We start from the raw sequence: 909,985 nt of genomic DNA, 5'->3' as shown, positions 1-909,985 counted from the left end.
ACGGCAAAGCCGAACGCTTCAACCGCACACTCCAAACCGAATGGGCCTACCGCCAGGTTTTCACCAGCAGCGCTCAACGCCAAGCAGCCCTTGCACCCTGGCTCCAGCACTGAACGCATCCACACCGGCATCGGAACCACACCCATCACCCGAGTGTCACCAACCTGATGGCCCAGTACACCTAGAGCGCGGGGGAGCGTCGTGCCTGCTCAGCGGCGGCGCGCGTGAGGACGACGTCGCCCCAGCTGTCCTCGCGCTGCACGAGCCGCCGCGAGCACAGCCACTGGGCCAGACGGGACGCCACGCTGATCTGGGCGAGGCGATCGTGGAAATCGGGCAGTAGCTGGGGGGCAGCGAGGAAGTCCGGCAGGGCATGCAGCAGTTCCCGGGCGCCCATCACCTGGACGTAGGGGGCGGCTGTGCCGAACTGCCGCTCCAGCTCGAGCAGCTCGCGCTCGTCGGATGCCAGACGGGTGACGGCTCCGTGCTCGAGGTAGTCCCGGAGGTGGCACTGCACCCGCTCGTAGCGCAGGAGGCTCTCCGGGTGCCGCACGTGGCTGCTGCCCGCGAAGAAGCGCTTGAGGATGGTGTCTGCGTTCACGGGGTCCATGCGCACATCCTTCCGCTGCCCACCGACCTTTTCCCGCTCCTCGACCACCGCGCGATGCACCGGCGGAATGTCCGGAATACTGGATAGCATCGGATGTTCGTACGACCGCACGTCACGGGACCGGCCCGGTGGACGATCGTCCCGGGCGAGGAGGACTGGAATGGCGGAACAGGGGAGTGGAATGGCCGAGCAGCAGCACGTCGTGCGGCGTCGTCCCGTCGGTGCGGCCGATGCCCTTCGCGCACGTACCTTCGAGGCGACGACCCTGGCCTACTCGCTGATGGACACGGATTTCGTCATCCTGGACGTCAATACGGCGTTCGCGGAGGCGACGGGGATGGCGCGGGATGAACTCGTCGGGCGCCAGGCGTTCGAGGTCTTCCCCGAGAACCCGGTACAGTCCGACGATGCCCCGGCACGCACCATGCGCCAGTCGCTGGAACGGGTCATCTCCACCCGGCAGCGCGACAGCATGCACATCCACCGCTACGACATCCCCGACCCCGACCAGCCGGGCGCTTTCGTGGAGCGCTACTGGAGCCCCGTCAACATCCCCGTGCTCGACGGCGACGGGGAGCTGATCGCCGTCCTGCAGCAGGTCGAGGACGTCACCGACTACCGTGAGGACCTCGTCAAGGTGCTCGGCTACCTGCAGGAGCCGTCGCCGGGAACCTCGACCGAGGCCTCACGCCGCTTCGTGGAGTACGCGGCGACCGCCATGGCGCATTCCAGCCTCTACCACTCGGCCCGCCGTGAGGTGGAGCAGCTGCAGGAGGCACTCACGTCCCGCGGGGTCATTGACCAGGCGAAGGGCATCCTGATGGGGCGGTACCGGTGCGGGAGCGACGAGGCGTTCCAGCGCCTCAAGCAGATGTCCAACGACAGCAACGTGCGGCTCCGGGATGTCGCCACCGCCCTGATCTACCAGGTGTCCGCGCCGGGCTCCGCGCCGACTGGAGGGTCCGCTGGAAGCGGGGAGTCCTAGAGGTTCCCGGTGGCGATCATCAGCATCCGGCGGAGCGGTTCCGCCGCGCCCCACAACAGCTGGTCGCCCACCGTGAAGGCGCTGATGTAGTCCGGGCCCATCTCGAGCTTGCGGACGCGCCCCACGGGGATCTCCAGCGAGCCCGTCGCGGCGATCGGCGTCAGACCTGCGAGGGTGTCCGTCTTGGTGTTCGGGATGACGCGCACCCACTCGTTGTCCGCGGCGATGATCGACTCGATCTCGCTGACCGGCAGGTCCTGGGTCAGTTTGAGGGTCAGAGCCTGGGAGTGGGACCTCATGGCGCCCACACGGACGCACAGGCCGTCGAAGGGGATGCGGGTGTCGGTGCCGAGGATCTTGTTGGTCTCCGCACCGGCCTTCCACTCCTCCTTCGACTGGCCGTTGCCGAGGTCGCTGTCGATCCAGGGGATCACGGACCCGGCGAGGGGTACACCGAACTGGGTCGCCTCGAGGCTCGGGTGCCGCTGCTTCGTGAGGATGGCGCGGTCGATGTCGAGGATCGCGGACGCGGGGTCGTCCAGGTTGATGGCCACCGTGCTGTGGAGGGCGCCGAACTGCGTGAGGAGTTCACGCATGTGGCGGGCACCGCCACCCGAGGCCGCCTGATAGGTCATGGACGTGCCCCACTCCACGAGCCCGTTGCGGAAGAGCCCGCCCAGACCCATGAGCATGCAGGAGACCGTGCAGTTGCCGCCGATGAAGTCGCGGATGCCATGGGCGAGGCCGGCATCGATGGCGGACCGGTTGACCGGGTCGAGCACGATGATGCTGTCCTGCTCCATGCGCAGGGTGGATGCGGCGTCGAGCCACAGCCCGGACCAGCCGGAGTCGCGCAGCTTGGGGTACACCTCGGATGTGTAGTCGCCGCCCTGCGCGGTCACGATGATCGGCAGCTTGGCGAGCGTCTCGACGTCGTACGCGTCCTGAAGCGTCCCGGCGCCCTCGGCGAACGAGGGAGCGGCGCCACCGGCGGCGGACGTCGAGAAGAACACGGGGTTGATGCGGGCGAGATCGCCCTCGTCCTGGAGTCGCTGCATGAGGACCGAGCCCACCATGCCGCGCCATCCCACGAATCCGACGGATGGCAGGGCGGAACTCTCGGGTACTGAAGTCATGCCCTCCAGTTTAGGGGCGAGGATCCCGTCCGGTCCCCTTTGTGACTGAGGCCTCCCTCACGCCTGCAGGGCGCCTCGGTCCGCCAGTCACCGGCCGGCCGGAGCCGGCTGGCCCTGCCGCACCCAGAGGCTGATCCGGTACCTGGTCCCGTTCGACGATTCCAGCCACCCGGACTCCGGGGTCAGCGCGGCGAGCGCCCAGTCGGTTCCGAGGGCGGGAGCCACAGTGTCGCCGTCCACGGAGGACTCGACCACGGTGACGAGGGCGGCGTTGGCGCGGTGCAGGGCGTCGGCGTACACCCGGCCGCCGCCGATGACCCAGATCTCCTCGGCTCCCGGGCTGGCCTGAGCGGCCTCGAAGGCGGCGTCGAGCGAATCGACGACGATCGCGCCCGGCAGGTCCGCGGAGCCGGAGCGGGAAAGGACGATGTTGGTGCGGTCCGGCAGGGGCCGGAACTTCTCGGGGAAGGACTCCCAGGTGCGGCGGCCCATAATGACGGGATGCCCCGTCGTCGTGGCCCTGAAGTGTGCCATGTCCTCCGGCAGGTGCCACGGGATCCCGCCGTCCCTGCCGATCACGCCGTTCTCGGTCTGGGCCCAGATCATGCCGACCACCGGGCGTGACCCGACGGCGTCGGGCACGCTCAGGGGGGCGGGGGCCCCACTCATACCGCCACCGGAGCCTTGATGGTGGGGTGGTGCTGGTAGTCGACCACGTCGAAATCCTCCAGGGTGTAGTCGAAGATGCTGGCGGGTTTCCGCTTCAGCTGGACGCGCGGGTACGGGTACGGCTGGCGGGACAGTTGTTCGGTGACCTGTTCCACGTGGTTGTCGTACACGTGGACGTCGCCGCCGGTCCAGATGAACTCGCCCGGTTCCAGGCCGGTCTGCTGCGCGACCATCAGGGTCAGCAGTGCGTAGGAGGCGATGTTGAAGGGGACGCCGAGGAAGGTGTCCGCGGACCGCTGGTACAGCTGGCAGGACAGACTGCCCGGACCGCCGTCGGCGCCGGGGGTCACGTAGAACTGGAAGAAGACGTGGCAGGGAGGGAGGGCCATATCGGAGATCTCCGAGACGTTCCACGCCGAGACGAGGTGCCTGCGCGAGTCGGGATTCGTCTTCAGCCCTTCGACGACCTGGGCGATCTGGTCGATGTGCCCGCCGTCGGGCGTAGGCCAGGACCGCCACTGGACGCCGTAGACAGGGCCGAGTTCGCCGTCGTCGTCCGCCCACTCGTCCCAGATGGACACGCCGCGCTCCTGCAGCCAGCGGACGTTCGAGTCACCGCGGAGGAACCAGAGCAGTTCGAGGGCCACGGACTTGAAGTGCACGCGCTTGGTGGTGATGAGCGGGAAGGACTCGCGGAGGTCGAACCGCAGCTGCCGGCCGAAGACGCTCCGGGTTCCGGTGCCCGTCCTATCGCTCTTGGCTGCGCCGTTCGCCATCACATCGCGCAGCAGATCCTCGTAAGGGGTGGGGATGGGGGTGCTCACTTGGCCAGTCTACGCAAACCGAACCGAGCCCGGATCGTCGGGGTCCCTGCTACGCGGGGTGGCTTCCTGCGAATGCTCGGATGGCGTCCCGTACGAATTCCGCGCCGGGGATGCCTCCGTAGTTGCGGGCGAACCGTTCGTCGGTGGCATACATGTCGCCGTAGCTCGTGAAGTGTTCGGCCGAGACCGGCGCCCCGGTTGCCGCAGCGGACAGGTTGAGCCAGTCGAGGTGTCGTGACACGATCGCCTGCACCACGTCGCTGCCCGGTGGAAGACCCGCGTCGCGTGCCGCGGCATAGTCCCGCGCGATGTGGCGGTGCTGCTCCGTGAAGGCCTTCTTCTCGGTGTCCGTCTTCGACCGCCACCATCGGTCTCCTGAGGCATAGGCTTCGCTGCCCCATCGTTCCTCGACCTCGTCCCTGTAGAGGGTGTGGTCGAACCCGTCGAACATGTCTTCCGGCATGATGTGCCTGCCCTCTTCCTGTGCAGCGATGGTGGTCCGGACCGACCGTATCTGTCGTTCGATCCGCTGTTGTTCCTGGGTCAGCCATGCGAGGTGGGAGCGGAGCGCCGGCACTGCCTGGTCCTGATGATCCAGGACCCGCGCGATCTCGGTGAGCCCGAGCCCGAGCTCCCTCAGCATGAGGATGCGTTGGAGGCGAACGAGGGCATCCCGGTCGTAGTAGCGGTAGCCGTTGGGGCCCAGACGGCTCGGCCTCAGCAGTCCGAGCTGGTCGTAGTGACGCAGCGTTCGGCTGGTCGTGTTGGCGAGCCGCGCTATCTCGTGGATCGGCCAGTCCACGGGAACCGGGGAGTCGAGAGCGGTCATGCCACCAGTCTCGACCTTGCCGTAGCGTCAAGGTCAAGAGGGCGCGAGACCCGCCCGGCGCCGGTCAGTCGTCGTAGGCGCGAAACTGCTCCACCGAGACGATGCACCCGGCGTTGAAGCTGCTGACCTGGCAGATCACGGCCTCGCCCGGCGCCAGGTAGGGGTCGTCGGCGGGGAGGAGCTTCCGTAGCCTGCTCGTCATGTGGCTGCCGAGGACCGAGAACACGAGCGGGAGCACCGGTCGGTGCGTGCAGACGGCGACCGGGCGGCGCTTGTCGAAGACCCGCTCGACGGCGTTCCGGGTGCGGCCGGGCCTGCGGGCGGCGTCGTGCTCGGTGAGGGCGTCCACGAGCTTCAGTTTCGCGCTGCGCTGGTGCACGTAGGGGGAGATGGTCTGCACGCAGCGCTCCCAGGGGCTGCTCACCACGCGTTCGGGGCTCCAGGCCTGCAGCAGCCGGCTGACCGCGACGGCCTGCCGGCGGCCGGTCGCGGCCAGCGGCCGCTCGCCCTCGGCCCTGCTCCACGAGGACCGGGGTTTCGCCTTCGCGTGCCGGACGACGATCAGCGGCCAGGTCTGCAGGTCCTTGGCCCGGTGCGCCTCGAGGAGGGCGTCGAGGGGTTCGATGTCGGACGGATTGGACAGCAGTTCACGCGCCTTCTCCGGCGACACCCACTCGGCCCGATCCACTTCCTTGCCGTCAGGGGCAGCGATCAGCCGTTCGGCCCGGGCCGCCCAGTAGTGCACCACCTTGTCGCGGGAGGACACCGGGTAGCTGATCGTGGCGAGCGGGATGCCCAGCGTGACGCTCAACCCCACCTCCTCGAACGTCTCACGGACGGCGCACTCCGGCGTCGTCTCGCCCGGATCGAGCTTGCCCTTCGGCCAGGACCAGTCCTTGTACCGGGGCCGGTGGATGATGAGGAGCTCGAGTTCGCCTTTCCCGAGCCGCCAGCAGAGCGTTCCGGCAGCCACCACGGCGGCACCGCTTGCCTGCACCGCGGCGGCGGGGGCGACTTTCGTGGGCGCGGCCATCAGCGGCGCGACACCGCACGCTGGCGGGCCCGGGAGGCGAGCAGCCAGGACTGGATGTCCTCGAGCGGCGCGCCGTCGTCGTCCTTGTGGTGGCGCGTCCAGCAGCCGGTCTCGTCGAGGTGCCAGCTGGAGACCGCGGGGTTCATGTAGCGGTCCATGAGCGTCATCAGGTAGGAGATGTCCTCCGGCGAGCTCAGCTGCACGAGGGCCTCGACGCGGCGGTCCAGGTTGCGGTGCATCATGTCGGCCGAGCCGATGAAGACCGCCGGTTCGCCGCCGTTCGCGAACGCGAACACGCGGGAGTGCTCCAGGAAACGGCCGAGGACGGAGCGGACGGTGACGTTCTCGCTGAGGCCCGGGACGCCCGGCCGCACCGAGCAGATGCCGCGGACGATCACGTCGACCTGGACACCCGCCTGGGATGCGCGGTACAGCGAGTCGATGATCGCCTCGTCCACCATCGAGTTCACCTTGATCACCACGCGCGCCGCGAGGCCCGCGTGCTTGTTGGCGATCTCACGCTCGATGCGGTCGATCAGGCCCGAGCGCACGGAGCGCGGAGCGACGAGGAGCCGCTTGAAGGTGGACTTCGGTGCATACCCGGAGAGCTGGTTGAACAGCCGCGACAGGTCCTGGCCCACCTGCTCGTTGGCCGTGAGCAGTCCCAGGTCCTCGTAGTACCGCGCCGTGCGCGGGTGGTAGTTGCCGGTGCCGATGTGACAGTAGCGTCGCAGCCCGTCGATTTCCTGCCGCACCACGAGCGAGAGCTTGCAGTGCGTCTTGAGGCCCACGATCCCGTAGACCACGTGCACGCCGGCCTGCTCGAGCTTGCGGGCCCAGGAGATGTTGGCCTGCTCGTCGAAGCGGGCCTTGATCTCCACGAGCGCGAGGACCTGCTTGCCCGCCTCTGCGGCGTCGATCAGGGCGTCGACGATGGGGGAGTCGCCCGACGTCCGGTACAGGGTCTGCTTGATGGCCTGCACCTTCGGGTCGGCGGCGGCCTGCTCCAGAAAGGCCTGGACCGACGTCGAGAACGAGTCATACGGGTGGTGCAGCAGGATGTCCCGGCGGCGCATCGCCGCGAAGACGTTCGCCGCCTTGGAGGTCTCGCTCTCGTTGAGGTACCGGCTCGTGTGCGGGACGTGCTTCGGGTAGTGGAGGTCGCCCCGGTCGATGCCGGCGATGACGCTGAGCCCGCGCAGGTCCAGGGGCGCGGGCAGGTTGTAGACCTCGTCCTCCTCGACGCCGAGTTCGCGGGACAGGAGCGCCCGGATGCTCGGGTTGATGTCCGTGGTCACCTCGAGGCGCACGGGCGGGCCGAAGCGGCGGCGCAGCAGCTCCTTCTCGAGGGCCTGCAGGAGGTTCTCGGCGTCGTCCTCCTCGACCTCGAGGTCCTCGTTGCGCGTTACGCGGAACAGGTGGTGTTCCAGGACCTCCATGCCCGGGAAGAGCTGGTCCAGGTGGACGGCGATGACCTCCTCCAGCGGGATGAAGCGCGCGACGCGTCCCGCGACGTTGCCGGCGCGGGGTCCGTCGACGGACATCAGGCGCGGCAGCTGGTCGGGCACCTTGACACGCGCGAACAGCTCCTTCTCGCTGATCGGGTTGCGCACCACGACGGCGAGGTTCAGGGACAGCCCGGAGATGTAGGGGAAGGGGTGCGCGGGGTCCACGGCGAGGGGCGTGAGGATCGGGAAGACCTTCTCGGCGAAGATCTTGTGGAGCTCGGCCCGGGCGGGCTCGTCGAGCTCCTCCCACGTGGTGAGGTGGATCTGCTCCCGGGCGAGGGCCGGCCGGATGTGCTCGGCAAAGACGGCCGCGTGGCGCTGCTGCAGCTGGTAGCCGTCCTGCATGATCTTCTCGAGCTGCTCGATGGGGCTCAGGCCGGCCGCGGAGGGGACTGCGAGGCCCGTGGCGATCCGGCGTTTCAGTCCCGCGACGCGGACCATGAAGAACTCGTCCAGGTTGGACGCGAAGATGGACAGGAAGCTGACGCGCTCGAGGAGGAACAGGTCGGGGTCCTCGGCGAGTTCGAGGACGCGGGCGTTGAAGTCGAGCCAGCTGATCTCGCGGTCCAGGAAGCGGTCCGGCCGGATGTCGCCGGACGGCAGGAGGCTGGGAGCGAAGTCCGGGATGTCGATGCGGTCCTGGGTCGCCCTGGCCGGCGCCGTCTCGGAAGATCCGTACAGTGACGCTCCCCGGCGTTTTGTCTCTGAATCCATTGCGTCTCCTGCGGCGTGGGCGGGCATAAGCGAGCGCGCCGCTCGGACCGGCCGGGGGGCGCCTCGAAAATAACCTTACAAGGTGGGTTGCGGCGCCTTGCCCGCGTACATGACGTCCACGTCCCAGCGGGTGAAGCCGAGCTTCCGGTACAGGGCGACGGCGGCGGTGTTGTCGGCGTCGACGTACAGCATGATGGCCTGCAGTCCCTTACCGTGGAGGTACTCGATGCCGGCGATGGTGAGGGCCTTGCCGAGCCCCATGCCCTGGGCCTCCGGCGTGACGCCGACCACGTACACCTCGCCCATGGGCGGGTGTGCACCGATCCCGGGATGGATCTTCGTCCAGTGGAAGCCGAGCAGGGTGCGGTCCTCCTCGCGCACCGCCAGCAGGAACCCGTCGGCGTCGAACCAGTCCTCGTCCATCCGTGCCTCGAGGTCGGCGCGCGTCGTGGCGCCCTGCTCGGGGTGGTGGGCGAACGCGGCCGCGTTGGCCGCGAGCCACGCCTCCTCGTCCTGGCCGCGGACGAACGCACGCAGGGTCACTCCCTCGGGGAGTTGCAGGGCGGGGACGGACTGCTCGACGGCGGCACGCGTCAGGCGCATGCGCCACAGCTCCCGCACGGGTTCGAACCCGAAGCGCGCGGCGAGGTCGGCGGCAGCCGAGTGGTTCCCGTGCGACCAGCCGCGGAGGCCGGGGATGCCCTCGGCCAGGACGGCCTCGATGAGCGCGGTTCCGGCGCCCTCGCCGCGACCGTCGGGTGCGACGACGAGTTCGAGCACCGCGCCGTCCTCGGGGCCGCGGGTGATGACGGCGACGCCCGCCAGTTCACTCTCCTGCTGCCCGGAGGTTCGTGCCGTGACGACCAGCAGCCGGTCCCCGGCGTTCTGCGCCCGGAGGGTCACCAGGGTCTGTTCGGACAGCGGCGGATTCCCGTCCGCCTCGGTGGCGGCCGATGCGAGGCGGTGGATCTCCTCGAGGGCGGCGGGCGACGGGGCGCCCTCGATCCTGTCGACGGACCAGGTGGGGGCGTGCTGCGCGGCTGTCATGCGCCCAGCCTAGTCCCCGCTCCTTTCCGGCGTTTGGTCGAGCGGCCGGCGTGGGGTAGTGTCGGTAACTGCTCGAGGGGGATGCACCAGTGGGGTGCCCGCGATACGTTCGACCCGTATGTCCTCCACCAGGGTCCGGCCCCCAGGACCGGATACGCGAAAGCCCCCTTCACCAGCAGGTGGAGGGGGCTTTCGCGTGGTGTCGGGTCGTGGTGTCGCCGAGGTGCCGTGTCAGGCGTCCTGGTTGACCGGGCTGCGGTCCTCCGGCAGCCGCGTCAGCGTGAAGCGGTAGCCGACGTTCCGCACCGTCCCGATCAGCTGCTCGTGGTCCGCTCCCAGCTTCGCCCGGAGGCGCCGGACGTGGACGTCGACGGTGCGCGTGCCGCCGTAGTAGTCGTAGCCCCATACCTCGTGCAGGAGCTGGTCCCGGGTGAAGACGCGGCCCGGATGCTGCGCCAGGTACTTGAGGAGCTCGAACTCCTTGTACGTCAGGTTCAGCGGCTCGCCGCCGACCCTCGCCGTGTAGCTGGCCTCGTCGATCACGACGCCGGACGCGTGGATCTCGGTGCTCGTCTCCTCGCTCGCCGCCGTCGACCGCGCGATGACGAGGCGCAGCCGCGCCTCCACTTCCGCCGGGCCGGCCGAATCGAGGACGACGTCGTCCGCCAGCCAGTTGGCCGCCACCGCCGCCATGCCGCCCTCGGTGAGGACCAGGACCAGGGGCGCGCTCAGGCCGGTGGCCTTGAGGAGCTGGGTGAGGGAACGGGCGCCGACCAGGTCCTTGCGCGCGTCCACCAGGACGACGTCGCAGGGTTCGGTCTCGAGGAGTGCCGTGGGCTCGGCCGCCAGGATGTGCACCTTGTGGTTGAGCAGTTCGAGGGCCGGCAGGATGTCGACCGACGAGCCGGTGGTGTTGGTGAGCATCAAGATGTGCGGCATGGGTCCTCCACGGATCGGGTATGCGCATCATCGGGCAGCGGTGCCCTCGTTCCCGGAACCGGTGGCGAGGGCGGTAGAGATTTCGACAAGTATAGCCGCAGCCATGTGATCGGACGCACGTGCGCGGCCTGCCGGCGCGGGCCGGTTTTCCCGTCCGAAGAACCGGTAGGGCAGTATTGCTGGAGTGAAGAGGACGAGCGTGGCCACTGCGGCCGGAGCCGCGGCCGTGGCGGCAGGCGCCATCGTCGCGTCCTCGTACGCCTCCCCGCTCATCACTGCCATCACCGCAGGGGCAGCGTGCGTCCTGGCCGCCATCGGGTGGCCTGCCATCCTTCGTGTCCCCGCCAGGAAGAGCCAGTCGGCGGCCATCGGGCTCAGTGCCCTGCTCGCCATGGTCCTGACGGCCACCGTGCCCGGGCCGGCCTTCCTGACGTGGTTCCCGGCGTCCGTGGCGCTCGGTGTCGGCGCGGTCTTCATGATCCAGCTCCTGCGCGGGACGGGCCAGAGCCACCGCCTGGAGTCCACCCTCGGGGCCAGTGCGGGGGTCATCGCCGTCGGCATGGGCTCCGGCTGGGCCGCGGCGGACCGCCTGGCCGCCAATGCGGCCGATTCCGGCATGATGCTCGTGACCGGGGTCAGCATCCTCGTCGCGATCGCGGTCTCCCTCCTGCCATTCCCGGACCGCCTCGTGGCCCCCGCCGCACTCGCCCTCGCGGCGCTCGCCGGGCCCCTCGGCGCACTGCTCTTCACCGACGTGCCCGCGCTCGCCGCGGCAGTGGTGGGACTCGCCTGCGGTGCCATCATCGCCGGGACACGACGGCTCCTGGTCGGACGCGAAGCGCCGCTGGACCCTCTCGCGGCCGTGGCGGCAGGCATCACCCCGGTGCTCGCGATCGGCTCCGTGGTCTACTTCCTCGACAAGCTCTTCCTGTCCTGAGCACGGATCAGGCCACTCGTGCCCTCCCATGCTGCGTCCTGTGCCGTCCGGAGCGGGCGTTAGGATGGAAGCATGTCCATCCTTGCTCTTGAAATCTTCTTCATCTCGCTGCTGGTCGTCGCCGGTCTCGGCATGGCGGGTTTCGCAGCCCTCGTCATCACGCGCCTGTACAAGGGCCAGAAGTAGCCGACTGACCCCGGAGTACCCATGTCGATTGACCTGCCCACCGACCTGACGCCCGAGCTCGTCCCACTGTCGTGGCTCCTCGGAACCTGGGAGGGGACCGGGATGCTCGGTGAGGGCACCGCCGACTCGGAGCGCTTCTCGCAGCGCGTCGTGTTCTCCCAGAACGGCCTCCCGTACCTGCAGTACAGCGCCGAATCGTGGCTCATCGACGAGCAGGGCGCGCAGTTGCGCCCGCTCTCGGTCGAGACGGGCTTCTGGGCGCTCGACCGCAAGCTGAACGACGCCGACGTCGGCCCCGGCCTGAGCCCCGCGGACATCGTCCCGGCCCTCAAGACCGCCGACGAGGTCGAGCAGTTCCGCAACGACGCCGGTGGCTTCGACATCACGGCCACCATCGTCCACCCCGGCGGTATCGCCGAGCTCTACTACGGGAGCATCAAGGGCCCGCAGATCCAGCTCAGCACGGACCTCGTGATGCGCGGCCAGCACTCCAAGGAGTACACCGCCGCCACCCGCCTGTTCGGCCTCGTGGAGGGCAACCTGTACTGGCGCTGGGACGTCGCCGCGGACGGCAACTCGCTCGAGGCGCATGCCTCCGCCATTCTGAAGAAAGCCTCCTGACCGCGGAGCACCCGGCCGTCGCGTCCCCGCGGGGTCGCGTACCTCCGTGCGGCCACGCCGCACTTCATCAGCTGACGCAGGAATAGTCCTGCCCGGAAGGCGTTATACCGTCATGATCCCAAGCCCGCTCCTGAGCCGTCCCGGTGCCGTCGAGGGTGGCGGACCGGACGCCGGCGTCGCCGCCCACTACGGCGACCCCTTCCGTGAACAGCGTCTCCTCGCCGACGGTCAGGCCGTCGTCGACCTCTCGCACCGCGGCGTCGTGACGGTCTCCGGTCCCGACCGCCTCAGCTGGCTCAACACACTGTCCTCGCAGCTGCTCCTCGGCCTCCGGCCCGGACAGAGCTCCGAGACGCTGCTCCTCACCGTGCAGGGCCGCATCGAGCACTCGGTCCATGTCGTGGACGACGGCGCCGTCGCCTGGCTCATCACCGAGGGGAGCGAGGCGGCGCCGCTCGCCGCCTGGCTCGAGCGCATGAAGTTCATGCTCCGCGTCGAGGTCACGGACGCCACCGATGCCTGGGCTGTCCTCGGCGCGACCCGGGCCCTGCCCGAACTGGGCGATGACGTCCTCGTCTGGGACGATCCCTGGCCCTCCACCGGGGCCGGTGGCTATGCCTACTCGACGGTCGACGACGCCGGACACCCCGGACGGGAACGGCCCTGGTTCGAGTACCTCGTGCCGCGCGACGGTCTGGAAGCGGCAGTCGCCTCCTCGGGGCTCGCCCTGGCCGGTTCACTCGCGGCCGAGGCCCTGCGCATCGCCGCCTGGCGGCCCCGGCACGGCTTCGAGACGGACGAGAAGACGATCCCCCACGAACTCGACCTCCTGCGCACCGCCGTGCACCTCGCGAAGGGGTGCTACAAGGGGCAGGAGACCATCGCGCGCGTCCACAACCTCGGTCACCCGCCACGCCGGCTGACCTTTCTCCACCTCGACGGCAGCCAGCACACGCTTCCGGCCGTAGGGAGCGCCGTCCTCAGCGAGGGCCGCACCGTGGGCCGCGTGACGTCGGTCGGCCACCACTACGAGATGGGGCCCATCGCCCTCGCCGTGCTCAAGCGCTCCGCCGACGCGTCCGCCGACCTCCTGGTGCAGGACGGCGAGGAGCTGTACGCCGCCGGCCAGGAGGTCATCGTGGCACCGGATGCTGGGCAGGTCGTCGGGCGGGCCACCGGATTCCTGAGGGGGCCGCGATGAGCGCCGGGAACGACGGCGGTGCGGGCTCGGACACCTCTGCCGGCGTGAACACCGACAGTAGGGACGGCGACGCGGGACCGGGTGGTACCGGCGACGACGCGGGGGCGGCGGCCGCGATCGCCCTGGCCCACGCGCTGTTCGATGCTGCACGCCAGGGGGACAGCGGGCTCCTGGCGCGGTACCTCGACGCAGGAGTGCCGGTCACGCTGACCAACACCGCCGGCGACAGCCTGCTCATGCTCGCCGCCTACAACGGGCACCCGGCCATCGTGCGCGACCTCCTGGGCCGCGGCGCCGATGCCGACCAAGCCAACGACCGCGGGCAGACACCCCTGGCGGGCGCCGTCTTCAAGGGGCACACGGACGTGGTCCGGCTCCTTGTGGACGCCGGAGCGGACCCCGACGCGGGGACTCCGTCCGCCCGTGCCGCTGCCGAGATGTTCGGCCGGACGGAGCTCGTCGAGCTGTTCGGCTAGCTGTACCGACCGCTGCCTACAGGGCCCACCCGGTGGCGCGTCCCCAGGCCACGAACAGCGCGAGCAGCAGAGCCACGATGTTGATGGTGAATCCCTTCTCGCCCCGCGAGAGGTGGAACGCGATCGACAGCGCCATGATCAACGCCAGCCCGATTGCTGCTGCCGGGATCAGGAACGTGGCCACCCGGAAGATGCCGGGGAGGATCAGCCCCAGAGCACCCAGGATTTCGAACACACCAGCGGTGCGCGCGTAGCCCGGCTTGTCCTTCGCCCACGTCAGCCCCTGGGACACCAGCTTGTCGATGGGCTGGAAGGTCTTCGTGGCACCGGCAGCGAGGAAGAAGGCTGCCAGGACGCCGGCCACGATCCACAGTGCGATATTCATGACTTCTCCTCCCGAAGCCCCGACAGGGTAAGCATGCTCCCCTCGGGCTGCCTTGGCTACAGTTTCGCCCGGAGCGGGTCAGCGATCGAGCAGCACCGACGTCTGCGTCCCGGCGAAGGCGAACCCCGCACGGCGGGCGGTCCGCTGGGATGCGGTGTTGTCGGTCCTTGCGCGCCACTGCGGGACCAGTCCTGCGGCCATGGCCTCCTCGACGGCCACGGCGGTGATGCGCCGGGCGTGGCCCTTCCGTCGATGCTCGGGCGGCGTGAGGACCGCGAGATGGGCCAGGATGCCCTCCCAGATGTCGTAGCCCGCGCCGGCCAGGGGAGTCGGTTCGTCCGACTCCTGGTCGCCCTCGTCGACGAGGACGAACGGGTGCTCCAGGCCGCTGAGGTCCGCCTCCGCGACGTCGTCGGGCGGGCACAGCCGCTCGAGCGCCCGGACGAGGCCGGCCTCGCTGGACACGACGGCCGACGGACCCTCGAACGCGGGCAGGGCGTCGCAGAAGTAGAGCTGCGCCTCGCCGAGGCCGCGCCCGCCATGGTTCCGGCTGAGCGTGAGCAGGGTCGAGGAGCTGCGCAGTTCCAGGGCTGGTAGGTGCCTCCCCGCGTCCACGGCCCACGCTGGGCCCCGAAGGACCTCCCGGCCGAACAGTGTCACGAACGTCAGGACGGAGGCGTCGTCGTCGATGCTGTACAGGCGATTCTCGCCGCCGTCGGCGAGCGCGCCGTCGTCGAGCCCCAGCAGACGCGACCAGGCGAGCTGGATGATCGAGACCGTACCGGGGTCGAGTTCCACGGGGACCTCAGCCGAACAGGATCGCGGCTTCGTCGTAGCGGTGCTGCGGAACCCGCTTGAGGTTGCCGAGCGCCGCCTCGAAGCCGACATGCGCGATCTCGGTGCCGTGGAGGGAGACCATGGTGCCCCACAGCTCGTCCTTCACGGAGTCGACGGCGGCCATCCCGAGGCGGGTGGCGAGCACGCGGTCGAACGACGTCGGGACGCCGCCGCGCTGGATGTGGCCGAGGATGGTCGCGCGGGTCTCGATGCCCGTGCGTGCTTCCAACTCCGGCGCGAGCTGGTCGGCGATGCCGCCCAGACGAGGCCGGCCGAACGTGTCCAGGCCGCGCTCGGAGTGCGCCTGCTCCATGTGGGAGGGCACGAAGCCCTCGGCGACGACGACGAGGGGCGCGCGTCCTCGGGCGTTCGCGGTGGCGACCCACTCGGCGATCTGCTCGATGCTGGTCTGCTGCTCGGGGATCAGGATGGCGTGGGCGCCCGAGGCCATGCCGGCGTGCAGGGCGATCCAGCCCACGTGCCGGCCCATGACCTCGGCGATCATGCAGCGGCTGTGCGACTCGCCGGTGGTGCGGAGCCGGTCGATCGCCTCGGTCGCGATCTGGACAGCTGTGTCGAAACCGAAGGTGTAGTCGGTGGCATCGAGGTCGTTGTCGACCGTCTTGGGGACTCCGACGATCTTTAGGCCGAGGTCCGTGAGCCGCTTCGCCGCGGCGAGGGTGCCTTCGCCGCCGATCGCGATCATCGCGTCGATGCCGAGGCGCGCCATGTTGTCTTTGATGGCCTCCGCGCCGCCCTTGCCCTCGAAGGGGTTGGTGCGCGAGGTGCCGAGGATCGTGCCGCCCTGCTTGGAGATGCCGCGCACGGCGTGGCGGGGAAGGTCGATGACGTCGCCCTCGACGACGCCACGCCAGCCATCCCGGAATCCGACGAACTCCTGCTCGTGCACCTTGATGCCCTTGAGCACCGCGCCGCGGATGACGGCATTCAGCCCGGGGCAGTCGCCGCCGCTGGTGAGGATTCCGATCTTCATGTGGCTGGGGTTCCTTCGACGAGGGGTGGATGGTCCTTGAGGAGCACGCCGTCGGGCCCAGCTATGATTCTAGACACACCGCGGAAGCCCACCCGACTGCGTCACATCGGTCTCCGGCCCGCACCCCTCGATGCGTCGCGCCCGTCCCGGAAGCACGTAGGCTGGGGGCACCCGGCGCACGAGCGGCCTCCACCCGTCCGTTGCGCCCCCGCCGGTCCGAGGAGGACGCAGCAGTGCCCCAGGCAGGTTTCGCGCCAGCGGCGCTGCGCATGGTCCATATCTCCCGACCGGTCCTCTGGATCAACACCCTGGGCACCGGTGTCGTCGGCATGTGGCTCACGGACGCTTTCTGGGACGGGGAGGTCCTCGCCCTCCTGGTCTGGCTCACGCTGCCGTTCAACCTGCTCATCTACGGCGTGAACGACATCTTCGACCAGGAAACGGACGCCCTGAACCCGCGCAAGGGATCGCTCGAGGGCGCCCGGATCCGGGCCTCCGAGGTCCGGGCGATCTGGCTCTGGGTCCTCGTCACCAACGTGCCGTTCCTCGCCTGGTTCGCGGCGACGCTGCCCCCGGCGGCACTCGCCTGGCTCGCGCTGTACGCGCTCGTCTTCATCTTCTACTCCGCGCCTCCACTGCGCTTCAAGGCCCGGCCCTACCTCGATTCGATCAGCAACGCCGCCTACGCCTTCCCCCTGGTCTTCGTGCCCTACGCCCTCGGCGACGAGCCGGTCTGGGCCGCCGCGATCGGCCTGATGGCCTGGAGCGCGGCCAAGCACACCTACGACGCCGTCCAGGACATCGACGAGGACAGGGGAGCGGACATCACGACGACGGCGGTCAGGCTGGGCGCTCGCGGCGTGGTGGCCTGGAGCGGCGCGTGGTGGGCTGCGGCGACGGTGTGCTTCGCGCTCGTCAACATCCCGGTCGCCGTCGTCAACGCGCTCATCGCCGGCTGGCTGCTCTTGGGCCTGTACCGCGACCCCCGCCCCGAAACGGGCCACCGGCTGTACCGGTACTCGATCGCCTTCCCCTATGTGGCCGGGACCGTGGCGGGCGTGCAGCTCGTGGCCGCCCTGACGCTGGGCCTCTACCGGTGAGCCGCGTCGTCGTCGTCGGGGGCGGGATCGGCGGGCTGACCGCCGCCGCGCTGCTCGGACGGGCGGGCCACGGCGTGACCCTGCTCGAGGCCGCCGGGCACGTGGGCGGGAAGAGCCGTCGCGTGGAGGTGGCGGGACAGCGCATGGACACCGGTCCGTCCCTGTTCACCTTCCCGGGTGTCTGGGAGGAACTCCTGCGCCGGCTCGACGCCGTCGCACCGTCCGGTGCCGCGAGCGCTGCGGACGTCGCGGCCCTCCGCCTGGAGCGGCTGCCGGAGGTCGGCACCTACTACTACCGGGGCGAGGAGTGCGCCCTGCCCGTTCCGGAGGGGCACCCCTGGCACGCGGCGTGGGAGCGTTTCGCCGCCGAGCACGGCATCCTCGGCGGCGACATCTCGCGCCTGCTGACCACGGGACCGCTGGAGCAGGCCGCGTATCCCGCACTGGCAAGGCTGGCCGGACTGTACGGACGCCGGCTCACCACGCGGAGCTACCTCGACAGCCTGCCCTGGCTGCCCGAGGGGCTGCGCGAGGTCATCGCGATCCACACCCTCAACGCCGGCGTCAGCCCCACCCGCACGCCCGCGCTGTACGCGAGCATGCCCGCCATCATGGCGAACGACGGCGTCTGGATCCCCGAGGGCGGCGTCTATGAGCTGGTGCTGGCCCTGGAGCGGCTGGCCGTCGACGCCGGCGTGGAAATCCGCACGGGAGAGCCGGTGCAGCGCATCGGACGACGGCGGGTGGTCACCGCAGCCGGGACCTACCCGGCCGACGCCGTCGTCAGCGGGCTCGATGCCTCCCGGCTCACCGGCCTGCTGGCGGGCCGGCGCCCGCGCACACCGAGGAAGCTCACCTGCTCGGCCGTCGGGATCTACGCCGTCCTCGCCGAACCGCTCCCGGAGGGGACCGCGCGCCACGGCGTGATCCTGCCCGACGATCCCGCTGCGCTCTACGCCAGCCTCGAAGCCGGGGACGAACCGGAGCAGACCATGGCCTTCGCCAACTACTATCCGGCCCACGGCGTCTACCCGAATGCGTCGGCGACCCTCGCGCTGCTCCTCACCGCGCCGGCGAACGGCAGGAGCTACTCCCTCGAGGATCCCTTGGTGCGCCGCGAACTGGACCGGACCACACAGGTGCTGGGGCTGCCCGTGCCCGTCGAGCAGTACTTCGATGCCTACGAGATCCTGGATCCCGGCTACTTCGGCGAGCACGGTTCCGCGGGCGGTGCGCTCTACGGGGCCGTCCATCCGGCGTGGCTGAGCGGCCCCTTCCACGTCCCGGGGTACTCGGATCCGCTGCGGCCGTGGCTCTGGCGCGTCGGCGCCTCGGTCCACCCCGGGGGAGGCCTGCCGGCAGTTCTCGGCGGGGCGATGATGTCCACCCAGAAGCTGCTGGCCCGCCTGGGGTCTCCCGCCTGACCGCTCCACCCGAGTACCGAAGGATCCGATACACCATGAAGCGCCGCGTCCCCCTGTCCGCCCTGGCCCTCGCCACGGCCCTCGCCTTTACCGCCTGCGGCTCCTCGGGCGGCAGCGACACCCACACCGGCCACACCTCCGACGCCTCTGCTCCGACCTCCGGCGCCTCTGCTCCAACCGCCGGCGCCTCTGCTCCGACCTCCGGCGCGGACGGTGCCACCTCCGGCGCGGACGCTGCGCCGGAGGAGCACAACGACGCGGACGTGATGTTCGCGCAGATGATGATCCCGCACCACCGGCAGGCCGTCGGGATGAGCGACATGATGCTGTCGAAGGACGGCATCAGCACGGAGGTGCTGGACCTCGCGACTGCGATCAGGGACGCCCAGGAGCCGGAGATCGCGACCATGACCGGCTGGCTCGAGGCGTGGGGTGAATCCGCCGAGGCCGGATGGAGCATGGAAGGCCACGCCATGGACTCCGGCTCGGACTCCGGCCCCGATTCCGACTCGGACCCTTCCGCCGGATCGATGGACGGCATGATGAGCGAGGACCAGATGTCCGAACTCGACGCCGCCGAAGGCGATGAGGCATCGCGCCTGTTCCTCGAATCGATGACCGCCCACCACGAGGGCGCGGTCGCCATGGCGCAGGACGAGATCGACGACGGCCAGGACCCGGACGCCATCCGGCTGGCCGAGACCATCGCCGAGACGCAACAGGCCGAGATCGATCAGATGGCCGGCCTCCTCGAGGACCTCTGATCGGTTCCGCACCTCCTGTCGGCAACGGTGGAGGTGACCCCCGTCCCTAGGGGAGGGGCGGCCGTTCCGGGGCGCCTGCTCGGTGGCGCCTGCTCAGGGGCGCCTGATCAGTGGCGCGGCGCTGCGAGTCCTGTCGTGCCGCGAGGCACAGGGTCGACCGCATGCGCGAGCCGCAGGCGTCGGCGGACCAGCAGGATGATCAGTCCGGCGGCGAGCACGGCGGGGAAGACGAGCCCCGAGAAGATGCAGACACCCAGCCAGAGGAACATCGAGACGAGCAGGCTGTCGAGCAGGCCCGGCTGCAGCGCGCGGTCGGTGAGGCGACTCCCTCCGATCCACGTGACGAGCGCGGAGGCGATAATCCCCGAGAGGAGCCAGCCGCCGTAGTTCGAGAGCGGCACGCCGTAGTACGGACCGCCGCCCTCCCAGATCCAGAAGCCGAGGGCGACGGCTCCCGGATCCAGGACACCGTCGATTACGACCAGCAGCAGTCCACCGAGGACGATCCTGCGCAGGGCCGTTCCGGTGCCCGACACCACGGCCACCGCGCCGATCACCAGCGGGACGTACGAGAGCGGCAACAGGTACGGCACGAGGCCGAGGATCGTGGGACCCAGCGGATCCCCGTAGTGGAAATCGCCGTAGGGCACGCCCGTCGCGACGCCGAATCCTTCGATCAGGTAGCCGAAGACGGACACCGCCACCAGCGCTGCCGCGCCGCGGGCGCTACCCAACTGCCGTACCAGGGCGACGAACGCCGGCAGCGCGATCAGCAGGTTGAAGCCGTAGGACGCATAGCTCGCGCCGTCCACGTCCGGGAACCGCACCACGAAGTAGCCGGAGACGAAGAGGAACGCGCAGGACGCGATGAGCAGGCGGGGGAAGCTGCGGGGGGTGGAGGTCTTCGGCACGGCATCCATCCTTGCAGGTACGTGACGGTCCTGGACGCAAGAGGAAGGGGCATCCGCGGAAAAGTGCGGATGCCCCTTACGTTCGTGCAGGACGGTTTCTGCCGGCCGGTCCCTAACGCTGCCTGAGGAGCTGCTCCAGGGCGATGCTGCCGTCGGTCTTGGGCAGCAGGAGCCACAGGACCAGGTAGAGCGGGAGGCCGATGAACGGGAGGAGGAAGCTGAGCAGCATCGCGATGCGCACGTAGCTCACGCGCCAGCCGTACTGCCGTGCGATCCCGGACGCGATGCCGCCGAGGATGCCGCCGGGAGCCCGCTTGATGGGGGAGGAGCGGAGGAAGCTGTAGAGGGGTTGCATCGGAGTGCCTTTCGATCGGGACGGAGGTTGGAAAGAGGGACGGAGTCTGGAAGGGACAGGTGCGGGTAGGGAGGAGCGGATGGTGCTGACGTGGCCGGTGTCCGCTCAGTATTCCGGAGCGTGGACCGCGTCGTCGTCCTGGCCGTCGGTCGTCGTGCGGGTCCGCAGGGACAGGATGCCCCCGGCGACGAGCGACAGTCCGACGCCGATGAGCAGGCCGAGCGCCACCACCACGGGGTCGATGTCGAGTGCGACGAACTGGCCGAGCAGGACCAGGCCGGCGACCGCGAGGATCAGAGCTCCCCACACGATGGTGACGACGCGGGGGCGGCGTTCCGGCCCGGTGATCGATGTGCTCATGGCGCGTCTCCTGTAGTGGTGGTTCCGGTGCTCTGCGGCGGGAAGGTGCCATCGATACCGGTACGGGTATCGGTATCGGTTGCGGTGAGGATGGTGATGTTGCTCATGGCGCCCCGCACATCGAGGATAAGAGCGGCCCCTGTGGCGTCGGGGTTCAGCTGGCCCCTGCCCAACTGGAGGACACCTCCGTCGCCCCGGAAGGCGGGTGACAGGGTGTCCGGGTCCGCCGTCGTTCCCAGGGCGTCCGCATTGGCCAGGGCCATCCGGGTGCGTACCTCGACGGGCACGTCCTGCGGAACGATGACGGTGACGTCACTGGCGAGGGAGTTCACCGGGACCACGACGTCCCGTGCGGGTGAGGGCAGGCCGGTGAGGTCGATCGTGGCCTGCGCTGCCATGACGCTGTAGCCGTCGGACGCCGCCTGGAGTGACGCCGGCGTGGCCGTCGTCTCCTGCGCGACGACCCAGGAGCCACCGACGATGGTGAGGGATGCGATGAGCGCGCCGAGGGTCGCCAGCGCAGCCGTGACGCCCACGAGGCCCGAGCTCCGTCCCCGCACGCCCAGTCCGACGATGCCGAGCGCGAGCACGATGGCGGCTGCTGCGAGCGCCACCGCGGCCGGGTTGGTGACGTCGAGGATGCGCGTGTAGTCCAGCACGAGGAGGACCGCCGCGGTGATGGTCGCCCCGCCGAGAAGGAGGGCCGTCACCGATCCGGAGGGCCGGATGCGGCTGGTTCGGTGGTTCGCGACGGCCGGAGGGACGTTCTCCGGTTCCCCCGCGTACGAGGACCATGCGGCGTCGGCCGCCGGGTAACCGGGCCCCGTGGCCCAGGGTGCCGGCTGGTAGGGCAGGGGATAGGTCTGCGTGAAGGACTGAGGAGAGGACTGAGGCGAGGGTTCCGGGGACGCATCGGGGGAGCCCTCGGCGGGATCGCCGTCGACGTCTCCGGGATCCGATCCGGTTGCACGTTCCCCGGAGAAGGCGGACGCGCCGGATGCTCCTGACTGTCCGTAGCCGGGCCCCGACGGGCCGCTGGACGGGCCGGGAGCCGGGGGTGCCGGGGGTGCCGGGCGTTCCGCCGGACCATAGGGCATCGGGCCGAAGGGCTGCGGCTGGCCGGATCCACCGCCGGTGGGGCCCGGGTACGAGCTGCCGGGACGGGCGCCGCCCCTGCCGGACCGATTGGCGATCCAGTAGACGAAGAGGACGACGGCCCCGATCCAGAACAGCGTCCACAGCAGGCCACCGGCTCCGCCGTCATGGGCGGAGACGTCCGGGCGCCACAGGCCGATCGCCACGAGCACGGCGGCTCCCGTCAGCCCGGAGGTCCAGGAGCCCCGCCCGGCCTGCTCGACATGGATGCGCCCATCGGGTTCCGGCAGCAGCGCCCACGCGAGCCCGTACAGCAGGACGCCGATGCCGCCGAAGACCGCGAGGACCACGATCAGGCCGCGGACGAGGGCCAGGTCGAGGCCCGTGCGGCGGGCGACGCCACCTGCGACACCCCCCACCCAGCGGTCCGGCGTCCGGGTGATGTCGAGGCCCCGGATCCAGCGGAAGAACGAGGACGAGGCGGGACGTTCCGCCTGATGCGATGCGGCCGGTTCATGCTGCCAGGACGGCCCGCCTGGTGAGGGTGCTGAAGTCATGTTCCCATCCTTCCGGTGGCCGCTCGGCGCGGCTATCGGGGCCTACCCTGAGCGGACCCTGATTAGACCCTGATTGGCACCGGGGAACGGCCCCGAGCGCCCGCCGTCGTGCTTGGATGGGGGTATGAGGCCCCCGCTGCTGCGCAGATCCGACGGCGTGATCGCCGGCGTCTGCGCCGGGCTCGCCGTGCACCTCGGGGTCAAGCGCTCCTGGGTCCGCATCGGCATGGCCGTGCTGACCCTGGCGTCCGGCGCCGGGGTCTTCCTGTACGCATGGCTCTGGATCTTCGTCCCGACGGCGGCGGACAAGGCCGCGGAACACGGACGGCCGACAGGCCCGGCCGCCTTCATGCAGGACGTCGGCGCGAAGAACGGGAAGACTCGGCCGGACACGCGGGCCGGGACAGCCGCATCCCGTCCGGCGGCGGGCCCGTTCGATCCCGAGTCATGGCGCGAGCGGACCCTGCGCGCCGGGCGGCGGGAGGTCCTGTTCGGTACGGTGCTGCTGGTCGCGGCGGCCGTGATCGTGGTGCAGTTGCTGGGGCTGCCGGTGAACTGGGGCTTCCTCGTCCCGATCGCCGTCGTGGCGACCGGTGCCGCCCTTGCCTGGTCCCAGCTCGACGCCGTGCGTCGGGCCAGGGTGATGAACCGTGCGGGGGCCGGACGGGCGGGTGGGGTGCTGCGCCTGCTCGCGGGCATCGTGCTCGTCATCGCCGGCGTACTCGTCGCACTGTCCAGCAGCGGCTCGTGGACGCTGACCATGGCCACCCTCGTCGCGGTGCTCGCCGTCCTCGCCGGCGTCGTCCTGGTCCTCGCGCCGTGGGGCCTCAAGTTCTGGCGCGATCTCGAGATGGAGCGGGCGGCCCGGGTGCGGGAGACGGAGCGTGCCGAGATCGCGGCCCATCTGCACGACTCCGTCCTGCAGACCCTCGCGCTCATCCAGAACCGCGCGGACTCCGAGACGGACGTGCTGCGCCTGGCGCGCGCGCAGGAGCGTGAACTGCGCCAGTGGCTGTTCGCGGACCCGGCGAGGGACCCCGGCAGCCTCGCCGAACGCCTCCGCGGGATGGCGGGCGAGATCGAGGACCGCTACGGGCACCCCGTCACGGTCGTCGCCGTCGGCGATGCAGTGCTGGGAGCGGGCGAGGACGCCCTGGCGCAGGCAGCGAGGGAAGCGATGCTGAACGCGGCGAAGCACGCGGGAGGCGCCGTCTCCGTCTACCTCGAGGCGGGCCCGGGCTCCGTGGAGGTGTTCGTTCGGGACAGGGGCAGCGGCTTCGACCCGGCAGCCGTCCCGGCGGACCGCCTCGGGATCCGGGAGTCCATCACCAGCAGGATGCTCCGCCATGGTGGGTCCTCCGAGCTCCGCAGCGACGGGGACGGCACCGAGGTACGGCTCCGGCTGCCGCGGCAGGCCGGAAGCGCCGCGTAGGCCACCGCCGCGCCACGGCAGGGCATGACAGGGGCGCGACAGAGGGAACAGGCAGAGGGAACAGGCAGAGGGAACAGACAGAGGGAACAACGGCCGGGGAACGGCCAGGAAGTGGGAGACACGTGGACAGCGAGAACCTACCTGCGGACGCGGCAGTACCGGGGACGGTGTCCGTGGTCATCGTCGACGATCACGGGATCTTCCGCTCCGGCCTCCGGGCCGCGCTCGGGCCCGTGATCCGCGTCCTTGGCGAGGCAGCGACGGTCGAGGAGGCGGAAGCGGTGATCGGTGCCACGGCGCCCGACGTCGTCCTCCTCGACGTCCACCTGCCCGGAGGCCGCGGCGGCGGGGGAGCGGAAGTCATCCACCGCTGCAGCACCCTCGGCACGACATCGCGCTTCCTGGCCCTCAGTGTCTCGGATTCCGCCGAGGACGTCGTCGCCGTCATCCGCGCCGGTGCGCGCGGCTACGTCACCAAGACCATCTCCGGCCCCGAGATCACCGACGCCGTGCAGCGTATCGCCTCGGGGGACGCCGTCTTCTCCCCGCGGCTCGCCGGTTTCGTCCTGGATGCGTTCGGGACCGCGTCGGTCGCCGTCGACGACGAACTCGACCGCCTCTCGGCACGCGAACTCGAAGTCATGCGGCTCATCGCGCGCGGCTACAGCTACAAGGAGACGGCGAAGGAACTCTTCATCTCCGTGAAGACCGTCGAGACGCACGTGTCGGCCGTGCTCCGGAAGCTGCAGCTGTCCTCGCGGCACGAACTCACGCGCTGGGCGACGGAGCGCAAGCTGCTCTGAGGAGGTGCCTACCGGGCGGAACCGAGGAACTCCTGCAGGCGTCCCACGCCCGTCGCGAGGTCCTCGTCGCCGAGCGCGTAGGACAGACGGAGGTAGCCGCTCGGCCCGAAGGCCTCACCGGGCACGACGGCGACTTCGACCTTCTCCAGGATCAGCGCGGCGAGCTCGGCGGACGTGGCGGGGGTGACGCCGTCGAAGCTCCGGCCGAGCAGCGGCCGCACGTCCGCGTAGGCGTAGAAGGCGCCATGCGGGGTGGGACATTCGACGCCCTCGATCTCGTTCAGGGCCGCCACCATGGCGCGGCGGCGGCGGTCGAAGGCCACCTTCATCTCGTCGACCGCCGTCAGCGGCCCGGAGACAGCGGCGAGGGCCGCCATCTGGGGCACGTTCGACACGTTCGACGTCGCGTGCGACTGCAGGTTCGTCGCAGCCTTGACGAGGTCCTTCGGACCGACCATCCAGCCCACGCGCCAGCCGGTCATCGCATACGTCTTGGCCACACCGTTGAGGATGACCACCCTGTCCCCGAGGGAGGGAGCTGCCGTCGCGATCGACGTGAAGGGCACGCCGTCGTACGTCAGGTGCTCGTAGATCTCGTCCGTCACCACCCACAGCCCACGTGCAGCAGCCCACTCGCCGATCTCGCGGACCGCGTCGGCGCCGTACACCGCTCCGGTGGGGTTCGAGGGCGAGACGAACAGCAGCACCTTCGTGCGCGGCGTCAGCGCCGCCTCGAGCTGTTCCACGGTCACGAGGTAGCCCTGCTCGGGTCCGGCGAACACCTCGACCGGAACGCCGCCCGCGAGCCGGATGGCCTCCGGATAGGTGGTCCAGAACGGCGTGGGGACGAGGACCTCGTCCCCCGGGTCGAGGAGGGTGGCGAAGGACTCGTAGACGGCCTGCTTGCCGCCGTTGGTCACGAGCACCTGCGAGGGGTCGACGGCGTAGCCGGAATCGCGCAGCGTCTTCTCCGCAATGGCCTGCTTCAGTTCGGGAAGGCCGCCGGCGGGGGAGTAGCGGTGGAAACGGGGCTGGCGGGCGGCCGCGATCGCGGCCTCCACGATGTAGTCCGGCGTCGGGAAGTCCGGTTCGCCGGCACCGAAACCGATGACGGGCCGGCCCGCAGCCTTGAGAGCCTTCGCCTTCGCATCCACGGCCAGCGTTGCGGACTCCGCGATCGAGCCGATCCGCCGGGAGATCCGGGGGAGGGCTGCGCGGGTGGAGTCGTCGGTCGTCGCGTTCATCGGGTCCCGTTCCGTGAGGTCTTCGTGGCAGCTTCCAGCTTAGGCGGTGGCCCCGGCCCGGGACCGCATCGGGTGTCGCCGCGTCGTGGGCCGGGGGCACCCCGGGCGGGCCCGTCCGGGGCGGGCTGGCGACTGTTCGGGCCCTATTCGGGGACCGCCCGACCCGCTCCGGGGCGCGGTCCGAGTCCCCCGGTTCGACGTTCCGGCGGTGATTGCGTAGACTTGATCCTCGGTGTTGAAACACCATGATGGTTCCTGCCCGCACCGGGCCGGCCGGAGTGGACGCTGTATCGGTTTCGAACCAAAGGGTAGTGGCGCAATTGGTAGCGCAGCGGTCTCCAAAACCGCAGGTTGCAGGTTCGAGTCCTGTCTGCCCTGCGCGTGGCCTTCGCGGATGGATCGCGAAGGCCCGGCAGAAACAGATCACGAAGCCCCGGCGCAGGCACAGGCCCCGCGCGGCGGTAAACATGATCAGCTGGGGGCGCCACTGGTGGTCCGGCTGGAACACCACACAGATTGATGAGGTTGACGGTGACCGATACGGCTGCGAGCAGCTCCAAGGGAAGCCCCTCCGAGAAGAAGGCTCCCCAGCGCGGGTTCTTCGGACGCATCATGCTGTTCATCCGCCAGGTCCTCGCGGAACTCGGGAAGGTCGTCACGCCCACCCGCCGGGAACTGGTTCGGTTCACCATCACCGTCCTCGCCTTCGTGGTCATCATGATGCTCCTCGTGACCGCCCTGGACCTCCTGTTCGGGGCCGGCGCGGTGTGGGTCTTCGGCGACAGCTGACGCCGTCCTCCGGGAATGCGGGTTCCGGCACCGCTGTTGACGTGTCCGGCCGAGTACAGGCAAGCAGAACAACTTTCGAAGAATGTCAGAAAGCAGGCGGCTAGGTGTCCGAGCAAGAACTCGAACGGCAGATCACTCCCGAAGATGGTCTGGAGAACGAGGAGTACGGAACGGAGGCGGAGGTCGACGCCTTCGACCCCGACGTGCCTGCGGACGACTCCGACGCGGCTGATTACCCTGCCGCTACCGATGTCGCCGCCGAGGACGGGCTCCTCGCCGACGATGTGGAGACCGGTGACGACGTAGACGCGGATGCCGACGACGACGAGATCGAGGCCACCGCCTCGGACGCCGTCGACGATGCCGCCGCATCCGACGCGGACGAGGCCGGGGAGGCTTCGGAGGAAGCTCCCGCCGAGGACCCCGTTGCCGCCTTCAAGGCTCGGCTCCGCCGCCAGGAGGGTGACTGGTACGTCATCCACTCCTACGCAGGCTACGAGAACCGCGTGAAGGCGAACCTCGAGACCCGCATCCAGACGCTGGACATGGAAGATTACATCTTCGAGATCCAGGTGCCGATGGAAGAGGTCGTCGAGATCAAGAACACCACGCGGAAGATCGTCAACCGCGTGCGCATCCCCGGCTACGTGCTGGTCCGCATGGAACTCACCGACGAGTCCTGGGGTGCGGTCCGCCACACGCCGGGCGTCACCGGCTTCGTGGGCAATGCCCACAACCCGGTCCCGCTGAGCCTCAACGAGGTGTTCTCGATGCTCGAGCACACGATCGTCCACACCGACGCCGAGTCGGGCAAGCCGGTCCAGCCCCAGTTCACCCCCGCCACCGTCAACTTCGAGGTCGGCGAGTCCGTCACCGTCAACGAGGGTCCCTTCGAGACCCTCCCGGCGACGATCTCCGAGATCAAGCACGAGTCGCAGCAGCTCGTCGTGCTCGTCTCGATCTTCGAGCGCGAGACCCCGGTCACGCTCTCCTACAACCAGGTCACCAAGATCCAGTAAAGCTTCGACGAATCCCGGCGTGCTTGGCCGGGAACCGTCGTGAAGGCCGTCACGCCATGACGGCCACCACCCTGCGGGACGCTCCTGTCCCGCGGGAACGCAATGCAAGAGAAGGACCCTTTCATGGCCCCCAAGAAAAAGGTCACCGGCCTCATCAAGCTGCAGATCAATGCAGGCGCCGCCAACCCGGCTCCTCCGATTGGTCCCGCGCTTGGCCAGCACGGTGTCAACATCATGGAATTCTGCAAGGCATACAACGCCGCCACGGAATCCCAGCGCGGAAACGTCATCCCCGTAGAGATCACGGTGTACGAGGACCGCTCGTTCACCTTCATCACCAAGACCCCGCCGGCAGCCGAGCTGATCAAGAAGGCAGCCGGAGTCGCCAAGGGCTCGGGCACGCCGCACACCGTCAAGGTTGCCAAGCTGACCAACGCCCAGGTCGAAGAGATCGCCACCATGAAGATGGAAGACCTCAACGCCAACGACGTCCAGGCAGCTGCCAAGATCATCGCCGGCACCGCCCGCTCCATGGGCATCACGGTCGAGGGCTAATACCCCTTCCTCCCGCTCCGTCCGGCACTGCCGGACAGGGCACACCACCATTTCACAGCACGACGGCGCCGCATCCCGCGGACGACGGCGTGAGTGGCAGGGCCCGGCGCGGTCCGCAGACCACGACTGCATAAGGAGAACAAGCAGATGGCACAGCGCAGCAAAGCATACAAGGACGCTGCCGCGAAGATCGAGGCGGACAAGCAGTACGCCCCCCTCGAAGCGGTAGTCCTCGCGAAGGAATCCAACCCTTCCAAGTTCGACGCCACGGTCGAGGTGTCCTTCCGTCTCGGAGTGGACCCCCGCAAGGCGGACCAGATGGTCCGTGGCACCGTGAACCTTCCCCACGGCACCGGCAAGACCGCCCGTGTCCTGGTCTTCGCGACCGGCGAGAAGGCAGAGGCGGCCATCGCGGCCGGCGCTGACTTCGTCGGCTCCGACGACATGATCGAGAAGGTCTCCGGTGGCTGGACCGACTTCGACGCCGCGGTTGCAACCCCTGACCTCATGGGCAAGGTGGGACGCCTTGGAAAGATCCTCGGCCCCCGCAACCTGATGCCGAACCCGAAGACCGGTACGGTCACGGCGGACGTCGCCAAGGCTGTCACCGACATCAAGGGTGGAAAGATCGACTTCCGCGTCGACAAGCACTCGAACCTCCACTTCATCATCGGCAAGGTCTCCTTCGACGAGCAGAAGCTGGGCGAGAACTACGCCGCAGCACTCGAGGAGATCCTCCGACTGAAGCCTTCGGCTTCGAAGGGCCGCTACATCCAGAAGGCAACGGTTTCGACCACCTTCGGTCCCGGCATCCCCGTCGACCCGAACGTCACCAAGGTCTTCGCCTCCTAAGGCCGACCCTGCAGAAGCCCCGCGGCGCGAGCCGCGGGGCTTCTGCGTTTAAGGGCGTCCGGCCCGGCCGGGACCCCGACCGGTAGGGCTATGCTCGGCGCATGACGGCGATCAGCCTGCTCCGCGTCCCCGAGACCCTCGCCGGGCCCGAGGGGGACGACTTCGAACAGAGTGCCCGCGTGTCGGACGCCGTCGAGCGTGCGATCTGGGGCCACGACGACCACGGCATGGATCCGGCGGAGCGGCTCGCCAGGGACCAGCCGACGGCGGATCGGGAGTTCGTCCTGGCCGTCGCGAGGGATCGCGGCACCATCGTCGCGAACGTGGGCATCGGCATCCCGCACAGGGACAACCTGCGGAGCGCCGTCATGCAGATCGCGGTCCTGCCGTCCCACCGGAGGCAGGGGATCGCCACCGCGCTCCTTGCCTTCGCGGAGCAGGAGATGGCGGACCGGGGCCGCTCCATCGCGATGGCCTGGAGCGACGCGCGTGCCGATGAGGGGCCGGAGGCCGGTCCCGTCCTCATGCCGGTCTCGGGCGCCGGCTCGTTCCCGGCAACCGATCCGTCAGCCATCCTTGCCATGCGGTCGGGATTCGAGCTTGTGCAGGTGGATCGGCAGAGCGTCCTCCACCTCGCCGCCGTGGAGGGCGGGCGGGACGGCGTCGCCCGGCAGGAGCGCGAGGCGCGCGCCGGAGGGTCGGGGGACTACGACCTCGTGGGCTGGACCGACAGCTGCCCGGAGGACCTTCTCGACGACTATGCGCTCCTGCGCCGGAGGATGAGCACCGATCCGCCGCTCGGCGGCTTCGCCCAGGAGGAGGAGGCGTGGGACGCCGACCGCATCCGGCGGGAGGAAGACCGTTCCCGGACCGCCGGCGCCTCGAGCCTGGTCTGCGCCGTCCGCCACACGGCGAGCGGGCAGCTGGTGGGGCACACCATTCTCGACCGGTCGGAGTCGAAGCCCGCCGTGGTCTACCAGGAGGACACCCTGGTGCTCCGCGGGCACCGCGGGCATCGACTGGGCCTGTGGCTGAAGGCGGCGAACCTGCGGCGCGTGTTCGACGAATGGCCGACGGCACAGCGCATCTACACGTGGAATGCCGAGGAGAACACCTCCATGCTCGGCATCAACGTCGCACTCGGCTTCCGTCCGTCGGGCCGCACGGCCGGCTGGCAGAAGACCCTCGCCTAGCGTGGATTTGGCCGAGTCCGCCGGGTCGCGTACGCTTTAACTACCAAAGACCGTCGGTCGATCCATCTCCACTCTCCTGCAGCGCACTCCTGCGCGGCCCGGAAAAGGAACAGGATCCGAAAGTTCCCGTGAGGGACGGCCTACGCAGGTGAACGAAGCTCCTCTCCACCGGCCTGTGCCCGTGTCGAGCAAAGCCCCGTGCATCTGCGCGGGGCGTTTTTTATTGGAGCTGGAAGACCGGCGCATATTCCCCGGAAGGAGGGTTATGGCAACGCCAACAAAGGTTTCTGCAGTGGACGAGATCACCACCGATTTCAAGGACTCCACCGCGGCTGTCCTGACCGAATACCGCGGGCTCACTGTTGCTCAGCTCAAGGACCTGCGCCGTGCCCTTGGCACGGACACCAAGTTCTCCGTCGTCAAGAACACCTTGACGGGCATTGCGGCAAAGGAAGCCGGCATCGACGCGTTCGATGGCCAGCTGTCCGGACCCACCGCGATCGCCTTCATCAAGGGTGACGCCGTTGCTGCGGCCAAGAGCCTCACGGATTTCGCGAAAGCCAACCCGAAGCTCGTCATCAAGACTGGAATCTTCGAGGGCAAGGCCCTCGACGCATCCGAGGTCGTTGCACTGGCAGCCCTCGAGTCGCGCGAACTCCAGCTCGCCCGGGTGGCAGGTGTCCTCAAGGCACCGATGTCCGCCCTGGCCCGCACCGTCGATGCACTGCGCATCAAGCTCGAGGAGGGAAGCGGCGCTGCACCTGCAGCCGACGCTGACGCTCCCGCTGCCGAGGAAGCCGCTGCTCCTGCAGAAGCTGCCGCGGAGGCTCCCGCCGAGGAAGCCGCAGCAACCGAAGCGAACTAGTTTCCCTTCGATCCCCACACTCCGGTGCAGTGCACCACTAAAGGAAGGACGCCTCCCATGGCGAAGCTCACCAACGAAGAGCTCATTGAAGCTTTCAAGGAACTGTCCATCATTGAACTCTCGGACTTCGTAAAGCTGTTCGAGGAGACCTTCGATGTCACCGCTGCTGCCGTTGCAGTTGCAGGCCCCGCCGGTGGCGGAGCCGGCGAAGCCGCCGAAGAGGAGCAGACCTCCTTCGACGTGGTCCTCGAGGCTGCTGGCGACAAGAAGATCGCAGTGATCAAGGAAGTTCGCGCCCTCACCTCGCTGGGCCTCAAGGAAGCCAAGGACGTTGTCGACAGCGCCCCCAAGGCCGTCCTCGAGGGCGTCACCAAGGAAGCCGCAGACAAGGCCAAGGAGGCCCTCGAGGCTGCCGGCGCCACCGTCACCCTCAAGTAACACCCGCTGCACCCGTAGCCCGGCGCAGGCCGGTGCCGCCGCAGTACACGAAAGAGCCCCGCTTCTCGCGAAGCGGGGCTCTTTCGTGTTCCGGGACGGAGCGGTCAGCGCCAGAGGAGGAGTGCTTCGCCCTGGCCGCCGCCGCCGCAGAGGCTCACTGCGGACCTGCCGGTGCCCCGGCGTGCCAGCTCCAGCGCGGCGTGGAGGGCGAGCCGCGCGCCGGACGCACCGATGGGGTGGCCGAGGGCGATCGCCCCGCCGTGGATGTTGCACTTCTCCAGGGGGTAGTCGAGGTCCTTGAGGGACTGGACGGCCACGGACCCGAACGCCTCGTTGATCTCGATGAAGTCGAGGTCTTCTGCCGTCCAGCCGGCCCGCCCGAGGGCCTGCTTGATCGCCTCGGACGGCTGCGAGTGGAGCGTGTTGTCCGGTCCCGCGACCTGGCCCGGCCGGCCGACGACGGCCAGCACCGTCAGTCCGGCTTCCTCCGCGTACGCGCGCGTGGTCACGACGAGCGCCGCGGCGCCGTCGGACAGGGGCGAGGAGTTGCCCGCCGTGATCGCGCCGTCCGGATTGAACGCCGGCCGGAGCTTCGCGAGGGACTCGACGGTGGTGGCCGGCCGGATGCCCTCGTCGGTGGTGAGGACGACGTCGTCGCCCTTGCGCTGCGGCACCCGGACCGGCACGATCTCCTCGGTCAGCACGCCGCCGTCCGTCGCGGCGGCCGCGCGCTGGTGCGATGCCGCCGCGACCGCGTCCTGGGCGGTGCGGTCGATCTCGAGGCGCACGTTCCCGCGCTCCGTCGACGCTCCCATCGACTCGTCGTCGAAGGCATCGGTCAGGCCGTCGTGCGCCACCGAGTCGAGGGCGGCCATGGACCCGTAGGTCCAGCCCTGGCGGGAGCCTGGCAGCAGGTGGGGTCCGCGGGTCATCGACTCCTGGCCTCCGGCGACGACGACACGCGCCTCGCCGCCGCGGATCAGGCGGGCGGCGTCGATCACGGCGGTGAGCCCGGAGAGGCAGACCTTGTTGACGGTGACGGCCGGGACGTTCCAGGGGATGCCCGCCTTCACCGCGGACTGCCGGGCCGGGTTCTGGCCGCAGCCGGCCTGGACCACGTGGCCCATGATGACGGCGTCCACGGCGGAGGCGGCGACGCCCGCGCGCTCCAGCGCTCCCGTGATGGCCAGTGCGCCGAGCTCGACGGCGGTGAAGGAGGCGAGCTGCCCGTTGAGGCGCCCGAGGGGTGTGCGGGCGCCTCCCACGAGGACGACGTCGTCGGGGGATGGCGTGGGTGTCGCCATGGCGAAACTCTCTTTCGTCGTTGAAATGGTGCCGCTACCAGACTAGGACTTTTCGGTGGCGCTTCTGCCGCGTCGGCGTCAGGGGATGTCGCGGGGCCCGGGGCCGTCGGCGCCCTGCGGGTAGAGCAGGGGGAGCTGCAGGGTGAGCCAGGGACTGAAGGCCCACGGCGTCGCGGTGACGGCGCGCACGAGGTCGCGGGCACCGACCCACTGGTAGTCCATGACCTCGGCGGGCAGCGGAGCCACGGGACCGTCCGCCACGGCCGTGTAGACCGGGCAGATCTCGTTCTCGACGATGCCCGAGGCGTCCACGGCGCGGTACCTGAACTCCGGCAGTGCGGGCCGGATGTCCGCGACCCTGAAGCCGAGCTCCTGGGCCGCGCGCCGCTGGACAGCGTCCTCGAACGGCTCGTCGGGTGCGGGGTGCCCGCAAAAGGAGTTGGTCCAGACGCCGGGCCAGGCTTTCTTGCCGAGGGCGCGGCGCGTGACGAGGATGCGCCCGGCGTCGTCGAACACGTGCGTGGAGAAGGCCAGATGCAGGGGGGTGTCGAGCGTGTGGACGGTCGCCTTGGAATGCGTTCCGACGGGACTGCCGTCCTCGGCGAGCAGCACCACGACCTCGGTCCCCGGACCCGTAGCGCCGTCGATGCCCGTCCGCTGCACCGTGTATCCTGCTTCGCTCGCCATCGTGGCACTCTTTTCGCTGATCGTCCGGGCGGTACGCGGGGTTCGCTCCAGCCGGGCGGCCGCCCGGCTGTATACACCCCACGTGTCGTCAGGGCGCCATATCCGTTGTTTACTTTACCTATGGACATGGACACTCTGCTGGTCGAGCCCGCCGGGCTCGAACAGGTCGAGAGTGCGCTGGAGCGGTTCTTCGAGGAGTCCAAGGCCCGCGCCGCGAGGATCGGACCGGGCTACCACGCCCTCTGGGAGACCCTCGAGCGGTGTACCGCCGGCGGGAAGCGATTCCGGCCCCGCATGGTGATGTCCGCCTACCAGATGCTCGGCGGCCGCGACCTCGCCAATGCGGCCGAGGTCGGTGCCGCCTTCGAGTTGCTCCACACGGCCCTGATCGTGCACGACGACGTGATCGACCGCGACTTCGTCCGCCGCGGGATCCCGAACGTCTCCGGCCGCTACCGCACCCTCGCCGAGGGGGCAGGCATGTCACCCGAGGGAGCGCACCACGTCGGGCTCTCCGCCGGGGTCATCGCCGGGGATCTGGCGCTCTCCAACGCCTACCGGCTGCTCGAGCGGGTCGAGGCGCCTCCCGCGGTGAGGCGCCGGCTCGGGGACATCCTCGACGAGGCGGTCTTCGCGTCCGCCGCGGGGGAGTTCCTCGACATCGAGACCTCCCTGGATCCGGTTATGCCGTCCCTGGAGGCCATCGTCGACATGGCCCGGCTGAAGACCTCCGTCTACTCCTTCGAGGGCCCCCTGCAGGCAGGCGCGGTCCTCGCCGGCGCGGATGAGGAGCTCATCGCCCGCCTCGGTGATTTCGGGCGGGACGCCGGCATCGCCTACCAGATCGCGGACGACCTGCTCGGTGTCTTCGGGAACGAGACACGCACCGGGAAGACGAACTGGGGCGACCTGCGCGAGGGCAAGCGGACCGCGCTCCTGTCCTACGTCTCCGCGCGGCCGGAATGGGAGGACATCTCGGCCCTGGTCGGCAGTCCCGGGATGTCCGCGGCGGACGCCGACTTCGTCCGGCGCATCCTCGTCGACAGCGGTGCCAAGGACTACTCCTCTGACCTCGCCGCCGAGTACGCCGCACGCGCCCGCACCCACCTCGACTCCGACGTCGTGCCCTCCGCACTGCGGTCCGCCCTCCACCCCGTGGTGACGGCCGTCGTGGACAGGGTGCACTGAGTGGGCGTGAACGATCCGCTCGCACGCTACAACGCGGCAGCGCTCAGGACCTCCGCGGAGGTCATCCAGTGCTACTCGACGTCCTTTGGCATGGCCTCGCGCATCCTCGACCGCACCACCCGCGCCTCCATCGAGTCCGTGTACGCGCTGGTGCGCGTCGCCGACGAGGTCGTGGACGGCGCCGCTGCCGGAGCGGGGCTGTCGGTGGACGAGGTCGGGCGACTCCTCGACGACCTCGAGCGTGACACCGAGACGGCCATGACCACCGGCTACAGCACGAACCTGGTGGTGCACGCCTTCGCCCTCACGGCCCGGGCCACGGGTATCGGCGTCGACCTCACCCGGCCCTTCTTCGCCTCCATGCGCGCCGACCTCACGCGGAGCGAGCACACGCAGGAGTCCTTCGACCTGTACGTCTACGGGTCCGCGGAGGTCGTCGGGCTGATGTGCCTGCGGGCCTTCCTCGTCGGCCGGACCGTGACGCCGGAGGAGGACGCCGTGCTCGTGGACGGCGCGAGGCACCTGGGCGCCGCCTTCCAGAAGATCAATTTCCTCCGCGACCTCGCCGAGGACTTCTCCACCCTCGGCCGCAGCTACTTCCCGGGCGTGCGGCCGGGGAGCTTCACGGAGGCGGACAAGCTCCGCCTCCTGGAGGACATCGACCGGGACCTGCGCATCTCGGCCGCAGCCCTCCCGGGCCTGCCCCCGACACCGCGGCGCGCCGTCACCCTCGCGCAGGGACTCTTCACCGAGCTCGCCGCGAGGCTGCGCCGGACGCCGGCCGAGGAACTCCTCCGGGCGCGGGTCCGGGTCCCCACCCCGGTCAAGCTCCGCATCCTGGCGCAAGCCTTCACCGGTCGCGCGGCACCGGAACTCGCCGCGCAGGAGAGGTCGGCATGACACCCCAGCAGAGTGGACGGACACGCGTGGCAGCCAAGGACGTCGTCGTCATCGGCGGCGGGATCGGCGGGCTCGCGACGTCGGCCCTGCTGGCCCGTGAAGGGCACAGCGTCACCCTCCTGGAGAAGCGCGGACAGGTGGGCGGCCGCGCCGGTTCCTGGGAGCAGGACGGTTTCCGCTTCGACACCGGCCCGTCCTGGTACCTGATGCCCGAGGTGATCGACCACTTCTTCCGGCTGATGGGCACGAGCGCCGCGGAGCAGCTCGACCTCGTGAAGCTCGATCCCGGCTACCGCGTCGTCTTCGAGGAGGGCGGGGCGGTCGACGTCCCCGCGGATCGAGAGGCTGTCACCAAGCTCTTCGAATCCCTCGAGGCCGGCGCCGGCGAGCAGCTGTCGAAGTACCTCGACTCCGCGGAGGACGCCTACGAGATCGCCAAGAAGCGTTTCCTCTACTCGACCTTCCAGTCCTTCCTGCCCTTCGTCCGGCCCGACGTCCTCACCCGGCTCCCGCGGATCGCGTCGCTGCTGCTCCAGCCGCTGCAGTCCTTCGTCGAGAAGCGCTTCAAGGATCCGCGGATCCAGCAGATCCTCGGCTACCCGGCCGTGTTCCTCGGCAGCTCGCCCTTCGACGCGCCGAGCATGTACCACCTGATGAGCCACCTCGACCTCGACGACGGCGTGCTCTACCCGATGGGCGGTTTCAGCACCCTCATCGACGGGATGCGGCGGGTCGCGGTGGCCGCCGGCGTCGAGATCCGCACCGACGCCGACGTCGTCTCGATCGACACCGAGCCCCGGACGCCCGGCAGGTCCCCGCTGGACCGCCGGGCCGCGACGGTGCGCGGGGTCACCTACCGCACGGACGGTAGGACGGCGTCGATCGGTGCCGACATCGTCGTGTCCGCCGCGGACCTCCACCACACCGAGACCACGATGCTGCCGGCGGATCTGCAGACGTACCCGGAGGGGTACTGGCAGAAGCGCGTGCCCGGTCCCAGTGCGCTGCTCCTGTACCTGGGCGTCCGGGGAAGCCTGCCGCAGCTCGAACACCATACCCTGCTGTTCACCACGGACTGGCGCGACAACTTCGGGCGTATCTTCGGCAAGGAGACCTCCGTGCCGTCACCGGCGTCGCTGTACGTGTGCCGACCGAGCGCCACGGACGGATCCGTGGCCCCGGCGGGCTCCGAGAACGTGTTCGTCCTCGTGCCCATCCCGGCGGATGTCACGATCGGCAGGGGAGGGCTCGAGCGCGGAGGAGACGCGAGGGTCGAGGACCTGGCCGACGCCGTCATCGGCCAGATCTCCGACTGGGCGGGTATCCCCGATCTCGCCGAGCGCATCGTCGTCCGCCGCAGCTACGGGCCGCAGGACTTCGCCGACGACCTCAACGCGTGGCGCGGCACGTCGCTGGGGCCGGCCCACATCCTGAAGCAGAGCGCCTTCTTCCGCGGCTCGAACCGCAGCGCGAAGGTCGGCAACCTCTTCTACGCGGGCAGTTCCACGGTTCCCGGCATCGGCATCCCCATGTGCCTCATCAGCGCGGAACTCATCGTCAAGCGGCTGCGCGGCGACACCAGCACGGGGCCGCTGCCGGAGCCGGCCCTGGGGTAGGACGGCCCCCGGCCGCCGGATGCTACCGGCAGGACGTCGTCCCCACCAGGTGTGGCGGGCTTGACGCGAAGAGGGGAGAGGGGCTATTGGACTTTACGCTGCGCATGCCGTAACGTAGTTCTTTGCGTCTTCCCTCTAAACCTCAGCCTTCATATAGCGGTGGGCTTTGCTCTGCTCTCGTTGTTTAACCTGGCCATACGGTTGGGGTCACGCGGGCGGACACTGGTGGGCACTGAGATCCCCGCAGCATACTGCGGTGGCGGTGCTGAGGCGAATGCGCTGACAAGCCTGACGGTCTGTGGAAGGATCCCTCTTGGTCGCCCCGAGCACCTCTAATAATGCAACCGCTACCAGCCAGGTCGACGCCGACGGCGCCGCACCCCGGCTCTCATTCGCAAAGATTCACGAACCGCTTGAAGTTCCCAATCTTCTCGCCCTCCAGACGGACAGCTTCGACTGGCTCGTCGGCAACGAGCGCTGGAAGGCCCGCGTTGAGGAAGCGCTGGAGAAGGGGCTGCAGGGTGTAGCCACGACCTCCGGGCTGGCCGACATCTTCGAAGAGATCTCCCCGATCGAGGACTTCCAGGGCACCATGTCCCTGAGTTTCTCCGAGCCGGAATTCGCAGACCCCAAGTACACGATGGCCGAGTGCAAGGATCGCGACGCGACCTACTCCGCGCCCCTGTACGTCAAGGCCGAGTTCATGAACAACAACACGGGCGAGATCAAGCAGCAGACCGTGTTCATGGGTGACTTCCCCCTCATGACCGACAAGGGCACCTTCGTCATCAACGGCACCGAGCGTGTCGTCGTGTCGCAGCTCGTCCGTTCACCCGGCGCCTACTTCGAGCGCACCGCGGACAAGACCAGCGACAAGGACATCTTCAGCGCGAAGATCATCCCGTCGCGCGGTGCCTGGTTCGAGCTCGAGATCGACAAGCGCGACCAGGTCGGCGTCCGCCTCGACCGCAAGCGCAAGCAGTCCGTCACCGTGCTCCTCAAGGCCCTCGGCTGGACCGAAGGCCAGATCCTGGAGGAGTTCGGCCAGTACGACTCCATCCGCGCCACCATGGAGAAGGACGCGACGGAGACCCGCGAGGACGCCCTCCTCGACATCTACCGCAAGCTGCGTCCGGGCGAGCCCCCCACGGTCGAGGCTGCCCAGACCCTCCTGGACAACCTGTACTTCAACCCGAAGCGCTACGACCTCGCCAAGGTTGGCCGGTACAAGATCAACCGCAAGCTCGGCATCGACAAGGACCTCACGGATTCCGACGCCTCGGTGCTGAACATCGACGACATCGTCGCGATGATCAAGTTCCTGGTCGCCCTGCACGCCGGTGACAAGACCCTCGGCGGCAAGCGCGACGGCGGGGACGTCGAGCTCCGCGTCGAGGTCGACGACATTGACCACTTCGGCAACCGCCGCATCCGCGCCGTGGGCGAGCTCATCGAGAACCAGGTCCGCACGGGCCTGTCCCGCATGGAGCGCGTCGTCCGCGAGCGGATGACCACCCAGGACGTCGAGGCCATCACGCCGCAGACCCTGATCAACATCCGTCCCGTCGTGGCCGCCATCAAGGAGTTCTTCGGAACCTCCCAGCTGTCGCAGTTCATGGACCAGAACAACCCGCTCGCTGGCCTGACGCACAAGCGTCGCCTGTCCGCGCTGGGCCCGGGTGGTCTCTCCCGTGACCGCGCAGGCATGGAAGTCCGTGACGTCCACCCGTCGCACTACGGACGCATGTGCCCGATCGAGACCCCTGAAGGCCCGAACATCGGCCTCATCGGTTCGCTCGCCTCGTACGGCCGCATCAACGCGTTCGGCTTCATCGAGACCCCGTACCGCAAGGTCGTCGACGGCATCGTCACCGACCAGATCGACTACCTGACCGCAGACGACGAGGTGGAGCGCCTCATCGCCCAGGCGAACGCGCCCCTTGGTGCGGACAACACGTTCACCGAGGACATGGTCCTCGTGCGGACGCGTGGTGGTTCCGGCGAGCCCGTGCTCGTCGAGCCCGCCGAGGTCGAGTACATGGACGTCTCCCCGCGCCAGATGGTGTCCGTCGCGACCGCGATGATCCCGTTCCTGGAGCACGACGACGCCAACCGCGCCCTCATGGGTGCGAACATGCAGCGCCAGGCCGTGCCCCTGCTCCGTTCCGAGCGTCCCCTCGTGGGCACCGGCATGGAGAAGAACGCGGCCGTCGACGCCGGTGACGCCGTCACCGCGACGAAGGCAGGCGTGGTCAAGGAGGTGTCGGCCGACCTGGTCAGCGTCCTCAACGACGACGGCACCGAGACGAACTACCCGATCATGAAGTTCGCCCGCTCGAACCAGGGCAACGCGTACAACCAGCGCGTCCTGGTGTCCGAGGGTGACCGCCTCGAGTACAACTCGATCATCGCCGACGGTCCGTCCACGGACCAGGGTGAGCTCGCGCTGGGCAAGAACATGCTCGTGGCGTTCATGTCCTGGGAGGGTCACAACTTCGAGGACGCGATCATCCTGTCGCAGCGCATCGTCTCCGACGATGTCCTGACGTCGATCCACATCGAGGAGCACGAAGTCGATGCCCGCGACACCAAGCTCGGTGCCGAGGAGATCACGCGTGACATCCCGAACGTCTCCGAGGAGGTCCTCGGTGCGCTCGACGAGCGCGGCATCATCCACATCGGTGCCGAGGTCGAGGCCGGCGACATCCTCGTCGGCCGTGTCACCCCCAAGGGTGAGACCGAGCTGACCCCCGAGGAGCGCCTGCTGCGCGCCATCTTCGGCGAGAAGAGCCGCGAAGTCCGCGACACCTCGCTGAAGGTCCCCCACGGCGAGTCCGGAACGGTCATCGGCGTGCGCATCTTCGACCGCGACAACGACGACGAGCTGCCCCCGGGCGTCAACCAGCTGGTCCGCGTCTACGTGGCACAGAAGCGCAAGATCACCGACGGCGACAAGCTCGCGGGCCGCCACGGCAACAAGGGCGTCATCTCCAAGATCCTCCCGATCGAGGACATGCCGTTCCTGGAGGACGGCACCCCCGTCGACATCGTCCTGAACCCGCTCGGCGTCCCCGGACGCATGAACGTGGGCCAGGTCCTCGAGATCCACCTCGGCTGGGCAGCCAAGCAGGGCTGGAAGATCGAGGGCGAGCCCGAGTGGATGAAGAACCTCCCGAACCTTCCCCGGGAGATCTCCTCGACCACCGTCGCAACCCCCGTGTTCGACGGCGCCACCGAGGACGAGATCGTCGGTCTGCTCGGATCCACGAACGTCACCCGCGACGGACAGCGCCTCATCGGCGAGTCCGGCAAGGCGCGCCTGTTCGACGGCCGCTCCGGCGAGCCGTTCCCGGACCCGATCTCCGTCGGCTACATGTACATCCTGAAGCTCCACCACCTGGTGGACGACAAGATCCACGCGCGCTCCACCGGCCCGTACTCCATGATCACGCAGCAGCCGCTGGGTGGTAAGGCGCAGTTCGGCGGACAGCGTTTCGGTGAGATGGAAGTGTGGGCCCTCGAGGCCTACGGTGCGGCCTACACGCTGCAGGAACTCCTCACCATCAAGTCGGACGACATCCACGGACGCGTCAAGGTGTACGAGGCCATCGTCAAGGGCGAGAACATCCCCGAGCCGGGCGTTCCCGAGTCCTTCAAGGTCTTGATCAAGGAAATGCAATCGCTCTGCCTGAACGTGGAAGTCCTCTCCACCGACGGCACCACGATTGAAATGCGTGACTCGGATGAAGAAGTCTTCCGGGCCGCGGAGGAACTGGGCATCGACCTCTCACGGGCCGAGCCGAGTTCCGTCGAGGAAGTCTAGGTTTCACCACGCCGAACAGGTGTTCGAACGCGGCCAACGAAATTTCTTCGGCCGCGGACGGCCTCGAAATATTGAAGGCCGCTTCCTCGAACACCGGCCCGGTGTGGGCCTAGCTGCCCGCCGCACCCCCAAGACTTCAAGAATTTAGAGAACAAAGAGAGAACAGGGACCCTATGTCCAGCGAATCCTCCTTCGGCCTCATGCGAATCGGCCTTGCCACCGCGGACGAAATCCGCGGCTGGTCTTACGGCGAGGTCAAGAAGCCGGAAACCATCAACTACCGCACGCTCAAGCCCGAGAAGGACGGCCTCTTCTGCGAGAAGATCTTCGGCCCTTCCCGTGACTGGGAGTGCTACTGCGGCAAGTACAAGCGCGTGCGCTTCAAGGGCATCATCTGTGAGCGCTGCGGCGTCGAGGTGACCCGCGCCAAGGTGCGCCGTGAGCGCATGGGCCACATCGAGCTTGCCGCTCCCGTCACGCACATCTGGTACTTCAAGGGCGTCCCCTCGCGCCTCGGCTACCTCCTCGACCTTGCTCCCAAGGACCTCGAGAAGGTCATCTACTTCGCGGCCTACATGATCACGTCGGTCGACGAGGAGAACCGCCACGCCGAACTGCCGAACCTCCAGGCCGAGCACGACCTCGAGAAGAAGCAGATGACGGACCAGCGCGACTCCGACATCGCCGCGATCGCCAAGGACCTCGAGGACGAGCTCGCCCGTCTCGAGGGCGAAGGTGCCAAGGCTGCCGACAAGAAGAAGGCACGCGACTCGGCCGACCGCCAGATGGCGAACGTCCGCAAGCGCGCCGACGCCGACATCGAGCGCCTCGTCCAGGTGTGGGAGCGCTTCAAGACCCTGAAGGTCGCAGACCTCGAGGGTGACGAAGGCCTCTACCGCGAGCTGCGCGACCGCTACGGCCTGTACTTCGAGGGCTCCATGGGTGCCGAGGCGATCAAGAAGCGCCTCGAGAACTTCGACATGCCCGCCGAGGCAGAGATGCTGCGCGACATCATCCAGAACGGCAAGGGCCAGCGGAAGACGCGCGCCCTGAAGCGCCTCAAGGTGGTCAACGCGTTCCTGACGACGACGAACAGCCCCCTGGGCATGGTCCTCGACGCCGTGCCGGTGATCCCGCCGGAACTGCGCCCCATGGTCCAGCTCGACGGTGGCCGTTTCGCGACGTCCGACCTCAACGACCTGTACCGCCGCGTCATCAACCGGAACAACCGCCTCAAGCGCCTGCTGGACCTCGGAGCTCCCGAGATCATCGTGAACAACGAGAAGCGCATGCTGCAGGAAGCGGTCGACTCCCTGTTCGACAACGGCCGTCGCGGCCGTCCGGTCACCGGACCGGGCAACCGTCCCCTGAAGTCCCTCTCGGACATGCTCAAGGGCAAGCAGGGTCGTTTCCGCCAGAACCTCCTCGGCAAGCGCGTCGACTACTCGGGCCGTTCGGTCATCGTCGTCGGCCCGCAGCTGAAGCTGCACCAGTGCGGTCTGCCCAAGCAGATGGCCCTGGAGCTCTTCAAGCCGTTCGTGATGAAGCGCCTGGTGGACCTCAACCACGCGCAGAACATCAAGAGCGCCAAGCGCATGGTCGAGCGTTACCGCCCCCAGGTGTGGGACGTCCTCGAAGAGATCATCACCGAGCACCCCGTGCTGCTGAACCGTGCACCTACCCTGCACCGCCTCGGCATCCAGGCGTTCGAGCCGCAGCTGGTGGAAGGCAAGGCCCTCCAGCTGCACCCGCTGGTCTGTGGTGCGTTCAACGCGGACTTCGACGGCGACCAGATGGCAGTCCACCTGCCGCTGAGCCCCGAGGCCCAGGCCGAGGCACGCATCCTGATGCTCTCCTCGAACAACATCCTGAAGCCGTCCGACGGCCGCCCGGTCACCCTGCCCTCGCAGGACATGATCATCGGTCTGCACCACCTCACCACCAAGCGTGAGGGAAGTGCCGGCGAAGGCCGCGTCTTCACCAGCGTCGCCGAGGCGATCATGGCGTTCGACATGGGCTCGCTCCACCTCAACTCGGTGGTCCGGATCCGCGTGGACAACTTCGTGCCCAGTGCCGACATCGAGGCTCCCGAGGGTTGGGAGCCCGGTACGCCGGCGCTGATCGAGACCTCGCTCGGACAGGTGCTGTTCAACGAGACGCTTCCCCTGGACTACCCCTGGGTGGAGAAGGTCGCCGACAAGGGCCAGCTCTCGACGATCGTCAACGATCTGGCGGAGCGCTACCCGAAGGTCGTGACGGCGGCGACGCTGGACAACCTGAAGGACGCCGGTTTCTACTGGGCAACCCGCTCGGGCGTCACCGTCGCCATCTCGGACATCTCCGCGCCGATCAACAAGGCCGGCATCATGGAGGGCTACGAGACGCAGGCCGCCAAGGTGCAGTCGCAGTTCGACAAGGGCCTCATCGCCGACGAGGAGCGCCGCCAGGAGCTCATCGACATCTGGAACAAGGCGACCAACGAGGTCGCCGCATCCATGCGCGACGCGATGCCGAAGGACAACACCATCAACCGCATGGTGTCCTCCGGTGCCCGTGGTAACTGGCTGCAGGTCCGCCAGATCGCCGGTATCCGTGGCCTCGTGGCCAACCCGAAGGGTGAGATCATCCCTCGTCCGATCAAGTCCTCGTACCGCGAGGGCCTGTCGGTCCTGGAGTACTTCATCGCGACGCACGGTGCCCGTAAGGGCCTCGCCGACACCGCCCTGCGTACGGCCAACTCGGGTTACCTGACCCGACGCCTGGTCGACGTCTCGCAGGACGTCATCGTCCGCGAGGACGACTGCGGTACCGAGCGTGGCCTGAAGGTCACCATCGCCGTGCCGAACGCCGACGGCGAGCTGGTGCTGCACGAGGAGGTCGAGAACTCGGCGTACGCACGTACGCTGGCCACCGACGTCGTCGACTCCAAGGGGGAGGTGCTCGCTGCCGCGGGCTCCGACGTCGGGGACGTGCTCATCGGTGAACTGTTCGAGGCCGGCATCGCCGAGATCAAGGTCCGCTCCGTCCTCACCTGCGAGTCCAGCGTCGGAACCTGTGCCCTGTGCTACGGCCGTTCGCTCGCGACCGGCAAGACCGTGGACATCGGAGAGGCCGTCGGCATCATCGCCGCACAGTCGATCGGAGAGCCCGGTACCCAGCTGACCATGCGTACCTTCCACACCGGTGGTGTCGCATCGGCGGAGGACATCACCCAGGGTCTGCCCCGTATCCAGGAGCTCTTCGAGGCGCGTACCCCCAAGGGTGTCGCCCCGATCTCCGAGGTCGCAGGGCGCGTCACCATCGAGGATGCCGAGAAGCAGCTTCGCCTGGTGGTCACCCCGGATGACGGCTCCGAGGAGATCGCGTACCCGGTCCTCCGGCGTGCACGCCTCCTGGTCGCCGACGGCGACCACGTCGAGGTCGGGCAGCAGCTCGTCTTCGGTGCGGTCGACCCGAAGCAGATCCTGCGTATCCTGGGCCCCCGCAAGGCGCAGGAATTCCTGGTGGACGAGGTCCAGCGCGTGTACCGCAGCCAGGGTGTGGGCATCCACGACAAGCACGTGGAGGTCATCGTCCGCCAGATGCTGCGTCGCGTCACCGTGATCGAGTCCGGCGAGTCGGACCTGCTCCCCGGTGAGCTGGCCGAGCGTCGCCGCTTCGAGGACGAGAACCGTCGCGTGGTGTCCGAGGGCAAGAAGCCGGCCTCCGGCCGTCCCGAGCTCATGGGTATCACCAAGGCGTCGCTCGCCACCGAGTCGTGGCTGTCGGCCGCTTCCTTCCAGGAGACCACGCGTGTCCTCACGCAGGCCGCCATGGAAGGCAAGAGCGATCCGCTGCTGGGCCTCAAGGAGAACGTCATCATCGGTAAGCTCATCCCGGCCGGTACCGGCCTGGACCGCTACACGAAGGTCACGGTCGAGCCCACCGAGGAAGCCAAGGCGAACCTCTTCACCGGTCCGAGCGCGTTCAGCGACTTCGACTACGCCGGTGTCGAGGGCGGCCTGAGCCCCGAGTTCCACGCCATCCCGCTGGACGACTACGACATGGGCAACAGCGACTTCCGCTGAACCCCGTCGGACGGAAAGGCCCCGGACCCCACGGTCCGGGGCCTTTCCCGTTCACCCCGTGCTCGCCCTACCACAGGGGGAGCGGGTGCGCGACGGGGCGTGCCGGATCTCTGGTAGACTGAGGACCAATTGTTTGTGTGGCAAAGGATCGGCGTTGCGAAACGTATCTCCGCGTTGTACGTAAGTTGTACAACGAATGCCACATTTTCGCACGCCTACAGTCGTTTCGCGGCAGCTTGTTCGTTGGTGGTGCGCCAAACGACTGATCATCCCGACCTCCGGATGGCGCGGCCCTGCGAAGCGGCCGCAACCGCGGAGTAGGGCGACAGGGATCTCATCTTCTGACATTACGGAGAACACGAAAGTGCCTACGATTAACCAGCTGGTCCGCAAGGGCCGGTCACCTAAGGTCTCCAAGACCAAGGCGCCCGCACTCAAGGGCAGCCCCATGAAGCGCGGCGTTTGCACCCGCGTCTACACCACCACCCCGAAGAAGCCGAACTCGGCTCTCCGCAAGGTCGCCCGCGTGCGCCTCAACGGTGGCATCGAAGTTACCGCCTACATCCCCGGTGTCGGTCACAACCTTCAGGAACACTCCATCGTGCTCGTGCGCGGCGGACGTGTGAAGGACCTTCCCGGTGTCCGCTACAAGATCATCCGTGGTGCGCTCGACACGCAGGGCGTGAAGAACCGCAAGCAGGCCCGCAGCCGCTACGGCGCAAAGATGGAGAAGAAGTAATATGCCTCGTAAGGGCCCGGCCCCCAAGCGGCCGCTCGTACTCGATCCCGTCTACGGTTCGCCCCTGGTCACGCAGCTGATCAACAAGGTGCTCGTCGACGGCAAGAAGTCCACTGCAGAGCGCATCGTCTACGGTGCCCTCGAAGGCGCACGCGCCAAGTCCGGCGGCGACCCCGTGGCAGCCCTCAAGAAGGCCATGGACAACGTGAAGCCGACCCTCGAGGTCCGTTCACGCCGTGTCGGTGGAGCCACCTACCAGGTCCCCGTCGAGGTCAAGCCCGGTCGTTCGACCGCCCTGGCCCTTCGCTGGCTGGTCGGCTACTCCAAGGCCCGCCGCGAGAAGACCATGACCGAGCGCCTGCAGAACGAGATCCTGGACGCGTCCAACGGTCTCGGTGCCGCAGTCAAGCGCCGTGAAGACACGCACAAGATGGCCGAGTCGAACAAGGCCTTCGCACACTACCGCTGGTAGCAGATCTGCCGGCCGGGCCGCGACCCCACCAGGGACGGCCCGGCCGGCGGTCCAGCAGAACTCCATTTTCGTAATAAGGGAGACACCGTGGCACAGGACGTGCTTACCGACCTCAACAAGGTCCGCAACATCGGCATCATGGCCCACATCGATGCCGGCAAGACCACCACTACCGAGCGCATCCTGTTCTACACGGGTGTAAACCACAAGATCGGTGAGACGCACGACGGCGCCTCCACCACCGACTGGATGGAACAGGAGAAGGAGCGCGGCATCACCATCACGTCTGCCGCCGTGACCTGCTTCTGGGAGAACAACCAGATCAACATCATCGACACCCCCGGGCACGTCGACTTCACCGTCGAGGTCGAGCGCTCACTGCGCGTCCTCGACGGCGCCGTCGCCGTGTTCGACGGCAAGGAGGGCGTCGAGCCCCAGTCCGAGACTGTCTGGCGCCAGGCCGACAAGTACGAAGTGCCCCGCATCTGCTTCGTCAACAAGATGGACAAGCTGGGCGCCGACTTCTACTTCACCGTCGACACCATCATCAGCCGCCTGGGCGCCAAGCCCCTCGTGCTGCAGCTCCCGATCGGCGCCGAGAACGACTTCATCGGCGTCGTCGACCTGCTCCACATGCGTGCCCTCGTCTGGCCCGGCGATGCCAAGGGTGACGTGACCATGGGTGCGAAGTACGAGGTCCAGGAGATCCCCGCCGATCTCCAGGAGAAGGCCGAGGAGTACCGTGCGTCGCTCGTCGAGACCGTCGCCGAGTCCTCCGACGAGCTCATGAACAAGTACCTCGAGGGTGAAGAGATCTCCATCGAGGAGCTGAAGGCCGGCATCCGCAAGATGACGATCAACTCCGAGCTCTACCCGATCCTCTGCGGTTCCGCGTTCAAGAACCGTGGAGTGCAGCCGATGCTCGACGCCGTCATCGACTACCTGCCCTCGCCCCTCGACGTTCCCCCGATGATCGGCCACGATCCCCGGGACGAAGAGACCGAGCTGACGCGCAAGCCCAGCACGGAGGAGCCCTTCTCCGCTCTCGCCTTCAAGGTCGCGACGCACCCGTTCTTCGGTCAGCTCACGTTCATCCGCGTGTACTCGGGCCAGGTGTCCGCCGGCACGCAGGTGACCAACTCGACGAAGTCGAAGAAGGAGCGCATCGGCAAGCTGTTCCAGATGCACGCCAACAAGGAGATTCCCGTCGAGGAAGCCCTTGCCGGCCACATCTACGCAGCGATCGGACTGAAGGACACCACCACCGGTGACACCCTGTCCGACTCGGCGAACCAGATCGTCCTCGAGTCCATGAGCTTCCCGGCTCCCGTGATCTCGGTCGCCATCGAGCCCAAGACGAAGGGTGACCAGGAGAAGCTCTCCACAGCCATCCAGAAGCTCTCGGCCGAGGATCCCACCTTCCAGGTGTCCCTCAACGAGGACACCGGACAGACGATCATCGCCGGCATGGGCGAGCTCCACCTGGACATCCTGGTGGACCGTATGCGCCGCGAGTTCAAGGTCGAGGCGAACGTGGGCAAGCCGCAGGTCGCCTACCGCGAGACCATCAAGCGCCCCGTCGCCAAGCACGACTACACGCACAAGAAGCAGACCGGTGGTTCGGGCCAGTTCGCGAAGATCCAGATCGCGATCGAGCCGATGGAGGTTGAAGAAGGCGTCATGTACGCGTTCGACAACAAGGTCACCGGTGGACGCGTCCCCCGCGAGTACATCCCGAGTGTCGACGCCGGCATCCAGGACGCACTCAACGACGGCGTGCTGGCCGGTTACCCGGTCGTCGGCATCAAGGCGACGCTGCTCGACGGCGCCTACCACGACGTCGACTCCTCCGAAATGGCCTTCAAGATCGCCGGACGTATGGCGTTCAAGGAAGCCGCTCGGATGGCGCAGCCCGTCCTGCTCGAGCCGCTGATGGACGTCGAGGTGCGCACCCCTGAGGAATACATGGGTGAAGTCATCGGTGACCTCAACTCCCGCCGTGGACAGATGCAGTCGATGGAGGACGCCAGCGGTGTGAAGGTCATCCGTGCCTTCGTTCCGCTGTCCGGCATGTTCGGTTACATCGGTGACCTGCGGTCGAAGACCCAGGGTCGCGCGGTGTACTCGATGCAGTTCAACAGCTACTCGGAGGTCCCGAAGGCAGTCGCCGACGAGATCATCCAGAAGACGCGCGGCGAGTAAGCCCCCTCCCGGCAACGGGATCTCCGGAGAGAGCCGGCCTGTCCATGGGCAGGCCAGCCCCCTCTCCAGCTGCCGGCCCGGTCGGGCCGGCAGCGCACAGCAATTTCATCAAAACCAAAAGCCCCCAGTAGACTTGCATGAGTTTCAGCTGCGAAAAGCGCGGCTGGGAAGCAATTCTTCTCAAACGTTCTAGGAGGAACCCGTGGCGAAGGCAAAGTTCGAGCGGACTAAGCCGCACGTTAACATCGGCACCATCGGTCACGTCGACCATGGTAAGACCACGTTGACGGCTGCCATTTCCAAGGTGCTGTACGACAAGTACCCCACTCTCAACGAGCAGCGTGACTTCGCGTCGATCGACTCGGCTCCCGAGGAGAAGCAGCGCGGCATCACCATCAACATCTCGCATGTTGAGTACCAGACCGAGAAGCGCCACTACGCACACGTAGACGCTCCCGGCCACGCTGACTACATCAAGAACATGATCACCGGTGCGGCCCAGATGGATGGTGCCATCCTCGTTGTCGCCGCCACCGACGGTCCCATGGCCCAGACCCGCGAGCACGTTCTGCTCGCCCGCCAGGTCGGCGTTCCCTACCTGCTGGTCGCGCTGAACAAGTCCGACATGGTTGACGACGAGGAGCTCCTGGACCTCGTCGAGATGGAGGTCCGCGAACTGCTCAGCTCGCAGGGCTTCGACGGCGACGAGGCTCCTGTAGTCCGCGTCTCCGGCCTCAAGGCCCTCGAAGGCGACCCCGAGTGGGTCAAGTCCGTCGAGGAACTGATGGAAGCTGTCGACAACAACGTGCCGGACCCCGTGCGCGACAAGGACAAGCCCTTCCTCATGCCCGTCGAGGACGTCTTCACGATCACCGGTCGTGGAACCGTCGTCACTGGCCGCGCCGAGCGTGGAACCCTCGCCATCAACTCCGAGGTCGAGATCGTTGGTATCCGTCCGGTCCAGAAGACCACGGTCACCGGTATCGAGATGTTCCACAAGCAGCTCGACGAGGCCTGGGCAGGCGAGAACTGTGGTCTGCTCCTCCGCGGCATCAAGCGCGAGGACGTAGAGCGCGGCCAGGTCATCGTGAAGCCGGGTTCCATCACCCCTCACACCGACTTCGAAGCCAACGTCTACATCCTGGCCAAGGACGAGGGCGGGCGTCACAACCCGTTCTACTCGAACTACCGCCCGCAGTTCTACTTCCGCACCACGGACGTAACTGGCGTCATCACCCTCCCCGAGGGCACCGAGATGGTTATGCCCGGCGACAACACTGAGATGACCGTTGCGCTCATCCAGCCCATCGCCATGGAAGAGGGCCTCGGCTTCGCGATCCGCGAAGGCGGCCGCACCGTTGGTTCGGGACGTGTCACCAAGATCCTGAAGTAGTCTTCCGACTGCCGACGTGATGTTCGGAAGGGCCCCGCTGCTGTTGCAGCGGGGCTCTTCCTGTGTCGGTGCTCCAGTGCGAATTGCCCGTTCGGGTCCGGAGGGGGAGCGGAGTCCGGATCGTCGGGCAGGGGAGTGGCACGGGCTTCCCGATTGGCGTTATCCCGGCGTCTCTGCCACACTGGATAAGTTGTTCAAGCGCTCGCGCGCGCGGTCTGAGACCTTCTCCCGGTCAGGATAATGCCTGATGCAGGGATCTGGTCCGCCGGCACGTGCGGCCCAAATATAATCCACCCCGTTCGGCTCGGCCGGAATTCGCGGACCGTGTGTTTCTAGGAAAAGCGACACGCCCGAGCGCGGGGGTCGGAGCCCTGGCAGGGTGAGGAACCCGGAATTCTTCCGGATTCAGCCTGCGGGGAAGCGTCGCACAACGGACGCAGGAAATGTACGTACGTACCGGAACTGCCCAGGCAGTTATGTAGAGAGAGAGTCGAGACGCCATGGCGGGACAGAAAATCCGCATCCGGCTGAAGTCATATGACCACGAGGTCATTGATGTTTCAGCACGGAAGATCGTTGAGACGGTGACGCGCGCAGGCGCAACGGTAGTGGGCCCCGTGCCCCTGCCCACGGAGAAGAACGTATTCGTTGTCATCCGGTCCCCGCACAAGTACAAGGACAGCCGTGAGCACTTCGAAATGCGTACTCACAAGCGTCTGATCGACATCATTGATCCCACGCCCAAGGCCGTCGATTCGCTGATGCGTCTCGACCTGCCTGCGGACGTGAACATCGAAATCAAGCTGTAAGGGAGAGCGGATACACATGTCTACTTCACTTACGCGCCAGGTCAAGGGCCTGCTGGGCGTCAAGCTCGGCATGACCCAGGTCTGGGACGAGAACAACGTCCTCATCCCGGTCACGGTCGTCCAGGCTGACTCCAACGTCATCACCCAGCTCCTCAGCGCGGACAAGGACGGCTACACCGCCGTCCAGATCGGCTTCGGCCAGATCGATCCCCGCAAGGTCACCAAGCCGCTCGCCGGCCACTTCGAGAAGGCAGGCGTCACGCCCCGCCGTCACGTGGTCGAGCTGCGGACGTCCGACGCCGACTCCTACTCGCTCGGCCAGGAACTCTCCGTGGAGATGTTCGAAGCCGGCCAGACGGTCGACGTCATCGGCACCACCAAGGGCAAGGGTTTTGCCGGTGTCATGAAGCGCCACGGTTTCCACGGTGTTGGAGCCTCGCACGGTGCTCACAAGAACCACCGCAAGCCCGGTTCCATCGGTGGAGCATCCACCCCCAGCCGCGTCTTCCGTGGAATGAAAATGGCAGGCCGCATGGGCGCCGTTCGTCAGACCACGCTGAACCTCAGGGTTCACGCTGTCGACGCAGAGAAGTCGCTGCTGCTGATCAAGGGTGCCGTCCCCGGCGCCCGCGGCCAGGTCGTCCTCGTACGCACCGCCGTGAAGGGAGCATAGCCAAATGGCTGCCAACACTGTAAAGGTCGATCTCCCCGCCGAGATCTTCGATGCACAGACCAACATCCCCCTGCTGCACCAGGTCGTCGTGGCCCAGCTTGCGGCTGCCCGTCAGGGTACGCACAAGACGAAGACCCGCGCCGAGGTGAGCGGCGCAGGCCGCAAGCCGTTCAAGCAGAAGGGAACCGGTCGTGCCCGCCAGGGTTCGATCCGCGCACCTCACATGACCGGCGGTGGCGTGGTCCACGGACCGACGCCCCGCGACTACAGCCAGCGCACCCCCAAGAAGATGATTGCCGCCGCTCTCCGCGGTGCACTCTCCGACCGGGCACGCAACGGCCGTATCCACGTCCTCGAGTCCCTGGTCACCGGCGACAAGCCGTCGACCAAGGGTGCCATCGAGACCCTACGTGCGATCTCCGAGCGGCCCCGCCTGCTCGTCGTCATCGAGCGTGCCAACGATGTCGCCGCGCTGTCGGTGCGCAACGTACCCGCAGTACACGTCCTCTACGTCGACCAGCTGAACACGTACGACGTGCTGGTGTCCGACGACGTGATCTTCACCCAGGCCGCCTACGAGCAGTTCGTCGGATCGGCTGACGCCATCTCCGAGGAGGATGCCAAGTGAGCGGCACCATCGCAAAGGATCCGCGCGACGTCGTCATTGCACCCGTCGTCTCGGAGAAGAGCTACGGCCTGATCGACGAAGGCAAGTACACCTTCCTCGTCGACCCGCGCTCGAACAAGGAAGAAATCAAGCTGGCGGTCGAGAAGATCTTCTCCGTGAAGGTCGAGTCGATCAACACCATCAACCGGGTTGGCAAGCGCAAGCGCACCAAGTTCGGCTGGGGCCAGCGCAAGGGCACCAAGCGTGCCATCGTGTCCCTCAAAGAGGGCTCGATCGACATCTTCGGCGGTCCGCTCTCCTAGAGCGGAGACCACTTTAACGAGGAATTGAGTTATGGGAATCCGTAAATACAAGCCGACAACCCCGGGCCGTCGTGGTTCGAGCGTTGCCGACTTCGCTGAAATCACCCGATCGACGCCGGAAAAGTCGTTGGTTCGTCCCCTCCCCAAGAAGGGTGGACGCAACAACACCGGTAAGATCACGACCCGCCACAAGGGTGGTGGACACAAGCGTCAGTACCGCCTGATCGACTTCCGCCGCCACGACAAGGACGGCGTCGACGCCCGCGTTGCCGAGATCGAGTACGATCCCAACCGCACCGCGCGCATCGCCCTCCTGCACTACGTCGACGGCACCAAGCGCTACATCGTCGCGCCGAACAAGCTCAAGCAGGGCGACTTCGTCGAGGCCGGCGCCGGGGCCGACATCAAGCCCGGCAACAACCTGCCGCTGCGCAACATCCCCGTGGGTACCGTCATCCACGCCGTCGAGCTCCGCCCAGGCGGCGGCGCGAAGATGGCACGCTCCGCCGGTGCGTCGGTACAGCTCGTCGCCAAGGAAGGCCGCTTCGCCCAGCTGCGACTGCCCTCCGGTGAGATCCGCAACGTCGACGTCCGCTGCCGCGCGACGATCGGCGAGGTCGGCAACGCCGAGCAGTCGAACATCAACTGGGGCAAGGCCGGCCGTAATCGCTGGAAGGGCATCCGCCCGACCGTCCGCGGTGTCGCCATGAACCCGGTCGACCACCCGCACGGTGGTGGCGAGGGCAAGACCTCCGGTGGACGCCACCCGGTCAACCCGAACGGTAAGGCCGAAGGCCGTACCCGTCGCCCCAACAAAGAGAGCGACTCACTCATCGTGCGTCGCCGTCGTTCCGGCAAGAACAAGCGATAGGAGCCTGGAGACATGCCACGCAGCCTGAAGAAAGGCCCCTTCGTCGATCAGCACCTTTACGTAAAGGTCGCTCGCGAGAACGAATCGGGCACGAAGAACGTCATCAAGACGTGGTCCCGCCGCTCCATGATCGTCCCCGACATGCTCGGGCACACGATCGCGGTGCACGACGGACGCAAGCACATCCCGGTGTTTGTCACCGAGTCGATGGTCGGGCACAAGCTCGGCGAATTCGCTCCCACGCGGACTTTCCGCGGCCATGTTAAGGACGACCGCAAGGGCAAGCGCCGCTAGGCGCTGCTCTTACGGCTAAGACGAGAGAAGGAAAGCAATGGAAGCCAAGGCTATTGCGCGTCATATCCGCGTAACGCCTATGAAGGCCCGGCGCGTCGTCAACCTTGTTCGTGGTAAGCAGGCGAATGAGGCTCTGGCTATTCTGAAGTTTGCCCCACAGGTTGCTTCGGAGCCGGTTTTCAAGGTGGTCCAGTCGGCAGTCGCCAACGCCCGCGTTCTCGCGGACCGTGACGGCGTTGCCTTCGACGAGGACAACCTCATCATCAGCGAAGCATTCGTCGATGAAGGCCCCACGATGAAGCGGTTCCGTCCGCGTGCCCAGGGCCGCGCGTTCCGCATCAACAAGCGGACCAGCCACATCACGGTTGTCGTCGCTACCCCTGAGAAAGTGGAGGTCCGCTAAGTGGGACAGAAAGTAAACCCGCACGGGTTCCGACTCGGCATCACCACCGACCACAGGTCACACTGGTTCGCCGACAGCAACAAGCCGGGCCAGCGCTACCGTGACTTCGTCCGCGAAGACATCAAGATCCGCCAGCTCATGTCGACCGGCATGGACCGGGCCGGCATCGCGAAGGTCGAGATCGAGCGCACCCGCGACCGCGTCCGCGTGGACATCCACACGGCACGTCCGGGTATCGTCATCGGTCGCCGTGGAGCAGAGGCGGACCGCATCCGCGGCGAGCTGGAGAAGCTCACCGGCAAGCAGGTCCAGCTGAACATCCTCGAGGTCAAGAACCCCGAGATGGAGGCCCAGCTTGTCGCCCAGGGCATCGCCGAGCAGCTTTCCTCCCGCGTGGCCTTCCGCCGCGCGATGAAGAAGGCTATGCAGTCCGCACAGCGTGCCGGCGCCAAGGGCATCCGTGTCCAGTGCTCCGGTCGCCTGGGTGGCGCCGAAATGAGCCGCTCGGAGTTCTACCGCGAGGGACGCGTTCCCCTGCACACGCTCCGCGCCAACATCGACTACGGCTTCTTCGAAGCGAAGACCACCTTCGGCCGCATCGGCGTGAAGGTCTGGATCTACAAGGGTGACGTCACGGCGAAGGAACTCGCAGCCCAGGCTGCAGCAGCTCCCTCCCGTGGCCGCGGTGGAGACCGTCCGGGCCGTGGCCCTGCCGGCGCCGACCGTGGTGGCGACCGCGGCGGAGACCGTCGTCGTCGTGCGCCCGAGCGCTCCGAGGGCCAGGGTGCCTCGGCACCCGCCGAGACCGCCGCAGCCCCCGCTGCGACTGAAGGAGGACAGGCTTAAATGCTTATCCCACGTCGAGTCAAGTTCCGTAAGCAGCACCACCCGGGTCGTTCCGGCGCTGCAACCGGCGGCACCGAGGTCAGCTTTGGCGAATGGGGTATCCAGGCTCTGAGCCCGGCATACGTCACCAACCGCCAGATCGAGTCCGCTCGTATCGCCATGACCCGCCACATCAAGCGTGGCGGAAAGGTCTGGATCAACATCTATCCGGACCGCCCGTTGACCAAGAAGCCTGCCGAGACCCGCATGGGTTCCGGTAAGGGTTCTCCCGAGTGGTGGGTGGCCAACGTCAAGCCGGGACGGGTTCTCTTCGAACTGTCCGGTGTTTCCGAAGAGGTAGCCCGCGAAGCCCTGCGCCTCGCGATCCACAAGCTGCCGTTGAAGGCACGCATCGTGCGTCGTGAGGGTGGTGAATAGTTATGGCTCTGGGTTCAAAGGAACTGGCAACAGACCAGCTGGACGGCTTCGATAAGGACCGTCTGGTGGAAGAACTGCGCAAGGCCAAGGAGGAGCTGTTCAACCTCCGTTTCCAGTCGGCCACCGGCCAGCTCGAAAGCCACGGTCGCCTTCGTTCGGTGAAGCGCGACATCGCACGCATCTACACGGTGCTGCGTGAGCGCGAACTGGGCATCCGTCCCGAGGTCGAAGCTCCCGTCGAGGAAGCGAAGCCCGCGAAGGCGGACAAGCCCAAGAAAGCCAAGAAGGCCTCCACGAAGGACGAACCTTCCGTGGACACCGAGGCTTCTGAGGAGGACGCCAAATGAGTGAGCAGCAGAGCGAAACGACCGTAGGAACCGAGAAGGCCGTCCACGACGCCAACTCGCGCGGCTACCGCAAGGTACGCCGTGGCTACGTCGTCTCCGACAAGATGGAAAAGACGATCGTCGTCGAGGTCGAGGACCGCGTGAAGCACGCCCTGTACGGCAAGGTGCTCCGTCGCAGCTCCAAGGTCAAGGCGCACGACGAGGAGAACATCGCCGGCATCGGCGACATGGTCCTCATCAGCGAGACCCGCCCGCTGTCCGCTACCAAGCGGTGGCGCCTGGTCGAGGTCATCGAGAAGGCCAAGTAACACCCGAGCAGCACGCCGGCCCGCCGGCCCTGCAGCAGATGCCCCGGACGCGATTTCGCGTCCGGGGCATCTTCGCGATACGATAAGAACCTTGTCTGTCTGGTGGGCTGGCGCATGCCCTCACGAGGGTTCCTCCGCAGGTCTCCTGCCCAGGACTTCCGCTTGCGGGGCATCCCTCCGGGGGTTTCCTTCACACCGGGCAAATAGGCAAAAGCCCGATAATCTTGTTCATCACAAATCCGCTGTGCACACGATCCACGCACAGCCGCGCGCCCGGCGTGCACGTGCTGAGTACCAGTATTACGGGGCCCACCCATATCCGTTCCGCAAGGCTCGAGCAGAGAACCGGCGCGACGACAGGAGTAATAAGTGATTCAGCAGGAGTCGCGGCTAAAGGTCGCCGACAACACGGGGGCCAAGGAAATCTTGACCATCCGCGTTCTCGGAGGATCCGGGCGCCGCTACGCAGGCATCGGCGACGTCATCGTCGCCACCGTGAAGGACGCGATCCCCGGCGGCAACGTCAAGAAGGGTGACGTCGTCAAGGCGGTCATCGTCCGCACCAAGAAGGAACGCCGCCGCGCGGATGGTTCCTACATCAAGTTTGACGAGAACGCAGCAGTGATCCTGAAGAACGACGGCGACCCCCGTGGCACCCGTATCTTCGGCCCTGTCGGTCGCGAGCTCCGCGACAAGCGTTTCATGAAGATCATCTCGCTGGCGCCGGAGGTGCTGTAGTCCATGGCACAGAAGACAAAGCTCAAGATCAAGAAGGGTGACCTCGTCCAGGTCATCACCGGAGCCAAGCAGGACCGCGGCGGAGACCGCGGCAAGCAGGGCAAGGTACTGAAGGTGTTCCCCGAGACCAACCGCGTCCTCGTGGAAGGCATCAACCGGATCACCAAGCACACCAAGGTCGGGCAGTCGCAGCGCGGCACCAAGACCGGTGGCATCGAGGTTGTCGAGGCACCCGTGCACATCAGCAACGTCGCCGTCGTCGATCCCGAGACCAAGAAGCCGACCCGCGTCGGATACCGCACCGAGACCGTCGAGCGCGACGGCCGCGAGCGCGTTGTCCGCATCCGCGTGGCCAAGTCATCAGGGAAGGATCTGTAATGACTGTCGAAACCACAGAAGCCCGGGTTCTTCCCCGCCTGAAGGCACGCTACGCGTCCGAGATCAAGGCCGCCCTGCAGGAGGAGTTCAGCTACTCCAACGTCAACCAGGTCCCGCGCCTGGTCAAGGTCGTCGTGAACATGGGTGTCGGTGACGCCGCCAAGGACTCGAAGCTGATCGACGGGGCCGTCAAGGACCTCACCGCGATTACGGGCCAGAAGCCGCAGGTCACCAAGGCCCGCAAGTCCATCGCGCAGTTCAAGCTCCGCGAAGGAATGCCCATCGGTGCGCACGCTACCCTCCGTGGCGACCGCATGTGGGAATTCACGGACCGCCTGATCTCCCTCGCCCTGCCCCGTATCCGCGACTTCCGCGGACTCAACGGCAAGCAGTTCGACGGCAACGGCAACTACACCTTCGGCCTCACGGAGCAGTCCATGTTCCACGAGATCGACCAGGACCGTATCGACCGCGTGCGTGGCATGGACATCACCGTCGTCACGACCGCCAAGACCGACGCCGAGGGCCGCGCGCTCCTCAAGGCGCTCGGCTTCCCCTTCAAATCCGAAGATTAATCTAACTACGTTGCAGGTCCACTCCAGCCGGCACCCTGAGTGCCGTCCGGAGCCCGGAAACCGTTTCGAGGAAGGGCAAGAGCCCACATGACAATGACAGATCCTGTCGCAGACATGCTCACGCGTCTGCGCAACGCAAACTCGGCTTACCACGACTCCGTGTCCATGCCGTACAGCAAGTTGAAGGCCCGCGTCGCGGACATCCTCAAGGCCGAAGGCTACATCGCCGGCTGGAAGGAAGAGGAAGCGGAGGTCGGCAAGAAGCTGACCATCGACCTCAAGTTCGGACCGGACCGCCAGCGTTCCATCGCCGGCATCCGCCGTATCTCCAAGCCCGGTCTGCGCGTGTACGCCAAGTCCACGAACCTGCCCCACGTGCTCGGCGGCCTCGGCATCGCCATCCTGTCCACGTCCTCCGGTCTGCTCACGGACCGCCAGGCATCCAAGAAGGGTGTGGGTGGGGAAGTCCTCGCCTACGTCTGGTAACGGGAAAGGGAAAGAATAATGTCACGTATTGGACGTCTCCCCATCACCGTTCCCGCCGGTGTCGAGGTCGCAGTCAACGGCAGCGAGGTCACCGTCAAGGGCTCGAAGGGCGAGCTGAGCCACACGGTTCCCAGCCCCATCGAGGTCTCCCTGAACGAGGGCATCCTCACCGTCGCGCGCCCGAACGACGAGCGCGAGTCGCGGTCGCTCCACGGCCTCACCCGCACGTTGATCTCCAACATGATCGTCGGAGTCACCGAGGGCTACAAGAAGAACCTTGAGATCGTGGGCACGGGTTACCGTGTGCAGGCCAAGGGCAGCGACCTGGAATTCGCTCTGGGTTACAGCCACCCGGTCGCCGTCAAGGCTCCCGAGGGCATCACCCTGACCGTCGACAGCCCCACCAAGCTCTCGGTCGCAGGCATCAACAAGCAGCAGGTCGGCGAGGTCGCTGCAACCATCCGCAAGCTGCGCAAGCCTGACCCCTACAAGGGCAAGGGCATCCGCTACGCAGGCGAGATCATCCGCCGCAAGGTCGGAAAGGCTGGTAAGTAACCATGGGTCTGAGCATCAACAAGAAGCGCAGCTCGAAGAGCAAGTCCGCCTCGCGTGGACGCCGCCACCTCCGTGTACGCAAGCGCGTTTCGGGCACGGCTGTCCGTCCCCGCCTGGTCGTCAACCGTTCGGCCCGCCACGTATTCGTGCAGGTCGTCGACGACACCAAGGGCGTGACCGTCGCATCAGCCTCCACCCTCGAAGCGGACCTCCGTGCATTCGACGGTGACAAGACCGCCAAGGCCAAGCGCGTTGGCGAACTCGTTGCAGAGCGTGCCAAGGCTGTCGGTGTCGAAGCAGTCGTCTTCGACCGCGGCGGCAACAAGTACCACGGTCGCGTTGCAGCAATCGCAGACGGCGCACGTGAAGGTGGGCTGGCACTGTGACCGAGGAAAACAAGGCAAAGGAAGCCCCATTGAATACGGCTACAGAGCAGCCCGCGGCCGAAGCTCCGGCTGCAGGTGCAACTGACACCGCGTCGGCTGACGCCAACCGCCGCGGCAACGCCCGTGGTGGCGAGCGTGGCGGCAACTCCCGCGGCGGCGAGCGCGGCCGTGGTGGCCGTGACGGCGGACGCGACGGCGGACGCAATGACGACAAGGACAAGTTCATTGAGCGCGTCGTCACCATCAACCGTGTCGCCAAGGTCGTCAAGGGCGGCCGCCGCTTCAGCTTCACCGCCCTCGTGGTGGTAGGCGACGGCAACGGCATGGTCGGCGTCGGCTACGGAAAGGCGAAGGAAGTTCCCTCCGCCATCCAGAAGGCCGTCGAGGAAGCCAAGAAGACGATGTTCCGCGTTCCGCGCATCGGTGGCACCGTCCCGCACCTGGTGCAGGGCGAGGCAGCAGCCGGCGTCGTTCTTCTCCGTCCCGCCTCCCCGGGTACCGGCGTTATCGCCGGTGGTCCGGTGCGTGCGGTCCTGGAGTGCGTCGGTATCCACGACGTCCTCTCCAAGTCGCTCGGTTCCGCGAACGCCATCAACATCGTTCACGCGACCGTTGACGCGCTGAAGCGCCTCGAAGAGCCCCAGGCAGTCGCGGCACGCCGTGGCCTGCCCCTCGACGAGGTCGCATCCCACCAGATGCTGCGCGCAATCGCAGCTCAGAAGGCAGGTGCGTAATGACCGCGATCACGCCTAAGAACGTGCGTGTGAGCTCGGCGCAGCTCGAGATCACCCAGATCAAGTCCGCCATTGGCGGCAAGCAGAACCAGCGCGACACGCTGCGGTCGCTCGGCCTCAAGCGGATCGGCCACACCGTGGTCCGTGAAGCCGATGCCGTCACCGTTGGCATGATCAACACGGTTCCGCACCTCTTGAAGGTTGAGGAGGCCAACTAATGGCAGAGAACAACACCGCGGCTTCGGCCGCACCCGAGGCAAAGGCAGAGCGCGTCCACGCCCTCAAGGTCCACCACCTCCGCCCCGCACCCGGAGCCAAGACGGCGAAGACCCGTGTTGGCCGTGGTGAGGGTTCGAAGGGTAAGACCGCAGGCCGTGGTACCAAGGGAACTGCAGCCCGCTACCAGGTGAAGGCAGGATTTGCCGGCGGCCAGCTGCCGCTGCACATGCGCCTTCCCAAGCTGCGCGGCTTCAAGAACCCGTTCCGCGTCGAGTTCCAGGTCGTGAACCTGGACAAGCTCTCCGAGCTGTACCCGGCCGGCGGCGACGTCACCGTGGACAGCCTGGTGGCGAACGGTGCCGTCCGCAAGAACCAGCCCGTCAAGGTGCTGGGGACCGGCGAGATCACCGTGGCCGTCAACGTCTCGGCCGACGCCTTCTCCGCATCCGCTGCAGAGAAGATCGTCGCAGCCGGCGGGACCGTCACCGAGCTGTAGGTCATGAGCCAACCCCTTCCCCGGCGCACTGGGGGAGGGGTTGGCTGTGATCGGTGGCACTTTGGAACTAGACTCTTGGTGGGCAGGGCTGTATCAGCCCACCAAGAGTCTTTTTTCGGCTCAGGCCACCACACCCGCCGGTGCTCTGCCACGGGTGACCAACCGTTAGACTCGGTTGTTGTGTAGGGTCCGCCACAGGACCAACAGACCTTCAGGAGGACGCTTGCTTAGCGCTATTGGCCGGGCATTCCGGACGCCAGACTTGCGGCGCAAGCTGTTGTTCACTCTGGGAATCATCGCCATCTTCCGCCTCGGAGCCTTCATTCCCGCTCCTGGTGTCGACTACGGAAACGTCCAGCAGTGTCTTGCCCTGGGCAACACCGAGGGCGGCCTGTACCAGTTCGTGAACCTCTTCAGCGGGGGAGCCCTGCTCCAGGTCTCCATCTTCGCGCTGGGGATCATGCCGTACATCACGGCCAGCATCATCACCCAGCTCCTCCGGGTGGTCATTCCCCGTTTCCAGGAACTGCACGAGGAAGGCGCCCAGGGCCAGTCGAGGCTGACCCAGTACACGCGCTACCTGACCATCGCGCTCGGCCTGCTCAACGCCACTACCCTGGTCTCGCTGGCCCGCTCGGGCGCGCTGCTCGGCAACTGCCCGGTGCCCCTGATCCCGAACGACTCGCTGATCACCATCATCCTGCTGATCATCACGCTCACCGCCGGAACCGGACTCATCATGTGGATGGGCGAGCTCATCACCGAGCGCGGCGTGGGCAACGGCATGTCGCTGCTCATCTTCACGGCCATCGCCGCCGGTTTCCCCACCTCGCTCGGCGAGATCCTCCGCACCCAGGGCGCCACGGTCTTCACCTTCGTCCTGCTCATGGGCATCGTCGTCGTCGCCCTCGTGATCTTCGTGGAGCAGTCGCAGCGACGCATCCCCGTGCAGTACGCCAAGCGCATGGTAGGCCGCCGCACGCTGGGCGGCAGCAGCACCTACATCCCGATCAAGGTCAACATGGCCGGCGTCATCCCCGTGATCTTCGCGTCCTCGATGCTGTACCTGCCGAGCCTGATCGCACAGTTCAACACTCCGCAGGACGGCACCGCCCCGGCAGGCTGGGTCAACTGGATCACCACGTACCTGACCAGCGGCGACCACCCGCTGTACATGGCGCTGTACTTCCTGCTTATCGTGTTCTTCACCTACTTCTACGTGGCCATCACGTTCAATCCGGACGAGGTGTCCGAGAACATGAAGAAGTACGGCGGCTTCATCCCCGGCATCCGCGCCGGGCGTCCCACGGCCGAGTACCTCCAGTACGTGCTCTCACGCATCACGCTCCCGGGTGCCATCTATCTGGGACTTGTGGCCCTGATCCCGCTGATCGCGCTGGTGGCCATCGGTGCCAACCAGAACTTCCCGTTCGGCGGCACCTCGATCCTCATCATGGTTGGCGTGGGACTCGAGACGGTAAAGCAGATCGACGCTCAGCTCCAGCAGCGTCATTACGAAGGGTTGTTGCGTTGACGAGAATGCTGATCATCGGTCCCCCCGGGTCCGGCAAGGGCACCCAGGCCGCCCGGATCTCGGAGCGCCTCGACGTCGTGGCCATCTCGACCGGCGACATCTTCCGCGACAACGTGAAGCGGGAGACGCCCCTGGGTCTCGAGGCCAAGAAGTACATGGACGCCGGCGACTTCGTCCCCGACAGCGTCACGAACAGCATGGTGCGCGACCGCCTCGCGGCCGACGACGTCCAGGAGGGCTTCCTCCTCGACGGGTACCCGCGGACCGCGTCGCAGGTCGCCGAACTCGACGACATCCTCCTCGAGAACGAGCTCGAGCTCGACGTCGTGCTGCAGCTGACCGCCGATGACGAGGAGCTCGTGAAGCGGCTCCTCGGGCGGGCGAAGCTGGACGGCCGTTCGGACGACAACGAGCAGGTCATCCGCCACCGCCTCGGCCTGTACCACGACCAGACTGAAGCCGTGGTGTCGCGGTACGACGAGCGCGGCATCGTGACCAAGGTCGACGGCATCGGGCCGATCGACGAGGTCACCGAGCGCGTCATGGCAGCACTCAAAGTAGCGAGCTAGGACTGTACGCATGTTCCGCCAGCCGAAGATCGAGTACAAGACGACGAGCCAGATGCTCGTGATGCGCGAGGCCGGCCGGGTGCTCTCCACGGCACTCGACCGCACCGTCGCAGCGGCAGCCGTCGGCGTCACCACGGCGCAGCTCAACGAGGTCTTCGAGGAGGTCCTCCGCGAGGAGGGCGCGACGTCGAACTTCCTCGGGTACCACGGCTTCCCGGCCAGCATCTGCACATCGGTCAACCACGAGGTCGTCCACGGGATCCCCGGCGGCTACGTGCTGCAGGACGGCGACATCATCTCGATCGACGGCGGCGCCGTCGTCCGCGGATGGCACTCCGACTCGGCCCGGACCGTCATCGTCGGGACGCAGCGTCCCGAGGACGTGCGGCTCTCCGACGTCACCGAGGAGGCGATGTGGCGCGGCATCGCAGCGCTGGCCTCCGCGCGGTTCGTCGGCGACATCGGTGCCGCGATCGACGACTACGTCTCGTCGGTCCCCGGACCCGCCCTCGGGATCCTCGAGGACTACGTGGGCCACGGCATCGGGACGCAGATGCACCAGGCGCCCGACGTCCTGAACTTCCGCAGCGCGAACCGGGGTCCGAAGGTCAGACCCGGACTCTGCCTCGCGATCGAGCCGATGCTCGTGCAGGGAGGACTGGAAACCGCAGTGCTCGACGACGACTGGACCGTCGTCACCACGGACGGCAAGCGCGCCTCGCAGTGGGAGCACAGCGTCGCAGTGCACGACGGCGGCATCTGGGTCCTCTCGGCCCCGGACGGGGGAGCGTCGCGACTCGAGCCGCTCGGCGTCACCCCGGCTCCTCTGGCCGGCTGACGGCACGGCCCCCTATGACGAACGAAGGTCCCGCACCCCGGTGCGGGACCTTCGTCGTTCCCGGCAGCGCCTGGTGCGGCAGCCGCGCAGACCTGCCGTCCGATTTAACGATCCGGGAACAGTAGCGTAGAGTTGTCTGTTGGTTGTCTCTGCTTTTCGTGCCCAATTGGGCCTCGGAGACCTTCCCGTCCGAGCTCCGGCTCCCGGCGGGTCTGACAATCAAAACCCCAAACCCGTCCGCCATGCAAGTGGCGGGCATAGACGTTAGCGGAGGATATGGCCAAGAAAGACGGTGTCATTGAGATTGAAGGCACTGTGAACGAGGCGCTGCCCAACGCGATGTTCCGCGTTGAGTTGGCCAACGGACACATTGTTCTCGCCCACATCTCGGGAAAGATGCGCCAGCACTACATTCGAATCCTTCCTGAGGACCGGGTCGTAGTGGAACTCAGCCCGTACGACCTCACCCGGGGCCGTATTGTCTACCGCTACAAATAAGAATCAACTCGAAGGAAAACCATGAAGGTCAACCCGAGCGTGAAGCGGATCTGCGAGAAGTGCCAGGTGGTCCGCCGCAAAGGCAACGTTCTCGTCATCTGCGAGAACCCGCGCCACAAGCAGCGCCAGGGCTAAGAACCTCTTCCAGAGGTTCTTCCCACGCGTAGAAGTACATTTCACGGCAGAACAGCGTCCCGACGGGACGTACACCCCCGGCACGGAGGCCGGGGACCGGAACACATGTTCCGCGGACGTTCTGCTCCAGACCTCCGGTAACACCAAAGGAGCACCGCCACTATGGCACGTCTCGCTGGCGTAGACATCCCCCGTGAAAAGCGGGTCGTCATCGCGCTTACCTATATCTACGGCGTGGGCAAGACCCGTGCAGAGAAGACGCTCGTCGACACGGGGATCTCCCCGAACACGCGCGTCAAGGACCTCACCGACGCCGAGCTGGTCCAGCTCCGCGACTACATCGAGGGCAGCTTCAAGGTCGAGGGTGACCTCCGCCGTGAGGTTGCAGCCGACATCCGCCGCAAGGTCGAGATCGGCAGCTACGAAGGCATTCGGCACCGCCGCGGCCTTCCCGTACGTGGACAGCGTACGAAGACCAACGCCCGTACCCGCAAGGGCCCGAAGCGTACGGTCGCAGGCAAGAAGAAGGTCGGACGCTAGTCCCTGATGGCCCCCTAACCGGACTCGCTAGCGCTCGTCCGGCCAGGGAACCCCGCCATCAGGGGCCCATCCCACTGGCTCCCTCGCCAGCGGAGGCCCCTGTTCGTAGGACCTCCGGCAGGATTCGATCCGACTCAATGCTTTACCCAATACCTTCGTAGGAGAAGTAATGCCCCCCAAGACTCGTGGAGCGGTGCGTAAGCCGCGTCGCAAGGATAAGAAGAACATCGCGCTCGGCCAGGCGCACATCAAGAGCACCTTCAACAACACCATCGTGTCCATCACGGACCCCAGCGGAGCAGTCATCTCCTGGGCCTCCGCCGGTGAGGTTGGCTTCAAGGGCTCACGCAAGTCCACCCCGTTCGCCGCGCAGATGGCTGCAGAAGCTGCTGCCAAGCGTGCCCAGGAGCACGGCGTCAAGAAGGTCGACGTCTTCGTGAAGGGACCGGGATCGGGTCGCGAAACCGCCATCCGTTCGCTGCAGGCCACCGGCCTCGAGGTCGGCTCCATCTCGGACGTCACCCCCAGCGCACACAACGGCTGCCGCCCGCCCAAGCGCCGCCGCGTCTAATCTGCTCTCCGGTCACCGTGCCGCCCTGAAGGAACCGCAATGTTCCGGCAGGGCGGTTCGGTGCCGTACCAGTAGCTTTCGAGCCGGCCGACCCGCAGTCCCGCCCATACAGAAGCGTCATATAGCGGATGCTTCCTGAAAGGAAATGTACGTGCTTATTGCACAGCGCCCCACCCTGACTGAAGAAGTAGTCGCCGACAACCGCTCGCGGTTCATTATCGAACCCCTCGAGCCCGGCTTCGGCTACACCCTCGGCAACTCCCTCCGCCGCACCCTCCTGTCCTCGATCCCCGGTGCTGCTGTGACCAGCATCCGCATCGACGGCGTGCTGCACGAATTCACCACGGTTCCCGGGGTGAAGGAGGATGTCACCGAGATCATCCTGAACATCAAGAACCTCGCCGTCTCCTCGGAGCACGACGAGCCCGTCGTCGCCTACCTGCGCAAGCAGGGTCCCGGCGTCGTCACCGCTGCGGACATCGCGCCTCCCGCAGGCGTCGAGTTCCACAACCCGGACCTCCACATCGCGACCCTCAACTCGAAGGGCAAGTTCGAGCTCGAACTGACCATCGAGCGTGGCCGCGGCTACGTGTCCGCCTCGCAGAACAAGTCCGGCGACTCCGAGATCGGCCGCATCCCGGTCGACTCCATCTACTCGCCGGTCCTGAAGGTCACCTTCCGCGTGGAAGCGACCCGTGTGGAGCAGCGCACCGACTTCGACAAGCTGATCGTCGACGTCGAGACGAAGGACGCCATCGCCCCGCGCGACGCCGTCGCTTCTGCCGGCACCACCCTGGTGGAGCTGTTCGGACTCGCCCGCGAGCTGAACACCGCCGCCGAGGGCATCGAGATCGGTCCCTCGCCCACCGACGCAGCACTTGCTGCCGACATGGCGCTGCCGATCGAGGACCTCGAACTCACGGTCCGCTCGTACAACTGCCTCAAGCGCGAGGGCATCCACTCCGTGGGTGAACTCGTTGCACGCTCCGAGGCCGACCTCATGGACATCCGCAACTTCGGTGCGAAGTCCATCGACGAGGTCAAGGCGAAGCTCGTCGAGCTCGGTCTCTCCCTGAAGGATTCCCCTCCAGGCTTCGACCTTGCCGCCCGCGCTGCTGCCATCGAAGAGGACGACGCCGCCTACGGCGACGAAGAGCTCTAAAACGCTATCTGTCCGCCCGTCGCCGGAAAGCGGCGGGACGGACACCTAATGAGGAGAAATCACCATGCCCACACCCACTAAGGGCCCACGCCTCGGAGGCGGTCCGGCGCACGAACGCCTGATGCTCGCCAACCTGGCCGCCTCACTGTTCGAGCACAAGCGCATCACCACCACGGTGACGAAGGCCAAGCGCCTCCGCCCCTACGCCGAGCGTCTCATCACGTTCGCGAAGAAGGGCGACCTGGCGTCGCGTCGTCGCGTCCTCGGTGTCATCAGCAGCAAGAGCATCGTCCACGAGCTCTTCACGGACATCGCCCCCGCTGTGGCCAACCGCGAGGGTGGCTACACCCGCATCACGAAGATCGGCAACCGCAAGGGCGACAACGCCCCCATGGCCGTCATCGAACTGGTGCTGGAGCCCATGTCCGCCAAGCAGTCCGTCGTCGCCGAGGCCGAGCAGGCCAAGGCTCCCGCCGCTGCTGCAGCACCGGCCGCCGAGTCCGTAGAGGTCCCGGAGACCGCTGAGGCTGTCGAGTCGGTCGACTCGGCACCTGCTGCTGACGATGTCGCAGCCGAGGACACCACGATCGACGCCGAAGCCGGCGCCGAGGACGAGGTCGTCGTCGTCGAAGGCACTGTCGAGGACGAGAAGAAGTAATTCTTCCCCTCCGACGCACGCCATGACCACGCTCGAGCCCGCCATTCCTCCCGGGGATGGCGGGCTTCTGCGTGTCCGGGTCCGCCTGGACATCTCCTACGACGGTGCGCCCTTCTCGGGCTGGGCCCTGCAGCCCGGGCTCATCACCGTCCAGGGCATCCTCGAGGGTGCCCTCTTCACCCTCCTGCGCCGGCAGGCGCGCCTCACCGTGGGCGGACGGACCGACGCCGGCGTCCATGCCCGCGGCCAGGTGGCCCACGTCGACCTGACCCATGCCGAGTGGGAGGGCATGCCGCGGGGCCGCGACGTCGACCCGGCCGACGCCTTCCTGCGCCGACTGACCGGCACCATCAACCGTGAGCTGACCGATGGCATGACGGGACGAGGCCGCTCCGTCCGCAACTCGGTACCCGCCGTCGTCGTGCGCTCCGCCACCCGCGCACCTGCCGGTTTCGACGCCCGCTTCTCTGCGCTCTGGCGCCGCTACAGCTACGGCATCGCCGATACCGTGGCCGGGCAGGACCCGCTGCGCCGCCACACCACCCTCTGGCACCCAGCCGCGCTGGACGTGGCGCTGCTCAACGAGGGTGCGGCCTACCTGCTCGGGATGCAGGATTTCGCCGCCTTCTGTAAGCCCCGGGTAGGGGCTACGACCATCCGGGAACTGCAGCGCTACGAGTTCGTCCGCGGGCCGGACGGCGTCATCACTGCCACCGTGCAGGCGGATGCCTTCTGCCACAACATGGTCCGGGCGCTCATCGGTTCGACGCTACGGGTGGGCTCGGGGGAGCTGCCGCCGGTGTGGCTGGCAGAGCGGCTCGCAGCCCGCCTCAAGGACGCCCGGTCCATTCTGGCCGCTCCGCATCCGCTCGTGCTCGAGGAGATCGCTTACCCCGGCGACGAGGAGCTTGCTGCTCGCGCTGAACTGACGCGTTCCCGGAGGCATGCCGGGCACCTGGAGCCCCAGTCAGGAAGCGCTGCGGCGGAGGACGCCGACTAGCTGAGGTCGGGCCGAAGCCGGTGGGGGAGGGGTTTCTGCTGGAAAATTTCGCCGCGTGCCAGTTCTCCGCGCGCCAGCCCTTCGTCGAGTTGGTGGAGTTGGTGGTGGACGGCTTGTGCGGTGTTCCAGTAGGTGTTGGTGCGGGGTGTTCCTGCCCTGCCGGGGTGTCCGGGTGCGTGGAACCAGGGGACACCGTCTAGGGGTTGCACCTTCCAGTGGCCTTGGTGGATGAGGTGGTGGTGTCTCGAGCACAGCAGGACCCCGTTGGTGATGCTGGTGGTGCCGCCGCGGGACCAGGGGTCGATGTGGTGGGCTTCGCACCAGGGGGCGGGGATAGAACAGTCCGGGAAGGCGCAGCCCTTGTCGCGGGCGACCAGGGCCCGGCGCAGGTGGGGTGGGAAGAGGCGTTGGGCTCGTCCGAGGTCCAGGACCTGGCCTGCGCCGCCGAGGACGATCGGCATGATGTCCGCGTCGCAGGCGATCCGCCGGATGGCCCTGGCGGTGGTCTGCCCGGCGAAGACGGCCTGGCCCGGCCGCTGGGTCCGTCCGGTGAGAACCTGAGTGAGGTTGCTGGTGTGGCCGAGGAGGTCCTGGTAGTCGATTGTGACCATGACCTGGGGCCGGTGGCCGCCGGTGGCGGGAAGATCGCCGGTGCTCAGGGCGATCCTGCACGCGCCGACCAGTCCCTCCAGCAGCAGCTGAGCCCTCGTCGCACCCTCCGGATCACCAAACACACCCGTTGCCGTGCCTGATCCCGAACCCCAGCCGGCATCGTCGCCCAAGTCTTCCCCGGTGCCTTCGCCTGACCCGCTCGGGGCGGCATCGGCACTTCCGAGGCTATCGGCACTTCCGAGGCAATAGGTGCTACCGGCAGCACCGGCAGCACAGGCAGTAGCTGTAGCACTGGTAGCAGCAGCACCGGCAGCACAGGCAGTAGCTGTAGCACTGGTAGCAGCAGCACCGGCAGCAGCACCGGTCGTAGTGGTGGAGCCGGGTTGTGTGCGGGGGTTGGTGGTGGTGTTCATGACGGTGGCGAGGTGTTCGAACTGCTCGTCGGTGGCGCCGATTTCCAGGACGTGCAGGCCGTGGCGGCGGCCCTTGAGGAACACGCCCTGCCGTGCCCGGAGGATCTTGTCGGTGGGTTCCTGTCCGTCCTGATCGAACACGCCCTCCCAGCGGTGGGCTAGGACCCGCAGGATGTCCTCGTCGGACTCCACAGCCTACCGGGTGAGATGCTTCTCCATCGACTCGACCTGCTCCGGGGTCGCGAAAGAGTGGACCCGGTGCACGGCCTGGGAGACGATCGTCGCGGCCCGACCGCTGATCAGGGCCGCTTCCGACGCCGCACCGAGGGCCTCCAGCCGGGCCGGCAGTGGGGCGCCCGTGGGGGTGGTGCGGGGCAGCACCAGGTCTGCCAGCGCCAGTCGGCGCCGGGCCTCGGCGCGGCTGATCCCGAGGGTCCCGCGCAGGAAATCGGCACAATCCCTGAACCCGTCCGCAGCTGCTTCCGCCCCCGCACTCCACGCGGACGACGAGACGGTGTCCGAGGAAGCGAGGCTGGAACCGGCGGGAGTCGGGGCCTCGGCGCGGATGGCCTGTTCCGCCCGGGCCAGCAGCGACCCAGCACCGGACGCACTCCCGGACGTACTGCCGGGATCAGGTTCGTCGACCCGGAAGTGCTCCTCAGCGAGGCGGGCGGCAAGGACCTGCAGATGATCCACAATCCTCGAGGCCTGTTCGACGTCGACGATGAGCTGTAGCGCCTCCGAACGGGACAGAACACCGCCCTGCAGGCTCACCTCCCGGGCACACTCCATCAGGGCAACGCACGCCGACTCGACTGAGGTCGGGGTCTGCGCGGGACGCTCGATCGGGGCGATGGCCATACCCCAAATTTATCGAACACACGTACTACTCCAGCGGCCCCGGGAGCCTATGTGGACAACCAGAGCGCGGTCTTCACGTAAGCAGCGAAGGGAGGCGTGCCCACGCCGGGGCTCCAGTGTGACCTGAGACGTCCCGGCCGTCCGGACCGGACCCGACCTACCCGCAGAGGAAGCAGACCGGTCCTACGGCCGGTAAACAGTCCCTGGCCCACCGCGCGTCCGGTAGACGCACCCCCCCCCCGAAGCGGGCTCCACCACCGACCCTGTCTCAGGACGACTGGCCGAGCAGGACGAAGCTCGCCAGGGCAGCGAGCAGCATGCCGGGACCGAACGGGAAGGTCGAGTTGCGCGACCCGCGGCGTAGCAGGAGCACGCCGATTCCGGCGAGCCCGCCGAGGAGGAACCCCCCGAGGAGTGTTCCCATCCAGGCAGCGGCACCCGCCCACCCGCCGAACAGCCCGAGGACGGCTGCAAGCTTCACATCGCCCATCCCCATGCCGGCCGGCGAGATGAGTGCGAGTAGGAAATACACGATGAAGAGGCAGGCGCCTCCCGCAGCCGCAGCCAGCAGGCCGCCCCAGTTTGCTGTCACCACTCCCGCGAGGATGAGCAGGGGAACGGTGATCGCCAGGAACCGTAGGAGGACTGCGTTCGGCAGCAGCTTGGTACGCGCGTCGATCGCTCCGAGCACGACGCCGAAGGCCGCAAGGACGACGAGGAGAGGCAAGTTCCACGACAAGCCCGTGACGACGCTTCCCGCCCCCGCGAGGATTGCTGCCAGCAGCGCCATGGGAACCCGCCACGACGAAGGCAGGACCGTACGCGGGTCCCTGCCGGCGAGGGCGAACAGCGCGTAGCCAAGAGCGGCGGAGAGGACGGCTATGGAAAGGGCGAGGACCACCTAGACGGACTCTTCCAAGGAATCGTGTGGCACGCGGCTGACGTCGCCGTTGACTGGCAGCGTCACCGTGAAGCGGCTTCCCTCGCCGGGAGAGCTGACACAGGAGATCGCCCCGCCATGGCTCTCCACAATGGACTTGGTGATCGCCAGTCCGAGGCCCGCCCCCTCGATGTCGGCATGCCGTGCCGCCGGGGTCCGGTAGAAGCGCGAGAACACCTGCCGGGCCTCCTGCTCCGTCATGCCCATGCCACTGTCCTCGACGTGCAGGTTGATGCATGTCTCCGTCTCCTCCGCGTAGATGCTCACCACACCGCCCCGGGGGGAGTACTTGATCGCGTTGGACACGAGATTGTCGAGCACCTGGGAGATCCGCAGTGGGTCGATCAGCGTCCAGAGCGGGTTCTGGGCATCGCTCTGGAGCTTCACCTTGTTCTTCTGGGCCCGGAGCCGGTTGGACCTCACGCTCATCTCGATGAGGGCGGCAAGGTCCACCGGACGGGGATGGACTCGAACCTTGTCTCCTGCAGTGGAGAGCAGGTCGGCCACGAGGTGGAGGACACGTTCGGCGTTGCGGCCCGCCACGTCGACGTAGCCCTTGAGGTGGGCGGGTAGCGGGTGCTCGTCCTCCATCACCAGTTCGAGGTAACCGAGGACAGACGTGAGGGGAGCATGGAACTCGTGGGAGATGTTCGAGATGAAGGCGTCCTTCGCGGTGACGGCCTCGACGAGTTCGGTCACGTCACTGCACACGATCAGTGCACCGGCGATACGGCCGTCGGCGTTCTTGATAGGTCGGGCGGCTGTCGAGAGCGCGCGCTGCGCATCGCCCTCGCCTACCCAGATGAGCTCGTCGGCATAGGTCTGACCAGTGAGGGCGCGGTAGATCGGCCTTTTCTCTAGGGGGAGCGGCGTGGTGCGGTCCGGGCCGAAGTAGAGGGAGCGGTGTGTGTCGTCAGGCCCTGTCGCGAGTCGGTTGAACAGTTCCTGTTGGCGGTTTGTGAGCGTGGTGTTGCCGTGTGCATCTACGGCGGTGAGTCCGACGTCGACGGTGTCGAGGATCGCGGTCAGGACGCGTTCACGGTCCATGGCCGCGCGCAGCAGGTCGTTGAGCTCACGGTCCTTGCGCTCGATCTCCAGCTCGCGCGCCCTCGCGCTGAGGGTCATGACGCGGATGGTGACGGCGATGCAGAGCATCACGATCGGTAACAGCAAGATTCCCAGGTAGGAGCGCATGCGGGCGGGGTCAAAGGAGCCCAGCAGCGGCCAAGCTGTAACCAGGAGGGATCCGGTCCAGGTGAGGACGAGAGCCGCCCAAGTGGGGAGCGAGGAGCGCATGAGCCAGAGCACGGGAAAGACGGCGAGGACGCCGAGTGCCGGCTGGGTCTCCGCGGCACCGGCCCGAACCAGGGCGATGGCGACGAAGTCGAGGATGGGCACCGCCAACAGGCTGCCGCGCGGAAGCTTGCGCCAGGGGACCACGACGCACAGGGCCAGCAGGACCAGAATCACCGTAAAACCGAGGTCAAACGTCGGATTCGACATGAGGCCGGGCCGGAGGATAGGTGCCGTGACACCGATGACGACGACGATCACGGCGAGGGGGATCTGGCACAGCACAACGGAGCGGTTGATGGTGAACCTCGATGCCACTACGCGCAGCCGAACCGCACTTGCATCCCTAGGCACGCACTATCCAAGGAAAGATGAGAGACCACATGATAAAGAACTTTCCGACGCTGAGACCTACGTACTGCCTCACATTATGTCCCCTATCACGCGTTTTGCACCGGAAGGCGGCGTAATTCCGGTGCGCGGGCATGCACAATGGGATTCATGACGAGTCGAGCGCGCAGCAGCGCAGGTCACATGGGGGTAGGAACCGAATGAGCGATCCGGGCGTAGCGGTAGTCATCGAGGACGACGCCGATGTGCGAAATCTCGTGGCGGCCGTCCTGCGGCAGTCGGGCTTCGATGTCCACGTGGCACCCAGCGGAAGGGCCGGCGTCGACCTGGTCCGCGAGCACCACGCGACCGTGGTGACGGTGGACGTCGGGCTGCCAGACATCGACGGATACGAGGTGCTCCGGCGCATCCGCAGCTCCAGCAACTGCTATGTCGTCATGCTGACGTCGCGCGGTGACGAGTTGGACACCCTTACGGCCCTGCAGCTCGGCGCGGACGACTACCTCACCAAACCGTTCCGTCCGCGGGAGCTTCGAGCCCGCATCGCGGCCATGCTGCGGCGTCCGCGCGCCGTTCCCGAGCCTGTAGGGGCTGTCCACGCCGGTGCTGCAGCGCCTGCGGTGGCTGTCGCCGCACCTTCCGCTCCCGTGTCGGAGACCTCGTCGGTCCTGGAGCACAACGGGCTGGTCCTCAACGCTGCGGCCCGCACCGTCCTGCTCGACGGCGCTGACCTGCCGCTGACGCGCAGCGAGTTCGATCTGCTGCACGAGATGCTGAAGAGCAACGGAGCGGTGAGGACCAAGGCCGATCTGGTGCGTGTGGTGCGTGGCGACTACTACGGTGAAGACGCCTACATCAACGACTCGGACGAGCGTGCCATCGAGGTGCACATCGGCAACCTCCGCCGGAAGCTGGACGAGGACCCGAAGAACCCCCGCTGGCTGCAGACCGTGCGCGGGGTGGGCTACCGGCTGACGCCCGCCCGATTCTGAACTATCGCGAAGGCGGGCGTGAGGCGGCGCAGGCTCAGGCGGGTGTGAGGTACCGGGTTTCGAGTTCGTTGATGGTTTCCAGACCGCAGCGCTCAATAGCGGTGAGTGCTGTGCGTGCTGTGTCCAAGTCCGCTGAGGTCACAGCGAGCTCCAGTTCCGCGGCCATCGCGGAGAGCCGTGCGGCGCCGACCATAGCCGACGAGTTGCGCAGGCTGAGGGCGGCGTCGAGGGCAGCGGGGAGGTCCACTGTGCCGATGGAGCTGGTGAGGCGAAGGTAGCGTGTCTCGAATCCCGTGATGTAGTCGCGCGCGAACGCCCGGGCCGGCACGGGGTCATTCAGCTGCCGCTCCAGTTGGGAGAGGACAGCGAGGTCCACGAGCGGCAGGACCATCGGGGCGGCGTTTACGAACACCATGTCAGGCTACGGCCGTGATCTGACGATTGGCCGGAAACCGGCTGATGCTGACGTATAACTGCGCAATTGCTTCCCTGTCTCCCCGATCGCGACGGAAGTCCGCTTTGTTGAGAACACCATCACTGGCCCGCGAAGGAATCAATGATGTTGAGCGCTGCAGGGCCGAGGATGATTATGAACAGCACCGGGAAGATGAACAGCAGCAGCGGGAACAGTACTGTGACGGGTAGCTTCATGGCCTTTTCCTCGGCGCGCTGGCGCCGCTTGACGCGCATTACCTTGGCCTGCGTGCGCAGGACGCCGGACAAAGAAATGCCGTAGGCGTCGGCCTGCACTATGGCCTTCACAAAGCTGCGGAGCTCCGGGATGTTGCTGCGATCCGCCATGGCGAGGTACGCCTCACGACGGCTACGACCTACCTGCATGTCCTGCAGGGTCCGCACTAGTTCGTCCGCCAGGGGTCCCTTGCCCGTCTCGCCCGCGCGTTGCATCGCACTCTCGAAGCCGAGGCCGGCCTCGACGGAGATCAGCATCTGATCCAGCGTGTTCGCAAGTTCGAGGGCCATGGCCTTCTGCCGCTCCTGTCCCTTGCTGTAAAGGAGCAGGTCGGGCACGAAGTACCCCAGCACAGTGATGAAGATTGCGATCATCACGAAGCGCTTGTCCGGGTTGGCGTCCGCGAGGAGGATACCCGCGAGGCCCCCGGCTACGCCGAGCAGAGGTTTTGCCGTCATGACCTTTGCCAGAGGCATCGAAGCAGGTCTTCCGGCGAGTGCCAGCAAGTGGTCGAGCTTTCTGACGTATGCCTGGGGCGTGAGGCGGTGACCCAATTGTAAGAACGGGTTCGGCCGTTCCGCAGCGGCTGCGGCCAGTCCCATGCCCTGGTTGAGGTTGTGATTGACGACGCGGCGTACCTTTACGTCCGAGGTCAGCAGCGACCAAGTGAAATAGCCGATGGAGCTAGCGGTCAGCAGGAGTGAGGCGAGCAGGATCAAATCCATGGAAGGGTTCCTCAGAACTTCAGGTCGATAATCTTGCGCAGCCAGAGCCCACCGATCGTCATCATGACGGCGGCAGCCCCGAGCATGACCCAGCCCAGCGGCTCGGTGAACAGCTTGTCGATGTAGCCGGGGTTGAGGACTCTGAGGATCAGTGCGATGCAGAACGGCAGTGCCGCGAGGATGTAGGCGGACAACTTTCCTTCTGCCGCAAGTGCCTTGATTTGACCTTTGATCTCACCCCGCTCACGGATAGTGTGCCCCACCTGGTCGAGCACGTCTGCGAGGTCACCGCCGACCTCGCGGTTGATCTGGATGGCCTGGGCGATCCACGCGAAGTCCTCGCTCTGCATTCGATGGGACGTATCAAGGAGCGAGGCGAGAAGGTCTTTTCCAAGGCTCGTCTCTGCGACGATCCTGCGCATTTCCTCCGACGTCGGACTGTCTGCTTCCGTGGCAGCGGCGTCAATCGCTCGCAGGATGCTATGGCCCGCACGCAGCCCGCCGGTCAGGAGTTGCAGCGTGTCGCCTAGCTGGGCGTCGAAGCGGTGGCGTCGCCGTCCCGTCAGGAAGGCCACCACTAGGTGCACAGCCGCGGGAGACAGCAGGAGAAGCAAGATGCCCACCACGGGCGCGAGCAGAACCCAACCGAGCAGGAGTCCGGTGATGCCGGCGAGGATCACGAGCAGGTACACCTCGGCCTGGCTGATCCTCACGCCGGCAGTTTCGAGAACCGCCTGATTGAGAAAGCGCCTCGGGTGGCGCCTGAGATAGCTCTCCATGGCACGACCGGCAGCCCCCGCGAATTTGGACAGCTGCGAGTCCGGTTGCTCCAAAGTTGGACGACGCCGGTCGAGCGGCACCGGCGACTGCAGTGGACGGAAAGCGACGAGCGCCAGAATGACGGCGCCGACGAGCAGCGCGGTTCCGGTGGCCAAGAAGACAGTCATCGGTTTATCGCCCGCGGATCGGAGCGGACCCGAAGACGGCGGGGGAGACGGTAATGCCCATGTCCTCGAAGCGCTCCATGAAGCGCGGGCGGATGCCGGTGGGGACGGGTTTACCGAGGAAACGGCCCTTCTGGTCAACGCCGGCCGAGTAATCGAAGACGAAGGCATCCTGGAGGGTGACGACGTCGCCCTCCATGCCCTGGACCTCCGTGACGTGCGTGATGCGTCGGCTTCCGTCCCGGAGGCGCGAGATCTGCACCACGAGGTTGACGGCGGAGGCCAACTGCTCGCGGATGGCCCGGAGCGGCAGGTCCATACCGGCCATCAGGACGAGCGTTTCGAGGCGTGCGACGGCGTCCCTGGGGGAGTTTGCGTGTACGGTCGAGAGGGACCCGTCGTGTCCAGTGTTCATGGCCTGCAGCATGTCGAGCGATTCACCGCCTCGCACCTCGCCGATCACGATCCGGTCCGGTCGCATACGGAGCGAGTTACGCACCAGATCACGGATGGAGACCGCACCCTTGCCCTCGGTGTTGGGCGGGCGGCTCTCCAACCGCACCACGTGCTGCTGCTGAATCTGTAGTTCGACGGCATCCTCGATGGTGACGATCCGCTCGTCTCCAGGGAGGAATGATGAGAGCACATTGAGGAGGGTCGTCTTTCCGGTACCCGTACCACCCGAGACGATGATATTGAGCTTCGCCTTCACGCAGGCGTCGAGCAGTTCCGCCATCTCGGGCGTCAGTGTCCCGAAATTGATGAGGTTCTGTACCGTCAGAGGTACCTTGCTGAACTTACGGATGGTCAGGGACGAGCCGTTGACGGCAAGTGGCGGGATGACCGCGTTGACACGGGAACCGTCCTCGAGCCGAGCGTCTACGAACGGTGAGGACTCGTCGATGCGACGCCCCACCTTGGAGACGATGCGCTCGATGACCCGGCGCAGGTGTTCCTCCGAGCTGAACCGGGACTCACTCAGTGTCAGTCGGCCTTTCTGCTCCACGTAGATCTGGTCCATCCGGTTGACCATGATCTCGGTGACCGTGGGGTCGTCGAGGAGTCGCTGGAGCGGGCCGAACCCGAGGACGTCGTCGGCCACATCTTGAATAAGGCGGCGTCGTTCATCGGGGCTGAGTGGCACCTGTTCCGCGTCGATGATCTGGCTCAATTCATCGCGGGCGATGACCTTGAGGTCCTCCTCGCTGATGGAGGTGTCGCTGGCGCGGACTCCCATTCGTTCGAAGAGGGCGGACGCCGCCCGTTGCTTGAGGCCGGCGAAGACATCGACCTTCGCCGATCCAGGTTTGTCCGGAGCATCGCGAACGATAGCGGGAGCAAGCGTAGAGGGGCGGGGCTCCTCGACGGTTGCGATGGCAGCGGCCGAGCCTTCGGCGGGAGCGGCGGAGGGAATGGGTGCCAGGCCAGCGGCCTGAATACGTGCAGAGAGCTTCATCGGACGACCACGCGGCGGTGGAGCTTCCGCTGAGACCTGGCGCGCCACTCGTGGTCGAAGCGTTCGACGAGATTGTTGAGGCTCTTCGTAGCGGGGTCGCGGACCTTGTCCTGGAGAAGGGGAATTCCGCGGTTCGTAGCGAGGGTGAGGGCTCGCGAGCGGGGGATTGAGACGTCGACGGGCGCCGCAAGGGTTGCTTCGATGTCCTGCACCGAGAGGCCGGTCTTCGTATCGGCGAAGTTGACCACTACGTGCCGCGTCTCGGGGAGAAGGTTGAGTTGATTGAGGACGTCGAGGCCCGTGCGCAGGCCGCGGACGCTCGGCACGTCCATGCCGGTCACCCAGACGGCATCGGTGCATTGCTCAAGTGCAGCCAGGCTTGGTTCCGTGAGCCCCGGCCCGGTGTCGACGACGACGTAACGGAACTCGAGGGCGAGCTGCTGGATCAGGCGCGTAATTTGCTCCGGGGAGATGCGGTCTGCGTCGGCGGGATTGCGGGGACCGCACAGCGCATAGATGCCCGAGGGGTGTGCGGTGAGGAACGCTTTAAGCACCATGGTGTCCTGGGTAGCTGCGCCTGATACGGCGTCGAGGACGGAGTACTCGGGGTTCAGGTAAAGGCCGGAGGCAACGTCACCAAACTGGAGGTCCAGATCCACGATCACGACGCTCATGGGAGCAAGCTTTCCCAGGCCAACCGCGAGGTTGGTGGAAATGGTGGTCTTGCCCACGCCGCCCTTCGGGGAGAACACGCCGATGACGAGGCCGCTCTGCTGCTGACCAAGCAGCTGCGCATCGGAACGCTGGCGGGTAGCGAATGCCTGGCAGGCCCGTTCGAGCTGCGCTCGGATGTTTGCGACGTCGGCGAGCGGGCTGAGGATGTCACGGACGCCGGCCCGCATCGCCTGCAGGGCGATGTCGGGGTGCTCGTCATGCACCAGCACCACGCTGATCTCGGGGAACTTCACGTCCACGATGATTGCGAGCCGGAGCGCGTCTTCGATGGCGATGCCGGGGCCGAAGACGAGCACCTCGGGACGCTCCAGAGAAAGCTGCTCGAGGACGGCGTCGGTGTCGCCGGAGAGGGCGCTCGCGGGCAGGCTCTTCACATGACCTTGCAAGCCGCCGGATACCGCGAGGCGGACCTTCTGTTCGAATTCAGAACTCGGCGTGATCAGGACGAATCTGCTCATCGGTACAGAACCTTGTCATGAATAGTGATGGGATTGGGGCTCTCGACAGCCGAGGCCGGCTCCTTGCTGAGCCAGATGCTCTCGAATTCATTGCCGAACACGATTTTGGTAGCTTGTTCTTCGTTCACCGCGACAGTCAGCATCAGTGATCCGGACGGCAGCGCTTCGGCTTCAGCCCTTGCCTGTTCCTCGGGGGTAGCAGCAGGATCGACCGGTGCGGCAGACGGGGCACGTTGCACCGAAGTGACAAGGACCTTGTGGAGCACTAACTGGGTGGTGTCTGCCTCGGGCTCATCGGGTAACGCGCCGGGCGCCATCGAAATGAAGATGCCCACTGTGTCGCCTGGCGCAATCTTGCCACCTACCGCCCTCGCCGGCTCGATGCCGAATGAAACCTCCTGCAGGCCCTCCGGTACTTCTACACTTCCCGTCAGTGCTGGGTCATCCGGGTCAACCAGCCGCTCGGCCAACACCTGCTCGCCTGGCACAAGGGCAACGGAGGTGACCTTTCCGGCGGACGAGTCCAGGTCCTTCAGCGCCGATGTGCTGACCGCGGTCGCCGGGAGGCTCTCAGTGGTGAGGAAGGGCATAAGCTCCTCGGACGGCGTGCCCTCAGGGACATCGGTTGCAACGACGAGCACATCAACCGGATCGAGTCCCTCGACGGCCCGGGCTTCGGCACCTTGAGCGTAGCCGTACAGCATCATGGCTCCGATCAGCGCGAGGATGACGGCGGCAACGCCGGCCAGGAGGCGGGATTTCATGAGAGAGCTTTCAGAGAGAGGGGCGAACGACGGATACGCCGCCGCTAGTAACGGGTCCAAGGGTGTAGCCGTCGGCCAGCGAGACGTACTCGATGAACTTGCCGATGATTCCACGGCAGCTTCCCGAGCAGTTCTTTGTCACTGATCCGTCTGTCACTGACGGGTTGAAGGTCATCGGAAGGTTATTACTTCCAGAGAACGCCCACCCCTTCACGTCGTACGCGGCGAAGTAGAGGAGGTGGTATTTTGCTCCGGCGCCAGTGCCGGTCACCTGATCGAAGACCGGAAGGAGGAGCGTCACGGACTTGCCGGCCGACAAGTCGGTCGCCCAGCCATTCAGGACGGCATCACAGTCGCTCGGTCCGTTATTACCCGGATCACTGGCGCCCAGTTGCACAGCTATGTCGACGAATGCCCCGCACTGACCGGACGATTGTGACAACCAACCAAATCCACCCGGCACAGCAGCACCCGAAGGGCCGTAATTGCAGTCAGGGTTCGCGTTGTCACCGTGGGCCTGGAGGAGTTGAAGTGATCCGCCGACCTGTCCCTGCACCTGGCAGATTGAGAAGGTGAGCGGGAACGGCGCTATTCCGCTCGTCGGGCTGCCCCATACCGCAGCGGCGCGGGCACCGACCTCTGCAGAGGAAACTCCGAGGGCCTGGGCGAAGAAAAGGGAAACCCGGTTATCCGATCGGCCGGCTTCCTTTGCTGCGGTGGTCACAGTGACCTTGTTCCCAGAGAAAGCGACGGACTGAACGGCGCTTAGATTATCGAGCGCGTTTTTATTGGTCAGATCCGCCGCAATGGCGGACGAACTGGAACAGAGGGTGCTACTAGGTGTCTTGGCACAGACTTGGGCAATTCCTAGTGCTGCTGCGTCCGCTCCGTTCTGCAGTTGCGCTCTTTCCGAGTACACCATCGCCACATCGACTGCTAGAGCAGCGAAACCAAGAAAGACCACCATGAGAAGAGCCACCAGAACGCTGATCGCGCCGCGCTCCCGGTCTGCCGCTGCGGGTTTCCACTTGCTGGCTATCCTCCGCACAACATGACCCCCGTAGCCTTCATGGCGAATGGGCCAGCGATACCGGTAAGAGTGGTCAGCTGATAATTGACGGTCACGGTTACCGATGGACTGGGAGATGCCGGACCGGTGGGGCACGTTCCAACAACCAGGACGTCGGCCGGATTCACTCCGGGATTCAGAGTCGGCGCGGACGCCGCCGCCTTGTTCTTGGCATCAGACACATTCTTAGTAATCGCCATGACGCGGACACCTTCGCGTGCTGCGTAGTTCAGCGTTGCCTGAGTATTCAAGGCTCGCCCAAACTCCATCATGCCAAGAAGCAGGAGGATGAGTACGGGCAGAAGGATAGCCATCTCCACAGCGACGGACCCCCGTTCAGATCCCAAACGACTCATCGGTTTTCCTAACTACGGGAAGAGAAGCGGCGTCGATATGACGCCGCTGCTCGTCGCACTGTCACCATGCATGAATCGTGTTCATGCCCGGTGCCCTGCACATTGGGTATGAATGGGGTTACGTGAGCTTGAGCTTGGTGCCAAGGCCGTTGAAGAAGGTGTTCAGCTCACTGCCGAAAGCTCCGACGCCAACCAGGAGAACGACCGCGATGAGCGCGACCATGAGGCCGTACTCCACCGCGGTGGCGCCGGTCTCTTCGCGGCGGAGGCGGGTCTGAACGGTGAATCCGAGAGTATGCAGCGATGCTGCCAGGTGAGCGAACATGAGGGACTCCTGTTGTTCCGAATGACCGGCCGAGTGCCGGCTCTGCATCAAAAGTAGGCACTGGGAACGGCTCGGAACCGAACTTCGCCGTATCCTTTGGCAACCCTTGCCGGGGCTGGTTCGAAGCCACGCTGGCTGAGCAAAACCTGCGTCGATGCTTGGAAAAGCTCAAGCATATGGACCAGCGCCGGGTAGCTGTTCCGCCGCGATCCTACGTCGGGAAAGGATGCCCTCTCCGCGCCGAGGGATTCCTGCTCCAAGACCCCAAAACTTCATTTGTCTCTTAACTACGGGAAGAGCAGCGGCCTCGATATGACGCCGCTGCTCTTCGCACTGTCACCATGCATGAATCGTGTTCATGCCCGGTGCCCTGCACATTGGGTATGAATGGGGTTACGTGAGCTTGAGCTTGGTGCCAAGGCCGTTGAAGAAGGTGTTCAGCTGACTGCCGAAAGCTCCGACGCCAACCAGGAGAACGACCGCGATGAGCGCGACCATGAGGCCGTACTCCACCGCGGTGGCGCCGGTCTCTTCGCGGCGGAGGCGGGTCTGAACGGTGAATCCGAGAGTATGCAGCGATGCTGCCAGGTGAGCGAACATGAGGGACTCCTGTTGTTCCGAATGACCGGCCGAGTGCCGGCTCTGCATCAAAAGTAGGCACTGGGAACGGCTCGGAACCGAACTTCGCCGTATCCTTTGGCAACCCTTGCCGAGGCTGGTTCGAAGCCACGCTGACTGAGCAAAACCTGCGTTGATGCTTGGAAAGCTCAGGAATATGGAATAGCCGAGTAGCTGTTCGGGGGGGGGGCTACACGTCGCGACTGGGTCTATCCGGTGTTGTCGGCAGAATACTCGGTCATACCCGCTCGAACCCGGGGGGGCTGTCGTAGTCTCCCACTATGGCTGAGACTTCCCACCCAAGTAGGCCCCAAACCGCACTGCAACGCGGTGTATTCTTTGCTGACGCGCTCCTGACGCATGAAAGGCTGCGGAATTATCCGTTCATCTTCGTGGTCCTGGGACCTGTCTTCCTCGTCATCTCCACGGTCCAGCGGCTCTTGGACCCTGCGGTATTTGGTACGGTACTGCCCGACTATCTGGCGCACTGGACCGGAGGTGCGTTGTTGCTCGATGGATACGGCAGCGACCTGTACGGCATTGAGCGGCAGGTGGTTGTCCAGGCGCCGATCAATGGGACGACGTCGGTCCTGTCCTGGTTCGTGTCGCCACCCCTGGTCGCGGCGTTGTACGCACCCTTTGCGCTGATCGAGTATCCGGCGAGTGCTGGAGTCTGGCTGGTCATCAACCTGGTGCTGCTGGCTGTCTGCATGAGGTCCTTACGAACTCTGGCGCCCGGGCTCGTCGCGCGTCGAAGGGGTCTCGTGGTGCTGGTGCTCTGCGCGAGCGCTCCCGTCTTCGAATTGCTCGGCGGTGGGCAGGACTCCACATTCGTGCTTGCGGTATGGCTCCTGGCAATACGACTGATCGCCGGCCGCCATCAATTCCTCGCGGGCGCCGTTCTCGGTCTGGCGCTCCTAAAACCGCAGCACGTGGTGCTGGTACCGGTGGCGCTCCTCGTGACCCGGAGGTTCGGTGCGCTCTCCGGATTTGTGGTGATGGGCCTCCTGCAGGCCGGGTTGAGCCTCGCACTGGTGGGGCCAGTAGGGGTAGGACACTGGGTCGGGGCGCTCACCGGCAGTGGCTTCGGCGAGCAGGTCCAGCAGGACCAGGCATGGAAAATGGTCAGTGTTCCGGCATTCCTGCACGCTGTGCTGCCCGAGTCGGCGCCCAGTGCCATCGGCTCCATCCTGGCCGTCGTCGTACTGGTTGCTGCAGCGGCAGTTCTGGCGCAACAGCTGATGCGAGGACAGCGCTCACTAAGCCAGCCCGTTGCAGCGGGGGAGCAAAGGCCTGCCCGTAGTTCGGACGGAATGCTGGTGCTGATCGTGACACTGTCGACCACCGTCGTGTTCTCTCCACACCTCGTCGTGTACGACGCCGTCCTGTTCTTCCCGGTGGCCCTGTATCTGCTCGAGAACAGGCCTACCGTGGCGGTACGCCTCAGCCTCGCGGCGGCTTTCTGCACCACCTGGCTCGCACCGGTGCTCGAGTCGACGGCGGGCCGGCTTGCCTGGCCGTTCTCGATCGGCGCGGCCCCGTGGACCGCCATTCCGCTGGTGATTCTCTGGATCGAGTCCCTCAGGCTCCTCGCGCAGCCGGTCGAGACGGACCTGCAGCCGAAGCGCACCGTAGCTTAGCGGGAGTAGCGTCCCCGCCATTTTGACCTGGGGCATGGCGGCAGGCTAATCTTGGTAGTCGTTGTGCGTATCCCAGCTCGATACGTCTGCGCCTCTCGGAGCGGTTCAGTTGCAGAACCACCTGGCCCGGGGGCGGAGCCGAGATTTACGGGATAACTGGTCGTATTTCAGCCCTCACCTGAAGTTCCGGTAACGCATGAATAAGCTGAGCCCGCGGGCACGGAGGTTTCCGTGGATGCGGGCGACACCGAAATAGAAACGAAGGCCATAACCGTGCGTACGTACACCCCGAAGCCAGGCGACATCAGCCGCCAGTGGCACGTAATCGATGCAACCGACGTCGTCCTCGGCCGTCTTGCCAGCCAGACCGCAATCCTGCTCCGCGGAAAGCACAAGCCGACCTTCGCTCCCCACATGGACATGGGCGATTTCGTCATCATCATCAACGCTGAAAAGGTAGCCCTCACCGGCTCCAAGCTCGAGCAGAAGCGCGCCTACCGCCACTCGGGTTACCCGGGCGGCCTGAAGTCCACCAGCTACGTGGAACTCCTGGACAAGAACCCGGAGCGCGCAGTCGAGAAGGCTATCCGCGGCATGCTTCCCAAGAACTCGCTGGCAGCCCAGCAGATCGGCAAGCTGAAGGTCTACCGCGGTGCTGAGCACCCCCACGCCGCGCAGCAGCCCAAGACGTTCGAAATCACCCAGGTCGCCCAGTAGTCCTGGCCACCACACACTAAGAAATTAATTCAAGGAGAACCGTGGCTCAGAACCCTGAAGAGCTGAATGAACCTACTGAGGAGCTTACGAGCTACACCTCAGAGTCCACCGAGGCCAGCGAGACCACCGCGAAGGAGCGCCCCGCGCTGACCGTCGGCGGCGGAGCCGTTGGACGCCGCAAGGAAGCAGTCGCCCGCGTGCGCCTCGTCCCCGGCACCGGCAAGTGGATCGTCAACGGGCGCGAGCTCGCTGACTACTTCCCGAACAAGCTGCACCAGCAGGAAGTCAACGACCCGTTCAAGCTCCTCGAGCTCGACGGCGCGTACGACGTCATCGCCCGCATCCACGGTGGTGGACCCTCCGGCCAAGCCGGTGCCCTCCGCCTCGGTGTTGCGCGCACGCTGAACGAGATCGACCGCGAGAACAACCGCCCCGCCCTCAAGAAGGCAGGCTTCCTGACCCGTGACGCCCGCGTCATCGAGCGCAAGAAGGCCGGTCTCAAGAAGGCACGCAAGGCGCCTCAGTACTCCAAGCGGTAAATACCGTTTACCTCAAGGGAGATCGCCAGAGCGATCTCCCTTGGGTCCCCTCAGCGGTATTTGCCGCTCGGCTCCACGCTATCGGGAGTATCTGGCAGGATTTGGAGCTTGGCTCCACGCTCCTTGAGCGTGTGGCTGGTTCCAATTCCTTGCCGTTAGGGACACGCGCTGATGCCCGTCCGGGGTTCCGGGCGGGCATCGTGCTTTAACCTGTTGGGGACCCACCTGAGCGGTCTCATGTTCTTCACTTAGGATGATCCACGATGAGCAAGTTATTCGGCACCGATGGTGTGCGCGGCCTGGCCAACGGCCTGATCACGGCGGAACTCTCCCTGCAGCTGGCCCAGGCGGCCGCCGTCGTGCTCGGCCACAACGCGGTCGACGGTGATCGACGGCCCACCGCCGTGATTGCCCGCGACCCCCGGATCAGCGGTGAGTTCATCGCCGCTGCCGTCGAAGCGGGCCTCGCGAGCTCCGGGGTGGACGTCTACGACGCCGGCGTGCTGCCGACGCCCGCCGCGGCGTTCCTCGTCGCCGATCTCGACGCCGACTTCGGCGTCATGATCTCCGCCTCCCACAACCCGGCCCCGGACAACGGCATCAAGTTCCTCGCCCGCGGCGGTAAGAAGCTCAGCGACGCGCTCGAGGACGCCATCGAGACCGAGATGGCCAACGCACGCCGACGCCCCGTCGCCGGCGACGTAGGGCGGATCCAGCGCTTCGCCGACGCCGAGGACCGCTACGTGGTCCACCTGCTCCAGACCATCCCACACCCCCTCGACGGGCTCAAGGTGGTCCTCGACTGCGCCCATGGTGCCGCGAGCGGCTGCTCCCCGGAGGTGTTCAAGAACGCCGGCGCGGACATCGTGGTCATCGGCGCGGACCCGGACGGCGTCAACATCAATGACGGCTACGGCTCCACGCACCTCGAGAAGCTGCAGGCCGCCGTGCTCGAGCACGGAGCGGACCTCGGCATCGCCCACGACGGCGACGCCGACCGCTGCCTCGCCGTGGACCACGAGGGCACCGTCGTGGACGGCGACCAGATCATGGCAGTCATGGCACTGGCCATGAAGGACGCCGGGAAGCTCAAGGACGACACCCTCGTGGCCACCGTGATGAGCAACCTCGGGCTGAAGATCGCCCTGCGCGAGGCCGGCATCTCCATCAAGGAGACCGGCGTCGGCGACCGCTACGTCCTCGAGGGCATGCGCGACGGCGACTACACGCTCGGCGGCGAACAGTCCGGCCACGTGATCTTCGCCGAGTATGCGACGACCGGCGACGGCGTCCTCACAGGGCTCCAGCTCGCCTCACGCATCGCTGCGACCGGCAAGAGCCTCAAGGAGCTCGCGGCTGTCATGACGAAGCTCCCGCAGGTACTCATCAACGTCAAGGGCGTGGACCGCACGGCCGCCACCTCGGACGAGGGAGTGCAGGAGGCCGTCCGCGAGGCGGAGCAGATCCTGGGCGAGACCGGACGGGTCCTGCTGCGTCCCTCGGGGACCGAACCGGTCGTTCGCGTGATGGTCGAGGCCGCCGATACCGGGACAGCCCAGCGCATCGCCGAGGAACTCGCCGCCACCGTGCAGGAGCGCCTCTCGCTCGAGCCTGCCGCCTAGCCTTCCTCGTGGTGCGGGGCACAGGCCCCGAGGATCCTATTGACCTGAGGACGCCGCGTCGGTCGTGGCAGGCCCCTGCGGGGTCTTGCTTGTCGCGGGCATTGCGACGACGGCGACGACGGTGAGAAGTGCGCCGATCAGAACCGCCAGGAACACCGCGGTGGAGGCCGAGACGATGGTGTGCGCATCCGTATCGCTGCCCGGGGTGCCGGCGTAGATCGAATTGGCCACGGCCCCGAAGACGGCGACACCGATGGAACTCCCGATCGATCGTGCGAAGAGGTTCGTGCCGGTGACCACACCGCGCTCGTTCCACTCGACGCTCGACTGGGCGGCGATGAGGCTCGGGGTCGCCACCAGGCCGAGGCCGAGTCCGACGATGAAACAACTCGCCGCCACCAGCAGGATGCTGGGTGAGGACGCGGTGAGGGCGAGAACGGCTGTACCGATGACAGTGACGGTCACGCCGATCAGGGCGGTCCTGCGGAATCCGATCCGGAGATAGAACCGGCCCGATTGGGAGGCGCTGATCGGCCAGCCGAGGGTCAGTGCCGCCAGGGCGAGTCCAGCCAGAATCGGGGAGGTCTTGAGGGCTCCTTCGAGGAAGGTGGGCACGTAGGAGGTGAGGCCAAGCATGACTGCTCCCACACCGAAGGAAATCATCGCGGTGGTCGCCAGCAACCGGCGGGACACCACCCACGGCGGCAGGACCGGCTCCGGGGTTTTCCTCTCGACGAGGACGAACGCGGCGAACAGGAGTGCCCCGGCTGCGAAGACGGCGATGCCGATGAAAGAGTTCCAGGCCCACGCCTGGCCGCCCTGAAGGGCCCCCAGAATGATCAGGGTGAGTGAGACCGTCAGCAGTCCCGCCCCGAGATAGTCGACACGGTGCTTCGTGCGTTCAATATCCTCGTGGAACGTCCGCAGCAGCATCCACCCCGCCAGCAGGCACAGTGGAATGTTCACGAAAAAGATCCCACGCCAGATACCCAGCGAGGAGAACACACCCCCGAGTGTCGGACCCACCACCGAGGAGACGGCCCACACGCTGGCGAGATACCCCTGCACCTTCGCCCGCTCGGTCAGCGTATAGATATCGCCCGCGATGGTGATCGCCACCGGCTGCACTGCGCCTGCGCCGAAACCCTGCAGCACACGGAACGCGATGAGGGCAGGCATGCTCCAGGCCACTCCGCAGAGAATCGAGCCGAGCAGGAAGAGACCGATACCGCTGAGAATGATCGGCTTGCGCCCGACGACGTCCGAGAGTTTCGCGTAGACGGGCACCGAGACGGCCTGTGCCAGGAGGTAGGCAGAGAACAGCCAGGGGAAGGACGTGAAGCCACCGATGTCCTGCACGATCGACGGTACGGCCGTCGCAACGATCGTGGAATCGATCGCCACCAGACCCGTGGACAGCATCAGGGCGATGAGAATCGGTCCCCGTCGGGACCGGAAGCCGACTCCTTCGGTCGTCGCTGTCGTCACGTCGTCTCATTCCTGTTCTCGGCGGAGTGCCCTACGCGCACCTGACCGCTTCCGGCCCGAGTGCATAACTGCGCCACCGACGGAATTAGTCCCGCTCCTCCGCTGTACTGCTCCGCAGAGGGTCTGCGGGGCGCTGCGCCCCGGGCGGCATCAGACGGGCTGGGCTGAACCGCTCCGGACGCACGTCGACACCAGCGCGCGGCACGGCCGCGGGCAGGTTCCTTCCTGCTGGGGGAGTCCGAGGCGCGCGACGGCGTCGTCGTACCGGCTGAGGGCGATCTCCGCGATGACGGGACTCGGCAGCAGGGGAGCGCTGACGACGTCGGCGCCCGCCTTCGCCAGCTGGTCGTGGAAGTACCCGGGAGCGAGCAGGTAGGAGGCGAGGGCGACCGGACCCGGCTCCGGACCCCCGCGATAGGCTGCGACCGCCTCGGGGACGGACGGCGAGGCCTTCGATCCGAAGCCCGGCCGTACCGGGCCCGTCCGGTGTTCCGCGAGGACCGCGAGAACCTCCGCGACGTCCTCGGCAGCGCATGCGTCGGATGACCCGGCGGCCGCGAGGACCACGGCATCGCCGTCGGCCACTCCCGCCTCGACGAGGCGCTGCTGCAGGACGGTGGCGAGACGCGGATCCGGTCCCAGCGGAAGGGCGGACACCGTTCCCGGCCTGCTCGCAGCCGCCCGCGCGATGTCCACCTTCACGTGGTAGCCGACGGACAGCAGCAGCGGGACGATGACGGCCGGACGGTCCGGCGGGAGCGACGCCACGACGTCCACCAGGTCGGGGACCTGCACGTCCACGTACGCCTCGAGGACATCGAGTCCAGGCCGCAGCGCGGAGATCCCGGCCCGCACGGCGTCGATCTCGCGGCGTCCCTGCACGTTGTCGGTACCGTGCGCGCAGGCGATGAGAACGGGGGCGGTGCTGGAAGGCGCGGTCATGTCAGCCATTGAAGCACTGACGGAGGGAGTTGCGCGCTCAGGCGGCACCGCGGGCTTCGACCCCAGAGGCTTCGGCCACACCCACTTCGACCACGCCGTCCACGCATCGCACCGGGTACGCCCGGAGTGCCTGCCCACCCGACAGGCAGGCGCCGGTGGCGAGGTCGTAGACCTCCTTGTGCAGCGGTGAGGCGATGGTCGGCACTGCACCGCGCGAACCGACGATGCCCCGGGCCATGACCGCCGCCTGCGTCCGGGGGTCGATGTTGCCGACGGCGTGGACCCCATTCCCCGGGAGCCGGAACAGGGCGATCTGCTCCCCGCCGACGAGCGCGGCCTCACCCCAGCACTCCTCGAGGTCATCGAGGCGGCAGACGGCCACCCAGACGGCGGTGGGGCGCTGGAGTACGAGTTCGGTCATGGCGTTCTCCTGCTGATGTCGAGTGCTGATGTCGGGTGCTGATGCGGTGTGCTGATGGCGGGTGGCCGGTGCGTTGAGCACAACGCTAGGCCGGGGACGTGTCGCCCAGGTCCCGGGGCTGTTGCGCCCGGGTAACTTGCACCTCACCGGCCCGGCGCCCGCCCGTGAGCCCGAAGTTAACTTTGCGATACATCCGCGACACACAGGAGTAATTGCCCCTCCGTACGGTGGAACCAGACGCGGGACCACCCCGGCCCGGATGGAAGGCACACCATGAGCGAGAACCGATCATCACGGCCCTCCGGGGACGTCCCCGCAGTGCCGGAACGGCGCATCGTCGTCGTGGGCGGTGGACCTGCAGCGCACCGGTTCGTCGAAGCCCTCTGGCGGCGCGGCACCGACGGACTCTCCGTCACCGTGCTCACCGAGGAAGCGTACGCACCCTATGACCGGGTGGCGCTGAGCAGCGCACTGACCGGCGACGTGGACCTCAGCCTCGGCGAACAGCTCATGTGGCGCGAACCCGCCATCCGGCTCGTCACCGGTGAGCGGGCGGTTCGGCTCGACCTCGCGGCGCGGTGCGTCGTGGGAGCCTCCGGAGAGAAGTACGCCTACGACGACGTGGTCCTCGCCACCGGATCGGACGCCGTACGGCTGCCCCTGCCGGGCGGCGAGCACGCGGCGGTCTACCGTACGCTCGACGACGTCCAGTGGCTGCGCACGGAGACCGCCCGCCTCGCCGCCGGCCTCGGCCGGCCCCCGCGCGCCGTCGTCATCGGCGGCGGGCTCCTCGGCCTCGAGGCGGCCGGAGGGCTTCAGCAGCTGGGCGCCGAGTCGACCGTGGTCAACCGGGCCGGCTGGCTCATGAACGCACAGCTGGACCAGGGCGGGGGACAGGCACTCGGGCGCCTCATCGAGGCGAAGGGCCTGGGGATCCACTGCGGCGGTGCGCCGACCTCCATCGAGACGGACGACGGGCGGGTCACCGGCGTCGCGCTGAGCGACGGGTCCGTGCTCCCCGCCGACCTCGTGGTGTTCGCCGTGGGCATCCGGCCGCGCGACGAGCTCGCGAGGGAGGCCGGGCTCGAGGTGGCGCCCCGCGGCGGCGTCGTCATCAGCGCAGCCTGCGAGACCGCCCTGCCGGGTGTATGGGCGATCGGCGAGGTGGCGAGCTACGAGGGCGTCAGCATGGGCCTGGTGGCACCGGCGAACGCCATGGCCGAGGTCTGCGCGGACGGTATCCTCGGGGGCCTGTCCTCCTTCCCCGGCTTCGACACCGCGACCAAGCTCAAGCTCTCGGGCGTCGAGGTCGCGTCCTTCGGTGACGCGCTCGCGGAGACTCCGGGCAGCCTCGAGATCGTCTACGCCGACCCGGCGAGGGGCCTGTACCAGAAGCTCGTGGTCACGGACGATGCCCGGACGCTGCTCGGCGGCATCTTCGTCGGTGACGCCGCGCCCTACTCGGCACTCCGGCCCCTGCTGGGCCGCGAGCTGCCCGCCGAGCCCGGGGCCTACCTGTCCTCCGCCGGTGGCGGCGAGGCCCCGCAGTCCGACCTGCCCGACGACGTCATCCTCTGCTCGTGCAACAACGTCACCGCCGGCGCGTGCCGCTCAGCGGTACACGGGACGGGGGACGGGGAACCGGCGCTCGACATGCCGGCGCTCAAGGCGTGCTCGCGTGCCGGAACGCAGTGCGGCTCGTGCGTGCCGATGCTCAAGAAGCTGCTCGACAGTGAGCTCACGAAGGCCGGGCGCACCGTCTCGAAGGGCATCTGCGAGCACTTCGCGATGTCGCGGCCCGAACTGTTCGAGGCCATCCAGGCCCTCGACCTCGCCTCCTTCCAGGACATCATCCGCCGCTTCGGGGCGTCGGAGGAGGCGAAGGCCGGGCAGGGCTGCGACATCTGCAAGCCCGCCATCGGCTCCATCCTGGCCACGCAGCGCGGGGAGTACGTGCTCGACGGCGGCCGCGGCACGCTGCAGGACACGAACGACCGCGCGCTGGCCAACATGCAGCGCAACGGCACCTACTCGGTGGTGCCGCGCATCCCGGGCGGGGAGATCACGCCGCAGAAGCTCGCCGTCATCGCGCAGGTGGCCGAGCAGTTCGGCCTGTACGTGAAGCTCACCGGGGCCCTGCGGATCGACCTCTTCGGCGCACGGCTGGAACAGCTCCCGGAGATCTGGAAGATCCTCGTGGAGGCGGGCTTCGAATCCGGGCAGGCCTACGGCAAGGCCCTGCGGAACGTGAAGTCGTGCGTCGGCTCCACCTGGTGCCGCTTCGGCGTGCAGGACTCGGTGGCCATGGCGATCGACCTCGAACTGCGCTACCGCGGGCTGCGCGCCCCCCACAAGTTCAAGATGGGCGTCTCCGGATGCGCCCGGGAATGCGCCGAGGCGCGGGGGAAGGACGTCGGCGTCATCGCCACCGACCAGGGCTGGAACCTCTACGTCGGCGGCAACGGCGGCTTCCAGCCCGCCCACGCACAGCTCCTCGCCCAGGACCTCGACGGCGAGACGCTCATCCGCTACATCGACCGGTACCTCATGTACTACATCCGGACCGCGGACCGCATGCAGCGGACGGCCCGCTGGATGGACGACCTCGACGGCGGCCTCGACCACGTGCGCGACGTCGTCATCCATGACTCCCTCGGCATCGCCGAGGACCTCGAGGCAGCGATGGCCCGCCATGTGGAGCACTACGAAGACGAGTGGGCGGCAACGCTCAAGGACCCCGACCGGCTCCGCCGCTTCCGGTCCTTCGTCAACGCCCCGGATGCCGCGGACCAGTCGATCGTCCTCGTCGAGGAGCGCGGCCAGCGCCGGCCGGCCACCCCCGCCGAGATCGAGGCGCAGGCCCGGCGCACGAACCTCGGAGCGGCGATCCCCGTCCGCTCCGCAGCAGGAACCGCACCAGGAACCGAGGGCTGAACCATGCAACTCGAGATCGATCTGGCCGGACGCCGCGTGGTGGTCCTCGGGACCGAGCGGGCCTCGCGCAGGGTGGTGGCCCGGTACAGGGCAGCCGGAGCCGACGTCGACCGGCGGGAGACCGCGGAGGCCTGCACGGACGCGGTGCTCGACGGCGCCGCGCTCGTGGTCGTCGTGGGAGACGTGGTGGGCGACGCCCCGGACGGCGCGCACCCGGACGACGCCGTGGACGCACTGCGCGCCCGGTGCCGCCGCAGCGGCGCACTATTCGTGCGGGAGGCAGCCGCGCAGGGGGGTGGCACCGTGACCCTCGTCGGTGGCGGGCCGGGCGCCCTCGGACTCCTGACCCTCGACGCGGCCGCGGCGCTCCGCGAGGCCGACGTCGTCCTGTACGACAGGCTCGCCCCAACGGATGCGCTCGCGGAGCTCGCCCCGGCCGCGGAGCTCGTGGACGTCGGGAAGCTGCCGGGCCACCACCGGGTGCCGCAGGCCGGCATCAACGATCTGCTGGTCCGGTATGCGCTCGACGGCAACGCCGTGGTCCGGCTCAAGGGCGGCGATCCCTTCGTCTTCGGGCGGGGGGGCGAGGAGCTCGCGGCATGCCTCGCGGCCCGGGTGCCGTGCCGTATTGTGCCGGGTGTCAGCTCGGCGATCTCTGTCCCCGCTGCCGCCGGTATCCCGGTCACCCACCGGGGCGTCAGCCACCTGTTCACGGTGGTGTCCGGTCACGCGCCGCTGAGCGACGACGAGCACGAGCACCTGGCCGGCCTCGGCGGGACCATCGTGGTCCTGATGGGCGTCTCCACGCTTCCGCAGCTCGTCGCCGGTCTCGGCCGCGCCGGGATGCGCCCGGACATGCCGGTCGCCGTCGTCGAGCGCGGGTACAGCGCGTCCCAGCGCACGACGGCGGGCACCCTCGCCACGATCGTCACGGCGGCGGGTGCCGCGCGGTGCCAGTCCCCGGCCGTGCTCGTGATCGGGGAGGTGGTTCGTGTGGGCCTCGACCTGCAGGGCGGAGCCGCGCACCTCGCCCGCCTGACCGAATCGCTGGCGTCATGACCGAGGCGATCCGCTTGGACGGGTCGGCAGGGCAGCTGGCCGGCTTCCGTATCGGTGTGACGTCGGACCGCCGCTCGGGGGACCTGATCGACGCCCTCGAGCGGCGCGGCGCCTCGGTGTTCCACGCACCGGCCCTGAAGATCGCGCCCATCGCCGAGGACGTGGAGCTGCTCTCGGACACCGCTGCCATGGTGGCGGCGCGCCCGGACCTCTTCATCATCACGACCGCCTACGGCATGCGCCGCTGGTTCGAGGCGGCGGACGCCGCCGGGCTCGGCGACGATCTGCTGGACGTCCTGGGGAACGGCCGTATCTACGTGCGCGGGCCGAAGGCCCGGGGAGCGGTGCGCGCGGCAGGGCTCGACGACGTCGGCATCAGTTCCGACGAGACGACGGCGACGCTGGTCGACGAGCTGCTGCAGCAGGACCTCTCAGGCCTCACCATCGGCGTGCAGCTGCACGCCTACGCGGACGCGAACCAACTGGCCCGGCTCCGCGCGGCGGGCGCGACCCTGCTCACCGTCACGCCGTACCGCTGGATCAAGCCCGAGGGCTTCGAGCGGCTGCCGAGGCTGATCGAGGCCGTCTGCGCCGGGCAGCTGGACTGCGTCACCTTCACGAGCGCCCCCGCCGTGGACGCGCTGTTCAACACGGCCGCCGAGCAGGGCCTGCAGGAGGAACTGATCCAGCGGTTCCGCCGGAGCGTCCTCGCGGCCGCCGTCGGGCCGGTCACCGCCCAGCCCCTGCTCGACGCCGGCATCGAGCCCATCGTGCCCGACCGCTACCGCATGGGCGCCCTGATCCGCCTCGTCTGCGACCACCTCGCCGAACACCACGTCGAGCAGCTCCGGACCCGCTCCGGCTACGTGGAGGTACGGGGCAGGTCCGTGCGGGTGGACGAGGTCCAGGTGGAGCTGGCACCCGCGCAGCTCGTGCTGTTCAAGGCGCTGCTGTCGGCGCGCGGTGCCGTCCTCAGCCGTGATGCACTGACGCGCCTCCTCGCACACACCGGTGCCGGCCATGCCCTCGACATGAACGTGAACCGGCTGCGGAAGTCCCTGCCGGACCCCGGCCTGGTCGAGACCGTGGTCAAACGCGGGTACCGCCTGCACGTGTAGGGTCCAACCGCTCCGCAGGGTCCACCCGGTCATGATGCCGGTCGTGACGCCCGTCATGATGCCACGGCGAAGTGCTGCTCGATGACCGCCCGGATGTCGTCATGGCAGCCTCCGCAGCCGGTTCCGGCCCGCGTGCCCACCGAGACGTCCTGCACCGTGGCGCAGCCCGAGTGGACGGACTCCTGCACCGTGCCCCGCGTGATCCCCGCACACCGGCACAGGGTCGCGTCGGGTCCGGGAGGCCGCACCGCGCTCGCGCCCTCGATGCTGTCGAGCCGCAGGAGGCTGGAGCGATCGGCGGGCAGTTCGCTGCCGCGTTCGAAGAGCAGCACCAGTTCCGCGCCGGTCCGTGGCATGCCCACGCACACGAGGCCCGTCAGCACGCCGTCACGCGTGACCATCTTCGCGTAGCGACCGTGCCCCGGGTCCGACCAGACGGCCACGGCGAGGCCCGGTTCCACGGTCCACGGGTCGGCGTCCGTCTCGCCCGCGGTCACGGCGTGGACGCCGCGGGCCTTGAGGACCAGGACGGCGTCCCGCCGGTCGGGCGGGCCGACGGCGGGGGCGGGGACCCCGGACAGTTCCGCAGCGAACGCCCGGCCGAGCTGGTCCGCCTGCTGCCAGCCCGGGCCGATCAGCCCCTGCGGAGTGGTGACACCGATGCATGCCGGGCAGGATCCGTCCCAGCAGCGCACCTCGGCGCAGTCACCGATCGCCCAGATGTCCCGGGTGTCGAGTGCGCGGAGTTCGTGGTCCACGAGGATCCCGGCGGCAGTGGGAAGGTCGCAGCCGTCGGCGAGTTCGGTACGCGGCCTCACGCCGCAGGCGAGCACCAGGGCGCCGCCGTCCACCTGGGTGCCGCCCTCGAGGGTGAGACCCGAGAAGCGCCCGTGCCTGAGGGTGATGCCTGTGGACGTGCCGGCCACCACGGTGATGCCGGCCCTGGTCAGGGCCGCGGCCAGGACCCGTGAGCCCTCCCCGAGGAACCGCTCCATGGGGGCCCTGCCGTTGTGGACGAGCGTGACGCGCCCTCCTTCCTCGGCGGCGGCGAGGGCTGCCTCGATGCCGAGGATGCCTCCGCCCAGCACCACGATGCGCTGCCGCGCGGCCAGGGCCGCCGACATGGCGCGCGCATCGGAAAGATCCCGGAGGAAGCTCACGCCCGGCGGGAGGGGGAACTCGTCGTGGAGCCCCTCGAGCCGCGGCAGGAGAGGGCGTGACCCGGTCGCGAGGACCAGGCGGTCGTAGGCGATGGCCTGTCCGTCGTCGAGCAGGACCCGCCGGAAGGGCCGGTCCACCCTCGTAGCGCGGGCGCCCAGCCGGACATCCACACCCGCGGCGATCAGCGCCGCCGCATCGGCGAGCCGGATGGCGGACTCCCGCGTGCGGCCCACGGCGACGTCGGCGACGAGCACCCGGTTGTAGGCGGCGTCCTGCTCCTGGCCGATCACCGTCAGCGCCACGCGTCCGGCGGCGACGAGCGGCTCGAGGTGCTCGACGAGCCGCGCGGCGACGGGCCCGAAGCCCACGACGACGATCCGTTCCGGAACAGGTGCGGCGTTGCTCATGCGATGGCCTCCAGCCGGTCGGTGAATGCACGGGCGGACAGGGACGCGACCCGGACCGGTGTCGTCTTGAACTCGGGCATGCCCGAGACCGGATCCGTGGCGCTTCCCGTGAGCCGGTTCGCGCTTCCCGCCTCCGCGTAGTGGAAGGCGAGGAAGACGGTGTCCTGCCGGATGTCAGTGGTGAGGTCTGCCAGCGCCCGGGCGTCACCATGGGCGCTGGTGACGACGACGGGGTCGTCCTGCGCGATGCCGAGGTCCTGGGCGGTGGCGGGATGGAGCTGCAGGCGTGCCGCCGGCTGGGCGGCGAGCAGTCCGGGGACCCGCCGGGTCTGCGTCCCGGACTGGTAGTGCTCGAGCAGCCGGCCCGTGGCGAGCAGGAGCGGGGCAGGGACCCGCGCGTCGAGGGCGGCCGGCGGTGGAGCCACCGGCACCAGCGCGGCGCGTCCGGCCGGATGGGCGAACGCGTCGAGGAACAGGCGCGGAGTGCCGGTGCTCCCCGCGGGGTAGGGCCAATAGGCGGCCGCTCCGCCGTCGAGCACGCCGTAGTCGAGCCCGGAGTAGTCGGCGATCCCGCCGGCGCTGGCGCGGGCGAGTTCATCGAACATCGTCGCCGGGTCGTCGCTGAAGAGCGACTGAGCCTCGAGCAGGCGGGCGAGCTCCTGCATCAACCACAGCTCGCTGCGCGCGCCGGCGGGAGGGGCAACGGCTGCGCGTCGGCGCAGGACCCGGCCCTCGAGGTTCGTCACCGTGCCCTCCTCCTCGGCCCACTGGAGGACGGGCAGCACGATGTCGGCCAGGGCCGCGGTCTCGGACAGGAAGAAGTCCGAGACGACGAGGAGGTCGAGCGACCGGAGTCCGTCGATCACCGCCGAGGCATTCGGTGCCGAGATCGCGATGTTGGCGCCGTGCACGAAGAGGCATCGGGTGCCGCCCGGCCGGCCGAGGGAGGCGAGGAGTTCGACGGCGGGCAGTCCGGGCCCGGGGATGGCGTCCTCGGGCACCCCCCAGACGGCGGCGACGTGCGCGCGGGCCGCAGGGTCGGTGATCTTCCGGTAGCCGGGCAGCTGGTCCGCCTTCTGGCCGTGTTCCCGGCCGCCCTGCCCGTTGCCCTGGCCCGTCAGTGTCCCGTAGCCACTGTGCTGCGTGCCGGGCAGGCCGAGGAGGAGCGCGAGATTGATCGCCGCGGTGGTCGTGTCGGTGCCGTCCGCATGCTGTTCGATGCCCCTCCCGGTGAGGATGTAGGCACCGGGACCGCCCTGTGCTCCGCTGCGCGCTCCCTGCGCCAGGAGCCGGGCCGTCGCCCGGATGGCGGCGGCGGGGACGCCCGTGATGCCCTGCACGCGCTCCGGCCACCAGCGGGCCAGCCCGCGCGCGACGTCGTCGTACCCGCTGGTCCGCGCCGAGAGGTAGCGGTGGTCCTCGAGGCCTTCGGCGACCACCACGTGCGCGAGGCCGAGGAGGAGCGCGAGGTCCGTGCCGGGCGTGGGCTGGAGGTGGACGCCCTTGCCCTGATCGGTCAGGCGGGCGGTCGCGGAGCGCCGGGGGTCCACGACGATCAGGCCCGCGGCGGCCTGCGCCCCCCGGAGGTGCTGGACGAACGGCGGCATGGTGTCCGCGGTGTTCGAGCCGAGGAGCAGGACCACGGACGCGGCGTCGAGGTCCTCCAGGGGGAAGGGGAGGCCTCGGTCCACGCCGAACGCGCGGTTCCCGGCCGCTGCCGCCGATGACATGCAGAACCGGCCGTTGTAGTCGATGCGGGACGTGCGCAGCGCGAGCCGGGCGAACTTGCCCAGCGTGTACGCCTTCTCGTTGGTGAGGCCGCCGCCGCCGAACACCGCGACGGAGTCCCGGCCGGACTCCGCCTGGATGCTGCGGACCCGGTCCGCGATCAGGTGCAGGACGGCATCCCACTCCGCTTCCCGCAGCACGCCGTCGGCACCGCGGACCAGGGGTGCGGTGAGCCGGTCCGGGTGGCTGAGCAAATCCGCGGCGGACCAGCCCTTCCGGCACAGCCCGCCGCGGTTGGTGGGGAACTCCCGGCCGGTGACCGTCACGCCGTCGTTCCTGCCGTGGCTGTGGCTCGCCGTGACGGTCATGGCGCACTGGAGGGCGCAGTAGGGGCAGTGCGTCGGCTGCCCGGTCCCGGCCTGCTCCACCGGTCAGACCTTGCCGAGCGTCGAGGAGCGGCGGAGGTAGAAGAACCAGGTGACGGTGAGCATCAGGACGTAGCCGCAGACGAACCCGTAGAACGCGCCCTCGTAGCTGCCGGAGGCACCCTTCGAGGCGTTGAGGACCTGCGGGATGAGGAAGCCGCCGTAGGCGCCGACCGCCGAGATGAGGCCGAGGGCGGCCGCCGACTTGCGGGCCGTGCTGACGGATTCGCGCAGCTCCGACGATCCTGCGGCGGCACCGCGCCGGGCGAAGATCACCGGGATCATCCGGTAGGTGGCGCCGTTTCCCGATCCGGCGGCGGCGAAGAGCACGAGGAACAGGCCGAGGAAGAGCCAGAAGTTGGCCAGGGGGAGCGTCCAGACGACGGCGAGGGCGACGGCCGCCATGACGGCGAACGCTCCGACGGTGATGAGTGCTCCGCCGAACCGGTCCGCGAGGCGCCCGCCGAAGGGCCGGGCGAGGGAACCCACCAGGGGGCCGAGGAACGCCAGGCCCAGCGTGACCGGGCCCATGGCGATGGTGGAGAAGGGGGGGAAGGTATCGGCGATCAGCTTCGGGAAGACACCCGCGAAGCCGATGAAGGACCCGAAGGTGCCGATGTAGAGCAGGGCCATGATCCACAGGTGCGGTTCGCGGACGGCGGCCAGGGAACCGGCGAGGTCGCTCTTGGCGCTGGAGAGGTTGTCCATGTACTTCCAGGCGCCGAAGGCGGCGACCAGGATCAGTGGCACCCAGAGCAGGCCGGCGAGCGGGAGGTTCAGGGTGGCCGCGGCGCCGAGCACGACGGCGACCGGGACCACGAGCTGGGCGACGGCCGCACCGAGGTTGCCGCCCGCGGCGTTCAGGCCCAGGGCCCAGCCCTTCTCACGGGCGGGGTAGAAAAAGGTGATGTTCGCCATCGAGCTGGCGAAGTTGCCGCCGCCGAAGCCGGCGAGCGCCGCGACGGTGAGCATCACGCCGAACGGAGTCTCGGGGTTCGCGACGCAGAGCGCGAGTCCGATCGTCGGGATCAGCAGCAGGAGCGCCGAGATGATGGTCCAGTTCCTGCCGCCGAACCTCGGCACCATGAAGGTGTAGGGGATGCGGAGGGTGGCCCCGACGAGGGACGGCATGGAGATCAGCCAGAAGATCTGCGACGTCGAGAAGGTGAAGCCCGCCGCGGGCAGGTATACGACGACGATCGACCAGAGCTGCCAGACCACGAAGCCGAGGAATTCGCAGGCGATGGACCACTGGAGGTTCCGCTTGGCGATGGCCTTGCCGACGCTGTTCCACTGCGCGGTGTCCTCGGCGTCCCAGTTGTCGATCCAGCGGCCGCTGCGATGCCCCAGCGGTGGCGCGCTCGCCGGAGCCGCCGGTGCGGCGGCCAGGGGCGATGATGCTTCGTCAATGCTCACGGAGTCCTCCAGGGGATGGGTGGTCCTGCTTTCCCCTGACGCTAGTGAGCGCGCATTTCCGGCCCTTGCGTGCTGCGTAAACGCTCCGTGACGTTCACCTATCCGAGGGCCCGGACCGCTGTGAGATCTTCGGCGAACCCGGCTCCCACAGGGTGGTCGTCGAGGCGCACCGTCCGCTCAAGATTCGTTCAAGCTTCACGGACCGAGCCACTCCGCGGCCGGCGGGTGGTTTCCGGTATGCCTACAATCAGTGGCGGCGCTCCCGTTCCTGCCACTGCGGATGCCCGGCATGGAGCTTTTGTTGACCCAGTGGGAAATGGATGGTTATGAACAGCAGGATCGCGCCCCATGAGGCGTTCCCCGACGTCGGCTCCCTACCGACGGAGCAGGTCGAGGTGTTGAACAGCAGGGTCCACCGTGAGCTGGACTTCGAGTACGCGACCGACGGGGAAGCGCACGCCGAGACCGAATTCCGGCTCGAGGAAGTCAACGAGGAACTCGACCTGCGGGACATGCTCGAGACCTGATACCCGCGCGCCGCTTCAGGTCAACAGGGCAGGTCAGCCGGTCGGATCAGTCAGCCGGTCGGATCAGGTGATCGGTGAGGCCGGGCTCGCCTGGGGGCTGTGCCGCTCCAGCACGTCCAGCGCCGCCAGGGGCGACAGGTCGGCGATGGCAGCGACCGCGGCCAGGGACTCGCCGTTGCTGATGGCCGATGCCACTGCGCTCTGGAGTTCCTCCGGCGGGTCGATACCGGCCAGGTCATCGTGTGAAGCGGCGGTGTCCTTCCGTGCCGCAGCTACCACCCGATCAAGGTCTTTCAGACTCACAGGCTCCTCCTAGCATGCATCCCAGTGCTCCATTCTGCATGAGCGAGGCTTGTGCAAGGGCCGTGCTGGTGCAGCCGACAGCCCTTGCCGTCCGAACCCCGCTGTGCGTGCGGCCGGTCGTCGCCGTCCTCAGTGCAGGAGTTCCGTCTCCGGCGCGTTCCGGTGGTCCTCCGGAGCCGTGCCGGAGGAGTAGCGGTTGAGGAACTGGAGGATTTCCCGGGCGACCAGGGGTGCAGCGCCGCGATGCGCGCCGTGCGGTTGGCCGGGTGCCTCCACAACCATCGCGCGACGGGCTGCTCTGCCGAGCCGCCGGCACCAGGCCCGGCCGGCGATCACGTCGATGGCTCCGCGGAGTATCAGGACGGGCTGGACCACCCTGGCAAGCCGGTCGTCGAGGCGATAGCCGAGCATCACGGGCAGCTCGGTCAGGTACCAGCGGATGCCGCACCGGAGGTACGCGCCTGCGACGAGCAGATTGGTGGACGGACTCTCCAGAAGGCTGTCCAGTGCCAGGGCCACGGCATTCCGGACGGCGGAGGGGTGAGCCGTATCGGTGACCGGACCGATGAGGACGACAGCGGAGACGAGATCGAAGCGCTGCAGCGCCAGTTCCGTGACGAACTGCGCACCCATCGAATGCCCCACGAGGACGCACGACGACAGCCGGGCCTGCTCGAGAGCCTGCCCCATCAGGTGCGCGTAGTCCGCCACACCGAGACGGCGCGACGGCCGGGGAGTGCCCCCGAAACCAGGAAGATCGAAGACCGCGACATCACCGTGATCGAGCAGCTCGGCCTGCAACCGATCGAAGTAGCGGTGCGACATCCCGATGCCGTGGACCAGCACGAACGCCGGTCCGGGCTCGGCATTTCCCGCCCTGACGTGCAGGTGCAGCCGGTACAGCCCTCCTTCGCCCTCGATCGTCCGGCTGCTCGCTGTCTGTTCCATCGCACGGGGGAGGGCGGGCAGGAGGGCAGGCGGGAGGTACCTGGCGGATCGGAGGGCCACGGGCGGATCAGTGTCCTGTCGGTGTCGGGCAGGCCGGAGGCCTTAGGGGCGAACAGCGCGGTGTGCTGCGGCGGGGCGAGTGTCGATGATCAACCCAGGGTCGACATGGCTCGCGGGAGGCTCTCGATGGTGATGAGGGTGTCCGCTTCCACGGATTTCACTTCACCGTCGATCTGGTACGGCATAGGCTTGAGCGTCGAGAACCGGTACCGGGAATAGCTCGGCTGGTCTCCCAGCCCCTTCGTGGCTGCCCGCACGGCAGTCAGCAGGATCCGCCACTTGGCCGCATGCGGGAAGAGGATGACCTCGAACTGCCCGTCGGTCGGTTGCTCGTCGGCTTCGCTCAGCGTCGCGTACTTCGCCATCTGGGCGATGTTCGCGAAGATCAGGCTGTCGAACTTCTGGCGCTTCCCGTCACTCAGGCGAATCTCGAAAGGCTTGAACTTCCGGAAGGTGCGCGCGACCGAGAACATCTCCTTCAGGGCGCCCTTGCTCCCTTTCTCCAGATCGATCGCCATGACCGGCGTCAGCCCGAAGCCGATGTAGGAATGGGCATGAACCGGTTCTGCTCCCGGTGCGTCCAGGCTCAGGCGCAGGACGTCGATCCTGCGGACCTGGCCCTCGATGATGGCCTCTGCCAGCGGCTTGCGCCCCGTCACGCGGCGGTGGTCATTCGCATTGCCGGCGGCGAGGACCGCGCACACGGCGTCATCCCGGCCGCTTGCGAGCACACCGTTGACCACTTCGTTGTACCCGCCGTCCCCGCTGACCGAGACGACCAGGGCGTTGCCCGCCGCAGCCGCCTCCCGGGCGAGGTCGATCGCGTGCCCGGCGTGTTCGGTGGGCTGCAGTCTCACCTCCGACTCCGGCAGAGCCGGCACCAGTTCATCCCGGAGCCCGGCAGCGAGCGTCGGGGCGTCTCCCGTGCTGTTGGGGTTGAAGATGATCGTGATGGTGTCGAACCGGCGCGGTGAGGTCATGGACAAACCGTATAGTAAGCCATCTTCGTTTCGCAGTCCGACGCGTGCGTGCGGACGGATGAGGCTCCGGAATTGATATTCCGGAGCCTCATCCGTGCGCTTTCATGCTGTTCCTGGTGGTTCAGGACCGATCAGGCGTGGGCCGCTTTGTGGTTGCGGTCGTGAGCGCGGGTCAGGAGCAGGGCCAGGGCGATCATGCCGACGCCGAGGAGGAAGTGGAGCCAATTGTCCGCGCCGTTGAGGGGCACGAAGTTGCCGGCCGAGTTCTGGTCGATGACTATGCCGTAGATCCAGAGGACAAGGTAGATGATCCCCCCGTACAGCAGGTAGGAACGTGCTCCGCTGATGGTGCGGGCCATGGCGATGCCGGCAGCACCGAAGAGCAGGTGCACAATGTTGTGCAGGACCGAGACCTGGAACAGGCCGAGGAGCAGGGCGCCGGACTCGTGCCCGGCGAAGCTGAGCTGGTCGTACTGGCTGGTGATACCCGGGACGAAGCCGAGGAGGCCGACGAGCAGGAAGACTGCGCCGACGGCGAGGGCCGCCTTCTGGACGTTGGTGCGGGTGCCCGCTCGGGGCGTACTTGCGGTGGTCATGATTGTTCTCCCAGTTGAGTGAGTGGTGCTGCTGCGACTGATGATGTTCGTGATGCAGTCGTCGAAGGATGGGTGAGACCCGATGCGCCGGCCGTCCTGAGGGGATCGCCGGTGCATCACCCCCACACTAGTAAGCTTGCTTCGCGTTTGTGCGTGGGGTGCGCCATGTCGCGCGACGAAAAGTTTTCCTACATGAGGGAGAGGACGAAGGAGAGAACGAATCCGGCGGCCGTGCTGAGGGCTACTGCCGGCCCGCCGTGTTCGTAGGCTTCCGGCATGAGGGTGTCGGCCAGCGAGGCGATGACCGCTCCGGCGGCGAACGCCAGGGGCAGCGAAATGGTCTCCGGATCGGCGCCGGAGAGCGGGCCGGCGCCGACGACGACCGCGATGACGAGCAAGACCGCGCAGATGCCCCAGAGACCGAGGATCGTCCGAGGGGACTTGCCCTGGCTACGCATCGACGACGCTCCCACGAGTGCTTCGGGCAGATTGGAGACGAAGATCGCAGCGAGAAGGGCCAATCCGCCCGTACCTCCGCCGAGTGCGACGCCCAGGGCGATGTTCTCGGGGACGCCGTCGAGGGTGACTGCGGCCAGGAGGGCCAGGCCCGCCGCACCGCGAGTGGACGCCTCCGTGGGGGAGCGGTCCGAGGCAGCGGCATCGGTGTCGAGCTTGGGGCTGCCCTCGTACTCGTCCGCCGGGACCGATCGGTCACCCTGCTGGGCCCAGCGGTCGAGGAACGCGCTCAGGGCCGTGAAGACCACGGCGCCCGCGAGCAGCCCGACCGCGGCGCGCCAGATGCCCCCTTGCTCGAAGGCGTCCTCGAAGAGTTCGAAGGTCAGGGCCGTGATCAGGGATCCTGCGGCGAAGGACAGGAGGATCGCCAGGACGCGCTTGGGCAGTTCGAAACGCAGACCGATGAAGGCACCCACCACGAGGGCGCTGGAAGCAATCACGCCGAACAGCAATGACGTTGCCATGGCGCAAGTATAGGAAGGCAGCCGGAGGGCCGATAGGGGGAGCCGGCGGCCGGCATCAGGAACCGGGTGCGATGACCTCCGGTGTGTGGCGTGAGGTGACATCCAGTTGTGGCAGGACGTGCTCCGCCATCGTCGCGAGGAAGAAATCCTGCTCCTTGCCGACGTTGTGCAGGTAGATCCGGTCCGCCCCCTGCTCCGAGATCGCCGCGAGGAGATCGACGAGTTGGCCGGGATCGTCGGTGACGAAGACGGACTCGGCCACGGCGGCGGGGGTGACGTGCTCGGCTGCCTGGTCGTAGTGCTCGGCGGTCTCGAGGTCCCAGCACAGGGGTGGTGGGAAGACGTTCGTCCGCCACTGGTCGTGGGCGATCGACAGCGCCTCCTCGCGGCCGGGTGCCACGCTCACCTGGGTCTGGATGACGACGTCGCCGCGGCCCCCGGCGTCCCGGTAGGCACCGATGACCTTTCGCAGCTCGTCCATCGGCTGCAGGATGGTCGCGAGACCGTCGGCCCAGGAGGCAACCCAGGCGGCGGTCTCCCGGGTGACTGCCGCTCCGATGAGAGGCGGCGGGGTGTCGGGCAGCGACCACACTCTCGCCCGGTCGACCGTGACCAGGCCCTGGTGGCTGACCTCCTCCCCGGCCAGGAGCGCCCGGATGACGTCGACGCACTCTGCGAGGCGCGCTTTGCGTTCCGGTTTGGAAGGCCACCTCTGCCCCGTGACATGCTCGTTCATCGCTTCCCCGCTGCCGAGCGCCGCCCAGAACCTGCCGGGATACATCAGCTCCACGGTGGCGATCGCCTGGGCGGTGATGACCGGGTGGTATCTCTGGCCCGGCGCGGTCACGACTCCGAGCGAGAGCGACGTGGCCTCGAGTGCGGACCCCAGCCACGTCCAGGCGAAACCCGACTCGCCCTGGCGCTCACTCCACGGGCTCAGATGATCCGAGCACATCGCGGCGGTGAAGCCGGCGTCCTCTGCCTTCTTCACGTTGTCGAGGAGTTGCCGGGGTCCGAGTTGTTCATGCGAACAGTGGAAGCCGAACTCTGTCACGGAAGGTACCTCTTTCCTGGTCTGACCGGGCGGGTGTCGTCATTCCAGCTTCCGCAGGTCCTCACTCGAGGACAAGGGCGCAGCCGGTTCCGCTCCCGGGGGAGGACCTGCTATGGGCCACCGCCGGTCGTGGGGACGCCCGGTTGCGCTGCAGTGGCCGCGGACAGGCGCAGCTTGTCGGGATTGCGGACCAGATAGACGCCGGTGATCCTGTGCTGATGATCCAGGGCCACAGCGAGGGTCAGTGCGAGGTCCTCCCCTGAACGGATGAGGATTCCCGGGCCACCGTTGAGCGGGCCGATGTCCACGCGCAGCTGCGCCACCGGGGTGCGGGCGATCCTCAGCAGGAACGCCGCGATGGCCTCTGCTCCCAGGATGGGCTTGCGGGCCGCGACGACCTTGCCCCCGCCGTCGGACAGCAGCACCGCGTCGGGAGCCAGCACATCCATCAGGGCCTGGAGATCTCCGGTGACCAGTGCGTCCAGGAACGCCGTGAGGGCCACGGTGGTGCTTTCGGCGCCCATCGCCGTGCGGTCGACGGCGGAGAGCCGCGACCGGGCGCGGACGGCGATCTGCCGGACCGCCGCCGCATTCCTGCCGACCGCCTCGGCGATGGCCTGGTAGGGCAGCCCGAAGACGTCGTGGAGCATGAACACGGCGCGTTGCTCCGGTGTGGTCTGCTGCAGCAGCACCGACAGCGCGTAACTGAGCTGCTCCTGCAGAAGGAGGTGCTGCTCCGGGGTGTCTCCCTCCGCCACCAGGGGCTCCGGCAGCCAGGGCCCCGGATAGTCCTCCCGGCGGCGAGCCACCGTCCGCACCGCGTTGAGCGCGGTGCGGGTGGCGATGGACGCGAGGTAGGACCGGGGCGTGCGGACCTCTGCCAGGTCCACCCCCGCCCAGCGCAGGTAGGTGTCCTGGACGACGTCGTCGGCATCGGCGCGGGTGCCGAGGATCTCGTAGGCGATGGCGAAGACCATCGAGCGGTGGGCGGCGAACAACTCGTCCTGCTCCGTCATGGGTGCCACAGGCATCAGCCTACGGGCACGGCCGGGCCCGCAGGCCCTCGGAAGGACCCCGGTGTGCGGGCCTCCCGGGCCAGCCACGCCACGGTCATCCGGCAGATCTGCTCCTTGACCCACCCCCCACTCCGTCCGGAGAGCGAGACGACGCGGGGTGCATCGTCGGGGTGCACGAGCTGCAGGTGTCCTCGCCCGGCGCCCAGATCGAGGCACTGCGCGAGATAGCCGATGTCGATGGCCGAGGGCGCGACGCCGGACAGGTGGGCGAGCACGGTGTCGGCGGCGTGGGCCCCCATCGGGAGGGCCGCCGCACAGGAGGCGCGGAGGTGTGCCCCGGCGGCCCCCGTGACACATACCGCGTCGCCCGCACCGAGGAGGCGTTCATGCCCCGGCACGGTGAGGGTGGCGTCCACCAGGAGCCGGCCGTCCCCGCCCACGGGAAGTCCGCTGTCCGAGGCCAGGGACGGCACGGCGAGCCCTGCCGTCCAGATCGTCGCCGCGGCGGAAGGGCGGGAACGGCCGCCGGACGTGATCGTCCCGGTGACCGGATCCACTACCCCCTCCTCGACGGAGATCCCCAGGTGCTGCAGGCGACGGGCCACAGCGCGGCGTCCGGTGAGCGGGTGGGCCAGGCCCGATGGCGCAACGATCGTGATGAGCAGGTCGGGGCGTGCCACCGCCAGCGCGCTTGCCACTTCCACCCCGGTGGGGCCGGCCCCGGCTACCGTCACCGCCGAGCCCGGAGCCAGCCCCGCGATCGCTTCCCGTGTCGATCGTGCCGCTGCCCGGTTCGTCACCGACAACAGAGATGTCGGCTGTTCCCCGCTGCCGACGGCATAGACCAGCCAGTCGAAACGGACGGACTCATGGTCGACCCGGACCAGCCGGTTCCCGGAGTCGATGCTCAGTGCCCGGGCCTGCACACGGCGCACCTGCGGGTGCAGTACCGCTGCCCAGTGCACCCCTGCCGTATCCCTGCCTCCCGTACCGACCTGGTGCAGCCGGATCCTTTCGGTGAACTGCGCTCCCGGATCGAGCAGGACCACCTCGACAGGAGCCGCACCAGGCCTGCCTCCGGCAACCCGGTTCGCCGCCATCACTCCGGCGTATCCGCCACCGATCACCACTACACGCACCGTTCCAGACATCATGTCCTCCTTCGGAATTCATCGACATCATCAAGACACCGCGCGCAGGAGTTCTGTGACACCTCCGCTCGGTGATTCTCGTTTCGCGCTCACAGGGGAGGATTGCATCGGCGAGCGCCTGGGCCGCGGTACTCGTCGTCCTCCCGCTGGTGTCGTCCCGCCGGTATCAGAGTGCGGATGCAGTGAGTTCGTCGATGAGAAAGCGTGCCATGCCGGCTCGGGCGTGCACGAGATCGCGGAGCTCGTCCGTGACCGGTTCGTCCAGCTGTGGGGGGAACAGGGCGGACAGTCCGCTCTGGATGGCCATGGAGATCGCGAAGCCACGCCGCACGAGAGCAAGGGAGAGCGGGGCGCCTTCAGCTCTCAGTCCCTGCCCGTAGGCCTCCACACAGGCAGGAGCGAGCAGGGGGAGCGTCGCGCCGTCCATCAGCCCGTCATTGACCCGGCCCGCGAGCAGCTGGCCGAGGTCATACCCTGCCGCCATCGTGCCGAAGCTACCCCAGTCGAGGGCGACCACTCCGGAACCGGTCTGCAGGAGGTTCTGAGGGCAGGCGTCGCCGTGGGCTCGTGCCACCGGCAGCGTCGCCAGTTCTGCCAGAAGGAGGGGGATCTGCTCCACGACGGCGAGCAGGTCCCGCTCGAGGTGCTCATCGATCACGCCGTCGTACACGGGGAGGGAGTGCAGCATCCCCGCACGGAGCAAAGGGATGAAAACATGCTCGCCCGGGCCCGCCACGAAGTCCGCGAGGTCGCGTCGGACGCCCATGGGAGCCCCCGGCACACCTGCAAGCCGCCCCAGGAGATAGGCCATGTGCGCGTAGCGCCCGGCATCCCACACCGGCGCGGGATCGTCCTGGACGTCTTCCATCCAGATGCCGGCGCTGTCCTCATCGAGATGTTGAACGAAGTAGAGGTCAGGGATCCGCAGTCCCGGAGGAAGGAAGTTCTTCAAGGTGCTCTCGTAGACGTCCGCCTCGGTGCGCCAGGGCATCTGGGCAACGAGGTCGCCCCTCATCTCTGGAGGAACAGCATCGATGCCGGACCCCCGCAGGGGAGTGCAGATCACTTTCAGCACGGCTCGGAATGCGTGGAAGCCTCGGCTGTCGGCGGCGGTACCCCGCAGCCGCCACAGTCCACCGGTCGTCATGTTGGCCGGGGACAGCTCGAACGGGTGAAACTCATGGTCCAGTACCTGCACCGGCTGATCAGCCTGCATCGCTGCTGCGGCGACCCGTTCCAGGGTCGCAGTAGAAACCTCGACGTCCTGCACGCCCCCAGTGTCCGTCCGATGCCGGGGGAGGACAAGAACGACGCCGACCAGGCGGTGCGATTCCGCCGGGGACAGGAGACTCCGTCCCGACCGATCCGGTGCGGCAGGTCTACTGCGTCGGAGCCGGCACCGCGGTCCGCTTCGATGCCGCCGCGTGCTGTGCCGACTTGAGTTCGAAGAACTCGCACAGCGCTGCCGCGTCGGTCAGCTCCTTCGCAAGGTCGCGCAGTTTCCCTGCGCTCATCGTGAGGTCCCGCTCGCGGGGTCCGAAGTTGACTTCCCACGTCGGGTCACCAGGAGCGACGGGGTGAAGGTAGACGTCCGACGGCAGGTCGGTCATCCGCATCACGACCAGTCCCGTATCTGCACCTGCTCCGCCGTCGTGCCGGAGTACCTCGACGACGCTCTTCGACGTCGCGCCGGTCGCGGCGAACTCACGTACCCACCGCTGAAGTAGGTCCTTACTGCGATAGGGCACGACGAAACTCCTTGAGATGGTGTGAGGACAGTCTACGAGGGCCCGGCCCTGCGAGCCCCATCGGCGCCACCCGGCTCCTGGACCGTTTTTCCATCCCCGTGGCCGGCGGTCTAGGGTAGAACGTCCTGTCACCCGCAGCACCGCGGATTCCGCTGTAGCCGGTCCGACCCCCCCCTCCGAAGAACGGCCCTTCCATGCCTGCTGACCACCAGCTGTCGAAATCCCTGAAACCGCGGCACCTGTCCATGATCGCCATCGCCGGCGTGATCGGCGCCGGACTCTTCGTCGGATCCGGTGCCGCGACCCAGCAGGCAGGTCCGGGGATCCTGGTCGCCTACCTGGCCGCAGGACTGGTGGTCATCCTCGTCATGCGCATGCTCGGCGAGATGGCAGCAGCCAACCCGGAGACCGGTTCCTTCTCCACGTACGCGGACAAGGCGCTGGGTCGCTGGGCGGGGTTCAGCATCGGCTGGCTCTACGCCTGGTTCTGGATCATCGTCCTCGGCATCGAGGCCACGGCCGGCGCCGCCATCATGCACCGCTGGGTGCCGGGCATCGACCAATGGGTCTGGGCGCTGCTCCTGATGGTCCTCCTCACCCTCACCAACCTCGGGTCCGTGAAGTCCTTCGGGGAGTTCGAGTTCTGGTTCGCGTCCATCAAGGTCACCGCCATCGTGCTGTTCCTGCTGTTCGGCCTCGCTGCGATCCTGGGACTCGTCCCCGGAGTTCCTGCCCCTGGACTGGATAACCTGGTCGGCAACGGCGGCTTCATGCCCAATGGGCCGGGCGCGGTGCTGGCAGGCATCCTGGTGGTCGTCTTCTCCTTCTTCGGCGCCGAGATCGCGACGATCGCGGCCGGTGAATCGGAGAACCCCGTCGATGCGGTCAAGAAGGCCGTGAAATCCACCGTCTGGCGCATCCTGGTCTTCTACATCGGGTCCATCGCCATCGTGGTCACCCTGCTGCCGTGGAACTCCGCCTCCGTCGCCAAGAGCCCCTACGTCGCCGTGATCGAGCTCTTCGGAATCCCCGGGGCCGGCACCATCATGGACATCGTCGTGCTCACCTCCGTGCTGTCCTGCCTCAACTCCGGCCTCTACACGGCCAGCCGCATGCTGTTCTCGCTCGCCCACCGCGGCGACGCCCCGGGCGCCTGGATGCGCATCTCGAAGCGGGGCGTCCCCGCGGCGGCCGTGCTGGCCTCCACGGTCGTCGGCTTCATCACCGTCGGCCTCAACTACATAGCCCCGGACACCGTCTTCCTCTTCCTGGTCAACACCTCGGGAGCAATCGCCCTGTTCGTGTGGCTGGTGATCGCCGCTTCCCAGCTGATCCTGCGGCGCAGGATGGGTGCGTCCGCCCAGCACCTCCCGTTGAAGATGTGGCTGTTCCCGTACCTGACCTGGGTCGCCATCGTCAGCATCGTTGCCCTGCTGGTCGGCATGCTCGTCCTGGATTCGACCCGGGAGTCCCTCCTGCTCTCGCTGGCACTGGCCGCCGTCGTCGTCGGGATCGGCCTCTGGCGCTACCGCTCGCGCGGCGAGGGGACCCCGCGCGAGTCCGACGCAGGTGGGTCCGCCCGGACTGTGACCGCGGGAGCCCGCCGCGGCGCCTGATAGGGACTGCAGCGGGAGCGCCCGGCTTCCCGCCGCGGCATCGGGTAGCTGGTCCCGCTCACTAAAGTATTGCCATGAGTCTCGAATGGGAACAGGTGGTGGTCGACGCGGCACAGCCGGGCGAGCTCGGACGCTGGTGGGCCGCCGCGCTCGGCTGGGTGGTGACCTTCGAATCCGAGGACGAGTTCGAGATCCGCCCCTCACCGAATCGGCTGCCAGGATTGCTGTTCGTGCCGGTGCCGGATCCCAGGACGGTCAAGAACCGGCTGCACCTCGACTTCCGTCCGGACAACCCGGCGCTCGAGGTGGAACGCATGCTGGCGCTGGGCGCTCGTGCTGTCGACATCGGCCAGGGTTCGCAGCCCTGGACCGTGCTCACGGACCCGGAAGGCAACGAATTCTGCATCCTAGGACCCAAAGAGGTCGGCGCCGAAAGCTAGGTCCTGCACCGCTCATGGCTCGTGCCGCCGCGACCCGGCGAGCTCCTTCCGCCGATAACGGCAATCGCTTGTTGAGGCCGTAGTAGCTGGCGGGAGGACGGAGCAAAAATGGAGGGCGTGCGTGCACGAGCGGCGCAGGGCTGCAGGCCGCGGGGATATCGTTCGGTCTTGCGGTGCGCCGCCGGCACGCGGGACCCTAGGCTGATCGCCCGCGGCCGGACGGGCCGGCGGAAACCCATTCCTGGAGAGGAGCAGCGCCGATGAAGAGTGCGTCAGGAACTCGAAAGGCGGCACGGGTGTGAGGATCCTGGTCACCGGCTCGACCGACGGGCTCGGGCTGGCAGCAGCGGAAGCGCTGCTCGGGGGCGGACACGACGTCGTCGTGCACGCCCGCAACTCGAACCGGGCGGCCGCTCTCGAAGCCCTGATCCGCCGGGGCGCGGACCTCGTGGTGGGGGATTTCGAGGACCGGGACGCGGTGCTGCGCATCGCGGCGGAACTGGGCGGAGCGGAGCCGCTGGACGCGGTGATCCACAACGCAGGGGTCTGGAGCGGGCGGGCGGTCCTCCCCGTCAACGTCCTCGCGCCCTACCTCCTCACCGCGCTGCTCCGGGGTCCGCGGCGCCACGTCTACCTGAGCAGCGGCTCCCACTACGGTGGGCGCGCGTCGCTCGAGGGCGTCGACTGGCGTGGTGGCGTGCCCGGCTCCTACGGGGACAGCAAGCTCTTCGTGACGACGCTCGCCGTCGCGCTCTCCCGCCTGCAACCCCGACTGCTCAGCAACGCGGTGGACCCCGGCTGGGTCCCGACCAGGATGGGCGGTCCCCATGCCCCCGACGACCTCGAGCTCGGCCACCGGACCCAGGTGTGGCTCGCGACGGGAGACGATCCCGACGCCCTCACGAGCGGCGGGTACTGGTACCACCGACGGCGGCGCGAGCCACACCTGGCGGTGCACGACGCCGCGTTCCAGGACCGGCTCCTCCAGGCCCTGGCGGAGGAGACCGGCGTGCCCCTGGTGCCCGGTCGCTGATCCGTGCCGGGTGCTCGGTCAGGTCTTTCGCAGGAGCATGCGGCGGACGGAGTGGTCGGCGTCCTTGGTCAGGACGAGCTGCGCGCGGCCGCGCGTGGGCAGCACGTTGGTGACGAGGTTGGGTTCGTTGATGCGCTGCCAGATCCCCTTCGCCGTCTGCCGGGCTTCCTCGTCCGTGAGGTTCGCGTACCGGTGGAAGTACGACTCCGGGTCGGCGAAGGCACTGGACCGCAGGGACTGGAAGCGGTCGATGTACCACTGCTCGATGTGGGAGGTCTTCGCGTCGACGTAGATGGAGAAGTCGAAGAAGTCGCTGAGCGCGAGGCCGGTGATGCCGTCGGGCCTCGGACGCGCGGGGGCGAGGACGTTGAGGCCCTCGACGATCAGGACGTCCGGCCGCCGGACCACCACTTCCCGGCCGGGGACGATGTCGTACGTGAGGTGCGAGTACCAGGGGGCGCGCACCTCGGCCGCCCCGCTCTTGATCTCACTGACGAAGCGGAGCAGGCGGCGCCGGTCGTAGGACTCCGGGAAGCCCTTGCGCTGCATGAGTCCGCGCCGCTCGAGCTCGGCGTTGGGGTACAGGAAGCCGTCGGTGGTGATGAGTTCCACATCCGGGGTGTCGGGCCAGCGCCGCAGCAGTTCGCGGAGCACCCTCGCCGTCGTCGACTTGCCCACCGCCACGGATCCGGCGACGCCGATCACGAAGGGCGTCCTGGTGGTCGTCTCCCCGAGGAACGTGTTGGTGGCCGCGTGGAGTTGCCCCGCCGCGGCGGTGTAGAGGTTGAGCAGGCGGGACAGGGGAAGGTACACCTCGCGCACCTCGTCCAGGTTCAGGGTGTCCCCGAGGCCCTGCAGGCGCTGCACGTCCTCGACGTTGAGCGGGCTCTCGATCTCGTTGGACAGGCGCGACCACATCTGGCGGTCCAGCTCGACGAAGGGTGTGATGGATTCGGCACTGGTGGCCTGTTGCGTGCCCGTGCTTCTCTCACTCACCCGTCGATTCTGCCCGGTGCCCTGCGCATTAACAAACGCAGCCACCGGTAGGCTTGATGCCATGTGTGGAATTGTGGGATACGTAGGCCGGGACCGCGGCCAGGGATCATCGGTGCTGGACTCCGTCGCCCCGGCGGTCGACCAGGAGTCGGCCGATGGGCAGCACGGAGCGCTCGACGTCGTCATGGAGGGCCTCCGGCGCCTCGAGTACCGCGGGTACGACTCCGCGGGCGTGGCGGTCATCACCGCCGACGGCATCGAGTCCCGTAAGAAGGCCGGCAAGCTGACCAATCTCGTGGAGGAGCTGGCCGCCGACCCGCTGCCGCGCTCGCTGACCGGTATCGGCCACACGCGGTGGGCGACGCACGGTGGACCCACCGACCAGAACGCGCACCCCCACCTGGCCGACGGCGGGAAGCTCGCGCTGATCCACAACGGGATCATCGAGAACTATGCCGAACTCAAGGCCGACCTCACGGGTGAGGGCCTGACCTTCATCTCGGACACCGACACCGAGGTCGCGGCCGGGCTCGTGGGCTACCTCTACCGCGGACTCGTCGAGAGCGGCGCCCAGGGCGATCTCCTGACCCTGGCCCTGCAGCAGGCCTGCCAGCGCCTCGAGGGTGCCTTCACCCTGCTCGCCATCCACCAGGACCAGCCGGGCACCGTCGTCGCCGGACGCCGCAACTCACCGCTCGTCGTCGGACTCGGCGACGGCGAGAACTTCCTCGGCTCCGACGTCTCGGGCTTCATCGACTTCACGCGCCGCGCCGTCGAGCTGGGCCAGGACCAGATCGTCACCATCACGCCCGACGACGTCACCATCACCGACTTCCTCGGCGCACCCGCCGAGGGCACCGAGTTCCACGTCAGCTGGGACGCGGCCGCCGCCGAGAAGGGCGGCTTCGACTCCTTCATGGAGAAGGAGATCCACGACCAGCCGGACGCCGTCGGCCAGACGCTCCTCGGCCGGTCCGACGTCTCGGGCAGGCTCGTGCTCGACGAACTGCGCATCGACGAGTCCATCCTGCGGTCCGTCGACAAGATCGTCGTGCTCGCCTGCGGCACCTCCGCCTATGCGGGCCAGGTGGCGAAGTACGCCATCGAGCACTGGTGCCGCATCCCCACCGAGGTGGAGCTCTCGCACGAGTTCCGTTACCGCGACCCGATCGTGAACGAGAAGACCCTGGTGGTCGCCATCTCGCAGTCCGGCGAGACCATGGACACGCTGATGGCCGTCCGGTACGCCCGCGAGCAGGGCGCCAAGGTCGTGGCCATCTGCAACACGAACGGCTCCACGATCCCGCGCGAATCGGACGCCGTGCTCTACACGCACGCCGGCCCCGAGATCGCCGTCGCCTCGACCAAGGCGTTCCTCGCGCAGATCACCGCGGCCTACCTGCTGGGCCTGTACCTCGCCCAGCTGCGCGGCAACAAGTTCCGTGACGAGATCGCCGACGTGCTCGCGGACCTCTCGGAGATCCCCGCGAAGATCCAGGCCATCCTCGACGACGCCGACAAGATCAAGCAGCTCGGCGCGGACATGGCAAACGCGAAGTCGGTGCTCTTCCTCGGCCGCCACGTCGGCTTCCCCGTGGCCATGGAGGGCGCACTCAAGCTCAAGGAGCTCGCCTACATCCATGCCGAGGGCTTCGCCGCCGGTGAGCTCAAGCACGGTCCGATCGCGCTCATCGAGGAGGGCCAGCCCGTCGTGGTGGTCATGCCGTCCCCGCGCGCCCGGGACTCCCTGCATGCCAAGGTGGTCTCCAACGTCCAGGAGATCCGCGCGCGCGGTGCCGTCACGATCGTCATCGCGGAGCAGGGCGACACCTCGGTCGAGGCCTACTCCGAGCATGTCTTCTACGTGCCCGCGTCCCCGACGCTCCTCGCACCGCTGCTCACCACGGTCCCGCTGCAGATCTTCGCGCTCGCCCTGGCCAGTGCCAAGGGCTACGACGTCGACCAGCCGCGCAACCTGGCGAAGTCGGTCACGGTTGAGTAGTCCGGTCCGGGTGCCGCCGCGGTTCTCCGCGGCGGCACCCCGTCGGTGCGCCGCATGATCGTCGGTATCGGCGTCGACGTCGTGGACATCGAACGCTTCCGGCAGCAGCTCGAGCGGACCCCGGCCCTCGTCGAGCGGCTCTTCGTGCCGTCCGAACGCGGGCTCAATACCCGTTCCCTGGCTGCCCGCTTCGCGGCCAAGGAAGCCATCGCGAAGGCCCTCGGTGCGCCGGTGGGCATGAACTGGCAGCACTGCACCATCGCCGTCGACGAGGCCGGTGCGCCGTCGGTGGTCATCGACGGGACCGTCGCCGACGCCGCACGCGCCCGGGGCGTCGAGACCTGGCACCTCTCCATCAGCCACGACGGGGGCCTTGCCACAGCCATGGTCGTCGCGGAAGGCCGCATCCCGTCCGGCAAGAAATAGTAACCGTACTGATCATCGGCCCGCTTACCGCTAAGCTCGATCATATGCTTTCAGCCTTTTCCGGTGGTGACGTCCGCTCTGCGGAGGCACCACTCATCGACGCCGGCCAGGGGAACGCCCTGATGCAGAAGGCTGCCCACGGGCTGTTCGGCGTGGTGCTCGGCCTGCTGCGCGCCGACGGGCGCGGCATCTACGGAGCCACCGCCGTCGTGCTCACCGGGAGCGGCAACAACGGAGCCGACGCCCTGTACGCGGGGGAGCGGCTCCTGCGCCGCGGTGTCGCGGCGACCGCGATCCTCACCGCCGACCGCGTGCACGCGGCCTCGCTCGAGGCCTTCGTCCGCGCGGGCGGGACGACCGTCCGGCTCGACGACGCCGATCCCTCCGAGCTCGCCGCCCATGCCGCGGCCGCCGACGTCCTGATCGACGGGATCCTCGGGACCGGCGCCAGCGGAGGGCTCCGCGGAGCCGCCGCGGACTTCGTCGGGGCCTTCGACGCGGCAGCCGGTCCGCGCGGGACGCGCTCCACGATCGTCGTCGCCTGCGACCTGCCCAGCGGCATCGGCACGGACTCGGGCCGCGTCGACGGGCCCGTCCTCTCCGCCGACGCGACCGTCACCTTCGGGGCGGCGAAGCTCGGCCTCCTGATCGGTGAGGGCGCCGTGGCGGCCGGCGAGGTGAACGTCGTCGACATCGGCCTCGATTTCTCCTCCTTCGTCCCCGTGGCCCGGACCCTGCTCGCCTCCGACGCCGCCGCCCTGCTGCGCCCGCCCCGCGCCGGGGACCACAAGTACTCGCGCGGTGTCCTCGGCGTGGCCGCCGGATCGGCCCGCTACCCGGGAGCTGCCGCCCTGGCCGTCGGGGCAGCCCTCGCGACCGGAGTCGGCATGGTCCGCTACCTCGGTCCCGACGCCGTCGCCGCCCTGATCCACCAGCGGAACCCGGAAGCCGTGGCGTCCGCCGGTTCCGTCGCGGACGCCCGATCCCAGGCATGGCTCGTGGGGCCGGGCGCCGTGGACGACGACGGCCAGCGCCGACGCGCCGTCGATGCCATCGCCTCGGGTCTGCCCACGATCGTCGATGCCGGAGCGCTCGGCGCCGTACCCGAGCGCGTGGGCCCCCAGGTCATCCTGACGCCCCATGCGGGGGAGCTGCGCCAGCTGCTGGCCGAGCGCGGCCTCGACGCCGAGCGGTCCGAGATCGAGGCCGAACCCGCGCACTTCGCGCTGCGGGCCGCCGAGACGACCGGCGCCACGGTGCTGCTCAAGGGGTTCACGACCGTCGTCGCGGCGCCGTCCGGGGCGTTGTTCGTGCAGGCCGACGCGACGCCCTGGCTCGCCACGGCCGGTTCCGGGGACACGCTCTCCGGGATCGTCGGTGCGCTCGCGGCGACCCTCGCGGAGGACGGCGGCGCGGCGGGCCGGATCGGCGTCGCGCAGGAGGACCTGTGGGCGGCAGTCGCCGCGGCGGGGGCGCTGATCCACGGAAGCGCCGGCCGGCGCGCCGCACTGCGCGGCCCGGTGGTCGTCTCGGACCTGCCCGGCGACATCGGCGCGGTCGTCGCGGACCTCCTCGAGGAGCGTCGCCTAGCGATGTGAGGGACGCAGTTAACCGCACCGACAGATGAATGCGCTATGTATGAAGCAGGGAATCGGGGTCCGAAGACCCCGGCGACTGCGAGTATCACCGTGGCTGCCCCCGAGGCGCCCACGGCAGAAGACATCAAGGAGAACTCATGGAACTTTGGCCCGGCGACGCGTATCCCCTGGGAGCGACCTATGACGGCACGGGGACGAACTTCGCGCTGTACAGCGAGGTGGCGGACCTGGTCGTCCTCTGTCTCTTCGATGACGACGGCACGGAGACCCGCGTCGAACTGAAGGAGGTCGACGGCTACGTCTGGCACGGGTACCTGCCGCACGTGACCCCCGGACAGAAGTACGGCTACCGGGTCCACGGCCCCAACAACCCGGCCGAAGGACACCGCTGCAATCCGAACAAGCTCCTCCTGGACCCGTACGCGAAAGCCGTGTCCGGGGACCTCGACTGGGACCAGGCGCTGTTCGGCTACAACTTCGGCGACGAGAACTCCGTCAACAACGAGGACTCCGCCAAGCACATGATGCTCGGCGTCGTCGTCAACCCCTTCTTCAACTGGGACGGCGACCGCATGCCGCGGACGCCCTACCACCAGTCCGTCATCTACGAGGCCCACGTCAAGGGCCTCACGCAGCTGCATCCGGACGTCCCCGAGGAGCAGCGCGGCACCTACGCCGGGATCGCGCACCCCTCCGTGATCGCGCACCTGCAGAAGCTCGGCGTCACGGCGATCGAACTGATGCCCGTGCACCAGTTCGTCAACGACAGCACGCTGCAGGAGAAGGGCCTCTCGAACTACTGGGGCTACAACACCATCGGCTTCTTCGCGCCGCACAACAAGTACACCTCCACGGGCGACCAGGGCGAGCAGGTCCAGGAGTTCAAGGCCATGGTGCGCGAACTCCACCTCGCCGGCATCGAGGTCATCCTCGACGTGGTCTACAACCACACGGCCGAGGGCAACCACATGGGCCCCACCATCTCCATGCGCGGCATCGACAATGCGTCCTACTACCGCTTGGTGGAGGACGACAAGCAGTACTACATGGACACCACGGGTACGGGTAACTCGCTCAATGTCGGTAACCCCCACTCCCTGCAGCTGCTCATGGACTCGCTGCGCTACTGGGTCACGGAGATGCACGTCGACGGCTTCCGCTTCGACCTCGCCTCCGCCCTCGCCCGCGAGTTCTACGAGGTGGACCGGCTCTCGGCCTTCTTCGAACTCGTGCAGCAGGATCCGATCGTCTCGCAGGTCAAGCTCATCGCCGAGCCCTGGGACGTCGGTCCCGGCGGCTACCAGGTGGGCAACTTCCCGCCGCAGTGGACGGAGTGGAACGGCAAGTACCGCGACACCGTCCGCGACTTCTGGCGCGGGGAGCCCTCGAGCATCGGCGAGTTCGCCTCGCGCCTGACCGGCTCGGCCGACCTCTACGAGCACAGCATGCGGCGCCCCGTGGCGTCCATCAACTTCGTCACCGCCCACGACGGCTTCACCCTGCGGGACCTCGTGTCCTACAACGAGAAGCACAACGAGGCCAATGGCGAGGACAACAACGACGGCGAATCGCACAACCGCTCCTGGAACGGCGGCATCGAGGGACCGACGGACGATCCCGAGGTGCTCGCCATCCGCGTGCGCCAGCAGCGCAACTTCATCGCGACCCTCCTGCTCTCGCAGGGCGTCCCGATGCTGCTCCACGGCGACGAACTGGGCCGGACGCAGGAGGGCAACAACAACACCTACTGCCAGGACTCCGAACTGAGCTGGGTGCACTGGGACAAGATGGACCAGCCGCTGCTCGAGTTCACCGCCGCCGTCAACCGCCTGCGGTCCGAGCACCCGACGTTCCGTCGCCGCCGGTTCTTCGACGGGCGCCCCGTGCGCCGCGGCGAGGGCGAGGCACTGCCGGACATCGTGTGGCTGGACACGTCCGGCGAGCTGATGGCGCCCGAGGACTGGAACAGCGGCTTCGGCCGCTCGATCGGTGTGTTCCTCAACGGACAGGGCATCCAGGGCCGTGATGCGCGCGGCCAGCGCATCGTCGACGCCAACTTCCTCCTCTACTTCAACGCCCATGACGAGGCCGTGGACTTCACGATTCCCTCCGACGAGTACGGGACCTCGTGGGACGAGGTGATCGACACGGCCGGCAAGTATGCCGACACCGAGGCGATCCCCGCCGGCGCCACGATCTCGATCGAGGCGAAGTCCATGGTGGTCCTGCGGGCGCACTCCGAGGTCGAGGACCTGGACCACTCGGTCGCGGCGTCCCTGGCGATCCTCGCCAACGAGGTCACCGCCAAGACCGGAACCCCCTAGCACCACCCCGACAGGTACATCCCATCCACCGTCCCAGGAGGACCCCCACGTGTTGACCCCGAAATCGACGTACCGGCTGCAGATCCGGAGCGAGTTCGACCTGCATCGGGCCGCGGCCCTGGTGCCGTACCTGCACGACCTCGGGGTGGACTGGGTGTACCTGTCGCCGATCCTGACGGCGGAGAAGGGGTCCGGCCACGGCTACGACGTGACCGACCCCACCTCCGTCGACCCCGACCGCGGCGGTCCGGGCGGCCTTGCAGCACTCAGCAAGGCGGCCCGGGCCGCGGGCATGGGGGTGCTGGTGGACATCGTCCCGAACCACATGGGCATCGAGACGCCGGCCGACAACGCGTGGTGGTGGGAGCTCCTGAAGGAGGGCCGCGGCTCACGCATGGCGGAGGCCTTCGACGTCGACTGGGACGCAGGGAACGGGCGCATCCGGGTTCCGGTCCTGGGCGACGGCGACGGCGAGCTCGACCAGCTCACCGTGGTCGACGGCGAACTGCACTACTACGACAACCGCTACCCGATCGCCGAGGGCACGGCCCATCCCGGGGATACGGGCGCCGAGGTCCACGCACGCCAGCACTACAAACTCGTGAACTGGCGCCGCGCCGACGCCGAGCTGAACTACCGGCGCTTCTTCGGGGTCAACACCCTGGCGGGCCTGCGCGTCGAGGTGCCGTGGGTGTTCGAGGAGAGCCACAGCGAGGTGAAGCGGTGGTTCGACGAGGGGCTCGTGGACGGGCTGCGCATCGATCACCCGGACGGACTCGCCGACCCCAAGGGCTACCTCGACGACCTCTTCACCCTGACCGGCGGTGCCTACGTCCTGGTGGAGAAGATCCTCGAGCCGGGGGAGAAGCTCCCGGAGGACTGGGCCACCGAGGGCACCACGGGCTACGACGCGCTCGCCGACATCGATCGGCTCTTCACCGACCCTGCCGGGGAGCACGTCCTCACGCAGTCCGTGCCCGTGGAGCCGTTCCACGAGATGATCCACGGGACCAAGCGCGGGATCGCCGACGGCATCCTCCGCTCCGAGGTGCTGCGCCTCGCGCGGCTCGTGCCGGCAGGCGCGAACCTCGACGCAGGCTCCGCGGCCGATGCGATCGCCGAGCTGCTGACCTGCTTCCCCGTCTACCGCAGCTACCTCCCGGGCGGCGCCGACCACCTCGCCGAGGCGGTGCGGGACGCCCAGGTGCGCCGTCCCGATCTCGCAGACACCATCACGGCGCTGCACCCGCTCCTGAACCCCTTCCTGGACGGGGCGGACGGTGCGGACGGGCTGACGGAACTCGCACGGCGGTTCCAGCAGACCTCGGGGATGGTCATGGCCAAGGGCGTCGAGGACACGGCGTTCTACCGCTACTCCCGGCTCGTCTCGCTCAACGAGGTGGGCGCCGATCCTGCGATCTTCTCGCTGAATCCGCTGGAACTCCACCGGCGGCTGCTCGAGCGGGAGACGGACAGCCCGCTGGCCATGACCACGCTCAGCACGCACGACACCAAGCGCAGCGAGGACACCCGTGCCCGCATCTCGGTCCTCTCCGAGGTCGCCGGCGAATGGACAGGCCTCCTGGCGCAGCTCGAGGAACGCGCACCCATCGGGGACCCGACCTTCGCGCCCCTGCTCTGGCAGTCGCTTCTCGGAGCCTGGCCGCTCAGCAGGGAACGCGCCCACGCCTACGCGGAGAAGGCCTCGCGTGAGGCGGACCTCAGCACGCACTGGACAGCCCCGGACGAGGACTTCGAGCGCGGCCTGCACGCCGCCGTGGACGCCGCGTTCGACGACGACGCCGTGTCCACGCTTCTCACGGCCTTCGTCGAGCGCATCCAGCAGGCGGGGTGGTCGAACTCCATCGGCCTGAAACTGCTCCAGCTGACCATGCCCGGCGTGCCGGACGTGTACCAGGGCACGGAGTTCTGGGACACCTCCCTCGTGGATCCGGACAACCGCCGCGAGGTGGACTACGACGCACGCCGGCAGGTGCTCACCGACCTCAACTTCGGGGCACTGCCCCCGCTCGGGGCGGATGCGCACGCGAAGCTGCTCGTGGTGACCCGCGCCCTGAAGCTGCGCCGGGACCGCCCCGAACTGTTCACCGGGTACACCGCCGTCCCGGCGTCCGGGCAGGCTGCGGACCACGTCTTCGGCTTCGATCGCGGGGGCGCCGTGACGCTGCTCACCCGCCTGCCCCACGGACTCGCGCAGCGCGGCGGATGGGGCGGAACGACCATCGAGCTCCCGCCCGGCAGCTACACCTGCGCCCTGACCGGTGCCGCCGTCCGAGGCGGCACCGTACGCGCGGCCGACATCTTCTCCACCTTCCCCGTAGCCCTACTGGTCCAGGAGGACGCATCATGAGCTCACCGTTCGACGTCTGGGCGCCCCGCGCCGAGTCCCTCACCCTCGTCGCCGACGGCACCGAGTACCCCATGACCCAGGGCGAGGGCGGCTGGTGGCACCCGGACAAGGCTCCGGCGGCCGACGACGTCTCCTACGGCTACCTCGTCAACGGATCCGGCACGCCCGTGCCCGATCCGCGCTCGCGCCGCCAGCCCGACGGCGTCCACGAACTCTCGCGCACCTTCGACCCGTCCGCCCACGACTGGCAGGACGAGTCCTGGCAGTCGCCCGGCCTCAACGGCGGCGTCATCTACGAGATGCACCTCGGCACCTTCACGCCGGAAGGGACGCTCGACGCCGCCATCGGGAAGCTCGACCACCTCGTGGACCTCGGCGTCCAGTTCGTTGAGCTGCTGCCGGTGAACGCCTTCAACGGCACCCACAACTGGGGCTACGACGGGGTCCTCTGGTACACCGTCCAGGAGACCTACGGCGGGCCGGCCGCCTACCAGCGCTTCGTGGACGCCGCCCACCAGAAGGGCCTCGGCGTCATCCAGGACGTCGTCCACAACCACCTGGGCCCGAGCGGGAACTACCTCGGACTCTTCGGCCCGTACCTCACCGAGGGGATGTCGAACACCTGGGGCGACTCCCTGAACCTCGACGGACCGCAGTCGGACGAGGTGCGCGACTACGTCGTGGAGAACCTGCTCATGTGGTTCACGGACTACCACGTGGACGGACTGCGCCTGGACGCCGTCCATGCCCTCCACGACGAGCGTGCCGTCCACATCCTCGAGGAATTCGCCGAGCGTACCGACGAATGCGCCGCCGAACTCGGCAAGCCGCTGTTCCTGATCGCGGAGTCGGACCTCAACAACCCGCGGCTCATCTCGGGCCGCGACGTGGGCGGTTACGGTCTCGCGGGCCAGTGGAGCGACGACTTCCACCACGCGGTGCACGTCAACCTCACGGGGGAGACCGAGGGGTACTACCTCGATTTCAACTCGGTCGGCGCCCTGGCGAAGGTCCTGGAGAAGGGCTTCTTCCACAACGGGACCTACTCGTCGTTCCGGGAACGCCACCACGGCCGCGAGATCGATCCGTCCCGCGTCTCGCCCCTCCAGCTCGTCGTCGCGGCCCAGAACCACGACCAGATCGGGAACCGGGCCGCCGGCGACCGCATCAGCGCCACGCTGAACCCGGCGCAGCTCGCGCAGGCCGCCGTCCTGACCATCCTGGGACCCTTCACCCCGATGCTGTTCATGGGGGAGGAGTACGGGGCGTCCACGCCGTGGCCGTTCTTCACCTCCCACCCGGAGCCGGAACTCGGCAAAGCCACCGCCGAGGGGCGCCTGAAGGAATTCGAGCGCATGGGCTGGAAGCCCGAGGACGTCCCCAACCCCCAGGACCCGGCGACCTTCGCGTCGGCGAAGCTGGACTGGGCGGAGGTGGAGCAGGGGCACCACGCCGAACTGCTCGCCACCTACCGTGAACTGATCCGCCTGCGCCGCTCCCGCCCCGAACTGCGCGACGCCGACTTCGGCAGCATCTCGGTCGACTTCGACGAGGAGCACCGCTGGATCGTCCTGCACCGCGGCAGCACCGCCGTCGTCCTGAACCTCGGCGACGCACCGGTCACCGTGCCCGTGCGCGGGGCCGATGCGGAGGTCCTGCTGTCCACGGTTGACGGGATGGGCCTGCTCGACGACGGCGTGCAGGTGCCGCCTCACGGCTCGCTCGTCCTCAACCTCTCCGCAGGGTAGCTCGGGGACTCCGCAGGGGTTCGGACAGGACCGGGGACCGGATCGGCCAAAGCGTCCGAGGACTCCGGCATACTGGGCTAGGACTCCTTCCTGGAGGGAAGGCCGGTCGCGTTCCTGCAGCGGAACGGGACCGGGGAGCACGAGGCGGCAGGAACACCATGACCCTGGACATCACGACACTGCGGGTGGCGTTCGGCGCTCTTGCCGTCACCCTCTTCGTGCTGTTCTACACCGTCGCCTTCCGCCAGACCCGGTCCGCCTACAGCGCCTGGTGGTGCGCCGCCATCGCGTTCTTCTTCACGGGCTCCTCCGCGTACCTGCTGGACGGCACCGCCCACCAGGTGTGGGCCAACCCGCTGGGCAACACGCTGCTGGTGATGGGTGCCACCAGCGTCTGGGCCGGTGCGCGGACCCTCCGCACCAGCGAACCCGCGTGGCTCCAGCTGTCGGCGGCTCCGCTCCTGACCCTGCTCGGTTCGGTGGTCGACAGCCCCGCGACGAACACGTGGTCGGGAGGCCCGGTGTTCCTCGGCATGATGTCCCTGACCATCGGCCTCGCCTCCTGGGAGCTGTGGCGCCTGCCCGGCAGCTACAGCAGGGTGCAGGCGCCGCTGGCGTTCGCGTCCGGGTTCCTCGCGCTCCTCTACCTGGGGCGGTGCATCGCGTTCGTCGCCGGCGGCCAGGACGGCTACGTCTTCACGACCTACTTCGGTTCGGGGATCACCACCCTGATCACCATGCTCCTCCTCGTCGTCGTGTCCTTCAGCGCTGCCGCCCTCAGCGCCGAGCAGATCGCCACGGACCTCCGCAGGCGCGCGGACAGGGACTCGCTGACCGGGCTCCTCAACCGCGCGGGCTTCCTGGACCTCGCGCGCGTCCAGCTGGACCGGCTGGCGCGCACCGGCAGCCCCGGGACGCTGATCCTCGCGGACCTCGACTTCTTCAAGGCCGTCAACGACACGCACGGGCACGCCGCGGGGGATGAGGTGCTCAAGGCGTTCGCCGAGGCCAGCACGGACACCGTCCGGTCCACGGACCTGGTAGGACGCTACGGCGGCGAGGAGTTCGTCTTCCTGCTGCCCGGCGCGTCCCTTGCGCGGAGCGAGGACATCACCCGGGAGGTGAGCAGGGCCCTGCGCGGACACTCGACGCCCGGAGGCGTCCAGATGCCCACGGTGAGCTACGGCGTCGCCGCTCTCGAGGCAGCCGGCTACGATCTCGATGCCTCCATCGCCGCCGCGGACCGGGCGCTGTACGCGGCGAAGGCCGGCGGGCGGAACCGCTCCGTCCGGGCGGTCCGCCCTCCGCGCAGGACCGGGTCGGCGGAGCAGGTCCAGGCGCACCTCCGGCTCCAGCAGGTCCAGGCGCCTGAACTCCGCGGGGGACGCTCGCCTAGGATGAAGGGATGACCTACCACCCCGCTGAAGACCGTTATGAGAAGATGCCCTACCGCCGCGTGGGAAAGAGCGGCCTGCACCTGCCCGCCGTGTCCCTCGGACTGTGGCACAACTTCGGGGACGACAAGCCCTTCGACACGCAGCGGGACATCCTGCGCCGGGCGTTCGACCTCGGCGTCACCCACTTCGACCTGGCCAACAACTACGGGCCGCCCTACGGAAGCGCCGAGACCAATTTCGGGCGGCACCTGAAGGACGACTTCCGGCCGTTCCGCGACGAACTCGTCATCTCGAGCAAGGCCGGCTACGACATGTGGCCCGGCCCGTACGGGGACTTCGGCTCGCGGAAGTACCTGCTGGCGAGCCTGGACCAGTCGCTCGAGCGGATGGGCCTCGACTACGTCGACATCTTCTACAGCCACCGCCCGGATCCCGGGACCCCGCTCGAGGAGACGATGGGTGCCCTGGACACGGCCGTCCGGTCCGGTCGCGCCCTGTACGCGGGCATCTCGTCCTACTCGCCCGAGCGAACCCTGGAAGCCGCAGCGATCCTGAAGGACCTGGGCACCCCGCTGCTCATCCACCAGCCCTCCTACTCGATGCTCAACCGCTGGGTGGAGAACGGGACGCCGAACCTTCCCGAGGCCCTCGAGACCGTCGGCGCCGGTTCCATCGCGTTCTCCCCGCTCGCGCAGGGGCTGCTGACGAGCCGCTACCTCGACGGCGTGCCGGCGGATTCGCGGGCGGCTGCCGCCAAGTCGCTGTCGGAGGACCACCTGTCGGAGGACAACCTCCGCCGCGTGCGCGGCCTCAACGGGATCGCGGAGCAGCGCGGACAGAGCCTCGCCCAGATGGCCATCGCCTGGATCCTCCGTCCCCAGGCCAAGGGCACGCCCATCACGTCGGCGCTCATCGGTGCGTCCAGCGTGCGGCAGCTGGAGGACAGCCTGGCGGCGGTGCGGAACCTCGACTTCACGTCCGAGGAGCTGCGCGCCATCGACGAGTTCGCCGTCGATTCGGACATCAACCTGTGGGCCCGGGCGCTCGACGCCTGATGCCCCGGTCCGGACGGCGGTCCCGGCCCGCCGTCCGGACCACCGTCCGGCGCCGCCGAGCGCCACGAAGCCCGGGGTCGGACACAATGGGGGCATGACTCCCGGAACACCGTCCCCTGATCCGCTGCTCGGCGCCTGGGCCACGCTCGGCGAGCCCCGCCTGACCGGCGAACTCGCGCGGTCCGGTCTCGGCTGGGTGGGCCTCGACGCCCAGCACGGCCACTTCGACGACCGCTCCCTCCGCGACACCCTCGGCGGCCGGTCGGCGGACGCAGCCCCGATGCTCGTGCGCGTGGCCGCCAACGACGCCGCGCTGATCGGCCGGGCGCTCGACGCCGGTGCGGACGGCGTCGTCGTCCCCCTCGTCAGCAGCGTCGCCGACGCCGAAGCGGCTGTGGCGGCGAGCCGCTACCCGCCGCACGGCGTCCGCAGCTGGGGTCCGCTGCAGGGCAGCCGGCCGGCGTACGGCCCCGGGTCCGACGGCGGACCCCACGACGTCCCGCTGTGCGCGGTGATGGTCGAGACCGCCGCCGCGCTCGACGCCGTCGAGGAGATCGCCTCCGTGCCCGGGGTGGACATGATCTTCGTCGGTCCGTTCGATCTTTCGCTCGCCCTGGGACTGGACGTGGAGGACCTCCTGGCGTCCACCGGTGACAGCGCGCCGCTCGGACGGATCGTCCGTGCCTGCAGGAACGCCGGGATCCTGGCCGGCGCCTACGCCGGAACACCCGGACGGGCCGTGCTGCTCGCCGGGGCGGGCTTCTCCTGGATCGCTGCCACCACGGACACCGCTCTCCTGCCGTTCGGCGTCGAGGCGGTCCGGCGCCAGATGCACGGCGACGCCTGAGGGGCGTAGGGGGGGACGCGGGCAGGCTCAGCCGGCCCAGGACGCCTTCAGCGCGGGGAACGCCTCCTCGTAGCCTGCGAGGACCCTCGTCGCCGCATGGAACGAATCGACCAGGGGGTGTCCGGCCAGGGCCCGCAGCGCGGCGTCGCGGTCCCGGTGCACCGCCGCCCGGATCGTCTGCTGCTCGACGGCCTTCACCGCGGACATGAGACCGAGCTGGTGCGGGGTCAGGGGCGCGGCGGGAAGCGGCCGTGCGCCGTCCGCGTCCACGACGGACGGAACCTCGACGACGGCGTCCTCCGGCAGCCCGGGGAAGGTGGACCCGTTACGGACGTTCAGGACGAGTTCCGAGCGCGTGCCCGTGAGCAGCGCCCGCATGACCTGGAGGGCCACGCGCTCGTAGCCCCCGCCGGCGAGGTCCGCCTCGTCCCGCTCCTCGTCCGCCGCACGCGCCTCGGCGAGGTAGCCGGACTCCCGTTCCCGCCGGGCGTCCTCCCACACGGCGAACGGATCGTCGGCCGCAGCGAGGTGCGGGTAGAGGCCACGCTGCTGATCCCGGAGGATCTCCCCGCGCGTCCGATCCGCGCTGCGGATCGACAGCAGGGCCTCGCGGTGGAAGTAGTAGTAGAACAGGTACTCGTTGGGCAGGGCGCCGAGGACCCGCAGGAGGTCCGGACCGAACAGGCGGCCCTCCTCGAAGCCGGACAGGCGCAGCGGATCCGCGAGCAGGCCGGGGAGGCGGTCGCCCCCGCCGCCGTCGAGCCCCCGGAGCCAGCCCAGGTGGTTCAGCCCTACGTAGTCGACGCCGGCGAGCGAGCCCTGCAGATCCACCTGCGCCGCCCGTGCGGCCCGCGTGATGAGTCCCGATGCCGAGTCGCAGATGCCGATCACCCGGGAGCCGAGGACGGTGGAGACCGCCTCCGTGACCATCCCGGCGGGGTTCGTGAAGTTGATGAGCCATGCGTCCGGGGCGAGGTCGCGCAGGGAAGCGGCGACCCGCATCATGTCCGGGATGGAGCGCAGGGCGTAGGAGATGCCGCCCGCGCCCACGGTCTCCTGCCCGAGCAGCCCGGCGGACAGGGCCACACGCTCGTCGAGGATGCGTCCCTCCGTTCCGCCGCTGCGGACCGCGGCGAAGACGATATCCGCACCGGGCAGCGCGTCCTCGAGGCGTTCCTCCACCCGGACCGACGGTGCGGGGCCGCCGCCGGTCGCCGGCAGGGCGTCGAGCACCCGGGCGATGGCATGCGCCCGCTCTGGCAGCGCGTCGAGCAGGACGACGTCGGACACGAGCCCGGCGAAGGGTCCGCCGGCGAGGGCGCGGTACACGAGGGGCACCCGGAAGCCTCCGCCGCCGACGATGACGAGGGTGGCACCGGTTCCGTCCGCTGTGGGCACCGTTCGTCCTGCTTCCGTCGTGGCCTGTTCTCCTCCTGCGGGAGTCGCCGTCGTCGGGCTCCGCACGTTCCGGTACCGCCGCCCGCGTTCGGCGTTCTGCAAGTATTGTGCCGTACATGTCCCAACAGCACCGCTTCGATCCGCTGGCGGCTCTGCGTGGCCCCGACGGACCCGAATTCGACCTCCTGCTCGCCGGGCAGGTGTTCTTCGACATCATCTTCACCGGCCTGGAGCAGCTTCCGTCCCCGGGCACGGAGGTGTGGACCGACGGCATGGGGTCCGGGCCCGGCGGTATCGCCAACCAGGCCATCGCCGCGAGCAGGCTGGGACTCCGCACTACCCTCTCTGCGGCCTTCGGCGACGACGGGTACGGCCAGTTCAACTGGGACGTACTGCAGGACCAGGAGCACGTGGACCTCTCGCGGTCCCGTGTCTTCGGGCAGTGGCATTCCCCGGTCACGGTGTCCCTGTCGGTGCACCACGACCGCTCGATGATCACGCACGGACACCCGTCACCGCTGCGCGCCACGGACCTGATCGGGACACCGCCGTCGTGCCGGGCCGCCATCGTCGGACTGGAGCAGGAGATGGAACCGTGGGCGCTGACGGCCGCGGCCGGCGGCACGAAGCTGTTCGGTGATGTCGGCTGGGACCCGGCGGGGGAGTGGGCGCCGGAGACGCTCTCCTCGCTCGAGCATTTCTACGCGTTCATGCCCAATGCCGGCGAGGCCATGGCGTACACCCGGACGGAGGACCCCTGGGCGGCCCTCTACTCCCTCGCCGACCGCGTGCCCGTGGCCGTCGTGACGGTCGGCCAGCAGGGTGCGATGGCCATCGACTCGCTCACGGGTGAGGAGGAATGGGTGCCCGCCCTGCCCGTCTCCGCCTACGATCCGACCGGGGCGGGCGACTGCTTCGGCGCGGCATTCGTCATGGGCGACCTGGCGGGGTTTCGGCTCGCCGACCGCCTCAGCTTCGCGAACCTCTGCGCCTCGCTGTCCGTGCAGCACGTGGGTGGCTCACTGGCCGCACCCGGGTGGGGTGACATCGCCGACTGGTGGCGCCGGGTCAGCGCGGGGCGCGACGGCGTCCGGAAGCAGTGGCTGCGCCGCTACGCCTTTCTGGAGGACCTGGTCTCCGACGTGCCCGTCGAGGCGGTCCGCCGGGCGACGGCGACCATCGCGCGGCACTCCGACGCGTCGCCGTCGCGCATGCCCACCTGGCGCGGGGAGATGCCCGGCACCCTGTGACGGGGGTCCGCCGGGGTACCGGCTACCCCCGCAGGGCGGCCGCCTCCCCGAGCCAGCGCGCGTACCGTGCCCAGGGATCGTCGACCCCTGCGGCGAGACGGCCGATATGGTCCTCCACCTCGGGCGCGAGCGTGAACCACTCGGAGCGGTCGAGGCGCCAGGCCGCGAACTGCTCGTGGCGGCGGTGCTCGACGAGCCGGTCGCCGCGCTCGAACGCGAGTACCTCGTCATGCCAGATCCGGGCCAGCCGCCGGCGCGGGTTCGCCGTCGTCCCGATCTTGACGCGGTCCTGGAAGCGGATGTAGTAGACGACGTCGACGCGTGGGGGCGGCAGTCCGTCGTCGAGGACATCATCGACGCGCCACTCGCAGGCCGCGCACGCCCACCCGGACGGGTACCGTACTCCGAGCCGCGACCCGCAGGCGCGGCAGGGCGCCGGCAGCAGGTCGGTGGTGCCCCACTCCGTCCCGGCCCACTCGACGACCAGCTCCACGTGGGCGGGGCACAGCGGGAAGGGCGTACCGCCGGAGTCGCGCCCGCACGGCCGTCCGTCATCACCCGGGAGGACGCACGGGTGGCCGCTCGGCCGGGAATCGGACACGGAGTCGATCTTCCATCCCCGGCCCGCCCCACGCAACCCGGATCCAGCCGCTCCCGAACGGCTGCTTCCGCCGGAACGCCCTCACGAGAACTGGCAGAATGGGCTGAGTGACTTCCACCGAACGTGCCGCAGAAATCGACCTCGACGCCCTTCGGCACAACATCCGCCACCTCCGCGACATCGCCCATCCGGCCCGCGTGATGGCCGTCGTCAAGGCCGATGCGTACGGCCACGGCGCCGTTCCGGTAGCGCGGGCCGCCCTGGAGGCGGGCGCGGCCTGGCTCGGAGTCGCCCACGTCAGCGAGGGCGTCCGGCTGCGCAAGGCGGGCATCGAAGCCCCGATCCTCGCGTGGCTGCACACGTCCGGGACCGACTTCGTCGCCGGCGTCGAGCACGGGCTGGACCTCGGGATCTCCGGGTGGGAGCTGGAGCACGTCACCGCGGCGGCCCGCGAACTGGAGCGGCCCGCGATCGTGCATCTGAAGATCGACACCGGGCTGGGCCGCAACGGCTGCCCGCCGGACAAGTGGGACGCCCTGCTCAGCAGGGCGGCGCAGTACCAGGAGGAAGGGCTGATCCGCGTCGTCGGGATCTTCTCCCACCTCGCCGTCGCGGACGAACCCGCGCGGCCGGAGACCGACCTGCAGGTGCAGGCGTTCCGTGAGGCCGTCGCCGCCGCGGAGAACGCGGGGATCGACGTCGAGGTCCGCCACCTGGCCAACACCCCTGCGACGTTCTCGCGGCCCGACTGCCACTTCGACCTGGTCCGCGTGGGCCTCGGCATCTACGGCCTCTCGCCCTTCTCCGACCAGGGGTCCGCCGACCTCGGACTGCAGCCCGTCATGACGCTCAGCACCATCGTCTCCAACTGCAAGGAGGTGCCCGCCGGCCAGGGCGTCTCCTACGGGTACGCCTACCGCACGCAGAAGCCGACGACGCTCGGGCTCATCCCCGTCGGCTACGCCGACGGCGTCCCGCGCATCGCGACCGGCGCGCCCGTCCTGGTGGGCACCAGGATCTACCCCGTGGTGGGGCGCATCGCCATGGACCAGCTTGTCATCGACTTCGGTACGACGGGCCTGGTCGACTCGCCCGACAGCCCGCTGGGCAAGCGAGCCGTCCTGTTCGGCGGGACCGGCTCTCCCCCCGTGGAGGACTGGGCTGCCGCCGCGCAGACCATCAACTACGAGGTGGTCACCCGGATCAGCGGCCGTGTCGAGCGCGTCTACATCGACAGGGCCCGGGACGGCGCACAGGATGGCGCACAGGACAGTGCCCGGGACAGCGCACAGGAGGCGGGCCGTGACGCCTGAGTGGGCCCGGACGTACGCCGTCGGCTCCGCCGCCGAGCTGCAGGGGCTCGCCGCCGCGCTCGCCCCCCACCTTCGTCCGGCGGATCTCCTGGTCCTGTCGGGGGAGCTCGGTGCGGGCAAGACGACCTTCACGCAGGGACTGGGGCGGGGACTGTCCGTCGAGGACCGCATCATCTCGCCGACCTTCGTGCTCGTCCGCCAGCACGCGGCGACGGCCGGCGGACCGGGCCTCGTCCACGTGGATGCGTACCGGCTGGACAGCGCCGCTGCGGTCGACGACCTCGACCTCGAAGCCACCATGGCAGCCAATGTCACCGTCATCGAATGGGGAGCCGGCCGGGTGGAGCACCTGAGCGACAGCTGGCTGCGGGTCGACATCGTGCGGCCGCTGGGAAGCACCGACGCGGCGTCCGGCGGTCCGGTGACCGACTTCGACGACGACTGCGAGGACGAGGTGCGCAGCGTCACCCTCTCGGGCTTCGGCCCGCGCTGGAGCGGACGGCAGCCGGCACTCCCGCTCGACTAGGCTGGATGGGTGCTTCTTCTCGCCCTCGACACCTCCGCCGCCGCCACGGTCGCGCTCCTGCGCGACGACGACGTCGTCGCCCGGTTCGGCAGCGCCGACACGCGCTCCCACGCGGAGGTCCTCGCCCCGGCGGTGCAGCGCATCCTGGTGGATGCCGGCGTGGCCGGCGCGGACCTCGACGCCGTGGTCGCGGGCGTCGGACCCGGACCCTTCACGGGACTGCGTGCCGGACTCGTGACCGCGCGGACCCTCGCCTTCGTCTGGGGGGTACCACTCCACGGGGTCATGAGCCTCGACGCGCTGGCCTTCGATGCCACCGCGAGCGGCACCATCCCGGCAGGGAGCGAGTTCCTCGTGGGAACGGACGCGCGCCGGGGTGAGGTCTACTGGGCCGCGTACCGCGCGCCGTCCAGCAACGGCATCCGGCCCGGACGGGACGCCCACCCGGCACTGCCCGAACTCCTCGACGGCCCCCACGTCGGTCCGGCGGCCGGCCTGCCGAAGGGCCTGCCGTTGGTGGGCCGGGCGGCGGCCCTGTACCCCGACGACGTCGAAGGGGTCGGGACCCTCACGGATCCAGACGCCGCCTCGCTCGGCCGCGTGGCCCGGCTGCGCCTCCTCGCGGGGGAGCCGCTGCAGGACACCTCCCCGCTGTACCTGCGCGAATCCGACGCCCAGGTCCCCGGACCCCGGAAGCGGGCGACGGCATGAGCTCCGACGGCATGAGCTCCGACGGCGCGAGCTCCGACGGCACCGGCTCCGACGCGGGCTTCACGGTGCGGGACATGGCCTTCGAGGACATCGAGACGATCGGGCGGCTGGAGAACGAGCTGTTCCCGACCGACGCCTGGCCGCTCGAGATGTTCTACACCGAGTTCTTCCAGCCGGACACACGCCGGTACATCGTGGCCGAGGTCGACGGCGACCCGGTGGGGTACGCGGGCCTGATGGTCATCGACACGACGGCCGACATCCAGACCATCGGCGTGCTGCCGGGCTTCGAGGGCCGGGGCATCGGGCGGACTCTGCTCACCGAACTGCTCGCCGAGGCCCGGCGGCGCGGCGCCGACAACGTGATGCTCGAGGTGCGCGCCGACAATCCCCGCGCCCAGCAGCTGTACACGCGGTTCGGTTTCCGGAAGATCCACACCCGGCGCAACTACTACAGGGACGGCATCGACGCCTGGATCATGAGGCTCGTCCTGCCGGCCGCCGAAGGAGGCGAGCAGTGAACACCGCCGATCCAGGGGGCCCTGCAACCGCAGGGGATACCCCTGGTCCCCTGATCCTGGGCATCGAGTCCTCCTGCGACGAGACCGGTGTCGGCATCGTCCGGGGCACGCAGCTGCTGACCAATACGGTGTCGTCCTCGATGGACGAGCACGTGCGGTTCGGCGGAGTCATCCCCGAGATCGCCTCCCGCGCACACCTCGAGGCGTTCGTGCCGACGCTCCAGGCCGCGCTCGACGACGCCGGTGTCACCCTCGACGAGATCGACGCCATCGCCGTCACGGCCGGGCCGGGCCTCTCGGGTGCGCTCATGGTCGGCGTCTCCGCGGCAAAGGCGCTCGCAGTCGCCACCGGCAAGCCCCTGTACGCGATCAACCACCTCGTGGCGCACGTGGGGGTCGGGATGGTCGGCGGCACCTTCGCCGGAGGCCTGCCGCCCAACCTCGGCGCGCTCCTGGTCTCCGGCGGGCACACCGAGATCCTGCGCGTGGGGAACATCGCGAGCGACGTCGAACTGCTGGGATCCACGATCGACGACGCCGCAGGCGAGGCGTACGACAAGACGGCGCGCATCCTCGGCCTCGGCTATCCCGGTGGGCCCGCCATCGACCGGCTGGCCCGGGAGGGCAACCCGAAGGCCATCCGCTTCCCGCGAGGCTTGTCGCAGCCGAAGTACATGGGGACGGCCGAGGAGCCGGGCCCGCATCGTTACGATTGGTCCTTCAGCGGTCTCAAGACCGCCGTCGCCCGCTCCGTGGAACAGTACGAGGCCGCGGGGCTGGAGCTCCCCGTCGCGGACATCGCCGCGTCCTTCCAGGAGGCCGTCGTGGACATCATCACGTCGAAGGCCGTCCTCGCCTGCCGGGAGCACGGCATCACCAACCTCCTCCTGGGCGGTGGAGTCGCAGCCAACAGGAGACTCCGCGAGCTCACGGCGGAGCGCTGCGCCGCCGCGGGAATCACCCTGACCGTCCCGGCGCCGTCGCTCTGCACCGACAACGGGGCGATGGTCGCCGCCCTCGGGGCGCAGATCGTGCTGGATGGCGGCCGTCCGAGCGGCATCGCCTTCGGGACGAACCCGTCCCTGCCGGTCACGAGCATCGTCCTCCCGGAGGTCTGATCCTCCCGGACGCCTGAGACCCGGGAGGGCAGGGCGTTCCGGACCCGCCCCGGTGGTCGGGGCCGGAACGCGCAAGGGCCGGACCCCCGAAGGAGTCCGGCCCATCCGCGGAACTGCTGGGACTAGAGCGTGCCCCGACGGTTGATCGGGTCGCGGTCGGTCAGCGTGTCGTCCTCGAGGCCCTGGCTGTCCGAGGGGACGCCCGAGCCCGGGATCCCGTCCACGGCGGGAACGGCGTCGACGTCCGTGTCGGTCACGACGGGGGTGGTCGCGGGGACGGACGTCTCGTGCGCGAGAGGGGTGGTCGTGGTGACCGGGACGGTGGAGACCTCGGTCTCGGTCTCCTCTTCCTTGCCCTTGTTCGCTGCTGCTGCGGCGACTCCTGCCACGGCGGCAGCCGCCGCGACACCTACTCCTGCGGCAACCTTGCCGGAGACGCCGGCCTTGCCGCTGTCGCCGCGGGACTGCTCCGCGTCAGCGACGGTGGGAGTCCCGGGCTGCCCGGCCACGGTGCCGCGCCAGGCGCCGGTGGAGTAGCTCTCCGACTCGATGAATGCCTTGAACTTCTGGAGGTCGGCCTTCGCCTGGTTCTCCACCACGTTCAGCTTGTCGCCGATCTTCTCGACGAGTCCCTCGGGCTCGTATTCCAGCACCAGGTTGACGCGGGTCGTCCCGCCGAGGTCCTCGAAGGAGACGGTGCCCGCATTGGTCGCACCCTCCGTCGCCGCCCACGAGACCTTCCGGTCCGGTACCTGCTCGAGGATTCGTGCTTCCCACTGGCGGCGGATCCCGCCGATCTCCGCGACCCACTCGAGGCGGTCGTCGCTGAGCTGGGTGATCTGCTTGATGCCGCCCATGAAGTGCGGGAATTCCTCGAACTGCGTCCACTGGTTGTACACGGTCGTCACTGGAAGATTCACTACAACGGTTTCTTCGACCTTCGTGGCCATCTTGCCCTCCTTGGCTGGTGGGATACGTTCGCTGATTCATCAGCATGCTTAGCATATGGTGTGGGCCGGGGGTATGGCCAGCCCCTACCGTCGATGCCCGACGAGCCGCGCGACGATTCCGGGCCCCGGCCGAGGTCGGCATGCAGGCGGATCGAACGCCTGCTGCCGCCGGGTCCTCAGGAGGGCAGGTCGCCCACGTTCGCATACCTGCGGCGCCAGTCCCTGCACTCCTCCCCGCCGTACTGCGTCCAGTACTCGCGGCCCGAGCTGATGACACCGTCGGTCACGGTCCAGATCGACACGACGCGGAAGATGCCGACGTCCTCCTGTGGCACCTGGACCTCGGACACCACCACCTCGCCGGCGTGGTAGACGTTCAGGACGTCGATGCTCCAGCCGTTCGGACGCTCGGAATTCACGGCCACCATATTGTCCCGGCCGCGGATGACCTCGCGCGTGACGGGCCAGAACACCTCCACGTCCTCGGCCAGTACCTGACCGACGGCCTTCCAGTCCCTGCTCCACACCGACGACCAGTACCGCCGGATCACCTCGGTAGATTCCATGGGCCGATGCTACCGCCGATGCTACGGCCGGGCGTCGCCGCTCAGGGCGCCCAGGTGCAGCGCGACGTTCGCCTCGAAACCCTCGACGGTCCGTGCGACGGCGTCCGCCGGCGGAGTGTCCCAGATGTCCTGGTTGAAGAGCTCCACCTCGACATCTCCGGCATACCCGGCCGCCGTGACGGCACGGGTGATCGCCGCGAAGTCGATGACGCCGTCGCCCGGGTAGTGGCGGGACAGCAGGACGTCCGCGGCGAGGGGGGTCTTCCAGTCGCAGACCTGGTAACTCGCGATCCGGCCCTCCGCGCCTGCCCGCGCAACCTGCCCGGACAGCTCCGGATCCCACCAGACGTGGAAGGTGTCGACGACCACTCCGACCACGGAGGAGGGGAACGGCGAGGCGAGATCGAGGGCCTGCTTCAGCGTGGAGATGACGGCCCGATCGGAGGCGTACATCGGATGGAGCGGCTCGAGGGCGAGCGTCACCCCCGCGGCCTCGGCGTCGGACGCCAGCTCCCCGAGGGCGTCCTGCACCATCGCACGGGCTCCTGCGAGGTCCTTCGATCCCTGGGGCAGACCGCCGGCGACCATGACGAGGACCGCGGCGGAACCTGCGGCGCCGGCAGCCGCGAGCTGGGCGGTCTCCTCGATCGCCCTCCGGTTGTCGTCCATCGCGGCGCGGCGTGCCCGGCCCTCCGGCACGGTGAAGAAGCCGCCGCGGCAGAGGCTGGAGAACCGCAGTCCCGAATCGGCGAGCAGCCGTGCGGCCTCGGGCAGCGAGGCTGCCTCCACGGAGTCCCGCCACAGGCCGATGCCGGCGATGCCGGCATCGGCGGTCACCCGGAGCGCCTCGCGAAGGGGGGCGTACTTGATGGTGGCCTGGTTGATCGACAGGCGCTCGTTCGGCGTCATGCCGCCACCCCGCTCACGCGCAGCAGTGCGTGCCAGCGTTCACGGGCCAGCTCGGGTTGTTCGAGCGCCCCGCACTGGTTCGCGAGGCGGACGATCTCCGACAGGTGCGGCAGGCTGCGGGCCGCGTGCAGCCCGCCGACCATGCCGACGCCGGGTTGGTGCCCGTTGAGCCAGCTGAGGAAGGCCACGCCCGTCTTGTAGTAGAACGTCGGCGCCGCGAAGATCTGGCGTGAGAGTGCTTCGGTGGGACCGAGGATCCGTGAGTACGCGTCGGAGTCGCCGGCGTCGAGCGCCTGGACGGCCGCCGACGCGTGCGGACCGAGCGCGGCGAAGGCGCCGAGGAGTGCGTCGGAGTAGCCCGACGAATCCCCGCCGATGAGGGAGACGTAGTTGAAATCGTCTCCGGTGAACATGCGTGCGGGAGCGTTGAGCTGTGCACGGACCGCCCGCTCCGAGTCCACATCGAGCAGGCTCATCTTGACGCCCGCCACCTTGTCGGGGGAGTTGGCGATGATCTTCAGCAGGGTCGAGGACGCCGTGTCGGTGTCCGCCGAGCCGAAGTAGGTGCCGAGTTCGGGGTCGAAGGCGCTGCCGAGCCAGTGCAGGATCACGGGGGCGCCGGCCGCTGCCAGCACCTCGGAGTACACGCGCTGGTAGTCCTCGGCGGTCCGTGCGGCGCGGGCGAGGTGCCGGCTCGCCATCAGGACCACGGACGCGCCTGCGTCCTCGGTGAAGTGGAGCTGGTCCTTGTAGGAGTCGATCACGGCGTCGAGGGAGATCACGCGGTCCTCGACGTGGTCCGTGTTCACACCGGCCACGAGGGCGCCGCCGACGGAACGGGCCTCGGCAGCACTGCGCGCTATGAGTTCGCGGGTCGCGGCGGGGTCGAGCCCCATGTTGCGCTGGGCGGTGTCCATCGCATCCGCGACGCCGAGCCCCCAGGACCACAGGTGGTGCCGGAACGCGAGGGTCGCATCCCAGTCGAGGTCCGCTGCAGCGCCGGGCACGTTCTCCGCCGTCGTGCGGGGGACCACGTGCGCCGCCGCATACACGGTCCGGCTGGTCAGGGGCGCGGTCGGCTTGGAGAACGACGGCGCGGGCTGGAGTTCGACGGCGGATGGAGTCCCCGCCGCATCGACGAGGGTAATCATGCCAGCGTGACCGCTTCCTCGAGGGGGAGCACGGCAGTGCGCACGTCCTGCAGTTCGAGGCGGCGTCCGGAGCGGGAGCTCTCGAGCCCCTGCTCCGCGAGGTACATTCCGCGGGCACCGGCGAGGAAGTCGTACGGGTGCGGCCCGTCCTCCAGGACGTGGCGCAGGAACTCCTCCCACTGGGTCTTGAAACCGTTCTCGAACACCTCGTTGGTGGGGACGTCGATCCAGTCGGCGTCGTAGTCGTGCGTGTCCTCGAGGTCCGGGTTCCAGACCGGCTTCGGCGTGGCGTTGCGCGGCTGGATCTTGCAGCCGAACAGCCCCACGACGGCCGAGCCGTGCGTGCCGTCCACCTGGAACTGCACGAGCTCGTCGCGGTTCACCCGGACGGTCCAGCTCGAGTTGAGCTGGGCCACGATGCCGCCCTCCAGCTCGAACACGGCGTAGGCGGCGTCGTCCGCAGTGGCCCGGTAGGGGTGGCCCTGCTCGTCGACGCGCTCGTCGATGTGCGTGACCGCGCGGGCGTAGACGGACTCGACCCTGCCGAAGAGGTTCTCCAGGACGTAGCTCCAGTGCGGGAACATGTCGATGACGATGCCGCCGCCGTCCTCCGTGCGGTAGTTCCAGCTGGGGCGCTGGGCGTCCTGCCAGCCGCCCTCGAAGACCCAGTAGCCGAACTCGCCGCGCACCGAGAGGATGCGGCCGAAGAATCCGGAGTCCACGAGGCGCTTGAGCTTCTGCATGCCCGGCAGGTACAGCTTGTCGTGCACCACCCCGTTCTTGATGCCGGCAGCTTCGGCGAGGTTCGCGAGTTCGAGGGCATCGGCGGCCGTCTCGGCCGTGGGCTTCTCGGTGTAGATCGCCTTGCCGGCCGCGATGGCCTTTCGGATGGCCGCAGACCGGGCCTTGGTCACGAGGAAGTCCGCGTAGATCTCCCAGGTCGGGTCCGCCAGGACGCTGTCGAGGTCGGTCGAGTAGTGCTCGATGCCGTGCTTCGCGGCGAGTTCGGCGAGCTTCGCCTCGTCGCGGCCCACCAGGATCGGTTCCACCTGGACTCGGCTGCCGTCGGAGAGGAGAACTCCTCCCTGGTCCCGGATGGCGAGGATGGAACGGACCAGGTGCTGCCTGTATCCCATCCGTCCTGAGACGCCGTTCATGATGATTCCGATTGTCCTCGTCGACATTGATGCTCCTCTTGGCTCCGGCAGCGCGGAAAGCGCTTACCGAGAGTGTAGGGGAAGAAGCAGGGAGGGGCAATAAGCGACGGGGAGGTCAGGTGCCGTCGGTGCGGCGGGGGATGTCACGGCGGGTGCACTGGTCGGGGCGGACCCACGCTTCCCGGGCGATCGAGAATTCGATCCACTGGGCGAGGACGGCGGAGCCGGTCCACGCCATCGCGAACCCGCGCACGGTCTGCCGTGAGCCGTTCGGGTACTCGAGGTCGACCCAGAGCGCCGGAGCGGGGGAGACGGACTCGGTGATGGGCTCGGGAGGCGCTTCCAGCTGGAGCGGGGGTACGAACACGTGCGTCGTCGGCGGAAGTCCGTGCCAGCCGGCCGCCCTAGCCACGGGGGCCTACCCTGGCGGGGGAGTGCGACGGCGGCGTGTCCATGCGACCACTCTACGAGGGAGCCGATCCACCAGGGGCAGGCATGGATCAGCAGCGGGGCAGTGCCGGGAACGGTCCCCGGTGTGGTGCGGGGAGTGGTGTCGGGAGCAAGCTCCGGCAGGAAGCCGTCAGGCCGCGCGCGTCTGCGGCTTCAGCTCGCGGCGGCGGCAGCGCGCCGCGTCCACCCAGGCCTCGCGGGCCCGGGAGTATTCGATCCACTGCGCAAGGACCGACGTCGCCGTCCAGGCCATGGCGAAGCCCTTCTGTGTCCGCGTGGAGCCGTCGGGGTAGTCGAGGTCGACCCAGAGCGCGGGTGACCTGAGGGGCTCGGTGATGCCGCTCCCCGGTGCCTGGAGCTGGAGCGGTGGACGGTACCTGTCGGCGCTGGGTGGGATGCCGTGCCATCCCGGTCGTTCTGCCATGCGACGAGGGTACGCCGCGGCTCCGACACGAGGGGCGTTCACCGCTGCATGAGGATTCCCTTTGCTGATCCCATCCTGGTCGTGCGGGAGCGCTCGGGATGCTGGGGCGGGGATGATTGTTGCGGTGGCGTTCCCGCAGGCGCGGGGCTAGGCGGTTCCCGGCGTGGCGAGGTGTCCGGGCCGTGAGGTCGTACCTTGTCGCCGGGTCTCTCGATAGGATGAGCGCGACGATGTCACCGTCGCCGCATCGCGGACAGTCCGGTCCGGAGGGGTGGCACCGTTCCGCCGTTGATCCACCATGTGGAAGGTACCCGCAACGCCATGACGAAGAACGATTTGCAGAAGATCCGCGTTGCCGCCGCGGACAAGGAGGACGTCGAGTTCGAGCTCGACCGTGCTGAGCTGGTGTTGAAGGAGGCCGTCGCGGAGGCCATCAGCCACGGCGAGGACATCCGGGCCGTCGCGGAGGTCGCCGAACTGCCCCTCGACGACGTCGTGAAGCTGGCGGCCCCGGACGTCGAACCGGACCCGATCCGGCCCCTCTGAGCCCAGGCCTACCGCCGGGGCGTGCTGCCCCGGAGAATCGTCTCGGTTCGGATGGGCTCCGGACCGTCGCCGGCATCCGGTGCGCCGTGCGCCGATCCCGTGGCCAGCTGGAGGGCGCGGCGGCCCACCTCCTCGAGGGGGATGCGGACGGTGGTGAGGGCGGGCGTGATGTCCCGCACCGTCGGGATGTCGTCGAAACCTGCGACGCCGATGTCCTCTCCCGGCGCGATCCCGGCGTCGCGCAGTGCGGACACGACGCCGACGGCCATGACGTCGTTCACCGCGAACACCAGGTCCACCCGGGCGCCCGACGCCAGGAGGTCCTGGGCGCCGCGATAGCCCCCGTCGCGCGTGAAGTCCGAGTGGATGACGCGCTCGGCCGGCAGGGAGATCCCGTGCTCAGCCAGTCCCTCCGAGAAACCGTCGAGACGTTCCTGGGCCGTCCGGATCTCGGCCGGTCCGGCGATGACGGCGAAGTCACGGTACCCGAGCTCGGCCAGTGCGACCGCGAGGTTCCGGGCCCCGCCCCGGTTGTCCAGGAGCACCGTCGCGAAGGGGGCTGCGTCCTGGCTGATGAAGGCGACTTTCCCGCCGGTGTCCTCGAAGGAGGACAGCTCGCTCCGCAGCTGGACCTCGAACGCCGACCCCGTGGTCCTGGAGCCGGCGAGGATCATCACGCGGGGACGCTGTCCGCGCAGTGCCCGCACGGTGTCCAGTTCGCGCTGCGCGTCGCGGCCGGTGACGGCGATGGTCACCACGAGCCGTTCCTCGCTCGCCGCATCGATGACTCCGGCCGCGATACTCGAGAAGTAGGGGTCCGCGATGTCGGCCACGAGCAGGGCCACGGTGGTGGTGCTGCCCTTGGCCACGGCCTGCGCGAAGAGGTTGGTCGTGTAGCCGAGCCGCTGGGCCGCCTCGACGACGCGCTGCCGGTAGTCCTCGTTCACCTTGCGCGCACTGCCGTTCAGGGACCGCGACGCCGTCGCCAGGGAGACTCCCGCTTCCCTGGCGACGTCGTGCAGCGTCGCGGGACTCTTGCTTGCCGGTGCCGACATTGCTCTCCTGACGGTGTGGGCATCGACCGCTCCGGCGACACCCCGGGGAATTCCGGAAAGGGCTATTCTCGCACGGCGGGGATCTGCGCCGGCGCCGCCGTGCCCCGTTCGGTAAGCGCTTTCTCTGGTAGCGTGTCCGGAACCGCATTCCTGTAGCTGTTGGAGGATCCGTGCCCCCGTCGAGTCCGGCCCCCGAACCCACCGCTGCAGTCCGGAGGCCCCTGCGGGCCGCGATCCTGGGCACCGGCGCAGTGGCGCACCTCCACGCCGAAGCCCTGCACCTCCTGCCGGGCGTGGAGCTGGTCGCCGCCGCCGATCCCTCCCGGAGCCACCTCGCGGCCTTCGCCGAGACGTACGGACTGCCGTCCCGCTACGAGTCGCTGGAGGATCTGCTCGGAGGGGAGAGCGTCGACGTCCTCCACGTCTGCACGCCTCCGGGAGGTCATGCCGAGCAGGCGGCAGCGGCCTTCGCGGCAGGTGCCCATGTCGTCGTCGAGAAGCCCGCCGCGCTCAGCCTCGCCCAGCTCGATGCCATGGTCGACGCCGGCCGCGCAGCGGACCGGGGCCTCGCCGTCGTGTTCCAGCAGCGCTCGGGGACCGCCGCCGCCCACGTGAAGGGGCTGCTGGACTCGGGCGTCCTCGGGCGCCCGCTCTCCGCGCTCTGCCAGACGCAGTGGTACCGGACGGCCGAGTACTTCGCCGTCCCGTGGAGGGGCACCTGGGCCACGGAGGGTGGCGGCACCACGCTCAGCCATGGCAGCCACCAGGTGGACCTGCTCGCATACCTGCTGGGGGAGTGGTCCGCAGTGCACGCGACGATGTGGCGCCTCGACCGCGACGTCGAGACCGAGGACCTATCGCACGCGTCCCTCGTCTTCGCATCCGGTGCCGTCGCGTCGGTGGTGTCCACGGTCCTCGCGCCACGGCAGTCCAGCCTCCTCCGCATCGACACGGAGAACGCGACGATCGAGCTCGAGCACCTGTACGGCCACGGCCACGCCCACTGGACGATCACCCCGGCGCCCCACGTCGATGACGGGACGGCGGCATCCTGGGCGCTGCCCGAGCAGGAGGTGCCGAGCGGGCACGACGCCCTCTTCGCAGGGATCTACGCCTCGCTCATCGAAGGGCGGGGCATGCCGGGCATCGTGGCGCATCCGGCCCGCGCCCTGGAGATCGTCACCGGCATGTATGCCTCCGCGCGGGAGGGCCGGTGGATCACGAGGGAGGACCTGGCGGACCCCGCGCTGCGCGGGACCCTGTCCGGGCAGGTGATCGAGGGCCGGCCCGGGGTCCTGTCCGCCGGTCCGTCATGACCGACCCGGTAACCCTGACGGCGGAAGGGCGCAATGCCGGCGTCCTGCACGACGGCGCGGGAGAACCGGACGAGCACTCGCCCCGGCCCTTCCTGCATCCCGTACCGACACCCGGCGGGCTCCCCGTCAGCGATTACCGACCCGCGGACCACCCCTGGCACTGGGGCCTCGGCATCGCCGTCTCGAACATCGCCGTCGCCGGGCAGGCCCACCCGGTCAACCTGTGGGGCGGCCCGACCTACAGCGACGGACAGGGCTACGTGCAGCTGCCGAACAACGGCTCGCAGCGGGTGCGCACGACGGCGCGCGAGCGGGACGGCGTGGTCCAGCACATCGACTGGTGTGCGGCGGACGGGAGCAGCTTCCTGGCAGAGGAGCGGACCTGGCACGCGGAGAGCCTGACCGCCGCCGGTTCGGAGTGGATCCTCACCTCCGTGCGGAGCAGGTGGGCCAACACCAGCGGCGGGCCCCTCGCGTTCGGCAGCCCGACGACGGCGGGCCGCCCGGACGCGGGCTACGGCGGTTTCTTCCTGCGCCTCCCGGCGTCGTTCGACGGAGCGGCGATCATCGCAGGATCGGCCGACGGCGTCGGTTCCCTTCCCGAAGCCGAGGCCATGGGGGGCAGGCGCCCCTGGCTCGGGCTCCGGTCGGATACCGCGTCGGTCCTCATGGTCCCGGCGGCCGGCAACCCGGGAAGCCCCACCCCGTGGTTCGTCCGCAGCACGGGCACCCCCATGCTGTGCGCGGCGCCGTTCTTCTCCCACGAGGTGCGCCTGGGGGCCGGCGACGTGATCGACTGGAGCTGGTCGCTCCTCACAGCGGACGGACCTGTGCCGGACGCGGGGTTCGCCGCGGCGGCCCGGCAGGCAGGGGTGGCCGGAGGAGCTGCAGGGGTGGTCCGGCCCTAGGTACCTCGCGGCCGCCGCGCCCTCGTGGCGACGGGGCACGGGCTGCCGGGCAGGGTGCCGCTCGCGGCCGGGGGCTAGGAGCGCCCCCGGCCCGGCTCCGGTGCGCTACAGCCCGAGCGGCTCCAGGGCGGGCAGCTCGGCCCGGGCCCGCGAGCGAGCCTCCGCCGCCGTCGGTGCGGCTACCGCGATGCCGGCGATCCGCTGCGCCTCGGCGAGGGTCACGCTGTTCAGGACCGCGCCGACACCGGCGAGGGCCCGGGGCGTCATGGACAGGGTCGAGACGCCGAGTCCCACGAGGACGACGGCGAGGGCGGGATCCGCTGCAGCCTCGCCGCACACACCCACGGGCTTCGCGTGCCCTTCGGCGGCGCTGCCCTCGACGGTCAGCTTGACCATGCGGAGGACCGCGGGCTGCCAGGAGTTGTTGAGGGCGGCCAGGGAGCCGAGCTGGCGGTCCGCGGCCATCGTGTACTGCGTGAGGTCGTTCGTGCCGAGGCTCGCGAAGGACACCGCGCCGAGGATGGCCTCGGCCATCAGGGCAGCCGACGGGACCTCGACCATGACGCCGGGCGTCTGCAGGCCGGCATTGCTGCACAGCTTGGCGAAGTCCGCGGCTTCCTCGGCCGTGGAGATCATGGGTGCCATGACCCACACGTCCGCGGTGGCCTGGGAGGCGGCCTCCGCGATGGCGCTGAGCTGGCGCTCGAGGACCCCGGGGGACGTGAGGTCGGTGCGGTAGCCGCGGACGCCCAGCGCCGGGTTCGGCTCCGTGGAGTCCGTGAGGAAGGGGAGTGGCTTGTCGGCGCCGGCATCCAGTGTGCGGACTACGACCTTCTTGCCGGGGAAGGCGTCGAATACGCCCTTGTACGCCTCGATCTGCTCCTCCGCCGTCGGCTCCGTGTCCCGCTCGAGGAAGCAGAACTCGGTGCGGAGCAGGCCCACACCCTGCGCCTTCGCTTCGGCGGCCTTCACGGCATCCTTCGCTCCACCCACGTTGGCCAGCAGGGGGACCTCGTGCCCGTCCGCGGTCACGCCGACACCGTCGAAGACCGTGAGTGCTGCCGCGGCGGTCCGATAGGCCTCGGCCGCGGCCTCCTCCTCCGCTCCGGGGTCGAGCGAGATGGTCCCGGCCGCTCCGTCCACGAAGACGACCGTCCCGTCGGCGATGTCGTCGACGCCGGACGCGGCCACGACGGCGGGGAGTCCGAGTGAGCGGGCGATGATGGCCGTGTGCGACTGCGGACCGCCGCCCGAGGTGACGAGGGCGAGGACCTGCGCGGGATCCAGGGTGGCCGTGTCGGCAGGGGCGAGGTCCTCGGCGACGAGGATGAAGGGCGTGTCCGACGACGGGATGCCCGGCGCGGGCAGCCCCCGGAGTTCGGCGACGATCCGGGACCGCACGTCGAGGACGTCGGCGGTGCGCTCGGCCATGTAGCCGCCCAGGTTGTGGAGCATCTCGGCGACGGACGCGCCCGCCTCCCAGACCGCGCGGGCGGGGGAGGCGCCGTTGTTGATGAGCTTGGTCGCGGACTTCAGCAGCATGGGGTCCGCCGCCATGAGCGATGTCGCCTGCAGGACGGCCTGCGCATCGCCCTTGGCGATCCCCGCCCTGCGCTTGAGCTCCTCCTGGACGGCCTTCGACGCGGCCTTCAGGGCGGCGACGGCCTCTTCAGGAGCATCGAGGGCGTGGCGTTCACTCGGGGGAGGTTCGCTGACCGATCTCGGCATATGGCGGATAGGGCCGATCACGCGTCCGGGGCTCACTCCGACCCCTGCGAAATTCTCCATCGAACGTCCTCGTTTCCTTGCCGTGTGGTCTCGGTCTAGCACCATTGTGCCGCCTGAGGCAAAAACATTTGTGACCCAGTTCATATAACACTGCTATAGGTGCTACGGTAGCAGGCATGAAAAAAGTAGGCGAACCAGCGCCTAAGGTTCGGCTCCTCAGGGCGGCCGCGGCACTGCTCGCCGAGTCCAACGGCGAGCCCGTGTCGACCCGGCAGATCACCCAGGCCGCCCGGGTCACCGCTCCGACCCTGTACCACCACTTCGGTGACAAGGAGGGCCTGTTCGACGCCGTCGTCGCCGAGGGTTTCTCCGAGTACCTCGACGCCGAGAGAAGCCTCCCGACGTCGGGACAGCCCATCGAGGACCTCCGGATGCACTGGGACAACCATGTGCAGTTCGGCCTCGACCACCCGCACCTCTACCTGGTGATGTTCGGCAACATCCAGCCCGAGCGCCGGCCGTCGATGGTGGCCAGCGCGGAGGCGTTCCTCGAGGAGGTGCTGGGGCGGGCGGCCGCTGCAGCGCGCCTCGTGGTGTCACCGCACGAAGCCGCGCGCAGCATGCTCGCCGCCAACATCGGCGTCACGCTCATGCTGATCGCGGAACCGGCGGCGAAGCGCAACCTCGAGTTGTCCGCCATGACCCGGGAGGCCGTGATCTCGGCCGTGGCCACGGATTCCGAGGCCGATCCCACCACGGACACGGAGGGAACGCCCTCGGTGGTCGTGGCGGCCATAGCGCTCAACGCCGCTCTGCAGTCCTCGCACCCCGACCAGCTCTCCAGTTCGGAACTGAAGCTCTTCCTCGAATGGCTCCAGCGCATCTCCAGCCGGTCGGCAAGCTGACGCTCATCCCTCACAATCCATCCCTCCCCGCAGAGCTGCGGGGACAACGGTAAGGAAAAAAGTGGCAACACAACTAGAAGCGAGGTCCGGCACCAGCGCCCGGGTCCGCGTGCAGAAATTCGGGACGTTCCTGTCCGGGATGATCATGCCCAACATCGGCGCCTTCATCGCCTGGGGTATCGTCACGGCCCTCTTCATCGAGAAGGGCTGGCTGCCCGTTCCGCAACTGGGCGGCTACGGCGAGACCGACGGCGTGGCGAACGTCGGGCTCGTGGGACCGATGATCAACTACCTGCTGCCCCTCCTGATCGCCTACACCGGTGGCCGCATGGTCTACGACGTGCGCGGCGGCGTCGTCGGTTCGATCGCCACCATGGGCGTGATCGTCGGTGCCGGCATCCCGATGTTCATCGGAGCCATGATCATGGGCCCGCTGGGTGGCTGGACCATGAAGAAGATCGACGCCCTGTGGGACGGCAAGATCCGTCCCGGCTTCGAGATGCTCGTCAACAACTTCTCCGCGGGCATCTGGGGGGCCCTTCTGGCGCTGATCGGGTTCTACGGCGTCTCGCCGCTGGTCCAGGCCTTCAGCACCGGCGCAGGCAAGGTCGTCCAGTTCCTGGTCGACAACGGCCTGCTGCCGCTCACCAGCATCTTCATCGAGCCCGCGAAGGTCCTGTTCCTCAACAACGCCATCAACCACGGCGTGCTCACCCCGCTGGGCGTCCAGCAGTCGCTGGAGCAGGGCAAGTCCATCCTGTTCCTGCTCGAAGCCAACCCGGGTCCGGGCTTCGGCATCCTCCTCGCCTACATGTTCTTCGGTCGCGGCGCAGCCAAGGCCTCCGCGTCCGGTGCTGCCATCATCCACTTCGTGGGCGGTATCCACGAGATCTACTTCCCGTACGTGCTGATGCGCCCGCTGCTGATCCTGGCCGCGATCGCCGGCGGCATGACGGGTATCGCGACCCTGAGCATCACGAACTCCGGCCTGGTGGCTCCCGCCGCCCCGGGATCCATCATCGCCGTCTTCGCCCAGACCTCCCGTGACAGCTACGTCGGCGTCGCCCTCGCCGTCCTGCTCGCCACGGCGGTGTCCTTCCTCGTCGCCTCGGTCATCCTCAAGACCGGGAAGAACCAGGACAACGACGACATCGCTGCCGCCGCCTCGAAGATGGAAGGCCTCAAGGGCAAGAAGAGCTCCGTCGCGGGCAACTTCCGCTCCTCGGCAGCCACGGACGGGCCCATCCGCAACATCGTGTTCGCCTGCGACGCCGGCATGGGCTCCTCGGCGATGGGTGCATCGGTGCTGCGCAACAAGATCAAGGCGGCCGGCTTCCCCGACGTCAAGGTCTCGAACCTCGCCATCGCCAACCTGAAGGACGACTACGACGTCGTCGTGACGCACCAGGACCTCGCCGCCCGCGCCGAGCCCCTGACGCAGAGCGCGACGCACGTCTCCGTCGACAACTTCATGAACAGCCCCCGCTACGACGAGATCGTCGAACTGGTGCGCGCCAGTGCTGCCGCTGAAGGCGGGGTCGACCCGAAGGCCCCGATGCCCGCCGACGTGGCAGCCGACGCCGATGCCGGGACCGCCTCCCATGACGTCCTCGCCGAGGAGAGCGTGGTCCTGCGCGGCCGGGCGACGACGCAGGAGGACGCCATCAACGAGGCCGGCCGCCTGCTGGTCGACCGGGGTGCCGTGGATTCCAGCTACGTCGCGGCGATGCACGAGCGCGAGAAGTCCGTTCCCACCTACATGGGCAACTTCCTCGCCATCCCGCACGGTACCAACGCGGCCAAGGACCTGATCCGCCGCTCCGCCGTGTCGATCGTGCGCTACCCCGAGGGCATCGACTGGAACGGCAAGCAGGTCAAGTTCGTGGTCGGCGTCGCCGGCGTCAACAATGAGCACCTGTCCATCCTGTCCGCGATCGCCCGCGTCTTCTCGGACAAGGACCAGGTGGCCAAGCTCGACGAGGCCACGACGGTGGACGAGGTCCTCGCCCTCTTCGGAAAGGTCAATGCCTAGTGAAGGCAGTACATTTCGGTGCCGGCAACATCGGACGCGGCTTCGTGGGGCTCCTGCTCCACGAAGCCGGGTACGAGGTGGTCTTCGCCGACGTCGCGGACGCCCTGATCGACCAGCTCGCCTCGACGCCGAGCTACGACATCCACGAGGTCGGCGAGGACCCGGCGGTCAAGACGGTCGACAATTACCGTGCCCTGAATTCGCGGTCCCAGGAGGACGACGTCGTCGGCGAGATCGCGACGGCCGACATGGTCACCACGGCGGTGGGCCCGAACGTCCTGAAGTTCGTCGCGCCGGTGATCGCCCGGGCGATCGCCCGCCGGAGCGAGGACCTTGCGCCGCTGCAGGTGATGGCGTGCGAGAACGCCATCAACGCGACGGACATCCTGCGCCGCGAAGTCGAGCAGACGTACGACGGCGCCGCACTGGACCTCGCGTCCAGGGCGGTCTTCGCGAACACCGCGGTGGATCGCATCGTCCCCAACCAGGCGGCGGGCCAGGGCCTCGACGTCACGGTGGAGACCTTCTTCGAGTGGGTCATCGACCGCACCCCCTTCAACGGGAACGCACCCGGGATCCCCGGGGCGACGTACGTGGACGACCTCGAGCCGTACATCGAACGGAAGCTGTTCACGGTGAACACCGGCCACGCGTCGGCGGCCTACTTCGGCTACGCGGCCGGGGTCGAGAAGATCGCGGACGCCATGGCGGACGACGCCATCGCGGCGAAGGTGCGGGCCGTGCTCGACGAGACGAAGCAGCTGCTCGTCGCCAAGCACGGGTTCGACGACGCGGAGCAGGAAGCCTACGTGCAGAAGATCCTGCGGCGCTTCATGAACCAGCACCTTCCGGACACGGTGGTGCGCGTCGGCAGGGCGCCGCTGCGGAAGCTGAGCCGCAAGGAGCGCTTCGTCGGGCCGGCCGCCGAGCTGGCCGAGACCGGGGTGCACCCCGCGGCACTGCTCGAGGCGATGCGGGCCGCACTGGCCTTCTCGGCTCCCGACGATCCCGAGGTCGCCGCGCTCGCCGAGATCCTGGCCACCCAGGAGCCCGGCGAGGCCACGACGTCGATCACGGGCCTGCCCGCGGATCACCCGCTGTACGGTCCGGTCCGCGACCTCATCGCACAGCATGCGCCCGGCCATCACGCGGAGCACGGCTGATCGCGTAAGCACAGGCACAAGCACAAGCACAAGCACAAGCACAAGCACAGGGAAAGGGAGCAGCTGCGGCTGCTCCCTTTTTCTTCGCCCTCCCTTGACGACAGCAGCACTCTGACCATAGCGTGATGAGGAAAGCGTTTTCCAAATAGAGGATTCAATGATGAGTTCGGCACAGAAAACAACGGTCTCGGCATGCCTGGCGCTCGCCACGGGGACCCTCCTCACCCTCAGCGGACTCTCCGTCCCCGCTCTGGCGCAGGGGCCCGCCAACGCGGCTCCGATCGGAGGAGTGCAGCTCGAGTACCTGGACCGGGGCCTCGTCGGCGCCGCCACCCCTCAGGGTGTCTTCCTCTCCTGGCGGCTCAGGGCGACGGAGGCGACGGGCGCGACGGCGGACGGCCTCACCGGGACGGACTTCACGGTGTACCGGGACGGCGAAGCCATCGCCACGGTCACGGACAGCACCAACTACCTCGACACGGCAGTGACCGATGCAGGTGCCGCCGCGAGCGCGCGGTACAGCATCGGCGCCGTCGTCGACGGCGTGGAGGTCGAGGTGAGTGCCGACGTCGCCCCCTGGACCCAGGCCTACACCGACCTCGCGCTGTCGAAGCCGGCCGACGGCGTGACGCCAACCGGTGAGGCGTACACCTACTCGGCGAACGACATGAGTGTCGGGGACGTGGACGGGGATGGCTCGTACGAGTACTTCGTCAAGTGGTACCCCTCCAACGCGAAGGACGTATCCCAGCTGGGCTATACGGGCAACACCTACATCGACACCTACACGGCCGAGGGTCGGCTGCTGAGCCGGGTCGACCTCGGCGTCAATATCCGCTCCGGAGCCCACTACACGCAGTTCATGGTGTCGGACTTTGACGGCGACGGCCGGTCCGAGATGATGCTCAAGACCGCCCCCGGGACGAAGACCACCGCCTACGGGCCCACGGGCGAGGTCACCTCGGAGAGCTACGTGACGCTGCCGGAGGCAGACCTGGCCGCAGGAGTCACCTCTGCCGACGATTACCGGCTGAGCGCCGCGGAATACTACGACCACGTCGTCACGATGTTCAAGGGCTGGCAGGACCACCCCGAGGTGGTCGCCGGGAACTGGCCGGCGACGCTGGAGGAGGCCTTCGGTATCGGGCAGCGGTACGACTACCCGCTGTCCGACGCCGACGCCCGCGCGATGGCGGACTACTTCATGGACGTCTATGCACCGTCCCGGAGTGCGCGGAACACCCTCCGCGCCTTCGAGGGATTCATCGTCGACGGCCCCGAGTACCTGAGCGTGTTCGAGGGCTTCACCGGCGCCGAGCTGGAGACCGTTCCCTATGAGCCCGGCCGCGGGGACGATGGCCTGCTGTGGGGCGACTACGCCATGGCCCGCATCGAGCCGGGCAACCGGGTGGACCGCTTCCTCGCCGGTGTCGCGTACCTCGACGGCGAGCATCCCTCCGCCGTCTTCGCCCGCGGCTACTACACACGTGCCGACATCGTCGCCTACAGCTGGGACGGCGAGCGGTTGACGCAGGACTGGCAGGTGGACTCCGGCCACGTGCCCATGTCCAATCCCTTCAACGACAGCCCGCACAGCGGAACGGGCAGCAGTGAGGAGTTCGGCGCCCTGGCCGGTCAGGGCTTCCACTCCCTGAGCGCCGCCGACGTGGACGGCGACGGACGGCAGGAGATCGTCTACGGCAGCGCCACCCTCGACGACGACGGATCCCTGCTGTACAGCTCCTTCGACACGCTTCCCACCGCCAGCGCCGCTCCCGGTACGAAGGCGAAGCTGGGGCACGGAGACGCCATGCACGTGACGGACATCGATCCGGACCGCCCGGGCCAGGAGATCTTCTCCGTCCACGAGGGAGCGACGGGCGCACCCTATGGCTGGGCGATGCGGGACGCGTCCGACGGTGAGGTCCTGTTCGGCGGCTACACCGGCAAGGACACCGGGCGCGGCATGATCGGCGACATCGATCCCTCCGTTCGTGGCATCGAGAACTGGGCCGTGGGCCTGCGCTCGGCCTCCGGTCGGCTCCTGCCCGGCAACGGCCCGGGAACCAACATGAGCATCCGCTGGGCGGCCGACGGCACCACGCAGCTCGTCAACGGCGCCGGCGACCAGACTCCGACCATCGACGATGCCAGACGCGGACGCCTGCTGACGGCGACCGGTGCCCGTACGAACAACGGCACCAAGGGCAACCCCTCGCTCGTGGCCGACGTGGTCGGTGACTGGCGCGAGGAGTTGCTGGTGCGGACCACGGACAGCTCCGCCATCCGGATCTTCACGAGCACCGAGGTCACGGATCGGAAGCTGTACACCCTGATGCACGATCCCCAGTACCGGGCCGAGATCGCCCGTCAGAACACGGCCTACAACCAGCCCGCGTACACGAGCTTCTACCTCGCCTCGGACACGGATTTCACGGCCGTGCCGGTGCCCGATGCCTTCCTGCCCGGCACACTGCCGGCCCTGCAGCGGCAGCTCGAGCAGCTCATCTCCAAGGGTGACGTCTCCGGACCCGCGGCGCAGCAGCTGCGCGCGTCCCTGGACCAGGCGCAGCGCGCCGTCGAACGGGACCAGGCGGGTAATGCGGCCCGGGCCCTGGAGAAGTTCCTCGACCAGCTGCAGCGGACGAAGCCCGGCACGGTCTCCGAGCAGGCCCGCACCGAGCTCGGATACCAGGGGTCGGTGATCCTCCCGACGCTGCAGTAACGGCGTCGGTCAGAACGTCCGGCAGGATCGCGTGCGGTACGACCACGCGGTGCTGCCGGACCTGTTTCCGGCGCTTGTACGCGCTGCATCGCCGACGTCGGCCGGGAGTAGAAGGTGCCCGTGATTGCGGCGTTCGGGCGCCGGTCCGCCCGGGGGAGTGCCGCAGGCCTGCGCGTACCCAGGACGTGCCGCTGGGCTCGGCCCGCCCGCGGCCGGTAGATTGGAGCGTGTGAGCCGAACCCCCAACGACCTGCTGTCGATCGTCTACTCGAGCACCTCGGCGCACCCGTTCAGGGACGAGGAGCTCAATGCCCTGCTGGCCCTCAGCCGGGAGAGCAACGCCCGTGCTCAGCTGACGGGGATGCTGCTCTACCGCAGCGGACGGTTCCTCCAGGTCATCGAGGGCCCTGCCGACGTCCTGCGTGAGCGCATGTCCATCATCGCCGCCGACCCACGCCACCTGGACGTCCACATCCTTCTCCAGGAGACCATCGACGAACGGAAGTTCCCGGACTGGACCATGGCGTACGAGCCGGCCTCCGAGGTGGCTGCGGACGATATCCCCGGGTACCGCACCACCTTCTCTGACATCGAGGGCGAGGACGACCCGCAGGAGTCCGTCGCCGCCCTGCGCGAGCTGATTCGCTGGTTCCAGGACCGCGCCGGCCAGATGCGCTGACCCGGACCGGCCCCTTGCGCCGACCCGCAGCCGGGGTGCCCGCGTCGGACGTCACCGCTGCCTCAGGAGCCGGTGAGCTCCCGCACGAACGCGAGGTGCTCGACGTCCTGGAAGGCGCCGCCCTGCTCGTGCCCGTTGTACGGGTACACCTTCATGCGCTTGGGCCCGGCGTAGTGGTTGTGCGCCGCGAACACGCACGACGGCGGGCAGACGTCGTCGAGCAGACCCACCGAGAACATCGCGGGAATCGTGCTGCGCGTCGCGAAGTTGACGCCGTCGAAGTAGCTGAGGGTGCGGAAGACACTGTCGACGGCGTGCCGCCGCGTCCCGAGGTACGTCGCGATCTCGGAATAGGGAGCGGTGTCGACGATCTCGGTCGCGCGCCGCATGTGCGAGAGGAACGGGACGTCCACGATGGCGCCGACGGGCGGCGTGTCGTTCACCCGCTGCGTGAGGGCTGCGGCAGCCAGGGTGATGCCACCGCCCTGGCTGCCTCCGGAGATCACCACGCGGGACGGATCGACGGCGGGGTGCGACTGGGCGGCTTCGACGGCGTGGACGGCATCGACGAAGAGCCGGCGGTAGTAGTAGGTCTCCGGGTTCTCGACGCCGAGCGTCATGAAGCCCCCCAGGTGCGGACCCGCCAGGGGCCCGTCGGCCGTGTCACCCGTCCGGTGCCCCGCGCCCTGTCCGCGGAGGTCCATCACGAAGTGCGCGAAGCCGGCGCTGGGCAGGCCCGTCCATTCGCCGAGCAGGCCGCGTCCGCCGCCGTAGCCGATGAACGTGACGACGGTCGGCAGGGGACCGGGAAGGTGGCGCGGCGTGAGCAGCCAGCCCTTGACGGGCTGGCCGTCGTAACCCGCGAACGTCACGTCCTCCGTGATCAGCTGCGTATACCCCGCGTCGACCTCCGCGAAGGACGGGCGTGCTGCGTGGACGCGCTGCTCGGCGAGGGTCTTGTCCCAGAAGGCGTCGTAGTCGGCGGGTTCGTTCCGCTCCGGCAGGTAGCTGCGCAGCTCGGACAGGGGGAGATCGAAGTGAGGCATAGGGTGCATCCTTTCACGGCTTCGATAAGCGAGGATAGAGCGCGGACAAGGTCGCCGGGATCAGGCTGTTGACCATTGATACGATTCAACCTACGCTGTGGGATAACGCTTTCCCAAGGCGTCCCACGATGGCTGACGAAGAAGTTTTCCAGGAGGACAAAGATGTTCCGCACACTCTCACGGCGCACCCTGACAGGCGTTGCAGCCCTGGCCGTTACCGGCCTGGCCCTGACCGGTTGCGGCGGTGGCGGTGGCGAACCCGCAGCGCTGGACACCGAGGAAGAGATCACCCTCAACTACACGTTCTGGGGCAACGACGATCGCGCCGCCCGCTACGACAAGGCCATCGCGGCGTTCGAGGAGAAGTTCCCGAACATCACGATCAACGACACGTTCACCGACTACCCCTCGTACTGGGAGAAGCGCCAGACCGAGGCTGCGGGCGGCGGGCTGCCGGACGTCATGCAGTTCGACTACACCTACCTCCGCCAGTACGGCGACAACGGCCTGCTGCTGAACCTCGAGGACTACTTCGGCAACGGCATCACCACCGACGCCATCGACGAGAGCCTGCTGTCCACCGGCAAGCTCGAGGACGGCACGTTCGCCATCCCCACCGGCTACAGCGCGTGGTCCGTGTTCCAGAACCCGGCGCTGCTCGCCGAAGCCGGCGTCGAGCCCTACGAGGGCGGCACGAGCTGGGACGACTACGACGCGTACATGGCATCCGTGACCGAGGCCACCGGCGGCAAGGTGTACGGAGGAACCGACACCACCCAGCGCATCCAGGACCTCGAGCTGAAGCTGCGCCAGGAGGGCCGCGAGCTGTTCACCGAGGACGGGAAGCTGAACTTCACGCAGGAGGAACTCGCCGCGCACTGGACCGAGGGCCAGGAGAACCGCGACAAGGTCACGGTTCCGCAGAGCAAGCTCGAGGAGATCAACCCGGTCTCCGGCTTCGGTGGGAACCTGACCACCAGCGAGATGAGCTGGAGCAACTTCCTCGGTGGGTACCTGGGCGACTCCGGTGCCGAGGAGATCACCCTCGTCGCCCCTCCCACCGACAACCCGGATGAGAAGGACCTCTACCGCAAGGTCGGCCTGATGCAGGCCGCATCCTCCTCGACCGAGCACCCCGAGGCAGCGGCGGCCTTCGTCGACTTCCTCATCAACAGCCCTGAGGTCGGCGAGATCTTCGGTGCGACACTGGGCATCCCCGCCTCGGAGACGCAGCTCGAGGGTGCGAACCTCGAAGGACCGGACAAGGCCGTCAAGGACTACCTCGATTCCATCTCGGACCGCGTGGGCGATGCTCCGGCCGCACCCGTCGCCGGCTTCGGCGCCATCGAGCAGACCTTCTGGGACCTCGGCAAGTCCATCGGCCTGGGCGCCGTCACCCCGGAGGACGCCGCGAAGCAGTTCTTCGACGAAGCGTCCGTCACGCTCGGTAGCTAGGCAAAGGAGCTCCATCATGACAACGGACTCGGCGCACGCGCCGGCACCAGCCCGCACCGCCGAATCCGGCGCCCGTCCGGCGGCCCGCCGCCGGACGGGCGCGCCCCGGCCCCGCCGTTCCCGCAACCGCGACACCGTGGCGGGCTACGTCTTCCTCTCCCCGTGGCTGCTCGGCTTCATCGGCCTCACCCTCGGCCCCATGGTGGCGTCGCTCTACCTGGCGTTCACCGACTACAACCTCTTCACCGCTCCCGAGTGGACCGGGCTCGAGAACCTCACCCGCATGGCCGGGGACGAGAAGTTCTGGAGCTCGGTGAGGATCACCCTGATCTACGTCCTCGTCGGCACGCCCATCAAGCTCGCGGCCGCACTCGGCGTCGCGATGCTCCTGAACTACAAGGCACGCGGCACCGGCTTCTTCCGCTCGGCGTTCTACGCCCCCAGCCTCATCGGAGCGAGCGTCAGCATCGCCATCGTGTGGCGGGCGATGTTCTCCACCGACGGGCCCGTCGACGGCACGCTCAATCTCTTCGGCATCAACCTCGGAGGGTGGATCGGCAACCCGTCGCTCATCATGCCCATGATGATCCTCCTCGCCATCTGGCAGTTCGGCGCCCCCATGGTCATCTTCCTGGCCGGGCTCAAGGGGGTTCCCGCCGAACTGTACGAGGCGGCCTCGGTGGATGGCGCCCGCGCCTGGCGCAAGTTCCTCAGCGTGACCGTGCCGATGCTCTCGCCGGTGATCTTCTTCAACCTGCTGCTCGAGATGATCAACGCCTTCCAGGTGTTCGCCTCGGCGTACATCATCGGCTCAGGAACCGGTGGCCCCGGCGGGGCGACGAACTTCTACACGGTCTACCTCTACACACGGGCCTTCGCCAACAACCAGATGGGCTACGCGTCCGCCATGGCCTGGGTCCTGCTGCTCGCCGTCGGCGTCCTCGCCTTCATCCTGTTCCGCACCTCCAGGAGCTGGGTCCACTACGCAGGAGACTCCAAGTGACCACCATCGAATCGAACCCTGCCGTCCCGGTGCCCGTGGATCCCGACGGACCCGCGCCGTCGGCCCGCCGGCGCCGCCCGCTGCGACGGCACGTCCCGACCGCCCTGTGGATCATCGGCATCGTCGCCCTGACCGCGCTCGTGCTGTACCCGCTGCTGTGGATGGTCTCCGCCTCGCTGAAGCCGAACTCCGAGTTCGGCAGCAACCAGGGCTTCTTCCCCGAGAACCCGACCTTCGACAACTTCGTCAAGGTGATGCAGGGCATCGCCGGCATCCCGACCTGGAAGTTCTTCCTCAACTCCCTGCTGCTCGGTGTCGGAGCGGTCATCGGCACCGTCATCTCGTCGTCGATGGCCGCGTACGCCTTCTCGCGGATCAATTTCCGCGGCAGCAAGGTCCTGTTCGCCGCCATGATCGGCACCCTGCTCCTGCCGTTCCACGTGCTGATCATCCCGCAGTACATCATCTTCCGGAACCTGGGGCTGATCGACACCTTCTGGCCGCTGCTGGCCGGCAAGTTCCTCGCCACCGAAGCCTTCTTCGTGTTCCTCATGGTGCAGTTCATCCGCAACCTGCCGCGTGAGCTGGACGAGGCCGCCCGGATCGACGGCTGCGGCCACGGCCGGATCTTCTTCTCCATCACGCTGCCGCTGATCAAGCCCGCGCTCATCACGTCGTCGATCTTCGCGTTCATCTGGAGCTGGAACGACTTCCTCGGCCCGCTGCTGTACCTGAACTCGCCGGAGAAGTACCCGCTGCCGCTCGCCCTGCGCATCTTCAACGACCAGACGAGCACCTCGGACTACGGCGCGACGATCGCGATCTCCGTGCTCGCCCTCCTGCCCGTCATGCTGTTCTTCATCCTCTTCCAGCGCTTCCTCGTCGACGGCGTCGCGACCCAGGGCCTCAAGGGATGAGCCGGCGCCAGCGCGAGGCGGCTCGGGGGCGCGAAGCCGCCGCCGACGGCAGCAGCCTGCGCTGGCCCGGGGCGACCGCGAAGTTCGCCCTCTTCGGTGAGGTCCTGGAGGTGGGGGTGCTGTGCTGCATCGCCGGCCTCGGGATCGTCACGATCCCCGCGGCGTTCGCGGCCGGATCCGCCCACCTCCACCGCTTCCTGCGGGCCGAGGACTCTTCGCTCCGGCAGTTCGCCGCGGACTTCACCGCTGCGCTGAGGACCGGGTGGCTCGTGGGACTGGGTGTCGCCGTCGCGGTGTCCCTCCTCCTGCTGGACATCGTCGTCGCCGGTTCCCGGCTCCTGCCGGGCTGGCAGGCCGTCCTCGGGCTTGGCGTCGTCCTGCTCGCGTCCGTGCTGGTGGGCCTCGCCGGAACGACGGCGCGCTGGCACGCCGCGGGGTCGTGGCGGGCCGCCGGACTGGAGTGGGTCCGCGACGTCCGCCGTGATCCGGCGGGGGTCCTCTGGCTCGTCGCGGCGGTCGCCCTCGCGGCGATCGTCGCCTGGCAACTGCCGCCGCTCGTGGTCCCGGCCGTCGGGTGCCTGGTGTTCGCGGCACTCGCGACCTCGGTGCGCGAGCGCCACATCTGAAACGCCGTACCTGAGACGCCGTACCTGAGACCTTGTCCGACCAACCGACCACCCCTGGAGTCCGAGTGCACTACGGCGGCGACTACAACCCCGAGCAATGGCCCGAAGAGGTCTGGCCCGAGGACATAGCACGCATGCAGGAGGCCGGGGTCACGATGGTGAGCATCGGCATCTTCTCCTGGGCGCGCATCCAGCCGTCCGAGCACGTGTTCGACTTCGACTGGCTGGACCGCGTCATCGGCCTCCTGCACGACGGCGGGATCGCGGTGGACCTGGCGACCGCGACGGCGTCGCCCCCGCCCTGGGCGACCGTCGCCTATCCGGAGATGCTGGCCGCGGACGAGAACGGGACGCCCTACTGGCACGGCAGCCGCCAGCACTACGCGCCGTCCTCGCCCGCCTACCGCAGGCTCGCCACCGAACTCGTCACCAGGATCGCGGAGCGCTACGCAGGCCACCCCGCCGTCGTCCTCTGGCATGTGAACAACGAGTACGGCTGCCACCTGAACGTGGACTATTCGGATGCCGCCCGGGATGCCTTCCGCGGCTGGCTGGAGACGCGGTACGGTTCGGTCGCTGCGCTCAACGAGGCATGGGGCACCATGTTCTGGTCCCAGCGGTACGGATCCTTCGCCGAGGTCTTCCCGCCCCGCCACGCCCCCTACAGCCACAACCCGGGGCAGCTGCTCGACTACCGCCGGTTCACCTCCGACATGCTCCTCGAGTGCTACCGGATGGAGCGGGACATCATCCGCGCGGCCGGCGCCACGCAGCCGGTCACCACGAACTTCATGGGAGCGTTCAAGCCCGTGAACTACGCCCAGTGGGCGCCGGAACTGGACGTCATCAGCGACGACCTCTACCCCGACCCCAATGATCCGGAGGGGTTCCGCGACGGCGCCTTCCACGGCGACCTGATGCGGTCCCTCAAGCCGGGGACGCCCTGGCTGCTCATGGAGCAGGCCTCCAACGCGGTCAACTGGCGCCCCTCCAACGCCCCGAAGGCGCCCGGGCAGCTCGCGGCGCAGAGCATGCAGGCCGTGGCGCGAGGAGCCGACGGCGTCCTGTTCTTCCAGTGGCGGCAGTCCCGGGCGGGGGCCGAGAAGTTCCACTCGGGGATGCTGCCGCACGCCGGCACGCAGACACGTACGTGGCGGGAGGTGGTGGCACTCGGCGGCGAACTGGGCCGCCTGCCGGACCTTCCGGCCGACGACGGCTCCGCCAGGGTCGCTCTCCTGCTCGACTGGGAGAACTGGTGGGCCATCGAGAACCCGGACCACCCCACCTCGCTCGACTACCTGTCCCTCGTCCGGGGCTGGTACGACGCCGCACACCGTCTCCACGTCCAGGTGGACATCCTGCCGCCCACCGCCGACCTCGCGCAGTACGACGTCGTCCTCGCCCCGCACCTCTACCTGCTGACGGGGGAGTCCGCCGGGAACCTCACGGCATTCGTGGAGCAGGGCGGGCACCTGCTCGTCACAGCCTTCAGCGACGTCGTGGACGGGAACGACCGCTTCCGGTCGGGCGGCTTCGGCACGCAGGTGCGGGACCTGCTGGGGATCGTCGTCGAGGATTTCGGTGCCCTCGTCGCGCCGGGCTCGGCGGGTCCCGGCCAGCAGCACGCGCGGGTGGCCGGCGACGGGTTCGGCTTCGCGGGGTCCTTCCTCGCCGAAGAGGCGCACGTGGTGGACGCCGAGGTCCTTGCGGCCTTCGACGGAGGCCGTCAGCACGGCGGGCCCGCCCTGACCTCGCGCCGCTCCGGGGCGGGCACCGCCTACTACCTCGCCACGGTGCCCGACGACGACGGCGCGCGGCAGGTGCTCGGGCACCTGTTCGCAGCGGCGAAGGTGCGGCCGGTCCTCGAGGGACTCCCACCGATGGTCGAAGCCATCCGGCGCGGGCCGCTGCTGGCCGTCATCAACCACGGTGCCGAGCCTGTCCGCGTCGACGTGCAGGGGCGGGACGTGCTCACGGAAGCCGCGGTCCGCGACCTCACGCTGGAGCCCTTCGGGTACGCGCTGATACGTCCGGACCGCTGAGCCCGGCTCCCTCCGGGACGCCCCGACGTCGGGGGTCCTGCGGTACACCGCGCGGACGGGACCCGCAACAGGCTGCGGCGGCCGGAGCCTCCGCTGCGGGGGAGGAGCGGCGGCGCCTACGCTCGGAGCATGGACCAGCCGACTGAAGAACACCACATGAAGGATCTCGGCAGCACGGAGGGGATCGATCCGACCGACGTCGGCCAGATCCAGGACGGGCCGCTGACCGCGGCGGACGAGGTGGACCTCATCGCCAACCAGGTCGTCCCGGCGGACAACCCCTCCCCGAAGACGCTCGCCGCAAACCTCGGCCTCGAGGACGCACCTGCCGACAATCCCACGACGGACGACCGCTTCACCGAAGGCTCACGCTGACCCGGTCGCGCTGATCGATCCGTCACCCCGGCCGCGTCACCCCGACCGCCCGGCGCCTAGTCGCGCAGCTGCTGCACCATGTCGAGCACGACGGCACGGAGGTCGCCGTCGTTCTCCTCCGCGACCCGCCGCTGGCGCTGGTACCCGGCTCCACGCTGCAGGATGCCCTCCACATCCGCGAGTTCGCTGCTGCAGCCGAGCTTCGCGGCGATCGGCTCGAGCCGGTCGAGCACCTCGACGAGGTGCTCGGTGACGAGCTTCTCGTTGCCCTCGGCGTCCAGGATGATGATGGCGTCGAGCCCGTAGCGAGCAGCCCTCCACTTGTTCTCCTGGATGTGCCATGGCTGCATGGTGGGGATGCTGCCTCCGGCGTCGAGGGTTTCCGAGAACTCGTGGACGAGGCACTGGGTCAGGGCCGCGACGGCGCCGACGTCCCGGAGGGTCGAGAGCCCGTCGCACACCCGCATCTCGACGGTGCCGAGGTTGCCGACGGGGCGGATGTCCCACCGGATCTCACTGACGGCGTCGATCACTCCCGTGGTGAACATGTCCTGGACGTAGGACTCGTAGCCGGCCCAGTCGTCGAAGTGGAACGGCAGGCCGGCCGTGGGCAGCTGCTGGAACATCAGCGCCCGCTGTGAGGCATAGCCCGTGTCCTCACCGCCCCAGAACGGCGACGACGCCGAGAGCGCCTGGAAGTGCGGGAAGTAATTGGTGAGGCCGTCCACCACGGGCAGGGCCTTATCCCGGGAATCGAGTCCCACGTGCACGTGCACCCCGTAGATGACCATCTGGCGGCCCCACCACTGCGTGCGGTCGATGAGCTTCGCGTACCGCTCCTTGTCCGTGACCTGCTGGGCACGGGGAGCGCTGAAGGGGTGCGATCCGGCGCAGAAGAGCTCCACGCCCATCGGGTCGGTGACTTCGCGGACGGCGGCGAGCGAGCGCGAGAGGTCTTCCTTCGCTTCCTCGACGGTGGTGCACACCCCCGTCACGAGCTCGACGGTGTTGAGCAGGAGTTCCTGCTTGATGTGCGGGTGCTCGTCGTCGTCCTGCAGTTCCGGGTGGTTCGCACTGACGCCGCGCAGGACCTCGTTCGCCACGGAGGCGAGTTCGCCGTTGTAGCGGTCCACGAGGGCCAGCTCCCACTCGACGCCGAGCGTTGACTGGGCTGACTGCGCAAAGTCGATCTTCAAGGGCTTGCTCCTGGAACGGTGCGGGATGGGGGCGCCTCGGCATCGCGCCGTCGCGGAAGAGACTGGTCCCAATATTAGTGCCTGGCGGGCAGGTGCAGGACGGCTGTGGTGGCCCGGCGGACCGCGCGGCTGGAAGAATGGTCGGGTGCCCATCCTGAACAAAGACATGACCCTCTGCATCTCCCTGGCCGCGCGACCCAGCAACATCGGGACGCGCTTCCACAACTACCTCTATGAGGAGCTGGGGCTGAACTACATCTACAAGGCCTTCACCACCACGGACCTGCCGGCCGCCATCGCCGGTCTGCGCGGGCTGGGGATCCGGGGCTGCGCCGTCTCGATGCCGTTCAAGGAGGACGTCATCCCCCTCGTGGACGCCCTGGACCCGTCGGCGAAGGCCATCGACTCGGTCAACACGATCGTGAACGACGACGGCGTCCTCACCGCCTACAACACCGACTACCTCGCGGTGGAGCGGCTCCTGCGCGAGCACGCCGTACCGACGACGCACTCGGTCCTCGTGCAGGGATCCGGGGGCATGGCCAAGGCCGTCGTCGCAGCACTGCGCGACTCCGGCTTCACCCGGGTGACGGTCGTGGCCCGCAACGAGCGGACGGGCCGGGCGCTCGGCGAGCTCTACGGCTTCGACTGGCAGCGGGAGGTGGGGGAGTCGACGGCGGACCTGATCCTCAACGTCACCCCCCTCGGCATGGCAGGAGCGGACGCGGACGCCCTCGCGTTCCCGCAGTCCGCCATCGACGCCGCCCAGGTGGTGTTCGACGTCGTCGCCTCCCCGTCCGAGACACCGCTGATTCTCGCCGCCCGGGAGGCAGGCAAGCCGGTCATCACGGGCGCCGAGGTCGTCGCGCTGCAGGCGGAGGAGCAGTTCGTGCTCTACACCGGAGTCCGGCCCACACCGGAGCAGGTCCGGGCTGCCGGGGAGTTCTCGCGCCGGCAGCCGTAGGGCCCGGGCTGCCTTCGACGGGCCTCAGACCCTCAACCACCGCACGCCGTGCGGCTCGAGGGTCAGGCCCGTGCGCAGGTGCGCGGGCTCTCCGCTGAGAAGTTCGAGGGCGCTCTCCGGCAGGCCGGAGAGTGTCCCGGCGCTGATGTGCTGCGGAGTGTCGGCGAAGTTGGCGAGCACGACGACGGTGGACTCCTCGCCGTCGAGCAGGCCGGGGCGCTGGTAGCCGAGGACGTGGGCGTTGTGCGTGGTGAAGGGCAGCAGGCGTCCGCCGGCGAGCTCCGGCGTGCTCTTCCGGACGTCGATGAGGTGGCGCAGCCACGGGAAGACCGTCCCGGCGTCGGTCGTCGGGTCCGTCCGGGTCGCATAGCGCTCCGCGGGGTAGGTGGGCCGGCCGACCCACCGGCTGTCCTCGGCCTTGGCCGGATCGTCGAGGTACCCGTAGTCGTTGAGCTGGCCCACCTCGTCGCCGAGGTAGAGCAGCGGGATGCCGCCGGTGCTCAGGATGATCGAGTGGGCGAGCAGGATCCGGGCGACGGCGGCCCCGTCGCCCGCCTCCAGTCCGGCGAGGGACGCCGTGGTGCCCGAGATACGGCAGTCCCCGGTGCGGGGGTTGTCCTGGAAGGGCACGCCGCGGGCGAAGCTGTCGGGGAACCGATTGACGAAGAAGGCGTTGAGGAAGCGGCGGTGGTCGTGCCCGTTGATGCCGAGTTCGGCGGCGTCCTCGTCGGAGAACGTCCAGCCGATGTCGTCGTGGCTGCGCACGTAGTTGACCCAGGCGGTGCCGGCCGGGATGTCGTGCCGGCGTTCGAGGGCCTGGGCGAGCAGGGAGACCTCCCGCGTGGCGAGCGAATTCCAGATCAGCGCCATCTGCAGTGGGTTGTAGCTGAGCTGGCACTCGCCCGGGTCGATGTACTGCACCACTTCGTCGGGGTGCACGATCGCCTCGGACTTGAACAGCAGCGAGGGAGCTGCGAGCCGGCACACGGCGTTGAAGGCCTGCAGCAGGAGATGCGCTTCGGGGAGGCTCTCGCAGGTGGTCCCGAGCTGCTTCCAGATGAAGGCGACGGCGTCCATCCGCACCACGTCGACGCCCTGGTTCGCGAGGTAGAGCATCTCGCCGGCCATGGCCCGGAAGACGCGCGGGTTCCGGTAGTTGAGGTCCCACTGGAACGAGTGGAACGTCGCCCAGATCCAGCGTCCGTCCTCGAGCTGCACGAACGAGCCCGGGTGGTCGTCGGGGAAGATCTCCCGGACGGTCCGCTCGTAGGCGTCGGGCATGTCCCGGTCCGGGTATATCCAGTAGAAGTCCCGATACTCGGGGTCACCGGCGACGGCCCTGCGCGCCCATTCGTGCTCGTTCGAGGTGTGGTTGAAGATGAAGTCGACCACGAGGGCGATGCCGTTGCCGCGCAGCTCCCGTGCGAGGTCCGCGAGCTCCTCCATGGTGCCGAGTGCGGGGTCGACGTCGCGGTAGCTCGAGACGGCGTACCCGCCGTCGGAGTTCTCCTCCGGTGCCAGGAACAGGGGCATCAGGTGGAGGTAGGTCAGACCGAGGTCGCGGAAGTAGGGTATGCGCTCGCGCAGCCCTGCCAGGTTCCCCGCGTACAGGTCCACGTAGCAGACGCCGCCGAGCATCCGGTTCGAGGAGAACCAGTCGGGCGCCATCGCCCGGGATGCGTCGAGAGCCTTCAGGTCCTGCGGGCGCTCCTGCCAGGACGCCGCGGCATCGAGTACCAGCGGCAGCAGTTCGGCGTCCCCGTCGGGGCCGTAGATGCGGTGGAACAGCGACTGCAGCCGGGGGAACTCGGCGTCGAAGCGCGCCTCGAAGGACTCCCACTCGGCGTCCGGCGTCCCCGCCCGGCGAGCGGACCGGAGCTCCGCCCGAATGCGGGTTTCGGACAGGGCGTGCGCGGGACTCATCCGGCAAGCCTATTCCAGCCGCGCGGCGAACGTCGGCGCCGTTTTCCCGGAGGTTCAGGCGGAATGGTGGCCTTGGTGAAACGGAATGGTGGCCTTGGTGAAGTTGTGGCTGTACTCTCGACCCACCACACCCCCTGGAAAGGTCGCAATGATGAGACGTTTTCTCCGCAGTTCCGCCCTGCTGGCCACGACGGCAATCGCCCTCTCGGTCGCCGGAGTGGCCCCCGCCTCGGCCATCACGGGAGGCGAGCCGGATGGCGAGGATCACCCCAATGTCGGGCTGATCCTCTTCTACGACGAGAGCGGCGGACGGTTCCGCTGCTCCGCTACCCTGATCGAACCCACGGTCCTCCTCACCGCCGCGCACTGCACCGACGGCACGGTCGGGAGCACCCTGGTCACGTTCGACTCCGTCGTGGCCGAGGCGCCACCGTCGCCGTTCCCGACCGCCAAGGATCCCTCCGTCGGCTTCACGGACGCGGAGATCGCCGCCGCGGGCTATCTCTCGGGTACCGCCTCCACCCACCCCGCCTATTCGGACTTCACGGACGTCGCCAACTGGAACGATGTCGGCGTCATCGTCCTGGACGAGCCGGTCACGGGCATCGAGCCGGCGACCGTCGCTCCGCTCAACTACCTCGACCAGTTCAAGTCACCGAAACTCAACAGCACCATCTTCGAGGTCGTCGGATACGGTACGGAGGTCCGCAAGCCGGAGGCCGGACCGCAGAAGCCCCAGCCCATGTCCTACCCGCTCATCCGTCGCAACACCACGTCCCCGGGACAGAAGCTGACGCCGCAGATCCTGCAGCTCCAGGGGAACCCGAACGACACCAGGGGCGGCGGCGGAACCTGCTTCGGTGACTCGGGCGGCCCCGTCTTCCTGGACGGCTACCTCGTCGCCGTCACCAGCTATGGCTACACGTCGAACTGCCGGTACCTAGGCGGGTACCAGCGCGTGGACATCCCCGTCGTGCAGAACTGGCTCGATGACTACGTCACGCTGAACTAGGACACGCACAGCACAGGAGCCGGTTCCCCCGCGGAACCGGCTCCTGTTGCGTGTCAGGCCCTGGTCCGCGGCGGTTCCCGCAGCACCCGTGATTCCTGCCCCAGCATCCCTAGGCGTGGTCCCGGCGCCGTCGTGCATGGTTTCCGGCGCCACCGTCCCTGATAACCGGCGTGTCGCAGCACGACACGCGACTCAGGCGCTGAAACCCGTGCACGACGGCGCGGCGGGACGCGGCGCTAGCTGTGCTCAGCGCCTGCCGCCGCAGCCTTCTCGGCGTCCTTCACGGCGCGCAGGGCCTCTGTCTCGTGCTGTACTTCGGCTTTTTCCTGATGGATGAGTTCCGCGAAGAGTTTTTCCATCTCCTTGGCCACGCCGGCGGCCGAAGCGGGGTTCTGGCCGGTCACCAGCCGTTCGTCGACCACCACCATCTCCTCGAAGACGGGGGCGGAGACGTGGGTAGCGCCCTGCTGCTCGAGCCGGTCCGCCAGGAAGAAGGGGATGACCTTGTCCTTGCCTGCGGCGACCTCCTCGTCGTTGGTGAAGGCGGCGACCCTGCGGCCCTCGACGAGGCGGAACCCGTTCGCCAACTCCACATTCACGAGGCCGGCGGGTCCGTGGCAGACGGCGCCCACGAGGCCACCGGCGTTGTACACCCCGGCCACCAGCTTCTGCAGGCCCTCGCTGTCCGGGAAGTCCCACATGGTGCCGTGGCCACCCACGAGGTAGACGGCGTCGTACTGGTCGGGATCGACGACGTCGACGCGGGCAGTGTTGTAGAGCCCGGCGCGCGTGGTCTCGTCCTCCGTGAAAGCGACCTGGACAGGATCTCTCGAGTCCACCTCGTCCTGCGGGGGCTGCCCACCCTGGATGGACGCGAAGTCCACGAAGTGCCCGGAGTCCTTGAAGACTTTCCATGGGTGTGCCGCCTCGGCAACGTTGTAGCCGGTCTTCTCTCCGGTATCGCCGATCTCGGAAACGCTGGTCAGTACCATGAGGATTTTCTTCATGACGTGCTCCTTTCGTCCACCGTCCACCCTACGCCGGGACTCCGGGACGGGCCGCGGCCACCCGTCCGTGCGGGATCAGACCGCCTGCTGTTCCCCGTACTTGGCCTGGACCGCTTCCCAGTCGCCGGTCTGTGCGATGGGATCCATCCACAGGATCTCCCAGCTGTGACCGTCCGGGTCGGCGAAGGAGCGGGAGCGCATGAAACCGAGGTCCTGCGCCTTTCCCTCGATCGCGCCGGCGGCCACGGCCCGGTCGACGAGGGAATCGATCTGGGCGGGTTCCTCCACGCTGATGGCGTTGATGACGGCGGAGGTCGCCGTGGCATCGGCCACCGGCTTGTCCGTGAACTGCGCCCAATGGCTGTGGGTCAGGATCATCACGTAGATCGTGTCGCTGATGACGATGGCACCGGCGTCGTCGTTCGAGAAGTTCGGGTTGAGGGTCCAGCCGAAGCTGGTGTAGAAGTCCTTGGACCTGGCGAGGTCGCTGACGGGAAGGTTGATGAAGACGCTGGTAGCCATGGCGGTACTCCTGTTCTGGAATGGCCTCGGTGGGCCCTTGGTACTTCTTGGACGGATGCTAGCGCCGAAAATCATCGGTGAGGAGGGACCCTCTCCGGCGCACCCCTTGCTAAGGGGGCTGATCGGTACCAGAGTGAGGTGGAAACCCGAGGGGAAGGCCGACCATGAGTACTTCTGCCGAGCACGTGTCCGAGGAAACCACCGAGAGCGGGGAACCGGAGCTGAAACGGGTCCTCGGGCCGAAACTGCTCCTCCTGTTCATCGTCGGCGACATCCTCGGAGCGGGCGTCTACGCCGTCACGGGAACCATGGCGGGTACCGTCGGGGGTCTGGTCTGGCTGCCCTTCCTGCTCGCCTTCATCGTGGCGACGCTGACCGCCTTCTCCTACCTGGAGCTCGTCACGCAGTATCCGCAGGCCGCCGGTGCCGCTCTCTATACCCACAAGGCGTTCGGCATCCACTTCGTCACCTTCCTGGTGGCGTTCGCCGTCGTCTGCTCGGGGATCACCAGCGCCTCCACCTCCGCGAACGTGCTGGCGCAGAACTTCTTCGGCGGCCTCGAGGTCAACGGCTGGATGAGCATGCCCGGGCAGGGCGTGATCACCGCCGTCGCCCTGGGCTTCATGCTGCTGCTGGCCGTCATCAACCTGCGCGGTGTGGGTGAGAGCGTCAAGTTCAACGTGGTGCTGACGCTCGTCGAGATGACGGCGCTATGCATCGTGATCGGCGTCGGCTTCCTCGCCATGGCGCAGGGCACCGGCAACGTGGGCGAGATCTTCGTGTTCACCGACTACCAGGACAAGGGCATGTTCCTCGCGGTGACCGCAGCGACCTCCATCGCCTTCTTCGCGATGGTGGGCTTCGAGGACTCGGTGAACATGGTCGAGGAGGTCCAGAACCCCGAGCGGATCTTCCCCCGCACCATGCTGACCGGGCTCGGGATCGCCGTCATCCTCTACATGCTGGTCGCGGTCTCCGTGGTCACGGTGCTGAGCCCCACCGAGTTGGAAGGCATCCGGGAGGCCGAGGGCGCGGCCCTGCTCGAGGTCGTGCACAAGGGATCGCCCGACTTCCCGATCGACAAGATCTTCCCGTTCCTCGCCGTCTTCGCCGTCGCCAACACCGCCCTGATCAACATGCTGATGGCCAGCCGCCTGATCTACGGCATGGCGCGTCAGGACGTCCTGCCCCGCCCGCTCGCCAAGGTGCTGCCGGGCCGCCGTACTCCCTGGGCCGGTATCGCCTTCTCGACCATCCTCGCCCTGGGCCTGATCCTGTACGTGACCAGCGACCCGGACAGCAATATCGTCGCCAACCTCTCCGGCACCACGGCTTTCCTGCTGCTGTGCGTCTTCACCGTGGTCAACGTGGCCTGCTTGGTGCTGCGGCGCAAGAGGGACGTCAACCGCAAGGTGTTCTTCACGTCCCCTGGCCCGCTTCCCCTCGTGGCGGCACTCCTGTGCGCGTTCCTCGCCGGCCCGTGGGTGGGGCGCGACGTCGTCCAGTACCAGATCGCCGGCAGCCTCATGGCGATCGGCGTCGTCCTCTGGCTTGTCACGTGGCTCATCAACCGGAAGACCAACACCCGCGCCGGCGATCCCACGGCAGTCGAGAGCTGAGTCCACCGGGCGCTAGCATCGCTTGATGGAGATCCTCCGCTACGCGGCCTTCACCGATCGCCCCGACGGCGGCAATCCCGCTGGCGTGGTGCTCGACGCCGACGACCTCTCGGCCGGTCAGATGCAGGCGATCGCGGCCGAGCTCGGCTACGCGGAGAGCGCCTTCGTCTCGCGTCGCTCGCCGGGCAGGGCGACGGTCCGCTACTTCGCCCCCGAGGCCGAGATCCCGTTCTGCGGCCATGCGACGATCGCGACCGGGGTCGCGCTCGCCGACCGCGAGGGCGCCGGGGACATTCTCCTGTCGACGCCGGTGGGCCAGCTCGACCTGAGCACCACGCGGGTGGGCGATCGCTTCGTCGCCTCCCTCGTGACGGTCGAGCCGCGCGTGGAGGGGATCGACGCCGACATCCTGGACGAGCTCCTGCAGCACCTCCGCCTCACCGTGGAGGAACTGTCGGCCGACCTGCCCGTTCAGCTGTCCTTCGCCGGCAACACCCACCCGATCGTTCCGGTCCGCGACGCAGCCGTCCTGCGACGCCTCGACTACGACTACGACAGCCTCAAAGCGCTCATGATGGCGCAGGGCTGGGGTGCGACGGTCGCCGTCGTTCACCGGCTCGGCCCGGACGTCTTCGAGGCCCGGAACCCGTTCCCGCCCGGGGGCGTCCGGGAGGATCCTGCGACGGGTTCAGCCGCCGCCTCACTCGGCGCCTACCTCCGCGCGCGGGGGGATCTCACGCCCCCTTCCACGCTCACCGTGCACCAGGGCTCCGACGTCGGGCGCCCGTCCGTCATCACGGTCGACATACCGCCGACCGGCGGCCTGACGGTGTCGGGCGGGGCCGTCCCGATCGGCGCGTAGCGGGCTTGGTCCGGCCGGTCGGTCAGGGCCCGGCGATGGGGGCTGTGAGCGCCTGCGCGGCGACGATGAGATCTGCAGGTGACAGTTCGATGTCCAGCCCCCGCTGGCCTCCGGACACGAAGACCGTGGGATGGTCGAGGACGGACGCGTCGATCACCACGGGGGACGGATGCCGCTGTCCGAGAGGGGAGATCCCGCCCAGGACGTAGCCGGTCCGGCGCTGGGCGAGAGCCGGGTCGGCCATCGCCGCCTTCCGCCTGCCGAGCGCGGAGGCGAGCGCCTTGAGATCGAGCGAGCCGCTGACCGGGACGACGGCGGCCACGAGGAAGCCGTCGACGCTCGTCATCAGCGTCTTGAAGACCCGATCCGGGTCGACGCCCAGCGCAGCGGCGGCTTCCAGCCCGTAGGAGGATGCGCCGTCGTCGTGCTGGTAGGGGCGGGCGCTGAAGGCGATGCCGGCCGCCGAGAGGACGGCCAGGGCAGGGGTGCTGCGGGAACCGGTCGGCTTCCTGCCCACGGCACCTCCTTTTGGTTCTACGACGCTGTGACGACTTCCCGCACCGCGGCCAGGTCCCAGAGCTCGGGCTGACCCCAGACCCCGGAGAAGTCGCAGGCCACGATGAAGTCGGCCATGACCGGCCCCGTCAGGATGAGCCCCTCGACGTAATCTACGCCGTCCCGCTGGATCGGCTCCACCCCCCGGGCATACAGGGCCTCGAGGACAGCGGCGGTGTCCGGGGAGTCGTCCGTGGATACGCCCGAGGAACCCTCCGTGGAGTCCGCGGCGCGGAGGGAACTCCAGTACAGGTAGAGTCCCTCGACCTCGTCGATGGATACGAGCGAGCCGTCGGCGGTGACGGTGATGCAGTCGTGCAGGAAATCGTCGATGTGCTGCGTCATGGTGGTCCTTTGCAGTGTCGAGCAGTGGAGAAAAGAAGTGCTGAAAGCGAAGCTGGGTCCGGAGATGTGCCGGGGAGGAAGCGCCGACAGCGGATTGCCGGCGCGCAGCGGATCAGGGCGCGGAGGTACCGGCAGGGAGAAGTGAAGTCGTCAGGGCACGGCCGGGGCCGGCGCTGGAACTGGAGGCCGCACGGCGCGGGGAACCGCCTGCGGATGGCTGTGGAAGAAGGGCTTCCTGGTCGTTCATGCTGCACGCCCCTATCGGGGATGGTGCTCTGCTATTGGGTACCCGGTGCGATCACCAGGGCAACGAAGAGAAGAACCGAAATCAGCCGCCTTCTTCTAGACAACTCCCCCCACCCTACGCTTCTTTCCTCCGGATGGCGTGGAGAGGCTCCGCTACAGTACACACACAAGAGTCGGCTCGGGGTGCTCGACGACAAGGAGGACCACCATGTGGATCGGATTCATCGAGTTCGATGTCCTGCTCGGTGACGTGCACTCGCTGAAGGGAAAGCGGTCGGTGGTGCGCCCGCTCGTGTCGGACCTCCGCCGGAAGTTCGAGCTGTCCGTCGCAGAGGTCGGGCACCAGGACCTGCACCGCCGGGCCGTCGTGGGGGCGGGGATGGTCGGAGGCGACCGGCAGCATGTGGTGGACGTGCTGGACCGGGTGGAGCGATACGTCGCAGCGAGGCCCGAGGTCGAGCTTCTGACCGCCCGACGACGCCTCCTCAGCAGCGAGGACTAGCAAGCGAGGATGCGCAGCAGGGGGCGGTGGCCCGGCTCAGGCTCCTCAGGACGTCGCCAGGTGGTGCAGCGCCCCGTCGTCGAACGCGTCGAGCAGCGCCCGGATGTCCTTGTAGACCTCCACGGCTCCTGCCTCGCGCAGTTCCGCCTCGCTCGTGCCGCCCGAGGCCAAGCCGATCGTGGGGATCTTCAGTTCCGACGCCGCGAGGACGTCCCACACGGAGTCGCCGACGAATACGGCGTTCGCTGCCTCGAGTCCGCCGGCCTCCAGCGCCGCCGCCAGGATGTCCGGGGAGGGCTTGCTGTTCTCCGCATCCGAGGAGCTCGTCGCCGCGCTGATCGCCTCGTCCGCGTCGATGATTCCGCGGAGCACGCCCAGTTCCTGCTGCGAGGCGGAGGACGCGAGGACCACCGTGAGGCCGCTGTCCGCGCATCGGCGCACCAGTTCCCCTGCTCCCTCGAAGGCTCGCAGGGCCGGCCAGTAGGTGGAGAAGACGGCGCCGTGCGTGGAGTCGAGCTTCTCGTCCTGCCCGGTGTCCCGGTCGTCGCCGAGGAGGTGCGCCACCAGCTTGTCGCCGCCCATCCCGATGGCCCGGTGGATCTCCGCCAGCGGGACGTCGTGCCCGAAGCGGCGGAATGCCTGCCACCAGGCGATGGTGTGCTGGTAGTTGGAGTCCACGAGGGTGCCATCCACGTCGAACAGCACACCGTGCCGTGCTTCCGCTGATCCCGCTGTACCGTTCGCCATGCGCTGCCTCCCGCTCGTCCCGGATTCCCGTCCTCCCGAGTCTAGGAAGCCAGGCCTGCGGGTGGCAGCCGAGACGATCCGGTTGCGGCCGCGCGGAATGTGTGGCCCGGTGCCGCTAGGGGGCTGGAACGGGCTCGACGACGAGAGCCACGCGCTCGTCCCCGATGCGCGTCAGCACCAGGGTCGCCTTGTTCCGTCCCTTGCCGGAGCCGGTCAGCAACTGCTTGCGCACGTCCTCCGGGGTGGCCGAGATGCCGCGCTTCTTGATGTCGAGGACGCCGATGCCCTCGGAGCGGACCCAGGTCCTGAGTGCCTTGACGTTGTAGGGCCGTACCGCGAGCACCCGGTACGCCCGGGCGAAGGGGGTGTCCGTGAACGTCGGCGCGCTGATGTAGGCGATCATCGGGTCCAGCAGGTGCCCGCCCAGGTCCGCGGCGAGGTCCGCGACGAGTTCGGCGCGGATGACGGCGCCGTCCGGCTCGTACAGGTAGCCGCCCGGCTCGCCGACGGGAGCGGTCGGGCCGCTGCCGAACTCCGCGTCCGACACCATCTCCGCGGCCCCCCTCGGGCCGAGGACGAGGGCGGCGCGGCGGACGCCCTCGCGGCGGAGCGCATTGAACCACAGCGCCACCTCGGTGACGTCGCCGTCCACGGAGACCCACTGTGCCTCGCAGCCCGACGGGATGGACTCGTGCGGCATGCCCGGGCCCATCTTCACGCCCACCGGCTTCCCGCTGTCGGCGAGTTCCTGGACGAAGGACAGCGGGGGCGAGAACGCCTCGGGGTCGAAGAGGCGGGAGGTGCCCGACGACGTCGTCGTCCTGCGCGCCGGGTCGAGCCAGACGCCGTCGTACTCGGCAGTGTCCACGGCCGAGGCGTCGGCGTTGACCACGCGGGCGTTGGGGAAGGGCAGCAGGTTCATGGTCGCGGCGGCGGCGGTCGTCTCGTCGAGTTCGACGGCGGTGACCTGGCGGTCGAGGGTGGCCAGGGCCATGCTGTCGGCGCCGAGGCCGCACCCGAGGTCGGCCACCGTGACCAGCCCGGCGTCGACGAAGCGCTGCGCGTGGCGGGCGGCGACGGACAGGCGCGTGGCCTGCTCGAGTCCTGCCGACGTGAAGACCATGTGCTCGGCGAAGGGCCCGAACTTGGCGGCCGCCTTCGCCCGCAGGCGCGACTGGGTGAGGGCGGCGGCGACGGCGTCGGGGGAGTGGCCCGCCTTCCGCAGCCGTTCGGTCAGCCGCAGGGTGTCGGCTTCGGAGTAGGGGCCGAGGGAGTTCACCAGCTCCCAGCCTTCGGGGGTCAGGATGTCCGCGATGTTGTCCGAAGCCATGCAGCCAGCCTAGGCGAAGTAGACGCCGATCCTGTTGCCCCGGATGTGTTCCACCTGGATGTCCACGTCGTACACGTCGTGCAGCACCTGCGGCGTCATGATCTCCTCGGGCGTCCCCTGGTGGATGATCGCGCCGTCGCGCATCGCGACGATCGTGTCGGAGTAGCAGGACGCGAAGTTGATGTCGTGGATGACGAGCACCACGGTCTTGCCGAGGTCGTCCACGAGCCGGCGGAGCAGGCGCATCATGTCCACGGAGTGCTTCATGTCCAGGTTGTTCAGCGGCTCGTCGAGCAGGATGTAGTCCGTGTCCTGTGCGAGCACCATGGCGATGAACGCCCGCTGGCGCTGCCCGCCCGAGAGCTCGTCGACGAAGCGGTCCGCGAGGTCGGCGAGGTCGAGATAGTCGAGGGCCCGCTCGATGTGTTCCCGGTCCACCACGGTGGGCCGGCCGTTGTTGTGCGGGAACCGGCCGAACCCCACGAGGTCCCGCACCGAGAGGCGGACCGTGAGCTGGTTCTCCTGGCGCAGGATGGACAGCGTCCTCGCGAGCGCGGGTCCCGGCGTCGTGCTGACGTCCAGCCCGTCCACCTCCACGGTCCCGGCGTCCAGCGGGAGCAGCCGGCTCATCAGGGACAGCAGGGTGGACTTCCCGGCTCCGTTGGGTCCGATGATCGAGGTGACGCCGCCGCGGGGGAGGGTGCAGCTGACGTCGTCGACCACCGTCGCGGTGCCGTAGCGCTTGGTGGCGGAGGTCAGGGTGATCACCGGATGCGACCTTTCAGGAGGAGGGCGAGGAAGACGAGGCCGCCCGTGAACTCGATGACGATGCTGAGCGCCGTGTCGAACTCGAAGACCTGCTCGAGGACGAGCTGGCCGCCGACGAGGGCGATCACGCCGAGCAGGACGGCGAGGGGGAGTACGACGGCGTGCCGGAAGGAGCTGCACAGCTGGTAGGCGAGCGCCGAGACCAGCAGGCCGAAGAAGGTGGCCGGACCCACCAGGGCGGTGGAGACGGCGACGAGCACCGAGCAGATGACGAGGACCACCGTCACGGTGCGCCGGTGGTCGACGCCGAGGCCGACGGCAGTGTCCCGGCCGAGCGCGAGGACATCGAGGCGGTGCCGAAGGCGCCACGCCGGAATGCACAGCCCTCCGACGGCGATCGCGGAGAGGAGCAGCAGGGTCGGGTCGACGCGGTTGAAGCTGGCGAAGAACAGGTCCTGCAGGATGATGTACTCGCTCGGGTCCATCAGGCGCTGGAGCAGTGTCGAGGCGCCCCGGAAGAAGACGCCGAAGACGATGCCGACGAGCAGCAGGAGGTGCAGGCTGCGCCCGCCGCCCGTGAACAGCCACCGGTAGAGCAGCCAGGAGAACGCGACCATCAGCGTGACCTCGACGGCGAAGCGGATCGGTGCGCCGAGCGTCAGGAGCGCCGAGGCGCCGAGGGCGAAGGCCAGCGCGGTCTGGATGAGGATGTAGAGCGCGTCCAGGCCCATGATGGACGGCGTCAGGATCCGGTTGCCGGTCACGGTCTGGAACAGGACGGTGGAGACCCCGACCGCGACGGCGACGAGCACCATCGCCCCGACGCGGTTGAGCCGGCGCGGAAGCACGTACGCGATGTCGCCCTCGAGTCCGACGAGCAGGAACGCCGCGATGAGCGCGACCGCCGTGGCCCCGAGCACCCCAAGCCAGAAGGCGGGCGGGAGCGACCGGATCGGTGTCCGGCCGGATTGCACGACGGCGCTGGGAAGGGCGTTCGTCCTAGCGCGCACCGGCGTTCCTCCGAACGAGCAGGGCGATGAACAGCGCACTGCCGACCACCGAGACGATCACGCCCACCGGCACCTCGTAGGGAAAGCGGATCACGCGGCCGAGGATGTCGCAGGTCAGGACGAAGCCCGCGCCGAACACGGCGATCCAGGGGACCGCCCGGCGCACGTTGTCGCCGATCAGCAGGGAGACGAGATTGGGGACGATCAGCCCGAGGAACGGGATGGAGCCGACCACCACGACGACGACGGCGCTGATGAGGCTGACCAGCACCAGGCCGAGGTTCATGGTGCGCCGGTAGTCCAGTCCCAGGTTGGTGGTGAACTCCTCGCCCATGCCCGCCACGGTGAAGCGGTCGGCGCACACGTAGCCCACGACGGCGAGGGCGGCGACGATCCACAGGAGCTCGTAGCGGCCGCGGATGAGTCCGGAGAAGTCCCCGATCATCCACGTGTTGAGCGTCTGCAGCAGGTCGAAGCGGTAGGCGAAGAACGTGGTCACCGCCGAGATGACGCCGCCGAGCATGATGCCGACGAGGGGCACGATCAGGGTGTTCCGCAGGGGTATCCGCCGCAGCACGGACAGGAACAGCGCGGTCCCGGCCAGCGCGAAGACCGCGGCGATGCCCATCTTGGCCACGATCGGGGCGCCGGGCAGGAGCAGTGTCGCCACGAGGATCCCGGCGGTCGCGGCCTCCACGGTTCCGACGGTCGAGGGCTCGACGAACCGGTTGCGGGCCATGAGCTGCAGGATGAAGCCCGCGATGCTGAGCGCGACGCCCGCGAGCACGACGGCGAGGGTGCGGGGGACCCGGCTCACGAGGAAGGTCTGCCAGACACCGGTGTCGCCCGCGAGCAGGTCGGCGGGGGAGACGTCGGAGACTCCGGTGAAGAGGCTGATGAGGGCAAGCAGCAGCACGGCTCCACCGGCCGGCCAGAGGGCCGGCGATCGGGAACCGCGCTGCTGTGCCGGCCGCTGGGGCCGGAGGGAGAGTGCTGCCATGGGGGCGCCCGCCGCAGGTGCGGCGCAGCGGATCAGGCCGCGACGGCCTCGTTGACGGCCGACACCATGGCGTCGAGGTTGTTCAGGCCGTAGCCGATGAGGTACCAGCTGGCGGAGTCGAGGTAGGTGACGGCGTCGTTCTTCGCGGCGTCCGTCCCGTTGACGAGTTCGTTGTCCAGGACGGCGGAGGCGGCGGCTCCGGCCTCGCCGACGGCGGCGTCACGGTCGATGACGAAGAGGTGGGCGGGGTTGATCTCGGCGATGTACTCGAAGGAGACGGCCTCGCCGTGCGTGCCCTCGGTCTTCACCTCGGCGGCAGGTTCGACGCCGAGGACATCGTGGATGAGGCCGAAGCGGGACCCGGCGCCGTACGCCGTGACCTCGCCTGCGCTGGTCATGAGGATCAGGCCGTTCCCGGCGGACGCCGCGGCCTCCTTCGTCTCGCTGATCCGGGTATCGAGGGCCGCCAGGCGCTCCGCCACCTCGTCCTCGGCGCCGAAGATCCGGCCGAGGGACTCGGTGTGCGCGGTGAAGCTCGCGATCGGCTCGGCGGCATCGACGGTCAGGTCGATGGTCGGCGCGATCTCCGAGAGTTCGTCGTAGGAATCGGCGACGCGGCTCGAGATGATGATCAGGTCCGGGTCGGCCGCCGCGATCGCTTCGAAGTCGGGTTCCTTCATGGCCCCGATGTTGGTGATGTCGCCGCCCTCGTAGGCCGACAGCTGGGCGGGCAGGGTTCCCTGCGGGACGCCGTCGACGTCGACGCCCAGGGCGTCCAGGGTGTCGAGTGCGCCGAGGTCGAAGGTGAAGACGGTCTCGGGGTTCGCCGGCACCTCCGTGGTGCCCTGCGCGTGGTCGATCGCGACGGTCGACGTCGTCGCGGGCGCATCCGCTGCTTCGGAGGAACCACCGCAGGCGGTCAGGGCCAGGGTGGCCGCAGCGGCTGCGGAAAGGACGGCGAAGCGCAGGTGTGCCATGGGGTGAACTCCGGGAAGGGAAGGGCCGGCAGGCCGGGGATCGGAAGTAAGGAATGCCTTACCTTCTCGAATCTAGAGCGTGGCTCGGGAATTACGCAAACGAAGCATCACCTATTGGCTGTGGCGTCGGTCACAGGGCGGGGCGGGAAGCGCGGCAGCTGGCACTCGCCTTGACCGAGTGCTAGCCGTTGCATACAGTCGGAGTTGGCACTCACTCCATGTGGGTGCTAATCCCGAGGGAAGCGTTCGCCGGCACCGCGACGACGGTTCACGCCCAGCCCGAGGGCCTTCATTCCATTGGTAACGAACGCAAAGGAGAGCCCGAGTGTCGGTCTCTATTAAGCCCCTTGAGGATCGCATTGTTGTCCGCCCCCTCGAAGCCGAGCAGACCACTGCTTCCGGCCTCGTCATCCCGGACACGGCCAAGGAGAAGCCCCAGGAGGGTGAAGTCGTAGCCGTCGGACCGGGTCGCGTCGACGACAACGGCAACCGCGTCCCCGTCGACGTCGCCGAGGGCGACATCGTCATCTACTCGAAGTACGGCGGAACCGAAGTCAAGCACGGTGGCCAGGAGTACCTGGTGCTCTCCGCCCGCGACGTCCTCGCAGTCGTCGTCAAGTAGTACCCGATTGGAAAAGCCCCGGCCCGCAGTGGCCGGGGTTTTTCTCGCTGCACAAGCCTGAAAGGAACCAACAATGGCAAAGCAGTTGGAATTCAACGACGCCGCCCGCCGTGCCCTCGAGGCCGGCGTGGACAAGCTCGCGAACACCGTCAAGGTGACGCTGGGCCCCCGCGGACGCAACGTCGTGCTCGACAAGAAGTGGGGCGCCCCCACCATTACCAACGACGGCGTGACGATCGCCCGCGAGATCGAGCTCGACGACCCCTACGAGAACCTCGGCGCGCAGCTGGCCAAGGAGGTCGCCACCAAGACCAACGACGTCGCCGGTGACGGAACCACCACCGCGACCGTCCTGGCGCAGGCCCTGGTCAAGGAAGGCCTCCGCAACGTGGCCGCCGGCGCCGCACCGGGTGCGCTCAAGCACGGCATCGAGGTGGCGGTCGAGGCCGTCGCCAAGCGCCTGCTCGAGAACGCCCGCGAGGTCGTCGGTCAGCAGACCGCGAACGTCGCCTCCATCTCCGCCCAGAGCACCGAGGTCGGTGACCTCCTCGCGGAGGCCTTCGAGAAGGTCGGCAAGGATGGTGTGATCACCATCGAGGAGTCCTCCTCCACGCAGACCGAGCTGGTCCTCACGGAGGGCATGCAGTTCGACAAGGGCTACCTCTCGCCGTACTTCGTCACCGACGCGGAGCGCCAGGAAGCCGTCCTCGAGGACGCGCTCATCCTGATCAACTCCGGCAAGATCTCCTCGCTGCAGGAATTCCTGCCGCTGCTCGAGAAGGCCCTGCAGGCCGGCAAGCCGCTGTTCATCATCGCCGAGGACATCGAGGGCGAAGCGCTCTCCACGCTCGTGGTCAACAAGATCCGCGGCACCCTCAACGTCGTCGCCGTCAAGGCTCCGGGCTTCGGCGACCGCCGCAAGGCCATGATGCAGGACATCGCCACCCTCACCGGTGCGCAGGTCGTCTCGCCCGACCTCGGCCTGAAGCTGGACCAGGTAGGCCTCGAGGTGCTCGGTTCCGCTCGCCGGATCACGGTCACCAAGGACGCCACCACGATCGTCGACGGCGCCGGCAGCGAGTCCGACGTCGCCGACCGCGTGTCGCAGATCCGCGCCGAGGTGGAGCGCACCGATTCCGACTGGGACCGTGAGAAGCTCCAGGAGCGCCTCGCGAAGCTCGCGGGCGGCATCGGCGTCATCAAGGTCGGCGCGGCCACCGAGGTCGAGCTCAAGGAGAAGAAGCACCGCATCGAGGACGCCGTGTCGTCGACGCGCGCAGCCCTCGAAGAGGGCATCGTTGCCGGTGGCGGTTCGGCCCTGGTCCACGCCGGCAAGGCGCTGGACGCCGATGCCGACGTCCTGGCACTCGAGGGGGATGCGGCCACCGCCGTGGGCCTCGTGCGCCGCGCGCTGGCCCAGCCGCTGCGCTGGATCGCCGAGAACGCCGGCCACGAAGGCTACGTCGTCGTCGCGAAGGTCTCCGACCTCGAGGACGGCTACGGCTTCAACGCTGCGTCCGGCGAGTACGAGAACCTCGTGGATGCCGGCATCATCGACCCCGTGAAGGTGACGCGCTCGGCCCTGCGCAACGCTGCCTCCATCGCGGCGCTGGTGCTCACCACGGAAACCCTCGTGGTCGAGAAGCCCGAGGAGTCCGACGACGAGGGCCACGGCCACTCGCACTAGGACGCCCGGGCCCCGGCCCGACCTGTCACCCAGCAGCACCCCGGTTCCTCCGAGCCGGGGTGCTGCTGTGTATCCGGGCCCTGGACGCAACGGCCCTGATACGACGGCCCGGGAGACGACGACGCCCCGGCACTCTCGCGAGTGCCGGGGCGTCGGGTCGGTGCTCGGTCAGGCGTCGACGACGATCGCCGTGACGACCGGCTGGCGGTTGTAGTACCGGCGCATCCAGTTGGCCGTTGCCCGCTCGATGATGTCCTCCGGATCCTGGCGGCGCCCGCCCTGACGGTTGGACGCGGAATCGCGGAGTGCCTTCTCCACGGCCGCGCCGGCCTTGTCGAGGTCCCCGTCGGAGCAGGAGAAGCCCTTGGTGAAGAACTCGGGGGCCTCGACCATGTCACCGTTGTCCGGGTCGATGATCGCGAGGACGGTGACGACGCCCTCCTCCGCCAGGCGGCGGCGCTCCACGAGGTCCTCCTCGGTGATGCCGCCGACGCTGTCGCCGTCCACGAACACGAGCCCGGCCTCCACCTTGCCCGAGATCGTGGCACGGCCACGCACGAGGTCGACGGTCACGCCGTCCTGCGCGATGACGACATTGCGGGGATCGACACCGGTCGCTACCGCGATCGCAGAGTTGGCCCGCAGGTGGCGCCACTCGCCGTGCACCGGCATGACGTTGCGCGGCTTGACGATGTTGTAGCAGTACGCGAGCTCACCGGCGCTGGCGTGGCCGGAGACGTGCACCTTGGCGTTGCCCTTGTGGACCACGTTGGCGCCGATCTCCGTCAGGGCGTTGATGATGCTGTAGATGGCGTTCTCGTTGCCCGGGATGAGCGAGCTGGCCAGCAGCACGGTGTCACCCTCGCTGATGCGGATGGCGTGGTCGTTGTTGGCCATGCGCGACAGGGCGGCCATGGGCTCACCCTGCGAGCCGGTGCAGATCAGGACCACCTTGTGGTCGTCGCTGCGCTCGAGCTTCTTGAAGTCCACGAGCAGGCCCTGCGGGATCTTGAGGTAGCCGAGGTCCGCGGCGATGGTCATGTTGCGCACCATCGAGCGGCCCACGAAGGCCACCTTGCGGCGGTGGCGTTCGGCGGTGTCGATGATCTGCTGGATACGGTGGATGTGGCTCGCGAAGCTGGAGACGATGATCCTGCGCGGCGCCGAGCGGAACGCTGCCTCGATCGCCGGAGCCAGGTCCTTCTCGGAGGTCGTGAAACCGGGGACGTCGGCGTTCGTGGAGTCCGTGAGGAACAGGTCCACGCCCTCGGCGCCGAGGCGCGCGAAGGCGCCGAGGTCCGTGATGCGGCGGTCCAGGGGGAACTGGTCCATCTTGAAGTCGCCGGTGTGGAGCACCGTCCCGGCCGCGGTGCGGATGGCGACGGCGAGGCTGTCCGGGATGGAGTGGTTCACGGCGACGAACTCGAGGTCGAACCCGCCCAGGGTGCGGCGGTCGCCCTCCTTGACCTGGATGGTCTTCGGGGTGATGCGGTGTTCCTGGAGCTTGGCCTCGATGAAGGCGAGCGTCAGCTTCGAACCGACCAGGGGGATGTCCGCGCGTTCCTTGAGGAGGTAGGGAACGGCGCCGATGTGGTCCTCGTGTCCGTGCGTGAGCACCACGGCGACGACGTCGTGGAGCCGGTCGCGGATATAGGAGAAATCGGGGAGGATGACATTGACGCCCGGCTGGTGTTCCTCGGGGAACAGGACACCGCAGTCGACGATCAGCAGCTTGCCCTCGAACTCGAAGACGGTCATGTTTCTGCCAATCTCACCGATGCCACCGAGAGCGACGATCCGCATGGCTCCCTTGGCCAGTTCCCGTGGTGCTTTCAGTGCGGCAGGTCTTTTATTCACAGATTAGGTTTCTCTCGTTGGGTGAGGGAGACGGGGCAGAGGCCGTCAGACGTTCGTCGTCGCGGCCGGCAGACCGGCGGCTCCATTCAGGTGGTCCCCGGCGTTCCCGGGGAGATACTCCTTCTAGGGTACGTGCTACGCGGGCGACCGGCGGATCGGTCCTCGAGGGCTCCCGACGCGACGGCAGGTTCCCGAACGGTAAACTGGAGGTTTGCGTCCGCCCATCTTCCAGGCCTCCGAGGAGGAACAGCGTGGCTTCCGCCCTGCAGACCCCGCCCTCTGCGGCCGCCCGGAATCGTCCGGACGGCTCGGCTGAGCGCCGGTTCCGGCCCGAGGTCCAGGGACTGCGCGCGCTGGCCGTCAGCATGGTCGTGGTCTACCACGTGTGGCTCGGGCGGGTGTCCGGCGGCGTGGACGTGTTCCTGCTCGTCTCGGCCTTCCTCCTCACCGTCACGTTCACGCGGCGCCTCGAGTCCGGGCAGCCACTCGCCCTTGCCGCGTACTGGCTGGGCCTGCTCAGGCGCCTGCTACCCGCCGCCGTCGTCGTCCTGCTGTCCGTCCTCGCGGCCACCGCCGTCTTCATCCCCAGTTCGCGCTGGCGGTCCGTCTTCGATCAGACCTGGGCGTCGCTAACCTACCGGCAGAACTGGCAGCTCGCGGGTGACGCCGTGGACTACTACGCCCTCAACCACAGCGCGGCGAGCCCGCTGCAGCACTTCTGGTCGCTCTCCATCCAGGGGCAGGTGTTCCTGCTCTGGCCGCTCCTGTTCGCGGTGTGCGCCGTCGTCGTCGCCGGCACCCGCCTGCGTCCCCGGTCCGTGCTGATCGCCCTGTTCGGCGCCGTCTTCGTGCTGTCGCTTGTGTTCTCCGTCCGGCAGACCGGAGCGGACCAGGCCGCGGCCTACTTCGACACCCGCGCCCGGCTCTGGGAGTTCGCGCTCGGTTCGCTGGTGGCACTGGTGCTGCCCCGCCTCGTCCTTCCCGTGCGGGTGAGGGTGGTGCTGGGCTGGGCCGGCGTGGCCATGATGCTGGCCTGCGGCGTCCTCCTGCAGGTGCAGCAGCAGTTCCCCGGCTACATCGCGCTCTGGCCGACCCTCGCGGCCGCCGCCGTCATCGCAGCCGGCCGGACGGACAGCCCCGCCGGCGTCGATCGGTGGCTCTCCTCGCGGCCCGTTCTCCGGCTCGGAAGTGTGTCCTATGCGCTGTACCTGTGGCACTGGCCCATCCTCGTGATCTGGCTCATCGTCGCGGACGAACAGGAGGCGGGACTGCTCGACGGCGGCCTCGTCATCGCGGCCTCGCTCGTGCTGGCCGTGCTCACCACGCGCTTCGTCGAAGAGCCGGTGCGCTCATGGGCGTGGCCGTCCGGACGGCGCAGGCGCACCGGCCTCGTGGCCGCGCTGGCCCTCGGCCTCGTGGCCGTGCCCCTCTCGGGCTGGGAGTACCGCGTCCAGGCGCAGGAGGCGGCGGTGGAGCAGCAGACGCGGGCAGACAATCCGGGCGCCGCGGCCCTGGCTCCCGGCTTCGAGTTCCGCGGCGCCGAGGACGCTCTGGTGAGGCCCCTGGCCAGCAGCCTCGGCGCGGAGTGGGCGGCCGTCGACGGGCCGTGCGCGCCGATGCCGGCCGACCCGCTGCTGTCCTCGTGCGTCCAGACAGGGGATGCGGCGACCGCGGAACGGATCGTCCTGGTGCTCGGCGACTCCCACTCGCAGATGTGGATGACAGCCGTCGGTGCGATGGCCGCCTCGAACAACTGGCTCGCCGTGTCGGTGCACAAGCCCAACTGCAGGTTCGTCGACTCGCCGGCGACGGTGGACCCCGAATGCCACGCCTTCAATGAGGCCGCCCGGCACTACGCGCTCGGCCTCGCTCCGGACGCGGTACTCACCGTCGGCACGCGCACGGACTGGAGTTCGCCGGCGGAGGAGGTCCCGGCCGGCTTCGAGGAGGGGATCGCGCCCCTTCTCGCAGCCGGTATCCCCGTCGTGGGCCTCCGGGACACGCCCCGGTTCGAGGAGGACATGGCGGAGTGCACGGCACGTCATGCCGCCGACCCGTCCGCCTGCGACGTCCCCATCTCGGAGGTGCTGGCGCCGTCGTCGCCCCTCACGGCTGTCGCGCACCGCCTGCCCGGGCTCGGACACCTGGACATGACGGACCTCGTCTGCGCCGAGGCCACCTGTGCCGGGGTGGTCGGGAACGTCCGCGTCTACATGGACCGCGATCACCTCAGCAAGACCTACGTCGAGACCATGATCCCGGCCTTCGAGGAACGGTTCCGGTCCGTGCTCGGCTGGTGACGTGAGCACTGTCACCGGAATAGGGCGCCCCGGTGATCCGTTCTAGACTGTCAGAGCCCGCCGGCGCATCCAGCCGAAGGCCCATACCCCCACCCGGTGATACCGAAAGAGGCGCAGCAGTGAGCCAGCAGTCCGGCCAGAACGAAACCCACGACCCCTTCGGATTCATCGGCCTGACGTACGACGACGTCCTCCTGCTTCCCGGCCATACCGACGTCATCCCCTCGGAGGCCGACACGTCGTCGCGGATCTCCAAGCGCATCACGGTGAAGACACCGCTGCTCTCCTCGGCCATGGATACCGTGACCGAGTCCCGCATGGCCGTGGCGATGGCCCGCCAGGGCGGCCTGGGCGTCATCCACCGCAACCTGTCCATCTCCGACCAGGCGGATCAGGTGGACCGGGTGAAGCGCAGCGAGTCGGGCATGATCACCAACCCGCTGACCATCGGTCCGGATGCGACCCTGCAGGAACTCGACGAGCTCTGCGGCCACTACCGCGTCTCCGGCCTGCCCGTCGTCGACGCCACCGGGCACCTCCTCGGCATCGTCACCAACCGCGACACGCGCTTCGTCCTCGAGCGGGACTTCCCGCGCATCCTCGTCAAGGACGTCATGACGAAGATGCCCCTCGTCACCGGGCGCGTGGGCATCAGCGGCGACGACGCCATCAACCTCCTCGCCACGAACAAGATCGAGAAGCTCCCCCTCGTCGACGACGAGGGGGTGCTGCGCGGCCTCATCACCGTCAAGGACTTCACGAAGGCGGAGCAGTACCCGCTGTCCACGAAGGACGACGACGGACGCCTCCGCGTCGGCGCGGCCATCGGCTTCTTCGGTGACGGCTGGGAGCGCGCCATGGCGCTCGTCGATGCGGGCGTGGACGCCCTCTTCGTCGACACCGCCAACGGGCACAGCGCGGGCGTGCTCGAGATGATCGCCCGCCTGAAGGCCGAGAAGTCCGTTGCGCACGTCGACATCATCGGAGGCCAGGCCGCCACCCGCGAGGGAGCGCAGGCCCTGATCGACGCCGGCGCCGACGGCATCAAGGTCGGCGTGGGCCCGGGATCCATCTGCACCACCCGCGTGGTCGCAGGGGTCGGCGTCCCGCAGGTCACCGCGATCTACGAGTCCGCGAAGGCAGCCATCCCCGCCGGCGTCCCCGTCATCGCCGACGGCGGCCTGCAGTACTCCGGCGACATCGGCAAGGCCCTCGTGGCCGGCGCCGACACCGTGATGCTCGGCTCGCTCCTGGCGGGTTCCGCCGAGGCACCCGGCGAGCTGATCTTCGTCAACGGCAAGCAGTTCAAGACCTACCGCGGCATGGGCTCGCTCGGCGCGATGCAGACCCGCGGCAAGAACACGTCCTACTCCAAGGACCGCTACTTCCAGGCGGACGTCTCCGGTGACGACAAGCTGATCCCCGAGGGCATCGAGGGCCGCGTCGCGTACCGAGGACCCCTCGCGTCCGTGGCGTACCAGCTCGTGGGAGGCCTGCGGCAGACCATGTTCTACACCGGCGCACGGACCATCCCCGAGCTGAAGGCCAAGGGCAAGTTCGTCCGCATCACGGCTGCGGGCCTCAAGGAATCCCACCCGCACGACATCCAGATGACGGTCGAGGCACCCAACTACGGCTCCAAGTAACGCACCCGCGTTTCCTCAGCCCCTCCCTCCGGGAGGGGCTGATGCCGTATGAGCGGGCTGCCGCAGCCCGAGGTCACCGCCCGCCGCAAGCTCCGGCTCGGCCCCTACGCCCGCGCCGTCGGCCAGGTGCTGGTGGTCAGTGCCAAGGCCTCACCCGGCGCGGTCGCGATGAAGGTGGCCGGGTCGCTCATCTCGGCCGTCCTCCCGCTGGTCACCACCTATTTCGCCTCCCTGACGACGACGGCGCTCGCCGCCGCGTACGCGGGTGATCCCGACGCCGGGCGCTCCGCCATCACCTACGTGGTCGTCACGGCCGTCCTCGGACTGCTCTGGGGTTCCTTCACCAGCGTCGACCGCTACATCCAGCAGGTCCTGAGCTTCCGGGTCGGCGCCATCGTGGGCGACCGCATGTACGAGCGTTTCCTGGCCCTGGAGTTCTGGCGGTACGACGACAAGGAGACGGTGGACCTCTACGACCGGGCCCGCCGCTTCTCCGACTCCTACGCGAGGGTCCTCGACCGCATCGCGGCGATCTTCACGCAGCTCGTCTCGGTGGTCCTCGCGATCGGCGCGCTGCTCCTCGTCAGCTGGTGGATCGCCCTGATCGTCCTGGTCGCGATCATCCCCAGCGTCTACCTGCAGTTCCGCCTGTCGCGGGAGCAGATGGCGCACTGGAACACCCAGGTGGACTCCCGGCGGCAGCGGCGCATGATCGAGACGAACCTGATGAAGCCGCAGCACATCGCCGAGATGCGCCTCTACGGGATCGTCCGCTACCTGATGGACCTGCGCTCCACGCTGCGGGACGCCGACGAGAAGCGGCGGCTGGACTTCCAGAAGCGCTACATCCCGAAGCAGCTCCTCGCGGACGCGGTGCAGTACGGCGCCGAACTGCTGGCACTCGTCTGGATCGTCGGGCAGATCATCGCGCGGGCCCAGCCCGTGGGCCAGTTCCTCTACGTACAGCAGATCGTCAGCCGGGCACTCAGCACCGCGAACAACCTCGTGTCCTCACTGAGCTCGATCGACGAGGACCTCGCGAACCTCAAGGACTACGAGCAGTTCATGGACTTCCCGCTGTCCACGGCGGCCCCCGGCCGACTGGAGGCGCCGCCGTCCGCCGTCGAACTCCGCGGCATCTCCTTCACCTACGCGGGGAGCGAGGCGGAGGTGCTCAAGGGCATCTCCATGTCCTTCGAGCGCGGCACGCACATCGCGATCGTGGGGGAGAACGGCGCGGGGAAGTCCACGCTCATCCGGGTGCTGGCAGGGCTGTACCAGCCGAGCAGGGGGGAGGTGCTGCTCGACGGCCGGAACCTGCAGGAGGTCGGTATCGACGACTGGCACCAGCACCTGGCCGTCATGTCCCAGGACTTCCTGCGGTACGAGTTCGCGACGGCGGCGAACAACATCTACTTCGGGGATGTCCACCGTCCGCGCGACGACGACCGCGTGCGCCGGGCGGCGGAGGACGCCGAGGCGGCGGAGTTCATCGGGAAGATGCCGGGCGGCTTCGACAGCTACGTCAGCAACTGGATGGAGGACCCGCGCGGGCGGAAAGGCAGCGGACTGTCGGGCGGGCAGTGGCAGCGCCTCGCCATGGCGCGGAACTTCTACCGGGACGCGCCCTTCATCGTGATGGACGAGCCGACGTCGGCCATCGACGCGCTGGCCGAGCACCGGATCTTCACGCGCCTGTTCGCGGACCGCTCACGGACGATCATCGCGATCAGCCACCGCCTCGCGACGATCGAGAAGGCGGACATCGTGTACATGCTCGAGGACGGCCGCGTGGTGGAATCCGGCACGCACCGCGAACTCGTGGCCCTGCGGGGCAGGTACTACCGCATGTTCGAGAGCCAGCTGCCGGACGCCTGACCGCCGAAGCCTTCCGGGGTCAAGGGGTGAGGGCTTCGACGATGCCCGCTGCTGCTCCGGTGCGGGTATTGCGGTAGCCGGTGCCGGCCCAGAGGTGCAGTCCCTGGAGGTCGTGGGAAGCCGCTGCCGCGGCGCGGAGCGGCGCGGTCATGTGGTGGATCTGCGGGTAGGCGGGTCCGCTGCCGGGATGGTCATCCATGAACCGGTTCCGCAGCCCGCGCGCGGGCCTGCCCGTGAAGGCCCTGGTGACCTTCGTTTCGGTGAACGCCGGGTCCTGGAGCGCTGACCGGTGGGCAGGGTTCGTGCCGGCTTCGTCCGCCAGGAGGAGTGCAGTGCCGAGCTGGACGGCGGCGACTCCGGTGTCGAGGATCGCGCGGACCTGCTCCCGGGTGCTGATGCCGCCTCCTGCGATGAGCGGCAGTTCGACCGCCCTCCTGATCGCTCGGATCACCTCAGGAAGGGGTTCGGTGCCGGGGTCCGCGGCGGGGTCGAAGGTAGCCCGGTGGCCGCCGGCGTCGGGCCCCTGCACGATGAGGATGCGGGCGCCGCGTTCCGCCGCCATGCGCGCTTCAGCCGGGGACGTGACCGTGACGGCGGTCAGAACGCCCACCTGGGCGAGCTCGTGCAGCACCTCCGTGTCCGGGCAGCCGAACGTGAATGACACCACATCGGGTCTCAGATCCCGGATGACGTCGAGCTTGCCGCTCCAGAAGTCGTCGTCCCATCGGGGAGGGCCCACGTGCGTGCCGTACCGGTCGGCGTCATGCTGCAATTCCTGCCGGTAGGCCTCGAGCTCGTCCTCATCGACCTCGTTGGCCGAGACGACGAAGAGGTTCACCCCGATCGGGCCCTGGGTGAGCGCCCTCGTGGCGGTGATCTGAGCCCAGAGCTGCTGAGGGGTCTTGTATCCGCCGGCGAGGAACCCCATGCCGCCCGTGTTCGTGACCGCAGCGACCAGGTCCGGTGTGGACGGTCCTCCTGCCATCGGCGCACCGATGATCGGTCGGCTGATCGGAAACGGCAGCGGTACGGGATCGAACATGGTCACGGAGACTGCCTGCGGGAGGTCAGGTCCGTGCCCGGGGCCTCGCAGCGGGAGGAGCTGAACGGGTGACCCCCGCGCGGGAACGGAATCGTACTGTCGAATGGAACACGGTCCACGGGCCCTCCGACCAACGCAGTGTCAGTGCACGTAGTCGGCAGGCTATCACCGCTTATCCCGGGTGAGCCATTCGGCCTTGGCGCGATCGGTGCGCGGGCCGGTTCCCGCGCATCATGCCCCTGGCTCTTGCCTGTTGCACATCTGAGGCGAGCCGGCGGCTTTTGTTGCTCCTCGACCCGCCCGCGTACTCGGCAGGGCCGCGGCGTGGACCGGCGCGTGCTGGTCAGTTCGGGACTGGACGACAGGAAGACGTCCAATGGCTACCTGCAGCGGGCCCAGGACCTCATGGCCGAAGCGGTCGGGGCGGACCGGACGTTCTTCTCGACCTGCGGCAGGTCACTGTCGGTGAAGGCGGCGATCCTCGCTGTCACCCACGGCGAGGGCGAGATCCTGATCGGCCGGGATTCCCAAAATACGTGGTCTCGGGACTGGTCCTGGGCGGCCTGCAGCCTCGGTGAATCCGGCCGAGCTGGGACAACGACCTCGAACTCGCCCACCCGAACCGGGCCCCTCGTGGTGGATCCTACGGGACCTGCCGGTAAGGATCCGCGGTGGACATGGCTCCAGCGCTCACGTGAGATCATGGCGGTAGCCGATGCTTCCATCCTTGCCGCGTAGCACCAACGCACCCGCCCGGCAGTGCATCGGGTTCATCGGTCTTCCAGGCGAGGCTCCATCGATGAGGGTCCCTGAATGCGGGTGGCGGGGTGTCCGCACCGGCCGACCACGAGGCGCTGAGGCCCGAACCACGCCGATGCGTCCAGGGCTGACTGGCTCCTGGAAGAGGTTGTGAGTTCCGGGTCGACGCCCAGGTTTCGACCGGACATGTAGATCAGAAGGAGATCGGTCGTGAAGAAGTTTTCCTGGCGGGCAGGGGTTGTGGCCGCAGTGGTCGTCCCGGTACTGGCTCTGAGCGCCTGCTCGGCACAGGGCGGACGGGATCCGGACGGCGGCAAGGCGGATCGCGGCGGGCAGGTGGCGAACACTCCGGAGATCAAGGTCGCGATGATCACCCATGCCGGTCCTGGCGATACCTTCTGGGACATCGTGCGCAAGGGGGCCGAGGAGGCTGCCGCGAAGGACAACGTCGACCTGCTGTACACCTCGGACCCCGAAGGCGGGCGGCAGGCCCAGCTGGTCCAGCAGGCTGTCGATCAGGGGGTCGACGGAATAGTCGTCACCCTGGCAAAGCCCGATGCGCTGAAGGATGCGCTGAAGAGGGCCTCTGACGCCGGCATCCCGATCGTCAGCATCAACTCCGGGGCAGACGTGTCCGCGGAATTGGGAGCCTTCACCCACTTCGGTTCGGATGAGGCCCTCGCCGGCGCGGCAGTGGGCGCCGAACTGGCGGCAGAAGGTAGCAGCCACCCGATCTGCGTGATCCACGAGCAGGGCAACGTGGCTCAGGAGGCCCGCTGCGCGGGTGTGAAGTCGAAGGTTCCCGGGAGTGAGATCGTCTATGTCACGGGAACGGACATGACCCAGGTCTCCTCGACGGTGACCGCAAAGCTGCAGGCCGCCTCGGATGTCGATGCCATCATCGGGCTGGGGGCACCCTTCACCCACACGATCCTCACGGCCGTGGAATCGCTGGACCTGCAGGACGAGGTGAAGGTCGCTTCCTTCGACCTGAACGGGGAGCTGGTTCAGAGCATCATCGACGGCAAGGTCCTGTTCACCGTCGACCAGCAGCCGTGGCTGCAGGGCTACGGTTCCGTGGATGCGCTCTGGGAGGCCAGCCGCGGCGGCTTCCAGATCGGCGGCGGGCAGCCCGTCCTGACCGGACCGGCGATCGTCGACGCATCCAACGCCGAATCGGTGCTCCAGTTCGCCAAGGACGGCATCCGCTGAGGACGCGTCAGGACGCCGGGGACCTCGCATCGTCCCTGGCAGCAGCCCGATGAGGAGAATCACATGGCAACACTCGTAGAAGTCCCCACGCTGGATGAACGCGTCGGCAGGCGCAGCGTCGTACAGAACCTGCTGGGCCGTCCGGAAGTCGGCGCCCTGGTGGGCGCCATCGTCCTGTTCATCTTCTTCTCGGCCGCAGCCCCTGTCTTCCTGCAGCCGAACTCCTTCGCCACGGTGCTCTACGGCTCCTCAACCTTCGGCATCATGGCGGTGGCCGTGTCACTGCTGATGATCGGCGGGGAGTTCGATCTTTCCGCCGGTGTCGCCGTGATCAGTTCGGCCCTGACCGCATCCCTGTTCAGCTGGTATTTCTCCCTGAACCTCTGGGTGGGCGTCGGCGTGGCCCTGATCGTTTCCCTGCTGATCGGTTTCGTCAACGGTTGGATCCTGATGAAGACGAAGCTGCCGAGTTTCATCGTCACCCTGGCCACCTTCCTCATGCTGACAGGGCTGAATCTGGCGCTGACCCGGCTGATCGGCGGCAGCGTGGCGACGCCGTCGATCGCCTCGATGGATGGTTTCGAATCAGCTCGGGCTGTCTTCGCCAGCAGCTTCACCATCGGCGGCATGGACCTGAAAAGCCCGATCCTCATCTGGATCGTCCTCGTGGTGATTGCGTCCTGGCTGCTGCTGCGCACGAGAATCGGCAACTGGATCTTCGCCGTGGGCGGAGACGCGAATGCGGCTCGTGCCGTGGGCGTACCCGTCAGGGCCACCAAGATCGGGCTCTTCATGGGCGTAGGTTTCTGCGGCTGGCTGCTCGGCATGCACAACCTCTTCGCCTTCGACGCCGTCCAGTCCGGTGAGGGTATCGGCAATGAATTCCTGTACATCATTGCGGCGGTCATCGGCGGTTGCCTGCTCACAGGCGGCTACGGCTCGGCGATCGGAGGGGCCATCGGTGCCTTCATCTTCGGCATGGCCAACAAAGGAATCGTCTACGCAGAGTGGAACCCGGATTGGTTCAAGTTCTTCCTGGGCCTGATGCTGCTGCTGGCCACCATCGTGAACCTGATCGTCAAACGCCGTGCGGAACGAACATAGGAAGGGCACGGCCGCTATGAGCAACGGGCAGAACCCGCCTACTCCCGCCCCGGTCCACCTCCTGGAGCTGGACGGCGTGGGCAAGCACTACGGCAACATCATCGCCCTGAGCGATGTCAGCATGACCGTCGACCAGGGGCGGGTGTCCTGTGTGCTCGGCGACAACGGCGCCGGCAAGTCCACGCTGATCAAGATCATCGCCGGACTGCACCAGCACGACGAGGGAACGTTCAGGATTCTGGGTCAGGAGCGCAGACTCGCCAGCCCCCGGGAAGCGCTGGATGCCGGCATCGCCTCGGTGTACCAGGATCTTGCCGTTGTGCCGCTCATGCCCATCTGGCGGAACTTCTTCCTGGGCTCCGAGCTGACCGTCGGCAAAGGTCCGTTCAAGCGGCTGGACGTCAAGCGGATGAAGACGGTCACCAGGAAGGAACTGGCGGACATGGGCATCGACCTTCGCGACGTCGACCAGCCCATCGGTCAGCTCTCGGGCGGCGAGCGGCAGTGCGTGGCCATTGCGCGTGCTGTCTACTTCGGTGCCAAGGCACTGATCCTGGACGAGCCGACGGCGGCACTGGGTGTGAAACAGTCCGGCGTCGTCCTTCGCTACATCCTGCAGGCGCGTGACCGGGGGCTCGGCGTCATCTTCATCACCCACAACCCGCACCACGCCTACCCGGTCGGTGACAGGTTCCTGCTCCTCAAACGCGGAAGAAGCATCGGCTGCTACGACAAGAAGGACATCGAACTCGATGAACTCACAGGTCTGATGGCCGGCGGCGCCGAACTTCAGGAGTTGGCCCACGAGCTGGCGGAACTCGGCGGCCACACCGACGTCGTTCGCGAGGTCCAGTCCGACGCCGCCGGGACGGGTCGGCGGCCTGAATAGCGGTTGTGTCCTACTCGCTCCGGGTCCTACAGCGGAGCCCTCGAGGAGGTAGGGGCCGGGTCCGCGGGGAAACTGTCCGAGTCCTGTCACCACGACCCGTCCGCCGGCGTGGCGTCCGGTTCCATGCGGTAGAAGGACCGTCCGTTCTCGTGCAGCACCGCCGGCAGAGCCGACTCGCCGAGAGCCTCGGCTATGAGGGGAATATCGGTGGCGGCGAACGGCCGCCGGGCTCGGGTGGACGGCAGGTCGGTGCCGAACATGAGAGCGGTCGGGTTGACGGCGTGGATCGCGCGCAGGGCCTCGACGACGTCCAGCGTGACGCGCCCGAAACCCGTCGCCTTCAGACGCATGCCTCTTCCCACCAGTCGGAGCAGGACCTCCCGATTGGCTCCACTCATTCCCAGGTGATCGATGCTGACCCGGGGCAGCTGCGCCAGCGTCGGTTCGAGTGCGTCCAGATCCGTTGCATCGACATACAGTTCGGTGTGCATGCCGGCGACCGCCGCAACCCGGGTGCTCAACCGTAGGAGTTCGCCGACGCTCTCGGACCCTCCGCGGTAGAGGTTGAAGCGCACAGCTCGAACACCGGCGGCGGCCAGTTCCTCTAACCCGGAATCAGGAATATCCGCAGGAAGATTCGCCACACCCGCGAATCCCGGTCCGAGCTCTCTGAGGGCATTCAGCAGGTAGTCCTGGTCGAAGCCCTGGAAGGACCCCGATACGACGACGCCGCCGGACATCCCGAGAGCCTTCGTCCGGGAGTGGTAGTGGTCCACGGTGAACTCAGGAGGGAGGAACCCATCATTGGGTATCAGCGGAAACCTGGGATCGATGATGTGGAAGTGGCTGTCGAAGATGGCGTGCGTCATGCCTTATTGCTACTCCATCACTGGTTCATCTGCCTGGTCGAACCCGTGTGCGCCGTGCCGTTTCCGCTGACGGTTGCCCCCACCACCGGCCGGTGCCGTCGCGGGCCTGCCCTGCGATGATGGGGGACGACGGAGCTCGTTTCGGCAACGGGCCGTCTTGTTTCCCGGACAGTAGGAGGAGGGGTTTCTGTGGTTGCGAAGGCAGTTGGGGTGGTGGTGACCGGTATGGGTGCCATGACTCCTGTAGGGGGTACGGTCGACCAGACCTGGAACGAGCTCGTGGAGGGCCGGTCGGGCATCACGGTCCTGGATCAACCATGGGCGCAAGAGCTGCCGGTGCGCCTCGCCGGGCTCGTCGCTACGGATCCCGCTGCAATGCTGTCCACCAGGGAATACCGGCGGATGGACCGCTGCGGGCATCTGGCAGTCGTGGCATCGCGTGAGGCATGGGCCCAGGCCGGGCGGCCCGGCGTTGATCCCGACCGCCTCGCCGTGGTGATCGGATCCGGCTACGGAGGTCTGGGCACGGTGGTGTCACAGGTCCGGAACCTCGATACCGGCGGACCACGCCGGGTTTCCCCTCATATGTTGACGCACATGATGGTCAATGGTCCTTCTGCGTGGGTGTCCATCGATATCGGCGCCCAGGGAGGGGCCCGCACTCCAGTGAGTGCCTGCGCCTCCGGAGCCGAAGCGATCGCCCAGGGCGTCGAGATGATCTCCTCGGGTGCAGTGGACGTCGTCGTCGCTGGGGGAGTCGACGCCTGTGTGAACGAGCTGGCGATCAGCGGCTTCGCTCAGCTCCGAGCGCTCTCCACGAGCAACGATGATCCTACCGGGGCTTCTCGGCCTTTCGACCGGGACCGGAACGGGTTCGTGATGGCCGAGGGCGCCGGCATCATCGTCCTCGAGCGGGAAGACTTCGCCCGGGGGCGTGGAGCTGAGATTCTGGGGCGGATCGCCGGGGCCGCGGTCACGTCCGACGCCGGCGACATCGTGGCAGCCGACCAGGCGATACAGCACCGCGTCATGCAGAAAGCTCTTGCATCGGCAGGGCTTTCCGGATCCGATGTCGGCTTCGTCCATGCGCACGCTACATCGACCCCTGTCGGTGACCTTCTGGAGGCGGGCGCCATCGCTGCTGTCGTCGGAGAGGACGTTCCTGTCACCTCCACCAAGTCCATGACAGGACACCTGCTGGGGGGAGCCGGGACGCTCGGTGCCATCGTGACCATCCAGGCCCTCCGGACCGGACTGCTGCCAGGCACACTCAATCTCGAAAACCAAGACCCGGGAATCAACCTCAACGTCATCAAGACCACGATCGAGTGCGCCGGCTCGGAAACTGCCATCACCAACGCATTCGGCTTCGGCGGTCACAGCACCGCCCTCGTCATCGCTGCGGCATGAGAACCGGAACGGAATCCCCGGCGTGCAGATGCCTCTCCTCACGGCACGAGGATGATCTGTGACTCGCAGGGTAGCTCGACGCCATTCGGGGTCTCGAAGGCGATGGGCAGGGCCTGCGCACGGGACCATTGCGTGCTGTCGGTGACCTGCACATGCACATGCGGTTGTGTGCTGTTCCCTGAGTTTCCGACCTCGCCAAGCACCTGACCGGCTTCGACCAGGTCGCCGACACCGATGCGGACCGAATCCTTCCGCAGGTGGGCGACCAGCACGAAGGGCCCGCCGTCGCCCAGGGCGATCACGACGTGATTGCCGGCTATCGCGCTCGCACCCCGCTGGATGCGCTGCGCCTGTCCCGCCATGTACGAGATGAGCGTGAGTTGTGATCTTCGGGCCTCATGGTCGTCTTCGCCGTCATGGGCGATGACGACGGTGCCCCTGCCGGGTGCCACGACGGCCGCGCCGAACCCGAAAAACTTCTCCGGCCGTTCCGTCGCCACAACCGCCCGCCAGTTCCAGGGCGCTGACCGCCCGTAGGAATCAACGGGGATGAAGTCGATGGCGAAGGCCGTTCCCATCAGGTCCGTGCCGTGACTCGGCACTCTTCGCGCGGGGCTGTTCCGTGCCCGGAACCTACCCGTGAGCGGGTACTTCAACAGGACCGTACCGCCGTTCGGCGGAGGTGACACCATGCGCTTCATTCTCCTGCGCTGACCTCAGGCAAGCCAGACCGCGCCTCAGGAACTGATCTCCGGGCTGATGGACATGTAGCAGTAGCTGGTCAGCCCACGATGAAGACGGAACTGAGTCCGCTTGTGAGGAGACTGCTGGTGGCCAGGAGCGTGTAGGGGCCGGATGCCGGGCCGCCGACGGTGAGTCCAGTGAAGGTGGCGATGCCGTTGACGGCGTTCACGGTGGTGCTTCCGCCGAGGTTGCCTCGGGCTCCCGTTGCGCCTGTGCTGGTCCTGAGCTCGAGGGTCGCGGCAGCGGTACTCGTCGTCCTGTTGCCGTACTGGTCCACGATGGTTGCGGTGATGGTGGGAGAGAAGGGGACACCCTTGCGCACGTTGGTGGGGTTCTGCAGGAACTGGACCTGGGCCGGTGCGGCCGCGGTGATGGTCTGCTGTTGTGCGGCGGACGTGAGGTTCGCGCCGGTGACTGTGAGGGTGGGTGTTCCTGCGGCCGTATCGGCGTAGTACAGGGTGGTGCTCGTTGCTGCTTCAGGGATGGTGATGGTCGGGGTGCTGGTGGTTGTTCCGCGCGTGGTGGAGAAGATTCTCGTGCCGGCGGAGGTCGAGGTGAGGTTGAGCAGGGTTCCACCGGCAGGGGCGGGGGAAGGGTTGCCGAAGCTGTCCTCGAGCTGCACCGTCATCGGTCCTACGTTCGTGGTGCTCGACGCTTGTCCTCTGGTGGGTGCGCTGAGGTAGGTCAGACGTGCCGGGGCGGCTGCGCGAACGGTGACTTGCTGGCTTGCATTCGTCAGACCCGGCGCGGCGACGGTGACCGTTGGTGTACCGGCCAGTGTGTCGCTGTAGTAGAACGTGGTGCTGGTGGCGCCGGCAGGAATGGTGATGGTGCCCGTGGTCGTCGCGCCCTGGGTGCTGGAAACCCTGGTGGTGCCTGGAGAGGTGGAGGCGACGGTCAGCGTCGTACCCTGACCGAGTGCGGTGACGGGCAGCCCGGCAGCGTCGCGTAACTGGACGGTGATGGGACCCAGGGTAGTGGTTGCCGTCGCGGTACCTGTGACAGCCGGACTGGTGATTGCCAGTTGCGTGGCAACCGGGCTGGTCAGGGTGATCGCCTGGGACGCGGCCGGGAGGCTGCCGGCTGTTGCGCTGATGGTGGCGGTACCGGTTCGTGTATCACCGTAGTAGAAGGTGAGCGAGGAGGACCCTGACGGGATGGTGGCAGTGGCTGCGGTAGCGGTCGCTCCCTGCGTGGGGGAGAACACTGCGGTTCCGGTGGTGGTGGAGGCGAGACGGACAGGGACTCCCGCAGCCGGCGCGACCACCGGGTTGTTGAAAGGGTCCTGGAGCTGGACGGTGAGAGGCCCCAGATCCGCCGTGGTGGAGGTCGTCCCGGAGAGGGGCTGTGTGGTGTAGGCCAGTTTCGAGGCTGGAGCGGCGGTGACGGTCTGTGTCTGGGACCCCGCGGTCACACCGGTGGCGCTGACCCGGACCACGGGGGAACCCGCCCTGGTATCGCCGTAGTAGAACGTCGCGCTCGAGGCTCCGTTGGGGATGGTGATGGTCGTGATGGGTTGCCCGTTGGGGCTGGCCGCGAAGGACGCGCTTCCGGCGGTGGTGGATGCGAGGGTGAGACTCAGTCCACCTGAGGAAGCGGTGATGGGTGTGCCGGCGGAGTTGACGCGCTGAACCGTGATGGGGCCCTGCCCTGCTGTTGCTGACGCGATGCCGTTCGTTGCGGCGGTGGTGAACACGAACACGGACGCGGTCACGGCGAAGCCCGTACTGGTAGCTGCGGGGATGCCGCTGCTGGTGGCGGTGAGTGTGTACCCTGTGCCTAGCTTGTCGAGGTGTAGGTCGCTGAAAGTCGCGGTGCCATCCGTGCCGGTCGTGGCCGTGAGGGTGCCGGTGAGGTTGCTTCCGCCGGGGTTCGCGCCGATCGCCAGGGTGATGGGCTGGTTCGGCGTGCGGACGGGCACCCCCTGCGTGGATTGCAGTGCCACCTGCACAGAAGGAGTGATCGTTCCGTTCGCTGCGACATCACTGGGCTGAACCGTGAAGACGAGTTTTCCGGCCGTGAGCGTGACGCTTCCGCTGGGATTGCTCGTGGACGTCCAGGATTTGTGGACTGCCGTCACCGTGTAGGTATGAGGCCCCGCGGTCGGGGGAGAATCTGTACAGCTGGTGGCTGTGATGCTGCTGCCCGGCGTCGTGCCGCAGGCAGGTGATCGAACGCCATTGGTAGAGCGGACCACGTAGTACGCGACCGGTGTCAGGACGCCGACCGGCGCGGTCCAGGATACCGGGACAGCCCCGGTGGTGGTCGACGGGACGGTGACGCTGGTCGGTGAGGCCAGGAACCCGGTCGAGACGCTTCCTGTTCCGCTTCCGGCACTGGTGTAGGCCGCCTGGGCTGCCGGGGACGCGGCGACCAGAAAGGAGAGGACAGCTGCGGCGCTGATGATGAATGCCAGTACGACGGCGACCGGTGGCACGGACAGTGGGCGTGAGGACTCCCGACGTGACCGCCTCCTGTCCGGAGCGGCGGATAAATCAGTCCTGGCATTCATGGGGGCTCGTCGTTTTCACGCTGTAGGAGGTTGCTGACCGGGAGTCACCGACACCCGTTGACTGGTGCAGGTGGAGGTGCACCGTCGGTGGTGCTCGAACTTACTGGCCTGCGGCATCAGGTGGGACGCCGGTATGCGCCCCACCCGAGGTGATCAGCGGGCGCTGAAGTACAGCGGGACGGTCGCGTTCTTGCAGGCGTCCTGATTGGTGGTGAGGTTGTTCATGGTGACGGTCACTGTTCCCGACACACTTGCGCCGGAGGCGATCTGGCCGGCAGTGATGGTCGGCGTGCCCACCGTGTAATCCGATGCCGAGCACCCCGGGACGTCCGTCCAGGCGGTGCCGGCAGGACCGGCGACCGTGACCGTGACCGCTGCGAGGTTCTGCGATCCGGTGCCGGGGTTCGTGACGGTGAACGGCACGGTCTGGGTCGGACCCCCGGGGGTCAGCGCGCCCCCGGCTGCGGTGCCTGCGGTGACCGTGAAGGGGGTGCTCGTGCCGGTGCTGACAGATCCTGTGCCGGCGCCCATCGAGGACCAGAACGCGAACGCACCGCTACCTCCCACGATGAGAGCCGCGGTGACAGCGGCGATTTTCTTCTTGCGGTGAGTGCGAGTCCGTGAAGTGGTCATGATGAAGCTCCTTGAATGAGACCGGAAGCGCATGCGAGACCTGTATCGATGAGACAGAAGGAGCTCGCCCCCTGAGCGGGACTGCCGGGATGAAAACCTGCTGAGAGCCAACAGGCGATGAAGATGGTGCGGATGAATCAGGTACTGGTACTGGGCTTCGAGGATGCAGCCTCAGCATCGTCGGACGTATGTCCGAGCGAGCCGAAGATGCGTCCCGCCTGTCGTCAATCGGTCCTGCTACCCCTATGCCGCAAGACTGATTGGACCCACCTTGGCAGCTCTCCCTAAGGGAATTCGGGGGAAACAGCGAAGGAAGCCCGAAGAAGGGCCGAAGGAGTGGTGGCCGTGCGCTACCGCCGTCCGGGCGTTGGGTACGGATGGAGCTGAGAGATCTGCTCACCCTAGCTGCGGCGGCATCGGCGGTTGTCGTTGTCTTGGTAGCAATACTGGGCATAATGGGCGCTTAGTAGTAGGCCGTGTTCGCAGGATGTGAGTCCGTTGGTTGGCATGGCAGTAGGAGTTATGGGGCATCTTGGGAGGCTGGTTCCGGCTGCCCACCACTCCTCAAGGGGGACGGTCGTGTGGGAGTGGATCAGGTATCGTGCGCTCATCCTGGCTGTGTTGCCGTTCGCTGTCGGCGTTTCCCTGTGGTTCCTGTCGGAGAACGCTGGTGGATGGGACGGACTGGGATACTTTCTCGCACTTATCCTTTCAGTGCCGGTGCTGGCTATGATGGCTGCTTTCTCCGTGAGGTTTGCCTTCCGAAAGGATGATGATCTTCGCAGGCTGAAAAGAACCTCAAAGGTTGCCAGCATATTTTCGCTTTCCGTGTTCGGCAGTCTGGTTCTGATCGGCATCGCCGGAGTCGTCGAGTCGCTTTGGGTTTGAAACGGAGTGCCGGCTGATATTCCTCCCGTACGAGGATCCCATTGGGGATGCTTCATTGATCGCACTTTGAACGCGTTGGTTTCAAACATGTACGGGGAGTGGTGGAAGATGCGGTCGCCAGGACCGCGTTGCTTACCTGAATCTGCATGCCTCGTACTCATATCCCCACATTGCTTACTTAGATCGTCGTGTGCTTGTGCGGCGTCGGAGCAATGCGTCGGTACAGTTCCGGCAGGGGACTTATTCCGGATGCGTGCAGCAGCTCGTATTCCGTCCTCTTTCTTTGCTCCACTTCACGCTTGCGACCTAAGGGGACTATTTTGACTCAGCAGCCATATCAGAACACGCAGGACATCAGGGGCATCTCACCCGAAGCCAGCAAGGCCAAGACAACCAGCCTGGTGCTCGGCATCGTCGGCCTGTTCATTCTCGGCATCATCCTCGGACCGCTGGCCATCATGCAGGCCAACAAAGCCGAACGGCTGGGAGAACGCGCGACTGCAGGAAAAGTGCTCGGCTACATCTGCACCATTTTCGGCGTCATTGCGCTGATTTTCACCGTCCTCAGGTTCATCGGCTAGCGCACCAGCTCCGCGGCGCCCGGCGAAGTAGCGGGAGAACGCGGTAGGGGGGGTAGGACACCTGCAATGGCGTCCCACCCCCCATTCCTGCAGAACATCATTGAAGCCCTCCGTGGCGCTGAGGCAGTCGTGTCGCCGTCGTCAGGGCATGTATTCCATTTCGATTTTCTGTGTCCAGGATCCGAGGTTCTCCTGCACGAAGGCCCAGTCGATGTTCTGGCGGGTGAACTGCTCGTCGAACTCGATGACCGCGGGCTTGGCGCTCTCGAGTGCCTTTTCATTGACCGGCAGTGAGCCGAATTCAGCTGCCCATTCGCCCTGGACTTCACCGCTGCCAAGCCAGTCGATGAACTGCAGTGCCTCGTCCTGGTTGTCCGAGCCTTTGACGAGTGCGACCTGCTCCACAGCGTAGGGGACGCCGACTTCGGGACTCACCGCGCCGGAGGTCACACCGTAGGTTTCTTCACCTCCCGGGATGGAGGAGGAAGACATCTGGCCGAAGTCGACTTCGCCGGCGGTGAAGCGGGCGAAGAGGTCCAGGTCCCTGACAGCGGAGACACCGTTCTCGAAGTACTGGTCGATCTGCCGCCAGCCCTCGTCGCTGACACCGAGATCACCGGACTCGTCCCTGTATCGGGTGAGGATTCCCGCTATGACGAGCTGTGTCGTAGCTGCCTCCGTCCCGCTTCCGCGCTCGTACCGGTCTTTGTATTCATCCTTGGTCCACAGGTCGGTCCAGTCCTTCGGAGCGCCGGCTTCGGACACCGCGTCCGCGTTGTAGGTGAGTACGATGGCTTGTTCTACCAGCGGCCAGTACGCCTTCTCGTCTGCTGGGTCGGCGAGGGATTCATCGACCTCGGCGGACCACTTCGGCGTGTAGGGCTCAAGGACGTCTTCCTTTTTGAGCTGCTCGTAGTAGACGTTGTTCAACCCATATACGACGTCGGCGGTCGGGCTGCCCTTCTCGGCGATCAGCGTGTGCGTGGTGTGCCTGCCACCGGCACCGACGATCTCGATGTCGAACCCGGCCTCTTCCGCCTCCTTCTGCAACCATTCGCCCCGTCCATCGGAGCTCGAGTTCGTGTAGATGACCAAGGGCTTGCCTGCACCCGCTGTCGGTGCAGACCCGCGCTCGGAGGCGGGTCCGCCACAGGCTGTCAGTAAGGACGCTGCGGTAATGGTCAGGGCGATGAGAGTTGTTCTCTGGGACACGGTGGATTCAATTCCCTAGTAGCAACACTGCGTGCACCGATCCCGTGCACAAGTGCTGTAAGTGAGCGTGCTGTGGGCCATCAGTGCACCACCTCACGGTCTCGTTCTTCAGTGAACAGCGATGACCAGGGCCTCGAACGGCAGGTTAACTTGTCAAGCACCTGGGCGACACCTCCCGAGAGGATCCTCTCCGTACGGAGTATCTGCTGGGCGTGGTGGTCGACCAGCCTTCGGTGTCGCCTCAGCGGTGACCTCTCCGCACCCTGCTGGTCTGTACAGGGAATACCGGCTCACGGGAGACTGACGCCGTGCGCACACTGACCTTCGCCATGAACCTGAGCGTGGACGGCTACATCGCCGCGTCCGGCGACGACCTCGGCTGGGGCGTACCGAGCGACGAGCTGTTCCAATGGTGGTCCGACCGGGTGGGGGCGACGGGCCTGGCGCTGTACGGGCGGAAACTGTGGGAGACGATGAGCTCCCACTGGCCTACCGCCGACCAGCAGCCGGGGGCCACGCCGGCCCAGATCGAGTTCGCCCACCGCTGGCGGGACATGCCGAAGGTGGTGTTCTCCTCGACGATCAGGACGGTCGACTGGAACACCCGCCTGGTCACCGGCGACGACGTCCGCGAGATCACCCGGCTCAAGGCCGGCGACGGCGGCCCCACGGACATCGGCTTCATGGACATCGGCGGTGCCACACTCGCCGCGGCGGCCATGCGGGCCGGGCTGATCGACGAGTACGCCATCGTCACCCATCCGGTCCTGGTGGGGGGAGGCACGCCGTTCTTCACGGCCCTGGACGGCTGGGTGAACCTGAGCCTGGTGGAGACGCGGACGTTCCCCGGCGGTGTCGTCCTGACGAGGTACGAGACGAGGCGCTGAGCGCCCGACGTCGGATCAGCGCGGGATTCGGGCCACCCAGGGACCCGGTGGCGCTGCTTTCGACGTCTGGGATGCCCCGGTTAGGCTTTCACCATGCCACGATCGGCCGCTCTGATCCGAGGTGTGGGAGGGCCCACTGCCATGAGGATGGCGGCGCTACGTGCAGCCCTCGAGGACAAGGGACTCGACGGTGTAGCGACCTTGCAGGTAGCGGGCAACATCGTCTTCGACCCGGGCGAACGTTCGACGGCGGCCTGCGCCGCCCTCATCCGACACACCGTGCGTGAGAGGTTCGGCCATGATCTCCCCGTCGTCATCCGCTCACACGAACAACTGGTCGATGCCGAGCGGCGCAACCCGTTCATCGGATCGCAGGAAGGTCGCTGGGTCATGACGGTGTTCCTCGACCGGACACCGCACCCAGCGACCAGCCTCGATCCTGCCGCAGGAGCACCGAACGTCTTCGCTGTGGACGGTTCCGAAGTATTCATCCGCTATGCCTCTGGCGTGGCGGGTTCGAAGCTCCAGTCCACGTGGTTCGAGAAACGGCTCGGTGTTGTCGGCACCGCCCGCAACGCGAATACCGTCACGAAGCTCATTCTGCTCACGGCCTGACACGACGGGTACCGGATCGAAGTGATTCCGCCTCACGCCCTCATCGGCGAGAACTAGGCAGGTTTGGCATACTCGGCCGCGCTCATGATCTCGTAGGCCACGAACGTCTCATCATTCTCGACCCAGGCATCATGGCCCGCGGGGATCGAATAGGCGTCACCGGCGTGGATCGTGGTGCGGGTTCCGTCTTCCATCTCCACTGCGAGAGTTCCAGCGGCGCAGACTCCTAGATGGTTGTTCTGGCAGCTCTCGGTGTGGACCACTGTCTTGACGGTCTCGGACCATCGCCAGCCGGGCTCGAAAGTGAACCTGCCCAGTGTGGCGTTGCCGAGGTTGACGACATCGACTTCGGTCTTGGGTGGACGACGCTTCTCATCGGGTTCGTTGAACGATTTAGTTTCAAGCGCATTGACAGTTATGGCGGGCATCTTGTCCTCCTCGGTGGGTTGCTTGTAACCGTTGCACCGGAGAAGAAACCACGCGCTCCGGGAATGAGGCTCGGCGGGCGCCGGTGGAGGCACTTGGTCAGGCCCGAACACTTGCGAGTGAGGCTAACAGCGTGCTCCCAGCCCTGGCGTATGTCAACGTGGGTGGAGCGCCCTGCTCTCGGCCGTTCCCTTGCAGCAATCGTCAGGTAGCCCAGCCCCGGGCTATGGCGTCCAGCGCGGAGTGGAAGGCCCCAGCCCAGTCGGTGCCCGGCTGGCCCATCTGTGCCAGCTCGAGGCTCACCAGTCCGTGCACCTGGCCCCAGATCGCCACAGCAACCATCTCAACGGGCGCCGGAAGCAGGGCCCCGGACGCCTGCGCCGCCGCGACAGCTTCTTCGAGGGGTTCTATGGCACTGCCGGCCGCCTCCGGACTGGGCTGGCAGTCCACGAAGGCAGCCATGGCGCCGCCGAACATCAGTCGATACAGTGCGCGGTGCTCCAGTGCCCAGGCCCGGTAGGCGACACCCAACCCCTGTAGCCCCGCCGGGGCGGCGGCTACCTGTGATTCCCGGAAGGACCGGAACCCGTCGTCCACCACGGCGGTCAGCAACTGCGACTTCCCGCCGAACAGCGAGTAGACGGCGGTGGTGGAGGTGTGGGCGGCCGAGGCAACGTCCCGCATGGTCACCCGCGCGGGCCCCTCGCGATCCACGAGCTCAGCCGTGACCGCCAGCAGCTCCTGCCGCAGGGAATCGTTGTGGATCACAGGTCTTGCCATGCGTCCCATTGTTCCATAACCTTGTTTTGTAACAACGTTATCGAAGGTATGTCCATCACTAGCTAGGAGATCCCATGGTGCAGGTTGTCTTTCCGGGTCGCTATACCGCCGATCCCGGGCTGGAGTCAGTGACGGTGTTCCTGATCGGCATGCGTGCAAACCGGTGGTGGAAGGTGCGGGCGGTGGGCAAGGTGGCAAGCGCAATGCCTCGCATGCTTCAGCACCTGGCCGAGGATCCTGCGTCGGGAATGCTCGGATGTGAGCAGTGGTTCGGCCGGACCACCATGGTCCTCAGCTACTGGAAGAGCCCGGAACATCTCCGCACGTTCGCCGCTGACCGGGAGTCTCCGCATCTTGAGCCCTGGCGCCGGTTCATGAAGGAGACCGCTGGAAGCGGGGACGTGGGTGTCTGGCATGAGACCTACCAGGTCCCGGCCACCGGGATCGAGACCATCTACAATGGGATGCCGCTTTTCGGCTTGGCAAAGGCTACTGCCCACCTGCAGGTAGGAGCGGGGACCAATACTGCCAGGCAGCGAATGGGTCGGCTCGGGGCGACGAGCAGCCGAATGACGTCCCCGAACTAGCGACGTGTACGGGGCCGGGAGTAGCGGGTCAGGAGATCATTGAGCGCCAGGGTGGCGACGATGATCGACACGGCGACACCCGCGAGCATGACGTAGAGCCCGATCAGCATCACCATCGGCGAGCTCGCGTCGACCAGAAAGCCGATACCGCGCACTGCTCCGACAACCCACAACACAGCCACGGCAAGTAGCGCCGCAATCGACGGTAGGGCCCCCTTGTTGTCCCTGAACCATCGCACTTTCCGTCCTGCGCCATTCCCCCTGAGTGCCATGCTCCCAGTGTCCGACCCGCCGATAACAGAACGGGCGAGGTTGCGTCTCAGCTGGGCCACAATGTGATCGCGCCAGCGGAGATCGGCAAGGTGGGGCATGGGCGACTGTCGACACTTCATGAGTGGGAGCCTTCACCTATGGCTGAGACTCTCAGGACACATGAACAAGGGCTGATTCGGTGATTGTCCCGGTTCCACGGTCACCGCCAGCGTGAGGTGTGCACGCCGACAGCCGGCAGAGACACGACCACGGCAGCTACGACCACGGAGTGACCGCGCGCTTCTGTTGTTCGCCGTCGATGACGAGATCAAGTCGCTCGTCGAAGAACGCGACGTAGTCCTGCACGGCGGCTGCGTCACTCAGCGGGTGCTCGTACTGCCACGCGATGTCATCCACTTTCCTGTCGCCGACGATCGCGGAGTACCAGGTCGCATAACCCTTGTACGAGCACATGGACCTTGTCGAGCTGCGCTCGAGCGGCGCGACGACGTCCTCGATCGGAAGGTAATACCGGGCAGGCAGGGTCGTCTCGAACAGCATCCGCGCTCGGGTGGTGTCGGCGAGGACGTGGCCGTCGAGCATCAGCTGCACATGCCGGGAGGTGCCTCGAATGTCGATGCGACCGTAGGGGTCATGTGGATGGCTGATGATCTCGTCGTCTTCCTCGAACCAGCTGTCGAAGTCGGCGAACGCGAGGATCACGTAGTTGGCGAGACCGGGGTCGCGTGCACGGAATCCAGCTGCCGCAGCGTCCGTTCCCGCAACGCGCACCTCGACCGGCTCTCCCGGCGTCGTGCGCACATCGAACGGGATGCGCGGGTCGAACACGGGGACCTCCGACAGGTCGGGAAGCATGAATCCGACCGCACCGTCCTCGAGTGCCTCTGAGGTCCGACGCGAGATCTCGGCGCGGATGTCCTGGGTCGGCACGGCGTACCCGGGCACGACCCGGCGCGGCTCCCATACGAGCATCGCTCGCGTGGTGTCGACGACGGTCTGCCCGCCGAGCGTGGCGCGGATGCGCTTCACGGTCGGCTCGTATCTCAGCTTTTGGACCAACTGGCCCATTACATCCCGCATGCGCACGCCGGGCGTAGCGGCGTCGTCGTCGAGCGGGTCTTGTGAAGGGCCTGACATGCACTCACGGTAGACCTGCGCTGCCGCGTCCGGATAGTGGCGGATGGCCGTGCAGTCGTCTGGTGGCCTATGGAGGATCGACTGTCGGGTAGATCGTGGCGGGCTACGGCCCAGTCTCGGCTGCCACGAAGCTGTCCCCAGCCAAAACGGCTCTCGGCGATGAAGTCTTGAAGATGGCTCTGCACGAAGCGAACGAGGGTGTCTACGCCGTCATCACGAGGGAGACTGCTGAAGACGCCGGAGCTGCCAGCGCCCGAGCCGACCGTCCGCAATCCACCCCGTTACGGAGCGCTGTCGTTCAGACGCTGGAACATCAGGTGATCCTGCCACTGGCCGGCGATTTTCAAATACCTCGGTGCGCAACCGTACTGTTCGAAGTCGGTCTTGGCCAGGACCCTCCGAGAAGCAACATTATTGACCAGGGTCTCTGCCTGCACTCGGTGGAGCTTCAGCTGGGTGAAAGCGAAGGCGACCGCTGCTCGGACAGCGTCTGTCGCTAAACCCATACCTGTCTGATCCTCTGCGAGCCAGTACCCCATGCTGCACGACTGGAACGGACCGCGGACGATGCCGCTGAGTGTCAATCGGCCGGCAATCACGCCGTCATCGTCCAGAACAACCCAGGGCATTGCCTCACCACGGGCATGACGGGCAAGTGCTACGTCAATGTCGGTCCGCTGTCCCGCCACAGTGAAGTAGTCATCCTCCCGAAGGGGCTCCCACGGTGCCAAGAAGTCTCGGTTGCGTACCTGCAACTCCATCAGCTCTTCGTCGTCACCAGGTACGACGACGCGAATCCGGGAATTCATGACCTCAACTTTCAGCCCCGTGTGAGGCGTTCGACCTGCCAGGGTCTGGTCGTGGTGGAGTTGTAGTGCAACACTGGCCGCATGGTCGATGCAGCGAAGGCATTCAGCGGTTTCTCCGTGCGGCAGATCCCGGAAGCGAAGGCGTTCTACGAGGGCGTACTGGGGCTGCCTGTCACGGAGGAGCACGGAATGCTTTGGATCGATCTGGGCGCCGATCACCGCGTCCTCGTCTATGCCAAGGGCGCCGCACATGAACCGGCGTCGTTCACGGTCCTGAACTTCCCGGTGACGGATGTCGATGCCGCGGTCGATGAGCTCGGTGCGAAGGGCGTGGAGTTCCTTCACTACGAGGGTGTGACAGACAGTAAGGGCGTGAACCGGAACGGCGGGCCGCTCATCGCCTGGTTCACCGACCCATCAGGCAACATTCTGAGCGTCCTGGCCGCGCCCTGACACCGCCGTACCTCACCGGAGGCTCCGACCTTCGACGGGTTGCAGCCGAGAACCTTGATGACATGGGGAACCTCATCGACGATCGTCCTCGGCAGGTCTCGAAACGGGCCAGCTCCAACGAGCTCATTCCGCACTACCAAGCGACGAACTCGCGCAGTGCGGCCAGGAGGCGGTCGACGTCGTCGTCGTCGTTGTACGGCGCCAGCCCGATCCGCAGGGCGGCGCTGTCCTCGAGGTCCAGGCGGCGGAAGGCTTCGTACGCGTAGAAAGAACCGGCCGGCGCGAGGATGTTCCGCTCCGCGAGGAATCGGTAGGCGTTCGCGGAGGACCGGCCCGGGAACGTCACCAGCAGTGTCGGTGTCCGGTCCTGGGCTTTGGAGTGCAGCACGACGGCGTCACCCAGTTCGGCCAGCCCTGCCTCGATGCGGGAGCGCAGGGCGTGCTCGTGCTCGTCGATCACGTGAGCGGATGCAAGAAGGCGCGCACGGCGGCCGGTCGCGGCGCCGGGCGCGATCGCGGCGAGGAAATCCACGGCCGCGGTGGCGCCGGCCATGATCTCGTACGGGAGGGTGCCGAACTCGAACCGCTCGGGCACCGCATTCGTGGAGGGCAGCAGCTTGTCCGGCCGCAGCGTCTCCAGCAGTTCCGGGTCGGCAACAAGAACGCCGCAGTGGGGTCCGAGGAATTTGTAGGGCGAGCAGGCGAAGAAGTCAGCTCCGAGCGCCTTCACGTCGACCGCCGCATGAGCGGTGTAGTGCACCCCGTCCACGTAGACCAGTGCGCCGACCGTGTGCGCGGCATCGGCTATGCGGCGCACCGGCGGTTTCGTGCCGAGCAGGTTCGACGCGGCGGTGATCGCCACCAGCTTCGTGCGCTCGGTCATCGCGGCTGCAACGGACGCTTCGTCGATCTCCGTGGTCTCCGGGTCGAAATCGATCCAGCGCACGGTGGCGCCGACCGCATCGGCTGCCTGCAGCCAGGGGCGGATATTGGAGTCATGGTCCAGGCGTGAGACGACGACCTCGTCGCCCGGCTGCCAGGTCTTGGCGAGGTGGCGGGAGAAGTCGTAGGTGAGCTGCGTGGCGCTTCGCCCGTAGACGACGCCGCCGGGATGCGCCCCCAGCAGGTCGGCCATCGCCTCCCGGAATTCGCTGACCGCCGAGTCGGCGTTCCTCTCCGAGTCCATGCGGACACCGCGGTTGGATAGCGGCCCGGTGATGGCGTCGGCTATCGCGGCTCCTACGGCGGCGGGAGCCTGTGTTCCGCCGGGCCCGTCGAAATGGGCGGTACCGGTGAGGAGGGCAGGGAAGTGCGCACGGAAGGCCGCGATGTCCAGGATCATGTCGTTACTTTCTCAGGTGAGCGTCGATACGGGAAACATCACGGGCGAGAGCCGAAAGGGATCCGTTCGGGAGGTTTGCTCTCATCACGATGGCTGTCACTGCCCGATGGTGCGTCGACACGGGGTGTCGACGGTCCGGTCGTGGCCCGGCGGCGATTCCGCGGGAACGCTCAGCTAACCTAGAGCAGTGACTTACGAGATCGAGATTGGCCGAGGCAAGCGCGGACGCAGGGCATATTCGCTGGACGATGTGGCGGTGGTGCCCTCCCGGCGGACCCGTGATCCGCTCGACGTCTCCGTGAACTGGCAGATCGACGCCTACCAGTTCGAGATGCCCGTGGTCGCGGCGCCGATGGACTCGGCCATGTCGCCGGCCACGGCCATCGCGATGGGCCGCCTCGGAGGCCTCGGCGTCCTCAATCTCGAAGGGCTCTGGACCCGCTATGAGGACCCCCAGCCGGTCCTCGACGAGATCGCCGGGCTCAGCACCGAGAACTTCAGCCCCGCCGCCACCCGGCGCATGCAGGAGCTGTACGACGCGCCCATCCAGGCCGAGCTCATCACCAGCCGCCTGGCCGAGATCCGTGAGGCCGGCGTGACGGTCGCGGGTTCGCTCACGCCGCAGCGGACGCAGCAGTTCTACAAGACGGTCCTCGCGGCCGGCGTCGACATCTTCGTCATCCGCGGCACCACCGTGTCCGCCGAGCACGTGTCCAAGAACGAGCAGCCGCTCGACCTCAAGAAGTTCATCTATGAGCTCGACGTCCCGGTCATCGTCGGCGGCGCCGCCGGCTACACGCCTGCGCTCCACCTCATGCGTACGGGTGCCGCCGGTGTGCTCGTGGGCTTCGGCGGAGGAGCGACGACGACGACGCGCAGGGCCCTCGGGATCCACTCGCCGCTCGCCTCGGCCATCGCCGACGTCGCCGGTGCCCGCCGCGACTACATGGACGAGTCCGGCGGCCGGTACGTGCACGTCATCGCCGATGGCGGGATGGGTGCGAGCGGCGACATCGTGAAGGCCATCGCCATGGGTGCTGACGCCGTCATGCTCGGTTCCGCGCTCGCCCGCGCGGAGGAGGCTCCGGGCAAGGGCTGGCACTGGGGCCAGGAAGCGCACCACCACGAGCTCCCGCGCGGCGACAGGGTCAACATCGGGACCGTCGGCCCGCTCCAGGAAGTGCTGTGGGGGCCGTCCCACCACACGGACGGGACGTCGAACCTGATCGGAGCGTTGCGCCGGGCCATGGCCACCACCGGCTACTCGGACCTCAAGGAGTTCCAGCGGGTAGAAGTGGTGCTCTCGCCCTATATCTCCAACGACTGATGGGATTAGAGTTGGCCTAGCTCCCCAGGGGCGCTCAACCTCCCAATGAAGGGTCTGGCCATGGCATCCGGCGCACTCAGTCCGCAGAACCGTGACGACGCGCTCCGGGCGCTGAGGGCGACCTCCGAGCCAGGGCAGGAACTCGACCTGCTGATCGTCGGGGGAGGCGTGGTGGGCGTCGGAGCGGCGCTCGACGCCGTCACGCGCGGCCTCTCCACCGGCATCGTCGAGGCCCGTGACTGGGCGTCCGGGACATCGTCGCGGTCGTCCAAGCTGATCCACGGCGGCCTGCGCTACCTGGAGATGCTGGATTTCGCCCTGGTCCAGGAAGCGCTCAAGGAACGCGGGCTGCTGATCCAGCGCATCGCGCCGCACCTCGTGAAGCCGGTGCCGTTCCTGTACCCGCTGACCAGACGGTTCGTGGAGCGTCCCTACGTCGGCGCGGGGATCGCCCTGTACGACGCCATGAGCATGAGCGGCGGCAACTCGCGCGGGGTCCCGTTCCACAAGCACCTGAGCCGGAAGGCCACGCTGCGCGCGGCGCCGAGCCTCAAGGACGACGCGATGATCGGCTCCATCCGCTACTACGACGCGCAGGTCGACGACGCGCGGTACGTGGTCAACATGGTCCGCACCGCCCAGCACTACGGTGCGCGGGCGGCGAACCGCGTAAGCGTGGTGGACTTCCTCCGCGAGGGCGAGCGCGTCGTCGGCGCGCGGGTCCGGGACCAGGAGAGCGGCGACGAGTTCGCCATCCGCGCCAAGCAGGTCGTCAACGCCACGGGTGTCTGGACCGACGAGACCCAGGCCATGGTGACCGACCGCGGGCAGCTCAAGGTGCGGGCCTCCAAGGGCATCCACCTCGTGGTGCCGCGCGACCGCTTCCAGTCCACGGTGGGGCTGATCCTCCGCACGGAGAAATCCGTGCTGTTCGTCATCCCGTGGGGCCGCCACTGGATCATCGGCACTACCGACACGGACTGGAATCTCGACAAGGCCCACCCCGCAGCGTCCTCGAAGGACATCGACTACGTGCTGGAACACGTGAACCGGGTGCTGAAACGCCCCCTGACGCGTGAGGACGTCGAGGGCGTATATGCGGGCCTGCGCCCGCTGCTCGCCGGCGAGAACGACTCGACGGCCAAGCTGTCCCGCGAGCACGTCGTCGCCCACCCCGTCCCCGGGCTGGTGGTCGTCGCCGGCGGCAAGTGGACCACCTACCGTGTCATGGCCAAGGACGCCGTCGACGAAGCCACCCGCGCGCTCGACGAGAAGGTGCCCGAGAGCTGCACGGAGACCGTGCCGCTGCTGGGTGCGGAGGGGTACCGGGCCGCGTGGAACATGCGGGCCCGGCTCGCCGATGACGCCGGAGTGCACGTCGCGCGCGTCGAGCACCTCCTGCAGCGGTTCGGCACCCAGGCCACCGACGTGCTGGACCTCATCCGGCAGGATCCCGGACTGGGGCAGCCGCTGCCGGGAGCGGACGACTACCTGCGCGCCGAAGTCGTGTTCGCCGTGACGCACGAGGGCGCCCGGCACGTGGACGACATCCTCACGCGCCGCACGCGGATCTCCATCGAGTCCTGGGACCGGGGGGTCTCCGCCGCGCCGGTGGTGGCCGACCTGATGGCGCCGTTCCTCGGCTGGAGCGACCAGCAGGTGGACCGCGAGGTGAAGCACTACCAGGCCCGCGTGGCTGCAGAGCGGCTCAGCCAGGAACAGCCCGACGACATCTCCGCCGACAGTGCCCGCATGGGTGTGCACGACATCGTCCCGCTAAGCTAGAAGGGTCGGGAAGGCCGCGATCGGCAGCCGCACCCGGTGCGCGGCGGCCGGTTCCCGGACCTCCGATGCTGGCGGGAACTTCGAAAGGCATCCAGTGAGCGACCTGTCCCTTGAGCTGCACGACGCCGTACTCACCACCCCCGACCTCGTGATCCTGGAGATGGAGGCTGCCTCGAAGGAGGACGCCGCGGCGCAGCTCGCTGGGCGGATGCACGAGGCAGGACGCATCTCCGACCTCCAGGCGTTCCTCGACCAGGTCAACTCGCGTGAGCACCAGATGGCCACGGGGCTTCCGGGTGGGGTCGGGCTCCCGCACGCCCGCAGTGAATTCGTCAATCAGACCTCGATCGCCGTGGGCGTCACGCGGTTCGGGCACAGCCTCGACTTCGGCGCGGTGGACGGCCCGGCAACGCTCGTGCTCCTCATGGCGACGCCGGCCCAGTCCTTCTCCGAGCACCTCGAGGTCCTCGCCACGATCGCGCGGAGCCTCTTCAAGGAGAACTTCCGCGAGTCCCTGCGCCGCGCGCACGACGCCGAGGTGATCGCCGAGCTGATCAACTCGTCGCTGGTGTTCTTCGACCACTAGGTCCCGGACGGCCCGGGCCGCCCGGAGATTCCGGCCCTGGACGGCCCCCGGACTCCAGGGTCCGGCGCCGGCGGCATTCGTTGTTCTACAACGGCACGAAGTACCTTTAAGGGGTGTTGAAGACCGCCCTCAAGCCTCGATGGATCCTCACGCTGATCCTCGCGATGACGATCGCCGCGGTCTTCGTGCTCCTCAGCCAGTGGCAGTTCGACTCCTCGAGGGAGGCGCCGCCGCCCGCCCCTAGCACCACGGAGAACGTCCGCCCCCTGGCCGGTGTCCTCCAGCCCGGGACGCCGCTGTCCGCTGCGAACGCCGACCAGATGGTCTCGTTCGAGGGCGCCTTCTTGGCCGATACCCGCGTCCTGGTGCAGGACCGGCTCCTCGGGAACGAGGAGGGCCTCTGGGTCCTCCAGGCCTTCGAGGTCGACGGGGCCGGAGTCCCGGCGGGCACGGAGGAAGCATCCGTCATCCCCGTGGTCCTCGGCTGGGTGCCCGATGCCGGGGACACCGTGTCCGTGCCGCAGCAGCAGGGTGCAGCCACCGTCGTCGGACGCCTGCTGCCGCCCGAGGCTCCTGAGGTGCAGCGTCCCGTGGAAGGGCAGGTCCCCACCCTGTCGACGGCAGAGCTGTCCAACCTGTGGGACCGGTCCTCGTACGCGGCCTTCGTCGTGGCGTCCGACGTGGCGGTCGAGGGCGTGGAGGTCCCGTTCGCGGCCGGACTGGAGCCGGTCGTCGTCGGCCCCCAGCCGCAGGAGACGCCCGTCAACTGGCTGAACATCTTCTACGCCGTGGAGTGGGTGGTCTTCGCCGGCTTCGCATTCTTCCTCTGGTGGCGCCTCGTCGCCGACGACTACCGCCGCACGCTCGAGGACGAGGCCGACGCGGCCGAGGAAGCTCGTTCCGCCCATCCCGGCGCCGTCGAGCCCGCCGTCGTTCTCTCCCCTCCCGTATCCGATCATGAAAGCGGTGCCCACCGTGACTGAGCCAGCCCTTGACCCTGCCGGAACCGACCGCACGCCGTCGAAGGGGAAGCCGAAGCGTCGGTTCGGCGGCACCCACGCGCAGATCCGGTCGGCACTGACGTTTTACAAGGTGCTCGCGTACGCCACGGGCATCATGCTGCTCCTCGTCGTCGTCGAGATGGTCGCGAAGTACGGCTTCGACTCGGAGATCGTCGCGGGTGGCGGCGCCCCCCTCCAGTTCCTGCCCACGGTGGTCGCGGAGACCGCCGGCGGCCTCAACCTGTCAACGGCGGTGCTGATCGTGCACGGGTGGCTGTACGTGGTCTACCTCGTCGCGGATTTCCGTCTCTGGCAGTTTATGCGCTGGCCGTTCAGCCGCTTCGTGCTCATCGCGCTCGGCGGCGTGGTGCCCCTGCTGTCGTTCATCGTCGAGAAGCGGATCCACCGCCAGGCCGAGGACGACCTCGCGGCGCACCCCGAGGCCGCGCCCCGTTACTGACGGCGGGGCAGCCGCACCTGCCCCGCCGCCTCTTCATCGATGTGCGGCGCCGGTTCCCGCGGACTATTGTTGATGGGTGACTACCCCCGAGAACGGCTCTGAACACCGCCCTGTCCTCGTCGTGGACTACGGCGCACAGTACGCCCAGCTGATCGCACGCCGCGTCCGCGAGGCCGACGTGTATTCCGAGATCGTGCCGCACACGCTCAGCACGCAGCAGATCCTCGCGAAGAACCCCGCGGCCATCATCCTCTCGGGTGGTCCTTCCAGCGTGTACGCGGAAGGTGCGCCCCGGGTGGACGCCGACCTGTTCGACGCCGGCGTGCCCGTCCTCGGGATCTGCTACGGCTTCCAGGCCATGGCCAACGCCCTCGGGGGCACCGTCGCGAAGACGGGCCTGCGGGAATACGGCTCCACGGACGTCCAGTCCGACGGTGAGGCCCGGTCCATCCTCAGCGGCACCCCCGAACACCAGAACGCCTGGATGAGCCACGGCGACAGCGTCCAGTCCGCCCCGGAGGGCTTCGACGTCCTCGCCAGCACCGCAGGCGCCCCTGTGGCCGCGTTCGCGAACGAGGAGAAGGGCCTCTACGGCGTGCAGTGGCACCCGGAGGTCAAGCATTCGCAGCACGGCCAGGCCGTGATAGAGAACTTCCTCTTCCGCGGTGCCCGGCTCGACCCCAACTGGACCACGCGCAACATTCTCGAGGAACAGGTGGAGCGCATCCGCGAGCAGATCGGCGACTCCCGCGTGATCTGCGGACTGTCCGGAGGCGTGGACTCCGCCGTCGCCGCCGCGCTCGTGCAGCGTGCGGTCGGCGACCAGCTCACTTGCGTCTTCGTGGACCACGGACTCCTCCGCGAAGGTGAGGCCGAGCAGGTGGAACGCGACTTCGTCGCAGCAACCGGCGTGAAGCTCTACGTCGCCGACGAGCAGAAGCGGTTCCTCGACGCACTCGCGGGCGTCTCGGACCCGGAGACCAAGCGCAAGATCATCGGGCGCGAGTTCATCCGGGCGTTCGAGGAAGCCGAGCGCGCCATCATGCGCGAGGCGGAAGCCGAGGGCGAGCCCATCCGCTTCCTGGTGCAGGGCACCCTCTACCCCGACGTCGTCGAATCGGGCGGAGGCGAAGGCGCCGCCAACATCAAGAGCCACCACAACGTGGGAGGCCTGCCCGAGGACCTGCAGTTCGAGCTCGTGGAACCGCTCCGGACCCTCTTCAAGGACGAGGTGCGTGCCGTCGGGGCCCAGCTCGGCCTGCCCGCGGAGATCGTGGGACGCCAGCCGTTCCCCGGCCCGGGGCTCGGCATCCGCATCGTCGGAGACGTGACCGAGGAGCGCCTCGAGCTCCTGCGCAAGGCCGACGCGATCGCCCGCGCCGAGCTCACGGCGGCAGGGCTCGACAACGAGGTGTGGCAGATGCCGGTCGTCCTGCTCGCCGACGTGCGCAGCGTCGGTGTCCAGGGTGACGGACGCACGTACGGCCACCCGATCGTCCTGCGTCCGGTATCGAGCGAGGACGCCATGACGGCCGACTGGTCGCGCCTGCCGTACGACCTCCTGGCCAGGATCTCCAACCGGATCACCAACGAGGTGGACGGCGTCAACCGCGTGGTGCTCGACGTGACGAGCAAGCCGCCGGGAACCATCGAATGGGAGTAGGCGGACTCCGGAGCGGGATCGAACCCACTCCGGTCCGCACGGGCCGCGTTGCTATCCGCGGGGTCCGTCCGCTTTTCGGATAGCTTGGAAGACATGCCCATCTGGTCGAGATCAGCACGTGACAATGCAGGAAAGAAGGCGGTCGTGCCGGAGCAGGACCAGCGGGATGCGGGAGGGACGCCGGCGGATCAGCCGCACGCGGACCGGGGCGCCCGGTCGGAGCAGCGCCCGGCACCGTCCGACGGTGCCGCCCAGGACTTCCTCCTGCCGTGGCTCGAGGGCCTCGGACCTCAGGCGACGGGGGATACGCTGCTGCATTTCCGCCCCTCGGCCGGGACGAGCATCGACCTGACTCATGCGCACCCCTCGGGACTCGCGCAGCTCCTCGCCGGACGCCGTACGCGCCTGTCGACGCTCCTGCGCGATCCGGTCCAGTACAGCGCCGCGAAAGCCGCTGCCCGTGCCCTGCGCGCGAAGATCTTCGAACTCGGCACCGAGCGCGGCATCGACGTCGGATACCTCGCGGCCGGCACGGCGTCGTGGCGGTCCGTGGACGACTCCGGACGCTCCGAGACCCTGAACGCACCGATCCTCCTCACTGCGGTCTCCCTGACGGTGCACCCGTCGCAGGACGACTACGAGCTGCAGATCACCGAGCAGGCCCGGATGAACCCGGCCCTCGTGCGCCACCTGCGCCACCACCAGGGCCTCCAGGTGGATCCTCCCGCCATCGCCCGGCTCGCCTACGGCACCGCACGCTTCGACCCGCACCCGGTCCTGGAGCGCATGCGGACGCTGAGCGCCGACGTCCGCGGGATGTCCGTCGAACACCGGATCCTGGTATCGACCTTCGCCGACCTTGCCGGCGTCAAGGGGGATCCGGCCCTGCGCCCCGACCACCCGGTCCTCGCCGCCCTCATGGCCTCCGCCAGGGGCGACGCCGAAGCCGCCTCGGCCCTGTCGGGGAGCGCGGAGGAGCTGTCCTTCCCGCCCGCAGACGAGCGGGATCCCGCCGAGGAACTCCTGATCCTCGATGCGGACCGGGCGCAGCAGGAAGTGCTCGACCTCGCCTCCGCCGGCGTCAGCGTCGCCGTCGCCACACCTCCGGGCACAGGGCAGACCCAGACCGCCCTGAACGTGGCCGCCCGGTCGGCGGCAGCCGGCAGGCGCGTCGTCGTCGCGGCGGAGCGCCGTGGCAGCCTCAACGAATTCGTGCAGGACCTCGACGGCCTGAACCTCGGGTCACTCGTGCTCCAGGTCGGCAGCCAGACAGGTCCTGTACAGCTGCGCGAGGCCGTGATCCATGCCCTCGTCCGCAACGAGAAGGCCGCCGAGCCGCAGCTCGAAACGCTGCATGCCACGCTGACCGGGCACCGCCACCAGCTGATGGAGCACGTCCGGAGCCTCCACAACGTCCGCAGCCGCTGGGGATGCTCGCCCTACCAGGCCATGCAGTCCCTCGCCGGACTCACCGCGCTCGACCCCTCGCCGTCCACCACGGTGCGGCTCAAGCGCAGCGTGCTCGATTCCATCGCCGACCGCAGGGACCTGACCGAGCGGCTCCAGCGGGCCGCCGAGCTGGGCAGCTTCAGCAAGGCCTCGACCGAGAGCCCCTGGTACGGGGCGCAACTGCTCAACCGCAAGGAGACCGAGCACGCGCACGGCCTCGCGGAGCAGCTGTCCACCGAGATCCCCGAGCTCCGGGCCAAGGTGCAGCGCGTCGCCGAGCATTCGCACATCACACTCGGCGGAACCTTCAAGGAGTGGGGCGAGCAGCTCGAACTCCTGGTCGCGGTACGGGAGAGCCTCGACAAGTTCACATCGGATATCTTCGACCGTCCCGTCACCGATCTGATCTCGGCCACGGCGCCATCGTCGTGGCGCAAGGAACGCGATATCGAGATGAGCTCGATGACGAGGTCGAGGCTGCGGCGCGTGGCCAAGGAGTACATCCGCCCGGGTGTGCACATCTCGGACCTGCACACCTCCCTGCTCGAGGTGCAGCAGCAGCGCACGCTGTGGACCCGCTACGCCCTCACCGAACGGCACCCGTCGGTTCCGACCGGCCTGGCGGAGATCCATGCGTCCTACCGTTCCGTGGAGGTCCTCCTCGCGGAGCTGACCGCGATCCTGCGGCCCACCGCGGGCAGCCCTGACCTCGCCGCGCTCGACCTGGACGGCCTCGAAGCCCTTCTGCGTGACCTCGCGCTGGACAAGGACACCCTGGAGACGCTGCCGGAGCGTACGCTGCTGCTCGACGAGATGCGCGAGCAGGGGCTCGGCGAACTGCTCGCCGACCTCGCCGCGCGGGAGGTCCCCGCCGAGCGCGTGGGGCCCGAACTCGAACTGGCCTGGTGGCAGTCCGCCCTCGAGGCGATGATCAGCGGTGACGACTATCTCGCCATGTCGGACGGCGACAGCCTCCGCAGGCTGGAGGCCGAGTACCGCCTCGCAGACAACGCCCACGTCGCGTCGGGGCCGGCCCGCATCCGGTGGACGCTGGCAGAGCGCTGGCGCGCCGCGGTGGAGGCCCACCCGGAGGATGCCGCACGCCTGCGGCAGGAACTCAAGGACGGCACGCTCACCCTCGAGGTCTTCGCGGCCCTGCACCCGGACCTCGTGGCTGCGCTGCTGCCCGTCTGGGCGGTCAGCCCGCTCACCATTCGGGGCGCCGTGCCGGAGGGGTACACCTTCGACACCGCCGTGATCCTCGATGGGGAGTCGATGTCGCTGCAGAGTGCGGTGCCCTGCGTGGCGCGGGCCTCCCAGGTCCTGGTGTTCGGTGACGATCGCCTCGCCGGCCCCACCCGCTTCAGCATCGAGGTGCAGTCCGCCGACCGCGCGTCCACACTCGAACCCCTGCCCAGTGCCTTCGACTCCCTGCGCGAGGTCCTGCCCGTCCGCGGACTCACCGAGATCTACCGCGGTGTCGACCGGGCCCTGGACACCTATCTCAGCGAATCGTTCTACGGCGGGAAGCTCTCCCGGCTTCCGCAGGCCTCCGAGGTGACGGGGGAGGGACGCGGCCTGGTGGTCGAATACCTCCCGAACGGCACCGGGATGCCGAGCTCCGAGCACGACGGCGTGGAGAGCGTCGCCGTCGAGGTGAACCGGGTCGTCGAACTCGTCTTCGAGCACATCCGCCGCCGCCCGAACCTCTCCCTGGCCGTCGTGACGGCCAGCGCCCGGCACGCGGCGCGGGTGGGGGAAGCGATCCGCATGCAGATGGCGGAATTCCCGTGGGCCGCCGGCTTCTTCACTTCGGGCAGGGAGGCTTTCCGTGTCGTGCCCGTCGAGCGCGCGGGCGGCCTCGTCCGCGACGACATCATCTTCTCGCTCGGATACGGCCGGACTCCGCACGGACGGGCGCTGCACACGTTCGGTCCGCTGTCCGGCCCGGACGGCCGCCGCAACTTCGTCATGGCGATGACGCGGGCCCGGCGCCTGCAGCATGTGCTGACGTGCTTCGAACCGTCCGACCTGGATCCGGACCGGCTCACCACGGGGGCCCTGGACTTCTTCGAGCTGCTCCAGCGGGAACTCGGCAGTGGCGCAGGGCGAAGCCCTGCCGTGTCCGGCGGGAACGAGGATCCGCTGGTGGCGGACCTCGTGGACCGGCTGCGGCACCGCGGCGCCGAGGTGTGGGACCACTATGCCGGCGTCCTGGACATCGTCGCGGTACGGCCGGCGGACCTCCGGGCGGACGGGAGCGCCGCTGCAGTACAGGACGAGCGCCCCGCTCCACTGGCCATCGAATCGGACGGCACCAGCCGCTACGGGTCGATGTCGGTGCGGGAGCGCAGCCGCCTGCGCCCCCAGGTCCTCGAGCGCATGGGCTGGCGGTACATGCCGCTCTGGACCATCGAGGTCTTCACGGACCCGGATGGTTGCGCGGAGCGTGCATCGGGCCTCATCGGGCTGCCGCCACGCGAGACCCCGGACCCGTCACGGACACGAAAGGAGCCCGCGGGCATGCGGAAGGACGAGCAGCACCCCGAGGGCGGGACGACCGCCGGCGGGCCCGCCGGGCCCGCCGGGGCCGGCGATGCGTCGCCCGTCATCCCGAGGACCGCGGGCGAGGACGATCCCCGGTCCTGGGGAGACGCCGAGAGCAACCACGACGAGTGGCTCAAGGAGCAGCGTCCGCCGCACTGGGGCTGATCGCCCGTCGGTAGGCGTCCATCGGCGTCCCTGAGCGCCCTTCAGGGTCCCGTGGTCAGGACGAGGTGGACGTCGCCCGAGCTGGAGGACGCGGCGAGGGCCTCGGCCTCCGCCGCGCGCGCGGCGACGACCACCAGCCCGCCGGCGTCCCCGGCGCCGGGCCAGGTGCTGCCCGTACCTCCGGGGGACGTCCAGAGCACGGCGACGGAGCGGGCCAGCACGGTGGAGTCCGCAGCGACGTCGTAGCCGTTGCCTGTACTCAGGATCACGTCGACGAGCTGGCCCGGGGCGAGCAGCTGGACGGTGGCGGGATCGGCCGGCCGGAGGGGGACCGCGACGGTGCCGGGTGCGGTGCCGGTCAGCAGTCCGTCCCCTACGAGGGCGGTCGACGCCAGGGGTGACCCCCGGGACAGGGGAGCGGCCAGCTGCTGACCCAGCACCTGCTCGGGCAGGCTGAAGGTGTCCCTGCTGAGGGCCTCTTCGGGTAGTTGGACGATGGCGACGTCGGCCTCCGTCAGGACCGCCCCGACCGCGAGGTCGTGCGATGCGGTGACCACCGACGCCGTCGGGTAGTCGTCGCCTACTGCCGCCTCGACGGCGACCCCGGCCGCCGCGCTCAGGAGCAGGCAGGCGAGGAGCCGCTTGTGGCGATGGACGAGCCGGCGGAGCCGGTACCGGAACGGAGCCCGTAACATGCGGCTGGACGGCGTCATGGATCGACCCTAGGCGGCAGGACCAGCAGGCCACTCCGGTGGTCGGGCTATGTGGACATCGCGCCCGTGGAACCCGCGTGCGCGCTCAGCCCCCGCAGGAAGCAGGACGACGGTGTCTCAGGACGACGCGGCAGCCTTGCCCGACGGGGACGCCGCGGCGGGGGATGGGGAGGACGCCGTCGTGCTCGGAGCCTTGGTGCTCGAGGACGACCCGGCATCCGTGCTCGACTTCGTGTCGCGGGAGTCGGTGCGGTAGAAGCCCGAGCCCTTGAAGACGACTCCGACGCTGTTGAACTTCTTGCGGAGCGATCCGCCGCACTCGGGGCAGTCGGTCAGGGAGTCGTCGGAGAAAGACTGCTGGATGTCGAAGGCGTGGCCGCAGTCCTTGCAGGCGTAGGCGTACATGGGCATGGATATCCTCCTGGACGAACTTCACGGTCCCCGGATGGCTCTTTCGGGCGATTGCTCTTGGCACTCTCCAGGGTCGAGTGCCAGTCTACACCGACGAGCCGTCCGTCCCGAAGCGGAGCAGTCCGTCAGGGGTGAAGACCCCGCCCAGCGGCTGGTCGTAGGGCCCGGAGGGGATGGTGCCTGCAGAAAGGACCTCGGACCGGTAGGCCACTCCCAGCCGTGGGACCGCTCCCGGTGCGTCGAATGGATAGCGTGCCAGGAAGCGGTCGTAGTAGCCCCCGCCCTGGCCCACGCGGTGGCCCGATCCGTCCACGCCCAGCGCCGGTACGAGGATGACGGCCACGTCGGGCACCTCGTCGAAGGAGAAACGCTCGCCCACCGGTTCCTGGACGGGCGCGCGCACCGACCGCTGCAGGGGAACCCCGGGGAACCAGGAGACCCAGGACAACTGGTACTCCGGTTCGCAGACGGGAACGACGACGCGGAAGCCGAGGCCGTGCAGTTGCTCGAGCAGCGGCGCCGTATCCGGCTCCGGGTCGACGCCGAGATAGACGGCGACGGCCGGCCTCTGCTGCGGGGTGTCACCCGGGGCAGAGGGGAGACTGCGGAGGTGCTCCACCACGACGGCGGCCAGTGCCCGCGACTGGTCCTGCCGGTCCGTAGGGTCCAGGGCTGCACGGGCAGAGCGCAGCGAGGCGCGCAAGCGGGCCTTCTCCGTATCACGAGTGGAAGGTGTCATGTCACCATTGTGGCAACGACCCGGGAATCCTGCGGCCGTTATGTAGTGTGGTCATCATGACTTTGCAATCACGTGTAACGAAGGCCGTTATCCCAGCGGCCGGCCTCGGGACCCGTTTCCTTCCCGCCACCAAGGCGATGCCGAAGGAAATGCTGCCCGTCGTCGACAAGCCGGCTATCCAGTACGTCGTCCAGGAGGCCGTCGATGCGGGCCTGTCCGACGTCCTGATGATCACGGGGCGGAACAAGCGCGCGCTCGAGGACCACTTCGACCGCGTCCCCTTCATCGAGCAGACCCTCGAAGCCAAGGGTGACCACGACAAGCTCGCCGCGGTGCGCCGTCCATCCGAGCTCGGGGACATCCACTACCTGCGTCAGGGCGACCCGAAGGGTCTGGGGCACGCCGTCCTCCGCGCCAAGCTGCACGTCGGCGATGAGCCGTTCGCGGTCCTGCTCGGTGACGACCTGATCGACGAGCGGGATGCCCTGCTCGAGACCATGATCGACGTCCAGGCCAAGACGGGCGGCTCCGTGATCGCCCTCATCGAGGTGGACCCCGAACAGATCAGCGCCTACGGCTGCGCCGACGTCACGCAGATCGACGGCGAGAACCACGTCCGTGTCAACCAGCTCGTGGAGAAGCCCTCCGTCGAGGACGCCCCGTCGAACCTCGCCGTGATCGGACGCTACGTGCTCCACCCCCGGGTGTTCGAGGTCCTCGAGACCACGAAGCCGGGCCGCGGCGACGAGATCCAGCTGACGGACGCGCTGCAGACCCTTGCCGCTGCCGATGGCGAAGGATCCGGCGTGTACGGCGTCGTCTTCCGTGGCCGCCGATACGACACCGGTGACAAGCTGAGCTACCTGAAGGCCGTTGTGACACTGGCGTCGGAGCGCGAGGACCTCGGTCCGGACCTCCGCGCCTGGATCAAGGACTTCAGCAAAGACATCTCGGTCTAGCACGCCATGTGGTCGGCGAGCAGCTGGCCCGTGACCCTGAGGACAGGCGCCTTGTCCCTGAGGCCCATCCGCCACAGGGACAAGGCGGCCTGGACCGCGTTGCGTCACCGCAACGCCCAGTGGCTCGCGCCCTGGGAGGCCTCCAATCCGGATCCCGAGGGGTTCCTGCCCACCTACCACCAGATGGTGCGCTCCCTGTCGGCCCAGGCGCGGGCAGGATCGGCCTTGCCGTTCCTGATCACGGAGCAGGAGCCCGGTTCGCGGGAGGATCGGCTGGTGGGCCAGCTGACGGTCTCCGGCATCACCTGGGGATCCGCCATGACGGCGACGCTCGGCTACTGGGTGGACTCCGATCGGGCCGGGCGCGGAATCGCGCCCACCGCGGTGGCCCTTGCCACGGACTACTGCTTCGGGGACCTCGGGCTGCACCGGATGGAAATCAACATCCGCCCCGAGAACCGCGCGAGCCTCCGGGTCGTGGAGAAACTCTCCTTCCGGGACGAGGGGCTTCGACCGCGCTACCTACACATCGCAGGACAGTGGGCGGACCACAGGAGCTTCGCCCTGACCGCCGAGGAAGTCCCGCGCGGCCTGCTGGAGCCGTGGCTGGAGAGCCGGCGGACGCGGTCCGACTGAATGCTCGAATGCCCCTCGGGGCATAGTACGAGCCGACACACCGGGATCAATGCGGGAGCAGGGGGGCAACTGCTCCTACCGTTCTAGGTGTGGTCTTCTCCCTGGATAGCTCGTTGGTGCTCGCCGCAATCGTCGGATTGTGGCTGGTGTGGGTAGCGCCGTTCGTCCTTCGAAAGACCGTGCCGGCAGCCGCCGGCAGAAGACGCCGATCGCCGAAAGCCAGGACGGCCAGTCCTGGAGGGAGCACGATGACAAGAACCGCGCCGCAGGACGATGCCCCACGACCGGGGGATACCCCGGAACCGCCCTCCACGACGGTTGCCCCGTCGCCATCCGCTGCGCAGCCGGGTCCCTCGCCAAAGCCCTTCACGCCGCGGTGGGGACGCATCGCCGTCGCGCTGGTAGGACTCCTCGCGCTCTGCGCCGCCCTCGTGACGCTCGTCCTCGGAGCCGTGGGCATCGTCTCCTTCCTCATTCCCCTCGCCTGCGTCGGCCTCGCCGCCGCGGCTGTCGCGGTCCTGAGGCTGCTCGCCGTCCGTAGCCGGGAGGCGCGCGTGAATCGTGCCTTCGCCGATGCCATGGCACCCGTGCGTGCACCCGCCCCGGAACGCACCGACGTCGCTCAGCCGGTTCCGTCTGCACCGAAGCGCCCCACCACCCTGTTCAATGCCGAAGAGGCCGCCGAACGGCCCCTGACCGCCATGGAACGGCGGACGGCGGCGCTCGCGGGCTCGTCCGTCGTGAATGTCCACGACCAGACTGTGCCGGCCGAAGGTACCGACGCGGCCGAAGCCTCCGACGCTACCGACGCGGCGCAGCCGGCCGGCGCGACGGCGTGGGCCCCGGTCGAGGTACCCCGTCCCACCTACGTCGATGCGGCGAAGGCCGAACGCCAGACGCCGGCCCCCCTGGATCTCCCCGAGGCGCCGAAGCCGTCGACCAGGACACCCATCAAGGCCTCGGAAGCAGCTGCCCGGGTCGCCGCGGCAGCCGACTCCGCAGCGGACAGCGCCGACTCCACGGACGCACCGGTCGGCTCCGATCCTGCCACCGGACGCATCAACCTCGACGACGTGCTGCAGCGCCGGCGCGCCTGACACCGCCGCGATGCCAGGGCCGGCCTCCGGTGCCGTCCGCAGTCCCCGCGCAGGCGCAGCGTGAGGGCGAGGGAGGCACGCGTCATCCGGGAGCAGGACACGATCGTGCTCCTCGAATCGGATGCGCCGTCGGAACTCCTGCGCCCTGCGCTCGCCGACGCAGGATGGGAGCTGGTCTCCTGGCAGCCGGGACCGCTGCACCACCGGCCCGGCGCGGGCGTGACGGGGATCTTCTCCCTCGAGGTGCGCAGGTCGTCCGACCGGGACGGCCGGAACGAAGCGGTGCCGACGCACGCCTGCATCACCTCCTGCTCCATTCCACATCCCGCCGCCCGCGTCGCGGTGTTCCACCGCCGGGGCGCGGACCCGCTCTCGGTCTGGGTGCATCCCGCCGATCCGCTGTTGCCGGGCCTCCCGCTGGCACTCGACGCCCTGCGCGTCACGCCCTTCGCGTTCGGGGCGGAGCACGACCCCTCCGGAACCGTGATCGAGACCAGGAGCTACCGGCCGTTGCGGCGGGCTGTGGTCCTGGCCCGGAACGGGGACGACCGCCGCTACCTGAAGGTGCTCCGCCGCCAGGAGTCGGGGCCGCTCGCGGAACGGCACCGCATGCTGCGCGCTGCAGGTGTTCCGGCGCCCGCTCTGGCCCGTGAGCCCGTGCAGGACGTCGTCGCCATGCATCCCGCTCCGGGCACACCGCTCGCCGAGCTCCTCATGCGCGACGGCGCGTCCGACGTCGATCCCTCCGCGTTGGTGCGGGTCCTCACCTCACTGCCTCCCGCCGTCCTCGGACTGCCGGCCCGGCAGCCCTGGTCGGCCCGGGTCCGGGACTACGCCGAAGGCGCGGTCGCCGCCCTGCCGGCAGACGCCCACCGGATCAGGCGGCTGGCCGCCGGGATCGACGACCTCGTCCGTTCGACCGATGCAGGCCCGCTGGTGCCCACCCACGGTGACTTCTACGAAGGCAACCTCCTCATCACGGACGGTGCGGTGTCCGGGCTCCTGGACGTCGATGCGCTCGGCCCGGGCCACCTCGTCGACGACCTGGCCTGCTTCCTCGGCCATATCGCCGTCCTGCCCGGATTGCATGCCGGCTACACCCACGTACCCTCCGCGCTGCTGCAATTCCTGCGGGCCTTCGACCGTCATGTCGATCCCGTTGCGCTCCGGAGCCGCGCCGCGGCGGTGAGCCTGACGCTCATCGCGGGAGCACGGCGGGGGGCTGCCGACGGGGGAGGCGAGGCGCTGTCCCGGCTGGAGATCGCCGAGCAGTTCCTCGCCGAGGCCCGGACACTGGGCTCCTTACGGGAGCGAGGCAGCGGCTAGGACCAGGAGGGACGCGCGGTCCCCTCCCGCCCGTCCCGCATGCGTGCGGTGCAGAGTCCGGCCGTCCTCAGGCCGTCGCCGGCGGGCGGACCCTCGTATCCATCCGCAGGACCGGCGTGCCGTCCGCGTCCGACAGCTCGAGCTGCACGGCGACGTCGAGCCCGGCGAGGGAGGTCAGGTGCGTGCCGCCGCACGGGATCTCCGCCCCTTCATCCGAGAGTCCGCAGACCCACCGGCGACGGTCGGTGAGGCCCGGTCCGTCCGCCTCGATGCCGATCGGTGCCCCGGTCGCCGTCCACGCGGCGAGCGTCGCGTTCACCGCCGCGGCGGTGGCATCCGTGTCCAGGTCCTCCCCGCTGAAGCCCTTCCTCCGCAGGGACTTGCCCAGGCGGTACCTGTCCACGGAGCCGAACTCGCCGATGACGGTCGTGTCGATCGCCAGTGCGTCGAAGTTCGGTGCGCCGAGCGCGTCCGGAGCCACGTCCTTCTTCCACCGCCCGGCCATGGCCCGGTTCAGGGCCAGCGAGGCCAGGTGGCACCCGGTATGTCCGGCGGACACGGCCGCACGGTGCGCGCCGTCGACCCGCACGACGACGTCGTCGCCCTCGGCAGGCCCCTCGCCGTCGATCAGGTGCACGACGACGAAGGCCCAGCCCTCCGCGCCCTTGCGCACCGGCGCCTCGTCGCCCAGGTACAGCGTGGCCCCGTCGGTGGCTCCCACCACGCAGTCGGCCACGGGCCACGTGCGCGACCCTGCCTGGAGTTCGCCGCGATCCGGCCCCTGGTCCGGCCAGGCGGAGTCCACCGGATGGAAGGCCGTGGTGTCCAGCAGGACCGCGCACCGGCCGCCGTCGAGGGCCTCGACGTGGAGGACGCGGGAGGCCGATTCGACGGCCCCCAGGGGATAGGTGACGCGCGTGTCGGTCCTCGGCAGGGCCATGGTGCTCCTCGGGTGGTCGGTGCTGGGTGGTCGGTGCTGGGTGGTCGGTGCTGGTGCGGGCAGGGGCCGGGCAGCGCGGTTCAGGTGTCGTCGGGCAGGTGCGCCAACCGCTTGAGCAGGGGCTCTGTGCGGTAGGGGATGTGCTCGTGGAGGGCGAGGACGGTCTCGGTGCGGATCACGCCCTTGATCTTCAGGACCGATCGCAGTGCCGCCTGCAGATTGTGCGTGTCGGTCGCGGCGACGCGGCACCAGACATCACCCCGGCCGGAGATCTCGTGCACTTCCAGCACCTGGTTGAGGGTGCGCAGCCCGGCGATGACGCCGTCGAGCTCGCGGTGTGAGACCTCGATGGTCACGAAAGCGATGACGTCGTAGCCGAGCGCCTCGAGGTCGAGCTCGCGGCCGCTCCGGCGCAGCGCCCCGGTGCGCAGGAGCCGGCGGATCCGGCTCTGCGCCGTATTACGGGCGACGCCGAGGATCTCGCTCAACTCGCTCACCTGGGCGCGGGGATCCCGCACCAGCTCGAGCAGCAGGCGCAGGTCGAGGTTGTCCAGCTTGCTCACAAAGCTCACTTCCCGTCAGTCGGCTCCGCCCGTGTTGCGCAGGATGCTCAAAAGGGCACCCCGGATCTTTGCAGGGCGATCGATCCAGCTCATCCTATAGAGGTCCGAGGCGAATCGCGCCCCGGAGAGCGCCGACGCGTACGAGCAGGAAGAAGTGGGATGAGCGTTCTCAACGAACTCCGGATGAGGCCGGCAGCGACCGAGCGCCGCAGCTGGGACGCCTCCCTGGCCGCCCGCCTCGCGCTCGCCGTGACGGTGATCTCCACCCTCCTGATCGGGGCCAATCTCGCCACGCCGATCTATCCGCTCATCCAGGCCGGCCTCGGACTCACACCCTTCGCCGTCACCGTCGCCTTCTCGTCCTACGTCATGGCGCTGATCGGTGGGCTCGTCCTGGCAGGCCACTGGTCGGACCACGTCGGACGGCGCGCGGCGCTGGTCCTCGCCATCGTCCTGGGGCTGCTCGGCGCTGCACTGTTCGCCGTCGCGACCTCGCTGCCGATGCTGGCGGCGGGTCGCGCGCTGCAGGGAGGCGCGGTCGCGCTGGCCACGGGTGCGAGCGCCGCGGCCCTCCGCGACCTCCTGCCGACACGGCCGGACTGGGCCTCCAGATTCACGCTGATGGCCTCGGCCGGGGGAGTCGCAGCCGGTCCCGTGATCGGCGGGCTCCTCTCGCTCCTGCCGGCGCCGACCCGCACACCGTTCGTCATCTACCTCGTGGTGCTCGCCAGCCTCCTGGTACCGCTCCTGCTGCTCCGCGCCCGGCCCGCGATCCGGCCCGCCGCTGCCGACCGCCCGCTCGCGGCCCTGCGTCCCCGCAGGCCGGCGGTGTCACGGGATGCGCGCCGGTCCTTCTGGATCGCCTCCGCCGTCGGTTTCCTCAGCTTCGCCGTCTTCGGCTTCACCTTGAGCCTGGCCCCCACCTGGTTCGCGGGGATCGCGGGCACCGCCTCCCGGCCACTGATCGGCCTCCTCGCAGCGCTCGTCCTCGGATCGTCGGCCGTCAGCCAGGTGCTGTCCCCCCGGGGCCGGTTCGTGGTTCCGGGAGGCCTCGCCGGCATGGCGCTCGGAATAGGGCTCCTGCCGCTCGCCCAGGCCACGGGCAGCCTGCCGCTGCTGGTCGGAGCATGCATCGTGGCGGGTTTCGGACAGGGCATGGCCTTCCGCGTCGTCTTCAACGAGGTGTCGTTGAAGGTCGATCCGGCCCTCCACGCCCAGACGGTGAGCGCCGTCTACGTCCTCACCTATCTTGGGAGTGCCGTCCCCGTCCTCGGACTCGGCGCGGCCGCCGGCATCTGGGGACTGAACGCCTCGGTCACGGTCTTCGCACTCGCGATCTGTGGAGTGTGCGCGCTGCTCGCGGCGGCATCACTAATCTCCCGGACCCGCGCCGCGCAGTAGGCCGCCGCCGGTCCGACGCCAATTCGACGCCAATTCGACGCCCTGTCGGCGCCCTGTCGGCGCCCTGTCATCGCCCTGCCGTCGCCCCGGGTGCCTGCGGTCCTGGGCGGGCAGTCCTGTTTGTAGGCTGTAGCCATGTCGAACACCGCCGCGCCGCAGCCTCCGAGTCAGTCCTCCGGTCCCCGTCCGGACGGCCCCGCGGATGGTGCCGCCCGTAGCGCGCCACGCGTCGTCGTCGGCCTCGATATCGGTGGTTCGAAGACCCATGGGGTGCTGTGGCGCAACGGCACGCTCGCTGCGGAGGCCAGGGCAGGAAGCGCCAACGTCCAGAACGTGACGCAGGATGAAGCCGCCCGGAGCCTCGGCCGACTCTTCCGCGAGCTCGTACCGGAGGGGCAGGTCGGCGGGATCGACCGCGTCGTCGCCGGATCCGGGGGAGTGGACACCGCTGCGGATGCCGAGCGACTCCGGGCCCTGATCGCTCCACACGCGCCGGGAGCAGGGATCGACGTCGTCCACGACACGCGGCTGATCCTGGCCGCCGGAGGAGCACGGGCGGGCATCGCCGTCATCGCCGGCACCGGGTCCGTCGCCTGGGGCGTCGGGGAGGACGGCAGGGAAGCGCGCTCCGGCGGGTGGGGATACCTCCTCGGTGATGAGGGCAGCGGCTACTGGGTGGCGCGCGAAGCCGTGCGGCGGACGCTGCACCGCAACGACCTCGGCATGCTCCCGGACACGCTCGACGAAGCCGTCCTCGCCCTCAACGGCGTGGGGACCCCGACGGAGCTGATCGGGCTCTTCCACTCCGGGGCCGGGCGGACCTACTGGGCCGCGCAGTCCAGGGCCGTCTTCGATGCGGCGCGCGACGGGCACCCCGACGCGGCGGACATCATCGACCGAGCGGCCACGGACCTCACCCGGCTCGTGCTCGACGTCGCGAGCGTGATCGGCGTGCCGGGGCGGGTGGTCCTGGGCGGGGGCCTCGCAATGCACCAGCCGGACCTGCAGGACCGCCTCCGCGCCCGTCTCGCGGCGGAGGGCATCACGGAGGTCGTGTTCCTCGACGAGGACCCGGTGATGGGTGTCCGGTTCCTCGTCACGGGTGCCCGGTAGGACGGGTGCCCGGTAGGACCCGGTGCCGGTGCCGGCCCGAGGGCTCCGGACGGTCCGCTCGCACGGGAGCCGACCGCGGGATGCAGCCGGGACCCATACACGGTATTGCCTGCTGCGAACTCATGGTTAGACTCAGAACCTCCGACAGCTTGAACTGACCGCTGCGCCCCCGGGCCAGCAGAAATCCAGACGGCAAGCCGGAACCGCCTCGTGCGGCCCGCGGGTGCAGCCCGGCCGAGAAGCTCCTGCCACGAAAGGCACAGCTGCCATGACATCCTCCGACCAGGCTTCCGGCCGGCGCCCCATGATCGAGTTCCGCAACGTCACCAAGACCTACGACGGCGGACGCCCGGCGGTGGACGACCTCACCATGGACATCGACCGCGGCAGGATCACCGTGTTCGTCGGACCGTCCGGCTGCGGCAAGACCACATCGCTGCGCATGATCAACAGGATGGTCGAGCCCACCGCCGGCCGGATCCTCCTCGAAGGCCAGGACGTATCGCAGGGGAAGGCCGCGGAACTGCGGCGCTCCATGGGGTACGTGATGCAGTCCTCGGGTCTCCTGCCGCACCGCTCCGTGCTCGACAACATCGCGACGGTGCCACGCCTCAACGGGGTCGGGAAAGCCGACGCCCGCAGGCGCGCGCAGGAACTGCTCGACGTCGTCGGCCTGTCCGCCGACCTGGGCAGCCGCTATCCCGGCCAGCTCTCCGGTGGGCAGCAGCAGCGCGTCGGAGTGGCACGCGCCCTCGCGGCCGATCCACCCGTCCTCCTCATGGACGAGCCCTTCAGCGCGGTGGACCCCGTGGTCCGCGCCGAACTGCAGGAGGAACTACTGCGCCTGCAGCGGGACCTCGCGAAGACCATCGTGTTCGTGACCCACGACATCGACGAGGCGACGATCCTCGGCGACAAGGTGGCCGTGTTCGCCGTCGGCGGCCGCCTGGCCCAGTACGCGGCGCCCGAGGAGATCCTCCGAGCACCGGTGGACGATTTCGTGGCGGGATTCGTGGGACGTGACCGGGGCTTCCGCCACCTCTCCTTCCAGGAGGGCGGCAAGGTGCTCATCCACCCCGTCGAGACGATCGAGGTGGACCTCCTCGCCGACCCCACCGTCTCGGTGCGCTCGCCGTGGACCCTGCTGGTGGATGCCGGGGGCCGCCCCCACGGCTGGGTCCCGCAAGCAACCCGCGGCAGCATCACCCGGCAGGCGGACGCGGTCCCCGGCGGGTCCCTGTACCGGCGGGGGGACACCCTGCGGCGCGCGCTCGACGCCGCGCTGTCCTCGCCGTCGGGCCTGGGCGTGGCCGTCGACGACGACGGACGGGCGATCGGCGTCGTCCATGCCGCCGAGATCTTCGAACTCATCGAATCCGCGCGGCTGGACCGTGGCCGCGCCGAGCACAACACGGCGGTCTAGCCATGGACTGGTTCCTCGCCAACCTCGATTTCGTCTGGCTGCACACGCGCCTCCACCTGTTCCAGGCGATCGTGCCGCTGCTCCTCGGTGTCCTCGCCGCCGTGCCGATGGCACAGCTCGCCCGCAGGAATCCCGTGGTGGGATCCGTCCTGCTGACCGGCTCGTCCATCCTCTACACGATCCCGTCCCTCGCCATGTTCGTGTTCCTCCCCGTGGTCCTCGGTACCAAGGTGATCGACCCCGCCAACGTCATCGTGGCACTGGCGATCTACGCCTTCTCCCTCCTGGTCCGGTCCACGCTCGACGCGCTGAACTCCATCGACGACGGCGTACGACAGGCAGCCATCGCGATGGGCTACACGCCCGTCCGCCGGTTCCTGACCGTGGACCTCCCGCTGTCGCTGCCCGTGCTGTTCGCCGGACTGCGCGTGGTCTCGGTCACCAACATCTCGCTCGTCAGCGTCGGCGCGCTGATCGGGGTCCCCAGCCTCGGGACGCTGTTCACGGACGGGCTGTTCCGGTCCTTCCCGACCGAGATCGCCGTCGGGATCGGCATCATCCTCCTGCTGGCACTCGTCCTGGACCTCCTCCTCGTCCTTCTGGAACGCCTGCTGACACCGTGGACGCGCAGGGTCCCCGCCGGCGGCAGGCCGGCGGAGGAGATCGTCGCGCTGGAGGCGAAGGTGGCGGGCGCCTGATGGACTACTCGAGCAGCAACCTCCTGGTGCAGATGGCGGAGTGGCTGACCGCTCCTGCCAACTGGCAGGGCGACCGCGGCATCCCCACACGCGTCGTCGAGCACCTGGGCTACACCGGGCTGACCATGCTGATCGCCCTGGCGATCGCGGTACCGATCGGGCTCTACGTGGGGCACACCGGTCGCGGCCGCGTCGTGATCGTCTCCGGCGTGGGGATCCTCCGCGCCCTGCCGACGCTCGGCATGGTGTTCCTGTTCGTGCTCCTCGCGGGCCTCGGGCTCATGCCGCCCATCTGGGCGCTCGTGCTCCTCGCCGTCCCTCCGCTGCTGAGCGGGATCTATGCCGGCATCTCGTCCGTGAACCGCACCGTGGTCGATGCCGCCCGAAGCATGGGCATGACCGAGCTGCAGATCCTGTTCCGGGTCGAGGTGCCCAACGGCCTGCAGGTCATCCTCGGCGGAGTGCGTGCGGCCGTCCTGCAGGTCATCGCGACCGCAGCCGTCGTCGCCTTCATCAACCTCGGGGGACTCGGGGTCTTCCTCGTCGAGGGAACGCAACTCGCGGACTACGGGCGCCTCTTCGGCGGCGCGGTGGTCATCACCGTCCTCGCGATCGCCGTCGATCTGCTGATGGGACTGCTGCAGAAGCTCGCCATCTCACCGGGACTGCGGACATCCGGCCCGGGGTAGACCCAAGGATCTGGCCGGCAGAAGGCCGTCGCCAGTGCACAAGGAGGAACACCATGAAGAACCTGTCAGCACAACGCGCCGGACGGCGCGCTTTGATGGGACTGGCGGGCGGCCTCACGGCCACGCTGGCGCTGACCGCCTGCGGGGCCAACAGCGATCCCCAGGGCGAGACGGCGGAGACCGCCACGGCAGGCGGCTCCGTCGTCGTCGGTTCGGCTGATTTCCCCGAGAGCCAGATCATCGCCGAGATCTACGCGGGCGCACTGACCGCGGCAGGCGTCGAGGCGACGACCAAGCCCAACATCGGCTCGCGCGAGATCTACTACTCCGCCCTGGAGGACGGGTCCGTAGACATCATGCCCGACTACAGCGGCAACCTGCTGCTGTTCGCCGACCCCAAGGCCACCGCCGAGTCCGCCGAGGACATCGCCGCGGCCCTTCCCGACGCCCTCTCCGCGAAGTCGCCCGATGTGAAGCTCACCGTGCTCGAGCCCTCACAGGCCGAGGACAAGGACGCGCTCGTCGTCACGGCCGCGACGGCGGAGAAGTACAGCCTCGAGTCCATCGCGGACCTCGCGGAGGTCTGCGGGGAGATCACGATCGGCGCCCCGAGCACCTTCCAGGAGCGTGCCTACGGCCTGCCCGGCCTCAAGGCGAAGTACGACTGCGAGCCCGGCGGCTTCGAGGCCATCAACGACGGCGGCGGCGAGGTCACGCTGAAGGCACTGCTGAACGACGACGTGCAGGCAGCCGACATCTACACGACGACGCCGTCCATCGAGGACAACGACCTGGTGGTCCTGGAGGACCCGAAGAACAACTTCATCGCCCAGCAGGTCCTGCCGCTCGTCAACACGGAGACCGTCGGCGAGGAAGCGCAGAACGTCCTCAACGAGGTGTCGGCCCAGCTGACCACGGAGGACCTCCTGTCGCTCAACCGCGAGGTCAGCGGGGACGAGAAGCGGAACCCAGCGGATGCGGCTGCCGACTGGCTGGCAGAGAAGGGACTTGCGGGCTGAGTCCTGCGGACCCGGTCCCTGCAGGGCCCCGGTGTCCGGCATTGCTATGCCGCGCACCGGGCCCCTGCTGTGGCATCCTGATCAGATGGCCACGTACAAGCAGTCGGAAAAACTCCGTAACGTCCTCTACGACATCCGGGGGCCGCTGCTCGAACACGCCATGACCATGGAGGCCCAGGGCCACCGGATCCTGAAGCTCAACATCGGCAACCCGGCGCCCTTCGGGTTCGAGGCGCCCGACGCCATCCTCGTGGACATGATCCGCAACCTGCCGAAGGCCCAGGGCTACAGCGACTCCCGCGGCATCTTCTCCGCGCGCACCGCCGTGGTGCAGTACTACCAGAGCCGAGGCATCAACTCGATCGACGTCGATGACGTCTACCTCGGCAACGGCGTCAGCGAACTCATCACGCTCTCCATGCAGGCCCTGCTCAACGCCGGCGACGAGATCCTGATCCCGACACCGGACTACCCTCTCTGGACCGCGTCCGTGGCCCTCGCCAGCGGCACGCCCGTCCACTACCTGTGCGACGAGGAGAGCCACTGGTGGCCGGACCTCGAGGACATGGCCTCGAAGATCACCCCCAACACCAAGGGCATCGTCCTGATCAACCCGAACAACCCGACGGGTGCGGTGTACCCGAGGCCCATCCTCGAGGGGATCGTGCGCCTCGCCCGCGAGCACGGGCTCATCCTGTTCGCCGACGAGATCTACGAGAAGATCCTCTACGATGACGCCGTCCACATCAACGCGGCGTCGGTCGCCGGCGACGACGTCCTCTGCCTCACCTTCAGCGGCCTCTCGAAGGCATACCGCATCGCCGGGTTCCGCAGCGGCTGGATGGCCATTTCCGGGCCCAAGCGCGACGCCGCGAACTACATCGAGGGCATCAACCTGCTGGCCAACATGCGGCTGTGCGCCAACGTCCCCGCGCAGCACGCCATCCAGACAGCGCTGGGCGGCTACCAGAGCATCAACGACCTCATCCTGCCCGGCGGACGCCTGAAGCAGCAGCGCGACAAGGCCGCGCAGATGCTCAATGCGATTCCCGGCGTGAGCTGCGAGCTGGCGCAGGGCGCCCTGTACCTCTTCCCGAAGCTCGATCCCGAGGTCTATCCCATCAAGGACGACGAGAAGTTCGCCCTCGACCTCCTCAAGCAGCAAAAGATCCTGATCTCGCACGGCAGCGCCTTCAACTGGGTCAACACGGACCACTTCCGCATGGTGACACTGCCGAGCGTGGAGGTCATCGAGGACGCCATCGGGAGACTCGCCGACTTCCTGTCCACCTACAAGCCCTGACCGTCCCGGGACGCCCGACGCAGGAGGATCCATGGCACCGAAAGCTTCCAGCACTGCGAAAGCTTCCAGCACTGCGAAAGCCGCCGGCACGGCCGACACCGCCGAGCTGCGGCGGCTGCTGCTGGCGGGCCCGGACTTCGCGCTGGACGCCGTGGACCCGCACTCCACGCCGGGGTTCGACGGCGGCAAGAAGGCCGGGACCGCTGCACTCGCCGCCGGTGCGGATACCCTCTCCCTGCTGCAGGAGAAACTCTTCGCGGAGAGCCGCGCCGGAAGCGGCATCGCCGTCCTGCTCCTCCTGCAGGGGATGGACACCTCGGGCAAGGGCGGGATCGTCCGCCACGTCGTCGGGCTGGTCGATCCGCAGGGCGTGCAGCACTCCGCGTTCAAGGCTCCGACGGAGGAGGAACGGAGCCATGACTTCCTCTGGCGCGTCCGTCGGCAACTCCCGGAAGCGGGCATGATCGGGGTCTTCGACCGGTCGCACTACGAGGACGTCCTGGTCCATCGCGTACGGGGCCTCTCGCCTGCCGATGAGGTCGAGAAGCGCTACGGGACCATCCGGGCCTTCGAGAACGAGACCGCGGCGTCCGGCACCCGGGTGCTGAAGGTCATGCTGCACATCAGCAAGGACGAGCAGAAGGCCCGGCTCGCCGACCGGCTCGACCGCAAGGACAAGTACTGGAAGTACAACCCCGGCGACGTCGACGAGCGCGGGTACTGGCAGCAGTACCAGGAGGCCTACCAGGCGGCCGTCGAGCGGACGAGCACGCCGGAGAACCCGTGGTACGTGGTGCCCGCCGATCGCAAGTGGTACGCCCGGCTCGCGGTGCAGCACCTGCTCACCGCGACCCTCGAGGACATGCAGTTGAGCTGGCCGCCGGCGACCTTCGACGTGGAGGCCGAGAAGAAGCGCCTCGCCGCCTCCTGATCCGCTACCCCTCGGCCTTGTCCCGCGCGGCCGCGAGCCTCACCTTCGCCCCCTCCAGCCAGGCCTCGCAGCGATCGGCCAGGGCCTCACCGCGTTCCCAGAGGGCCAGCGACTCCTCGAGGCTCACGCCCCCCGCCTCCAGCCGGGCGACGACGGCCACGAGCTCCTCCCGCGCCTGCTCGTAGGACAGCGTGCCCACGTCCGGGCGGCGTGTCTCCGGCCGGCCGGTGTCCGGTTGGCTGTTCTCGGGCTGGGTGTTCTGGCTCATGGTGTCTTCCTCATCTGCTGGGTGGTCTGGTGTCCGGCCGCGGGGACCGGGGACTGTCGGGTGGCCCGGGTCATCGGGTGCCGGACGGCGAGGACGCTTCCCGGGCGACCGCGCCGAACTGCCCGCCGGCGACACGGATGCGCAGGGTCTCGCCCGGCTGCACGTCCGCCGGCTCCCTGACCACGTGCCCGTCTGCCGTCTGCACCACCGCGTACCCGCGGTCCAGTGTCTTCCGCGGCGACAGGGACCGGACGCGTTCGCGCAGGTGATGGATCGAGTCGCCCTCCCGCTCGACCGCGGCGGAGATGGAGCGCAGCGCGCGGGATCGAAGCCGCTCGACGTCGGCTTCTCGGACGTCGATCATCCCTTCCGGTCGCGCCAGCGACGGGCGGGACCTCAGGTTGGCGAGGCTCTCGCTCTCACGGTGCACCAGGACCCGGATCGACCGCTCGAGCGCGGCACGCGCCTGGCCGATCCGGCCGAGTTCCTCCGAGACGTCCGGCACCACGCGTTTCGCCGCGTCCGTCGGCGTCGAGGCGCGCAGGTCCGCCACCTCGTCGAGCAGGGGTCGGTCCGCCTCGTGGCCGATCGCGCTCACCACCGGGGTGCGGGCCAGGGCGACGGCCCGCACCAGGGATTCGTCGCTGAACGGCAGGAGGTCCTCGAGTGCTCCGCCGCCGCGCGCGATGATGATCACGTCGACCTGCGGGTGGGCGTCCAGCTCGGCGAGCGCCGCGGTGACCTGGGCGACGCTGCTGACGCCCTGGACGGCCACCTCGCGCACCTCGAACTCGACGGCCGGCCACCGCAGCGCCGCGTTGCGCATCACGTCCTTCATGGCGTCGGAGTCCCGGCCGGTGATGAGTCCGATGCGGTGGGGGAGGAGGGGCAGCTGCTTCTTGCGGGCCGCTGCGAACAGTCCTTCGGACGCCAGGGCCTGCCGTAGCCGCTCGATCCGCGCGAGGAGGTCCCCGATCCCGACCGGCCGGATGTCGATCGTCTGCATCGACAGGCGCCCCGTCTTGACCCAGAAGTCCGGTTTGAGGCGGGCCACGACGCGTGAACCGCGATCGAGCGGTGCGGAGGCCCGGTCCATCACGCTGCCGTAGACCGAGAGGGACAGGGACACCTCCGAGTCGACATCGCGGAGCGTGATGTAGCACATGCTCGCGCGGCGGTTGAGTTCGATCACCTGCCCCTCGACCCACGCCGCGGGGGCGCGGTCGATATGGGCCTTCAGTTTCTCGGACAGGAGATGGAGCGGCCATGGCGCGTCCGGTGACGTCTCCGCTGCCGTCGCGGGGACCGTCGACGCCGGCCGGGGCGTGCCTGCAGCGGGCTGCGCGCGGATTCCCTCGCTCGTCATCGGTCTCCTGTCCTTCGGGAGGCGGTTGCCCCCAGGTGTTCCACGGGAAAATGCACTGTCCATCTCTACCACCCCCGACCCACGGCATCCTGCCCGGCAGGACCACGTGGGCCGTGCCGGCTGTCGCTGGAGCGGGCATAATCGGAGGTTCGACCTCCAGTAAAGGATTCCATGCGGACGTTCGTCTCTGCCCTCCTGGGCCTCCTCGCACTCGTCGTCGCCTCCGGCGGACTGGTATCGGCCTGGCTCGACGAGAACCTCGTGGAGGAATCCGGGTTCATCGCGCTGGCGGCTCCGCTGGGGAACGACGCCGACTTCCAGGCGGCGCTCGCGGAGTCACTCGCGCAGGAGGTGACGGCTAGTACCGCACTGCCCGAGCAGCTCGGCTCCCTCGTCGAACCACTCGTCCGGGATGCCGCGGGGGCGGTCACCCGCTCGTCCGCTTATCCGGCCGCCTGGGCCGAGACCCTGCGCCTCTCCCACGCCGTCACACTCGCGCAGGCGCCCGACCCCTCGGAAGCGGCACCGGCCGTCCTGACCCTCGATCTCGGTCCGGTAGTCGGGCTCGTGGCGGACAGCGTCGGAACGGGTCTGGGCGTGGACATCCCGATCCCCGAGGACACCACGGTCGAGGTCGGCTCCCTGGCACGGGGCGGGCTCCTGCACGGGATCGCGGACGTGGTGCAGGACTGGCGGCTGTACCTCGCCGGTGCTGCGGTGCTGGCATTGCTGGCCCTCGTGATCGCACGACGGCGGGGCACCACGCTCGCGCTCCTGGGCCTCGGGGTCGCGGGCATCGGCGTGCTCGGCATCCTCGCGGGGGACTGGGTGCCCGACGCCGCAACCAGGACACCCGGTACGGGCGCCGTCGCGGACGTGTTCATCCGGGGGCTGGCGCAACGGGCCGGAGCGGACATCGCGGACTCCAGCGTGCCGGTGGTCGTCGGCGGGCTCGTCGCCGTCCTGGTCGGTGTGGTCGGGCAACTCGCCGTCGGCCGCGGACGCAGGGCTCAGCTTCCAGCGGAGGGGCCGCCGGTGGACCGGGTCGCGCATTCGCGACCCGGTAGAATCGGGGAATGACCAGTACCACCGTTCAGGTCCCCATGCCCACCATCCCGCGCAGGCGTCGCTCGCCCGAGGACGTGCTCGCCGCCGCGCCGGTCGGGGAGAAGAAGGTACTGCTCGCGGCGCCCCGCGGCTACTGCGCCGGCGTGGACCGCGCCGTCATCGCCGTCGAGAAGGCGTTGGAGCACTACGGGCCGCCCGTGTACGTGCGGAAGCAGATCGTGCACAACCTGCACGTCGTCTCCACGCTCGAGGCGAAGGGCGCCATCTTCGTGGACGAGACCGACGAGGTCCCCGAGGGTGCCCTCGTGGTCTTCTCGGCCCACGGCGTCTCACCCGCCGTCGTGCAGTCCGCGGAGGACCGGGGACTGCGGACCATCGATGCCACCTGCCCCCTGGTGACCAAGGTGCACAAGGAGGCCCAGCGCTTCGCCCGTGACGACTTCGACATCCTCCTGATCGGCCACGAGGGCCACGAGGAAGTGGAGGGCACGGCGGGCGAGGCCCCCGAGCACATCCAGATCGTCAACGGCCCGGAGGACGTCGACAAGGTGCAGGTGCGCGACCCCGAGAGGCTCATCTGGCTCTCGCAGACCACCCTGAGCGTCGACGAGACCATGCTGACCGTGAACCTGCTCAAGCAGCGCTTCCCGACCCTCCAGGACCCGCCCAGCGACGACATCTGCTACGCCACGTCGAACCGCCAGGCCGCCATCAAGAAGATCGCGCCGCAGACGGACCTCGTGATCGTCGTCGGGTCCGCCAATTCCTCGAACTCCGTCCGCCTGGTGGAAGTCGCGCTCGAGTACGGGGCCAAGGCAGCCCATCGCGTCGACTTCGCCAACGAGGTCGACGAGTCCTGGTTCGAGGGCGTGGCCACGGTCGGCATCTCGTCGGGCGCCTCCGTGCCGGAGAACCTCGTGCAGGACGTGCTGCGACTGCTCGCCGAGTACGGCTACGGACAGGTCGAGGAGGTCGTGACGGCCCAGGAGGACATCATCTTCTCCCTGCCCAAGGAGATCCGGGCCGCCCTGAAGGCCATGGGCGACCCGTCGCAGGGTCGTGGCGGCAGGGGCCAGCGGCAGGACCGCACGCTCAACTGATCCTCCCGGCGCTCGCTACCCGTCGGTCCCGTCGAGGAGCTCGTGGGCCGTGAGGGAGCGGGGAGTGGCGTCGATCGCGGCCTGCCCCGGGCCGCCCGGCGCACCGGCGCGCTGCGCACGGGCCGTGCCGAGCAGGCTCACGTCGGCCCCTGCCTCCGCACCACCGGCCGCCGCATCGACGACGTCGAGAGATGCCGAATCGAACGCCCCGATGCGCCGGGCCGTGGGAAGCACGCGGGACTCGAGGGCGCCCACGAAGGAGTTGTAGCGTTCCACCGAGGTCTTGAGGGACGCTCCCAGTCGGGTGACGTGCCCGCCCATGGTGCCCAGGCGCTCGTACAGCTGCTTCGACAGGTCGAACAGCTCGCGCGCGTTGTCGGTGAGCACGGCCTGCCGCCAGCTGAAGGCGGCACCCTTGAGGATGCCGAGCAGGGACACCGGTGACGCGAGGGCGACGTTCTGGCCGAAGGCGTAGTCGAGCAGTTCGGGGTCGGCACGCAGTGCCTCGGAGAGCACCGACTCGACCGGGATGAAGCAGATGACCAGCTCGGGGGAGTTCGCGGCGCCTTCCCAGTACTTCTTCCGCGCCAGGGCGTCGATGTGGGCGCGGAGCGCCTTGCCGTGCTGCCGGAGCAGCTCGGCGCGCCGGGACTCGAGGGCGGCCGTGTCGGCGTCGTTGCCGGCCGTGCCCGCAAGCTCCTGCGCGGCGAGGAAGGCGCTCAGGGGCACCTTGGCGTCGATGACCAGTTGCTTGTCGCCCGGAAGCTGCACCACCATGTCCGGCCGGGCGCGCTCGCCGTCGTCGCCCGCGCTGAAGGACACCTGCTCCAGGAAGTCCACGCGTGAGAGCATGCCAGCTGCCTCCACGACGCGGCGCAGCTGGATCTCACCCCACTGGCCGCGTGCGCTGTTGCTGCGCAGGGCGCCGGCGAGCGAGGAGGTCGTCGAGAGGAGGCGTGCATCCGCTTCGCGTGCCTCCTCGAGCTGCCGTGCGAGCTGCCCGTACTGTTCCAGGCGGTCGCGCTCGAGCAGGCCCACCTGCCGCTGCACCTGGGTCAGCTTCTCCGCGACGGGAGCGAGCGCACGCAGGACGTCGTTGTCCGTGGAGGTCTTGCCGGTCAGCTCGCGGTTGTGCTGCTGCAGGAGGTCGCGCTGGGCGACGGCTGCCGCCAGGTCCGTCGTCGTGCTCCCGAGGCGCGCTGTCGCGTCGTCGAGCTCCGCACGGAGGTCCGCCGTGCGCGGGGTGAGATAGCGCGCCACCAGGAAGGCGCCGACGGCGCCCCCGAGGACGAAGGCGAGGAGAACGAGGAGGACGGCCGTGGTGCTCATGTCCACACTGTCGCAGGAACCTCCGACATTCGGCGGACACGACACCGCCGGGCGGCCCTCCGCTGCCCGGTAGACTTGTCTCCCGTGGCTCTTACTATCGGCATCGTCGGACTGCCCAACGTCGGCAAATCAACCCTCTTCAACGCGCTGACGCGCAACAACGTCCTGGCGGCGAACTACCCGTTCGCGACCATCGAGCCGAATGTCGGCGTGGTCAGCCTGCCGGACCCGCGCCTTGCCCAGCTCGCCGAGGTCTTCGGGTCGAAGCAGATCCTGCCGGCCACCGTCTCCTTCGTCGACATCGCCGGCATCGTCAAGGGGGCCTCCGAGGGTGAGGGCCTCGGCAACCAGTTCCTCGCGAACATCCGTGAGGCCGAGGCCATCGCGCAGGTCATCCGCGTCTTCGACGATCCGGACGTCATCCACGTCGACGGTAAGGTCGACCCCCGCTCCGACATGGAGACCATCAACACGGAGCTGATCCTCGCCGACCTCCAGACGCTCGAGAAGGCCATCCCGCGCGTCGAGAAGGAAGTGAAGATCAAGAAGCGCGAGGCCGCACAGCTCGCCGCCATGCAGGCCGCGCAGGCCGTCCTCGAACGCGGTGACACGATCTTCTCCTCGGTGAAGAGCGACAAGCTCGAGATGGAGCACCTGCGTGAGCTGAGCCTGCTCACCGCCAAGCCCTTCATCTACGTCTTCAACGTCGACGACGCGGTGCTCGGGAACCCGGAGCGCCAGGAGGAGCTGCGCGAACTCGTGGCCCCCGCGGACGCCATCTTCCTCGATGCCAAGCTCGAGGCCGACCTCGTGGAGCTCGACGAGGCCGAGGCCCGCGAGATGCTCGAGATGAACGGCCAGGAGGAGTCGGGGCTGGATCAGCTGGCACGTGTCGGCTTCCACACCCTCGGACTGCAGACCTACCTCACCGCCGGCCCCAAGGAGACCCGCGCCTGGACGATCAAGAAGGGTGCCACGGCGCCGGAGGCCGCAGGGGTCATCCACTCCGATTTCCAGCGCGGCTTCATCAAGGCCGAGGTCGTCCACTTCGAGGACCTCATGGATGCCCGGACGATGGCCGAAGCCAAGTCCCGCGGCAAGGTGCGCATCGAGGGCAAGGAGTACGTCATGGCCGACGGCGACGTCGTGGAGTTCCGCTTCAACGTCTGACCCAGGCGCGCTCCGCCAGGAGATCGAGGATGGTGCGGTACCGGTCCGCATGGGTGCCGACGAGTGCCTGGGCGTCCACTCCTCGCGTGGTCAAAGGTATCGGTTGCTGACCCTTCCGCTTCTGCCCTACGCTTCGGCATAGCTGGGGTCGGACGGTGATCGCTCCTGGGCCGACGCCTCCTCGAACCCAGGTATGAGAGGGGCGGCCTGATGTCGTGGCGTCAATGCGCAGTGGTTGCATCCTCTCTTCTGGTGGGGTCGGCACTCATCACTCCGACAACGGCACGCACCACAACGACGACCGCGCCTGAGGCGGGATCACCTGAGGCGGCATCACCCACCGAGGCGGCGGTGAGCCAGGGGTGGGGGACACCTGTGGCAGGCGACGAGTTCAACTACACCGGTGCGCCTGATGCGACGAAGTGGCGGATCTACAACAGCGCCGGGCACGCGGGCAAAGGTATCCGGAGTCCACGGCAAGTGACCGTGGACGGCTCCCGGATGGTCATGACCGGAACCCCGGATGGCACGACCGCCGGCATGGTGCCAAGTTCGCACGCCAGAAGTACGGGCGGTGGGAAGTCCGTGCGGCCGGGTCCGGTGATGACGAGTACCACCTGGTGTCCATCCTGTGGCCGGACAGTGAGAACTGGCCCTGCGACGGCGAGGTCGACTACGCGGAGACGACGGGTGACTGGAACGTCATCAAGTTCTTCCACCACCACGGCTGTTCGAATGCGCAGACGTCGGCGTTCAAAGCCCTGGACGTCACGACGTTCCACAACTATGCGGTCGATTGGTCCCCGCGGGGGATCGTCGGGTACATCGATGGGGTGAAGTGGTTCGAGGACAACGACCCCGCGCACCAGCCTCCCGGTCCGATGCACCAGACGCTGCAGCTGGACTGGTTCCCGGACGGCACCGCTGACGGCGCCGGCGAGATGCGAGTGGACTGGGTTCGCGTGTACGGAGCGGCCGGCCGGTAAAGGTCGTGGTCAGGTCGCCCGTGCTGTTCCGAGGAAGATCCGGGAGAGCGGCGTCCGGTGGAGGATCATCGCCACGGACCACGGCAGGACCAGTGCCGCGATCAGTACCCAGAACTGCCGCTCCGTCTCGGGAACAGGGAGCAGCCACAGCACGTACGTGTGCGTCAGCACCACCATCAGGCAGCCCGCGGCGAGCGTCGCGGACAGTGCGTGAGCCCATGCCGGCAACCGGGAGAACACGCCCTCGAGGATCAGGAGGAGGCCGGAGCTGATGAGCACCGCCACGACGACGCTGAGGGCCGGCGTGCCGAGTTCGTTGTACTTGAGGTCCAGTGGCGCTGACGTCCTGGTGAGGACCGGTGCCGCACCCGCCATCAGGCACACCGCGCCGCACCGGATCGGTGCTTCCACCCGGGTACGGACGCGCCGGAGGGCCTGCCCGGCGAGCAGGAAGACGAGCGCGGAGCCGGCGACCCCGAGCGACAGGGGCAGCGGAGCGAGGACGTCCCCGAACAGGTGGATGACCAGCGTGATCCCCGCGATGAGTGCGACCCGCAGGACAAGGGGTACACGCTCCAGTGCCCGGAACATGACGGCCGAGAGGAACAGCGCACTCATGAACCAGTAGGCGCCGAAGGGTCCCGCGTTGAGGGATCCGCCGACGAGAGGCAGGATCACGGCGTCGCTCGTCAGGGTGCCGCGGTGGAGGTGGATGGGGACATGGACGAGGAGCGTCACGACCAGCCATGCGCAATAGGGGATCAGAACGGTTCGAAACCGCTTCCTGGCTTCCGCTGCGACGGGCCGTCGCACGCCCGGTTCGCGGCTCTTCCAGAGGTACCCGGAGAGCAGGAAGAACGCGGGGACGTGCCAGGTGTAGAGGCCGGCGTCGACGAGCGGGCCCGACCAGACGTGCCCTGCGACGACTGCGACGACCGCGAGCACCCGGAGTGCGTCGATGGCTCCGGATCGGGTCGCTGGAACGGCTGGTGCTCGTGCAGACAGGGTCGCCAAGGATGCCTCCGAGGTCGAATTCGTCAGTATCAAGCGTAGGCGAATCCCCGCATGCAATCCGGCTCACACCGCAGCTACCGTCGACGTATACTCCCGCTGCGCGCGCCGCGACGAATCTCCTACTGGACGCCCTGCCCGGCACCCGAAGGAGTCCAGCCGAGGGCGGGCGCCAGTTTCTCGGCCATGTCGGTGAGGATCTGGACGTAGTCCTCGTGGTCGAAGCTGAAGGGCAGGGCGAACGCCACCTCGTCGACCTCCTGGAACCCCGCATGCGCATACAACTGCTCGGCGATCTCATCGCTCGTCCCGATGAGGTCCGGGGCGAACAGCATTCCTTTGGGCCCCTGAGGTGCGCGGGTCCGGGGGAGTCGTTGGTCGACGTACCGCTGGTACTTCTCCCGCTGGTCCGACGACGCCGAATCGGTCGGGATCACCACCAGGCCCTGCGATACCCGGGCCGGTCCGTGCGCAGGGGATGACGCGGCGGCGGCTTCGCGGTAGGCACGGATCTGGGATTGCTGGATGCGGGCGAAATCCGGTTCCTGATCACTCTCGGGGAAGATGACGCTGCTGGAGAGCAGGTTGAAGCCGTTCGCCCCGGCCCAGACAGCCGATTTCCTGCTTCCCGCGCCGTACCAGAGGCGTTGCCGCAGCCCGGGCGAGTGCGGCTCGACCCGCGAGGAGAAGTCCTCGACAACCCCCTGCCGGCCGGAGAAGTCCCGGACCGGTTCCCCTGCGACCAGACGGGCGAGCCGCTCCACACGTGCGTAGCTGAAGTCCTCCACCTCCCAGGAGTCCGGGTACAGCTCGTGTTTCACGGTGTCGTAGTGCATCGGCTCACCCACGCTCAGGCCCGGGTTGATCCGTCCGCCGGCGAGCAGATCGACGGTGGCGAGGTCCTCGGCCAGGCGCAGGGGATTCTCCCAGCCCAGTGGGGTCACGGCTGTTCCGATCTCGATCCGGGAGGTGCGCTGGCCTGCGGCGGCCATCATCGCAATGGGGGAGGAGATGCCGAACTGCAGATGGCGGTGGCGCAGCCAGGCGCTGTCGAAGCCCAGGCGCTCGCCGAGTTCGATGATCCGCAGTGTCGATTCGTGCCCCGCAGCCGGATCCGCCGGATCGAACAGGCCAATGGTGAGGAATCCCAGCTTGCGGAGCGGACGGGTGGAGTCGGGCATGGACTTCCTCTTCACATCGGCGGACGGCTGATCCCCAGACTATGCGGCAGGCTTTCCCCTGGTCACCACATGCGGCTGGTGGTTTCCGACACGAATCCGCGGCCGTCGGAGAACCAGTGGATCGTCGGGCTGTTCCGGGCGGTCGGCGTCGTGAGCTCCGCGAAGAGGTCCGCGTTGAAGCGGTTGCTCAGCTCCGGGGAACTCAGCACGGTGTCCCGGGTGATGACGAACACGGGTCCCTTCAGCCCCTTGCTCTGGATGGACAGGTGAACCTCGGCGTGCTGGTCCAGCCGTACCTTGAGCGCTCCGATCGCGGCCTGGACATTCGCGTCGTCGTCCCAGACCGCTGCGTGCCTGTCCACGAAAAGCCACGCCATGATGACTCCCTGTCCGTTCCAGCCGAAGCTCGGCGGCGGCCCGTGCGCTCCCGCCGCCCACGCAGCCGCTGCCGCCGGCTCTCCCTAGCAAAACACCGAGTCGAGAACGATATCAAGGGGCGGCGCGGAGCGCGCATCAGGGGGCGCGACCACATCCAGCCGGGAAGCAACGGGGAAAGGCCTGGAAATATTTGGTTGCATCTCGATAACAACACGGGAGCAGTCCGGGCAAGGGATACCTGCTGGTAACAAAGTGCACCTAGGCTTTTGCACACGTGAGTGGCGTCACCCTCCGGGGTCGCGTGTCGGCTGTCATGCAACACCGCGTGAAGCTGGAACCACACTAGGAAATAGGAGGCGGAATGCGTTTCGGACGTACTTCCAAAGCTGTGGGGGTCGCTGCTGCTGCAGCGCTCGCACTCAGTGCCTGCGCTGCCAATACGGGTACTGAGACACCCGAGGAGAGTGCCGAGGGCGAAGCATCGGGCGGCAACATCCGCGTTGTGGAGGTGAATGCCTTCAGTTCGTTCAACTCGAACAGCTCCGAGGGCAACGTAGACATCAACGGCAAGATCGCCTACGCGACCCACTCCGGCTTCGTCTACATCAACAACGATCTCGAGGTCGTCGAGAACAAGGATTTCGGTTCCATGGAGGTCCTCTCCGAGGACCCCCTCAGCGTGAAGTACACGGTCAACGAGGGCGTCACCTGGTCCGACGGCGAACCGGTCGACGGCGGCGATCTGCTGCTCTCGTGGGTGATCGGCTCGGGCTACTTCAACGATGCCACCACCGACGACGCAGGTGAAGTCACCTCGGGTGCCACCTACTTCGACTACGCCGGTGACACGAGCGGCCTCGGCCTCACCGAGCTCCCCGAGATCGGCGACGACGGCCGCTCGATCACGCTGAACTACTCGGAGCCCTTCGCGGATTACAAGGTCGCCTTCGGCCTCATGAGCGAGGGCGGTATCTCCACTCCCGCCCACGTGCTCGCGGAGAAGGGCGGCCTCGCCGACGAGGACGCGCTCATCGAGCTCGTCCAGACCGCACCGGCAGGCGACCCCGAGAAGCCCGTCGAGCGTCCCGAGATCCAAGCCCTGGCCGACTTCTGGAACACGGGCTTCGACACCAAGTCGCTGCCCACCGATCCGCAGCTGTTCCTCTCGAACGGTCCCTTCATCGCGTCGGCCATCACGCCGGACCAGTCGATGACGCTGACACGCAACGAGGACTACAACTGGGGCCCGATGCCGAAGGTGGACGAGATCACCGTCCGCTACATCGGTGAGGCCCCTGCACAGGTCCAGGCACTGCAGAACGGCGAGGTCGACCTCATCGCCCCGCAGGCCTCGGCCGATACCGTCGAGCAGCTCGAAGCGCTCGAGGGTGTCACCGTCGAGCGCGGCAACCAGCTGTCCTACGACCACCTCGACCTGAACTTCAGCGGTGTCTTCAAGGACGAGAAGGTCCGTGAGGCCTTCATGAAGACGGTGCCCCGCCAGCAGCTGGTGGACTCCATCATCAAGAAGCTGAACCCGGACGCAGAACCCCTCGATTCGCAGCTGTTCCTCACGGACCAGGAGCCCTACGAGGAGTCCGCCGCGAACAACGGCTCGGAGGCCTACGCCGAGGTCGACATCGAAGGCGCCAAGGAGCTGCTCGCCGGAGCGACGCCCGAGGTCCGGATCATGTACAACCGCGACAACCCGAACCGCCTCAACTCCTACACGCTGATCGCCGAGTCCGCCTCCCAGGCGGGCTTCAAGATCGTCGACGGTGGTCTCGGTGCCTCCGACTGGGGAGCAGCGCTCGGCAACGGAACCTACGACGCGACCATCTTCGGCTGGATCAACTCGGGTGTCGGCGTGTCCGGTGTCCCGCAGATCTTCAAGAGCGGCAACGGCTCCAACTTCAACGGGTTCTCGAGCCCGGAGGCCGACAAGCTCATGGACCAGCTGATCGTCGAGACGGACCCTGACAAGCAGGACGACCTGCAGATCCAGATCGACAAGCTGATCTGGGACTCCAAGTACGGACTGCCCCTGTTCCAGGTGCCCGGCGTCGACGCGTACAGCGACAACGTCACCGGAATGGAGTACATGCCGAACCAGACGGGCGTCTGGTGGAACCTGTGGGACTGGGAAGTCGTCCAGTAGCTCGCCCACTGGAACAAGCACATTCCTAGGAGAAGGCGCCGGGACCGGGGAACTCGCCCGTCCCGGCGCCTTCTCCGTGTGCCGCGCCGCAGTCGCACCGCCGACTCCAGCCCCTGCACTACACTTCAGCGAAAGCACGGGAACACCCACCCGCATCCGATCGTGAGGCGTGAAAACCCATGGTGACTTACATCGTCCGACGTCTGGTGACGGCCGTCCTCATCCTCTTCGGCGCGTCCTTCGTCGTCTACCAGCTCACCGCCCTGTCAGGGGACCCGCTCGAGGACCTCCGGGCGAGCAATGCCCCGAACCGCGAGCAGCTCATCCAGGCCCGCACGGAACTCCTCGACCTCAACACGCCGGCCCCCCTCCGGTACTTCGGCTGGCTGGCAGGTGCCGCGAAGTGCCTGGTCCCCTTCGCCGCCTCCTGCGACCTCGGCGCGAGCATCCAGGGGGAAGCCGTCACCACCTCGCTCGCGAGGGCCATGGGGAACACCATCACGCTCGTCACCACCGCCACGGTCCTCGCCATCATCATCGGCATCTCCCTGGGCATCATCACGGCCCTGCGGCAGTACAGCGGCCTGGACTACGGCGTGACCTTCATGTCCTTCCTGTTCTTCTCGCTCCCGATCTTCTGGCTGGCCGTCCTGCTCAAGGAATTCGGCGCCATCGGGTTCAACAACTTCCTCGCAGATCCCGACATACCCGGATCGACCATCATCGTCGTGGCGATAGCCAGCGGACTCATCTGGGCCCTGTTCGCGAGCAGATCGTGGAAACGCAAGGGCATCGCGTTCGTCCTGGGCGCCGTCGTCGCCGCGGTCCTCCTGTTCGTCCTCGACCTCGTCGACTGGTTCTCCAGCCCGGGGCTCGGACCCGTCATCATCCTCATCACCGGAGTCGGCATCGCCTTCGGCGTCGTGCTGCTCACCGCCGGCCTGCGGAACCGCAAGGCCCTGTTCTCGGCCCTGATAATGGTGGCGCTCGGCCTCGTCGCCTACTACGTGGTCAACCCGATCCTGAATGCCGCGACCGCCTGGATGATCGTGGTCTTCGCGATCATCACGGTGCTCGTGGGCCTGGCCGTCGGCTACCTTCTGGGAGGGTACGACCGCGGACAGAGCATGCGGGCTGCCGCGCTGACGGGCCTGCTGATGGGCTTCCTCATCGTGGTGGACCGGTTCATGGTGACGTGGCCGTCCTACGTCAGCAACCCGCGCGTCCGCGGGAGGCCGATCGCCACGGTGGGAGCCGAGACCCCTGGCCTCGACGGCACGTTCTGGGTCAACGGCCTGGACACGTTCACGCACCTCCTGCTGCCCACCCTCGCCCTGCTGCTCGCCTCGCTCGCGAGCTACAGCCGGTACTCCCGTGCCTCCATGCTGGAGATCATGAACATGGACTACATCCGCACGGCCCGCGCGAAGGGACTCAGCGAGCGGACAGTAGTCATGCGCCACGCCTTCCGCAACGCTCTCATCCCGCTGGCCACCCTCGTCGCCTTCGACATCGGGGCGCTCATCGGCGGCGCGATCATCACCGAGCAGGTGTTCGCCTTCGCCGGGATGGGGCAGCTCTTCGTGCAGGCACTGCAGCGCACCGACCCCGATCCCATCATGGGCTTCTTCCTGGTGGCGGGCATCCTGGCTCTGGTGTTCAACCTCGTGGCCGACATCGTGTACTCGTTCCTCGATCCTCGCGTAAGGGTGAAAGCATGACGACGCAGAGTCCCTCGGACTTCCCGAACCGTTCGACGTCGACCGTCACGGGGCCGGTGCATGCCGATGAGACGCCCGATGCGGATCCCACGCCCGCCGCGGGTCCGACGCCGGCTGCGGATCAGGAGGCCAAGGGCCTGTCCCAGGGCCAGATCGTCCGCCGGAAGTTCTTCGACAACACGGCCGCGATCATCAGCCTCGTCGTGTTCGCCATCATCTTCCTTATGGCGTTCACCTCTGTGGGCTTCGCCGGCATACCGGGCTGGTGGAAGTACAACCACACGGAGTTCCTGCCCTTGCTCGGCGGCGGGGCGCCGACCATCACCGGTCCGTTCAGCTGGGGCGACCACCCCTTCGGCCAGGACTCGATCGGGCGCGACTACTTCGCCATGACGATGCGCGGGACGCAGAACTCGATCATCATCATGTTCATCATCGGGGTGCTCGCCGGTCTGGTCGGCGTCGTGATCGGTGCGTGCTCGGGGTACTTCCGCGGCTGGCCCGAAGCGGTGCTGATGCGCTTCACGGACATCGTCATCATCATCCCCGTGGTCCTCGCGGCTGCGACGCTCGGTCAGGCGGTCAACCGCTACGTCGGCTCGGGAGCCCAGATCTGGCTTCTCGGTCTCTTCCTCGGGCTCGTGCTGTGGACCGGCCTCGCACGGCTCGTCCGCGGTGAGTTCCTGACGCTCCGTGAACGCGAGTTCGTCGACGCGGCCAAGATCGCAGGAGCATCCAACAGGCGGATCATCTTCAAGCACATCCTGCCCAACGCGGTCGGTGTCATCATCGTGAACACCACACTGCTCATGTCCTCGGCCATCCTGCTGGAGACGGCGCTGAGCTACATCGGCTTCGGGGTGAAGGCACCGGATGTGTCCCTGGGCCTGATCATCAGCCAGAATCAGGAAGCCTTCCAGACCCGCCCGTGGCTGTTCTGGTTCCCCGGCCTGTTCATCGTGCTCATCTGCCTGTGCATCAACTTCATCGGTGACGGCCTGCGCGACGCCTTCGACCCCCGGCAGAAGAAGTTCAATGCCGGCCGGGCAAAGGACGCAGAGAAGCCCGCAGCCGCGTGAGGACGTCGCTAGGGTGCCAGGTACAGCGAGACGGCCGTCGCTGCGACCAGCAGGGCGGCCGCGGCGAGGTGCCGCCAGTTCCACGTGCGGCGCACGGGTGCCGGCTGGTCGACGTCGACGGCGCCGCTCTCCACCAGGTCCTGCCAGCGGGAGCGGACCAGGTAGGCGGCGTAGCCCGAATCGGTGTTCTTGAGGTCCCCCGGACGGATCGACCGGCCGGGGCCGTAGCTGGTGGAGGGCAGGTTCGTCACGTGCTCGGGCTTGCCGGCATGGGTTCCCCAGACTCCGGGAGCGGGCGCCGCCCAGGCCGTGAAGGAGCCCGACGGCGTCACCAGCTTGAGCGCGTACTTGGTGTCGACGTCGATCAGCGCGGCCCAGGGTACGCGGATGGTCGCCAGGGGATTGCGGAGGGTGACGAAGTCCTCGGCGAACACCACCGCCGGGTACCAGAACAGCCACCATCCGACGTACGCGATGCCGAGAAGCGGCCAGCCTGCCAGCAGGCCGGCCGGCCCCTCGGTCGCGACGACGGACACCAGGCCACCTCCGGCGACGAGTACGGCGATGCCCGTGAACCATCCACTCGTGCGCGGCTTGAAAACGGTGGCTCCGGCCACGTCGATCGAGCGTCCCATGGCTCCATAGTCCCAGCACTGCAGCCGTCCGCGGCAATCCAGGAGCGCCCGTGGTCCCGCGGCGTCTCCGTCACGAAGGAGATCACTTCATGAGTACTCAGGTCATCGGCGGCATCGGAGACTCCGGCGCGGACCGATCGTCAGCCCAGGGGCCGGTCCTCGAGGTGCGGAACCTCAGTGTCGACTTCGGCGTCGACAAGAAGTGGGTCCCGGCGGCCATCGACCTCAATTACGAGGTGAAGGCCGGCGAGGTGCTCGCCATCGTGGGGGAGTCCGGTTCCGGCAAGAGTGCCAGCTCCATGTCCCTGCTCGGACTGCTGCCCTCCAACAGCCGCGTCACGGGTGAGGTGCTGCTCAACGGCAAATCCGTCCTGACGATGTCACCCGCCAAGCTGCGCCAGATCCGCGGCAACGACGTCGCGGTCATCTTCCAGGAGCCCATGACGGCGCTGAACCCCGTCTACACGGTGGGGTTCCAGATCGTGGAGACGCTGCGCCTGCACAACGAGATCTCGCCGGACGAGGCGAAGCAGCGCGCGCTCCGCCTGCTGCAGCTGGTGGAGCTGCCCGATCCGGACAAGGCCTTCCGGTCCTACCCCCACCAGCTCTCCGGAGGCCAGCGCCAGCGTGCGATGATCGCCCAGTCGCTGTCCTGCGATCCCAAGCTCCTGATCGCCGACGAGCCCACCACGGCCCTCGACGTCACCGTGCAGGCCGAGATCCTGGACCTGATGCGCAACCTGCGGAACCAGCTCAACAGCGCGATCGTCCTGATCACGCACGACATGGGCGTGGTGGCGGACCTCGCCGACCGGATCGCCGTCATGCGCAAGGGGCGCATCGTGGAGACCGGCACCGCCGAGCAGATCTTCAACAACCCTCAGCACGAGTACACCCGGGAGCTGCTCGCCGCCGTTCCCCACCTGGGGCAGGGGGACGGGAACGACGACGTCGACATCACCGCTGCGCTGGCGGCGGCGACGCACACCGAACTGCAGACGGTGGACCGCGACGAGCTCGCGCGACGCGAGCAGGAAGTGCTGGCCCAGCTCGCCGAGGACTCGGCGGTGGCCCACCCGGCCGCCGAGGCAGTGCTCGAGCTCGTCGACGTCGCCATCGAGTACCCCAAGCAGGGCAGGGTCCCCGCGTTCCGCGCCGTCGAGGGCGCCAACCTCACCGTCCACCCGGGCCAGGTCATCGGTCTCGTCGGGGAGTCGGGCTCGGGCAAGACGACGATCGGCCGGGCCGCGGTCGGGCTGCTGCCGGTCGCAGAGGGTTCGCTGAAGGTCGTCGGCACCGACATCTCGGGCTTCCGGCCCACCTCGAAGGAACTCGTCAAGGTGCGGCGCCACGTCGGCATGGTGTTCCAGGATCCGTCGTCGTCGCTGAATCCCCGGCTCCCGATCGGTGAGAGCATCGGTGAGCCGATGTTCCTCGCCGGCGAGGCCAAGGGTGGTGCGCTGCAGAAGCGCATCGAGAGCCTCCTCGACCAGGTCGAGCTCCCGCGCTCCTACCGGAACCGGTATCCGCACGAACTCTCCGGCGGGCAGAAGCAGCGCGTCGGGATCGCACGCGCGCTGTCGCTCAAGCCGAAGCTGATGGTAGCGGACGAGCCGACGTCGGCCCTGGACGTGTCCGTGCAGGCGAAGGTCCTGGAGCTCTTCCAGAACCTGCAGCGCGAACTCGGGTTCGCCTGCCTCTTCGTCACGCACGACCTCGCCGTCGTCGATGTGCTCGCCGACTACATCTGCGTGATGAAGCGCGGCCGGATCGTGGAGCAGGGCACCCGCGACCAGATCCTGCGCAGCCCCCAGGACCCCTACACGCAGCGCCTGCTCGCGGCCGTACCGCTGCCGGATCCGGAGAAGCAGCGCGAACGCCGCGAACTGAGGTCCAAGCTCCTGGCCTCTACCGAGTAGCCGGCCCCGCTCACCGTCCGGGCCTCCCCGGTTGAGCGGGGTAGTGTAACGGCACTAGTCTGCTATGGGCCCGAGAACGGGCCCGATGTCAAGGCGTTCGGCGAAACCCCGGGCATCTGGAACGCGAGGTGTTGCCATGTCTGGCCGGATTCTCCACCTGACCCGACGGGTCGGCATCGCCCTGGGGCACGTCCTGGTCTACGTCCTGATCTGGGCGGGGCTGGCCCTGCTCATCGCCGCCGCGGGCATCCGCTACTACTGGGGCACGATCTCCGTCAGCCAGATGCTCATGAACCTCGTCTCCGTGGAGACCGACGGGGGCGGCGGGTCCGTCGTGTGGGTCGGCATCCTGGGCGTCGGCGTCGCGCCCGTGCTCATCACCGTCGGGATCGCCGTGTGGCAGCACTACCGGCGCCGCGCGCGCCGCCGCAGGGACGAGTTGCGCCCCGCGCGCCGCTCCGGCGGAAACGAGCTGCACCGCGCGCGCCACCGCGGGGGCGAGGCGCCCCGTGTGGGCGGCCGGCAGTGGATCCTGCGCACCGTCTCCACGGCCCTGGTGGCCGCGGTGGTCCTCGGCGGGGCCACGGCCTTCTCCACGGCGGTGGGCATGGGGGACTACATCAGGGCGGCGAACTCCGACTACGACCTCGGCGACTACTATCGGGAACCGGTCGTGACCGGCGACGCGGACAAGCGCAACCTGGTACTGATCTACCTCGAGTCCGGTGAAGCCACCCTTGAGGACGAGCAGCTCTTCGAGAAGGACGCGTTCGCCCCGCTCAAGGCGGTCACCCGTGCCACCGACGGCTGGCAGAGCGTGGAGGACCTCCAGCAGTACGAGGGCGGGGGCTGGACCATGGCCGGCCTCGTCGGGACGCAGTGCGGCGTCCCGCTGAAGGGAGCCGACACCGCCGCGGGTAGCAGCGCGCCCTCGAACGACCTCGGCGGCGGCGCCGACACCTACCTGGGCGGGCTGACCTGCCTGGGCGATGTCCTGGCCGATCACGGCTACACCAGCACCTTTTTGGGTGGTGCCAATGCCTCCTTCGCCGCGAAGGACGTCTTCCTGGAGACCCATGGCTACTCCGAGGAGAAGGACCTCTCCGACTGGCGTGCCGCCGGGGAACAGGCGAGGAGCTTCCGCGGCGACTGGGGCCTGAGCGATGAACGCCTGATGGCGAACGCCCGCGACGAGATCGACCGGCTGCACGCCGAGGCGGAGCGCACCGGCGAGCCGTTCAACCTGTCCATGCTGACCCTGGACACCCACGAGCCGGTGTTCGTCTACGACTACTGCGACGTGGACACCGAGAACGTGGTCACCTCCGTGTACTCCTGCTCCATGACCCAGGTCGCAGGGTTCGTGGACTACATGCGGCAGAAGGGCTACCTCGAGGACACCGCCGTGGTGATCACCGGCGACCACGTCAAGCACATGAGCGCGGGTGACGCGTTCCACGAGCAGCTGGACCACCACGAGAACCGCACCGTCTTCAACCGGGTCTGGGTTCCGGGTGGCACGCCTGCGCTCCGCCCGCGGGTGGACCAGCTGAATCTGTACCCCACCATCCTGGAGGCCGCCGGTCTGACCCTGCAGGACTCCGAGGCAGGGCTGGGCGTATCCGCCTTCGCCCCCGAGGTCCCGGTCGGCTCGGCCCAGGGGGTGGACCCGGCTGCCTACAGCGAACTGCTCAACTCGCTGTCCCCGTTGTTCTACGCCAGGGCCTGGGCCGGCCTGGACTCCGCCCCGTAGCGCCGTCCGTCCCTCCTCGCGAGCCCCGACGAGGCCTCCTCGCGAGCCTCCGACGCGCCTTCCTCCGCGGGCCCGGCAGGTACCGCCTCGTCCTTGCCTCCGGACCCGTTATCAAAGCGTGATGCAGCGCCCTTCTCGCCGCTGGCCTGCGGAAACTCGGGAAGGACTGCCGAAGCTGAAAGCCGGCTGGGAGCCTTCCCCGACAGGATGTTCAGGGAAGCAACAGAACGGGCATAGAATCTTCCGGTGTGAGTTGGCTCTCGCTACCTGCGGGACAACTTTCCGGCCACATCAGCGCCGGAACAACCCAAATAACTAGGAGGCGGAATGCGTTTCACGCGCACTTCCCACATGCTCAGCGTCGCGGCCATCGCCGTCCTGTCGCTGAGTGCATGCGGCGGCGGAAGCACTGAATCCAGCACGGGCGGCGGCACCACGGACGCCGTCATCGTGGTGGACGGATCCGAGCCCCAGAACCCGCTGATCCCCACCAGCACCAACGAGGTGGGCGGCGGAGCGATCCTCGACCTCATCTTCGCGGGCCTGGTCAGCTATGACGCGGACGGCAAGCCCCAGAACGAGATGGCGGAGTCCATCGAGACCGAGGACGCCCAGAACTACACGATCACGCTCAAGGAGGGGAAGACCTTCACCAACGGTGACCCCGTCACCGCGAGCTCCTTCGTGGACGCCTGGAACTACGGCGCCGCCGCGAAGAACGCGCAGCTCTCGAGCTACTTCTTCGAGAGCATCGAAGGCTACGACGAGGCCAGCGCCGAGGGCTCCACCGTGGAGACCATGAGCGGCCTCACCGTCGTCGACGACCGGACGTTCACCGTCAAGCTGGCGCAGCCCGAGTCCGACTGGCCGCTGCGCCTGGGGTACAGCGCGTTCTTCCCGCTGCCCGCCGCAGCACTCGAGGACCCTGCAGCCTTCGGCGAGAACCCGATCGGCAACGGACCCTACAAGTTCGCCTCCGAGGGCGCCTGGCAGCACAACCAGCAGATCGAACTCGTTCCGAACGAGGAGTACGAAGGCCCGCAGGCCGCCCAGAACGGTGGCGTGACGTTCAAGATCTACCAGAACGACACGACGGCGTACCAGGACCTGATCTCGGACAACCTCGACGTCCTGAAGACGATCCCGACGAGCGATATCAAGAACTTCAAGAACGACCTCGGCGAGCGCTCCATCGAGTCGCCCTACGCGGGCAACCAGACCATCGCCGTGCCGTACTACCTCCCGAACTGGGACGGCGAGGCGGGCAAGCTGCGGCGCCAGGCGCTGTCGATGGCGATCAACCGCGACGAGATCACCGAGGTCATCTTCAACGGCGGTCGTGAACCCGCGAAGGACTTCACCGCTCCCGTCCTCGAGGGCTACAGCGCGGACCTGCCGGGCAGCGAGAACCTCGAGTACAACCCGGACGAGGCCAAGAAGCTCTGGGCCGACGCCGAGAAGATCGCGCCCTACGACGAGTCGCAGCCCCTGACCATCGGCTACAACGCCGACAAGGGCGACCACAAGACGTGGGTCGAGGCCGTGGTGAACAACATCAAGAACAACCTCGGGATCGAGGTTGCGGGCAAGCCGTACGCGACCTTCAAGGAAGCGCGCACGGAAGCCACGGAGGAGACCCTCACGGGTGCCCTGCGTGCCGGCTGGCAGGCCGACTACCCGTCGCTGTACAACTTCCTCGGACCCATCTACGCCACCGGCGCCGGGTCCAACGACGCCCGCTACAGCAACCCGGACTTCGACCAGGAGCTGACCGAGGGACTCGCCGCCAGCTCCGTCGAGGAGGGCAACGAGGCCATGAACAAGGCCCAGGAGCAGCTCCTGGAGGACCTCCCGGCCATCCCGCTGTGGTACCAGGTCGCCCAGGGCGGCTGGAGCAACAACGTGGACAATGTCGAGTTCGGCTGGAACGGTGTTCCGCTCTACTACGCCATCACCGGCAAGTAACCCGTAACGGACCCGGGGCCTGCCCGGCGGGCAGGCCCCTTTTCCGTGCTCCAACGAAAAGGTGCAACACCTCATGAGCCTTCCCCACCTGCGTCCCGTCCGGACGCCTGCCGCACCGGGAGGTGTGCGCTGATGGCCTGGTACATCGTCCGACGCTTCCTGCAGCTGATCCCCGTCTTCCTCGGCGCCACGCTGCTGGTGTACTTCCTGGTCTTCAGCCTTCCCGGCGACGCCACGGCCGCCATCTGCGGCGAGCGCGGCTGCACCCCTGCCGTCGTCGCCGGACTGCGTGAGCAGTACAACCTCGACCAGCCCTTCTGGATCCAGTACCTGCTGTACCTGAAGGGTGTGGTGACGTTCGACCTCGGCACCAACTTCTCCGGCCGGCCCATCGCGACCATCATCGCCGAGGTCTTCCCGACCACGGCGAAGCTCGCCGTCATGGCCCTGGTCATCGAGGCCGTCTTCGGCATCCTCTTCGGCCTCATCGCCGGCCTGCGCAAGGGGAAGCTGTTCGACTCCTCGGTCCTCGTCCTGTCCCTGATCGTGATCGCCGTGCCCATCTTCGTGCTCGGCTTCCTCATGCAGTTCCTCATCGGCGTCAAGCTGCAGTGGACCAATCCGACCGTGAGCGGCGACGCGACGTTCGCCGAACTCCTGCTGCCGGCCGTGGTCCTCGGACTGGTGTCCTTCGCCTACGTCCTGCGCCTGACCCGCACCAGCATCATCGAGAACGTGAATGCCGACTACGTGCGGACGGCGACGGCCAAGGGCCTCAGCCGCAATCGGGTCGTCGTCGTGCACGTGCTCCGCAACTCGCTGATCCCTGTCGTGACCTTCCTCGGCGCCGACCTCGGCGCCCTCATGGGCGGCGCGATCGTCACCGAAGGGATCTTCAACGTCAACGGCGTCGGCAACACCCTCTACCGCGCCGTGCTCAACGGTGACGGACCGATGGTCGTCTCGATCGTCACGTTCCTGATCCTCATCTTCTGCCTCGCGAACCTGCTGGTGGATCTCCTGTACGCGTGGCTGGACCCAAGGATTCGATATGCCTGAACCAACAACACCCATCGAGGTCGCCGCGACCGCACCCACGCCGGCGGCACGCACCAAGCGGTCCGCCTATCCGATCGAGCACTTCGTCGCAGACCCCGACGAGACGCCGGTACGGGCTACGGACAGCGCCGTATCCGACGCCGCGCCCCGCAGCCTCTGGGGCGAGGCCTGGCGCAGCCTGCGGAAGCAGCCGCTGTTCATCATCAGCGCGATCCTGATCCTCGCGGTCATCTTCGTGGCGCTGTTCCCCGGGCTCTTCACGCACGAGCCGCCGAACGAGAACTGCCTGCTCGAGAACTCCGACGGCGGTCCCGCACCCGGGCACCCGCTCGGCTTCACCGTCCAGGGCTGTGACATCCTCTCCCGCGTGGTGCATGGCACGCAGTCCTCGCTGACCGTCGGTCTGTTCGCGACGCTCGGCGTGGTCCTGATCGGCGGCCTGATCGGCGCGCTGGCCGGGTTCTTCGGCGGCTGGGTGGATGCCATCCTCGCCCGCGTGGGTGACATCTTCTTCGCCCTGCCGCTCATCCTCGGGGCGATCGTCGTCGTGCAGCTCCCTGTGTTCCAGCAGAACCGCAACGTCTGGACGCTCGTCGTCATCCTCGTGGCGTTCGGCTGGCCGCAGATCGCCCGCATCACGCGGGCGGCCGTCATCGAGGTGCGCAACGCGGACTTCGTCACGGCCGCCCGGTCGCTCGGTGTCTCGCCCCTGGGCGCCCTCGTCAAGCACGTCATCCCGAACGCGCTCGCGCCGGTCATCGTCATCGCGACGATCTCGCTGGGCACGTTCATCGTGGCGGAGTCCACGCTGTCCTTCCTCGGCATCGGACTGCCGCCGGACGTCATGTCCTGGGGCAATGACATCTTCTCGGCGAAGCCGTCGCTGCGCAGCAACCCGATGGCCATCTTCTGGCCGGGCCTCGCACTGTCGATCACCGTTCTGAGCTTCATCATGCTGGGCGATGCCCTGCGTGACGCTCTCGATCCGAAGGCACGCAAACGATGAGCTCCAGCATGGGAACCCACCAGGGCGGCCGCCGCGCCGCCCCCACCGCCGCAGCGGCTCCGACGCCGTCGGGCGGCCCGCAGCCGCTGCTCGAACTCCGGAACCTCGCGATCACGTTCGCGACGTCGAACGGGGACGTCCCGGCGGTGCGCAATGCGCACCTGACCGTGATGCCCGGCGAGACCGTCGCGATCGTGGGGGAGTCGGGCTCGGGGAAGTCGACGACGGCCCTCGCCGCCATCGGCCTCCTGCCCGCCAACGGGCGCGTCTCCGAGGGCAGCATCATCTTCGACGGCGAGGACATCACGCACGCGTCGGAGAAGCGCATCGTCGAACTCCGCGGATCGTCGATCGGCATGGTCCCGCAGGACCCGATGTCCAACCTGAACCCGGTGTGGAAGATTGGGTTCCAGGTCCGGGAGACCCTCCGTGCGAACGGACTGCCCAGTGGTCCCTCGGACGTCGCGAAGGTGCTCTCGGAAGCGGGGCTGCCCGACGCCGCCTCACGCGCCAACCAGTACCCGCACGAGTTCTCGGGCGGCATGCGCCAGCGCGCCCTGATCGCGATCGGCCTGTCCTGCCGGCCCCGCCTGCTCATCGCCGATGAGCCGACGTCGGCCCTGGACGTGACCGTGCAGCGGCAGATCCTGGACCACCTGGACACCATGACCGAGGAGCTCGGCACCGCCGTGCTGCTCATCACGCACGACCTCGGCCTCGCCGCCGAGCGGGCGCACAAGGTGATCGTCATGTACAAGGGGCAGGTCGTCGAGGCCGGTCCCGCGCTCGAGCTGCTGACCAACCCGCGCCACCCGTACACGCAGAAGCTCGTGGCCTCCGCGCCGTCGATCGCGTCCCGCCGCATCGAGTCGGCCAAGAAGGCCGGCATCGAGACCGGCGACCTGCTGGCTCCCGCTGCGGCAAAGAACGCGGTGAGGAACACGGCGCTGGACACGGCGCTGGACAGGGTGATCGAGGTCGAGGACCTGACGAAGGTCTTCAAGATCCGCGGCAGCTGGGGCAAGTCCACCGACTTCACCGCCGTGGACAAGGTCTCCTTCTCGATCGCGCGCGGCACCACCACCGCCGTCGTCGGTGAGTCCGGCTCGGGCAAGTCGACGGTGGCGAAGATGGTCCTGGGGCTGGAGGGGGCGACGTCGGGCAGCATCCGCTTCGACGGCGTGGACATCACCACGCTCGGCCGGAAGGAGATGTTCGACTTCCGGCGCCGCGTGCAGCCGATCTTCCAGGACCCCTACGGCTCGCTCGACCCGATGTACAACATCTACCGGACCATCGAGGAGCCGCTCCGTGTCCATGGGGTCGGAACCGCGAAGAGCCGCGAGAAGAAGGTGCGCGAGCTGCTCGACCAGGTGGCGCTGCCCTCCGCGATGATGCAGCGCTTTCCCAACGAGCTCTCCGGCGGGCAGCGCCAGCGCGTGGCGATCGCCCGCGCCCTGGCACTCGATCCCGAGGTGGTCATCTGCGACGAGGCCGTCTCGGCCCTCGACGTGCTGGTCCAGGCGCAGATCCTGAACCTGCTCGCCGACCTGCAGTCGGAGCTCGGCCTCAGCTACCTCTTCATCACGCACGACCTCGCCGTGGTCCGGCAGATCGCCGACCATGTCGCCGTCATGCAGAAGGGCACGCTCGTGGAGCAGGGGACCACCGACGAGGTGTTCGACAACCCGCGGACCGCCTACACCCAGGCACTGCTCGCGGCCATCCCGGGCGCCGGACTCGTCCTGCCCCCCGAGGTCGCGTAGCGGGGGTCGCGCAACCGGTAGCTGCATCACGCAGGCGCATCATCCGGCTGCAGTCCGCGGCTGCGGAACACGAACGACGACGGCGGTCCTCCCCCGGGAGGGCCGCCGTCCTTGTGCGCCGAGAGCGGACACGGGCCGCCGTCGGCCCCGCGCATTAGGTCTGTTTTTACCTCTCGCCTAGACTGGTGGGAGGGCGAGCACTGCAGCCGCCGACAATTTCCCCGCAGTAGATACTGAATTGAGTCCTTACGCATGTCTGAAACCACAGGCAACACCGCTGTCCGCAGCGATCTCCGCAACGTAGCCATCGTGGCTCACGTTGACCACGGAAAAACCACCCTGGTCGACGCCATGCTGAAGCAGACCAACTCGTTCGCTGCGCATGGCGACGTCGCCGACCGCGTCATGGACTCGGGCGACCTCGAGCGCGAGAAGGGCATCACCATCCTCGCGAAGAACACCACGGTGTTCTACGACGGCCCGTCCGCCAAGGGCGAGACGATCACCATCAACGTCATCGACACCCCGGGCCACGCCGACTTCGGCGGCGAGGTGGAGCGAGGCCTGTCCATGGTCGACGGCGTCGTCCTCCTCGTCGACGCGTCCGAGGGCCCCCTGCCCCAGACCCGCTTCGTCCTCCGCAAGGCCCTCGCGGCCAAGCTCCCCGTGGTCCTGCTGGTCAACAAGACCGACCGCCCCGACTCCCGCATCGAGGAAGTCGTCAGCGAGTCGATGGACCTCCTCCTCGGCCTCGCCTCCGACCTCGCGGACGAGGTCCCCGACCTCGACCTCGACGCGATCCTCAACGTCCCCGTCGTCTACGCCGCCGCCCGCGCCGGTGCGGCCTCGCTCGAGCAGCCCGCGGACGGGACCGTGCCGTCGAACGACAACCTGGAGCCCCTGTTCCAGACGATCATCGAGCACATCCCCGCACCCCGCTACAACCCCGACGGTGTCCTGCAGGCACACGTGACCAACCTGGACGCGTCGCCGTTCCTCGGCCGCCTCGCCCTGCTGCGCATCTTCAACGGAACGCTCCGCAAGGGCCAGACCGTCGCCTGGGCCCGCCAGAACGGCGAGCTGAAGTCCGTGAAGATCACGGAACTCCTCGCGACCAAGGCGCTGGACCGTGTCCCCACCGAGTCCGCCGGACCCGGCGAGATCGTCGCCGTCGCCGGTATCGAGGGCATCACCATCGGCGAGACGCTCACCGACGTCGACAACCCCCAGCCGCTGCCGCTCATCACGGTCGACGATCCCGCGATCTCGGTGACCATCGGTATCAACACCTCGCCGCTCGCCGGCAAGGTCAAGGGCGCCAAGGTCACCGCCCGCCAGGTCAAGGACCGCCTCGACAAGGAGCTCATCGGCAACGTGTCGCTCCGCGTCCTGCCGACCGCGCGTCCCGACGCGTGGGAGGTCCAGGGCCGTGGCGAGCTCGCGCTGGCCATCCTCGTGGAGCAGATGCGCCGCGAGGGCTTCGAGCTCACGGTCGGCAAGCCCCAGGTGGTCACCAAGACCATCGACGGCAAGATCCACGAGCCGATGGAGCACATGACCATCGACGTGCCCGAGGAGTACCTCGGCGGCGTCACCCAGCTCATGGCCGCCCGCAAGGGCCGTATGACCAACATGGCGAACCACGGCACCGGCTGGGTCCGCATGGAGTTCATCGTCCCTGCGCGAGGCCTGATCGGCTTCCGCACCCGCTTCCTGACCGACACCCGCGGTGCCGGCATCGCGGCGTCGATCTCCGAGGGCTACGAGCCGTGGGCCGGTGACATCGAGTACCGCACCAACGGTTCGATGATCGCCGACCGCGCCGGCGTCGTGACCCCGTTCGCCATGATCAACCTGCAGGAGCGCGGCTCCTTCTTCGTGCAGCCCACCTCCGAGGTGTACGAGGGCATGATCGTCGGCGAGAACTCCCGCGCCGACGACATGGAGGTCAACATCACGAAGGAGAAGAAGCTCACCAACATGCGTGCAGCGTCCTCCGACACCTTCGAGAACCTGACCCCGCCGCGCAACCTCACGCTCGAGGAATCCCTCGAATTCGCCCGCGAGGACGAGTGCGTCGAGGTCACGCCGGAAAGCATCCGCATCCGCAAGGTCATCCTCGACGCCAACGAGCGCATGCGCGCCTCGCGTTCACGCGCCCGCGCATAACGCCGGCACCACCAGCAGAACAGTGGCCCACGACGACGCCGGTACCTCCCCAGCAGGGGAGGGCCGGCGTCCGTCGTTGGCGGACAGGGCCGGAGCAGGCGGGTCCGCGCCCGGGCCCGGGGCTGACCGTTCCCGTACCGCGCCCGCCGCAGCGGATGCACGGGCGAGTGCGCCGGCAGCCCGTCGGGCTCGCGTACGGCCCGCCGCCGTGGCGGGCGCCGGGGGAGCCGGAACCACCGCCGCGGTCTTCGGCACCCTGCTGCACGGGCACCTCGTCTTCGTGGGAGGCGTTCCCCTCCCCGTCGGCGCGCTCGGTGCGCTCGTGCTCGCCGGCAGCCTGTTCCTGCTGTGCGGGCTCTGGGCGAGGAACGTGGTCCTGACGGCGGTGGCGGGGGCGGTCGCCTACGGCGTGGTGGCCCTGCTGTCCACCTCGTCGAAGACGCTGATCCTCACCGGGTCGTCGCCCACCGCTCCGGGCTCGGCCCTCGCGGGCAACCTGTGGCTCTTCGGCGTCCTCGCCGTGACACTCGCCGCGGTGGCGATCGGGGCCGTCGTCCTCGCTCCCTCGCGGCTCCACCGGCGCACAGCGCGCTGACGGGGGCGGCGTCCGTCCGCCGGACAGCCGGCGGACGGATTCCGGATCACAGCGTCCCCGGGGTTCCTGCGCGCCGCGGGGCCCGTCGGGGCGGAGCGGGCGGCACGGCCCGTGCCGCCGTGACATCCGCGAGCAGGACGACGTCGTCGCCCCTGCGGGTCCGTACCGTGCACGTGGTCCCGTCCCGCGCGACGAGGTCGCCCAGGGAGTCGCTGAACCCGTCGGCGACGCGGCGGCGCACCACCACCCTCGTGTCGAGGGGGAGAGCCGCAAGGAAGGCTGAGGGATCCTGCACCCATTCAGGGTAGGCCCCCCGGTCCGGGCAGGGTGGACGGGCGCCTGCCACCGTGGTCCTGTCGCAGCGAAGCATTGCGTTAAGCTGGGAACCGCACCGAGGGTGCGGCAGCCGACCCCGTTCCATAGAAAGGCGTGGGAAGTGACCTACGTAATCGCGCAGCCCTGCGTGGATGTCAAGGACAAGGCCTGTATCGAGGAGTGCCCCGTCGACTGCATCTACGAGGGTGAGCGGTCGCTCTACATCCACCCCGATGAGTGCGTCGACTGTGGCGCCTGCGAACCGGTCTGTCCCGTGGAGGCCATCTACTACGAGGACGACACCCCCGAGCAGTGGGCCGAGTACTACAAGGCCAACGTCGAGTTCTTCGACGACCTCGGCTCGCCCGGCGGAGCGGCGAAGGTCGGCAACACGGGATTCGACCACCCGATCATCGCGGCCCTGCCGCCCCAGAACCAGCCCGCCTAGGTGGCGGCCGGCGAGCCGACCTCCTTCGGCCTGCATCTGCCCGACTACCCGTGGGACGCGATGGCGCCCTACCTGGACACCGCGGCGCAGCACCCCGGGGGAGTGGTGAACCTGTCCATCGGGACTCCCGTGGATCCCACGCCGGAGCTCATCCAGGCCGCCCTCGCCGCGGCCGCCGACGCCCACGGGTACCCGACCACCCACGGCACACCGGCCCTGCGGGAAGCCATCAGCGCGTGGTTCGCGCGCCGCAGGGGAGTGCCCGGGCTCGACCCGAAGGACATCCTGCCCACCGTGGGGTCCAAGGAACTCGTCGCGTGGCTGCCCCTGTTGCTGGGGCTGGGGGAGGGCGACGTCGTCGTCCGCCCCGCGGTGGCGTATCCCACCTACGACGTCGGCGCCCACCTCGCCGGGGCCACGGCGGTCGCGTCCGACTCCCTCGCCGACCTTCCCGAGGAGGTCCGTGCGCGTGTGCGCCTCGTCTGGATCAACTCGCCGGGCAACCCCACGGGCGAGGTGCTCGACGTCGACGGCCTGCGGGCGATCGTCGACGACGCCCGGTCGCTCGGGGCCGTCGTGGCCTCCGACGAGTGCTACGGCGAACTCGGCTGGGGCCCCTGGGACCCCGCGGAGGGCGGCGAGCCCGTGCCCAGCGTCCTCGACCCCCGCGTCTCCGGCGGCTCCCACGAACTCCTGCTGGCCGTCTACTCGCTGAGCAAGCAGTCCAACCTCGCCGGCTACCGGGCTGCGTTCACGGCCGGGGACCCGGCGATCGTGGCCAACCTCGTCAACTCCCGCAAGCACGCAGGCATGATCGTGCCCTACCCCGTGCAGGAAGCGATGCGCGTGGCACTGGGGGACGATGCGCACGTGGCTGCGCAGAAGGACCTGTACCGCCGGCGTCGTGCACTGCTGGTTCCCGCGCTCGAGGCCGCCGGATTCACGATTCGCGGCTCGGCGGCCGGCCTGTACCTCTGGGCGTCGAACGGGAAGCCGACCTGGGACACCATCGGATGGCTCGCCGGGCTCGGGATCATGGCGGGCCCGGGCACCTTCTACGGCGACGCGGGGGAAGGATTCATCCGCGTCGCCCTCACGGGCAGCGACGAGAGGATCGAGGCGGCGGTCGCGCGGCTCGCCGCTACCGCCCCCTGACCGGCCCCCGCCACTACACCGTGAAGGTACGCAGGATTAGTGATCGGGGCCCGCTGACGGTAGCGTTTCAGCTGAATGTGCGATGCCGGTGGGACGTCTGTCCTCCTGCGTAGCGACTGATTTGTGGCGACGACCTCGCTCCAGCTCCTGAAGGAGAATCAATGACCGAGCAGAATGCTGCTTCCCTGCACTACGACGGCGGGAAACTCAGCCTGCCGCTGGTGCCCGCTGTCGAGGGCAACAACGGCTACGACGTGTCGAAACTGCTGAAGCAGACGGGCCAGGTCACCTTCGACCCCGGCTTCATGAACACCGCGGCCACCACGTCCGCGATCACCTACATCGACGGCGACGCCGGGATCCTGCGCTACCGCGGGTACCCCATCGAGGAACTGGCGAAGAGCTCCAGCTTCCTCGAGGTGTCCTACCTCCTCATCTACGGCAACCTGCCGACGCCCGAGGAGCTGAGCACGTTCGACGGCCGCATCCGCCGCCACACCCTGCTGCACGAGGAGCTGAAGGGCTTCTTCGGCGGCTTCCCCCGTGACGCGCACCCCATGCCGGTGCTCTCCTCGGCCGTCTCGGCGCTGTCCACCTTCTACCAGGACTCCCTGGACCCGTTCGACGACGAGCAGGTGGAACTCTCCACGTTCCGGCTCATGGCGAAGCTCCCCGTCATCGCGGCCTATGCGCACAAGAAGTCCATCGGCCAGCCGATGCTGTACCCGGACAACTCCATGAACCTCGTGGAGAACTTCCTGCGGCTCTCCTTCGGCCTGCCCGCCGAGCCGTACGACCTCGACCCGATGATGGTCAAGGCCCTGGACCTGCTGCTCATCCTGCACGCGGACCACGAGCAGAACTGCTCCACCTCCACGGTGCGCCTCGTCGGCAGTTCCAACGCCAACATGTTCGCCTCGGTCTCCGCCGGGATCAACGCGCTCTTCGGCCCGCTGCACGGCGGTGCCAACGAGGCCGTGCTGAACATGCTGCGGGACATCCAGGCCAAGGGCATGCAGCCCGAGGACTTCATGGAGAAGGTCAAGAAGAAGGAAGACGGCGTGAAGCTCATGGGCTTCGGGCACCGCGTCTACAAGAACTACGACCCGCGCGCGAAGATCGTGAAGGCCACCGCCCACGACATCCTCAACAAGCTCGGCGGCAACGACGAACTGCTCGACATCGCCATGCGCCTCGAGGAGAAGGCCCTGGCCGACGACTACTTCATCGAGCGCAAGCTCTACCCGAACGTCGACTTCTACACCGGCCTCATCTACAAGGCCATGGGCTTCCCGGAGAAGATGTTCACGGTCCTCTTCGCGATCGGCCGCCTTCCCGGCTGGATCGCCCAGTGGCGCGAGATGATGCAGGATCCGCAGACGAAGATCGGGCGCCCGCGCCAGCTGTACACGGGCAAGGGAGAGCGGCACTACCCCGCGAGCTGATCCCCGGCGCCCACTGGTCTGCCCAGGATCGGCAGCAACGACGGCGGCCGTCCACCTTCCCAGGTGGGCGGCCGCCGTCGTGTGTGGTCTCAGTCGTCCTGGACCGTCGCGTAGCCCTGTGGGTTGTTCTTCTGCCAGCGCCAGTGGTCCTCGCACATCTCGGCGAGGGTCCGGGTCGCGGACCAGCCGAGGTCGGCGAGGGCCGACGACGGGTCCGCGTAGCTGACGGCCGCGTCGCCGGGCCGGCGGGGAGCGAACTCGTAGGGGATGTCGCGGCCCACCGCGGCGGAGAACGCCGTGAGGACCTCGAGGACGGAGGAGCCGTTGCCTGTGCCGAGGTTCCAGGTGTGCACGCCGCCGCGCGCCACGAGGTAGTCGAGCGCAGCGAGGTGCCCCTGCGCCAGGTCGACCACGTGGATGTAGTCGCGCACGCCCGTGCCGTCGGGCGTCGGATAGTCGTTGCCGAACACCATCACCTTCTCGCGCCGTCCCACCGCGACCTGCGCCACGAACGGCAGCAGGTTGTTGGGGACACCGGTAGGGTCCTCGCCGATGGTGCCCGAGTCGTGGGCGCCCACGGGGTTGAAGTAGCGCAGCAGGGCGATGTTCCACCGCGGGTCGGCCGCGCCGAGGTCGGTCAGGATGTCCTCGATCTGTTCCTTGGTGCGCCCGTACGGGTTCACCGCGTCGAGGGGGAGCTTCTCGGTGAGGGGGACTTCCTCCGACGCCCCGTACACCGTGGCGGAGGAGCTGAAGACGAGGGTGCGCACATCGGCGTCGTCCATCACGCGCAGCAGGCTCAGGGTGCCGCCGACGTTGTTGGAGTAGTAGTACAGGGGCTTCTCGACCGACTCGCCGACCGCCTTCAGGCCTGCGAAGTGGATGACGGCGTCCACCTTCTCCTCGGCGAAGATGGTGCGCAGGCGCGGTTCGTCGAGCAGATCCGCCTGGTGGAACGTCGGCGTGCGGCCCGCGAGTGCGGCCACCCGCTGGAGCGACGTCTCGGTGGAGTTCAGGAGGTTGTCGACGACGACGACGTCATGGCCGTGGTCGAGCAGGGTCAGGACGGTGTGCGAGCCGATGTATCCGCTGCCACCGGTAACGAGGATCTTCATGGTTCCATCCTAGGTCGGCGTGCCGCGGGTGCCGTCCCTGCCCCGCGTCGCAACGTGCCGCGGGCTCTGGAGCGCCGCGGGTCCGGGGTCTACTGTAGGAGCAGCCTGACTGGTGCAAGGGAGGTCCATGTCATACTCCGAAACCGGCTACAGCGCGCACTTCACGGTGGACACGTCCGAAGTGCTCCTCGTAGCGCTCTACCTGCGGGATTGCTCGGGGCTCCAGGGGGTGGGCAGCCCTGCCCTGCCGCCCGTGGTGCCCTCCGTGCGGAGGGCCGAGACTCGACGCCTGACCGAACCCGTCGGAGGACCCGGGACGTTGAGGGTCGAATGGGAGGCGTGGTGGCACAGCCTCCTCCGCCACCGGATCAGCGACGCCGTGCTGCCCGTGCCGCCCCGCCTGGAGGCCCTCGACGGCATGGAGGCGCTCAAGGCGCTGATGAGGGCGCACTTCGGTGCCGCGACGGCGTGGGCCGAGGAGCGGTGCGCCGAGTACGCCCTGCATTCCGGTGCACGGGGCGCCGACACCATGGAGAACCTCCTGGCGCGGATCCTGGAGGAGCGGGAGCTGGAACTCGGCCGTGCCGCACGCCGCTTCTCGCTCCAGATCGTCGAACTGCCGCTGGGCGTGCACCGCGCGTGGTGGGTGGAGCCGGACAAGCTCCTCATGTGCCAGGAACTGTTCGACGACGAGCGTTCCTTCCGCAGCTACGTGGAGCCGGTCGTGAAGATGCTGGCCTGAGCAACCGGGTCCGCAGGGCCGTCAGGGCGTGACCCCGGCGACGGTGACGGTGACGATGCCGGGCTCCGACGTCGTCGCCGTCCACCCGCCGTCCGCCCTGTCCCACTGCAGGCCGGAGTGGGACACGGACGTGATGGACAAGGTGGAGGCGTTCGCCACCGCCCACTGGGCGACGGCCCAGCCGCTGGTGCCCGAGACGTCCAGGGTCAGCGTGGTGGCCTCGACGACGCCTGCCAGCGGTCCGAACACCTCCTCCGCCGCGGCCGAGACCGCCAGGGGGTCGCCCGCGCCGTCCGGCTCGTGCAGGGTGCAGTCGAGGGCCGCGGGGGAGTTGCCCGTCAGCGCGGAGGCGAAGGCTCGCCCCTCCGGCTCGTGGTCCGCGTACGCCTCCGGGTGGGCCGACCGCTGCACGATCTGCGCGGCCTCGGTGATGGGCAGTGTCTCGTACCCGGGGACCCGGACGAGGGCGTCGTAGAAGGCGCCGGTGGCATAGAGGGGCGACATGATCTGCTCCTCCGTGCCCCAGCCCTGCGAGGGCCGCTGCTGGAACAGGCCGCGCGAGTCCGGCCCGGCGTCGTCCCCGTAGTCGATGTTCTCCAGGCGGGACTCCTGGATGGCGGTGGCGATGGCGATGGACGCCGCGCGGGCCGGGAGCCCCCGGGCCACGGCGACGCCGGAGATCAGGGCCGCATTCCCTGCCTGCGTCGGACTGAGCTCGAAGGTGTCCGTCCCCACGGTCGCACTGCAGCGCTCCCGGACCAGGACCTCGCTGGCCTTCAGCTGGTTGACCGCCAGGACACTGCCGCCCGTGACCACCGTGACCAGGGCGACGAGCATCACACCCGTGCGCACCTGGCGACGGCGACGGCGGACAGCAGCGGAGGGGACCCTCGACGGCATGGGCTAGTTGGCGTGCAGGGCCGGGTTGAGGGCTATGCCCTCACCGGTGCGGGGGCGTGCCTCGACGGCTCCTGTGGCGGAGTTGCGCAGGAACAGGATGCCAGGCTCACCCGAGAGGTCCTTCGCCTTGACGAGCGAGCCGTCCTGCAGGGTCACCTTGGTGCCCGCCGTGAGGTAGAGGCCTGCCTCGACGACGCAGTCGTCGCCGAGCGAGATGCCGACACCCGACTCGGCGCCCAGCAGGCAGCGCTCACCGATGGTGATGCGTTCCCTCCCGCCGCCGGACAGCGTGCCCATGATCGAGGCGCCGCCTCCGACGTCGGACCCGTTCCCGACGACGACGCCTGCGGAGATGCGGCCCTCGACCATCGAGGTGCCGAGCGTGCCGGCATTGAAGTTCACGAAGCCCTCGTGCATCACGGTGGTGCCGTCGGCCAGGTGGGCTCCGAGCCGGACACGGTCGGCGTCGGCGATCCGCACGCCGGCCGGGACCACGTAGTCCACCATGCGCGGGAACTTGTCGACGCCATAGACGGCCACGGGCCCCCGGGCGCGCAGGCCCGCGCGGACGGTCTCGAAGCCCTGCACGGCGGCGGGGCCGTGGCTCGTCCACACCACGTTGGCGAGGAGTCCGAAAATCCCGTCGAGATTGACGGTGTTGGGCCGGACGAGCCGGTGGGAGAGGAGGTGGAGCCTCAGGTAGGCGTCCGGGGTGTCTGCCGGGGCGTCATCCGGATCCACCGTGACGTCGACCACGCGCTGGGTGACGCGACGGACGTCGTCGGACCCGGACCCGGCGAGGGACTCCAGGGTGGCGCGGAGGTCCTGCCGCGCGGCGGCATCCATGGTGTCCTCACCGAGCCAGGGGGCGGGGAACCAGGTGTCCAGGACGGTGCCGTCCGAGGCCACCGTGGCAAGGCCGAGACCGCCGGCTGTCCGCTGGGCGGCGTCGGGCAGGGGAGAGCTGGGCGTGGGAGGAGTCATGGGCACCAGTCTACCGAGCGATAGGGTTGCAGCATGATGCAGACTCCCTCGGCGGACCTCGATCCGGCCTCCGACGTCGCCCAGCTGACGGCCCGACTGATCGACCTCGAGAGCGTCTCCGGGAACGAGGCCGTGATCGCGGACGCCGTGGAACGGGCGCTGCGCCGCCTGGAACACCTCGAGGTGGTGCGCGACGGCGACTGCGTGATGGCGCGGACCCGGCTCGGCCGGGCGGAACGGGTCATCCTGGCCGGGCACATCGACACCGTGCCGCTGCCGACCACCCCCGGGTCGAGGGGGACCGTCCCCTCCTCGTGGGAGGGCGACGTGCTGTTCGGACGCGGGGCCACCGACATGAAGGGCGGTGTCGCCGTGCAGCTGGCGCTCGCGGCAGCCCTCGCGGAGCCCACGCGTGACATCACGTTCATCTTCTACGACCACGAGGAGGTCGAAGCCTCCCTCAGCGGTCTCGGCCGGGTGGCCGCCTCCTACCCGGAGTGGCTGGAGGCCGACTTCGCGGTGCTCCTGGAACCCACGGACGGCACCGTGGAGGGCGGGTGCAACGGGACGGCCCGCTTCGACGTGCGGGTCGCCGGCAAGGCCTCCCACTCCGCCCGGGCATGGATGGGGCAGAACGCCATCCATGGCGCCGCCGAGATCCTCGTCCGGCTCCGCGACCACGAGCCCGCCACCGTGCACGTGGACGGCCTCGACTACCGCGAGAGCCTGAATGCGGTGAAGATCTCCGGCGGCACGGCGGGCAACGTGATCCCGGACAGCACCGTGATCGAGGTCAACTACCGCTTCGCCCCGGGCAAGACCCCGGATCAGGCCGAGGACTACGTGCGCGCCCTGCTCGAGGGCTTCACCGTCGAGCGGACGGACGCCGCGGCCGGAGCCCGGCCAGGGCTCCAGCACCCCGCGGCCGCCGCCTTCGTGGCGGCCGTCGGCGCCGAACCCAAGCCCAAGTACGGCTGGACCGACGTCGCGCGGTTCAGCGCCCTCGGTGTGCCGGCGGTGAACTTCGGACCCGGCGACGCGCTCCTCGCCCACACCGATGACGAGCACGTGCACGCCGACGCCGTACGGGCCTGCCTCCGCGCCCTGACCACCTGGCTGTCCTGAGCGGGCGGCCCTCCCCACCCTGACCCGGCTGGTTCGACCGGCCCGAACACGAGGAAGGGCCCGGCACCCGCCGGGCCCTTCCTCGTCGTGCTGCCCGGAACCCGCTCAGGTGGGGGCCGGGGTGGAGGCGTCCAGGGCGATGGACCCCTTGGCTGCCGGCTTGCGCCCCTTCGTCCGGAAGCTCAGGAGGACGGAGAGGCGCGTGGCCAGGGTGGAGAGGGCGAAGTTGATGAGGATGAAGATCGCCGCCGCCACGAACAGGGACGGGATCACGTTGCCCTCGCCCACCCCGAGGCGCCGCGTGAACTGCAGCAGTTCCGGGTAGGTGATGATGAAACCGAGGGCCGAGTCCTTCAGGATCACGACGAACTGGCTGATGAGTGCCGGCAGCATCGCGATGAGGGCCTGCGGTACTTCGATGGTGCGCAGCGACTGGTTCCTCGTCAGGCCGATCGCCATGCCTGCCTCGCGCTGTCCCTTCGGCAGGCCGTGGACGCCCGAGCGCACCAGTTCCGCGATGACGGACCCGTTGTAGAGGGTCAGGGCGATGACCACGGCGATCAGCGGGGCATCCTGCGGATTGACGGAGCCGGAGCTGCCGAGGGCCAGCCAGAAGAAGATCATCATGAGCAGCACGGGCACGGCGCGCAGGAATTCGACGACGATCCCGGCGATCCAGCGGATCGGCGCAGAGTGCGACAGGCGTCCGACGCCGAAGACCAGGCCGAACAGCACCGAGGTGACGATCGAGATGCCGGCCGCCTTCAGCGTGTTGAGCAGTCCGGGCAGGATGAAGAACTGCCACGTCCGGGATTCGAGGAAGGGCGTCCACATGCCCGCCGTGAGCTGGCCCTTGCCGGCGAGCGCGGAGATCACCCAGGCGAGGATGCCGAGGACGATCAGCGCGCCCACGATGTTCCCGATCAGGATATTACGGCGCCCGCGCGGGCCGGGCGCGTCGAAGAGGACCTGCTGCACGCTCATCGTGCCACCGCCAGTTTCCGTGAGGCCCAGGTGGTCAGCAGCCCGATGGGGATCACCAGGATCACGAAGCCGAGGGCGAAGGTGAGGAAGATCGGGATGACGAGGTCCGAGCGGAACTCGATCATGGTCTTCATGAGGCCCGACGATTCGGTGGCGACCGATCCGGCGGCCGCGACGGTGGAGTTCTTGATGAGGGCGATCAGGACGTTGCCGAGGGGAGCGATGGCTCCGCGGAAGGCCTGCGGCAGGATGATGAGCCGTGCTGCCGGCAGGAAGCTCAGGCCGATGGCACGCGCGGCCTCGGCCTGGCCCAGCGGGACCGTGTTGACGCCGCTGCGGATCGCCTCGCAGACGAAGGCCGCGTGGTACAGCGAGAGGCCCACGATGGCGATGCGGAAGAGGCTGGCGTTGAGGTCACTCGCGAGGCTGATCTGCATGACGGAGAACAGTCCGAGGAACCCGAACGCGAGGATGATGGTCAGGGGCGTATTGCGGAAGATGTTCACGTACGCCGCACCGAAGAGCTGCAGGCTCGGGATGGGGGAGATGCGGAACAGGGCCAGCACCGTGCCGATCGCCAGGGCCCAGATAGCCGCCCAGAAGGACAACTGGATATTGACCCAGAACGCGGCCGGCACGTTGTAGGTCTCGAACAGCGACAGGTAGTTCTCCACGGTTCACCTCTTTCCTGATGGGGAACACGGAATTGGTGGGGCGGTCCGCGCGGACCACCCCACCAATGGACGCGATGCTAGGCGCAGGGCGCCGGGGTGGGCGGGTTCAGCTCCGCGTTGTAGGTGTAGTCGGCACCCTCGGTGTTCTTGGTGATCGCCTCTTCCCAGGCACCGTCGTCAATCATCTTGGTGATGGCGGCGTTGATGTCCTCGCACTTGTCGCTGCCCTTGGGGAGCCCGACACCGTAGTTCTCCTCGGAGAACGTGTTGCCGACCACCTTGAACTTGCCGGCGTTCGCGTCCTGCGCGGCGAGGCCGGCGAGGATGATGTCATCGGTGGTGACGGCGTCGATCTGGCCGCCGCCCATCGCGGTGACGCACTCCGCATAGCCCGGCTGCTCGACGAGCTGCACGCCGGGGTACTGGTCCTTGATCTTCTGCGCGGACGTGGAACCGGTCACCGAGCAGAGGTTCTTGCCCTCGAGGTCCTCGGGGCCGGTGATGTCGCTGTCCGTGGGGACGAGGAGGTCCTGGCCGGCCACGAAGTACGGGCCGGCGAAGTCCACCGTCTCCTTGCGGGTGTCGGTGATGGAGTACGTCGCGAAGATCATGTCCACCTGGTTGTTGGACAGCAGGTTCTCGCGGTTGGCGGACGGGGCTTCCACGAACTCGATCTGGTCCTCGGTGAACCCGAGCTCGCCTGCCACGTACTTGGCCACGTCGACGTCGAAACCGGAGTAGGAGCCGCCCTCGTCGAAGCCGAGGCCGGGCTGGTCGAACTTGATGCCGATGCGGACGGTCTCACCGCCGGCATCGCCGCCCTCGCTCTCGCCGCTGTCGCCGCCACCACAGGCGGACAGCGTCAGTGCGGCGAGTGCAGCCACCGCGGCTGCTGCGTATCGGGTTGTGCGCATTGGTTCTCCTTGCATTGCGGCCGATGGCCTCTTCGGATACGGGGGTCAGTGCGAGAGGATCCTGCCGAGGAAGTCCTTGGCGCGGTCACTCTGCGGATTGGTGAAGAACTCCTCGGGCGTCGCCTGCTCCATGATCTGGCCGTCGGCCATGAAGATCACACGGTCGGCGGCCTTGCGGGCGAACCCCATCTCATGGGTCACCACGATCATCGTCATGCCCTCCTTGGCGAGGGCCACCATGGCGTCGAGGACCTCGTTGATCATCTCGGGGTCGAGCGCCGAGGTGGGCTCGTCGAACAGCATCACCTTCGGTCGCATGGCCAGCGCGCGGGCGATCGCGACACGCTGCTGCTGGCCACCGGACAGCTGGGCCGGGAGCTTCTGCGCCTGGTTGTCGACGCCGACGCGCTTGAGGAGGGACATCGCCAGGTCCTTCGCCTCACCGCTCTTCATGCCCCGGACCTTCACCGGGCCGAGCGTGACGTTCTCGAGGATGGACTTGTGGGCGAAGAGGTTGAACGACTGGAAGACCATGCCGACGTCCGCGCGGAGCTTCGCGAGGGCCTTCCCTTCGGCGGGGAGCACCTTGCCATCGATGGAGATCTGGCCGTCGTCGATCGTCTCGAGGCGGTTGATCGCGCGGCACAGCGTCGACTTACCGGAACCGGAGGGGCCGATGACAACGACGACCTCGCCTCGGGCGACCTCGAGATTGATGTCCCGGAGAACGTGCAGCTCCCCGAAATGCTTGTTCACGTTCTTGAGGGAGACGAGGGTGTTTCCCGAGGACGCGGGCACAGTCGGTTGCTGTTCACTTGTCATGGGAGAAATCTAGCGAACTATTCCTCGCGGGCGATACGGCGGAGCGGAAAGGCCCTGATCGTGATTGAAGAGCAATCAAAAGCGCCGGGGGCGCCGGCTGTTGGTTAGCCTAGGTAAATGTCTCCCTCCCAGCACCCCGCGGCCAGCGACGAAGCTCGCCCCCCTGTGTACGACGCCGGCACAGGTTCCCCCCAGCCCTCCGCCGAGGACGGCGGTCCGTTCGGTGCCAGCCCTCCGGGGACGAGCAACGGGGCGGGCAGGGCGACCAGGCGGAAGGGCTCCGTGGAGCTGCGCCGCGCCCAGGCGACGGTGCCGCAGTCGGACAACATGCTCCTCGACACGGACGACACCAAGGGCTTCACCCGCACCGACCCCTGGCGCGTGCTGCGCATCCAGAGCGAGTTCGTGGAGGGCTTCGGGACCCTCGCCGACCTCGGTCCCGCCATCAGCGTCTTCGGATCGGCCCGGACCGCGCGGAGCTCGTCCTACTACGCGATCGGCGAGGAGGTGGGCCGGAGGCTCGTGCAGTCGGGCTTCGCCGTCATCACCGGGGGCGGTCCGGGCGCCATGGAGGCCGCCAACAAGGGAGCCTGCGAGGCAGGCGGGACGTCGGTGGGGCTGGGCATCGAGCTGCCGTTCGAACAGGGCATGAACGAGTGGGTGGACCTCGGCATCAACTTCCGGTACTTCTTCGCCCGCAAGACCATGTTCGTCAAGTACGCGAGCGGTTTCGTGGTCCTGCCGGGTGGGTTCGGAACCCTCGACGAGCTGTTCGAGGCGATGACGCTCGTGCAGACCGGCAAGGTGACCTCCTTCCCCATCGTGCTGATCGGCGTCGATTACTGGCGCCCCCTCATCGACTGGATCAAAGGCACGCTGATCGCGGAAGGAACCGTGTCCGAGAAGGATCTCTCACTGCTGCAGCTCGTCGACACCGCAGAGGAGGCCGTGCGGATCGTGGCGGCATCGGCGGGCCACGACCACCCGTCCTGACCCCGGTCCTGACCCGCCCGGGACCGCTCTGGCACCATTGCGGTGTGACTATCTTCCTGGTGATCCTCGCCATCCTGCTGATGGGAGCAACAGCGGTCCTTGCTTCGGGGCGCCCGGTGCCGGCGGCGTTCCAGCACATCGGGGCGGGCTTCCGGGCCGCCTCCGGCGCCGGTTCCGCCGGGCACGACGACGATTCCCCGGGGAACGGCATGGGTCTGGTGGAGCCGGTGGCCTCGCTACCGCCCGTCCTCCTTCCCGACACCCCCTCGGCCCGCGACGTCGATGCCGTCCGCTTCGGCCTCGGACTGCGCGGGTACCGGATGGACCAGGTGGACGAGGTCCTGGACCGGCTGGCCGCGGCGCTCGAGGAGCGCGACGCGGTCATCCGGGACCTGCGCTCGCAGCTTGCGGCCAGGGACGCCGGATGAGCGGGGCGGTTCCCGGGTCCGACGGCCGGAGGCGCTGCGGCTGGGCGGTGTCGAGCGAGGAGTACGAGCGGTACCACGACGAGGAGTGGGGACGGCCCGTGCTCGGTGAGGCCGGCCTGTTCGAGCGGCTGAGCCTCGAAGCGTTCCAGTCGGGCTTGAGCTGGATCACCATCCTGCGGAAGCGCGAGGCGTTCCGCCGGGCCTTCGCCGGGTTCGATCCCGCCGTCGTCGCGGGCTTCGGCGCGCAGGACATCGAGCGGCTGATGGGTGATGCCGGCATCGTGCGGAACCGGCAGAAGATCGAGGCGACCATCGCGAACGCCCGTGCCCTTCTCGTACTCCCGGACGGGACCACCCTCGGCTCGGTCCTCGAGAGCCACCGGCCGGTCTCCGGGCCCGCGCCCGCCACCCTCGCGGATGTCCCGGCCATCACCCCCGAGAGCACGGCGCTGGCCCGGGAACTCCGCGGACTCGGCTTCCGCTTCGTGGGACCCACGACCGCGTACGCGATGCTCCAGGCCACGGGGTACGTGAACGACCACCTGCGGGACTGCTGGGTCCGGGCCGAGCCGCAGCAGGGCGGGCCTCCATCGGCCGCGTCCGCCCCCTCCGGCCCGTGAGCCGCGTGCTGCCGGCCCGGCAGAACCGGTCCGCGCACCGGTTCGCGCACTGGTCCCTGCAGGTCCTGGTGGTCTTCGTCGCCGGGCGCCTCGTCTCGACGGGGATCCTCCTGCTCGCGGCGGCACGCCAGGGCCCCAGCCCCTGGTCCGGTCCGGCCCCCGCGTACGGCACGTTCATCAACTACTGGGACAGCGGCTGGTACGAGCGCATCTTCACCGAGGGCTACCCGACGGACCTGCCGCGCGACGCGCTGGGCAACGTGAGCCACAACGCGTGGGCGTTCTACCCGCTCTACCCGGGACTCGTCCGGGTCCTCGACGCCGCCACCGGCCTGGGCTGGGGGATCCTCGCGCCTCTCGTGTCCCTGGCCGCCGCAGCGGGTGCTTCGCTGATGATCTACCGGCTCTTCCGTCTCGGGTCGGACCACCGGGCGGCGCTCGCAGGCGTCGCCGTCGTGTCCTTCGCGCCCGTCTCCGCCATCCTCCAAGTGCCGTACGCGGAGTCACTGCACCTGCTGCTCCTCGCGTCCGCGCTGTACCTGGTGTCCACGGGCCGGTACTACGCGGCGATGCCCGTCGTCGTGCTGATGTGCCTGGCACGACCGGCCGGGGTGCCCTTCGCCGTCGCGGTGGGGATCCTGTTCCTTGCCGCCCTCCGCTCCGTCCGGCGCAGCGTCCTCCCCGGGGGGCCGCCGGCCCAGCCGGTGCTGCCCGTGTTCCTGCTGGGGGTGGTCTCGTCGCTCGGCGCCGTCGCCTGGCCGCTGATCGCCTGGACCGTCACGGGGCAGCGGAACGCTTATGTGGCGACCGAGACCGCCTGGCGGGGCGAGGCGCTGGTCCCCTTCGCGCCGTGGTTCGAGGCACCGGCCGCGGTCGTCGGTCCTGCCGCGGCTGTGCTGGTCGTCGCGGGCCTGCTCCTGGTCGTCGTCGCGCTCTTCCTCACGCCCGCCGTGCGCTCGATGGGGTTGGTCGCCGGCGCCTGGTGCGCGGGCTACCTGCTGTACCTCGGGGCGTTCTGGGACCCGCAGTCGAGCACCTGGCGGATACTGTTCCCGCTGTTCCCCCTGGCACTCGCCGTCGCCGGCAGCCGCTTCGGGGCCCGTATCCTCTGGGTGCTGCTGCCGGTATCGGTGCTGCTCCAGTTCTTCTGGGTGGACTGGCTGTGGGGCTGGACCCCGTCGGGACCGGACGGGGATTATCCCCCCTGAGTGTGATCCACGCCGCACCTGAATTAGCAGGTGAAGGGCTTGTGCTGAATAATGAAGGTGATGACGTGCACTGCGGGACACCCCTATGGGCTACCGGCCGGCGCACTGTTTACTGTCGCGCTGCCGCTGATCGCGGTCGCGCCCTGTTGAAAGGGACACCCCTATGGCTGCCATGAAACCGCGTACCGGCGATGGACCGATGGAAGTCACCAAGGAGGGGCGCAGCCTCATCATGCGGGTGCCGATCGACGGCGGTGGACGCCTTGTCGTCGAACTGAACGCCGAGGAAGCGGGCAAGCTCAAGGACTGCCTGCTCACCGTCACCACCTAGGCGATCCGGCCAGGAGTCCCGGCTTCCTGTTCCAGGCGTCGGGGCAGGCGGCAGCCGCCGCCCGCCCGCCGCCGCTAGGCGCGCTGCTTGACCGCGAGCAGGAGCCCGGTGCCCGTCGGCACGAGTGCCGAGACGAGGGCCTCGTTCTCACGGATCATCTTCCCCACCTGGCGGAGCGTATTCGTCGACTGTTCACGCACGGCAGGTTCCGCCACCCGGTCCTGGTCCAGTGCGTCGTTGATGATCATGATGCCGCCGTCCTTGAGCAGGCGCGTTGCCTGCTCGACATAGACCGGCAGGCCCGCCTTGTCGGCGTCGATGAACACCAGGTCGTACGCGGCATCGGTCAGCCGCGGCAGCACGTCGGCCGCGCGCCCCGAGATGGTGCGTGTGCGGTTCGAGGGGATGCCGGCCTCGGAGTAGGCCTCCCGGGCGGCCCGGAGGTGGTCGACGTCGGAATCGATGGTGGTCAGGACCGCATTCCGGCCGAGGCCCCTCAGCAGGCAGACTCCCGACACCCCTGCTCCGGCACCCACCTCGACCGCGGTGCTCGCCTTGGAGGCCGCCGCGAGGACGGTGAGTGCTGCGCCGACGGCAGGAGTGACAGGGGCGACACCGAGTTCATGGGAGCGGTCGCGCGCCCTCAGCAGGATGTCGTCCTCGTCGGGGAGTCCTTCGGTGTAGGACCAGCTGCTGTGTTTGTCGGCGGCCATGGACATCCGTTCTGTGGTTGCGGGAAGTGGCGGGGAGGCAGGCGCCCCGCCCCAACACTACTGTGCGGCGCGTCCCGACTTCCATGCGGGCGGGCGGGTGCGCGCAGGCGAGGAGAGCGGGCCCGGCGTCCCGGATACGCACACACCATGTCCTTGCCAGCCAGTTCCCAGCTTGGTGAGAAAGACTTCCTTCTCGGACATCCAGCATGGGCACGGCCCCGAATCCCCGATACCACCGCAGCCGCGGCCGCGGGGTAGGACCTGTTCGGGATGCGTGGCGAGAAGGGGTAGATGATGTCTAGCGTGAAGGCAGTACAGGCCGCCATGGAGGCCGTTCCCGGAGCGGACGTGCCTCTCCTCGACGAGCACGGCAACCCGTGGGTCGCGCCGTCCTGGGAAGAAGTCGTCACCAACTACTCGCCGAAGGTCTACCGGCTGGCCTACCGCCTCACCGGCAACAAGTTCGACGCCGAGGACCTCACGCAGGAGGTCTTCGTGAGGGTCTTCCGTTCGCTGGCGAACTTCAAGCCCGGCACGCTGGACGGCTGGCTGCACCGGATCACCACCAACCTGTTCCTCGACCAGGCGCGGCGCAAGACTCGCATCCGGTTCGACGGACTGACGGAAGAAGCCGAGAGCAGGTTGCCGAGCAAGCATCCCGGCCCCGAGCGCAGCTTCGAATTCAACAACCTGGACATCGACGTGCAGGCAGCCCTGGAAGAACTCCCGCCGGACTTCCGCGCCGCCGTGGTGCTGTGCGACCTCGAGGGCCTGGCGTACGACGAGGTGGCGCAGGTCCTCGGCGTCAAGCTCGGGACCGTCCGCTCGCGCATCCACCGGGGGAGGACGATGCTGCGGGAGAAGCTCGCCCACCGCGACCCCCGGAAGCCGGGCGGGAACGGCGCCGCCCTGGGCGTCCCACGGATTGCCGGCCTGGGTTAGGAACGATGCTTCATCCCCATCGCTCCCTGCAGGACCTCGTGGACGGTGAGCTGTCCGACCGGCGCCGGATCGCCGTCGAACAGCACGTCTCACGCTGTGCGTCGTGCGCCGCGACGGTCTCGCACCTCCGGAGCCTCAAGAGCGCCCTGCTGGGCCTGCGGAACCCGGCCCCGGATCCGGACCTCCAGCGCAGGCTCCTGTCGCCCGCCTTCGGCGCCACCGCCGGCCCGAATCGCGGCATGAATACCGGCATGCACGGGGCCCGCACGGGTTCCAGCGCGGCCTTCGTGCGCGACCACCAGGAACGGGCCGCCCCCCGGAGCCGGACGGTGCTCACCGCCGTCGGTGCATCGGCCGCCGTCGCCACCGCCATCCTCGGTAGTGCCTATGTCATGGGGTCCGAGGCGCGGCCCGTCACGGCCGAGGGCGCGGCGACGGGAGTCACCGCGCTGCAGGCGCGCTGGGAGTCCGTCGCGTCGCAGACGCCCACCTACCTGGACACCGATCAGCTGGAGACCCTCCGGTCCGGAGGCTGGTACTGCCCGGAGCTCGAATCCCTCGGCTTCACACTGCGGAGTGCCGAGGGCATCACGGTCGCAGGCAGGCCGACGCTGGAGATCGTCCTCGAGAACGACGACGACACCGTCACCATCTACGAACAGCGGAAGGTCAGCGGGGTTCGCGGCGCCGCCGCTCCGCCGCTGAACGCCGTGACCGGCAACATCGTGACGGCGGACGGCTTCGAGCACATCGGCGGCGCCGAGCGCGACGTCTGGGTCCGTCCCGGCGAACCATGGCAGGTGGTGCTCGACTCGCCGTCCGTCACCTATACCGTGGTCTCGAACCTGCCTGCCGCCGCGATGCCGCAGACGCTCAGCCAGCTCGTCACGGCGGAGCACGCCCAGCTGGCCCTGTCGCCGCAGGCCCAGGAGGACTCGATGATGGAGCGGATCCTCCGCGGCCTCTCGATGATCACGCATCCCGGCGCGAACGGGTAGGCGCGGCCCTGCGACGACGCCGACGGCAGCGCGCCACGGCTCCCGCCCCGCGGGGCTCGTCCGGTAGGGGCGAATGTGGTCGGCACCGGCCGGGAAGGTAGTCTTTTCACGTGTTGGGAATCAACGGCCTCGAACTCGTGGTCCTGGCGTTCATCGCCGTCGTGGTGCTCGGCCCGGAACGGCTCCCGGAGTACGCGGCCCAACTCGCCCGGCTCGTGAAGGGCCTGCGGCGCATGGCCACGGGAGCCCGTGAGCAACTCCGGGAAGAGGTCGGTCCGGAACTGGACGAGGTCGATTGGCGCAAGCTGGACCCCCGCCAGTACGACCCCCGCCGCATCATCAAGGAAGCGCTCCTCGACGACATCGAGGACGTCTTCAAGCCTGTCAGCGGTGGCGGCCCCCGGCCCGTACCCGCTGCGCCTGCGACCGGCGTCGCCCGCCCCCCGGCCGTACCGCGCCTCGAAGCCGGGCAGGCCGCGCCCTACGACCTCGAGGCGACCTAGCGGAGGCCATGCCCCCCGTCAGCGGAGGCTGACCGGCAGCCTCAGGCCGTCCAGGCCGCGGGGGCGGCGGGCGAGCGTGGAAGCGATCGCCGTCAGCTCGGCGCGGGCCGTGGAGGTCCCTCCGCCGAGGACGAGGGGAGTGCCGGCATCGCCGCCTTCCCGGAGGGCGACGTCCAGCGGGATGCTGCCCAGCAGGGGGATCTCCGTGCCCAGTGTGGCCGACAGCCGTGCCGCGAGCGTGCTCCCACCCCCGGCGCCGAAGAGCTCCAGCCGCCCGCCGTCGGGCAGCTCGAGCCAGGACATGTTCTCGATGACCCCGGCGACGCGCTGTCCCGTCTGCGCGGCCATGGCACCGGCCCGTTCGGCGACATCGGCGGCGGCACTCTGCGGCGTCGTGACGACGAGGAGCTCGGAGGACGGCAGCAGCTGCGCCACGGAGATGGCGATGTCACCCGTCCCCGGGGGGAGGTCGAGGAACAGGGCGTCCAGGTCGCCGAAGTAGACGTCCGTGAGGAACTGCTCGAGTGCCCGGTGCAGCATGGGGCCCCGCCAGGAGATCGGCTGGTTGCCCTCCACGAACATCCCGATGGAGATCACCTTCACGCCGTGGGCGACCGGCGGCAGGATGAGCTCGTCGACGCGCGTGGGCTGCTGCGTGATGCCCAGGAGGGCGGGGACGGAGAAGCCGTACACATCGGCGTCCACGATGCCCACCCGCAGTCCCTGCGCGGCCATGGCGACCGCCAGGTTCACCGTCACGCTGGATTTTCCGACACCGCCCTTGCCGCTCGCCACCGCATAGACGCGCGTGAGCGACGACGGGTCGTTGAAGGGGATGCCGCGGCGGCCGCCGGCGCCCCTCAGCTGCTCCTTCAGCGCGTCGCGCCGGGCCTGGTCCATCACGCCGAGCTCGACCTCGACGCGCTCCACGCCGTCGACGGCGGACAGGGCGGCTTCGGCGTCCTGCGTGATCGTGTCGCGCAGGGGGCAGCCGGCGATCGTCAGCAGGACCCGGATCCGCACCGTCCGTTCCGTGACGGACACGGACTCGAGCATGCCGAGTTCGGTGATGGGGCGGCGCAGTTCGGGGTCGATCACGGTGGTGAGGGCCGTCCGCACGGCCTCCTCGTCGGGCAGGGGGCTCACCGGACGGGTTTCCTCCCCGCGGGCTGGACCTTCGGCATCGCCACGGTGTTCTCCGACGGCTTCCGGGGCTTCCGTTTCTGCAGGGTCAGCTCCTGGCCGTCGGTCGTCTCGAGGAGCTCCTCGAGGATGGAGCGGAGCTCGGAGCGGACGTAGTCGCGTGTCGCCACCTCGCGCAGGGCGATGCGCAGCTCCGCGATCTCCCGCGTCAGGTACTCGGTGTCGGACAGGTTCCGCTCCGCCCGCTGGCGGTCCTCACGCATGGAGACGCGGTCGCGGTCGTCCTGGCGGTTCTGCGCGAGCAGCAGCAGGGGCGCGGCATAGGAGGCCTGCAGGGAGAGCATCAGGGTCAGTGCGGTGAACCCCAGTGCCGCGCTGTCGAAGCGCAGGTTCGCGGGAGCGACGGTGTTCCAGGTCAGCCAGACCGCGACGAAGACCGTCATGTAGAAGAGGAACTGCGGGGTACCCATGAAACGGGCGATGTTCTCCGTGCCGCTGCCGAAGCGGTCCGGGTTCGGTCGCAGGCGCGGGAGGAGGCGCTTGCGCGCCTCCCGTGGCGTGTCGAGCCCACGTGAATTCGATCGGATCTTCTCAACCACGGCGGTCACCTCGTTTCGCTGCGGAGCTGTCGTCCTGTGCCCGCCAGTCGTCGGGCAGCAGGTGATCCAGCACGTCGTCGACGGTCACCGCCCCCACCAGCCTGCCGTCGGCGTTCACCACCGGCAGGGAGTTCAGGTTGTAGGTGGCGAGGATCCTCGATACCTCGCTCACGTTCGCCTGGTCGCCCACGGCCTCGAGGTCCGTGTCGATGATGTTGCCGAGCGGCTCCGGCGGCGGGTAGCGCAGCAGCTGCTGGATGTGCACCACGCCGAGGTAGCGCCCGGTCGGCGTCTCGAGCGGAGGCCGACACACGAAGATGGACGACGCGAGGGCCGGTGTCAGCTCCTCGCGCCGGACGTGCGCGAGGGCCTCGGCGACCGTCGCCTCGGGCGGGAGGATGACCGGCACGGTGGTCATGAGGGAGCCCGCCGTGTCCTCCTCGTACTCGAGCAGGCGGCGTACGTCCTCGGCGTCGTCGGGCTCCATGAGCTGGAGGAGTTCCTCCTTCTGCGCCTCGGGGAGCTCGTTGAGGAGGTCGGCCGCGTCGTCGGGGTCCATCTCCTCGAGGACGTCCGCCGCGCGCTCGCGCGTCAGGGACTGGAGGATCTGGACCTGGTCGTCGTCGGGCAGTTCCTGGAGGACGTCCGCGAGGCGGTCGTCCTGGAGTTCTCCGGCCACCTCGATGCGCCGCTTGTCGTTCATCTCGTGCAGCGCGTCGGCGAAGTCGGCGGGCTTGAGGTCGTCGTGCTGGGCGACGAACTGGGTGGCGCCCTGCGGTTCGTCCGTCGTCCCGTGGAAGGCGTCGAGCCAACCGATGATGAGGCGCTCGCCGCCGCGCCGGAGACCGCGCAGGGGAGAGGTGGACCCGCCGCGTCGCACGAACAGCTGGGAGACGTGCCAGTCGCCTGCACGGTTGCGCTCCATCGCGATGTCCTCGACGACGGCGCTGCCACTGCCGTCGCGCAGGGTGAGGCGGCGGTCGAAGAGCTCGGCCACGACGAGCATCTCCGCGCCGCGCTGCTCGAAGCGGCGGAGGTTGACGAGACCGGTGCAGATGATCTGGGACGGGTCCATCGAGGTGATGCGGGTCATCGGCACGAAGACGCGTTTCTTGCCGGGGACCTCGACCACGAGGCCTACCACCTGCGGGGCCTTGGTCGGGCCGCGGTCGAGCACGACGGCGTCCCGCAGGCGGCCCAGGCGGTCGCCCAGCGGATCGAAGACATCGAGGCCCAGCAGTCGGGCGACGAAGACGCGGGTCGGGTTGGTAGTCACTGCTCTAGGCTATCCGGCGCGGCGCGCCGGGAGGGTATCGTCCCTGCGGAAGACGCACGACGGCGGCTGGTGGACCCATGCTTCCGGCGTCCTGCGGACGGGCATCCGGCGGCCCGGGAGTTCACCTCCGGCGTACCGCCTCCCATCGGCGGGAGCGGTACGGGAGAATGGACGCATGTCGACACCACCACTTGGAACCACTGCATCCCGCGACCAGGGCCGGGTGTTGCCCTCGGGCGAGACCATCGGCCGGTACACCGGCTACCTCGACGCGCAGAAAGCCGTGGACTACCTCGCCGACAACAAGTTCGCCGTGGAGCGCGTGGCCATCATCGGCAACGACCTGAAGACGGTGGAGCGCGTCACGGGTCGCCTCAGCTACCCGCGGGTGGCGCTCGCCAGTGCCGCGACGGGAGCCTGGTTCGGACTGTTCGTGGGACTGATCCTGAGTCTCTTCGCCGGCAGCGAGGCGGGCAGCACCATCTCCTCCTCGATCGCGCTGGGCGCCATCTTCTGGCTGCTCTTCGGCGTCATCACCTACGCGTTCCAGCGCGGCAAGCGCGACTTCACCTCCACGAGCCAGGTGATCGCGACGAGCTACGACGTCATCGTGGACCCGAGCCTTGCAGCGGACGCCCGTCGCCTGCTCCAGCAGCTCCCCATGAACGGGCAGGCGCAGCACCCCGGGGCAAATTCACAGCCGTGGGGCTCGGCCCCGGGCCGTGCTCCGCAGCAGGCGCCCGAGCGCCCGGCGTCGTGGAACGACCCCTACTCCGGACAGCAGCAGCAGCCGCAGCAGCCGCCGCAGCCGCAGCAGCCCGGGACGGCGGAGGGTGAGACCGCCGGTCCCGGCACCGCTGGGCCCCGCAGGGGACAGTTCCCCGACCTTCCGGACGGACGGCCCCAGTACGGTGTGCGCGTCGAGGACTCTCCAGCCGGGCCGACGCCGGAGCCCGGTACACCGGCACCCGCTGCCCAGGACGCTGCGACCGACGGCCAGGGATCCGGCTCGCATGGCTCCTCGGCCGCCGGCGGACCGCGCTGACCCGCTGAGGATCGGACGGCACCGGCCGGACACCGGGCCGGGAACGGAAAAGGCAGGGACCCTCGGGTCCCTGCCTTTTCCATTCCGAGCCGTATCCAATCCGGGCCGCCTCCGGCCCGGCGGCAGCCTACTCGTTGCCCCAGATACCGGCCATCCAGTCCTCGACGTCGTCCGGAGTGCGGGGAAGGGCCGCGCTGAGGTTGACCGGTCCGTTCGCCGTCATCAGGATGTCGTCCTCGATGCGCACGCCGATCCCGCGGTACTCCTCCGGGACGGCGAGGTCCTCGGCCTTGAAGTAGAGGCCGGGTTCGATGGTGAACACCATGCCCTCCGTCAGGACGCCGTCCAGGTACAGGTCGCGCTTGGCCTGGGCGCAGTCGTGGACGTCCAGGCCGAGGTGGTGGCTCGTGCCGTGCGGCATCCAGCGGCGGTGGTGCTGGCCCTCCGGTGCCAGCGCCTCCTCGAGGGACACGGGCAGGAGGCCCCAGCGGTCCAGGTTCTCCGCCAGCACCGTGACGGCCGCGAGGTGGACCTCGCGGAACCTGCGGCCGGGTTGCGCGGCGGCGAACCCGGCGTCGGCGGCGTCGAGCACGGCCTGGTAGACCTTCCGCTGGACGTCCGAGTAGCGCCCGTTGACGGGCAGGGTCCGGGTGATGTCCGCGGTGTAGAGGCTCTCCGCCTCGACCCCGGCGTCGAGCAGGAGCAGCTCGCCGGCCCTGAGGGAGCCCGTGTTGCGGATCCAGTGCAGCGTGGTGGCGTTGTTCCCCGATGCGGCGATGGTGTCGTAGCCGAGATCGTTGCCCTCCTCGCGGGCCCGTGCGAAGAACGCGCCTTCGACCACGCGTTCGCCGCGCGGGTGGGTGATGGCACGGGGGAGGGTCCGGACGACCTCGTGGAACCCGTTGACGGTGGCCGCGACGGCGGCTTCCATCTGCTCGATCTCCCAGGCGTCCTTGATGAGCCTCAGTTCGGACAGGGCTTCGGCGAGCACCGCGTCGAGGGCGTCGGCCTTCTCGAGGTCCACGCCCGTGTTGATGCGGGAGGTGTCGACGAGCGCATCGGCGTTGAAGTCGACCTCGCGCAGCAGGCGGATGCTCACACCGCCGATCGCGGCGACACCGGCGTCCTTGGTGATGGCGACCTCGAGGTCGGCGAGGTCCGCCGTCTCGAGGGCGAGCTGTGCCCGGATCTGCGCCATCGAGAGGCGATCGCCGATCCAGAACCCGCCGTAGCGCGCGTTGGCGTAGAACTCCGCGCTGTCGCGGCCGGCCAGCTCCCGGAAGTACAGCGTGGCCGTGTGGTTGCCGCCGTCGTCGCCCGTCCCCGGATCGACGGGCTCGAGGACGAGGACGGCGTCGGGCTCGTGGTCGAGTCCGAGGCCGGTCAGGTGCGCGAAGCCGGAGTGCGGGCGGTACCGATAGTCGGTGTCGTTGGACCGGACCTTGAAGGGCCCGGCCGGAATGACGAGGCGCTCGCCCGGGAAGCGGTCGGAGATGGCACGACGACGGCGGGCCGCATGGGCGGCGACCGGCGCCGCGTCGGGGAGCTCGTCCGAGGCGGGCGCCCAGCTGCCGGCCATGAACGCCTTGAAGGCGTCGGAGTCGGGCCGCTGGGAGCGGTTGTCGTTGCGGTCTGACAGCGGCTGGCCCTCCGGCGAGTCGGTGGGATTTCGGGCTGCGGATGCGGTGTCGTCGGTGCTCACCCCGCCATCGTCTCACCGTCGCCGCACAGCAGGAAAGTCCGTACCTCCCGCAGGGCGGGGCGCCGGTGCCGGACGGAGCGGGCGGCGGCGCGTAGATTGGGTCCGGTGAGAATCGATCTGCACACCCACTCCAATGTCTCGGACGGTACCGAGGACCCCGACGTCCTGATCGCGTCCGCGGCGGCCGCAGGCCTCGACGCCGTCGCACTCACCGACCACGACTCCACGGCCGGCTGGGAGCGCGCCGCCGCGGCGGCCGCGGCGCACGGCATCACCTTCGTCCCCGGCATGGAGGTCTCCTGCCGCACCGACACCGGCATCAGCGTGCACGTGCTGTCCTACCTGCACGATCCGGGGCACGCCGGCCTGCGGAAGGAGATCGCGAGATCCCGCACCGCGCGGCTCACGAGGGCCCGCCGCATGGTCGAGCTCATGTCCGCGGACTTCCCCATCACCTGGGACCTGGTCGAGGAGCATGTGACCGAGGGTGCGACCGTGGGGCGCCCGCACATCGCGGACGCGCTGATCGCACTGGGAGTGGTGGCCACCCGTTCGGAAGCGTTCGAGCGCGTCCTGACGGCGCGCTCACCCTACTGGGTCAGCCACTACGCGCCGCACCCCGCGGAGGCGGTGTCCCTCATCCGGGAGGCGGGCGGCGTCCCCGTCTTCGCGCACCCGTCCGCGTTCAACCGCGGAGCCGTGGTGGGCGGCGCGGTCATCGACGAGATGATCGACGCCGGGCTGCTGGGCCTGGAGATCGATCACCGGGACAACCCGGAGGACGCCCGGGTGGAGCTGCGGAGGATCGCGCGCGACAACGGTCTCCTCGTCACGGGCTCCAGCGACTACCACGGCAGCGGGAAGCCGAACCTGCTCGGGGAGAACGTCACGAGCGGGCAGGCCCTCGAGGCCATCGTGTCCCTGGCGACGGGGACCCCGATCAGCTAGCCGTGCTGCCCGGGACCCGGATCCATGGGGCCAGGCGGGCGTGCATGACGTCGACGGCCTGGGGATTGCGGTCCACGCAGACGAAGCGGCGCCCGAGCTTGCCCGCGACCGCTCCGAGCGTCCCCGACCCGGCGAAGAAGTCCAGCACCCAGTCGCCCTCCCGGCTGCTCGCCGCGACGGCCCGCCGCAGCAGGCCCTCGGGCTTCTGCGTCGGATAGCCCGTCTTCTCGCGGCCGGTCGGGGACACGATGGTGTGCCACCAGACGTCGGTCGGCAGCTTGCCGAGCGCAGCCTTCTCGGCGGTCACGAGGCCGGGAGCCATGTAGGGTTCCCGGTCCACCTCGTCGCTGTTGAAGTAGTAGCCCGACGGGTTCTTCACGTACACGAGGATGTTGTCGTGCTTGGCGGGCCACTTGCGCTTGGCCCGTGCACCGTAGTCGTAGGCCCAGATGATCTCGTTGAGGAAGCAGTCGCGCCCGAACAGGGCGTCCAGCATGACCTTGGCGTAGTGCACCTCGCGGTAGTCGAGGTGCAGGTAGAGCGTGCCGTCGTCCGCGAGGAGCCGCCATGCCTCGGCGAGCCGTGGCGCGAGGAAGTCCCAGTAGTCCTCGAACGCGTCGTCGTAGCTCGCCAGCATGCCCTTGACGGTCGAGTAGGAGAGCCCCTTGAAGCCCACACGATCGCCCGTGCCTCCGGCCGCCCGGACCATGGTGGTCTGCTGGCGGCGCTGCACACGGCCGGTGTTGAAGGGCGGGTCCACGTAGATCATCGTGAACGCCGCGTCGGGGAGGGTGGCCAGGTATTCCGCGTTGTCCGCGTGCACCACGAGGTTGGCGCCGTCCGCACTCCAGCTGGGCAGTACGGACGGCGCAGGAAGCTCGGTCACCGAGGGCTAGTCCTCTGCGCCGCCGGCAGGCTTCGCGACGACCTCGCCGTTGCGTCGGCGGGTGCGGCTGCGGCGCTGGCGGTCGCCCGCCGGGGCATCGCCGTCGCCGGCGGAGCGGCGACCCCGGCCACCCTCGACGCCATCGGCCGCAGGCGCTGCAGGGGCCTCGCTGGTGCGGCTGTCGCTGCGTCCACGGCCGCGCGAGCCGCGCGAGCCCTCGCCGGCGGCACCGTCGCGTCGCGGTCCGCGGTCACCGGAACGCCCGCGGCCGCCGTCGTTCCTGCCGGCGTCGCTCCTGGTTCCGTCGGAGTGCCCGCCGCCGCGCTTGCCGGTCTCGCCGAGGTCCTCGAGGACCTCCGCGTCGATGCCGGCGAGCTTGCGGTCCTTCCGGGGGAGGCGTCCCTTGGTGCCCTCGGGGATGTCCAGGTCCGTGTACAGGTGGGGCGACGAGGAGTAGGTCTCCACGGGCTCCGGGGTGTCGAGCCCGAGCGCCTTGTTGATCAGGCCCCAGCGGGGGACGTCGTCCCAGTCGACGAACGTGACCGCGGTACCCTTCTTGCCGGCGCGTCCCGTGCGGCCCACGCGGTGCAGGTAGGCCTTCTCGTCCTCGGGGCACTGGTAGTTGATGACGTGCGTGATGTCCTCGACGTCGATGCCGCGGGCCGCGACCTCCGTCGCCACGAGCACGTCGATCTTGTCACCGCGGAAGGCACGCAGTGCCTGCTCGCGCGCGCCCTGTCCGAGATCCCCATGGATGGCCCCGGCCGCGAAGCCGCGGTCGATGAGTTCCTCGGAGAGCTTCGCGGCGGTGCGCTTCGTCTTGCAGAAGATGATGGCGCGTCCGCGGTTCCGGGACTGCAGGATGCGGGCCACGACCTCGGCCTTGTCCAGGTTGTGGGCCCGGTAGATGACCTGGCGGATGTCCTTCTTGGTGATGCCCTCGTCCTCGGGGTCCGCGGCGCGGATGTGGGTGGGCTGCGTCATGTAGCGGCGCGCCATGGCGATGACGGGGCCGGGCATGGTCGCGGAGAACAGGAGGGTCTGGCGTACCGGCGGTGTCGCGGCGATCAGGGTCTCGACGTCGGGCAGGAAGCCGAGGTCCAGCATCTCGTCGGCCTCGTCCAGCACGACGATCTTCACGTTCTTGAGGACCAGCAGCTTCTGCCGGTACAGGTCGATCAGGCGGCCGGGCGTGCCCACCACGATCTCGACGCCCTTCTTGATGGCCTCGATCTGCGGCTCGTAGGCGCGGCCACCGTAGATGGTGACGATGCGCGCGTTGCGCTTCCTGGCCGCCGTCGTGAGGTCGCTGGCGACCTGGACGGCGAGCTCGCGCGTCGGGACCACGACGAGGGCCTGCGGTGCGCCGGGAACCGGGAGCCGATCGTAGCCTTCGTCGTCGGGGCCGACGACACGCTGGATGGCGGGGATACCGAAGCCGAGGGTCTTGCCCGTTCCCGTCTTCGCCTGGCCGATGATGTCGTGGCCACCGAGGGCGATCGACAGGGTCATCGCCTGGATGGGGAAGGGGTGGGTGATGCCGGCGTCCGCGAGGGACTCGACGATGTCCGGGCGGACATTGAAGTCCGCGAAGGTCTCGGCGACGGCCGCGTGCGGCTCCTCGGTGGTGACCAGGGTCTCCTCGACGTCGATGGCGTCGGAGGAGTTGTCGGCGACGAGGTGGTGCGTGTCCGCCGTGATGTCTGTGTTCGAATTGTGCACGTTCTACCGTTCATTCAGGCTCTGCGGCCGCTGAGGCTCGACGCCGGGATGGGGTGCATCCCGTGCGGAGCGTATCGGCGGGCGCAGGGCGTCCAGTGGAAGCCGATCGCGGGCTTGCAACTGCGTGCGGGCTGCGGAGGGAGACCTGCGCCTGCGGGAAGACTCGGGATCGAGTAGGTACTGCGGGTTATCGACGATAACGACCGGGCATCCATTACTACGCATTAAAGACTACCCTGCCCGCCCGTCTCCCGCGTCATTCCAGGCCCCCGTGGGGCGCGTCCGTCGGTTTGACCTCGAAGCGGAGGCGCCGGCGCACGATGTCGGCCTCCAGCAGCACCACTGTGACGCGCTCACCCGCAACGAGCTCGCCGTAGCACTTCGCCTCGAGCGGCGGTTCGGTGACCTGCACCGTCCCGGACAGGCGCGGCGCCTGCTTGCCGGGTGCGTCCTCGACCGCGGGCGGCGACCCCTGCAGGACGACGGCCGAGAACGCCTCGCCGATCCGGTTGCTCAGCAGCGCGGCCTGCACCGCATCCATGGCCCCGGAGTCCAGCCGGGATGCGATCTGGTTGGAGGACGCCATCAGCGCGTTGAGGTCCGAAAGGGCGGCCCGGACCCAGCCGGGCACCTCCTCGCCGGCGCACAGCGACGCGCAGGTGACGAGCACGAAGCGGTCCACGAGGCGGCGGAGGGGAGCGGTGGCGTGCGCGTAGGGCGCGGCGATGGCCGACTGCACGACGGCGTCCGGCACCTCGCCGTCGAACGCGGTGTAGCCGGCACCCCGGAAGAGCGAGGCCGCGGCGTGCATCAGGGCGAGCTGTCGCGGGTCGGCGACGTCGAGCGTCCGCAGGAAGGCGCCGTAGGGCATGTCCGCCGGCCATGGGTGCTCGAGCGCTTCGGACTGGCGGCGGAACTTGCCGAGCGCCCCCTCGTCGGGCTCGGGCATGGTGCGCAGGATGCCGATGCCGCCGTCGATCATCATGCGAGCCGCGGCCATTCCCGTCATCAGCGAGATCTGCGCGTTCCAGTCCTCGCACGGCAGGGCAGGCTCGGTGAGGATGCCGTAGGTCTCGCCGTCGTGCGTGATCTCCTGGCGCGGCAGGTTGAGGCTCGCTCCGCCGCGGTCGAGTTCCTGCTGGAGGCGCCGGATCCCGATCTCGCGGAGGAGGGTGAGCTGCTCGTCGGCGGTACCGGCATCGATGTCCGCCTGGACCTCCGCATAGGTGAGCTGGCGCCGGCTGCGCACCACGGCCCGGCGCACGGAGGCGGACCGGACGACGGCGTCGGCGTCCAGGTGGAAATGCCACACGAAGGCGGGGCGGTCCCGGCCGGGAAGCAGGCTCGCGGCGTCCTCGGAGATGACCTCGGGGTGGAGCGAGATGCGGCCGTCCGGCGCGTACATGGTCTGCCCCCGGAGTCGGGCCTCGTCGTCGATGGCACCGCCCGGGCGGACGAACAGCGGGACATCGGCGATGGCGTACCAGACCTCGTAGCCCGTATCGCCCTCTCCGCCGGACCCGCCGCTGGACGCGCTGCCGGACGTACTGCCGCGCGCGAGGTGCACGGCCTGGTCCAGGTCCGTGGAGCCCGGCGGGTCGATCGTGAGGAACGGGACGTCCCGCAGGTCGGCAGACGGGAGCTGATGGGCCGCTACTGCGTCCGCCGCCTCCTGCAGGACGGCCTCCGGGAAGCCCTCGCGGATGTCGAGTTCCTCGCGCAGGGCCCGGAGCGACTCGGCGAGGCGCTGGTGGGACTCGCGGTCCCGAAGGTCCATATGCTGTGCTGGCACAGGCCTACGGTAATGCACGTCCCGGACATCGGGCACGCTCCGCCGCGCGGGAGCCCGGACGTGCGGTCAGGGGGCGGATGTGCGGAGGGACTCGACGGCCTTCACGACCCGCCGCTGCCGGGTGTCCGCGCCCTTCGCCTGCAGGATGGGCAGCACGAGAGCCTTCTTGCGGCTGACGGACAGCGCGTCGAACGCACCCGCCAGCGCCGGATCACCGGACAGGGCGACGGCGAGGTCCTCGGGCACGTCCACGGTGCGCTCCTCGGTGTCGGGTTCGAGGCGCACCACCACCGTCTGCCCGGCCTCGATCCCGGCGGCCTCGCGGTGCTCCGCGCTCACCGGGATCATCGGCCGCCCGTTCACGGACCCGATCGTGGTGCGGTACGTATAGCTGCCGACGGTGATCCGCACGGCAGGGCGACGACCTCCGCCGAGCGCAGCCAGGACGTCCTCCGGCACTTCGAGACCGGTGGCCGTGCGGCCGGAGAGTTCGAGGACGGCGGAGAAGTCCATGGGTGCTGCCTTCCTGCTGCGGCCGGAACTGCGATCCGACCTGCGATCCGATCTGCGATCCGAGCGCGGAACCCCCGCCGCCCGGACCGCGAGCATAGACCGCGGACGGCGTCCCGCAACAGACCCGGACGCCGTGCTGCAGGTTGCCCCGGGCCTTCGATTGCGTACTCTTGCAGAATGAACAACGGCTCCTCCGACAGCACGGCCCTCTCCGCCACCGAGCCGTACCGCACCGCGTCCTTCGGCTCGCCGGGAGCGCCTGCGCCGACGGGCGCTGAGCCGGATGCTGCCGCGCCGGGTGCTGCTGGACCTGCTCCTGCTGAACCTGCTGCCGGATCGGCCGCGGCTGACTCGGCTGCCGGCGGATCTGCTCCTGCCGGATCGGCCGGGGTTGCCGGGGACCCCCTCGCCGACCCCCGCTACGCGCGTTTCGTCGCCGATCTGCTCGGCGTCATCGCCTACGGCGAACTGTCGGGCTTCGAGCGGCTCTCGTCGGATGCGCGGTTCTCACCCAGCCTCGCGGACCGGGCCAACCTCGCGCGCCTCGCGGTGCAGGAATTCGAGCACTTCGAACTGGTGGGCCGCTTCCTCGCGCAGCTCGGCGTCGCGGTGGAGGATGCCATGGGGCCGTTCCAGGCGTCCCTCGACGCCTTCCATGAGCGCACCCGCCCGGGAGACTGGTACGAGTCGCTCATGAAGGCCTACGTCCTGGACGCCTTCTCCGGAGATTTCTACCGGGCCCTGGCGGACAGCCTGGACCCGCGCACCCGCGAGCTCATCAGTACGATCAGTTCGGGTGAGGGTGCCGCGCACCTGCAGCGGCGCCTGAAGGAAGCCCTCTCCGAGGACCCGCGGCTGGCCTCGCGGCTGGCGCTCTGGGGGCGCAGGCTCGTGGGCGAGGCGCTCACACAGGCGCAACGGGTGGGCATCGAACGCGAGTACCTCGCAGGCCTGCTGTTCGAGGACGAGGCGCACACCACGCAGCACACGACGGCCCTCTTCTCGCAGCTGACCCGCAACCACTCCCGCCGCATGAGCGCACTGGGGCTCACCGCCTAGGGCGGGCAGGTGCGGGGCGGGCAGGTGTAGGGCAGGCAAGAAAAAACCCGCGGCGGCGGCATACGCCGTCCACCGCGGGTCTCCTCGGGACTAGAGCGCGCCGAAGCCTACGCGCCGGGTCTCCTCCGCACCGATCTCGACGTAGCCGAGGACGGACGTGGGGACGATGACCTGGCGGCCCTTGGCGTCCTTGAGGCGCAGCTCGGAACCGCTGCTCATCGCCTGGGACACCAGCTCGGCAATCGCATCCGCGCTCTCGGAGGACTCGAGGATGATCTCCCGGTTGACGTTCTGGATACCGATCTTGACTTCCACGGCGCATGCCTCCTGTGTAGTGAACCTGTGATTCGTACCGAAACCTACCCTAGATCTCCTTGGGGAAGCGGCTGATTCCGCGCCAAGCTAAACGGTAGATCAGCTCCGCCGCGGCATCGATGTCGAGGCTGCCGTCGGTCTCCAGCCAGTAGCGCGCACTGATCTGTGCCATGCCCGCGAGGCCGCGTCCCAGCAGCGTCGCCTCCACCATGGACAGCTGGGTGTCACCGGCGATCACCCCGGCGATCGCGTTGGCGAAGTGCGCATTGAACTCCTCGAGCCGGCGGCTGACGTCGGGTTCGTTGCTGATGTCCGACTCGAAGACGAGCCGGTGTGCCTTGCTGTCCTGCGCGATGAACTGGAAGTAGGCTCGCATGGTCGCGTGCACGCGCAGCTTGTTGTCGTCCGTCGAGCGGATCGCGTCGACGAGCAGTTGCGTGAGCTCCGCGAGATGACTGTCGAGCAGCGCGAGGTAGAGGTCGCGCTTGCCGGGGAAGTGCTGGTAGAGCACGGGCTTGCTGACCCTGGCCGCCACGGCAATGTCGTCCATGGCCGCACCGTGGTACCCGTTGCCCACGAAGACCTCCTGCGCAGCCGCCAGGAGCTGGCGCCGGCGTTCGTCTCGCGGCAGCCGGGGGGCTTTGCCTGCGGCGGTCGGTTCATCACTCACGGGGGAAAATCCTCGGGTCAAAGGTCAGGGACGTCCGCCCAGTTTACCCACCGACCCCCGGACGGCATCGGCCCTCCGCGTGCCGGACACAGCCGTCGGACGGCGGCTGCGTCGACCGCGACGGCCACTGCGGGCTGCCACCGCCGACGCCGGGCGGCCTCGTGGACGGGCCTGCGCTGGCCCGCCCGCCGTCCTGCGGAATACCCTTGGGCATGACCGCTTTCCCGTCCTCACCGGCCCTCGCGAATGCCGGCGCCTCCGCCACGGAGAGCCCCGAGGTCCCGCCGTCGCTGTCCGGACCGGGCGGATTGCCGCCGCTCGTGGACGCGAGCGGGACCCTGACCCAGGACGAGACGCTGCGCTACTCGCGGCACCTCATCATCCCCGGCTTCGGCGTCGACGCGCAGCTGCGCCTCCGGAATGCACGCGTGCTCGTGATCGGCGCAGGCGGGCTGGGTTCGCCGGCGCTGCTCTATCTCGCTGCTGCGGGAGTGGGCACGCTCGGCATCGTGGACGACGACGTCGTCGAGCTCTCGAACCTGCAGCGCCAGGTGATCCACGGCATGCCGGACCTCGGTCGGTCGAAGGCGGAGTCCGCGCGGGACAGCATCCTGGACCTCAATCCGCTGGTCGAGGTGATCCTGCACCGGGAACGGCTCGACCGGTCCAACGCGCTGGCGCTGTTCGGCGGGTACGACCTGATCGTGGACGGCACGGACAATTTCGCCACGCGCTACCTCGTGAACGACGCCGCGGCGATCCTCGGCAAGCCCTACGTGTGGGGTTCCATCCTCCGCTTCGACGGGCAGGTGAGCGTCTTCTGGCAGGACCACGGCCCCACCTACCGCGACCTCTACCCGGAAGCGCCGCCGCCCGGGTCCGTGCCGTCCTGTGCGGAGGGCGGGGTGCTCGGCGTCCTGTGCGCTCAGATCGGGTCCGTCATGGTCAACGAGGCGATCAAGCTGATCACCGGAGTGGGGACGACGCTGCTCGGCAGAGTGCTGGTGTTCAACGCCCTGGACATGAGCTGGCGGGAGCTGCGGGTGCGGCCTGATCCGACGGCCACCCGGATCACCGAGCTCATCGACTACGAGCAGTTCTGCGGCATGCCCGCCGCCGGCGCTGCGGACGCGGTTCCGGCCGACGAGCCGGTCCCGACCGTGTCGGTGGACGAGCTCGCCGAACTCCTCGCAGCACGGGCGGCAGGGGACGCCGACTTCGACCTGCTGGATGTCCGCAATCCCGAGGAGTACGCGATCGTGAGCATCGACGGCGCGGTGCTGGTCCCGAAGAACTCCATCCTCGACGGTGACGCGGCGGTCGACAGCAGCCGGACGGTCCTCGTCCACTGCAAGTCGGGTATCCGCTCCGCCGACGTCGTGCGGTTCCTCCGCGCGCAGGGCCACCCGGACGTGCGGTCCGTGGACGGCGGGATCCTCGAGTGGGTCCGCAGGATCGAACCGGAGAAACTGACCTACTAGTCCCGTCGTGGACGGAACTGCAGGGAACGGCAGGGACTGCGGGGCGGGCGGCTAGGCGCTCTCGGCGGACTGTTCGTGGTCCACGGGACAGGCGGCGCCGTCGGCGTGCGAGCCGTGCGCGTGGACGTGCTGGGCGTGGGGCGCGGCCAGGACGACGGCGTCGGACCGGGAGGCCGGCCCCGAGCCGGTTGCTGGTGAACCGGTTGCTGCCGGAGGCTGCTCGGCGGGTGCCTTCCCGGCGGGTGCGACGTCGATCCCGTAGAGGGCCTCGAGGGCTGCGGTGTAGTCGTCCTGGCGTCCCTCGGCGGCGAGCTCGCGTGCGCGGACGGTCGGCACGTGCAGGAGCTGGCGGACCATGCGCCGCAGGGCGAACTCGACTTCCTCGGCAGCGGCGGTGCATCCGTGCTGGGCCCGGACGCGTTCCATCTCGGAGTCGAGGACGGCCTGGGTGTGCCGGCGCAGCGCGACGATCGCCGCGTTCATGGCGCGGGTGTTCTGCTGCTCCTGGAAGGAACGCGCGGCCTCCCGCACCAGATCGCTGGCCTGGGTGAGCGCGTCGGCCTGTTCCTCGGGGGCGGCGGCCCGGACGGATTCGAGGGTGATGAGCTCCACGCCCTCGAGGGTGCCGACGGCGGGGTCGAAGTCGTGGCTGAGGGCGAGGTCGATGATGACGAGCGGGCGGTTGCTGCCGGCGCGGATGCGTTCGATGTCCGCGCCGTCGATGCGTGCGTCACTGCCGCTGCAGCCGATGACCACGTCGGCGCGCGCCATGGCGCCGGGCAGGTCCGCGGCGGCCACCGCTGTCCCGCCGCGGGTCGCGACGAAGGCCTCGGCGCGTCCGGAGGAGGAGAAGACGGAGATGTCCGTGCAGCCCCTCTCCCTGAGGGCGGCCATCGTGGCACCCGCGTAGGCTCCGGTACCGAACACGACGACGGTCTTGGAGGACCAGTCGGCGTCCTCGGAGATGTCCCCGGCCAGTTCCAGGGCCACGGAGACGATCGAGCGGCCCCGGCTGCCGAGCGCCGTCTGGGCTCCGACGTCCTTGGCGGTCTTCGATGCGGCCTGGAAGAGTCGTACGAGGCCGCCGCTGGCAGCACCGGAGCCCTGGGCGTCGATGAGTGCGCGGCGGACCTGGCCGGCGATCTCGCGTTCGCCGATGACGGCCGAGTCGAGTCCGGCGCCGACGGCGAACAGGTGCTCGGCGACGTCCTGGCCGGTGTGGGTCTCGAAGGATGAGGACACGGACTGCTCGGGGATGCCGGAGTACTCGCTGATGGTCGAGACGATCGCGGACCGGGCGGCCTCCACGTCGTCGTCGGAGGGGGCCTCGGCGTAGATCTCGAAGCGGTTGCACGTCGCCAGGACGACGGCGCCGGAGACGGCCCTGTCGTCGGCGAGCACGGCGGAAGGGACCGGGGGTGCCCCGACGCTGAGCCGGGCGACCGTTTCCAGGTCCACGTTCGAGTGTGTCGCTACAAGTGAAAGAAGTACCACAACCCTGCAATCATACCGAGAACAGGGCCTCCGCACCGGACAGGCAATCCTTACCCGGGCTTGCAATCCGCGGATTCCTGCGGGATTCTGCCCCTCCCCGGAAGGAGTGATGTTAGCCACGCCCGCCGTCGCGCACCGACCGCCGGTTAACCATCCGCGGCGATCTTCGGCACAATCGGCGGTATGGACCTTGGAGCATCGCACCCGCTGGTCGACGGACGCACGTCCGACTCGGCACTCATCTCGGCCTACCGGGGACGGACACCGCACCGCCGCCCTGTGTGGTTCATGCGGCAGGCGGGCCGGTCCCTCCCCGAGTACCGCGCGCTCCGCGAGGGCACCAACATGCTCGAGTCGTGCCTGGATCCGGAGCTGGCGTCCGAGATCACCCTCCAGCCCGTGCGCCGGCACGACGTCGACGCGGGCATCTTCTTCTCCGACATCGTGATCCCGCTCAAGCTCGCCGGGGTCGATGTGGACATCGTCCCGGGCGTGGGCCCCGTCCTCGGCGCGCCCATCCGTTCCGCGGCCGACGTCGCCGCCCTTCCAACGCTGACGGACGAGGCGCTCGAACCCATCCGCCAGGCCGTCGCGCTCACCGTCGCCCAGCTCGGCTCCACGCCGCTGATCGGGTTCGCGGGGGCGCCGTTCACCCTGGCCGCCTACATGGTCGAGGGCAGGCCGTCCCGCGACCACCTCGGCCCCCGCACCATGATGCATGCCGACCCCGGGACCTGGCGTGCCCTCACCGACTGGGCGGCGGACGCCTCCGGCATGTTCCTCCGCGCGCAGCTGGAGGCCGGGGCCAGTGCGGCACAGCTGTTCGACTCCTGGGCCGGCTCGCTGGGACTGGCCGACTACCGCCGCCACGTGGCGCCGGCGTCGCGCCGCGCACTGGACCACGTACGAGGGTTCGGCGCACCCCTGATCCACTTCGGCACGGGCACCTCCGAACTGCTCGTGGCCATGCACGAGGTGGGGGTGGACGTGATCGGCGTCGACTACCGCCTGCCCCTCGACGAGGCCAGCCGTCGCCTCGGGGGCGGCGTGCCGCTCCAGGGCAACATCGACCCGGCGCTGCTGACCGCTCCCTGGCCCGTCCTGGAACAGCACGTCCGGGACGTCCTCGCCGCCGGCGCATCGGCTCCGGGACATGTGGTGAACCTGGGCCACGGCGTACCGCCGGACACGGATCCGGCGGTTCTCACGCGCGTCGTCGAGCTCATCCACTCGGTGGAGCCGTAGGCGTGGCCCGCGGCACCGGGAGCGAGGGCCCGCAGGCGGAGCCGCACGGGGACGCCGCGGCTTTGGAGCGGGCGGGGCGCCGCACCGCGGTGGTGGTCGGCGGAGGCATCTCGGGCCTGGTCGCCGCGCGCACGCTCCTGCAGCGGGGAGTCTCCGTCACCCTGCTCGAGCGGTCCGGCCGGTTCGGCGGCACGGTGGACGGACGCGTGCTCGGGGGCCTGCAGCTCGACAGCGGCGCCGAGTCCTTCTCGACGCGGTCCGCCACCGTCCCGGCGCTCGCGGACGAACTGGGGCTGGGCGGCCGCATCGTGTCTCCCGACGCCGGCGGTGCCTGGGTGCAGCTCCCCGGCAAGGACCTCGGGGCATCCGCGCAGCCCCTGCCCACGTCGGGCGTGCTCGGCATCCCCGCGGACCCCTCCGATCCCGCGATCATCGCCGTGATCGGCCGCGCCGGAGCCCTGCGGGCATCCCTCGACCGGGTCCTGCCGGTGGGGCCTCTCGCGACCCGCAGCAGGGTCAGCCTCGGTGAACTCGTGCGGACCCGCATGGGGGACGAGGTCCTCCACCGGCTCGTGGCGCCCGTCGCGGGCGGCGTCTTCTCCGCCGACCCCGACGACCTCGACGTCGATTCCGTGGCGCCCGGCCTGCGTGCCACCATGGCACGCCTCGGGTCGCTGGGGGCGGCAGCCGGGGCGCTCCGGACGGCGGCTCCTGCCGGTGCCGCGGTCGGCGGCCTCGTCGGAGGCATGGCCCAGCTCCGGGACGCCCTCGTGCAGGAGCTCCGCGCGAGCGGCGCCGACCTGCGCGTCGGCGAGCAGGTCAGGGCGATATCCTCCTCCGGCGCGGGCTGGACCGTGACGACGGAGCACTCGACGCTGACGCGGCACATCCGGGCGGACGGCGTCCTCGTCGCCACGGAGGGCCGGGCCGCCGTCGACCTCCTCGCCCCGGTCATCCCCGCCATGGCCACCGAGCGGCCCGACCCGGTACCCGGCGTCGCGCTCGTCACCCTGATCGTCGACGTCCCTGAACTCGACGCCCGCCCCCGCGGCACCGGCGTCCTCGTGGCCCGCGGCGTCCAGGGTGTCGCCGCCAAGGCCCTGACCCACGCCACCGCCAAGTGGGCGTGGCTGCGCGACGAGGCCGGCCCCGGCTCGCACGTCCTGCGCCTGTCGTTCGGCCGGGTGGGGGACACGCCCGCCGACGTCGGACTGGCCACGCCCGACGACGTCCTCTACCGGCACGCGCTCGCCGACGCCTCGACCCTCCTCGGCGTCGCCATCCGGGACGCGGACGTACTCGACTGGGACGTCGTGCGCTGGGCCGGGGCCCTGCCCCACGCCTCCGTCGGCCACCGGGAGCGGGTCGGCCGGATCCGGGCGCTCGTCGCCGGCCGGTCGGCCTCCCTCGCCGTGACCGGCGGATGGCTCGCCGGCACCGGCCTGGTGTCCGTCATCGACGATGCCCGTGCAAGGGCAGAGGCCCTCGCCGATGCCCTCGCCCATGCCCTCGCCGACGCCCCCATCGGGACCCCCACCGACGAAGGATCCCCCGGTCAGGTGTGACGTTCCTCTCTTCTACGCTTTGTAGAACTGGAGGATTTCGGTTCGCCTCCGGGCAGGGGGCAAACTAGTGCCATGACTGAGCTCACCGGTATCAACCCCGCCCACGCTCCACAGCAGACCGGAGAGGGCGCCGAAGCCCCCGGTGAGCTGTTCTACACACTCTGGACCGTCTTCCAGCGGGGAACCGCACCGACGGACTCCGGCACCGCGCTCGACGACGTCGTCGCCTCCTTCGCCGAGGACGGCGTCGTGCTCCGCGGCTTCTACGACGTCTCGGCGATGCGTGCCGACGCCGACGTCCTGGTCTGGCTGCACGGTCCCCGCCCCGAGGACCTCCAGTCCGCGGTCCGCGCACTGCGCCGCACCGGGATGTTCGCCGGCACCACCATGGTGTGGTCGGCGATGGGCGTCCACCGCGACGCCGAGTTCTCGAAGTCCCACAGCCCGGCGTTCTCCCGGGGTGTGGCCCCCGCCGAATGGGTCTGCGTGTACCCGTTCGTCCGGTCCTACGACTGGTACATCCTGCCCACCGACGAGCGCCGCCAGATGCTCACGGACCACGGACTGAAGGGCCGCAAGTACCCCCAGGTCATCTCGAACACGGTCTCGTCCTTCGCACTCAACGACTACGAGTGGATCCTCGCACTCGAGGCTCCCGAGCTCGTGGACCTCGTGGACCTCATGCGCTACCTCCGGGAGACCGAGGCGCGCCGCCACGTCCGTGAGGAAGTCCCCTTCTACACCGGTCGTCGGATCGAGCCCAGCGAGATCGCCGAGGTGCTCCGATGACCGCGCAGGCATTCGACCCCCTCGAGGGCGTGGACGAGTCCGGCAGGATGGCGCCGAAGGCCTACGACGCCATCGTGCTCGCCTCCTTCGGCGGACCCGAGGGGCAGGACGACGTCATCCCCTTCCTGCGCAACGTGACGCGCGGGCGCGGCATCCCCGACGAGCGGCTCGAGGCCGTCTCGCACCACTACCGTGCCTTCGGCGGCGTGAGCCCCATCAACGGGCAGAACCGGGCGCTCCGCGCGGCCATGGAGGCCGAACTGCGCCGCCGCGGCATCGACCTGCCGGTCTACTGGGGCAACCGCAACTGGGAGCCCTTCATCGCCGACACCCTGCAGGAGGCGTACGACGCCGGCCACCGCCGGGTGCTGGCCGTCACTACGAGTGCCTACTCCTGCTATTCGAGCTGCCGCCAGTACCGTGAGGACCTCGGCATGGCGCTCGTGAAGACCGGCCTCGAGGGCCGGCTCGAGGTGGACAAGGTCCGCCAGTACTTCGACCACCCGGGCTTCGTCGAGCCCTTCGTCGAAGGCGTGACCGAGGGCCTCGCCAAGGTCCGCGCCGGCCTCGCCGGGCAGGGCACGCCGGACGCCCCCGTCCACATCATGTTCTCCACCCACTCGATCCCGATGGGCGACGCCGAGGCCGCGGGACCGCGGAACGGCGAGGGCGGCCCCGTCCACGAGGAGGGGGCCTACGTGGCGCAGCACCTCGCGACGGCGCAGGCCGTGCTCGACCGGATCCCGGAGGCCGCAGGCGTCGAGTGGTCCCTCGTGTACCAGTCCCGGTCCGGCGCGCCGCACATCCCGTGGCTCGAGCCGGACATCAGCGACGCACTCCGCGACCGCTACGAGGACGGCACGCGCGGCGTCGTCATCGTCCCGCTCGGTTTCGTCTCCGACCACATGGAGGTGGCCTGGGACCTCGACACGGAGGCGCTGGAGACCTGCGGCGAACTCGGTATCGTCGCCGACCGCGTCCCCACCCCCGGAACCCACCGGAAGTTCGTCGAGGGCCTGATCGACCTCATCCTCGAGCGCACCATCGACCATCACATCGCCGACCGCCCGGCCGCCACGGCCCTCGGCCCCTGGTACGACGTCTGCCGGCCGAACTGCTGCGCCAACCGGCGCGGTGAGAAGCCGACGATCGCGGCCGTCGATTCGACCGTGGGGACGCCGCGTCCCAACCCGGAGATGTGATGGCTGCAGGTATCCGGGTCGGGACGCGGGGCAGTGCCCTCGCGATGACGCAGACGACGACGGTGGCGGAGAAGGTCTCCGGCCTCGCCGGCCTTCCCTACGAACTCGTGCGGGTCCGGACCGAGGGAGACGTCTCGAAGGGATCGCTCTCGCAGATCGGGGGCACCGGCGTCTTCGTCGCAGCCCTCCGCGATGCACTGCTCGAGGAGCGGTGCGACGTCGCCGTGCACTCGCTCAAGGACCTCCCCACCCTTCCGGCACCCGGGCTCACCGTGGCAGCGGTGCCCGAGCGTGAGGACGTCCGTGACGCCCTGTGCGCACGCGACGGGCTCACGCTGGCCACCCTCCCCGACGGTGCCCGCGTGGGCACCGGGTCACCGCGCCGCGCCGCGCAGCTCCGTGCCGCAAGGCCGGGGCTCGACGTCGTCGACATCCGCGGGAACGTGGACACGCGCCTCGGGCGCGTCGCCGGACTCGTCCCCGGGGCGCCGGGCGACCTCGACGCCGTCGTCCTCGCCGCAGCGGGACTGCGGCGGCTGGGACGCCACGACGTCATCACCGAACTGATCGATACCGACGTCATGCTGCCCGCGGCCGGGCAGGGCGCCCTCGCCGTCGAATGCCGCGAGACCGAGGCGACGCCGCGGGTACGCGAAGCCCTCGCCGCCTACGACCACCTGCCGACGCGGCTGGCGGTGACCGCGGAACGCGCGGTCCTGCTGCAGCTCGAGGCCGGATGTGCGGCGCCGATCGGAGCCCTCGCGCACCTGCGGGGGAACGAACTCGCACTCGAGGCCGTGGTCTGCAGCCCGGACGGCCGCTCGATCCTCCGGAGGACCCGCTCCGCGCCCGCCACCGATGCCGTCGCCGCCGCGCAGCTGGGGCTCTACCTCGCCGAGGACCTGCTCGCCGCAGGTGCTGCCGCCATAGCACCGCTGAACAGCTAGGGAGCGCGTGGCGAAGGATCGGGACACGGTGATCGTCCTCCGGCATCCCGCGCGGGCCGTCCGCATCGCCGCCGCACTCTCCGCCGCAGGGATGGCGACCTACGCACTGCCCCTGACGGACACCGAGCTGCCCGCCGACGTGGACGCCGTGGCCACCGAACTGGAGGCCCTCGGCAGGGGCGGGTACCGGTGGCTCGTGGTGACCAGCGGCAACGCCGTCCAGGCACTCGGCATGGTCGCCGCTTCCCGCGGCACGGTGCTCGCCGACCTGGTCCGCTCCGGGGGGGTGCGCGTCGCCGCCGTCGGCTCCACCACCGCGCACCTGCTCGCGGACGCCGGCATCCCGGTGCAGCTGGTGCCCCAGGACGCCTCGGCAGCCGGTCTCCTGCGCGGATTCCCGCACGGGGACGGCGGCGTGCTCGTCCCGCAGGCCGATCTCGCTCCCGACGACCTTCGCGCAGGCCTCGCCGACCGCGGGTGGTCCGTCCGCAGGGTCGAGGCGTACCGCACCGTGCCCTATCCCGCGCATCCCGGACGACGTGTCCCCGGCGTCGAGGAGCCCGGCGCGAGGCCGCCGCTGATGACCTGGGCGGAGTTCGCGGAGCTCGCGGTGGCCGGTGTCCAGCCCGCCGTCGTGTTCACCGCACCGAGCGCCGTCCGGCAGTTTCATGAAAGGCTGGACGCCGGGCCGCTGGCCTTCCTTCCGGTCGCCATCGGGCGCACAACGGCCGCGGCCCTGCGGACGCAGGGCTGGGAGCCGGAAGCGACGGCAGCAGACCCGACACCGCCGGGAATCGCCCTGGCCGTCCGCGAAGCCTTCTCGCGGCACCGGCCCGGGCCCGCACCCGCACCACTGAACGGAGATCAGCCATGAGTTTTCCCCAGCACCGGCCACGGAGGCTGCGTTCGACACCTGCCCTGCGGCGCATGGTGGCCGAGTACCGGGTCCACCCGTCCGAGCTCATCCTGCCGGCGTTCATCCGGGAGGGCCTCAGCGAGCCCTCACCCATCCTGTCCATGCCGGGCGTCGTGCAGCACACGACGGACTCGCTCAAGCGGGCGGCGGCGGAGGCGGTGGAGCGCGGGGTAGGCGGCATCATGCTCTTCGGCATCCCGGAACACCGGGACGCGACCGGCAGCGCCGGCATCGACCCCGACGGCGTCCTCAACAGGGCCATCGCCGACGTCCGTGCCGAGGTGGGGAACGACCTCGTCGTGATGAGCGACGTCTGCCTCGATGAGTTCACCGACCACGGCCACTGCGGGGTGCTGGCCGACGACGGTTCCGTGGACAACGACGCGACGCTGGCGCTCTACGCGCAGATGGCCGTCGAGCAGGCGAGGGCCGGCGCCCACGTCCTGGGACCGTCGGGCATGATGGACGGCCAGGTCGCCGTCATCCGGCAGGCGCTGGACGGAGCCGGACACCAGGACACCGTGGTGCTGGCCTACGCCGCGAAGTACGCCTCGGCCTTCTACGGACCGTTCCGGGAGGCCGTCGACTCCCAGCTCACCGGCGACCGCCGGACCTACCAGATGGACGCGGCGAACCGCCGGGAAGCGATCCTCGAGGTGGAGCTGGATATCGAGGAGGGCGCCGACATGGTGATGGTCAAGCCCGCGATGAGCTACCTCGACATCCTGGCCGACGTCGCTGCCATGTCGCCCGTTCCCGTCGCGGCGTACCAGATCTCGGGGGAGTACGCGATGATCGAGGCCGCTGCCGCGAACGGGTGGATCGACCGGCGGCGTGCCATCGAGGAGTCGGTCCTCGGCATCAAGCGCGCCGGCGCACAGATGATCCTCACCTACTGGGCCTCGGAGCTTGCGCTCTGGCTCGGCGAGACCAACCACTAGAACCAGAACCGCAGCCAAGGGACCCACCATGACGACCTCTGAGAACCTGTACGAACGCGCCCGCGCCCTCATGCCCGGCGGCGTCAACTCGCCGGTGCGTGCCTTCGGCTCGGTCGGCGGCACCCCCCGCTTCCTCGTCGACGCGCACGGAGCGTACGTCACCGACGCCGACGGCCAGGAGTACGTCGACCTCGTCTGCTCGTGGGGGCCCGCCCTGCTCGGCCACTCCCACCCCGACGTGATCGCCGCGGTCCACCGCGCCGTCGACCACGGGCTCACCTTCGGTGCCTCGACCCCCGCCGAGGCGGACCTGGCCCAGCTCGTGAAGGAGCGTGTGCCCGCCGTCGAACTCCTCCGCATGGTCTCCACCGGCACCGAGGCCACCATGACCGCGGTGCGCCTGGCCCGCGGCTTCACGTCGCGCAACCTCATCGTGAAGTTCGCCGGGTGCTACCACGGGCACGTGGACAGCCTCCTGGCGTCGGCCGGCTCGGGCGTCGCGACCCTTGCTCTGCCCGGATCCGCAGGGGTCACGGAGGCCACGACGGCGGAGACGCTCGTGCTGCCGTACAACGACGTCGAGGCCGTCGAGGAGGCCTTCCGTACGCACGGCGAGCACATCGCCGCCGTCATCACGGAGGCCGCCCCCGCGAACATGGGCGTGGTGACGCCGGCGCCCGGGTTCAACGCCTTCCTGAGCCGCATCACCTCCGAGCACGGCGCACTGTTCATCGTGGACGAGGTCATGACCGGCTTCCGGACGCACGCGGGCGGGTACTGGAAGCTCACCGGCGGCGCCGACGACGCGGAGCACCCCTGGACGCCGGACCTGCTGACCTTCGGCAAGGTCATCGGCGGAGGCATCCCGGCGGCCGCGCTCGGTGGCCGCGCCGACGTCATGAACTACCTCGCACCGATCGGACCCGTGTACCAGGCGGGCACCCTGTCGGGCAACCCGCTCGCCATGGCCGCAGGCGTCGCCACCCTCACCGCAGCCACGGAGGACGTCTACCGCCACGTCGATGCACGCTCGCTCGAGGTCAGCGAGGCGTTGTCCGCGGAGCTCTCCAGGGCCGGCGTCGACCATTCCATCCAGCGGGCCGGTAACCTCTTCAGCGTCGCGTTCGGCACGGCCGAGCACGGTGTCCGGAACTACGCCGACGCGCAGGGCCAGGAGGCCTTCCGCTACGGGCCGTTCTTCCACTCCATGCTCGACTCCGGCGTCTACCTGCCGCCGTCGGTGTACGAGGCGTGGTTCCTCTCGGCAGCGCACGACGACGCCGCGATGGAGCGCGTCCACGCGGCGCTTCCTGCAGCGGCCCGGGCGGCAGCGGCAGCGGTACCGGTCGACTAGGCAGGTCGGGCAGCGGGTCCGGCGGCCGTCGCGGCGGCCGGGGCCGACTCGCCCTGCGGCATGCCAGGGGGTCCGGTGACCGGCTCGCAGCCGGACCCGCTGGCGGGTACGCCGGCCGGCTGGGGCGCGGGTTCGATGACAGGCCAGGCGCGCTCGATCACGGCGTCGGGTTCCGTCCTCCGGAGGTACTCCTCGAAGCTCGCCGCCTGACGGTCCGCCCAGACGACCAGCGACGCGTGCAGGTCCGCGGCGGGCCGCCGCAGGAACGCGTACTGCTCCGCGAGGACCCGCCCCACCTGCAGCGTCGCGAGCACGTCGGCGGCGGAGGTGTGTGCATGCTCGAAGCGGATGCCGTAGTGCTCACAGAGCGCGGTCAGCGTCCGCTTGCCGCGCCGGTAGCGGTCCGCCTGCTTGTCCATGATGAACGGGTCGACGACGGGCGACGGCCGGGGCGTCTCCACGCCGTGGCGCCGGCCCTCCTGCGCGAGCACCGTGAAGTCGTACCGCGCGTTGTAGGCGAGCACGGGTACGCCGGACGTGAAGAGCCTCGCGAGGACCGCCGAGATGCCGCGGACCACGTCGACGGCGGGCAGCCCGTGGGATCGCGCATGCTCCGTCGTGATGCCGTGGATGGCGGCGGCACCGTCCGGGATGTCGATACCCGGATCGGCCAGCCATTCGTGGTGTTCCAGTACCCTGCCGTCGCCGTCGACGAGGATGACGGTCGCGGTGACGATGCGCGCGGCCAGCGGATCCCGTCCGGTCGTCTCCAGGTCGAAGGCGGCGTGTGGACCCTCGTGCCAGCTCGTCATGGCATCACGGTATCGGCAGGGTCCGACCAATTGATGCTGCCCCTCCGGCGCGTGCCGGCGGGCTAGGGTTGGCCCATGCATCCACGAGCCGGCGGTCAGGGGTTCCTCCGGGGCGCTGTCGACGCCGGCCCTGCGGGCGCCGCTCCTCTCAATCCGCACCCCGGCGCCCTGCGCCCCGTGCGTGCCGCCCGCATCGATTCCGAGGCCTATGCCGAGGCCGTCCTGGCCGTCGCGGAGCTGGTTCCCGGGGGCAGGGTCCTGACCTACGGTGACGTGGCGGAACTCCTCGAATGCGGCGGACCGCGCCAGGTCGGACGGGCCCTGTCCCGGAGCACACGGGACGTCCCCTGGTGGCGCATCCTGCGGGCCGGGGGTCATCCTCCCCGGGGGCTGGCACTGCCCGCCCGGCACCGCTACGACGAGGAGGGGACCCCGTTGTCCCTCCCGTCGGGCCCGGCGGACCCGGAGGATTACCGGGTCGACCTGTCGAGTGCCCGGTGGTGGCCCGCGCCCGAGGAGCAGGGACGGATCGCCGACCTCGGCGCGTCCCTCCGGCGCGCCGGACTGTAGCGCGCGACACCCGTTGCGTGTCCTTCGTTTGTCCGTGGGATGTGATGGGCTGGATACATGACCAGCACTCTCCACGACGCTCCGCCGCCGCTCTCCGGCGACGTTCCGGGCGGGCCCCCCGATCCCTCGACGGGCTATCGGGCCGTCCTCGAATCGCTGGTGCACGTCCCTGGCCAGGTGCTGGTCCTCGGTGCTCCCGGGAGCGGGAAGTCCTCCCTGCTCACGGACCTCGCGGTGCGCCGGATCGGGGCGGGGACCGTCGAGCCCGAAGGGCTGCTGGTCCTCGGTCCCACGCGGGCGGCGGCGACGCGGCTGCGCGACGAACTCACCGCGAAGCTCGACCGCAGCATCAGTACCGCCCCTGCCCGCACCTGGGCCTCCTATGCCTTCGACCTCATCCGGCGGGCCAAGGCCGAGGGGCGGACCCCCGGCATCCTGCGTGCACCGCGCCTGCTCTCGGGGGCGGAGCAGGACCTCATCATCAAGGAACTCCTGTCCGGACACGGTCGTAACGGTGCTCCCGGACTCGAGTGGCCGGCGAGCCTGGCCCTCGCCCTGCCGACGCGGGGCTTCCGGCAGGAGATCCGTGACCTGTTCGACCGCGTGAGCGAGTACGGTGTACCCGCCGATGACCTGGCGGCCTGGGGCGAGCGTTTCGACCGGCCGGACTGGGTGGCGGCCGCGGCCCTCTACCGCGAGTACCGCGACGTCCTCGATCTCCGCATGCCCGAGGCCTTCGATCCCGCCGGGATCCTCACGGCCGCGCGGGAGATACTCGAGACCGACCGCGATTTCCTCGACCAGGAGCGGACACGCCTGCAGCTCATCCTCGTGGACGACTACCAGGAGGCGAACCCCGCCGTCCACGCACTGCTGGGACTGATCGGAACAGGCAAGGACGTCGTCGTCACCTCCTGCCCCGATACGGTGGCGCAGGGCTTCCGTGGTGCCCGTCCGGAACTCACGGGGCGCCTGGACACCCTGTTCCGGCGGCGCGCCCTGACGACCGTGACCCTGCCCGCATCACTGACGCTGCAGGGCCGCCTGGCCGCGGCGTGGGGCAACGTCGCCGCCCGTATCGCGACCACAGGCGTGAGCACCGCCTACCGGTCGCAGCCGGGCGGCCCCCTCGAGGACACGGAGGGGGATCCGGCGCGGGAGGAGGCAACGGTGTCCGCGCACGTGCTCGACAGCGCCTTCCACGAGCAGCGTTTCATCACGCAGCGGGTGCTCGAGGCGCATCTGTTCGGCGGGCGCAGCCTGGATGACATCGCCGTGATCGTGCGGAACGGTGCGCAGGTGTCCGCGGTCCAGCGCTTCCTGACCGCGCAGGGCATCGCCGTCAATGTGCCGGCCGCCGAGACCGCGATCCGCGAGGAACCGGCCGTCCGTCCGCTGCTGGACCTGTACGCGGTGGTCGTGGGACGAGCGGACCTGGACACCGAACTGTGCATCTCCCTGCTCACGTCGCGGATCGGCGGCGCCGGCAGCCTCGAGCTCCGCCGGCTGCGCCAGATCCTGCGCCGGCACGAACTGCAGCAGGGCGGGGGCCGCACGAGCGACGAACTGCTGACCGCCCTGTTCGCCGCGCCCGAGGAGATCGCCGCCCTGCCCTCCGAGGGGGCACCGGTCCGGCGGCTCCACCGGATGCTCGAGGCCGGGAAGGCGGCCGTCGACGATCCCGGGGGCGACCCGGAGACCGTCCTGTGGGCGCTCTGGTCCGCGTCCGGCCTGGCGCAGCAGTGGTCCGGGGCCGCCCTGTCCGAGGGGCCCTCATCTGCCCGTGCGGATCGCGACCTCGACGCCATGATGGCCCTGTTCCACACGGCGGAGCGCTTCGTCGAGCAGATGCCGGGAGCGGACCCGGAGCTGTTCCTCGACTACATCCTCAGCCAGGACATCCCGATGGACACCCTCACGCAGCGCACCACCCGCCAGGCGTCGGTGTCGGTGCTCACGCCCGCGAGCGCCGCGGGCCGGCACTGGCCGCTGGTGATCGTCGCGGGAGTTCAGGACGGCGTCTGGCCGAACCTGAGACTGCGCGGTGAGCTCCTCGGGTCGGGGGAGCTGCGGGCACTGCTCGACTTCGGTGAATCGTTCCGCAGCACCCGTGATCCCGTGTCGCTGCTGCAGGACATCCGTTTCGACGAGCTGCGCACGTTCTCCCTGGCGGTCTCCCGCGCCACCCAGGAGCTGGTGTGCTGCGCCGTCTCCTCCCAGGACGAGCAGCCCTCCCAGTTCCTCGATGTGCTCGACCCGCTCCCAACCGGTACCGCCGAGAGGGCGCGTACCGAGGTACTGCGCCCTGTGACGCTGCGCGCTCTGGTCGCCGAGCTGCGCAAGTTCGCCCAGGACCCCTCCGCCGCCGCTGCGCTGTCCGGCGAGGCCGTGCGCCACCTCGGACACATGGCCTCGCTGCAGCCGCCGGTGCCGGGAGCCCATCCCGCACAGTGGTGGGGGGTCCTGGGGATGAGCAGCGACGAGCCCGTCGTCCCTCAGGACCAGCCCATCCCGGTGTCCCCCTCGAAGGTCGAGTCGGTGCTCACCTCGCCCCTGAGCTGGTTCGTCTCCGCGGCAGGGGGAGAACGGACCACCGACTTCGCCCGGTCGCTCGGCACCCTCGTCCACCAGATCGCACAGGACATGCCGGAGGCCACCGGCAACGAGTACGTCCGGGAACTGGAACGGCGCTGGCCGCAGCTGGGCATCCGGGACACCTGGGAAGGCCGGGCCGACTTCCGACGCGCGGAGGGCATGGTGCGCAAGCTGGCCGCGTACGTGCTGTGGATGCGGCAGGCCGGACGGATCCTGAAGGCCACGGAGGTCGACTTCTCCGTGGACCTCGACGTGCGCATCGACGGCGCGGAGAGGATCGCCCGGCTGCGCGGCCAGATCGACCGGCTCGAGCTCGATGCGGACGGCCGCTTCGTCGTCGTCGACCTGAAGACGGGGAAGAGCTCGCCTGTGGCAGCCGAGATCGCGCGGCACCCGCAGCTGGCAGCCTACCAGACTGCCGTCGCCTCCGGCGCGCTCCTCGACGGGGCGGAGCCGGGCGGCGGCGAGGCCGCAGCGGATGCTGCGGAGGACGGCGCGCCGGCGGTGCCGGGAGGAGCGTCGCTGGTCCAGCTGGGTACCACGTCCAAGGGCATCGCCGTGCAGGAGCAGCAGCCCGTGGGCCCGGAGGACACCTGGGCGAGGACCATGATCGAGGACGCCGCATCCCTCATGGCGGCCGCGACGTTCGACACGATCCATGACCCGAGGCGCTCAGGATTCGGTGGAAGCGGCTGCCGGCTGCCCGAGATCTGTCCGCTGTGCGAAGAAGGCAAGCAGGTGACCCAGTAGTGGGCAGTGTCCACCAGACCCCGACGTACTCCGCCCGACAGCTGGCGGAACTGCTGCACACCGATCCGGATGCTCCGGTGCAGTACCCCACGGAGGACCAGGCCCGCGTCATCGAGGCGCCCCTGGAACCCCTCCTGGTCATTGCCGGAGCGGGGTCGGGCAAGACCAAGACCATGGCGGACAGGGTCGTCTGGCTCGTCGCCAACGGCCTCGTGCGCCCCGAGCAGATCCTGGGGGTCACGTTCACCCGCAAGGCCGCCGGCGAGCTCGCATCGCGCGTCCGGCAGCGGCTGGCGCAGCTCTACGCCGCGCTGGGGGAGGAGGACGCCGCGTCGGGCGTCGACGCACTCGACCGCCTCGACCCGGCCATCTCCACGTACCACTCCTTCGCGAACGGCATCGTCCAGGACTACGGCCTGCGCATCGGGGTCGAACGCGACTCCGTGATGCTCGGCACCGCCCAGTCCTGGCAGCTGGCCTCGTCCGTCGTGGAAGCCTACGACGGCGAGTGGGAGCACTTCACCGCCGCGAAGAGCACCCTGGTGAAGGCGGTGCTCGACATGGCGGGCGAGTGCGCCGAGCACCTCGTCAGCCCGTCCACCGTGCGGGACGAACTCCGCCGCCATATCGAGTACGTCCTCGCGCGGCCCTACGTCGCGGGTTCCACCCGGGCCGCGGCCCAGAAGGTGCACGACCTGATCAACAAGCTGCGCACGCGCATCACCGTCACCGAACTGGCGGAACGCTACGCCGCCGCCAAGCTCGCGCGCCGGCAGCTCGATTTCGGTGACCTGGTGTCCCTGGCGGCGCGGATCGCCCGCGACATCCCCGAGGCGGGGGAGATGGAACGCGAGAAGTACAGGGTGGTGCTGCTCGACGAGTTCCAGGACACGTCGCACGCCCAGATGGTGCTGTTCTCCAGGCTGTTCGCCGACGGGCGGTCCGTCACCGCGGTGGGCGATCCGCACCAGTCGATCTACGGGTTCCGGGGAGCCTCGGCGGGACAGCTCGCCACGTTCCGGACGGCCTTCCCGCGGGTGGCCGCGGATGAGCGGACACCGTCCGACGTGGCGCACCTCTCGGTCGCCTGGCGGAACTCGACCTCGATCCTCGAGGCGGCGAACACCGTCTCGGCGCCCCTCAACGTGCCGGCGCCCTGGCTCAGGAACACGGCGGTCCAGCAGGTCCCCGGGCTGGTGGCGCGCCCGAAGGCCCCCCTCGGCGAGGTCCTGCTCGGGCGCTTCCTCACCGACGCCCCTGTGGCCGGAGGTCTCCGCGAGGAAGGCGCTCCGGCAGGGCCCGCTCCCTCCCTGAGTGAAGCCGAGGCCGTGGCGCGGGAGGTGCTGCGCCAGCGCAGGCGCAGCTTCGAGACCGATGACGACGGCACGCCCCTCCGGCCGACCATGGCCGTCCTCTGCAGGGGGCGCAAGCAGTTCGACCCGATCCGGCGGGAACTGGAACGTGCGGGGGTCCCCGTGCAGGTGGTGGGTCTCGGCGGGCTGCTGCGCACACCGGAGATCGTCGACCTGCTGGCGACCCTGCGGGTGCTCGGCGATCCCGACAGGTCGGACTCGATGCTGAGGCTCCTCTCGGGGGCGCGCTGGCGGCTGGGACCGGCCGACCTGATGGCGCTGGGTGACTGGTCGAGGCAGCTCGCCCGCACGCGGGAGGCCATGTTCCGGCACGGCAGCGGAGCGGAGGAGGAGTTCGACGACGACCAGAGCCGCGACGCCGTCGTGGTTCCCGACCTGGCCGAGGCGGGCAGCCTGGTCGAAGCCGTGGATTACCTGCCCCCGGTGGGCTGGGTGTCGTCCGCGGGCCGGACCCTCAGCGATACGGCGCGTCAGCGCCTCGATGTCCTCCGGCACGAGCTGCGGAGCCTCCGGGGATTCGTCGGTGACGACCTCGGCAGCATGATCGGGGAAGTGGAGCGGACCATCCTGCTGGACATCGAGGTGGCGGCGAAACCGGGCGTGGGGATCCACGAGGCACGCCGGAACCTGGATGCCTTCACGGAGGCCGTCGCGGGCTTCGTGTCCACGGCGGAGCGGGTGGATCTTCCGGCGTTCCTCGCCTGGCTCGAGGCGGCGGACCAGGAGGAGGACGGCCTGCCCGTGACGCAGCTCGAAGCGAGCCGGGACGCGGTGCAGCTCCTGACCGTCCACGCCTCGAAGGGCCTGGAATGGGACGTGGTCTTCGTGCCGGGGCTCAACGACGGCTCGTTCCCGAGCGGCAAGGATTCCCGCTGGAGCAGCGGGGATTCGTCCATCCCCTGGCCGCTGCGGGGCGATGCTCCCGAGCTGCCGCAGTGGGACTGGGAACAGCAGGACCAGAAGGAGTGGCTCGCCAGCGAGAAGGACTTCACCGGCGAAGCCCGGGCGCACGCGGAGCGGGAGGAGCGCAGGCTGGCCTACGTCGCGTTCACGCGGGCCAAGCACGCGCTGGTCTGCACGTCGTCGGCGTGGGGCGGCGGGCGGTCGCGGCCGTCGGGGCCCTCGTCCTACCTGGTGGAGCTCCTTGCCCTCGCGGAGTCGGGAACCGCCGGTTACACCGCGCCGTACTGGCTTCCGGAGAGCCACGAGGGCGACGCGAACCCGGCGAACGCCAGCCCCGAGAGGGCGACCTGGCCGTTCGATCCGCTCGGCACCCGGCGGGGTCCGATGGAGCGCGCCGCACAGGCCGTCCTCGAGCAGGCCGCCGCGTCGACCCCGCAGGGCGGTGTCGAGGCTGACGACGACGGGCGCTGGGGGCGGGAGGTCCGCCTCGCGCTGGCCCGGCAGGCACGCGAACGCGAACGGATGCCGCTCACGCTGCCCTCACACATCTCCGCGTCGACGCTCGTGGAACTGCGCGAGGACCCGGACGCGGTCATGCAGCAGCTGCGGCGGCCGCTTCCGCGCAGGCCGGGATCGGCGGCGCGCAAGGGCACGGCGTTCCACGCCTGGATCGAGGAGTTCTACGGGGCCGGAGGGATGCTCGACCTCGGCGAGTACCCGGGCGGCGCCGATGCCTACGTCGACGAGACGCTCGGGCTCAACGACATGGCCGCGATCTTCGAGCAGTCCGAGTGGGCGCTGCGGGAACCGGCGGCGATCGAGGCCCCGATCGAGACGAAGATCGGCGGCATCGTGGTGCGTGGGCGGATCGACGCGGTCTTCCGGGATGCCGATGGCGGCTGGGACCTGATCGACTGGAAGACGGGCCGTCCTCCCGCCCCGGACCGGCGCGCTGCCAAGGCCGTGCAGCTGGCCGTGTACCGCCTGGCCTGGTCCCGGCTGAAGGACGTCCCCCTCGAGAAGGTGCGCGCAGCATTCTTCTACGTGGCGGACAACCTGGTGGTGCGGCCTCACGACCTCGCCGACGCGGCGGAACTGGAGGGGATCATCACCGCCGCGGATGCCGCGGCGACGTCCTGATCAGCTGCCGGACGTCCTGATCAGCTGCCGGACGTCCTGATCAGCTGCCGAAGGACACGATGGGGAGGGCCGTGGTCGCGGTGTCGTCGGGAGAGCCCGCGCTGGGGTCGCTGCTCCTCAGCAGCGTGACCTTGGCGGAGGTGCCGAGGGTCCGCTGGCGTCCGGCCGTGAGGCGCGCATAGGCGAGGGACGATCCCGACGGCGTCCCGTGGTCATCGCCCCCGCGGCCGGAACGGTCGGAGCGGTCGTCCGGGTGGGCATCCGGGTGGCTGTCGGCGTACGTGTCCGAATGGGCCTTCGTGTGCAGCGACGAGTGGTCCGCCGTGTGGCCGGCCGTGCGGTGCGGCGCACGGCCTGCAGCCGGATCGTAGGCCGAGCTGCCGGTCCTTCCGGGCTGGTCTCCGACGCGGCCGTCGCTGTCCTCGTGCCCGGCGATGTCGACCTCCGACCCGTCGTCGGCCGCACCCGTGAGTCCTCCGCGCGCGTGCGCATCACGGACCTCGCCACCGTCGATGGAATGGTGCCCGGAGTCGCCGTCGATGGCGGCCCCGAGTGCGGGGGAGGGGTGCACCGACACCTCGTGGGCTCCGGACAGCTCCTCCCGCCCTGCGGGGTAGTGGTCGTCGGTTCCCAGTTCGTTGCCCCACTCGAGGCGCTCCTCGTGGGCCTGCCGTGCGCGCTCGGCGGCTTCGCGCTGTTCGTGCTCGATCGACTCGACGTCCTCCTCGAGGGTGGCGAGCATGTCCTCCGCCTCATGGATCATCGCGGCGTCCTCGAGGGCGACCCCGCGCACGAGCCACTGCGCCAGGGCGAACTCGGCGGCGAGTGCGGCACGGCGGGACAGATGGGGGTCCACGGCGGTCGCCCGTGCCTCGGTGTACGCCGCGTAGACCGCGTCGACGAAGGCGGTGTCCTCGGCAGCGGCGAGCCACGCGAAGTCCTCGGCCGGATCACCGATGCACAGGTCGGTCCAACCGGTCACGGCGGATACCCGGCCTGCAGCGATGAGGAGGTGGTCCTCGTGCAGGTCGCCGTGCACCACCGTGGGGCTGAACCGCCACAGGGCCACGTCCTCGAGGGCGTGCTCCCACCGGCGCAGCAGGATGGAGGGGATCTTCCCGGTCGTGGCCGCCTGGTCGAGTTCGTTCAGCTTGCGCTGGCGGTACTCGTTCGCTTCGTAGCTGGGCAGGTCCGCGCGCTGCACCATGTCCTTCGGCAGCTCATGGATCGCGGCGATGACGCGCCCGAGTTCCTGAGCCATCCGGCGTCCGCCGGCGGTGAGCGCCTCCAGCGGACGCGTGGTCCCGGTGAGATGGGAGTAGACGAAGGTGCTGAGCTCGCCCTGGCGCACGCTTCCAGCCATGTGGGGGATCAGGAAGGGCAGTTCCGCTTTGACCGCGGGTGTGAAGGCACGGAGGGCCTGCAGTTCGGTCTCGAGGCGCATGCTGGCCTCGGGATGCCTGGGAGAACGGACCCTCCACTGTTTCCCTGAGTCGTCGACCAGCAGGGCGGAGTCGAAGTCGGCTGCATCGTCGGGAGCACCGGCGACGCCGGTCGGAGCCAGGCCAGGTACCGCGGCGCTGGCGATGGCAGCAAGTTCCATGGGTGTCCGTTTCACAAACTCCACCGTAGGCCGTCTGCGCCCGGGCCACACAGTTCCGGTGCGGCGAGTCGCCAGATGCACTACTCGTCTTCAGGGCCGCACTACTCCTCCACGCCCGCCCCCCGAAATGGGTTTTGGGAGAGCAAGAACGTACCGTATAACCATGACCGATCCGCTCCGGACCCTTGTGCTGCCACCCCTCGGATCGCTTCCGCTGTCACGGGCGGACTCCGACCGCGACGGCGACTCGAGGACCACCGAGGACTTCCTCGATACCCTGTGGGCCTCGCCCGACACCCTGGTCCTCCCGCTCGCCCGCGGGAAGGCGCCGGTGGAGGGGAGCGCGCTCCGGCTCGTCCCGCCCAGCGCCGTCCAGCGTCCCGAGGTGGTCGTCTATCTCGGCCGCATCAACGAGGGTGCAGCGGATGCCGGACGGAGGGTCCTGCTCGCGGTCGTCGCCGAAGAGGACCCCGCTCTCGCCCCCGTCGACCAGTGGCTGGGGCTGCGGGAGATCGCCGCGTCTCTGGACGCCCGCGACACGGGGCTGTTCGTCGCAGCCGCCGCCATCGCCAACTGGCACTCCACGCACACCCACTGCCCCCGGTGCGGCACGGGAACGGTGCTGCGCGCCGCCGGGTGGGTGCGCCTGTGTCCCGAGGACGATTCCGAGCACTACCCGCGCACCGACCCGGCGATCATCGTGTCCGTGATCGACGACGACGACAGGCTGCTGCTCGGATCCGCCGTCGCCTGGCCCGAGGACCGGTTCTCGACGCTCGCCGGTTTCGTGGAGCCGGGCGAGTCGCTCGAAGCCGCGGTCATCCGCGAGGTCGGGGAGGAGTCCGGGATCGAGGTCCAGTCCCCGCAGTACCTCGGGTCCCAGCCGTGGCCCTTCCCCGCATCGCTCATGCTGGGCTTCACCGCGCGGGCGGTCACGACCGATGCCGTCCCCGACCGTGAGGAGATGCGCTCGCTGCGGTGGTTCACGCGGGAGCAGCTGTTCGCCGAGGTGCGCGACGGGAAGATCGCGGTCGCCGGTGGTGTGTCCATCGCCCGCGCCCTGATCGAGCGCTGGTACGGCGGGCCCCTCGACGAGGAGCCGTCGGAGGGTCGTCCCTAGTGTCCGGACTACTGCTCGAGGACAGCATCCTCGAGGGGCTCGACGACGAACAGCGGACGGTGGCGAGCACGCTCGCGGGACCGCTCTGCGTGCTCGCCGGAGCAGGCACGGGCAAGACCCGTGCCATCACGCACCGCATCGCCTATGGCGTCCACACCGGCGTCTACAAACCGCAGCAGGTGCTCGCCGTGACGTTCACGGCGCGTGCGGCGGCCGAGATGCGCACCCGGCTCCGCGACCTCGGAGCGGGCGGAGTGCAGGCTCGGACCTTCCACGCCGCGGCCCTCCGCCAGCTGCAGTACTTCTGGCCCCAGGCCGTCGGGGGGCCCCTGCCGGCGCTGGTCGACCACAAGGCACAACTGATCGCCGAGTCGGCGCGGCGACTGCGGCTGTCGACCGACCGCGCCGCCATCCGGGACGTCGCGGCGGAGATCGAATGGGCGAAGGTCTCCATGCTGACGCCGGATGCGTACTCGGCTGCAGCTGCGGGCCGGGCGGAACCGGCGGGGATGGACCTCACCACGGTCTCCCGGATCTTCTCGGCCTACGAGGACCTCAAGATCGACCGCAACCTCATCGACTTCGAGGACGTCCTGCTGACCACGGTCGCCATCCTCGAGGAGGATGAGAAGGTCGCGGCGACCGTCCGGGCGCAGTACCGGCATTTCGTGGTGGACGAGTACCAGGACGTCTCGCCGCTCCAGCAGCGCCTGCTCGACCTCTGGCTGGGGGAACGGCGTGAGCTGTGCGTGGTCGGTGACGCCAGCCAGACCATCTACTCGTTCACGGGAGCGACGTCCCGGCATCTGCTCGACTTCACCAAGCGCTACGAGGGGGCGCAGGTGGTGAGACTGGTCCGCGACTACCGTTCGACTCCCCAGGTGGTGCGCGCTGCCAACACCCTGCTGGCGGCGCGGAGCAGCGAGGCCGACCGGAGTGCGGTCGGGACCACGTGGTCCGCGCCCCTGGAGCTGGTCGCGCAGCGCCCGTCGGGACCCGAACCGGCCTTCACCGAGTGCAGCGACGACGAGGCCGAGGCCGCGGAGTGCGCGCGGCGCATCGGCGTCCTGCTCGACCAGGGCGTGAAGGCCAGCGAGATCGCGATCCTGTACCGCACCAACGGCCAGTCGGAGGCGTACGAGCAGGCCCTGGCAAGCGCGGGCATCGGCTACCAGCTGCGCGGCGGCGAGAGGTTCTTCCAGCGGCGCGAGGTCCGCGACGCCCTGCTGCAGCTCCGCGCCGCGGCACGTACCCAGGGCGACGACGACGTCCCCCAGCAGGTGCGCGACGTCCTCGCCTCGCTCGGCTACACCTCCGTCGCACCCCAGAACTCAGGGGCCGTGCGGGAGAAGTGGGAGTCACTCGCCGCCCTCGTCGGGCTGGCCGACGAACTCAACAGGGTCCGCGGGCCGGAGGCCTTCACCCTGCAGCTGTTCGTCGCAGAGCTCGAAGAGCGGGCCGCGGCCCAGCACGCGCCGACGGTGCAGGGAGTCACCCTGGCATCGCTGCACTCCGCCAAGGGGCTCGAGTGGGACGCGGTCTTCCTCGTCGGGCTGAGCGAAGGGCTCATGCCCATCTCGTTCGCCGACACGCAGGAGGCCATCGACGAGGAACGCCGGCTCCTGTATGTCGGCATCACCCGTGCCCGCATCCACCTCTTCCTCTCCTGGTCGACCTCGCGCTCGCCGGGCGGACGAACCAGCAGGAAGCCCTCACGGTTCCTCGATGCGCTGCGCCCGGCGACCGCCGGTCAGGCATCCTTCCGCCAGCCGCGGGCGAAGAGCAATCGCAAGGCGTCGTCGCCCGCCGTCTGCCGGGTGTGCAAGCGGCCCCTCCTCACCGGGTCGGAGCGGAAGATCGGCCGCTGCAACGACTGCCCTGCGAGCTACGAGGAACAGACGTTCGAAGCGCTCCGCGCCTGGCGGCTCGTCGAGGCCCGCGAGAAGGACGTGCCCGCCTTCGTCGTCTTCACCGACGCCACGCTGGTCGCCATCGCGGAGGCGAAACCGCAGACGCTGGACGAGCTCGGAGAACTGGCAGGAGTGGGATCCGCGAAGCTCGAGCGGTACGGCGAGGCCGTGCTCGAGATCATCAGTGACAACGCCTGAGGCCGCCGGACCGCGGGGCGCGGCGCGGCTGCCGGTCGAAGTCCGACGGTCGGCGCGGCGCAAGCGGACCGTGAGCGCCGACATCCGGGACGGCGTCCTCCGCGTCTCCATCCCGGGCTCCTTCTCCGCGAGCCAGGAGCGCCACTGGGTCGAGCGCATGGTGGAGCGGATGTCGGCCAAGTACTTCGACACCCCCGCGATCGACGACGACCGGCCCGTGCCTGCGCTTCTCCAGCGGGCGGAGCGGCTCGCGGAGCAGTACCTGGGCGGCAGGGGAGTGCCGGCGACCATCGGGTGGGTGACCAACCAGAATTCGCGGTGGGCGTCCGCCACCCCTGCCCACCGTTCCATCCGCCTGTCCCACAAGCTCCAGGGGATGCCCGACTGGGTCGTGGACTACGTGATCCTGCACGAGATGGCTCACCTGATCGAGCCCTCGCACAACGCCGACTTCTGGGACCTGCTCACGGCCTACCCGCGGACCGAGACGGCCAAGGCCTTCTTGGACGGGGCGGCCTTCGCGGCGCAGCGCAGCCTGACGGGTGGGCAGGAGGACTTCTGACCGGACGCGACGCGCCGACCCGCGTCCGGCCCAGTCCCGGGACGGACGCGGGTCGGACGGACGCGGGTTGGACGGACGCGGGTTGGACCGACGCCTGCGTCAGCGGTCGCCGGTGCCGCCCGCGGGTCCGTCCTCGGGTCCGTCCTCGGGGTCCGATCCCTCGTCGGAGACGCTCGACGGCCCGGTGCCGCTGTCGGTATCCGCCGCGGGCGTTCCCCGGGTGGCCTCGCCGGAGCCCTCGCCCACAGCGGCGTCCTCGTCCTTCGGCTCGAAGCCGCCGGACAGGAGGCGCTCCAGTGCTGCATCGACGTCGGCGTCGGAGGATTCGATCAGCCGGCGGCGCTCCGAGAAGCCGGCGGGGTCATCGAGGTCCTCGGCGGTGGGAAGCAGGTCGGGGTGCTGCCACAGGGCGTCGCGCCCTGCGATGCCGCGCTCCTCCGTCAGGAGCGACCAGAGCGCCGAGGCATCGCGCAGGCGGCGCGGCCTCAGTTCCAGCCCGACGAGCGACGCGAACGCGTGCTCGGCCGGTCCGCCGGTCGCCCGGCGGCGCCGGACCATCTCCCGCAGCGCGCCGGCGGAGGGGAGGTTGGCCGCAGCGGCCGCCGTGAGCTGGTCGACCCAGCCCTCGACGAGGGCGAGCGTGGTCTCGAGCCGCACCAGTGCGGCGTCCTGCTCGGGGGTCCGCTCCGGCATGAACACGCCCTGCGAGAGGGCGCCCTGCAGGCTCTCGGGGTTGGTCGGGTCGATGTCCCGCGCGGCTTCCTCGATCTTGCCCATGTCGATGTGGATGCCCCTCGCGTACCGCTCGATGCTGCCGAGGAGGTGACCTGTGAGCCACGGAATGTGCGTGAACAGCCGGACGTGGGCCGCCTCGCGGACGGCGAGGAACAGCTGGACCTCCTGCTCGGGGATGTCGAGGCCCGCACCGAAGGCCGCGACGTTGGCGGGCAGCAGAGCCATCCGTCCCTCGGCGAGGGAGATGCCGATGTCCGTCGATCCGACGACGTCCTTGGAGAGCGCGCCCACGGCCTGCCCGAGCTGCATGCCGAACATCGCGCCGCCCACGTTCTGGAGCATCGAGGCGGGGCCGCCCATCATGCCCATCATCGACTTCATCTCCTCCGGAAGCTGCTCGGAGATGACGTCGGACAGGGCCTTGGCGATGCTCGTGGCAACGGGCTCGGTCAGACGGCGCCACGTGGACATGGTGGCCTCGACCCATTCCGCGCGCGACCAGGCCCGTCCGAGCTGGCCCGTGCTCGGGAAGTCGGTCACCGGGTCCAACCACAGCTCGGCGAGTTTCAGGGCCTCATCCACGCTCCGGCGCTGCAGCGACGTGACCGAGGGGTCGTTGTCCGACGCGGCCACACGGCGCGCCTGGTCGTGGGCCATCTGCCAGTTCACCGGGCCCTCGCTGGGCGTGGAGAACATCGCCTGGACCTGCTGCATCATCATGGCCATGGCGGCCGGGTCGGAGGGCAGGCCTGCCGCCTTCGCGATCTCCTGGGGGTCGAAGCCCCCGGCCCCGCCGCCGAACATCTTCGCGATCTCCTGGGGGTCGAAGCCGCCGGCCCCGCCGCCGAACATCTTCGACAGCATCTCGGACAGGGGGTCCTGGGGCGTGTCGTCATCGTCGTTCGAGGGGTTGGATGGGTTGGTCACTGATACCACCGGTCCTGGGAGTAGCTTGGCGGGTCCGGGCGGGAGGGCATCACCACTCCTGCCCGGCTGTGGAAGACACGCTACCGGCCGGGCCGTGCCGCTGTCCCTCGTGCCGGAGGCCGTTCGCTGAGGGCAAAGCCGTGCGGAGCCGTACGGAGCGGTGCCGGCTGATGGACGGTGTCCCGGGCAGCCGGGGTCGGTGCAGGGCTACTCTGGTTGTGCCGGTATGGTGCTGATCGCCCAGCGCACGGCAGGCGACCTCCGCGCCCTCCAGAGACCCGCGCCCTACAGAGAGAAGCACAGTGACGCAGCCTGTCCACTTCGAGACCTACACCCCCGAGGAGCCCTCCCGGCCCAGGGACCCGCGCTTCCGCGCGATGGCGGTGTCCGGGGGCCTCGCCGTCGTCCTGTGCGCAGCCGCGGTGCTCCTGCCGTCGCCCTATGTCATCGAGTCGCCCGGGCCGACGTTCAACACCATCGGCGAGATCGACGGACAGCCCCTCATCCACGTCGAGGGCAGGGAGAGCTTCCCGCCGCAGGGCGAACTGGACCTCACGACGGTGTACGTGAGCGGCGGACCGAACGGCCGGGTGAACGTCCTCGACACGTTCCGGGCCTGGGCGGATCCCGACGAGAACGTCCGGCCCGAGCAGCTGGTCTATCCGGAGGGAACGACGTCGTCCGACGTGCAGGAGCAGAATGCGGTGGCGATGACGTCGTCGCAGGAATCAGCGATCGCTGCCGCGCTGTCCCACGAGGACATCGCCTACACCGAGGAGCTGTCGGTCGCCGGACTCGCCGCGGGCTCCGCGTCCGACGGGGTCCTGAAGGAAGGGGACGTCCTGCGCACGATCGACGGGGAGGAGATCGAGACCATCGAGACCCTGCGATCCGTACTGCGTAACGCCGGAGGAAAGCCGGCCACCCTGTCGATCGTCCGGGACGGGGTCGAGGACGAGGTCTCCGTGACGCCCCGGCGGTCGGAGGAAGGGAACTACCAGCTGGGCATCCTGCTGGCGTCCACCTTCGACTTCCCGTTCGACGTGACCATCCAGCTCGACAATGTCGGGGGTCCGTCCGCCGGCCTGATGTTCGCGCTCGGCATCATCGACACCCTGACGGAAGGGGACCTCACCGGCGACCGCCACTTCGCGGGGACCGGGACGATCGATTCCACCGGCGCCGTCGGCCGCATCGGCGGGATCGCCCAGAAGCTCGTGGCGGCACGCGCCGGTGGCGCGGACTTCTTCCTGGCTCCCGAGGGGAACTGCGACGACGTCGTCGGTCACATCCCGGACGGACTGACCGTGGTGAAGGTGGCGACGCTCGACGAGGCCTTCGACGCCGTCGAATCACTGGGCTCAGGCGGCGACCCGGCGGGACTGCCCGCCTGCTGAACCGGCAGGACGGGCGCATCGCAGCGGGCCGGCCCCTCGGCTGACACGGTTGGATGACACGGTTGGATGACGATCCCGGCAGGTCGGCCGCCCGCGGGAACCTAATTGGTCCGCCTGAGCGTGAACAGGGCAGAATGAAAACACGAAGGGCGGACCTGCGCGCTGTCTTCTGCCCGTCCCGGGCTGGGGAGCGAAGGGGAACACCGGTCATCGTGACCCGCAGCAGCAGCTAACGATGAGGTAGATGTGACATCCGGACCAGACCGTCCGTTCGGCAGTAGGCCGAGCCCAGCAAGTGCTTCACCAGGCCGGCGCCGCAGCCCGCTGATCCCGACGATCATCGTCGTGGCGGTGATCGTCATCGCCTTCGTCTATCTGTCCCAGGTCTACGCGGACGTTCTCTGGTACCAGCAGCTCGGGTTCCTCGAGGTCTTCGTCACCGAGAACCTGTCCCGGATCGTGCTGTTCGTCGTCGCGTTCCTCATCATGGCCGGTGCCGTGTACTTCAGCCTGCGCATCGCGTTCCACAGCAGGCCCATCTACGCACCCGACAGCGCCATCCAGGACAACCTGAACCGCTACCAGGCGCAGCTCGAGCCGATCCGGCGCCTGCTGATGCTCGGTATCCCCGTGGTCCTCGGCGCCTTCGCGGGCACCGCCGCCTCCTCGCAGTGGCAGGAGGTGCTGCTCTTCCTGAACCGGGTGCCGTTCGGCAAGTCCGACCCCGAGTTCGGGATGGACTACGGGTTCTACATGTTCACGCTGCCGTTCCTCAGCTTCGTGACGGGCTTCCTCATCAGCGTGGTCATCATCAGCGCGATCGCCACCGTCCTCACCCACTACCTGTACGGCGGGATCCGGCTCGAGGAGAAGGGCCTGTTCACCACGAAGGCCGCCCGCGTGCACATCGCCGTCGTCGCGGCCCTCTTCCTGGTCCTGCAGGGCGTCAACTACTGGCTGGACCGCTACGACACGCTGCTGAACCAGGGCACCTGGGCCGGCGCGCTCTACACCGACGTCAACGCGGTCATCCCCACCAAGGCGATCCTCGCTGTCGCCGCCGTCATCGTGGCGGTCCTGTTCGTCGCATCGGCCTTCATCGGCCGCTGGCGCCTGCCGCTGATCGGCACGGCGATGCTCATCATCACGGCCCTGCTCGCAGGCGGCGTCTACCCAGCCATCGTGCAGCGCTTCCAGGTGCGCCCGTCCGAGCTCAGTCTCGAGGGCGAGTACATCGACCGGAACATCAACCTGACCCGGGAGGCATACGGCCTCGACCAGGTCGAGGTCGAGGCGTACAACCCCGAGGCGGTCCCGCAGGCCGGCGCACTGGGCGACGACGGGGAGACCACGGCGAACATCCGCCTGCTCGACCCGAACCTCGTGTCCGACGCCTTCAGCCAGCTCCAGCAGTTCCGCCAGTACTACCAGTTCCCCGAGACGCTCAACGTTGACCGCTACGAGATCGACGGCGAAGTCCAGGACACCGTCATCGCCGTGCGGGAACTGGACACCAACGGTGTACCGGAAGGGTGGGTCAACGAGCATGCCTTCTACACCCACGGCTACGGCGTGGTCGCCGCGGCCGGTTCGACCGTGGAGCCGGACGGCCGGCCGTCCTTCCTGCAGTCCGGGATCCCCTCGACCGGTGTCCTCGGTGACGAGTCCACCTATGAGCCCCGCATCTACTTCGGTGAGGACTCTCCCGAGTACTCGGTCGTCGGAGCGCCGGAAGGACAGGCTCCCGCCGAGATCGACCGCCCGCAGAACGAGAACTCCGAGGACGAGTCCCGCACCACGTTCGACGGCGACGGCGGGCCGGATGTGGGCAACGCCTTCAACCGCCTCGTGTATGCGCTGAAGTTCCAGTCCACCGACCTCCTGCTCTCCAACCAGGTGAACAGCGCGTCGCAGATCCTCTACGACCGCGACCCCGTGGAGCGCGTCCGCAAGCTGGCTCCCTACCTGACGCTCGACGGCAACAGCTACCCGGCGATCGTCGACGGCAGGGTGAAGTGGATCATCGACGGGTACACCACCAGCGCCAACTTCCCCTACTCCACGCAGCAGGAGCTGGAGTCCGCGACGCAGGATTCGCAGACGGCCGAGGGCCTCGCGACGGCTCTTCCGGCCGAGCAGGTCAACTACATCCGCAATGCCGTGAAGGCCACGGTCGACGCCTACGACGGCTCGGTGGACCTGTACGCCTGGGACGACCAGGACCCCATCCTGAAGTCCTGGCAGAAGGTGTACCCGTCCTCTCTGAAGCCCTACAGCGAGATGTCGGCGGACCTCATGGCGCACGTGCGCTACCCCGAGGACCTCTTCAAGGTGCAGCGCGAACTCCTCGCCCGCTACCACGTCACCTCCACGGACGAGTTCTACAACAACAGCGAGGCGTGGAACGTGCCGGCCGACCCGGAGGAGAGCGCGGACGGTGCGGCGACGACCGCGACGACGGACCGCCAGCCGCCGTTCTACCTGACACTGCAGATGCCCAATCAGGACGAGGCCGCGTTCTCGCTGACCACGCCGTACATCCCCTTCGTGCCGACGGGCCAGACCCCGAGGAACGTGCTGTACGGCTTCCTCGCGGCCAACGGGGATGCCGGCACCGGCGAGGACGGCGTCAAGAGCGAGAACTACGGGCGCCTCACGCTCCTCGACAGCTCGGGCCAGGACTCCGTGGTCGGTCCCGGCCAGGCGCAGAACCTCTTCAACTCGGACACCACGGTGTCGCAGGAGCTCAACCTGCTGCGCCAGGGCGCGTCGGAGGTCATCAACGGCAACCTGCTGACCCTGCCGATCGGTGGCGGGATCGCCTACGTCCAGCCCGTATACGTGCAGTCCTCGGGCAGTTCGTCCTTCCCCGTCCTGCGGAGGGTCCTCGTGAGCTTCGGTGACAACGTCGGGTTCGCACCGACGCTCGCCGAGGCACTCGACCAGGTCTTCGGCGGAGACTCCGGAGCGACGACGGGCGACAGCGAGAATGTCGGCGAGACCCCCGAGGACCCGGCAGCGCCCCCTGCCGAGGACGGCGGCGAAGGTGCGACGCCGACGCCGACCCCCACCCCGTCCGCAGGGGGAGGCGCCGGGACGGACGATCCGGCGGCGGACCTCCGGATCGCGCTCAACGATGCCAACACGGCGATCAAGGAGGGGAACGCTGCGCTCGCGGCCGGCGACTTCGCTGCCTACGGTGAAGCGCAGGACCGCCTGCAGGACGCGCTCCAGCGGGCGCTCGACGCCGAGGAACGCGTCTCGGCGGGCACCGGGCAGTAGCCCCGGAGGGGCGGGCAGCCGCCCGATTTGCCTTCACGCCCCGCGGCCGGTAACGTTGGTTACACGCCGCGGGGTGGAGCAGTTCGGTAGCTCGCTGGGCTCATAACCCAGAGGTCACAGGTTCAAATCCTGTCCCCGCAACGAAGAAAAGTCCGGCCCACCACTGGTGGGCCGGACTTTTTGCTGTGTCCACGTCTTCTGTGCCCTGCGCCGGCGCTTCCTCCGGCGCAGGGCACCGGAGGAAGCGCCGGGCTTCAGCTCTCCGACAGGGCCTTGTACGCGCTCAGAGCGCGCTCCCGGCTCTCCTTGAGGTCGACGACGGGTTCCGGGTAACCGGGTGCCGCGCCCTTCCATGGTTCGTGGACGTTGTCCGCGTCCGCCAGTTCGGGTACGAACCGCACGAGGTACTTCCCTTGGGGGTCGAATTTCTTGCTCTGCAGCACCGGGTTGAAGATGCGGAAATAGGGGCTGGCATCGGCACCGGAGCCGGCGACCCACTGCCAGCTCGCGGCGTTCGACGCGGCGTCCGCATCCACCAGGCAGTCCCAGAACCACTTCTCCCCGACGCGCCAATCGATCATGAGGTTCTTGATGAGGAAGGACGCCGTCGCCATGCGGACGCGGTTGTGCATCCAGCCGATCTCCCACATCTGGCGCATCCCCGCGTCGATCAGCGGGTATCCGGTCTGTCCACGCTGCCACGCGTCGAGCTCGGACCTCGTCGAGCTCTCCCATGCGAAGGCGTTGAACTCGGGACGGTAGTTCACGGTCGGCAGCTCGGGGTGGAAGTACAGCAGCTGCCAGCTGAACTCCCGCCAGCCGAGCTCGGAGCCGAAGACGCGGATGTCCTCGGCCGTCGAAGGGTCCTTGGAGTCCTGGGCGGCATGCCAGACCTCGAACGGGCTGATCTCCCCGAACCGCAGGTGGGGCGAGAGCATGCTGGTGCCCTGGACCGCGGGCAGGTTGCGGTTGTCCTTGTAGCCGCGGGCCCCCTCGAGGAAGTCGTCCAGCCGCGCGTGTGCCCCCGCCTCGCCGGGTGTCCACGTGTCGCGGAGTCCCTGCGCCCAGTCGGGGGACGGGAGGAGCCCCAGGGCGTCGAGGTCGTCGGAAGGCAACTGCGGCCCGCGCAGGGACTCCGGGGCCGGGAGGGGCTTCCGGGGGGTCCGCGAGGCCAGGCAGGCCCGCCAGAACGGTGTGAAGACCTTGTAGGCCCCTCCCGTCCCCGAGGTGACCTCCCACGGTTCGTACATCAGGTTGGCCTGGTAGCTCGTCGCCTCGACCCCGTGATCCGCCAGGGCGGCCTTCAGCGCGGCGTCCGTGGTGCGCTCTGCCAGCCCGTAGCGCCGGTTCCAGGCGACGGCGTGCGCCGAGGACTCGGCCACGACCCCGGGGAGCACCTCCGCTGCCGCTCCCCGGCGCAGGACGAGGGGTATGCCGAGGTCGGCGAGCGACGCCGCCAGCGCCGCGAGCGAGTGGTGCAGCCACCACTTCGAGGCGCCGCCCAACGGGCGGATGCCCTCTGTGTCCTCGTCGAGGACGTAGCAGGCGACGACGTCGTCCCCGCTGTCCGCGGCCGCGGCGAGCGCGGGGTTGTCGGAAATACGGAGATCATCGCGGAACCACACCAGTGTCACGGCCATGCCCTCAATCTACCCGGGCGCCCTCAGCCGTGATCCGCGTTGACAAGAAGGGAACCACGGCCGAAAAGCCGTGGTTCCCTTCCTCGATCCGCTGATGGAATCCGCGCGGCGGATCCGCGGGTCAGTAGGTGGTTTCGCCCGTGGTCGAGGGAGCGCCGGCCGTCGCGTCGGTGGTGGCACCCTGACCGATCGCCGACTGCGTGCCGGAGCCGGACTTGAGTGCGGCGAGGCGCGCTTCGATCTCGGTCTGCTCGCCCAGGTCCTCCAGGCTCTCGAACTGCGCGTCCAGGCTCGACGACGCGAGCTCCTGCTGTCCTCGGACCCGAGCCTCCTCGCGCCGGATCTTCTCCTCGAAGCGGCCCACCTCGCTCGTCGGGTCCATGAAGTCGATGCTCTTCACGGCGTCGTGCACCTGCTGCTGCGCCTGGGCGGTGCGCGCGCGGGCGATGAGCTGGTCACGCTTGGTGGTCAGTTCGCCGAGCTTGCCCTTCATCTGGTTGAGGCCGTCCTTGAGCTTGTCGACGATCTCGGTCTGCGACGCGATGGTCGGCTCGGCGCCCTTCGCCTCGTTCTCCGCGGCCATCTGCCGCTGGATGGCCACCTTGGCCAGGTTGTCGAACTTCTGGGCATCCGCCGTGTCGCCGGATGCACGGTACTCGTCGGCCTTGCGGGAGGCCGCAAGCGCCTTGTTGCCCCAGCTGCGGGCGTTCTCGACGTCCTCGTTGTAGTCGTCCTGCATCATGCGGAGGTTGCCGATGGTCTGCGCGACGGCGCTCTCGGCCTCGGCGATGCTGTTCGTGAAGTCGCGGACCATCTGGTCGAGCATCTTCTGCGGATCCTCCGCCTGGTCGATCAACGCGTTGATGTTGGCTCGCGTGAGCTGGGCGATCCTGCCGAAAATTGACTGCTTTACCATTGATTTCCCTTTCGATTCTTCCGAATAGTGCGTCCTGCTGGTGGAACCGGCGAAGCGGCCTAGAAGTCGCCGCCGCCGCCCCCAAAGTCACCGAAGCCGCCGCCGCCGCCGTCGAACCCGCCGAAGCCGCCGCCGCCGAAGCTCCCGCCGTCGCCGCCGAATCCACCGCCCCCGTCGTCGCCGCCGTAGCTTCCGCCGAACCCGCCGCCGAAGCCTCCGCCACCGTTGAGGATGGACCCGAGCAGGATGCCGCCGAGCAGCGCCCCGCCCATGCCGTCGCCCCGGCCGCCGTACATACCGCCCATGCCCATACGGCCCCGGCCGAAGCCCTCCACGTCCTGCTCGGCCAGCTGGGCTGCCTGATCGGCCAGCACTGCCGCCTGCTGGGCGTGGGACAGTGCCGTCACGGGGTCGGAGCGCTGGAGGTCCACGGCGTAGTCGAGGTTGCGCTCGGCTTCAGCCAGCCGCGTCCGTGCTTCGCTGCCCACTCCGCCGCGCCGCGCCCGGATGTAGTCGGCTGTACCCGAGATGCCGGACTGCGCGGCGATGATCGCGTGCTGGAGGGAGTCCTGGGCTCGCCGGACGTTCTCGGCCTGGTCGCGGACGCCACCGAGGGCTGCGTCGAGCTGGGAATGGGCGGCTTCGAGCCGCTGCAGGAGCGCCACGGGGTTGCTGCGCCCGCGCTGCAGCTCCTGCCGCACGGTCGTCACCGCGGACTGCACGGCCGCGACCGGTCCCGCCAGGTCGCGGTACTGTCCCGTCCGGTCCATGGCCTGGGCCTGGGCGAGATCCTGCTCCGTCTCGGGGAGGGCATGCTCGAGCTCGCGCTCGGCCGCCGCCAGCTCCTCGGCACGCTTGTCGATCGCGTCCAGCAGGACCGTGCTCTGGTGGACCGCTTCCTCCGCGGCCCGGACTGCCACGACGGCCCGTCCCGTGTCGCCGGCGGCCATGCGCGACTGGGCTTCGGAAGCGGCGCTGTCGACGAAGGAGAGCCGTTCGCGCGCCTGCTCGATGTTGTCGGCCACCTGGGAGGTCGCGGTCTCGAGGTAGCGGCCCTGCAGAGCGCGGAGCGACTGCTCGGCCGCGGCGAACCGTCGGCCTGCCTCGCCGGCGGCGGCCTGCGCCCGTCGCAGGGCGTCCGGAGCGTTCCGCTCGAGCTCGCGCAGCGAGTCGAAGTCCGCCTTGTGTGCCTGCAGGGACGAGTTGACGTCCTCGCACCGGCGGATGATCTCGCCGAGCCATTGGCGCTGCTGCTGCTCGGTGTCGGGGATGTGGTCGTCGAGCTGCTGCTGCAGCTTGAACGACTCACTCATGTGCTGCCGTGCCGCGGCGATGTCCTGCGAGAACGTCGTGATGGCTTCCCTGCCGTACTGGGCTTCGGCGAAGCCCAGTTCCTGCTCGCTGGACTTGATGGCGTCGTCGGCGGCGACGAGCAGGCTCCCGGCGCGCTTGCGCAGGTCCTCGACGCTCACCGAGGCAAGCGGATCGACCACCTCGCCACTGGCGGAGGGTACCGGCCCGTAGCCGTACTCCTCGCGCTTCCTCTGTGCGCCGCTGCCGCCGCGGTTCTTGAGCAGCATGTACCCGCCGGCGCCGGCCACGGCGACGAGTCCGCCCACAAGGGCGAGGCCACCGAGGGCGCTGCCGCCGGTCGAACCGGTGCTTCCCGTCGGCTTCCCTCCGGCGGAACCGCCGGCGGAGCTGCCCGCGAGTGCTTCCTCGGTGCCCTGCACCGCGGCCAGTCCGGCCCCTGCGAAGTCCCTGCCCTGCTGCAGTTCGGGCCCGATGAACTGGCTGTAGATGTCCTGGCCCTGTCCGCCGATGGCCGAACCGCTCCCCACGACGTAGGAGGCGGCTCCCTGCTCGACGGCGATCGCCAGAAGTCCCTCGTTCGAGGTCTGGTCGTTGAGCTGGGCCGTCGTCGTGGCCCACTGGTTGCGATCCGTCGGGTTCTCGAAGGTATCGACGTAGGCGACCCGGACCGTGAAGCCCTCCTGCGACCGCAGCTCCTCGATGGCCGCCTCGAGCTCGCTCTCCTCGCCCGGACTGAGGACTCCCGCAGTGTCGGTGACGTAGTCCCCGGAGGGGAAGGTGATCGGCTCGTCGGCGAAGGCCGCCGCGCTCGAGACAAAAGGGACCGCCACGACGGCACCCAGGACAGCAGAGACGCGGATGCGCCTGCTCATCATTCGCATTTTCGACCCTTCAGCACGTCCCCCGGACCCTACCGGTCCCAGGACTGGGGTCGGCGGACGCCGGAGGCTCCCTGTCTTCCCGATTCTATGGTTGGGCTCCGGGAGCGTCCACCACCGCACCTATGCCCCTAGCGAAAGCGCGACGACGCTACGCTCTGCTTCCCGTCGGCATTCTCCGCACCCCCCAGCACGACGGCGGCCGGCGGATCGCCCGCCCGGCCCCGCCGCCCCAGCGGTGGGCAGGGGATACTGGGGGAGTCGCGATCCTTCTGCAGCTGGTCTGCACCGGGTCCAGTGACAGCAACTTCTCAGAAACCGCACAGCAAACGCATGCTTGAGGCTCAGCGAAGGTTGCCATGATGTGGTCAACAGCAACGAAAGGACCTCCCATGAACGAGCAGCCGGGCACTCCGGGCGCCGCAGATCGCCCCCTTCCTCCGCAGCCTTCCAACCCGCCGTCATGGGGGACGGGCCGGAACGATCAGCACGCGGCGACCGGCCGGCCGGGTCCCGAAGGGCAGCACGACGCGGGACGGGCGTCCGGGGACTCCCCGGACACGACGGTCCAGCCGGCCGCAGCTACGCCGACCGCGCAGCATCCCGCCGTCTCCGGTCCTGCGCAGGGGGGCCAGCACCAGGACTTCGCGCAGGACGCTCCCCATCCCGCCTACGCGGGGCACCAGCCCTTCTACGGCGGCCAGAGCGGCAGCTACCCGTCCGCCCCGCAGCACGGACGAGCGGGGACGAGGGAGCGCAAGCGCGTGGGGCTCGCGACCTTCGCCGCAGGAGTCCTCGCTGCCGGGCTCATCGGCGGCGGCGCGGCGACGGCCGCCTACACCGTGCTCGATGACAGCTCGCCCGTCAGTGCATCGCAGACCGCCCCCGAGTCGATCGTGGTGAACAACACCGAGGACGTCAACACCATCACGGGGGCTGCGGTGACGGCCTCGCCGAGCGTCGTCACGATCGCCGTCAGCGGCGGTAACGCCGGCGGCTCCGGATCGGGCATCATCCTCGACACGGACGGCCACATCCTCACGAACACCCACGTGGTCACCCTGGGCGGGCAGGTCTCCGACCCGACCGTCGAGGTCAAGCTCAACGACGGACGCGTCTTCCCGGCCACGGTGGTCGGAACCGATCCCCTGAGTGATCTCGCGGTGGTCAAGATCGACGCCCCCGACCTGACCGCGGCGAACCTCGGGAACTCCGACGAGCTGAACGTCGGTGACACCGCGATTGCCATCGGTGCTCCGCTCGGCCTGAGCGGAACGGTCACCGACGGCATCGTCTCCACCCTGAACAGGACCATCAGCGTGGCGTCCTCGGCCGTGCCCGAGGATTCGTCGGACAGCACCGAGTCCCCGGACGGTGAAGGCTTCAACTTCCTGCCGCCGGGCGGATCCGGGTCGCAGCAGACGCAGGCACAGGGCTCGATCTACCTCAACGTCATCCAGACCGACGCCGCGATCAACCAGGGCAACTCGGGCGGCGCGCTCGTGGACACGGACGGGAAGATCATCGGCGTGAACGTCGCCATCGCATCGGCCGGCTCCGGCGAGTCCACCGGCAACATCGGAGTGGGTTTCTCGATCCCGATCAACTATGCGGACCGCATCGCGAAGGAGATCATCGCGAACGGTGAGGCGACCCACGGGTTCCTGGGGGTCAGCGTCACGCCGGCCTCCGACGACGGGTCCCAGAGCACGTCCACCTTCTCGTCCGGCGCGCTCGTCGAGTCGGTCGAACCGGATTCACCTGCGGAGGACGCCGCGCTGCAGGTGGGCGACGTCATCACCAAGGTGGGGAACTTCACCGTCAGCGACCCGCAGTCCCTGACGGCCGCGGTGCGGATCCAGACGGTGGGACAGCAGGTACCGGTGGAGATCACGCGGGGAGGAGAGTCCCGCACCGTGGAGGTCACGCTCGCTCAGGCGCCGACCCCATAGGTTTACCCGGCGGGCCTGCCTGCAGGTGAACAGTGCACTCGAGGCGGTCCCGGATCCGGGACCGCCTCGAGTGCGTCACGCGTCGGGAGCAGGACGGCGGCGGCGGATCCGGGCGGACGCCGACGTCACCTATGGTTAGCTAGTCGATGGGAAGATCCCCGAACGAGGAAGGTCAGCAATGGACGAGGCTCCAGCTCCAGGACTGCGCATCGCGGTACTCGTGAAGCATGTTCCCGATGCTCAGTTCGACCGCCACATCAGCAGCGATGACCTGACGACGGTACGCACCGAGAGCATCCTCTCCGAACTGGACGAGTACGCGCTCGAAGCGGCCCTCCAGCTCGTCGAGGCCCAGGGGGGAGCGGCGGCCGGCCACCGGGTCACGGCCATCACGATGGGCCCCGCGGCCGCGGTCGGCGCAGTCAAGAAGTCCCTCCAGATCGGCGCCGATGACGGAGTGCACCTCACGGACGAGGCGCTGCGCGGATCCGACGCCTCGGCCACCTCCAGGGCGCTCGCCGCCCTCCTGCAGCACGCCGGACCGTTCGACCTCATCCTCACGGGCATGGCGTCCACGGACGGCGAGACCTCCCTCGTCCCTGCGCAGCTCGCCGAGCGGCTCGCCCTGCCCCAGGTCACCTTCGCGGCGTCGCTCGACCTGACGCGTGAGGACAGCGGCTGGAAGCTCGCCGCGCGCCGTGACAACGACACCTTCGCCGAAACCGTCGAAGCGCCCCTGCCGGCGCTGGTATCCGTCACGGACCAGATCAACGAGCCCCGGTACCCGAACTTCAAGGGCATCATGGCGGCCAAGAAGAAGCAGATCCAGGTCCTCTCACTCGCCGATGTGGGGCTCCAGCCCGATGAGGTGGGCTTCGCCGGTTCCTGGACGAGGATCGAGGCGGCGGCCCCGAGGCCGCCGCGCACTCAGGGGATCATCATCACCGACGAGGGCGACGCCGGTATCAGGCTCGTCGACTTCCTCGCGGGACAGAAGCTCCTCTAGTCCGTCCTTCGCCGCACCAACCGTTGCAGGAGACTCTTCGCATGACTACCGTCCTCGTATTCCTGGACCATCCCGGAGCAAGCCTCGCCAAGAGCGAGCGGGAGCTCCTCTCCCTGGGGGCTTCCCTCGGCGATGTCGTCGTCGCCCTTGCCGACGACGCGGACCCGGCGTACCTCGACGGCGTCGGGTCCTACGGTGTGCAGGAGGTCTACCGGCCCGAGGGCGCCGTGTCGGAGGTGCTCGTGGCAGGCAAGGCCGCGTTCCTTGCGGCCGCCGTGCGCGCGACCGGTGCGGACGTCGTGCTGCTGGGCAACTCCTACGAGGCGAAGGAGATCGCGGCGCGGGCAGGCATCCGGCTCGAGTCCGGCGTGATCACTGACGTCGTCGGTCTCAGCAGGAACCTGACGGCCACGAAGTCGGATTTCGCCGGCTCCTACACGGTCGACTGCCGCGTGACGACCGGCGTCCCGATCCTCACGATCAAACCCAACAGCGTGGAGGCGGCCGAAGCGGGCCTTCCGTCGTCGCCGCGCGAGGTAAGGATCCCTGTCGAGCTGCCGACGGCGGCAGCACGCGTCACCGGCCGTGTCGAGAAGCCGGTCAGCGGCAGGCCTGAACTGGCCGAGGCGCGAGTCATCGTCGCCGGCGGCCGCGGCGTCGATGGGAACTTCGGGCCGCTGGAGGACCTGGCCGATGCACTCGGCGGTGCGGTCGGAGCCTCGAGGGCTGCGACCGACGCGGGCTGGATCGAGCACTCGGCACAGATCGGGCAGACGGGCAAGACCGTGTCGCCGCAGCTGTACATCTCGGCCGGGATCTCGGGGGCCATCCAGCAGAGAGCAGGGATGCAGACGTCCAGGGTGATCGTCGCGATCAACAAGGATGCCGACTCTCCCGTCTTCGAGATCGCAGATTTCGGCATCGTCGGGGACCTCTTCACGGTGCTGCCCCAGGCCACCGAGGAAATCCGGAAGCGCGGCCTGTAGGACGTGGTCGATGGAACGGGATCCGCTCCCGAACGCGTACTGGTCTTCGCCGCGCACCCCGACGACATCGACTTCGGGGCGGCTGCCACCATTGCTGGATGGACCGCCGCCGGTGCGTCCGTCAGCTACTGCATACTGACCGACGGCGACGCCGGCGGGTTCTCCGACGAGGACCGGCCGGGCATCGCGTCCCTCCGCCGCGCGGAGCAGCGTGCCGCGGCGGAGATCGTCGGCGTCAGCGACGTCACGTTCCTCGGGGAGCCGGACGGCTACCTCGAGCCGACGGACGACGTGATCCGCCAGATCGTGCGCCGGATGCGGGAGGTCCGTCCGGACATCGTGGTGTCGATGCACCCGGAACGGAGCTGGGACCGGATCCAGAAGAGCCACCCCGACCACCTCGCCTGCGGGGAGGCGGTCACGAGGGCCATCTACCCGGCCGTGGAGAACCCCTTCGCCTATCCCGAACTCGAGGCCGCCGGGCTCAGGAGTTTCCGGGTCCCCTGGCTGTGGTTCTACGGGGGACCGGCCCACCTCGAGAATCGCTACGTCGACGTGACGGGGTCGGAGGACCGGAAGATCGCGGCCATCACCGCGCACCGCAGCCAGCATCCCGACGTCGAGCGGATGCAGTCGAGGGTCCGGGCCATCCTGCAGGACAACGCCCGGCGCGGCGGACTGCCCGACGGACGCAGTGCCGAGTCCTTCCACGTTGTCGGTATCAACACCGACGAAACGATCGCGGGCTTCTAGCGGTACCGAGACGCACATCAGTACCGGTGGGGTCGGGCCGGACTGGTGTCCGACCGGATCAGGGCGTGAGCGGGATCAGGCCCCGAGCGGGATCTGGGCGACGATCGGCAGGGTCGGTGCCGCCGAACCGCCCTCGGGCTCGACCGTGATGGCGATCGCGGTGTATCCGCTGATGTCCGTGAGTTCGGTGACCTTGGTTCCCGCGACGTCCTCTCCGGACATCGTGCCCACGGAGACCGGCGCCGTTCCATCGGCAGGGATGCGCCACATCTGGTACACGTGTCCCTCGGCCGGGGCAGGAACACCGCTCAGGGTCACGACGGCTGCGTTCTTCTCGCCGGACACTGCCAGGTCCGCGACACCGCCGGCCGCTAGGTTCAGCTGCTGCGTTCGGACGTCGGATGCCTGCAGGACCTCCTGCTCGACGGTGGTCTGCTGGAGGTTCTGGGCGATGGTGACTCCGCCCACGGCGAGGACGGCTGCCGCTGCTGCGGCGACGATCCAGCGTCCGGCACGCGAGGACAGGGAGGCTTTGGCCGAGCGGCGCTGCGCCAGCTCGTCCTGACCCGCCGCCTCCGCCGGACCGGAAGGGGAGGCTGTCCCGGGGGACTGCGGACGAAGCGGTAGGCTCTGACCCGCGTCGCTGTCCGCGATCGCCGGGAGCTGCGCGACGATACGCTCGAACAGGTCCGCCGGCGGCTCGATCTGGTCGACGGCAAAGGCCGAGGTGATCGCTTCGCGGTCGGTACGGACGCGATCGGCGAATGTGGCACTGATCGCCGGGTCCGCGTCCTCCAGGAACGCCTCGAGAACCCGGCGCTCGTCGGCGCTGATGGCATCCAGCGCGTAGAGCTCGGCCCACTCGAGGACGTGGCCGCGTGCCAGGTCCGTCCCGAGGTCATCGGCGAATTGTCTCTTCATGTCCTTGTCCTGCATCTCAGCTCACCCCCAAACAGGTCTTGAGTCGGAGCAATCCGTCACGGATCCTCGATTTGATGGTCGGCACCGCGACGCCGAGTTTCTCGGCCACCTCGCGGTAGGTGAGCCCACCGTAGTAGGCCAGTCTCACCGATTCCTGCTGGGTCTCGGTGAGTGTGTCCAGGCACCGGACCACGCTCTCCGCTTCGAGGCGCTGGGTGACCGTGTCGACGACGTCGTCGTGATCGATGGTCTGCGTGGCGGCTCCGTAGCGGGCTTCCCGGTCCGTGGCGCTCTGCTCCGAGCGCACCTTGTCGACGGCGCGGCGGTGGGCGAGCGTCATGAGCCAGGCCATGGGGCTGCCCAGCGCCGGATTGAAGCGCTCGGCGGTGTTCCACACCTGGAGGTACACCTCCTGCGTGGCGTCCTCGCTCAGGTCGGGGTCGATGAGCACCCGCCGGGCCAGCCCGTAGACGCGCTTCGACGTCTGCTCGTAGAAGAGGGCGAACGCGGTACGGTCCTGCCGTGCGATCCGCAGCAGCAGATCGGTCAGGGTGGGACCGACGCCGGGATCGACGGCCATCTCGTCCGCTGGGGCCGCTGGAGGGCTGACCCGGCTTGCTCGTGGCGTTTCCATAGGGCTCCAGCATAAAGCGCCGTGAGGCCCAGACCGAACGATGGAGGGAGTGTCCTGCCGCGGGATCCGCGCTCGTCCCTGCTGCACAATCACTATCCCACCACCCCTCCCGGGTTCCGCTCGTCCGCTGACATCTATCATTCGCAGCGGGACGGCCTCCGGATGGTTCGACGCGGGCCTAGCCCTCCGGCAGGTAGGAACCGACGGCGATGAGCGAGTCCGCGTTGAGGACGAAATCCCCACCGAGGCGCTCCACGAAGGCACGCCGGACCTCCTCGAGGGCCTCGGGTGCCTCCGGCAGCAATCCGCGGTAGCCGCTGCCGAGCGCCAGCGACCACGCGTACTCCGGCTCGAGGGGCGCGGCCAGCCCCAGCTTCTCGATGGTGATCTCCGTCAGGCCCCGGGCGCCGAGCCATTCCTCGAGACGGTCGACGGAGGCAAGCCTCCTGCAGTTGTCCACGAAGACCGGCGCAGGGGAGTCGGCGGGGACATGGCCGTGCGAGGTGGTCCGGATGGTGTCGAGGAGGATCTCGCCGAACGGCTCGAGGGCGCCGTCGTCCCACGCGCTCACCGCGATCCTTCCGCCGGGGCGCAGCAGGCGGACGATGCGGTCCATCCCCGCGTCCATGTCGTCCAGGAGGAAGATGCCATAGCAGCTGATGACGGCGTCGAAGGGTGCTTCCGGCTCCCAATGCGCGGGGTCCGCGCGGTGGAAGGACACGTTGTCCAGCCCGAGTGCCTGGGTCTTCGCTTCCGCGAGGTCGAGCATCGCCGACGAGCGGTCGACGGCGTCGACGTGCCCGTCCGGTCCCGCGAGCTGCGCGGCGGGAACGGTTCCCGAGCCGGTCCCGGCGAAGACATCGAGAACGCGCTCGCCCACGAGGACGTCGGCAGCGGCGACGACGGCGTTGCTCACCGGGTTCCATACGGCAGGAGCAAGGCGGTCGTAGTCCTCCGCTCCACCGTCGGGCAGGGTTGCGGCATGGCGAGCGGGCATGGGGGCTCCTAGGAGTGGATCATCGCTGGGCGCCCGCGAAGCCCTGTTGGCGCCAGGCTTCGTAGAGGACGATGGATGCTGTGTTGGCGAGGTTGAGCGAGCGGCGCGAGGGGAGCATCGGAACGCGGACCCGCGACGTGATGTGGCTGTCGTGCTTGACGTCGTACGGAAGGCCGTCGGATTCGCGGCCGAAGAGCAGGACGTCGGTCGGCTGGTAGGCGATGTCCGTGTACGAGACGTCCCCGTCCGAGGTATAGGCGAAGACCCGCTCGGGCTGCAGGGCGGTCCATGCCTCGTCGAGGCTTGCATGGACGTGCAGCACCGTGAGGTCGTGGTAGTCGAGCCCGGCCCGCTTCAGCTTGGAGTCCTCGAGGCTGAACCCCAGTGGCTCCACGAGGTGGAGTTCCGCACCCGCCACGGCAGCGAGGCGGATGGCTGCGCCGGTGTTGCCCGGTATTTCTGGAGTATGGAAGAGGATGCGGAACACCGCTCCATCCTAGCTTCCGGCCGGCCTAGCTCTCCGCGGACGCCAGCAGGCGCGCGAGCACCGGGAGCTGCACCACGTTCGGTGCGGGACCGGAGGACAGGAAGGACCGGATGGTGCGCACGGCGGTGCCTGCGTTCACGACCTGCACCACGGCGGTCGAGGACCGGTCGAATCCCGGTGGGACGTCGATCACCGGCGCGAAGGGATTGTCGGGCGCCCCATGGATCACCACCCACCCGGCGACGTTGCATTCGGGAAACAGGTCCTGCACCGCGCGGACGGTCCGGGGTAGCTGCAGGTCGACGGAGCGGCCCTGATGGCGCAACGACCGGCCGTCCCAGGCGAAATTCCCCGGTGCCGCCGTGAACGAGTCGATCACGGCCATTCTGTATCCGGCGAGCAGGACATGCCCGGCCGCCGTCCTTTCGCGGTCATCGAACTCGACGCCGTTGACCAGGCGGGCCGCGGGGTAGGTGGGCAGCAGCGCCCGGTCGAGCAGGGCCGCAGTGCGCAGCTCACCATCGATGCGCGCACGGACACCCGACGACCTGCGCGCGAACAAGCCGGGCTGCCGTGGGGATCCGTGGACCTGGCGTCCGGCGAGGATCAGGGGAACGGCCGGCGGAGCCGACGGCGAGAACGGCGGCAGGTAGTCCGGTGGGGACTTCGCGGCGTCCTCGTCCTCGACCCGCGTCCCGGCCGAAGGACGAGGGCCCGACGGCATACGGCTGTTTCCTGCCGCCGAGGCAGTGCCTGCCGATGCGGGACGGGCGCGTCCGGTGTCGGCATCGTAGCGCTCCCGTCGCTGGGGATCGCTCAGTGTCTCGTAGGCGACGGCGACGTCGTGGAACTGCTCGGCACTGCCGCCGAGGTCGGGGTGCGCGGCGCGCGCTGCCCGGCGGTAGGCATCCTTGATGACCTTGATGTCGGCTTCCGGAGGCACGCCGAGGACGTCGTAGTACGACTTCCGTGGTGCCTCTGCCATCGATCCGGCCTTTCCTGGGGGTCGTCCTGGGGTTCCGACCGCGACCGCTCACTGTGGTGCTGCAGCGTCCCGGTACCACCTGAGACTAAGGGCGCCGGACTGTCCGCACCAAAGCCAGGGCCTCGGTGAGCCCCTCAACGCGCACGCGGAATCCTCGAATGACGTACAGGTGATCGCGGGACCTCAGGTACAACGCCGCACGCACGCAAAGAGTTCACCCTGGGGTCGAGGGCCAGGGCGGCGGGAGTTCGCGCAGGCAAGCCCGGAGCTCGGAGCAGGAGGAACCCGGGGCGCGGGATCAGGCTGCTCGACGGTACAGCGTCGCGCGTCGGTACAGCGTCGGGCGCCGGTACAGCGCGTAGAGGGCGCTGTCCTCCGTCAGCAGGGAGGACAGCGTCAGCGCGACGGGAACCGCCGGGCTCGCGCCGACGGAGATCCGGGGACCGTCTCCGCCGGCGAGCAGGGGACTGATCGAGAGGCACAGTTCGTCGACGGCGTCCGCACGGGTGAAGCCCCCCAGGACGGACGGGCCTCCTTCACAGAGGACCTTCGTGAGTCCTCGCCGCCCGAGGTCGGCGAGGATCGCGGGAACCTGCACCGTGTCCGGTCCGCACGGAACGATGTCGGCGACAGCCGCGAGCGCCGCCCGCTTCTCCGCCGGCGCATCCCTGCTGGTGAGGATGATCGGACGCACCGGAGCGCTGCGGAAGAAGCCCGCGCCCGGATCGAGGTCGAGGCTGCCGGAGATGACCGCGATCGCCGGGTGCGGCGCGAGTCCGCTCGCGGAGCGCCAGGCACGTGCGGCGTCATCGACGAGGTCGCCCTCGTAGCCCTCCGCGCGGACGGTCCCGGCTCCCACCAGGACCACGTCCGCGAGCCGTCGCAGGACGGTGAAGATCCGCTGGTCGCCGTCGTTCCCCAGCCCGGCGGAGAGGCCTCCGCTCGTCGCGGCGCCGTCGGCTGCCGCGATGAAGTTGAAGCGGACGTACGGCCGGCCGGCGGGGGGATCGGCGGGATAGGCGTAGATCCGATGGAGCGCGTCGTCGTCGATAGGGTCCGACGAGGTCGGGACCAGGGCGGTGATCACGGTTCGGCCGGCGCGTTGACGTCGCCCATGTTGTGGCGGAGGTAGGCCGGTTGCCGCCAGCCGAGGACTGCCTCGGTGAGATCGATGGCCGCCCGTGACGCCGGGACGTTGTGCATCCGGACCACGCGGGCTCCGCCGAGTATGCAGATCACTGCCGCCGCGAGGGATCCCTCCACGCGTTCACGCTTGGGCCGGTCCAGGGTCTCACCGATGAAATCCTTGTTCGACACCGCTGCCACGGTGGGGAAGCCGAGTCCGGCGATCTCGGCGAACCGGCGGGTGATCTCCAGTGAGTGCAGCGTGTTCTTGTTGAGGTCGTGTCCCGGATCCAGCAGGATCCGGTCCTCCGGGATCCCCAGCCGGATCGCCTCCTCCACCTTGCGGAGGAGGAACTCCACGATCTCGCGGACCACGTCGTCGTAGGAGGGCCTCGGATACACCGTGCGCGGTTCCGCCAGGCTGTGGGTGATGATCAGGTGCGCGCCGGCGTCGGCCACCACGGCCGCCATGTCCGGATCCCGCAGCCCGGTGGTGTCGTTGACCACGTTGGCCCCTGCCGCGAGCGCCTGCCGAGCCACGTCGGGCAGGAAAGTGTCGGCGGAGATGATGACGTCCGACGCCGCCCGCACGGCGCTGATGACGGGGACGATCCGCTCGGCCTCCTCGGCTGCCGGGATCGGGTCGCCGGGCGAGAAGGGCGCTCCGCCGATGTCCACCCAGTCGGCGCCGTCGTCGACCGCCTTCAGGGACGCGTCCACGGCTGCCTGGAGCGCGAAGGTCGCCCCGCCGTCGTAGAAGGAGTCCGGAGTCCGGTTGATGACCGCAATGAGTGCGACCCGGCGGTCGAAATCGATGGTGCGGGAACCGAACGCGTGCACTCCGTGCCGGAACACGGGAACGGAGGCGATGGGGGAAGGAGCCGTTGCTTGACTGTCCACCCTGCAGTTCTACCACCGCTCCGCCACCACGGGCCGGACGCGGCGCCCTGCCCGTGACGGGCGCCACGGGAATCGGCGGGACGGCGTGGCGCCCGTAGAATCGATACGTGCCCGTGTATGTCGATCACGCGGCGACCACGCCGATCTCGGCGCCGGCGCTCGCCGCACTCACCCGCGAACTCAGCCGGAGCGGAAATCCCTCCTCCCTCCACGGCTCGGGCCGCCGCGCCCGGCGTTCGGTGGAGGAAGCCCGGGAGACGATCGCCGCGGCCGCGGGCGCTCACGCCTCGGAGGTCATCTTCACCTCCGGCGGCACCGAAGCGGACAACCTCGCCATCAAGGGCCTCTACTGGGCGCGGCGTGCAGCGGATCCTGCCCGCACCAGGGTTCTCTGCAGCTCGGTGGAGCACCATGCCGTCCAGGACACCGTCGAGTGGCTGGAGCGGCACGAGGGTGCGGAGGTGGTGTGGCTGCCCGTGGACCCGACCGGCGTGGTCTCCCTCGACGCGCTGCGGGACGCGCTGGCCGAGGCGCCCGAGCGCACCGCGCTCGTGACCGTCATGTGGGCCAACAACGAGGTGGGGACCGTCCAGCCGATCCACGCCGTCGTGGCCGAGGCCTCCCGGTACGGCGTCCCCGTGCACAGCGACGCAGTGCAGGCCTTCGGCTCCGTCCCGTTGTCCTTCGCGGAGTCCGGGCTCGCCACCATGGCCGTCAGCGCGCACAAGATCGGCGGACCCGTGGGGGTCGGCGCCCTCCTCGTGGGCCGCGCCGTCACCCTCACACCGGTCCAGCACGGCGGGGGGCAGGAGCGGGACATCCGGTCGGGAACGCTCGACGGCGCCGGCATCGCCGCGTTCGCCGCTGCGGCCGAGGACGCCACCACCCACCTGCGCGAGGAGGGTCCCCGCCTGGCCGCGCTGAGGGACCGCCTGATCGACGGCATCCGGCGGGAGGTCCCGGACGCAGTGCTCCGCGGTGTCGGGCATCCTGCCCCGGAGGGGGCACGGCTTCCCGGCAACGTCCACTTCACCTTCCCCGGGTGCGAGGGGGATTCGCTCCTGTTCCTGCTCGACCTCGCGGGGATCGAGTCCTCCACGGGCTCCGCCTGCACGGCGGGCGTCCCGCGGCCCTCCCACGTCCTGCTGGCCATGGGACTGACGGAGGACGAGGCGCGTGGCGCCCAGCGGTTCAGCCTCGGGCATACATCCACGGTCGACGACGTTGACGCCGTGGTGGCCGCCATCGGAGGCGCGTATGCCCGTGCCCGGAAGGCGGGCATGGCAGGACACGCATCAACCATTCGAACTGCAGGAACGGGTTTTTCATCATGAGGGTACTGGCAGCGATGAGCGGCGGCGTCGACTCCGCGGTGGCGGCGGCGCGTGCAGTGGAGGCAGGGCACGACGTCGTCGGCGTCCACCTCGCGCTCTCCCGGATGCCGGGGACGCTCCGCACGGGCAGCCGGGGCTGCTGCACCATCGAGGACTCGCGGGACGCCTGGCGCGCCTGCGACATCCTCGGCATCCCGTACTACGTCTGGGACTTCTCCGAGCGCTTCAAGGAGGATGTCGTCGATGACTTCATCGCGGAGTACGCCGCGGGGCGCACGCCCAATCCCTGCATGCGGTGCAACGAGCGCATCAAGTTCGCGGCCCTGCTCGAGAAGGCGCTCGCCCTCGGCTTCGATGCCGTGTGCACCGGGCATTACGCGAAGGTCATCGAGGACGCGGACGGGAACCCCGAGCTGCACCGCGCGGCCGACTGGGCCAAGGACCAGTCCTACGTGCTCGGCGTCCTGACCCACGAGCAGCTCCGGCACTCCATGTTCCCGCTCGCCGAGACGCCGTCGAAGGCGGAGGTCCGGGCCGAGGCCGAGCGCCGTGGACTGTCCGTCGCGAACAAGCCCGACAGCCACGACATCTGCTTCATCCCCGACGGGGACACGCGCGGCTGGCTCGAGGAGCGCATCGACCTCACGGAGGGCGACATCGTGGACGTCGACGGGCAGAGGATCGGCAGCCACCCCGGCGCCAACGCCTTCACCGTCGGCCAGCGGCGTGGACTCAAGCTGGGCACACCTGCCGCGGACGGGAAGCCGCGCTTCGTGCTCGAGATCCGCCCGAAACAGAACGAGGTCGTCGTGGGGCCCGAGCACCTGCTCGCCATCGACGAGATGCGGGGCATCAAGGTGTCCTGGGCCGGGCTGCCCATCGACGAGGTGCATACGGGCAGGGAGTTCGACTGCATGGCACAGGTCCGTGCGCACGGCGATCCCGTGGCCGCACGTGCCGGCGTCGAGGTGGCCGAGGACGGGACGCAGCAGCTCCTGGTGCGCCTGGTCGAGCCGATGCGCGGCGTCGCGCCCGGCCAGACCGTGGTGCTGTATCAGGGGACGCGCGTGCTGGGGCAGGCGACCATCGACTCGGCACGCTCCGTCCTCCGCCCGGAACTGGCGACGGTGCAGGGCTAGTCGCAGTTTCCGGACGCCCGCCGGGTTCTGCTTGACTGGAGTCATGACGCACCCACGCAGTGGCTTCGACCCGGCAGCCAGTTCCCTCACCGGAGGTGTGGCCCCCGAGGTGATGGCCGAGCTCCTGTCGGTGAGGAGCTCGATCGACAACATCGACGCGACCCTCGTCTACCTCCTGGCGGAACGCTTCAAGGCGACGCAGCGGGTGGGACACCTGAAGGCCGAGCACGACCTGCCCGCGGGCGACCCGCAGCGCGAAGCCGCCCAGATCGCACGTCTCCGCATGCTGGCCGAGGAGGCGCAGCTCGATCCGGCCTTCGCGGAGAAATTCCTCAACTTCATCATCTCCGAGGTGATCCGCCACCACCAGGCGATCTCCGAGAACCGCAAGCCCGCAGCAGACCCGACCCAGGCTCCTGCGGCCTCCTCGGCGTCCTCCTCGGCGGCCGGACTTCCCCGTGCGGACGCCTCCGGTGCCGAGCGATCCGGTGCACAGGGAACCGGCGCCGACCAGCGCGGTGCCGGGGAGACCGGTGCCTGACGTCGCCACCACGGACGACGACCGCCGCGCCGTCGGCGCCACAGCTGCCGGCGACTGGCCGGGAAGCGACCCTCTGGAGGCGAACCGCGCCGTGCGCGGCGAGCTCGGGGGAGCGGCGAACCTCCCCTTCCTCCCGTCGCTGCCCGGGCGTGGACCGGGGAGCGACGCCGTCGGCCGGACCCTCGGCGTCCTCGTCGAGCTGCCCTTCGATCTGCAGCCGCACGGGTGGCGCCTCGTCCAGCGGCCGGGCAGGGACCAGCGGCGAGCCGAGTCCGCGCTGTCCTCCGACATCAACGCGCTCGGTGACATCGCCGGCGCTGAGGAGAGTCCCGCGCTCCGCCTGAAACTGCACCTCCACGGACCTCTGTCGCTCGCTGCCGGTGTCCACCTGCACAGCGGTGAACGCGTCCTGATCGACTCCGGCGCCCGGCGCGAGCTCTACGAGTCGCTCGCGGCGGGGGCAGCGGACCTGGTGCGCCGGGTGGCTTCCGTGGCCAGGGGAGCCCAGCTGCTGCTGCAGCTCGACGAGCCCGACGCCGACGCCGTCCTGGCGGGGCGGGTTCCCACCGCGAGCGGCTACCGTACCCTCCGCGCGGTCGACCGGCGTGAGGCGACCGAAGCCTGGGACCTGGTGACGGCGTCGGCCGTGGCGGCCGGAGCCGCCGGCACCGTCCTGGTCGCGGGAAACGGCGACACCGCCCTCGATGCGGCGCGGTCCAGTGCGGCCTCCGCGCTGTCCCTGCCCCTGCACGGCATCTCCGACCGGCGCTGGGAAGCGCTCGCGGAGGACGTCGAGTCCGGCAGGCAGCTGGAGCTCGCGATCCTGCAGCCCGAGGCGAACCTTCCGCAGGTTCGTGCCCTCGTGGAGTCGGTGCTGGCCGCGTGGCGACGGGTCGGGCTGCCCGTGTCGGCGCTCGCCGCGGTGAGGCTGACAACGCTTCCCGGACTGGCCGCACTGTCACCGTCCGACGCCGTGCGGGCCCTCACCCGCCTGGCACAGGTCGCGGACGCCCTGGATCAGGTCCGCGCCGAAGGCTGATCCGGTGAGCGGGCCGGCCTGCGGATCCGTCCGGTCAGACGCGTCGCTCCCAACGCCGCGGGGTCGCCTCGGCGGGAAGGACGCCGTCGAACTCCTCGAGGACGTAGCCGAAGCGTCCGGCATAGACGAGCAGTGTCCCGAGCTGGCGGTGCACCACCCGGGTGCTGATCCGGAACTCCCCGGAGGCCCCGTCCCACCACTGCTCCACGTACGCGAGCGCGCCGAGCGCGTCGGGCAGGGGCAGCCGCAGGCCCGCGAAGACGCGCGTCCGCGAGGAGACCATGCGGATGTGCCCGTCGTCCGTGGCGGAGCACGTCAGGAGTGTCGCCATCCGCCGGTGCCTGCCGACGTAGTCCGTGAGGACGCCGTCCTGTAGGGAGGTGGTGTCCTCGAAGACCCGCCGCGCGGTGCCGAAGTCGAGCTCGCGCCGGGCCGTGAGGGCCGGGCGCCCGAACGGGTCGACGTGGGGGTAGTTGCTGATGGTGAACGGTACGTTGCTGTTGTACTCGGGGAAGAAGGCGTTCTCGAGGGCCGTGAGCCGGAACGCCGGCCGCGCGAACCAGGCGGGGCAGCCGGCGACGTCGAAGGTCCCGCGGCCGTGACCGGAGAGGCCGCTCTCCGCGGAGAGCCCGAAGTACTCGCGCAGTTCGGGCTGCAGGCGGCCGAAGTCGCTGCCCATCGCATCCTGGTAGATCGAGGCCATCGGGTCGCCTTCCGTCGCTCGGACCACCAGTCAACCACGCGGCGGGCCACCGCAGGTCGTCACAGGCGCCCGGCGGCCTTGAGGCGGATGTAGGTATCGGCGAGCTGCGGCGGGAGGTCCGCGGGCACGGCGTCCACGACCTCGGCGCCGAGGAGGCCGATCTGGTGGGCCACGGCGGCGCGGTCCAGCAGGGCACGTTCCGCGGCCGCGGCGCGGAAGGTCGCCGCCGCCGTCGACCGGTCGGCGCTCATCTCCTCCAGCCTCGGGTCCCGTACCGACGCGACCACGACGACGTGGCGTCGGGTGAGTCCCGGCAGCGCCGGCAGCAGGCCCTCCTCCACGGTGCCCGAGTCCAGCGTCGTCAGCAGGACCACGAGTGACCGGTGGGCGGACGCCGCGCCCACCTGGGCCGGCACACGGGACCAGTCCGCCTCGATGAGTTCGGGTTCGAGGGGTGCCATGGCGTTCACGAGGGAACCCAGGAGGTTCCCCTTGGCGGTCGAGTCGACCCGTGCACGGAGCCTGCGGTCGAAGGCCAGGAAGTGCACCTTGTCGCCGCCGCGCTCGGCGAGGACGGAGAGCAGGAGGGCGGCTTCGATGCCCGTGTCCAGCCGCGGTTCGTCGAGGATCCGCGCCGCGGAGGTACGTGAGGTGTCGAGGACGACGACCACGCGCCGGTCGCGCTCCGGGCGCCACGTCCGCACCACCGTGTCGCGCCGTCGGGCGGTGGCCCGCCAGTCGATGGAGCGCACGTCGTCCCCGCGGACGTAGTCCCGCAAGGAATCGAATTCGGTGCCCGCACCGCGGATCTGGACCGCGGACTGGCCGTCGAGTTCGCGCAGGCGGCGGAGTTTGGACGGGAGGTGCCGCTTCGAGTGGAACGGCGGGAGCACCCGGAGCACTCCCGGTGCCGGGACGGTGACCTGGCGGGCCGCGACGCCGAGCGGGCCGGTGCTCCGCAGGGCGACGGTCTCCACCCGGAGGATGCCGCGCCGCGCGGGGAGCAGGGTGACCGACATGCGCCGCGCCTCGCCCGGAGGCACGGATACGGATTGCTCGGGGTCCGCCGCTCCCGCCGATGGCTGCCACGCCTCGCGCACCGTCGCCCGCAGCCGGCGCGAGGTGTCGTTGCGCAGGACCAGGGTGCTGCGGCACTGCTCACCCAGTCGGACGCTGTCGGGCAGCGTGCGCACGAGTCCGATGCGGCGCGGCGAGGCGGCGAGGGCCAGGTCGAGTCCGGTCAGGGCGGCGAGGATGCCGGCCCACAGCAGGATCGACGTCGCGCCGGGGTTCAGGACCACGGGGAGGACGCCGAGCAGCGCCAGGAGGACGAGGCGGCCGGTGATGACCAAGGGGATTCCTCTCCGATCGGGCAGGGCTGGCGGAGCGCGGGGCGGGGCCCTAGCGCGGGACGGGGACGGTGCCGAGGATGCCGCGGAGGACGTCGTCGACCTCGACGCCGTCCATCTCGGCCTCGGGCCTGAGCGCGACGCGGTGCCGGAGCGCGGGAAGGGTGAGTGCCTTCACGTCGTCGGGCGTCACGAAGGACCGGCCGGAGAGCCACGCCCACGCACGCGCGGTGTTGAGCAGGGCGGTGGCACCACGCGGGGAGACGCCGAGCTGGAACGACGGCGACGACCTCGTCGCGCGGACGAGGTCCACGATGTAGGCGAGCACCTCGGGAGCGATGGCCACCCGGGCCACTGCCGCGCGGGCGCGTTCGACGTCCCCGGCTCCTGCGACGGGCCGGACGCCGGCCGCCTCGAGGTTGCGGGGGTCGAAGCCGACGCTGTGCCGGCGGATCACCTCGATCTCGTCGTCGCGTGCGGGAAGCGGGACGGTGAGCTTGAGGAGGAAGCGGTCCAGTTGCGCCTCGGGCAGGGGATAGGTCCCCTCGTACTCCACCGGGTTCTGGGTCGCCGCGACGAGGAACGGCGCCGGCAGCCGGCGCGAGACGCCGTCGACCGATACCTGGCGCTCCTCCATGGCCTCCAGGAGGGATGCCTGCGTCTTGGGCGGAGTGCGGTTGATCTCGTCCGCCAGCAGGATGTTCGTGAAGACCGGTCCCTCCCGGAACGCGAACTCCGAGGTGCTGGAGTCGTAGATGAGCGAGCCCGTGATGTCGCCGGGCATGAGGTCCGGTGTGAACTGGACACGCTTGGTGTCGAGGTCCAGGGCAGTGGCGAGGGTCCTCACGAGCAGCGTCTTGGCGACGCCCGGGACACCCTCCAGCAGGACGTGTCCGTCCGCCAGGAGCCCGATCAGCAGTCCCGTGACGGCCGGGTCCTGGCCGACGATCGACTTGCCGACCTCCGCCTGCACCCGCAGGAGCGCTGCCCGGGCGGACTCGCCGTCGGACGCTGCCCGCGGGGACGTCTCCGGTACCCGTTCCTCGACGCGGGTCGCCTGGTGTGCTCCGCCTGTCGGGGCTCCCGATGCCGCCTGCGGCGTCCCGTTCTGCCGGCCTTCGGATGGGTTCATCATGGAATCTCCTTCTCGAGGTCGAGGATCTCCTGTGCCCACAGCACAAGCTCGCGATTCGTGGTCGGTGTGTAGTGGAGCAGCCGCTGTTCCAGTTCGGTCCGGGGCCGTCCGCCGTGGCGGGCGGCCGCCTCGAGGACCTCTCCCGGGGACGCCGAGCGGTCCACCCGCAGGCGTCGGGCCATGCGGGTGAGCGTCGCCGCGCGCAGGGTCGCCGCGGCATGCGCCACGGAGCGGGAGTCCTGGTAGAGGCGCGCACGGCCCTCCGCGGTCTCGGCGGCGCGGACGACGACGGGCAGCGGCTCGGTCGCCAGCGGGCCCAGCCGGCGCCCGCGCCAGACCATGGCGAGGACCGAGCAGGCGAGGAGCCACACGAGCAGGTAGTCGAGCCAGTCCGGCAGGAGGGTGAAGGGGTCGACGCCCTCGCCGCTGGAGGTCACGTCCGCTCCCGTCGGCTCGAACCACACGAGCGTCGGGGAGGAACCCAGCGCCCGCAGGGCGAGCGCGGCGTTTCCCTCGTCAGTGATGGATCCGTTGGAGAGGATGGCCGGTGCGCCCAGGACGGCCACCGAGCCGTCGGTGCCCGTGACGTACAGGCCGCCCGTCTCGCCGTCGATCGTCGTCGGGAAGCATTCGGTGCCGCCCGAGTAGGCCACGCCCGTCGCGGAGACGGTACCGGCGGCCGAGGCAGCGGCGTCGGGGCAGTCGGCGGCCAGGGCGGGCGAGTCGTCGCCGAGGTCGAAGGGCAGCGGACCGACCAGCGTGAAGTCGTCATCGAGAGCGGTCAGCTGGCGGTCCCCGGGGGCAGCGAGGACTGTGCGCTCCGCCGCTGCGGCGAGGTCCGCCACCTGCCCGGCGCTGAGATATCCGAGCGCGTCGTTGAGGAACAGCGTCGCCGGGCCGGTCCCGATTAATTCCAATGCGTCGTCGTACGAATCCGGCCGGACCACGTCGACGCCCTGCGCCGCGAGGACCTCCGCCACGGCCCGCGCGCCCTCCGGCGCGGGATTGCCGGGGGACAGCGGGCGGTCGTCCTTCTCCGACCCGGGCAGGAGGTTGATCAGGAGGATCACCGCGAGGACGACGGCGCCGACCAGGAGGGGGAGGGCGCGCCGCAGCCGCGAGCGGGCGGTGGCCAGGGCACTCCCGCCGTCACCCATCACCTCGCGGCCGGTCCCCTCGCCACCGGTTGCGGTGCGCGGCGGCGCTGACGCGCCTCCCGCGACCGGAGGCAGCTCGGCCGACGGCTCCCCGTGCACCGCCCGGGGTGTCGCTCCGGAGGTCACTGCGGGGCCACCAGCGGAGTCGTGCCGCCGGCGCGCAGGGGCCGCTCGGAGGATAGCCGCGTGTCGAGGCCGGCGGCACGCCGGTAGTCCTCGTCCGTGGCCGTGCCGCTTCCGTACCGGGTCTCGTTGAACAGGTCGGCGAGCCAGGCGACGTCGGAGGACAGGGACGGGAACACGCCCCCGAGGTGGACGCCCGCTTCCGTCGCCGTCCTGCCCGGCTGCTCCTCGATGACGAGGCGTTCCTCCGCCGAGCGGATGATCGCGCGCAGCAGCTCCGCGACGGCGGCGTTCCAGTCCCCGTTCCGGGCGAGCCCTGCCGCCCTGTTCCTGTGGTGGGCGCCGGAGCGCTTCCCACCGTCGTCGAAGACGCCGGCCTCCGATGTCCTGCCGCGTGCGTTGAGGCGCGGCTTGATGAGCACGACGGCCAGGAGAATGAGGAGCGCGGCACCGATCGCGACGACGAGCGTCCCCGGCCCCGCCCCGAGGCCGCCGAGGCCGTCGAGGAGCCGCACGATGCTCCGGAGGATGTCACCGAGGATGCGTTCGACGAGATTGGGCTGCGCCTCGACGTAGGCGGCCTTCGCCAGTTCCTCCTCGAGGAGTCGGCGGGCTTCGTCGGAGTCCGGTACGAGGAACGGGAGCGTCCCGGTGGTCACGGGCAGCCCGTGCCGGGGCTTCCGGGCGCTGCCGCAGCGCACCAGGGCATCACGCAGGACCGCCGGGCCGGTGGCCGAAGGACGTGGTGCCGCCCGGGAGCACGTCCGTCCGTCCTGCCCCCGCCTGCTTGTGCTCGCGGAGCAGCACGACGTCGAACCCTTCCCGCCGCATGCGGAGGTCGACGTACAGCAGTGACGTGACGGCCGACTGGAAGGCGTACCCGATGGCCGTGAAGAGGGCGGTGATGCCCTGGGTCGCGGCCACGAGCGGCAGCGACGACATCGCGTCGGGGGTGGACGACGCCGCGGAACTGAAGCCGACGAGGAGGGACACGGCGAAGCTGAGCGGCATGGAGATGACGGACGCGATGATCGAGACGATGATGCTCGTGAGCAGCACGATCCCGAAGGTCCGCCACCAGTTCCCGCGGGTCAGCTGCCACGACCGCTTGACGGACGTCCAGGGGCCGGTGCCCTCGAGCATGAGGGCCGCCGGGGCGACGACGAGTTTCGTGCTGGCCCAGACCAGCACCACGCCCACGCCGAGCACGAGCGGCACGATGACCAGTGCGGAGTATTCCTCGAGGCCCGCGACGGCCAGTACAGCGATCCCGCCGAGGAGGAGGAAACCCACGAGCCCGACGGCGAAGGACAGGAGGCCGAACCCGAGGAGTGGAAGGAGGCGGCCGCGGGCGAGGCGCCAGGCCTGTCCGAAGGACGTCCGCTGGTTGATCACGGCCCGGGCGACCGGGATCACGAGGATGCCCTGGAGGATCAGCAGGGCCACCCCCGAAACGACCCCCGCGACCGCGGCGGCGACACCGAAGCCGGCAAAGGCGCCGATGAGGTCCTCCGACGTCGGGCTCTGCGCCTCGAACACCTCGAGGGACGAGAGGATGTTGCCGAACAGGAGGACGGTGGCCAGGGCGACGACGGCCTGGAGCAGCAAGGCGCTGCCGAAGGTGGCCACCGGGTTCCTGCGGCAGGCCTGGAAGGCACCGTCGAGGATCTCGCCGAGACCGAGCGGCCGCAACGGGATGACGCCGGGCTTCGGGGGCGCCTGGTACCCGGATGCCCGGTAGCCGGATCCCTGGAAGCCGGATGCCGGATACGTGGGGGGAGGGTAGGCCGAGCCACCGGAGGGACCGGGCTGCTGCGTCCCCGGAGCGGAGTAGCCGCCCCATCCCTGGTTCGGCGCGGGGGTGCCGTACGAAGTGCCGCCGGTCGAGGGACCCGGGGGCGGCCAGGTCGACGACGCAGGCCGGCCGGACGCGACGGGTGTCGGACTGCCGGGTGCCGGATTCCTCGGCGTACCCGGCGTGCGGTCATTCGGCCGGTCACCCGGTTGGTCGCCGGGCGCCTGCCACGGCGCTGCCGGCCGGTGTGCTTCCGGCTGGTTCTCCGCCGGAACCGGAAATCCGCCGTCGCCCGGCCCGCGGTGCCCGCCCTTAGGTTCCCCGTCGTTCGGTCGATCACTCACCTGGCGCCCCCTCGGTCGTTACTCCCGCGAGGCATACAGCAGGCATCCCCCTCCAGCATCATAGTGACGGAAGCCACCATTCGGACCAGCCGAGCCCGGCGGGGTGTCGTGCCGCTCCGGACTTCCGCCGGTGGGGCTGGTAGGACTTTGTGCGCCCGATGGGACAGTATGGGGGTATGAAGGCTCGCATACTAGTCATCGATGACGACGAAGCCCTGTCCGAAATGATCGGCATCGTCCTGCGCAACGACGGATTCGACCCTGTGTTCTGCGCCGATGGTGCAGCCGCGCTCGGTGTCTTCCGCTCCACCCACCCGGATCTCGTGCTGCTGGACCTGATGCTGCCGGGGATGGACGGTATCGAGGTGTGCCGCCAGATCCGCAGCGAATCCGATCTCCCCATCGTGATGCTGACCGCGAAGTCGGATACGTCCGACGTCGTGCGCGGACTCGAATCGGGGGCCGACGACTACGTGCCCAAGCCCTTCAAGCCGGCCGAACTCGTGGCCCGTGTGCGGGCGAGGCTCCGGCCTGCCGAATCGAAGGCTCCCGAGACCCTGCGGATCGGCGAGGTGAGCATCGACGTCGCCGGCCACGAGGTCACGCGCGCCGGGGAGCGTGTGTCGCTGACCCCGCTGGAATTCGACCTGCTGGTGGCCCTCGCCCGGAAGCCCTGGCAGGTGTTCACACGCGAGCTCCTCCTCGAGCAGGTGTGGGGGTACCGCCACGCCGCCGACACCCGGCTCGTCAACGTCCACGTGCAGCGGCTGCGTTCGAAGATCGAGCGCGATCCCGAGGCACCCGAGATCGTCCTGACGGTGCGTGGTGTCGGATACAAGGCCGGACAGGGCTGATCCGGAGGGCGCGGCCGGCCGCGCTCCCCAGGGTATTCCGCTGCGTCCCCTGACGGAGACCGATCGCGGATCCGGACCGTCGGGCCCGGCGGCCGGTTCCAGTGCGGCGGCCTCGGCTGTGCCTGCGATGATGGCTGCCGTCCCGGACGCGGACCGTCCGGACGACGCGTCGACGGCATCGCATCCCGGGGCGACTCCGGTGGCACCGGCCGGTAGTGCTCCGGCCGGTATCGACCTGGCCCGGGCCCAGGCGCTGCTGCGGTCGGTGGCGAGCCATTGGCGCAGATCGCTCCAGTTCCGCACCGTCGTCGCGACGATGCTCCTCACCTCCGTCTCCTTCGTGGCGGTCGGCGGCTTCCTGTCCAACCAGATCGCCAGCGCGCTCTACGACGAGCGCTTCGACCAGTTCAGTGCCGAGGCCACCTCGGCGCTGACCTCCACCAAGGCGGTCTTCCGGGACTCCTCGGCCACGGACCGCGACACGACGAGCCGGCTGGTGCTCGATTCGGTCAATGCCCTGGTGGGCAACGAGACGGACGCGCCGCGCCAGTCGATCCTGGTCCCGATCTCGGGGGGCGAGGGACTCTTCATCCCGACGACGGTGAGCCAGGACGGTGCGACCGCAGGCATGCTTCCGCCCGACCTCCAGGCGGCGGTCGGCAGCGGCCAGGACGTGTACTGGGCGCCCATGACCATCCCGGTCACGCAGGACGGCGAGCAGGACGCGCCGGGTATCGCCTTCGGGACGCAGGTCCAACTGCCACCCGAGCGCAGCCCCTACGCCCTGTACGTCTACTACGACCTGTCCTCGATGCAGTCCACGCTCGACTACATCCACGGCGTCCTGTGGCTGGCGGGCCTCGTGCTGCTGCTCGTCATCGGCGCCATCACCTGGTACGTGACCCGCAGCGTGGTCCAGCCGGTCAGTCACGCGGCCTCCGTATCGGAGAAGCTGGCCTCGGGCCAGTTGCAGGAACGCATGGAGGTCAGCGGGGAGGACGAGGTAGCCCGCCTCGGGGCCTCGTTCAACCACATGGCGGGCAGCCTGCAGGACCAGATCACCCAGCTGGCGCAGCTGTCGCAGATGCAGCAGCGCTTCGTGTCGGACGTCTCGCACGAACTCCGGACCCCGCTGACCACGGTGCGGATGGCGGCGGAAGTGCTGTTCGACGCGCGCGACGAGTTCAATCCGGTGAACAAGCGGTCCGCGGAGATCCTGTTCGATCAGGTGGAGCGGTTCCAGGCCCTCCTCGCGGACCTGCTCGAGATCTCCAGGTTCGACGCCGGTGCCGCCGTGCTGGAGGCGGAATCGGTGGACATCGTCCAGCTCGTCGAGCACGCCGTCGAGGGGGCGCACCCGCTCGCCGAACGGCTCGGGTCGGAGCTCCGGATCGTGTCGGACGAGACGAGCTGCATCGCGGACGCCGACGCGCGCCGCATCGACCGCATCCTCCGGAACCTGATCGTGAATGCCCTCGAGCACGGGGAGGCGAGGCCGGTGGAGATCCACATAGCGTGCAACCCGGAAGCCGTCGCCGTCGCCGTGCGCGACTACGGGATCGGGATGACCCCGCTCGAGGCGTCACGCGTCTTCGACAGGTTCTGGCGGGCCGACCCCGCGCGGGCGCGCACCACGGGAGGCAGTGGGCTGGGTCTGTCCATCGCGACGGAGGACGCCCGGCTCCACAGTGCCTGGCTCGAGGCATGGGGCATGCCCGGCGAGGGAGCCTGCTTCCGGCTCACGCTGCCGCGTCGCCAGGGCATCGCCCTGGCGTCGTCGCCCCTGGCGCTGCCACCGGTTTCGGGCTCGCAGCGGACCGGGGTCGGGCAGCACCCGCCGAAGGACGAACGGGCGGACGAACGAGCCGACGGACGAACGGATGCACGGACGGATGCACGGGCGGATGCACGGGCGGACGAACGGACGGACGCCGGCAGCGGAGCGAGGGAGAGCAGTGCGACGCAGTAGCAGCATGCCGTATGGTCTGCCGGATGGTCGGCCGGTTGGTCGATCCGGTGGTCCCGGCCCCGCACGCCGGGTGGCGGCGTCTGTCCTTGCCGCCCTGGTCACTGTCTGTCTGCTGGTGCTCGGAGGCTGTTCGGCCATTCCCACGAAGGGACCGGTGGGCGTGATCGCGGCCACCGAGGCAGAAGCCGACGCCGTCGCCCCCGCCTTCGATCCCGGGGGCCCGGCGCCCGGCGCCACGCCCGAGCGGATCCTCCGCGACTTCATCACGGCCGGCACCGGTGCAGGCGACGGCTACAGCGTGGCACGCCAGTTCCTCACGCCGGAACTGGCACAGTCCTGGGAGCCCGAGGAACGGATCGTCCTGTTCCGGTCCGATCCACGCGTGGAGAAGCGCGAGGCCGAGGGTGTGTACCAGATCCAGCTGGAGACGACGGGGACGATCGACGCCAGGGGAGTGCGGACCAACAGCCCCGTCCCGGCGACGGAGACCCTCGGCGTACGGATGGCCCAGGTCAACGGCGAGTGGCGGATCGGAGAGATTCCGGACGGCATCATGCTCGCCCAGAGCAGTGCCCGGGACCTCCTGCTCTCCCACAGCCTCTATTTCTACAGCAGCAACTACCGGTACTGGGTCCCCGATGCCCGCTGGTTCGTCCGGAGGACAGGGGTGACGGCGAGGATCGTCGGTGCGATGCTGGCCGGTCCGGCACCGTACCTGCAGGGCTCGGTGACCAGCGCCTTCCCCGAAGGGGTGACCCTCGCCCGGGATTCCGTGCCGATCACCTCGGGCACGGCGTCGGTCGAGCTCTCCTCGGAGGTCCTGGAGAACGCCACCAGCCTCGGCCTGCAGCAGATGGACCAGCAACTCCAGGTCAACCTGCTCGGCCTCAACGACGTCACGTCCGTGGAGATGACCAGCGGCCAGCCGATCGAGCTCGGCGCCCCTTCCCCCGACCTCGTCGTTCCCGAGCTGGCTCCCGACGTCGGGGGCGAGCAGGTCGCGATCGCCGGGAACGAGCTCGTGCGGGTGCGCAACGGCGCCGTCGTGCCGATCGAGGGGCTGCCCTCGGTGGCCGGGTCCCAGCCGCGTGACCCGGCCACCTCGGTCTCCGGCAGCGCCTACGCGTTCGTGAACGCCGCCAGGACATCCCTCTTCGTCACGGCCCCGGGCAGTTCCGCCCGGGCGGTCGCCAAGGGCAGCGGCCTCACCCAGCCCTCGTTCGATCCGGACAACTGGGTGTGGACCACCCGGGCGGTCGGAGAACGCAGCGAGGTCCTTGCGATCCCCCCGGGCGGAACCGAAGCGAATGCCTCGATCCTTGCGGCGGGATGGCTCGGGGACAGGAAGGTCAAGGAGCTGCGGATCTCGCGTGACGGCTCGCGCGCCCTGATGGTGACGGACCGCGACGGCGCCGGCGAGGTGCTGGTGGCGGGCATCACCCGCTCCACCGAAGGAGTGCCACAGTCGCTCACCACCCCCCTTTCGTTGCCGACCGACGGGACCATCGACACGGCCAAGTGGGCGGGCCAGAGCGCGATCGTGGCGTCCTCCACGGGTGCGAACGAGGAGGCCACTCCGGTCATCCTGCAGCTGAACGGCGAGAAAGACACGATGGCGGCGCTCGACGGCGTCCTCGGTATCAGCGCAGGGTCCGACGCGGAGGACACGTTCTACGCGCAGGCCGGCGGCACGCTGTACCGGCGCATCGGCAACAGCTGGGTGGACGAGCAGCTCGCCGTCGTCGATCCGGCCTTCCCGGGGTAGTGCCGTCCACATAGCGGCTGTCGGGCCACGGCCCGCCCCGCAGACGTGATGGCCTTGGCCCATGCGGTCCACCGGTTTCGCGTCGCTCCTCGACCGCGTCGTCTTCGGACGGGCCTACCAGCGGACAGCGGGCGCCCTTGCCGACTTCGGCGCCCTCGTCCTGCCCTCGTCGTGCGTGCTCTGCGGCCAGTGGGACACCTCACTCTGCCCGGCATGCCTCGGGCTTTTCCGCAGCGCCACGGCGCGGCCCTTCTTCGCCGAGACCGGGGCCGAGTCCCTTCCCGACGTCGAGCGGGTTCCGGCACGGGCCGGCGCGGAGACCACGGCCGGCAGGCCGGACCGGCACGGGCCGTCCTACGGCCCGCTGCCCGTCCTCGCGGCGGGGCGGTACGGCCGGGCCGTGTCTGCGGTGCTGCTGGCCTACAAGAACCACGGCCACGTGGACCTGGCCGCTCCCGTTGCCGCTGCCATGGCCGGCGCCCTCCACCAGGGAGTCTCGGGAGCCCTGGGAGCCCGGCGAGCCCCGGGAGTCCCGGCAGGGCGGCGTGCCTCCGGGCCGGTCCTGATCGTGCCCGTTCCGGCCCGGGCGTCATCCCGGCAGCGGCGCGGGTACGACCCGCTGATGCTCCTCCTGTCCCGGCTGGACAGAGACGGCCACCTGCCTGCGGGCACCGTCCTCGCACCGGTCGTCCGGCAGCGTTCGGCGCTGGTTCGGCTTCCTGCCGCCCTGCTCCACGGCGGAGTGCCGGCGCTCGCGGCACGCCCAGGGGGCGGCGGGCAGAAAGGACTCGGGCGTCGCCGTCGGCGCACGAACGTCCTCGGTTCGATGGCCCCGGCCAGGCGCATCCGGACCCCCCTCGCCGGACGGGAGTGCATCATCGTCGACGACGTCCTCACCACGGGAGCCACCATCGGCGAGGTGCATCGCGTGCTCGTGCAGGAGGGAGCCCACGTGCTCGGAGCTGTGGTGATCGCCGCGACGTCGTCACCCGCCGGACGCTCCACGGGCGCGGTTCCCGGCCCGACGTCCTGACCCGGCCACGCTCTCCGGACCTGCCTCGCGCCGCCCCTAGTGCCTCACCCGGCGTCCGGCAAGCTACCGGAAGATTCGGGGCTGCGAAGGATGAATAAAGGACAGTCGTGATCTAACGTGAAGTACGGGTACGACACAGCGATGACACGTACCCGTCGGCGGCGGCTCTATTGAACGCCTCGGCCGCCGTCGTGTCAGCTAGCGATGTGGAGGGCACCATGGAGTTTGTGATCAATGGTCGAAACCTGGCGGTATCGGACCGTTTCCGTGAGTACGCGACGGAGAAGATCGACAAGATAGAGCAGCTCGGCGACAAGGTACAGCGCATCGATGCGAAGATCACCAAGGAAACCAGCGCACGCATGGCGGATACCTCGCTCACGGTCGAACTGACGGTGCTCTGCAGGGGTCCGGTGGTTCGGGCAGAAGCCACGGCGGCCGACAAGTTCGCCGCGTTCGACCTCGCCTACGGCAAACTCCTCGAGCGTCTCCGGCGGGCCCGTGACCGGCGGAAGGTCCACCACGGCCGGCACACCCCGGTGGCCGTCGGCGCCGCGACAGCCGGTCTGGAGCCGGCGGACCCGGCGCAGCCCCTCTATCTCGAGACCCCGGCCATCGAACCGACGTCGCACGAGCCGGATACCCAGCCCGAGGACCTCGACGCCTATTCCTCCCCCGATGACGTCCCTGCCGGGGACTCGCCGGTCCTGATCCGCCGCAAGGTCTTCTCGGGCACCCCGATGACCCTGGACGATGCCGTCGACAACATGGAGCTCGTCGGGCACGATTTCTACCTCTTCATCGATTCGGCCACCGGCGCCCCCTCGGTGGTCTACCGGAGGCAGGCCTGGACCTACGGCGTGATCACGCTCGACGCGAAGTGCGCGGAAGGAACCGAGGAGCCCCACGAGGAACTCCTGGCCTACCGCGCCAAGGAAGCCGCTTCCGCCTGATGCCCTGCGCGCCGGCAACCCCGGTCGCGTATCACAACCCCGGTCGCGCATCAGGAATCTGCACTTCGATAACCTACCGACCGCATACCTGGAACTGCCTCCACGCCCCGCGCGGAGGCAGTTCCATGCCGGAGCCCATGCCGAACCTCACGACCGCCCAGGCCCGACGCATCCTCCTTGCCGCCCAGGGGCTGCACCGCCCGCGCGTCGAGGCGCCGTCGTCGCGCCGGGCCGTCGCCATCGCAGTCCGACGGCTGCAGGTCCTCCAGATCGATTCGGTGAACGTCCTCGCCCGGTCGCACTACCTGCCCCTGTTCTCCCGCCTCGGGTCCTACGACCCCGCACACCTCGACGCGCTGTACTCCCGGGCGCCCCGACGGCTGGTGGAGTACTGGGCCCATGAGGCGAGCCTCGTCCCGCCCGAGTTGTTCCCGCACCTGCGGGTCTGGCAGCGCCGGACCTGGATGGGAGCGGCCAGCGTGCCGGCCGCCCTGCGGCAGGACCTCGAGTCGTCCATCCTCGACCTCCTCGATCGCGGCGCGCCGCTCACCGCATCGAGCATCCAGCGACTGCTCGGTGCCGATACCGGGCGGCCCGCCGAAGGGTGGGGGTGGCGGTGGACGGCGGCCAAACGGGTGCTGGAAGACCTCTTCGCCAGGGGGACGGTGGGGTCGGCGGGCCGGACGGCCCAGTTCGAGCGGCTCTACGCACCCATCGCCGACGTGCTTCCGGATCCGGGCCTCGCCGTCGAGGAGCCCGACAGGACGCAGGCCCTCACCGTGCTGGCCGAGCGGGCGGCAGGAGCCCTGGGCGTCGCCCCCGCCCGCTCGGTGGCGGACTACTTCCGCACCCCGGTGCGCGAGACACGCGCCGTCCTCGACGGCCTCGTGGCCGCGGGTTCCCTGCACACCGCATCCGTGGACGGCCGATCCGAGCCGTGGTACCTCCACCCGGCGGCGATCCTCCCGCGCCAGGCACGGGGAAGGGCCCTCCTGAGTCCCTTCGACTCCCTCGTCTTCGAACGCGACCGGCTGCACAGGCTCTTCGACTTCCACTACCGCATCGAGATCTACACCCCCGCCGAGCGGCGCGTCCACGGCTACTACGTCCTGCCCTTCCTCCTCCGCGATGGCATCGCCGCCCGGGTGGACCTTAAGGCCGACCGGCCGGCGGGCCGCCTGATGGTGCGTGCCAGCCACGCCGAGCCGGGCGCTCCCTCCGACACGTCCGCGGAACTCGCCGAGGAACTGTGCCTGCTCGCCCGGTGGCTGGGGCTCGACGCCGTCGTCGTCGAGGACCGCGGGAACCTCGCGTCCTCGCTCTCCACGCAGGTCGGCAGGTTACTCTGAGCGGACACGCGGTTCCAGGTCGTCGCATCGTGGCGCGGGGGAACCAAAACGGGGCACCGAACGTCGCTCACGTAGACTAGACACGCCATCTTTGGGCAGCATCAGATTGGGAGCAAATACCAGTGCCATCACTTCTTGAACGAGTACTCCGCACCGGCGATAAGAAGACACTGAAGCGACTCCGCAACTACGCTGACGCGATCAATGTCCTCGAGGACGAATTCCGGGAGATGTCCGACGCAGAGCTGCGTGGCGAGACCGACCGGCTGAAGAAGCGCTACGCCGACGGCGCGACCCTCGACGACCTGCTGCCGGAAGCCTTCGCCGCCGTGCGTGAGGCGTCGAGCCGGACGCTCGGGCTCCGCCACTTCGATGTCCAGCTGATGGGCGGCGCCGCCCTCCACCTGGGCAACATCGCGGAGATGAAGACCGGTGAGGGCAAGACCCTCGTGGCGACCGCGCCCGCCTACCTCAATGCCCTGACCGGCAAGGGCGTCCACGTCGTCACGGTCAACGACTACCTCGCCGAGTACCAGTCGGACCTCATGGGCCGCGTCTACCGCTTCCTGGGACTGACGAGCGGATGCATCCTCTCCAAGCAGGATCCCGCGACCCGCCGCGAACAGTACGCCGCCGACATCACCTACGGCACGAACAACGAGTTCGGGTTCGACTACCTCCGCGACAACATGGCCTGGAGCGCCGCCGAACTCGTGCAGCGCGGTCACAACTTCGCGATCGTCGACGAGGTCGATTCGATCCTCATCGACGAGGCCCGTACGCCGCTCATCATCAGCGGCCAGGCATCCGGTGACGTCAACCGCTGGTACAACGAGTTCGCGAAGGTCGTCCAGAAGCTCTCCGTCGGGGTGGACTACGACGTGGACGAGAAGAAGCGCACGGTCGGTGTGCTCGAGGACGGCATCGAGAAGGTCGAGGACTACCTCGGCATCTCCAACCTGTACGAGTCCGCGAACACACCGCTGATCGGCTTCCTGAACAACGCCATCAAGGCGAAGGAGCTGTTCAAGCGCGACAAGGACTACGTCGTCCTCAACGGCGAGGTCATGATCGTCGATGAGCACACCGGCCGGATCCTCGCCGGCCGGCGCTACAACGAGGGCATGCACCAGGCCATCGAGGCGAAGGAGGGCGTGGAGATCAAGGCCGAGAACCAGACCCTCGCCACAGTGACGCTGCAGAACTACTTCCGCCTCTACGACAAGCTCTCGGGCATGACCGGCACCGCCGAGACCGAGGCCGCCGAATTCATGTCCACCTACAAGCTCGGCGTGGTGCCCATCCCGACGAACAAGGAGATGGCCCGCAAGGACCTCTCGGACCTCATCTACAAGAACGAGGTCGCCAAGTTCGACGCCGTCGTCAAGGACATCGTCGAGCGGCACGAGACCGGCCAGCCGGTCCTCGTCGGAACCACGAGCGTTGAGAAGAGCGAATACCTGTCGAAGCAGCTCGCGAAGGCGGGTGTCCGCCACGAGGTGCTGAACGCGAAGAACCACGCACGCGAAGCGGCGATTATCGCGCAGGCCGGTCGCAAGGGTGCGGTCACCGTCGCCACCAACATGGCCGGGCGTGGCACCGACATCATGCTCGGGGGCAACGCCGAGTTCAACGCGGTCGCAGCGCTGGAGAAGGCGGGGCTCGATCCGGCGGACAATCCCGAGGAGTACGAGGCCCGGTGGCCCGAGGCCCTCGAAGCGGCGAAGGAAGCGGTCAAGGCCGAGCAGGAGGAGGTCCGCGAACTCGGCGGCCTGTACGTGCTGGGTACGGAGCGGCACGAGTCACGCCGCATCGACAACCAGTTGCGAGGACGCTCGGGCCGCCAGGGCGACCCCGGCCGGTCCCGCTTCTACCTGTCGCTCACGGACGACCTCATGCGGCTGTTCAACTCCGGCGGAGCCGAGCGCATCATGAACAGCGCCACGATGCCGGACGACGTCGCCCTCGAGTCGAAGCTGGTCTCCAAGGCGATCGAGAACGCCCAGGGCCAGGTCGAGGGGCGCAACGCCGAGCAGCGCAAGAACGTCCTGAAGTACGACGATGTCCTGAACCGCCAGCGCGAAGCCATCTACGGCGACCGCCGCAGGATCCTCGAAGGCGGCGACCTCAAGGAGAAGGTGCAGTTCTTCCTCGAGGACGTCATCACCGCGATGGTCGACGAGGCGACGGAACAGGGCCACGGCGACGACTGGGACTACGACCTCCTGTGGACGAACCTCAGGACGCTCTACCCGATTACGCTGACCGCCGACGAGGTCATCGAGGAGGCGGGCGGCAAGTCCAAGCTGACCCGCGATTTCCTGCACGACGAGATCCTCTCCGACGCCAAGCTCGCATACCAGGCGCGTGAAGAGGCACTCGGCGAGCAGACGATGCGTGAGCTGGAACGACGCGTGGTCCTGTCCGTCATCGGCAGGAAGTGGCAGGAGCACCTCTACGAGATGGATTACCTCAAGGAAGGCATCGGCCTGCGCGCCATGGCCCAGAGGGATCCGCTGGTCGAGTACCAGCGCGAGGGCTTCATCCTCTTCCAGGCGATGATGGAGTCGATCCGCGAGGAGAGCATCGGGTACCTCTTCAACCTCGATGTCGAGGTCTCCGCCCCGGCGCAGACCGGGCTCCCGGGAGTGACGGACGGGCGGGGCGTGGTGCAGGCCCCCACCATCAAGGCCGCAGGACTCGACGCCCCGGCGAAGCCGGCCACCCTCAACTTCACGGCGCCGAACGCGCAGGGCGACGCCGAGATGCACGTGGAGCGGAACAAGGTGCAGGCCGAGGCCGCGGGGGGCAAGAAGTCCCGCAAGAAGTAGTCAGCCGATCTCGAGGGCGGTGACCCGCCACGCTCCGCGCCGTTGCTCTATCCGAAGAGCGACGGCGCGGACCCGTTTCTGGTCGAAGGTGACGACGGACGCCTCGTAGACGCCGGGGCTGATCGGGCACACCCGGGCCGAGCGCACCACGACGTGCCGGTCGGCGCTCGGGCGTGGCTCTCCGTGACCCGTGCTCCGGGCCGCGTCGATGCACCGCACGAGGTTCGCGCGGAGCTGGAGCCGTTCGTAGTTCTCGGGATCGAGCCAGCGCGCCATCTGTTGCAGGGGGCGTGATCCTCCGAGCACCTCCAGGGCACCCTGCGCAACCGACCGGGCGATCCCCGAGATGCGCTGTAACAGGTCCGGGTCGGCTTCCCACGGAGAAGTCCCTGCCCCGGTCCTGTCCGGCAGGGTCCCGGTCCGCGCGGGAGAGGCCGACGGCTCCGCCGGTGCTGGAAAACCGTGTGCTGCTGACGGTCCGGCCGGGGGCCTCAGCTGGATGATCGTGGCTGGGCCGGCCGCAGCAGGCCGGTCGGGGGACGGCGGGGCCGGGCGGGATGCCCCGCCGGCCTCGGCGAGCAGGGCGGCTGGGCGGGAACGGGTTGCGGCAGTCACGGGATGTCCTCTCCTTGCTGGTGCGGCAGGCGACGTCCTGCCTGGGTCCTCCTAGGGGCAGGGTGCACGGGAAGCATCGGTGTGCTTGCCGTGCTCGATGCGGCGATGCGCGACCTGCTGCGCGACGTGGTGCTCAACAGAGTTCCTCGCGGCTGCGCCCGACGGCGCCGGTTCACGGCGAGGGCGCCTGCAGGACCTGACCCGGCAGGAGGAGTGAGGGATCGTCGCCGATGACGGACCGGTTCGCGTCGAACCAGGCGGGCCAGGTTTCCGCTATGTCGGCTGCAGTAGCAAGTGGCCCGAGTCGACGCGCGGCGATGGACCAGAGTGAGTCACCGGGTACCACGACGACCTCCGCCGTGGCGGTCCTCCTGGTGTCCGGGCGGACCAGAAGCCCTCCCTCGAGAGGCATCGGCGCCGGTTCCCATGCGGGCGACACGGGCGACACGGGCGACACGGGTGCCGGTTTCGGCGCGGGCGCCGCGGGCGCTGGTTCCGGCGCGGGCGACACAGGTGCTGGTTCCGCCGTGGGCGCTGGTTCCGGCGCGGGCGACACAGGTGCTGGTTCCGGCGCGGGCGCCGCGGGCGCTGGTTCCGGCGCGGGCGACACAGGTGCTGGTTCCGGCGCGGGTGCGGAGGACGCCGCGGGAATCGGCGGTGCGGGCGGTCGTTGCTCCGCGTCCAGTCCGTCCGCAAGCGTGTAGGCAGCAGAAGGCGACCAATAGGGCGATCCCGCGCTCCCGGACGGATCGGCACCAGTTCCGGCGTCGGCCGTTGACCGTGCAGGGAGAATCGAGCACCCGGTGACGGCGGATCCCGGACCGGCATCGGGGCCGCCGGGTGCTGCCTGCGCCACCGCGGGCATCGCCAGGAGCTGGACTCCCAGGAGGGCAGCGGCGAGCCGCCGCATGAATGCGGGAGCGCATCGCCCGGCGAACGCCCCCGCCGCCACCAGACCCTGTCGCTCGAGGATTTCGGCGATGACCGCGACCGCCAGCGTGAGGACCCACCAGCCGACGATCACCACACCCAGCAGCGACAGACACACGCCGAGGACGTCTTCCAGCCCTTGCCCCGGCGCCTGCCCGGAACGGGACAAGACTCCTCCGGCAGCAGCCGATACGACGCCGCATGCCAGGATGATGACGGCTTGTACTGCGTCCGAGCTCCTCATAGGACACCTCCTTTTGCTTCAGTTTGATGTAGTTTGGTGCAGTTTGTCTACGCCCACTCGTTCTTGGTGCATTGTGAGGCTGTTGACCGTAGCCTGAACGGGCCCTACGTTGTGGGCATGCGGTGGGATGCTCTTTTCCATGATCTGGAGTCACAGTTGCAGGCCGCGACGGACGCCCGGCAGGAGAGTGAGATCAGGGAGCGCACGCGCTCCGAGCAAGCGCGCGTGACGCTGCTGCAGCGGTTGGCCGGCCAGACGGGACGACCGGTCGGCGTGTCGACCACGGGAGGCCGCTCGCTCACGGGTGTCCTGACGAATGTCGGCTCGCAATGGATCGCCCTGGCGGTGGAGGAACGGTCGGTCATCGTGCCGCTGTCGTCGGTGCAGGTTCTTCGGAGCCTGGGGCGCAGCGTAGGCCAGCCGCTCTCGGGGATCGAGGCGAAGCTCGGACTGGGATCGGCACTGCGGGCGCTGTCCCGGGACAGGTCACAGGTAGCGCTCTGGGTGGCGTCGCCGTCATCGCGCTACGCCGGTGTCATCGACCGGGTCGGCGCCGACTTCCTGGAGCTGGGACTCGTCGCGCCCGGGGACGAGAGGCGTGCGCCGAATATCCGGGAGGTCCTCACGGTGCCCTTCGCATCCATCGACACGCTCGACTCAGTGGCACGGACGCAGTAGGCGCGATCCCGGGCGCCACGAACAGCAGCAGAATGCGGCGGGGCAGCAGGGACGGTCAGACGAGTGGATTGTCGGCTTCGGTCCTCAGCGCGGAGGCGGTCTTCTCGTACGCCTTGGCAATGTACTCCTCGAGGACCCGTGTCTCGACGCGCCACTGGCCGCGCCCGCCCACCTGGATGGCAGGCAACTCGCCGGACCGGACGAGGGCGTACGTCTGCGACGAGCTGATGTTGAGCACTTCACCGACATCGGCGAGGGTGAGAAAACGCCGCTCGGCCACGGGTCCGCCTTTCCTGGTTCTTCCGGTACGGCTCCAGTCTGCCACCGGCAGTGTCGTTTGACGGGGATATCCACACTTCGGTCCGATTTGCTGCCGGTCGGTTCCTTTTGTGCCCGTCGTCCACAAGAATTGCGGTCGGGACCGCTCATCAGGGGCGGCACAGGTCCTTTGGGGGCGACAGTGACGACCGATACGCGGATCACGGACACGCAGGGCGCGGCCCGCCTGAGGAAACCGTCCTGGAAGGACCCCCGTCTCCTCATCGGAGTGCTCCTGGTACTCGCCTCCACCGTCGGCGTCATCGCCCTCCTCGCCAGCCAGGACAGGACCACGGACGTGTACTCGGCTCGGCAGGACATCGCTGTCGGGACCGCACTGTCGCCCGAAGACCTCGTCGCCGTGCCCGTCCGCCTCGGCGCTTCGACAGGTGCCTACCTGCGGGTGTCGGAGGGGATACCCGAGAACGCGGTTCTCACGAGGCTCGTCACCGAAGGGGAACTCGTTCCCGCGGCCGCCGTCGGTACAGCCGATGACCTGGACCGGAAACCTGTCGGGCTGAGCGTCGAGGATCCGTTGCCCACCGGGACCGCTGCCGGCGACCGCGTCGATGTCTGGGTCTCCCTCCGGACCGACACGAACTCCTACGACGAGCCCCGGTTGCTCCTCGAGGCCGCCGAAGTCTCCGAACTGACGGTGGGGGAGTCGGCCCTCGGGGCGAGCGCCTCCACCCTCGTGCAAGTGCTCGTCGATGACGAGGCCATGCCCGAACTGCTCGACGCCCTGTCCAACGACGCCCGCATCGCCGTCGTCCTGAATCCGGGCGCCGGTTCGTGAACATCCCCGTCATCACGCTCGGGTCGCTGGCGAACGCCTACGTCCCGGGCCTCGAGCAGCTTCGCGGACCGGTCACCGTCGTGCGCCGGTGCGAGGAGCTCGCCGAGCTCATGGCCGCGTGCCAGACAGGTTTCGCGCGAGCGGCGATCATCGCACCCGGCGCCGTCGAACTCACCGCGTCCCTGGCCGACAGGCTGCGCTTCGCGGGGGTCGTGATCGTCGCCCTGACCGACGGCCCGAGCGCCCCCGCCATCGAGGGGGTCGAGTACGTCGCGTCCACCGCCGGTCCCGCCACGCTCGCCGACGCGGTCTCGCGGGCGGTCGAGAGGTTCGACGCGTCGGTTCGTCCCCGGGGCTCCCTCACCTATGCGGATCCGCTCGACGTCCCGGAGGCGACGCCCTCGCCCGTCGATACCGGGGACGAGTCGGCGAACGGCTCCGCGGACGGCCGCATCGTGGCCGTCTGGGGGCCGGCCGGCGGTCCGGGACGCACGACCGTGGCCATCAACATGGCAGCGGAACTCGCCGCGGCGGGAACGTCGGTCCTGCTGGTCGACGCCGACACCTACGGGGCGAGCATCGGCGCGTCGCTCGGGTTGCTCGACGAATCGGCGGGTCTCGCCCAGGCCTGCCGGATCGCGGACCAGGGCGGGTTCGGCGGCGCGGCACTCGGCCGGACCGCCGTGAGTGTGGCCATCAAGGGCGGACGCCTCCGGGTGCTGACGGGCATCACCCGCCCGGACCGCTGGCCCGAACTGCGTCCCGCCGCCCTCGGCCGGGTCCTGGAGGCCGCCCGGTCCCTCGCGGAGGTCACCATCGTCGACTGCGGATTCTGCATCGAGGCCGACGAGGAACTGAGCTTTGACACCCTCACGCCGCGCCGCAACGGTGCAGCCCTCCGGTGCCTGGAGATGGCCGATTCCGTCATCGCCGTGGGCGGAGCGGACGCGATCGGTGTTCCGCGCCTGGTGAAGGCGCTCGCCGAACTCGCCGACATCGTCCCGACGGCCGCCCCCCGGGTGGTGTTCAACAAGGTGCGGGCCGCCGCCGTCGGACGTGCCCCGGAGACCCAGTTGCGGGAGGCGTGGGAGCGCTTCGGGCCGGCCGCCGGGATCTCCGCTTTCCTGCCCGCCGACGGCACGGCCGCCGACCAGGCCCTCCTCGCGGGCACCGCGCTGCTCGAAACGGCGCCCGGCTCGGCGCTGCGCCATGCGATCGCGGCACTCGCCGGGGTGCCGACCGCGGAGAGGTCCCGGCGCCGGCCCGGGCGGCTCCTGCCCAACGTGAAGTTTTCGGGCAACACGGATAGGCTTCCACGGTAAGAGGTCGCAATGGCGCGGCCTTTAATTTCGTTACGGAGGCCCTTCCCATGTCGTCTGGATCCAGGACAACGGATCAGTCAAGCTCGGACACTGCGCGGGAGGGTTTCGTAGAGCACTACTTCGAGCATCTCGCGCGCGAGGATGCCGCCGGATACCTCCTGACGGACCTCCGCCAGCGTGCCTTCGCGCACCGCGACCTCGCCGAATCCCGGACACCGGGAACCGCCGCCATCGGCGTGATGGACCAGGGCAACGCCAGCGTGGTCATGATCGTCACGGATGACATGCCGTTCCTGGTGGACTCCGTCACCGCCGAGCTGGTCCGCCAGAATGCGGCGATCCAGCTCGTCGTCCACCCGACGTTCCTCGCGGTGCGGGAGGACGGAGCGTCGACGCTCGCGGCGCTCGAGCGAGTCCCCTCGACGGCGGGAGCCTCGAGCGGCGACACGGCCGCGCTCCCCGACATGGGCGAGCTGGCCGGGCTGGCGGGTCACTCCGCGCACATCGAGTCCTGGATCTCTGTGGAGGTCGCGCGTCTTCCCGACTCCGCTGCCAAGGAGTCGGTCATCGACGGACTCCACCGCGTGCTGGGGGATGTCCGGTCGGCGGTGGAGGACTGGCCTGCCATGCGCGACCAGGTCCGTTCCGTCGAAGCGTCCCTCGGCTCGATCGCGGGCGCGGAGGACATCCCCGACCTGCGGCAGGCGCAGGAACTCCTGCAGTGGCTCGACAGCGGCAACTTCACCTTCCTCGGCTACAAGGAATACGACCTCGTGATCGACGAGGCAGGCGATGACGCCCTCCGCGTCCGGGAAGGCAGCGGCCTCGGTCTGCTCCGGCACGGGATCGGGGGCGGGCACCTCCAGCGACTCACGGGAGCAGGCAGGGCCAAGGCGCGGGAGCGCCGCGTCCTCGTCATCACGAAGGCCAACTCACGGTCGACGGTGCACCGGGCCGCGTACCTGGACTACATCGGTATCAAGAGCTTCGATGCCCAGGGGAACGTGAACGGCGAGCGCCGCTTCATCGGCCTGTTCGCGACCAGCGCCTACACGGGCTCGGTGCGGAACGTGCCGCTCGTCCGCGACAAGGTCACCGAAGTCCTGCGGCGCTGCGGATTCCCGTCCGACTCCCACTCGGGGAAGGACCTGCTGTCCATCCTCGAGACGTACCCCCGCGACGAGCTGTTCCAGATCGAGGTCCCCGACCTGGTCTCCACCGCTCTCGGGATCCTCCGGCTGCAGGAGCGCAGGCGCACCCGGCTGTTCCTGCGCCCGGACGTCTACGGGCGCTTCATGTCCGCCCTCGTCTACCTGCCCCGCGACCGCTACACCACGAGCGTGCGGTTGCGCATCGAGGAGGAACTGCGGACGGCGCTCGACGCCGACACGATCGACTACGAGGCGCGGATGAGCGAATCCGCCCTCGCGCGGCTGTTCTTCCGAATCCGGCTGCAGAAGGGGGCGGAGGTCCCCGACATCGACGCCGCGCAGCTCGAGCGGCGCCTCGTACGGGCCGCCCGTTCGTGGCCCGAGGGCGTCGTCGAGGTCGCCCAGGAGCGCTTCGAGCAGGACACGGCGCATCGCCTCGCCTCCCTCTGGGCGGAATCCTTCCCGCCCAGCTACCGCGTGGACTACGAGGTCGAGGACGCGCTGGAGGACATCGCCCGGTTCGAGCAGCTCGCCGACGCGGGAGCGGGAGTGCCCCGGCTCCACGTGTACGTGCCCGAGCGCCGGGAGCCCGGCAGCGCCGAGGACGCGCGGCTCAAGCTCTACCTCACCGAGGCGAAGAGCCTGACGCAGATCCTTCCCTACTTCCACAACCTGGGCCTCGAGGTGCTCGACGAGCGGCCGTTCGGCATCACGCGGTCGGACGGGCGATCGTTCTTCCTCTACGACCTCGGCCTGAAGTACCCCGCCGAGATCTCGCCCCTCGGGACGGCGAGCCTGCTGCAGGAGGCGTTCGGCGCCGCGGTCACCGGAGACAGCGAGTCCGACGCGTTCGACCGGCTCGTCCTGAGCGAGCAGCTCGGCTGGCGCCAGGTGCTGATCCTCCGCGCCTACGCCAAGTACATGCGCCAGATGGGCAACACGAACTCCTACGGCTTCGTCGCCGATACCCTGCGGCGGAACGCGGTCGTCAGCCGCGCCCTCGTGGCCCTGTTCACGGCCCGCTTCGATCCCGACCTCGAGGGCGACCGGGCGGCGGCCACCGATGCCGCACGGGCAGCACTGGACGCGGGACTCGAGGCCGTCCCGACGCTCGACGCCGATCGCGTCCTGCGCACGTTCGCGAACCTCATCGACGCGACCCTCCGGACGAACTACTTCCAGGACAAGCGCCACGTCAGTTTCAAGTTCGACACCGCCCGGATCGACGGTGCGCCGTTCCCGAGGCCCAAGTTCGAGATCTGGGTGTACTCGCCGCAGGTCGAGGGCGTGCACCTCCGCTTCGGCAAGGTCGCCCGCGGTGGCCTGCGCTGGTCCGACCGACGCGAGGACTTCCGGACCGAGGTGCTCGGCCTCGTGAAGGCCCAGACCGTGAAGAACGCGGTCATCGTGCCGACCGGCGCGAAGGGCGGTTTCTTCGCGAAGCAGCTCCCCGACCCGACGGTCGACCGCCAGGCCTGGCTCGCGGAGGGCCAGGCGAGCTACCGCACGTTCATCCGCGGCCTGCTCGACATCACCGACAACGTCATCACGAACGGCACGACCGAGTCGGTCCTGCCGCCGGCGCGCGTCGTACGGCACGACGACGACGACACCTACCTCGTCGTCGCGGCCGACAAGGGAACCGCGTCGTTCTCCGACATTGCCAACGAGCTGTCGGCCGAGTACGACTTCTGGCTCGGTGACGCGTTCGCGTCCGGAGGATCCGTCGGCTACGACCACAAGGCGATGGGCATCACGGCGAGGGGCGCCTGGGAGTCCGTGAAGCGGCACTTCAGCGAGTTCGACGTCGACACGCAGACCGACGACTTCACCGTGGTGGGCGTCGGCGACATGAGCGGGGACGTCTTCGGCAACGGCATGCTCCTGTCCGAACACATCCGGCTGCTCGCCGCCTTCGACCACCGCCATATCTTCCTCGACCCCAACCCCGATGCCGCGACGTCCTTCGCCGAGCGCCGTCGCCTGTTCGACCTTCCCCGGTCGAGCTGGGAGGACTACGACAGCACGCTGATCAGCTCCGGCGGCGGCGTGTACCCGCGGCAGGCCAAATCCATCCCCATCTCCCCGGAGGTGGGCGAGGCCCTCGGACTCGACGCCGGAGTGACCAAGCTCAGCCCGCCGGAACTGCTCCGGGCGATCCTCCGGGCGCCCGCGGACCTGCTCTACAACGGCGGCATCGGCACCTACGTGAAGGCCACGGACGAGACGAACGGCGACGTCGGTGACCGGGCGAACGATGCCATCCGCGTCAACGGCAGCGAGCTGCGCGCCCGCGTCGTCGGTGAGGGCGGCAACCTGGGCATGACCCAGCGGGGCCGCATCGAGGCAGCGCTGTCCGGGGTCCTCCTCAACACCGACGCCATCGACAACAGCGCCGGCGTCGACTGCTCGGACCACGAGGTCAACATCAAGATCTTCGTCGACCGGATGGTGCGCGCCGGGCGCCTGCAGCCGGAGGAGCGGGCGGAGTTCCTGCACTCGATGACCGACGAGGTGGCGCACCTCGTGCTGCAGGACAACATCGACCAGAACGTCCTCCTGCTGAACGACCGCCAGAGGGTCGTCGAGTGGAGCCCGAGCTACGAACGGATGATGGACTGGCTCGAGAAGAAGGCGGACCTCGACCGGAACCTCGAAGCGCTGCCGACGACGGCCGAACTCCGCAGGCGGGCCGACGCCGGGCGCGGGCTCACCTCGCCGGAACTCTCGGTGCTCGCCGCCTACGCGAAGATCGAGCTGACGAGAGTCCTCTCGGCCAGCACCCTCGCCGACGATCCCTACTTCAAGGGCACTCTCCGCCGGTACTTCCCGCGGCAGCTGGTGGAGCGGTTCGATGACCTGCTCGACACGCACCCCCTGCGCCGCGAGATCATCTCGACCGTCATCGCCAACGACGTCATCAACCTCGGCGGGATCACCTTCGCCTTCCGCGTGATCGAGGAGACCTCCGTACCCGAGCCGGTGGTGGCACGGGCCTTCGTGGCACTGCGGGAGATCTACTCGCTGGACGAGACCGTCGATGCGCTCGCGGTCCTGCCTGCGGGCTTCCCGACCGATCACTGGACCACGGTCCACCTGGACCTGCGCCGTCTGCTGGACCGGGCGGTGCGCTGGTTCGTGAACCACGTGGAGCCGGGCTCGTCGGTGACCGAGGACATCAACGCCTTCAAGCCGCTCGTGGCTCCCTTCAGGGCGCGGCTCTCGGAGTACCTGCGCGGCTGCGACCTCGAGCGGGCACGTGACGGCATGGCGACGGCGAGGGCGTGGAACCTGCCGCAGGAACTCGGCCGCCACTGGGCCGAGCAGTTCGAGTCCTTCCCGCTGCTGGACATCGCGTACAGCACACGGCGGGTCGACGAACCGGTGGAGAACATCGCCAAGGTGTACTACTCGGTCTACGACCGTTTCGAGGTCGACGACCTGCTCGAACGGATCACGAAGCTGCCGAGGACCGACCGCTGGCAGGCCCTCGCCCGGGCGGCCCTGCGCGACGACCTCTACTCCACGGTCGCCGACATCTGCGTGGCGGTCATGCGGGCCACCAGCACCATGCAGGACCGCGACGCCGGCGAGCGGCTGCTCGCGTGGCAGGAGCAGAACGCCGACCAGTTGCAGCGTGCGAGCAACATGTTCGCCGAAGTGAACATGCTGGAGAAGGACGACATCTCGTCCCTCTCGGTGGCTCTCCGGCTCCTGCGCTCCATCGTGCGGTAGCCCGGTAGTCCCTCCGGTCAGCGCCAGGGGATCGGGAGTGACAGACTGGACCTGCGGCACCCGTCCCGCAGGTCCGGTCCGTCGTCGGCCGCCGGACGTGGAGCCCGTCGCTGGATCGGCCCGAGCACCCGAGCAATAGAGAGATTCCATGGCTATCTTCACTGACCCCATCCGCGAGTACACAGGGTTCGAGCCCGGCGATGCCGAGTGGCTCCACCTCCTGGTGGGGGACTGGCAGATGGTGGCCGACCTGGCGTTCGCGGACCTCGCGCTCTGGTTTCCGCTCGACGGAGGAGGCTATGTGGCGCTCGCCCACGCCCGGCCGTCCACCTCGCACACCGTGTTCCACAGCGACTTCGTGGGGGAGCGCATCCGCGCGGATCTGCAGCCGCTCGTCGATCTCGCCTGGGAGTCGCAGAAGATCGAGCGCTCCGGCGAGACGAACTGGACCACGGAGATGGCGATGCGCGTCGAGGCCGTCCCGATGGTGCGCAACGGCCGGACGCTCGCCGTCGTCACGACCCACATGGACCTGTCCAGCTCGAGGATGCCGTCCCGCCTGGAGCTGACGTACCGGCAGTGCGCCTACGACCTGCTGCGGATGGGGACCCTGGGACTGTGGCCCGATTTCGCAACGCCCACGGGGTCACGGCGCGGCGCCCCCCGCGTGGGTGACGGGCTGATCCGGCTCGACGTCGACGGCATCGTCCAGTACGCCAGTCCGAACGGCGTGTCCGCCTTCCGCCGGCTGGGCGACGTCGAGACCCTCGAGGGCCGGCCGCTCGCGGAGATCACCACGGGCCTCCTGAAGGATCGGCGGATGGTGGACGAGACCCTTCCCCTGGTCGTGACGGGACGCATGCCCTGGCGCACCGAGATCGGCTCCCGCGGCGTCAGCCTGTCGCTGCGCGCCATCCCGCTGCGGGACGAGAAGGAGCGCTTCGGAGCACTCGTGCTGTGCCGGGACGTCTCAGAGCTGCGGCGCCGTGAGATGGAGCTCGTGTCCAAGGACGCGACCATCCGTGAGATCCACCACCGGGTGAAGAACAACCTGCAGACCGTGGCGGCGCTGCTGCGGATGCAGTCCCGCAGGATGGTCAGCGAAGAGGGCAAGCTCGGCCTCGAACAGGCCATGCGCCGCGTGTCGACGATCGCCCTGGTGCACGAGACGCTGTCGCAGGGTCTTGCGCAGAGCGTGGACTTCGATGAGCTCATCTCCCGCCAGTTCCGCCTGTCTGCGGAAGTCGCGTCGCCGTCCCAGGCGGTGCGCACCGAACGGAGCGGTGATTTCGGGGAACTCCCCAGCGATCTCGCGACGCCGCTGGCCCTCGTGATCAACGAACTCGTCACGAATGCGGTCGAACACGGTCTGTCCGGGCGGGCAGGAACGGTCTGGCTCAGGGCCAACCGCAGGACCGAGGCCGACGGCGAGGAGATCCTCCGCGTGACGATCGAGGACGACGGCGTGGGCCTGCCCGCCGGCGGGCACGCGGAGGGACTGGGCCTGCAGATCGTCCGGACCCTCGTCACCAGTGAGCTGGGCGGGACGATCGAATGGAGCACCCGCCCCGGCGGCGGTACCTCCGTCACTCTCGAGACGGACCTGCGCCTCAACCAGGGGAGCTGACCGCGGGCGTTCATCCCGGGAACGACGAAGGGCCGCCCGGAGGGCGGCCCTTCGTCATCCATTCAACTGCCTGGCTGCGCCGGGTGCGTCCCGGCGCCGATCATGAGGCGCGGCGCGCCCTTGCGGCCCGACGCTTGAGCGCACGGCGCTCGTCCTCGCTCAGTCCACCCCACACTCCGGCATCCTGCCCGGATTCGATGGCCCACTGCAGGCAGGTGTCCTGTACCTGACAGCGGCGGCAGACGCTCTTCGCCTCCTCGATCTGAAGAAGCGCCGGTCCGGTGTTACCGACCGGGAAGAACAGTTCCGGGTCCTTGTCCAGACAGGCTGCGCGACTACGCCAATCCATGGTGATCACATTCTCCTCTAGCCTCGCTTCTCGGATGTTTGTGAAAACATTCACGAGGGGGCTCATAGTAAAGGGGCCGACTTCGGCCCCCGGGTTTGCACTGCATTTAAGGCTGTCACGTTACCAACTCGTAAACAAGGGTTTTACCGTTCTAATTGGCTCGACGCGTGAGGGGTATGTCACAGCGGCCTCGTCCCTTACACTGCGCCGACCCTCCCGAAGCCGTCGGGTAGGGTTCGAGGGTGGCCACAGACCCAGCCTTGGATCCCTCGAACCGACCACGCGGCGTCCTCCTGATCGCCGCGGTCCTGACGCTCGAGGCGGTCGCACTCGTCGTACTCGCCGCAGGTTCCGTCGTGGCGGTCTTCGGAGCCGACCCCGTCTCGGTCGGACGCTCGGCCTTCCTGGTGGTCCTGCTGCTGCTGGTCGCGGCGTTCCTGGGTGCCCTTGCTCGGAAACTGGCGGCCGGCTTCCGGTGGGCGCGATCGCCGTCCCTCGTCGTCCAGCTCTTCCTGATCATCCTGGCCTTCCCCTACTTCTCGTCCGGCAACCCGGTCATCGGGCTCCTGCTGCTGGTCCCCGCCGCCGCGGTCATCGTGGCCCTGTTCACGAAACCCGTCGTCGATTTCACAGCGCGGACGATCGGGAACGATAGAACGCTGTAGGTCCGGCGGGTCCGGCGGGTCCGTCCGGCCGCGCCGCGTCGGCGCCCGGAGCAAGCGCCACCTGGACCTCGACGACGTGCGCCGGATCGCAGGCGAAGCCCCGGCCCGGGATCGAGGGCCCGTCGACATCGAGCCGTACCCCGAAGAAGTCGCCGTCCCCGGGCGATCTCGGTGACAGGACGAACCCGCGGCCCGTCCCGCGGGCCACGAGCGAGAGCGGCACCCGGGCCAGCAGCGCATGGTTCGGTGGAGCGGACAGCACCGCGGCGGCACCGGCGGCGACGAACCCCGAGAGTGCCTGCTGGACGTCGCCGGGCAGGTGGTCGGCGTCGTCGACCACCAGGATGCAGCGCTCCGGCGGTGTGGGGCCGGCGCGGCGCGCGGTGAGGTCCCGCCAGAACGCCGCCACCGCCTCCCGCCCGGCGCCCTCCGGTGGCGCCAGGACTGTACGCCGTGGAGGAAGCGCGGCCGCGGCCGCAAGGACCCGGAGGGCGTTGGTGCGACCCGACGACGCGTGTCCGAGCACCAGGTAGACCTCGCCGGGCCGCACGCTGACGGAGTAGGGGCTCAGGTCGTCGCCGGCCACTCCCAGCAGCAGCTCGCCGCGTTCCTCCCCGTCCCCCCTGCGCGCAGCGAGCCGTCCGAAGGGGACGGAGAGTGGAAGGGGGTGTACCGGAAACGGAGGCCTGGCGGGAGGGCGGGCCGGGAGCAGGACGGTCTCGGACTGCAGGACCAGTTGGCAGGCGCCGTCACCCCAGCTGCCCGTGATCCTTCCCCGCGCGAAACCCCGCCCTGCCACGGCGTCGACCGGCGGCATCTTCGGCCAGGTCATGGTCATCTCCGCATGTGCACCGAGGGGCAAATAGACGCGGTTCGGCAGCAGGGCGAAGAACCGCGACGAGGTGAGGTCGCGGTCGCCGTCGACGAGTACCGCCACTCCGCTCTGGGCGCCGTCCCGGACGACGGCGTGCAGGTCGTCCTCCGCGCGGGCGAACCTGCCGGTGCGGAACTGGCTGCTCCACCGTCCCCACCCGGTGATCACGAGGACGATGGAGGGTGCGTCGTCCTGTCGGAGCACGGGCAGGGCCGACAGCCGCTCGAGCACCCGGCCGGCCCGCTTCGTCTCGGAGGGCTGCACGTGCGCGCCGACCTGGAGGCTGAGGGCGTGGCCCGCCAGGCTGCCGTCCCCGTCGAGCAGGTACAGGTGTACGTGCGGGTCGGCCACCAGGGACGCTACGGCCGACCCGAGGGCCGTGTCCGCTCCACTGCCGGGGAGTCCGACGAGCGCCAGGTGCGAATGGTCTCCGGGCCGCCACTGCAGGAGACGCTGCTCCTGGCGGTCGGGGAAGTCGGCGACGCCGAGCGCGATGGCGGGACGCGGAGAGGTCGCCGGTGACGGCGGGTCGGCAGGCAGGAACGCGGAACACCCGGCGGGGGAGAGCGTGGCGGGCAGGGGCGGCAACACGGGGGAACGGGGACCTGGCGGACCCGATCGGGCATGCGTCCCGGCATGCTCGAGTGCTGCAGCGGCGAGATTCCCGGCTGCCCGGTGAAGGATGCTGTGGTCCGCGGCGTCACGGTTGCCGATCCCGGCCGTGCCGTCGCCGGTGCCGTCGACCGGGGGAGCGGGATCGTCGGCCGCGGGTCGAGGACCGATCCGATGGCTTCCGGCGCCTCCGAGATAGGCAGCAAGGTCCTGCCATCCCGGTGAACCCGACGGTGCAGGCAGGACCGAGCACGACGCCACCTGGAAGGCGATCGGGGGCTCGGCTCCACGGCGCAGGAACGCCCTGCCCGGAAGATCGACGGAGATGTCTGCTGCCGCCGCGGAGCCGAGCAGATCCTGCGACTCACCAGCCGTCTGGACCCTCAGGAGCACGGACGAGGTGACGTTGGCCCGAATGTCCGGCGTGACCGCACCCTGCGCCCTCTGGGTGGCGAGCACCAGATGGACCCCGAGCGACCTGCCGAGCGCGGCGATCTTCATGAGGTCCGGGACCGCGGTCGGGACCTCGTCGCTCAGCATCCGGAATTCGTCGATCACGACGACCAGCCGTGGCGGACACGAGGACGGGGACACCCGGCGCAGCTCCGCCAGTCCGTCGGCGCCATGCTCGGCGCACAGCTGCTCGCGGCGCCGGAGCTCCGCGCGGAGCGAGATCAGGGCACGTCCTGTCGACTCGGACGACAGATCGGTCAGGCAGCCGACGCAGTGCGGCAGCGCCGCGAGGGTGCCGAGGCCTGACCCGCCCTTGTAGTCGATCAGGAGCAGTGCCAAGTGCTCGGGAGCCTGGTCGAGGGCGAGTCCGAGCACCAACGTCCTCAGGAACTCCGACTTCCCGGAACCGGTCGTGCCGGCGACCAGGAGGTGTGGACCGTCCCGGACGAGGTCGATGGACACCGGGCCGGAGCCCGATTCGCCGAGGTACGCCCTCGGGCGCCGGACGTCAGCCGAGGACCACCGGCCGGCAGCGGTCGTCGCCAGCTCATCAGGGCTTCCCTCGCGGGACCACAGGGAGGCGGACCGCGGTGGGACGGCGACCTCCCCCGCCGCGGCGCCGGGCGCAGTGGGCCGCACGGCGCCCGCGGCTGCTCGGGCAAGGGTGCGCGCTACCCGTTCGAACGTCCGGGCGGACACGCCATCGGGAAGGACGTCGTACTCCCGCCCGTCGATCCGGGCGCGGGCACGGCCCCCGGTGAGGGTCATGCCCGCTCCCGCCATGTCCGCTCCGGCTGCCGGGCGGCTTCCCGACGCGGTCGGGGGACTGCTCCGCCCGCCGGCGAAACGGAGGACGAACAGGCCCTGCGCCTGCGGAAGGCGGGGGAGGTCGCCGGAGAACTGGAGCACCAGGCGCACGCCTGCCTGCCCGATGAACTGGGCCAGCATGCCGGCGTCCCGGGTGAGGCGCACGTTCGGAAGGAACCGGGCGGAGTGGGGAAGGTCCGCTGCAGATCCCCAGCAGAGAACGGGTGGGGCACCGGATTCGGGGTGGGCCAGCTGGAGCAGGACGCCGCGGGCCAGCGCCTGCACCGCCCCGGTGTCCCCGGTGATGGTGAAATCCTGCCTGCCGGTGTCCTGTGCGCGGCATGTGCAGGGCAGGACGAACGGCAGCTCGGGGAGGATCGGCGGGAGAAAGGATGCCTCGTCCCTGCCGACCGAGAGGTGCGCCGGCTGGTGAGCCGCCCCGAGCCGCAGCAGGAACACGTCCGGGGCTGCTCCGGCCGGTCGTCGGGGTCCTGACCGGCAGGCCCGGAGCGCGTCGAGGGCTGTCTGCCCGGGATCGGGAACCGCCCGTGAGCGCCGTACCGCGTCCTGCTCCGCGGCACGCTGCACGGCGGCCCCGAAGGTCCGGGCGGACCGGCGATACGTCAGCAGGGGCACCAGGCCCGTGACTGCGGACAGGGCGCTGAAGGCGAGGAAGAACCACATGCCGGTGGTCAGTGCCAGGACGACACCGAGGACGAGCGGCAACAGTGCCGTCAGGACCAGGAGGGGGGACGGCTGCCGGGGCGGGTCCGCACCGACGGGCAGCGGGTCGAGGAGATCCGGGGTGGACACGGCCGTCCATCCCTCGTCGTCGATCAGTTCGATCCGGCACCGGCTCGCTCCGAGACGAAGGTGCGCCGCCACCGTGATGGGGGCACGGGTGATGCCCGCCCCGTCGACGGATGTCCCGTTCACCGAGCCCAGGTCCTCGAGGACGATCGAGTCCTCCGTCACCGTGAGGAGGGCATGGTTCCTGGACACCGCAGGGTCGGAGACCACGATGTCACTTCCACTACGGCCGATGGTGTAGCTGCCCCGCGTGAGCGGAATCACCTGGCCGGCGTCGGGGCCCGAATGGACGACGAAGACCAGAGGAGGAACGTGTGCAGGAGGGCCCGCCTCGGGGCGGCTGCCGGCGACGATGACGGCGCCGTCCACCAGTGCACCGACGTGCGGGACCAGCGAGGTGAGCAGGACGCCGTCGACGGCGAACGGGCCGGGGTAGCCGGCGGCTTCGAGGCGGCCGGCGAGGGCGGCGCCCGTGGGAAGGGCGTCCGTGTCGACGACGATCTCCCGGGGAGGAAACGCCGCCGGGGGACCGCTCGCGAGGGTGACGTGCAACTCCACGGAGACCTCCTGGACGATGGCTGCATCCGAGGCTAGAGGGCCCGGGGACGGCGCCGCGGCGACGGGTGGGCTGTGTGGACAACAGGGACCTCCCCGACTTCTGTGTCGCCGGCCGGCGCCCGCCGGGCCGTTCCCCTGCTTGCCGGGTTTACCCGGATGCCGCCGGTACAATCGGTCCTCGTGTCTACTCTGAAAGCCTGCAATGGCAATCCTTGAAGCGAGCCGTCCTGCCGCCCCGCGTGGCGGCGGGACGAGTGCCGACCGCGGCTTCCGCCCCGAGGTCCAGGGACTGCGAGCCCTGGCCGTCCTGATGGTGGTGTCCTACCACGTCTGGTTCGGACGGGTATCCGGAGGCGTGGATGTCTTCCTGCTGATCTCGGCTTTCCTGCTGGCTCTCTCGTTCCTCCGCAAGGTGGAGTCGGGGCGGCCGCTGGATCTGGGGCGGCACTGGCTGCACCAGTTCAAGCGCCTCCTGCCGGCCGTCGTCGTCGTGATCCTGGGGATACTCGGGGCCAGCTACGTGCTGGTTCCGCAGACGCGCTGGTCCGACGTCATCGAGCAGTCCTGGGCCTCCCTCTTCTACGTCCAGAACTGGGTCCTCGCCTCCAACGCCGTCGACTACTACGCCAGTGACCACAGCCAGGCCAGCCCGCTGCAGCACTTCTGGTCGCTGTCCGTCCAGGGCCAGGTGTTCATCCTCTGGCCTCTCCTGTTCCTCACGAGTGCGGTGGTGGCGCGGCGATTCCGGTTGAAGTTCCGGGGCGTCGTCCTCCTCGTCTTCGGCGTGCTCTTCGCGGGGTCGCTGGCATTCTCGGTCTGGGAGACCTACACCAACCAGGCCTTCGCGTATTTCGACACGCGGGCGCGTCTGTGGGAGTTCGCCTTCGGAACGCTGCTGGCGCTTGCCCTGCCGTTTCTCCGGCTGCCGCGCTTCGTGCGTGTCGTCGCGGGCTGGGTTGGCGTCGCGGCGATGCTCAGCGGCGGGTTCGTCCTCGACGTGCAGGGCCAGTTCCCGGGCTACGTCGCGCTGTGGCCGCTGGGCGCGGCCGCACTGGTGATCGTCGCCGGGCAGACGGACAGCGCCGTGGGAGTGGACCGCCTCCTGTCGTCCAGACCGCTGGTCAAGGTGGGAGACCTGTCCTACGCCCTCTACCTGTGGCACTGGCCCGTCCTGGTGCTGGCCCTGATCTGGCAGGACAGGGCGGCGCCGGGTGTGCTGGGCGGCTTCCTGGTAATCGGTGTGTCCCTGGTCCTGGCATACCTGACGATGCGTCTCGTCGAGCGTCCGATGCGCGCACTGGCATGGGCCGACCGGCGTCGTCGTCGTGCCGTCATCGTCCTGATGGTGTGTCTCGGGCTGGTCGCCGCACCGCTGGCCGGGTGGCAGCAGGTCATCCGCCAGCAGGCGGAGCAGGCCGAATCACAGACGAGCGCCGACAATCCCGGCGCCGTGTCCCTGCTGCCCGGGTACACCGACGAGGTCTCCGAGGACGCCGTGATCCTGCCGGAACTGAGCACCATCCGCGGTGACTTCCCCCGGCTCGACCCGTGCAGCGTCGAGTCGACCTCCATCCCCACCGACCTGGCGGCTTCCTGCACCCAGCGGCTCGCCGACGGGGAGGCGAGCAGGACCGTGGTCGTGGTGGGGAACAGCCACGCACAGCACATGTCCACGGCGGTCGTCGCGCTCGCGGAGAAATACAACTGGACCGTGATCGACCTGATCTCGCTCGGGTGCCCCTTCGGTCCGGCGGGAGAAGGGACGACCCCCGAATGTGCGGAGTTCTACGAACGGTCCACGGCCTACATCGAGGACCTGGCTCCTGATGCGGTGTTCACCATCGCGACGAGGACCCAGTTCGGCTCGAACGCGGAGACCCTGATGCCCGACTTCGGACGCACCGTGCAGCGGTTCACCGACAGCGGCATCGAAGTGATCGGGGTCCGCGACAATCCGCGCTTCGACTTCAACATGCCCGAGTGCACCGAGGAGAACGCGGACGCCCTGGAGCTGTGCACCCCGGCGAGGGACAAGGTGCTTCCGGCCGTCTCTCCGCTGGAGTCCTTCGACCCCGGCACAGCCCTGTACACCTCCGTCGACATGAACGACCTGGTATGCCCGGGGAACGTCTGCCCGCCGATCATCGGCAACGTGTACGTCTACATCGACAACAACCACATCAGTGCCACCTACTGGCGCACGATGGTGTCCCGGTTCGAGGAGCGCATCGCCGATACCGCGGTGCTGAAAGCGGCGTAGGCCACCCTCCCGGCCACCCTGCGCAGGTGCGGGGGCGCCTCATCGGCATGCTCGGTCCTCCGCCGGAGGCGGCGGCCGGTGGAAAGCCTCCGCGCCGTGTCGGGTAGCCTTGAGCGGGCATGTCTGTAGTTCAAATCAATCAGGAGTATCTGTGAACGTTGATCTCGTCGTCGTTGGATCGGGCTTTTTCGGCCTGACCATAGCGGAACGGGCGGCCACCCAACTCGGCCTCAAAGTAGCCGTCCTCGACCGCCGCCACCACATCGGGGGCAACGCGTACAGCGAGAACGAGGCGCGGACCGGCATCGAGGTGCACCGCTACGGTGCTCACCTCTTCCACACCTCGAACGAGCGCGTGTGGGACTACGTCCACAACTTCACCGAGTTCACGAACTACGTGCACAAGGTCTACACCCGCCACAAGGGCGAGGTGTACCCGATGCCGATCAACCTCGGCACCATCAACCAGTTCTTCCGTTCCGCCCTCGGCCCGGCGGAGGCCCGCGCCCTCATCCAGGAGCAGGCGGGCGAACTCGCCGGCACGGACCCCCAGAACCTGAACGACAAGGGCATCCAGCTCATCGGGCGGCCCCTGTACGAGGCTTTCATCAAGTACTACACGGGCAAGCAGTGGCAGACCGACCCCAAGGACCTGCCGGCCGAGATCATCTCCCGCCTCCCCGTGCGCTACACCTACGACAACCGGTACTTCAACGACAAGTACGAGGGCCTGCCGGTCAACGGCTACACGGCGTGGATCGAGCGGATGGCGGACCATCCGAACATCGACGTCCAGCTGAACACGGACTTCTTCGACGAGGGCCACGAGTACTCACGGTCCACGACGCTCGGGCAGGTCCCCGTCGTCTACACCGGACCTGTGGACCGCTACTTCGACTTCGCCGAGGGTGACCTCTCCTGGCGCACCATCGACCTCGAGGAGGAGGTCCTGCCCATCGAGGACTTCCAGGGCTGCTCGGTCATGAACTACCCCGATGAGGACGCGGCGTTCACCCGTGTCCATGAATTCCGTCACTTCCACCCGGAACGGGACTACACGAAGGACGCGACGGTCATCATGCGGGAGTACTCGCGCTTCGCCGAGAAGGGCGACGAGCCGTACTACCCGATCAACACCTCGGACGACCGGGCGAAGCTGCTGGCGTACCGCGACCTTGCCAAGGGCGAGAAGTCGGTGCTCTTCGGCGGACGCCTGGGAACCTACAAGTACCTCGACATGCACATGGCCATCGGCTCGGCCCTCTCCATGTTCGACAACAAGATCACCCCCCATTTCACGAGCGGGCAGACGTTCGAGAGCGGCGGAGTGGACGCATGAGCGCCACTTCAGAGGTCAAGGAGACCGTCATGGAACAGGACAGCGCAACGGTTTGGAAGACGGTGCACCGGGTCGTGTTCCCCACGGACGGCGACACCGACACACTGCCCCTCTACGTGGACTTCAATGCCGCACAAAGGGTCGTCGATGAGCAGCACCGTACCGAGCGGACCGGGGCGGGTACGACGGCCGTCGTGGCACAGCACCGCGCCCAGCGGTCCGATTTCATCGTCGACAGGCGTCAGCTGCAGCTTCCGGCTTACCGCCGGGTCTCGTTCGGCACATACTTCAACGCGTTCCCCGCGAGCTACTGGCGTGCACACACGGACGTGGCGCAGGTGCGCCTGGTGGTGGAGGTCGATGGAGACGCGACGGTCGTCATCTACCGCTCCAACGCGCGCGGCACCTCGAACCGTGTGGAGAGCATCCAGGTCGGCGCGGAGGAACCTGCCAGCATCGACCTGCCCATCACGGCCTTCGGGGACGGCGGCTGGTACTGGTTCGACCTCGTGGCCCTCGACACCGACGTCACGCTGCAGCGGGCCGAGTGGGCTGTCCCGCAGTCCGAGTACTTCGAACCCGGAACCATCTCCATCGCGGTGACGACCTTCAACCGCCCCGACTACTGCGTCCGCCACCTGTCGACTTTCGCCGAGTCCGACGAATTGCTCGACGTGCTCGATCGCCTCATCATCACCGACCAGGGCACCCAGAAGGTGCGGGACCAGGACGGATTCGACGAGGCCGCTGCCCGCCTCGGGGACAAGTTCACGCTCCTCGAACAGGGCAACCTCGGCGGCTCGGGCGGCTTCGCCCGCGGGATGCACGAGACGGTCAACGACGGCCGCAGCAAGTACGTGATCCTGCTGGACGACGACGTGCTGGTCGAGACCGAGGGAATCCTGAGGGCCGCCAACTTCGCGGACTTCACCCGCAAGCCCACCATCGTCGGTGGCCACATGTTCAACCTCTACGAGCGCTCCGTGCTCCACAGCTTCGGTGAGGAGATCAACGAGTACCGCTACTTCTGGGGACCCGTCACCAACACGCGCGAGGCCCACGACTTCTCGGCGAGCAACCTCCGCACCACGCCCTGGATGCACCGCCGGATCGACGTCGACTTCAACGGCTGGTGGATGTGCCTGATCCCCACCAGCATCATCCGCGAGATCGGCCTTGCGCTGCCCGTGTTCATCAAGTGGGACGACGCCGAGTACGGCATCCGTGCCAAGGCCCACGGTTTCCGCACCGTCTCGCTGCCCGGTGCTGCCGTCTGGCACATGCCCTGGACCGAGAAGGACGACACGATCGACTGGCAGGCCTACTACCACCAGCGCAACCGGTGGCTGGCCGCCATGCTCTACTCGCCCTACAAGCACGGTGGCCGGATGCCGCGGGAGAGCTTCATGGTCGACGTCCGCCACCTGCTGTCCATGCAGTACTCGGCGGTGGAACTCCGCCTCAACGCGCTGGAGGACCTCCTCGACGGACCCTCGCACCTCCACAGCACCATCGGTGCGAAGCTGCCCGAGATCCGCAGGCGCAGGGCCGAGTTCGACGACGCCCGCGTCAGCAAGAACATCGCCGAGTTCCCCGAGGTCAAGAGGGTCAAGCCGCCGAAACGGGGCATCAAACCCGCACCGCCGCGTACCCTCAGGGGCGCCCTGATCAAGGCCGGTACGGGTGCACTGCGGCAGATGCGGCCTGCGCGCCCTGAGGCCGGCGTCCAGCCCGAAGCGAACGTACCCGCCATGGATGCACGGTGGTGGCGGCTGTCGCAGCTCGATTCCGCCCTCGTATCGTCGGCCGACGGGTCGGGTGCGTCCTGGTACAAGCGGGACTCGGGCCAGTTCCAGTCCATGCTGAAGCGCAGCATGATCCTGCACCAGCGTCTCCTGGCCCGCTGGGACACCCTCGCGGAGGAGTACCAGAAGGCGCTGCCGGAGTTCACGTCGCAGCAGGCCTGGGCACAGACCTTCGAGAACGCACACCCGGCCGAAGGAGTAGGGAAGTCGGTCCTGTGACTGGTGTGTCGGACAGGGCCGGATCGGGAGGCGCATCGCGGGCGGACCTCGTGGTGCCGGGCTACGGCCATGGCCTGCGCGACGTCGTCCGCTCCCGCTACCTGCTGAAGCTGCTCGTCCAGAAGGAGCTCCGGGTGCGATACCGGGGGTCGGTGCTGGGGCTGCTGTGGTCGTACGTGAAGCCGGGTGTGCAGTTCGTGGTGTTCTACATCGCACTGGGCGTGTTCCTCGGCCTGGAGCAGAGCGAGCGGAATCCGGCCGGACTGCCCAACTACGCCATCTACCTGTTCTCAGGAATCGTCCTCATCAACTACTTCAACGAGGCGCTCGGCAACGCATCGCGGGCGATCGTGTCGAACGGTGGGCTCATCAAGAAGATCTATCTTCCGCGTGAGCTGTTCCCGATCGCGTCTACCTGGGTGTCAGCGGTGCACTTCCTGCCCCAGATCATCATCCTCGTCGTGGCGTGCCTCTTCTCCGGCTGGTCGCCGACCATCCTCCAGCTGGCCGCGGCATGCGCCGGCTTCCTCATCGTGACGATGTTCGCGATCGGGCTCGGGCTTCTCTTCGGCGCGGTGAACGTGTACTTCAGGGACGCGGAGAACCTCGTGGACATGCTGCTGATGGTGGCCACCTGGGCCTCGCCGGTCCTGTACCCGTGGCTGCTGGTCCGGGACAAGCTGGGCGAGACCTTCTTTCTGATCTACCAGCTCAATCCGATCACCGTGGCGGTGGAGACGTTCCACTTCGCGTTCTGGCTACCGACCACCGAACGGGCCGAAGCGATTCCGCCGAATCTCCTCTCGCTGTGGATCCCGGTCGCGCTCGTCACGTCGGGGCTGATGCTGATCATCGGCCAGCTCGTCTTCCGTCGGCTCGAGGGCCGTTTCGCCCAGGAGTTGTGATGACCACCGCCATCGAGATACGCAACGTCAACAAGCAGTTCGTCCTCCGCCACACGCGTTCCATGAAGGAGGCGTTCGTCTGGCTCATGAAGGGCCGCAAGGGGGACCTGTCCGAGCGTTTCCACGCGCTGTCGGACGTGTCCCTGACGGTCGAACAGGGGGAGTCCGTCGCGCTCCTGGGGTTCAACGGGTCGGGCAAGTCGACGCTGCTCAAGCACATGTCCGGAGTGATGCGGCCGGACTCGGGGTCCGTGCGGACCCGGGGCAGGGTGGCCGGCCTCATCGAAGTCGGGGCAGGATTCCACCCGGATCTCAGTGGGAGGGACAACGTCTACCTCAACGGGGCCATCCTCGGGATGGACCGGGACGAGATCGAGGCCAAGTTCGACTCGATCGTCGAGTTCTCGGAGATCGGCCAGTTCATCGATACCGAGGTCAAGTTCTATTCGTCCGGCATGTACCTCCGGCTGGCGTTCGCGGTGGCGGTCCACACCGATCCGGAAGTGTTCCTGATCGACGAGATCCTCGCCGTCGGCGACGAACCGTTCCAGAAGAAGTGCATCGCCAGGATCCGTGAGCTGGCGGCGGAGGGCAAGACGCTCGTCGTCGTGAGTCACGACCTCGACATGGTCGCCAAGATCTGCGAGCGGGGTGTCCTGCTGGACCACGGCAATGTGCTGATGGACGGCCCGGTGCGCGACGTCATCGCGCGGCTCCGGTCCAACTAGTCCCTGGCGGCAGGAGCGAGAGCGCGGTGCGCCCGTGGAGCCGCCCGGTTGAAACAATGTGGCCCTCGTGCTGCCTATGGAGGAAATGTGTCTTGGTGGTCGATCGCGCCGATTCTGGCGGTGACCGTCCTGGTGACGGTGCTGCCGGGACTGCTTCTCGCGCTCTCGCTCGGGTTCCGCCGGCTGGCCGCGGTCGGTGTGGCGCCGCTCCTGACCGTGGCCACGGCGGGCGTGGCAGCGGTGCTCGGCTCACTGGCCGGAATCCCCTGGTCGATCTGGCTCGTGGCCGGGGCAGCGCTGGTCTTCTCCGCTGCGGGCTACTTCCTGACGCGACGCTCGCGGGTCGCGGCTGAGGCTGGGGCTCCGGCTCCCGACGGCTGGGGAGTCCTTGGAGCGGCAGGTGCGGGGTTCCTCGTCGGCGCCGGCCTCATCGCCTGGCGGACGGTCACGCTGATCGGGAACCCCGAGAACATCGCCCAGCGCTTCGACAACGTGTTCCACCTCAACGCCGTGGAGTACATCGTCGCCACGGGTGACGGCTCGTCACTCACCCTGGGCGAGATGACGGGGAACTCGGGCGCGGCGGCGGTATACCCTGCTGCCTGGCACTCCCTGGCCGCCCTGGTCGTGCAGCTGACGGGCACATCCGTCCCGGTGGCCGTCAACGCGCTGAACATCGTCGTCGCGGCGGTCGTGTGGCCCCTGTCCGTCGTCTTCCTGACGAGGGTGGTCGCAGGCCGGAGCCCGGCCGTCCTCCTCTCCGCCGGGGTCCTCTCCGCCGCCTTCATCGGCTTCCCCTACCTGATGATGGTGTGGGGGCCCCTCTTCCCCTACATGCTGTCCGTCGCCCTCCTGCCGGCCGCTTTCGGGGCGGTCCTCCTCTTCCTCGGAATGGGCCGGCAGCTGGCCGTCCCCACGCTCACGGCGGTCCTGGTGGTCCTCGTCGCGGTCGCCGCGCTGGCGCTGTCGCACATGAGCTCGGTCAACAGCCTCGTGCTGTTCAGCTTCCCCGCACTCGTCGTCGCCCTCGTCAGGGGCAGGAGAGTCGGCAGCAGGATCCGCTCGGCGAGGGCGAGTGCCGCCCTCAGGGCAGCCCTCGGCCTGGTCGCGCTGGGCGTGTCCGTCCTCCTGTGGCTCAAGCTCCGTCCGGTGCCCTACGACGTGTGGGGGCCGCATCAGACCCCGGGAGGCGCCGTCGGAGAGGTGCTGGCCTACTCGCCGATGGGCTTCCCCCTGGTGTCGCTCACCGTGTCCCTGCTGGCCGGTGCCGGGATGATCCACCTCCTGCGGCGCGGGGACCAGCGGTGGCTGCTGGTGAGCTTCGCGCTGGTCGGCTACCTCTACGTCGTCGACGCAGGGCTGGAGCGGGGGCCCTGGCGCGCCGTGCTCACCGGGATCTGGTATGCGGACACCAACCGCCTCGCGGCATTGCTGCCGATGTTCGGTGTCGTGTTCGGTGCGATCGGGACGGGTGCCGTGCTGGCCTGGCTGGGCGACGTCGTGCGGCGAACCTCGGTCGCCACGCCGCTCGCGCGCGGAGTCCGTTCCCGGCCCGCACTGGTGCACGGGGCCGCGTCACTGGCGGGACTGGGAGTGGTGGCCGTCCTGGTGGCCTCGGCGACCCAGACGAAGCCGCTCGAGACGTATCTGGAAGGGGGAGAGCTCTACTACCTCCGGGACACCCCCACGTCCATCGTCTCCTCCGACGAGTACACCCTTCTCGAACGCGCCGAGGAGACCCTGCCGGAGGATGCGGTCATCGCGGGCAACCCGTGGAACGGCAGCACCCTCGCCTTCGCGTTCACCGGGCGCAAGGTGCTCTCCTACCATCTCTTCGAGACCCAGTCGCCGGCGGTGAAGGAGGTCGCGGAGTCCCTGAACGACGCCGCCACGGACGAGGAGGCCTGTGCCGCCGTCCGCGAGACGGGCGTGTCCTATGTCCTCGACTTCGGCACCCAGTACCTCGTCGAGAACGGGGCGTCCCGGTTGTTCCCAGGCTTCGACGACCTCGAGGACTCCGACGCGGTCCGGCTCATCGACGAGCAGGGCGCAGCGAAGCTCTACGAGGTCACTGTCTGCCAGGACTAGGCCTGCCGGGAAGCCTGTCGGGGTCGGGGCCTAACCGGGTCGGGGGCTACCAGGACCGAGGGCGGCGGGCGCAGCGGACGGTCACTTGGACGACGTCGCGAGCAGGGACAGCAGATAGGATCCGTAGCCGCTCTTGACGAGGGGCGTGGCGATCGCCTCGAGTTCGGCGTCGTCCAGGAATCCCTGCCGCCAGGCGATCTCCTCGGGGGCTCCGATCTTCAGCCCCTGCCGATGCTCCACCGTCCGGATGAAGTTCGAGGCGTCACTCAGGGAATCGAACGTACCGGTGTCGAGCCAGGCGGTCCCGCGGGGGAGGATGTCCACCTGCAGTTTCCCGGCTTCCAGGTACACCCGGTTGATGTCCGTGATCTCGAGTTCCCCGCGGGGTGAGGGCTTGAGCGCGCGGGCGATCTCCACCACGTGGTTGTCGTAGAAATACAGGCCGGGCACCGCGTAATTGCTTTTCGGGTTGGCCGGCTTCTCCTCGAGGGAGAGGGCCTTCCCCGTCTTGTCGAACTCGACGACCCCGTAGGCCGTGGGATCGGCCACCCAGTAGCCGAACACGGCGCCACCGTCCACCTGCGCGAAACGGCGCAGCTGCGTTCCCATGCCCTGCCCGTAGAAGATGTTGTCCCCCAGGACGAGGGCCACGGAATCGTCCCCGATGTGGTCCGCGCCGAGGATGAACGCCTGGGCGAGACCGTCCGGAGAGGGCTGCTGGACATACGTGAGGGAGACACCGAACCTGCTCCCATCGCCCAGCAGGCGTCGGAACTGGTCCGCATCCTGCGGCGTCGTGATGATGAGGATGTCCCTGATGCCCGCAAGGATGAGCGTGGACAGCGGATAATAGATCATCGGCTTGTCGTACACGGGTACAAGCTGCTTGCTGATTCCCAGGGTGATCGGGTGCAGTCTGGAGCCGGTACCCCCGGCAAGGATGATTCCGCGCATACTGCGAATTATTGCCCGGCGGCACGGCGACGCCAAATCGCTCCAGCGGCCGCGCGAGGGCTCCGGGGTAGGATGACTGAGTTGCCCTAGTGTCGGTCGTGCTGATGGAGAAATTGTGCCACGGAGGAAAAATTCGTCTGGACTCTGGTTCGGCCGACCGTTCGATACGCGGAACAACAGCCTGAACCTGATCCGCCTGGTGCTCGCGCTGGCGGTGCTCGTGCACCACAGCTGGCCCCTGTCCGGACGCCCCGAGGAACCGGCCTTCGCCGGGGACACCCTCGGAGGGTGGGCCGTGGCGGGGTTCTTCGTCATCAGCGGGTACCTCATCGCGGCAAGCCGGTTCAGCCACTCGCTGGGGGAGTACCTGGTGCACCGGGTGGCCCGCATCATGCCGGCCTTCATCGTCTGCCTCGTCGTCGTCGCCGGCTTCTTCGCCCCGCTCGGGTATGTCGCCGCCAAAGGCAGCCTCGACGGCTTCTTCACGACAGGCACGACGCCCTTCAACTACGTCTTCTCGAACCTCGGGCTGAAGATGCTGCGATACGACGTGGCAGGAACGCCTGCGGGCGTCCCCTACCCGGGCGCGTGGAACGGCTCACTGTGGAGCCTCTACTACGAGTTCTACTGCTACGCGATCCTCGCCTTTTTGGGGATCTTCGCCATCATCCGCAAGTCCCCCTGGCCCCTGACCATCCTCTTCGTCGCCAGCGTGGTCGCCCATGCGTCGATCGAGGACGTGGCTCCCTACACCCAGGGGAACTTCGACTTCGACCTGCTGTTCCGCCTGCTGCCCTTCTTCCTCGGCGGAGCCGTCGTCCTGGCATGGAAGGACCGGATCGGCATCCACTGGCTCCCGGGAGCCGCCTCCGCCGTGGCGGCCGTGGTGATCACGGCCCTGGTGCCCGGCTGGGGCGGCGCGGCGTCGGCTGTCTTCATCGCCTACGCCACCCTCTGGATTTCGACGCTGCTGCCCTCACCGATGCTGATCCGGAAGAACGACGTCTCCTACGGCGTCTACATCTACGCCTTCCCGATCCAGCAGCTGCTCGCGGTGCGCGGGGTCCATGAGCGAGGGCTCGTCGTGTACATGCTCGTGGCCGCGGTCCTCACGATCGCGGCGGGCATCGCCAGCTGGCTGCTGGTCGAGCGGCCCGTGATGCGCGCCGTCCGGCGGCACGGGAAGAAACCGACTCCCGAACCCGTGGCCGCTGCTGCGCCGCCTTCGGCAACCGGGCCGGCTGAGGGAACCGCGCAGCCCTCGGGATCCGCGCAGCCCTCGGGATCCGCGCCGGCTGAGGAGAACGCTCCGGCTGATGAGAACGCTCCGGCTGATGAGAACGCTCCGGCTGATGAGAACGCTCCGGTCGAAGGCGGGCCGGCCGGGGGGACGACGTCGGTCGGACGGCAGGGGGATCCGCTCGTTCCGCGGCGGTCCTTGATCGTCGGGACCCGCGCGACCGGCAGGTGAGCCGTCCGGCGGAGGTCCGGCTGCCTGCAGATGGGTCCCGTCGCGGACGTCGAAAAGGCGCGGAACAGCCGAAAGCCCCCGCGCCCTACGACGCGGAGGCTTTCCCCGAGGGCTGACCCTCCGTTGCTGTGCGGGTCAGGCGGGCTGGACGTCGGCCTGGGAATCGATCCACCGGGCGAGCCGGGAGATGCCCTGCTCCAGGTTGTACCGGGGGGTCCAGCCGAGTACCTCGTTGGCCGCGCTGACATCGGCCCAGGCGTGCCGCACGTCGCCCTGCCGGTACTGGCCGGTGACGTGGGGTTCCGGGGCGCCGTAGTACCCGGCGATGATCGCTGCCGCGGTTCCGATCGTCTGGAACTCACCGGAGCCGATATCGAGGGGCGTGTCGCTGACGGTCGGGGAGGTGGCTGCGGCCACGAGGGCCGAGGCGACGTCGTCGATCAGGATGAAGTCACGGCGGACCTCGCCATCCTCGTACAGGGGGATGGAGGTGCCGGACTTCGCCATCCTGCAGAACAGCGACATGATGCCGGTGTAGGGATTGATGAGCGACTGGCCCGGCCCGTAGACGTTCTGGAGCCGGAGGACGGCCGTCTCGACGCCGTAGGACTTGCCCCACGCCACGAGGATGTTCTCCTGGGCCAGCTTGGTGGCGCCGTACACGCTCACCGGGGCAGGGAAGACGTCCGACGCCTTCATCGCTGTCGGCTCGGCGTCGGGGAAGTCCCACTGGGCCTGGTCGAGCGTCGCGCTGGTGCGCTGGCCCGGGTAGAAGAGCGCGTCCCCTCCCGTGGGGCGCCAGGCGCCCTCCCCGTACACGGCGCGGCTGCTCGAGAGCACGATGCGGCGCGGCAGCTTCTTGTGGCGGTTGAGCGCATCGAGCATCTGCGAGGTGCCGACGACGTTGGTCATCGTGTGCCGCGTCGATTCTTCGAGCGACTGCCCCGTGCCGGTCTCGGCGGCCAGGTGGATGATCACGTCGGGAGTCACCGTCGCGAGGACGCTGTCCCAGACGTCGGCGTCGGTGATGTCGCCGCGGATCAGCTCCGCCGATGCGTGGAGTTCCGCAGGTCGCTCGCCCGTGGCGTGGATCTGCGGGTGGAGGTTGTCGACGACGACGACGCGGCCGAAGGAGGCCGCCAGGCCGCTGGAGATGGCGGTCCCGATGAAGCCGGCTCCGCCGGTGACGAGGACTGTCTGTTCCTGCTCGCCGGAACGTGGGTCGTGGGTCATGTGAGCCTTCCTGAAGGGGCCGTTAGTGGCCGAAAATGTGGCGCGCGAGCGCCTTCGCTGCGGTGCGGTTGCGGCTGAGGAGGGCGCCGGGCAGCAGGGTCGCAGCGTGGGCCCGGGAGGTGAGGCGGAGCCGGGCCGCGCGTTCGGCGCGCCTCCAGTCGAGTTCCTTCGCCTGACGTGCAGCGAGGCTGAAGTACTCGCGTTCCCCGGCGAACCGGGAGCCGTCGACGAGCTTGGAGGACGATGCGCTGGCGGAGTGGCGCCGGTAGGAGAAGCAGACCGTGGGCTCGATGAGCAGCTGGTCCCCCTTGTAGACCATGTCCATCACCAGGGCGAGGTCCTGGATGATGGGGAAGCCCTCGCGGAAGTCGACCTCGCGGATCTTGGCGGTGCGGAAAGCGAGGGAGGGCCAGTACAGCCAGTCGCCGTGCATCAGGTTCGTCGCGATGGCCTCGCCCGAGACGAGCTGGAGTCCGGTACCGCGCGGGCGGACCAGCTTCTGCTTGGCCGTGTCGGCGAGGGTCGTCACGACGGCGCCCGACTCATCGATGATCTGGACTCCCGGCTGGATGATCGCCGCTTCGGGGAACCGCCGGTGAGCGGCGAGGATCGTGTCGACGTAGTTCGGCAGGAGGACGTCGTCGCAGCCGAGGATCGTCATCAGATCCTGCGTCGCCAGCGAGACGCAGGTCCGGTAGTTCGCGGTGATGCCCTCGTTCTGCTCCTTGCGGATGTAGGTGATCCGCTCGTCATCGATCCCGTCGAAGTATTCCTTCACCGTGAGGTCGGGATAGGCGTCGTCGACGACGGTCAGCCGCCAGTCGCCGGAGTCCTGCGCCAGGACACTCCGGACGGTCTCCTTGAGATAGCCGGGATCTCCCCAGTAGGGGATGAAGATGTCCAGTGGCATGGGTAGGCAGGCCTTCCGTGGTGGGTGGGCGGAGGGTTCCGCCGGTCATCGTGATGTCAGGGGTGTTTTTGCTTCTGCGGAGGATGCGCGACGGACGCGCCCTTCCCTCCTGAGGATCCGTGGTCCGGGACGTGGTTCTTTGCCGGTGCCGGGAGGATCCCGGTGGCTCCCTTGTCGGACGGGAGGGCGCGCTGAGGGGCAAGGGCCTCGAGCTGGGCCCGCAGGATGGCGACTTCCTCGGCGAGGGCCCGTGTCTCGTCCTCGACCGAGGAGATCTCGACGGAGAGGTGCAGCAGCACGCCGAGCACGAAGAGGATTCCGAGGGCGAACAGCAGGTTCGACGGGATCTCGACGCCCACGGTTTCCGCGGCGATGGCCAGCAGCTGGGGGAAGGCGCCGAGCACCACGGTCGCTGCGCCCACGATCAGCCACAGGGCGGCGTACTTCTCCCGGATCTTCTTCCGCCGCAGGAGGTCGAGGACGACCGCGACGATGATGATGGCCAGCACGAAGGCGGCGATGGTTTCCAAGAGTCAGGCTCCCACGAGGTGAACTGGGCCGGATTTCCTGCGTGTCAGGGCGAACAGCAGGGCGAAGACGGAGCGGCCGAGGTAGATGGCCGCCTTGGTCGGATTGTGGCTCGGAGTGCCGCCCTGGCGGACGCGCATCTCCACGGGGACCTGGACCACCCGGCAGCCCGACTTGATGGCGACGACCAGCGAATCGATGGTGTCGCCGAGGTACTCGGCCGGGTAGTGGTCGAGATACTGGGCGATCGCCCGGGCGTTGGCCGCCCGGAAGCCGCTGGTCACGTCCGTCAGGCGCGTCCTGGCCAGGGCCGAGATGACCGCCGCGAGGAACTGCATGGCCCATTTGCGGGGCCCGGAGACCCGGTATTCGCCGCGTTCGGCGAAGCGCGCACCGATGGAGATGTCGGCGTTCTCCAGCCCGCGGAGTACCCGCTCGATATCCCGGGGGTCGTGCTGGCCGTCGGCGTCCACCTGGACGACGGCGTCGTAACCGGTGCGGGCTGCGTACTTGAAGCCGGCGCGCATGGCTCCGCCGACACCCAGGTTGAAGGGCAGCCGCAGGACGGTGGCGCCGGCGGCCTCCGCCTCGGCCGCGGTCCCGTCGGAGGACCCGTCGTCGACGACGAGCACGTCGTAATGCTGCTCCATGGCGAGCGTTTCACGGACCGTGTTGCCTACGGTCTGAGCCTCGTTCCACGCGGGCATGATGACGAGGGCGCGGGAGTAGGGCGCTTTGGGCATGACCTCTAATCTACCCCACTGGGACGGGCGTACCCGGCTGGCCGGGTGTGCGCTCCGTCTACTCCGCGCCGTAGGAACGCCGCGCGTAGCGCCGGTACACCGCCCCGAACAGCGCGGGCGCCACCTTGAGGAGTGCCCCCGCCGCGGCGAGGTCGGGACGCGCCCGGGCGCAGCCGGCGAGGCGCCCGAGCGTCAGGTCCGTGCCGTACTGCCGGAGGTCGGGTCCTCCCGTCGCCGGAGAGCCGGACGTCGCGGCGCTCTGTGCCGTGAGGAGTGTCAGGAGCGTCAGGGTCGCCTGGTACGGCGCCCGGAACCGGCCGTGACGGAAGTCGGCGTCGAGATGGAGATCGAGGTACGAGAGGGCCTGCCCTACGTCCTCCCGGGACGGGACCCGGCCCCAGGTGAGGGAGCCTGCGGAGATCCGGTAGCGGTACAGGGGGCGCTGCAGAACGACGACGTGCCGGGCCCTGGGGTAGAGGGCGAGGTTCACCACCATGTCCTCGAACCGCTTGAGGCCTTCCGGGTAGCGAAGGCCGTCGAACAGGCTCCGGCGGTACAGCTTGTCCCAGGGGAACGGCGTGATGCGATCCGCCAGCGCCGAGCGAAGTGCCGTGTGACCATCCATCCGTCCGGCGTCGCGGCTCGATCGCGGGCGCTCCTCGTAACCCTCCACGGAGACGACGTGACCGCACACCACGATGTCGGTCTCCGCGTCGCAGGCGCTCGTCAGCGCTTCGAGGTAGTCGGGTAGCAACTCGTCGTCAGCGTCGAGGAAGGCGACGAACTCGCCGGCCGCAGCGTCGAGGCCGGTGTTCCTGGCAGCGGAGCTGCCGCGGTTCTCCGGAGAATCGATGATGCGCACGGCCCTGTCCGGCACGCTCGCCGCGATGGCCCGGGCACGCCGGGCGGAGTCGTCGGTCGAGGCATCGTCGACGACCAGCAGTTCCCAGTTCTCGTAGCCCTGGGCGATCACGCTGGCAAGCGCGCGGTCGATCGTCGCGGCACTGTTGTAGACGGGCACGATCACGCTGACGAGGGGTCCGGCTGTCATCGTCCGATACCTTCTTCCGCTGAGGTCTCGGCTGCCCGACGCCCGCTGGAGGTCAGGAGCGCCGTGAGGTGGACGAGGGCTCCTACGACGGGGCCCAGCACCAGGCTGAGGATCGCCCGCGACTCCAGGGAGCCGGGCAGCAGGAGCAGGAGGAAGGTGGACGCGGTCGCCGTCAGCCAGCCCACCGAGTAGGCGGTGTGCGCGCCTCGCGCCAGGCACGCGGTTCCCGTCACGGTCAGCACCGCCATCAGGCACCCGGCGAAGGTCAGGGCTGCCATGGTCAGGGGTGCGACGACGTAGGCGGGTCCGAAGACCAGCATGATCCAGGGCCCGAGCAGGCCGGCCGCGATCGCGCCGACGCCGCCGAGCACCAGCAGTGCCGCGGCGGGAAGGGCGATGGCCCGGACGAGAGCTGTGCCCGTCACGCCGACGAAGCGCGAGATGAGCACCGACTGGAAGGCCTGGAGGGGGATCATGATCGGCGCGCGGGTGAGGGAGATCGCGAGGATGAGGGGCGCCGCGCCGGCGTACTGCTCGAGGGGTGTCGTCAGGCGCAGCAGGATGGGGAACCCGGTGACGAGCGCGGCCGTGGCCGCGGCCGACACCATGGCGTGCCCGGTGTTGGCGAGGAGGGCCGCCGTACCCACGTCTGCCCGGGCGCGGACCGCCGACCGTGACGACCGTGCGAACAGGAGGATCAGCAGCCAGGTCAGCGCACCGGCGGCACTGGCGGCTTCCAGCCCCACCCGCGTGGACACGGTGAGCACGACGACGACCACGAGGAGCAGGCGCAGCAACGCTTCGGAGGCGGCGAGTCCCGCGAACAGCGACCACCGCTGCGACCCTCCGGCCGCCCCCGCCAGGGAACAGTGGCCGGCATAGGCGATAGAGGTCACCGCGAGGACGGCCACCAGCAGGATCGTGTCGTCGGGCAGGATCGACGGCGCCCAGAGCGGTGAGGACGCAGTGATCACCACTGCTCCGCCACATCCGATCAGCAATCCGAGGGGGAAGACGGCCGCACCGTGTGCTGACCGCCCGGTGTCTGTCGCTGCCGTCCGGACGGCACGGGTGAACTCATTGATGATGCCCGCGATGATGCCGAGGATGAGGAACAGGACGGCCCAGAAGGTGAGGAACTGGGCATTCTCTTCGGGGCTGAGGGCACGCGCCGCGAGGAAGAGGATCAGGTAGCTCGCACCCGCGGCGATGACCGACGCTCCGCCTACCGCCGGCAGTCCTTTGCCCCGGGTTCGCCCGCCCTCCTCCTGCGCGGGTTCAGCCGCGGACTCGGGCGGATCACTTCGGGACATAAGCCCCGATCATAGCGATGCGGTCAGCCCCGGGCACAATCTGATGGATGCCCGGGACTGCGCCTGGGTGGGGGTTAGGAGCGGGTGACGCCGCGGGTGGGGGTCCAGGTGAGTTGGCCTTTCTGGAATTTCTGGGTGCAGGTCCTGGTGGTGGTGCAGGTTTCGTTGGTGGTGGGGTAGCCGAGGGTGCCTTTTTCCCAGCCGGTGGCGCGCCAGGCGGCTCCGATGGCGCCGCTGGTGGGGTGGGCTCCGGTGGTGGGGGACCAGTGGATCTGGCCGCCCTGGAAGTTCTGGTAGCAGCCGCCGTTGACGAGCCCGCAGGCCTGGTTGCTGGTGGGGTAGCCGAGGGTTCCGGCTTCCCAGCGGGTCCTGCCCCAGGCGGTGTTGATCACGCCGCGGGTGGCGTAGGCGCCGGTGGTGGGGGACCAGTGGATCTGGCCCTTCTGGAAGTTTTGGTAGCAGCCGCCGTTGGTGAGTGCGCAGATCTCGCCGCTGGTGGGGTAGCCCAGGGTTCCGGTTTCCCAGCCGGTGGCGCGCCAGGCGGCTCCGATGGTGCCGTAGGTGGGGTTCGCCCCGGTGGTGGGGGACCAGTGGATCTGGCCGCCCTGGAAGTTCTGGTAGCAGCCGCCGTTGGTGAGTCCGCAGACCTCGTTCGTGGTGGGGTAGCCGAGTTTGCCCTTTTCGCGGCTCAGTGCGCTCCAGGTGCTGTCGATCGCGCCGGCGGTGATGGCTGTTCCCGAGGCCGGCGAGGTGTAGATGTTGCCCTTCTGGAAGGTCTGGAGGCAGCCGTCGTTGACGAGTCCGCAGATGGGGTTGCTGGTGGGGTAGCCGAGCCTGCCCTGTTCCCAGCCGCTGGCGGCCCACACGGTGCTGATGGCGCCCCTGGTGATGTAGGCGCCGGTGGTCGAGGACCGGTGCATCTTGCCGCCCTGGAAGTTCTGGTAGCAGCCGCCGTTGATGAGGCCGCAGACCTCGTTGCCGGTGGGGTAGCCCAGGGAGCCCTTCTCCCAGCCGGTGGCGCCCCAGGCCCGGCCGAACGCGCCCCAGGTCGCCGCGGCGCCCGATGCTGCGCTCCAGTGGATCTGGCCGCCCTGGAAGTTCTGGTAGCAGCCGCCGTTGATGAGGCCGCAGGCCTCGTTGCCGGTGGGGTAGCCGAGTTTGCTGTTCTCACGGCCGAGGGAACTCCAGGTGCCGTCGATCGCTCCGAGGGTCAGCACCGCTCCGATGGCCGGGGTCCAGTAGATGTTGCCCTTCTGGAAGGACTGCACGCATCCGCCGTCCTTGAGACCGCAGGTCAGGTCGGTGACCGGATAGCCGAGGGTTCCCTTCTCCCACCCGGACCTGCCCCAGGCGCTGTTGACCGCTCCCTGGGTGGCATGGGCTCCGGTGGCCTTGGTCCAGTGCACCTGTCCGTACTGGTAGTTCTGGTAGCAGCCGCCCTCGCTGATCCCGCAGACCAGGGACGAGATCGGGTTGCCGATCGCCGGGGTCCGCGCAGCAGAAGCCGTCACCAACGGCCCCGCCACACCCGCCACCGACTGGACCTGCGAGTTGACGGCGAAGGCGGACAGCTCGGCTGCCGTTCCGCGCCAGACGTTGGAGTCACCGACGAAGGGGCCGGTGCTGCTGTACTGCCACACCGCATAGGACGACCACCCGTTGGGCAGCGGGCCGGCCGATGTCTGCCCGTAAGCGGCGATGTGCAGGGGGTGATCCGCGAACGCTCCCGAATTTCCGGTGCACGTGGCCCACCAGTCCGTCGTCGTGTAGATCATGGGTACACGGCCCGTCAGGGCGCGCACCGTCGAGGAGAAGTCCCGAAGCCACGCGACCATCTGCGCCGCTGACATGTTGTAGCAGGAATTGCCGAGCGAAGGGTACGGGTTGTATTCGATGTCCAGGAGCGGGGGAAGCGTCCGTCCGTCTGCCGACCAGCCTCCGCCGTTACGCACAAAGTAGGTGGCCTGCTCGGCTCCGGAGGATCCCGTCGTCGGGATGGCGAAGTGGTATGCCCCGCGGATCATCCCCGCGGCTGCCGCTCCGTCGTACTGATCGGAGTAGAACGGGTTGACGTACCCGGTGCCTTCCGTCGCCTTCACATAGGCGAACACCGATCCCTGGGCCCGGGCAGTGGCCCAGTCGACGTCGCCCTGGTGACTGCTGACATCCATCCCCTGGATGCCCGCCGGACGCCACGTGGCCGCCAGGCCACCGGACTGGTCCGTCGATGACTGCTGCGACAGCAGGGGCGCTGCGACCTGCGCGTTGCCCGTCGCCGAGATCCGCTCCAGCCCCTGGCCCATGTGCGCATTGCCCCGACCGCGGAGTGCGTCGGCCGCCGAGGGGGATGCGACGGCCGCCGCACCGTCCTTGGGCAGGACGGCATCGGCAGTCGCCGGTGCCGTCGTCTCTGTTTCCGGCGTCACTGTTTCCGGCTTCACCGCTTCCGATGACGTGGACGGTGCCGGCTCTGCCGCCGGAACGGGGTCAGCGGTAGGTGCGTTGTCAGCCGTTCCCGCTTCCCCGCCATCGGTCTGCGCCTCGGCAGAAGACGCTGACGGATCGGCCGTCGGGCCGGGCTGGGTGAGCGGAGACGGAAGAGTCGGCTCCGAGGCGACCGCCGGCAACGGCGAGAGCGTCAGGGCCCCGAGAAAGGCCGCAGTCGCCAGCTTGGCTGTCAGGGAAAACGGATGCATGTCGGAAGTCCTCATTGTCAACGCGGTTGAACGCCTGGGTGGGGGTTAGGAGCGGGTGACGCCGCGGGTGGGGGTCCAGGTGAGTTGGCCTTTCTGGAATTTCTGGGTGCAGGTCCTGGTGGTGGTGCAGGTTTCGTTGGTGGTGGGGTAGCCGAGGGTGCCTTTTTCCCAGCCGGTGGCGCGCCAGGCGGCTCCGATGGCGCCGCTGGTGGGGTGGGCTCCGGTGGTGGGGGACCAGTGGATCTGGCCGCCCTGGAAGTTCTGGTAGCAGCCGCCGTTGACGAGCCCGCAGGCCTGGTTGCTGGTGGGGTAGCCGAGGGTTCCGGCTTCCCAGCGGGTCCTGCCCCAGGCGGTGTTGATCACGCCGCGGGTGGCGTAGGCGCCGGTGGTGGGGGACCAGTGGATCTGGCCCTTCTGGAAGTTTTGGTAGCAGCCGCCGTTGGTGAGTGCGCAGATCTCGCCGCTGGTGGGGTAGCCCAGGGTTCCGGTTTCCCAGCCGGTGGCGCGCCAGGCGGCTCCGATGGTGCCGTAGGTGGGGTTCGCCCCGGTGGTGGGGGACCAGTGGATCTGGCCGCCCTGGAAGTTCTGGTAGCAGCCGCCGTTGGTGAGTCCGCAGACCTCGTTCGTGGTGGGGTAGCCGAGTTTGCCCTTTTCGCGGCTCAGTGCGCTCCAGGTGCTGTCGATCGCGCCGGCGGTGATGGCTGTTCCCGAGGCCGGCGAGGTGTAGATGTTGCCCTTCTGGAAGGTCTGGAGGCAGCCGTCGTTGACGAGTCCGCAGATGGGGTTGCTGGTGGGGTAGCCGAGCCTGCCCTGTTCCCAGCCGCTGGCGGCCCACACGGTGCTGATGGCGCCCCTGGTGATGTAGGCGCCGGTGGTCGAGGACCGGTGCATCTTGCCGCCCTGGAAGTTCTGGTAGCAGCCGCCGTTGATGAGGCCGCAGACCTCGTTGCCGGTGGGGTAGCCCAGGGAGCCCTTCTCCCAGCCGGTGGCGCCCCAGGCCCGGCCGAACGCGCCCCAGGTCGCCGCGGCGCCCGATGCTGCGCTCCAGTGGATCTGGCCGCCCTGGAAGTTCTGGTAGCAGCCGCCGTTGATGAGGCCGCAGGCCTCGTTGCCGGTGGGGTAGCCGAGTTTGCTGTTCTCACGGCCGAGGGAACTCCAGGTGCCGTCGATCGCTCCGAGGGTCAGCACCGCTCCGATGGCCGGGGTCCAGTAGATGTTGCCCTTCTGGAAGGACTGCACGCATCCGCCGTCCTTGAGACCGCAGGTCAGGTCGGTGACCGGATAGCCGAGGGTTCCCTTCTCCCACCCGGACCTGCCCCAGGCGCTGTTGACCGCTCCCTGGGTGGCATGGGCTCCGGTGGCCTTGGTCCAGTGCACCTGTCCGTACTGGTAGTTCTGGTAGCAGCCGCCCTCGCTGATCCCGCAGACCAGGGACGAGATCGGGTTGCCGATCGCCGGGGTCCGCGCAGCAGAAGCCGTCACCAACGGCCCCGCCACACCCGCCACCGACTGGACGGGTTCGATCGTGACGCGGGCGTCCGTGTTGTTGACGTAGTCGATGCGGATCTTCGTGCCGGAGTGCGCGGTGAAGGTCTGGCCCGCCTGCCAGGCAAGCGACGTGTTGCCCCATCCCGAGATGCCGCTGTTGGGCGTGAGCACGATGGAGGCATTGCCGGACCAGCCGAGGATGTCCTGCTTGGTGATCTTGACTCCGCGGTTGCCGTTGACGGCTGTCTGCGTGTCGTCGCCCACAGGGGTCCGCAGTTCGAGGTAGTAGATTTCGCCGGTCACGGGGTCCGTGAACTTCGCCGCACGGTTGCTGGCTGTTCCTGCCCAGGGACGGAGGGTCACCTGGCGGGAGTCGGTCAGCTTCCCGAGGTTCTGGATGTCGCCGGCCGTTCCGAAGCCGCCGTACTCCCAGAGGAAGGCGTTGATGCGGGGCGAGCTCACCTGGGCATATCCCATGAGGTCCGAGGTGTCGCCGTATTCGGCGGACCAGCAGGACGGGTCGGTCCAGGATCCACCGGCGCGCGGGACGTCGAAGCGTCCGTTGGTGCAGGCGAGCGAGTTCGCGTGGTGTAGCCCGAGGACGTGGCCGAACTCGTGCGTCACGACGTTGTTGGTGAGTGCCGAGGGGTACGGCATGATGATGCGGCCGCTGGTGTCGCTGTCCGTGAAGCCACCGCCGAGGATGCCCCAGGATCCGTTGTAGTTGAGGTCCGCGTGCGGGACGAAGATCACGAGGGCCTCGTACGGCCGGTACTGCCAGTTCAGTTCCTTCGTCACGGTCGCCATGATCGTGCCGTAGGAGTCGGTGATCCGTGCGGCGGAGACGTGACGGAACTCGTTCACCTTGGTCACGGACAGGCGACCGGCAGAAGCGGAGTTCCAGTACGCGCTTGTTTTCGTGATCGAGTTGCGCGCCGCGGTCATGTTGATCGCGTCGGTGTCGGCCTTCGTCTTTCCCGCGAGCTGCACGGTCACGAGGGTGACCTTGAAGTCTCCCGAGCGCGGACCGATGGCCGCGGTCCCGGTACTGCCGTCGATGTTCAGGGGCGATGCGGTCTTCAGCGGGGTGACGGGTTTCGCGAAGTGTTCGCCGTAGCGGGCGTTCGAGTCCGGGTCGTCGAGGGGGTTCCAGTTGAGGTCCGGAACGAAGGACGTGACCTTGTCCTGTGCCGGCGTCTGGTCGACGGTCGCGGCTGCGCCCTCGGTCGGCTGTGCGGTGGGCTTCGTGGCGGCCGGAGCCGGCGCGGCAGGAGCCGGAGTCACAACCGGAGCGGAGGTCGCAACCGGAGCAGGGGAGGCACTCGGAGCAGGGGAGGCACTCGGAGCGGTGGCCGGAGCCGGGGCAGTCGAGGGGACGGCCGGAGCGGCCGTCGTGGGGGTCGGCGCCGGCACGGCGTCGTTGGCGACTGCAGGAACCGCGCTGCCCAGGAGACCGAAGGACAGTAGAGCGGCGCACAGAAGCCGAGCGGGGGAGGGCAAGGTCACGGGTTTCTCCAGCAGAATCCGGGCGTCAGCCAGCTGAGTGAATCTCGAGAAGACTACATATCTGTTACGAATGGGACTCACGTTTCGGATGTGAAAGCGGAATCTTAGGTAAAACCTGCGGCTGCCCCGGCATTCCGCACGGCGTGTTGATGCGTCTGGACCGTGATACGCGGCACGTTCCTGCGGGGCGCGTACTTATGCACATCGCCTCCGGCGTCTAGTCGCGCCGGTCGGCGTTCAGTAGGGTGTGGAGCGGCGGGAGCCATCAGGCTTCGGCCGTCACGCCAGCGTCGGCGTGCGGATGCGGAGGTATCCATGGATGCTGTGCGCCTGGTCGAGGGCGAGGTACGCGAACTCATCCGCAGGCGCGGCCTGGACCCCTCCCTGCAGATCTCCGAAGTGCAGCTCCTCGTGAACGACGCGATCGCCGACTACGAGGAGCGGTCCCTCCGGGGCGTCCTTCCGCCACTGGGAAGGATCGACGTGGCGCGTCGGCAGATCTACGACGCCGTCGCCGGATTCGGGGTCCTGCAGCCCTAATGCCGTCATCTACCACCGCGCTCGCATCCATGGCTTCCTTCAAGGCCGTTAACCGCCGCGAGGTTAATTCCGCCGCCGGGACCTACCTGCGGCAGACCCAGCGCTTGAATAACGCCGCTCCGGTGGTGCCTGGTGAGCTGAAGCCGATCTCGCAGTACGGCCTGGAACCAGCGACCTGGCAGATCGCGGCCATAGCGCACCTGTCCGAGCCGATCAAGCTTCAGTGGCTGAAGGACTACTCGGCGCTGGAGCAGTTCCTGAGCCAAGAGCTGTCCTATGGGGTTGACGAGGTCATCGCGGACCTCATCCTCAATGGCGGCACTACCGAGGACGGCTCGACGGTGTTCGGCATCCGGAACACGACCCGGTAGTGCAGACCCGGTTTACCACGAACAGTCCCCTGACCCTCCGCCGGGCCATCGGGGAGCTGGACCGGGAGTCCATCGGAACGCCGACCACCATGAACGGAGTATGCCTGCTGCCGCTGGCGCCCCAGAACTCGGTTGAGTGCCGCCTTTGGAACATCCCGTCACCCCGACAGCTGGTATGTCCGCCGGGAAGACCATCGTCGGTGACCTGTCTGCGGTGTCCCTGCTGTACCGGAAATCCCAGCGGGTCGAATGGAACCCTATATGACCGAGATCGGGTCAAGTGGTGCGCTGGAGCCGCGCGATCTGTTCCGCCGGAACGAAGCCGACTTCCGCGCCGAAATCCGCGTCGGCCTGAAGATCCTCTCCACGAAGAGACTCCGCATCGCCGGCCTCACCGCGCAGGGCGCGACTGATCGCTTCTTTGGCCACGAAGTTCTGGTCCTCGCTTCCCGGCCAGGGAAGTGATTTTGGACATGCCCTCTGGTCTCACCAGCCCGCGGTGTTCAGGAGTTCTGTAGGTCATGGAGCGACACCCGGAGCTCGCTTGGCAAGGAACGTCGCGGCTCTCGAATAAGCTGATCAGCGTGACTGAAACGTTTATGGACCTCTTCGCGGGCGCCGGTGGATTATCCTGGGGCCTCGAAGAAGCTGGGATGAAGTGCCTCCTGGCAACCGATTACTGGTCTGACGCAGTCACGACCTATCGGCACAACATGCCTGAGCACGATGTCGTTCAAAGCGATATCGGCGATCTGACCATCTCCCAGCTCGGACGATTGTTGCCGGAAAAGCCGGACTGGGTGGTCGGCGGGCCGCCCTGCCAGGGGTACAGCACGGTCGGAAAGCGCGACCGGACTGATCCTCGCAACGTTCTGTTCCTGGAGTTTTTGAGGATCGTGAAGGGCTTGCGTCCAAAGGGCTTCGTGATTGAGAACGTACTCGGGCTCAAGGATATGAGCTTCCAGCAGGAAGTTTCCGAGGCCTTCGGCGAACTGGGCTACCGCGTTAATTTCATGGTGCTCACCGCCGCTGAACACGGCGTCCCGCAGCTCCGGCGCCGTGTCGTCTTCGTCGGACATCTCGATAACGGTCTCTTCCAAGGGCCGCGTGTTACCCATGACATTGAAACTTTTGTGACGGTCGCGGATGCCATCGACGATCTGCCGCCGCTCCTTGCCGGCCAGTCAACCGACGAGTACAAGATGGCCCCCAGGACCGTGTACCAAAAGGAAATGCGGATTGACAGCGAGAAGCTGCAAGGGCACCTCGTAAGCAATCACCCGGACCGACTCGTCGACGCGATTGCCCACATCCCAGACGGCGGTAACCGGACTTCCATCCCGGAGGCGCTCCAGCCGAAGGGGGGTTTCCACAACTCGTACAGTCGGCTCGCTTCGTGGAGGCCTGCCGTGGCAGTGACCCAAAACCTCGGCAAGCCGTCGGGCACTAGGTGCATTCATCCCACGCAGCACCGCGGTCTGACCACACGTGAGGGTGCCAGGTTGCAGTCGTTCCCTGACCGCTTCCAGTTCCTCGGTGGGATTGTCAGCCAGCGACAGCAGGTCGCCAACGCTGTGCCGCCCCGGTTGGCAGCAAGCCTGGGCACGGCGCTTCAAAACCCCCTTCGGTGGTTCTAGGGCATGTCGGTCTCACCCCGTGGCGGCGACCAGCCGCTTGCAACCTTCTGCTCTCTTCTGGGTTTCCCTGACGCGTTTGTAGAACGAGAAGTACTTCAAGGCGAGCTATTCGAGGCCGCCAAGCACTGGCTGCAAGTGCGGCGACCCCAAAAACAAAACCACTGGCCCGCGCTAGCGCTAGCCCTGACGGCACAAGCGGAAAACCTGCTCAGAGCGGTGGGGGAAGCAAGCGTCAGCGACGTTTTCGCCGCCTACCCGCCGGAGGAGGATTCCGAGACTAAGACGGTGAACACTCTCAACTTCACTTGGGGCGATGGCCAGTCCGTGAAGCTTCGCCCTCTTTACAACAAAGCCCTCGCAGTTATCCATAACAGGATGCTGAGGAGTCACCCGAGTAACCCGGGCCACGCCACGCAGTCGTGGCGGGCCTATCAAGACCTGATCGCTCTCATCTATCAGATGAGCCCGGGGCAGCGGCGGGGGTTTGCTGAATTCGTCTGGAACGAGGGTGTAATTGCCCTACCGGAGATGACGATCGCTTCCGTAAAGAGCCGCGTAATTCGTCCCTTTGAATTTGTACTCAGCGAGATGCCCACCGCAGTCGGCGGAAAGGTTCCAGGTGGATCCCTACTTCAAGCAATAGCTTACGGTTACCTGCTGGCGGATTCTCCGAACCTTATTCTGGAATCCCACAAGGTGAATACTGGATCATCTCGTACTGGAATGCTAGGCGATGTTGATGGCTTTCGCGGGAGCGAGCCGGAACTTGCGGCGGAGGTCAAGGATCTTGATCTCGACGAGTCAAACGTGGACACCCAACTCGGTGCTTTCTTGGAGGACATCGCTACTGCGCCAAACGCCACGGCTGTCGTGATCTGCAGATCGATAGCTCCGACGGCCAGAGAGCTGGTCGAGACGCGCAATGTTACTGTCCTCACCGTGGAAGACCTGGCACGAACAGTCGCGGTCTGGGATTTGCCCAAGCAGCAAGAAGCGTTGCGCGGTATCGATTACTACCTGGGCCGCATCCAAAGGTCACCAGAGGCGAAACAATTTTTCCGCAGTTGGTTACTACAAAATGACCTGGAATCGGACATCGTACGCAGCGCGGAGCCTGTTAGCGACGACGTGGTTAGGTACCAGGACCCGGAAGTCATCCCTCCTGGGCACCGCGAGACCTAATGGCTATCCGGCCCCCGTCGACTTAGATTGGCTGGATGGACGACTCTTGGGCAACCAGCCCCGCAGTCAGGAAAGCCATGCAGGGCAACAGATCGCGGGACACCAAGCCGGAACTGGCAGTCCGGCGACTCGTCCATGCCCAAGGCATGCGATACCGGGTGAACTACCGGCCCATTCCTGACCTACGCCGCACTGCTGACGTGGTGTTTTCACGCCTAAAAATTGCGGTGTTCATAGACGGATGCTTCTGGCATGGATGTCCAGAGCATCACACTGCTCCCAAAGCAAACGCCGCCTACTGGTCAGCCAAAGTGGAGGCCAACAGGAGCCGCGACATGGACACAACCGCTCGCTTGACCGCTGCAGGTTGGTCTGTGCTCCGGTTCTGGAGTCATGAGGATCCCTCGTACGCAGTCAAGGAGATTCAGCAAGCCGTTCAGCGGGCAAAGCAGCGGCCTTGAACGACGCATTCCCTCCAGTGGCGCGTTGGCGAAGCGAGTAGTCACGAACTGTCAGACTTAGACGGTGAATAAACTGAACAAAGAGAAACTGAAGCACAACAAACCCAAGACACCAAGACAATTATGGATCGCGGCGGTCCTAAGCCTCGTACTGTCGGGAGTAGTGATTTACTTTGGGTTTCTCGCTCTCCCTTCATTAGCCGACGAGCACCAAGCCTTCTGGTCGGGCCTCATTGGAAGCTTCGTTGGCAGCGCTGTCGCATTCGGAGGTGCGGCCTGGCTCTGGCGGCTGGAACGGCACATCCTAATTGATGAAAGGGTAGATGACCGCGCAGAGCTACGACGCGAGGAACAACGGCGTGGCGACCAGCGCAGCCTGCGCGACTGTCTCGCGGTGGTGGGCAACCTGCAGGCTTTGAACTATCACATGGCCGATGAAGGGAATTATGCGACAGCCCGCGACAAGTTCCTGATGCGGATCCGGTTCAGTGAAGCGGCAACAATGATCCAAGCTGAGTCACTTAGAAGCGAACTGGAGTTCATGTCGCGCCTCATGCAAGACAGCCATGCCGCTTTGGACTTCATGGTGTTGCCGGAGCACAGCAGGCTGCGGGTGGTTCATCAATGGTTGCTACGCCTCGTCGCCCTGAACGATGACCAGAAACCCGAGGATGCCCGACCCGAGAACTACGAAAAACTCGCTTCGAAACTTGATGACTATGACGAGTACAGGGAGGAACAGTCTGCCCTGATCGCTGAGTATGAAGAGGAGCAGCAGGTCAAGGCCAAAGCCCAGGAGCAGCATGAAGCCGAGCAGGAGTCCTAACACGAGGGCCAAAGCAAGGCTTGTCGCAAATTTTCCCCGTTGGAGGTTTAAGTGATGTCAAAAAGGGGCGCCTCAACCTCGTCGTCCTGCAAGGCTACACACCCATAGTGTCGAGAGTACAAGTATTCAGCCCACACAACGCGCGCCTGCGCCTCGCAACGTGAGTTGGTGAGGCCGACAGCGTACTCGTAGACACTTTGGATTGATGTCCCGCTGCTTGAAGCCACAACCAGACTCGGCCGCGCGTTCTCGTGCACCGATCGTGAACCGCCCGGCGACAACGGTGGTGCTCGGGGCATGAACTCGAAGGGCCAAGCTCTAGTACCCCGCCGCCAGGTGCTCAGTTCTCCAAGACCTCCTTCAACCAATACTGAGCATGTCTGGCCGTCGGGCTGATTGAGCAGCTGGGGCTCAACACCTCGCTGACACACGGTGTCGACCGGTTCCATCCGAGCGAGTTGGTCGCCGATGCTGGTGTATGGCACGCGTCCCAGCGAAAGGAACGCGGAGTTTGCCCACCGATACACGGAGCGACGCCGACGGCGCTCTTAGGGCGAAATGCGGAACACGATTCTGCTGGGCAAGACAACTAACTTATGCAGTCGAACCCGCAACGCCCGCGACTACGTCCCGCTCAAGCACCGCCCGGGAACGGTAGCGCGTAGGACGTGCTGGTTACTGAAGCGAGTCGCTTCCGCACCGAGCTGGCTCTATTCCAAAGTTGGCAGCCAACTCAGGTCCTCTTCTACAGCACAATCTAGAGAGTTGCGCCTTCCTCGTCATCAGCTTCAAGTAGCCGGCTGTTTAGGAATGAGGGATCCCCCCAGTGCTCGGGGGCATCCTTCGCAGCTACCCAGCGTAGGAACTCCTGCTCCAGCAAACGAACTTCCTCGGCATGTATTGTTTGGCCGATACGACCGAGACTATATGCGTCTCGGATCTGCAGCACGATATCCTTTTCTAGATCGTCCAGCACGGTAGTACCATTTGGACGATCAGACCTCAGGTATCGAAGGTAGGCGTCCATTGAACGCTTGAGCCCGAGAATTGCTGGCAGCGCGTTAGTTTGCGAGAGGTTGAGCGCGTCTCTCAAGCCCTCGTGCCCTGCTTCATATAGATCCCAGAAATCCCCTGACCCTATCGGGAAATCTTGGTAAGCCCTGATCAAGCAGATGTCGCCGTATGTGGTCAGTCGCCAACTATCCTTCGGTGCCAACTCAGCAGCCTTAGCCGCATAGGACATGGCTTGCATATAGTTGCCCACGGTAACCTGCGCCCTCGCACGCTGTTCCCAAAATCTAGCGTCGTCAGAGTAGTAAGGCTTGAGGCGCTCGTAGAACTCGGTAAGATGTCCCTTTCCGAGAGCACTCCGGACTGTACGGTTCCGCATCAGAGTTTTTATTACGAGGTAGGCCTCCGTCCGTTGCTGGCGCGAATTCCTGCCTCCATAGACCGATATGGAGGCGAGGAACTCGATCCAGGTATTCAGAAATTCATCTTGCTCGTGGGATGGGTACAAGTCGCGTGGCGTCAATGCGCGGAATCTAGTTCGAAGGAAGGTGCCGCGTACTTGCAATACGGAACCCAACGATCCATCAGTGAGTTCTCGATTCAAAGTTCGGGAATCGACTCCAGCTGCAGACGCATAGCTGAGGGGAAAGCCCCGATTTTGAGAACTCAGTGTCGCAATGAGTCCGACTAGGCCCCGCACTGATCCGTTCGGAACCTTCTGGAGCACACCATAAACTCTCTGACGAAACCCGGCACCATATTCTGCTTGGCTAAGTCCATCGAAAATCTCGCGTTTGGCAAATAACCCTACCCGCTGGTCAGGTTCGAGGTTGCGGATAACTCCGAAACGTCCAACATCCATGATTTTAGTCACGACCGCCTCGGCGTCACTGCGCGTGAGCATCCAAGAATCATTCTTAGACTGAGGTACTCGAAACTCTCTCCCGAGCGTCATGTCGAACTGATTCTGCACTGCCTTTCTCTTAAAACTTAGATCGGCTGCAAGAATTACGCAACCAACGTTTCTGCGTTTGCAGGATTGCATAAGCTCGGAGACATCGTCCGCGAAATCAGCGATTCCATCAAAGACGAGCAGTGCACGAGTTCGAGTGGCTAGGAAGTCCGATATTATTTTCACATCGGGGCGGTGAGAAGATCTGAACCAAAAAACGTCATATCCTTGATCCGCCAGCAGCTTCGATACCTGAAGCAACGCGACGGTGCGGCCGCCGAGCTTCTTAGAGTACAGGAAGGTAGCAATCTGCGAATTCGCGTCGATACTGCTCCGAACCAGGTTCGTCAGGGTCTTATACCAAGAAAGGTGCGCAGCCTTGTCTTGGACTATGTCGACCCATTCAGGGTCATCGCCTGCATAAAAATCTCGATCATGATCCTTGTTCAGGAAACTTCCTTCAATGCCCAAGAGCTCAAATTGCTCCGCCATCGCTGCAGCGATCTCGGTCGGCGCTCCCTGCTGATACCAGTGAAAGCGCAAACTTTTCCGGGCTTCGCGCGTGAACTCCTCCACGTCGGCGAAGAAATCCTCGGCCGTCGATTCTATCGGTATCAGATTGGCGAATTCGAGAAGCTCGCGAGTCTCGGGGTCTATAGTTTTGGATACATAAAGAGAATAAACGTTGGGAGAGGCTGGTCGAGTCTGGAGTGCTTCTGTTAGGTCGAACTCCTGAAACAACCCAGCGCCAATTGTGACAAAAGGACTTTGTCCCCACTCGTCAAAAAATCTACGATGCCAGCCATGTTCTTTCTTGGTGGCCTCTGCATACTGCGATATACTGAAGATCATTTTGTGGCTTTTGTCGACACGTGACCAGCCGTGCAAATGCACGATCTGGAGACCGTCAAACTCCTGCAAAGGGTTGTGCCAGGTGTATGACTTACTACGGTGCGCATTCCATTCGGGATGCTCCTCAAGGGCTTGCTCAACGACATCGTCAATGTTCAGCGACCAGATTCGTTTCCAGGCGCAGTCCAGGGCCGTTCTCCACCATCTAGCGGGCTCACATTGATCAAAGCGGTTCTTGAGATACTTGTCCAACTCGACCGGGTCCCGATTGACCGCTACGTCGAAGGCGGAGGGGAGACGGGTTTGAACCGATGAAGAAAGACTATTGAGTTCCTTGGTCATGTCCGGAGCGAGAGGGAGGGCTGGTCCGCCCGCGCTACTTGAATCCCGGCTCGCGCCGGCTCCTAGAAGTAGCTGGTATCTCCCAGTTCTTAGGAGTTCTTCAACTGCTGGGCGCTGTGCCGCTGGAACTTGATCCAAAAAGCTCACAAACTACTCCTCATTAACCGCTTCGCGTTCTGCACCTAAAATTATTGGTTACGCTGCAATCTTCTTGCGTGGCATGGTGTGCACTCTACGATGCAGAAGCTCGTGCGGCTAGGGTCTGCCTACCCGTAGCGCCTATAAACCCTGCTTGCGTCGCACGTTGGTTCACCAGCCCGTGGCGTGCTTCAACTGCTATGGACGCTCCGGGCTCGGGCTTCTATAGAACGTCCGTTGCTTCCTTTATCTATCACAAGTGGTGGTGGAGGAGAGGGCCCGCAACCTGTGAATTGGAGGTTGTCTCGATCGGCGTCATCCCCTTTCTGCCAGAGCCGTATCATGCACGCGCTTGTAAGAACGGGCCGATCGATACTCTAGTTGAAGGCTTGTCAAATCTCCGTCCGGAGAGTTTCAGAAGGACTACCCAGACGGCTATGCGGAGGTCGCACCAGGTCTCGTAGCGGGGGTTGTCAAGGAAGGGCGCTGGGTAGGCGATTTAGCGCGGCACGATCAAAGACCTCGTCCGTAACTTCCACCACGCGGGGCAAGTCTTGGTATTGGTCATCCCCAACCGAGGAAGCTGCTTCACATCCTGCCCTGAGCAAGCGGGGGATCATTTTTCTTCCTCCTGGAACACATCGAGCTCTGTAACTTGGAAGAGTTGAGGGGCATGTATTTCTTCGCGCTCACGCAACCTGATGATTCTTTAACCCCGCGGAAGGCGGTGCGCGTAGCCCTCTCCGATCTCGGGTTCGGCGAGGACCAGGCGGCCGTGGACATCGCCTGCAGCGGGGAATGCCTGGCGCCGGGCTCGACCGTGACCGTCGTCGTGCGCCTCGAGGTACCCCTGCCACTGGTCCCCGGGATCGCCGGATCCCACGCCTCCGCCGCGACAGTGGATGCAACCTCGACCCAGATCGTCGAACGGTTCGGCTGATGTCGCGACTCCGGGCCCAGCGGAACGACAGGGCAGAGGACGGGCAGGTCGGGGTCCTGGTCATCGGGTACCTCCTCATCTAACTGCTCGTCGTCACCGTCGTGCTCGCCGTCTCGGCCGTCTATATACAGCACAAGAAGCTGTTGTCGGCAGCCGACGGTGCTGCCCTCGCGGCCGCCGACAACTACAGCATTCCGGCCGGGGCCGGCGGGGCCGGCTCGACGGTGCCGCTGCCCGTGCTGCGGGACTCCGGGGTCGCGGAGTCGACCGCCGGCTACCTGGCGGCAACCGGTGCCGATGCCCGTTTCGAGCAGCTGGTCATCGACCCTGCCACGGGTGCGCCCGACGGACGCACCGCCCGGGTCGTCCTCACCGCCGTCGTGCGTCCGCCGATCGTCAATTTCCTCGTGCCCGCCGGGATCCCGATCGTCGCGCAGGCCGACGCGCGCGGAACTGACCCGCTGACGCGCCCGCTGCCACCCGATCGGGCCCGGTGCCGCCCGATGCCGCCCGCTGCCGATGACGTAGGCTGGAAGCACCATGGCAACCACTGATTTTCCCGCAGAGATCCGCGCCCTGCGCGCCAAGTACACCTCCATCGAGCAGGTCTCCGATGTCGAGGGAATCCGCAAGGACATCGAGGAACTGAGCGAGGAAGCCGGGGCGCCCGACCTCTGGGACGATCCCACTGCCGCACAGAAGGTGACCTCCAAGCTGTCCTACCGGCAGTCGGCCCTCGAGCGACTCGAGACCCTTCAGGGCCGCATCGACGACCTCGAGGTCCTCGTGGAGCTCGCGCAGGACGAAGGCGACGAGGACTCCCTCGCAGAGGCCGAGAAGGAACTCGTCTCGCTGAGCAGGTCCCTCGACGACCTGGAGATCGTCACCCTGCTGGCCGGGGAGTGGGACGAGCGGGAAGCTGTGGTCACGATCCGCTCGGGAGCCGGAGGAGTGGACGCCGCCGACTTCGCCGAGATGCTCCTGCGCATGTACCTCCGCTGGGCCGAACGCCACGGCTACCCCACGCAGGTCCTCGACACCTCCTACGCGGAGGAGGCGGGCCTGAAGTCCGCGACGTTCGAGGTCAAGGCGCCGTACGCCTTCGGCACCCTGTCGGTCGAGGCCGGGACGCACCGCCTCGTCCGCATCAGCCCCTTCGACAACCAGGGCCGCCGGCAGACGTCCTTCGCCGCCGTCGAGGTCATCCCGCTCATCGAGCAGACGGACGTCATCGAGGTCCCGGACAACGAGATCCGCGTCGACGTCTTCCGCTCCTCCGGCCCCGGCGGGCAGTCGGTCAACACCACCGACTCCGCCGTCCGCCTGACACACCTCCCCACGGGACTCGTGGTGTCGATGCAGAACGAGAAGTCGCAGATCCAGAACCGCGCCGCGGCGATGCGCGTGCTCCAGTCCCGCCTCCTGCTCCTCAAGAAGGAACAGGAGGACGCGGAGAAGAAGGCGTTCGCCGGCGACGTGAAGGCGTCCTGGGGCGACCAGATGCGCTCCTACGTCCTCAACCCATACCAGATGGTCAAGGACCTCCGCACCAACCACGAGGTGGGCAACACCTCGGCGGTCTTCGACGGCGAGATCGACGACTTCATCGATGCCGGCATCCGCTGGCGCACCAACAACCGCAACGACGCCGCCTAGCCGCTACCCGATTCCGGCGCTCCACCACCTGTCGGAGGGATCGGGCTCTTGCGCGCGACACACCGCCGGGGTAATGGGCGCCTCGTGATGCCGTCGTTATAGTCGAGGAGCCGGCGCTTCCTTCCCCCAGCAAATGCCCGTGCCCGGCGGACACCATGGGCGCAGAGTGATCATGATCCGATTCGACAACGTCACGAAGACCTACGACTCCACGTCGCAGCCCGCCCTCGATGCCGTCTCCCTCGACGTGGACCGCGGCGAGTTCGTCTTCCTCGTCGGCGCCTCGGGCTCCGGCAAGTCGACCTTCATCCGCCTCGTGCTCAAGGAGGACCGGGCGACGAGGGGTGCCGTGTACGTGGCGGGCCAGAACGTCGCCAACATCCCCAGCTGGCGCGTACCCCGCCTCCGCCGCGGGATCGGCGTCGTGTTCCAGGACTTTCGCCTGCTGCCCAACAAGACCGTCTTCGCCAACGTCGCGTTCGCCATGCAGGTCATCGGGAAGAGCCGCGCCGTCATCCGGGAGACCGTGCCCGACGTCCTCGCGACCGTCGGCCTCGAAGGCAAGAACAACCGCATGCCGCACGAACTCTCCGGCGGCGAGCAGCAGCGCGTCGCGATCGCGCGCGCCATCGTGAACCGGCCCGGCATCCTCCTCGCCGACGAGCCCACCGGGAACCTCGACCCGACGACCTCCATGGGCATCATGAAGGTGCTCGACAAGATCAACCAGAACGGCACCACCGTGGTCATGGCCACGCACGACGACGACATCGTGAACACGATGCGCAAGCGCGTCGTCGAACTGCGCGGCGGATCCGTGGTGCGCGACGACGCCCAGGGCATCTACATCGGCGAGGCCGAAGCGATGGCCGGATGAGGCTCGCGTTCATCCTGTCCGAGATCGGCTCGGGCATCCGCCGCAACCTGTCGATGGTCACCTCGGTGATCCTCGTGACCTTCATCTCGCTGACCTTCGTCGGCGCGGCCGGGCTGTTCCAGCTGCAGATCAACCAGATGAAGGGCTACTGGTACGACCGCGTCCAGGTCACCCTCTACCTCTGCGTCGACAACTCCTCGGAGGCCAGCTGCGCCACCGGAGCCGTGACCGAGGACCAGCGGGCAGCCATCCAGGCGAAACTCGAATCCGAGCAGTTCGCCCCGTACGTCGACACCGTGACCTACGAGTCGCAGGACGAGGCGCTCGCCCACTTCCGCGACCAGTTCGCCAACTCGCCGATCGTCGATTCCGTCACCGCGGACCAGCTCCCCGAGTCCTTCCGCGTGAGCCTGGTCGACGCCGAGAAGTACGAGGTCATCGACGAGGCCTTCTCGTCGGAGCCGGGCGTGGACGCGGTGAGCGACCAGCGGGACTTCCTCGAGGCGATCTTCCGGTACATGAACTGGGCATCCGTGGTCGCGCTGGCGATCGCCGGCGTCATGACGTTCTGCGCCATCCTGCTGATCGCGACGACCATCCGGCTCTCGGCCTTCAGCCGCCGCCGGGAGACCGGCATCATGCGCCTCGTCGGGGCGTCCAAGGCCGTCATCCAGCTGCCCTTCATCCTGGAGGGCGTGATCGCCGCCGTCATCGGCGCCGTGCTCGCCTCCGCCGCGCTGTGGGGGGCGTCGAGGTTCGTGATCGACGGCTGGCTCGCGAACACCTTCCCCCAGACGGCGTTCATCTCGTCCCAGCAGGTGCTGATCCTGGTCCCGGTCCTGATACTTCTCGGAGCCGTCCTCGCGGGGCTCTCATCCCTGCTCACCCTTCGACGATACGTAAAGGTCTGACAGCATGCCGCTCAGCGCCAGAGACCACGCGCGCCCACCAGCAACCTGGTGGGCCCGGCAGGACAAGCGGGCCTTCGTCGTCCGTGGCACCGCGGGCAGTTCGATCGCACTCGTCGTCGCACTCGCCCTCGGGTTCACCACGCCGGTCGTCGCGGACGAACTCGACGACCGCAAGAGTGCCCTCGAGAACGAGGTCGCGGAGGTGCAGCAGTCCATGGAGTACCTGGACTCGGACATCGCGGAGACCATCGGTGCACTGAAGACCTACCAGGCGGAGCTTCCCGCGGCGCAGCAGTCCCTCGCCGACGCGCAGGGCAAGGTGGAGGCCGCCACCGGCGAGGTCGGGGCACTGGCCGTCCGCGTCGAGCTGGCGCAGGAGACCCGGAACAAGATCACCGAGGAACTCCGCGCCGACCGGCAGGAGATGGACGAGACGCGCGAGGTCATCGGACAGATCGCCACGGAGGCCTACAAGAACGGCGGGATCCCCACGAACGTCTCGCTGCTCCTCGGCGCGGAGGGCGTGGAGGACTTCACCGAGTCGATGGACATGGTGGACCAGGCACTGCGCAGCCAGAACGCGGCAATGCAGCGCCTCTCAGAGCAGAACGCCACGAACGCCAACAGCCAGGCCCGCCTCGAGGCCGTCGAGGCCGAGATCACCGAGCTCAAGGAGAAGGCCGACGCCGCCCTCGCCGCCGAGCAGGCGGCACGCGACCAGGCAGCGGACCAGAAAGCCAAGGTGGACAAGCTCGTGGCCGACACGTCCGCGCTGTCCGCCACTCTGCAGAAACAGAAACCCGTCATCGAGGCGAAGCTTGCGGGCGTCGAGCGGGCCCAGCAGCAGGTCAATTCGGACATCGCCGAGCGCCAGCGCCGCATGATCGAGGAAGCCCGCAAGGCGGAGGAGGCCCGGCAGAAAGCGGAGGAGGCCCGGCAGAAAGCGGAGCAGGCCCGGCAGAAAGCGGAGCAGGAACGTGTCCGCGCCGAGGCCGAGGCAGCTGCCGCTGCCGAGCAGGCGCGGCGCCAGGCCGAAGCCGATGCTGCCGCCGCCGCGGAAACCGCGCGCCGGAAAGCGGAGGCCGCAGCCGCGAACCGGCCCGCTCCTGCTCCCGTCCAGCCGCAGCCCGTCGAGCCGGTGGCGCCCGTCATCCCGGCACCGCCCGTCGTCCCGGCACCGCCCGTCTCCGTGCCGTCGCCTCCCGCCGCCTTCGGCCTGAGACCGCCGGTTGACGCGCCCATCAGCTCCGGCTTCGGCTGGCGCCCGACGCCGGTCGGCACCATCGACTTCAACGGCACCGGCGGCTACATGCACACCGGCATCGACTACGGCGTGGGTTGCGGAACGCCGCTCTACGCGCCCGCTGCCGGCGAGGTCTGGTACGCGGACTCGAACGTCCTGCCCGGAGCGGGAAACCGGATCGTCCTCAACCACGGAGTGGTGGGAGTCAATGTGCTCGCGACGAACTACTACCACCTCACGAGCTATGTCGTCGCGGCCGGGCAGCGCGTCAGCGCGGGCCAGCTGATCGGCTACACGGGTACCACCGGTAATTCGCAGGGGTGCCACCTGCACTTCGAGACGATGCTGAACGGCACCCTCGTGGACCCGATGGGCCTGCTCTAGGTCGTAGGATGGAAGGCACTGTCCTCCCGCGGACCGCCGTCCGCAGCAGCGCCGAAGGAGTATCGCCGTGCCGAAGGAAAGTGGCCGGAAAGTGGTGGCCACCAATCGGAAGGCCTTCCACGACTACGCCGTGCTCGACACGTACGAGGCCGGCCTCGCCCTGATGGGCACCGAGGTCAAGTCCCTGCGCGCGGGCCGCGCCTCCCTCGTGGACGGTTACGCGGTCTTCTACGGCGACGAACTCTGGCTCGAGGGCATCCACATCTCCGAGTATTCGCAGGGCAGCTGGACGAACCACGCGGCCCGCCGGAGGAGGAAGCTGCTCCTGCACCGCGAGGAACTCACGAAGATCTCGCAGAAGATCCGTGAGTCCGGCTTCACCCTCGTCCCGCTGCAGCTCTACTTCCTCAACGGCCGGGCCAAGGTGGAGATCGCGGTGGCACGGGGCAAGCGCGACTACGACAAGCGCCAGACCCTGCGCGAGAAGCAGGACAACCGCGAGGCGCTGCGTGCGATGCGCGAGAAGAACCTCGGCGCGTGAGCGATGTCTTCTGGCAAGCCCAGGAGCACGACGACGAGCCCGACCCGTCCGAGCTGACCTACAGGCGCCCGTGGTGGGTGACCCTCGGTGCGCTCATCGACCTGGTCCTCCTGATGGTCGTGGTGCCGGTCGGCATCCTCTCGCTGATCCCGTTCGTCTTCCTCGTCTACGTCTTCTTCGCGCAGGCCCTCGTCTGGATCTCCCCGGTGCTTCTCCTGCTGAATGCGGCGATCTTCTGGTGGAGCTTCCGGCGCAAGCAGGCCGGCACCACGGCCCTCGCAGCCCTCGGCATCGCGTTCGTCACGCTCGCCTTCGTCGTCGTCCGCCTCTGGCAGTCGCCGGTCGTCATCCTGGGCATCCAGCTGGGACGCTAGTGTTCTCTGCTGGCGAAGCTCCGGATCAGCGGGACCACCGTGCTGTAGACTCGAGGAATCGCACGGCCGGTATGCCGAGCGGTACAGGAATCACTTGATAACTGAACATGGGGATGACAGGTTTCGACGATGTTAGTCGCGACAGGGGAAGCGGGCCGAGGATACAGGGTTATCTCGTAAACGCTCCTTGTAAAACAATAAGTGCCGAACAAAAGCGCACTGACTTCGCTCTCGCTGCCTAAGCAGCCTAGCTAGTCCGTCAGCCCGGGTTTGCTCTCGCCCCGGATACTGGCGTCATTTAGAGGGCCACTGCTCCCGGTCCTCGTTGTAGGGACCGGGGGGACTTTCATACAACTGGGCTTGGCAGCCACTTGTTTGCACGATGACTGAAGCCGAGAAAAACCGACGCAAACTGCGCCCGGAGAAGCCCTGACTACACTGCATCGGACGCGGGTTCAATTCCCGCCATCTCCACCACCACGAAGCGCTCCGCCGATACCCGGCGGGGCGCTTCGTCGTCTCCGGCTCCTGCTGCCGAAGCCTTGTCGCCGCTGTCCCCGACGCCTACCCTGTGAGCAGGATCGTTCGAGTTCCAGGGGTCATCATGAGGCGCATCGCCGCGTACCTGCTCGCCCTACTGACCTGTGCGCTGCTCCTGGCGGGCACCGTCGTCGTGGCGCCGGTGGCCCAGGCGGTGACGGCGATCGACGCGAAATACGCTCAACTCGGCGGTGCGTCCGGACGCCTCGGCGCCCCGACGTCCCCGGAGACCTGCGGGCTGCGCGGCGGCGGCTGCTATCGGAGCTTCCAGGCCGGCTCGATCCACTGGTCCCCGCCCACCGGTGCCCAGCCGACCTGGGGCGGCATCCGCACAGCCTGGGCCCGGACGGGGTGGGAGAACGGCAAGCTCGGCTACCCCACAGGCTCCGAGGTGTGCGGGCTGAGGAACGGCGGGTGCTACCAGAGCTTCCAGGGCGGCTCGATCCACTGGTCCCCGGCCACCGGCGGACGGGCGACGTGGGGCGCGATCCGCACAGCCTGGGCGCGCTCCGGATTCGAGAACGGCCAGCTGGGCTACCCGACCACGAACGAGGTCTGCGGGCTGCGCGGCGGCGGGTGCTACCAGAACTACCAGGGCGGGTCGATCATCTGGTCGCCGGCAACCGGTGCGCGGATCTCCGTCGGCGCGATTCGCGCGGCCTGGGCCTCCACCCGCTACGAGAACGGCGCCCTCGGCTACCCCGTGACCAACGAGTCGTGCGCCGCGGGTACGTGCAGTCAGCGGTATCAGCGCGGGGTCATCTCGTGGTCCCCTGGAGGCGGAGCGCGGATCGCCCGCGATATCGATGTCGCCGCGTCGGTCTTCGTCGTCGTCAACAAGCGCCGGCAGCTGAACCCGGCACGCCATGTCCCCGGACCGCTCGTGGGGGTCGAGGGGCCCCTGCTCCGCAGCGATGCCGCCCAGCAGTTCGCGCGGCTGCTCGCGGACGCGCGCGCCAGCGGCATCGGGATGGTCCCGGTCAGCGGCTACCGGTCCTACGACACGCAGGCCTCCCTGTATGCCTCGTACGTGAACCAGTACGGCCAGGCGACGGCCGACCTCATCTCCGCCCGCCCGGGCTTCAGCGAACACCAGACCGGGCTCGCCGTCGACATCGGCACCCCGAACGGGGACTGCGGGCTGCAGGAGTGCTTCGCGACAACGCCGGCAGGAGACTGGGCGGCCCGGAACGCCTGGCGCTACGGATTCATCATCCGCTATCCGCGGGGGTTCACCTCGGTCACCGGATACTCCTACGAACCCTGGCACCTGCGGTACGTCGGCACGACGATCTCCTCGGAGATGCGCATCCACGGACTACCCACCCTCGAGCACTACATGAGCCTTCCGGCCGCGCCCTCCTACTGACCGCAGCCCGGGTCATGCCGGGGGAGCGGCCACTACACTTGGGCAATGAGCTGGACCGACCGGCCGCCCTCGTGGCTCCCGCCGCTGCCTCCGCCCCACCGGGGCCGGGCCCTGATCGTGCTCGGCTGGATCCTCGTCGGCGGGACGTTCGTCTACATCTTCGTGATGAGCTACCTGGGCGGGACGCACACCCTCTTCACCCTCGTGCCCCTCCTCCTCGGACTCCTGTGCCTGATCGTCGGCCTGCTGCGGCGTGACACCCGGGAGCGCTGACGGCTCTCGTACGTGCCCGGCGGCCCTAGGGCTCGAAGGTGAGGGTCCGCCCGTACAGGGACAGCAGGCCCTCCAGTCCGCCCTCGCGCATCGCCCGGCGCTGGCGGGTGGCGCCGGTGCCGCGGTCGTCCACCGTCGCGAGGCCCGCCTTCACCCAGGCGGTGTCGCCCTCGGCGTCCAGAGCCGGGCCGACGTGCTCGAGGAAGGCTGCGAGATGCTCTCCGGCGGGAACCCGTTCCGCCGTTGCACAGTCCACGAGGTGGTGTTCCAGCCCGTCGCGCGCAGCCTGCCACAGAGCGGCATCGAGTAGTTCGGGGTCGGGGACGACGGGCGGTGTGTCCGCCTCGGCTTCGCCGAGGGCGGTGACCACCAGCGCCCGGGTCAGGGCGCCGAGGAACACGGAGTCCTGCGCCTCGAGCTGCACGTCGCAGGCCCTGAGCTCGAGCGTGGGGTAGTGGTCCGAGAGGCGTGCCACCCAGGTCAGGACCCCGCGGTCGAGGATGGCGCCGGTGGTGCCGAGCCGCGTGATGCGCCGCTCGTAGTCGGCCGCATCGGCGAAGTAGGGAGCGATGCCCTGGACGGCCCAGCGGCGGTAGTGGACCACCCGCCAGCTGTCGAAGCCGCTGTCCCGGCCGAGCCAGTACGGCGAATTGACGCTGAGCGCGGTCAGCAGCGGTATCCAGGGGCGGATGCGGTTGAGGGCCTGGATGCCGCGCTCCTGGTCGGGGACGCCCACGTGCACGTGCAGGCCGTTGACGAACTGGTCGCCCACAATACCCGGCGCGCTGGCCCGCAGATCCTCGTAGCGCTGCTTGTCGGTCAGTTCCGGGTACGCTTGCCGGATCCAGGGCGCCGTCCCGGTCGGGGCCCCGATGGTCCCGACGCCCTCCGCGGCGTCCGCGAACTTCCGGCGGAAGTTGAGCAGGGACTCCTCCGCCTGGGTCAGGGTCTCGCAGACGGGAGTCGCCGTCTCGATCTGGCAGGAGAGCAGCTCGCGCTGGATCTCGTCGCGGCTGATCTCCGGCGTGGACTCGAGCAGCCCCTGCACCTCGGTTGCGCGGTGTGCGGGCAGTCCTGACACGGGGTCGAGGAGCAGGTACTCCTCCTCAAGTCCGAGGGTGGTCATCGGGAACTCCCTTCCGGGGTATCAGGGACATCGGGGCACGGCATTCCGACCAGTCTAGGAGCGGGACCCCGGCGAGGGCGATTTGCCGCCGGTGCAGTGGCTCCCGCCGGTGCAGTGGGTCCCGCGGTACGGCAGGTGCGTCAGCAGGGGGCACCGATCGTGCACCCCTCGTGGGGTGCGGTGCTCTCGATCCACAGGGACCGGGCGAGGGCCGCGTCCACCGCGAGGTGCGGTGCGGAGGCGTCGGCGCCGAGGCGCAGGTCCAGGCGGGACCCGGTGGCGCGCTGCGCCAGCAGCAGGTCGTCGTCGAGCGCTATGCCGTTCCGGTCGAGGAACCTCAGGACGTCCGGGTCGTCGTCGCTCACCCGCACGAGCCGGCCCGCATGGCCGTCGTCCAGGCCGTCGAGCCGATGCGCGGACGGATACCGGACCGAGCCGTCCGCGCCCGGGATCGGGTCCCCGTGCGGATCGCGGCGGGGGTGGCCGAGCTTCACGTCCAGACGCTCGATGAAGGCGTCGGAGACGGTGTGTTCGAGCAGCTCGGCCTCGTCGTGCACCTCGTCCCAGCCGTAGCCCAGCTCGGTCACGAGGAACGTCTCGATGAGCCGGTGCCTGCGGACCATGGCGAGGGCGAGGGCCTGCCCGGACGGGGTGAGGCTGATGGGCCCGTACTTGCGGTGATGTGCCAGCCCGAGGTCCACGAGCTTGACGACCATCCCGGTGACGGACGAATTGGCGACCGAGAGCCGCGTCGCCAGGTGCGTCGCGGTGATGGCGTCCCCCTGCCACTCGGTGAAGGCGTAGATCGCCTTGACGTAGTCCTGGACGCTCGTGGACTCGATGCTGAGCACGGCACCCCTGCGGCCCGCCATCAGGCGTCCCCGGGCAGTGCCGCTTCGGACGTCCGGGACGCGGGGGGAGCTGCCGGCACGCCGGCGGGAGGGATACCGGCGGCAGGTATAGCGGTGGGCGGCGTGTCGGAGGGCTGTGTATCGGTGCCGGGTCGGGCGACGGTGCGCCCGATCGCGGAGCCGGACCCGCTCCGCGAGGCCGCACGCCGCCGGCGGGCCTGCCACAGCACCCCGTCGGGCCGGGCGAAGAGGTAGACGATGGCGAAGACCAGCGCCTGGCACAGCACCACGGCGGCGCCCGTGGAGATGTCGAGGTAGTAGCTCGCGTAGATCCCTGCGACGGACGCGGCCACGGTGAGCACGACGGCGATCACCAGCATCCGGTCGAAACTGCGGGACAGGAGGAACGCGGTGGCCCCCGGCGTGATGAGCATGGCCACGACGAGGATGATCCCGACGGCCTGGAGCCCGACCACGACGGTGAGGGCGAGCAGTCCGAGCAACAGGGCCGACAGCATCCTGGTGTTGAGTCCGATCACGTGGGCGTGCGTGCGGTCGAAGGCCAGCAGGGTCAGGTCGCGCCGCTTGTACAGCAGGACGGCGAGGGTTCCCGCGCCGAGGACGAGCACCTGCCAGACCTCGCCTGTGGAGACACCGAGGACGTTGCCGAACAGGATGTGCATCAGGTCGATCTGCGAGGGGGTGACCGAGACGATCGCCAGCCCGCTGGCGAACAGGGCGGTGAACACGACGCCGATCACCGTGTCCGCCTTCAGCTTGGTGGTGGACCGGACGATCCCGATGAGCGCGACGGCACCGGCACCGAAGACGAAGGCGCCGATGGAGAACGGGATGCCGAGGATGTACGCGAGGGCGACTCCGGGCAGGACGGCGTGCGACACGGCATCGCCCATGAGTGACCAGCCCATGAGGATGAGCCAGCAGGAGAGCACGGCCGCCACCACGGCGGCGGCGACGGTGACGGCGAGGGCCCGGGTGAGGAAACCGTACTGCAGCGGTTCGAGCAGGAAGGCGAGGACATCCATGTCAGGATTCTCCGTTCGGGGCGGCGGCAGCCGGGGCGGAAGGCGCGGCGGAAGGCGCGGCCGGACCCGCGGGGGTGCCGGAGGGCGTGGAGGGTGCGGGCGGCACGGGGCCGAAGGCGAGTGCGAGATTGCCGTGGGTCAGCACCCGGACCGGATCACCCTGGGCCAGCACACGCCGGTGCAGGAGGACCGCCTCGTCGCAGAGTTCGGGCACGCCCGCGAGGTCGTGGGTGGACACCAGCACGGAGCGGCCCTCGTCCCGCAGCGCCTTGAGGAGGGCCGTCATCGTGCGCTCGCTGGCCCGATCCACGCCCGCGAAGGGCTCGTCGAGCAGGAGCAGCCGCGCGTCCTGGGCGATGCTGCGGGCGATGAAGACCCGTTTGCGCTGGCCGCCGGACAACTGGCCGATCTGACGTTTTCGAAGTTCCGTGAGACCCACCCGCTCGAGGGCGTCGTCGACGGCGGCCCGGTCGGTCGCGCGCAGGCGGCGGCCGGCACCGAGGCGTCCGTACAGCCCCATGGCGACGACGTCGGACACGGACACCGGGAACGTCCAGTCGACCTCCTCGGCCTGCGGCATGTAGGCCACCAGGCCCTGCTTCCGGGCACCCGCCGTGGACATGCCGAAGAGCTCGATGCTGCCGTCGCTGGGGACCACGAGTCCCATGAGCGCCTTGAAGAGCGTCGATTTCCCCGAGCCGTTGACGCCGATGAGCCCGCAGATCGTCCCGGCGCCGAGGCTCACGGTGACGGCGTCGAGTGCATGGACCTCGTTGTAGCTCACGCTGAGGTTCCGGACCCCGAGCACGGGCGCTGCTGGAGCGGAGTGGAGTGCGGTCATCGGGCGAGTCCTTCCGCGATGGTGTGGAGGTCGTAGCGGATGAGGTCGAGGAACGTCGGTACGGGGCCGTCGGCCTCGGAGAGGGAGTCCACGTAGAGCGTCCCGCCGAGTTCGGCTCCGGTCGCGAGGGCCACCTGTTCCTGCGCCGAGGGGTTCACGGTGGATTCGCAGAAGACGGTGGGCACGCGGTGTTCCTCCACGAAGCCGACGACGTCCCGGATCTGGCGCGGCGTCCCCTCCGTGTCGGCGTTGACCGGCCAGATGAACGCCTCCTGCAGGCCCGCGTCCCGTGCCAGGTACGAGAAGGCTCCCTCGCAGGTCACGAGTGCCGCCGTGCCGGTGCCCTCCACGTCCTCGCGGAAGCCCGCCAGCAGGTCCGCGAGCTCGTCCTTCAGCTGCCGGCCGTTGGCTTCGAAGTCGGCGGCATGGTCCGGAGCGAGGCCCGAGAGCGCCTCGACGGTGTTGTCCACGTAAGTCTGGGCCGCCAGGGGGGACATCCAGGCGTGCGGGTTCGCCCGTCCGTTGTAGTCGCCGGAGCGGATGTCCACGGGCTCGACGCCGTCGGACAGGACGGCGTGGGGTGCATCGACCGACTGCAGGAAGCGCTCGAACCACCGCTCGAGGCCCAGCCCGTTGTCGAGGATGAGGTCCGCGTCCTGCGCCCTCACCAGGTCCGACGGCGTCGGTTCGTAGCCATGGATCTCCGCGCCCACCTTCGTGATCGACTCGACCCGGACGTGGCCTCCGCCGACGGTGTCGGCGAGGTCGGCGAGGACCGAGAACGTGGTGAGGACCAGCGGCCGGTCGTCCACCGGTGTGCCCGGCGCCGCCGTGGCCGCGCATCCGGGGAGGAGCACCACGGCGAGGCACCATGCGGCGGTCCTGCCCACCCGCCTCCGGAGCTGATTTTGAGGCATACCTAAAAATAGCGTTTAGGCATGCCGAAAACTAGACGCGGAGCAGGGAGGCGCGCCAGGTATGGGTGTAGTACGGGATGCGTAGGAGGGCATCGGGCTCGAAGGCGAGGTAATCGGTCAGGTACCACCGCAGGTTCGACTCCACACGCTGCTGCATGGCCGGTGAGGCCCGCTGGTAGTAGCTGCGGGACCGCGCGAGGTCGACGACGTCGGGCACGCGCAGCTCCTGGGTCCAGTGCACGAGCAGGTCCTCGGGCGGGGCGAAGGCCGGTCCGAAGTCCGGCCGGTACGCCGGGGAGAAGACGTCCCCGGCGTGCATGATGCGGGACAGACGATGCACCCAGGGGAGCGAGACGTCGAGCTGGTTCCAGACGAGGGCGATCCGGCCTCCGGGCACCAGGACGCGTGCGGCCTCCTGCACCGTCGCCGCGTGGTCGCACCAGTGCCAGGCCTGCGCGAGGGTGAGCAGGTCCACCGAGCCGCCGGGCAGGTGCGAGTGTTCCGCGGTGCCCTGCACGACGGGGACCTCCGGCAGTCGGGTCGAGAGGACGGCGAGCATGTCCTCCGACGGGTCCACCGCCGTCACCCCGAGTCCGCGCTCCACCAGCAGGCCGGTGAAGAGCCCCGTGCCGGCGCCGATGTCCGCGGCGCGGCGGGCACCGTCGGGGACGATCCAGTCGCCGACCTGTGCCGGATACCCGGGACGCACGCGGTCGTACCGCCCTGCTCCCGAGAGATAGGCGCGGGCCATGTCGCGGCGCCGCTCCTCGTCCAGCCTCGGCCCTCCCCTCACCACGAGGGGCTCCCGGTGCCGGCGGTGCTGCTAGAGCAGGTCATCCACATCGGGGTTGAGGGTGCGCAGGACCTCGCTGTGCAGGGTTCCGTTGGTGGCCAGGGCGTTGCCGCCGAAGGGGCCGTCCTCGCCGTCGAGGGAGGTGAAGCGGCCTCCTGCCTCGGTCACGATCGGCACCAGTGCCGCCATGTCGTACAGGTTCAGTTCCGGTTCGCACGCGATGTCCACCGCGCCCTCCGCCACCAGGCAGTAGGACCAGAAGTCGCCGTAGGCGCGGGTGCGCCAGACGCGGTCGGTCAGGTTCACGAACTCGGCCAGGGATCCCCGCTGGCGCCAGCCGGACAGGCTCGAGTAGGACAGGGATGCATCCCCGAGCCGGGAGACGTTCGACACCCGCAGGCGTTGCGCCGCCGCGAGGGACTTGCCGGTGTAGGCGCCGGTGCCGTCCGCCGCCCACCACCGTTTGCCGAGCGCCGGTGCGCTCACGACGCCGACCACGGGCTTCCCGTCGTCGATCAGGGAGATCAGGGTGGCCCAGACAGGCACGCCCCGGACGAAGTTCTTGGTGCCGTCGATGGGATCGATGACCCAGCGGCGCGAACCGGAGCCCGAACTCCCGAACTCCTCGCCGAGCACCGCATCGCGCGGCCGGGCCCGGGAGAGCTGGCCGCGGATCGCTTCCTCGGCGCTCTTGTCGGCGTCGGTCACGGGAGTGAGGTCCGGCTTGGTCTCGACCCGGAGGTCGAGCGCCTTGAAGCGCGCCATCGTCTGGTCGTCCACCGAGTCGGCCATGATGTGGGCGAGGCGGAGGTCGTCGTTGTAGCCCTGCGTGAAACTCATACCGTTCAACCTATCGTCTTCGCAGGCACTTCCCGCCCGGCGGCGCGGGGTGCGCGGGCGGGCCCGGACAGCAGAAAGCCACCGCGGGCTCGCGCCGCGCGGTGGCTTTCGGATCCGGGCTGCAGGAGCAACCGGGAAAGAATTTAGAGAACGGTGATGTTCTCGGCCTGGGGTCCCTTGGGGCCCTGGGTGGTCTCGAAGTTGACCTTCTGGTTCTCTTCGAGGGAACGGTAGCCGTTCGAGTTGATCGCGGAGAAGTGGGCGAACACGTCAGCGCCGCCGTCCTCGGGAGCGATGAAGCCGAAGCCCTTTTCGGCGTTGAACCATTTCACTGTGCCAGTAGCCATGTCGTATTTCCTTACCTGGGAGAGCGTCCCGACGTTCGGGGCTCATCGTGGTGTTCGTTACCCGCTTTTCGTCAAAAGCTGTCGAACTCCAGGTGGAGGGTCAAGGCTTGAAATTTAATGCGCAAACAACAACAGCCTTCAGCCTAACAGTCTTTCCGGTTGCCTCTGACCACTCACTGCTGGCCGAGCTCCTTGGCGTCGGAGGCGCTGCCCCGCGGGTCGGCGGTCCCGGCGGTGAGCAGCCGGCGCAGGCTGGCGAGCCGCACCGGGCCCGACTCCCCGGCGAGCCCCTCGTTCACGTAGCTGTCCAGCCCGCAATCGACGGCGTTGTCGTCGTGCCGGCACCCGCGTTCGCAGCGCTCCGTCCCCGGCTCGAGATCGGGGAACGCCTTCAGGATCCGGTCGGCGTCCACGTGCGCCAGCCCGAAGGACCGGATACCCGGGGTGTCGATGATCCACGTCCCGGGCGCGGCGTCGGCGGCTTTGAGTGCGAGGGCCGACGAGGACGTGTGGCGTCCGCGGCCCGTCACCGCGTTCACCCCGCCCGTGGCCCGGGAGGAGCCGGTGAGGGCATTGACCATGGTGGACTTGCCGACACCGGAGTGGCCGAGCAGCACGCTCACCTGTCCGTCGAGCTCCTCGCGGAGCGCGTCGACCGCCCCGTGCGAGAGCCGGGCGGACTCGCCGTCGTCGGATGTGGCCTCGATCCCCACGCTCTCGTCGGTCCGGCTGATGATGACGCGGAGGTCGAGGTGCTCGTAGTTGGCGAGCAGGGCTGCGGGATCGCGGAGATCGGCCTTCGTGATGCACAGCAGCGGTTCGATGCCTGCGTCATAGGCGGCGACGAGCGCCCGGTCGATGAAGCCGGTCCTCGGTTCCGGGTTGGCCGCCGCGACGACGATCACGAGCTGGTCCGCATTCGCGACCACCACGCGTTCCACCGGGTCCGTGTCGTCCGCGCTGCGGCGGAGGACGGTCCGGCGGTCCTCGATGCGCACGAGGCGTGCGAGGGAGTCGGGTCCTCCGGAGAGGTCGCCGACGAGGGAGACGATGTCACCGGCGACGACGGCGCTGCGGCGCAGTTCCCGTGCGCGCGCGGCGATGACGGTGCGCTCGTCCGGGGTGTCCTCGTCGACCACGGTGGTGTAGCGCCCGCGGTCCACGGTCACCACACGGCCCAGCACGGCGTCCTCGTAGGCGGGACGGTTCTTGGTGCGTGGGCGGGAACCCTTCTTGTTGGGGCGGATCCGGACGTCGGACTCGTCCCAGGACCGCGAGCCGCGGCGGTTGCCGGCCTCGCTCATGCGCGTGCCGCCGCGGGTCCCCGGGCGTCGGAGTTCCCGTTCGCCCCGGCGGTTCCGGTGACCGCCGCCCAGAGCTCAGGGAATTCCGGCATCGTCTTGGCCGTGGTGCCGATGTTCTCCACCTCCACGCCGTCGACGGCCAAGCCGATGATGGCGCCGGCGGTCGCCATGCGGTGGTCGTCGTAGGTGCGGAACACCCCTCCATGGAGGGGTGCGGGCCGGATCACGAGGCCGTCGGCCGTCTCCTCGGCGTTCCCGCCGAGCCCGTTGATCTCCGCGACGAGTGCCGCGAGGCGGTCCGTCTCGTGGCCGCGGAGGTGGGCGATGCCGGTGAGGACCGACGGCGTCTCCGCCAGCGCGCAGAGCGCCGCGACCGTGGGGGCGAGCTCGGAGGTGTCGGCGAAGGTTCCTCCGGTGATCGAGGCCCCACCGGTGACGGTGAGCACGTCGCCGTCGAGGACCGCGGTCGCACCCATGAGGGGGAGGATGCGCCGCCACTCGTTGCCCACCTGCGTGGTGTCCTCGGGCCAGTTCCGCACGCGGACGGTACCGCCGGTGACGACCGCCGCGGCGAGGAAGGGCCCGGCGTTGGAGAGGTCGGGTTCGACGGCGACGTCGAAGGCCGCGATCGGCCCCGGCGAGACGCGCCAGTGGTTCGGGACGGAATCGTCGACCGCCACCCCGAGGGAGCGCAGCGTCTCCACGGTCATGCGGACGTGGTCGAGGCTCGGCACGGGCTTGCCCACGTGTTCGAGGTGCAGTCCCTCCGTGAAGCGGGCGCCCACCAGGAGCAGCGCCGACACGAACTGCGAGGACGCCGAGGCGTCGATGACGAGGTGCCCCCCGCGGACGTCCGCCTCGCCCCGGACGGCGAACGGCAGCGAGCCGGACCCGCCGTCGTCGACGGGCACGCCGAGTCCGCGCAGCGCGGCGACGATGCTCCCCATGGGGCGTCGGCGCGCATGCGGATCGCCGTCGAAGGTGGTGGTGCCGGCGACGAGGCCGGCGAGGGGCGGCACGAAGCGCATCACCGTGCCGGCGAGGCCGCAGTCGACCGCCCGCGGACGCGTGTCACCGCCTCCGGCCGGCAGGGGAGTGACGCGCAGGTCCGGGCCGAAGTCGCCGTCGCCGGGCACCTCGTCGATGACCGTGCCGAGGGCGCGCAGGGCGGCGACCATCAGGGCGGAGTCACGGGAGTGCAGGGGCCGCCGGATGACGCACGGCCCGTCCGCGAGGGCGGCGAGCACGAGGTAGCGGTTGGTCAGTGATTTCGAGCCGGGGACCGACATGTCGGCATCCACGGGACGGCTCAGGCGGGGCGCCCGCCACATGGTCTGGTCGGGCACCCCGCCTGGAGACGCTGTCATGGAGCTTAGGAACCGACGACGTCGGCAGCGGTCTTGCGCACGACCTTGTCGGCCTTCTTCAGCTGCTTGCGCGCGTCCTTGCCCAGGCCCAGGGCGTTCTTCCGGGCACCCACGGCGAGGTGCTCCGCGCGCCAGGCGATTCCCGGACGGCCGTTCGTGTCGACGGCGGCCAGCAGGACGGCGCCGATCAGCGAGAGGTTCTTGAGCAGCTGCGAGCGGCGTGCCTTCTTGCCCTCCGGCGTCGAGGCGTCCGCCGAGCGGTAGTCGACCAGGGTGTTCACTGTCGCCGTCACCGTCAGGAGGAGGGCCGCGACCCGGGAGAACCGACCGATGGCGAACAGGAGCGATGCCGCGACCTGGGTGCCGCCGAGCACCTGGCCCACGAGCTTCTCGTTGCCTGTGACCGCGGCGGCCGAGGGGACGACCCTCGTGATGCCTGCGAGGACGGGCTTGAGCTGCGGGGCCGTGGTGCCCGCCGTGCGGAGCCGGTCGATACCGGAGAACACGAAACCGCTGGCGATCAAGGGTCGGGCTATTACGCGGACAAGGGTCACAACTGCCTCCTGGTTGCCGGCGCGATTCGCCGGGCATCGGGTTTTGTTCTGCGGAGCACGCTGGGACTAGTTTTGCATGCCTCCGGATACGGTGCGATCCCGCGGGCGCCCCGGACGCCCGGGTTGCGGGGAGGACGGCGGCAACGGGCGGTGCACGAGGGAGAACAGCGAGGGGGTGCAGGAGGCAGGCAGGAGGAATGCAGGAGGCAGGCGGGAGGGCGGGCGGCAGGAATAAGGGCGCTCCCAGGCGGGTTGGAAGAGGCGTGGAGGAAACCGGAACGGGAGATGGGTGCGCATGACGGGTGTACGGACGGCCACGGTCGAAAGACCGGATTTCCAGCTCTCGACGTCGGTCCGGCGGGACGTTTCCCCGGCCGCGAGGCCGCGCGGACGCGTAGACTTTGGGACGATGAATACAACAGCCCCCGCAGGTAGCAGCCAGGCCGAAGACGACCAGTTGGACGTGTCTACGGAGTCGGAAGCCGACCGCAAGGCACGCTTCGAGCGCGACGCCATGCAGTACGTCGACCAGCTCTACTCGGCCGCCATGCGCATGGCCCGGAACCCCAGTGATGCGGAGGACCTGGTGCAGGAGGCCTACACGAAGGCGTTCTCGGCCTTCCACCAGTACAAGCCGGGTACCAACCTGAAGGCGTGGCTGTACCGCATCCTCACGAACACCTACATCAACCTGTACCGCAAGCGGCAGCGCGAGCCCCTGCAGTCGCACTCGGACACCATCGAGGACTGGCAGCTGGCGAAGGCCGCCGAACACACGTCCACCGGTCTCCGCTCGGCAGAGGCCGAGGCGCTGGACCACCTGCCGGATTCCGACGTCAAGAGTGCCCTGCAGGCCATTCCGGAGGAATTCCGGCTCGCCGTGTACTTCTCGGACGTCGAAGGCTTCGCGTACAAGGAAATATCGGAAATCATGAACACGCCCATCGGGACCGTCATGTCCCGGCTGCACCGCGGCCGCAAACTGCTGCGCGAACTCCTCGCCGAGTACGCGCACGAGCGGGGCCTCGGTACCGGCGCAGGTGCTGGTGCCAGGACCCGGGTCGCGACGGGTGCAGCGGGCAAGGAACAGGAGATGGAGAAATGAGCGATTGCGAGAGCATGGGCGATTGCGCCGACTCGAGGATCGAACGGCTGTACGAGTACCTGGACGGCGCGCTGTCCCACCAGGACCTCGTGGAGATCAAGGACCACCTGGAGGGCTGTCCGGAGTGTGCCGAGGAACATGACCTCGAGTGCGTGATCCGGTCGGTCGTGAAACGGTCCTGCACCGAGGTCGCGCCGTCGACCCTGAAGACGAGCATCCTCAACCGCATCAGCCACCTCAGGACCGTCGACCACTGACGTCGTCCCGGCTGCCTGGCCGCAAAACAAAAGAACCTCCGGTGCCGTGACGGCCCGGAGGTTCTTTCGTGTGCTGCTGCTGCAGCGGATAACGCCTGGACTCAGGTGTTGGGGCGCTTACCGTGGTTTGCGCCTCCACGCTTCCGGTCGCGACGCTTGCGTGCTCGCTTGCTCATGGCTGCCTCCTTTTTTCTTCAGGCACTGTAGTCGTACAGAACTGCACCCAAGTCTCCCATACTGCAACGGGCGTCACCTAAACAGCGGCAGGCGGGGCGCGCGGGGCGGCAGCCGGCGCTTCGCGGCCTGCCCCTAGGATGGGTGGACATCCGTGACCGAAGGAGCTTATGTATGCGCGCCGCCTATGCAGCAACCCAGTCAGGAGACGATCCGCTCGGCGGACTCACCGTCGGCGACCTCGAGGTACCCGACGCCCCTGCGGGCTTCGCGCGGGTGAGGGTGGTCGCGTCCTGCCTCAACCATCACGACCTGTGGTCGCTGAAGGGTGTGGGCCTGCCGGAGGACCGCCTGCCCATGGTGCTCGGGTGCGACGCCGCCGGGATCGACGACGACGGCAACGAGGTGATCGTGCACGGCGTCGTGTCCTCGCCCGACTGGCGGGGTGACGAGACGCTCGACCCGAAGCGCTCCCTCCTGTCCGAGCGCTACCCCGGCACCATGGCCGACTACGTGTGGGTGCCCGAGCGGAACCTGGTGCCCAAGCCCGCTGCACTGTCCTTCGAGGAAGCGGCGTGCCTTCCCACCGCGTGGCTCACCGCGTACCGCATGCTGTTCACGGTGTCGCCGGCGGCGCCCGGGTCCACGGTGCTCGTGCAGGGTGCGGGCGGCGGCGTCGCCTCCGCGCTGATCGCCCTCTCCTCCGCAGCAGGGTTCCGGGTCTGGGCGACGAGCCGCAGCGAGGCGAAGCGGCACCGGGCGTTGGAACTCGGCGCCGAGCAGGTGTTCGACGCAGGGGCGCGGCTGCCGGAACGCGTCGATGTGGTCTTCGATTCGGTGGGCGAGGCCACGTGGGCCCACTCGCTCAAGTCGCTCGTGCCCGGCGGGACCGTGGTGACGTGCGGAGCGACGAGCGGTCCGGCTCCGTCGGCGGACCTCAACCGGGTGTTCTTCCTCCAGCTGCGCGTGCTCGGTTCCACCATGGGGACGCGGGAGGAGCTCGTCCGGCTGACCCGTTTCCTCGTGGCCACGGGGGTGCGCCCCGTCATCGACACGGTCCTGCCCCTCGACGACGCGGCCCGGGGATTCCAGCGCATGCTCGACGGCGACGTGTTCGGCAAGGTCGTCTTCCGCCACTGAGGCGAGCCTGTCGCCCGTCGCGGACACGGAAGGGGACCCTCCGCCGAGGGTTCCCATCCGTGTCCGCCGTGTACCCGCTCTGACGTTACTCGGCGCCCGCCGCGAGGAGGGCGGAGCGCTGCTCCCGGCGGAGCGACTGCTCGGCCGGGTCCGGCACCGGGGCCGCCGCGAGCAGGCGCCGCGTATAGGGGTCGCGCGGGTACTTCAGGATCTGCTCCGTGCTGCCCTGCTCCACCAGGGTGCCCTTGTTGAGCACCGCGATGTGGCTTGCGAGCAGCTCGACGACGGCGAGGTCGTGGCTCACGAACAGGCACGCGAAGCCGCGCTCCCGCTGCAGCTCCTGCAGCAGGTCCAGGACCCGGGCCTGCACGGAGACGTCCAGGGCTGACGTCGGTTCGTCGGCCACGAGCAGGTCCGGACGGAGGGACAGCGCCCGGGCTATGCCGACGCGCTGGCGCTGCCCGCCCGAGAGCTCGTGGGGGTACCGGTTGCGGAACGCGACCGGCAGCTGCACGTCGTCCAGCAGGGCCGCCACGCGCCGGTCCAGCTCGGCGCGGCCCGGCTTCTCGTGGAGGAGCAGGGGCTCGCCGATGCTGTCGCCGATGGACAGCCTCGGGTTCAGCGACGCCGCGGGGTCCTGGAACACGATCGCGAACTTCTTGCGCAGCGGCAGGAGCTGGCGGGCGCTGAGGTCCGTGATGTCGGTGCCGCCGATGCTGACCCTGCCCCCGGAGGTCTTGATGAGCCCCGTCACGGCACGGGCGATCGTGGACTTGCCCGAGCCGGATTCGCCGACCAGGCCCAGGACCTCGCCCGGTTGAATGGTCAGCGAGACGCCGGAGACCGCCTTGAAGGGGGGCTGGCGGAACCGGCCCGGGTACTCGATGTCCACGTCCCGGAGCTCGAGCGCCGGCACCACGCCCGACGCCCTGTGCGTCTCCTCCGCGCGCACGGCCGCCTCCGCGTACTCCTCGTGGATGCTCAGGCGCCCGTCCACCACCTCGACGTCGGAGAGGACGCCGCCCACCTTCGACCCGAGGTGGGGAACCGCGCCGAGGAGCTGCTGCGTGTAGGCCTCGGCGGGGGCGGCGAACAGCTGCGCCGTCGGCGCAGCCTCGACGATCCGCCCGCGCTCCATGACGACGACGTGGTCCGCGAGGTCGGCGACCACTCCCATGTCATGGGTGATGAGCAGCACCGCGCTGTTGAGCCTCTTGTTGAGCTTGCGCAGGAGGTCCAGCACCTCCGCCTGCACCGTGACGTCGAGCGCCGTCGTGGGTTCGTCGGCGATGAGGAGCATCGGATCGTTCGCCAGGGCGATGGCGATCATCGCGCGCTGGCGCTGGCCGCCCGAGAACTGGTGCGGGAAGTTGTCGTAGCGGCGCTCCGGCTCGGGGATCTCCACCATGCGGAGCAGCTCGATGGCCCGCTTCTTCGCCTGAGCCGGTGACAGCTCCGTGTGCTGTTCGACGGCCTCCCGGATCTGCTCACCCACCGTCAGCACAGGATTCAGTGCCGTCATGGGTTCCTGGAAGATCATCGCGATCTCGTTGCCGCGGACCCGCCGGAGGGTGCCCTGCGGCGCACCGATCAGTTCCCGGCCGAGCATCTTCGCGCTGCCGGTCGAGCGGCCGTTGCGGGGGAGCAGGCCGAGCAGGGCCATGGAGGACATGCTCTTGCCGGATCCTGATTCACCGACGATCGCCAGGATCTCGCCGGGGTGGATCTCGTAGGAGACGTCCTGCGCGGCCATCACCCATTCGTTGTCGACGTTGAACTCGACGCCGAGGCCGCGGACCGCGAGGATGGGGCCGTCGGCGAGCGGAGCCTGCTCGTTCGAGATGATGACGGATCGAGAACTCATTGCTTCACCCTTGTCTGCTTGGGGTCGAACGCGTCGCGCAGGCCGTCACCGATGAAGTTGACGGCCAGGGCGATGCCGATGATGAACGCTCCGGGCCAGAGGAACAGCCACGGGCGCACGGTGAGGGCCGAGCGGTTGTCGTTGATGGCCTTGCCGAGCGAGGTGTCCGGCGCCGTGACGCCGAGGCCCAGGAAGCTCAGGCCCGTCTCGAGGAGGATGGCCCCGGAGATCGCCAGCGTCGTCGACACGATGATGACGCCGACCGTGTTGGGCAGGATGTGCCGGAAGATGATGCGGGCCGAGCTCGCACCGACGGACTTCGCGGACTCGACGAACTCCTTCTCGCGCAGCGACAGGAACTCGCCGCGCACGAGCCGCGCGAGACCCGTCCACGTGACGAGGCCCAGGAAGATCGCGAAGGGGATGATGCCGTTCTTCGCCACGATGCCGGCGACCGCCGCGGCGATGACCACCGTCGGGATGGTGATGACGACGTCGGTGATGCGCATGAGGAACGCTTCGGTCCAGCCGCGGAAGTATCCTGCGACCGCCCCCACCGTCGTGCCGATGACCATGGCCACCAGCCCGACGATGAACGCGATGATGAGGGAGGTCTGGATGCCGCGCATGGTGAGCGCGAAGTAGTCGCGGCCGAGGACGTCCTGGCCGAACGGGTGCTCGCCGAGGCTGAAGGGCCAGAGCGTCAGCGTGGGACGTCCCTCGTTGAAGCGCGCGGCGAGGACGTCGTAGTCCTTGTTCCACCAGCCGGGGATCCCTGCGAACCCGATGGAGCTGAAGGCGAGGAGGAAGATCAGCACCAGGAGGGCGATGCCCGCGAGGGCACCCTTGTGGCGGAAGAACCGCTCGCGGATCAGGCGCCCCTGGCTCTTGGCCTCGGTGGTGCGGATGCGGTCCGTCTGCTCCCGCGTGGGGGCGGCGGTCGCGATGTCGTTGTCCTGGCTCTGGAGCGTCAGCTCGGACAGCTCCAGGGACGTGCGGGAGTCGTCCCGCATCTTGTCGTTCGTGCTCATGGGATGTCCTAGCTCAGGGTGATGCGCGGGTCGAGGAACGCGTAGGCGATGTCGGCGAGCATGTTGAACAGCACGGCAGCCGTTCCGACGACCAGGAAGAAGGCCATGACGGGGCCCGGGTCGACGTTGTCGATGCCCTCGACGAACATGTTGCCCATGCCGTTCCAGCCGAAGACCTGCTCGGTGATGACGGCGCCGCCGAGGACGCCGGCGAAGTCGAAGGCCATCAGCGTGGTGATGGGGATCATCGCGTTGCGGAAGGCGTGCTTCACGAGGACGGTCCGCTCGCTGAGGCCCTTGGCCCGGGCGGTGCGGATGTAGTCCTGGTTCATGACGTCGAGCTGGCTGGCCCTGGTGTACCGCGTGTAGGTGGCGAACGAGATCAGGGTCAGGGCGATGGTCGGCAGGATGAGGTGCAGCGCGTAGTCCAGGTTGATCTCCCAGAAGGTCCCGGCGAGGTTGGCCGACTGGGAGCCGGTGGTCGGGATGGGCCGTCCGCCCGCCTTCGCGGAGAGCGTCGGGTAGGCCTGGAGGAGGCGGTCGAGCACGATCAGCAGACCGACGGACACGGCGATCACGGCGCCGATCTTCGCCGCCTGGGCCCGGAACGGACCGCCCACGACGCCGGCGACGAGGTACGCGACGACGGCCGTCCCCACCACGAGCGCGAGCACCAGGAGCCAGTTCGGATCGTCGAGCAGGGGGATCGAGAGGAGGTAGCCGGCGAAGGCCACCCCTGCGGCCGCGAGGGCCGCGTTCAGCACGCGGCGGCGGCGGAAGCCTGCCAGCAGGGCGGTCCAGAGCACGGCGATCCCTGCTGCCGACACGAGCATCCCGACGACGCCGAGGCCCGGTGTGACGAACCAGCCGGTGACGAGCAGGAGGTAGAGGGCGAGTGCGGTGACGACCGCGGCGACGCCGAAGACGGTCGCCCTGCGCCTGCGGTCGCCACCCACGACGACGGCCCAGACGACGCCGGAGACCACCCCGATGAGGGCGATCGTCAGATAGGGGAACTGCGGATTCGCCAGCCAGGTGTTGAGGTCGATCGCCAGGTACTGCTTGAGCAGCGTGGAGAGCCAGAACAGGGGCAGCGAGAACAGCAGGAAGGAGAGGAAGGTGACGGAGTAGTCGAAGGTGCTGTACTGCCGGATGGCGGTGACGATTCCGACGACGACGCCGAGGACCAGGGCGAGCACGGTCGCCACGATGACGAGGCGCAGTGTCGAACCCATGGCGTTCTCGAGCTGGGGGAGGACCGCCGCGCCCGTGCGGTCCTGCCCGAGCGTGCAGCTCACGCCTCCGGGGACCATGCAGTGGCCGATGTCCTGCAGCCACAGGAAGTACCGGGGGATGGGCGGGACGTCCAGGTTCATCGCCGCGGTCCGTGCCGCGATGGTCGCGGCCTTCTCGGGGCCGCTGGTCTCGCCGAGGTCCTCGAAGGGGTCGCCCGACGAGATGGTGAGGAAGTACATCAGCGTGGTGGCTGCGAGCATGATGAAGAACGAGATGATGGTTCGCTTGACGATGAAGTAGAACACGGAGGGGCTCCTAGGAAACGGTGCAGGCGGTGGCGCGGCCGGGCACAGGGACGGGCAGGCCCGAGGGCCTGCCCGTCCTCATGCGTTCTCCGGAGAATGCAATCAGGCCTGCTTCGTCCAGCTGTAGGCATTCCAGGTGATGCCGGTCTGCGTCGGGTTGAGTTCCACGCCCTCGAGCTTCGAGGAGTAGCCCGCGATGTTCGGGTTGGCGTAGAGGACCACGTTGTACTGCGTCTCGGCGAGGCGCTGCTCGAGCTCGGTCTTCAGCGGGACGACCGCCTCGGAGTCGGTGCTCGTGACGATCTCGTCCCAGAGGCGGTCCACCTCGGGGTCGCTGTAGCCACCGAAGTTCTGCTCACCGCCGGTGATGTAGATGGACTGGCCCGAGGCCACGAGGCCGGATCCTGCCCAGCCGAAGACGACCGCGTCCCAGGCACCGGGCTGCGAGAGCTTGGCGCTCCACTCGGCCTCGGGCTGCGGGACGATCTCGAAGCCTGCCTTGTCGCAGGAGTCCTTGATCAGGGCGACCATGTCGGCGCGCAACTGGCTCGTGGAGGCGAACATCAGGCTGACCTTGACGGGCTCGGTCTTCCCTGCCGCGGCGAGCAGCGCCTTGGCACCCTCGATGTCGGCGGTCCCGTCACCCTCTGCGGCGGGAGCGCCCTCGAGGACCGTCTCGTAGTCGGACTGCGCCGGCTGGTACTCGTGCAGGTTCATGACCGAACCCTCGGGATCGATGGGGGTCACGAACTTGTCGACCATGTCGGCCCTCGGAACGCACTTGGCGAAGGCCTGGCGCACCTTGAGGTCCTCGAAGACGGCACCGGCGCGCTGGTCGAGGTCCACGTGCGAGAAGGTCAGCGACTGCCCGGTGTCCACCGTGACGGTCTCGCCGATCTGCTCGAGGGCCGCCTTCGTGTCGACGGTCGGGCTGGAGGGCTCGATGACGTCGACGTCGCCGTTCTGCAGTGCCTGGACGGCTTCCTCGTCGACGATGGTCTTGAAGACGATCGAGTCCGTCTTGCCGGCGCGCTCCTCGCCCCAGTACTTGTCGTTCTTGACGAGCGTCAGGGTGCCGTCGGTGGCGTTGTCCAGCTTGTACGGGCCGGAGGAGGGGAGGATCGCCGTGTCGGGGAGGGTCGGCAGGTCCGCCTCGTAGTTCCAGCCGCTGTTCCAGAACTCGGCGACCGGACCGAGGGCCGCAGTGTCGTCGTTCTGGATGGCTTCGACGAGCTCGGCGCCGTCGCCCTCGGCGGACATCCCGGCCTGCTCGGCGGCGATGTGCGCCGGCATGAAGACGCCCGTGGTGAACAGGGCTTCCCAGTCGGCGTAGGGCTCGGTGAAGACGGCCTCGAACTCCTTGGCCCCGGGCTCGCCCTCGATCTGCTCCATGGAGGCGAACCCGTTGGTCGAGGCCGCCTGGAAGAGATCGGCCTCGGCGCCCGTCTCGGGATCCTTCTCACCGCTCGGGTGCGTGCCGGACAGGGCCGCCCAGCTCAGCAGGACGTCGTCGTAGTCGATCGGCGTGCCGTCGGACCAGACAGCATCCTCGTTGATGGTGTACTTGATCGTCAGCGGGTCGTCGCTGGTCTTCTCGTAGGTGCCGAACTCCTCGTTGGGCTCCAGGTTGCCGTTGGCGGCGAAGGCAGCGAAGCCGCTCGAGGTCAGGTTGTCCACGTAGGTGTTGTAGACCGCATTGGTGCTGGCGGTGTTGCCGTTGTAGCCGGTCGGCGCCTGGCTGATCGCGATGTTGATGGTCGGGGCGAGGTTCTCCTCCGCCCCCTCCGATGCCGGTGTCTCGGCGGTACCGCCCGCCGATCCGCAGGCGCTCAGCAGGAGCGTCCCGATGGACAGTGCGGCGAGCGTCATAGTGCGCTTATTACGCATTCGATAGTCCTTACTGTGCTTGGCGCGAGGAACGCAGGAAGGCCCCCCGAGGCGGATTGCGCCAGTGACGGCAATCACACCCGGCCAGCATAGCGACAGATCGTTGCCTTTAGACACTCAGTGAGCCAGTAATAACCCAACCGTTACCGGAGGGAAACATGGGGCAGCCGGGCATGAAAAAAGCCCCCGGGATGCGTATCCCGGGGGCTTCCTGCAGCGTACCGCTACTCGGGAGCGGGCACGTCGAGCCACTGGAACCACCCGCGGTGCAGGACGAGCCAGGCGATGAGCCCGTAGCCGGCCTGGCCCGGCGTCCCGCCGTTCGCGGCGAGGTCGTGGCGCCACTGCTCGTGCGCGAGCAGGGGGGTGAAGGTGTCGACGAAGACGTGCTTGCGGCGCGTGGTCACGTCGCCGAACGCCGCGGACAGGTCGGCGAGACGGCGGTTGCGTTCTGCGTCGAGGCCCGGAGGGGGCCCGACGACGAGGACCTTGATGCTCATCTGTGCCGCGCCGTCGAGGATGTTGGCGAGGTTGAGCCGGCTCCTCGCGGTCGACAGCTCGAGGTCGAGGTCGCGGTCCGACAGGCCGATGACGAGCCGGTTCTCGAAGCCGTCGCCGAAGCGTCGTCCGGCCTCCTGGAGCCAGCGGTTCGCCAGCGACTCCGTCCCCTCACCGGGAGCCGCGAGGCTGTAGGCCTCGACGAAGGCGTTGTCCGGCCGGGTCCGGGCCATCACGCGTCCGATCCAGCCCAGAGCCCGCGGATCACCGAGCCCCGCGAGGAGTTCGTCGCCCACTGCTGCTAGCCGGATTCTGCGTTGTTCCACTGGTCCCTCGGTGTACTGGTCGTCGGATGGTGCCGGGCTGCCGGAGAACCCGCGCACGCCCTTAAAGACATCGGGTGGGGCCGAAAGCCCCACCCAACATCATACTGATGGCCTACTATTGCCGGCCGAACGCCCTCTTGATGAGGAGTTCCTGCTCCACCGCATGGTTCTTCGCCGATCCCGTGGCGGTCGACGCGGACGCCGGACGCGAGGCCAGGCGCACGCGCCGGTCGAGCTCCTGGGGGAGGTTGAGCCCGATGAAGGGCCACGGTCCCTGGTTCGCCGGCTCGTCCTGCGCCCACACGATCTCCGCGTTGGGGTAGGTGGCAAGGGCGGCCTTGATCTCGTCCAGCGGGAGCGGGTACAGCTGCTCCACGCGGACGATGGCCGTCTTGCCGTCGTCGAGCTTCTGCCGGGAGGACAGCAGATCGTAGTAGAGCCGTCCGGACACGAGGATGACGCGCTCGACGTCGTTCCCCGGCGTTCCGAGGGTATCGGGGATGACGGGCTGGAAGGTGCCCTGCGTGAAGTCCTCCACCGGGCTGGCCGCTGCCTTCAGGCGCAGCAGCTGCTTGGGGGTGAAGATCACCAGCGGCTTCCGCGGGCGGCGGTAGGCGTGCTGACGCAGCAGGTGGAAGTGCGACGCGGCACTGCTCGGATTCGCGACCACCATGTTCTCCTCGGCGCACATTTGCAGGAAGCGCTCGATGCGTGCGGAGGAGTGATCGGGACCCTGGCCCTCGTAGCCATGGGGCAGCATCAGGACGAGCGAGGAACGCTGTCCCCACTTCTGCTCGGCGGAGCTGATGAACTCGTCGATGATGGTCTGCGCGCCGTTGACGAAGTCGCCGAACTGCGCCTCCCAGATCACGAGCGCGTCAGGCCGCTCCACGGAGTAGCCGTACTCGAAGCCCATGGCCGCGTACTCGCTCAGGGAGGAGTCGTAGACCCAGAACTTGGCCTGGTCCTCGCTGAGGTCGTCCAGCGGCAGCCATTCGTGGCCGGTCGCCCGGTCGTGGAACACCGCGTGGCGCTGCACGAAGGTACCGCGACGCGAGTCCTGACCGGCGAGCCGTACGGGCACGCCCTCCATGAGGAGCGACCCGAACGCGGCGACCTCGCCGAAGCCCCAGTCGATGCCGCCCTCACGGGACATCTGCTCACGCTTCTCGAGCAGTGCCTTGAGCTTCGGGTGGACCGTGAAGCCCTCGGGGATCGCGATGTGCGCCGCGCCGATGTGCGCCAGCGTCTCCGCGCTGATCGCCGTCTGCGGCGCGCGGACCTCGCCGCCGTCCGACGACTGCTGCGCGTAGGGCCGCTCGAGGTCCGAGACGGCCTTCGGATCCTTGGTGACGACCGGGATCGGCGACGTCTGGGCCGCATGGGTCTCGGCGAAGACGCGCTCGAGGCGCTCCTGGTAGTCGCGCAGGGCCTGCTCGGCCTCTTCCTGCGTGATGTCGCCGCGGCCGATGAGGGCCTCGGTGTACAGCTTCCGGACCGAGCGCTTCGCCTCGATCAGGTTGTACATCATGGGCTGCGTCATCGAGGGGTCATCGCCCTCGTTGTGGCCGCGACGGCGGTAGCAGACCATGTCGATGACGACGTCCTTGTTGAACCGCTGGCGGAACTGGTAGGCCAGCTGGGCCACGCGGACCACGGCCTCCGGATCGTCGCCGTTCACGTGGAACACGGGAGCCTGGACCATCTTCGCGACGTCCGTGGAGTACACGGAGGAACGGGACGACGTCGGGCTCGTGGTGAAGCCGACCTGGTTGTTCACGATCACGTGGATGGTGCCGCCGGTGCGGTAGCCCCGGAGCTGCGACAGGTTGAGGGTCTCCGCCACGACGCCCTGGCCCGCGAAGGCCGCGTCACCGTGGATGAGGATCGGCAGCACGGGGAAGCCCTCGTGCTGGTCGAGGAGGTCCTGCTTCGCCCGGACGATGCCCTCGAGCACGGGGTCGACGGCCTCGAGGTGTGAGGGGTTCGCGGCGAGGTAGACCTTGGTCTCGTTCCCGGCGTCGGAGGTGAACGTCCCCTCGGTGCCGAGGTGGTACTTCACGTCGCCCGAGCCCTGCACGGACCGCGGATCCTGCGTGCCCTCGAATTCGCGGAAGACCTGGGCATAGGTCTTGCCGGCGATGTTGGTGAGCACGTTCAGGCGGCCGCGGTGCGCCATGCCGATGGCGACCTCGTCGAGGCCGTCGTCGGCCGCACCGGAGAGCACGGCGTCGAGCAGCGGGATCAGGGATTCGCCGCCCTCGAGGGAGAAGCGCTTCTGGCCGACGAACTTCGTCTGCAGGAACGTCTCGAAGGCCTCCGCCGAGTTCAGCTTGTGCAGGATGCGCAGCTGCTCCTCGCGGCTCGGCTTCAGATAGGGGTGCTCGAGCTCCTCCTGGAACCACTGCCGCTCGGCGGGGTCCTGCAGGTGCATGTATTCGATGCCGGTGGTGCGGCAGTAGGCGTCGCGCAGGACGCCGAGCATGTCGCGGAACTTGAGCATCGGCTGGCCGCCGAAGCCACCGGTGGGCCACTCGCGGTCGAGGTCCCACAGCGTGAGGCCGTGGGTCCGGATGTCCAGGTCGGCGTGCTTGCGCTGGACGTACTCGAGCGGGTTGGTGTCCGCCATGAGGTGGCCACGCACGCGGTACGCGTGGATGAGCTGCTGGATCCGGGCGACCTTGTTGATCTCGTCCATCGGATCGACCTGGATGTCGGCGCTCCAGCGCACGGGCTCGTAGGGGATGCGCAGCGACTCGAAGATCTCGTCGTAGAAGCCCTGCTCGCCCAGCAGCAGCTGGTGGATGATGCGCAGGAACTCGCCGCTGCCCGCTCCCTGGATGACGCGGTGGTCATAGGTGGAGGTCAGCGTGATGGTCTTGCTGATCGCGTGCTTGGCGAGCGTCTTCTCGCTGGATCCCTGGAACTCGGCCGGGTACTCGAGGGCGCCGGCACCGATGATGCAGGCCTGTCCCTTGGAGAGGCGGGGGACGGAGTGCACGGTGCCGATGCCGCCAGGGTTGGTCAGGGACACCGTGGTGCCGGCATAGTCGTCGGCGCCGAGCTTGCCGGCGCGCGCCTTCTTCACGAGGTCCTCGTAGGCGTGCCAGAACTCCGAGAAGTTCATGGTCTCGGCCTTCTTGATGTTCGGCACCACGAGCGAGCGCGTCCCGTCCGGCTTCGGCATGTCGATCGCGAGGCCGAAGTTCACGTGGGCGGGCTGCACCGCCGAGGGCTTGCCGTCGATGACGTCGTAGTAGACGTTCTGCGACGGGAACTGGGCGAGAGCCCGGATGATCGCGTAGCCGATGAGGTGCGTGAAGGAGACCTTGCCACCGCGGGCGCGGGCCAGGTTGCTGTTGATGACCACGCGGTTGTCGATCAGCAGCTTGGCCGGGATGGCGCGGACGCTCGTCGCGGTGGGGACGCTCAGGCTGGCTTCCATGTTGGTGGAGATCGCCTTGGCGGGCCCGCGGAGCACGCTGACCTTGTTCTCCTCCATCTCGGCATTGCGGTCCGAGGCGGGAAGCTGTGCCGGGATGGGGGGAGTGGCGGACTTGTCCTCCCGGGACGTCTCCGGCTTCTTCGCCGGTTCGTTCGCCACGGGGGGCTTGCCGCTCTGCTGCGTGCTCGCGGGGCTCTCGCCCGAGGCCTTCGGCGCGGCGACCTCGGTCCTCACGACCGGGAGTTCCTTCGTCGGGGGATGCGCGGGGGCGGCAGGGGCGCTGCCGTTTCCGGGAGCCGCCGGCGGAGCTGTGGGAGCTGCCTGGGCGGCGCCTGCGGGCTTGTCGGTCGCGTTCTGGCCGTTCCCGGTCTGCGTGGTGCCTGCTGCATCGTCTGCGTCGAACGAATCGAACAGGTCCCACCACTTCTTGTCGACCGAGTGGCGGTCCTTCTGGAACTGTTCGTAGAGTTCATCAACAAGCCACTCGTTCCCGCCGAACTCTTCAGGTAGACGGTGGCTGGTTTGTTCTGGCACTTGGTATACGCCTCTTCCGTAAGTTGCCCTGAGCGCGGTTCGGTCGTCAGGATCGGCGCAAAGCCGTGTCTGGACCCTGTCCAAGTGTAGTGACACGAGCAACAAACAAGCCAATCAGAGCGTGTCCCGGAGCGGTGTACGCCGGACCACGGTCGCCCTCCGGTGCCGCCCGCGGTGCCGCGGGAATGGGACGGCAGGCGGGAAGGCACTATACTCTGTGCGGCCGTTGTCGCGGCCGTCGATCCAGGGAGAACCATGCGCTTCATCAACCCGCCCACCACCGACCTCACCTACTCCGACGTCTTCCTCGTACCGTCGGCGTCCGAGGTCATCTCCCGCTTCGACGTCAATCTCTCGTCGGACGACGGCACGGGCACCACCATCCCGCTGGTCGTCGCCAACATGACGGCGGTGACGGGCCGGCGCATGGTGGAGACCGTGGCGCGGCGCGGAGGCATCGGTGTCCTGCCGCAGGACGTGCCCGTCGAGGTGATCGCCGAGGTCACGTCGTGGGTGAAGGACCGCCACCCTGTCTTCGAGACGCCGCTGAAGCTGCAGCCCGGCAACACCGTGATCGATGCACTCCACCTCATGTACAAGCGCGCCCACGGCGCCGTGCTCGTCGTCGACGGCGGCGTCTGCGTAGGTGTGGTCACCGCGGGCGACTGCGAGGAGGTGGATCGCTTCGCCTCCCTCGAGTCCGTGATGCGTCCGGCCCCGGCCGCCTTCGAGGCATCGCTGTTCGACGACAATCCCGCCGTGGCCCTGCAGAAGGCGTTCGAGGAACTCGACAGTGCCCGCGCCTCCCTGGCGCCGGTGGTGCGGGACGGCGTCCTGCAGGGCGTCATCACGCGGACCGGTGCGCTCCGTTCCACGATCTACGAGCCGGCACTCGATGCGGCGGGCAAGCTCCGCGTCGCGGCGGCGGTGGGCATCAACGGCGACGTGGAGGCCAAGGCCGCGGCGCTACTGGACGCCGGGGTCGACGTCCTCGTCGTCGACACCGCCCACGGCCACCAGCGCAAGATGCTCGACGCGCTCGCCGTCGTCCGCGGCCTCGATCCGAAGGTCCCCATCGTCGCCGGCAACGTGGTCAGCGCCGACGGCGTGCGCGACCTCGTCGCCGCGGGTGCGTCCATCATCAAGGTCGGTGTCGGCCCCGGTGCCATGTGCACCACGCGCATGATGACCGCCGTCGGGCGCCCGCAGTTCTCCGCCGTCCACGAGTGCGCCCAGGCGGCGGCCGAACTCGGCGCCCATGTATGGGCCGACGGCGGCGTGCGGTACCCGCGCGACGTCGCCCTGGCTCTCGCCGCCGGCGCGAGCCAGGTCATGATCGGTTCCTGGTTCGCGGGAACCTACGAGAGCCCCGGTGACCTGCAGACCGACAGCAACGGACGCCGGTACAAGGAGAGCTTCGGCATGGCCTCCGCGCGCGCGGTGCAGAATCGGACGCGCCGCGACGACGTGTTCGCACGGGCCCGCAAGGGCCTCTTCGAGGAGGGGATCTCCACCTCGAAGATGTACCTCGATCCGGCCCGGCCGGGCGTGGAGGACCTCCTCGACATGATCACCGCCGGCGTGCGCAGTTCGATGACCTACGCCGGCGCGGCATCCCTCGCGGAGTTCCGCGAGCGTGCCGTCGTGGGCGTGCAGTCGGCAGCGGGCTACGAGGAGGGGCGGCCGCTCCAGCAGAGCTGGTAGCGCCCGGCTGTACGCGATCGGCGTACAGCGCCGGAATTCGTGTGGCGGGCGGCGCCCGAGCCGGTAAACTGGCCTTCTTATGGACAGTCCTTCTAGGGGCCGGCTCGACGCCGGCTTACCCTCCTCTCTTGCCCATCCGCTGCCCGAGCCCACGGCGGGACGCCCGGCCGATGCCGGTCCCGACCAGGGCGCAGCGCCCCTCCAGTCCGACGCAGCGGACCCCCTCAGACGCGGACCGCTGCATTCCCGACCCGGTGTGACCGAGGAGGGGATGTAGCGGTGGAATGGCTCTATCTCGCCTTCGGCCTCCTCCTCGTCCTCGGGACGGGGTTCTTCGTGGCCGTGGAGTTCGCGCTCGTCGCGCTCGACCAGACCTATGTGCAGCGCGCCGTCGACGACGGCGACACGAAGGCAGAGCCACTGCTGCGGTGCCTGAAGTCGCTGTCCACGCAGCTCTCGAGTTGTCAGCTCGGGATCACGCTCACCACGCTGCTCACGGGCTACGTGATGGAACCGTCCGTCGGGCGGCTCCTCGAAACACCGTTGGGCGCGCTCGGCCTGTCGGAGGCGCTGGTGGCCTCGACGTCCCTCATCATCGCGATGGCCCTGGCGACTCTGCTGTCGATGCTCCTCGGCGAACTCGTGCCGAAGAACCTCTCCATCTCGCTGCCCTTCCGGGTCGGCAAGGCGCTGGCCCGCCCGCAGCTGATGTTCACGGCCGTCTTCAAGCCGGCCATCATCGTGCTCAACGGTTTCTCGAACCGCATCCTCAACGTCTTCGGCCTCGAGGCCAAGGAGGAGATCTCGGGTGCGAGGACTCCGTCGGAGCTCTCGTCCCTGGTGCGCCGGTCCGCCGAGATGGGCACGCTCGACCAGGGCACGGCCACCTTCCTCGCACGCACGTTCAGCTTCTCGGAACGGACGGCCGCCGACGTCATGACACCGCGTATCCGCATGGAGGTCATCGACTCCGACCAGACCGTGGCCGACGTCGTCGAGGCCGCACGGCGCACCGGCTACTCGCGGTTCCCGCTCATCGGGGACTCCGCCGATGACATCCGTGGAGTCGTCCACGTCAAGAAGGCCGTCGCGGTTCCCCGCCACAAGCGCGCGGAGCTGCCCGCCGGCACCATCATGACCGAGGTTCTGCGCGTCCCCGAGACAGTGCACCTCGACTCGCTCCTCCGAGAGCTCCGCGAGGCGAACCTCCAGCTCGCCGTCGTGCTCGACGAGTACGGGGGCACCGCCGGAGTCGCCACGCTCGAGGACCTGGTCGAGGAGATCGTCGGCGAGGTGAAGGACGAGCACGACAAGCTGAAGCCGGGCGTGCTGCAGAGCGCCGCGGGCGAATGGTTCTTCCCGGGACTCATGCGTCCCGACGAGGTCACCGTACAGATCCCGGGACTGGTGGTACCGGACGAAGCCGGCTACGAGACGGTCGCTGGGTTCATCATGGCCGAACTCGGCCGTGTCGCGGCGCCGGGTGACCGGGTCGAGCTTCCCGCGGGCACCCTCACGGTCGAGCGCATGGACGGGCGCCGCATCGACCGGGTCCAGTTCCGGCCCGCACCGAAACCTGTGGGGGACCATCACGTGGACAGCCCGGACGGGGTGGCCGCCGACAGCGCCGTCGTCCCCGAACACCAGCCGGTCGCCCTGAGCGCCCGCACGCATGACAGTCCGCCGCCCGCCCTCGCCGGCGGCGGTACGGCAGTACGGAAGGACGACCGATGAGCGACTGGGCAGGAATTATCTGGCTCGTGATCCTCCTGATGGGCAACGCCTTCTTCGTCGGGGCCGAGTTCGCGGTCATGTCCGCGCGCCGCAGCCAGATCGAACCCCTCGCCGAGGCGGGCTCGAAGCGCGCCAGGACCACGATCTGGGCCATGGAGCACGTGTCCCTCATGCTCGCCTGCTCCCAGCTGGGCATCACGGTGTGTTCGCTCCTGATCCTCCAGGTCGCCGAACCGGCGATCCATCACCTGTTCGTCGTCCCGTTCGAAGCCGTCGGGGTGCCGGAGGGAGTGGCGGACGGCGTCGCGTTCGGTTTGGCCCTGATGCTGGTCACCTTCCTCCACGTGACCTTCGGCGAGATGGTGCCGAAGAACATCTCGGTCTCCGTCGCCGACAAGGCGGCGCTGCTCCTGGCTCCGCCGCTCGTCCTGATCGCGCGCGTCGTCCATCCCGTGATCTCCTCGCTGAACTGGTCCGCGAACCACATCCTGCGTGTACTCGGCGTGGAGCCGAAGGACGAGGTCTCCTCGACCTACACGCTCGAGGAAGTGCAGTCGATCGTCGAGGAATCCACGAAGAGCGGCCTCGTCGAGGACGAGTCCGGGCTCATCACCAGTGCGCTCGAGTTCTCCGGCCAGACCGCCGAGACCACAATGGTCCCCCTCAGCGAGCTCGTCACCGTGCGGACCGACGCGACCCCCGAGGACTTCGAGCGGGCGGTGGGGCGCACCGGGTTCTCCCGTTTCGTGATGGTGGACGACCACGGCAACCTCACCGGCTACATGCACCTGAAGGACATCATGTCGATGCCTCAGGCGATGTACCGCAGGCCCATCACGGAGAACAAGGTCCGCACGCTCGCCAACCTGTCGCTCCATGACGAGATCGAGGACGCCCTCGCCGTGATGCAGCGGACGGGCTCGCACCTGGCGCGCGTCCTTGGACCGGACGGATCGACCCGTGGCGTGCTCTTCCTGGAGGACGTGATCGAGCAGCTCATCGGCGAGATCCGGGATGCGACGCAGAACCAGGGTGCCCGGAGGACGGGCGAGGGCGTCAACGGGACGGAGACCCCCGTCGCCTGAGGGCCGGCTCTCCGCCGTCGAGATGCGAACCGTTCGCATTCGGGTTATGCTCGATCCGCTAACGTAAATTGTTCTCATTAGTCTGATCGAGGTCCCGATGCCCCTTTCCCGTCGTCTCGCCGTGCCCGCCCTCCTGGCGGCCTCCACCCTCGGCCTCGCCGCGTGCGGGGGCGGCGGATCCGCGGCCGCGGGCTCCTCCGGTACCGGCGATGATGCGCTCACGATCGTGACCCCCACGAACGTGTACGGGGACATCGCCGCAGCCGTCGGAGGGGACGACGTCGAGGTGACGGCCATCGTCACCAACCTCAGCCAGGACCCCCACTCCTACGAGCCCACCGTGCAGGACAAGCTGTCCGTGTCCGGCGCCGACCTCGTGATCGAGAACGGCGGAGGCTACGACGCATTCCTCGGCAGGCTCGCCGACGAGACGGGCGTGGAGACGATGCTCAGCGCCGTCGAGGTTTCGGGCCTCGAGGAGGGCGAGGGGTCGACGGAGGAGCACACGGACGAGGCCGGGGAGGGGCAGGCCGAGGAGCACGCCCACGGTGCCTTCAACGAGCACGTGTGGTACGACCTGCCGTCCATGGTGAAACTCGCCGACGCCATCGCCGAGGAGCTCGGCCGGCTGGACGGGGACAACGCCGAAGCGTACCGCGAGCGGTCGGATGCCTTCGCCGCGCAACTCCAGCCGATCCAGGACCGGCTCGCCGCCCTCGCCTCGGACGGACCCGGAGGTGCGGTGGCCGTGACGGAGCCTGTCCCCGCCTACCTCCTGGAGGCGGCGGGCCTCGAGGATGGAACGCCGGAGGAATTCAGCGAGGCCATCGAGGAAGAGACGGATGTCCCGGTCGCGGTGCTGCAGGAGATGAAGGCGCTCGTGTCCGGCGGGACCCTCGCCTTTCTTGCCTACAATGGGCAGACCGAAGGATCGCAGACGGAAGCGGTCCGCTCCGCGGCCGACGACGCAGGCCTCCCCGTGCTCGACTTCACCGAGACCCTGCCCGAGGGCGAGGACTACGTCTCCTGGATGACCGCCAACACGGAGAGCATCGAGGCCGTCCTCGCCTCCTGAGGACCGGGAGGCCCGCGGCACTGCACCACCTGCACCACCCCGGCACGCTCACTTGAACCCCGACAGACTGGAAGCCGCACCGCATGACCTCGACGATGCCCCGCCAGGCCTCCCCGGACGGGACCGGCGGAACGCCGGCGATCAGCCTGCGCGGCGCGGCGCTGTCCTTCGGCGACCGGACGCTGTGGGAGGGACTGGACCTCGACATCCTGCCCGGTGAATTCTTCGCCGTGCTCGGCCCCAACGGGTCGGGGAAGACGAGTTTCCTGAAGGTTCTCCTGGGCCTGCAGCCGCTCGACACCGGCACGGCGACCATCGCCGGCCGGCCCGTTACCCGCGGCAGCCGGGACCTCGGCTACATCCCGCAGCAGAAGTCATTCCCGCCCGAGACCCCGCTCCGGGCCCGGGACCTCGTGGGCCTCGGTGTCGACGGCCACCGGTGGGGCCTGCGGATGCGCAGCCGCCACTACGACGAGAAGGTGCACGGCCTCCTGCGCGACGTCGGCGCGGAGTCCTACGCGGACGCCCCGGTCGGGATGCTGTCGGGCGGCGAGCAGCAGCGGCTGCGTGCGGCCCAGGCCCTCGCCACCGACCCCGCGGTACTCCTGTGCGACGAGCCGCTGCTGTCGCTGGACCTCAACCACCAGCAGGCGGTCAGTGCCCTGATCGACCGGCAGCGCCGCGAGAAGAACAGCGCCGTGGTGTTCGTGACCCACGAGATCAATCCCGTGATCGACTACGTGGACCGCGTGCTCTACCTCGCGGACGGCAGGTTCCGCGTCGGGTCACCCGCCGAGGTCATGACCAGCGAGGTGCTCTCCGAGCTCTACGACAGCCCCGTCGAGGTCCTGCACAGCAACGGCCGGCTCGTCGTCGTCGGACTGCCCGATGCCACTCCCCACCACCACGAGAGCGCCTAGGCCATGGACTTCCAGGAGATCTTCAGCGCCATCTTCACCTTCGACAACTACGCGCAGCTGCTGCCCCTCGTCCGGAACTCGCTGATCGCGGGAGCGGTCCTCGGGCTGCTCGGGGGTCTCATCGGGATGTTCGTGATGATGCGGGACCTCGCCTTCGCGGTCCACGGCATCGCCGAACTCTCCTTCGCCGGCGCGGCCTTCGCGCTCCTGGCAGGAGCCAACGTGGTCGCCGGTTCGCTCGTCGGGTCCGTCCTCGCCGCGCTCGTCCTCGGGCTGATGGGGATCCGGGCACGCGACAGGAACTCCATCATCGGTGTCGTCATGCCCTTCGGCCTCGGTCTGGGGATCCTGTTCCTCGCCCTGTACGAGGGCCGCGCCGCCAACAAGTTCGGCCTGCTCACCGGCCAGATCGTCTCGGTCGACGACGTGCAGCTCAACCTGCTCGTCGGGTGCGCGGTCGTCGTCGTCCTCGCACTGGCCGCGATCTGGCGACCCCTGACCTTCGCAAGTGCCGACGCCGACCTGGCGGAGGCACGCGGGGTGCCCGTGCGGGGACTCTCGATCCTCTTCATGGTGCTGCTGGGGATCTCGGTGGCGCTGTCCATCCAGGTCGTCGGAGCACTGCTGGTGCTTGCGCTTCTCATCACGCCGGCCGCCGCGGCCCTGAAGGTCACCTCGGCGCCCGGTCCCGCCGTCCTGCTCAGCGTGGTGTTCGCCTGCACGTCCGTGGTGGGCGGCATCCTGCTGGCGCTGGGCGGGCGCATCCCGATCAGTCCCTACGTGACCACGATCTCCTTCGCGATCTACCTCGTGTGCCGCTTCATCGGTTCGCGGCAGTCGTCGCGGAGGTCCAGGAATCCGCGGATCGCCGGACCGGTGCCGGGACGTGCGGTGCCGACGGGTTCCTGAACCAGGAGGCGGGTAGCCGGCTTAAGAGCCGGGGACGCGGTCCGGCTGGCCCACCGCGTCGGTGATGGCCTGCTCCATGCTCCGCAGGAAGCGGGTGACGGTCTCCGTCTCCTCGCGGGTGAGGCTGTCCGCCGCCGCGAGGACTCCGCGTTTCTCGATGTCGAAGGCGGCCTGGAACTCGTCGGTGGCCTTTTCGCCCGGCTCGAGGATGACCGCGCGGCGATCGACGGGGTGACGGCGCCGGCGGATGTAGCCGGCCCTTTCGAGGCGGTCGATCACGAGGGTCGTCGATGCGCTCGAGATGCCCAGTGCGGCTGCGAGTTCCTTGGGGCTCGCGCCCTGGTCCTGCTGCCATACGGCGAGGAGGTAGCGGAGGGCGGCGAGGTCCGTCTCGTTGACGTTCAGCCGCTGGCTGAGGCTTCTGCGAAGTCCGCTCTCCACCGTGCGGTAGGCCCTCAGGGCGTTGAGGACATCGGCCCCGGTCGCGGCCCTGCCGGCCGTCCCTTCTCCGGACGGGGGGTACCAGTAGCCGGCTCCCTGCCGTGCATCCGAAGGTTTCATGGCTACAGTTTAGACCATCTAGTAGTTCAGCTCTCTAGGTAAGCCCTGTAATTCCCTACGTCCGGGATGGCGGCTCACGCCCGAGGGCGCTCCGGGAACGGGAAGTCCAGTTCGAGCATGGCTTCTCCCAGGGCGTCGAGGAAACGGCGGATGGTGTCGCTCTCCTCGGCCGAGAGGGCGGCGGCGACCTCCATCATCCGCTCGTGCATCGTGCCCATGGTCGAGCGCACCTCGTCGTCGGTGGCGGCCGTGGGCCAGATCTCGATGGAGCGTCCGTCGGTTCCGCTCCGGCGCCTCTCGGCGTGGCCGCTCTTCTCGAGGCGGTCGATCAGGACGGTGGTGGCGGCGGTGGAGATCTCGAGCTCGCGCGCGAGTGCGGCGGCTGTGAGAGGGCGTCCCGCCTGCCCTGCACGGAGCATCAGGCGCAGTGCCGTCATGTCCGTCTTCCCCAGGTGCATCGAATCGCGGCTCTTGCCGCGCATGAAGCTCTCCGCGTTGCGGTAGCTGCGCACTGCCTCGACCAGGCCATCGAGGCGACCGGAGTCCTCGCGGGTACCGGACTGGGCTGCGAGCGTGCTCGGCTCCACGGGGGCGGAGCTGTCGGAAGGCGTCACGGATCAAGCCTAGTCGACGGCACCGACGTCGTCCGCGCCGCGGTGGTACCGGTGGTGGGCCTTCCCGTCCGCGGCACGGAGTGCAGGGGCTGTCCCGCCGAGCGGACGGCGACGTCAGGACCGTGCTGCGAGCGCCGCACAGTCCGGGCAGACACCGTGGATCTCGACAGTATGGGCGGCATCGGTGAACCCGTGCTCTGCAGCGATGCGCGCAGCCCACTGCTCGACGGCGGGTGCCTCGACCTCCACGGCCCGTCCGCAGTTCCGGCACAGCAGGTGGTGGTGGTGGTGCTCGACGGCGCACCGGCGGTAGACCGCCTCGTTGTCGCCGTTTCGCAGCACGTCCACCAGGCCGTCGTCGGCCATGGACTGGAGGATGCGGTAGGTGGTGGCGAGGGACACCGATTCCCCGCGGTCGTGCAGCACCCGGTGGAGCTCCTGCGTGCTGACGAAGTCGGCCAGCGCGTCGAGGGCGGCGCTGACGGCCCGCCGCTGGCGTGTGACGCGCTGCTCCTTGCGGGCGGGCTGCAGTGCCGGGTCCGGATTCGGGCTCGACACCGGGGCCGACTCGGAGACTGCCGTCGGTACTGCCTCGGATGTCGCCTTCGGCGTCATGTCCTACCCTTTCCGTGGGCACTCGGCGGCCCTGGACCAGAGTCAAGATTATCAGCGCCGCCGCGGGTAGTCTGAGCCCATGCTGCTCACCAAGTTCACCCATTCCTGCGTGCGGCTCGAGCAGGACGGGCGCGTACTCGTCGTCGACCCGGGAACGTTCTCCGAGGTCGAGGAAGCCCTCGAGGGCGCCGGCGCCGTCCTGGTCACCCACGAGCACCCCGACCACATCGACGTGGACAGGGTCGTCGCGGCGCTGTCCCGGAACGCGTCCGTGGACCTGTGGGCGCCACAGGGCGTGGCCGACGCGGTCCGCGAGGGCCTGGGCGACGCCGCAGGGGAGCGGGTCCATGCCGTGGCCGGCGGCGAGGAGTTCTCCGCCGCGGGGTTCGGTGTGCGGACCTTCGGCGGGCAGCACGCACTCATCCATCCGCTGATCCCGCTCGTCGCCAACGTGGGCTTCCTGATCGGCGGCGTCTACCATCCGGGCGACTCGTTCATCGTGCCGGAGGGCATCGACGTCGACACCCTCCTCGTCCCCGTGCATGCGCCGTGGTCGAAACTGGCGGAAGTGGTGGACTTCGTCGTCTCCGTCCGTGCGCCCCGCGCGTTCCAGATCCACGACGCCCTCCTCAACGACACGGGACTGGGCATGGTCGAGGGCCACGTGACGCGCCTCGGTGCGCGGTACGGCACGGCCTTCGCCCACCTCGCGGTGCGGGAGAGCATCGAGGTCTGAGGCGGCGTCTGCCGCCCGCCGTCATCACCGCGCTGAAGGGCAGGACGGGCAGCTGCGCGCTCCGGGTGCGGTGGACGCCCCGGTGCCCGGAACGGGGACACGTGACGAGCTGCGTGTCGGCCGGCGGACCCCTTGGTGTCCGGAGCGCCGTGTGGTGGACTGGCCTGCATCAGGACCGGGTGCGGTCACCACTTCGCCCCGGTCGCCCGTCCCGACAGGAGATCTCGATGAAGACTCTGATGGATGTGCAGGAGCTGCAGGACCGGATGACCTCCGGCGCGCAGACTCTCCTGCTCGATGTGCGCTGGTCCCTGGGCGACCCCTCCGGCCACGAGCATTACCGTGCAGCACACATACCGGGCGCCGTGTACGTGGACCTGGAGACGCAGCTGTGCGCTCCCGGCGGGCCCGGTCTCGGCCGCCATCCGCTTCCCGACGGTGACGCCCTCCAGGAAACGGCCCGCCAGTGGGGGCTCGATGACGGTGACACTGTGGTCGCCTACGACGATTCGGGCAACCTCGCCGCCGCGCGCCTCTGGTGGCTCCTGCGCGATGCCGGGTTCGCATCGGTTCGCCTGCTCGACGGCGGCCTCACGGCCTGGCGCGCGGCCGGGTTCGACGTCGAGGGCGGGGAGGAGCGGCACTGCGTGGGCAACGTCCACCTCTCCTCGGGCCATATGCCGGTGGTCTCGATCCCCGACCTCCTCGAGCCGGCGGGAGTCGATGTCCTCCTCGACGCCCGCGCCGGGGAACGCTTCCGGGGCGAGCAGGAGCCGATCGACCCGCGGGCCGGCCATGTGCCCGGGGCCGTCAGCGCACCCACGGCGGACAACCTCGGCGACGACAAACGCTTCCGGCCGGCCCAGGAGCTCCGGAGCCGCTTCGCCGCGCTGGGCGCCGACCGCGGGAGGGTCGCGGTCTACTGCGGTTCGGGCATCACCGCCGCCCACGAGATCGCGGCCCTCGAAATCGCGGGAATCGACGCGGCCCTGTTCCCCGGCTCCTGGTCCCAGTGGTCGACCACGGAGGGGCTGCCCGTGGTGACGGGCGCCTGAGGGAAGGGGAACCCCATGACCGGTCGGCATCTTCCCGGAGAGACGCGGTCGATCCTCCACGGGAAGCTCGAAGTCGAGCAACGGCAGGTCACCGCCCGCATGCGGAAGATGCTCTACATCGTTGCGATCGTCCTGGTGCTGGCCGGCACCGGCTTCTTCCTTCTCACCCTGGGCGATGTCCTGCAGAAGGATGACCTCGCCACGCTGGACGAACCGGTCCATTCGTGGTTCGTCGGCCATCGCGTAGCGGCGGTGACCGTGGTGATGGTGGTCCTGGCCACTGTTTTCGGACCCATCGGCATGCCCATCGTCGTCGTGGTGGTCACCGCGGCCTGGATCCTCAAGGCGCGGCACATCTGGCGTCCCCTGCTGCTGGCCGGCGCCATGAGTGCTGGAGTGGTCCTTGCCGAAGTGATCACGCACCTCGTCGGCCGCGCCCGCCCGCCGGCGAGTGGGATGCTGCTCGGCAGCGACAGTTCGTACTCCTTCCCCTCCGGCCATGTCCTGGGAGCCTGCGACTTCCTGCTCGTCGGGGCGTTCATCGTGTTCTCCCGCGGACGGCGCTTCGGCCCGCTGGTCGCGGCGTTCCTTGCCGCGTGGGGCGGTATCGCCGCACAGGTGGCCAGCCGGCTCTACCTCGGCTACCACTGGCTCACCGACGCGCTCGCCTCCGTCGCACTGTCCCTCGTCGTCCTGGGAGTGGTGATCGCCCTGGACACATGGCGTACGGCAGGAGCGCCCCGGGAACCACGGGTGGGTCCTGGTCCCTGATGCGGTGCGTGCTGGCCCACTGCAGGACGGCACGGTAGCGTCGGGTCCATGACCCCAGGACGCCCCGTACCGCCACCCCTGCGTGGCAGCGTCCACCTGTCCGGGCGCCCCTTCCGTGAGGGCGTCCGTCCCGCATCCCGATCAGGAGGACCTATGCCGACGCTTTTCACCCGGATCATCAACGGTGAGGTGCCCGGGCGGTTCGTGTGGCAGGACGACGACGTCGTCGCGTTCCTCACGATCGCGCCCATCACCCCCGGCCACACGCTCGTGGTGCCGCGCCGGGAGATCGAGCACTGGCTGGAGGCCGACCCCGAAACCCTCTCGACGGTGATGGCCGTCGCGCAGAAGATCGGCCAGGCGCAGCAGGAAGCCTTCGGGGCCCGGCGCGTGGGGGTCCTGCTCGAGGGCTACGAGGTGCCCCACCTCCACGTCCACGTCTGGCCGACCCAGTCGCCGGAGGACTTCGACGTCAAGCGCGTGGACCCGGCACCCGATCCGGCGGCGATGGACCGGGCCGCCGAGGCTCTCCGCAGCGAGCTGCGGGACGCCGGGTACGGCGAGTCCGTGCCCGGCTGACGGGTACCCGTCAGCGCGTCGCCGTGAGCGCCTCGTTGAGTGCTGTCCGCACCCGCTTCTCGGACACCGAGTAGGCCGTGCCCAGATCCTGCGCGAACAGGCTGACGCGGAGCTCCTCGATCATCCAGCGCACGCGGGTGAGTGCGGCGGGGCGGTGCCGTCCGGCCGCGAGGGACGCGACGGCGTCGTCGTACTCGTCCTCCAGCCGCTGGACGGCGGCCATGCCGACGCCGTCGCGCTGCACGTTGGTCGGCAGCTTCTCCAGCCGCACCTCGATGGCCTTGAGGTACCGGGGCAGGTGGGAGAGCTGCGCATAGCCCGTCGCCGCCACGAAGCCGGGGTAGACGAGGTGCTCGAGCTGGCTCCGGATGTCGTTGAGGGCCGTGATCAGCGCGAGGCTCGTGGTGCCCTTGAGCTGCTTCTGGATCCGTCGGCTGCTGGAGAGCACCGTCTCGACCGTCGCCGTCACCGTGAAGACCGTGTCGATCAGCTCGGCGCGGACCTCCTCGTACAACCGGGAGAAGGCATCCTCGGTCCAGGGCAGCTCCTCCGGCACGAGCTTGTCGATGGCTGCCAGGGAGCAGTCCCGGATCAGTTCCGCGACGCTGCCGTGCGGGTTCTGGCTGAACGTGAGCTTCTCCGTGTTGCTCAGGTGCTCGAGCACGTACTTCGCCGGGCTCGGGATGCGCAGGGAGAGGAGCCGGATGATGCCGGCCCGCATCGCGGCCGCCTGCTCACCCGCCGTGGGGAAGACCCTCAGGCCCACGGAGGAGCCCTCGTCGACGAGGGCGGGGAACCCTGTGACGCGGTGGCCGGCGACGGTGCGCGACACCTCGCGCTCGACGGCGCCGAAGACCCAGGCCTTCTCTCCCGTGCGTTCGGCGACGGCCGGTGCCTCGGCGACGGCGATCCCGCCGCGGGAGGCTGGGGCCGCGCCGGAGCGCCCGCCCGTCCGGGGCATGTCGGCGGCGGGGGCGCCGCGGCCGCCCCGCCCGGAGGCGGGACGTCCCTCGTCGCGCCCGGCGGGGCCCGTCCCACCGGCACGACCGCCGCGCCCGGGTCCGCCCGCAGGCCGGCTGCCCGGAGTGGCGCCGAGGGACTGCGCGATGGCGCGGCTCACCGCCGGTGCCAGGGATTCCTTCAGCGCCTCGAGGTCGCGTGACTCGTCGAGCACCCGGCCGCCCGCATCGACGATACGGAACATCAGCAGCAGGTGCTGGGGGACAGCCGACCAGTTCCACGATCCCGGCGGGATGACATGTCCGCGCAGGCGCCGCAGGACGAGCTCGAGGGATGCCTCGAGGTCGTCCTGCGCGGGGTCGAAGTCCGACTCGAGGGTCGCGACCGCCGCCCGGGCGACATCCGGAGCGGGCACGAAGTTCTTCCGTACCTGTTTCGGCAGGGACTTGATCAGGGCCGTGACGAGTTCGACGCGCTGGCCCGGGATCTGCCAGCGGAACGGCTTCGGGTCGAGCTGGTTGAGGAACAGGACGGGGATGGTCACCGTGACGCCGTCGTGCGCACCCGGGGTCAGGGGCGAGAACTCGTAGGCCAGGGGCAGCTCGAAGCCTGCCTGGTGCCACACGCTCGGGAAGGCCTCCTCGTCGAGCTCCGCGGCATCCTCGCTCAGGAGCTTCTCCGGGTCGAAGTCGAGCAGATCGGGGCGGTCCTGCCGCGCCGTCTTCCACCAGGAGTCGAAGTGACGCTCGGACACCACCTCGGGGCCGATCCGCTGGTCGTAGAACTCGAACAGCGCCTCGTCGTCCACGCGCAGGTCGCGCCGTCGCAGGCGGTTCTCCAGTTCCTCCACCTCGGCGAGCCGGGCCTGGTTGCGGCTGAAGAAGGTGTGGTGCGTCTTCCAGTCGCCTTCGACGAGGGCATGCCGGATGAACAGCTCACGGGCGACCTCGCGGTCGATCCGGCCGTAATTGATGCGACGCTGCGGCACGATCGGCACACCGTAGAGCGTGACCTTCTCGTAGGCCATCACGGCGCCCATCTTCTTCGACCAGTGGGGCTCGCTATAGGTGCGCTTCACCAGGTGCGGCGCGACCTGCTCCGCCCACAGCGGGTCGATGCGCGCGACGACGCGAGCCCACAGCCGCGAGGTCTCCACGAGCTCGGCGGCCATGACCCAGTCCGGTGACTTCTTGAAGAGTGCAGACCCGGGGAAGACGGCGAATCGCGTCCCGCGCGCCCCCGCGTACTCGCGCTTGCGCTGGTCGTAGAGGCCGATATGGCTGAGCAGGCCCGAGAGCAGGCTGACGTGGATCTGCTCGTGCAGCCCCACGGGGTCCACGGGCCCGGCGGGCAGGGTGATGCCGAGGGGCTTCGCGAGCTGGCGCAGCTGCTGGAAGAGGTCCTGCCACTCCCGTACGCGCAGGTAGTTGATGAACTCGGTGCGGCACAGCTTCCGGAACTGGGTGGAGGAGAGCTCGTCCTGCTTCTCCTGCAGGTAGCGCCAGAGGTTCAGGTACGCGGTGAAGTCGGAGTTCTCGTCGACGAAGCGCTTGTGCTTCTCGGCGGCCTGCTGCTGCTTCGCCGGCTGGTCCGCGGAGGGCCGCTCGCGTGGATCCTGGATGGTCAGGGCCGCGGCGAGGACCATGACCTCCTTGACGGCGCCGCGTCCGCCGGCCTCGACGATCATCCGGCCGAGGCGCGGGTCGACGGGGAGCTGGGCGAGCTTGCGGCCCACGGCGGACAGGCTGCCGTCGTCCTTCAGGGCGCCCAGTTCGCGCAGCAGGGCGATGCCGTCGTTGATGGCCTTGGTCTCCGGCGGCTCCACGAAGGGGAACTCGGCGATGTCCTTCGGGCCGCGCGTGACGCCCATCGCGGCCATCTGGAGGATGACCGCCGCGAGGCTCGTCCGCAGGATCTCGGGCTCGGTGAAGGGCCTGCGCGAGGCGAAGTCCTCCTCGGAGTAGAGGCGGATCGCGATGCCGTTCGAGACGCGCCCGCTGCGGCCGGACCGCTGGTTCGCCGACGCCTGCGAGACCCGCTCGATCGGCAGGCGCTGCACCTTGGTGCGGTGGGAGTAGCGGGAGATCCGTGCGGTCCCCGTGTCGATCACGTACTTGATGCCGGGGACCGTCAGGGACGTCTCGGCGACGTTCGTCGCGAGCACGATGCGGCGGTGGCTGCCCGTGGGGCGGAAGACGCGGTGCTGTTCCTCGAGCGAGAGCCGGGCGAACAGGGGCAGGACCTCCGTACCGCGCAGGCGGGCCGTGGACTGGATGTGGGCACGGAGGGCGTCGGCGGCGTCACGGATCTCGCGCTCGCCGGAGAAGAACACGAGGATGTCCCCGGGGGCCTCGAGCGAGAGTTCGTCCACGGCGTCGCACACGGCGTCGAGCGGGTCGCGTTCCTCCTCCAGCTCGCTGTCCGCTCCGCCGTCGCCCTCGTCGAGTCCGCCGGGCGGCTGGTCGAGCGGACGGTACCGGATCTCCACGGGGTAGGTGCGTCCGGAGACCTCGATGATGGGTGCGGGGGAGGTGTCCTCGATGGCGGCATCGGCGGCGAAGTGGGCCGCGAACCGCTCCGGGTCGATGGTTGCCGAGGTGATGATGACCTTGAGGTCGGGCCGCTCGGGCAGGATGCGCCGGAGGTAGCCCAGGATGAAGTCGATGTTGAGGCTGCGCTCGTGGGCCTCGTCGATGATGATGGTGCTGTACTTGCGCAGCATCCGGTCGTGCTGGATCTCGGCGAGCAGGATGCCGTCGGTCATCAGCTTGATCTTCGTCTTCCGGCCCACCGATCCGGTGAAGCGGACCTGGTAGCCGACCTCCTCACCGAGGTCCACCTGGAGTTCCTCGGCGATGCGCTCGGCGACGGTGCGGGCCGCGAGCCGCCGTGGCTGGGTATGGCCGATCAGCCCATGGTCGGCCAGGCCGAGTTCGAGGCACATCTTGGGGATCTGCGTCGTCTTCCCGGAGCCGGTCTCGCCGGCGATGATGGTGACCTGGTTCGCTGCGATGGCAGCCATGATGTCTGCCCGGCGTTCCGAGACGGGAAGGTCCGCGGGGTAGGAGATTGTCAGTGCCATAGTTGCCTGCCAGTCTAGTTCGTCGTGTCGACCGGCAGGCCTGCGTTCACTGTCGGCTGGAGCTTGCCTTCCCGACGGCGCCTGTTCCGTCCTGGTCTGTCCCGTCCTGGCCTGTCCCAGCCAGTCCGGGTCCGTCCTGGCCTGCTCCTTGGGCGGAGCGGCGGAGGCGGTCCGCGACGACGAGGGCGCGCTCGCGCATCGCGGCCGGCTCGAGGACCTCGAAGTCGATGTCCCAGCTCGCGAGGTAGGCCAGCGGGAAATCGAGGGAGTCGAAGCCCGCCCGGAGCAGCGTGTGCTCCTCGCCGTCCGCCTCGAGGGTCCCCGTGGTTGCCGGGACATGCGCCTCCAGCTCGCTCAGGGGCGCGGAGAACCGGATGACGGCGTCATAGGAGAAGGGCGACCGCGTGATGGATTCCTGGACGTAGGCGGCAAGGTCCGGCGCCGGCAGGGGCCGGGGCACGAACCGGTCCCTCGCCACGGGCACGCTCTGGCATCTGTCCACGCGGAACGTCCGCCAGCCCTCCCGCTCGCGGTCGAAGGCGACGAGGTACCAGCGCCGGCCCGTGTCCACGAGGCGGTACGGTTCGACGACCCGCCGGGACGATTCGCCGTCGCGCCGGTCGTAGCGGAACGCGACGCAGCGCCGTTCGGTGATGGCTGCCGAGAGGGCGGTGAGCACCTCGGGATTGACGGGCGTGCTCGCGGCCGCCATCCGGGTCACCGCGGACCGCAGCCCCGAGAACCGGGGCCGGAGACGGGGCGGCAGGACCTGTTCGAGCTTGGTGAGCGCACGGACGGAGGCTTCGCCCACGCCCGAGACCGGGCTGGCCGTGACCGCCGTGAGCCCGATCGCGACGGCGAGCGCCTCGTCGTCGTCGAGCAGGAGCGGCGGGAGCTGGGCGCCGGCGCCGAGCTGGTATCCGCCGGCGACGCCGGGGGAGGCGTTGATGGGGTAGCCCAGCGTGCGCAGCTTCCCGATGTCCCGCCGGACGGTGCGTTCCGTGACGTCCATGCGCTGGGCCAGGGCCGGGCCGGTCCACTCTCGCCGCAGCTGCAGGAGGGAGAGGAGCTGCAGCAGGCGGGCCGAGGTCTCGATCATGCCACCACGGTACGACGGGAAGCGGACGAAAGCTGTCCTCGATCCCGCCCTGTTCCGGCTGAGACGGCACTCGGACAGGACGTGGGGGACTCACGACCGATTCGGGGTCCCCGGGGCTGGCCGTCCGACGAGCCAGAGCACCCACGCTGCAAGCGCCCCCACGCCGGCGAGCACGGCGGCGACGCTGGACCCGGCGTCGTCCACCAGCAGGGCGAGGACGGCCACGGGCTGCGCCACGGCCTGGAGGCGCAGGAAGGACCAGGCGATCGCCCGGAGCGCCGCACCACTGATCCAGCCGCGGAGGGGCAGCGGCAGGAGCAGCAGATAGAGGAGGAAGACGGCGTGCAGCCCCGCCACGAAGACGGGCAGCCACGGCGACCCGGCCGGCATGTTGACCGCGTAGGCCACCACCAGGAGGAGGAGGGACACCGATGCCATGCCGATCGATGCGAGAAAGGCCGCGCCCGCCGCCACCACCACGGGGAGGACGACCCAGAGGGAACCGTTCCAGACGACGGAGCCCAGCAGGACGGCGATCAGGGCCGTGGCTCCGCGGACCACCGGGAGGGGTACGAGTCCGCCGCGGTCGGGGAGGGCCCGCCCACTCGCGGCCGGGCGCCGCGTGCTCACGGGACCTCCCCGCCCGAGCCCTGCCGGGAGCCCTGTCCGAAACCGCCGGTGCGTCTGCTGGCGCGGCGCGCCAGCAGCCGGAGACCCAGGGCGAGGTCCGTGCCGGGATCGGTCCCGAAGTCCTCGGACGCTCCGCTCGGGCCGGTGCGTCTGTCCAGCCGGGGGTCCGCAGATGCTCCCCGGAACACGGGGATGCCCTCGCGCTGCAGGTCCTCGATCAGCAGGCGTCGCCGGAGGAGCGTCAGCCGCACGGCCTGCGCCTGAGCCACCGTCGACTCGTTGCGGTCCAGCGGCGGTACGCAGTCGACACCGGCGACGAGGTGGCCCTGTGCGTTCCACAGGCGCAGGAGTCGCGCCGGTTCTGCGTCGAGGAAGGCGGAGAACACGACGACGACGGCGCCCGGGGGCGGCGCGGGGTCCCGGCGCCGGTGCCGCCGCGGCACGACCGGCGTGCCCGCGAGGCGGGTCCGGATCTGCTCGAGGTGCCGGGCGCCGGCCGCCGAGCGCAGGGCCCTGCGGGTGCCGGAGAGGTCGTCCAGGCCCACACGGTCCCCGGCGGCGAGATAGGACGCGGCTACCGTCGTGGCGGCCGCGCGCGCCACGTGGAGCGATCCCGGGACGAGCCGCTGCGGCCCGGCGGTGAACCATGCGGCGGTCGACGCCGGGAGGTCGTGTCCCTGGTCGATGACGAGGTGGACGGAGGCCTCGGCGTCGGCGAACGTGCGGCGCACCATGAGCTGGTCCTGGTCCGCCGAGCGGCGCGCCGTGGCACGCCAGTCGATGCGTCGCAGCTGGTCACCGGGCTGCAGGGGCGCGATCGACCTGAGCTCGCCGCCCTCTCCCGGCCGCCGCGACGCATGCGTTCCGGCAAGGCCCACGAGGCGTCGGGACACGGGGTGCGCGAGGGCCGGCCCGACCGGCGGGAGGATGCTGACACGCACGGGCGGGGCTGCCACGAACGGCGCTGCGCCCGAGAGGTCGGACGGAAAGGCGGCCGCGCCGTAGGACAGGACGTCGGATTCTCCCGAGAGCGGAGCCTCCACCAGCAGGGGACAGTCCTCGTCGGCCCGCAGGACCAGCGCGTCGGGCGGGCATCCCGGTGCGGCGAGGACCACCGCGACCAGCCGGTGCCCGGCTGCATCTCCGCCGGGTGGCCGCGGGGCGAGCACGAGCCGGAGGCGGGAGCCGCCGGCTCCGGCCCTCCGGTCGGCGGTGATGTGCACCGGAGGGTTCCCCGTGGCCTCGGGGCCGGTGCGTCCCGCGAGGGCGAGGAGGGCGAACGGGGTGGCGAGGGCGACCGTGTCCGGACGGCCGGACACGAGCCCGGCCACGATGCAGACCAGTGTGACGATGACGGCCAGGGCCCAGGCGGGGGACCGTGCCTCGGCGCGCCTAGCCACGGGGCACGGTCGGCGGGGTGGGCACCTCGGCCATCACCTCCCGCACCACGGACTCCGTCGCGACCCCCTGCGCCCAGGACGACGGCGTGAGGGTGAGCCGGTGCGCGAGGACGGCGACCGCGCCCTCCTTGAGGTCTTCGGGAAGGACGAAGGGACGCCCGTCGAGTACGGCGAGGGCGCGGCCCAGCAGCACGAGTGCCTGGGACCCGCGGGGCGAGGCGCCGACCTCGACCGCGGGATGCCTGCGCGTCGCGGCCGTGAGCCGCACCGCGTAGTCGATGACGTCGTCGTCCACCCCCACGGACTCGACGACGGCCTGGAGGTGCAGCAGCCCGTCGGCCGTCGTCACGCTCTCCACCCTGGTCTCGTCCTGCCGGCGCGTGATGCGGCGGGCGATGATGTCCTGTTCGCCGCCGGGGCCGGGATAACCGAAGCGCAGGCGGACCAGGAAACGATCCAGTTGTGCTTCCGGCAGGGGATACGTGCCCTCGAACTCGATGGGATTCGAGGTCGCGAACACGTGGAAGGGTCGCTGCAGCGGCATCGTGGTGCCCTCGGCGGAGACCTGTGCCTCCGCCATGGCTTCCAGGAGGGCGGACTGCGTCTTGGGGGACGTCCTGTTGATCTCGTCGGCGAGGAACAGGCCCGCGAAGACCGGTCCCGGCCGGAACTCGAACTCCCGCGTGACCGGATTGAAGATGGAGGATCCCGTCACATCGGACGGCAGGAGATCGGGCGTGAACTGCAGGCGCCGGAAGTCGAGCCCGAGCGCCTGGGCCAGGGTCTTGGCCGCGAGGGTCTTCCCGAGTCCGGGGAGGTCCTCGAACAGGACGTGGCCGCCGGCCAGTACCGCTGCCAGGGCCAGGCGCAGTGGTGCGCGGGCGCCGACGACGACGGTCCCGGTGCGCTCGAGGATCGTCCGGCCGAGGTGGGCGGCGGTGTCGACGGGACTGTCGACGGCACCCGGTCCGGTGGTGGGTCCGGTGGAACGGGTGGAATCAGGGGCGGTCATGGATCTCCTGGCGTGCGGATACGGCGGCGTCCGCTCGCGGCCGGCCTGCTGTATCGGCTGCCGCGTCGGCGGGGAATCGGGGCGTGCTGGCCGGTCCGGTCTCCGGCGGTTCCAGTATCATCCGCTCGAGCTCATCGAGGACGGCGCTGATCTCCCGGTGGGTCGGGGCCGACGGTTCGGCCCGCGCGAGGAAGGCGTCGAGTGCAGCGCTCCTCGGGGTGTCCGGGCGTGCCGCGACGACCGAGGCGGCGATGGCCTGCACGTCGAGGACCGCGCGCGTGCCGGGCTCGGTGGACGACAGCGAGAACTCGAGTGCCTGGATGTCTCCGAGGCCGCGGACAGGTTCGGGCAGTGCCGGCAGGGTGGGCCGGAGGACGTCGAGCGCTTCGAGGAGCCCGTTGGCGATTCCTGCTGCCAGCGCCGCCCCCACGAGGGCCACGGCGTGGCGACCATCGAGCCCGAAGAACCAGTCGGCGACCAGCGCGAGCCCGACCAGCACGCCGGTGACGGCCCATGCGGAGGGCTTCACCGGGGAGTCCTCCGGCCGCGCTGCGACCCGCGCGACGCCAGCGCGGCCGACAGCTCATCGATGCTGGCGGCGGCCAGTTCACGGTCGGACAAGTCACGGTCGGACAAGTCACGGTCGGCCGGCGGAAGGCCGGGGGAGCGGTCGTGCCCCGCCTGCCCGAAGCGCGCCCGCTGGTACAGCCGGTTGAGGGTGGACAGCGGCCGGGGTGGAAGGGCGAGCGCCGAGGACACCGCGACGGCGAAGTCCGTCGTCGTCTCGGCCGGTCTGCGCCCGGCGCCCGCCGCAGCGCACAGGCGCTCGAAGTCCAGCCAGCACCGGATCACGGCATCGGACGTGTCCGTGCCGGCTGCGAGTGCTGCGCGGGATGCCTCTGCCCAGGCGGGCAGGGCGTCGGCCAGAAGGGAGGTCCCCGGCCGCTGGAGTTCCGTCTGGTCCGGGAACCCGTCCAGCTGCTGCGATCGGAATCGCGGCAGGAACCGCAGCAGGAACCGCAGCAGGAGCGCGAGCGCGATCATGACCAGGATCAGCAGGGCGGCGGCGGCCGTGTCGCCGGTGATGACGAGGCGCTCGCCGTCGTCGGGCAGCGCCTCCGGCGTCTGCGTCGCGGAGGGGCCCTGCTGCTCCAGTCCGGCGACGGAGGGGTCCACTACAGGCTCGGCCGACAGCTGTCCCATGTAGCCGGCTGCGATGACTGCGAGAACGAGGACGAGGACGGTGAGCACGGGGCCGGCGAGTGCCGGGACGGTGCGCCGGCGGCTCGACCGCATCGTGCCCTTCGTCCCCACGATTCCCCTGCCGGTAGGTGCCAGTGCGGCCCCGCGGGGCCGCGTGCTGTGGAGCCTACCAAAAACAGAACCGCCGCCGGCCTGGTGGCCGACGGCGGTGGACTCTGCGTGAGTCGGGGTGCCCTCGATAGGATTCGAACCTACGACCTTCTGCTCCGGAGGCAGACGCTCTATCCCCTGAGCTACGAAGGCAGACGCGGGAACTCCCGCATCCGTAAGGGACTCATCGAGCTTAGCAGGTAGTGCTTCTCGCGGAAAACACAGCGGCGGACGGGCCGTCAGTAGCCGAGGAAGGCGTCCGTGCGCACGCGCGGGACGCCCGCCTTGCGGACTTCCGCTCGGATCTCGCCGATGAACTTCGGTGAGCCCGAGACGAGCACTCTGCGTCTCCTGAGATCCGGCACGGCGGCGAGGAGGTTCTCCGCGTCAGGGGCCGGGCCGCTGTAGGTCCAGGTGTCGGGTAGGGCCAGGGGCTCGACGCCGGGCATGAAAAGCACCACGCGGGTGCCCAGGTCGGCCAGCTCGTCCCGGAACGCGATGTCCTCCTCGTTCCGGACGACGTAGGCGAGGACGACGTCGCGCTCCTCGCCGCGCGCGGCCAGGTCCCGTAGCTGGCTGATGAACGGCGTCACGCCGATCCCCCCGGCCGCGAGCAGCAGGGGTACCGACCGGTCGCGCGGCAGGCTGAAATCCCCTCCCACGAAGGTGCCCGTGATGCGTGCCTCCTTGGGCAGGTCGAGGAGAGCCTTCTTGAAGGAGCTGCCCGCTGCCGTGGTCCGCACGCCGAAGGTGACCGCGGAGGTGTCCTGCGGCGCGGACGTGATGCTGAAGACCCTGCGGCTGCCGCGGCCGTCGGCGTCACGGTGCGGCATGCTGAGCTCCATGTACTGGCCGGCACGGAACCGCACGGGCCGCGAGGGCTCGAAGACGAGTTCCGTACTGGTCGGCGTGAGCTGCCGTGCGCCGGCGAAGGACAGCCGCACGCCGCGCCGCTGGCCCAGCAGGAAGGCTCCCGCGTTGCCGATGACCAGGGCGAACTCCGGGCCCAGGAAGACCGGGCCGATGGACAGCTGGAGGGCGAGGACGGTGGCGACGATCGCGGCGAACAGCCACTGCTGCCAGCGGAGCGGGGGCAGGGTGAGCGGCTCGGTCATCATGAAGCCGACCAGGAACAGGAGGGGATATGACGTGAGGACCAGCTGCAGGCCCGCGCCGGGAGTCATGCCGCCCTGCAGTAATCCGACGAGCAGGATGCCGATGCCGCCGACGAGGAACACTGCGGCCATGGAGAGCTTCCGCGTCCGGTGGAGGAGGAGGGCGGCGCCGACGGCGACGACGGGCAGCATGTAGGCGTTGGCGACCCACCACCCCGCTGCACCCACTCCCAGCAGGGTCGCGACGACGGCGCCGGCCGCGGCGGGATTGACGATGTGCCGCCCCCGGAAGGCCAGCAGGAACTTCGAGGCCCCTGCGGCGATGCCGGCCACCAGGATGCCGCCGAGGCCGGCCGTGGTGCCGGACGGGAACATGATGAGGAACAGGATCAGCCCCGTGATGAGCGACGAGTCCCCGTGCGGACGCAGCCGCAGGATCAGGGCCAGGAGCCGCGTGCCGATGATCGTTCCGCCGACCGCCGCGAGGAGGGTCCCGCCGAGTTCGGCCGGCGAAAAGGCGAGGAGGCCCGCCAGCGACAGCACGAGGGCCTCGACGGTCAGGACCAGGAGCAGGGCCAGCGTCAGCCGGTACATGGTCAGGCGGCCCAGCAGGGCGTCGAGTGCTGTGGTCATCGGAACAGGGCTCCTGCGAGGGGGGTGGAGTAGCGGGCGCGTCCGTCCGAGTACACCATGACGTAGTCGAACGTGAAGGCCTCCGCGAGCACTGCGGGGTCGGTGACGAAGAGGGCGGTGCACAGTCCGTCGGCGGTCATGGCGTCCTCCGCGAGGACCCACGTGGCGACCACCGTGTCGACGCAGCGGCCGGTGCGGGCGTCGAGGATGTGGTGCAGCCCGTCGCCCCATACCCTGCGGTTGGACGCGGAGGCGCAGAGCGCCCCGGAGCCCAGGCGGACCGTCCCGATGGCGGACGACGGATCGTAGGGATGCTCGAGGGCTACGGTGATGTCGCCGGAGCCGATCCGCCGCATGTCCCCGCCGGCGTCCACGATCACGTCCTCGTGGCCCGCGGCGACGAGGCTTTCCAGCAGGAGATCGACGAGCTGGCCCTTGCCCGCTGCGCCGACGTCCAGCAGGGCCGGCTCGCGCAGGGTGATGCCCTGGTCCGTCCACTGCAGGACGTCGTCCCACGCCCGTGCCGGCGCGGGGTCGGCCGTCACGGCGAAGGAGTAGGCGGCGTCGTATCCCGAGGCCGCCAGCCGGTCGCCGACGAGGGGTGAGACACCGCCGTCGGTGAGGTCGTGGAGCGTGCGCAGGAGACCGCCGAGCCGTGCACCGTGGTCCGGCAGGGCGAGCTGCCCGCCGTCGGCCGCGAGCGCTGTGACTCCTGAGTCGCCCCGGAAGCGGGAGTAGAGCGCGTCGTAGTCCTCCACGAGGCGCAGCAGGTCCGTTCTCTGCTCCGGCGCCAGCGGCGCCGCGCAGTCCACGCGCCAGCTGGTGCCGATCGCGTCGAAGCTGAAGGAGCCTGTCATGCCGGCCTAGAGCCGGGCTTCGCTCTTGATCTTGCCGGTCGCGTCGTTGAAGCCTCCGCTGGTCAGCGAGGATCCTGCCACCTTGTCGACGGAGAGTTCGTCGAGCTTCTTCCCCACGATGGCGTCCGAGATGCCCCCCGCGAAGCGCCCCTGGTACTCCCTCGTGGTCGGGTTGTCGGGCTTCGGTTCGACCTCGACGGCGGTGACGACGTCGGCCTCGAGCGTGAGGGTCACGCCCACTTCCTCCGGCCCTGCGGGCGATTGATAGGAACCCGTCGAGGTGTAGGTGCCGTCCCTGTAGGCCTGCTCGCCGGCGGCGGCGGCTCCGGTCTCCTCCGGCCCGGTGGCCGCAGTCTCCTTCGGCCCGGTGGTTGCGGGAGCATCCGCAGCGGCCCCTGCCGGCGTTCCGGCCTCGGCCCCCGCACAGCCCGCGGCACCGAGGATCGAGACGGCGGCGAGTGCCGTCAGCACGCGCTTGTGCGTAGGGAAGGCGGGTGTGCCGGCCGGGGCTGTTCTGGTCACTGTGTGCTCCTGGGGTCATCGGGTGCGGGAACCCCGCACAGGAATGGTTGAATCTGAAAGTAACGCGCGGAGCCGGTCCCGGGTTCCATCGGTGCTTCGTTTCCGGCAGCCCCGGGGACTGTTCCGCCCGGTCCCGGCTTCTCCCGGAGCCGGGCGGGCGGCAGCACGAGTTGAGCCGCGTCACGAAAATCAGGGTGCCCCGGCCCGTGTCGCTATGCTTGACGGGTGACTCCCGAAGAACTCTCTGCCGCTATCTCCGCATGCCTGAAGGCCGCCGTCGAGGCGGGTGACCTCAGCATCGACCTCCCCTCCGAGGTGCGGGTGGAGCGACCGAAGAACCGGGAGCACGGCGACTGGGCGACGAACATCGCCCTCCAGCTCGGCAAGAAGGCGGGCATGAACCCCCGGGCCTTCGCCCAGCTCCTGAGCGACCGCCTCGCCGCAATCGATGGCGTGAAGAGCGTCGACATCGCCGGTCCGGGCTTCCTCAACATCACGCTCGACGCCGGAGCGGCCGGAGAACTCGCCCGCACCATCGTCGAGTCGGGCCGCGCCTACGGAGGCAGCGATGCGCTCGCAGGCCAGAAGATCAACCTCGAGTTCGTCTCCGCGAATCCCACGGGCCCCATCCACATCGGCGGAACCCGGTGGGCGGCGGTGGGAGACGCACTGGCGCGCGTGCTCCAGTCGCAGGGCGCGTCCGTCGTGCGGGAGTACTACTTCAACGACCACGGCGCGCAGATCGACCGGTTCGCCCGCTCGCTCTTCGCGAGCGCATCCGGGCAGACCGCTCCCGAGGACGGCTACGGCGGTCAGTACATCGAGGACATCGCCCAGCGCGTCGTCGCCGCGGAGCCGGACATCCTGTCCCTCGACGAGGCCGACGCGGTCGAACGCTTCCGGGTGGTCGGCGTGGACTTCATGTTCACCGATATCAAGAAGTCGCTCCACGACTTCGGGGTCGACTTCGACGTCTACTTCCACGAGCACTCGCTGTTCCAGAACGACTTCGTCGGGGGCCTCCTCGAGCAGCTGAAAGGCTCCGGCAACCTCTTCTACGAGGATGGCGCCTGGTGGCTGAGGTCGACCGACTTCGGCGACGACCGCGACCGCGTGGTCATCAAGTCGGACGGATCGCCCGCCTACATCGCGGGTGACATCGGCTACTTCGTCAACAAGCGCAGGCGCGGCTTCGACCTCAACATCATCATGCTCGGCGCCGACCACCACGGGTACGTCGCGCGTCTGAAGGCTGCCGCCGCGGCTCTCGGCGACGACCCCGACACCGTCGAGGTCCTCATCGGCCAGATGGTGAACCTCATGCAGAACGGCGCGCCCGTCCGGATGTCCAAGCGTGCCGGCACGGTCGTGACCCTCGAGGACCTCGTCGACGCCGTGGGCGTCGACGCCGCGCGGTACACCCTGGCCCGGTTCTCCGCCGACTCCAACATCGACATCGACCTCGACCTGCTCACGCGGCGCACGAACGAGAACCCCGTGTTCTACGTGCAGTACGCCCATGCCAGGACGCACGCCGTCGCCCGCAATGCCGTGTCCGCCGGCGTGGACACCAGCACCTTCGACGCCGCGTCGCTCAGCCACCCCACCGAGGGTGAACTGCTGGCGGCGCTCGGCCAGTTCCCCGGCGTCGTCGCGCAGTCCGCGACCTTCCGCGAGCCGCACCGGGTGGCGCGCCACCTGGAGGTCATCGCGGGGACCTACCACCGCTGGTACGACGCCTGCCGCGTCGCCCCGCTCGGCGACGCCGCCGTCGAGGACGTGCACCGCTCGCGCCTGTGGCTGAACAACGCGACGCAGCAGGTCCTGGCGAACGGCCTGGACCTCCTCGGCGTGTCCGCGCCGGAGAGGATGTAGCCGTGGCCGCCGAAGCATCCCCGCTCGCCCCGGAGTGGCTGTCCGTTCCCGTCGACGCGGCCCGGCTGGACGCGAAGCTGTGGGCCGAGGACGTGGACCGCGGACCGGACGGCGTGCTGCAGGTCGACGGGATCCCCGTGACCGAGCTCGCCCGGCAGTACGGCACGCCCCTGTTCGTCGTGTCCGAGCGCGACTTCCGCACCCGTGCCGCCACGTTCCGCGACGCGTTCGACGACGCCTTCCGCGACCTGTGCGGGGGAGTGGACGTGTTCTACGCGGGCAAGTCGTTCCTCTGCACGGAGGTGGCGCACTGGGTCCGTGAGGAAGGGCTCGGGCTGGACACGTGCTCCGGCGGCGAGCTCGCCGTGGCCCTCCGTGCCGGCCTGCCTGGCTCACGGCTCGGACTCCACGGGAACAACAAGTCGGCAGCGGAGATCACGCGCGCCATCGACGCGGACCTCGGACGGATCGTCGTCGACAGCCTCCAGGAGGTCGGCCTCGTCGGGGACCTGGCCCTGCAGCGGGGCCGCCGGGCCAACGTCATGCTCCGCCTCACGCCGGGGGTCCACGCACACACGCACGAGTTCATCGCGACGGCCCACGAGGACCAGAAGTTCGGGCTCTCCCTGACCACCGAGCAGGGTCCGGGGCAGGCGGACGGGGACGACGGCGACGCCTCCTCGCCCGCCGCGCGCGCCGTCGCGGATGCCCTGGCCCACCCCGGCATCAACCTCCTCGGCGTGCACTGCCACATCGGGTCGCAGATCTTCGAGCCCGAGGGCTTCGAACTCGCGGCGAAGCGGCTGCTGGGATTCCTGGCCGGCGTCCGCGACCGCCACGGGGTCGAACTCGCGGAACTCGACCTCGGCGGCGGCTACGGCATCGCCTACACCGAGGCCGACGAGCCGCGCCCCGCCGCGGAGATCGCGCGCGCCATGGCCGCCGTCGTCGGTGCGACCTGCCATGAGCTGGGACTGCGCGTGCCCCGGATCTCGATCGAACCGGGCCGCGCCATCGTGGGCCCGACGACCTTCACCCTCTACACCGCGGGCACCACGAAGACGGTGCGCGTCGACGCGGCCGCGAACGGGTCCGAGGTGGTGGAGGACACCTCCGTTACGCATCCGCGACGCTATGTGTCGGTGGACGGGGGCATGAGCGACAACGCCCGTCCGGTGCTCTACGGCGCGGATTACTCGGCCGTTCTGGCCTCGAGGACGCCGGAGGCGAGCCCCGTGCTCTCCCGTGTGGTTGGAAAACACTGCGAGAGCGGTGACATTGTGGTGAGGGACGTCTACCTTCCGGAGGACACCGGAGCCGGCGACCTCCTCGCCGTTCCGGGCACTGGAGCCTACTGCTGGGTACTGTCGAGCAACTACAACTACCTGACGCGCCCGCCCGTCGTGGCGGTGGCCGACGGTGCTGCCCGGCTCATCGTGCGCGGTGAGACCGAGGAGGACCTGTTCCGCAGGGACGTCCAGCGCGAACCCGCATTGCCAGCCACGGATTCAGGAGCACCACGGACCGCATGAACTCACCAGCAACGCCCCCCGCACAGCCCCTGCGCGTAGCCCTGCTCGGCTGCGGCAACGTCGGCTCGCAGGTAGCCCGCATCCTCCTCGAGGACGCGGAGAACCTCGGCCGCCGTGTCGGCGCTCCGCTCGAACTCATCGGGATCGCGGTCCGCACGCTCGACGCCCGGCGCGACGTCGAGCTCCCCGCAGGCCTCCTCACACTCGACGCCGAGGCGCTCGTCGAGGACGCGGACATCGTGATCGAACTGATGGGCGGCATCGAGCCTGCCAAGTCCCTGATCCTCCGCGCGATCGAGCACGGAGCGACCGTCGTCAGCGGCAACAAGGCACTCCTGGCCCAGGACGGACCGGAACTCTACGAGAAGGCGGACGCCGCGGGGGTCCAGCTGTCCTACGAGGCCGCCGTCGCCGGCGCCGTCCCGATCCTGCGGCCCATCCAGGACAGCCTCTCCGGCGACCGCATCACGCGCGTCCTCGGGATCGTCAACGGCACCACGAACTACATCCTCGACCAGATGGACACCACGGGTGCCTCCTTCGCCGACGCCCTCAAGGCGGCCCAGGACCTCGGCTACGCGGAGGCGGACCCCACCGCCGACGTCGAGGGCCACGACGCGGCCGCGAAGGCGGCCATCCTCGCCTCGCTGTCCTTCCACACGCGCTTCGGCCTCGAGAACGTCTTCTGCGAGGGCATCACGGCCGTCACGGCCGACGACATCGCGGCCGCCGCCGAGGACGGCTACGTCATCAAGCTCCTGGCTATCGCCGAGCTGCTGACCGACGACGCCGGATCCGCGGGCGCCGGCGTGCGCGTCCACCCGACCCTGCTGCCGAGGTCCCACCCGCTGGCCGCGGTCCGCGGCGCCTTCAACGCCGTGTTCATCGAGGCGGAGAATGCCGGCGAGCTCATGTTCTACGGTCAGGGTGCAGGCGGCACCCCGACCGCGTCGGCCGTGCTCGGGGACGTCGTCAGCGCCGCGCGCCGCATGGTGCTGGGCGGCCCGGGACGCACGGAGACCACCACCGGTCACGTCCCGGCGCTGAGCATCGACACCGTGCGGACGAGCTACTGCATCGGCCTGGAGGTCGCGGACCAGCCCGGCGTCCTGGCGCGCATCGCGCAGATCTTCGCCGAGAACGGCGTGTCGATCGAGACCATGCGCCAGCGCATCCACCAGGGCGGCCCCGACGGCGGGACGACCGCCGAGCTGCGCATCGTCACGCACCGCGCACCCGAGGCGTCCCTCGCCGCGACCGTCAAGCAGGTCGCAGCGCTCGATGTCATCACCGCCGTCTCATCCGTTCTTCGAGTAGAGGGAATCTAAGTGGCCCACCAGTGGCGCGGAGTCATCCGCGAATACGCCGAACGCCTGCCAGTCACGGACGCCACCGAGGTCATCACCCTCGGCGAGGGCGGAACGCCGCTCGTGCACGCCCGGCACCTGTCCGAGCTGACGGGCTCCGCCGTCTACCTGAAGGTCGAGGGCATGAACCCCACGGGCTCCTTCAAGGACCGCGGGATGACCATGGCCATGACGGCCGCCGTCGCCGCCGGGGCGAAGGCCGTGGTCTGCGCGTCGACGGGCAACACCTCCGCCTCCGCCGCCGCGTACGCCACGCAGGCCGGCATCACCTGCGCCGTCCTCGTGCCGGACGGCAAGATCTCCATGGGCAAGCTCAGCCAGGCGATCGCCCACGGAGCCCAGCTCCTGCAGGTCAACGGCAACTTCGACAACTGCCTCGACGTGGCCCGGAAGCTCGCGGAGGCCTACCCCGTGTTCCTCGTGAACTCGGTGAACCCCGCACGGCTCGAAGGCCAGAAGACGGCGGCGTTCGAGGTCGTCGACACGCTCGGCGACGCGCCGGACTACCACCTCATGCCCGTCGGGAACGCCGGCAACATCAGCGCGTACTGGAAGGGCTACAAGGAGTACGCGGCGCCCTACGCCTCGATGCACTCCGGAGAGCTTCCCGCCGTCGCGACCCGCACGCCGATCATGTGGGGATTCCAGGCGGAGGGTGCATCGCCGCTCGTCAAGGGCCACCCGATCACCGAGCCGGACACCATCGCCACCGCCATCCGGATCGGCAACCCGGCGTCCTGGGACTTCGCGGTCGCGGCGCGGGACGAGTCCGGCGGCCTCATCGAGGCCGTGACGGACGACGAGATCCTCGCCGCGCACCGCTGGCTGTCCTCGCGGGAGGGCGTCTTCGTGGAGCCCGCGTCCGCCGCCGGTGTCGCCGGGCTGCTCAAGAAGCACGCGGAAGGACTTGTCCCGACGGGCAAGACGATCGTCATCACCGTCACGGGCCATGGCCTCAAGGACCCGCAGTGGGCGCTGCGCACGGCGGACGGTTCGGATGTGGAACCCACCAAGGTGGAGTTCGACGTCGTGAGCGTCGCTGCGGCGCTCGGGCTCGAAGACTGACATGGCCGGGCTGCACGCGGCACCCGCGTCGTCGAACGTGCTCGACCTCCCGACGGTCGACGCCGGCCAGGACATCGTGGTCCGGGTACCGGCCACGAGCGCGAACCTCGGGCCGGGCTTCGACACCCTGGGCCTCGCGCTGACCCTGCACGACACCGTGCGTGTCCGCACGACGACGTCGGGATCCACGACGGTGCGCGCCACCGGGGAGGGCGCCGAAGCTCTGCCAACCGACGAGACCCACCTCGTCGCGAGCTCGCTCATCAGCACCCTGCACCGCGCGGGGCGCCGTGCGCCCGGGCTCGAACTCGACACCACGAACGTCATCCCGCACGGCAGGGGGATGGGCTCCTCGGCGTCCGCGATCGTCGCCGGAGTCCTCGCCGGCAACGCCCTGCTCCCCGTCGGCGAACGGCTCGACGCCGAGCACCTCCTGCAGTGGGCAGCCACGATCGAGGGCCACCCGGACAACGTCGCGCCTGCCCTGATGGGAGCCCTGGCGATCTCGTGGGAGAGCGGCAGGGCCTACCACAGCACGCGTGTCGAGGTGCACCCCGACATCATCCCCGTGCTCGCAGTACCGGATCTGGCGCTGTCCACGGAGAGCGCCCGGGCGCTCCTGCCGCCGTCGGTCTCCCACCGGAGCGCCGCGGCGAATGCCGGGCGCGCAGCCCTGCTCGTGCACGCGCTCGGTGCCGATCCGTCACTGCTGTTCTTCGCCACGCAGGACTCGCTGCACCAGGACTACCGCGCGCCGGCCATGCTGCCGAGCGCCACCCTCCTGCGCGGACTGCGGGCCGCCGGTTTCGCCAGCACCATCTCCGGGGCAGGGCCGAGCGTCCTGACCCTCGCCGTGGGCGAGGCCGGGGCCCGTGCGGCGGAGGAAGCCGTGCGCGCGCTGGTCGGGCAGGGCGACACGCCGGGGATGTGGCGGGTCCTCCGGCTGGCAGTGGAGCGGGAAGGTGCTAAAGTGGGAGTGCACCAAGGGTAGTAACCGCCCAGGCGGAATTACCGCGTCTGTTGAAACGTGAAAGTCTCCAACAGGCATCGTGTGCTTCTGTTGAGCCGGCCGTCCTCTTCTTCAGACCGCCGCGACACTGCAGGTTCCATCAGCAGTAGCACAGCCTCCGGTGTAGCCTCCGACCTTATCTTTGTGCGTGCGGACTTCTCCTTTCGCCCATCGACATCCTCAGGCTTCCAGCACACCCCGGCCTGCCGGATCGTCTCCGGCTCGGCTGAACCCCGCCTGCTTTGACCTGCGGCACGGGGCAAACCACCGCGGACCACCGATCAGGTGGCCGCCCGACGAGGGGGAAGGATCCTTCGTGACTGACACCACTGACCTGTTACCAGGTGTGGCCACCCAAGACGCTGAAGCAACCGGCGCAACAACTTCCAAGAGCAGCGGCCTTGCGGGCCTGAAGCTCGCACAGCTCCAGGCCCTGGCCGGCCAGCTCGGGATCACCGGCGGATCGAGGATGCGCAAGAGCGACCTCGTGTCCGCGATCTCCGACCACCAGCGCGGTTCCGCCGTCGCCGACCGCCCCAAGGTCGCCGCGGTCCGCACCGAGCGCAGCGCCGACGCAGAGCGTCCCGCAGCCGGGGCCCCGGCCGAGGCCGCCGGTGACCGCGCCTCCGAGGAGCAGTCCGCTCCGGCCGAGCGCCAGCCGCGCACCCGGAACCGCAACCGCCGGGCCGGCAGTGACGGTGTCGTGACCGCACCTGCCCCCGACGCCGAGCCGGCAGAAGCCCCCGTGCGCGACGCCGCCCCTTCGCGCGATGCCGCTGCGACGTCCACCGACGGCGAGCAGCAGGACCGCGGCGACCGTGACAATGACCGCGAGAACGGTGGCCGCAACCAGCGCAACCGCCGCAGCCGCCGCGGCGAGGACCGTTCGGACGCGCAGCCCGGCCAGAACGGCCAGCAAAACGGCCAGCAGAACGAGTCCCAAAATGATGCCCAGAACGGGCAGCAGGGCGACGCCCAGGGCGAGGCCCCGGCCGACCAGGGCGAAAGCCGCGGCGACCGCAACGACCGCCGCAGCCGCTCACGCAACGGACGCGACGAGGACCGCTCGAGCGGCACCGCGAACGGCGAGAGCCAGAACGACGGTGGGCGCAACGGCAGCGAGCGCAGCGACAACCGCGGAAACGGCGCGAACGACGACGAGGGCCGCGGCCGCAACCGCCGCAATCGCGCGAACCGCAACGGCTCCGCCCCCACCGAGGACCGCAACAGCCGGTTCCGGGACCGCAACGAGCGCAACGACCGCCGCCGCGGCCGCAACCAGAACCCCGAGGTCGACGACGTCGAGGTCACCGAGGACGACGTCCTGCTGCCCGTGGCGGGCATCCTCGACGTCCTCGAGAACTACGCCTTCGTGCGCACCTCCGGCTACCTGCCGGGCCCCAACGACGTCTACGTGTCGCTCGCCCAGGTCAAGAAGCACAACCTGCGCAAGGGCGACGCCGTCGTCGGCGCCATCCGGGCACCCCGTGAGGGCGAGACCCAGGCCAGCGCACGCCAGAAGTTCAATGCGCTCGTCCGCGTCACCTCGGTGAACGGCAAGCCTGCCGAGGACCTGAAGGACCGCGTCGAGTTCGCGAAGCTCGTGCCCCTCTACCCCTCGGACCGCCTGCGCCTCGAGACGGACCCCAAGAAGATCGGTCCCCGCGTGATCGACCTCGTGGCCCCGATCGGCAAGGGCCAGCGCGGCCTGATCGTCTCGCCGCCGAAGGCCGGCAAGACGCTCATCCTCCAGTCGATCGCTAACGCCATCACGATCAACAATCCTGAGGTCCACCTCATGATGGTCCTGGTGGACGAGCGTCCCGAGGAAGTCACCGACATGCAGCGGACCGTCAAGGGTGAGGTCATCGCCTCGACCTTCGACCGTCCGGCCGACGACCACACCACGGTCGCGGAACTCTCCATCGAGCGTGCCAAGCGCCTCGTGGAGATGGGCATGGACGTCGTCGTGCTGCTCGATTCGATGACGCGCCTCGGCCGTGCGTACAACCTCGCCGCTCCGGCGTCGGGCCGCATCCTCTCCGGTGGTGTCGACTCGGCTGCCCTCTACCCGCCGAAGCGCTTCTTCGGTGCTGCGCGCAACATCGAGAACGGTGGCTCGCTCACCATCCTCGCCACCGCGCTGGTGGAGACCGGGTCCAAGATGGACGAGGTCATCTTCGAGGAGTTCAAGGGCACCGGCAACATGGAGCTCCGCCTCTCGCGCAACCTCGCCGACAAGCGCATCTTCCCCGCCGTCGACGTCAATGCCTCGGGCACGCGCCGCGAGGAGAACCTGCTCTCGCCTGACGAGGTCAAGATCATGTGGAAGCTGCGCCGCGTGCTGTCGGGTCTGGAGACCCAGCAGGCGCTCGAGCTGCTCACCAACAAGATCCGGGAGACGCAGTCCAATGTCGAGTTCCTGATGCAGGTCCAGAAGACCACCCTGGGCTCCAAGGACTCCGACTAGTTCCTCCCGGAACCGCCCGGAACGCGGCCCCGAAGCACGGACCTCCCGCAGGCGCAGAGCCTGCGGGAGGGCCGGGCCCGGTGGCCGCGTTCCAGGGCGGTTTTCTGGTTAAGACCCGGCCGGGGCATCCGGCGGCGAGATGAAACAGCCGGGATGACACGGATGACCGGCTTCCGCGAGGAAATCCGGTCATGTCTGCCATCCCGTCCTTCGTAGACTGGCTGTAACAGCCGAAAGAGGTACACCCGATGTTTGAGTCCATCCAGGGACTGCTCGACGAACACTCCGAGCTGCAGGACCAGCTCGCCGACCCCGCGGTGCACGCCGACCAGGCGCTGGCCCGGAAGCTCGGCCGCAGGTACGCGGAGCTCGGCCGCATCGTCGATGCCCACAACCGCTGGAGCACGCTGAATGACGACCTCGAGGCGGCCCGCGAGATGGCGTCCGAGGACCCCGAGTTCGCCGCCGAGGTGCCCGTGCTCGAGGAGCAGCTCGCCACCGCACAGGAGCGCCTGCGCCGCCTCCTGATCCCGAGGGATCCCAACGACGGCCGCAACGTCATCATCGAGGTCAAGGGCGGCGAGGGTGGCGACGAGGCCGCGCTGTTCGCCGGCGACCTGCTCCGCATGTACGCGCGCTACGCCGAGTCGCGTGGCTGGAAGACCGAGCTCATCTCGGCCAACGAGTCCGACCTGGGCGGCTACAAGGACGTCCAGATGGCCATCAAGGGGTCCTCGAACGACCCCGCCGAGGGCGTCTACGCGCGGCTCAAGTTCGAGGGCGGCGTGCACCGCGTGCAGCGCGTGCCCGTCACCGAGTCGCAGGGCCGTATCCACACCTCGGCCGCCGGCGTCCTCGTCCTGCCCGAGGTCGACGAGCCGGAGGAGGTCGAGATCAGCCAGAACGACCTGAAGATCGACGTCTACCGGTCCTCCGGCCCCGGCGGGCAGTCGGTGAACACGACCGACTCCGCCGTGCGCATCACCCACCTTCCCACCGGGATCGTCGTCGCGATGCAGAACGAGAAGTCGCAGCTGCAGAACCGTGAAGCCGCCATGCGCGTCCTCCGGTCCCGCATCCTGGCGCACGAGCAGGAGAAGATCGACGCCGCGAACTCCGACATCCGGAAGTCGCAGATCCGCACCATGGACCGCTCGGAGCGCATCCGTACCTACAACTACCCCGAGAACCGGATCGCGGACCACCGGACCGGCTACAAGGCCTACAACCTCGACGCGGTCATGAACGGCGAACTCGAGCCCGTGGTGCAGTCCGCGATCGAGATGGACGAGCAGGCCCGCCTGGACGCCATCGGCTCGGAAGAGTAGGCGTGGAGGAGGCCCTGCGGGCGGCCGAGCGGCAGCTCCGGGAGGCGGGTGTTCCCAGTCCCCGTGTCGATGCGGAACTCCTGGCCGCCCACCTGCTGGGTGTCTCCCGCGGTAGGCTCCGTGCCCTTGCCCTGACCGGTGCCGAGGTACCCGACGGTTTCGAGGCGCTCGTCGACGAGCGCGCCCGGCGCGTTCCGCTGCAGCACCTCACCGGTACGGCGCATTTCCGGCGCATCGACCTGGCGGTCGGCCCCGGGGTCTTCGTCCCGCGGCCCGAGACCGAGACGGTCGCGCAGCTCGTGATCGACCGTGCGGCGGGCCTCGATGCCCCGAAGATCGTGGACCTGGGCACCGGGTCGGGCGCGATCGCCGCGGCCGTCGCCGACGAGGTGCCCGGCGCCGACGTGTACGCCGTGGAACTCAGCGACCTCGCACTGGCCTGGGCTGCACCCAACCTGGAGCGGTTCGGGGTGCACCTGACCCGCGGCGACCTCGCGACGGCCCTCCCCGAGCACGACGGCTCGTTCGACATCGTCGTCTCCAACCCGCCGTACATCCCCGCGGACGCCGTCCCCAACGAGCCCGAGGTGGCCGAGCACGATCCGCAGATGGCACTCTACGGCGGGGGAGCGGACGGGATGGAGCTGCCTCGGGCCGCTGCTTCCTCCGCAGCGCGCCTCCTCCGCCCGGGCGGCTACTTCGTGATGGAGCATGCGGAGGTGCAGGCGCCCTGGGTGGCCGCCTTCCTCCGGCAGTCGGGTCTCTGGAGCACGATCCGTACGCATCAGGACCTCAGCGGCCGGGACCGCGCGACGAGCGCCGTGCTCGGCAGCGCGTCGCTGGACACGACCGGGAAGGAAAGCCGATGACGGGAGCCGCCATGGACGACGGAGGGATGGACGCCGGAGGAGCGGCCGGTGCAGGCACGGGCGCCGACATGTCTGTTGATACTGTCGCGGTCGCGGCCGTCACCTACGACCGGCACGGGGAACTCGCCCAGCTCCTGCGTTCCCTGGCGGCGCAGAGCGCACCGATCGCGACCGTGGCCCTGGTCGACTCAGGCACGGAGCCCGCGACCGCCGTCGTCGACGCCGCGGTGGGGAACATCCACTACCTCCGTTCGGAAGCCAACCTCGGCGGTGCCGGTGGCTTCGCCTTCGCCATCCTCGCAGCGATCGCGAGCGGCGCCCGTTGGATCTGGCTTATGGACGACGACGGCCACCCGGAGGACGAGCGCTGCCTCGCCGAACTGCTCCGCGCGGCGCACGAGCACGACCTCGACATCGTGAGTCCCCTCGTCGCCGCGACCTCGGATCCCACGCGCCTGTCCTTCAATTTCCGGATCAACGGCCTCCTCACGAACGACCGGGCGAAGCTGGAGCCGATGGGCTACCTGCCCGGCATGGTGCATTTCTTCAACGGTGCGCTGGTCCGGGCCGACGTGTTCGCGAAGATCGGACTGCCCGACATGAAGTTCTTCATCCGCGGCGACGAGGTGGACTTCCTGGCACGCGTGCGGAAGGCGGGCCTGAGGTACGGGACGCTGGCGACGGTGGCCGTCCGCCACCCGGCGACCTGGTCGGAGATGAAGCCGATCTTCGGTGGCTTCATCACGCCGGTCATCCCCGAGGGCGACTTCAAGCGGTTCTCCTATTTCCGCAACCGGGCGTACCTGGCCCGCAAGTACCGCAACCTCCGGTGGTTCGGCGCGGACGTCATCGGCTTCCCCTACTGGTTCCTCACACAGCGTGACCTCAAGGGACTGCGCGCCTGGTTCGCCGCCTATTCCGCGGGCCTCCGGGGCACGGGCTTCGGTCCGCCGCCGTCGTCCTGACCGGGCACGCAGCGCCCTCCGCCGATGTGCGGAGCGCCGTGCACGGGTGGAAAGATGGGCTCGTGACCACCAGCTACGACTGCTTCGATCCCGTCCAGCGCAGCGAGGGGCTGACGGCCGCCCAGCGGGCGGTGTCGCTCAAGCAGTGCATCGTCCTGCCCACCGACACCGTCTACGGGATCGGTGCCGACGCCTTCTCGCCGCAGGCCGTCGCCACCCTCCTCGCCTCCAAGGGCCGCGGCCGGAACATGCCCCCGCCCGTCCTCATCCCCAGGATCCAGACGCTGGACGGACTCGCGACGGACGTCCACCCGGACGCGCGCAGGCTCGCCGAGGCGTTCTGGCCCGGGGGGCTGACACTGATCTGCCATGCACAGCCATCCCTCACCTGGGACCTCGGCGACACGATGGGGACCGTGGCCCTCCGCATGCCGGACGACGACGTCGCGCTCGAGCTGCTCACGATCACCGGTCCGCTGGCCGTGTCGTCCGCGAACCGGACCGGACAGCCCGCTGCGACCACGGCGGCCGACGCGGCCGCGCAGCTCGCCGAATCCGTCGCCGTCTATCTCGACGCCGGACCGCGGACGGCCGCCGAGGGTGCGGGATCGACGATCGTCGACGCGACGGGGGAGGTCCTGCGCGTCGTCCGTCAGGGAACCCTCCCGCTGGAGCGCCTGCGGGAGGTGGTCCCGGACGTCATCGGTATCGACGGGCAGGGTGGGAATGCAGGGACCGACGCCGGCCAGGCGCCGCCCGCCCCCTGACGCAGGAACCGGCGCCGGCCAGGAACCGCGCCAGCCAGGTGCCCGCTGACGCGGCTCAGGTGCGGGAGGCGTCCTGTGGTCCCGGATCCTCCTGGGACCCCCGGGGACCCTGTCCGTTCCGATCGTGCTGTGCCCCGGCAAGGACGTCGCGCGCCCGCGCCGCCGGGACGATGCCCTGAGCCGCAGCCCATCCCGGTACCTGGTCCTGCCCGAACCACATCAGCTCGACGCGGCGGACAGAACCGTCCAGGCGTCCGCGCAGCACGGTCGACAGCGCGTATCCGCTCCCGACCGCGAACCGGCAGAGCGCTGCCGGCAGCACCCGCGGTCGGCCCCCGGCGGCTTCGAGGACGCTACGGACGGTGAGCCCCTCCCAGGGCTGGAGCACCCTCGGCGGTACGGGTCCCTCGTGCAGCCCGACGGCGAGGACCAGGTCGGCGAGGGCCTCGACGGACGTGACGGGGGACGGGGCGCTGCCGGGAGCCGCCACCGAGGCGAGGGGGGAGCGGGCGAGCCGCGCCAGCGCCGCCGTCGTCGGCCTGCCCTGTCCCTGCACGGACGTGGCGCGGATGGTGACCACCGACAGGCCGGGGTGGCCGGCCGCCACCAGGGCGAGTGCCTGCTCGCCGAGGGCCTTGCTGCGTGAATAGGCGGAGAAGGGGCGGACCGTGTCCGTCTCGTCGAGCTCCGGTGTCCTGCCCTGCACGGCAGCACTGCTGAGGTGGAGGAAGCGCGGGACTCCCGCGGCCGCCGCGGCACGGGCGACGACGGCGGGCAGCAGGGCGTTCGCGCCCAGGAGGTCCGCTCCGCCGCCCGCGGAGGGAGTGGCGAGACCGGCTGCGTTGACCACGACCGCATGGCCCTGCAGGATTGCCTCCAGCTCCGCGGTGTCGATGCGTGCCGCCGCCTCTCCGACGGCATCCGCGGTGTCCGCCGTCGTGGTGAGGCGCGGCGCTGCAGCGGCGGTGGCATCGATCCCCGAGGAGCGGAGCGCGCGGAGCACCGCGGACCCGACGAAACCGGAGCCGCCGAGGACCAGCCAGCTCATGACGCGGTTCCCAGGGAGCCGGACGGGCCGGGCAGGGGAAGCGGTGGCTCGGGCGTCCAGTCCGGGTCGTGCAGGATGACCCGCGAGGCGCGCCAGCCGCGCCAGAGGGAGGACGCACCGGAGAGGGAGCGCTCGACGGCGACCAGCCGCACGAGCTCCTTCGCCGCGGTCAGGACGGTCCCGGCGCCGAATCCGGCGCGGTGATAGCGGCCATGGAGCTGGAGGTAACGCGCGAGGTAGCCGCGATTGCGCATGCCGCAGAACCGCGAGAGGTCGCTCGAATCGTTCAGGTGCCGCACCCCGAGGTCCACCTGGCGCTGCGCGCGGGTCTTCCGCAGGACGAAGGCGTCGACATACGCCACCGGGTACCGCTGCGCGATGAGCCAGCCGTAGGTGAGGTCGTCGCCGTTGAGGAAGAACCGCGCATCGGGCAGCCCGATCTCACGCACCACGGGGGCGGCCACCAGCATGCCCTCGAAGCAGCCCACGTTCGTGTGGAAGACCGGTGACTGCGCGAAGACGTTCCCGCGGACGGGCAGGTGGACGCCGAGGAACTCGTTGAGGGTGTGCTGCCAGAAGAACGGCCGTCCCTCGGCGTCGTACCGGCGGCCGTGGATGCAGGAATAGCGGTGCATCCAGGGGCCGAAGGACGCGAGGGCGTCGGGGAGGACGACGACGTCGTCGTCCATCAGCCACAGCCAGTCGGCCCCCTCGTCGAGGGCGCGTGCCACGCCGGCGGCGAAGCCGCCCGCGCCTCCGAGGTTCTGCGCCGGGCGGTGCACGAGGACCGGCAGGCCGGCCTCCGCGAGGATCTCCGCGGTGCTGTCGGTGCTTGCGTTGTCGACGACGACGACGCCGGACGGTGCCGGGTCGAGGGCTGCGATGGAGTCGAGGAGTTCCGCGAGATGTGCGGCCCGGTTGAAGGTGGTGATCACGATGAACACGCGCGGAGTGCCGGCGTCGGGGACGTGCAACGTGTTCCTTCCGGGCCGCGCCAGGGCTGTGCGCAACAGGCCTGGCACAGGCGGTGCAGTTAGTATTCTCGGGTAATAGCAGTCTATTACACCGTGTTCCACCCCCGGCCGGACCGGCCCTGCCGGTGCCGGGCCCCCGGCGGCCGCACCTCGGGGGAACGCGGTGGCGGCCTGCATGACACCGTTAGGAATCATGGGACTCAACGAAGGCCGGGCTTCCGCCCGGACACCAGGCTCTGCCGGAACTCCCGCCGGGGACAAGCCGGCGATCTGGCTGTGGTCGCAGTACCTGCTCGATGCGGCGGCCTGGATCGTCGCCATCGTCCTCGCACTGATCCTCCGCTACGAGCTGCTGGTGAAGGAAGTCAACGTCGCCGGTATCGCGACCTTCTGCGCGGTGGCCGTCGTCGCCCAGCTGGTGGTGGGCCTCAGCTTCGCGCTGTACCGGGGGAGATACAGCTTCGGCAGCTTCCACGAGGCGAGACTGCTGGTGATCGTCGCCGTCCTCGTCGCGGTGATCCTGGTGCTGGTCAGCGTCGCGTTCTTCACCGTGATCGAGGTCCCGCGAAGCATCGGCATCATCGCCTTCCCCTTCGCGTGCATGTTCCTCGCGGCGACGCGCTACCTCAAGCGCATGTACGTGGAGGGCAAGGCCAAGCCGGGGGAGGACGCGCAGCGCACGCTGATCTACGGTGCCGGTTTCCTCGGCAACTCCCTCGTGGTCCGCATGATGCAGGATCCCGAGTCCCCCTACTTCCCCGTCGGCCTGATCGACGACGACCCGGCCAAGAAGCACCTCCGGCTGTCCACCGTGCCCGTCCTCGGCAGGATCGACGACCTGCGGGAGATCGCCACGCGGACGCAGGCCTCGATCCTCGTCATCGCCTTCGCCGAGGTCGAGGCGTCCCAGGTGCGCCGGGTCTCGGACCTCGTGGAGGGACTCGGCATCAAGGTGCTCGTCCTGCCGCCCCTGCGCGACATGCTCGGCGCGGCGGGTGCCGGCATCGCAGACTTCCGGGAGGTCGCCGTGGAGGACCTCATCGGCCGGCGCCCCGTCGACATCCACCCCGACGAGGTGGCCGGCTACATCACCGGCAAGCGCGTGCTGGTGACCGGCGCCGGCGGCTCGATCGGTTCCGAGCTGTGCCGCCAGCTGTCCGGCTTCGCGCCGGCCGAGCTCATCATGCTGGACCGCGACGAGACCGGGCTCCAGTCGACGCAGATCTCCCTCACGGGCCGCGGCCTGCTGACCGGCCGCGACACCGTGCTGGCCGACATCCGTGACGCGGACGCCCTCCTGAACATCTTCGAGGACCGCAGGCCGCAGGTCGTCTTCCACGCCGCAGCGCTCAAGCACGTATCACTGCTCGAGCAGTACCCGGAGGAGGCCTGGAAGACGAACGTCCAGGGCTCCCTCAACGTCCTCCGGGCATCCGCAGCCGTCGGTGTCACCAACTTCGTCAACATCTCGACGGACAAGGCGGCCGACCCCACGAGCGTCCTGGGGCATTCCAAGCGCGTCGCGGAGAAGCTCACGTCCTGGCACGCGGAGCGGACGGGCCAGAAGTACGTGTCCGTCCGCTTCGGGAACGTCATCGGGAGCCGGGGCTCGATGCTTCCCCTCTTCACCGAGCAGATCCGCACGGGCGGCCCGATCACGGTCACCGATCCGGAGGTCACCCGGTTCTTCATGACCATCCCGGAGGCCTGCCAGCTCGTGGTCCAGGCCGGGGCGATCGGCAGGGGAGGGGAGGTGCTCATCCTCGACATGGGCGAGCCCGTCCGGATCCTCGACGTCGCCCAGCGCATGATCGCCATGTCCGGAAAGGACATCGACATCGTCTTCACGGGTCTGCGGCCCGGCGAGAAGATGCACGAGGACCTGATCGGCGTCGGGGAGAACGATTCCCGGCCGCTGCACCCCAAGATCTCGCACACCTCGGTGGCGCCGCTCGATCCGCAGCAACTCAGCCTCGCCGAGTGGAAGGACGAGGGCGGGTTCGGGGACGGCCGCCGCAGCATCGCTCCGTCCGACGGCTCCTCAGGGGCTCCCCCCGAGGGTCCGCCCGGGCCGGGGGGCGTCCGGCACGACGGACAGGGCTCATCGGCGGCGCACCCGTCGACCTCGCATCCGTCGACCTCGCACCCGACGCCCTCGCGGGCGGGCGGAGGATACTCGTGACGGCGCTCCTGGCGGTCGTCGCCGCCGTCGCGCTGGGGCTGTCGCTCGCGCTGCCCACCGTCGTCAAGCCCCTGCTGAAGCGTCTGGGCGTCATCGACATCCCCAACCACCGCTCCTCGCACAGCACCGTCGTGATCCGCGGGATGGGGGTGGCGGTAGCGGTGGCGATCCTCGTCGCGCTGGTGCTCTCGCTCGCGACCGGCCTCGTCGCCGTCGACCGGTCGCTGATCCTGGTCATCATCTGCATGGTGGGCGCATCGGCTGCGCTCGGGTGGATGGAGGACTTCCGCGGTCTGCCGATCCGGGTCCGCGCCTCCGCGCAGCTCCTCATCGGCGCCATCGGCACCGCGGCGCTCGCCACCACCATCGACGAGAGCAGCTACTGGTGGGTGCCCATCGGCGCGATCGCCGTCGCCACCTACATCAACGCTGCCAACTTCATGGACGGCATCAACGGCATCTCGGGCATGCACGGCCTCGTCGTCGGGCTCTTCTACTCCTACGCCGGCGTGCTGAGCGACCAGCTGTGGCTGACGGTCGCGGGGCTCGTGGTGGCCGCGGCGTTCGCCGGGTTCCTGCCCTGGAACCTCGGCCGGGGATTCGTCTTCCTCGGGGACGTCGGCAGCTACCTCCTGGGGGCGTCCGTCGCCGCGATCGCCGTGACCGGCCTGCTGGCGGGGGTCTACCTCGAATACCTGCTCTCGCCCGTGCTGATCTACCTCGCGGACACGTTCACCACGTTCGTCCGCCGGGCCCGCCGCGGTGAGCGCCTCTACACGGCCCACCGGCAGCACGTGTACCAGCGGCTCACCGACACCGGCCTCAGCCACGTCCAGGTGTCCCTCTTCGTCAGCATCCTGTCCGCGCTGACCGGAGCGGCCGGCTTCGTGCTCGCCACCGCACCGGCGCCACTGGCGGTCTCCGCCTCGCTGTTCGCCGCTGCCGTCGTCGCCCTCTACCTCTACTCCCCGCGGATCTTCCGCGCGCTCGCCCGTCGGCGCACGGCTGCCACGCCCTGACCGCTCCGGGCGTGCCGTTCGCCGTGCGGTAGAATTTCAGGCGCCGGTGCGGCGTGTTCTCCACGCGCATCCGCACCACCTCCCGACGCCGTCGACGGAGGACCAGCAGGGCGCCGGACGGCGCAGCCGACAGAGCGGACCAGCACGTGCCACGACCGGAGCACCCGGCGAACGGAGCCCAGCCCCTCGTGGCCGCAGCGGAGGCCACCGCGTCCCCCTGGCTGCGCATCCTCGCGCGGAGCGCCGCTGCGGGCGGGGCGATCGCCCTGGTGCTCGCGGTCGCCGCGACCCTCGCGACCTCCGCTGCCGCCGGCGCGAGTGTGCTGTTCGGTGCGGCGCTCGTGGTCACCTTCTTCGGCATCAGCCTGCTGATCGGACACTTCACCGGCAGGACCAATCCGTCCGGTGCGCTCGGGCTGTTCGCCGTCACCTACGCGATCAAGGTCGTCGGGTTCGCCGCCGTCCTGTTCCTCCTCGGGACGCCGGGCTGGCTCGACCGCACCTGGTTCTTCACCGGGGCGCTCGCGACCGTCGTCGCCTGGCAGGTGGCGGAGGTCGTCGCGTTCTCCCGCCTGAGGACACCCCTGTACGACGACGCGGCGCCGGACGGCCCGGCGGGCGCGGCGCCGTCCGCCGATCCGCTGGAAGGACGCTGACGTGGCGGGCATCACGCCCGGTCCGGAGGAGGGTCCCGGAACGCCGCCCCAGGACGTGGACGCGCGCTATTCCAACGGCGGGTACAACGCCGGCATCGCCGTCTTCAGCTACATGATTGGCGGGATCGCGGTGTGGAGTTTGATAGGCTGGGGGCTAGATAATCTCCTCGACACGCGCTGGTTGGTGCTGGCGGGAGCGTTCTTAGGTGCAGCAGGGGGTTTCTACCTCTCCCACATGCACAACCTCACCCGGAACCACACCCCGAAGCCGCAGGGCGGGCGGACCGTGCCCGGGACCGAGGCTGAACGCGAGTGAATCCCCATAACTTAACGAGTCGGACCAGTTCCACTGCGACCGAACAGATCTTGCCCAACGATGGACACTGCAGAGAGGAAACGCGTTGATCGCGCTTGCGCTCCCGGCCGCAACTACCGAAGAGGGATTCGTAGCCCCGACGATCGAGGACACCCACTACCGGGATCTCCTCCCTTGGGGTGACCACTACGGCGTCTGGTTCGACCCCGGCTTCGGCAAGCAGATGCTCATGGTCATCCTCTCGGTGATCCTCATCGCGACCTTCTTCCTCGTCGCGTCCCGCCGCCAGCAGCTGGTGCCGGGAAAGGTGCAGTTCCTCGGTGAGTCGGCCTACGGCTTCGTCCGCAACTCCATCGGCAAGGACATCATCGGCGGCCGGGACTTCCTGAAGTACGTCCCCTGGCTCTTCACCGCCTTCTTCTTCGTGCTGGTGAACAACATCTTCGGCGCCATCCCGTTCCTCCAGCTGCCGAGCTTCTCGCACCCGGGAAGCGCCTACGCCATCGCGGCGATCTTCTACATCCTCTGGGTGGGCATCGGCCTCAAGAAGCACGGCCTGCGCTACTTCAAGCTGGCCGTCGTCCCCTCGGGTGTGCCGTGGTACATCCTCCCGATCGTCGTGCCGATCGAGATCATCTCGAACTTCATCGTCCGCCCGGTCACCCACTCGCTGCGACTCTTCGCCACGATGCTCGCCGGTCACCTCATCGTGACCCTGGCCGGCTCGGCGATCGAGTACATGGTCTCCACCGGCAACATCCTGCTGCAGGGCACGAGCGTCCTGGTCCTCGTCGGGGCCGTCGCGATGTACATGCTCGAGGCGCTGATCATGATCCTCCAGGCCTACGTCTTCACGCTGCTCGCCGCGATCTACATCGAAGGCGCACTGCACGCCGACGCCCACTGATTCACACAAGTCTTCCCCGTCGGGGATGATCCCAAACAACCTGTCGCAGCAAGCGGCATCTTGAAAGGAACACAATGGAAGTACAGGGTAGCCTCAACCTCGTTGGATACGGTCTCTCCGCAATCGGCGGTGGTATCGGTGTCGGTCTCGTGTTCGCGGCCTACATCAATGGCGTAGCTCGCCAGCCTGAGGCACAGCGTGTCCTCCAGCCCATCGCCTTCCTCGGCCTGGCACTGACCGAAGCCCTCGCGATCCTGGGTCTCGTCTTCGCCTTCGTCATCGGCGCCTGACACCCCGTCCGGATCGATCGAAGACACGTTGAAGAAAGACGGGTGAAAAATGCTTAAGGCAGCAATTATGGCGGCAGAAGAGGGATCGAGCCCGCTCGCACCGAACTGGTGGGAATTCCTTGTGACGCTTGCTGGCTTCGCCGTGCTGATGTTCATCGTCATCAAGTTCGTCATGCCGGCGTTCGAGAAGACCTTCGCAGCGCGTACGGAAGCGATCGAAGGCGGTATCGCAAAGGCCGAGGCCGCACAGGCCCAGGCCAACGCGGCGCTCGACGAGTACAAGCAGCAGCTCGTGGAGGCCCGCACCGAGGCCAACCGGATCCGTGAGGAAGCACGCGCCGAAGGCGCGCAGATCCTCGCGGAGCTCAAGGAGAAGGCAGCGGCCGAGTCGGCACGCATCTCGGAGCAGGCGCACGTGCAGATCGAAGCCGAGCGCCAGGCCGCCGTGGTCTCGCTCCGCTCCGAGGTCGGTACGCTCGCCACGGATCTCGCAAGCCGCATCGTCGGGGAGTCCCTCGCGGACGACGCCCGGTCGGCACGCGTGATCGACCGCTTCCTCGCCGACCTCGAGACGTCGTCGCAAAGCGCAGGTGCAGCGAAGTAATGGCAGGAGTATCGAGCGTCTCCCTGGCAACGGTCCGTGAAGGACTGGAGTCCCGACTGCCGGGTGCAACCCTCGCATTGGCCGAGGACCTGTTCGGCGTGCTGGCGATTCTCGACAGCAACGCCGGGCTGCGCCGCGCGCTGACCGATCCGTCCCGCACCGGCAAGGACAAGGCCGTGCTGGTCGACCAGCTCATCGCCGGTCGTGTCTCGCCCGAGGCAGCCGACGTGGTCAAGGACCTCGTCGGCCAGCGCTGGGCCAACGCACGCGACATCGGGGACGCCCTGGAGACCCTCGCGGCGACCGTGGTGATCTCGGTCGCCGAGCAGGGCAGCGGGGTGGAAGGCCTGGATCGGCTAGAGAACGAGCTGTACTCCTTCATGCAGGTAGTCGCCTCGAACCATGCGCTGCAACGCGCCCTGTCCGAAGCGCAGGCGACGCCCGAGTCGAAGGTCGCACTCGGCCTGAAGCTCGTTCCGCAGGCAGGACCTGCGGGCAGGCTCCTCATCGCACAGGCCGTGCGGGCACCGCGCGGGCTGAAGCCCGCGGCCCTCGTGGAGCGGTTCCTCGAGCTCGTCGCCGCACGCCAGCAGCGCTGGATTGCCAACGTCAGCGTTACCCGTCCGCTGACGGCAAGCCAGTTCGAGCGGCTGGAAGCCGGGCTGAACGCGATGTACGGCCGCGAGCTCAAGGTCAACGTGAACGTCGATCCCTCACTCATCGGGGGAGTCCGTGTCAGCGTCGGAGACGAAATGGTCGACTCCACCGTGGTCACGCGCTTGTCCGAACTCCGCCGCAGGCTGGCGGGATAGGCGCGCGCGCCTTGTCACACCCACTGAATCACACCCCGGTCGCCACGCATCTGGTGATCACAACACAGGAGAGCAGGGACTGAGATGGCCGAATTGACCATCAACGCCGAAGACGTCCGTAGTGCGTTGAACGACTTTGCGGCGTCCTACGAGCCCGGAAACGCGGAGCGCGTCGAAGTCGGACGCGTCACCACCGCCAGTGACGGCATCGCCCGTGTCGAGGGTCTTCCCTCCGTCATGGCCAACGAGCTGCTGCGGTTCGAGGACGGCACGCTCGGACTCGCCCAGAACCTCGACACCCGTGAAATCGGTGTCGTCGTCCTCGGTGACTACAACGGAATCGAAGAAGGCCAGGAAGTACACCGCACGGGCGAGATCCTCTCCGTTCCCGTCGGCGACGCCTTCCTCGGCCGCGTGGTCGACCCCCTCGGCCAGCCCATCGACGACCTCGGCCCGATCGTCGCCGAAGGACGCCGCGCGCTCGAGACCCAGGCGCCTGGCGTCACGCAGCGCAAGTCGGTGCACGAGCCCATGCAGACCGGGCTCAAGGCCATCGACGCGATGATCCCGATCGGCCGCGGCCAGCGTCAGCTGATCATCGGCGACCGCCAGACCGGCAAGACCGCCATCGCCGTGGACACGATCATCAACCAGAAGGCCAACTGGGCTTCCGGTGACGTGAACAAGCAGGTCCGCTGCATCTACGTCGCGATCGGCCAGAAGGCATCGACCATCGCAGCCGTCCGCCAGACCCTCGAGGACAAGGGTGCGCTGGAGTACACGACCATCGTCGCGTCTCCCGCCTCCGACCCCGCGGGCTTCAAGTACCTGGCTCCCTACGCCGGTTCGGCGATCGGCCAGCACTGGATGTACGGCGGCAAGCACGTCCTCATCGTGTTCGACGACCTGTCCAAGCAGGCAGAGGCCTACCGTGCGGTGTCCCTGCTGCTCCGGCGCCCGCCGGGACGCGAAGCCTACCCGGGTGACGTGTTCTACCTGCACTCCCGCCTCCTCGAGCGTTGCGCCAAGCTCTCGGACGAGCTCGGCGCGGGCTCGATGACGGGACTCCCGCTCGTCGAGACGAAGGCGAATGACGTGTCGGCCTACATCCCGACCAACGTCATCTCCATCACCGACGGCCAGATCTTCCTGCAGTCGGACCTGTTCAACGCCAACCAGCGCCCCGCCGTGGACGTCGGCGTGTCGGTGTCCCGAGTGGGCGGTGCCGCACAGGTGAAGTCGATGAAGAAGGTCTCGGGCACGTTGAAGCTCGACCTCGCCCAGTACCGCGACATGCAGGCCTTCGCGATGTTCGCCTCCGACCTGGATGCGGCGTCACGCCAGCAGCTGACCCGTGGTGCCCGCCTGATGGAACTGCTCAAGCAGGGCCAGTACTCCCCGATGCCGGTGGAGCAGCAGGTCGTCTCCATCTGGGCCGGAACGAACGGGCACCTCGACGACGTACCGGTCGAGGACATCAACCGCTTCGAGACGGAGTTCCTGGAGCACCTCGGCCACACCTCGCCGATCCTCACCACGCTCGCCCAGACGGGCAAGCTCGAGGATTCGACCATCGAGGAGCTGAAGACGCAGATCACGAACTTCAAGCAGGGCTTCTTCGGTACCGGCGCGAACGGGATCCACCCCGGCCACGAGGAGCACGAAGCGATCGACGCCGATTCGGTCGAGCAGGAAAAGATCGTCAGGCACAAGCGCTAGAGGATCTGCTGCCGGGAGGGGCCCGACCCCTCCCGGCGTGCAGGACCCTGGCCTGATCGCTTCCCCTACCGGGAGCGAAGGAAAGGACAAGAATGGGAGCCCAGATCCGGGTCTACCGCCAGAAGATCGCCTCGACCACGTCGACGCGGAAGATCTTCAAGGCGATGGAACTGATCGCGACTTCTCGCATCGGCAAGGCGCGTACGCGCGTCGCCGCTGCGCTGCCGTACGCGAACGCGATCACACGTGCCGTCTCGGCCGTGTCGTCGCAGACGGAGATCGACCACCCGCTGACCACCGAGCACGGTCAGGTGCGGCGAGCAGCCGTGCTGGTGATGGCCTCCGATCGCGGCCTCGCCGGTTCGTACTCGGCCAGTGCCCTGAAGCAGGCGGAGGGGCTTTTCGAAACGCTCCGCTCCGAGGGCAAGGAGATCCAGGCATACCTGGTCGGACGCAAGGCCCAGTCGTACTTCGACTTCCGCGGTCGCGCGTACGAGCGGATCTGGACCGGAGGCACCGATGCTCCCGAGTTCAGTGTCGCCCGGGAGGTCGGTGAGGCGCTCCTGTCCGCCTTCCTGAAGGACTACGAGGACGGTGGCGTGGACGAGATCCACGTCGTCTACACGAAGTTCCGGTCCATGGTCGTGCAGGAGCCGTCCGTCATGCGGCTGCTCCCGCTCGAGGTCGTGGACGAGGACGAGTCGCAGGACGGCGAGATCCTCCCGCTCTACGAGTACGAGCCGGAGCCCGAGCAGGTCCTGGACGCGCTCCTCCCGAGGTACATCGAAGCGCGCATCTTCGCCGCCATGCTGCAGGCAGCGGCGAGCGAACTCGCCGCGCGCCAGCGGGCCATGAAGTCGGCAGGCGACAACGCGACCGAGCTCATCAAGAAGTACACGCGTCTGCGCAACACCGCCCGCCAGGCGGAGATCACCCAGGAGCTCTCGGAGATCGTGGCCGGCGCGGACGCGCTGAACGCCTCCTGACACCCCATCCGGGTCCTCGCGGGCGCCGGGTGCACAGCTAGACTTGTTTCCACGCCATCTACGTAAATGAAGTGAGAGAGATGACTGCCCAGACTGTTGAACACGGTACGGACTCAGTTGCCCCCGGCGCCACCGGCCGTATTGCACGTGTCATCGGCCCGGTTGTCGACGTCGAGTTCCCGGCCGACGCAATCCCCGCAATGTACAACGCGCTCACCACCGAGGTCACTCTCAACGGTGTGACCCGCCTGATCACCTTCGAGACCTCGCAGCACCTGGGTGAGAACCTCGTCCGCGCCATCTCGCTGCAGGCCACCGACGGTCTCGTCCGCGGCACCGTGGTGCAGGACACCGGTGCCCCCATCTCCGTGCCCGTCGGCGACGGCGTGAAGGGCCACATCTTCAACGTCCTGGGCAAGCCCCTCGACGTCGAGGAGTCCGCCCTCGAGATCTCCGAGCGCTGGCCGATCCACCGCAAGGCTCCGTCCTTCGCGTCGCTGGAAGGCTCCACCGAGATGCTCGAGACGGGCATCAAGGTGATCGACCTCCTGACCCCCTACATCAAGGGTGGAAAGATCGGCCTCTTCGGTGGTGCGGGCGTCGGCAAGACCGTCCTCATCCAGGAGATGATCACGCGTGTCGCCCGCAACTTCGGTGGCACCTCCGTGTTCGCCGGTGTCGGTGAGCGCACCCGTGAAGGAAACGACCTCTGGGTCGAGATGGAAGAGGCCGGCGTCCTCAAGGACACGGCCCTCGTGTTCGGCCAGATGGACGAGCCGCCGGGAACGCGCCTCCGCGTGGCCCTCTCGGCCCTGACCATGGCGGAGTACTTCCGCGATGTGCAGAACCAGGACGTGCTGCTCTTCATCGACAACATCTTCCGCTTCACCCAGGCAGGCTCCGAGGTGTCGACCCTCCTCGGCCGTATGCCGTCCGCCGTGGGGTACCAGCCCAACCTGGCCGACGAGATGGGCCTCCTGCAGGAGCGCATCACCTCGACCAAGGGGCACTCGATCACGTCCATGCAGGCGATCTACGTCCCTGCCGACGACTACACCGACCCGGCTCCGGCCACCACGTTCGCGCACCTCGATGCGACCACCGAGCTCTCCCGCGAGATCGCGTCCCGTGGCCTCTACCCGGCCGTGGACCCGCTCGCCTCGACCTCGCGCATCCTAGACCCGCAGTACATCGGGCACGACCACTACAACACGGCCGTGCGCGTGAAGCAGATCCTGCAGAAGAACAAGGAACTGCAGGACATCATCGCGATCCTCGGTATCGACGAGCTCAGCGAAGAGGACAAGGTCATCGTCGCGCGTGCGCGCCGTATCCAGCAGTTCCTCTCCCAGAACACCTACACAGCCAAGCAGTTCACCGGCGTCGAGGGCTCGACGGTCTCCATAAAGGACACCATCGAAGGCTTCGCGGCGATCTGCAACGGCGACCTCGACCACATCGCGGAGCAGGCGTTCTTCAACATCGGTGGCCTCGACGACGTCGAGCGCCAGTGGGCCAAGATCCAAGCTCAGACCGGTAAGTAACGCTGATGGCATCGCACGGCGAACTCGAGGTCGAAATCGTTGCGGCCGACCACTTCGTGTGGTCGGGCGCAGCGCGCACGGTCAACGCACGCACCGCCAACGGGCAGATCGGGATCCTTCCCGGCCACGCTCCCATCCTGGCGATCCTCGAAGCGGGTGAGCTCTCGGTGGATCCGGTCGACGGCGAACGCCTGGTGGTCGGTGTGGACGGTGGCTTCTTCTCTGTCGACTCGAACCGGGTAGTGATCGTGGCGGACAACGCCAGGGTCGGCGGTTCGGTGACTCCGGAATCCGTCTAGGGTTCCCAGCATGGAGGCACTGGGTGTGACGTTCATCTGCCTTGCGGTCGTCTTCGGCCTGCTCGTGCTCGTGATCGGCGCCTTCCTGCTTCGTCGCTACCAGCTCAACCGTGCCCTCGGCACGTTCGACGCCTCCATCCGCCTCCCTCCTAAGGGCTGGCGGGTGGGGGTTTGTCGTTATACGGACAAGAACCTGGAATGGCTCAGCCTTCTGTCGCTGAGCCCGATCCCGAAGTTCCGTTTCCTCCGGAGTTCCCTCGAGGTGGAAGGCTGGCGGGCTCCCACCGAAGCGGAGCGTGTGCGGATCCAGCCGGGGGCGATCATCGTCCAGCTGGCCTACGAGGGCGAGCCCTTCGACCTCGCCATGAAGTACGACGTCTACGCGGGGCTCTCCTCGTGGATCGAAGCCGGTCCGGTGATCGGCATCGGCACCTGGCGCTGACGGCTGCCCGAGAACGACGTCGGCCGGATCACGCCTCGAGGGGCCGCACCCAGGTACCGGCTCGCAGCACACCCTTCAGCTGCAGGTCGGGGGAGACCACCAAGGCGTCGGCACGGAGCCCGCTCCGCAGGCTTCCCACTTCGTCTGCAAGTCCGAGGACGCCCGCCGGCACTGCCGTCGCGGAGCGGACGGCATCCTCCGCGCGGACTCCCGCCTCCACCGTGCAGCGCACCACGTCGAGCAGGCTCGCGGCGCCGCCGGCCAGCGCGCCCGACGCGGTCAGGACGGCGGAATTCCCGACGACGGCGATCTCGCTCCGTCCCAGCCGGTAGGTGCCGGACGCGCACCCTGCGGCCGCCGTCGAGTCACTGACCAGGCAGATGTTCTCCGCACCCGCGATGGTGAACGCCATGCGTACCGTCTCGGGGTGCAGGTGCACGTTGTCGGCGATGAGTTCGACGGCGATCTCGCCGGCCCGGGCCCGCTGCAGGAGCAGCGGTACGGGGCCGGGGGAACGGTGATGGATCGCAGGCATCGCGTTGAACAGGTGCGTGGCTGTCGGCCGCCCGCTGAACCCCGCGAAACCGGTCGAGGCCAGTTCCTCGTTGATGAGGTCGAGGGCCGCGCTGGTCTCCTCCGTCGAGCTGTCCGTGTGCCCGATGGACGGGATGACGCCGTGCGTGACGAGTTCGTAGACGAGAACGTCGCTGCCGGGTAGTTCCGGGGCGTAGGTCATCGAGGTGAGGTGCCCCCTTCCCGCGGCGACGAGCCGTGCGACGTCCTCCTGCGTCGGCAGGAGGAGGAACGCCGGGTCATGGGCGCCGTTACGCTCCCGGGAGAGGAAGGGTCCTTCGGCGTGGATACCGGCCACCAGCCCGGCCTCGGTCGCCGCGGCGAGCCGTTCGAAGGCCGCCTCGAGGTCCTCCAGCGGTGCAGCGCAGGTGCTGGCGAGCATCGTCGTCGTGCCGCTGCGGTGGAGGTACGCCGTCGCCGCCTCGACGTCGGCGGGGGAGCCCGAGGTGAAGTCCCCGCCGCCTGCACCGTGGCAATGGAGGTCGATGAGTCCCGGGAGGATGAGGTAGCCCTCGGGAAGCCTCTCGGCAGGGGGGCCGCCTGCGGTCTGTCCCACCTCGGTGATGCGTGAACCGTCCCAGCGCAGCACGCCGTCGTCGACGATGCCCGCGTCGGTCACCAGTCGTCCGGACAGGGCAGTGGGTGTTCCGCTCGAGAGGGCCATGGTCCGATTCTAGGCCCGTCCGATTCCGGCCCGACCGATTCCGGGTCGGCCGGCAGCGGGGCGTTCTAGAAGAGGCGGGATGCGCTGTCGTCGACGCCGCGCATGGCGTCGTAGTCCAGCGTCATGCAGTCGATGCCCCGGTCCGTGGCGAGCACGCGGGCCTGCGGCTTGATCTGCTGTGCGGCGAAGACCCCACGGACCGGCGACATCAGCGGATCGCGGTTGAGCAGTTCGAGGTAGCGTGTGAGCTGCTCGACGCCGTCGATGTCCCCGCGACGCTTCAGTTCGATGGCCACTGTACGGCCCTCCGCGTCCCGGGCCAGGATGTCCACGGGACCGATGGCCGTCATGTACTCGCGGCGGATCAGGGTGAACCCGGCTCCGAGGAGCTCGATCTGCTCGGCGAGGAGCCGCTGGAGGTCCGCCTCGACCCCGTCCTTGACGAGCCCGGGGTCCACGCCGAGGTCATGCGAGGATTCGTGCAACTGCTCGCGGATGCTGATGACGAGTCGGTCGTCGCTCTTGGCATGCTGGACGGTCCAGACCTCGGTGATGCCTTCGGCACGGTCGGCGTCGTCGGGCTCGCTCACCCTGAGGGTCGCGGGCGGACTCATCCAGTTCAGGGGCTTGTAGGAGCCGCCGTCGGAATGCACCAGGACGGAGCCGTCCGACTTCACCATGAGGAGCCGCGTGGCGAGCGGGAGATGCGCCCGGAGGCGGCCGACGTAGTCGACGGAGCAGCGGGCTATCACTAAACGCACGGGCAACCTTCGGATCTACTGCGAGGGACATCCCTACAGCGCGCTATGGGCAGCCGAGCCGCCGGCGGTAGGACCTGTCCATTCTAGGGGTCGGTGGGACCGGATGCGGACCTGTGGGGGACATGCGTGCGCTGCAGGCTCCGCTCGTTTCCGTGGACCGCCGCCTGTCAGGCAGACTGGAGCGGTGCCCCGCTCCAACCGACCCAGCCGGCCCGGCAGCAGCGCGCGGAGCAAGTGGGCCCCGCCGCCGGACATCGACCTCGAACGGGCCCGTGCCGGCCTGCCGCTGCGCGAGTCCGCGCCCGACGGCGAATGGTCGGTCCGGCGCATCACCGAGCGGAACGCGGCCAAGACCTACACATGCCCCGGCTGCAACTCCGCGATCCTGCCCGGGATCGCGCACCTCGTGGTGTGGCGCGAGGACTCGCTGTTCGGGCCCGAGACGGCCCTCGCCGACCGGCGGCACTGGCATGTGAGGTGCTGGCAGACGCGCAGCTTCCGCTACTGAGGACGCGTCCGGGCCGCACGTGCGGCCGACCTAGACTGGTGGAATGGCCAGCGATACCCCCGAGTACACCTTCACGACCAGCGACGAAGCAATAGAGATCCGGGCGTCGACGGTGCTGCCCGCCGATCGCCGCGACATCGAACTGCTCACCGCGGACGGTCTGACCCTCGTGGGCGAGTTCGCGACGCCGGAGGGGCGGACGCCGGAGGCCACCCTCGTGACGCTCCACCCGCTGCCCACGCACGGCGGATTCATGGACTCCCACGTGTACAGGAAGGCGTCCTTCCGGCTCCCCGCCCTCGCGGACATCGCGGTCCTGCGGTTCAATACGCGTGGCACCTGTTCCCCCCGGGGCTGCAGCGAGGGTACCTTCGACGGCGGCGACGGTGAACGCCTGGACCTGCAGGCGGCGGTCGACTGGGCCGTGGCACAGGGACTCCACAACATCTGGCTGGTGGGCTGGTCCTTCGGCACCGAGCTGTGCCTCAAGTACGGTGCCCAGGACCCGGTGGCCGAGCTCATCGAAGGGGCCATCCTGCTCTCGCCGCCGCTGCACCGGGCAGGCGACGCCGACCTCGACGCCTGGCGCGCGAGCGGGCTTCCCCTGAAGGTACTGGTGCCCGAGTTCGACGACTACCTGGTGCCGGACGACGCGGTGGAACGGTTTTCCCGTGTCCCGCAGGCCGACGTGACGGGGATCGACGGTGCGAAGCACCTCTGGGTGGGGGAGAAGTACGCGGCCCGGGCGCTCAACGAGATCGTGGGCGTGGTGCGCCCCGATGTCGCGCTTCCGCTGCCTTCCCACTGGACGGGACCTGCCGCCGTCGCCCCGTCGCCGCTGAAGGCTGGCTGATCCGGGCCGTTGAAAGCGGGCTGAGCCGGGGCTCGATCTCGGGCTCGGCTGCGGGCGGACCGGTCGTGCTACTGGCCGTCCTGGCGGGCGATGAAGACTTCCTTGAGGAGCAGCATGACGGCTGCCGCCGTGGGGATGGCGATCAGGGCTCCGAGGACGCCGAGCAGGCTTCCGCCGGCGATCACGGCGATGACCGCTACCGCCCCGGGCACGGCGACGGCGCGCTGCATGATGCGCGGGGAGATGAAGTACGCCTCGAACTGCAGGTAGGCGACGTAGGGGATGGCGAACAGGAGCGCCGTATGCCAGCCGACCGTGAGCGCGATCAGGCTGACGAGGACCGCCGCGATCGTTCCGCCGACCAGCGGTATGAATGCCAGCAGCGCGACGACGAACGCCAGCAGCACGGAGAACGGGACGTTCGCGATGGTCATCACGATGAACGCGAAGGTCCCGTTGAGGAGGGCTACGCAGGCCTGGCCGATGACGTACATGCCCACACTGCGGGTGATCTCCTCCGACAGGACCTCCACGCGGGGCCGGCGTGAGCGGGGGGCGAGCCGGTACGCCCACTTCTTCATCCCCGGCAGTGACGCGAGGAAGTACAGCGCGAGGACCAGGATCACCAGGGTGCCGAACAGGGCGTTCAGGATCACCGTTCCGACGCCGAGCACGCCGCCGAAGATCCCGCCCACCGCGGCGCTGTTGGTGAAGAACTTGTCGATCTCCGAGGTGACGCGGTCCCGCAGCTGGAACTGTGCGTCCAGTCCGGTGAAGAACTCCGAGTTCAGGAAGTCCTGTGCGTAGCCCGGTCCCCGGTCGACGATCTGCGAGGTCTGGCTGACGATCGTCGGGATGAGGAGGGCGAAGAAGCCTGCCACGAAGCCGACGAGGATCGAGAGGGACGTGGCGATCCCCACCGGACGCGGTACGCCCTTGGTCTCGAGCCACCGCACGATCGGGTCCAGTCCGAGGGCGATGAAGAGCGCCGCTCCGATCCAGACGAGGAGCTGGCCCACATTCGTGATGATGAAGAAGGCGAGAAGGGCGAGGCCCACGCCGACGCTCATCATGAAGCCGAAGTGGATGGGATGGGACCGCATGGTCCTCGGGTAGGCGCCGCCGAACTTCAGGCGTTCGTCGGTGAGCGAAACATCGGGATCCACGGGAACCGGGGCGGGCTCGAGTTCCGGGGGGAATTCGAAGCGCGGCCGTGGCTGGGCTGCGGGGAGCGACCTGCGCGCGAGGGAGAAGAGCGAGCGCAGGGCCGACGGCGGAGGTGTCACGATGGTCGGCTGTCCGCCGGTGGAGTGCCCGTCGTCGTTGGTCCCGACGGGCTCGGGCCGCGGGAGCGGCTGATCGAGCGGAACGTCCTGGTGGTCTGTCAACGAAGAGCTCTGCTTTCACGTGAGCGGTGCTGCTACCGCTGTTAGGGTCCGACTAGCGAAACCCTAACAGCCGGTGGCAGGGCAGCGAGGTTCTTGACGCGCGGTGCTTCGCGCCGTCCGGAGGTAGTGCCCGGACGAACTTCGTTACCATTGAGGAGCTATTCCTGAGTGCGCTGTGTCGCGGCATCGCTGCGCCGGCCTCAGAGCGGAAGGGGCCACGTGGTCCGCCGTAACGGACGACGATAGGCAACCAGTGCGCGGAAAGACAGCAATACCGATCATCGTGGCAGGGCTCCTGCTGATGCTCCTCGGCATCGGTCAGCGGACGGTCTGGGCTCCCGCCGAGACGGTGACCGCGAGCGTCGCCCAGGATGCCCGGGCGGCGCCGGTCACGGTGATCGAGCCGGGCGCGCGCGACGGTGCGGGCGGACCGGTCGAGGTGACCGTGGACGCGGACGGTCCGTTCACCCTGGCCGTCGGGCGGTCCTCGGACGTCGAGGCATGGGTAGGCGACGCCGCGCACCTGAGCGTCACAGGCACCAGCGAGGACACGCTCACCTCGGAGTACTCCGAGGGTGAGGACTCCGTGCCCGAGCCCCGCGGCAGTGACCTGTGGATCAGCGAGGAACCAGGTGATGGCACGCTGACCTACCGCTGGAGCGAGCCCGCCGAGGGCGACTGGTCCATCCTCCTCGCCACCGACGGAGAAACGCCCGCTCCGACGCAGGTGTCCGTCACCCGCCCCAACGAGCAGTCCACCCCGTTCGCGCTCCCGCTGATCATCGGTGGTGCGCTCGTCGTCGTCCTGGGCATCGCGCTCCTCTTCCTCACCCCTCGCAACCGCGGGGGCCGGAACGCCGACCCCGTGGAGGGCACGCGTGCCCACGCCCGCAGGAACGGGCAGGCCGACAGGCCGGGCGGGGCTGCATACGCCGCTCCCGGTTCCGTCCTGGTCGTCGCGGGTCTGGTCGGCGCCGGATCGCTGCTGGGGATCACGCCCGGAATGGCGACGACGTCGCCTTCTGCCACGCCGACCGCAGCGCCCACCGCATCAGCCACCGCAACGGACACCGCTGCTGCGGGAGCCCCGTCGGCCGGCAGCAAGGCCAGCGGTCCGCCCGTCGTCCTCGACAGCCAGCTCGAGCGGATCCTGGGAGCAGTCGCCGCCGTTGTGGCCGACGGCGACGCCGACTCCGACGCCAAGCGCCTCGCCACGCGCGTCGACGGCGGGGCGCTGGACCTCCGCGCCGGTGCCTACGCAGTGCGGGCGAAGGACAAGAAGGCCGCGGTCCCGCCGCCGGTGGCCGCCGACCCCGTCCTGCTCGACATGATCCCCACCGACGTCGAGTGGCCGCGGACGATCGTCGCGCTCACCCAGGGCGACGAGAACCCCGTGCCGCAGGCACTGCTGCTGGTCCAGGACACGCCGCGCGAGAACTACCGGCTGGTCTCCGCCGTCCAGATGCTGCCCGGCAGCACGTTCCCCTCGCCTCCCGCTCCCGGCGCCACCGGCCCGGTTCCGCTCGACGAGTCCGGGACACTCGCGACCGCACCCCAGGACGCCGTCGCCTCCATCGCCGACTTCCTGACCAAACCGTCCGGGGACAATGCCAAGACGTTCGAGCAGAACTCCTTCGCCGAGGCGATCACCGAGTTCCAGGCCGGGGTGGTGGCCGATCCCGGCAACAAGGCGGCCACCATCACCTTCACGCACGCGGCCCAGGCCGACCGCACGCAGGCACTGCTGACGGGCGACGGCGGGGCGATGGTCTTCGGCTACCTCACCCACAAGTACTCCAGCGTCCCGAAGTCCGGCGGCACCATCGACCTCAAGGGGACCGTGTACAAGGCGCTGACCGGTAAGGAGAGCAGCCGAAAGGGCATCGACGTCAACTACGGTGAGGCCGTGATGATGTACGTACCCCCGGCCGGCAGCGACGATAAAATCCGGGTCATCGGCGCCGCCCAGCAGTTGCTGTCCGCCAAGCTCCGCTGAGCCGGACGTACCCCGAGCTTCCACCAGCAGCAGTCAGAGAAAGGCAGAGCATTGTCCACACCAGCACAGCGGGGCGGAATGCCGCCGTCGAGCATGAACCTCAGGGGAGCGGTGGACCTGTCCGCCCTCAAGGCGCGTGCCGACGCGGCAGCGCGCCCGGCAGCGGCACGGCAGGCCCCTGCTGCCCCGAGCCCGTACATCGTCGAGGTCACGGAGCAGACGTTCCCGCAGCTGGTGCAGCTCTCGGCGCAGGTGCCCGTCGTCGTGAACCTCCGTGCGACCTGGAGTGAGCAGTCGAACCAGGTGACCGCCGTGCTCGAGGCCGCTGTCGTGGAGTTCGACGGCCGCATCCTGCTGGCCAACGTCGACCTGCAGGCGCAGCCGCAGATCGCCCAGGCGTTCCAGGCGCAGGGCGCGCCCACTGTGGTCGCCGTCGTGAAGGGCCAGCCGGTGCCCTTGTTCGAGGGTGCCCTTCCGGACCCGCAGATCCGCGCCTACCTCGACGAGCTGATGAAGGTCGCCGAGGCCAACGGCGTGACCGGGACGCTGAACGACGGCTCCTCCCCGGGCCCTGCCGCGGGGGAGGAGCCGCCGCTGCCGCCCCTGCACCAGGAGGCGTTCGACGCCATCGAGAAGGGCGACTACCCCGCTGCCGCGGCAGCCTACCGCCGCGCTCTCGCCGAGCAGCCGGCCGACGCCGAGGCGAAGGCCGGGCTCGCCCAGGTGGAGCTGATGCAGCGCGTCCAGGACCTCGATGCCGCAGAGGTGCGGCAGCGCGGGGCCGACGAGCCCGATGCGGTCGGTGCGCAACTCGCGGTCGCCGACCTTGACCTCACGGGAGGCCATGTCGAGGACGCGTTCAACCGCATCATCGCGTTCATTGGGCGGACGTCCGGCGAGGACAGGGAGACGGCACGCAAGCGCGTCCTGGAGCTGTTCGACGTCGTCGGTGTCACCGACCCGCGCGTGACCAAGGCCCGCAGCGGGCTCGCCCGCGCCCTGTTCTAGAAGCCGGTCGGGCCTCGTCCCGTCCGGCCCACCACCCGCCGTTCCGATCCGTCGCCCCGAAGGATGACATGACGCCCGCAGCTGCATCGACCGGACCCTCCGGCCTCTTCGATCCGATCACGCTCGGTTCCCTCGACCTCGCGCACCGCGGCTGGGTCGCGGCCATGTGCCAGTACTCCTGCGAGCCCACCCTCGCTCCCGGGGTGCCGACCGACTGGCACCTCGTGCACCTGAGGCAGTTCGCGACCGGTGGAGCCGCGCTGATCATCACCGAGGCCGCCGCCGTCAGCCACGAGGGGATGATCAGCCCGCGCGACGCCGGCATCTACACACAGGAGCAGGCCGACGCGTAGCGCCGCATCAACGACTTCATCCACGAGCACAGTGCCGTCGGGACGAAGACGGCGGTGCAGCTCGCGCATGCCGGGCGGAAGGCGTCCACCTACTGGCCCTTTAGCGGCCGGCACGATTCGGTGGCCGAGTCGGACGGCGGCTGGCAGACGCTCGGTCCCACCGACGAGGCATTCGGCAGGTACGCCGCGCCGCGTGCCATGACCGAGGAGGACATCGACAAGGTGATCCGTGACTTCGGTGCGGCCGCTGCGCTCGCCGTCGGCGCCGGGTTCGACACGATGGAGATCCATGCCGCGCACGGATACCTGCTGCACCAGTTCCTGTCTCCGCTGGTCAACACCCGGACCGACGGCTGGGGCGGCTCGGAGGAGGCCCGCTTCCGGCTGACCCTCGAGGTGATCCGCGAGGTGCGGCGGACCATCCCGGAGTCGATGCCGCTGCTGCTGCGCATCTCGGCCTCCGACTGGACCGAGGGCGGGCTCGACGGCGCGGTGTCCGCGAGGCTCGCGAAGCGCGCGGCCGAGGAGGGTGTCGACTTCGTCGATGTCTCGTCCGGCGGGGCCGTGCCGTCGGCGTCCATCCCCGTGGGACCCGGCTACCAGGTGGCCCTCGCCGAGGAGGTGCGGTCCTCCGGCGTCCCGACCGGCGCCGTCGGACTGATCAGTGACGCCCGGCAGGCGGACGAGGTGATCCGCAACGAGCGGGCCGACGTCGTCCTGGTCGCGCGGGCCGCGCTGCGTGATCCCCACTGGTGGATGCGTGCCGCGCACGAGCTGGGTCACGACCTGCCGCCCGTCCCGCAGTACGAGCGCGCCGGCGGGTTCTGACACGACCCCCTCCTCCTTTGGGATGACGAGGGGGCCGAGCGCGCGTTGCTAGCTTGGGAGCATGAGTTCCCTCGTACCACCGCCGTCCGACGCGAACCACGCCCAGGCGGGGCCGGCTACGGCGGCCCTGAGCATCCGCGGGCTGGCCAAGCGCTTCGGCGAGAAGATCGCCGTCAACGGCGTCCATCTGGAGGTGCCGCGCGGGTCCTTCTACGGGCTCGTCGGACCGAACGGTGCCGGCAAGACCACCACGCTCTCGATGGCGACGGGGCTGTTGCGCCCTGACTTCGGGCAGGCCCTCGTGCACGGGGTGGACGTGTGGGGGCAGCCGCTCGAGGCCAAGAAGCTGATGGGCATCCTGCCCGACGGCGTGCGCCTCTTCGACCGGCTGACCGGCGAGCAGCTGGTCACGTATGCCGGGCTGCTGCGGGGAATGGACCGCGAGACCGTGGTCGAGCGGACCCGCGACCTCCTGCATGCGCTGGATCTCACGAACGACGCCGGGACGCTGGTGGTGGACTACTCGGCGGGCATGACGAAGAAGATCGCCCTGGCGTCCGCCCTCATCCATGCTCCGAGGCTGCTGGTGCTCGATGAACCCTTCGAGTCCGTCGATCCGGTGTCGGCCGCCAACATCCGGGACATCCTCGGAGGCTACGTGCAGTCCGGAGGGTCCGTCATCGTCTCCAGCCACGTGATGGATCTCGTGCAGCGCATGTGCGACCACGTCGCCGTCATCGCGGCGGGCACCGTCCTCGCGGCGGGAACGGTCGATGAGGTCCGGGGCGATGCGACACTCGAGGACCGCTTCGTCGAACTGGTCGGTGGACGCACCACGTCGGAAGGGCTGTCGTGGTTGCGCACCTCCTGAGGCTGAAGCTCCTCCTGCTGCGCAATTCGCTTCGGCGGAGCACGGCGCAGCTCATCGGCGTGATCCTGGGCGGCCTGTACGGTCTGGGCGTCCTGTCGTTCATCGTCATCGGCCTCGTGCTCCTCGGCAGTGCGGACGTCGAGCTCATCCGCACGATCCTGGTGATCGGCGGCTCCGCTACCGTGCTCGGATGGATCATCATCCCCATCGCGGCCACGGGCATCGACATGACCCTCGACCCGGCGCGCTTCGTGACCTTCGCGATCCCTCAGCGTCAGCTGTTCGCGGGGCTCGTCCTCGGTGGTCTGCTGGGCGTGCCCGGCGTGGTGACCCTGATCGCCGCCCTGGCGCAGACGGCAACCTGGATCCGCTACCCGGCCGCCGCGCTGGCCGCGCTGGTCTGCGGACTCGTCGCGGTCCTCCTGTGCGTCGTCGCGTCGCGGCTCGTCACGACGGCGGTGTCCTCGATGACGGGATCGCGCCGCTTCAAGGACGTCAACGGCATCGTCGCGTTTCTCCCGCTCATCTTCCTCGGGCCGATCATCGGGGGAGTGACGGCGGGTTTCCAGAATTCGCCCGGCTTCGCCGTGTCCCTCGCCGAGGTCCTCGCATGGACTCCGCTGGGCGCACTCTGGGCAGCGCCGGCCGACGTGGCTGCGGGATACCCGGGTCTGGCCGTCGTGCGCTTCCTGATCGGGGTGCTCACCCTCGCGCTGGTCCTCGTGCTGTGGAGCCGCATGCTCAGCCGCGCCCTGGTCACCCCTCCCTACAACGCGGTCGCTATGCGGGCCGGGGGGAGGATCGGGTGGTTCGGCCGGTTCCCCGCCACGCCCGCCGGGGCTGTGGCAGCGCGGTCGCTCACCTACTGGTTCAGGGATCCCCGATACTTCGCCTCGCTCGTGGTGATCCCGTTCCTGGCGGTGCTTCTTTACTTCTCAGGGGGAGGATCGGGCGGCGCCTTCGCCTTCCTCGGTCCCGCCACCGCCTTCCTCCTGGCCTGGTCCATCGCCGCCGATATCTCCTACGACAACACGGCCTTCAGCCTGCACCTCTCCACGGGGGTGAGGGGCCGCGACGACCGTCTGGGCCGTGCCGCGGCCCTTCTCGTCTTCGCGCTGCCGGTCACGCTGGTGTTCACGGTGCTGCCGTTGCTCATCACGGGACGCGCCGAGGATCTGCCGGTGATGCTGGGCCTGTCGATCGGCCTCCTGCTCACCGGGGCGGGGCTGTCCAGCGTCGTGTCGGCGAGGTACACCTACAACGTCCCGCTGCCCGGCGAGAGCGCTTTCAAGACGCCGCCGGGGACGAGCTTCACGATGTTCGCAGTGCAGATGGTCGGGTGGTTGGTGATGTTGCTGCTGGCATTGCCCGAGATCATCCTGACCATCGCGTATTTCATCACCGACCGGGCCCTGTACGGCTGGCTGACGCTGCTGGCGGGAGTGGTCTTCGGCGTGATCCTGCTGGTCGTCGGGATTCGGACGGGTGGCCGCTGGTACGACAGGAGGGCTCCGGAGCTGCTGCTGTCCGTGTCGGCCAACCGCTGACGGCTGTGCTCTCCCTGCTTCCAGCTGCACTTTTCGCCTGCCCACGTCTCCGTCCTCCCCGGAGCTGTGCATAACCCCTCGTGGTGCAAGGGGCCGAGGGCTATGCTGGGGGCCATTCCGGGTGGCTGGTCGATGGTGACGGGGGAGTTGCGTGTACTTCAGGCGTACAAGTGGCCGTCCTCGTGGGGCAGCATTGCCGGCGCGGGCCGCGATTGCGCTGATGCTCCTGACTGGGTGCCAAGGCGACGGTGACCCGTCCGCCAACGAGACGCAGAGCCCTCCTTCGTCGACGTCAGCACCGACAACCGCGGAGGCGTCCCCGTCGGCCACGGCCTCGCCGAGTCCCGAACCGTCGCCTGCATCGTCGGCAGGTCCGGCAGCCAACATCCCTGTTCCCGTGAAGCCGGCACTGGCGGACGAGAATTCGAAGGAGGGCATGGAGGCCTTCACCAAGTACTGGTTGGAGCTGTTCTCGTACGGTTACGAGACGAACGACTGGGCGCCCTTCGAGGCGGTGACAGACCCTGGATGCAGGACGTGCAATCAGACACGGCAAGTAGTGCAGGATTACTACGCTGGCGGGGGTTGGATGAGCGGAGGCGAATTCCAACTTATTGATTTCGGTACCGATTTTCGTATAAATACGTCCGGATCGATCCAAGGGTTCGTGAACTACCAGCAGACGGACATTATGTACTACCAGAATGATGGAAATAATTCCGAGAGTGAAGCTCCGGGGGCGTCAGTCAATGTGACTTTCTCACTATACGAAGGTGACTCTTGGGTTATGCTAGATTTTGGAAGACCCGAGGGAACATGAGGCGATTATCTGGCTGCGTGCCACTGTCCACGACGCTCATTCTATTCAACCTCTTCTCAGCGTCCCCCGCTTTCGGTGAAAGCGAGGTCCCATCTGCCTTCGCTGAACATAACGAATTCGGTGCTTCTAATTCTTTGCGGTCCCAACACCGGGACGTCTCGGCCCCTTCTGCCCCTTCTGGTACACCACTTCCGCCAGCAGCTCAACCAGCAGCGCTTCCCACGGACGACGGAATCAGCTATGTCTACGAGCGGGCGTGCACCGCAGGTGATCAGAATGCGCTGGATCCCGTGACCTGCCCTGAGATGAACGCCCAGTGCGATGCCCAGGACGATGGGATTCTCGTCAACTGGATCGCGGTGGACAACAACGTCCAGCCAGCGACCCAGACACCGACGGGCCGCTCGTCCTGCATGTACCAGGGCGAGCCGCTCGAGCCGCCCGTCAAGGGTGCTGCAGCACCAGAGGAGGCGCCCATTGTCATCACCCTCGCTGAGTTCCAGAAGCAGCCGGTCCTTGCCTCCGTGATCATCTCCCAGCCGTCGAACTTCGGTCTGAGGAACGCGCATTCGAACATCTACGCAGAGGCGCGCGAGCAGGAGTTCACCTTCGAGTTCCAGGACGCCACCATCGTGCTGAAGGCCCGACCCGTCGCGTACCAGTGGAACTACGGGGATGGCACGAGCGCGACGACCACTTCGCCGGGCGGTCCGGTGCAGGGTGACGCCTTCGACACCGAGACGCCCACGAGTCATCAGTACGCCCAGACGGGGGACTTCGACCTCACGTTGACCACGTTCTTCGCCGGCGACTATTCCGTGGACGGCGGGCCGTTCCAGCCGGTTGCCGGTGAGGCCGCAGTCGTCTCGGTGCCGCACCTGATGAGCATCTGGCGCACGCAGGGGCACAACGTGAGCCAGAACTGCATCGAGAACCCGACCGGCATCGGCTGCGAGGCGCCTACCCGCTGAGGTCAGAAGGGTGGTGGGTCCGAGGCGGTCGTATAGGTCCTGCCGGCGGGTGAGGTAGCGGTGATGGTGCCGGGAGTGGGCTGGGTGTAGTGCCAGATGCCTTCGGTTTTCAGCATGTGATGCTTGCGGCAGAGGTGGGACAGGTTGTTGTGGGCTGTTGTGCCGTGGTGGGACCAAGGGGTGGTGTGATCGAGTTCGCAACGTGAGGCGGGGGTGTTGCAGCCGGGATGTCGGCAGGTGCGGTCGCGGACGCGTAACCATTTTTTGAGGTCCGCGGGTACGGCGTAGGTGGTGCGTCCGACGCTGAGGACGGCTCCGGTTTCGGGGTGTGTGAGAAGCCGGGTGAAAGAAGGGGCGTGGGCTGCGAGGTGGCGGGCCGTGTCCGCGGGGATGGGCCCGTAGCCTTCGAGGTCCGCGGGTGCATCGTCGAGGCCGAGCAGGGTCAGGACCGGGACGGTGACGTTGATGTGGGCCTGTACCCGGTACACGTCCTCATTGCCATCTCCCGTGTCGGCGGGGCCGTACCTGCCGAGGAGCAGGTCGGTGAGGATGTCGGTGCGTAATTGGGGCAGGGTGCGGTGTTCGGCAGGTGTTTGCAGGGCCCGGGCGGTGGTGGTGAGGCGGGTGTCGATGGCCGTGGCGTCGGTGATGGGGAGGTGGATGTGCAGCCAGGCCATCGCGTCATCGGCGGGTTCGAGATCCACGCGGCGGTCCTGGACAGCGGTGCGGGCGCGGTCCTGGAGGCTGGTGGGATGGAGTTGGGTACGTAGTTTCCGGGCGCGGTGGGCCAGGCGGGGGACGGCGGTATCGGCTGCGATGGGCAGCAGTGCTTCTTCCATGGCGGCTGCGGCGCCGGAGGGCAGGGCGGCGTATTCGTAGAGGAGGGTTGTGGCGTGAGCCCAGGAGATGGTGCCTGCATGCAGGGCGTCCAGGGTTTTGGGGTGGTACTGGACCAGCAGCACGGAGTGCTGGACGAGTCGGTGGGCGGTGCGTTCGGAGATGCGGAGGAGGCAGGCAATTTCGCTTGCGGTGGTCGTGTCGGCGAGATTGGTGTGCCGGTGGGGTGCGTAGGAGCCCTGGAGGATGCGTTCTGTGAAGAGTTCGCGCAGTTCGGTGGCGGCGCGGGCGATGTCGGCGTCGATCCGTGCTTTCTCGGCGCTCAGTTCGGTGATCCGGGAGGATATCCGCTGCATTTCCATCAATTGCTCGAACGGGGTCCGCATACTCCTATTATCCCGTTCACCACCGACATTATCGGGTGGGTCGGAAGTAAGTGGATATCAGGTCGAAATGGGGTTGAAAGCGAGCCAGGGGTCGTCGGATAACCGGCACCGGGGAATACCCGTCGGGACCTCTGGCATCATCCGGCCACGGAATTCCCGAGACCGCGAATCGCCCGCCACCCCTGTCCGCCGAGCCGCCGAGCGATAGACTGAAGCCATGACTATGCCCGCAGATCCCTTCGCAAACGATCCCCTCGATACCGGCGGCTCCACGGCGACCATCGAACGTGAGGAAGTACGCCAGGAAGTCGAGCCAGGCGACTCGGAGCGCTTCGCGCACTACGTGCGCAAGGAGAAGATCATGGAGTCGGCCTTCACCGGTGAGCCCGTGATCGCGCTCTGCGGCAAGGTCTGGACCCCGGGACGCGATCCCGAGAAGTTCCCGGTCTGCCCGGAATGCAAGGAGATCTACAACGGCCTCCGCCCGGGCGACGACAAACCGAAAGGCTGACCACCCGCCGTCCTCAGGGCGGCGATAAGGCAGGCGAGCCCCGGCCCCGCGAGCAACAGCGCATGTCGGGGCTTCCGTCGTTCTTGCCCCGCAGGACCCAGCGCGTAGGCGGACCCCGCGGGGCCGGATCCCCGGCTCCAGCCCAGCAGAACACAAGGTGCCATGAAGAAGACCGTGAAGAAGGCCACCAGGGCGATGTCGCCCGAATTGCGCCCGCTCATCATCGGGATCCTCGCGATCATCACGTGCGCAGCTTTCGAGGCGATGGCAGTCGTCACCGCCATGCCCTCGGTGGCGCGGGAACTGTCCGGCGAGTCGAGCTATGGGCTCGCGTTCTCCATGTACCTGACGGCCTCGCTGCTGGGCACCGTCGTCGCCGGCTCGTGGTGTGACCGGAAGGGGCCCCGGCCCGCCCTCGCCGTCGGGCTGTCCCTCATGATCCTCGGACTGCTCGCAGCAGGAGCGGCGCCGGACTTCTGGCTCGTCACGGTCGGCCGCGCGGTGTCCGGGCTCGGCGGCGGCTTCATGATCGTGGCGGTCTACGTCGTGATCGGCAGGGCCTTCCCCCAGCGCGTGCAGCCTGTGGTGTTCGGGTGGCTGGCGGCCGCCTGGGTGGTACCGGGGCTCATCGGTCCGGTGATCGCGGGCTTCGTGACGGAGCAGTTCGGCTGGCGCTGGGTGTTCCTCGGCGTGTCACCCATCGTGCTTGCCGCCGTCGTCATCGTGTGGCCGAAGACGAGGGGCATCGGGCCGATCGAGTCGCCCGAGGCCGGTTCCGCTGCGGCGCGCGTGGTGCGGGGCTTCGCGCTCGCCGGTGGAGTCTTCGCCGCGCAGTGGGCTGTCGTCCGGCTCGCCGACACAGAGAGTCCGAGTGCCGCAACGGTGACCGGCCTCGTGCTGCTGGCGGCCGCCGGGATCGTCGTCGTCCTCATCGTCCTGCCGGCGCTCCTGCCGAAAGGCACCCTGGTCCTCGCGCGCGGATTGCCCAGCATCATCGCCACCCGCGGGATCGTGAATGTCGCGTTCTTCGGGGTCGAGGCCTTCATCCCGCTCATGCTGGTCAGTTCCCGCGGCATCGATCCCGGAACCGCCGGCCTGACCCTGAGCGCAGCGGCGCTCGGCTGGAGTGCGGGGTCCTTCGTCCAGGCGCGGGTGACATTCGGCCGCCAGTGGCTGCTCGTCGCCGGATCGTCCGTACTGTCGCTGTCGCTCGGCGGATTCGTCCTCGCCACGGCCGTCGAAGCTCCCCTCTGGGTCCTGGTCGCGGCGTGGGGCGTGGCGGGGTCGGCCATGGGCATGGCGCTCTCGAGCGCGTCCGTCCTGGTGCTGAAGCTCTCGGCGGAGAGTGAGCAGGGACGTAATTCCGCGGCGCTCCAGATCTCCGACCAGCTCGGCGGGGTCGTGGGGACAGCGGGCGCGGGAGCCCTCTTCGCCCTCCTGCACGACCCCTCCAACCCGGGACACGTGCCGACCTTTGTTGCGATCTGGCTGGCTCTGTGGGTGTTCACGACAGCAGGTATAGTTTCGGGTCTGAGAGGGGCCAGGTTCTCTGATGCCGGCCCCGGCCTCACCCCCAGCAAGTCAATGGAAGGTACTGTCCCGGCGTGAGTAGTGACACCCTGTTCGGTGCCGGCGCAGCCCTGCCCCCCGCATATCCGGAGCGCGCAGCATGGGGGACCGCCCCCAAGCTGCGCCAGTGGCAGAGCGAAGCGCTGGAGAAGTATTTCCGGGAATCACCGAGCGACTTCCTCGCCGTGGCGACCCCCGGTGCCGGCAAGACGACCTTCGCCCTGAGGGTGGCCACGGAGCTCGTGGACCGCGGCATCGTCAACCGGATCACCGTCGTAGCCCCGACGGACCACCTCAAGCGCCAGTGGGCCGACGCCGCTGCGCGGGTGGGCCTCGCGATCGACCCCAACTTCAAGAACGCGGACGGCCGCCACGGCGGGGCCTTCATCGGCGTCGCCGTGACGTACGCGCAGGTCGCCAGCAAGCCGATGCTGCATCGCGCCAAGACCGAAGCCGCCCGCACCCTCGTGATCCTCGATGAGATCCACCACGGCGGTGACGCGCTGTCCTGGGGTGACGGCATCCGGGAGGCCTTCGAACCGGCCGCGCGGCGCCTCGCGCTCACCGGGACGCCTTTCCGCTCCGACACGGCGGCCATCCCCTTCGTCGAGTACGCCGAGGACCGCGACGGCATCCGCCGCTCGCGGGCCGACTACACCTACGGCTACGGCCAGGCACTCCGGGACCACGTGGTGCGCCCGGTCATGTTCATGGCCTACTCCGGCCAGATGCGCTGGCGCACCAGCGGCGGCGAGGAGATGGCCGCGTCGCTCGGCGAGGCCGCGGTCACCAAGGACATCACGGCGCAGGCCTGGCGGACGGCGCTCAACCCCGCCGGTGAGTGGATCCCCGCGGTCCTCGCCGCTGCCGACAAGCGGCTCACCGAGGTGCGGCGCACCGTGCACGACGCCGGTGGCCTCGTGATCGCGACGGACCACGACGACGCCCGCGCCTACGCCGGCCAGCTCAGGCGGATCACGGGGGAGTCCCCGACGGTCATCCTCTCGGACGACGCGAAGGCGTCCTCGAAGATCGAGGAGTTCTCCGAGGGCGACAAGCGGTGGATGGTAGCCGTCCGCATGGTGTCCGAGGGCGTCGACGTCCCGCGCCTCGCCGTCGGCGTCTATGCGACGTCGACCGCGACGCCGCTGTTCTTCGCGCAGGCCGTCGGCCGTTACGTCCGCGCACGACGACGCGGGGAGACGGCGTCGATCTTCCTGCCCTCGGTGCCCAACCTCATGGCGCTTGCCAACCAGCTCGAACTCGAACGCGACCACGCGCTCGACCGTCCCGAGAAGGACGACGAGGGGTTCGGCCTCGAGGACGGCCTCATGGAGGCGGCGAACCGCGAGGACAAGGCGTCGGACTCCCTGACCAAGCAAAAGTTCGAGGCCCTCGAGTCGCAGGCCTCCTTCGACCGGGTCCTGTTCGACGGCGGCGAGTTCGGCACCGGCGGCGAGATGGGCAGCGAGGAGGAACTCGACTTCCTCGGGATCCCTGGGCTGCTCGATGCCGATCAGGTGGGCCAGCTCCTGCGCCAGCGCCAGCAGGAACAGCAGTCCCGACGGAAGGCCAGGCCGATGGCGGCGCCTGCCGCCGAACCGGCAGTGGTGGACCACCGCCAGCTCACGGAACTGCGCGGGCAGCTCGCCAAGAACGTCTCGGCCTGGGCGGCCCGCACCGGCATGCCGCACGGCCAGGTCCACACCGAGCTGCGCCGCCAGTGCGGCGGACCGGCCGTGGCGCAGGCCAACGAGGACCAGCTCCAGCGGCGGCTGCAGAAGCTGCAGGACTGGTTCATCGGAAAGAAGTAGCAGGATCACACGAAAAAGGCCGGGCTGGGAGACCAGCCCGGCCTTTCGTCGTCCGGAGAGCTAGCGCACGAGCTCAACGCCCGCGGACTCCAGTTCCTCCAGCGCGTCCTCGGACCTGTCCTCGTGCACGCCCCGGGTGAGGTCGGCCATCACGGTGACCGAGTACCCGGCCTGCAGCGCGTCCAGGGCCGTGGCGCGGACGCAGTAATCGGTGGCGAGACCGGCGATGACGACATCGTCGACCTCGTGGTCGCGCAGCCAGTCGTCGAGGGTCAAGGGGTCCTCGTCGACGTCCACTGCTCCGCCGCCGAGCTTCTGCTCGCCCGTCGGCACTTCGTCGTCGGGCGCCTTGACGCCCTCGAAACCGGAGTATGCGGCCTCGAACTGTCCCTTGCGGAACACGGCGTCGATGCTCTCGGTGTCGAGGTCGCGGTGGAAGTCCGAGCCCTTCGTGTCGGCGACGCAGTGGACGGGCCAGGAGTCGATGAAGTCAGGGGTCTCGGAGAAGTGGCTGCCCGGGTCGATGTGCCAGTCCTGGGTGGCGACGATGTAGTCGTACGAGCCGGCATGCTCGTCGATGTGCTCGCTGATGTCGGCCGCCACCTGGGCTCCGCCCCGGACGGCGAGCGAGCCGCCCTCGCAGAAGTCGTTCTGCACATCCACGATGATCAGTGCGCGCGTCATGGTGCCTCCTCGTACTCGGTGGGGATGACTGGTTCGCCGCGCTGCAGGCGCCGGACGGCTCCGGGCAGCTCCGCGAGAGACTGGCGGTGGCGCTCGGCGGCGCGGACGACGCCCTCGGGCCCGGTCCACCCGGGCAGCACGACCCCGTCCAGGACGAACTCGTGCATCAGCGGCCGGTCGTTGCCGTCGTCCGCCGGGCTGATCCCGATGCCCACGACCTCCGCCTCCGCCGTGCCGTGCTCGTCCAGGCGGCGCAGCGCGTGCTTGAGCCCTCCGACCGACGCCTTGTTCGTGGCGGCCTTGGCGACGGAGACGAAGGTGCCGTCGTCGTCCTGCCGGCTCACCAGCTTGTAGACCATGCCCGCGGTCGGCGCGCCCGAGCCGGTGACGAGGGAGGTCCCGACACCGTAGGAGTCGACGGGAGCCGCGGCGAGGAGCCCGATGGCGAACTCGTCGAGGTCCGACGTCACCACGATCTTGGTGTTGTGGTTGCCGAGGTCGTCGAGGAGCTCGCGCACCCAGCGCGCCTGGGCGACGAGGTCGCCGGAATCGAGCCGGACGGCGCCGAGCTCGGGTCCCGCTACCTCGACGGCGGTCCGCACGCCCTGTTCGACGTCGTACGTGTCCACGAGCAGCGACGTTCCGCAGCCCAGGGAGGCGACCTGAGCCTCGAAGGCGGCGCGCTCGGAGTCGTGCAGGAGCGTGAAGGAGTGGGCCGCGGTGCCCACGGTCGGGACCCCGTAGCGTCGTCCCGCCTCGAGGTTGGACGTGCTGGCGAACCCTCCGATGATGGCGGCGCGCGCTGCGGCGACGGCGGCTTCCTCGTGCGTGCGCCGCGAGCCCATCTCGATGCAGGGGCGGTCGGCGGCCGCGCCCGTCATGCGGGAGGCCGCGGAGGCGATGGCGCTGTCATGGTTGAGGATCGACAGGATGAGGGTCTCGAGGATGCACGCCTCGGCGAACGTCGATTCCACGATGAGGATCGGGGAGTTCGGGAAGTACGCCTCGCCCTCCGCATAGCCCGAGATGGAGCCGGTGAAGCGGAAGTCGGCCAGCCAGGCGAGCGTGGCGTCATCGACGATCCGGTGGTCGCTGAGGAAACCGAGCTGCACGTCGTCGAACCGGAAGGTGGCCAGCGCCTCCAGCAGGCGCCCGGTTCCAGCGACGACCCCGTAGCGCCGGCCCGCGGGGAGGCGACGGGCGAAGGCCTCGAACACCGCGCGGCGGTGCGCGGCGCCCGAATGCAGTGAGGCCTGCAGCATGGTGAGTTCGTACTGGTCCGTGAAGAGCGCACTGTTCGGCGCGTTCACCAGGGACGGCCCGGTGGCGGATGGCGGATTCGTGGTCAGGGCGTTGGTCACCCTCAAAACGATAGCCGGGCGTCCGCTGTGTGAGTACCCGCCGTCCGGGCAGGGGCCGTCCACTTAGAATGGACGGTATGACAGTAGGCTTTGCGACCGGCACCGACATCCAGGAGGAGGTGCGGACGAGCGAGAAGACGGACCTCGACCAGCCCTGGGTGGTCGTCGTGTGGAACGACCCCGTGAACCTCATGAGCTACGTGAGCTTCGTCTTCCAGACCTACTTCGGCTACAGCGAGGCCAAGGCCCGCACGCTGATGCTCGAGGTCCACGAGCAGGGCCGCTCCGCCGTCGTGTCCGGCAGCCGCGAGAAGGTCGAACAGGACACCGTGGCGCTCCACTCCTACGGGCTGTGGGCCACCTTCGAGAAAGCCGGGAGCAGCTAGGCCTCATGGCGAAACACTTCAAATCGACGCGCCGTGGCATCACCGGGGCGCTGGAGCCGGGTGAGGCGCGGCTCCTGGGCGCCCTGCTCGACGACGTCATCTCGATGCTCGAACCCGAGACGGGGCCGAGCGAGGACCCGCTGGCCGCCCTCGTCGGCATGTCCGGTGCCGACGCCGACGCCACCGCACCCGACGACTCCGCCGTCCGGCGCCTCCTGCCCGACGCAGTGCGCGGCGACGACGACGAAGCCCTGGCCTTCCGCCGTCTGACCGAGCGCTCGCTGCGGGAGCAGAAGATCGGCGCGCTGCGCAGCAGCGCCCTGCTGATCGAGTCCAGCCCCATGACGCTCAATGACGAGCAGGCCCGGCTCCTCGCGCAGGCGCTGAACGATGTCCGGCTGGTCCTCGCCGACCGGCTCCGGATCGAGACGGAGGAGGACGCCGAGCGGCTCCACGACATCGCGGACTCGAAGGACGTCGACGACGTCGAGTCCTATCTCGCCCTCGTCTACAACTTCATCACCTGGCTGCAGGAATCCCTCGTGCAGGCCATGCTGAGGGCCGCCCGGCTGGAACGCTGACATCTGCCGGGGGAGCGGGGCGCAGCGTACTTCGCGCGGCCTGTGACACAACCCACGGAACGGCGGATAGTTTTACCCGGCGACACGTCATATTCTCAGAGGATCATGAGCCCAGAGCCAGCAAACACGGACCGCAGCGAAGCGCCCATCGGAATTTTCGACTCCGGCGTCGGGGGATTGACGGTCGCGCGCGCCGTGATCGACCAGCTGCCCCACGAATCGATCATGTACGTCGGTGATACGGCTCACGGTCCGTACGGCCCCCTCCCGATCGCGCAGGTGCGTGCCCACGCGCTCGGCGTCATGGACGAGCTGGTGGACTCGGGCGTGAAGCTCCTCGTCATCGCCTGCAACTCGGCGTCGGCCGCCGTGCTCCGCGACGCGCGGGAACGCTACACGGCCCGCTACGGCATCCCCGTGATCGAGGTCATCCAGCCCGCCGTCCGCCGAGCCGTCGCGTCCACGCGATCCGGCAGGATCGGCGTCATCGGTACGACGGCGACCGTCGGATCGCGCGCCTACGACGACACGTTCGCAGCCGCTCCCCACCTCGACGTCACGTCCGTGGCGTGCCCGGCGTTCGTCGAGTTCGTGGAGGCCGGGATCACCGGCGGGCCCGCCCTGCTGCGGACGGCCGAGGAGTACCTCGCACCCCTGAAGGAAGCCGGCGTCGACACGGTGGTCCTCGGCTGCACCCACTATCCGCTGCTGACCGGCGTCATCTCCTACGTCATGGGCGATGCCGTCACCCTCGTGTCCAGCGCGGAGGAGACGGCCAAGGACGTCTACCGCGCGCTCGTCTCGCACGGCCTCGAACGGGACAGCGCGGACCCCGCAGTGCACCGTTTCATCGCGACGGGCGACGCCGGGAGCTTCGAGGTGCTGGCGCGCCGCTTCCTCGGTCCGGAGGTCCTGAGCGTGCAGCACGTGGACCACGTCGCCGCGCAGTACCCGACGGGCAGCCTCGCCCGGATCACACCCGAGATGATCGCCGCCGCCGGCTTCCCCCGCGCATGAAGCTGACCATCGTGGGATGCAGCGGGTCCTTTCCCGGGCCGCAGTCGCCGGCCTCCTGCTACCTCCTCAGTGCGCAGCACGAGGGCCGCACCTGGCGCGTCCTGCTCGATCTCGGCAACGGCTCGCTCGGTGCCCTGCAGCGGTACATGGACCTGCGCGAGATCGACGCCGTCTTCCTGTCCCACCTCCACCCCGACCACTGCATGGACCTGTGCGGACTCCACGTCGCCGTGCACTGGGATCCGTCGGGCTGGGGGCTGCCCCGCATCCCGGTCTGGGGACCGGCCGCGACCGCCGACAGGATGGCGAGCGCCTACGGGCTCGAACCCGACCCGGGCATGCGCGAGGACTTCGACTTCCAGTCCTGGCGGAACCGCGCTCCGGTGACCGTCGGTCCGTTCACGATCACCCCGTTCCAGGTCCTCCATCCCATCGAGGAGGCGTATGCGCTGCGGGTGGAGGTGACCGAAGCGGATGCGCAGGGCGCGGTCCGCACCCATGTCCTCACCTACTCGGGCGATACCGATGCATGCGACGGACTGGTGGATGCGGCCCGCGACGCGGACGTCTTCCTCTGCGAGGCCGCTTTCCACGAGGGCCGCGACGACGGCATCTCCGGGGTCCACCTCACGGGGAAACGGGCGGGGGACGTCGCGACCAGGGCGTCCGCCAAGCGACTCCTGCTGACCCACCTCCCGGTCTGGAACGACGCGAGCCTCGCCGTGAGCGAGGCACGCCAGAGCTACGACGGCCATCTCGCCGTCGCGGTCGCGGGAGTCTCGTACACGGTGTGAGTGGCGGGCCCGTGCCGGTCCGCACGCCGCGATTGCCAGCGATCTCCCATGTGCTCCCGTCTAGACTGGAAATCATGACTCCCCCGACTACACCCCTGCCGCCCTCTGCCAGCAACGCCACGCCCGTGCTGCGGGCGGATGGCAGGACGCCCGACCAGCTGCGCAACATCAGCATCACCCGCGGCTGGTCCAAGCAGGCGGAAGGCTCCGCCCTCATCGAGTTCGGCAACACGCGCGTGCTCTGCACGGCCTCCCTGACCAGCGGAGTGCCCCGCTGGCTCAAGGGCGAGGGCAAGGGCTGGGTCACCGCCGAGTACGCCATGCTGCCCCGCGCCACCAACACCCGCTCGGACCGCGAATCCGTCAAGGGCAGGATCGGCGGCAGGACGCACGAAATCTCGCGGCTGATCGGCCGCTCGCTGCGGTCGATCATCGACACGAAGGCGCTGGGGGAGAACACGATCGTGCTCGACTGCGACGTCCTGCAGGCCGACGGCGGCACCCGCACGGCAGCGATCACGGGAGCGTACGTCGCGCTCGCCGACGCCATCCGCTACGCCAAGGACAAGAAACTCATCCCGGCCTCGGCCTCCCCGCTGACGGACACGGTGGCCGCCATCAGCGTGGGGATCATCGACGGCGTCCCCATGCTCGACCTCCCGTACGTCGAGGACGTCCGCGCCGAGACGGACATGAACGTGGTCGTGACAGGGTCGGGGAAGTTCGTCGAGGTGCAGGGAACAGCGGAGGGTGCGCCCTTCGACCGGGCCGAGCTCGACGCGCTCCTGGACCTCGCACTGCTCGGCACCGCGCAGCTCGCGCAGATCCAGATCGACACCCTCCGGGACTCCTCCGGTGCCTGAGGCTCCCCGGCTGGTCCTCGCCACCCACAACGCCGGCAAGCTGCGGGAACTGCGCGAACTGCTGCGCGGCCAGGTGCCCGGGCTCGACGTCGACACGCAGGTCGTGGATGCCGCCGCAGCAGGCGCGCCGGATGTCGTCGAGAGCGGCGTGTCCTTCGAGGAGAACGCCCTGCTCAAGGCCGAGCAGACCGCACAGGCCACGGGTCTCATCGCGGTCGCGGACGACTCCGGCCTCGCCGTCGACATCCTCGGCGGAGCGCCCGGGATCTTCTCGGCCCGGTGGGCCGGGAGGCACGGCGACGACACCGCCAACCTCGAACTCCTCCTGGCGCAGCTCTCCGACATCCCGGCCGGGCGGCGGGGAGCAGCATTCGTCTGTGCTGCGGCCCTCGCGGTACCAGGTGACCCGGCCGCACGGCGTACCGAGCGGGGTGAGCTCCGGGGCTCGCTGCTGACGGCGCCCCGCGGAACCGGAGGTTTCGGGTACGATCCCATCCTCGTGCCGGAAGGGCTCGACCGGAGCTGCGCCGAACTCGCGCCCGACGAGAAGAACGCCATCAGCCACCGCGGTATCGCGTTCCGGGCACTGCTTCCGCACCTCATCGACGCGCTCTCCTGACCGCACCGCTGCGGACCCGGCGTCGCCGCCGGGCCCGCAGGCACGAACCACCGAAGACAAGCCAGTACCGAACGTCCAGCAGGACACACCATGAGAGGGACGGGTACCACCGTGAGCATCATCCAGACAGTCCAGGCGATCCAGGTCGCAACGGCGACCACGACGTCGGACGGCTCCGCCCTCGGCAGTGTCACGGACTGGGCCGTGAACCTGATGGAGACCATCGGCGCTCCCGGTGCGGGCCTCGCCATCGCCCTCGAGAACCTCTTCCCCCCGCTCCCGAGCGAGGTCATCCTGCCCCTCGCCGGCTTCACAGCGAGTCGCGGCAACTTCTCGCTGTTCGAGGCCATTCTGTGGACCACCCTGGGCTCGGTCGTCGGCGCGTACGCGCTGTACCTCCTCGGCGCATGGCTCGGGCGCGACCGCATGCGGCGGCTCGTCTCCAGGGTGCCCCTCATCGACATCGAGGACGTCGACAAGGTCGAGGCGTGGTTCAACCGGCACGGCTACCGGGCCGTGTTCTTCGGGAGGATGATCCCGCTCTTCCGGAGCCTCATCTCGATCCCGGCCGGGATCGAGCGCATGCCGGTGGGCAAGTTCCTGCTGCTCACCACGGCGGGCAGCCTGATGTGGAACACCATCTTCGTCCTGGCGGGCTTCTACCTCGGCGAGAACTGGCACGTCGTCGAGCAGTACGCAAACACCTTCCAGAAGATCGTGATCGTCGCCGTCGTCCTGTTCGCCGCCTACTTCGTCTTCTCCAAGATCCGCAAGCACCGGGCGAAGAAAAGGGTGCAGTGACCGGAACGCCCGGAACGCAGGACCCGCTGGTGCGGGTCTGGCCGCTGTTCGGCCTGGTCATCACCACACCCCGCCTCGTCCTGACGCCGGTGCGGGACGAGCACCTGCCGGGCCTGGTCGACGCGGTGCTCGACGGTGTCCATGACCCTGCGGAGATGCCCTTCAGCATCCCGTGGACCGACGCCCCGCGGGACGTCCTGGTCACCGAGACGGCGAGGCACCAGTGGCGCGTCCGTGCGGGAGTCACCGCCGCCGACTGGACACTCAACTTCGCCTTGCTCCACGAGGAGCGCGTGATCGGCGTCCAGGACCTCGCGGCCCGCTCGTTCCCGGTGCTGCGCCGCGTCCGCTCGGGCTCCTGGCTCACGCGGTCGCTCCAGGGGCAGGGCTTCGGCACGGAGATGCGTGCGGCGGCGCTGCAGTTCGCGTTCGACCACCTCGGCGCGACGTCGGCGACCTCGGAGGCCGCGGACTGGAACCGGGCATCGCTGGGGGTGTCACGCCGCCTCGGCTACCTCCCGAACGGTACCTCCCTGGTGGAAGCCCACCGCGGCGAGGTGCAGGTGCAGCAGAACGTCCTGCTCGCCCGTGAGGACTTCGTGCGGCCGGACTGGACCGCCGAAGTGCAGGGTGCCGAGGCAGCGCTCGCCTTCCTCATTCCTGGACCCGACTGACCGCTGGTCCGGATGCCTGCGCCGCGTCGTGCAGCCCCGTGCCGGACGCCGCGGGCGAGGCGAGCAGACGGGAGAGGTCGGACGCCGGGTCGAAGAGCCGTGCGTCGATCCCCAGCGAGCGCGCGGCGGCGATGTTCACGGGCGAGTCGTCGAGGAAGGTGACGAGGCCCGGTTCCACCGCGAGTTCGGTCAGCACGTGGTCGAAGACGGCGGTCGACGGCTTGACGAGCCGCAGCGACGAGCTGAAGAAGCGGTGGCGGAACAGCGGGACCCACGGCGCGGAGGCGAACTGGGACACCATGGGCGCCGGCATGTTCGAGAGCAGCGCCAGGCGCTCGCCCCGGGCGTCGAGATCCTCGAGGACATCCAGGGTCTCGAGGTTCAGGTGCGACCACTGGTTGCCGTCGAGGATGTCCAGCCACGCCGCCCTCACCGGTCCTGTGGGTTCTGCGCGGACGAGGGACCAGTACTCGTCGGAGGTGAGCGCCCCGGCGTCGAAGGCATGGCGGTGCTGCCAGTAGCCCGAGGTCGGGGCCGCCAGGTCCGGCACCCCGGTCGCCTCCGTGAGCGCCTCCCAGTCGGAGGGCGTGGGGGCGGTGGAGATCACGTTGCCGTAGTCGAAGAGGAACCACCGGCGGGAGCTGTCATCACGGGCCATGGTTCAGCGTAGGACCCCCTGCCGCCGGGCCGCGCGGGGTTCCCGGTTAACGTTGCGTGAACGCATGCAACGAGCGGCGGTAAACTGGTAGACGTGGGAATAGCGTTCACGGCCATCGACTTCGAGACTGCGAATGGCTTTCGCGGCTCCCCGTGCGCCGTCGGGCTGACCAAGGTCAGGGACGGCCGGATCGTGGAGGAAGCATCCTGGCTGATGCGTCCGCCCGTAGGGCACGACCACTTCGACTCCCGCAACATCGCCATCCACGGCATCACCTCAGGCATGGTCGAGGACGCCCCCCGCTTCGGCGAGCTGTTTCCCGAGATCGGCGGCTTCATCGGATCGGATGTCCTGGTCGCGCACAATGCGGCCTTCGACCTCGGCGTGATCCGGTCCGCACTCGAGGTGTCCGCGCTCGCGGGTCCGGCTTGGGACTACGCCTGCACCGTCGTGCTCGCTCGGAAGAGCTACTCGCTGCCCTCCTACTCGCTCCCGTTCGTCGCGGAGGCCGCGGGAGTACCGCTCCTGAACCACCACGACGCCGTCGAGGACGCGCGTGCGTGCGCCGGCATCATGATCGATATCGCCCGCCGGTACGACGCGCCGACCGTGGAGGACGCCCTCGGTTGCCACAACCTCCCGCTGTCGCGGGCGGAGCCGTACGCCCCGGGCGTGGACGAACTGTCGAAGGCGACGCGGACGGCGCTCGGGCGCGGCTCGTCGCCGACGGGCTGGTCCGGCTGGCCGGAAGAGGGCGAGAACCCGCATGCCAATGCGCAGGCGGATCCGCGGCATCCGCTCTACGGGCAGACCGTCGTCTTCACCGGGAACCTCGGCATCTCCCGTCCGCAGGCGAAGGAACGCGCCGCGAGCCTCGGAGCGCAGCCGGCGAGTGCCGTCACCCGCCGGACCACCGTACTGGTGGTGGGCGACGGCTTCGTCGCCTCGGATCTGCGCAATGGGCGCGTGACCGGCAAGGCGCGCCGCGTCCTGGAGCTCCACGAGCGGGGCCAGGCGATCGAGGTGCTCTCCGAGGCCGAGTTCCTGCAGATGACCGGCGGCCGGTGGCCCGCCGACAGCCAGTAGCGGCTCGCCCGGCTACGGGAAACGGAGCCGTATCCCGGTGAGGTCGGCCGACAGGTCGATGAGCCGTGACGCCGCGTTGCTCTCGCGCGCATGGGACTTCGCGGGCACGAGCGCCGGGCGGCCCCTGAGCTGGAACCAGCCGTCGGGCCCGCAATAGGCCCCGTTCGGGATGTCGGGGTCGACCGTCGCCCGCACGAGCGGCCAGGCGCCGTCGTCCTTGCCCTGTGCGACCGGCTCCATCACGCGCCGCCTCCACCGGGGTGCCTCCCTGTGCGTGGCGACTCCGGGCCGATCCGGCGTGAACATGCCGAGGGCGAGGCCGGGATGGGCGACCACGCCCGTCGCCGCGCTGCCGGTCAGTTGGAGGCGCCGCGCGAGTTCGAAGCCGAACGCCATCACAGCGAGCTTCGACGTCGCGTAGGCGCTCGCATTGCGGTACGACGACGGCTGGAGGGACGACGGCGTCAGGCGCGCCCAGCGGTGGCTGATGCTGCCGAGATGGACGATCCTCGTCCCGGCGGCGCTCAGCTCCGGCAGGAGGAGTGCGATCAGAGCGTAGTGGCCCAGGTGGTTGGTGCCGAACTGCAACTCGAAACCGTCCGCGGTCGAACGCCGCTGCGGCGATCCGACCACTCCTGCGTTGGCGAGCAGTCCGGACAGGGGTGGGCCCGCCGCGATCGTTTCTGCGGCCGCCCGGACCGACGCCAGGTCGGCCAGGTCGAGGGGCTGGAACGTGACGTCGGCCTCGGGATACCGGCTGCGGATGGCCCTGATGGCGCGCCGTGCCCTGTCCTCGTTGCGCGCTGCCAGAAGAACGGCCGCACCGGCGCCGGCGAGCTGTTCGCAGGCGAAGTAGCCGAGCCCGGCGGTGCCGCCCGTCGCGAGGATGCGCCGGCCGGACAGCAAGGGGAGGTCGGCGGGATTCCACATGGGCTCCAGCGTAGGCCGTCCCCGAGGCCCGGCCGCGCCCTCGATTCCCACCGTTCCGGCTGCGGCGGTATGCCGGTGTTCGGGAGCCCGGGTCAGGAGCCCGTGGTCGCGGCGAGCAGGGTGCGCGCCATCGTGCGGACGACCTCGGTCACCCCGGGTGCGGTCAGGTAGGCGGGTGGAAGGGCCGGAGTGCCATGGAGCGCACCGACGATGCCTCCCGCGAGCGACGCGGTGATGACGGGAGACGCATCGGGTCGGCCCGCGGCGGCGGCGTGGGCCAGCGCTGCCGCCAGGTGCTCCCCGGGGGACGAGCCCGCGGTCTCGCGCACGGCCTGCAGGGCAGCCTCGAAGGTTCCCGCCGCCGTCGTCCCCCCGGCCGTTGTTCCCCCGGCCGTCGTCCCACCGGGTGGCGTCCCGCCGGCAGCCTGCGACGGTACCGCGCCTCCGGCCGAGACGCCCGCGGCGGCGTCGTGCCCCGCCTCCTTCGCCAGGTGGTTCTCCTCCCGGCGCACGGCACGAACGGCCTCATCGAGGTCGCGGCCCTCGATGGCGAGGGAACGGATGATGCCGCTGAACAGGGCTGCCGTACCCTTCGCGGCGGGGGAACCGTGCGTCAGGGCAGCGGCATCGACGGTGAGGCGCTCGACCATGCCCGCCGGGATGCGGGGGACCAGGCCGAACGGGGCCGATCGCATCAGCGCCCCGGGTCCCTGGGCGTCGGGATTCAGCGGCCGGGCCTGCGTTCCCATCGCGCCGGTGAGCAGGGCGCGTACGGTGTCGGCATCGGCGTCGTGCACGGCCAGGAGGTCGTCCTGTCGATCCAGCCACCTCGCCGGCGGCGCAGGTGCGGCGGGTGGAAGGTGCTCGCCCTGCCGCACGAGCCAGCGGAGGTAGGCGAGCCACAGGCACGCCGTCTCGTCGGCGGCGACCCCGTCGTTCGCCCACTCGAGTGCCTCGACGAGGCCGTCGACGGTGTACAGGGTGAGCTGGGTCGCGGCGGACACGGCCATCGCTGCTGGGTCGTCGAGGGCGGCGGCCGGATCGTCGCCCGCCGCATAGAGCACGCCGTACGCGTCACCCGCCATCGTGCCGAGGAGGCAGCCGAGGACCCTGTCCTCGTACACGTCCGCCGGGGTGTCCCCGGTGCCGGAGCCGGTGCTGGAGTCGGTAGTGGAGCCGGTGCTGCTGTCAGTCGTCACCTCTCCAGTCTAGGGAGGGGTTGCCCGCCCGCCGGCACCGCTCTCCGCGCGCACTGCTTCTCCGCGCACTGCTCCTCCCAGCCGGCATGCAGGCTAGGATGGAAGGCTTGTCGGCGGCCCGGTGCACCACCGGACAGTCTCCCAGGCACGACCGAAGGATTGCGTACTCATGACCCCCACCACGACGGCCGGAGCGACGGCAGACACCGCTTCCACGACCACGTACGACGACGCGGTGCGTGCCCCCGGGCTCGCGGCACGCTCGATCGCCGAGGGGACCGGCTCGTTCCTCGTCATCCTCGCCGGGCTCGGCGCGACGATGCTGGCCACGGAGACGGCCCTGCAGCCCGCGCTCGTCTTCGGCTTCGCCGTCGTCGCCGCGATGATCGCCTTCGGCTACGTGTCCGGAGGCCATTTCAACCCGGCCATCACCGTGGGCTCCGCCGTCGCCGGACGGACCGACTGGAAGTCGGTGGCCCCGTACGTCGTGGCGCAGGTACTCGGAGCCGTCGCCGCCTCGGGACTGATCTGGCTGGTGCTCAGCGCCAACGCGCAGCTCACCAACATCCAGGGGTTCTTCAGTTCGGCCTCCAACGGTTTCGGCGAGCACTCCGCCGCCCAGTTCCCCCTGACCAGCGCCTTCCTGCTCGAGGTCGTCGCGTCGGCACTCCTCGTCGCCGTGTTCCTCGGGGCGGGCTCGCCCCGCGCGAGGCGCGACCTCGCGCCGTTCGCCGTCGGCCTGACCTACGCCGGCCTGCTCTCCTTCCTCCTGCCCGTCACCAACGGCGGCATCAATCCCGTCCGGGCCGCGGCCTCGGCGATCTTCGCAGAGACCTGGGCCCTCGAGCAGCTGTGGCTGTTCTGGGCCGCGCCGATCGTCGGAGCGCTGATCGCGGGACTGATCTTCCGCAGCGTCGATACCCGGCGTCCCGCGCGCGCCTCCACGCAGGTCCTCGCGGGGGAGGCTCCCGCCTCCGGCGACGTGATCACTCAGGAGACCGGGCAGGAGACCGGGCCGGCGGCCGCGGCCGAGCAGCCTTCCGGTGATGCCCCATCCTTCTTCGACCAGCCGGCATCGCACGGGCGCGAAGCATCGCCCGATGCTTCCGGAACGTCCGGACCGGTGCGCTAGCCCATTTCGGGGTCTGCCGCGCGCTGATCCAGAGAATGTCGGCGTGCGGCGGTAGCGTGAAAATCATGAGGATCCTCCACACCTCCGACTGGCATCTGGGACGCTCCTTCCACGGGACGGGCACCCTCGATGCCCAGCGGATCTTCCTCGACAACCTCGAGAAGACCGTGCGTGAGGAAGCCGTCGACGTCGTGGTGGTCGCCGGGGACGTCTACGACCGCGCGCTGCCCGCCGTCGACGTCGTCGCACTCTTCGACGAGGCGCTGGACCGGCTGACGGTCGCGGGTGCCCACGTGGTCATCAGCAGCGGGAACCACGACTCGGCGACCCGGCTCGGTTTCGGCGGACGCATCCTCTCCCGCGGCGGAGTCCACCTCAGGACGCGCATCGAGGACATCGGCACCCCGGTGACCTTCTCCCTCGGCGAGGATGCCGAACTCGCGATCTACGGCGTGCCCTACCTCGAGCCACGCGTCGTCGCGGAGGTCCTGAAGGCGGACGGCACCACGCACACGGCCGTGACGCGCGCCGCCCTCGACCGGATCCGCGAGGACCTCGACGACCGGCGGGCGGATCGGCGGGTCGTCTCGATCGTCCTGGCGCACACCTTCGCCGCCGGCGGGACCGGCTCGGACAGCGAGCGTGACCTCGCGATCGGCGGACTGGGGTCCGTCCCGCTCTCCCTCTTCGAGGGGTTCGACTACAGCGCCCTCGGGCACCTGCACGGCAGGCAGAAGCTCTCGGACACCGTGCGCTACTCCGGGTCGCCCCTCGCGTACTCCTTCTCCGAGGTGAACCAGAACAAGGGCGCCTGGCTCCTCGAGGTGACCGCCGACGGGGTGCAGAAGATCCGCGCCGTGGAGTGGCCGGCACCGCGCGAGCTCGCCGTCCTCGCCGGGACGCTCGAGGACCTGCTGAGCCGCGAGGACCTCGACTGGGCAACGGCAGCGTACTGCCACATCACCCTCACCGACAGCGAGCGCCCGGCCCGCGCGATGGAGCGCCTGAGGACCCGGTTCCCCGACACCCTCGTGCTCGCCTTCGCACCGGAGGGCGGGAACCGGGAGGACACCCGGACGTACAGCCAGCGCATCGCCGAAGCCCGGGACGATGCCGACATCTGCTGCGGCTTCCTGGAACACGTCCGCGGGCGGAAGGCCTCACCCGAGGAGCATGCCCTGGTCCGGTCGACGGTCGACGCCGCCCTGAGCCTCGCCCACGAACGCTAGGACCGGCCCATGAGACTCCACCAGCTCGAGATCCAGGCCTTCGGGCCGTTCGCCGACCGGCAGAGCGTCGACTTAGATGCGCTGTCGAGCCAGGGGCTGTTTCTCCTCAACGGCCCCACCGGGGCCGGGAAGTCGAGCGTGCTCGACGCCGTGTGCTTCGCGCTCTACGGCTCGGTCCCGGGCGCGCGCCAGGCGGCCAAGAGGCTCCGCAGCGATCATGCGGCTGAATCCGTAGCACCGGAGGTCGCCCTCGAGTTCTCCGTAGCGGAGCGCCGCTTCCGCGTCGTGCGGTCCCCCGCCTGGGACAGGCCCGCGCGGCGGGGGAGTGGCACCACCACCGAACAGGCACGCACCCTCCTGAGCGAACGGATCGGGACCGAGTGGGTGCAGAAGTCCGCACGCAACGACGAGGCCGGTCTCGAACTGCAGTCCTTGCTCGGCATGGATAAGGAACAGTTCACCAAGGTGGTCATGCTGCCCCAGGGCGAGTTCGCCGCCTTCCTGCGGGCGGACGCGAAGCCACGGCGGGAACTCCTGCAGAGGCTGTTCTCCACGACGCGCTTCGAGGACCTCGAGAGACTGTTCGCCGAGGAGAGCCAGCGGGCGGCGCGGGGCCTCGCGGAGCAGGAGGCGAGGCAACGGCACCTCTTCCTGCGGGCGGTCGACGAGGCCGGCCGCCATGACCTGGGGACGGCGGACACCGGCATCGATCCGGAGTCCTCCGAGGACTGGGCGACGTCGCTGCAGGCACTGACCGCGGCCCTCACGGACCGCAGGGACGCAGCAGTGCTGGAGAGCACCGAACTCGCGGAGCGGAGCGCGCTCGCGGACGGCTCGCTGGCGGCGCTGCGGCAGCGGCGGAGCCGCGCCGAAGCCCTCGCGGAGGTGCGGAAGCAGCAGCAGGACCATGACCACCGCGAGGACGAGATCGCGCGGCTGGTGGAGCTGGCCGGCCGCCACGACCAGGCGACGGGGCTCGCTGCCCTGCTCCGCCTGGAGGACGAGGGAGCCGCAGCGGTCGACGGCGCCCGCGCCCGGTACGGGAAGGCCCTTCGCCGCCTGCAGGACAACACCGCATCCGCCGAGTACCTCGACGCCGGCCTCGATTCCCAGGACGAGGTACCGCGTGACGTGCTGAGCAGCGGTTGTGCGGCGTCCTCGTCCGCGCTGGGAGTCCTCCGTGCGGCGCTGCCCGACGAGCAGCGACTGCTCGACGTCCGGGCCGAGCTCGATGCCCGGACCACGGACGTCGCCGCCCTCGACGAACGGATCGAGCGCGCCGGCGAGACCATCAGCGTCCTGCAACGCCGGCGCATCGCCGATGCGGAGGGCCTGGTGTCCCTGCGTGAGGCAGCGGACGGCCTCGCGCACCTGCGCGCAGACCTTGCTGCAGCAGTCGCCGCGGAGGAGACGGTTCAGCAGTACCGTGCGTCCGAGAAGCGCCGTGCCGCAGCCGATGCGGAGCACGCCGTGGCGTCGGAGCGTTTCCTGGCGCTGAAGGAGGAGTGGCTCGCCAAACTGCAGCTCCGGCTCGAGCAGGCTGCGGAGGAACTCGCCGAACAACTGGTGGACGGCCGGCCGTGCCCGGTGTGCGGCAGCGCCGAGCATCCGGCCCCGGTGACGTCCCCGGGCGGCGATCGGATCACCCTGGACGAGGAACAGGCTGCACGCCGGCTGCAGGCGGACGCCGAACGGGCGCTGCACGAGGCCCGGGAGGCGCGGGACCGGGCGCGCCTCGAGGCGGCGGAACTCGCTGCCCGCGGTGGGGAGCTGGCCCCGGAGGAGGCAGCCGCGTCGACGCGGGCGGCACGCGGCAGGCTGGAGGATGCCGAGGCAGCGCACGCCGAGTGCGTAGCCGTCGAGGAGCGCCTGCGCCGTGCCACCGAGGAGGAGGAGCGGACGCGCGCGGAGTGGAACTCCCTGCGCGAGGAACGTACCGCGGCCGACTCGCGACGGCTCTCGCTGCTGGACCAGGACCGAGTGCTCGCGCTGCGGCTCTCCGGACTGCAGGCGGCCGCGCCGTCGCTGGGAGCGCGCATCGAGGAGGTGCAGCAGGCCTACGACGACTTCGAGGCGGTCCGCGATGCCCTCGATGCCCTCGTGCAGGCATCGGCACGCCACGAGGACAACCGGCGGCGCGTCGAGGAGGCGCTGCTCGACACCCCGTTCGCGTCGGCGGACGAGGCACGCGCCGCGCTCCTGCCGGACGACCGCCATGCACGCATCGTGCAGGAGGTGAAGGACCATGAGGTCCGCGGACACCGTCTCGACGCTGCGTGGGACGACGACCGTGTCCGGGAAGGCCTGCGCGAGGAGCAGGACGGCGTCGAGCCGCCCTCCGACGAGGACGAACGCGTCGCCGGTGCTGCCGCCGACGAGCTCCGGGGGCGTGCACAGCGGGCCGGTGTCAGCGCCGAGGTGCTCGGACACTCGGTTGCACAGCTCGAGGGGTACGCGCTCCAACTCGCGCAGCTCGAGCAGGAGATCGCGCCGGTGCGCGACCGGGCGCGGCTCGCCGCGGCCGTGGCGGACACAGCCCGCGGGGGAGGGGAGAACCTGTACAAGATGTCCCTCGCCACCTACGTCCTCGCCTCGCGCCTCGAGCAGGTGGCCGCTGCTGCCACCGAGCGGCTGCTGCAGATGTCCGACGGCCGGTATGCGCTGGTGCACAGCGACGCCACCGCGGGCAACAAGCGTTCTGGCCTCGGCCTGAACGTGATCGACGGCTGGACGGGAAACCGGAGGGACACCTCGACGCTGTCCGGCGGGGAGTCCTTCATGGCGTCCCTCGCGCTCGCCCTCGGACTCGCCGACGTGGTGCAGCAGGAAGCGGGCGGCCTCGACATCGAGACCCTCTTCGTCGACGAAGGATTCGGGTCGCTGGACGACCAGGCGCTCGAGCAGGTCATGGATGCGCTCGAGGGCCTGCGGAGCGGCGGGCGCGTGGTGGGGCTGGTCAGCCACGTACCCGAACTGAAGCAGCGCGTGAGCGCACAACTGCAGGTCGTGAAGGGCCGCCAGGGCTCCAGCCTCCGCTATGTGGAGCAGCCCGCCAGCGTGTAAAATCGTCGGGTTACCGGGTCGGGCGCATCGGGAGGGGGGACGATGCGCGTTCGATGCACCCGGAAAGCGTATGTACACGAATCCCGTCCCGGCCCCGCCGGAATCCTCCCCGGCCCCAAATCCCCCGGCCGGCCGCCCTGAACGGTCCCGCCTCGGCAGGTTCGGGGTCCTCCCGCAGCTCGCGGGCACCTCCTTCCTGATCATCGGTCTCTTCGCGCGGCTTCCGCTCGCGATGCTCACCGTCGGAGCCCTGACGCTCGTCACCGCAGCGAGCGGTTCCTACGCAGCCGGCGGTTTCGCGGCCGGAGCGGTCGGTCTCGGCTCTGCGCTCGGTGCGCCGCTGCTCGGTTTCCTCGCCGACAAGCGCGGGCAGCGGATCGTGCTGCTCGTCTCGGCGATCCTCAACACCCTCGCCATCGCCGCTCTCCTGCTGGTGACCCTGACGAGTGGACGCTTCACCGGCGGTGCCCTCGCCCTCGTCCTCGCAGCGTCCTTCGGCACGGGCTTCACCTGCCCGCAGATCGGTCCACTGGCTCGGGTGCGCTGGATGGCGATGACCCGCCGGAGCCCGCGGTCCGCCCTGGACACGGCCCTCTCGTACGAGGGCACGGCCGACGAGCTGACCTTCGTCCTCGGCCCCGCACTGGTCGGCCTGCTGGCCGCCCTGATCGCCCCCTGGCTTCCGCTGGTCCTGGCCGGGGCGTTGACTCTCACCCTCGTCAGCGCGTTCGCCGTCCACAGGACCGTCGCCTTCAGCGATGCGGGATCGACGGCTGCCGAGGCCGGGGACGGGCAGGAGCGCAGCCCGGCGTCGCGGGATCCCCGTCCGGTCCTGGTCCTGCTGCCCGTGGCGGGAATGATCGCCATCGGAACGTTCTTCGGCTCCACGCAGACGTTCCTCACGGCCTTCGCAGGACAGTTCGGCATCGCCGAATCCTCGGGCCTGCTCTACGCCGTCATGGGTCTGAGCTCGGCAGGTGCAGCCCTGTCGGTCGCCTACTGGTCCCGGCGCTTCCGGGACACGGGTCGGTGGATGGCGTCCGCCGCAGGGATGGCAGCGGTCGCCGCGGCGCTCGTCCTGCCCGGTTCGATTCCCGGCATGCTGGCAGTGCTGTTCGTCCTCGGGGTCTTCGTCGGTCCCACGATGGTCACCATCTTCTCGATCGGGTCCGCCGTCGCTCCCGGGCACCGGCTGGGCACGGCCATGACGCTCCTCGCGAGCGGGATCGTCGCCGGGACGGCCATCGGTTCGGCTTGTGCCGGCACGCTCGCCGAGGCCTCCGGTGCATCGGGAGCCGCGGTGGTCCCCGCTGCGGCCGCCGTCGTCCTGCTCGTCCTCGGAGCGGTGTCCGCCGTTGCCCTGCAGCGCGGCGACACGGCCTGACGGTCGCCGACCGGACATCATCAGTCGGCTGTCAATTCCCCTGGACCGAGCATAGGATCGAATGACATCCGAGATGGAGGAGGGCGCATGAGCACCGAAGGCACCAAGCACGAGGACGCTGATGGCACGTCGCAGGGATTGGGCCCCGACGGCACGATCCCGGTGAGTGACGACGGAGTGGCCGCGGGTGCGATGGACGAGGCGAGCAACTTCGAGCCGGAGGAAGACAGCGACGACGACGGCGGGTCCTAGGCAGCGCGGACCCGCAGCAGTCCGGATGCTGTCCCGTCGGGTACGTCCCGGCGGGACAGCGCTGTTCGGGCCACCGGCCCGGCGAGCATCAGCTGATGCTGGGGGCGTGATCCGGCGGTTCGGGGATGCGCACATTGCCCGTGAACACGCCACCGGTGACGATCTCGGTCTCGTCGGTCCCGGCCGCTGATCCGGTCACCCGCGTCGGGTCCTGCGTCACCGGATGCGCATCGAACTGTTCGTCCGCGTAGCTCCGGAGCTGCAGGGCGACGTCATGGGCGTGGGGCCTGCGAGCGGGGTCCCTGGCTGTCATCCGCCGCAGGAGGTCGCTCCAGTCCGGTCCGAGCGAGTCGGGCACGTCCGGATCGCGCAGCAGCCGCGCCAGCGCTGCCTCGACGATCGGGCCGGGGAAGGCCTTCTCGCCGGTCAGGCACTCGAGGAGCACGAGGCCGAGTGAATAGATGTCACTGCGCTCATTCAGCGGATCGCCCTTGGCCTGCTCCGGGCTGAGGTAGTTCGCGGTACCGATCGTCGCTCCGACCGCCGTCGCCATGGTGGCATCCACCATGCGGGCGATGCCGAAGTCCGTCAGTTTCGGATAGAGGCGCGTGCCGTTGTCCCCGCTGTGGAACATGAGGATGTTGGCCGGCTTGACGTCGCGATGGACGACACCTTCGGCGTGGATGTAGGCCAGGGCGTCGGCCAGGTCCGCACCCAGCTGGGCGACACCCTCCGCGGGAAGCGCGCCGCGCTTCAGCAGGTGTCGGAGATCCTCCCCGTCCACGAGTTCCATCACCAGGAAGCCCGTGGTCCGGCCTTCCTCGTCCTCGTGAATTCCCGCATCATGCAGCGTCACGAGGCCGGGGTGGTTCAGGGTGGACAGCAGCATCGTCTCGGTGTGCTGGCGCCGGTAGTTGTCATCGTCCGACGTCGTGGGGTTGAAGATCTTGACCGCGACATCGCGCCCGAGATTCCTGTCCACCGCGCGGTACACCGATGCGGCACCGCCGACCCCGAGGAGCTCGGTGGTCTGATACCGGTCAGCAAGGAGCACATCCATGCGTGTCCTCCCGCTACAGGTTGTGGGTGTCGATCATCACGGAGCCTGATAAGGCTGCTGATCAGTTCCCAGTATAACGTGACGTTCGCAGCGTCCAGCGCCCGCCGCGCGGGGCCGATCCCTTCCGGGGCACCCTCAGGCGAGGAACGCGAGCGCCGCCTCCTTGAAGATCCGGGACGTCACCGCGTTCGCATGGGTCCTGCCCGGCAGCGTCGCGATCTCGGCGCCGGGAGCCCAGGCCGCGAGGTCCCGGATGCCCTGCGTGTACTCGTCCTGGTCTCCGGCGACGAGCAGCAGCGGCATCCTGGGTACGGCGCCCTGCGGGTCGAAAGGTTCCGTCTTGATGGCCGAGACCATCGCGAGGAGTGCCGGAAGGTTCGTCTCCGGGCCGGCCTGTGCCATGCGCAGCAGGTCCATGGTGGTCGGGTCACTCGACGCGGGGCCGCCGGCGAGGAAGCGCTCCGCGCCTTCCAGGTCGAAGGCGGCAAGGGGATCGGCCGTGCCCGGCCCTCCGAGCACCATCCGGCGGACGATCTCGGGCTGCGTGGCAGCGAACTCCCAGGCCAGGCGCGACCCGAGGGAGTAACCGATGATGTCGACGCCGGAGGCCCGGTCGCCGTCGCGGAGAGGAACGACCCGCTCGTCGAACAGTGCCTGGAGGATGTCCGCCCGCATGCGGCTCGGCGCGTAGGCGCCCGCGTCCTCGGGAGCCGCGCTGTCCCCGTGGGCCGGGAGGTCCACCATGATCACACTCCGGCCGGCGTCGTTGAGGAACCGGACCCAGCCCGAGTCCATCCAGTTGCGGCGGGACGAGGAGCCGAAGCCGTGCAGCAGAAGGATCGGCGGGAGGGGGCGGGGCGAGTCCGGGTCGCTGCGCGTGATGGCCAGGTGGGGGTCGACGCCCTCGACCGGATGTACGGCGTGGTGGTCCATGCCCCCATCGTAAGGGCGGCAGAGACATGTGCACCGTTGAACACATCTCCGCCGCGCGGCCTGGACGGCCGACGACTGTGACTTTAGACACTTTTGCCGCAGGCAGCAACCCGGCGTACTCCGCCGGGTTCGTATGAGGGGCGCGCAGGGCTAGGGCAGGGAGCCCAAATGAGTTATAGTCATTTCGACCCTAACAACGGGCACCTCATTCCTCGGACGGAAGGCCGCCATGTACAGCTCGGCCAACGTCTCGGAGCGCCAGGCGCAGGCACCGTCGCTCGCCATCTCCACCGTCATCTTCGCGCTCCGCACCGACCCGGACACCGGCCGTTCCGAGATCTGGCTCCCCCTGGTGCGGCGCATCCGGCAACCGCACCTCGGAAAATGGGCACTTCCCGGGGGCCCGCTCGGCGGCCGCGAATCCCTTCAGGACGCAGCCGCCCGGAACCTGCGCGAGACCACGGAGCTCGAGCCGACCTACCTCGAGCAGCTCTACGCCTTCGGGGGACTCGACCGATCAGCGACGCAGCGCCTCGTGTCGATCGTCTACTGGGCGCTCGTCCGGCCGGAACAGGCCGATCTCGCCCGCGAGTCCGAGAACGTGCGATGGTTCCGGGCCTCCGACGCCGCCGGCCTCGCCTTCGACCACGACGAGATCGTCGCCTACGCCCTCGAGCGGCTCCGCGGCAAGATCGAGTACGGCTCGGTGGCCTACCACTTCCTGGGTGCGCGGTTCACGTTCGCGCAGTTGCGGGGCGTCTACGAGGCGGTGCTCGGCCGACACCTCGACCCGGCGAACTTCCGGCGCCAGCTCCGCTCGGCGAGGGACATCGCCGCAACCGACGAGGTGCTCCAGGGCGGCCGCAACCGCCCGCCGCGCCTCTACACGTACACGGGCCCGCACCAGGAAGCTCCTTCGCCCGGCCCCGCCGCCGCGCTCCCCGCGGAGAGGCAGTCCGCCGGTCCGCCGTCCTAGCCGTCCCTCCGTTCTCGACCCCCACGACCCGCCTCCGGTGCGAACCCACGCGCCGGACCCATCCCAGGGAGAAGCCTTGTCCGTTCCCACAGCCATCCAGCTCATCTCACGCGGCGAGGCAGGGGCCCCCGCGGTGGGGACCTGCTCGCCGAACCTCGTGCGCGACCCCTGGGCCTTCGACGCCCTTCCCCTGCCCGACTACGGGCCCGGCGCCTCGATGCACGACGCCGCCCCTCCCACGACCCCCCGCCAGGGCGAACTGCCCGAGGAGTACCGCACGGCTTCCGCGGAGGAACTCGACCGGCGGATCCTCGCAGCCAAGAAGGCACTCGGGGACTCCGTGGTGATCCTCGGCCACTTCTACCAGCGCGACGAAGTCGTGAAGTACGCGGACTTCGTCGGCGACAGCTACCAGCTGGCCCGCGCTGCCACCGAGCGCAGCGCCGCGGAGGCCATCATCTTCTGCGGCGTCCACTTCATGGCGGAGACGGCGGACATGCTCTCCACGCCGGACCAGGCCGTCATCCTCCCCAACCTCGCCGCCGGTTGCTCCATGGCCGACATGGCCGACATCGATTCGGTGTCGGAGTGCTGGGACCAGCTGACGGAGCTCTTCGGGTCGGAGCCCGACGCCGGCGGCCGGCAGCCCGTCATCCCCGTGACCTACATGAACTCCTCCGCGGCGCTGAAGGGATTCTGCGGTGAGCACGGCGGAATCGTCTGCACGTCCTCGAACGCCGCCGCGGTGCTCGAATGGGCGTTCGAGCGCGGCCAGCGCGTCCTTTTCTTCCCGGACCAGCACCTGGGTCGCAACACGGCGAAAGCGATGGGCGTGCCGCTCGAGCAGATGCCGATGTGGAACCCGCGCAAGGCCTGGGGCGGGACGGACGAGCAGACCCTGCGTGACTCCCGGGTGATCCTGTGGCACGGCTTCTGCTCGGTCCACAAACGTTTCACCGTCGCGCAGATCGAGAAGGCCCGGGCCGACTTCCCGGATGTGCGCGTGATCGTGCACCCCGAGTGCCCCATGCCCGTGGTCGACGCCGCGGACGAATCCGGGTCCACCGACTACATCCGGAAGGCGATCGACGACGCCGCCCCGGGCAGCACCTTCGCGATCGGCACGGAGATCAACATGGTGAACCGGCTCGCCGCCCAGTATCCGGAGCACACCATCTTCTGCCTCGACCCCGTCATCTGCCCGTGTTCGACGATGTACCGCATCCACCCGGGCTACCTCGCCTGGGTGCTGGAAGGGCTCGTCGAGGGCCGGGTCCTCAACCGGATCACCGTGCCGGACGGCGTGGCGGAGCCCGCCCGCGTGGCCCTGAACCGGATGCTCGCGGTCCAGCCGTGACGCCGGCCCGTCCCGTCCCGCAGGACATGCGGGCCGATCGCCCGTCCCGGCGGGTCGTGGTCGTCGGAGCCGGTATCGCCGGGCTGCAGACGGCGCTGGTGCTGCGCCGGCTCGATCCGCGCTGCGACGTGGTCCTGGTGTCCAAGGCCGGCCTCACCGAGAGCAACACGCGGTACGCGCAGGGCGGCATCGCAGCGGTCCTCCCGGACGCAGCGGATGCAGCCGGTGCAGCACGCCCTGACCCGGGGGCCGACCCGCAGGACTCCATCGAGGCGCACATCGCCGATACCCTCGCTGCGGGTGCCGGTCTGGCCGACCCGGGTGCGGTCGAGGTCCTCTGCCGGGGCGCGGCGGACGGCATCGACGGCCTGCAGCGGGCCGGAGTCGTCTTCGACCGCTCGCCCGGCCGGCCCTCGTCGCCGGCACGCGGGCGCGAGGCGGCACACTCCGCGGCGCGGATCCTCCACCTGGGGGGCGACGCGACCGGGGCGGGCCTCGTCGACGCACTCGTCGGCGCGGTACACGCCGACGCAGGGATCCGCGCCGTGGAGCACGGCGTCGTGACGCGGATACTGCTCGACGGCGTGGGAAGCGCCACCGGCGTCGAGGTGCTGAAGGACGGTGCCGCGCACCGGATCGGAGCCGACGCCGTCGTGCTGGCGACCGGGGGAGCGGGGCAGCTCTTCGAGCACACCACCAACCCGGAGATCGCCACCGGCGACGGGGTGGCCCTGGCGTGGCGGGCCGGCGCGGCAGTCGCCGACCTCGAGTTCTTCCAGTTCCACCCGACCTCCCTCGACGTCCCGGGGAACCCGCTCATCTCCGAAGCCGTGCGGGGCGAAGGCGCGCGCCTCGTCGATGCCGATGGGCGCCGCTTCATGCCGGACTACCACCCGGACGGCGACCTCGCGCCGCGCGACGTCGTCTCGCGCAGCATCGCCCGCCATCTGGCGCGCCGGCCCTCGGCCGACGTCCGCGACCGGGTCTACCTCGACGCGACGGCGTTCGGTGCCACGTTCCTGGCCCGGCGCTTCCCCTCCCTCACGGACCTCACCGCGCGCCACGGCTACGACTGGTCCACCGTCGTCGTGCCGGTCGTGCCGGCGGCCCACTACTGGATGGGTGGCGTGCGGACCGACACGGACGGACGCACCTCGGTCCCGGGCCTCTTCGCCGTCGGGGAGGTCGCCCGCACCGGCGTGCACGGCGCCAACCGGCTCGCCTCCAACAGCCTCCTCGAGGGCGTCGTGTTCGGCGCACGGTGTGCGGCCGCGATCGTCGACGGGGGACGGGCGCCCGAGTTCGACGCCGAGCAGCTCGATCTCGACGCCGAGGAGACGGGCACCGAGTCCTTCACGCGCAGGGACCTGAAGTCGCTGATGTCCGACCACGCGGGAGTCCTGCGCACGGGCAGCGGCCTCGCCGTCGCCCGCAAGCACCTCGCCTCCTACCGCAGCGACACCGATCCCGGAACGGCGAACCTGCTGCTGTGCGCGCGTCTGCTCGTGCACTCGGCCGCGAACCGGACCGGGTCCTGCGGAGCGCACTACCGCTCCGACCAGCCCGACACCTCTGCCGGCCGGCCCGCCCCGAGCCGGTCCTACGTACGAGCCCCCGAAGGAACGCCATGACCTCCACCGCCAGCAGCCCCCTCCGCACCGAAGCGGGCCCGGCGCGACCACCGCAGCACCTCGTCGATGCCATCGTCGCCGCAGCCCTCGCCGAGGACGCGCCGTGGGGTGACATCACCTGCCAGGCGCTCATCGACCCCGATCTGCGCGCGACGGCGGCCCTGACCGCCCGTGAGCCCGGCGTGCTCTGCGGGACGCCGGCCATCGAGGCGGCCCTGCGGCTCACGGATCCGCGCATCGAGGTCTCCTTCCCGCAGGCCGACGGGGCCCGGTTCGACGCGGGCGACGTCCTCGCGGAGATCAGCGGACCGGCGGCCGGCATCCTCACGGCGGAGCGGACGGCGCTCAACATCACGCAGCGGCTGAGCGGCATCGCCACCATGACGCGCGACTTCGTGGCGGCAGCCGGAGACACCCGCGCCCGCATCGTCGACACCCGCAAGACCACCCCGGGCCTCCGGGTCCTCGAGCGCTGGGCCGTCCGCTGCGGTGGGGGCTCGAACCACCGGTCCAGCCTGTCCGATGCCGTGATGGTGAAGGACAACCACCTGGCGCTGCTCGCCGTCGACGGGCCTGCAGCGCTCACCGACGCGCTGCTGGCGGTCCGGTCCCGGCTGCCGCACACCGTGCACGTGGAGGTCGAGGTGGACCGGCTCGACCAGATCGAGCCTGTGCTCGCCGCCGGGGTGGACACCATCATGCTGGACAACTTCTCGCTCCACGACCTCGCGGAGGGCGTGCGTCGTGTCGGCGGACGTGCGCTCGTCGAGGCGAGCGGCAACGTCCGCCTCGACACGGTAGCGGCCATCGCGGCAACCGGCGTGGACATCATCTCGGCGGGGGCCCTGACGCACAGTGTGCGGTCCCTCGACCTCGGCCTGGACTTCGTGCCCCCGGGCGCCGTCGCGGGGCGGGCATGATCTACCTCGATGCCGCCGCCACGGCGCCGGCTCGGCGGGAGGTCCTGGAGGAGATGTGGCCGCTGCTGACCTCCACCTTCGGGAACCCCTCCAGCCACCACGCCTACGGTGAGGCTGCCGCGGCCGAGTTCTCCCGCGCCCGCTCGCGGATCGCCGCGCTGCTCGGCTGCAGGGCCTCGGAGATCATCTTCACCTCGGGGGGAACCGAGGCCGACAACCTCGCCCTCAAGGGCATCGCGCTGGCATCGCCGAGGGGACGGCACATCGTCGCCAGTCCGATCGAGCACCCGGCGGTGCTGGAGGCCCTGGCCTACCTCCGGGACTTCCACGGGTTCCGCATCACGAGCCTGCCCGTGTCCGCGACCGGCAGGATCTCACCGGCCGAGCTGGAGGCCGCGCTCGAGGACGGCACGACCCTCTGCACTGTCATGTACGCCAACAACGAGGTGGGGACCGTCCAGGACATCGCGGCACTGGCGGCGGTCTGCCGGAAGGCCGGAATCCCCTTCCACACCGACGCCGTGCAGGCGGCGGGGTGGCTGCCCCTCGATGTCGGGGACCTGGGCGTCACGGCGCTCAGTATCTCGGGGCACAAGCTCGGGACGCCGAAAGGTATCGGCCTGCTCTACCTCCGGGCGGGCACGCGCTGCGAACCCGTGCTGCACGGTGGCGGCCAGGAGCGGGGGCGCCGGTCCGGCACGGAGAACGTGGCCGGTGCTGTCGGTCTGGCGCGTGCGCTGGAACTCGCCCAGGGTGCCCTGCCGGCTGCGGCCGACAGGGCCTGCGCGCTGCGCGACACCTTCACCGACTCCGTCCTGGACGCCGTGCCCGGTGCGGTCCTGACCGGTGATGCCGAGTACCGCCTCCCGAACCTCGCCTCGTTCTACTTCCCCGGAGTCAGCGGCGAGTCCGTGCTCCTGGAACTCGAGCGCCGAGGTGTCGTCTGCTCGAGCGGTTCCGCCTGCGCGGCGGGTTCCTCGGAGCCGTCCACCGTGCTCCGTGCCCTCGGTGTCGACGACGAAACCGCCTACAGCGCCGTGCGGCTGTCCTGGACCTCGGACACGACGAGGGCGGACCTCGAGGAGGCGGCCCGCGCCGTCGTCGCGTCGGTCAGCGCCGTCCGCGCCCTGGGCGCGGCACCCGCCGGTCCGTCCGCGCTGCCCGCGTAGCAGCCGGGCAGGGTCAGCCCACGGGGTTCAAGGCTCCGTAGTCGACGCCCGTCAGCTCGACGCTGCGATTCCACAGCCGCACCGCGATGTCCCGATCGAGGACGCGCGGCACGGGAGCGACGAGCCGCGGAGCGCCGCGGGTCTCCCCGGGGCCCGACGGACCGTAGTAGTCCCCGCCCCGAACCTCCGGTGAGGTCGCCGCATACAGGGTGGGGAGTGCCCCTGCGGCGTCGGACTGGCTCATCAGCTTCACGAACCCGCCGAGCACGTCGAGCATCGCCGGTACCTGCATGCCCGCGGTCAGGTTCGTGTTCGCCAGGCCCGGATGGGCTGCCACCGACGTCAGGTCCCAGCCCGCGGTCCGCGCACGCCGGTCGAGCTCCACCATGAAGTACAGGTTCGCGATCTTGCTCTGCCCGTACGCGCCCCACCGGCGGTAGCCGCGCTCCGACTGGAGGTCGTCGAAATCGATGCGGCCCCGCTTGTGCGCGAGGCTGGAGAGCGTGACCACGCGCGCGGACCCGGCGTCGCGCAGGTTCTCCAGCAGCAGGCCGGTCAGCGCGAAATGTCCCAGGTGGTTGGTGCCGAACTGCAGTTCGAAGCCGTCGGCCGTCGTCGACCTCGGCGTCGCCATGACCCCTGCATTGTTCACGAGGATGGAGACCGGATCGGTGATCCCGGCCGCGAACGTGCGGACCGACTCGAGGCTCGCCAGGTCGAGGACGCGCAGAACGACCCGGCCGCTGCCTGTCAGGGAGCGTACCTTCTGTTCGGCATCGCGGCCGCGCTGCTCGTTCCGGCAGGCGAGCACCACCTCGGCGCCCTTCCTGGCCAGTCCCACGGCCGTCTGCAGTCCGATGCCGCTGTTCGCGCCGGTGATGACCACGCGCTTGCCTGTCAGATCGCCGATGGCGTCCGCTGAAAAATCGCCCATGGTATTCCTTCCCTGGCGGCGTGTCCTGCCCGGTCGGGGAGTACCCGACCGGCGTCGAGGGTCGCCGCCTCCAACAGCTTAGAGTTGTAGGCGATCCCACCGCCTACCGGAAGCAACGAACCATGCAACGCACCGTCTCCGCCGATCTCAGTGCTACGACGATCGCGGGTACCCAGGTGGTCCTGTCGATCGCCGTCGCAAGCCCTGAGGCGTACCAGGCGGTCGACGAGCACCTGACCGTGCTGGTTGACGGTGAACCGGCGCAGCTCCGTGAACGGCAGGACGGGGACGGCAGCCGGCTGCACCTGCTCAGCACGCCGCGGGCGTCGGCGCTGGAGGTGCACTACCGGGCGACGGTGACGGGAACCGTCGCACCGGCACCAGGGGACGACGTCGACCTGGTGCGGTACGTGCGGCCCAGCCGCTACTGCGAATCGGACAGGATCCTGCCGACGGCGTATGCGGTGCTGCCCACCCTGCAGGGCACCCGGCTCGTCCAGGGCGTGCGGGACTGGGTGGCGGACGAGCTGTCCTACGTGTCGGGTTCGTCCCGCTTCACCGACGGCGCCGTGGACACCCTCCTGGCCCGCAGGGGAGTCTGCCGCGACTACGCCCACCTCGTGATCGCACTGCTGAGGGCTCGGGATGTCCCCGCACGGCTCGCATCCGTCTATGCCCCGGGGCTGAGCCCGATGGACTTCCACGCCGTGGTCGAGGCCTGGGTCGACGGGTCGTGGCACCTGGTGGATGCCACGGGCCTCGCGCCGCGCGCCTCGATGCTGCGCATCGCGACAGGTCGCGACGCAGCCGACACGGCGTTCCTCTCGACGGTCGGCGGATCGCTGCAGCTGACCGGGCTGTCCGTCACCGCGACGGTCGACGAGCTCCCGCTGGAGCAGACGGACACGCTGCTCTCCCTGCGCTGACCCAGGCCGGCCACGCCGCTCGACGCCGGCGGGTCGACGCCGGGCGGGTCACGGCAGGCGGGCGTTGAGCTTGTCCGTGAGTGCCTTCAGCTGCTCCAGCTCCGCCGGATCCAGTGCGGGTGCGAGGACCTCGTGGATGCGGTGCACGTGGGCGGAACCGATGCGCCGCTGAACCGCCCTGCCCTCGTCCGTCAGCGCCAGTTCGACACCCCTCTGATCGGACTCCGCGGGTCGCTTCCGGATGAGGTTCTTCGCCTCCAGCCGGTCGACCATGCGGCTCAGGCTGGGCTGGCTGATGAGCAGGGCGTTGTTGAGCTCGTTGAGACGGGTCCAGCCCGTAGGACAGCGGCTCAGGTTGAAGAGGACGTCGTATTCCCCGATGGGCAGCTCGCGGAACACCGGATCCTGCCGGATGCGCCGCATCACCCCCACCTGCGCCCGGAAGAGGGACTCCCATGCCTCCGACACCTCGCGGACGGAGGGAACTGCCGCAGCGTCGCCCTCATCCGATGACGATTGTCCTGTCCGCCCGACGGCGGTCTCTCCGTGGTCAGCCATGGCTGTTTCCGGCCTCCTGCCGGCGCCGCCGGCAAACTCGATGCTTTTGCATCTATTGTACGCCTGGTCCCGATCCCCGCCGCTTACGAACGGGAGTCAGACACCCTCGGCCGCCGCCCTGCGCAGCGCGCGCCCTTCGCGGCGGCCCTCGATCAGCCGGTACAGGACGGGGACGAGGATGAGCGTGAGCGCCGTGGACGAGACGAGTCCGCCGATCACCACGACGGCCAGCGGCTGCGAGATGAAGCCGCCCTCGCCGGTCAGGCCGAGGGCCATCGGAGTCAGCGCGAAGACGGTCGCGAGCGCGGTCATGAGGATCGGGCGGAGCCGCTGGCGTGCACCCTCGCGGATGGCGTCGGCGACGCGCAGTCCCGGGGAGCCGTCGCGTGGCTGCCGGTACTGGTTGATCAGGTCGATCAGCACGATCGCGTTGGTGACGACGATGCCCACGAGCATCAGCATCCCGATGAGGGAGGGCAGTCCGAGCGGGATCCGCGTGATCAGCAGCAGCGCGATCGCGCCCGTGGCGGCGAAGGGGATCGACACGAGCAGGATCAGGGGCTGCACGAGGCTCTTGAACGTCGCGACCATGATGACGTACACGATCGCGACGGCGGCCCAGAGCGCCAGGAAGAGCTGGTCGAAGGACTCGGCCTGCTGGCTGGAGGCGCCGCCGACGGTCGTGGTGGCCCCGGCGGGCAGGTCGATCCCGGCGAGGCGCTCGTTGACCGCCCCGGTGAGGGTGCCGAGGTCGTCTCCCGACGGCGTGATGGACACCCTGGCCGTCCGCTCTCCGTTGGAGCTCGTCACCGAGAGCGGCACCTCGACCTCCTCGACCGAGGCGACGTCCGTCAGTGGAATGGGCCCCCGCGCCGTCGGGATCTGCAGGTCGCGGAGCTGGCCGAGGCTCGTGATCGGGGTGCCTTCGCCGATCAGCACCGGGAGGTCCTCCGCCTCGAAGCGCACCGTGCCCCCTGGCACGGGGCTGATGCTGCCGCCGAGGAGTCCCGCGATCTGGCCCTCGCTCAGCCCCGCCGCGACCGCGGCGGCGCGGTCGACGTCGATCTGGACCTGCGGCTGCGCCGCCGACAGGTTGCTGGTCACCTCACCGGCGCCCTCGAGCCCCTGCATCCCGTCGAGCACGGCGCTGTTGGCCGTGGCGAGGTCGGCGCTGGCGGGAGCCGTGATGTCGATGTCGATGGTGCTCGAGGTCCCGAAGCCGCCCTGCTGGCTCGACAGGGAGAAGGTGCCGGCGTCCTCGAGTCCCTCGAGATCCTGGCGGACCGACTCCTGCAGTGCCTCCTGGTCGGCGTCCTCGCGCGTGATGACGGTGAAGGTCGCGACGGAGGCGCCCCCGGAGAACCGGGCGGCGAAGGCATCCGCCGGGTTGCCGACCGTGAGCTGGACGTCCCGGACGTCGGGGTTGTCCGCAAGGATCTCCTCCGTCCGGCCGGCGGCTTTCGCGGTCGTCCCGAGGCTGGAACCCTGCGGCAGGGTCTGGGTGATGGAGAAGCTGTTCTGCCCGGACCCGCCGAGCAGGTTCGTGGGGAGGAACGGGATCATCGCCGCCGTACCGCCGAGGACGAGCAGGGCGCTGATGAGCGTGATGACGGGGTGCCGCTGCGTCCCGGCGAGGATCGGGAGGTAGCCACGCTGGAGGAGCGATGGACGCTCGGGCGGGGCGGCTGCCGGGGAACTCCCGCCGGCTGCGTCCGGTGCCGCGGCGGCCGCGTGGCGCGCCTCGTGCCGGCGCGACGACGTCCGCGGCAGGAACCAGTAGGCGAGCACCGGGATGATGGTCAGCGACACGGCGAGCGACGCCAGCAGTGCGATGCCCGTTGTAACGGCGAAGGGCCGGAAAAGCTCCCCGGCAAGCCCGCCGACGAACGCGATCGGCGCGAAGACGGCCACCGTGGTGAGCGTCGAGGCGGTGACGGCGCCGGCCACCTCACGGACCGCCGTCAGGATCGCCTGCCGCTTCTCCTCCCCGTACCCGAGGTGCCGCTTGATGTTCTCGATGACGACGATCGAGTCGTCCACCACGCGCCCGATGGCGATGGTCAGTGCGCCGAGCGTCAGCAGGTTGAGGGAGTAGCCGGCCACGTAGAGCCCGATGAAGGTGACGAGCAGCGACAGGGGGATCGAGATCGCGGTGACCAGCGTCGAGCGGACGGACAGCAGGAAGATGAGGATGATGAGCACGGCGAAGCCGAGTCCGAGGAGGCCCTCCGTGGTGAGGTCGTCGATACTGCGCTCGATGAACGGCGCCTGGTCGAACACCACCGTGATGTCGGCCGCGTTGCCGAGCTCGGCCTCGAGGTCGGGGACGAGATCGACGATCTGCTGCGAGATCTCCACGGTGTCGCCGTCGGGCACCTTGGTCACCGCCAGCGCGAGCGTCTCGATCCCGTTGGTCCGTGCGATCGACGTGGCCTCATCGTCGGCGAGGCTGACGTCGGCGACCTGGCCGATGGTCACGACGGTGCGGGGCGCAGGGGCCGCCGGGGTGCTGGGTGACGGTGCGGCGGGGCTCGCCGGGGTGCGAGGCGACGCCGGGGTACCAGGGCCCGCCGGGGTGTCGGGGGCGGACGTGTCGGGAGCTCCATCCTCCGAGGAGGGGAGGACGGGGAGTGCCTCGATGTCCTCCAGCGATCCGATCCGGCTGCCCGCCTGGATGGTCAGGGACCGGGGGTCCTCCTCGAGGCTTCCGACAGGGAACAGGGCGCCGTTGTCCTCGAGTGTCCCGGCGAGGTCGCCGACCGTCAGACCCGCATCCTCCAGGGCGCCGTCCCGGGGCAGGATCGCGACATGCTGGGTCGTGCCGCCGGAGACGTCCGCGGTCCTCACGCCGTCGATCTTCTGCAGGCGCGGAACGGTCAGTCGGGCGAGGTCGCCGTTCAGTTCACTGAGGGACTGGTCCGAGGACACCGCCATGAAGACGATGGGCAGGTCGCTGATGCTGCCGGCGAGGGCCTGGGGTTCGACGTCGTCCGGGAGGCCGGGGCGCACGGTCGAGATCGCCCGATCCACCTGCGCGCGTGCCCGGTCCAGGTTCGTGCCGTACACGAAGACCAGGCTGACGGTCGAGACCCCGGTCCGTGAGGTGGACGACGACGACTCGAGGCCCTCCACGCCGCTCAGCGCAGCCTCCAGCGGCTCGCTGACCTGCTGGTCGAGGTATTCCGGAGAGGCGCCCGGCACCGTGGACAGCACCGTGATCTGCGGGAACTCGAGCGACGGGATGAGTTCCTGCTTCAGGGATCCGAGCGTGATGACCCCGAAGACCGAAGCGAAGATCGTGATGAGCGCGATGAGCGCCCTGTTGCCCAGGGAGAGCTGCGCCAGACGGAACAAGGAACCTGCCTTCGGTGCTGGCGGTCGCCCGGCTGGCCGGCTCCGCCGTCGTTACTTGAGTTTGAGGACCCGATCGGTCAGGGACAGCACCTCGGCGGCCAGGGACGGGTTCTCGTTGAGCCGAACGCCGTAGCCCGGGAGCATCTCCTTCAGCTTCGGCTCCCAGTCGGACATCTTGGCGGGGAAGCACCGCTTCAGGAGCTCCACCATGATCGGGGCCGCCGTGGATGCGCCGGGAGAGGCACCGAGCAGCGCACCGACCGAGCCGTCCGACGACGTGATGACCTCGGTGCCGAACTGCAGCACGCCGCCCTTCTTCGGAGCCTTCTTGATGACCTGTACACGCTGCCCGGCCGAGATCAGTTCCCACTTGCCCCCGTCGGCCGACGGGAGGAACTCGTTGAGCGACTCGTTCTTGGCATCGCGGTTCTTCAGGACCTCGGTGATGAGGTACTTGGTCAGCGGCATGTTGTCCTTCGCCACCGCGAGCATCGGCACGAGGTTCGACGGCCGGATGGAGCCGGGGAGGTCCAGGTAGGAGCCGCGCTTCAGGAACTTGGTGGAGAATCCCGCGTAGGGGCCGAAGAGCAGCGAACGCTCGCCCTTGACGAAGCGCGTGTCCAGGTGGGGCACGGACATCGGGGGAGCGCCCACCGACGCCTGGCCGTACACCTTGGCATTGTGCTGGCTGACCAGCTCGGCGTCGGTGCAGCGCAGGAACTGGCCCGACACGGGGAACCCCGCGAAGCCGCGACCCTCGGGGATCCCGCTGCGCTGCAGGAGGTGCAGGGCTCCGCCGCCCGCGCCGATGAAGACGAACTTCGTGGTCACGGTGGTGGTCTGGCCCGTCGCCCTGTTCTTGACCTTGACGTCCCAGCGGCCGTCGGAGGCGCGCGCGACGTCGAGCACGTCGAAGCCGTAGTGGAGGTCGACGCCGGTTCCCTCCAGGTAGCCGGTGAGCTGGCGCGTCAGGGCGCCGAAATCGACGTCCGTCCCGCCCTCGACACGCGACGCCGCGACGGGCTGGGAGGGGTTCCGGCCCTTCATCACCAGCGGTGCCCAGCCGGCGATGGTGTCGTGGTCCTCGCTGTGCTCCATCGTGTTGAACAGCGGCTGCGGGCTGAGCGCCTCGTAGCGCTTCCGCAGGTAGTCGGCGTTGGCCTGGCCCCAGACGAAGCTCATGTGCGGCACGGGATTGATGAACGTGCGCGGATCGCCGATGTGCCCCTCGGACACCATGTGCGACCAGAATTGGCGCGAGACCTGGAACTGCTCGTTGATTGCGACGGCCTTGGCGGGATCGACGGCCCCGTCCTTGCCGGCAGGAGCGTAGTTCAGTTCACACAGTGCCGCGTGGCCTGTTCCGGCATTGTTCCAGGGGTCGGAACTCTCGAGACCGGCGACGTCGAGCCGCTCGAAGAGTGAGATGTCCCACTCGGGCTGGAGCTGCCGGAGGAAGGCGCCGAGTGTGGCGCTCATGATCCCGCCGCCGATCAGGATGACGTCGGTGGACGTGGCGGGTGTGCCCTGGCTGTTTGTGGTCAACGTGGTCTCCAGTCGCGAGGTTCTAGCAGGGAAAGCCTAGCGTCTGGGAGTGACCTTACTTAAATCAGCGCGGCGTCCCCGGGCGTTGGTCCGGCGTCACTCCGAGGGGGCGGGCCGGGGCTCGACATCGGCGAGGTCGATCCGGTTGAAGACCTCGTTCATGACGGGGCTGACGGGGTAGGCCGTCACGCGCGCGCTCATCGCCAGCGCGGAGATCGGGAAGGCGAGCGGTACGGCGGGGATCCGGTCGGAGATCTGCGCACTGATGTCGCCATAGGCCGCCGTACGGTCCTCCCCGTTCGGCAGGCCCCGTGCCCGGTTGATCTTGCTGAACAGCTGGGGGTCCTCGTAGGCGAACTCGTCGTTGTAGCTGCCGAAGAGAGCGCCGACGAAGTTGTCAGGATCCTGGTACCCGCCACTCCAGCCGAGGAGGTGGAAGGCCCTGGCCCCGGACTCCTGGACCGTCGCCACATAGCCGTCGCTCCACTCGATCGGCACGGGCTTGATGTTGAACCCTGCTGCCGTCAGCTGGCGGCTCAGCTCGGCGTAGGCCTTCTCCGGCGACGGCAGGTAGGCGCGGGACACGTTGCGCGGGTAGTAGAAGGGGAGCTCCCGCCCGTCGTAGCCGGATTCGGCGAGCAGTTCCTGCGCGAGGTCGAGGTCGTAGTTGTAGTCCTCGACGGTGTCGTTGCTGACCCCGAGCTTCTCCGGGACGAACTGGCGCGCCGGCTTGGTCCCGTTCAGGAAGCGGCCGTCGATGAGCGCGTCCTTGTCGATGGCATGCGCGACGGCCTGGCGGAAGAGGATGTCGTCCACGCCGGGGAAGTCCTGGTTCATCCCCAGGTACAGCACCGAGTACGGGTCGCGCTGGAGGAACTGGAGTCCGTTGCGGGCCAGGTCGACGGCGCTGTCGACGGAGACGAAGTCGTAGCCGTCGATCCGCCCGGACGTCAGCGCCCGCGCCCTGGAATCGGGATTGGAGATGGTCGTGAACACCACCTTGTCGACCTCGCCCCGCTCACCCCAGTACCCTTCGACGAATTCGAGTTCCACGTCGCCCCGGGCCCAGGAGACGAGCCGGAACGGGCCCGTGCCCACGGGTGCCTGCCCGTAGCGGGAGACGGCCGCCCCGCCGCGCGACTCACTGAGGTCGTCCGCCGCCCCCGCCTCGAGTGCCGCAGGGGATGAGATGGCGAACGCCGGAGCCGCCAGCGCCGGGATGAGGCCGGTGATCCGCCCGTTCAGCCGGAGGAGCACGGTGTACTCCGCCGTCGCCGCGCACCCCTTGTACAGGCTGACGTCGGGCTGGTCCGAGAACGCCTTGAACACGCTCTCGAAGGGAAGGCGGGAGGTGCCGGAGCGGGCGCTCCGGGGCAGCGAGTACCAGCGGTCGAAGTTGGCGCACACCGCCTCCGCGTCGAACGGTTGGCCGTCGGAGAAGGCGACGTCGTCCCGCAGCGTGAATTCGTAGGCCCGGCCGCTGTCCTGTTCCTCCCACGACTCGGCCAGCAGCGCTGTCGGTTCCGACGTCAGCGGGTCGACGCCGACGAGGCCCTGCAGGATCTGCTGGGTCACGCGGTAGGACTCGGTGTCGTTGGCGAGCGCGGGGTCCAGCGTGCGGGGCTCGGCGGCAGTCCCGAAGGTGAAGGTCGAGGCGCCCGGCACGGTGGTGGCGGTCGCCGACGGCGGCGGTGGCGCGATCTCGGCCGGCGTGCAGGAGACGAGCGGCACCAGGGCCGCCAGCACCGCTGCCAGCGTTCCGCGGCGGCTGGCCCGTCCGCGGGTGCGGCGCGCGGCAGGGGTCTTCACAGGCTTCGATCTCCGAAAGGCAGGGGGATGCCCGGTCCTTCGGGAGCCGGGTGTCTGGAAAGCCCAAGTCTAGGCGATGGTCCTGTCCGCGCCACCCAGGAAGAGGGTGTATCAGCACGGGGGAACGGACCCCCTCGCCCGAGGGCGGGAGGGTCCGTCGGTGACCCCCGGCCCGGGTTAGAGGACCGGACCAAGGACATCGGTGGCGATCATGTCGATGCCACAGGTAGTTCGGCCGCCGTGGAGAGTTGGATGGGTCGCGCATGAGAAAGCCCTGCCGGGCATGAAAAAGCCCTGCCGGGCGCGAGCCCGGCAGGGCTGGTCCCCGGGGACTTACGGCCCGGGTGCTCCTGGTTTCGTGGTGCGCAAGAGGGGACTTGAACCCCTACGTCCGAAGACACTGGAACCTAAATCCAGCGCGTCTGCCAATTCCGCCACTCGCGCTCGGATGCCGCCCGGCAGGAGGGCATCCTTCGGGTTTCACTCTAGCGCCAAAGGGGCACGGCCTCCGATCCCTACGGGTCGGTCCCTACTGGTGGGTCCCTACTGGTCGATCCCGAGGTCGCGACGCAGCTTCGCCACGTGCCCGGTGGCCCGCACGTTGTACTGCGCGAGGGCGACCTTCCCGTTCCCGTCCACGACGACCGTGGAGCGGATGAGCCCCTCGTAGGTCTTGCCGTAGTTCTGCTTCTCGCCCCAGGCTCCGTAGGTCTCCGCGACCGCGTGGTCCTCGTCGGACAGGAGCGGGAAGTTCAGCGACTCGTTGCCGGCGAAGGCTGCCAGCTTGTCCACCGGGTCCGGTGAGATCCCGAGGACGCGGTAGCCCGCGGCGCCGAGCGAGGCCAGGTTGTCACGGAAGTCGCAGGCCTGTGTGGTGCATCCGGGCGTTGCCGCCGCAGGGTAGAAGTACACGACGACGTTGCTGCCCCGGAAGGAGGACAACGTCACCTCGTTGCCCTGGGCGTCGTTAAGCGTAAAGTCGGGGGCACTGTCACCTGTGGCTAGTCGTTGCGACATGGATACTCCTGAGGATTCGGACGGGCGGGAGGAGCCCGCCTCCCGGCAGGGTCCCCCTCGCGCTGACCGGAGGAATTGACTAGTCAGCCTAGATATCATAGGTGGAAGATCCGACGCCGACGGCGGCCGCCGGTCTCGCAAGCGAGAGGAAGTGCACTGTCCTATGCCCAATCTGGAGCAATGGCCCACCGGCCGACTGCTGACGACGGCCGCGCGCCTGGTGGAGCACGCCTGGAACGAGCGGTTGGTGGACATCGGCGTGACCCATGCGGGCGTGATCGCGCTGGGAGTCCTCGCCGACCAGGGGGCCATGACGCAGGCGGGCCTCGCCCAGATCGTGCGGGTCCAGGCGCAGACGATGGGCAAGACCCTCGCGCGCCTCGAGTCCAGGGGGCATGTGACACGGGTGCGCAACGACCTCGACCGACGCTCCCACCTGGTGTCCATCTCGCCGGCCGGGCGGGAAGTCCTCGATGCCGCGGACGACATCGAACGCACCCTGGTGGCGGGCGGCGGACTCGTCTCCGAGGAACTGCGGAGCCATCTCCAGGCGGTCATCCGTGAACTCGGGGCCCCACGCTGGAACCCGGCGCAGGCGACCGGCACGGCCGATGCCGACCTGCCCCTCGGGGAGCCGGGAGCGGCAGGACCCGCTGCGACCGTCGTCGGCTAGTTTTTCCGTTGCGCTGCTGGTGGGCGTCCGGTCGAAGCCCCTTGCCTACGGCGAGGGGCTCTTGCATGTCCTGACCCTCCCTTGACCGGGGAGCCGCTTTGTACAGGAGCGGCAGGGAAAGGGGAAGACCCCGACGCAAAAAGCTCCGGAGCAGAAGAGGGGTTGCGTACTAAGCAAGCTGATGTTTTGTTGGGAGACGTGAGTGCCCGACGCTTGATGGAGAACAGCATGCAGAGTACGGCCGCCCCCGTGGTGCCCGGCGAATCCCTTGCGGGGTACGTCGCCGACCAGAACGACGTCGAGCCGAACGACGCCGGACAGGACGAGCGCGACGACGTCGAGCAGGACGACCGGGACGACGTCGGACCGAACGGCCTCGACGACGCCGATCGCACCGGCGGCGAGGGAGCCGGCCGCACGTACCCCGAGCGTCCCCTCAAGGCGGCACTGCAGGACGACATCGCCCTGCGGCACATGGATATCGCAGAATCGGTGGCGCGGTCCTTCGCGGCGTCGGGGCCGGAGGCCTCCGACATTCGACAGGTCGCCTACCTCGGACTCATCAAGGCCGTGCAGCGTTTCAACCCGGCACGGGGCGTCCCCTTCGCCTCCTTCGCCGTCCCGACGATCAACGGCGAGATCAAGCGGTACCTGCGGGATTCGTGCTGGGTGGTCCGGCCGCCGCGGGAGGTCCAGGACCTGCGCACGGAGATCGCCCGGGCCGCACCCGCCATGGCCCAGAGGCTCGGCCGTGAGGCGACGGCCCGCGAACTCGGGCTGGAGCTCGGCTGGCCGGAGGAGAAGATCCGCGAGGCGCAGGCGTCCCATTCGAGCCTGCGGCCCGACTCCCTCGATGCGCCCTTCGAGGGACGCAGCTGGGCGGACACGCTGGCCACCGACTACAACGGCATGGAACGCAGCGACGACCTGATCTCCCTGCGCAGTGCCGTCAACGAACTCGACAGCAGCGAGAAGGAACTCCTCTACCGCCGCTACTTCATGGAGCAGACCCAGCAGTGCATCGGCGACGAGCTCGGGATGTCCCAGATGCAGGTCTCCAGGACCCTCGCACGGATCCTCGTCAAGCTGCAGAAGAGGCTCCTCGGCGCTCCTGCCGCCCAGGACCAGCGGGCGGCAGGACGCAGGATCGCCTGACCGGGCCCGGACCGGCCTGACCTCCAGGGGAGGAGCCCGACTGCGGGCGGACGGGCCTCCCCGGAGGACCGGACCTAGGAGATGCCGTGGTCCGCCGCGGCTGCCAGCACCTGTTCGACCGTCACGGCCAGCAGGGCGGGGTCAGGCGTGGGGGAGAAGGTCTCACCGAGGCGGAGGGACTCATCGGTCAGGACCGTGTGGGGTCCGGGCGGCGGCCCCCACGACGACACCGGCGCGGGCCCGAACAGGATGACCGACGGCCGCGCGTAGGCCGACGCGAGGTGGGCGGCGCCCGTGTCCGCGGAGATCACGAGGGACGCGCCCGCGATCAGCCGGGCGAAGCGGTCCAGCGGGAGCGTGCCGGCGGCGACCGTGTCCTCGGGAAGCCCGGCTGCGTCCGCGACGGCGAGGGCGCGCGGCCGCTCCTTCTCGCTGCCCGTGAAGACCACCTGATGGCCTGAGGCGGCCAGGGTGCGGGCCACGTCGGCGAACCGCTCGACCGGCCAGAGCCGGCTGCCGTACGCCGCCCCGACATGCACGACGACGGCGTCGGGGGCGGGGCTCTCGCCGTCGGGTACCCGGAGGCGGCAGTCCAGTGGATCTGCCGGGACGCCGTGCCAGCCGACGAGCGAGGCCCAGCGCTTCCGCTCGAGTGCGTCGTTGTCCCACGCGGGCCCGTCCCAGCCCGGGGCTCGATGGCCCATCAGGCGCTTCGCGCCGATCTCCTCGAGGCGTCCCCGGCTTTCCGGTCCGTTGCCGTGGAGGTTCACGGCCAGATCGATCCGCCCGTGCTCGATGGGCAGGGGGTCGTCGAGCCCGTGCGTGGGCAGCAGGTCGTCGACGGCATCCGTGAGGGCGACGATGGGGCGGAGCCATTCCTGCGCGGCGTAGAAGATCCGGTGGTCGGGGAATGCGCGGCGCAGCCCCCGGAGGGCGGGTACGGCGACGAGCAGGTCGCCGAGTTTCAGGGCGCGGAGGGCCAGGATCTCGGGACGCCCGTCGGGTGGGGGAGTCGTGCTGGGGATGGCACGGGGAGCGGGATCGGCGGCGGGGTGCCGGTGCGGTGCCTGGGATGCGTGGTGGGCGCTCGCGGCGCTGGTGCCCTCGGAAGTCATGCGAATTATCCTGCCAGAGGATCGGCGGGCGTCCGTCGTCGTGCGCCGGCGCGGGGCCGGGATCGCGGTTTGAAAGTAGCCGCGGGAGGAGGGGCAGGAGGAGGAACAGGAGAAGAAGTTCGGCAGAAAGTGTTTAGTACTGCTTCTTCCCGGGAACTAAGCCTGTATGAACACTTCGGCCGGACGATCCCAGACAGCCCCCCGGGCGGTCCTGTTCGACCGCGACGGGACCATCGTGGTCGACGTCCCGTACAACGGGAACCCAGCGCTCGTACGGCCCATGCCGGGGGCGCGTGAGGTCCTCGACGGCCTGCGCTCGCGGGGCATCCCCGTGGGGGTCGTCACCAACCAGTCGGGCATCGCGCGGGGCTTCGTCACGCGGGAGCAGGTGGATGCCGTCAACGCCCGGGTGGAGGAACTGCTGGGCCCCTTCGACGTCTGGGAGGTCTGCCCCCACGGGGCGTCCGACGGGTGCGCCTGCCGCAAGCCCGGTCCCGGCATGGTCCTCTCCGCCAGTGCGCGCCTCGGCCTCGACCCGTCCGACGTCGCCGTCGTGGGGGATATCGGTGCGGACATGGGTGCTGCCGCGGCCGCCGGGGCCCGCGGGGTGCTGGTCCCGACCGACATCACGCTCGAGGAGGAGATCCTCTCGGCCCCGGTTGTCGCCCGCGATCTCGCCCATGCCGTCGAGTCCCTGGGGGTGACGCCATGAGGCGGCGCGTGCTCGTGGCCCGGCTCGACAGCGCCGGCGACGTGCTCCTCGCCGGTCCGGCCGTCCGCGCGATCGCCGCAGGGGACCACGGGGACTCCCCGAACGACGTCGTCATGCTGTGCGGGCCGCAGGGGGCCGCGGCCGCCCGGCTCCTGCCCGGCGTCGTCGACGTTCTCACCTGGGCCGCGCCCTGGATCGTGGATCCCCCGCCCGAGGCCACTCCCGAACTCGTCGGGGAACTGCAGGAGGCGGTGCTGGCCCTGGACGTGGACGAGGCCGTTCTCCTGACCTCGTTCCACCAGTCGCCGCTGCCGCTCGCACTGCTCCTCCGGTTGGCCGGAGTGCGGCGGATCGCCGGTGCGTCCGTCGACTACCCGGGCTCGCTCCTGGACGTGCGGCTCAAGCCCGGTGAGGATTTCCCGGAGGACCAGCCGGAGGCCGAGCGCGCGCTGGGCATCGCGGAAGCCGCGGGCTACGCCCTGCCGCCCGGCGACGACGGCAGGCTCCAGGTCACCAACCTCACCGATGCGTCGGACCTCGTGGGACGGGGGCCCTACGTCGTCGTGCATCCCGGGGCGTCCGTGCCCGCTCGCGCCTGGCCGCCGCTGCACCACGCGGCCGCCGTCGAACTCCTGACGGCGGCCGGATTCCGCGTCGTCGTCACGGGCGGACCGAACGAGACCGACCTGACCTCCACCGTCGCCGGACCCGAGGCCCTGGACCTCGGCGGACGGACCGACCTCGCCGCGCTGGGTTCCGTCCTCGCCGGAGCGTCCGTCGTCGTCACCGGGAACACCGGTCCCGCGCACCTGGCGGCCGCCGTCGGCACCCCCGTGGTCTGCCTCTTCTCGCCCGTCGTCCCGGCGATCCGCTGGGCCCCCTACCGCGTGCCCGTCGAGCTGCTGGGGGACCAGCAGGCAGCGTGTGCGCTCAGCCGGGCCCGCATCTGCCCCGTCCAGGGCCACCCGTGCCTGTCCGACGTCTCCCCGGAGGACGTCGTCGACGCCGTCCTCCGACTCAGTTCCGGAATATCGTCACTCGGCTCGCGCCGCAGTATCGGCCGAACAGAAGGCCGCAGAACAACGAGGGGAAACCGATGAGGATCCTGTTATGGCACGTCCACGGAGGGTGGACCGACGCCTTCGTGAGGGGTGCACACACCTATGTGCTGCCGACCACCCCCGACGGCGGCGCGTGGGGCCTCGGCCGTGCCGGCCGCGACTGGCCGGCGTCCGTCATCGAGGTAGCGCCCTCCGACCTCCGGGATGCCGACATCGACGTCGTGGTCCTGCAGCGGGTCGAGGAGATCGCCGAGTGCGAGCGGCTCCTCGGGCGCACGCCGGGGCGGGACCTCCCGGCCGTCTTCCTCGAGCACAACACCCCGCGTCGCGACATCGTCGGCACCGTGCACCCGCTCGCCGGGCAGACCGACATCCCCGTCGTCCATGTCACCCACTTCAACGAACTCTTCTGGGACAACGGCTCCGCGAGGACCCGGGTCATCGAGCACGGCATCGTCGACCCGGGGTACCTCTACACCGGGGAGCTCGAGCAGCTCGCCGTCGTCATCAATGAGCCCGTCCGCCGCGGACGCATCACCGGCACGGACCTCCTTCCGCGGTTCGCGGGCGTCGCCCCGCTGGAGGTCTTCGGCATGGGCACGGACAAGCTTGCCGACACGCTCGACCTCGGCCCCGGGGAGCTGCGCATCGGCGGAGACCTTCCCATGGCTGCACTGCACGCCCGGCTCGGACGCTCCCGGGCCTACGTCCACCCCCTGCGCTGGACCTCCCTCGGGCTCTCCCTCCTGGAAGCCATGCACGTGGGGATCCCCGTGCTGGCGCTCGCGACGACGGAGGCGGCACGCGCGGTGCCCCCCGAAGCCGGAGCCGTCTCGACCAGCGTCGACGACCTCGTGCGGATGGCGGCGCGCCTGATCGAGGACCCGGACGAAGCCCGGACACGGGGACTGGCTGCCCGGGAGGCGGCACTCGCACGGTACGGGCTCGCCCGGTTCCTCGCCGACTGGGACGACGTCCTGGAGCAGGAGCCGACGCGGCACCCGGTCCTGGCGGTAACAGAAAGGAAAGCGCAGTGAGGATATCGATGGTGTCTGAGCATGCAAGCCCACTCGCGGCGTTGGGGGGCGTGGATGCCGGTGGGCAGAACGTCCATGTGGCCGAACTGTCCCTCGCGCTGGCCCGCCGGGGACATGAGGTCACGGTGTACACGCGCCGGGACGACCCGGCCCTGCCCGACCGCGTGCGGACCGACCCGAGGCTGGAGGTCGTGCACATCACCGCGGGACCCGTGCGCAGCGTCCCGAAGGACATGCTGCTGCCCTACATGGGCGAGCTCGCCGCCGGCATCGTGGAGGACTGGGGCACCGAGCCGCCGGACATCGTGCACGGGCACTTCTGGATGTCGGGACTCGCCGCGCTCGATGCCGCCGGACAGTCACGGACCGCCGGGCGGCCGGTGCAGGTCGTCCAGACCTTCCACGCACTCGGAACGGTCAAGCGCCGTCACCAGGGCGGCGAGGACACCAGCCCGTCCGAGCGCCTCATGCTCGAGACCATGGTGGGCCGGAGCGCCGACCGCATCGTCGCGACCTGCTCGGACGAGGTCTTCGAGCTCAAGGCCATGGGCGTCCCGGGCAGCCGGGTGTCGATCGCCCCCTGCGGCGTGGACCTCGACCTGTTCACGCCGCGCGGCCCGGTGGAGGAGCGCGGACGCGCCCACCGGATCGTGAGCGTGGGCCGCCTCGTGCCCCGCAAGGGCATGGACCTCGCGATCCGCGCCCTGCGCGAGCTCGCCGACATGGGGCGCGACGACGTCGAACTCGTCATCGTGGGCGGCGCGGGCAACTCCACCGGGCTCGAGGACGATCCCGAGGCGCAGCGGCTCCGCGCACTGGCGGTCGACCTCGGCATCGATGACAGGGTTCTCCTCCGCGGCCAGATGTCACGTGCCGAGATGCCCGCGGTCCTTCGGAGCGCCGACGCCGTCGTCTGCGCGCCCTGGTACGAGCCGTTCGGCATCGTCCCCCTCGAGGCGATGGCCTGCGGGGTGCCCGTGATCGCCGCGGCCGTCGGCGGGCTCGTGGACACGGTGGTGGACGGCAAGACCGGGCTCCACGTCCCCCCGCAGGACCCGGCGGCCATCGCGGCGGCCATCGCCGATATCGTCGCCGATCCCGAGTGGGCTCGCGAACTCGGCGACAACGGCTACCGCCGCGTCAGGGCCCGCTACTCCTGGAGCCGCATCGCGGCCGACACCGAGAAGGCCTACCAGACGGCACTGGGCGCGGCAGCGCCCGCACAACCGGCAACAGCGCGGCGCAGTACCGCGCGTCGACTCGAAAGCACAGGAGGCAGGGCACTGTGACCACGCATTTCTCCGACGTATTCCCGGATACGCGCACCGCGGCACCGGCCGCGACACCGACGATCGCACCGGCAGCTACGGCCCTCGATCCGGGCGGCCCGGACACCAGGGCCGACCAGGTGCGGGCCGATTCGCACCGGATCGTCCGTGAGCACCTGCGCGCTGTCGCACCGGCGGTCGAGTCCCTCCTCGGCAGCACCGCCACCCTGGCGGCCTGGGGCGTGGAGATGGCGGACCGCCTCCTGGCCGGCCAGCGCCTCCTCGCAGCGGGCAACGGCGGCTCGGCCGCCGAGGCGCAGCACCTGACCGCCGAGCTCGTGGGCCGGTTCGACGGCGAACGCGAGCCGTTCTCCGCGATCTCGCTCCACGCGGAGAGCTCCGCGGTGACGGCGATCGCCAACGACTACGGCTTCGACCGGATGTTCGCCCGCCAGGTGAGCGCCCACGGCCGTCCGGGGGACATCCTCATGCTCCTGAGCACGAGCGGCAAGAGCCCCAACCTGCTCCACGCGGTGGAGGCCGCACGTGCGGCCGGTATCACCACCTGGGCGCTCACCGGTGTGGGTCCCAATCCGCTGACCGAGTGCGTGGACGACTACGTGGCGGTCGACGCGCAGTCCGCCAATGCCCAGGAGGGCCACCTGATCGCCCTCCACGCCATCTGCCGTGCCTTCGACGCCGAGGTGCGCCGCCGGCGGGAGGAGCAGCGATGAGGATCGTGGTGGTCGGAGACGTACTGCTGGACACGGACCTGTCCGGTGGCGCCGGGCGGCTCTCGCCCGACGCCCCCGTGCCCGTCGTCGACGTCGACGCGGTCCAGCGCCGCGCGGGCGGAGCGGGCCTGGTGGCCCGCATGCTGCAGGCCGACGGGCACGACGCCGTCCTGGTCACCGTCCTCGGTGAGGACGACGCCGCCGGGCTGCTGCGCGCCGAACTCGACGGGATCACCGTCGTCGCCGGCCCCTCGGGCGCGCCCACCCCCGTGAAGACGCGCGTGCGCGCCTCCGGGCAGCCCGTGGTGCGCTTCGACGAGGGGTGCGCGAAGCCGCCCGTCCCGGGCTGCGCAGCGGACATGCTCTCGGCACTTGAGGGAGCCGACGCGATCATCGCCGCTGACTACGGCCGCGGGCTGCTCGCGAACGAGGACCTGCGTGCCCGCCTCGAGGCGCTCTCCGCCTCCATCCCCGTGGTCTGGGACCCCCATCCCGCCGGAGCGCAGCCCGTCCCGGGTGTCGCTGCCGTGACCCCGAACATCGGCGAGGCCCTCCGTTTCGCGGACGTCCAGGGTTCGGGGACCTCCGCGGCCGCCGCGGCTGCAGAGGTGCTGATCGGCACCTGGCAGAGCAAGGCCGTCCTCGTCACGATGGGGGAGCACGGGGCGCTCGTCGCCGCAGCCGGCCTCCTGCCCCAGGTGGTACCGGCGCCACGCGTGAGTGCCTCCGACCCCTGCGGGGCCGGTGACCGCTTCGCCTCCGCGCTCGCCGTCGGACTGGCGCAGGGAGCTCCGATCGACGCCGCGGCGCAGCAGGCGACCGAGGCCGCCGCGCACTTCCTGGCGTCCGGAGGCGTGGGCGCCATGGGCAGGAGCCGGGACGAGACGCCCGAGCAGCTGCCCATCGACGGCCTCGACGCCCTCAACGTCGTCCGCCGGATCCGGGAATCAGGAGGGACGGTGGTGGCGACCGGCGGGTGCTTCGACCTCCTGCACGCGGGCCACGCCCGCACGCTCGCTGCCGCCCGGCGCCTCGGCGACTGCCTCATCGTCTGCCTCAACTCGGACGAGTCGGTGCGCGGGCTGAAGGGCGAGGACCGGCCGATCATCCGGCAGGAGGACCGCGCCGAGCTGCTGTCCGCCCTCGAATGCGTCGACGCGGTGCTCATCTTCAGCGAGTCCACCCCCGAGAACGCCATCTCGCGCCTGCAGCCCGACATCTGGGTCAAGGGCGGCGACTACGCCGCGGAGGACCTGCCCGAGGCCGCCCTCGTCAGCAGCTGGGGCGGCAGGACGGTCACCGTCCCCTACATCCCGGCCCGCTCCACCACGAAACTTGCAGCCGCGCTCGCCCGCGTCGGCTGACGGGCTGCAGATCCGCGCCCGGTCCATGTCGTCGACCGGGTGCACGCAACGAAAGGAACAGCATGACTGAGAATGCATCAACCACCACAGGAACCGCCGCAGGAACAGCCGCAGGAACCGGGAGCTCCAACCCCGGGCGGGTCCTGGTGACCGGCGGAGGCTCGGGCCTCGGCGCTGCCATCGTGCAGGGCGTCATCGCCGCGGGAGGCACCCCGGTGGTGCTCGACCGCGACATCAGCCGCGTGACGGGCGTCAAGGCCTTCGAGGTCGACGTGGCGGACCGTGAGGCGGTCGAGGCGGCAGTCCGGGAGGCCGCGGAGATGATGGACGGCCTGGACGCCGTCGTCACCGCGGCCGGCATCGACCGGTGCGGCGCCCTCGACACGGTGCCTGCCGACCAGTGGGAGAAGGTGATCGGCGTGAACCTCATGGGGACCGCGTCGACCGCCCGCGCCGCCCTGCCGTACCTCAAGAAGACCCACGGCCGTGTGGTCACGATCGCCTCGACGCTGGGCATCAAGGCCGTCGGCGACGCGACGGCCTACTGCGCCTCCAAGTTCGGCGTCATGGGGTTCTCCCAGGCACTGGCCGCGGAGACCGCCGGCCAGATCGGCGTCACGACGATTATCCCCGGCGGCATGAAGACCCGCTTCTTCGACGACCGCGACGAGCAGTACAAGCCGCAGGACGATTCACGGCTGAACGACCCGGAGCGCGTCGCCGAGGCGATCCTCTTCGCGCTGTCGCAGCCCAAGAGCTGCGAGATCCGCGAAATGGTCATCGCCCACGCAGAAGAAGGCTCGTGGCCCTGAGTTCCGCCACGTCCGCGTAGACGGCGTCGGGCTGGACGGCCGCAACGAGCGAGTCATCGTGCTCGCAGCGTTCGGCGGTCCAGCCCACCTGCCGGACGTCCACCCCGCACACGGGGCACGAGGCCACCCAGGAGAAATGCACGCGGTGGAGCGATCGTCCCATCGCTCCCGCGTTGATCACATTGCCGATCCAGTAGACGCCGACGGTCGGCGTGCCGGCTGCCTGGGCCAGGTGCCGCGGCCCGCTGTCGTTGCCGACCATGACCGCGCTGCGGTCGAGCACCCCCGTCAGCTCGCCCAGCGTCAGCTGCCCGGCCAGAGAACGGACGTTCGCCGTCGGGTCGCGATCGAGCGCCAGGCGCACGATCTCCTCCGCCGTCGGGACATCCGTGGCATCCCCGACCACCAGCACCTCGCAGCCATCGGACGCTGCCCTCACGGCGACGTCCGCGAAGGACGACGACGGCCACCTCCGGCGCGGGTCCGTGGCTCCGGGGTGGAGCGCTATCACGGCGCCGCCCCCGGTCAGTGCGGCCGCGCGTTCGGCCTCCTCCGGCAGGACCTGGACCCGCGGCTCCAGGTCGACGGGTGTCGCGCCGGCCAGGCCCACCACCTCGAGGGCGCGGAACACCTCGTGCTGGTAATACACGTACGGGATGGTCCGTTCGAGTTCCGCGGCGTCGGGCGTGCGTGTCCCGATCGTGTGCCGGGCTTCCAGGCGCAGCAGGAAGGGATTCGAGTTGCGCCCACCACCATGGAGCTGGACGGCGAGATCGAAGGACCCGCGGATCCCGTCGAAGAACCGGTCGACGGCACCCGGGTCCTCATCGCCCGGCCGTACGCCGGGAGAGGACGGAAGTTGCAGGACGGCGGACACGGGCCCCGGCCTGCCCTCGAGCAGGGCGGCGTGGCCGGGCATGCCGAGGAGAGTGATCTCGGCATCCGGGTACCGGTTCTTGAGGGCCGCGATGGCCGGCATGGCGAACATGAGGTCGCCGAGTCCGCCGCCCCGCAGGACGGCGATCCGCCGGATGTCCGTGAACGGGGCGAGCACGGGCCCGACGGACCGCGCCGTGTCCTGCCGCCCGCCGAAGTCCGCCGTCGTGTCCTGCTGTGTCACGTATGTCCCCGTTCCTGTGCCTGATGTGCTGGTGTTCCTGGTGTGCCCCTTCACCGACAGGGCTGCTGCTGTCCATGCCTTCTACAAAAGCGGTGAGGCGGCCACGCCTCCTCCTGCCACATTATGCTAAGCGTGCTGATGGATGCGGGTGCAGAAATCGGCCGGTGGCGTGTGTGAACGCACGGCAGGTGGGTACGGGACCACTAGCCGTGCGGTGGAACCATGCCGCGGCGGTCCACGACATCAAGGAGAGCAATGTCCATCAACTCCCAGGCACACTCCCCGCTTGATGTGCAGGAGGACGAGTCGATCACCATCTCCGACCCCCGGGACGGCAGCGAGGTCGGGACCCTTCCCGGCGCTGCCCGCGAACAGGTGGCACTCGCGGTCTCACTGGCACGGGCGGTGCAGCCCGAGTGGGCGGCCACGAGCCCCGCGGACCGGGGCGCCGCGCTCCGGCGGGCCGCGGGTGCGCTCCGCGCCGGCGCCCGCGAACTCGCCGAACTCAACACGCGGGAGACCGGCAAGCCCCTCGAGGACGCGCTCGGCGGCATCGAAGCCGGGATCTCCACGCTGGAGCAGTACGCGGAACTCGGCCCCGTCCACCGTGGACTCAGCCTGCGGGGAGCTGTCACCGCCACCGACTACACCGTGGCCGAGCCGCGGGGAGTGGCCGTGCTCCTGACCCCCTGGAACGACCCCGTGGCCGTCGCCGCCGGACTCATCGGTGCAGCCCTCGTCACGGGCAACGCCGTCATCCACAAGCCGAGCGAACGGTGCCCGCACGTGGGCGAACTGCTCGGACGGCTGCTGCAGCCGGCCTTCCCGGACGGCGTCCTCACCACGCTCACCGGTGGTGCCGGGGTGGGCCAGATGCTCACGATGGAGACCGGCGTCGACGTCTTCGCCCACGTCGGTTCGAGCGCCACCGGGGCCCGGATCGCACGCGCCGCGTCCCTCACCGGCGCGCACGTGCTCCGCGAGAACGGCGGGAACGACCCCCTGATCATCGACGCCGGCGTCGACCCCGTGTGGGCAGCAGGCCAGGCGGCCCTCGGTGCCTTCGCCAATGCAGGCCAGATCTGCACGTCGGTGGAGCGTATCTACGTCCACCGGGCCATCGCCGAACCGTTCCTGGCCGCTCTCACCGAGGAGGCGCGCAGCCGGAACGCGAGCGGGACGTTCCCCCCGCTGGTGGACCGCCGCATGCGGGACGCCGTCGACGCTCAGGTCCGTGAGGCCGTCCAGCTCGGCGCCGACCCCCTCGAGGGCGGCAGCGTGCCCGAGGGCCCCGGAGCCCGGTACCCGGCCACGGTCCTGGCGGGCTGCACGGAGGCCATGACGATCATGACGGAGGAGACGTTCGGGCCCGTTGCGCCCGTGACCGTGGTCGACAGCTTCGACGAGGGCCTCCGCCTCGCTGCCGCCGGCCCCTACGGCCTGGCCGCATCCGTCCTCACCGGCAGCATCGCGCACGCCCAGCGTGCCATCGCCGGACTGGCCGTCGGCACCGTCAAGGTGAACGCGGTCTTCGGCGGCGCCCCGGGCGGCTCCGCCCAGCCCCGCGGCATCAGCGGGGCCGGCTTCGGCTACGGACCCGAACTGCTCGACGAGTTCGCCCTGGTGAAGGTCGTCCACATCAGCGCACCGCCGGAGGGTGCCTGATGGACGACGCACTGCAGGACTCCGCCGGGAGCACGACGCCGGACGGTGCGGGGGACCTCTCCGAGGTCCGTGGGCTCGCAGCCTGGGTCCCGGCCGCCATCGCCGACCGCGCACCCCGCATCACGGTGGTAGGCGACGCCATGCTCGACGGATGGTGGAGCGGTACCATCGAGCGCTTCTGCCGCGAGGCTCCGGCGCCCGTCGTCGACATCACCCGGCGCGACTACGCCGCCGGTGGTGCGGCGAACACGGCCATGAACCTCGCCGCCCTCGGCGCGCGGGTGCGGATGTGCGGACTCATCGGGACGGACGACGCCGGTCGCCGCCTGCACGCGATCCTCGAGGACGCCGGGGTGGACACGACGGACCTCGTGCAGGACGACCGCGTGGGCACCACCACGAAGTACCGGATCCTCGGTGGCGACCAGGTCATGCTCCGGCTCGACGACACGCACGACCAGCTCCCCCCGGAGGCCGTCACCGCGCTCGCCGCTCGAATCCCCCATGCCGTCGCGGGCGCCGACGCCATCGTCGTCTGCGACTACGGCTCGGGTGCCCTCGGGGACGAGGTCCGGGCCGCCCTGGTGCGCGCCTCGGCGGTCGGCCCGGAGACGCTCGTTGTCGTCGACGCCCACGACACCGCGGCCTGGTCCGCGCTGGGCCCCGACATCGTCACCCCCAACGCGCAGGAGGCCGCCCAGGTCCTCGCGATGCGCCTCGACCCGCGGTCGGACCGCGCCGCGACGGTGACCGAACGGCGGAGCGAGCTCCTGGCGGCCACGAACGCGGCCGCCGTCGTCGTGACCCTCGACCGCGACGGCACCGTGCTGCTCAGCCAGGACGGCGAGGAGCACCGCACGTGGGCAAAGCCCGCCACCGAGAAGCAGGCCTCCGGTGCGGGCGACACCTTCGTCGCGAGCCTCACGGCCGCGCGCGCAGCGGGCCTGCCGCTCACGACGAGCCTCGACCTCGCCCAGGCGGCGGCCGACGTCGTCGTCCATCGGCCGGGCACCTCCGTCTGCACGACGGCGGACCTGACGGGCCACCTGCAGCAGTTCGCGGACACCGCGCTGTCGACGGCGGAACTGCTCCGGAAGGTGGCGGACGACCGCGCGGCGGGACGCCGCATCGTCCTGACCAACGGCTGCTTCGACGTGCTGCACCGCGGTCACACCCGCTACCTCAACCAGGCGAAGCAGCTCGGCGACGTCCTCGTGGTGGCCCTGAACGACGACGACGGCGTGCGGAGGCTGAAGGGCCCCGACCGTCCCATCAATCCGATCGCGGACCGCGCGGGCGTCATCGCCTCGCTCAGCTGCGTCGACTACGTCACCGTCTTCGGCTCCGACACACTCGTCCCGCTGATCGAACTGCTGAAGCCCGATGTGTATGCCAAGGGCGGTGACTACACCACGCAGATGCTCGAGGAGGCTCCCGCCGTCGAGGCCTGCGGCGGCCGGGTCAGCATCCTCGACTACGTCCCGGAACACTCGACCGCGGCCGTGGTGCGCCGGATCCGCTCGAGCCCGCTGGCAGGGGACCTGCCGTGACCCGCCGCTGGTCGGGGGAGTGGGCCCTGGACACGTCCGGGGACGAGCCCGCCGTCGATGTGCTGATCCCGTCCTTCGGCCGCCCCGCCGAACTCGCCGTGACGCTCTCCGGGCTCGCGGCCCAGGACGGCGTGCCGTTCCGGGTGATCGTGAGCGACCAGACCGAGGGGGCCGAGGCGTCCTACGAGCACCCCGCCGTCCGCGCGATGGTGCGGGTCCTCGAAGCCCAGGGCCGCCCGGTGCGGCTCGAACGCCACCTGCCGCGCCGGGGGCTGGCGGAACACCGCAGCTACCTGCTGGGACTGGCGAGCGCCCCGCTCGTCCTGTTCGTCGACAACGACGTCTGGCTGGAACCCGGTTCGGTGGACCGCATGACGAGGGCGATCCGGGCGGCCCGGTGCGGATTCATCGGATCCGCCGTCCAGGGCCTGTCCTACCTCGAGGACCGCAGGCCGCACGAGCGGGCGGAGCTCGCGCTGTGGCCGGACGACGAGGTGACGCCGGAGCGGATCCGCCCCGGGTCGGAGGGCTTCGCCCGCTGGCCGCTCCACAACGCGGCGAACCTCGCCCATGCCGCGGCCGAACTGGCGATCCCGCCCGGGGGCTGGCGGCTGTATCGCGTCGCCTGGGTGGGCGGATGCGTGCTGTTCGACCGCGAGGCGCTCGTGGAGTGCGGCGGGTTCGACTTCTGGGACGAGCTCCCGCCCGAGCACGCCGGCGAGGACGTCGCCGCCCAGTGGCGCGTCATGGAACGCCACGGCGGGGCGGGCATCATCCCCTCCGGAGCCGTACATCTCGAGGCGCCCACCACGGTGGTCGACCGCGCAATAGACGCTGCCCACGTGATCCTGGGCCAGTGACGGTGCCCGTCCCCGGAGCACCGTGCAAGAGAACCGACACGAAGGAGCAGTCATGGCAGATCCGAGTCCGATCGACATCCAGAAAGCACTGGGCGGTATGAACTACCCGGCCTCCAAGGAGGACCTCGTCAAGCACGCCCAGGACAAGGGCGCCGACGACACCGTCCTCGAGACGCTCAACAACCTTCCCGACCGCGAGTTCGACTCGCCGACGGACGTGAACAAGGAAGCGTCGAAGTAGCAGGTAGCGGGTGGCGGCGGCATCCGCCTGCCGCCGCCCGCGGAGGCGTTCCGGAAGGACGGCATGAAGAACCAGGTATCGCAGGCGGAGGACCGGGCCCGGTCGGACGGCGACGGGCGGGGCGACGGAGCGCAACGGGACCGTCCACCGGGCGGCGAGGGAGTGCTGACCGTCATCATCGCCTTCGTGGCCAACTTCCTGGTCGCAGGCGCCAAGACGGTTGCCGCGTTCATCACGGGCTCGGCCTCGATGACAGCGGAGGCGGCCCACTCGTGGGCGGACACCGGCAACCAGATCTTCCTGCTCATCGCCGAGCGCAAATCGCGGCGCCGCAGGGACCGGGCGCACCCGATGGGCTACGGGCGCGAGGCGTACGTCTGGTCCATGTTCGCGGCCTTCGGGCTGTTCACCGCGGGAGCCGTGGTCTCGATCTGGCACGGTGTCCAGCAACTGCTCGAACCCGAACCCGGCGGGGATTTCAGCATCGCCTACGCGGTCCTCGCGGTCGCGTTCGTCCTCGAGGGGATCTCCTTCGCCCAGGCCTTCCGGCAGGCGCGGAAGGCCGGCCGTGAAAGGGGCACCACCACGCTGCAGAGCGTGTCGACGACGTCGAATCCCACGCTGCGCGCGGTGTTCGCGGAGGACTCCGCCGCGCTGATCGGCCTCGTCCTCGCGTTCCTCGGGATCCTGCTGCACCAGCTGACCGGCTCTCCCGTCCCCGACGCGGTCGGCTCGATCCTGGTGGGCGTGCTGCTCGGGGTGATCGCCGTGATCCTGATCGACCGAAACCGGCGTTTCCTCGTCGGCCAGGCGGTGTCCCCGGCCCTGCTCGAATCGGTCGCCCGACGGCTGGGAGCACACGACAGCATCGAGCGCGTGACGTACCTGCACCTCGAGTACGTGGGTCCCGAGCGCCTGTACCTGGTGGCGGCGGTGGACCTGGTGGGGGACCGGCGGGAGCACGACGTCGCCATCGCCCTCCGCGCCGTCGAGCGGGACATCGAGGATCACGAGCGCATCGAGGAGGCCGTACTCACGCTCTCCACGCCGGACGAGCCGACGCTGACCTTCGAAGCGGGTGCACGCGCCTGACGCCGGGCGGGGCGGACGACACGGGCCGCCGGGCCTTCAGACGCCGGTGGCGTCGCCGGACGTGTCCGCAGGGGCGCCTGCAGGTGCCGCAGCGGCGGCTGCAGGGGTCTCCTGTCCGGCCGCGGGGGCCCCGGCGATGTTCACCATCCAGGTGACGCCGAAGCGGTCGATGCACATGCCGAAGCTGTCGCCCCAGGGTGACTGCGCGAGGGGCACGATCTCGCTGCCGCTGCCGGCGAGGGCGTCCCAGTACCCGCGGAGCTCCGCCTCGTCGTCGCCGCTGACCGAGAGTGCATGCCCGGCCGGGGCGGTGTACTCCATGCTGTTGGGCGTGTCGGCCGCCATCAGGACCTGCCCCGACGGCGTGGTCAGCATGGAATGCATGATCTCGTCCTGCTCTGCCGGGTCCTCGCTCACCTGGAACTCCGCGAACGTACTGCGCTGGAGTTCGCCGCCGAACACGGACCGGTAGAAGTCCATCGCCTGCGCCGCCGTGTCGCGGAAGCTGAGATAGGAATTGATCGTCGCCGCCATGGTGTCCGCCTTCTGCCGGTGGCTCACGCCACGCCGTCCGTATGTAGGCGATTATTGTTCAGCCGCGGCGCGCAGGGAAGGGAAGCGCGGTATCAGGACGGGGAGGGCTCGGAACGCGGGCCGATCTCCCCGGCGACCTTCTCCTCCAGCGACGTGATGGTGGCATCCGGCAGGACGATCAGCCCGTCCAGTTCGCGGCGGGCCCGGCGGTAGGCCGTCTGCCGTTCCGCTGCCGTCGCCGCGTCGTCCACGACCACCGTGACGAGCTTGCGGGCGGTCGAGAGCCGCTGCCGCTCCTCCGCGCTGAACCCGCTGGCTCGAACGCGTCGGGCCTCGGTCTCCGCCACCTGGAAAGCGACGTCGTACGAGGTGACGGCGGACCGGTAGGCGGCGAGGTCCTCCGCGGACACACCCGAGGGTTCCTCCGGCCGCAGCGAGTCCGCTTCACGCTTGGCCCTGAGGAAGGCGACGGTGAGCGGCTCCCGCACGTCGGTCATCGTGGGGTAGTCGATCAGCTTCGCCGCGTCGAGCTCGTAGGACAGCCACTTCCTGTCGACCTCGTCGTGCATGCGCTCGACGTGCCGGACATCCCGCTCCAGCCGGGGTGCCTGCTGCGGGAGCTGTTCGGAGGTGTGCGCGCCGTGGAGGACACCGGGGTGCTTGAGGCGGTAGATCTCCATCCTGCGCTGGTGGCGCCGTTCGCCCGCCTCCGACCACTGCCGCCCCCACACCGCGAACACACCCGACAGCGGGAAGACCAGCCACCAGTAGTTCCCTGCGAAGGACAGGATCTCGTTCACGGGTCCATCGTAGGCCCGGGCGGAGCGAAGCGGCCGGTAGCCGCGGGGGACCGGTCAGTCCTTCGCGTCCTCGCGCCCGGGGTGCCGCCTCCGGGTGCGCCGCACGAGCGTCACGAGGACCAGCGCGCTGACGAGGAGATGGAGGAACGAGAGGGAGGGGAGCACCGTCAGCAGCAGGATCGTCACGAGGCCGAGCAGGACACTGGCCTGCAGGACCGAGAGGTAGTGTGCCGGGACCGGGCGCGGCCACGGGTGGAAGTCGATGATGGGCGGTTCATCCGCCGCGTTCCTGAACATGGTGGTCCTCCGGGAGTGGGATACCAGTCATCGTGCAGGAATTCGGAAAGCCGGTGCAATGCGGTCCGGGGCAGGGGTGGGGCCTTGACTGTCCGGGCGCGGCATGGCGGCGTTCCCGGGGGAGGACGTCACCGGCGTTGCCAGGGCAGATACCGCCGGGACCGGCCGGCGGGAGCGCTGACGCGGCTACGTGGTGTGCCGCCGCTTCCGGGCCCGTGCCACCACGAGCCAGGTGACACCCGTCAGGATCAGCGCCAGTGGGATGGCGCCGGGTTCGCTGTCCGCAGAGATCTGCGCGATCATGAGCACCACCCCGAGCACGGCGACGAGTGCCGGTACCAGTGTTGTCACTTTCAGCCCCTTCCGGTCTCCGACGCTGCTCTGCCACGCTCAGTGTAGTGGCGGACCGAACGAGCTGGAGGAAGCCGGTATCAGGGCAAGACAAAACCCCGCATCCCAGGCGGCGAGACCTGGAACACGGGGTTCTGTTGTGCACCCCCCGGGACTTGAACCCGGAACCCATTGATTAAGAGTCAATTGCTCTGCCAATTGAGCTAGAGGTGCGTGCCGTTTTGCCTCCCGATTTCACTCGGTTGGCTCATCCGCAACAGCATGAAACTCTACCAGCACTTCGCCCGAAACATGAAACCGGCTCCCCGACCTCCGCTCGGGACACCTTCTCCGCACCGTGTCCGCACCGTCCGGCGAGGCCGATTCCGCCGGAGCCCCTAGGCTGGCGCCATGACGATTCCCGCAACGAGCCCCGATGCCCCGACCGTCCGTACCTTGAGCGTCCCCACCGCCGACCTGCGGGACGCGCTGGCCGGCGCTTCCCCCGCCGTCGACGTCGTGCTCTGGGACTTCCAGGGCGCACCGGAGGGCCTCGACCCCGCCGACCTCGATGCCGCGGTGCTGCCGTACACGGGCCGCGCACACCTCGACGGGGCGCTCGACGCCGCGCGGAACCTTCGGCTCGTCCAGACGCAGTCCACGGGGTACGACGGCGTCCCGGACCTCCTGGGACCCGATGTGGCCATCGCGACCGCTGCGGGAGTGCACGCGGCGGCCACCGCCGAACTCGCCGTCGGGCTCGCCCTGGCCTCGTTGCGCGGGATCGACGACGCCGTCCGCCAGCAGGCCGAAGGCCGGTGGCACAGCGCACGCTATCCCGGGCTCGCGGACCGCCGGGTCCTCCTCGTGGGTGTCGGCGGCATCGGCGAGGAGATCCGCAGGCGCCTGGACACCTTCGAGGCGCAGGTCACCCGCGTCGGCAGCGCCGCACGCGACGACACCCTCGGCCACGTCCACGGCAGCGACGAACTGGTGGACCTCGCCCCCCACCACGACGTCGTCGTGGTGATCACGCCGCTCACCGAGGCCACACGCGGACTCATCGGGAAGGACGTGCTCGCGGCCCTGCCCGACGGCGCGCTCGTCGTCAACGTCGCCCGCGGCGCGGTGGTGGACACCGAGGCCCTCACCCGGGAAGTCGTGGCAGGCCGCCTGAAGGCGGCGCTCGACGTCGTCGACCCCGAACCGCTGCCCGAGGGCCACCCGCTGTGGAGTGCTCCCGGCGTTCTCATCACGCCGCACGTCGGGGGCAACACCGGTGCCTTCCCGCCCCGGATCCTCGCGCTGCTGAGGCGCCAGGTCGAACTGCTCGGCCGCGGACAGGAACCCGCCAACCTCGTACGGCGCGGACCCTGGGGCTAGGCGCGGCTCGGCGTGGACCCTGGCTCGGGCTCAGGCCATGGCGATGAAGGCGTCCATGAAGGAGTCGAAGTCGGCCAGGTCGTCGTCCTGCGTCAGCCTCATCGGGGTGCCGGGACCGATATCGAGGACCGGGTCCGCGCTGACGCCGAAGCGGAAGACCCGGCCGGTGCTCGTGCCCACCTCGTAGCTGCCGTCCTCGACCCACTGCAGGGCGTGCGCGAGATTGGTCATGTTGATCTCGACGGGAACGCCCGCGCCCCTGATGGCCGCGAGGTCCACCGGCGCGATCATCAGCTCGGCGGGCTTCCAGCGGTACCCCACCACGTAGCCGATCGGATACGCCGGGCCCTCGGGGCCCCGTGCGTACGGCGCCGCGAAGACGAGGTTGTAGTCGCCGTAGTTCGGGATCTGCCCGTCGAACACGCGACGGAGGGCGTTCTTCAGTCCCTGCCCGCCAGGGAGCGGTCGGCCGGTTCCGGAGGGATCATCGGGAGTCATATCATGCCGTTGCGGTAGGAGGCTGTCGGACTGGTCCCCGAAGGGATGGTTCGCGGTGTGCCCGGCCGGCGGGCCGAAAGGATCGCCCGCGAAATCCACACTGTACCGGAGCAGGGAGCCGCCGCACGAGGACCCGGGCGGGGAGGCGCGGCCCTTCCGGTCGGCGCAGGGGCCGCTGTAACAGGCGGGTCACATGGCGAAATCCCCCTGTTACACGGGCCTAGACTTCTACCATGACCGAGGAAACAAAGCCAGACATCAAGCCAAGAAGCCGCGTCGTCACCGACGGCATCCATGCGGCACCGTCCCGCGGGATGTTGCGAGCCGTGGGTATGGGCGACGAGGACTTCGCGAAGCCGCAGGTCGGCGTCGCCAGCTCCTGGAACGAGATCACTCCCTGCAACCTGTCCCTCAACCGCCTTGCCGAGGGAGCCAAGGAGGGCGTGCGTGACGGGGGAGGGTTCCCCATGCAGTTCGGCACCATCTCCGTGTCCGACGGCATCTCGATGGGCCACGAGGGCATGCACTTCTCGCTCGTCTCCCGTGAGGTCATCGCGGATTCGGTGGAGACGGTGATGCAGGCCGAACGCATCGACGGTTCGGTGCTCCTCGCCGGGTGCGACAAGTCCCTTCCGGGCATGCTCATGGCGGCGGCCCGCCTCGACCTCGCCTCGGTGTTCCTGTACGCGGGAACGATCATGCCGGGGTTCGCGAAGCTCGAGGACGGGACCGAGAAGGAAGTCACCCTCATCGATGCCTTCGAGGCGGTCGGCGCGTGCGCCGCCGGCAAGATGAGCCACAAGGACCTCGACAGCATCGAACGCGCCGTCTGCCCCGGAGAGGGCGCCTGCGGCGGTATGTACACGGCGAACACGATGGCCTGCATCGGCGAGGCCCTCGGGATGTCCCTGCCCGGGTCGGCAGCGCCGCCCTCGGTCGACCGCCGCCGCGACATGTTCGCGCGGAAGTCCGGCGAGGCCGTCGTGAACCTGCTGCGCCTTGGCATCACGGCCCGCGACATCATGACGAAGAAGGCGTTCGAGAACGCCATCGCGGTCACCATGGCCTTCGGTGGTTCGACCAACGCCGTCCTCCACCTGCTGGCCATCGCCCGTGAGGCCGAGGTCGAACTGACGCTCGACGACTTCACGCGCATCGGTGACCGGATCCCGCACCTCGGCGACCTCAAGCCCTTCGGCCGCTACGTCATGTACGACGTCGACAAGGTGGGCGGCGTGCCGGTCATCATGAAGGCGCTGCTCGACGCCGGCCTGCTGCACGGCGACTGCCTGACGGTGACCGGCAAGACCCTCGCGGAGAACCTCGCGGAGATCGACCCGCCGGACCTCGACGGCAAGATCCTTCGCGCGCTCGACAACCCGCTGCACAAGACCGGTGGCATCACCATCCTGCACGGCTCCCTGGCCCCCGAGGGTGCCGTGGTGAAGAGCGCCGGCTTCGACGCCGACGTCTTCGAGGGCACCGCCCGCGTGTTCGAGCGTGAGCAGGGCGCCCTCGATGCGCTCGATTCCGGCGAGATCCAGGCCGGCGACGTCCTCGTCATCCGCTACGAGGGACCCAAGGGCGGCCCCGGCATGCGCGAGATGCTCGCCATCACCGGTGCGATCAAGGGAGCCGGCCTGGGCAAGGACGTCCTCCTGCTCACGGACGGCCGCTTCTCCGGAGGCACCACCGGCCTGTGTATCGGCCACGTGGCGCCGGAAGCCGTCGACGGCGGCCCCATCGCCTTCGTGCGCGACGGCGACCGCATCCGCGTCGACATCGCGGCGAAGAGCTTCGACCTCCTCGTCGACGAGGCGGAACTCGAGCAGCGCAGGGTGGGCTGGGAGCCGCTCCCGGCCCGCTACACGAAGGGCGTGCTGGCGAAATACGCAAAGCTCGTGCACTCCGCATCCAAGGGTGCAGTCACGGGCTAGGGATGCCGCAGGCGCTGCCCGGGACGGGATGTCCTCCTGTTCCGGGCAGTGCCGACACCAGGGGTGGGGTCCACTCACTGGACGCCGGTGTCCATCATGTGAGACAAGCAGGGGTGCGGTTGACACCCTTTCGCGGGGGCGTGGAAACTACAGGTATGCAGCCCGAACCAGTAGTCGTCGTCCTTACCCAGCGCGTGGCCTGAAGCCCGTCCGGTAGACGACTACAGTCACGCGCAACCCCTCGCAGAGCCCGACAAGGCTGAGGGGTTTTTTTGTTGACACACCTTGTTGGCACAGAAGAAGCGCGCGGAAGTCAATCCGCAGTCATAGCTGCAGCAGTGCAGCGACCGTTCCAAAGGAAGCCGAAGATGTCCAAGGGATCGCCCATCAGCCCAGCGCTGCTGGCAGCAAGGCCAGCACCTCCCGCAGCACCCGCGCGTGAGACAGCACCCGTCGTCCCGGCGAGCGCCGTCCGTGGCCCCAACAACGTCGTGGGCCCCACCGAGATGCTCGGTTCCGCGGCGATCGTCCGGTCCCTCGAGGAACTCGGCGTCGACGACGTCTTCGGTCTTCCCGGGGGAGCGATCCTTCCGACGTACGACCCCCTGCTGGCTTCCACGAAGCTCCGGCACGTCCTCGTGCGGCACGAGCAGGGTGCAGGCCATGCGGCGCAGGGCTACGCCATGGTGACCGGTCGGCCCGGTGTCTGCATCGCCACCTCGGGTCCGGGTGCCACCAACCTCGTGACGGCCATCGCCGACGCCCACATGGACTCGGTGCCCATGGTGGCCATCACGGGTCAGGTCTCCAGTGCGTTCATCGGCTCGGACGCGTTCCAGGAAGCCGACATCGTCGGCATCACGATGCCCATCACCAAGCACTCCTACCTGGTGACGAACGCGCAGGACATCCCCCGCGTCCTCGCCGAGGCCTTCCACATCGCGACCACCGGGCGTCCCGGGCCCGTGCTGGTGGACATCGCCAAGGACGCCCAGCAGTCCAGCATGACCTTCTCCTGGCCGCCCAAGGTGGACATCCCGGGTTACCGGCCCGTGGTGCGCGGCCACTCCAAGCAGGTCCGCGAGGCGGCCCGCCTCATCACCACCGCGCAGCGCCCCGTCTTCTACGTGGGCGGCGGCGTCGTCAAGGCCCACGCCTCCGTGGAGCTGAAGGAGCTGGCCGAGCTCGTCGGTGCCCCCGTCGTCACCACCCTCATGGCCCGCGGCGTCTTCCCCGACTCCCACGACCAGCACGTGGGAATGCCCGGGATGCACGGTTCCGTCTCCGCCGTGACGGCGCTGCAGCAGGCTGACCTCCTGATCACCCTCGGAGCGCGGTTCGACGACCGCGTCACGGGAGTCCTCTCCAGCTTCGCCCCGAACGCGAAGGTCATCCACGCGGACATCGATCCGGCGGAGATCTCCAAGAACCGTGCCGCGGACGTGCCCATCGTCGGGTCCGTCAAGGAGATCATCCCCGAGCTGACCGCCGCCGTCCGCGACGCGTTCGAGACGCAGGAGCGGCCGGACCTCTCCGCCTGGTGGAAGACCCTCAACCACCTGCGCGAGACCTACCCGGTCGGTTTCACGCAGCCAGAGGACGGTCTGTCGGCACCGCAGCAGGTCATCAAGCGGATCGGTGAACTGACCGGTCCCGAGGGCGTCTTCGTCTCGGGCGTGGGGCAGCACCAGATGTGGGCGGCGCAGTTCATCCAGTACGAGCGCCCGCACGCCTGGCTCAACTCCGGCGGCCTCGGCACCATGGGTTACTCCGTGCCGGCCGCGATGGGCGCCAAGGTGGGCGACCCGGACCGCGTGGTGTGGGCGATCGACGGCGACGGCTGTTTCCAGATGACCAACCAGGAACTGGCCACCTGCGTCATCAACAACATCCCCATCAAGGTCGCGGTCATCAACAACTCCTCGCTGGGCATGGTGCGGCAGTGGCAGACCCTCTTCTACGAGGGCCGCTACTCGAACACCGACCTCAACACGGGCCACGACACCGTGCGCGTCCCGGACTTCGTGAAGCTCGCCGACGCCTACGGCTGCGTGGGCCTGCGCTGCGAGCGGGACGAGGACATCGACGCGACGATCGAGCAGGCGCTGGCGATCAACGACCGCCCCGTCGTCATCGACTTCGTGGTCAGCCGCGACTCCATGGTCTGGCCGATGGTGCCCTCGGGCGTCAGCAACGACCTCATCCAGATTGCCCGCAACATGACCCCGACATGGGAACAGGAGGACTGATCATGGCACGACACACCCTTTCCGTGCTCGTCGAGGACGTGCCCGGCGTCCTGACCCGCGTCGCGAGCCTGTTCGCCCGGCGCGCGTTCAACATCAACTCACTTGCGGTCGGACCGACCGAGGTCGCGGGCATGTCCCGCATCACCGTTGTGGTGGAAGCCGAGGGAGATCTCCTCGAGCAGGTCACCAAGCAGCTGAACAAGCTCATCAACGTCATCAAGATCGTCGAACTGACGACCGAGCAGTCGGTGCAGCGCGACCACGTCCTGATCAAGGTCCGGGCAGACGCGGCGACGCGCCTGCAGGTGACCCAGGCCGCGGACCTGTTCCGCGCGTCGGTCGTCGACGTGGCGATCGACTCGCTCATCATCGAGGCGACGGGAACACCCGAGAAGCTCTCGGCGCTCCTGTCCGTCCTCGAGCCGTTCGGCGTCCGCGAGATCGTGCAGTCCGGCACCCTCGCCATCAGCCGTGGCGCCAAGTCGATGAGCGACCGCGCCCTGCGCAGCGCCTGACGGCACCCCTTCCAGACCTTCCCAGCACCACCCACAAGAGGAGAAACACCCGTGACCGAGTTGTTCTATGACGACGATGCAGACCTTTCGATCATCCAGGGCCGCACCGTGGCCGTCATCGGCTACGGCAGCCAGGGCCACGCCCACGCGCTGAGCCTGCGCGATTCCGGCGTCGACGTGCGCGTCGGCCTGAAGGAAGGATCGGCATCGCGTGCCAAGGCCGAAGCCGAGGGGCTCCGGGTCCTCTCGGTCGCCGAGGCGACCGCCGAAGCCGACCTCATCATGGTGCTCACGCCCGACCAGGTACAGCGCCACGTGTACAAGGAGGACATCGCACCGAACCTGCAGGCCGGTGACGCCCTGTTCTTCGGCCACGGCTTCAACATCCGCTACGGCTACATCCAGCCGCCCTCCGACGTCGACGTCGCCCTCGTGGCCCCGAAGGGCCCCGGGCACATCGTCCGCCGCGAGTTCGAGGCCGGCCGCGGCGTCCCCGACCTGATCGCCGTCGAGCAGGACGCATCGGGCAAGGCACGCGACCTCGCACTGTCCTACGCGAAGGCGATCGGCGGCACCCGCGCCGGCGTCATCGAGACCACCTTCACCGAGGAGACCGAGACGGACCTCTTCGGCGAGCAGGCCGTCCTGTGCGGCGGGGCCTCGCAGCTGATCCAGTACGGCTTCGAGACGCTGACGGAGGCAGGCTACAAGCCCGAGGTCGCGTACTTCGAGGTCCTGCACGAGCTCAAGCTCATCGTCGACCTCATGGTCGAGGGTGGCATCGCCAAGCAGCGCTGGAGCGTCTCCGACACGGCCGAGTACGGCGACTACGTCTCCGGCCCCCGCGTCATCACCCCCGAGGTGAAGGAGAACATGAAGGCCGTCCTCGCGGATATCCAGAACGGTGCCTTCGCCAAGCGCTTCATCGACGACCAGGACGCCGGAGCGCCCGAGTTCACCGAGCTGCGCAAGAAGGGCGAGGACCACCCGATCGAGAGCACGGGCCGCGAGCTCCGCAAGCTCTTCTCGTGGATCAAGACGAACGACGACTACACCGAGGGTTCCGTAGCGCGCTAGCGCCCCCACTGCCGGCAGGACACGTGATCGACGCTCAGCGACGAGCAGGTGTCCTGCCGGACCTGTGCCCGGGCCCGCTTCCTCCCGTCCTGACCGTGCCCGGCTGATCCCGTCCTGATCCCGCAAGCCCACCGCAGAAGGAATTCTCCCGTGACCACCAAGCCCGTCGTCCTCCTCGCCGAAGAACTCTCACCCGCCACCGTCGAAGCACTGGGACCCGACTTCGAGATCCGCAGCACCGACGGCGCAGACCGCGCCCAGCTCCTCGCCGCCCTCGCCGACGTCGACGCCGTGCTGGTCCGCTCCGCGACGCAGATGGACGAGGAAGCCATCTCGGCCGCGCCCAGGCTGAAGGTCATCGCCCGCGCGGGAGTCGGCCTCGACAACGTCGACATCAAGGCCGCGACGAGGGCCGGCGTCATGGTCGTGAACGCACCGACGTCGAACATCATCTCCGCCGCCGAACTCACGGTCGGCCACATCCTGAGCCTCGCCCGCAACATCCCCCAGGCCAGCGCGGCCCTCAAGGCGGGGGAGTGGAAGCGCTCCAAGTACTCCGGCACGGAGCTGTACGAGAAGAACATCGGCATCATCGGGCTCGGACGCATCGGCGCGCTCGTCGCGGCGCGCCTCCAGGGCTTCGGCACGCAGATCCTCGCCTACGACCCCTACGTGACCTCGGCCCGGGCGGCTCAGCTCGGCGTGCGGCTCGTGTCCCTCGACGAACTGCTGCGCGAATCCGACTTCGTGACCATCCACATGCCGAAGACCCCGGAGACCGTCGGGATGCTCGGCGCCGACGCGTTCGCGATCATGAAGGACACCGCCTACGTGGTCAACGTGGCACGGGGAGGCCTCGTGGACGAGGCCGCGCTCCACACCGCACTCGAGCAGGGACAGATCGCCGGCGCCGGCGTCGACGTCTTCGTCCGGGAGCCCAGCACCGACCTCCCGTTCTTCGCCCACGACAGCGTCGTGGTGACACCGCACCTCGGGGCGTCCACCGAGGAGGCCCAGGAGAAGGCCGGCATCTCCGTCGCGAAGTCGGTCCGGCTCGCCCTGGCCGGCGAACTCGTCCCCGACGCCGTCAACGTGGCCGGAGGCGTCATCGACCCGGCCGTCCGTCCCGGCATCCCGCTCATGGAGAAGCTCGGGCGGATCTTCACCGCGCTGACGCACGCCTCCCTCACCCAGATCGACATCGAGGTCGCCGGTGAGATCGCCGCCCTCGACGTCAAGGCCCTCGAGCTCGCCGCGCTCAAGGGCGTCTTCACCGACGTCGTCTCCGAGAAGGTCTCCTACGTGAACGCGCCCATCCTCGCTGAACAGCGCGGCATCACGACCCGGCTCGTCACCACGCCCGAGTCCGAGGAGTACCGCAACGTGCTCCGGCTCCGTGGGGCGCTCTCCGACGGCACGCAGATCTCCGTGGCGGGGACCCTGACCGGTCCGAAGCAGGTGGAGAAGCTCGTCGGCGTCAACGGCTACGACCTCGAGATCCCCATCAGCGACCACCTCCTGGTGCTGCTCTACACCGACCGCCCCGGCGTGATCGGCGCGCTCGGCCGCCTCCTCGGCGAACGGGACATCAACATCGCGGGCATGCAGGTGGCACGGAACACGGAAGGCGGTCAGGCGCTCTCCCTCCTCACCGTGGACAGCTCCGTGCCCCAGGACGTCCTCGACGCCATCCGTTCCGAGATCGGCGCGTCGGTGGCCCGCGAAGTGGACCTCCAGGACTGAGCGGCCAGGACGGGCGAGGGGGTCCGATGGCTCTGCACCGGTTACCGGCCGAACCTGCGACGGCGACGCAGGTCCTGTCCAGGGACACCCCGCCGGTCCTCTGGATCGAGCCGGGGGACCGGGTCGTCGTCGACTCCCTCGACGCCTGGGGCCACCTCGAGCGGCAGGCGACGCCGGGCGCGGTCACGCCCTACCGGTTCCCCTCCCGGCAGGGGCACGCCCTCACCGGGCCCATCGAGGTCGCCGGGGCCGTCCCGGGCGACGTGCTGGCCGTCCGGTTCGAGTCCCTCGAGCCCGGGGACTGGGGCTGGACCCGCGCAGGACGGCGGGATGACGCCTTCACCCGCAGCCTGGGCCTCGAGGGTGCGGAGCCCGCGTGGCTGCTGTGGGACCTCGACAGCGCCGCCGGCACCGGCACCAACCAGTACGGGCATGTCGTCCGCCTCGCCCCGTTCCTCGGCGTGGTCGGCCTGCCGCCCGCCGAGCCGGGGGAGCACTCCACGACGCCGCCGCGCTCGGCGGGTGGCGGCAACATCGACTGCCGGGAGCTGACGGCCGGCTCCACGCTCTTCCTCCCGGTGACCGTGCCCGGCGCGCTGCTGCACCTCGGGGACGGGCACGCCGCGCAGGGCGACGGGGAGGTCGGCGGTACGGCCATCGAGTGCGGCATGACGTCGACCGTCACGGTCGGCCTCGTGCGGGACGCGCCGCTCCACACCATCCACGCCGTCACGCCCACCGCGCGCATCACGTTCGGGTTCGACGCGGACCTCAACCGGGCGACGGCGGAGGCCCTCGGCGCCATGCTCACCTGGCTCCAGCAGCTCCACGGCCTCGAGCGGACGGCCGCGCTGGCCCTGGCCAGCTCCGTCGTCGACCTCCGGGTCACGCAGATCGCCAACCAGACGTGGGGCGTCCACGCCGTGCTCGCACTCGACGCCGTCGGCACGGCAGCCGCCACGCTTGGGTGAATCGGGGAGTGCCGGGGTAATTTCATAGGGTGACCTCCCCAGCTGACGCAAAGCCCTCGTTCTACATCACCACGGCCATCTCCTACCCCAACGGCGTGCCCCACATCGGCCACGCCTACGAGACCATCGCCGTGGATGCCATGGCCCGCTTCAAGCGACTCGACGGCTTCGACGTCATGTACCTCACGGGCACCGACGAGCACGGCCTCAAGATGCAGCAGGCCGCGGACCGGGAGGGCATCCCCGTCCGGGACCTCGCCACGCGCAACGCGCGGGCGTTCCGGGATATGAACGACGTCGTCGGGACCTCCTACGACCGCTTCATCCGGACCACGGACGAGGACCATTACGCCGCGGCCGCCGCGATCTGGAAGCGGATGGAGGTGAACGGGGACATCTACCTCGACAAGTACGCCGGCTGGTATTCCGTGCGGGACGAGGCCTTCTGGGCGGAGGACGACACCGAGGTCCGCGAGGACGGCGTGCGGTACTCGAAGGAGACCGACACCGAGGTCACCTGGACCGAGGAGGAGAGCTACTTCTTCCGGCTCTCGGCCTACCAGCAGAAGCTCCTCGACCTCTACGAGTCGCAGCCGGAGTTCGGTGCGCCGCAGTCCCGCTTCAACGAGGTCATCTCGTTCGTGCGGCGCGGACTCGAGGACCTCTCCATCAGCCGCACGACGTTCGACTGGGGCGTCCCGGTCCCGGGTGACGACCGGCACGTCATGTACGTCTGGGTGGACGCCCTGACCAACTACCTCACCGGCGTCGGCTTCCCCGACACGGACTCGGAACGGTTCCGCACGTACTGGCCCGCCGACGTCCATGTGATCGGCAAGGACATCTCGCGCTTCCATGCCATCTACTGGCCCGCCTTCCTCATGTCCGCGGGCCTCGAGCTGCCGAAGCGCGTCATGATCCACGGCTTCCTGCACAACCGGGGGGTCAAGATGTCGAAGTCGCTCGGCAACACCGTGGCGCCTGCGGATTGGGTGGACCAGTACGGCCTCGACTCCGTGCGCTTCTTCCTCCTCCGCGAGGTCCCGTTCGGAGCCGACGGCTCCTACAGCCACGAGGCCGTCGTCGGGCGGATGAACTCGGACCTCGCCAACAACTTCGGCAACCTGGCCCAGCGGTCACTGTCCATGGTGGCGAAGAACTGCGGCGGCGCCGTGCCCCGGCCGGGAGCGTTCGCACCGGCCGACACGGCGATCCTCGACCAGGCCCATGCCCTGCTGGAGGCAAGCCGCGCCGCGTACGACCGGCAGGAGTTCTCCCGTGCCCTCGAAGCCGTGTGGGCTGTCCTCGGCGATACGAACGCCTACTTCGCCGATCAGCAGCCCTGGGTCCTGCGGAAGACCGACGCCGAGCGCATGAACACGGTCCTGTACGTGACCCTGGAGGTCCTCCGGGTGGTCGCCGTCCTCGCCCAGCCCGTCATGCCGGGCAGCGCCGGGCAGATCCTCACGGCGCTCGGCCAGGGCACGGAGACCGACGACGCCCGGCGTCGCTTCAGTGCGCTCGGCCGGCGCATCGAGCCGGGGACCGCCCTGCCCGCACCGTCGCCGGTGTTCCCCAAGTACGAGGAACCTGCGGCGTCCTGACCGTAGCGGCCCGCTTCCCGCGGTCTCAGCGCCGCAGGAAGCGGTCCGCGGCCGTCTGCGTCATGACGCGGGCGACGGTCTCCTGCTGGCGCTTCGACGCGTCGAGCAGCTGCTCCAGGACGGGGCGGTTGAGCACCGCGTCGCCCGCGGACGCCGAGGCATCCTCGGACAGCGCGAGGAGTGTGGACCAGAGTGATTCCTTGCCCTTCAGCAGGGACTGGAGGGCCTCGAGTTCCAGTTGGGCGCCGGCGTTCGCCCTGCGCCTCGTCGGGTTGAGCGGATCGAGTTCCGCCACGACGGACAGGGCGCGTGCCATCGCCATCTTCGGGAGGCTCGGCCGGTGGCCCAGAGCCTTGATCAGGCGCTTGAGGAAGGCGCGCTCCTGGTCGATCTCGCGGCGAAGGCGGGCGAAATCCTCCTCGTAGGGAGTCCCGGCCCAGGAGACCCGTGCCGCACCGAAGAGGCGCACCCCGTTGGTCGCGCCGACGAGGTGCAGGTCGAGGTAGGGCAGCAGCGTCCCGAGGTCCAGCTGGCGTACCGGGATGCCGTTCGCGGCGGGCGTCATAAGGAAGTCCTTCCGTGATTCGTCCAGCTCATCACCCTACGGGAGCGTGGCTCAACAGCGGTAGCGTGATCGCGACGGCGGTGCCGACGCCAAGGCTCGATTCGATCGTGATAGTCCCGTGGTGCGCCTCGAAGGTCTTCTTCGCGATGGACAGGCCGAGCCCGACTCCTGGCAGGACCTGGTTCGCGTTGGCCGCCCGGTGGAAGGACTCGAACAGTCGGGGCAGGTCGTCCGGGGGGATGCCGATGCCGGTATCGCGCACGACGACGACCACGTGTCCCTCGTCGGGTTCGTGCGTGAGGCCGACGAAGACCGTGCCGTCCTCCGGCGTGAACTTGATGGCGTTGGACAGCACGATGGCCAGGGCTGCGGAGAGCTGCTCGCGGTCGCCGGAGACCGTCACGGAGTGGTCCGGCAGCACGGAGTCCAGCGTGATGCCGCCGGCCGAGGCCTGCAGCACGGCGCGGCCCGTCAGCTGCGAGACGAGGTGGACGAGATCCACGGGGCCGTGCTCGGATGCGTCGGCGTCCCGCGAGGAGACCGCCGAGATGTGCTCGATGAGCTCACTCAGCTTCGCGGTGTTGCGCTCGACGGCCTGGAGCATCGTGCTGGCCTCCGGCGGCAGCTCGCCGCCGACGCCGTCGAGGATCATCTCGAGGTACCCGGCGATCGATGCGAGCGGAGTCCTCAGCTCGTGGTTCACGGTCCCCACGAAGTCGCTCTTCGCCCGGTTGAGGGCGCTCAGTTTGCGGACGGCCTGCTGCTGCCGGGAGATGAGCTGTGCCTGGATCAGCCCGTGGGCGAGGTTGCCGAGGACATGCTGCGTCAGCGCGCTCTCGACGCCGGACCAGGCGAGCGGCGTCTCCTCGCTGATGATCCAGAGCAGGCCGAACGGGGTGTCCCCCTCACCGAGCGCTGCGACGACCCCGCTGACCGTGCTGCCGTTGCCCGCGACGTCGCACAGCCACTGGGGAGCCTCGACGTCGCGCACGCCGGGGACGGCCGCACCGGTGCTGAACCTCGCACTCGAGGACTCCTCCCAGAGCCTCAGCGCGAGGGCGAGGGAGGCCTCCTGGTGGACCCGCAGCGGGGCGGCGGGGGGCTGGCGCCTGTCGCTGGTCCAGGTGCTGCTCCGGGCGGCGACGCGCTCGTCGTCGAAGATCTGCAGCACGAGGTGGTGTGCGCCGAGCGCCCGTCCGACTGCCGGGAGGAACTGGTCCACCATCGCCGCCGGATCGTTCGTGGCACGGATACGGGCGGAGATCCGCCTCATCTCCTCGCGCAGGCGGGCCGATGACGTCCTCTGCTGCAGGTGGCGCTGCTGCCGGGCGATCGCGGCGTGCGTACGGTGCAGCAGTTCGGCGGGGGTGACCGGGCGGAAGACGACGTCCGACACGAAGGGTGTCACCGCGTCCGGCAAGGCGTGGGTACCGGCTTCGGGCAGGAGGAGGATCACGGGCAGGCGGGCGAGTTGGGGGTGCTCTGCGAGGAGGTCGGCCAGGGACCCTGCGTAGGCGAGCGCCGTCTCCAGGTCCACGAGCAGGACATCCGGTCGCGCCGCGAGCACCTCGTCGAGGAGCGCCTCCGGCGTCATGGCAGCCGTGGAGGGATAGCCGCCGGCGGCGAGGATACGCTGCAGCTCGGCGCAGTCCTCCGCTGACGGGGACGCGACGACGGCAGATGCCTCACCGCGAACCCCTGCTTGTGCCTCCTGCGCCACGGTGTCCTCTCCGACCCTCTGCTGCAATGTCCCTAATATATGCCGCTCGGAGCGTGAATCGAGGACGCCGTGCGCTGGAGGGTCAGTTCATCGCGAGTCCCGCGACGGGTGAGAGCCGTGCAGCCTGGCGGGCGGGGAGTACGGAGGCCAGCAGCCCCGCGGCGACCGCCACCGCGATGACCGCCCCGATCTGGCCGGCCGGCACGGACGGGCTGACGGAGGCGATCCCGCCCAGCGCCGCCTGCGCTCCGAGCCAGCCGTAGAGGACGCCGAGGCCGGAGCCCAGGAGCGCCGCGACTCCCGCGATGAGCACCGCCTCGACCGCCAGCATCCCGCGCAGCTGGGCCCGCGTGAGACCGAGGGCACGGAGGAGCGAGTTCTCCCTGCGCCGCTCCAGCACGGAGAGGGACAGCGTGTTGGCGACGCCGATGAGTGCGATCAGGACGGCGACGGCGAGCAGGGCGGTGACGATCAGCAGCAGGACGTCGATGATCTGGTGGTAGGACGCCCTCTCGATCGCCGCTCCGGTGACCTGGTACTCGGAGATGCCGGTCGCATCGGTGATGCGCGACCGGACGTCCGCAACGGCCTGCGCGTCGAGCCCGTCATCGAGCTTCAACCAGAGGGTCGCACCGAAGTAGGTGGCGAGGCTGCTCCCCGCCTGCCCCTGCGCGTCCTCAGTGCCTGTCCCGGCGAGGAAATCCGAGAGGGCACCGACCGGGGCCCCGCCGAGTTGCTGCGCCGTAGCCATGGTGATGAGCGGCTGGAAGAACGTGGCGTCGGTGGCCGTGACGGGCAGGGTGGCTGAGCCGTCGCGGGTCTCCAGAGTGATTTCCGACTGCGTCCAGGTCTGCGGGGCCAGGATCATGCCGTCCGTCAGGGCTGTGCCCTGCGAGCGGAGCACTCCTGCTACGTCCGCGGGGTCGACGGCGTAGACGAGGGCTCCACCGTCGTCCGTGCTCGTGAACAGGACCGGGGTGAGTTCGACGACGGACTGCACGCCGTCGACCTGCAGGAGCGTCGGGACGGCAGCCCTCCGCGGCGTCCACGCCGCTCCGTCCGGTGCGGTGGACGCGGCACCGAGTCCCGAGACCTCGAGGTCGACCGCGTAGTTCTCGTCGAGCTCGCGGTCGAACGACGTCCGCGCGGTCTGTGCACCGACCATCATCATGGTCACGAGCGTCACGCCGACCATCAGCGCTGCCGACGAGGCGGTGGTGCGCGCCGGATTCCGGACGGCGTTGACCGATGCGAGGGTGCCGGGTACTCCCAGCGGGCGGGCGATCCTGCCGACGGCGGCAACGCTCGCGGGCACGAAGAACGGCGCGAGGAGGACGATGCCGAGGAAGGACACGGCGCCGCCGACGACCGCCTGGACGAGGGCGACGGATACGGCGCCGAGCAGGAGGAGCGCGCCGCCGACGACGAGGGCTGCGAAACCGACGGTGAGCCGTGCACGACCGCTCCTGGTCCCTGCTGCCGGCGGCTCGACGGGACGGAGCGCGGCCAGCGGGGCGACCCGGGTCGCGGCCCGCGCGGGAACGAGTGCTGCGAGGAGTGTCATCAGTACACCGGTGACCCCGCCGATGATGACGGCCGAGGGCGGAACGGCCAGGACGGCGAAGGAGCCGAACTCGGTCTGCCGTGCGAGGGCCACGAGCGCGGACATCACCCCGACGGCGAGCACCACCCCGAGCACCGATGACGCCAGACCGACGACGGCCGCCTCGACGAGCACCGACGTCCGCACCTGACGCCGCTGGGCACCGATGCAGCGCAGCAGGGCGAGTTCCCGCGTCCGCTGCGCCACCAGGACGGAGAAGGTGTTCGAGATGACGAGTCCGGCGACGAGGACGGCGACGGCCGCGAAGGCCAGGAGGATCCCCGTGAGGGCGTCATTGCCGCTCGACAGCTGCGCGACATCCGCAACAGTCTGATCGTTCGCCGTACGGACCGAGAGCGTCCCGGCACCGGTCGGTGAGCCGTCGAGGACCGGAACGGCGGCTGCGGCGACTCCGGCCGGATCTGCTCCCGGCCGCAGGGCGAGCTGGACGTTGCGGAAGGCGGTCTCCCCGCCGCCGAGTTCGCGCACGACGGACGCGGACGCGAGGACCTGCACCGCGCCGGACTGCGTGGGGTCCGCACTCGGTGCCGTCAGACCCGTGACCGTCAGGGCATGGCCCAGGGAGGTGGAGGGAGCGCCGGAGTCCACGGCGACGGTGTCCCCGGGGACGACACCGAGACGCGCGGCCGAGGCGTCGTCCAGTGCCACGTCGCCGGGCTCGGACGGGTAGGAGCCCTCCACGACCCGCGCGGTCTCCAGCCGGGCCGGAGCCGTCGACGTCAGGACGGCGAGGGACGTCTCCGCCCCCGTGGCCAGCTGACCATAGGCGCGCTCCAGGCCATGGACGGCCTCGACCCCGGGAACGGCGGCGAGTTCGTCGGCGAGGCCGGAGGGGACGGTGCCGCCGTCCTGGTCCGACACCACGAGATCCGCCTTGGCGTAGGAGGCGCCGATGCTCTGGCCGAGGCTGGCCCTGGTGGTCGCATCGACCATGAGGGTCGCGGAGAGGAAGGCCACGCCGAGCATCACGGCGAGGCCGACGGCAAGGAAGCGCCGTGCGTGGACCCGGACCTGGGCGAGGGCTACCTGCAGCACGTCAGGCCCCCAGCTTCGCCAGGGCGCCGAGGATGGCGTCCGGTGTCGATTGGTCGAGTTCGCCCACAAGTGCGCCGTCCCGCATGAGCAGGATGCGGTCCGCGTAGGAGGCCGCCACCGGATCGTGGGTGACCATGATGATGCTGCGGCCCATCTCGCGGCAGCTGCGGCGCAGCAGGGACAGCACTTCGGCCCCTGTCGCGGAATCGAGGTTGCCGGTGGGCTCGTCCCCGAAGATGACGTCCGGCCTCGTCAGCAGGGCACGCGCGACGGCGACCCGCTGCTGCTGACCGCCGGAGAGCTCGTGGGGGCGGTGGGACAGACGGTCCGTCAGGCCCAGGGAGGAGGAGATCTGCTGCAGCCAGGCGGTGTCCACTGTGCCGCCGGCCAGCGCCACCGGAAGCGTGATGTTCTGCTCCGCGGTCAGGGTGGGCACGAGGTTGAAGGCCTGGAAGACGAATCCCACGCGCTCGCGCCGGAGCCGCGTGAGGGCGGCATCGGCGAGCCCGGTGATATCCGTCCCGCCGATCCAGAGTCTCCCGGCATCGATGCTGTCCAGACCCGCGAGGCAGTGCATGAGCGTCGACTTGCCGGACCCGGACGGCCCCATGATGGCGGTGAAGCGTCCCTGCTCGAAGTCGAGCGAGACGTTCCGGAGCGCGTGGACGGCGGTCTCCCCGCGCCCGTAGCTCTTGGAGACGTCGCGCGCGGCCACGGCGGCCGCTGCAGGGGGTGAGGCCGGCACCGGGAGGCGGCCGGGCAGGTCGGTGGAGTTCGTGGAGATCGTCATGCTCCCACGCTAGGTTTCCCGGCGCTGCAGCGGATCGGCGCCAGGGCCGGGGTTCCGGCCGGAAACCTCATACCGCGGGATGAGGGGCAGCATCACCGGCGGGGACCGTGGTCCTGGTCCGACCCACGCCCCGTGGTCAGGGGCGGACGATGCCCGTCTCGTACGCCAGGACGACGGCTTGCACGCGGTCGCGGGCCTCGAGCTTCGCGAGGATGTGCCCGACGTGCGTCTTCACGGTCGCCTCGGACAGGACGAGCCTTCCGGCGATCTCCGGATTGGACAGGCCCTGGGCGATGAGTTCGAAGACCTCGCGTTCGCGTGCCGTCAGTCGTGCCACCGCGGCGGCGTGGGCTTTCTGGGTCGCAGAGGGTTGGCGCAGCAGCGGGGCCACGTGGTCGAGCAGGCGCCGCGTGGTCGACGGGGCGATGACGGCGTCGCCGCGGTGCACGGTGCGGATCGCCTCGAGCAGTTCCTCGGGCGGAGCGTCCTTGAGCAGGAAGCCGCTTGCCCCGGCGTGGATCGCGGACAGCGCGTACTCGTCCAAGTCGAACGTCGTCAGGACGACGATGCGCGGTCCCGTGGTTCCAGGGTCGCCCTCGTACGCGGCGAGGATGCGGCGCGTCGCTTCGATGCCGTCCATGCCCGGCATGCGCACATCCATCAGGACGACGTCGGCAGGGATGGCTGGAAGAAGCCGAACCGCTTCTCCACCGTTGGCCGCCTCGCAGACGACCTCCAGGTCCGGCTGCGACCCGATGAGCATCGCGAATCCGCTGCGGACCAGGTGCTGGTCATCGACGATGGCCACGCGGATCGGAGTGGCGTCGCTCCCGATCGTGCCGGGGGTGCTGATGGCGGTGCTGATAGGGGTACCGACAGTGCTGCTGGTCGTGCTGTCCACGGTGGTTCCGTTCTCCGATGCTGGCGGATGTGTGCTGTCGTGCCGGCTTACGCCTGCGTGTACGGGATGAACGCTTCGACACGGTACCCGCCGCCGGTACGCGGCCCAGCGGAGACGCTGCCGTCGTAGAGGCGCACGCGCTCGGTCATCCCCTTGATTCCCTGGCCCGCACCCGCGGTGGCGGGGTCCGCGGCCGCCCCGCGTCCGTCGTCGTCCACCGTGATGGTCAGGCCACGCGGTCCGTAGTCGAGCACCACCTCGGTGGTCGTGTCCGCACCCGCGTGCTTGAGGACATTCGTCAGGGACTCCTGCACCACGCGGTACCCGGTCAGTTCCGCGCCGAGGGGGAGTTGCCGGCGCGGGGTGCCGCCGCGGCGCCAGGTGACCCGCACTCCGGACCTGCGCACCGACTGGATCAGGGGATCGATGTCGTCGAGTGTCGGGAGGGGCCGGGTGGAGGCGATCTCGTCGCCCCGCAACACGCCCAGCAGCCGCCGCATCTCGCGCAGCGAGCCCCTGCCCGTGTCGGCGATCGTGCCGAGCGTCGAAACGGCGAGCTCCGGGGCCTGCGCACTCGCGTACCGTGCACCGTCGGCCTGCGTGATGATCACGGAGAGCGAGTGCGCCACGATGTCGTGCATCTCCCTGGCGATGTGGCTGCGCTCGTCCGCCGCCGCGAGGTCCCGCTCCTGCTGCCGCTCGACCTCCAGGCGGCGGGTCCGGTCCTCCAGCGCCTGGTACGTCAGCCTCCGTGACCGGGCGAGGTCGCCCGCCGTCCAGGCGAGGAGGACGAGTGATTCTCCGAGGAAGAGCAGGATCAGGAACAACGGCACCGTGGCGAGCACCGAGGGGGTGCCTCCCACTCCGATCATGTCGCCGTACCGCACCAGGCCGATGGCGGCTCCGGCGATGGCGAGTCCGAGGGCCGCCAGCCCGGCCCACCGCGGACCGTGGGCGGCGAGGGTGTAGAGCGTGATGAGGATGACGAACTGCACGGGAACGGGGTCGACGCCGGTGACGAGTTGCAGGACGGAGATTCCCGCGACGGCGCCGGCCGAGAGCATGACCCGCGACCGGCGCCAGGCCAGGGGCAGGACCAGGGCTGTGGACACGACGACGATCAGCCAGTACCCCGGGACACCGCTGACGGCGAAGGGCAGGACCAGGAGGACGAAGATCGCCGCGGCGAGACAGGCGTCGACCCGCCCCGGGTGCGTGCGCACCCAGTGCGCCAGCCGCAGGTGGAGGTCCATGGGGCCCAACTCTAGGCGGGCCGGTTCCTGTCGCACATCCGACCCAGGGTGGAGGCGTCGTCTCACCCTGCGGACGGATTGTTGCGCATGCTGCCGCTTTCCTACGCTGGAACCATGACTGATGCCCCGCACCGTATCGACCTCGCCGTCATCCCCGGAGACGGAATCGGCCCGGAAGTGACCGCGGAGGCGGTCAAGGTGCTGCGTGCGGCGGTCGGCGACGACGTCGAGCTCTCGCTGACCGACTACGAGCTGGGGGCGGAGCACTGGCTGGCCACGGGGGAGACCCTGCCCGACGCGACCCTGGAGCAGCTGCGGCGCCACGACGCCATCCTTTTCGGTGCCGTCGGGGCCGCCCCCGGCGACACCCGGATCCCTTCGGGGCTGATCGAGCGGGAGTTCCTGCTGAAGCTCCGCTTCTCCCTGGACCACTTCGTGAACCTGCGGCCCTCGAAGCTGTACCCCGGCGTAGCCAGTCCGCTGGCCGATCCCGGCGTCATCGACTTCGTCGTCGTGCGGGAGGGGACGGAGGGGCCGTACACCGGCAACGGGGGAACGCTGCGCGGTGGGACGCCCCACGAGGTGGCCACGGAGGTCTCCCTCAACACCGCTCATGGAGTGGAGCGGGTCGTGCGCGACGCCTTCGCGCGTGCCTCGGGGCGCCGGAAGAAGCTGACACTCGTCCACAAGCACAACGTCCTCGTGTACGCGGGCCACCTGTGGAAGCGCACCGTCGAGGCCGTCGCCGCCGAGTTCCCCGACGTCCACCACGACTACCTGCACGTGGACGCCGCGATGATCTTCCTCGTCACCGACCCCTCGCGCTTCGACGTCATCGTCACGGACAACCTCTTCGGTGACATCGTCACGGACCTGGCGGCAGCGGTCTCGGGCGGGATCGGCCTCGCGGCCTCCGCGAACCTCAACATGGACCGCACCGCCCCCTCGATGTTCGAGCCGGTGCACGGGTCGGCCCCGGACATCGCCGGCCAGCAGGTCGCGGACCCGACGGCCGCGATCCTGTCCGGAGCGCTCCTGCTCCGCCACCTCGGCCTCGATACCCATGCCCAGCGGATCGAGCAGGCCGTCGAGCAGGACATCGCGTCGCGTTCCGGTGCCCGCAGCACCTCGGCCATCGGCGATGCTATTGCCGCTGCCGTGTCCTAAGGTGGTTACACATTATTAACCCAGTGCCGGAGCACTGACCACCACGGGCGACGGCGGCCATGCCGCGCGTGCAGTCCGTTCCAGCGGAGGAACCATGACAGCCACCGATACCCAGTTCGCCCAGCACCTGTCGACGCAGCGGAAGTCGGCCGAGGAGCGGGAGGCGGTGCTGGCGAACCCGGGCTTCGGCAACTTCTTCACCGACCACACGGCCATCGTCGACTTCAGTGTCGACGCGTCCGGGGTCGGGGGCTGGCACGATGCCCGGCTCGAACCCTACGGGCCCATCGCGCTGGATCCGGCAGCCGCCGTGCTGCACTACGGCCAGGAGATCTTCGAGGGCATGAAGGCCTACCGGCACGCCGACGGCTCCGTGTGGACCTTCCGGGCCGACGCGAACGCAGCCCGCCTGAACCGCTCCGCAGTCCGCCTCGCCCTGCCCCAGCTGCCCGAGGAACTGTTCCTCGAGTCCCTGCGCCAGCTCGTCTCGGCCGACTCCGACTGGATCCCCTCCGGCGACGGGGAGAGCCTCTACCTCCGGCCCTTCATGATCGCCACCGAGGCATTCCTCGGCGTCCGGCCCGCCCGTGAGGTCTCCTACCGGGTGATCGCGTCACCCGCCGGCAACTACTTCGGTGGCGAGGTGAAGCCCGTGGACATCTGGGTCTCCCGCAACTACGCCCGTGCGGGACGCGGCGGTACCGGAGCTGCGAAGGCCGGCGGCAACTACGCCTCATCGCTCGCGGCGCAGCTCGAGGCCGAAGCGCACGGCTGCAAGCAGGTGCTGTTCCTCGACCAGTTCAACGACAACGCGGTCGAGGAACTCGGGGGTATGAACGTCTTCTTCGTGTTCCGTGACGGTTCCCTCGTCACTCCTGCGCTCTCCGGCACCATCCTCGAGGGTGTCACCCGGTCCTCGATCATCCAGCTCGGCAGGGACCGGGGACTCCAGGTGAGCGAACGCAAGATCACGCTGGACGAATGGCGCGACGGCGTCGCCAGCGGCGACATCACCGAGGTCTTCGCCTGCGGTACGGCCGCCGTCATCACGCCCATCGGGCAGCTGCGCGACGGCGACGAGTTCATCGGCTCGGCGGGTGCACCGGCCGGCGAGGTGACCATGTCGATCAGGAGCCAGCTGCTGGGGATCCAGACCGGCGTCGTGGAGGACACGCACGGCTGGCTGACGCGCCTCGTCTGAGACCGATCGGTGGAAACGGCGCCTGGCAGGCCCCGAAAGGGTCCGTCAGGCGCCGTCCGTATCAACGCGAGTGCATCATCGGGTGCCTGCGCCTCGGAGTCGCCCGGCCCGTCAGCGGGAGGGCGCGATCTCCGAACCGTCGATACCCTCGCCCGCGCGGAGATGACGCGTGGTTGCGAGCAGCGCTGACGCGTCGTCGGCGGGCAGGGGCCGGCTGAAGTAGTACCCCTGGCCGCTGGCGCAGCCGAGCTCCCGCAACTGGTCCGCCTGCTCCCGCGTCTCGATACCCTCGAAGACCGCTTCGAGTCCGGCAGCCCGGATGAGCTGCAGGATCGCCGCGACGAACTCGAGCTGGCCGGCCCTCGTGTTCAGCTCCACCAGGAGGGAGCGATCCACCTTCACCATGCTGACGGGCAGTTCACGGAGGTAGCTGATGGAGGAATAGCCCGTTCCGAAGTCGTCGATCTCGATGCCGACCCCGAGCTGCTGCAGGCTCAGCAGCGAGTACATCTCCACCTCACCCCGCGTCACGATCGCCGTCTCGGTGATCTCGATCACGAGGCTGTGCGCCGGCAGGTCCAGTGCCCGCAGGAGGGACCGCACGTGGTCGACGAGGTCGAGCTGCTTGAGTTCGACGGCGGACAGGTTGACCCTCAGCTGGAAGTCGTCGTCGAGCGCGAGGTCCCTCCGCCACTCGGCAAGCTGCCGCAGCGAGGTGGACATGACCCAGCGGTCCAGGTCGTGGATGACCCCGATCTCCTCGGCCAACGGGATGAAGGTGTCCGGGGGGATCAGTCCGCGCAGGGGGTGCTGCCACCGGACGAGGACCTCGACCCCCAGGATCCGGTTCGTGGCGAGCTCCACCACCGGCTGGTAGTGCAGGATGAGTTCGTCGGAACTGATGGCACCGCGCAGCTCCGTGGCCATCTGGCTCCGGAGCTGCCGCGAGTACAGCATCACGGGCTCGAAGACCTTGATGATGCTGCGGCCCTCGCGCTTCGCCGCGTACATGGCCGTGTCAGCGTCCAGCAGGAGGTCGTCGGCGGTCTGGCCGGGCGTGCCGAGGCGCACGCCGATGCTCGCTTTGGCGGTGACGTGGAGCGAGTCCAGCTGGATCTGTTCGTTCAGGACTTCGAGGGCGCGGCGCGCCACCTGTGTGGCGACGTCCTTGGATGCGGCAGGAAGCAGGATCGCGAACTCGTCGCCGCCCAGGCGCGCCACGAGGTCGCTCTCACGGACCACGCTGTTGAGCCGCTTCGCCACCTCCTGGAGCACGCGGTCACCGGCATCGTGGCCGAAGCGGTCGTTCACGTTCTTGAAGCTGTCCAGGTCGAGGAGCAGGAGAGCCGGGGGTGGTGCTCCGTTCGCGGCCTGGCCGAGCGCTTCCTCGATCCCCTCCATCAGCGCGACGCGGTTGGCGAGGCCGGTCAGGGCGTCGGACATCGCCATCTTCATCATGTCCAGGTGTGCCTGGCGAAGCATGGCGGTGCGGCTCTCGACGCGCTTCTCGAACTGCTCGTAGACCTGCTCGAGCTCCTCGGCGAGCAGGTTCACGCCGGTGATGACGGCGTCCACCTCGTCCCTCGCGGTCGAGGGTTCGATGCGGCTGCTGAGTTCTCCCCGGGAGAGCCGGACGATGCTCTCGACCAGCATCGCGAGCCGGGGGTCCTTGTCAGCGCTCATCGGTCCCAGCGTACGTTCCAGAGGGAGGTCGCGCTGCACGACGACCGTCGGGAACCGGTCCGGCCGCGTTACCGGAACAGGGCTGCATGCTGCGGACGATGACCGTCGTCATGGCACTACCCCCGAATTGTCCCCGCCGAACAAGGAATGGAGCGCATCGGCCTCTGCCGTCGCGCAGGTCCTGCAGCAGGCGGTGCGATGATGCTTCCGCACTACCTGACGGGGGCTAGGTTAGCATTCCTCGCCCCGGATCCTGCGGACATGCCGAGTCCGTGCGTACCGCACTGCGACTGGGCCGGTCCGGGCACGAAGAAGCCCCGGCCAGGGTGGGAGTAATGGGGGAAAACGCCCGGCCCGACCGGGGCCTGCTGAAGACTCTATGCCAGATTCCTCGGCTGGCACACCCCACTGCGAACACGGGTTTGGCAGGTTTTTGCTTGACTTCCCCCCGGTGGTCAGGGCGACCGATCCGGCTCCGCCGCGCCGGCACCGCGACTTTCACTGGCCCTGGATGCTGTCGATCAGTGCCCGCGCACTGGAGGCACGGTCCTCGGCCCCGGACTGCAGGAACAGATCCTCGCTCAGCTCGAGATCCGCGACGGCGCTTCCGCCATTCCCGAGTGCCGCCAGCGCTCGTCCGAGCAGGAGGTGAGCCTGGGCCGCGACATGCGATGCCAGGAGGTGCTTCTGTTCGATGATCTCGTTCAATTTCTCGATGGCGGCGTCGTACTGTCCGGTCAGGACGAGCCAGTGAGCGCGGGTCAGCTTCAACTCGAGGCGGTCACGTTCGGTCCCACCGACGATGGAGTTGGCGAGCTCGGCCCGCTCGATGCACTCGAGTGTTTCGGGCTCGACGACTCCCGCGGCCAGGCGGACTTGTGCGGAGCCGTGATTGAAGCGGGCCCAGAGGTCGAGGTCGTTGGTGGGCGACAGGTTCTTGGCGGCCTCCTGGTGATACGCGACACCCTCGGTGATGTGTGTAAGGAGGAAGGCTACGTTGCCGATGGCCCAGTAGGACTGGCCCGCATACCTGTTGTCCGGGTCTTTTCTCAGCAGGTCGGCTAGCACGAGGCACTCTCGCCATGCATCTTCCAGGAGGACACTCTCGGCCAAAGACGCGATGAGCGCGTTTTGCGCCTCGATGGCGATCGCGCTGTGGACCGGCTCGGTCAGGGCTGCTGCGGCCGCGCTCCGGGCTGCCGAAACGGCTGTGGTCAGGTCTCCGCTGCCCTGTGCGGCGAAAGCACGCAGGGTGAAGACCCGCGCCTGAAGTGCCACCGACTGCTGTGTCAGGGGGTGGGCCGCGAGTTGATCAGCGATTTTCCGAGACTCGTCCATCAGGTCCTGTTTGCGGAGGCACTCCGACACCAGGAAGGAGGCGTTCCACCAGCTCTCGTCTTCGTGGTGCGCAGACGACATTGCGGCCCACTGCTCGGCGAGCTTCTGCGCGGCCCCATAATTCCGCTGGTTCCACGCGTCACGGGCTTGGAACTCGAGCAGCATGCGTTCGCCAGGATCGCGCTGATGGGACATGCGTACCTTCGACTTCCGGTTGGCGGGCTGACTCATACCATTCTCGGGGGGAAAGGCTCAGGGGACAATCCTGCGGAAATAGTTCAAAATAACTTCGGGAATTCTGTTACAGAAGTGACTGGTGTGGCTTACGATAAATACGGAGGACGCCGTGGTAGTTAAGCGGGACTCCCACCACTGTCGATCAAGCCAAAAGGACGTACATCATGAAGCGCTTCACCTCCGCCCTCCTGCTCGCCACCCTCCTCGTCAGCGGCGGTGCCGCAGCTGCGAACGCTGCTCCCGCCAAGGCCGGTTCCGATTCCACCGTCTCCTCGACGGACCGCGTCGGCGCCTGGCCCTTCTAGCCAACTCGGCAGATACCTGACGTCTCATCAGGTATCTGAGCAATCCGGCTTGATCCGCAGTACTGATACCGCGGGCACCCTCGTCTCTGGGGAGGGAGTGCCCGCGGTATCTCTTTTAAGTCCCGCGGTATCTCTTCACGTCCAGGTGCGGGTCAACTCCTCGGTGTGAGCAAAGCATATTCGGGCGCGCTCCGCGGACAACACCTCACGTTAGGCTGGCGCTATGCGAATCGCACGCTTTGTCGTAAATGATGACCCAACGTTCGGAGTCGTGGAGGGAGCCCCCGGGAGCGAGGAAGTCGCCGTCATCCAGGGCGACCCCTTCTACGCCGGCGTCCAGCTCACCGGCGCACGCCATGCCCTGGAGGACGTCCGGCTCCTGGCCCCCGTCATTCCGCGCAGCAAGGTCGTGGGCATCGGCCGTAACTATGCCGACCACATCCAGGAGATGGGCAGCGAGACTCCGGCCGCGCCGCTGATGTTCCTCAAGCCGAACACCTCGGTCATCGGCCCCGGCGACCCCATCATGCTGCCCTCCTTCTCCGACCAGATCTCCTACGAGGCCGAACTGGCCGTCGTCATCGGGCGCATCTGCAAGGACGTCCCGCTCGAGCGCGTCGACGACGTCGTCTTCGGTTACACCTGCGCCAACGACCTGACGGCGCGGGACGTCCAGAAGACCGACGACCAGTGGGCCCGCGCGAAGGGCTTCGACACCTCCTGCCCGATCGGGCCCTGGATCGAGACCGACCTCGATCCCGAGAACCTCAGCATCCGCGGGACGCTGGACGGCGAACTCCGTCAGGACGGCTCCACGAGCGACATGATCTGGGGGGCACGCGAGCTGGTGGCCTACGTGTCGCAGGCCTTCACGCTGCTGCCCGGTGACATCATCCTCACCGGAACACCCGCCGGTGTCGGCATGATCACCGACGGCCAGCGGTTCGACGTCGACGTCGAAGGCATCGGACGGCTGTCCAACCCGGCACGCCGCTGACGGGCAAGGCGTCGTCGGGCCGCCGGACCGCGGTGCCCGACGGCGCATGGGTGATGGACGAGCTGCCCTCGGCGGAGATGCTGCACGAGGGCGGGCCCGGTGGTCGCACTTAGACTGGGACCATCATGACTACTGCCGCAGATATCCCCACCGTCACCGATGCCACACCCGTCCGGGTCCGATTCTGTCCGTCGCCGACGGGCACCCCGCATGTCGGGCTGATCCGCACGGCCCTGTTCAACTGGGCCTATGCACGCCACACCGGGGGGAAGCTCGTCTTCCGCATCGAGGACACCGACGCCGCCCGCGACAGCGAGGAGAGCTACCACCAGCTCCTGGAGGCCATGACGTGGCTGGGCATCGACTGGGACGAAGGCGTCGAGGTCGGAGGGCCGCACGCGCCCTACCGCCAGTCGCAGCGCGGCGAGCTGTACCAGGACGTCATCGAACGCCTCGTCCAGGCCGGCCACCTCTACGAGTCCTTCTCGACCCCCGAGGAGGTGGAGGAGCGCCACCGCGCAGCAGGACGCGACGTCAAGCTCGGCTACGACAACCATGACCGCACCCTGACCGAGGAGCAGAAGGAAGCCTTCCGGTCCTCCGGTCGCCCCGCCGTCCTGCGCCTGCGGATGCCGGACGAGGACATCACGTTCACCGACCTCGTCCGCGGTGACATCACCTTCCGGGCCGGCAGTGTGCCCGACTTCGCCGTCGTACGCGCCAACGGGGCGCCGCTCTACACGCTCGTCAACCCGGTCGACGACGCCCTCATGGGAATCACGCACGTCCTCCGCGGAGAGGACCTGCTGTCCTCCACGCCGCGGCAGGTCGCGCTGTACCGGGCGCTGATCGACATCGGAGTCGCACGCTACATGCCGCTGTTCGGGCACCTGCCGTACGTCATGGGCCAGGGCAACAAGAAGCTGTCCAAGCGGGATCCGGAGTCGAACCTGTTCCTGCACCGGGAGCGCGGCTTCATCCGCGAAGGACTCCTGAACTACCTGTCGCTGCTCGGCTGGAGCCTGTCGGCCGACGAGGACATCTTCTCGGTCGAGCAGCTCGTCGAGAAGTTCGACGTGCGCGACGTCCTCGCCAACCCCGCGCGCTTCGATCTCAAGAAGGCCGAGGCGATCAACGGGACGCACGTGCGGCTGCTCGACCCGGCCGAGTTCCGCTCACGGCTCCTGCCCTACCTCGCCGCCGCCGGCCTCATCGGCGCCGATCCCACGGAGGAGGAGCTGCGGATCGTCGCGGAAGCGGCCCCCCTCATCCAGGAGCGCATCACCCTCCTCGGCGAGGCGCCGGAGATGCTGGGATTCCTGTTCAAGGCCGACGACGCCATCGACATCGCCGACGACGCCCGCAAGGGACTCCCCGACAACCTGGGCGAGGTCCTCGACGCGACGCAGGAGGCCCTCGAGGGGGTCGCGTCGTGGGACGCGGAGTCCCTGCAGGGCGCACTCCGGTCCGCGCTGGTGGATACGCTGGGGCTGAAGCCCCGCCTGGCGTTCGGGCCGGTGCGTACCGCTGTGTCGGGTCGCAGGATCTCACCGCCGCTGTTCGAGTCGATGGTGATCCTCGGGCGGGATTCCTCGCTCGCCCGGGTCCGGGCGCTCCGCGCCACGGTGGGCTGAGCCGTGCCGGTTCCGATGACCCCGGCAGGGGCGGGGCAGGCGGCCGCGGGGGGCCCGGGCGTGGACGGCGTGCTGTTCGACATCGACGAGACGCTCGTCGACCTCGAACAGGCCATGGGGCACACGCTCCAGTCCATCCCGGATCCTGCACTCGACCACCTCAGCGACGACGACTGGGTCCGGTACAAGGCTCTGTACACGGGTGACCCGCAGAGGCACTATGACCGCTTCCTCGCCGGCGAGCTCACGTTCGAGGAGCAGCGCGTGCACCGGATCCGCCACGCGCGGGCGGGCTTCACCCGTGAACCCTTCCTCGGCCAGACGGCGGATGCATGGGTCCGGGCGTACGAGCAGATGCTTCCCCTGCATTTCCGGGCGTACGACGACGTGGTGCCGCTGCTCGACGAACTCGACGCGCGGGGCATCCCCTATGGAGCCGTGAGCAACAACGTGCACGACTACCAGCGGGCCAAGCTGGATCGGGCGGGCCTCCATCGCATCGCCGTCCTCGTCGGCATCGACGCGGTCGGCGTCGCGAAGCCCGATCCCGCCATCTACCGGGAGGGCGCGAGGCTCATCGGCACCGCTCCCGAACGCACCCTGTACGTGGGGGACAACCGCCTGATCGATGCCGTCGGGGCCCGCTCGGCAGGACTCGTCGGCGTCTGGCTCGACCGCACGGGGATGCGCGGGGAGCCCGGTACGGTATCGGCTCCGGATGCCTCGGGGGACCCGGTGGGACTGTCGGGTGGGGCGGGGAATCCGCTGGGATCCAGCTCCGCCGAGGACACCGTCGAGGTGCCGCGCATCACCGGTCTGGCGGCCGTTTTGCAGTTCCTGCCCTCTATCCGGTAAAGTTATATCTCGGCGCGGAGCGGTTACGCGGTCGAGAACCCAGCAGGATCGGGTCTTCGGGAAGTGCCATTGGGGTATGGTGTAATTGGCAACACACTGGTTTCTGGTACCAACATTCTAGGTTCGAGTCCTGGTACCCCAGCGCACTCCGGCCCTCACGGGCAGGATGGCACAAAGCAGTAAAAACCAGTAGTAGGATGGAAAAGTACTGGCCCCATCGTATAGCGGCCTAGTACGCTGCCCTCTCACGGCGGTAACGCGGGTTCGAATCCCGCTGGGGTCACAGCAGCCTGAACAGGCGCTCGTCCGCAAGGACACAACGGGAAATCCCGGACATCGTTCGATGTCCGGGATTTTCTGTTTTCCGGACGGATGTCGTTTTTCCGGACGGATGTCGTCAGGTAAGTCCGGGACGTGCTGGCGTGGAGCCCTGACCGCAGGGGGAGGGGCTGGCATGATGGAGCCATGAGTGCACCGTCGACCGCCAGCGAAGCCCGGGGGCTACCCCCGCTGTTGCGGGATGTGCGGGGGGCGCTCGAGAACCTCGCGTTCCCCCTGGCCCTGCCGAGCTCGGTCGATGCGAGGGAAGCGGCGGCAGCTGCCCGTGCGCAGCTGAACGACTACATCCTTCCCCGGCTGGCCAGCCTGGACGCGCCACTGATCGCCGTCGTCGGCGGTTCGACGGGTGCCGGGAAGTCCACCCTCGTGAACGCCCTCGTGGGGCGTCCCGTGTCCGGAACCGGCGCCGTCAGGCCGACCACGCGCCAGCCGCTCCTGCTCCACCACCCCGATGACGCAGGCTGGTTCGACGATGCCCGCGTCCTGCCGACGCTCAGCCGGGTCCGGCTGGCGGGCGACGACGGCGCGGAGGACGGGGATCCCGCAACGACACTGGATGTGCCGGGGCACGCCGCCGGGGCGGACACCCTGCTCCTCCGGCCCACCCGGACACTCCCGGCCGGCCTTGCCCTGCTCGACGCCCCCGACGTCGATTCCATCGCGGACGAGAACCGCAAGCTCGCCGGGCAGCTGCTGGCGGCAGCGGACCTCTGGATCTTCGTGACGACGGCCAACCGCTACGCCGACGCCGTGCCGTGGAAGCTGCTGGCCGAGGCGGGGCGGCGCGACGTCCTGGTGGCGGTCGTCCTCGATCGCGTCCCGCCCGGCGTGGAGGAGGAGATCAGGGGTGACCTCCTGAACCTCCTGTCCGCCGAGAACCTCGGACACGCTCCCATCTTCGTCGTCCCGGAACTTCCCCTCGGCCCGTCGCGCATGCTGCCCGCGGACGCCGTGGTGCCGATCAGCCGGTGGCTGCAGGCGCTCGCCGCCGACGCCGAGGGCCGCCGGGACATCGCACGGCGGACCGTGCAGGGCGCCATGCGCGCGCTGGCCGGGCGCATCGATTCGATCGCCGAGGCGGCCACGCAGGAGCAGGCGGTCGGTGACGCCCTGCGTGCCTCGGTCGACGGGGCCTACCGTGACGCGCTGACCGACGTCCTCGCCGCCACCGAGGACGGCAGGCTGCTGCGCGGCGAAGTGCTGGCCCGCTGGCAGGACTTCGTCGGCACCGGTGAATTCATGCGGGGCCTCGAGTCGAGGATCGGCTGGGCACGGGACCGGGTCAGCGCCTTCTTCACCGGCCGGCCGGCTCCTGCCGCGACGGTGGCAGACGCCCTCGGCAGTGGCCTGCAGACCGTCATCGTGGAGCAGGCGGCGCGCGCGGACGAAGCGACCCGCCGGCGCTGGCGGGCGGAGCAGGCCGGCAGGGTGCTGCTCGAGGGGGTACCGCCCTGGCGTGCCGAGGACTTCTCCTCCAGCGTGGCCCGCGAGATCCGGGCCTGGCAGCAGGACCTCCTGCAGCTGGTCCAGGCCGAGGGGGCCGACAAGCGGTTCACGGCGCGGATGCTCTCCTTCGGCGTCAACGGCGTCGCGGTGGCCCTGATGGTGGTGGTGTTCGCCTCCACCGGAGGGCTGACCGGTGGTGAGATCGGCATCGCCGGAGCGTCGGCGATCGCGGGTCAGAAGCTCCTGGAAGCGGTGTTCGGTGATGATGCCGTGCGGCGCCTCACGGCGATAGCGCGGAAGAACCTGTCGCAGCGGGTGGACGGCCTGTTCCGCCACGAACGCGAGGACTTCGACCGCTGCCTGGAGCCGCTGGCCCACCAGACACCGGCGGAGTCGCTGCGCGTCCTGGCCCAGCATCTGCGCACGGCGGTTCCGACCGGACTGCCGGCGGCCGCGGAGGACGGGGCATGAGCCGAGACACCGGAGCGGCGGCGGACGCGCTGCTCGCGACCTCCCTCCTGGCCGCTCTCACCCGTCTCCAGGAGGCGTACGACCTCGGAACGGACCGACTGCCGCAGGACGAGCTCGAGCGCCTCCGTGGCACGCTGGAGCGTGCCGGCGCGCGGCGGTCCCTGTCCGCCGACCACACGGTCGTGGGTGTGTTCGGACCCACCGGCAGCGGGAAGTCCTCCCTCGTGAACGCGCTGAGCGGCACGGACGCCGCGCGGGTGGCGGCACGGCGACCGACCACGTCGGAACCCCTCGCCCTGGTCTGGGGACGTCGGGGGAGCGATGAGCTGCTCGACTGGCTCGGGGTCGGCCAGCGTGTCCAACTGCCGGAGGGTGCCCCCCTCGTGGCCGGATCGCCCGTTCTCGCGTCGCAGGGAAGTACCGCTGCGCTCCGGTCCACGGGCGTCGCCGTCCTCGTCCTCGACGGGCACGAGGGTCATGACCGACAGGACGCACCCGGGGGGCAGGACGGGCAGGACGCGCGCGACGCACAGGGCACCGGCGATCCGACCGCCGGCCCGGCCCGGGACGGAACGACGGGCCTCCGCGGATTCTTCCGGCGGCGGCGCCGTCCCAAGGCTCCCCCCGAGCCCCAGGTCGCGGCAGCAGCGCGGACCGTCGCGGCGGACGACGCCCCCGGCCTGATCCTCCTCGACCTCCCGGACTTCGATTCGACGACGCTCGCCCATCGCGAGATCGTCCAGCGACTCGCCGGGCAGGTCGATGTCCTCCTCTGGGTGGTCGATCCGCAGAAGTACGCCGATGCGGCCCTCCATCACGGATTCCTGCGCGGGCTGGCGACCCACGAGGCCGTCACCGTCGTGGCCCTCAACCAGGCGGACCGTCTGGACCCCCAGGACCTCGAGGCCGTCACGTCGTCGCTGAGGGGCATCCTGGCCGGCGAGGGACTGTCCGACGTCGTCGTCCTTCCGGTGTCCGCACGCACCGGCGACGGCGTCACCACACTCGCCGACGCCATCCGGACCCTCGCCGAGAGCCGGGCAGCAGCCACGCGGAGGATGGCGGCGGACGCCGCGCGCGCCGCGGCGGACCTCCTCCCGTACGCCGGGGAGCACCCGGTGGCCAGGCCGTCCGGGGAGGCGACCACCGCCCTGTCCGACGAACTCGCATCCGCGGCGGGAGTACCGGTGGTGGTCGACGCCGTGCGCAGTGCCTACCGCCGTGATGCGCACGCCGTGGCAGGCTGGCCGGTCACGCGCTGGCTGGCCGGGCTCCGCCCGGATCCGCTCCGCCGGCTGAACCTCCGCCGGGAGGACATCGCCCCCGACATGCGCCGGTCCTCGCTGCCGCAGGGTCAGCCGGCCCAGCGGGCGAAGGTCGACCACGCCCTCCGCGTCTTCGGGGATGCGTCGGCCGCGGGAGCGGTCCAGCCCTGGCACACCTCGATCCGGGATGCCGCGCGCAGTACGGCCGCCGACCTCACCGATGCCCTCGACTCGGCCGTCACCGGCACCGACCTCGAGACCGGCCGGCGGGCATGGTGGGGGATCTTCGGTGTCCTGCAGTGGGTCGCCTTCGCCGCGCTCGCGGGGGGACTGGCCTGGCTCGGCGTCCTGGCCGTTCTCGGCTTCCTGCAGCTCCCCGCGATCGACGTCCCACGGGTGGAGGGGTTCCCGCTTCCCACGCTCCTGATCCTCGGTGGCGTGGTGACCGGCATCCTGCTGGGCGTTCTCGCGGCGCTGCTGGCGCGATGGGGAGCGGCGCGCAGGGCGTCCCGGGTGCGACGGCGGCTCCTGGCCTCCTGTTCGAGCGTCGCCCACGAGGTCGTTCTGCGGCCCGTGGAGGACGAAGTGGAACGCTGCAACAGCTTCCGCACCGCGGTCCGGGCGGCGCTTCAGCGCCCCTGAACTCCGGCCGGCGGGACGTGCCGTCCGTCGTCAGGAGGCCCGGATCGTCAGAGGGCCCGGACTGCCGTGCGGGCGACCGCGTTGTGGCCCGAGCAGACCCAGTCCACGGTTCCCGAGCCGATCCGTTCCGCGAGCACCCCGACGGAACGCGATGCGACCTGCGTGTCGTTGTTCAGCACGGCGTAGAAGGTCCTGACGCGTCCGTCCGCCGAGACCCGGGCGGCGTCGCCCGTGAACAGCACGCCACGCCACTGGTACGCGTAGTGGCCGGGAGTGTGGCCCGGGGTGGGCAGGTACTCGAGCCCCGGGAAGATCTCGCCGGAGCCGCTCAGCTCCCGGGCACCGTCGGGGAACGGGACGCGGGCCACCCTCTGCAGCACCTTCCGGAAGAGCGTCTTCGGCTTCGTGCGGCCGCGGAGGACATCGGCGTCCTCGGCTCCGATCCACACCGTCGCACCGAGGACCTCCTGGAGCCGCTGCGCCGCCTGTGCATGGTCGGCATCGTAGTGTGTGAGGACGATGTCGGTGACGGGGCCGATTCGAGCCTCGCCGGCTCGGAGTTCGGCGATGACGCCGTCGAACCCGGAGGACATGCCCGGGTCGATCACCGCCGTGCGCCCGGCGCCCGAGACGACGAAGCCGTGCGAGCCCTTCTGCTGCTCGAGTTCGTAGCAATCATCGGCGATGAGGCGCATGGCTGTCCTTGTGCTGATCCGGGGGAGAGGCTGGTCGAACACTACCAACGCGACAGTGCTGCCGACAGTGCTGCCGACAGTGCTGCTGAGCGTGCTGCCGACGGTGCTTGCTCCCGGCTCAGGCGAGGAGGCGTACCACCTTGTCCACCGTGTTGATGTTCCGTGTGGTGGACGTCGCCGCGTAGCGTGCCTTCGCGAGCAGCTTCGCGAGCGGGACCTCGGTCGATTGCCCCTTGGGGGAGAACCACCCGATGGCGCTTCCGCCCGCCAGCACCTCCGGCCGTCCGGGAAGTGCGTCGGCCTCGCCGAGGAAGGCCTCGAGGTCCGCGGGAGTCTTGAACAGGGTGACGTAGGTGTGCACGTCGTCCGCCCCCGCCGGAGGCTGGGGAACCGACGCGGCAATCGCGACGAGGTCGGCACGGCCGACGACGATCACCCAGGCGAGGTAGCCGAAGCGGCGCCTCAGTGCTTCCTCCACGCACTCCGTGAGCTCCGCAGCGCCGAGCGAGGACGAGCAGGTGACGTTGCCGCTGGCGAGCACCGTGGCCACATCGGTGACGGGAAGGGTGGCGAGCTCCTCGCGGAGCTCCGCCATCCGGACCGTGATCCCGCCGACGTTCACTCCACGGAGGAAGATGGCGTATCGCTGGGCGGCGTCGGGGCCGGCGCCGGCGTCGGCTGTGGGGCCTGCTCTAGGGCGGCCCGGCATCACTCCGCCTTACCGACGGCGAGGGTCAGCTGGCGTGCGGCGTCGGAGACGACCTCCGCGTGGATCCGCCCCGGTTGGCGGGTGAGGCGTTCCATCGGTCCCGAGATCGAGACGGCGGCGATCACGCGCCCCGAAGGACCGCGTACCGGAGCCGAGACCGATGCCACCCCCGCCTCCCGCTCGCCGAGGCTCTGGGCCCACCCCCGCCGCCGGACGCCGGCGAGGACCGTGGGCGTGAAGCGCGCGCTCTGCAGTCCCTTGAGCAGGCGGTCGTGGTCCTCCCACGCGAGGAGGCACTGCGCTGCGGACCCCGCCTTCATGGAGAGCTGCGTACCGACCGGAATGGTGTCCCGCAGTCCGACCGGGCGCTCTGCCGAGGCGACGCAGACGCGCCAGTCCCCCTGGCGGCGGAAGAGCTGGGCGCTTTCTCCGGTGGCGTCGCGCAGGCTGAGGAGCACGGGGCCCGCCGCCGCGATGAGACGGTCCTCGCCGGCGGCGGAGGCGAGCTCCACGAGCCTGCTCCCCAGGACGAAGCGCCCCTGGATGTCCCGGCCGACCAGGCGGTGGTGCGCGAGGGCGAGGGCCAGGCGATGGACGGTGGGCCGCGCGAGGCCCGTCGAAGCGACGAGCTGCGCCAGGGTGGTGGGTCCGGCCTCGAGGGCGTCGAGTACGAGGGCGGCCTTGTCGATAACTCCGACGCCGCTAGAATTGTCCATAGGATGATATTGCCGTCTCATTATCTGAGACGCAAGCCGCGCGGCTGGCACTCGCCGCACAGCACTGGTTGAGTTGTCGGAGCATCAGTCCCGGCAGCGGCCGCCCCACCGGGTCCCGGCCCGCCGGACAGAAAAGGACGATCGTCATGGGCAAGACACTGGCAGAGAAGGTCTGGGACGCGCACGTGGTCCGCAAGGGCGACGTCGTCGGCGCGGAGGCGCAACCCGACCTCCTCTACATCGACCTGCACCTGATCCACGAGGTGACCTCCCCGCAGGCCTTCGAGGGCCTTCGCCTGGCCAACCGGCCCCTCCGGCGGCCCGACCTCACGATCGCGACCGAGGACCACAACACGCCGACGATCGACATCGACAAGCCGATCGCCGACCTGACCAGCCGCACGCAGATCGAGACCCTGCGCGCCAACTGCAGGGAGTTCGGCGTCCGCCTGCACTCGCTCGGCGACGCGGAGCAGGGCATCGTCCATGTCGTCGGGCCCCAGCTCGGCCTGACGCAGCCGGGACTGACCGTCGTCTGCGGCGACTCCCACACCTCCACGCACGGCGCGTTCGGAGCGCTCGCCATGGGCATCGGCACGTCCGAGGTGGAGCACGTCATGGCGACGCAGACCCTCTCCCTGAAGCCGTTCCGGACCATGGGCATCACGGTCGAGGGGACGCTGAAGCCCGGCGTCACGTCGAAGGACATCATCCTCGCCGTCATCGCCAAGATCGGGACCGGCGGGGGACAGGGATACGTCCTCGAGTACCGCGGGTCGGCCATCCGCTCGCTGTCGATGGAAGCCCGCATGACCATCTGCAACATGTCCATCGAGGCAGGGGCGCGTGCCGGGATGGTCGCGCCCGACGACACGACCTTCGAGTACCTGAAGGGCCGGCCGCACGCGCCCCAGGGCGCGGACTGGGACGCCGCCGTCGCCGACTGGCGCGAGCTGCGCACCGACGGCGACGCCGTCTTCGATGCCGAGGTCTTCCTCGACGCGGACGAGCTCGAGCCCTTCGTGACCTGGGGTACCAACCCCGGTCAGGGTGTCTCCCTCTCGCAGGCCGTCCCCTCGCCCGACGACTTCGCGGACGAGAACGACAAGGCCGCCTGCAACCGGGCGCTGGACTACATGGCGCTCGAGCCGGGTACGCCCATGAAGGACATCCGGGTGGACACCGTCTTCCTCGGGTCGTGCACCAACAGCCGCATCGAGGACCTGCGCATCGCCGCGGACATCATCCGGGGCAGGGAGAAGGACCCCGCGATCCGGATGATGGTCGTCCCCGGATCGGCCCGCGTGCGCCTGCAGGCCGAGGCCGAGGGCCTCGACCGCGTGTTCAAGGACTTCGGTGCTGAGTGGCGGTTCGCCGGCTGCTCCATGTGCCTCGGCATGAACCCGGACCAGCTGGCACCGGGGGAGCGCTGCGCCTCGACCTCCAACCGCAACTTCGAGGGACGGCAGGGCAAGGGCGGACGCACGCACCTCGTCTCGCCCGTGGTCGCTGCCGCGACGGCCGTCCGTGGCACCCTCAGCTCGCCGTCGGACCTGGCGCCCCTTCCCCTCGGCGCCGGCGCCCATGCCGCCGAGCCCACGATCCCAGCAGCCTAGGAGAACGCCATGGAGAAGATCACCACCCACACCGGCATCGGCGTCCCCCTGCGCCAGAGCAACATCGACACGGACCAGATCATCCCGGCCGTGTACCTGAAGCGGATCACGCGGACGGGCTTCGAGGACGCACTCTTCGCCGGATGGCGGAAGGAAGAGGACTTCATCCTCAACCGCGAGCCCTACTCCCGCGGCTCGGTCCTCGTCGCAGGGCCGGACTTCGGGACCGGCTCGTCCCGGGAACACGCCGTCTGGGCACTGAAGGACTACGGCTTCAAGGCCGTCCTGTCCTCGCGCTTCGCCGACATCTTCCGCGGCAACTCCGGCAAGCAGGGGCTCGTCGCCGCCCAGGTGGCGCAGGACGACATCGAGCTCATCTGGAAGATCCTCGAGAACGAGCCGGGCACCACGGTCACGGTCGACCTCGAATCGCGGACGGTGCAGTGCGGCTCGGTCAGCGCCCCCTTCCAGATCGACGACTACACGCGCTGGCGCCTGCTCGAGGGACTGGACGACATCGGCCTGACGCTGCGGCAGGAAGAGCACATCACGGCCTTCGAGGCGAGCCGCCCGTCCTACAAGCCCACCACGCTGCCCGTCCGCACCTGAGGCGGCACCCGCCCCGTGGCACCGCGAGGGCGCCGGCGGCAGTAATGCATGTCACGGGACCCGCAGGCGCTTGCGAGGAATGGCGGCGCACCTGGACGGGTTGCTAACAGCAAACAGGGGATGCGCGAAGTACCCTTGTATTTCTGTCTGCTCCGCGGTGCTCCTATGCTTGGAACGAGCATTTCGGCGTCCGTGGGGTTTCACCATAGAAGGAAAATAGGTATTCATGGGTAGCGTTCTGACCATTCGCGGCGGACTTCCGTTGGCCGGCAAGGTATCCGTCCGCGGGGCGAAGAACCTGGTTCCGAAAGCAATGGTCGCCTCACTGCTGGGGAACACGCCCTCGGTCCTGCGCAACGTCCCGGAGATCAAGGACGTCGACGTCGTCACCAGCCTGCTGCAGCTGCACGGCGTCACGGTGACCAAGGACCCCGTCACCGGCGACCTCACGATGGACCCGAGCGAGGCCAAGATGGCCCGCTCCAAGGACATCGACGCCCACGCCGGTGACTCAAGGATCCCGATCCTCTTCTGCGGGCCCCTGATGCACAGCATCGGCGAGGCCTTCATCCCAGACCTCGGCGGCTGCAAGATCGGCGACCGTCCGATCGACTACCACCTCGAGGTCCTCCGCAACTTCGGCGCGGTCGTCGACAAGCGGCCCGGCGGCATCTCCATCTCGGCCCCGAAGGGTCTGCACGGCGCGAAGCTCACCCTGCCGTACCCGAGCGTCGGAGCCACCGAGCAGGTGCTCCTCACCGCCATCCGCGCGGAAGGCATCACCGAGCTCTCGGGTGCCGCCGTCGAGCCCGAGATCATGGACCTCATCGCCGTCCTGCAGAAGATGGGCGCCATCATCACGGTGCAGACGGACCGCGTCATCCGCATCGAGGGCGTCAAGACCCTCACCGGCTACAACCACAAGGCCATCTCCGACCGCAACGAGACGGCGTCCTGGGCCTCGGCGGCGCTGGTCACCAAGGGTGACATCTACGTGGAGGGCGCCCGGCAGCTCGACCTCACCGCCTTCCTCAACACCTACCGGAAGATCGGGGGCGCCTTCGACGTCGACGACGAGGGCATCCGCTTCTACCACCCCGGCGGCCTCCTCAAGCCACTGGTCCTCGAGACCGACGTCCACCCCGGCTTCATGACCGACTGGCAGCAGCCCCTCGTCGTCGCCCTCACGCAGGCTTCCGGCGTATCGATCGTCCACGAGACCGTCTACGAGAACCGGTTCGGCTTCACGGAAGCACTGATCCGCATGGGCGCCAACATCCAGGTGCACCGCGAGTGCCTCGGCAGCGTGCCCTGCCGCTTCGGGCAGCGCAACTTCCTGCACTCGGCCGTCATCTCCGGGCCGACGCAGCTGCGCGGCGCGGACATCGACATCCCCGACCTGCGCGGCGGCTTCAGCCACCTGATCGCGGCACTCGCGGCGGACGGCGTCTCGCGCGTCACCGGGATCGAGCTGATCAACCGCGGGTACGAGCGCTTCCAGGACAAGCTCGAGGGCCTGGGCGCCGACTTCGACATCACGGAGGATGCCCCGGCTGCCGCCGTGGCACTCTCCTAGGCGGTCCGGCACATGGGGGAGTCACGGGGCTCACGCGCCATGTTCACGTTCCTCGCCTCCTGGGTGAGGCCGGTCATGAACGCCCTGATGGACAAGGAATGGCACGGGCAGGAGAAGCTGCCCGTCGGGACGGGCATGATCATCTGTCCCAACCACGTCACCGAGATCGATCCGGTCGTGGTGGCGCACTTCCTGTACAACCAGGGCGTCATGCCGCACTTCCTCGCGAAGGCGTCGCTGTTCAAGGTGCCGGTGATCGGATCGATCCTGCGCACCATCAAGCAGGTGCCCGTGGAGCGCAGCTCGGCCGGAGCGAACCGGTCGCTCGAAGCCGCTCGCGAGGCCCTCGCCGACGGCGGCGGCATCATCATCTACCCCGAGGGCACCCTCACCCGCGACCCGGACCTGTGGCCCATGAAGGGCCGCACGGGCGCCGCCCGCCTCGCACTGCAGACCGGCGCGCCGGTGGTTCCGATCGCCCACTGGGGTGCGCACGAGGTTTTCCCGCCCTATGCCAAGCGCTTCTACCTCTTCCCTCGCAAGCGGTCCCGCGTGCTCGTCGGGGACCCCGTGGATCTCAGCGAGTTCAGGGGCGCGCCACTGACGAGGACCACGCTCGACCGTGCCACCGACCGCATCCTCGACGCCGTCACCGAGCTGCTGGCGGAGCTGAGGGGCGAGGAAGCGCCCGCCGAGCGGTGGGACCCTGCGGAGAAGCAGCAGAAGCGGATGGGCCGCACCGTCCGGGCGCAGGACGACGAGATGAATCCTGGTGAACCCCTGACCGGAGGGGAATCGTGACAGCGGGGCCGCGTGCCGCGCAGCCCGCGAAGATCGCCGTCCTCGGGTCCGGCAGCTGGGGCACCACCTTCGCGAAGGTGCTCGCGGATGCCTCTCCGGACACGGCGGTCATGCTCTGGTCGCGACGCTCCGAGGTGGCGGCCGAGATCACGGCGGACCACAGGAACTCGCCGTACCTCGGCGACACGCGTCTTCCGGGAAATGTGAGCGCCTCCGCGGACGTCCGGGAGGTCCTGGCCGGAAGCGACCTGGTGGTCCTCGCCGTGCCCGCCCAGACGCTGCGCGCCCAGCTCCCGGCCTGGCGGCCCTTCCTGCCGGCGGACGCCGTCGTCGTCTCCCTCATGAAGGGCCTCGAGGTCGGCACGGACGCCCGCATGAGCGAGGTGATCGCGGAGGAGCTCGCACTGCCGGCCGACCGCATCGCCGTCGTGTCCGGGCCCAACCTCGCCATGGAGATAGCACGCGAGGAGCCGACGGCGTCCGTCGTCGCGTGTCCCGACCACGGGACGGCGGCCTGGATCGCGGCGGCGTGCACATCCTCCTACTTCCGCCCCTACACCTCCACCGATGTCATCGGCGTGGAGATCGGCGGCATCGTGAAGAACGTGATCGCCCTGGCGGTCGGCATCTGCGAGGGACGCCGCATGGGGGACAACACGAAGGCGTCCGTCATCACCCGCGGGCTCGCCGAGACGACCCGCCTCGCCGTGGCGCTGGGCGGCAGGCCGGAGACCATGGCGGGCCTGGCCGGCATGGGCGACCTGATCGCCACCTGCTCCTCCGCGCTCTCGCGCAACCACACGGCGGGCCACCTGCTGGGGCAGGGCCTGACCCTCGACCAGGTGACGGTGAGGATGAACCAGACGGCGGAGGGCATCAAGTCGGCCCAGGCCGTCCTCGATTCCGCCATGAAACTCGGCGTCGACATGCCCATCACCGAAAGCGTCGTGGCCGTCCTCCAGGGACGCCTGTCCGTCAACGACCTGGGGCCGCGACTGCTGGCCCGCAACCTCAAGCCGGAAGGCGATTCCGCACCGTGACCACCGATACTCCTGTCCGCTCCCGCAAACCGCGCGTCCTCGTCCTGTTCGGCGGCCGGTCCAGCGAGCACGCGGTGAGCTGCGTGACCGCGGCGGGCGTCCTCGAGGCGATCGACCGCACCCGGTACGAGGTGGTGCCGGTGGGCATCACCAAGTCCGGCCAGTGGTCCCTCGTCTCGGCCGACCCGTCCTCGTGGTCCCTGCGCGCCGACGTGCTGCCCGAGGTCACCGCGACCGAGCAGGCCGTGGTGATGGGCACTGCCGCCGACGGCAGCGACGGGCAGGAACTCCTCGTCGCCGCTCCCGGGTCCGTCCCCGAGAGCCTGGGCGGCGTCGACGTCGTGCTGCCGCTGCTGCACGGACCGTTCGGCGAGGACGGTACCCTGCAGGGCATGCTGGAGCTGGCCGACATGCGCTACGTCGGGGCCGGGGTCCTGGCGTCCGCGGTCGGGATGGACAAGCACTACATGAAGGTGGTCTTCGCCGCGGCGGGCCTCGAGGTGGGCCCGTACGTGGTGGTGACGGACCGCCAGTGGCGGACCGGCACCGAGGAGAGCATCCAGCGCGCCGCAGCGCTCGGGTTCCCGCTGTTCGTCAAGCCGGCCCGCGCCGGGTCCTCCATGGGGATCAGCCGGGTCGAGGACGCGGACGGCATCCGGGCCGCGGTCGAGGCCGCGCGCGCGTTCGATCCCAAGGTGGTCATCGAGGCCGGGATCCTCGGACGCGAGATCGAGGTGGCGGTCCTGCAGGGTAGGGGCCTGGACGGCCCGCGCACGTCGCTGCCCGGCGAGATCGCCATCCAGCCCGGGGAGCACGCCTGGTACGACTTCGAGGCGAAGTACGTCGACGGTGCTGCCGCCGAGCTGTCCTGCCCGGCGGACCTCCCGCAGGACGTGATCGACCGCGTCCGCAGGCTCGCGGGTGAGGCCTTCGATGCGATCGGCGGCGAGGGACTGTCCCGCGTGGACTTCTTCTACACGCCCGACGGCCGCCTGGTCATCAACGAGATCAACACCATGCCCGGCTTCACGCCGATCAGCATGTACCCGCAGATGTGGGCGAAGTCCGGCCTCGGCTACACCGAGCTCATCGACGAACTGATCGGGCTGGCGCTCGAGCGCGGCACCGGCCTGCGCTGACCGGGAGGTCCCTGCCGGTCGGGACCCGGCAAGGACCTCCCGGTCCTGGTCACCCGGCGGCCGTGACGGCGCCGACCCTGTGCGGAGTGTGCACCGGCCTGTCGGGGACATGGGCGGGTCGCCGCTTGGCGAACTCCGCCCGCAGTTCGGGAAGCACGAGCTCGCCGAAGAGGTCGAGCTGGTTCAGTACCGTCTTCAGTGGCAGGCCGGCGTGGTCGATCAGGAACAGCTGGCGCTGGTAGTCGCCGAAATACTCCTGGAAGGACAGAGTCTTCTCGATGACTTCCTGGGGGCTGCCGACCGTCAGTGGCGTCTGGGCCATGAAACTCTCCATCGTCGGCCCGTGGCCGTAGACGGGGGCGTTGTCGAAGAACGGGCGGAACTCCTTCACCGCGTCCTGTGACTTCCGCGCCAGGTAGAACTGTCCGCCCAGTCCCACGATCGCCTGGTCGGCGGTGCCGTGGCCGTAGTGGGCATAGCGTTCCCGGTAGAGGCCGATGAGCTGCTGGTAGTGCTCCTTCGGCCAGAAGATGTTGTTGGCGAAGAACCCGTCGCCGAAGTAGGCGGCGATCTCCGCGACCTCCGGCGTGCGGATGGAGCCGTGCCAGACGAACGGTGCTACGCCGTCGAGCGGGCGCGGGGTCGAGGTGAAGTTGCGCAGCGGTGTGCGGTACTTGCCTTCCCAGTTCACGACGTCGTTGTCCCACAGCTGGCGCAGCAGGTTGTAGTTCTCGACGGTCAGTTCGAGGCTGTCCTGCTGGTTCTTGCCGAACCAGGGGTAGACGGGCCCTGTGTTGCCGCGGCCGAGGATCAGGTCCACGCGCCCGTCGGCGAGGTGCTGCAGCGTGGCGAAGTCCTCCGCGATCTTGACCGGGTCGTTGGTGGTGATCAGGGTGGTGCTGGTGGACAGGGTGATGCGCTCGGTCTGGGCTGCGATGTAGCCGAGGAGGGTGGTCGGGGAGCTGGCGTAGAAGGGCGGGTTGTGGTGCTCGCCGGTCGCATAGACGTCCATGCCGATCTCTTCGACCTTCCTGGCGATGGCAACAGCGGCCTTGATGCGCTCACCCTCGGTGGGCGTCTCGCCGGTGAGGGGGTTCCGGGTGACGTCACTGACTGTGAAAACACCAATTTCCATGATTCTTCTCCGAAGCGGTTATAGGGGTGAACGGCGGGTGGCCCGGGGTTCAGGACGTCGGTCCCTGGATCCTTGCCAGGAGGTCCTCGAACGGTGCGGACGGTTCCAGCTGGTGGGCAGGGCGTGCTGGGGGCTGCCCGGCGAGCATTCCGGCCAGTTCCCGTGCGGCACGGCGCGACCTCTGTTCCAACGCGGGTTCGTCGTCGGTGCCGGCGCCCCAGTCCTGGGGCGCCGCATAGACGGCAGTGGGAGCCACCCGTGCCCGCAGGTAACTGAAGAGGGGCCGCAGGGCGTGGTCGAGAACCAGGGCGTGACGCGCGCTGCCGCCTGTCGCCCCCAGGAGAACGGGCATGCCCTCCAGCGCGGTGTTGTCGATGACATCGAAGAAGGATTTGAACAGTCCGCTGTAGGACCCCGAGAACACAGGACTGACGACGATCAGGGCGTCCGCGTCCGTGACGTTCCGGATGGCGGCGGCCAGGGCAGGGGGCGCGAAGCCGCTCACCAGATGGTGCGCGATGTCCACTGCGTGGTCGCGGAGCTCGAGGACGTCGACGGTGACGTCGGAACCGGACCGGGACAGCTCACCCTTCACGGCGTCCGACAGCACATCTGCAAGCATTCGACTGGACGACGGGACACCGAGTCCCGCTGTGACAACTGCGACCTTCATTCTGGCACCCTCTCTAGTAGATGCATATGCATCGATTCCTTCAACACGTCGAGGCGTCGAGTCATTCCCGAGGTACCTGCCGTTGCAGGAGGGCCTGCCGATCCGGCGTCGCTAGGCCAGGACGACGACGCCGAGCAGTGAGACTCCCGCCAGCAGCAGCGTCGAGGCTGCACCGACCACGGCGAACCGTCCCCCCGTGCGCAGGAGGCGCCGGACGTCGATCCCGGCGCCCAGTCCGAACATCCCGGCGGCCAGCAGGACGGTGGCCACGGTGCGGCCGGCATCCAGGACCGGCGGAGGCAGGACGCCGAGCGAGCGCAGGACGACCAGGGCCAGGAAGCCCAGGACGAAGAGGGGCACGAGGGGTGCGGCCGCCCGCCCGTTCCCGTCCGCGGCGGTCGTCGTGCCGTGCCGATTCGAGCGTCGTCGTTCCCCGAGGCCCGCTGCCGCTGCGACCGGCGCCAGCATCAGGACCCGCCCCAGCTTGACGACGGTCGCCGCGGCGAGCGCTGTCGCCCCGGCCGTACTGGCGACGGCCACCACCTGTGCCACCTCATGGACGGCGAGGCCCGACCACACGCCGAACGCCGTCGGGTCGAGGCCGAGGAGCGTGTTCAGCAGGGGCAGGGCGATGATCATGAGGGATCCGTACAGCGTGACCATGGCGACGGCGGAGGCCACCTCGTCGTCGTCCGCGTCCGCGATGCCCTGCATCCCGGCCACCGCGGACGCGCCGCAGATGGAGAAGCCCGCTGCCATCAGGAGCGCCCCGGCCCGGCTCAGCCCGAGGCGCTCACCGAGCCAGAGGGTGGCGTAGAAGCTTCCGGCGACGCACGCGACGATGAGCAGGAGGACCTGCGGGCCCAGGGCGAGGATGTCCGGCAGGGCGAGCTGGAGTCCGAGCAGGACGACGCCGGCGCGCAGCAGGCGCTTCGTCCCACCGCCGATGCCCGTGCGGAGTGTCGCCGTGAAGAGGCCGGAATTGCCCAGCAGGATCCCGAGGATCAGGGCGATCACGAGGGCCCCGAGGACCGTCTGGAGGCCGGCCAGGCCCAGCGCTGCGGTGACGCCGGCCGCGAGCACCAGAAGACCCGGGATCCACGCTCGGAGCTGGGGATCCCGGGTCTTCGGGGTGGTGCTGCGGCTGTTCATCGGTGGCGCGATCCTTCCGGCCGCCCGGCGGCAGCATGGTGCTCTCCGGATCGATTGTGCCAGAGTGCCGCCGTGCCCCCCGTGCCTTCCGCCGCCGGTCCTAGACGATGCCCTCGGTCAGCGCGTTGGGCGTGCCGAACCGGTGCGCCGTGATGCTGATGGCCTGCTCCTGCAGGAACGGGAGCAGCTCCACTCGGCCCGATTCGGTGACGGGCTGTGCGTAGATCGCGAGGTCGGGACGTCCGCCGGTCGCGGCGGCCAGCGCGGACAGGCCCCCGCCGATGAGCCGGACGCGCCGGACGGGAAGCGCTGCTGCCCGTGCCAGCCATGCGCCGTCGTCCTCGATGGTGAGCGTCTCGGCCTGTTCCCCGACGACGGTACGGAGCGCCGCCGGGAGCTCCACGGCACTCGAGACCGCTACCGGGGCGCCGGCCGCCTTCGCCGCGAGGAGGACACGGACGAGATCGGCGACGGGGGCGCCGTCCGCGAGGCGCACCGTCACGGGGTGGGCCAGGTAGCGGAAGAGGTTGCGTTCGGCCGAGAGGCCGGAGACATCCTTCACCTGGCCGAACTCCCCGTTCCAGGCCGTGGCATCGGATGCCGCGGCGCGGCCCAGCCGGGCGAGGTCTGCTGCGGGCAGGCCCGCCGAGCGCGCAGCGGACAGCAGCGGAGCCACGGCGGGCAGGGGCGCACCCTGGGCCACCGATTCCCGGGGCGTCCAGGTCCCGAGTCCCACGAGGTAGTTGGGACCCCCTGCCTTGGTGCCCGCCCCGACGGCGGACTTCTTCCAGCCGCCGAAGGGCTGGCGCTGCACGATGGCACCGGTGATGCCCCGGTTGACGTAGAGGTTGCCGGCCTGCACGCCGTCGATCCAGGTGGCGATCTCACGGCTGTCGAGGGAGTGGATGCCGGAGGTGAGGCCGTAGTCGATGTCGTTCTGCAGGACGATGGCGTCCTCGAGCGTCGGCGCGGTCATGATGCCGAGGATGGGGCCGAAGTACTCCGTCAGGTGGTACGTCGATCCCCGCTTCACGCCGTCGCGCACGCCGGGGCTCCACAGCCTGCCCGAATCGTCGAGCCGCTGCGGCTCCACGAGCCAGGACTCGCCGTCCCCGAGGGTCGTCAGCCCGTCGAGGAGCTTGCCGGCGGCCGGCTCGATGACGGGGCCCATCTGCGTGGAGGGGTCCGACGGGTACCCGACGGACAGCGAGGTCACCGCGTCGAGGAGCTGGTTGCGGAAGCGCTGCGACGTGCCCACGCTGCCCACGAGGATGACCAGGGAGGCGGCCGAGCACTTCTGCCCGGCGTGGCCGAAGGCGGACTGCGCGACGTCCTTCGCGGCGAGGTCGAGATCGGCGCTCGGTGTCACGATGATCGCGTTCTTGCCGGACGTCTCGGCGAGCAGCGGCAGGTCGGTGCGGAAAGAACGGAAGAGCTCCGCCGTCTCGTACCCGCCGGTGAGGATCACGCGGTCCACCCGGGCATCGGAGATGAGCCGGCGCCCGAGGTCGCCCTCCTCGACCTGGACGAGGTGCAGGACCTCGCGCGGCACGCCCGCGGCCCAGAGTGCCTCGATCATGACGGAACCGGAGCGGCGGGCCTGCGAGGCCGGCTTGATGATCACCGACGAGCCGGCGGCGAGGGCGGCGAGGGTCGATCCCGCGGGGATCGCGACCGGGAAGTTCCACGGCGGTGTCACCACCGTGAGGCGGACGGGGGAGAACGAGGCGCCGTCCACGTCGTCGAGCTCACGGGCGCGCTCGGCGTAGTAGTGGGCGAAGTCCACGGCTTCGGAGATCTCGGGATCCGCCTGGTCGAGGGTCTTCCCGGTCTCGGCGGCCATGACCTCCATGAGGTCGGCACGGCGTGCCTCGAGCGCGTCGCCCGCTCGGTGGAGGACGGCCGCGCGCTCGGCACCCGTCAGGGACCCCCAGGAGGACGCTGCGGCGACCGCGCCGGCGATGGTGTTCTCGAGGTCCTCCGCCCGGGTGAGCGTGGTGGCGGCGACGACGTCGTTGCCCAGTTCGGAGGTGGTCACGCGCTCGAGGATCGCCCTGCCCCAGGCCCGGTTGGCCGGGAGGGACGGGTCGGTGTCCGGGGTGTTGGTGAATCCGGACCCGGGGTGGGCCGGTTCGGGGAGGGTGCGGTCCTGCCGGCGGTTCGGTGCCGGGATGGAGGTGTCCAGCGCTGCCAGCGACGCGAGGAAGCGGTTTTTCTCGCGCTCGAACAGAGCCTCGTTCTCGGACAGTTCGAAGACCGCCGACATGAAGTTGTCCTGGCTTGCGCCCTCTTCGAGGCGGCGGATCAGGTAGGCGATGGCGACGTCGAACTCGCCCGGGTGCACCACGGGCGTGTAGAGCAGCAGCGACCCGACATCGCGCTTGACGGCCTCGGCCTGGCCCTGCGCCATCCCGAGGAGCATCTCGAACTCGATGCCGGAGCGTACGCCCCGCTCGCCGGCGAGGAGCCAGGCGAAGGCGAGGTCGAAGAGGTTGTGGCCCGCGACGCCGATGCGCACGTTGTCGACGCGCCCGGGCTGCAGGGCGTAGTTGAGGACGCGCTTGTAGTGCGTGTCCGAGTCCTGCTTCGTGCCCCAGGTGGCGAGCGGCCAGTCGTGGAGGGAGGCCTCGACGTGTTCCATCGGGAGGTTGGCGCCCTTGACCACGCGGACCTTGATGCCGGCACCGCCCCTGGCGCGCCGGGCTGCCGCCCACTCCTGCAGCCGGATCATCGCCGCGAGGGAGTCGGGGAGGTAGGCCTGCAGCACGATCCCTGCCTCGAGGTCCGTGAACTCGGGCCGGTCGAGGATCGCCATGAACACGGCGATCGTGAGGTCCAGGTCCTTGTACTCCTCCATGTCGAGGTTGATGAACTTCGGCTTCTCGGACCGGGCGGCGAGCGCGTAGAGGGGTGCGAGCTTCTCGGCGACGTGCTCCACGGCCTCCTCGAAGGCCCACGCGGGGTGCGGGGCGACGGTGGAGGACACCTTGATGGAGACGTAGTCGACGTCCGGGCGCTCGAGGAGCCGGACCGTGCCTTCGAGGCGGCGTTCGGCCTCGTGCTCGCCGAGGACGGCCTCGCCGAGCAGGTTCACGTTGAGCCGGATGCCCTCGCGCCTGATCTTGCTGATGGACCGCCCGAGCCGGGCGTCGGAGGCGTCGATGATGAGGTGCCCCACCATCTCCCGGAGGACGCGGCGGGCGATGGGGATGACGACCTGCGGCAGCACGGGGGCGACGGCGGCGCCGACCTTCACGGCCGAGCGCATGTACCAGGGGAGGAAGCCGGGGACCTTCGGAGCGATGGCCCCGAGGTTGCGGGCTGCGACCGAGAGGTCCTCGGGGCGGATGACGCCGTCGACGAAGCCCACCGTGAAGGCGAGCCCGTTGGGGTCCTTGAGGACGCCCGCGAGCTGCTTGGCCGAGGAGTCCACCGGTACTTTCGATGCCTCGGTCAGCCAGCGCCGGACGAGGGCGACCGATGCGTCCGGCAGTCCTGCAGGGATGTCCGTCGTCCCGCCGGGAGCGGCGGAGAACCGGGGGGCGCGGTCCGACCCCGGGTAAGGGGTGGGGTGCGCGTTCTGGAGCGCCGGGCTGTCGGCGAGGCCCTCGAGGGGCGGGATCTGGGTTGTCATGGCAACGGCTTTCGGTTCGACGGCTTCCGCCGGTCACAGGATGAAGCAGCTACTTCACGTCCAGTATCGGCCCGGCCGTAGGATTAGGAAAAGCGATGATTATCGAAGGGTATTCATCAGTAGAACCGAACCGGGAGGCCCCGTGCTCGACCTGCGCAGACTGCGCCTGCTCCGCGAACTCAAGATCCGCGGAACCCTCGCCGACGTTGCCGCCGCCCTCAGCTACAGCCCCTCCTCCGTGTCCCAGCAGCTTGCCCTGCTCGAGAAGGAAGTGGGCGTGGAGCTGCTCCGGAAGACCGGCCGGCGGGTGGTCCTCACGGCGCAGGCCGACGTGCTGGTCGCGCACACCGCCGAACTGCTCGAGACACTGGAGCGGGCGGAAGCCGACCTGGCGGCCTCCCTGACCACGGTGTCCGGCACCGTCCGGGTGGCGGTCTTCCAGTCGGCTGCCCTGGCGCTCATGCCCGATGCCCTGACGGTCATGACGCGCGACTATCCCGACGTGCGGGTGGAGATGGTGCAGCGGGAGCCCGAGACGGCCCTGTACGAGACGTTCGCGCGGGACTTCGACCTCGTGATCGCCGAGCAGTACCCGGGCCACGCGGCTCCCCGCCACCCGGAACTCGACCACGTGCCGCTGACGGAGGATGCGATCCGCCTCGCCGTCCCGCTGGTCGGACCCGCCGCCGGGATCTCCTCGGTCGCCGGGGCGGCGGGAGCGGCCTGGGTGATGGAGCCCCGGGGGGCGGCGTCCCGGCACTGGGCGGAGCAGGCATGCCGGCTCGCCGGGTTCGAGCCCGACGTCCGGTACGAGACGGCGGACCTCCAGGCGCAGATCCGGCTGATCGAGTCGGGCAACGCCGTCGCCCTGATGCCGGACCTCGTGTGGACCGGCCGCAACGTGCCGGTGCAGCTGTTCGACCTCGACGAGAACCCGCGCCGGTCCATCTTCACCTCGGCGCGCCGTGCCGGTGCGCGCCGGCCCGCCGTCCTGGCCGTCCGCGAGGTCCTCGAACGCGCCGCGGCAGGCGTGAGCCGTCCGGACCGGGTGCCGCAATAAATGGTCCCCCCGTCCTGTTGACTCCTACGACACGCGTTTTCGCGTCGTCCCGCCACGCTCCTAAGGTTGATGCATGACCCAGTCCACCCAGCTTGAGTCCGCCTCCGTGCCGGCCACGGTCGAGAGGGTTGCGGAGACCGTCCTGCCCACCCGGCACGGCACGTTCCGCATGATCGGCTACCGCGACGGCGAGGGGACCGAGCACGTCGCGCTCGCGCAGGGGATCCACGATGGCGTCCACGCCGCGCAGGATGCAGCTCCGCTGGTCCGCGTCCACAGCGAGTGCCTCACGGGTGACGCCTTCGGGTCCTGGCGCTGCGACTGCGGGGAACAGCTGGATGCCGCGCTCGCCGCCATCTCCGAGGAGGGCCGCGGCGTGGTGGTCTATGTGCGGGGACACGAGGGCCGGGGCATCGGACTGCTCGACAAGCTGAAGGCGTACGCCCTGCAGGACCGGGGCGTGGACACGGTCGATGCGAACACCGCCCTCGGGCTTCCCGTCGACGCCCGGCGCTACGACCAGGCCGCGGAGATCCTGCAGGACCTCGGCATCGGCGCCGTCCGCCTGCTCTCCGGCAATCCCGCCAAGGAGGAAGCGCTGGAGGACCTGGGCATCGCGGTCGTCGAGCGCCGCGGACTGCCCGTGTCCGAGCGCTCGGAGAACGCGGGTTACCTCGCGACCAAGCGGGCACGGATGCGGCACGACGAGGCCCCCTCGGCCGACGCCTGGAGCGACCTGCTCGACGGCGTCGTCCCTGCAGCGCCCGCGCCGGGCGAGGCGGAGGAGCTCGCGCACCGGTACGGCTACCTGGCCGGTGCGTCAGGACAGATCGTCGTCGGGCAGCTGCGCCAGAGCCTGGACGGGTTCATCGCGTCGCGCTCCGGGGACTCCGGCTTCCACGAGGACCGCGGCGACCACGGGCACCTCCAGCGGCTGCGCGCCCTCGTGGACGCCGTCGTCGTCGGTGCGTCCACCGTGCTCACCGAGGACTGCTCGCTCGCCGTCGAGGACGTGCCGGGCAGCAGCCCCGTCCGCGTGGTGCTCGACGCCGCGGCGCGGGTGGACGTCGGCGCGCGCGTCCTGGCCGACGACGGCGTGCCGACCCTCTGGATCGTGGGGCACGATGCGGAGGTGCCCGCGGCCCTGCCCGCCTTGGTGGAGGTGGTGAGGCTGGCCGCGGACGATTTCGCGCCGCGCCGCGTCCTCGACATCCTGCAGGCGCGGGACCTGTGGAAGGTGCTGGTCGAGGGAGGCGGCAACACCGTCTCGCGCTTCCTGGAGGCCGGCCTGCTAGACCGGCTGTACCTGACCACTGCCCCGGTGCTGGTGGGCGACGGCGTCCCCGGTATCCGGTTCTCCGGGTCGGATGCGCTGGCGGAGGCCCGCACGGCACCCGTCCGCCGGTTCGTCTTCGGCCAGGACATCTGCACCGAGTTCAACTTCGCCGCCGTGCGCTGAGCCTGCCCGGAGCCGGCACTCCGCCCTGCAGCATCCCGCCCTGCAGCATCCGTGGGTGGATGCTGCAGGAGGGGGTCGCTACGAGTCGCCGCCGAGCCTCTTGCTCTTGTTCTGCAGGCGGTCGATGTGCTCCGAGGCCTCCGCCTTGGTGATGTCCGCCGGGATCTCCTCGCCCGCCTCCCGTGCCAGCGTGTCGAGGTAGCTGCGCTGTGCGGCGGTCATGGGCTCGTCGCCGGTGACCCAGTCCGCAGGATCCCGTTCGAAACCGCCCTCAGGCTCGGAGGTGGGGCTTCCCAGTGTGTCTGCCATGTCGGTTCCTATCGGTCGTGGCCAGCATGAGCCATCAGTCTACTTACTTTCCCGGGGTGCCCCGCGTGGGGGGCGCTGCCGGGAGAGAGGTGGCTCCTGCCGGCAGCGCGCCGGCGACGCCGCGCTGCTCGAGCCGCGCGCGCAGGTACCGCTCCGAGTGCGCTGCGAGGAGCATCCTGCCGCCGGCGTACCGCACACCCCCGCGTGCCCTGCTCGCGACGGCGAGCCAGCTGCAGACGGCGCGTTCGAGGAGCCAGACCGGTGCCCACAGGGCGGCCGTGGGCCCGAAGACGTGCCGTCCGCCCCGCCGTCGCCGGCCGACCTCGGCGACGGCGACGACCGCCAGTCCCGCCAGCGCGAGGTGGTGCGGGGCAGGTCGGGCCAGGAGGACCGCGGGCAGCAGGCCGAGTTCGACGGCGAGCCGTCCGGGCTGCGCGAAGCTGTCATAGGCCTGGCGGACCCGCTGGCGGCCGAAGTGCCGCGAGGAGCAGGGGAGCCGTGCCACGAAGAGGTCGTCGGCGCGGGCCTCGACGCCACCGGCCGCCTTCACGGTGCGGATGAGCTCGAGGTTCTCGAAGAGGGCGTCGGCGCAGTAGCCGCCCGCCGCGAGGAGCGTGCTCCGGCGGACGCCGAGCGTGCCCGGATAGTCGGAGGAGAAGGCCCTGTTGAGCAGTGTGCGGCCCGTGTCCCACCGGGCGTGCCACGGCAGCCGGGCGAAGTAGTTCTGCGGGCGCACGAGGTCGGACTCCTCGAGGAGCTCGAGGACCCATTGGAGCTCGGGGCGCCGGTACCGGACGTCGTCGTCCGCGATCACGACGAGCTCGTGCCGAGCCGCGGCGAGCCCCGTCAGCACGCCGTGCACCTTCCCGTTGCCGCCCCGGCGGACGAGCTCCGGATCGGGCCGGAGATGGCGGACCTCCGGCGGGAAGGCCCGGGAATGCCGGTCGAAGGAGGGGTCGTCGGAGCCGTCGACCACGGTGACGTCGATCCAGCGGACGAGATCGCGCAGGTAGTGCGCCAGTTCCGTCACGGGCCCCGTGCCGTTCCACTTCAGGGGCAGGATGTATTCGGCTGGGTACTGCATGGACGGTGGGTGTCCTCCTTGTGCAACGGGTTTTCCGACCGGCCGGCCGCTTCCCTCCAATTACTAAGCGTGCTTACGGTGAGGGTGCAAGGAACCGGCGGGTGGAATTGCCCGTAGACACCAGGAGGAACAGTGAGCCAGCCAGCGCAGCAGCAGGAACCGCCCGGAACCACCGGTGCCATGGAGCCCACCCCGGACCACGGCGAGCAGTCCTACCGCGGGTCGGGACGACTCGCCGGCAAGAAGGCGGTCATCACGGGTGGTGACAGCGGCATCGGCCGGGCTGTCGCCATCGCCTATGCACGGGAGGGGGCCGACGTCCTCATCAGCTACCTGAACGAGGACGAGGACGCCCAGGAGACGGCCCGGTGGGTGGAGGAGGCCGGGCGCAGGGCTGTCCTGTTCCCGGGAGACCTCGCTGATCCTGCGACGTGCCGGGCCGTGATCGACACGGCCGTCCAGGAGTTCGGGAAGGTGGACATCCTCGTCAGCAACGCCGCCTTCCAGATGACGCACGAGACCATCGAGGAGATCCCGGACGAGGAGTGGGACCGCACCCTGGCCATCAACCTCAGCGCGTTCTTCCACCTCACGAAGGCGGTTCTGCCCTTCATGCCGCCGGGCGGGTCCATCATCGGCTCGAGCTCGGTGAATTCCGACAACCCCGTGCCCACCCTGCTGCCCTACTCGGCGACGAAGGCCGGCATCGCGAACATGACGGCGTCGATGGCCCAGCTCCTCGCGGACCGCGGCATCCGGGCGAATTCCGTGGCACCCGGTCCCATCTGGACCCCGCTCATCCCGGCCACGATGCCCGAGGACGAGGTGGAGAGCTTCGGCCAGCAGGTCCCCCTGCAGCGGGCCGGCCAGCCCGCCGAACTCGCGGCCGTCTACGTCCTGCTGGCGTCCGACGAGGCCAGCTACGTCTCGGGTGCGCGCATCGCGGTCACCGGAGGCAAGCCGATCCTCTGACGTCCCGCCGGCCCCATCCGCGGCCGGACCGGCGACGAAGGACTCTCGGCATTCCCCGGGCGCTTGACAGTGGTGGTCCGGGGAATGCCGGTGCGCTACCCCCTGAACATCGGCAGCGGCGTGCCGGCGACTCCGGGCTCGACGGCGAACAGGGCCCCCGCCGTCGGCTCGGAACCGGCCGGGATGTTCTCCTGCGTGGTGGTGATGAACAGCGTCCCGAGGTCCGTCCCGCCGAAAGCGCACGCGGTCACGTTCGTGACGGGCAGCGGGATGTGCTCGGAGAGCCTGCCCGAGGCGTCGTAGCGGGCGACGGCCCCGCCCCCGTAGAGCGCGGTCCAGATACCGCCCTCCGCGTCGATGGCCATGCCGTCGGGCATACCGAGTGCGGGCTCGACGACGGCGAACGTGCGGCGATCGGTGAACCGCCCGCTCGCCATGTCGTACCCGAGGGCGTCGATCCTCCCCGTGGGGGTGTCGCTGAAGAACGCGGTCCCCCCGTCCGGGGAGAAGTGGAGGCCGTTCGAGATGGTGGCGCCGGTCAGCACGGTGGACACCGAGAGATCCGTGTCCAGGGAGTAGAGGGTGCCCAGGCCGAAGCCGCCCTCCCACCCCATCGATCCGCAGAGGAAGCGTCCGGCCGGGTCGCAGCCGCCGTCGTTCATGCGCACGGCCGCATCGCTGAATGCCTCCGGTCCGTGCTCGAGGACCGCCAAGGCGTCGTCGGCGAACAGGAATCCCCGCTCGACCCCGACCACGTAGCCGCCCGACTCCCGGCCCCGGATCACGCCCGCGAGCCGCGGGTGCACGTCGTGGCGGTCGATGCTGCCGTCCTCGTGGCGTACCAGGACGTCGCCCTCCATCATGTCGACGAGCAGGAGCTCGCTGCGGCGTGGGTCCCAGTACGGGCCTTCGCCGTGGAAGGTGCAGACGTCGGAGATTTGCTCGGCCTTCACGGGTCCTCCTGCTGGTTGGTGCGGTCGGGATTGCTCGGTGCCGGTTCCGACTGCTGGTCGGTGCGGTCGGCATGGTTCGTGCTGGGGTGCATGGCCGGCGGGACGGTCAGCCGCCCGAGGGTGCGGGGGTCGCGTCGGACAGTCCCACGCACGCCCGCGTCTGCCCGATCCTCGACACCGCGTCCCCGAGTTCCACGAGGACCGTGCTCGACGCGACCTCGTCGGGGTCGAAGAGGACCTCGACGGCAGGGTCGCGCCCGTACGTGGTGGCGGTCCAGGCCGGATCCCCCTCGCGGACCACCCAGTCGACGTCGTTCACGGTCACGCAGGGGTCGGTGGTGGGTCCCGGAACGGTCACCCCGCACCGCAGGACCACTTTCGAGGGATCCCCCCAGGCGGACGTCGCCTGGCTGGTCGTCTCGCGCTGATCGTTCTCGGCGACCGTCGGTGGCAGGGCGATCATCACGTCGGCGCACCGGGCGTTCGCGGCATCGGCGGCGGGGTCGACATCCACCGCCGGGGCACAGCCGGACAGCGTGAGAAGCAGCACCGCCGCAGGCACCAGGCGGGTTCCGACACGGGGGAGGGCAGGCATGGCTCCACCCTAGTAGGTGGCCCGTGCACAGGAGCGACACGACGGCGTCGTCCTCCCTGGAAAGCAGGGTGGGGAAGGCCGCCGACAGTAGGATTCGAGAGCCGCAGCCGGTCTCAGGCTGCTGTTCCACCCGCACCCCGCGTGTCGCCTTCCAGCCCGTCGGGGGCGAGAGCCCGAGCCGAGGACACATGAACGCGCCCCACCGCCGCACCCCGACAACCGCCAGTACCAGGATTCTGTCCGCGGCCGCTGCCGCCCTCCTCGCGGGTGCGGTCCTCGCCGCACCGATGGCCGCGTCCGCGGTCGAATCCGAGCCGGCCCCCGTCCTGCCTGCGCCGGCCGAGCAGCAACCCGTGGTGGCACAGCAGCCGCAGCCGGCCGCCACCTTCGGCGAACCGGCTCCACCCGCTGACGACTCGACGGCGACGTCGGGGATCGACCCGGAGACCGGGTTCGCCATCAACGCCCGCACCGGATTCCTGGTCCACCCTGCCACCGGGTACCTGATCGAGCCCGGAACCGGAAACCTCGTATTCCCCGACACCCTCATCTACACGAACCTGCGCTACGACGCCCTCACGGGCGAGGTTGGAGAGGTCGACGGCGAGATCGCCGCTCCGGATCCGGGCCCGGGGGGGACGGCGCCGATACCGGCACCAACAGCGACAGCACCGGTGACGGCACCGGCGACTGCGACTGCGACTGCGACGGCGACGGCGACGGCCTCCGCCCCCGCGTCGCCCTCCGGTACGCCTGCCCCGGCCGGCGAGGCTCCCGCCCCGGTGGCCCCGGCCGGGACGTCCTCGACGACCGCGACCCCGCAGGCGAGCCGCTCCGGCACGCCCACCGCCCGCAGCACCGCGCAGGCGGTACAGGAGGCGCGGACCTCGTCCCCGGCCCCGGCCGCGTGGATCGGCGCGGGGATCCTCGCGGTCGCGCTCGTCGCCGTCGCGGTCCTCGCCGTTCGGCGGCGGGGCCGGCACCAGTCCTGAGGCACGGGGAGGCGCCTGTACGACGGGCGCCTCCCGCGCTGCGGAAACCAGGACCTGGCCGCGCCCCGCTCCGGCAGTCCCCGTTCCGCCCGGTAAAGTGCAGGACGTGAAGAATCTCTTGGTGACCGGCGGCGCCGGCTTTATCGGGTCCAATTTCGTCCACTACCTGATGGAGCACACGGACACCTCCGTCACGGTCCTCGACAAGATGACCTACGCCGGCAACCATGCCTCGCTCGAGGGGCTGCCCCGCGACCGCTTCGAACTGGTCGTCGGGGACATCGCCGACGCCGCCGTCGTCGACCCGCTCACCGAGCGCGCGGACGCCGTCGTGCACTACGCGGCCGAGTCGCACAACGACAACTCGCTGCACGACCCGCGCCCCTTCCTCGATACGAACATCATCGGCACCTACACGCTGCTCGAAGCGGCGCGCCGGTACGGGAAGCGGTTCCACCACATCAGCACCGACGAGGTCTACGGCGACCTCGAACTCGACGACCCGGCGCGCTTCACCGAGGACACGCCCTACAACCCCTCGAGCCCCTACTCGTCCACGAAGGCAGGGTCGGACCTGCTCGTGCGGGCCTGGGTCCGCTCCTTCGGTGTCCGGGCGACCATCAGCAACTGCTCGAACAACTACGGGCCGTACCAGCACGTCGAGAAGTTCATCCCCCGCCAGATCACCAACGTGATCGACGGCGTCCGCCCGAAGCTCTACGGCGAGGGGTTGAACGTGCGGGACTGGATCCACGCGAACGACCACTCGTCGGCGGTGTGGACGATCCTCACCACCGGCGAGATCGGGCAGACCTACCTGATCGGCGCCGACGGGGAGCGGAACAACAAGGACGTCGTCGAACTCATCCTCGCGGAGATGGGTCAGCCCGCCGACGCCTACGACCACGTGGTGGACCGCGCCGGACACGATCTGCGCTATGCCATCGACTCCACCAAGCTGCGCACCGAACTCGGCTGGACCCCCGAGTTCCACCACTTCGAGCAGGGCCTGCGCGACACCATAGCCTGGTACCGGGACAACGAGGACTGGTGGCGCCCGCAGAAGGCCGTCACCGAGTCCAAGTACACCGAGCTGGGGCAGTAAGGCCATGGGACCCGTTTTCTCGAAGCCCCTCGCCGCCCGCGAGACGCCGATCCCCGGCGTCGTCCTGTTCGACCTCCCTGTCCACGGCGACAACCGGGGCTGGTTCAAGGAGAACTGGCAGCGGACCACGATGACCGCCGCCGGCCTCGCCGACTTCGGTCCCGTGCAGAACAACATCTCCTTCAACGAGACCGCCGGCACCACGCGCGGCATCCACGCCGAGCCCTGGGACAAGTTCATCTCCGTCGCCACGGGCCGCGTGTTCGGGGCGTGGGTGGACCTCCGCGAGGGCCCGTCCTTCGGTGCCGTCTTCACGGCAGAGCTCGATCCGTCGACGGCGATCTTCATCCCGCGCGGGGTCGGCAACGCCTTCCAGACCCTGGAGGACGGCACCGCCTACACCTACCTCGTCAACGACCACTGGTCGGCCGATGCGCAGGACCAGTACGTGTTCCTCAACCTCGCCGACGAGACGGCCGCCATCGACTGGCCCATCCCGCTCGCCGACGCGGAACTGTCGGAGAAGGACCGGAAGCACCCGCGCCTGGCCGAGGTCACCCCGCTCGCTCCGCGCCGGACCCTCGTCGTCGGTGCCGACGGACAGCTCGGCAAGGCGCTGCGGGCCGCGCTCGTCGACCACCCCTCCGTGGAGTTCGCCGGGCGGGCCGACCTCGACCTCCTGGACGGGACCCTCGACGGCGCCCGGCCGTGGACCGCGTACGACACGATCATCAACGCCGCCGCGTACACCGCGGTCGACGCCGCGGAGACCCCGGAAGGCAGGGCGGCCGCGTGGGCCGTCAACGTCGCCGGCGTCGCCGCCCTCGCACGGGTTGCCAGTGCCCACCGCCTGACCCTGGTCCACATCTCCAGCGACTACGTCTTCGACGGGTCGCGGGAGCTCCACGACGAGGCCGAGCCCTTCAGTCCGCTCGGCGTGTACGGACAGACCAAGGCCGCGGGCGACGCGGTCGTCGCCACGGTGCCGCGCCACTACATCCTGCGCACGAGCTGGGTGATCGGCGAGGGCAACAACTTCGTCCGGACGATGGCCGGCCTCGCGGGCCGCGGCATCTCGCCGAGCGTCGTCGACGACCAGATCGGACGCCTCACCTTCACGGAGGACATCGCCGCGGCGATCCTGCATCTCCTGGCCACGGCAGGACCGTTCGGAACCTACAACGTCACGAACGACGGTGATGCGCAGAGCTGGGCGGAGATCGCCGCGGACGTGTACGCCCTCTGCGGCAGGGACCGCGCGGACGTCACCGGCGTGAGCACGGAGGCGTACTTCGCGGGCAAGGACGCCGCCCCCCGCCCGCTCCGGAGCACGCTCGACCTCACGAAGCTCAAGGCGACGGGCTTCGCACCGGCCGTGTCGGCGGACCGGCTCTCCGCCTACGTTGCGGCCCTGACGACGGCGTGAGCCGGCCCGGCCGTCCCGGACCGCAGTGTCGGCCGCACACCGTACGGTAGGCATCATGACCGAAGCATCACAGTGCCCCGCCGTCGGCGACCTGAGTGAGGGCGAGCTCCTCGCCCGGATCTTCCCGCTGCTCGGCCCGGCCACCGGCACGGTGGTCGGCCCGGGGGATGACGCCGCGGTGCTGGCCGACCACGGTGGGCCGGTCGTGGTGTCCGTGGACACCCTCGTCGAGGACCACGACTTCCGGCTGGTCCGGGCCAACGGCTTCCGGACCACCGGCTACGACGTCGGCTGGAAGTCCGCCGCCCAGAACCTGAGCGACATCAACGCGATGGGCGGCACGGCGACCGCCCTGGTGGTGAGCCTGACCCTTCCGCCGCAGACACCCGTGGACTGGGTCGAGGACTGCGCCCGTGGACTCGCCGCCGCCATTCGCGGTCTCGGCGCCGCCGGATGCTCCGTCGTCGGCGGCGACCTCGGGGGTGGCGGCCAGCTCGTGATCACCGCCGCGGTCACGGGAATGCTGGACGGTCGGGCCGCGGTCCTCCGTTCCGGAGCGCGGGCCGGCGATACCGTCGCCCTGGCCGGAACGCTGGGCCGCGCCGCGGCGGGCCTGGCCATCCTGGAGGACGGCCGCCCGGTGGAGGACTTCGGCCCGCCGGGGGAGGAGCTCGTCGCCGCCCAGCTGCGCCCCTGCCCGCCGCTGAAGGCCGGTCCCGCGGCCGCGGCGGCCGGCGCGAGCGCGATGCTTGACATCTCGGACGGCCTGGTCCGTGACGCCGGCCGGATCGCGACCGCGAGCGGGGTGCGGCTCGACCTCGATCCGGCCCTCCTGCGCCGGTACGCCGATCCGCTGCTCCCGGCCGCCGACCTGCTGGGCGTCGACCCGATGGCCTGGGTGCTGGGCGGCGGTGAGGACCACGGGCTCCTCGCCACCTTCCCGCAGGACGCCCTGCTGCCGGCCGGGTTCACTGCGGTAGGCTCGGTAGTGCCGGGCACGCCGCAGGTGACACTGGCGTCACAGGCGACTGCCCTCGGGGGATGGGATCACTTTGCAGACTAAGATCACCGCTAACGCAGTTGCGATGAAGCGCTGGTTGAGCAAGGCCGAAGAGTCCCTCGGCAACCACAGTGACCGCCTCAATGCCATCAACATCTTCCCTGTGGCCGACGGCGACACCGGCACCAACCTCTACCAGACCGTCCGCTCCGCGGCGCAGGCAGCCCACGACGCCGAGACCTCGGACCTGGGTGAGCTGCTCGCCATTGCGGGCAGGGCAGCCATGGAGGATGCCCGCGGCAACTCCGGCACCCTCTTCGCCGTCTTCCTCGCGGCTTTCGCCGAGCCGCTGCACGGAGTCACCCGCCTGACGTGCACGCTCCTGGCGTCCGCACTGCATCGCGCGCAGATCCGCAGCTGGTCGGCGCTCAGCGACCCCGTGCCCGGCACCATGCTCTCGGTCCTCGAATCGAGCGCGCGGGGTGCAGCCGAGGCTGCGTCAGGACACGCGGGCGACGACAGCAACCACGCGCTCGCGCTGGCCCTCAGGGGCTGCGTGCAGCACGCGCTGCTGGCGGTCGTGCGCACCGAGAGCCAGCTCGGTCCGCTCACCCGCGCGGAGGTGGTCGATGCCGGTGGTGTCGGTTTCCTGCTGGTCCTCGACGCGCTCCGCGCCGCCGCGCTCGGCGAGGAGCTCCAGGACGAGCTGCTCGACGGACTCCATGGCTACGACATCCAGGCACCGCACATCCACGACGGCGGCGACGCCGAGGGTGTGGAGGTCATGTGCACGATCAACCTCAGCCCGCTGGATGCCGCGACGCTCCGCCTCCACCTCGACGAGCTGGGTGATTCGGTCATCATGAGTGCCGTCACGGCCGTGGAGGAGGGCTACCGCTGGCGCGTCCACGTGCATGTCCCCGACCCCGGTCCGGCCCTCGCCCTCATCCATGCCGCAGGCACGCCCGTCAACATCTCGGTGACGCAGCTCGCCGCCCCCGCCGTAGGAGCCGAGGCCGGTGACTCCTGACGCGGCGCGGTCGGTGACCGCATCGGAGCTCGACGCACCGCTCGACCGGCACCTCGGGCCGGTCGCCAAGCAGCTCGCGAAGTACTTCGGCATCACCACCGTGGGCCAGCTGCTCAACCACTTCCCCCGCACCTACCTGAAGCGGGGAGAGCTGACGCCCATCGCGGACGTCCCGGTGGACGAGGAGGTCACGCTGATCGCGCGCGTGCAGTCCGCCGCGTCGCGCAGGATGCACACGCGCAAGGGGATGCTGCTCGAGGTCGTGATCACCGACGACGCCGACGGCCGGCTCGGCGGGATGAACCTGACGTTCTTCAACGGATTCGCTGCGGCACGCGACCTCAAGCCCGGCGTCCGTGCCATGTTCTCGGGCAAGGTGACGGTGTACCGCGGGAGACTGTCGCTCACCAATCCGCGATACGCCCTCCTCGACGAGGGCGACGACCCCGAGGACGTCCACCGGCCCATCCCGGTCTACCCGGCGGTGGAGAAGCTCGGGAGCGACCAGATCGCGACAGCGGTCGGGATCATCCTCAACACGCTGCGGCTCTCGGACCTCGACGATCCCGTCCCGGCGTCGATCGCCCGGCGCGACAAGCTCCTGAGCCTCGCCTCGGCGTACGAACTCGTGCACCGGCCGCTGCAGGTCGAGGACGCCTACCGGGCCCAGCACCGCTTCCGGTACCAGGAGGCGTTCGTCCTGCAGGCTGCCCTCGCGCGGCGCCGTGCGCTCACGGCCCGGGAGGAAGCGACAGCACGGCCCCCGCACGGCGGAGGCCTGCTCGACCAGTTCGACGCGCGGTTGCCCTTCACCCTCACGCAGGGCCAGCTCGACGTCGGCCGGACGCTCGCCGAGGACCTTGCACGCGACCACCCGATGAACCGGCTGCTGCAGGGGGAGGTCGGCTCGGGCAAGACCCTCGTGGCGCTGCGGGCCATGCTGCAGGTCATCGATGCCGGCGGGCAGGCGGCGCTCCTGGCGCCCACCGAGGTCCTGGCCGCCCAGCACCTCCAGTCCATCACCAGGACGCTGGGCCCGCTCGCCGAGGGCGGGATGCTGGGCGGTGCCACGGACGGGACGCGCGTGGTCCTGCTGACGGGCTCGATGTCCGCCGCGCAGCGCAAGAAGTCGCTGCTCGACGCCGCGTCGGGCGAGGCGGGCATCGTCATCGGTACCCATGCGCTCCTGTCCGACAACGTGGAGTTCTTCGACCTCGGCCTGATCGTCGTGGACGAGCAGCACCGCTTCGGGGTGGAGCAGCGGGACTCCCTGCGCACCAAGGCCCGCACGTCCCCGCACGTCCTGGTCATGACGGCGACACCCATCCCGCGGACCGTCGCCATGACGGTGTTCGGCGACCTCGAGACCTCGACGCTGTCCGAACTGCCCGCCGGCCGTTCTCCCATCGCCACCCACGAGGTGGGCCTCGCCGAACATCCCGCCTGGATGGACCGGATCTGGTCGCGGGCGCGTGAGGAGATCGACGCCGGCCGGCAGGTGTACGTGGTGTGCCCCAAGATCGGCGACGACGGGAAGACGGAGGAGGACGCGCCCGAGGCGCTCTACGCCGAGCCCGCGGCGGAGCGGAAGCCCGGCGGGCAGCAGGAGCTCACCAGTGTCGTGGGACTCGTCGAGTCCCTGGGTGGGATCCCGCAGCTCCAGGGCGTCACGAGCGGCATGCTGCACGGGCGGATGGACCCGCAGGACAAGTCGGACGTGATGGCGCGCTTCGCCGACGGCAGCGTGCGGTTGCTGATCGCGACGACCGTGATCGAAGTGGGCGTCGACGTGCCGAACGCGACGCTCATGGTCATCATGGACGCGGACCGCTTCGGCATCTCCCAGCTCCACCAGCTGCGCGGCCGCATCGGCCGTGGCGGCCACGCGGGCACGTGCCTGCTCGTCACGAAACTGGAACCCGGGCACCCGAGCCGCGAGCGGCTGTCCGCCGTGGCCTCCACGACCGACGGATTCGAGCTCTCGCAGAAGGACCTCGAGCTGCGGCGGGAGGGGAACATCCTCGGGGCAACCCAGTCCGGTGGCCGCTCGGCGCTGCGCTTCCTGAGGATCACCCAGCACGGCAAGGTCATCGAGAAGGCGCGCGCCGACGCACAGGAGATCGTCGCCGGTGATCCTGACCTGCACGACAACCCGGGACTCTCGCTCGCGATCGACCTCTACCTGAACCCCGAGAAGGAAGCATTCCTCGAGAAGGGATAGCAAGCACTTCCGCACCTGCGGGGGTAGCATCCTGTTCATGACGCAGATACGGGTGGGAGACGCGGCGCGGTTCCTCGGCGTCAGCGACGACACCGTCCGCCGCTGGATCGACGGCGGCATCCTCGGCAGCACGAAGGACTCCTCCGGCAGGGTCGTGGTCGATGCGCTGGAACTCGCGCGGCTCGCCCGGCGGAACGCCGTCCTGCCGGGCGATCCGTCGGACATCGGCCGGTCCGCGCGGAACCGGTTCGTCGGCATCGTCACCGACATCATCACCGACACCGTGATGGCGCAGGTCGAGCTCCAGTGCGGGCCGCACCGGGTGGTGTCCCTGATGAGCAGCGAGGCCGTCCGTGACCTCGGGCTCGCCGAGGGGTCCGTCGCGATCGCGGTCGTCAAGGCCACCACCGTCATCATCGAGACCCCGGGCGGGAAGGCATGAGGACGCGGCCGTCCCGCTTCCGGCTCCTGGCACTCGCCGCGCCCGCCGTCGTCGTGCTGGCCACCGGCTGCGGGAGCACCCCTGCGGACGGAGGCACCGAGCGGACCGGCGAGGCTGCCGGCGGCGCCATCACCGTCTTCGCGGCGGCGTCCCTCACGGCGCCCTTCACCGACCTGGCTGCGCGGTTCGAGGAGGCACACCCCGGCGCGGACGTGACGCTCACCTTCGCGGGGTCGTCCGACCTCGCCACCCAGATCACCGAGGGCGCGCCCGCCGACGTCTTCGCCTCCGCCGACACGAGGAACCTGGAGCGGGTCGCGGGTGCGGAGCTGCTCGCCGGAGACGCGGTCCCGTTCGCCACCAACACCCTCGAACTCGCCGTGCCCGCCGGCAACCCTGCCGGGATCTCGTCCCTCGCGGACGCCGCCCGGCCCGGCGTGAAGACGGTCGTCTGCGCGCAGCAGGTCCCCTGCGGGGCGGTGACGGCACGGGTCGAGGAGGCCGCGGACGTCGACCTGACGCCGGTCAGTGAGGAGTCGTCCGTCACCGATGTGCTGGGAAAGGTGGTCTCCGGAGAGGCGGACGCAGGCCTCGTCTACGTCACCGACGTCCGGGCGGCCGGGGAGGCCGTGCTCGGCATCCCCCTCCCCGAGGCGGCCGGTGCGACGACCACCTACCCCATCGCGGCGCTCGCCGGGAGGAAGGACACAGCGACGGCGCAGGCCTTCGTCGACTACGTGCTCGGCGCGGACGGACGGGCAGTGCTCGAGGCGGCTGGTTTCGGTGCGCCCTGAACCGGCCCGCTATCCAACTCCCCACCCGCCGGTAGCCGGCACCGGGGACGCGCGGTGAGCGGCGCGAGCCTGCCCCGCTGGGTGATGGCGATCGCCGTCGTGGGCGGCCTGTTCGTCGTCCTGCCGCTGGTAGCCCTGGCCCTGCGGGTCGACTGGCCCCGCTTCGTCCCCCTCGTCACGTCGGAGAGCGCACAGGCGGCGCTCCTGCTCAGCCTGAGGACATCCCTCACGGCGGCATTCCTCTGTGTCGTGGTCGGCGTACCCATGGCCCTCGTCCTGGCCCGGACGTCGTTCCGGGGACAGCGGCTCGTCCGGTCGCTCGTGCTCCTGCCGCTGGTGCTCCCGCCGGTGGTCGGCGGTATCGCCCTGCTCTACACCTTCGGGCGGCGCGGACTGCTCGGCGGCAGCCTCCACGCACTGGGCATCGACATCGCCTTCTCGACCACGGCGGTCGTGATGTCGCAGTCCTTCGTGGCGCTGCCCTTCCTCGTCCTCAGCCTCGAAGGGGCACTCCGCTCGGCCGGCACGCGCTACGAGGCCGTCGGGGCGACCCTCGGAGCGGGGCGCGGGACAGTCCTCCGGCGGATCACCCTGCCCCTCGTGCTGCCGTCGCTCGTGTCGGGGACGGTGCTCTCCTTCGCGCGGGCGCTGGGCGAGTTCGGAGCCACACTGACCTTCGCGGGCAGCCTCGAAGGCACCACGAGGACACTTCCGCTGGAGGTCTACCTGCAGCGGGAGACGGATCCGGACGCCGCCGTCGCCCTCTCGCTCATCCTCGTCGGAGTGGCCATCGCCGTCGTCGGTGTCGCACACCGGGTCCGGCCGCTCGGGGGCAGCGCGATGCCGTCGTTCCGGCCGGCAGACGACCGCGGCCCGGTCCGCTGATGGGCTTCACCTTCACCGCGACCCTCCCGGAGCGGGGGTTCGACGTGTCGTTCGAGCTGGCCCCGGGGGAGACGCTCGCCGTCCTCGGCCCGAACGGCGCAGGGAAGTCGACCCTGCTGGACCTGGTGGCGGGTCTCCTGGCTCCGGCGACGGGCCGGGCGGACCTGGACGGCACACTCCTCTTCGACGTCGGGCCCGGCCGGCGCGTCCTGACCGAGCCACGCCACCGCGGTGTCGCGCTCCTGGCGCAGGAAGCGCTGCTGTTCCCCCACCTCACGGTGCTGGAGAACGTCGCGTTCGGTCCACGGAGCCGCGGGCAGCACAGGTCCGCAGCCCGGTCGACGGCGCGGCACTGGCTCGAACGCGTCGGCGTCGACGACCTCGCCGCCCGCAGGCCCGCCCAGCTGTCGGGCGGGCAGGCGCAGCGCGTCGCCGTCGCGCGGGCGCTGGCCGCCGACCCGTCGCTGCTGCTGCTCGACGAGCCGCTCGCGGCCCTGGACGTCGGCGTCGCCCCGGCCCTCCGCACCCTCCTGCGGGACGTCCTGGCCGACCGCCCGACCATCCTCGTGACGCACGACCCACTCGACGCCTTCCTGCTCGCGGACCGGGTGCTCATCCTCGAGGGCGGCCGGATCGTCGAGTCGGGCCCCACGGGCGACGTCCTGACACGCCCCGTCACGGGTTTCGGGGCGCGTCTCGCCGGCCTGAACCTCGTACCGGGGCGGCGGACGACGGCGGGATTCCGGGCGGACAACGGACTGGACGTACCGCTGGAGCACGAAGCGCCGGTCGGAGCGCGCCTCGCCCTCGCCGTGCGCCCGGTCAGTGTCGGAGTGTCCCGGACAGCGGAGGCCGGTCCGGGGTGGAGCTGGATCGGAGCGGAGGTCGACGACCTCGAACACCGCGGCGACCTCGTCCGGGTGCATGCCGCGGGCCTTGCCGCCGACGTGGCGCCGGCGGCCGCCGTCGGGCTCGGAATCGCCCCCGGTGTGCGGATCTTCCTCGGCGTCCGTCCTGCGGATGCAACCGTCTATCCCGTGGACGAGACCGGTCTGCGAAGTCCTGCGGGCGGACGATAGAGTCGACAGCATGACCCGAATCATCGCCGGAGCCGCGGGCGGCTCGACCCTCACCAGCGTCGAGGGAAACGGGACGCGGCCCACGTCCGACCGCGTGAAGGAGGCCCTGTTCTCGAGCCTGGAATCCTACGGGGTGATCCACGGAGCGCACGTCCTGGACCTCTACGCCGGGTCCGGCTCGCTCGGGGTGGAGAGTGCGAGCCGCGGTGCGGCCTCCGTGGACCTCGTCGAATCCGCCGACCGGGCGGCCGCCGTCGCCCAGCGCAACGCGGACCTGGTGAACCGTGTGCTCGGCTGGACGGCCGTCCGCGTGCACCGGACGAAGGTCGAGACGTACCTCGAGCGGGTGGCACCGGAGTTGACCTGGGACCTCGTCCTGATGGACCCGCCCTACAGCGTCCGCGAGGACGGGGTGCTCACCGTCCTCGCGGCCCTGCGGTCGAGGCTGTCGGAGGGCGCCGTCGTCGTGGTGGAGCGATCCGCGAGGTCGCCGGAACCGGAATGGCCCGCGTGGCTCGAGCGCTTCTCGGACAAGAAGTACGGCGAGACGCGCCTGTGGTTCCTGGAGCCCGCCGTCGACTGACCCGCTCCGGCCCCCTGTCGGGGAGGGCGCGGTGCCGGTTCGCCTGCCGGCACCGCGCTGCGAGTCCGCCGTACTTCCCGGAGGGTTATGCCCTGCGCCGCGTCCGGACCAGTGCGGTTCCGCCGGCGGCCAGTCCGAGCAGGCCCGCGATGAGGCCTGCCCACGCGAGGGCCGAGGGGGATCCCGCCGTCGCCGAGGCCTGCTCGGCGTCGATGGCCTCCGGGGCCTCGGTGGCCTCCGGGCCTCCATGGGACGCGTCGCCCTCGACCGCGGCGGTGGTGACGAAGGACGGCGCGGGCTTCTCGGGCTCCTCCTCGCCCTCGGTCGGCTGGTTCCACTCGACGACCTCACCATCCGTGTAGGACTGGGTGGTCGGGAGCAGCACCGTGGAGCCTGCCTCGGGCAGGCGTCCCACGGAGATCGAGAAGGTCTGGTATTCCTGCTGCGAGATCTCCGCGCCCGGTTCCGCGGTCCATACGACGGACAGGGGAGCTTCGGTGAGCGTCGCTCCGTCGGTCGTCGTGACCGGTTCGGGCAGGGCGCCGGAGACGACCTCCGCCGTCCAGCCCTCGACGGGCTTGACGCGGACCGAGGTGAAGGGCTGGCCGGTGGGAAGCTGCACCTCGAGCTTGTTCGTCGCTGCGGTCTCGGACTCGCTGGGCACGCTGAAGGTGAGCTGCGAATAACCGTTCTCGGTCGTGGACGTAGGTGCGACCGAGACGTGGGCGCTTGCGGCACCGAGGCCGAGGGCCATCAGTCCGGCGGTGGTGAGGACCACACCGGTGAAGGCGCGCTGGGGGTAGGACGAGATCATGGAACTGCCTTTCGGAAAAGCGCTGCGGCCCGCGAGGGCGGACGGCAGCAGGGAACGGGGAACCGGGACGGGGCAAGGACCGCCGGCCGACCCGCCGTCCGGAAAGGCAGGGTCAGGCGGGCTGCGGTCCGCGGAGCGGCGGACCCCGCAGCGTCGGGACCGAGGCGTGGACGGACAGCGGCGGAACGGGCGGTGGCACGTCGAGCACCGGGCGGCGCGTCGGCACCGGGGAAGCGACAGCGGGAAGGGTGAGGAGGGGAAGGAGCCAGGCGCGCAGCAGGGCGGCGGCCTCGTCACTCCGCGAGGCGGCAAGGGCCAGGAGGACGGTAGCCAGCCCGTGCAGGAGGACCATGAGGGGGGCGTCGATCGCCGCCGGGCCCATGGCATCCCGCGCGGGGGAGCAGGCGAGTTCGAACGCGGCATGGTGGCCGGGCAGGGCCGAGGAGCTCTTGCACACCGCGGGGGCGGCGGTCATCCCGAAGAGGGTGTGCAGCAGGAACTGGCCGGCACCCATCGCCAGCAGCGACGAGCGGAGGGAGAGCACGCGTCGGCCGAGCAGCGTCATCGGTACGAGGAGGAGCACGCCGAACAGGAGCAGGACCCCGGGGGCGGGCAGATGGCCCTCCGCGAGGACGTGCGACGCGGACGAGACCGACACGACCAGCGAGACGAGGACCAGGGACCGGAGATAGGGAAGGCCTGCCACTGCTGTCTCCTCCCCGTTCCGTCTGCGGTCCTGCGAGCCCGGCGTCGTCGGGCTTCTTCCTCAGGGTACCGCCGCACGGCCGGAGCCTGCGTGCAGGTGGTTCGCGTCCGGCGGCCCCGCGGATGGGAACGCACCCGGGACGTTGCGGACGCGCAGGACGACGAATGCGGATCTGCGTGCCCGGTGCGAGGAGTCCCACCCGGCTCGCAGGTTCGGCGTGCCCCTCCGGGGCGGTGCAGGTGTTCAGGCCGCGAAGCGGATTCCACGCCGTGCCTGCGGTTCGGGCTACTGCTCGCGTCCCGGCCCGGAGGGCTGGGGGACGTCCTGCTCGAAGGCCTCGCGGTCCCGGCCCACGAGGACTGCCGCCGGGTGCGGCCCTGCCGCCAGGAGTGCTCGCGTCCATGCGTCCGGCCAGCCCGCGGGGCGGGCGGCGATGATGACGTTGCCGGGATGCTCGCCGCCGACCATGCCGGCCTCGGTCAGGACGGCGGTCCCTGCCGTGAGCGCGGAGAGCTGCCGGCTCTGCGCTCGGGCGAAGGCGAGCGGCGGGTCGTCCCCGACGTTCACCAGGACGACGCCGTCCTCCGCGCAGACCCTGAGCAGGTGGGCCGCGAAGTCCGCGCCGGTCAGGTGGGCGGGTGCGTCGGCTCCGGCGAAGATGTCGAGCACGACGGCGTCGAACGCCGCGTCCGGCTGCTCGAGGACGGCGTCCGCGGCGTCGGCGACGACGACCTCGCACACCGTGCCGTCCGGGAGCGGCATGGCGTCGAGGACGAAGTCGATCAGGTCGGCCTCCAGGTCCACCGCCACCTGCGCGGACCCGGGACGGGTCGCCTGGACGTACCGGACGAGGGTCAGGGCCCCGGCGCCGAGGTGCAGGACCCGCAGGGGAGTGGCGGGGGGCCGCACCAGGTCGATGACCCGCGCGATGCGCTGGAGGTATTCGTAGAACACCCGGTCGGGGTGGTGCAGATCGACGTGGGACTGCTGCGCCCCACCGATGCTGAGGATCAGCGCTCCGTCGATGTAGGCGTCCTCGTCGATCTCCGCATAGGCGGCTGCGCCGGGCAGCCAGCGCGTGGGGACGTCGAAGTCGCCCTCGGACTCCGGCTCATGGGACGGACTCACACGCGTTCCCGCAGCGTGGCGAGGCGGCGGGCGCCCTCCTCGATCACGTCGAACTTCTTGCAGAAGGCGAACCGCAGCATGGAGCGCGTGTGCTCGGCGCCCTCCTCGTGGCAGAACACCGCCACCGGGATGGCCGCGACCCCGATCAGGGACGGCAGGCGCCGCGCGAGGTCGGTCGCGTCGTCGATGCCCAGGGGAGCGGCATCGACCACGGTGAAGAACGTGCCCTGCGGCTCGAAGACGTCGAAGCCGGCTGCCCGGAGCCCCTCGCCCAGGAGGTCCCGTTTCTTCCGCAGCGTCGCCGCGGCGGAGGAGAAGTACTCGTCGGGCAGCCCCAGGCCCAGGGCGACGGCACCCTGGAACGGCGTTCCCGAGGTGTACGTCAGGAAGGTCTTGACGGTGCGGACCTGTGCCACCAGCTCGGCGGGTCCGCTGAGCCAGCCGACCTTCCAGCCGGTCACCGAGAACGTCTTGCCCGCGGAGGAGATGGTCAGGGTGCGCTCGGCGGCCCCCGGCAGGGATGCGATCGGCAGGTGCCCGCTCCCGAACGTCAGGTGCTCGTACACCTCGTCCGTCACGATGATGGCCCCGTACCGCTCGGCCAGCTGCACGATGAGCTCGAGGGCCGGTCGGGTGAAGACGCTGCCCGTCGGGTTGTGCGGATTGTTGACGACGACGACCCGGGTGCGCTCGCTGAAGGCGGCCTCCAGCGAGGCGGCGTCGGGCTGGAAATCCGGAGCCCTCAGGGGTGCGGTGGTGTGCGTGGCACCCGAGAGCCCGATCACGGCACCGTAGGAGTCGTAGAAGGGCTCGAAGGTGAGCACCTCGTCGCCCGGACCGGCGAAAGCGAGGATCGCGGCCGCGATCGACTCGGTGGCCCCCGTGCTGACGATGACCTCGTTCTGCGGATCGACGTGCAGGCCGTAGAAGCGCTCCTGGTGCGCGGCGATCGCATGGCGCAGGACGGCGAGCCCCTGCCCGGGGGCGTACTGGTTGGCGCCCTCGGCGATCGCGGTGCGGGCAGCCTCGAGGATCTCCTGCGGCCCGTCCTCGTCCGGGAAGCCCTGCCCGAGGTTGATCGCCGCGTGCTGCTGCGCGAGGGCCGTCACCTCCTCGAAGATCGTGATGCCGAGTCTGCCGTCGCTGCCGAGCAGGTTCGCGCCGAGCGCCGTTCTTGCCCACGGTGCCGTCCCACGGGCCGGGGTGATGGTGGTGCGCGCTTCCGTCGTCATGACACCAGTATCGCCGCTCCTGCCGGCCGGAGGCCTCCCGTACCGCCGGAGGGGACAGGGTGCTCCTCGTCCCGTACTGCCTCCCGGCGCTCCGTCCGCATGTCCTGTTCCCACGGCGCCCGCCCGACTGGGTAGCGTGGGGGTATGAGCCGCGCCGTCTGCCCCGGATCCTTCGACCCCCTCCACAACGGACACGTCGAGATCATCAGCCGGGCAGCCCGCCTGTTCGACGAGGTGATCGTCGCGGTGTCGACGAACTATGCGAAGAAGTACCGGTTCCCCCTGGACGAGCGCATCGCGTTCTGCACGGGGAGTCTCTCGCACCTCGACGGGGTCACGGTGCTCCCGATGGGGTCCGGCCTCCTGGCCGACTTCTGCAGGGAACACGGTGCGACGGCGCTGGTGAAGGGACTGAGGTCCGGGCTCGACTTCGACTACGAACTCCCCATGGCCACGATGAACCGCCACCTCGCCGACGTCGAGACCGTCTTCCTGCCGACGGGAAGCGAGTTCGCGCACGTCTCCTCGACGCTCCTGAAGGAGGTTGCCTTCCTGGGCGGCGATGTGCAGCCGTTCGTTCCCGACGCGGTGTTCCGCCGTCTGGTGCCGTCCGGCGGCGCCCCGGGCACGGCACGGATCGCCGCTGATCGCCCGGAACGGGCGTGACCCGCTCCCTGCTGCCGTTTTGGGGCTGCCCGCCTCATCAGGCTAAGATGGTACGTCGGTCATATGTTCTACAGGAGTCACCATTAAAAGCGATCTCAGTTCGCCTTTGACGTTCAGTGTCAAGGATCTCGGACGCAGTCCGGGAAGCATGCGGACAGTTGAAGAACATGTACCGGCACCGAAGGACTTCGGCGTCGCACTGATCGGTGTGCAGGAAGGTTCCGAGATGGAACTGGACCTGCGGTTCGAATCGGTGCACGAGGGAATCCTGGTGTCGGGAACGGCAAACGTCGAGGTAACCGGCGAGTGCGGCCGTTGCCTGGAGCCACTGCGGTTCGAGCGCGATGTGGACATCCAGGAACTCTTCTTCTACAGCGACTCGCTGTCGGTGGAAGAGGACGAAGAACAGTACAGGGTGGAGAACGATTCGGTCGATCTGGAACCCGTGCTGAGGGATGCGGTGGTTACGTCGCTGCCATTCCAGCCGGTGTGCCGGGAGGATTGCAAGGGTCTGTGCTCCGAATGCGGAGCCCGGCTCAACGATGATCCGGACCACCACCATGAAGTTTTGGATCCTCGCTGGTCAGCCCTTGCCGGGCTGGCGGGCACCGCCGCTGAGAATGACGCGGCAACCAAGTCAGAGTCAGACGAGAGAGAAGAGAGTTAGCCGTGGCTGTCCCGAAGCGGAAGATGTCCCGCGCGAATACCCGTGCACGCCGGTCCCAGTGGAAGGCAACCGCCCCCAAGCTGGTCAAGACCATCGAGAACGGCCGCGTCACCTACAGCCTCGCCCACCAGGCCAAGGTTGTCACCGACTCAGCCGGTACCCCGCTGTTCCTTGAGTACAAGGGCCGCAAGGTAGCCGACGTCTAGCAACGGACCGCAGCCTGCCGCACGCCTGGTGCGGCAGGCATCCGTCCGATGCCGGATCAGCTGATGCGGTTGTGAAGAATACAGCAGAACTCACGAAGCGTCTCGGTGTCGATATCGACACCGAGACGCTTCGTCTTGCCCTGACGCACCGGTCCTACGCCTACGAACAGGGCGGGATCCCGACGAACGAGCGCCTGGAATTCCTCGGTGACTCCGTGCTCGGCCTGTCCGTGACGGATGCGTTGTACCGGGACAATCCCGGCCTGTCCGAGGGTGAACTCGCGAAGCGGCGCTCCGCCGTCGTCAGCACCAAGGCGCTGGCGGGTGTGGCCCGTTCCCTCGATCTCGGCGACTACGTGCTGCTCGGCCAGGGGGAGAAGCTCACCAACGGCCGCGACAAGGCCTCCATCCTCGCCGACACGATGGAAGCCGTCATCGGGGCGGCGTACCTGAGCCACGGGATCGAGACCGCACGCGCGATGGTCATGCGGCTCATCGGACCGCTCCTGCGGGATTCAGCGGTCCTCGGGGAGGGCACCGACTGGAAGACCCGTATCCAGGAGACCGCCGCTGCCCGTCGCCTGGGGCTGATCGACTACCAGGTCGACGGGACCGGTCCCGACCACGCCCGCACGTTCACGGCCCGCCTGGTGATCGGCGGCGTCGACTACGGCTCCGGCTGCGGGCACTCCAAGAAGGAAGCGGAGCAGGCGGCGGCGGCCGAGTCGTGGAGGCTCCTCGCCGACGCACCCGGTGCGGATGCCGGGCCCGGAGCGGCCGGCGGTTCGTCCGCGGGGGCCTGAGTGCCTGAACTCCCCGAGGTCGAGGTGGTCCGCCGAGGCCTGGCGCGCTGGGTGACCGGGCGTACGGTCGAGGACGTCGACGTGCTGGACGCGCGATCGCTTCGACGGCACGTCCACGGCGTCGAGGACTTCCGCGGCAACGTCACGGGTGCCCGCGTGAGCGACGTCGTGCGCCGCGGGAAGTTCCTCTGGATGATCCTCGAGGATCCGGACGGCCCCCGCAGCGCTCCCTCCGCCGCTCCTTCCACCGCCCTCATGGCCCACCTCGGGATGAGCGGGCAACTGCTCGTCGAGGACCCCGACGCCCCGGTGGAGAAGCACCTGAAGGTGCGGCTGAGACTGTCCGCCGCAGCCGATGCCGACGGCACTCCGCTCCCGGGGGACCTGCGTTTCGTGGACCAGCGGATCTTCGGCGGCATGTTCGTGACGGACCTCGAGCCGACGGCCGATGGCCGGCCAGGCGGACTCGGGGGCGGGAGCCTCCCGCTCATTCCCCGCCAGGCGGCGCACATCGCCCGCGATCCCCTCGACCCGGCATTCTCCACGGAGTCCCTGCACCGCCGGCTCCGGGAGCGGAGAACCGGCCTCAAGCGTGCACTCCTCGATCAGGGCCTCATCTCAGGCATCGGGAACATCTATGCCGACGAGGCCCTGTGGGCGGCGAGGATGCACTATGCCCGTCCCACCGACACCCTCCGCCGGCCGGACACCCTCCGCATCGTCGAGGCGGTCACCACCGTGATGCGGCGGGCCCTGGAGGCCGGCGGCACCAGTTTCGACTCGCTGTACGTCAACGTCAACGGTGCGTCCGGCTACTTCGCACGCGACCTGGAAGCCTACGGGCGTGCCGGGCAGCCCTGCCGCCGGTGCCTGTCGGAGGGCCGGACGACCCTCCTGCGGCGGGAGGCATTCATGAACCGGTCGTCCTTCCTCTGCCCTTTCTGCCAGCCCAGACCGCGCAACGCGCGATCCTAGCCGAGGCTCCGGGACCCCGTCGCGATACGGCGTTCGTGACCCAAACGTGACAAGACGCGCTCGACCGCGTACGGTTAAGCCCGCACCCGGTCCACCACGGACGGGCGCCCATCCTCGCACTGCCTAACCCTGTCGATGAGGATGGACCGTTCGCTCAACACGTTCGACAGGGGCGGGGGAACCAATAGCGGACTCACCTGTGTGAGTCCTTGGGGTTAAGACGCGCGTAGACCAGCACCGGGGGCGGTGGTCTGCGAGAAACGCGTCCGGATGTCCCATCCGAACCCGACAGCTAACTTCGTAGGCATTGGGAAAGGCAACAGCATGTCCAAGAAGAGCACTTTTGCGCGCCACCGGGCAGTCCCCACGCGCATCAACCCCCTCGTCACCGCATCCCGCGCAGTCAGCGCCACTGCTTCGGTGGCCGGCAAGCCCGCCGCCGTCGTCGTTGCCGCTTCCGGCATCATGCTCGGTGCAGCGCTTCCGGCAAGCGCCGCCGGCGAGATCAGCGTCGAGTCCATCAGCACCCAGCCGGCAGCGGCGACCACCGCTGCGGCAGGTACCTACACCGTCCAGGCCGGTGACACCCTCGGGAGCATCGCAGCAGCCCACGGCGTGAGCCTCCAGGCCGTCTTCACGGCCAACGGCCTCGGGTACAGCTCGATCATCTACCCCGGCCAGTCGATCTCCCTCGGCGGTTCCGCTGCACCCCAGCAGTACTCCACCCAGTCTGCAGCCATCGTCGCCGCACCGGTCGCGGCTCCGGTCGCTGCACCCGTAGCGGCTCCGGTCGCTGCACCCGTAGCGGCTCCGGTCGCTGCACCCGTAGCGGCTCCCGCAGCTGCTCCGGCAGGCAACTCGACGGGCCTCAGCACGCAGGCCGCAGCGTTCACGCCGGTGGCGACCAGCGGCATCACCGCGACCGCGATGCAGGGCCTCGGCTCGGCATACGTCTACGGCGGCACCTCCTTCGGCGCCTGGGACTGCTCCGGCTTCGTGCAGTGGGTCTACGCCCAGAACGGCATCAGCCTGCCGCGCACCACCTGGTCGCAGTTCGCCGCCCTGACGCCCACCAGCAACCCCCAGCCGGGCGACCTGGTGAGCCAGAACGGTGGCAGCCACGTCGGTATCTACCTCGGCAACGGCCAGATGATCAGCGCGCTGAACCCCTCGCAGGGAACGCTCGTGCACTCGGTCAACGCCATGTCGGTCGACGGCTACTACACGCGATAACCCTCCACCGGCCCTGCGCCGGTAGCAGGACGATACGAAGGAAGGGCGGGATGCACAGCATCCCGCCCTTCCTTGTCCGTTCGGTCGGTTCTGCCCGGTCCTGCCGGGTCCTGGTGCCGGGCTCAGCCGCGGTAGTGCGCAGCGAGCCGCTCGAGGCCCTCCTCGATGCTGACGGACGGCTGCCAGTCCAGCACCGCCCGCGTGTGCCGCTGGTCGAACCAGTGCGCCGTGGAGAGCTGTTCGGCCAGGAAGCGGGTCATGGGAGGCTCCTCCGCGCGTCCGAGTGCCAGCCATGCCCGTTCGATCACCGCGCCGGCGCCCCGGGCCAGTGCCCCCGGCACCGACCACGCGGGGGGCCGGACGCCGCCGGAGCGGCAGATCCCGTCCAGCAGCTCGGCAATGGGGCGCGGCTCGCCGTTCGTCACCACGAACGCCTGCCCCTGCGCGGCCTGCATCCGGTGGAGGCAGGCGACGATGGCCGACGCCGCGTTGTCCACGTAGGTGGTGTCGATGAGGGCTGTACCGCCGTCGAGCAGCGGCAGGCGACCGTGCCGGGCCCGGTCGAGGACGCGCTCGACGAGCTGCGTGTCGCCCGGTCCCCACACGATGTGCGGCCGCACTGCCGCGACGCGGAACTCCGGGGTCGAGCGTGCGAGGGCGAGCAGCTCCGCCGCCGCCTTGGTCCGCGCATAGTGTCCGCGCGCGTACTCCGGGTCCGCGGGGCCGGCCGGAGCGCCCACCAGCGACGTCCCGTCGTGGGCGACGGACGGGGAGGAGACGTACACGACGTCGGTGGCCCCGGCCTCCTGCGCGGCGTCGAGCAGGAGCCGGGTCCCCTCCACGTTCGTGCGGTCGAACTCGGCCGGGGTCCCGGTGAAGGAGACCTTCGCGGCGAGATGGATGACGGCATGGCAGTCCTGCACCGCTGCCGTGACCGCCCCGGCGTCCCCGACGGAGCCGAGGAGCTCCTCGACCCCGTCGATGCCGGACGGACGGCGCTGGAAGCACCGCACCTCGGAACCGCCGGCCAGGAGGTGTTCCGCGACGGCCCGGCCCAGCATGCCGCTGGCCCCCGTCACGAGGACGGTCACAGGGATCCTGCCCGACCGCCCGACAGGAAGCGGGCACTCCAAGCCGCGACGCGGGACCGGTCGATCTTGGCATTGTGGCGGATGTCGACCGGGAGTGCGGGCACGGTGAGAACGGCCGCGAGGTCCACGCCGAGGCCCCGCGCGGCCGCGCGGGCAGCTGCCGCGAGCCGGAGGTCGGCCAGGCGCGGCCGCCGCCCTGCCGTCTCCTCCTGCAGGACCGCCGCGACGGCCTGCGTGCCCGCGGGTCCGACGCCGACGACGGCGGCGAGGCGCACTCCGTCGAGTTGCTCCAGCGCCTGCTCGAGCCCGACCGGGGTCAGGACGCCTGCCGCCGCTGTCACGACATGGCCCAGCCGGCCTTCGACCCACAGTCGTCCTTCGGCGTCGAAGTGGCCGACGTCGCCCGTGCGGTGGTACGGAGGCGTGCGCGACGACTCCTGCTGCGTCCTCCACAGGCGGAAGTAGCGATCCTTGACGTGCGGCGCGTCGACGAGGATCTCTCCGGTCACCCCGGGGGCGGCCGTCGGTGCTCCCGTCGCCGCGCCTGTGCCGTCGAGGGGGCTGACCGCCACGCGGGCACCGGAGACTGGTCGGCCGACGCAGACGCCGTTGCCGGCGCCCTCGAGACCGGCCGCCGCGCCCGCGGCATGGATTCCCGCCAGATCGATGTCCGCGACGAGCAGCGACTCGGTCATGCCGTAGGGCGTGTGGAGCACGGCGGACGGTACGAGGTCCTGCACGGCGTCCAGGAGCGGGACGGGAACCGGCGCGCCGGCGGAGAGCAGAAGCGTGATCCTGGCCAGGGCCACCCGCCCGGCTCCGGTGACGTCCGCCGAGGTCGCCAGCACGTTCCGCAGGGCTGCGGGAGACGCGAAGACGACGGTCGCGTCGATGGCCGCGGCTGCGTCGGCCAGCGCCTGGGCGGTCAGGGTCCCGGGAGCGGTGACATCCATGTCGGGCGTCACCGATGTCGCGCCGAGGGCGGGCCCCAGCAGGGCGAAGGGCGCGAAGCCCGCGACGAGCGCGCCTCCGGGTCCCAGTCCGAGCGTGGTCCCGACGGCGTCGCGCATGGCGGAGAGCTGCCGGTGCGTGTACACCACGCCCTTGGCCGGCCCGGTGGAACCGGACGTGAAGAGGATGGCGGCGTCGGCGTCGGGCGCGGCCTCCGCCGGGTCCGCGGGACGGGCGGCGCGGAGGTCGTTGAGTGAGGCCTCGACGCGTAGTGCTGCCCGCCTCGCCGGCGACAGCGGAGCGACGCTGATCCGGCGACCCGGCCAGCCGAAGGCGCGCGCCGCGAGGAGTGCCCGCTCGATGCCGATGACGACGTCGGGCGCGGAACCCTTCACGGCCCGGCTGAGTCCGCGCGCCCCGAGCCCGGCGTCGGCGACGACGATCACCGCGCCGATCCGGAGGCATGCGTAGATCAGGACGGTCAGGTCCACACCGGGCGGGACGAGCAGGCTCACCCTGCTGCCCGCGCCGACGCCGAGTGCGGTGAGGCCGCCGGCGACGGCACGGATATCGTCGTCCAGCTCACGCCAGGACAGCGTGCGCGTCCCGGCGGCCGTCAGCTCGGCGACGGCGGTGGTGGTTCCTGCAGGACCGGCTGCCAGTTCCGGGATGCGGGCACCCAGCGGCAGGTAGGCGGCGTCCTGGGAGGAGGACCGTGGAGGATCCTGCCGGACAGGGTCCCGTTCCGTCCCGGCACGGGATTCTCCGACGGAGCGGTTCCCGAGCCACTCCATGGCCGTCGACGCCGTCGGGGCGTCCTCCTGCACGAGGTGGCCGGACCGCTCGAAACGGTGGATGTCCGCGTGCGGCATCCGGCGGGCGAGGTCCTCGAGGTAGGGGTCGGAGAAGATCGGATCGTGCGGACCCCACATCATAAGGACGGGCACATCGAGGCTGCGGATCCCCTCCGCCGTCGCGGTGAGGGCACCGTAGCTCGGGTGGGACGCGTCGGCGGGGATGTCCGAGACGAAGTTCGCGATGCCCTGGCGAGCGGCGGCCGTGCGGTAGGGGTCCCGGAACGCGCGGCGCACGTCCCGGTCCAGGGCGGGCCGGGCGAGGGACAGGGTCACGTCCAGGAACGCCGTACTGGTCCTGGTGCCCAGCCCGTGCACGCCCGGAGCGAGCGCGACCCGCAGCGGAGCCGGGATCGGGCGGTCGGGATCCTGGTGGATGGCCGTGTTGGTCAGGATGACGGCGGCGAGGTCGTCCCGGTTGCGGTTCGCGAAGCCGAGGCTGACGACGCCGCCCCAGTCATGGCCCACCGTGACCACGGGCCCCGACAGGCCCACCGCGGCGACGAAGTCCTCGAGGTCGGTGATGCGGTGCTCGAGGCGGCGGAAGACGCCCGTCCGCTCCGAGTAGCCCATGTCGAGCTGGTCGACGGCGATGACGCGCCACCCGGACTCCAGTCCTGCGGCGAGATAGCTCCGCCACAGGTAGGACCACGTCGGGTTGCCGTGGACGCACAGGAGCGTCCCCCGCGCGCTGCCGGCGCCGTCCCGGCCGAGCCCGTTGTCGAGGTAGTGCCAGCGATGGCTGGTGCCCGGGGCGTCCGCGGCACTGGAGGAGGGCACGTCGATGTACGTCGACCACGAGGGGTCAACGCCGGGGAGTGCTACCACGCAATCTCCATCATGGAGGTGTTCAGGCCCGATCCGACGCCCAGGCACAGCACGCGGTCTCCCGGCGAGAGCGACTGGGACTCCTGCGCGAGGGTCATCGGCAGCGATGCGGGCCCCACGTTGCCCCAGTGGGGGAAGGTGATGGGGACGCGCTCGCGTTCGAGATCCACGGCCTTGATGATGGCGTTGGTGTAGGAGTTGGAGACCTGGTGGGTTACGTAGCGGTCCATCGCGCCCCACGACCAGCCGTCGGCCTGCGCCTCGTGCCACGCGGTGACCACGAGTTCGAGCCCGCCGTCGAGCAGGCCCTTCGTGTCGGTGTACATCCCGTCGATGCCGCCCACGCACAGTTCGTGGTGCTGGGTGCCGGCACGCGAGACCCCGCCGAGGATGCGGTGGGACCCGGGGTGGGAGTCGGCGGGACCGAGGACGGCGGCGGCAGCCCCGGAACCGAGGGTGAGGGTCGCGAATTCGCTGAGGAAGTCCTCGCGGGTGGAGTCCTCGCGGTTCAGCCGCCTGAACGTCGCTTCCTGGGTCCGCTGGGCGTCCTCGCCGGCGACGATCAGGGCGTACTTGATCTGCCCGGAGTCGATCATGTTGGCGGCAAGGGTCATACCGTTCACGAAGCCGAGGCAGGCGTTGGCCAGGTCGAAGTTCATGGCGGACGAGGGGAGGCCCAGCGAGTGGTGGATCTTCACCGCGACGGACGGTTCGAGGTTGCGGCGGGTCACCGAGGTGTTGATCAGCAGGCCCACGTCACCGGGTTCGATGCCGGCTTCCGCCATGGCCTTGGCTCCCGCCTCGATGGCGGCGTCGTCGAAGTCGGACCCGGGCGACCACCAGCGGCGCTCCGTCACGCCGGCCACGCGCTCGAGGAGCCGCTTCGAGAGCCGGAGCCTCTTCAGGCTGGGCGCCAGCCGTTCGTCGAACTCTGCGGAACTGACGACTACCGGCGCCTCCACACTCGTGACGGCGAGCAAGGCCGTGTTGTCATGTCGAAACGTCGCGTTACCGGTCAAATTTCCTGCCTCGTCAACTGGTCAGCGCCGGTAGGTGGCCGTAGAGGATCCACGGATGGATCGGCCTGGACGCCTCTGGATACTGCTGGAACGGATACTGTTGAAACTTTTGTAAGCCTACTTCTTAATGCACCGGCCGGTCACTCCCGATTCGAGGAGGTCACGGCCTTGCCCACCCGATACAGCCCCGCACCCGTACAGTCGGTGCGTTCCAGTAGATTAGGGAGGTCCCATTCCCCCTGGAGATCCTGACACTGTGCATCTGAAGAGTCTAACCATGCGGGGGTTCAAGTCTTTCGCGTCGGCGACGACCTTCGACTTCGAACCCGGCGTGACCGCCGTCGTCGGCCCCAACGGTTCCGGCAAGTCCAACGTCGTCGACGCACTCGCCTGGGTCATGGGGGAGCAGGGCGCCAAGACGCTGCGCGGCGGCAAGATGGAGGACGTCATCTTCGCCGGGACGTCCGGACGAGCTCCGCTCGGGCGGGCCCAGGTCTCCCTCACCATCGACAACAGCGACGGCGCCCTGCCCATCGAGTACACCGAGGTCACGATCTCGCGCACGCTCTTCCGCGCGGGCGGCTCGGAGTACGCGATCAACGGCAAGAACTGCAGGCTCCTCGACATCCAGGAACTCCTCTCCGATTCCGGGCTCGGACGCGAGATGCACGTCATCGTCGGGCAGGGACAGCTCGACAAGGTGCTGCATGCCACACCGGAGGAGCGGCGCGGCTTCATCGAGGAAGCCGCCGGGATCCTGAAGCACCGCCGCCGGCGCGAGAAGACGGTGCGGAAGCTCGACGCGATGCAGGCGAACCTCGCGCGCCTGTCCGACCTCACCGCCGAGCTCCGGCGGCAGCTGACCCCGCTCGGGAAGCAGGCCGAGGTGGCACGTCGTGCCCAGCAGGTGCAGTTCGCCGTGCGGGACGCGCGGTCCCGCCTGCTCGCGGACGAGCTGGTGACGCTGCGCTCCGGGTTCGAGCGCGACGTCGCCGCCGAGGCCGCGCTCCAGGCACGCCGGGAGGAGGTCGAGCAGGCACTCGGCGCCGGTCAGGAACGCCAGGCCGACCTCGAGCAGGCCGCCGCGGGGGCCGTCCCGGCCCTCAACCGGGCGCGGGAGACCTGGTACGCGCTGGCGAGTGCCCGCGAGAAGCTCGCCGCCCTCGCCGCCCGTGCCGAGGATCGCGGGCACCTGCTGGGGCAGGGTGGCCCCGAACCGGACTCCGGACGCGATCCCGACCACCTCGACCGGCAGGCCGCGCGTGTGCGGACCGAGGTCGCCGCGCTGCAGGAGGAGGAGGCCTCGCTCGGACACGCACTCGAAGCGACGCTGTCCGCGCGTCGCGCCGCCGAGGACGCGTCGGCCGCCGAGGACGCGAGGCTCGCGTGCCTGCTGCGCGCAGCCGCCGACAGGCGCGAGGGCGAGGCCAAACTGGCGGGAACCGTGGGAGCGGCCCGCTCCCGCGTCGAGTCGGCCGTCGCGGAACTCGGACGCCTCCGGGCGTCCATCGCCGCCGCCGAGGAACGGCGCGGTGCCGCCGAGCGGGACTTCACCGCGCTCGAGGGCCAGGTGGCCGGCCACGAGGAGGGTGAGGAGGGCCTCGACGCCGAGTACGAGGAGGCTTCGGCCCTCCTCGGGACCATCACGGACGAACTGCAGGCGCTCGCCGGGGAGGAACGTGCCGCCGAGCGGGAACGGAGCGCCCTCGCGGCCCGCCTCGAGGCGCAGCGCGAGGGGCTGCAGCAGCGCGACGGCTCCGGAGCCCTCCTGGCCGCCGGGCTCGACGGCGTGGCGCTGCCGCTTCCGCAGCTCCTCCAGGTCGCACCGGGCTTCGAGAAGGCGGTCGCCGCGGCGCTCGCAGGCTCCGCCGATGCAGTCACCGTGGAGAGCGTCGCCGCCGCCGTCGCGGCACTGGAGCTCCTGAAGCACGACGACGCCGGTCAGGTGTCCCTCGTCGTCGCCCCCGGGGCCGGAGCGGGTGGGCGTCCGGCGAAGGCGTCCCCGCGCGTAACCGGTCCTGTCGATCCGAGCGCCGTCGTCCCCGTGCTCTCGGTCCTGGAGGTACCCTCCGCACTCCGTCCCGCGCTCGAGGACCTGCTGCGCGGCGCCGTCGTCGTCGAGGACCTGGACCGCGCCCGCCGCGTGATCGAGGACGGTGCGGCACCGCTCGCCGTGACGCGCGACGGGGACGTCCTGTCCCGCCATGCCGCCCGCGGCGGCACGCCCGGTGCGGCAGGCTACCTGGAGCTCCGCGCGGCTGCCGAGGAGACGGAGGAGCGCCTGGCCTCGGCCGTCGCCTCGACCGAGCGCCTGCGGTTCCGCCTCTCGGGCGCGAGGACCCGGCAGCAGGCCGCGCAGCAGCGCGTGGACGCGGCGCTCGAGCGCCTGCACGAGTCCGACGCGCGCATGGCCGCCGTCGCCGAGAAGCTCGGACACCTCAACGCGACCCTGCGCTCGGCCTCCGGCGAAGCCGAACGCCTGGCCGCACTGATGCGGACCGCCGAGGCGAACCTCGCACAGGAGGAGACCCGGCTCTCCGAGGCGGCGCAGCGGTTGAAGGACCTGCAGGAGCAGCCCGTCGAGGCCGAGCCGTCCACCGAGCAGCGGACCGTCCTGCACCGTGCCGCCGCCGACGCGCGGCAGGCCGAGCTCGAGGCGCGGCTGGCCCTGCGCAGCGGCGAGGAGCAGTTGTCGGCGCTCGGGAACAGGGCGGCGTCGCTCGAGCGCGCCGCCCAGTCGGAGCGCCGGGCGCGTGAACAGGCGGCGGAGAAGGCACGGGTCCGGCGGGCGCAGGCCGTCAAGGCCGCGGCGGTCGCCCGGGCTGCCCGGTCTGCCGAGCGGCGGGCCGCGGAGTCCGTCGCGGTCGCGGCCGAGCAGCGCGATGCCGCCGAGCGGCTGCGCGAACAGCAGGACACGGAGCTGCAGGCGGTCCGCAAGGCCAACGCGGAACTCGGCGCCGAGCTCGCACGCCTGACGGACTCCGTGCATCGTGACGAGCTCGCCCGCACCCAGCAGAGGCTTCGGATCGAGGCCCTGGAGAACCGGTCCATCGAGGAGCTCGGACTGACGCCCGACCACCTCGTGGACGAGTTCGGCCCGCACCTGCCCGTGCCCCAGGACTCCGCGGACTCCCCGGAGGACAAGTGGGCAGCCCTGCGGGCACCGGTCGACGACGACGGCATCCCGGTGCCGCAGGGAATACCGTTCGTCCGGGAGCAGCAGGAGAAGAGGCTGAAGCGCGCGGAACGGGATCTCGCGGCGCTCGGCAAGGTCAATCCCCTCGCCCTGGAGGAATTCGCGGCACTCGAGGAGCGGCACCAGTTCCTCAGTACGCAGCTGGCGGACCTCAAGGCCACCCGGAAGGACCTCCTCGACATCATCCGGGAAGTCGACGAGCGCGTCGAGCGGGTCTTCACGGACGCCTACCGGGACACGGCCGAGCAGTTCGAACGCGTGTTCGCCACGCTGTTCCCCGGCGGTGAGGGCAGGCTCGTGCTCACCGATCCCTCCGACATGCTCGCCACGGGCATCGAGGTGGAGGCTCGGCCCGCAGGCAAGAAGATCAAGCGGCTGTCCCTGCTGTCGGGCGGGGAACGCTCGCTGACCGCCGTCGCGCTCCTGGTCGCCATCTTCAAGGCACGGCCATCGCCCTTCTACGTCATGGACGAGGTCGAGGCCGCCCTCGACGACACGAACCTCGGCCGGCTCATCAGCATCTTCCGGGAACTCCGCGCGTCGAGCCAGCTCATCATCATCACGCACCAGAAACGGACCATGGAGGTGGCCGACGCGCTCTACGGCGTCACGATGCGCGGTGACGGGGTGTCCACCGTCATCAGCCAGCGCCTGGACGCCGAGGAGCAGCTCCTCGGCTAGCCGGACACCTCGACCCCGGACTGCCGGGGGAGTGTCTCGCGGGACGCCAGCCAGGTGACGGCGGCGAGCACGGCCAGGACACCCGTGGCGACGAAGGCCAGGGCGTAGGAGCCCACGACGAGGCGGTCGATGATGAGGCCGGCGACGATCGGGCCGAAGATGGCGCCGAGGTCCGCGCTCATCTGGAACGTCGCCAGGACCTTGCCGCCACTGCGGCCGGTGCCGATGATGTCCGCCACGGCCGCCTGCTGTGCCGGATTCAGCAGCCCCGTCCCGATCCCGCCGACCACGCAGGCCGCCAGGAACACGGGGACGCTGCCCGAGAAGCCGAGCGCGGCCATCGCGGCGCCGTTGACCAGAAGCCCGGTGATGACCAGGGGCTTCCTGCCGGCCGTGTCGGCGAGGCGCCCGGACACCGTCAGCGACAGCGCGGTCCCGCCCGCGAAGAAGGCGAGCGAGATCCCTGCGACCTGCGGCCCGGCGTCGAGCACGGCGGTCGCGAAGAGCGGGACCAGGGCCATCCGGATGCCGAACGAGGACCACCCGTTGGCGAAGCCCGAGAGGAGCGACGCACGGTAGGCGGAGTCACGGACGGCCTCCCGGACCGACAGCGGTGCCTGCTGGCGTGCCGCCCGCCGGTCGGCGAGGGAGGTGTCCCGGAGCTGGAAGAACACGACGGCGGATGCGACGAGCAGCGCGACGGCGTAGGCGAGGAACGGCACGCGGAGCCCGAGGCCGGCGAGCAGGCCCCCGACGAGGGGCCCGCCGATACTGCCGAGCAGGAATGCCGTGGCGTAGGCACCGGAGACCCGGCCACGGATGGACGGCGGCGCGAGCCGGACGATCAGTCCCATGGCCGAGACGGTGAACAGGGTCGACCCGATGCCGCCCAGCGCCCGGAAGACCAGCAGCTGCCAGTAGTCCGCGGCGAAGGCACACGCGGCGGTGGACAGGGCCACGATGAGCAGGCCGATGATGTAGACCGGACGCTCACCGAGCTTCTCCACGAGCCACCCGCCCGTCGGTGCGAACAGGAGCCTCGTGAAGGCGAAGGCACTGACGATCACGGACGCCGCCGTCACGCCGACGTCGAAGCTCTGCGCGAACTGCGGCAGGATCGGGGCCACGAGCCCGAAGCCGATGGCGATCACGAACGCCGCCGCGATGAGGACCCGGATTTCGCGCGGGATGGCGAGGCGCCCCGGCGCGGGAGCGTCGCCCTCTCCCCGTGTCCTCCACGGAAGGATCGGGAGGAGGGACTGCTTGCGAGCGCGAGGGGAACCGGCCATGGTCCTCGCATTCTGTCACCGCATCCGTCGGATGCTCAATCGGCCCGTATGAGAAGGTGGATCAGTGAACGACATCCTTCTGCCTGTCATCTTCGTCATCCTCGCGATCGCCGTGATCGGGTCGCTCGCCGTCCTCCTCGTCCGGGGCCGGCGCACACCTCCCGGGCTCTATTCCTCGCCGAGGGATCCCGACGACCAGGCCGGCGTCGCCGCCCACGGCGCCACCTCCCTCGACGTCCTCGACAGCCCGGGTGGGACCACGACGGACGTCCTGGTGCCGGACGACCTCAGCACCCTCCACGAGGCGCCTCCCGCCCCGCGCTTCGATACCGTCGAACCCATGCAGGGCCGCCTCGCCCGGCTGCGGGCACGACTCGTCCGCTCGAACAACGCGCTCGGCAAGGGACTGCTCACCCTGCTGTCGCGCGACAGGATCGACGAGGACGTCTGGGACGAGGTGGAGGAGACCCTCCTGATGGCGGACCTCGGTACCGAGCCCACCATGGAACTGGTCGACGCGCTGCGCGAGCGCGTGAAGGTGGCCGGCAGCCGCAACCCCGCCGAGGTCAAGGACATGCTGCGCGAGGAACTGGTGAAGCTCGTCGATCCCTCGATGGACCGCTCGCTCGCCACGCAGCGTCACGCGGACCGGCCCGCGATCGTGATGGTGGTCGGCGTGAACGGGGTGGGCAAGACCACCACCGTCGGCAAGCTCGCGCGCGCGCTGGTCGCCGACGACAAGGACGTGCTCCTGGGAGCGGCGGACACCTTCCGCGCAGCCGCGGCGGAGCAGCTGGCCACCTGGGGGGCGCGCGTCGGCGTGCCCACGGTGAAGTCCGACGTCGACGGCGCCGATCCGGCGTCCGTGGCCTTCGAGGCCGTCAAGGCGGGCATCGAGCAGGAAGTGGACGTGGTCCTGATCGACACCGCCGGGCGCCTGCAGAACAAGGTCGGCCTGATGGACGAGCTCGGCAAGGTCAAGCGCGTCGTCGAGAAGCAGGGCACGGTCGACGAGGTCCTCCTGGTACTGGATGCCACCACCGGGCAGAACGGACTCAACCAGGCGCGGGTCTTCGCCGAGGTCGTGAACATCAGCGGGATCGTGCTCACCAAACTTGACGGAACCGCGAAGGGCGGCATCGTGGTGGCGATCCAGCGCAGCCTGGGCGTGCCCGTGAAGCTGATCGGCCTCGGCGAGGGCGCCGACGACCTCGCGGCCTTCGACGCGGAGGGCTTCGTCGACGCGCTGCTGAGCTAGCCGTGCTGTCAGGACGCGCTGCCGATCGGACCGTCCCCTAGGGTCCAGCCGGGAAACCGGCAAGGGTCCGGGCCCCGGGAAACCTGCCGGAAATACTCGCGTCATGCGCCTTTTACGTCGGTGAGACTGATGTAACCTGCGCGCAATGTTCCGCCCCAAGGACGGAAACACGCCCATCGCATTCTGGAGGTGCGGGAAGTCCCCGCCCCTTTGGAAGGATCGTGTTTGATGGACCTCACAGCAGGCCACGTCTGGGTGATGATCTCAGCTGCCCTCGTACTCCTCATGACCCCGGGCCTCGCCTTCTTCTACGGCGGGATGACCCGTGCCAAGGCCGCACTGAACATGATGATGATGAGCTTCATCGCCGTCGGGCTCGTGGGGGTCGTCTGGGTCCTGTGGGGCTACTCGATGACCGGCGGGGACGGCATCGCCCAGCTCTTCGGCAATCCGTTCACCTCGTTCGGGCTTGCGAGCCTGATCGGCACGGAGGACCTCATCGGCGCGGGCTACGGCGCCACCTTCGCCATCATCACGGTGGCGCTCATCAGCGGAGCCATCGCCGACCGCGCCAAGTTCGGCGCCTGGACCATCTTCGTGCCCATCTGGGTCACGGCGGTCTACTGCCCGCTCGCGTTCATGGTGTGGGGCGGCGGACTCCTCAGCGCTGACGGTGCTGTCGGCAGCGCCGTCGGCGAAGCCATCGACTTCGCCGGAGGCACGGTGGTGCATATCAGCGCAGGCGTGGCAGCACTCGTCCTCGCCCTGATCCTCGGCAAGCGGCAGGGCTTCGGCCAGGACCCGGCCCAGCGCCCCCACAACATCCCGTTCGTGATGCTCGGCGCCGCACTCCTGTGGTTCGGCTGGTTCGGCTTCAACGGAGGCGCGGCAGGAAGCGCCGAGGAGGCCGGCCTGATCTGGATCAACACCATGGCAGCCCCCGCCGCCGCCATGGTCGGCTGGCTTATGACCGAGCGGATCCGCGACGGACGCCCGACGTCCCTCGGCGCCGCCTCGGGCATCGTCGCCGGCCTCGTCGCCATCACGCCCGCCTGCGCCAACGTCAGCCCCATCGGCGCCGTGGGCCTGGGCCTCCTCTCGGGCGCGGTCTGCGCCCTGGCCGTCGGCATCAAGTACCGCCTCGGCTTCGACGATTCGCTCGACGTAGTCGCCGTCCACCTCGTCGCGGGCATCGTGGGCACGCTGTCACTCGGGTTCATCGCACTGCCGGTCGAGGGTGCCGGTGGCGGACTCTTCTACGGCGGCGGCGCCGGCCAGCTCGTGGCCCAGATCGTCGCGGCCTCCATCGCGATCGCCCTGTCCGCGGTCATGACCGCCATCATCGGCCTGGCGATCCACAAGACCATCGGGTTCCGGGTCAGCGCCGACAACGAGATCGGTGGCGTCGACCTCTCGGAGCACGCGGAGACCGCCTACGAATTCGGTGGACTGGGAGTGGGCGGATCCTTCCACCCCTTCGCCGAGCAGATGTTCACGCCGCACAAGACCACGCAGAAGACCACCCAGCAGAACGTCACGGAGGGCGTACATTCATGAAACTGGTGACAGCGATCGTTCGTCCCGACAAGCTCGACGGCGTGCGGGGAGCACTCGAGAACTACGGGGTCCAGGGCCTCACGGTCAGCCAGGCGAGCGGCTACGGCCGCCAGCGCGGCCATACCGAGGTCTACCGCGGCGCCGAGTACACCGTGGACCTCCTCCAGAAGGCGCGCGTCGAAGTCCTCGTCGCGGATGCCTGGGTCACCGACATCGTCGATGTCCTGGTCTCGACGGCCAACACCGGGCGCGCCGGCGACGGCAAGGTCTGGGTGATCCCGGTCGAGGAAGCCGTCCGGGTCCGCACGGGTGAGCGCGGGGACGCCGCACTGTAACGCAATGTAGGAGACGCAGCAGGAGAACGACGGAAGGGCCGCCACATCGTTGCGGCCCTTCCGTCGTTCTCGGGGAGGCGCGGGGGAGGCGCGGGGAGCGGTCGTCAGGGCCGGCCGTGGGACGACGGCCAGGACTCCGGTCCGTTCGACCCGGCGGCGTACTCCTCGAGGGGTACCCGGTTCTCCGACCAGGCCCTGAGGACCGGCTCCACGATGCGCCAGCAGTCCTCGGCGGTGTCACCGCGGACGGACAGCGTGGGGTCCCCGGCGAGGACCCCGTCGAGTACTTCACCGTAGGGGAGCAGATCCGTCTCGTTGAGGTCTGCACTGAGGGTCGCGCGGTCCAGCGAGAAGATGTCACCCGGTCCGTTGACGTCGAGTTCGAGCTGGAGGGTGTCCGGTCCGAACCCGATACGCAGCTTCGTGGGCGCGTCCTGTCCCGTGAAGCCCACGGGCAGGTGGCTGACGGGCCGGAAGGTGATGACCGCTTCCTTGCGCTTGATGCCGAGGGCCTTGCCGGAGCGGAGGACGAACGGGACGCCCGACCAGCGCTCGTTGTTGATCGAGACGGTGACCTCGGCGAGGGTCTCGGTGCCCTTCGAGGGATCGACGCCGGGCTCCGCCGCGTAGTCGGGGATCCGGCGGTCGCCGATGGAGCCCGCCGTGTAGCGGGCGCGGCGGCTGCTGCCCGGGCTGTCGAGGTCCACCGAGCTCGCCCGGAGGATCGAGCCGATGTGGTCGCGCAGGTCCCGCTCGTGCAGGGTCGACGGCGCGTTCAGCGCCAGCAGCGCCATGACGTGCAGCAGGTGACTCTGGATCATGTCGCGCAGGGCGCCCGCCCCGTCGTAGTAGCGGGCGCGGTTCTCCAGTGCGAGGTCCTCGTCGAAGATGACCTCGACCTTCTCGATGTGGAGGTTGTTCCACACCGGCTCGAGGATGCGGTTGGCGAAGCGCAGGCCCAGGATGTTGAAGACGGTCGCCTTGCCGAGGAAGTGATCCACGCGGTGGATGTTCTGCTCCGGGACCAGTCTCGCCAGCTTCTCGTTGAGCCGATGGGCCGAGGCCTGGTCCGTGCCGAACGGCTTCTCCATGACGAGGCGCGTGCTCTTGGGCAGGGAGTCCGGCCCGAGGGCGCTGCAGGCCTTCTGGCTGATGGCCGGAGGCAGGGCGAAGTACAGGGCCACCGGGCCTTCGAGCGTCTGCACCAGGTCGCCGAGCCCGTCCTGGGTGACGTCGATCAGGTGGTAGGTGCTGTTGTCGCGCACCTGCTGCAGGGATGCCCGGCCGGCGTCGTCCGCCTTGTCGAGGGACCCCGCGAACGCTTTGTCGATGCGCTCGCGCCACTGGTCGTCGGTGAGGTCGTCGGACCCCGCGCCCACGAGCTTCAGCCCGTCGGCCCTGCCCAGGCGGATGAGCCGGGCGAGCCCCGGGAGCAGCAGGCGTCCCGTGAGGTCGCCGGAGGCCCCGAGGATGAGGAGTGTCTTCACCCGGGTATCGGCATCGGCGGGAATGGTGTCGTGTTCTGCGAGGGAGGAAGTGTCCACCTCTTCACCTTGCCACTTATCCCTGCGCGTGTCCTGCCCTCCCGCGCCGCGTCGCCCGTTGCGCCGGCAGTGTCCGGTGCGGCCGGACCGGCCCGCGTCAGGCATCCCTCCGGCACCCCCAGTTGGTACCCTAGGGAGTTGAGTCTCTCTACTTCCCGATGAAAGAAGTTCACGGCACGTGTTCAATTCACTCTCCGACCGGCTGACTGCGACCTTCAAGAACCTCCGTGGCAAGGGCCGCCTCACCGAGGCGGACATCGACGCCACCGTCCGCGAGATCCGGCGCGCCCTGCTCGACGCGGACGTCGCCGTGCCCGTGGTGCGCGCCTTCACGGCCGCCGTCAAGGAACGCGCCCTCGGCCTCGAGGTCTCCCAGGCCCTGAACCCGGGCCAGCAGGTCGTCAAGATCGTCAACGAGGAACTCGTCGGGATCCTCGGCGGGGAGACCCGCCGGATCCGCCTGGCGAAGAACCCGCCGACCGTCATCATGCTGGCGGGCCTGCAGGGTGCCGGAAAGACCACGCTCGCCGGGAAGCTGTCCAAGTGGCTCAAGGGCCAGGGACACAGCCCGCTGCTGGTCGCCTGCGACCTCCAGCGCCCGAATGCCGTCCGGCAGCTCCAGGTGAACGGTGAGCGCGCGGGCGTTCCCGTCTACGCGCCGCACCCGGGCGTCAGCTCCGAATTCGAGTCCGCCACCGGGGACCCGGTCGCCGTCGCCCGCCAGGGTGTCGCGGAGGCGCGGGCGCGCCTGTACGACGTCGTCATCGTCGACACCGCGGGCCGTCTCGGCGTGGATGCCGAACTGATGCAGCAGGCCGCGGACATCCGCGCCGCCATCAGCCCCGACGAGGTGCTGTTCGTCATCGACGCGATGATCGGCCAGGATGCCGTCAACACCGCCCTCGCGTTCAACGAGGGCGTCGACTTCACCGGTGTCGTCCTGACCAAGCTCGACGGCGACGCCCGCGGTGGTGCCGCCCTCTCCGTCGCCTCGGTCACCGGCAAGCCGGTCATGTTCGCGTCCACGGGCGAGGGACTGAACGACTTCGAGCTGTTCCACCCCGACCGCATGGCCTCGCGCATCCTGGACATGGGCGACATCCTGACGCTCATCGAGCAGGCGGAGCAGTCCTGGGACAAGGACGAAGCGGCCCGGATGGCGAAGAAGTTCGCCGACCAGGAGGAGTTCACCCTCGAGGACTTCCTCGCCCAGATGCAGCAGATCCGCAACATGGGCTCCATGAAGAAGATGCTCATGATGATGCCCGGTGCCGCCAACATGCGGGAGCAGCTCGAGAACTTCGACGAGCGCGAGATCGACCGTGTCGAGGCCATCGTCCGCTCCATGACCCCGCATGAGCGGCTCGCCCCCAAGATCATCAACGGATCCCGCCGCGCGAGAATCGCCCGTGGGTCCGGCGTGCACGTCTCCGAGGTGAACGGACTGCTCGAGCGCTTCACCCAGGCGCAGAAGATGATGAAGAAGATGGCATCCGGCGGAGGCATCCCGGGCATGCCCGGGATGGCCGGCCCCGGTGGCTTCGGCGGTCCGCGCAAGGCGAAGGCCGTCGCGGCCAAGGGCAAGAAGAAGCCCCGCTCGGGCAACCCCGCGAAGGCCGCCCAGGAACTGCAGCAGGCGGAGGCGCGGCGCACCGCGGCCCGTACGGCGGCACCGGGTGCAGCGTTCGGCGGTCAGCAGGACTTCGACCCGTCGGCCATGAACCTCCCGAAGGGCTTCGAGAAGTTCCTCGGGAAGTAGCGATTCCAGTGCAGCCCGCACCGGACCCGGCGGGTTCCTTCCAGTGCTGAGCCTCGAGCGCGTCGTCTTCGTCCATGGCAGTGGCCGTTTCGGAGCCGCCGCCTGGCCGAGGCAGCACGGCCTCTCGCTCGACTACGACTGCCTGTACCTCCGGCGCCACGGCTTCGACGCGGAGGCGGAGCCCCTGGCCACGGACCACGATCGCGACCAGGAGATCCTCGCCGAGGCCCTGGGCGCCGGCGGGCATGTCGTCGCCCACGCGGAGGGTGCCGTTCCCGCCATGCTGCTCGCCGTGGAGCGGCCCGACCTCGTGGGTTCCCTGACGCTCATCGAGCCTGCGTGCCTCTCACTGACGGCCGGCCTCCCCGCGACGAAGGCGCACATCGACCTGATGGCACCCCTCGTCGCCGAGCGCCACGCGCTGTCGGACGGGGATTTCCTCCGGGAGTTCCTGCGGCGCGGATCCATCACGGAGGAAGCGGAGGAACCTGTGGGCGGTCCCGGGCGGGATGCCGCCCGGCTGCGGCTCCAGAGCCCGCCCTGGGAGGCTCCGCTGTCGATCGTCCCCGGCGTGCCGACCCTCGTCCTCACGGGTGGCTGGGAGCCACTCTACGAGGAGGTGGCCCAGTACCTGGCCGGGACCGGCGCCATCCACCGCGTGGTCCCGGGCGGACACCGCCCGCACGACACCCCCGAGGGTGCCGCCCTCATCCGCGCCTTTTTGCGCTCCGCAGGCGAGGAGGCCGCGGCGTGAGCGCGTTCCAGCGGACCTATGCCCCGTTCCCTGCCGGCAAGACCCCTGCCGACAAGACCCCTGCCGACATGACCCCGCCATGACCCCGCCGACCGGCGGCTACCTGCACCTCACGGGCACGGTGCTGCTGTCGCCGTCGCGCGCCGTCCCCGATGTCTACGTGCAGGACGGGCGGTTCACCTTCACAAGGCCGCCCGGGGCACCGTCGCGCACGCTGGAGGGGTGGGTCCTGCCCGGCCTCGTCGACGCGCACTGCCATGTGGGCCTCGACCGGAGGGGCCGGGTACCGGACGCCCTGGCCGAACAGCAGGCCCTGGCCGACAGGGACGCGGGCACACTCCTCATCCGGGACGCGGGCGTCGTCAACGACACGCGGTGGGTGCAGCAGCGGCCGGACCTGCCGCGGCTGGTACGGGCAGGGCGCCATGTCGCCCGCACCCGCCGCTACTTCCGCGACTACGCCGTGGAGGTGGAGCCCTCGCAGCTCGCCGACGCCGTGACGGAGCAGGCACGGCGCGGCGACGGCTGGGTGAAGATCGTGGGGGACTGGATCGACCGGTCGCTCGGGGACCTGACTCCTGCCTTCCCGACCGCGGCCCTTCGGGACGCGGTCGACGCCGCCCACGCCGAGGGCGCCCGCGTCACCGCCCACTGCTTCGCCGCCGACACGCTCGACGGGATGCTCGACGCCGGTATCGACTGCATCGAGCACGCCACGGGGATGCTTCCCCGGCACGTCCCGCGCTTCGTGGAGCAGGGCGTGGCCATCGTCCCGACGCTGATCAACATCGACACCTTCCCCGCCATCGCCGACGGTGCCGCGGAGAAGTACCCGGACTATGCGGCGCACATGCGGCGCCTGTGGGGCGGACGGCAGGACATGGTGCGCAGGGCGCACGATGCCGGGATCGCCGTCTACGCGGGAACGGACGCCGGGAGCGTGATCGCGCACGGCCGCCTCCCGGACGAGGTGGCCGCACTGGCAGCCGCCGGACTGGGTGCAGCGGCGGCCCTCGATGCCGCCTGCTGGTCCGCCCGCCGCTGGCTGGGCTTCCTCGGTATCGAGGAGGGGGCCGGCGCCGACGCCGTCGTCTGCTCCTCCGATCCACGCCGGGACGTCGGCACCCTGGCCGACCTCCGGGCGATCGTGCTGCGCGGATCGGTCGTGCGCCCGGCGCCGAGGGATGAGCAGTCCGCCTCCCCGGAATAACTTGAAGCTTCAAGTAGTTATACGGAGGACAGTACGATCACCGCCGAAGGAGCCGCTATGCACCAGGACCTGCTACCCACCACCACCGCCATGGGCACGCTGACCCTTCGGGTCGGGGACCTCGCGGCCATGACCACCTACTACGCCACCGCGCTGGGTCTGGAGGTGCTCGAGGACCTTGCGGACGCCGTCGTGCTCGGACGCCGGGGGAAGGCCGTCATCCGCCTCGAAGGCGCCGGCCACCTGCGCCTGCCCCCGCGCGGCGAGGCCGGCCTGTTCCACACCGCCCTCCTGTTCTCGGACCGCGCGGACCTGGCCGCGGCCGTCGCGTCCGCGGCGCGCCACCCGCTCAGCTCCTACGTGGGCAGTGCCGACCACCTCGTGAGCGAGGCCTTCTACTTCAGCGATCCCGAGGGCAACGGCATCGAACTGTACTTCGACCGCCCGAGGGAGACCTGGGACTGGTCCCGGGACGAGCGCGGCAACCGCTCCGTCGTGATGGACAGCCTCCCGCTGTCGCCGCGGGCCTACCTGGAGGAACACCTGACTGAGGACGCCGTGGCGCATGCCGCGTCGAAGAGCGCGGAGGTCGGGCACGTGCACCTGCAGGTGGGCGACGTGGACACGGCGCAGCGGTTCTACGTCGACGTGCTGGGATTCGAGCGGACGGCGGGCTGGCACGGCCAGGCCCTCTTCGTGTCGGCCGGAGGCTATCACCACCACATGGCCATGAACGTCTGGAACAGCAGGGGCGCCGGCCCCCGCAAGGACACGCTCGGTCTCGGCGAGGTGCTCATCCAGGTGCCCGCCGCCGACGAGGTGGGGGCGCTCGCCGACCGGCTGGCCTCCGCCGGGATCGCGAGCCACCATACCGGGGCGGAACTGCGCTTCGAGGACCCCTGGCGCAACCGGCTGAGGGTCGCCGTCGAGGGCGCCGCGGGCGGAATCGCCTAAACTTCGCCCGTCTGGCACAATGGATTCGTACTCGATCCGTGCAGCCCCTCTCTCTGTGCGTGAATTGTGTCCTTTGAACCCCTCGAAATGGCCCGCCCCACGGGAGCAGGACGACGGGTTCGCCCCTTTTCATTTACAAGGAGTGACCACACAAGTGGCCGTAAAGATTCGCCTCAAGCGCATGGGTAAGATCCGCGCACCTTTCTACCGTGTCGTCGTCATGGATGCACGCTCCAAGCGTGATGGCCGTGCCCTCGAAGAAATCGGCAAGTACAACCCCACCGAGGAGCCCTCGTTCATCGAGATCGACTCCGACCGTGCGCAGTACTGGCTCGGCGTCGGCGCCCAGCCGACCGAGCAGGTCTCCGTGCTGCTGAAGATCACCGGTGACTGGCAGAAGTTCAAGGGACTCAAGGGCCAGGAAGGCACCCTGAGGACCAAGGCAGCCAAGGAATCGTTCGTCGCCCCCGAGAAGGGTTCGGTGATCGTCCCCGAGGCCATCACGCCGAAGGCGAAGAAGAACGACGACGCCGCCGCGGAAGCGACCGAGGCAGAGTAAGTTGCTGGCCGAAGCTCTGGAGCACCTCGTCCGCGGCATCGTCGACAACCCGGACGACGTCCGGGTCTCCGCGAAGAACAACCGCCGCGGTGAGACGCTCGAGGTCCGCGTCCACCAGGAGGACCTCGGCCGCGTGATCGGCCGCCAGGGGCGCACCGCCCGGGCGCTGCGTACCGTGGTCGCCGCCCTCGCGGACGGCGAGCCGGTCCGCGTCGACGTCGTCGACACCGACCGCCGCAGGGGCTGACCCCTCCAGAGCACGGCACGAATCGGCCCCGCCACCAGAACCTGGTGGCGGGGCCGATCGGTTTTCCCCGTAGTCCCCGTACCACCCCCGCACAACCCCGGATTCCCCGTGGCACAACCAGCAGGAGCAGCACGATGGAAGTACTCGTAGCCAGGATCGGCAAGCCCCACGGCATCCGGGGCGAGGTGACCGTCCAGCTCTTCACCGACGCCCCCGAGGACCGGTTCGAGCCCGGCGAGACCTTCCGGGTCGAGGACGCCGCCGTCTCCGAGCTGACCGTCGCCAAGGCCCGGTGGAACAAGGACATCCTGATCGTGGGCTTCGAGCAGGTGGCCGACCGCAACCAGGCCGAGACGCTGCGCGGCGCCCGGCTCTTCATCGACTCCGACGGGACCAACGACGGCGACGACGACTCCTGGTACGAGCACGAACTCGTCGGCCTCGATGCCCGCGTCGAGGGAGAGTCCGTGGGCAAGGTCACCGGCCTGCGGACGATGGCCGTCCAGGACCTGCTGGTCGTCGAACTCGCCGACGGCCACGAGGCCCTCGTGCCCTTCGTCGGCGAGATCGTCCCCGAGGTGGATCCCGAGGGCGGCTTCGTGACGATCGTGCCGCCGGCAGGGCTCTTCGACCTGAACACCCCCGGTTCCAACCAGGCACCCGACGACGGCGACGACGACGGGGCTCCGGCGGAGGAGCGCGACTAGTGCGCATCGACGTCGTCTCCATCTTCCCGGAGTACCTTGCCGCCCTCGACCTGTCGCTGATCGGCAAGGCCCGGCAGGACGGCGTCCTCGATGTACGGGTCCATGACCTCCGCTCCTTCACGACGGACCGGCACCGGACGGTCGACGACACCCCGTACGGCGGCGGAGCCGGCATGGTCATGAAGGCCGAGCCGTGGGCCCTGGCACTCGAAGCGGTCCTCGCCGGGTCGCCCGCGGACGGGGACCGGCCCACCCTGATCGTTCCCTCACCGGCCGGAGCCGTGTTCAACCAGGCCATGGCGTACGAGTTCGCGGAGCTCGGCCACCTCGTCTTCGCCTGCGGGCGGTACGAGGGGATCGACGAGCGGGCGATCGACTGGGCTCGCGGGGCGTTCGACGTCCGCCCCGTCTCCCTCGGCGACTACGTCCTGAACGGCGGGGAGGTGGCTGTCCTCGCGATGGTCGAGGCCGTCGCCCGGCTGATCCCCGGCGTGGTCGGCAACCCGGAATCGCTCGTGGAGGAGTCCCACTCCGACGGCCTGCTGGAGTACCCGGTCTACACGAAACCGTCGTCCTGGCGCGGTAGGGAGATCCCCGACGTCCTGCTGAGCGGCAACCACGCGAGGATCGCCCAGTGGCGACGGCTCGAGCAGTTCCACCGGACGGCGGAGCGGCGCCCCGACCTGCTGGCGGGCGTCGACACCGCGTCGCTGACGAAGGCGGACCTCGCGGCGCTGCGGGAGGCCGGGTTCGACGTCGTCGACGGCAGGCTGACCCGCCCGTCGCATTAGCAGTTGGTCCCGCTCCTGTGGAATAATCGTAGATTGTGTCCACTGGGCCGGACCCTGCCACAGGGGGCGTCCAGCCAACAGTCCCACACCGGCCACCGGATCTCCGGATCGGCCGGAATCCTGCTTCGGCGGCATTGCCCGGGCCTCGCGCCCTGTCCTTGACCGCCGTGACCAACGTGAATGACCTGTGGCGTTCGCCAGGAGTATCAGTATGCATATTCTCGATTCCGTCGACGCCGGATCCTTCCGCGACAACGTCCCCGACTTCCGCGCCGGCGACACCGTCAACGTCCACGTCAACATCATCGAAGGCAAGAACACCCGTGTTCAGATCTTCAAGGGCTTCGTCCTCGGCCGCCAGGGCGACGGCATCCGCGAGACCTTCACGGTCCGCAAGGTGAGCTTCGGTGTCGGCGTGGAGCGTACGTTCCCCGTCCACAGCCCGGTCCTCGACAAGATCGAGGTTGTCTCCAAGGGCGATGTGCGCCGCGCCAAGCTGTACTACATGCGCGAACTGCGCGGCAAGGCAGCCAAGATCAAGGAGAAGCGCGACCCCAAGACGGTCAAGTAACCTCCTGAAGGTGCACGAAACCCCCGCTTCCCAGCTTCCGGCTGGAGAGCACATGAAACGCCGGTCCCGCTGTGCGGGCTGGCGTTTCGTGTTCTCCGCCGTCCTCGTCGCAGCCCTTCTCACGGGGCTCGTGCGCGGTTTCCTCGTCGACGTCTACTTCATCCCGTCAGCCTCCATGGAGCCCCTGCTCAGGGAAGGTGACCGGGTGCTCGTCAGCAAGGTCGAGGACACCCGTGGCACCGTGCAGCGCGGGGACGTCGTCGTCTTCGACGGCCGCGGGTCCTTCGACCCCATCACCGATCCGCGCGGCGTCCCGGAACGTCTGGCCGCCGGCACGGCCCAGTGGCTCGGCCTGGCGGGGAGCGACACGGTCTACGTGAAGCGCGTGATCGGCGTCGGCGGGGACCGGGTGGCCTGCTGCTCCGACGACGGGCGACTGACCCTCAACGGGACTCCCGTCGACGAGCCGTACGTCCATCCGGGGGATGCGGCGAGCGATCTCGACTTCGACGTCGTCGTCCCCGAGGGGCGGCTCTGGCTCCTCGGGGACCACCGGTCGGTCTCAATGGACTCCCGTTCGCTGCTCGGCGCAGCGGGTGGAGGCCTCGTCGCGGAGGATCGCATCATCGGACGGGCCTTTCAGCTAGTCTGGCCATTTGACAGGTATGCTCCGATCAACGGGCCGGTCGGCTGAATCGACCGGCCTAGCAGCGCGGATGCCGCACCAGCAGGACTCCCTTCGGTGGGTGGCCGCCGGGTACCACGACCACAGAGGACACCAGCACATGGCACGGAGCTTCCGCAGGAAGTCCGCCGCGGGGGAACCCGCAGCACACTCGTTCGATCCCGACGCCGCCGGGGACGGTCCCTCAGCAGACGGGTTGCGGGACCGGACGCGGGACCCGAAGCGGGACGCGAAGGATTCCGACCGGGGCTTCGGGGCGTGGCTGAAGGAGATCGGGACGATCGTCGTGATCGCGCTGGTGCTGTCCTTCCTCATCAAGACCTTCCTGTTCCGCGCGTTCTTCATCCCGTCCGGCTCCATGGAGGAGACCCTCGAGATCGACGACCGGATCTTCGTGAACCAACTCGTGCCGCAGCCCTTCGATCTGCAGCACGGCGACATCGTGGTCTTCCGGGACACCAAGGGCTGGCTCCCGCCGCAGGCGGAGTCCAGCGTGAGCTGGTTCAAGGAAGCGCTCATCTTCGTCGGGCTCGCTCCCGACGAGTCGCAGCAGCACCTCGTGAAGCGTGTCATCGGACTCCCCGGCGACCATGTCATCTGCTGCGACGCCAAGGGCCTCATCACCGTCAACGGGGAGCCCCTGGAGGAGCCCTACCTCTTCCCCGGTGCCAACCCCTCCGATCTCCCGTTCGACATCGTCGTGCCCGAGGGCACGGTGTGGGTCATGGGAGACCACCGCAACGCGTCAGCGGACTCCCGGGCCAACCGCGACAAGGAGGGTGAGGGCTTCGTCGACATCGAGGACATCGAGGGCAGGGCCGCTGTCATCGCCTGGCCGCTGGACCGCATCGGCTTCCTCGGCAACCACCCGGACGTGTTCGACGGCATCCCCGAGCCTGAGCCCTCGGCGCAACCCACTCCCACCGGACCATGACGGCCCTCCGGAAGAAACGCTCCTCCGCTCCCACCCTGAGCTTCGAGAAGTCCTTCGCCGTCGACGGTCACCGCTACATCGCCGGGTGCGACGAGGTAGGCAGGGGAGCGCTGGCCGGCCCCGTGTCGGTCGGCGTCGTCGTCGTCGACCTCGATGCGGCTCCAGGCCTGCGGGGCGTCCGCGACAGCAAACTGCTCCTGCCGGCCGAGCGCCAGGCACTCGTGCCGCGCATCCGGCGCTGGTCCGTGGCCTCCGCTGTGGGGCACGCGTCCGCCGCGGAGATCGACGCACTGGGGCTGATGGCCGCACTGCGGACCGCCGGCAGTCGTGCCTGGGCGGCCGTCCTCGACACCGTGACGCCCGACGCCGTCATCCTCGACGGCAATCACGACTGGCTCTCCGCCCGGTCCCAGGGCATCCTGTTCGACGGCGGCGGGAGCCCCGCGGCACCCGCCGTCGGCTGCACGGCGCCCGTCCACACCCGCATCAAGGCGGACCTGAAGTGCCTGAGCGTCGCGGCGGCCAGCGTCCTGGCCAAGGTCGAGCGCGACGCCCTGATGGTCTCCCTGGCCGCCGACCACCCCGCCTTCGGCTGGGACGGGAACAAGGGCTACGCGACGGAAGCGCACCGTGCAGCCATCGACGCCCAGGGACCCAGCGAGTATCACCGAAAGACGTGGCGGCTGGGACGCCAGGACAGGACCGGCATGCCACACGCGGAAATTGGGGGATGATTGTCGAATGAGTGCTGAGGATCTTGAAAACTACGAGACCGACATGGAGCTCCAGCTCTACCGCGAGTACCGGGACGTCGTGGGTCTCTTCAGCTACGTCGTGGAGACGGAGCGCCGGTTCTACCTGGCCAACAACGTGGACCTGCAGGCGCGCTCGGCCGACGGCGAGGTCTACTTCGACCTGACGCTCCAGGACGCCTGGGTCTGGGACGTGTACCGTTCGGCGCGGTTCGTGAAGAACGTCCGCGTCATCACGTTCAAGGACGTCAACGTCGAGGAGCTCTCGAAGTCGGACGACATCGCCCTGCCGAAGGACGGCACACTGGGCTGACCGGCCCCTCGCGGCCGACCGGCTCCTGGGTTATCGGCTGCTGGGCCGATCGGCCCTCACGCGGTCTTCACAAGGGCGGGTCGTCGTCCGTCCCGCCGTAGGGGAAGGCGTCCTCGCCTTCCAGCGGGACGTCTGCTGCCTGTTCGAGCCGGTCGGCCTCCGATCCACCCGTGCCTTCACCGGCGATGCCGCCTCCCAAGCCGTCGTCGCCGGATCCGGCGGGCATCCCCTGTTCCTGGAGGTCCGCCTCCGACCCGCCCGTCCCCGTACCGGCCCGGTCCGCGCCCGGACGTGCTGTCGCGTCCTGTTCCTGCAGGTCCGCCTCCGATCCGCCTCGCAGGATGTCACTGGATTCTGACACGGTGTCCTCCGTTCTCCCGGGCCGACGTCGGGTCGACGTCGCTTCTCCGTCCACGGTACGAGGGGCGGGGGACCTGTGCCACCGCTTTCTTCCCCGACCCACGGTCTTCTTCCCCGGCCAACGGCTTTCTTCCCCGGCCCACCGCGTGAGGGTACCGGGGCCGGCGGTCACCCCGTCGGGACAGGTTCCGACCGGCCCGCGGAAGCCGTGTTGTCCACATAACCCCTCGCGCCGCGGTGTGCGTCGGCCGCTTCCCCGAGGCTGGGGGAGGAGGTGGAAGCCATGGTGGCAAAGGATCAGCTGGGTCGTCGCGGAGAGGCAACGGCGGCAGTCTTCCTCGAGCAGGCGGGCCTGAGGATCGTCGACCGGAACTGGCGGTGCCCGGCAGGGGAGATCGACCTGGTCGCGGTCGACGGATCGACGCTGGTGATCGTCGAGGTGAAGACGCGGAGCTCGGACGACTTCGGGCAGCCGCTGGAGGCCATCACGGCGAGCAAGCTGGAGCGGCTGTACCGGCTCGCCTCCACGTGGGCCCGCGCGCACAACCTGCGGTTCAGCGGGTTCCGCATCGACGCCGTGGGCGTGCTCGACGACGGTTCGGGAGCACCGCGGATCGAGCACGTGCGGGCGGTGATCTGATGGTGCTCGGCCGGACGTACGCGGTGTCGATGGTGGGCATGAACGGACACGTCGTCGAGGTCGAGGCCGATATCGGGCAGACCCTGCCCGCCTTCGTGCTGCTCGGCCTGCCCGACGCCTCGCTCAACGAGGCGAAGGACCGCATCCGGGCCGCGGCACGGAATGCCGGCGTCCCGCTCAGCCGCCGCAAGATCACGGTCAACCTGATACCGGCCTCCCTGCCCAAGCGCGGTTCGGCCTTCGACCTCGCGATCGTCATGTCCGCACTGGCGGCTGCAGGAGACGTGCGGGGGTGTGGCTCCACGGTCTTCCTCGCCGAACTGGGCCTGGATGGGCAACTCCGTCCCGTCCACGGCGTCCTGCCCGCCGTCATGGCGGCCGTGCAGGCGGGACACACCAGCATCGTCGTCGCGGAGGAGAACGCCGCCGAGGCCGCTCTGGTCCCTGCCGCCGGCGTGCGGTCCTTCCGGACGCTCGCAGAGGTGGCGCTGGCGTTCGGAGCGGACGGCGCTCGGGTCACGCTGCCGGATCCGGTGTCGCGGCAGGAGCCGCGGGCGCCGGCAGTCCCGGCGGTACCGCTGCGGGACCTGTCCGATATCGCGGGCCAGCACGAGGCGAGGTACGCGCTGGAGATCGCCGCCGCCGGTGCCCACCATCTCCTCATGGTCGGACCTCCCGGGGCGGGGAAGACGATGCTGGCAGAACGCCTGTCCGGGATCCTGCCGGAGCTCGAGGACGATCACGCGATGGAAGTGACGGCCATCCACAGCCTGAGCGGGGAGCGGTACTGCGGCGAACTGGTCCGCACGCCGCCCTTCGAAAGTCCCCACCACACCGCGACCCCTGCCGCCATCATCGGCGGAGGAAGCGGGATCCCGAGGCCCGGTGCCGCATCACGGGCGCATCGGGGCGTCCTGTTCCTCGATGAGGCGCCCGAGTACGAACGCCGGGTCCTGGAGGCCCTGCGTGAACCGCTGGAGAGCGGCCGCCTCGTCCTGCACCGCGCGTCCGGAACCGCGTCCTATCCCGCCAGGTTCCAACTCGTCCTCGCGCTCAACCCCTGTCCGTGCGGTCTTGCCAACGGGAAGGGCATCGACTGCATGTGCACGGCCCAGCAGCGCCGGCGGTACTTCAACCGTCTCTCGGGACCGCTGCTGGACCGCGTCGACCTGCAGCTCGCGGTACAGCGGGTCAGCCTTGCCGACTACGCCGCGGGTGGGTCGGCCGAGACATCCGCCCGTGTGGCAGAGCGGGTCGCTGCGGCTCGGAGTGCCCAGCGGGAGAGATTGCGCCCGTGGAACTACGCGACGAATGCGGAGGTGCAGGGCCGGATCCTCCGCGGCGAGCTCGCACTGCCGCGGGCGGTGACTGCATCCCTGGACAGGGCACTGGACAGGAACCTGGTCAGCGCGCGTGGCTGGGACAGGGTCCTTCGTGTCGCCTGGACCGTGTCCGATCTGGCAGGCCGCGCCCGGCCGGATGCGGACGATGTGGTGACGGCCCTCGGCTTCCGGCTGCAGGAGCGTGCGGCATGAGTGGGTTCGCGAGCAGCAGTCTGGCCAGGGCAGCACTGTCGAGGCTGTTCGACCCCTCCGACACCGTCGGCATGGGGCTTGTCTCGATCGTCGGTCCGGTCGATGCCCTGCGCGTCGCCCGCCGGGAGATCAGCGCGGGCCAGGAGCTCACCCGGCACCTGTGCGAAGCACTGGGCATCGGGGAACGCCGGGACCTCCTCGGGGAGGGACTGGCCCGCTGGGCTCCCCGCCTCGGCGACCTCGCTCCCGAGCGTGACCTGGCGACGCTTGCGCGGTTGGGTGGGCGACTGGTCGTGCCTGAATCCGAGGAGTGGCCGGAAGCGCTCGACGACCTGCAGGTCTCCGCTCCGCTGTGCCTCTGGGTGCGGGGGCGGCACCAGGTCCCCGGGATCGAGCGGCTGGTTGCCCTCGTGGGTTCCCGCGACAGCACCACCTACGGATCCTCCGTGACGACCGACCTGGCGTCCGGTCTCACGACCCGCGGCTTCACGGTGGTCTCGGGCGGGGCGTACGGCATCGATGCCCAGGCCCACCGGGCCGCTCTCGCCACCACGGACGGTCGCGACACCCCGGCGACCGTCGCCCTTCTGGCCTCAGGCGTGGACCGGTACTATCCGGCAGGCAACGAGGAGCTGCTCCGTGCGATCGCGGATCGGGGACTCCTCATCTCCGAAGTCCCACCCGGCAGCTCTCCCACCCGATGGAGGTTCCTGCAACGGAACCGGCTGATCGCGGCCCTCAGCGCTGCCACGGTGGTGGTCGAGGCGCGCTGGCGATCGGGCGCGCTCAACACCGCCCACCACGCGGGCGAGCTGGGCAGGCCGGTGGGCGCCGTGCCCGGCTCCGTCCACTCGGCCAATTCGGCGGGGTGCCACCGACTGCTGCGGGACGGCACCGCGGTCTGTGTCACGGATGCAGCCGACGTGGCAGAGCTGGCGGGTCCACTGGGCAGCGAATCGGGGGACCGGGCCAGGGAGGAGGCGTCTCCGGCGCACGACCACGACGGCCTGACGATTCCCGATCTGCTGCTGCTCGACGGCCTGCCGGTCCGCGCCTCGACATCGGTCGACAAACTGTCGAGCGTCGCGGGCCTCTCCACCAAGGACGTCATCAGCGGTCTCGCGCGCCTCGAACTGGCGGGCCTGGCCCACAGGACGGCCGAAGGCTGGCGACGACAGAAGGGCTGAGCCCCGGCAGGCGCACGGGCAGGCACGACACGAAGAGCCGGACGACGACGGACGGCACGACCGGGAGGACGTCATGACACGCAGCAAGGGGTTCGCCCCGGAGGACGAGCGGTTCCACGCCGAGATCGATACACCCCTCGGGCTCCTGCGCGTGGTCGCCCAAGGGGTCGCCATCGTCGGCCTGTACCACGGCGACCATCATCCGCCGCCGGCTCCGGCCCTGCTGGGCCACGCGGCTCCCACTCCCGGAAGCCCCGGCTCCGTGCCCGGACCGGAGGGACAGGTGCCGCCGGTGCCGGAGCCGACGGCGGCCGTACTCCTCCAGGCATGCCGTGAGCTGACGGACTACTTCGACGGCTCGGTGCGGGACTTCGCTGCTCCCATCGACCTCTCCGGTACTCCGTTCCAGCTGAGCGTCTGGGCCGCGCTTCGGCGGATCCCGTACGGGGAGCGCCGCAGCTATCGGGACGTCGCTGAGCAACTGGGCAATCCGCGGATGGGCCGGGCGATCGGCGCGGCGGTCAGGGCCAATCCGGTCTCGATCATCGTCCCGGGCCACCGTGTGGTCAGCAGCGCGGGCACGGTCATCGGGTATGCCGCGGGCCCGGAGGTGAAGAGGGCGCTCCTCGATCTGGAACGAGTCGGGCGGGGCCTGGAGGGGTAGGGAGCCCGGGGCGGGGATACTGGGAGGGGAGGCGAACATGACAACTAGTGGCGCTCCGCTTGCAGGCGAGCTCGGCGCAGCCCTTTCCGGGTTCGCGGACTACCTCACGCGGGAACGCAACCGCTCGGCCCACACGGTGCGGGCATACCGGACGGACATCGAGCTCTTCCTCGCCCACGCTGCACAGGCGGGGGTGTCTGCACTGGACCAGCTGGAGCTCCGCCACTTCCGGTCCTGGCTCGGTGCACTGGACGGGGCGGGCCTGTCCCGGTCGACGATCGCGAGGCGTGCGGCGTCGGTGCGCTCCTTCATGGACTGGGCCGTCCGCGAGGAGACGATTCTCGCCAACCCCGCCCTGCGCCTCCGCGCGCCCAAGCGGAGCAGCAGCCTGCCCGCCGTCCTCAGCCGGCCGCAGACCGACGTCCTCTTCGAGGGCCTCGATGAGCAGGCAGTGCAGGGCGATCCCTCGAACCTCCAGCGGCGCGCCATGATCGAGCTGCTCTACGGTACCGGTGTCCGGGTCGGTGAGCTTGTCGGCCTCGACATCGACGACGTCGACACGGAGCGGCGCACCCTGGCGGTCCTCGGCAAGGGGTCGAAGGAGCGGACCGTGCCCTACGGGGTTCCCGCGGCCCATGCCCTCGACGACTGGCTGCGCCGCGGTCGACCGCAGTGGGTGTCGGAGAAGAGCGGACCGGCCCTGTTCCTGGGCCGCAGGGGCGGACGCATCGACCAACGCGCCGTCCGCACCCAGGTCAAGGACGCCCTCGATGCCCTCGGCGACACCGCCGCGCAGGGACCGCACGCGCTCCGCCACAGCGCCGCCACGCACCTGCTCGACGGAGGGGCCGACCTCAGGGCCGTGCAGGAGATCCTCGGCCACTCGAGCCTTGCTACGACGCAGCTCTACACGCACGTATCGGTCGAACGCCTCCGCCGAAGCTACGAGCAGGCCCACCCCAGGGCCTGACCCCGCGTGGGCCCCGAGCGGGCGGGGGAGGGCAGGGCATTGCAGGCGGGTAGTGACAGTGGCGAAATTCACGCTTCTCGGGCAGAATGAGCACTAGTGGAACGGAACCCGCATGATATGCGCGGGTGGGTCTCGTAAAGCTCTGGCATCATCCGTTGCAGTTTCATCAGCCATATGAAGGTCGTTGGGGAAGACGTACCTACAGCTATGGAGGATGGAATGTCTGTTGTGATGGCGCGCGGTGTCTTGTACGTGCACTCGGCCCCTACTGCGTTGTGCCCTCATGTCGAATGGGCTATCGGCTCTGTCCTGGACAAGCGCATCGACATGGAGTGGACAGCGCAACCTGCCGCGCCCGGAATGCTGCGCGCCGAGCTCTCATGGGTCGGCCCGCAGGGCTCCGGATCGCAGCTCGCATCCGCCCTGCGCGGCTGGGCGCACCTCCGCTACGAGGTCACCGAGGAGCAGAGCCCCGGCGCCGATGGCGGGCGCTGGTCGCACACTCCTGAGCTCGGGATCTTCCACGCCACGACGGACGTCCACGGCAACATCATGGTGACCGAGGACCGGATCCGGTACGCCTATGAGGCGGGTGCCGGCGATCCTGCCGCCGTCTACCATGAACTCTCCCTCGCACTCGGGGAGTCCTGGGACGAGGAACTGGAGCCCTTCCGCCACGCGGCCGAGGGCGCTCCGGTCCGCTGGCTCCACCAGGTCGGCTGACAGTCTCCCCGTACCCGGCCCTGCTGGGGCTGCAGTTCATCGCCCGCACCCGACAGGAAGTCGCGACGGCGAGGTAGCTGTCGTCATACGAAAGGCGCCGCCCGGAAGGGCGGCGCCTTTCGTATGACGGCTGTGCTCAGACGTTGCGGAGCACGATGACGGCGTTGTGTCCGCCGAAGCCGAAGGAGTTGCTCAGGGCGACGATGTCCCCCTGGGGAAGGTCCCTCGGCGAGGTCACGACGTCGAGCGGGATCTCGGGATCCTGGTTGTCGAGGTTGATGGTGACCGGTGCCTTCCGGTCGTAGATGGCCAGCACGGTCATCACGGCCTCGACGGCGCCGGACGCGCCGAGGAGGTGACCTGTCTGGGACTTCGTCGCGGAGACCGCGACCTGGTCCGTGTGGGCACCCAGGGAGGCCCTGAGGGCGGTGTACTCGGGCTTGTCACCGACGGGGGTGGACGTCGCGTGCGCGTTGACGTGGACCACGTCCTCCGCCTGGGCGCGCGCATCGAAGAGTGCGGCCTTCAGCGCCCGGGTGGCCCCGAGGCCCTCGGGGTCGGGGGCGGTGATGTGGTACGCGTCGGCCGTGACGGCTGTGCCCGCCAGCTCCGCGTAGATCCGCGCACCGCGCGCGAGGGCGTGCTCCTCGGCCTCGAGGACCAGGGCGCCGGCACCTTCACCCATGACGAAGCCGTCCCGGCCGGTGTCGTAGGGACGCGAGGCCAGCTCCGGCTCGTCGTTCCGCCGGGACAGCGCCTGCATCGCGGCGAAGGCTGCGATGGGCATCGGGTGGATGGCGGCTTCGGCGCCGCCGCATACCACCACGTCGGCCTTGCCGGACCGGATCAGTTCGAGGCCCTGGTGCAGTGCCTCCGTGCCCGAGGCGCAGGCGGATACGGGGGTGTGCGCACCGGCGCGCGCACCGAGGTCGAGGCTCACGGCCGCAGCGGGTCCGTTGGGCATCAGCATGGGGACGGTCATGGGGAGGACGCGGCGGGGGCCTTTCTCGCGCAGCGTGTCCCAGGCGTCCAGCAGGGTCCACACACCGCCGATGCCCGTGGCGAACGCGACCGCGAGGCGGTCCTTGTCGACGTCCTCGATGCCCGAGTCGCGCCAGGCCTCACGGGAGGCGACGACGGCGAACTGCGTCGACGGGTCCATGCGCTTGGCCTCGACCCGTGAGAGGACCTCCGACGCCGGGGTGGCGATCTGCGCGGCGAAGGTCACCGGCAGTTCGAACTCCTGCACCCAGTCGGCTTCGATGGTGCGTGCGCCCGACACTCCCTTGAGGGCGTTGGCCCACATGGTGGGGACGTCTCCGCCGATGGGGGTGGTTGCACCGAGTCCGGTGATGACGACTTTGCGTGGCATGGTCACTCTTTCGAAGCTGTGGCGTGCGCCGGCAGGACCGGGGCGAGGGGATGACGAGTACGGCCGCCCACGGCGGGAACACCGGGAGCGGCCGCAGCGCTGGGAACGGCAGGAATCAGGCCTGCGCGCCCGAGATGAAGGTGACGGCGTCGCCGACGGTCTTCAGGTTCTTGACCTCTTCGTCGGGGATGCGCACGCCGAACTTCTCCTCGGCGTTGACGACGATGGTCATCATCGAGATGGAGTCGATGTCGAGGTCGTCGGTGAAGGACTTGTCCATCTCGACGGACTCGGGTGCGAGTCCCGTCTCTTCGTTGACGATCTCGGCCAGACCGGTCAGGATTTCTTCGTTGCTAGCCATGGTGGCTCCTTTTCTGTTCGTGCCGGTGCACCGGCGGGGATGGTCAAACCGCACGGTCGCGGTCTGGGCTTGAAAACTAGGGGAGGACGACGACCTGCGCCCCGAAGACGAGGCCGGCGCCGAAACCGATCTGCAGTGCCAGCTTGCCGCTGAGGGAGGGCTGCTCCTGGAGCGTGCGATGCATGGCGAGGGGGATGGAGGCGGCGGAGGTGTTGCCGGCGTCCACGATGTCGCGTGCCACGTAGACGTGCTCGGGGAGCTTGAGCTGCTTCACCATCTCATCGATGATACGGATGTTGGCCTGGTGGGGGAGGAACACCGCGAGGTCGTCCGCTGTGACGCCGGCGGCGTCGAGCGCGCGCTGTGCGACCTTCGCCATCTCCCACACGGCCCAGCGGAACACCGTCGGCCCGTCCTGGCGCATGGTGGGCCACAGGCTCTCGCGACCGGCGTCGACGTCCTGCTCGCGCTCGGTGTCGGTGGCGACGGCGCCGATGGCGTAGTCCCGGACATCGGTCAGGGAGCGCGTCATCCGGATCGCCTCGTGCTTGCTGCCGTCGGACCCCCAGACGGAGGGCCCGATGCCTGCCGCGTCACCAGGGCCGATGACGACGGCGCCGGCACCGTCGCCGAGGAGGAAGGAGATCGTGCGGTCGGAGTTGTCGATGAAGTCCGAGAGCTTCTCGACGCCGACCACCAGGACGTACTCGGCCGTGCCGGCGTGGACCAGGGCGTCGCCCTGGGCGATCCCGTAGCAGTAGCCGGCACAGGCGGCCGAGATGTCGTACGCGGGTGCCGGCGTCGCTCCGAGGCGGTCGGTCAGCTGTGCAGCGGCCGACGGCGTCGCATAGGGGTGGGTCACGGTGGACACCAGCACGGCGCCGATCTGGGATGCGTCGATGCCGGCCGCGGCCAGCGCCTCCCGGGATGCGGCCTCCGCCATGTCGATGACACTCACGTCGCGCGGAGCGCGGTGCCGGGTGACGATGCCGGTCCGCTGCCGGATCCACTCGTCGGAGGAGTCGATCCACTGGCACACGTCGTCGTTGGTGACGATGATCTCCGGCCGGTAGGCGCCGACGCCGAGGATGCGGGTGTGCTCGCGGAGGGGGGCTTGCTTGATGGCGGTGATGCTCACTGAGGTCCTTCGGGGGTAAGGGACGGATCGAGGTCCGTGGTCCGCGAGTGCTCCTGCATGAAGCCGCGGGCGGCATCCAGGTCCTCGGGCGATTTTACGGCCAGTGCCGCCGTACCGCGCATTCCGCGCTTGGCCAGGCCGGTCAGCGTTCCCGCCGGAGCGAGCTCGATCATCCCCGTGACACCCATCCCCTGCATCGATTCCATGCACAGGTCCCAGCGGACCGGACGCGAAACCTGCGCGATCAGGCTGTCGAGGTTGCCCTCGCCGGTCGCCACGGGCTGCCCGTCATAGTTGGACATGAGCGTGGCCACCGGGTCGGCGGGAGCCAGGGACGGCCGCAGTGCCTCGAGGGCCGTGACGGCGGGAGACATGTGTCCGGTGTGGAAGGCGCCGGCGACCTTGAGTGCAATCACGCGGGCCTTCGCGGGCGGGTTCTCGGCAAGCGCTGCGAGCTGCTCGAGGGTTCCCGCTGCCACCACCTGTCCACCACCGTTGGCGTTGGCGGCGGTGAGGCCGAGTTCCGCGAGCCGCGCCGCGACCTCCTCGGGATCACCACCCAGGACCGCGCTCATGCCGGTCGGTGTCGCGGCGGCAGCTTCCGCCATCGCCGTGGCGCGGACCCGGACGAACGCGACGGCGTCGTCCTCGGAGAGGGCCCCGGCGATGCCCGACGCCGTCAGTTCGCCCACGGAGTGTCCCGTCACGACGGTCGCTGCGGTCAGCGGAGCGTCCTGGAGGAGGAGGCGGGCGGTCACGAGGCCGGCGGCCACGATGAGCGGCTGGGCGACGGCGGTGTCCTTGATGGTCTCCTCGTCGGAGACGGTGCCGTGCCGGATGAGGTCGGTGCCGGCCCGGTCGCTGAGACGCTCGAGGTGGTCCCTTACTCCCGGAAGGTCGAGCCAGGGGCTGAGGAAGCCCGGGGTCTGTGAGCCCTGTCCGGGGCAGGCGATTGCAAGCACTGTTCCAGCTTTCCAAAGAGGTGGAGCATTATCGGGTGTTCGGCTGAACCAAGCTGGCTGTGCCTCTTTGTAGGAAGTCTACAAGGCACTCGAACGCCCGAGAGCAACCGGCGGGGCTTTGTCGACGCTTCCCGCGCGGGCCGGGCGCCCGTTTCCCGTCCCCGAGGCACCGTTCGCAGCGATCGGCGGGGCCGGCGGTGCGGAGAGGCGTCCGACGACCAGCGCGGTCTGCAGGACGTACGCCTCCCGCGGGATCAGGGGGTCCCACCCGGTCACGTCGCACACCCGGCGGAGGCGGTACCGGACCGTGTTGGCGTGCACGAAGAGGGACCGCGAGGTTGCTTCGAGCGAGTGCCCGAGGGTGAGGTACGCGGACAGTGTCTGCTCGAGGCCGTTCGACGCCGCCAGGAGCGGGCGGTAGATGCTGCGCACGAGCGAGCGCCGCGCCGTGTCGTCCCCCGACATCACGCGCTCCGGCCACAGATCCTCCGACGAGACGGGACGCGGGGCTCCGGGCCACGCCCGGGCGGCGGTGAGTCCGGCGAAGGCGGCCTGGGCGGAACTGCTGGCGGCGACCAGCGACTCCGCCTCCGGGCCGAACACGACGGCGCCGTCCCCGAAGAGCTCGCTGATCCTGGGGTAGGCCTTGGCGGGGTCCCGCACGCCTCCGAGCACGAGGATGAGCCGCTCGCCCTGGATGCCCACGAGGACGTCCTCCGCGAGGCGCCCGGTCACGCGGCGGAGCTCGTTGAGGAAAGCGACGTTCGGTTCGGAGGGAGCGCTGCCGACCATCACCGTGATGCGGGCCTGCGATTTCCAGCCGACGGCGGCGATGCGGGAACGTAGGGCGTCGGAACTCTCGCCGCGGAGGATGGCGTCGACCACCAGCGCCTCGAGGCGCGTGTCCCACGACCCCCGGGTCTCGGCCGCACGGGCATAGACGTCCGCGGCGGCGAAGGCCACCTCGCGGGAGTACCGGAGTACGGCCTCGCGCAGCGGCCCCTGGTCGGCCGCGGGCGCGAGGAACGGCACGTGGTCCTCGACCACCTGCACCACCACGCGGATGAGCTGGAGGGCCTTCTGCAGGCTGATGGATCGCGTCAGCTCCGTGGGCGCTGTGCCGAAGACATCACTGAGGACCCACTCCGGGGACACCGGCTTCTGGTACCAGTTGACGAAGGAGGCGATACCCTTCTGCGCCACCATCCCGAGGGCGGACCGCTCGTCCGGCCGGAGCCCGCGGTACCACGGCAGGTCCGCGTCGAGCTGCTTGAGGGTCGCCGTGGACAGCGAGCCGATCGTGGAGCGCAGCTTCTCCACGGTGGCGGGATCCGGGGGAGTTGTCCCCGCGTTAGTCGCTCCGGCCGCCCTGGGGGCGCTACCGGGATCATCTTCGGGCTGCGGCATCCTCCGAGCATACGGTCTCGGCGCTGCGGCCTTCCATTTGTGAGAAGGCTACAAAAAGAACGACGGCGGACGCAGCGTTGATGCTGTGTCCGCCGTCGCCGGTGGTGCGGTGTGGTGGGGTGGTGCGGGGGGGCCTAGGAGTCGCCGCCGGCGTTGCCGGTGGTGCCGGCGTTGACGTCGAGGAGGCGGTATTTCTCGATGGCTTCCTTGGGTGCGTTGGCGTCGACCTCGCCGCGGCGGGCGAGCATCTCCAGGGCCCGGACGACGACGGAGTGGCTGTCGATCTTGAAGTACCGACGTGCCGCGGCGCGTGTGTCGGAGAACCCGAAGCCGTCGGCTCCGAGGGTCGCGAACTCGTTGGGGAGGAATTGGCGGATCTGGTCCGGGACGGCCTTCATGAAGTCCGAGACCGCGACGATCGGGCCGGTCGCGCCTTCGAGCTGCTGGGTGATGAAGGGTTTGCGTGCCTCGGCGCCGGGGTTGAGGAAGGCTTCCTCCTCGGCGTCCAGGCCGTCGCGGCGCAGTTCGTTCCAGGACGTCACGGACCACACATCGGCCGAGACGCCCCATTCCCTGGCGAGGATCTGCTGGGCTTCCAGGGCCCAGGGGACGGCCACGCCGGAGGCGAGCAGCTGGGTGCGGGGTCCGTCGACCTTCGCGGGCTTGAGCAGGTAGATGCCCTTGAGCAGGCCCGTCACGTCCAGTTCCTCGGGTTCGGCCGGCTGCACGAAGGGCTCGTTGTAGACGGTGAGGTAGTACATGACGTTGCGGAAGGACTCGGGCTTGTCGCCGATGTCCCCGTACATGCGGTTCAGGCCGTCGCGGACGATGTGCCCGATCTCGTACCCGAACGCGGGATCGTAGGTGATCACGGCGGGGTTCGTCGAGGCCAGGATCGGTGAGTGCCCGTCGGCGTGCTGCAGGCCCTCACCGGTGAGCGTGGTCCGTCCGGCGGTGGCGCCGATGATGAACCCGCGGGCCATCTGGTCCGCGGCGGCCCAGATCGAGTCCCCGGTGCGCTGGAACCCGAACATCGAGTAGAACACGTAGATCGGGATCAGCGGCTGGCCCTGCGTGGCGTAGGCGGTCCCGGCGGCCGTGAACGCGGCCATGGAGCCGGCCTCGTTGATGCCCGCGTGCAGGATCTGGCCCTCGATGGACTCCTTGTACGCCAGGACCAGGTCGCGGTCCACGGAGAGGTAGTTCTGCCCGTTGGGGTTGTAGATCTTCGCGGTGGGGAAGAACGCGTCCATGCCGAAGGTCCGGGCCTCGTCCGGGATGATCGGCGCGATCCGCCGGCCGAAGTCCTTGTCCCGCATCAGGTCCTTCAGGATCCGCACGAACGCCATCGTGGTCGCGGCCGCCTGCTTGCCCGAACCCCGCTTGGCCGTCTCGTACGCCTTGTCCCCGGGCAGCACGACGTCGGTGTGCCTGGTGCGCCGTTCGGGCACGAACCCGCCGAGCTCGCGGCGGCGCTCGAGCAGGTACTTGATCTCCGGGGCATCGGCGCCCGGGTGGTAGTACGGCGCGTTGTAGAGGTCGTCGTCGATCTGCTCGTCGGTGACCGGGATGCGCAGGTGATCACGGAACGCCTTGAGGTCGGCGTTGGTGAGCTTCTTCATCTGGTGGGTCGCGTTGCGGCCCTCGAAGTGCGGGCCCAGGCCGTAGCCCTTGACGGTCTTGGCGAGGATGACGGTGGGCTTGCCCTTGAACTCCGTGGCGGCCTTGTACGCGGCGTAGACCTTGCGGTAGTCGTGCCCGCCGCGCTTGAGGTTCCAGATCTCATCATCCGAGAGGTCCTCGACCATGGCCTTGGCCTCGGGGGACTTACCGAAGAAATGATCGCGCACGAACCCGCCGGACTCGGCCTTGTAGGTCTGGTAGTCGCCGTCGGGCGTCTGATTCATGATCTCCACCAGCGCACCGGAATCGTCCTTCTCCAGCAGCGCATCCCACTCACGCCCCCACACGACCTTGATGACGTTCCAGCCCGCACCGCGGAAGAACGCCTCGAGTTCCTGCATGATCTTGCCATTACCGCGCACCGGCCCGTCCAGGCGCTGCAGGTTGCAGTTGATCACGAAGTTCAGGTTGTCGAGCTTCTCGTTCGCGGCCAGCTGCAGCAGACCGCGCGACTCCGGCTCGTCCATCTCACCATCGCCCAGGAACGCCCAGACCTGCTGCCCCGAGGTGTCCTTGAACCCGCGGTTGTGCAGGTACCGGTTGGACTGCGCCTGGTAGATCGCGTTCATCGGCCCGATGCCCATCGACACGGTCGGGAACTCCCAGAACTCCGGCATCAGGCGCGGATGCGGATACGAGGACAGCGCCGAGCCCTCCTTGGACTTCTCCTGCCGGAACCCGTCGAGGTCCTCCTCGGTCAGGCGGCCCTCGAGGTACGCCCGCGCGTACATGCCCGGCGACGCGTGCCCCTGGAAGAAGACCTGATCCCCACCACCGGGGTGGTCCTTGCCCTTGAAGAAATGATTGAACCCGACCTCATACAGCGTCGCCGCGCCCGCGTAGGTGGAGATGTGCCCGCCCACGCCGATCTCCGGGCGCTGCGCGCGGTGAACCATGACGGCGGCGTTCCAGCGCATCCACGCACGGTACTTCCGCTCGATCTCCTCATCCCCGGGGAACTCCGGTTCCTGGTCCGCCGGGATGGTGTTCACATAATCCGTCGTCGTGACCATGGGCACGCCCACGGACTGCGCACCGGCACGCTGCAGCAACGAACGCATGATGTACTGCGCGCGCTCGGTGCCCTGGGTGCGAATCAGCTGGTCGAGGGATTCGATCCACTCCGCGGTCTCTTCCGGATCCCCATCGGGCTTACCGACGGTCAACCCGCTCAGAATATCCGCCGTACCTTGTTCTGCAGCCACGCGATATCTCTCCACTTCCACAGATCTTGTCTGTGTCGCTTTATGCCTGCGCCCGGCTCGTGGGCCCGCGCAGGGATGCAAGCCCCGGTGCTTGGACCGCGGCCATATAAGGCCACACTCTATCGCCGCCGGGCCTTCCATGCGTAGCGGGACCGGGGCGGCCGGGTAGATTACGCCGAGGGCGTGCCCTTCCTGCCCCGGGGCGGACGTCCGGCGCCGCTCCGGGGCACTCGGAGCTCCAAAAGGACGCACTGGCTTGATGCTTGGCGGATAAGGGTGTTGGCTGGTAGCAATGTATATCTACACGAGGGCCCGTCAGCCGACAGTCCCGTCTTTCCAGGAGGAGCTAAGTGAGCGAGGCTGAAGCCGCCACTGCGGTCAACGTGGCAGGCAAGTTGGGTTTCAAGGACGGAGACCTTGTTCAGGAACTCGGCTACGACGACGACGTCGACTTCGACTTCCGGGAGAGCCTGGAGGACGGCATCGGCTCCGAGCTGCTCACGGAGGATGACCAGGACGTCGTCGACGGTGTGATCCTCTGGTGGCGCAACGGGGACGGCGACCTCGTCGATGCCCTCGTGGACGCCCTGACCTCGCTCGGCGCCGGCGGCGTCGTATGGCTCTTCACGCCCAAATCCGGCCGACCGGGCTATGTGGCTCCGGCGGACGTCCAGGAAGCCGCTCCGACGGCCGGCCTGCATTCGACGTCGTCGGCCGGAGTCTCCAAGGAATGGGCCGCGACGCGGCTCGTCAGTCGCCGGAAGCAGTAGGCGTTGCCGCTCGGGATCGGGTCCGCCGCGCCCAGGTTCACGCTCGACAACCAGTTCGGTGAGACCGTGGACAGCGCGTCGCTCGTCGGCGGGTCCGTCGTCGTCTTCTTCCCGTTCGCCTTCTCCCGCGTGTGCACCGATGAACTCGGCCAGCTCCGGGAGAACCTCGACCTCTTCGACGCCGCGGGCGTCACGCTGGTCGCGGTGTCCGTCGACCACAAGTACACGCTGCGCGCCTTCGCGGACGCGAACGACATCTCCTTCGACCTCCTGGCCGACTTCTGGCCCCACGGCTCGGTGACCCGCGCCTTCGACGCCTTCGACGCCGTCCACGGGTACGCGGAGCGGGTCAGCTACGTCCTGGACGGCACCGGCACCGTGCGTGCCGTGGTGTCGTCGCCGCACGGACAGGGACGGCCCATCGCCGACTACGCGCGAGCGCTGGGCTCGGTCGAAGCCGCATTGTGACGGCGGAGGGGGACAAGCACGACCAGGACGGGCCCGGATCCAACCCGCGCCTCGGTCTGACCGGGTTCGCGAGCGGGACACCGGCGTCGGGCCTGAATCCCCTGGCCCCCGGGGAGCGCCACCTCCTCGACCAGGCCGTGGACCTCCTCGGCGGACTGCGGCTTGCCGTGCTGACCGGAGCGGGACTGAGCACCGACTCGGGCATCCCCGACTACCGCGGCCCGCAGTCGGTCCCGCGCAATCCCATGACCTACCAGCAGTTCGTGGGCGACGAAGCGCTCCGCCGCCGGTACTGGGCGCGCAACCACGTCGGCTGGAGGCATCTCCGCCGCGCCGACCCGAACGCGGGCCACGCGGCCGTGGCGAAAATGGAGCAGCGGGGCCTGCTCTCGGGCCTCATCACCCAGAACGTCGACAGGCTCCACTCCTCGGCCGGGAGCGTGAACGTCATCAACCTGCACGGGACGTTCGACCGCGTCGTGTGCCTGCAGTGCGCGTCGACCTTCGCGCGATCCCTCATCGCCGAGATCCTCGAGGACCTCAATCCCGGGTACCTCGAGCGGGAGTCCGACGCCGGCGACGTGGCCCCCGACGCGGACGCGGATGTCGACGACACCGAGGACTTCGTGATGGCGCCCTGCCCGGTGTGCGGCGGCATGCTGAAGCCCGACTTCGTCTACTTCGGCGAGAACGTGCCGAAGGACCGCGTCGCCGACGCGTACGCCATGGTGGATGCCGCAGGGGCGCTGCTGGTCGCCGGGTCGTCCCTGACGGTCATGAGCGGACTCCGCTTCGTCCGGCACGCCGTCAAGGCGGGCAAGCCCGCCGTCATCATCAACCGCGGCTGGACGCGCGGCGACGACCTCGCCACCCTCAAGATCGAGGCAGGCGTGTCGGAGGCCCTGACGTACCTCGCCGAGCGGCTGCCCGAACTTCCGCGGGCCTAGGTATCCACCACCGGCTGGTCCGAGTAGTCAACCCGCAAAGCGAGTAGCGCCCACTGTTTCCCCGTCATCGACTGCGCCGTAGGTTCAACCCATAGGTCTCTCAACTGGGGTGGAACATGCGTCAATCAACACGGTCTCTGCTGGTCGCTCTCGGAACAGTGATGGCTGCGGCCATCGCTCCCCTGGCTCTCGAATACCAGGGGCAGGCTGCGGAGGACGCTCCAGTCTCCGCCGTCGTCGACGCGGTCGCTCCGGCGCCGTCAGGTGCCGCCGGCGACCTCGTTGCGGATCCCGCCCCGTCGACGGGCGGGCAGGAGTCCCCGGTGCCCGAGGACACGCCGCCTGCTCCCGCTCCCGCTCCGGCTCCCGCATGGCCCGGCAGTGGCATGGGCGGTGACCTCCCGCCCGGCTCGCTGCCCGTCCCGCCGTACCCGGAGTGTCCTATTACCGAGGCAGGGGCCTGGTGGACCGACCCCGCCGACCCCTACACCTGCATCCCGCCGGGCTCCGTGCCGTTCCACGAGCCCACGCCACCGGGAATCGATCCGGAACTGCTCGAGCCGATCTTCGAGGAGCCCCAGACGCAGCCCGGTCCCGGCGATGACTGCAGGCTCGTCGGCGCGCTGCAGTGCACCGTGACCATCATGGGCCAGGACTATGTGGTGACGTTTTCCGACGGCAAGCCCGTCGGCGTCGCGGAGGCCCGGCAGTAGCCGAGCGCCGTAGCCGACCGCGGAGAGCCCGGAATGCGAAAAGCCCCGCCGGCGGCGCCTGCGGGGCTTTTCGTGGTGGGTCCTACCGGGATCGAACCGATGACATCCACGGTGTAAACGTGGCGCTCTACCAGCTGAGCTAAAGACCCTGGTCCTGGATGCCGTCCCGCCGGCTACAGCCGGCAGCGCGTCATCACGAGGATCGACTATACCGGCTCGGCGGAGGATCGCGCCAATCCGTCCACGCTACTCGCCGGCCGCCAGCTGTCCGCAGGCACCGTCGATCTCCTTGCCGCGCGTATCGCGCAGGGTGGTGGGGATACCGGCGTCGCGCAGACGGTTGATGAACTCCGTCGAGACGCTCTTCTCCGACGCGGTCCAGATGGAGCCCGGCGTGGGGTTGAGCGGGATCGGGTTGACGTGCACCCAGCCACGGCCGCGCTGGTTGAGTTTCTTGGCCAGCAGGTCGGCACGCCACGCGTGGTCGTTCATGTCCTTGATGAGCGCGTACTCGATGCTCACGCGGCGCCCGGTGGTCCGGTAGTAGTTGTAGGCCGCGTCGAGGGCCTCGTCGACCTTCCAGCGCGTGTTCACCGGGATGAGCTCGTCGCGGAGTTCGTCGTCGGGTGCGTGGAGCGACAGCGCGAAGGTGACCGGCAGTGACTCGGCCGCCAGCTTGTTGATGGCCGGCACCAGACCGACCGTCGACACGGTGATGTTGCGGGCCGACATGCCGAGACCCTCGGGGGAGTCGTCGACGAAGCGGTGCAGGGCCGCCATGACCCGCTTGTAGTTGGCCAGCGGCTCGCCCATGCCCATGAAGACGATGTTCGTCACGCGGTCGGCGTCGTGCCCGCCATCGGTGCGCAGGTCGCCCAGCGCGCCCTCGGCGAGGGCACGGTTCGCGGCGACGACCTGGTCCACGATCTCGGCCGTGGACATGTTGCGCGTGAGGCCGGCCTGGCCCGTCGCGCAGAACGGGCAGTTCATGCCGCATCCCGCCTGGGATGACACGCAGAGCGTCACGCGGCCCGGATAGCGCATCAGGACCGACTCGACGAGGGCGCCGTCGAAGAGGCGCCAGAGGAACTTGATGGTGTCACCGTTGTCCGTGGTCAGGCGCTTCACCTCGGTGAGCAGCGACGGGAACATGGCCTGCACCAGCTCCTCGCGCCCCGCCTTCGGCAGGTCGCTCATGGCGGCCGGGTCCGTGGTGTAGTGCGAGAAGTAGTGCGTGGACAGCTGCTTCGCACGGAAGCCCTGGTGGCCCAGTTCCTTCAGCCGGTCCTGCCGCTCGGCAAGGGTCAGGTCCGCCAGGTGCACCGGCGGCTGGCTGACGCGCGGCGACTTGAACTGCAGCAGCGGCCTGCCGTCGCTGGACACGATCGGCTCGGCGCCCTCCACTTCGGGGCGCACCTGAGGGCGCGAGGAGGCGGGGGCAGGGGCGGCGGGGGTAACCGTAACGTCGGACATCCTTACCATTCTTTCATGGATGGCGCCAGCGTCCCAGTCGACGGCGTGTTTGATGGGACACTCCCGCCGCGCGGAACCCGCCGACATAAAACGCCGGGTCCGGTCGCGCGTGTGGCGGCGGGTGTTGCGACGGTAATAGTGTGAAAGCGGCCGGTTGGCCCGCGCGGGAACGCGCCCGAAAGCACCGGCACATGCAGCGCACTGCATGCAGCGGATAAACGACGGAGAACACATTGAGCGCACAGATCGGCGTCACAGGCCTGGCAGTCATGGGAGCGAACCTCGCCCGGAACCTGGCCCGCAACGGCTACACCGTGGCCCTGCACAACAGGTCGGTGGAGAAGACCGACACCCTGCTGGAGAAGCACGGGAACGACGGCGACTTCATCCGCACCGAGACCCTGCAGGAACTGGTCGACTCCCTCGAGAAGCCCCGCCGTGTGCTGATCATGGTGAAGGCCGGCAAGCCGGTGGATTCGGTGATCGACCAGCTGACCCCGCTGCTGGAGCCCGGCGACATCGTGATCGACGGCGGCAACTCCCACTACGAGGACACGCGACGCCGCGAGGCCGCCCTCTCCCAGCACGACCTGCACTTCGTCGGCGTCGGGGTCTCCGGCGGCGAGGAGGGCGCCCTCCTGGGCCCGTCGATCATGCCCGGCGGCTCCCGCGAGTCCTACGATTCCCTCGGCCCGATGCTGGAGAAAATTTCTGCGAAGTACAACGGCGAGCCGTGCTGCACGTGGATCGGCACGGACGGTGCCGGGCACTTCGTGAAGATGGTGCACAACGGCATCGAGTACGCCGACATGCAGGTCATCGGGGAGGCCTTCGACCTGCTGCGCTCGGGTGCCGGGATCGAACCGGCCGAGCAGGCGAAGATCTTCACCGACTGGAACGCGGGCACCCTGTCCTCCTTCCTCATCGAGATCACCGCCGAGGTCCTCGGCCACACGGACGCGCGCACGGGCAAGCCCTTCGTCGACGTCGTCGTCGACTCCGCCGGGCAGAAGGGCACCGGGCGCTGGACCGTGGTCTCCGCGCTGGAACTGGGCAGCCCCACCTCGGGCATCGCCGAGTCGGTCTTCGCCCGCGCCCTGTCCTCGCAGAAGGACCAGCGGGTCCTGGCCCAGGACATCCTGCAGGGCCACGAGGGGAGCGTCGAGCTGCCCGAGAGCTTCGTGGAGGACGTCCGCCTGGCTTTGTACGCGTCGAAGCTCGTCAGCTACGCCCAGGGCATCGACATGCTCACCGCGGCCGCGAAGGAGTACGGCTGGGAGCTCAAGCTCGATGAGATCGCCTCGCTGTGGCGTGCCGGCTGCATCATCCGCGCCGAACTGCTCGACGACATCATGAAGGCCTACGCCGGCGACGAGCGCCCCGCGAACCTGCTGCTCGCCCCCGCCTTCGCCGAGGCCATCGCCGGCGCGGTCCCGGCGTGGCGCCGCGTGGTCGCGACCGCCGTGCAGCTGGGCATCCCCGTCCCGGTGTTCTCGGCATCGCTGGCCTACTACGACGGCCTGCGCCGCAAGCGCCTGCCCGCCGCCCTCACCCAGGGCCTGCGCGACCTGTTCGGCGCGCACACCTACAACCGGATCGACACCGACGGCACGTTCCACACCCTGTGGGGCGAGGACAAGTCCGAGATCGAAGCCGTCGACACCCACTGACGGCCCCCGCAACGACAGAAGCCCCGGACCTCGGTCCGGGGCTTCTGTCGTCGCGGCTAGATGTAGATGGCGGGGTCCACGTACTCCGCGGGGTCGACGGCAGGTTGCGTCTCCCGCCGCGAGTCGCGGTGGCGGAACGTCGCTGGGATGCCCGTGACGATGGAATCGGGTGGCGTGTCCTTCACCACGACGGCGTTGGCGCCGACGGCGCTGCCCGCCCCGATGGTGATGGGACCCAGCACCTTGGCTCCCGCCCCGATGGTGACGCGGTCACCGATCGTGGGGTGGCGCTTGACCTTCTCCAGCGAGCGGCCGCCGAGCGTCACGCCCTGGTAGAGCATGACGTCGTCGCCGATCTCTGCGGTGCTGCCGATCACGATGCCCATCCCGTGGTCGATGAAGAACCGGCGCCCGATGGTCGCCGCCGGATGGATCTCGACACCGGTGAGTGCCCGCGCGAGCTGGGCGAGGGCGCGCGCGGGGAAGCGCAGCTTCTCGTTGCGCCACATCCGGTGGGTGAGGCGATGCACCCAGATGGCATGGAGCCCGGAGTACACGACGGTGTTCTCGAAGGACCCGCGGGCAGCCGGATCGTGGGTCCGTGCGGTCTCGAGGTCCTCGCGCAGTCGTTCTAGAAAGCTCACCGGCTACCTTTTCCTGGGGATGTCGTGGTCTCGGACGGTATCCGAGGTCGTGCGGGCGGTCTCAGCCGCGGATGTCGTCGAAGAGCACCGTGGAGATGTAGCGTTCGCCGAAGTCGCAGACAACGGCCACGATGAGCTTACCGGCGTTCTCCGGACGCTTCGCGAGCTCCAGGGCGGCCCAGACGATGGCTCCGGACGAGATGCCGCCGAGGATGCCCTCCTGGGTGCCCAGGGCGCGTGCCACCCGGACGGAGTCCTCGACCGTCGCGTCCAGCACCTCGTCGTACGCCTCGCGGTCGAGGTTCTCCGGGATGAAGTTGGCGCCGAGGCCCTGGATCTTGTGGGGGCCCGGAGCTCCGCCGTTGAGGATGGGGGAATCGGCGGGCTCGACGGCGACGATCTGCACACCGGGCTTGCGCTCCTTCAGCACCTGGCCGACGCCCGTGATGGTGCCGCCGGTTCCCACACCGGCGACGAAGATGTCCACCCCGCCGTCGGTGTCCTCCCAGACCTCCTCCGCCGTGGTGGTGCGGTGGATCGCCGGGTTAGCGGCATTGGCGAACTGCTGCGCCCAGATCGCGTTCTCCGTCGTCGCGACGATGTCCTTCGCCCTGTCGACGGCTCCGCGCATGCCCTCCGAGCCCGGGGTCAGCACGATCTCCGCACCGTAGGCCCGCAGCATCACGCGCCGCTCGGTGGACATGGTCTCCGGCATCGTCAGGATGACCTTGTATCCCCGAGCGGCTCCGACCATGGCGAGGGCGATACCGGTGTTGCCGGAGGTGCCCTCGACGATCGTTCCGCCGGGGCGAAGGGCGCCTGCCCGCTCCGCCGCGTCGATGATGGCCACACCGATGCGGTCCTTCACGCTGTTGGCGGGATTGTAGAACTCCAGCTTGACGGCGACCTGGGCGTTGAGCCCCTCGGTCAGGCGGTTGAGGCGGACGAGGGGCGTCCGTCCCACCAACTGGGTAACGTCGTCATAGATCTTTGCCATGCGGGAGCCTGCCTGTTCGGGTGCGGTGGATGTCGGCGTCGGGCGGGGCGGATCCGAAGCGCCCGGGACCGACGGCGGTCAGCTTAACGGGTGGTCCGGGTTGCACCTACGCGGCGAGCCACTGGGCGTAATATTTCCGCGCCTTGGACAGCTTCGGGTTGATGATCACCTGGCAGTAGCCCTGCTCGGGGTGCTTCGCGTAGTAGTTCTGGTGCCAGTCCTCCGCGACGTGGAACCGGGGGAGTCTGCTGACCTCGGTGACGATCGGGTTCTTCCAGTTCTCCTGGTTGCGCCGGATCGCGTCCTCGAACAGTTCCTTCTGCTCCGCGTCCTGGTAGTACATGACGCTGCGGTACTGCGTGCCGACGTCGTAGCCCTGCCGGTTCAGCGTGGTGGGGTCGTGGGACACGAAGTACATGTCCAGGATGACGTCCTCGGGGATCACGTCCTCGTCGAAGGTCACCGCCACCACCTCCGCGTGGCCGGTCATCCCCGAGCAGACGGAATCGTAGTCAGGGTGCCTCGTGTGCCCGCCGGTGTAGCCCGAGACGACCTCGGTCACTCCGCGGGTCTTCTGGTAAAGGGCGTCGAGGCACCAGAAACAGCCTCCTCCGAGCACGAAAGTCTTCATGTCCTTGTCAATGCGCCGCGGGCGCGGATGATTCCCGGGGCGGATGGCCCGTTTGCGAACGGCGGAAGTTGGAGGCGTTCCGCGGCGGGGGTATTACTGGTGTCATGGAACAGAACCAGCACGACGACGCTCCGGTGGCAGCGGCGGCACCGACCGTCGGCGACGTCCTGCTCGCCATCGGCGAGTTGTGGCCCGAGAGCCTCGCAGAGGGCTGGGACGCCGTCGGGCTCGTGGCAGGCAGGGCGGAGAACCGGGCGGTGAAGATCCTGTTCGCGGTCGACCCGTCCGCCGCCGTCCTCGACGAGGCGCTCGCCTGGGGGGCGTCGATGATCGTGTCCCACCACCCGCTCCTGCTGAAGCCCGTCTCGTCGGTCGCGGCGTCCGGGTTCAAGGGCGACGTCGTCCATCGGTTGATCGAGGCGGGGTGCGCCCTCGTGACCGTCCACACCAACGGCGACAGTGCGGTCGGCGGCGTGTCCGACGTCCTGGCCGACGCCCTTGGGCTGCGCGACGTCGAACCGCTCGCACCGGCTGCCGGGGGCCTGCCCGAGGAGGGCATCGGGCGCGTGGGCGATCTCGGGACGCCGGTGACGCTCGGCGCCTTCGCCGAGGCGGTCTTCTCCATCCTGCCCGCCGTCGCAGGAGGGGTCAGGGTCGCAGGCAACAGCGATGCGCTGGTGCGCCGCGTCGCCGTGTGCGGCGGGGCCGGCGACTCCCTGTTCGACCGCGTCCGTACCAGCCGGGCCGATGTCTACGTCACCGCCGACCTGCGCCACCATCCGGCCTTCGAGGTCCGGGAGGCCGCAGCGGGCGGCCCGCCCTACCTGATCGACGTCTCCCACTTCGGCAGTGAGTGGCTGTGGCTGACGCCGGCCGCGGACGCCCTGGGCGATGTGCTGAGCGCGCGGGGCTTCACGACCGATATCCGGGTCAGCGGGGTCAACACGGACCCCTGGGACTTCGTCCTCACACCCGGCAGCTGATGTCCCGTCACCGACGTCCGGCCGCGGCGGCGTGGCCTAGGCTTGGACGACGCCCACGCCCGCTCGTCGTGCCCCATCCGACCCATCCTGGAGGTTAACCGTGGCCAAGGCTGCACCCGAGGAACAACTCCGCCTGCTCGACCTGCAGGCGCTCGATTCGACCCTCAACAAGCTGAGCCGGCAGGCTGCTGCCGCGCGCGCCAACCCCGAGCTCGGCACAGTCGGCGCCCGGGTGGCCGAGGTGGACGGGGAACTCGTGCGCGCCACCACGGAGCTGGGGGACCTCGAGCGTGAGCTGACCCGCGCGGAGGACGAGGTGCAGGCGGTCGTCAACCGCCTCGAACGCGACGAGAAGCGCCTGAACAGCGGAACCGGGACCTCGAAGGACCTGACGGCGCTGCAGCACGAGGTCGCGTCCCTCACCAGGCGGCGCTCGGACCTCGAGGACGTCGAACTCGACGTCATGGAACGGGTGGAGGCGGCACGCACCGCCCAGGCCGAGGTCCAGGGCCGGACGGACTCCGTCAGGGCGGAACTCCGGGCCCTCGAGGAAGCGCGTGACGCCGAACTCGCGGCCCTCGAGGTGCAGCGCGGCCAGGTGCAGGCGCAGCGCGACGAACTCGCGGCGACCTTCGACGCGGGGCTGCTCGCGATCTACGAACGGATCCTCGCCAAGCGCGGCGTCGGTGCCGCACGCCTGTTCCACGGCAAGTCCGAGGGCTCGGGGATGCAGCTGAGCCCAGGCGACCTCGCCGACATCTCCGGTTCCGCCCCCGACGACATCGTGCTGTGCCCCGACTCCGGGTGCATCCTCGTCCGGTCCGGCGACTGGGGAAACCAGTAGCCGTGACAGATCAGCAGTTGTTCGACCCGTACGAATCCAGCAACTCGAAGAAGGGCGCGTCGACCCGACAGGATCAGGGCGCCCCTGCGCGACTCGTCGTCGAGGCCGACGGCGGATCGCGCGGCAATCCCGGGCACGCGGGCTACGGCGCCCTCGTGCGCGACCCGGAGACGGGCCGCATCCTCGTGGAGAAGGCCGCCTACATCGGCAAGGCCTCCAACAACGTGGCGGAGTACTCAGGGCTCGTCTCGGGGTTGGAGCTTGCCCGCGAGATCAATCCCCGGGCATCCGTCCACGTGAAGATGGACTCAAAGCTGGTCGTCGAGCAGATGTCCGGCCGGTGGCAGATCAAGCACGCCGACATGCGGACGCTGGCGGCCAAGGCGCGGAAGGTCCTCGATCCGCGCCAAGTGAGCTACGAGTGGATTCCGCGCGAGCGGAACAAGGACGCCGACCGGCTGTCCAACGAGGCGATGGACGCCGGCATGGCCGGCGTCGAGTGGAAACCGCGTGCCGCTGCCGCGCAGCCCGCGGAGCCCGCGGAGCCCGAGGCTCCGGCCGAGGAGGCACCCCGTCCCGCAGGCAGGCTCCACCACCTGGAGGTGTGGACCCAGGACATCGCTGCCTCAGAGGCGAGCCTGGGCTGGCTGCTCGAACGGCTGGGCTTCCCCCGCAGGGACTCCTGGAAGGACGGGGTGAGCTACGGCTCCGACGAGTTCTACCTCGTCCTGGAAAGCGGTCCCGACGTCGCCGCCGGCGCCCACGAGCGCCGCCGGCCCGGCGTGAACCACCTCGCATTCCGCGCCGGCGCACGAGCCGACGTCGACCTGCTGGCGCGGCGTGCTGCGAGCCACGGATGGTCCCTGATGTCTACGGACAGGCACCCGTTCGCGGGCGGGCCGGAGCACTATGCCGCCTACCTCGAGAACGCCGAGGGCTTCGAAGTGGAGCTGGTCGCCGACTGACCGTCAGTCGAGCACGATGGTGAGCTGCGCGGGCTTCCGGCCGCCGGAAGGCTCGAGCTCCGCTGTCCACTTCTCGCGGGCCACCTTGAGCAGGGCCTCCGCGGTCTCCGGCGCGGCGCCGCGTCGCGTGAGCAGGTGGCGGGCGAATTCGCCGCGCGTGTGCTTGGCGAAATGGGACACGACGGTCCTCCTGCCGTTGCGCAGCTGGACCACGTTGACGGCCGCGCTCTGCTGCGCCGGCGGCGCCCAGGCGGCGGCGTAGGTGCTCGACCGGCAGTCGACGACGAGCCCCGCGCCTGCGTGCTCGGTCAGGGGCGAGGCGAGGTGCTTCTTCCAGAAGCCCGCCAGCCGTCCCGTCCCGGGCAGGTCGACCGACATCGACAACCGGTAGGCGGGGATCGGATCGCCGAACGCGATCGCGCCCCACAGGCCCGAGACGACGACGCAGTGCTCGCGTGCCCTGCGCTTCTGCACCGGCGTCATGCCGGCGTAGCCGAGCGCGTCGTAGAGGACCCCGGAATAGACGTCGTGTGCGGGAGCGGCCGGGGCGACGTCGAGCACCAGGTTCCGGGCCACATCGGCTGCGAGGGATTCTCCTACGCCGAGGATCGCGTGCGCGTCCGCGGCGCTGCTGGCGCTCTTGAGGGCGGCGAGGACAGCCCGGCGGGCGTCGTTGAGTTCCGGGAAGTGCAGGTCCTCCAGGTGGACCGGGCCACCCTTACGGGCTGCGGACTTGCCTTCGGACGGGGGAAGCAGGATCAGCACCGATCAACTGTACCCAACCGGGCCGGCTCACTGTGCCCCCGGACAGGACGGCCGGCTGGGCCGCCTAGAATGGTTCCTGGATGGGTCGACCAGGCGGCCGCGTTGGACGGTGCTCGCACCGCTCCACCGAGGAACGTCCGGGCTCCGCAGGGCAGGGTGGTGGGTAACGCCCACTCGGGGTAACCCGCAGGCCAGTGCCACAGAAAAGAGACCGCTGTCCGCCGCAGGCTTCGGCCGCTGCAGGCAGTAAGGGTGAAAAGGCGGTGTAAGAGACCACCAGCACGCCGGGTGACCGGCGTGGCTCGGTAAACCCCACCCGGAGCAAGGCCAGACAGTGCACGTTCGAGGGCTGCCCGCCCGAGTGCACGGGTAGGCCGCTGGAGGGCGTCGGCAACGGCGTTCGTAGATGGATGGCCGCCACTCGCGCGACGGTAACGGCGCGCGATGACAGAACCCGGCGTATCGGTCGACCCATCCCTCGACCCCCTGATCACCCGCAGATTTTGGCGCTTTTCCCGGAATCACTTGACACAATCCGCTGCGCTAATGGTCGATATTGTCCATCATTAGCAAACAGGTGGCGGCGAGATATGTGGCGGTCTGCGGCGTCGGCGCCACGGGCTCACCAGGGGCAGGGAATCCTAGTCTCGTCCATGAACGGGGCAGGTCCGGTTACGCCGTCCACGGAGTGAGGGCGGCATCTCGCCGCAGGTAAAGGGGATGCCCGGGGTGTCCGTCTTTGGTTCTGCCCCAGCACTTGAGGGTGATGCCGTGGGACGCGGCCATGGCGTGGACGGCCTTTGCTCGCTCGATGGCGAACTTGTCGGCACCCCATGCCACGACCATGAAGTCTCCGGCGAGGTTCTGCATGCACTTCGTGAGGATCTCGTCGTTGCGTGGCCCGATCGGGTCAGCGTGGGTGCGAAGTCCTCGCGGATCTGTAGAGCGTAAGGCGAAGAGATTGATGACGCGGAGCCCGTCGAGACCGAGGGATTGGGCTTAGCCGATGCAGCGGCGGATTGTCGGGTCGTCGCTGAGGCCATCGGCGACCGAGGGGTTGAGCATGATGAGGTGCAGGATGTTCTGCGATGTCTCATCGGTGCCCCAATGCCGATCGAGCGTGTACCTGTAATCGCCGTCGATGTGCGCCTCGCGCCTCATAGTGCTTCCTCATGCTCGGATGACTTGTTCTCAATGGCAACAGTAGTGCTAGGGCTGACTTCGAGGCAGGGGAGCAGCGCACCGACGCTCGTTCCGATGGCTTCCTCTGCCTTATGCAGCTGATTCATTCGGGCCCGGTGGGCAGCGGTGAGGTCCGCAAACCGGTGCACGTGAGGGCGAGGCTGTTGGACCAAACGCACGCAAATGGCTTGGTGATATCAATCTGGACGATATCGACCGGCCATCCACGACCGGGCAGGACGCCGCCTTACTTGCGACACCGCCGCTCCTCGTTGCCACAGGAGTGCAACCTCTGGCTCCCGTTGCGTGCGGCCCGCAGCCTTGGTCTCATGGATGTCAGGCGAGGTGGGAGGAAGGCAGCGATGACAACCGGAGCAGAACTTCGGAGCGACGTCTCGGCCATGATGCGCCTGATGCATGCGACGCCGGAAGAACTGTGGCTGACGTACTTCGCCGACTCCGGTGATGCCAGCGAGCATGAGGTGGAGGAGTGGCTGTACGGGGTTCGCGAGCTGCCGGCCCCCCAGGTGGACCTGTTGAGCGTGGCGGTCAACGACCTCGCCGAGGAACACGGTCTCCAGACCCGGGTGGGGGACATCGCCGAGCGCAGTGCGGCTTTTCTTGCGGGTGAGGTGTAGCGACAGGGACCGCAGCGGGAGCGCGTCGCGACCGACGTCGCCCGGAGAACGGTTCCGCCCCGTGACGGTTCTGGTACGCGCCCGGCGCGTCGCGCGGTGTCCCGCGCCGTCGGGCGGCCTACCCTATGGGAACCGCCGCAGGTCTCAAACGCAATTGCGACGGTAACGAACGGGTCGGCATACTGCTGGGGCTTCGGGCCGGCCCGTTCACCTCGCACGCCGGTGGTTTCCGAAGGCACCGGTGGTTCCCGACGTCGGGCGACGCGAGGCCGGGCAGAAAACGGTCCCCCGTACCCGGTCTCAAGAGGTAGGGGGACCGCCCGGCGTCTATAGCCGCCTCGGAAGCGCATCGACCGCGGTACTGCTGGGGAACGACCGCGGGACACCCTCCCATGAACCATTTTCCGCTCACCCTTGCCGCGCGGCAATCTCAGCGGACGGGCTAAGCCAAGGGAGAAACCGGGAACTTCCGCCAGCGCGACAAGTTATTACCAAAGCGAACTATTATCAGCCGCGGGATCTCCACCGTCAAGACCAGAGGAAGTGAGGCCGAGAAGTGGCCGAATGCGGCAGGGATCCCTACGCGTCCTCCGTTAGGGTGATCGGATGAGCGCTGGGGGTACAGGGAGAAGACACCTTCTGGTGCGCAACCAGAACTTCCGGGCCCTGATGGTTTCCAGTACATCCGGAGTGCTCGGCAATGCCGTCGCAGCCGTGGCTCTGCCGATCATCGCCGCGGTCGAACTCGATGCCAGCAACTTCGAGGTCGCGGCGCTCGCCGGCATGACGTTCCTGCCCTGGCTACTCTTCGGGCTCGTCATCGGCGTCTGGGTGGACCGGCTACCCCGGAAGCCGGTGATGCTCGCATCGCTCGTGGTGCGCGTGATCGTGCTCGCCCTGCTGCCGGTCGGCTACTGGCTCGGATTCCTCAGTACGCCGCTGCTGTTCGGTGCTGCCTTCGTCGCAGGGATCACGTCCGTGTTCTTCCAGCTGGCGGATGCCGCCCTCGTCCAGCAGGCCATCACGGCGGACGAGCTGATGGAGGGCAACGGCCTCATCACCGGCTCGGGCGCAGCGGCGGACGCGGCCGGCCGCTCCGCAGCCGGCTGGCTCACCAGCGCGGCAGGCGCGTCGAACACCCTGGTCGTGCAGCTGGCGACGTCGATCGTCTCCCTCGTGGCCATCCAGCGCCTCGACGTCGCGGAGGTGGTGCAGCCCCAGAGCGACCGGCGGGTCCTGCGCGAGATGTACGAGGGTCTCCGGTACACCTTCAGCACGGCGCCCCTGCGCGCCATCCTCTTCAATGCGGCCCTATGGAACCTCGGCGGCAACATTGCAGCCTCCCTGATCGTCCTGCTGGTCCTGAGGACACTGGGGGAGTCGGAGGTCTGGCTGGGGCTGCTGCTGGCGGCGGCATCCGTCGGCGGAGCGGTCGGCGGGGTCACGGCGAACCGGATGGGGGAACGGTTCGGCTCGGGTCCGCTGTGGCGCTGGTCCATGGTGCCCGGCGTGTTCGGCTATGCCTCGCTGCTGATCATCACACCCGGATGGGGCATGGCCTGGGGAATCCTCGGCATGTTCACCATGGGAGCGAGCGTTGCCTGGAACATCGTGGTCGGCTCGAGCTTCCGGCAGCGCGTCTGCCCGCCGGGGATGATGGGACGGCTGGGTGCGGCTTCCCGCACGGTGAGCTGGGGGATGCTCGCGCTGGCAAGCCTGCTCGCAGGCATCTTCGCGGAGATGGTCGGGATCCGCGAGGCCGTCCTGATCGGCGTCGTCATCGCATGCACCGCCCCGCTCGTGGCCCTGCTCGGGCCGCTGCGGGGCGTCCGGCGCCTGGAGGACCTCGTCGAGGCTCCCGCCGCCGACTCCCGGCTCGGGGCTTCGAAGAGCACCTGATCCGACATCCCCGCTCGCGGCCGCTGCACGGACCCGGTCACAACCCGGCCGGACAGCAGCCCAGGACAGGAGCACAGCACGAGCGGCGGAGCATGTCCCCGGCGGTCCTAGTGGCCGAACGGGTCCGGATCCACGCCGGGCATCCAGGAGAGTCCCGGCACCCCCCAGCCGTGGCTCTTCATCGCCTTGCCGGCCTTCCGCGCCTGCCGGTTGTTGAGGCGGTCGACGTAGAGCTTCCCGTCCAGGTGGTCGTACTCGTGCTGCATGCAGCGGGCGAACCATCCCGTGGCCTCGAACTCGACGGGCGCGCCGTCGCCGTCGAACCCGGAGACCCGCGTCCACTCGGCACGCTTGAGCGGGAAGGCCTCGCCGGGGACGGAGAGGCACCCCTCGGACTCGTCCTCGGGATCGGGGTCCGACCCGGGGATCTTGGAGGTCACGAGCGTGGGATTGACGAGGACACCACGCGGCGCCACGCCGTCGTCGTTCTCCATGCCGTACACGAAGATCCTCAGGCCCACGCCGATCTGCGGGGCCGCGAGACCCACGCCATTGGCGACGTCCATGGTCTCGAACATGTCGGCGATCAGGGCGCGCAGCTCGTCGTCGAAGGACACGACCGGCTGGGCACGCCGGTGGAGGACCGGTTCGCCCGTGATGGTGATGGGGTGGACAGTCATGGGACCTACCTGTTCTGGGTGCTCCGGTCCGCGATCGACCGGCCGATGGATTCGCGCATGATCTCGCTGGTGCCACCGAAGATGGTCAGCAGCCGTGCGGCCAGGAAGGCCTGCGAGACCGGGTATTCGAGGCTGTAGCCGTAGCCGCCGTGCAGCTGAAGGCACCGGTCCGTGATCGACTTGGCCCGCTCGCTCGCCCACAGCTTGGCCTGCGCGGCGGCGGTCGGCGTCAGCGTCCCCGCGTTGAATGCGAGCACCGCCTGGTCGACGAAGGCCTCGGTCACCTCGACCTCGGTCAGGACGTCGGCGAGGACGTGGCGGGTGTTCTGGAAGTCGAGCACGCGCTCGCCGAAGGCGCTGCGCTCCGTGACGTACCGGACGGTCTGCTCGTAGGTGGCCCGTGCGAGGGCGGCGGAGGCGACGGCGATGCCGAGGCGGCCCTGCGGGATCTGCTCGAGGCTGTAACGCAGGCCCTGGCCGACCTCGCCGACGAGGTCGGCGCCCGGGACCCTCACGTTGTCGAAGAAGAGTTCCGCGGTGTCGGAGGCCCGCAGGCCCATCTTGTCCAGCTGGCGCCCGGGTGTGTAGCCCTCGTCCTTGCGGACCATAAAGAGGGAGAAGGAGTCACTGGAGCCGCGGCCGGAACTGCCGTCCGTGCGGGCGAGCACGAGGGAGGCGTCCCCGCTGATGCCGTTGCCGATGAAGACCTTCTGCCCGCTGATCAGCCAGTCGTCGCCGTCGCGCACCGCTTTCGTGCGGATCCCGCGCAGGTCACTGCCCGCTCCGGGTTCGGTCCAGGCGCAGGAGGTCACGATCTCGCCGGACACCATGCCCGGGAGCCACCGCTCCTTGAGGTCGTCCGACCCGTGGGCCAGCAGGTGCGGAAGGACCAGGTCGTCGTGCAGGTGGAAGGCGAGCCCGACGGCGAGGTGGTTGCTGCGGGCGAACTCCTCGTCGAGCACGGTGCGGAAGCGGTAGTCGGGCATCCCCGCGCCACCGAACTCCTCGGGTACGGCCAGTCCGAGCAGGCCCTGCTCGCCCGCGGCGGTCCAGACGGACCGGTCCATCATGTGCTGCTGGTCCCAGCCCGCATAGTGGGGAGCCACGGCACGCTCGTTGAACTCTCGGGCGACGTCCCGGAAAAGCTCGTGATCCTCTTCGAACACCGTGCGTTCCATGGTCTTGGTCCTTCGTTGCTGTCAGCCGGAGGCGGGTATGCACCATGCCGTCCGGGCTGGGGCTTGCTGGGGCCGGAAATGCGTATGCCGCCCCGGATGATCTCCGGGGCGGCATACGTGGCCAGGATTCATCCTGACGACTGAGGGTGAGTAACGGGGGTTGAACCCGCGACCTCCTGGACCACAACCAGGCGCTCTGCCAACTGAGCTATACCCACCATGTGTCTTCGCGGCTCGCCCGGTGGATTACCTCCTCCAGGCTGTCTGCGAAAGGCAGCGGATACAAGTTTACACACTTTTTGGAGTGCTTCGGACCGCCGCGCCGACGGCGCCGTCCGGCCCCTGCGGGGGAGGGTCAGGGCACGATCGTGCGGGCGATGGCCTTGCTCGTGGCGGAGTCCGGTCCGGGGGAGGGGACGAAGACCGCGGCGCGGTAGTAGCGCAGCTCCCGGATCGAATCCTCGATGTCGCCGAGCGCGCGGTGTCCGCCCGTCTTGGCGGGCGACTGGAAGTAGGCGCGCGTGAACCAGCGGCGAGCGAGTTCCTTGATGGTCGACACGTCGATGACGCGGTAGTGCAGGTGATCGACGACGAGCGGCATGTCGCGGACGAGGAAGGTGCGGTCCGTCCCGACGGAGTTGCCGGCCAGCTGCGCCTTCCTCGGCTCCGGCACCCACTTCCTGATGTAGTCCAGGACCTGCTGCTCGGCCTCCGCCATGGTGATGCCGCCGTCGAGCTCCTCGAGCAGGCCCGACGTCGTGTGCATCTCCCGTACGAAGTCACCCATTTGCGCGAGGGCCTCGGGCGTGGGCTTGATCACGACGTCCACACCGTCACCCAGGATGTTGAGTTCGGCGTCGGTCACGAGGACGGCGACTTCGATGAGGGCGTCATGAGCGAGGTCCAGCCCCGTCATCTCGCAGTCGATCCAGACGATGTGTTCATTCGATATGGGCATTCGACCAATGTACCGTCCGGTACCGACGCCCTCGCGCCCATTTCTCGCGGTCCTCCGCGGCCCGGAGGCGGACCCTCGCGGTCCTCCGCGGTCCGGAGGCGGACCCGCCTACCGTCCGACGCTCCTGACGGGGACCGCTCACCTGTCGGCTGCCCGGCCCGCACCAGGGGCCGGTGCTAATATTCGAACAGTTCGCTCAGGGCTGCGGGGAGATCTGGGTAACCCTGCTGCCTCCAGCAAGGGCGCCGTACCGCGGAGCTCCCGCCGTTCAGCTCCTGGCATCACCGGCCTGAGGACATGGGCGTTCCACGCCGACTTCTGCTTGCCGACGATTGGATTCCCCAGATGGCCGCCCAGGTCCCGCTCACCGAGGTCGAGACGCTGCCGGGGCCGAACCGTCCTCATGTCGCGATCGTCCAGGGATTCATCGGGTCCCTGATGATGTGGATGGGATCGCTCGGCGTCGGCTGGCTGTCGCTGGCGTCCGCCGAACTCCGGCGCAACCCCGTCATCATCTGGCTGCGCTTCGAGCCCGCCGGTGCTGTGCTGTCCGTACTGCTCCTGGCGCTGGGTGGCATGCTCCTGATCCGGGCGTGGCTCCGGCTGGGCCAGCGGCTCAACGGCTGGTCGGACGACACCCGACCGCACCTGATGAGAGCCATCGTCGCCTGGACCATCCCGCTTGCCGTGGCACTGCCTCTGTTCAGCCGGGACGTCTTCGCCTACATAGCCCAGGGCCAGGTCATGGTCGCCAAGCTGAACCCCTACGTGGACGGCTACTCCCAGATCTCGAACTACCTCCAGATCGGCGCCGACGACCTCTGGGCCCAGAGCCCCACGCCGTACGGTCCGGTGTTCCTCTGGATCGAGGAGGGCATCGTCCGGGTGACGGGCGGGCACCCCGACACCTCGATCATCCTGTTCCGGGTCGTCGCCCTCATCGGTGTAGCGCTCTGCGTCTACTTCGTTCCGAAGCTCGCCGCCCTCCACTCGATCAATGCGAACCGCGCTCTCTGGCTGACCGTCGCCAACCCGCTGTTCCTCATCAACTTCGTGGCGTCGATCCACAACGATTCGCTGATGATCGGCCTCGCGCTCGCAGGGCTGTACTGTGCTGCGACGAAGCGCCCGGTGGTCGGGATCCTGCTGATCACCCTGTCCGTCGGGATCAAACCGATCACCCTGATCTTCCTGCCCTTCGTGGGGCTGATGTGGGCCGGCAGGGGAGCCTCCTGGCCACGGCGCTTCCTCTACTGGTTCCTGACCGCCGGGCTGTCCCTCGGGATCCTCTGGATCATGGGCGTCGTGAACACCTTCGGGTTCGGCTGGGTCGGCGCGCTCAGCACCCCCGGCAGCGTCTGGATCTGGTACGCCCCGGTCGGCTTCATCGGACTGGTCATCGCCACGCTGGGCAACGCCGTCGGCCTGAACGGGTGGGATCTCGCCAGCGTGTTCCACACCCTCGCGCGCCTGGGCTCACTGGTGATCATCGCGCTGCAGATCTTCCGCGGTGACCACAGCCGTCTCGTCCGGAGGCTCGCCATCGCCTTCGCCGCCGTCGTTGTCCTCTCACCGATGATCCAGTCCTGGTACGTCGTCTGGCTCATTCCGCTGTTCGCCGTTACGGGGATACGCGAGGACTGGCAGGTGAAGTTCCTCTACTTCACCGTTGCCTTCTTCATGGTCTATGCGATCTCGGATCAGCTGGACATCTTCCCCTACTTCGACTTCAGCCTGATGATGGCGCGCCAGGTGGCGGCCGTCGTCGCCCTCGGCTTCGCGCTCTACCTGGTCTTCGTCGACCGCAGTACGAAGATCCTGTTCCGGCGTCGTTACCGGCCACTGGCACCGGGCCAATTGCACTGATGCCGGCACACCGGTCCGGAAACGGCATGCGGGACCGGCGACGAGCGGCAATACTAAGCAGATGATTGAAACAGGAACGACGACGTACAGCGGCGAGTTCGAGATCACGGCCTGGGATGCCGAGACCTATTCCGAGCCCGGCAGCACCGGCGAACTGTCCCGGGTCCGGGCCGCGAAGGTCTTCGAAGGGGACATCAGCGGGACGAGCACGGCGGAACTGCTGATGGCGGGGAACGACATCGGTGCGGGGTATGTGGCGTCCGAACAGTTCGTGGGGACGATCGGGGACCGCTCCGGCGCAATGACGGTCCAGCACTGGGGGGTCGCCGAGGGATCCGATGCGGCGAGCTCCGGCCACATCATCCCGGGTTCCGGCACGGACGGGCTCCGCGGCATCTCGGGCAAGGCCATCTATTCGCAGGACCCGGACGGCCAGCATCGCCTCGAGCTGAGGGTGAGTTTCGCCGACGACGACGAGTAGGTGGGAGCGGTTCCGGAAGAGGTGGAAGCGGCCATAGTAAACTGGGGGAAATGCCTCCGTAGCTCAGGGGATAGAGCAGGGGCCTTCTAATCCTCTGGTCGCAGGTTCGAATCCTGCCGGGGGCACCATAACCGCAGGTCAGGCGCTAATTGCGCCTGACCTGCTCTCGTCAAACGACGCGAACCCAACGGAAACCCAACTAATTTACGGTATTGCGATCCCAGCATCCTCGAGCTTCATCATGAGCATCGGAGCCAGCGGTGTCGCCTGGGCCTTCACCCGCGTCGCGTTCCAAGCGATGCTGGTATCAATGCTTCCCGCTCGCTGCAGGAATTCAGGAATGATCTCAAGCAGGCCGAGCTGAACAAGATCCTGAGCAAGTGGGCGTACCAGCACGCCTAGCTTTGCGTCGTATCCAGCATCGCCGAGCATACGGTCAGCCGTAGCTCTCCACTGCCCGTCGAAGTTAGAAGAGTGATTCGCTGGCAGCAGGAACTGACCGAGTAGGCGCACATGCGGTGGCTCCACGCGACTGATGATGCTGATCCACATCGATTCTTCATCAACCAATGCCTCGTCTACGAGAATTGCGCCGAGGCTCTGCCCTAGCAGCCGCGCCTTGTCCTGCATCCTCGTACGCCGAGCAGCATCGACCGCGAGCCCGGCCAGTATCAGAAGTTCCTCGTCTACCATCAGCTTCTCAAGAGCAGTCGCCAGTGGAAGACCGGAGCGCTCAGCCGCAGCATCGAAGACGGCTAAGTCCCGCTGAGAAACCGTCTCGCTCAGTTTGTCGCCGAATGCCTCCAATGCGGTGAATATTCCCACCACTGCGGGCGCTAGAGGGCCAGAGGCCGCTGAGAGCGCAGCTGCCGCTGCCGCCGAGACCCCTTTACCGACTGGCCCTCGTCCTACCTGCTGCGGCAACTCGTCATCGTTATCAACGGCGTGGCTCCTCCTCACTGGATCAACCTGAGAAACCGGTCCGCGACGTTGATTCGAGTCAGGACGGGAACGCACCGTTCCTCCATCAGAGTGCTCGATCCTTGAGAAAAGCATCTATCAAATCAACAGTTGATTGGATTCGGGTAGTGTCGCCTGGATCGTTTCCTGGCCCTCCACTGTCCAAGGGCCATCGCAGGAGGTACTTCTTCTCGTCTGGGAAGAGGTGGAAGTAGTGGTAGGCCTCGGCCCGGGGGCTCTCAATGTACCTGTCATAACGCCCCTCGATAGGCCCGGAGCGATTGAAGAGCACTTCGTCCTCCATGTCGCCCATGACGTCGACGAGAGCGCGCTGGTAATCCCTTAGCGCTCGTGCCATCTCCCGGTCAGAGGCGCGGGCCTCCCGCTCCTGCTCGGCCATGCGGTCCTGCCTAGCTTTCCGAGCACCAGCGGCCGCAGTGATCGCTGCAGCGCCGAGTCCGACGATGAGGCTTACAACTACGGTGATTATCTCGCGTGCTTCCATCAGCGGATCATCCGGTCGAGAACGTCGGCTACTTCGCTGTGCGTCGTTTTGCGGCCCATGTAGACGTTCTGGGTCATCGACACCTGCGAGTGGCCCAGCTGGTCCGCTCCTACCCTCGCTGAGAGCCCCTGAGAGTCCAGCAGCGTCGCTAGCGTCTTCCGGAACGTATGCGATGTCACCCAGTCCAGATTGAGGGCTGTACGGACCCGCCTCCACTGCTTGTGCACTGCGGCCGGATCCCGCAGCGTGCCGAGCGCGGACGGGAACACCACGTCATGGATGTTCGACACGGCCTCCACCTGGCGGCGCATGAGCATAGCAACGGCGAACGCCGGCAGGGGCAGGACACGGTCGCCGGCCTTCGTCTTCGTGAACGACTCCCGGATCATGCCCTTCCCCGGGTCCCGGTTTACCTTCCCGGTGATCGCCACGGTTTTAGCGTCGAGGTCGACGTCTTGCCAGCGGATCCCGAGGACCTCGGAGATGCGGGCGCCGGTCGCTGCGAACATGGTGACGACGTCGGCGAGGTCCGCGGTCTGGCTGTACTCGCTAATGGTCTGCCACGGGGTGATCTTGTTGTCCGGGTTGAGGATGACGCTCGAGGAGTGCAGGGCGTCGAGGATGCCGCGGAGCTCGTCGGCGGTGAGTGCCCGGGCAGCTTTGTGTTCGGTCTTGATGGTTCCGACGTCGCGGACAGGGTTGCGGTCGGCCGCACCGAACCTGACGGCGAGCCCGAACATGCCGGAGAGGACGACGCGGGCGGTCTTCGCCACGGAAGGCCCGTTGTTGGTCTTGAGTGTCTGGATGAACTTGTCGAGACGCTGCGTGCCGGCCTCCCGGATCCGCACCCCGCCCAAGCCCTTGAGGATGTACTCGGCGACGTACCGGTAACGCTGCAGCGTGCGAATGGCGCGGCCCTCTTCGATGAGGTGCGCCTCGTATGTCTCCCACAGGACGGAGAGCTGTGTGTCCGGCGTCAGATCGTCCGCTGTGGGCGCCGTGCGCTCGGTGAGGGCAGAGACGAGTGCCCGCTCCGCTGCGGCGCCTGTGAGGCCTCCACGCTCGATGAGCCGGGTGACTCCGTCCAGGTCCCGTACACGGGCTTTTGCCACCCAGCGGCCGTCCGCCAGCTGGGTGCGCTTGATCTTGCCCCAGGATCCAATGGGGAGGGGTGGTCTAGGCATTTTCTTCTCCGATCGGGGGTATGAGGCCCTTCGCTCGGGCCTTTGCAATCCAAGAGCCAGCCGTCCGCGGTGAAAGCCCGAAGACTTCTTGCACGGCCTTAGTCGGTGGGCTCTGTACTGCGTACGCCGACCGGTAGACCTTCGCTACCGCTTCTATCGATTCCTGCGTTGGCCCGCTTGCCTTCGCAGCTTTCGCTTCCTCCGTGCTCAGAACGCCATAGGCGACTGATTTTCGATACTCATCCGGCGCTAGCGCCGACAAGGATTTCCGAACGATCGCCGGCGGTTGAAGGTCTCGTATCCCAGTCCCTGTAATCGCGGGGCCACCTTTGCGACGCAGGATCTCCAATTGGTCGATCTCGAGTCGTTCCTGTGTCAGCCGTATGAGAGCCCGGATGTCGTAGCCGTGGTAGTCATCCAGCTCTGCGTCAACCTCGTTCCACAGGTCGAAGCCGGGGAAGAGGGTTGTCTTGCCCGCTTCCTGTCTGGGCACGTATCTCCAAGCAACCATGTGCACATCGTGCCACGGCCTGCCTACTTCTGCAAAGAATTGCAAGCCGATGTTTGCAAAGCTCGGCAACTCGTGTCATGCTTTTGGTATGCCGATGTTTGCAGGACTCGGCAACTCGAACTGAGGAGATTCCGATGAATAAGACCACCAGCAGAACGGATGTCGCAGATCGTCATCTCTCGCCCCAAGAACTGGCAGACCGTATCGGCGTGCCCCTCAGCACGATCTACGGATGGCGCACGAAGGGCGCCGGCCCCCGCGGTATGTCGATAGGACGGCACGTGCGCTACCGCCTCTCAGAAGTTGAGGCGTGGGAAGAGTCGCTGATTCGCCCAAAAGGCGCCGTCTGAACCACGAAAAAGCGGCCCCGGACTCTCCGACCAAGAATCGTCCAGGACCGCCAGCAAGACCCCAACGACTAGGTAAGGATCTCGAAGATCATGCTAATCAAGATTGAATCACCGCGAGTGGACACTAAGCAGCAGCCCGTCCGCCCCGCCAGCCCCAACTTCCAGCGCGGCCGCGAGTTCGGCCGACTGGTGCAGCGCATCACACCGACGATCATCCGCGGCGGTGCACGATGAGCGCCCAGCCGCAGGAACGCGTTCAGCACGGCACCCGGTCCGAAGAGACGAAACGCCGGCACGCCGAAACGCTCCAGCAGCGGGCAGCCATCCAGATCGAGAACATCGAGTTCCTGCTCTCGTGGGGGACCGCAGTGTGGGAGATCCCCAGCCGGGTGGGGCACTCATCGCCCATAGCGCTCGAGAAGTTCCTCTACCGCCAGGGCAGGGCCGACCTCGTCGCCGAGCTGCGCCGCCGGGACCCGCTCACCATGAACCGCAACAAGACAGTAGGGGAGGACGGGCTGTGAACACCTCAACCACCGCCGCTCAGCAGCAGGGCCCGACGTTCAACCCGATCGTCATGCACACAATCCGCAGCTGGCAGATGATCGACGACTACGTGCTCAACGGGCAGCCCGTGACCGCGCTTTGTGGTGAGCAGTGGACGCCCGACAACCTCGACGACACGGCAGACGGCACTACCGTCGACTGCCCCCTCTGCGGAGTCGTCTACAGCGGAATGCTGAGCAGGCGCAGGGAACCCCAGGTCTGATGACCACGGATCGGGAACCGTTCGGTGACTGTCTCTTCGACGGCACCGCAGACCTCGATCACCCACTACTCAGGACAACCAACGCCGCCCGTGAGGGCACCGACGCAAGACCACATACAGATTGGAGGGCGTGACGTGCAGGCCGAACGCCCCGACTTCATCGCCCTCCCCACGGGGCGCTTCGAATGGGAACGCATAGTCCGCCGGCTCATCGTGAAGCCCCCCAGCATCAAAATGGTCGGCCTCCTCATGGCCACCTACGCCAATAAGGACGGGAGCAGCGTGCGGCCCGGCCAGGCACGCCTCGCAGCGGTCATGGGAGCAAGCATCAGCACCGTCGATCGAGGGCAGCGTGAGCTCGAACGGCTGGGCTTCCTCGAGCTCGTCCGGCGAGGTCACTCACTGGGCCGAGGGAGCCAAAGGGGATACGCGAGCGAGTACAGGCTCACCCTGCCAAGCGACCTCATTGAACGGATCCCGATGCTCGATCCAGACGAGAAACACCCAGCACCAGTGACGGGTGATTCAGATAAGCACCCAGCACCCATGACGGGTGAATACACCGAAACACACGTCACCGGAGAAGAAATACCCGTCACTGGTGAAGAAACACACGTCATGGGTGCGGAAATACCCGTCACCCATGACGGCCCACCACTACACGACCACTACAACGACCAAAACAAGAAACATCAATCAAGCAAGGACACTGTTCCCTCACCAGGGGAGGACGGATGGAACTTGACTGCTGATGAATTTGAGAAGAAGGCCACCTGGCTAAATCCCGCCGCATGGGACAGCTGGCCGAACCGGGAGGCGTCATGAAAAGCCGAGACGACTGGAAAACCGAAGCCGAGACCTTCAAAGCCGCAGCACTCCGAGAACACACCCTCATGCGGCACTGGCAGGCCCGGGCACTCCAAGCCGAAGCCCGGCTCAAGCTCTACGACCAGAGAGAGGCAAACCGATGACCATCCATGCGTACGGTACGAATGCCTCCTACGCGCACGCACGCGTTGGTGCGTCACCCGTTTCCAACCGTGCGAACGAACCGGGCGGTACAGCTGACGATCGGTTTGACCAGTCGAAGGGGAAAACACGCGGGCGCGCATTGGTGCGTGAGATTCCCTCTGACCGGTCAGAACCGGACACACGCGGCATCGTTGCCGAGGATGAGGCCCTGTTCCTCGCTGAGGGGTTCGGCGCTTACCTGAGGGCGCTCCGCAAGCAGAACGGGTTGTCTCAGGAACGGGCGTCGAAGCTGAGCGGGCTGAGCGTCTCGCACATCAGCAAGCTCGAGCGCGGGCTCCGCAGGCCGGGCGTGCCGGCAGTGAAAGCCCTGGCGCGTGTCCTCGCCCCAGCAGGCGACGGTGAGGGCATGGAGCAGCGGCTCGCCGGTCTCGCAGGAGATTCCCTGCGAGACGGAGCGGACCGGAAGAAGCTTCAGGCGGAGAACCGGAACCGGCGTGAAGCTCTCGCTGACATGGAGAAGCACACGGCGAAGATTCGGAGATTGATCCGGCAGCAAGAGGCCCGTGGGCAGGTTGTCAGTGGCACGTTGCGAAGGATGCTCGAGCATGGCGAGCGGATGACCGCGAAGCTCAAAGCCACCCCCGAGCACAAGCCCGAGACGATCCCCGGTTTCGAGCCCACACGGGCCCCGGTCCGGCGCCCCGCCAGGAAGTTTTCCGGACGCCCCACACTCACCAATCTCGCCGCATTCCTGGACCGCGAGGAGGACGATGACGATTGACCGCCGAGGAGAAAAACCCGGACGAGTCACGGAGGCGTGCGCTCCTGTTCACCCTGTACCTCCACCTCGACGCCCAGGCAGCGAACCAAGCATGGGAGGAACAGTGAAAATCTCGACGATTCCATTGGGTTCACGTTGGCTGACCCTCCAAGTCGGATCTAGCCCGCCCCTACAGCCCAGCAACCACGCCGACAACGGCTCGCTGATACAGCGAATACCCAGTTCTCAGTACACCCAAACAAGACGCCCAGAGAGGCACACAGAATGACCATCGAACAGCACCTGCAGAACCTCGAAACACTCCGCGCCGGATACGGGCAGGCCATCCGCGATGCCGACCCGAACCTGACACGGGAGGGAGAGGAACGGCGCCAGGCCACGATCCGCGACCAGTACAAGCGCCGGCTGGACACCCTGACCGAGCAGTTCCGTGCAGCTGTGGCCGACGCCAAACGCGCAGGGACATCCGTGATCCCCAAGGCTCCTGCCGACACGTCCGCAGCGTGGAAGCGGGTGGAGATGCTCCTCGACGCTGGCGGCAGCCTGGCCGGGATCGTTGCGGAGGCGGACGCCACCACCCTGCACGCCATCGAGGAGTGGGGCGACACCTATCTGCAGGCGCAGGTGCTCAGGGCAAAGTTCACCGACCGCGACGCGATAACCAGGGTCGTAGACCCCGCCGCATTGAAGAACGGCGTCCGGCAGCGCTGGGCGCAGATCCTCGACGGGTACGCGCCGCAGATCATCCACGAGGGCATTAAGGCCGGGACGGCAGAAGCACAGTTCGACGTGACTGCCCGCAACCTGCAGGTCAGCCTGCACGGCAGCGACAGCCGCATGCGGGACGCCCGCGCATCACTCGCCGCCGGCTTCGCTGCCACGCCCCCAACACTTCCCGGAACCGGGAACAACGCTGCCTAAGCAGCAACCAACAATAAGAGGAGAACAGCATGACAACTCAGAAGAAGACCACCCTCGACAGCGACGTAACGAAGCCGTCCGTCACCCAGCCCGGCGACGGCCCGGCGGACACGACGGACCCGACACAGCGGGCCACGAGCGTCACCCCGCAGCCCGGCGAGGAGGCCCTCAAGGCCGGCACCGTGAACGCCGTCAGGCTGGTCCCCGGGCCCCCGCCGGCGCCGCCCATCGAGAACCCACGGATCGAGCGGTACACCACCATCGCCCCGAACGGTGACGAGGTCACCGTGACCCACAACCTCGACACCGGCGAGACGATCGTCGACAGGGGAGACGCCGCTGATGCCTGAGATTCCCTTGAGCCCGATCAACACGGTTCCCGTCGCGGCAGCAGTCACCACCGCGGAGGAGCACTACATCCGCCAGGCGGTAGCGGAGGACAGGCTTCCTAGCCTCGTGGCCGTGAATGGTGAGGTGTTGGTGAGCATCGATCAGGTACGCGAGCTGCAGCGCTCCGATGGCCTGAAGGCCTAGTTGCGATCGCAAGGGGAGGCATACCATTGCGCGGTGTGCCTCCCTTTCCTGTGCCCGAACGACTTGATCTGACGAGTCGCCCAGCTGGGTCGGCACTACTGACGTCATCCACTCTGCTAGTTGATTAGGGGTCAGATGTCATCGCTCAGGCAAGCGCCACATCGGGAGGAATGAGGCTGTGAGCACAGATTTGGTCTCAATGCATCAGAATTCACGCCGCACATCTATTGCAGGAAGCGGGACGTCGGATCGAGTGAAGCTGTTGTCTCGTGTAGTCCACACGACGGTGACCCATCGCCGTGCAGGGTCAGCATTTTCGGTGATGGAAAAGTCTGTGGTGCCACCTTTAGACAGGACGGTCACGCCATCAGCGTACATTTTTGGCTTTGTTTGCCCTTGTAGTGCGTGTACAGCTGCAAATTCGTGACCGACGTTCATCAGCGTGTAGTCCTCTTCGCTGGCAGCGCGTTCGATCGCCCAACCTGTCCGTTCTCGGTTTTCGCGCAGAAAGTCACGGCGGTTTTGAGCTCTAGCCAGTTCTATTGCAGTCTCTGCAAGTCGATTTGAGTCGACGGCCGCCCGTGAGGACTGTATGGAAGCCTCAGCACTGTCCTCTGCGTGTCTGTTTGCCCTTCTTGCTGCAGACGTTTGTGCGACGGAGACACCAACTGCCGCCAGGGATACGAGAAGCGCGGCAACTGCCGTTAGATCGGAGAGGTCCATGCGTGAAGACGGTAGCCAAAAAACGGGATTGCGGCGAGTTTGGTGTCCCATGAACCGGGAATGGTGGGGAGAAAGATCCGCCTAACCCAAGGAGCCAGCTATGCCCGATGTTTACTACCCGAGTATCACGGCCGGCGATGCCGCGTCGATCCAGTCGGACGGCTCGGTCGTCACAAGCATCGTCCCGCCCAACTCCTTCTTTCAGGTCTTCGAGCTCAGCGACACGGGGTACTCGGCCCCACTGACAATCAAGTCCACCTCGGGCCTCACGGATACGAAGGTGCCGGTCGGTGCCCTGCCGATCTTCCCGGACGTTTACGTGGTGTCCCCGAACTTCGCCCACCTCTGGAAGTCGGGGGACCTCGTGTTCCGCCGCGACTCCGCGGACGCGAAGGACAAGGCCGTCGCCGACGCTCTCGCAGCCGCGCAGGAGGCGGCATCCAACGCGGGTGCCGCCGCCGAAGCTGAACTGGCGGAGCGTATCGCTGCGGGCGAGTTCAAGGGGGACCCCGGGGCACCTGGATCGAACACAATTCCAACCGAGCAGGCCATTGCTTCACTGGCGGTGGTGCTGAACGCGGAAGTAAATGGGGTGTACCCGCCACGGCCGAATGGACCCGTTGTCGCCTGGGTGGGTTTCACCGACCCCGACGCCTTCATGGGCGAGAAGGACTACTGGGTGGACCTTGCCGCCCCAGCGCCCCTCACCCTGCCCGAGCTGAGGGCACTCTTCCTCGATCCGACGTCGAGCCTCACTACAGCGGCAGGTAACGGCATCGCTGCAGGCGCTTCTCTGTGGGTGCCAGCCACCGCATTCGCACCCGCCGTGGGAGCGCCCACTCTCAATGGCATCTCGTCCACTTACTTGGCGAACGTTGCTGCGTGGCGGTTTGACCCTGCCATCGTGGAAGCTGTGGCCGCGTCGGTGGTTGTCCCGCGGGGATGGGCGACGGCTAAGATCGCGCTGTTCTTCACCTCGATCGGCACTGGTGGGGGTTCGGTGAGGTTCATCGTGAACATGAACAGTCTCAATCCGGGCGCTTTGGTCTCCGCGTCTTCCCAGAACTTGGAGCCCAACATCGACATCCCGACAACGGCGAATACTGTCGGGCAGCTCGTCCCCGCTTCGAACAACAGCTACGCGGTCAACCCCGCTGTCCCTCTCCGGATTGCGGTGGGCAGGCGGGCCGACAACGCTACCTTCGACACGTGCCCCGACGACATCGGTTTCGTTGGGCTCATGCTGACGAGGCTTTCGTGACGAACCCGCAGCACGGAATCGTGAACGCTGCTGCTGTGCAGCGGATGAGGAAGCCGGAGAAGTTCGGCTCAGCCCCACTGCTGTCACCTAGCAGGTCGACGCGGGCGACAGCAGCACTGTCCACTAACGCTGGCGTGCAGCAGTCCTACGCGGCACTCACGGGCGAATACGCGCTCTCCCGCACCCCCGCCGGGCCCATCAACCCGTTCACTATCCCCAACGTCTACACGGACCCTCAGGGCAGTGGCGAGGCGGTCGTCAAGATCCGGTATGACGGTGTGGCGGCGTTGAACTTCGCCATCCGCTACCGGCTCACCGGGGACGAGTCAGCTGCTGTCGCGGCACGGAACCAGATCGCCCCTTGGTTGACGGTTACCGGGTTCGACGCACCGGCCGGGTCGGACACCCGTTTGGTGTGGTCGGACACGTGGCCCTTCTTCATTGCTGCGGGCATGATGATCGAGCAGTCTGAGGCTTGGACAGAAGGGGACCACGCCGCACTGAAGGCCCTGACCCAGTTGTCGCTCGACCTTGGAATCACGACCCTCACCTACCCGAGTAACCAGGGCGCGTGGGGCACGTTCCTCGAGTTCGCCGCCGCCGCCCTGCTGAAGGATGAGGCCCGGTTCCTGCGGACCGAACGAGAGTGGCGTGGCACATTCTCGGCTTACGTCCATGACAACATCCCCACGCACGAGGTCTACAGGCAGGGAGGAACGCAGGGCAACGGCAGCTCTGGGTTGTTCTACTCGAACTTCCTGCTGTGCGCCCTGACTTTCGGCGCGGAGTGGGCGAGGACGAACGGGGTGTGGCTGTACGACTACGTCGCCCCGGACGGGTCGTCGCTGCGGGGCTTGTACGAGAACGTTGCCCGGTGGACCAGGTCGCCAGCAACGTTCTCGTACAACACGTCAGGATCGGTTTCCGTGGTGTCCGAGATCCAGGGGCACTACGAGATCCTGCATGCACTGTGGCCGAATGCTGACGCGGCGTGGCTGCTCGCGAATGTGCCTGTCGTTGACCGGTATGGGTTCCGATATCTGACGTTGACGCACCGTGGGCAGCCCTTGCGTGGGTGAGCTTATGAGCCGAGCAGCGGTGCGACCCGGTCTGCGATGTGATCATCGAGCGTGCGGGCGTAAGTTGCGGTGATGTGGTTGTTGTCCCGGTAGACGAGGATCCCCTCGATCACCGCCGGGCAACGCCCATCAGCACAGAACGCGTCCGACAGGTCGACGATATTCACCTCATTGTTGAAGTCCCTCGCCCGCATTTCGGGTCCATCCGACCAGAGGATCTCATCCGAGGGAAGAGCGCATTCGCTGAGCTTGTCCGGGTTCGCTGCGACACAGTCCGGGATCTGCACATCGGGGCGTGGCGTCATCCGGACCGCGGATACCGGGACTCCAGCGTCTTGGAGGGTCCGCCACTGTTCGTTCAGGTTATCCGCGATGGGCTGCTTGCTTTCCTCAAAGGACAGCACCGTGCCGTCCTCCTGGAATACCCGGTAGCGGCTGTTCGCGATGACCACCAGGGCTGGCTTTTCCTCTGTCAGCTTGGCCGTGACGTTTGCGACCCATTCGTTGCATTCGGTGTAGGCCGTACCTTCGTACTCCGTGGGGATGCTGACGAACGGGCAGGCACCTTTCGTGTAGGTGTCCAGTCGGTAGCCGTTCTGTCCGGCGAAGGCGTTGAAGCCGGGCGCGAGCATGGCGGCGTGGGAGTCTCCGATCAGGGCGATGACCTTCTCGCCGGCGGGGTCTCCAAAGGGGCACATCTTTGGTTCTACGTTGGCGCGGTCGTTCATGCACCCGTTCTGGTTGATGACCGGGGTATCCGCGGCCGCGTTCGTCGCAGCGGGGCTGATCGTTGCGAACGAGTCCTTGACGACAAGGGGCGCGCCGGCGGCCAAAAGCTCGGCGCCGACGGGCGTAGCTTCAGCACCTGCGATCGGCTTCTGCACGAACTCGACTGTGGACTGCGGGGGCACAGGCGGGACAGCGGCCATGAGAATTACAGCGGCTACTGCGGGGAACAGGGACAGCAAAAATCCGGTCCCAATTTTCGAGCCGTGGTAGTCCTTGATGGCTTCCTGGGCTCGCAGTTCAAGGTATCGGTAGCTGAGGAACGCGGGAACCACCGACGCAAGGATGATTATCGTCCCAGTAATCGGGGTGATGCCGCCGATCAGTTCTCCGATGATCACGAGCATGGGCCAGTGCCAGAGGTACAGGGAGTAAGAGATGGAGCCAATGAACACCATGAAGCGTCGGTTCAGCAGCAGGCCGACGCCGGCATTCCCACCGGCCTGGCCTCCCCATAGCACGGCAGCGGCGCCGAGGGTCGGCAGGAGCGCGGTGTAGCTCGGGAACGGCAGGGCGCCTGTGTAGGTGAAGGCAGCGAACCCGATGGCGGCGAGGCCCGCCCATCCGAGGCTGGCGGCGAGGATCTTCGGCGGCTGAGATCCCTTACTCGCGGCAATGGCAAGCCCTGCGCCGATGGCAAGCTCCCACATACGGGTTGTGGTGACGAAGTAAGCGCCGCCCGGGTTTGCGACGGTGTAGTAGACAGACCATGCCAGTGAGGGAAGCCCGACGAGGGCAACGGCGAAAAGCAGCCCTTTTTGCAGGCTCGCGTTGAGCCGAAGGCACAGTGCCCCGACGGCGAGCAGTAGTGCTGGCCAAACGATGTAGAACTGCTCTTCAACTGCGAGGGACCAGAAGTGCTGAAGTGGGCTGGAAGCCTGGTCTTGAGCGAGGTAATCGACCGACGATTCGGCAAAGAGCCAGTTCACGTAGTAGAGCGTGCTCGCGAAGACGTCTCTACCAACGGCGACCCACCGAGTCTCGGGAAGCAGTAGCCAAGTGGCGATGGCAGTCGCTAGGAGGGTGACAGTAGCTGCTGGCAGGATGCGCGCAATCCGTCGTACGTAGAAGTTCTTGAGCGAGAGAGTCCCGTCGCGGCGCAGCTCCCTGACGATGCCTCCTGTGATGAGGAATCCGCTGATCACGAAAAACACGTCAACGCCAACGAACCCGCCGGGCATGAAGGGGAGCTCGGCGTGGTACAGCAGGACGATGCCTACGGCGATCGCTCGCAGGCCTTGTACGTCCTTACGGAAGTTATTGGGCTTGGCAGGAGCTTCCTGCCGACGTCGTCGCGCAGGCATGCGAAGAAGAGTGTTTGCCACGAGAGTTACCCCCAGAGAGACCGATCGCAGCTCCCAGCGCTGCTCCGCTCATCGTACCGCCCCCGCTGTCATCCGCCGGCAGATCGAGGAGCGACGGCGGCACCGGAACGGGTGATCCTCCGGTGATGGGCCGGCAGCTAGAAGTTCTTCTGAAGCCAGTCCTCATGGCACTCCGCTGAGCAGAAGGCGCCTGCCTCATCATCCCGCAGCGGTTTGGTGCAGTTCCGGCACTGGCCACGCCTCAATTTCGACCGGGCCCGGAACCTCGCGAGAGCTTCCACAATTCCCATCCCAAGATGATAGATCCCGCGGGCCGACTCACCCCTCGGAGAGGGTAGGGCTACCTTCTGCGAAAGGGCGAGGCGGCACTTCGTTGTGACAAGCGAATGCAACTGGGTAGTTTCACCTGCATGCCCAAACACGACACTCGTCCGGACCTCACTGTCAGAGAGGTTGCCGGGCTCACCAGCCAGTCGATCGACACGATCCAGCAACTCGTCCGCCAGGGCCGATTCCCGGGCGCCTACAAGGGCGGAGCAGGCGCCAAAAACTCTCCGACACGCATCCCTTCCAGCGCCCTCGATCACTATCGAGCTACTCAGCCTTCCGCCGGTGGCCACAGCTAGCCACTCCATGGAAAGCAATCAACTGACCGTCCTCACCGTGCAGGAAGCAGCCGCCATCCTGCACCGGTCGCCGGCCACCCTCAAGGACTGGCGCTACAAGCAGATCGGTCCCCGGTACGTCCGCCTCGGGTACAAGGCCATCGGCTACCGACCCGAAGACATCGAAGCGTTCATCGAGGCGGCTGCCATAACGCCTGGCAGGAACGTGGCGCCGCGCTGACCCCGCGTGCAGGGGAGGGGCGAGGGTGCTCACCCTGTGCTTACGCGGCAGAAGTAGCCAGTAATCACGCGGCCTAGCGCCATGCCGGCTGATTCCCAATCAACCGGCGTTGGTCCACGCTGATCCCCTTGCGGCAGTACCCGAGCGGTACCCCCGCACGAGTTGGCGGGGTCTGAAAGGTACGGTGATCGGATGATCAAAAGAGACACCGTAACCTGCGAGTTGGTGCCGGACGCTGTTAAAAACGACGAGTTGTCGTGCTCCGTCCCGCCGCTCGAGCATCTGCAGTTGTGGTCCACCGTTAGCGACGTGTCGACCGCCCTACTGACGCTGCTCCTCGTGGTGCTAGCAGCGTGGGCGGGAGTTACCGCGGTCCGAACTCTCAACCAGACCCGGCAAAACAGCATTGACCAGACTCGTCCGTACATCTTTGCCCAGGTAGTGCCGAGCATTGCCGGTAGATCCGTCTACGACCTCGTCGTGCAGAACACCGGGCAGTCCACGGCGGAGAACCTCACCATCTCTTGCCCGCAGTTTCCCGAAGAGCCTGACCGGATCGCCGGCCCGATCGGCAAGCTCTTCGAAATCCAGCACGTACTCCCGCCCGGAACTCGGCTGCGAACCTTCTGGCACTTCGATGATGTAGGGCGGAACTGGAGCGACGGAGAAGGTCCCCTAGGCATGCCTCGGCAGGCCGACGTCGTCGTCGCCTACAAGGGCCCAGATGGCAGTTATACGGACACGTTCCCGGTGAACATCGATGTGTATGCAATGGCACCGGTGGCTAGGTCAGGGCACGACGTTCCGTCCGGTCTCTCAAATGGCGAGAAGAATCTCCACAGGATGCTTGCGGTAATCGCCCAAAACATTGCGGAGCTCGGACGCTAGCAGGTGGCCGACTGGCCAACACTTACCCAACGGAAACGATGGTTAGTGACGGGCGTCAGTGAACGACAGGCAATGTAGTTTTGGCCTTTTCCCCCGCAAATACAGGAACTAGCACGAACATCGGGAACTGGTGAAAAGTGCGGTCCGCTAATCCTCTGGTCGCAGGTTCGAATCCTGCCGGGGGCACAGGATGAGGGCCGGACGCCGAGGCGTCCGGCCCTCTGCATTCTCCGTCCCTCAGTTCCCCGAGAGCCCGGCCACCCGAGAGTCCGGCCGGACTACGGGCGGTTGCCGGTATCAAATCTCTCGTCGTACACGCGCCCGGCCTCGTGCAGAAGGTCCTCGTGCAGCCGGCCGAGCGGCTTCACGTCGGTGAGGAGCGGCTCGCAGTCAGGGCCCCGCCCCACGCATCGTCCCGTCAGCACCCAGGGAAATCTCTCCTCTTCCTCCGACAGGTGCCGGTACTGGCAGATCTGGCGTGCCAGCCAGTCCTCGAGCGGGCGCGTCCACCACTGCTCGGGGGTCAGCGGGTTGACGGACAGCCCCGGCAGGGCGAGCCCGCTTTCGCCGTCCTCACTGGTCGAGTCCCTGTCCGCCTCGAAGCCGCATGAGTAGCGGAGGTAGAGCGTCTCCGCGCCCTGCACGAGGTCGGCCAGTTCGCTGAGGGTGCCGATGACGCGATCGTCGGTCCCGGTGGTCTGGGGAGGTGTCGCTGTGTCCATACCTCAACGCTAGGAACGGTTGCCCGTGCGCCTCAAGCGGTGATTGGTACCCCTGCACCACTTCCACCCCGTGTGCTGTTCACCTAGGGCCGTCCGATCGGGCCGTCCACGCGGTTATCAACATAGGACGGTCCCTCCCTCCCCGCTACGGGCGCCGCACCGAGACTTGAGCCGGGCCGCAGGCATTGCCGCCCTCTCGGCAACGGAAGGACAGATCATGACCGACATCATCACCGTGCGGGGCTATGTCGCCACAGAGGTGCGGCTGACCGTGGCATCGAGCGGCCTGGCCATCACGGGTTTCCGCATGTGCTCAACCGAGCGCCGCTTCGACAGGGAAACCGGTACGTGGGTGGACGGCCACACGAACTGGTACTCCGTCTCGATGTTCCGGCAGCTCGCGACCAACGCAGGAGCCAGCATCAAGAAGGGGGATCGCGTGATCGTCACCGGGCGTCTCAAGGTGCGGCCGTGGAGCAACGCCGACGGACGGACGGGCACGTCCGTCGAGATCGAGGCCGACACTGCCGGCCACGACCTGATGTGGGGCACAGCGAACTTCATCAGGACGGCGGCCAACCGGAGCGAGGCGCCGACGGCCACCGACGACCATGCGGCCGCCCTTCCCGCTGACGCCGGTGTCCCGGACGGTGTGGATACCGCCACCGGAGAGGTGTACGGCGACGGGCCCGGTCTCGGCCCGGACGGCGAGGCCGGGCCGGAGGATGACGCAGGAGACGGCGCCGGGATCGGGCAAGACGCGAAGGACCGCGACGAACTGCTCGAAGCAACGGGTGCCCCGTTCTAGCGAGGACGTCGTCGCGCGGGTGCCCTAACCGGGATGCCGACCCGGCGCTGGTGTGACGCCGGTGTGATGCCGGCCCGATGGCGTCCTGTTGCAGGTGTGATGCCGGGCAGGATGTCGCGTGCGTGGCAGGATGAACGGGTGACCACTGCCCCTCCCGCGAAACCGCAGCACCGGGCGCCCGCCTGGCGCCGTACCGTCGCCGCGCTCGCGGCGGGTGCTGCCCTCGCGCTCACCTCCTGCGCGGCATCACCCGCACCGTCGCCGGATGCCCTGACCGACAGCAGTGCCCTGCCCCCGACTGCCGCGGCCGCCGACCCTGCCACCGCTTCGGGACAGCCGGCCGAGGCCGCACCAGCGCCGGCCGATGCTGAGCCGGCGCCGTCCGCGGTACCCTCATCGCCGGCTGCGGACGCCCCAGGGATCGCGGCAGCCGTCGAGGCCGCCCTGCGAACGGTGGCCGCAAGCCAGGACTCGGTGTCGGGCGACCAGGTCCGGGGCGCCATCGAGCAGGGCTTCGCCGACGCCGGGTCGGTGCCCGAGGACGTGGAGGTGTCGATCGACCGGACGCCGACAGGGCTCGACGTCGACGCCATCCAGGGTGCCGGGCGCACCGGTGGAACATGCATCGTGGGAGAGGTGCGCGAGGGTGCCGTGTCCGTGGCGGTGCTTCCCGCGCTCGCCTCCGGCCTGTGTTTCGTCGGCGACCAGCGATAGCAGCTTCACCGGACACCGTCCCGGCCGTGACGGGCCGGGTCCGGAGTCCGCCAAATGTGAGATCGGGCTAGGCAAGCACTAGCCTTAGGTGTATGGCGGAATTTATCTACACAATGACCAAGGCCCGCAAGGCCGTTGGCGACAAAGTAATCCTCGACGACGTGAGCATGTCCTTCTTCCCTGGCGCGAAGATCGGCGTCGTCGGACCGAATGGTGCCGGTAAGTCCACCATCCTCAAGATCATGGCGGGCCTCGACACCCCCTCGAACGGTGAAGCGCGCCTCAGCCCCGGCTACACGGTCGGCATCCTCCTGCAGGAACCGCCCCTGAACGAGGAGAAGACCGTACTCGGCAACGTCCAGGAGGGCGTGGGGGAGATCTACGGGAAGATCCAGCGGTTCAACGAGATCTCCGAAGAGATGGCCAGCCCGGACGCGGATTACGACACGCTGCTCGACGAGATGGGCAAGCTCCAGGAGGCCATCGACGCTGCCGACGCCTGGGACCTCGACTCCCAGCTCGAGCAGGCCATGGACGCGCTGCGCTGCCCGCCTGCGGATGCCGATGTCCGCGTGCTGTCCGGAGGTGAGCGCCGCCGCGTCGCGCTCTGCAAGCTGCTGCTGCAGAAGCCGGACCTCCTGCTCCTCGACGAGCCCACCAACCACCTGGACGCCGAGAGCGTGCTCTGGCTGGAGCAGCACCTCTCCTCCTACGCGGGCGCCGTCCTGGCCGTCACCCACGACCGGTACTTCCTCGACCACGTCGCGGAATGGATCGCCGAAGTGGACCGCGGTCACCTGTACCCGTACGAGGGGAATTACTCCACCTACCTCGAGAAGAAGCGCGCGCGCCTCGAGGTCCAGGGCAAGAAGGACCAGAAGCTCTCGAAGCGCCTGACCGAGGAGCTCGAGTGGGTCCGCTCCAACGCCAAGGGACGCCAGACGAAGTCCAAGGCACGCCTGAACCGCTACGAGGAGATGGCCGCCGAGGCCGAGCGTACGCGGAAGCTCGATTTCGAGGAGATCCAGATCCCGCCGGGCCCACGGCTCGGGAGCCAGGTCATCGAGGCCCACGACCTGCGCAAGGGCTTCGACGACCGCATCCTCATCGACGGACTGTCCTTCTCCCTGCCGCGCAACGGAATCGTCGGTGTCATCGGCCCGAACGGTGTCGGCAAGACCACCCTGTTCAAGACCATCGTGGGGCTCGAGCCCCTCGACGGCGGCGAACTGCGGATCGGCGAGTCGGTGAAGATCTCGTACGTGGATCAGTCACGCGGCGGGATCGATCCCAACAAGTCGCTGTGGGAGGTCGTGTCCGACGGGCTGGACTTCATCCAGGTCGGCCAGGTCGAGATGCCGTCCCGCGCCTACGTCTCGGCCTTCGGCTTCAAGGGTCCGGACCAGCAGAAGAAGGCCGGTGTGCTCTCCGGTGGTGAGCGCAACCGCCTGAACCTCGCTCTGACCCTGAAGCAGGGCGGCAATCTGCTGCTCCTCGACGAGCCCACCAACGACCTCGACGTCGAGACGCTCTCGAGCCTGGAGAACGCGCTGCTCGAGTTCCCCGGCTGCGCCGTCGTCGTGTCGCACGACCGGTGGTTCCTCGACCGGGTCGCGACACACATCCTGTCCTACGAGGGCACCGAGGAGGACCCGGACACCTGGTACTGGTTCGAGGGCAACTTCGACGCCTACGAGCAGAACAAGGTGGAACGGCTCGGCCCCGATGCCGCCAAGCCGCACCGCGTCACCCACCGCCGCCTCACGCGCGACTAGGGTCGCCCGGACCGGAACCGGAACGGAACCGGAGCGGAACCACGCTAAGGGGCACACGGCTGGCCGTGTGCCCCTTCCCGTGTCCGGGGATGCCCCGTCCGCGGGGACGGATACGCGTGCCGCCGAGCGTCCTCAGGCAGGAGGGACCCGGACCATGCCCTCCTGCGCCACGCTCGCCACGAGCTCTCCGCTGCGGTTGTAGATCCGTCCGGCGGCCAGCCCGCGCGCGCCGGACGCGCTCGGCGAACTCTGGACGTACAGCAGCCAGTCGTCCACGCGCACCGGGCGATGCCACCACATGGCGTGGTCGAGGCTGGCGACGTTCATGCCGGGCTGGATCCAGGTGAGGCCGTGCGGTCGCAGGATCGACTCCAGCAGGGTGTAGTCGCTCGCGTACGCCAGGGCGGCGCGGTGCAGGTTCGGGTCGTCGGGCATCGGCCCCAGGCTCTTCATCCAGACCGCGTTGCGCGGTTCGCGTGAACCCTCGTTGGACAGGTACAGCGGCGCATCGATGTGCCGGATGTCGAACGGTCGGTCGAAGGCCCAGGCCTGGGCGACCGGATGGTCGAAGCCGCCGAGGAGTTCGGCGGTCGACGGCAGGCTTTCGGGGTCGGGCACGCCGGCCGGCATCGTGTCCTGGTGGGTGATGCCCTCGTCGGGCTCCTGGAAGGACGCGATCATCGACAGGATGGGCACGCCGTTCTGGTAGGCATGCGTGCGGCGGGCCGAGAACGACCGGCCGTCGCGCAGGCGCTGCACTCCGAAGGTGATGGGCTGGTCCGCGTCGCCGGCGCGCAGGAAGTAGCCGTGCATCGAGTGGACGGCCCGGCTGGGCTCCACGGTACGCATCGCTGCGATGAGCGACTGCGCGAGCACCTGGCCACCGAAGACGCGCCGGCCCGGCTGCCGTGCCGAGGTCCCGACGAAGATCTCCTCGTCCGTCTGTGCCCCCTCCGCGCTGCCCAGGTCGAGGAGGTCCAGGAGCGCCGCGGTGGGGTCCTTCCTCCGCTGTCCTGCCGGTGCTTCAGCTGATGGCGCATGGTCTGCCATGGTTCGATGTCTCCTCGTGGACAGGTAAGAGCGTCGCGGTGCGCCGCTGCAGGCGGCGCCTGGCACGTACTGACAGTAGACGCCGCCCCAGTCTCGCTCAACACGGCGCAGGGCGGACGGATGGCATTGCTCACACCCGGTGCCCTGCGGGCGCGCGGAATGGCTCGCAGGAAGCAGATCTTGAGAGGATGGCCGTATGTCTCCGGTGCACACCCTTCCCCTCCAGCTGCGGTTCGGCGACGAGGATTCCTACGGCCACGTGAACAACGTGCGCTTCCTCCAGTTCCTCGAGGACGCGCGCGTGCTGCTGATGAGCCGGCCCCGGCCGGGAGGATCCTTCCTGGACCTGATCGACCCCGACCACTACACGCTCGTGGGCCGCCAGGAGATCGAATATCGTGCGCCCCTGAACTTCAGCACGACGCCGGCCGCCGTCGATCTCTGGGTGACCGCGGTAGGGGGCTCCAGCTTCGACCTGGGCTACGCCGTCCGGGACCGGGTCGACGCCGAGGGAAGCACCACCAGCGCGATCGCGGCGACCACCATGGTGCTCGTCAGCCGCAGCACCGGGCGGCCCGTGCGCCTGTCCGGACCCCAGAAGGACATTCTTTCGTCCTGGGCGGGCCCGGCCGTCCCGTTCCGTCGCGCCCGCGGGAAGTAGGACGCATGGCATCCTCATCCCTGCGCTTCGCGGACTCCGCTTCGGTCGCGGACTTCCGGACGTTCACCGCGCGGGCGCGCGCCAATGATGATGGCGGCATGCGCCTGCTCACCGTCGGTCGCGTCCTCGCGGCGTACGTGTGCACCCTCCGCCCCACCGTGCTGGGAGAAGCCGTCCCCACGGTGCTCGGGCTCCGGACCATGGCACTCGAGGGCGATGCCGACGTCGACGTCACCGTCTCGCTGGGCTCCGTCCTCGACAGGCTCGCGCGCATGCACGACGGCGACCTCGAGTTCCCCGTCCCTACCGTGACGGTAACGGAGAACTGGGCAGGGATCCTTCCGCCGCGCTCCGGCTGGGCGCACGCCGGGACCGTGCCGTCGGACACCCTGGAGCAGGCGGCGAAGGACGGCATCGGCGAGGTCGCCCGGAGCCTCCCCGAGCGTGCTGGCGCGCCGCTGGTCAGCAGTGCGCGCACGGCGGTCTGGGGACGTCCGCTCGCGGGAGTTCCCGGAGCGGTCCAGGCGGGAGCCGCCTTCGGGGCCTTCAGCCTGGGGTTCCTCGAGCCCGGCGCGGAGGCGACCGTCCACACCAATGGCCGCTGGTCCCGCCTCAGTACCGGCCGGGGCCACGTCCTGGTGCGTGCGGCTGCCGTTCTCTGAGTCGCAGATCGGCCTGGCGGGACTTCCGCCCACCGCGCACACTGGGTCCATGGCGCCCCGGCGAGCCGCACTCATCCTGGGACTGGGACTGGGCTTCGTGCTGGCATGCGCCGCCGTCGTGATGGCGGTGCTGCACGGGCCATCGTTCATCGAGTCCCTCGTCGCCCGGGAGCGGCCTGCAGCCCATGCCGGCGAGCCCGTTCCCCCCGTTCCCGAACCACCCCTGGTGCGCCTGGCGATTGCCGGAGACACCGGGACCGGAGACGCCGCCGAATACGCCACCGTCGATCGCATGGTCGCTGAGAGCGGGGAGTTCCCCTACGATGCGCTGCTCCTGCTCGGGGACCTGATCTACGAGGAAGGAGGAGCGGAGCTGACCGACCGCCTCGTCTCCCAACCGTTCGCCCCGATCATCGACGGCGGTGCCGAACTGCTGCCCGTACTCGGGAACCATGATTACCTCGAGGGTGCACAGCAGCAGATCCTCGAACGGCTCGGACGCCAGAGCCCCTGGTACGCCGAACAGGTGGGCCCGCTGCGGGTCATCGTGCTGGATTCCACGCGCGTGGAGGACGAGGAACAGACGCGGTGGCTCCGCGCGACGCTGGCCGATGGACAGTCCCCGGGAACCTGGACGGTGGTCGCGATGCACCACCCGGCGTACTCCGCCGGCCGCCACGGGTCCAACCGGGCCGTTCGCGACGCGTGGAGTCCCCTGTTCGCCGCAGCGCACGTGCCGCTGGTACTGGCCGGTCACGACCACGACTACCAGCGTTCGACACCCCAGGACGGCGTCACCTATGTCATCTCGGGAGCGGGCGCGAAAGTGCGCTCGACCGGAAGCCGGGACTTCACAGCGGTGAGCAGTTCCACGCTGCACTACGTCGACCTGCTGGTCTACGAGGACCGCCTCGTCGGCAGGGCGATCGACCCGTCGGGCAGCCTCGTCGACAACTTCACCATCGTCCGATGAGTCCGCGCGCAGCCCCCGGCGTCATACGCCGTGCTGCCGGAACGACTGCGGTACCCGACGAGCCGGTTGTCGCCGGGTCGGATCCTCAGTCTGTCGCGTTCACCATCGAGTGGGCGGCGCGGTCGAGGTAGTCCCACAGCGTCGCCTCATGCAGGGGGGCGAGGCCGAGGGTGTCCACCGCGGCGCGCATGTGCTGGAGCCAGTGGTCCCTCGCCTGAGGTCCGACGCGGAACGGCATATGGCGCATGCGCAGCCTCGGGTGTCCGCGCTGCTCGCCGTAGGTCTTCGGCCCGCCCCAGTACTGCTCGAGGAAGAGCAGCAGGCGCTCCTTCGCCGGTCCGAGGTCCTCCTCCGGATACATCGGCCGCAGGACGTCGTCGCCTGCGACCCCGTCGTAGAAGGCATCGACGAGCTTCACGAAGGTGGCGTGACCGCCCACGGTCTCGTAGAAATTGTCCGTGTACTGCGGCTGGGTGAAGCCCTGACCGGCTGCGACGAGCCGTTCGACGGGCAGCGCACTCCTGGCGCCGGCGGCCTGCACGGGGAGCTGCGGCCCGGCCGGGGCGGGGAGGCTGCCCTGGGAGCCGCCGTCGCCGCGACGACCGCCGCCTGGATCCTGCGCGTTCATGCGTGTCCTTCCACTGCCGCCGGAGCGGGCGTTGCCGGTTCGGACGGCGGTTCCACGTAGTCGCCCTGTGACCTGTTACCGACCTTGGTGATGTCTCCGTTGCGGACGTACCAGATGGCCCCGTTCCCGTCGACCATGCGGGTGATCCGCAGGCCGAGCGACTGCACGACCCCCACCGTGTCGCCGACCTCGATGGTGTCACCGATGCCGTACTGGTCCTCGATCGTGATGAAGAACCCGAGGAAGGCATCCCGGATCACTTCCCGTGCCCCGAAACCGATCGCGATGCCGACGATCCCGACACTGGCCAGGATGGGCCCGATGTTGAAGCCGAGCGACTCGATGGCCATGAGGACGGCGACGGTGGCGATCGTCACGGCAGCGATGCTCGAGATCAGGCCACCGATCGTCTCGGCCCGCTGTACGCGCCGCGCGCTGTCGAACGGGCGGAGCGCGGGTTGCGCCCACTTGAAGTGCGGTTTCTTGAAGACGCTGTAGCCGTTCTGGACGCGTTTGACCGACCGCGTGATCAGGTGGCGGACCACGAGCCACAGGAGGAAGGCGGCGATCAGGATGATCACCGCGCCGAGGACCTGGCCGCCGTAGCCGAGGGAGGAAAGGAATGTCATGGTGTCGCTTTCATGCAGGCGCCCGGGGTTCCGTCGTGGTCGATCATCTGCCGGTCCTCGGGACCGCCGACCAGCGCGGAGACGCCTTAACAGGCTACAGCGGACGGTCGCGCCCGCGGGCGTCGAGCGGGGCCTGCCCTACGATGTCGCGGGACCGGCCGACGTGGGCTCGTGATGGATCGGGAAGTTCACCGACCGGGCGATGAAGCACAGCCGGTTCGCCTCGGCATGCAGGGAATCGGCCAGCGCGCCCTGCCCGGCCACCGCCAGGTCGACGTGCGGCTGCAGCAGGATGCCGGTGAATTCGCCGCTGCCGTCCCTGTTGAGCCGCAGGGTGCCCGTTGCGCTGTCCCGGTAACCGGTGACGACCACGCCTGCCTTCACCGCGACGTGCAGGTAGGACAGCATGTGGCACTGCGCGACGGCGGTCAGCAGCAGCTGCTCGGGATTCCACCGGTCCTTCGACCCGTGGAACGTGGGATCGGCGGTGCCGGCGAGGAGCCCGGGGCCCTCGACCTCGATCTCGTGGTCGCGGCTGTAGGACCGGTAGCCGGAGGTCCCCGAGCCGAGGTTGCCCGTCCAGCGGATCCGGGCCGAGTAGCTGTGCAGGTTCATGCTCCAAACCTAGTACCGGAGCGCCGCCGTCCCGGTGCAGGAACGGGGTATTCCCCCGTTCCTGCACCGGGCGGACTACCGGTCGGCAGCCTGCGCCTTCCGGGCGCGCTCGACGCCGTCCCGGCTTTCCAGGATCAGCCTCCGGAGCGAGGGGGAGGAGTCGCCGAGCGCTGCAAGGAAGGCGTCGGTCCGGTCCAGCGTGTCCTGGGTCGTCAGGAGCGAGGGGTAGAGACCCACGACGATCTGCTGGGCGATCTCGTGCGTACGGGTGGCCCAGACGTCCTGCACCGAGGCGAAGTACCGCTCCACGAAGGGCTCGAGGAGGGAGCGGTCGTGGACGCGCGTGAAGCCCGCGATCATGGACCGCTGGGTGGCGTTCGGCAGGTCGGTCGAGTCGACGAGCGCGGCCCAGCCCGCCTCCTTGGCGTGCACCGTCGGCAGGGCGGCCCGTGCCGCTGCTGCCGCGAGCGCTCCGGTCGCTGTCGAGTCGCGCGCCAGTTCGGCGTCGATCGCTGCCTCGCCGACGCGCCCTCCCACCACCAGGCTGGTCAGCAGCTCCCACCGCAGGTCCTGGTCCACGGTGATGCCCTCGGGCACGCGCCCGCCGTTCAGCATCGCCTCGACGGTGTCCAGCTGGGACGCCGTGCGGGCGTGTGCCGAGAAGGCCTTCGTGAACTGCAGCTGCGCATCGGAGCCTGCGTCCGCGGCGAGGGCGAGGTCGAGGAGGCGGTCGGCAGCGGCTTCGGTCATCGCGTCACGGTCCTCGGGACGGACGTAGAACGCGAGCGCGGAGGCGAGCTGCCGGAGCAGGACGAGGACGACGGACGAGTCCGACTCCGCGCCGATGTTCTGCAGCACCAGCTCCACGTAGTCCCGCGCGGGCGTCTCGCCGTCGCGCGCCGCGTCCCACGCCGAGGCGAGGACGAGCGTGCGGGGAAGGGAGTCCCGGAAGTCCTTGACGTGCAGCACGGAGGTCTTCAGGGAGGCCGGGTCGAGGCGGATCTTCGCGTAGGCGAGGTCGTCGTCGTTCAGCAGGACGAGCGCGGGCTGCATGCGTCCCTCGAGTTCCGGCACGTCGGTGCGAGCGCCGTCGACGTCGAGTTCGAGGCGGTGCGTGCGGACCAGGGCGCCCCCGTCGAGGTCGTAGAAACCGACGGCAAGGCGGTGCGGGCGGAGCGTGGGGAACGCCTCGACGGCCGTCTGCAGGATGGCGAACGAAGTTATGGCGCCGTCGTCGTCCGTCGTGAACTCGGGGCTCAGCGTGTTGACCCCTGCGGTCTCGAGCCACAGCGCCGACCATGCCTTCAGGTCGCGGCCGCTCGCGGCCTCGAGCTCCGACAGGAGGTCGACGAGTTCGGTGTTCTTCCACGAGTGCTTGGCGAAGTACTGGCGCACGCCCTCCATGAACCGGTCCTGGCCCACCCAGGCCACCAGTTGCTTGAGCACCGAGGCGCCCTTCGCATAGGTGATGCCGTCGAAGTTGACCTGCACGTCCTCGAGGTCCTTGATCTGCGCCACGATGGGGTGGGTGGAGGGCAGCTGGTCCTGGCGGTAGGCCCAGCCCTTCTCCAGGATCGCGAAGGTGGTCCAGGCCTGCTCGAACTCCGTCGCCTCGGCGGCGGCGAGGGTGGACATGAACTCGGCGAAGGACTCGTTCAGCCACAGGTCGTTCCACCAGCGCATCGTCACGAGGTCGCCGAACCACATGTGGGCCAGTTCGTGCAGGATCGTGATGGCTCGCCGCTCGACGGTCGCGTCGGGCACGCGGGAGCGGAACACGTAGGTCTCGACGAAGGTGACCGCACCCGCGTTCTCCATCGCGCCGGCGTTGAACTCGGGGACGAAGAGCTGGTCGTACTTCCCGAAGGGGTACGGCGTGCCGAACTGCCGCTCGTAGAACTCGAAGCCCTGCCGGGTCAGCGCGAAGATGTTCTCGGCGTCCATGTACTGCATGAGCGACTTGCGGGCGAAGACACCCAGCGGGATGGTCCGTCCGTCGGAACTCGTGAGCTCGCTGCGGACGGACTGGTACGGGCCGGCGATGAGCGCGGTCACGTAGGAGGACATCGTCGGCGTGGGCTCGAAGTACCAGGTGGAGTTCCCGGCGCCCTCGGCCGGGCCGGCCGGCACGGGCTCGGGCGTGGGCATGTTGGAGATGACGTCCCAGTGCGACGGCGCGGTCACCGAGAAACGGAACGTGGACTTCAGGTCCGGCTGCTCGAAGACGGCGAAGACCCGGCGCGAGTCGGGGACCTCGAACTGGGTGTAGAGGTAGACCTCACCGTCGACGGGGTCCGTGAAGCGGTGGAGGCCTTCACCGGTGTTCATGTACAGCATGTCGGCCTCGACCACGAGGGTGTTGCTCGTAGCCAGCACCGGAAGCTGGATCCGCACGCCGTCGGCCACCTCCGCAGGATCCAGTTCCACGCCGTTCAGCTCGACGCGGTGCACGGCGTCCGCTACGGCGTCGATGAACGTCGACGCGCCCTGCTCCGCGGCGAAGGAGACGACCGTCGTGGACCCGAACACGCGGTCGCCCCGCGTCAGGTCGAGGGTGACCTCGTAGGAGTGGACGGTGAGCAGATCGGCGCGTGTGCGTGCTTCGTCGCGCGTCAGGTTCAGACCGGGCAAGGATCGCCTCCAGGGTGGGTTGCGGGTACGCGCGCGGGACCGCGGCGTTTCGTATTCTCTCACTCCGCCCCCCGCCTGCCGGGCGTCCCGCGCTTCGTCGGGTCCCCACCGGTCGGACTAGGCTGGGAAGGTCCTGCTCCGCAGACGTCCCCAGCCACCGCCGGTTCCTCCCGGCGCCACCCGAAGGAATCGATCGCCATGCGCGTCCACCTCGCCACCGACCACGCCGGCATGGAGCTGAGCGCCCACCTGCTCGCGCACCTCACAGCGGCGGGGCACGACGTCGTCGACCACGGCCCCACCTCCTACGATCCCGAGGACGACTACCCCTCCTTCTGCATCGACGCGGCACGCGCCGTCGTCGCCGACCGTGCGGCGGGCACCGAAGCGCTCGGCATCGTCCTCGGCGGGTCCGGGAACGGCGAGCAGATCGCGGCGAACAAGGTGCACGGGGTCCGGGCGGCGCTCGCCTGGAACCTGGACACGGCGCGCCTCGCGCGGCAGCACAACGACGCGAACGTCATCGCCGTCGGCGGACGACAGCACTCCGTGGAGGAGGCGACCACCCTCATCGAGGCGTTCCTCGCCGAGCCGTTCAGCGGCGCCGAGCGGCACAGCCGCAGGATCGCTCAGATCGCGCGTTTCGAGGAGACGGGCAGCATTGCCTGAGGGCCATTCGGTCCACCGGCTGGCGAAGCAGTTCACCTCCGTCTTCGTCGGCGAGAGGTTGGCGGTGTCCAGCCCGCAGGGACGCTTTGCCTCCGGAGCCGAGCAGCTCGACGGCGCCACCCTGGTCGGCGCGCTCGCCCATGGCAAGCAGCTGTTCCTGCGGTTCGACAACGACCGGGTGCTGCGCGTCCATCTGGGGCTGTACGGCGCGTGGAGTTTCGGGGGTGACGCGACGTTCCGCGGCGCCTCGAGCATCGGGGCGCCGCGGAGGATCGGGGAGTCGGAGCAGCCGTTCGGGAACGGTGATGCGCACGGAGGGTACGCAGGACCGCCCGAGCCCGTCGGAGCCGTCAGGGTCCGGCTCGTGTCCGCCCACGGCTGGGCGGACCTCCGCGGCCCCACGGCCTGCGAGGTCATCACGCCCGCGGAGGAAGCGGCAGCGCGCACCCGGCTGGGACCGGACCCGCTGCAGCCGCGGTCGGACGACGGGCTCTTCGCACGCAGGGTCCTGTCCAGCAGCAGCCCCATCGGCATCCAGCTCATGAACCAGGCGGTCATCGCAGGCATCGGGAACGTATACCGTGCGGAGGTGCTCTTCCTGCAGGGCATCTCTCCCTGGCGGCCGGGCAGGCAGCTGAGGGAGGACGAGGTGGCCGGCATCTGGGCGGACACGGTGCGGCTGATGAAGGACGGCGTCCGTGAGGGACGCATCATCACGACGACGGCGGAGGCGCGCGGCGGCAGGCCGAAGGCGTCCGCGCCCCACTACGTCTACAAGCGCACGGGTGAGCCGTGCCGCCGCTGCGGGACACCTATCCTCACCGCGGAGATGGCGGCGCGCAACGTCTACTGGTGTCCGCAGTGCCAGGCCGACTGATGCTCCGCAGCATTCGGGGGCTTAAAGAACAATCACCCGGAGCAATGTCCGGGTGATGCGGACCTGGCGGCCCGGGGGAGAGGGGATGACGGGAATCGAACCCGCGTAATCAGTTTGGAAGACTGAGGCTTTACCATTAAGCTACATCCCCGCAGGAGGCGCCTCTCGGAGCCCCGTGGAACGCATATAACTACACCACAGCTGCCGCGCTATCGCCAAATGTGCGTGGCAGGCGTAAAGGTGCGTAGACTGTCACTCGCACTTACGGGGTGTAGCTCAGCTTGGTAGAGCGCCTGCTTTGGGAGCAGGAAGTCGCAGGTTCAACTCCTGTCACCCCGACTCTGTCGTGTGATGAGGAAAGTGCCTCCGCTGCAGAACCAATCCCAATCATTTCAGGAGTCCTACGCTGTGAAGAGCGCTGTTGAAACCCTTTCCCCCACCCGGGTGAAGCTGAACGTCGAGGTCCCCTTCGAGGAACTGAAGCCCAGCATCGACGAGGCCTACAAGACCATCGCCACCCAGGTCCAGGTTCCGGGGTTCCGCAAGGGCAAGGTTCCCCAGCAGCTCATCGACCAGCGCGTGGGTCGGGGCTACGTCATCGAGACCGCCATCAACGACGGCCTGAACGGGTTCTACCAGAGCGCTGTCCAGGAGACGGGCATCCGCCCCCTCAGCCGCCCCGAGGTCGAGATCACCGAGGTCCCGGATCCCGCCAAGAAGGACGGCCAGCTCACCTTCACCGTCGAGTTGGACATCCGTCCCGAGGTCGAGCTTCCCGACTACAAGGGCATCGAGGTCACGGTCGAGCCCGTCAAGGCATCCGACGAGGACATCGAGAAGGCCCTGGACGAGCTCCGCGGACGCTTCGGTACGCTGGCCGCCGTCGACCGCCCGGCCAAGGACGGCGACTTCCTCACCATCGACCTGACCGCGTCCGTCGACGGCGAAGAGGTCGACTCGGCGCAGGACCTGTCCTACCAGATCGGTTCCGGCACCATGCTCGAAGGCATGGACGAGGCCGTCACGGGTCTCTCCACCGATGAGAGCGCGACGTTCGAGACCAAGCTGGCAGGCGGCGAGCACGCCGGCGCCGACGCGCAGGTCACCGTCCAGGTCAAGGCCGTCAAGGAGCGCGAGCTCCCCGAGGTGAACGACGAGTTCGCCCAGCTCGCCTCCGAGTTCGACACCGCCGAGGAGCTCCGTGCTGACCTCGCGAAGCAGGCCTCCGAGTCCAAGCTCATGGACCAGGGCGTCGAGGCACGCGACAAGGTGCTCGACAAGCTCATCGAGCTCGTCGCCGTACCGGTTCCCGAGAGCGTTGTCGAGGAGCAGCTGGAGCAGCACTTCAACGGCGAGAACGCCCACAGCGCCGGTGAGGACCACGACACCGAGGAGCACCGCGCCGAGATCCGTACCAACACGGAGCGCGCCTTCCAGAACGAGGTCATCCTCGACGCCGTGGCCGAGAAGGAAGAGGTCGGTGTCAGCCAGAGCGAGCTGATCGACTACATCGTCTCCACCGCGGGCCAGTACGGCATGGAGCCCAACCAGTTCGCCCAGATGCTCGACTCGAGCGGCCAGGTCCCGATGATCGTCGGAGAGGTCCGCCGCCGCAAGGCGCTGGCCAAGGTCCTCGAGTACGCGACGGTCACGGACACCAACGGTGCCGCGATCGACCTCACCGAATTCGTCCGCCCCGCGGGTGACGAGGACGAGACGATCAACGTCGACGACGTCGAGACGGAGCAGGACGTCGCCGAGGACATCGAGTCCACGGAAACCGAGGCCACCGAGTCCGGCACCACGGAATCCGAGGCCACCGAGGCCGAAGCCACCGAGGACGCGGCGTCCGACGCTGAGCCGGCAGAGGCTCCCAAGGCTGCCGCACCGAAGAAGACCAAGAAGAAGGCAAGCGCGGAGTAGCTTGTCCCAGCAGCGCAGACGGCGGTGCCGCAGCCTTCGGGCAGCGGCGCCGCTGCCGCTTTAAGCCGGGAGTGCGGGTCGGACAGGTCCGCGGCGGCGGGCCGTCGGGGTGCCGGGCGGGGGCTGCGCGGCACCTGTGCGCCGGCCGCCCGGATGCCGCCGGGACACCGCCCGGACACCGCCCGGACACCGTGCGCCGTCAGCGAACAGTTGCGCGAGCGGGACGAAATCGGCCGCGGGGCGGGTTAGTGTCCAAGGAGAGACAAACGGACGGGTCGGCCGAACTGGAGCGGCCCGCCAGAGTGAGAGGTTAACGTTCATGGCAACCGAACCAAGCACCCCGAGCATGGCCGGCCCCGAAGCGGCCGGTCGCGACGAGTACATCTACAACAGGCTCCTCAAGGAGCGCATCATCTGGCTCGGTTCCGAGGTCCGTGACGACAACGCGAATGCCATCTGCTCGCAGCTCCTGCTGCTGTCCGCAGAGGACCCCGAGCGTGACATCTACCTCTACATCAATTCGCCCGGCGGCTCGGTGACCGCGGGCATGGCCATCTACGACACGATGCAGTTCATCCCGAACGACGTCGTGACGGTCGCGACCGGGCTGGCAGCCTCGATGGGCCAGTTCCTGCTGTCCTCGGGCACCAAGGGCAAGCGCTACGCGACCCCCCACGCCCGCATCCTCATGCACCAGCCCTCCGGTGGCATCGGCGGTACGGCCACCGACATCCGCATCCAGGCGGAGCTGATCCTGCACATGAAGCGGGTCATGGCGGAACTGACGGCGGAGCAGACGGGCCAGACCGTCGAGAGGATCCTGAAGGACAACGACCGCGACAAGTGGTTCACGGCCCAGGAAGCGCTCGACTACGGTTTCTTCGACCACATCTCCGCTCACTCGGGCTCTGTCTCCGGCGGCGGCGGAACCGACCAGACGTCCTAGTCCGCAGCAGCCCATCCTCCGACCAGTCGTCCTACAGGAGACACCATGAATCACGATTTCCAGGCAGCAGCGGGATCCAAGGCGCAGAACCTTCCGACCAGCCGCTACATCCTTCCCCAGTTCGAAGAGCGCACGCCGTACGGCTTCAAGCGCCAGGACCCCTACACGAAGCTGTTCGAGGACCGCATCATCTTCCTCGGCACGCAGGTCGACGACGCCTCCGCGGATGACGTCATGGCCCAGCTGCTCGTCCTCGAGTCCACGGACCCCGAGCGCGACATCACGCTGTACATCAACTCGCCCGGTGGCTCCTTCACCGCGATGACGGCGATCTACGACACCATGCAGTTCATCCGGCCCGAGGTGCAGACCGTATGCCTCGGCCAGGCTGCAAGCGCCGCCGCCGTCCTGCTCGCTGCCGGCGCCCCCGGCAAGCGGCTGGCACTGCCGAACGCCCGCGTCCTGATCCACCAGCCCGCCCTCTCCGGCGGACAGGGTGGACAGGCCTCTGACCTGGAGATCCAGGCCAACGAGGTCATGCGCATGCGGACCTGGCTCGAGGACACGCTGGCCCTGCACTCCGGCCGCTCCTCCGAGCAGGTCAACCTCGATATCGAGCGTGACAAGATCCTCACCGCCGCCGATGCCGTCGAGTACGGCCTGGTGGACGAGGTCCTCAACTCCCGCAAGATCACCCCGGTCAAGATCAACACCCCGTAAGCGGCAGGCGTCATCCGACGGTTCCCCGGAACCGTCGGATGACGCCGCCGAGGCCGGGATCCGCCCGTGGCGCCGTGAGGCACCACGGGCATTTTGATACTGGCTACCACGGGCATGTGGCCTAGAGTGGTGGTAGCAATCGCGAAATACCTAAGGGGATTGAACCATGGCTCGCATTGGTGAGAGCACGGATCTGCTCAAGTGCTCTTTCTGTGGAAAAAGCCAGAAGCAGGTCCGCAAGCTCATTGCCGGCCCCGGCGTGTACATCTGTGACGAGTGCATCGACCTCTGCAACGAGATCATCGAGGAGGAGCTCTCCGAGGTAGCGGATCTCGGTACGTTCGAACTGCCCAAGCCCCGCGAGATCTTCGACTTCCTGCAGGAGTACGTGGTGGGCCAGGAGCCCGCGAAGCGTTCCCTCGCCGTCGCCGTCTACAACCACTACAAGCGGATCCAGTCCGGCACCGGGCCGCGGGCCGCCGGAACCCTCGCCGACGCCGCCGAGACCGAAGACGTCGAGATCGCCAAGTCCAACATCCTGCTGATCGGCCCCACGGGCTGCGGCAAGACCTACCTCGCCCAGACGCTCGCGCGCCGGCTGAACGTGCCGTTCGCCGTCGCGGACGCCACGGCGCTGACGGAAGCCGGCTATGTCGGCGAGGACGTCGAGAACATCCTGCTCAAGCTCATCCAGGCCGCGGACTACGACGTCAAGAAGGCCGAGCAGGGCATCATCTACATCGACGAGATCGACAAGATCTCCCGCAAGAGCGAGAACCCCTCCATCACGCGTGATGTGTCCGGTGAGGGCGTCCAGCAGGCCCTGCTGAAGATCCTCGAGGGGACGGTCGCCTCCGTGCCCCCGCAGGGTGGCCGGAAGCACCCGCACCAGGAGTTCATCCAGATCGACACTACGAATGTCCTCTTCATCGTGGCCGGTGCCTTCGCAGGCCTCGAGGAGATCATCGGCTCACGGGCGGGCCGCAAGGGCATCGGGTTCGGTGCACCGCTGAGCTCCCTCAAGAACGAGGAGGCGAGCTACGGCGACGTCATGCCGGAGGACCTCCTGAAGTTCGGGCTGATCCCCGAGTTCATCGGACGCCTTCCCGTCATCACCACGGTCACGCACCTGGACCGTCCCGCGCTCATGCAGATCCTCACGGAGCCGAAGAACGCGCTCATGAAGCAGTACCAGAAGATGTTCCTGCTCGACGGCGTCGAGCTCGTCTTCGAACCCAAGGCGCTCGAGGCCATCGCCGATCTCGCCCTCGACCGCGGCACGGGCGCCCGCGGCCTCCGCGCCATCATGGAGGAGGTCCTCCTCCCCGTCATGTTCGACCTCCCCAGCCGTGAGGACATCGCCACCGTGGTGATCACGGACGACGTCGTCGCCAAGCGGGCGGAGCCCACGCTCATCTCCCACGAGGTGGTCGCGAAGCGGCGGAACAAGTCCGCCTGACCCGGGCGCACCGGCAGCAGACAGGAAGGGCCCGGCCGATCGGCCGGGCCCTTCCTGCGTCGCCGTGCGTTCCGCCGGCGTCAGACGGTCGCGGCTACCGCGGCGTCCGCGTCCGCGGTGGGGTAGGTGGGTGGGTGGACGGCGGCCATTTCTTCCATGACGCGGACGACCTGGCAGCTGTAGCCGAATTCGTTGTCGTACCAGACGTAGAGGACGAGGTGGATGCCGTCGGCGATGGTGGCGAGGCCGTCGACGATGCCGGCGCGGCGTGAGCCGACGAAGTCGGTGGAGACGACCTCGGGGCTGTCGATGTAGTCGACCTGTTTGCGCATGCCCGAGTGCAGGGACATCTCGCGCAGGTACGTGTTGACGTCCTCCTTGGTGGTCTCCTTCTCCAGGGTGAGGTTCAGGATGGCGATGGACACGTCCGGGGTGGGCACGCGGATGCTGCTGCCGGTGAGCTTGCCGGCCAGTTCGGGCAGGGCCTTGGCGACGGCGGTCGCGGCGCCGGTCTCGGTGAGGACCATGTTCAGGGCCGCGGAGCGGCCGCGGCGGTCGCCCTTGTGGAAGTTGTCGATGAGGTTCTGGTCGTTGGTGAAGGAGTGGACGGTCTCGACGTGGCCGTGGATCACGCCGTAGCGGTCGTTGACGGCTTTCAGGACCGGGGTGATGGCGTTGGTGGTGCAGGACGCGGCGGTGATGATCCGGTCGGTATCCAGGATGGTTGCGTGGTTGATGCCGTGCACGATGTTCTTCAGGGCGCCCTTGCCCGGTGCGGTGAGCAGGACCTTGGCGACGCCGGTGCTGCGCAGGTGCTGGGAGAGGCCGTCCTCGTCGCGCCAGCGGCCGGTGTTGTCCACGACGAGGGCGTCGGTGATGCCGTAGGCGGTGTAGTCGATGGTGGCCGGGTCGTCGGAGTAGATGACCTGGATGCGGGTGCCGTTGGCGGTGATGGTGTTCGACTCTTCGTCGACCTGGATGGTGCCGTCGAAGGATCCGTGGACGGAGTCGCGGCGCAGCAGGCTGGCGCGTTTGGTGAGGTCGTTGGCGGAGCCGCGGCGGACGACGACGGCGCGCAAGCGGAGTCCGTGGCCGCCGCCTGCTTTTTCGATGAGCAGGCGGGCCACGAGGCGTCCGATGCGCCCGAAGCCGTAGAGGACGACGTCGGTGCTGGTGCGCTCGTCGGCTCCGCCCTGGCCGACGATGTCGGCGAGTTCGGTGCGCAGGAACTCCTCCAGGCTCTGCCCGTCGCCCGCGCGGTCGTAGGCGAGGCGGAGCCGTCCGATGTCGATGGCCGCGGCGCCGAGGTCCAGGTCGGCGAGGATCCGCAGGATGGGGGCGGTGTCCTCCAGGCGGAGTTCCTCGGTGGTGATGCGCCGGGCGAAGCGGTGGGCCTTGAGGATGTTCATGGTGGATTTGTTGATGAGGCTGCGTCCGTGGATGCTCGTGACCACGTTGTTGTTGCGGTACAGGTGCCCGATCAGCGGGATCATGGCCTCCGCGAGAGCCTCGCGGTCGAGCCAGGTGTCGGAGGATTCGGCGGGGCTCTCGGTCCGGTGCTGCTGCAAAACGCGTCCCTTACTGCGCCGGGGTGCCCGGCGCGAACTCATCCGGCCTGATGGCGACGCAGGAGTAGCGCCAGGCATCTTCGACCGGTCGTGTCCTTTCATTAGACCGCCTCACGGGGCACGGCACCAACTCGGCCGGAATAGGGAGCAGGGATGGCGGGTTGCACCGGAAAAGGCCCCGGCCTCACCAACCCCAGAAGGAGCCCCGTATGAGCGAGTCCACGACCACCCAGAAAGCCGATTTCTGGTTCGACCCACTGTGTCCCTTCGCATGGATCACCTCGCGCTGGATCGGAGAGGTGGAGCAGGTCCGGGACATCTCGGTGGACTGGCATGTCATGAGCCTGTCCGTGCTGAACGAGGGACGCGACCTGCCCGAGGAGTACAAGGCGCTGATGCTGCAGGGGTGGGGCCCTGTCCGGGTGATCATCGCCGCAGCCGAGTTGCACGGGGACGAGTACGTCAAGAAGCTGTACGACGCCATGGGTACGCGCATCCACATCGGCCAGAACAAGGACTTCGACGTGGTCATCAGGGAGTCGCTCGAGGAGGCGGGACTGCCCGCCGACCTCGCGAAGTTCGCGCACTCCGACGAGTACGACGAGCAGCTCCGGGCCTCCCATAAGGACGGCATCGACCGCGTGGGCGACGAGGTCGGTACCCCGGTCGTCGCCTTCAACGGCACGGCGTTCTTCGGGCCCGTCCTCACGAGGATCCCGCGGGGTGAGGAGGCCGGCCGCATCTTCGACGGCGCCGTCCTGATGTCGGAGTTCCCCGAGTTCTTCGAGCTCAAGCGTTCCCGCACCGAACGCCCGAAGTTCGACTAGGTATTCCAGCCGGCAGGAGGGGACCCACCGCACGGTGGGTCCCCTCCTGTGTCTGCGGACGGGCGGCTACGCGGCGGGCTGGGGAACCAGTTCGACGTTGGAGACGGCCAGGGGGCCGTTCCCTTCCGCGAGCCGGAGGTCCCTGACGTTGCCGGCGGCGAGGAGGTCGGCCAGGCCCGCCCGGAGCTGCTCCACCTGTGCGGCGGGTGCCGTCACGACGGCGGTTTCCACCTCGGTGCGCTGCTTGACCTTCGCCTCGGACTTGGCCTTGCGGATGCCGCCGAGCGCGAGTGCGACGGACGTGAGCACGTCGGCGTCGGAGGTCCCGGGCAGGGCGTCGAGCGCGCCGGCGCTCGGCCACGCTGCCTGGTGGACCGAACCGGAGCGCCACCAGCTCCAGACCTCTTCCGTGGCGAACGGCAGGAAGGGCGCGAACAGGCGCAGCAGGGCGTCGAGCGTCGTGGCCAGCGCGGTCTGCACCGACTGCGTCCCGGCGTCGCCGGCATCACCGTAGGCGCGGTCCTTGACCAGCTCCACGTAGTCGTCGGTGAAGGTCCAGAAGAAGGATTCGCTGAGCTGGAGTGCCCTCGCGTAGTCGTACTTCTCGAAGGCGGCCGTCGCCTGCTCGGTGACCGACCGCAGCTGCGCCAGCAGGGACTGATCCAGTGCGTTCGTGACCCGTGCGAGCGAGCCTTCGCCGATCGACGCCTCCGTGACGCCCAGGTTGAGGACGAACTTGGACGCGTTGAGCAGCTTGATGGCGAGGCGGCGACCGATCTTCATCTGGTTCACCTCGTACGCGGTGTCCGCGCCGAGCTTCGCCGAGGCCGCCCAGTAGCGGACGGCGTCGGCACCGAACTGCTCCAGGACGTCCGTGGGGACAACCACGTTGCCCTTGGACTTCGACATCTTCTTGCGGTCCGGGTCGAGGATCCAGCCGGAGAGCGCGGCATGCTTCCACGGCACGGAATCCTGCAGCGCGTCCGCCCGCACCGCGGTCGAGAACAGCCAGGTCCGGATGATGTCGTGGCCCTGCGGACGGAGGTCGAAGGGGAAGACCTTCCCGAACAGGTCCTCGTCGCGCGCCCAGCCACCGACGATCTGGGGTGTGAGGGACGACGTCGCCCAGGTGTCCAGCACGTCGCTGTCCCCGATGAAGCCGCCCGGCTCGTCGCGGGCGGACTCCTCGAAGCCGGGTGCGGGATCCGCCGCCGGATCGACCGGCAGCGACTCGAGCGCGGGCAGGATCGGATCGTCGTACTCCGGTTCGCCGTCGGCGTCGAGGCGGTACCAGACGGGCACGGGCACGCCGAAGAAGCGCTGGCGCGAGACGAGCCAGTCGCCGTTGAGTCCCTCGATCCAGTTCTCGTAGCGGGAGCGCATGAAGGACGGGTGGAAGTCGATCTCGCGGCCGCGCTGGATCAGGGCGTCGCGCTTCCCGGCGTCGCGCCCGCCGTTGCGGATGTACCACTGGCGGCTGGTGACGACCTCGAGGGGCTTGTCACCCTTCTCATAGAAGTTGACCGGGTGCAGGATCTTCTTCGGTTCGCCGTCGAGGTCCCCGCTCTCGCGGAGCAGGGCGACGACGGCCTCCTTGGCGCTGAAGATCGTCTTGCCGGCCACCCGCGCGTAGTTCTCCCGGGCGCGCTCCGTCGTGATCCAGTCCGGCGTCTCCGAGCGGATCCGCCCGTCGCGGCCGACGACGGCGCGCGTGGGCAGCTGGAGCTCGCGCCACCAGGTGACGTCCGTCAGGTCGCCGAAGGTGCAGATCATGGCGATGCCGCTGCCCTTGTCGGGCTTGGCGAGGGGGTGCGCCTTGATCTCGACCTCGACGTCGAACAGGGGCGAGGACACGGTGGTGCCGAAGAGCGGCTTGTACCGCTCGTCGTCGGGGTGCGCCACGAGGGCGACGCACGCCGGCAGCAGCTCGGGCCGGGTCGTCTCGATATGAATCTTCTCGCCGTTCGGGGCGGAGAACGCGATCCGGTGGTAGGCGCCGGGCTGCTCGCGGTCCTCGAGCTCCGCCTGGGCGACGGCGGTGCGGAAGGTGACGTCCCAGAGGGTGGGGGCTTCGGCCAGGTAGGCGTCACCGGCCTTGAGGTTCTCGAGGAAGGCGCGCTGCGAGACGGCACGGGAGGTGTCGTCGATGGTCCGGTAGGTCAGGTCCCAGTCGACCGAGAGACCGAGTGTGCTGAAGAGGTTCTCGAAGACCTTCTCATCCTCGACGGCCAGCTCCTCGCAGAGCTCGATGAAGTTGCGGCGCGACACGGCGTCGAAGTCGCGCTGGTTCTTCGCGGGCTCTGCCGGCGGCCGGTAGTCGGCGTCGTACGGCACCGAGGGGTCGCAGCGGACACCGTAGTAGTTCTGGACGCGGCGCTCGGTCGGCAGCCCGTTGTCGTCCCATCCCATGGGGTAGAAGACGTTGGCTCCGCGCATGCGCTTGAAGCGTGCCATCACGTCGGTCTGGGTGTAGGAGAACATGTGCCCGACGTGGAGGGATCCCGACGCCGTCGGCGGAGGAGTGTCGATCGAGTAGACGTGCTCGCGGGTGGTGTCGCGGTCGAAGGCGTAGGTGCCGTCCTCGCGCCACTGCCGGGAGAGCCTCTCTTCGAGGCCCTCGAGGGCGGGCTTGTCGGGAACGGAAACGGGCTGGGGGGAGGGCGTGTCTGTGCCCTGGGTCGTATCGGCCATAGGTCCATTGTTCCCTACGGCGGGCGGCCCGGGGTCCGTCCGGTGCCCTGGGCTCAGGAGCCCGCGCCGAGCTGCCCGTGCAGCCGGTCGCGCATCGACGCGGAGGCCTCGTTGAGGCCGACGACCTCCACCTCGGTGCCGTGCGCCCGGTACTTCTCGGAGATGGCATCGAGGGCGGCGATGGTCGAGGCGTCCCAGAGGTGCGACCGGTGCAGGTCGATGGTGACCCGGCCGGGGTCGCGCGCGTAGTCGAACCGGGTGTAGAGGTCGTTGGACGACGCGAAGAAGAGCTCGCCGTCGACCGTGTAGGTGACGTGCGCTTCCCCGTCGCGCATGTCGTCCCGGCGCGTCACCGTGACGAAGTGCGCGACGCGGCGTGCGAAGGCCACCATCGCGACGAGGACGCCGACGCCGACGCCGATCGCGAGGTTGTGCGTCCAGACCGTCCCGACGACGGTGGCGAGCATGACCAGGGTCTCGCTCTTCGGCATGCGTCTGAGGGTGGAGGGCCGGATGCTGTGCCAGTCGAACGTCGCGATCGAGACGAAGATCATGACGGCGACCAGTGCGGCCATCGGGATCAAGGCCACGATGTCGCCGAGTGCGACGACGAGGACGAGCAGGAAGATCCCGGCGAGGAAGGTCGAGATCCGCGTGCGTGCCCCGGAGGCCTTTACATTGATCATGGTCTGGCCGATCATGGCGCACCCACCCATGCCGCCGAAGAAGCCCGTGATGATGTTCGCGGCGCCCTGGCCCCACGACTCGCGGGTCTTGTCGGAGCGGGTGTCCGTGATGTCGTCGACCAGCTTGGCGGTCATCAGCGATTCCAGGAGCCCGACGGCGGCGAGGGCGAGGGAGAACGGCGCGATGATCTGCAGGGTCTCGAGGTCCAGCGGCACGTCGGGGAAGAACAGCGTGGGCAGGCTGTCCGGCAGGTCGCCCTTGTCCCCGACGGTCGGGACAAGGACGTCGGCGAGGACTGCGAACACGGTGAGGACGACGATCGCGACCAGCGGGGCCGGAACGACGGTCGTCAAACGCGGGAGGCCGAAGACGATGAGGAGCCCGACAGCAACCATCGGGTACACCAGCCATGGCACGCCGAGGAGTTCGGGGACCTGGGACAGGAAGATGAGGATGGCCAGGGCGTTGACGAAACCCACCATGACCGAGCGCGGGATGAACCGCATGAGCCGTGCCACGCCGGTGAGACCCAGGACGACCTGGAACACTCCGCCGAGGATGACCGCGGCGAGGAAGTAGTCCAGTCCGTGGCCGGCGACCAGGGGTGCGACCACCAGGGCCACGGCTCCGGTGGCGGCGGAGATCATGGCGGGCCTGCCGCCGAGGAACGCAATGGACACCGCCATGGTGAAGGACGCGAAGAGTCCCAGCCGCGGGTCGACGCCGGCGATGATGGAGAACGCGATGGCTTCGGGAATCAGCGCGAGCGCGACGACGAGACCGGCGAGCACTTCGGTCTTCAGGAGCCGTGGATTCCGCAGGGTCCGGGCCACCGACTGGCGTTCGAGGGGCGACAGGGCGGCGTCCGTTACGGAAGCTGCAGTGGTCATCGGTCTGGTCTTCCTTCGGTGAGTGCGCGGAGTGCTGCTGGTGCCGCTACAGTCCGGGGACGCCGGCTGAGGAACTCACGGGTCCCGGGGAGAGACGCGGCCCGCCCAACGTTACCGGTGGCGGCGGGCGGATCGGACCGCCCCGGGCGGCCCTGCTTCCCTCGGCCAGGCACCCGACTCCCCGCTGCCTTCTCACGGCCTTCCCACGGCCTCGCTACAGTGGCCCCATGACTCCGACATCCCCGGCGCCGCTCGGCGCACCCGTCGTCCCCGCCCCTCCGGCACTGCGAGCCGTCGTCACCGGAGCCAGTTCCGGCATCGGTGCGGCGACCGTCCGTGCCCTCCGACGGAACGGCTGGGACGTCGTCGCGGCGGCGCGCCGCGTCGACCGTCTCGAGGCCCTCGCGGCGGAGACCGGCGCGACGGCTGTGGCCCTCGACGTCACGGACCAGACGTCCGTCGATGCCTTCACCGCGGAGGTCACGGCCGCCGGTCCCGTCCACGCCCTGGTGAACAACGCCGGCGGCGCCTTCGGGGCGGACCGTGTGGTGGACAGCGTCACCGAGGACTGGCAGCGGATGTACGACGTGAACGTGCTCGGGTCGATGCGGGTCACGCGCGCCCTGCTGCCGGCGCTCCGGTCCGGCGGCCAGGGCAGCGTCCTCTTCCTGACCTCGACGGCTGCGCTCGCGGCCTACGAGGGCGGGGCGGGATACTGCGGCGTGAAAGCCGCCCAGCAGTCGATGGCGCGCTCGCTCCGCCTGGAGGAGGCGGAGAACAACCTCCGGGTGATCGAGGTGTCACCCGGCATGGTGCGCACCGAGGAGTTCTCGCTCAACCGCCTCGGCGGGGACCAGGGCGCCGCCGACAAGGTGTACGAGGGGGTGGACTACCCCCTGACGGCGGACGACGTCGCCTCCGCGGTCGCCTTCACGCTCGATGCGCCGCACCACATGAACATCGACCAGCTCGTCCTGCGTCCGCTCGCGCAGGCCGCCAACCACAAGGTGCTCCGGGGCTGATCCCCGTGCCCCGATCAGAGGAAGCTCTCCCGGGGGCCAGGGGGGACGCCCTGCTCCTCGTCAGTCCGACCGCGGGCAGGGGTAGGGCCCGACGGCTCGCCCCTGCCACGGCGGAAGCACTGCGGCGCGAAGGCTTCGCCCTCAGCGTTTTCGTCAGCGGGAGCCTCGACGACGCTGTGGAGCAGGCGCGGAGGGCGGCGCCGGGGAGCGTCGTGGCCGCCCTCGGGGGCGACGGCTTCCTCGGTGCCGTCGCTGCCGGCGTGCAGGAATCCGGTGCAGTCCTCCTGCCCCTGGCCGGCGGCCGTGCCAACGACACCGTGCGGCGCCTCGGCCTGCCGCTGAACCCCCTGAAGGCCGTCCGGGAACTACCGGGCTACGGCGCCACGGCGATCGATCTGGGGTGGGTCAACGGCCGCCCGTACCTGGGCGTGGCGCACGCAGGCTTCGATGCGCTCGCGAACGAGTACGGCAACGCGACGCGGGCCCGCCTGGGACCGTTCGTCTATCTCTACGGCGGGCTGAAGGCGTTCCGGGCTTGGCGCGGCGTGACGTTCACCCTGTCCGTCGACGGAGCGGAGCAGGTATTCCCCGGCTGGTTCGTCGCGGTCGGCAACGGGGGACGGTACGGCGGTGGGCTGCGGATCTGCCCCCGGGCGAGGATCGACGACGGACTGCTGGACGTGGTGTCCCTGGGCGACTCGTCCTTCAGGACAGTCGTCGCGGCCTTCCTCCTCTCGTACCGGGGACGGCATCTCGACCTCCCCGGCATCACCGCGACCCGTGGTTCGAGCGTCCGGATCGCGGCGGACGCACCACTCACCGTGTACGCGGACGGCGAGCCGGTGGGTCCACTGCCCGCCGTCATGACGGTCACGCCCCGGGCGCTGACGGTGCTGATGCCTGCGGATCCACCGGCCCTGCACTGACGCGGGCACTCCGGGCAGCCGGCGGCCGTCACGTCCGGGGAGAGACGCCGAGGCGCACCGAGTAGTTGTCGAGGGCGCCCGGCAGGGGACGGGAGGGGTCCAGCGTCTGGCCCTTCTCGACACGGAAATCCTGGTCCTCCACGAGGACGGCCAGTGCCGCGCTGGTCAGCAGCAGCGTCAGTTGCTTCCCGGGGCACACGGCGGGTCCGTCGCTGAAGGGCACGAGCGGCCAGCCGTCGTCCTCCTCGGTGAGCCAGCGCTCCGGCGAGAAGTCGTGGGCGTTGCGCAGGTGGCGGTCGTCGCGATGGAAGTACGGGGAGTAGATGAGCACGCCGCAGCGGGCCGGCATCAGGCCCGACGCCCACTGCACGGGCTGCGTGGTCTCGCGCAGGATCATCGGAGTGGTGGGCCAGAGGCGCAGCACCTCGAGCACGCAGGCGCGCAGGTACGGGAGGAACCGGCGGCCCGAGGCGTCGGCGTCGACCTCGCGCCGCGCGGCCTGCAGGGCCTCCGGATGGGTCGCCAGGACGGTCAGGGTCCGGAAGACCACCATGCCGCTGTTGTCCAGGGCGAAGAGCCACTGGGGCACCTGGTCGGCGGGGCGCGCACTGTCATCCGTGGGGACGGCGGCCAGGACCGAGGCGAGGCTCCCGGGCTCGGCGTGGGCGAGCTCGTCCCGGATGCGGGTGAGGAACCGCTCCCGGGTACTCCTGCGCACGGGCTTCAGGAACGCCCAGTTCCCGTCCTTCCGCAGCCGATTGAGCATCGCGGTGAGGCCCGTGTCGTCCCGCGCGTGGTCACCGAAGACCACGCGGCGCACCACGCGGGACCAGGCCTCGGCGAAGTCGCTCCAGGGCAGTGAGCCGTTCAATGCATCGGCCAGGAGGTCCCGCAGCTCCTCCTCCACGACGGGCACGAACCGGTCGGCGAGGTGGTGCACCGGGTGGTCCGTATCGAGGACCTGCTCCTGCAGCGCGCGGCGTACGGTGCGCTCCGGACCGCGGGAGACCAGGACGTTGGACGGCTGGAAGTGCGCCATGACGGCGCGCTTCTCGCTGCTGGCGGCCGAGAAGGGCTCCGGCGACCGGGCCAGGACGGTGTCCACGTCCCCGGGCGCGAGCACGACCGCCTGCTTCCGCAGGGGGAGCTTCAGCATCAGCGGACCGTCCGGGTACCGGGCGTGGAGCTTCTGGAGGACGGCGACGGCCCTCCTGTCGAGGTCGAGGCGCGCTGCCAGGCCGAGGGGCAGCGGACGCCGGATCACCGGTCCCTCCGCGATGGTGGGGAGGAAGACCCCCAGCAGCACCCGGGCGGTGTCGAGTGCGGACGCGGTGGGGAGGGTCGGCGTTGGCATGGCATGTCCTGTCACTGTCGGATGTCTCCCACCTTGCCAAGCGCGCCCCGTGCCCACAACGCATTTCGCAGGGCCCGCGGGCGGTGGCGGTTTGCATGCCCTTTCGACAACGAATTCGCGGCAGGGCTAGACTTGGAGGACAAGCATCGACCCGGCAATCACCGGTGAGCTTCCGGAAGAAAGGCCGGCCCCACAGGGGCGACGGCCCGTAGAACCGGACGGGACGGCCCGTCACAGCCTGCGAACGAGCGGCGGCCCAGGCTGCCGTGACCGCGACGAGCGGCACGGTGGACGACGGCGGCAAGTGAGGTGGTACCGCGGGTCCAGTTCCCTGCGGCCGGTCAGGCAACCGGCGGCGACGGAACGGGCGCCCGTCCTCACGGCAGGACTCCTGCTCCACCCGACGCCGCCGTACACAGGATGAGACCAATGCCGCAGATCTACCCCAAAGCCGTGTCGCCCGATGACAGCGGTGCTTCCTCCGGAACCAGCGCCTCCCCGCGCTTCCCCGAGCTCGAGGAACGCGTCCTCCGCTACTGGCAGGAGGACGGCACCTTCCAGGCATCCATCGATGCCCGCGATCCCGGCGTCGACGGATCGAACGAATTCGTCTTCTACGACGGCCCGCCCTTCGCCAACGGCCTGCCGCACTACGGCCACCTCCTCACCGGCTATGCCAAGGACCTCGTAGGTCGCTACCAGACGCAGCGCGGCCACCGGGTGGAACGCCGCTTCGGCTGGGACACGCACGGACTGCCCGCCGAACTCGAGGCGATGAAGCAGCTCGGCATGACAGACAAGCAGCAGATCGTCGCCATGGGCATCGACAACTTCAACGACGCAGCGCGGGCCTCCGTCATGAAGTACGCGGGGGAGTGGCGCGACTACGTGACCCGCCAGGCGCGCTGGGTGGACTTCGACAACGACTACAAGACCCTCAACCCGGAGTACATGGAGTCCGTCCTCTGGGCCTTCAAGATCCTCCACGAGAAGGGCCTGACCTACAACGGGTACCGCGTGCTGCCGTACTGCTGGAACGACGAGACCCCCCTGTCCAACCACGAACTCCGGATGGACGAGGACGTCTACCAGGACCGCCAGGACCAGACCGTCACGGTCACCTTCCCCCTCCTCGCGGGCGAGTCGGTCCTCTCGAAGGACCTCGCAGGCGTCCAGGCCCTCGCCTGGACCACCACGCCCTGGACGCTGCCCACCAACGCCGCGCTCGCCGTCGGGCCCGACATCGCGTACGTCGTCGTCGAGGCGGAGCGGGACGGCGGAAGCGGCCGCTACCTGCTGGCGGAGGACCTACTCGGCAACTACGCCAAGGACCTCGGCTTCGCGGACGCCGCCGCCGCCCGGGAATCGGTCACCTCGCGGCACCTCGGCTCCGAGCTGGAGGGGCTCACCTACGAGCCGCTGTGGGACTACCTCGCCGATCCCGAGGAGGGCGGCTACCGTAACGCCTTCCGCATCCTGGTGGCGGACTACGTCACGACGACGGACGGCACCGGCCTCGTACACCAGGCACCCGCCTACGGCGAGGAGGACCAGAAGGTGTGCGAGGACGCCGGCATCCAGGTGATCCTCTCGGTCGACGAGGGCGCGAAGTTCCTGCCGATGTTCGGCAGGGGCCCGCTCGCGGACATCGTCGGCCTGCAGGTCTTCGACGCGAATCGGCACATCACGCGCGTGCTCAAGTCCGAGGGCCGCCTGGTGCGTCAGGCCAGCTACGTGCACAGCTACCCGCACTGCTGGCGGTGTCGCAAGCCGCTCATCTACCGCGCCGTGTCCTCGTGGTACGTCGAGGTCACGAAGATCCGCGACCGCATGGTGGAGCTCAACCAGGACATCACCTGGATCCCCGGCAACGTCAAGGACGGCCAGTTCGGCAAGTGGCTCTCCAACGCGCGCGACTGGTCGATCAGCCGCAACCGCTTCTGGGGCAGCCCCATCCCGGTGTGGCAGTCGGACGACCCCGAGTACCCGCGCACCGACGTCTACGGCTCGCTCGCCGAACTGCAGGCGGACTTCGGCCGCCTCCCGCTCAACAAGCAGGGCGAGGTGGACCTCCACCGTCCCTTCATCGACGAGCTCACGCGACCCAACCCCGACGACCCGACGGGCCGGTCCACCATGCGCCGCGTCGAGGACGTGCTCGACGTCTGGTTCGATTCCGGGTCCATGCCCTACGGGCAGGTGCACTACCCCTTCGAGAACGAGCAGTGGTTCGACACCCACAACCCCGCGGACTTCATCGTCGAGTACATCGGGCAGACGCGCGGCTGGTTCTACATGCTGCACATCCTCTCCACGGCGCTGTTCGACCGCCCGGCGTTCCGCAACGTCATCAGCCACGGCATCGTGCTCGGCTCCGACGGGCAGAAGATGTCCAAGAGCCTGCGCAACTACCCGGACGTCTCCGAGGTCTTCGACCGGGACGGCTCCGACGCCATGCGCTGGTTCCTCATGGCCTCCCCGATCCTCCGCGGCGGCAACCTCGTGGTCACGGAGCAGGGTATTCGCGACGGCGTCCGCCAGGTGATCCTGCCGCTGTGGAATGTCTGGCACTTCTTCAGCCTCTACACGAACGCGGCCAACGGCGGCCACGGCTACGAGGCGAAGACCGTGACCCCCGAGGCCGCGGCCCAGCTGAGGGAGCCGATCGACCGCTACATCCTCGCGAACACCGGCAACCTCGTCCGCGACCTCACCGAGGCCCTCGACGCCTTCACCATCAGCGACGCCTGCGAGTCCCTGCGCCGCTACCTGGACACCCTCACCAACTGGTACGTCCGCCGGAGCCGGCAGCGCTTCTTCGACGAGGACAGCGACGCCTTCGACGTGCTCTACACGTGCCTCGAAGCCGTGTGCCGCGTCGCGGCCCCGCTGCTTCCCCTCGTCACCGAGGAGATCTGGCGCGGCCTCACCGGTGGCCGGTCCGTCCACCTCACCGACTGGCCCGACGCGGCGTCGTTCCCTGCCGCTCCCGACCTCGTGGAGCAGATGGACCGCACCCGCCAGGTGTGCTCCGTGGGCTCCAGCCTGCGGAAGGCGGCCAACCTGCGGGTGAGGCTCCCGCTGCGGGAGCTCACCGTCGTCGCGCCCGGCGCGGCGGGCCTCTCGGGCCAGTACTCGGCGATCATCGCGGACGAGCTCAACCTCAAGGGCGTCCGGCTCGTCGACTCGGCCGACGCCGAGCCGGCCGAGTTCGGCATCTCGCAGCGCCTCGTGGTCAATGCCCGCGCCGCCGGCCCGCGCCTCGGCAAGAACGTGCAGACGGTCATCAAGGCGTCGAAGTCCGGGGACTGGTCGGTGGACGACGACGGCGGCGTCACCGCGGGCGGTCTCGCCCTCGAGCCGCACGAGTACACGCTCGACACCGTGGTGGAGGGGAACGATGCAGCCTCCAAGGCCGTGACGGTCCTGCCGGGTGGCGGGTTCCTCGTCCTCGACACGGAGGTCACGGAGGAACTGGCGGCGGAGGGAACAGCCCGTGACGCGATCCGCGCCATCCAGCAGGCCCGTCGCGACGCCGACCTCGACATCAGCGACCGCATCACCACGACCATCGGCGTGGCGCCGGACCAGGTGGCCGCGCTCGAGGCGAATGCCGAGCTGATCAGGGCGGAGACCCTGGCGCTGGACCTGCGTATCACGGCGGTCCAGGGCTCGGGCCATGAATTCAGCATCACCGTCGGGAAGCAGGAGCAGCAGCATGGATGACACGAACGGAACCGGCACCGAGGGCCGCGCGGGACTCGACGCGTTCTCGGTCGAGAGCGTGTACGCCGAGCTGCTGAGCCGCGCGCCGGAGAACAAGATGGAGCCGCGCATGGCGCCGCTGCACCGGGCCATGGAGATCCTCGGTGAGCCCAACAGGGCCTTCCCGATCATCCACATCACCGGCACCAACGGCAAGACCTCGACGGCGCGCATGATCGAGAGCATCCTGCTGGCGCACGATCTCCGGACCGGCCGCTACACCAGCCCCCACCTCTCGCGCGTGACGGAGCGCATCAGCATCGACGGAGAGCCCGTCGCGGACGAGACCTTCGTCCGGGTCTGGGACGAGATCAGGCCCTACCTCGACATCGTCGACGGTGAGCTGCAGGCCGCCGGCGAACCACGCCTGACCTACTTCGAGTGCGTCACCATCCTCGCGTTCGCGATCTTCGCGGACGAGCCGGTGGACGTCGGCGTGATCGAGGTGGGGCTCGGCGGCATCACCGACGCCACGAACGTCGGCGACGGGCAGGTCGCCGTGATCACTCCGATCTCCCTCGACCACACGGACCTCCTCGGCGACACGGTCGAGGACATCGCCCTCGAGAAGGCCGGCATCATCAAGCCCGGCTCCTTCCTGGTCAGCGCGATCCAGCCCCGCGACGCCGCCCAGGTCCTCCTCGAGCGCGCCCGCGAGGTGGGGGCGGAATTCCGCTTCGAAGGCGTCGAGTTCGGCGTCGAGTCGCGCACTGTCGCCGTCGGCGGGCAGGTGGTGTCGCTCACCGGGCTCGCCGGCCGCTACGGGGAGCTGCTGGTGCCGCTGCACGGTGAGCACCAGGCGGAGAATGCGGCCGTGGCCGTGGCCGCAGTGGAGGCTTTCCTCGGCGGAGGCGAGCGGGAACTCCAGACGGAGCTCGTGCGCAACGGGCTGCGTGCCGTCACGTCGCCCGGACGCCTCGAGGTGGTCCGTACGGCTCCGAGCATCATCGTGGATGCGGCCCACAATCCGGCGGGCGCCCGCGCGGCGGCCAAGGGGATCCGTGAGGCCTTCGAGTTCTCGCGCCTCGTCCTCGTCATCGGCGTCCTGCAGGACAAGGATGCCGCCGCGATCCTCGCCGAACTCCATGAGGAGCTCGGCGGGATCCTCGAGGACGTCTGCCTGACGCAGTCGACGTCGCCCCGCTCCATCCCGGCCGCCGACCTCCTGCAGGCAGCGCTGTCGGCGGGCTTCGCGGAGGAGAACATCAACATCGCCCCCGGGCTGGACGACGCGCTGGAATGGGCCGTGATGAAGGCGGAGGAGAACAACGACCTCGCCGGAGGGATCCTCGTGACCGGCTCGATCACGGTGGTCGGGGAAGCCCGCACGCTCCTAGGGAAGTAGGCAGAGCATGGCACGGATGACCAGGGCCCAGCGCGAGTGGCGGCCGGGGATGCCGAAGAAGCGCCGGTCCACGAAGATCATGTTCGCCTCCACGGTCCTGTTGCTCGAGGCGTTCGTCGTGTTCTTCGCGACGCTCGCAGTATTCGGGCTGCGGCGCGACGAGATCTCGCCCGTCCTGATCCTGACCTCGGGCATCATCCTCAGCGTCGTGCTGGTCCTGACCTGCGCGGTGCTGACGAAGAAGTGGGGGATCGGCCTCGGCTGGATCCTCCAGCTGGTCATCATCGCCGGAGGTTTCCTCGAGCCGACGATGTTCGTGGTCGGCTGCGCTTTCGCCCTGACCTGGCTCTACGGCATCCGGCAGGGCATCCGCGTGGACCGCGAGAACGCGGAGCGGGACCGGCTGCAGGCGGAGTGGGAGAAGGCCAACCCCGAATAACGGCGCCGCCTTTAGTAGAGTCGATCGTGATATCCCACCACTGCGCCGTCCCGCACGGCGCGCACCTCACCAGGAGTCCCCATGAGCGTTGAGCGCACCCTTGTCCTCGTCAAGCCCGACGGCGTGTCCCGCGGCCTGACCGGCACCATCCTGTCCCGCATCGAGGCGAAGGGCTACACCATCGCCGAGCTGAAGCAGGTGCACGCCTCGCGCGAGCTGCTCGAGGAGCACTACGCGGAGCACGTCGGCAAGCCGTTCTTCGAACCGCTGGTGGAATTCATGCTCAGCGGGCCGATCGTCGCCGCTGTCTTCGAGGGACAGCGTGTGATCGAAGGATTCCGGTCCCTGGCAGGGACGACGGAGCCGACGACGGCGGCACCCGGCACCATCCGCGGTGACCTGGGCCGCGACTGGGGAGTGAAGGTCCAGCAGAACCTCGTGCACGGCTCCGACTCCGCCGAGTCGGCCGAGCGCGAGATCGGTATCTGGTTCGCCTGATCCCTGGCGGACGCGGTCGGGCCCCGGGACGTGTGCCCTGGGCAACGAATGGTCAGGATCTTGGTAGGTTAGGTCCATGATGACCTACCGCAGACTGGGTTCCTCGGGACTCAGCGTTTCCACCGTCGGACTGGGCTGCAACAACCTGGGCAGGGCGGGTACTGCCTCCGAGTCCCAGGAGGGCACGGACGCCGTGGTGCATGCGGCGATCGACGCCGGGATCACGCTGTTCGACGTCGCGGACATGTACGGCAGGACTCCCGGTGTCAGCGAGGTGCAGTTGGGCAAGGCCCTCGGCGCGAGGCGCGACGACGTGGTCCTGGCGACGAAGTTCGGGCTCGACATGGGCGGGGTGAACGGACCGGACTGGGGTGCGCGGGGATCGCGGCGCTACATCATCCGGGCGGTCGAAGCGTCCCTGCGGCGCCTGGGGACCGACTGGATCGACCTGTACCAGTACCACGCCCCGGACCCGCAGACGCCGATCGAGGAGACCCTCGCGGCACTCGATGACATCGTGACGAGCGGCAAGGTCCGCTACCTCGGACACTCCAACTTCGCCGGGTGGCAGGTCGCCGAGGCCGAGTTCACGGCGCGCAGCGGCGGCTATACCCCGTTCATCTCGGCCCAGAACCCCTACAGCCTGCTGGACCGCCGTCTGGAGCGGGAGGTCGTCCCGGCCGCCGAGGCCTACGGTCTCGGCGTCCTGCCCTACTTCCCGCTCGCCAACGGCCTGCTGACCGGAAAGTACCGGCGCAACGAGGTTCCCGCGGGCAGCCGGCTCACGCACTCCCGGAAGAACCTGCTGGAGACGGCCGACTGGGACCAGCTCGAGTCGTTCTCGGCGTTCGCGGCCGAGCGCGGACTCACCGAGGTGCAGGTCGCCTTCTCCTGGCTCGCAGCCCAGCCCTCCGTCGGGTCCGTGATCGCCGGCGCCACGTCCCCGGATCAGGTGCGTCAGAACGCGACGGCGGCCGAGTGGACGCCGTCGGACGCGGATCTGGCCGAACTGGACGACATCTTCCCGCGCCCCGAGGGGTAGGTCCTGTCAGGCAGTGACCGGTCTGTGGTGCGCGTTCTTCAGCGCCTTGCTGCGGTGCCGCTTCTTGTGCCGGGGGAGTCGGGACTGTGCGGATGGAGTGTCGCCGGATCCGGTGCCTAACGCCGGAGGCCCCGCGGAGCCGTAGGTATGCCCGGTGGGAGTCCGCAGGTCGATGGTGTGGGTCGGACCAGTGCGGGGGGGGGTGGCTCCCCATCCGTCGATCTCCTTGGTGTGGTTGCACGCTTCGCACAGGCCCGCGCCGTTCTGGAGGCTTGTCGGTCCGGCGTCCCGCCAGGGGAGGATGTGGTCCACCTGGCGGATGGGTGCGTCGCAGTAGGGGGTCCGGCAGGATCGGTCGCGTGCCTCGATGAAGCGGCGCTGCCCGTCGGTGAAGAGCCGGGCGCGGGAGTCGACGGCAAGGAGGTCCCCCGTCCCGGGCGCCGTGTACAGCCTGCGCCCGCAGACCCTGAATTCCTGCTCATGCCCGGCATCGCCGACAACGCCGCCGACACCGCCGCCACCGACGGCGCCACCGACGACGCCACCGACGGCGCCTGTACGGGAACCGGTTGTTGGAGTCGCGGAGGTCGCCCTGCCTGCCGGGTTCAGGGTGGTGCGGGCCCAGGCCCCAGGAACGATGCCATACCCGCTCAGGTGTGCCGGTTCGCTGCCGCCCCGAAGAAGGGTGCGGTCGGTCATCACGAGTTGGAGTTCCACCCCGCAGATACCTTCGACGGTGCCGGTGGTCCGCTCGACGAGGGTGTCCGCCATGAGCTGGCCCCGCGAACGGGTGTCGCCGGCCGAACGGAGTGAGTCGGCGTGCCGGGTCAGGGCTGCGTACAGGCCCACGCCCTGCGCGACGGGAAGCAGGGCGGTCAGGTAGGTCATGGTGTCAGGTGCGGGGCGGAGGCTGACGTACCGGTCCGCGACGGCGTGGCTAGCACGTTGCGTAGCGGAGCGAGGGTCCCTGCGGTAGGCGGCGGTCCGGGCTGCAGCGATCAGGGCCCGGTCGCCCGCCCCGTCGAAGGTTCCAGTATCCGGGGCGAGTTCCTCGTCGACGGCGCTCCGGTCGGCTGCGCTCAGGCACGCGATCTCGCGGACCAGCAGGGTTGCCCGTCATTCGTTGAGCCGGCCCGCGTCCAGAGCGGCCAGGGTATGTGGCATCTCAGTGACGAGCGCTCGTGCCAGGCCGAGGAGCCGGTTTCCTCGGGAGGGCGATTCGCGGCGGGCGAGGGCGATCTGCGCGGCCACGCCCTGTCCCCGGTCCGCTGCGGGTACACCGGCCTCGGTCTGGGCGCGGCGCTCGGCCAGGTCGAACGCAACCGCGATCCGGGCCTGCGCGGCGGCCACCGCCGACTTGAGGTCTTCCAGGTCCCGCAGGTGATCGATCAAGCCGGCCCTCCCGCTGCTGACTTCCAGGGAGGCCACCTCCTCAATCAGGTGCCGAACGGGAGAGTGCGAGGTTGTCTCACCTTTGGTACCGGGAATGGTGCTGCCCGAGACGGCACTGCCCTTGGTGGTGCGCGAAGGGGACGAGACTGCACCGCCCGAGGTGGGGTGCGAAGGGGACGAGAGCGTGTGCCTGAACTCGTGTCCCTGCTTGTTGTCCATGCCCCATTCTGTCAGCCGCCACTGACATTTTGAGAGGTGGATCATACCGTCAATGAAGGGCTCCACTGCAGGAAGTACGGCGGCATCATTCGCAGAACCTTGCGTCGACTGCTGCTCCGAGGGGCGCTTCGGTCCGGTAGGCGAGCATGCCCAGTAGCCAGTGACGAAGGGCGCGTGCCCGCGGCGTCGGGCCCTGCCCGCACATGCCAATAGTCAGTGCCGAAGGGCGGGCGAAAGTTGGTCACGATGGGCCCCTGCCCGCACATGCCAATAGTCAGTGCCGGAGGGCGCCTGAAAGTTGGTCACGAAGGGTCCCTGCCCGCAGACGCAGGGACCCTTCCGCGCGTCAGGCCCGGTGGAAAGTCTTCCCGTTGACGCGCTCGGACGCTCCCACCCGGTCCAGGTAGGGGGTGATCCCGCCGAGGTGCATCGGCCACCCCGCTCCCATGATCATGCAGAGATCGATGTCCTCGGGCGCTGCGACCACACCCTCGGCGAGCATGCGCCCGATCTCGTCCGCCAGCGCGTCCTGCGTGCGGCGCAGGACCTCGTCCGCGGACGAGGGGGTGGTCCCGCGGTCCAGCAGGGCGAGGACGGACTCGGGAACCGCGTAGCTGCCGTCCTCCTGCTTCTCCCACAGCCCCTTGATGCCGGCGTCGATGAGCTTCTGCTGGTTCGCCGACACGTGGAAGCGGTCCCCGAAGGCCGCGTGCAGCGACTCCTGCACGTGCTGGCCGACGGGCAGGCCCACCAGCGCGAGCAGCCGGAAGGGCGTCATGGGCAGGCCCATCGGGCGCAGGGCGGTGTCGGCCGTTTCCGGGTCGGTACCCTCGTCGAAGACCGCGGTGATCTCGCCGAACATGCGTCCCAGGATGCGGTTCACCACGAAGGCGGGCGCGTCCTGGACCAGCACGGCGTTCTTCTTCAGGCCCTTCGCGAGGACGAAGGCCGTGGCCAGCACGGCGTCGTCCGTCTTGGGCGCACGCACGACCTCGAGCAGCGGCATCGCCGCCACGGGGTTGAAGAAGTGGAAGCCGACCACGCGCTCAGGGTGCAGCAGGTCCGCAGCCATCTCGGCCACGGACAGGGACGAGGTGTTCGTCGCGAGGATGCACTCGGGGGAGACCACGGCCTCGACCTCGGCGAACACCTGCTTCTTGACCGACAGTTCCTCGAAGACCGCCTCGATCACGAAATCGGCGTCGGCGAACACGTCCTTCGACACCGACCCCGAAACCAGCGCCTTCGTGCGGTTCGCGGCGTCCTGGGACAGCCGCTGCCTGGCGAGCATCTTGTCCACCTCGGCATGGACGTAGGCGACGCCCTTGTCCACCCGGGCCTGGTCGATGTCCGTCAGCACCACCGGCACCTTGAGCTGGCGGGCGAACAGGAGGGCCAGCTGGCTCGCCATGAGGCCGGCGCCGACGACGCCGACTTTCGACACGGGACGCGCGAGCTTCGCGTGCGGAGCTCCAGCCGGGCGCTTCCCGCGCTTCTGTACGAGGTCGAGGAAGGCATAGACGGTGGCATGGAACTCGGGCGTCTGCATCAGTTCGGCGAGGGCTGCGCATTCCGCCGCCGCGGATTCCTGCCGCGAGTAGGTGAGGCCGCCTTCGAGGAGATCCAGGACCCGTGAGGGTGCGGGCGCCGCATTGCTGGTCTTCGCCTCGACGAAGGCCCGGCCGGCGGCGACGGCGGCCTTCCAGTCGACGTCGTCGTACCGTGCACGCTCGGCACGACGCTGCTGGACGGCGTCGGCGGCCTCGCCACCGGCCAGCACCTTCGCGGCCCAGAGGAGCGACTGCTCGAGGTAGTCGGCGGGCTCGAAGAGCGCGTCGGCGATGCCGAGCTCGTAGGCGGCCCTGCCGTCCAGGCTGCGATTGTTGCTCAGGGGGTTCTCGATCATCACCTTCACGGCGTTCGCGGGGCCGATGAGGCGCGGCAGGCGGTAGACTCCGCCCCAGCCCGGGACGAGTCCGATGAAGGCCTCGGGCAGGCCGATACCGTTGGCCCCGGAGGACACGGTGCGGTAGTTGGCCGCGAGGGCGATCTCGAGGCCGCCACCCAGGGCGACACCGTTGATGAAGGCGAAACTGGGGACGCCGAGGTCGGCGAGGAGGTTGTACGCCTCGTGGCCGAGTTCCGCCATGAGGCGGCCCAGGTGCTCGGACCGGACGCTCTTGACGGTGCTGAGGTCCGCGCCAGCCACGAGGAAGTAGGGCTTGCCGGTGACGCCGACGGCAGAGATCTCGCCACGCGCCGCGCGGTCCCTCAGCGCCTCGAGCGTCCGGCCGAACTCGATCAGGGTGTTCGGCCCGAGGGTGGTGGGCCGGGTGGAGTCGAGGTCGTTGTCCAGGGTGATGAGGGCGAGCACGCCGGCCCCGTCGGGGAGGGTGATGTCCTGGACGTAGGAGTGGGTGACGATCTCCGCGGGAACGAGCGCGGCCAGTTCGTTGTAGCGTTCGAAGCTCATGCTGCATCCTGTCCGTAGTGCTCGTGGCGGGGGTTCTCCCAGATGACGGTGGCGCCCATGCCGAGGCCGATGCACATGGTCGTCATGCCGTAGCGCACGGACGGATCCTCCTCGAACTGGCGCGCGAGCTGGTTCATCAGCCGGACGCCGGAGGACGCCAGCGGATGGCCGACGGCGATCGCGCCCCCGTACCGGTTCACCCGGGGGTCGTCGTCGTCGATGCCGAAATGGTCGAGGAAGCTCAGGACCTGCACGGCGAAGGCCTCGTTGATCTCGAACAGGCCGATGTCGGAGATGCCCAGTCCGGCCTGCCGCAGTGCCTTCTCCGTGGCCGGCACCGGACCGATGCCCATGACCTCGGGTTCGACGCCGGCGAAGGCGTAGGCCACGAGGCGCATGCGGACGGGCAGTCCCAGTTCGGCGGCGGCGTCGGCGGACGCGAGGAGGGCCGCGGTGGCGCCGTCGTTCAGGCCGGCGGCGTTGCCCGCGGTGACGCGGCCGTGCGGGCGGAAGGGCGTGCGCAGGGCGGCGAGGTCCTCCAGGGTGGTGCCGGGGCGCGGTGGCTCGTCGACCGTGTTGAGGGTCCACCCGGAGCCGGGCTTCCTGCCTGCGACGGGAACGAGGTCGGGCTGGATCTGCCCGGCCTTGTAGGCGTCGGCGAGCTTCTCCTGGCTGCGGACGGCGTAGGCGTCCGCCCGGTCCTTCGTGATGGCGGGGAAGCGGTCGTGCAGGTTCTCCGCCGTGACGCCCATGTTGAGCGCCGCGGGGTCCACGATCCGCTCCGTCTGGAAGCGCGGGTTGGGATCGGCGTCCGCGCCCATCGGGTGGTTGCCCATGTGCTCGACGCCGCCCGCGATGACGACGTCGTAGGCGCCGAAGGCGATGCCCGAGGCGGTGGTGGTCACGGCGGTCATGGCGCCGGCACACATGCGGTCGATGGCGAAGCCGGGGACCGTGCGGGGGACTCCCGCGAGGAGGGCGGCGGTGCGGCCGATCGTCATGCCCTGATCGCCAATCTGCGTGGTGGCCGCGATGGCGACGTCGTCGATGCGTTCGGGCGGGAGGGACGGATTGCGGCGGAGGAGGTCGCGGATGCACTTCACCACGAGGTCGTCGGCGCGCATTCCCGCATAGATGCCCTTGTCGCCCGCCCTGCCGAACGGCGTGCGCACTCCGTCGACGAAGACGACGTCACGGACGGCACGTGCTGCGCTCCGCGGAGACGCGGTCCCTGTTGCTAGGCTCACCTGTTGCTCCTCATCGAGATAGGTATCCCCCAGCGGGAGATGGATCCGCGACTATGTTACTGGTGAGTAACATAGTCGGCAAGCGGTGCGCCGAAGCCCTCCGGTCAGGCTGTGGCCGTCTCCTCACCCCGCTGCCCCTTGGCGGGCAGGGGATCGGGGTCCAGGAAGGCGACGGTGATGATCGCTGCGACCTGCTCGATCTGCCACCGGCGCGCCCCGAGCGCGGCGAGCGCCTCGGAGACGGACTCGAGCGAGATCTCGGCAGGCGGGCGCCAGGCGATCCGGCGCAGGTAGTCCGGCGTCAGCAGGTTCTCCACGGGCATGCCGAGCTTCTCCGCCCGCTGCGCGACCCGAGGGCGCGCCGTCAGGAGCCTCGCCGCTGCCTCCGGGTCCTTCTCCGGCCAGATGCGCGGCGGCGGAGGAGCGTTCGTCGAGACATGGAGGGGCGGGAGGTCGGTGAGCTTCTTCGCCTCGCTGATGCAGCGGAGCCAGCGCGGTGCTTCCTTCTGGGCGGCCCTGCCGTGGAAACCCTTGGTGGCCAGCAGCTGCGGGACCGTGCTCGGCATCGCCTTGGCGGCCGCCACGATCGCCGAATCAGGAATCAGGCGCCCGGGTGCGACGTCGCGGCGCTGGGCGAGGTCCTCGCGCTCCAGCCACATCTGCCGCACCGCGGCGAGCTGCCGGCGGTCACGCAACTGGTGCAGCCCGGAGGTGCGGCGCCAGGGATCTACGCGGGGCTCGGCGGGAGGGGTCCGGCGGATGTGCTCGAACTCCTCCTCGGCGATACCGAGCTTGCCGTCCTGTTCCAGGATGCCGGCGAGCTTGTCCCGCAGCTCCGTCAGGACCTCGACGTCGAGGGCTGCGTAGCGGAGCCAGGGTTCGGGCAGCGGCCGCTTGGACCAGTCCGCCGCCGAGTGCTCCTTCGCGAGGCTGAAGCCGAGCTGGGATTCGATGACGGCGGCGAGCCCTACCCGGGGAAGGCCCGCGAGGCGCGCAGCGAGCTCCGTGTCGAACAGCTTGTCCGGCCACATGCCGAGTTCCGAGAGGCAGGGCAGGTCCTGGCTGGCCGCGTGGAGGATCCACTCGACGCCGTCGAGGGCGTCGTCGACCACGCGCAGGTCGTCGAAGGGCTCGGGGTCGATGAGCCAGGTCCCGGCACCCTCGCGCCGGATCTGCACCAGGAACGCGCGCTGTCCGTAGCGGAACCCGGAGGCCCTCTCGGCGTCGACTCCTGCCGGTCCCGTTCCTGCGGCCAGGGCGGCTGCGGCACGCTCGAGGCCGGCCGGGGTGTCGATGACGAGCGGGACGCCTTCGCGGGGCTCGGTCAGGAGGGGGAGGGGAGGAGTGCCGGGATCGACGGCTGGATCGGACGCGCCGGTGCTGTCCGTCTGTTCGGAGGTGTGGGAACTCATGGTGATTTCAGTCTATCCCCGCCTGAAGCCGCACCCGGAAGCGACGGCTCGCCGCACGGGACCACCCGCCCGGCAGCACGGGCCTGATACCCGGGCTCGATCAGGACCGGCGGACCGGCAGGTGCGCCACGCCGGACGGCAGGGGCGGCAGCCCGGCGAACGTGCACACCATCTCCGACCACGCCTCGAGGTGCCGTCGGACGTCCGCCGTCGCAGGCGTCCAGGATGCCCTCAGTTCGATGTCGATCGTGTCGCCGCGGTCCTCGAGCGTCCCGTAGCTCTCGGACAGGATCCTCGTGGCCGTGCCGCCCGTGCTGTGGTGCCGTGCGCCATGGTTGTCGAGGGCCTCCACGAGCCAGGTCCAGGCGACCGAGCCGAGGAGGACATCGTTGCCCATGTCCGGTTCGAGCTGGGCACGGATGTACGTGACGATGCGGAAGCGGCCGTTCCAGACCTTCGACCCGTCGGGATCGTAGAGGAGGATGAACCGCCCCGTGGCGAGTTCCGCCGGCTCGGGCGGAAGGATGAGATTCCGTGCCGGCCCGTGGAGCGGCGGGGGTGCGACGGGCGTTGCCTCGACGACCTCGGTGCCGAGAGCTACGGCGAAGGGCGCGAGCCGTGAGGGTGCCGGTATCTCCTCGAGGCGGATCTCGCTGCGACGGGCCGCCTTACGGAGGCCGGAGAGGGCGTCGAGGAATTCCGCAGGAAGCTGCGATACGCCGCCGATTGCACTCACTCCCGCAGGCTATGCCCTGCGGGAGTGAGTTCGACGGCGGCGCGCCGGGCACGGCGCAGGCACGGAGGGTGGATCAGGCGGACACTTCCCGGCGGATCGCGTCGAGGAAGGCGTCGACGTCCTCTTCCGTGGTGTCGAACGAGCACATCCAGCGCACCTCGCCGGTCGCCTGGTCCCAGTCGTAGAAGCGGAAGCTCTCCCGGATGCGATCGGCGGCCCCCGGCGGGAGGATGGCGAAGACCGCGTTGGCGGTGGTCTCCTGCGTGAGGGTGACGCCCTGGATGCCCCGGGCGCCCTCGGTGAGGCGGGCGGCCATGGCGTTCGCGTGCGACGCCGAGCGGAGCCAGAGATCCCCCTCCAGCAGGGCGATGAGCTGCGCGGAGACGAAGCGCATCTTCGAGGCGAGCTGCATGTTGAGCTTGCGCAGGTAGTCGAGCCCGGTGGACGCCTCCTGGTTCAGCACGACGATGCACTCGCCGAACATGAGGCCGTTCTTGGTGCCGCCGAAGGACAGGATGTCCACCCCTGCGTCACGCGTGAAGGCCCGCAGGGGCTGCCCGAGCGCCGCGGCGGCGTTCGCGAGCCGCGCTCCGTCCATGTGCACGCGCATGCCACGGGCGTGGCAGTGGTCGGCGATGGCCTTGATCTCGGCCACCGAGTACAGCGTGCCGAGCTCCGTGGTCTGCGTGATCGAGACGGCCAGGGGCTGCGCGCGGTGCTGGTCCCCCCAGCCCCAGGCCTCCCGGTCGATCAGAGCGGGCGTCAGCTTGCCGTCCGGCGTGGGCACCGTCAGCAGCTTGATGCCGCCCACCCGCTCCGGTGCCGCGTTCTCGTCCACGTTGATGTGGGCCGTCTGGGGGCAGACGACCGCTCCCCAGCGGGGGAGGATCGACTGCAGCGATAGGACGTTGGCGCCGGTGCCGTTGAAGACGGGGTAGATGGAGATCCCCTCGCCGAAGTGGTGCTCCATCACCTCCTGCAGCCGGGCCGTGTACTGGTCCTCCCCGTAGGCGACCTGGTGCCCCTCGTTGGCGGCGGCGAGGGCCGTGAGGACTTCGGGGTGCACGCCCGAGTAGTTGTCGGACGCGAAGCTGCGCCGGGTCCGGTCGTGCAGGGATGCGGGTGAGGTCAGGGTGTCGGTCACTGTCCCATTATCCCCGAACCGCATCGATGCGGGCCCCGTTGGCCTCGGCGGCCGGCGACTCGAGCAGCGACGCCAGGATGGCGGCGAGCTCGTCGACGTGCGTGTAGCCCGGAAACGTCCGTTCAGGGTGCTGCTCCCGCATCGTGTCGTCGAGGAGCGCCTTCACGACGACGGCGGTGGCGGCGGCCGTGGCGCCGTCGCGCGCGAAGCCGTCGGCCACGGCCTGGAGCCATGCATCGACGGAGGCCTTCACTGCCGCGTACGAGGCGTTGGCTGCCGTCGGTTTCTCCACCGCCGTCGCGGACACGGCGGCGAGCCGCCCGCCGCGCTCGGCCAGCTGGTCGTAGAACGCCCTGCTCGTGTTGAACAGGGTGAGGAAGACCGAGCGGTGGAGGACCTCGTAGTCCGCCGTCGACTGCGTCGTGATGCCCTTGCCGCCCCGCCAGCCACCGACGAGGTGGAACAGGGCGTCCGCCCCGCCCTGGCCGGTACGCACGCGGTCCGCGAGGGCGCCGACCGCGGCCTCGTCCGTGAGGTCGCACACCTCGCGGACGACGCCGTCGACCCCGGCGAAGGCCGCGTCGAGGCGACCCCCGTCGGAGCCGACGGCGACGACGGTGAGTCCGTCCGCGACCAGCCGCCGGGTGAGGGCGATTCCGGATGCGCTCGTGGCACCCGCTACGACGGCGGTACGGCCGCCGGGAGCGTCGGTCATGCCGCGTCCGCCGTGATGCCCGCGGTGGACTCGATGACCGGCTTCATCTTGCGGTCGAGCGCCTCGAAGAACATCGAGAGGGGGAACTCGTCGTCGAGCACCGCGTCCGTGAGGGCGCGGGGCGGGCCCAGGAGCTCGAGGGCCTCGGGGCCCTTCGCCCAGACCGACGCCGGGTGCGGGGTGACCGTGGCGGAGACCAGGTCGTAGGCGGCGAGCCAGTGCGCGATCTTCGGACGGTCGATGGAGCGCCAGTACAGCTGCTCGATCTGCTCGCCCAGGGCGACGACGACGTCGGCGGCCTCGTCCCAGTCGATGGTCAGCTTGGTGTCGGTCCAGTGGAGGACCCGGTGCTGGTGCATCCAGGCGAACAGGAGCTGTCCGCCGAGGCCGTCGTAGTTGCGCACCCGGCTGCCCGTGATGCTGAAGCGGAAGATGCGGTCGAAGATGACGGCGTACTGCACGAGCCGAGCGTGCTTCCGCGCTTCGGGAGAGGCGTCCTCGTCCTTCTCGATCCGGACGCTCTCACGGAACGCGGTGAGGTCGCAGCGCAGTTCCTCCAGCGAGTAGAGGAAGAACGGCATGCGCTGCTTGATCATGAACGGATCGAAGGGGAGGTCTCCGCGCATGTGCGTGCGGTCGTGGATGAGGTCCCACAACACGAACGTCTCCTCGGTGAGTTTCTGGTCGTCGAGGAGCTCCAGCGCGTCATCGGGCAGTTCCAGGCGGGTGATGTCCGCGGCGGCCCGGACCACGCGGCGGAACCGGGCCGCCTCGCGGTCCGCGAAGATGGCTCCCCAGGTGAAGGTCGGCGTCTCGCTGACGGCGACGGTCTCGGGGAAGAGCACCGCGGAGTTGGTGTTGTACCCCTCGGTGAAGTCGAGGAACCGGATGGGGACGAACAGTGCGTTCGAGTACTCGCCGGCCTCGAGCTCGGCGATGAACTCGGGCCAGAGCACTTCGATGAGCACGGCCTCGACGAGCCGGCTGGTGCTGCCGTTCTGCGTGTACATCGGGAAGACGACGAGGTGCTGGAGCCCGTCGATCCGGTCCTGCTGCGGCTGGAAGGCGAGCAGGGGCTCGAGGAAGTCGGGGACGGCGAAACCGCTCGCCTGCCATGCCTCGAAGGCGGCGACGGTGCGGCGGAGGTACTCGGCGTCGTGGGGGAACAGGGGCGCGAGCTCCTCGACGGCCGCCACGATGGCCGCCGTCAGGTCCGCAGCGGCGGCGTGGTGCCCGGGCTCGGGGATGGAACCGTCCTTGACCTGCAGCAGCCGGAGTTCCTCGGCTGCGGCCTTCAGGGAGTGCCAGGCGGCGGTCTCCTGGGGGACGGATACTACCTGCGCGAGGGGCGTGACGGTCATGACTTCTGCTTTCTGTCGTGGGGACGGTCGTTCTGACGCGAGCGTAGCAACAAGAACAGCATTCCTTACCAGTTGACCGAGCAACGTACAGAAAATCTTATGCTCGACAGCATGCGTTCCGGGGGAAGAACCAGAGCGGCTTCATACGCCGGGCAGGCGACAGGCCGGCTCCGAGGAGCCGGCCTGTCGGGTAGTCCCTTGATCCTGCGGGGAGGACCTACTCCGCCGCCACCAGCTTCATCGAGATCGAGTTGATGCAGAACCGCTGGTCGGTGGGGGTGTCGAAGCCCTCTCCCTTGAACAGGTGCCCGAGGTGCGAGTCGCAGCGGGCGCACCGCACCTCGATGCGCTCCATGCCCAGGGACCGGTCATGCAGGTACCGCACCTTGTCCTCGGCCAGCGGCGCCCAGAAGGAGGGCCACCCGCAGTGCGAGTCGAACTTCTCGTTGCTGGTGAAGAGCTCGGCGCCGCAGGCGCGGCACTCGTAGGTGCCCGCCGTCTTCGCGTCGTAGTACTCCCCGGTGTAGGGGCGTTCCGTGCCCGCCTTGCGCAGGACCTGGAACTCCTGCGGTGTCAGTTCCTGGCGCCACTCGGCGTCGGACTTCTCGATTTCGGGCCGGTAGGCATCGTGTTCGGTAGTCATACTGGCTCCAACGCCTACGAGTCGCCAATAAATCCCGAGCCGGAGTACAGGTGCAGCACGGCGATGCCGAGCTTGTCCTGTGCCTTGTTGGCCCAGTCGGTGTGGAACGTATCGGCCATGGCATGCGGCCGGGTGATGACCACGGCCTGCTCGGCTCCACTGTCCGCGGCTTCCTGCACCAGGGCGTCGACCGGGTTCCCCGTCGTCGTCCTCCCGCGTGCAGCGAATCCCTCCGCCGTGAGGAGCTGCAGGGATTCGGCCAGGGCGGTGCGGGCGGTGGCCTCGTCGTGGCGGCGGTCGTCGGACGAAAACGTCCGGAAGGCCTCGCCGACCTCGAGCAGGCTCAGGTGGCGGAAGAACTCGCCCAGGACGGACTCGTGGCGGTCCTCGGGGATCAGCACGACGACGTCCGCGGGCTCCTCGCCCTGCAGTGTCCGCAGGTTGCGAAGATCGGCGTGGGTGAGGACTTCCTCGGTCAGCACCAGGATTGTTTGAGTCATGGCGCCACTGTACTGCCCGATCCCGGGGCACCACGCCGGGGTTGTGCAACGAATCGACGGCGCTTGGAGGGGCAGGGTAGAAATGGAGCTATGGCATCGACGAGGTCAACGGCCGCGGCGCAGCGGACCACCGCTCCCTGGCTCAAATGGACGGCGCTGGGGGTGGGGGCGGGAGCAGCCCTCGCGTCCTCTGCAGCCGGGGCGGTCTCGGGACTCGCCGTCTACTTCGCGCGGCAGATCGTGACACCCGCGCGCAGCCGGGACGAGAACCTGGACATCCTCGCCGTCGTCGGCCCCGCCGGCCGGCAGACCGTGATCCTGCCCGCGAACGACGACACCACGGTCGAGGGCACGTACAGCCTCCACTTCACCCGGGGGACCGGTCACGCCCGCATCGGGGGGATCCGCTCGTACGTGCCGCGCGAAGGCACGGTGGAACGCGTCGTGGAGAAGGTCTACGCCGGCGACCTCGCCGCCGCCACGCGCGGCTGGTGGGGCGGCGCCGTCTACCCCTCGCCGGCGGCGATGGGCTTCGCCGACGAGGAGGTGCTCATCCCGGTCGAGGGCGGTTCCGCCCCCGCTTGGCTCGTCCGCGCAGAGGCACCCGCCCGCACGTGGGCGATCATGGTGCACGGCCGCGGGGCCTCGCGTGCGGAGGCGCTGCGCGCGCTCGGACCGGCGCGTCGCCTCGGACTGACCAGCCTGGTCCTGTCCTACCGGAACGACGGCGAAGCGCCGTCGGCGCCCGACGGCCGCTACGGACTCGGGATGACGGAATGGCACGACGTCGACGCCGCCATCGATTTCGCCGTCTCCCACGGAGCCCGCGACGTCGTCCTCTTCGGCTGGTCCATGGGAGGCGCGATCGTCCTGCAGACGGCGGACCTCTCGCGCCACCGGCAGCGGATCAGCGCACTGGTGCTCGACGGCCCCGTCATCAACTGGATCGAAGTCCTGGCGCACCATGCGGAACTGAACCGGATCCCGGCTCCCGTGGGACGACTCGGACAGTACCTGCTCGCAAGCCGGCGGGCCCGGAGGATCACGGGACTGGCCGCGCCGCTGGACCTCAAGAGCATGGACTGGATCGCTCGTGCGGAGCAGCTGACCCTGCCGACGCTCGTCCTGCACAGCGAGGACGACGAGTTCGTGCCCATCGGCCCCTCTGCCGAACTGGCCGCCAGGAACCCGGCCTTCGTCACCCTGGAGCGGTTCCACCGCGCCCGCCACACGAAGGAGTGGAACGTGGACCCGGAGCGGTGGGAGACCGTGGTCGAACGCTGGCTCGGCGGGCGGCTGTTCGGGCGGACGCTTCCCGGCGGGAAGGCGCCCGACCCGGAGGCTACTGCGCTTCCCTGATCTTCCGCTTGATCCGCCCCAGCATCGCGGCCATGCCGCGCATCCGCAGCGGGGTGATGGCCCGGGTGAGCCCGAGCCGGTCGGGCACGTCGTCCGGGACGGCAAGGAGCTCCTCGGCGGGCAAGCCGTCGAGTCCCTCGAGGAGCACCCCGGCGAACCCGCGCGTCGTGGGCGCCTCGGGCGGCGCCGAGAAGAACAGGTGGACCGGTCGCTCCGGTTCGTCGCCGATCTCCATGGTCAGGAAGAGCGGGCTCTGGCACTCGACCACCTGCTCCAGGAGCTCGGGGTGGTTGCCGTACCGCTCGGGGAGGTCCGGGAGTTCCCGGGAGAAGTCGAGCAGCAGCTGGAGTCGGTCGGGCTCCGTCAGGTCCTGGAAGTCGTCGATGATCTCGGCGAGCTTCGCCGGGACGGCGCCGCCGGTCATCGCGCGGCCCGTGCCGCTGCCGCGGGTACCTCGCCGGGCTCGCTGCCCCGGACGATCGGCACGCGCACGGCGTTGCCCCACTCGGTCCACGACCCGTCGTAGTTCCGCACGTTCCCGAACCCGAGCAGGTGCGTCAGGACGAACCACGTGTGGCTCGAGCGCTCGCCGATGCGGCAGTAGGCGACGACGTCGTCCCCCTCCTGCAGTCCGGCCTCGTCCCGGTAGATGGCGTCGAGTTCCGCGCGGGTGCGGAACGTCCCGTCCTCCGCGGCGGCGCGGGCCCAGGGGACGGACACCGCGGTGGGGATGTGCCCGCCGCGCAGTGCGCCCTCTTCGGGGTAGGCGGGCATGGTGGTGCGGGCACCGGTGTACTCGTCACCGGACCGCACGTCGATGAGGGGCTTGCCCAGGTGCTCCAGCACATCGCCGAGGAAGGCACGCACGGGGGCGTCGTTGCGCTCGACGACGGGGTAGTCGCTTGCGGTGATCTCGGGCTTGTCGGTGGTCATCGGCCTGCCCTCGGCCACCCACTTGTCCCGGCCGCCGTCGAGGAGGCGGACGTCCTCGTGCCCGAACAGCGTGAAGACCCAGAGGGTGTACGCGGCCCACCAGTTGCTCTTGTCGCCGTAGATGACGACCGTGGAGTCGCGGGAGATGCCCTTCGCGGCCATGAGCCGGGCGAAGCCCTCTCCGTCGATGTAGTCCCTCGACACCTCGTCGTTGAGCTCGGTGTGCCAGTCGATCTTGACGGAGCCGGGGATGTGGCCCGTCTCGTACAGCAGGACGTCCTCGTCCGATTCGACGACGACGAGGCCTTCGGCGCCCTGGTTCGCCACGAGCCAGTCGGTGGAGACCAGCCGCTCGGGGTGGGCGTACTCGGAGAACTTGTCCTGCGGATCTGCTGCCAGGGTCATGGGGGCCTTTCGCGTAGCTGTCTGCACCGCGGTCTGTGCCCGCGGTGCGCGTCCTTCCACCTAGCCTAACCACGCGCTGCGGCAATTACTTCCGGGGCTGCAGCGGAGGGCGACGCAGCGCGCAGGGCAGGCGGAACGTACCGGGGAGGCATCGGGAACGTCACCGGAGACGGCGTCGGGACCAGCACCGGGAACGGTGCCGGAGCGTCCGGTCAAGGAGGGGCGGGCGCGGATCATCCGGGAGGGCGTGCTCCGGTTTGACGTATTCTTGCCTAGCGAAGCGGCCGCCCGTGGGCCGCCCCCCTGCCGGAAATAGAAAGCGGTCCCCAGTGCCAGCCATCGAACACCTGACAGAGCGATCGCCCAAGGTCTCCGTCAACGAGTTGCTGGGCGGGTTCTACCCATCGCCCCGCTTCGGGGAGGTGTCCTTCGACACCTACCGTCCGGATCCCCAGCAGCCGTCCCAGTCGGCGGCCGTCTCCAAGCTCCGCGAGTTCGCCACCTCCGTCAACGAGCCCGAGCCGTCGGGGTTCCGCAAGCTGTTCGGCGGCGGGAAGAAGGCCACGACGCGGGCGGGGATCTACCTCGACGGCGGATTCGGCGTCGGCAAGACCCACCTGCTCGCCTCGCTGTGGCATGCGTCCTCGGGGAAAAAGGCCTTCGGGACGTTCGTCGAGTACACGAACCTCGTGGGTGCGCTGAGCTTCCGCAAGACCGTCGACGCCCTGAGCGGCTACAGCCTCGTGTGCATCGACGAGTTCGAGCTCGACGATCCGGGGGACACCGTGCTGATGTCCCGCCTGATGAGGGAACTGGCCGACGCCGGCGTCAAGCTCGCCGCGACGTCGAACACCCTCCCCGGGTCCCTGGGCGACGGGCGCTTCGCCGCGGAGGACTTCCAGCGGGAGATCCAGGTTCTCGCGGACCAGTTCGAGGTGGCACGGATCGACGGCGAGGACTACCGGCACCGCGGGCTCCCGCAGGCTCCGGACGCGCTCGACGACGCCGCCCTGCAGGAGCGGATCTCCTCCTACTCCGGCGGCGTCCTCGCGGAGGACGACTTCGGGGACCTCATCCGGCACCTCGCCGACGTGCACCCGAGCCGCTACCGGCAGCTCCTCGACGGCATCGACGCCGTCGCATGGCACAACGTGGAGACCATCACCGAGCAGGCCGTGGCCCTGCGCTTCGTGGTCCTGGCCGACAGGCTGTACGACCGGGACGTGCCGATCATGGCGAGCGGGACCACCTTCGACCACCTCTTCACGGAGGAGATGATGGGTGGGGGCTACATGAAGAAGTACTACCGCGCGGTCTCCCGCCTCACGGCCCTGGCGCGCCAGGGGAGCGAGGTGGCGTCCTAGCTGTCCTGCAGGAGGACCGACGGACCCCGCAGACGCGAGAAGCGCCGGTGCCGCCTCTCGGCGGGACCGGCGCTTCCTTATTGCCGGGCTGGGAATTACACGGCCGGCGGGGAGGTAGGGCCGACGTCGCCCTTGCCGTCCTTCTTGTCGATCCTGTCGACCATCTCCGAAGCCTTCGCCTGCACTCCGGTGATGTGATGTGAGTACTTGCCATGGGTCCTGCTGTCGACGAAGCCGCCAGCCTTTCCGATGCCGTTCTTCACCTTGTCGGAATTATCGCCAATGAGTTCGGTCGCCTTACCCGCGAGGGTGCCGGCCTTGCCCTTGAGCCCATCCAATAAACCCACGGACACCTCCTTTCGGTCGTGGAAACGCAGTCCGTTTCCGCACCATGGATCTTAGGGCACGGCGCTGGGGATGTCCCCCGAGAAGGGGCAGAAGGGCGGCGGGTACGCGCAGGGCATAAAACAGGGCATGAAACGGGGCACAAAAAATGCCCGGTCCTCGCCAGGACCGGGCAACGGCCGACGACCGGCCTGAGAGCGGACGACGGGATTCGAACCCGCGACATCCACCTTGGCAAGGTGGTGCTCTAGCCAGCTGAGCTACGTCCGCAAAAAAGCGCCCCCGAGGGGGCGCCGTAGTGGGCGATACTGGGATCGAACCAGTGACCTCTTCCGTGTCAGGGAAGCGCGCTACCGCTGCGCCAATCGCCCATTTTCATGGTGCTCGTACCGTAACGAGGTGGGGACGGGATTCGAACCCGCGTATACGGCTTTGCAGGCCGCTGCCTCGCCTCTCGGCCACCCCACCATGACCGGATGGCTCCGGTCACCGGACTGATCCGGCTTTACAGTGACTTGCGAGCGGACGACGGGATTCGAACCCGCGACATCCACCTTGGCAAGGTGGTGCTCTAGCCAGCTGAGCTACGTCCGCAGAAGGAAAAAACACCCGAGATTCCCGTTCGATGCCGTGCATTTCGCGGTGTTTCTTCGTTTTCCAACGAGAAAAAACTCTATAGGACGTTTGGAGGTTCGTCCAATCGGCGTCGGCCCGCCGTGTCCGGCCGGGGTGTCCTGGGACATCTGCACCCTGTCTGGCCGCGGTGTCCTGGACCTGTCAGAGGCACCTGAGAGACTGGAATCATGACCGCCCCGCTCCTGGCACATGCCACACCCCACGGCAGGATGTACGCCCGTTCCACCGCGGACCAGCCATCCGTCCCGTCCATCACCACCGTCATCTCGCAGCTGCCCAGCTCCCTCGGCGGCTGGTTCGGCCACATGGCCGCCAGTGCGCTGTCACGGGACCCGCGCCTTCCCGGCGCGCTGTCGAATCCGACGGAGCTCAGGACGGCGGTCAAGGAGGCCGCCGCGGCAGCCGAACGCTATCGGGACGACGCCGCCCAGCGGGGCACGCGCGTGCACCACTACTGCGAGCAGGTAGCCCTGCGGGCGCTCGGCCGCCCCGAGGAGCTCGACGCCGCACGGCTGGCGCTGGAGGAGAACGGCGAGGGGGGCTTCGCGCAGCGGTTCGACGAGTGGTGGGAGCTGTACGACGTCCGTCCCGTCGAACCGGAGCTGACCGTGTGGAACACGGAACTTGGCTACGCGGGGACGCTGGACCTCGTGGCCACGATCGGCGGGAGGACGTGCCTCATCGACTACAAGACCAAGAACACCGACAGGGACGGCTTCGTGAAGGCCCTCGACGACAAGGTGGTCATGCAGCTGGTCGCGGGGATGAAGGCGGAGGAATCGCTCGTGGATCCCCAGAAGGGCGAATGGCGCCCCTGGGCGCACGGGGACCAGCCGCTCCTGCTCGGGGTCGCGGTGGGACAGACCGAGGTGCGGGCCATGCGGGCCAACCCGGCCGTGCTGCGCAATCACTGGTTGCGGTTCTGCGCCCTGCGGCGGGCGTGGGAGGCAGGGCTGGACGCCGAGGAGGCCGGGCGGGCCCTGCTGCCGATCGGGCCCCCGCCCGGCAAGGTCGCCCCGACCGTGTCCGCACTGCCCGCCTGAGGTCGGCCGCGCTTCCGGGCGGGGGTTCTGGCGCGGGGCTTGGTCACCGGGTTCCGGCGCGGGTCGCGTTCCCGAGTCGGTTCCTGCCCGGCGCGCCATCCAGCGGCACTAGGATTGATGCGAGCCTCGCGGCGTTACGCCGCGGGCACCGACAATCTCCGCGCATTCCGCGCGTTCCGCGACCGAAGCGAGGAACAGAGCACCGATGGCCGTCCTGAGTATCCGAATGATCGGCGACCCGATCCTCCGCACGCCGGCAGCGGAGGTCACCGACTTCGGACCGGAGCTGGCCCGGTTGGTCGAGGACATGACCGAGACGATGATCGATGTCCAGGGAGCGGGCCTCGCCGCTCCCCAGGTCGGCATCGGGCTGCAGGTGTTCACCTACCGCGTCGACGGCGTGCAGGGCCACGTGGTGAACCCGGTGCTCGAGGTCGGCGGGGAGTCCCAGGGGGAGTCCGACGTCGAAGGCTGCCTGTCGGTCCCCGGTCTGGGAAGCTACGTGGGCAGGACGGACTGGGCACGCGTCACGGGCAAGGACGCCTCGGGCGGCGACGTCGTGGTCGAGGGGACGGGCATGCTGGCCCGGGCACTGCAGCACGAGACCGACCACCTCCGTGGCACCCTGTACATCGACCGCCTCGAGGGCGAGGACCGCAAGAACGCCCTCAGGGCCATCCGCAGCGCGGAGTACAACCGCGTCACCTCCCGCACCGCCGCGCAGCGCTCCCTGTCGCTCGGCTCGAGCTTCACGCCGGGGCCCGCAGCCGGCAAAACGGCGACCCGCAGCACGGGGACGTCCGGGCAGGGCGCCCGATGAGGATCCTGTTCGCCGGGACACCCGAGGTCGCCGTGCCGTCGCTGCGTGCCCTCGTGGACGCCAGCTTCGACGTCGCCGCCGTGCTCACCCGCGTCGACGCTCCGGTGGGCCGCAGGAAGGTCCTGACCCCGAGCCCGGTCGCCGCGGCCGCCGAGGACCTGGGATTGGCGGTCCTCAAGGCGAACCGCTTCACGCCGGAACTGATCGACCACCTCGGGACCCTGGACCTCGACGCGGCGGCGATCGTCGCCTATGGCGGGATCGTGCCGCCGGCCGGACTCGCCGTTCCCGAGCACGGCTGGATCAACCTGCACTTCTCCGTGCTCCCCGCCTGGCGGGGTGCGGCTCCGGTGCAGCACGCCGTGCTCGCAGGGGATGACATCACAGGGGCCACCACGTTCCGGCTGGAGGAAGGGCTCGACACGGGGCCCGTCTTCGGTGTCATGACCGAGACCCTGGAGCCCGGGGCCACGAGCGGCGAGGTCCTCGAGCGGCTGTCGCACAGCGGCGCAGTCCTCCTCGTGCAGACCCTGTCCGGCATCGACGCCGGTCGCGTGACGGCCACCCCGCAGGCCGGTGAGCCGACCTTCGCACCGAAACTCACCATCGACGACGCGCGCATCGACTGGTTGCAGCCGGCCGTCGCGGTGCGGCGCCGCATCAATGCGGTCACCCCCGAACCCGGTGCATGGACCACCCTCGACGGTCAGCGCGTGAAGATCGGCTCGGTAGCGCCTCCGGCGCACGGCACCGGAACGGCGTCCGACGCCGGAGGCGGGCCTGCCCGGCCGGCACCGGGTGCCCTGCAGGTCGTCGGGCGGGAAGTGCGGGTAGGGACGGGTACGGAACCGGTGGCCCTCGGGACCCTCCAGCCGGCCGGCAAGAAGATGATGGATGCCCTCGATTGGGCACGTGGCGCGGCGACGCGCGGAGAGCTGGTGTTCGAGTGAGCGCTACCGGAGGCACGAACAGGGGATCCGGCGGAACCAACGGGGGGTCCGGCGGGTCCGGCGGCTCCGGGGCCAGGGGATCAGCCGGCAAGGGCGGGGGGCAGGGCAGCAACCGGCGGCGCAACGAGCAGGGGCGCGAGCGCAACCGGGGCGGCGAGCGGCAGTTCTCGCAGGCCGCCCCGGCGCAGCGCACACGCCGTGCCGATCCCGCACGCCTGGTGGCGTTCGAGGTCCTGCGGGCCGTCGCCGCCGAGGACGCCTACGCAAACCTTGTGCTGCCGGCGAGCATCCGCAAGCACAAACTTGACCGCCGGGATGCCGGGTTTGCGACCGAACTGACCTACGGGGCCCTCCGGGGCCAGGGGACCTACGACGCCGTCCTCGCCCGCTGCGTAGACCGGCCGCTCGACCAGCTCGATCCCGCGGTGCTGGACGCGCTGCGGATCGGGGTCCACCAGCTGCTCGCCATGCGCGTGCCCGCCCACGCCGCCCTGGACCAGACCGTGGGATTGGTGCGCGCCGTCATCGGTGCCGGACCGTCGTCGCTGGTCAACGCCGTGCTCCGCAAGGTCACCGCGCTCGATCTCGACGGGTGGATCGGCGAGCTCGTCGACGGCATGACGGACGCGACCGCCATCGCAGCCCTGACGTACAGCCACCCCGAGTGGATCGTCCGCGCACTGCGCCAGGCACTCGTCGCCCATGGGCGCGACGTCGCCGAGATCGACGCGCTGCTGGCCGCGGACAATGCCGCGCCCGTGGTGCACCTCGTGGCACTGCCGGGACTCGCCTCGCTGGACGACGCGCTGGCGGAAGGAGCCGAGCCCGGACGCCTCGCTCCCGGCTCGGCCTACTACTCGGGCGGCGACGTCAGCCGGCTCCCCGGGGTCTCGACGGGTACCATCCGCGTGCAGGATTCGGGGTCGCAGCTCGTGGCCCGTGCCCTGGCCGCCGTGGACCTCGGGACGGGACGCGGGGAAGGCGCGGAGGAATGGCTCGACCTGTGCGCCGGTCCCGGCGGCAAGACGGCCCTGCTCGCGGCGATCGGCCAGGACAGCGGCGTCCACCTCACCGCGAACGAGCCGGTCCCGCACCGCGCCCAGCTCGTGCGGCAGGCCCTGCGGCCGCTGCCCGAGGACTCGTGGACGGTGCGCGTGGGCGACGGGCGCGAGGTCGGGCGGGAGCAGCCGGACCGCTACGACCGCGTCCTCGTCGACGCCCCCTGCACCGGCCTCGGAGCGCTGCGGCGCCGCCCGGAGTCCCGGTGGCGGCGCAAGCCGGCGGACCTCGTGGGGCTGGCGCCCCTGCAGCGCGACCTCCTCGCGTCCGCCCTCGACGCCGTTGCGCCGGGCGGCGTCGTCGCCTACGTGACCTGCTCGCCGCACCACGCGGAGACGGACGCCGTCGTCGACGACTGCCTGCGGAAGCGCCCGGGATTCGAGCGGCTCGATGCGGGTGCGGCGCTCGACGCCGTGAGCATCGGGGGAGCGCTCGGTGCCGGCCACGGGACCAGTGCGCAGCTCTGGCCGCACGTCCACGGCACGGACGCGATGTACCTCGCGCTGCTCCGGAAGACCCCATGACGACGGACCTCGCTCCGGGTGTACCCGCAACGAAAGGAACGGCTGTGACGCACCTCCGTATCAACCCGAGCATCCTCTCGGCGGACTTCGTCAACCTCGAGGCCGAACTGCAGCGCATCTCCTCCGCTGACGCCGTGCACGTGGACGTGATGGACAACCACTTCGTGCCGAACCTGACGCTCGGTCTGCCCGTCGTCCGCCGGATCCAGCAGGTCAGCCCGCTGCCGCTCGATGTGCACCTCATGATCGAGGACGCCGACCGCTGGGCGCCGCAGTACGCGGAGGCGGGCGCCGCGTCCGTGACCTTCCACGCGGAAGCGGCCACGGCTCCGGTGAAGCTGGCCCGGGAGTTGCGGGACGCCGGCGCGAAGGCGGCCATGGCGCTGCGGCCGGCGACACCCATTGAGCCGTACCTCGACATGCTCGGCGAACTCGACATGCTGCTCGTGATGACGGTGGAGCCGGGCTTCGGCGGGCAGTCCTTCCTAGACCTCACGCTGCCGAAGATCCGCCGGGCCGCGGCAGCCATCGAGGGTGCGGGACTCGACCTGGTCATCCAGGTCGACGGCGGCATCACGGAGGAGACCATCCTCCGTGCCGCGGATGCCGGGGCCACGGTGTTCGTCGCGGGTTCCTCGGTCTACGGGGCGGACGACGCCGCCTCCGCCATCACGGCCCTGCGCACGGCGGCCTCCCGGGACGCCTGAGCGGGAACAATTCGGGCCCGCCACCCGGATCGGTCAGGCCGCGGGCAGATACGCTTCCGACCCGGTCAGAGCGCGGGCGCGGGCAGGAGTGAGACAGGATCGGTCAGGGCGCGGGCACGGACAGGCACGGCTTCGGCCCGTTTGGAGTGCGGGCACGGACTGCGTCAGGGAACGGTCGGCGGGTCGGTCACCGTGATCCTGATCGACAGCGCCGAGCGGGCCGCGTCCTTGAGGACCGCGAAGCGGGGATCGGGCACCGTGAGGAAGGGGACCTGCGGGAGCCCGGCGTAGGGGGCGAGCACCGGCTCGCCGAGCGTGCTGGTCGCGAGCGCCCTGTCGCCGCCGAGCTGGAGGCACGACGGCGGTTCCGCTGCGTAGAGCGCCGCGGCGCGGGCGGCCGTCTCCTCCACGAGGGCATCGGCCTGGTTCGCGCGCCGGCGGGCGAAGCGCTGCTGGGACCAGCCCCCGGCGGCCGTCCTGCCCTGGACGTACCGCGTCCCCGTCTTCGAGGACAGGACCGCGCCCGCCCGGGCGACCCCGACGGAGTAGCCGCCGCGCCGGACCAGCAGGAGGCCCACGACGGCCGATGCGTCGACCCCGGACACCAGGGCCCGCAGGAGGTCGTCCGCGCCGGCTCCGGCGGGTGCCGGCGCTCCCGGCAGGGGTGGGCTGAGGACCGCGGTGCAGCCGTTTGCGCCCGTCACCCTCACGGAACCGTCGGATTTTTCCGCCTCGGGGTGCAGGGAGTAGGAGCCGTTGCGCTCCCCGAACCGGGCGAGCCAGCCGTCGAGGCGCTGCACCTCGACGAGGACGGATCTGGCGGGCATGGCCTTCCTTTCCGCTCGCGACGGCAACCGCCCGGGGCCACCGCGGGAGCGGCCGGGTCAGTGCCCCACAGTAACGTTGGCGCTGTGAATGATCTATTCAGTGCCGCGGCGGAGGACGACGAGTCGGACGACCCACCTGCCGGTGGCGTCCGTGCGCCCGGCGTCGTGCGGCCTCGCAGCCCCCTCGCCGTGCGCATGCGTCCCCGCAGCCTGGACGAGGTCGTGGGGCAGCAGCACCTGCTCGGCCGCGGATCACCGCTCCGCACGCTCGCCGGCGAGCACGATCCCGGAGCCCACGCGGCGCCGTCGTCCGTGATCCTCTGGGGCCCGCCGGGCACCGGCAAGACGACCCTCGCCCACGTGATCGCGCGCGGCCAGGGCCGGAAGTTCGTCGAGCTGTCCGCCATCACAGCCGGGGTCAAGGACGTCCGGCGCGTCATGGACGACGCCCTCACCTCCCGGGACCTGTACCGGCAGACCACCGTGCTGTTCCTCGACGAGATCCACCGCTTCAACAAGGCCCAGCAGGATGCGCTGCTGCCCGGCGTGGAGAACGGGTGGGTGGTGCTGATCGCCGCCACCACGGAGAACCCCTCGTTCTCCGTGGTGTCACCGCTGCTGTCCCGCTCGCTCCTGCAGACACTCCGTCCGCTGGACGAATCGGACATCCGCGGCCTGCTGCAGCGCGCCGTCGACGACGAGCGCGGCCTGGCGGGCACCGTGGAACTCTCGGAGGAGGCACTCGAGCACCTCGTCCGCCTGGCGGCCGGTGACGCGCGGCGCGGCCTGACGGCGCTGGAGGCGGCGGCCGGCGTCGCACACTCCGAACGGGAACCGCAGCCCGGCGCGCACCGGGGCGGTGAGGACTGGACCGACGGCGAGGACGACGACGGAGCGGGCGACGACGCAGGCGGGGACGCGGCTCCCGTCCGAGTCACGCTGGACCACGCCGAGAAGGCCGTCGACGTCGCCGCCCTGCGCTACGACCGCGCGGGGGACCAGCACTACGACGTGGCGAGCGCCTTCATCAAGTCCCTCCGAGGGTCGGACGTCGACGCCGCGCTGCACTACGTCGCACGGATGCTCGAGGCGGGGGAGGACCCCCGGTTCATCGCCCGGCGACTGATGATCTCCGCGTCCGAGGACGTGGGGATGGCCGATCCGACCGCCCTCCAGACCGCGGTCGCCGCCGCCCAGGCAGTGCAGCTCGTGGGCATGCCCGAGGCACGGATCATCCTCGCGGAAGCCGTGGTGCACATCGCGACCGCCCCGAAGTCGAACGCCGCGTACAACGGCATCAACGCTGCCATCGCGGACGTGAGGGCCGGCCGGGGCCAGGGGATCCCCGCCCACCTGAGGGACGCGCACTACCCGGGAGCATCGCAGCTCGGGCACGGGAAGGGCTACGTGTACTCGCACGACGAGCCGCACGGCATCGCCCTGCAGCAGTACGCACCGGACGACCTCGTGGGACGCGACTACTACGAGCCGACGGACCGGGGCGTCGAGCGGGACATCGCCTCCCGCCTCGCGAAGCTCCGGCGGATCATCCGGGGGAAGTAGCGCCGGGGACAGACCCGACACGGCCCGACACGGCCCGACACGGCCCGACACCGCCCGGCGGGGCGGTGCGAGATGGAAGGGCGCAGGTTTCCCGTCCCTACGATTCGGTGGCCCGGTGGGCCGACTGCTAGCATTGAAGGCTGACTGGCAAGTCGCCGTGTACCAGCCTCCCTCCTCCGCCGTTCCGCAGGTTTCCTGCTGTCCGGTTCGGGGTGGCGGCCAGGGTCGCAGCGCACTGTAGTACCGGGAAGCGGCCAATCCCGGCTCTCCGCAAGTGGAGGCCAGCGACACCAGGAAGTGCGGATGCCCTCGGGGCCTCCGCTTCTTCGCCGCAAAAATCGAAAGGTGAACGTGGCTAACAACACACGTGCCCGCCGCAAGGTCCGCATTTCGCGGGCCCTCGGCATTGCTCTGACCCCCAAGGCCGAGAAGTACCTCGAGCGTCGGCCGTACGCGCCGGGCCAGCACGGCCGCGCGCGTCGCAAGCAGGACAGTGACTACGCCGTACGCCTGCGCGAAAAGCAGCGTCTGCGCGCCCAGTACAACATCCGCGAAGCGCAGATGGCCCGCATCTTCGAAGAAGCGCGCCGGACCGCAGGCCTGACCGGTGAGAACCTGATCGAACTGCTCGAGATGCGTCTCGACGCCCTCGTGCTCCGTGCCGGCTTCGCCCGTACGAGTGCCCAGGCGCGCCAGCTCATCGTCCACCGCCACATCATGGTCGACGGCGCCCGCGTGGACCGCCCGTCGTTCCGCGTGGCCGAAGGCCAGCTCATCCACGTGCACAGCCGCAGCGAGACCATGGTCCCGCTGCAGGTTGCTGCCGCTGGTGCGCACCGCGACGTCCTCCCCGCCGTTCCCGGCTACCTGGACGTCCAGCTCGACAAGCTCCAGGCGCGCCTCGTGCGTCGCCCGAAGCGCTCCGAGGTCCCCGTGACCTGCGAAGAGCAGCTCGTCGTCGAGTACTACGCACGCTAGTCGCGCCGGCTGACCGTATCGGGCAGCCTCGAGCGAGACGTGCAGACCAGGAGCCCGCGGCACACGCCGCGGGCTCTTCGTTCTGTAAGGTACTAGGAGCAAGAATTCCCATGCCCGCCCGAGAGGCGGTGCACCCCTGCGTAAAGGAGACCGCCCATGTCAGGTGGAGATATTGCGGGCCTGATAGCTGCTGGCGTGTTCGCTGTCCTGGTACTGCTGCTGGCCGTGCCGATCTGGAAGCTCGGCCGCGTGTTCGACGAGCTGCGCAAGGCCATCCGCACCGTCACCGACGAGACGACCCCGCTGATCGAGGAGGTCACGAGCACGGTGAGCACCACCCACCAGCAGCTCAGGACCGTCGACGGCATCACCTCGAACGTCTCCGACGCGTCGGCCAACATCTCCGCCCTGTCGTCGCTCGTTGCCGCCACGATCGGCTCTCCGCTCATCAAGGTGTCGGCGTTCTCGTACGGTGTCCGCTCGGCCCTCGCGGGCCGCAAGTCGCCTGCCCGCCGTCGGCGCAGCCGCTAGTCCCCCCACCGAACCGGAGAGAACGATGATCAGAAGAGCCTTCTGGCTGGCAGCCGGCATCACCATCGGCGTCGCCGCCGTGCGCAAGGTGTCCCAGGCCAGATCGACCCTCGGGCCCGAGGGCCTGAACCGCGCCGTCGGGCAGATCAGCGACAGCATCGCGGACTTCGCGGACACGCTGCGCACAGCGATGGCCGAGCGCGAGGGCGATCTCCGTGCCGCGCTCGGTGTCGACGCTCCCGCCGCGTCCGACGCCGGTACCGCCGACGCGCTGCCCGCCGCGCGCCGCGCCATCCGCTAGGACAGCCCGCACGTCCTGCCCCTGCACGCCGCCCGGTGCGGCGTGTCCCGACCGCGCCGTGTCCTGACCGCGGCCCAGCTTTCCGCAGCGCGGGCCCGCAGATGCTCCCGCTCCGCCGCGTCCCGACCACCAGAAGGATTGCCCCATGAAGTCCCACGAGATCGCCAGCCGCTGGCTGAGCTACTTCGAGAAGAACGGGCACACGGTCGTGCCCTCGGCGTCGCTGATTTCCTCCGACCCGTCGCTCCTGTTCACCGTCGCCGGCATGGTGCCGTTCATCCCCTATCTCACGGCGCGCGAAGAGGCTCCCTATAGCCGGGCGACGAGCGTCCAGAAGTGCATCCGCACGGGCGACATCGAGGAGGTCGGCAAGACCGCCCGCCACGGCACCTTCTTCCAGATGTGCGGCAACTTCTCCTTCGGTGACTACTTCAAGGCCGACGCCATCCGTCTCGCCTGGCAGCTGCTGACCAGCGACGTGGCCGACGGCGGCTTCGGGCTGCCGGCGGAGAAGCTCTGGATCACGGTCTACCACGAGGACGAGGAAGCGCTGGCGATCTGGCGCGACAGCATCGGCGTCCCCGCCGGACGCATCCAGAAGATGGGCAAGAAGGACAACTACTGGTCCACCGGCCAGCCCGGCCCCGCGGGCCCCTGCTCCGAGATCTTCTACGACCGCGGCCCTGAATACGGCGTCGACGGCGGGCCCGAGGCGGACGACACCCGCTATGTGGAGATCTGGAACCTCGTCTTCATGCAGTACCAGCGCGGCGAAGGCACCGGCAAGGACGACTTCGAGATCCTCGGCGAACTGCCGAAGAAGAACATCGACACGGGGCTGGGCCTCGAACGCCTCGCGATGATCCTGCAGGGCGTCGAGAACATGTACGAGACGGACCAGGTGCGCCCCGTGCTCGACCGGGCCGCGGCACTCAGTGGCAGGACCTACACCAGCGCGGAATCGCAGGACGACCCGCACCACACGGACGACGTCCGCATGCGCGTGGTGGCCGACCACATCCGGTCCTCCCTCATGCTCATCGCCGACGGCGTCACCCCCTCCAACGAGGGCCGCGGCTACGTGCTGCGCCGCCTGATCCGCCGTGCGGTCCGGGCCATGCGGCTCCTCGGTGTCGAGAAGGCGTGCCTGCCCGAGCTCCTGCCGGCGTCCCGGGACGCGATGAAGGGCGTCTACCCCGAGGTCGAGAAGGACTTCGAGCGGATCAGCCGCATCGCCTACGCCGAGGAGAAGGCGTTCCTGCGCACCATCGCCTCCGGCACGGCACGGCTGGAGGAAGCGGTCCGTGAGTCCCTGGCCGAGCAGCGCCCGCTGTCCGGACAGGATGCCTTCACACTGCACGACACGTACGGCTTCCCGATCGACCTGACGCTCGAGATGGCGGAGGAGGCCGGCCTGGCTGTCGACGCCGACGGCTTCCGTTCGCTCATGCTCGAGCAGCGCCAGCGGGCCCAAGCGGACGCCCGCGGCAAGAAGGCCGGGCACGCCGACCTGTCCGTGTTCAACGAGCTGCTCGGACGCGGCCAGACGGTCTTCACCGGCTACGACGAGCTGACGTCCGAAGCGACCATCATCGGCGTGCTCGACAAGGGCGCGTCGGTCCCGAGTGCGCTCCAGGGCGACGAGATCGAGCTCGTCCTCGACCAGACACCCTTCTACGCGGAGGCGGGCGGGCAGGCAGCCGACGTCGGCCTGATCACCGGGAACGGCTTCGTCGTCGAGGTCCTGGACGTCCAGCGGCCCGTCAAGGGCCTCAGCGTGCACCGCGCCGTCGTGCGGGAGGGCGAGGTCGCCCCGGGCGCCACGGTGACGGCCGCCGTCGACCGCCAGCGCCGCCACGCGGGGGAGCAGGCGCACTCCGGCACGCACATCGTCCACGCGGCCCTGCACGAGATCCTCGGCCCCGAGGCGCTGCAGCGCGGCTCGTTCAACAAGGCGGGCTACCTGCGCTTCGACTTCTCCTGGGGCGAGGGCATCAGCGCCGCGGCACGGTCCGAGATCGAGGAGGTCTCGAACATCGCGATCCGCAACAACTACGAGGTCGAGACCAAGATCATGTCCCTGGCGGACGCCAAGGCACTCGGCGCCACCGCCCTGTTCGGCGAGGCGTACGGGGAGACCGTCCGCGTGGTCGAGATGAACGCGGACTTCTCACGGGAACTGTGCGGAGGCACGCACGTGGCGTCGACATCCCTCATCGGGAGCCTGACGCTCCTCGGCGAGCAGTCGGTCGGGTCCGGCAACCGGCGTGTCGAGGCCCTCGTGGGGCTCGACGCGTTCCGCCACCTCGCCGCAGAGCGCGCCCTCGTCTCCGAACTCTCCGACATGCTGAAGGTGCCCTCGGCGCAGCTGCCGGAGCGCCTCTCGGCGACCCTGAACAAGCTCAAGGCGGCCGAGAAGGAACTCGACCGGCTCCGCAAGGAACAGCTCGCCGCTGCCGCGGGGTCCCTCGTGGACACCGCCGTCGACGTCGACGGCGTCCGGCTCATCGCGCACGACGCCGGCGAGATCGGCGGCGCGGACGAACTGCGGACGCTCGTCCTCGACCTGCGCGGGCGCCTCGGCTCCGATGCCGCCGTCGTCGCCGCGACCGGTGTCTCCCAGGACCGTCCGCTGGTGCTCGTCGCCACGAACGAGGCCGCGCGGAGCGCCGGGGTCAAGGCGGGGGCGCTGGTACGCACCGCGGCGAAGATCCTCGGTGGCGGCGGCGGAGGCAAGGACGACGTGGCGCAGGGCGGCGGGTCCGACGCGTCCCGCATCCCCGAGGCGCTCTCGGCCATCCGCACCGCCGTAGCGGAGCGCTGACGCCTCCGTGGGAGGCGACGGTTCCGGAGCGGCGTCCGGCACGCAGGACGCCGCTCCCTACCCCTTCGGTCCGAAGCTCGGCGTCGACGTGGGCCAGGTCCGGGTCGGCCTCGCGGGGTGTGACAGGGACGGGGTGCTGGCGACTCCGATCCGGACGCTGAAGCGCGACGCGCGGAAGAACTACGACATCCGGATCCTCGTGCGGGAGGCCGTCGAGCGGGGCGTCGTGCAGATTTTCGTGGGATTGCCCCGGAACCTCAGCGGCCTTGAGGGGCCATCCGCCGCGATGGCAAGGACCTATGCGAAACTCGTCGTCGAGGAACTTGGACGACAGTCCCTCGTGGTCCCGGTACGCTTGGTGGATGAGCGGTTGAGTACGGTGTCGGCCCACCGATCGCTTCATGCTGCTGGTCTGGGTAGCCGCGAGCATCGTAAGGTAGTGGATCAGGTGGCTGCCGTCGAAATACTCCAGCATGCCATCGATATGCAACGTTCACGTGGACGGGACGTGGGGGATCCGGTTCCTGCGCGTGACGCAGCGGGCAGCCAGGGCCCGCTGCTGCCCCCTACAGAGGAGCAAGTTATCAAGGACAATTCGCCGAGCAGGAGGGATGCGGAGTCGTGAACGACGGTACCCGCAATTCCACTGCCTCCCAGGACCCCAGCGACGTCGACGCGTCCTACGAGGATGACGGCTACGCCCATCCCGAGCCCGTCGAGGAATTCTTCGCAGCGCAGGATACCCCCGCGCGCACCGCACCGCGCCAGCCCTCCAAGGCCAGGCAGCGCCGGCGACGCCGGCGCACCGTCGTCGTCCTCGTCGTCCTGCTGCTGTTCGCCGGCATGGTCTTCGGCGTCGCGCTGATGCTGCGCGACATGCTCGGCCTCAACAAGGTGTCCGACTACCCCGGCCCCGGCGGCGAGGAGACCGTGTTCACGGTGCCCGAGGGAGCCGGCGCCCTGGCGATCGGCACCGGCCTCGAGAGTGCCGACATCGTCGCCGACTCCGCCACGTTCATCACGGCGCTGTCCGCGATCTCCGAAGGACGCGAGGTCCAGCCTGGCGAGTACGAGATGCGCCTGCAGATGCCGGCGGCCGACGCGGCCGAGGCGCTGCTCGGGGCGGACCCGTCGCTCGTCTCGTACGCCGCTGTCGCCCGCGACCTCCGGCAGGGTGAGGTCTTCGACATCCTCAGCGAGTCCACCGGCATCCCTCGCGCGGAGTTCGACGCCCTCGCGGAAGATCCCACCCAGTTCGGCCTCCCGTCGCAGGCGCTGTCGCTCGAGGGGTACCTTCACCCGGGCGAGTACCGCTTCGACGTCGAGGCGACGGCCCCGCAGATCATCGAGGAGATGGTCAAGGCCACGACGGACCGCCTCGCCGAGGACGGCGTCACCGATCCCGGCAAGCAGTACGAGATCCTGACGATCGCCAGCATCGTCCAGGCCGAGGCCGGCGAGGGCGACTACGCCACCGTGGCCGGCGCGATCAACAACCGGCTCACGCCCGGGAACACCGAGACCAGCGGCCTCCTGCAGTCCGATGCGACCGTCGCCTACGGCCTGGGGAAGCGCACCTACCAGCTCAGCGAGGAGGAGAAGGCGGACGCGTCGAACCCGTACAACACCTTCGCGAACCCCGGTCTCCCGAAGGGCCCCATCGGCTCCCCGAGCGACGAGGCGATCGACGCGACGGTCAACCCGGCGGACGTCCCGTTCTACTTCTGGGTGACGGTGAACCTCGACACGGCGGAGACCAAGTTCTCCGAGACGTATGCGGAGCACCTGGGCTATGTCGCGGAGTACGACGCGTGGTGCGCCGACCACCCCGGTCGGTGCGATTAGGTGCATGCGGCAGCTCCGGCGGCCCGGACTCTCCGGGCCGCCGTGATCGGTTCGCCGATCGGACACTCGAAGTCGCCCCTGCTGCACGCCGCGGCCTACCGCGCGCTGGGCATCGCCTGTTCCTACACGGCGATCGACGTCGGTGAGCCGTCCCTCGAGGAGTTCCTCGGCACCGTGCGGTCCGGCGACGGCTGGCGCGGCCTGTCCGTCACCATGCCCCTGAAAGCCGGGACGGCGCGGCTGACCGACACCACCACGGACCTGGCGACCGCGCTGGGCGTCGTGAACACGGTGGTCGTCGGCGGCGACGGTGACCATCGCGTGCTCACCGGGCACAATACGGACGTCGCCGGCGTGGCCAACGCCCTGGCCGGTGCCGGGGTGGGCACGCCCGCCCGTCCCGTCATCCTCGGCGGTGGGGGCACCGCCGCTGCCGCCGTGGCCGGACTGGCACGCCTCGGTGCCTCGACCGTGCGCGTGGTGGTGCGGCGCCCGGAGGCGGCCTCCGACCTCCTGCGGATCGGGGCGCTCCTCGGCATCGGCGTCGAGCTGCAGGCCTGGCAGCGGGCCGGTGCGGCGCTGCGCTCCGCGGACGTCGTCGTGTCCACGCTGCCGCCGCGCGCCGGGGATCCCCTCGCGGCCTCGCTCGACGACGGCTTCCGGACCGGCGGTACGCTGCTCGACGTGGCGTACGACCCGTGGCCGAGCGCCCTAGCCGCCGCGTGGCAGCGGGTGGGTGGCGAGATCGTCCCCGGGCTCGACATGCTGCTCCACCAGGCCGTCGAGCAGGTCCGCCTGTTCTTCCCGGACGTCGTCCAGGACCCGGCGTCCGTCTTAAACGTGATGTGTGACGCAGTGGGGGCTCCCCGGCGCTGAAGCCCGGTGCCCTGCATGGCAGTATGGAAACCATGTTGCGTTGGTTGACGGCAGGAGAATCCCACGGTCCGGCCGTGGTCGGGATCATCGAGGGAATGCCCGCGGGTGTGGGCATCACGAGCAGCGATATCCAGGAGGCCCTGGCTCGCCGGCGTCTCGGGTACGGACGCGGCGCCCGCATGAAGTTCGAGCAGGACTCCGTCCGCATCCTCGGCGGCGTCCGCCACGGCCTCACGCAGGGCGGCCCTGTCGCCATCGAGGTGGCGAACACCGAATGGCCCAAGTGGGAGAAGATCATGTCCGCGGATCCCCTCGACGAGGAGGACGCCGCGGAACTCGCCGTCTCCGCACGCAACGCCCCGCTCACGCGGCCCCGGCCCGGTCACGCCGACTTCACCGGCATGCAGAAGTACGGGTTCGACGAGGCCCGTCCCGTCCTCGAGCGCGCGAGCGCCCGCGAGACCGCCACCCGGGTAGCACTCGGCACCGTGGCCGCCAAGTTCCTCGAGGGCCTCGGCATCCGCCTGGTCAGCCACACGGTGTCCATCGCCACCGTCTCCGTGCCCGAGGACGCCCCCCTGCCCACGCCGAGCGACGTCATCGCCCTCGACACCGACCCCCTGCGCTGCTTCCACCGGGACACCTCGGACGCGATGGTGGCCGAGGTGGACGCCGCCCACAAGGAGGGCGAGACCCTCGGCGGCGTCGTCGAGGTGGTCGCCTACGGCCTGCCGCCGGGACTCGGGAGCTACGTGCACTGGGACCGGCGCCTCGACTCCCGACTGGCCGCCGCCCTCATGGGCATCCAGGCCATCAAGGGCGTGGAGGTCGGCGACGGCTTCGAGACGGCGGCGCGCCGCGGCACCGCGGCACACGACGAGATCGTGCGGAACGACGACGGCAAGATCGTCCGCGCCAGCAACCGCGCAGGCGGCATCGAGGGAGGCATGAGCATCGGCGACGTCCTCCGCGTGCGCGCCGCGATGAAGCCCATCGCCACGGTGCCGCGTGCCCTCCGCACCGTGGACGTGAGCACCGGTGCGGCCGCCCGGGCGCACCACCAGCGGTCCGACGTCTGCGCAGTGCCCGCCGCCGGCGTCGTCGCCGAGGCCATGACGGCCCTGGTGCTGGCCGAGGCCGTGACGGAGAAGTTCGGCGGCGACTCCCTCGCGGAGACCGCCCGAAATCTGCGCAGCTACCTCGAGAACATCCCGGAGTTCCTGGACTCCACCGGGGTCTGATGCAACGGAACCACCCCGTGGTCCTGATCGGACCGATGGCCTCCGGCAAGTCCGCGGTGGGCCGCATCCTCGCACAGCGGACCGGTGCCCGCTTCATCGATTCGGATCGCGAGATCGTCGAGCGCCACGGCAGCATCAGCACCATCTTCGAACAGCAGGGCGAGCAGGCGTTCCGGACCCTCGAGGCGGGCATCGTCGGCGAGGCGCTCGGGGCCGGGGACGCCGTCGTCTCGCTCGGCGGGGGAGCAGTGCTCCATCCGGCCACGCAGGCCCTGCTGGCGCACGCCACCGTGGTCTTCCTCGACACCGACGTCGCGACCGTGCTGCCGCGCATCAGCGCGGACACGGGACGGCCGCTCCTCGCCGAGCGCCCCGCCGAGCGGTGGCAGGAACTGTACGACGAGCGGCGGCCCCTCTACGCCGCGCTGGCGACGGTCGTGGTGGACACCCGCGGCCGGTCCGTGCGCGACGTGACCGCCGCCGTGCTCTCGGCCCTCGAGGGCGCCCCCGGACCATCCCGCGACAGCGTCGCGGCACCATCGACCGATCTGAACGAGGAAAGCGGGACGAATCCCCATGGCGACTGACGAACCGACCATCATCCCTGTCACCGGGAGCACTCCCGAGAACACGTACGACGTCGTCGTCGGACGGGGGCTGCTCGGCCGGCTCCCCGCGATCCTCGGCGAGCGGGTCCACCGCGTGCTGGTGATCCATCCCCGGGCGCTGCGGGCGACCGGCGACACGGTGCGTGCCGAGCTGGCGGACGCCGGCTTCACCGCCGTGACCGCCGAGATCCCCGACGCCGAGGAGGGCAAGCACATCCAGGTGGCGGGGTTCTGCTGGCAGGTGCTCGGCCAGAACGACTTCACGCGCTCGGACGCCGTCGTCACCGTCGGGGGCGGCGCGGTGACGGACCTCGGCGGGTTCGTCGCGGCGACGTGGCTGCGCGGCGTGCGGGTGGTGCACCTTCCCACCAGCCTGCTCGGCATGGTGGACGCCGCCGTCGGCGGCAAGACCGGCATCAACACGGCGGAGGGGAAGAACCTCGTGGGCGCCTTCCACCCGCCGGCCGCCGTCCTCGCCGACCTGGACGCCCTGGCCACGCTGCCGAAGAACGAGCTCGTGACCGGGCTCGCCGAGGTGGTCAAGTGCGGCTTCATCGCGGACCCCGTCATCCTGGACCGAATCGAGCAGGACACCGCGGCCGCCACGGACGCGGCATCGCCCGCGCTGCGGGACCTCGTGGAACGCGCCATCCGGGTGAAGGCCGACGTCGTCTCCGAGGACCTGCGCGACACGGGCCGCCGCGAGTACCTCAACTACGGCCACACCCTCGGGCACGCCATCGAACTCGCCGAGCGGTACTCCTGGCGGCACGGCGCCGCCGTGTCGGTGGGCCTGGTCTTCGCGGCCGAACTCTCCCGGATGGTGGGGCGGCTGAGCGACGCGGACGCCGACCGCCACCGGAGCATCCTCGAGTCCCTCGGCCTGCCGGTGACGTACCGGCGCGACCGGTGGGCGTCACTGCTCGACGGGATGCGCCGCGACAAGAAGTCGCGCGGCGACCTTCTCCGCTTCGTCGTGCTGGACGGCATCGGCCGCCCCGGCATGCTCGAGGTCCCGGACACCTCGCTGCTGTTCGCCGCCTACCAGGAGATCGCCTCCTGATCACCCCCCACGCTGCACAGGGTAGACTGGACCGTGGACTTTTAGCGCGCTTCCGCGTGCCCGCTGTGCCTCGGCCGGCCCATCCATCCGCGAAACCGACGAAAGTGAATCTGTGGCGACCACGAACGACATCAAGAACGGCACTGTGCTGAAGCTCGAGGGCAACCTTTGGAACGTCCTCGAATTCCAGCACGTCAAGCCTGGCAAGGGTGGAGCATTCGTCCGCACCAAGCTTCGCAACATCCTCTCCGGCAAGGTCGTCGACAAGACCTTCAACGCAGGCCTCAAGATCGAGACGGCCACCGTGGACCGCCGCGACTACCAGTACCTGTACAAGGACGGCGAGGACTTCGTCTTCATGGACACCTCGGACTACGACCAGATCACGGTCCCCGGGAAGACCGTCGGCAACGCGGCGAACTTCATGCTCGAGAGCCAGATGGCCACCATCGCCCTGCACGAGGGCTCGCCCCTCTACGTGGAGCTCCCCGCGTCCGTGACGCTGGAGATCACCTACACGGAGCCGGGCCTGCAGGGTGACCGGTCCACCGGCGGCACCAAGCCCGCCACGGTCGAGACCGGCCACGAGATCCAGGTGCCGCTGTTCCTCGGCACCGGCACCAAGGTCAAGGTCGACACCCGCACGGGCGAGTACCTGGGACGCGTCAACGAGTGAGCGCACGCAGTAAGGCCCGTCGCAGGGCCCTGGACATTCTCTTCGAATCCGAGCAGCGCGGCATGCCGGCCCTCGAGGTCATCCGCGCCCGCCGCGAGAAGACGGACATGGTCATCGCCGACTACACGGTGGACATCGTGGAGGGCGTCCTGGAGCACCAGGAGCAGATCGACGAGTTCCTCAGCACCTACTCGCAGGGGTGGACGCTCGACCGCATGCCCGCGGTCGACCTCATGATCCTGCGGATCGGCAGCTGGGAGCTCCTGTACAACGAGGACGTCCCCGACGGCGTCGCCGTCAGCGAGGCCGTGGAGCTGGCGAAGATCCTCTCCACCGACGAATCACCCAAGTTCGTCAACGGCCTCCTCGGCCGGCTCCAGCAGCTCAAGCCGACCCTGCTCGCGTAGCCCGCGAGACCGTGCCGAAGCTCCCGTCGTCCTCAACGACGGGAGCTTCTGTGTGTCCGGCCGGGTCAGCGCGCGGCCGACGCCAGCTCGAAGATCCGTGCGCGGCGCTGCGTGGCCTCCTCCAGCAGGACGCGCTCCTGGGCGGCGTAGTCGGCGTCGCGCCGCCCGCCCAGCAGGCGCTGCCGGGTGTGGGCGATGCGCGCACCGGTGCGGATGAACGCGCGCATGTCCTGCTTCGCCCCGATGGACTGCGCCCAGGCGAGCGCCTGGGAGCGGCCCGGCCGCGTCGCCAGCATCCTCACCTCCTCCGGGGTGAACCAGCCCGCGCGGGCATAGTCGCCGAGGCGCGCCTCCGTCAGGCTCCGCTCGGACCGGCGGAGGAGCACGACCACGATCACGGCGACGACGAACAGCGGCACCTGGACCACGAGGTAGAACAGGAGGAAGTCGTGGAAGAGGACGACGGTGCCGCCGTTCCAGAGCATGTGGCCCGCCATCGCGGGGATCAGTCCGAGGACGAACGCCGTCAGGATGCGGGCGTTGCCCCCACCGCGGCTGAGCGCGGAGCCGAGGACGAACCCGAGGAGTGAGGTGAACATGACGTGGGCGAAGGGGGAGAACAGGCCGCGCAGGATGAACACCCCGACCAGGGCGCCCGCCGTGCCGGAGTCCCTGACGGCCGAGCCGAAGTACAGGATGTTCTCGGTGAAGGCAAAGCCCGCCGCGACCGTCCCCGCATAGACGATGCCGTCCACGGGGCCGTCGAAGTGGCTGCGGCGCGTGTAGACCAGGATGAGGACGCCGAGGCCCTTGGCGAACTCCTCGACGAGCGGCGCCTGCAGGACCGGGCCGATGATCTCCGGTGAGGTCGTCTCCAGCGCGGACCCGAGGAGTTCCACGACGTAGGTGCCGAGCAGCAGAGCCACGACGACCGAGGCGCCGGCGCCCCAGAGGAACGCGAAGAGCAGGGCGCCGCGGGGTTCGGGGTCCCACCGGTCGATCCAACGCAGGCCGAGCAGGCAGATGCCGAGGGGCACGAGTGCGAGGATGCCGCAGAGCACGAACGCTGACGGGCCCAGGGACAGCGAGAGCAGGAGGAGGACGCCTGCGACGACGAGGGCCGCGACGATCACGAGCAGGACGTTGAGGACGCCGTGGCGGCGCGGCGGCGGCTGGTCCCAGACCGGCCGGAAGGGGTGTCCGTCGGTCGGGATGGGGGCCGGACGGTGGTGCCGCACGGTGGTGTCGCCCCACCAGCCCGGGTGCGGGGAGAAGGAGGTGTCGTGGCGGGCGGAGCCCCGTGCCTCGTTCCACTGCGGGCCGCCTGCGCCCGCTCCATGATTGTTGATCGCCATGGTGCAACCCTAGGGGCACGCGGCGCTGTGATAGTTTTGACGGTGCAACCAGCCTTTAAATTCCGTCCAGTGAGGCGGGGAAGGAGGAAGCGTGTTATGACTGTGCCTGCCCCGGAATCCGGCATCCACAAGCGCGTTGTTCTCGCAGAAGCAGATATAGACCGGGCGCTCACGCGTATCGCCCACGAGATCCTCGAGGCGAACAAGGGTTCCCGCGATCTCGTCCTCCTCGGCATCCCGCGCAGGGGTTTCCCCTTGGCCCGTCGGCTCGCCCAGAAGATCGCCGCCGTCGACGAGAGCGTCGACCCCGATCTCATCACCGGCCAGCTCGACGTCACCATGTACCGGGACGACCTGCGCCGCAACCCCACCCGTTCGCCGCTCGCCACGCAGCTGCCGCCGTCGGGTATCGACGACAAGGTCGTGGTGCTCGTCGACGACGTCCTGTACTCGGGACGCACCATCCGCGCAGCCCTCGACGCCCTCGCGGACCTCGGCCGGCCGCGCATCGTGCGCCTCGCCGTCCTCGTGGACCGGGGCCACCGCGAACTCCCGATCCGCGCCGACCACGTCGGCAAGAACCTCCCGACGTCGTCGAGGGAACGAGTCCGGGTCCACCTGGCGGAGATCGACCTGATCGGCGGTTCCGCGGTGAACGAGGTCGTCATCGAGGACCGCCCGTGAAGCACCTGCTCAGCACCCAGGACCTCTCGGCGAGGAACGCCCTGCGCCTGCTCGACGTCGCCGAGGAGATGGCGGCCGTGGGGGAGCGGGAGATCAAGAAGCTCCCCGCCCTGCGGGGACGCACTGTGGTGAACCTCTTCTTCGAGGACTCCACGCGCACGCGCATCTCCTTCGAGGCCGCCGCGAAGCGCCTGTCCGCCGATGTGATCAACTTCGCGGCGAAAGGCTCGTCGGTGTCCAAGGGCGAGTCCCTGAAGGACACGGCGCAGACCCTCGAGGCCATGAGCGCCGACGCCGTCGTGATCCGCCACCCGGCGTCCGGGGCGCCGGCCCGGCTCGCCGCGTCGGGCTGGATCGACGCCGCTGTCGTCAACGCCGGCGACGGTACCCACGAGCACCCCACCCAGGCGCTGCTCGACGCCTTCACGCTCCGGCGGCACTGGGCGAAGCTTGCCGGCGGCCCCTCCGCGGGCAGCACCCTCGCCGGCATGAAGGTCCTGATCGTCGGCGACGTCCTCCACTCGCGGGTGGCCCGCTCCAACGTCTGGCTCCTGACCACGCTCGGCGCGGAGGTCCTCCTCGCGGGTCCGCCCACGCTGCTCCCGGTGGGTGTGGGGTCCTGGCCGTGCACGGTGTACTACAACCTCGACGACGCCCTCGCGCAGCGGCCCGACGCGGTGATGATGCTGCGCCTCCAGGCCGAACGCATGAACGCGGCGTTCTTCCCCTCGACGCGCGAGTACTCGCGGCGCTGGGGATTCGACGACGGGCGCCTCGCGCTGCTCGACACGATGGGCCTCGACGACACCGTGATCATGCACCCCGGCCCCATGAACCGCGGGCTCGAGATCTCCTCGGCCGCGGCCGACTCACCCCGCTCCACCGTCCTCGCCCAGGTCCGCAACGGCGTCTCCGTCCGGATGGCGGCGCTCTACCTGCTGCTCTCGGGTGACCAGCACGACGAGCCGGACGACGACCTGCAGGACCTCCAGGCTGCCACGACACCGGAAGGCCGTACCCCGTGACGACGAACACCAGCGACTCCGCCCGCCACCCCTCCGAATACCTCATCCGGGGCGCCGCGATTTTGGGCGGCGTCCGGCAGGACCTCCTCGTCCGCGGCGGCATCATCGCCGCCGTCGGGCAGGCCGCGGCGGAGGACGCCTCCCCGGGGGCCGTTCCGGTCGAGGCCGACGGCCTCGTCGCGCTGCCCGGCATGGTGGACCTCCACACCCACCTCCGCGAGCCGGGCCGGGAGGACGCCGAGACCGTGGAGACCGGTTCCCGGGCCGCGGCGCTGGGCGGCTTCACCGCGGTCCACGCCATGGCCAACAGCTCGCCCGTGGCCGACACGGCAGGCGTCGTCGAGCAGGTCTACCGCCTGGGCCTCGCGTCCGGCTGGGTCGAGGTGCGACCCGTGGGCGCCGTGACCGTGGGCCTGGGCGGTGAACGCCTCGCCGAGCTCGGTGCCATGGCGGAGTCCCGGGCATCCGTCCGCGTGTTCTCCGATGATGGCATCTGCGTCTCCGACCCCGTCCTGATGCGCCGGGCCCTGGAATACGTCAAGGCCTTCGACGGCGTCATCGCCCAGCACGCCCAGGAGCCCCGGCTGACGGAGGGCGCCCAGATGAACGAGGGCGAGGTCTCGGCCGTCCTCGGACTCACAGGCTGGCCCGCCGTCGCCGAGGAGAGCATCATCGCCCGCGACGTCCTGCTGGCACAGCACGTCGGGTCCCGGCTGCACGTCTGCCACGTGTCCACCGCCGGGTCGGTCGAGATCATCCGCTGGGCCAAGGCCCGCGGGATCGACGTGACGGCCGAGGTCACGCCGCACCACCTCCTCCTGACCGACGAACTGGTCCGCAGCTACGACCCCGTGTACAAGGTCAACCCGCCGCTGCGCACGTCGGACGACGTGCACGCCCTGCGTGCGGCCCTCGCCGACGGCACGATCGACGTCGTCGGGACCGACCACGCGCCCCACCCGAGCGAGCACAAGGAATGCGAGTGGGCGCAGGCGGCGATGGGCATGACGGGGCTGGAGACCGCGCTGTCCGTGGTGCAGCACACCATGGTGGAGACCGGCCTGCTCGACTGGGAGGGCTTCGCCCGCGTCACCTCCGCGACGCCGGCGCGCATCGGCCGCCTCGGGCACCAGGGCCGGCCGCTCGCGGCCGGCGAGCCCGCCAACCTGATCCTCGTCGACCCCGCCGCGCGCTGGACGGTGGATCCGTCCACCATGGCCACCAAGGGGCGCAACAGCCCGTTCCGGGGGCTCGAGCTGCCCGGCAGCGTGCGGGCGACCTTCTACGGCGGACACCCGACGGTCCTCGACGGACGCCTCGCCACCCCCCGCCGCGCGGCACCGACCGCGGAGGAGGCTCCGGCATGGAATACCTAGGCTGGATCGCGCTGACCCTCGGCATCATCGTCGTCATCGTCGCGCTCATGGCGCTCGGGTGGCGCAACCGGCTGCGCCGCCAGGCCGACGTCCCCGCACCACCCGACGCGCCCGCCGACCCGGGACGCGTCCTCTACGAGGCTGAGGGCCAGTACGTGGCGACGACCACCGCAGCAGACTGGCTCGACCGCATCGCGGTGCACGGGCTCGGCCTCCGCGGCAACGCCATCACCGCCGTCCACCCCGACGGCGTCGTGATCACCCGCACGGGTGCACGGACCGTCTTCATCCCGCGCGCGGACCTCGTCTCGGTCCAGCTCGCCAGCGGCATGACCGGCAAGTTCGTCGAGAAGGAGGGTCTCGTGGTCATCACCTGGCGTCTGGGCCCCGGCCGCGTCGACACCGGTTTCCGCACACGCCACCCCGCATCCAAGGCCCAGCTCGTCGCCGCCGTCGCGGCGCTCGTGCCGGCCGAACCCACCCCCCGAACCCCACCGAAACCCGAAGGCAGGGAACAGCTGTGAGCAACGTCCAATCCAAGGCACCCGCGGTGCTCGTCCTCGAGGACGGCCGGACCTTCCGCGGCCGGGCCTACGGAGCCGAGGGCACCGCCCTCGGAGAAGCCGTCTTCGCCACCGGCATGACCGGCTACCAGGAGACCATCACCGATCCCTCCTACGCCCGCCAGCTCGTCGTCCAGACCGCGCCCCACATCGGCAACACCGGGGTCAACGCCGACGACGCCGAGTCGCGGCGCATCTGGGTCGCCGGCTACATCATCCGCGACGCCGCCCGCCGCCCGTCGAACTGGCGGTCCGAGCAGAGCCTCGACGACCAGCTGCGCGAGCAGGGCGTCGTCGGCATCGAGGGCGTCGACACCCGCGCCGTCACCCGCCATCTCCGCGAACGCGGCGCCATGCGCGCCGGCATCTTCTCCGGCACCGACGCGACCCTGCCCGAGGGGCAGCTGCTCGAGCAGGTCCTCGCCCAGCCGTCCATGGCAGGCGCCCGCCTCGCCGAGGAGGTCAGCATCGACGAGGCGTACGTCGTCGAGCCCGCCGACCACGGCTGGACCGACGAGCCCGTCGCCACCATCGCGGCGCTGGACCTCGGTATCAAGGCCATGACGCCCAAGCACTTCGCCCAGCGCGGCGTGCGCACCGTGGTCCTGCCCGCCGAGGCGACCTTCGAGGACGTCGTGGCCGTGCAGCCGGACGGCGTGTTCATGTCCAACGGCCCGGGCGACCCGGCGACCGCCGACGCCCAGGTGGAACTCCTGCGCCGCGTGCTCGACGAACGGATGCCGTTCTTCGGCATCTGCTTCGGGAACCAGATCCTGGGCCGCGCCCTCGGCTTCGGCACCTACAAGCTCCGCTACGGCCACCGCGGCATCAACCAGCCGGTCCTCGACCGGCGCACCGACAAGGTCGAGATCACCTCGCACAACCACGGGTTCGCCGTCGATGCTCCCCTCGGCGGGCCGGTCGAAGCACCCGCCGGCCGCTACGGGCGCGTCGAGGTGAGCCACGTCAACCTCAACGACGACGTCGTCGAGGGGCTCGCCTGCCTGGACATCCCGGCGTTCTCGGTCCAGTACCACCCCGAAGCGGCCGCCGGTCCCCACGACTCCGCGTACCTCTTCGACCGTTTCGTCGACCTCATGCAGGCCGAGAAGCACGGGGCAGGCGACGCCCGCGCGGCCTCCCTCCTCGACGCGTCCTCCGAGTCGGACGCACTGGCTCGTGCGGCCTCGGCGGAACTGGGGACCCACGGATCCAAGGTGTCGGGCACGCAGCCCCGGCACAGCACGACATCATTGAGCAGCACAACGCAGGAAGAGAACTGATGCCCCGCAGAACCGACCTCAAGAGCGTCCTGGTCATCGGCTCCGGGCCGATCGTCATCGGGCAGGCCGCCGAATTCGACTACTCGGGCACCCAGGCGTTGCGCGTCCTGCGCGAGGAGGGCCTGCGGGTCATCCTCGTGAACTCGAACCCCGCGACGATCATGACGGACCCCGAGTTCGCGGATGCGACCTACGTGGAGCCGATCACGCCCGACGTCGTCGCGAAGATCATCGAGAAGGAACGCCCCGACGCGCTGCTCCCGACCCTCGGCGGCCAGACGGCGCTGAACACGGCGATCGCCCTCGACAAGAACGGCGTGCTGGACAAGTTCGGCGTCGAGCTGATCGGTGCGAACATCGCCGCCATCGAGCTCGGCGAGGACCGCGAGAAGTTCAAGGGCGTCGTCGAGCGCTGCGGCGCCGAGTCCGCCCGGTCCGCCATCATCCACTCGCTCGACGAGGCCCTCGTGGCCGCCGAGGACCTGGGCTACCCGATGGTCGTACGCCCCTCCTTCACCATGGGTGGCCTCGGCTCGGGCCTCGCGTACACCGAGCAGGACCTGCGCCGCATCGTCGGCCAGGGCCTGCAGTACAGCCCCACGAGCGAGGTCCTCCTCGAGGAGAGCATCCTCGGGTGGAAGGAGTACGAGCTCGAGATGATGCGCGACAAGAACGACAACGTCGTGGTCGTCTGCTCCATCGAGAACTTCGACCCCGTGGGCGTCCACACGGGCGACTCCATCACCGTGGCTCCGGCCCTGACCCTCACCGACCGCGAGTACCAGCGCCTGCGCGACATCTCCATCGCGGTCATCCGTGAGGTCGGCGTCGACACGGGCGGCTGCAACATCCAGTTCGCCGTCGAGCCGGACACCGGCCGCGTCGTCGTCATCGAGATGAACCCGCGCGTGTCGCGGTCCTCGGCGCTGGCGTCGAAGGCCACGGGCTTCGCGATCGCCAAGATCGCCACGAAGCTCTCCCTCGGCTACACGCTCGACGAGATCCCGAACGACATCACGCTGAAGACCCCCGCCTCGTTCGAGCCGACCCTCGACTACGTGGTGGTCAAGGTCCCGCGGTTCGCCTTCGAGAAGTTCCCCGCGGCCGACCCCACGCTGACCACCACCATGAAGTCCGTCGGCGAGGCCATGGCCATGGGCCGCAACTTCACCGAGGCGCTCCAGAAGGCACTGCGCTCGCTCGAGCAGAAGGGCTCCCAGCTGTCCTTCGCGCCGGTCGCGGCGGAGGAGGTCGACGCCCTCGTCGAGGCGGCGAAGCGCCCCACCACCGAGCGTCTCTCGCAGGTGCAGCGCGCGCTGCTCGGCGGGGCGAGCGTCGAGCGTCTGTACGAGGCCACCGGGATCGACCCGTGGTTCCTCGACCAGCTGGTCCTGCTCAACGAGGTGGCCGAGGAGGTGCGCTCGGCGCCGAACCTCACCGAGGAGGTGCTGCGGCACGCCAAGCGCCACGGCTTCTCGGACGAGCAGATCGGGTTGCTGACCTCCACGCCCGACGCCGTCGTGCGCGGTGTCCGCCACGCCCTCGGCATCCGCCCGGTCTTCAAGACGGTGGACACGTGCGCCGCGGAATTCGCCGCCTACACGCCGTACCACTACTCGTCCTACGACGAGGAGGACGAGGTGGAGCCGCACGAGAAGCCGTCGATCATCATCCTGGGCTCCGGTCCGAACAGGATCGGCCAGGGCATCGAGTTCGACTACTCGTGCGTCCACGCCACCATGGCGCTGCGCGAGGCCGGCCACGAGACGGTCATGATCAACTGCAACCCCGAGACGGTCTCCACCGACTACGACATCTCCACGCGCCTGTACTTCGAACCGCTGACCCTCGAGGACGTCCTGGAGGTCATCGCAGCCGAGGAGCGCACCGGCGGGGTCCTCGGCGTGTTCGTGCAGCTCGGCGGCCAGACACCGCTGAAGCTGGCCCAGCAACTGGCGGACGCCGGCATCCCGATCCTCGGTACCTCCCCGGAGGCGATCGATCTCGCCGAGCACCGCGGCGCCTTCAGCCGCGTGCTCGACGCCGGAGGGCTCATCGCCCCGAAGAACGGCACCGCGGTGTCCTTCGAGGACGCCAAGAAGATCGCCGACGAGATCGGGTACCCCGTCCTCGTCCGGCCGTCCTACGTGCTCGGCGGCCGCGGGATGGAGATCGTCTACGACGAGGCGAACCTCTCGCGCTACATCACGAACGCCACGGAGATCACCGAGGCCCACCCCGTCCTGATCGACCGCTTCCTCGAGGACGCCATCGAGATCGACGTCGACGCCCTGTACGACGGGACGGAGATGTACCTCGGCGGCATCATGGAGCACATCGAGGAGGCCGGCATCCACTCAGGCGACTCCGCGTGCGTGCTGCCGCCCATCACCCTGGGTGCCGACGTCCTGCAGCGTGTCCGCGAGGCGACCCTCGCCATCGCGGAGGGAGTGGGCGTGCGGGGCCTCATCAACATCCAGTTCGCCCTCGCCTCGGACGTGCTCTACGTCCTCGAAGCCAACCCGCGGGCCTCGCGCACCGTGCCCTTCGTCTCGAAGGCCACCGGCGTGCAGCTCGCCAAGGGGGCGGCGCTCATCGGCACCGGCGTCACCATCGCGGAGCTCCGGGGTGAGCACGGACTGCTCCCGGCGCGGGGCGACGGCGGCTCCCTGCCGCTGGACGCACCGGTGTCCGTGAAGGAAGCCGTCCTGCCGTTCAGCCGCTTCCGCACCCCGGAGGGCACGGTCGTCGACTCGCTGCTGGGCCCCGAGATGCGCTCCACGGGTGAGGTCATGGGGATCGACAAGTACTTCGACACGGCCTTCGCGAAGAGCCAGGCCGCCGCGAACGCCGCCCTGCCGATCGAGGGCAAGGTCTTCGTGTCCGTTGCGAACCGGGACAAGCGCTCCATCATCATGCCCGTCAAGCGGCTCGTCGACCTCGGCTTCGAGATCGTCTCCACCGGTGGCACGGCAGACGTGCTCCGGCGCAACGGCATCCAGGCGACCACGGTCCGCAAGGTCGCCGAGGGCGTGGGAGCCTCCGGCGAGGGTACCGTCGTCGACCTCATCACCGAGGGCGGGATCGACATGATCATCAACACGCCCTCGGGCGGGCAGGCCCGCGGCGACGGCTACGAGATCCGCGCCGCGGCCACCTCCTACGGGTTGCCGGTCATCACGACCATCCCCGAGGTGGGAGCGGCCGTGCAGGCGATCGAGGCCATGCGCTCCTACGAGTGGTCGGTGACGAGCCTCCAGGAGCACGCCGCCAACCTGCGCGCGTCGACCGAAGCCCGCGATGCCGGCCTGCGCGCGTCGACCGAAGCCGGCCATGCCTCCTGAGGCCGGCGCCGCCGCGTCCCGTGCCCCGCTCGGGGAGCGGCTCGCGGCGGCGCGTGCGGCGAAGGGCAGCCTGTGCGTCGGGATCGACCCGCATCCCGCGCTGCTGGCAGGCTGGGGACTGGACGACTCACCCGCGGGCCTCGAGCGGTTCTCGCTCGCGGTGCTCGACGCCGTCGGGCCTGTCGCGGCAGCCGTGAAGCCCCAGGTGGCGCTGTACGAGCGGCACGGCGCGCGGGGGCTGGCGGTCCTGGAGGCCCTGCTGGCGCACGCCGCGGAGTCCGGTGTCCTGACGATCGCGGACGCCAAGCGCGGCGACATCGGCTCGACGATGCAGGCGTATGCGGAGGCATGGCTGGGGGAGGGGCGGCCCCTGGCTGCCGACGCCGTGACCCTCAACCCGTACCTCGGGTTCGAGTCCCTCCGGCCCGCCATCGATCTCGCCACCGCGACCGGCCGGGGCGTCTTCGTCCTCGCACTCACCTCGAATCCTGAGGGCCGGTCGGTGCAGCACGTCGGAGGGGACGCGTCCGTGGCGCGGTCCATCGCGCATGCTGCCGCCGCCGAGAACGCCGGGTCGGCACCCGGGCACGTGGGACTCGTCGTCGGGGCGACCATCGGCGACGCCGCCCAACGGCTCGGCCTGGACCTCGCCTCGCTCAACGGCCCCATCCTCGCACCCGGCGTGGGAGCGCAGGGTGCGGGGCCGGAGGAACTCCGTGGCGCGTTCGGGGACGCCCTGCCGTTCGTCCTGCCGACGTCGAGCCGTGCCATCCTCGCGGCAGGACCCGCTCCCGGGAACCTGCGGGCGGCGGCGGAGCGGACGCGCGACGAGCTGGTGTAGGTCGCACTGATCCCACGCCGGTCGCATTGATTTCGGAGGCGTGCGCCGGGTAGGTTCGGTTCGGGACCCGACCCATCCACCCCATCGGGTGCCGCCAAGCGCAGGGAGCACCAGTGAGTCTGAAGCCATTGACGGATGTCGAACGAACACGGGCGCGGGAGAAGGCGACGGCAGCGCGCGCGGTTCGGGCGGACATCAAGTCCCGGCTGAAGACCGGTAAGCTTTCGGTGGCGGAAGTGATCGAGAATCCCGACGGCGACGACGCCGTGGGCCGCCTCAAGGTCCTGGATCTCCTCAAGGCCCTGCCCGGCGTGGGGGACGTACGGGCGGCTGCCATCATGGCAGAGGTCGGTATCGCCGCGACGCGCCGCGTCCGCGGACTCGGCATCCATCAGCGCAGGTTACTCGTCGAGTACCTCGGACACCATTCTGGCTCGGCCAGTAAGTAAGGAAGCGTCAGTGATCCAGCCCCGGTTGACTGTTCTCGCCGGTCCGACCGCGGTCGGCAAGGGAACTGTCTCGACCTACATCCGGGACAACTACCCGGAGGTGTGGCTCTCCGTCTCCGCGACCACCCGCCCTCCCCGCCCGGGTGAGGTCCATGGCGTGCACTACTTCTTCGTCTCCTCGGAGGAGTTCGACCAGCTCATCGAGGACGGGGAGCTGCTGGAGTGGGCCGTAGTCCATGGCCGCAACCGCTACGGCACGCTGCGCAGCACCGTGCAGGCCGCGATGGACGAGGGCCGCACCGTGCTGCTCGAGATCGATCTGCAGGGCGCGCGCCAGGTCAAGGAGAGCATGCCGGAGGCGAATTTCGTCTTCCTCGCGCCGCCGAGCTGGGACGAGATGGTGCGCCGGCTCGTGGGCCGCGGCACCGAAACACCGGAGGAACAGCAGCAGCGGCTGGAAACAGCTAAACTGGAACTTGCCGCCGAGCCGGAATTCAACCACACCGTCGTCAACGACACCGTGGAGCATGCGGCAGACGAGCTCGTATCACTGATGGGACTGCGTCCGCTGCAGCGCTGAGAAGCCCTGCACCGGCCGTTCCGCCTAATATTTGGAGAATTTGTGTCAACTCAGCCCGAAGGCATCATCAACCCGCCGATCGACTCTCTGCTGGAGGCCTCGGACTCGAAGTACGCCCTCGTGATCTACGGTGCCAAGCGCGCCCGCCAGATCAACGCGTACTACTCCCAGCTGCACGAGGGGCTCTTCGAGTACGTCGGCCCCCTGGTCGACACGAAGCTGAACGAGAAGCCGCTCTCCATCGCGCTGCGCGAGATCAACGAGGGCATGCTCGTGTCCACGCCGATGGAACAGTCCGAGTAGTCCCCCCGGTCGGGCAGGACACGGACAACCGGTGCGCATAGTACTCGGTGTCGGAGGAGGGATCGCAGCCTACAAGGCAGCATCCCTCCTCCGTCTTTTCACGGAGGCGGGGCATGACGTCACCGTCATCCCCACGGACGCGGCAACCCGCTTCGTCGGCACCGCCACCTGGGAGGCGCTCTCGGGCAACCCGGTGAGCAACAGCGTCTGGGACGACGTCGACAAGGTGAACCACGTGCGGCTCGGGCACGAGGCCGACCTCATCGTCGTCGCCCCCGCCACCGCCGACGTCCTGGCCCGCGCTGCCGCCGGGCTCGCCAACGACCTGCTGACCGGTACCCTCCTCATGGCGCACGGTCCCGTCTTCCTGGCGCCTGCCATGCACACCGAGATGTGGCAGCACGCCGCCACGAGGGCGAATGTCGAGACCCTCCGCTCCCGGGGCGTCACGGTCATGGAGCCCGCGTCCGGGCGCCTCACCGGCGCGGACTCCGGTCCTGGCCGGCTGCCGGAACCGGCCGACATCTTCGAAGCGGCGATGGTTGCCGTCGCGCGGTCCTCGGGATCCGGGGCCCTGCAGGGCAAGCGCGTCACCATCTCCGCAGGAGGCACGCGCGAGGCCCTCGACCCGGTGCGCTTCCTCGGCAACCGGTCGTCCGGCAAGCAGGGCATGGCCCTCGCCGAGGCGGCCCTCGCCCGGGGAGCCCAGGTGACCCTGGTCCTCGCGCATGCGGATGTGGCACCGCCCCGCGGCTGCGACGTCGTCCGGGTCGAGTCAGCCCTCCAGCTGCGCGAGGCCGTCCTCGCGGCGCTCCCGGCCACCGACATCCTCGTGATGGCCGCTGCGGTCGCCGACTTCCGTCCCGCCGAGGTCGTCACCACCAAGATCAAGAAGAACGACGACGGGACCGATCCGGTGATTACGCTCGTCCGCAATCCCGACGTCCTCCGTGAGGCCGTGCTGGCCCGGCAGGATCACGGGAGGCCGCCCGTCATCGCGGGATTCGCCGCCGAGACCGGGGATGCCACGGCCGACCCGCTCACGCATGCCCGAGCCAAGCTCGCGCGGAAGGGCTGTGACTTCCTCGTGCTGAACGTCGTCGGTTCCGACCGGGTCTTCGGCGCGGACTCGAACGAGATCACCATCCTCGACGCCGACGGCATTGAGTCGGCTGCGGTGCGCGGATCGAAGCGGGTCGTCGCGGACGCAGTGCTCGACCACGCCGCGCAGCTCCTGGCCCGCTGAGGCAGGTCCGCCGGGCGTACCGACCGGCCCGCTGCCAGTGGCCGGCCGGCGTCCACCCGGCGTCCCCGCCGGGCGTATCGACCGGCCTCCGTCCGGCAGCCGCGGAGACCGTCGGGCCGCGTAGTATCCGGGGCTGACTGTCCCTCCGACCAAGTAGAGTGGGCACGTGAATTCACCCAGCACTAGTTCCCCCCTGCGCCTTTTCACCTCGGAGTCGGTCACCGAGGGCCATCCGGACAAAATCTGCGACCAGATCAGCGACGCGATCCTCGACGGCCTCCTAGAGCAGGACCCCGACTCCCGCGTGGCGGTCGAGACGCTCGTCACCACCGGACTGGTGCATGTCGCGGGTGAGGTGACCACGGAGGCGTACGTCGAGATCCCGGACATCGTCCGCAAGACGATCCTCGGCATCGGCTACGACTCCTCGGCGAACGGTTTCGACGGCGCGCGGTGCGGCGTGTCGGTGTCCATCGGCCAGCAGTCCGCGGAGATCGCCTCGGGCGTCTTCACCTCCCTGGAGACCCGCGAGGGCACCGGCGTCGATCCCTTCGACGCCCAGGGCGCCGGCGACCAGGGGATCATGTTCGGCTACGCGAGCGACGAGACCGCGGTGATGATGCCGGCGCCCATCTGGCTGTCCCACCGCCTCTCCGAGCGGCTCACCGCTGTCCGCAAGGACGGCACCCTTCCGTACCTCCGGCCCGACGGCAAGACCCAGGTCACCATCGGGTACGACGGCGACCGGCCGGTTTCGATCGACTCCGTCGTCATCTCGTCGCAGCACTCCTCCGACGTGTCCCTCGAGCAGCTCAGGGCCGACCTGGCCGACCACGTCATCGCGCCGGTCCTCGCGGACTCCGAGCTCGACACGTCCTCCGTCCGGCACATCCTCAACCCGGGCGGTGCGTTCGTGATCGGCGGCCCCGTGGGGGATGCCGGACTGACGGGCCGCAAGATCATCGTGGACACGTACGGAGGCATGGCCCGGCACGGCGGTGGGGCCTTCAGCGGTAAGGACCCCTCGAAGGTGGACCGTTCGGCGGCCTATGCCATGCGCTGGGTCGCGAAGAACGTCGTCGCGGCCGGTCTTGCGCGCCGCGCCGAGATCCAGATCGCCTACGCCATCGGCATGGCCCAGCCGGTCGGCATCTATGTCGAGACCTTCGGGACCGAGACGGTCGACCCGCTCGCCATCGGAACCGCCATCCGCGAGGTCTTCGACCTCCGCCCCCTCGGCATCATCACGGCTCTCGACCTGAAGAAGCCCATCTACCAGCGCACCGCCGCCCACGGCCACTTCGGCCGTGAGGAGGAGGGCTTCACCTGGGAGCGCACCGACCGCGTGGACAAGCTCCGGAGCTACTTCAACGCCTGAGCGGGAAGGGGACAGCGCGCGGCGCAGGCTGCCGGACGCTTCAGCATCATGACGGAGACGGAGCGGGACACGATCGGGACGGACGGCCAGCTGTCGCTGCTGCACGGCTTCGGGCCCGCGAAGCTGCCCCAGACCGATCCCGAACGTGCCTCGACGCGTCCCGTGGCCCGGGTGGTCCTCGACGCGCAGCTGCCCCATCTCGACCGGTTTTTCGATTACGCGGTACCCGCCGCCATGGACGCCGAGGCGCAGCCCGGGGTGAGGGTGAAGGTCCGGTTCGCCGGACGCGAGCACACGGGGTTCCTCGCCGAACGGGTGGACGAGGCCAGCACCACGGCCACGCTCCTGCCCCTGGGCAAGGTCGTGTCCCCCCAGCGGGTCCTGACGCCCGAGGTCCTGGCCCTCGCGGAAGCCGTCGCGGCGCGGTCGGTCGGAACGGTGAGCGACGTCCTGCGGCTGGCTGTCCCGCCGCGCATGGCCCGTGTGGAGGACGAGTTCCCTCCTGGAACTGCTCCGGCAGGTGATCCGGCAGGTGATCCGGGCGCAGCCGGGTCGGCACAACCGGCCCCCGGGATCTTCCGGCGCTACTCCAACGGGCCGGCCTACCTGCAGCACCTGCGAGCGGGGGAATCACCGCGCGCGGTCCTCACGAGCCTCGGCGGCTTCGGCAGCACGGCGTGGACGGAGGAGATCGCTGAGGCCGTCGCCGAGACGGCAGCCTCGGGCCGCGGCTCCATCGTCGTCGTCCCCGACCAGCGCGACCTCGCACGCATCGAGAGCGCGCTCGTGGCCCGTCTCGGGTCGTCCGCCGTGGCCCGCCTCACGGGGGAGGACGGGGCGACGCCCCGGTACCGCAGCTTCCTGCGGATCCTGCACGGGTCGGCAACGGTCGCTGTGGGGACCCGTTCGGCCGCCTACGCGCCCGTCCGGAACTTGGGACTGGTGTGCCTGTGGGACGACGGCGACGACCAGCATCTCGAGCAGCGCGCACCGTACCAGCACGTCCGCGACGTGCTGCTCGTGCGGGCCGAGCAGGAGGGTGCAGCCGTCCTGCTCTCCTCCTTCTCCCGCAGCACGGAGGCGCAGCGGCTTGTCGACACCGGCTGGGCGCACGCCGTCCAGGCCGATCGTGCCGAGGTGCGCCGGGCGACACCGCGGGTCGTCCACGCTGCCGACGCGTACCAGATGGAACGCGACCCGCTGGCCGCGCAGGCCCGGATACCCCACGCGGCCTGGGCGGCGGCGCAGGCCGGGCTGAAGCACGGGCCCGTCCTGCTGCAGGTGGCCCGCACCGGATTCTCCCCGTCCCTCGCCTGTGACCGGTGCCGTCACGCTGCGCGGTGCTCCTCCTGCGCCGGGCCACTGGCGCAGCCGAGCCGGAACGCTCCGCCGGCCTGCCGGTGGTGCGGGCGGCCCGAGACCTCCTGGTCCTGTCCCGAATGCGGCGGGACCCGTGTCCGCGCAACCGTCGCGGGTGCCACCCGGACCGCCGAGGAACTGGGGCGGGCCTTCCCCGGCGTGCCGGTCGTGTCCTCCGCGGGCGAGCACATCGTCGACACCGTCCGGGACGTGCCCGCCGTCGTCGTCGCGACACCCGGCGCCGAGCCCGTGGCACCCGGCGGCTACGCCGCGGTCATCCTGCTCGACGGGAACGCCCTGCTCAGCCGCGAGTCCCTGCGCGCCGGGGAAGATGCCCTGCGGCGCTGGTTCTCGGCGGCCATCCTGGCCCGCCCCTCCGCGGCAGGCGGCACCGTGGTCATCACGGGCGACGACGACGTCGCGGTGGGCCACCTCGTGCGCTGGGATCCCGCCGGCGCGGCGGCGAGGGAACTTCTCGAGCGGCAGGACCTCGGCCTGCCTCCCGCCGTCCGGTATGCCGTGCTGACGGGGACCCGCGAGGCCCTGACGTACTTCCTCGAAGGAGTCGAGACCGGGGGCGCCCGCGTCGTCGGGCCCGCACCCGTCCCGCCGGACATCCGCCGGGAGGCGGTACGGGCGGCCCGTGCAGCGGCGGACCCGAAGGACGCCGGGCGGACGGGCGGTGCGGCTCCGGACGCACTCGCCGGGCAGGGAAGCCACCGCGTCCTCCTGTTCTTCCCCTATCGGGCAGCAGCGGCCATGACACGGCAGCTGCGGGCCCGCCGCGCCACCCTGTCCGCGAAACGGACGGGAGATCCGGTCCACATCCGGCTCGATGCGCTCGACGTGCTCTAACCGACAGCTCGACGCGCTCACGCCGGCCGCCCGCACTGGGATTACGGCAACCTTTCCGCTGCCTGCCTCAGCCGGCGTCCGTGCCTGCGTCGGCCGTGCCAGTCCCTGGATCAGACGTTGCGATCAGCCGTCTGGGTCAGCCGTTCGTGTCCGTCCCCGCTTCGGCGTCCGGGCCTGCGGCGGCGTCAGTCGTTCGGCGCGCGGTCCCGCGATTGAGCGCCAGATGGCCTCCCAGGAATCCCGCGCCGGCCACCACCGCGTTACCCGCCAGACCGAGCCCCATGCCCAGGGCATGACGGTCCCGGATCCGGGCGATGAGGGAGCCGAGGAGGAGGAAGATGGCGATGTCGGTGCCCAGGGCGTGCACCGCGCCGATCCGACGCTCGGCACCCTCCATCCCCGCCCAGTCACCGGCACCGGAGATCGCCGTCGGTACCGACGCCGCCAGCCCTGCGCCGACCAGGAGCGTGGCGCTGGAGCGTCCGCCGACCTCGCCGGCTACATCGAGGATGGACGCACTCAACCAGCATCCGAGCGTCACGTCGGTGAGCAGCGGATGCACCGAGTGGCCGAGGACGCCGGTATGGAACGGGCTGTGCCCTGCCCACCTCAGCAGGGGCCCGTACAGGACCTCCTGGGCGACCGCGACCCGTTCCGACAGGGCATCCTCTCCCACGGAGTGCGCGACACGCTGCGGCAGTGACAGTTCCATGGTCATGGACGGTACGCCGGTGCCGTGCGGCTGTACAGAGCGCGGCAGGGACGGCGCCGTCAGGGAGCGGGCACGGTCCGCCATCCACCGGAATCGATCTCGACCATGATCGGCGCGGTCCCTGCGATGCCCTGCGTCCGCAGCGCCCGGGCGATGTCCGCCGGAGGTGCGGTCACCACGAAGGCCTCGCCGCGGTACAGGTCTGCCGTCTCCTCCACGAGGGCGACGATGGCGCCGGGACCGCGCGCCTCGAACCGGCCCGCGACCTGCAGGCGCACCAGCCACGGGGGCGGAGCGGCGGCGGCGTCGAGCAGGATCGCCGTGGCCGGACACTGGAGATCGGCCATGTCAGGCCCGCCGTCGTGCATGCTCGGCGACGGCCCGTCGGCACGCGACCCGGAGCTGCTCCGCGGAGGCCGACCAGGAGTACTGCGCCGCCCGTTCGAGACCGGCCCGGGACGCCTCGGCCCACCGGTCCGGCTCCGCCAGGGTCCGTACTGCGGCGGCCACCGCCGACGGGTCGTCCGGGTCGACGTACAGCGCCGCGGCACCGCCGACCTCGCGGAAGATGGGGATGTCGCTCGCGACCACCGGGGTGCCCGTCGCCATCGCCTCGATGATCGGCAGGCCGTACCCTTCCGCCTTCGACAGGGTGACGAGCGCGGTCGAGTCGTGCAGCAGGTCCTCGTACTCGGCGTCGGTCACGCCGCCGTGGAAGACCACGCGGTCCGCTCCGGGAGCGAGGGACTCGAGCTCCCGGCGGCGTTCCGGGGTGATGCGGCTCAGGAGGTGGAGCGTGTGCCCGGGCAGGGCGGCCATGGCGCGGACGAGTGTCTCCACGTTCTTGTAGGGCATGAAGGAGCCCATGTAGAGCAGCGACGCCGACCGTGACGCGTGCGGATCGCGACGGCGCTCCGTCGGCTGCGGCGCATTGCCCACGAGCATGACCGGTCGGCGCGTCAGCCGGTGCCGCCGGATGAGGTCCGCCGTCGTGCCGGAGATGGTGGCCACGACGTCCGCGCGGTCGAGGAGGAGGCGCTGGGGCCAGTAGGCGAGGTGGTAGAGCCGCCAGAGCAGGCGCACGGGGAGCGGGAGGAACGACGGCGGCGCCGGGTTCTGGTAGTAGATGAGGTCGTGCAGGGTGAGGATGAGCGGATACCTGCGGCCCCAGGACCCCATGGTCTGCATGGGGCACACGACGACGTCGGGCTCGAGGGGGTTGATGCGCCGGGCGACGAACAGTTCCGCGGGGGAGAGGGGGCTGGTGACCCGCACGTGCGGCACGTCCGGGAGGAGGGCGAGCTGCCGTGGGTCGCTGATCAGCATCACGACGTCGTCCGTCTCGGCGAGGGCAGCGATGAGGCTGGCTCCGTAACGGCTGATGCCGTCGTGGTGGTCGGTGCGCGTGAAGCGCGCGTCGAACAGGATCCTCATGCGGGTGCGTCCTTCAGGCAGTTCTCCAGGAACTTCTCCAGTAGCAGCGCTGCCTCGCGCGGCTTCTCGTAGTGGACGAGGTGGCCGACGCCGGGGATGACCTCCAGGGTCGCGTGCGGGATGAGGGCAGCCAGCTCCCGTTGGCTGGCGACCGACCCGATGTCGTCGTTCTCCGCGGCAAGAAGCAGGACCGGCATCGTCAGCTCCCGCGCACGGTCCCGGACGGTGCCCGAGATGGACGCCCGGAACGCCTCCAGTACGACGCGCCGGCCGGCGAACGAGCTGAAGTAGGCGTCGTGCTGCCCATGGATCCAGCGCCGCAGGTTCCTGTCCTTCGTCTTGGCCAGAAAGATGCTCATGCCCCGCACGATCACGGGATTCGCCAGGAGCGCCCGTCCGGCGGTGTCCGGCAGGCGGTCCGCGGCGACGTAGTAGCCCTCCGCCAGCCGGGATGCAGCCCGGCTGGGTCCCTCGAGGGCGGGAGCACTGATGGGATTGACGAGGACCAGGATCCCGGCGAGGTCCGGGTCCAGGGCGGCGGCCTCGGCGGCGACGATCGACCCGAAGGAATGCCCGAGCAGGACCCGCGGTTCCGGGACCAGCCTCCGGGTGATGTCCCGGATGAAACGGGCGTAAGTGGCGACATCGTGCGTGCCGTTCAGTTCCTGGCCCTGCCCGAATCCCGGCAGGTCCGGCAGGAGGACCCTGTGCCCGGGTAGTTCCTCGACCAGGCGCAGCAACCCGTGATGGTCCCCCCGGAACCCGTGCACCATGACGATGGTCGCGCCGTGCGGACGGTCGTTCGGGCCGTCGTTCGGACCGCCGGCGGGATGGGCGGCGGGATAGTCCCAGACCCGTTGCAGCGTCCCCTCCCAGGGGATGCTGCGGACGACGGCGGAGCGCATCAGCCCACCCGGTCCGGGTGTGAGCCGAACCGCTGGTCCCGGTCCAGAGCGTCGAGTGCCGCGAGGTGCGCGTCGTCGAGGGCGAGCCCGAAGATGTCGAGGTTGGAAGCGATGCGCTCGCGGGAGCTCGCCTTCGGGATGGTGAGGATGCCGTGCTGCAGGTGCCACCGCAGGATCACCTGCGCCGGCGTCCGCCCGAGCTCGGCCGCGATGCGTCCGACGACGGGGTCCTGCAGCACGTTGCCGCGCCCGAGGGGACTCCATGCCTGGGTGGCGATGCCGTGCCGTTCGTGGAAGGAGCGCAGGTCGTGCTGCTGCAGGTACGGGTGCAGCTCCACCTGGTTGAGGACGGGGACGACGCCGGTCTCGGCCAGGAGTCGCTCCAGGTGCGGCCGCTGGAAGTTGGAGACCCCGATGGACCGGACACGTCCTTCCGCCTGGAGCCGCCCCAGGGCACGCCAGGTCTCGACGTACAGGTCCTTCGAGGGGCACGGCCAGTGGATGAGGTAGAGGTCGAGCCGGTCGAGGCCCAGCAGGTCCATCGATGCGTCGAACGCCCGCAGCGTGGCGTCATGGCCGTGGTCGTCGTTCCAGACCTTCGACGTGACGAACAGGTCCTCCCGGTCGCCGGTCTCGAGGTAGGCCCGCGCGGCTTCGCCCACGCCCGCTTCGTTGCCGTAGAGGGCCGCCGTGTCGAGGAGCCGGTACCCGGCCTCGAGCGCCGTCGAGCAGAGGTGTGCGGTGTCCGCGGGCGGGACCTTGTAGACGCCGTACCCGACGACGTCGATCGAGGTGCCGTCGGCGAGTGCGATGCGGGGGACGGAGGAGCTCATGGGGGAACTCTACCGAGATCGGTCCGGGCAGGGCCTGCGTCCGACAGGCCCTGCGCATCGGTCAGCGGGGATCGACCTGTCGAGGATGAGCTCCAGTCCCTACCTTCCCGCTGGCGGCGGCTGCGGAGGCACTGGACTCCCTCGAGCCGGGCGCCGTCCGCGGCAAGGGAGTCCTTACGGTGTAACCGTGGGTGCTCCGGGAGTTCCTCCGCTCAGGCGTGGACGAGGCGCCGGGCGGATCCCTCGTCCAGGATGAGGTCGGTGGCCAGTCCTGCGGCGAGCGCCCCGCGCAGGCCGTGGATCTTCGATTCCCCCGACACGACGCAGATGCGCCGCTGGACCCGCTTCAGGTCGTCGAGGTCCGGGCCGGTGCTGCGCTTGTTGAGCAGGATGTCGCTGTGGGTGCCGTCGGCCCGGAAGAACATGGTGGCGACGTCGCCCACGACCTCCTCGCTCTCCAGGGTGTCGAGGTCCTCCCGGTCCAGGTAGCCACCGCTGTAGACATGGCTCGGGATGCCGGCGCCGATCGACCCGACACCGAAGATCGCCATGGTCATCCGGCCCTGCAGGTCGAGGATGCGGCGGACGCTGCGCTCCTCCCACATTGCCGTCTTGGTGGCCGCATGGTCGAAGAACGCGGGGACGGGGAACTGTTCCACGCGTGCACCGTAGGCCTGCCCGAAGCGCCGCAGGATCTCGCTCGCGTAGGTGATCCCCGTGGTCTGCGTGTTACCGGCTCCGTTGAGTTGCACGATCGTGCTGTCGTGGGTCTGCTTGCGGGTGAGGTGGTGGCTGACGGCGCTCAGGGTGGATCCCCAGGCGACGCCGATGATGGCGTTCGAATCCACGAGGGGCCCGATAGTGCGGGCCGCCTGGATGGCGACGCGGTCGAGCACCTCGGAGTCGCTGACGGAGTCCGCGACCGGCACCACATGGGCCTCGACGCCGAACCGGCGGCTGATCTGCTGCTCCAGCGCCGGCGCACGCTCGGACGGATTGTTCAGGGAGATCTGCACGAGGCCGGTCTCGCGCGCCATGGAGAGCAGACGGGAGACCGTGGAGCGCGAGGTGCGCAGCTCACGCGCAATGGCCTCCATGGTGAGGTCCTGGAGGTAGTACATCTGGGCGGCCCTCAGGGCGTCCCGCGAGCGGTTGCCCTCCGTGCGGTCCGCGCCGGCAGACTCCCGTGCGGGAGTGCCGTTCGTCGTCGTCATCCCGTTAGTCTGGCCGCCTCTGCACGTTTGTGCAATCCGATTGACTGCTATTCCCACTGCTTGAAGGATGGAACCGCAGCACCCATTCCAGACAGAAGAGCCACACAGAAGCGACGGAGCAGTCCCTTGAGCATTCCAGCCGACCGGACCACCGGTGAAGGCACCACAACTTCTATCCGCACCGTGGTGCAGAAGCTCAGGGACACCCCCCGGGCCTCCGTGCTCGTCATCGGCGGCGGCATCAACGGGGTCGGTACCTTCCGCGACCTCGCACTGCAGGGGATCGACGTCGCCCTCGTGGAGCGCGGCGACTACTGCCAGGGTGCCTCGGGTGCCTCGTCGCACATGATCCACGGCGGGATCCGCTACCTCGAGAACGGCGAGTTCCGCCTCGTCCGCGAGTCCGTCATCGAGCGCAACGCCCTCCTGCGGATCGCTCCGCACTATGTGAAGCCGCTGCAGACCACGATCCCCATCTACACGACGTTCTCGGGCATCCTCTCCGCCCCCATGCGTTTCCTCACGCACCGCCAGGGCAAGCAGGTGGAGCGCGGCGCCGTCCTCATCAAGGCCGGCCTCACGATGTACGACTTCTTCTCGCGCGACGGCGGCAACGTCCCCCGCCACTCCTTCGTCGGCCGCAAGAAGGCGCTCGCCGCCATGCCCGAGCTCCGCAAGGACATCAAGTACGCGGCAACCTACTTCGACGCCTCCGTGCACAACCCGGAGCGCCTGACGCTGGACGTGCTGCGCGACGGCCAGGTCGCCAACCCCGCCGCCCGCGCCGCCAACTACGTCAGCGCTATCGGCACCACCGAGGAGGGCGTCGTGCTGCGGGACGAGCTCACGGGGGAGACCTTCCCGTTCCAGGCCGACGTCGTCGTCAACGCGACCGGGGCCTGGACCGACAGCACCAACGCCGCACTCGGTGCTGAGACCCTCTTCATGGGCGGCACCAAGGGCTCCCACATCGTGCTGGACAACCCCCGACTGCTCGCGGCCTGCAACGGCACGGAGATCTTCTTCGAGCATCTCGACGGCCGGATCGTCCTCATCTACCCCATGGGGGACCGCGTCCTCGTCGGCACCACCGACATCGACGTCGACGTCGAAGCGCAGGCCGTCTGCACCGACGAGGAGATCGCATACTTCTTCGAACTCATCGGGCACGTGTTCCCCGACATCCCGGTGTCGCAGGACGACATCGTGTACAGCTTCTCCGGCGTGAGGCCCCTGCCGCGCCACGACGACACGCAGCCCGGCTTCGTCTCGCGCGACTACCGCATCGAGAAGCGCGAGGAGAAGCGGGGCGGCCGGTCCGTCACCACGCTGAGCCTGGTCGGCGGCAAGTGGACCACCTTCCGCGCCCTGTCCGAGCACCTCACCGACGACACGCTCGCGGCCCTCGGTGCGGCGCGCAGGACCTCGACGGCGGGTGTCGCGATCGGCGGCGGCAGGGACTTCCCGACGGACGAAGCGTCGCGGCGCGCCTGGGTCGCTGCGGCGGTACGGCCGGGCGTCGACGAGGCCCGCGTGGAGGTTCTGCTGACCCGCTACGGGACCCGTGCGAAGGATGTTCTCGAATACCTCGCCGAAAGCCCGGACAGGATGTTTAATTCCACGCAGGAGCTGAGCACGCGAGAACTCGCCTACATGGTGGAGCACGAGCAGGTCGGCCACCTGATCGATGTCCTGATTCGCCGTACATCGCTTGCATTCCGGGGCCTGGTCTCCGAGGAACTGCTCGCTGAGCTTGCCGAGACCCTGGCCCCGCTGCTGGGCTGGACCGCTGCGGAATCCGCAGCGGAGATCGAGCTCGCCGAGAAGGTCCTCGCCGAAGCCCACCGGGTGCAGGTCAAGAGCTTGACCGCGTAGCGGCACCTGCCGCGACGTGGTCGAACCGCTGTTCCGGCGGTGCAGTGCCAACGGCAGTGGTTGCCGGGGGGAACCAACGGGTGCCGTCGAGGCGGCGGCACCCGTCGATAAATGAATAGATAGAGGAGTCAATGATGTCTCTGGAAGTATTTGTTGCCGAAACCTTCGGCACGATGCTGCTGCTATTGCTCGGTACGGGCGTCGTCGCGAATGTCGCGCTCGCCAGGACCAAGGGCAATAACGGCGGCTTCCTCATGGTCAACTTCGGATGGGGGCTCGCAGTCTTCGCCGGCGTCTACGTCGCAGCCCTCTCCGGAGCCCACCTCAACTTCGCGGTCACGATGGGTCTCTGGGTCAACGGCGACACCGCCGAATTCGCTCCGGGCGTCGACAAGAACTTCATCAATGCGATCGCCTACCTCGCGGCGCAGATGCTCGGTTCCATCCTCGGTGCGGTCCTGTGCTGGCTCTCCTACAAGCAGCACTTCGACGAGGAGCCGGACCCCGCCAACAAGCTCGGCGTCTTCTCCACGGGTCCCGCCATCCGTTCCTACGGCTGGAACCTCGTCACCGAGATCATCGGCACGTTCGTGCTCGTCTTCGTCATCCTGTCCCTCGGCCCCACCGCAACGGGCCTCGGCCCCCTCGCGGTCGCCCTGCTGGTCGTCGGTATCGGTGCATCCCTCGGCGGCCCCACCGGCTACGCCATCAATCCGAACCGCGACCTCGGTCCCCGTATCGCCCACGCCATCCTGCCCATCCGGGGCAAGGGCAGCAGCGACTGGGGCTACGCCTGGGTCCCGGTGGTCGGACCGATCATCGGTGGTGTCCTCGCCGGCATCGTCGTCCAGTTCGTCACGTTCCCCGTAGCGGCCGCGTAGGTCCCCCTTCCGGTTCGGCGGCTGTGCGCAGCCGCCGATCAACGATGTCCATCCAATGAAGGAGCAAGACATGTCGCAGCAGTACGTCATAGCCATCGATCAGGGCACCACCTCCAGCAGGGCCATCGTGTTCGACCACAAGGGGGACATCGTGTCCTCCGGCCAGAAGGAACACGAGCAGATCTTCCCGCAAGCCGGCTGGGTGGAGCACGACCCCGCCGAGATCTGGGACAACACCCGCGAGGTCATCGGCACCGCACTCTCCAAAGCGAACCTCACACGCCACGACATCGCCGCAGTCGGCATCACCAACCAGCGCGAGACCGCCGTCGTCTGGGACAGGACCACCGGCAAGGCCGTCTACAACGCGATCGTCTGGCAGGACACGCGGACGCAGAACATCGTGGACGAGCTGGCACGGCACGGCGGCGTCGAACGGTACAAGCAGAAGGTCGGCCTGCCGCTGGCCACCTACTTCTCCGGCACCAAGATCAAGTGGATCCTCGACAACGTCGACGGGGCACGCGAGAAGGCGGAGGCCGGCGACCTCCTGTTCGGCAACACGGACTCCTGGGTCACCTGGAACCTCACGGGCGGCACCGACGGCGGTGTGCACATCACCGACGTCACCAACGCCTCGCGCACGCTGTTCATGGATCTCGAGACGCTGGCGTGGGACGAGTCGATCCTCGCCGACTTCGGCGTGCCCGTGTCGATGATGCCCGAGATCAAGTCCTCGTCGGAGGTCTACGGCACCGTGCACACCTCGCAGCTCCTGCGCGAGACGCCGGTGGCCGGCATCCTCGGTGACCAGCAGGCGGCGACCTTCGGCCAGGCCGCCTTCGACAAGGGCGGTGCGAAGAACACGTACGGCACCGGCAACTTCATGATCGTGAACACCGGCGAGGAGATCGTCCACTCCAAGAACGGCCTGCTCACGACGGTCTGCTACCGGCTCGGTGACGCGAAGCCGGTCTACGCGCTCGAGGGTTCCATCGCGGTCACGGGTTCGCTCGTGCAGTGGCTCCGCGACAACCTGGGCATCATCAAGAGCGCCCCGGAGGTCGAGCAGCTCGCCAAGACGGTCGATGACAACGGTGGCGTCTACATCGTCCCTGCGTTCTCCGGCCTCTTCGCACCGTATTGGCGTTCGGACGCCCGCGGAGCGATCGTCGGGCTCACCCGCTTCGTCAACAAGGGCCACATCGCCCGTGCGGCGCTGGAGGCCACGGCTTTCCAGACGCGTGAGGTGCTGGACGCGGCGAATGCCGATTCCGGGGTGAACATGGAGGACCTTCGAGTCGACGGCGGCATGGTCGCCAATGACGCCCTGATGCAGTTCCAGGCCGACATCCTCGGCATCCCCGTCATCCGACCGAAGGTCACCGAGACCACCGCGCTCGGCGCTGCCTACGCTGCGGGCCTCGCCGTCGGCTTCTGGAAGAACACCGACGAGCTCGCCACCAACTGGGCCGAGGACAAGCGCTGGAACCCGTCCATGGACGAGGCCGAGCGGGAGCGCCAGCTGCGCCTCTGGAAGAAGGCGGTCACGAAGACCTTCGACTGGGTCGACGAGGACGTGCGCTAGCACTCATCTCCCATCACCGGGTCATGTCCGGTCCGCCGCAGGGCGGGCCGGACATGACCCGGCAGGTGCACCCCTGCATCCCGGTATCCGTCGTCGGGCTGCGGGCACTGCTAAAGTGAACGCATGCTCCGCGCCCTCCTGCTTACCTAGCCGCACGGTACTCACCGTGCGGCGGCCCCTCCCTGTGTGAGGGGCTTTTGTGTGTCCGGCGCAGGACACCCCGAGGCACCGGGGCGCGGGTCCGCGGCAGCGCAGCAGAGAAGAAGCATCGAGCAGGACGACGTTCCACCGACAGGACAGGTCAACATACAGTGAGCATCAACCCCGAGGGCGCTCAGCCGGACGAGAACACCTACGATTTCTCCGCCATCGAGGCGAAGTGGCCCGCGGTCTGGGACCGGCTCCAGGCGTTCGCACCGGCCGACGACGGCGAGCGCGAGCGCCGCTACGTGCTCGACATGTTCCCCTACCCCTCCGGCGACCTGCACATGGGCCACGCCGAGGCGTTCGCCATGGGCGACGTCGCGGCGCGTTTCTACCGACAGAAGGGCTACGACGTCCTGCACCCGATCGGCTGGGACTCCTTCGGGCTCCCCGCCGAGAACGCGGCCATCAAGCGCAACGCCCATCCCGCAGAGTGGACCTACGCGAACATCGAGACCCAGGCGAACTCGTTCCGGCGCTACGCGATCAGCGCCGACTGGAGCCGCCGGCTGCACACCTCCGACCCGGAGTACTACCGCTGGACACAGTGGCTCTTCGTGCGGTTCTTCCAGAAGGGGCTGGCCTACCGCCGCAACTCGCCGGTGAACTGGTGCCCCAAGGACCAGACCGTCCTGGCGAACGAGCAGGTCATCAACGGCGCCTGCGACCGCTGCGGGACGATGGTCACCAAGAAGAACCTGAACCAGTGGTACTTCAAGATCACCGACTACGCGGACCGCCTGCTGGACGACATGGAGCAGCTGAAGGGCCACTGGCCCGAGCGCGTGCTCGCCATGCAGCGCAACTGGATCGGCCGTTCCGAGGGCGCGCACGTGCGGTTCCGGATCGAGGCCGACGGCGACCTGCCGGCGAGCGACGTCACCGTCTTCACGACCCGGCCGGACACCCTGTACGGGGCGACGTTCTTCGTCGTGGCCGCGGACGCCGACCTCGCGCTGGACCTCGTCACGCCGGACCGGAGGGCGGACCTCGAGCAGTACCGGGAGCATGTCAAGGGACTGTCGGAGATCGAACGCCAGGCGACGGAGCGTGAGAAGACCGGGATCTTCACCGGCCGCTACGCCGTCAACCCGCTCAACGGCGAGAAGCTGCCCGTCTGGGCCGCCGACTACGTCCTGGCCGACTACGGCACCGGGGCGATCATGGCGGTCCCCGCGCACGACCAGCGCGACCTCGACTTCGCACGGGCCTTCGACCTGCCCGTCCGCACCGTCGTCGACACCGGAGCGGCGGATGCCGCCGAGACCGGGATCGCGACGACGGGCGAGGGGACCCTGGTCAATTCCGGCGAGCTGACCGGCCTGGACAAGGCCGAGGCCATCCGGCGCGCGATCGAGCTGATCGAGGAGCAGGGGACGGGCGAGCACACGATCAACTACCGCCTGAGGGACTGGCTGCTCTCGCGGCAGCGTTTCTGGGGCACGCCCATCCCGATCATCCACTGCCCCTCGTGCGGTGAGGTCGCCGTCCCGGACGACCAGCTGCCCGTCACGCTGCCCGAGGGCCTGCGCGGCGAGGCCCTCGCTCCCAAGGGGACGTCGCCGCTGGCCGCCGTCGAGGAATGGGTCAATGTGGCGTGCCCGGACTGCGGCGGCGCCGCACTCCGCGACACCGACACCATGGACACGTTCGTGGACTCGTCCTGGTACTACCTGCGCTTCGTCGACCCGCAGCTGGACACCGCGCCGTTCGACACCGAGGCCGTGAACCGCTGGCTGCCCGTCGGCCAGTACGTGGGCGGCGTCGAGCACGCCATCCTGCACCTGCTGTACAGCAGGTTCTTCACCAAGGTGCTGTTCGACCTCGGCATGGTCGGCTTCACCGAGCCCTTCAGCGCGCTGCTCAACCAGGGCCAGGTGCTCAACGGCGGCAAGGCCATGAGCAAGTCCCTCGGCAACGGCGTGGACCTCGGCGAGCAGCTCGACCGCTTCGGCGTCGATGCCGTGCGCCTCACCATGGTGTTCGCGTCTCCGCCCGAGGACGACGTCGACTGGGCGGACGTCTCGCCGTCGGGCTCGGCGAAGTTCCTGGCGCGCGCCTGGCGCCTCGGTGGCGACGTCACCAGCGAAGTCGGAGCCGACCCGTCGGCGGGTGACCGGGCACTGCGCTCGGTGACGCACCGGACCGTGGCCGAGGCCTCGGAGCTGATGGAGGCCAACAAGTTCAACGTCGTCATCGCGAAGCTCATGGAACTCGTCAATGCGACGAGGAAGGCGATCGATTCGGGTGCGGGCGGCGCTGACCCCGCGGTGCGTGAAGCGGCCGAGGCGGTCGCCATCATGCTCAGCCTCTTCGCGCCCTACACGGCGGAGGACCTGTGGAACCGCCTCGGGCACGAGGCCACCGTGGCGACGGCGGGCTGGCCGGTGGTGGATGCCGGACTGCTGACGCAGGAGAGCGTCGTGGCCGTCGTCCAGGTCCAGGGCAAGGTGCGGGACCGGCTGACGGTGTCCCCGGACATCGCCGAGCACGACCTGCGCGAGCTCGCCCTCGCCAGCGAGCAGGTGCAGCGCGTCCTGGACGGCCGGGGGATCCGTACGGTCATCGTGCGCGCGCCCAAACTGGTCAACATCGTCCCGGCCTGATGGAGCCGGGACCGGCGGTGCCCGCGCACGGGGACACGGTGCGGGTAGCCGTCGTCACCGATTCGGCCGCGGGCTTCCCGCCCGACTGGCTGGCACCCGGGGGTTCGGCCGCGGAGGTGCGGGTGGTCGCGATGCCGGTCCTCGTGGGCTCCGACATCCTCACGGGTGAGCACGACGACGTCACGGAACCGCTGATGGTGGCCCTCGCCGCCGGGTCGGACGTGCGCACGTCCCGTCCGTCGCCGGGCCAGTTCGACAGGGTGTACGGACGACTCGCCGAGGAAGGCTACGACGGCGTCGTGTCCGTCCACCTGTCGGGCCTGCTGTCCGGGACGGTCGAAGCAGCACGGCTGGCGGCGTCACGGGCGACGATCCCGGTCGAGGTGATCGACACGAGGACGGCGGGTATGGCCCAGGGCCGGGCCGCCCTCGCCGCCGTCGCTGCCGCCCGGACGGGCGCTGACCTGCAGGCAGCTGCGGCCGCCGCGGCCATGGCGGCGCGTGCCTCCGCGCTCTACTTCTACGTGCCGAGCGTCGAGCAGCTGCGGCGCGGCGGCAGGGTCACCGCGGCCGCGGGCTGGTTGGGCACGCTCCTGTCCGTCCGGGTGATCCTCCATGTGCAGGCCGGGCGGCTGGTACCCCTCGAACGCATGCGGTCGGCGCCGCGGGCGATGGCGCGGCTCCAGGAACTGGTCGAAGCCGACGCCGCGACCCGGCCGGGCGGCGTCCTGCTGACCGTGCACCACTTCGGCAACGAGGACGAGGCACGCGGCCTGGCCGAGCGTCTCGAGGCGGTGGCAGGGACGGGACGGGTGTCCCTGGCTCCCTGCCCCTCGGTCCTCGCTGCGCACGCGGGCCTCGGCGTCGTCGCCGTGACCGTCACCGCGGACCAGCCCGGGACGTCCGACCGGCCCTGACCGCTCCTGGGAGGCGTCCTGAAGCTCGTCCTGGAGGCTGCTGGCGGCGATTCCAGCCGGATGTCCACATAGCACCAGCCGTCCGCGGGTCCGCAGTGCGCCGGTCCTAGCGTTGCCCCATGGGAAAGCACCGATGGCCAACCGCGGGGGACGAAGGGGTACAGCTCCCGGAGGCGTCCATGTCTCCGCCGTCTGATGTTGCGCCGTCTGATGTTGCGCCGTCTGCTGTTCCGCCGTCTGCTTCTCCGTCGCCCCATTTTCGCCCGCCCGCTTCTCGGCCGCAGGACGAGGGTCGGACCGACTCCTCGCGGGCCGACGAGGGCCCGGGCAGGGGTGCGGGCCATGAGCAGCCCATGCTTCGCCGGAGCGATGTCCTGCAGCGTCCCGCCTCGGGTCCGTTCTCACGGCCGGCCGGGCGGGATCAGGGTCCTCCACTCCAGCGAGGGCAGGATGAGGGTCCTCCTCGAAGCGGAGTGCAGTGGGGCATCGCCCGGTCTGCGGCGCTCGTCTTCCTGGGGGTCGCGCTGGCGATCGGTGCAGGGCTGTTCCTGGTGCGCAGTTCCGAACCGTCTGCCGCTGCGGTGTCGGTGCAGCTCGACGCCGGATCCCCCAGCAGTGAGGACCCGGGTACCGGCCCGCCCGACGCTCCCCGCTCGGTCGGTCCTGATGTAGGCGACGGTGCCTCCGGTGCCGCGAGCGAGGGCAGTGGGCCCGGAGCCGGGGGCGAGCAGCAGGGGGACTCCCGGGAGCGTGGCGACGACGCGTCGGGCGGGTCATCGGCGGGAACGCCTGTCCCGGCTGGCCGTGCCGATCAGGGGACGGTCGTCGTCTACGTCACGGGTGCGGTGGCTTCGCCCGGCGTGGTCACGATCCCGTCCGGCACACGCCTGTTCGAGGTACTGGAAAAGGCCGGTGGTGCTCTTCCCGAGGCGGACCTCGAGGGCATCAATCTCGCCGCCACCCCGTCCGACGGACAGCACATCCACCTCCTCGCCGTGGGTGAGGAGCCGCGGACCGATCAGGATGTGCCGGACGCACCGGCAGCACCTTCGGGCGGGCAGGCCGGCGCCTCCGGCGGAACTCCGGACAGCGCCGGCCCCGGCCCGGGTGGGGTCATCGACATCAACACCGCCACCCTCGCCGAGATCGAGTTCCTGCCCCGCGTGGGGCCGGTTCTGGGGCAGCGGATCATCGACTGGCGCGAGGAGAACGGCCCTTTCGGGCAGCCCGCCGATATCGACGCCGTACCGGGAATCGGGCCGGGGATGCTCGAAGGGATCCTTCCCCTCATCGTGGTGCGGTGAGCTGTCCCGTGGCGTCCCCGGGCGCCCCGGAGCCCCACCGGGCGGTCGGGGACGACGATACGACGGCCGGCGCACAGCGGCCCCGTCGACGGCGGTGGAGTGGTGACCTCCGCCTCGTACCGTCCGCCGGAGTGGCATGGGCGGCGGCCGCGATCGCCATCCGGGGTGGAGCGACGGGGGCTGCGGCGGGTGGCCTCCTCGCTGCTGCGGTCGGACTGGTCCTCGCGTGCCTCGTGTTCCTCGTCCCGTCCGGGTCCAGCCGGAAGAGGACGCTGGTGGCCGCGCAGGCCCTCGCGGCAGCAGCAACGATGACGCTCGTCCTGCTGGCCGCTGCCGGGAGCCTCGCCCGAGCGGACGCAGGACCGGTGGACGACGCCGTTGCCGGCGGGATCCCGTTCACGGCCGTCCTCCGGATCTCGGGGGAACCGTCGCTGCTGGGTCCCGGAACCTTCGGCGGCGGCAACCGCTACCTCCTCGACGCCGACGTCATCGGGGGGATGCTGCGCGGTGATCCCTTCGCTTCCACGACGCCCGTCGTGGTCTTCGGGTCGGAGCAGTGGGCGGGTCTCGGAACGGGAGACACGGTCCGTGTACTGGGCATCGCGAAACCGCCCGATCGCATCGGCGAGGCGGCCGCGGTCTTCTTTCCCTCCAGCAGACCGGCGGTCACGAAGGCAGCTGGGTGGCTCGGCTACACCGCCGACCTGAGAACGCGCTTTCGCGACCTCGCCGTTCGGGATTCCCCCGATGGTCTGCTGCCCGGGATGGTGCTCGGTGACCGGGCCGGTCTCGAGCCCGCCCTGAAGAAGGCCATGACGGTCACCGGGCTGACCCATCTCACGGCCGTGAGCGGAGCGAACTGCTCCTATGTCGTCGCCTTCGCGTTCCTCGGACTGAGGGCCGTCCGACTCCCACGATTACCCGCCGCCGCCGGCGCGGTGATGGCACTGGTGGGCTTCGTGATGCTTGTCCGCCCTGAACCGAGTGTCCTCAGGGCCGCGGTGATGGGCACGATCGGAGTGGCCGCCGTCCTCTCGGGACGCGGCAGGGCGTCCCTGACCCTGCTGATGCTGTCGATCATCATCCTCCTCGCGGTGGACCCGTGGCTCTCCGTGTCCTTCGCCTTCCTGCTCTCGGTCGCAGCAACCCTGGGGCTGGTCACCGCCGGGCCCAGGGCCGTCGACACGCTCGAACTCGTGATGCCGCGTGTCGCCGCCCAACTGCTCGCCATCCCCCTGACGGCACAACTCTTCTGCACACCGATCCTCGTCCTGATCCAGCCGGTACTCCCGGTGTACTCGCTGCCGGCGAACGTGCTGGCGTCGCCCGTGGTCCCCGCGATCACTCTCGTGGGGATGCTGGCCGTCCTCGCGCTGGTGGCCGCTCCTGTCCTCGCGCAGCCCCTCATCGCTGCAGCCCAGTGGGGGACGCGGTGGATCGCAGGCGTTGCCGACACGCTTGCTGCTGCGCCGGCGGCATCCGTGCCGTGGATCCCGGGAGCACCAGGCGCCGCCGTGGCCGCACTCGCCTCACTGTCGTTTCTCGTGCTCATGGTCCAGCGGGAGGCCATCACCGGGTGGTGGGGAAGGAGAATCGCCGCACCTCTGCCGCCGGTTCCGGATGGCGGCACCGGCACTGATCCGGACCCGGGTCCAGGGGCGGGCCCGCCCCCGTCCGGACGTGCCCCACGGGGGGCCCGGACCTCCGGCGTCAGGAAGGACGGGCGCCGGCGGCACCGCGGCGCCGCGCTCGTCCTCCTTGTCGTCCTGTGCGCCGTCGGAGGTGCCTTTATGATCCACCGGGCGATGGGCGGGCCCATGGGGAGCTGGGTGATGGCGATGTGTGATGTCGGTCAGGGAGACGGCATCGTCGTCAGGACGACAGCCGGCCATGCGCTGGTCGTGGACGCGGGACCGGATCCCGACGCCATGGACAGGTGCCTGGACCGCCTGGAGGTCGATGTGATCGACGCGCTCGTTATTACTCATCTGCACGACGATCACTATGGCGGCGTCGAGGGGGCCATGCGGGGAAGGACCCTCACGGCCCTGTACTACTCGACGAGCGAGGAGAACCCGCCCCGTGAGGTCACGGAGGCTGCAGCCGCCGCCGGACTGGAGGCCGAGCGCTTGACCAGCTCGACGACTCTCGACCTCCCACAGATCCAGGTCGACGTCCTCTGGCCGACAGGGGACACCGTCACGTCGGAGGAGAACAACGCCAGCGCCGTCCTCGACGTCGTCGTGCCGACGCCGCACCGGTCCGTGATGCTGCTGCTCACGGGAGATCTCGAGGAGGACGCTGCCGCCGCCCTGCTGGCCACCGAGCCGGCACTGGCCGACGGGGGAGTGGACATCCTCAAGATCGCCCATCACGGGGCCCGGAACGGGGGCACGGCGGTGCTGGAAGCGATCGCTCCCAGCCTCGCGCTCATCTCCGTGGGTAAGGACAACGACTACGGGCACCCCCACGCGGTCATCATCGACGCCCTCGCCCGCCTGGGCATTGCCACGGCCAGGACGGACGAGCTCGGGTCGTTCACCGTGGAGGTCGTCGGCGACACGGTCGAAGTCCGCCAGCTCCGGTAGGGCCGGCACGCCACCGGGTGTCCGCAGCTTTGAGGCATGGCCGCGCCGTGAAACAGTAGAAGGAGGTCTGACGGAAGGAACCTCGCCACGTGGCAACAAGATCACCCGCCGGCCGCAGCAGCGGCTCCAACCAGCAGCCGGCATCGTGGCGTGAGGCGCGTCCTGCGGCCGTCATGCTGCTGTCCGGTCCCGAGGACTATCTGGCGTCGAAGGTCTCCGAGTCGATCCGGGCACAGGTCCGCACCGCTCAACCGGGGGCGGAGCTCGTCAGCTTCGACGCCGGATCCTACGAGGCGGGAACACTGACCATGCACGCGAGCCCGTCACTGTTCGGTGACTGGAAGGTCATCGAGGTCGCAGGGCTGCCGCAGATGAACGATGCATTCCTGGTCGACGCGCTCGCCTACCTCACGGATCCAGCACCGGATGTCGTCCTGGTGATGCGTCATTCGGGCGGCAACCGTGGGAAGAAGCTGCTCGACGCGATCAAGGCCGTGGGTACCGTCGTCGATTGCCAGCCTCTCAAGAAGGACGGCGAGAAAGCGGAATTCGTCACGACGGAGTTCCGGCTGGCGCGTCGTCGCATCGACCCGGACGCCGTGAGGGCGCTCGTCGCCGCCGTGGGGTCGCAGTTGCCGGAACTCGCGGCAGCCTGCCAGCAGCTCATGGCCGACTCCGCGGGCGATGTCTCCGCCGAGACGGTGGAGAAGTACTACGGCGGACGCGTGGAGGCCACGGGATTCAAGGTGGCCGACGCGGCCCTGGCGGGACGCACGGCCCAGGCGCTGTCCATGTTGCGCCACGCTCTCGCGACAGGAGCAGATCCCGTCCCGATCGTCGCCGCGCTCGCGATGAAGGTCCGCGCCGTCGCGAAGGTCCATGGTGTCAGGGGGTCCTCGATGCAGCTTGCGAAGGACCTGGGCATGGCACCGTGGCAGGTCGACCAGGCGCGGAAGGAAGCCCAGCGCTTCAGCTCGGACGCCCTCGCACGTTCCATCCGAGCCCTCGCCGAGGCGGACGCCCAGGTCAAGGGCGAGTCACGGGACCCGGTGTACGCCGTGGAGCGGGCAGTGACCGTCATCGCACTGGGGGACGGCTGACGGACGGCTGACCGCCGCGGCGCGTTGGTAGTGCCATCACCCATTGGCTGGCGCAGGCGAATGCGCTGGGGCCTCCCGGTCGAGTTCCAGCAGGAACGCTCTTCAACACGGGCGGCGGCTGGGATCGAGGGCGGCTGAGCGCGGCTTCTGATGCCGCTCCTCTATTCGCGTCTGCCCCGAGGTCACAACCCGAGGTTCATCGGTACTGATCGACCATATTGGAAAGAATTTCGTCCGGAAGCTGTGAGGTCGCCTAGGAAGTGGCCGTCCGCCGTGATGGCGGAGGGCTTCCGCGGGCCGATGACAGGATTCCTCCCCAGATCGTACCGACCAGTGAGGTCAAGAGTGTCAGCGGCCATGGACTCGTCATTCACGCCATGCCGGCGCGCAAGCAGTACCTGATACTCCACCCAAAGTGACACAGGGCGTAGTAGAACACTCCTTTCGTTGATCGCCGGACCCATCTCCTGAAAGCTCCTCGCTCAGATGCCCAGCCGGCGGGCGCGAGCAGATCGGGTAGCTGATTCACGCTGCGCCACTGGCGATAGGCGCGATGATTCTGAGTGCACATCGAGGTAGGCCTGCGCCGCCCCCATGAGGGAAGCATCGGCAGCTGCAGCAATGCTGCTGGCCCAAAGGCCTTGGAAGTCGGGGTGCTGGCTCACCTTGATCGGGATAGTGATGTCGTCGCGATGAGGGACACGTGCTGTAGTGCGGCACGTGTTCCTCCAACCTTCGAGTTCTGTAGCTCACCGGGGTGGCAAGCACCGACGTGCGAGTTCATCTTGACGATGCCCGAGGAGTAGCGCACGATAAGACGACCAATGGAAAGCGGTTTCCAGCACATGCGAGTCGAGCTAAGCAGGCTACTTGACGCAGTGGGGTGCTGACCCAGCGTGGAAGGGCACAGACGTGAAGCGAGAAGCGCCACGCCGGCGTCTCGTAGTGCTGGTGTGTGCGCTTGTAATGCTTCAGATTATCTGGCCGCTGACTATGGATCTGTACCTTCCATCGTTCACAGCGATGCGCCGCGAACTCGGGACCAACGAGTCAGGCGTCCAGCTCACTCTTACAGCCGCTTTTGTCGGTATGGGTATCGGGCAACTAGCGTCGGGCCCTGTCTCTGATGCGGTCGGGCGGGCACGACCGCTCGTCGTGATGATCGTGCTGTACTGCATAGCAACTGCTTCCTGCGCCGTTGCACCGACTGTGGAGTGGCTTATCGCCAGTCGCGCTTTCCAAGGCACGGGATCGGCCGCTTGCGCTGTGTTGGCAATCGCCATCGTCCGTGACCTGTATAGCGGTAAACGCCTGGTTGTGTTCCTTGCGCGACTTTCCATTGCTTCGGGTCTGTTCGTGGTGCTGTCACCTGCCCTGGGGGCTCAGTTGCTGCAGGTTGTGGGCTGGCGGGGCCTTTTCTGGGTCCTTCTGGGGTACGGCGTGGTGTTGCTGTGTGTTGCCGGGGTGATCCTGCTGCGGAACGAGACGCATACTGTTGAGCGGCGCCGGCTTCGCAAAAGCGTGCGGTTGCGCGATGATTACCGCAGCCTTCTGCGCGATGGACAATTCCGTGCTCTAGCCGTGGCAGGGGGTTTCCTGTTCGCCGCGATGATGTCCTACATGGCGGGCAGTTCGTTCCTGCTGCAGGACGTTTTCGGGTTGAACCCAGCGGAATACGGGCTCGTGTTCGGGGCGCAGGGCGCTTTGATGGTGGTGGGCGCGCAGATCGGCGGCGTGATAGCTCAACGGTCCTCGCCCGGTCTTGTGATTCGTGTGGGGGCTTTCGCGTTGGTCGCAGCATTGGTGATCCTGGTCTTGAGCGTCAGCCTTGCCCCCGAACTTGGGGTGTGGGGTTTGACCGTTCCCATCATGGCGTTCACCACTTCGTTCGGGTTGGTCAGCCCAGCAATTCAGGCGACCGCCCTGGAGCATCATGGGTTGCGTGCTGGTACGGCTGCCTCGCTCCTTGGAGCGGCGAATATGACAGGATCAGCTCTTATTGCCCCTGTGTCGGGTGCGTTCGGATTGTCATCCCCCCTGCCTACTGCGGTCGTCATGGCGGTTTGCGTGCTGATCGCAGGCGTCTTCCTGCTTACAGGAACACAGATGGCGGGCGTGAGAGCGAAAGGACCCCGAGTTCATACTGACGGCACTCCACGCCCGGAGCAGGCTCCAACGGTTACGACCAGCGGGTCACAACGGTGCTCGGCATTCCGTGACGAGCAAGCGTGAAAGGGGAGACGGTAGGAGCTCGCTCAGGTCGACCGGAAGCGACTCCGTGAAAGGAAGAGTGCATTGAAGTCATCGATAGCTGAAAGTACGAGCAGCGCGGGCGGCCGTATCCGCTTCGGCATCGTCGGAAGTGGATGGAGGAGCGAGTTCTTCCTTCGTGTGGCGCGGGAGCTGCCGGAGCGCTTTGACGTAGTCGGCCTGGTGACCAGAAGCGAGGACACAGGTAGACGTATCAGAGACATATGGGGTGTGCGGTCTTTCGCCTCGATCGAGGACCTTGTGGCGGCTACGTCTCCGGCCTTTGTTGTCGTGTCCGTCCCTCGGGATGTCGCACCGCAGATCATTCGACGTCTTGCCGAACTTCGGGTTCCGGTACTGACGGAGACGCCTCCCGGGCCGGACATTAGGGCGCTCTCAAGCCTGTATGAACTGGTGCGTCAGGGAGCTGTCGTTCAGGTGACTGAGCAGTACCATCTGTCCCCGCTCCTGCGCGCACAACTGCACCTCGCCGCGTCCGGCCGTCTGGGCCGGGTCAGTCAGGTGCTGGTGGCTCAATGCCACGACTATCACGGAGTGAGCATCATGCGCCGCGCCCTGGGCGTGGGTTTCGATGCCGTGACAATCACCGCCTCGATCTTCGAGTCACCGCTGGTACAGGGTCCGAGCCGGCACGGAGATCCGCAGCAGGAGGTCGTCATCACCGCCGAACAAGTCTCTGCTCGATTCGACTTCGGCGACCGCCTCGGCGTCTACGACTTTGCAGCCGAACAATACTTTTCCTGGATCAGAGCGAACCGGCTGCTCGTCAGGGGAGACCGGGGAGAGATCAACGACCTCGACGTCCGCTACCTCGCCGATTACCGCACACCGGTGTCAACGTCCCTTTGTCGTATGGCGGCGGGGGAGGGCGGCAACCTCGAGGGCTTCTTTCTGCGCGGCATCATGGCCGGCACTGAGTGGGTGTTCACCAACGACTTCATGCCCGCGCGGCTGAGCGATGACGAACTGGCGATCGCAGAATGCCTCGTGCGGATGGCTGAGCATGTTCAGGGTGGTCCTGACCTGTACAGCTTGGCGGAAGCAAGCCAGGACCACTACCTGTCCCTGCTGATGCAGGAAGCGGCGGCTACTGGCGAACCCGTCCGCTCCCGACCCCAGGTCTGGTCACAGTAGGGGAGCCCACAAGCCTTCCCTACTGTGACCCGTTATGCCTGGTACTACCAGGCATAGGCCTCAGGAGCCTGGCCGCCAGGCCCGGGCCAGATCTCGTCCAGGGCCCGGAGCTGCTCGGCAGTGATCGACAGATCCAAGGCCCCGAGGGCGCTGGTGAGTTGTCCGGCTGTGCGTGGCCCGATGATCGGCGCGGTGACGACGGGTTGGTGCAGCAGCCACGAGATCGCAAGGACGGCCGGGTCGACGCCGAGCTCCTCGGCGTAGCGTTCGTATTTCTCGATCTGGGTCCGGCGTTCACCCAACCGGTCGAGGTCCTGCGACCGGGACCGATCGGATTTGCGGAGCACTCCACCGAGTTGACCGCTGGCCAGCGGGGACCAGGGAAGGATACCCATCCCGTACTCCTGGGCGGCCGGGACGACTTCGAGTTCGAGGAGCCGTTGAGCCAGGTTGTATACCGACTGTTCGGTGACGATGGGCAGCTGGTTCCGCGTTGAGGCATGTTCACGGTACTGGGCGATGTTCCAGCCGGCGAAGTTCGATGAGCCGAGGTAGATGATTTTGCCCTGGGCCTGCAGAATCGTGAAGGCATCAAGGACCTCATCGACGGGTACTGCCCGGTCGATGTGGTGCATCTGGAAGAGGTCGATCCGGTCGGTCTGCAGGCGCCGCAACGAAGCGTCGACTGCAGCACGGATGTGCAGGGCCGACAGTCCCCGGTCGTTCCGGCCCTGCCCCATGGGCCCGTAGGCCTTCGTTGCGATCACGAGGGAGTCCCTGTTGCTCCGGGCCTGCATCCAGTTGCCGAGGAGTTCCTCGGATTGGCCGGGTTGGTCTCCCCAGGGGCGGCCGCCGTACACGTCCGCACTGTCGATGAAGTTGATGCCGTTCTCCACGGCGAGGTCCAGGATGCTGTAAGACTCCTCCCGCCCGATAACAGGGCCGAAGTTCATGGTGCCGAGGGCGATTCTGCTGACGACGGCGCCGGCGGAGCCGAGGCGTGTGTAATCCATATCAGGTTCTTTCGTGAGTAACGGTCAGGGAAGGTGTTAAGGACGTCCAGAGCGGTGGAGTGGGCCGCTAGCACCGATCAGCGCCCACCCATGGGGGCCGAGCTCCACCCGGGAGGGCGACGACTGGTTGCCGGATACCGGATCGGGTAGGCGCACCACGACGCTATCCGGGCCGTGGTTGATGAGGGTCAGGACGTCACCACGACGGGCTACCTCGACGTACTCGAGGTCTACCGAGCCCGAATCGGGCAGCTCAGGCCTGATACCGGCCTGGCTGATGAGCCATCGCGTGAGCTGCAGCATCCCGTGGTCGTCCGGAATGGTCGCGAGGTAGTAGCCGACACCACCCTCCCGCCCGTGTTCCCCCTCCTCCCGGGGATCCCTCTGTTCGCTGTATTCGCTGGGCTGGGCGCCGCTGACCTGGTCAAGGTTCGCATGGAGGGCGGTGAGGGCTGGCCCGCCAGAGACGCGGCCTGTCGTGAACGGTGCCAGTACGGTGACCGCTGGGTTGAGGATGTCCAGTACTTCGGCGAAGTGCTGGCCAGTGAGAACCCCGACGGGCGTGTCGAAGAGCGCGTGGTCCTCACCTGGCTCACGTAGTGATGCCTGGTGAGTCTGGTGTGTCTCACCGGCGGACGTGGGACCGGTGGAGGTGGTTTGGGGTTGAACGAGGGCCCCGAATTCGTGCACGGTAACACCCAGGGTGTCTCGGAGGCCGACCTGGAACCCTCCGCTGCGGAACGCGTCGTGTTCGTCGACGATATCGCTGAAGGCAGTGACGAGGAGGTGGCCGCCGCCGTTGACGAATCGCGTGAGGTTATCCGCCCCGTCATCGGTGAGGAGGTAGAGATTGGGTGCGATGACGACCTTGTATCCGGTCAGGTCTCCGGTCGGGTGGACCAGGTCGATTGAGAGGTGTTGGCGGTGAAGGGCGGCGTACCAGCGTTGCACCAGGGTCAGGTAGTCCAGTTCGGCAGGGTGGTCGGGGTTCTGCAGCGCCCACCAGTTCTCCCAGTCGAACACGAGAGCGACCTTCGCTCTGCTGGAACCTTCACCACTGGGTAGATCGGTCACGCCGGCAAGTGTTTGCCCGAAGTCTGCGACTTCTTGCCAGGTGCGGGTGGTCGTCCCTGCCTGGGGAAGCATTGCGGAGTGGAACTTCTCACTGCCACGCTGGGACTGCCTCCATTGGAAGAACATGATGCCGTCGGCGCCATGGCCTACGGCTTGCATGGACAGCGCAGCCATTTGTCCGGGGGCTTTGGGTGCGTTGCTCGGACGCCAGTTCACTTCGTTGGTGGATTGTTCCATGAGCACCCAGGGTTGTCCCGGCTTGAGGGATCGTATGAGGTCGCGTGTGAAGGCCGCGGTTCGGAAGGAGTGGGGGTCGTTGGGGTCGGGGTAGTTGTCGTCGGAGATGAAGTCGAGCTCCTCGGCCCACTTCCAGTAGTCCAGGGGCGGGAAGGCCCCCATGAAGTTGGTGGTGACCGGTTGTTGTGCCCCCGAGGCCCTGATGATGTCTCGTTCCATGATGAAGAGCCCGAGCAGCGTATCGGAGGTGAAGCGTTTGAAGTCCAACGCCTGGCACGGGTTGTGGCTGTAGGGCGCTGTGCGTGGCGGCAGTATCTCGTCGAAGGCGCTGTAGCGCTGGGACCAGAAAAGGGTTCCCCACGCCGCGTTCAGCGCGTCGATGCTCCCGTAGCGATTGCTGAGCCATTGGCGGAACCCAGTCGCGGCGTTGTCGGAATAGTCGTAGTGCAGGTGGCATGCGTATTCGTTGTTGACGTGCCACATGACGACCGCTGGATGGTGGGCGTAGCGTGCGGCCAGTTCGGTGACGAGCCTGGCCGCGAGGCGCCGGTAGTCCGGCGAACTGGGAGCGTAGGCCTGACGGCTGCCTGGCCAGTAGGTTGTCCCGTCTGAATCCTGAGGGAGAAGTTGCGGATATCGCGTGGAAGCCCAGGGCGGTGGTGATGCTGTGGCGGTAGCCAGGTCCACCGCAATACCTGCTTCGTGCAGCCGGCCCAGGACGTCATCGAGCCACTGCCAGTCGAAGGAGTCTTCATCGGGCTGAATGCGGGCCCAGGCGAACACCCCGACAGTGACAAGGTTGACTCCGGCCTCTTGCATGAGCCGGATGTCCTCGTCCCAGGTCTCGGGCGTCCATTGTTCGGGGTAGTAGTCGGCTCCGTAGTACACGGGCATCCTCCAAGACGTGGGTGGGGTAATGAGTCGGCGGGCAGAGCGGGCAGTGCCGGATCCGTCTGTATCTGGTCGTCGGTTCCTGTGGTGTCAGTGCCGGGTTGATTGGCGCGGCACGAGGAGAGGCTCGAATCGGGTCTGCACCTCGGACGGAGGCACGGCTTTGAGTTCCTGCAGGAGCAGTCGTGCGGCGTGGGAACCCATCTCGATAGCCGGCTGCCGGATGGATGTAAGGGGGACGACGGCGGCGGCGGCGAAATCGATGTCGTCGTAGCCGATGATCGCTATCTCGCCGGGGACCCCGACGCCATGGCGAATAAGACTCTGCAGGATGCCGAGAGCAACATGGTCATTGGCCGCGAAGATCCCGTCGGGCCGCTCACTCAACGGCAGGGCCGCGATGCGGTCACCGATGTCGCGGCCGAGCCGCGGATTCAGGGTCGTGGTCTCGATGAAGGTGAAGCGGGCACCGGCGGCTTCGACGGTGGATCGGCATCCCTCAAAACGTTCGCGCATCTGGTCTACGGTGAGCGGGCCTCCGATGAACGCGATATGGCGGCTTCCTCCTTGAAGGAGGTGTTCGGTGGCCATGGCGCCGCCGGTGACGTCGTCGAGCGAGACGGAGGGGAAGATCCCTTCCTTGTCGGCCCGGTCTACGAGGACAACGGGTACCTCGCGCTGCCGGAAGCGTTCCAGCATGGCTGTCGGGGTGCGGACCGGTGCTATGAGAATCCCGTCCATTCTTTGGCGCTCGAACAGGTCCAGGTGCCGCGACTCCCGTTCCTCGGAGTCGTAGCTGTTGCCGACAATGATCGAGTAGCCGGCCCTCTCGGCTTCCTCCTCGGCACCGAGCACCACGTCGGCGAAGAACGGGTTGGTGATGTTCAGGACAGCCATGCCGATCGCATTGCTGCGCCCGGCTCTGAGCTGCCGGGCGGCAGTGTTGGGGACGTACCCGAGGTGGGTGATGGCTTCGGCGACCCGGTGAGCGGCGGAACTCGACACGAGTTCGGGCCTGTTGAGGGCGTTGGAGACCGTGCTGACGGACACACCCGCCCTCGCCGCGACGTCCTTGATGCCGATCTCACCCATGGTCCCCCTTTAGACGCCTGAGGCTGTGTAGGAGCCCGATGCGGTTCTCGACTTTACCTGTGGCCGGCCCATGCACGAGCGTAAAGCCCAGTCGATCCGGAATCGGCGCGGCCAGCAGGACTTCATGCTCCTCCCCACCCGGGTGAAAAGTGGTGTCCGGGTCGGCGACGACGGCAATGCCCGCCTGGGATCGCAGCACCCGTCCGTCGAGGTGTGGGGGAGCGTCGAATCGGAGGGAGATCGTGCCATCCGTGGTCTCGGTGAGTTGACCTACAGGGTGCCCGTGACTGAATACCCCGAGAGTTTCCTCCCCGGAACCGGGGGAGGATTTCGACAGCATCAGATAGCCCGCGACGACGCGCCAGGCAGGACGACTGGTCAGGTGCGTGTCAGGAAAGCCCGACAGCACCCGATCCGGGTCCCGTCCCAGCCAGATGATCTCGTAGAACACCGGGTCGATGCCCAGAGACCCGTGACGCACCAGCGTGTTGTGGGAATCGTGTGCAACGGTCATGCTGGTCCTTTCTGCCCAGCCGCGATGTTGATGTCGGCGATCCATCGGACGAGCATCAGGAATACCTGCTGGTGGGCGGGAGAATCGTAGGACTCGACTCCGTGACCGAGGGCGTCGTAGGCGACCCGGCCGTCGTTCTTGTGGGTGTCATTGGCCCAGATCAGCGGGTGCGTCGTGCCGTCTTCGGTGTGTATGGCCAGGGTCTGCACCTGCGTCGAAGTTTCCAGGTGGGTGTACCGCTCGTCGTAGACCGTGAAGTCGTCGAAGGTCAAGGTGTCGAGGGTGTGCGGGGCCGCCTGGATGAGGGAGGTTCCTATCTGGGGGTGCATGGTGGTCCCTGGAACCCAGCGTCCGCCGAGCAGCTCGGCCCAGCGCGGGTCGTCCCGGAAGGCGAGGGCGGACGAATGCGATGCCAGGACACCTCCTCCTCGATGCCAGTGAGCCGTGATGGCATCCATGAGGGCCGCCGAGTCGGGCGCCGCTTGGGACAGGTCGCTGCTGGCGTTGACGATCAGGATCTCCGCCGCGTCCATGGCCTCGCGGAAGTCATCCTGCTCATGCGTGCTCGCAATGCGGACGTTCGTGAAGCCGTCGTCATGCAGGAGCTCTGCTATCCGCTGACTTGTCGCGATGAGGGCATGCCAGGGGTCACTGTGGGCTCCTGCTCCCACGAGCAGCACAATCCTCGGGTTGTCCGTGGAAGTAGCAGTGGCGTCTTCGGTGGGGTGCGCGGGGTGGTCAGTCATTGATCCATGTGCGGGGGTCCGGGCAGATGGCCTCGAGTTCGTCCCACAGTGCGTCAGGGATGGCCAGATGCAAGTTCAGGACTGCTTCATCGACCTGTTCAGGGGAGACGACTCCGCAGATGGTCGATGAGATGCGGGAATCGCGGGTGGAGAACTGCAGGGCGGCTGCCCGCAGTGGTACGCCGTGCCTGGCACAGGCAGCACCCATGGCGTCGACAGCTGCCACGATTTCCGGTTTGGCTTCGGCGTAGTGGTACCGGTTGGTTGATCGCGGCCAGTTGGCGAGCAGTCCGCCTCCGTAGACGGCTGCGTTCATGACGCCGACGTCGGCCTTGGTGGCGGCGTCGAGGAGTCGGTCTGCGGTGCGGTCTACGAGGGTGAAACGGTTGTGCGTGATCAGCGCATCGAAGTGCCCAGTCTCGACGAATTGCTGGAGCATGGTCGCCGGACCACCCGAGATTCCGATGTGATCGGTGTAGCCCTCGTCCCGGAAGCGCCGCAGAGCTTCGACAGGCCCGTCAGGGGCCATAGCCGCGTCGAAACCGATGTGTTCCGGGTCGTGGAGGTAGAGGATGGGCACGCGGTCCAATCCGAGGCGTTCAAGGCTCTCCTCGAGCGAGGCACCCATCCGATCGGTGTCGAAGGTGTCCGTTGTCGGATCGCGATCCAGTTTCGTCTGGATAATGAAACCGTCAGGTAGCCCGTACTGCCGGATAGCGGCCCCGACCCGACGCTCGCTCTCCCCGTCGCCATAGTTGTTCGAGGTGTCCAGGACGGTCACGGGTCCGGCGAACGCCCGACCGGCAGTTGCTATGGCGTCTTCTTCGCTGACGGTGAGCTCGTGCACAGGGGAGGAGACTCCCCATGCCGCCGTTCCGATACAGAGTCGGGAGACGCGCAGGCCTGTGCGTCCCAAGGGTCTTGTTTCAAGGGTGTGCTGGGTCATTCGAATTCGTCTCCTCCGCGGTAGCGGTCGACCAGGACGGCGGCGAGCAGGATGAGTGCCACGATCAGATCGAGGTAGTCGGGGTCAAAGAACTGGATGTTGAGGATGTTGGTGATGCCGGCGACGACCAGCAGGCCGAGGAGGCCGCCGAGTGGGTTGCCGACTCCGCCGCGCGTGATGGAGTACCCACCGATCATGAGGGCTGCGTAGATCTGGAACTCGAGTCCGGTGCCGAGGATGTTCGAGGCTGAACCGAGTTGTCCGACGTAGAGGATCCCCCCGATGGACGCTCCGGCGGCGCTGACGACGAGGGCGACGACGCGCACCTTCGTGACTGAGATTCCGGCGCGGGCGGCAGCCCGGTGGTCTCCACCGACGGCCTGTACCTTACGGCCGGCCCTGGTTCTGCCGATGAAGCCGGCAGCGACGAGGGTGATGCCTATCCCGATGAGTAGGAGAGTGGGGAATCCGAGGAGGGCGCCCTGTGTGACGTTGTAGAGCGGGTCGATCAGGGTCGAGGGAGGTGCGCTCACGACGATCGCCTGGCTGAGTCCGCGCAGCAGGGTGAGCATGCCGAGGGTGACTGCGAGGGGTTCAGCGCCGAAATAGACGATGACGAATGCGTTGGTCAGTCCGACCACGACACCGACGCCGATGGTAATGGCGGCGACCAGCCATGGGTTCATTCCTGTGGCCACGAGTTGGTTGAAGATCACCGCCCCGAAGCCGACCATCGAGCCGATGGAGAGGTCCACGACGCCTGCCAGCAGCGCGAATGACGCCAGGACGGCGACGATCAACGGGATGGCGACGCTCACGCCGACGATCTGAATGTTCGAGGGGGCGAAGAACTCGGGACCGACCCATAGGAGTCCGACGAGCAGGGTGACTGCGAGAGTGGCGGTGATGCTTCCGACAGGTCCGTTGAAGGAGCTGAGTGTTCGCTGCCGGAAGGACTGGGGGGTGTCTTCGAAGAGCGGGGAAGTGAGGGTAGTCATTAGCTTGTCCTCTTCAACCGGGCGCCGTCGATGCCGACGGCGATGATGAGCAGTGCACCCTGGAAGACGAGTGACCAGGCCGGGGGTAGGCCGAAGAACGCGATCGAGGTCGGAATGGTCGCGAGGAATCCGACACTGAGTAGGAGGACGAGGAGGTTTCCTTTTCCACCGGAGAGGCTGATGCCGGCGAGGATGACCGCTCCGATGACGATGAGCTGGAAGCCGGTCCCGGAGGCCGGGGTGAAACTCGGATTGACGGCCGAGAAGAGCACTCCGGCAAGGCCGGCGACGGCTCCGGATCCGGCGAAGGTCGCCAGGCGTATCCGGCGAAGGTTGAGACCGCGTGCTTTGGCAGCGCGGGCGTTGCCTCCGACCGCGATGAGGCGGCGACCCCAGCGGGTGTATGTCAGGGCGAGACCGAAGAGGATGATCGTGAGCACCATCGGCCAGAAGATGTTGGGCAGTCCGAGGAAGCGTCCGAGGCCGTAGGCCCGCAACGAGGACGCTGAGGGGATTTGTGCTGATTTGAAGAGGATCAGCATGATTGCCAGTCCGCCGAACCCGGTTGCGAGGGTAACAATGATCGGGTTCAGTCTCCCGAAGACGACGATGGCACCGTTGAGCAGGCCCCAGCAGGCTCCGGCTCCCAAACCGGAGAGGATGGCGACAATTGTCGGCAATCCGGCGTTCAGTGCGCTGACTGTGGCCCAGGCGCTCAGGGTCAGGGATACGGGCAGACTCAGGTCAAGGAGGCCCCCGCTGATGACGATCAGGGCCTGAGCGACGGCGAGGACCCCGGAGATGGACATGGTGAAGGTGACGGCGAGCAGGGTCTGGTTCGAGAGGAAGTCGGGGCGGGCTATGAGTGTGGCTGCCAGGAGCAGAACCCATACGCCGGTGATGCTGATTGCGTCGCGGAACGAGGTGAAGGTGCGCCCGTCCCTTACTGGAATGTGAGGCTTGTCCGGCTTGGTAGCGACCGGATCGGTCGGGGTGAGGTGAGATGTGGTCATGGTGTGGTGTCGTCTCTGACCGATCCGGTCGCTGTCATGGTCGGGCGGGTGTCAGGTGATTCGAAGGTCGGTCTAGAAGTCGCAGAACAGGTCGTATTCGGTGGTTCCCTTGGGGGCGGAAGCGAGTTCGGAGACGCGCTCATCGATGCTGGGGGTGGAAGCGGCCTGTTCCTGGGTCACGGGGCAGGGCTTGACGCTCACGGCGGCGTTGTCGCCTGTGTCCTTGACCTCTGGGGTGTTGCCTTCGGCGATCTGGTCGGCGATTTCGAAAGCGGAGGCCGGGTAGCCCTCGAGGAAGTACATGACGCTTCCGGCGAGGTTGGGGTCGACGTTGTCCCCGGTGATCAGTCCGCCGTCCTGGCCCCAGCCCATGATCGAGCCGTCCCGGCCGAGCTGGGTCGCTGCCTGGAGGGCGCCGACGACAGCTTGGTCGTTGAGTCCCACGACGAGGATGTTCTCGGCGTCGGGGTGGGCGGCGAAGACACCGGGGGCGTTGGCTAGGGAGGTGGTGAGGTTGCCGTCCGCCTCATAGGACACGTAGTTGTCCTCGGGGATGTCCGGGCAGGTTTCTTGGATGGCGGTCCGCGCGTTGCCGGTGCGCCACTCGTTGATCTGGCCGGCTGCAGTACCCTCGGCAGAAATGACCAGATCGACGTCGCAGTCCCACTTCTCCTGCGCGAGCTCCGCAAGTTTGGTTCCTCCCTCGGTTCCCGCTGCGGCGTTGTCGACGCCGACGAAGTACCAGCCGGGCTGGGCGATGTCGAAGGTCACGACCGGGATGCCGGCGTCTTCATACTTCTTGGCGATCACAGGGTTCGCCGAGGGTTGACCGTTGAACATCATGACCATGTCGACACCCTTCTGGATGAAGAGGTCGGCATTGGTCGTGGCTGTGGCTTCGCTGTTGTCGTTGGAGAGTTCGACGAAGTCCCAGCCACGCTGGTCGGCCAGGCCTTTGGCGACGTCGCCCTGGAGTTCCTGCCAGTCGGCGTCCGGCTGGCCTCCGACCGCGAAGCCGAGGGTGAAGGTTCCGTCATCGGCCGCCTCGGAGCCGGAACCCGAACCTCCTGCCGCAGGGTCGACGGTGCTGCATCCGGTGAGGGTGAGACTGGTCGCGGCCAGGCAGACGAGCGCTGCGCGGACCAGACGTGAGCGGGTGGTGAGTTGCGTCATTGCAGTGTTCTCCTGGGAGTGATGTTCCTGTGGGGGTGGAGCTGAAAGAGGTCATGCTGTTGGAAGGGAGTGGAACGGGTGGGGTGAGCCCGTCAGACAACGACGGTGGAGGTGTCCTCAGGTGTTGCGACGTCGGCGGGGATCGCCCCGGTGATCAGACCGACGATCTTTTCGGGGGTGATATCGGCGACGTCACGCGTTGCGATGGTCCTGCCCAGGCGCATGACAGTCACCCGGTCTGCGACCTGAACGAGTTGTTGCATGTTGTGGCTGACGAGGATGACGCTGACCCCGCGGTCGCGGAGCCGACCGATGAGCTCGAGGACCTGCGCGGACTCCCGGACTCCAAGTGCTGCAGTGGGTTCGTCGAGGATGACGATCTGTCGTCCCCAGATCAGTGCCCGGGCGATCGCAAGGCACTGGCGTTGACCGCCGGACATGCCGCGGACCGACACGTTCACGGACTGGATACCAACGCCCAGATCCTTCAGGACCTCGCGGGAGCGTGCCCGCATTCCTTTGTCGTTGACGATATTCAGAGCCCGAAGGAGCGGATTGGAGGAAAGCTCTTCCCGCCCGAGGTACACGTTCTGTACGGCAGACATGGTGTCCACCAGGGCAAGGTCCTGATACACCGTCTCGATGCCGGCCTCGAGCGCATCCGAGGGGCGTCGGAAGGACACTGGCCGCCCTGAGACTTCAATTGATCCGGCATCCGGTGTCACAGCACCGGACAGTATCTTCAGGAACGTGGACTTCCCGGCTCCGTTGTCTCCTACCAGCCCCATGACCTCGCCCCGACGGAGCTGCATGGATGCGGCTGAGAGGGCTACGACGGCGCCGTAACGGCGTTCAATATCTTGTGCCTGAAGGACGGTGTCCTGGGTGGCAGCAGTGGAATCATGCATGAAGACGACCTCTTTGTCGATCTGTAACGTTTTATCTAAAACGATTTAGACGACGATCACACACTGGCGAGCGCTCGTCAAGAGAAGTCGCGCAACACCCTTGTCGGGTGCCCTCACAACATGCTGAAGTCCCTTGCGGCAGCAGTGCTCGACGACGGAGAGAGTCCACAGAACCTCATCGTCGAGTGCCGGTGTGCGGCGCCGAGTCCCTCAGCCCACGGTCCGGGTCGGGTCTGCCCTTGTCCGGCCGAGCTTCAGGCCCATTGTGATCAAGTCCGGCTGGACGTCGACTAGGAGTCCCAGTCCTGCGTGGCCGGCGCCGAGATCGTCAAGGGCCGTCATGAACCCGTGCCGGCGGTAGCCGGTGATGATGTTCCTGATGTGATCGGCGGCGGTGACTTCTATATCCTCGATGAACTCGAACATGATGTTGGTCCTCGGGAGGTTGTACCGCGCGGCCGCGAGCGATAAGAAGTGCCCCTGTCGTTTCTGTTTCACCCGAATCGATCGCGTGTGGTTCTCACACAGCAAGCCGTGGCTACCGGTGTGGGCAAACCTTGTGGGGCCCGCTCGACTGCTGGGGTGCCAAGGAAGAGGTAGGTCGGCGGGAGGCAGCGATCGTCAGGATGACGGCTCCGAAGCCGGCGACGGCCGAAAGCGGGATGTTCGCTGGTTCGGCGGCGAAACAGCCGGCGAGCAGAACGCCGAGAACAATCCAGCCGGCCGTGGAAGTCACCGGATCCCCGGTGGCCGACGCGGGCGCCTGGAGTACGGCAACGTCGAAGTGGCGGGGGATGACTCAATGGAAGAACAGGAGCAGTCCGCCGAGCCTCACAGCGACGGAGACCATGCCGACGGGGATCATCACGACGGCGTAGCGGGCGAAGCTGACGTCGAAGAAGCCCGCGACGACGAACGCGAGTGAAGATCTGGTCGTGAATTCCAGGGCCAGAAGCATCCGGATGGCGATCGGGATGACGCGCCCCAGCCGATGCCGAGCCCTTTGGACTGCCGGAACGCCAGTGTCTCGGTCGTGACGAGACCAGGACGGCGCCTGCAGTCCGAGGGCACATGCGTCAGCGGGTGGTGAGGGTGGCGTGAAGGTCGGTGACACGTTCGAGGATGTCGTCGCGGACCAGGCGCATCCGCTCGATCCCGTCGATGCCGCGCTCGCTGGGCTCGTCGGTGTCCCACCGCTCGTACAGGGTGCCCTCGACCTCGTCGACCTGCGCCTCGGGGCCGAGGATGACGACGAGGTCCGCTCGCTCCTGGTCCTCGACGGTGATCTGCCGGGGGACGTTCCGGCTGATGTCGACCCCTACCTCGGCCAGGACCTGGGCCGAGAGGGCGTTGACCGCAGAACCGGGCTTCGATCCGGCAGAAGCGGTGGCCACGGAGTTCCCGGCGACCTTGTCCATGAGGCCGGCGGCCATCTGGGACTTGCCTCCGTTCTTCACGCAGACGAACAGGACGAAGGGCTTGTCGGCCTTGAAGCTCACGGGGTGCTCGATTCTTTGTGGCGGGCAGCTGCCCGGGAAGTCGGAAGGGGATTACTGGGCTTTGTGAGGATCGACCCGTTAACGACGTAGGGCCGACCCCGTGAGGAGTCGGCCCTACGTCGAAGGGTCCGCAGCTTAGAGCGCGTTGACCTTCTTGGAGATCGCGGACTTGCGGTTCGCTGCATTGTTCTTGTGCAGCACACCCTTGCTGACAGCCTTGTCGAGCTTGCGGCTGGCTGCCTGCAGAGCCGTAGCGGCAGCGTCCTTGTCAGCGCCCTCGACGGCCGTGTTCACGGCGCGGATGGCGGTCTTGAGCTCGGACTTGACCGAGTTGTTGCGCTGCCTCGCCTTTTCGTTGGTGAGGATGCGCTTCTTCTGGGACTTGATATTTGCCACGTATGAGAACTTTCTTTGTATTGCGGACTGGTCGTGAGGGTATTTCGGCCAACCAAGACTGAGCGGCGTGGGGATACCGTATGGCGATTGGCCAAAGTGCCCGGAGACCTGCGCGGACACACAGCTATAAAGGTTACCAGAAACACGCGCGGAACCCGACCCGTGGTGACCCGGGCCAGGGTCGGCAACGGGATGTTCAGGACGACGCGGGTGGCTCGCGGCAGGGGGCGGGGACTTCCCGTGCCCGTGCGCTATGCCAGCAGGTGATCGGGTATCGCTGCGAGGACCTCTTCGAAGCGCCGGCGGGGCAGGACTGCGCCCTCGCGCCTGATGGCCCCGGCGGTGATCCGCAGGAGCCGGTCGACCTTCACCTCGCTCGGGCGCCCCTGCCGGTCCCAGGCCCCCGTGCCGATGTCGACGTACCGCCCGTCGTGGTCGCTGGCGTTGTTGCGGTCTCTGCTCGTCAGCATCAGGCCCAGCAGGTCACCGCCGTCGCGCCCGATGAGGAGCACCGGGCGGTCCTTCCCCTGCGCCGGGTCATCCTCGTAGGGCACCCATGTCCAGACGATCTCGCCCGGGTCGGGCTTGCCGTCGCTCGAGGGTGAATAGGCGAGCAGTGCGTCCTGCCGGCGGCCCGCCGTCCTGCGCGCGGCGGCGGGGGCTGCGGGACCGGCCGACCGGGTGCGCTTCGCACCGCCCCGGCGGGGAGCCTCCGGGGGCGATGCGCTGTTCACCGCCCGGACAACGCGAGTCGCGAGGGACAGGAGGGAGCGGACCGTGATCGCCATGCTGGAATCCTAGGCGGGTAGTCGCCACCGGCCCAGCAGCCGGGGCAGCGATTCCCGGAGCCGTCCGGCCACGTGGGACACTAAGGGGAGTTGAAACGGCGCGAACCAGCCCCGGCCGCCGCCGATGACGGCACGGCTGGGAGCCGCATGCCGCACCCTGTCCCGAAAAAGTGAGGAACCTACGTGTCACCCATGGCCCGCACCGCGCCGGTGCCTGCCTCCACCGATCCGGCGATCATTCGTAATTTCTGCATCATCGCCCACATCGATCATGGCAAGTCCACGTTGGCCGACCGCATGCTCCAGCTCACCGGAGCCGTGGAGCAGCGGGACATGAAGGCGCAGTACCTCGACCGGATGGACATCGAGCGCGAGCGCGGCATCACGATCAAGTCCCAGGCAGTCCGCCTGCCGTGGGAGGTGGACGGCACCGCCTACGCCCTGAATATGATCGACACTCCCGGCCACGTCGACTTCACCTATGAGGTGTCACGCTCGCTCGCGGCGTGCGAAGGAGCCATCCTGCTCGTCGACGCCGCCCAGGGCATCGAGGCGCAGACTCTCGCGAACCTCTACCTCGCGATGGAGAACAACCTCACGATCATCCCGGTCCTGAACAAGATCGACCTCCCGGCCGCGCAGCCGGAGAAGTACGCCGCGGAGCTGGCGAGCCTCATCGGCGGGGAACCCGAGGATGTCCTGATGGTCTCCGGAAAGACCGGCGTCGGCGTCGAGGCCCTCATGGACAAGATCGTGCGCGACCTCCCGGCCCCGACCGGTGACCCGAACGCGCCGGCCCGCGCGATGATCTTCGACTCGGTGTACGACACGTACCGCGGCGTGGTGACCTATGTCCGGGTGGTCGACGGGAAGCTCAGCCCCCGCGAGCGTATCCAGATGATGTCCACGCGGGCCAGCCACGAACTGCTCGAGATCGGCGTCAGCTCACCCGAGCCGAAGCCCTCCAAGGGGCTCGGCGTCGGCGAGGTCGGTTACCTCATCACCGGTGTGAAGGACGTGCGCCAGTCGAAGGTGGGCGATACCGTCACCAACCTGGCCAAGCCTGCCGCGCAGTCGCTGGGCGGCTACCAGGATCCGAAGCCGATGGTCTTCTCCGGCCTCTATCCGCTCGACGGCACCGACTACCCCGTCCTGCGGGACGCCCTGGCGAAGTTCACCCTGAACGACGCCGCGCTCGTCTACGAGCCGGAGACCTCGGCCGCGCTGGGCTTCGGGTTCCGCGTCGGCTTCCTCGGCCTGCTGCACCTCGAGATCACGCGGGAACGCCTCGAGCGCGAGTACAACCTCGACCTGATCTCCACCGCCCCTAACGTGGAGTACGAGGTGACCCTCGAGGACAAGCGCGTCCTGAAGGTCACCAACCCGAGCGAGTACCCGGTCGGGAAGATCGCGGAGGTGCGCGAGCCCATGGTGTCCGCGACCATCCTCGCGCCGTCGGAGTTCGTCGGCGCCATCATGGAGCTGTGCCAGCAGCGCCGCGGCATCCTCGGCGGCATGGACTACCTGTCCGAGGACCGCGTGGAGATCCGGTACCGGCTGCCGCTGGCGGAGATCGTCTTCGACTTCTTCGACCTGCTGAAGTCGAAGACCCGCGGGTACGGCTCCCTGGACTGGAAGGCCGACGGCGACCAGGTGTCCGACCTCGTCAAGGTCGACATCCTGCTGCAGGGTGAACAGGTGGACGCCTTCAGCGCCATCACCCACCGTGACAAGGCTTACGCCTACGGTGTCATGATGACGGGCAAGCTTCGCGAGCTCATCCCGCGCCAGCAGTTCGAGGTGCCCATCCAGGCCGCCATCGGCGCCCGCATCATCGCGCGCGAGAGCATTCGGGCCATCCGCAAGGACGTCCTCGCCAAGTGCTACGGCGGTGACATCACGCGTAAGCGCAAGCTGCTCGAGAAGCAGAAGGAGGGCAAGAAGCGCATGAAGATGGTGGGGCGCGTGGAAGTGCCCCAGGAGGCCTTCATCGCCGCACTGTCCTCCGACGAGTCGAAGGACAAAGCCAAGAAGTGACCCCGTACGGTTTCGAGGGGGCTGGTCCGCGTGCCTAGCGCCCTTCCGCTCGGCCTGCCGGCACCGGAGGACGGCGTGCTGCCCCCTGAGGCAGCCGAGGGCGCGCGCAGCCGCGACTTCTGCCTCTACGTGCACATCCCGTTCTGCGCGGTGCGCTGCGGCTACTGCGACTTCAACACCTACACGGCCACGGAGCTCGGCGGAGGAGCGTCGCAGGACGCGTACGCCGGATCCGTGCTCGCCGAGCTCGCCCTCGGTGCGCAGGTGCTCCGGTCCTCGGGGATGCCGGCACGGCCGCTGTCCACGGTCTTCTTCGGCGGAGGTACTCCGACGCTGCTGCCCGCCGGGGACCTCGCGTCGATCCTTCGGGCGGCGACGGCGCAGTGGGGCCTGGCCCCGGACGCGGAGGTGACCACCGAGGCCAATCCCGATTCGGTGACGCCGGAATCGCTGCGTGTCCTGAAGGATGCCGGCTTCACCCGCGTCTCGTTCGGCATGCAGTCCGCGGTGCCCCACGTGCTCGCCGTGCTCGACCGCACCCACTCGCCCGAACGCGTGCCGCAGGCCGTGCAGTGGGCGCGTGAGGCCGGCCTGAAGGTGAGCCTGGACCTGATCTACGGCACGCCGGGGGAGTCGCTGGAGGACTGGCGGACGTCGCTGTCCACGGCGCTGTCCTACGGCCCCGACCACATCTCGGCGTACGCCCTCATCATCGAGGACGGGACACGGCTCGCGACGCGCATCCGCCGCGGCCAGGTGCCGCCCATCGACGACGACGACCACGCCGACAAGTACGCCCTCGCGGAGGAGATGCTGACGGCCGGCGGCCTGCACTGGTACGAGGTGAGCAACTGGGCGCGGACGCCCGCCGATGAATGCCGACACAACCTCGCCTACTGGCGTGGCAGCGACTGGTGGGGTGCAGGTCCGGGTGCGCACTCGCATGTCGGCGGCACGCGCTGGTGGAACGTCAAGCATCCGCGCCCGTACGCCGAGGCGCTGGATGCCGGGCGGTCACCCGCCGCGGGGCGCGAGATCCTGTCGGCGGAGGACCGCTACGTCGAGGACGTCATGCTGCGCGTGCGGCTGCGTGAGGGGCTTCCGACCGAATCCCTCAGGGCAACGAGCCGCACGGCGGTCGCCGGACTGATCGCCGACGGGCTCGTCGAGCCCGCCGCGGCCTTCGCGGGCCGCGTGGTCCTGACCTTCCAGGGCAGGCTGCTCGCGGACGCCGTCGTGCGGAGGCTGTTGCCGGACTGAGTGCCGGACCGAGCGCGGACGGGCCTAGGGGATCAGGCGCAGGTTCAGGCTGTACCGGTAGGGCCGGCCACGGTTGACCTGGATGCCCGCATTCACCGAGAAGATCGTGATCGTGACCCAGATGAGGGCGTTCACGACGGCGAACACCCCTCCGATCACCGGCACGAGCGACAGGAGCCATGCCGCCAGCGCCAGGAGGGTCGGCGGAAGCGTGAAGTTCAGCGCCTCCTTCGACTCCTGCGCCGTGAACGGGCCCCGGTCCTTGAAGATGAGGTAGATCAGCAGCGAGGGGATGAAGCCCAGGATGCCGCCGAAGTGCGCAAGCGTCGCGAACTGGCGGTCCTCGGACGCAGTCAGGGGAAGGGCATTCGCCGGCGTCCCTTCGAACGCGGGCCGGGACTCGCCCCGCCCGTGGTGCTGCTGGTCGGCGGTGTTGGACAACGTCAATTCCTTTGCTGGCTGGCGGGACTGTTCCCCCGGACTCGATCCAAGGATACGTGGTGGCGGCGCCCGGACTGCTCAGGCAGTGCCCGGGGGCGCGGTCAGGAAGTCGATGACCTCCTCCACCCGGCCCAGCAGCGAGGGCTCGAGATCGGCGTAGGTGCTGACGCCGGCGAGGATCCGCTTCCAGCCATGGGCCACGGCCGCCTGGTCGGAGTGGGGCCAGCCGAGCCCGGCGAGAATCCCGGTCTTCCAGTCCTGGTTCCGCGGCACCACGGGCCAGGCGTCGAGTCCCAGCGCGGCCGGCTTCACCGCCTGCCAGACGTCCACGTAGGGATGGCCGACGATCAGGACGTGGTGGCGTGCCCCCGGCACGGTCATCGCCTGCTGTGCGATCCGGGACTCCTTGGTCCCGGGCAGCAGGTGGTCGACGAGGATGCCCAGCCGCCGCTGGGGACCGGGGCCGAACGCGCGGACCGCGCCGGCGAGATCGTCGACGCCGTGCAGCGGCTCGACGACGATTCCCTCGAGCCGGAGATCGTCCCCCCAGACCTTCTCGACCAGCTCGGCGTCGTGCTGTCCCTCCACCCAGATCCTGCTGGCCCGCGCAGTCCTCGCCCGCGCGCCCTCGACCCGCACCGATCCGGACGCGGTCCGGGTGGACGCCGGCGCTGCGCGCTGCACGGGTGCGACGACGTGGACGGGCTGTCCGTCGAGGAGGAACCCGTGGCCGAGCCGGAACGTCCGGCGTTTGCCACGCCGGTCCTCGAGCACCATCACATGCAGGCCGCCGGACTTCTCGACCCGGACCACTGCGCCGACGAATCCGCTCTGCACGTCCTCGAGGACCGTGTCCTTCTCCACCGGGACATCGGGCAGGCTGACCCGCTTCGGAGCCGTAATATCCTGTGCTCCCCAGCCGTAGTCCATCCCGAGCTGTCCTTCCGCCGAGGGCTTCGGCGGTCTGCCGCGGCCCGGGTTCCCAATGCTAACAATCAGCCCGGACGTACTAGACTTGGCACTTGGGTGTGTCGAGTGCTAATCGCTCGGAGCCGCCCCCACGCCTGTTCCTGCAGACCCGGAGGTGACATCGAATGAGTGAACCGCGACGCCTGGAGGTGCTCCGGGCCATCGTCGAGGACTACGTCCATTCGCGGGAGCCCGTCGGCTCCAAGGCACTGGTCGACCGGCACAAGCTCGGCGTCTCCTCCGCCACCATCCGCAACGACATGGCGGTCCTCGAGGAGGAAGGCCTCATCGCGGCACCCCACACGAGTTCGGGCCGCATCCCCACGGACAAGGGATACCGGCTGTTCGTGGACCGTATCTCCGAGGTCAAGCCGTTGTCCGCGCCGGAGAAGAAGGCGATCCAGACCCTGCTGGAGGGCGCGGAGGACCTCGACGACGTCATGGACCGGACCGTCCGGCTGCTCGCCCAGCTCACGAACCAGGTCGCCGTCGTCCAGTTCCCACGTGTGGGCGGGGCGTCCGTCCGCCACATCGAATTCGTCCTGCTGGCTCCCCAGCAGATCCTCGTGGTCCTGATCGCGACCAACGGCACCGTCCAGCAGCGCATCGTCCGGACGCACGCGGACATCCAGGAAGCCGAGCTCGCGGACCTGAAGCAGCGCATCCTGTCCGCGGTGTCCGGGGTGAGACTCTCGGCGCTGGCCGGTGAGCTGGGCGTCGCAGCGTCGCAGTTGCCTCCCGCGCTGCGGGCGCACGGGGGTACGATCATCAAAGCGCTGGAGCAGCTCGCCGGCCTCGGCCGCGACGACCGGATCCTGCTGGCAGGAACGGCGAACCTCGCCAGATCCACGGGTGACTTCCCGCTCAGCATCGGTCCTGTCCTCGAGGCCCTCGAGGAGCAGGTCGTCATGCTGAGGCTCCTGTCGGAGATGGAGTACGACGCCCGCGGCATCTCGGTGAGGATCGGCAGCGAGAACCCCTATGGTGGCCTGTCGGAGGCCTCCGTGGTCGCGACGGGCTACGGTCCGGACGCCGGGGCGAAGCTCGGGATCCTCGGGCCCACCCGCATGGACTATCCGACGACGATGGCCGCGGTGCGCGCCGTCGCCCGTTACCTCTCGAGGATCCTCGAGGAGTAGCCGGCCCCGTGGCCGTCCCCGGTGTTCCGCCGGCACAACGGTATTCCGCCGGCACGACCGGCGAGCAGAGCAGTAGACAGAAATCTCCAACAGGAAGAGATGTGCACGAGTGAGTAATCACTATGAGGTCCTCGGTGTGGCGCAGGGCGCGACCGGGGAGGAAATCAAGAAGGCGTACCGCAAGCTCGCCCGGAAGCTCCACCCCGACGTGAACCCGGGTGGAGACGCCGCGGAGGAGTTCAAGCGCATCACGCACGCCTACGAGGTGCTGTCCGACCCGCAGAAGCGGCGGATCTACGACACGACCGGCAACGAGAACGGCACGGACAACGGCTACGGTGCCGGCTACTCGGGCTCCGGGTTCGCGTTCCAGGACATCTTCGAGACCTTCTTCGGCGGCGGCGGCCAGCAGGCAGGAGCACCCTCCCGGACCCGACGGGGCCAGGACGCGCTCATCAACGTGCGCATCGACCTCAAGGACGCCGTCTTCGGCACCAACAAGAAGATCGAGGTGGACACCGCGGAGGTCTGCCCCACGTGCGACGGGACCTGCTGCCAGCCGGGCACGTCGCCCCGCACCTGCGACATCTGCGGCGGCTCCGGGCAGGTCCAGCGGGCGGTCCGCTCGATCCTCGGCCAGGTCATGACGAGCGCGCCCTGCGGGACGTGCCAGGGCTACGGCACCGTGATCCCCAACCCCTGCCATGAATGCAGCGGTGAGGGACGCGTCCGCGCACGCCGCACCCTGACCATCAAGGTCCCCGCCGGCGTCAGCACGGGCACCCGCATCCAGCTCGCCGGCCAGGGCGAGGCCGGCATCGCCGGCGGTCCCCAGGGCGACCTCTACGTCGAGATCCGCGTCAACACCGACTCGACGTTCCTCCGCGACGGCGACGACCTCCATGTCACGTTGAGCGTGCCCATGACGGCGGCCGCGCTGGGCACCACGGTGCAGCTGGACACGTTCGACGGCGACCAGGAACTGGTCATCAAGCCCGGGACGCAGTCCGGCGAGATCGTGACCCTGCGCGGGCTCGGCGTCACGCACCTCAGGAACCAGGGCAGGGGAGACCTCCGCGTCCACCTGAATGTCGAGACGCCGCGCAATCTGGACCACCAGCAGGAAGAGCTCCTGCGCAAGCTCGCCGAACTGCGGAACGAGGAGTACACGGACGGCCAGCTCGCCAGCAGCGGTTCCGGCGTGTTCGCACGCCTGCGGGAGCGCCTCGGGAACCGCTGACCATGACGCGTCCCCTGTTCTTCGGGTCGAGCGAGGCCGTTCGCGCGGCCGCACCCGGCGCCCTGTTCGTCCTCGGCGGTGACGAGGGCCGGCACGCCGCCACCGTTCGGCGGCTCGGGACGGGGGAGCGCATCGACGTGTCCGACGGCTCCGGCTACCGGATCGGCGGAGTGATCTCGGCCGTCGGGTCGGGAACCGTCGAGGTCGAGGTGGAGACCGCCGGCCAGGATCCCGCGCCAAAGCACCGTCTGGTGCTCGTCCAGGCCCTGGCGAAGGGTGGTCGCGACGAGCAGGCGGTCGAGTCGGCCACCGAGCTCGGCGTCGATGCCGTGGTGCCGTGGCATGCCGAGCGCAGCATCGTCCGCTGGCGCGGCGACAAGGCCGAGAAGGGCCGGCAGAAGTGGGTGTCCCTCGTGGGCGCGGCGTCGAAGCAGTCGCGCCGATCGTTCGTGCCCGAGGTCCACGCCGTCCTGGACACCTCGGGCCTGGCCGCCTGGGCGTCGACGGTGGACCGGATGGTCGTCCTGCACGAGGACGCCGAGTCCTCCCTCGCCGAGCAGGTCTCGGAGCTCCACGCAGCGGGTGCCCTGGACACACCGTCGTCGACCGCGGTCGTCGTGGGTCCGGAGGGTGGCATCAGTGCGGCCGAGCTGGCGAAGCTGCGCGCTGTCGGTGCTGGTGCGGCCCGCCTGGGACCGCACGTCCTGCGGTCGTCCTCCGCTGGCCCGGCCGCCCTCGTGCTGCTGAACCACCTGTTGGGGCGCTGGTAGCCGACGGCGCCGATGGCCGCCGGCACGAGGCTAGGGGGTTACCTGACGACGACGGACTTCGAGTCCTGTGCCCGGCCGTCCCCGGAGGGCACGGCCACCGTGATCTCGTAGGAGCCGGGCGGGAGCGTCACGGAGAAGGAATAGGCGCCCGGAGCGCCGTCCTCGGGCGAGATCCGGACCGAGCCGTCACGGAAGAGCGAGGTATCTCCTGTTCCGCCGTCCGCCGACCCACCCTCGCTCCGGTCTATCCGCCAGGCGAGCGTCTGCTCCGATGCCGGCCCCACCCCGTGGATGGTCAGGCCGGAGCGGTCGGCTTCGACGCCCTCCTGCGGGTCGATGATCCATACGGGAGCGAGTGTGGACGTATCCCGGGTCCATTCCCCGCCGACGTCCACGGAGCCGAAGGCGCGGTAGCCCGCCGCTCCGTCGACGAGCACGACGACGGAACTGGACTCGCCGCCGGGAATGAGGCCGGCGTTCGAGGCGGCCGCCGTGGCAGTGTAGACGAGCTGCTGCAGGGCCAGGCGTGCGTCGCCTTCTCCGAGGCTCTCGGAGAAGGCGTCCGAGGAGATGTCGAGGGTGATGACGTTCTTCGTGGAGATCGACGAGCTCACGCTCGATGCGGCATGCCACGGCGAGTGATAGTCGGAGTCGAGAGGCTTTCCCGAGGTCATGAGCCGCACCGCGTCGGAGATCGGGTCGCCGGTGGATTCCGGAGCCACGAGGAATTCACGGAACAGCCGGTCGGTCCCTTCGACCTCCCCGAGCCAGTAGACCGGCAGGAGCGGCTGGACGGCGTCAGCGGGCCCCGCTGCCGCGCCCTGGCTCCGGACGGGCGTCTCGGGCTCCCCAGACTCCCCATCGGGGACCGCCGTCGGAAGCGTGACGGGAAGGGTCGTCGTCGGTGCGCTGCCCTGCAGCAGCCCCACCTCGGGAAGGAAGAACACACTGCTCGCCGCGAGCACGGCGCCCGATACCAGGAGCATCCCGCGGAGCCCGAGCCGGTTCTTCTTCAGGGGGTCCTGCTCGTGCATGCCGGCCCCCTTCCGTCAGGCGCGCTGGTGCGCGGGTGGAATCTGTAACGTGGAATCGTCCCGGACGGCCCGACCCGCGGCGTGTGCGCCGGAGGATCAGCGACCGCTCGTGGGCGCGGACCTGCCGGACCTGTTTCAGCTTGGCACAGCGCGCGGAGCACACCAGTGTGAATACAGGCGGTCGACGGGACTGAAACCTGATCGATACGAACCCGTTGCCGATTCGCGACGAAAGTCGAGCGCCGCTCGGTAAGAAGGGAGCTCCCGGCGGCGCGGGAATCAAGGCCCTCCCGCGCCTGTTGACAAATAGGGGATGCCGTAACATTGGCATCTCCGCCGGTGCTGGTGTGCTCCGTCCCGAGGGCGGGATCGGCGGCAGACGACAGCACGAACGGCAGCATGAACCACAGCATGAATGACAGCACAGCACGACTACTCAGACGAGGGGCGATCGAAGGCCGGACGGCCGAGCTATGAGCGAATCTTCAACAGGCATCAACGTGGCAGGACTCGACACACGGACGTTCGTCTTCGACTCGACGGAGCAGATGGTTCAGGCGCTTGGTTCGAACGACGAGGCCCTGCGCCTGATCGAAGACTCCTTCCCCGGCATCGGCCTGCAGGCCCGGGGCAATGAACTGACGATCACCGGTCCCTCGGCGGACGTGCTGCGCACCGAGCGGCTCATCGGCGAGATCCAGACCATGGCCACCAACAATGCGACGGTCTCTCCCCATGTCCTCGAGCAGCTGGTCACGATGCTCAAGACGCAGAGCACTGCCCGGCCGTCGGAAGTGCTGTCCGTGAACATCCTGACCTCGCGCGGCAAGACCATCCGCCCCAAGACGCTCAACCAGAGCACGTACGTCGAAGCGATCGACCGGAACACCATCGTGTTCGGTATCGGCCCGGCGGGTACCGGCAAGACCTACCTGGCCATGGCCAAGGCCGTCCAGGCGCTCCAGCAGAAGGAAGTCAACCGGATCATCCTGACGAGGCCCGCCGTCGAGGCGGGGGAGCGTCTGGGCTTCCTGCCCGGAACCCTCAACGACAAGATCGACCCGTACCTGCGCCCGCTGTACGACGCCCTGCACGACATGATGGACCCCGATTCCATCCCGCGCCTCATGGCGGCGGGAACGATCGAGGTCGCGCCCCTGGCGTACATGCGCGGGCGGACCCTGAACGACGCCTTCATCATCCTCGACGAGGCCCAGAACACGACGCCGGAGCAGATGAAGATGTTCCTCACGCGCCTCGGCTTCGGTTCGAAGATGGTGGTGACCGGCGACGTCACGCAGGTGGACCTCCCCAACGGCACCAGCTCGGGACTGCGGGTCGTCAGCGAGATCCTCCGGGACGTCGACGACGTGTACTTCAGCGAGCTGGACGCCGCCGACGTCGTACGGCACCGGCTCGTCGGCGACATCGTCAGCGCCTACAGCACCTGGGACGACGAACAGCGCGCCGTACAGGCGCGCGTCGGCCGTCCGGGGGTGGCACGATGAGCGTCGAGGTCAACAACGAGTCCGGGTACGACGTCGACGAGGAGTCGCTGGTCCGCCTCGCGAACTTCCTGTTCGAGGCGCTCTTCCTCCACCCCGAGGCCGAGCTGTCGATCATCCTGGTGGACACGGCGGCGATGGAGAAGCTGCACGTCGAGTGGATGGACGAGCCCGGCCCCACCGATGTGCTCTCCTTCCCGATGGACGAACTGCGCCCGGGTACACCCGGGCGCATCACGCCGGCCGGACTGCTCGGGGACATCGTGCTGTGCCCCGAGGTCGCGGCGTCCCAGGGTGCGGCTGCGGGCCACAGCACGAACGACGAGCTGCTGCTGCTGACCACCCACGGTGTCCTCCACCTCCTCGGCTACGACCACGCGGAACCCGAGGAGGAGAAGGAGATGTTCGGCCTGCAGCGGCAACTCCTGTCGGACTTCCTCGGGGGTACCGCACCGCAGGAGACCAGCGCTTGACCATCTGGCTCCTCGGGCTCATGGCCCTGCTCTTCGCCCTCACCGCTGCCCTCGTGACCGCTGCCGAAGCGGCCTTCAGCTACCTCCCGCGGCAGGAGGGCGAGGTCCTGGTCCAGGAGTCGCGCGGTACGTCGCTCCGCCGTATCCTCGAAGCCCCCGTGGCCCACATGCATGCGCTGCGGTTCTGGCGCGTCTGGTTCGAGATGGCAGGGGCCGTCGCCGTCGCCATCCTGTTCCACGACCTGCTGGACAACATCTGGCTCGCCGGGCTCCTGGCGACCGCCGTGATGGCGGCCGTCGGGTTCGTGATCGTGGGAGTCTCGCCCCGCCAGCTCGGTCGGCTGCATGCTCCCGCCGTCGTCCGCCTGACCGCCGGACTGGTGGCGTCCCTCTGCGCCGTCCTCGGACCCATCCCGCGCTGGCTCGTGCGGATCGGCAGCTCGATCACCCCGGGCGCAGCACGGGATGAAGCAGCCTTCTTCACGCAGGAGGAGTTCCGCGAGCTCCTCTCCCGTGCCTCGGACGCCGAGATGATCGAGGACAACGAGGCCGAGCTCATCCACTCGGTGTTCGAACTCGGGGACACGAAGGTGCGCTCCGTGATGGTTCCGCGTACCGACATGGTCACCATCGAATCGGGCTCCACGCTGAACCAGGCGATGTCGCTCTTCCTGCGCTCGGGGTACTCGAGGATCCCCGTCATCGGGGAGAGCTCGGACGACATCAAGGGCCTGCTGTACCTGAAGGACGTCGTCGCGAGCCTGCACGGCCGCCCGGCGTCGAACCTCTCGCGGCCGGTCGACGGGGACTGCAGGCCGGCCCGCTACGTCCCGGAGTCGAAGCCCGTGGGTGACCTGCTCCGGGAGCTGCAGCGCGAATCCACCCACGTGGCGATCGTCATCGACGAGTACGGCGGAACGGCCGGACTCGTCACCCTCGAGGACCTCATCGAGGAGATCGTGGGCGAGATCGTCGACGAGTACGATTCCGAGGTGCCTGAGCAGGAACAGCTCGACGACGGCGGATACCGCGTCAGCGCCCGGATGGGGATCGACGACCTGGGCGAGCTCTTCGGCCTCGACCTCGACGACGAGGAAGTCGACACGGTGGGCGGACTCCTGGCCAAGACCCTCGGAAGGGTGCCGATCGTGGGATCCGAGGTCACAATTGACGGTATAGGCCTGCGGGCCGAGCGCGTGGAGGGCCGACGCAACAGGGTCTCCCACGTCATCGCCTACCGCTTGCCACCCGAGCACACCGAGCAGGACGAACGAGAGACGATAGAGGCTGACAATGAGCGACGCTAAGCACAGGGCCGGATTCGTCTCGCTCGTCGGACGGCCGAACGCGGGCAAGTCCACCCTGACGAACGCCCTGGTGGGGCAGAAGGTCGCCATCACCTCGGCCAAGCCGCAGACCACCCGGCACACCATCCGCGGCATCGTCAACCGGCCCGACGCGCAGATCGTCCTCGTGGACACTCCGGGGCTGCACCGGCCGCGCACCCTGCTGGGCCAGCGCCTCAACGACCTCGTGGCCGACACGCTCGCCGAGGTCGACGCCGTGGGGTTCTGCCTGCCCGCCAACGAGAAGATCGGTCCCGGTGACCGGTTCATCGCCGAGCAGCTGGCGCGGCTCAACCGCAAGCCGCTGATCGCGGTGGTGACGAAGACCGACCTCGTCGACCGCCAGGCGCTGACGGAGCAGCTCCTTGCCGTGTCGAAGCTCGGTACCGATGTGGCGGGCCCCGGGGGATGGGCGGACATCGTGCCGGTCTCAGCTGCCGACGGCTTCCAGGTGGAGACGGTCGCAGAGGTGTTCAGCAACCACATGCCGGAATCGCCGGTGCTGTACCCGGGCGGCGAGCTGACGGACGAGCCGGAAGCCGTCATGGTCGCCGAACTCGTCCGGGAGGCAGCCCTCGAGGGGGTCCGTGACGAGATGCCGCACTCGATCGCGGTCGTGGTCGAGGAGATGATCCCGCGCGAGGGACGCAGCGAGGACAATCCGATGCTCGACGTCCACGTGAACCTCTACGTCGAGCGGCCGTCCCAGAAGGCCATCATCATCGGCAAGGGCGGCGCCCGGCTCAGGGAGGTCGGCACGAACGCCCGTCGGGGGATCGAGGCCCTGCTGGGAACCCGGATCTACCTCGACCTGCATGTCAAGGTCGCCAAGGACTGGCAGCGCGATCCCAAGCAGCTGGTCAAGCTCGGCTTCTAGCCGGCACTACCTCCCGGCCCCGTTCGTTGGGGTCCGGGAACGGGGCCACCGGTCCTGCGACACCTGCTGATCGCCGTCGATCACCGCGCGAGAGGCGCAGCGGCGATCCGGCCGCTGCATCCGGGCCGCGGCGACCGAGGGACAGAACCCCCGCCGGCCTCGGGCCGGCACCGACACCATCCGAAGGAGCCCGGGCATGACCCGCCGAACGTCCCCCGAGGGCGCCGACAGCGCCCGTGATGCCCCTTCGGCAACTGTCCCCGACACGGCAACCGCGCCCGGCACGGCCGGAGGCGCGGACGCGGCCGGTGGTACGCATACGGCGGACGGCCCGCACCCTGCGGGGCGGCACCTCGGCAACGCGCGCCGGAGGCTCAGGGTTACCGCAATCGTGATCGCGTCGGTCCTCGTGGCCGCCGTCGCCTTCGTCGCCGTCCAGGTGATCCGCCTGCAGTCCAACGTGGCCACGATGCCGCTGAACCTCGGCGGGGAATCGGCCCTCCCGGTCGATTCCAGCACCGACCCGCTCCAGATCCTGATCCTGGGTACCGACACCCGGACCGGCAACGGCGGCGAATTCATCGGCGGCGAGGACCTCTCCTCGGGCGAGGGGAACTCGGACGTCATGATGCTGGTGACGCTCTCCGCGGATCGGGAGAACGTCACGGTCGTCTCGTTCCCCCGTGACCTCCTGGTGCCCCTGCCCAGCTGCACCGACCCCGAGACGGGGAACTCGTCCGAGGAGGTGGACCTCGGCCAGCTCAACGGGGCCCTCCAGGAGGGCGGACCGGGCTGCACCGTCGCTGCGATCAACAACCTCACGGGCCTGTCCGTCGACCACTTCATGATGGCGGACTTCAACGCGGTCAAGGAACTGTCCTCCACGCTCGGCGGAGTGGAGGTCTGCGTCGAGGAGCCGGTGGACGACGAATACTCGGGACTGACGCTGCCGGCCGGCACCAGCGAGGTCGAGGGTGACCAGGCCCTGGCCTTCCTGCGCACGCGCCACAGCTTCGGCGACGGCGGCGACACCGGGCGCATCGCCGCCCAGCAGTCCTTCCTGGCGTCCATGGCCCGCAAGGTGCGGGCCGAGGGCACGCTGACGAACCTGCCCAAGCTCTACGCGATCGCCGACACGATCACCCGCAACCTGACCGTCGACGAGGGACTGTCCCAGCCCACGGAACTGCTGAAGATCGCCGACCGTATGAAGAACGTCGACCTCGGAAACATCGCCTTCGTGACGGTGCCGACCGAGGCGTGGGTGGAGGACCCCAACCGGCTGGTCCTCGACGAGGACGGCGCTGCACCGCTCTTCGAGGCGCTGCGCGAGGATCGTGGCCTCACCGAGGCCACTCCGGAAGCCTCGACTCCTGCGCCCGCTACCAGCTCGGCGCCCGCCACTCCCGAGGCCCCGGCTCTCGATCCTGCGGCCGTTCCCGTCCTGGTCATCAACGCCACGACGGACGCCGACCGCGCGGCCGAGGTGCAGCAGCTCCTCGTGGACGCGGGGTACTCGCAGGCCACGACGTACGAATCGGTCCCGGCCGAGACGACGCAGATCCTGTTCGGAACCGGCTACGACGCGGCGGCCGCCGACCTCGCCGACCGCTTCGGGGTTCCAGCGAGCCAGGTGCAGTTCAGCGGAACCGCTGTCGGGATCGAGCTGCTCGTCGGCGCGGACCTGGCCAAGGGATCCCGGGTCGTCGTCCCGCCACTCGGCAGCGAGCTGCAGGGCCAGACGGCCGACCAGGTGACCTGCCAGGCGTCGTCGGGGTTCTAGCCGCAACTGCCCGGCCTGTACCCGGGCGGAAACTCCCGGGTCGGATTCCTGGACGCGCCCCGCCGCACCCGTCGGACGACGGGATGCGACGGGATGCGACGAGGCGGCTCTACCAGATGCGGACCCGCTCCTCGGGCGTGAGCCACAGGCCGTCCTGCACGCCCACGCCGAATGCCTCGTGGAATTCGTCCAGGTTCCGGACCACCTGGTTGCAGCGGAATTCGTTGGGTGAGTGAGGATCGACGGTCAGGCGCCGTGTGGCCTCCTCGGGGCGGATCTTCTGCTGCCAGCAGGTGGCCCAGGACAGGAAGAACCGCTGGGTCCCGGTCAGCCCGTCGACCACGGGTGCCTCGGCGCCTCCGAGGCTCAGGAGATAGGCGCGGTAGCTGATGCCGAGTCCGCCGAGGTCCCCGATGTTCTCGCCCAGGGTGAGCTCTCCGTTCACCGTCCGGCCCGGGACCTCCGAAGGCTCGAGCGCGGCGTACTGTGCGACGAGCCGCCCCGTCAGCGCGTCGAACGCCGTCCTGTCGTCCTCGCTCCACCAGTTGTGCAGACGTCCGGTCCCGTCGAACTGGGAGCCCTTGTCGTCGAACCCGTGCCCGATCTCGTGCCCGATGACCGCACCGATCGCCCCGTAGTTGACGGCGTCGTCGGCCTCGATGTCGAAGAACGGAGGCTGGAGGATGGCGGCAGGGAAGACGATCTCGTTCATCGTCGGCATGTAGTAGGCGTTGACCGTCTGCGGGGTCATGAGCCATGCGCCGCGGTCGATCGGCTGCCCGAGCTTGTCCAGCTGCCTGCGGTGCTCGAACTCCGCTGCGCGAAGGGCGTTGCCGTACAGGTCGGACGGGAGGACCTCGAGCGGCCCGTAGTCGATCCACGTGTCGGGGTAGCCGATCTTCGTGGTGAACTGCGCGAGCTTCTCGAGCGCCCTGGCGCGGGTCGTGTCCGTCATCCAGGTGAGAGCGGTGATGCTCGACTCGTAGGCCGCGATGAGGTTGCCCACCAGCTCGAGCATCGCGGCCTTGTGCGTGGCCGGGAAGTGCCGCTCGACGTAGCGCTGCCCGATGGCCTCGCCCATCGCTCCCTCGACCAGGGCCACACCGCGCTTCCACCGGTCCTTCAACCGCGGGGTCCCTGCGAGGTGCGTGCCGTAGAAGGCGAAGGCGGCGTCGACGAAGCGCTCGTCGAGGTAGTCGGCGGCGTGCAGCAGGACGCGGCTCACCAGCCACTCGCGCCAGGTCCCGAGGTCCTCGGCAGCGAGAGCCTCGTCGAGTCCGCGGACGAAGTCGGGCTGGTTGACCACGAGCTCCGCCGACTGGTGCGGCTCGTCCGTCACGATCCGCAACCAGGGGACGAGGTGACCCGAGAGGCCGGCGACGTCGTCGTGCTGGACCAGGTTGTACGTCTTCTGCGGATCCCGCCGTTCCACACTGCCCATGGACGACGCCGCGAGGCGCGTCTCGAGCGCGAACACACGGTCGGCCGCGCCGACGGGATCCTCCGTGGCGACGAGTCCGAAGAGTGCCGCAAGCAGGTCGCGGTACCTCTCCCTCGTCTCCGCGAAGCCCTCCTCGCGGTAGTACGACTCGTCCGGTAGCCCCAGGCCCGACTGGTACAGGTGGAGCAGGTACCGCTCGGGGTTGCCGGCGTCGTTGCTCACGTAGGGCGCGACGAGGCCCTGGACCCCCGACCGGGTGAGTCCCGCGCTGAGGTCCACGAGTTCCTCGACCGTCCTGATCGCCGCGATCCGCTCCAGCAGCGGCACGATCGGAGCGGCTCCCTCCGCCTCGATGCGGTCGGTGTCCATGAAGTCCGCGTAGAGGATGCCCAGCTTCGCTCCGACAGGGTCCGCCGATCCCTCGTCCGCCCGGGCAGCGTCCTCGATGATCGTGCGGACCGCGAGTTCTGACGCGTCGCGCAACGCGGTGAAGGAGCCCGTCAGCGGACGGTCGTCAGGGATGACCGCCTCCCTCAGCCACACGCCGTTGGCGTGCCGGAAGAGGTCGTCCTGGGGCCGGACCGTCCGGTCGAGATGGTCCGGATCGAGTGTGCTGATCGTCATTGTCGCTTCCCGTTTCCTCGTGTTGCGGGGGAGGGTGGCGCTCGTCCGAACGCCCCGCCAGCCATCCTATGCGCCGTGCTATGGTGGCACTGTGCGCGCGCAGCTGACTCTTCTTCGGTGCCGCGGCGAGGCCATCTAGGACACTCGAGCTACTGGCCAATCCTCGCCGCGGAGTCTGCGTTGCCCGGCCGCCAGCACCTCCAGTTCCAACAGACAAGGCCGATTCCCATGCGAAACGCACAGAAGACCTCCGGTATGCCGTTCGGTAAGTACCGACCCTTCCAGGAGCAGATCTCCGTCGAGCTGCCCGACCGCACGTGGCCCGACAAGGTCATCACCAAGGCGCCCCGCTGGTGCGCCGTCGACCTGCGCGACGGCAACCAGGCCCTGATCGACCCGATGAACCCCGAGCGCAAGCACAAGATGTTCGACCTCCTCGTGCAGATGGGCTACAAGGAGATCGAGGTCGGGTTCCCCTCGGCGTCCCAGACCGACTTCGACTTCGTCCGCCAGCTCATCGAGGGCGACCGCATCCCCGACGACGTCACCATCCAGGTGCTGACCCAGTCCCGTGAGCACCTGATCGAGCGCACCTACGCGTCGCTCGAGGGCGCCGACCGCGCCATCGTCCACCTCTACAACTCGACGTCGGTCCTGCAGCGGCGCGTCGTGTTCAACCAGGACCAGGACGGCATCATCGACATCGCCCTCCAGGGGGCACGCCTCTGCCGCAAGTTCGAGGAGAACATGGGCGATACGGCGATCACCTACGAGTACTCGCCGGAATCCTTCACCGGGACCGAACTGGAGTTCGCCGCCAGGATCAGCAACGAGGTCTCCGCCGTGTTCGAGGCCTCCGCGGACCGCCAGATGATCCTGAACCTGCCGGCCACCGTGGAGATGGCCACCCCCAACGTCTACGCCGATTCCATCGAGTGGATGACCCGGAACCTCGCGGACAGGGACAGCATCATCCTGTCCCTGCACCCGCACAACGACCGCGGGACCGGCGTCGCAGCCGCCGAACTCGGCTACCTCGCCGGCGCGGACCGCATCGAGGGCTGCCTGTTCGGCAACGGGGAGCGCACCGGCAACGTGGATCTGGTGACGCTGGGGATGAACCTCTTCAGCCAGGGCATCGACCCGGAGATCGACTTCTCCGACATGGACTCCATCCGCCGCACGGCCGAGTACTGCAACCAGCTCAGCGTGCCGGAACGCTCGCCCTACGGCGGCGACCTCGTGTTCACGGCGTTCTCGGGTTCGCACCAGGACGCCATCAAGAAGGGCTTCGAGAGCATGGAGCGCGACGCCGCCGCTGCCGGCGTCGGCGTCGACGACCTGCCCTGGGCCGTTCCGTACCTGCCGATCGATCCGAAGGACATCGGGCGCTCCTACGAAGCGGTCATCCGGGTCAACTCGCAGTCGGGCAAGGGCGGCGTCGCCTACCTGCTCAAGAACGAGCACAGCCTGGACCTGCCGCGCCGGGCGCAGATCGAGTTCTCCGGCGTCATCCAGCGCCGGACCGAGACCCAGGGCGGCGAGGTCAGCGGTGCGCAGCTGTGGTCGGTCTTCCAGGACGAGTACCTGCCGACCCGTGCAGAAGGCGGCTCCGAGGCCTGGGGCCACTACGAGCTGACCTCGGTCAACACGGACACCGCGGAGGACGGCTCGTTCAAGCTCGTCGCGACGCTCCTGGTGGACGGGGTGCAGCAGCGCAGGAGTGCCCAGGGCAACGGCCCGATCGACGCCCTGTTGGCCATCCTCAGCTCCGACGGCGTCGACGTCCGCGTCCTCGACTACACCGAGCATGCCCTGTCCTCGGGCGGCAACGCCCGCGCTGCGGCGTACGTCGAGTGCGCCGTCGGGGAACGGGTGCTGTGGGGCGTGGGGATCGACGCCAACACGACGATGGCGGCATTGAAGGCCGTCATCTCCGCCGTCAACCGCGCCATCCGCGACGCCGCCTGATTCCGGCTCTTTCCGCCCGCCACCCCCGCGCCTCCCGAGCTCGACGGGGGTGGCAGGTGGGAGAATGAACCCGTGCCTTCATCGACAGCCTTCCGCACCTACCGCACCGAAGGTGTCGTCCTGCGGACCTACAAGCTCGGTGAGGCGGACCGCATCATCGTGCTCCTGACGCGCGAGCACGGCCAGGTCCGTGCGGTGGCCAAGGGCGTACGCAGGACCAGCAGCAAGTTTGGATCGCGCCTGGAACCCTTCATGTCCGTCGACCTCCTGCTCGCGCACGGCCGGAACCTCGACGTCGTCACCCAGGCCCAGACGAAGGGGGCCTACGGGCACGGCATCGCCTCCGACTACGGCCGGTACACCGCCGCGACGGCCATCGCTGAGACCGCCGAACGCCTGACGGACATCGGCGAGGGCGGGGGAGCGCAGTACGCGCTCGTCGCCGGCGCGTTCTCCGCGCTCAGCCGCAACCTACACCCGTCCGAGCTCATCCTCGACTCCTACCTGCTGCGCGCCCTGGCGACGGCGGGCTGGGCCCCCAGCTTCACGGACTGCGCCCGGTGCGGCGCTCCCGGCCCGCACTCAGCCTTCTCCGCGCCGCTCGGAGGGGCCGTCTGCCCGACGTGCCGTCCGCCGGGCGCCGCGTCGCCGTCGGCCGCCACGATGGAACTGCTCGGAGCCCTGCTCACGGGCGACTGGGCGATCGCGGACGCGTCGGACAACGGCGCCCGCCGTGAAGCCGCCGGACTCGTGGCGGCCTTCCTGCAGTGGCACCTCGAACGCGGGGTCGCCTCCCTCAAACATGTGGAGCGTGTATGAAGAACCATCGTCCCGTTGCGCCGTGGCCCCACCCGAGCGGTGCGCGGGCGCCGTCGATCCCGCGCCAGTTCGTGCCGGCGCACGTGGCGATCGTCATGGACGGCAACGGCCGCTGGGCGAACGAGCGGGGCCTGCCGCGCACCGAGGGACACAAGGCCGGGGAGGCCGCGCTGCTGGACGTCATGGCGGGCGCCATCGAGATCGGCGTCCGGCATGTCTCCGTGTACGCGTTCAGCACCGAGAACTGGAAGAGGTCCCCGGAGGAGGTGCGCTTCCTCATGGGCTTCAACAAGGAGGTGCTGAGGCGCCGGCGCGACCAGCTCGACGAGTGGGGCGTCCGCATCCGCTGGTCCGGGCGCCGGCCGAAGCTCTGGCAGTCGGTGATCCGCGAACTGGAGGAGGCCGAGCGGTACACGGCGCACAATACGACGTGCACGCTCACGATGTGCGTGAACTACGGGGGTCGCGCCGAGATCGCCGACGCCGCCAGGGCCATCGCCGAGGACGTCGCGGCCGGCACCCTGAAGGCCTCGTCGGTCAGCGAGAAGACCATCCAGCGGTACCTGGACGAACCCGACCTGCCGGACGTCGACCTGTTCCTCCGCACGTCCGGCGAGCAGCGGTTGTCGAACTTTATGCTCTGGCAGTCGGCCTACGCGGAGATGGTGTTCATGAACACGCTGTGGCCCGACGTCGACCGACGGACGCTGTGGCGCGCGGTCGAGGAGTACGCGTCACGCGACCGCCGGTACGGGGGAGCGGTGGACAAGGCCGCTGCAGGCAGCGCGTCCTCCTAGCCGCGGAAGCCCGCCGGGCGGCCGTCCTCCCGGCACGGCCTGCATGCCGGCACGTACACGTCCAGCCACCAGGCGGCGATCCCGACCGCCTGCCTCCTCACCTCCCGGCGTGAGAGGAAGACGTCGTGCAGGGCGCCCGGAAGCCGCCGGATGGTTACGTTGGGACCGAGTTCGGCCGCGCGGCGCACCATCGGGGTGACGTCGAGGACGCTGTCCGTCTCCAGCATCGCGCTGTTCCAGCTGGTGCTGATGGTGGACGCCTGGGAACAGAGGACGAGCACCGGGACGTCGATCGACACCCCACGGGCGAGGGCCGCATGGCCGGCCAGCACGGCCGCCAGCCAGCCGGCCCGGATGGGGAAGCCCGCCTCGGGACGCCACGCCGGGTCGATACTCCACTCGCCGTCGCGGGTGTCGCTGATGCTGCGGAAGTAGAAGCCGAGTTCGGGGAGCCTCAACCGGGTCTTCGGCCGACGCCGTGACACCGCCAGGATGCCCTGCGCGGCGCTCCGCAACTGGGCGCTGCCCTGGGTGTCCAGCCACGGGCTGTTGAGGACGAGCGCAGCGATCCGGCCCGGGTTGCGGGCGGCCCACAGCGCCGTGGTCAGACCTCCGGTGGAGTGCGCCATGAGCACCAGGTCGACGTAAGGGGCCGGTGCCGGGTCCCCGCCGCGGCGCGCGGCCAGGCGGTCCGTCAGTGCCGCCATCGCCGCCTCGAGGTCGGCGTCGTAGTGGTCGAGGGACGTGGTGAATCCGGGCGTCTGGCCCGGCAGGAGGCTCCGGCCGTACTTGTGGAGGTCCAGGGCGAAGAACGCCCAGCCGTGGGCGTGCAGCGTCCGGGCGAGCTCCGCATGGAAGAAGTAGTCGCTGAAGCCGTGGACGTACAGCACCGCCCGCGCCGGTCCGCCCTGCTGCGGGTCGTCCCCGGCGGGCCCGTCGTCGGGCTCGTACGCGACGAGGGTGGCGACACGTGGCCCTTCGTCGTCGGGCTCCAGCGGAAGTGTCAGCGCACGGAAGGATCCGCCGAGGATGTCCTCCGACCAGAGCTCGTCCATGCGATGACCCTACCGCCGACCCGATGCCGTCCTGAGTTGGTGCCCGCCCCGTCCGCGTGGAATTCTGGAGGCATGCGCTTCTACCCGACCTTCTTCCGGATCGTGTTCTCCGGGATGGACGCCGAACGGGCCCACAGGATCGGGTTCGCCCTGATCCGGGCCGCCGACCTTCCACCTGTGGGATGGGCGCTGCGGCGGTTCTGCGCGCCCGATCCGCGCCTCGCCACCACCGCCTTCGGAGTGGACTTCCCGTCACCGTTCGGTCTCGCTGCCGGCTTCGACAAGGCGGGCAAGGGCGTGCTTCCGCTGACCGCACTCGGCTTCGGGCACGTGGAGATCGGGACGATCACCGGCCAGGCCCAGCCCGGCAACCCGGCGCCCAGGCTCTTCCGGCTCGTCGAGGACCGGGCGGTCATCAATCGGATGGGCTTCAACAATGACGGCGCGGCCGCCGTCGCCCCGCGCCTGCGGTCGGCCCGGCAGCGGCTGGCCGGGCGCTACGGTGCACGTTCCCGCCCGGTCGTCGGGGTCAACATCGGCAAGACCAAGAAAGTGGACCTCGCCGATGCCGTGGCCGACTACCTCGTGAGCGCCCAGCAGCTGGCACCCGTCGCCGACTACCTCGTCGTCAACGTGTCCTCGCCGAACACCCCGGGCCTCCGGCTGCTCCAGACCGTCGAGTCGCTCCGGCCCCTGCTCGAAGCGGTCCGCCGCACCGCCGACGAGGCGGCGGGGCGCCACGTGCCGCTCCTCGTCAAGATCGCCCCCGACCTGATGGACTCCGACATCGACGACGTCGGCGCCCTCGCGCTGGATCTGGGGCTGGACGGCATCGTGGCGACGAACACCACGATCACGCGCGAGAACCTCGTGACCGATCCCGCCACCGTGATGGCCAAGGGCGTGGGCGGCCTGAGCGGCGCACCGCTGAAGGCGCGGTCTCTCGAGGTCCTCAAGCGCCTGCGTGCCGCCGTGGGGGACCAGCTCGCCATCGTCGCCGTCGGCGGCGTCGAAACCCCCGAGGACGTCCTCGAGCGGCTGGAGGCCGGCGCCACCCTCGTCCAGGGGTACACCGCGTTCCTCTACGAGGGTCCCTTCTGGGCGCGCCGCATCAACCGCGGCCTGCTGCGCGCGCGCCGCGCCACGGCCTGACCGGACGGACCCGTGCCGCCCCGCGGTACGCCGGTCAGACAGAAGCCGGTCAGACAGAAGCCGGTCAGACAGGAGAAGCCGGGCCCTCGGGCCCGGCTTCTTTCTGTTCCTGCGACCGCAGATCCTGAGACCGCAGTTCCTGCGGTTGCCCGGCATGCGGCCGGCGTCAGGACGTGCGCATCAGAGGACGCGGATCAGGAGGGGTACTGTCCCCGGCTGACCTGCGGCTTCGGGAGACGCAGGCGGCGGAACTGCAGCGCACGCGTCACCCCGTACCAGAGGTCTCCCTGGTTGGGGGAGCCGAACTTCTCGGTCAGCTTCTTCTTCAGCTTCCGGCGCAGCAGGAAGCAATCGACGATCACAGCGACGATGAGCACCCAGAAGGCCATCAGGACGGCGCTCTGCACCGCGACGGACTGGAAGAAGCTCAGGATCACGAACACCAGCGCGGCGATCATGAGGAACTCGCCGATATTGACGCGGGCGTCGACGAACTGACGGATGTAGCGACGGTTCGGGCCCTTGTCCCGCAACGGCAGGTAGCGCTCCTCGTCGGTGTCGAGGGCCTGGCGCATCTTCGCACGTTCGTCACGCACGCTCGCACGGCCCTGGTCGCGGGCGGCCTTGCGGTCGGTGGGAACGAGGGGCCGCTTGCGTGCGGCCTCCTGCACGCTGCGCTTGGGCGTCGGTGCGCCCTTGCCCTGGGCGCGCAGCGCTTCGTCGGTGCGTGAAGCGCTGTCAACGGCTTCCTGGGCAGGCGGGGTTTCTTTTCGTCCGAACACCCCTTCAGGATACCGGCTCGGTGTCCGGCGGACGCCCCCTCGGGAGCGCAGGCTCCGACGCCGGTCCGCGGCGGCGCATCCCCCGCGGCACGGGGCCGCGTGTGTAGGGTTCTGGCATGACTTCCACGAATACCTCCACCGAGCAGTCGCACGACCGGTCGCACGTCGTCGAGCAGTTGCGGGCGAGCGTCGACGCGGCGTTCCCCCGCATCGTCGAGCAGCTCTCGGCTCTCGTCGCCGTCCAGGGCATCGCCTGGGAAGCGTTCGACTCGGCCGAGCTGGACCGCAGCGCCGATGCCGTTGCCGCACTGGTCCGGGGTGTCGGCATCGACGATGTCCGGGTCCTGCGTGTGGACAACGACGGGACCCCCGGCGGGCCCGCCGTCGTCGCCCGCCGCGCCGCGGCAGAGGGCAAGCCGACGGTCCTCCTCTATGCCCACCACGATGTGCAGCCGCCCGGAGATCCGGCGCTCTGGGAGACGGAGCCCTTCGTCGCAACGGAGCGCGACGGCAGGCTCTACGGTCGCGGAGCGGCCGACGACAAGGCGGGCATCATGGCGCACATCGGCGCCTTCGGAGCCCTCAGCGAAGTCCTCGGCGACTCCTTCGGGGTCGGGGTGACACTTTTCATCGAAGGGGAGGAGGAGGCCGGCTCGCCCACCTTCCGCACGTTCCTCGAGACGTACCGTGACGACCTCGAGGCCGACGTGATCGTCGTCGCCGACTCCAGCAACTGGAAAGTGGGGGTGCCGGCACTGACCACGAGCCTCCGCGGGCTGGTGGACGGCACCATCGAGGTGCAGGTCCTCGACCACGCCGTGCACTCCGGGATGTTCGGCGGACCGGTCCTCGACGCGCCGACCCTCCTCGCGCGGCTCATCGCGACACTGCACGACGACGCCGGCGATGTCGCCATCGCGGGCCTGCGGGGCGGCGACCTCGCATCCGTCGAGTACGCCGAGCAGGACTACCGCTCGGACGCCTCGGTGCTCGACGGCGTCCAGCTCGCCGGCACGGGCTCCATCGCCTCCCGCCTGTGGCACAAGCCGGCCCTGTCCATCATCGGCATGGACATCCCGAGCGTCGCCCTGTCCTCCAACACGCTGCTGCCGCGGGCGCGCGCCAAGTTCAGCCTCCGGCTCGCCCCCGGGGAGGATCCGCAGGCCGCGATGGACGCCGTGCGGGCCCACGTCGAGTCCCACGCCCCCTTCGGGGCCAGGGTCACGTTCACGCCGGGGGAGAGTGGCAGCCCCTTCCAGACGGACACCTCCGAGCCGGCATCGCGCCTGGCGCTGGAGGCACTCGAGGAGGCCTGGGGCGTGCAGCCCGTGGAGGCGGGCATGGGCGGCTCCATCCCCTTCATCGCCGACCTGACAGAGCTCTTCCCCTCGGCGCAGATCCTGATCACGGGCGTCGAGGACCCCGATTCGCGGGCCCACAGCGCCAACGAGTCGCTGCACCTGGGCGAGTTCCGGAAGGCCGTCCTCGCCGAGGCGATCCTGCTTGCCCGGCTCAATGACGAAGGACTCGCCGGCGCCTGAACGTTCGGCGCGGACGGGAGGGCGGAAATGTTTCAGCCCTCCCGTCCGTTATGTCTACAGCGTGCACGGCTACCATTGGATCAAGCCGTGTGCGCTCCACCGCGGACGGCACTGAGAGCGGACACCACGCGCCGAGCTAGGAGAAACACTATGAGCACATCGACCACCGAAACAGGGTCCCTCCAGGAGTCCTCGGAACTTCCCGTGCACGAGGTCAACCTGTCCGATGTCGCAGCCGGCAAGGTGCGCAGCCTCCTCGAGCAGGAAGGACGCACCGACCTCCGTCTGCGCGTCGCGGTCCAGCCGGGCGGCTGCTCCGGACTGATCTACCAGCTGTATTTCGACGAGCGCGTCCTCGACGGCGATGCGGTGCGGGACTTCGACGGCGTCGAGGTCATCGTGGACAAGATGAGCGTCCCCTACCTGTCCGGTGCTTCCATCGACTTCGAGGACACCATCTCGAAGCAGGGCTTCACCATCGACAACCCGAACGCAGGCGGATCCTGCGCCTGTGGGGACTCCTTCCACTAACACGTCGCAGGGGCCCGGAACACCACCGATGAGGTGTGTTCCGGGCCTTTTGCATGTCACCAGATCGCCGGTCGTACAGGTAAGCTCTACAGTGAGTAGTAAAACTGGATGTGCTCCCCGGGCAGCTTCATGGGCGGGTGGCAACGCACGTAGAAAAGGAAGGTCCGTCTGTGAGTTCGCAGGACCGAACCGGTAGCAAGCGCGTCAGGATCGCGAAGATCTCCAGCATCTCGCTGGCTGGCGCCCTCCTACTGACCGGCTGTTCGGCACAAGCCCAGAATGGCTGGCTCCCGGCAGACCGGGACAACACCAATCACACCGGGATCATCACCGATCTGTGGGTCAACTCGTGGATCGCGGCGCTGGTCGTCGGCATCATCACGTGGGGCCTGATCATCTGGTGCATGGTTGCCTACCGCCGCCGGAAGAACGACACCGGCTACCCGCGGCAGATGAGCTACAACCTGCCGCTCGAGATCTTCTACTTGACGATCCCGCTGTTCATGGTGCTCGTGTTCTTCTACTTCACCGAGCGCGACATCGCCACGATCGACGCCCGCGTCGAGGACCCCGATGTCATCGTGGACGTGCGTGGCAAGCAGTGGGCGTGGGATTTCAACTACGTTACCGAGGACAAGTACTCCACGGGACAGCAGGCCCACCTCACGGGTGAGCCGGGCCGGGTCGATGACCTGCCGACCCTGTACCTGCCGGTGAACCGGAGTGTCGAGCTCCAGCTCAACGCCCGCGACGTGCAGCACTCGTTCTTCGTCCCCGCGTTCCTGCAGAAGCGGGACCTGTACCCGGGGCGCACCAACTACATCAACCTCACCCCTACCAAGGAGGGGACCTTCGCGGGCAAGTGCGCCGAGCTGTGCGGTCAGTACCACTCGGAGATGCTCTTCAACGTCAAGGTCGTCTCGCAGGCGGAAGTCGACGCGCAGATGGCGCAGCTGGAAGACGGTCAGCTCGGTGACGAGTACGACCGCGACTCCTACCCAGAGGATGATCCCGATACCGACCCAGCCAGGAGCAGCAGCTGATGTCCACCTTCGAATACACCCTTGAGGAAGCCGGCACCATAGCCGCTCCGCGTGTTGTTCCCCGGTCCAAGGGACGCATCGTCGTCAACTGGATCACGACGACGGACCACAAGACCATCGGGTACATGTACCTGATCTCCTCGTTCGTCTTCTTCTGCTTCGCCGGCGTGATGGCGCTGATCATCCGCGCCGAGCTCTTCGAACCCGGGATGCAGGTCCTGCAGACGAAGGAGCAGTACAACCAGCTGTTCACCATGCACGGCACCGTGATGCTCCTGATGTTCGCGACACCGCTGTTCGCCGGCTTCACCAACGTCATCATGCCGCTGCAGATCGGGGCGCCCGACGTCGCCTTCCCGCGGCTGAACGCCCTGGCCTTCTGGTTCTTCCTCTTCGGCAGCACCATCGCGGTCTCCGGCTTCATCACCCCCCAGGGTGCGGCATCGTTCGGCTGGTTCGCGTACGCCCCGCTCTCGAGCACCACGTTCTCGCCGGGCATCGGCGGGGACCTGTGGGTCTTCGGCCTCGCACTGTCCGGCTTCGGCACCATCCTCGGTGGCGTCAACTTCGTCACGACGATCATCTGCATGCGCGCCCCGGGCCTGACAATGTGGCGCATGCCGATCTTCACCTGGAACGCCCTCATCACCTCGATCCTGGTGCTGATGGCCTTCCCGCCGTTCGCTGCAGCCCTGTTCGCGCTCGGTGCCGACCGCCGCTTCGGTGCCCACATCTTCGACCCTGAAGCGGGCGGTGCCATCCTGTGGCAGCACCTCTTCTGGTTCTTCGGCCACCCCGAGGTGTACATCATCGCGCTGCCGTTCTTCGGCATCGTCTCCGAGATCTTCCCGGTCTTCAGCCGCAAGCCGATCTTCGGCTACAAGGGCCTCGTCTACGCGACGATCTCGATCGCCGCGCTCTCCGTGACGGTGTGGGCGCATCACATGTACGTCACCGGCGCGGTCCTGCTGCCGTTCTTCGCGTTCATGACGATGCTCATCGCCGTCCCCACGGGCGTGAAGTTCTTCAACTGGATCGGCACCATGTGGCGCGGCTCCATCACGTTCGAGACACCGATGCTGTGGAGCATCGGCTTCCTCGTCACCTTCCTCTTCGGCGGCCTCACCGGCATCATCCTGGCCTCGCCGCCGCTGGACTTCCACGTCTCGGACACGTACTTCGTGGTGGCCCACTTCCACTACGTGGTCTTCGGGACCGTGGTGTTCGCGATGTTCGCCGGCTTCTACTTCTGGTGGCCCAAGTTCACCGGGAAGATGCTGAACGAGCGCCTCGGCAAGATCCACTTCTGGATGCTGTTCCTCGGCTTCCACGCCACGTTCCTGATCCAGCACTGGCTCGGCGTCGAGGGCATGCCGCGACGCTACGCGGACTACCTGCCCGAGGACGGCTTCACGGCGATGAACCAGTTCTCGACCATCGGATCCTTCATCCTCGGAGCCTCCCTGATCCCGTTCTTCTGGAACGTCTACATCACATGGCGCAGCGGCAAGAAGGTCGAGGTGGACGATCCCTGGGGCTTCGGAGCCTCGCTGGAGTGGGCGACGTCCTGCCCGCCCCCGCGCCACAACTTCACCTCGCTCCCGCGCATCCGCTCGGAGCGCCCTGCACTCGACCTGCACCACCCCGAGCTGCAGCAGACCCACACCCCCGATGACAGTGCCGCGGGCCAGCTCCTGGGCTCTGCCGACCGGAAGGACGCCAACGCGTGAAGATCGAGACGAAACTCTTCGCCTACATGACGCCGTTCTTCCTGCTGGTGGGAACCGTGTACGGCTTCCTCGTGGAATGGTCGGAGCCCGTAGGGTTCCTCGCGCTTTACCTCACAGCGGGTCTGTCGGGGATGATCGCGTTCTACATCGGCTTCACCGGTAAGCGCGTGGGCCTGCGCCCCGAGGACCGCCTGGACGCCGAGATCCACGAGGGCTCCGGTGAGCAGGGCCAGTTCAGCCCCTGGAGCTGGTGGCCCCTGGTCCTCGGGCTCGCCGCCGCGACCGGTTTCCTCGGTATGGCGATCGGGTTCTGGATCATGTACATCGGCATGGGGCTGGCCGCGATCGCCCTGGTCGGCTGGGTCTTCGAATACAGCCGTGGGTACCACGCCCACTAGGCCTGTAGGACCCGTCCGAAGGGAGCCCGCCACGTGCGGGCTCCCTTCCGTTTAAGTACAGTCGATAGTGCTGCCGCCGGGCGGCCTGAGGACGGGGAGCGACACCATGGCGGTACTGCCGAGACCTTTCGACGCCGAGCCCCTCGACAGCGCGACCGGGGTACCGAAGCATGTCCAGCTGCGCGAGAGCCTCCGGCGCTACGTGCGGCAGTTCGGGGAACCCGGCGCGGGAATTCCCTCCGAGCGTCAGCTCAGTGAGTACTTCGGCGTGGCACGCATGACGGTCCGGCAGGCCATCGACGCACTGGTCGCGGAGGAGGTCCTCGAGCGCATCGTCGGCCTGGGCACCTTCGTGGCACGCAGCAAGATGGACCTGCACATGAAGATGACCTCCTACACCGAGGAGATGATCCGTCGCGGCATGGTGCCCGACGCCAGGGTGCTGAGCTTCGAGCAGCAGGGTGCCACGCCACTCGTGGCGCGGGAGCTCCAGATCGAGATCGGTCAGCCGGTCGTGCGGTTCCGCCGTCAGCTGCTCGCCGACGGGGAGCCCATGAGCGTCGACGAGAACTTCATCCCCGCGCACCGCGTCCAGGGCATCCTCGATGATCCGCCGCCGACGTCGCTGTACCACGTGCTGAGCGAGAAGTACGGCCTGGTGATGGAGTGGGGTGAGGACACCATCGAGGCGACCGCTGCGTCGCCGGCGATCGCGCGGTTGCTCAACGTGGAGATGAATGCACCGCTGCTGAAGATCCAGCGCCACGCCTACGTCGCGCGCGCCATGATCGACTACTCGGTGTCCTACTACCGGGCCGACCGCTACAAGCTCTGGGTGCCCCTGCAGCGGCCGGGTGTGCGTACGCCGCGGGCCTACACCTCCAAGCGCCTCGGGTAGCACCCGGGGGCTTGATGGCCGCGCAGAGGGATCAGCAGGCGGAGGCCGGAGGACGGATCAGCGCCCCGCGACGAAGACCGCGAAGGCCCCGCCGATGACGGCACCGACGACGCAGCCGGCCCAGACCTGCCCCAGGGTGTGCGCGCGGAGCCGCACCCGCGACCAGCCCACCGCCGGGGGGACGAGCAGGAGCGGGGCGGCCTTCGGACCGAAGAGCGCCACAATCCCGACGACGAAGAACACGGCGACCGCGGAATGAGCGGACAGTTTCCACCAGAGGTTCACGACGAGGACGACGACCACACCCCCGACCGTGCACAGGACGGTGCCGATGACCGCCCAGGGCGCGTGCAGGAGGGCGAGGAGCAGGAGACCCACACCGATCGACAGGAGCGTTGCAGCGAGCACAGGGCCCCGTTGACGGCGGTCACTGATGTGGTGGTCCACCAGGTGGCCGCGGTGCACGAGGAGCAGCACCCCCGCGAAGGGGAGTGCCGCGGTGAAGACCACCGCGACGGCGCCGGGGAGTAGCCCGCCCGGCCCTCCCGCCGATCGAACCGCGGCTACCAGGAGGAAGACCGACACGAGGATGGCCGGAGCGAACACCTCGCTGATCGCAGCAGCAAGGGAACGGCCGGCCGATTTCCCCTGTGCGGGGCCTGGTGCCGTCACGGACGACCTTTCCGGGAGTGGGGACCGTTTTGAGATCCCGGGGTTTCGATAGGGCCCGGAGACGGCGAAAGGGCCCGGACTCATGAGTCCGGGCCCTTTCGGCGAGGAGCTTAGCGGCTCGCGATCGACTCGCGATCCTTCGCGCCGGCAACCTCATCGTGGTGGTCACCGTGCGACGCGGCCAGTTCCTTCGGCGTGACCGGTGCGACCCGGTCCTCGAAGAAGAAGCGGGACGCCCGACCGTGGACCTTGTCGAGCAGGCTGACCTTGCCGTTCGCATCCGCGGTGGGCACCATGACCTCGGGCGAATCGAAGCTGACCAGCTTGTAGCGCTTGTAGTCGTCGACCGGCTCGTGGACCTCGATGAACTCACCGTGCGGCAACCGCACGATGCGTCCGGTCTCGCGGCCGTGGAGGGCGATCTCGCGGTCCTTGCGCTGCAGGGCCAGCGCGATGCGGCGCGTCACCATAAAGGCGATGACCGGACCGAAGAACACCAGGAAGCGCAGCCAGTAGGTCACGTCGTTCAGCGACACCAGGAAGTGCGTGGCGATGAGGTCGGAGCTGGCAGCAGCCCACAGTACGCAGTAGAACACGACGCCTGCGACGCCCACGGCGGTGCGGGTAGGAGCGTTGCGCGGGCGGTTGAGCAGGTGGTGCTCGCGCTTGTCCTTGGTGACCCAGGCCTCGATCCACGGCCAGGTGAACATGAGGGCGAAGACGATGGTCGCGGGGACCAGGGCGGGGACCAGCACGTTCAGCGAGAGCGCGTTCACGCCCCAGGGGAACGGGATCATGAACTCGAAGTCGAAGTTGCCGATCGTGCCCGGCATGAGGCGCAGGGCGCCGTCGACCCAGCCGATGTACCAGTCAGGCTGCGTTCCTGCCGACACGGGGGAGGGGTCGTACGGACCGTAGTTCCAGATCGGGTTGATGGTGAACGCCGCGGCGATCGCGGCCAGCACGCCGAACACGATGAAGAAGAATCCGCCGGCCTTCGCTGCGTAGACCGGACCCACGGGATAGCCGACCACGTTCGTGTTGGTGCGGCCCGGGCCAGGGAACTGCGCGTGCTTGTGAAGCACGACCATGAACAGGTGGATGCCGATCATGAGCAGGATCACGGCCGGGATCAGCAGGATGTGCAGCACGTAGAGGCGTCCGATGATCATCGTGCCCGGGAACTCGCCGCCGAAGAGGAAGAAGCTCAGGTACGTCCCGACCACAGGGATGGCCTTCATGACGCCGTCGATGATGCGCAGACCGTTGCCGGAGAGGAGGTCGTCGGGGAGCGAGTAACCGGTGAAGCCGGCAGCCAGGCTCAGGATGACCAGGGTGCAACCGACGACCCAGTTGAATTCACGGGGCCGGCGGAACGCGCCGGTGAAGAAGACGCGGAGCATGTGCACGGCCACGGAGGCCGCGAAGAGCAGGGCCGCCCAGTGGTGGATCTGCCGCATGAACAGGCCGCCACGGATGTCGAACGAGATGTCCAGCGACGAGGCGTAGGCCACGGACATCTCGACACCGCGCAGGGGGAGGTAGCTCCCCTCGTAGTGCGTCTCGGCCATTGACGGGTCGTAGAAGAAGGTGAGGAAGGTGCCGGTGAGCAGCAGGATGATGAAGGTGTACAGGGCCACCTCACCGAACATGAATGTCCAGTGGTCGGGGAAGATCTTACGGCCGAACTCCTTGACGATCCCTGAGCCGCCGACCCGGGAGTCGACGTAGTCAGTGACCTTTCCTACGCGCGTCTTCGGCACGTAGCTTTGCGTCGCAGTTGAGCTGCTCATGTCAGCCTCGCTCCCAGAAACTAGGTCCTACGGGTTCTTGGAAATCGCTTGACGCGACGAGGTAGCCCTCGTCGTCGACTTCGATGGGTAGCTGTGGCAGCGGACGCGCAGCCGGTCCAAAGATCACCTTGCACTCTTGCTCGAGGTCGAAGGTGGACTGGTGGCAGGGGCACAGCAGATGGTGCGTCTGCTGTTCGTACAGTGCTACCGGGCAGCCGACGTGCGTGCAGATCTTGGAATACGCAACAATTCCGTCGTAGCCCCAATTCTCCCGGCCGGGAGAGGGGTTGAGCTCCTCGGGGTCGAGGCGCATCAGCAGGACGACTGCCTTCGCCTTTTCCTCGAGCCTGTTCTCGATCTCGTTGAGACCTTCCGGAATGACGTGGAACGCCGATCCGATGGTTACGTCCGAGGCGCGGATGGGTGTACCGCTCGGGTCACGGGTCAGGCGGACGCCGGTGTCCCACATGGTCTGCTTCAGGGAGTTACCCGGCAGCGGACCGAGGTCGCGGAAGATGGCGATCGCCGGCAGGGGAGCCAGCAGCGCCGCTCCGAGGAGCGTGTTACGGATCAGCGGGCGGCGCTTGATGCCGGACTCGTCGAGGATGTCGGTGACGATCTTCTCGGCGTCCTGGCGGTCCCGCTCCGGGCGGATCTCGTGGCGGCTCTCCGTGACCTCGTGGTCCGGCATGAGCGTCTTCGCCCAGTGCACGATACCGACGCCGATACCCAGCATCGAGAAGGCGGTGCCCAGCCCGAGCATCAGGTTCTGGAGTCGCAGGCGCTCCACCGTCTGGTCGAGGGGGACGAAGAAGTAGCCGGCGAAGAAGAGCAGGGTGCCGAGAACCGAGATGGCGAACAGCAGAGAAACCTGGCGTTCGGCGCGCTTCTCCGCGCGTCGGTCACGGTCCGCGAGGCGCGGCCGGTGGGGCGGGAGACCCGGGTTCTCGAACTCGTCGAGTTCCCGGCCCGGCGTAGCGACGGTGACCGAGGTTCCCGGAGCGCCGTTACTAGAGTCGGCCATGATCACTCTCATCCTTCTTTAGGTACTGCATTCGCAGGTCTGTCATTGATTCGTTCCCGAGGCGTGCGCGGATGGTCAGGAGGACCTTGACGTGAGCCACACCGTGAAGGCGATGATGACGCCCAGCCCGGCAACCCAGATGAAGAGTCCTTCGGAGACAGGACCGAGCGAACCCAGGTCCGCTCCCCCCGGGGAGCCCTCTTCCTTGATGGTGTCGAGGAAGGCGATAATGTCCTGCTTGTCCTCCGGAGCGATGTTCGCGTCGTTGAAGACGGGCATGTTCTGCGGACCGGTGACCATGGCTTCGTAGACGTGCTTCCCCGTGGTGCCGTCGATCGACGGAGCGAACTTTCCACGGGTCAGGGCACCGCCGGCCGCTGCCGCGTTGTGGCACATGGCGCAGTTCACGCGGAACAGCTCGCCGCCGTTCGAGGCGTCACCCTCGGAGGGATCGGTGATCTCCTCGGACGGGATGGACGGACCAGCGCCGAGCGACGCCACGTAGGCTGCCAGCTGGCCGATCTGCTCCTCGGTGAACTGGACCGGCTTGGCCTGTGCCTGGGGGCCGTCCATCTGCATGGGCATGCGGCCGGTGCCGACCTGGAAGTCGACGGACGCGGCTCCTACGCCAACGAGCGACGGTGCCGCGTTGGAGCCCGTGGCTCCCAGGCCGTGGCAGGAAGCGCAGTTGGCCGAGAACAGCTTGCTGCCCTCTTCGACGTCGTCGGCCGTGAATGTGGTGGTCTGGGCCTGTGCCTGGTTGGCGGTGCTGGCGGCGGCATAGATCCCGCCGGTGACGAGGAGTGCCATCAGGAGCAGCGCGAATGCTGCTAGGGGATGACGCCGCCTCTGGGAAAGTGCCTTCACGGAATGCTTCCTGCCTTTTGTGGTACCAGAGCTGCTGGAGTTCTTCATTGAATTCTACCTCTAGTAGAAGAATCTGGGGGAGGTAGTTACTGAAGGAAGTAGATGATGATGAACAGGCCGATCCAGACCACATCGACGAAGTGCCAGTAGTACGACACCACGATGGCGGAGGTGGCTTCGAAGTGGCCGAAGCGGCGGGCGATGAACGCGCGGCCGATGATGAAGAGGAAGGCGATGAGACCGCCGATCACGTGGATCCCGTGGAAGCCCGTGGTCATGTAGAACGCCGACCCGAAGGGGTTGGACGACAGCGCGACGCCCTCGGAGACCAGCTCTGCGTACTCGTAGGCCTGCACCGAGACGAAGATCGCGCCCATGATGAACGTCAGCAGGAACCACTCGACCATGCCCCAGCGGGCGAAGGAGAAGAGTCCGCCCGTCCTGCGCGGCTGCAGGCGCTCGGCGGCGAAGACACCGAACTGGCAGCTGAAGGAGCTCGACACCAGGACGATGGTGTTGATGAGCGCGAACGGCACGTTCAGCTTCTCGGTCTCCGTGGCCCACAGTTCGCTGGAGGTGGAGCGCAGGGTGAAGTACATGGCAAAGAGGCCGGCGAAGAACATCAGCTCGCTGGACAGCCACACCACGGTTCCTACGGAGACCATGTTGGGACGGTTGAGCGCGGGATGCGGGGCGGCACTGGGGGCTTGGGTCGCAGATGTCACGATCTCATTATGTCCCCAAGATCATGGCGATCACCAACGCGAAACGGCGCCCCAAAGCCTCCTGCGAAGGGGTGGGGAGCCCGAACGCCCGGTATTCCGCGGAAGTTCCCCGTGATGACTTTCTACAATTCGTAGATAATCTTGGACAGTGAGCCTGACAACAAGCCCTCCCGCGGCGCAACCCACCTGGCCGTCGATCTTCTCGTCACTCCTGGCGGGCCTCGATCTGAGCACCGGGCAGAGCCGCTGGGCGATGGATACGATCATGGCGGGGGAGGCGAGCCACGCCCAGATCGCGGGCTTCCTCATCGCCCTTCGGGCCAAGGGTGAGTCCGTGGACGAGCTCGTCGGCCTCGTGCAGGCGATGCTCGGCCGGGCGCACCGGATCCAGGTGGCCGGACCCACCCTGGACATCGTCGGCACCGGCGGCGACGGGCTGAACACCCTCAACATCTCGACGATGTCCTCCCTCGTGGCCGTAGGAGCCGGGGCGAAGGTTGTCAAGCACGGAAACCGGGGGGCGTCCTCGGCCTCGGGCGCGGCGGACGTGATCGAGGAACTGGGCGTGCGGCTCGACCTCGCACCGGCCGACGTCGCCCGGACCGCCGAGCAGGCCGGCATCACGTTCTGCTTCGCGCAGGTCTTCCACCCGTCCATGAAGCATGTGGCGGTGCCGCGGCGGGAGCTCGGGGTTCCTACGGCGTTCAACTTCCTCGGCCCGCTGAGCAATCCGGCCGGGGTCGCGGCCCAGGCGCTCGGGTGCGCCGATGCCCGGATGGCTCCGCTGATGGCCGGGGTGCTCGCGGCGCGGGGCATCCGCGCGCTCGTGTTCCGCGGCGACGACGGTCGGGACAAGCTGACGACCAGTGGATCGTCCACGGTGTGGGAGGTCCGGAACGGCCAGGTCCAGGCACACGAGGTGCACCCGGGGGACTTCGGGCTCGACGTCGTACCCGTCGATGCGCTGCGCGGCACGGATGCGAGCGGCAACGCGGACGTGGTCCGCGCGGTTCTCGGCGGGCAGGCCGGCCCGGCGCGCGACGCCGTCATCCTGAACGCAGCAGCGGGCCTGGTGGCGCTGGACGAGACCGCCGACGGCGGCCTCGTCGGCCGGATCCGCACGGCGATGGAGCGGGCGCGCACGTCGATCGATTCCGGCGCCGCAGCAGGAGTGCTCGAACGCTGGGTCGAGGTCAGCCGGTCCCACTGACCGCCCCGCTCGTCGTCCAGCCCGGCCCGACGGGTCGGCACAGGGCCCTTTCGCGGCGTCGCCGGCCGGATCGCCCGGGCAGTTCCGGGGCGGTGTTCGGGCGGTTTCAAGCAGTTTTGGGGCGGTTCGGACCGTTTCGGGCGGCGCCCGCGGTGTCAGCTGTCGAAGCCCAGGGTGAACGCGGCGTCGAGGTCGTGCTGCGAGTAGGAGCGGAAGGCGATCTGCGTCGTCGTCGAGCGGACGCCGTCGACCTTGGACAGGCGGTCGGCGATGACGTCCGCGAGGTCCTCATGGCGGCTGACGCGCGCGATGGCGATCAGGTCCCATTCGCCGGTGACGGAGTAGACCTCGCTGATGCCCTCGATCTCCGAGATGGCCTGGGCGCTCTCGGGAATGCGCGACGCGTCGGTCTGGATGAGGACGAATGCCGTGATCATGGCGTGCCTTTCAGGAGGGGACGGGGACTCGGATCTACGCTACCGGTTTCCGCGGCGTCGACTGATCCAGCGCACGACGGCGCGGGGCAGGAGGAGGAACGCGCCGAGGACGAGCAGGGTGACGATCTGGAAGCTCAGGGCCACCCCGCCGCCGGACAGTGCCCGCAGCGCGAGGCCACCGATGACGGTGCCCAGCCAGAGGACCACCCCGGTGGGCCGGAGGGCCGCGGGGGAGCGCCAGGCCCGGACCGCAAGGGCCGACAGCGCATACGCGACGAGGAACGGCCACGCCGTCTCCAGGACACCGGCCACGGTCACGCCGTGCTCGTGGGTGCGGCGCCCCGAGGCGGCGAAGGCGAGGATCAGGACGACGTCGGCGACCCCCCAGGCGGCGGGTACGGCACGGGCGCGCTCCCGTACCTGCTCGACCGGAGGAGGGACAGGGTTGGAGCGGGGCATACAACCAGCGTAGTGGTTGTCGCCGTCCTGCCCGTGGGCTAGATTCGGGCACCAGCCGGCGCGCCAGCGCGGCACGAGCAAAGGACACCTCCGATGGGATTGATCACTCCGTGCCTCTGGTTCGACGGCCAGGCCGAGGAAGCCGCGCAGCTCTACACGTCGATCGTGAGGAACTCTCGCATCGTCGATGTCTCCCGCACCGGGCAGGGACCGGACGATCCGGCGCTGACGGTGTCGTTCGACCTGGACGGCCAGCCGTTCGTCGCCCTGAACGGCGGTCCCGAGTTCTCCTTCACGGAAGCGGTGTCCTTCCAGATCGCCTGCGCGGACCAGGCGGAGGTCGACCACTACTGGTCCGCGCTGGCCGAGGGCGGGGAGGAGAGCCGGTGCGGCTGGCTGAAGGACCGGTTCGGACTCTCATGGCAGATCGTTCCGACCGTGCTGCCCGGACTGATCGGCGGCGAGGACGCCGCGGGCGCCCAGCGCGCCCTCGAAGCCATGCTGGGCATGCGGAAGCTGGACATCGCAGCCCTTGAAGCCGCCTACCGGGGCGAGTGACCTACCGCCCCGGCATCGACCCGAGGATCCAGCAGTGGTTCGAGCAGCGCGGCCCGGAGTTCGCGGCTGAGGCCGATCTCCTCGTCGATGTCCGCACCCAGCACCTCCGTGCACAGCGCGCACACAGCGCCGGGAAAGGTGGGCCACAAGCGCAGCGGTGACAGTGGTCCTGGGCCGTGTGGGCCCTTCACTGCAACCGCTCGGAACGAGCGGATCGAGGAGACACGATGATTCAGCGTAGGAAGATCGCACTGGGCGCCAGTGCAGCTGCCCTCGTGGCCGGAGCGAGCCTCGGGGTCACCGGTATGGCCTCTGCGGCAACGACGGGGACGCCCGAACCCACGGCCGGCGCGTCGGCCGCTCCGGGGGACGAGAACCACGGCGGCGGCTTCGGTCGCCACGGCCGCGGCGGGGTCGACACGGCACGCCTTGCGGAGAAGCTCGGGGTGGAGGAATCGGCAGTCAGCGACGCGCTGGAGACTCTTCGGGACGAGGCAAGGGCCGGGAACGACGACGGAACCAGGCCTGATCGGGAGGCGATGCAGGCCGCTCTGGCTGCTTCGCTCGCGGAGGCACTGGGACTGGACGAGTCCACGGTGCAGACCGCCCTCGATGAACTCCGCACCGAGCAACAGGAGAAACGAGCCGCTGCCCTTCAGGAGCGTCTCGATGCCGCAGTCACGGACGGCTCCCTCACCCAGGCGGAGGCGGACGGCGCAGCCAAGGCCGTGGAGCTGGGCATCATCGGCGGACACCGGTAAGCGGAACACCACCCGGAGGCTCCGGAGAGCTCTGCCTCGGACGGCCTTGTGTCGCACGGCGCCGTCCAGGCCTCTGGTCGGCGCCGTGCGCACAGGCCCGGTTCCTCGGCAGCCCCTGCTGCTGCGGAACCGGGTTGTCCGCATTGCTCCTCCCTGCGGCAGCCCGGCGACGTACTCTTTCCTCAGTCGGCGGGGTGCGCAGTGCAGCTACCCAGCCCTTTTCGAGAAGGCCATGAGGAGCAGCCATGACGACCCTGCAGAACCGCCCGAGGACAGCGCTGCTCGTCATCGACGTGCAGAACGGCGTCGTCGCCGATGCCTATGACCGCGATGCGGTCGTCGCGAACATCGACACCCTGGTCGGGAAGGCACGCACCGCAGGTGTCCCGGTGGTCTGGGTGCAGCACGCCGATGCCGACCTCGAGGTGGGCTCGGATCCCTGGGAACTGGTCCCCGAACTCGAGCGCCTCCCGTCCGAACCGCTCGTGCACAAGAGCTATGGTGACTCGTTCGAGGGAACCGACCTCGAGGACGTTCTTGCAGCGGCAGGCGTCGGTCGGCTGGTGGTGTCCGGCGCCCAGACCGACGCATGCATCCGCTCGACCATTCACGGGGCGTTCGTGCGGGGGTACGACGTGACGCTGGTGGGCGACGCCCACACGACCGAGGACCAGAGCGCGTGGGGTGCCCCTTCGCCGGACAAGGTCATCGCTCACACCAACCTGTACTGGCAGTACCAGGCCGCCCCCGGCCGGGCTGCCGGCGTCGGCGAGACGGCGGACATCCGGTTCACGAACTAGCGGTCCCGTCGCGTTCGGCGCCTCCGGTCAGGGGAGCCGGCTCGGCCTCAGCACGGAAGCGCTGCCGGCCTGCGTCGGGTCCAGGGGAACCGGGCTGACCAGGACCGCGGGTCCGCGGGAGAGGGTCCCGCTGTCGAGGGGTCTGCAGCGCAGCCCGCCCCTGCCCCGCATCGCCTTGTGGGCGCCGGGCGCCAGCACCCGATCCATCCAGGCGCAGGGATGCGCATGCCGGCCTCCGTGGAACCCCACGCTTCCCGCCTGCGTCTCCAGGACGAAGTCCTGCCCGATGAGGGGTGGAAGCTCAGCGCCGCGCAGGACCAGATTGCGGCGGGGCAGCAGCGGATCGAAGGGATCGGCGCCGAGCTCTGCCGCTATCGCCTCGAGCGACTCGATGGCGAACAGGGTCACCGCCGCATCCATGTGGGCCGCCTTGCCGAAGAAGCGGTCTCCCACGATCCCCTTGCCGGCGACGACCTCGACGCTCCCGGCGTCCATGGTCACGACGTCGGCCGCTCCGTCCCGCGCCCGACCGAAGTAGGCGTGTGCCCCCGACACGAGCAGGTGCAGGATCTCCACGTCATACCGGAAGCCGGGCATCATGCCCCCACGGTATCCGGTCGTGGTCCTCCGGTTCGCCTCGGTCGTCCCCGGCGCTGGTTCACTTCCGCCGACATTCCTTCCGAGGGGGCAATCACCCGGAGGACTCCCCGGCAGGTCGTCGGGGGATTCCACCTAGGCGTAGGAAAAGCTCCCGGCCTCGACGGCGCCGGAATCGAGGGTGTCGGCCTCCGGACCGAGGTGGGCGCCGTTGCGGTACCGCGCACCGGGGTGCTGGTCGAACAGCCTCGTGTTGCCCGCCCCGAACAGGCGCTCGCGGAGGGTCGACTCCTCATAGGACGTCCGGTACAGGCCTCGTCGCTGGAGTTCGGGGATGACGAGTTCGATGAAGTCCTCGGCGGTGCCGGGCGTGAGGAACTGCCGCAGGTTGAATCCGTCGAGATCCGTGCCCTCGACCCACCGCTCGATCTCGTCGGCAACCTCGCCGGGAGTGCCGATGGCGACGAAGGGACCGCGGTCGAACCGCGTGGGCCGTTGCGGTAGCCGTCGTAGGTGCCGATCACATCGGCGAGGAACACGCTGTCGAAGAGCCCTGCCTCGAGCATCTTCGCCGTTTCGGTCCAGAAGTCGAGATCGTTGAAGCGGTGCCGGTTGTTCTCGGGGTGTACCCAGAGGCCGTGGGAGATATGGCCCACGCAATTCATCTCGAAGAGGTTGAAGGCGATCTGACGTGGCATGGGTGGACCGAGTCCTTTCGACGTGCTCTTGCCTCCGCCGGACCAGCACTGTCATGCCGAGGCGAAGGCCGCTTCGTCATCCGAACCACCCAGGAACATGGGGTTGGTGCGCGGTCCAGTCGGAGCTTTGCGACCGCATCTCTTGAAGCTGGAACGACTATAGGCAGAGAACGCAGCGGTGGGACGAATGCGAAGCAATGTGACCCGTAGCCGGAGCAGCTCGTCCCTGCCGTGAACGCTGCGTCAGCCGATGCCCACCATGCCGTCCTCACCGACGTGCCAGCCCGGATTGTGGGCGATTTCCCAGACGATGCCGTTCGGATCGCGTACGAGTGCGTGGAAGATGCCCCCGAAAGCGCCGTCCCGAGGTTCCTTCAGGATCGTCGCGCCCGCGGCCGCCATCGCCGAGACGAGCTGGTTCACGTCGGCTGGACTGCCGACGTTGTGGGACAGCGTCACCCCGGACGGCGCGGGCCTGGCATCGAGCCCCGCGTCCTGGGCGAACTTGTCGTCGCGGAAGAGCCCCAGCAGCAAGCCGGGTGCCACCTGGTAAAAGATGATCTCGCCTGGAACGTCCAGTGCAGGCGTCCAGCCCAGCGTCCGGTAGAACGACCGTCCCGCATCGAGATCCCGCGTGGCGACGGTGACGAAGTGCAGCTGCTGGTCCATGGCGAGAGCATAGCCGCGCGACGGCTGTGCGCTGAGTGTGCTCCCGGCAAGGACTTCGCATGCCGTGCAGATGCCCTGCTGCCGTTCAGGCGCTATCGCCCTGCCGCCGGTTGCCTGACTGCTACTTTGGGCCTAAAAGGAGACCGTCCATGCCACGCCCCCGATCCACCCTCCTGTCCGTCGAGCGGATCGTCGAGGCAGCGCTGAAGCTCGTCGACGAGACGGGCGACTTCAGCTTCCCGAGGATTGCCCGCGAGCTCGGCGTCAGTCAGTCCTCTCTCTACAACCGGATCTCCAGCCGCGAACACATCGTGGAACTCCTCCGCGCCCACCTCTTCAGCTCGAATCCCACCCCATCGACCGCTGACGCCCCGTGGGACGAGGCTCTGCGCATCCTCATCCGCGGCTATCGTGACTGCTTCGCTCCGCACCCCCGGCTGGTACCCCTACTGGTGACCCAGACGGTGAGGGCGGCCGAGGTCATCGCCATGTATGAGGATCTGACGCTCGCCCTGGAGCGGTCCGGCCTCGACGCCGCCGATGTCGCTCCAGCCCTCTCGCTGGTCGACTACTTCGCCCTGGGCGCGGCGCTCGACTTCACCGCCCCTGATGAGGTCTGGGGACCGGAACCCGAGCAGTACCCGGCCCTGACGAGGGCGGTCCGAGCCAGCCCGTCGGCGCCGGAGCGGGTCGAACGTGCCTTCGAGTTCGGCCTCGAGGCACTGATCGCCGGCATCGCAACACGGGTGAAATCCAAAGTTAATTGAAAGGCTTTCAAAAACTATTGCTCCCGGCGCTCCCCGCGTCGATACTAAATGAACGCCGTTCATTTGGAGTGACGGCCATCACTGAATGGAGCACGCCGTGGGAAGTACGCCAACACCCCCTGACGCCACCGTCCGGGTTCCACTGACGGCCTCCCGGGCTGTCTCCACCTTCGGGATCACGGTCGTAGGATTCATGACCGCGAATCTGGTCCCCGTCATGATCGTCGCGCTGGCCGACCTGGGGTTCAGCCCGACCGGAGCGGGCACCCTCATGACGGCCTGCCTGCTCCTGTCCGCCCTTGCCTGCCTGGCTACCTCCCGCTGGACCGCCCTCGGCGGCCGCTATGTGGTCGCACGGGCGGGCCTGGCACTGACGGCCCTGGGGTTCGGTGCGGCCGCCCTGGTCGCCGACCCTACGATCGCCGCCGCCGGGATCATCATCGGCGGCATCGGTGGCGGCGGTGCGGTAGCTGCAGGCGGAGCGGCCCTTGCTGCGTTGCGTGACCCTGACCGGGCATCGGGCATCAGCGGGTTCGCCAACAGGGCCATTGTCGCCGTCGTGCTGTTCATCATCCCCGCCGTCGGCCTGGGCATGGCGAGCGCTTTCGGCATCCTGGCATGCCTGGCACTCGCGGCGCTCGTGACCACGGGGTGGCTGCCGGACCGTCCGGCCGCTACGCCGCACCGCAGTGTTGCCCGCTCGGCGGCTCCCGCCGAGAGCCCACGAACCGGAGCCATCGCCGGCGTCGTACTCCTGGCCTGTTTCGCCATCTGGGCACTGGGTGAGGACTCGCTCTGGGCCGTTGCAGCAGTGATGGGCGCGGAGCAAGCCGGCCTCGATGAAGCAGGAATGGGCCTGGTACTGAGCCTTTCGACCCTGGGCGGGCTCCTGGCCTCCGCACTGGTGGGCGTTGCAGGCAAACGGCTCGGCCGCACAGTCCCGCTCGCAGCTGCTCTCCTCATCGGTGCAGCGCTGAAGATCGCCTCCGGATTCATCACGGATCCCCAGCTGTACCTGGTGGTGATCATCATCTGGAACACCGTCTACATGGTGGCGTTCCTCTACGTCATCGCCATCGCCGCCGCGCTGGATCCGACGGGCCGCTGGTCGGCTCCCATTCTTGGCGTCTATCTGGTCGGTTCTTCCTTCGCACCCCTCTTCGGGACCGCGGTCTCCTCAGCGCTGGGCTACCCGGCCCTGGGCATCATTCTCGGCGGCATCACCCTGCTGGTCCTCGGTCCCCTGGTAGCCGTCTCGCGCGAGTCCCTGCGCAGAGAAAAGGCTCTCGTGCCGGACGCGACGCCGGAGACCGATGCCCCCCGCGCAGCCATCGCCTGACAACAGAACGGATTCCCGTGCCACTTCAGCAGACCGCCTACACCAATGCGTCCATCCTCACTCCTCAGGGGGTGATCAAGGGCTCCGTCGTCGTCGACGGCACCAGGATCCACGCCGTCCGTCCTGATGACGCCGGCCATCAGGCCAGCGACCGGGCCGACACGGCGAACATGCGTGAGATCGACCTGGGCGGCCGTTTTCTCCTACCAGGATTCGTCGACGCGCACAGTCACCTGCTCATGCTGGGGCAATCCCTGCAGAAAGTGCAGCTCCGCGGAGCATCATCGCTGGCCGAGATACAGGAAGCGGTGAAGGAGGCGCGACGCCGGAACCCCGGGGCCCCACGCATCCTGGGCGGCGGCTGGCTCTACAGCGCGCTGGGCGGCGCCGCTCCCGACCGGGCGATGCTCGACGCCGCCGTCGCGGACGTCCCCGTCTACCTCGACGCCAACGACCTGCATTCGGTGTGGGTGAACACGGCAGCACTGGCAGAGCTCGGCATCACCGCGGACACCGAGGATCCCCACGGAGGATCCATCACGCGGGACCCGGAGACCGGAGAAGCGACAGGGATGCTTCTCGAAACGGCTGCGCAACAGATCGTCTGGCCCGCGTTGGCCCGGCGAGCCACCGACGCCGATAGGGATTCCTGGCTCGAGAGCGCGATCAGTCACTACCTTGCCAGCGGCGTCACCAGCGTTGTGGACATGGCCGTGGAGGACGACGACCTGCGGGCTTTCCTTCGCGCGGAAGCACGACACGGGGGAGAGCTGCCCCTCCGGATCAAGGGACACTGGTTCGTCCACCACCGGCCTACCGTGGAGGAGAACCTCCAGCAGGTGCACCGTGCCGTCGAGCTGGCTGACTCGGTGAACTCACCGACCCTCAGGATGGTCGGCATCAAACTGGTCCTCGACGGGGTCATCGACAGCTGCACCGCGGCGATGAAGGAACCGTACGCCGATGGAACGAACGGCGACCCTATCTGGGATCGGGAGGCACTGATCCCCGTCGTCGCGGCAGCAGATGCGGGCGGACTCCAGATCGCCATCCATGCCATTGGCGATGAGGCCTCGGATATCGCGCTGGACGCGCTGGAAACGGCATATGCGATCAACGGACCCCGGGACCGGCGCCACCGGATAGAACACCTGGAGACCGTGACACCCGAGAACGTGGTCCGGCTGGCCCGGCTCGGCGTCGTCGCCTCGATGCAACCCGTCCATGCCGACCCCGCCATCCAGCACAACTGGCAGGCCATGCTGGGAGATGAGCGAACAGACAGGGCCTACCCGTGGACGGAATTCATTGCCGCCGGGGCCACCCTTGCGCTGAGCACCGATGCACCGACCGCCCCCCACGAGCCCCTGCCCAACATGTACGTTGCAGCGACCCGGAAGTCCGCGCTGGATCAGTCCCTGCCGGCGAACCTTCCCCGGTACGCGCTCGACCTCGAGGCAGCCCTGCGCCACGCCACCAGGGATGCGGCATACTCCTGCAGGGCGGAGCATCAGGAGGGCAGCATCGAGCGCGGGTTCCTCGCGGACTTCGTGGTGCTGCAGGCGGACCCCTTGTCCGAGGACCCGATCGGGCTGCTCAGCAACCAGACCTGTCTGGTGGTCGTGAACGGCGTCCACCGGTTCGAGACGCGGAGTGGGCTGTCGTCACGCCGGGAGGAAGCGCGTCGGTAACGGATCCCTACGCCCCCGGAATGCTGTTCCTCCTGACGTTGCCGACCGACCTCGGGCCCGAGCGGGGGAGTAGGGCCTCCTTCGACCCGCGCAGGCGAGGCGTGCATCTTGCCTCCCGATCCCAACAGGGGGACAGTAGCCACGGAAAGCAGCGAGGCGCAGCCCGATGGGAGTTCATGTATGCGGAATGCATCGACAGGCATCCTTGGTGCCTTCCTGGCAGCAGCGGAGCACGTCGAAGTCGTACTCGGCAGCACGGCCGTCGCAGAGCATTGGGAGGACCAGAGTGCTCTGGAGGGCTATACCGTGGCAGGCCTGGCCGGGCACTTGGCGAGGGGCGTGCTGACGGTCGAGAAGTACTTGGACGCCCCCGAGCCGTCGACCACTACTGAAGCCACTGATGCCGCGGGCTACATCACCGCCGTGCTGGGTGATCATGACCCGGTCGACAGCGGGTTCCACCGGAGCGTCCGCGCCCGATCACTGGATACCTCCAGGGTGGGGGCGTCCGCCCTTGCGCGGGAGGTGGGACGCTCGCGGCTGGGGTTGCACCAGCGACTGGATGAATCGACCATGGGCCGGCGGGTCGAAGTCCTGCAGGGCGTTGTGATCACGGTGGAGGAGTACCTGAGGACGCGACTCGTGGAACTGGTGGTACACCTCGATGACCTTGCGGTCAGCGTCGGCCAGGAGAGCAGCAAGGATCTCCCGCAGGACGCCTATGACGAGGTTGCGATTGTCCTGGCTGAAGTCGCCGTTCGTCGGCACGGAGCCCTGCCGGTGATTCGCGGGCTGGCCCGGAGGGAACGCCACCCGGAAGCCATTCGCGCCTTCTGATGGAGAACGAGAAAACCTGGCGGGGGGCAAGGCCGGCACCCGCTCTGCCCGCCGGTTTACGGTGAAACCGGGCGAGCCTCATGATGAGCCTGGAACAGGGTCCTCGGGTGCAGTATTCACGCAGCTTTCATGTGGGGCACGCCGATCTGCTGCTGGCCGTTGTGGTGCCGAGCCTAGGCTCGAACCATGAACGTGATTACCGCACTGCATCCCGTGCATTCCTTGTCCGTCCTTTCTGCTGATAGCCTGCTGCGTGAGCGCCAGATCCTCATGCTGCAGCAGGCGCTTTACAACGCGCGGGTTATCACCCCGCACGAGCGTCTGACAGTGATCGAATGGTGTGTTGGGCGTTCGATCACCTCGCTGCGTGATGTGCGCCAGAGCGAGTTACGGCCGATCCTCACCCATGTGCGCAGTATGGCGACACCACCTCAGGAAGCATCGCTGGCCTAGCGTAGGAGCGGCCCGCACCGTTACGCTCCACACTCCGCCTTCGTGCTCCCGCCGGTGAACTTCCCACGCGCCCTCACCTCAACCAACCTCCGGCAGTGCAGCTACCTGGTGTGGGATGTGCGGTTCGTCCATGGCAAGCGGAGCCGGCTGATGGCGATGATCAGGGCCCCGAAAATAGTGAACGCAACAGCGATGAGGACTACGTAAAGAGCTACCGACCCGTACCCGGTCGCCGGGTCGAGGAATGGGTACGGGACCCATCCGTCCGTGGCTCCTCGGACGAGGACGACTGCGCACCAGGTGAGTGGGTACACAAGGATCAGGCCGATTGTCGTGAAGGGAAGCCGGTGTCGATCGGAATTCAGGAGCCAGTCCAGAAACGCGTACACCGGGAACGCGACGTGCAGGACCCAGTTCGCCCAGGCCAGGTCGACCCCGCCGGCCAGACCTGCTAGCAGCAGGTTATAGACGATGCCCACGACGACCATGTACGTCGTCGTCGCCGCCCGCACCGGGACCAACCAGCCCGGATTCGACCGCCGTCCCAGTTCGATGACTGCCGCAACGAGGAGGACAAACGCGGTCATGATGTTGCTCTGCATGGTGAAGAACCCGAAAAAGTTCAACGGGTTGATAGGCGTCCTCGACGCAGTATCGAAGAACGTTGCGACAATAGCGGTCACGACGCCCAAGACCGTAATCAGGCGGACAACCGGACGCAGGACCGCCACGATGGTGGGCCCCCGAAATGTAGTGGGGCGTTGTCTCGGGGCAGTCACTGAGCGATCTCCCTGCTGAATTGCCTATCGCGTCGACGGCATCGGCTGCGCATACTGGACCCTCCGACGATGAATGTCTCCTAGGTGTCTACCACGAGCGTCGTGTGGAAACGCGCAGACCCTCGAAGCAGGACATCCAGGAGTCCGGCGCAGCGACCATTCGACCACAGCGGGGTCGTCCTCGTTACTTGCGTGGCGCGCCTTCATCGACTCGAGCCCACGGTGCTTGAATGAGGATCCTCGTGCGGGCGTTACCGCCGGTTCCTGGGCAGGAGAACAAGCGTCGGGAATCGGAGCGTGTGCTCAGTCAGCTGACGACTACCCGCGTGAAACGGGCGCGGCGATGGCCGTCGTTGACGTAGGAGTATTGCTGTGCTGTGCCGAAGGCGAGGTGCTCACCCGCAGTCAGTACGACGTCTCCGCGTTCCTGCTCCACACGGATGGATCCTTCAGAGACCATGAGCAGTTCGGACCAGCCTTCGGGGTCGGGTTCGGCGTCGTAACGGTCCCCGGGCTCCAGCACCCATGCCCACAGCTGGGCGTCCTTCGTGGCGGGGACCGAGGCCAGCAGCACCGCAGAGCCGCCGGTTCGGCCTCTCCAAGCGAGCTCGCGGATGTCAGCGTGGGCCGCCGCGGGGGCGGCGACCAGGTCGACGAAGGTGACACCCAGCGCGTCGGCCAGATGATCCAGGCCCGTCAGGCTGATATTCGCCTCGCCTGATTCGAGTTTGATGATCGTTCTTCGGCTGATGCCGGCCCGGTCCGCCAAGGCGACCTGACTGAGATTGGCCGCAACCCGGAAACGGTGCACGTTCGCCCCTGCGTGGGCCAGGACCTGCGATGTTTCTCCCGTTTGCATGTGCACTATTTTGCACCATAAAGTGTGCATCATGTTGCACGTACCAACTTGTAAGCGTTGGCTCTCCCGCCAGGAGCTCGCCCTCGTCCTCGTCACTGCCGTGTGGGGGGCGACGTTCCTCATCGTGCATATCGCCGTGCAGTACAGCGGACCCTGGTTCTTCGTCGGGCTGCGGTTCGTCACCGCCGGCCTCATCAGCGCGCTGATCTTCGCCCGGATTCTCCCCGGCCTCACGAGGAAGGAAGTAGTGGCGGGAGCTGCGATCGGAGTGATGATTTTCCTCGGCTACGGGTTGCAGACCGTCGGATTGCAGACAATCACCAGCAGTACCTCCGCCTTCATCACCGCGCTCTACGTCCCCCTCGTTCCCGTCCTGCAGTGGGTCGTGTTCAAGAAGCCGCCACGACTTTTTACTTGGGTCGGTGTCGTGCTCGCCTTCACCGGTTTGATGCTGCTCGCTGACCCAGGGAGCGCCAGTTTCTCGTTTGGGGCGGGGGAGATCGTGACGGTCGTCAGTACTCTCCCGATCGCCGCGGAGATCATTCTCATCGGTTGGTTCGCCGGCAAGGTCAACCTCGGCCGGGTGACCGTCGTGCAGCTTCTCGTCGCGGGGTTACTTGGGTTCCTGACGATGCCCGCTGTTGGAGAGCAGCTGCCGACTTTCTCGTGGGTGTGGGTGATCTCAGCCGTTGCCCTCGGTGCGGCGAGCTGCCTCATCCAGCTCACCATGAACTGGGCTCAGAACTCAGTTTCACCGACACGGGCCACGATCATCTACGCCGCCGAACCCGTCTGGGCTGCCATCGTCGGCCGTATCGCCGGTGAACGTCTCCCCCCGATCGCGATCGTAGGCGCCATATTCATCGTCGCCAGCGCCCTCTTCAGTGAGCTGAAACCCAACAAACGCACCGACACCGACCCTCGCGACGAGCCCTCGCAGCAGGCCGGCGACACAATGACCTCCACTCCTCAACTCGAGCGGATGGATTAGCCGAAGGCCCTGCCGACGACCGACACCGGGGGTTCACCGGAATCGGAGGTGCCCTCGAACTGATTACGGAAACGGTCGTCATCCCAATGACGTCCAGCGGGTTCGTTAGCTGGACGCTCACGCAGGTTTGACGGCGGATCGGGAGTCGCAGCGATGAAGCTGACTCCTCTAGCAGTTGAGCCACATTCTTAGGAGGGGACGGGTGTTTTTGGGCCGGGCTTGCGGGGAAGCGCCGTGATCCATTCTGAGAAGTGGGTGAGTTCGGTTCCGGTGAGCACGGCGGCGGGGCCGCTGTCCATGGGGTCGGCGAGGAGGGCCAGTGAGTCGGCCGGTAGGTTCTTTGTGGACTCCCAGACAACCGACGACGGGGATGCTGCGTCGGGCCAGCACAGGAAGACGAGGGGATCCAAGGTGGTGGACTCTACAATGCCGACCCGGTGATTGAGCAGGTGGATGAGCTCGCTCGTATACATGCGCCCGGCCACTTCTCCAGCACTGAGGAGAACGCCCGACTCCAAGGCGCCCTTGCGCCCGCGGGGAAGCTGGATCCACTCGGCTCGAAGGGTTGCGCCCTGCCAAGGCTCGACCTGGACGGGCCCAGTATCGGCGGGAAATGTGGTGCTCCTATGTTATCTCAGCAATGTGTCTCACCTGCGCTATTCTCAACAACAGGAGACAAAGCCTCTGATGAGTACAAGGGGCGTAGGAATGGGAAGTATCGGCTACGCCAGGGTCAGCTCCCTGGACCAGAACGCTGACCTGTAACATGCCGCGCTTACCGCGGCGGGCTGCGCCCGGATCTTTACCGACAACGGGGTGAGTGGGACCAAAGCTAGCCGACCCGAGCTCGACAAGTTGCTCGATCACCTGCGAAAGGGTGACGAGGTTGTGGTGTGGAAGCTGGACAGGTTGGGACGGAACACCCGCAACCTTTTGGCCCTAATCGATGATCTGGAGCAGAAGGGCGTGCACTTCCGCAGTGTGACCGAGGGCATCAGTACTACCGGACCGATGGGTAGGGCCATGCTCACCGTCATGTCCGCCTTTGCGCAGCTTGAGCGTGACCAGCTTGCCGAACGCACCAGTGCAGGTATGGCTGCAGCCGCGGAACATGGGCGGAAGGCCGGCCGGCGGGAAGCTACCGCTGAGTATGCCAGGGTAAGACGAGCCCGGGATCTTAAAGCCCAGGGGCTCGCTCCCGCCGACATCGGAGAAATCATTGGGGCAAGCCGTGCCATGATATACCGCTACCTCAGCATGGGAGTGGATGAAAAGTCCTACCGCAACAAGTAAGGGGTGCTGAGCGTTCAGTCACCGCACTGACGACCTGCATATGGTTCTGGTGCCTCGTCCGTCATGGATGAGACCTAGGTGGAGTTCGTCATGAGGGTGTATGAACGGCAGCGCCTGACCTGATACTTCATCACAGCACCAGAGGCCGGATGAGTCCTCCAGGTAAGGGGTTAAGGCATGTTGTGCAACCTGATCCTGCACGTCACAGGACGCGGGGAGTGAGCGTGCTCGCGGACTAGGCTCTGACCGATGAGCTCAACCATGACCGTCCGGCTGGTCGTAGCTGGTGTGCTTCTGACTGCCACCAGTGCATGCGGCGACAAGGTGTCTGCGTCGGATTTCGAAGCGTGCATGGAAGCGGGACAGGAAACCATCAAAGAAAAGATCGACGCCGGAAGCGCCGGTGAGCAGGTCTACCAGGAAGCGATGAACGATGGCGGCTTCGAGCAGCTCGGTAAAGCCGAGCGCGACAAGCTATTCTCCGGATCCTGAAACAAGCACGCTTGAATACGCAGGTCCAGATCCGACCGGATCGCATCAGGAGGGAGCGTGATAGATGATTGAGTTCGCCGTCGTCGGGCTTTTCGTGGGTGCTCTCTCCCGGTTGATCAAACCGGAGAAGCAGCGCCTGGGTCTGCTCCTCGCACTGGTGCTGGGACTTGTGGGATCACTCCTGGGCGCCTTCACCGCACCCCTGGTGGGTACTGGGGTGCTCTTCGACCTGAACCTTGGAGGGCTCATCATCGCGCTCATCGGTGCAGCCCTACTGATTGCAACAACCGAGACCATCGCCGGTACGCGCGCCCCATAATGCATCACCTCGATTCATCACAGGTGAGGCTTCTACGGAACCGTAGCCCTCTCACGCACAGGTGCGCGTCGTGACGAGCGCTTTATGCGCGCGGTGGTGAAGCAATGCGTTCCACATCTCCTCGCGCAACGAATGCCACGACTCAGGCTATGAGCAGGGCTTTTCGCCACGCCATACCACGACGTATGACACCCGAATCCGGAAATAGAAAGTAGGCTTACCAATTGGGTCTCCATCAGGGGGTCCTCCCTGACTTCAAGGAGAAGCAATGATTCGCACCAGTGCAGCCACTGCAGCCCTGTCCTTCGCCGTTCTGATGGGCGTGGCAGCTCCTGCCACCGCCGCGGAAGAAACGGCCCCTGCCACCGAGCAGACCCAGGAAACCGACGACAGCGGCGACGCCGGCCTGTGGGGCCTGCTCGGTCTTCTCGGCCTGGCCGGCCTCCTGAAAAGGAACAAGAAGGAACACGTCGATCACGTCCGCACCACCGGCGCTACCCGCGTCAACGACGTCAACGGCTCCGGACACTAGTTCCACCAGCGCTGATCAGCACTGATCAGTGTTCTGACATGGTGAAGGCTCGCTCATATGAGCGGGCCTTCCCCATATCCGGAGTCCTGTCAGGATCACCGGGGAGCTGCCGCCCATCTCAAGTGTCGCGATGGTGGCGGAAACCGGTGGTCATTGCCCGTGCTATGAGGCGTTGGTCGCTGTAGTTTAGAGCGCTTGGAAGAGGTCAATCATCGCGTCGGGCGAGGACTGGTGGGAGACCTGGCGTGTCAGGTATAACGCGCGATCGATGATTTCCTGGGAGATGACGACGACTTTGCGGTTCGTGCGCTGGCTGTAGGAGCTGATCCGCTCGAATGCTTCGGCGGCGTTGAGGCCTGCACGGCCCATGAGGATCCCTTTGGCCTGCTCGATCACGGCCCGGCTGAGTGCGGACGCGGCGACTGCCTCGTTGGCGATCTTGTGTGTATCGACGTGGATGGAGTGGGTGAGATCCACCACCAGCGCCCATACCCCAACCGGCTGCTCGTCCTCGGTGTGGATGAGGTCCGCGGAGATCAGGAGTTTATGCGTGTGACCGTTGAGGTCGCGAAGGGACGCGTAAACCGATGACGGCCCGCCGGTGGTGGTGACCTTAGTCCAGAACGCCCGGACGGCGTCCCGATCTTCCGGGTCGAAGTGGGACATGCCGAGCTCAAGGGTCGGGACGATGTCGCCGCGCTCGTACCCGTGGATCCGGTACAGCTCGTCCGACCAGTTGTAGGTGTCATCGGCGAAGTAATGCTCGACGGTGCCGGTAGGGCAGTCAATGAAGTAGTCGACACTGGACGCGGACGCGGATAAGGGCGAAGACCCAACGGTGGAGGGCATGGGAACCATTCGACGGAGGTGGAACGAGCTAGCGTCTTACCCCGTACCTGGAACAGCAGACTAACAGGAACACAAAACGCTGTGCTGTCCAGGGGGCGATCACGAGGCAGCCCAAAGGTCAGTTCTCCTGTCCAGTCGCGATACGAGGTTCGCCCACCGCGCCCGAAGGAGTAATGACAAGCTAGGAGAGCCCCTTGTGCAGGAGAAGCCAGGCCGGAAGGGCGAGGGGGCAGGAGCCGGGCTGATTCACCGATAAACACCGACCCCTGCCCGATAGGCTCAGCGGCAGCCGACTTCTTGACCAATTACTAAGCCTGCTGATCAGTTGATCATAGGAGAGCAGGGGGAGGTCAAGTTCCGAGGCGAAGCCGTTTTGTGCCGCGGACAGAGGTCTTCGTGCTACAAGCTCATACGGGTGCCGAGCAATACGCCGGTCATGACGCTGTCCTTCCCGCCCTTACCCGCGGCCCGTCGCAAAGAGTGGACCGTGGGGAAACATCACCCGCACTGCAGGCGACAGTCGGAATTCCGAAAACACCAAGCCGTCCAACTTGCGAGACGGGTTGCGGTGAGGCAATTGAAGGAGACACTGTCGCACTCATTTTGCTGGTGATCCCGTCCGGGCGACTGTGGGCTTCCAGGGACTCCTGAAGAGTTTCAGCTCGTCGAGACTGGAGTAGGGCTTCCCCATTTAGCTCGAACATGCCGATGCATGCCGAGGAGGCAGCAGAGGACTGGAAGCTACTTCGGTTGAGATGGCTGACGTTGGAATGAGGGCTGACGGTGACGAATCAGGCCGAGCCTGGGGCTCCGTGAAGGGGGTTGGCTCAATCGCTGTTAAGACTTGTTTCGGTGGTCTGATCGTGACCCTGCTGCGTGCAGTTGTGACTGGAGGCCTTGGAGGACGATGGTCACGCCCTGGTCAAGTTCTGCCTGACCGTCGTAGGCCAGCAGGAGAGGTGCCAGATCGCGCAGGTGTGGGAAGTCCTTCTCCGGAAGCCGGTGGAGGCCCATGCGTAGTCCGGTTTCGTCTTCGTCAGGGTCCACCACGACTTCCTCGAGTTCGTTGAGAAGGTGCCCAAGCAGGAACCCGTAGTAGGTGCGATATGCATGGAGTGCTCCGGCGGGATCGAAGCCTGCTTCCCGCAGGATGGTGAGGATCCGCTCGATGGGTCTCAGCGCCCCGAGGGGCCTGAGCCCGAGGGGCGTCGACAAGGGGCGTGTGACCAGGAGGGGGACGATATTACGGTGCTGCAGCGTCAGGTCGCGGAAATCATGGGCGGCTCGACGAAGCTTCCCTTGCCACGCCTCTTGAGTCCTATCCGGGGCCGGGATCGTCCATTGGTCCAGCAGCAGTTCGGTCAATCCATCGAGCAAAGCTTCCCGGTTGGCCGCGTACCGGTAAAGCGCCATGGGATCCCGGTTAAGCCGGGCCCCCAGGCGCCGCATCGACAGGGCGTCAAGCCCGTCCTCATCGACAAGATCCAGAGCGGTCTGCAGCACGATCTCCCGGCTGAGGGAGCCCCGCGCACGACCTGGACGCGACGGGTCGTCCTGGGGCTCAGCCCCGCCGTCGACGGTCGGGGAGGACGGTCGATCGTTCTGGTTGTTCGCGATCCTGAACACCACTTCCTGGTTCGAGGCTTGTAAGCGGCCTTGCTATCCACTGCTCTACACCGTAGAGTCTACAGCGTAGAGCAACCGTGGAGCAGACTGCGGACCCTTCGAGCTCACATCCATGAAGCAGCCCGATCCGGGCCTTCATCGCCGACTCTCGGCGCCCTTATCTTTTTCAGGAGAACCCCTTTGGCTAATAGCACTGCGCACAGCACCACCCATAAAGACCACAGCGACATCCGAGGCGAGAATGACCCCGGCCACAACGGTGCCGGGAAACGGGTCGAGACCCGCCGTTCGACCGAGACGAAGGCCTCGACGAAAACCACCGAGTTCTTCGCCTACGTCGCCATGGTCATCGCGACCGTCGTGACCGCGATGGTCGTCGGCGACGGCGACGGCGAGGACGGCATCGACATGTTCAACGCCCACCAAGGCATGGAACTGATCACGTTCCTCACCATCGGCTACATGGTGGCCCGTGGTCTGGCGAAGTCCGGCAGCCGCGAGTACTACAGCGTCTGACGACACCCGTCATCCCCGGACCGGAGCTACTTACTTCCGGTGCGGGGATCACCTGTATCCAGCGGGTTCGATCCGCCGCCGGTGGCGGACACCAGTTCCAACTGGCCCGTCGGATGCTCGCCAGTAAGTCTCCCGCTGATTGTCTCGATCAGTACGCCCACCAGTGCTCCCACGAACGCAGTTCCATGAATGCCAAGGACCCGTATGAGTGACCTCGCTACTTCTGCCGCCCCCGTTGCTGGAAACACACAGTCGGCTGCCCCGCGCATCGTCCGCATCTCCAAGCCGAACGACATCGTCGCCTCCTACTCGGTCCTGCTCAAGCAGGTCCGCAAGGAGGGCCTCCTGAACCGCCGTCGGCGATTCTACGTCTCGGTGTTCGCGGTCCTGGCCCTGGCCATGGGCGCGGCCTGGATGGGCTTCGCGCTCCTGGGCGACACGTGGTTCCAGCTCCTGGTCGCGGCCGTGCTCGGGGTCGTCCTCACGCAGATCGCCTTCCTGGCCCATGAGGCGTCGCACCGCCAGATCTTTAGGACCCGGGGCGCCAACGACTGGTCCGGGCGCATCCTCGCAGCCGGTGTTGTCGGCATCAGCTACGCGTGGTGGATGGACAAGCACACCCGCCACCACAACGACCCCAACACCCGGGGCAAGGACCCGGACATCGAGGTGGACACCATCTCGTTCCTCGAGGAGGACGCCGCCAAAGCCCGCGGCCTGCAAGCGTGGATCACGCGGCGCCAGGGCTACCTCTTCTTCCCCCTCCTGACCCTGGAGGGCATCAACCTGCACGCCCGTTCCATCAGCACCCTGTTCTCCCGCCGCACCATCAAGGGCCGCTGGGTGGAGCTGGCGCTGCTCGGGGCACGCTTCGGCGCCTACCTCGGCATCCTGTTCTGGTTCCTCCCCGTCGGCCTGGCCTTCGCCTTCCTGGGCGTCCAGCTGGCGGTGTTCGGCATCTACATGGGCGCGAGCTTCGCGCCGAACCACAAGGGCATGCCCGTGGTGCCGCGGGACAGCACGCTGGACTTCTTCCAGAAGCAGGTCCTCACCTCGCGCAACATCCGCGGCGGGTCCTTCGTCAACAACGCCTTCGGCGGCCTGAACTTCCAGATCGAGCACCACCTCTTCCCCGACATGCCGCGCCCGCACCTCCGCCGCGCCGCCGTCATCGTCCGGGAGCACTGCGAGCGCCTCCGCGTGCCGTACACCGAGGTGGGCGTCGCGGCATCCTACGGAGCCGTGGTGTCCTACCTGAACCGCGTCGGCCTCGCCGCGCGCGATCCCTTCGACTGCCCCCTGGTCAACCGCTACCGCCGGCCCTAGGTACCTGCTCCAGAACTGACGGCGAACGACCTGGACGCGACGACCGGGACGTGATTCCCAGGATCCCGCGAGTCGGCCCCCAAGAACTCCTAGACCATAAGAAACCAATGATGCCAACACAAACCGCCGACACTGCTGACACTGCTGACGCTGCTGACGCTGCTGACGCTGCTGACGCTGCTGACGCTGCTGACGCTGCTGACACTGCCGCAACCGTCGCGAGCACGAGAACGATCGAGATCGATGACGTGCGTGGGCGCCTATCCTGCAGGATGCACCTGTCCCGCCGGGCGGCGGACCACGGACGAGTCCGGCCCCTGTTCGTGATGGTGCACGGCATCGGAATGTCCCACCGCTACTACGACAAGTTGCAGCGCAGTCTCATCGAGCAGGGCGACACCCTCGTCCTCGACCTGCCTGGTTTCGGTGGCATGCCGAAACCGGAGCGCCGGATGAGTGTGGAGGACTACGCGGCTGTGATAGCCCGCACCTTGGACGAGGAGGGTACCCGCGGGTGCGTGCTGATCGGGCATTCCATGGGTGCCCAGTTCGTCACCGAACTCGCCATCAGCAGACCCGACCTCGTGTCCCAGCTCGTGCTCATCGGGCCCGTCACCGACGTCGAGCACCGCTCACCCATGAAGCACACACTCATGCTCGCCGCCGACACCCTGATCGAACGGCCCGTCACCAACCTGATGGTCGGCACCGCCTACGCCGAGTGCGGGATCCGCTGGTACCTACGGGAACTACCCGTCATGCTCAGCTATCGCCTCGATGACCGGCTGCCCCTCGTCGATCGCCCTGTCCTGGTCATCCGGGGCACCCGCGATATCATCTCCGGCCATGACTGGTGCGAGAAACTCAGCTGCAACGCCCGAGACGGGAACCTCGTGGAGATACCGGGACAACCACACGCCGCCCACCGCGGAGGCGCCGCCGCGATCGCCGCCGCGGTGCTCAGTGCAGCAGTTCTCAACGCGGTGGAAAAGCAGGCAAGTGAGCAGACAGAGGAGCCGGCTGCTGACCAGTCAGACGAGCCAGCGGATGGGCGAGCAGGTGACCGACCGCTGCAGGGCGAGATGCTCCAGGAGAAGCACGCGCACGCTTCTTCTACCCGTTCTTCCAGGTCCTACACCGCCGGGCTCCAATCCCTTCCCGGGGTGCTCGAGCTGAGAAGTATCACGGTGGGGGACCGGCAGTGCCGGGCCTATTTCATTGCTCATGGCGCAGGTCCTGGCCGCGAAGGCCGCGCCGACCGCGTCGACCCGCACCATGGAACACCGGTGCCGGTGTTTGTGCTCATCCACGGGATCGGCATGTCCCACCGGTACTTTCGCCGCCTCGGCGCCGTCCTTGCCGCCCACGGCGATGTGCACCTGATCGACCTGCCGGGGTACGGCTGGACGAGGCGACCGGAGCGCGCGTCGAGCAATGCAGCAACAGCCGACCTGATCGGGAGACTACTCGACGAAGCCGGTGCGTCGTCCTGCGTGGTCGTCGGTCACTCCATGGGAGTGCAGAGCGCAACGGAACTGGCCATCGGACGCCCCGATCTGGTGTCGCACCTCGTCCTCATCGGTGCTGCCATCGACGTCGACCACCGCACCGTCTGGCAGCAGGCCGTGAGGCTGGGCGTGAATTCGATCTTTGAGAAGCCGTTGCTGAGCGCGGTGCAGTTCTTCGACGTCCTGCGGTGCGGGCCGCGCTGGTACCTGGCCCAGCTGAAACTGGCGATGAGCTACCCGATCGAGGACCGGTTGCCCCTGGCCGGGCAGCCCGTGCTGGTCCTGCGTGGTTCACGCGACGTCGTCGCCGGGGCTGCGTGGTCAGACCGGCTCGCCCGCACCGCTCACCACGGAGAAGCAGGCACCATCGACGGCGCACCCCACGCGGCACACCACAGCGCCGCCGGCACGGTAGCAGCTGCCGTCACCAGTTTCCTCGTTCGTCGATAATCCGCTATCAAAGCCGACCTGCCGAGGCGGTCATCAATAACGCCGCCGCATGAGCGAAACCCTCCCACGGAAAGAAGAGACATGGACCAGACATCAACGCAATGGCCTCGCAGGTTCGACACGATCACCATCATCTTCAACCCCAACAGCACCGGCGACGCCCCAGCACTGGCCCGGGAACTCCACGACGAGCTCACACCCAGGCTCCCGGGAACCGATGTCCGATTGACCCCTACAGAGCATGCAGGCCACGCCGTCGACCTCGCCCGGGAAGCGGCATCGGCAGGCAACGCCCTGGTCGTCTCGGTCAGTGGCGACGGTGGATACAACGAGGTGGTCAACGGGGTGATGGCCAGCGGCCGGGACGATGCCGTATCGGCGGTCCTGGCGGCCGGGAACGCCAATGACCACAGCCGTGTCACCGGACGGCAACCCCTGGCAGAGGCAATCATCGAGGGCAACGTCCGGCGCATCGATCTGCTGCGGCTCAGCATCCGCTACGGCGGGTCCACGTCCGGGTCTGCGTCCAGATCCCGGCCGGACCCCGAGCCGATCTATGCGCATTCCTACATCGGGTTCGGTCTGACACCGATCATGGCGATCGACCTCGAGAAGGGCAGCAAAGGCGCGATCAAGGAAATGTTCTCCGTGGTACGTACCTTCAGCAAGTTCAAGCCGTTTCAGATCCGCCAGAGCGACGGGAAACGCCGGACGTTCGACAGCCTGGTCTTCGCCAACATCTCGCAGATGGCGAAGTACGCCACCCTGAGCGAGGCCAGCGACCACCCCGCTGACGGGAAGTTCGAAGTCGTCATCTTCCCCCACATGGCCAAGTGGCGGATCCTGCTCACCGCACTCCGAGCCTCGACCAAGGGTCTTGGTGACCAGCCGAGCTACACGCAGTACAAGTTCTCGGCCCTGAAACCCATGCCGTATCAGATCGACGGCGAGGTCAAGGACGTCGACGCCAACACCACCGTCATCATCGACAGCGCCCACCGGGCCCTGGCCATCCTCGGCTGATCAGCACCCCCAACCAGCCTCGTAGGATACCTGCACGAATGGCCGGTTCGTCAGGCAAGCCCCTGAGTCGTACACCACAGAGAAGTGCTTCCCTGATCATTCGTCTCCTGCTCACCGACATAGGTCCCGAGACGCCCGCGCTCTTCGAACGCAGCAGGAACCAATGCAACTCCCACCCACTGAGCGGACTTGATGTACAGGTCGCTGATCCAGCGTCAATTTGGTATTGCGTCTCCCCGTGGTTGGTAACCTCAGACCATAAGCCAGCTGAGTAATGGGCGCGGGAACTGGTCGGTAGGCATTACAACGACGATCCAACGGCTTGGGCAGGACTGTCGATACAAAGGTTCGCGTCATGAGTTCACCAGTGCATGTGCAGAAGATGAGGGCGGTCCTGTCCGAAACGGGCTTGTCCCTTGAGGAAGTCTGGATCAGGTACTACGGATTGGGTGGGTCGGTATCCCAGTGCGAACTCGATGCCTACCTGGGCGGGCTGCTGTTGTTGCAGGACCACGAATGCGACATCCTGGCCGATGCAATGAACGACCTCCTGGTAGACCGTGGTGCAAAGGAGAGGGTGAACCGCTGCTCAGATGACTCGTCAACGGAATCGACACAGTCCCGGTACGAGCTCGGCGCTGCCGGTGCGTTCCTGTTCACGGCGGAGGAACGGGAACAGGAACGCCTGCACGCGGTGACCCGTTCCGATCTGTTGGATACGGAGCGGGAGGAGCGGTTCGATCGGATCACCCAGGAAGCCAGGGATTACTTCAGGGTCAGCTCCTCGATCGTGGCTCTCATCGATGACCGGCGGCAGTTCCTGAAGTCCGTCATCGGGCCGGTCCAGCAGAACATGCCGCGGGAGATCTCGTTCTGCAACGCGACGATCCGTAATGCGGGCCCCCTGATTGTGCGTGACGCTCTCGAGGACGACCGGTTCAAGGACAACCCCCTGGTCACGGGCGAGCCCTACATCCGCTTCTACGCCGGATACCCGCTCCGCGGGCCCGGCGGGTGGACGATCGGCACGCTGTGTGTGATCGACCAAAAGCCGCGGGAGTACTCCATGAGTGACGGCAGGAAACTACGTGCCCTGGCTCGTCAGGTCGAGGATGAGATCAACGGCCCGCGCATACTCGGCGATGAGGACGTAGAACCAACCGGACTGGCGGAGCAGGAGTAGAAGCCGGAGCGGAAGCGGCCCTGATCCGCTGGAAGTGCGGCCACGGCATGAAGTACGTGGTCGGGGTGCCGCCGACGTGCGCCACGATACTGTTCGCCAAGTCGCGCAACGTGACGTTGTGCGTGTTTGAAGCCCCCTTGAGAGCCGACGCAGTAGCTTCCATCGAGTGCGCTGATGTGATCAGCACGGACGTATGTCCACCGATACTGGTCGACCTCAGCGGCGGGGTGACCCCGAGCAGGAACGCCCTCGTCCAGTTCGCCAACGAACTGAACATTGCGGCGATGGCATCGGTGGGTCCGCCTGCTACGGATTCTCGCGGATCATTTCATCGAGGTTCGCCACCCGCACTACCCGACCCGGTACTCACCCAGCCGCAACCAGGCCCTGACTTGGCTGCCTGACTACCCCACGAACCCGGAAGCACACCTGACACTCAGCGGTTGAACGACGCAGCTGCCGCTCCGCGCATCTTTAGTAGGACTACTATTTCTCTTCAAATCAACCACCGGGTGTGCATCACTACAACATGTGAAGTGCATTCGTCGCTGTCTCGTGGGAGTCTCCCAGAAGTACCTGGAATCTTGCATGAGGCTGGAATCTTTCTGGTGGGGCGGGCGAAGGTCGATCGTGGATCATCCCGAAAGTGTTGCTGTGGGCAAGAACTTTTTCGTCCTGCGGGGGGCTGGTAAGCCTGTTTAGCCTTATGGTGTCACCCGGCAATTTCGAGTAATACAAGGTGGTGTTCTACCCTGAATCAGGACGATTCAGGGCAGGCCCTTCACACCCACATCGTCGACGCCATGGAACGGGCCCACATCACAGCGCATGAGTTATGGCTGTACTACTTCAGTATCGGCGGCAGCGTCAACGAGTTGGAGGTCACCGCGTACCTGCACGCACTGATGCCCCTGCCGGCACTGGACTAGGAACTGCTCGCTCACGCCGTGACGGAGATGTACGCCGATACCTGAGGTCTTCTCGATGACCGGGTATCGTGCCAGCTGGTGGCGGCTGTTACCTGAAGTGCCAGCAGGGGGGATTGGTCGCCGGCGGAGGATGAGGCGCGACTGCAAGTTTGGTGCTGGGATGAGTGGTTTACTGCTTACTGTCCAGCCCACTGTGGTCGTTGCCCAGATGCGTTCAGGCGTCGAAGTGGGTGTTGGGGACTCCCTGCCCGAGGGACTGCACGACGTTGAGGGCCATGACGTTGAGTTTTATGTTTCGTCCGCTGGACGCGGCTTTAAGGATGGTCATGGCCGTGTTGTGGTTGCACCTGTTCTGGCCCATGATGATCCCGGCTGCGACGTCGATGACGGTGCGGGAGTTCATGGCTGCTCTGAGGTGATCAGTGGTGTCGGTGGCTTTCGCGATTCGTACGGCCGTGCGGAGTGACTTCGATGCCTGGCGTGCCAGCATCTCGGCTTCGGCAATGTCCTCAGCGGTGAAGTGGTCCGCGTTCAGGGCGTAGAGGTTCATCGCCGCATTAGCATCGCCGTCGAGCGGGATGGGAACCCCCAGGCCGGAAAGGATGCCGTGATCAGCAATGGCTTTCGGATAACCGCCGAACCTGGTCTCGGTGCGGAAGTCTACGACGGTGTGGGTTTTCACCTCGCGTGCGGCGCGCAGGCAGGGCCCGTCATCGAAGGCGTACTGGATTTCGTCCATCTTTTTCGCGTGTTCATTGCTGCTGGCCACAGTGATCTTCGTGCGCGGCCGCAGGAGTGTCACCGCTGCGAGGACTTCGGTGTCAGGGGATGAGAACCTCGCGGCGGCTAGCTTTGCCAGGTTTGTCAGAAAATTCTCGATGTCGGTGCTTTCGAGCACCATGTCCTGCAGCATCCCTGAAACCGACACATCGGCGAAAGCTTCAGCAGGGATCTCAGCTGAGATATCCGTGCGTGGGTCATTGTCAGGCATAGTGTTCCGGCTTTCAGCGATTCTCACCGTTGCGGCCACGCTCAAAAGCCTGGCACCATCCGGATGGAACCCGGATTTGCTAGATGATCGAACCAATTCTAACCCCAGCGTTCGTACACAAACCCGGGGGACCAGCCCCGCCCACCAGCACTGGCCCTACGACCCGGCCCTACGACCCAGAGGTTCCCTCGAGCGGCCCGTAAGTGAATCGGCTTACGCATGCTTGTTCTGGGTTGCCCGCAACGTCAGTTGTCGGAACTGCCTTTCTGGCTCCCGGGATGCAGAACTCGTTGCCCGCCGGGTCCGCGAGCCCAGTCCACGGTTGCACGCCTCGAGCGATGTCAATCTTGCGGCCACCACGAGCCACGATGCGGTCTATCTCGACGGTTGGATCGTCCGGACGAAAGCCGACGTGGAGGCAATTCGTGCCTTCTGGTCTGTCACCGGCACGAAGACCATCCCTGCACCGTCTCCCATAGATCTGCAGTGCGGTGCTCTCCGGCGCTAGTTAGTCGGTGTCTAAGCTTATGACGTCGCCTTGCTGGTCCGTGGTGGGTCGGTGAAGGACGTGGAAGAACTAACAGGGCGATCGTCGTAGGCAATGGTTTACGTGACTGACTGTCGAGTCCATGGAAGGGTGAGGAAGATGTGGGGCTGGTCCTATCTCCTTGTCATCGTCGTCCAGGCGGTGGGCGAGTGAGCGGGCAGGATCTATCCGGGCTCGATGGGTTGTGTGCGACGCTGTGTGCGTCGTTCATTGAAATGCTGCCAGTGACGGGGGCCGCGCTGTCGGCGTTCAGCGGTTCCCCGCAGGAGACCAGGCTGCATGCCAGTGATGAACTAGCCGCAAGGCTGGATGAGTTGCAGTTCGACCTGGGGGAGGGCCCGCGGTGGGAGGCTGCTCGCATGAGGGCGCCGGTCCTCCTGCCGTATGTCCGCTCGATGCCCCACGAGAGGTGGCCCGTCTTCGGGAAGGCCCTGACAGACACCGATGCGCAGGGCCTCTTCGTCTTCCCCCTCGTCATCGGCGCCATGGATATCGGGGTCGTCGAACTCTATAGGACCACCCCAGGGGACCTGAGCGAATCCGAAATGGTCACCGCACGCGCGCTGGTCGACGGGGCGGCCTGGAGTCTGCTGCGGCGAGTCCTCGTCCCGGAGTCCGGGAACGGTTCTCCCGAGATTGGTCTGTCCCCGTCACGCCGTGAGATACACCAGGCAACCGGTATGGTGCTCGCTCAGGTTGGGGGGACAGCGGCCGACGCGTTGCTCCTGCTGCGGGGGTACGCCTTCGCGCATGGGCAGACGGTGCGGGAAACTTCCATCGAGGTCCTGGAACGCCGGCTGGATTTCACACCGCCCCCAACTCCCTGATCGTGCGGCAAGGGGCCGTAAAATTGGGTTTATGGACATATCTACCCGAGCTGCCCGGGTCAGTGCTGCGTTCGTGAGGATCGCGGACACCCTCGTCGACGAGTACGACGTGCTGGATCTGCTGCACACCCTCGTGGATGAATGCGTGGACCTGCTCGATGCGACCGCCGCCGGCCTGATGCTGGCCGGCCCGGACGGGGTCCTGCAGGTGTTGGCCTCCACCAGCGAGGAGAGCCATCTCGTGGAAGTCCTGCAGCAGGAACTGGGGGCCGGCCCCTGCGTCGAGTGCTACGTCACGGGCGTCCCGGTCACTATCCGGGACATTGCTGGCACCGGAGACCGGTGGCCCGAATTCAAGGACGCGGCCGCAGCGCAGGGGTACCAGTCGGTTCACGCCTTCCCAATGCGGGTCCGCGGCAGGACCATCGGCGCGATGAACCTGTTCCGCGTCGACAGGGGTGAACTTAGCGACGAGGATGTCGCGATCGGCCAGGCGCTGGCGGACGTGTCGACGATCAGCATCCTGCAGGAGCGCACCATCCAGGAATCGGCTGTGGTCAACGATCAGTTGCAGCGCGCACTCAATAGCCGGATCCTCATCGAGCAGGCCAAGGGCATGATTTCCCACATCTCGACCGTGGACACGAACGAGGCCTTCCAGCGACTCCGTGCCCATGCGCGCGCGCACAACACAAGCTTGCGCGCCACGGCAGAAGCGGTCCTGAGCCGCACCCTCACGCTCTAATCACCCCATCCCTTCCAGACCGCAACCGCTACCCGACTGGCCGTCTGCGAGGACGACCCGGTTCTACTGTCTGAGAGCAATCGGTATGACCCCTGCTGTCGGTGAGCCAGTAAAGTCCCGGCCGCTACCCGCGACTTGATGTTGCCCATGACAGCGGAGGGACTTGGGCCTGAAGTTTTGGGTTGCTGGTGTTGTGCTTTTACTTTTACTGTGGGCGCACGGGCGCCCTCCGCGCCCGGGCAGGCGGTGCGGAATGCTGGTGTTCAGGGTCGATGTCAAGGAAGACGACGACGGGCTTGCGGTGACGTGTGCAGATGTTCAAGCGGTACGCCACCAAATTGAGTCTTTGTGGGATGCATGTAGTGTGCGAGGCGTCCTGGCCCGGCAGGCCGGGGTAGCCGATGACCTATTGTGGCTGCAGATCCGTGCCCGTATCGGTGCGATGACAGTCGTTGCCGATGTTCATCCCTTGCACTGGGTAGCATTTCACACAGTCGTTCGTCCCTCCCATCCCGTGTTCGACCAACCGAGTCGGGTCTTTGATCACGCCGCTGGCGCCCTGCAACACGAAGCGGTCCAGGCAATACGGCAGGGTCGTACGCATACCCAAGTGAATTTCATCCTGTCGTTCCTTGATGGAACAAAAGTGTCCTTGCCCCGCCACGGAGGCCACCTACTGCGTGACGTGGTTGATGAGACGCAGACGAGCGGGGAACTAAGCTCCTGGGTGCGGGCACACCTGACAGGACGGCCCGACGCAGAGGATCAGTGGCGCATGCCCATCGTCGGCGTTCAGGTGGGGACTTTCGGCCCCGAAACATCAGCGGCCCACCGGTACCGATAGTAGGAATGCAATTCGTACAGCCGACCGGTCCGATCGCGTGTGCTCTGGCAGCACTGACCCTGTCGGCAACAGGTCCTATTTGATAGGTATGACGCCAGGATTCAGAGTACGGAATCTCTCCTTCACAGGTGCCGTGAGGCTCAGCAACGTGGTGGAGTTTGATCCTAGGCCTCCCACCAATAGGTCGTTTCTGCGGAGGTTTCCATGAGCCATTGGGTCAGGAGTTCATCGGGGGCCTCGTCGCGTTCACTGGGGCTGCTGGGCCTCAGGGCCCAAGGTATGGGACCGCGATGAGGGGCCCTAGGAGGCGGAGGCCGTTCGTCTATGAGTTCGTTGACCGTGTGCGCAAGAAGATTACACTCCTCCAAGGGCAGAGAGACCAGCCCTTCAAGGTAGGCGCGGATCCCGAAGAGGTCCACGACTCCGGTGTATTGGGCGTAACGCCGCCAGGCATACAAACAGGAAATGTTGGAAGCGGTCATCGCTGCATGGATGAGGACGCGCTGCGTCTCTTCCTCCTTATCCGGCAACATCACCGCGGCCGCCCTATCCCCACACTGCCCGACCCGGGACCGTGTGGATCCCCTAGTTCTTGAGTGTGCGCTTGTGCGGCTTCGATTGCGTCCAGTAGTACCAAGGAGTTCGCCGAGCCGCCGGTGTGGCTGCTGGTGTTGACGGCGGCGAGAACGTCAGTATCAACTCCCCGCGATGCTTGTGAAAATTCACCCAGTGTGGGGGCATCACTGTCCCGCGTTTTATCTGTCAGGTGGGCAGCATCCTCCACCCGGTGTTTGAGGAATCGAGAGGTGGGCCGGACGCGGTCGTAGTGCGTTGCAACGACAAGGTGCGTTAGATCTTTGGTGTCAGAAAGACCGAGAATGCTCATCGCCCGCTGCAGGTCATCCTCTATCGTACGTATCGGAATGGGTAGCACGAGGGCAATCTCATCACACGTGAGGCCACCACTGGTCATCACCGCGATCACCGCCTGGCGATCACTTAACGCCTCCACATGCGTGGTGTTGTCCCCCCGGGGCGCCATCGTCACCCCATGACGGAGATTCGACTCGTCCGGGTTCTGGTGTGTCTGCCTCATGGCACTCCCTGCTGGCACGGCGTGAACGGCTGTGCGCCAGGGTCTGGGGCGACAGAATAAGACTCTCTTTCCGAGGTCCCAGTGTCAAGGAAAGATTGCACGCGCTCGTTTGCTATTAGGGCTTTCGGCGGTATGGCTTAGTCGCCGGCGCAGGTCGGCCAGTGCCGTCTGCGCGTGCCGGTGAGGAATCCGATGGCGCCACCAGATCACCCCTCGGGTTCTTCTTCGTGTCCGATGGATTTCTCCTGGAGGAACTGGCATAGTGATGCGGCGACCAGCAGTTCCACGGCGAGCCCCTGCAGCTCGGGGGCGGTGAGTGTTGTGTCGCTGTCGTGCATCCCGAATGTGATGGACCACCGGGGGTCATCGACGGCAACTGGCTTGCATGTACATTTCGGTGCCGTCATCGCGCAGCGGAACTGTGACCAGGCCGGTATCAGCGCCGTCGACCCCGTCCTGAACGAGGACGGTGATCAGCGCACCTCCTTCCCGTGTGTCTCGGAACTCTTGAATCCAACGTTCAAGGGTCTGGCGACTACGAAAAGGCATGCACGCTTCCTCTCCTTAGGGTGAAAGGCACAGAGCAGGTCAGCCTTCCAGGACGAAACGGGCGAAACCGGTCCCCATCCGCAGCAGGTGGTACCAGCGCCATGTATAGAGCATTCGGTGCACCACGTATTCCGGATCAGGTGCCTGTTGTACCCGGATGGGAGGCAATCCACTGTCGGGCATCAAGGTGGGCGATCCGCCGGTACAGGGTTGCCCTAGACATGCCGAGGTCGCGGGCGACATGGGAGGCGGGTTGGCCCTGCTCGATGAGCCGACGAGCGTTGGCGATCTGACTGTCCGAGAAGATGGGTCGCCGTCCGCCGAGGTCTTGGCCGGCGTCGCGGCGTTTGGTGTTGGAGTCATCGTCGCGTTCTCCCACTTCCATGACAGTGCTGGAAGATCCCTCGCCGTAAGCGCTGAACGCTCCCTCGGAGGAACTCTAGATGCAGAGGACAGGAATAACGACTGGGACCAAATGGGCCGGGAAGATCCGTTCATCCGAGAAGATGGGGCAGCTATCCGCAGCACCGGATACAGTGTCAGGCTCGAATCCGACACCACCGTAGGAGACATTCTCGGCGTTGCTCTTCCGTTAGGAATTGCGATCGGTCTCCTCGTTGCGGGAGCAACCAATAAGGTCTGCGGTCCCTACGGATCTGTCAAACGCGACCCCTGCACCCATCAGGACCAGCCATCCGTCGGGTTCGAGGTAATCCCTCCAGATGAAAGCTGTCCTCCAGGATATGGAATGCACCACTGAAGGGTTGCAAGACACTTGAAAGCCGGAAAAAGCCGCCAACCACGACCGACGCCTGTGGCCGCGGCGAAAGCCTGGTTTCCTCCTCGCGGTGCAACCCACTGCATGGCATGTGGTGCATCAGCTCTCCCGAGAGGGGTACGGTGCTCCCTTCGGGGAGGGATCTGTTCCAGGTTCTGCTCAGGTCGATTGTGGTGCAGTGGCAGCCGAGCGCATTTGTGGAAGCATCCCCATTCCACCAGAACCGCTCGATACGGTTGTAGACCTACGTGTCACCACGCAGGCGTCTGCACCAGATCCGGAGGTGCCATCGATGAGAAGTCCACGAGAAGTCCACGCCGCTGAGCACTATCAGCTTCACCACCTCGAAGACGCCGCGCATCATGGACGCCGACCAGTACGTCCACAACGTCAGATCAACGAAGCAGAACCCCTACAGCACTGGGCGGGGCACGGTCGGCAGCGGTGTACTGCTCCTCTCCGACGTGAACGCCACAAGCCGGTACTGGCACTACTACAGCCGGTAAACGCGTTGGTGACGGGCATGGAAGTACGCCATGCCTACCGCTCATCCGCCGATGGTTCCACTTCTGCTCCGATCATGCCCCGGAGCGTGGTCGACGGAATACTGGCCGCGAGAAGCTGCGGACCTTTCGGGCTCCTAGCTGTACTGGGCCATCAGGTTGGTGACACTCGGGTGATGGGTGTGGTTCCGATGCCGGTGTGGATGCGTTCAGTGTTGTAGTGCTGGAGCCAGGGTGCAAGGGCTGCTTGGCGTTGAGCGCTGCTGGTGAAAACCTGGCGGTAGGCCCATTCGGTTTGGAGTGTGCGGTTGAAGCGTTCGGCTTTGCCGT

General features: G+C 68.8%; 837 protein-coding genes, 16 tRNA genes, 2 other RNA genes, 10 pseudogenes and 2 riboswitches. Of the genes and pseudogenes, 520 read left to right on the top strand and 345 right to left on the bottom strand.

The features are described from left to right. Nucleotides 1-168: pseudogene (locus tag ACX80I_RS04325) on the top strand (integrase core domain-containing protein); the annotation flags it as partial. A gap of 13 nt (nt 169-181) precedes the next feature. Here the strand turns inward: ACX80I_RS04325 and ACX80I_RS04320 are convergent. Continuing rightward, nucleotides 182-610 (bottom strand): hypothetical protein, encoded by a 429-nt coding sequence (locus ACX80I_RS04320; RefSeq protein WP_459343886.1) that lies wholly within the window; start codon nt 608-610, stop codon nt 182-184. 181 nt (nt 611-791) lie between these two features. Here ACX80I_RS04320 and ACX80I_RS04315 point away from each other — a divergent pair, with 181 nt between their 5' ends. Next, the gene (locus tag ACX80I_RS04315) at nt 792-1,595 is read left to right on the top strand and encodes an ANTAR domain-containing protein (protein WP_459343885.1); all 804 of its coding nucleotides are present in this window, start codon (nt 792-794) and stop codon (nt 1,593-1,595) included. Here ACX80I_RS04315 and asd read toward each other — a convergent pair. The 8 genes from asd to ACX80I_RS04275 all read right to left on the bottom strand — a co-directional run bounded on the left by asd (nt 1,592) and on the right by ACX80I_RS04275 (nt 10,294). After that, on the bottom strand, nt 1,592-2,731 hold the full coding sequence (gene asd / locus ACX80I_RS04310) for an aspartate-semialdehyde dehydrogenase (RefSeq protein ID WP_459343884.1): 1,140 nt from the start codon (nt 2,729-2,731) through the stop codon (nt 1,592-1,594). The two genes, ACX80I_RS04315 and asd, sit on opposite strands and share 4 nt — an antisense overlap. An 87-nt stretch (nt 2,732-2,818) precedes the next feature. Then, nucleotides 2,819-3,400: a dihydrofolate reductase gene (locus ACX80I_RS04305; RefSeq protein WP_459343883.1), complete on the bottom strand. Its 582-nt coding sequence runs from the start codon at nt 3,398-3,400 to the stop codon at nt 2,819-2,821. After that, on the bottom strand, nt 3,397-4,176 hold the full coding sequence (locus ACX80I_RS04300; protein ID WP_459343914.1) for a thymidylate synthase: 780 nt from the start codon (nt 4,174-4,176) through the stop codon (nt 3,397-3,399). Before ACX80I_RS04300 ends, ACX80I_RS04305 begins: the two co-directional genes overlap by 4 nt. 97 nt (nt 4,177-4,273) lie before the next feature. Next, on the bottom strand, nt 4,274-5,053 hold the full coding sequence (locus tag ACX80I_RS04295) for a MerR family transcriptional regulator (RefSeq protein WP_459343882.1): 780 nt from the start codon (nt 5,051-5,053) through the stop codon (nt 4,274-4,276). A 64-nt stretch (nt 5,054-5,117) separates the two neighbouring features. Next, the gene (locus ACX80I_RS04290) at nt 5,118-6,086 is read right to left on the bottom strand and encodes an NUDIX hydrolase (RefSeq protein ID WP_459343881.1); all 969 of its coding nucleotides are present in this window, start codon (nt 6,084-6,086) and stop codon (nt 5,118-5,120) included. Beyond that, nucleotides 6,086-8,308 carry an RNA degradosome polyphosphate kinase gene (locus ACX80I_RS04285; protein WP_459343880.1) on the bottom strand — a complete coding sequence of 741 codons (2,223 nt, stop codon included), beginning with the start codon at nt 8,306-8,308 and terminating at the stop codon, nt 6,086-6,088. The genes ACX80I_RS04290 and ACX80I_RS04285 overlap by 1 nt, the downstream gene beginning before the upstream one ends. A 75-nt stretch (nt 8,309-8,383) precedes the next feature. Beyond that, nucleotides 8,384-9,355, bottom strand: coding sequence for a mycothiol synthase (mshD, locus tag ACX80I_RS04280; RefSeq protein ID WP_459343879.1), 972 nt, complete (start codon nt 9,353-9,355; stop codon nt 8,384-8,386). Nucleotides 9,356-9,586: 231 nt separating this feature from the next. Further along, on the bottom strand, nt 9,587-10,294 hold the full coding sequence (locus ACX80I_RS04275) for a winged helix-turn-helix transcriptional regulator (protein WP_087076965.1): 708 nt from the start codon (nt 10,292-10,294) through the stop codon (nt 9,587-9,589). Nucleotides 10,295-10,493: 199 nt separating this feature from the next. Between ACX80I_RS04275 and ACX80I_RS04270 the strand changes: the two genes are divergently transcribed. The 4 genes from ACX80I_RS04270 to ACX80I_RS04255 all read left to right on the top strand — a co-directional run bounded on the left by ACX80I_RS04270 (nt 10,494) and on the right by ACX80I_RS04255 (nt 13,715). Then, the gene (locus tag ACX80I_RS04270; protein WP_459343878.1) at nt 10,494-11,231 is read left to right on the top strand and encodes a hypothetical protein; all 738 of its coding nucleotides are present in this window, start codon (nt 10,494-10,496) and stop codon (nt 11,229-11,231) included. 207 nt (nt 11,232-11,438) lie between these two features. Next, nucleotides 11,439-12,038: a heme-binding beta-barrel domain-containing protein gene (locus ACX80I_RS04265; RefSeq protein WP_459343877.1), complete on the top strand. Its 600-nt coding sequence runs from the start codon at nt 11,439-11,441 to the stop codon at nt 12,036-12,038. Between the two features lie 112 nt (nt 12,039-12,150). After that, entirely contained in the window at nt 12,151-13,239 is a 1,089-nt protein-coding gene (gene ygfZ / locus ACX80I_RS04260; RefSeq protein ID WP_459343876.1) for a CAF17-like 4Fe-4S cluster assembly/insertion protein YgfZ, read from the top strand. Further along, a complete protein-coding gene (locus tag ACX80I_RS04255; RefSeq protein ID WP_459343875.1) occupies nt 13,236-13,715 on the top strand; it encodes an ankyrin repeat domain-containing protein in 480 nt (159 codons plus the stop codon). Before ygfZ ends, ACX80I_RS04255 begins: the two co-directional genes overlap by 4 nt. Nucleotides 13,716-13,731: 16 nt before the next feature. Here the strand turns inward: ACX80I_RS04255 and ACX80I_RS04250 are convergent, their stop codons facing one another. The 3 genes from ACX80I_RS04250 to ACX80I_RS04240 all read right to left on the bottom strand — a co-directional run bounded on the left by ACX80I_RS04250 (nt 13,732) and on the right by ACX80I_RS04240 (nt 15,931). After that, a complete protein-coding gene (locus tag ACX80I_RS04250; RefSeq protein WP_459343874.1) occupies nt 13,732-14,100 on the bottom strand; it encodes a DoxX family protein in 369 nt (122 codons plus the stop codon). Between the two features lie 78 nt (nt 14,101-14,178). Beyond that, nucleotides 14,179-14,898 (bottom strand): GNAT family N-acetyltransferase, encoded by a 720-nt coding sequence (locus tag ACX80I_RS04245; RefSeq protein ID WP_459343873.1) that lies wholly within the window; start codon nt 14,896-14,898, stop codon nt 14,179-14,181. Nucleotides 14,899-14,905: 7 nt separating this feature from the next. Then, a complete protein-coding gene (locus tag ACX80I_RS04240) occupies nt 14,906-15,931 on the bottom strand; it encodes a 6-phosphofructokinase (protein WP_459343872.1) in 1,026 nt (341 codons plus the stop codon). Between the two features lie 233 nt (nt 15,932-16,164). Between ACX80I_RS04240 and ACX80I_RS04235 the strand changes: the two genes are divergently transcribed. Genes ACX80I_RS04235 through ACX80I_RS04225 form a run of 3 tightly spaced genes read left to right on the top strand, consistent with a single transcriptional unit; the run spans nt 16,165 to nt 19,219 of the window. Continuing rightward, nucleotides 16,165-17,031 (top strand): UbiA family prenyltransferase, encoded by an 867-nt coding sequence (locus tag ACX80I_RS04235; RefSeq protein WP_459343871.1) that lies wholly within the window; start codon nt 16,165-16,167, stop codon nt 17,029-17,031. After that, nucleotides 17,028-18,455: a phytoene desaturase family protein gene (locus ACX80I_RS04230; protein WP_459343870.1), complete on the top strand. Its 1,428-nt coding sequence runs from the start codon at nt 17,028-17,030 to the stop codon at nt 18,453-18,455. The genes ACX80I_RS04235 and ACX80I_RS04230 overlap by 4 nt, the downstream gene beginning before the upstream one ends. A 35-nt stretch (nt 18,456-18,490) precedes the next feature. Beyond that, nucleotides 18,491-19,219, top strand: a complete 729-nt coding sequence (locus ACX80I_RS04225) for a DUF305 domain-containing protein (RefSeq protein ID WP_459343869.1) — start codon at nt 18,491-18,493, stop codon at nt 19,217-19,219. Between the two features lie 107 nt (nt 19,220-19,326). Here ACX80I_RS04225 and ACX80I_RS04220 read toward each other — a convergent pair whose 3' ends face one another. The 4 genes from ACX80I_RS04220 to ACX80I_RS04205 all read right to left on the bottom strand — a co-directional run bounded on the left by ACX80I_RS04220 (nt 19,327) and on the right by ACX80I_RS04205 (nt 22,497). Then, nucleotides 19,327-20,130, bottom strand: coding sequence for a carotenoid biosynthesis protein (locus ACX80I_RS04220; RefSeq protein WP_459343868.1), 804 nt, complete (start codon nt 20,128-20,130; stop codon nt 19,327-19,329). 112 nt (nt 20,131-20,242) lie between these two features. Next, nucleotides 20,243-20,485 (bottom strand): PspC domain-containing protein, encoded by a 243-nt coding sequence (locus tag ACX80I_RS04215; protein WP_459343867.1) that lies wholly within the window; start codon nt 20,483-20,485, stop codon nt 20,243-20,245. 105 nt (nt 20,486-20,590) lie between these two features. Further along, nucleotides 20,591-20,845, bottom strand: coding sequence for a hypothetical protein (locus ACX80I_RS04210; RefSeq protein ID WP_459343866.1), 255 nt, complete (start codon nt 20,843-20,845; stop codon nt 20,591-20,593). After that, a complete protein-coding gene (locus ACX80I_RS04205) occupies nt 20,842-22,497 on the bottom strand; it encodes a PspC domain-containing protein (RefSeq protein WP_459343865.1) in 1,656 nt (551 codons plus the stop codon). The genes ACX80I_RS04210 and ACX80I_RS04205 overlap by 4 nt, the downstream gene beginning before the upstream one ends. Before the next feature lie 124 nt (nt 22,498-22,621). Between ACX80I_RS04205 and ACX80I_RS04200 the strand changes: the two genes are divergently transcribed. Then, entirely contained in the window at nt 22,622-23,929 is a 1,308-nt protein-coding gene (locus ACX80I_RS04200) for an ATP-binding protein (protein ID WP_459343864.1), read from the top strand. Between the two features lie 122 nt (nt 23,930-24,051). Beyond that, a complete protein-coding gene (locus ACX80I_RS04195; protein ID WP_459343863.1) occupies nt 24,052-24,732 on the top strand; it encodes a LuxR C-terminal-related transcriptional regulator in 681 nt (226 codons plus the stop codon). A gap of 8 nt (nt 24,733-24,740) precedes the next feature. Here the strand turns inward: ACX80I_RS04195 and ACX80I_RS04190 are convergent, their stop codons facing one another. Next, nucleotides 24,741-25,976 carry a pyridoxal phosphate-dependent aminotransferase gene (locus ACX80I_RS04190; RefSeq protein WP_459343862.1) on the bottom strand — a complete coding sequence of 412 codons (1,236 nt, stop codon included), beginning with the start codon at nt 25,974-25,976 and terminating at the stop codon, nt 24,741-24,743. A gap of 305 nt (nt 25,977-26,281) precedes the next feature. On the opposite strand from ACX80I_RS04190, the gene ACX80I_RS04185 reads away from it, so the two are divergent. The 8 genes from ACX80I_RS04185 to rplL all read left to right on the top strand — a co-directional run bounded on the left by ACX80I_RS04185 (nt 26,282) and on the right by rplL (nt 31,687). Continuing rightward, a tRNA-Trp gene (locus ACX80I_RS04185) sits at nt 26,282-26,354 on the top strand. Nucleotides 26,355-26,507: 153 nt separating this feature from the next. Next, the gene (gene secE / locus ACX80I_RS04180; RefSeq protein ID WP_225437453.1) at nt 26,508-26,765 is read left to right on the top strand and encodes a preprotein translocase subunit SecE; all 258 of its coding nucleotides are present in this window, start codon (nt 26,508-26,510) and stop codon (nt 26,763-26,765) included. A gap of 104 nt (nt 26,766-26,869) precedes the next feature. Beyond that, complete coding sequence (nusG, locus tag ACX80I_RS04175; protein WP_459343861.1) at nt 26,870-27,784, top strand: transcription termination/antitermination protein NusG; 915 nt, start codon at nt 26,870-26,872, stop codon at nt 27,782-27,784. Between the two features lie 123 nt (nt 27,785-27,907). Next, nucleotides 27,908-28,339, top strand: coding sequence for a 50S ribosomal protein L11 (gene rplK, locus ACX80I_RS04170; RefSeq protein WP_087030133.1), 432 nt, complete (start codon nt 27,908-27,910; stop codon nt 28,337-28,339). Nucleotides 28,340-28,486: 147 nt separating this feature from the next. Then, nucleotides 28,487-29,191 (top strand): 50S ribosomal protein L1, encoded by a 705-nt coding sequence (gene rplA, locus ACX80I_RS04165; RefSeq protein ID WP_459311669.1) that lies wholly within the window; start codon nt 28,487-28,489, stop codon nt 29,189-29,191. Between the two features lie 101 nt (nt 29,192-29,292). After that, entirely contained in the window at nt 29,293-30,384 is a 1,092-nt protein-coding gene (locus ACX80I_RS04160) for a GNAT family N-acetyltransferase (RefSeq protein ID WP_459343860.1), read from the top strand. Between the two features lie 265 nt (nt 30,385-30,649). Next, nucleotides 30,650-31,249 carry a 50S ribosomal protein L10 gene (gene rplJ, locus ACX80I_RS04155; protein WP_459343859.1) on the top strand — a complete coding sequence of 200 codons (600 nt, stop codon included), beginning with the start codon at nt 30,650-30,652 and terminating at the stop codon, nt 31,247-31,249. A 57-nt stretch (nt 31,250-31,306) separates the two neighbouring features. Then, complete coding sequence (gene rplL / locus ACX80I_RS04150) at nt 31,307-31,687, top strand: 50S ribosomal protein L7/L12 (RefSeq protein WP_133082401.1); 381 nt, start codon at nt 31,307-31,309, stop codon at nt 31,685-31,687. A gap of 104 nt (nt 31,688-31,791) precedes the next feature. Here the strand turns inward: rplL and ACX80I_RS04145 are convergent, their stop codons facing one another. Both ACX80I_RS04145 and idi read right to left on the bottom strand, forming a co-directional pair. Then, on the bottom strand, nt 31,792-32,991 hold the full coding sequence (locus ACX80I_RS04145) for an acetyl-CoA C-acetyltransferase (protein ID WP_459343858.1): 1,200 nt from the start codon (nt 32,989-32,991) through the stop codon (nt 31,792-31,794). 78 nt (nt 32,992-33,069) lie between these two features. Beyond that, a complete protein-coding gene (idi, locus tag ACX80I_RS04140) occupies nt 33,070-33,678 on the bottom strand; it encodes an isopentenyl-diphosphate Delta-isomerase (RefSeq protein ID WP_459343857.1) in 609 nt (202 codons plus the stop codon). Between the two features lie 126 nt (nt 33,679-33,804). Here idi and ACX80I_RS04135 point away from each other — a divergent pair, with 126 nt between their 5' ends. The 39 genes from ACX80I_RS04135 to ACX80I_RS03945 all read left to right on the top strand — a co-directional run bounded on the left by ACX80I_RS04135 (nt 33,805) and on the right by ACX80I_RS03945 (nt 68,048). Continuing rightward, entirely contained in the window at nt 33,805-34,866 is a 1,062-nt protein-coding gene (locus ACX80I_RS04135; protein ID WP_459343856.1) for a polyprenyl synthetase family protein, read from the top strand. A 6-nt stretch (nt 34,867-34,872) separates the two neighbouring features. Further along, nucleotides 34,873-35,766, top strand: a complete 894-nt coding sequence (locus ACX80I_RS04130) for a phytoene/squalene synthase family protein (RefSeq protein WP_459343855.1) — start codon at nt 34,873-34,875, stop codon at nt 35,764-35,766. Next, complete coding sequence (gene crtI / locus ACX80I_RS04125) at nt 35,763-37,382, top strand: phytoene desaturase family protein (protein ID WP_459343854.1); 1,620 nt, start codon at nt 35,763-35,765, stop codon at nt 37,380-37,382. The genes ACX80I_RS04130 and crtI overlap by 4 nt, the downstream gene beginning before the upstream one ends. A gap of 313 nt (nt 37,383-37,695) precedes the next feature. Continuing rightward, a complete protein-coding gene (gene rpoB / locus ACX80I_RS04120) occupies nt 37,696-41,205 on the top strand; it encodes a DNA-directed RNA polymerase subunit beta (RefSeq protein WP_459311654.1) in 3,510 nt (1,169 codons plus the stop codon). Between the two features lie 173 nt (nt 41,206-41,378). Continuing rightward, nucleotides 41,379-45,272 carry a DNA-directed RNA polymerase subunit beta' gene (locus ACX80I_RS04115; RefSeq protein ID WP_301226153.1) on the top strand — a complete coding sequence of 1,298 codons (3,894 nt, stop codon included), beginning with the start codon at nt 41,379-41,381 and terminating at the stop codon, nt 45,270-45,272. 364 nt (nt 45,273-45,636) lie between these two features. Continuing rightward, a complete protein-coding gene (gene rpsL / locus ACX80I_RS04110) occupies nt 45,637-46,011 on the top strand; it encodes a 30S ribosomal protein S12 (RefSeq protein ID WP_087076907.1) in 375 nt (124 codons plus the stop codon). Between the two features lies 1 nt (nt 46,012). Next, on the top strand, nt 46,013-46,483 hold the full coding sequence (gene rpsG / locus ACX80I_RS04105) for a 30S ribosomal protein S7 (protein ID WP_087076905.1): 471 nt from the start codon (nt 46,013-46,015) through the stop codon (nt 46,481-46,483). A gap of 87 nt (nt 46,484-46,570) precedes the next feature. Further along, on the top strand, nt 46,571-48,685 hold the full coding sequence (gene fusA / locus ACX80I_RS04100) for an elongation factor G (RefSeq protein ID WP_459343853.1): 2,115 nt from the start codon (nt 46,571-46,573) through the stop codon (nt 48,683-48,685). A gap of 202 nt (nt 48,686-48,887) precedes the next feature. Further along, the gene (gene tuf / locus ACX80I_RS04095; protein ID WP_087076901.1) at nt 48,888-50,078 is read left to right on the top strand and encodes an elongation factor Tu; all 1,191 of its coding nucleotides are present in this window, start codon (nt 48,888-48,890) and stop codon (nt 50,076-50,078) included. A 500-nt stretch (nt 50,079-50,578) separates the two neighbouring features. Then, nucleotides 50,579-50,887, top strand: a complete 309-nt coding sequence (rpsJ, locus tag ACX80I_RS04090; RefSeq protein WP_026531952.1) for a 30S ribosomal protein S10 — start codon at nt 50,579-50,581, stop codon at nt 50,885-50,887. A gap of 16 nt (nt 50,888-50,903) precedes the next feature. After that, nucleotides 50,904-51,560 carry a 50S ribosomal protein L3 gene (gene rplC, locus ACX80I_RS04085; RefSeq protein WP_459343852.1) on the top strand — a complete coding sequence of 219 codons (657 nt, stop codon included), beginning with the start codon at nt 50,904-50,906 and terminating at the stop codon, nt 51,558-51,560. 4 nt (nt 51,561-51,564) lie between these two features. After that, nucleotides 51,565-52,188 carry a 50S ribosomal protein L4 gene (gene rplD / locus ACX80I_RS04080; protein ID WP_459343851.1) on the top strand — a complete coding sequence of 208 codons (624 nt, stop codon included), beginning with the start codon at nt 51,565-51,567 and terminating at the stop codon, nt 52,186-52,188. Next, on the top strand, nt 52,185-52,490 hold the full coding sequence (gene rplW, locus ACX80I_RS04075) for a 50S ribosomal protein L23 (protein WP_087076895.1): 306 nt from the start codon (nt 52,185-52,187) through the stop codon (nt 52,488-52,490). Before rplD ends, rplW begins: the two co-directional genes overlap by 4 nt. Nucleotides 52,491-52,521: 31 nt before the next feature. Then, nucleotides 52,522-53,361 (top strand): 50S ribosomal protein L2, encoded by an 840-nt coding sequence (gene rplB / locus ACX80I_RS04070; protein WP_055768070.1) that lies wholly within the window; start codon nt 52,522-52,524, stop codon nt 53,359-53,361. A 12-nt stretch (nt 53,362-53,373) separates the two neighbouring features. After that, nucleotides 53,374-53,655, top strand: coding sequence for a 30S ribosomal protein S19 (gene rpsS / locus ACX80I_RS04065; RefSeq protein WP_026549122.1), 282 nt, complete (start codon nt 53,374-53,376; stop codon nt 53,653-53,655). A gap of 37 nt (nt 53,656-53,692) precedes the next feature. Continuing rightward, nucleotides 53,693-54,058 (top strand): 50S ribosomal protein L22, encoded by a 366-nt coding sequence (rplV, locus tag ACX80I_RS04060; RefSeq protein ID WP_049829178.1) that lies wholly within the window; start codon nt 53,693-53,695, stop codon nt 54,056-54,058. Further along, entirely contained in the window at nt 54,059-54,904 is an 846-nt protein-coding gene (gene rpsC, locus ACX80I_RS04055; RefSeq protein ID WP_459311645.1) for a 30S ribosomal protein S3, read from the top strand. Next, nucleotides 54,905-55,321 (top strand): 50S ribosomal protein L16, encoded by a 417-nt coding sequence (gene rplP / locus ACX80I_RS04050; protein ID WP_049829176.1) that lies wholly within the window; start codon nt 54,905-54,907, stop codon nt 55,319-55,321. It begins immediately after the preceding gene. A 2-nt stretch (nt 55,322-55,323) separates the two neighbouring features. Then, nucleotides 55,324-55,668, top strand: a complete 345-nt coding sequence (gene rpmC / locus ACX80I_RS04045) for a 50S ribosomal protein L29 (protein ID WP_087076891.1) — start codon at nt 55,324-55,326, stop codon at nt 55,666-55,668. Continuing rightward, on the top strand, nt 55,665-55,976 hold the full coding sequence (gene rpsQ, locus ACX80I_RS04040; protein WP_087076889.1) for a 30S ribosomal protein S17: 312 nt from the start codon (nt 55,665-55,667) through the stop codon (nt 55,974-55,976). Before rpmC ends, rpsQ begins: the two co-directional genes overlap by 4 nt. A gap of 369 nt (nt 55,977-56,345) precedes the next feature. Continuing rightward, complete coding sequence (gene rplN / locus ACX80I_RS04035; RefSeq protein WP_049829173.1) at nt 56,346-56,714, top strand: 50S ribosomal protein L14; 369 nt, start codon at nt 56,346-56,348, stop codon at nt 56,712-56,714. A 3-nt stretch (nt 56,715-56,717) separates the two neighbouring features. After that, on the top strand, nt 56,718-57,092 hold the full coding sequence (gene rplX, locus ACX80I_RS04030) for a 50S ribosomal protein L24 (RefSeq protein ID WP_301226170.1): 375 nt from the start codon (nt 56,718-56,720) through the stop codon (nt 57,090-57,092). Then, entirely contained in the window at nt 57,092-57,667 is a 576-nt protein-coding gene (gene rplE / locus ACX80I_RS04025) for a 50S ribosomal protein L5 (RefSeq protein WP_087076885.1), read from the top strand. The genes rplX and rplE overlap by 1 nt, the downstream gene beginning before the upstream one ends. Before the next feature lie 87 nt (nt 57,668-57,754). Next, complete coding sequence (rpsH, locus tag ACX80I_RS04020) at nt 57,755-58,153, top strand: 30S ribosomal protein S8 (RefSeq protein WP_043440638.1); 399 nt, start codon at nt 57,755-57,757, stop codon at nt 58,151-58,153. 18 nt (nt 58,154-58,171) lie between these two features. Beyond that, nucleotides 58,172-58,708: a 50S ribosomal protein L6 gene (gene rplF / locus ACX80I_RS04015; protein ID WP_459343850.1), complete on the top strand. Its 537-nt coding sequence runs from the start codon at nt 58,172-58,174 to the stop codon at nt 58,706-58,708. A 2-nt stretch (nt 58,709-58,710) separates the two neighbouring features. After that, a complete protein-coding gene (rplR, locus tag ACX80I_RS04010; RefSeq protein WP_087076881.1) occupies nt 58,711-59,094 on the top strand; it encodes a 50S ribosomal protein L18 in 384 nt (127 codons plus the stop codon). Further along, entirely contained in the window at nt 59,091-59,828 is a 738-nt protein-coding gene (gene rpsE, locus ACX80I_RS04005) for a 30S ribosomal protein S5 (protein ID WP_459343849.1), read from the top strand. The genes rplR and rpsE overlap by 4 nt, the downstream gene beginning before the upstream one ends. Then, nucleotides 59,828-60,046: a 50S ribosomal protein L30 gene (gene rpmD / locus ACX80I_RS04000; protein ID WP_301226179.1), complete on the top strand. Its 219-nt coding sequence runs from the start codon at nt 59,828-59,830 to the stop codon at nt 60,044-60,046. The genes rpsE and rpmD overlap by 1 nt, the downstream gene beginning before the upstream one ends. After that, nucleotides 60,046-60,543 (top strand): 50S ribosomal protein L15, encoded by a 498-nt coding sequence (rplO, locus tag ACX80I_RS03995; RefSeq protein ID WP_301226181.1) that lies wholly within the window; start codon nt 60,046-60,048, stop codon nt 60,541-60,543. The genes rpmD and rplO overlap by 1 nt, the downstream gene beginning before the upstream one ends. Before the next feature lie 223 nt (nt 60,544-60,766). Then, entirely contained in the window at nt 60,767-62,077 is a 1,311-nt protein-coding gene (secY, locus tag ACX80I_RS03990; RefSeq protein WP_459343848.1) for a preprotein translocase subunit SecY, read from the top strand. Nucleotides 62,078-62,082: 5 nt separating this feature from the next. Then, nucleotides 62,083-62,646 (top strand): adenylate kinase, encoded by a 564-nt coding sequence (locus tag ACX80I_RS03985; protein WP_459343913.1) that lies wholly within the window; start codon nt 62,083-62,085, stop codon nt 62,644-62,646. A gap of 10 nt (nt 62,647-62,656) precedes the next feature. Further along, on the top strand, nt 62,657-63,484 hold the full coding sequence (gene map / locus ACX80I_RS03980; RefSeq protein ID WP_459343847.1) for a type I methionyl aminopeptidase: 828 nt from the start codon (nt 62,657-62,659) through the stop codon (nt 63,482-63,484). Nucleotides 63,485-63,760: 276 nt separating this feature from the next. Next, nucleotides 63,761-63,982 carry a translation initiation factor IF-1 gene (gene infA, locus ACX80I_RS03975; protein WP_019481515.1) on the top strand — a complete coding sequence of 74 codons (222 nt, stop codon included), beginning with the start codon at nt 63,761-63,763 and terminating at the stop codon, nt 63,980-63,982. Nucleotides 63,983-64,003: 21 nt separating this feature from the next. Next, nucleotides 64,004-64,117 carry a 50S ribosomal protein L36 gene (rpmJ, locus tag ACX80I_RS03970; protein ID WP_043440658.1) on the top strand — a complete coding sequence of 38 codons (114 nt, stop codon included), beginning with the start codon at nt 64,004-64,006 and terminating at the stop codon, nt 64,115-64,117. Nucleotides 64,118-64,279: 162 nt separating this feature from the next. Next, nucleotides 64,280-64,657, top strand: coding sequence for a 30S ribosomal protein S13 (gene rpsM / locus ACX80I_RS03965; protein ID WP_087076867.1), 378 nt, complete (start codon nt 64,280-64,282; stop codon nt 64,655-64,657). Between the two features lie 169 nt (nt 64,658-64,826). Further along, on the top strand, nt 64,827-65,228 hold the full coding sequence (gene rpsK / locus ACX80I_RS03960) for a 30S ribosomal protein S11 (RefSeq protein WP_026531448.1): 402 nt from the start codon (nt 64,827-64,829) through the stop codon (nt 65,226-65,228). 151 nt (nt 65,229-65,379) lie between these two features. Continuing rightward, nucleotides 65,380-66,390, top strand: a complete 1,011-nt coding sequence (locus tag ACX80I_RS03955) for a DNA-directed RNA polymerase subunit alpha (RefSeq protein ID WP_459343846.1) — start codon at nt 65,380-65,382, stop codon at nt 66,388-66,390. Between the two features lie 64 nt (nt 66,391-66,454). Then, nucleotides 66,455-67,048, top strand: coding sequence for a 50S ribosomal protein L17 (gene rplQ, locus ACX80I_RS03950; RefSeq protein WP_459343845.1), 594 nt, complete (start codon nt 66,455-66,457; stop codon nt 67,046-67,048). A 22-nt stretch (nt 67,049-67,070) separates the two neighbouring features. Next, nucleotides 67,071-68,048 carry a tRNA pseudouridine synthase A gene (locus ACX80I_RS03945; protein WP_459343844.1) on the top strand — a complete coding sequence of 326 codons (978 nt, stop codon included), beginning with the start codon at nt 67,071-67,073 and terminating at the stop codon, nt 68,046-68,048. Here the strand turns inward: ACX80I_RS03945 and ACX80I_RS03940 are convergent. From ACX80I_RS03940 to ACX80I_RS03925, 4 genes are all read right to left on the bottom strand, one after another. Continuing rightward, the gene (locus ACX80I_RS03940; RefSeq protein WP_459343843.1) at nt 68,045-69,265 is read right to left on the bottom strand and encodes an HNH endonuclease signature motif containing protein; all 1,221 of its coding nucleotides are present in this window, start codon (nt 69,263-69,265) and stop codon (nt 68,045-68,047) included. The two genes, ACX80I_RS03945 and ACX80I_RS03940, sit on opposite strands and share 4 nt — an antisense overlap. Nucleotides 69,266-69,268: 3 nt before the next feature. After that, nucleotides 69,269-69,934 (bottom strand): hypothetical protein, encoded by a 666-nt coding sequence (locus ACX80I_RS03935; RefSeq protein WP_459343842.1) that lies wholly within the window; start codon nt 69,932-69,934, stop codon nt 69,269-69,271. Nucleotides 69,935-70,202: 268 nt separating this feature from the next. Further along, entirely contained in the window at nt 70,203-70,835 is a 633-nt protein-coding gene (locus ACX80I_RS03930) for a prepilin peptidase (RefSeq protein WP_459343841.1), read from the bottom strand. Further along, nucleotides 70,836-72,485 (bottom strand): sensor histidine kinase, encoded by a 1,650-nt coding sequence (locus ACX80I_RS03925; RefSeq protein ID WP_459343840.1) that lies wholly within the window; start codon nt 72,483-72,485, stop codon nt 70,836-70,838. It lies immediately after the preceding gene. A 233-nt stretch (nt 72,486-72,718) separates the two neighbouring features. On the opposite strand from ACX80I_RS03925, the gene ACX80I_RS03920 reads away from it, so the two are divergent. Further along, a complete protein-coding gene (locus ACX80I_RS03920; protein WP_459343839.1) occupies nt 72,719-73,510 on the top strand; it encodes a response regulator transcription factor in 792 nt (263 codons plus the stop codon). Between the two features lie 34 nt (nt 73,511-73,544). Here the strand turns inward: ACX80I_RS03920 and ACX80I_RS03915 are convergent, their stop codons facing one another. From ACX80I_RS03915 to ACX80I_RS03870, 10 genes are all read right to left on the bottom strand, one after another. Then, nucleotides 73,545-73,925 (bottom strand): Hpt domain-containing protein, encoded by a 381-nt coding sequence (locus tag ACX80I_RS03915; protein WP_459343838.1) that lies wholly within the window; start codon nt 73,923-73,925, stop codon nt 73,545-73,547. A 119-nt stretch (nt 73,926-74,044) separates the two neighbouring features. Next, a complete protein-coding gene (locus ACX80I_RS03910) occupies nt 74,045-74,926 on the bottom strand; it encodes a type II secretion system F family protein (RefSeq protein WP_459343837.1) in 882 nt (293 codons plus the stop codon). An 11-nt stretch (nt 74,927-74,937) separates the two neighbouring features. Continuing rightward, complete coding sequence (locus tag ACX80I_RS03905; RefSeq protein WP_459343836.1) at nt 74,938-75,861, bottom strand: type II secretion system F family protein; 924 nt, start codon at nt 75,859-75,861, stop codon at nt 74,938-74,940. 16 nt (nt 75,862-75,877) lie between these two features. Then, a complete protein-coding gene (locus ACX80I_RS03900; RefSeq protein WP_459343835.1) occupies nt 75,878-77,326 on the bottom strand; it encodes a TadA family conjugal transfer-associated ATPase in 1,449 nt (482 codons plus the stop codon). After that, nucleotides 77,323-78,519 carry a CpaE/TadZ family protein gene (locus tag ACX80I_RS03895; RefSeq protein WP_459343834.1) on the bottom strand — a complete coding sequence of 399 codons (1,197 nt, stop codon included), beginning with the start codon at nt 78,517-78,519 and terminating at the stop codon, nt 77,323-77,325. The genes ACX80I_RS03900 and ACX80I_RS03895 overlap by 4 nt, the downstream gene beginning before the upstream one ends. Continuing rightward, the gene (locus tag ACX80I_RS03890) at nt 78,516-79,283 is read right to left on the bottom strand and encodes a Flp pilus assembly protein CpaB (protein ID WP_459343833.1); all 768 of its coding nucleotides are present in this window, start codon (nt 79,281-79,283) and stop codon (nt 78,516-78,518) included. The genes ACX80I_RS03895 and ACX80I_RS03890 overlap by 4 nt, the downstream gene beginning before the upstream one ends. 10 nt (nt 79,284-79,293) lie before the next feature. Next, nucleotides 79,294-80,331 carry a pilus assembly protein TadG-related protein gene (locus tag ACX80I_RS03885; RefSeq protein WP_459343832.1) on the bottom strand — a complete coding sequence of 346 codons (1,038 nt, stop codon included), beginning with the start codon at nt 80,329-80,331 and terminating at the stop codon, nt 79,294-79,296. After that, nucleotides 80,319-80,666: a TadE/TadG family type IV pilus assembly protein gene (locus ACX80I_RS03880; RefSeq protein WP_459343831.1), complete on the bottom strand. Its 348-nt coding sequence runs from the start codon at nt 80,664-80,666 to the stop codon at nt 80,319-80,321. Before ACX80I_RS03880 ends, ACX80I_RS03885 begins: the two co-directional genes overlap by 13 nt. 160 nt (nt 80,667-80,826) lie before the next feature. After that, the gene (locus ACX80I_RS03875) at nt 80,827-81,033 is read right to left on the bottom strand and encodes a Flp family type IVb pilin (RefSeq protein ID WP_459343830.1); all 207 of its coding nucleotides are present in this window, start codon (nt 81,031-81,033) and stop codon (nt 80,827-80,829) included. 393 nt (nt 81,034-81,426) lie between these two features. Next, complete coding sequence (locus ACX80I_RS03870; protein WP_459343829.1) at nt 81,427-81,633, bottom strand: Flp family type IVb pilin; 207 nt, start codon at nt 81,631-81,633, stop codon at nt 81,427-81,429. Nucleotides 81,634-82,043: 410 nt separating this feature from the next. Here ACX80I_RS03870 and ACX80I_RS03865 point away from each other — a divergent pair, with 410 nt between their 5' ends. The 4 genes from ACX80I_RS03865 (at nt 82,044) to glmM (ending at nt 86,169) form a co-directional block, all read left to right on the top strand. Further along, nucleotides 82,044-83,291 (top strand): glycosyltransferase family 87 protein, encoded by a 1,248-nt coding sequence (locus ACX80I_RS03865; protein ID WP_459343828.1) that lies wholly within the window; start codon nt 82,044-82,046, stop codon nt 83,289-83,291. Nucleotides 83,292-83,564: 273 nt separating this feature from the next. Next, entirely contained in the window at nt 83,565-84,008 is a 444-nt protein-coding gene (gene rplM / locus ACX80I_RS03860; RefSeq protein WP_301226221.1) for a 50S ribosomal protein L13, read from the top strand. 41 nt (nt 84,009-84,049) lie between these two features. Next, entirely contained in the window at nt 84,050-84,547 is a 498-nt protein-coding gene (rpsI, locus tag ACX80I_RS03855) for a 30S ribosomal protein S9 (protein ID WP_087076836.1), read from the top strand. A 263-nt stretch (nt 84,548-84,810) separates the two neighbouring features. Continuing rightward, on the top strand, nt 84,811-86,169 hold the full coding sequence (gene glmM, locus ACX80I_RS03850) for a phosphoglucosamine mutase (protein WP_459343827.1): 1,359 nt from the start codon (nt 84,811-84,813) through the stop codon (nt 86,167-86,169). 36 nt (nt 86,170-86,205) lie between these two features. On the opposite strand, the gene ACX80I_RS03845 is transcribed toward glmM, so the two are convergent. The 3 genes from ACX80I_RS03845 to nirD all read right to left on the bottom strand — a co-directional run bounded on the left by ACX80I_RS03845 (nt 86,206) and on the right by nirD (nt 89,020). Further along, nucleotides 86,206-87,591: an MFS transporter gene (locus ACX80I_RS03845; RefSeq protein ID WP_459343912.1), complete on the bottom strand. Its 1,386-nt coding sequence runs from the start codon at nt 87,589-87,591 to the stop codon at nt 86,206-86,208. A 216-nt stretch (nt 87,592-87,807) separates the two neighbouring features. After that, entirely contained in the window at nt 87,808-88,599 is a 792-nt protein-coding gene (locus ACX80I_RS03840; RefSeq protein ID WP_459343826.1) for a sirohydrochlorin chelatase, read from the bottom strand. Between the two features lie 37 nt (nt 88,600-88,636). Next, nucleotides 88,637-89,020, bottom strand: a complete 384-nt coding sequence (nirD, locus tag ACX80I_RS03835) for a nitrite reductase small subunit NirD (protein ID WP_459343825.1) — start codon at nt 89,018-89,020, stop codon at nt 88,637-88,639. 273 nt (nt 89,021-89,293) lie between these two features. Between nirD and nirB the strand changes: the two genes are divergently transcribed. From nirB to ACX80I_RS03820, 3 genes are read left to right on the top strand one after another with little or no spacing between them, the layout of a single operon-like run. Next, the gene (gene nirB, locus ACX80I_RS03830; protein WP_459343824.1) at nt 89,294-91,954 is read left to right on the top strand and encodes a nitrite reductase large subunit NirB; all 2,661 of its coding nucleotides are present in this window, start codon (nt 89,294-89,296) and stop codon (nt 91,952-91,954) included. 3 nt (nt 91,955-91,957) lie between these two features. Next, a complete protein-coding gene (gene cobA, locus ACX80I_RS03825) occupies nt 91,958-93,013 on the top strand; it encodes a uroporphyrinogen-III C-methyltransferase (protein ID WP_459343823.1) in 1,056 nt (351 codons plus the stop codon). Continuing rightward, a complete protein-coding gene (locus tag ACX80I_RS03820) occupies nt 93,010-94,131 on the top strand; it encodes a uroporphyrinogen-III synthase (protein ID WP_459343822.1) in 1,122 nt (373 codons plus the stop codon). The genes cobA and ACX80I_RS03820 overlap by 4 nt, the downstream gene beginning before the upstream one ends. Before the next feature lie 53 nt (nt 94,132-94,184). Here the strand turns inward: ACX80I_RS03820 and ACX80I_RS03815 are convergent, their stop codons facing one another. The 3 genes from ACX80I_RS03815 to ACX80I_RS03805 all read right to left on the bottom strand — a co-directional run bounded on the left by ACX80I_RS03815 (nt 94,185) and on the right by ACX80I_RS03805 (nt 99,268). After that, entirely contained in the window at nt 94,185-95,699 is a 1,515-nt protein-coding gene (locus ACX80I_RS03815; RefSeq protein WP_459343821.1) for an FAD-dependent oxidoreductase, read from the bottom strand. Further along, nucleotides 95,696-97,795 carry a molybdopterin oxidoreductase family protein gene (locus ACX80I_RS03810; protein ID WP_459343911.1) on the bottom strand — a complete coding sequence of 700 codons (2,100 nt, stop codon included), beginning with the start codon at nt 97,793-97,795 and terminating at the stop codon, nt 95,696-95,698. The genes ACX80I_RS03815 and ACX80I_RS03810 overlap by 4 nt, the downstream gene beginning before the upstream one ends. A gap of 63 nt (nt 97,796-97,858) precedes the next feature. Next, the gene (locus tag ACX80I_RS03805) at nt 97,859-99,268 is read right to left on the bottom strand and encodes an MFS transporter (RefSeq protein ID WP_459343820.1); all 1,410 of its coding nucleotides are present in this window, start codon (nt 99,266-99,268) and stop codon (nt 97,859-97,861) included. Nucleotides 99,269-99,594: 326 nt separating this feature from the next. Here ACX80I_RS03805 and ACX80I_RS03800 point away from each other — a divergent pair, with 326 nt between their 5' ends. Beyond that, on the top strand, nt 99,595-99,795 hold the full coding sequence (locus ACX80I_RS03800; protein WP_459343819.1) for a hypothetical protein: 201 nt from the start codon (nt 99,595-99,597) through the stop codon (nt 99,793-99,795). A gap of 63 nt (nt 99,796-99,858) precedes the next feature. Here ACX80I_RS03800 and ACX80I_RS03795 read toward each other — a convergent pair whose 3' ends face one another. From ACX80I_RS03795 to ACX80I_RS03750, 10 genes are all read right to left on the bottom strand, one after another. Next, nucleotides 99,859-100,098: a hypothetical protein gene (locus ACX80I_RS03795; protein WP_459343818.1), complete on the bottom strand. Its 240-nt coding sequence runs from the start codon at nt 100,096-100,098 to the stop codon at nt 99,859-99,861. 129 nt (nt 100,099-100,227) lie between these two features. After that, on the bottom strand, nt 100,228-101,106 hold the full coding sequence (locus tag ACX80I_RS03790) for an alpha/beta fold hydrolase (RefSeq protein ID WP_459343817.1): 879 nt from the start codon (nt 101,104-101,106) through the stop codon (nt 100,228-100,230). 89 nt (nt 101,107-101,195) lie between these two features. Further along, nucleotides 101,196-102,086, bottom strand: coding sequence for a diacylglycerol/lipid kinase family protein (locus ACX80I_RS03785; RefSeq protein ID WP_459343816.1), 891 nt, complete (start codon nt 102,084-102,086; stop codon nt 101,196-101,198). Between the two features lie 131 nt (nt 102,087-102,217). Then, entirely contained in the window at nt 102,218-102,682 is a 465-nt protein-coding gene (locus ACX80I_RS03780) for a DUF4383 domain-containing protein (RefSeq protein ID WP_459343815.1), read from the bottom strand. Nucleotides 102,683-102,870: 188 nt separating this feature from the next. Beyond that, the gene (locus ACX80I_RS03775; RefSeq protein WP_459343814.1) at nt 102,871-103,662 is read right to left on the bottom strand and encodes a ZIP family metal transporter; all 792 of its coding nucleotides are present in this window, start codon (nt 103,660-103,662) and stop codon (nt 102,871-102,873) included. A gap of 55 nt (nt 103,663-103,717) precedes the next feature. Then, entirely contained in the window at nt 103,718-104,716 is a 999-nt protein-coding gene (locus ACX80I_RS03770) for a TIGR03885 family FMN-dependent LLM class oxidoreductase (RefSeq protein WP_459343813.1), read from the bottom strand. A 110-nt stretch (nt 104,717-104,826) separates the two neighbouring features. Then, entirely contained in the window at nt 104,827-105,732 is a 906-nt protein-coding gene (sigJ, locus tag ACX80I_RS03765) for an RNA polymerase sigma factor SigJ (protein ID WP_459343910.1), read from the bottom strand. Nucleotides 105,733-105,746: 14 nt separating this feature from the next. Further along, entirely contained in the window at nt 105,747-106,886 is a 1,140-nt protein-coding gene (locus ACX80I_RS03760; protein ID WP_459343812.1) for an NAD(P)/FAD-dependent oxidoreductase, read from the bottom strand. A 163-nt stretch (nt 106,887-107,049) separates the two neighbouring features. Then, nucleotides 107,050-108,153 carry a phosphotransferase gene (locus tag ACX80I_RS03755; RefSeq protein WP_459343811.1) on the bottom strand — a complete coding sequence of 368 codons (1,104 nt, stop codon included), beginning with the start codon at nt 108,151-108,153 and terminating at the stop codon, nt 107,050-107,052. A gap of 109 nt (nt 108,154-108,262) precedes the next feature. Continuing rightward, entirely contained in the window at nt 108,263-108,631 is a 369-nt protein-coding gene (locus ACX80I_RS03750) for a hypothetical protein (protein WP_459343810.1), read from the bottom strand. Nucleotides 108,632-108,825: 194 nt separating this feature from the next. Here ACX80I_RS03750 and ACX80I_RS03745 point away from each other — a divergent pair, with 194 nt between their 5' ends. The 3 genes from ACX80I_RS03745 to ACX80I_RS03735 all read left to right on the top strand — a co-directional run bounded on the left by ACX80I_RS03745 (nt 108,826) and on the right by ACX80I_RS03735 (nt 111,720). Further along, entirely contained in the window at nt 108,826-110,247 is a 1,422-nt protein-coding gene (locus tag ACX80I_RS03745; protein ID WP_459343809.1) for an amino acid permease, read from the top strand. 74 nt (nt 110,248-110,321) lie between these two features. Continuing rightward, nucleotides 110,322-110,687 carry a VOC family protein gene (locus ACX80I_RS03740; protein ID WP_459343808.1) on the top strand — a complete coding sequence of 122 codons (366 nt, stop codon included), beginning with the start codon at nt 110,322-110,324 and terminating at the stop codon, nt 110,685-110,687. A gap of 298 nt (nt 110,688-110,985) precedes the next feature. Further along, nucleotides 110,986-111,720 (top strand): SDR family NAD(P)-dependent oxidoreductase, encoded by a 735-nt coding sequence (locus tag ACX80I_RS03735; protein WP_459343807.1) that lies wholly within the window; start codon nt 110,986-110,988, stop codon nt 111,718-111,720. 18 nt (nt 111,721-111,738) lie between these two features. Here ACX80I_RS03735 and coaA read toward each other — a convergent pair whose 3' ends face one another. Further along, the gene (coaA, locus tag ACX80I_RS03730) at nt 111,739-112,716 is read right to left on the bottom strand and encodes a type I pantothenate kinase (protein ID WP_459343806.1); all 978 of its coding nucleotides are present in this window, start codon (nt 112,714-112,716) and stop codon (nt 111,739-111,741) included. 61 nt (nt 112,717-112,777) lie between these two features. Here coaA and glmS point away from each other — a divergent pair, with 61 nt between their 5' ends. From glmS to ACX80I_RS03685, 9 genes are all read left to right on the top strand, one after another. Continuing rightward, entirely contained in the window at nt 112,778-114,718 is a 1,941-nt protein-coding gene (gene glmS / locus ACX80I_RS03725; RefSeq protein WP_459343805.1) for a glutamine--fructose-6-phosphate transaminase (isomerizing), read from the top strand. Between the two features lie 54 nt (nt 114,719-114,772). Continuing rightward, the gene (locus tag ACX80I_RS03720) at nt 114,773-115,144 is read left to right on the top strand and encodes a holo-ACP synthase (RefSeq protein ID WP_459343804.1); all 372 of its coding nucleotides are present in this window, start codon (nt 114,773-114,775) and stop codon (nt 115,142-115,144) included. A 44-nt stretch (nt 115,145-115,188) separates the two neighbouring features. Further along, nucleotides 115,189-116,742, top strand: coding sequence for a bifunctional ADP-dependent NAD(P)H-hydrate dehydratase/NAD(P)H-hydrate epimerase (locus tag ACX80I_RS03715; RefSeq protein WP_459343803.1), 1,554 nt, complete (start codon nt 115,189-115,191; stop codon nt 116,740-116,742). Nucleotides 116,743-116,879: 137 nt separating this feature from the next. Further along, nucleotides 116,880-119,066 carry a glycogen debranching protein GlgX gene (gene glgX / locus ACX80I_RS03710; protein WP_459343802.1) on the top strand — a complete coding sequence of 729 codons (2,187 nt, stop codon included), beginning with the start codon at nt 116,880-116,882 and terminating at the stop codon, nt 119,064-119,066. Between the two features lie 49 nt (nt 119,067-119,115). Then, a complete protein-coding gene (gene treY, locus ACX80I_RS03705; protein ID WP_459343801.1) occupies nt 119,116-121,437 on the top strand; it encodes a malto-oligosyltrehalose synthase in 2,322 nt (773 codons plus the stop codon). Further along, nucleotides 121,434-123,185, top strand: coding sequence for a malto-oligosyltrehalose trehalohydrolase (treZ, locus tag ACX80I_RS03700; protein WP_459343800.1), 1,752 nt, complete (start codon nt 121,434-121,436; stop codon nt 123,183-123,185). The genes treY and treZ overlap by 4 nt, the downstream gene beginning before the upstream one ends. 158 nt (nt 123,186-123,343) lie before the next feature. Beyond that, the gene (locus ACX80I_RS03695) at nt 123,344-124,594 is read left to right on the top strand and encodes a GGDEF domain-containing protein (protein WP_459343799.1); all 1,251 of its coding nucleotides are present in this window, start codon (nt 123,344-123,346) and stop codon (nt 124,592-124,594) included. Further along, a complete protein-coding gene (gene mgrA, locus ACX80I_RS03690; protein ID WP_459343798.1) occupies nt 124,591-125,637 on the top strand; it encodes an L-glyceraldehyde 3-phosphate reductase in 1,047 nt (348 codons plus the stop codon). The genes ACX80I_RS03695 and mgrA overlap by 4 nt, the downstream gene beginning before the upstream one ends. Nucleotides 125,638-125,731: 94 nt before the next feature. Next, entirely contained in the window at nt 125,732-126,484 is a 753-nt protein-coding gene (locus tag ACX80I_RS03685; RefSeq protein ID WP_459343797.1) for an HpcH/HpaI aldolase family protein, read from the top strand. Between the two features lie 27 nt (nt 126,485-126,511). Here ACX80I_RS03685 and ACX80I_RS03680 read toward each other — a convergent pair whose 3' ends face one another. Further along, nucleotides 126,512-127,882: a family 4 glycosyl hydrolase gene (locus ACX80I_RS03680; protein ID WP_459343796.1), complete on the bottom strand. Its 1,371-nt coding sequence runs from the start codon at nt 127,880-127,882 to the stop codon at nt 126,512-126,514. Between the two features lie 116 nt (nt 127,883-127,998). On the opposite strand from ACX80I_RS03680, the gene ACX80I_RS03675 reads away from it, so the two are divergent. After that, on the top strand, nt 127,999-129,132 hold the full coding sequence (locus tag ACX80I_RS03675) for a PfkB family carbohydrate kinase (RefSeq protein ID WP_459343795.1): 1,134 nt from the start codon (nt 127,999-128,001) through the stop codon (nt 129,130-129,132). A gap of 22 nt (nt 129,133-129,154) precedes the next feature. On the opposite strand, the gene ACX80I_RS03670 is transcribed toward ACX80I_RS03675, so the two are convergent. Continuing rightward, nucleotides 129,155-129,733, bottom strand: a complete 579-nt coding sequence (locus ACX80I_RS03670) for a GIY-YIG nuclease family protein (protein WP_459343794.1) — start codon at nt 129,731-129,733, stop codon at nt 129,155-129,157. A 107-nt stretch (nt 129,734-129,840) separates the two neighbouring features. On the opposite strand from ACX80I_RS03670, the gene alr reads away from it, so the two are divergent. The 5 genes from alr to tsaD are packed head-to-tail and all read left to right on the top strand — an operon-like array spanning nt 129,841 to nt 133,922. Beyond that, on the top strand, nt 129,841-131,046 hold the full coding sequence (gene alr / locus ACX80I_RS03665; RefSeq protein ID WP_459343793.1) for an alanine racemase: 1,206 nt from the start codon (nt 129,841-129,843) through the stop codon (nt 131,044-131,046). Next, nucleotides 130,991-131,572, top strand: a complete 582-nt coding sequence (gene tsaE / locus ACX80I_RS03660; RefSeq protein WP_459343792.1) for a tRNA (adenosine(37)-N6)-threonylcarbamoyltransferase complex ATPase subunit type 1 TsaE — start codon at nt 130,991-130,993, stop codon at nt 131,570-131,572. The genes alr and tsaE overlap by 56 nt, the downstream gene beginning before the upstream one ends. Before the next feature lie 9 nt (nt 131,573-131,581). Then, nucleotides 131,582-132,283 carry a tRNA (adenosine(37)-N6)-threonylcarbamoyltransferase complex dimerization subunit type 1 TsaB gene (gene tsaB / locus ACX80I_RS03655; RefSeq protein ID WP_459343791.1) on the top strand — a complete coding sequence of 234 codons (702 nt, stop codon included), beginning with the start codon at nt 131,582-131,584 and terminating at the stop codon, nt 132,281-132,283. Next, a complete protein-coding gene (gene rimI, locus ACX80I_RS03650) occupies nt 132,280-132,804 on the top strand; it encodes a ribosomal protein S18-alanine N-acetyltransferase (protein ID WP_459343790.1) in 525 nt (174 codons plus the stop codon). The genes tsaB and rimI overlap by 4 nt, the downstream gene beginning before the upstream one ends. Further along, nucleotides 132,801-133,922: a tRNA (adenosine(37)-N6)-threonylcarbamoyltransferase complex transferase subunit TsaD gene (gene tsaD, locus ACX80I_RS03645; RefSeq protein WP_459343789.1), complete on the top strand. Its 1,122-nt coding sequence runs from the start codon at nt 132,801-132,803 to the stop codon at nt 133,920-133,922. Before rimI ends, tsaD begins: the two co-directional genes overlap by 4 nt. A 122-nt stretch (nt 133,923-134,044) precedes the next feature. Here the strand turns inward: tsaD and ACX80I_RS03640 are convergent, their stop codons facing one another. The 7 genes from ACX80I_RS03640 to ACX80I_RS03610 form a co-directional block, all read right to left on the bottom strand. Continuing rightward, the gene (locus ACX80I_RS03640) at nt 134,045-134,872 is read right to left on the bottom strand and encodes an SRPBCC family protein (protein WP_459343788.1); all 828 of its coding nucleotides are present in this window, start codon (nt 134,870-134,872) and stop codon (nt 134,045-134,047) included. 176 nt (nt 134,873-135,048) lie between these two features. Continuing rightward, complete coding sequence (locus ACX80I_RS03635; protein WP_459343787.1) at nt 135,049-135,438, bottom strand: nuclear transport factor 2 family protein; 390 nt, start codon at nt 135,436-135,438, stop codon at nt 135,049-135,051. A 21-nt stretch (nt 135,439-135,459) separates the two neighbouring features. Further along, nucleotides 135,460-136,347 carry a sugar phosphate isomerase/epimerase family protein gene (locus ACX80I_RS03630; RefSeq protein ID WP_459343786.1) on the bottom strand — a complete coding sequence of 296 codons (888 nt, stop codon included), beginning with the start codon at nt 136,345-136,347 and terminating at the stop codon, nt 135,460-135,462. Then, the gene (locus ACX80I_RS03625) at nt 136,344-137,498 is read right to left on the bottom strand and encodes a dihydrodipicolinate synthase family protein (RefSeq protein ID WP_459343785.1); all 1,155 of its coding nucleotides are present in this window, start codon (nt 137,496-137,498) and stop codon (nt 136,344-136,346) included. The genes ACX80I_RS03630 and ACX80I_RS03625 overlap by 4 nt, the downstream gene beginning before the upstream one ends. Further along, nucleotides 137,495-138,682: a Gfo/Idh/MocA family protein gene (locus tag ACX80I_RS03620; RefSeq protein WP_459343784.1), complete on the bottom strand. Its 1,188-nt coding sequence runs from the start codon at nt 138,680-138,682 to the stop codon at nt 137,495-137,497. Before ACX80I_RS03620 ends, ACX80I_RS03625 begins: the two co-directional genes overlap by 4 nt. A gap of 88 nt (nt 138,683-138,770) precedes the next feature. After that, nucleotides 138,771-139,067, bottom strand: coding sequence for a hypothetical protein (locus ACX80I_RS03615; RefSeq protein ID WP_459343783.1), 297 nt, complete (start codon nt 139,065-139,067; stop codon nt 138,771-138,773). A 168-nt stretch (nt 139,068-139,235) separates the two neighbouring features. After that, the gene (locus ACX80I_RS03610; RefSeq protein ID WP_459343782.1) at nt 139,236-139,529 is read right to left on the bottom strand and encodes a hypothetical protein; all 294 of its coding nucleotides are present in this window, start codon (nt 139,527-139,529) and stop codon (nt 139,236-139,238) included. A 321-nt stretch (nt 139,530-139,850) separates the two neighbouring features. On the opposite strand from ACX80I_RS03610, the gene ACX80I_RS03605 reads away from it, so the two are divergent. Beyond that, nucleotides 139,851-140,075, top strand: a complete 225-nt coding sequence (locus ACX80I_RS03605) for a hypothetical protein (protein ID WP_301226325.1) — start codon at nt 139,851-139,853, stop codon at nt 140,073-140,075. An 8-nt stretch (nt 140,076-140,083) separates the two neighbouring features. Here the strand turns inward: ACX80I_RS03605 and ACX80I_RS03600 are convergent, their stop codons facing one another. Continuing rightward, a complete protein-coding gene (locus tag ACX80I_RS03600) occupies nt 140,084-141,130 on the bottom strand; it encodes a LacI family DNA-binding transcriptional regulator (protein WP_459343781.1) in 1,047 nt (348 codons plus the stop codon). 170 nt (nt 141,131-141,300) lie between these two features. Here ACX80I_RS03600 and ACX80I_RS03595 point away from each other — a divergent pair, with 170 nt between their 5' ends. Further along, complete coding sequence (locus tag ACX80I_RS03595; protein ID WP_459343780.1) at nt 141,301-142,446, top strand: Gfo/Idh/MocA family protein; 1,146 nt, start codon at nt 141,301-141,303, stop codon at nt 142,444-142,446. Next, nucleotides 142,443-143,354, top strand: a complete 912-nt coding sequence (locus ACX80I_RS03590; RefSeq protein ID WP_459343779.1) for a DUF6807 family protein — start codon at nt 142,443-142,445, stop codon at nt 143,352-143,354. Before ACX80I_RS03595 ends, ACX80I_RS03590 begins: the two co-directional genes overlap by 4 nt. A gap of 105 nt (nt 143,355-143,459) precedes the next feature. Here ACX80I_RS03590 and ptsP read toward each other — a convergent pair whose 3' ends face one another. Further along, nucleotides 143,460-145,142, bottom strand: a complete 1,683-nt coding sequence (gene ptsP / locus ACX80I_RS03585) for a phosphoenolpyruvate--protein phosphotransferase (RefSeq protein ID WP_459343778.1) — start codon at nt 145,140-145,142, stop codon at nt 143,460-143,462. Nucleotides 145,143-145,258: 116 nt separating this feature from the next. On the opposite strand from ptsP, the gene ACX80I_RS03580 reads away from it, so the two are divergent. From ACX80I_RS03580 to ACX80I_RS03560, 5 genes are all read left to right on the top strand, one after another. After that, the gene (locus ACX80I_RS03580) at nt 145,259-145,987 is read left to right on the top strand and encodes a TetR/AcrR family transcriptional regulator (protein WP_087076736.1); all 729 of its coding nucleotides are present in this window, start codon (nt 145,259-145,261) and stop codon (nt 145,985-145,987) included. 61 nt (nt 145,988-146,048) lie between these two features. Next, the gene (locus ACX80I_RS03575) at nt 146,049-148,019 is read left to right on the top strand and encodes a PTS mannitol transporter subunit IICBA (protein ID WP_459343777.1); all 1,971 of its coding nucleotides are present in this window, start codon (nt 146,049-146,051) and stop codon (nt 148,017-148,019) included. Beyond that, nucleotides 148,019-149,182, top strand: a complete 1,164-nt coding sequence (locus ACX80I_RS03570; RefSeq protein ID WP_459343776.1) for a mannitol-1-phosphate 5-dehydrogenase — start codon at nt 148,019-148,021, stop codon at nt 149,180-149,182. Before ACX80I_RS03575 ends, ACX80I_RS03570 begins: the two co-directional genes overlap by 1 nt. A gap of 160 nt (nt 149,183-149,342) precedes the next feature. Beyond that, complete coding sequence (locus ACX80I_RS03565) at nt 149,343-151,907, top strand: rhamnogalacturonan lyase (RefSeq protein ID WP_459343775.1); 2,565 nt, start codon at nt 149,343-149,345, stop codon at nt 151,905-151,907. A gap of 229 nt (nt 151,908-152,136) precedes the next feature. Beyond that, nucleotides 152,137-152,586, top strand: coding sequence for a BLUF domain-containing protein (locus tag ACX80I_RS03560; protein ID WP_459343774.1), 450 nt, complete (start codon nt 152,137-152,139; stop codon nt 152,584-152,586). Between the two features lie 62 nt (nt 152,587-152,648). Here the strand turns inward: ACX80I_RS03560 and ACX80I_RS03555 are convergent, their stop codons facing one another. Beyond that, complete coding sequence (locus ACX80I_RS03555; protein ID WP_459343773.1) at nt 152,649-153,632, bottom strand: acetylxylan esterase; 984 nt, start codon at nt 153,630-153,632, stop codon at nt 152,649-152,651. Nucleotides 153,633-153,794: 162 nt separating this feature from the next. Between ACX80I_RS03555 and ACX80I_RS03550 the strand changes: the two genes are divergently transcribed. From ACX80I_RS03550 to ACX80I_RS03525, 6 genes are all read left to right on the top strand, one after another. After that, the gene (locus tag ACX80I_RS03550) at nt 153,795-155,087 is read left to right on the top strand and encodes an ABC transporter substrate-binding protein (RefSeq protein WP_459343772.1); all 1,293 of its coding nucleotides are present in this window, start codon (nt 153,795-153,797) and stop codon (nt 155,085-155,087) included. Nucleotides 155,088-155,103: 16 nt separating this feature from the next. After that, entirely contained in the window at nt 155,104-156,090 is a 987-nt protein-coding gene (locus ACX80I_RS03545) for a carbohydrate ABC transporter permease (protein ID WP_459343771.1), read from the top strand. Between the two features lie 5 nt (nt 156,091-156,095). After that, entirely contained in the window at nt 156,096-157,007 is a 912-nt protein-coding gene (locus tag ACX80I_RS03540; protein WP_459343909.1) for a carbohydrate ABC transporter permease, read from the top strand. Beyond that, nucleotides 157,004-157,633, top strand: coding sequence for a hypothetical protein (locus ACX80I_RS03535; protein WP_459343770.1), 630 nt, complete (start codon nt 157,004-157,006; stop codon nt 157,631-157,633). The genes ACX80I_RS03540 and ACX80I_RS03535 overlap by 4 nt, the downstream gene beginning before the upstream one ends. 65 nt (nt 157,634-157,698) lie before the next feature. Further along, nucleotides 157,699-159,675 carry a beta-galactosidase gene (locus ACX80I_RS03530; protein WP_459343769.1) on the top strand — a complete coding sequence of 659 codons (1,977 nt, stop codon included), beginning with the start codon at nt 157,699-157,701 and terminating at the stop codon, nt 159,673-159,675. Nucleotides 159,676-159,804: 129 nt separating this feature from the next. Then, entirely contained in the window at nt 159,805-160,050 is a 246-nt protein-coding gene (locus ACX80I_RS03525) for a hypothetical protein (RefSeq protein ID WP_459343768.1), read from the top strand. Nucleotides 160,051-160,106: 56 nt separating this feature from the next. On the opposite strand, the gene ACX80I_RS03520 is transcribed toward ACX80I_RS03525, so the two are convergent. Continuing rightward, nucleotides 160,107-161,246, bottom strand: a complete 1,140-nt coding sequence (locus tag ACX80I_RS03520) for a glutamate--cysteine ligase (protein WP_459343767.1) — start codon at nt 161,244-161,246, stop codon at nt 160,107-160,109. Nucleotides 161,247-161,391: 145 nt separating this feature from the next. Between ACX80I_RS03520 and ACX80I_RS03515 the strand changes: the two genes are divergently transcribed. Beyond that, nucleotides 161,392-162,210, top strand: coding sequence for a shikimate 5-dehydrogenase (locus ACX80I_RS03515; protein WP_459343766.1), 819 nt, complete (start codon nt 161,392-161,394; stop codon nt 162,208-162,210). Between the two features lie 24 nt (nt 162,211-162,234). On the opposite strand, the gene ACX80I_RS03510 is transcribed toward ACX80I_RS03515, so the two are convergent. Then, a complete protein-coding gene (locus ACX80I_RS03510) occupies nt 162,235-164,133 on the bottom strand; it encodes an amylosucrase (RefSeq protein WP_459343765.1) in 1,899 nt (632 codons plus the stop codon). A 151-nt stretch (nt 164,134-164,284) separates the two neighbouring features. Between ACX80I_RS03510 and ACX80I_RS03505 the strand changes: the two genes are divergently transcribed. Beyond that, complete coding sequence (locus ACX80I_RS03505; protein ID WP_459343764.1) at nt 164,285-165,145, top strand: S1 family peptidase; 861 nt, start codon at nt 164,285-164,287, stop codon at nt 165,143-165,145. Nucleotides 165,146-165,381: 236 nt separating this feature from the next. Here ACX80I_RS03505 and ACX80I_RS03500 read toward each other — a convergent pair whose 3' ends face one another. Both ACX80I_RS03500 and ACX80I_RS03495 read right to left on the bottom strand, forming a co-directional pair. Then, the gene (locus tag ACX80I_RS03500; protein WP_459343763.1) at nt 165,382-166,152 is read right to left on the bottom strand and encodes a type 1 glutamine amidotransferase domain-containing protein; all 771 of its coding nucleotides are present in this window, start codon (nt 166,150-166,152) and stop codon (nt 165,382-165,384) included. Nucleotides 166,153-166,227: 75 nt separating this feature from the next. Beyond that, nucleotides 166,228-166,674: a VOC family protein gene (locus ACX80I_RS03495; RefSeq protein WP_459343762.1), complete on the bottom strand. Its 447-nt coding sequence runs from the start codon at nt 166,672-166,674 to the stop codon at nt 166,228-166,230. A 164-nt stretch (nt 166,675-166,838) separates the two neighbouring features. Between ACX80I_RS03495 and ACX80I_RS03490 the strand changes: the two genes are divergently transcribed. Both ACX80I_RS03490 and ACX80I_RS03485 read left to right on the top strand, forming a co-directional pair. Then, nucleotides 166,839-168,293, top strand: coding sequence for an APC family permease (locus tag ACX80I_RS03490; protein WP_459343761.1), 1,455 nt, complete (start codon nt 166,839-166,841; stop codon nt 168,291-168,293). A 25-nt stretch (nt 168,294-168,318) separates the two neighbouring features. Next, nucleotides 168,319-169,155 (top strand): PhzF family protein, encoded by an 837-nt coding sequence (locus ACX80I_RS03485; RefSeq protein ID WP_459343760.1) that lies wholly within the window; start codon nt 168,319-168,321, stop codon nt 169,153-169,155. Between the two features lie 22 nt (nt 169,156-169,177). Here the strand turns inward: ACX80I_RS03485 and ybaK are convergent, their stop codons facing one another. Both ybaK and ACX80I_RS03475 read right to left on the bottom strand, forming a co-directional pair. Beyond that, entirely contained in the window at nt 169,178-169,672 is a 495-nt protein-coding gene (ybaK, locus tag ACX80I_RS03480) for a Cys-tRNA(Pro) deacylase (protein ID WP_459343759.1), read from the bottom strand. A 17-nt stretch (nt 169,673-169,689) separates the two neighbouring features. Then, a complete protein-coding gene (locus ACX80I_RS03475; protein WP_459343758.1) occupies nt 169,690-170,055 on the bottom strand; it encodes a hypothetical protein in 366 nt (121 codons plus the stop codon). A 454-nt stretch (nt 170,056-170,509) separates the two neighbouring features. Here ACX80I_RS03475 and ACX80I_RS03470 point away from each other — a divergent pair, with 454 nt between their 5' ends. Further along, nucleotides 170,510-170,803, top strand: a complete 294-nt coding sequence (locus tag ACX80I_RS03470) for a DUF503 domain-containing protein (protein ID WP_459343757.1) — start codon at nt 170,510-170,512, stop codon at nt 170,801-170,803. 45 nt (nt 170,804-170,848) lie between these two features. Here the strand turns inward: ACX80I_RS03470 and ACX80I_RS03465 are convergent, their stop codons facing one another. The 6 genes from ACX80I_RS03465 to ACX80I_RS03440 all read right to left on the bottom strand — a co-directional run bounded on the left by ACX80I_RS03465 (nt 170,849) and on the right by ACX80I_RS03440 (nt 176,635). Beyond that, complete coding sequence (locus tag ACX80I_RS03465) at nt 170,849-171,550, bottom strand: HAD family hydrolase (RefSeq protein WP_459343756.1); 702 nt, start codon at nt 171,548-171,550, stop codon at nt 170,849-170,851. A 115-nt stretch (nt 171,551-171,665) separates the two neighbouring features. Continuing rightward, nucleotides 171,666-172,880, bottom strand: coding sequence for a THUMP-like domain-containing protein (locus tag ACX80I_RS03460; RefSeq protein WP_459343755.1), 1,215 nt, complete (start codon nt 172,878-172,880; stop codon nt 171,666-171,668). Between the two features lie 9 nt (nt 172,881-172,889). Further along, complete coding sequence (locus tag ACX80I_RS03455) at nt 172,890-173,648, bottom strand: iron ABC transporter ATP-binding protein (RefSeq protein WP_459343754.1); 759 nt, start codon at nt 173,646-173,648, stop codon at nt 172,890-172,892. After that, entirely contained in the window at nt 173,645-174,658 is a 1,014-nt protein-coding gene (locus ACX80I_RS03450) for an iron chelate uptake ABC transporter family permease subunit (RefSeq protein WP_459343753.1), read from the bottom strand. The genes ACX80I_RS03455 and ACX80I_RS03450 overlap by 4 nt, the downstream gene beginning before the upstream one ends. Continuing rightward, entirely contained in the window at nt 174,648-175,658 is a 1,011-nt protein-coding gene (locus ACX80I_RS03445; RefSeq protein WP_459343752.1) for an ABC transporter permease, read from the bottom strand. Before ACX80I_RS03445 ends, ACX80I_RS03450 begins: the two co-directional genes overlap by 11 nt. Nucleotides 175,659-175,690: 32 nt before the next feature. Continuing rightward, nucleotides 175,691-176,635, bottom strand: a complete 945-nt coding sequence (locus ACX80I_RS03440; RefSeq protein ID WP_459343751.1) for a siderophore ABC transporter substrate-binding protein — start codon at nt 176,633-176,635, stop codon at nt 175,691-175,693. Between the two features lie 325 nt (nt 176,636-176,960). On the opposite strand from ACX80I_RS03440, the gene groES reads away from it, so the two are divergent. Next, a complete protein-coding gene (gene groES, locus ACX80I_RS03435) occupies nt 176,961-177,257 on the top strand; it encodes a co-chaperone GroES (RefSeq protein ID WP_055768411.1) in 297 nt (98 codons plus the stop codon). 73 nt (nt 177,258-177,330) lie between these two features. Further along, nucleotides 177,331-178,944, top strand: a complete 1,614-nt coding sequence (gene groL / locus ACX80I_RS03430; protein WP_459343750.1) for a chaperonin GroEL — start codon at nt 177,331-177,333, stop codon at nt 178,942-178,944. A 168-nt stretch (nt 178,945-179,112) separates the two neighbouring features. On the opposite strand, the gene ACX80I_RS03425 is transcribed toward groL, so the two are convergent. After that, nucleotides 179,113-180,747 carry a ribonuclease J gene (locus ACX80I_RS03425; RefSeq protein WP_459343908.1) on the bottom strand — a complete coding sequence of 545 codons (1,635 nt, stop codon included), beginning with the start codon at nt 180,745-180,747 and terminating at the stop codon, nt 179,113-179,115. 305 nt (nt 180,748-181,052) lie between these two features. Between ACX80I_RS03425 and ACX80I_RS03420 the strand changes: the two genes are divergently transcribed. The 3 genes from ACX80I_RS03420 (at nt 181,053) to ACX80I_RS03410 (ending at nt 186,625) form a co-directional block, all read left to right on the top strand. Continuing rightward, nucleotides 181,053-183,101, top strand: coding sequence for an acyltransferase family protein (locus ACX80I_RS03420; protein WP_459343749.1), 2,049 nt, complete (start codon nt 181,053-181,055; stop codon nt 183,099-183,101). Nucleotides 183,102-183,220: 119 nt separating this feature from the next. Further along, entirely contained in the window at nt 183,221-184,747 is a 1,527-nt protein-coding gene (gene guaB, locus ACX80I_RS03415) for an IMP dehydrogenase (protein WP_301226392.1), read from the top strand. Between the two features lie 48 nt (nt 184,748-184,795). Next, nucleotides 184,796-186,625: an ABC transporter ATP-binding protein gene (locus tag ACX80I_RS03410; protein WP_459343748.1), complete on the top strand. Its 1,830-nt coding sequence runs from the start codon at nt 184,796-184,798 to the stop codon at nt 186,623-186,625. A 19-nt stretch (nt 186,626-186,644) separates the two neighbouring features. On the opposite strand, the gene ACX80I_RS03405 is transcribed toward ACX80I_RS03410, so the two are convergent. Beyond that, a complete protein-coding gene (locus tag ACX80I_RS03405) occupies nt 186,645-187,667 on the bottom strand; it encodes a nitronate monooxygenase (RefSeq protein WP_459343907.1) in 1,023 nt (340 codons plus the stop codon). Between the two features lie 336 nt (nt 187,668-188,003). On the opposite strand from ACX80I_RS03405, the gene ACX80I_RS03400 reads away from it, so the two are divergent. From ACX80I_RS03400 to ACX80I_RS03385, 4 genes are all read left to right on the top strand, one after another. Next, the gene (locus ACX80I_RS03400) at nt 188,004-188,405 is read left to right on the top strand and encodes a hypothetical protein (RefSeq protein ID WP_459343747.1); all 402 of its coding nucleotides are present in this window, start codon (nt 188,004-188,006) and stop codon (nt 188,403-188,405) included. Between the two features lie 231 nt (nt 188,406-188,636). Beyond that, complete coding sequence (locus ACX80I_RS03395; protein WP_459343746.1) at nt 188,637-189,638, top strand: substrate-binding domain-containing protein; 1,002 nt, start codon at nt 188,637-188,639, stop codon at nt 189,636-189,638. 63 nt (nt 189,639-189,701) lie between these two features. Next, complete coding sequence (locus tag ACX80I_RS03390; RefSeq protein ID WP_459343745.1) at nt 189,702-190,742, top strand: ABC transporter permease; 1,041 nt, start codon at nt 189,702-189,704, stop codon at nt 190,740-190,742. A 16-nt stretch (nt 190,743-190,758) separates the two neighbouring features. Continuing rightward, nucleotides 190,759-191,631 carry an ATP-binding cassette domain-containing protein gene (locus ACX80I_RS03385; RefSeq protein ID WP_459343744.1) on the top strand — a complete coding sequence of 291 codons (873 nt, stop codon included), beginning with the start codon at nt 190,759-190,761 and terminating at the stop codon, nt 191,629-191,631. Between the two features lie 86 nt (nt 191,632-191,717). On the opposite strand, the gene ACX80I_RS03380 is transcribed toward ACX80I_RS03385, so the two are convergent. Continuing rightward, nucleotides 191,718-192,500, bottom strand: coding sequence for an amidohydrolase family protein (locus tag ACX80I_RS03380; RefSeq protein WP_459343743.1), 783 nt, complete (start codon nt 192,498-192,500; stop codon nt 191,718-191,720). A gap of 189 nt (nt 192,501-192,689) precedes the next feature. On the opposite strand from ACX80I_RS03380, the gene ACX80I_RS03375 reads away from it, so the two are divergent. Continuing rightward, a complete protein-coding gene (locus ACX80I_RS03375; protein ID WP_459343742.1) occupies nt 192,690-193,910 on the top strand; it encodes a beta-ketoacyl-[acyl-carrier-protein] synthase family protein in 1,221 nt (406 codons plus the stop codon). Between the two features lie 38 nt (nt 193,911-193,948). Here ACX80I_RS03375 and ACX80I_RS03370 read toward each other — a convergent pair whose 3' ends face one another. The 3 genes from ACX80I_RS03370 to ACX80I_RS03360 all read right to left on the bottom strand — a co-directional run bounded on the left by ACX80I_RS03370 (nt 193,949) and on the right by ACX80I_RS03360 (nt 197,799). Then, complete coding sequence (locus ACX80I_RS03370; protein ID WP_459343741.1) at nt 193,949-194,488, bottom strand: M23 family metallopeptidase; 540 nt, start codon at nt 194,486-194,488, stop codon at nt 193,949-193,951. A 203-nt stretch (nt 194,489-194,691) separates the two neighbouring features. Then, nucleotides 194,692-197,091: a beta strand repeat-containing protein gene (locus ACX80I_RS03365; protein ID WP_459343740.1), complete on the bottom strand. Its 2,400-nt coding sequence runs from the start codon at nt 197,089-197,091 to the stop codon at nt 194,692-194,694. Nucleotides 197,092-197,319: 228 nt separating this feature from the next. Further along, nucleotides 197,320-197,799, bottom strand: coding sequence for a hypothetical protein (locus tag ACX80I_RS03360; protein ID WP_459343739.1), 480 nt, complete (start codon nt 197,797-197,799; stop codon nt 197,320-197,322). A gap of 507 nt (nt 197,800-198,306) precedes the next feature. Here ACX80I_RS03360 and ACX80I_RS03355 point away from each other — a divergent pair. Then, nucleotides 198,307-198,687: a hypothetical protein gene (locus tag ACX80I_RS03355; protein WP_459343738.1), complete on the top strand. Its 381-nt coding sequence runs from the start codon at nt 198,307-198,309 to the stop codon at nt 198,685-198,687. A 320-nt stretch (nt 198,688-199,007) separates the two neighbouring features. Further along, on the top strand, nt 199,008-199,268 hold the full coding sequence (locus ACX80I_RS03350; RefSeq protein ID WP_459343737.1) for a hypothetical protein: 261 nt from the start codon (nt 199,008-199,010) through the stop codon (nt 199,266-199,268). A 141-nt stretch (nt 199,269-199,409) separates the two neighbouring features. Here the strand turns inward: ACX80I_RS03350 and ACX80I_RS03345 are convergent, their stop codons facing one another. Further along, nucleotides 199,410-200,480, bottom strand: coding sequence for an extracellular solute-binding protein (locus tag ACX80I_RS03345; RefSeq protein WP_459343736.1), 1,071 nt, complete (start codon nt 200,478-200,480; stop codon nt 199,410-199,412). 308 nt (nt 200,481-200,788) lie between these two features. On the opposite strand from ACX80I_RS03345, the gene ACX80I_RS03340 reads away from it, so the two are divergent. Both ACX80I_RS03340 and ACX80I_RS03335 read left to right on the top strand, forming a co-directional pair. After that, nucleotides 200,789-201,367: a dihydrofolate reductase family protein gene (locus tag ACX80I_RS03340; RefSeq protein WP_459343735.1), complete on the top strand. Its 579-nt coding sequence runs from the start codon at nt 200,789-200,791 to the stop codon at nt 201,365-201,367. A 93-nt stretch (nt 201,368-201,460) separates the two neighbouring features. Continuing rightward, complete coding sequence (locus ACX80I_RS03335; protein WP_459343734.1) at nt 201,461-201,982, top strand: DUF1697 domain-containing protein; 522 nt, start codon at nt 201,461-201,463, stop codon at nt 201,980-201,982. Nucleotides 201,983-202,035: 53 nt separating this feature from the next. On the opposite strand, the gene ACX80I_RS03330 is transcribed toward ACX80I_RS03335, so the two are convergent. Both ACX80I_RS03330 and ACX80I_RS03325 read right to left on the bottom strand, forming a co-directional pair. After that, nucleotides 202,036-202,410 carry a cupin domain-containing protein gene (locus ACX80I_RS03330; RefSeq protein WP_301226433.1) on the bottom strand — a complete coding sequence of 125 codons (375 nt, stop codon included), beginning with the start codon at nt 202,408-202,410 and terminating at the stop codon, nt 202,036-202,038. Nucleotides 202,411-202,612: 202 nt separating this feature from the next. Next, complete coding sequence (locus tag ACX80I_RS03325; protein ID WP_459343733.1) at nt 202,613-203,188, bottom strand: TetR/AcrR family transcriptional regulator; 576 nt, start codon at nt 203,186-203,188, stop codon at nt 202,613-202,615. 74 nt (nt 203,189-203,262) lie between these two features. Between ACX80I_RS03325 and ACX80I_RS03320 the strand changes: the two genes are divergently transcribed. Next, nucleotides 203,263-203,775: a DUF4188 domain-containing protein gene (locus ACX80I_RS03320; RefSeq protein WP_459343732.1), complete on the top strand. Its 513-nt coding sequence runs from the start codon at nt 203,263-203,265 to the stop codon at nt 203,773-203,775. Here the strand turns inward: ACX80I_RS03320 and ACX80I_RS03315 are convergent. The 3 genes from ACX80I_RS03315 to ACX80I_RS03305 form a co-directional block, all read right to left on the bottom strand. Continuing rightward, entirely contained in the window at nt 203,772-203,957 is a 186-nt protein-coding gene (locus tag ACX80I_RS03315; protein ID WP_459343731.1) for a hypothetical protein, read from the bottom strand. The genes ACX80I_RS03320 and ACX80I_RS03315 overlap by 4 nt on opposite strands. A 346-nt stretch (nt 203,958-204,303) precedes the next feature. Beyond that, complete coding sequence (locus ACX80I_RS03310; protein ID WP_459343730.1) at nt 204,304-205,185, bottom strand: DUF427 domain-containing protein; 882 nt, start codon at nt 205,183-205,185, stop codon at nt 204,304-204,306. Nucleotides 205,186-205,466: 281 nt separating this feature from the next. Beyond that, nucleotides 205,467-205,994: a GNAT family N-acetyltransferase gene (locus ACX80I_RS03305; protein WP_459343729.1), complete on the bottom strand. Its 528-nt coding sequence runs from the start codon at nt 205,992-205,994 to the stop codon at nt 205,467-205,469. An 81-nt stretch (nt 205,995-206,075) separates the two neighbouring features. Here ACX80I_RS03305 and ACX80I_RS03300 point away from each other — a divergent pair, with 81 nt between their 5' ends. After that, nucleotides 206,076-206,447 (top strand): VOC family protein, encoded by a 372-nt coding sequence (locus ACX80I_RS03300; protein ID WP_459343728.1) that lies wholly within the window; start codon nt 206,076-206,078, stop codon nt 206,445-206,447. A gap of 133 nt (nt 206,448-206,580) precedes the next feature. On the opposite strand, the gene ACX80I_RS03295 is transcribed toward ACX80I_RS03300, so the two are convergent. Then, nucleotides 206,581-207,789 carry a cysteine desulfurase-like protein gene (locus ACX80I_RS03295; RefSeq protein WP_459343727.1) on the bottom strand — a complete coding sequence of 403 codons (1,209 nt, stop codon included), beginning with the start codon at nt 207,787-207,789 and terminating at the stop codon, nt 206,581-206,583. Nucleotides 207,790-207,976: 187 nt separating this feature from the next. Here ACX80I_RS03295 and ACX80I_RS03290 point away from each other — a divergent pair, with 187 nt between their 5' ends. From ACX80I_RS03290 to ACX80I_RS03260, 7 genes are all read left to right on the top strand, one after another. Next, nucleotides 207,977-209,116, top strand: a complete 1,140-nt coding sequence (locus tag ACX80I_RS03290; protein ID WP_459311433.1) for a GuaB3 family IMP dehydrogenase-related protein — start codon at nt 207,977-207,979, stop codon at nt 209,114-209,116. A 60-nt stretch (nt 209,117-209,176) separates the two neighbouring features. Next, a complete protein-coding gene (locus tag ACX80I_RS03285; protein ID WP_459343726.1) occupies nt 209,177-210,901 on the top strand; it encodes a glycerol-3-phosphate dehydrogenase/oxidase in 1,725 nt (574 codons plus the stop codon). A gap of 94 nt (nt 210,902-210,995) precedes the next feature. Beyond that, nucleotides 210,996-211,487 (top strand): PTS sugar transporter subunit IIA, encoded by a 492-nt coding sequence (locus ACX80I_RS03280; protein WP_459343725.1) that lies wholly within the window; start codon nt 210,996-210,998, stop codon nt 211,485-211,487. Nucleotides 211,488-211,600: 113 nt separating this feature from the next. After that, complete coding sequence (locus ACX80I_RS03275) at nt 211,601-212,470, top strand: SURF1 family protein (RefSeq protein ID WP_459343724.1); 870 nt, start codon at nt 211,601-211,603, stop codon at nt 212,468-212,470. Then, nucleotides 212,445-212,948: a DUF3817 domain-containing protein gene (locus ACX80I_RS03270; protein WP_459343723.1), complete on the top strand. Its 504-nt coding sequence runs from the start codon at nt 212,445-212,447 to the stop codon at nt 212,946-212,948. Before ACX80I_RS03275 ends, ACX80I_RS03270 begins: the two co-directional genes overlap by 26 nt. A 76-nt stretch (nt 212,949-213,024) precedes the next feature. Continuing rightward, entirely contained in the window at nt 213,025-214,611 is a 1,587-nt protein-coding gene (gene guaA, locus ACX80I_RS03265; RefSeq protein WP_459343722.1) for a glutamine-hydrolyzing GMP synthase, read from the top strand. Between the two features lie 93 nt (nt 214,612-214,704). Then, nucleotides 214,705-218,772 (top strand): DUF4011 domain-containing protein, encoded by a 4,068-nt coding sequence (locus ACX80I_RS03260; protein WP_459343721.1) that lies wholly within the window; start codon nt 214,705-214,707, stop codon nt 218,770-218,772. A gap of 41 nt (nt 218,773-218,813) precedes the next feature. Here the strand turns inward: ACX80I_RS03260 and ACX80I_RS03255 are convergent, their stop codons facing one another. The 3 genes from ACX80I_RS03255 to ACX80I_RS03245 all read right to left on the bottom strand — a co-directional run bounded on the left by ACX80I_RS03255 (nt 218,814) and on the right by ACX80I_RS03245 (nt 220,635). Further along, a complete protein-coding gene (locus tag ACX80I_RS03255) occupies nt 218,814-219,485 on the bottom strand; it encodes an RcpC/CpaB family pilus assembly protein (RefSeq protein ID WP_459343720.1) in 672 nt (223 codons plus the stop codon). 117 nt (nt 219,486-219,602) lie between these two features. Then, complete coding sequence (locus ACX80I_RS03250; RefSeq protein ID WP_459343719.1) at nt 219,603-219,896, bottom strand: FmdB family zinc ribbon protein; 294 nt, start codon at nt 219,894-219,896, stop codon at nt 219,603-219,605. Nucleotides 219,897-219,981: 85 nt separating this feature from the next. Further along, entirely contained in the window at nt 219,982-220,635 is a 654-nt protein-coding gene (locus ACX80I_RS03245; protein ID WP_459343718.1) for a 5-formyltetrahydrofolate cyclo-ligase, read from the bottom strand. 56 nt (nt 220,636-220,691) lie between these two features. Here ACX80I_RS03245 and galU point away from each other — a divergent pair, with 56 nt between their 5' ends. The 4 genes from galU (at nt 220,692) to ACX80I_RS03225 (ending at nt 224,653) form a co-directional block, all read left to right on the top strand. After that, nucleotides 220,692-221,594, top strand: a complete 903-nt coding sequence (gene galU, locus ACX80I_RS03240; protein ID WP_459343717.1) for a UTP--glucose-1-phosphate uridylyltransferase GalU — start codon at nt 220,692-220,694, stop codon at nt 221,592-221,594. A gap of 6 nt (nt 221,595-221,600) precedes the next feature. After that, nucleotides 221,601-222,230: a GNAT family N-acetyltransferase gene (locus ACX80I_RS03235; protein WP_459343716.1), complete on the top strand. Its 630-nt coding sequence runs from the start codon at nt 221,601-221,603 to the stop codon at nt 222,228-222,230. 248 nt (nt 222,231-222,478) lie between these two features. Next, the gene (locus ACX80I_RS03230) at nt 222,479-223,327 is read left to right on the top strand and encodes a hypothetical protein (protein WP_459343715.1); all 849 of its coding nucleotides are present in this window, start codon (nt 222,479-222,481) and stop codon (nt 223,325-223,327) included. Nucleotides 223,328-223,387: 60 nt separating this feature from the next. Then, on the top strand, nt 223,388-224,653 hold the full coding sequence (locus ACX80I_RS03225) for a phosphotransferase (RefSeq protein WP_459343714.1): 1,266 nt from the start codon (nt 223,388-223,390) through the stop codon (nt 224,651-224,653). 67 nt (nt 224,654-224,720) lie between these two features. On the opposite strand, the gene ACX80I_RS03220 is transcribed toward ACX80I_RS03225, so the two are convergent. After that, nucleotides 224,721-225,593, bottom strand: a complete 873-nt coding sequence (locus ACX80I_RS03220) for an alanyl-tRNA editing protein (protein ID WP_459343713.1) — start codon at nt 225,591-225,593, stop codon at nt 224,721-224,723. Between the two features lie 80 nt (nt 225,594-225,673). Continuing rightward, nucleotides 225,674-226,156: an Lrp/AsnC family transcriptional regulator gene (locus tag ACX80I_RS03215; RefSeq protein ID WP_459343906.1), complete on the bottom strand. Its 483-nt coding sequence runs from the start codon at nt 226,154-226,156 to the stop codon at nt 225,674-225,676. A 159-nt stretch (nt 226,157-226,315) separates the two neighbouring features. Between ACX80I_RS03215 and ACX80I_RS03210 the strand changes: the two genes are divergently transcribed. The 8 genes from ACX80I_RS03210 to ACX80I_RS03175 all read left to right on the top strand — a co-directional run bounded on the left by ACX80I_RS03210 (nt 226,316) and on the right by ACX80I_RS03175 (nt 234,733). Further along, nucleotides 226,316-227,557, top strand: a complete 1,242-nt coding sequence (locus ACX80I_RS03210) for an MFS transporter (protein WP_459343712.1) — start codon at nt 226,316-226,318, stop codon at nt 227,555-227,557. A gap of 135 nt (nt 227,558-227,692) precedes the next feature. Next, entirely contained in the window at nt 227,693-228,670 is a 978-nt protein-coding gene (locus ACX80I_RS03205; RefSeq protein WP_459343711.1) for an N-acetylglucosamine kinase, read from the top strand. Nucleotides 228,671-228,974: 304 nt separating this feature from the next. After that, nucleotides 228,975-230,093 (top strand): ABC transporter ATP-binding protein, encoded by a 1,119-nt coding sequence (locus tag ACX80I_RS03200; RefSeq protein WP_459343905.1) that lies wholly within the window; start codon nt 228,975-228,977, stop codon nt 230,091-230,093. Nucleotides 230,094-230,095: 2 nt separating this feature from the next. After that, nucleotides 230,096-230,791 carry an ABC transporter permease gene (locus ACX80I_RS03195; protein ID WP_459343710.1) on the top strand — a complete coding sequence of 232 codons (696 nt, stop codon included), beginning with the start codon at nt 230,096-230,098 and terminating at the stop codon, nt 230,789-230,791. Further along, nucleotides 230,791-231,480 (top strand): ABC transporter permease, encoded by a 690-nt coding sequence (locus ACX80I_RS03190; RefSeq protein WP_459343709.1) that lies wholly within the window; start codon nt 230,791-230,793, stop codon nt 231,478-231,480. The genes ACX80I_RS03195 and ACX80I_RS03190 overlap by 1 nt, the downstream gene beginning before the upstream one ends. Before the next feature lie 53 nt (nt 231,481-231,533). Then, a complete protein-coding gene (locus ACX80I_RS03185; protein WP_459343708.1) occupies nt 231,534-232,499 on the top strand; it encodes an ABC transporter substrate-binding protein in 966 nt (321 codons plus the stop codon). Nucleotides 232,500-232,584: 85 nt separating this feature from the next. Next, nucleotides 232,585-233,802 carry a pyridoxal phosphate-dependent aminotransferase gene (locus ACX80I_RS03180; RefSeq protein WP_459343707.1) on the top strand — a complete coding sequence of 406 codons (1,218 nt, stop codon included), beginning with the start codon at nt 232,585-232,587 and terminating at the stop codon, nt 233,800-233,802. 31 nt (nt 233,803-233,833) lie between these two features. Then, on the top strand, nt 233,834-234,733 hold the full coding sequence (locus ACX80I_RS03175; RefSeq protein ID WP_459343706.1) for a PPK2 family polyphosphate kinase: 900 nt from the start codon (nt 233,834-233,836) through the stop codon (nt 234,731-234,733). A 4-nt stretch (nt 234,734-234,737) separates the two neighbouring features. Here ACX80I_RS03175 and ACX80I_RS03170 read toward each other — a convergent pair whose 3' ends face one another. Both ACX80I_RS03170 and xseA read right to left on the bottom strand, forming a co-directional pair. Next, on the bottom strand, nt 234,738-235,001 hold the full coding sequence (locus tag ACX80I_RS03170; RefSeq protein ID WP_459343705.1) for an exodeoxyribonuclease VII small subunit: 264 nt from the start codon (nt 234,999-235,001) through the stop codon (nt 234,738-234,740). A gap of 70 nt (nt 235,002-235,071) precedes the next feature. Beyond that, complete coding sequence (gene xseA / locus ACX80I_RS03165) at nt 235,072-236,367, bottom strand: exodeoxyribonuclease VII large subunit (RefSeq protein ID WP_459343704.1); 1,296 nt, start codon at nt 236,365-236,367, stop codon at nt 235,072-235,074. Between the two features lie 171 nt (nt 236,368-236,538). Here xseA and ACX80I_RS03160 point away from each other — a divergent pair, with 171 nt between their 5' ends. Both ACX80I_RS03160 and ACX80I_RS03155 read left to right on the top strand, forming a co-directional pair. After that, a complete protein-coding gene (locus ACX80I_RS03160) occupies nt 236,539-237,447 on the top strand; it encodes a hypothetical protein (RefSeq protein WP_459343703.1) in 909 nt (302 codons plus the stop codon). Continuing rightward, the gene (locus tag ACX80I_RS03155; RefSeq protein ID WP_459343702.1) at nt 237,444-238,535 is read left to right on the top strand and encodes a 4-hydroxy-3-methylbut-2-enyl diphosphate reductase; all 1,092 of its coding nucleotides are present in this window, start codon (nt 237,444-237,446) and stop codon (nt 238,533-238,535) included. Before ACX80I_RS03160 ends, ACX80I_RS03155 begins: the two co-directional genes overlap by 4 nt. A gap of 15 nt (nt 238,536-238,550) precedes the next feature. Here ACX80I_RS03155 and ACX80I_RS03150 read toward each other — a convergent pair whose 3' ends face one another. Then, nucleotides 238,551-239,864, bottom strand: a complete 1,314-nt coding sequence (locus ACX80I_RS03150) for a DNA recombination protein RmuC (RefSeq protein ID WP_459343701.1) — start codon at nt 239,862-239,864, stop codon at nt 238,551-238,553. Between the two features lie 84 nt (nt 239,865-239,948). Between ACX80I_RS03150 and ychF the strand changes: the two genes are divergently transcribed. Continuing rightward, nucleotides 239,949-241,034 carry a redox-regulated ATPase YchF gene (gene ychF / locus ACX80I_RS03145; protein ID WP_459343700.1) on the top strand — a complete coding sequence of 362 codons (1,086 nt, stop codon included), beginning with the start codon at nt 239,949-239,951 and terminating at the stop codon, nt 241,032-241,034. Between the two features lie 422 nt (nt 241,035-241,456). Further along, nucleotides 241,457-242,020 carry a glycoside hydrolase family 16 protein gene (locus tag ACX80I_RS03140; RefSeq protein ID WP_459343699.1) on the top strand — a complete coding sequence of 188 codons (564 nt, stop codon included), beginning with the start codon at nt 241,457-241,459 and terminating at the stop codon, nt 242,018-242,020. A gap of 9 nt (nt 242,021-242,029) precedes the next feature. On the opposite strand, the gene ACX80I_RS03135 is transcribed toward ACX80I_RS03140, so the two are convergent. The 3 genes from ACX80I_RS03135 to ACX80I_RS03125 form a co-directional block, all read right to left on the bottom strand. Next, nucleotides 242,030-243,034: an acyltransferase family protein gene (locus ACX80I_RS03135; RefSeq protein WP_459343698.1), complete on the bottom strand. Its 1,005-nt coding sequence runs from the start codon at nt 243,032-243,034 to the stop codon at nt 242,030-242,032. Nucleotides 243,035-243,153: 119 nt separating this feature from the next. Next, nucleotides 243,154-244,212, bottom strand: coding sequence for an LLM class flavin-dependent oxidoreductase (locus ACX80I_RS03130; protein WP_459343697.1), 1,059 nt, complete (start codon nt 244,210-244,212; stop codon nt 243,154-243,156). Nucleotides 244,213-244,274: 62 nt separating this feature from the next. Beyond that, nucleotides 244,275-244,589, bottom strand: a complete 315-nt coding sequence (locus ACX80I_RS03125) for a hypothetical protein (protein WP_301226520.1) — start codon at nt 244,587-244,589, stop codon at nt 244,275-244,277. A gap of 362 nt (nt 244,590-244,951) precedes the next feature. On the opposite strand from ACX80I_RS03125, the gene ACX80I_RS03120 reads away from it, so the two are divergent. The 3 genes from ACX80I_RS03120 (at nt 244,952) to ACX80I_RS03110 (ending at nt 249,548) form a co-directional block, all read left to right on the top strand. Next, nucleotides 244,952-246,748, top strand: coding sequence for an ABC transporter family substrate-binding protein (locus ACX80I_RS03120; protein WP_459343696.1), 1,797 nt, complete (start codon nt 244,952-244,954; stop codon nt 246,746-246,748). Nucleotides 246,749-246,927: 179 nt separating this feature from the next. After that, nucleotides 246,928-248,469, top strand: a complete 1,542-nt coding sequence (locus ACX80I_RS03115) for an ABC transporter permease (RefSeq protein ID WP_459343695.1) — start codon at nt 246,928-246,930, stop codon at nt 248,467-248,469. Further along, complete coding sequence (locus tag ACX80I_RS03110; protein ID WP_459343694.1) at nt 248,466-249,548, top strand: ABC transporter permease; 1,083 nt, start codon at nt 248,466-248,468, stop codon at nt 249,546-249,548. Before ACX80I_RS03115 ends, ACX80I_RS03110 begins: the two co-directional genes overlap by 4 nt. A gap of 8 nt (nt 249,549-249,556) precedes the next feature. On the opposite strand, the gene ACX80I_RS03105 is transcribed toward ACX80I_RS03110, so the two are convergent. Continuing rightward, nucleotides 249,557-250,183, bottom strand: coding sequence for a PH domain-containing protein (locus ACX80I_RS03105; protein WP_459343693.1), 627 nt, complete (start codon nt 250,181-250,183; stop codon nt 249,557-249,559). An 89-nt stretch (nt 250,184-250,272) separates the two neighbouring features. Here ACX80I_RS03105 and ACX80I_RS03100 point away from each other — a divergent pair, with 89 nt between their 5' ends. From ACX80I_RS03100 to ACX80I_RS03065, 8 genes are all read left to right on the top strand, one after another. After that, complete coding sequence (locus ACX80I_RS03100; RefSeq protein ID WP_459343692.1) at nt 250,273-252,102, top strand: ABC transporter ATP-binding protein; 1,830 nt, start codon at nt 250,273-250,275, stop codon at nt 252,100-252,102. Nucleotides 252,103-252,238: 136 nt separating this feature from the next. Beyond that, nucleotides 252,239-253,855: a sulfatase-like hydrolase/transferase gene (locus ACX80I_RS03095; RefSeq protein WP_459343691.1), complete on the top strand. Its 1,617-nt coding sequence runs from the start codon at nt 252,239-252,241 to the stop codon at nt 253,853-253,855. 327 nt (nt 253,856-254,182) lie between these two features. After that, the gene (locus tag ACX80I_RS03090; RefSeq protein WP_459343690.1) at nt 254,183-255,820 is read left to right on the top strand and encodes a peptide ABC transporter substrate-binding protein; all 1,638 of its coding nucleotides are present in this window, start codon (nt 254,183-254,185) and stop codon (nt 255,818-255,820) included. A gap of 132 nt (nt 255,821-255,952) precedes the next feature. Continuing rightward, nucleotides 255,953-256,879: an ABC transporter permease gene (locus ACX80I_RS03085; RefSeq protein ID WP_459343689.1), complete on the top strand. Its 927-nt coding sequence runs from the start codon at nt 255,953-255,955 to the stop codon at nt 256,877-256,879. Continuing rightward, complete coding sequence (locus tag ACX80I_RS03080; RefSeq protein ID WP_459343688.1) at nt 256,872-257,885, top strand: ABC transporter permease; 1,014 nt, start codon at nt 256,872-256,874, stop codon at nt 257,883-257,885. The genes ACX80I_RS03085 and ACX80I_RS03080 overlap by 8 nt, the downstream gene beginning before the upstream one ends. Before the next feature lie 8 nt (nt 257,886-257,893). Continuing rightward, complete coding sequence (locus ACX80I_RS03075; RefSeq protein WP_459343687.1) at nt 257,894-259,651, top strand: dipeptide ABC transporter ATP-binding protein; 1,758 nt, start codon at nt 257,894-257,896, stop codon at nt 259,649-259,651. 252 nt (nt 259,652-259,903) lie between these two features. Next, on the top strand, nt 259,904-261,820 hold the full coding sequence (typA, locus tag ACX80I_RS03070; RefSeq protein WP_459343686.1) for a translational GTPase TypA: 1,917 nt from the start codon (nt 259,904-259,906) through the stop codon (nt 261,818-261,820). 22 nt (nt 261,821-261,842) lie between these two features. Further along, nucleotides 261,843-262,415 carry a hypothetical protein gene (locus tag ACX80I_RS03065; protein WP_459343685.1) on the top strand — a complete coding sequence of 191 codons (573 nt, stop codon included), beginning with the start codon at nt 261,843-261,845 and terminating at the stop codon, nt 262,413-262,415. A 46-nt stretch (nt 262,416-262,461) separates the two neighbouring features. On the opposite strand, the gene ACX80I_RS03060 is transcribed toward ACX80I_RS03065, so the two are convergent. Further along, nucleotides 262,462-262,710 carry a hypothetical protein gene (locus ACX80I_RS03060; protein WP_459343684.1) on the bottom strand — a complete coding sequence of 83 codons (249 nt, stop codon included), beginning with the start codon at nt 262,708-262,710 and terminating at the stop codon, nt 262,462-262,464. Between the two features lie 141 nt (nt 262,711-262,851). Here ACX80I_RS03060 and fdxA point away from each other — a divergent pair, with 141 nt between their 5' ends. The 3 genes from fdxA to ACX80I_RS03045 all read left to right on the top strand — a co-directional run bounded on the left by fdxA (nt 262,852) and on the right by ACX80I_RS03045 (nt 265,778). Further along, nucleotides 262,852-263,178: a ferredoxin gene (fdxA, locus tag ACX80I_RS03055; protein WP_049829022.1), complete on the top strand. Its 327-nt coding sequence runs from the start codon at nt 262,852-262,854 to the stop codon at nt 263,176-263,178. Further along, nucleotides 263,179-264,333 (top strand): succinyldiaminopimelate transaminase, encoded by a 1,155-nt coding sequence (gene dapC / locus ACX80I_RS03050; RefSeq protein ID WP_459343683.1) that lies wholly within the window; start codon nt 263,179-263,181, stop codon nt 264,331-264,333. Nucleotides 264,334-264,494: 161 nt separating this feature from the next. Further along, nucleotides 264,495-265,778: a citrate synthase gene (locus tag ACX80I_RS03045; RefSeq protein ID WP_459343682.1), complete on the top strand. Its 1,284-nt coding sequence runs from the start codon at nt 264,495-264,497 to the stop codon at nt 265,776-265,778. An 89-nt stretch (nt 265,779-265,867) separates the two neighbouring features. On the opposite strand, the gene galE is transcribed toward ACX80I_RS03045, so the two are convergent. Then, nucleotides 265,868-266,893 carry a UDP-glucose 4-epimerase GalE gene (gene galE / locus ACX80I_RS03040; protein ID WP_459343681.1) on the bottom strand — a complete coding sequence of 342 codons (1,026 nt, stop codon included), beginning with the start codon at nt 266,891-266,893 and terminating at the stop codon, nt 265,868-265,870. Between the two features lie 127 nt (nt 266,894-267,020). Between galE and ACX80I_RS03035 the strand changes: the two genes are divergently transcribed. After that, complete coding sequence (locus ACX80I_RS03035; protein ID WP_459343680.1) at nt 267,021-267,635, top strand: hypothetical protein; 615 nt, start codon at nt 267,021-267,023, stop codon at nt 267,633-267,635. A 21-nt stretch (nt 267,636-267,656) separates the two neighbouring features. Here the strand turns inward: ACX80I_RS03035 and ACX80I_RS03030 are convergent, their stop codons facing one another. Then, nucleotides 267,657-268,535, bottom strand: coding sequence for a hypothetical protein (locus ACX80I_RS03030; protein ID WP_459343679.1), 879 nt, complete (start codon nt 268,533-268,535; stop codon nt 267,657-267,659). 3 nt (nt 268,536-268,538) lie between these two features. Beyond that, complete coding sequence (dapD, locus tag ACX80I_RS03025) at nt 268,539-269,519, bottom strand: 2,3,4,5-tetrahydropyridine-2,6-dicarboxylate N-succinyltransferase (RefSeq protein WP_459343678.1); 981 nt, start codon at nt 269,517-269,519, stop codon at nt 268,539-268,541. 33 nt (nt 269,520-269,552) lie between these two features. On the opposite strand from dapD, the gene dapE reads away from it, so the two are divergent. Continuing rightward, nucleotides 269,553-270,644, top strand: coding sequence for a succinyl-diaminopimelate desuccinylase (gene dapE / locus ACX80I_RS03020; protein WP_459343677.1), 1,092 nt, complete (start codon nt 269,553-269,555; stop codon nt 270,642-270,644). Between the two features lie 105 nt (nt 270,645-270,749). On the opposite strand, the gene ACX80I_RS03015 is transcribed toward dapE, so the two are convergent. From ACX80I_RS03015 to ACX80I_RS03000, 4 genes are all read right to left on the bottom strand, one after another. Then, nucleotides 270,750-271,628, bottom strand: a complete 879-nt coding sequence (locus ACX80I_RS03015) for an amino acid ABC transporter permease (RefSeq protein ID WP_459343676.1) — start codon at nt 271,626-271,628, stop codon at nt 270,750-270,752. Then, complete coding sequence (locus ACX80I_RS03010; protein ID WP_459343675.1) at nt 271,625-272,302, bottom strand: amino acid ABC transporter permease; 678 nt, start codon at nt 272,300-272,302, stop codon at nt 271,625-271,627. Before ACX80I_RS03010 ends, ACX80I_RS03015 begins: the two co-directional genes overlap by 4 nt. Nucleotides 272,303-272,379: 77 nt before the next feature. Further along, nucleotides 272,380-273,216 carry a glutamate ABC transporter substrate-binding protein gene (locus ACX80I_RS03005; protein WP_459343674.1) on the bottom strand — a complete coding sequence of 279 codons (837 nt, stop codon included), beginning with the start codon at nt 273,214-273,216 and terminating at the stop codon, nt 272,380-272,382. A 45-nt stretch (nt 273,217-273,261) separates the two neighbouring features. Next, nucleotides 273,262-274,038, bottom strand: a complete 777-nt coding sequence (locus ACX80I_RS03000; RefSeq protein ID WP_459343673.1) for an amino acid ABC transporter ATP-binding protein — start codon at nt 274,036-274,038, stop codon at nt 273,262-273,264. A 117-nt stretch (nt 274,039-274,155) separates the two neighbouring features. On the opposite strand from ACX80I_RS03000, the gene ACX80I_RS02995 reads away from it, so the two are divergent. The 5 genes from ACX80I_RS02995 to ACX80I_RS02975 all read left to right on the top strand — a co-directional run bounded on the left by ACX80I_RS02995 (nt 274,156) and on the right by ACX80I_RS02975 (nt 277,618). After that, entirely contained in the window at nt 274,156-275,031 is an 876-nt protein-coding gene (locus ACX80I_RS02995) for an LOG family protein (protein ID WP_459343672.1), read from the top strand. Nucleotides 275,032-275,075: 44 nt separating this feature from the next. Next, nucleotides 275,076-275,459: a DivIVA domain-containing protein gene (locus ACX80I_RS02990; protein ID WP_459343671.1), complete on the top strand. Its 384-nt coding sequence runs from the start codon at nt 275,076-275,078 to the stop codon at nt 275,457-275,459. Then, complete coding sequence (locus ACX80I_RS02985) at nt 275,456-276,079, top strand: DNA-3-methyladenine glycosylase I (RefSeq protein ID WP_459343670.1); 624 nt, start codon at nt 275,456-275,458, stop codon at nt 276,077-276,079. Before ACX80I_RS02990 ends, ACX80I_RS02985 begins: the two co-directional genes overlap by 4 nt. Then, nucleotides 276,076-277,287 (top strand): hypothetical protein, encoded by a 1,212-nt coding sequence (locus ACX80I_RS02980; protein ID WP_459343669.1) that lies wholly within the window; start codon nt 276,076-276,078, stop codon nt 277,285-277,287. Before ACX80I_RS02985 ends, ACX80I_RS02980 begins: the two co-directional genes overlap by 4 nt. Nucleotides 277,288-277,450: 163 nt before the next feature. Further along, a complete protein-coding gene (locus ACX80I_RS02975; RefSeq protein ID WP_087076540.1) occupies nt 277,451-277,618 on the top strand; it encodes a DUF3117 domain-containing protein in 168 nt (55 codons plus the stop codon). Between the two features lie 74 nt (nt 277,619-277,692). On the opposite strand, the gene ACX80I_RS02970 is transcribed toward ACX80I_RS02975, so the two are convergent. After that, on the bottom strand, nt 277,693-278,331 hold the full coding sequence (locus ACX80I_RS02970) for an O-methyltransferase (protein ID WP_459343668.1): 639 nt from the start codon (nt 278,329-278,331) through the stop codon (nt 277,693-277,695). A gap of 324 nt (nt 278,332-278,655) precedes the next feature. On the opposite strand from ACX80I_RS02970, the gene sigE reads away from it, so the two are divergent. The 3 genes from sigE (at nt 278,656) to ACX80I_RS02955 (ending at nt 280,774) form a co-directional block, all read left to right on the top strand. Next, the gene (gene sigE / locus ACX80I_RS02965) at nt 278,656-279,273 is read left to right on the top strand and encodes an RNA polymerase sigma factor SigE (RefSeq protein WP_459313362.1); all 618 of its coding nucleotides are present in this window, start codon (nt 278,656-278,658) and stop codon (nt 279,271-279,273) included. 5 nt (nt 279,274-279,278) lie between these two features. Further along, on the top strand, nt 279,279-280,271 hold the full coding sequence (locus tag ACX80I_RS02960; RefSeq protein ID WP_459343667.1) for an anti-sigma factor family protein: 993 nt from the start codon (nt 279,279-279,281) through the stop codon (nt 280,269-280,271). Nucleotides 280,272-280,381: 110 nt separating this feature from the next. Next, nucleotides 280,382-280,774, top strand: a complete 393-nt coding sequence (locus ACX80I_RS02955; RefSeq protein ID WP_459343666.1) for a twin-arginine translocase TatA/TatE family subunit — start codon at nt 280,382-280,384, stop codon at nt 280,772-280,774. Nucleotides 280,775-280,792: 18 nt separating this feature from the next. Here the strand turns inward: ACX80I_RS02955 and ACX80I_RS02950 are convergent, their stop codons facing one another. Genes ACX80I_RS02950 through ACX80I_RS02940 form a run of 3 tightly spaced genes read right to left on the bottom strand, consistent with a single transcriptional unit; the run spans nt 280,793 to nt 283,792 of the window. Then, nucleotides 280,793-281,920: an Mrp/NBP35 family ATP-binding protein gene (locus tag ACX80I_RS02950; RefSeq protein ID WP_459343665.1), complete on the bottom strand. Its 1,128-nt coding sequence runs from the start codon at nt 281,918-281,920 to the stop codon at nt 280,793-280,795. Next, complete coding sequence (locus tag ACX80I_RS02945; RefSeq protein ID WP_459343664.1) at nt 281,917-282,516, bottom strand: DUF1003 domain-containing protein; 600 nt, start codon at nt 282,514-282,516, stop codon at nt 281,917-281,919. The genes ACX80I_RS02950 and ACX80I_RS02945 overlap by 4 nt, the downstream gene beginning before the upstream one ends. Then, the gene (locus tag ACX80I_RS02940; RefSeq protein WP_459343663.1) at nt 282,509-283,792 is read right to left on the bottom strand and encodes a magnesium transporter; all 1,284 of its coding nucleotides are present in this window, start codon (nt 283,790-283,792) and stop codon (nt 282,509-282,511) included. The genes ACX80I_RS02945 and ACX80I_RS02940 overlap by 8 nt, the downstream gene beginning before the upstream one ends. A 175-nt stretch (nt 283,793-283,967) precedes the next feature. Here ACX80I_RS02940 and ACX80I_RS02935 point away from each other — a divergent pair, with 175 nt between their 5' ends. Then, nucleotides 283,968-284,837: a YflT domain-containing protein gene (locus tag ACX80I_RS02935; RefSeq protein ID WP_459343662.1), complete on the top strand. Its 870-nt coding sequence runs from the start codon at nt 283,968-283,970 to the stop codon at nt 284,835-284,837. 127 nt (nt 284,838-284,964) lie between these two features. Here the strand turns inward: ACX80I_RS02935 and ACX80I_RS02930 are convergent, their stop codons facing one another. After that, nucleotides 284,965-286,539 carry an aminopeptidase P family protein gene (locus ACX80I_RS02930; RefSeq protein WP_459343661.1) on the bottom strand — a complete coding sequence of 525 codons (1,575 nt, stop codon included), beginning with the start codon at nt 286,537-286,539 and terminating at the stop codon, nt 284,965-284,967. A gap of 105 nt (nt 286,540-286,644) precedes the next feature. Between ACX80I_RS02930 and ACX80I_RS02925 the strand changes: the two genes are divergently transcribed. Further along, complete coding sequence (locus tag ACX80I_RS02925; RefSeq protein WP_459343660.1) at nt 286,645-287,487, top strand: PHP domain-containing protein; 843 nt, start codon at nt 286,645-286,647, stop codon at nt 287,485-287,487. Here the strand turns inward: ACX80I_RS02925 and ACX80I_RS02920 are convergent. From ACX80I_RS02920 to ACX80I_RS02905, 4 genes are all read right to left on the bottom strand, one after another. After that, nucleotides 287,480-288,373: a DNA-methyltransferase gene (locus ACX80I_RS02920; protein WP_459343659.1), complete on the bottom strand. Its 894-nt coding sequence runs from the start codon at nt 288,371-288,373 to the stop codon at nt 287,480-287,482. The genes ACX80I_RS02925 and ACX80I_RS02920 overlap by 8 nt on opposite strands. Before the next feature lie 6 nt (nt 288,374-288,379). Beyond that, nucleotides 288,380-290,074, bottom strand: a complete 1,695-nt coding sequence (locus tag ACX80I_RS02915) for a DEAD/DEAH box helicase (protein ID WP_459343904.1) — start codon at nt 290,072-290,074, stop codon at nt 288,380-288,382. Nucleotides 290,075-290,351: 277 nt separating this feature from the next. Beyond that, complete coding sequence (locus ACX80I_RS02910; RefSeq protein WP_459343658.1) at nt 290,352-291,887, bottom strand: RNB domain-containing ribonuclease; 1,536 nt, start codon at nt 291,885-291,887, stop codon at nt 290,352-290,354. A gap of 66 nt (nt 291,888-291,953) precedes the next feature. Next, the gene (locus ACX80I_RS02905) at nt 291,954-292,400 is read right to left on the bottom strand and encodes a YdeI/OmpD-associated family protein (protein WP_459343657.1); all 447 of its coding nucleotides are present in this window, start codon (nt 292,398-292,400) and stop codon (nt 291,954-291,956) included. 177 nt (nt 292,401-292,577) lie between these two features. Here ACX80I_RS02905 and ACX80I_RS02900 point away from each other — a divergent pair, with 177 nt between their 5' ends. Further along, complete coding sequence (locus tag ACX80I_RS02900; RefSeq protein ID WP_459343656.1) at nt 292,578-293,459, top strand: ferritin-like fold-containing protein; 882 nt, start codon at nt 292,578-292,580, stop codon at nt 293,457-293,459. Between the two features lie 90 nt (nt 293,460-293,549). On the opposite strand, the gene ACX80I_RS02895 is transcribed toward ACX80I_RS02900, so the two are convergent. Further along, nucleotides 293,550-293,774, bottom strand: a complete 225-nt coding sequence (locus ACX80I_RS02895; protein ID WP_459343655.1) for a DUF3107 domain-containing protein — start codon at nt 293,772-293,774, stop codon at nt 293,550-293,552. A gap of 49 nt (nt 293,775-293,823) precedes the next feature. Continuing rightward, on the bottom strand, nt 293,824-294,444 hold the full coding sequence (locus ACX80I_RS02890) for a TetR/AcrR family transcriptional regulator (protein ID WP_459343654.1): 621 nt from the start codon (nt 294,442-294,444) through the stop codon (nt 293,824-293,826). Between the two features lie 212 nt (nt 294,445-294,656). Here ACX80I_RS02890 and moeB point away from each other — a divergent pair, with 212 nt between their 5' ends. Beyond that, nucleotides 294,657-295,925, top strand: a complete 1,269-nt coding sequence (moeB, locus tag ACX80I_RS02885; protein ID WP_459343653.1) for a molybdopterin-synthase adenylyltransferase MoeB — start codon at nt 294,657-294,659, stop codon at nt 295,923-295,925. A gap of 210 nt (nt 295,926-296,135) precedes the next feature. On the opposite strand, the pseudogene ACX80I_RS02880 reads toward moeB, so the two are convergent. Further along, nucleotides 296,136-297,419: pseudogene (locus ACX80I_RS02880) on the bottom strand (glutamyl-tRNA reductase); the annotation flags it as partial. 183 nt (nt 297,420-297,602) lie between these two features. On the opposite strand from ACX80I_RS02880, the gene hemE reads away from it, so the two are divergent. From hemE to hemL, 8 genes are all read left to right on the top strand, one after another. After that, a complete protein-coding gene (hemE, locus tag ACX80I_RS02875) occupies nt 297,603-298,664 on the top strand; it encodes a uroporphyrinogen decarboxylase (protein ID WP_459343651.1) in 1,062 nt (353 codons plus the stop codon). Nucleotides 298,665-298,666: 2 nt separating this feature from the next. Further along, a complete protein-coding gene (hemG, locus tag ACX80I_RS02870) occupies nt 298,667-300,229 on the top strand; it encodes a protoporphyrinogen oxidase (protein WP_459343650.1) in 1,563 nt (520 codons plus the stop codon). A gap of 72 nt (nt 300,230-300,301) precedes the next feature. After that, a complete protein-coding gene (hemQ, locus tag ACX80I_RS02865) occupies nt 300,302-301,018 on the top strand; it encodes a hydrogen peroxide-dependent heme synthase (RefSeq protein ID WP_459343649.1) in 717 nt (238 codons plus the stop codon). Beyond that, entirely contained in the window at nt 301,015-302,220 is a 1,206-nt protein-coding gene (locus tag ACX80I_RS02860) for a ferrochelatase (protein ID WP_459343648.1), read from the top strand. Before hemQ ends, ACX80I_RS02860 begins: the two co-directional genes overlap by 4 nt. Continuing rightward, nucleotides 302,220-303,167, top strand: a complete 948-nt coding sequence (gene hemC / locus ACX80I_RS02855; protein ID WP_459343647.1) for a hydroxymethylbilane synthase — start codon at nt 302,220-302,222, stop codon at nt 303,165-303,167. The genes ACX80I_RS02860 and hemC overlap by 1 nt, the downstream gene beginning before the upstream one ends. 7 nt (nt 303,168-303,174) lie before the next feature. After that, the gene (locus tag ACX80I_RS02850) at nt 303,175-304,041 is read left to right on the top strand and encodes a uroporphyrinogen-III synthase (protein ID WP_459343646.1); all 867 of its coding nucleotides are present in this window, start codon (nt 303,175-303,177) and stop codon (nt 304,039-304,041) included. Further along, complete coding sequence (gene hemB / locus ACX80I_RS02845; protein ID WP_459343645.1) at nt 304,038-305,024, top strand: porphobilinogen synthase; 987 nt, start codon at nt 304,038-304,040, stop codon at nt 305,022-305,024. The genes ACX80I_RS02850 and hemB overlap by 4 nt, the downstream gene beginning before the upstream one ends. A gap of 28 nt (nt 305,025-305,052) precedes the next feature. Further along, the gene (gene hemL / locus ACX80I_RS02840; protein ID WP_459343644.1) at nt 305,053-306,378 is read left to right on the top strand and encodes a glutamate-1-semialdehyde 2,1-aminomutase; all 1,326 of its coding nucleotides are present in this window, start codon (nt 305,053-305,055) and stop codon (nt 306,376-306,378) included. Here the strand turns inward: hemL and ACX80I_RS02835 are convergent. Beyond that, nucleotides 306,375-307,190 carry a 3'-5' exonuclease gene (locus ACX80I_RS02835; RefSeq protein WP_459343643.1) on the bottom strand — a complete coding sequence of 272 codons (816 nt, stop codon included), beginning with the start codon at nt 307,188-307,190 and terminating at the stop codon, nt 306,375-306,377. The two genes, hemL and ACX80I_RS02835, sit on opposite strands and share 4 nt — an antisense overlap. 75 nt (nt 307,191-307,265) lie before the next feature. Here ACX80I_RS02835 and ACX80I_RS02830 point away from each other — a divergent pair, with 75 nt between their 5' ends. From ACX80I_RS02830 to ACX80I_RS02820, 3 genes are read left to right on the top strand one after another with little or no spacing between them, the layout of a single operon-like run. Beyond that, entirely contained in the window at nt 307,266-307,760 is a 495-nt protein-coding gene (locus tag ACX80I_RS02830; protein WP_459343642.1) for an MGMT family protein, read from the top strand. A 57-nt stretch (nt 307,761-307,817) separates the two neighbouring features. Continuing rightward, nucleotides 307,818-311,105 (top strand): ATP-dependent helicase, encoded by a 3,288-nt coding sequence (locus ACX80I_RS02825; RefSeq protein WP_459343641.1) that lies wholly within the window; start codon nt 307,818-307,820, stop codon nt 311,103-311,105. Further along, nucleotides 311,105-314,521, top strand: coding sequence for an ATP-dependent helicase (locus ACX80I_RS02820; protein ID WP_459343640.1), 3,417 nt, complete (start codon nt 311,105-311,107; stop codon nt 314,519-314,521). Before ACX80I_RS02825 ends, ACX80I_RS02820 begins: the two co-directional genes overlap by 1 nt. A gap of 40 nt (nt 314,522-314,561) precedes the next feature. On the opposite strand, the gene ACX80I_RS02815 is transcribed toward ACX80I_RS02820, so the two are convergent. Then, a complete protein-coding gene (locus ACX80I_RS02815; RefSeq protein WP_459343639.1) occupies nt 314,562-316,124 on the bottom strand; it encodes a phosphotransferase in 1,563 nt (520 codons plus the stop codon). Nucleotides 316,125-316,287: 163 nt separating this feature from the next. Between ACX80I_RS02815 and nudC the strand changes: the two genes are divergently transcribed. The 3 genes from nudC to ACX80I_RS02800 are packed head-to-tail and all read left to right on the top strand — an operon-like array spanning nt 316,288 to nt 319,914. Beyond that, entirely contained in the window at nt 316,288-317,244 is a 957-nt protein-coding gene (nudC, locus tag ACX80I_RS02810) for an NAD(+) diphosphatase (RefSeq protein ID WP_459343638.1), read from the top strand. Beyond that, on the top strand, nt 317,244-319,352 hold the full coding sequence (locus ACX80I_RS02805; RefSeq protein ID WP_459343637.1) for an ATP-dependent DNA helicase UvrD2: 2,109 nt from the start codon (nt 317,244-317,246) through the stop codon (nt 319,350-319,352). The genes nudC and ACX80I_RS02805 overlap by 1 nt, the downstream gene beginning before the upstream one ends. Next, complete coding sequence (locus tag ACX80I_RS02800; protein WP_459343636.1) at nt 319,339-319,914, top strand: M48 metallopeptidase family protein; 576 nt, start codon at nt 319,339-319,341, stop codon at nt 319,912-319,914. Before ACX80I_RS02805 ends, ACX80I_RS02800 begins: the two co-directional genes overlap by 14 nt. Before the next feature lie 99 nt (nt 319,915-320,013). Here the strand turns inward: ACX80I_RS02800 and ACX80I_RS02795 are convergent, their stop codons facing one another. Further along, complete coding sequence (locus ACX80I_RS02795) at nt 320,014-321,513, bottom strand: zinc-dependent metalloprotease (protein WP_459343903.1); 1,500 nt, start codon at nt 321,511-321,513, stop codon at nt 320,014-320,016. Between the two features lie 365 nt (nt 321,514-321,878). Here ACX80I_RS02795 and ACX80I_RS02790 point away from each other — a divergent pair, with 365 nt between their 5' ends. The 3 genes from ACX80I_RS02790 to ACX80I_RS02780 all read left to right on the top strand — a co-directional run bounded on the left by ACX80I_RS02790 (nt 321,879) and on the right by ACX80I_RS02780 (nt 326,396). After that, nucleotides 321,879-322,973, top strand: a complete 1,095-nt coding sequence (locus ACX80I_RS02790) for a YlbL family protein (RefSeq protein WP_459343635.1) — start codon at nt 321,879-321,881, stop codon at nt 322,971-322,973. Nucleotides 322,974-323,219: 246 nt separating this feature from the next. Further along, nucleotides 323,220-326,255: a UPF0182 family membrane protein gene (locus ACX80I_RS02785; protein ID WP_459343634.1), complete on the top strand. Its 3,036-nt coding sequence runs from the start codon at nt 323,220-323,222 to the stop codon at nt 326,253-326,255. Between the two features lie 67 nt (nt 326,256-326,322). Continuing rightward, a tRNA-Met gene (locus tag ACX80I_RS02780) sits at nt 326,323-326,396 on the top strand. A gap of 113 nt (nt 326,397-326,509) precedes the next feature. Here the strand turns inward: ACX80I_RS02780 and ACX80I_RS02775 are convergent. The 3 genes from ACX80I_RS02775 to ACX80I_RS02765 all read right to left on the bottom strand — a co-directional run bounded on the left by ACX80I_RS02775 (nt 326,510) and on the right by ACX80I_RS02765 (nt 330,997). Beyond that, entirely contained in the window at nt 326,510-327,895 is a 1,386-nt protein-coding gene (locus ACX80I_RS02775) for a cryptochrome/photolyase family protein (protein WP_459343633.1), read from the bottom strand. A gap of 121 nt (nt 327,896-328,016) precedes the next feature. Beyond that, nucleotides 328,017-328,811, bottom strand: a complete 795-nt coding sequence (locus ACX80I_RS02770) for a PspA/IM30 family protein (RefSeq protein ID WP_459343632.1) — start codon at nt 328,809-328,811, stop codon at nt 328,017-328,019. A 59-nt stretch (nt 328,812-328,870) separates the two neighbouring features. Beyond that, nucleotides 328,871-330,997 (bottom strand): TPM domain-containing protein, encoded by a 2,127-nt coding sequence (locus tag ACX80I_RS02765; RefSeq protein WP_459343631.1) that lies wholly within the window; start codon nt 330,995-330,997, stop codon nt 328,871-328,873. A 398-nt stretch (nt 330,998-331,395) separates the two neighbouring features. On the opposite strand from ACX80I_RS02765, the gene ACX80I_RS02760 reads away from it, so the two are divergent. The 4 genes from ACX80I_RS02760 (at nt 331,396) to ACX80I_RS02745 (ending at nt 335,700) form a co-directional block, all read left to right on the top strand. Beyond that, nucleotides 331,396-332,955 carry a S1C family serine protease gene (locus tag ACX80I_RS02760; RefSeq protein ID WP_459343630.1) on the top strand — a complete coding sequence of 520 codons (1,560 nt, stop codon included), beginning with the start codon at nt 331,396-331,398 and terminating at the stop codon, nt 332,953-332,955. 178 nt (nt 332,956-333,133) lie between these two features. After that, nucleotides 333,134-333,961: an electron transfer flavoprotein subunit beta/FixA family protein gene (locus tag ACX80I_RS02755; RefSeq protein WP_459343629.1), complete on the top strand. Its 828-nt coding sequence runs from the start codon at nt 333,134-333,136 to the stop codon at nt 333,959-333,961. 41 nt (nt 333,962-334,002) lie between these two features. Then, nucleotides 334,003-334,947: an electron transfer flavoprotein subunit alpha/FixB family protein gene (locus tag ACX80I_RS02750; protein WP_459343628.1), complete on the top strand. Its 945-nt coding sequence runs from the start codon at nt 334,003-334,005 to the stop codon at nt 334,945-334,947. Nucleotides 334,948-334,950: 3 nt separating this feature from the next. Continuing rightward, nucleotides 334,951-335,700, top strand: coding sequence for a PIG-L deacetylase family protein (locus tag ACX80I_RS02745; RefSeq protein ID WP_459343627.1), 750 nt, complete (start codon nt 334,951-334,953; stop codon nt 335,698-335,700). A 75-nt stretch (nt 335,701-335,775) separates the two neighbouring features. Here the strand turns inward: ACX80I_RS02745 and ACX80I_RS02740 are convergent, their stop codons facing one another. The 7 genes from ACX80I_RS02740 to folP all read right to left on the bottom strand — a co-directional run bounded on the left by ACX80I_RS02740 (nt 335,776) and on the right by folP (nt 341,749). Next, entirely contained in the window at nt 335,776-336,621 is an 846-nt protein-coding gene (locus ACX80I_RS02740) for an anti-sigma factor (protein ID WP_459343626.1), read from the bottom strand. A 16-nt stretch (nt 336,622-336,637) separates the two neighbouring features. Next, nucleotides 336,638-337,255 (bottom strand): ECF RNA polymerase sigma factor SigK, encoded by a 618-nt coding sequence (locus ACX80I_RS02735; RefSeq protein ID WP_459343625.1) that lies wholly within the window; start codon nt 337,253-337,255, stop codon nt 336,638-336,640. A gap of 178 nt (nt 337,256-337,433) precedes the next feature. Next, on the bottom strand, nt 337,434-338,252 hold the full coding sequence (locus tag ACX80I_RS02730; protein WP_459343624.1) for a class I SAM-dependent methyltransferase: 819 nt from the start codon (nt 338,250-338,252) through the stop codon (nt 337,434-337,436). A 19-nt stretch (nt 338,253-338,271) separates the two neighbouring features. After that, a complete protein-coding gene (locus tag ACX80I_RS02725; RefSeq protein ID WP_459343623.1) occupies nt 338,272-338,739 on the bottom strand; it encodes a tRNA (cytidine(34)-2'-O)-methyltransferase in 468 nt (155 codons plus the stop codon). Nucleotides 338,740-338,764: 25 nt separating this feature from the next. Next, nucleotides 338,765-339,724, bottom strand: coding sequence for a J domain-containing protein (locus ACX80I_RS02720; RefSeq protein ID WP_459343622.1), 960 nt, complete (start codon nt 339,722-339,724; stop codon nt 338,765-338,767). A gap of 298 nt (nt 339,725-340,022) precedes the next feature. Then, complete coding sequence (locus ACX80I_RS02715) at nt 340,023-340,811, bottom strand: pyrimidine reductase family protein (protein WP_459343621.1); 789 nt, start codon at nt 340,809-340,811, stop codon at nt 340,023-340,025. Beyond that, the gene (gene folP / locus ACX80I_RS02710) at nt 340,808-341,749 is read right to left on the bottom strand and encodes a dihydropteroate synthase (RefSeq protein WP_459343620.1); all 942 of its coding nucleotides are present in this window, start codon (nt 341,747-341,749) and stop codon (nt 340,808-340,810) included. The genes ACX80I_RS02715 and folP overlap by 4 nt, the downstream gene beginning before the upstream one ends. A gap of 107 nt (nt 341,750-341,856) precedes the next feature. Between folP and ACX80I_RS02705 the strand changes: the two genes are divergently transcribed. From ACX80I_RS02705 to ACX80I_RS02690, 4 genes and pseudogenes are all read left to right on the top strand, one after another. Then, nucleotides 341,857-343,083 (top strand): cysteine desulfurase family protein, encoded by a 1,227-nt coding sequence (locus ACX80I_RS02705; RefSeq protein WP_459343619.1) that lies wholly within the window; start codon nt 341,857-341,859, stop codon nt 343,081-343,083. Further along, the gene (mnmA, locus tag ACX80I_RS02700) at nt 343,080-344,222 is read left to right on the top strand and encodes a tRNA 2-thiouridine(34) synthase MnmA (protein ID WP_459343618.1); all 1,143 of its coding nucleotides are present in this window, start codon (nt 343,080-343,082) and stop codon (nt 344,220-344,222) included. The genes ACX80I_RS02705 and mnmA overlap by 4 nt, the downstream gene beginning before the upstream one ends. Before the next feature lie 43 nt (nt 344,223-344,265). Continuing rightward, nucleotides 344,266-344,622 (top strand): annotated as a pseudogene (locus ACX80I_RS02695) (chorismate mutase); the annotation flags it as partial. A gap of 133 nt (nt 344,623-344,755) precedes the next feature. Continuing rightward, a complete protein-coding gene (locus ACX80I_RS02690; protein ID WP_459343617.1) occupies nt 344,756-345,802 on the top strand; it encodes a uroporphyrinogen decarboxylase/cobalamine-independent methonine synthase family protein in 1,047 nt (348 codons plus the stop codon). Between the two features lie 34 nt (nt 345,803-345,836). On the opposite strand, the gene ACX80I_RS02685 is transcribed toward ACX80I_RS02690, so the two are convergent. From ACX80I_RS02685 to ACX80I_RS02660, 6 genes are read right to left on the bottom strand one after another with little or no spacing between them, the layout of a single operon-like run. Further along, on the bottom strand, nt 345,837-346,505 hold the full coding sequence (locus ACX80I_RS02685; RefSeq protein WP_459343616.1) for a DUF4166 domain-containing protein: 669 nt from the start codon (nt 346,503-346,505) through the stop codon (nt 345,837-345,839). Nucleotides 346,506-346,564: 59 nt separating this feature from the next. Continuing rightward, nucleotides 346,565-347,857, bottom strand: a complete 1,293-nt coding sequence (locus ACX80I_RS02680; RefSeq protein WP_459343615.1) for a DUF58 domain-containing protein — start codon at nt 347,855-347,857, stop codon at nt 346,565-346,567. 49 nt (nt 347,858-347,906) lie between these two features. Beyond that, nucleotides 347,907-348,989 carry an AAA family ATPase gene (locus tag ACX80I_RS02675; RefSeq protein WP_459343614.1) on the bottom strand — a complete coding sequence of 361 codons (1,083 nt, stop codon included), beginning with the start codon at nt 348,987-348,989 and terminating at the stop codon, nt 347,907-347,909. Next, nucleotides 348,986-350,272 (bottom strand): DUF4350 domain-containing protein, encoded by a 1,287-nt coding sequence (locus ACX80I_RS02670; protein WP_459343613.1) that lies wholly within the window; start codon nt 350,270-350,272, stop codon nt 348,986-348,988. The genes ACX80I_RS02675 and ACX80I_RS02670 overlap by 4 nt, the downstream gene beginning before the upstream one ends. Continuing rightward, nucleotides 350,269-350,928, bottom strand: coding sequence for a DUF4129 domain-containing protein (locus tag ACX80I_RS02665; protein ID WP_459343612.1), 660 nt, complete (start codon nt 350,926-350,928; stop codon nt 350,269-350,271). The genes ACX80I_RS02670 and ACX80I_RS02665 overlap by 4 nt, the downstream gene beginning before the upstream one ends. 49 nt (nt 350,929-350,977) lie before the next feature. Continuing rightward, on the bottom strand, nt 350,978-352,408 hold the full coding sequence (locus tag ACX80I_RS02660; RefSeq protein WP_459343611.1) for a DUF7847 domain-containing protein: 1,431 nt from the start codon (nt 352,406-352,408) through the stop codon (nt 350,978-350,980). Nucleotides 352,409-352,584: 176 nt separating this feature from the next. Between ACX80I_RS02660 and mtrA the strand changes: the two genes are divergently transcribed. From mtrA to secA, 7 genes are all read left to right on the top strand, one after another. Next, nucleotides 352,585-353,262 (top strand): MtrAB system response regulator MtrA, encoded by a 678-nt coding sequence (gene mtrA / locus ACX80I_RS02655; RefSeq protein ID WP_087076444.1) that lies wholly within the window; start codon nt 352,585-352,587, stop codon nt 353,260-353,262. A gap of 130 nt (nt 353,263-353,392) precedes the next feature. Continuing rightward, nucleotides 353,393-355,231 (top strand): MtrAB system histidine kinase MtrB, encoded by a 1,839-nt coding sequence (mtrB, locus tag ACX80I_RS02650; protein WP_459343610.1) that lies wholly within the window; start codon nt 353,393-353,395, stop codon nt 355,229-355,231. Nucleotides 355,232-355,391: 160 nt separating this feature from the next. Beyond that, nucleotides 355,392-356,996 carry an LpqB family beta-propeller domain-containing protein gene (locus tag ACX80I_RS02645; RefSeq protein ID WP_459343609.1) on the top strand — a complete coding sequence of 535 codons (1,605 nt, stop codon included), beginning with the start codon at nt 355,392-355,394 and terminating at the stop codon, nt 356,994-356,996. A 61-nt stretch (nt 356,997-357,057) separates the two neighbouring features. Further along, entirely contained in the window at nt 357,058-358,029 is a 972-nt protein-coding gene (locus ACX80I_RS02640) for a ComF family protein (protein ID WP_459343608.1), read from the top strand. Between the two features lie 218 nt (nt 358,030-358,247). Next, entirely contained in the window at nt 358,248-358,982 is a 735-nt protein-coding gene (hpf, locus tag ACX80I_RS02635) for a ribosome hibernation-promoting factor, HPF/YfiA family (RefSeq protein WP_459343607.1), read from the top strand. A 125-nt stretch (nt 358,983-359,107) separates the two neighbouring features. After that, complete coding sequence (locus ACX80I_RS02630; protein WP_459343606.1) at nt 359,108-360,331, top strand: winged helix-turn-helix domain-containing protein; 1,224 nt, start codon at nt 359,108-359,110, stop codon at nt 360,329-360,331. Between the two features lie 122 nt (nt 360,332-360,453). Further along, nucleotides 360,454-363,162, top strand: coding sequence for a preprotein translocase subunit SecA (gene secA, locus ACX80I_RS02625; protein WP_459343605.1), 2,709 nt, complete (start codon nt 360,454-360,456; stop codon nt 363,160-363,162). On the opposite strand, the gene ACX80I_RS02620 is transcribed toward secA, so the two are convergent. Together ACX80I_RS02620 and ACX80I_RS02615 are read right to left on the bottom strand one after the other, a co-directional pair. Further along, nucleotides 363,163-363,777 (bottom strand): Rv3235 family protein, encoded by a 615-nt coding sequence (locus tag ACX80I_RS02620; protein ID WP_459343604.1) that lies wholly within the window; start codon nt 363,775-363,777, stop codon nt 363,163-363,165. A 172-nt stretch (nt 363,778-363,949) separates the two neighbouring features. After that, on the bottom strand, nt 363,950-364,951 hold the full coding sequence (locus ACX80I_RS02615) for a LysM peptidoglycan-binding domain-containing protein (protein ID WP_459343603.1): 1,002 nt from the start codon (nt 364,949-364,951) through the stop codon (nt 363,950-363,952). A 156-nt stretch (nt 364,952-365,107) separates the two neighbouring features. On the opposite strand from ACX80I_RS02615, the gene ACX80I_RS02610 reads away from it, so the two are divergent. Beyond that, nucleotides 365,108-365,629 carry a hypothetical protein gene (locus ACX80I_RS02610; protein WP_459343602.1) on the top strand — a complete coding sequence of 174 codons (522 nt, stop codon included), beginning with the start codon at nt 365,108-365,110 and terminating at the stop codon, nt 365,627-365,629. A 55-nt stretch (nt 365,630-365,684) separates the two neighbouring features. On the opposite strand, the gene ACX80I_RS02605 is transcribed toward ACX80I_RS02610, so the two are convergent. Continuing rightward, nucleotides 365,685-365,909 (bottom strand): helix-turn-helix domain-containing protein, encoded by a 225-nt coding sequence (locus ACX80I_RS02605; RefSeq protein WP_459343601.1) that lies wholly within the window; start codon nt 365,907-365,909, stop codon nt 365,685-365,687. 180 nt (nt 365,910-366,089) lie between these two features. Here ACX80I_RS02605 and ACX80I_RS02600 point away from each other — a divergent pair, with 180 nt between their 5' ends. The 4 genes from ACX80I_RS02600 to ACX80I_RS02585 all read left to right on the top strand — a co-directional run bounded on the left by ACX80I_RS02600 (nt 366,090) and on the right by ACX80I_RS02585 (nt 374,578). Then, nucleotides 366,090-366,743, top strand: a complete 654-nt coding sequence (locus tag ACX80I_RS02600) for a CpaB family protein (RefSeq protein WP_459343600.1) — start codon at nt 366,090-366,092, stop codon at nt 366,741-366,743. Next, entirely contained in the window at nt 366,740-368,065 is a 1,326-nt protein-coding gene (locus ACX80I_RS02595) for a CpaE/TadZ family protein (protein WP_459343599.1), read from the top strand. Before ACX80I_RS02600 ends, ACX80I_RS02595 begins: the two co-directional genes overlap by 4 nt. Before the next feature lie 47 nt (nt 368,066-368,112). Then, on the top strand, nt 368,113-372,951 hold the full coding sequence (locus tag ACX80I_RS02590; RefSeq protein WP_459343598.1) for an NAD-glutamate dehydrogenase: 4,839 nt from the start codon (nt 368,113-368,115) through the stop codon (nt 372,949-372,951). Nucleotides 372,952-373,099: 148 nt separating this feature from the next. Continuing rightward, a complete protein-coding gene (locus tag ACX80I_RS02585) occupies nt 373,100-374,578 on the top strand; it encodes a sensor histidine kinase (RefSeq protein ID WP_459343597.1) in 1,479 nt (492 codons plus the stop codon). A gap of 100 nt (nt 374,579-374,678) precedes the next feature. Here ACX80I_RS02585 and ACX80I_RS02580 read toward each other — a convergent pair whose 3' ends face one another. Beyond that, nucleotides 374,679-374,927 (bottom strand): WhiB family transcriptional regulator, encoded by a 249-nt coding sequence (locus ACX80I_RS02580; RefSeq protein ID WP_055769355.1) that lies wholly within the window; start codon nt 374,925-374,927, stop codon nt 374,679-374,681. Between the two features lie 242 nt (nt 374,928-375,169). Between ACX80I_RS02580 and ACX80I_RS02575 the strand changes: the two genes are divergently transcribed. After that, nucleotides 375,170-375,592: a hypothetical protein gene (locus tag ACX80I_RS02575; RefSeq protein WP_459343596.1), complete on the top strand. Its 423-nt coding sequence runs from the start codon at nt 375,170-375,172 to the stop codon at nt 375,590-375,592. Here the strand turns inward: ACX80I_RS02575 and ACX80I_RS02570 are convergent. Beyond that, nucleotides 375,555-379,706, bottom strand: coding sequence for an FtsK/SpoIIIE domain-containing protein (locus ACX80I_RS02570; RefSeq protein WP_459343595.1), 4,152 nt, complete (start codon nt 379,704-379,706; stop codon nt 375,555-375,557). The two genes, ACX80I_RS02575 and ACX80I_RS02570, sit on opposite strands and share 38 nt — an antisense overlap. Nucleotides 379,707-379,908: 202 nt before the next feature. Here ACX80I_RS02570 and ACX80I_RS02565 point away from each other — a divergent pair, with 202 nt between their 5' ends. The 6 genes from ACX80I_RS02565 to ACX80I_RS02540 all read left to right on the top strand — a co-directional run bounded on the left by ACX80I_RS02565 (nt 379,909) and on the right by ACX80I_RS02540 (nt 389,050). Further along, complete coding sequence (locus tag ACX80I_RS02565; protein ID WP_459343594.1) at nt 379,909-381,966, top strand: acyltransferase family protein; 2,058 nt, start codon at nt 379,909-379,911, stop codon at nt 381,964-381,966. Nucleotides 381,967-382,117: 151 nt separating this feature from the next. Continuing rightward, nucleotides 382,118-383,305, top strand: a complete 1,188-nt coding sequence (glf, locus tag ACX80I_RS02560; RefSeq protein ID WP_301226703.1) for a UDP-galactopyranose mutase — start codon at nt 382,118-382,120, stop codon at nt 383,303-383,305. Next, nucleotides 383,302-385,329 (top strand): glycosyltransferase, encoded by a 2,028-nt coding sequence (locus ACX80I_RS02555; RefSeq protein ID WP_459343593.1) that lies wholly within the window; start codon nt 383,302-383,304, stop codon nt 385,327-385,329. Before glf ends, ACX80I_RS02555 begins: the two co-directional genes overlap by 4 nt. Then, the gene (locus ACX80I_RS02550; RefSeq protein WP_459343592.1) at nt 385,326-386,234 is read left to right on the top strand and encodes an ABC transporter permease; all 909 of its coding nucleotides are present in this window, start codon (nt 385,326-385,328) and stop codon (nt 386,232-386,234) included. The genes ACX80I_RS02555 and ACX80I_RS02550 overlap by 4 nt, the downstream gene beginning before the upstream one ends. Further along, nucleotides 386,234-386,962 carry an ABC transporter ATP-binding protein gene (locus ACX80I_RS02545; RefSeq protein WP_459343591.1) on the top strand — a complete coding sequence of 243 codons (729 nt, stop codon included), beginning with the start codon at nt 386,234-386,236 and terminating at the stop codon, nt 386,960-386,962. Before ACX80I_RS02550 ends, ACX80I_RS02545 begins: the two co-directional genes overlap by 1 nt. Before the next feature lie 87 nt (nt 386,963-387,049). Further along, the gene (locus tag ACX80I_RS02540) at nt 387,050-389,050 is read left to right on the top strand and encodes a DUF6541 family protein (RefSeq protein ID WP_459343590.1); all 2,001 of its coding nucleotides are present in this window, start codon (nt 387,050-387,052) and stop codon (nt 389,048-389,050) included. Between the two features lie 81 nt (nt 389,051-389,131). On the opposite strand, the gene rfbA is transcribed toward ACX80I_RS02540, so the two are convergent. Continuing rightward, entirely contained in the window at nt 389,132-390,004 is an 873-nt protein-coding gene (rfbA, locus tag ACX80I_RS02535; RefSeq protein ID WP_459343589.1) for a glucose-1-phosphate thymidylyltransferase RfbA, read from the bottom strand. A gap of 115 nt (nt 390,005-390,119) precedes the next feature. Here rfbA and ACX80I_RS02530 point away from each other — a divergent pair, with 115 nt between their 5' ends. Beyond that, the gene (locus tag ACX80I_RS02530; RefSeq protein WP_459343588.1) at nt 390,120-391,475 is read left to right on the top strand and encodes an acyltransferase family protein; all 1,356 of its coding nucleotides are present in this window, start codon (nt 390,120-390,122) and stop codon (nt 391,473-391,475) included. Between the two features lie 135 nt (nt 391,476-391,610). Here the strand turns inward: ACX80I_RS02530 and ACX80I_RS02525 are convergent, their stop codons facing one another. From ACX80I_RS02525 to ACX80I_RS02490, 8 genes are all read right to left on the bottom strand, one after another. Next, the gene (locus ACX80I_RS02525) at nt 391,611-392,708 is read right to left on the bottom strand and encodes an NAD-dependent epimerase/dehydratase family protein (protein ID WP_459343587.1); all 1,098 of its coding nucleotides are present in this window, start codon (nt 392,706-392,708) and stop codon (nt 391,611-391,613) included. A gap of 22 nt (nt 392,709-392,730) precedes the next feature. Next, nucleotides 392,731-393,618 (bottom strand): glycosyltransferase family 2 protein, encoded by an 888-nt coding sequence (locus ACX80I_RS02520; protein WP_459343586.1) that lies wholly within the window; start codon nt 393,616-393,618, stop codon nt 392,731-392,733. A 56-nt stretch (nt 393,619-393,674) separates the two neighbouring features. Further along, nucleotides 393,675-394,148, bottom strand: a complete 474-nt coding sequence (locus tag ACX80I_RS02515) for a DUF2304 domain-containing protein (RefSeq protein ID WP_459343585.1) — start codon at nt 394,146-394,148, stop codon at nt 393,675-393,677. A gap of 3 nt (nt 394,149-394,151) precedes the next feature. Then, nucleotides 394,152-394,889 carry a glycosyltransferase family 2 protein gene (locus ACX80I_RS02510; RefSeq protein WP_459343584.1) on the bottom strand — a complete coding sequence of 246 codons (738 nt, stop codon included), beginning with the start codon at nt 394,887-394,889 and terminating at the stop codon, nt 394,152-394,154. 58 nt (nt 394,890-394,947) lie between these two features. Further along, complete coding sequence (locus tag ACX80I_RS02505; RefSeq protein ID WP_459343583.1) at nt 394,948-395,940, bottom strand: glycosyltransferase family 2 protein; 993 nt, start codon at nt 395,938-395,940, stop codon at nt 394,948-394,950. Further along, entirely contained in the window at nt 395,937-397,253 is a 1,317-nt protein-coding gene (locus tag ACX80I_RS02500; RefSeq protein ID WP_459343582.1) for a polysaccharide biosynthesis protein, read from the bottom strand. The genes ACX80I_RS02505 and ACX80I_RS02500 overlap by 4 nt, the downstream gene beginning before the upstream one ends. A gap of 74 nt (nt 397,254-397,327) precedes the next feature. Then, the gene (locus ACX80I_RS02495) at nt 397,328-399,679 is read right to left on the bottom strand and encodes a GH25 family lysozyme (RefSeq protein ID WP_459343581.1); all 2,352 of its coding nucleotides are present in this window, start codon (nt 399,677-399,679) and stop codon (nt 397,328-397,330) included. A 315-nt stretch (nt 399,680-399,994) separates the two neighbouring features. Then, the gene (locus ACX80I_RS02490) at nt 399,995-402,721 is read right to left on the bottom strand and encodes a hypothetical protein (protein WP_459343580.1); all 2,727 of its coding nucleotides are present in this window, start codon (nt 402,719-402,721) and stop codon (nt 399,995-399,997) included. A gap of 537 nt (nt 402,722-403,258) precedes the next feature. Here ACX80I_RS02490 and ACX80I_RS02485 point away from each other — a divergent pair. The 7 genes and pseudogenes from ACX80I_RS02485 to ACX80I_RS02455 all read left to right on the top strand — a co-directional run. Continuing rightward, nucleotides 403,259-403,480: pseudogene (locus tag ACX80I_RS02485) on the top strand (CpaF family protein); the annotation flags it as partial. Nucleotides 403,481-403,512: 32 nt separating this feature from the next. Further along, a complete protein-coding gene (locus ACX80I_RS02480; protein WP_459343579.1) occupies nt 403,513-403,854 on the top strand; it encodes a phage major capsid family protein in 342 nt (113 codons plus the stop codon). A 261-nt stretch (nt 403,855-404,115) separates the two neighbouring features. Continuing rightward, on the top strand, nt 404,116-404,319 hold the full coding sequence (locus ACX80I_RS02475) for a hypothetical protein (protein WP_459343578.1): 204 nt from the start codon (nt 404,116-404,118) through the stop codon (nt 404,317-404,319). A gap of 119 nt (nt 404,320-404,438) precedes the next feature. After that, a complete protein-coding gene (locus ACX80I_RS02470) occupies nt 404,439-405,491 on the top strand; it encodes a DNA cytosine methyltransferase (protein WP_459343577.1) in 1,053 nt (350 codons plus the stop codon). Between the two features lie 3 nt (nt 405,492-405,494). Then, nucleotides 405,495-406,673 carry a hypothetical protein gene (locus ACX80I_RS02465; protein WP_459343576.1) on the top strand — a complete coding sequence of 393 codons (1,179 nt, stop codon included), beginning with the start codon at nt 405,495-405,497 and terminating at the stop codon, nt 406,671-406,673. Nucleotides 406,674-406,708: 35 nt separating this feature from the next. Beyond that, nucleotides 406,709-407,134: a very short patch repair endonuclease gene (locus tag ACX80I_RS02460; RefSeq protein ID WP_459343575.1), complete on the top strand. Its 426-nt coding sequence runs from the start codon at nt 406,709-406,711 to the stop codon at nt 407,132-407,134. A gap of 64 nt (nt 407,135-407,198) precedes the next feature. Then, nucleotides 407,199-407,960, top strand: a complete 762-nt coding sequence (locus ACX80I_RS02455) for a hypothetical protein (protein ID WP_459343574.1) — start codon at nt 407,199-407,201, stop codon at nt 407,958-407,960. Nucleotides 407,961-408,717: 757 nt separating this feature from the next. Here the strand turns inward: ACX80I_RS02455 and ACX80I_RS02450 are convergent. Continuing rightward, complete coding sequence (locus ACX80I_RS02450; protein WP_459343573.1) at nt 408,718-411,117, bottom strand: P-loop NTPase; 2,400 nt, start codon at nt 411,115-411,117, stop codon at nt 408,718-408,720. 865 nt (nt 411,118-411,982) lie between these two features. Between ACX80I_RS02450 and ACX80I_RS02445 the strand changes: the two genes are divergently transcribed. The 11 genes from ACX80I_RS02445 (at nt 411,983) to ACX80I_RS02395 (ending at nt 420,363) form a co-directional block, all read left to right on the top strand. Beyond that, a complete protein-coding gene (locus ACX80I_RS02445; RefSeq protein ID WP_459343572.1) occupies nt 411,983-412,195 on the top strand; it encodes a hypothetical protein in 213 nt (70 codons plus the stop codon). A gap of 83 nt (nt 412,196-412,278) precedes the next feature. Further along, nucleotides 412,279-412,749 (top strand): pilus assembly protein TadG-related protein, encoded by a 471-nt coding sequence (locus ACX80I_RS02440; protein ID WP_459343902.1) that lies wholly within the window; start codon nt 412,279-412,281, stop codon nt 412,747-412,749. Further along, nucleotides 412,736-413,851: a peptide chain release factor 2 gene (gene prfB / locus ACX80I_RS02435; RefSeq protein ID WP_459343571.1), complete on the top strand. Its 1,116-nt coding sequence runs from the start codon at nt 412,736-412,738 to the stop codon at nt 413,849-413,851. Before ACX80I_RS02440 ends, prfB begins: the two co-directional genes overlap by 14 nt. A gap of 172 nt (nt 413,852-414,023) precedes the next feature. Beyond that, nucleotides 414,024-414,728: a cell division ATP-binding protein FtsE gene (ftsE, locus tag ACX80I_RS02430; RefSeq protein WP_459343570.1), complete on the top strand. Its 705-nt coding sequence runs from the start codon at nt 414,024-414,026 to the stop codon at nt 414,726-414,728. Next, nucleotides 414,725-415,639, top strand: coding sequence for a permease-like cell division protein FtsX (gene ftsX / locus ACX80I_RS02425; RefSeq protein ID WP_459343569.1), 915 nt, complete (start codon nt 414,725-414,727; stop codon nt 415,637-415,639). The genes ftsE and ftsX overlap by 4 nt, the downstream gene beginning before the upstream one ends. A 4-nt stretch (nt 415,640-415,643) precedes the next feature. Next, on the top strand, nt 415,644-417,266 hold the full coding sequence (locus ACX80I_RS02420) for a M23 family metallopeptidase (RefSeq protein ID WP_459343568.1): 1,623 nt from the start codon (nt 415,644-415,646) through the stop codon (nt 417,264-417,266). 67 nt (nt 417,267-417,333) lie between these two features. Next, nucleotides 417,334-417,807: an SsrA-binding protein SmpB gene (gene smpB, locus ACX80I_RS02415; protein WP_087076369.1), complete on the top strand. Its 474-nt coding sequence runs from the start codon at nt 417,334-417,336 to the stop codon at nt 417,805-417,807. After that, the gene (locus tag ACX80I_RS02410; protein ID WP_459343567.1) at nt 417,804-418,181 is read left to right on the top strand and encodes a hypothetical protein; all 378 of its coding nucleotides are present in this window, start codon (nt 417,804-417,806) and stop codon (nt 418,179-418,181) included. Before smpB ends, ACX80I_RS02410 begins: the two co-directional genes overlap by 4 nt. Nucleotides 418,182-418,290: 109 nt before the next feature. Next, nucleotides 418,291-418,658: a transfer-messenger RNA gene (gene ssrA / locus ACX80I_RS02405) on the top strand. Between the two features lie 127 nt (nt 418,659-418,785). Further along, nucleotides 418,786-420,090 (top strand): D-alanyl-D-alanine carboxypeptidase family protein, encoded by a 1,305-nt coding sequence (locus ACX80I_RS02400; RefSeq protein WP_459343566.1) that lies wholly within the window; start codon nt 418,786-418,788, stop codon nt 420,088-420,090. Nucleotides 420,091-420,135: 45 nt separating this feature from the next. Beyond that, nucleotides 420,136-420,363 (top strand): hypothetical protein, encoded by a 228-nt coding sequence (locus ACX80I_RS02395; RefSeq protein ID WP_133080897.1) that lies wholly within the window; start codon nt 420,136-420,138, stop codon nt 420,361-420,363. 25 nt (nt 420,364-420,388) lie between these two features. On the opposite strand, the gene ACX80I_RS02390 is transcribed toward ACX80I_RS02395, so the two are convergent. From ACX80I_RS02390 to ACX80I_RS02340, 11 genes are all read right to left on the bottom strand, one after another. Beyond that, nucleotides 420,389-421,489: a carboxylate-amine ligase gene (locus ACX80I_RS02390; protein ID WP_459343565.1), complete on the bottom strand. Its 1,101-nt coding sequence runs from the start codon at nt 421,487-421,489 to the stop codon at nt 420,389-420,391. Between the two features lie 140 nt (nt 421,490-421,629). Continuing rightward, nucleotides 421,630-422,361, bottom strand: a complete 732-nt coding sequence (locus ACX80I_RS02385; RefSeq protein ID WP_459343564.1) for a metal-dependent transcriptional regulator — start codon at nt 422,359-422,361, stop codon at nt 421,630-421,632. After that, a complete protein-coding gene (locus tag ACX80I_RS02380; RefSeq protein WP_459343563.1) occupies nt 422,361-423,386 on the bottom strand; it encodes a metal ABC transporter permease in 1,026 nt (341 codons plus the stop codon). The genes ACX80I_RS02385 and ACX80I_RS02380 overlap by 1 nt, the downstream gene beginning before the upstream one ends. 1 nt (nt 423,387) lies before the next feature. Further along, nucleotides 423,388-424,227, bottom strand: a complete 840-nt coding sequence (locus tag ACX80I_RS02375) for a metal ABC transporter ATP-binding protein (RefSeq protein ID WP_459343562.1) — start codon at nt 424,225-424,227, stop codon at nt 423,388-423,390. Further along, a complete protein-coding gene (locus ACX80I_RS02370) occupies nt 424,224-425,144 on the bottom strand; it encodes a metal ABC transporter substrate-binding protein (RefSeq protein WP_459343561.1) in 921 nt (306 codons plus the stop codon). Before ACX80I_RS02370 ends, ACX80I_RS02375 begins: the two co-directional genes overlap by 4 nt. Before the next feature lie 31 nt (nt 425,145-425,175). After that, a complete protein-coding gene (locus tag ACX80I_RS02365) occupies nt 425,176-425,940 on the bottom strand; it encodes a class I SAM-dependent methyltransferase (RefSeq protein WP_459343560.1) in 765 nt (254 codons plus the stop codon). 27 nt (nt 425,941-425,967) lie between these two features. After that, nucleotides 425,968-426,777: a histidinol-phosphatase gene (hisN, locus tag ACX80I_RS02360; RefSeq protein WP_301226796.1), complete on the bottom strand. Its 810-nt coding sequence runs from the start codon at nt 426,775-426,777 to the stop codon at nt 425,968-425,970. Between the two features lie 143 nt (nt 426,778-426,920). Continuing rightward, the gene (locus ACX80I_RS02355; protein ID WP_043446208.1) at nt 426,921-427,124 is read right to left on the bottom strand and encodes a cold-shock protein; all 204 of its coding nucleotides are present in this window, start codon (nt 427,122-427,124) and stop codon (nt 426,921-426,923) included. A 173-nt stretch (nt 427,125-427,297) separates the two neighbouring features. Beyond that, entirely contained in the window at nt 427,298-428,428 is a 1,131-nt protein-coding gene (rsgA, locus tag ACX80I_RS02350; RefSeq protein ID WP_459343559.1) for a ribosome small subunit-dependent GTPase A, read from the bottom strand. Continuing rightward, nucleotides 428,425-429,795 carry a 3-phosphoshikimate 1-carboxyvinyltransferase gene (gene aroA, locus ACX80I_RS02345; protein WP_459343558.1) on the bottom strand — a complete coding sequence of 457 codons (1,371 nt, stop codon included), beginning with the start codon at nt 429,793-429,795 and terminating at the stop codon, nt 428,425-428,427. Before aroA ends, rsgA begins: the two co-directional genes overlap by 4 nt. 5 nt (nt 429,796-429,800) lie before the next feature. Further along, on the bottom strand, nt 429,801-430,349 hold the full coding sequence (locus ACX80I_RS02340; RefSeq protein ID WP_459343557.1) for a DoxX family protein: 549 nt from the start codon (nt 430,347-430,349) through the stop codon (nt 429,801-429,803). A gap of 409 nt (nt 430,350-430,758) precedes the next feature. Between ACX80I_RS02340 and ACX80I_RS02335 the strand changes: the two genes are divergently transcribed. After that, entirely contained in the window at nt 430,759-431,454 is a 696-nt protein-coding gene (locus ACX80I_RS02335) for a sigma-70 family RNA polymerase sigma factor (RefSeq protein ID WP_459343556.1), read from the top strand. After that, the gene (rsrA, locus tag ACX80I_RS02330) at nt 431,451-431,711 is read left to right on the top strand and encodes a mycothiol system anti-sigma-R factor (protein ID WP_459343555.1); all 261 of its coding nucleotides are present in this window, start codon (nt 431,451-431,453) and stop codon (nt 431,709-431,711) included. The genes ACX80I_RS02335 and rsrA overlap by 4 nt, the downstream gene beginning before the upstream one ends. A gap of 101 nt (nt 431,712-431,812) precedes the next feature. On the opposite strand, the gene ACX80I_RS02325 is transcribed toward rsrA, so the two are convergent. Further along, on the bottom strand, nt 431,813-431,887 hold the full coding sequence (locus ACX80I_RS02325) for a 50S ribosomal protein bL37 (RefSeq protein WP_369299106.1): 75 nt from the start codon (nt 431,885-431,887) through the stop codon (nt 431,813-431,815). Nucleotides 431,888-432,059: 172 nt separating this feature from the next. Here ACX80I_RS02325 and ACX80I_RS02320 point away from each other — a divergent pair, with 172 nt between their 5' ends. Beyond that, nucleotides 432,060-433,025, top strand: coding sequence for a zinc-binding dehydrogenase (locus ACX80I_RS02320; protein ID WP_459343554.1), 966 nt, complete (start codon nt 432,060-432,062; stop codon nt 433,023-433,025). Between the two features lie 85 nt (nt 433,026-433,110). On the opposite strand, the gene ACX80I_RS02315 is transcribed toward ACX80I_RS02320, so the two are convergent. The 6 genes from ACX80I_RS02315 to ACX80I_RS02290 all read right to left on the bottom strand — a co-directional run bounded on the left by ACX80I_RS02315 (nt 433,111) and on the right by ACX80I_RS02290 (nt 444,151). Next, complete coding sequence (locus tag ACX80I_RS02315) at nt 433,111-434,889, bottom strand: ABC transporter ATP-binding protein (protein ID WP_459343553.1); 1,779 nt, start codon at nt 434,887-434,889, stop codon at nt 433,111-433,113. After that, nucleotides 434,886-435,920 carry an ABC transporter permease gene (locus ACX80I_RS02310; protein ID WP_459343552.1) on the bottom strand — a complete coding sequence of 345 codons (1,035 nt, stop codon included), beginning with the start codon at nt 435,918-435,920 and terminating at the stop codon, nt 434,886-434,888. The genes ACX80I_RS02315 and ACX80I_RS02310 overlap by 4 nt, the downstream gene beginning before the upstream one ends. Nucleotides 435,921-435,928: 8 nt before the next feature. Further along, nucleotides 435,929-437,461, bottom strand: coding sequence for an ABC transporter permease (locus tag ACX80I_RS02305; protein ID WP_459343551.1), 1,533 nt, complete (start codon nt 437,459-437,461; stop codon nt 435,929-435,931). A 102-nt stretch (nt 437,462-437,563) separates the two neighbouring features. Continuing rightward, nucleotides 437,564-439,348, bottom strand: a complete 1,785-nt coding sequence (locus ACX80I_RS02300; RefSeq protein ID WP_459343550.1) for an ABC transporter family substrate-binding protein — start codon at nt 439,346-439,348, stop codon at nt 437,564-437,566. Nucleotides 439,349-439,572: 224 nt separating this feature from the next. Beyond that, nucleotides 439,573-440,172, bottom strand: coding sequence for a GDSL-type esterase/lipase family protein (locus ACX80I_RS02295; RefSeq protein ID WP_301226818.1), 600 nt, complete (start codon nt 440,170-440,172; stop codon nt 439,573-439,575). A 115-nt stretch (nt 440,173-440,287) separates the two neighbouring features. After that, the gene (locus ACX80I_RS02290) at nt 440,288-444,151 is read right to left on the bottom strand and encodes a multifunctional oxoglutarate decarboxylase/oxoglutarate dehydrogenase thiamine pyrophosphate-binding subunit/dihydrolipoyllysine-residue succinyltransferase subunit (RefSeq protein ID WP_459343549.1); all 3,864 of its coding nucleotides are present in this window, start codon (nt 444,149-444,151) and stop codon (nt 440,288-440,290) included. Between the two features lie 255 nt (nt 444,152-444,406). Between ACX80I_RS02290 and guaB1 the strand changes: the two genes are divergently transcribed. The 6 genes from guaB1 (at nt 444,407) to ACX80I_RS02260 (ending at nt 451,578) form a co-directional block, all read left to right on the top strand. Beyond that, complete coding sequence (guaB1, locus tag ACX80I_RS02285; protein ID WP_459343548.1) at nt 444,407-445,855, top strand: GMP reductase; 1,449 nt, start codon at nt 444,407-444,409, stop codon at nt 445,853-445,855. A 279-nt stretch (nt 445,856-446,134) separates the two neighbouring features. Further along, nucleotides 446,135-447,589: a hemolysin family protein gene (locus ACX80I_RS02280; RefSeq protein WP_459343547.1), complete on the top strand. Its 1,455-nt coding sequence runs from the start codon at nt 446,135-446,137 to the stop codon at nt 447,587-447,589. Then, the gene (locus ACX80I_RS02275) at nt 447,586-448,674 is read left to right on the top strand and encodes a hemolysin family protein (protein ID WP_459343546.1); all 1,089 of its coding nucleotides are present in this window, start codon (nt 447,586-447,588) and stop codon (nt 448,672-448,674) included. Before ACX80I_RS02280 ends, ACX80I_RS02275 begins: the two co-directional genes overlap by 4 nt. A gap of 97 nt (nt 448,675-448,771) precedes the next feature. Next, nucleotides 448,772-449,749, top strand: a complete 978-nt coding sequence (locus ACX80I_RS02270) for a metal ABC transporter solute-binding protein, Zn/Mn family (RefSeq protein ID WP_459343545.1) — start codon at nt 448,772-448,774, stop codon at nt 449,747-449,749. 83 nt (nt 449,750-449,832) lie between these two features. After that, nucleotides 449,833-450,669, top strand: coding sequence for a metal ABC transporter ATP-binding protein (locus ACX80I_RS02265; RefSeq protein ID WP_459343544.1), 837 nt, complete (start codon nt 449,833-449,835; stop codon nt 450,667-450,669). A gap of 3 nt (nt 450,670-450,672) precedes the next feature. Beyond that, nucleotides 450,673-451,578 (top strand): metal ABC transporter permease, encoded by a 906-nt coding sequence (locus ACX80I_RS02260; protein ID WP_459343543.1) that lies wholly within the window; start codon nt 450,673-450,675, stop codon nt 451,576-451,578. Between the two features lie 21 nt (nt 451,579-451,599). Here the strand turns inward: ACX80I_RS02260 and ACX80I_RS02255 are convergent, their stop codons facing one another. The 3 genes from ACX80I_RS02255 to ACX80I_RS02245 form a co-directional block, all read right to left on the bottom strand. Then, nucleotides 451,600-452,139, bottom strand: coding sequence for a MarR family winged helix-turn-helix transcriptional regulator (locus ACX80I_RS02255; RefSeq protein ID WP_459343542.1), 540 nt, complete (start codon nt 452,137-452,139; stop codon nt 451,600-451,602). Between the two features lie 74 nt (nt 452,140-452,213). Then, the gene (locus ACX80I_RS02250; RefSeq protein WP_459343541.1) at nt 452,214-452,753 is read right to left on the bottom strand and encodes a MarR family winged helix-turn-helix transcriptional regulator; all 540 of its coding nucleotides are present in this window, start codon (nt 452,751-452,753) and stop codon (nt 452,214-452,216) included. Nucleotides 452,754-452,867: 114 nt separating this feature from the next. Next, a complete protein-coding gene (locus tag ACX80I_RS02245) occupies nt 452,868-453,368 on the bottom strand; it encodes a Fur family transcriptional regulator (protein WP_459343540.1) in 501 nt (166 codons plus the stop codon). A gap of 79 nt (nt 453,369-453,447) precedes the next feature. On the opposite strand from ACX80I_RS02245, the gene ACX80I_RS02240 reads away from it, so the two are divergent. The 4 genes from ACX80I_RS02240 to ACX80I_RS02225 all read left to right on the top strand — a co-directional run bounded on the left by ACX80I_RS02240 (nt 453,448) and on the right by ACX80I_RS02225 (nt 456,509). Continuing rightward, the gene (locus ACX80I_RS02240) at nt 453,448-454,104 is read left to right on the top strand and encodes an MBL fold metallo-hydrolase (RefSeq protein ID WP_459343539.1); all 657 of its coding nucleotides are present in this window, start codon (nt 453,448-453,450) and stop codon (nt 454,102-454,104) included. A gap of 227 nt (nt 454,105-454,331) precedes the next feature. Continuing rightward, nucleotides 454,332-455,159, top strand: coding sequence for a sulfurtransferase (locus ACX80I_RS02235; RefSeq protein WP_459343538.1), 828 nt, complete (start codon nt 454,332-454,334; stop codon nt 455,157-455,159). Between the two features lie 15 nt (nt 455,160-455,174). Beyond that, nucleotides 455,175-455,930 carry a phosphatase PAP2 family protein gene (locus ACX80I_RS02230; RefSeq protein ID WP_459343537.1) on the top strand — a complete coding sequence of 252 codons (756 nt, stop codon included), beginning with the start codon at nt 455,175-455,177 and terminating at the stop codon, nt 455,928-455,930. 153 nt (nt 455,931-456,083) lie between these two features. Further along, nucleotides 456,084-456,509 carry an HIT family protein gene (locus ACX80I_RS02225; RefSeq protein WP_459343536.1) on the top strand — a complete coding sequence of 142 codons (426 nt, stop codon included), beginning with the start codon at nt 456,084-456,086 and terminating at the stop codon, nt 456,507-456,509. Between the two features lie 10 nt (nt 456,510-456,519). Here the strand turns inward: ACX80I_RS02225 and hrpA are convergent, their stop codons facing one another. The 11 genes from hrpA to ACX80I_RS02170 all read right to left on the bottom strand — a co-directional run bounded on the left by hrpA (nt 456,520) and on the right by ACX80I_RS02170 (nt 469,172). After that, entirely contained in the window at nt 456,520-460,551 is a 4,032-nt protein-coding gene (hrpA, locus tag ACX80I_RS02220) for an ATP-dependent RNA helicase HrpA (protein ID WP_459343535.1), read from the bottom strand. A 46-nt stretch (nt 460,552-460,597) separates the two neighbouring features. Beyond that, the gene (locus ACX80I_RS02215; RefSeq protein WP_459343534.1) at nt 460,598-461,650 is read right to left on the bottom strand and encodes a helix-turn-helix transcriptional regulator; all 1,053 of its coding nucleotides are present in this window, start codon (nt 461,648-461,650) and stop codon (nt 460,598-460,600) included. Nucleotides 461,651-461,740: 90 nt separating this feature from the next. Then, entirely contained in the window at nt 461,741-462,280 is a 540-nt protein-coding gene (locus tag ACX80I_RS02210) for a hypothetical protein (RefSeq protein WP_459343533.1), read from the bottom strand. Continuing rightward, a complete protein-coding gene (locus ACX80I_RS02205) occupies nt 462,277-463,680 on the bottom strand; it encodes a DUF58 domain-containing protein (RefSeq protein WP_459343532.1) in 1,404 nt (467 codons plus the stop codon). The genes ACX80I_RS02210 and ACX80I_RS02205 overlap by 4 nt, the downstream gene beginning before the upstream one ends. Beyond that, nucleotides 463,673-464,692 carry an AAA family ATPase gene (locus ACX80I_RS02200; RefSeq protein ID WP_459343531.1) on the bottom strand — a complete coding sequence of 340 codons (1,020 nt, stop codon included), beginning with the start codon at nt 464,690-464,692 and terminating at the stop codon, nt 463,673-463,675. Before ACX80I_RS02200 ends, ACX80I_RS02205 begins: the two co-directional genes overlap by 8 nt. Further along, nucleotides 464,679-465,221, bottom strand: coding sequence for a hypothetical protein (locus ACX80I_RS02195; RefSeq protein WP_459343530.1), 543 nt, complete (start codon nt 465,219-465,221; stop codon nt 464,679-464,681). The genes ACX80I_RS02200 and ACX80I_RS02195 overlap by 14 nt, the downstream gene beginning before the upstream one ends. Continuing rightward, nucleotides 465,218-466,006 (bottom strand): DUF4129 domain-containing protein, encoded by a 789-nt coding sequence (locus ACX80I_RS02190; RefSeq protein WP_459343529.1) that lies wholly within the window; start codon nt 466,004-466,006, stop codon nt 465,218-465,220. Before ACX80I_RS02190 ends, ACX80I_RS02195 begins: the two co-directional genes overlap by 4 nt. Before the next feature lie 119 nt (nt 466,007-466,125). Further along, nucleotides 466,126-466,198 (bottom strand) — tRNA-Arg (locus ACX80I_RS02185). Between the two features lie 86 nt (nt 466,199-466,284). Then, nucleotides 466,285-467,793, bottom strand: coding sequence for an FAD-dependent oxidoreductase (locus ACX80I_RS02180; protein ID WP_459343528.1), 1,509 nt, complete (start codon nt 467,791-467,793; stop codon nt 466,285-466,287). Continuing rightward, nucleotides 467,790-468,650: an FAD:protein FMN transferase gene (locus ACX80I_RS02175; RefSeq protein ID WP_459343527.1), complete on the bottom strand. Its 861-nt coding sequence runs from the start codon at nt 468,648-468,650 to the stop codon at nt 467,790-467,792. The genes ACX80I_RS02180 and ACX80I_RS02175 overlap by 4 nt, the downstream gene beginning before the upstream one ends. A 6-nt stretch (nt 468,651-468,656) precedes the next feature. After that, nucleotides 468,657-469,172, bottom strand: a complete 516-nt coding sequence (locus tag ACX80I_RS02170) for an FMN-binding protein (RefSeq protein WP_459343526.1) — start codon at nt 469,170-469,172, stop codon at nt 468,657-468,659. A 225-nt stretch (nt 469,173-469,397) separates the two neighbouring features. On the opposite strand from ACX80I_RS02170, the gene argS reads away from it, so the two are divergent. From argS to ACX80I_RS02120, 10 genes are all read left to right on the top strand, one after another. Continuing rightward, nucleotides 469,398-471,047 carry an arginine--tRNA ligase gene (gene argS / locus ACX80I_RS02165; protein ID WP_459343525.1) on the top strand — a complete coding sequence of 550 codons (1,650 nt, stop codon included), beginning with the start codon at nt 469,398-469,400 and terminating at the stop codon, nt 471,045-471,047. A 2-nt stretch (nt 471,048-471,049) separates the two neighbouring features. Further along, on the top strand, nt 471,050-472,579 hold the full coding sequence (lysA, locus tag ACX80I_RS02160; protein WP_459343524.1) for a diaminopimelate decarboxylase: 1,530 nt from the start codon (nt 471,050-471,052) through the stop codon (nt 472,577-472,579). Next, on the top strand, nt 472,576-473,907 hold the full coding sequence (locus ACX80I_RS02155; protein ID WP_459343523.1) for a homoserine dehydrogenase: 1,332 nt from the start codon (nt 472,576-472,578) through the stop codon (nt 473,905-473,907). The genes lysA and ACX80I_RS02155 overlap by 4 nt, the downstream gene beginning before the upstream one ends. Then, complete coding sequence (gene thrC, locus ACX80I_RS02150) at nt 473,908-475,011, top strand: threonine synthase (protein WP_459343522.1); 1,104 nt, start codon at nt 473,908-473,910, stop codon at nt 475,009-475,011. Nucleotide 475,012: 1 nt separating this feature from the next. Continuing rightward, nucleotides 475,013-476,002, top strand: coding sequence for a homoserine kinase (thrB, locus tag ACX80I_RS02145; protein WP_459343521.1), 990 nt, complete (start codon nt 475,013-475,015; stop codon nt 476,000-476,002). Nucleotides 476,003-476,336: 334 nt separating this feature from the next. Beyond that, nucleotides 476,337-478,490, top strand: coding sequence for a transcription termination factor Rho (rho, locus tag ACX80I_RS02140; protein WP_459343520.1), 2,154 nt, complete (start codon nt 476,337-476,339; stop codon nt 478,488-478,490). Between the two features lie 248 nt (nt 478,491-478,738). Then, entirely contained in the window at nt 478,739-479,818 is a 1,080-nt protein-coding gene (gene prfA, locus ACX80I_RS02135; protein ID WP_459343519.1) for a peptide chain release factor 1, read from the top strand. Between the two features lie 2 nt (nt 479,819-479,820). Beyond that, on the top strand, nt 479,821-480,687 hold the full coding sequence (prmC, locus tag ACX80I_RS02130) for a peptide chain release factor N(5)-glutamine methyltransferase (protein WP_459343518.1): 867 nt from the start codon (nt 479,821-479,823) through the stop codon (nt 480,685-480,687). Beyond that, entirely contained in the window at nt 480,684-481,652 is a 969-nt protein-coding gene (locus ACX80I_RS02125; RefSeq protein ID WP_459343517.1) for a glycosyltransferase, read from the top strand. Before prmC ends, ACX80I_RS02125 begins: the two co-directional genes overlap by 4 nt. 62 nt (nt 481,653-481,714) lie before the next feature. After that, on the top strand, nt 481,715-482,419 hold the full coding sequence (locus ACX80I_RS02120; RefSeq protein WP_459343516.1) for an L-threonylcarbamoyladenylate synthase: 705 nt from the start codon (nt 481,715-481,717) through the stop codon (nt 482,417-482,419). A gap of 55 nt (nt 482,420-482,474) precedes the next feature. Here the strand turns inward: ACX80I_RS02120 and ACX80I_RS02115 are convergent, their stop codons facing one another. Beyond that, on the bottom strand, nt 482,475-483,467 hold the full coding sequence (locus ACX80I_RS02115) for an NAD-dependent epimerase/dehydratase family protein (protein WP_459343515.1): 993 nt from the start codon (nt 483,465-483,467) through the stop codon (nt 482,475-482,477). Beyond that, the gene (locus tag ACX80I_RS02110) at nt 483,464-484,441 is read right to left on the bottom strand and encodes a glycosyltransferase (RefSeq protein ID WP_459343514.1); all 978 of its coding nucleotides are present in this window, start codon (nt 484,439-484,441) and stop codon (nt 483,464-483,466) included. The genes ACX80I_RS02115 and ACX80I_RS02110 overlap by 4 nt, the downstream gene beginning before the upstream one ends. 193 nt (nt 484,442-484,634) lie before the next feature. Between ACX80I_RS02110 and ACX80I_RS02105 the strand changes: the two genes are divergently transcribed. From ACX80I_RS02105 to ACX80I_RS02045, 13 genes are all read left to right on the top strand, one after another. Then, entirely contained in the window at nt 484,635-486,623 is a 1,989-nt protein-coding gene (locus ACX80I_RS02105) for a polysaccharide biosynthesis protein (protein WP_459343513.1), read from the top strand. Further along, entirely contained in the window at nt 486,620-487,642 is a 1,023-nt protein-coding gene (locus ACX80I_RS02100; protein ID WP_459343512.1) for an MraY family glycosyltransferase, read from the top strand. Before ACX80I_RS02105 ends, ACX80I_RS02100 begins: the two co-directional genes overlap by 4 nt. Before the next feature lie 53 nt (nt 487,643-487,695). Further along, nucleotides 487,696-488,298 carry a Cg1360 family ATP-synthase-associated protein gene (locus ACX80I_RS02095; protein ID WP_459343511.1) on the top strand — a complete coding sequence of 201 codons (603 nt, stop codon included), beginning with the start codon at nt 487,696-487,698 and terminating at the stop codon, nt 488,296-488,298. A 10-nt stretch (nt 488,299-488,308) separates the two neighbouring features. Then, nucleotides 488,309-488,614 carry a hypothetical protein gene (locus tag ACX80I_RS02090; RefSeq protein ID WP_459343901.1) on the top strand — a complete coding sequence of 102 codons (306 nt, stop codon included), beginning with the start codon at nt 488,309-488,311 and terminating at the stop codon, nt 488,612-488,614. Between the two features lie 85 nt (nt 488,615-488,699). Further along, nucleotides 488,700-489,521, top strand: coding sequence for a F0F1 ATP synthase subunit A (atpB, locus tag ACX80I_RS02085; RefSeq protein WP_459343510.1), 822 nt, complete (start codon nt 488,700-488,702; stop codon nt 489,519-489,521). Nucleotides 489,522-489,595: 74 nt separating this feature from the next. Continuing rightward, nucleotides 489,596-489,811 (top strand): ATP synthase F0 subunit c, encoded by a 216-nt coding sequence (locus ACX80I_RS02080; RefSeq protein WP_019481292.1) that lies wholly within the window; start codon nt 489,596-489,598, stop codon nt 489,809-489,811. 49 nt (nt 489,812-489,860) lie between these two features. After that, nucleotides 489,861-490,415: a F0F1 ATP synthase subunit B gene (locus ACX80I_RS02075; protein WP_459343509.1), complete on the top strand. Its 555-nt coding sequence runs from the start codon at nt 489,861-489,863 to the stop codon at nt 490,413-490,415. Beyond that, nucleotides 490,415-491,227, top strand: a complete 813-nt coding sequence (locus ACX80I_RS02070; RefSeq protein ID WP_459343508.1) for a F0F1 ATP synthase subunit delta — start codon at nt 490,415-490,417, stop codon at nt 491,225-491,227. Before ACX80I_RS02075 ends, ACX80I_RS02070 begins: the two co-directional genes overlap by 1 nt. Before the next feature lie 84 nt (nt 491,228-491,311). After that, the gene (atpA, locus tag ACX80I_RS02065) at nt 491,312-492,946 is read left to right on the top strand and encodes a F0F1 ATP synthase subunit alpha (protein ID WP_459343507.1); all 1,635 of its coding nucleotides are present in this window, start codon (nt 491,312-491,314) and stop codon (nt 492,944-492,946) included. 92 nt (nt 492,947-493,038) lie between these two features. Beyond that, nucleotides 493,039-493,932 (top strand): F0F1 ATP synthase subunit gamma, encoded by an 894-nt coding sequence (locus ACX80I_RS02060; protein WP_459343506.1) that lies wholly within the window; start codon nt 493,039-493,041, stop codon nt 493,930-493,932. A gap of 80 nt (nt 493,933-494,012) precedes the next feature. After that, complete coding sequence (atpD, locus tag ACX80I_RS02055; RefSeq protein WP_459311053.1) at nt 494,013-495,476, top strand: F0F1 ATP synthase subunit beta; 1,464 nt, start codon at nt 494,013-494,015, stop codon at nt 495,474-495,476. A gap of 5 nt (nt 495,477-495,481) precedes the next feature. Further along, complete coding sequence (locus ACX80I_RS02050) at nt 495,482-495,775, top strand: F0F1 ATP synthase subunit epsilon (RefSeq protein WP_459311051.1); 294 nt, start codon at nt 495,482-495,484, stop codon at nt 495,773-495,775. Between the two features lie 10 nt (nt 495,776-495,785). Next, nucleotides 495,786-496,217, top strand: coding sequence for a DUF2550 domain-containing protein (locus tag ACX80I_RS02045; protein ID WP_459343505.1), 432 nt, complete (start codon nt 495,786-495,788; stop codon nt 496,215-496,217). 28 nt (nt 496,218-496,245) lie between these two features. Here ACX80I_RS02045 and ACX80I_RS02040 read toward each other — a convergent pair whose 3' ends face one another. Together ACX80I_RS02040 and nucS are read right to left on the bottom strand one after the other, a co-directional pair. Further along, nucleotides 496,246-497,454, bottom strand: a complete 1,209-nt coding sequence (locus tag ACX80I_RS02040; RefSeq protein ID WP_459343504.1) for an N-acetylglucosamine-6-phosphate deacetylase — start codon at nt 497,452-497,454, stop codon at nt 496,246-496,248. Between the two features lie 65 nt (nt 497,455-497,519). Then, the gene (gene nucS, locus ACX80I_RS02035; protein ID WP_459343503.1) at nt 497,520-498,215 is read right to left on the bottom strand and encodes an endonuclease NucS; all 696 of its coding nucleotides are present in this window, start codon (nt 498,213-498,215) and stop codon (nt 497,520-497,522) included. Between the two features lie 184 nt (nt 498,216-498,399). On the opposite strand from nucS, the gene ACX80I_RS02030 reads away from it, so the two are divergent. Both ACX80I_RS02030 and ACX80I_RS02025 read left to right on the top strand, forming a co-directional pair. Further along, nucleotides 498,400-498,723, top strand: a complete 324-nt coding sequence (locus ACX80I_RS02030; RefSeq protein WP_459343502.1) for an Rv1322 family protein — start codon at nt 498,400-498,402, stop codon at nt 498,721-498,723. 43 nt (nt 498,724-498,766) lie between these two features. Then, the gene (locus ACX80I_RS02025) at nt 498,767-499,576 is read left to right on the top strand and encodes an alpha/beta hydrolase (protein WP_459343501.1); all 810 of its coding nucleotides are present in this window, start codon (nt 498,767-498,769) and stop codon (nt 499,574-499,576) included. 68 nt (nt 499,577-499,644) lie between these two features. Here the strand turns inward: ACX80I_RS02025 and ACX80I_RS02020 are convergent, their stop codons facing one another. Further along, nucleotides 499,645-500,964 carry an AI-2E family transporter gene (locus tag ACX80I_RS02020; RefSeq protein ID WP_459343500.1) on the bottom strand — a complete coding sequence of 440 codons (1,320 nt, stop codon included), beginning with the start codon at nt 500,962-500,964 and terminating at the stop codon, nt 499,645-499,647. 253 nt (nt 500,965-501,217) lie between these two features. Between ACX80I_RS02020 and ACX80I_RS02015 the strand changes: the two genes are divergently transcribed. The 7 genes and pseudogenes from ACX80I_RS02015 (at nt 501,218) to ACX80I_RS01985 (ending at nt 509,358) form a co-directional block, all read left to right on the top strand. Further along, a complete protein-coding gene (locus tag ACX80I_RS02015; protein ID WP_459343499.1) occupies nt 501,218-502,960 on the top strand; it encodes a DUF8094 domain-containing protein in 1,743 nt (580 codons plus the stop codon). Between the two features lie 51 nt (nt 502,961-503,011). Beyond that, nucleotides 503,012-503,968, top strand: coding sequence for a tetratricopeptide repeat protein (locus ACX80I_RS02010; RefSeq protein ID WP_459343498.1), 957 nt, complete (start codon nt 503,012-503,014; stop codon nt 503,966-503,968). Nucleotides 503,969-504,036: 68 nt separating this feature from the next. After that, nucleotides 504,037-505,149, top strand: a pseudogene (locus ACX80I_RS02005) (NADH:flavin oxidoreductase/NADH oxidase). A gap of 61 nt (nt 505,150-505,210) precedes the next feature. Beyond that, nucleotides 505,211-506,020: an ABC transporter ATP-binding protein gene (locus tag ACX80I_RS02000; protein WP_459343497.1), complete on the top strand. Its 810-nt coding sequence runs from the start codon at nt 505,211-505,213 to the stop codon at nt 506,018-506,020. Next, nucleotides 506,002-507,567 carry a transporter gene (locus ACX80I_RS01995; RefSeq protein ID WP_459343496.1) on the top strand — a complete coding sequence of 522 codons (1,566 nt, stop codon included), beginning with the start codon at nt 506,002-506,004 and terminating at the stop codon, nt 507,565-507,567. The genes ACX80I_RS02000 and ACX80I_RS01995 overlap by 19 nt, the downstream gene beginning before the upstream one ends. Before the next feature lie 220 nt (nt 507,568-507,787). Then, nucleotides 507,788-508,387: a DUF6318 family protein gene (locus ACX80I_RS01990; protein ID WP_459343495.1), complete on the top strand. Its 600-nt coding sequence runs from the start codon at nt 507,788-507,790 to the stop codon at nt 508,385-508,387. Nucleotides 508,388-508,677: 290 nt separating this feature from the next. Next, on the top strand, nt 508,678-509,358 hold the full coding sequence (locus tag ACX80I_RS01985) for a PKD domain-containing protein (protein ID WP_459343494.1): 681 nt from the start codon (nt 508,678-508,680) through the stop codon (nt 509,356-509,358). A 2-nt stretch (nt 509,359-509,360) separates the two neighbouring features. Here ACX80I_RS01985 and ACX80I_RS01980 read toward each other — a convergent pair whose 3' ends face one another. After that, nucleotides 509,361-510,581: an HNH endonuclease signature motif containing protein gene (locus tag ACX80I_RS01980; RefSeq protein WP_459343493.1), complete on the bottom strand. Its 1,221-nt coding sequence runs from the start codon at nt 510,579-510,581 to the stop codon at nt 509,361-509,363. 217 nt (nt 510,582-510,798) lie between these two features. On the opposite strand from ACX80I_RS01980, the gene ACX80I_RS01975 reads away from it, so the two are divergent. From ACX80I_RS01975 to ACX80I_RS01965, 3 genes are all read left to right on the top strand, one after another. Then, nucleotides 510,799-511,092 carry a DUF3039 domain-containing protein gene (locus tag ACX80I_RS01975; protein WP_459343492.1) on the top strand — a complete coding sequence of 98 codons (294 nt, stop codon included), beginning with the start codon at nt 510,799-510,801 and terminating at the stop codon, nt 511,090-511,092. 162 nt (nt 511,093-511,254) lie between these two features. Next, nucleotides 511,255-512,700 (top strand): MFS transporter, encoded by a 1,446-nt coding sequence (locus tag ACX80I_RS01970; protein WP_459343491.1) that lies wholly within the window; start codon nt 511,255-511,257, stop codon nt 512,698-512,700. After that, nucleotides 512,697-514,475, top strand: coding sequence for a DEAD/DEAH box helicase (locus ACX80I_RS01965; protein WP_459343490.1), 1,779 nt, complete (start codon nt 512,697-512,699; stop codon nt 514,473-514,475). Before ACX80I_RS01970 ends, ACX80I_RS01965 begins: the two co-directional genes overlap by 4 nt. A gap of 60 nt (nt 514,476-514,535) precedes the next feature. Here the strand turns inward: ACX80I_RS01965 and ACX80I_RS01960 are convergent, their stop codons facing one another. After that, nucleotides 514,536-515,159: an isochorismatase family protein gene (locus ACX80I_RS01960; protein ID WP_459343489.1), complete on the bottom strand. Its 624-nt coding sequence runs from the start codon at nt 515,157-515,159 to the stop codon at nt 514,536-514,538. Continuing rightward, the gene (locus ACX80I_RS01955; protein ID WP_459343900.1) at nt 515,156-516,472 is read right to left on the bottom strand and encodes a nicotinate phosphoribosyltransferase; all 1,317 of its coding nucleotides are present in this window, start codon (nt 516,470-516,472) and stop codon (nt 515,156-515,158) included. Before ACX80I_RS01955 ends, ACX80I_RS01960 begins: the two co-directional genes overlap by 4 nt. 125 nt (nt 516,473-516,597) lie before the next feature. Here ACX80I_RS01955 and clpS point away from each other — a divergent pair, with 125 nt between their 5' ends. The 8 genes from clpS to ACX80I_RS01915 all read left to right on the top strand — a co-directional run bounded on the left by clpS (nt 516,598) and on the right by ACX80I_RS01915 (nt 522,255). Then, a complete protein-coding gene (gene clpS / locus ACX80I_RS01950) occupies nt 516,598-516,906 on the top strand; it encodes an ATP-dependent Clp protease adapter ClpS (protein WP_459343488.1) in 309 nt (102 codons plus the stop codon). Nucleotides 516,907-516,911: 5 nt separating this feature from the next. Then, nucleotides 516,912-517,487 carry a DUF2017 domain-containing protein gene (locus ACX80I_RS01945; protein ID WP_459343487.1) on the top strand — a complete coding sequence of 192 codons (576 nt, stop codon included), beginning with the start codon at nt 516,912-516,914 and terminating at the stop codon, nt 517,485-517,487. Nucleotides 517,488-517,592: 105 nt separating this feature from the next. Then, nucleotides 517,593-518,504: a glutamate racemase gene (gene murI, locus ACX80I_RS01940; RefSeq protein WP_459343486.1), complete on the top strand. Its 912-nt coding sequence runs from the start codon at nt 517,593-517,595 to the stop codon at nt 518,502-518,504. Continuing rightward, nucleotides 518,501-519,298: an MBL fold metallo-hydrolase gene (locus tag ACX80I_RS01935; RefSeq protein WP_459343485.1), complete on the top strand. Its 798-nt coding sequence runs from the start codon at nt 518,501-518,503 to the stop codon at nt 519,296-519,298. Before murI ends, ACX80I_RS01935 begins: the two co-directional genes overlap by 4 nt. Before the next feature lie 74 nt (nt 519,299-519,372). Then, on the top strand, nt 519,373-520,161 hold the full coding sequence (gene rph, locus ACX80I_RS01930; RefSeq protein ID WP_459343484.1) for a ribonuclease PH: 789 nt from the start codon (nt 519,373-519,375) through the stop codon (nt 520,159-520,161). Further along, nucleotides 520,154-520,780 (top strand): RdgB/HAM1 family non-canonical purine NTP pyrophosphatase, encoded by a 627-nt coding sequence (rdgB, locus tag ACX80I_RS01925; protein ID WP_459343483.1) that lies wholly within the window; start codon nt 520,154-520,156, stop codon nt 520,778-520,780. Before rph ends, rdgB begins: the two co-directional genes overlap by 8 nt. A gap of 120 nt (nt 520,781-520,900) precedes the next feature. Continuing rightward, a complete protein-coding gene (locus ACX80I_RS01920) occupies nt 520,901-521,581 on the top strand; it encodes a DedA family protein (protein ID WP_459343899.1) in 681 nt (226 codons plus the stop codon). After that, on the top strand, nt 521,578-522,255 hold the full coding sequence (locus ACX80I_RS01915; protein WP_459343482.1) for a GNAT family N-acetyltransferase: 678 nt from the start codon (nt 521,578-521,580) through the stop codon (nt 522,253-522,255). Before ACX80I_RS01920 ends, ACX80I_RS01915 begins: the two co-directional genes overlap by 4 nt. On the opposite strand, the gene ACX80I_RS01910 is transcribed toward ACX80I_RS01915, so the two are convergent. Continuing rightward, entirely contained in the window at nt 522,236-522,913 is a 678-nt protein-coding gene (locus ACX80I_RS01910) for an HAD family hydrolase (protein WP_459343481.1), read from the bottom strand. The two genes, ACX80I_RS01915 and ACX80I_RS01910, sit on opposite strands and share 20 nt — an antisense overlap. A gap of 93 nt (nt 522,914-523,006) precedes the next feature. Here ACX80I_RS01910 and ACX80I_RS01905 point away from each other — a divergent pair, with 93 nt between their 5' ends. Beyond that, nucleotides 523,007-523,999 carry an exonuclease domain-containing protein gene (locus ACX80I_RS01905; protein WP_459311004.1) on the top strand — a complete coding sequence of 331 codons (993 nt, stop codon included), beginning with the start codon at nt 523,007-523,009 and terminating at the stop codon, nt 523,997-523,999. A 12-nt stretch (nt 524,000-524,011) separates the two neighbouring features. Here the strand turns inward: ACX80I_RS01905 and ACX80I_RS01900 are convergent, their stop codons facing one another. Both ACX80I_RS01900 and ACX80I_RS01895 read right to left on the bottom strand, forming a co-directional pair. Next, the gene (locus ACX80I_RS01900) at nt 524,012-524,929 is read right to left on the bottom strand and encodes an SDR family NAD(P)-dependent oxidoreductase (protein ID WP_459343480.1); all 918 of its coding nucleotides are present in this window, start codon (nt 524,927-524,929) and stop codon (nt 524,012-524,014) included. A 92-nt stretch (nt 524,930-525,021) separates the two neighbouring features. Next, the gene (locus ACX80I_RS01895; protein ID WP_459343479.1) at nt 525,022-526,128 is read right to left on the bottom strand and encodes an ADP-ribosylglycohydrolase family protein; all 1,107 of its coding nucleotides are present in this window, start codon (nt 526,126-526,128) and stop codon (nt 525,022-525,024) included. 169 nt (nt 526,129-526,297) lie between these two features. Between ACX80I_RS01895 and ACX80I_RS01890 the strand changes: the two genes are divergently transcribed. The 5 genes from ACX80I_RS01890 to ACX80I_RS01870 all read left to right on the top strand — a co-directional run bounded on the left by ACX80I_RS01890 (nt 526,298) and on the right by ACX80I_RS01870 (nt 533,188). Then, complete coding sequence (locus tag ACX80I_RS01890; RefSeq protein ID WP_459343478.1) at nt 526,298-527,260, top strand: aquaporin; 963 nt, start codon at nt 526,298-526,300, stop codon at nt 527,258-527,260. A 65-nt stretch (nt 527,261-527,325) separates the two neighbouring features. Next, nucleotides 527,326-528,489 (top strand): exonuclease SbcCD subunit D, encoded by a 1,164-nt coding sequence (locus ACX80I_RS01885; protein WP_459343477.1) that lies wholly within the window; start codon nt 527,326-527,328, stop codon nt 528,487-528,489. A gap of 9 nt (nt 528,490-528,498) precedes the next feature. Continuing rightward, the gene (locus ACX80I_RS01880) at nt 528,499-531,552 is read left to right on the top strand and encodes an AAA family ATPase (RefSeq protein ID WP_459343476.1); all 3,054 of its coding nucleotides are present in this window, start codon (nt 528,499-528,501) and stop codon (nt 531,550-531,552) included. Nucleotides 531,553-531,622: 70 nt separating this feature from the next. Further along, entirely contained in the window at nt 531,623-532,936 is a 1,314-nt protein-coding gene (locus tag ACX80I_RS01875) for an MFS transporter (protein ID WP_459343475.1), read from the top strand. Nucleotides 532,937-533,023: 87 nt separating this feature from the next. Then, nucleotides 533,024-533,188: a hypothetical protein gene (locus ACX80I_RS01870; protein WP_459343474.1), complete on the top strand. Its 165-nt coding sequence runs from the start codon at nt 533,024-533,026 to the stop codon at nt 533,186-533,188. An 88-nt stretch (nt 533,189-533,276) separates the two neighbouring features. Here the strand turns inward: ACX80I_RS01870 and ACX80I_RS01865 are convergent, their stop codons facing one another. Both ACX80I_RS01865 and ACX80I_RS01860 read right to left on the bottom strand, forming a co-directional pair. Then, on the bottom strand, nt 533,277-534,248 hold the full coding sequence (locus ACX80I_RS01865) for a serine/threonine-protein kinase (protein WP_459343473.1): 972 nt from the start codon (nt 534,246-534,248) through the stop codon (nt 533,277-533,279). Between the two features lie 135 nt (nt 534,249-534,383). After that, nucleotides 534,384-535,181: an alpha/beta fold hydrolase gene (locus tag ACX80I_RS01860; RefSeq protein ID WP_459343472.1), complete on the bottom strand. Its 798-nt coding sequence runs from the start codon at nt 535,179-535,181 to the stop codon at nt 534,384-534,386. 229 nt (nt 535,182-535,410) lie between these two features. Here ACX80I_RS01860 and ACX80I_RS01855 point away from each other — a divergent pair, with 229 nt between their 5' ends. The 5 genes from ACX80I_RS01855 to ACX80I_RS01835 all read left to right on the top strand — a co-directional run bounded on the left by ACX80I_RS01855 (nt 535,411) and on the right by ACX80I_RS01835 (nt 541,234). After that, entirely contained in the window at nt 535,411-536,157 is a 747-nt protein-coding gene (locus tag ACX80I_RS01855) for an NUDIX hydrolase (protein WP_459343471.1), read from the top strand. A gap of 76 nt (nt 536,158-536,233) precedes the next feature. Next, nucleotides 536,234-537,514, top strand: coding sequence for a quinolinate synthase NadA (nadA, locus tag ACX80I_RS01850; protein ID WP_459343470.1), 1,281 nt, complete (start codon nt 536,234-536,236; stop codon nt 537,512-537,514). Next, the gene (gene nadB / locus ACX80I_RS01845) at nt 537,511-539,145 is read left to right on the top strand and encodes an L-aspartate oxidase (RefSeq protein ID WP_459343469.1); all 1,635 of its coding nucleotides are present in this window, start codon (nt 537,511-537,513) and stop codon (nt 539,143-539,145) included. Before nadA ends, nadB begins: the two co-directional genes overlap by 4 nt. Beyond that, nucleotides 539,142-540,065, top strand: a complete 924-nt coding sequence (nadC, locus tag ACX80I_RS01840; RefSeq protein ID WP_459343468.1) for a carboxylating nicotinate-nucleotide diphosphorylase — start codon at nt 539,142-539,144, stop codon at nt 540,063-540,065. The genes nadB and nadC overlap by 4 nt, the downstream gene beginning before the upstream one ends. Further along, nucleotides 540,062-541,234 (top strand): cysteine desulfurase family protein, encoded by a 1,173-nt coding sequence (locus ACX80I_RS01835; protein ID WP_459343467.1) that lies wholly within the window; start codon nt 540,062-540,064, stop codon nt 541,232-541,234. The genes nadC and ACX80I_RS01835 overlap by 4 nt, the downstream gene beginning before the upstream one ends. 13 nt (nt 541,235-541,247) lie before the next feature. On the opposite strand, the gene ACX80I_RS01830 is transcribed toward ACX80I_RS01835, so the two are convergent. After that, complete coding sequence (locus ACX80I_RS01830) at nt 541,248-542,168, bottom strand: oxidoreductase (RefSeq protein WP_459343466.1); 921 nt, start codon at nt 542,166-542,168, stop codon at nt 541,248-541,250. Nucleotides 542,169-542,290: 122 nt separating this feature from the next. Between ACX80I_RS01830 and ACX80I_RS01825 the strand changes: the two genes are divergently transcribed. After that, complete coding sequence (locus tag ACX80I_RS01825) at nt 542,291-543,094, top strand: transglutaminase-like domain-containing protein (protein WP_459343465.1); 804 nt, start codon at nt 542,291-542,293, stop codon at nt 543,092-543,094. Nucleotides 543,095-543,142: 48 nt separating this feature from the next. Here the strand turns inward: ACX80I_RS01825 and ACX80I_RS01820 are convergent, their stop codons facing one another. From ACX80I_RS01820 to bcp, 6 genes are all read right to left on the bottom strand, one after another. Beyond that, the gene (locus tag ACX80I_RS01820; RefSeq protein WP_459343464.1) at nt 543,143-543,652 is read right to left on the bottom strand and encodes a MarR family winged helix-turn-helix transcriptional regulator; all 510 of its coding nucleotides are present in this window, start codon (nt 543,650-543,652) and stop codon (nt 543,143-543,145) included. 96 nt (nt 543,653-543,748) lie between these two features. Further along, nucleotides 543,749-547,006 carry an efflux RND transporter permease subunit gene (locus tag ACX80I_RS01815; RefSeq protein ID WP_459343463.1) on the bottom strand — a complete coding sequence of 1,086 codons (3,258 nt, stop codon included), beginning with the start codon at nt 547,004-547,006 and terminating at the stop codon, nt 543,749-543,751. A gap of 51 nt (nt 547,007-547,057) precedes the next feature. Next, nucleotides 547,058-548,551, bottom strand: coding sequence for a malate:quinone oxidoreductase (locus tag ACX80I_RS01810; RefSeq protein ID WP_459343462.1), 1,494 nt, complete (start codon nt 548,549-548,551; stop codon nt 547,058-547,060). A gap of 96 nt (nt 548,552-548,647) precedes the next feature. After that, a complete protein-coding gene (locus ACX80I_RS01805; RefSeq protein ID WP_459343461.1) occupies nt 548,648-550,360 on the bottom strand; it encodes an ABC transporter substrate-binding protein in 1,713 nt (570 codons plus the stop codon). Between the two features lie 359 nt (nt 550,361-550,719). Then, nucleotides 550,720-550,804: transfer RNA gene (locus ACX80I_RS01800), tRNA-Leu, on the bottom strand. Nucleotides 550,805-550,903: 99 nt separating this feature from the next. Next, nucleotides 550,904-551,377, bottom strand: coding sequence for a thioredoxin-dependent thiol peroxidase (gene bcp, locus ACX80I_RS01795; protein ID WP_459343460.1), 474 nt, complete (start codon nt 551,375-551,377; stop codon nt 550,904-550,906). A 163-nt stretch (nt 551,378-551,540) separates the two neighbouring features. Between bcp and ACX80I_RS01790 the strand changes: the two genes are divergently transcribed. Together ACX80I_RS01790 and ACX80I_RS01785 are read left to right on the top strand one after the other, a co-directional pair. Next, nucleotides 551,541-552,050, top strand: coding sequence for a MarR family winged helix-turn-helix transcriptional regulator (locus ACX80I_RS01790; protein WP_459343459.1), 510 nt, complete (start codon nt 551,541-551,543; stop codon nt 552,048-552,050). 228 nt (nt 552,051-552,278) lie between these two features. Then, nucleotides 552,279-553,205 carry a sigma-70 family RNA polymerase sigma factor gene (locus ACX80I_RS01785; protein WP_459343458.1) on the top strand — a complete coding sequence of 309 codons (927 nt, stop codon included), beginning with the start codon at nt 552,279-552,281 and terminating at the stop codon, nt 553,203-553,205. 74 nt (nt 553,206-553,279) lie between these two features. Here the strand turns inward: ACX80I_RS01785 and ACX80I_RS01780 are convergent, their stop codons facing one another. Next, nucleotides 553,280-554,320 carry a glycosyltransferase family 9 protein gene (locus tag ACX80I_RS01780; RefSeq protein ID WP_459343457.1) on the bottom strand — a complete coding sequence of 347 codons (1,041 nt, stop codon included), beginning with the start codon at nt 554,318-554,320 and terminating at the stop codon, nt 553,280-553,282. A gap of 166 nt (nt 554,321-554,486) precedes the next feature. On the opposite strand from ACX80I_RS01780, the gene ACX80I_RS01775 reads away from it, so the two are divergent. From ACX80I_RS01775 to ACX80I_RS01745, 7 genes are all read left to right on the top strand, one after another. Continuing rightward, a complete protein-coding gene (locus tag ACX80I_RS01775) occupies nt 554,487-555,032 on the top strand; it encodes a D-glycero-alpha-D-manno-heptose-1,7-bisphosphate 7-phosphatase (RefSeq protein ID WP_459343456.1) in 546 nt (181 codons plus the stop codon). Further along, complete coding sequence (locus tag ACX80I_RS01770; RefSeq protein ID WP_459343455.1) at nt 555,029-556,132, top strand: glycosyltransferase family 9 protein; 1,104 nt, start codon at nt 555,029-555,031, stop codon at nt 556,130-556,132. Before ACX80I_RS01775 ends, ACX80I_RS01770 begins: the two co-directional genes overlap by 4 nt. After that, nucleotides 556,129-557,130 (top strand): glycosyltransferase, encoded by a 1,002-nt coding sequence (locus ACX80I_RS01765; RefSeq protein WP_459343454.1) that lies wholly within the window; start codon nt 556,129-556,131, stop codon nt 557,128-557,130. The genes ACX80I_RS01770 and ACX80I_RS01765 overlap by 4 nt, the downstream gene beginning before the upstream one ends. After that, a complete protein-coding gene (locus ACX80I_RS01760; protein WP_459343453.1) occupies nt 557,127-558,419 on the top strand; it encodes a glycosyltransferase in 1,293 nt (430 codons plus the stop codon). Before ACX80I_RS01765 ends, ACX80I_RS01760 begins: the two co-directional genes overlap by 4 nt. After that, nucleotides 558,416-559,132, top strand: coding sequence for a D-sedoheptulose-7-phosphate isomerase (locus ACX80I_RS01755; protein ID WP_459343452.1), 717 nt, complete (start codon nt 558,416-558,418; stop codon nt 559,130-559,132). Before ACX80I_RS01760 ends, ACX80I_RS01755 begins: the two co-directional genes overlap by 4 nt. After that, on the top strand, nt 559,129-560,496 hold the full coding sequence (gene rfaE2 / locus ACX80I_RS01750) for a D-glycero-beta-D-manno-heptose 1-phosphate adenylyltransferase (RefSeq protein ID WP_459343451.1): 1,368 nt from the start codon (nt 559,129-559,131) through the stop codon (nt 560,494-560,496). The genes ACX80I_RS01755 and rfaE2 overlap by 4 nt, the downstream gene beginning before the upstream one ends. A 62-nt stretch (nt 560,497-560,558) precedes the next feature. Beyond that, nucleotides 560,559-561,308 (top strand): SDR family oxidoreductase, encoded by a 750-nt coding sequence (locus ACX80I_RS01745; RefSeq protein WP_459343450.1) that lies wholly within the window; start codon nt 560,559-560,561, stop codon nt 561,306-561,308. Here ACX80I_RS01745 and ACX80I_RS01740 read toward each other — a convergent pair. Next, on the bottom strand, nt 561,274-562,428 hold the full coding sequence (locus tag ACX80I_RS01740) for a glycosyltransferase family 9 protein (protein WP_459343449.1): 1,155 nt from the start codon (nt 562,426-562,428) through the stop codon (nt 561,274-561,276). The genes ACX80I_RS01745 and ACX80I_RS01740 overlap by 35 nt on opposite strands. A gap of 255 nt (nt 562,429-562,683) precedes the next feature. On the opposite strand from ACX80I_RS01740, the gene ACX80I_RS01735 reads away from it, so the two are divergent. The 5 genes from ACX80I_RS01735 to ACX80I_RS01715 all read left to right on the top strand — a co-directional run bounded on the left by ACX80I_RS01735 (nt 562,684) and on the right by ACX80I_RS01715 (nt 567,836). Next, nucleotides 562,684-564,093 (top strand): aldehyde dehydrogenase family protein, encoded by a 1,410-nt coding sequence (locus ACX80I_RS01735; RefSeq protein ID WP_459343448.1) that lies wholly within the window; start codon nt 562,684-562,686, stop codon nt 564,091-564,093. Continuing rightward, nucleotides 564,093-565,643 (top strand): PfkB family carbohydrate kinase, encoded by a 1,551-nt coding sequence (locus tag ACX80I_RS01730; RefSeq protein WP_459343447.1) that lies wholly within the window; start codon nt 564,093-564,095, stop codon nt 565,641-565,643. The genes ACX80I_RS01735 and ACX80I_RS01730 overlap by 1 nt, the downstream gene beginning before the upstream one ends. After that, nucleotides 565,640-566,503, top strand: coding sequence for a glycosyltransferase (locus ACX80I_RS01725; protein WP_459343446.1), 864 nt, complete (start codon nt 565,640-565,642; stop codon nt 566,501-566,503). Before ACX80I_RS01730 ends, ACX80I_RS01725 begins: the two co-directional genes overlap by 4 nt. Nucleotides 566,504-566,555: 52 nt before the next feature. Further along, nucleotides 566,556-566,744 carry a DUF2795 domain-containing protein gene (locus ACX80I_RS01720; RefSeq protein ID WP_087076149.1) on the top strand — a complete coding sequence of 63 codons (189 nt, stop codon included), beginning with the start codon at nt 566,556-566,558 and terminating at the stop codon, nt 566,742-566,744. A 63-nt stretch (nt 566,745-566,807) separates the two neighbouring features. Beyond that, nucleotides 566,808-567,836, top strand: a complete 1,029-nt coding sequence (locus ACX80I_RS01715; protein ID WP_459343445.1) for a cation diffusion facilitator family transporter — start codon at nt 566,808-566,810, stop codon at nt 567,834-567,836. 36 nt (nt 567,837-567,872) lie between these two features. Here ACX80I_RS01715 and ACX80I_RS01710 read toward each other — a convergent pair whose 3' ends face one another. From ACX80I_RS01710 to ACX80I_RS01690, 5 genes are all read right to left on the bottom strand, one after another. Next, nucleotides 567,873-568,397, bottom strand: a complete 525-nt coding sequence (locus tag ACX80I_RS01710; protein ID WP_459343444.1) for a VOC family protein — start codon at nt 568,395-568,397, stop codon at nt 567,873-567,875. 65 nt (nt 568,398-568,462) lie between these two features. Next, nucleotides 568,463-569,170, bottom strand: a complete 708-nt coding sequence (locus ACX80I_RS01705) for a hypothetical protein (protein WP_459343443.1) — start codon at nt 569,168-569,170, stop codon at nt 568,463-568,465. Nucleotides 569,171-569,224: 54 nt separating this feature from the next. Continuing rightward, nucleotides 569,225-569,467: a hypothetical protein gene (locus ACX80I_RS01700; RefSeq protein WP_459343442.1), complete on the bottom strand. Its 243-nt coding sequence runs from the start codon at nt 569,465-569,467 to the stop codon at nt 569,225-569,227. Nucleotides 569,468-569,653: 186 nt separating this feature from the next. Then, complete coding sequence (locus tag ACX80I_RS01695) at nt 569,654-569,818, bottom strand: hypothetical protein (protein WP_459343441.1); 165 nt, start codon at nt 569,816-569,818, stop codon at nt 569,654-569,656. 140 nt (nt 569,819-569,958) lie between these two features. Further along, nucleotides 569,959-570,031 (bottom strand) — tRNA-Lys (locus tag ACX80I_RS01690). 177 nt (nt 570,032-570,208) lie between these two features. Here ACX80I_RS01690 and ACX80I_RS01685 point away from each other — a divergent pair. Next, entirely contained in the window at nt 570,209-571,180 is a 972-nt protein-coding gene (locus ACX80I_RS01685) for a 2-hydroxyacid dehydrogenase (protein ID WP_459343440.1), read from the top strand. Between the two features lie 30 nt (nt 571,181-571,210). Here ACX80I_RS01685 and ACX80I_RS01680 read toward each other — a convergent pair whose 3' ends face one another. Further along, nucleotides 571,211-571,678 (bottom strand): hypothetical protein, encoded by a 468-nt coding sequence (locus ACX80I_RS01680; RefSeq protein ID WP_459343439.1) that lies wholly within the window; start codon nt 571,676-571,678, stop codon nt 571,211-571,213. A gap of 233 nt (nt 571,679-571,911) precedes the next feature. On the opposite strand from ACX80I_RS01680, the gene ilvD reads away from it, so the two are divergent. The 7 genes from ilvD to metG all read left to right on the top strand — a co-directional run bounded on the left by ilvD (nt 571,912) and on the right by metG (nt 581,774). Further along, nucleotides 571,912-573,615 carry a dihydroxy-acid dehydratase gene (gene ilvD, locus ACX80I_RS01675; protein ID WP_459343438.1) on the top strand — a complete coding sequence of 568 codons (1,704 nt, stop codon included), beginning with the start codon at nt 571,912-571,914 and terminating at the stop codon, nt 573,613-573,615. 368 nt (nt 573,616-573,983) lie between these two features. Next, nucleotides 573,984-575,864 carry an acetolactate synthase large subunit gene (locus tag ACX80I_RS01670; RefSeq protein ID WP_459343437.1) on the top strand — a complete coding sequence of 627 codons (1,881 nt, stop codon included), beginning with the start codon at nt 573,984-573,986 and terminating at the stop codon, nt 575,862-575,864. 2 nt (nt 575,865-575,866) lie between these two features. Next, entirely contained in the window at nt 575,867-576,379 is a 513-nt protein-coding gene (gene ilvN, locus ACX80I_RS01665; RefSeq protein ID WP_087076134.1) for an acetolactate synthase small subunit, read from the top strand. A gap of 51 nt (nt 576,380-576,430) precedes the next feature. Then, on the top strand, nt 576,431-577,456 hold the full coding sequence (gene ilvC, locus ACX80I_RS01660; protein ID WP_301227042.1) for a ketol-acid reductoisomerase: 1,026 nt from the start codon (nt 576,431-576,433) through the stop codon (nt 577,454-577,456). Between the two features lie 150 nt (nt 577,457-577,606). Then, nucleotides 577,607-579,199, top strand: a complete 1,593-nt coding sequence (gene serA / locus ACX80I_RS01655; RefSeq protein WP_459343436.1) for a phosphoglycerate dehydrogenase — start codon at nt 577,607-577,609, stop codon at nt 579,197-579,199. A gap of 26 nt (nt 579,200-579,225) precedes the next feature. Then, nucleotides 579,226-580,170, top strand: coding sequence for an acetamidase/formamidase family protein (locus ACX80I_RS01650; protein ID WP_459343435.1), 945 nt, complete (start codon nt 579,226-579,228; stop codon nt 580,168-580,170). Nucleotides 580,171-580,199: 29 nt separating this feature from the next. Continuing rightward, complete coding sequence (gene metG / locus ACX80I_RS01645) at nt 580,200-581,774, top strand: methionine--tRNA ligase (RefSeq protein ID WP_459343434.1); 1,575 nt, start codon at nt 580,200-580,202, stop codon at nt 581,772-581,774. Between the two features lie 25 nt (nt 581,775-581,799). Here the strand turns inward: metG and ACX80I_RS01640 are convergent, their stop codons facing one another. The 6 genes from ACX80I_RS01640 to ACX80I_RS01615 all read right to left on the bottom strand — a co-directional run bounded on the left by ACX80I_RS01640 (nt 581,800) and on the right by ACX80I_RS01615 (nt 589,662). Further along, a complete protein-coding gene (locus ACX80I_RS01640) occupies nt 581,800-582,339 on the bottom strand; it encodes a hypothetical protein (protein WP_459343433.1) in 540 nt (179 codons plus the stop codon). Between the two features lie 31 nt (nt 582,340-582,370). Continuing rightward, nucleotides 582,371-584,086 (bottom strand): ATP-binding protein, encoded by a 1,716-nt coding sequence (locus ACX80I_RS01635; protein WP_459343432.1) that lies wholly within the window; start codon nt 584,084-584,086, stop codon nt 582,371-582,373. A 55-nt stretch (nt 584,087-584,141) separates the two neighbouring features. Then, nucleotides 584,142-586,718 (bottom strand): FtsX-like permease family protein, encoded by a 2,577-nt coding sequence (locus tag ACX80I_RS01630; RefSeq protein WP_459343431.1) that lies wholly within the window; start codon nt 586,716-586,718, stop codon nt 584,142-584,144. A gap of 1 nt (nt 586,719) precedes the next feature. Next, nucleotides 586,720-587,508, bottom strand: a complete 789-nt coding sequence (locus ACX80I_RS01625; RefSeq protein ID WP_459343430.1) for an ABC transporter ATP-binding protein — start codon at nt 587,506-587,508, stop codon at nt 586,720-586,722. 136 nt (nt 587,509-587,644) lie between these two features. Then, nucleotides 587,645-588,316, bottom strand: coding sequence for a response regulator (locus ACX80I_RS01620; RefSeq protein ID WP_459343898.1), 672 nt, complete (start codon nt 588,314-588,316; stop codon nt 587,645-587,647). Nucleotides 588,317-588,456: 140 nt separating this feature from the next. Next, a complete protein-coding gene (locus ACX80I_RS01615) occupies nt 588,457-589,662 on the bottom strand; it encodes a sensor histidine kinase (RefSeq protein ID WP_459343429.1) in 1,206 nt (401 codons plus the stop codon). A gap of 114 nt (nt 589,663-589,776) precedes the next feature. On the opposite strand from ACX80I_RS01615, the gene ACX80I_RS01610 reads away from it, so the two are divergent. Continuing rightward, the gene (locus tag ACX80I_RS01610; protein ID WP_459343428.1) at nt 589,777-590,829 is read left to right on the top strand and encodes a 3-isopropylmalate dehydrogenase; all 1,053 of its coding nucleotides are present in this window, start codon (nt 589,777-589,779) and stop codon (nt 590,827-590,829) included. Nucleotides 590,830-590,923: 94 nt separating this feature from the next. Then, nucleotides 590,924-592,030: a branched-chain amino acid aminotransferase gene (locus tag ACX80I_RS01605; protein WP_459343427.1), complete on the top strand. Its 1,107-nt coding sequence runs from the start codon at nt 590,924-590,926 to the stop codon at nt 592,028-592,030. 111 nt (nt 592,031-592,141) lie between these two features. On the opposite strand, the gene ACX80I_RS01600 is transcribed toward ACX80I_RS01605, so the two are convergent. Next, nucleotides 592,142-593,713, bottom strand: a complete 1,572-nt coding sequence (locus tag ACX80I_RS01600; RefSeq protein ID WP_459343426.1) for a putative bifunctional diguanylate cyclase/phosphodiesterase — start codon at nt 593,711-593,713, stop codon at nt 592,142-592,144. 498 nt (nt 593,714-594,211) lie between these two features. Then, a complete protein-coding gene (locus ACX80I_RS01595) occupies nt 594,212-595,282 on the bottom strand; it encodes a hypothetical protein (RefSeq protein ID WP_459343425.1) in 1,071 nt (356 codons plus the stop codon). A 170-nt stretch (nt 595,283-595,452) separates the two neighbouring features. Here ACX80I_RS01595 and ACX80I_RS01590 point away from each other — a divergent pair, with 170 nt between their 5' ends. From ACX80I_RS01590 to ACX80I_RS01555, 8 genes are all read left to right on the top strand, one after another. After that, a complete protein-coding gene (locus ACX80I_RS01590; protein ID WP_459343424.1) occupies nt 595,453-595,593 on the top strand; it encodes a hypothetical protein in 141 nt (46 codons plus the stop codon). A gap of 223 nt (nt 595,594-595,816) precedes the next feature. Further along, on the top strand, nt 595,817-596,590 hold the full coding sequence (locus ACX80I_RS01585) for a fumarylacetoacetate hydrolase family protein (RefSeq protein WP_459343423.1): 774 nt from the start codon (nt 595,817-595,819) through the stop codon (nt 596,588-596,590). Nucleotides 596,591-596,715: 125 nt separating this feature from the next. Continuing rightward, on the top strand, nt 596,716-598,224 hold the full coding sequence (gene gltX, locus ACX80I_RS01580; protein ID WP_459343422.1) for a glutamate--tRNA ligase: 1,509 nt from the start codon (nt 596,716-596,718) through the stop codon (nt 598,222-598,224). A 3-nt stretch (nt 598,225-598,227) separates the two neighbouring features. Then, nucleotides 598,228-599,079, top strand: coding sequence for an HAD family hydrolase (locus ACX80I_RS01575; RefSeq protein ID WP_459343421.1), 852 nt, complete (start codon nt 598,228-598,230; stop codon nt 599,077-599,079). Between the two features lie 70 nt (nt 599,080-599,149). Next, nucleotides 599,150-599,221, top strand: a tRNA-Gln gene (locus tag ACX80I_RS01570). 68 nt (nt 599,222-599,289) lie between these two features. Continuing rightward, nucleotides 599,290-599,362 (top strand) — tRNA-Glu (locus ACX80I_RS01565). Nucleotides 599,363-599,544: 182 nt separating this feature from the next. Further along, the gene (locus ACX80I_RS01560) at nt 599,545-601,335 is read left to right on the top strand and encodes a dynamin family protein (protein ID WP_459343420.1); all 1,791 of its coding nucleotides are present in this window, start codon (nt 599,545-599,547) and stop codon (nt 601,333-601,335) included. Then, nucleotides 601,332-603,242 (top strand): GTPase, encoded by a 1,911-nt coding sequence (locus tag ACX80I_RS01555; protein ID WP_459343419.1) that lies wholly within the window; start codon nt 601,332-601,334, stop codon nt 603,240-603,242. Before ACX80I_RS01560 ends, ACX80I_RS01555 begins: the two co-directional genes overlap by 4 nt. 47 nt (nt 603,243-603,289) lie before the next feature. Here ACX80I_RS01555 and ACX80I_RS01550 read toward each other — a convergent pair whose 3' ends face one another. The 3 genes from ACX80I_RS01550 to ACX80I_RS01540 all read right to left on the bottom strand — a co-directional run bounded on the left by ACX80I_RS01550 (nt 603,290) and on the right by ACX80I_RS01540 (nt 605,362). Then, the gene (locus ACX80I_RS01550; RefSeq protein WP_459343418.1) at nt 603,290-603,937 is read right to left on the bottom strand and encodes an MBL fold metallo-hydrolase; all 648 of its coding nucleotides are present in this window, start codon (nt 603,935-603,937) and stop codon (nt 603,290-603,292) included. Between the two features lie 118 nt (nt 603,938-604,055). Further along, nucleotides 604,056-604,646, bottom strand: a complete 591-nt coding sequence (locus ACX80I_RS01545) for a DUF1697 domain-containing protein (protein ID WP_459343417.1) — start codon at nt 604,644-604,646, stop codon at nt 604,056-604,058. Continuing rightward, nucleotides 604,646-605,362 carry an IclR family transcriptional regulator gene (locus ACX80I_RS01540; protein ID WP_459310915.1) on the bottom strand — a complete coding sequence of 239 codons (717 nt, stop codon included), beginning with the start codon at nt 605,360-605,362 and terminating at the stop codon, nt 604,646-604,648. Before ACX80I_RS01540 ends, ACX80I_RS01545 begins: the two co-directional genes overlap by 1 nt. A gap of 146 nt (nt 605,363-605,508) precedes the next feature. Here ACX80I_RS01540 and leuC point away from each other — a divergent pair, with 146 nt between their 5' ends. The 6 genes from leuC (at nt 605,509) to ACX80I_RS01510 (ending at nt 612,143) form a co-directional block, all read left to right on the top strand. Continuing rightward, on the top strand, nt 605,509-606,978 hold the full coding sequence (gene leuC, locus ACX80I_RS01535; protein WP_459343416.1) for a 3-isopropylmalate dehydratase large subunit: 1,470 nt from the start codon (nt 605,509-605,511) through the stop codon (nt 606,976-606,978). A gap of 9 nt (nt 606,979-606,987) precedes the next feature. Continuing rightward, nucleotides 606,988-607,587: a 3-isopropylmalate dehydratase small subunit gene (gene leuD / locus ACX80I_RS01530; RefSeq protein ID WP_459310913.1), complete on the top strand. Its 600-nt coding sequence runs from the start codon at nt 606,988-606,990 to the stop codon at nt 607,585-607,587. Between the two features lie 226 nt (nt 607,588-607,813). Beyond that, a complete protein-coding gene (gene murA / locus ACX80I_RS01525) occupies nt 607,814-609,163 on the top strand; it encodes a UDP-N-acetylglucosamine 1-carboxyvinyltransferase (protein ID WP_459343415.1) in 1,350 nt (449 codons plus the stop codon). A 12-nt stretch (nt 609,164-609,175) separates the two neighbouring features. Continuing rightward, the gene (locus ACX80I_RS01520; protein ID WP_459343414.1) at nt 609,176-609,964 is read left to right on the top strand and encodes a lysophospholipid acyltransferase family protein; all 789 of its coding nucleotides are present in this window, start codon (nt 609,176-609,178) and stop codon (nt 609,962-609,964) included. Further along, the gene (locus ACX80I_RS01515; protein ID WP_459343413.1) at nt 609,961-611,004 is read left to right on the top strand and encodes an NAD(P)H-dependent glycerol-3-phosphate dehydrogenase; all 1,044 of its coding nucleotides are present in this window, start codon (nt 609,961-609,963) and stop codon (nt 611,002-611,004) included. The genes ACX80I_RS01520 and ACX80I_RS01515 overlap by 4 nt, the downstream gene beginning before the upstream one ends. Next, the gene (locus tag ACX80I_RS01510; protein ID WP_459343412.1) at nt 611,001-612,143 is read left to right on the top strand and encodes a D-alanine--D-alanine ligase family protein; all 1,143 of its coding nucleotides are present in this window, start codon (nt 611,001-611,003) and stop codon (nt 612,141-612,143) included. Before ACX80I_RS01515 ends, ACX80I_RS01510 begins: the two co-directional genes overlap by 4 nt. 49 nt (nt 612,144-612,192) lie before the next feature. On the opposite strand, the gene ACX80I_RS01505 is transcribed toward ACX80I_RS01510, so the two are convergent. From ACX80I_RS01505 to ACX80I_RS01490, 4 genes are all read right to left on the bottom strand, one after another. Then, complete coding sequence (locus ACX80I_RS01505; protein WP_459343411.1) at nt 612,193-613,278, bottom strand: CE1758 family FMN-dependent luciferase-like monooxygenase; 1,086 nt, start codon at nt 613,276-613,278, stop codon at nt 612,193-612,195. A gap of 49 nt (nt 613,279-613,327) precedes the next feature. Beyond that, nucleotides 613,328-613,951 carry an FMN reductase gene (locus tag ACX80I_RS01500; RefSeq protein WP_459343410.1) on the bottom strand — a complete coding sequence of 208 codons (624 nt, stop codon included), beginning with the start codon at nt 613,949-613,951 and terminating at the stop codon, nt 613,328-613,330. A gap of 111 nt (nt 613,952-614,062) precedes the next feature. Then, nucleotides 614,063-615,103 carry a YeiH family protein gene (locus tag ACX80I_RS01495; RefSeq protein WP_459343409.1) on the bottom strand — a complete coding sequence of 347 codons (1,041 nt, stop codon included), beginning with the start codon at nt 615,101-615,103 and terminating at the stop codon, nt 614,063-614,065. Nucleotides 615,104-615,203: 100 nt separating this feature from the next. Beyond that, a complete protein-coding gene (locus ACX80I_RS01490; RefSeq protein WP_459343408.1) occupies nt 615,204-618,737 on the bottom strand; it encodes a bifunctional proline dehydrogenase/L-glutamate gamma-semialdehyde dehydrogenase in 3,534 nt (1,177 codons plus the stop codon). Between the two features lie 142 nt (nt 618,738-618,879). Here ACX80I_RS01490 and ACX80I_RS01485 point away from each other — a divergent pair, with 142 nt between their 5' ends. Together ACX80I_RS01485 and ribA are read left to right on the top strand one after the other, a co-directional pair. Further along, a complete protein-coding gene (locus tag ACX80I_RS01485) occupies nt 618,880-619,797 on the top strand; it encodes a LysR substrate-binding domain-containing protein (protein ID WP_459343407.1) in 918 nt (305 codons plus the stop codon). A gap of 73 nt (nt 619,798-619,870) precedes the next feature. Continuing rightward, on the top strand, nt 619,871-621,256 hold the full coding sequence (gene ribA / locus ACX80I_RS01480; RefSeq protein ID WP_459343406.1) for a GTP cyclohydrolase II: 1,386 nt from the start codon (nt 619,871-619,873) through the stop codon (nt 621,254-621,256). A 78-nt stretch (nt 621,257-621,334) separates the two neighbouring features. On the opposite strand, the gene ACX80I_RS01475 is transcribed toward ribA, so the two are convergent. Together ACX80I_RS01475 and ACX80I_RS01470 are read right to left on the bottom strand one after the other, a co-directional pair. Further along, on the bottom strand, nt 621,335-621,565 hold the full coding sequence (locus tag ACX80I_RS01475; RefSeq protein WP_459343405.1) for a DUF3072 domain-containing protein: 231 nt from the start codon (nt 621,563-621,565) through the stop codon (nt 621,335-621,337). 43 nt (nt 621,566-621,608) lie between these two features. Then, nucleotides 621,609-622,649, bottom strand: a complete 1,041-nt coding sequence (locus ACX80I_RS01470) for a glycosyltransferase family 2 protein (RefSeq protein WP_459343404.1) — start codon at nt 622,647-622,649, stop codon at nt 621,609-621,611. Nucleotides 622,650-622,781: 132 nt separating this feature from the next. Here ACX80I_RS01470 and ACX80I_RS01465 point away from each other — a divergent pair, with 132 nt between their 5' ends. After that, nucleotides 622,782-623,621 carry an SDR family oxidoreductase gene (locus ACX80I_RS01465; protein ID WP_459343403.1) on the top strand — a complete coding sequence of 280 codons (840 nt, stop codon included), beginning with the start codon at nt 622,782-622,784 and terminating at the stop codon, nt 623,619-623,621. Between the two features lie 95 nt (nt 623,622-623,716). Here the strand turns inward: ACX80I_RS01465 and ACX80I_RS01460 are convergent, their stop codons facing one another. After that, nucleotides 623,717-624,574, bottom strand: a complete 858-nt coding sequence (locus ACX80I_RS01460) for an SMP-30/gluconolactonase/LRE family protein (RefSeq protein ID WP_459343402.1) — start codon at nt 624,572-624,574, stop codon at nt 623,717-623,719. Between the two features lie 106 nt (nt 624,575-624,680). Further along, nucleotides 624,681-625,169, bottom strand: coding sequence for a DUF3515 family protein (locus ACX80I_RS01455; protein ID WP_459343401.1), 489 nt, complete (start codon nt 625,167-625,169; stop codon nt 624,681-624,683). A gap of 188 nt (nt 625,170-625,357) precedes the next feature. On the opposite strand from ACX80I_RS01455, the gene ACX80I_RS01450 reads away from it, so the two are divergent. From ACX80I_RS01450 to rsmD, 11 genes are all read left to right on the top strand, one after another. Beyond that, nucleotides 625,358-626,161: a hypothetical protein gene (locus tag ACX80I_RS01450; protein ID WP_459343400.1), complete on the top strand. Its 804-nt coding sequence runs from the start codon at nt 625,358-625,360 to the stop codon at nt 626,159-626,161. A 106-nt stretch (nt 626,162-626,267) separates the two neighbouring features. Then, nucleotides 626,268-627,266 carry a dTDP-glucose 4,6-dehydratase gene (gene rfbB / locus ACX80I_RS01445; RefSeq protein ID WP_459343399.1) on the top strand — a complete coding sequence of 333 codons (999 nt, stop codon included), beginning with the start codon at nt 626,268-626,270 and terminating at the stop codon, nt 627,264-627,266. Between the two features lie 4 nt (nt 627,267-627,270). Further along, nucleotides 627,271-628,692, top strand: a complete 1,422-nt coding sequence (locus ACX80I_RS01440) for a sugar nucleotide-binding protein (protein WP_459343398.1) — start codon at nt 627,271-627,273, stop codon at nt 628,690-628,692. A 55-nt stretch (nt 628,693-628,747) separates the two neighbouring features. After that, on the top strand, nt 628,748-629,755 hold the full coding sequence (thiL, locus tag ACX80I_RS01435; RefSeq protein WP_459343397.1) for a thiamine-phosphate kinase: 1,008 nt from the start codon (nt 628,748-628,750) through the stop codon (nt 629,753-629,755). 22 nt (nt 629,756-629,777) lie between these two features. Next, on the top strand, nt 629,778-630,722 hold the full coding sequence (locus ACX80I_RS01430) for a DAK2 domain-containing protein (RefSeq protein WP_459343396.1): 945 nt from the start codon (nt 629,778-629,780) through the stop codon (nt 630,720-630,722). Next, nucleotides 630,712-632,943: an ATP-dependent DNA helicase RecG gene (locus ACX80I_RS01425; RefSeq protein ID WP_459343395.1), complete on the top strand. Its 2,232-nt coding sequence runs from the start codon at nt 630,712-630,714 to the stop codon at nt 632,941-632,943. The genes ACX80I_RS01430 and ACX80I_RS01425 overlap by 11 nt, the downstream gene beginning before the upstream one ends. Nucleotides 632,944-632,980: 37 nt before the next feature. Further along, nucleotides 632,981-633,385: a TOBE domain-containing protein gene (locus ACX80I_RS01420; RefSeq protein ID WP_459343394.1), complete on the top strand. Its 405-nt coding sequence runs from the start codon at nt 632,981-632,983 to the stop codon at nt 633,383-633,385. After that, entirely contained in the window at nt 633,382-634,179 is a 798-nt protein-coding gene (gene modA, locus ACX80I_RS01415) for a molybdate ABC transporter substrate-binding protein (protein WP_459343393.1), read from the top strand. The genes ACX80I_RS01420 and modA overlap by 4 nt, the downstream gene beginning before the upstream one ends. Before the next feature lie 84 nt (nt 634,180-634,263). Next, nucleotides 634,264-635,064 carry an ABC transporter permease gene (locus ACX80I_RS01410; protein ID WP_459343897.1) on the top strand — a complete coding sequence of 267 codons (801 nt, stop codon included), beginning with the start codon at nt 634,264-634,266 and terminating at the stop codon, nt 635,062-635,064. Continuing rightward, nucleotides 635,064-636,143: a sulfate/molybdate ABC transporter ATP-binding protein gene (locus ACX80I_RS01405; protein WP_459343392.1), complete on the top strand. Its 1,080-nt coding sequence runs from the start codon at nt 635,064-635,066 to the stop codon at nt 636,141-636,143. Before ACX80I_RS01410 ends, ACX80I_RS01405 begins: the two co-directional genes overlap by 1 nt. A gap of 10 nt (nt 636,144-636,153) precedes the next feature. After that, entirely contained in the window at nt 636,154-636,726 is a 573-nt protein-coding gene (gene rsmD / locus ACX80I_RS01400) for a 16S rRNA (guanine(966)-N(2))-methyltransferase RsmD (protein ID WP_459343391.1), read from the top strand. A gap of 85 nt (nt 636,727-636,811) precedes the next feature. Here rsmD and ACX80I_RS01395 read toward each other — a convergent pair whose 3' ends face one another. The 4 genes from ACX80I_RS01395 to ACX80I_RS01380 all read right to left on the bottom strand — a co-directional run bounded on the left by ACX80I_RS01395 (nt 636,812) and on the right by ACX80I_RS01380 (nt 640,606). After that, on the bottom strand, nt 636,812-637,540 hold the full coding sequence (locus ACX80I_RS01395; protein ID WP_459343390.1) for a YcnI family copper-binding membrane protein: 729 nt from the start codon (nt 637,538-637,540) through the stop codon (nt 636,812-636,814). A gap of 112 nt (nt 637,541-637,652) precedes the next feature. Continuing rightward, nucleotides 637,653-638,246, bottom strand: coding sequence for a hypothetical protein (locus ACX80I_RS01390; protein ID WP_459343389.1), 594 nt, complete (start codon nt 638,244-638,246; stop codon nt 637,653-637,655). Nucleotides 638,247-638,531: 285 nt separating this feature from the next. Next, entirely contained in the window at nt 638,532-639,374 is an 843-nt protein-coding gene (locus ACX80I_RS01385; RefSeq protein ID WP_459343388.1) for a spermidine synthase, read from the bottom strand. Next, on the bottom strand, nt 639,371-640,606 hold the full coding sequence (locus ACX80I_RS01380) for an aminotransferase class I/II-fold pyridoxal phosphate-dependent enzyme (protein ID WP_459343387.1): 1,236 nt from the start codon (nt 640,604-640,606) through the stop codon (nt 639,371-639,373). The genes ACX80I_RS01385 and ACX80I_RS01380 overlap by 4 nt, the downstream gene beginning before the upstream one ends. A 144-nt stretch (nt 640,607-640,750) precedes the next feature. Between ACX80I_RS01380 and coaD the strand changes: the two genes are divergently transcribed. The 6 genes from coaD to ACX80I_RS01350 all read left to right on the top strand — a co-directional run bounded on the left by coaD (nt 640,751) and on the right by ACX80I_RS01350 (nt 645,156). Then, nucleotides 640,751-641,272 (top strand): pantetheine-phosphate adenylyltransferase, encoded by a 522-nt coding sequence (gene coaD / locus ACX80I_RS01375; protein ID WP_459343386.1) that lies wholly within the window; start codon nt 640,751-640,753, stop codon nt 641,270-641,272. A 106-nt stretch (nt 641,273-641,378) separates the two neighbouring features. Then, nucleotides 641,379-641,939, top strand: coding sequence for a YceD family protein (locus ACX80I_RS01370; RefSeq protein WP_459343385.1), 561 nt, complete (start codon nt 641,379-641,381; stop codon nt 641,937-641,939). Nucleotides 641,940-641,941: 2 nt separating this feature from the next. After that, entirely contained in the window at nt 641,942-642,145 is a 204-nt protein-coding gene (rpmF, locus tag ACX80I_RS01365; RefSeq protein ID WP_087076034.1) for a 50S ribosomal protein L32, read from the top strand. Between the two features lie 71 nt (nt 642,146-642,216). Next, nucleotides 642,217-642,948: a ribonuclease III gene (gene rnc, locus ACX80I_RS01360; protein ID WP_459343384.1), complete on the top strand. Its 732-nt coding sequence runs from the start codon at nt 642,217-642,219 to the stop codon at nt 642,946-642,948. Beyond that, on the top strand, nt 642,949-643,923 hold the full coding sequence (mutM, locus tag ACX80I_RS01355; protein ID WP_459343383.1) for a bifunctional DNA-formamidopyrimidine glycosylase/DNA-(apurinic or apyrimidinic site) lyase: 975 nt from the start codon (nt 642,949-642,951) through the stop codon (nt 643,921-643,923). It begins immediately after the preceding gene. 141 nt (nt 643,924-644,064) lie between these two features. Then, nucleotides 644,065-644,245: riboswitch (cyclic di-AMP (ydaO/yuaA leader) on the top strand. A 2-nt stretch (nt 644,246-644,247) separates the two neighbouring features. Further along, complete coding sequence (locus tag ACX80I_RS01350) at nt 644,248-645,156, top strand: C40 family peptidase (protein WP_459343382.1); 909 nt, start codon at nt 644,248-644,250, stop codon at nt 645,154-645,156. 122 nt (nt 645,157-645,278) lie between these two features. Here the strand turns inward: ACX80I_RS01350 and ACX80I_RS01345 are convergent, their stop codons facing one another. From ACX80I_RS01345 to ACX80I_RS01335, 3 genes are read right to left on the bottom strand one after another with little or no spacing between them, the layout of a single operon-like run. Then, nucleotides 645,279-646,247, bottom strand: coding sequence for an NAD-dependent epimerase/dehydratase family protein (locus ACX80I_RS01345; protein ID WP_459343381.1), 969 nt, complete (start codon nt 646,245-646,247; stop codon nt 645,279-645,281). Beyond that, on the bottom strand, nt 646,244-648,880 hold the full coding sequence (locus tag ACX80I_RS01340) for an alpha/beta fold hydrolase (RefSeq protein WP_459343380.1): 2,637 nt from the start codon (nt 648,878-648,880) through the stop codon (nt 646,244-646,246). The genes ACX80I_RS01345 and ACX80I_RS01340 overlap by 4 nt, the downstream gene beginning before the upstream one ends. Beyond that, nucleotides 648,874-649,899, bottom strand: a complete 1,026-nt coding sequence (locus ACX80I_RS01335) for a 3-oxoacyl-ACP synthase III (RefSeq protein ID WP_459343379.1) — start codon at nt 649,897-649,899, stop codon at nt 648,874-648,876. The genes ACX80I_RS01340 and ACX80I_RS01335 overlap by 7 nt, the downstream gene beginning before the upstream one ends. A 256-nt stretch (nt 649,900-650,155) precedes the next feature. Between ACX80I_RS01335 and smc the strand changes: the two genes are divergently transcribed. Continuing rightward, entirely contained in the window at nt 650,156-653,776 is a 3,621-nt protein-coding gene (smc, locus tag ACX80I_RS01330) for a chromosome segregation protein SMC (protein WP_459343378.1), read from the top strand. On the opposite strand, the gene ACX80I_RS01325 is transcribed toward smc, so the two are convergent. After that, nucleotides 653,773-655,065 carry an MFS transporter gene (locus tag ACX80I_RS01325; protein WP_459343377.1) on the bottom strand — a complete coding sequence of 431 codons (1,293 nt, stop codon included), beginning with the start codon at nt 655,063-655,065 and terminating at the stop codon, nt 653,773-653,775. The two genes, smc and ACX80I_RS01325, sit on opposite strands and share 4 nt — an antisense overlap. A gap of 64 nt (nt 655,066-655,129) precedes the next feature. On the opposite strand from ACX80I_RS01325, the gene ftsY reads away from it, so the two are divergent. The 3 genes from ftsY (at nt 655,130) to ACX80I_RS01310 (ending at nt 658,215) form a co-directional block, all read left to right on the top strand. Further along, nucleotides 655,130-656,323, top strand: coding sequence for a signal recognition particle-docking protein FtsY (gene ftsY, locus ACX80I_RS01320; RefSeq protein WP_459343376.1), 1,194 nt, complete (start codon nt 655,130-655,132; stop codon nt 656,321-656,323). Nucleotides 656,324-656,551: 228 nt separating this feature from the next. Next, a complete protein-coding gene (locus ACX80I_RS01315; RefSeq protein WP_459343375.1) occupies nt 656,552-657,880 on the top strand; it encodes an ammonium transporter in 1,329 nt (442 codons plus the stop codon). Then, nucleotides 657,877-658,215 (top strand): P-II family nitrogen regulator, encoded by a 339-nt coding sequence (locus ACX80I_RS01310; RefSeq protein WP_055773303.1) that lies wholly within the window; start codon nt 657,877-657,879, stop codon nt 658,213-658,215. The genes ACX80I_RS01315 and ACX80I_RS01310 overlap by 4 nt, the downstream gene beginning before the upstream one ends. Before the next feature lie 104 nt (nt 658,216-658,319). On the opposite strand, the gene ACX80I_RS01305 is transcribed toward ACX80I_RS01310, so the two are convergent. Then, on the bottom strand, nt 658,320-659,759 hold the full coding sequence (locus tag ACX80I_RS01305; RefSeq protein WP_459343374.1) for a glucose-6-phosphate dehydrogenase: 1,440 nt from the start codon (nt 659,757-659,759) through the stop codon (nt 658,320-658,322). 178 nt (nt 659,760-659,937) lie between these two features. Here ACX80I_RS01305 and ffh point away from each other — a divergent pair, with 178 nt between their 5' ends. From ffh to ACX80I_RS01240, 13 genes are all read left to right on the top strand, one after another. After that, nucleotides 659,938-661,518, top strand: coding sequence for a signal recognition particle protein (gene ffh / locus ACX80I_RS01300; RefSeq protein ID WP_459343373.1), 1,581 nt, complete (start codon nt 659,938-659,940; stop codon nt 661,516-661,518). 46 nt (nt 661,519-661,564) lie between these two features. Further along, nucleotides 661,565-662,272, top strand: coding sequence for an alpha/beta fold hydrolase (locus ACX80I_RS01295; RefSeq protein ID WP_459343896.1), 708 nt, complete (start codon nt 661,565-661,567; stop codon nt 662,270-662,272). A 79-nt stretch (nt 662,273-662,351) separates the two neighbouring features. Further along, the gene (locus tag ACX80I_RS01290; RefSeq protein WP_459343372.1) at nt 662,352-663,482 is read left to right on the top strand and encodes an amidohydrolase family protein; all 1,131 of its coding nucleotides are present in this window, start codon (nt 662,352-662,354) and stop codon (nt 663,480-663,482) included. Nucleotides 663,483-663,518: 36 nt separating this feature from the next. After that, a complete protein-coding gene (locus ACX80I_RS01285) occupies nt 663,519-664,436 on the top strand; it encodes a VOC family protein (protein WP_459343895.1) in 918 nt (305 codons plus the stop codon). 154 nt (nt 664,437-664,590) lie between these two features. Continuing rightward, nucleotides 664,591-664,995: a 30S ribosomal protein S16 gene (rpsP, locus tag ACX80I_RS01280; RefSeq protein ID WP_301227184.1), complete on the top strand. Its 405-nt coding sequence runs from the start codon at nt 664,591-664,593 to the stop codon at nt 664,993-664,995. A 1-nt stretch (nt 664,996) separates the two neighbouring features. Then, nucleotides 664,997-665,242, top strand: a complete 246-nt coding sequence (locus ACX80I_RS01275) for an RNA-binding protein (protein ID WP_104118497.1) — start codon at nt 664,997-664,999, stop codon at nt 665,240-665,242. Nucleotides 665,243-665,376: 134 nt separating this feature from the next. Next, nucleotides 665,377-665,949 carry a ribosome maturation factor RimM gene (gene rimM, locus ACX80I_RS01270; RefSeq protein WP_459343371.1) on the top strand — a complete coding sequence of 191 codons (573 nt, stop codon included), beginning with the start codon at nt 665,377-665,379 and terminating at the stop codon, nt 665,947-665,949. Beyond that, nucleotides 665,949-666,740: a tRNA (guanosine(37)-N1)-methyltransferase TrmD gene (gene trmD, locus ACX80I_RS01265; RefSeq protein ID WP_459343370.1), complete on the top strand. Its 792-nt coding sequence runs from the start codon at nt 665,949-665,951 to the stop codon at nt 666,738-666,740. The genes rimM and trmD overlap by 1 nt, the downstream gene beginning before the upstream one ends. A gap of 211 nt (nt 666,741-666,951) precedes the next feature. Beyond that, nucleotides 666,952-667,311, top strand: a complete 360-nt coding sequence (gene rplS / locus ACX80I_RS01260) for a 50S ribosomal protein L19 (RefSeq protein WP_055773319.1) — start codon at nt 666,952-666,954, stop codon at nt 667,309-667,311. A gap of 52 nt (nt 667,312-667,363) precedes the next feature. Then, nucleotides 667,364-668,005, top strand: a complete 642-nt coding sequence (gene lepB / locus ACX80I_RS01255) for a signal peptidase I (RefSeq protein ID WP_459343369.1) — start codon at nt 667,364-667,366, stop codon at nt 668,003-668,005. Nucleotides 668,006-668,096: 91 nt separating this feature from the next. Then, nucleotides 668,097-668,930 (top strand): signal peptidase I, encoded by an 834-nt coding sequence (lepB, locus tag ACX80I_RS01250; protein ID WP_459343368.1) that lies wholly within the window; start codon nt 668,097-668,099, stop codon nt 668,928-668,930. Continuing rightward, nucleotides 668,927-669,664: a ribonuclease HII gene (gene rnhB / locus ACX80I_RS01245; protein WP_459343367.1), complete on the top strand. Its 738-nt coding sequence runs from the start codon at nt 668,927-668,929 to the stop codon at nt 669,662-669,664. Before lepB (ACX80I_RS01250) ends, rnhB begins: the two co-directional genes overlap by 4 nt. A 7-nt stretch (nt 669,665-669,671) precedes the next feature. Further along, the gene (locus ACX80I_RS01240) at nt 669,672-669,995 is read left to right on the top strand and encodes a DUF2469 domain-containing protein (RefSeq protein WP_087075985.1); all 324 of its coding nucleotides are present in this window, start codon (nt 669,672-669,674) and stop codon (nt 669,993-669,995) included. 67 nt (nt 669,996-670,062) lie between these two features. On the opposite strand, the gene ACX80I_RS01235 is transcribed toward ACX80I_RS01240, so the two are convergent. Then, on the bottom strand, nt 670,063-670,356 hold the full coding sequence (locus tag ACX80I_RS01235; RefSeq protein WP_459343366.1) for a hypothetical protein: 294 nt from the start codon (nt 670,354-670,356) through the stop codon (nt 670,063-670,065). Between the two features lie 273 nt (nt 670,357-670,629). Between ACX80I_RS01235 and ACX80I_RS01230 the strand changes: the two genes are divergently transcribed. The 6 genes from ACX80I_RS01230 to ACX80I_RS01205 all read left to right on the top strand — a co-directional run bounded on the left by ACX80I_RS01230 (nt 670,630) and on the right by ACX80I_RS01205 (nt 676,074). Next, entirely contained in the window at nt 670,630-670,995 is a 366-nt protein-coding gene (locus ACX80I_RS01230) for a YraN family protein (RefSeq protein WP_459343365.1), read from the top strand. Beyond that, on the top strand, nt 670,995-672,530 hold the full coding sequence (locus tag ACX80I_RS01225; RefSeq protein WP_459343364.1) for a YifB family Mg chelatase-like AAA ATPase: 1,536 nt from the start codon (nt 670,995-670,997) through the stop codon (nt 672,528-672,530). The genes ACX80I_RS01230 and ACX80I_RS01225 overlap by 1 nt, the downstream gene beginning before the upstream one ends. Then, nucleotides 672,527-673,717, top strand: coding sequence for a DNA-processing protein DprA (gene dprA, locus ACX80I_RS01220; protein WP_459343363.1), 1,191 nt, complete (start codon nt 672,527-672,529; stop codon nt 673,715-673,717). Before ACX80I_RS01225 ends, dprA begins: the two co-directional genes overlap by 4 nt. 73 nt (nt 673,718-673,790) lie before the next feature. After that, a complete protein-coding gene (locus ACX80I_RS01215) occupies nt 673,791-674,381 on the top strand; it encodes a methylated-DNA--[protein]-cysteine S-methyltransferase (protein ID WP_459343362.1) in 591 nt (196 codons plus the stop codon). Between the two features lie 37 nt (nt 674,382-674,418). After that, nucleotides 674,419-675,351, top strand: coding sequence for a tyrosine recombinase XerC (locus ACX80I_RS01210; RefSeq protein WP_459343361.1), 933 nt, complete (start codon nt 674,419-674,421; stop codon nt 675,349-675,351). Nucleotides 675,352-675,570: 219 nt separating this feature from the next. Then, on the top strand, nt 675,571-676,074 hold the full coding sequence (locus ACX80I_RS01205) for a DUF3145 domain-containing protein (protein ID WP_087075971.1): 504 nt from the start codon (nt 675,571-675,573) through the stop codon (nt 676,072-676,074). Between the two features lie 136 nt (nt 676,075-676,210). On the opposite strand, the gene fabF is transcribed toward ACX80I_RS01205, so the two are convergent. The 6 genes from fabF to aceE form a co-directional block, all read right to left on the bottom strand. Next, the gene (fabF, locus tag ACX80I_RS01200) at nt 676,211-677,446 is read right to left on the bottom strand and encodes a beta-ketoacyl-ACP synthase II (RefSeq protein ID WP_459343360.1); all 1,236 of its coding nucleotides are present in this window, start codon (nt 677,444-677,446) and stop codon (nt 676,211-676,213) included. Nucleotides 677,447-677,561: 115 nt separating this feature from the next. Continuing rightward, nucleotides 677,562-677,807, bottom strand: a complete 246-nt coding sequence (locus tag ACX80I_RS01195) for an acyl carrier protein (RefSeq protein ID WP_087075967.1) — start codon at nt 677,805-677,807, stop codon at nt 677,562-677,564. Between the two features lie 76 nt (nt 677,808-677,883). After that, nucleotides 677,884-678,945, bottom strand: coding sequence for a beta-ketoacyl-ACP synthase III (locus tag ACX80I_RS01190; protein ID WP_459343359.1), 1,062 nt, complete (start codon nt 678,943-678,945; stop codon nt 677,884-677,886). Then, nucleotides 678,942-679,907 (bottom strand): ACP S-malonyltransferase, encoded by a 966-nt coding sequence (locus tag ACX80I_RS01185; protein ID WP_459343358.1) that lies wholly within the window; start codon nt 679,905-679,907, stop codon nt 678,942-678,944. The genes ACX80I_RS01190 and ACX80I_RS01185 overlap by 4 nt, the downstream gene beginning before the upstream one ends. A 78-nt stretch (nt 679,908-679,985) precedes the next feature. Then, nucleotides 679,986-681,314, bottom strand: coding sequence for a PucR family transcriptional regulator (locus tag ACX80I_RS01180; protein WP_459343357.1), 1,329 nt, complete (start codon nt 681,312-681,314; stop codon nt 679,986-679,988). Between the two features lie 134 nt (nt 681,315-681,448). Further along, nucleotides 681,449-684,202, bottom strand: a complete 2,754-nt coding sequence (gene aceE / locus ACX80I_RS01175; RefSeq protein ID WP_459343356.1) for a pyruvate dehydrogenase (acetyl-transferring), homodimeric type — start codon at nt 684,200-684,202, stop codon at nt 681,449-681,451. A gap of 350 nt (nt 684,203-684,552) precedes the next feature. Here aceE and ACX80I_RS01170 point away from each other — a divergent pair, with 350 nt between their 5' ends. The 4 genes from ACX80I_RS01170 (at nt 684,553) to ACX80I_RS01155 (ending at nt 687,100) form a co-directional block, all read left to right on the top strand. Continuing rightward, nucleotides 684,553-684,972, top strand: coding sequence for a DUF3052 domain-containing protein (locus tag ACX80I_RS01170; protein WP_459343355.1), 420 nt, complete (start codon nt 684,553-684,555; stop codon nt 684,970-684,972). A gap of 3 nt (nt 684,973-684,975) precedes the next feature. Continuing rightward, on the top strand, nt 684,976-685,440 hold the full coding sequence (locus ACX80I_RS01165) for a redoxin domain-containing protein (protein ID WP_459343354.1): 465 nt from the start codon (nt 684,976-684,978) through the stop codon (nt 685,438-685,440). Then, nucleotides 685,437-686,387: an NAD-dependent protein deacetylase gene (locus ACX80I_RS01160; RefSeq protein ID WP_459343353.1), complete on the top strand. Its 951-nt coding sequence runs from the start codon at nt 685,437-685,439 to the stop codon at nt 686,385-686,387. Before ACX80I_RS01165 ends, ACX80I_RS01160 begins: the two co-directional genes overlap by 4 nt. Nucleotides 686,388-686,548: 161 nt before the next feature. Next, nucleotides 686,549-687,100 carry a hypothetical protein gene (locus ACX80I_RS01155; RefSeq protein WP_459343352.1) on the top strand — a complete coding sequence of 184 codons (552 nt, stop codon included), beginning with the start codon at nt 686,549-686,551 and terminating at the stop codon, nt 687,098-687,100. 73 nt (nt 687,101-687,173) lie between these two features. Here ACX80I_RS01155 and ACX80I_RS01150 read toward each other — a convergent pair. Continuing rightward, nucleotides 687,174-687,249 (bottom strand) — tRNA-Val (locus ACX80I_RS01150). A 97-nt stretch (nt 687,250-687,346) separates the two neighbouring features. Further along, the gene (rlmN, locus tag ACX80I_RS01145; RefSeq protein ID WP_459343351.1) at nt 687,347-688,573 is read right to left on the bottom strand and encodes a dual-specificity RNA methyltransferase RlmN; all 1,227 of its coding nucleotides are present in this window, start codon (nt 688,571-688,573) and stop codon (nt 687,347-687,349) included. 233 nt (nt 688,574-688,806) lie between these two features. On the opposite strand from rlmN, the gene gnd reads away from it, so the two are divergent. Further along, nucleotides 688,807-690,243, top strand: a complete 1,437-nt coding sequence (gnd, locus tag ACX80I_RS01140) for an NADP-dependent phosphogluconate dehydrogenase (RefSeq protein ID WP_459343350.1) — start codon at nt 688,807-688,809, stop codon at nt 690,241-690,243. Between the two features lie 56 nt (nt 690,244-690,299). Here gnd and epsC read toward each other — a convergent pair whose 3' ends face one another. The 3 genes from epsC to msrA form a co-directional block, all read right to left on the bottom strand. Next, entirely contained in the window at nt 690,300-690,887 is a 588-nt protein-coding gene (gene epsC, locus ACX80I_RS01135; RefSeq protein ID WP_087075947.1) for a serine O-acetyltransferase EpsC, read from the bottom strand. Nucleotides 690,888-690,948: 61 nt separating this feature from the next. Continuing rightward, on the bottom strand, nt 690,949-691,884 hold the full coding sequence (cysK, locus tag ACX80I_RS01130; protein WP_459343349.1) for a cysteine synthase A: 936 nt from the start codon (nt 691,882-691,884) through the stop codon (nt 690,949-690,951). Nucleotides 691,885-691,990: 106 nt separating this feature from the next. Then, nucleotides 691,991-692,515 (bottom strand): peptide-methionine (S)-S-oxide reductase MsrA, encoded by a 525-nt coding sequence (gene msrA / locus ACX80I_RS01125; protein WP_459343348.1) that lies wholly within the window; start codon nt 692,513-692,515, stop codon nt 691,991-691,993. 104 nt (nt 692,516-692,619) lie between these two features. Between msrA and ACX80I_RS01120 the strand changes: the two genes are divergently transcribed. From ACX80I_RS01120 to ACX80I_RS01110, 3 genes are all read left to right on the top strand, one after another. Further along, on the top strand, nt 692,620-693,498 hold the full coding sequence (locus ACX80I_RS01120; RefSeq protein WP_459343347.1) for a Nif3-like dinuclear metal center hexameric protein: 879 nt from the start codon (nt 692,620-692,622) through the stop codon (nt 693,496-693,498). A 100-nt stretch (nt 693,499-693,598) separates the two neighbouring features. Next, nucleotides 693,599-694,342 (top strand): zinc ribbon domain-containing protein, encoded by a 744-nt coding sequence (locus ACX80I_RS01115; RefSeq protein ID WP_459343346.1) that lies wholly within the window; start codon nt 693,599-693,601, stop codon nt 694,340-694,342. Between the two features lie 2 nt (nt 694,343-694,344). Next, a complete protein-coding gene (locus ACX80I_RS01110) occupies nt 694,345-695,307 on the top strand; it encodes a reverse transcriptase-like protein (protein WP_459343345.1) in 963 nt (320 codons plus the stop codon). A gap of 3 nt (nt 695,308-695,310) precedes the next feature. Here ACX80I_RS01110 and ACX80I_RS01105 read toward each other — a convergent pair whose 3' ends face one another. Continuing rightward, complete coding sequence (locus tag ACX80I_RS01105) at nt 695,311-696,072, bottom strand: YaaA family protein (RefSeq protein WP_459343344.1); 762 nt, start codon at nt 696,070-696,072, stop codon at nt 695,311-695,313. A gap of 81 nt (nt 696,073-696,153) precedes the next feature. Here ACX80I_RS01105 and rnpB point away from each other — a divergent pair. Beyond that, an RNA gene (rnpB, locus tag ACX80I_RS01100) (RNase P RNA component class A) lies at nt 696,154-696,550 on the top strand. 194 nt (nt 696,551-696,744) lie between these two features. Here rnpB and ACX80I_RS01095 read toward each other — a convergent pair. Continuing rightward, a pseudogene (locus ACX80I_RS01095) lies at nt 696,745-697,233 on the bottom strand (DUF1643 domain-containing protein). A 383-nt stretch (nt 697,234-697,616) separates the two neighbouring features. Between ACX80I_RS01095 and ACX80I_RS01090 the strand changes: the two are divergent. Both ACX80I_RS01090 and ACX80I_RS01085 read left to right on the top strand, forming a co-directional pair. Beyond that, nucleotides 697,617-697,892 (top strand): hypothetical protein, encoded by a 276-nt coding sequence (locus ACX80I_RS01090; protein ID WP_459343343.1) that lies wholly within the window; start codon nt 697,617-697,619, stop codon nt 697,890-697,892. A 642-nt stretch (nt 697,893-698,534) separates the two neighbouring features. Further along, nucleotides 698,535-699,791, top strand: a complete 1,257-nt coding sequence (locus ACX80I_RS01085; RefSeq protein ID WP_459343342.1) for an MFS transporter — start codon at nt 698,535-698,537, stop codon at nt 699,789-699,791. A gap of 107 nt (nt 699,792-699,898) precedes the next feature. On the opposite strand, the gene def (ACX80I_RS01080) is transcribed toward ACX80I_RS01085, so the two are convergent. The 4 genes from def (ACX80I_RS01080) to orn all read right to left on the bottom strand — a co-directional run bounded on the left by def (ACX80I_RS01080) (nt 699,899) and on the right by orn (nt 702,607). Next, nucleotides 699,899-700,471 (bottom strand): peptide deformylase, encoded by a 573-nt coding sequence (gene def, locus ACX80I_RS01080; RefSeq protein ID WP_459343341.1) that lies wholly within the window; start codon nt 700,469-700,471, stop codon nt 699,899-699,901. 5 nt (nt 700,472-700,476) lie between these two features. Beyond that, nucleotides 700,477-701,649: an acyl-CoA dehydrogenase family protein gene (locus tag ACX80I_RS01075; RefSeq protein ID WP_459343340.1), complete on the bottom strand. Its 1,173-nt coding sequence runs from the start codon at nt 701,647-701,649 to the stop codon at nt 700,477-700,479. Between the two features lie 145 nt (nt 701,650-701,794). Further along, nucleotides 701,795-701,867 (bottom strand) — tRNA-His (locus ACX80I_RS01070). Nucleotides 701,868-702,004: 137 nt separating this feature from the next. Further along, nucleotides 702,005-702,607 carry an oligoribonuclease gene (orn, locus tag ACX80I_RS01065; RefSeq protein WP_459343339.1) on the bottom strand — a complete coding sequence of 201 codons (603 nt, stop codon included), beginning with the start codon at nt 702,605-702,607 and terminating at the stop codon, nt 702,005-702,007. 345 nt (nt 702,608-702,952) lie between these two features. On the opposite strand from orn, the gene mptB reads away from it, so the two are divergent. The 3 genes from mptB (at nt 702,953) to ACX80I_RS01050 (ending at nt 705,082) form a co-directional block, all read left to right on the top strand. Next, nucleotides 702,953-704,473 carry a polyprenol phosphomannose-dependent alpha 1,6 mannosyltransferase MptB gene (gene mptB, locus ACX80I_RS01060; protein ID WP_459343338.1) on the top strand — a complete coding sequence of 507 codons (1,521 nt, stop codon included), beginning with the start codon at nt 702,953-702,955 and terminating at the stop codon, nt 704,471-704,473. A gap of 61 nt (nt 704,474-704,534) precedes the next feature. Continuing rightward, on the top strand, nt 704,535-704,954 hold the full coding sequence (locus ACX80I_RS01055; RefSeq protein WP_459343337.1) for a DUF3224 domain-containing protein: 420 nt from the start codon (nt 704,535-704,537) through the stop codon (nt 704,952-704,954). A gap of 52 nt (nt 704,955-705,006) precedes the next feature. Continuing rightward, nucleotides 705,007-705,082 (top strand) — tRNA-Arg (locus ACX80I_RS01050). Nucleotides 705,083-705,158: 76 nt separating this feature from the next. On the opposite strand, the gene ACX80I_RS01045 is transcribed toward ACX80I_RS01050, so the two are convergent. The 4 genes from ACX80I_RS01045 to ACX80I_RS01030 form a co-directional block, all read right to left on the bottom strand. Continuing rightward, nucleotides 705,159-705,779, bottom strand: a complete 621-nt coding sequence (locus ACX80I_RS01045; RefSeq protein WP_459343336.1) for a hypothetical protein — start codon at nt 705,777-705,779, stop codon at nt 705,159-705,161. Between the two features lie 202 nt (nt 705,780-705,981). Next, nucleotides 705,982-706,419 carry a hypothetical protein gene (locus ACX80I_RS01040; protein WP_459343335.1) on the bottom strand — a complete coding sequence of 146 codons (438 nt, stop codon included), beginning with the start codon at nt 706,417-706,419 and terminating at the stop codon, nt 705,982-705,984. Beyond that, entirely contained in the window at nt 706,419-707,603 is a 1,185-nt protein-coding gene (locus ACX80I_RS01035) for a site-specific integrase (RefSeq protein ID WP_459343334.1), read from the bottom strand. Before ACX80I_RS01035 ends, ACX80I_RS01040 begins: the two co-directional genes overlap by 1 nt. Beyond that, nucleotides 707,596-708,114 carry a hypothetical protein gene (locus tag ACX80I_RS01030; RefSeq protein ID WP_459343333.1) on the bottom strand — a complete coding sequence of 173 codons (519 nt, stop codon included), beginning with the start codon at nt 708,112-708,114 and terminating at the stop codon, nt 707,596-707,598. The genes ACX80I_RS01035 and ACX80I_RS01030 overlap by 8 nt, the downstream gene beginning before the upstream one ends. Before the next feature lie 134 nt (nt 708,115-708,248). Here ACX80I_RS01030 and ACX80I_RS01025 point away from each other — a divergent pair, with 134 nt between their 5' ends. The 9 genes from ACX80I_RS01025 (at nt 708,249) to ACX80I_RS00985 (ending at nt 712,441) form a co-directional block, all read left to right on the top strand. Continuing rightward, nucleotides 708,249-708,464, top strand: coding sequence for a helix-turn-helix transcriptional regulator (locus tag ACX80I_RS01025; protein WP_459343332.1), 216 nt, complete (start codon nt 708,249-708,251; stop codon nt 708,462-708,464). Between the two features lie 90 nt (nt 708,465-708,554). After that, the gene (locus ACX80I_RS01020; protein ID WP_459343331.1) at nt 708,555-708,698 is read left to right on the top strand and encodes a hypothetical protein; all 144 of its coding nucleotides are present in this window, start codon (nt 708,555-708,557) and stop codon (nt 708,696-708,698) included. Continuing rightward, nucleotides 708,695-708,988 carry a hypothetical protein gene (locus tag ACX80I_RS01015; RefSeq protein ID WP_459343330.1) on the top strand — a complete coding sequence of 98 codons (294 nt, stop codon included), beginning with the start codon at nt 708,695-708,697 and terminating at the stop codon, nt 708,986-708,988. The genes ACX80I_RS01020 and ACX80I_RS01015 overlap by 4 nt, the downstream gene beginning before the upstream one ends. Continuing rightward, entirely contained in the window at nt 708,985-709,233 is a 249-nt protein-coding gene (locus ACX80I_RS01010) for a DUF3039 domain-containing protein (RefSeq protein ID WP_459343329.1), read from the top strand. The genes ACX80I_RS01015 and ACX80I_RS01010 overlap by 4 nt, the downstream gene beginning before the upstream one ends. A 135-nt stretch (nt 709,234-709,368) precedes the next feature. Further along, the gene (locus tag ACX80I_RS01005; RefSeq protein ID WP_459343328.1) at nt 709,369-710,058 is read left to right on the top strand and encodes a helix-turn-helix domain-containing protein; all 690 of its coding nucleotides are present in this window, start codon (nt 709,369-709,371) and stop codon (nt 710,056-710,058) included. Nucleotides 710,059-710,347: 289 nt separating this feature from the next. Then, complete coding sequence (locus tag ACX80I_RS01000; RefSeq protein WP_459343327.1) at nt 710,348-710,986, top strand: helix-turn-helix domain-containing protein; 639 nt, start codon at nt 710,348-710,350, stop codon at nt 710,984-710,986. 264 nt (nt 710,987-711,250) lie between these two features. Beyond that, nucleotides 711,251-711,907 (top strand): hypothetical protein, encoded by a 657-nt coding sequence (locus tag ACX80I_RS00995; RefSeq protein WP_459343326.1) that lies wholly within the window; start codon nt 711,251-711,253, stop codon nt 711,905-711,907. 29 nt (nt 711,908-711,936) lie between these two features. After that, on the top strand, nt 711,937-712,257 hold the full coding sequence (locus ACX80I_RS00990; RefSeq protein WP_459343325.1) for a hypothetical protein: 321 nt from the start codon (nt 711,937-711,939) through the stop codon (nt 712,255-712,257). Then, a complete protein-coding gene (locus tag ACX80I_RS00985; protein ID WP_459343324.1) occupies nt 712,250-712,441 on the top strand; it encodes a hypothetical protein in 192 nt (63 codons plus the stop codon). The genes ACX80I_RS00990 and ACX80I_RS00985 overlap by 8 nt, the downstream gene beginning before the upstream one ends. A 204-nt stretch (nt 712,442-712,645) precedes the next feature. On the opposite strand, the gene ACX80I_RS00980 is transcribed toward ACX80I_RS00985, so the two are convergent. Further along, complete coding sequence (locus ACX80I_RS00980) at nt 712,646-713,164, bottom strand: hypothetical protein (RefSeq protein WP_459343323.1); 519 nt, start codon at nt 713,162-713,164, stop codon at nt 712,646-712,648. A 100-nt stretch (nt 713,165-713,264) separates the two neighbouring features. On the opposite strand from ACX80I_RS00980, the gene ACX80I_RS00975 reads away from it, so the two are divergent. Further along, nucleotides 713,265-714,425, top strand: coding sequence for a hypothetical protein (locus ACX80I_RS00975; protein ID WP_459343322.1), 1,161 nt, complete (start codon nt 713,265-713,267; stop codon nt 714,423-714,425). A gap of 134 nt (nt 714,426-714,559) precedes the next feature. Continuing rightward, on the top strand, nt 714,560-715,504 hold the full coding sequence (locus ACX80I_RS00970; RefSeq protein ID WP_459343321.1) for an alginate lyase family protein: 945 nt from the start codon (nt 714,560-714,562) through the stop codon (nt 715,502-715,504). A gap of 2 nt (nt 715,505-715,506) precedes the next feature. On the opposite strand, the gene ACX80I_RS00965 is transcribed toward ACX80I_RS00970, so the two are convergent. Further along, nucleotides 715,507-717,594 carry an acyltransferase family protein gene (locus tag ACX80I_RS00965; RefSeq protein ID WP_459343320.1) on the bottom strand — a complete coding sequence of 696 codons (2,088 nt, stop codon included), beginning with the start codon at nt 717,592-717,594 and terminating at the stop codon, nt 715,507-715,509. A gap of 407 nt (nt 717,595-718,001) precedes the next feature. Between ACX80I_RS00965 and ACX80I_RS00960 the strand changes: the two genes are divergently transcribed. From ACX80I_RS00960 to ACX80I_RS00950, 3 genes are all read left to right on the top strand, one after another. Next, nucleotides 718,002-718,241, top strand: coding sequence for a helix-turn-helix domain-containing protein (locus ACX80I_RS00960; RefSeq protein WP_459343319.1), 240 nt, complete (start codon nt 718,002-718,004; stop codon nt 718,239-718,241). Between the two features lie 7 nt (nt 718,242-718,248). Further along, nucleotides 718,249-718,461: a helix-turn-helix transcriptional regulator gene (locus tag ACX80I_RS00955; RefSeq protein ID WP_459343318.1), complete on the top strand. Its 213-nt coding sequence runs from the start codon at nt 718,249-718,251 to the stop codon at nt 718,459-718,461. 192 nt (nt 718,462-718,653) lie between these two features. Continuing rightward, a complete protein-coding gene (locus ACX80I_RS00950; protein ID WP_459343317.1) occupies nt 718,654-719,349 on the top strand; it encodes a DUF8453 domain-containing protein in 696 nt (231 codons plus the stop codon). Between the two features lie 278 nt (nt 719,350-719,627). Here ACX80I_RS00950 and ACX80I_RS00945 read toward each other — a convergent pair whose 3' ends face one another. Further along, nucleotides 719,628-720,071 (bottom strand): DUF6098 family protein, encoded by a 444-nt coding sequence (locus ACX80I_RS00945; RefSeq protein WP_459343316.1) that lies wholly within the window; start codon nt 720,069-720,071, stop codon nt 719,628-719,630. Nucleotides 720,072-720,288: 217 nt separating this feature from the next. On the opposite strand from ACX80I_RS00945, the gene ACX80I_RS00940 reads away from it, so the two are divergent. From ACX80I_RS00940 to ettA, 3 genes are all read left to right on the top strand, one after another. Further along, nucleotides 720,289-720,879: a single-stranded DNA-binding protein gene (locus tag ACX80I_RS00940; protein ID WP_459343315.1), complete on the top strand. Its 591-nt coding sequence runs from the start codon at nt 720,289-720,291 to the stop codon at nt 720,877-720,879. A 138-nt stretch (nt 720,880-721,017) separates the two neighbouring features. Continuing rightward, nucleotides 721,018-721,593 carry a DUF6993 domain-containing protein gene (locus tag ACX80I_RS00935; protein ID WP_459343314.1) on the top strand — a complete coding sequence of 192 codons (576 nt, stop codon included), beginning with the start codon at nt 721,018-721,020 and terminating at the stop codon, nt 721,591-721,593. A 92-nt stretch (nt 721,594-721,685) separates the two neighbouring features. Then, on the top strand, nt 721,686-723,368 hold the full coding sequence (ettA, locus tag ACX80I_RS00930) for an energy-dependent translational throttle protein EttA (RefSeq protein ID WP_459343313.1): 1,683 nt from the start codon (nt 721,686-721,688) through the stop codon (nt 723,366-723,368). Nucleotides 723,369-723,500: 132 nt separating this feature from the next. On the opposite strand, the gene tesB is transcribed toward ettA, so the two are convergent. Next, nucleotides 723,501-724,418: an acyl-CoA thioesterase II gene (gene tesB / locus ACX80I_RS00925; RefSeq protein WP_459343312.1), complete on the bottom strand. Its 918-nt coding sequence runs from the start codon at nt 724,416-724,418 to the stop codon at nt 723,501-723,503. Nucleotides 724,419-724,614: 196 nt separating this feature from the next. On the opposite strand from tesB, the gene ACX80I_RS00920 reads away from it, so the two are divergent. From ACX80I_RS00920 to ACX80I_RS00910, 3 genes are read left to right on the top strand one after another with little or no spacing between them, the layout of a single operon-like run. Beyond that, nucleotides 724,615-725,079 (top strand): acyl-CoA thioesterase, encoded by a 465-nt coding sequence (locus ACX80I_RS00920; RefSeq protein ID WP_459343311.1) that lies wholly within the window; start codon nt 724,615-724,617, stop codon nt 725,077-725,079. A 5-nt stretch (nt 725,080-725,084) separates the two neighbouring features. After that, the gene (locus ACX80I_RS00915) at nt 725,085-725,741 is read left to right on the top strand and encodes a DUF8185 domain-containing protein (protein WP_459343310.1); all 657 of its coding nucleotides are present in this window, start codon (nt 725,085-725,087) and stop codon (nt 725,739-725,741) included. 49 nt (nt 725,742-725,790) lie between these two features. Further along, on the top strand, nt 725,791-726,714 hold the full coding sequence (locus ACX80I_RS00910; RefSeq protein WP_459343309.1) for a metallophosphoesterase family protein: 924 nt from the start codon (nt 725,791-725,793) through the stop codon (nt 726,712-726,714). Between the two features lie 85 nt (nt 726,715-726,799). Here the strand turns inward: ACX80I_RS00910 and ACX80I_RS00905 are convergent, their stop codons facing one another. The 4 genes from ACX80I_RS00905 to pepN all read right to left on the bottom strand — a co-directional run bounded on the left by ACX80I_RS00905 (nt 726,800) and on the right by pepN (nt 731,208). Then, entirely contained in the window at nt 726,800-727,228 is a 429-nt protein-coding gene (locus ACX80I_RS00905; RefSeq protein WP_459343894.1) for a globin, read from the bottom strand. Nucleotides 727,229-727,338: 110 nt separating this feature from the next. Next, entirely contained in the window at nt 727,339-727,971 is a 633-nt protein-coding gene (locus ACX80I_RS00900; RefSeq protein ID WP_459343308.1) for a mechanosensitive ion channel family protein, read from the bottom strand. A 138-nt stretch (nt 727,972-728,109) separates the two neighbouring features. After that, nucleotides 728,110-728,586, bottom strand: a complete 477-nt coding sequence (locus tag ACX80I_RS00895; RefSeq protein WP_459343307.1) for an OsmC family protein — start codon at nt 728,584-728,586, stop codon at nt 728,110-728,112. Nucleotides 728,587-728,661: 75 nt separating this feature from the next. Further along, nucleotides 728,662-731,208, bottom strand: coding sequence for an aminopeptidase N (pepN, locus tag ACX80I_RS00890; RefSeq protein ID WP_459343893.1), 2,547 nt, complete (start codon nt 731,206-731,208; stop codon nt 728,662-728,664). A 207-nt stretch (nt 731,209-731,415) separates the two neighbouring features. Between pepN and ACX80I_RS00885 the strand changes: the two genes are divergently transcribed. Both ACX80I_RS00885 and ACX80I_RS00880 read left to right on the top strand, forming a co-directional pair. Next, nucleotides 731,416-731,886, top strand: a complete 471-nt coding sequence (locus ACX80I_RS00885; RefSeq protein ID WP_459343306.1) for a ribose-5-phosphate isomerase — start codon at nt 731,416-731,418, stop codon at nt 731,884-731,886. Then, complete coding sequence (locus ACX80I_RS00880; protein WP_459343305.1) at nt 731,879-732,763, top strand: Fpg/Nei family DNA glycosylase; 885 nt, start codon at nt 731,879-731,881, stop codon at nt 732,761-732,763. Before ACX80I_RS00885 ends, ACX80I_RS00880 begins: the two co-directional genes overlap by 8 nt. Before the next feature lie 80 nt (nt 732,764-732,843). Here the strand turns inward: ACX80I_RS00880 and ACX80I_RS00875 are convergent. After that, nucleotides 732,844-732,914: transfer RNA gene (locus ACX80I_RS00875), tRNA-Gly, on the bottom strand. A gap of 114 nt (nt 732,915-733,028) precedes the next feature. Between ACX80I_RS00875 and ACX80I_RS00870 the strand changes: the two genes are divergently transcribed. The 5 genes from ACX80I_RS00870 (at nt 733,029) to clpX (ending at nt 737,811) form a co-directional block, all read left to right on the top strand. After that, a tRNA-Pro gene (locus ACX80I_RS00870) sits at nt 733,029-733,102 on the top strand. Nucleotides 733,103-733,171: 69 nt separating this feature from the next. Then, the gene (gene tig / locus ACX80I_RS00865; protein WP_459343304.1) at nt 733,172-734,686 is read left to right on the top strand and encodes a trigger factor; all 1,515 of its coding nucleotides are present in this window, start codon (nt 733,172-733,174) and stop codon (nt 734,684-734,686) included. 319 nt (nt 734,687-735,005) lie between these two features. Further along, the gene (locus ACX80I_RS00860; protein WP_435868666.1) at nt 735,006-735,632 is read left to right on the top strand and encodes an ATP-dependent Clp protease proteolytic subunit; all 627 of its coding nucleotides are present in this window, start codon (nt 735,006-735,008) and stop codon (nt 735,630-735,632) included. Between the two features lie 45 nt (nt 735,633-735,677). Next, the gene (locus ACX80I_RS00855) at nt 735,678-736,352 is read left to right on the top strand and encodes an ATP-dependent Clp protease proteolytic subunit (protein WP_087075895.1); all 675 of its coding nucleotides are present in this window, start codon (nt 735,678-735,680) and stop codon (nt 736,350-736,352) included. A 166-nt stretch (nt 736,353-736,518) separates the two neighbouring features. Continuing rightward, nucleotides 736,519-737,811, top strand: a complete 1,293-nt coding sequence (gene clpX / locus ACX80I_RS00850) for an ATP-dependent Clp protease ATP-binding subunit ClpX (RefSeq protein ID WP_301227294.1) — start codon at nt 736,519-736,521, stop codon at nt 737,809-737,811. Between the two features lie 80 nt (nt 737,812-737,891). Here the strand turns inward: clpX and ACX80I_RS00845 are convergent, their stop codons facing one another. Beyond that, nucleotides 737,892-739,421 carry a glyceraldehyde-3-phosphate dehydrogenase gene (locus tag ACX80I_RS00845; protein WP_459343303.1) on the bottom strand — a complete coding sequence of 510 codons (1,530 nt, stop codon included), beginning with the start codon at nt 739,419-739,421 and terminating at the stop codon, nt 737,892-737,894. A gap of 167 nt (nt 739,422-739,588) precedes the next feature. Here ACX80I_RS00845 and ACX80I_RS00840 point away from each other — a divergent pair, with 167 nt between their 5' ends. Then, nucleotides 739,589-740,206: a mycothiol-dependent nitroreductase Rv2466c family protein gene (locus ACX80I_RS00840; RefSeq protein WP_459343302.1), complete on the top strand. Its 618-nt coding sequence runs from the start codon at nt 739,589-739,591 to the stop codon at nt 740,204-740,206. A 66-nt stretch (nt 740,207-740,272) separates the two neighbouring features. Here the strand turns inward: ACX80I_RS00840 and valS are convergent, their stop codons facing one another. Beyond that, on the bottom strand, nt 740,273-742,897 hold the full coding sequence (gene valS / locus ACX80I_RS00835) for a valine--tRNA ligase (RefSeq protein ID WP_459343301.1): 2,625 nt from the start codon (nt 742,895-742,897) through the stop codon (nt 740,273-740,275). Nucleotides 742,898-742,950: 53 nt separating this feature from the next. Further along, nucleotides 742,951-744,474, bottom strand: a complete 1,524-nt coding sequence (locus ACX80I_RS00830) for a SulP family inorganic anion transporter (RefSeq protein WP_459343300.1) — start codon at nt 744,472-744,474, stop codon at nt 742,951-742,953. A gap of 227 nt (nt 744,475-744,701) precedes the next feature. Between ACX80I_RS00830 and ACX80I_RS00825 the strand changes: the two genes are divergently transcribed. Together ACX80I_RS00825 and ACX80I_RS00820 are read left to right on the top strand one after the other, a co-directional pair. Next, nucleotides 744,702-745,496, top strand: a complete 795-nt coding sequence (locus ACX80I_RS00825) for an SDR family oxidoreductase (protein ID WP_459343299.1) — start codon at nt 744,702-744,704, stop codon at nt 745,494-745,496. 5 nt (nt 745,497-745,501) lie between these two features. Then, nucleotides 745,502-746,422, top strand: a complete 921-nt coding sequence (locus ACX80I_RS00820) for a diacylglycerol/lipid kinase family protein (protein WP_459343298.1) — start codon at nt 745,502-745,504, stop codon at nt 746,420-746,422. Between the two features lie 28 nt (nt 746,423-746,450). Here the strand turns inward: ACX80I_RS00820 and ACX80I_RS00815 are convergent, their stop codons facing one another. Then, entirely contained in the window at nt 746,451-747,776 is a 1,326-nt protein-coding gene (locus tag ACX80I_RS00815; RefSeq protein ID WP_459343297.1) for a cytochrome P450, read from the bottom strand. 420 nt (nt 747,777-748,196) lie between these two features. Here ACX80I_RS00815 and ileS point away from each other — a divergent pair, with 420 nt between their 5' ends. The 5 genes from ileS to ACX80I_RS00790 all read left to right on the top strand — a co-directional run bounded on the left by ileS (nt 748,197) and on the right by ACX80I_RS00790 (nt 754,865). Continuing rightward, nucleotides 748,197-751,502 carry an isoleucine--tRNA ligase gene (gene ileS, locus ACX80I_RS00810; protein WP_459343296.1) on the top strand — a complete coding sequence of 1,102 codons (3,306 nt, stop codon included), beginning with the start codon at nt 748,197-748,199 and terminating at the stop codon, nt 751,500-751,502. After that, nucleotides 751,495-752,886, top strand: coding sequence for a bifunctional folylpolyglutamate synthase/dihydrofolate synthase (locus ACX80I_RS00805; RefSeq protein WP_459343295.1), 1,392 nt, complete (start codon nt 751,495-751,497; stop codon nt 752,884-752,886). The genes ileS and ACX80I_RS00805 overlap by 8 nt, the downstream gene beginning before the upstream one ends. A gap of 7 nt (nt 752,887-752,893) precedes the next feature. Continuing rightward, nucleotides 752,894-753,325 carry a DUF4233 domain-containing protein gene (locus ACX80I_RS00800; protein WP_459343294.1) on the top strand — a complete coding sequence of 144 codons (432 nt, stop codon included), beginning with the start codon at nt 752,894-752,896 and terminating at the stop codon, nt 753,323-753,325. A gap of 81 nt (nt 753,326-753,406) precedes the next feature. Next, complete coding sequence (gene ndk / locus ACX80I_RS00795; RefSeq protein WP_087075871.1) at nt 753,407-753,823, top strand: nucleoside-diphosphate kinase; 417 nt, start codon at nt 753,407-753,409, stop codon at nt 753,821-753,823. A gap of 76 nt (nt 753,824-753,899) precedes the next feature. Beyond that, nucleotides 753,900-754,865 carry an aldo/keto reductase gene (locus ACX80I_RS00790; RefSeq protein WP_459343293.1) on the top strand — a complete coding sequence of 322 codons (966 nt, stop codon included), beginning with the start codon at nt 753,900-753,902 and terminating at the stop codon, nt 754,863-754,865. A gap of 6 nt (nt 754,866-754,871) precedes the next feature. On the opposite strand, the pseudogene ACX80I_RS00785 reads toward ACX80I_RS00790, so the two are convergent. From ACX80I_RS00785 to ACX80I_RS00740, 10 genes and pseudogenes are all read right to left on the bottom strand, one after another. Then, nucleotides 754,872-756,305 (bottom strand): annotated as a pseudogene (locus tag ACX80I_RS00785) (HNH endonuclease signature motif containing protein). 517 nt (nt 756,306-756,822) lie between these two features. Beyond that, a complete protein-coding gene (locus ACX80I_RS00780; RefSeq protein ID WP_459343292.1) occupies nt 756,823-758,949 on the bottom strand; it encodes a 3-hydroxyacyl-CoA dehydrogenase NAD-binding domain-containing protein in 2,127 nt (708 codons plus the stop codon). Next, the gene (locus ACX80I_RS00775; RefSeq protein WP_459343291.1) at nt 758,946-760,196 is read right to left on the bottom strand and encodes a thiolase family protein; all 1,251 of its coding nucleotides are present in this window, start codon (nt 760,194-760,196) and stop codon (nt 758,946-758,948) included. The genes ACX80I_RS00780 and ACX80I_RS00775 overlap by 4 nt, the downstream gene beginning before the upstream one ends. 104 nt (nt 760,197-760,300) lie before the next feature. Further along, nucleotides 760,301-761,608: an HRDC domain-containing protein gene (locus tag ACX80I_RS00770; protein ID WP_459343290.1), complete on the bottom strand. Its 1,308-nt coding sequence runs from the start codon at nt 761,606-761,608 to the stop codon at nt 760,301-760,303. A 100-nt stretch (nt 761,609-761,708) separates the two neighbouring features. After that, nucleotides 761,709-762,335, bottom strand: a complete 627-nt coding sequence (locus ACX80I_RS00765) for a DUF3000 domain-containing protein (protein WP_459343892.1) — start codon at nt 762,333-762,335, stop codon at nt 761,709-761,711. Between the two features lie 82 nt (nt 762,336-762,417). Continuing rightward, complete coding sequence (locus ACX80I_RS00760) at nt 762,418-763,488, bottom strand: threonine aldolase family protein (RefSeq protein WP_459343289.1); 1,071 nt, start codon at nt 763,486-763,488, stop codon at nt 762,418-762,420. Nucleotides 763,489-763,495: 7 nt separating this feature from the next. Next, nucleotides 763,496-764,203 (bottom strand): SDR family NAD(P)-dependent oxidoreductase, encoded by a 708-nt coding sequence (locus ACX80I_RS00755; protein ID WP_459343288.1) that lies wholly within the window; start codon nt 764,201-764,203, stop codon nt 763,496-763,498. Beyond that, nucleotides 764,200-765,564 carry a DUF6421 family protein gene (locus ACX80I_RS00750; protein ID WP_459343287.1) on the bottom strand — a complete coding sequence of 455 codons (1,365 nt, stop codon included), beginning with the start codon at nt 765,562-765,564 and terminating at the stop codon, nt 764,200-764,202. The genes ACX80I_RS00755 and ACX80I_RS00750 overlap by 4 nt, the downstream gene beginning before the upstream one ends. A gap of 217 nt (nt 765,565-765,781) precedes the next feature. After that, nucleotides 765,782-766,207: a peptide-methionine (R)-S-oxide reductase MsrB gene (gene msrB, locus ACX80I_RS00745; protein WP_459343286.1), complete on the bottom strand. Its 426-nt coding sequence runs from the start codon at nt 766,205-766,207 to the stop codon at nt 765,782-765,784. Between the two features lie 14 nt (nt 766,208-766,221). Beyond that, nucleotides 766,222-766,707, bottom strand: coding sequence for a putative universal stress family protein (locus tag ACX80I_RS00740; RefSeq protein WP_459343285.1), 486 nt, complete (start codon nt 766,705-766,707; stop codon nt 766,222-766,224). Nucleotides 766,708-766,797: 90 nt separating this feature from the next. On the opposite strand from ACX80I_RS00740, the gene ACX80I_RS00735 reads away from it, so the two are divergent. Continuing rightward, on the top strand, nt 766,798-768,066 hold the full coding sequence (locus ACX80I_RS00735; protein ID WP_459343284.1) for an alpha/beta hydrolase family protein: 1,269 nt from the start codon (nt 766,798-766,800) through the stop codon (nt 768,064-768,066). Here ACX80I_RS00735 and ACX80I_RS00730 read toward each other — a convergent pair. Together ACX80I_RS00730 and ACX80I_RS00725 are read right to left on the bottom strand one after the other, a co-directional pair. Then, nucleotides 768,050-768,490 (bottom strand): SufE family protein, encoded by a 441-nt coding sequence (locus ACX80I_RS00730; protein ID WP_459343283.1) that lies wholly within the window; start codon nt 768,488-768,490, stop codon nt 768,050-768,052. The genes ACX80I_RS00735 and ACX80I_RS00730 overlap by 17 nt on opposite strands. After that, nucleotides 768,487-769,404, bottom strand: a complete 918-nt coding sequence (locus tag ACX80I_RS00725) for a sulfurtransferase (protein ID WP_459343282.1) — start codon at nt 769,402-769,404, stop codon at nt 768,487-768,489. The genes ACX80I_RS00730 and ACX80I_RS00725 overlap by 4 nt, the downstream gene beginning before the upstream one ends. A gap of 329 nt (nt 769,405-769,733) precedes the next feature. Between ACX80I_RS00725 and zapE the strand changes: the two genes are divergently transcribed. Then, the gene (gene zapE / locus ACX80I_RS00720; protein ID WP_459343281.1) at nt 769,734-770,768 is read left to right on the top strand and encodes a cell division protein ZapE; all 1,035 of its coding nucleotides are present in this window, start codon (nt 769,734-769,736) and stop codon (nt 770,766-770,768) included. 95 nt (nt 770,769-770,863) lie between these two features. On the opposite strand, the gene ACX80I_RS00715 is transcribed toward zapE, so the two are convergent. From ACX80I_RS00715 to ACX80I_RS00695, 5 genes are all read right to left on the bottom strand, one after another. After that, nucleotides 770,864-771,115 carry an antitoxin gene (locus tag ACX80I_RS00715; protein ID WP_459310793.1) on the bottom strand — a complete coding sequence of 84 codons (252 nt, stop codon included), beginning with the start codon at nt 771,113-771,115 and terminating at the stop codon, nt 770,864-770,866. 194 nt (nt 771,116-771,309) lie between these two features. Next, nucleotides 771,310-771,383: transfer RNA gene (locus ACX80I_RS00710), tRNA-Gly, on the bottom strand. 29 nt (nt 771,384-771,412) lie between these two features. Then, a tRNA-Val gene (locus ACX80I_RS00705) sits at nt 771,413-771,484 on the bottom strand. A gap of 26 nt (nt 771,485-771,510) precedes the next feature. Next, nucleotides 771,511-771,581 (bottom strand) — tRNA-Cys (locus tag ACX80I_RS00700). Nucleotides 771,582-771,633: 52 nt separating this feature from the next. Continuing rightward, nucleotides 771,634-771,707: transfer RNA gene (locus ACX80I_RS00695), tRNA-Gly, on the bottom strand. 209 nt (nt 771,708-771,916) lie between these two features. On the opposite strand from ACX80I_RS00695, the gene ACX80I_RS00690 reads away from it, so the two are divergent. The 5 genes from ACX80I_RS00690 (at nt 771,917) to rpe (ending at nt 776,852) form a co-directional block, all read left to right on the top strand. Next, nucleotides 771,917-772,792 carry a cytochrome gene (locus ACX80I_RS00690; RefSeq protein WP_459343280.1) on the top strand — a complete coding sequence of 292 codons (876 nt, stop codon included), beginning with the start codon at nt 771,917-771,919 and terminating at the stop codon, nt 772,790-772,792. 205 nt (nt 772,793-772,997) lie between these two features. Then, a complete protein-coding gene (def, locus tag ACX80I_RS00685) occupies nt 772,998-773,612 on the top strand; it encodes a peptide deformylase (protein ID WP_459343279.1) in 615 nt (204 codons plus the stop codon). Then, nucleotides 773,609-774,562 (top strand): methionyl-tRNA formyltransferase, encoded by a 954-nt coding sequence (locus ACX80I_RS00680; RefSeq protein ID WP_459343278.1) that lies wholly within the window; start codon nt 773,609-773,611, stop codon nt 774,560-774,562. The genes def (ACX80I_RS00685) and ACX80I_RS00680 overlap by 4 nt, the downstream gene beginning before the upstream one ends. Then, nucleotides 774,559-776,145: an RsmB/NOP family class I SAM-dependent RNA methyltransferase gene (locus ACX80I_RS00675; RefSeq protein WP_459343277.1), complete on the top strand. Its 1,587-nt coding sequence runs from the start codon at nt 774,559-774,561 to the stop codon at nt 776,143-776,145. Before ACX80I_RS00680 ends, ACX80I_RS00675 begins: the two co-directional genes overlap by 4 nt. Before the next feature lie 44 nt (nt 776,146-776,189). Continuing rightward, nucleotides 776,190-776,852 (top strand): ribulose-phosphate 3-epimerase, encoded by a 663-nt coding sequence (gene rpe / locus ACX80I_RS00670; protein ID WP_459343276.1) that lies wholly within the window; start codon nt 776,190-776,192, stop codon nt 776,850-776,852. Nucleotides 776,853-777,016: 164 nt separating this feature from the next. Here rpe and ACX80I_RS00665 read toward each other — a convergent pair whose 3' ends face one another. After that, nucleotides 777,017-777,679, bottom strand: a complete 663-nt coding sequence (locus tag ACX80I_RS00665; protein ID WP_459343275.1) for an acVLRF1 family peptidyl-tRNA hydrolase — start codon at nt 777,677-777,679, stop codon at nt 777,017-777,019. 84 nt (nt 777,680-777,763) lie between these two features. On the opposite strand from ACX80I_RS00665, the gene ACX80I_RS00660 reads away from it, so the two are divergent. The 13 genes from ACX80I_RS00660 to nusB all read left to right on the top strand — a co-directional run bounded on the left by ACX80I_RS00660 (nt 777,764) and on the right by nusB (nt 790,592). Next, complete coding sequence (locus ACX80I_RS00660) at nt 777,764-779,242, top strand: replication-associated recombination protein A (protein ID WP_459343274.1); 1,479 nt, start codon at nt 777,764-777,766, stop codon at nt 779,240-779,242. A 351-nt stretch (nt 779,243-779,593) separates the two neighbouring features. Continuing rightward, nucleotides 779,594-780,220: a 30S ribosomal protein S4 gene (gene rpsD, locus ACX80I_RS00655; RefSeq protein ID WP_055771608.1), complete on the top strand. Its 627-nt coding sequence runs from the start codon at nt 779,594-779,596 to the stop codon at nt 780,218-780,220. Nucleotides 780,221-780,376: 156 nt separating this feature from the next. Next, the gene (locus tag ACX80I_RS00650) at nt 780,377-780,751 is read left to right on the top strand and encodes a DUF948 domain-containing protein (protein ID WP_087075824.1); all 375 of its coding nucleotides are present in this window, start codon (nt 780,377-780,379) and stop codon (nt 780,749-780,751) included. A gap of 25 nt (nt 780,752-780,776) precedes the next feature. Then, the gene (locus ACX80I_RS00645) at nt 780,777-781,052 is read left to right on the top strand and encodes a hypothetical protein (RefSeq protein ID WP_459343273.1); all 276 of its coding nucleotides are present in this window, start codon (nt 780,777-780,779) and stop codon (nt 781,050-781,052) included. Nucleotides 781,053-781,197: 145 nt separating this feature from the next. After that, nucleotides 781,198-783,876 carry an alanine--tRNA ligase gene (gene alaS / locus ACX80I_RS00640; protein ID WP_459343272.1) on the top strand — a complete coding sequence of 893 codons (2,679 nt, stop codon included), beginning with the start codon at nt 781,198-781,200 and terminating at the stop codon, nt 783,874-783,876. A gap of 7 nt (nt 783,877-783,883) precedes the next feature. Further along, nucleotides 783,884-784,501 (top strand): Holliday junction resolvase RuvX, encoded by a 618-nt coding sequence (gene ruvX, locus ACX80I_RS00635; protein ID WP_459343271.1) that lies wholly within the window; start codon nt 783,884-783,886, stop codon nt 784,499-784,501. Next, nucleotides 784,498-785,721 carry an endolytic transglycosylase MltG gene (gene mltG / locus ACX80I_RS00630; protein ID WP_459343270.1) on the top strand — a complete coding sequence of 408 codons (1,224 nt, stop codon included), beginning with the start codon at nt 784,498-784,500 and terminating at the stop codon, nt 785,719-785,721. Before ruvX ends, mltG begins: the two co-directional genes overlap by 4 nt. After that, the gene (locus ACX80I_RS00625) at nt 785,722-786,597 is read left to right on the top strand and encodes a shikimate dehydrogenase (RefSeq protein ID WP_459343269.1); all 876 of its coding nucleotides are present in this window, start codon (nt 785,722-785,724) and stop codon (nt 786,595-786,597) included. It abuts the gene before it with no gap. Between the two features lie 32 nt (nt 786,598-786,629). Then, nucleotides 786,630-787,838 carry a chorismate synthase gene (gene aroC, locus ACX80I_RS00620; RefSeq protein WP_459343268.1) on the top strand — a complete coding sequence of 403 codons (1,209 nt, stop codon included), beginning with the start codon at nt 786,630-786,632 and terminating at the stop codon, nt 787,836-787,838. Beyond that, entirely contained in the window at nt 787,838-788,425 is a 588-nt protein-coding gene (locus ACX80I_RS00615; protein ID WP_459343267.1) for a shikimate kinase, read from the top strand. Before aroC ends, ACX80I_RS00615 begins: the two co-directional genes overlap by 1 nt. After that, nucleotides 788,415-789,509, top strand: coding sequence for a 3-dehydroquinate synthase (gene aroB / locus ACX80I_RS00610; protein WP_459343266.1), 1,095 nt, complete (start codon nt 788,415-788,417; stop codon nt 789,507-789,509). Before ACX80I_RS00615 ends, aroB begins: the two co-directional genes overlap by 11 nt. Nucleotides 789,510-789,621: 112 nt before the next feature. Further along, a complete protein-coding gene (gene efp / locus ACX80I_RS00605) occupies nt 789,622-790,185 on the top strand; it encodes an elongation factor P (protein WP_087075808.1) in 564 nt (187 codons plus the stop codon). Then, the gene (gene nusB / locus ACX80I_RS00600) at nt 790,182-790,592 is read left to right on the top strand and encodes a transcription antitermination factor NusB (RefSeq protein ID WP_087075807.1); all 411 of its coding nucleotides are present in this window, start codon (nt 790,182-790,184) and stop codon (nt 790,590-790,592) included. Before efp ends, nusB begins: the two co-directional genes overlap by 4 nt. A gap of 65 nt (nt 790,593-790,657) precedes the next feature. Here the strand turns inward: nusB and ACX80I_RS00595 are convergent, their stop codons facing one another. Continuing rightward, nucleotides 790,658-791,947: a PrsW family intramembrane metalloprotease gene (locus ACX80I_RS00595; protein WP_459343265.1), complete on the bottom strand. Its 1,290-nt coding sequence runs from the start codon at nt 791,945-791,947 to the stop codon at nt 790,658-790,660. 96 nt (nt 791,948-792,043) lie between these two features. Here ACX80I_RS00595 and pyrR point away from each other — a divergent pair, with 96 nt between their 5' ends. The 13 genes from pyrR (at nt 792,044) to ACX80I_RS00530 (ending at nt 807,233) form a co-directional block, all read left to right on the top strand. After that, nucleotides 792,044-792,631, top strand: coding sequence for a bifunctional pyr operon transcriptional regulator/uracil phosphoribosyltransferase PyrR (pyrR, locus tag ACX80I_RS00590; RefSeq protein WP_459343264.1), 588 nt, complete (start codon nt 792,044-792,046; stop codon nt 792,629-792,631). Beyond that, on the top strand, nt 792,628-793,656 hold the full coding sequence (locus ACX80I_RS00585; RefSeq protein ID WP_459343263.1) for an aspartate carbamoyltransferase catalytic subunit: 1,029 nt from the start codon (nt 792,628-792,630) through the stop codon (nt 793,654-793,656). Before pyrR ends, ACX80I_RS00585 begins: the two co-directional genes overlap by 4 nt. After that, nucleotides 793,653-795,032, top strand: coding sequence for a dihydroorotase (locus tag ACX80I_RS00580; RefSeq protein ID WP_459343262.1), 1,380 nt, complete (start codon nt 793,653-793,655; stop codon nt 795,030-795,032). Before ACX80I_RS00585 ends, ACX80I_RS00580 begins: the two co-directional genes overlap by 4 nt. Continuing rightward, entirely contained in the window at nt 795,020-795,556 is a 537-nt protein-coding gene (locus tag ACX80I_RS00575; protein WP_459343261.1) for a PH-like domain-containing protein, read from the top strand. Before ACX80I_RS00580 ends, ACX80I_RS00575 begins: the two co-directional genes overlap by 13 nt. Continuing rightward, nucleotides 795,553-796,878 (top strand): glutamine-hydrolyzing carbamoyl-phosphate synthase small subunit, encoded by a 1,326-nt coding sequence (carA, locus tag ACX80I_RS00570; RefSeq protein WP_459343260.1) that lies wholly within the window; start codon nt 795,553-795,555, stop codon nt 796,876-796,878. Before ACX80I_RS00575 ends, carA begins: the two co-directional genes overlap by 4 nt. Then, nucleotides 796,878-800,222 carry a carbamoyl-phosphate synthase large subunit gene (gene carB / locus ACX80I_RS00565; protein WP_459343259.1) on the top strand — a complete coding sequence of 1,115 codons (3,345 nt, stop codon included), beginning with the start codon at nt 796,878-796,880 and terminating at the stop codon, nt 800,220-800,222. The genes carA and carB overlap by 1 nt, the downstream gene beginning before the upstream one ends. Beyond that, nucleotides 800,212-801,063: an orotidine-5'-phosphate decarboxylase gene (gene pyrF / locus ACX80I_RS00560; RefSeq protein WP_459343258.1), complete on the top strand. Its 852-nt coding sequence runs from the start codon at nt 800,212-800,214 to the stop codon at nt 801,061-801,063. The genes carB and pyrF overlap by 11 nt, the downstream gene beginning before the upstream one ends. A gap of 113 nt (nt 801,064-801,176) precedes the next feature. Then, a complete protein-coding gene (gene mihF / locus ACX80I_RS00555) occupies nt 801,177-801,512 on the top strand; it encodes an integration host factor, actinobacterial type (RefSeq protein ID WP_301227389.1) in 336 nt (111 codons plus the stop codon). A 10-nt stretch (nt 801,513-801,522) separates the two neighbouring features. After that, nucleotides 801,523-802,092 (top strand): guanylate kinase, encoded by a 570-nt coding sequence (gene gmk / locus ACX80I_RS00550; RefSeq protein WP_459343257.1) that lies wholly within the window; start codon nt 801,523-801,525, stop codon nt 802,090-802,092. Nucleotides 802,093-802,134: 42 nt separating this feature from the next. Continuing rightward, on the top strand, nt 802,135-802,395 hold the full coding sequence (gene rpoZ / locus ACX80I_RS00545) for a DNA-directed RNA polymerase subunit omega (protein WP_087025955.1): 261 nt from the start codon (nt 802,135-802,137) through the stop codon (nt 802,393-802,395). A 31-nt stretch (nt 802,396-802,426) separates the two neighbouring features. Beyond that, nucleotides 802,427-803,641 carry a bifunctional phosphopantothenoylcysteine decarboxylase/phosphopantothenate--cysteine ligase CoaBC gene (gene coaBC / locus ACX80I_RS00540; RefSeq protein WP_459343256.1) on the top strand — a complete coding sequence of 405 codons (1,215 nt, stop codon included), beginning with the start codon at nt 802,427-802,429 and terminating at the stop codon, nt 803,639-803,641. Between the two features lie 166 nt (nt 803,642-803,807). Continuing rightward, entirely contained in the window at nt 803,808-805,019 is a 1,212-nt protein-coding gene (metK, locus tag ACX80I_RS00535; RefSeq protein ID WP_459343255.1) for a methionine adenosyltransferase, read from the top strand. A 48-nt stretch (nt 805,020-805,067) separates the two neighbouring features. Then, nucleotides 805,068-807,233 (top strand): primosomal protein N', encoded by a 2,166-nt coding sequence (locus tag ACX80I_RS00530; protein WP_459343254.1) that lies wholly within the window; start codon nt 805,068-805,070, stop codon nt 807,231-807,233. A gap of 136 nt (nt 807,234-807,369) precedes the next feature. Here the strand turns inward: ACX80I_RS00530 and ACX80I_RS00525 are convergent, their stop codons facing one another. The 6 genes from ACX80I_RS00525 to ACX80I_RS00500 all read right to left on the bottom strand — a co-directional run bounded on the left by ACX80I_RS00525 (nt 807,370) and on the right by ACX80I_RS00500 (nt 812,331). Beyond that, nucleotides 807,370-807,945 carry a DUF2231 domain-containing protein gene (locus tag ACX80I_RS00525; protein ID WP_459343253.1) on the bottom strand — a complete coding sequence of 192 codons (576 nt, stop codon included), beginning with the start codon at nt 807,943-807,945 and terminating at the stop codon, nt 807,370-807,372. 59 nt (nt 807,946-808,004) lie between these two features. Further along, nucleotides 808,005-808,292, bottom strand: coding sequence for a hypothetical protein (locus ACX80I_RS00520; protein WP_459343252.1), 288 nt, complete (start codon nt 808,290-808,292; stop codon nt 808,005-808,007). Nucleotide 808,293: 1 nt separating this feature from the next. Then, a complete protein-coding gene (locus ACX80I_RS00515) occupies nt 808,294-809,379 on the bottom strand; it encodes a glycosyltransferase family 4 protein (RefSeq protein WP_459343251.1) in 1,086 nt (361 codons plus the stop codon). Then, nucleotides 809,376-810,284, bottom strand: a complete 909-nt coding sequence (locus tag ACX80I_RS00510) for an alpha/beta fold hydrolase (protein WP_459343250.1) — start codon at nt 810,282-810,284, stop codon at nt 809,376-809,378. The genes ACX80I_RS00515 and ACX80I_RS00510 overlap by 4 nt, the downstream gene beginning before the upstream one ends. Beyond that, nucleotides 810,284-811,117: an aldo/keto reductase gene (locus ACX80I_RS00505; protein WP_459343249.1), complete on the bottom strand. Its 834-nt coding sequence runs from the start codon at nt 811,115-811,117 to the stop codon at nt 810,284-810,286. Before ACX80I_RS00505 ends, ACX80I_RS00510 begins: the two co-directional genes overlap by 1 nt. A gap of 212 nt (nt 811,118-811,329) precedes the next feature. Next, on the bottom strand, nt 811,330-812,331 hold the full coding sequence (locus ACX80I_RS00500) for a sugar-binding transcriptional regulator (protein WP_459343248.1): 1,002 nt from the start codon (nt 812,329-812,331) through the stop codon (nt 811,330-811,332). Nucleotides 812,332-812,463: 132 nt separating this feature from the next. Between ACX80I_RS00500 and ACX80I_RS00495 the strand changes: the two genes are divergently transcribed. From ACX80I_RS00495 to ACX80I_RS00445, 11 genes and pseudogenes are all read left to right on the top strand, one after another. Further along, nucleotides 812,464-814,206 (top strand): glycerol-3-phosphate dehydrogenase/oxidase, encoded by a 1,743-nt coding sequence (locus tag ACX80I_RS00495; RefSeq protein ID WP_459343891.1) that lies wholly within the window; start codon nt 812,464-812,466, stop codon nt 814,204-814,206. 134 nt (nt 814,207-814,340) lie between these two features. Next, complete coding sequence (locus ACX80I_RS00490; protein WP_459343247.1) at nt 814,341-815,087, top strand: MIP/aquaporin family protein; 747 nt, start codon at nt 814,341-814,343, stop codon at nt 815,085-815,087. Between the two features lie 70 nt (nt 815,088-815,157). Then, nucleotides 815,158-816,675, top strand: coding sequence for a glycerol kinase GlpK (gene glpK, locus ACX80I_RS00485; protein ID WP_459343246.1), 1,518 nt, complete (start codon nt 815,158-815,160; stop codon nt 816,673-816,675). 311 nt (nt 816,676-816,986) lie between these two features. Continuing rightward, nucleotides 816,987-819,485, top strand: a complete 2,499-nt coding sequence (leuS, locus tag ACX80I_RS00480) for a leucine--tRNA ligase (RefSeq protein ID WP_459343245.1) — start codon at nt 816,987-816,989, stop codon at nt 819,483-819,485. Further along, nucleotides 819,485-820,402, top strand: coding sequence for a DegV family protein (locus ACX80I_RS00475; RefSeq protein ID WP_459343244.1), 918 nt, complete (start codon nt 819,485-819,487; stop codon nt 820,400-820,402). The genes leuS and ACX80I_RS00475 overlap by 1 nt, the downstream gene beginning before the upstream one ends. A 473-nt stretch (nt 820,403-820,875) precedes the next feature. Then, nucleotides 820,876-821,706 carry a ComEA family DNA-binding protein gene (locus ACX80I_RS00470; protein WP_459343243.1) on the top strand — a complete coding sequence of 277 codons (831 nt, stop codon included), beginning with the start codon at nt 820,876-820,878 and terminating at the stop codon, nt 821,704-821,706. A 131-nt stretch (nt 821,707-821,837) separates the two neighbouring features. Continuing rightward, nucleotides 821,838-824,294 (top strand): ComEC/Rec2 family competence protein, encoded by a 2,457-nt coding sequence (locus ACX80I_RS00465; protein WP_459343242.1) that lies wholly within the window; start codon nt 821,838-821,840, stop codon nt 824,292-824,294. Between the two features lie 89 nt (nt 824,295-824,383). Continuing rightward, nucleotides 824,384-825,394 carry a DNA polymerase III subunit delta gene (holA, locus tag ACX80I_RS00460; protein ID WP_459343241.1) on the top strand — a complete coding sequence of 337 codons (1,011 nt, stop codon included), beginning with the start codon at nt 824,384-824,386 and terminating at the stop codon, nt 825,392-825,394. 912 nt (nt 825,395-826,306) lie between these two features. After that, nucleotides 826,307-827,626: a multidrug effflux MFS transporter gene (locus ACX80I_RS00455; RefSeq protein ID WP_459343240.1), complete on the top strand. Its 1,320-nt coding sequence runs from the start codon at nt 826,307-826,309 to the stop codon at nt 827,624-827,626. Nucleotides 827,627-827,689: 63 nt separating this feature from the next. Continuing rightward, nucleotides 827,690-828,070 (top strand): annotated as a pseudogene (locus ACX80I_RS00450) (Gfo/Idh/MocA family oxidoreductase); the annotation flags it as partial. A 12-nt stretch (nt 828,071-828,082) separates the two neighbouring features. Beyond that, on the top strand, nt 828,083-828,799 hold the full coding sequence (locus ACX80I_RS00445; protein WP_459343915.1) for a hypothetical protein: 717 nt from the start codon (nt 828,083-828,085) through the stop codon (nt 828,797-828,799). A 44-nt stretch (nt 828,800-828,843) separates the two neighbouring features. Here the strand turns inward: ACX80I_RS00445 and ACX80I_RS00440 are convergent, their stop codons facing one another. From ACX80I_RS00440 to ACX80I_RS00365, 16 genes are all read right to left on the bottom strand, one after another. Then, nucleotides 828,844-829,812: an aldo/keto reductase gene (locus ACX80I_RS00440; RefSeq protein WP_459343239.1), complete on the bottom strand. Its 969-nt coding sequence runs from the start codon at nt 829,810-829,812 to the stop codon at nt 828,844-828,846. 36 nt (nt 829,813-829,848) lie between these two features. Continuing rightward, complete coding sequence (locus tag ACX80I_RS00435; RefSeq protein ID WP_459343238.1) at nt 829,849-832,011, bottom strand: beta-galactosidase; 2,163 nt, start codon at nt 832,009-832,011, stop codon at nt 829,849-829,851. 93 nt (nt 832,012-832,104) lie between these two features. Beyond that, nucleotides 832,105-833,106, bottom strand: a complete 1,002-nt coding sequence (locus ACX80I_RS00430) for a LacI family DNA-binding transcriptional regulator (RefSeq protein WP_459343237.1) — start codon at nt 833,104-833,106, stop codon at nt 832,105-832,107. Next, a complete protein-coding gene (locus tag ACX80I_RS00425; protein WP_459343236.1) occupies nt 833,099-833,620 on the bottom strand; it encodes a hypothetical protein in 522 nt (173 codons plus the stop codon). Before ACX80I_RS00425 ends, ACX80I_RS00430 begins: the two co-directional genes overlap by 8 nt. Continuing rightward, entirely contained in the window at nt 833,617-834,366 is a 750-nt protein-coding gene (locus ACX80I_RS00420; RefSeq protein ID WP_459343235.1) for a ThuA domain-containing protein, read from the bottom strand. Before ACX80I_RS00420 ends, ACX80I_RS00425 begins: the two co-directional genes overlap by 4 nt. Beyond that, nucleotides 834,359-835,282: an aldo/keto reductase gene (locus tag ACX80I_RS00415; RefSeq protein ID WP_459343234.1), complete on the bottom strand. Its 924-nt coding sequence runs from the start codon at nt 835,280-835,282 to the stop codon at nt 834,359-834,361. Before ACX80I_RS00415 ends, ACX80I_RS00420 begins: the two co-directional genes overlap by 8 nt. A 26-nt stretch (nt 835,283-835,308) precedes the next feature. Next, on the bottom strand, nt 835,309-836,310 hold the full coding sequence (locus ACX80I_RS00410) for an ABC transporter permease (RefSeq protein WP_459343233.1): 1,002 nt from the start codon (nt 836,308-836,310) through the stop codon (nt 835,309-835,311). After that, nucleotides 836,310-837,323, bottom strand: a complete 1,014-nt coding sequence (locus ACX80I_RS00405; RefSeq protein ID WP_459343232.1) for an ABC transporter permease — start codon at nt 837,321-837,323, stop codon at nt 836,310-836,312. The genes ACX80I_RS00410 and ACX80I_RS00405 overlap by 1 nt, the downstream gene beginning before the upstream one ends. Nucleotides 837,324-837,395: 72 nt before the next feature. Continuing rightward, on the bottom strand, nt 837,396-838,496 hold the full coding sequence (locus ACX80I_RS00400) for a sugar ABC transporter substrate-binding protein (protein ID WP_459343231.1): 1,101 nt from the start codon (nt 838,494-838,496) through the stop codon (nt 837,396-837,398). Between the two features lie 92 nt (nt 838,497-838,588). Continuing rightward, nucleotides 838,589-839,404 carry an ATP-binding cassette domain-containing protein gene (locus ACX80I_RS00395; protein ID WP_459343230.1) on the bottom strand — a complete coding sequence of 272 codons (816 nt, stop codon included), beginning with the start codon at nt 839,402-839,404 and terminating at the stop codon, nt 838,589-838,591. Nucleotides 839,405-839,614: 210 nt separating this feature from the next. Continuing rightward, complete coding sequence (locus ACX80I_RS00390; RefSeq protein WP_459343229.1) at nt 839,615-839,902, bottom strand: EAL domain-containing protein; 288 nt, start codon at nt 839,900-839,902, stop codon at nt 839,615-839,617. A 40-nt stretch (nt 839,903-839,942) separates the two neighbouring features. Next, nucleotides 839,943-840,200: an ArsB/NhaD family transporter gene (locus ACX80I_RS00385; RefSeq protein ID WP_459343890.1), complete on the bottom strand. Its 258-nt coding sequence runs from the start codon at nt 840,198-840,200 to the stop codon at nt 839,943-839,945. A gap of 3 nt (nt 840,201-840,203) precedes the next feature. Continuing rightward, on the bottom strand, nt 840,204-840,362 hold the full coding sequence (locus tag ACX80I_RS00380) for a hypothetical protein (RefSeq protein WP_459343228.1): 159 nt from the start codon (nt 840,360-840,362) through the stop codon (nt 840,204-840,206). A gap of 118 nt (nt 840,363-840,480) precedes the next feature. Next, on the bottom strand, nt 840,481-840,903 hold the full coding sequence (locus ACX80I_RS00375; RefSeq protein ID WP_459343227.1) for an arsenate-mycothiol transferase ArsC: 423 nt from the start codon (nt 840,901-840,903) through the stop codon (nt 840,481-840,483). 135 nt (nt 840,904-841,038) lie between these two features. Further along, the gene (rpsT, locus tag ACX80I_RS00370) at nt 841,039-841,299 is read right to left on the bottom strand and encodes a 30S ribosomal protein S20 (protein ID WP_087075755.1); all 261 of its coding nucleotides are present in this window, start codon (nt 841,297-841,299) and stop codon (nt 841,039-841,041) included. A gap of 251 nt (nt 841,300-841,550) precedes the next feature. Continuing rightward, nucleotides 841,551-842,087, bottom strand: coding sequence for a type II toxin-antitoxin system PemK/MazF family toxin (locus ACX80I_RS00365; RefSeq protein WP_459343226.1), 537 nt, complete (start codon nt 842,085-842,087; stop codon nt 841,551-841,553). 183 nt (nt 842,088-842,270) lie between these two features. On the opposite strand from ACX80I_RS00365, the gene lepA reads away from it, so the two are divergent. Together lepA and hemW are read left to right on the top strand one after the other, a co-directional pair. Continuing rightward, nucleotides 842,271-844,124: a translation elongation factor 4 gene (gene lepA, locus ACX80I_RS00360; protein ID WP_459343225.1), complete on the top strand. Its 1,854-nt coding sequence runs from the start codon at nt 842,271-842,273 to the stop codon at nt 844,122-844,124. A gap of 30 nt (nt 844,125-844,154) precedes the next feature. Then, complete coding sequence (gene hemW / locus ACX80I_RS00355) at nt 844,155-845,384, top strand: radical SAM family heme chaperone HemW (protein ID WP_459343224.1); 1,230 nt, start codon at nt 844,155-844,157, stop codon at nt 845,382-845,384. Nucleotides 845,385-845,408: 24 nt separating this feature from the next. Here the strand turns inward: hemW and ACX80I_RS00350 are convergent, their stop codons facing one another. Further along, the gene (locus ACX80I_RS00350; protein ID WP_459343223.1) at nt 845,409-845,825 is read right to left on the bottom strand and encodes a DUF4870 domain-containing protein; all 417 of its coding nucleotides are present in this window, start codon (nt 845,823-845,825) and stop codon (nt 845,409-845,411) included. A gap of 78 nt (nt 845,826-845,903) precedes the next feature. After that, nucleotides 845,904-846,755 (bottom strand): DUF3097 domain-containing protein, encoded by an 852-nt coding sequence (locus tag ACX80I_RS00345; protein ID WP_459343222.1) that lies wholly within the window; start codon nt 846,753-846,755, stop codon nt 845,904-845,906. Between the two features lie 164 nt (nt 846,756-846,919). On the opposite strand from ACX80I_RS00345, the gene hrcA reads away from it, so the two are divergent. The 3 genes from hrcA to ACX80I_RS00330 all read left to right on the top strand — a co-directional run bounded on the left by hrcA (nt 846,920) and on the right by ACX80I_RS00330 (nt 849,943). After that, on the top strand, nt 846,920-847,933 hold the full coding sequence (hrcA, locus tag ACX80I_RS00340; protein ID WP_459343221.1) for a heat-inducible transcriptional repressor HrcA: 1,014 nt from the start codon (nt 846,920-846,922) through the stop codon (nt 847,931-847,933). Between the two features lie 109 nt (nt 847,934-848,042). After that, complete coding sequence (gene dnaJ, locus ACX80I_RS00335) at nt 848,043-849,173, top strand: molecular chaperone DnaJ (protein WP_459343220.1); 1,131 nt, start codon at nt 848,043-848,045, stop codon at nt 849,171-849,173. A 2-nt stretch (nt 849,174-849,175) separates the two neighbouring features. Further along, nucleotides 849,176-849,943, top strand: a complete 768-nt coding sequence (locus ACX80I_RS00330) for a 16S rRNA (uracil(1498)-N(3))-methyltransferase (protein ID WP_459343219.1) — start codon at nt 849,176-849,178, stop codon at nt 849,941-849,943. A 38-nt stretch (nt 849,944-849,981) separates the two neighbouring features. Here the strand turns inward: ACX80I_RS00330 and ACX80I_RS00325 are convergent, their stop codons facing one another. Next, the gene (locus ACX80I_RS00325) at nt 849,982-850,977 is read right to left on the bottom strand and encodes a GerMN domain-containing protein (RefSeq protein ID WP_459343218.1); all 996 of its coding nucleotides are present in this window, start codon (nt 850,975-850,977) and stop codon (nt 849,982-849,984) included. A gap of 473 nt (nt 850,978-851,450) precedes the next feature. On the opposite strand from ACX80I_RS00325, the gene ACX80I_RS00320 reads away from it, so the two are divergent. From ACX80I_RS00320 to ACX80I_RS00300, 5 genes are all read left to right on the top strand, one after another. Continuing rightward, nucleotides 851,451-852,485 carry a PhoH family protein gene (locus ACX80I_RS00320; protein WP_459343217.1) on the top strand — a complete coding sequence of 345 codons (1,035 nt, stop codon included), beginning with the start codon at nt 851,451-851,453 and terminating at the stop codon, nt 852,483-852,485. Continuing rightward, nucleotides 852,482-852,955, top strand: a complete 474-nt coding sequence (gene ybeY / locus ACX80I_RS00315; RefSeq protein WP_087075733.1) for an rRNA maturation RNase YbeY — start codon at nt 852,482-852,484, stop codon at nt 852,953-852,955. The genes ACX80I_RS00320 and ybeY overlap by 4 nt, the downstream gene beginning before the upstream one ends. After that, complete coding sequence (locus ACX80I_RS00310) at nt 852,952-854,262, top strand: hemolysin family protein (RefSeq protein WP_459343216.1); 1,311 nt, start codon at nt 852,952-852,954, stop codon at nt 854,260-854,262. The genes ybeY and ACX80I_RS00310 overlap by 4 nt, the downstream gene beginning before the upstream one ends. After that, the gene (era, locus tag ACX80I_RS00305) at nt 854,249-855,178 is read left to right on the top strand and encodes a GTPase Era (protein ID WP_459343215.1); all 930 of its coding nucleotides are present in this window, start codon (nt 854,249-854,251) and stop codon (nt 855,176-855,178) included. The genes ACX80I_RS00310 and era overlap by 14 nt, the downstream gene beginning before the upstream one ends. Before the next feature lie 196 nt (nt 855,179-855,374). After that, nucleotides 855,375-856,961: an LCP family protein gene (locus ACX80I_RS00300; RefSeq protein WP_459343214.1), complete on the top strand. Its 1,587-nt coding sequence runs from the start codon at nt 855,375-855,377 to the stop codon at nt 856,959-856,961. 109 nt (nt 856,962-857,070) lie between these two features. Here the strand turns inward: ACX80I_RS00300 and ACX80I_RS00295 are convergent, their stop codons facing one another. After that, nucleotides 857,071-859,026, bottom strand: a complete 1,956-nt coding sequence (locus ACX80I_RS00295; RefSeq protein ID WP_459343213.1) for a M13 family metallopeptidase — start codon at nt 859,024-859,026, stop codon at nt 857,071-857,073. Nucleotides 859,027-859,254: 228 nt separating this feature from the next. Here ACX80I_RS00295 and leuA point away from each other — a divergent pair, with 228 nt between their 5' ends. The 3 genes from leuA to ACX80I_RS00280 all read left to right on the top strand — a co-directional run bounded on the left by leuA (nt 859,255) and on the right by ACX80I_RS00280 (nt 862,613). Next, on the top strand, nt 859,255-860,997 hold the full coding sequence (leuA, locus tag ACX80I_RS00290) for a 2-isopropylmalate synthase (RefSeq protein ID WP_459343212.1): 1,743 nt from the start codon (nt 859,255-859,257) through the stop codon (nt 860,995-860,997). A 72-nt stretch (nt 860,998-861,069) separates the two neighbouring features. After that, on the top strand, nt 861,070-861,816 hold the full coding sequence (gene recO / locus ACX80I_RS00285) for a DNA repair protein RecO (protein ID WP_459310732.1): 747 nt from the start codon (nt 861,070-861,072) through the stop codon (nt 861,814-861,816). Continuing rightward, complete coding sequence (locus ACX80I_RS00280; protein WP_459343211.1) at nt 861,813-862,613, top strand: isoprenyl transferase; 801 nt, start codon at nt 861,813-861,815, stop codon at nt 862,611-862,613. The genes recO and ACX80I_RS00280 overlap by 4 nt, the downstream gene beginning before the upstream one ends. On the opposite strand, the gene ACX80I_RS00275 is transcribed toward ACX80I_RS00280, so the two are convergent. After that, nucleotides 862,610-863,668: an alpha/beta hydrolase gene (locus ACX80I_RS00275; protein WP_459343210.1), complete on the bottom strand. Its 1,059-nt coding sequence runs from the start codon at nt 863,666-863,668 to the stop codon at nt 862,610-862,612. The two genes, ACX80I_RS00280 and ACX80I_RS00275, sit on opposite strands and share 4 nt — an antisense overlap. A 72-nt stretch (nt 863,669-863,740) precedes the next feature. On the opposite strand from ACX80I_RS00275, the gene ACX80I_RS00270 reads away from it, so the two are divergent. Further along, a complete protein-coding gene (locus ACX80I_RS00270; protein ID WP_459343209.1) occupies nt 863,741-864,820 on the top strand; it encodes a quinone-dependent dihydroorotate dehydrogenase in 1,080 nt (359 codons plus the stop codon). A gap of 194 nt (nt 864,821-865,014) precedes the next feature. Here ACX80I_RS00270 and ACX80I_RS00265 read toward each other — a convergent pair whose 3' ends face one another. Beyond that, nucleotides 865,015-865,602, bottom strand: coding sequence for a DUF3043 domain-containing protein (locus tag ACX80I_RS00265; protein WP_459343208.1), 588 nt, complete (start codon nt 865,600-865,602; stop codon nt 865,015-865,017). A gap of 116 nt (nt 865,603-865,718) precedes the next feature. Here ACX80I_RS00265 and ACX80I_RS00260 point away from each other — a divergent pair, with 116 nt between their 5' ends. The 6 genes from ACX80I_RS00260 (at nt 865,719) to ACX80I_RS00235 (ending at nt 871,743) form a co-directional block, all read left to right on the top strand. After that, nucleotides 865,719-867,143 (top strand): dipeptidase, encoded by a 1,425-nt coding sequence (locus tag ACX80I_RS00260; RefSeq protein WP_459343207.1) that lies wholly within the window; start codon nt 865,719-865,721, stop codon nt 867,141-867,143. 150 nt (nt 867,144-867,293) lie between these two features. Then, the gene (locus ACX80I_RS00255) at nt 867,294-867,674 is read left to right on the top strand and encodes a HesB/IscA family protein (protein WP_301227521.1); all 381 of its coding nucleotides are present in this window, start codon (nt 867,294-867,296) and stop codon (nt 867,672-867,674) included. A 170-nt stretch (nt 867,675-867,844) separates the two neighbouring features. After that, entirely contained in the window at nt 867,845-868,717 is an 873-nt protein-coding gene (gene ctaC / locus ACX80I_RS00250) for an aa3-type cytochrome oxidase subunit II (RefSeq protein WP_459343206.1), read from the top strand. Further along, entirely contained in the window at nt 868,717-870,447 is a 1,731-nt protein-coding gene (gene ctaD / locus ACX80I_RS00245; RefSeq protein ID WP_459343205.1) for an aa3-type cytochrome oxidase subunit I, read from the top strand. Before ctaC ends, ctaD begins: the two co-directional genes overlap by 1 nt. Further along, entirely contained in the window at nt 870,444-870,845 is a 402-nt protein-coding gene (gene ctaF, locus ACX80I_RS00240; protein WP_459343204.1) for a cytochrome c oxidase subunit 4, read from the top strand. Before ctaD ends, ctaF begins: the two co-directional genes overlap by 4 nt. 106 nt (nt 870,846-870,951) lie before the next feature. Beyond that, on the top strand, nt 870,952-871,743 hold the full coding sequence (locus tag ACX80I_RS00235; RefSeq protein ID WP_459343203.1) for a GntR family transcriptional regulator: 792 nt from the start codon (nt 870,952-870,954) through the stop codon (nt 871,741-871,743). Between the two features lie 57 nt (nt 871,744-871,800). Here ACX80I_RS00235 and ACX80I_RS00230 read toward each other — a convergent pair whose 3' ends face one another. The 5 genes from ACX80I_RS00230 to ctaE all read right to left on the bottom strand — a co-directional run bounded on the left by ACX80I_RS00230 (nt 871,801) and on the right by ctaE (nt 876,824). Beyond that, the gene (locus ACX80I_RS00230; RefSeq protein WP_459343202.1) at nt 871,801-872,415 is read right to left on the bottom strand and encodes a phosphatase PAP2 family protein; all 615 of its coding nucleotides are present in this window, start codon (nt 872,413-872,415) and stop codon (nt 871,801-871,803) included. 110 nt (nt 872,416-872,525) lie between these two features. Next, nucleotides 872,526-874,208, bottom strand: coding sequence for a cytochrome bc1 complex cytochrome b subunit (qcrB, locus tag ACX80I_RS00225; RefSeq protein ID WP_459343201.1), 1,683 nt, complete (start codon nt 874,206-874,208; stop codon nt 872,526-872,528). Between the two features lies 1 nt (nt 874,209). Beyond that, nucleotides 874,210-875,232 carry a cytochrome bc1 complex Rieske iron-sulfur subunit gene (gene qcrA, locus ACX80I_RS00220; RefSeq protein ID WP_459343200.1) on the bottom strand — a complete coding sequence of 341 codons (1,023 nt, stop codon included), beginning with the start codon at nt 875,230-875,232 and terminating at the stop codon, nt 874,210-874,212. A 75-nt stretch (nt 875,233-875,307) separates the two neighbouring features. Beyond that, nucleotides 875,308-876,099, bottom strand: a complete 792-nt coding sequence (gene qcrC / locus ACX80I_RS00215) for a cytochrome bc1 complex diheme cytochrome c subunit (RefSeq protein WP_459343199.1) — start codon at nt 876,097-876,099, stop codon at nt 875,308-875,310. An 86-nt stretch (nt 876,100-876,185) separates the two neighbouring features. Beyond that, nucleotides 876,186-876,824, bottom strand: a complete 639-nt coding sequence (gene ctaE / locus ACX80I_RS00210; protein ID WP_301227537.1) for an aa3-type cytochrome oxidase subunit III — start codon at nt 876,822-876,824, stop codon at nt 876,186-876,188. 148 nt (nt 876,825-876,972) lie between these two features. On the opposite strand from ctaE, the gene trpD reads away from it, so the two are divergent. Further along, nucleotides 876,973-878,034 carry an anthranilate phosphoribosyltransferase gene (trpD, locus tag ACX80I_RS00205; RefSeq protein WP_459343198.1) on the top strand — a complete coding sequence of 354 codons (1,062 nt, stop codon included), beginning with the start codon at nt 876,973-876,975 and terminating at the stop codon, nt 878,032-878,034. Nucleotides 878,035-878,189: 155 nt separating this feature from the next. On the opposite strand, the gene ACX80I_RS00200 is transcribed toward trpD, so the two are convergent. Next, nucleotides 878,190-878,471: an Lrp/AsnC family transcriptional regulator gene (locus tag ACX80I_RS00200; RefSeq protein WP_087075693.1), complete on the bottom strand. Its 282-nt coding sequence runs from the start codon at nt 878,469-878,471 to the stop codon at nt 878,190-878,192. Nucleotides 878,472-878,510: 39 nt separating this feature from the next. Then, a complete protein-coding gene (locus ACX80I_RS00195) occupies nt 878,511-878,930 on the bottom strand; it encodes a DUF3054 domain-containing protein (RefSeq protein ID WP_459343197.1) in 420 nt (139 codons plus the stop codon). Between the two features lie 93 nt (nt 878,931-879,023). Between ACX80I_RS00195 and ACX80I_RS00190 the strand changes: the two genes are divergently transcribed. The 4 genes from ACX80I_RS00190 (at nt 879,024) to ACX80I_RS00175 (ending at nt 881,049) form a co-directional block, all read left to right on the top strand. After that, the gene (locus ACX80I_RS00190) at nt 879,024-879,488 is read left to right on the top strand and encodes a VOC family protein (RefSeq protein WP_459343196.1); all 465 of its coding nucleotides are present in this window, start codon (nt 879,024-879,026) and stop codon (nt 879,486-879,488) included. Continuing rightward, complete coding sequence (locus ACX80I_RS00185) at nt 879,485-879,649, top strand: hypothetical protein (protein WP_459343195.1); 165 nt, start codon at nt 879,485-879,487, stop codon at nt 879,647-879,649. The genes ACX80I_RS00190 and ACX80I_RS00185 overlap by 4 nt, the downstream gene beginning before the upstream one ends. Nucleotides 879,650-879,715: 66 nt before the next feature. Further along, nucleotides 879,716-880,249, top strand: a complete 534-nt coding sequence (locus ACX80I_RS00180) for a hypothetical protein (RefSeq protein WP_459343194.1) — start codon at nt 879,716-879,718, stop codon at nt 880,247-880,249. Nucleotides 880,250-880,494: 245 nt separating this feature from the next. Beyond that, nucleotides 880,495-881,049, top strand: coding sequence for a cysteine hydrolase family protein (locus ACX80I_RS00175; protein ID WP_459343193.1), 555 nt, complete (start codon nt 880,495-880,497; stop codon nt 881,047-881,049). Between the two features lie 27 nt (nt 881,050-881,076). On the opposite strand, the gene ACX80I_RS00170 is transcribed toward ACX80I_RS00175, so the two are convergent. From ACX80I_RS00170 to ACX80I_RS00160, 3 genes are all read right to left on the bottom strand, one after another. Beyond that, entirely contained in the window at nt 881,077-881,649 is a 573-nt protein-coding gene (locus tag ACX80I_RS00170) for an MOSC domain-containing protein (protein WP_459343192.1), read from the bottom strand. A gap of 132 nt (nt 881,650-881,781) precedes the next feature. Further along, the gene (locus tag ACX80I_RS00165; protein WP_459343191.1) at nt 881,782-882,306 is read right to left on the bottom strand and encodes a hypothetical protein; all 525 of its coding nucleotides are present in this window, start codon (nt 882,304-882,306) and stop codon (nt 881,782-881,784) included. Between the two features lie 57 nt (nt 882,307-882,363). After that, nucleotides 882,364-882,492: riboswitch (SAM riboswitch) on the bottom strand. Nucleotides 882,493-882,587: 95 nt separating this feature from the next. Continuing rightward, nucleotides 882,588-883,013, bottom strand: coding sequence for a VOC family protein (locus tag ACX80I_RS00160; RefSeq protein ID WP_459343190.1), 426 nt, complete (start codon nt 883,011-883,013; stop codon nt 882,588-882,590). A 149-nt stretch (nt 883,014-883,162) separates the two neighbouring features. Here ACX80I_RS00160 and ACX80I_RS00155 point away from each other — a divergent pair, with 149 nt between their 5' ends. The 5 genes from ACX80I_RS00155 to ACX80I_RS00135 all read left to right on the top strand — a co-directional run bounded on the left by ACX80I_RS00155 (nt 883,163) and on the right by ACX80I_RS00135 (nt 888,100). After that, nucleotides 883,163-883,780, top strand: coding sequence for a TetR/AcrR family transcriptional regulator (locus ACX80I_RS00155; protein ID WP_459343189.1), 618 nt, complete (start codon nt 883,163-883,165; stop codon nt 883,778-883,780). A gap of 85 nt (nt 883,781-883,865) precedes the next feature. After that, nucleotides 883,866-885,119 (top strand): MFS transporter, encoded by a 1,254-nt coding sequence (locus ACX80I_RS00150; RefSeq protein ID WP_459343188.1) that lies wholly within the window; start codon nt 883,866-883,868, stop codon nt 885,117-885,119. Nucleotides 885,120-885,136: 17 nt separating this feature from the next. Then, nucleotides 885,137-886,810: an amidohydrolase gene (locus ACX80I_RS00145; protein ID WP_459343187.1), complete on the top strand. Its 1,674-nt coding sequence runs from the start codon at nt 885,137-885,139 to the stop codon at nt 886,808-886,810. A 180-nt stretch (nt 886,811-886,990) separates the two neighbouring features. Further along, complete coding sequence (locus ACX80I_RS00140; protein ID WP_459343186.1) at nt 886,991-887,647, top strand: maleylpyruvate isomerase N-terminal domain-containing protein; 657 nt, start codon at nt 886,991-886,993, stop codon at nt 887,645-887,647. 186 nt (nt 887,648-887,833) lie between these two features. Then, the gene (locus tag ACX80I_RS00135; protein WP_459343185.1) at nt 887,834-888,100 is read left to right on the top strand and encodes a hypothetical protein; all 267 of its coding nucleotides are present in this window, start codon (nt 887,834-887,836) and stop codon (nt 888,098-888,100) included. Nucleotides 888,101-888,201: 101 nt separating this feature from the next. Here the strand turns inward: ACX80I_RS00135 and ACX80I_RS00130 are convergent, their stop codons facing one another. Next, nucleotides 888,202-888,831: a Pr6Pr family membrane protein gene (locus ACX80I_RS00130; protein WP_459343184.1), complete on the bottom strand. Its 630-nt coding sequence runs from the start codon at nt 888,829-888,831 to the stop codon at nt 888,202-888,204. Between the two features lie 355 nt (nt 888,832-889,186). Next, nucleotides 889,187-889,738, bottom strand: a complete 552-nt coding sequence (relB, locus tag ACX80I_RS00125) for a type II toxin-antitoxin system RelB family anti-toxin (protein WP_459343183.1) — start codon at nt 889,736-889,738, stop codon at nt 889,187-889,189. Between the two features lie 31 nt (nt 889,739-889,769). Here relB and ACX80I_RS00120 point away from each other — a divergent pair, with 31 nt between their 5' ends. Then, nucleotides 889,770-890,729 carry a DMT family transporter gene (locus ACX80I_RS00120; RefSeq protein ID WP_459343182.1) on the top strand — a complete coding sequence of 320 codons (960 nt, stop codon included), beginning with the start codon at nt 889,770-889,772 and terminating at the stop codon, nt 890,727-890,729. Between the two features lie 188 nt (nt 890,730-890,917). Here ACX80I_RS00120 and ACX80I_RS00115 read toward each other — a convergent pair whose 3' ends face one another. Beyond that, the gene (locus ACX80I_RS00115; RefSeq protein ID WP_459343181.1) at nt 890,918-891,202 is read right to left on the bottom strand and encodes a hypothetical protein; all 285 of its coding nucleotides are present in this window, start codon (nt 891,200-891,202) and stop codon (nt 890,918-890,920) included. Between the two features lie 310 nt (nt 891,203-891,512). Between ACX80I_RS00115 and ACX80I_RS00110 the strand changes: the two are divergent. The 4 genes and pseudogenes from ACX80I_RS00110 to ACX80I_RS00095 form a co-directional block, all read left to right on the top strand. Beyond that, nucleotides 891,513-892,022, top strand: a pseudogene (locus tag ACX80I_RS00110) (recombinase family protein); the annotation flags it as partial. Between the two features lie 249 nt (nt 892,023-892,271). Beyond that, complete coding sequence (locus tag ACX80I_RS00105; RefSeq protein ID WP_459343180.1) at nt 892,272-892,514, top strand: hypothetical protein; 243 nt, start codon at nt 892,272-892,274, stop codon at nt 892,512-892,514. 64 nt (nt 892,515-892,578) lie between these two features. Continuing rightward, a complete protein-coding gene (locus ACX80I_RS00100; protein ID WP_459343179.1) occupies nt 892,579-892,833 on the top strand; it encodes a GlsB/YeaQ/YmgE family stress response membrane protein in 255 nt (84 codons plus the stop codon). 268 nt (nt 892,834-893,101) lie between these two features. Then, a complete protein-coding gene (locus tag ACX80I_RS00095) occupies nt 893,102-893,365 on the top strand; it encodes a WGxxGxxG family protein (protein ID WP_459343178.1) in 264 nt (87 codons plus the stop codon). A 186-nt stretch (nt 893,366-893,551) separates the two neighbouring features. Here the strand turns inward: ACX80I_RS00095 and ACX80I_RS00090 are convergent, their stop codons facing one another. Both ACX80I_RS00090 and ACX80I_RS00085 read right to left on the bottom strand, forming a co-directional pair. After that, nucleotides 893,552-894,214 (bottom strand): PAS and ANTAR domain-containing protein, encoded by a 663-nt coding sequence (locus ACX80I_RS00090; protein ID WP_459343177.1) that lies wholly within the window; start codon nt 894,212-894,214, stop codon nt 893,552-893,554. Between the two features lie 837 nt (nt 894,215-895,051). Continuing rightward, complete coding sequence (locus ACX80I_RS00085; protein ID WP_459343889.1) at nt 895,052-895,720, bottom strand: TetR/AcrR family transcriptional regulator C-terminal domain-containing protein; 669 nt, start codon at nt 895,718-895,720, stop codon at nt 895,052-895,054. A gap of 300 nt (nt 895,721-896,020) precedes the next feature. Here ACX80I_RS00085 and ACX80I_RS00080 point away from each other — a divergent pair, with 300 nt between their 5' ends. From ACX80I_RS00080 to ACX80I_RS00055, 6 genes are all read left to right on the top strand, one after another. Then, nucleotides 896,021-896,356, top strand: coding sequence for a hypothetical protein (locus ACX80I_RS00080; RefSeq protein WP_459343176.1), 336 nt, complete (start codon nt 896,021-896,023; stop codon nt 896,354-896,356). A gap of 204 nt (nt 896,357-896,560) precedes the next feature. Next, nucleotides 896,561-897,682, top strand: coding sequence for a fatty acid desaturase family protein (locus ACX80I_RS00075; protein WP_459343175.1), 1,122 nt, complete (start codon nt 896,561-896,563; stop codon nt 897,680-897,682). A gap of 272 nt (nt 897,683-897,954) precedes the next feature. Further along, nucleotides 897,955-899,640, top strand: a complete 1,686-nt coding sequence (locus tag ACX80I_RS00070; protein ID WP_459343174.1) for an alpha/beta fold hydrolase — start codon at nt 897,955-897,957, stop codon at nt 899,638-899,640. Nucleotides 899,641-899,721: 81 nt separating this feature from the next. Beyond that, entirely contained in the window at nt 899,722-900,663 is a 942-nt protein-coding gene (locus tag ACX80I_RS00065; protein WP_459343173.1) for a diacylglycerol/lipid kinase family protein, read from the top strand. A 322-nt stretch (nt 900,664-900,985) separates the two neighbouring features. After that, the gene (locus ACX80I_RS00060) at nt 900,986-901,846 is read left to right on the top strand and encodes a GAF domain-containing protein (protein ID WP_459343172.1); all 861 of its coding nucleotides are present in this window, start codon (nt 900,986-900,988) and stop codon (nt 901,844-901,846) included. An 803-nt stretch (nt 901,847-902,649) separates the two neighbouring features. Next, a complete protein-coding gene (locus ACX80I_RS00055; protein WP_459343171.1) occupies nt 902,650-902,775 on the top strand; it encodes a hypothetical protein in 126 nt (41 codons plus the stop codon). A 214-nt stretch (nt 902,776-902,989) separates the two neighbouring features. Here ACX80I_RS00055 and ACX80I_RS00050 read toward each other — a convergent pair whose 3' ends face one another. Both ACX80I_RS00050 and ACX80I_RS00045 read right to left on the bottom strand, forming a co-directional pair. Beyond that, nucleotides 902,990-903,766 carry a GAF and ANTAR domain-containing protein gene (locus ACX80I_RS00050; RefSeq protein ID WP_459343170.1) on the bottom strand — a complete coding sequence of 259 codons (777 nt, stop codon included), beginning with the start codon at nt 903,764-903,766 and terminating at the stop codon, nt 902,990-902,992. A 169-nt stretch (nt 903,767-903,935) separates the two neighbouring features. After that, a complete protein-coding gene (locus ACX80I_RS00045) occupies nt 903,936-904,247 on the bottom strand; it encodes a VOC family protein (protein WP_459343888.1) in 312 nt (103 codons plus the stop codon). Between the two features lie 167 nt (nt 904,248-904,414). Between ACX80I_RS00045 and ACX80I_RS00040 the strand changes: the two genes are divergently transcribed. Together ACX80I_RS00040 and ACX80I_RS00035 are read left to right on the top strand one after the other, a co-directional pair. Then, nucleotides 904,415-905,140, top strand: coding sequence for a GAF and ANTAR domain-containing protein (locus tag ACX80I_RS00040; RefSeq protein ID WP_459343169.1), 726 nt, complete (start codon nt 904,415-904,417; stop codon nt 905,138-905,140). A gap of 31 nt (nt 905,141-905,171) precedes the next feature. Then, entirely contained in the window at nt 905,172-905,885 is a 714-nt protein-coding gene (locus ACX80I_RS00035) for a GAF and ANTAR domain-containing protein (RefSeq protein WP_459343168.1), read from the top strand. Nucleotides 905,886-906,291: 406 nt separating this feature from the next. Here ACX80I_RS00035 and ACX80I_RS00030 read toward each other — a convergent pair whose 3' ends face one another. The 4 genes and pseudogenes from ACX80I_RS00030 to ACX80I_RS00015 all read right to left on the bottom strand — a co-directional run. Next, nucleotides 906,292-906,549 (bottom strand): hypothetical protein, encoded by a 258-nt coding sequence (locus ACX80I_RS00030; protein WP_459343167.1) that lies wholly within the window; start codon nt 906,547-906,549, stop codon nt 906,292-906,294. A 712-nt stretch (nt 906,550-907,261) separates the two neighbouring features. Continuing rightward, nucleotides 907,262-907,825 carry a hypothetical protein gene (locus tag ACX80I_RS00025; protein WP_459343166.1) on the bottom strand — a complete coding sequence of 188 codons (564 nt, stop codon included), beginning with the start codon at nt 907,823-907,825 and terminating at the stop codon, nt 907,262-907,264. A 206-nt stretch (nt 907,826-908,031) separates the two neighbouring features. Continuing rightward, the gene (locus tag ACX80I_RS00020; protein ID WP_459343165.1) at nt 908,032-908,163 is read right to left on the bottom strand and encodes a hypothetical protein; all 132 of its coding nucleotides are present in this window, start codon (nt 908,161-908,163) and stop codon (nt 908,032-908,034) included. Between the two features lie 347 nt (nt 908,164-908,510). After that, nucleotides 908,511-908,747, bottom strand: a pseudogene (locus ACX80I_RS00015) (helix-turn-helix domain-containing protein); the annotation flags it as partial. 767 nt (nt 908,748-909,514) lie between these two features. On the opposite strand from ACX80I_RS00015, the gene ACX80I_RS00010 reads away from it, so the two are divergent. After that, entirely contained in the window at nt 909,515-909,658 is a 144-nt protein-coding gene (locus tag ACX80I_RS00010; protein ID WP_459343164.1) for a hypothetical protein, read from the top strand. Nucleotides 909,659-909,809: 151 nt separating this feature from the next. Here the strand turns inward: ACX80I_RS00010 and ACX80I_RS00005 are convergent. Beyond that, nucleotides 909,810-909,985, bottom strand: a 176-nt coding sequence (locus tag ACX80I_RS00005; RefSeq protein WP_459343887.1) for an integrase core domain-containing protein, incomplete at its 5' end; no start/stop codon positions are given.

The organism is Arthrobacter rhamnosi (assembly GCF_054510855.1).
This window is presented reverse-complemented; position numbering and strand designations above follow the sequence as displayed.

Bases quoted from the DNA above. Each gene is read 5' to 3' on its own strand.
- ACX80I_RS04320 (WP_459343886.1), bottom strand. From the start codon at position 610: ATGGACCCCGTGAACGCAGACACCATCCTCAAGCGCTTCTTCGCGGGC.
- ACX80I_RS04315 (WP_459343885.1), top strand. From the start codon at position 792: ATGGCCGAGCAGCAGCACGTCGTGCGGCGTCGTCCCGTCGGTGCGGCC.
- asd (WP_459343884.1), bottom strand. From the start codon at position 2,731: ATGACTTCAGTACCCGAGAGTTCCGCCCTGCCATCCGTCGGATTCGTG.
- ACX80I_RS04305 (WP_459343883.1), bottom strand. From the start codon at position 3,400: ATGAGTGGGGCCCCCGCCCCCCTGAGCGTGCCCGACGCCGTCGGGTCA.
- ACX80I_RS04300 (WP_459343914.1), bottom strand. From the start codon at position 4,176: ATGGCGAACGGCGCAGCCAAGAGCGATAGGACGGGCACCGGAACCCGG.
- ACX80I_RS04295 (WP_459343882.1), bottom strand. From the start codon at position 5,053: ATGACCGCTCTCGACTCCCCGGTTCCCGTGGACTGGCCGATCCACGAG.
- ACX80I_RS04290 (WP_459343881.1), bottom strand. From the start codon at position 6,086: ATGGCCGCGCCCACGAAAGTCGCCCCCGCCGCCGCGGTGCAGGCAAGC.
- ACX80I_RS04285 (WP_459343880.1), bottom strand. From the start codon at position 8,308: ATGGATTCAGAGACAAAACGCCGGGGAGCGTCACTGTACGGATCTTCC.
- mshD (WP_459343879.1), bottom strand. From the start codon at position 9,355: ATGACAGCCGCGCAGCACGCCCCCACCTGGTCCGTCGACAGGATCGAG.
- ACX80I_RS04275 (WP_087076965.1), bottom strand. From the start codon at position 10,294: ATGCCGCACATCTTGATGCTCACCAACACCACCGGCTCGTCGGTCGAC.
- ACX80I_RS04265 (WP_459343877.1), top strand. From the start codon at position 11,439: ATGTCGATTGACCTGCCCACCGACCTGACGCCCGAGCTCGTCCCACTG.
- ygfZ (WP_459343876.1), top strand. From the start codon at position 12,151: ATGATCCCAAGCCCGCTCCTGAGCCGTCCCGGTGCCGTCGAGGGTGGC.
- ACX80I_RS04255 (WP_459343875.1), top strand. From the start codon at position 13,236: ATGAGCGCCGGGAACGACGGCGGTGCGGGCTCGGACACCTCTGCCGGC.
- ACX80I_RS04250 (WP_459343874.1), bottom strand. From the start codon at position 14,100: ATGAATATCGCACTGTGGATCGTGGCCGGCGTCCTGGCAGCCTTCTTC.
- ACX80I_RS04240 (WP_459343872.1), bottom strand. From the start codon at position 15,931: ATGAAGATCGGAATCCTCACCAGCGGCGGCGACTGCCCCGGGCTGAAT.
- ACX80I_RS04225 (WP_459343869.1), top strand. From the start codon at position 18,491: ATGAAGCGCCGCGTCCCCCTGTCCGCCCTGGCCCTCGCCACGGCCCTC.
- ACX80I_RS04215 (WP_459343867.1), bottom strand. From the start codon at position 20,485: ATGCAACCCCTCTACAGCTTCCTCCGCTCCTCCCCCATCAAGCGGGCT.
- ACX80I_RS04210 (WP_459343866.1), bottom strand. From the start codon at position 20,845: ATGAGCACATCGATCACCGGGCCGGAACGCCGCCCCCGCGTCGTCACC.
- ACX80I_RS04205 (WP_459343865.1), bottom strand. From the start codon at position 22,497: ATGACTTCAGCACCCTCACCAGGCGGGCCGTCCTGGCAGCATGAACCG.
- ACX80I_RS04200 (WP_459343864.1), top strand. From the start codon at position 22,622: ATGAGGCCCCCGCTGCTGCGCAGATCCGACGGCGTGATCGCCGGCGTC.
- ACX80I_RS04190 (WP_459343862.1), bottom strand. From the start codon at position 25,976: ATGAACGCGACGACCGACGACTCCACCCGCGCAGCCCTCCCCCGGATC.
- rplK (WP_087030133.1), top strand. From the start codon at position 27,908: ATGGCCCCCAAGAAAAAGGTCACCGGCCTCATCAAGCTGCAGATCAAT.
- rplA (WP_459311669.1), top strand. From the start codon at position 28,487: ATGGCACAGCGCAGCAAAGCATACAAGGACGCTGCCGCGAAGATCGAG.
- ACX80I_RS04160 (WP_459343860.1), top strand. From the start codon at position 29,293: ATGACGGCGATCAGCCTGCTCCGCGTCCCCGAGACCCTCGCCGGGCCC.
- rplJ (WP_459343859.1), top strand. From the start codon at position 30,650: ATGGCAACGCCAACAAAGGTTTCTGCAGTGGACGAGATCACCACCGAT.
- rplL (WP_133082401.1), top strand. From the start codon at position 31,307: ATGGCGAAGCTCACCAACGAAGAGCTCATTGAAGCTTTCAAGGAACTG.
- ACX80I_RS04145 (WP_459343858.1), bottom strand. From the start codon at position 32,991: ATGGCGACACCCACGCCATCCCCCGACGACGTCGTCCTCGTGGGAGGC.
- idi (WP_459343857.1), bottom strand. From the start codon at position 33,678: ATGGCGAGCGAAGCAGGATACACGGTGCAGCGGACGGGCATCGACGGC.
- ACX80I_RS04135 (WP_459343856.1), top strand. From the start codon at position 33,805: ATGGACACTCTGCTGGTCGAGCCCGCCGGGCTCGAACAGGTCGAGAGT.
- crtI (WP_459343854.1), top strand. From the start codon at position 35,763: ATGACACCCCAGCAGAGTGGACGGACACGCGTGGCAGCCAAGGACGTC.
- ACX80I_RS04115 (WP_301226153.1), top strand. From the start codon at position 41,379: ATGTCCAGCGAATCCTCCTTCGGCCTCATGCGAATCGGCCTTGCCACC.
- rpsG (WP_087076905.1), top strand. From the start codon at position 46,013: ATGCCTCGTAAGGGCCCGGCCCCCAAGCGGCCGCTCGTACTCGATCCC.
- rpsJ (WP_026531952.1), top strand. From the start codon at position 50,579: ATGGCGGGACAGAAAATCCGCATCCGGCTGAAGTCATATGACCACGAG.
- rplC (WP_459343852.1), top strand. From the start codon at position 50,904: ATGTCTACTTCACTTACGCGCCAGGTCAAGGGCCTGCTGGGCGTCAAG.
- rplD (WP_459343851.1), top strand. From the start codon at position 51,565: ATGGCTGCCAACACTGTAAAGGTCGATCTCCCCGCCGAGATCTTCGAT.
- rplB (WP_055768070.1), top strand. From the start codon at position 52,522: ATGGGAATCCGTAAATACAAGCCGACAACCCCGGGCCGTCGTGGTTCG.
- rpsS (WP_026549122.1), top strand. From the start codon at position 53,374: ATGCCACGCAGCCTGAAGAAAGGCCCCTTCGTCGATCAGCACCTTTAC.
- rplV (WP_049829178.1), top strand. From the start codon at position 53,693: ATGGAAGCCAAGGCTATTGCGCGTCATATCCGCGTAACGCCTATGAAG.
- rplP (WP_049829176.1), top strand. From the start codon at position 54,905: ATGCTTATCCCACGTCGAGTCAAGTTCCGTAAGCAGCACCACCCGGGT.
- rpmC (WP_087076891.1), top strand. From the start codon at position 55,324: ATGGCTCTGGGTTCAAAGGAACTGGCAACAGACCAGCTGGACGGCTTC.
- rpsQ (WP_087076889.1), top strand. From the start codon at position 55,665: ATGAGTGAGCAGCAGAGCGAAACGACCGTAGGAACCGAGAAGGCCGTC.
- rplX (WP_301226170.1), top strand. From the start codon at position 56,718: ATGGCACAGAAGACAAAGCTCAAGATCAAGAAGGGTGACCTCGTCCAG.
- rplE (WP_087076885.1), top strand. From the start codon at position 57,092: ATGACTGTCGAAACCACAGAAGCCCGGGTTCTTCCCCGCCTGAAGGCA.
- rpsH (WP_043440638.1), top strand. From the start codon at position 57,755: ATGACAATGACAGATCCTGTCGCAGACATGCTCACGCGTCTGCGCAAC.
- rplF (WP_459343850.1), top strand. From the start codon at position 58,172: ATGTCACGTATTGGACGTCTCCCCATCACCGTTCCCGCCGGTGTCGAG.
- rplR (WP_087076881.1), top strand. From the start codon at position 58,711: ATGGGTCTGAGCATCAACAAGAAGCGCAGCTCGAAGAGCAAGTCCGCC.
- rpmD (WP_301226179.1), top strand. From the start codon at position 59,828: ATGACCGCGATCACGCCTAAGAACGTGCGTGTGAGCTCGGCGCAGCTC.
- rplO (WP_301226181.1), top strand. From the start codon at position 60,046: ATGGCAGAGAACAACACCGCGGCTTCGGCCGCACCCGAGGCAAAGGCA.
- ACX80I_RS03985 (WP_459343913.1), top strand. From the start codon at position 62,083: ATGCTGATCATCGGTCCCCCCGGGTCCGGCAAGGGCACCCAGGCCGCC.
- map (WP_459343847.1), top strand. From the start codon at position 62,657: ATGTTCCGCCAGCCGAAGATCGAGTACAAGACGACGAGCCAGATGCTC.
- infA (WP_019481515.1), top strand. From the start codon at position 63,761: ATGGCCAAGAAAGACGGTGTCATTGAGATTGAAGGCACTGTGAACGAG.
- rpmJ (WP_043440658.1), top strand. From the start codon at position 64,004: ATGAAGGTCAACCCGAGCGTGAAGCGGATCTGCGAGAAGTGCCAGGTG.
- rpsM (WP_087076867.1), top strand. From the start codon at position 64,280: ATGGCACGTCTCGCTGGCGTAGACATCCCCCGTGAAAAGCGGGTCGTC.
- rpsK (WP_026531448.1), top strand. From the start codon at position 64,827: ATGCCCCCCAAGACTCGTGGAGCGGTGCGTAAGCCGCGTCGCAAGGAT.
- rplQ (WP_459343845.1), top strand. From the start codon at position 66,455: ATGCCCACACCCACTAAGGGCCCACGCCTCGGAGGCGGTCCGGCGCAC.
- ACX80I_RS03945 (WP_459343844.1), top strand. From the start codon at position 67,071: ATGACCACGCTCGAGCCCGCCATTCCTCCCGGGGATGGCGGGCTTCTG.
- ACX80I_RS03935 (WP_459343842.1), bottom strand. From the start codon at position 69,934: ATGGCCATCGCCCCGATCGAGCGTCCCGCGCAGACCCCGACCTCAGTC.
- ACX80I_RS03920 (WP_459343839.1), top strand. From the start codon at position 72,719: ATGAGCGATCCGGGCGTAGCGGTAGTCATCGAGGACGACGCCGATGTG.
- ACX80I_RS03915 (WP_459343838.1), bottom strand. From the start codon at position 73,925: ATGGTGTTCGTAAACGCCGCCCCGATGGTCCTGCCGCTCGTGGACCTC.
- ACX80I_RS03910 (WP_459343837.1), bottom strand. From the start codon at position 74,926: ATGGATTTGATCCTGCTCGCCTCACTCCTGCTGACCGCTAGCTCCATC.
- ACX80I_RS03900 (WP_459343835.1), bottom strand. From the start codon at position 77,326: ATGAAGCTCTCTGCACGTATTCAGGCCGCTGGCCTGGCACCCATTCCC.
- ACX80I_RS03895 (WP_459343834.1), bottom strand. From the start codon at position 78,519: ATGAGCAGATTCGTCCTGATCACGCCGAGTTCTGAATTCGAACAGAAG.
- ACX80I_RS03890 (WP_459343833.1), bottom strand. From the start codon at position 79,283: ATGAAATCCCGCCTCCTGGCCGGCGTTGCCGCCGTCATCCTCGCGCTG.
- ACX80I_RS03880 (WP_459343831.1), bottom strand. From the start codon at position 80,666: ATGGCTATCCTTCTGCCCGTACTCATCCTCCTGCTTCTTGGCATGATG.
- ACX80I_RS03875 (WP_459343830.1), bottom strand. From the start codon at position 81,033: ATGTTCGCTCACCTGGCAGCATCGCTGCATACTCTCGGATTCACCGTT.
- ACX80I_RS03870 (WP_459343829.1), bottom strand. From the start codon at position 81,633: ATGTTCGCTCACCTGGCAGCATCGCTGCATACTCTCGGATTCACCGTT.
- glmM (WP_459343827.1), top strand. From the start codon at position 84,811: ATGAGCAAGTTATTCGGCACCGATGGTGTGCGCGGCCTGGCCAACGGC.
- ACX80I_RS03845 (WP_459343912.1), bottom strand. From the start codon at position 87,591: ATGCTGTCCACGGGTCTGGTGGCGATCGATTCCACGATCGTTGCGACG.
- ACX80I_RS03840 (WP_459343826.1), bottom strand. From the start codon at position 88,599: ATGACCGCGCCTTCCAGCACCGCCCCCGTTCTCATCGCCTGCGCGCAC.
- nirD (WP_459343825.1), bottom strand. From the start codon at position 89,020: ATGACCGAACTCGTACTCCAGCGCCCCACCGCCGTCTGGGTGGCCGTC.
- nirB (WP_459343824.1), top strand. From the start codon at position 89,294: ATGAGCGAGAACCGATCATCACGGCCCTCCGGGGACGTCCCCGCAGTG.
- cobA (WP_459343823.1), top strand. From the start codon at position 91,958: ATGCAACTCGAGATCGATCTGGCCGGACGCCGCGTGGTGGTCCTCGGG.
- ACX80I_RS03820 (WP_459343822.1), top strand. From the start codon at position 93,010: ATGACCGAGGCGATCCGCTTGGACGGGTCGGCAGGGCAGCTGGCCGGC.
- ACX80I_RS03815 (WP_459343821.1), bottom strand. From the start codon at position 95,699: ATGAGCAACGCCGCACCTGTTCCGGAACGGATCGTCGTCGTGGGCTTC.
- ACX80I_RS03810 (WP_459343911.1), bottom strand. From the start codon at position 97,795: ATGACCGTCACGGCGAGCCACAGCCACGGCAGGAACGACGGCGTGACG.
- ACX80I_RS03800 (WP_459343819.1), top strand. From the start codon at position 99,595: ATGAACAGCAGGATCGCGCCCCATGAGGCGTTCCCCGACGTCGGCTCC.
- ACX80I_RS03785 (WP_459343816.1), bottom strand. From the start codon at position 102,086: ATGACCTCACCGCGCCGGTTCGACACCATCACGATCATCTTCAACCCC.
- ACX80I_RS03780 (WP_459343815.1), bottom strand. From the start codon at position 102,682: ATGACCACCGCAAGTACGCCCCGAGCGGGCACCCGCACCAACGTCCAG.
- ACX80I_RS03775 (WP_459343814.1), bottom strand. From the start codon at position 103,662: ATGGCAACGTCATTGCTGTTCGGCGTGATTGCTTCCAGCGCCCTCGTG.
- sigJ (WP_459343910.1), bottom strand. From the start codon at position 105,732: ATGACGGAGCAGGACGAGTTGTTCGCCGCCCACCGCTCGATGGTCTTC.
- ACX80I_RS03760 (WP_459343812.1), bottom strand. From the start codon at position 106,886: ATGATGTCTGGAACGGTGCGTGTAGTGGTGATCGGTGGCGGATACGCC.
- ACX80I_RS03745 (WP_459343809.1), top strand. From the start codon at position 108,826: ATGCCTGCTGACCACCAGCTGTCGAAATCCCTGAAACCGCGGCACCTG.
- ACX80I_RS03740 (WP_459343808.1), top strand. From the start codon at position 110,322: ATGAGTCTCGAATGGGAACAGGTGGTGGTCGACGCGGCACAGCCGGGC.
- glmS (WP_459343805.1), top strand. From the start codon at position 112,778: ATGTGTGGAATTGTGGGATACGTAGGCCGGGACCGCGGCCAGGGATCA.
- ACX80I_RS03720 (WP_459343804.1), top strand. From the start codon at position 114,773: ATGATCGTCGGTATCGGCGTCGACGTCGTGGACATCGAACGCTTCCGG.
- ACX80I_RS03715 (WP_459343803.1), top strand. From the start codon at position 115,189: ATGCTTTCAGCCTTTTCCGGTGGTGACGTCCGCTCTGCGGAGGCACCA.
- glgX (WP_459343802.1), top strand. From the start codon at position 116,880: ATGGAACTTTGGCCCGGCGACGCGTATCCCCTGGGAGCGACCTATGAC.
- treZ (WP_459343800.1), top strand. From the start codon at position 121,434: ATGAGCTCACCGTTCGACGTCTGGGCGCCCCGCGCCGAGTCCCTCACC.
- ACX80I_RS03695 (WP_459343799.1), top strand. From the start codon at position 123,344: ATGACCCTGGACATCACGACACTGCGGGTGGCGTTCGGCGCTCTTGCC.
- mgrA (WP_459343798.1), top strand. From the start codon at position 124,591: ATGACCTACCACCCCGCTGAAGACCGTTATGAGAAGATGCCCTACCGC.
- ACX80I_RS03685 (WP_459343797.1), top strand. From the start codon at position 125,732: ATGACTCCCGGAACACCGTCCCCTGATCCGCTGCTCGGCGCCTGGGCC.
- ACX80I_RS03675 (WP_459343795.1), top strand. From the start codon at position 127,999: ATGTCCCAACAGCACCGCTTCGATCCGCTGGCGGCTCTGCGTGGCCCC.
- tsaE (WP_459343792.1), top strand. From the start codon at position 130,991: ATGGCGCACAGGACAGTGCCCGGGACAGCGCACAGGAGGCGGGCCGTG.
- rimI (WP_459343790.1), top strand. From the start codon at position 132,280: ATGAGCTCCGACGGCATGAGCTCCGACGGCGCGAGCTCCGACGGCACC.
- ACX80I_RS03640 (WP_459343788.1), bottom strand. From the start codon at position 134,872: ATGGCCACGAAGGTCGAAGAAACCGTTGTAGTGAATCTTCCAGTGACG.
- ACX80I_RS03635 (WP_459343787.1), bottom strand. From the start codon at position 135,438: ATGGAATCTACCGAGGTGATCCGGCGGTACTGGTCGTCGGTGTGGAGC.
- ACX80I_RS03630 (WP_459343786.1), bottom strand. From the start codon at position 136,347: ATGACGCCGAACGAGCGCCTGTCGATCAACCAGGCCACCATCAAGTAC.
- ACX80I_RS03625 (WP_459343785.1), bottom strand. From the start codon at position 137,498: ATGATTACCCTCGTCGATGCGGCGGGGACTCCATCCGCCGTCGAACTC.
- ACX80I_RS03620 (WP_459343784.1), bottom strand. From the start codon at position 138,682: ATGTCGACGAGGACAATCGGAATCATCATGAACGGCGTCTCAGGACGG.
- ACX80I_RS03610 (WP_459343782.1), bottom strand. From the start codon at position 139,529: ATGGCAGAACGACCGGGATGGCACGGCATCCCACCCAGCGCCGACAGG.
- ACX80I_RS03605 (WP_301226325.1), top strand. From the start codon at position 139,851: ATGACGAAGAACGATTTGCAGAAGATCCGCGTTGCCGCCGCGGACAAG.
- ACX80I_RS03600 (WP_459343781.1), bottom strand. From the start codon at position 141,130: ATGTCGGCACCGGCAAGCAAGAGTCCCGCGACGCTGCACGACGTCGCC.
- ACX80I_RS03590 (WP_459343779.1), top strand. From the start codon at position 142,443: ATGACCGACCCGGTAACCCTGACGGCGGAAGGGCGCAATGCCGGCGTC.
- ptsP (WP_459343778.1), bottom strand. From the start codon at position 145,142: ATGGAGAATTTCGCAGGGGTCGGAGTGAGCCCCGGACGCGTGATCGGC.
- ACX80I_RS03580 (WP_087076736.1), top strand. From the start codon at position 145,259: ATGAAAAAAGTAGGCGAACCAGCGCCTAAGGTTCGGCTCCTCAGGGCG.
- ACX80I_RS03565 (WP_459343775.1), top strand. From the start codon at position 149,343: ATGAGTTCGGCACAGAAAACAACGGTCTCGGCATGCCTGGCGCTCGCC.
- ACX80I_RS03555 (WP_459343773.1), bottom strand. From the start codon at position 153,632: ATGCCTCACTTCGATCTCCCCCTGTCCGAGCTGCGCAGCTACCTGCCG.
- ACX80I_RS03550 (WP_459343772.1), top strand. From the start codon at position 153,795: ATGTTCCGCACACTCTCACGGCGCACCCTGACAGGCGTTGCAGCCCTG.
- ACX80I_RS03545 (WP_459343771.1), top strand. From the start codon at position 155,104: ATGACAACGGACTCGGCGCACGCGCCGGCACCAGCCCGCACCGCCGAA.
- ACX80I_RS03535 (WP_459343770.1), top strand. From the start codon at position 157,004: ATGAGCCGGCGCCAGCGCGAGGCGGCTCGGGGGCGCGAAGCCGCCGCC.
- ACX80I_RS03525 (WP_459343768.1), top strand. From the start codon at position 159,805: ATGGACCAGCCGACTGAAGAACACCACATGAAGGATCTCGGCAGCACG.
- ACX80I_RS03510 (WP_459343765.1), bottom strand. From the start codon at position 164,133: ATGAGTCCCGCGCACGCCCTGTCCGAAACCCGCATTCGGGCGGAGCTC.
- ACX80I_RS03505 (WP_459343764.1), top strand. From the start codon at position 164,285: ATGAGACGTTTTCTCCGCAGTTCCGCCCTGCTGGCCACGACGGCAATC.
- ACX80I_RS03500 (WP_459343763.1), bottom strand. From the start codon at position 166,152: ATGAAGAAAATCCTCATGGTACTGACCAGCGTTTCCGAGATCGGCGAT.
- ACX80I_RS03495 (WP_459343762.1), bottom strand. From the start codon at position 166,674: ATGGCTACCAGCGTCTTCATCAACCTTCCCGTCAGCGACCTCGCCAGG.
- ACX80I_RS03490 (WP_459343761.1), top strand. From the start codon at position 166,839: ATGAGTACTTCTGCCGAGCACGTGTCCGAGGAAACCACCGAGAGCGGG.
- ACX80I_RS03485 (WP_459343760.1), top strand. From the start codon at position 168,319: ATGGAGATCCTCCGCTACGCGGCCTTCACCGATCGCCCCGACGGCGGC.
- ACX80I_RS03475 (WP_459343758.1), bottom strand. From the start codon at position 170,055: ATGACGCAGCACATCGACGATTTCCTGCACGACTGCATCACCGTCACC.
- ACX80I_RS03470 (WP_459343757.1), top strand. From the start codon at position 170,510: ATGTGGATCGGATTCATCGAGTTCGATGTCCTGCTCGGTGACGTGCAC.
- ACX80I_RS03465 (WP_459343756.1), bottom strand. From the start codon at position 171,550: ATGGCGAACGGTACAGCGGGATCAGCGGAAGCACGGCACGGTGTGCTG.
- ACX80I_RS03460 (WP_459343755.1), bottom strand. From the start codon at position 172,880: ATGGCTTCGGACAACATCGCGGACATCCTGACCCCCGAAGGCTGGGAG.
- ACX80I_RS03445 (WP_459343752.1), bottom strand. From the start codon at position 175,658: ATGGCAGCACTCTCCCTCCGGCCCCAGCGGCCGGCACAGCAGCGCGGT.
- ACX80I_RS03440 (WP_459343751.1), bottom strand. From the start codon at position 176,635: ATGGCACACCTGCGCTTCGCCGTCCTTTCCGCAGCCGCTGCGGCCACC.
- groL (WP_459343750.1), top strand. From the start codon at position 177,331: ATGGCAAAGCAGTTGGAATTCAACGACGCCGCCCGCCGTGCCCTCGAG.
- ACX80I_RS03425 (WP_459343908.1), bottom strand. From the start codon at position 180,747: ATGCGGATCGTCGCTCTCGGTGGCATCGGTGAGATTGGCAGAAACATG.
- ACX80I_RS03410 (WP_459343748.1), top strand. From the start codon at position 184,796: ATGAGCGGGCTGCCGCAGCCCGAGGTCACCGCCCGCCGCAAGCTCCGG.
- ACX80I_RS03405 (WP_459343907.1), bottom strand. From the start codon at position 187,667: ATGTTCGATCCCGTACCGCTGCCGTTTCCGATCAGCCGACCGATCATC.
- ACX80I_RS03390 (WP_459343745.1), top strand. From the start codon at position 189,702: ATGGCAACACTCGTAGAAGTCCCCACGCTGGATGAACGCGTCGGCAGG.
- ACX80I_RS03385 (WP_459343744.1), top strand. From the start codon at position 190,759: ATGAGCAACGGGCAGAACCCGCCTACTCCCGCCCCGGTCCACCTCCTG.
- ACX80I_RS03380 (WP_459343743.1), bottom strand. From the start codon at position 192,500: ATGACGCACGCCATCTTCGACAGCCACTTCCACATCATCGATCCCAGG.
- ACX80I_RS03370 (WP_459343741.1), bottom strand. From the start codon at position 194,488: ATGGGAACGGCCTTCGCCATCGACTTCATCCCCGTTGATTCCTACGGG.
- ACX80I_RS03360 (WP_459343739.1), bottom strand. From the start codon at position 197,799: ATGACCACTTCACGGACTCGCACTCACCGCAAGAAGAAAATCGCCGCT.
- ACX80I_RS03355 (WP_459343738.1), top strand. From the start codon at position 198,307: ATGGCAGTAGGAGTTATGGGGCATCTTGGGAGGCTGGTTCCGGCTGCC.
- ACX80I_RS03335 (WP_459343734.1), top strand. From the start codon at position 201,461: ATGCCACGATCGGCCGCTCTGATCCGAGGTGTGGGAGGGCCCACTGCC.
- ACX80I_RS03330 (WP_301226433.1), bottom strand. From the start codon at position 202,410: ATGCCCGCCATAACTGTCAATGCGCTTGAAACTAAATCGTTCAACGAA.
- ACX80I_RS03325 (WP_459343733.1), bottom strand. From the start codon at position 203,188: ATGGCAAGACCTGTGATCCACAACGATTCCCTGCGGCAGGAGCTGCTG.
- ACX80I_RS03320 (WP_459343732.1), top strand. From the start codon at position 203,263: ATGGTGCAGGTTGTCTTTCCGGGTCGCTATACCGCCGATCCCGGGCTG.
- ACX80I_RS03310 (WP_459343730.1), bottom strand. From the start codon at position 205,185: ATGTCAGGCCCTTCACAAGACCCGCTCGACGACGACGCCGCTACGCCC.
- ACX80I_RS03305 (WP_459343729.1), bottom strand. From the start codon at position 205,994: ATGAATTCCCGGATTCGCGTCGTCGTACCTGGTGACGACGAAGAGCTG.
- ACX80I_RS03300 (WP_459343728.1), top strand. From the start codon at position 206,076: ATGGTCGATGCAGCGAAGGCATTCAGCGGTTTCTCCGTGCGGCAGATC.
- ACX80I_RS03295 (WP_459343727.1), bottom strand. From the start codon at position 207,789: ATGATCCTGGACATCGCGGCCTTCCGTGCGCACTTCCCTGCCCTCCTC.
- ACX80I_RS03285 (WP_459343726.1), top strand. From the start codon at position 209,177: ATGGCATCCGGCGCACTCAGTCCGCAGAACCGTGACGACGCGCTCCGG.
- ACX80I_RS03270 (WP_459343723.1), top strand. From the start codon at position 212,445: ATGAAAGCGGTGCCCACCGTGACTGAGCCAGCCCTTGACCCTGCCGGA.
- ACX80I_RS03260 (WP_459343721.1), top strand. From the start codon at position 214,705: ATGCCCATCTGGTCGAGATCAGCACGTGACAATGCAGGAAAGAAGGCG.
- ACX80I_RS03255 (WP_459343720.1), bottom strand. From the start codon at position 219,485: ATGACGCCGTCCAGCCGCATGTTACGGGCTCCGTTCCGGTACCGGCTC.
- ACX80I_RS03250 (WP_459343719.1), bottom strand. From the start codon at position 219,896: ATGCCCATGTACGCCTACGCCTGCAAGGACTGCGGCCACGCCTTCGAC.
- ACX80I_RS03245 (WP_459343718.1), bottom strand. From the start codon at position 220,635: ATGACACCTTCCACTCGTGATACGGAGAAGGCCCGCTTGCGCGCCTCG.
- galU (WP_459343717.1), top strand. From the start codon at position 220,692: ATGACTTTGCAATCACGTGTAACGAAGGCCGTTATCCCAGCGGCCGGC.
- ACX80I_RS03235 (WP_459343716.1), top strand. From the start codon at position 221,601: ATGTGGTCGGCGAGCAGCTGGCCCGTGACCCTGAGGACAGGCGCCTTG.
- ACX80I_RS03230 (WP_459343715.1), top strand. From the start codon at position 222,479: ATGACAAGAACCGCGCCGCAGGACGATGCCCCACGACCGGGGGATACC.
- ACX80I_RS03220 (WP_459343713.1), bottom strand. From the start codon at position 225,593: ATGGCCCTGCCGAGGACCGACACGCGCGTCACCTATCCCCTGGGGGCC.
- ACX80I_RS03210 (WP_459343712.1), top strand. From the start codon at position 226,316: ATGAGCGTTCTCAACGAACTCCGGATGAGGCCGGCAGCGACCGAGCGC.
- ACX80I_RS03205 (WP_459343711.1), top strand. From the start codon at position 227,693: ATGTCGAACACCGCCGCGCCGCAGCCTCCGAGTCAGTCCTCCGGTCCC.
- ACX80I_RS03200 (WP_459343905.1), top strand. From the start codon at position 228,975: ATGATCGAGTTCCGCAACGTCACCAAGACCTACGACGGCGGACGCCCG.
- ACX80I_RS03195 (WP_459343710.1), top strand. From the start codon at position 230,096: ATGGACTGGTTCCTCGCCAACCTCGATTTCGTCTGGCTGCACACGCGC.
- ACX80I_RS03190 (WP_459343709.1), top strand. From the start codon at position 230,791: ATGGACTACTCGAGCAGCAACCTCCTGGTGCAGATGGCGGAGTGGCTG.
- ACX80I_RS03185 (WP_459343708.1), top strand. From the start codon at position 231,534: ATGAAGAACCTGTCAGCACAACGCGCCGGACGGCGCGCTTTGATGGGA.
- ACX80I_RS03180 (WP_459343707.1), top strand. From the start codon at position 232,585: ATGGCCACGTACAAGCAGTCGGAAAAACTCCGTAACGTCCTCTACGAC.
- ACX80I_RS03175 (WP_459343706.1), top strand. From the start codon at position 233,834: ATGGCACCGAAAGCTTCCAGCACTGCGAAAGCTTCCAGCACTGCGAAA.
- ACX80I_RS03170 (WP_459343705.1), bottom strand. From the start codon at position 235,001: ATGAGCCAGAACACCCAGCCCGAGAACAGCCAACCGGACACCGGCCGG.
- xseA (WP_459343704.1), bottom strand. From the start codon at position 236,367: ATGACGAGCGAGGGAATCCGCGCGCAGCCCGCTGCAGGCACGCCCCGG.
- ACX80I_RS03160 (WP_459343703.1), top strand. From the start codon at position 236,539: ATGCGGACGTTCGTCTCTGCCCTCCTGGGCCTCCTCGCACTCGTCGTC.
- ACX80I_RS03155 (WP_459343702.1), top strand. From the start codon at position 237,444: ATGACCAGTACCACCGTTCAGGTCCCCATGCCCACCATCCCGCGCAGG.
- ACX80I_RS03150 (WP_459343701.1), bottom strand. From the start codon at position 239,864: ATGAGCACCACGGCCGTCCTCCTCGTTCTCCTCGCCTTCGTCCTCGGG.
- ACX80I_RS03130 (WP_459343697.1), bottom strand. From the start codon at position 244,212: ATGCCCGACTCCACCCGTCCGCTCCGCAAGCTGGGATTCCTCACCATT.
- ACX80I_RS03125 (WP_301226520.1), bottom strand. From the start codon at position 244,589: ATGGCGTGGCTTTTCGTGGACAGGCACGCAGCGGTCTGGGACGACGAC.
- ACX80I_RS03120 (WP_459343696.1), top strand. From the start codon at position 244,952: ATGCGTTTCGGACGTACTTCCAAAGCTGTGGGGGTCGCTGCTGCTGCA.
- ACX80I_RS03115 (WP_459343695.1), top strand. From the start codon at position 246,928: ATGGTGACTTACATCGTCCGACGTCTGGTGACGGCCGTCCTCATCCTC.
- ACX80I_RS03110 (WP_459343694.1), top strand. From the start codon at position 248,466: ATGACGACGCAGAGTCCCTCGGACTTCCCGAACCGTTCGACGTCGACC.
- ACX80I_RS03105 (WP_459343693.1), bottom strand. From the start codon at position 250,183: ATGGGACGCTCGATCGACGTGGCCGGAGCCACCGTTTTCAAGCCGCGC.
- ACX80I_RS03100 (WP_459343692.1), top strand. From the start codon at position 250,273: ATGAGTACTCAGGTCATCGGCGGCATCGGAGACTCCGGCGCGGACCGA.
- ACX80I_RS03095 (WP_459343691.1), top strand. From the start codon at position 252,239: ATGTCTGGCCGGATTCTCCACCTGACCCGACGGGTCGGCATCGCCCTG.
- ACX80I_RS03090 (WP_459343690.1), top strand. From the start codon at position 254,183: ATGCGTTTCACGCGCACTTCCCACATGCTCAGCGTCGCGGCCATCGCC.
- ACX80I_RS03085 (WP_459343689.1), top strand. From the start codon at position 255,953: ATGGCCTGGTACATCGTCCGACGCTTCCTGCAGCTGATCCCCGTCTTC.
- ACX80I_RS03080 (WP_459343688.1), top strand. From the start codon at position 256,872: ATGCCTGAACCAACAACACCCATCGAGGTCGCCGCGACCGCACCCACG.
- ACX80I_RS03075 (WP_459343687.1), top strand. From the start codon at position 257,894: ATGGGAACCCACCAGGGCGGCCGCCGCGCCGCCCCCACCGCCGCAGCG.
- typA (WP_459343686.1), top strand. From the start codon at position 259,904: ATGTCTGAAACCACAGGCAACACCGCTGTCCGCAGCGATCTCCGCAAC.
- ACX80I_RS03045 (WP_459343682.1), top strand. From the start codon at position 264,495: ATGACCGAGCAGAATGCTGCTTCCCTGCACTACGACGGCGGGAAACTC.
- galE (WP_459343681.1), bottom strand. From the start codon at position 266,893: ATGAAGATCCTCGTTACCGGTGGCAGCGGATACATCGGCTCGCACACC.
- ACX80I_RS03035 (WP_459343680.1), top strand. From the start codon at position 267,021: ATGTCATACTCCGAAACCGGCTACAGCGCGCACTTCACGGTGGACACG.
- ACX80I_RS03030 (WP_459343679.1), bottom strand. From the start codon at position 268,535: ATGCCGTCGAGGGTCCCCTCCGCTGCTGTCCGCCGTCGCCGTCGCCAG.
- dapD (WP_459343678.1), bottom strand. From the start codon at position 269,519: ATGACTCCTCCCACGCCCAGCTCTCCCCTGCCCGACGCCGCCCAGCGG.
- dapE (WP_459343677.1), top strand. From the start codon at position 269,553: ATGATGCAGACTCCCTCGGCGGACCTCGATCCGGCCTCCGACGTCGCC.
- ACX80I_RS03015 (WP_459343676.1), bottom strand. From the start codon at position 271,628: ATGAGCGTGCAGCAGGTCCTCTTCGACGCGCCCGGCCCGCGCGGGCGC.
- ACX80I_RS03005 (WP_459343674.1), bottom strand. From the start codon at position 273,216: ATGCGCACAACCCGATACGCAGCAGCCGCGGTGGCTGCACTCGCCGCA.
- ACX80I_RS03000 (WP_459343673.1), bottom strand. From the start codon at position 274,038: ATGACAAGTGAACAGCAACCGACTGTGCCCGCGTCCTCGGGAAACACC.
- ACX80I_RS02995 (WP_459343672.1), top strand. From the start codon at position 274,156: ATGTCTCCCTCCCAGCACCCCGCGGCCAGCGACGAAGCTCGCCCCCCT.
- ACX80I_RS02985 (WP_459343670.1), top strand. From the start codon at position 275,456: ATGAGCGGGGCGGTTCCCGGGTCCGACGGCCGGAGGCGCTGCGGCTGG.
- ACX80I_RS02975 (WP_087076540.1), top strand. From the start codon at position 277,451: ATGGCTGCCATGAAACCGCGTACCGGCGATGGACCGATGGAAGTCACC.
- ACX80I_RS02970 (WP_459343668.1), bottom strand. From the start codon at position 278,331: ATGGCCGCCGACAAACACAGCAGCTGGTCCTACACCGAAGGACTCCCC.
- sigE (WP_459313362.1), top strand. From the start codon at position 278,656: ATGGAGGCCGTTCCCGGAGCGGACGTGCCTCTCCTCGACGAGCACGGC.
- ACX80I_RS02960 (WP_459343667.1), top strand. From the start codon at position 279,279: ATGCTTCATCCCCATCGCTCCCTGCAGGACCTCGTGGACGGTGAGCTG.
- ACX80I_RS02935 (WP_459343662.1), top strand. From the start codon at position 283,968: ATGTCGACACCACCACTTGGAACCACTGCATCCCGCGACCAGGGCCGG.
- ACX80I_RS02905 (WP_459343657.1), bottom strand. From the start codon at position 292,400: ATGGACTTCTCCGCCGTCCTCGAACTCTCCGGCCGCACGGCCACCGGT.
- ACX80I_RS02900 (WP_459343656.1), top strand. From the start codon at position 292,578: ATGAACAACGGCTCCTCCGACAGCACGGCCCTCTCCGCCACCGAGCCG.
- moeB (WP_459343653.1), top strand. From the start codon at position 294,657: ATGACCGCTTTCCCGTCCTCACCGGCCCTCGCGAATGCCGGCGCCTCC.
- hemE (WP_459343651.1), top strand. From the start codon at position 297,603: ATGGACCTTGGAGCATCGCACCCGCTGGTCGACGGACGCACGTCCGAC.
- hemQ (WP_459343649.1), top strand. From the start codon at position 300,302: ATGACTGAGCTCACCGGTATCAACCCCGCCCACGCTCCACAGCAGACC.
- ACX80I_RS02860 (WP_459343648.1), top strand. From the start codon at position 301,015: ATGACCGCGCAGGCATTCGACCCCCTCGAGGGCGTGGACGAGTCCGGC.
- hemC (WP_459343647.1), top strand. From the start codon at position 302,220: ATGGCTGCAGGTATCCGGGTCGGGACGCGGGGCAGTGCCCTCGCGATG.
- hemB (WP_459343645.1), top strand. From the start codon at position 304,038: ATGAGTTTTCCCCAGCACCGGCCACGGAGGCTGCGTTCGACACCTGCC.
- hemL (WP_459343644.1), top strand. From the start codon at position 305,053: ATGACGACCTCTGAGAACCTGTACGAACGCGCCCGCGCCCTCATGCCC.
- ACX80I_RS02835 (WP_459343643.1), bottom strand. From the start codon at position 307,190: ATGACGAGCTGGCACGAGGGTCCACACGCCGCCTTCGACCTGGAGACG.
- ACX80I_RS02830 (WP_459343642.1), top strand. From the start codon at position 307,266: ATGCATCCACGAGCCGGCGGTCAGGGGTTCCTCCGGGGCGCTGTCGAC.
- ACX80I_RS02825 (WP_459343641.1), top strand. From the start codon at position 307,818: ATGACCAGCACTCTCCACGACGCTCCGCCGCCGCTCTCCGGCGACGTT.
- ACX80I_RS02815 (WP_459343639.1), bottom strand. From the start codon at position 316,124: ATGGAACTTGCTGCCATCGCCAGCGCCGCGGTACCTGGCCTGGCTCCG.
- nudC (WP_459343638.1), top strand. From the start codon at position 316,288: ATGACCGATCCGCTCCGGACCCTTGTGCTGCCACCCCTCGGATCGCTT.
- ACX80I_RS02795 (WP_459343903.1), bottom strand. From the start codon at position 321,513: ATGCTGTCGAAGATGTTCGGCGGCGGGGCCGGCGGCTTCGACCCCCAG.
- ACX80I_RS02775 (WP_459343633.1), bottom strand. From the start codon at position 327,895: ATGGCCGTGACACTGGTGTGGTTCCGCGATGATCTCCGTATTTCCGAC.
- ACX80I_RS02770 (WP_459343632.1), bottom strand. From the start codon at position 328,811: ATGGTAAAGCAGTCAATTTTCGGCAGGATCGCCCAGCTCACGCGAGCC.
- ACX80I_RS02765 (WP_459343631.1), bottom strand. From the start codon at position 330,997: ATGAGCAGGCGCATCCGCGTCTCTGCTGTCCTGGGTGCCGTCGTGGCG.
- ACX80I_RS02760 (WP_459343630.1), top strand. From the start codon at position 331,396: ATGAACGAGCAGCCGGGCACTCCGGGCGCCGCAGATCGCCCCCTTCCT.
- ACX80I_RS02755 (WP_459343629.1), top strand. From the start codon at position 333,134: ATGGACGAGGCTCCAGCTCCAGGACTGCGCATCGCGGTACTCGTGAAG.
- ACX80I_RS02750 (WP_459343628.1), top strand. From the start codon at position 334,003: ATGACTACCGTCCTCGTATTCCTGGACCATCCCGGAGCAAGCCTCGCC.
- ACX80I_RS02740 (WP_459343626.1), bottom strand. From the start codon at position 336,621: ATGAAGAGACAATTCGCCGATGACCTCGGGACGGACCTGGCACGCGGC.
- ACX80I_RS02735 (WP_459343625.1), bottom strand. From the start codon at position 337,255: ATGGAAACGCCACGAGCAAGCCGGGTCAGCCCTCCAGCGGCCCCAGCG.
- ACX80I_RS02730 (WP_459343624.1), bottom strand. From the start codon at position 338,252: ATGCCCGCTCGCCATGCCGCAACCCTGCCCGACGGTGGAGCGGAGGAC.
- ACX80I_RS02720 (WP_459343622.1), bottom strand. From the start codon at position 339,724: ATGGCAGAGGCACCACGGAAGTCGTACTACGACGTCCTCGGCGTGCCT.
- mnmA (WP_459343618.1), top strand. From the start codon at position 343,080: ATGAGGGTACTGGCAGCGATGAGCGGCGGCGTCGACTCCGCGGTGGCG.
- ACX80I_RS02685 (WP_459343616.1), bottom strand. From the start codon at position 346,505: ATGGCCTCGATCTACCAGGATGCGATGGGCAGCGACTTCGGCCGCCTG.
- ACX80I_RS02675 (WP_459343614.1), bottom strand. From the start codon at position 348,989: ATGATGAACCCATCCGAAGGCCGGCAGAACGGGACGCCGCAGGCGGCA.
- mtrA (WP_087076444.1), top strand. From the start codon at position 352,585: ATGAAGGCTCGCATACTAGTCATCGATGACGACGAAGCCCTGTCCGAA.
- mtrB (WP_459343610.1), top strand. From the start codon at position 353,393: ATGGCTGCCGTCCCGGACGCGGACCGTCCGGACGACGCGTCGACGGCA.
- ACX80I_RS02640 (WP_459343608.1), top strand. From the start codon at position 357,058: ATGCGGTCCACCGGTTTCGCGTCGCTCCTCGACCGCGTCGTCTTCGGA.
- hpf (WP_459343607.1), top strand. From the start codon at position 358,248: ATGGAGTTTGTGATCAATGGTCGAAACCTGGCGGTATCGGACCGTTTC.
- ACX80I_RS02630 (WP_459343606.1), top strand. From the start codon at position 359,108: ATGCCGGAGCCCATGCCGAACCTCACGACCGCCCAGGCCCGACGCATC.
- ACX80I_RS02615 (WP_459343603.1), bottom strand. From the start codon at position 364,951: ATGAGGAGCTCGGACGCAGTACAAGCCGTCATCATCCTGGCATGCGGC.
- ACX80I_RS02590 (WP_459343598.1), top strand. From the start codon at position 368,113: ATGTCGTCTGGATCCAGGACAACGGATCAGTCAAGCTCGGACACTGCG.
- ACX80I_RS02585 (WP_459343597.1), top strand. From the start codon at position 373,100: ATGGCTATCTTCACTGACCCCATCCGCGAGTACACAGGGTTCGAGCCC.
- ACX80I_RS02580 (WP_055769355.1), bottom strand. From the start codon at position 374,927: ATGGATTGGCGTAGTCGCGCAGCCTGTCTGGACAAGGACCCGGAACTG.
- ACX80I_RS02565 (WP_459343594.1), top strand. From the start codon at position 379,909: ATGGCAATCCTTGAAGCGAGCCGTCCTGCCGCCCCGCGTGGCGGCGGG.
- ACX80I_RS02555 (WP_459343593.1), top strand. From the start codon at position 383,302: ATGAGCGCCACTTCAGAGGTCAAGGAGACCGTCATGGAACAGGACAGC.
- ACX80I_RS02545 (WP_459343591.1), top strand. From the start codon at position 386,234: ATGACCACCGCCATCGAGATACGCAACGTCAACAAGCAGTTCGTCCTC.
- rfbA (WP_459343589.1), bottom strand. From the start codon at position 390,004: ATGCGCGGAATCATCCTTGCCGGGGGTACCGGCTCCAGACTGCACCCG.
- ACX80I_RS02525 (WP_459343587.1), bottom strand. From the start codon at position 392,708: ATGACCCACGACCCACGTTCCGGCGAGCAGGAACAGACAGTCCTCGTC.
- ACX80I_RS02520 (WP_459343586.1), bottom strand. From the start codon at position 393,618: ATGCCACTGGACATCTTCATCCCCTACTGGGGAGATCCCGGCTATCTC.
- ACX80I_RS02510 (WP_459343584.1), bottom strand. From the start codon at position 394,889: ATGCCCAAAGCGCCCTACTCCCGCGCCCTCGTCATCATGCCCGCGTGG.
- ACX80I_RS02505 (WP_459343583.1), bottom strand. From the start codon at position 395,940: ATGACAGCCGGACCCCTCGTCAGCGTGATCGTGCCCGTCTACAACAGT.
- ACX80I_RS02500 (WP_459343582.1), bottom strand. From the start codon at position 397,253: ATGTCCCGAAGTGATCCGCCCGAGTCCGCGGCTGAACCCGCGCAGGAG.
- ACX80I_RS02480 (WP_459343579.1), top strand. From the start codon at position 403,513: ATGGCTTCCTTCAAGGCCGTTAACCGCCGCGAGGTTAATTCCGCCGCC.
- ACX80I_RS02475 (WP_459343578.1), top strand. From the start codon at position 404,116: ATGACCGAGATCGGGTCAAGTGGTGCGCTGGAGCCGCGCGATCTGTTC.
- ACX80I_RS02465 (WP_459343576.1), top strand. From the start codon at position 405,495: ATGTCGGTCTCACCCCGTGGCGGCGACCAGCCGCTTGCAACCTTCTGC.
- ACX80I_RS02460 (WP_459343575.1), top strand. From the start codon at position 406,709: ATGGACGACTCTTGGGCAACCAGCCCCGCAGTCAGGAAAGCCATGCAG.
- ACX80I_RS02450 (WP_459343573.1), bottom strand. From the start codon at position 411,117: ATGACCAAGGAACTCAATAGTCTTTCTTCATCGGTTCAAACCCGTCTC.
- prfB (WP_459343571.1), top strand. From the start codon at position 412,736: ATGGCAACCACTGATTTTCCCGCAGAGATCCGCGCCCTGCGCGCCAAG.
- ftsE (WP_459343570.1), top strand. From the start codon at position 414,024: ATGATCCGATTCGACAACGTCACGAAGACCTACGACTCCACGTCGCAG.
- ftsX (WP_459343569.1), top strand. From the start codon at position 414,725: ATGAGGCTCGCGTTCATCCTGTCCGAGATCGGCTCGGGCATCCGCCGC.
- ACX80I_RS02420 (WP_459343568.1), top strand. From the start codon at position 415,644: ATGCCGCTCAGCGCCAGAGACCACGCGCGCCCACCAGCAACCTGGTGG.
- ACX80I_RS02400 (WP_459343566.1), top strand. From the start codon at position 418,786: ATGAGGCGCATCGCCGCGTACCTGCTCGCCCTACTGACCTGTGCGCTG.
- ACX80I_RS02395 (WP_133080897.1), top strand. From the start codon at position 420,136: ATGAGCTGGACCGACCGGCCGCCCTCGTGGCTCCCGCCGCTGCCTCCG.
- ACX80I_RS02390 (WP_459343565.1), bottom strand. From the start codon at position 421,489: ATGACCACCCTCGGACTTGAGGAGGAGTACCTGCTCCTCGACCCCGTG.
- ACX80I_RS02385 (WP_459343564.1), bottom strand. From the start codon at position 422,361: ATGGCGGGCCGCAGGGGTGCCGTGCTCAGCATCGAGTCCACGAGCGTC.
- ACX80I_RS02380 (WP_459343563.1), bottom strand. From the start codon at position 423,386: ATGGATGTCCTCGCCTTCCTGCTCGAACCGCTGCAGTACGGTTTCCTC.
- ACX80I_RS02375 (WP_459343562.1), bottom strand. From the start codon at position 424,227: ATGACCGCACTCCACTCCGCTCCAGCAGCGCCCGTGCTCGGGGTCCGG.
- ACX80I_RS02370 (WP_459343561.1), bottom strand. From the start codon at position 425,144: ATGCCTCAAAATCAGCTCCGGAGGCGGGTGGGCAGGACCGCCGCATGG.
- hisN (WP_301226796.1), bottom strand. From the start codon at position 426,777: ATGAGTTTCACGCAGGGCTACAACGACGACCTCCGCCTCGCCCACATC.
- ACX80I_RS02355 (WP_043446208.1), bottom strand. From the start codon at position 427,124: ATGGCTACTGGCACAGTGAAATGGTTCAACGCCGAAAAGGGCTTCGGC.
- rsgA (WP_459343559.1), bottom strand. From the start codon at position 428,428: ATGAGCGAGGCCGGCAACCGCCGCGGCTCGCGGTCCTGGGACGAGTCC.
- aroA (WP_459343558.1), bottom strand. From the start codon at position 429,795: ATGACAGCGTCTCCAGGCGGGGTGCCCGACCAGACCATGTGGCGGGCG.
- ACX80I_RS02335 (WP_459343556.1), top strand. From the start codon at position 430,759: ATGAATACAACAGCCCCCGCAGGTAGCAGCCAGGCCGAAGACGACCAG.
- rsrA (WP_459343555.1), top strand. From the start codon at position 431,451: ATGAGCGATTGCGAGAGCATGGGCGATTGCGCCGACTCGAGGATCGAA.
- ACX80I_RS02320 (WP_459343554.1), top strand. From the start codon at position 432,060: ATGCGCGCCGCCTATGCAGCAACCCAGTCAGGAGACGATCCGCTCGGC.
- ACX80I_RS02315 (WP_459343553.1), bottom strand. From the start codon at position 434,889: ATGAGTTCTCGATCCGTCATCATCTCGAACGAGCAGGCTCCGCTCGCC.
- ACX80I_RS02310 (WP_459343552.1), bottom strand. From the start codon at position 435,920: ATGAGCACGAACGACAAGATGCGGGACGACTCCCGCACGTCCCTGGAG.
- ACX80I_RS02300 (WP_459343550.1), bottom strand. From the start codon at position 439,348: ATGCGTAATAAGCGCACTATGACGCTCGCCGCACTGTCCATCGGGACG.
- guaB1 (WP_459343548.1), top strand. From the start codon at position 444,407: ATGCGCTTCATCAACCCGCCCACCACCGACCTCACCTACTCCGACGTC.
- ACX80I_RS02275 (WP_459343546.1), top strand. From the start codon at position 447,586: ATGAGCGACTGGGCAGGAATTATCTGGCTCGTGATCCTCCTGATGGGC.
- ACX80I_RS02270 (WP_459343545.1), top strand. From the start codon at position 448,772: ATGCCCCTTTCCCGTCGTCTCGCCGTGCCCGCCCTCCTGGCGGCCTCC.
- ACX80I_RS02265 (WP_459343544.1), top strand. From the start codon at position 449,833: ATGACCTCGACGATGCCCCGCCAGGCCTCCCCGGACGGGACCGGCGGA.
- ACX80I_RS02260 (WP_459343543.1), top strand. From the start codon at position 450,673: ATGGACTTCCAGGAGATCTTCAGCGCCATCTTCACCTTCGACAACTAC.
- ACX80I_RS02255 (WP_459343542.1), bottom strand. From the start codon at position 452,139: ATGAAACCTTCGGATGCACGGCAGGGAGCCGGCTACTGGTACCCCCCG.
- ACX80I_RS02245 (WP_459343540.1), bottom strand. From the start codon at position 453,368: ATGACGCCGAAGGCGACATCCGAGGCAGTACCGACGGCAGTCTCCGAG.
- ACX80I_RS02240 (WP_459343539.1), top strand. From the start codon at position 453,448: ATGCTGCTCACCAAGTTCACCCATTCCTGCGTGCGGCTCGAGCAGGAC.
- ACX80I_RS02235 (WP_459343538.1), top strand. From the start codon at position 454,332: ATGAAGACTCTGATGGATGTGCAGGAGCTGCAGGACCGGATGACCTCC.
- ACX80I_RS02230 (WP_459343537.1), top strand. From the start codon at position 455,175: ATGACCGGTCGGCATCTTCCCGGAGAGACGCGGTCGATCCTCCACGGG.
- ACX80I_RS02225 (WP_459343536.1), top strand. From the start codon at position 456,084: ATGCCGACGCTTTTCACCCGGATCATCAACGGTGAGGTGCCCGGGCGG.
- hrpA (WP_459343535.1), bottom strand. From the start codon at position 460,551: ATGGCACTGACAATCTCCTACCCCGCGGACCTTCCCGTCTCGGAACGC.
- ACX80I_RS02215 (WP_459343534.1), bottom strand. From the start codon at position 461,650: ATGATCGAGACCTCGGCCCGCCTGCTGCAGCTCCTCTCCCTCCTGCAG.
- ACX80I_RS02200 (WP_459343531.1), bottom strand. From the start codon at position 464,692: ATGACCGCCCCTGATTCCACCCGTTCCACCGGACCCACCACCGGACCG.
- ACX80I_RS02180 (WP_459343528.1), bottom strand. From the start codon at position 467,793: ATGACCACAGCACTCGACGCCCTGCTGGGCCGCCTGACCATGTACCGG.
- ACX80I_RS02175 (WP_459343527.1), bottom strand. From the start codon at position 468,650: ATGACAGGCTCCTTCAGCTTCGACGCGATCGGCACCAGCTGGCGCGTG.
- ACX80I_RS02155 (WP_459343523.1), top strand. From the start codon at position 472,576: ATGAACTCACCAGCAACGCCCCCCGCACAGCCCCTGCGCGTAGCCCTG.
- thrB (WP_459343521.1), top strand. From the start codon at position 475,013: ATGGCCGGGCTGCACGCGGCACCCGCGTCGTCGAACGTGCTCGACCTC.
- prfA (WP_459343519.1), top strand. From the start codon at position 478,739: ATGTTTGAGTCCATCCAGGGACTGCTCGACGAACACTCCGAGCTGCAG.
- ACX80I_RS02125 (WP_459343517.1), top strand. From the start codon at position 480,684: ATGACGGGAGCCGCCATGGACGACGGAGGGATGGACGCCGGAGGAGCG.
- ACX80I_RS02115 (WP_459343515.1), bottom strand. From the start codon at position 483,467: ATGAGCTGGCTGGTCCTCGGCGGCTCCGGTTTCGTCGGGTCCGCGGTG.
- ACX80I_RS02105 (WP_459343513.1), top strand. From the start codon at position 484,635: ATGGGACTCAACGAAGGCCGGGCTTCCGCCCGGACACCAGGCTCTGCC.
- ACX80I_RS02080 (WP_019481292.1), top strand. From the start codon at position 489,596: ATGGAAGTACAGGGTAGCCTCAACCTCGTTGGATACGGTCTCTCCGCA.
- ACX80I_RS02075 (WP_459343509.1), top strand. From the start codon at position 489,861: ATGCTTAAGGCAGCAATTATGGCGGCAGAAGAGGGATCGAGCCCGCTC.
- ACX80I_RS02070 (WP_459343508.1), top strand. From the start codon at position 490,415: ATGGCAGGAGTATCGAGCGTCTCCCTGGCAACGGTCCGTGAAGGACTG.
- atpA (WP_459343507.1), top strand. From the start codon at position 491,312: ATGGCCGAATTGACCATCAACGCCGAAGACGTCCGTAGTGCGTTGAAC.
- ACX80I_RS02060 (WP_459343506.1), top strand. From the start codon at position 493,039: ATGGGAGCCCAGATCCGGGTCTACCGCCAGAAGATCGCCTCGACCACG.
- atpD (WP_459311053.1), top strand. From the start codon at position 494,013: ATGACTGCCCAGACTGTTGAACACGGTACGGACTCAGTTGCCCCCGGC.
- ACX80I_RS02050 (WP_459311051.1), top strand. From the start codon at position 495,482: ATGGCATCGCACGGCGAACTCGAGGTCGAAATCGTTGCGGCCGACCAC.
- ACX80I_RS02045 (WP_459343505.1), top strand. From the start codon at position 495,786: ATGGAGGCACTGGGTGTGACGTTCATCTGCCTTGCGGTCGTCTTCGGC.
- ACX80I_RS02040 (WP_459343504.1), bottom strand. From the start codon at position 497,454: ATGGCCCTCTCGAGCGGAACACCCACTGCCCTGTCCGGACGACTGGTG.
- ACX80I_RS02025 (WP_459343501.1), top strand. From the start codon at position 498,767: ATGGCCAGCGATACCCCCGAGTACACCTTCACGACCAGCGACGAAGCA.
- ACX80I_RS02000 (WP_459343497.1), top strand. From the start codon at position 505,211: ATGAGTTCCCTCGTACCACCGCCGTCCGACGCGAACCACGCCCAGGCG.
- ACX80I_RS01990 (WP_459343495.1), top strand. From the start codon at position 507,788: ATGCTCCTGACTGGGTGCCAAGGCGACGGTGACCCGTCCGCCAACGAG.
- ACX80I_RS01980 (WP_459343493.1), bottom strand. From the start codon at position 510,581: ATGCGGACCCCGTTCGAGCAATTGATGGAAATGCAGCGGATATCCTCC.
- ACX80I_RS01975 (WP_459343492.1), top strand. From the start codon at position 510,799: ATGACTATGCCCGCAGATCCCTTCGCAAACGATCCCCTCGATACCGGC.
- ACX80I_RS01970 (WP_459343491.1), top strand. From the start codon at position 511,255: ATGAAGAAGACCGTGAAGAAGGCCACCAGGGCGATGTCGCCCGAATTG.
- ACX80I_RS01960 (WP_459343489.1), bottom strand. From the start codon at position 515,159: ATGACGCGCGCACTGATCATCGTGGATGTGCAGAACGACTTCTGCGAG.
- clpS (WP_459343488.1), top strand. From the start codon at position 516,598: ATGACAGTAGGCTTTGCGACCGGCACCGACATCCAGGAGGAGGTGCGG.
- ACX80I_RS01945 (WP_459343487.1), top strand. From the start codon at position 516,912: ATGGCGAAACACTTCAAATCGACGCGCCGTGGCATCACCGGGGCGCTG.
- murI (WP_459343486.1), top strand. From the start codon at position 517,593: ATGAGCCCAGAGCCAGCAAACACGGACCGCAGCGAAGCGCCCATCGGA.
- ACX80I_RS01935 (WP_459343485.1), top strand. From the start codon at position 518,501: ATGAAGCTGACCATCGTGGGATGCAGCGGGTCCTTTCCCGGGCCGCAG.
- rph (WP_459343484.1), top strand. From the start codon at position 519,373: ATGACTCCCCCGACTACACCCCTGCCGCCCTCTGCCAGCAACGCCACG.
- ACX80I_RS01910 (WP_459343481.1), bottom strand. From the start codon at position 522,913: ATGGCCCGTGATGACAGCTCCCGCCGGTGGTTCCTCTTCGACTACGGC.
- ACX80I_RS01900 (WP_459343480.1), bottom strand. From the start codon at position 524,929: ATGTGGAATCCCGCCGACCTCCCCTTGCTGTCCGGCCGGCGCATCCTC.
- ACX80I_RS01890 (WP_459343478.1), top strand. From the start codon at position 526,298: ATGACCCCCACCACGACGGCCGGAGCGACGGCAGACACCGCTTCCACG.
- ACX80I_RS01885 (WP_459343477.1), top strand. From the start codon at position 527,326: ATGAGGATCCTCCACACCTCCGACTGGCATCTGGGACGCTCCTTCCAC.
- ACX80I_RS01880 (WP_459343476.1), top strand. From the start codon at position 528,499: ATGAGACTCCACCAGCTCGAGATCCAGGCCTTCGGGCCGTTCGCCGAC.
- ACX80I_RS01875 (WP_459343475.1), top strand. From the start codon at position 531,623: ATGTACACGAATCCCGTCCCGGCCCCGCCGGAATCCTCCCCGGCCCCA.
- ACX80I_RS01870 (WP_459343474.1), top strand. From the start codon at position 533,024: ATGAGCACCGAAGGCACCAAGCACGAGGACGCTGATGGCACGTCGCAG.
- ACX80I_RS01865 (WP_459343473.1), bottom strand. From the start codon at position 534,248: ATGGATGTGCTCCTTGCTGACCGGTATCAGACCACCGAGCTCCTCGGG.
- ACX80I_RS01860 (WP_459343472.1), bottom strand. From the start codon at position 535,181: ATGGACCACCACGCCGTACATCCGGTCGAGGGCGTCGACCCCCACCTG.
- ACX80I_RS01855 (WP_459343471.1), top strand. From the start codon at position 535,411: ATGTACAGCTCGGCCAACGTCTCGGAGCGCCAGGCGCAGGCACCGTCG.
- nadC (WP_459343468.1), top strand. From the start codon at position 539,142: ATGACCTCCACCGCCAGCAGCCCCCTCCGCACCGAAGCGGGCCCGGCG.
- ACX80I_RS01835 (WP_459343467.1), top strand. From the start codon at position 540,062: ATGATCTACCTCGATGCCGCCGCCACGGCGCCGGCTCGGCGGGAGGTC.
- ACX80I_RS01830 (WP_459343466.1), bottom strand. From the start codon at position 542,168: ATGGGCGATTTTTCAGCGGACGCCATCGGCGATCTGACAGGCAAGCGC.
- ACX80I_RS01825 (WP_459343465.1), top strand. From the start codon at position 542,291: ATGCAACGCACCGTCTCCGCCGATCTCAGTGCTACGACGATCGCGGGT.
- ACX80I_RS01820 (WP_459343464.1), bottom strand. From the start codon at position 543,652: ATGGCTGACCACGGAGAGACCGCCGTCGGGCGGACAGGACAATCGTCA.
- bcp (WP_459343460.1), bottom strand. From the start codon at position 551,377: ATGTCGCAACGACTAGCCACAGGTGACAGTGCCCCCGACTTTACGCTT.
- ACX80I_RS01790 (WP_459343459.1), top strand. From the start codon at position 551,541: ATGCCCAATCTGGAGCAATGGCCCACCGGCCGACTGCTGACGACGGCC.
- ACX80I_RS01785 (WP_459343458.1), top strand. From the start codon at position 552,279: ATGCAGAGTACGGCCGCCCCCGTGGTGCCCGGCGAATCCCTTGCGGGG.
- ACX80I_RS01780 (WP_459343457.1), bottom strand. From the start codon at position 554,320: ATGACTTCCGAGGGCACCAGCGCCGCGAGCGCCCACCACGCATCCCAG.
- ACX80I_RS01775 (WP_459343456.1), top strand. From the start codon at position 554,487: ATGAACACTTCGGCCGGACGATCCCAGACAGCCCCCCGGGCGGTCCTG.
- ACX80I_RS01770 (WP_459343455.1), top strand. From the start codon at position 555,029: ATGAGGCGGCGCGTGCTCGTGGCCCGGCTCGACAGCGCCGGCGACGTG.
- ACX80I_RS01765 (WP_459343454.1), top strand. From the start codon at position 556,129: ATGAGGATCCTGTTATGGCACGTCCACGGAGGGTGGACCGACGCCTTC.
- rfaE2 (WP_459343451.1), top strand. From the start codon at position 559,129: ATGAGGATCGTGGTGGTCGGAGACGTACTGCTGGACACGGACCTGTCC.
- ACX80I_RS01745 (WP_459343450.1), top strand. From the start codon at position 560,559: ATGACTGAGAATGCATCAACCACCACAGGAACCGCCGCAGGAACAGCC.
- ACX80I_RS01735 (WP_459343448.1), top strand. From the start codon at position 562,684: ATGTCCATCAACTCCCAGGCACACTCCCCGCTTGATGTGCAGGAGGAC.
- ACX80I_RS01730 (WP_459343447.1), top strand. From the start codon at position 564,093: ATGGACGACGCACTGCAGGACTCCGCCGGGAGCACGACGCCGGACGGT.
- ACX80I_RS01720 (WP_087076149.1), top strand. From the start codon at position 566,556: ATGGCAGATCCGAGTCCGATCGACATCCAGAAAGCACTGGGCGGTATG.
- ACX80I_RS01715 (WP_459343445.1), top strand. From the start codon at position 566,808: ATGAAGAACCAGGTATCGCAGGCGGAGGACCGGGCCCGGTCGGACGGC.
- ACX80I_RS01700 (WP_459343442.1), bottom strand. From the start codon at position 569,467: ATGTTCAGGAACGCGGCGGATGAACCGCCCATCATCGACTTCCACCCG.
- ACX80I_RS01685 (WP_459343440.1), top strand. From the start codon at position 570,209: ATGACGATTCCCGCAACGAGCCCCGATGCCCCGACCGTCCGTACCTTG.
- ACX80I_RS01680 (WP_459343439.1), bottom strand. From the start codon at position 571,678: ATGACTCCCGATGATCCCTCCGGAACCGGCCGACCGCTCCCTGGCGGG.
- ilvD (WP_459343438.1), top strand. From the start codon at position 571,912: ATGACCGAGGAAACAAAGCCAGACATCAAGCCAAGAAGCCGCGTCGTC.
- ACX80I_RS01670 (WP_459343437.1), top strand. From the start codon at position 573,984: ATGTCCAAGGGATCGCCCATCAGCCCAGCGCTGCTGGCAGCAAGGCCA.
- ilvN (WP_087076134.1), top strand. From the start codon at position 575,867: ATGGCACGACACACCCTTTCCGTGCTCGTCGAGGACGTGCCCGGCGTC.
- ACX80I_RS01650 (WP_459343435.1), top strand. From the start codon at position 579,226: ATGGCTCTGCACCGGTTACCGGCCGAACCTGCGACGGCGACGCAGGTC.
- ACX80I_RS01640 (WP_459343433.1), bottom strand. From the start codon at position 582,339: ATGACGCCCGCCGCGAACGGCATCCCGGTACGCCAGCTGGACCTCGGG.
- ACX80I_RS01625 (WP_459343430.1), bottom strand. From the start codon at position 587,508: ATGACGATCTCCACGAACTCCACCGACCTGCCCGGCCGCCTCCCGGTG.
- ACX80I_RS01615 (WP_459343429.1), bottom strand. From the start codon at position 589,662: ATGGACCTCCACCTGCGGCTGGCGCACTGGGTGCGCACGCACCCGGGG.
- ACX80I_RS01610 (WP_459343428.1), top strand. From the start codon at position 589,777: ATGACTGATGCCCCGCACCGTATCGACCTCGCCGTCATCCCCGGAGAC.
- ACX80I_RS01605 (WP_459343427.1), top strand. From the start codon at position 590,924: ATGACAGCCACCGATACCCAGTTCGCCCAGCACCTGTCGACGCAGCGG.
- ACX80I_RS01600 (WP_459343426.1), bottom strand. From the start codon at position 593,713: ATGAGCGCTGACAAGGACCCCCGGCTCGCGATGCTGGTCGAGAGCATC.
- ACX80I_RS01595 (WP_459343425.1), bottom strand. From the start codon at position 595,282: ATGAGTCAGCCCGCCAACCGGAAGTCGAAGGTACGCATGTCCCATCAG.
- ACX80I_RS01590 (WP_459343424.1), top strand. From the start codon at position 595,453: ATGAAGCGCTTCACCTCCGCCCTCCTGCTCGCCACCCTCCTCGTCAGC.
- ACX80I_RS01585 (WP_459343423.1), top strand. From the start codon at position 595,817: ATGCGAATCGCACGCTTTGTCGTAAATGATGACCCAACGTTCGGAGTC.
- gltX (WP_459343422.1), top strand. From the start codon at position 596,716: ATGACTACTGCCGCAGATATCCCCACCGTCACCGATGCCACACCCGTC.
- ACX80I_RS01560 (WP_459343420.1), top strand. From the start codon at position 599,545: ATGAGTGCACCGTCGACCGCCAGCGAAGCCCGGGGGCTACCCCCGCTG.
- ACX80I_RS01555 (WP_459343419.1), top strand. From the start codon at position 601,332: ATGAGCCGAGACACCGGAGCGGCGGCGGACGCGCTGCTCGCGACCTCC.
- ACX80I_RS01550 (WP_459343418.1), bottom strand. From the start codon at position 603,937: ATGCGCCTCATCGCCGATGATTGCTACGAACTCGAGCAGCAGAAGGGC.
- ACX80I_RS01545 (WP_459343417.1), bottom strand. From the start codon at position 604,646: ATGCCGGGCCGCCCTAGAGCAGGCCCCACAGCCGACGCCGGCGCCGGC.
- ACX80I_RS01540 (WP_459310915.1), bottom strand. From the start codon at position 605,362: ATGGACAATTCTAGCGGCGTCGGAGTTATCGACAAGGCCGCCCTCGTA.
- leuC (WP_459343416.1), top strand. From the start codon at position 605,509: ATGGGCAAGACACTGGCAGAGAAGGTCTGGGACGCGCACGTGGTCCGC.
- leuD (WP_459310913.1), top strand. From the start codon at position 606,988: ATGGAGAAGATCACCACCCACACCGGCATCGGCGTCCCCCTGCGCCAG.
- murA (WP_459343415.1), top strand. From the start codon at position 607,814: ATGGGTAGCGTTCTGACCATTCGCGGCGGACTTCCGTTGGCCGGCAAG.
- ACX80I_RS01520 (WP_459343414.1), top strand. From the start codon at position 609,176: ATGGGGGAGTCACGGGGCTCACGCGCCATGTTCACGTTCCTCGCCTCC.
- ACX80I_RS01505 (WP_459343411.1), bottom strand. From the start codon at position 613,278: ATGGAAATTGGTGTTTTCACAGTCAGTGACGTCACCCGGAACCCCCTC.
- ACX80I_RS01500 (WP_459343410.1), bottom strand. From the start codon at position 613,951: ATGAAGGTCGCAGTTGTCACAGCGGGACTCGGTGTCCCGTCGTCCAGT.
- ACX80I_RS01495 (WP_459343409.1), bottom strand. From the start codon at position 615,103: ATGAACAGCCGCAGCACCACCCCGAAGACCCGGGATCCCCAGCTCCGA.
- ACX80I_RS01490 (WP_459343408.1), bottom strand. From the start codon at position 618,737: ATGACAACCCAGATCCCGCCCCTCGAGGGCCTCGCCGACAGCCCGGCG.
- ribA (WP_459343406.1), top strand. From the start codon at position 619,871: ATGACCCAGTCCACCCAGCTTGAGTCCGCCTCCGTGCCGGCCACGGTC.
- ACX80I_RS01475 (WP_459343405.1), bottom strand. From the start codon at position 621,565: ATGGCAGACACACTGGGAAGCCCCACCTCCGAGCCTGAGGGCGGTTTC.
- ACX80I_RS01470 (WP_459343404.1), bottom strand. From the start codon at position 622,649: ATGCAGTACCCAGCCGAATACATCCTGCCCCTGAAGTGGAACGGCACG.
- ACX80I_RS01455 (WP_459343401.1), bottom strand. From the start codon at position 625,169: ATGCCTGCCCTCCCCCGTGTCGGAACCCGCCTGGTGCCTGCGGCGGTG.
- ACX80I_RS01450 (WP_459343400.1), top strand. From the start codon at position 625,358: ATGAACGCGCCCCACCGCCGCACCCCGACAACCGCCAGTACCAGGATT.
- ACX80I_RS01440 (WP_459343398.1), top strand. From the start codon at position 627,271: ATGGGACCCGTTTTCTCGAAGCCCCTCGCCGCCCGCGAGACGCCGATC.
- thiL (WP_459343397.1), top strand. From the start codon at position 628,748: ATGACCGAAGCATCACAGTGCCCCGCCGTCGGCGACCTGAGTGAGGGC.
- ACX80I_RS01430 (WP_459343396.1), top strand. From the start codon at position 629,778: ATGAAGCGCTGGTTGAGCAAGGCCGAAGAGTCCCTCGGCAACCACAGT.
- ACX80I_RS01420 (WP_459343394.1), top strand. From the start codon at position 632,981: ATGACGCAGATACGGGTGGGAGACGCGGCGCGGTTCCTCGGCGTCAGC.
- modA (WP_459343393.1), top strand. From the start codon at position 633,382: ATGAGGACGCGGCCGTCCCGCTTCCGGCTCCTGGCACTCGCCGCGCCC.
- ACX80I_RS01410 (WP_459343897.1), top strand. From the start codon at position 634,264: ATGGCGATCGCCGTCGTGGGCGGCCTGTTCGTCGTCCTGCCGCTGGTA.
- ACX80I_RS01405 (WP_459343392.1), top strand. From the start codon at position 635,064: ATGGGCTTCACCTTCACCGCGACCCTCCCGGAGCGGGGGTTCGACGTG.
- rsmD (WP_459343391.1), top strand. From the start codon at position 636,154: ATGACCCGAATCATCGCCGGAGCCGCGGGCGGCTCGACCCTCACCAGC.
- ACX80I_RS01395 (WP_459343390.1), bottom strand. From the start codon at position 637,540: ATGATCTCGTCCTACCCCCAGCGCGCCTTCACCGGTGTGGTCCTCACC.
- ACX80I_RS01380 (WP_459343387.1), bottom strand. From the start codon at position 640,606: ATGACGACGGAAGCGCGCACCACCATCACCCCGGCCCGTGGGACGGCA.
- coaD (WP_459343386.1), top strand. From the start codon at position 640,751: ATGAGCCGCGCCGTCTGCCCCGGATCCTTCGACCCCCTCCACAACGGA.
- ACX80I_RS01350 (WP_459343382.1), top strand. From the start codon at position 644,248: ATGTCCAAGAAGAGCACTTTTGCGCGCCACCGGGCAGTCCCCACGCGC.
- ACX80I_RS01325 (WP_459343377.1), bottom strand. From the start codon at position 655,065: ATGGCCGGTTCCCCTCGCGCTCGCAAGCAGTCCCTCCTCCCGATCCTT.
- ACX80I_RS01315 (WP_459343375.1), top strand. From the start codon at position 656,552: ATGGACCTCACAGCAGGCCACGTCTGGGTGATGATCTCAGCTGCCCTC.
- ACX80I_RS01310 (WP_055773303.1), top strand. From the start codon at position 657,877: ATGAAACTGGTGACAGCGATCGTTCGTCCCGACAAGCTCGACGGCGTG.
- ACX80I_RS01290 (WP_459343372.1), top strand. From the start codon at position 662,352: ATGACCCCGCCGACCGGCGGCTACCTGCACCTCACGGGCACGGTGCTG.
- rimM (WP_459343371.1), top strand. From the start codon at position 665,377: ATGGAAGTACTCGTAGCCAGGATCGGCAAGCCCCACGGCATCCGGGGC.
- rplS (WP_055773319.1), top strand. From the start codon at position 666,952: ATGCATATTCTCGATTCCGTCGACGCCGGATCCTTCCGCGACAACGTC.
- lepB (WP_459343369.1), top strand. From the start codon at position 667,364: ATGAAACGCCGGTCCCGCTGTGCGGGCTGGCGTTTCGTGTTCTCCGCC.
- lepB (WP_459343368.1), top strand. From the start codon at position 668,097: ATGGCACGGAGCTTCCGCAGGAAGTCCGCCGCGGGGGAACCCGCAGCA.
- rnhB (WP_459343367.1), top strand. From the start codon at position 668,927: ATGACGGCCCTCCGGAAGAAACGCTCCTCCGCTCCCACCCTGAGCTTC.
- ACX80I_RS01240 (WP_087075985.1), top strand. From the start codon at position 669,672: ATGAGTGCTGAGGATCTTGAAAACTACGAGACCGACATGGAGCTCCAG.
- ACX80I_RS01225 (WP_459343364.1), top strand. From the start codon at position 670,995: ATGGTGCTCGGCCGGACGTACGCGGTGTCGATGGTGGGCATGAACGGA.
- dprA (WP_459343363.1), top strand. From the start codon at position 672,527: ATGAGTGGGTTCGCGAGCAGCAGTCTGGCCAGGGCAGCACTGTCGAGG.
- ACX80I_RS01215 (WP_459343362.1), top strand. From the start codon at position 673,791: ATGACACGCAGCAAGGGGTTCGCCCCGGAGGACGAGCGGTTCCACGCC.
- ACX80I_RS01210 (WP_459343361.1), top strand. From the start codon at position 674,419: ATGACAACTAGTGGCGCTCCGCTTGCAGGCGAGCTCGGCGCAGCCCTT.
- ACX80I_RS01205 (WP_087075971.1), top strand. From the start codon at position 675,571: ATGTCTGTTGTGATGGCGCGCGGTGTCTTGTACGTGCACTCGGCCCCT.
- fabF (WP_459343360.1), bottom strand. From the start codon at position 677,446: ATGCCACGCAAAGTCGTCATCACCGGACTCGGTGCAACCACCCCCATC.
- ACX80I_RS01195 (WP_087075967.1), bottom strand. From the start codon at position 677,807: ATGGCTAGCAACGAAGAAATCCTGACCGGTCTGGCCGAGATCGTCAAC.
- ACX80I_RS01180 (WP_459343357.1), bottom strand. From the start codon at position 681,314: ATGCCGCAGCCCGAAGATGATCCCGGTAGCGCCCCCAGGGCGGCCGGA.
- ACX80I_RS01155 (WP_459343352.1), top strand. From the start codon at position 686,549: ATGGCTGCGGCCATCGCTCCCCTGGCTCTCGAATACCAGGGGCAGGCT.
- rlmN (WP_459343351.1), bottom strand. From the start codon at position 688,573: ATGTCCGACGTTACGGTTACCCCCGCCGCCCCTGCCCCCGCCTCCTCG.
- cysK (WP_459343349.1), bottom strand. From the start codon at position 691,884: ATGGCAAAGATCTATGACGACGTTACCCAGTTGGTGGGACGGACGCCC.
- msrA (WP_459343348.1), bottom strand. From the start codon at position 692,515: ATGAAGACTTTCGTGCTCGGAGGAGGCTGTTTCTGGTGCCTCGACGCC.
- ACX80I_RS01120 (WP_459343347.1), top strand. From the start codon at position 692,620: ATGGAACAGAACCAGCACGACGACGCTCCGGTGGCAGCGGCGGCACCG.
- ACX80I_RS01090 (WP_459343343.1), top strand. From the start codon at position 697,617: ATGACAACCGGAGCAGAACTTCGGAGCGACGTCTCGGCCATGATGCGC.
- def (WP_459343341.1), bottom strand. From the start codon at position 700,471: ATGACTGTCCACCCCATCACCATCACGGGCGAACCGGTCCTCCACCGG.
- ACX80I_RS01075 (WP_459343340.1), bottom strand. From the start codon at position 701,649: ATGGAACGCACGGTGTTCGAAGAGGATCACGAGCTTTTCCGGGACGTC.
- orn (WP_459343339.1), bottom strand. From the start codon at position 702,607: ATGCCCATATCGAATGAACACATCGTCTGGATCGACTGCGAGATGACG.
- mptB (WP_459343338.1), top strand. From the start codon at position 702,953: ATGGCCGCCCAGGTCCCGCTCACCGAGGTCGAGACGCTGCCGGGGCCG.
- ACX80I_RS01055 (WP_459343337.1), top strand. From the start codon at position 704,535: ATGATTGAAACAGGAACGACGACGTACAGCGGCGAGTTCGAGATCACG.
- ACX80I_RS01040 (WP_459343335.1), bottom strand. From the start codon at position 706,419: ATGGAAGCACGCGAGATAATCACCGTAGTTGTAAGCCTCATCGTCGGA.
- ACX80I_RS01035 (WP_459343334.1), bottom strand. From the start codon at position 707,603: ATGCCTAGACCACCCCTCCCCATTGGATCCTGGGGCAAGATCAAGCGC.
- ACX80I_RS01030 (WP_459343333.1), bottom strand. From the start codon at position 708,114: ATGGTTGCTTGGAGATACGTGCCCAGACAGGAAGCGGGCAAGACAACC.
- ACX80I_RS01025 (WP_459343332.1), top strand. From the start codon at position 708,249: ATGAATAAGACCACCAGCAGAACGGATGTCGCAGATCGTCATCTCTCG.
- ACX80I_RS01020 (WP_459343331.1), top strand. From the start codon at position 708,555: ATGCTAATCAAGATTGAATCACCGCGAGTGGACACTAAGCAGCAGCCC.
- ACX80I_RS01015 (WP_459343330.1), top strand. From the start codon at position 708,695: ATGAGCGCCCAGCCGCAGGAACGCGTTCAGCACGGCACCCGGTCCGAA.
- ACX80I_RS00995 (WP_459343326.1), top strand. From the start codon at position 711,251: ATGACCATCGAACAGCACCTGCAGAACCTCGAAACACTCCGCGCCGGA.
- ACX80I_RS00990 (WP_459343325.1), top strand. From the start codon at position 711,937: ATGACAACTCAGAAGAAGACCACCCTCGACAGCGACGTAACGAAGCCG.
- ACX80I_RS00985 (WP_459343324.1), top strand. From the start codon at position 712,250: ATGCCTGAGATTCCCTTGAGCCCGATCAACACGGTTCCCGTCGCGGCA.
- ACX80I_RS00980 (WP_459343323.1), bottom strand. From the start codon at position 713,164: ATGGACCTCTCCGATCTAACGGCAGTTGCCGCGCTTCTCGTATCCCTG.
- ACX80I_RS00975 (WP_459343322.1), top strand. From the start codon at position 713,265: ATGCCCGATGTTTACTACCCGAGTATCACGGCCGGCGATGCCGCGTCG.
- ACX80I_RS00965 (WP_459343320.1), bottom strand. From the start codon at position 717,594: ATGCCTGCGCGACGACGTCGGCAGGAAGCTCCTGCCAAGCCCAATAAC.
- ACX80I_RS00960 (WP_459343319.1), top strand. From the start codon at position 718,002: ATGCAACTGGGTAGTTTCACCTGCATGCCCAAACACGACACTCGTCCG.
- ACX80I_RS00955 (WP_459343318.1), top strand. From the start codon at position 718,249: ATGGAAAGCAATCAACTGACCGTCCTCACCGTGCAGGAAGCAGCCGCC.
- ACX80I_RS00950 (WP_459343317.1), top strand. From the start codon at position 718,654: ATGATCAAAAGAGACACCGTAACCTGCGAGTTGGTGCCGGACGCTGTT.
- ACX80I_RS00945 (WP_459343316.1), bottom strand. From the start codon at position 720,071: ATGGACACAGCGACACCTCCCCAGACCACCGGGACCGACGATCGCGTC.
- ACX80I_RS00940 (WP_459343315.1), top strand. From the start codon at position 720,289: ATGACCGACATCATCACCGTGCGGGGCTATGTCGCCACAGAGGTGCGG.
- ettA (WP_459343313.1), top strand. From the start codon at position 721,686: ATGGCGGAATTTATCTACACAATGACCAAGGCCCGCAAGGCCGTTGGC.
- tesB (WP_459343312.1), bottom strand. From the start codon at position 724,418: ATGGCAGACCATGCGCCATCAGCTGAAGCACCGGCAGGACAGCGGAGG.
- ACX80I_RS00920 (WP_459343311.1), top strand. From the start codon at position 724,615: ATGTCTCCGGTGCACACCCTTCCCCTCCAGCTGCGGTTCGGCGACGAG.
- ACX80I_RS00915 (WP_459343310.1), top strand. From the start codon at position 725,085: ATGGCATCCTCATCCCTGCGCTTCGCGGACTCCGCTTCGGTCGCGGAC.
- ACX80I_RS00910 (WP_459343309.1), top strand. From the start codon at position 725,791: ATGGCGCCCCGGCGAGCCGCACTCATCCTGGGACTGGGACTGGGCTTC.
- ACX80I_RS00900 (WP_459343308.1), bottom strand. From the start codon at position 727,971: ATGACATTCCTTTCCTCCCTCGGCTACGGCGGCCAGGTCCTCGGCGCG.
- ACX80I_RS00895 (WP_459343307.1), bottom strand. From the start codon at position 728,586: ATGAACCTGCACAGCTACTCGGCCCGGATCCGCTGGACGGGCAACCTC.
- ACX80I_RS00885 (WP_459343306.1), top strand. From the start codon at position 731,416: ATGCGCGTCCACCTCGCCACCGACCACGCCGGCATGGAGCTGAGCGCC.
- ACX80I_RS00860 (WP_435868666.1), top strand. From the start codon at position 735,006: ATGGCAACCGAACCAAGCACCCCGAGCATGGCCGGCCCCGAAGCGGCC.
- ACX80I_RS00855 (WP_087075895.1), top strand. From the start codon at position 735,678: ATGAATCACGATTTCCAGGCAGCAGCGGGATCCAAGGCGCAGAACCTT.
- clpX (WP_301227294.1), top strand. From the start codon at position 736,519: ATGGCTCGCATTGGTGAGAGCACGGATCTGCTCAAGTGCTCTTTCTGT.
- ACX80I_RS00845 (WP_459343303.1), bottom strand. From the start codon at position 739,421: ATGAGTTCGCGCCGGGCACCCCGGCGCAGTAAGGGACGCGTTTTGCAG.
- ACX80I_RS00840 (WP_459343302.1), top strand. From the start codon at position 739,589: ATGAGCGAGTCCACGACCACCCAGAAAGCCGATTTCTGGTTCGACCCA.
- valS (WP_459343301.1), bottom strand. From the start codon at position 742,897: ATGGCCGATACGACCCAGGGCACAGACACGCCCTCCCCCCAGCCCGTT.
- ACX80I_RS00830 (WP_459343300.1), bottom strand. From the start codon at position 744,474: ATGACCACTGCAGCTTCCGTAACGGACGCCGCCCTGTCGCCCCTCGAA.
- ACX80I_RS00825 (WP_459343299.1), top strand. From the start codon at position 744,702: ATGACTCCGACATCCCCGGCGCCGCTCGGCGCACCCGTCGTCCCCGCC.
- ACX80I_RS00815 (WP_459343297.1), bottom strand. From the start codon at position 747,776: ATGCCAACGCCGACCCTCCCCACCGCGTCCGCACTCGACACCGCCCGG.
- ileS (WP_459343296.1), top strand. From the start codon at position 748,197: ATGAGACCAATGCCGCAGATCTACCCCAAAGCCGTGTCGCCCGATGAC.
- ACX80I_RS00805 (WP_459343295.1), top strand. From the start codon at position 751,495: ATGGATGACACGAACGGAACCGGCACCGAGGGCCGCGCGGGACTCGAC.
- ACX80I_RS00800 (WP_459343294.1), top strand. From the start codon at position 752,894: ATGGCACGGATGACCAGGGCCCAGCGCGAGTGGCGGCCGGGGATGCCG.
- ndk (WP_087075871.1), top strand. From the start codon at position 753,407: ATGAGCGTTGAGCGCACCCTTGTCCTCGTCAAGCCCGACGGCGTGTCC.
- ACX80I_RS00790 (WP_459343293.1), top strand. From the start codon at position 753,900: ATGATGACCTACCGCAGACTGGGTTCCTCGGGACTCAGCGTTTCCACC.
- ACX80I_RS00780 (WP_459343292.1), bottom strand. From the start codon at position 758,949: ATGAGCTTCGAACGCTACAACGAACTGGCCGCGCTCGTTCCCGCGGAG.
- ACX80I_RS00770 (WP_459343290.1), bottom strand. From the start codon at position 761,608: ATGAGTTCCCACACCTCCGAACAGACGGACAGCACCGGCGCGTCCGAT.
- ACX80I_RS00755 (WP_459343288.1), bottom strand. From the start codon at position 764,203: ATGACCGACGCTCCCGGCGGCCGTACCGCCGTCGTAGCGGGTGCCACG.
- ACX80I_RS00750 (WP_459343287.1), bottom strand. From the start codon at position 765,564: ATGACCGTCACGCCCCTCGCGCAGGTAGTATCCGTCCCCCAGGAGACC.
- msrB (WP_459343286.1), bottom strand. From the start codon at position 766,207: ATGACTACCGAACACGATGCCTACCGGCCCGAAATCGAGAAGTCCGAC.
- ACX80I_RS00740 (WP_459343285.1), bottom strand. From the start codon at position 766,707: ATGACTCAAACAATCCTGGTGCTGACCGAGGAAGTCCTCACCCACGCC.
- ACX80I_RS00735 (WP_459343284.1), top strand. From the start codon at position 766,798: ATGGCATCGACGAGGTCAACGGCCGCGGCGCAGCGGACCACCGCTCCC.
- ACX80I_RS00730 (WP_459343283.1), bottom strand. From the start codon at position 768,490: ATGACCGGCGGCGCCGTCCCGGCGAAGCTCGCCGAGATCATCGACGAC.
- ACX80I_RS00725 (WP_459343282.1), bottom strand. From the start codon at position 769,404: ATGACCCTGGCAGCAGATCCGCAGGACAAGTTCTCCGAGTACGCCCAC.
- ACX80I_RS00690 (WP_459343280.1), top strand. From the start codon at position 771,917: ATGACCGCCCCGCTCCTGGCACATGCCACACCCCACGGCAGGATGTAC.
- def (WP_459343279.1), top strand. From the start codon at position 772,998: ATGGCCGTCCTGAGTATCCGAATGATCGGCGACCCGATCCTCCGCACG.
- ACX80I_RS00680 (WP_459343278.1), top strand. From the start codon at position 773,609: ATGAGGATCCTGTTCGCCGGGACACCCGAGGTCGCCGTGCCGTCGCTG.
- ACX80I_RS00665 (WP_459343275.1), bottom strand. From the start codon at position 777,679: ATGCCCGCCAGATCCGTCCTCGTCGAGGTGCAGCGCCTCGACGGCTGG.
- ACX80I_RS00650 (WP_087075824.1), top strand. From the start codon at position 780,377: ATGTCAGGTGGAGATATTGCGGGCCTGATAGCTGCTGGCGTGTTCGCT.
- ACX80I_RS00645 (WP_459343273.1), top strand. From the start codon at position 780,777: ATGATCAGAAGAGCCTTCTGGCTGGCAGCCGGCATCACCATCGGCGTC.
- alaS (WP_459343272.1), top strand. From the start codon at position 781,198: ATGAAGTCCCACGAGATCGCCAGCCGCTGGCTGAGCTACTTCGAGAAG.
- aroC (WP_459343268.1), top strand. From the start codon at position 786,630: ATGTTGCGTTGGTTGACGGCAGGAGAATCCCACGGTCCGGCCGTGGTC.
- ACX80I_RS00615 (WP_459343267.1), top strand. From the start codon at position 787,838: ATGCAACGGAACCACCCCGTGGTCCTGATCGGACCGATGGCCTCCGGC.
- aroB (WP_459343266.1), top strand. From the start codon at position 788,415: ATGGCGACTGACGAACCGACCATCATCCCTGTCACCGGGAGCACTCCC.
- ACX80I_RS00595 (WP_459343265.1), bottom strand. From the start codon at position 791,947: ATGGCGATCAACAATCATGGAGCGGGCGCAGGCGGCCCGCAGTGGAAC.
- pyrR (WP_459343264.1), top strand. From the start codon at position 792,044: ATGACTGTGCCTGCCCCGGAATCCGGCATCCACAAGCGCGTTGTTCTC.
- ACX80I_RS00575 (WP_459343261.1), top strand. From the start codon at position 795,020: ATGGAATACCTAGGCTGGATCGCGCTGACCCTCGGCATCATCGTCGTC.
- carB (WP_459343259.1), top strand. From the start codon at position 796,878: ATGCCCCGCAGAACCGACCTCAAGAGCGTCCTGGTCATCGGCTCCGGG.
- pyrF (WP_459343258.1), top strand. From the start codon at position 800,212: ATGCCTCCTGAGGCCGGCGCCGCCGCGTCCCGTGCCCCGCTCGGGGAG.
- ACX80I_RS00530 (WP_459343254.1), top strand. From the start codon at position 805,068: ATGACGGAGACGGAGCGGGACACGATCGGGACGGACGGCCAGCTGTCG.
- ACX80I_RS00525 (WP_459343253.1), bottom strand. From the start codon at position 807,945: ATGGAACTGTCACTGCCGCAGCGTGTCGCGCACTCCGTGGGAGAGGAT.
- ACX80I_RS00520 (WP_459343252.1), bottom strand. From the start codon at position 808,292: ATGGCCGATCTCCAGTGTCCGGCCACGGCGATCCTGCTCGACGCCGCC.
- ACX80I_RS00515 (WP_459343251.1), bottom strand. From the start codon at position 809,379: ATGAGGATCCTGTTCGACGCGCGCTTCACGCGCACCGACCACCACGAC.
- ACX80I_RS00510 (WP_459343250.1), bottom strand. From the start codon at position 810,284: ATGCGCTCCGCCGTCGTCCGCAGCATCCCCTGGGAGGGGACGCTGCAA.
- ACX80I_RS00505 (WP_459343249.1), bottom strand. From the start codon at position 811,117: ATGAGCTCCTCCGTCCCCCGCATCGCACTCGCCGACGGCACCTCGATC.
- ACX80I_RS00500 (WP_459343248.1), bottom strand. From the start codon at position 812,331: ATGACGACGACGAACGGCACTCCCGCACGGGAGTCTGCCGGCGCGGAC.
- ACX80I_RS00490 (WP_459343247.1), top strand. From the start codon at position 814,341: ATGTCTCTGGAAGTATTTGTTGCCGAAACCTTCGGCACGATGCTGCTG.
- glpK (WP_459343246.1), top strand. From the start codon at position 815,158: ATGTCGCAGCAGTACGTCATAGCCATCGATCAGGGCACCACCTCCAGC.
- ACX80I_RS00475 (WP_459343244.1), top strand. From the start codon at position 819,485: ATGGAGCCGGGACCGGCGGTGCCCGCGCACGGGGACACGGTGCGGGTA.
- ACX80I_RS00440 (WP_459343239.1), bottom strand. From the start codon at position 829,812: ATGGATTACACACGCCTCGGCTCCGCCGGCGCCGTCGTCAGCAGAATC.
- ACX80I_RS00430 (WP_459343237.1), bottom strand. From the start codon at position 833,106: ATGGGTGAGATCGGCATCAAGGACGTCGCGGCGAGGGCGGGTGTGTCC.
- ACX80I_RS00425 (WP_459343236.1), bottom strand. From the start codon at position 833,620: ATGACCGTTGCACACGATTCCCACAACACGCTGGTGCGTCACGGGTCT.
- ACX80I_RS00420 (WP_459343235.1), bottom strand. From the start codon at position 834,366: ATGACTGACCACCCCGCGCACCCCACCGAAGACGCCACTGCTACTTCC.
- ACX80I_RS00410 (WP_459343233.1), bottom strand. From the start codon at position 836,310: ATGACTACCCTCACTTCCCCGCTCTTCGAAGACACCCCCCAGTCCTTC.
- ACX80I_RS00405 (WP_459343232.1), bottom strand. From the start codon at position 837,323: ATGACCACATCTCACCTCACCCCGACCGATCCGGTCGCTACCAAGCCG.
- ACX80I_RS00400 (WP_459343231.1), bottom strand. From the start codon at position 838,496: ATGACGCAACTCACCACCCGCTCACGTCTGGTCCGCGCAGCGCTCGTC.
- ACX80I_RS00395 (WP_459343230.1), bottom strand. From the start codon at position 839,404: ATGCATGATTCCACTGCTGCCACCCAGGACACCGTCCTTCAGGCACAA.
- ACX80I_RS00380 (WP_459343228.1), bottom strand. From the start codon at position 840,362: ATGCTTCTGGCCCTGGAATTCACGACCAGATCTTCACTCGCGTTCGTC.
- ACX80I_RS00365 (WP_459343226.1), bottom strand. From the start codon at position 842,087: ATGGCGATCACGGTCCGCTCCCTCCTGTCCCTCGCGACTCGCGTTGTC.
- ACX80I_RS00345 (WP_459343222.1), bottom strand. From the start codon at position 846,755: ATGGACTACGGCTGGGGAGCACAGGATATTACGGCTCCGAAGCGGGTC.
- hrcA (WP_459343221.1), top strand. From the start codon at position 846,920: ATGAGTGAACCGCGACGCCTGGAGGTGCTCCGGGCCATCGTCGAGGAC.
- ACX80I_RS00330 (WP_459343219.1), top strand. From the start codon at position 849,176: ATGACGCGTCCCCTGTTCTTCGGGTCGAGCGAGGCCGTTCGCGCGGCC.
- ACX80I_RS00325 (WP_459343218.1), bottom strand. From the start codon at position 850,977: ATGCACGAGCAGGACCCCCTGAAGAAGAACCGGCTCGGGCTCCGCGGG.
- ACX80I_RS00320 (WP_459343217.1), top strand. From the start codon at position 851,451: ATGAGCGAATCTTCAACAGGCATCAACGTGGCAGGACTCGACACACGG.
- ybeY (WP_087075733.1), top strand. From the start codon at position 852,482: ATGAGCGTCGAGGTCAACAACGAGTCCGGGTACGACGTCGACGAGGAG.
- era (WP_459343215.1), top strand. From the start codon at position 854,249: ATGAGCGACGCTAAGCACAGGGCCGGATTCGTCTCGCTCGTCGGACGG.
- ACX80I_RS00300 (WP_459343214.1), top strand. From the start codon at position 855,375: ATGACCCGCCGAACGTCCCCCGAGGGCGCCGACAGCGCCCGTGATGCC.
- ACX80I_RS00295 (WP_459343213.1), bottom strand. From the start codon at position 859,026: ATGACGATCAGCACACTCGATCCGGACCATCTCGACCGGACGGTCCGG.
- leuA (WP_459343212.1), top strand. From the start codon at position 859,255: ATGCGAAACGCACAGAAGACCTCCGGTATGCCGTTCGGTAAGTACCGA.
- ACX80I_RS00280 (WP_459343211.1), top strand. From the start codon at position 861,813: ATGAAGAACCATCGTCCCGTTGCGCCGTGGCCCCACCCGAGCGGTGCG.
- ACX80I_RS00275 (WP_459343210.1), bottom strand. From the start codon at position 863,668: ATGGACGAGCTCTGGTCGGAGGACATCCTCGGCGGATCCTTCCGTGCG.
- ACX80I_RS00270 (WP_459343209.1), top strand. From the start codon at position 863,741: ATGCGCTTCTACCCGACCTTCTTCCGGATCGTGTTCTCCGGGATGGAC.
- ACX80I_RS00260 (WP_459343207.1), top strand. From the start codon at position 865,719: ATGACTTCCACGAATACCTCCACCGAGCAGTCGCACGACCGGTCGCAC.
- ACX80I_RS00255 (WP_301227521.1), top strand. From the start codon at position 867,294: ATGAGCACATCGACCACCGAAACAGGGTCCCTCCAGGAGTCCTCGGAA.
- ctaD (WP_459343205.1), top strand. From the start codon at position 868,717: ATGTCCACCTTCGAATACACCCTTGAGGAAGCCGGCACCATAGCCGCT.
- ACX80I_RS00235 (WP_459343203.1), top strand. From the start codon at position 870,952: ATGGCGGTACTGCCGAGACCTTTCGACGCCGAGCCCCTCGACAGCGCG.
- qcrB (WP_459343201.1), bottom strand. From the start codon at position 874,208: ATGAGCAGCTCAACTGCGACGCAAAGCTACGTGCCGAAGACGCGCGTA.
- qcrA (WP_459343200.1), bottom strand. From the start codon at position 875,232: ATGGCCGACTCTAGTAACGGCGCTCCGGGAACCTCGGTCACCGTCGCT.
- ACX80I_RS00200 (WP_087075693.1), bottom strand. From the start codon at position 878,471: ATGATCACGGCATTCGTCCTCATCCAGACCGACGCGTCGCGCATTCCC.
- ACX80I_RS00195 (WP_459343197.1), bottom strand. From the start codon at position 878,930: ATGCCCCGCTCCAACCCTGTCCCTCCTCCGGTCGAGCAGGTACGGGAG.
- ACX80I_RS00190 (WP_459343196.1), top strand. From the start codon at position 879,024: ATGGGATTGATCACTCCGTGCCTCTGGTTCGACGGCCAGGCCGAGGAA.
- ACX80I_RS00180 (WP_459343194.1), top strand. From the start codon at position 879,716: ATGATTCAGCGTAGGAAGATCGCACTGGGCGCCAGTGCAGCTGCCCTC.
- ACX80I_RS00175 (WP_459343193.1), top strand. From the start codon at position 880,495: ATGACGACCCTGCAGAACCGCCCGAGGACAGCGCTGCTCGTCATCGAC.
- ACX80I_RS00170 (WP_459343192.1), bottom strand. From the start codon at position 881,649: ATGATGCCCGGCTTCCGGTATGACGTGGAGATCCTGCACCTGCTCGTG.
- ACX80I_RS00160 (WP_459343190.1), bottom strand. From the start codon at position 883,013: ATGGACCAGCAGCTGCACTTCGTCACCGTCGCCACGCGGGATCTCGAT.
- ACX80I_RS00155 (WP_459343189.1), top strand. From the start codon at position 883,163: ATGCCACGCCCCCGATCCACCCTCCTGTCCGTCGAGCGGATCGTCGAG.
- ACX80I_RS00150 (WP_459343188.1), top strand. From the start codon at position 883,866: ATGGAGCACGCCGTGGGAAGTACGCCAACACCCCCTGACGCCACCGTC.
- ACX80I_RS00140 (WP_459343186.1), top strand. From the start codon at position 886,991: ATGCGGAATGCATCGACAGGCATCCTTGGTGCCTTCCTGGCAGCAGCG.
- ACX80I_RS00135 (WP_459343185.1), top strand. From the start codon at position 887,834: ATGAACGTGATTACCGCACTGCATCCCGTGCATTCCTTGTCCGTCCTT.
- relB (WP_459343183.1), bottom strand. From the start codon at position 889,738: ATGCAAACGGGAGAAACATCGCAGGTCCTGGCCCACGCAGGGGCGAAC.
- ACX80I_RS00120 (WP_459343182.1), top strand. From the start codon at position 889,770: ATGTTGCACGTACCAACTTGTAAGCGTTGGCTCTCCCGCCAGGAGCTC.
- ACX80I_RS00115 (WP_459343181.1), bottom strand. From the start codon at position 891,202: ATGTATACGAGCGAGCTCATCCACCTGCTCAATCACCGGGTCGGCATT.
- ACX80I_RS00105 (WP_459343180.1), top strand. From the start codon at position 892,272: ATGAGCTCAACCATGACCGTCCGGCTGGTCGTAGCTGGTGTGCTTCTG.
- ACX80I_RS00100 (WP_459343179.1), top strand. From the start codon at position 892,579: ATGATTGAGTTCGCCGTCGTCGGGCTTTTCGTGGGTGCTCTCTCCCGG.
- ACX80I_RS00095 (WP_459343178.1), top strand. From the start codon at position 893,102: ATGATTCGCACCAGTGCAGCCACTGCAGCCCTGTCCTTCGCCGTTCTG.
- ACX80I_RS00090 (WP_459343177.1), bottom strand. From the start codon at position 894,214: ATGCCCTCCACCGTTGGGTCTTCGCCCTTATCCGCGTCCGCGTCCAGT.
- ACX80I_RS00075 (WP_459343175.1), top strand. From the start codon at position 896,561: ATGAGTGACCTCGCTACTTCTGCCGCCCCCGTTGCTGGAAACACACAG.
- ACX80I_RS00070 (WP_459343174.1), top strand. From the start codon at position 897,955: ATGCACCTGTCCCGCCGGGCGGCGGACCACGGACGAGTCCGGCCCCTG.
- ACX80I_RS00065 (WP_459343173.1), top strand. From the start codon at position 899,722: ATGGACCAGACATCAACGCAATGGCCTCGCAGGTTCGACACGATCACC.
- ACX80I_RS00055 (WP_459343171.1), top strand. From the start codon at position 902,650: ATGGAACGGGCCCACATCACAGCGCATGAGTTATGGCTGTACTACTTC.
- ACX80I_RS00050 (WP_459343170.1), bottom strand. From the start codon at position 903,766: ATGCCTGACAATGACCCACGCACGGATATCTCAGCTGAGATCCCTGCT.
- ACX80I_RS00035 (WP_459343168.1), top strand. From the start codon at position 905,172: ATGGACATATCTACCCGAGCTGCCCGGGTCAGTGCTGCGTTCGTGAGG.
- ACX80I_RS00025 (WP_459343166.1), bottom strand. From the start codon at position 907,825: ATGAGGCAGACACACCAGAACCCGGACGAGTCGAATCTCCGTCATGGG.
- ACX80I_RS00020 (WP_459343165.1), bottom strand. From the start codon at position 908,163: ATGCACGACAGCGACACAACACTCACCGCCCCCGAGCTGCAGGGGCTC.
- ACX80I_RS00010 (WP_459343164.1), top strand. From the start codon at position 909,515: ATGGACGCCGACCAGTACGTCCACAACGTCAGATCAACGAAGCAGAAC.